The sequence below is a fragment of the Leucobacter iarius genome (assembly GCF_039530105.1).
Lineage (GTDB): Bacteria > Actinomycetota > Actinomycetes > Actinomycetales > Microbacteriaceae > Leucobacter > Leucobacter iarius.
In genome coordinates this window covers 510,013-1,421,549 of sequence record NZ_BAAAOB010000001.1, presented here as the reverse complement: position 1 = coordinate 1,421,549, position 911,537 = coordinate 510,013, and the positions used below count along the sequence as shown (strand labels likewise).

Sequence of the window (911,537 nt, the reverse complement as noted above, 5' to 3'; positions counted from 1 at the left end):
GGGCCGTCGGCCGGGCCGCTGCCGATCCTCATCAACTTCCACGGCGGCGGCATGATCGTCGGGCATCGCAGCTGGGAGCACGGCCGTCTCGTCGACCTCGTCGAGACGCACGGCGCGATCGGCGTGAACGTCGAGTACCGACTCGCGCCGGAGCACCCGTTCCCCGCCGGTGTCGAGGACAACTACGCGGCGACGGTCTGGGTCGCCGAGCGCGCCGCCGAGCTCGGCGGCGATCCGGATCGCCTGATCGTGATGGGCGGCAGCGCCGGGGGCGGCTTCGCGGCCGCCGTCGCGCTGCTCGCCCGCGAGCGCCGGGGTCCGGCCATCGCCGGCCAGCTGCTGCTCTGCCCCATGCTCGACAACACCAACCGCACCGTCTCGTCGCTGCAGTACGACGGGATCGGCACCTGGACCCGCGACGCGAACCTGCTCGCGTGGCGGCTCGTCCTCGGCGAGGAGCTCGCCTACTCGGACGCCGCGCCCGCCGCGGCAGCGCCCGCTCGCGAGACCGATCTCTCGGGCCTTCCGCCCGCGTTCATCGAGGTCGGATCGGCCGAGATGTTCCGTGACGAGGACACGGCGTTCGCGACCCGGATCTGGGCCGCGGGCGGCGAGGCCGAACTGCACGTCTGGTCGGGCGGGTTCCACGGCTTCGACGTGTACGCGCCAGACAGCGAGCTCACCCGCGCGGCGCTCGCCGCTCGGGACTCCTGGCTCGCGCGCGTGCTCGGCGCCGCCGGTTCCGACGGGGCCGTCTCGTGAGCGGCGCGCCCTACCGCGCGACGCCGCCGGATCCGCGCCCGACGCCCGTGCCCTACGATCCCGCGCTCGAACCCGGCCTCGCGTTCTTCCTCGACCTCGTCGAGCGGATCCCGCTCCGCGCGCACACGATCCTGGAGAACCGCGCGCACTTCGCGACCATCATCCCGCCAATGGGGGCGCAGGTCGAGGGTCGCGCCGTGACGAGTGAGGATCGGGCGATCCCCGGTCCCGAGGGGGCGCCCGAGGTCGAGATCACCATCGTGCGTCCCGCCGGCGCGTTCGATGGCCCCCGCCCGATCGTGCTCGGGATCCACGGCGGCGGCTACGTGCTCGGCACCCGCTTCTTCGAGACCTCCGAGCTCGTCGACCTCGCCGAGCGCTACGGCGCGATCGGCGTCGGCGTCGAGTACCGGCTCGCGCCGGAGCACCCCGCTCCCGCCCAGGCCGAGGACTGCTTCGCGGCGCTCGCCTGGATCGTCGCGCACGCGGCCAAGCTCGGCGGCGATCCCGCTCGGATCGTCGTGACCGGCGCATCGGCCGGGGGCGGGCTCGCCGCGGCCGTTTCGTTCATGGCGCGCGACCGCGGGATCGCTCTCGCGGGCCAGCTGGTCGGGGCTCCCATGATCGACGACCGCAACGACACGGTCTCGGCCTGGCAGTACGACGGCATCGGCGCGTGGGACCGCAACAACAACGACACCGGCTGGGACGCGATGCTCGGCGCCGATCGCGGCACCGAGCACGTGCACCCGTACCGGGCGCCCGCGCGCGCGACCGATCTCGCCGGTCTCGCGCCCGCGTTCATCGAGGTCGGAGCCGCCGAGGTGTTCCGCGACGAGGCCGTGTCCTATGCGAGCCGCATCTGGGCGGCCGGCGGCAGCGCCGAGCTGCACGTCTGGGCGGGCGGGTACCACGGCTTCAGCGGGTTCTCGCCCGACGCCGTCGTCTCGCAGGCCGCCGATGCGGCGCGCGACAGCTGGTGGCGCCGGGTGCTCGCACCGTGAGCGCGACGACCGCGGCCGCCCCGCGAGCCGGAGCGAAGCGGCCGATGGGCCTCCTGCGCCTCACCCTCGTGCTCGGGGCGCTGGAGGCCTTCGGGCCGCTGTCGATGGACGTGTACATGCCGCAGCTGCCGCAGCTCGCCGCTCAGCTGCAGACCTCCGACGCGCTCGCCCAGGCGACCATGTCGGTGTGCATGATCGGGCTCGGGCTCGGGCAGCTCGTCGCGGGCCCGCTCTCGGACCGCTTCGGGCGCAAGCGCCCGCTCGCCATCGGCGTCGCCTGCTTCGCCCTGCTGTCGGTGCTCTGCGCGATCGCGCCCAGTATCGAGCTGCTGCTCGTCGCGCGGTTCCTCCAGGGGCTCGCCGGCTCGGCGGGGGTCGTGATCAGCCTCGCGGTCGCCCGCGACCTGTTCCAGGGGGTCGCGCTCTCGCGCATGCTCTCGATGCTCGCGATCGTCACCGCCAGCACCCCGATCGTCGCGCCCGTGCTCGGCGGACAGCTCGCCCGGTTCATGGACTGGCGCGGCATCTTCTTCGTGCTCGGAGGGATCGGCGTCGCGCTGCTCGCGGTCGCCGTCCTCGGGCTCCGCGAGACGCTCCCGCCCGAGCGACGGCACTCCGACGGGTTCGTCGGGGGGACGGCCTCCCACATGTCGGAGGTGCTGCGCGATCCGCTCTTCACCGCGATCCTCTCGGCGTCCTGCCTCGGCGGGCTGTCGTTCTTCTCGTACCTGTCGATGTCGAGCTTCGTGCTGCAGGACGAGTTCGGGATCACCCCGCAGATCTTCAGCCTGCTGTTCGCCGTGAACGCGCTCGCGAACCTGGCCGGGTCCCAGATCAGCCGGCTGCTCGTCGGCCGGCTCGGTCCGACCCGCGTGTACCTCACCGGGCAGATCGGCACCGGCCTCGTGGGCGCGGCGCTCCTCGCGGCGACGCTGCTCGGACTGCCCGCACCCGTGTATCTCGTGCTGCTGGCGCTGTTCCTCTGCGCGATCGGGCTCGGCGGCCCCAACGGCACCACGCTCGCGCTCAGCGGCCACGGTCGTCACGCGGGCACGGCCTCGGCGCTGCTCGGCACCTCGATGTTCACGGTCGGCGCGCTGCTCGTCCCGGTCGTCTCGGCGCTCTTCGGCACCTCGGCGCTGACGATGGCCGCGACCGTGCTCGCGGGTTCCGGCACCGCCGCCCTCATCGGCGTGCTCTTCGTGCGCCGGATCGCGCCCCCGGAGTTCGGCAGGCCCGTTCGGGGCTGACCGACCCGGCCTTGCTGAGCCCGACGGGGCGGCGTTCGTCGCCGCCCCGACGGGCTCAGTACTCGCGGAAGGCGGACGCCTGGGCGCGCTGCGTCGCCGTCGCGCTCGCATTGAGACCGTCGCACCAGCTCGGGTACACGCGGAAGCCGCGCTTGCCCGCGCGCGGTCCGGCGGTGATCCCGAGCGCGGCCAGGTGCTCGGCGGTGAAGCGGAACGCGCCCCGGCGGCCCGCCTGCTCGACGAACACGATCAGCCCGGCACTGACCGCGTCGGCGGCGAAGGGCGCAGTCCCGCCGGTCTCGTCCCGGCGCCAGAACGCGAGGAACGCTCCGGGCTTGGTGGGCGTGGTCCGCGCGGTGCGCAGGTGCCAGGTCTCGCCGTCGACCTCCGCGACCCCGGACTCGTAGTCGCTGTTCTGCGCCTCGGGCCGCGCGGTATCGACCGCTTCGGGTCGTCCGACGGCCACGGCGTACTCGGAGAAGGCGCGGAACTCCATGCGATCCACGCTAGCGCGCCCGGCGCCCCCACCGGACCCTACGACGCGACGGCGTCCTCGCGGAGCGCGAGCCACTCCCCGCGGCGCTCGGCCTGGAGCACCGGATCGGCGACGGGCGACGCGGCCAGCAGCCGCCTGCTGTACGGGTGCTGCGGGTCCCGGGTGACCTGCTCGCCGTCACCGATCTCGACCAGGTTGCCGCGGTACATCACGGCGACGCGGTGGCAGATGCGGCGCACGACGCCGAGGTCGTGCGACACGAAGAGGTACGACACCCCGGTCTCGCGCTGCAGGTCGATGAGCAGGTCGAGCACGGTCGCCTGGGTCGTGAGGTCGAGCGCGCTGACGGGCTCGTCGCAGATGATCAGCCGGGGCCGGCGCACGAGGGCGCGGGCGATCGCGATGCGCTGCCGCTGGCCGCCCGAGAACTCGCTCGGATAGCGGTCGACCACGTTCGCGGGCAGGTTGACGCGTTCGAGCATCTCGCCGACGGTCCGCAGCGCTTCCGCCCGAGTGGCTCCGGCCGCCGAGAGCGGTTCGGAGAGGATCTCGCCCACCGTCATCATGGGGTTCAGCGAGCCGTAGGGATCCTGGAACACCACCTGGATGTCGGAGGCGAGCTCGCGCCGCCCGCGCCCCTTGAGGTGCGTGATGTCGCGGCCGTCGAACTCGATGCGCCCACCGGCGACCGGCACGAGGCCCAGGATCGCCTTGCCGAGCGTCGACTTGCCCGAACCGGACTCGCCGACGAGGCCGACGCACTCGCCCGGGCCGACCTCGAGCGAGACCTCGTGCAGCACCCGGTTCGGGCGCCGCTTCGAGCCGTACTCGACGATCACGTTCTCGGCCCGCAGCAGCGGGGTCGTTGCGGTCATGCTCCGGCCTCCTCGGTCTTCACGCGCGCGGCGAGCGCGGCTCCGCCTCCCGGAGCCCCGGCGCTCGCGAGCGCGGCTTCACGGTCGAGCTCGACACGGCTGGCCGCCCCGTCGAGCGATGCGGCGATGAGCTCGCGGGTGTAGGGGTTCTCCGCGTCGGCGAAGATCGGTCCGACGTCGTCGATCTCGACGATCGATCCGGAGCGCATCACGACGACGCGGTCGCAGATATCGGCGACGACGCCGAAGTTGTGGGTGACGATCACGAGCGCCATCTGGTACTCCTGCTGCAGTTCGCGCAGCAGTTCGAGCACCTCGGCCTGCACGGTCACGTCGAGCGCCGTGGTCGGTTCATCGGCGACGAGCACGGACGGCTTGCCCGCGATCGCACCGGCGATGAGCACGCGCTGCGCCATGCCGCCCGACAGCTCGTGCGGGTACGACTTCATCACGCGGACCGGATCGACGATCCCGACCCGTTCGAGCATCGCGAACGCGCGCTCGCGGGCTTCGGCGCGACTCATGCCGTGCACCGCGCGCAGCGGCTCGGTGAGCTGCGCGCCGATCGTGTACGAGGGATCGAGGTTCGTCATGGGCTCCTGCGGGATGTACCCGATCTCGGAGCCGAGCAGGCGGGCGCGGTCCTTGCGCGACAGCGTGGTCACGTCCTCGCCGCCGATCCAGATCGCGTCGGCCGTGTAGTAGCCGGACTTCGGCAGCAGGTCGAGCATCGAGAACACGGTCTGGGACTTGCCCGATCCGGATTCGCCGACGATGCCGAGCACCTCGCCCGGGGCGACGTCGAGGGTGATGCCGTGCACCACCTCGACCTCGCCCGCCGCGGTCTCGTAGTTCACCCGCAGGTTCTCGAGCCGCACGGCCGAGTCGACGGCGGCGACCGAGATGGATCCGGTCGTGGTGGACTTCGGCGCGGCGCGGTTCGCGGCGTTCGTCGCCTCGACCGCGCGGCGCTGCTTGCGCGACAGCACCGGCTGCTTCGAGTTGATCACGTCGCCGAGGGTCGATCCGAGCACCGCGAACGCGGCGATCGCGACGCCGAGCGCGATGGACGGCCAGAGCAGCAGGAGCGGCGCGGTGCGCATCACCTGGAAGCCCTCGTTCATCGCGGCGCCCCAGCCGGGGGTCGTGCCGCCGCCGATGCCGAGGAACTGCAGGCCGGCCTGCATGCCCATCGCCATACCGGCGGTGAGCGCCGACTGGATCACGATCGGTGCGATCACCTGGCGGATCACGTGGCGCGACATGATGCGCAGGTCGGTGAGGCCCGCGACGCGCGCCGCGTCGACGTACATCTCGCCGCGCACGGCGAGCACGGTGGAGCGCGTGAGGCGGAAGTAGCCGGGGGCCATGAACACGCCGACGGTGACCATGAGGATGGTGAGGTCGTTGCCCGTGTTCGCGCCGACGATCAGCAGGATGATCATGCCGGGCACCGACTGCAGCGCGTCGCTGATCCAGGTGCCGATGCGATCGGTCGCGCCGCCGAAGTAGCCGGCGGCGAGGCCCGAGGGGACGCCCAGCACGAGCGACGTCAGGATCGAGACGAACGCGCCCCACAGCGTGATCTGGGTGCCCCAGATGAGGCGGCTCAGCACGTCGCGGCCGGTGTTGTCGCCGCCGAGCGGGTGCGCCCAGGTCGGCAGGGCCCGCGCCTGCGACAGGATCACCTCGTTGGGATCGTGCGGCGAGATCCACGGAGCGAGGATCGCGACGAGCAGGATGAGCGCGAGGACCGCGAGCGAGACGAGGCCGGCGGGGCGGCGGAGCAGCCGCACGAAGACGGATCCGCGGTCGCCGCCGCGGGTGTCGACCGCGTCGACCGTCGTCGCGTCGAGGATGGGGCCTGCGGAAGTGGTCATTTCACACGCACCTTGGGGTTGATCCAGCCGAGCACGATGTCGAGCAGGAGGTTGACGATGACGACGAAGACGACGGTGAGCACCGTCACCCCGAGCAGGGTCGGGATGTCGCCGTTCTGCGAGGCCGACTGGGTCAGCTCGCCGAGGCCCTTGATGCCGAAGATCTGCTCGACGATGATCGCGCCCGAGAGCAGCCCGACGAACATGAGCGCGAGGACGGTGAGCGAGGCCGGCGCCGAGTTGCGCAGCAGGTGCAGGGCGACGCGCCAGAACGGGAGCCCGCGACTGCGCAGGGTGCGGGCGTAGTCCTGCGAGTCCGCGTGGATGATGCCGTTGCGCAGCTGCTCGGCGATCATGACGATCGCGCCGAGCGCGAGCGAGACGGCGGGCAGGGTGATGGATCGGAGCCAGCCCTGCAGCGATTCCGACGGCGAGACGTAGCCGATGGCCGGGAACCACTTGAGCTGCACCGCGAAGAGCATGACGAGCGCGACCGCGACCCAGAAGCCGGGCAGCGCGAACAGGATCACGGAGCCCGCCTTGACGGCCTTGTCGATCCAGCTGTGGGGTCGCAGGCCCGCGGCGGTGCCGAGCACCGCGCCGAGCACGGCCGAGAGGGCGACCGAGGCGATCACCAGCGACAGGGTGATCGGGAACCGGATCCCGAGGGTCTTGCCGATCGGCAGGCCGTTCTTCCAGGAGGTGCCGAAGTCGCCCTGGAACAGGTGGACGAGCCACTCCTGGTACTGCACCAGGATCGGGCGGTCGGCTCCGATCTTCGCGGTGAGCGCCTGCACCGCGTCCGGGGTCGCGTTGCTGCCGAGCAGCCCGAGCGCCGGGTTCGGGATCGCGGCGTGCGCGAGGAAGAAGGTGCCGCTCGCGACCACGAACAGCAGCACGACTCCGAAGAGGAGTCGTTTGAGCACGAAGGGGATCATCGGGTCTCCCGGGTCGAACGATGAGAAGAGATGGGGAAGCGGGGTCGCGGGTCGGGACCGCCGAGGCGGCCCCGACCCGCGGGGGTCACTTGGTCGAGATCTGCCGGAGCGTCGGGAACATGAGGCCGATGACCGGCTTCACGGTGAATTCCTTCGTGCTCACGTAGGTGTTCTCGTTCTGGCCCCAGACCGCGTTGTAGGCCTGGTCGGTGACGAGCTCGTTGAGCTTCTCGATCTCGGTGTTCTGCGCGTCGCCGGGGGCGGCCGCGAAGACCTTGTCGAGCTGCGCCTGCACGCCGTCGAGGGTGTCGATGCCCGGGTTCGGGTTGTACCACTGCGGCTTGGCGATCTGGCGCTCGACGGTCGCGACCGGGTTCGAGTCCATCGCGATCACCGCGATGTACATCGGATACTTGCCGGCCTTGCCCATGTAGCTCATGAAGTCGGTCGCGTCCCACTTCACCTTGATGCCGAGCTGTTTGAAGGTCTGCTCGGTGATCGCCTGGTAGGGCTGGAACGGCGGTGCCATCGGCATGCTGATCTCGAAGCCGTTCGGGTAGCCGGCCTCGGCGAGCAGCTGCTTCGCCTTCGCGATGTCGTACTTGTAGCGATCGTTGAGCGACTTCACGTAGCCCGTCTGGTCGACCGGGAAGAACTGGTTGGTGACGTAGCCCTGTCCCTGCGCGATGGAGGTGTGCATCGCCTGCGTGTCGAAGGCGTAGTTGAGCGCCTGGCGCACCTTCAGCTTGCCGATCGGCGAACCCATCGCGCCCGAGCGGTCGGCGAACTGCAGGCCGGCCCACATCGAGAGGCCCTTGGCGACGTTCCAGTCGTTCTTCTTCGCGGCATCGCTGCCGGTCTTATCGGTGTAGATGAGGTTCAGCTGGCCGGCCTCCATCGCGTTGAGCATGGCGGTGCCGTCGCTCAGCGGGGTGATCTTCAGCGGGTCGAACGGGAACTGCTTCGCGTCCCAGTGGTCCTTCACCTTGTCGAAGTCGTACTCGCTGCCCGGGGTGCTGTTCTCCCCCAGCGTGTAGGGACCGGAACCAACGGGCTTCTCGGAGAGCTTGCCGCCGGAGATCGCCTTCGGCGAAGCGAGGTAGCTGCGCCCGAGGCCCATGAGGTACAGCATCGTGTCGTCGCGCTTCTTCATGTGGAAGACGATCGTGTGGTCGTCGGTCTTCTCGATCGACTCGACGTTCGTGTAGGCCTCCTGCGAGGTCGGCCCCTTCTGCAGGTGCTCGAGGCCCGTCACGGCGGCCGCCGCGTCGAGCTTGGTGCCGTCCGAGAACTTCGCGTCGGTGCGGATGTCGAAGGTGACGGTCTTGAAATCGGACGACACCTCCCACTTCTTGGCGATGCCCGGCTGCGGCTCGCCCTTCTCATTGGTGGTCAGGAGCGCGTCGTAGACCGCGGACAGATAGGGACCGTCGAAGCCGAGGTCCGCGCTCGCGGGATCCCAGTTGGTGACGTCCAGGAAGTTGCCGATGCTGAGCGGCACGCTCGCACCGGCCGCGGCACCGTTGCCGCCGTCGCCGGAGCCGTCGGACGAGCAGCCGGTGAGCGCGAGCGCGACGGCTGCGAGCGCCGCGACGCCCGTCAGAGTTTTCTTCATCATGTCTACTTCTCTCGGTATTCGGACATGCGGGTAGGTATGGGGTGAGGCTCCGCCTGCGTATCCACCTCGCCTGTCCGGAACTCGAGGTTCCCCGGCTGCGATGGACGCCACGTCGGTGTGCCGTCGCGTTTCATTCTACAAACGTTGACAAAAACCACAAGCGGTCGCGAGATCAATTTTCGGCAACGGTTCGAGCGGCCGAAAATCCGACTCGCTGGCCCCGGTCGGGCTGGATCGTATACGATCTGATCGACCCCGACGAAGTGGAGGCTCAATGCTCACCCCCGAAGAGATCGAGACGATCGCAGACGAACTCGTGCGCGCGGATCGCGAACGCACCATCGTGCCGAAGCTCACCACGCGCTACCCCGGCATGACCATCGAGGACTCCTACGCGATCCAGAAGATCTGGACCGACCGCCGCATCGCCGCGGGCCGACGCCTCGTCGGCCACAAGATCGGCCTCACCTCCAAGGTCATGCAGCTCGCGACCGGCATCACCGAACCCGACTACGGCGTGATCCTCGACGACATGGTCATCGAATCCGGATCCGTCGTCGAGTTCGACCGGTTCTCGAACGTGCGCATCGAGGTCGAGCTCGCCTTCGTGCTCGCGAAGCCGCTCGTCGGCCCGAACATCACCATCTTCGACGTGCTCGACGCGACCGCCTACGTGGTGCCCGCGCTCGAGATCCTCAACGCGCACATCGAGCTCGAGGGCCGCACCATCGTCGACACGATCAGCGACAACGCCTCCACCGGCGCGATCGTGCTCGGCGGCCGCCCGGTGCCCGTCGGCGAGCTCGACCTGCGCTGGATCTCGGCTCTGCTCTACCGCAACGAGACCATCGAGGACTCGGGCGTCGCCGGTGCCGTGCTCGGCCACCCCGCCATGGGGATCGCCTGGCTCGCGAACAAGCTCGCGCAGCACGGGCAGTCGCTCGAGGCCGGCGAGATCGTGCTCGCCGGATCCTTCACGAAGCCCATGTGGGTGGAGCGCGGCGACACCGTGCACGCCGAGTACCAGGGACTGGGGTCGGTGACATGCCGGTTCCTCTGACCCTCCCCCCGACGTTCCGGGACCGCCTCGCCGAGGCCGACGGGCGCGCGCTCATCGGCCTCTGGACTTGCGCCGGCAGCCCCGTCACCGCCGAGATCGTCGCGGGCTCCGGCTGCGACTGGGTGCTCCTCGACGCCGAGCACTCCCCCAACGGTCTCGAATCGGTGCTCGCCCAGCTGCACGCCATGTCGGCCTACCCGGCGACCCCGCTCGTGCGCCCGCCGTTCGGCGACACCGTGCTCATCAAGCAGTTCCTCGACCTCGGCGCGCAGAACCTCCTGATCCCGATGGTCGACTCCGCCGAGCAGGCCGAGCAGATCGTGCGCGCCGCGCGCTACCCGCTCGGCGGGGTCCGCGGCGTCGGATCGGCGCTCGCGCGTTCGGCACGCTGGAACCGGGTCGACGGCTACCTCGGCCGCGCGAGCGAGACCATCAGCCTCACCGTGCAGATCGAATCCGCCGCGGCGGTGCAGGACGTCGAGCGCATTGCGGCCGTCGACGGCGTCGACGCGCTCTTCGTCGGCCCGTCCGACCTCGCCGCGTCGATGGGCCACCTCGGCCAGCAGAGCCACCCCGAGGTCGTCGACGCCGTGCTGCGCTCCATCGAAGCGGGCCGCGCCGCGGGCACGCCCGTCGGCGTCAACGCGTTCGTCCCCGCCGACGCGGAGCGCTACATCGCGGCGGGCGCGAGCTTCGTCGCGGTCGGCGCCGATGTCGCGATCCTCGCGCGGCAGACCGAGGCGCTCGTCGATCGTTTCGCGGGTGTCGCCGGCGGCGAGCGCTCGAGCTACTGAGCTCCGGTGACCGGGCGAGGAACGCCCTCTTCCCGAAGCCCGCAAGATCGTATATGATTTGAGATACAACGAAGTGAGCGAGACACCATGACCTACGGAATCGACACCCCCGGCAAGATCATCGCCGTGCACCTCAACTACCCGTCGAGGATCGCGCAGCGCGGTCGCACGCCCGCGTTCCCCTCCTACTTCTTCAAGCCCGCCTCGTCGCTCGCCCCCACGGGCGGCACCATCGAGCGTCCCGCCGGCACCGAGCTGCTCGCCTTCGAGGGCGAGATCGCCCTCGTCATCGGCGAGCCCGCCCGCTGGGTCTCCCCCGAGGACGGCTGGAAGCACGTCGCGCAGATCACCGCGGCGAACGACTTCGGGCTCTACGACCTCCGCGCCGCCGACAAGGGTTCGAACGTGCGCAACAAGGGCGGCGACGGGTTCACCCCGATCGGCCCGGCCGCGATCCCGACCGCCGGCATCGACCAGGACTCCTGGCGCGTGCGCACCTGGGTCAACGGCGCGCTCGTGCAGGACGACACGAGCGACACGCTCAAGTTCCCCTTCGGCCAGCTCGTCGCCGACCTGTCGCAGCACATGACCCTCGAGACCGGCGACGTGATCCTCACGGGTACGCCCGCCGGCTCCTCCGTCGTGGTCCCCGGCGACGTCGTCGAGGTCGAGGTCGATGCGCCGAACGCGCCCGGAGCTCCCACCACCGGGCGCCTCGTCACGACCGTCACCCAGGGCACCACCGCGTTCGGCGACTTCGGCAACCGCCCGAGGATCGACGACCTGCAGCGCGTCGAGGCCTGGGGCGACGAGGCCGCGCACGCGGCGGCCGTCGCGGCCGGCCGCGCGACCCCGCTCGACGGCCCCTCGGCGGGTCCCCTGACCGACGAGATCCGCGCGCAGCTCGACGGCGTCGCCGTCGCCACGGTCTCGGCGGCCCTGCGCAAGCGCGGCTACGTCGACATCTTCATCGACGGCGTGCACCCGAACCACGAGGGCGACCGGATCCTCGGAACCGCCAAGACCCTCCGCTTCATCCCGTTCCGCCCCGACCTGTTCAAGGAATTCGGCGGCGGCTTCAACGCCCAGAAGCGCGCCTTCGACACGGTCGAGGCCGGCGAGGTGCTCGTGGTCGAGGCCCGCGGGATCCCGAGCACCGGGACGGTCGGCGACGTGCTCGCGCTGCGCGCCCAGGTGCGCGGCGCCGCCGGCATCGTGACCGACGGCGGCGTGCGCGACTTCGCCGCCGTGCAGGAGTTCGACATCCCCGTCTTCTCGCAGGGCGCACACCCGAGCGTGCTCGGCCGACGCCACGTGCCGTGGGAGGTCGACGTCACCGTCGCCTGCGGCGGTGCAGCGGTGCAGCCCGGCGACATCATCATGGGCGACCGCGACGGCGTCATCGTGATCCCGCCGTTCCTGCTCGCCGAGGTCGCGGCCGAGGCCGCGGCCCAGGAGGAGGCCGACGCGTGGGTCGCCGAGCAGGTCGCCGCCGGCGCGCCCGTCGACGGCCTGTTCCCCATGAACGCCGAGTGGCGGGCGAAGTACGACGCCTCGCGCGCCGCGAACGAGACCGGGGCCTGACATGGCCGTCGTCCCCAAGAGCGAGCAGGCGTACCGCCTGATCCGCGAGCGCATCGAGAGCGGGCAGTACGTGCCCGGCTACCGCCTGGTGCTCTCGCCCATCGCGACCGAGCTCGGCATGTCGGTGGTGCCCGTGCGCGAGGCGATCCGCCGCCTCGAGGCCGAGGGCTTCGTCACGTTCGAGGCGAACGTCGGTGCGCAGGTCTCCCTCATCAAGGAGACCGAGTACCTGCACACGATGCAGACGCTCGCGCTCGTCGAGGGATCCGCGACCGCGCTGGCCGCGCCCACCGTCTCGGCCGATCAGATCGCCCGGGCGCGCAGGATCAACGCGCAGATGCGCGAGACCCTGACCCGCTTCGACCCGCAGGCGTTCACCGATCTCAACCTCGAACTCCACTCCGTGCTGTTCGAGAGCTGCCCGAACCCGCACATCCTCGACCTCGTGCACCGCGGCTGGAACCGCATGAAGGTGCTGCGGAACTCGTCGTTCAGCTTCGTCCCCGACCGCGCGGCGGCATCGGTCGACGAGCACGAACGGCTGCTCGACCTCATCGAGGACGGGGCGTCGCCGCTCGAGATCGAGCTCGCCGCCCGCAATCACCGACTCGCCACGCTCGACGCAGTGCTGGCGCACCAGGACCAACTCACCCATCAGAGGAGGAAGACCGCATGACCCACCAGAAGCCCGAGGGGCTCCCCGAGAAGATCCAGCTCTTCATCGACGGCGAGTTCGTCGACGCCCAGGACGGCGCGACGTTCGACGTCATCGAGCCCGTGTCGAACGAGGTCTACATCACCGCCGCCTCGGCGGGCAAGGCCGACGTCGACCGCGCCGTCGCGGCGGCGAAGCGCGCCTTCGACGAGGGCCCCTGGCCCAAGATGCTCCCCCGCGAGCGCTCGCGGATCCTGCACCGGGTGGCCGACATCGTCGAGTCCCGCGACGAGCAGCTCGCGCTCCTCGAGAGCTGGGACTCGGGCCTCCCGATCACCCAGGCGAAGGGCCAGGCCCGCCGCGCGGCCGAGAACTTCCGGTTCTTCGCCGACCTCATCGTCGCCGAGCACGACAACGTCACCAAGGTGCCGGGTCGCCAGATCAACTACGTGAACCGCAAACCCAAGGGCGTCGCGGGCCTCATCACGCCCTGGAACGTCCCGTTCATGCAGGAGTCGTGGAAGCTCGCCCCGGCCATCGCGACCGGCAACACGGTCGTGCTGAAGCCGGCCAGCTACACCCCGCTCTCGGCGGCGCTGTGGCCCGAGATCTTCCGCGAGGCCGGCGTGCCCGAGGGCGTCTTCAACCTGATCCTCGGCTCCGGCGGTGTCGCGGGCGACGCGCTCGTCAAGCACCCCGACGTCCCGCTGATCTCCTTCACCGGCGACAGCTCGACCGGCGCGATGATCTCGACCAACGCGGCGCCGTTCCTCAAGGGCCTGTCCCTCGAGCTCGGCGGCAAGAGCCCCTCGGTCGTCTTCGCCGACGCCGACCTCGAGGAGGCGCTCGACGCCACCGTGTTCAGCGTGTTCAGCCTGAACGGCGAGCGCTGCACCGCCGGCAGCCGCGTGCTCGTCGAGCGCTCGATCTACGACGACTTCGTCGCCCGCTACGCCGAGCGCGCGAAGAACATCGTGATCGGCCTGCCCTCCGACCCGGCCACCGAGGTCGGCGCGCTCGTGCACCCGTCGCACTTCGAGAAGGTCATGAGCTACGTCGAGATCGGCAAGAGCGAGGGCCGCCTCGTCGCCGGCGGCGGACGCCCCGAGGGCTTCCCCGAGGGCAACTACGTCGCCCCGACCGTGTTCGCCGATGTGAAGCCCGACGCCCGGATCTTCCAGGAGGAGATCTTCGGCCCCGTCGTCGCGATCACCCCGTTCGACACGGACGAGGAGGCGCTGGAGCTCGCCAACGACACCAAGTACGGCCTCGCGGCCTACGTCTGGACCTCGAACCTGAAGCGCGCGCACAACTTCGCGCACGGCATCGAGTCGGGCATGGTGTGGCTGAACTCGAACAACGTGCGCGACCTGCGCACCCCGTTCGGCGGCGTCAAGGCCTCGGGCCTCGGCCGCGAGGGCGGCTACCGCTCGGTGGACTTCTACACCACCGCGCAGTCGATCCAGATCACCCTCAACGAGGCCCACTCGCCCCGCTTCGGCGCGGGCAAGTAATCCGATCCAATCCCCCGCCCTCGTCATCCTGCGCGAGGAGCGAGTCGCAGGATCCATCGAGATCCTGCGACTCCTCCGTCGCTCAGGATGACGGGAACCACGCAAGGAAGCGAACATGGCAAAACTCAACGAAGAAGACAAGCAGTCCGCGGGCTTCTGGGTCACCAAGGAGGCCCCCATCGTGGCGGCCAACCCGATCCCCACCGCCACGTCCGAAGCACCGGACATCCTGCGCTGCGCCTACATGGAGCTCATCGTCACCGACCTCGCCGCGTCGCGCGAGTTCTACGTCGACGTGCTCGGCCTCTACGTCACCACCGAGGACGACGAGGCGATCTACCTCCGCTCGACCGAGGAGTTCATCCACCACAACCTGGTGCTGCGCAAGGGCCCGGTCGCAGCGGTCGCCGCGTTCTCGTACCGCGTGCGCACCCCCGAGGACCTCGACAAGGCCGTCGCCTTCTACGAGGAGCTCGGCTGCGAGGTCCGCCGCAACCCGGACGGCTTCGTGAAGGGCATCGGCGACTCGGTCCGCGTCGTCGATCCGCTGGGCTTCCCCTACGAGTTCTTCTACCAGACCGAGCACACCGAGCGGATGTCGTGGCGCTACGATCTGCACATCCCCGGTGAGCTCGTGCGCCTCGACCACTTCAACCAGGTCACGCCCGACGTGCCGCGCGCCGTCGGGTTCATGCAGAACCTCGGCTTCCGCGTCACCGAGGACATCCAGGACAACGAGGGCACCGTCTACGCCGCGTGGATGCGCCGCAAGCCGACCGTGCACGACACCGCGATGACGGGCGGCGACGGCCCCCGCATGCACCACGTCTGCTTCGCGACGCACGAGAAGCACAACATCCTCGCGATCTGCGACAAGCTCGGCGCCCTGCGCAAGTCGGACAGCATCGAGCGCGGCCCGGGCCGCCACGGCGTCTCGAACGCGTTCTACCTGTACCTGCGCGATCCCGACGGCCACCGCGTCGAGGTCTACACCCAGGACTACTACACGGGCGATCCCGACAACCCGGTCGTCACCTGGGACGTGCACGACAACCAGCGCCGTGACTGGTGGGGCAACCCGGTCGTGCCCTCGTGGTACACCGACGCCTCGCTCGTGCTCGACCTCGACGGCAACCCGCAGCCCGTCGTCGCCCGCACCGACGACAGCGAGATGGCAGTGACCATCGGCGCCGACGGGTTCTCGTACACCCGCGACGACGAGGGCGAGAAGGGCTTCAAGCTCGGCAACACGCTGTAGGCCCGGCGCACGCGGAAGGGGCCGGGACGCATCTGCGTCCCGGCCCCTTCCGCGTGCGCGCGCGAACTGCGAGCGACGACCGACGGCCTCAGTCCGCGACGTATCCGGGACGCCGCTCGGGCGGGATCCCCAGCGCGAGCTCGGCGTAGCTCCGCACCGCCTCCCGGCACTCCTCGCGCGGCGTCAGGTCGCCGATGAGCGGGTAGAGGTCGTAGGCGTCCTCGAGCGCGACGAGGTTGCGGGCGATGGTCCCCGGGGGCGAGGCGAGCTCGAACTCCCCGACGCCCGCGCCGATCTCGACGAGGGTGCGGTAGAGCATCACCTGGCGCTCGTTGAGGGCGCGGTGCTCGGCGATGTACTTGGAGTGCTCGGCGAGGATCGCCACGCTCTCGTACACCTGGCGCAGCTCGTCGCTGATGGTGTCGGGCACACCGGCCTCGATCATGGCGTAGATGCGCTCGGTCGCGGTGACCGGCAGGTCGAGCACGCGTCTGCGCTGCTCGACGAACTCCTCGCGAGCGCCCGCGACCGCGGTCATCTGCAGTTCGTCGAGCGTCGAGAAATAGTGCAGCACGTTGGCCGGGCTCATCTCGGCCTCGGCCGCGACCGCCCGCACGTTGATCGCGCGACGCGGCCGCGACCGCGCGACGCGCCAGAACGCGCGGATGATCTCATCCCGTCGTTCATGGCGTCGTCGCGCGGTCGCATTCACAGGCCCAGCCTATTGCTCGGAGCGGGCCCCGATGGAATCGCGCTCACCTGCGGACTCCGCGACCTCGTCGACCGGCACGACGCGCACCGACTCGGTGAGCCCGGCGTAGTAGTCGGGCTTGCGGGCCTTCAGCACGAGCGCGACGATGATCCCGCCGATGAAGAGGATGGGGGTGGGCAGCAGGAGGATCTGGTTGATCGGCCCTTCGAGGCTCGTGACCACGTCGAAGTTCGTGGCGATCAGGATGAATCCGACGACGAGCCCGATCGCCCCGAGGATCGGCGCGACGGTCACCCGCCAGACGCTGTGCCCGCGGCGGTCCTTCACGAAGTACCAGACGACGGCGATGGCGGTCACCGCCTGAGCGAACACGAGTCCCTGCACGCCGGTCGCGTAGGTCCAGAGCGCGAGGCCGAGGAACGGGTCGGCGTTCAGCACGATGGCAATGAGCACGCCGAGCGCCGAGAACGCGCTCAGGGTCAGGCTCGCCACGGCGGGCGACTGGGTGCTGCGGCTGGTGCGGCCGAGCACGCGCGGCAGCAGCCCCTCGCGACCGAGCGAGAACAGGTAGCGGGTGCAGGCGTTGTGGAACGACAGCACGCAGGCGAAGAAGCTCGTGACGATGAGGATCTTCATGACGAACGCCGCCCACGCCCCGGCCAGGTTGCCGGTGCCCTCGATCACCATCGTCTCGAACGCGTCGCTGCGCGCCATCTCGACGACGCCGTTCGCCCCGAATGCGACGGTGAGGATCCAGAAGGTGAAGGCGTAGAAGACCCCGAGGAACGCGACCGCGATGATGGTGGCGCGCGGCACGGTGCGCTCCGGCTGCTTCGCCTCCTCGGCGTAGATGGCGGTGCTCTCGAACCCGAGGTAGGCGCCGAAGCCCATCACGAACAGCGCGCCCGCGCCGGTGGCGAAGAACACGTTCTTCGGTTCGAACGAGGCGAGGCTCCACGGCTCGGGGCCGCCGTTCGCCATCGCCGCGAAGGCGAGCACGAGCAGGATCGCGACCTCGAGCGTGAGCAGCACCGCGAGCACCTTCGCCCCGACGTCGATCTTGCGGTAGCCGAGGAACGCGACGATCGCGACGGCGATGAGCGACCAGACGCCCCAGGGCAGGTCGATGTGCAGCAGCTCCTTGAAGGTGAACTGCGCGAAGAAGCCGATGAACCCGTAGAACGAGATCACGAGCGAGATGTAGGCGAAGACCGTGACGGAGGAGACGCCGAGACCGAACGGCTTTCCGAGCCCGCGCGAGACGTAGGCGTAGAAGGCGCCCGCGTTGCGCACGCTCTTCGACATGGCGGTGAAGCCGAGCGCGAAGAAGATGAGCACGACCGCGCAGAAGAGGATCGCGCCGGGTGCGCCGATGCCGCCCATGCGGAACGAGGTGATCGCGCCGCTGGCGATCACGGTGAGGGGCGCGGCCGCCGAGATCACGAAGAACACGATGTCCCACGTGCCGAGGCGGCCGGTCGCGAGACGCCCGCCCGACCCCGCCTCCGGGGCCTGCGACGAGTGCGATGTTGAGGCGGTCATGAGGGCGACTCCTTTGTCCGATGCTGCGAGATCCGCGAGTTGCTGAACGTTGATCAGAACTTTTCCGATTCGTGAATCCTTTGGGTAGTGTAAACACAAACGATAGGATTGAACAATGTTTGAAGACTCGCTCAGCGCTGACGAGCAAGCCGGCATCGCGATCCGCGCACGGGACCTGGGCGTCCCGTTCGACGGCGAACCCGGCCGATGGAACGCGATCACCGACGTTCCCGGCCTCGAGGTCGGCTTCAGCACGATCGTGTCCGACGGACCGGCGCCCGCCCGCACCGGGGTGACGGCGATCCTCCCCCGCGGGCGCGAGCACGCGGGCCTCCCCTGCGCGGCGGGTGTCGCGGTGCTCAACGGCAACGGCGAGCTCACCGGCCGCAGCTGGATCGAGGAGTCCGGCCAGTTCCAGACCCCGATCGGGATCACCAACTCGCACTCCGTCGGCGCCGTGCACTCCGGGATCGATCGCTGGATGGCCGAGCACCACCCGGGCAGCGCCGCGGCGTGGATGCTCCCCGTCGTCGGCGAGACCTGGGACGGCTACCTCAACTCGATCAACGCGGAGCACGTGCGCCCCGAGCACGCGACGGCGGCGCTCGACGCGGCGAGCGGCGGCCCGGTCGCCGAGGGCAACGTCGGCGGCGGGACGGGCATGAACTGCTACGGCTTCAAAGGCGGCACCGGCACCGCCTCGCGCGTGGTGCGGATCTGCGATCGGCGCTGGACGGTCGGCGTGCTGCTGCAGGCGAACTTCGGCAGCCGCTCGGAGCTCCGCGTCGCGGGCCGCCCGCTCGGCCGGGACTCGCAGGCGCCGAACCCGATGGAGACGAGCGGCTGGTTCGAGCGCGAGGCCGGCCCCGGCGCCCGCGCGGTCGCCGGCGCGGGCAGCGTCATCGCGATCGTCGCGACCGACGCCCCGCTCCTCCCGGACCAGTGCGCGGCGCTCGCGCGCCGGGTCCCGCTCGGTCTCGCGCGCACCGGCACCACGGGCAGCCACTTCTCGGGCGACATCTTCCTCGCGTTCTCGACGGCGAACGCGGGGGCCCTCGGCTCGCGCATGAGCACCGAGGGCCCCGACGTCGAGCATCTCTCGCACCTCGCCTGGGGGCGGATCGACCCCTTCTACACGGCCGTCGTCGAGGCGACCGAGGAGGCCGTGCTCAACGCGCTGGCGGCCGCCGAGGACACCGTCGGGCGAGACGGGCACGAGAGCTTCGCCCTGCCCCACGACGAGGTGCGCGCGGCGTTCGCGGCGAGCGCCTGAGCCGCTCCGGCCGCCCCGCGGAGCACCGTCGGACGGCCGGGAACCGGATTACTTGAAGCTGAGCGCTTTCGGACATGGCCTGTGCGCGCAGCGACCAGGCCCTGCCTTCGCGCCCTTCCTAGACTCGGGGGCACTCGAACCTCATCGGCGACGACGCCGGCGCGCGACGAAGACGCTGCGCGCGGGAAGGATGACCTGCTCATGACCGCTTCAACCACCGACGCCCCGGCGACGCACGATCCGGGGCTCAGCCGCCGGACGCTCGGCGTCCCGTCGATCACGCTGATGATCATCGCCGCGTCCGCACCGCTCACCGTGGTCGCGGGCGGCGTCACCACTTCCTTCGCGGTAACCGGCTCCCTCGGCGTCCCGCTCGGCTTCGTCGTGATCGCGGTGATCCTCACCGTGTTCGCGGTCGGCTACACCGCCATGGGCCGCTACATCACCAACGCGGGCGCGTTCTACGCCTACATCTCGCAGGGCCTCGGCCGCCCGATCGGCGTCGGCGCCTCGCTCATCGCGCTCGTCTCGTACAACGCGATGCAGATCGGCGTGTACGGCCTCTTCGGCTTCCAGCTCTCGATGTTCCTCGAGGCCAAGTTCGGATTCTCGTCGCCCTGGTGGCTGTGGATCCTGCTCTGCATCGTGGTCGTCGGCGTGCTCGGCGTGAACCGCATCGACTTCTCGGCGAAGGTGCTCGGCGTGCTCGTCGCCCTCGAGTTCCTCGTCGTGATCGTGTTCGACGTCGTCTCGCTCGCTGTCGCGCCCGAGGGCGTCACCGCGACCACGTTGAACCCGGCGGAGCTCTTCGGCCCCTCGCTCGGCATCGTGCTCGTCTTCGGCGTCGCGGCGTTCATGGGCTTCGAGGGCGCCGCGATCTACGGCGAGGAGGCGAAGGACCCGAAGCGTACCGTGCCGCGGGCGACCTACGCCGCCGTCGCGATCATCGGTCTCTTCTACGCGTTCAGCGCGTGGGCGTTCTCGGTCGGCATCGGCCCGTCGAACATCGTCGCGAAGTCGCAGGAATCGGGCCCCGACCTGATGTTCGTGTTCATGAACAGCCACGTCAGCGTGATCTTCGTCGACATCATGAACATCCTGTTCCTCACGAGCCTCTTCGCCTCGCTGCAGTCGTTCCACAACGCGGTCGCCCGCTACTTCTTCTCGCTCGGCCGCGAGGGCGTGCTGCCCACCTGGTTCGCGGGAACCTCGAAGCACGGCGCTCCGTGGGCCGGCTCGGTCGCGCAGACCGTCATCGCGCTCGTCGTCACGATCGGCTTCATCTTCTCGGGCGAGGTGTTCGGCGGTGCCGCGGCGCTCGGCGAGCAGAGCTTCCTCTACCCGGTGCTCACCATGTTCACCTGGCTCACCAACACGGGCGCCATGGGCCTCGTGCTCCTCATGGCGGTCATCGCGGCCGCGGTCATCGGATTCTTCCGCAGGGATCGCCGCGGGCTCGGCGCGTGGACGACGATCGTGGCGCCGCTCGTCTCTGGCCTCCTGCTCGCCTGGGTGTTCGTCATGATCATCGCGAACTTCCACGTGCAGCTCGGGCAGAAGGAGCCCACGTTCGGCACGTACGTGCTCCCGATCATCGTGGTCCTGGCCGGCATCGTCGGCGTCGTCTGGGGTCTCTCTCTCCGGCGTCGCAAGCCCGAGATCTACCGGCAGATCGGCCACGGCACCGAGCCGGGCGCCTACGGCACCGAGCTCATCGGCGTCGTCGACGAGCGCTGAGCTCCGCGCCCCTCATCATCCGGCTCGAGGGACGAGCCGCAGGATCCTGCGGCTCGTCCCTCGAGCCGGATGACGTCGCGCCACCGCTACGCTCGAACGCATGAACGATGCCTCCGGCCGCACCGCCCTGCTGCACGCCACCATCGTGGTGGTCGCCTCGGGCGGCCTGCGCGCGCTCACCTATCGCGCCGTCGCGGCCGAGGCGGGGGTGTCGCACGGCCTGGTCCGGCACCACTTCGGCAGCCGCGATCAACTCATCGCCGAGGCCATGGAGTTCGCGATCGACGAGAGCCTGCGCGGCTCGAACATGCTCGAGAGCGGCCTCACCGTCGACGCGTTCGCCGCCGGCATCGAGTCGCTGGCCGACCGCGACAGCGAGATCCAGTCGTTCCAGTACGAGCTCTTGCTCGAGTCGCGCAGGCGCCCCGAGCTTCGCTCGCTCGCGGAGCGCCACTACGGCGCCTACCACGACGCGATCACGCGCCAACTGGCGCGGCTCGGCGTCGAGGATCCCGAGCTCGCCGAACTGATCTGGTTCGCGCTCGACGGCATCGTCTTCAAGCAGCTGGTGCTGCCCGAGAACGCCGGTGCGGCGCTGAGCCGGATCCGCGCGCTGATCGCCGACGCCGCGCGGCGCTGAGCCGCAGCCGGATCCCTCGGATTCCCAGCCCGAATCCGCACGCGCACCCTTGACTATCCAATTGGATAGTCTTAGGCTGAAGCGCCTCCGTCGCCGCTCGGGCACCGCCCGGCGGGACATCGAGACCAGACCCGAAGGGACACACCGCCGTGCCGAACACCGCCATCGAATTCCTCTACCTGTCGGAACCCGACATGATCGCCGCCGGCGTGACCGACATGGCCTCGTGCGTCGACACCATGAGCGAGATGCTCGTCGAGTTCAAGCGCGGCGACTACCGCATGGCCGGCATCGAGAACGACCTGCACGGCGCCCAGATCTACTTCCCCAAGGAGTCGCCCTTCGCGGGGATGCCCCTCGACGGCCCCGACCGCCGCTTCATGGCGATGCCCGCATACCTCGGCGGCAGCTTCCAGATGGCCGGCTGCAAGTGGTACGGCTCCAACACCGAGAACCGCAAGCTCGGCCTCCCCCGCTCGATCCTCATGTTCACCCTCAACGACAAGGACACGGGCGCCCCGCTCGCGCACATGTCGGCGAACCTCCTCAGCGCCTACCGCACCGGCGCGATCCCGGGCATCGGCGCCCGTCACCTCGCCCGCGAGGACGCGCACGTCGTCGGAATCGCGGGCCCCGGCCCGATGAACCGCACCTCGCTCGAAGCCCTCATCGCAGTGCGCCCCGGGATCGACACGATCCGCGTATTCGGTCGCAGCCAGGGCAGCATCGACGCCTACATCGCCTGGGCGCAGCAGCAGTTCCCGCAGCTCACCACCATCGAGCAGGTGGACTCGCTGCGGGGCGCGGTCGAGGACTGCGACATCGTCAGCATCGCGATCCCCAGCCCCTCCGGCACCGAGAACTACCCCACCGTCGAGGAGGCCTGGGTGAAGCCCGGCGCGCTCGTGCTCTGCTCGGCGCACCTCGGCGTCGAGGAGTCGCTCGTTCGCAAGGCCCGGCACGTCGCCGACGCGAGGAGCATCTACCAGGCCTGGGCGTCCGAGATCCCGGGCAACGCCCACGACGTCGTCGGCATCTGGGGCATGCACCTCGTCGACCGCGTGCGTGACGGACGCATGACTCCCGAACAGTTCGAGGACCTCGGCGAGATCATCGACGGCGACACCCCTGGCCGCACGAACGACGACGAGATCTTCATCTACTCGGTCGGCGGCATGCCGGTCGAGGACGTCGCATGGGCCACCCGCGTGTACCGCAACGCGGTCGAGCGCGGCATCGGCACGAAGCTGAAGCTCTGGGACGAGCCCGCGCTCGCCTGAGCCCGGCCGGACGAACCGAACAGCGACCCGAGCAGCAGAGAAGAAGGAACGAATGGACCTGCAGAAGACCAACGTCGTCGTCATCGGCGCGGGCACGGTGGGCTCGATGGCCCTGTGGCAGCTGAGCAAGCGCGAGGGCATCGATGTCGTCGGCATCGAGCAGTACGGGCGCGTGCACTCGCACGGCTCCTACGCGGGCGAATCCCGCGTGTTCCGCACCGCGGTGCACGAGGGCGGCACCTACGTCGGGATGATCCAGCGCTCGCGCGATCTGTGGCGCGAACTCGAACGCGAGTCGGGCCGCAGCATCTACCTGGAGGCCGGCTGCCTGAGCATCGCACCCGAGGGCTTCCCCGATCTCGTCACCGCGCTGGGCACGGTGCAGGAGTTCGGGATCCCGCACCGCACCCTCACGACCGAGGAGCTGCGTCGCGAGTACCCCCAGCACCTCGTCCAGGACGGCGACATCGGCCTGCTCGACGCGCACGGCGGCGGGCTCCGCCCCGAGGTCGCCGTGATGAGCGCCCTCGACATCGCCGAGCGGAACGGCGCGCGCCTGCTCTTCAACACCGCCGTGCTCGGGATCGAGGAGCGCGCGGACGGCGTGGTCGTGCGCACCACCCAGGGATCCTGGCTGGCCGACACCGTCGTGGTGGCGTCCGGATCGTGGTCGGGGCGCCTCTCGCCCGAGCTGCACGACCTGCTGCGCCTGCAGGTGCTGGGGCTCACCTGGTTCATGCCGCGCGACCCCGATGCGTTCGCGCCCGAGCGGTTCCCGGCGTTCCTGCGCGATTCGGGCCCCGTGCACTTCTTCGGCGCTCCGAGCTTCGACGGCTACGCGTTCAAGGCGTGCACGAACCCCGAGTGGCCCGTGTTCCGCGACCCCTCCGAGGTGCCGACGTCGCACACCCGCGAGGAGCTCATCAAGATCGGGCAGCGGGCCGCCGAACTGTTCGACGGCATCAACCCCGAGCCGGTGCGTCAGAGCGTGCACCACTGCGCCTACACGCCCGATCGCCTGCCGGTCGTCGACGTGAACGCGAGCGGACGCGTGGTGACGATCGCCGGCCTGTCGGGCCACGGCTTCAAGTTCTCGCCGCGCCTCGGCGAGTTCGCGGCCGCGCTCGCGACCGGTTCGTCGCCGGCCGACGCGGGTATCGATCCGCGCTTCGCGCTCGCGTCGCACCTGGAGCGGCTCGCGGTGCTCGGCGCCTACACGGGCGGCGGGCACTAGCGAGCGCGCCGGCTCAACCGGCGGCCGGATCCACCCGCCAGTCGACGGGCGCGGCGCCCTGCGCTTCGAGCGCCGCGTTCGCACGGCTGAACGGCTTCGAGCCGAAGAAGCCGCGCGACGCCGACAGCGGCGACGGGTGCGGGCTCTCGATCCGCGGCACGTCGCCGAGCATCGGGCCGAGCGAGCGAGCGTCGTTGCCCCAGAGGATCGCGACGAGCGGACCGCCTCGGGCGACGAGCGCGCGGATCGCGTGCTCGGTGAAGGCTTCCCACCCCTTGCCGCGGTGCGACGCCGGGGTGCCGGCGCGCACGGTCAGCACCCGGTTCAGCAGCATGACCCCGTGGTCGGCCCAGGCCGAGAGATCTCCGTGGGGCGCGGGCTCGATACCGAGGTCCTCGCGCATCTCCTTGTAGATGTTCTGCAGGCTGCGCGGGATCGGCCGGACGTCGGGCGCCGTCGCGAAGGAGAGCCCGATCGGGTGCCCGGGCGTCGGGTAGGGGTCCTGCCCGACGATGAGCACGCGCACGTCGGCGAGCGGCCGCTGGAAGGCCGACAGGATCCGGTCGCCCGCGGGCAGCACCTGCTGCCCGTCCGAGCGCTCCGCGTTGAGGAACCGTCCGAGCTCCGCGAGGCGGTCGCCCATCGGTTCGAGGGCCTCGGCCCAGTCGCGCGCCAGGTAGCCGTTGTCGGCGAGCTCCGCGAGGTTCATGGCCATGTTCATGCCTCCGCCTTCGGCACCAGCGGCCCGCGGTGGGTGTGGAACACGCTCGACTGCGCGACCGGCCGGATCACGATGAGGTCCTGGTTGACGTGCGGCGGCTGCTCGAACGCGCCGACGAGCACCCGCGCGACGTCCTCGGGCGCGAGCGGGATGACGTCCTCGTAGGGCTTCGCCGCGGCCGCGGCGTCGCCGCGCAGGCGGTTGAGGGTGAACTCCTCGGTGTGCACGAGTCCGGGCGCGAGCTCCATCACGCGGATCGGCTCGCCCGCGAGTTCGAGCCGCAGCACCTCGGTGACGGCGTGCGCCGCGTACTTGGCGGCGTTGTACCCGCCGCCGCCCGGGTAGGCGGCGTGCCCCGCGGTCGAGGTGAGGTTGAGGATCGATGCCCAGCCCGCGCCGTCGGCGTCGAGGCCGGCTCGGGCGCCGTCGCGCAGCACGGGCAGCAGCGCGGCCGTGACGGTGCGCAGACCGATCACGTTGACCTCGAACATGCGCCGCCAGTCCTCGTTCAGCGCGCGCTCGACGGACTCGGTGCCGAGCGCGCCGCCCGCGTTGTTCACCAGCCCGGTCGCGCCGCCCGTCTCGGCCACCTCGGCGGCCATGCGGGCGACCTGCGCCTCGTCGGTGACGTCGCACACGATCGGGTGCGCCCCGGTCTCGGCGGCGAGCGCACGCAGGCGGTCCTCGCGCCGCGCGATCGCGACTGTCTGCCAGCCGAGCTCGGCGAACCGCCGCACGGTCGCGGCTCCGATCCCCGAGCTCGCGCCCGTCACCACTACGCGCCGCTCCGCCATGCCGGCCTCCCTCGTGTTCGGCCGCTGCCGGCCCGCTGTGCAGCCTATCGCGCCTGTTACGCCCGGTGTCCGGGAGGCTTCCCTCCTGCGGCGCCGACTCCGTACGCTCTCCCCAACCGATCCAAAAGGGGAGCCTCTCATGACCGATTCCGCCGCCTGGCATTTCGAGACCAAGCAGGTCCACTCGGGCGCGCAGCCCGATCCGACCACCAACTCGCGGGCCGTGCCGATCTACCAGACGACGTCGTACGTCTTCGACAGCACCGACCACGCGAAGAATCTCTTCGCGCTGGCCGAGTTCGGCAACATCTACACCCGGATCATGAACCCCACGCAGGCCGTCGTCGAGGAGCGTCTCGCGGCGCTCGAGGGCGGCACCGGCGCGCTGCTGCTCGCCAGCGGTCAGGCGGCGGCGACCTTCGCGATCCTCAACATCGCGCAGGCCGGCGATCACTTCGTCTCGTCGAGCTCGATCTACGGCGGCACCTACAACCTGTTCAAGTACACGCTGGCGAAGCTCGGCGTCGAGGTCACCTTCGTCGAGAATCAGGACGATCCGGCCGAGTGGCAGCGCGCGGTGCGCCCGAACACGAAGGCGTTCTTCGCCGAGACGATCGGCAACCCGAAGATCAACATCCTCGACATCCGTACCGTCGCCGACATCGCGCACGAGAACGGCGTCCCGCTGATCGTCGACAACACGATCGCGACCCCGTACCTGATCCGCCCGTTCGAGCACGGCGCCGACCTCGTGATCCACTCGGCGACGAAGTTCCTGGGCGGCCACGGCACGACGCTCGGCGGCATCATCGTCGACGGCGGCACGTTCAAGTGGTCGGAGAACGTCGAGCGCTTCCCGGGGCTCACCGAGCCGGATCCCTCGTACCACGGCGCCTCGTACACCGCTGCGGTGGGCGACGGCCTCGCCTACATCATCAAGGCGCGCGTGCAGCTGCTGCGCGACCTCGGCTCGGCGATCGCGCCGAACAGCGCGTGGCTGCTGATCCAGGGCATCGAGACCCTGTCGCTGCGCATCGAGCGCCACGTGCAGAACACGCAGGAGATCGCGGAGTGGCTGGAGAACCACCCCGACGTGGCGAGCGTCAACTACGCGGGTCTGCCGACGAGCCCCTGGTACGCGGCGGCGAACCGCTACGCACCCAAGGGCGTCGGCGCGGTGCTCTCGTTCGAGCTGAAGGGCGGCGTCGACGCGGGCAAGGCACTGGTCGAGAACGTCGAGCTGTTCAGCCACCTGGCCAACATCGGCGACGTCCGCAGCCTGATCATCCACCCGGCGTCCACGACGCACTCGCAGCTCACGCCCGAGCAGCAGCTCACCGCGGGCGTCACGCCGGGCCTCGTCCGACTGTCGGTCGGCATCGAGAACGTCGACGACCTCAAGGCCGACCTCGAGGCCGGCTTCGCGGCGGCCCGCGCCGCGGTCTCGGAGGCGCGCGCGACCGCGTAACCGGTCTCGGTCCCAGATGGGCCCGGGTCGCTCTCGAATCGAGAGGGATCCGGGCCCTTCTGCTTTTCCGAATGATTCGCCACCGGGATAGATGACGGGCGACACCTAATTTCGTGCGATATTCACAATTCGGTCACGAATACTAATATCCTGAGTATTCGGCACCGAATTTCGGCCTTTCCGCATCATTCACCGTGATACTTTTGCGCGATGATCGCCCGCCGTTCCCGGCAGCCGGTCCCCCTTCCGACATGACGCACCCCAGGAACGAGGCCGCCATGACCCGCGCCACCATCGCCATCGCCGCCGCACTCGCGGCGACCCTCGCGCTCGCCGGCTGCTCCGGCGACGGCAAGAAGAAGAACGAGCCGGAGGAGGGTCCGCTCGCCAAGTACCTGTCGGCGCTCTACGACGAGTCGGCCTGGACCGAGGACCGCATGGAGGCGGACCACAAGAAGATGGAGAAGGTCATCGCCGAGTGCATGACCAAGGAGGGCTTCGAGTACAAGCCGGCTCCTTACCAGGGCGGCACGGTGTTCAACCCCGAGGACGACGAGGGCCCGCAGATGGGCACGATGGAGTTCGCCAAGCAGTACGGCTACGGGATCATCGATTCCCCCTGGCAGCAGAGCATCGACGAGCAGAACCAGGACCAGCCGCCGGCCGACCCGAACCAGAAGTACCTCGAGTCGCTGAGCGAGTCCGAGCAGATGGCCTATTCCGAGACGCTCTACGGCCCGCAGCCCACCGCCGAAGAGATGGCCGCGATGGAGGAGGGGGACGGCGCCGAGCCGGTTCCGTACGACTGGAAGAAGGCCGGCTGCCAGGGCAAGGCCCAGCACGAGGTGCAGGGCGAGCAGAGCTACGAGGCCGCGAGCAAGGATCCGGCGTACGCCGAGCTGCTCAAGTCCGTCGATGAATTCTGGCAGAAGCAGTACGAGAACAATGACGCGCTCGACGCGCTCGATCGCAAGTGGGCCGATTGCATGAGCAAGGCCGGCTTCTCGGACGCCGCGAAGCGGAACGACGCCCAGTCGAAGCTCAACGACGAGTGGAACGAGGCCATGTCCCAGGGCCAGCCCACCGACGACAGCGGCGAGTGGAAAGAGCCCAGCAAGGCCGAGAAGAAGAAGTTCCAGGAGCGCGAGATCGAGGTCGCCGTCGCCGACATCACCTGCGCCGAGAAGGTGCAGTACGACGACAAGGCCGCCGCGCTGAACCTGAAGGCCGAGCAGAAGTTCGTCGACGAGCACGAGAAGCAGCTCAAGGCGCTCGTCGCCCAGTACGGCGTGAAGAAGAAGTAGTCGTGCGGAGTCGGAAGCAGAGGAATTCAGCGGAACAGCACGAAGAGGTCGGCGGGAGCGACGAGTTCTCGCGGGTGCTCGCGGGCGAGCCCGAAGAGCCAGGTGCCGCCGGTGCCGCCGACGCGGATTCACCGGGTGCTGACGCCGCAACGGCAGACGGCACCGACGCCGCGCGTCCCGGCCGCCTGCGCCGCTGGTTCTCGGGCCCGTGGACGGGATCCCGCCTCGTCGCGCTCATCGCGGGCGTGGCCGTGCTCTCGCTCCTCGCGGGCGTCGTACTCATGCAGTTCATCGTGTCCCCGGCGGAGCTCGCCGCACGCGCCGCTCCGCCGAAGGCCGGCCCGGTCACCGCTCCGATCGAGGAGCGCAAGATCGAGAACACCGTCGTGAGCCGCGGCGAGGTGACCTACGCCGACGCCGTCGACGCGCAGATCGACGCGGCCGGCCTCTCCGAGCGCGCCGTCGTGACCGGGCAGGTCCCCCAGTCGGGCAAGATCCTCAAGGCCGGCGACATCGCCCTCGAGATCGCGGGACGCCCGGTCATCGTGCTCGCCGGGGAGCTCCCCGCGTACCGCAGCATGAGCATCGGCCAGCGCGGACCCGACGTGCTCCAGCTCAAGCAGGCGCTGACCGCGCTCGGCCTGTCGGCGGGCGACACCTCGAACAACGTCTTCGAGGGCGACACCTCGAACGCGATCGGAGCGCTCTACGAGCGGCTCGGCTACCCCGCCCCCGTCGTGCCCGACAGCGCGCAGGGAGCGACCGACGCGGAGTCGGGCGTCCGCAACGCGGAGCTCGCGCTCACCCAGGCCCAGGTCACCCTGTCGCAGGCGATCGAGGCCAAGTCGAAGGACGTGCGCGCGGAGCAGGCCGGGGTCGATTCCGCCGCCGCCGAGCTCGAGAAGGCGCGCGAATCGCTCGTGAAGGCGCAGGAGGCGGCGATGCCGACCATGCCCTCGGCCGAGGTGCTGTTCCTCAGCAGCCTGCCCCGGCGCGTCGACGAGGTCCGGGTGAAGCGCGGCGACGTGCTCCAGGGCACCGCGATGACGGTGTCCGGCGCGACGCTCACGGTCACGGGCACCGTCGCGAAGCAGGACGCCGAGCTGCTCTCGAAGGGTCTCCCGGCCACGTTCGCCCCGGCGGGCGGTGCCGAGCTGAAGGCCACCGTGACCCGGATCGACAAGCCCGGCACGAAGCCCGAGGGCTCGGGTCAGAACGGTTCCGCGTCCGCCGATGCCGGATCCGGCGGCGGGGACAGCAGCGGCTCGGGCGGCGAAGCCCCGAAGTCGAGCGACCGCTACACCGTGTTCCTCGACCCCGGCAAGCTCACCTCCGAGCAGATCGAGCAGCTGCGCGGCACCAACGTACGGCTCAAGATCCCGGTGGCGTCCACCAAGGGCGAGGTGCTCAGCGTCCCCATCGCGGCGCTGTCGACGGGCTCCGGCGGCGAGAACCGGGTCGAGCTCCTCGTCTCGTCGAAGCAGAACGGCAAGGATCGCACCGACGAGACCGCCACCGTGACGGTGAAGGCCGGACTCGCGGCCGACGGCTACGTCGAGATCAGCTCCTCGGATCCCCGGATCAAGGCGGGCGCCAAGGTCGTGGTCGGCCGGTGATCCTCGAGAACGCGGAGGATCGACGCGTCCGCTCGCGCGCTCGGGCCCGCGCGGCGAAGCGCGCCCGCGAGCAGCGGCGCACCGAGCGGCCGACGACGGTCGGCGATCCCGATTTCGCGGGCCCCATCGTGGAGCTCGCCGACGTCACCCGGCTCTTCCCCGGGCCGCCCGCGGTGCAGGCGCTGCGCGGGGTCGATCTCGTGCTCGAGCGCGGCGACTTCCTCGCGATCGTCGGCCCCTCGGGCTCCGGCAAATCCACGATGCTCAACACCCTCGGCCTGCTCGACCGGCCGAGCAGCGGCGCTTTCCGCTTCGAGGGCATCGATACCTCGGAGCTCACCGAGGACGAGCGCGCGGCGCTCCGCGGGCGGGCGCTGGGCTTCGTGTTCCAGTCGTTCCACCTCATGCCCACGCGCAGCGTCCTCGAGAACGTGATGCTGGCCACCGTCTACGCCGGCGTGGATCCGAACGACCGCGAGCGGCTCGCGCGCGAGGCGCTCGATCGGGTCGGCCTCGCGCACCGGGTCGGGTTCTCCCCCGCGACCCTGTCCGGCGGCGAACGGCAGCGCGTCGCCGTCGCGCGGGCCGTGAGCACCTCGCCCCGTCTGCTGCTCGCGGACGAGCCGACCGGCAACCTCGACCGGGAGAACTCCGAGGCCGTGCTGCGGCTCTTCTCGGAGCTCGGCGCCGACGGTCTGACGATCGTCATGATCACGCACGACTCCGCGGTCGCCGATGCGGCCCGTCGCCGCGTCCGCATCAGCGACGGCCGCCTCTCGGAGCTCGCGTGAGCCCCCGCGCGGCCCGCGACGGGCGCACCGGGCGCGAGGGGCGACGCCAGCGACGGTTCGGCTTCCCCCGACGACGCCCCGCGCGCTGGGCGCACACCGGACTGCACTGGCGCGACCTCGCGCACGAATCGCTCGAGGGAATCGGATCGCGGCCGTCCCGGCTCGCGATCACGCTGATCGGAACGGTGCTCGGCATCGCTTCGCTCATCGTCACCATCGGCCTCTCCCAGACCGCCGCGGGCCAGATCTCGCAGCAGTTCGACTCCGTCGCGGCGACCCGGGTGACGGTCGAGCCCGGCACCGCGAAGGCCGCGGGCGGCAAGGAGCGCGCCCAGAGCCGGATCCCCTGGGACGCCGCCGATCGCGTGAGCGGCCTCGCGGGCGTCGAAGCCGCCTCGGTCTACGCGAAGCTGCCGAACACCCCGACGGTCGAGGCCGTCGAGGTCCACGACCCCGCCGAAGCCTCGCAGGCGCCGCCGCCGGTCATCGCCGCGTCCGGCGATTACATCGACGTCGTGCAGGGGCACATCCGCACGGGCCGGTTCTTCGATTCGGGCCACGACGAGCGCGGCGATCGGGTCGCCGTGCTCGGCTCGAAGGCCGCGAAGCAGCTCGGCGTGAACCGCGTGAGCGGTCAGCCGGCGATCTTCATCGACGGCCGCGCCTACACGGTGATCGGGATCATGGATCGCGTCGGCGCCCGCGAGGCCACGCTCGACTCCGTCATCGTGCCCGCGCGCACGGCGCGAGCCGCGCTCGGGCTCACCGCCCCCGAGAGCCTCGATATCCGGATCGCCGTCGGGGCGGGACCGGTGGTCGCCCGGCAGGCACCGATCGCGCTCGATCCGAACGCTCCCAAGACCTTCAAGGTGGCGGCGCCGCAGTCCGGCAGCGAGCTGCAGGGCAGCGTCGAGTCCGACATCAACGTCATCTTCGTCATCATCGGCGGCGTAGCGCTGCTGGGCGGTGGTGTGGGCATCGCCAACGTGACCCTGCTCTCCGTCTCGGAGCGGCGCGGCGAGATCGGCCTCCGGCGCGCGCTCGGCGCTCGCACCCGGGACATCGCGCGGCAGTTCATCCTGGAGTCGCTCACCACGGGCGTGCTGGGCGGGCTCATCGGCGTCGCGATCGGGCTCTTCGCGATGCTCGGTGTCTGCCTCGTGCAGGAGTGGACTCCGACGATCGCGCCCTGGGCGGCTCCCGTCGGCGTGCTCCTGGGAGCCCTCGTCGGTCTGGCAGCCGGGGCCTACCCGGCGCTCAAGGCCGCCAGGATCGAACCCGTGGACGCCCTGCGCGACGCCCGCTGAGCGTCAGCTCTCGTTCCGCCGCACGATCTCGGGCACCCAGATCGGCACGTAGGGCGAGACGCATCCGGGCGGCGTGGGATAGTCCTCGAGCACGCCGAGGCGCTCGCCGATGTCGAGCACTCGCGCACGCCGGCTCGCGTCCCGGATCCCGATCTCACCGAGGCAGGAGTTCATCGCCCACTGCAGGCGGTCGGGCGCATCGCGCATCTCGGCTTCGATCGTGTCGAGCAGCCCGTCGAGATCGAGACCTTCGGGCTGCTTCGCCACGCGCTCGGTCGTCAGCGCCCATCCGGCGCTCGCGACCACCGGATCGGGATCCGCGATCCAGCGCTGCCGCAGCGGCTCGGCGCTCGGGCTCTTCTTGACCAGGTAGGCCACCAGCCAGTCGTGCGCCTTCGGCGATCCGGCCTCGCGCAGCATGGCGTCGTAGCCCTCGGCGTCGCGATCCTTGGGCCGCAGCATGAGGATCGCGACGAGTTGCGCCGCGACGTCCCCGGACGACCACAGCTCGGCCGCCGCGGCTTCGTCACGGCCCGCGGCCTTCGCGACCGCGCGCAGCTTCGTGAGGTTCACCCCGTGCGAGTCCCCGTGCCGCTCGTTCACGGCCCGGACCCTGGGGTCCTCCAGAGCGGCGAGCTGCTCGCGCACGGCGGTCGCGGTGTTCGTCTCGGTCATGCCGCCCAGCGTACGCGTAACATTCGCTCGCGCGCCCGGGAACCCGGGCAGGATGGAGGACATGGACTGGCAGACGCCCGAGGACTCGTTTCCGACGGACTTCATCACCGACGCGCAGCTGCGCGCCCTCATCGGACGCCCGCCGATCTCGGGAGCCTGGCGCGACGGCGACCCCGTCGGCTCCCGGAAGTTCCTGCCGATCGGCGATTTCGTCACGGAGGCCGGCGATACGCTGCCCGGCGCCCGCATCGCCTACGAGATCTTCGGGGAGCTCACCCCCGCGCGCGACAACGCGATCCTCGTCTTCCACGCGCTCACGGGCGACAGCCACCTCGCCGGTCCCGCGGGTCCGGGGCACCCGACCGACGGCTGGTGGGCCGAGATCGTCGGGCCGGGCAAGGCGCTCGACACCGACCGCTACTGCGTCATCGCCCCGAACGTGCTCGGCGGCTGCCAGGGATCGACCGGACCCGCATCGCTCGACCCGAGCGGACGCGAGTGGGGCGGCCGGTTCCCCTACCTCACGATCCGGGACCAGGTGAACGCCGCGGCACGCTTCGTCGACGAGCTCGGCATCGCGCGCTTCCGAGCGGTCATCGGCGGATCGGTCGGCGGCATGCACGCGCTCGAGTGGCAGCTGAGCCACCCGGATCGCGCCGACCGCCTCGCGGTGATCGCCGCCCCGCCGGTGACCACCGCCGACCAGATCGGCCTGAACCTCGTGCAACTGGAGGCGATCCGCTCGGATCCCGCCTTCCGCGGCGGCAACTACTACGACGCGCCCGACGGGGTCGGCCCGCACCACGGCCTCGCCACGGCTCGGCGGCTCGCGCTGCTCAACTACCGCAGCAACACCGAGCTCGACGAGCGCTTCGGGCGCGCCTGGCAGTCGGCGGTCAGCCCGCTCGGCGGCGGCGGCCGCTTCGCGGTCGAGTCCTACCTCGATTTCCACGGCAACAAGTTCACCCGCCGCTTCGACGCCGGCAGCTACGTGGCCCTCGTGCAGGCCATGAACTCGCACGACGTCGGCCGCGGGCGCGGTGGCGTCGCCGCTGCGCTGCAGCGGCTCGAGCTCCCGACCCTGGTGCTCGGGATCCCCAGCGACCGGCTGTTCACGATCGACGGCCAGGACCTCATCGCGGAGCACGCCCCGGGCAGCCTCGACGGCGATCGCGCGACCCGCATCGACTCCCCGTTCGGGCACGACGCGTTCCTGATCGAGTTCGCGCTCGTCGGCGCTCAGCTCGAGCGGCTGCTCGCCGCCTGAACCGCCGTCCATCGGCGGCCGCCCCCTCGGCCGGGTGCGGGAGCGGCGCTCAGCACGCTCCCACCTCGCCCGCCTAGGCTTCCTGAGTCGGTCCCACCGGGAGAGAAAGAGGAGAGATGCGTCGTTCTGCGCGCACGTCCCGTGCCAAGGTGGCTGCGACGCTCGCGGTCCCCCTGTGCCTCGTCGGCTGCGCGGCGGCCCAGGCCCCGTCGCACTCCGTCAGCCCCCCGCTGCGGGCCGAGAACGGATCGGGCATCTTCGACGAGCAGGCGGCGACCGAGCACCGGGTCACCGGCCTCACCATCACGAAGCCCGAGAGCCTCAAACTGCTGAGCGAGCACGGCGTGACGGTCAGCGGCAGGATCACGATCAGCTCGAGCGAGATCACCGCGGCGACGGTCGACGCCCGGCTCGCCGACGGCCCCGAGCTGACCTTCTCGCTCACCGAGGCCGTAGTGCTCCGTCGCGCGGGCGACGAGGATCCCGTCACCGTCTCGGGCAGCCTCGCCATCGCGGGTCAGAACCCCGTGGGCACCAACGTCTCGGTCACGCCGCACCTGGTCGGCGAGGGGCACGATCGGCTCGACCTGTCGATCGAGATCCCGAAGACCCTGCCCCCCGCGCTCCAGATGATGCTCGGCTCGACCAGCAGCATCGACGCGTCCGTCCAGCTGTCGACGGAGCACGAGGTTCAGTCGGCGAACCGCTGACGCCTCGTGGCGTCGTGCACCTCTCCGACCAGCTCCTCGATCACGTCCTCCAGGAACACGATGCCCAGGATCAGGCCGTCCCGATCCCGAATCTGAGCGAGGTGCACGCCGCGCGCCTGCATGCGCGCGAGCACGTCCTCGAGCTCCGCTTCGGGGTGCATGGTGAGCAGCTCGCGGATCCGCTTCGGCGGGATCGGCTCCGCGATGCGGTCGGCCCCCAGTCGCAGCAGATCCTTGATGTGCACGTAGCCCACCAGCGCATCGTCGGCGTCCCGCATCGGGTAGCGCGAGAAGCCGTGCTTCGTGACCGCGGCCTCGACGTCCTCGGTCGTCGCGCCGATCGGCAGTGAGACGAGCCGGTCGAGCGGCACCAGGATGTCCTTCGCCTGCTTCGTCGTGAACTCGAAGGCGGCGGAGAGCGCCCCGCTGCGGTCCTCGAGGACTCCTTCTCGGGTCGAGTGGCTGACGATGTTCGCGACCTCCTCGAGCGTGAAGGTGCTGTTGGACTCGTTCTTCGGCTCGACCTTGAAAAGGCGCAGCACCCCGTTCGCGGTCGCGTTCAAGCCGGCGATCACGAAGCGCAGGATCCGCGAGATCCAGACGAGCGGCGGCGCGAGCAGCAGCACGGCCTGGTCGGGCATCGAGAAGGCCGCGTTCTTCGGGATCATCTCGCCGAAGACGACGTGCAGGTAGGACACCACGAGCAGGGTGATGACGAACGCCGCGACGGAGACGACCTCGGTCGAGAGGCCGGTCCAGCTCAGCGGCCCCGACAGCAGGTGGTGGATCGAGGGTTCCGAGACGTTCAGGATCAGCAGCGAGCAGACGGTGATGCCGAGCTGGCTCGTCGCGAGCATCAGCGTGGCATGCTCCATCGCGTAGAGCGCGGTCTTCGCCCGCTTCGAGCCGGCCTCGGCCTTCGGCTCGATCTGCGAGCGTCGGGCCGAGATGACCGCGAACTCCGCCGCGACGAAGAAGGCGTTGGCGATGAGCAGCAGCACCAGCCAGAGGATTCCGAGCCAGTCGTTCATGCGCGGGCCTCCCCCTCGTCGGTCGCGGATCCGGTGTCGGTCACCTGCGCGGGCGCGAAGTACCGCAGGCGCGCGATGCGGCGCCCTTCCATGCGCTCCACCCGCAGGCGGCCGCCCTCGGGCAGCAGTACCTCGTCGCCGACCACGGGGATCCGCTCGAGCTGCTGCAGCACGTAGCCGGCGACGGTGTCGTAGCTGTCGTGCTCGGGGATCTCGATCCCGGTGCGATCGCGGACCTCGTCCGGCCGCAGGTCGGCCGGGAAGGTGAGCTCCGTCGCGGTGCCGACCACGCCGGCCTGCGCGCGATCGTGCTCGTCGGCGACCTCGCCGACGAGCTCCTCCACCAGGTCCTCGAGGGTGACGATGCCGGCGGTCCCGCCGTACTCGTCGACGACGAGGGCGAGCTGGTAGCCGGAACCGCGCAGTTCGCCGAGGAGCTGGTCGAGCCGCATGGTCTCGGGGACGCGCATGGCCTCCTCTGCCAGCGCCGCCGCGGGGACCTCGCCGCGCTTCTCGCGCGGCACCGAGACCGCCTGCTTGACGTGGACGACGCCGACGACGTCGTCGCGGTCGCCGTCGATCACGGGGAACCGGGAGAATCCGGTGCGGCCCGCGAGCTCGAGCACGGCCTGCGCCGGTTCGAGGCGCTGCACGCTCTCGACCTTGAGCCGCGGGGTCATCACATCGGCCGCGGTGAGCTCCGAGAAGCGCAGGGTGCGGTCGAGCAGCGTCGCGGTGTCGGCCTCGAGCAGGCCGGCGCTCGCCGAGTGGCGCACGAGCGAGGACAGCTCCTCGGCCGTGCGGGCGCCCGAGAGCTCCTCCTTCGGCTCGATCCCCATGGATCGCAGCACGCCGTTCGCGCTGCCGTTCAGCACGAGGACGGCGGGCTTGAACACCGCGGTGAACGCGGCCTGCATGGGGACGACGAAGCGCGCGGTGCCCAGGGGCTTCGCCAGGGCGAAGTTCTTGGGCACGAGCTCGCCGACCACCATCGAGAAGAGCGTCGCGAGGGCGACCGCGAGCGGCGCGCTGATCGCGCGGCGCAGCGACTCGGGGACTCCGAGCGCACCGATGGGTCCGTCGAGCCAGGCGCTGAGCACCGGCTCGAGCAGGAAGCCGGCGAGCAGCGTCGTGAGCGTGATGCCGAGCTGCGCGCTGGAGAGGTGCGTCGAGGTGTGCCGGAGGGCGTTGATCACCCGGTCGAGCCCGCGCTCGCCGGAGTCGCGGCGCCGCTCGAGTTCGTGGCGATCGAGCGCGACGAGCGAGAATTCGGCCGCGACGAACACGCCGGTTCCGAAGGTCAGCAGTATGCCGAGTGCAAAAGCGATGGCGTCGTTCATCGACGGCCTCGCACGGGGATCCGCGCCTCAGCGCGGTTGGTACTCGGAGGGTCCGATTGAGAGTGGGCTGGGGCGTCCATTTGCGCTCATCCTAGCAGGGGGACCTTCTCGACCGACAGGTGTCCGGGATACCGGATGAACGCCTGTCCGCGCACCGCGGACGGATCCACGGCGCCCAGGGAATAGGCGTAGGGTATTCGGGTGAGCGCCCCCATCGATGCGAGGCGCTTGCGGGCCTTCCCGCGCGCGCTACAGAAAACGAGAGGAATTCGGTTTGGCTGAGCGGACTCCGGTTACCGAGAACGGTAACCCCGCAGGAGATTTCGGTGCGAACGCCTGGCTGGTCGAGGAGCTGTACAAGCAGTACAGCGCCGACCCCAACTCGGTGGACCGCTCCTGGTGGCCGATCCTCCAGCGCTTCGCCGCAGGAGACAGCGCTCCGGGAGCCGCCGCTCCCCCGCAGACCGCAGCCCCCGCCGCGCAGGCGGTGACGCCACCCCCGGCTCCCGCAGCCGCGGCCACGAGCCCCGCCGCCTCGACGGGCACCCAACCCGCGCGCACCACCAACGTCGCACCGCGCTCCGCCCCGATCCCGGCGGAGGCCCCCCGCACGACGCCCATCACGGGCGTGATCCCGGTCGACGAGGACGCCGTCACCCCGCTCCGCGGCATGGCGCGCACGCTGTCCAAGAACATGGACCAGAGCCTCACGATCCCGACCGCGACGAGCGTGCGAACGATCCCGGCGAAGCTCCTCATCGACAACCGCATCGTGATCAACAACCACCTCCGCCGCAGCCGCGGCGGCAAGGTGTCGTTCACGCACCTCATCGGCTGGGCGCTGATCCAGACCCTCAAGGACTTCCCCAGCCAGAACGTGGCCTACGCCGACGTCGACGGCAAGCCGTCCATCGTGGTGCCCGCGCACATCGGCCTCGGCATCGCGATCGACATCCCGAAGCCCGACGGCACCCGCTCGCTGCTCGTCCCCTCGATCAAGCGCGCCGAGACCCTCGACTTCAACGACTACCTCGTCGCCTACGAGGACCTGGTGAAGCGCGCCCGCGACAACAAACTCGGCGCCGCCGACTTCCAGGGCACCACGATCTCGCTGACCAACCCCGGCGGCATCGGCACCGTGCACTCGGTCCCCCGCCTCATGCAGGGCCAGGGCGCGATCATCGGCGCCGGCGCGCTCGAGTACCCGGCCGAGTTCCAGGGCGCCTCCGAAGAGGTGCTGACCCGTCTCGGCATCTCGAAGACCATCACCCTGACCAGCACCTACGACCACCGCGTCATCCAGGGCGCGGGATCGGGCCAGTTCCTCAAGATCGTGCACGAGCGCCTCACCGGCGGGCACGACTTCTACGAGGAGATCTTCGCCGCGCTCCGCATCCCCTACAAGCCGGTGCAGTGGGCCTCCGACATCCACGTCGACATCTCGGGCGCCATCGACAAGTCCGCCCGCGTGCAGGAGCTCATCAACTCCTTCCGCGTGCGCGGCCACCTCATGGCCGACGTCGATCCCCTCGAGTACGTGCAGCGCACGCACCCCGACCTCGAGATCGAGAACCACGGACTCACCTTCTGGGATCTCGACCGCGAGTTCGTCACCGGCGGCATCGGCGGCAAGCGCACCATGCTGCTCCGCGACATCCTCGGCGTGCTCCGCGACTCCTACTGCCGCAAGATCGGCATCGAGTACATGCACATCCAGGATCCCGAGCAGCGGCTCTGGATCCGGGGCAAGGTCGAGGTCCCCTACGAGAAGCCCAGCCACGACGAGCAGCTGCGCATCCTCGACAAGCTGAACGAGGCCGAGGCCTTCGAGACGTTCCTCCAGACCAAGTACGTCGGGCAGAAGCGGTTCAGCCTCGAGGGCGGCGAGTCCGTGATCCCGTTCCTCGACGCCATGCTCATCGACGCGGCCGAGGACGGCGTCGACAGCGTCGACATCGGCATGGCGCACCGCGGCCGCCTCAACGTGCTCTCCAACATCGCGGGCAAGACCTACGGTCAGATCTTCCGCGAGTTCGAGGGCGCGCAGATGCAGAAGGCCGGCTCGGGCGACGTGAAGTACCACCTCGGCACCTCCGGCGTCTTCACCGCACCGAACGGCACCCAGGTGCCGATCCACCTCGCCGCGAACCCCTCGCACCTCGAGACCGTCGACGGCGTGCTCGAGGGCATCGTCCGCGCCAAGCAGGATCTGAAGCCGATCGGCTCGTTCACCACGCTGCCGATCCTCATCCACGGCGACGCGGCGATGGCCGGACAGGGCGTCGTGTACGAGACCCTGCAGATGTCGCAGCTGCGCGGCTACCGCACGGGCGGCACGATCCACATCGTGATCAACAACCAGGTCGGCTTCACGACCCTCCCCCGCGACTCGCGCACCGGCATCTACTCGACCGACGTGGGCAAGACGATCCAGGTGCCCATCTTCCACGTGAACGGCGACGACCCCGAGTCGGTCGTCCGCGTCGCGAAGCTCGCCTACGAGTTCCGTCAGCGGTTCCACATCGACGTCATCATCGACCTCGTCTGCTACCGCCGCCGCGGTCACAACGAGGGCGACGACCCCTCGATGACCCAGCCGCTCATGACCGACCTCATCGAGGCGAAGCGCTCGACCCGTCGCCTGTACACCGGCGCGCTCGTCGGTCGCGGCGACATCACCGAAGAGGAGTACGAGAAGTCGAAGCTGGACTTCCAGGACCGCCTCGAGCGGGCGTTCATGGAGACGCACGCCGCGCAGACCGGCTCGATCCCCGTGATCGACCAGAGCGGCGTCGGGACCCCGCCGAGCGCCGAGACCGCGACGACCGCCGTCGAGACCGCGGTCAGCCGCGCCGTGGTCGAGCGCATCGGCGACGCGCACGCGAACAAGCCCGAGGGCTTCACCGTGCACCAGAAGCTGCAGCAGCTCCTCAACAAGCGCGTGCAGATGAGCCGTGAGGGCGGCATCGACTGGGGCTTCGGCGAGCTGCTCGCACTCGGCTCCCTACTGATGGAGGGCACCGCGGTGCGCTTCGCCGGCCAGGATGCCCGCCGCGGCACCTTCGCGCAGCGCCACGCCGTCTTCCACGACCGCGCGAACGGCCAGGAATGGCTCCCGCTGCTCAATCTGTCGGAGGATCAGGCCCGCTTCTGGATCTACGACTCGCTGCTCTCCGAGTACGCGGCGCTCGCCTACGAGTACGGCTACTCGCTGCAGCGCGAGGACGCCCTCGTGCTGTGGGAGGCGCAGTTCGGCGACTTCGCGAACACCGCGCAGGCCGTGATCGACGAGTACATCGCGGCGGCCGAGCAGAAGTGGGGCCAGCGCTCCTCGGTGGTCATGCTCCTGCCGCACGGCTACGAGGGCCAGGGCCCCGACCACTCGTCGGCCCGCATCGAGCGCTACCTGCAGCTGTGCGCCGAGGACAACATGACGGTCGCCCGCCCCTCGACGCCCGCGAACTACTTCCACCTGCTGCGCCGCCAGGCGTACGCACGCCCCCGCAAGCCGCTCATCGTCTTCACCCCGAAGTCGATGCTGCGTCTGCGCGGCGCGACCTCGAGCGTCGAGGAGTTCACGACCGGAGCGTTCCAGCCCGTCATCGACGATCCGAAGCTCGAGAGCAAGAGCCAGGTGCGCCGGGTGATCCTGGTCTCGGGCAAGACCTACTACGACCTGCGCGCGGCGCTCGACAAGAACCCCGATCCCCGCGTCGCCGTGGTGCGCATCGAGCAGTTCTACCCGATGCCGACCGCCGAGCTCACCTCGGTGCTCTCCGGGTACCCGGGCGCCGAGCTCGTGTGGGTGCAGGACGAGCCCGAGAACCAGGGCGCATGGCCGTTCATCTCGCTCGAGCTCGCGAAGAAGCTCGCGAACGACAAGATCCGCCTGGTCTCGCGCGCAGCCTCTGCGGCGCCGTCCACCGGTTCCGCCAAGGTGCACGCGGTCGAGCAGGAGTCGCTGATCAGCCGCGCGCTGACCTTCGACAGCTGATCCCCCGCTTCACCGCACCGTGAGGGCCCGCGCTTCGGCGCGGGCCCTCACGTGTTTCGGGCGTTGCTCGTGTCCGCTCGATCCTCGAGGGCCGGGCCCGGTGTCGAGGAACGGACCCGGTGTCGAAGAACGGACTCGGTGCCGAGGAACAGGCGAACTCCTCGATCCGGGGCCGTTCCTCGACAGCAGCACCGCTCTTCGCAAGAGATGCTGCTTCTCGGCGAAGGGGCCGACGCTCGAGGAGCTTGCCCCTGCCGACGCAGACGTCCTTCTTCACGAACGCGACGAACGCGGATCCGCTCTATTCGTTCCCGAACGACGGAGAGAAGCAACGTCGAGGGGCTGCGTTGTCTCCGAGGAACGGTCCAAGTGCCGAGGAACGGGCGAACTACACGATCCGGGGCCGTTCCTCGACAGCAGCACCGTTCCTCGAGGGAAGAACCGGCCCTCGACAGGGCACCTGGCCATCGGGAACAGGACCGGGTCCCGATCAGGCGGCCGAGCCCCATCGGCCGAGCCCCGGCAACTTTGCCTCGGCGCGCGTCCGGCGGCTCAGACCCCGGTACGCGGGCGGATCGCCAGCACGACCGCCGCTGCGGACGCCGGGATCGCGACGAGGAACAGTCCGAGCGCGGGATCCGATGAGGTCGTCGATTCGGGGAGCAGCAGGCAGGCGCTCGCGGCGGCGAGCAGCGCGACCACGGTCGCGGGCAGGATCATCGGGTGACGACGGGAGAAGCGGCTGCGGTGCGGGGTCACGGTGGCCTCCGAGGCGCTGGATGCTGCGGGATGAACGCACTCAGTCTCGGCGATCCTCGTCGCGCCCGCACCCGACGCGCGCGCGGGACCGCCAAGCTTCCGCTCGGCGATCCCGCTCGTTCACCGCGTCGTCACCCGCGCGTCACAGACGCCCCGATCGGGACGCCTCCGGTCAGGAGTCCCCGACCTCGGTTCCCGCGAACTTCGACATCAGGTCGGCGAAGGCGTCGTGCTCCTCGCGCTTGGCCTGGTCCTGGAGCGAACTGCGGCTGAAGTCCGCCGTCGTGGCGGCGATGGTCGGGGCACCGGCTGCCGCCGGGTCGTCGTCCATGCGCGCGGTCGAGTCGTCACCCGGCGCGGAAGCCGCCGCCGACGCATCGGCACCGGCATCGGCCGCGTCGCCTCCCCCACGGACCGGAAGCGCGGAGAGCACGGCGTCGCCGCCCGAGGAGCGCGCGCCCCCGCCCGCCCAGAGGCGGTGCCGGATCGCGTCGACGAGTTCGCGGGCGACGCGCGCCGACCGCTCGTCGATCCCGTCGCTGCCCCGGGCCGATCCCCATTCCTCGGTGGCCGCGAAGATGCCGGTGGGCATGGGGATGGATCGCAGGTAGGCGAAGAGCGGCCGCATCGCGAACTCGATCACGAGCGAGTGCCGGGCGCTGCCGCCCGTCGCTCCCATCGCGACCGGGATCCCGCGCAGCTCCCCGGGTTCGATGAGGTCGAAGAAGGACTTGAAGAGCCCGGCGATGGAGGCGTTGAACACGGGTGAGACCGCGATGACGCCGTCGGCCGAGCGCACCGCGTCGAGCGCTGCGCGCAGCCGGGGTTCGGCGAACCCGGTGACGAGGTTGTGGGCGATCTCGACCGCGAGCTCGCGGAGCTCGACGACCTCGGTCTCGGCCACGATCCCGTGCGCCTCGAGCGAGCGCTGCGCGTGCGAGACGATCCGGTCGACGAGCAGACGGGAGCTGGACGGGCTGCCGAGCCCGCCCGAGACCGCGACCAGGCGGACCCGCTGCGGGGTCGCTGCCGGTGCGAGGTGCTGGGTGGCGTTCACGATGGTTTTCTCCGGTCTATTCTTCGGGTGCCACGAGGCGTTCGGTGAGGCCGCGCAGGGTCTCGATCTCGTCGGCAGTGAGTCGTTCGCGCATCGCCGCGGCGACGTCGCGTGCGTGGCCTGCGCCGATGCGGCGCTGCAGTTCGAGTCCGGTGGCGGTCAGCGACAGGATGGTGCCGCGCCGGTCGTCGGGATCGGGACGGCGCTCCACGAGCTCCTCCTTCACGAGCCGATCGATCAGCCGGCTCAGCGAGGGCTGCGAGATGAGCAGCAGCGAGGTGAGGTCGCACTGGCGCAGCCGCTCGGCGCCCGGCTTGCTCAGCTGGTAGAGCACGTCGTACTCCTGCATGGTGCGGCCGTGCCAGACGGGTGCCGCGGCGAACCGGCGTGCCAGGGTGGACTGGGCGACGAACAGCGCCTCCCAGGCGGCGACCGCCGCCCCGGAGCTCCCCGCCCTCACCAGCGGTCCTCGTCGAGGGCGGGATCCACCGGAGCCTCGGCGGCCTGCGCCTCGGCCACGGCCGTCGCCGCTCGCGCCGCCTCGAGCCGGGTGGCGTGCTTCGGGGTCTCGGACACGTCGGCCGGACGGCCCTTGGCGAACTCCTCGCGGAGCGCCGGCAGCACGAGCTCGCCGAACAGGTCGAGCTGTTCGAGGACCGTCTTGAGCGGCAGCCCGGCATGGTCGATGAGGAAGAGCTGGCGCTGGTAGTCCCCCGCCCACTCGCGGAACGAGAGCGTCCGGTCAATGACCTGCTGCGGGCTGCCGACGATGAGCGGCGTCTGGTTCATGAAGTCCTCCATCGAGGGCCCGTGCCCGTAGACGGGGGCCTTGTCGAAGTAGGGACGGAACTCGTTCACCGCGTCCTGCGAGTTCTTCCGCATGAAGAACTGCCCGCCGAGCCCGACGATCGCCTGGTGCGCTTTGCCATGCCCGTAGTGCTCGTAGCGCTCGCGGTAGATCGCGATGAGCCGCTGGTAGTGCTCCTTCGGCCAGAAGATGTTGTTCGCGAAGAACCCGTCACCGTAGAACGCGGCCTGGTGCGCGATCTCGGGGCTGCGGATGGATCCGTGCCAGACGAACGGAGGCACGCCGTCGAGGGGGCGCGGCGTGGAGGTGAAGTCGCGCAGCGGGGTGCGGAACTGCCCCTCCCAGTCGACCACGTCCTCGGTCCAGAGGCGGCGCAGCAGCGCGTAGTTCTCGATCGCGAGGGGGATCCCGGTGCGGATATCCTTGCCGAACCAGGGGTACACCGGACCGGTGTTGCCGCGGCCCATGACGAGGTCGACGCGGCCGTCTGCGAGGTGCTGCAGCGTGGCGTAGTCCTCGGCGATCTTGACGGGGTCGTTGGTGGTGATGAGCGTGGTCGCGGTCGAGAGCGTGATCCGCTCGGTCACCGCGGCGATGTAGCCGAGCGTGGTGGTGGGCGACGAGGGGAAGAACGGAGGGTTGTGGTGCTCGCCGGTCGCGAACACGTCCATGCCGATCTCCTCGACCTTTTTCGCGATCGCGACGTGCGCCTTGATCCGTTCGTGCTCGGTCGGCATGATGCCGGTGGTGGGATCGACGGTGAGGTCTCCGACGGAGAAGACTCCGAACTCCATGACGGGCTCCTTCAACTGCTCTCGCTCCGCGTTCTGCGGAGCCTGCGATACTCCAACTATATTCACTTGAATACATTTTCGCAAGGGGCGCGGCTGAGAGCCCGCTGCGCACGAGCGCGGGCCGCACCGCAGGGTCTGCGGCAGAGGCGCAGCCGAGGATCACGAGCGCTCCGGTGACCCGTAGACTGTTCCGACACACCACTGACACGATGAAGGACGAGGGTGCGATGAGCGCTTGGCGCATGCCCATCGAGGGGCACGAGCAGGATCGACTCTGGCTGGCCTGGCCGACGACCGGCTACACGCTGGGAGACACCGAGGCGGAGGCCGAGGAGGCCCGCACGACCTGGTCCGCCGTGGCGAACGCCGCGAGCGAGTTCCAGCCGGTGACGGTCGTCGTGAACCCGGGCGACGAGGCCGTCGCCCGCCGCTACCTCTCGGGGCAGATCGAGCTGCTGACCGCGCCGCTCAACGACGCGTGGATGCGCGACATCGGCCCGAGCTTCGTGCTCGGCGAGAACGGCCGCCTCGGCGCCGTCAACTACGTCTTCAACGGCTGGGGCGGCCAGAGCTGGGCCCAGTGGGACAAGGATCAGCACATCGGCCGCATCGTCGCCGAGGCCGCGGGCGCCGAGCTGATCGATTCCGAGATGACCAACGAGGGCGGCGGCATTCAGGTCGACGGCACCGGCCGCGTCGTGCTCACCGAGACCGTGCAGCTCGATCCGGGACGCAACCCGGGCTGGAGCAAGGCGCAGGTCGAGGCCGAGCTGAACCGCACCATCGGCACCGAGAGCGCGCTGTGGCTCCCCCGCGGCCTGCACCGCGACCACGACACCTTCGGCACCCGCGGCCACTCCGACATCCTCGCGGTGTTCCCGAACCCCGAGGTGCTGCTCATGCACCGCCAGGACGCCGAGAGCCACCCCGACCACGTCATCGCGCGCGAGAACCGCGCCGTGGCCGAGCGCTGGAACACCGAGACCTCGGCCGGCCTCGAGATCCTCGACCTCCCCGCGCCCGAGGCGCTGCGCGACGAAGAGGGCTTCGTCGACTACAGCTACATCAACCACGTCGTGATCAACGGCGCCGTGCTGGCCTGCGCCTTCGCGGATCCGGCCGACGATCGCGCCCAGGGCATCCTGCGCGAAGCGTACCCGGGCCGCGAGATCATCGGGATCGATGCGCGTCCGCTGTTCGCGCGCGGCGGCGGCATCCACTGCATCACGCAGCAGCAGCCCAAGGTCGGCTGAGTCCGAACCTCCCGAAGCACGGCCCCGGATCCCTCGCGGATCCGGGGCCGTTCTCGTGCGCGCGGGCCTTCGGCCGCCGGCGATGTCGGTGGTGCGGGATACCGTTGTCGGCATGCCCCCTCGAGAATCCCCGTCGACGCCCCGCTGGTGCGTCGTCGGGCGATCCGCGGCCGCAGGCGGGTTCGCGGCGGTCGAGATCGACGATCAGGGTGCGCGTTCGCCCGAGATCCCGATTCCGGCGGACGGGCTCGCCGAGTTCGTGTCGGCCCGCGAGGCCGAGGCGCCGCGCAGGTGGGTGTGGGCCGACACCCCCGCGGTCTACCCGGGACTCCTCTCCGCCGGCGTCCGCGTCGAGCGATGCCACGATCTGCGGCTCTGCCACCAGATCCTGCGCAGCTCGGAGCTCGTGGGCGATCGCTCCGCGGTTCGCGCGGCGACGCAGTGGGCGGTGCCCTCCGAGGCCGCCGAAGAACCGCGCGCACCCCTCGCACCCGCCCTGTTCGAGCTCGAGGCCGAGGCCAGGTCCGTGCGACGCCCGTCGGTCCCCGAATCCCTGCCGGAGGCGCTCGCCGAGTTCGACCGGCAGCGGGCCGCCATCGACTCCGCCGCCGAACCGAACCGCATCGCGCTGCTGCTCGCCGCGGAGTCGGTCGGAGCGCTCATCGCGGTCGAGCTGACCTCGGCCGGGGTCCCCTGGGACGCCGAGGAGCACGACCGCATCCTGAGCGAGGCGCTCGGTCCCCGGCCGGCTCCCGGCGCGAAGCCGGCGGCGCTCCTCGCCGTCGGCGAAGAGGTCCGCGCCGCGCTCGGCGACCCCGCGGCGAGCCTCGACTCGCCGCCGAAGCTGCTGCGCGCCCTGCGCGCCGCGGGCGTCGAGGCGTCCTCGACGTCGCGCTGGGAGCTCGCCGAGCACGAGCACCCCGCGATCCCGCCGCTCCTTCTCTACAAGAAGCTCGCGCGCCTGCTCGCGGCGAACGGCTGGAACTGGCTCGACGAGTGGGTGCGCGACGGCAGATACCGTCCGGTCTACGTGCCGGGCGGCGTGGTCACCGGTCGCTGGGCATCGAGCGGTGGCGGCGCGCTGCAGATCCCGCGCCAGCTGCGTCCGGCGCTGCGCGCCGACCCCGGCTGCCTGCTCGTCTCGGCCGACGTGTCGCAGCTCGAACCGCGCGTCCTCGCGGCGATGTCGGGCGACCGCGCCATGGCCGCCGCGGGCGCCGGACGCGACCTCTACGCGGGAATCGTCGAGAGCGGGGCCGTCGCCACCCGGCAGGACGCGAAGATCGCCGTGCTCGGTGCGATGTACGGCGGCACGAGCGGCGACAGCGGCCGTCTGGTCCCCCGGTTGCGCCGCGCGTTCCCCGCTGCGATGCGGCTGGTCGACGATGCGGCCGCGGTCGGCGAGCAGGGCGGCATCGTGACGACCTGGCTCGGACGCAGCTCCCCGCCGCCCGGCGACGAGTGGCGGGGCGTGCAGGCCGCAGCGAGCCTGCCGGGAGCCGGACGCCGCGAGGAGGAGCACGCGCGCCGCATCGCCCGCGACTTCGGCAGGTTCACCCGCAACTTCGTCGTGCAGGGCACCGCCGCCGAGTGGGCGCTCGCCTGGATGGGCGAGCTGCGCCGGCGGCTCTTCGCGTTCGAGCCATCGCCCGGCGAGGCTCCTATGGCGGCGTCCGGCCCGGTGTTCTCGGCGCGCCCCCACCTCGCCTTCTTCCTGCACGACGAGGTGATCGTGCACGCACCCCGAGCGCACGCCGAGGCGGTCGCGGGCGCGATCGAAGAATCCGCGCAGGCGGCCGGGCGGCTGCTCTTCGGGGACGCGCCCGTCGACTTCCGGCTCGACCTGCGCATCTCGGAGCGCGCGCTCAAGGACTGAGCGCGGCGGCCCGGTTCGCACCGGACCGCCGCGCCCCGCTTCTCACTCGCTCACGCGAGGTCGCCCTGCGGCAGGATCACCCTTCCTCGTGATCCGCGCGACGCCTGCGCACCGCGACCAGCCCGACGGCTCCGATCCCGACGACTCCGAGGCCCGTCGCGACGACCGCAACCCAGACCAGCCCGAACGGGGACTCCGCACCGGTCTCGGCGAGCGGCCGCTTCGCGCCCGCCTCACCGGAGGCGCCTGCGGAACCCGCGCCGTCGGAGCCGGCGCCGGCACCGCCCGGGGTTCCCGTCGTCGGCTTCCCGGTCGGTTTCGCGGTCGGCTTCCCGGTCGGCGTCGGCTGCACCGTCGGCTTGGGGGTGACGGTGGGCTTCGGCGTGGGCTTCGGGTCCGGCTTCACGGGAGCCACGGTGTCGAGGCTCAGGATCCGCACCGCGGGATCCTCGCTGTCGCTGAAGATCGCGGGAGCGCCCACGGCGAAGGTGACCCGCTTCCCCGCGGGGTCGCCGGTGAGGTCCGCGAAGGCGCGGCCGAGTCGCTGCCCGGCGCGCTCGCCGGCAATGAGTTCGACTCCGGGAACCGACGCCGACGCCAGCTCGGAGGTCTCGAGCACGCGGTTCGCGCCGGTCGCCTTGCCGGCCGCGAGGAAGCGGGAATCCACCGCCACCGCGTAGCCGGACCCCTCGCGGGCGGGATCGGGCGATCCGTCCATGCCGCCGACGAGCAGCATCGACCAGCCCTGCATCCGGACCGCGCCCACGCCGTGCCCGAAGTGGTCGCCGGACGCCATGCCGCTGATCCACCAGCCGCGCGCGCGGGGCGCCGCAGTCGTCGCCGCCGGAGCCGCGGCTGCCGCGGCTGCCGCGGCTGCCGCATCGTTCCGCGGAGCGGCCTCGCGAACGGCGGGTCCGTCGGTCGCGAGCGGGTCGGTTCGCACGTCGACGCCGTCGGGACCGCCGGTGACGACCACCGCGCTGCCCGGCTTCGGCTCATCCGACTCGCCGCCGATGAGCAGGTCGTCGTACCCGTCTCCGTCGATATCGCCGAGCCCGACCGTCGCCGTTCCGAGCAGGTCGTAGCCGCGCGGCGGCCCGTCGATCCGGAATCCGGGGATCGGGTCCGCGCCCACTCGCACGTCGGCGCTCGAGTCCGTGATCACCCAGACGGCTCCCGTCGCGAAGCGCTCCGCGCCGGGGGCCTTCCACGAGGAGGCGCCGACGGCGAGGTCCTCGCGTCCATCCCCGTTCATGTCGCCCGCTCGGCTCACCGAGACCAGGTCGATCCCCTTCCCCGAGATCCGGGGGCCCGGCGCATCCGCGAGACGCGACTGGGGCGGCAACTGCTCGGCGTGCAGGATCGTGACGACACCGCTCGTGTCGGTGACCGCGACCTCGTCGCGGCCGTCCCCGTCGATGTCGCCGACGCCGTTGCCGCGGGTGATCGATCCGAGCACGGTGCGGCCCCGGTCGCCGAGCGAATCGAGCCGGACCTCCGAGAAGTCGAGCGATCCAAAGACGATGAACGCCCCGACCGCTTGCGCCACCACCACGAGGTCGTCGATGCCGTCGCCGTTCACGTCGCCCGCGCAGCGCACGTCGACACCGCCCATCATGTTGCGGGCCGTGTCGATGATCCGCACGGGGCGTTCGTCCTCGACGCGGGACGTACCGCCGGTCGCCTGTGCCCCGGCGCCGAGCAGCACGTAGGCGCCCGTGGCGCCCGGACTCGTATCGAAGGTCGCGTAGGTGCCGACGGCGAGATCGGGCACCCCGTCCCCGTTGACATCGCATCGCGCCTGCGACGCGGTCGAACCGAAGGCCGTGCCGGTGGGGCCCTGGACCGTGCGGTCGGCAGCGGGGGCGGCGGTGGCCGGGGCGGGCGTCGCGAGCAGCGCGACCCCGGGGATCGCCAGGGCGAGCGCGGCGACGGCGCCGAGCGCCCTCCCGGCTCCGCGTCTCGACGGAGGAGTGATGGACACAGTGCACCTTTCGAACGTGTGCGGCCGAAGCCAAAAGATCAGACGTTCATTAACTTAGCCTAACCTAACTATCGTCTGATCATACGGGCCCGGGCGCCGCTCCCACCCTCATCGGGGGCCCATCGCTTCGCCCACGATGCACATCCGCCCGCGGGCGAGCAGGTCAGAACGGCCACCCTCCAGCCCGGTCGAACCTGGAAGACTGGGCGGCGGGCGCGCCGAGTCGCGCACGCGCGAGGACTTCGCAGTACAATTGCACATGCCACAGCACGGCCCGTGCTGCGCTCCGAACCCGCCCCCAGACGCCGCCGTCGATCAGACCCCGTGGAGGAACCCAGCAATGACCGAAACCCTCTCCCCCGAGCTCGAGGCAGTCGTCGCGCGCGCCGCGACCGCTGCTCCCGCGTACGCCGCCGTCGCGCCCGAGGATCGCGCCCGCGCCATCGTCGCGGTCGCCGACGCGCTCGAGGCGAACAAGGCGGACCTGGTCGCGATCGCGATGCGCGAGACCGGCCTCACCGAGGCCCGCCTCAGCGGCGAGGTCACCCGCACCGCGGTCCAGCTGCGCCTCTTCGCCGACACGCTGGTGACCGGCGCCCACCTCGACGCCCGCATCGACGAGGCCGACGGCGCATTCGCCCTCGGCGTCCGCCCCGATGTGCGCCGCGTGCTGCGCCCCCTCGGCCCGATCATCAACTTCTCGGCCTCGAACTTCCCCTTCGCCTTCTCCGTCGCCGGCGGCGACTCGGCCGCGATCCTCGCGGCCGGCTGCCCGCTGATCGTGAAGGCGCACTCGGGGCACCCCGAGCTCTCCGACGCCACCGCGGCCGTCGTCACCGCGGCGCTCGCCGGCGCCGGCATGCCCGATGGCACCTTCCAGCTCGTGCACGGCCGCGAAGCCGGCGTCGCGATCCTCAAGGATCCCCGCGTCAAGGGCGGCGCGTTCACCGGCTCCATCGCCGTCGGCCGCCTGCTCGCCGACATCGCGGCCGCGCGCCCGGCACCCGTTCCCTTCTTCGGCGAGCTCGGCAGCGTCAACCCGGTGTTCGTCACCGAGGCGGCGATCGCCGAGCGCGGCGACGACATCGCGAGCGGCTTCGTCACGAGCGTCTCGGGATCCGCCGGTCAGCTCTGCACCAAGCCCGGCTTCGTCTTCGTCCCCTCCGTCGAGGCGCTCGAGGCGCCCATCGCGGCGGCGGCGCAGGGCATCCCCGAGCACCGCCTGCTCGACCCGCGCATCGCGAAGAGCTTCGCCGAGCGCCGCGACACGATCCTCGGCACCCCCGGCGTCCGTCCCCTCGTCGAGGGCGGCGTCCGCTTCGACGCGGACGGTCAGGGCTGGGCCACTCCGACCATCGTCGCCGTCTCGCTCGACGACTTCCGCGCCGGGCACGAGCGCCTCGTCCACGAGGCCTTCGGCCCGCTGTCGATCCTCGTCGAGGTCCCCGCGGGCACCGATCTCGCGGCGCTGCTGCCCGAGTTCTTCGAGGGCAACCTCACCGCGACCCTGCATCTGAGCGAGGCCGAGGGCGCGGGCTCCGCGAACGCCGAGGCGATCGCCGCGCTGGTCGAGGCGATGAGCCTGCAGGTGGGCCGCGTGCTCTTCAACGGCTGGTCGACCGGCGTGGCCGTCACCCCGGCCATGCAGCACGGCGGACCGTGGCCCGCCACCTCCAACGATTCGAGCACCTCGGTGGGCACGGCCGCGATCCAGCGATTCGTGCGCCCGGTCGCCTACCAGAACGTCACCCAGGCGTTCCTGCCCGCGGCGCTGCGCGACGACAACCCGCTCGGCGTGCCCCAGGCGCGCACCGGCGCGGGCGAGTCCCAGGAGTGGGGCGCCCGCTGGCGCTGATCCGCACCGGAACAACGCGGAAGCCCCGCCGTCCCGAGGGGCGGCGGGGCTTCCGCGTTGCGGGAGCGCTCGGGCTCAGTGCCAGAGCACCGCGAGTGCGACGTTCAGCGTCGCGAGGCCCGCGATCGCGCCGAGCACGCCGCCCGAGATCTTCTCCTTCTTGCGGTTCACGAGGATCAGCACGATGAGGCCGATCAGCACGATGAGCTTCACACCGATCTTCATGTTGTTCGGGTGGCCGCCGAGACCGTAGATGGTGCCGACGAGCGCCAGTCCCGTGACCAGCAGACCGAGCGAGCCGTGCAGCAGCCCGTTCGAGATCTTCGCGCGGCCCTCGCGCACCGCCGGCAGCTGGGCGAGCGCGCCGCCCATGACCACGCCGAAGCAGACGATGTGCAGCACCACGAGGATCGACTTGAGGATTTCCATACCCCCATCGTATCCGGCGCTCCAGGCCAGCAGCAGCCGCGGCACGATCATCGTTCAGCCCCTTCCTCGATCACTCTGCTACTCGGTTCCCGACCCGCGGATCCGGCCGCTCAATCCACCGCGAGCGCGGCGACCGGCGAGACGCGGATCGCGCGGCGCGCGGGTGCGGCCGAGGCGATCATCGCGAGCACTGCACCGAACACCGCGACCCCGGCGATCATGCCCCACGGGATCGACGGCGGCATGAGCCCCGCCTGCTGCCCGAGCATGCTCTGCGCGGCGACCCAGCCGTAGAACGTTCCGAGCAGCAGCCCGAACACGAGCGCGGCGAAGGTCATCTGCGCGCTCTCGGCGGTGATGGTGCTGCGCACCTGACGCCCGGTGAAGCCGAGCGCCCGCAGCAGGCCCAGCTCGCGGGTGCGCTGCAGCACGCTGAGCGAGAGGGTGTTCACCATGCCCACGGCCGCGATCACCGCGGAGAAGCCGACGAGGCCGGTGAGGATCGCCATCGTGACGGCGAAGGTGCTCTCGAGCGCCTCCTTCATCGCGGGGTTGCCGTCGAACACCTGCATCGTCATCTGCTGGTAGGTCTGCAGCGCGACCGCGAACATCGTGACGAGCGTCACGCCGATCACGAGTCCGATCGTCGCGCGGGCGCTCCGCTCGGGGAACCGCACCGCGTTCGCCGCGGCGAGCCGGCCGGTGACCCCGCGCCCGAGCAGCCGGCCCGAGAGACGGAGCAGCGGCGGCATGATCCAGTGGGCGCCGATCGCGATGCCGGTGAAGGAGGCGAGCCCGCCGAAGAACGCGACGAGCAGCCCGAGCGGCGACACCAGGCCGACCAGCACGCCGAGCGCCAGCACGCCCGCGCCGAGCACGAGCAGGATCACCGAGAACACGGTGCGCCCGGTGCGGCGCTGGGCCGACTCGGGATCGAGTTCGACCGACGCCCCGGTCGCCGCGATGGGCGACACCGCGCCCACGCGCCGCGACCCGACCCAGGCCGACACCCAGGTGGTGAGCGCGACGACGGCGACGCCGACGAGCGCGAGCGGATCGAACAGCGGGTAGTCGTGCCCGGCCGGCAGCCAGCCCTGCTCGGGGGCGACCGCGACGAAGACCGTGCAGAGCAGCCAGGAGGCCGCGAGACCGATGGCCGCGCCGATGAGGCCGACCATGAGCCCTTCGAACGCCACCCGGGAACGCACGCGGCGCGAGCTCGCCCCGACGAGGCGCAGCAGCGCGATCGTGCGCGCCCGTCCGGCGATGATCGTGGAGAACGTGTTGGCGGTGACGATCGACCCGACGTAGAGCGCGATCAGGATGAACACGGTCGCGACGATGAAGAGCATCATCCGCATGGTGCCCGATTCCTCGACCAGCCGCGGATCGATCGCCGCGGTCAGGATCCCGACCGTCTGGATCAGCGTCGCCGCGAACATCGCCGAGAGCGCCGCCACGACGACCGTGGCGCCGTGGTCGCGCGCCGACCCTCCGGCGGCAGCGCCGAAGCCGCGCCCGCTCATCGCGCCACCGCTTCCATGCCGAGCATCGTGCGCGAGATGTCCTCGGCGCTCATGGGGCCGCGGTCGTCGACGATGCGGCCGTCGGCGAGGAACAGGATCCGGTCGGCGTGGCTCGCCGCGATCGGATCGTGCGTGACCATCGCGATGCTCTGACCCGAACGGTGCGCCGCGTCGCGCAGCAGCGCGAGCACCTCGCGGCTGGTGCGCGAGTCGAGCGCGCCGGTCGGCTCGTCGGCGAACAGCAGGTCGGGGCGGCGGGCCAGGGCGCGCGCGATCGCGACGCGCTGCTGCTGCCCGCCCGACAGCTGATGCGGGCGGTGGGTGAGGCGCTCGCGCAGTCCGAGCGCGTCGACGATGCTGTCGATCCACTCACGCTCCTCGCGCGTCGGCCGGCGGCCGTCGAGCTCGAACGGGAGCGTGATGTTGTCCTGCGCGTCGAGCGTCGGCACCAGGTTGAACGCCTGGAACACGAAGCCGACCCGGCGGCGGCGCAGCACCGTGAGCTCGGCATCGCGCATGCCGGTGATCTCCTGATCCCCGAGCCAGACGCGTCCGCCGCCGTCGGCGTCCGCGGTGTCGAGGCCGGCCATGACGTGCATGAGAGTGGACTTGCCCGAGCCCGACGGACCCATGATCGCGGTGAACTCACCGCGCCGGATCCCGATCGAGACGTCGTCGAGGGCGACCACGCGGTGCTCGCCCGAACCGTAGTGCTTGCTGAGGTGAGTGACGCGGGCGATGAGCCCGAGGTCGCTTGGCTGTGTCTCCATACCTCAGACGGTACGGATCGACGCGGGCGCTCCGCGTCGTCCCTGGGTGCCCCCCCGGGTCAGCCGACGGTACCGTCCGCGAGGTCCCAGGCGACGGCCGCACCTCCGAGCAGCGCGGAGCGCTTGCCGCACTCCGCGCGCAGCATCTCCGCGGCGCCGGCGCGGCGCTCGGTGCGGCGGCGGTACCGGAGTCCGGCGGCGGCCATGAGCGGGGTGTCGGCGGCGCCGAGTCCCCCTCCGATCACGATGGCGTGCGGGTCGAGCAGTTCCGTCGCGTCGGCGAGCGCGTCGGCGAGCGCGACACCCGCGGACTCGAGCACTACGGCGGCGACCCGGTCCCCGGCGTAGGATCTGCGCACGATCTCGGGGCCGCGCAGCCGCGCGCCGGTCGCCTCGGCGTACCTCCGCTCGACGCCGGTGCCCGAGGCCACGGACTCGAGGTTCTCGCCGCTCTCGAGGAGCTTCTCGCCGAGTGCGATGGCCTGCCCGCGAGCGCCCGACCAGGGGGTGCCGTCGATCACGAGCGTCGATGAAAGACCGGTGCCGAGGGAGACGTAGAGGAACGAGGCGAGCCCCCGTCCGGCGCCGTATCGGCCCTCGCCGTGAGCGCCGAGGCGGACGTCGGACTCGATGCGCGTGCGTTCGGCGGCGACACCACGACCCGCAGCGAGGTCCACGAGCACTCGGTTCGGATCCGTGTCCCATCGCAGCACCTCGTCCGAGGTCACCCGCCCGGCCGGATCCACGTACTCCGGCACCCCTGCGACGATGGCGAGGGGTTCCGACCGCCCTCCGCGGCCACCGCCGCCACCACCGCTGTGCGCGGCCTCGGCCACGACGCCGGAGATCGCGCAGCCGAAGACGAGCGCGCGGGCGATCTCGTCGCCCGCCGAGGTCCTCGTCGTCTGCTCCCGCTCGGCGAGGATGCGGCCGTCGCGCGCGACGAGGGCGGCGAGCGTCTTGGTCCCGCCGACATCGACGGAGAGCACCCGCTCACTCATGCGGAGGCCGGCCGGAAGAGCGTGGCCTGGAACTCGTAGGCGTCGTTGCGGTAGACGACCCGGCCGAGCGCGATGGGGACCCCGTCGACCCCGGCCGCGATCTCCTCGCCGACCAGCACCGGAGCACCCTCTGCGAGTCCGAGCTGAGCGGAGTCCGCGCCGCTCGCCCCCTCGGCCTTCACGGTGTAGTCGCTGCGCACGACGATGATGCCGCACGCGGTTTCGAGCCGCTCGTAGAGCGAGGCGTCGGTGAAATCGATGTCGGCGACCCCCGCGGCCCGCGATGTCGGGATGATGGTGCGATCGACGCAGGCCGGGCGGTCGTTCAGCGTACGGAGGCGGAGCATTTCGAAGACCTCCTCGCCGGGTGCCAGGCGGAGCAGACGTGCCTCTTCGGGCGCTGCATCGCGCAGCGCCGACGACAGCACGACCGCTCCGGGGCGGAGCCCGCGCTCGAGCGCCATGCTCGTGAACGACTGCAGCTCGACCCGCTCCTGCATGTGGGTTCCCGTGACGAACCAACCGCGCCAGGGCGAGGCCTCGATGCGGTGCTCGTCGGCGAGCACCGAGAGCGCGTCGCGCAGCACCGTCCGACTCACTCCGACGGCGACCGCGAGCTCCCGCTCTCCCGGCAGCTTGCTGCCGCCCGGGTACACGCCCGCCTCGATCAGCTCGAGGATCTTCGCGCGGGCTCCCTCGGCGGCGCGGCCGAGCCCGCGCGGCGCCGGTTCCTCGGCGCTCATGCCGCTCCCGCCGCGGCGCGGTCGGCGTGCAGCGCCGCACCGGGGATCAGCCGGAAGACGGTCGCCGGCCACTCGGGGTCGTAGCCCTCCCCCGCGGTGAGGCGGTCGAAGGCGCCGCGCTTCCCCGCGTCGAGCACGATCATGGCCGCCGCCTTCGACAGCTCGGCGATGGTCGCGATCCCGACCGTGACACCGTGCGTCTGCACCGCGTCGATCGACGGGAACTCGGGGAAGGTCGCGAGGTTGTCGCGCCGGGTCTGCTCGGCGAGCTCGACGATCCGCGAGCGGGAATCGACGGACGAGCCCGGCGGGTTGAACGCCACGTGCCCGTCGCCGGCTCCGCTCGCGAGGATGAAGAAGTCGATGCCCCCGGCCTCGCGGATGCGCACGTCGTAGTCGGCGGGAGCGGCCGGATCCGGGAACCACACGTTCTCGTCGGGCAGCGCGTGGCCCGGTTGCGCGGCGGCCGTCAGCACGCCCTGGATGTCCTCCCGGGCGAATCGGCGGCACGAGTTGTGCGCGTCCGCGGAGATCTGCACCCAGGCGTCGCCCGCGGGCTCCAGGTAGTCGTCCATCATCACGATGACGACCTCGCGCAGGTCGTAGTCGTGGGCGGCGAGCTGCTCGGCCAGCGCGGCGTAGGTGGTGACGGGGGTGCGCCCGCCGGGGCAGCCGAGGAGGAAGCGACGGCCCGCGGCGCGGGCCTCGAGCGCGCGCTCGACGATGGCGGCCGCGACGGCGCGCCCCAGCGCGTCGGCGTCGGCGTGGACTACGACGGGGTGTCCGAGGACGGACTGCTCGGAAGACGGCATGACAGGACTCCTCATGGGTTCACTCTTTCACGGCACCGGCGGCGATGCCGCTGATGAACCGTCGCTGGAAGAAGACGTAGACGATCAGGATGGGCAGGGCGACGATGACCGCCGCCGCCGCGGTGACGCCCGGATCGAAGTTCCGGGTGCTGCCGGCGAAGAACGACAGGGCGAGCGGGGCGGTCTGCACGGCCGGATTCTGTGGCACGAGCACGAGCGCCATCAGGAACTCGTTCCAGGTATACAGGAACAGCAGGGTGCCGAGCGTCGCGATCCCCGACTGCGAGATCGGCACGTAGACCTGCCACAGTGTGCGCCACTTCGAGGCGCCGTCGATGCTCGCCGCGTCGCGCAGCGAGGCCGGCACGTTGCCGTAGGCCGTGCGCATCCACAGCACGCCGAGCGGCACCGAGGTCGCGATCTGCGGCAGGATCAGGGCCCAGTAGGTGTTCAGCAACCCCATGCCGTCGAGCAGGAAGTAGAGCGGGACGATGATGCCCTCATAGGGCACGATGAGCCCGACGAGCAGCACCGCCATGATCAGCGGCTTCCCCGGGAAGCGCAGCACCGCGAAGGCGTACCCCGCGAGGATCGAGACGAGGAGCGCCCCGGCGACGACGCCGACCGCGACGACCACCGACGACCAGAGGGCCGAGCCGAAACCGCCGCGCTCCCACGCCTGCGCGAAGTTCTCGAAGCTGAACGACGGCGGGATCAGTTGCCCCGGCTGCCGTTCCTTCGCGGGCGTCAGCGCGAGCATGAGGATCGAGAAGAACGGGTAGAGGGCGAGCAAAGCTCCGATGCCGAGCACCAGGTAGCCGAACACGCGTTCGCGCGCGGGGACGTTCATCGTTGCGCTCCCTGCTCGGCCCGGGTCAGCCGCATGACGATTCCGACCACCAGGAAGATGAGCAGGGTGAGCACGATCGCGATCGCCGAGGCGCGACCGACGTGGTGCGTCGTGAACGCCTCCCGGTAGATGAAGTACGACGGCACCGTGGTCGAGGTGCCCGGTCCGCCCGAGGTGGTGTTCCAGACGATGTCGAAGTTGCGCAGCGCGGCGGTGACGAGCAGCACGAGGGCGACCTGGATCTCACCGCGCAGCGCCGGCAGCGTGACCGCGAAGAACTCGCGGATCGGGCCCGCACCGTCGATGCGCGCCGCCTCGTAGAGCTCGGTCGGGATGTTCTGCAGGCCGCTCACGAACAGGACGAAGGCGAGGCCGAACATGGCCCAGGTGCCGATGATCCCGACCGACGGCAACGCCGTCGTGAAGTCGCCGAGCCAGCTGCGTGCGATCCCGCCGAGCCCTACCGAGCGGAGCAGCGAGTTGAGGGGCCCGGTCTCGGCGAAGATCCAGCGCCAGGCGATCGCGATCACGACCGTCGAGAGGATGTAGGGCAGGAAGAGCACCGCCCGGTAGAAGGCGAGGCCGCGCACCCTGAAGCGGGACACGATGCCGACGACCAGCAGCGCCAGCGCTGCGGGGAACAGCGCGTAGAACACGATGAACACGAGCGAGTGCAGCAGCGCCTCGCCGATCTTCGGATCGGTGAGCACCGACTGGAAGTTCGCGAGACCGACCCAGGTGCTCGGCGAGATGCCGTCCCAGTCGAACAGCGCGATCCAGGCCGACTCGAGGGTCGGACGGAGCAGGAACACTGCGTAGAAGATGAGCGCGGGCACGAGATAGAGGAAGGCGTCCCAGTCGTACCGCCGCCAGAGGGGCTTCCGCCCGGCTCCGGTCGTTCGTGTGGCCATGGTGTGGTCTCCAAGCGTCCGGTTCCGGGCGACGCGGACGCGTCCCCCGGAACCGGATCCCTTACTTCTTGTTGTGGAACGCGGTCCAGTCGTCCTGCACGCGCTTCGCGAGCGCATCGGGCGTCGTACGGCCCGCGAGGGCCTCCTGGAGGCCTCCGGTGAAGGTGTCGAACATGGTGTCGGTCGCCCAGTCGTACCAGTAGAGCGGTCCGGCGTTCTCGAGCTGGTTCTTCGACGCGGCGAGCAGATCCGGGAAGGTGGTCTTCGCGTCACCGGCCTGCACGGGGTGGATCGGCACCCGCTGCACCTCGGCGAGGAGCGGGGCGGTGTCGGCGGAGTTCAGCATGCCCACCCAGGCGACCGCGGCGAGCTCGGCCTTGGACTTCGAGCTGACGTGCCACGGCATGCCGAACGATCCGGCGGTGGCGTAGCCGCCGCTCTTGAAGCCGGCCGAGAAGCCGAACTTCGCACCGTCGGCGATGCTGCTCGCGTACCAGTTGCCGCCGACGAAGAACACGCCCTGGCCCTTGGCGAACGCGGCCGCCGCGTCATCGGGGCTGGTGCCGTCGTAGCCGGCCGAGAGGTAGCCGTCCTTCGCCCAGGAGGAGAAGGTCTGGAGCGCCTGCACGTTGCTCGGCACCGCGAAATCGGATCCGGCAGCGCCCGCGATCCAGGCCCGGGTCTCCTTGGCCGGGGTGTCGGCCCCCTGCACGAGCGAGAACGCCTGCATCGCCGAGGCCTTGTCCGAGTTCCCGATCTCGAGCGGCACCTCGCCCGACTGCTTCGCCTTCGCGAGGGCGGCGGTGAACTCGTCGAGCGAAGCGGGCACCTGCAGGCCGAGCTTCTGCAGCTTCTCCTTGTTGTAGAAGAGCCCGACCATCTGGTTGTCGGGCGACATGCCGTAGACGTCGCCCTCGCCGAAGGTCTTGCCGTCCTTGGACCACTGCAGCTGGGTGATCGCATCGCCCGCGGCCGCCCGATACCCGTAGGCGTCGGCCACGTCGTCGAGCGGTCGGATCAGGCCGGCCTTGACGAGCGCGCCGTCGGTCGCCCACCCCTGATTGCCCTGGGTCACGTCGGGCGCGCTCGACGAGTTCATGGCGTTCAGCACGGTCGCCGTCAGATCGTTGAAGCTCTTGAACTGGATCTTCACGTCGACGTTCGGGTACCGCTTCTCGAACAGCGGGACGAACTTGTCGAGCAGTTGCTGCTCGCCCTGATCGGCCCAGACGTTGAGGGTGACCTTGCCGAGCTTCGCGACCTGCTCGGTCGTGACGGGCTCGGTGATCTTGGTGGTGTCGCCCCCGGATTTCGGGGCGCTGCCGCCCGGGGCGGAGCAGGACGCGAGCCCGAAGACGAGGGCTGCGCCGATGACGGCGGTCGAAAGACGCACTGTTCGACGGTGAAACGGCATCTGTTCGGTCCTTTCTAGTTGGCGGCGGGGCCGGCGAGATGCCGACGCAGCCAGTCGAGATTGGCGCGCTGGTCGGCGACCACGGCCTGATAGGTATCGGGGGTCAGCTGCTCGCGGTCCTGCTCGACCACGACCCAGCGGTCGTAGCCGGCGGCGCGCAGCGCGACGGCGAACTCGTCGAGGCGGGACTCCCCCTCGCCGAGCCGGGTGCAGGCCCGGGGGAACCAGCCGGCGAAGTCGTCGTCACCGGCGGCCCGTGCGGCTTCGAGCACCTCGGGGCGCACGTCCTTGATGTGCACGTGGTTGATCCGCTCGCGCCACCGCTCGTAGAGCGCGATCCCGTCGCCGCCCGCGAGCACGACGTGACCGATGTCGTAGGTGATCGAGAGGTCCGTGTCGTTCAGCAGCCGCTCGATCTCATCGGGCAGCTCGACGTAGGTCGCGACGTGCGGGTGGAACGAGACCTCGAGGCCGCGATCCCGTGCGCGCTTCGCGGCCTCCGTGACCACTCCGATCAGCTGCGCCCAGCCATCGCGATCCAACATCCGCGATCGGTCCTTGCGCGGTCGGGCGATGAGGCCCGGGTCGCCCTCGTCGGCGAGGATCACGAGCGCCGCCGGGTCCACGGCCTCGATCTCGTCGAGGGTGAGCTCCATCCGAGCGAGATCCCGGTCGAGCACCGCGCCCGGTTGCTGCGTGTTCAGTGGCACGTAGGCGCCGACCGCGGCGAGCCCCGAGGCGCGGAAGGCCTCGGCCGCGCGCTCGGGTCGCCCGAAGAATCCGGGCGGACCGAGCTCGGAGCCGGCGTAGCCGGCCTCGGCCATGGTGCGCAGCAGCTCCTCGGTCGTGGTCACCCCGTCGAGGGTGAGCTCGCCGAAGATCCCGTACGAGACCGGAGCGTTCGCGAATCGCATGATCAGCGGCCCGTCTCGATCTCGATGCGCGCACCGCTCGCGGCGGCGATCGCCTGCGCGATCAGCTGCAGCTGACTGATGTCGTCCTTCGCGCCGGCCAGGCCGGCCGGGTTCGGCGCGCCCTCGCGGATCGCAGCGGCGAAGGCGTCGAGCTGGCGCAGGAAGCCGGTCTCGTGGCCCGCCCGGTACTCGGTGTCCTCCCGGCGTTCGCCCGTATGCCTGCGGCTCACGAGGCGGCTGCGCTCCTCCACCAGGTAGGGCTTCGCGAGGTGGAACTCGAGGCGGCCGTTCGACGCGAGCACCGTGAGCTCCTCGTCGTACTCCGGGTAGTCGGGCAGCCAGTTCCAGCTGAGCACGACCGCGGTCTCGCCCGCGAGGCCCGTCGCGAGCAGGCTCGCCGGCGCATCGCCGTCGAGCGGGGTGACGACCTCGGCCGTCCAGCGGTCGGGGAACGGGATGCCCATGGCCCGCATGAGGCTGAGCTCGTGGATCACCGAACCGTTGAGCACGTTCGCGTAGTAGGCGCGGAGGCTCGCATCGGCGCCGGGCAGCGCTTCCTCGGCCCGAGCCGCGTCGGACGCGACGGCCTCGGCGATCGCGGCCGGATCGGCGTCGCGCGGGGCCGGCTCCATGCGCAGGTGCGAGATCTGGGGCTCGTCGGCCGGGTGCATGACGGTGACGCGCACCAGCCGGACCCCCTCGAGCGCGGCGTACTCGTCCGCCGCCGTCTCGAGCAGCGGATCGAACATCTTCATGTAGCCGACCTGCGTCACGACGCCGTGCTCCGCGGCGAGGGCTTCGAGCTCCTCGACCTCGCGCACGGTGAAGGCCAGCGGCTTCTCGGCGAGCACGTGCTTGCCCGCGCGGATCGCGTCGGCCGCGAGCTTCGCGTGGGTGCCGGGCGTCGCGATCAGCACGGCGTCGACGTCGGAGGCGAACGCCTCTGCGGGGTCGGAGACGGCCCGGGCCCCGATCGAGGCGGCCACCTCGGCTGCTCGGCTCGGCGACAGGTCGCAGACGATCCGCACGTCGAAGCCGGCTCGGCGCAGGCTCGTCAGGTGCACCGACTGGGAGATGGTTCCCGCGCCGATGACGGCGATCGAGAGGGGGCTCGAGGCTGCGCTCACTGCTGTGCTCCTTTGCAAGTGCGGCGCGGATCGTCTCATCCGCTTCCAACGCAGAGTCAAGCAGATTTATACCAATTAGTCCAGTTTTGGATCATCTGGTTCGAACTGGTCGGTTCGTCGGGTCACGGTTGGGAACGGAACGGGATCCGCGATCCCAGCCGCGCCGACGGCGCGAACGCCCGAGGGGCGCCGGATCCGCTCGGATCCGACGCCCCTCGGGCGTTGCGCTTCGACTCTGCCGGTGCGGCTCAGTGGAAGAAGTGGCGCTCCCCGGTGAAGTACATGGTGACGCCGGCCGCCTTCGCGGCCTCGATCACCTCGGGATCGCGCACCGAGCCGCCCGGCTGCACGACGGCGCGCACGCCGGCGTCGAGCAGCACCTGCAGACCGTCGGCGAAGGGGAAGAACGCATCGGACGCGGCGACCGAACCCGTGGCACGCTCACCCGCACGCTCGACCGCGAGGCGGCACGAGTCCACCCGGTTGACCTGACCCATGCCGACACCGACCGAGGCGCCGCCCTGCGCGAGCAGGATCGCGTTCGACTTCACGGCGCGGCAGGCGCGCCAGGCGAACTCGAGCTCGGCGAGCGTCCCGGCGTCCGCCGGCTCGCCGGTGGCGAGCTCCCACTCGGAGGCCGGAGCGAAGGAACGGTCGGCGTCCTGCAGCAGGAAGCCGCCCGAGACCTGGCGCAGCTCGAGCGGGCTCGGCTCGAAGTCGCCGGGCAGCACGAGCAGACGCAGGTTCTTCTTCTGCGTGAGGATCGCGAGCGCCTCGGGATCGAAGCCGGGAGCGATGATCACCTCGGTGAAGATGCCCGAGACCGTCTCGGCCATGGCCTTCGTGACGGTGCGGTTCGCGGCGATCACTCCGCCGAACGCCGACACCGGGTCGCAGGCGTGCGCCAGCTCGTGGGCGGCCGCGATCTCGTCGGCCGCCCCCTCGGGCGCCACCGCGATCCCGCACGGGTTCGCGTGCTTGATGATCGCGACCGCCGGACGGTCGTGGTCGTAGGCCGCGCGCAGGGCCGCGTCGGCGTCGACGTAGTTGTTGTACGACATCTCCTTGCCGTGCAGCTGGGTCGCCTGCGCGATCCCGGTGCCGCCCGGCTCGGTGAAGAGCGCCGCGCGCTGGTGGCTGTTCTCGCCGTAGCGCAGCACCGCGTCGCGCAGGCCGCCGACCTCGAGGCCGACGGTCGTGCCGGTCGGGTCTTCGAGGTCGATCGCGAAGATCGCGTCGATCGAGCCCGCGGTCCCGTCCTCGCCGTCGAAGTCCGCGTCGTCGTCCAGCAGCGCCTCGGCACCCTGCTCCGCGCCGAAGTCGGCGTCGAAGTCCGCGTCGAACCCGGCCTCGTCGAGCGTCTCGCCCGTCCAGCCGACGAACTCCTGCTCGAGGAAGTAGGTCGCGACCGAGGCGTCGTACGAAGCGGTGTGCGTGAAGGCGTCGGCGGCGAGCGAGCGACGCAGGTCGAGGGTCGTACCGCCCGCCTGCACCGCCTCGATGACCTCGTCGTAGCGCTCGGGCGACACGACGATGGCCGCATTGGCGTGGTTCTTCGCCGTGGCGCGCACCATCGCCGGGCCGCCGATGTCGACGTTCTCGATCACGTCGGCGACGGGCTTGCCCGCGGCCACCGTCTCCTCGAACGGGTAGAGGTTCACGACGACGAGCTCGAACGGCTCGATGCCGAGCTGCGCGAGCTGATCGCGGTGATCGGCGAGGCGGAGGTCGGCGAGCAGGCCGGCGTGCACCGAGGGGTGCAGCGTCTTGACGCGCCCGTCGAGCGCCTCGGCGAATCCGGTGACCTCGGCGACGTCGGTGACCGGGTGGCCCGCGTCGCGGATCGTCGACGCCGTGGAACCGGTCGACACGATCTCGACGCCCGCGGCGGCGAGCGCCCCGGCGAGTTCGAGCAGGCGGGACTTGTCGCTCACCGAGATGAGCGCCCGGCGCACCGGGATCAGATCGCGGTGCTCGTACAGGCTGGGGTCGTGGCTCTGGACTGCCATCAGGTTCGGTCTCCTATTCGGCCGATTGGGGAAGGTTCAGGTCTCCGGTCGCGATGTCGCGCACGACATCGACGAGCAGGGGGCGCTCGAGCTGCTTGATCCGCTCGTGGAGCTCGTCCTCGGTCTCGCCGTCGCGCACGACGACGGAGCGCTGGCGCAGCACGGGGCCGGTGTCGACGCCCTCGTCGATCACGTGCACGGTCACGCCCGTCTCTGCGGCGCCTGCGGCGAGCGCGTCGCGCACGGCGTGCGCTCCGGGGAAGTTCGGCAGCAGCGCGGGGTGGGTGTTGATGAGGGCGGGCGAGAAGAGGCGCACGAAGCCGGGCGGCAGGATCCGCATGAGCCCGGCGCTCACGACGAGGCTCGGTTCGGGGCCGGTGCCGACGCCGTGCTCCTGGATGGCGGCGGCGAGCAGCTGGCCCCATTCCTCGCGAGTGTCGGAGTCGGCGGGCCGCACGACGAAGGTCGGAATGCCCGCGGCTTCGGCGTGGGCGAGTCCGGGCGCCTCGGTGTCGGATCCCACGACCGCGATGCGGGCGGGGAAGCCGGGTTCGGAGGTCGCGTCGATCAGGGCCTTGAGGTTGCTGCCCCCACCGGAGATCAGCACCGCGATGTTCAGCACGCGGCAAGTCTAGCGGGGCCGCGGAGCATACGCTCTCGAAACAGTCGCCGCGGTCTCATTGGAGTGGGCGCCCCGCGCGTCCGCCCGAAGAAAGCAGGTTCCGCATGTCCGTTCACGCCCCGACCGTCCGTTCCGAGTACGCTCCCCGCCCCGCCGCGGTCGTCTTCCTGCTGCTCGTCGTCGCCGGGATCGGCGTCGTCACCCTCGGACCGCGCGGTCTCGTGCTGACGGCGCGCATCGAGGCGGTCGACGCAATCAATGCGGTGCTCGCTCGCTTCGACGCGTCGCTCACGACGATGCAGATCGAGGACCTCGCCAACGTCGCGCTGTTCGTGCCGCTCGGCCTCGCGGTCGCCGCGGTGCTCCCCCGCCGTGCGTGGTGGTTCGCACTGCCGATCTGCGTCGCGGCGACCGCGGCGATCGAGCTGAGCCAGACGGTGATCCCCGGTCGGGTCCCGGATCTGTCCGACGTCGTGCTCAACGCCGCCGGCGCCGCGATCGGTTGCGCGATCCTGGGGATCTCGCGAGCGGTCCGGCGCAACTGATATCCCAATTTCGTTTCGCGCTGCCGCGCGGGTACCATGCCACACGGCGAACCCGCCGCCGTCGAACCGAAAGAGGCATCACCCGTGCAGGAACCGGCTTCCGCTCCGTCCCCGTCGAACGGAGCCAAGCTCCGCCCGCGGCACGTCACCATGATCACGCTCGGCGGCATCATCGGCGCGAGCCTCTTCGTCGGGTCCGGCAACATCATCCGCTCGGTGGGTCCGGCCGCGATCATCTCCTACCTCATCGGCGGCCTGCTCGTGTTCCTCGCGATGCGCATGCTCGGCGAGATGGCCGCGGCTCGGCCTGCGATCGGCTCGTTCATGGAGTACGCCCGCGTCGGGCTGGGTGACTGGGCCGCCTACCTCGTCGGCTGGCTCTACTGGTACTTCTGGGTCGGCGTGCTCGCCTACGAGGCGGTGCTCGGCGGCGAGACCCTGCACTCCTGGTTCGTGTTCCTGCCGGGCTGGGCGTGGTCGCTGATCCTGATCGCCGTGTTCATCGGCGCCAATCTGATCTCGGTGCGCACCTTCGGCGAAGTCGAGTTCTGGCTCGCCAGCATCAAGGTCATCGCGATCGTCGTGTTCCTCGGCGCGGGCCTGCTCTTCGCGCTCGGCCTGTGGCCGCAGTCGACCTTCTCCGTTCCGAACCTCTGGGAGCACGGCGGATTCGCCCCGAACGGCTTCGGCATCGCGTTCACGGGCGTCGCGCTCGTCATCTTCTCGTACTTCGGCACCGAGATCGCGGTGATGGCCGCGGCCGAGTCCGAGAACCCCGCGAAGGGCATCAAGCAGGCCACCAGCACCGTCATCTGGCGGATCCTGCTGTTCTTCGTCGGCGCCGTGCTCATCATCACGATGGTCGTGCCCTGGGACGAGCTGCCCGAGCCCGTGAACGTGGCGACCGCGCCCTTCACCTACGTGTTCTCGCTGCTCGGCGTCCCCGGCGCCGCCGCGATCATGCAGATCATCATCTTCACCGCCGTGATCTCGGTGCTCAATTCGGGCCTCTACTCGGCGTCGCGCATGTTCGCAGCCCTCGCCGAGCAGGGGTACGCCCCGCGCATCATGACGCGTCGGACCCGCTCGGGCGTCCCCGCCTTCGCACTGTTCGCCTCCACCATCGGCGCGGTCGCCGCGACCATCGTCAACTTCGCGGCGCCCGAGTCCGGCGTCTTCGACTTCATTATGAACTCGGCCGGCCTCGTGGCGCTCTTCGTCTACGTCTTCATCGCGCTCACGCAGATGCGGATGCGGCAGAAGATGTCGGCCGAGGAGGTCGCCGGACTGAAGCTGAAGATGTGGCTCCACCCGTGGCTCAACATCCTCCTCATCGCCGCGATCGCAGCGGTGCTCGTCGTGATGCTGAGCTCCGAGACCGGCCGCACGCAGGTGTGGACGAGCCTCATCGCGACCGGCGCGCTCGTCGCCTGCTGGCCCCTGGTACGACGCTCGCTCGCGAAGCGCCGGGCCGCGGCTGCGGGCGCGGGCGCGGGCGTCGATCCCGCAGCCGAAGCCGAGCAGATCGCGGCCGACGAGGCCGCGGGCTCCGAGGCGCACGGGCACTGATCCGCACCGTTCCGGAGCGGCGGTCTGGGCCGTCCGCTCCGGAACGCCGTCTCGCGACGGCGAGCGATCACCCGCCGTGCAGGATCTCGCGCGCGAACGCGATCGGGTGCGTGCGCGCGGCGAGCGCGTCCTCCTGGCTCGCCCAGCGGTCCCAGTACGGTCGGAACGTCTCGCCGTCGCGCGCGAGCGCCCTGCGGCGGCGCTCTTCCGCGGGCAGCTCGATCCAGACCGGCAGCACGGCACCGGCAGCGGCACGAGCACCGGCCTCGACACCAGCTCCGGCACCGGCACCCGAACCCGCCGCCCATGCCCGTGCGGCCGCCAGGTTCTCGGCGCTGAGCGCGCCGCAGCCCTCGATCACGAGCGGTCGTCCGCGCTCGATCCTGCGCTCCTCGGCGAAGTTCCCGGCGATCCAGTCGTAGCGTCGGTAGCGTCCCGTGCGCAGCGCCGCGGGCACCGAGGCGGCTCCCGCCGCGAGCCCGTCCCAGCCGGGGTACAGGTCCTCGACCCGCAGCAGCTCGGCGGGGGCGCCGAGGGCGTCCCCGAGCAGCGGCACCAGTGCACCCGCGATCGTGGTCTTGCCGGATCCGGAACGGCCGTCCACGAGCACCACGCACGGCGGGCGTCCGCGCAGCAGGGCCGCCCGCGCCAGAAGGGCGCGCGCGACCGTCTCCGCGCCGGAGTCCGGCCCGGTCGCCGGCCCGCTCACGCCGCGCTCCCCTCCGCGAGGACGCGGCCGTCGCGCATGCGGACGACACGGTCGGCGATCGCTTCGGCCTCCTCGGGGTCGTGGGTCACGAGGATCGCCGTGGTGCCCGTCTCGCGCAGCAGCCGTGCCAGGTCCTCCGCGAGGCGCGTCCGCAGCTCGCGGTCGAGCGCCGAGAGGGGCTCGTCGAGCAGGAGGAGGCGCGGTCGAGGTGCGAGGGAGCGCGCGAGCGCGATCCGCTGGCGCTCTCCTCCGGACAGCTCGGTCACGCGCCGCCCCTCGGTCCCCGGCAGGCCGACCAGCTCGAGCAGCTCGGCGACTCGCGCGGCGCGCTCGGGCTTGGGCATCCGCTGGGATTCCATCCCGTAGGCGACATTCGCCCCGACGTTCCGGTGCCCGAACAGCTGCCCGTCCTGGAACATCAGCCCGAATCCGCGCCGGTGCGGTGCGACCCCGGCGAGGTCCTCGCCCGCCCACGCGATGCGCCCCCGGGCGAGCGGCTCGAGCCCCGCGATCGCCCGCAGCAGGGTCGACTTGCCGCAGCCGCTCGGACCGAGGAGCGCGACGATCTCGCGCTCGTCGACGGCGAGGCTCGCACCGTCGACCGCCGGCCGCGCGGACGCGTCGGTTCCCGGGTACCGCACCGTCGCGCGGTCCACGGAGAGTCCGCGCGTTCCGATCGCCCGATCCGTCCCGTCCGCTTCCGCCATGCGCCGCTCCTTCGTCTCGGTCACCATTCTGCCGCCGCCTCTCCTCGCCAGCGCTCCGCCAGCAGCATGATCCCCGCCGTGATCGCGCCCAGCACGACCGCGCCCGCGAGCGCGGTGCCGTAGCTGTCGCTCCCCTGCCTCCCGATCAGCTGTGCGATCACGACGGGCAGGGTCTGCGTGTCGGGACGAACCAGGAACGAGGTCGCGCCGAACTCGCCGAGCGAGGCCGCGAGAGCGAAGCCCGCCGCGAGCCCCGCCGATCGCCCGAGCAGCGGCAGGTCGATCGTGCCGAGCACCCGCAGCGGGCCCGCACCGAGCATGGCGGCGGCGTCCCGCTGCCGCGGGTCGATCCCGCGCAGCACGGGCAGCAGCGTGCGCACCACGATGGGCAGCGCGACGAGCGCCTGCGCGATGGGGATCAGCACGGTCGAGGTGCGCAGGTCGAGCCCGATCCCGAGCGGCCGGTTCATCGTCAGCAGCAGACCGAAGCCGAGCGTCACCGCGGAGACTCCGAGGGGCAGCATGATCGCTCCGTCGAACCACTCGATCCCCCGGGCGAGAACGCGGGATCTCGGGCGCCGCGAGGCCACGAGCGCGACCAATCCGCCGAGCAGCAGCGCGATCGTCGCGGCGAGCGCGGCGATGCCGAGGCTCGTCGCGAGCGCGTCGGCCACGGATCCGTCGATCGGGGAATCCGCGGGCGGCACGAACAGGTTCGTGTAGTTCTGCAGGGTCCACTCGGCGGCACCGTCGGCGCCGTCGGTGCGGCCGCGCAGCGACCCGACGAGCAGCGCGATCATGGGCAGCAGGTGCAGCAGCAGCACGGTCGCCGCGAGCACCGCGATCGCGGGTGCGTGGGACCGGCGGATCCGCTCGGCGGTCGGCCGCAGCGAGACGGTCTGCTCGCGCCGACGGCGCAGCCGGGCCGAGACCACGAGCACGGCGGCGACCAGCGCGAACTGCAGCAGCGACAGAACCGCCGCCGAGCGCAGGTCGAGGAACTGCACGGTCAGCCGGTAGATCTCGGTCTCGACGTTCGACAGGCTGCGACCGCCGAGGATCAGCACGATGCCGAACGAGGTGGCGCAGAACAGGAACACGAGCGACGCCGCGGAGGCGAGCGCGGGTGCGATCTGCGGCAGCGTGACGGTCCACCAGACCCGGGCCGGGCCGGCGCCGAGCATGCGCGCCGCCTGCTCGGGGCGCGGGTCCAGCTGCGACCAGAATCCGCCGACCGTGCGGGCGACGACCGTGACGTTGAAGAACGCCAGCGCGAGCACCACGACCAGCAGGGTGCGGTCGAGTCCGAGCGCGGCGAGCGGGCCGCCCTCGCCGAACACCGACTCGAAGGCGACGCCCACCACGACCGTGGGCAGCACGAACGGTACCGTCATGAGGCCCCGCAAGGCCGCGCGGCCGCGGAACCGGAGCCGGTAGAGCACGAACGCGGCGGGCACGCCGAGCACGAGCGACAGCAGCGTGCCGAGCGCGGCTTGGGCGAGGGTCTGCCCGACGACGCTCCAGGTGCGGGGCTCGCCGAGCACCGCGGGGATGCCGGACGCGTCGAAGCGCCCCTCGGTCGTGAAGCCCGTCGCGATGAGCGACAGGACGGGCAGCAGGAAGAAGACGGCGAGGAACGCGAGCGGGATCGCGGCAGCGGCGGTCCACGCCGCGATCCCCCACGCGCGGCCGGTTCCGACCGCGCGTCCCGCTCGCCGGGTCGAGCGGCTCACCAGCCGGTCGCCGTGCTCCACGTCTTCAGCCAGGACTCGCGCTTCGCCCCGATCTCGGCGGCGGGCAGGTCGTTCGGCTTCGCGGGCTTCGGCGCGAACTTCGTCCAGTCGGCGGGCACGTTCGCGCCGGCGTCGACGGGGAACATGTACATGGAATCCGCGATGGTGTCCTGGAACTCGCGCGAGACGAGGTAGTCGACGACCTTCTTCGCCCCCTCGGGGTTGGCGGCGCCCTTCAGCACGCCCGCGTACTCGACCTGGTTGGAGCAGGTGTCGAGCAGCGCGGCCGTGGTGGTCGCCGAGCCGTCCTTGGTGAGGGTCCAGGCGGGCGAGGTCGCGTACGAGACGACGATCGGCCGGGTGCCGGTGCCGCCGCCCTGGGTGAACTGGCCGTTGTACGCCTCGGTCCAGCCCTGCTCGACGCGGGTGCCGTTCTTCGCGACCCGCTTCCAGTAGTCGGCGAAGCCGTTCTCGCCGAACTTCGCGACGGTGCCGACGAGGAACGAACCGCCGGTCGACGAGGCGGTGGGGTCGAGCACGACGGCCAGATCCTTGTACTTCGCGTCGGTGAGCGCATCGTAGCCCGTGGGGGCGGCGATACCGTGCTTCGCGAACCAGCCCGTGTCGATGTTCAGGCAGGTGGCGCCGTAGTCGACGGCGGTCAGCGATCCGCGGTCGTCGGCCGCGAGCTGCTTCGCGCCCTCGGGCAGGCCCTTGGGCGTATACGCCTCCGTGATCCCGCCGTCGATGAGCCGGGACGCGAAGATCTGGTCGACGCCGAAGAACGCGTCGGCGATCGGCGCGCCCTTGGTGAGCACGAGCTTGTTGGTGAGCTCGCCGCCGTCGCCGGCCGAGACGACCTTCACCTTCAGGCCGGTCGCCTTGCTCGCGGCCTTCGCGAACTCCTTGTTCGGGAACGAGCTGTGCACGACGAGCGTGACCTCGCCCGAGGCGGCCTTCTCGCCGGAGCCGCCGGACGCGGCGCACCCGGCCGCGGTGAGGGCGAGCGCTCCGGTGAGAGCGAGCACGGCGAATGTACGGGCATGCGAACGCATAGGGTTCCTTCCTCCGCTGGTATGACCCAGATCAGGTTGACGGTCGGAGCTCGCGTGCTCCCTCTCAGCCCCTCGCGCAGGGACTCCCGTGGATTCGATTCAGCCTAGCGCACTCCGCATCCCCGACTCTCCCGACGGGTAGGCTGACCGCATGACGGACCACGGCGCGGTGCCCGCATCGGCCACTCGGGCGATGCTCCTCGAGCACGCGCAGACGGTCGAGGAGCAGGCGGCGCAGCACGCCGTGACGCTGGAGTCCCTGCTCGCGGTCCTGCGCTCCCCGCGCCTCGACGACCGGGCGGCACGTGCGACGGCGGTCGACCTCGCAGTCGAGGCGCTGATCGGGCTCCGCTCCGGCGTCGACGAGCAGCAGGCGGGCCTGCTCGAGCCCGTGACCGCCGCGTTCACCCGCCTGCGCGAGGACCTCCGCCCGCTCGTCCGCTTCGGCGATCTCGAGATGCAGTTCGTGGATCCCCCGCGCTCCGGACGTGCGCTCCCCGGTGAGGTCGCGCACACGGCCCGCTCGATCGTCCGGATCGCCGTGCTCGCGCTGATCGACACGGGCGATGCGCGGCGCGTGCGGATCCAGTGGGACTGCGACGGTCTCCATCTGCTCATGAGCATCCGCGACGACGGCCGGGGCGATCTCACGGCGAACCACGACGCCCTCCGGCCCATCGTCGAGCGCGTGATCGCGCTCGACGGCGCGCTCGACGTCGACTCCACCTCCGGCTGGGGCTCCACCCTCGGGATCCGGATCCCGCTCGATCCGCCCGCGCCGCGGGATTCCTCCTCGGGGACCGCCGATCTGACGGCCCGTGAGCGCGAGGTGCTGGGGTTCGTCGCTGCGGGGCAGCGCAACAAGGCCATCGCGGAGGCCTTGGGGATCAGCCCCAACACGGTCAAGTACCACGTGTCGAAGCTCCTGCAGAAGACCGGATCGACCTCGCGCGCCGAGCTCGTCGCGATCGGTGTCGCGTCGCTCTGACCGAAGCACCTCCCCAAACGGGTGGTCCGGCCCAGCCCTCGGGACGGTTGAGCGCAGCCCGGTTCGGGGAGAGGCTCGGGGTGGCGGGAGCCGCCGAAATCTGCAGAGAGGACGAAGATGTCTGGAAACCGAGCAGTCGCATATCAGGGGCCCGGTGTCGTCGAAGTGGTCGACACCCCCTATCCCGAGTTCGAGCTCAAGGACGGGCCGGGCGTCAACCCGGCGAACGTCGGACGCAAGGTGCCCCACGGGGCGATCCTGCGGACCGTCAGCACCAACATCTGCGGCTCGGACCAGCACATGGTCCGCGGCCGCACCACCGCGCCGGAGGGCCTGGTCCTCGGCCACGAGATCACGGGCGAGGTCGTCGAGGTCGGCCCCGACGTCGAGTTCATCAAGGTCGGCGACATCGTCTCCGTCCCCTTCAACATCGCCTGCGGGCGCTGTCGGAACTGCAAGGAGGGGAAGACCGGGATCTGCCTCAACGTCAACCCGGACCGTCCGGGCAGCGCCTACGGCTACGTCGACATGGGCGGCTGGGTGGGCGGCCAGGCCGAGTTCGTGCTCGTCCCCTACGCGGACTGGAACCTGCTCAAGTTCCCCGACCGCGATCAGGCGCTCGAGAAGATCCTCGACCTCACGATGCTCTCCGACATCTTCCCGACCGGTTTCCACGGCGCCTACACGGCGGGGGTCCGGCCCGGGTCGACCGTCTACATCGCCGGTGCGGGCCCGGTCGGGATCGCGGCGGCGGTCGGTGCGCAGCTGCTCGGTGCGGCCTGCGTGATCGTCGGCGATCTCAACGAGGAGCGGCTCGCGCAGGCACGATCCTTCGGCTGCGAGACGGTCGACGTCTCGAAGGGCGATCCGCGCGATCAGATCGAGCAGATCCTCGGGGTGCCCGAGGTGGAGTGCGGCGTCGACGCCGTCGGCTTCGAGGCGCGCGGGCACGGGGCCGGTTCGGCGACCGAGGCCCCGGCGACGGTGCTGAACTCGCTCATGGATCTCACCGAGGCCGGCGGCGGGCTCGGGATCCCCGGCCTCTACGTGACCGGTGATCCGGGCGGCGTCGACGAGGCGGCGAAGGTCGGCTCGCTGTCGCTCCGGCTCGGACTCGGCTGGGCGAAGTCGCTGTCGTTCACCACGGGCCAGTGCCCGGTGATGCGCTACAACCGGCAGCTCATGCAGGCGATCCTGCACGACAAGGTGCAGATCGCGAAGGCGGTGAACGCGACCCCGATCTCGCTGGAGGACGCACCCCGCGGCTACGCGGAGTTCGATCAGGGCGCAGCGCGCAAGTACGTGCTGAACCCGAACGGCTACATCAAGGCCTGACCACGGAGCGGAGCCGGTGGGCCCGGGTGGAGAGCGCCCGGGCCCACTGGTTCACCAGGCCGCGGCGACCGCCCGGTGGGTCTCGAACAGCGGCACCGCGGTGCCCTCGGGGGCCCGCCCGAAACCGCACTCGGTGGCGACGCCGAACGGGCGCACGACATGCTGCTGCGCAGAGGCGATCCGGCGCGCAGCGCCCTCGGCGCCGTCCTCCCAGTGCACGAGGCCCAGGTAGAGCTCCGTGTGCTCGGGAAGCGCCAGCTCGGCGAGCGCGGCGAAGTACTCGGCGTCGTCCCGTTCGATCGGCACGGGCAGGTGCAGCCAGGTCAGGGGGCGCGCGGCGGCGCCCACGAGCAGGTTCGCGAACCGGACCAGGTTGGCGCTGTCCGAGGGCTCGACGAAGTGCTTCTCGGCGACGTCGCCGTAGCAGAGGTGCACGCCGACCTCGACGTCCGCGGGCACGCGGTCGATCTGGCGCGCCAGGCGCTCGCTCGTGCCCGCCCAGGCGTCGTCGAACCACTCGTACCGCTTGCCGCCGCGCTCCGCGTAGGCGGCCGACTCGATGATGGCGAACTCGAGCGCGGCGTCCCACTGGATCGCGAGCCGGTCGTGCGGGATCGCGTCGAGGATCTGCTGGAGCTCAGCCGCGAGCGCGGCTTCGTAGACGGGCTCGAACTCGGCCCGGTCCGCCTCGGCGACGAAGCTGCCGACGACGCCGAGCGGGCTCGGCAGCGAGACCTGGAACCGGGTACCGGCCGGGATCGCGCCCTCGCGCTGCAACCGGTCGAAGACGGCCCACGATTCGAGCGCGGCGTCCGCGTACCCGAGCGGCGGCAGCTCGACGTCGGCCGCGCGCACGCCCTCCGCGAGCGCGACCGGCCGCAGGTCGAGCATGCGGAGCGGGATCGGGGTGTCGCCGACCCGCACGATACCCGCGGCCTGCGCGATGCGATCGGGCTGGAACGCGATCCAGTGGAACCGCTCCCCCACCTCGCCGTCGGGGATCCGCTTCAGGTGCGAGCCGAGGTGCTCGGCGGCGACGCGCATGGTCGATTCCGCGTCGTCGAAGTTGATGCTTCCCACCAGGTGGGCGCCCTGGACCGTGCCGGGCTGGCTCATGGATTCACTCCCGCTCGCTGTGCTCGGCGTCGCCTGGCGCGCCGGACCGCGCGAGGAATCCGCGCGTCGGCCCTACCGTACTCCGTCGCCGTCGCCGCCGTGCGGCGACGCGTCATCGTCCTCAACACTGTCGCGGCGCAGCCGGGAACGGAGGCCCTTCGGCAGCTGGAACGGTGCGCGCGGCCCCTTCTCGGGTCCGGGCTCGATCGCGTCCGGGACGGATCCGCCCTCGGGCGATCGCGCGTCCCAGGAGAAGGCGCGCAGCAGCGGATCGACGTGCTCGTCCTCGGCGCGCTCCTCCACGAGGTCGGCCGGCTCCGGGGCGTCGTCCTCCTCGGGCTGATCCTGCGCGGCGGCGACGACCTCGTCCGAGATCTCGACGGTCGCCTGATCCGCGGCGCCGGAGCCGACGGGCACGGCTTCCTCCGCAGGATCCGGGTCGGCGCCCGCCTCCGCGTCGGCCGCGAGGAGATCCTGCGGATCGATGGATCCGTCGGGGTCGAGCGGCGCGGTCTCCTGCTCTTCGTGCGTCCCGGCGGCGAATGCGGCTTCGCTCGCGGCGAGCTCGTGCGCGTCGAACTCGGGCAGCGGCAGATCGAGGGGCCCTGCGGCATCCGCACCGCTCGTCCGCGGTCGGGTGGTGTCCGCCGTCGTCGGAACCGATGCTCCCGCGCCTTCGGCCGTGCCATCGGCGACGGCCCCGGCGCGCGATGAACGACCGGGGATCGGCAGCGCCGAGAGGTCGGGCACCCGCAGCTCGCCGACGGCCCGCACCAGCACTTCGCGACGGCCGATCAGCACACCGAGCAGCAGACCGATGCCGAGCTCGAGCGCGGCGAATCCACCGGCCGCCCACGCGTCGGGGCCGGTGACCGAGAGGCGGTCGGGCCCCACCGCGCCCGAGGCGAGGAGCGAGAGCAGCGCGACGGCGCCCCCGGCGAGGATCCCGCCGAGCACCGGCACCGCGACCGTCGCCGCGAGCCCGCGGGCGCGACCGGCGAGACGCGGGGCCGCGAGCAGTCCGATCACCAGGCCGAGCACGAGCACCACGGCGGGGGCCGCGGCGCCGATGGCGGCCCACTCCGGCGGAAGCGCGCCGAGCAGCGGGAGCTGCGGCAGCGGGCCGAGGTAGGTGCCGAACGGGGAGACCGAGCTCCCCTGGCCGATCGCGAAGCCGGTCCCGGTCCACCAGGTCGCGCCCCAGATCACGGCGACGGGCAGGAGCGCCAGCTGGAGCACGAAGAGCAGGATCGCGCCGAGCGGATCCAGCTGCAACTGCTGGCTCAGTGAGATGCTGTCGACGTAGCCGGCGATGAGCCCGACGGCCACACCGAACGCGCCCAGCCCGAGCAGCGCGACGGTCGACGCGGTAGCGATCCGGATCGCCGCACCGATGGCCCAGCCGAACGAGGGCAGGCTGCGGACGCCGAGGTACTCGCGGACCCTGCCGAGGCCCCGGGCCGCGGCGAGCCACCAGTCGTGCGGCTCGGTCGCCGCCCGCACCAGGAACGGGACACCGCTCGAGATCGCGTAGACGGTCGTGGGCAGCGCGATCGCGATCCAGCGCGGCGCGTCGAGCACGGGGCCCGCGAACGCCGCCGCGACCGCGGCGACGGCGCCGAATCCGATGCTGCCGCCCAGCACCGCCGCGACCCCGACACCGCCACGGGCGGAGAACCGCCAGCCCGAGCGCGCGGCCAGCACGGCGGTCAGCGCGGTCAGTCCGAGCGGCGCCAGCGAGAACGGGATCTGGAGCGCCTGCGCCGGGAGGCCCAGTCCGAGCGCGGCCTGGGCGCTCACTGAAAAGTGCAGCGGCACGAAGTGCGCGAGCAGCCAGCCGCCGGCCACCGCCCCGCCGACGTCGCCCGGGTCGGCCGCGAAGCCGAAGCCCGCGCCCCAGAGGAGCATGGCGAATGCCGCGATCAGGAGGCCGCCCGCGAGCGCGACGGCGACTGATTCGATGGCTGCGATGATCGCCGTCAGAATTGATCTCATGCTGGGTGCAGTCTAACGAGCGCGGCCCGCGCGCCCCCTGAGGGCGCGCGGGCCGCGTGCACCAGCCGGGCCTCAGCCCTGCGGCGCGTTCGCGAGCGCGATTAGCTGGGCGACCTGCTCGCGGTCGATCCCCATGCCGGGGAACCCGGCGATCCTTCCGATCGGGAAGGACTCCATCATCTTGTCGATCGCTTCGTCTCCCATGACCCCGGCGTCCATCGCCTCGTCCATCTGCCCGCGGGTTCCGGCGAGCCGGGCCTGGACGATGGGGCCGGCGACCGGGTGGGCGAGCACCTCGGCGATGGAGGAGTCCTCGCTGAGCGGGAGCAGGATCGGCTCCCCCGCGAGCTCGATCGCCGCGCTGCTGCGGATATCCCGACTCGATGCCCCGACCGCGACCCGGTAGGTCCCCGGCTCGACGACGAAGCGGTCCACTCGGATGTCCCAGTACGCGAGATCCTCGGCGCGCACCGCGAGCTCGACCTCGCGGGTCTCCCCCGCCGCGATCTCGACCGAGGCGAACGCCTTGAGCTCGCGCGGCGCGCGCTCGACGGCCGACTCGTCGACCGAGACGTAGACCTGCACGACCTCGCGACCGTCGCGCGCTCCCGTGTTCGTGACGGGAACGACCACCCGCAGGTTCCCGTCGCCGAGCTCGGCGACGCGCGCGCTCCCGTACTCGAAGCTCGTGTACGAGAGCCCGTGGCCGAACGGGAAGGCCACGTCCATGCGTCGGGCGTCGTACCAGCGGTAGCCGACGAGGATCCCCTCGCCGTACTGGACCCGCCCGAAGGAGCCCGGGAAGTTGCCGAACGCCGGGGTGTCCTCGATCCGGTGCGGCACGGTCTCGGCGAGGCGGGCCGAAGGGTTCACCGTACCGAGCAGCACGTCGACCGTCGCGGATCCCCCGGCCTGACCGAGCAGCCAGGCCTCGAGGATCGCGGGCACCCGGTCGGCGAACGGGAGCGCCACGACCGAGCCGTTGGAGAGCACCACGACCGTGCGAGGATTCGCTGCGAGCACCGCGTCGAGCAGCGCGAGCTGCACCGGCGAGAGGTCGATGTGCTCCCGGTCGAATCCTTCGGACTCCTCGGGATCGGTCAGACCGAGGAACACCACGGCGATGTCGCGACCGGCGGCGAGCGCGGCGGCCTCGTCGCGCAGCCGCGCCTGCTCCTCGACGGGGGTCCGCGGGTCGAAGGCGAAGCCCGCCGCGAAGGCCGCGCGGTCGCCCGCCTCCGCCGAGAGCGCGTCCCACGCGGTGTCGACGCGGGTCGGGTTGATGTGCGAGGATCCGCCGCCCTGGAAGCGCGGGGTGCGCGCGAACTCGCCGATCACGGCGATGCTGGCATCGGGAGCGAGCGGCAGCAGCGGCTCCGCGCCGTTCACCGGGTCGTTCTTGAGCAGCACGATGGAGCGGCCGGCCGCCTCGCGCGCGAGTGCGTGGTGGGCGTCGACGTCGAGCGGGCCCGCGACCGACGGGCGCTGCTGCGCCCGACCGACGAGGTCGAGCATGCGTCCCGCAGCCGTGTCGAGCGCCTCGATCGGGAGGGCGCCGCTCTCGACCGCCGCGACGACCTGCCGATCGGTGTGCCCGCCGCTCGACGGCATCTCGAGGTCGAGGCCGGCGGCGACGCCGGCGACCCGGTTCTGCACCGCTCCCCAGTCGGAGACGACGAGTCCGTCGAAACCCCACTCGTCGCGGAGCACGTCGGTCAGCAGCCAGCGGTGCTCGGAGGCGTAGACGCCGTTCAGGCGGTTGTACGAGCACATCACGGTCCACGGCTGCGCGTCGGTGACGACCCGCTGGAACCCGCGCAGGTAGATCTCGCGCAGCGTGCGCGCGTCGATCTCGGCGGAGACGCGCATGCGGTCGTCCTCCTGGTTGTTCGCCGCGAAGTGCTTGAGCGAGGCGCCGACGCCCCGGGACTGGATTCCGCGGACGAGTCCGGCACCGATCTCGCCCGAGAGGATCGGGTCCTCCGAGACGTACTCGAAGTTGCGTCCGCACAGCGGCGAGCGCTTGATGTTGATGCCGGGGCCGAGGATCACCGCGACGTCCTCGATGGCGGACTCGATACCGAGGGCGACGCCGACGCGTTCGGCGAGCTCGGGGTCGAAGCTCGCGCCGAGGCCCGAGGCCGGCGGGAAGCACGTGGCCGGCACGCTGTCGTTCAACCCGAGGTGGTCGCTCGCCTCCGCCTGCTTGCGCAGTCCGTGCGGTCCGTCGGTCAGCATGATCGAGGGCAGTCCGATCCGCTCGATCGGCTTCGTGGTCCAGAAGTCGGCGCCGCTCAGCAGCGACGCCTTCTCCTCCGTGCTGAGTTCGGGGAGTCGGTCGCGCGGTGATTCGGTCATGTCGTGTCCTTTGCGAGTCGGGGTGGATCGAGGAGGGGTGGGTCAGGTCGCCGGGTGCTCGGCCCGGGCCCGGCCGCGGGCGAAACCGGGCCTGCGCGCGAAGTCGCGCTGCAGGCCGGGCCAGAAGGCCCACTGCAGCAGCAGGCCGACGCCGAGTCCGGCGAGGATTCCGGCGATGGTGTCGCTGAACCAGTGCGCGTTGATCAGCGTGCGCTGCCAGACGATCCCGATCAGCAGGATCGCGGCGACGACGAAGCCGACCGCGCGCAGCCCGCGCCTGGCCGGCGGAATCAGCGCGAGGATCGTGACCGCGGCGACGGCGGCGCTCACCGCGTGCCCGGAGGGGAAGGACCCGTGGTCGACGGTGAACAGCGGCCCGAAGAGTCCGGCGGCCTCGTCCGCGGCGGGTCGGGGCCCGGCCCCGCGAGCTGCAGCAGGAACACGAAGATCGCCGAGCGCCAGCGGCCCAGCGCGACGAGCACGATGGGGAGCACGAGCGCGAACACGATCATGCCCGGCAGCTGACCGAGCTGCTGGAAGAACATCGCGACCGGGGAACCCGGAAGCGGTGAGTCGGGGCCGACGCCCACCGCCGAGCGCCAGGCGTCGTCGATGCCCTGGCTCCACGGTTTCGCGGGGTCGGCGAGCACCGCCGCTCCCATGCCGACGAAGATGACCAGGAGGGCGATCCCCGCGATCAGCAGCGCCCGGGGCCGCGCGGTCGACGCGGGCCGCACGGCCGACGCGCCCCTCACAGCAGCGGCCTGACGGAGGCGTACGCGTCTCGTGCGTCCCGGCTGGGGACGTCGAAGACGCGCGCGATGCGGTCGGCCCCGCCGTGCGCCGGCCAGCCGGGATCCCCGTTCGCGATGAACGCGACCGCCGCCGCGTGCACCTCGTCGGCGAGCGCCTGCGGCGGGTTCGGCCCGGCCAGCGGCTCGATGGCCGGCCCGTCGAGGCAGTCGAAGAAGAACGGCACGTCCAGGCAGTGCTCGGCGAATCCGAAGGCGCCGGACGGCCACGAGAAGCGGTACACCCAGGTGGGGGCGGCCCCCCGGTCCTCGGCGATGCGCAGGATCGCGGTGCGGAACATCCGGTCGGTGAGCACCCGGCCGGCCAGCCGCGCCTTGCCCGCGGCGACGACATCGGCGTTCGCCGCGAGATAGGCTCCCCGCGCCGACTTCGGCACGCCGAGCTTGCCGAGCAGGATCCCCTTCGGCACCCAGCGCAGGGCCTTCGCCGCGTCCGTCATGGCCATGCTGAACTCGTCGTCGGTCGCGCCGAGGACGAGCGGCTTGTCGGATCCGACGCCGAGCCGGAACGACTCGGGCGTGGGGCGCAGCAGCAGCTCGCCGTCGACCGCCGGACCGAGCGGGAGCCCCTCGTCGATGATCTCGCTCATCGAGTCCGACGTCATGGCGGTCGCGGCCTTCTGCAGTTCGAGGACCCGATCCTCGGGGATCGCGGACCAGCCGGCCCGGGTGGGTGCCGCGCCCGCGGACTCCGCGAGCTTCCGTCCGAACGCCTCGGACCGCTCGGCCGACACGTCGGCGAGCGCCCCCGAGATCGCGTACACGCCGTGGAACAGGTGCTGCGCGCGCTCCATGCCGAGCAGCGTCATCACGGCTCCGCCGCCGGCCGACTGCCCGGCGATCGTGACCCGCGCGGGGTCTCCCCCGAACGCCGCGATGTTGCGCTGCACCCACTCGAGCGCCAGCAGCCAGTCGCGCACGCCGCGGTTCGAGGGCGCGTCCTCGATCCAACCGAAGCCGTCGAAGCCCAGGCGGTACGAGATGGTGACGGTCACGACGCCGTCTCGGGTGAAGTTGCGGCCGTCGTACCAGACGCTCGCCGGGGACCCGGCGAAGTATCCGCCTCCGTGGATCCAGACGAGCACGGGCAGACCGGTTCCCGGATCCGCCGCGACGGGCTCGGGCGTGAACACGTTGACGTTGAGCGTCGAGTCGCCCGGAATGCTCGGCTCGGGGATCAGCGTCACCCCGGGATCGCCGCGCTGCGCCGTCGCGCCGAACTCGGCGGCGTCGAGCACGTCGCCCCAGGGCGCCTTCGGCTGCGGCGCCGCGAAGCGCAGCTCGCCGACCGGCGCCTCGGCGAACGGGATCCCGAGGAACGCCGCCGAGCGCGCGTTGCCCCGCCCGCCCGTGGTCGGACGCCAGCGGCCGCGGACGAGGCCCTCGGCGATGCGCACCTCGGGATGCTCCGTTCCGAGCAGCGCACCGTTCGATGCCGGGTGTTCCAGGGTCATGGGGTCTCCGTTCCTTCGAGGACGTTCGCGAATCGACGGTCGGGCCGGTACCGCGCGATCATCGGGCGCTCCGGATCGGGATGATCGCGAGGGCGGCGATGACGACGAACACGATCCCGAATACGAACAGCATGGCGTATCCGCCGAAGAGCGTGATGATGAGCAGGGCGACGCTCGAGCTGAGCGCCTGCGGGATGTTGGTCGCGACGTTGAGGATCCCGAGGTCCTTGCCCGCCGCGGTGCCCTCGTTCGGCAGCACCTCGGTCATGAGCGCCGCGTCCACCGACATGTAGAGGCCGAAGCCGACGCCGTTGACGATGTTCATCAGGATCATCCCTGTCATATCGGGCATGACGAGCGGGAAGACGAATCCCACGACCATGACCGCGGACGCCGCGTAGATGAACACCTTCCGCTTGCCGATCCGGTCGCTCCACCAGCCCGAGAGCACGATCGCGATGAGAGTGGGGAGGAACGAGACGAGCGTCAGCATCACGGTGGCGTTCGTCGCGTCCTCGAGCGACATCCCGATGTAGTCGGTGAGCATGTACATCGAGTAGGCGGCCACCACGAAGTATCCGAGCATCAGCAGGAAGCGGGCGGCGAAAGCCCAACCGAAGTCGGGGTACTTCCTCGGGTTGATCCAGAATCCGACGAAGAAGCGTCGCCAGCTGAACAGTTCGACGGCGGCGTCCTTCGACGACCAGTCGGTGTTGAACACCACGAAGAGCACGGTGATCACGAGGACGGCAGCCCCGAACACCGAGTAGCCGAGGCCGAGTCGTGCACCGAGCTCCCCGGCGAGCATGACGCCGAGCAAGCCGCCCAGCTGCATGCCGACACCCATCATCGCGCTCGCTCCGCCGCGCTTCGCGCGCGGGAAGCGATCAGCGGTGATCGTGGTCAACGGCGCCTGGAGGAAGTTCAGCGCGACCTGGATCACTGTCCAGAACACCGTGATCCACAGGATGTCCGTGAGCGAGCCGATCCCGAACAGGAACACGGCTCCGACGACCGCGCCCATGAGCATCCACGGTGCGCGTCGGCCGAACCGCGACCGGGTCCGGTCGCTCAGGGCACCGGCGATCGGCTGCGCGAAGAGCGTGAACACGAAGGAGACCGTCGTGACGATCGCGAGATTCGCCTCCTTGCGGGACTCGTCGAGCAGCGCCACCTGGATCGGGAGCAGGATCGCGATGAGCCCCGCGTAGGTGCCGTAGAGGGTGAGCGAGCCGAAGAGCAGACTCGGCAGCAGCCTCCGGTTCGCGGGTGGGCTGGCGGCGGGTTCGCCGGCGCCGGGAGGCGCGGTCGTGATGGTTCCGGTCGGCGCGAGGCCTGCGGCCGGGTCCGTGGGCGGCATGGTCATGATGCTCCTCGTTGAGCGGGTCGAAGGGGAATCCAAAACCAAACACCGTTCGCATTTGAGGATTCGGCGACCACTTTGTCACCTTCGCGCCGGTCACGCAAGAGCATTGCGCACAATTTCCGAACAATGATCGGTTTTCGTGATCCGATGCCCGCGAGTCCGCTAGCCTGAACCCATGGCTCGGCGAGGTGCGTACGCGAAGGGCCTCGCGAAGCGCGAGGAGATCCTTGAGGCCGCCCTCCGCGTCGTCGCCGAGCACGGCTACCGCAAGGCTTCCGTCCGCGAGATCGCCGATGCGGTCGAGCTGAGCCCCGCCGGCCTGCTGCACTACTTCGGCAGCAAGGAGGAGCTCTTCGTCGCGATCCTCGCCGCCCGCGACGCCCGCGACGAAGACCGCGTCGTCAGCGAGGACATCGTCGAAGGCCTGCTCGAGATCGTCGGCCGCAACACCGCGGTACCCGGGCTCGTGCAGCTCTACGCCCAGCTCGCGGCCGAAGCCGCGGATCCCGAGCACCCGGCGCGCGCGTTCTTCGCGCACCGCACCGCCCGGCTCGAGGGATATGCGATCGCCGAGCTCGAGGCCGCTCAGCGCGCCGGACGGATCCGCAGCGACCTCGACCCGGCATGGATCATCCGTTCGGTGCACGCCATGGCCGACGGCCTGCAGACCGCGTGGCTGATCGACCGCGAGATCGACATGGCCGCCGATCTCCGCCGGTTCATCGCATTGCTGGAGCCCGCGCCCGCGCAGAACCCCGCTCCCGGCGACGCCGGCTGATCAGCGCGGACCGTTCGACCCGCGCCGATCGGCCGCGGTCATCCGGTCCGACCCCGGCGCGCAGCTCGGCGCACCAGCAGCAGCATGCCCCCGCCGACCCCGAGCATCAGGAACGCAGCCCCGAGCATCGGCGCGGGATCCGACCCTGTGCCGGTGCTCGCGAGGCTCCCACCCGCGGTCGGTGTCGCGGTCGGGGTCGGGGTCGCGCCGGTCGTCGGCTTCGGTGAGACCGCCAGGCGGAGGTTCTCGGCCGTGACGACGCAGCTTCCCTGGTCGCTCGAGAAGAAGACCTGCACGACGTCCACCCCCGCGCGCTTCGGCGTGTAGCGGTACTCCGCGGTCCCATCCGCGTCCACCGGCACCGTCGCCAGGCTCTCGCCGTCCCGCGAGAACTCGATGCTGCCCGCGGGCTGCGCTGGGCACACCGCGGTGGCGCGCAGCGTCGTCGATTCGCCGAGCGTCAACGAGGCCGGCGCCGCCGACACCGACGAGAACTTCCCGGTGGCGACGGAGACGAAGAGGTCGAACGAGGTCGAGGCCGGGGTGCAGGCATCGGAGCCCGAGAACTTCGCGGTCGTCGTGTAACTGCCCTGCCGCGCGGGAGTGTAGGCCAGCACGGCCCGACCGGTCGCGGAGTCCACCGTCGCGGTGCCGAGCACGGTCGCGCCCTGCGCGAAGGTGACGGTCCCGCCGGTCAACGGCTCGACGCAGGTGACCTGGGCGGCCAGATCGACCGGCCCCGAACCGAAGTCGGTGACGACCGGCCCGGCCGCCGCCACCTCGGACTTCGCCGGCCCGATCTTGTAGGAGACCACGACCGAGCCGTTGCGGCTCTCGCCCGGGGCGAGCGGCTGCTGCTCGATCGACGACGCCGCGAATCCCTGGGCGAGGAAGCCGGAGCCACCGCCACCGGCGAGGCCGGTGTTGAGCGGGGAGGTGCCGGTGCCGTTATCGAACGGCCCGTCGAACACTCCACCGACACCACCGGCACCGCCCATCAGACCACCGCCGCCTCCGCTGCCGGAACCGTTGCCCGCGAAGCGCGCAGCGCCGCCCCCGCCGCCCTGCCCCGGAGCGAAGCCGCCGCCCGGGGAATAGCTCGCGGGGCCGGCGCCGGGAGAGCCAGCCGAGTTGCCCGGGTCCGAACCGCCGAATCCACCGCCCTCACCGGGCTCGTTCGCACCGCCGCCGGCGGGTGGCCAGTCAGCGGTCCCGCCGGCTGCACCGGCCCCGCCGCCCGCGATCGCGAAGAGGCGCCACGGGGCATCGGCGAAGTGCGAGAACACGTAGGTCCCGCCGCCCCCACCCTGCCCCTGATAGCTCGCACCATCGCCCAGAGCGCCGCCTGCGCCGCCGCCACCCCAGCCGCCGCCGGCTCCCTGGCCGCCCTGGCCGACGGCCATCGCGAACTCGGTACCCGCGGCGATGTCGGCGGGCTTCGTCGAGAACCCGCCGCCGAGCCCCGCAGCGTACCAGTGGCTCTGCCCCGATGCCCCGATCACCCGGAAGCTCACCTGGACCGCGCGGTCGGGCACCGTCCAGCGTGCGACGTCACCGCTGAAGGCGAACTCGAGCTCGCAATCGCCCGAGGCCGAGCACTCCGGCGGCAGCGGGGCCGCCTGGGCCGCCTTCGGGGTCGCGACGAGCGAGCCCGCCACCAGCACTGCACCGAGCGCGATCGCTCCGAGAAACCGCCGCATGCTCTTCCCTCTGCATGTCAGTCGACCCCGCACCCTCGCGGGGCCGTTCACGGACGAGCATACGAGCAATCGCTCCCCGCTCGGATAACGATTCGCGCATCGAGTCAGGAAACGCCGCGGGGGCGGGGATGCCTTTCGGCACCCCCGCCCCCGCGGTTCGCGTTCGCGTCGGGTCAGAGCGCGTTGTATGCAGCGCGCAGCAGCTCGGCCGCCTCGGTCGGCGTCTTGCCGACCTTGACGCCCGCGGCCTCGAGGGCCTCCTTCTTCGCCTGCGCGGTACCCGCCGAGCCCGACACGATGGCGCCGGCGTGGCCCATGGTCTTGCCCTCGGGCGCGGTGAAGCCCGCGACGTAGCCGACGACCGGCTTCGTCACGTTCGCCTTGATGTACTCGGCCGCGCGCTCCTCGGCGTCGCCGCCGATCTCGCCGATCATGACGATCGCCTGCGTCTCGGGGTCGGCCTCGAACGCGGCGAGCGCGTCGATGTGGGTGGTGCCGATGATCGGGTCGCCGCCGATGCCGATGGCGGTCGAGAAGCCGAGATCGCGCAGCTCGTACATCATCTGGTAGGTCAGGGTGCCCGACTTCGAGACGAGGCCGATCGGACCCTTGCCCGTGATCGTCGCGGGGGTGATGCCCGCGAGCGCCTCGCCCGGGGTGATGATGCCGGGGCAGTTCGGCCCGATGATGCGGGTCTTGTTTCCGGTGGCCTTGGCGTGCGCCCAGAGCTCCGCGGAGTCCTTGACCGGAACGCCCTCGGTGATGATCACGAGCAGGCCGATGCCCGCGTCGATGGCCTCGACGGCCGCGTTCTTGGTGAAGGCCGGGGGCACGAAGGCGACCGAGACGTCGGCGCCGGTCGCGGCCATCGCCTCGGCGACCGACGCGAACACGGGGAGCTCGACGGCGTTGCCTGCGGCGTCGGTGTGCGACACGGTGGTGCCGGCCTTGCGGGCGTTCACGCCGCCCACGATCTGGGTGCCCGCGGCGAGCATGCGCGCGGTGTGCTTGGTGCCCTCGCCGCCGGTGATGCCCTGGACGATGACCTTGGAATCCTTGTTCAGGAAGATCGACATTCTGTTGCTTCTTTCGTCAGTCTCGTCGTCGGTTCAGCGGGCGTTGGCCAGCTCGGCGGCCTTGTCGGCGCCCTCGTCCATGGTGGCGGCCTGGGTCACGAGCGGGTGCGCGGCCTCGTTCAGGATCGCGCGACCCTCTTCGACGTTGTTGCCGTCGAGGCGCACGACGAGCGGCTTGTTCGCAGCGTCGCCGAGCTTGGCGAGCGCGCCCACGATGCCGTTGGCGACGGCGTCGCAGGCGGTGATGCCGCCGAACACGTTGACGAACACCGACTTGACCTGCGGATCGCCGAGGATCACGTCGAGGCCGGCGGCCATGACCTCGGCCGAGGCGCCGCCGCCGATGTCGAGGAAGTTGGCGGGCTTCACGTTGCCGTGCTTCTCGCCCGCGTAGGCGACGACGTCGAGCGTCGACATGACGAGGCCCGCGCCGTTGCCGATCACGCCGACCTCGCCGTCGAGCTTCACGTAGTTGAGGTCCTGCGCCTTGGCCTTCGCCTCCAGCGGATCCTCGGCGGCCTTGTCCTCGAGCTCGGCGTGGCCGGGCTGGCGGAAGTCGGCGTTGGCGTCGAGCGACACCTTGCCGTCGAGCGCGACGATGTCGCCGGCGCCGGTGAGCACGAGCGGGTTCACCTCGACCAGGGTCGCGTCCTCGCCCGCGTAGACCTCGTAGAGCTTCTGGAACACGGGGACGACCTTGCCCACGAGCTCCTTGGGGAACTTCGCGGCGCGCGCGATCTCCTCGGCCTTGGCCGCGTCGATACCCGCGATCGGGTCGACCTCGATGCGTGCGAGCGCCTCGGGCTTCTCGACGGCGAGCACCTCGATCTCCATGCCGCCCTCGACGGAGCACAGCGAGAGGTAGGAGCGATTGGCGCGGTCGAGCAGCACGGAGAAGTAGAACTCCTGCTTGATGTCGGCGCCCGCGGCGACCATGACCCGGTTGACCGTGTGGCCCTTGATGTCGAGGCCGAGGATCGCCTGCGCGGCCTCGAACGCCTCGTCGGGTGTCTTCGCGACCTTGACGCCGCCGGCCTTGCCGCGCCCGCCGACCTTCACCTGGGCCTTGACGACCACCACGCCGCCGATCTTCTCGGCTGCCGCGCGCACCTCCTCGGGAGTATCCGCGACGATCCCGGGGAGCACCGGCACCCCGTATCGTTCGAAGAGATCTCGTGCCTGGTACTCGTACAGATCCACGTACTGTCCTTACATGCTAGGAGTATTGGGGGTCCGAGGCAGAAAAATGTCTCGATGTCGAGATAAGTCGACCAGTGCCCGAGTCTACCATCGCAGCCTGTCCGTCCCGCGACCGCGCCACCCCGCCAGGGCTTCCGATTCCCTCGGTCCGCGCCCCGGCCGCACGCGCCTCAGCGCTCGGCGATCCGGCCCAGATCCAGCCCGGAGGACGCGGCCTGGGCCGCGTCCAGCTGCGCCACGTACTCGTTCTTCAGCTTCTTGCCGTCCCCCGCGAACGGTCCGGTGCGGAAGCCGTAGAAGGCGAGCGTCGGCAGCATCGCGTCGGCCGAGGTGAGGATCGCGTTGTGGAAGTCGCCGTTGCCGCGCCGCAGTTCGGCGAAGATCCCGGCGGCGAGCACATCCTCGTCGAGCGCGTCCCGATCCGCGTCGGCGGTGAGCTGCAGGGCGAGGTGCAGCTGCCGATCGCCGTTCGCGTCCTCGAACGAGATGAGCCGGTGGTTCTCGATCGCGTGCAGCAGCACCGGATCGGCGTTGATCACGTCGCGCAGCGAATCCGGCCCGATCACCGCGCCGTTGAAGTCGACCGAGAGGTCGCTGCGCCCGTAATGGAACAGCAGGGGCAGGTCGAGCATCTGCCGCTGCTTCAGGTGCTGCAGTCCGAGCTCCTCGAGAACCGGTTCCAGCTCGCGCAGCCGCAGCACGTGCCCGCGGTCGTGGATGTTGTAGCGGATCCGGGGGTTCAGGTTCTCGGCGCGCGCGATCGTGACGAGCAGCTCCCCCGCCGCGTTGGTCTCGATCTGGTAGTTGAACGGGTTGAACTGGAAGATCATCGGCAGCACCCCGTACTCGTGGCGCTTGCTGATGCGGTGCGCCAGTTCGGGGTGCTCGACGAGCGCGCGGCGCAGGTCGACGGTGAGGTCGGTCTCGATCGCCAGGTTGATCTCGAGATCGCTCGCCCCGTAGCTGCCGTACGCGGCGTGGGCGGTGCGCAGGATGTGGTCGCGCATGCTCTCGCTGATACCCTCGCCGCCGAACGCCGCGACGATGTCGTACTGCGACCAGTCGAGTCGGTCGTCGTCGAACAGCGCTTTGAGGAACGGCGGATAGCTGAGGATCACGTAGGTGAAGCCGGTGCCGAACTCGCGCATCGTGGCGATGATCTTCGTCGCGTCCGGCCCGATCGACTTGATCATGGTGACGTCGGTGAGCGAGGTGGTCACGTTCATGCCGGTCGCCCACGCGCCGAGCGAGAACGCGTTGAGCACGAACGGCGGCTTCGTCATGCTGCTCTCGGTGTTCGAGAAACCGAGCTGCAGCAGCTGCCGCGTCGCGATCCGCTCGCGCGGCCCGCGCACCCAGCTCGTCGGCGTGCCCGAGCTGCCGCTCGACTCGTCGACCACCACGCCGCGGCGCGGGATCCGGCCGTCGACGCAGCGCTCGGGGATCGACCACCGCTTGATGTAGCTGTCCTTGTCCATCTCGGGAATCGTCCGCAGCGCGGCCGCGATCCCACCGCGGGTGCGCAGCCGCGTCGGGAACCCCCGTTCGCCGAGGAACGCCCGGTAGGCGGGCACCCGCTTCGCCGTGCGTTCGAAGGTGCGCCAGGCCCGCCAGCGCCCCAGGGTCCAGCGCAGCGGCTCGATCCCGGGTGCGAGCAGGATCTTGTGGGTGTTCACGCGCGGCATGAACAGGCGGACCAGGTGGTCCTGGATCCAGACGAAGGTGAAGACGGCGGCGCGTTTCATGCGGGTGCCCCTTCCAGGGTCATGGCGGCGGCCGGCCTGCGGTGCGCGAGCGGCGGGGTCTCGCTGTAGCCGAAGCGGAACAGCATCCAGGCCAGTCGCTCCCCCGCTTCGTCCGCTTGGACCGCCTCGGCGAACAGGGCGTGCGAGCGCGGGTTCGTGATGACGGTGCCGAAGGGGTGCAGCACGACGCCGTGGCGGTGCAGCTCGAGCCAGACCCGCATGAACGTGCGTCCGGCCTCGATGTAGTCGGCGGGGCCGCCGAAGGGACCTTCGATCCAGCCGAGCTGGTGCACGCCGCGCATGGTGCGCAGGTACACGCTGCGGATCAGCGCGCCGATGACCGGTGCGCGCCACAGCCCGCGGTGCGCCATCGCGTAGCGCAGGATCGGGCCGGGCATGAGCATCGCCTCGGCCGAGAGCCCGTCGGCCTTCGCGGCGGCTTCGCCCTTCGAGAAGCGGAGCCAGTGCATGATCTCGCCGTAGACGGCATCGTTCTCGAGGTCGTCGAAGAGGGTCGCCTGGTTGACGTGCACGATCCGGCGCACGAGCGCGGCGTCGTCGGTCGAGCGGAACTCGTAGCCGGCGTCGGTGCAGATGCGTGCGGCCTCGGCGCGGACCTCGGTCGGCACCGCCCGGCGGTCGTAGGGTCGGCGCGAGGTGCGGCGGGTGCGGAACCGGTCGAGGGCGGCGCGGGCCTCGGCGTCGCGCTCCGTCTCGCCCGGGTCGTCGGGATCGCGGGGCACCAGTTCGACCTCGGCGATGCGGTGCTGCCGGTCCGAGCTGTCGAAGTCCATCTCGGCGTGGTCGAGCGTCTCGCGCACGTCGTAGCCGTGGGCCGCGGCGACCACGGCGAGCGATTCGAGGAAGACGCCGGCGCAGACGTGCCCGAACGGGATCCCGAACGATTCGGCGGGGAGCCCGAGGTCGAGGTCGTAGCTGACCGTGGCACGGAGCACCGCGCCGGATCCGCCGTCGACCGCGGCGTGCGGCCGCACCTTGATGGGCTGGGAGTTGTGCGGGCTCGGGTAGTTGCGGGCGTCCTCCAGGATCGCCGGCCACGGATTCAGCGTCGAATCGCTCATGCGGCTGAGTCTAGGTGCGGCTCATGCGGGGTGCGACATATGGGCGGTCCGAACGCTCGGCCGGATAGGAACCGTCGGCCGGATCCCCGCGCCGGATTCGTCCGACTGGGGCTGGATACCCGGTTGAGCGCACACGCCCCTCGACGGCGCCCGCGCTACTCTTCGGCGCTGTCGAGGCCGGCATCGAGCTTGGCGATGGGGGCGAGCTTGACCAGCAGCTTGCGCTCCCCCACCGTGTCGAACACGACGTGGGCGATGCGCTTCGAACCGGCACCGGTGATGCCTGTGACCCGGCCCGCGCCGTACTCGTCGTGCCGGATCCGATCGCCCGGGGCCAGCTCGAGGTCGCCGTTGTCGCGGACCGAGCCGACGATCGTGTTCGGGAATCCGCCGCCCGCGGCCTGCGCGGCCTTGGCCTGCCGTTTGCGTTCGCGCCACTGCTCGAGCGCCGACTGCATGTTGCCGCTCGCCGGTTCGGAGACCGCTGCGGCACCCGATCCGCCGCGTCCGTAGCCGCCACTGCCCGAGCCGGATCCGAACGAGACCGAGGACTCGACGCCGCGCCCGGCGCCGCCTCGACTCGGGCGGGCGCCCGAACGGGGTGCGTTCAGCGCGCGCGACTCGGTGCCGCCGCGGCCCGTGACCTCGCCCGGCGACTGGCGCCAGTCGATGAGGGACTCGGGGATCTCTTGAAGGAACCGCGAGGGCATCGCCACCTGCACGTCGCCGAACTGGGCGCGCGTGCTGGCCAGGGTCAGGTAGAGCTGCTTGCGCGCACGGGTGATGCCCACGTACATGAGCCGGCGTTCCTCGGAGATGCCGCCGATCTCGTCGACCGACATCTGGTGCGGCAGCAGTCCCTCCTCGACGCCCGTGATGAACACCGCTGGGAATTCGAGGCCCTTCGCCGTGTGCATGGTCATGAGCGAGACCGTGCCGCTCTCGTCGTCGAGCTCGTCGACCGCGGCGACCAGGCTCACCTCGGTGAGGAACTCGAGCAGCCCGACGCCCGGGTGCTGCACGTCGTATTCCTTGGCGACCGAGACGAGCTCCTCGAGGTTCTCGGCGCGGGCTTCGTCCTGCGGGTCGCGCTTCGCCCGCAGCTTCTCGATCATCTGCGTCTCGTCGAGGATCAGCTTCAGCACGTCGGCGACGGGCGCCGGCTGCTTCCGGGTCTCGGAGTCGTCGGTGGCGCCGCCGCCCGCGGCCATGCGCGCCGCGCGCTGCAGCAGCTGGCCCAGGCTCTCGATCGCCGCGCGCACCTTCGGCCCGAACGAGAGCTCGCCCGCTCGGAGCATGGCGTCGTGGAAGGAGATGCCCATCGCCTCCGCGTAGTTGGCGAGCTGCGCCTCGGCCATGGGACCGATGCCGCGCTTGGGAGCGCCGATGAGGCGCGACCAGGCGATGGGATCGTAGGGGTTCGCGAGGCTCGTGAGGTACGCCATGGCGTCCTTGATCTCGGCCCGCTCGTAGAACTTGGTGCCGCCGAGCACCCGGTACGGGATCGCGGCCCGGATCAGCAGCTCCTCGAGCGCACGGGTCTGCGAGTTGGTGCGGTAGAACACCGCCACGTCGCCGTAGGCGAGGCCCGAGCGGTGCAGGTCCTCGATCTCCTCGGCCACGAACCGAGCCTCGTCGTGCTGCGAGTAGCCCGTGAACCCGACGATCTGCGGGCCGTCGCCCTCCGAGGTCCAGAGGCTCTTGTCTTGTCGGTCGAGGTTGTTGCCGATCACGGCGTTGGCCGCCGAGAGGATGTTCTGCGTCGACCGGTAGTTCTGCTCGAGCTTGACCACCTCGGCACCCGGGAAGTCGCGCTCGAACTCGACGATGTTGCGGATGTCGGCACCGCGGAAGGCGTAGATGGACTGGTCGGAGTCGCCCACGACGGTGAGGCTCGCGGCCGGGATGCAACCGAGGCCGTCGAGCTCGCGCTCGCGCACGGGCGGAACGAGGCGCTCGACCACGTCGCGCTCGACGGGCCGCGTGAGCTCACGGATCAGCGAGTACTGCGCGTGGTTCGTGTCTTGATATTCGTCGACCAGCAGGAAGCGGAAGCGCCGTTGGTAGACGGCCGCGACCTCGGGGAAGGTGCGGAAGAGGTGCACCGTCTGGCCGATGAGGTCGTCGAAGTCGAAGGCGTTGGCCCGGCGCAGCTCCTGCTCGTAGCTGCGGAAGATCTCGATGAACAGCCGCTCGCGCGGGTCGTTCGCGTTGGCCGTGGCCGCGTAGCTGTCGGCGTCGGAGAGCTCGTTCTTGAGCCGCGAGATCTTCGAGCTCGCGTTGGCCGGGGTGAAGCCGTAGCTGTCGGCCTCGAGGTCTTTGATGATGCGCTTGAGCAGCGCTCGGGAATCGGCCGAGTCGTAGATGGTGAAGCCCGAGACGTAGCCGAAGCGCTCCGCCTCGCGGCGCAGGATGCGCACGCAGGCCGAGTGGAAGGTCGAGATCCACATGCCCTCGGCCGCGCTGCCGAGCAGGCCCTCGACGCGCTCGCGCATCTCGGCGGCCGCCTTGTTGGTGAAGGTGATGGCGAGGATCTGGCTGGGCCAGGCCTCGCGGTTGCGGATGAGCTGCGCGATGCGGTGGGTGAGCACGCGGGTCTTGCCCGAGCCCGCGCCCGCGACGATGAGCAGTGCGGGGGAACGCGTGCTGACGGCCTGCGCCTGGGGCGGGTTGAGGCCGTCGAGCAGCGGATCCGGCGCGCCGGAGGCGCCGGTGCCCGGGTCGCCGAGGGGAACGCCGGACGGGTCGAGAAGTTCGAATTCGCTCATCGTGGTCCCAGTCTAGGAGCGACCACCGACATACTCCCCCGGGGAGCCGGGCTAGCATGGCTGGGGTCCGACCCGAGGCCCCGATGAACGGAGACCGATGCCCACCGATCCGAGGCTCCTCGTGCTCGCCACCGGCGGCACGATCGGCATGCGCGAGACGCCGGCGGGCATCGCCCCCGACCCGGACTTCCCCGAGATCCTCGAGGACATGCTCGCCGAGATCTGCGAACCCCTCGGGATCGAGTGGCGGGTCAATCACCTCCAGCCCCCGATCGACAGCGCGAACGCCGACGCCGACACCGCACCGCGCATCGCGCGCACGCTGAGCGCCCGGGTGCGCACGCAGCAGCCGCGCGGCGTGGTCGTGCTGCACGGCACCGACACCCTCGCCTACACCGGCGCGCGCCTCGCATTCGAGCTCTCGGGCCTCGGCTCGCCGGTCGTGCTCACCGGCAGCCAACTCCCCCACGGCGCCGAGGGATCCGACGCCCGCGACAACCTGAGCCTCGCGGTCCGCGCCGCGATGCGCGCGTCGCGCACGGCCCCGGTCTCCATCGCCTTCGGCGGGGCGATCGTGCCCGCGGTGCGCGCGACCAAGCACCACAGCTCCGCGCTGGAGGCGTTCCGCGCCGAGCTCCCCCTGGGCGCGAGGCCCGCGGGGATCCCGAAGCTCGACGACGGCTCCCGCGGAGCCGCCTCGGCCCGCGTGATCTCGTTCCGTTTCGTCCCCGGCGTCACCGCCGACGACCTGCGCGGCGCCGTCGCGGGCGCTCCCGACGGCCTCGTGCTCGAGTGCTACGGCAGCGGCAACGGCCCCATGGACCGCCCCGGCATGCGCGACGCGCTCCGCGAGATCAGCTCGCGGATCCCCGTCGTCGCGATCACCCAGTGCACGGCCGGCGGCGGGGTCGACCTCGCACGGTACGCGGTCGGGCGCGAACTGGCGCGCACGGGCGTGATCACCGGATCCGACCTCACCCTGGAGGCCGCGATCGCGAAGCTCGGCTGGCTCGTCGACCGCGGCGCGGTCGGCAACATCCTGCGGGATCTCGTCCCCATCAACCTCATCGGCGAGTGCGCACCGCCGGCCGCCGAGGACCCGATCAGCTGAGGTGCGCCGCCGCGGCCCCGAGCTCGGGGTGGTCGACGAAGATCCCGTCGACGCCGGTTCCCACGATCGCGCCGAACGCGGCGCGCCAGTCGCCCCACGCGCTCACGGTCGCGGGATCCCGCGGATCGCCGATACGGAACGGCGCCGCGAGGAACCGGTTCTCGGGACGCAGCGTCCACGTGAGCACCGCGAGTCCGCGGGCGTGGGCACGCTCGACCAGGTCGGAGGCCACCGCAGCGCCGTCGGATCCGACGCCCACCAGGTCGCAGGTGTCGACGCTGATCCCCTCGACCCGGCCGGCCAGCGCGTCGAGCCCCGCGTCGCTGCGGTACCAGGCGTAGCTCGCGGCGGCGGATCCGCCGGCCGCCTCGCGCGCCACCTCGTCAGCACCCGATCCGTCATGCTCCAGCAGGAATACGAAGTCCGCGGCCAGGCCGTCGGCGCGCAGCCGGTCCAGGATCCCCAGCTCGAAGCACTCGATCACGAGCCGCTCCCGACGGTCCGCCCAGCCGGCCTCCGCCAGCACCGGCGGCAGCAGCTGCTCGAAACGGTGCCCCAGCTCCGAGAAGTACTGCGCGTGCTTCACCTCGAGCACGACCCCGATCCCGCGGTCGGTCGCCGCGCTCTCCTCGTCGATGATCGCGAGCACGTCCGACAGCCGGAGGATCGGCTCGCGTCCATCGAACTCCCGGTTGTCGGGGCGCACCTCGGGCAGGCGCTCCCGGCTGCGCAGGATCGCGAGCTCGTCCCAGTCGAAGTCCTCGGTGAACCAGCCGGTCAGCTCGACGCCGTCGACGGTCTTCGTCGTGCGCCGGCCGGCGAACTCCGGGTGATCCGCGACGTCCGTGGTGCCCGAGATCTCGTTCTCGTGCCGCACCACCAGCACGCCGTCGCGGGTGACGACCACGTCCGGCTCGACCGCGTCGACGCCCTGCCTGCAGGCGAGCCGGTACGCCGATTCGGTGTGCTCGGGGCGGACGCCGGAGGCTCCGCGATGGCCGATGACCAGGGGACGGGATCGGGCGGCGCCGGAGGTGTCGAGCATGCCGACCATGCTAGGTCCGCCGGGTGAACGATCGGGGTGACGGACCGGGTGAGCTGCGGGCGAACACCCAGTGGATTCCTATGCTGGCGTGGGAATCCGCCGATAGGCTGGTGTGAAATCCCGTCGAGAAAGGATCCCGACGCACATGAGCAATCCCGCGCTCTCCAACAACCCGGCGCTCAACGGCAAGACGCTGACCGCCGAGGAACTGCACCGCATCTACGATCAGCCGGCGGCGCAGCCCCAGCGCCCGGGCATCGACGTGCCCGCCGGTCAGCCCGCGCAGCAGGGCTTCGGCGCGCAGCCGGGCGCCCAGCAGCCGCCCGTCATCACCCCGTCCGACAAGCCGATGACCTACGAGAACACCATCTCGAAGACGGTCATGCTGTTCCTCATCGTGCTCGCCTTCGGCGCCGTGGGCTGGTTCGTGCCGGTCCTCATGCTCCCGGGCGCGATCGCCGGCCTCGTGCTGGGCCTCGTGAACGCCTTCAAGAAGGAGCCGAGCGTTCCGCTGATCATCGCCTACGCCGCCGCGCAGGGCCTGTTCCTCGGCGGCATCTCGGGCACCTTCGAGGCGATGTTCAACGGCATCGTCGCCCAGGCCATCATCGGCACGCTCGCCGTGTTCGCCATCACGCTGCTGCTGTTCCGCAGCGGCAAGGTGCGCACCAGCCCCCGTGCGACCAAGATCTTCATGGTCGCGATCATCGGCTACGCCGCCTTCTCGCTGGTCAACGTCGTACTCATGCTCACCGGTGTCAACTCCGATCCCTGGGGCATGCGAGGTGCTGTCCTCTTCGGCTGGCTCCCCCTCGGCGTCGTCATCGGTGCCCTCGCGGTGCTGCTCGCCGCGTACTCGCTCGTCATGGACTTCGAGCTGATCCAGAACGGCGTGCGCAACCGCGTCCCCGAGAAGTGGGCCTGGTCGGCCGCGTTCGGCCTCATGGTCACGCTGATCTGGCTCTACGTCGAGATCCTGCGCATCATCGCGATCTTCCGCAGCAATTAGCGGCTGACGCGACACCGACGCCGAAGGGCGGGGAACCGAACGGTTCCCCGCCCTTCGGCGTCTGCGGTGCGTTCGAGTTCCCCGGGTCAGGCGGAGATCGAGCGAGGCGGCTCCGGCGATTCGATCGGCGGCACGGGCACCACCGTCACCGGACTCGTCGGCAGGCCGCCGTGCAGCGCGCGGTGCAGCCGCTCCATGCGCGCGTCGAGCTCGGCCGCGGTGTCGGCGGCGTCCTTGAGGCTCGCCAGCAGGCCCTCGGGCACCTGGCGCTCGTACTTGTAGTGGATCTTGTGCTCGAGACTCGCCCAGAAGTCCATCGCGATGGTGCGGAACTGGATCTCGACGGGCACGCGTACCGCACCCGTCGAGAGGAACACGGGCACCTCGACGATCGCGTGCAGGCTCTGGTAGCCGTTCGGCTTCGGCTGCGCGATGTAGTCCTTCACGAGCAGCAGCGTCACGTCGTCCTGCTGCGTGAGCAGCTCGAACAGCCGGTAGACGTCGGCGGTGAAGCTGCAGGTGATGCGCACGCCCGCGATGTCGGTGATGTGCTGGCGCACGACGTCGAGGCCCGGCGGCAGACCGCGCCTGCGCACCTTGTCGAGCAGGCTGTCCGTCGACTTCACCCGGCTCGACACGTGCTCGATCGGGTTGTAGTCGTGCATGTAGAGGAACTCGTCGCGCAGGATCTCGATCTTGGTCTCGATCTCCTTCAGCCCGAACTCGTACTCGAGCAGGAACCGCTGGAACTCGTCGCGGACCGCCCGGGCCTCGGCCGCGGACATCGAGATGCGTTCGTCATCGGCACTGTCCATGTGCTCGACCCTAGCCGCGCAGTCTCGGCGCGGGCTGCGAGTCCCCTGCGCCGCTCCCCCGCCGGCACGGCCGCCGCGCCGGTCCTCGCCGCGGCTCGAGCCGCAGCCCGAACCGGGGAGGCATGCGCCCCCGGCTAGTCTTGACGGATGATCCTCGAGTCGATTCGCGCCGGGCTCGCCAGAGCCTTCTGGTGGCTGTCCCCGTGGCGACTCGTCCCCGAGAGCGATCCGCCCGCCGGGCCGCGCCTGCTGATCGGCGCACCGCACACCTCGAACGTCGACTTCGTGCTGATGCTCGGCATCGCCTGGAGCGCGCGCATGCGGATCCACTGGCTCGGCAAGCGCGAGCTCTTCCGCGGCATCGCCGGTCCGATCATGCGCGGACTCGGCGGGATCCCCGTCGACCGCGCGAACGCATCGGGCGTCGTCGACGCCGTGGTCGCGCGCGCCCGCACGACCGACCGCTTCATCCTGGTGGTCACGCCCGAGGGAACCCGCTCGGGCAGCGGCTGGCGCAGCGGCTTCTATCGGATCGCCCGCGCCGCCGAGCTGCCCGTCACGCTCGGCTTCGTCGACCGCACCACCCGCACCACGGGCCTCGGGCCGACGCTCGCGCTCACCGGCGACGTGGTCGCCGACATGGACGTGATCCGCGCGTTCTACGCGGACAAGGCCGGAGTGCGTCCCGAGCGCCGCACCGAACCCCGCCTGCAGGACGAGGCCGGGCTCACCGCGCTGCTGGCGGGCGACTCCGCGGAGCCCGGCGCCGTCTGAGCGCGCCGTCGTCGAACGCAGCGCGACGCAGGGTGCGTACCGCCGCACAGCGGAACGGGCCGGGGAGCTTCGCTCCCCGGCCCGTTCCGCTTCCGTCAGCGCCGAGGCGCCGAACGGATCACTCCCACTCGATGGTCCCCGGCGGCTTCGACGTCACGTCGAGCACCACTCGGTTGACCTCGGGCACCTGGTTGGTGATGCGGTTGGAGATCTTGGCGAGCACCTCGTAGGGCACGCGGGTCCAGTCGGCCGTCATGGCGTCCTCGGACGAGACGGGGCGCAGCACGATCGGGTGGCCGTAGGTGCGGCCGTCGCCCTGCACGCCCACCGAGCGCACGTCGGCGAGCAGCACGACCGGGCACTGCCAGATCGTCTGGTCGAGGCCGGCGGCGGTGAGCTCCTCGCGGGCGATCGCGTCGGCCTCGCGCAGCACGTCGAGGCGCTCGCGGGTGACCTCGCCGACGATGCGGATGCCGAGACCGGGGCCGGGGAACGGCTGGCGGCCGACGATCGCCTCGGGGATCCCGAGCTCGCGGCCGATCGCGCGGACCTCGTCCTTGAACAGGGCGCGCAGCGGCTCGATCAGCTCGAAGTCGAGGTCCTCGGGGAGGCCGCCGACGTTGTGGTGCGACTTGATGTTCGCGGTGCCCGCGCCGCCGCCCGACTCGACGACGTCGGGGTACAGGGTGCCCTGCACGAGGAACTTGACCTTCTCGCCCGAGGCCTTGGCCTCGGCGACGAGGTCGAGCTGCACCTGCTCGAACGCGCGGATGAATTCGCGGCCGATGATCTTGCGCTTCTCTTCGGGATCGGTGACCCCGGCGAGGTGGCCGAGGAAGATGTCGGCCGCATCGACGGTGATGAGCTTGACGCCGGTCGAGGCGACGTAGTCGCGCTCCACCTGCTCGCGCTCGCCCTTGCGCAGCAGACCGTGGTCGACGAACACCGCCGTGAGCTGGTCGCCGATGGCCTCGTGCACGAGCGCGGTCGAGACGGCCGAGTCGACGCCGCCCGACAGCGCGGAGATGACGCGCGCGTCGCCGACCTGCTCGCGGATCCGTTCGATCTGCTCGGCGATCACGTTGCCGGCGGTCCAGTCCGCGGGGATCCCCGCGACGTGGTGCAGGAAGTTCTCGAGCACCCGCTGGCCGTGATCGGAGTGCTTCACCTCGGGGTGCCACTGCACGCCGTAGAGCTTCTTCTCGGCGGAGCCGAACGCCGCGACCGGGGTCACCGCGGTGCGGGCGTAGACCTCGAAGCCCTCGGGCGCCTGCTGCACGGCGTCGCCGTGGCTCATCCAGACGTTCTGGGCCTCGGGCTGGCCGCCGAGGATCGCGCCGCCGCCGCCCACGAGGGTCGCGCCGGTCGCGCCGTACTCGCGGTCGCCGGTGTTGCCGACGGTGCCGCCGAGCGCGCGCGCCATGACCTGGAAGCCGTAGCAGATGCCGAGCACGGGGATCCCGAGGTCGAACACGCTGTCGTCGAAGGCGGGAGCGCCCTCCTCGTAGACGGACGAGGGTCCGCCCGAGAGCACGATGCCGAGCGGGCGCTTCGCCTCGACCTCGGCCGCGGTGATGGTGTGCGGCACGAGTTCGGAGTAGACGCCCGCTTCGCGCACGCGGCGCGCGATGAGCTGGGCGTACTGCGCTCCGAAGTCGACGACGAGGACCGGGCGGTGCTCGGTCGAGGTCTGATCGGTCATGAACGGCCTTCCGGGATCGGTGCGGCCGAGGCCGCGTTGGGAGTGGGAGTCTGGGCGGCCTCGAGGTACTCGAGGGTCTGCGTGACCTCTCGTGCGGTGCGCCCCTCGAGGAAGAAGGACATGAACGGGATCACGCCGCCGAGCGCGAGCAGCAGGAAGCGTCCGAAGTTCCAGCGCATCGGACTCCACAGCATGAAGTTCGAGATCAGGTAGACCACGTAGAACCAGCCGTGCGCGATGAGGATCGCCTTGAACAGGTCGAAGCCCTGCACCGCGAAGTCGCGCTCCATGCCGCCGGGCATGACGGGCTCGAAGTGGGCGAAGCCGTTCGGGGTGAAGAGGAACAGCTCGACCCGGAACACGTACTTCATGACCATGACGGCGCAGAGCAGCAGCAGCATGGTGCCGGTGATCACCGAGGTGACCTTGTAGAAGCTCAGCGACTTGCGGATGCGCGGGAAGTCGGCGGGCTTGGGCTGCAGAACCATGGATTCCATCCTATCGCGGTGTGACGTTTCGTCCTGCCCGGAGGAAGGACGTCATCCTGCGCGAGGAACGAGCCGCAGGATCTCGGGATTCTGCGACTCGTTCCTCGCGCAGAATGACGGGATGAGGATCAGGGGCCGGCCGCGCCGCCGCCCTCCGCCTCGAGCGCCTTGAGCTCGTGCTCCTTCTCCCAGGCATCGCGCGCCAGGCGGTACCAGAAGAAGATCGCGAAGCCCGCGAACACGACCCACTCGATCGCGTAGAAGACGTTGAGCCAGTTCACCGTCTCGGCCGGCAGCGGCGGGACGGACTCGATACGGTCGAGCCCGTACTTCGACAGCGGCTCGCCCAGCAGCAGTTCGGCCGACTGCTTCGGGTGCAGCACCAGGTAGCCGCCGTAGCTGGGCTCGTCGCCCGCGCCCCAGCGGTTCACGAGCTGCGCCGGAGCCATCGAGAGGATGGTCTGCGGGTCGCGGTCGGCCGTCGGGATCAGCGGCGCGTCCGGCGGCATGTACCGGCCCTCGAACGCCACCGGCTGGAACACCTGGGCGACCGGCTGCTCGGCGATGCGCTTCGCGGCCGCCTCGGCCTTCGCCGCGGACGGCGCCCAGCCGAGCGCCACCGCGAGCCGTGCGGAGGATCCGTTGCCCTGGTCGACCTGCACCTCGCCGACCACCCAGGCGCCCTGCGCGCCGAAGTTGGTGCGGTTCTCGACCACCAGGGTCGAGGTACGGGTCAGCACACCGGTGCCCGTGGCGACCATGCCGCCCGCGTGATCGCTGACCGCGATCCCCGGTTCGGTGAGCTCGTTCAGCGGGCGCGGCTGCTCGGAGGACGAGGTCGAGTCCTTCGCGCTGTTCTGCACGGCGACCCCGAGCTGCCACTGGCCCAGCCAGGCGAAACCGGCCGCGACCGCGAGCGCCGCGATGAGCGCCAGGATCCACTGCGGGCGCACCATGACCCGTGCAAGAGTCGGGTCGCCGAGGTATTCGGGGCGTTTCGCGGACGTGCTGATGGTTCGGCGCTCCTGCCAGAGGGATCAGGGCCGGAGAACCCACGGCCCACGGTCGGAGAACGACCGGACGAACCGATTCTATCGGGCCTCGCCGGGTCCGTCCTGAGCGTCCGGATCGTCGGCGCTGCCCGTGAAATCGGGGGCTTCGAGTCGCACCCGGTCCGCCGCTTCGTCGGTCAGCTCCTGCTGGCTCGCCCGCTCCGCGGCGACGCGTTCGAGGTAGCGCTCGACCTCGCGTCCGATGCGCGCCGCGTCCCAGCCGAGCACTCCTGCCATGAGCTCGGCCGCGACCGGCGCGGCGGAGACGCCGCGATCCCATGCCTCGATCGAGATCCGCGTGCGCCGTGCGAGCACGTCGTCGAGGTGCAGCGCGCCCTCGTGGCTCGCCGCGTAGACGATCTCGGCGCCGATCACGTCGTCGGCACCGGGCAGCGACTCGCCGAGCTCGGGACGCTCGGCGATGAGCGCGAGCACGTCGTCGGTGCGCGACCCGTAGCGCTGCAGCAGGTGCTCCACCCGGTCGACGTGCACCCCCGCGGCCTTCGCCGAGCGCGCACGCCGGTTCCAGGCCGCGCGGTACCCCTCGGCGCCCACGAGGGGGACGTCGTCGGTGATCGAGGACGGGATCCGCCCCTCCATCGCGGCGACCGCCTCGTCGACCGCGTCCTTCGCCATGACCCGGTAGGTGGTGAGCTTGCCGCCCGCGACCATCACGAGGCCGGGCACGGCGTGCACCACGAGGTGCTCGCGCGAGAGCTTCGAGGTCTCGTCGCTCTCCCCCGCGAGCAGCGGCCGGAGGCCCGCGTAGACGCCCTCGACGTCGTCACGGGTGAGCGGGGTCTGCAGCACCGTGTTCACGTGCTCCAGCAGATAGTCGATGTCGGCCGCGGTCGCCGCCGGATGCGCCTTGTCGAGCTCCCAGTCGGTGTCGGTCGTGCCGATGAGCCAGTGCCGCCCCCAGGGGATCACGAAGAGCACGCTCTTCTCGGTGCGCAGCAGCAGACCGTACTTCGAGCGGAAGCGGTCCCGCGGGACCACGAGGTGGATCCCCTTCGATGCGCGCACCCGGAAGGTGCTCCGCTCCCCCACGAGCGCCTGCGTGTCGTCGGTCCAGACACCGGTCGCGTTGATGACCTGCTTCGCGCGGACCTCGAAGCGCTCGCCGGTCTCGAGGTCGTGCGCTTGGACGCCGACCACCCGCTCGCCGACGCGGAGGAATCCCTCGACGCGCACCCGGTTCGCGGCGAGCGCGCCGTAGGCGGCCGCGGTGCGCACGACCGTCGACACGAGTCGCGCGTCGTCCACCTGCGCGTCGGAGTAGCTGAGCCCGCCCCGGAACGCGTCGCGGCGGAGGCCCGGCGCCTCGCGGCCCAGCCGCCGGCGGGTCACGTGCGCGTGCCACGGCACCCCGGGCGGACGCCCGCCGGTCCGCGCGAACAGATCGTAGAGCAGCATGCCGGCGCCCACGTAGCAGCGCTCGATCACGGGGACCGTGACGGGGTAGAGGAAGCGGACCGGACGCACGAGGTGCGGTGCCAGGCGTTGCAGCAGCAGCCCGCGCTCGACGAGCGCCTCGCGCACGAGCGAGAAGTTCATCTGCTCGAGGTAGCGGATGCCGCCGTGCACGAGCTTCGAGGATCGGCTCGACGTGCCCGACGCCCAGTCCCTGGCCTCCAGGATTCCGGTGGAGAGACCGCGGGTCGCCGCGTCGAGCGCGACGCCCGCACCGGTGATCCCGCCGCCGATCACCAGCACGTCGAGTTCGGCACCGGGCTCGCGCATCGCGGCGATCGCCGCGGCGCGCTCATCGGGTCCGAGCCTGCCGCGGGTGTCCCCCGCCGCAGGCGGTTGCGAGTTCTTCCGTACGCTCATGCGCTCCTCCTTCCGAACCCGCGAAGCGCTCAGCGCTCTGCGTGCACGATCCCGACGCGCTGGAACTCCTTGACCTCGGAGTACCCGGCTGTGGCCATGGCCCGGCGCAGCGCGCCGATGAGATTCGCGGTGCCGTCGGCCACATGGGCCGGCCCGCCGATGATCTGCTCGAGCGGGGCGACGCCGCCGACCTGCACCCGCGCGCCGCGCGGCAGGTCTTCGTGGTGCGCCTCCTGGCCCCAGTGCCAGCCGCCGCCCGGGGCGTCGGTGGCGCGTGCGAGGGCCGCACCGAGCATGACCGCGTCCGCGCCGCAGGCGATCGCCTTGATCAGGTCGCCCGAGGTGCCGAGCCCGCCGTCGGCGATCACGTGCACGTAGCGGCCGCCCGACTCGTCGAGGTAGTCGGTGCGGGCCCCGGCGACGTCGGCGATCGCGGTCGCCATGGGTGCGCGGATGCCCAGCGTGGCACGGGTGGTCGACGAGGCGCCCCCGCCGAAGCCGACGAGCACGCCGGCCGCTCCCGTGCGCATGAGGTGCAGGGCCGACTGGTAGGTCGCGGCGCCGCCGACGATCACCGGCACGTCGAGCTCGTAGATGAACTGCTTGAGGTTGAGCGGCTCGCGGCCCGGCACCGAGACGTGCTCGGCCGAGACGGTGTTGCCGCGGATCACGAAGAGGTCGACGCCCGCACCGATGACGGTCTCGGAGAACTCGGCGGTGCGGTGCGGCGACAGCGCGCCGGCCACCGTCACCCCGGCCTCGCGGATCTCGCCCAGGCGGGCCGTGATCAGCTCGGGGCGGATCGGGGCCGCGTACAGCTCCCGCATGCGGGCGAGCGCGGCCACCGGGTCGGAGATGGTCGCCAGATCGGCGAGCAGCGGCTCCGGGTTCTCGTGGCGGGTCCAGAGGCCCTCGAGGTTCAGCACGCCGAGGCCGCCGAGGCGGCCGAGCGCGATCGCCGTCGCGGGCGACATGACCGAGTCCATGGGGGCGCCCAGCACCGGGATCTCGAACTGGAACGCGTCGATGGTCCAGCCCGTCGAGACGAGCTCGGGGTCGCGGGTGCGCCGCGTCGGCACGATGCCGATCTCGTCGAAGGTGTACACGCGACGTGCGCGCTTGCCGCGGCCGATCTCGATCTCGTTGCTCACGAAACCAGCCTACCGGCCGCACGCCGATACGGCGAAGCCCCCGATCGCACGGGGGCGTCGGGGGCTTCGTCCGGAGAGCGGATCAGCGCCGGTAGTTGGGCGCCTCGACCACCATCTGGATGTCGTGCGGGTGGCTCTCCTTGAGGCCCGCGGAGGTGATGCGGACGAACTCGCCGCGCTCCTTGAGCTCCGTGATCGAACGCGCGCCCACGTAGAACATCGACTGGCGGAGGCCGCCGATCATCTGGTGCGCGACCGCCCCGACGGGCCCGCGGTAGGGCACCTGGCCCTCGATGCCCTCGGGGATCAGCTTCTCGTCGCTCGGGACGTCGGCCTGGAAGTAGCGATCCTTCGAGTAGGAGGTGCGCTCACCGCGGGTCTGCAGCGCGCCGAGCGAGCCCATGCCGCGGTAGTTCTTGAACTGCTTGCCGCCCACGAACACCAGGTCCCCCGGGCTCTCGTCGGTACCGGCGAGCAGCGAGCCCATCATCACCGAGGACGCGCCGGCGACGAGCGCCTTCGCGATGTCGCCCGAGTACTGCAGGCCGCCGTCCGCGATCACGGGGACGCCCGCGGGCGTCGCGGCGCGCGCGGCCTCGTAGACCGCGGTCACCTGCGGCACGCCGACACCGGCGATCACGCGGGTGGTGCAGATGGAGCCCGGCCCGACGCCGACCTTCACCGCGTCCGCGCCGGCCTCGACGAGCGCCTTGGCGCCGTTGTAGGTCGCGACGTTGCCGCCGATCACGTCGATGTGCGCGAACGCGGGATCGGCCTTGATCTTGGCGATGATGTCGAGCACGCCCTTGCTGTCGCCGTTGGCGGTGTCGACGACGAGCACGTCGACGCCCGCGTCGAGCAGCGAGGTGGCGCGCTTCCAGGCGTCGCCGAAGAAGCCGACCGCGGCGCCGACGCGCAGGCGACCCGCGTCGTCCTTGGTGGCGTTCGGGTACTGCTCCTCCTTGTCGAAGTCCTTCACCGTGATGAGCCCGGTGAGGCGACCCGACCCGTCGACGAGCGGCAGCTTCTCGATCTTGTGCTGGCGGAAGATCTCGGCGGCGTCGCTGCGGCTCATGCCGGTGCGACCCGTGATGAGGGGCATCTTGGTCATCGCGTCGCCGACGCGCACGCGGGAGCGCTCGCCCGGATCGATGAACCGCATGTCGCGGTTCGTGATGATGCCGAGCAGGGTGCCCTGCTTGTCGACGACGGGCAGGCCACTTACGCGGTACTCGCCGCAGAGGGCGTCGACCTCGGCCACGGTCGCGTCGACCGTGGTGGTGACCGGGTTCGTGATCATGCCGGCTTCGCTGCGCTTGACGCGGTCGACCATCTCGGCCTGGTCCTGGATGGACAGGTTGCGGTGGAGGATCCCGAGGCCGCCGTTGCGGGCCATCGCGACCGCCATGCGCGTCTCGGTCACGGTGTCCATGGCCGCCGAGATGAGCGGGATCCCGAGCTCGATCCGGCGCGTGAGCCGGGTCGAGGTGTCGGCCTCGCTGGGGATGACGTCGGTGTGCGCCGGAAGCAGCAGCACATCGTCGTAGGTCAGACCGGTGAACGCGAAGGGATCGCGCTGTTCCATGGAGCCTCTTTCCGGGTCGGGATCGTTGCGAGGAGAACGGCGCATCCGCTGCCGTTGCACCATTCTAAACGCTGGACCCCCGCCGCTTCTTCCCGCGGGTTCCCAGGCGGCTATCCGCCGAGGGCGATCGGCCCCGTCTTGGGCTCGGCCGTCACCCGCGCGTTCGGCCCGCGCCGCAGCGTCGCGACCATGTCGACGACGAGGAACACGAGCGCGATCCAGACCCCGATGAAGCCGATCCAGCGCGCCGTCGACATCTCCTCGTGCATGACGAAGTAGCCGAACAGGAACCCGATCACCGGGGTCATGAACTGCAGGAAGCCGATGTAGGTGAGCGGGAGCCGCTGCGCGGCCTCGCCGAACAGGATCAGCGGGACCGCGGTGACGAGCCCGCTGAGCAGCACGAACACCGTCACGAGCGTGCCGTGGGAGAACGCGCCGAGCCCCGCGGGGAGCGCGGCGAGGATCGCGAGCTGCGTGAGCCCCACGGGCACCGAGACGATCGTCTCGACGGTGAGCCCCGTCACGCCGTCGACCGCGTCGATGCGCTGGTGCACGACGCCGTAGAGCCCGAACGACACGGCGAGGCCGATCGCGATCCAGGGGAACTGGCCGTAGGCGACCGTCGACACGAGCACGCCGAGACCGGCGATGGAGACCGCGATCCACTGCAGGCGCGACAGCTTCTCGCGCCAGAAGATCACGCCGAACAGGATCGTGAACAACGGATTGATGAAGTAGCCGAGGGCCGTTTCGAGCACGTGGCCCGAGATCACGCCGATGACGAAGAGCTGCCAGTTCGCGTAGAGCAGCAGCGATGCGAGCGCCAGCGCGCCGAGCTTCTTCGGCGAGCGCAGGATCCCGGCCACGGCGCCCCAGCGCCGGGTGATCGTGACGATCAGCGCGCAGATGATGAGAGTCGTGATGACCCGCCACGGCACGACCTCGAGCGGGTTCACCGCCGCGATGACGGTGAAGAAGAGCGGGAAGGCTCCCCACATGAGGTAGGCCCCGAATCCGAAGGCCAATCCCGATCTGAACCGCGTCGTCGCCCCGTTTCCGCTCATCGATCCAGTCTAGTGATCGACGCGGACCCGGTCGATGCGCCCGCGGACGATCCCGTACGCGAAAGCTGGCGGAGCGAACAGAACGGGCCCCGGAGGCGATGCCTCCGGGGCCCGTGTTCGCGCGGCCGGAAGGCCGCGGAGCGCTTAGCGGGTGACGACCGCGAGGACGTCGCGAGCCGAGAGCACGAGGTAGTCGGCGCCGCCGACCTTGACCTCGGTGCCGCCGAACTTCGAGTAGATCACCACGTCGCCGACCGCGATATCGAGCGGGACGCGAGCGCCGCTGTCGGAGACGCGGCCGGGGCCCACTGCCACGACCTCGCCCTCCTGGGGCTTCTCCTTGGCGCTGTCGGGGATGACGAGGCCCGAAGCGGTGGTCTGCTCGGCCTCGACCTGCTTGATGACGATTCGATCCTCGAGCGGCTTGATGGCAACCGACACGATTGACCCCTTTTCTGACGTGAACTGAAGATTGTGCGAGCGCCCGGAGGAAACCGGGCGTCGTGTGAAGTCTAGGGTCTGGTTTGGCACTCCTGCAAGGCGAGTGCCAGCGAATGCGCAGGTGATCGCGAGGGGCGAACGCGCGCGATCCGGCGGCGCCGTCCCGGAAACGATTCCGGCCGTGCGCACGGGCGCTCACGGCGCGGCATGCGAGGATGTTCGGCAACGGCCGGGAACTCCCCGGCATCCGCCGCCGACGGCCCGAGGAAGAAGTACGAGATGTCGTTCCCCACCGACCCCGCCCAGCCCCCGCAGCAGCCCGAGCAGCCGGCCGCGCCCGAGCAGCCGGCTCCGCCTGCGCAGCCCGCGCAGCCCGAAGCTCCGCAGTTCGTCGCCCCGCAGCCGAACGCCCCGCAGGCTCCGGCGCCGCAGGCCGCGCCGCAGCAGCCCTACGGCGCTCCCCAGCCCTACGGCGCTCCCCAGCCCTACGGTGCACCGCAGCAGCCGTACGGCGCTCCCCAGCCCTACGGTGCACCGCAGCAGCCGTACGGCGCGCCGCAGGCCCCGTACGGAGCGCCCCAGCCCGGCGCCGTCCCGCAGTACGCGGCGTACCCCGCTCCTCCGGCCACCAACACGATGGCGATCATCGCGTTCATCGCGTCGTTCTTCATCCCGCTGCTCGGCATCATCCTCGGGCACATCAGCCTGAGCCAGATCAAGCGCACCGGTGAGAACGGCCGAGGCCTCGCGCTCGCCGGCACCATCATCGGATACGTGTGCACCGCGATCGTCGTGCTCTGGATCGGATTCTTCATCGTGATCTCGGTGATCGCCGCGGCGTCGTCCAGCGGCTACTCCTACTCGAGCTACTGAGCACCCGCTCGCGCACTCGACCGAGAGGAGGCCCCGGACCAGCGTCCGGGGCCTCCTCTCGGTTTCACAGACTCCTGATGACACGGGAAAACCGCCATGTCGTATGGTGGAAGCGCAGCAGGTATCGGCTGCACGAACGAGATCCGGAGCTCAGCATGTCGAACGCCACCCCGCAGGAGCCGCAGAACACCGGCGCGCAGCCCACTGTTCCGCAGCCCACCGCACCGCAGCAGCAGTTCACCGTTCCGCAGCCGACCGCGACGCAGCCCTACGCCGCGACGCAGCAGTACCCCGCGGTCCCGCCGCAGCCGGCCCCGGCCTACAGCGCCGCCCCGCGCAAGCCCGAGGCCACCACCATGGGCCTTACCAACACCTACGCGGTCCTGGCCATCATCTTCGCGTTCATCGCGCCGCTCGCGGGCATCATCTTCGGGCACCTCTCGCTCGGCCAGATCAAGCGCACGGGCGATGCCGGCCGCGGCATCGCGCTCACCGGCCTCATCGTCAGCTACGCGTACTTCGTGCTGATCGCGCTCTTCTTCATCTTCTACATCGGCTTCATCGTCGTGCTGATCGGCACCGCCGGCACCGCGTTCACGCACTCGAGCACGTACTGATCCATGGCGAAACCGCGCAGACGACCCCGGGGCGACGCCCCGGGGTCGTCCGTTTCACGCCCCGCCGACTCCCGCGCGTCGACGCCCCGTCCCTCCGCCGCTCCGGGCGGACGGGTCGCGGCGGCCGGCTCCGTGCTGCCCGGCTGGGATGAGCTCGCGACGCCCGCCGGCCTCGAGCTGCTCGACCGCATCGACGCGTCCACCGCGTCCGGGCTCGACGCCGCCGCGATCGGACGCGGGCTGCGTGCCGAGGGGACCGATCCCGGACTGATCGCGGCGGCGCTGACCCAGCACGGCCTCCGCGTCCGCGCCGCGGCCAAGTTCGGATCGCGCCGCGCCGCACGCATGCTCTTCACCCCGGCGGGCCTCGAGCAGGCCTCCCGCTTCGCCGTCGCCGAGCGCCACGCGGCCCGGTTCCGGGCGGCGGGATCGACCCGGGTCGCCGATCTCGGCTGCGGGATCGGCACCGAGTCGCTCGCCGTGCTCGAAGCGGGCCTGGTGCCGCGCGCGGTGGAGCTCGATCCACTGACCGCGACGTTCGCCGCCCATAACCTCGCGATTGCCGGCGCCGACGACAGCGTGCGCGTCGGCGACGCCGAGGCGCTGAGCACGGCCGACGCCGACGCCGCGTTCCTCGATCCCGCCCGCCGCACCGCGGGGCATCGCGATACCCGACGGCTCGCCGGCCCCGACGACTACGCGCCCTCGCTCGGCTTCGCTTTCGGCCTCGCCGAACGAATGCCGACCGGCATCAAGCTCGGCCCCGGCTTCGACCGGGAACTCATCCCCGTCGATGCCGAAGCCCAGTGGGTCTCGGTCGGCGGGCAGCTCGTCGAGATGGGGCTGTGGTTCGGGGCCGCCGCGCGTCCGGGCGTCCGGCGCTCGGCGCTCGTCCTGCGCGCCTCCGGGGATCCCGATCCGGAACCCGTCGCCGACGAGCTGCACGCCGATGCCGACGCCGACGACGCCGAGGTGCGCCCGCTCGGCGGGTTCCTCTACGAACCCGACGGGGCCGTGATCCGAGCCCGGCTCATCGGCCTGCTCGCCGAGCAGCTGCGGGCCGGCATGCTGAGCGACGGGATCGCCTACCTGACGGGCGACGCGCTCGTGCCGACGCCGTTCGCGACGGCGTTCCGCGTGCTCGAGACGCTGCCCGTCAAAGAAGCGGAGCTGCGGCGCGCGCTCGCGGAGCGCTCGATCGGCACCCTCGAGATCAAGAAGCGCGGGATCGATGTCGACCCCGCCGCGCTGCGCACCCGGCTCAAGCTCCGCGGGGCCGAACGGGCGACGCTCGTGCTCACCCGCGCGGCGGGCAAGCACACGGCGCTGCTCGTCGAGCGCTGCTGACGCCCGTGAAGCGCCGGGAGGCCCGGATCCTCACGGATCCGGGCCTCCCGCCGCACTGTCTGGACCCTACGGAGTGGTCGTGATGTCGACGCTGGAGCAATCGATCGTCTGCCCCGCGATCTCGACCGTCGCCGCGCCGTTGGCGCACTGCTCGGCCGCGTTGCCGACCGCACCGAGTGCGAGCAGCGCCACGATCACGATGACCACGCCGGCGACCAGGCCGAGGATACCGACGATGAGGCCGGTGAGGCTGAAGCCCTTGGGCTGCTTCTTCACCATCGCGACGATGCTGAGCACGATACCCACGAACGCGAGCGGGATCCCGAGGAACGGGAGGAAGCACAGCACCAGGCCCACGATCGAGAGCACCATGCCGGTGATCGCGAGGCCCTTCTTCGGCGCGGTATCGGTCGTGTAGGGCTGCGCTGCGCCGTAGCTCGGCACGCCCGGAGCCGCGGGGGCGGCGGGCGGGATCGGCGCCGCGACCGGCGGTACCGCGGCGGCGGGTGCGGCCGGGGGCACCGGAGGCGCGACCGGGGCGGCGGGCTCCGCAGGCGGAACCGGCGCCGCTGCGGGCGTGGGCTCGGCCTGGTCGTTCGGCTGAGCCGGATCGTTCGGCAGGTTGTCGGACATGATGCTCCTTGAGGCTCGAATCGGTCGGACGGCGTCTCACGCGGTCTCCCCGTGCCGCCGAGCCCCGAAGGCCCCCGCGCCGTTGGCACCACGATACCGCTTCGTCCGGCGCTCCGGACAGGAAAATCGTCGCCCGCGCGGCGGATCTCCGCTCAGCCGGCGACGGCCACCTGCACCTCGGTGACGGGCAGCGTCGAATCCGCACCGAAGTCGAGGGTCGAGGGCGCGTGCCCTGCCGCGACCAGCTGGGCCCCGAGCGAGGCGATCATGGCGCCGTTGTCGGTGCAGAGCGACAGGGGCGGCACGCGCAGGATCACGCCGGCGGCCTCCGCGCGCTCGGCGGCGAGCGCACGGACGCGCGCGTTCGCCGCGACGCCGCCGCCCAGCAGCAGCCGGGGAACCCCGAGGTCCCGGCAGGCGGCGATCGCCTTCGCGGTGAGCACGTCGGCGACGGCCTCGCGGAAGCTCGCGGCGACGTCGGCGACCGGCACCTCGTCGCCCGCATCGCGCGTGCGCTCCACCCAGCGCGCGACCGAGGTCTTGAGTCCCGAGAAGGAGAAGTCGTACCGGTGGCGCTCGAGGTCGGCGGGCTTGGTCAGTCCGCGCGGGAACCGGATCGCGTTCGGGTCGCCCTCGGCCGCCACGCGGTCGATGTGCGGGCCGCCCGGGTAGGGCAGGCCGAGCAGGCGGGCGACCTTGTCGAAGGCTTCGCCCGCGGCGTCGTCGATGGTCTCGCCCAACAGCTCGACCTCGCCGACGAGGTCGCGGACCAGCAGGAGGGACGTGTGGCCGCCCGAGACCAGCAGCGCGACGGTCGGCAGTTCGAGCGCCCCGATCTCTCCGCCACCCACGGGTCGCAGCCCGTCGCCCTGCAGCAGATCGGCTCCGACATGGCCGACGAGGTGGTTGACCGCGTAGAGCGGTTTGCCGAGCGCGAGGGCGAGGGACTTCGCCGCGGCGACCCCGACCATGAGCGCGCCGGCGAGGCCGGGGCCGCTCGTCACGGCGATGGCGTCGAGCTCGTCGAGCGAGATGCCGGCCTCGGCGACCGCGCGCTCGATGGTCGGGCCGATCGCCTCGACGTGCGCACGCGCGGCGACCTCGGGCACGACGCCGCCGAATCGGGCGTGCTCGTCCATGGAGGAGGCCACGGCGTTGGCGAGCAGCGTGCGCCCGCGCACGATGCCCACGCCGGTCTCGTCGCAGCTCGTCTCGATACCGAGCACCAGGGGTTCGGCCCCCGCTGCGATCGCTGCCGTTCCTTCGGCGCTCATCCGCGCGCTCCTTCGCTCAGTTCCAGCCGCATGACGATCGCGTCGACGCCCTCGGGCTGGTAGTACTTCGGTCGGACGCCGATCTCGGCGAATCCGAGGTCGGCGTAGAGCCGCTGCGCGACCGGGTTGTCCGCGCGCACCTCGAGGAACACCTCGCGCACGCCGCGCCGGACCGCTTCTGCGAGGAGCTCGCGCATGAGCGCGCGCCCGTGGCCGCCGCCGCGGGCCTCGGGCACCACGGCGATCGTCTGGATGTCGCCCTCCGAGCCGACCGTCAGGAGCCCCGCGTACCCGCGGATCGCGTCGGTCGCGGGGTCCACGAGCGCGATGTAGTGGCGGTGGTCGGCCGTCAGCTCCTCGCGCATCATCTCGCGGCTCCAGGCCTCCCCCGCGAAGACGTCGGCCTCGATGCGCCAGATGGCGTCGAGATCGGCCTCCGTGGTCGGGCGCAGGATCATGCGGAGACCCGCTTCTGCGCTCCCGGCTGCTTGATGTCCGGCTCGCGCAGGTAGAGGGGCCGTTCGGATTCGAAGGGGCGCCCGGCGGCGAGCCGCAGCGCGGCCAGGCGGATCAGCGCCCCGCCGGGGATCCGCTCCGGCCAGACCTCGTGGGGCGCCTCGGCGTACTCCGCGCGGGCGACGAGGTGCGGGTCCACGGAGCGCACCGGGAGCTCGGCCCAGTCGAGCCCCGAGTACTCGGTCACGAACAGCTCGCGGCGGCGCGCGTCCTGCACCACGCGGACCCCGGCCGCGGCTCCCCGGGAGAGCACCTCGAACGCGACCGCCTCGTGCCCGTGCAGCGGGAGCAGCGGGACGCCGCGGCCGACCGCGAAGGCGCGCGCGGCCGCGATCCCGACCCGCAGGCCCGTGAACGGGCCCGGGCCGATGCCGCAGACGACGCCCGCGATCCGGGACGGGTCGACGCCGCTCTCGTCGAGCACGCGCTCGAGCAGCGGGCCGACGATCTCGGCGTGCCGCATGGGGTCGTCGCTCACCGCTTCGAACACGCGGTCGCCGACGCCCAGCGCGACGCTCGTGCCGAGCGAGGTGTCGATCGCGAGCAGCGCCCGCTCTCGCGATCCGGGGATTCCGACTGCGCCGTTCACCAGGCCGCCTCCGTCTGCCAGCGCGGTCCGACCGCGGTGATGGTCACTGTGCGGGGTTCCACGAGCGTCTCGGACCAGTCGGGATCGTCGGCACCGTCGCCGGCCCGCCCCTCGGGACGCTCGATCACGACGTCCAGCCAGGAGTCGCGCTCGGCGTGCAGGCCCGCACCCCACTCGGCGACGACGACCGAGCGCTCGAAGTCGAGGTCCAGGTCGTCGAGCTCCTCGGCGTCGGCCAGCCGGTAGGCGTCGACGTGCACGAGCGGCGGCCCGTCGACGAGCGACGGATGCGTCCGCGCGAGCACGAAGGTCGGGCTGGTCACCGGCCCGCGCACGCCGAGCCCCTCGCCGATCCCGCGGGTCAGCGTGGTCTTGCCGGCGCCGAGCGGGCCGGTCAGGATCAGCAGATCGCCCGCGCGCAGCCGCTCCCCCAGGTTCACACCCAGCGCGTGCATCGCGTCGGGATCGACGATCTCGAATCGTCGCGACGCCGCTTCGGGTCCCGCGGCGCTCACGCGTCGCTCCGCACAGGCTCCGCGATCGCCTCGTCGGGTTCGACCGCATCCGGAGCCAGCGGTTCCTCGACCGGCACCCGGAGCACGCGGGGTCCGATGCCGACGATGATCTCGTAGTTGATGGTGCGCATGAGCCCGGCCCAGATCTCGACCGGCGGCGCGCCCCGCTCGGGATCGCCGAACAGCACCACGGGCTCGCCGAGCTCGAGCCGCCCCGCGAGCGGGCCGACATCGACGATGAACTGATCCATGCCGATGCGGCCGACGATCGGGCGGTGCTCGCCCGCGACGGTCACCCAGGCCCCCGAGCCGTTCAGCGCCCGGGGCATGCCGTCCGCGTAGCCCATCGGTACGAGCGCGAGGGTCGTGGCCGTCTCGCACACGTGGTTGTAGCCGTAGGAGACGCCCGTGCCCGCGGGCACGCCGCGCAGCGCGACGATCTCGGACTTCAGCGTCATCGCCGGAACGAGCCCGAGCTGGGCGGAGGTCTTGTCGGCGAGCGGACTCAGCCCGTAGGCGGCGACGCCGATCCGCACGGTGTCGTAGTGCAGGTGCGGCGACGACAGCGTGGCCGCGCTCGCGGCGAGGTGGCGCATCTCGGGCTCGACCCCGTGCGCGGCGAGCAGCGCGATCGCCTCGTCGAAGTTCGCGGCCTGGGCGCGGTCGGCATCGGCGCCGGCGTTCGCGAGGTGGCTGAAGATGCCCCGGACCGAGATCGTGCCTTCGGCGACCAGTTCGGCGGCGCGGGCGAACACGACGTCCCAGTCGCTCGGCTGGATCCCGTTGCGGCTCAGCCCCGTGTCGACCTTCAGCTGCACCGTCGCCTGCAGCCCGGCGGCGCGGGCCGCCTCGGCGATGGCGTCGAGCTGGGCCAGGTTGTTCACACCGAGCTCGATGCGGTGCTCGATGGCCGCGCCGAAGTCGGTGCGGGGACCGTGCAGCCAGCACAGGAGCGGGACCTCGACGCCGGCCTCGCGCAGCCGCAGCGACTCCTCCAGGTCGGCGGTCGCGAGCATGGTCGCCCCGCCGTCCATGGCGGCCTGGGCGATGATCGCCGCGCCGTGGCCGTACCCGTCGGCCTTCACGACGACGATCACCTGACCGCCGCTGAGCTCCTTGATGCGCCGCACGTTGTGCCGCACCGCGGGCAGGGAGATCTCGGCGATCCGCATTCCGCCTGTTCTCATGGCTTACGCTCCGTCCTGCTCGGCTTCTGCTTCGAGGCTACTGCCCGGCCCTGCGGCATCGCCGGTCTCGAGCACGACGAATGCGGTGGCCATGCCGCCGTCGTGCGTCATCGAGACGTGGGGCATGCCCGCTCCGCGCGCGCCGAGCACCCGGACGAGCGCGGCCGTCGGCGCGAACCCGGGCACACGGTCTTCGCCGCGCACGATCGCGAGATCCTGCCAGCTGAGTCCGGCGTCGCCGCCGAGGGCCTTGATCAGCGCCTCCTTGGCCGCGAACCGCGCGGCCAAGGAGTGGAGCGGCAGCGCGCGTTCAGGCTCCGCGAAGAGCCGCGCCAGCAGCCGCGGAGTGCGCTCGATCTGCCGCTCGAAACGACCGATATCGACCGTGTCGACGCCGATCCCGATGATCACTACTCGACCGTCACCGACTTCGCGAGGTTGCGCGGCTGGTCGACGTCGAGGCCCTTGGCCGTCGACAGCTCAAGCGCGAACCACTGCAGCGGGATGACCTGCAGCAGCGGCTCGAAGAGCGTGTCGGTGAGCGGGATCCGGATCACGTCGTCGGCGTAGGGCAGCACCGAGGTGTCGCCCTTCTCGACGATCGCGATGACGCGGGCGCCGCGCGCCCGGATCTCCTGGATGTTCGAGACGACCTTCGAGTGCATGACGGGGGCCGTGCGCGGGCTCGGCACGAGCACGAACACCGGCTGGCCGTGGTCGATGAGGGCGATCGGGCCGTGCTTGAGCTCGCCTGCGGCGAAGCCCTCGGCGTGGATGTACGCGATCTCCTTGAGCTTCAGCGCGCCCTCGAGCGCCGTCGGGTACCCGACGTGGCGGCCGAGGAACAGCACCGAGCGGGTATCGGCCATCCAGTGCGCGAGCTGCGCGATCTGCTCGTGGGTGTCGACGGCCTCGGCGACCTGCGCCGGCAGCGCGTCGAGCGCGGCGACCGCGCTCGCCTGCGCGTCGGCGGCGAGCGTGCCGCGCACGCGTCCGAGGTGCAGACCGATGAGGTACAGCGCGGTGATCTGCGCGACGAAGGCCTTGGTCGACGCGACCGCGACCTCCGGGCCCGCGTGCGTGTAGACCGCCGCGTCGGACTCCCGGGGGATCGTCGCGCTCTGCGTGTTGCAGACCGAGACGGTGGTGACGCCGCGCTCGATGGCGTACTTCACGGCCATCAGGGTGTCCATGGTCTCGCCCGACTGGCTCACCGAGATGAGCAGCGTGCCGTCGGTGAGGATCGGGTCGCGGTAGCGGAACTCGTGGCTGAGCTGCACCTCGACGGGGATCCGGGCCCACTGCTCGATCGCGTAGGCGCCGATCATGCCCGCGTAGGAGGCGGTGCCGCACGCGATGATGATGATGCGGTCGATCTCGCGCAGTCGATCGTCGCCGAGCTCGGTGAGCTCGGGGATCTCGACGGCGCCGTCGACCACGCGTCCGCGGATCGTGTTGCCGACCGCGTCGGGCTGCTCGGTGATCTCCTTCGCCATGAACGACGACCAGCCGCCCTTGTCGGCGGCCTCGGCGTCCCAGGCGACCTCGTACTCCTCGAACTCGACGGGCGCGCCCGAGAAATCGGTGATGCGCACCCCCTCGGGAGTGATGATCGCGATGTTGTCCTCGTCGACCGCGACCGCGCGGCGGGTCGAGCTGACGAAGGCCGCGACGTCGGAACCGAGGAAGTTCTCGCCGTCGCCGAGGCCGACCACCAGCGGGGAGTTGTGGCGCGCGGACACGACGACGCCCGGCTGATCCTGGTGCATGGCGAGCAGGGTGAAGGTGCCGTGCAGGCGTCCGACCACCGCGCGGAACGCGGTCTCGAGGTCGGCGTCGCCCGCCTCGCGGCCCTTCGCGATCTCGTGCCCGAGCAGGGCGGCGACGACCTCGGTGTCGGTCTCGCTGAGCAGTTCGATGCCCGCGGCCTCGAGCTCGGCGCGGAGCTCGGCGAAGTTCTCGATGATCCCGTTGTGGATCAGGGCGAGCTTGCCGCCGTCGCCCAGGTGCGGGTGCGCGTTCACGTCGGTCGGGCCGCCGTGGGTCGCCCAGCGGGTGTGCCCGATGCCGGTGCCGGCCGCGGCCAGCGGATCGAGTTCGAGGAGTTCCTCGAGGCGGGCGAGCTTGCCCGAGCGCTTGCGCACCGCGACCGCGCCCTCAGCGTCGACGACGGCGACTCCGGCCGAGTCGTATCCGCGGTATTCGAGACGGCGCAGGCCGTTCAGCAGCACCTCAACGGTGTCGTTAGGGCCGACATATCCGACGATTCCACACATGCGCATCAGTTTAGTGGCACCATGAGTGAACGATGACCGAGTTCAGCAGCGACACCCAGGCCCTGATCCGTCCCGACTTCTCCTCCCCGTTCATCGAGATCGGGCGAGAGGAATGGGCGCGCCTCGCGGGCGAGACCCCCATGCCGCTCACCGAAGCGGAGATCGAGGCGTTCCGCGGCCTCGGCGAGCTGCTCGACCTCCGGGAGGTCTCCGAGGTCTACCGCCCGCTCAGCCGGCTCCTCAACGAGTACGCGCAGGGCGTGCGCGAGGTGCACCGCCGCACGCGCGGCTTCCTGCACCGCGAGCAGGACCGCCCCTCCCCCTTCGTGCTCGGCATCGCCGGCTCCGTCGCCGTCGGCAAGTCGACCGTGGCGAGGATCCTGCGCGATCTGCTCGCCCGCTGGCCCGAGACCCCGCAGGTGCAGCTCGTCACGACCGACGGGTTCCTCTACCCGAACGCAGAGCTGGAGCGCCGCGGGATCTCGCACCGCAAGGGCTTCCCCGAGTCCTACGACCGCCGCGCGCTCATGCGCTTCGTGTCGCAGGTGAAGGCCGGCATGCCCGAGGTCCGCGTGCCCCACTACAGCCACCTGATCTACGACATCGTGCCCGACGAGTACACGATCGTGCGCAACCCCGACATCCTCATCGTCGAGGGGCTCAACGTGCTGCAGCCCCCGTCGAACGAGCGCCCGCTCGCGGTGTCCGACCTCTTCGACTTCTCGATCTACGTCGACGCGCGCACCTCCGACATCGAGCGCTGGTACCAGGATCGATTCCTGAAGCTCAAGGACGGCGCGTTCGCCGACCCGAGCTCCTACTTCCGGCGCTTCGCCGGGCTCGACGAGGAGCAGGCCCGCGCGCTCGCGCACGAGTTCTGGAAGGGCATCAACGAGCCCAACCTGGTCGAGAACATCCGGCCCACGCGCGCTCGCGCCTCGCTCGTGCTCCGCAAGGAGGCCGACCACCGCGTGCAGAAGGTGCTGCTCCGCAAGCTCTGACGTCCGAGCGGCATCCGATGCGCCGGGATCCGCCTCGCCGGGCGCGCGACCAGGATCCGCCGAAGCGGGTGTTCTACACTTCCGGGCATGACTGCTCTCCGGCGTTCCCGTCGTGCCGCGGTCGCGACCCTCGCCGCGGCCCTCGTCCTCGCGGGCGCCCTCCCCGCGGTCGCGAACACCGGCGACGGGACCGCGGACGGCTATCCCACCTGGGACGAGGTCAACGCCGCCCGCGCATCCCAGAGCGCGAAGCAGGCGGAGTACGCGAAGCTGCAGCAGGCGCTGCAGCGCGCCCAGTCGGGCGCGGCCACCACCTCCGCGAAGGCCGTGGCGGCGTTCCGCACCGCGCAGCGCGCGGATCAGGATCTCGCGGACGCCACCGCGCGCGAGAAGCAGCTCCAGAGCCGGCTCGAGGCCGACCGGACCCGGCTGCAGAGCGACAGCGAGAGCCTCGGACGCGTGGTCTCCTGGATGTACCGCGACGGCACCGGCCTCGCCAGCACCAGCCAGCTGATCACCGCCAAGGACCCCGCGGAGTTCATGTCGAAGCTCGACACCGCCCAGCAGGTGGCGGGCACCTGGAACACGCTCTCCGAGCGCGCCGCGGCGGCGGTGAACACCGAGCAGAACCTGAAGGATCAGGCGACGTCGGCCAAGAAGGAGCGCGCTCGGCTCGCTGCGGAAGCGGATCGGGCGTCGACCGCGGCGTCCGCCGCGCAGCAACGTGCCGACGCCGCGGTCGACACGGCCAGCCGCAGCAGCAGCACCGTGTACGCGCAGCTCGCCTCGCTGCGCGGCACCACCGCGAAGGTCGAGGAGCGCTACCAGCTCGGGCTCCAGGTCGCCGAGCAGCAGCGCGAGGAGGAGGCTCGGCGGCAGCAGCAGGAACAGAACGGCGGTGGCAACGGCGGCGGGAACGGCGGTGGAGGCAACGTCAACATCGGCGGCGGAGTCACCGTGGATCCCGCGGGGGCGCAGGCCTACGCGCGATCCGTCCTGCCCTCGTACGGCTGGGGCGGCGAGCAGTTCTCCTGCCTGGTCTCGCTGTGGAACGGCGAGTCCGACTGGCGTGCGGACGCGCTGAATCCGTCGAGCGGCGCCTACGGGATCCCTCAGGCGCTGCCCGCCGAGAAGATGGCCGCGGCCGGGGCCGACTGGCGCACCAACGGCGCGACCCAGGTCAACTGGGGCCTCGCCTACATCTCGGCCAGCTACGGCAGCCCGTGCAACGCCTGGAACACCTGGCAGTCGCGGAGCCCGCACTGGTACTGAGCCGCGAAGCGGCCGAGCATCAGTCGGTCTCGTCGCCCCTGCGCCGACGCGCCGCGATGATCATCGCGGCGCCGAGCACTCCGCACAGCGGGCGGTAGAAGCGCCGATCCAGCTCGCGGAAGCGCTTACCCGCGGGCGGCAGCCCCAGCACCGCGAGCGCCGCGTCGCCTCCGAACGCGGCCCGCGCCAGCAGCACCGCGCCGCCCGTGCGCCGCACCGCGACCGCGACTCCGCTCTCGCCCAGCGCACCGCCGGCGATCGCGCCCCCGACGAGCGCCGTCGCGCCGACGACCGCGGTGGCCGTCGGCTCGGGCAGCGCCGCAGCGTTGCCGACGACCGACTCGGCGAGGCGCTTGCGGTTCTTCGCGGGCCAGGGGGATCCGGAGGCCCAGGCGAGGTGGAGGGCGCCGACCGCGGTCAGTCCCGTCCAGGCGATGAGTCGTGCGAATCCCTTGAGAGCGCTCATGCCACCACCCTATCCCCCGTCCAGAAACGCAGGAGGGCCCGGCTTCCGCCGGGCCCTCCTGTCGGGGTGATGCGCGCGCATCGGTTCGGGATCGATCAGACCGCGAGGCGTTCCTTCACGACCGCTGCGAGATCGTCGGCGAGCTGCTGCGCCTGATCCACGTGCTCGGCCTCGACCATCACACGGACGACGGGCTCGGTGCCGGACGGGCGGAGCAGCACTCGGCCCTTGGCGCCCAGCACCATCTCGGCCTGCCGTACGGCCTGCTCGAGCACGGCGTCGCCGTGCACGCCCGTGCGATCGACGCCGCGCACGTTGACGAGCACCTGGGGGTACACGGTCATGCACTTCGCGAGTTCGGAGAGCGGCTTCCCGGTGCGCGCGATCTCGGCCGCGATGTGCAGACCGGTGAGGATCCCGTCGCCGGTCGTCGCGTGCTCGCTCATGATCACGTGCCCGGACTGCTCGCCTCCCAGCGAATAGCCGTGCGCATTGATCGCCTCGAGCACGTAGCGGTCGCCGACACCGGTCTCGATCACGTCGATGCCGTTGTCGGACATCGCGAGCTTGAGCCCCAGGTTCGACATGACCGTCGCGACGAGCGTGTTCTGCTCGAGCTTGCCCCGGCCCGCCATCGAGAGCGCGAGGATCGCCATGATCCGGTCGCCGTCGACGACCGCGCCGTCGGCATCGACCGCGAGGCAGCGATCGGCGTCGCCGTCGTGGGCGATGCCGAGATCGGCGCCCGTCGAGCGCACCGTCTCGATGAGCTGCTCGAGGTGGGTCGAGCCGATCCCGTCGTTGATGTTGAACCCGTCGGGATCGTTGCCGATCACCGTGACCTTCGCCCCCGCATCCGAGAAGACCTCGGGTGAGATGCCGGCCGCGGCGCCGTGCGCGCAGTCGAGCACGACGTGCAGTCCGTCGAGACGGACGCCCTCGAGCGTGCCGAGTAGGTGGACCACGTAGCGATCCTCCGCGTCGGCGAAGCGCCGGATGCGCCCGACCTCACGGCCGGTGGTGCCGGCGTGGGGACGCTGCATCGCTGCCTCGATCTCGTCCTCGATCTCGTCGGCGAGCTTGCGCCCGCCCGCGGCGAAGAACTTGATCCCGTTGTCGGGCGCGGGGTTGTGCGATGCCGAGACCATGACGCCGAAGTCGGCGCCGGTGTCGGCCACGAGGTACGCCGCAGCGGGCGTCGGGATGACTCCCGCGTCGAGCACGTCGACACCGGCCGATGCGAGGCCGGCGGCGACGGCCGCCGCGATGAACTCCCCGGAGACCCGGGGGTCTCGCGCCACGATGGCCGTGGCGCGACGACTCTCGGTGCGCGCATCGCGCCCGAGAACAAAGGCTGCAGACTGAGCGAGGCCCAGGGCCAGCTCGGCGGTCACATCGACCCCGGCCAGACCCCGGACCCCGTCCGTGCCAAACAGGCGACCCATTTCGGGACCTTCGGCGATTAACGCTTCGAGTACTGGGGAGCCTTGCGGGCCTTCTTGAGACCGGCCTTCTTGCGCTCCTTGATTCGGGCGTCGCGGCTCAGGAAGCCGGCCTTCTTCAGGGTCGGGCGGTTGTGCTCGGCATCGATCTCGTTGAGCGCGCGAGCGATCGCGAGACGCAGCGCGCCGGCCTGGCCCGAGGGGCCGCCGCCGACGATGCGGGCGATCACGTCGTACGAGCCGTTCAGCTCGAGCGCGGTGAACGGATCGGTGATCAGCTGCTGGTGCAGCTTGTTCGGGAAGTACTCGGCGAGGTCGCGACCGTTGACGGTCATGGTGCCGGTGCCGGGAACGAGGCGCACGCGGGCGATGGCCTGCTTGCGGCGGCCGACGGCTGCACCGGGAACGGTGAGCGCCGGGCGCGGGGTGGAGGCGACGGCCTGCGAGGCCGGCGTCTCGGTGGTGTAGCTCTCGGGGGCCACGGTCTGCTCTGCAGTGGTCACAGTGTGATGTCCTTCTCTAAAACTCTGGTCCGCGACTACTGCGCGACCTGGCCGATGGTGTAGGCGGTCGGCTGCTGGGCCGCGTGCGGGTGCTCGGCACCTGCGTAGACCTTCAGCTTGCGGAACTGGTCGCGGCCGAGCGAGTTCTTCGGGAGCATGCCGCGGATCGCCTTCTCGACGGCGCGCTCCGGGTTCTTCTCGAGCAGCTCGGTGTAGCTGACCGAACGGAGGCCGCCCGGGTAGCCCGAGTGGCGGTAGGCGCGCTTCTGAGCGGCCTTGTTCGCGGTCAGGACGACCTTGTCGGCGTTGATGATGATCACGTGATCGCCCATGTCCATGTGGGGGGCGAAGGTGGTCTTGTGCTTGCCGCGGAGCAGAGCTGCGGCGTGCGAAGCGAGGCGGCCGAGGACCACGTCGGTGGCGTCGATGACGAGCCAGTCGTGCTTCTGCTCAGCTGCCTTCGGCGAGTAAGTGCGAGTCACTGTCGTGCTGCTTTCTGTCGAAATGGAGGTGTTCGTGGATCCCGCTCCGGACGGTTCGCGGCGTGCCGCGAGCCGGAAATGGAGGGCTCACATTCGGGCACGCACTGCAGGCAGCGCGCACCAAGGGTCTACTTTAGCACAGGCCTTCGCTTCGAGCGGCTCGGATCAGTCGAGGGCGTCCCGCTTCGCACGCGTCTGCTCGGCCCGCTCCGCGAGCAGACCGGCCTCGGGGTACGCGATCTCCTCGAGCGAGAGGCCGTGCGCCGGCATCACCGTGAACCGGCTCGACCGCTCCCGCGCGTCCCTGAGGCGCACGAGCTCGGCCAGGTCCATGCGCCCGTGCCCGACCGCGACCACCGCTCCGACCAGCGCGCGCACCATCGAGTGGCAGAACGCGTCCGCCTCGATCCGGGCGGCGTAAGCGCCGTCCTCGGTCTCGCGCCACTCGAACGAGAGCAGATCGCGCACGGCGGTCGCTCCCTCCCGCGCCTTGCAGAAGGTCGTGAAGTCGTTCAGTCCGAGCAACTCGTCGGCCGCCATCTGCATCGCCGCGAGGTCCAGCTCCCTGGGGATCTCGGCCGTGTACCGCGCGCTCAGCGGATCGCGCCGGGCGTTCGCGCCGCGCACCCGGTACTCGTAGCGCCTGCGCAGCGCCGAGAATCGCGCATCGAACCCGTCGGGCGCTTCGTGCACCGAGTGCACCACCAGATCCGGTGCGCTCCGACGCAGCACGCCGTTGACCTTGCGGGTGCGCAGCCGCGAGTCCCCGCCCCACTTCGCGACCCCGGCGGCATCGACGTCGAGGTGCGCCACCTGCCCGCGCGCGTGCACGCCCGCGTCGGTGCGGCCGCCGACCGTGAGGCGCACCGCGGCGGGATCGACGTGCAGCAGCACCGCGATCGCGGACTCCAGCTCGGCCTGCGCGGTACGCAGTCCCGGCTGGGTCGCCCAGCCGTGGAAGTCGGTGCCGTCGTAGGCGAGGTCGAGACGCAAACGCATGCTCCGATCCTGCCAGACGGATCCCGCCGCGACCGCGCGCGGACGGCTGTCGGCGCCCTCGCGTAGACTGAGGGCGACTTCGTCGGGCGGCATCGGTTCGCCCGTCAGCTCGGTATCGATGACTGCACCGCCCACTGCCTCCGTTTCCGCGCGCCCCGGCGCGCGGGTCGGCGCTCCCCGCTCCAGCGGCTGGTTCGGCGGCCTCGACGGACTCCGGGCGCTCGCGGTGACGCTGGTCGTCGTCTACCACCTGTTCCCCGGTGCACTGCCCGGCGGGTTCATCGGCGTCGACGTCTTCTTCGCCATCAGCGGCTTCCTCATCACCTCGCTGCTGCTGCGCGAGGCGGATCGCAGCGGGACGATCCGCCTGGGCCGCTTCTGGCGCAGGCGCGCCAGAAGGCTACTCCCGGCGCTCGGCGCCACCCTGCTCATCTGCACCGCCGCGGCCCTCGCGGTCGGGCGCGACGCGCTCGTGGGCATCGGCGGGCAGCTCCTGGGCGCTGCGTTCTTCGTCAGCAACTGGGTCTACACGGCGACCGGGGTCGACTACTTCGCGAAGGACGCCCCGGAGCTGTTCCGCAACACCTGGTCGCTCTCGATCGAGGAGCAGTTCTACGTCGTCCTCCCCCTCCTGCTGCTCCTGCTGCTCCGTCGGGCGAAGCGCAGCACCGCGGTCGTGCTGCTGTTCGCCCTCGGGATCGCCTCCGCGATCTGGATGGCCGTCCTCGCACTCGGCGGAGCACCGCCCACGCGCGTCTACTTCGGTTCCGACACCCACGTCTTCGGTCTGCTGCTCGGCGCCGCGCTCGCGCTGCGGATGTACCGGCCCGAACAGCTCGGCGTCGTCGCGAGCGTCCCCGATCGACCCGCCCAGCTCCGCCTGCTCGCCATCTCGGGAGGCGGGCTCGCGGTGCTGCTCTGGCTCGCCTGCGTGCTGCGCGAGGGCTCGGTCGAGAGCTTCGCGGGCGGCATCCAGCTCGCCACAGCGGCCTCGCTCGCGGTGATCGCCGCAGTCACCCGCCCCGGCGCCTGGCTCGGCCGGGCGCTCGACGTCGCCCCGCTGCGCTGGATCGGCGCGCGCTCGTACGGCATCTACCTTTGGCATTGGCCGGTCTGGGTGCTGGGCGCCGAGCTGATGGGCCCGGAGGGCCGAACGGGCGCCGGAGCCTGGACGCTCGGCATCGGCGTCCTGCTCATCACGATCGCCTGCGCGACGCTCTCGTACCGCTACCTGGAACTCCCGATACGGGCGCTCGGCCTGCGCCGCTCCCTCGGCCTGCTGCTCCGCCCCGCCCAGGGCACCCCGCGCCGACGAAGGATCGCGTCCGCCGTGCTCGTGCTGCTGCTCCTGACCGTGCCCGCCGTCACGATCGCGGTCGCCACCGCCCCGAGCCGCAGCAGCTCCGCGGAAGCGATCCTGCGCGGGCAGGAGGCCCTGCGGAAGAAGCAGGCGACTCCCCCGCCCACAGCGGCCGCATCGGCGAAACCGGCCGGCGGCGACATCACGGCCGTCGGCGACTCGGTCATGCTCGCCAGCTCGCCCGAGCTCGAGACGCGGTACCCGGGGATCTCGATCGACGCGGAGGTGTCGCGCGGGCTCGGCGCCGGTCTCGGCATCGTCGAGGACCTCGCGAAGCGCGGCCAGCTACGACACGTGCTCGTCATCGGTCTCGGCACCAACGGCCCCGTGCTCGATGACGATCTCGCGCGGCTGCGGACCGTCGCCGGTACCCGCCAGCTCGTACTGGTCAACGCGCACGCCGACCGGGACTGGATCCCCGGCGTGAACGCGGACCTGCAGAAGTTCGCCGCACAGCACCGCGGGGTCGTCGTCGCCGACTGGAACGCCGCGATCACCCCGCGACCGGAACTGCTGGCCGGCGACGGGATCCACCCGGAACCCGAGGGCGGTGCCCGCTACGCGGATGCCGTGTCGAAGGCCGTCGTCGCGCTGCAGCAGCCCGACGAAGCGATCGGCTTCGGCGCACCGCGACGCTAGCGCCCGCTGCCGACACTCCGGGCGGTCCCCCGGCCGGTGCTCGGGCCGGTCCGCTCGACCACCGGCACCTCCGTTCGGCCGCCGGCCCGGCCGTTCGGCCGCCGGCGAGGCGAACCCCGGAAACGCGGAAGCGCCCCGCCGTGCGAACACGGCGGGGCGCTTCCGAGAAGCAGAGGGCCTTACTCGGCCTTCTCCTCGGCAGCCTCGGCGGCGGGCGCCTCGGCCTCGACCTCAGCGGCCTCGGTCTCGACGACCTCAGCAGCGGGCTCCTCGACCTTGGCAGCCTTCTTGGCGGCCTTCGGCTTCGGGTTGACAGGCTCGAGAACGAGCTCGATCACTGCGAGGGGAGCGTTGTCGCCCTTGCGGAAACCGGTCTTGATGATGCGGGTGTAGCCGCCCTCGCGGTTCTCGACCTGCGGCGCGATCTCGGTGAAGAGCTCGTGGACGACCGACTTGTCGAGGATCTGACGCATCACGCGACGGCGAGCGTGCAGGTCGCCGCGCTTCGCGAAGGTGACCAGGCGCTCGGCGACCGGCTGCAGGCGCTTGGCCTTGGTCTCGGTCGTCTGGATCCGCTTGTGCTCGAAGAGCTGCGAAGCGAGCTGGTTGAGCATCAGGCGCTCGTGGGTGGGTCCGCCTCCGAGGCGGCGGCCCTTGGTGGGCTTAGGCATTGGTTACTCCAGTGGAAAAATGAACGGTCGGGCGAACGCCGGCCGAATTAGTTGGCGTCGTCTTCGTAGCTGTAGAACTGTGCGCCGTCGAAACCGGGCACGGCGTCCTTCAGCGAGAGGCCCATCTCGGTGAGCTTGTCGCGCACCTCGAAGACGGACTTCTGACCGAAGTTGCGGATGTTCATGAGCTGCGCCTCGGAGAGGGCGACGAGCTCGCTGACGGTGTTGATCCCCTCGCGCTTGAGGCAGTTGTAGCTGCGCACCGAGAGATCGAGATCCTCGATCGGGATCGAGAGCTCCCCGTCGGAGACCGCGTCGACCGGCGCGGGGCCGATCTCGACGCCCTCGGCGGCGGTGTTGAGCTCGCGAGCCAGGCCGAACAGCTCCACCAGCGTCGAACCGGCGGACGCGATCGCGTCGCGCGGGCTGATCGCGGGCTTCGACTCGACGTCGACCACGAGGCGGTCGAAGTCGGTGCGCTCACCGGCACGAGTCGCCTCGACGCGGTAGGTCACCTTGAGCACGGGCGAGTAGATCGAGTCGACCGGAATACGGCCGACCTCGGCGTCCTCGTTGCGGTTCTGAGCCGCCGAGACGTAGCCGCGGCCACGCTCGATGGTCAGCTCGAGCTCGAACTGAGCCGTGTCGCTGAGCGTTGCGATGACGAGTTCGGGGTTGTGCACCTCGACACCGGCCGGAGCCGAGATGTCTGCAGCGGTCACCTCGCCGGCGCCCGTCTTGCGGAGGTACGCCGTGATCGGCTCGTCGTGCTCGCTCGAGACGACGAGATCCTTGATGTTGAGGATGATCTCGGTGACGTCCTCGGTCACGCCGGGGATCGTCGTGAACTCGTGTGCAACGCCCTCGAAGCGCACGCTGGTCACAGCGGCACCCGGGATCGAGGACAGCAGGGTGCGACGCAGCGAGTTACCGAGCGTGTAGCCGAAGCCCGGCTCCAGGGGCTCGATGACGAAACGCGAACGGAACTCGGAGATGGAATCTTCAGTCAGAGTGGGTCGCTGTGCAATCAGCACTGTGTGTGGTCCTTTCGCTGGAGTCCGCTATATGACTCATGCGGGATCTGGTCTGAGCCAGGGGGATGGGGTGCCGCCCGACGGGCGGCAGTCGCGCCGGCCGGAGCCGGCGCGACTGTCGACTCAGACGCGGCGACGCTTCGGCGGACGGCAGCCGTTGTGCGTCTGCGGGGTCACGTCGTTGATCGACCCGACCTCGAGACCGGCGGCCTGCAGCGAGCGGATCGCGGTCTCGCGACCCGAGCCCGGGCCCTTGACGAAGACGTCGACCTTCTTCATGCCGTGCTCCTGCGCCTTGCGGGCAGCGTTCTCGGCGGCGAGCTGTGCGGCGAAGGGCGTCGACTTGCGCGAGCCCTTGAAGCCGACGCCACCCGAGGAGGCCCAGCTGATCACGGCACCGGTGGTGTCGGTGATCGAGACGATCGTGTTGTTGAAGGTCGACTTGATGTGGGCCTGGCCCACGACGACGTTCTTCTTGTCCTTGCGACGCGGCTTACGTGCCGCGGACTTCGGTGCAGCCATTGACTGTTCTCCTGAAACCTATGTGTGTGGTCGCGCTGACCGGGATTACTTCTTCTTACCGGCGACGGTGCGCTTCGGGCCCTTGCGGGTACGAGCGTTCGTCTTGGTGCGCTGACCGTGCACGGGCAGGCCCTTGCGGTGGCGGAGGCCCTGGTAGCTGCCGATCTCGACCTTGCGGCGGATGTCGGCGGCGACCTCACGGCGGAGGTCGCCCTCAACCTTGTAGTTGCCCTCGATGTAGTCGCGGAGCAGGACGAGCTGATCGTCGCTGAGGTCCTTGACGCGGATGTTGCCATCGATGCCGGTGTCGGCGAGGGTCTTGAGCGCGCGGGTGCGGCCCACGCCGTAGATGTACGTGAGTGCGATCTCAACGCGCTTTTCGCGCGGGATGTCGACTCCTGCGAGACGTGCCATTCTGGCTCTCCTTGCGGATCGTGGAGGTGTGGTGCGCATCGGGGGTTCGGGCCTCCGACCCGAGGTGTCCCCCGCACCGCGACCGGCGTGCTGCCGACCGTCGTGCGGGATCTTCGATGCGCTTGTGGGTCCTCCTGCGAACCGGTTCGGTCGCAGGATTCGTATTCAGTTGCGTGTGATCGGGGTCCGGGACCCCGGAGCAGCCCTGCCGGGCGCCGGGACTAGCCCTGGCGCTGCTTGTGGCGGGGGTTCTCGCAGATCACCATGACGCGGCCGTGGCGACGGATCACGCGGCACTTGTCGCAGATCTTCTTGACGCTGGGCTTGACCTTCATGATGTTTCCTTTACGTGGTTCGCTGTCCTCGTGCTCGCGGGGTGCCGCGAGCCGTTACTTCGGAGCGATCCTCAGCGGTAGCGGTAGACGATCCGGCCGCGGGTCAGATCGTAGGGGGTCAGCTCAACGACCACGCGATCCTCGGGGAGGATGCGGATGTAGTGCTGACGCATCTTGCCCGAGATGTGGGCGAGAACCTTGTGCCCGTTGGTCAGCTCAACGCGGAACATCGCGTTGGGCAGAGCCTCGATCACCTGGCCCTCGATCTCGATGACGCCGTCTTTTTTGGCCATAGCCTCACTATCGCTTCGGTGGGTATTCACTCGTCTTGCGAATGCCGAACGCCCCTTCTCGTGCCCTCGAACGAGAACGCGAAATGGGGCGCAAGGCACCAAAGAGAAATCCTAACCGAACTCGCCCGGGATCACAAGCGAATCAGCGTGTCGGCTTGACGCCCGCCGGCCGACTACGGGATGGGGACGGGCGTCACGCCGAGCGGCTCGAGGCCGGCGGCTCCGCCGTCCTCGGCGGTGAGCACCCAGATGCCGCCCGGGTGCACGGCGACGGAGTGCTCCCACTGCGCGCTGAGCGATCCGTCGGCGATGGTCACGGTCCAGTCGTCATCCTGCACGACGGTGTCGATGCCGCCGGCTGAGATGATCGGTTCGATCGCGACGACGAGTCCGGGACGGACCTCGGGCCCCTTGCGGGACACCGGCACGTTGAAGACCGGCGGGTCCTCGTGCATGCGGCGTCCGATGCCGTGGCCGATGTAGTCCTCGAGCACGCCGTAGTCGCTGTGCTTGCGCACGTAGCTCGAGACGGCCTCGCCGATCTCGTTCACGTGCTTCGCGCTGGCGAGCCGGGCGATACCGCGCCACATGGCCTGCTCGGTCACGTGGCTCAGCTTCTCGATCTCGGCCGTGTGATCGGGCCGCGTCGGATCGGGCAGCGCGACCGTGATGGCCGCGTCGCTGTTCCAGCCGCCCAGAACGGCGCCCACGTCGAGGGAGACGATGTCGCCGGGCTCGAGCGCGTGATCGGTCGGGATGCCGTGCACCACGTGCTCGTTCAGGTTCGCGCAGATCGTGTGCCGGTAGCCGGGCTCCAGCATGAAGTTGGGCGCTCCCCCGAGCGAGCGGATCGCGTCCTCGGCGATCGCGTCGAGCTCGAGCAGCGTGATCCCGGGCCGCACTGCCTCGCGCATCGCCCGCAGCGCAGCCGCACCGGCAAGGCCGGGCTCGCGCATCAGGCGCAGCTGCGCGGGCGACTTGTAGATCGAACGGCGCAGGATCCCACGACTCACTTGACGGCGCTCAGCTTCCCGTCGAGAGCATCGGCGATGCGCGAGGAGACCTCGTCGATACCGCCGAGACCGTCGACCGAGACGAGGATACCTCGGGCCGAGAAGAGCTCGATGAGCGGAGCCGTCTGGGCCGCGTAGACCTCCTGGCGGTGCCGGATGACCTCTTCGGTGTCGTCTGCGCGTCCCTCGACGGCTGCACGCTTGAGCAGGCGGGCGACGACCTCTTCGGTGTCGGCCTCGAGGAGCACGACGGCGTCGAGCGACGCGCCCTGCGCGTCGAGCACGGCGTCGAGCGCGTGCACCTGGTCGACCGTGCGCGGGTAGCCGTCGAGCAGGAACCCGTTCGCCGCGTCGCTCTGGCCGAGCCGATCCGCGACGATCTCGTTGGTGAGCTCGTCGGGCACCAGCTCGCCGGCCTCGATGATGGCCTGGACGCGCTTGCCGAGCTCCGTGCCGCCCTTGATGTTCGCGCGGAAGATGTCTCCGGTCGAGATCGCGGGAACGCCGTAGCGCTCCACGATCCGCTGCGCCTGCGTGCCCTTGCCCGCCCCGGGGGGTCCGACGATGAGCAGTCGGGCGATGCGGTGGGATTCGGTCACTTGAGGAGCCCTTCGTAGTGCCGCTGCTGCAGCTGAGCGTCGATCTGCTTGACGGTCTCAAGGCCGACGCCGACGATGATGAGGATCGAGGATCCGCCGAACGGGAAGTTCTGGTTCGCGCCGAAGAACGACAGCGCGATGAGCGGGATCAGTGCGATGAGGCCGATGTAGAGCGAGCCTGCGCTGGTGATGCGGTTCAGCACGTAGTTCAGGTACTCGGCGGTCGGACGGCCCGCGCGGATGCCCGGGATGAAGCCGCCGTACTTCTTCATGTTGTCCGCGACCTCCTCCGGGTTGAAGGTGATCTGCACGTAGAAGAACGTGAAGCCGATCACGAGGAGGAAGAAGACCAGCATGTAGAGCGGCTGATCGCCCTGCACGAGGTTGTTCGAGATCCAGACGACCCAGGGCTTCGGCTCTTCGCCGATGCCGGGCTGGTTGAACTGCGCGATGAGCATCGGCAGGTACAGGATCGCCGAGGCGAAGATGACCGGGATCACGCCCGCCATGTTCACCTTGATCGGGATGTAGGTGCTCGAGCCGCCGTAGGTGCGGCGCCCGACGACGCGCTTGGCGTACTGCACCGGGATGCGGCGCTGCGACTGCTCGACGAACACGACCGCGGCGACCACGACGAGGCCGACGCCGAGCACCAGGAAGAAGACCTCCCAGCCCTTGGCCTGCTTGATGGCCCAGAGCGAGTTCGGGAACTGCGCCGCGATGGAGGTGAAGATGAGGAGCGACATGCCGTTGCCGATGCCGCGCTCGGTGATGAGCTCGCCGAACCACATGATGAGGCCGGTGCCGGCGGTCAGGGTCAGGATCATGATGAGCACGGCCCACCACTCCTGCGAGACGAGGTTCTGGCAGGCCTGGTTCGCGGACGCGCCGAACAGCAGACCCGAGCGCGCGACGGTGACGAGCGTGGTCGACTGCAGGATCGCCAGGGCGATGGTCAGGTAGCGCGTGTACTGGGTGAGCTTGGCCTGGCCGGCCTGGCCCTCCTTGTGCAGCGCCTCGAAGTGCGGGATGACGACGCGGAGCAGCTGCGTGATGATCGACGCCGTGATGTACGGCATGATGCCCAGCGCGAAGATCGACAGCTGCAGCAGCGCACCGCCGCTAAACATGTTGATCATCTCGTAGAGCCCCGAGGTGCCCTGGTTTGCCGCGAGGCAGGCCTGGACGTTGCTGTAGCTCACGAAGGGTGCCGGCACGAAGGAGCCGACGCGGAACAGGGCGACGATGGCGAGCGTGAAGAGAATCTTCCGCCGCAGATCGGGCGTCCGGAAGATCCGGCCGATGGCACTGAACAAAACCTTGCCTCCTGAGGGCGTCGTCGAGGGCTTCGCCGTCACGACGAGAACCGATACTCCAGCCTACACGTGACGTGCAAGTCGGGAAAATACGAACGGGGGCGGAAGGCTTCGACTGCGTCGAAGTCCCCCGCCCCCGGGCGCTGTGCCGACCCGAAGGTCGACGGACTTACTTGATCTCGCCGCCGGCGGCGACGATCTTCTGCTCAGCGGAGCCGGAGACCTTGTCGACCGAAACGGTGAGCTTCACCTGGATGTCGCCGTCGCCCAGGACCTTGACCGGCTGGTTCTTGCGAACCGCGCCCTTGGCCACGAGATCCTCGACGGTAACCTCGCCACCCTTCGGGTAGAGCTCTGCGAGCTTCGCGAGGTTGACGACCTGGTACTCGGTGCGGAACGGGTTCTTGAACCCGCGCAGCTTCGGGGTGCGCATGTGCAGCGGCATCTGCCCGCCCTCGAAGCCGACCTTCACCTGGTAGCGGGCCTTGGTGCCCTTGGTGCCGCGACCAGCGGTCTTACCCTTGGACGCCTCACCACGACCCACGCGGGTCTTGGCCTTCTTGGAACCGGCTGCCGGGCGCAGGTGGTGCGCCTTGAGCACGTCGCCGCGCTCTTCGTTCTTCTCGGTCATGCGTCGATCTCCTCAACCTCGACCAGGTGAGCGACCGCGCGGATGTAGCCACGGTTGGCCTGGGTGTCCTCACGAACGACCGACTGGCCGATCTTGCGGAGACCGAGGCTGCGCAGCGTATCGCGCTGGTTCTGCTTCTCGCTGATAACGGACTTCGTCTGCGTAATCTTCAGGCTCTTCGCCATTACGCACCTGCCTTCGCCTTGGCGGCAGCGTCGGCCGCGGCCTTCGCCTCGGCGCGCACGATGCGGGCCGGAGCGACGCGGTCGAAGTCGAGACCGCGGCGAGCTGCGACGGAGCGGGGCTCCTCGAGCTGCTGCAGCGCCTCGACGGTCGCGTGCACGATGTTCAGGGTGTTCGACGAACCGAGCGACTTGCTCAGCACATCGTGGATGCCGGCGCACTCGAGCACGGCGCGGACGGGGCCACCAGCGATAACACCGGTACCGGCAGCAGCCGGGCGGAGCAGCACGACGCCGGCAGCGGCCTCGCCCTGCACCGGGTGCGGGATGGTGTTGCCGACGCGGGGCACGCGGAAGAAGTTCTTCTTGGCCTCCTCGACACCCTTGGAGATGGCGAGGGGCACCTCCTTCGCCTTGCCGTAGCCGACACCGACGGTGCCGTTGCCATCGCCCACCACGACGAGCGCGGTGAAGCTGAAGCGACGGCCGCCCTTGACGACCTTCGAAACGCGGTTGATGGTGACGACGCGCTCGAGGAACTGGCTCTCGTTGCGGTCGCGGCCGCCGCGCTCGCCACGGGTGCCGCGGTCGCGGCTCCCCCGGCGCTGCTCGCGGGGCTCGTTGCGGTGATCGGTGGCCGGGGCCTCAGCAGTCTGAGTCTCAGCCTGCGCCTCTGCGGACACTTCCTGCTCCTTCGTTTCGTTGCTCACAGCGTCAGACCTGCCTCACGGGCGCCGTCAGCGATAGCTGCGACACGGCCTGCGTACTTGCTGCCGCCACGGTCGAAGACGACTGCCTCGACACCGGCGCTCTTCGCGCGCTCGGCGACGAGCTCGCCGACGCGGCGAGCCTTGGCGGTCTTGTCGCCCTCGAACGAGCGGAGGTCCGCCTCCATCGTCGACGCCGAAGCCACGGTGTGGCCCTTCGAGTCGTCGACGATCTGGACGAACACGTGACGCGACGAGCGGGTCACGACGAGACGGGGGCGAACCTCCGTGCCGACGATCTTCTTGCGCAGGCGGGTGTGGCGGCGGATGCGCGCAGCCGAACGGCCCTTGGCCCGGGAAATACTAGCGGCCATGGTTACTTACCAGCCTTTCCAGCCTTGCGACGGACGTTCTCGCCCGCGTAGCGGATGCCCTTGCCCTTGTAGGGCTCCGGCTTCTTCAGCTTGCGGATGTTCGCAGCGGCCTCGCCGACCGCCTGCTTCGAGATCCCGCTCACGGTGATCTTGGTGTTGCCCTCGACGGAGAGCGTGATGCCCGCGGGGGCGTCAACGTTGACCGGGTGCGAGAAGCCGAGCGCCAGCTCGAGGCCGGTGCCCTTCTGCTGCACGCGGTAACCGGTGCCGACGACCTCGAGCTGCTTCGAGTAGCCCTCGGTCACACCGATGATGTCGTTGTTGATGAGCGTGCGGGTCAGGCCGTGGAGCGCACGCGAGTCGCGCTCGTCGTCGGGCCGGGTCACCAGCACCTGGCCGTCCTCCAGCGCAACGCGGATGGGCTCGGCGACGACGAGCGTCAGCTCGCCCTTCGGGCCCTTGACCGTGACCGACTGGCCGTCGATCGAGACGTTGACGCTGCCGGGGACAGCAATGGGAAGCTTTCCAATACGTGACATGTCGGAATTACCACACGTAGGCGAGAACTTCTCCGCCCACGCCCTTCTGCTCGGCCTCGCGGTCCGTGAGGAGCCCCGAGGAGGTGGACAGGATCGCGATGCCGAGGCCGCCGAGCACGCTCGGGATCTCGGTGGAGCGCGCGTACACCCGGAGGCCGGGCTTGGAGACGCGCTTGATGCCCTCGATGGAGCGCTCGCGGTTGGTGCCGTACTTCAGCGACAGGGTCAGGGTGGTGCCGACGCGGGCGTCCTCGACCTTCCAATCCGCGATGTAGCCCTCGCGCTTGAGGATCTCCGCGATCCGCTCCTTCAGCTTCGAGCCGGGGAGCGACACGTCGTCATGGTGCGCAGAGTTTGCGTTGCGCAGCCGGGTCAGCATATCTGCGACCGGATCAGTCATCGTCATAAGTGACTCTTCTTTCTCGCCTGGTATCGCGCAGCCGGACACGGCTGGCGACCTGGGTGACGCGGCGAAGGTGCCCCGGAAACCGGGGCACCCGCGCCACTTGGACTATTCAGTTGTTATTCGGCCTTGAACGGGAAGCCGAGCGCCTTGAGCAGCGCGCGACCCTCGTCGTCGGTCTTCGCGGTGGTGACGACAGTGATGTCGAAACCACGCACCCGATCGATCTTATCCTGATCGATCTCGTGGAACACACTCTGCTCGGTCAAACCGAAGGTGTAGTTGCCGTTCCCGTCGAACTGCTTGGGCGACAGACCGCGGAAATCGCGGATGCGCGGCAGTGCGAGGTTGACCAGACGGTCCAGGAACTCCCACGCGCGGTCACCGCGGAGGGTGACGTGCGCGCCGATGGCCTGGCCCTCGCGCAGCTTGAACTGAGCGATGGACTTGCGGGCGGTCGTGACCTTCGGCTTCTGGCCGGTGATCTTGATGAGGTCCGCGATTGCGCCCTCGATCACCTTGCTGTCGCGAGCTGCCTCGCCGACACCGGTGTTCACGACGACCTTGACCAGGCCGGGAACCTGCATGACGTTCTCGAACTGGAACTCCTCGCGGAGCGCCGGAACGATCTCGGCACGGTACTTCTGCTTGAGGCGCGGCTGGATCTTCGTTGCCGTCTCAGACATCAGAGGTCCTTCCCAGACTTCTTGGCGAAGCGGACGCGGACGGTCTTCTTCTTGCCGCCCTTCTCCACCTCTTCGGTGCGGAAACCGACGCGGGTCGGCTTCTTGGTCTCGGGATCGACGATCGCGACGTTCGAGATGTGGATCGGGGCCTCGACGGTCTCGATCCCTCCCTCGTTGGTGCCGCGAGCCGACTGGCCCTGCTTCACGTGCTTGGTGACGAAGTTGACACCCTCGACGACCACACGGTCGGTCTCGGTCAGGACCGCGATGACGTGGCCCTGCTTGCCCTTGTAGCCACCGCGCTCCTGCGACGGGCCCGAGATGACCTCGACGAGGTCACCCTTCTTGATCTTGCTAGCCATGGACTAGATCACCTCCGGTGCGAGCGAGACGATCTTCATGAACCGCTTGTCGCGAAGCTCGCGACCGACGGGTCCGAAGATACGGGTGCCGCGGGGCTCCCCGTCGGCCTTGAGGATGACGGCGGCGTTCTCGTCGAACTTGATGTACGAACCGTCTGCACGACGGGTCGCCTTCTTCGCACGAACGACAACAGCCTTGACGACGTCGCCCTTCTTCACGTTGCCGCCCGGGATCGCGTCCTTGACGGTCGCGACGATGGTGTCCCCGAGGCCGGCGTAACGGCGGCTCGAACCACCGAGCACGCGGATGGTGAGCAGCTCCTTGGCGCCGGTGTTATCGGCGACCTTGAGCCTGGATTCCTGCTGAATCACTTCTTACTCCTTACTCAGTAAGCCCGAGGGCTTACTTCGCCTTCTCGAGGATCTCGACGAGGCGCCAGCGCTTCGAGGCGCTCAGCGGACGGGTCTCGTGGATGAGCACGAGATCGCCGATGCCTGCGGTGTTCTGCTCGTCGTGGGCCTTGACCTTCGACGAACGGCGCAGGACCTTGCCGTAGAGCGGGTGCTTCACGCGATCCTCGACCTCGACGACGATGGTCTTGTCCATCTTGTCGCTGACGACGTAGCCGCGGCGAGCCTTACGGTAGCCGCGCTGTTCCTTCTCGACCTCAGCCATAATCAGGCCTCCTTCGTCTCAGCGGCGGCGTCCGCCTGCTCGGTCTTCTTGCTGCTCTTCTTCGCCTTCGCGGGAGCCGCGGGGGCGGGCGTGGCCCGGATCCCCAGCTCGCGCTCGCGGAGCACGGTGTAGATGCGCGCGATGTCGCGCTTCACCTGACGCACGCGGCCGTGGCTCTCGAGCTGGCCGGTGGCCGACTGGAACCGCAGGTTGAACAGCTCCGCCTTGGCCTTCTTGAGCTCCTCAGCCAGACGCTCGTCCTCGAAGGTGTCGAGCTCGCTGATGACCAGTTCCTTGCTTCCGATCGCCATTACGCGTCGCCCTCCTCGCGCTTGATAATCCGAGCCTTGAGCGGCAGCTTGTGGATGGCGCGGGTGAGCGCCTCACGAGCGAGCTGCTCATCAACACCAGCGACCTCGAAGAGGACGCGGCCGGGCTTGACGTTTGCGACCCACCACTCGGGCGAGCCCTTACCGGAACCCATGCGGGTTTCCGCGGGCTTCTTCGTCAGGGGACGATCCGGGTAGATGTTGATCCACACCTTGCCGCCACGCTTGATGTGGCGGGTCATGGCGATACGGGCCGACTCGATCTGGCGGTTCGTCACGTACGCGGGGGTGAGGGCCTGGATGCCGAACTCACCGAACGCGACCGTGTTGCCGCCCTTCGAACGACCGCTGCGCCCCGGGTGGTGCTGCTTGCGGTACTTGACTCGACGGGGAATCAGCATGCTTACTTCTCCGCTCCTGCTGCGACGGGCGCAGCCTCGGTCTGCGCGCCACGGGGCGCGCGACGGCGGTCATCGCGGCGATCGCGCGACGGCTTCTGGGCCGCCTGCTCGCGAGCGAGTTCCTTGTTCGTGAGGTCACCCTTGTAGATCCAAACCTTCACGCCGATACGGCCGAAGGTGGTCTTCGCCTCGTAGAAGCCGTAGTCGATGTTCGCGCGAAGGGTGTGCAGCGGCACGCGACCCTCGCGGTAGAACTCCGAACGGCTCATCTCGGCGCCGCCGAGACGGCCGGAGACCTGGATACGGATGCCCTTGGCGCCGGCGCGCTGAGCGCCCTGCAGACCCTTGCGCATCGCGCGGCGGAACGCCACGCGAGCAGCGAGCTGCTCGGCGATGCCCTGCGCGACGAGCTGAGCGTCGGCCTCGGGGTTCTTGACCTCGAGGATGTTCAGCTGGATCTGCTTGCCGGTGAGCTTCTCGAGCTCGGCACGGATGCGCTCCGCCTCGGCGCCGCGGCGGCCGATGACGATGCCCGGGCGAGCCGAGTGGATGTCCACGCGGACGCGGTCACGGGTGCGCTCGATCTCGACGCGGGACACGCCTGCGCGGTCCAGCTGCTCGGTCAGGTGCTTGCGGATGCGGATGTCCTCTGCGAGGTAGTCCGCGTACCGCTGACCCGGCTTGGTCGAATCCGAGAACCAACGCGAAACGTGGTCGGTCGTGATCCCGAGGCGGAAGCCGTAGGGATGAATCTTCTGGCCCATTTACTTGGCTCCCTTCTTCGCGGTCACGAGCTCACCGGCGGTCTGAAGCACGACCGTGATGTGGCTGGTGCGCTTGTTGATGCGGAACGCGCGGCCCTGGGCCCGCGGACGGAACCGCTTCAGCGTGGCGCCCTCGTCGACGAATGCACGAGCGATGACCAGCTCGTCCTCGTTGAGACGAAGGTTCTCGTTGTCGGCCTTCACGCGAGCGTTCGCGATCGCCGAGGCGACGAGCTTGAAAATCGGCTCCGATGCTGCCTGCGGGGCGAACTTCAGGATGGCCAGGGCCTCCTGCGCGTTCTTGCCGCGGATCAGGTCAACAACACGACGGGCCTTCTGGGGGGTGATGCGGATATGACGCACGCGTGCGATCGACTCCACCATTTCTCTTCCTCCTTCACGTCACCGCGTTAGCGGCGACGGCCCTTCTTGTCGTCCTTCACGTGACCACGGAAGGTACGGGTCGGGGCGAACTCGCCCAGCTTGTGACCCACCATGGTCTCGGTGACGAACACCGGGATGTGCTTGCGACCGTCGTGCACTGCGATGGTGTGACCCAGCATTGCCGGGATGATCATCGAGCGGCGCGACCAGGTCTTGATCACGTTCTTGGTGCCAGCTTCGTTCTGCGAAACCACCTTGCCGAGCAGGTGGTTGTCGACGAAGGGGCCCTTCTTGAGACTACGAGGCATCTTCTACTCTCTCCTACCTGCCGACTAGTGCTTACCGCGGGGACGGCGACGAACGATGAGCTTGTCGCTTTCCTTGTTGGGACGGCGCGTACGGCCTTCCTTCTGACCCCAGGGGCTGACCGGGTGACGACCACCCGAGGTACGGCCCTCGCCACCACCGTGGGGGTGGTCGACCGGGTTCATGACGACACCGCGGACGGTCGGGCGGACGCCCTTCCAGCGCATACGGCCGGCCTTGCCCCAGTTGATGTTCGACTGCTCGGCGTTGCCCACCTCGCCGACGGTTGCGCGGCAGCGCACGTCGACGTTGCGGATCTCGCCCGAGGGCAGACGCAGCTGGGCGTAGGGGCCGTCCTTCGCCACGAGGCGAACCGACGAACCTGCGGAACGCGCCAGCTTGGCGCCCCCGCCCGGCTTCAGCTCGATCGCGTGGATCACGGTACCGGTCGGGATGTTGCGCAGCGGCAGGTTGTTGCCGGGCTTGATATCGGCGGCCGGACCCGACTCGACGATGTCGCCCTGCTTCAGCTTGTTCGGCGCGATGATGTAGCGCTTGGTGCCGTCCTCGAAGTGGAGGAGCGCGATGCGGGCCGTACGGTTGGGGTCGTACTCGATGTGAGCGACCTTCGCGTTCACGCCGTCCTTGTCGTTCCGACGGAAGTCGATGACGCGGTACTGGCGCTTGTGGCCACCACCGATGTGACGGGTGGTGATGCGGCCCTGGTTGTTGCGGCCACCGGTCTTCGGCAGCGGACGGAGCAGCGACTTCTCGGGGGTCGAACGCGTGATCTCAGCGAAATCGGCGACGCTCGAACCGCGACGACCGGGGGTCGTCGGCTTGTACTTACGAATAGCCATGTGTGTCTTCTCTCTTCGCTTCCGAGCTACAGCGCAGCCGTGAAGATGTCGATGGAGCCCGACTTCAGGGTGACGATGGCGCGCTTGGTGTCCTTGCGCTTGCCCATGCCGAACTTGGTCCGGCGCGTCTTGCCCTTGCGGTTGAGCGTGTTGATCTTGTCGACCTTCACTCCGAAGACCTGCTCGATGGCGAGCTTGATCTCGGTCTTGTTGGCCGTCGGCTGCACCTCGAAGGTGTACTGGCCGTTGGCGTCGATGAGCCCGTAGCTCTTCTCCGAGACGATCGGTCGGATGATGACGTCGTGCACGTTCTTGTTCAGGCTCACTTCGAGACCTCCTCAGCGGCGCGTCCGTCGACGAATGCGTCGTAGGCGCCCTTGGTGAAGACGAGATCGTCGCTGACGACCACGTCGTAGGCGTTGAGCTGATCCCAGGCGATGACGTGCACGCCGGGCAGGTTGCGGACGCTCAGCACGGTGAGCTCGTCGTCGCGGCCGATGACCACGAGGACGCGCTTGCCGGGGGCGACGTTCGCGAGGAACTCGCGAGCGGCCTTGGTGCTGGGCTTGTCTGCGATGCCGAACGAGTCGACGACGTGCAGGCGGTTCGCGCGAGCGCGGTCCGAGAGGAGGCCGCGGAGTGCTGCCGCGATCATCTTCTTGGGGGTGCGCTGCGAGTAGTCGCGCGGCACGGGGCCGTGCACGACGCCGCCGCCGCGGTGCTCAGGAGCGCGGACCGAACCCTGACGAGCGCGGCCGGTGCCCTTCTGCTTGAACGGCTTGACGCCCGAACCGGAGACCTCGCCACGGTTCTTGGTCTTGTGCGTACCCTGGCGTCGAGCAGCGAGCTGCGCGGTGACGACCTGGTGGATCAGCGGGACGTTGGTCTCGGCGCCGAAGAGCGACTCGGGCAGCGAGACCTCGCCGGCCTTCTTGCCCTTCGCGTCGAGCACCTGGAGCTTGGTTGCGGTAGCCATGAACTACGCCCCCTTCACAGCGTTGCGAACGAATACGAGACGGCCGCGCGCACCGGGAACGGCACCCTTGATCAGGATGAGACCCTTCTCGGCGTCGACCGCGTGCACGGTGAGGTTCTGCACGGTGACGCGCTCGCCACCCATGCGGCCGGCCATGCGCTGGCCCTTGAACACGCGACCGGGGGTCGCGGCGCCGCCGATCGAACCCGGCTTGCGGTGGTTGCGGTGTGCACCGTGCGAAGCCGAGACGCCGGAGAAGTTGTGACGCTTCATGACGCCGGCGAAGCCCTTGCCCTTCGAGGTGCCGACGACGTCGATCTTCTGACCGGCCTCGAAGGTGCCATCGATGGTGAGCTCCTGGCCCAGCGAGTAGTCGGCTGCGTCCGCGGTGCGCACCTCGGTGAGGTGGCGACGCGGGGTGACGCCGGCCTTCGCGAAGTGACCAGCGGTGGGCTGGTTCACCTTGCGGGGATCGATCTGCCCGGCGGCGATCTGCACGGCGCTGTAGCCGTCGACCTCAGCGGTGCGGATCTGGGTGACCACGTTGGGGGCCACCTCGATCACGGTGACGGGAACGACCTTGCCGTTCTCGTCCCAGACCTGCGTCATGCCGAGCTTGGTGCCCAGGAGACCCTTGACGTTGCGATTCAGATGCGACATTCTCAGATCCCCCCTTAGAGCTTGATCTCGATGTTGACATCGGCCGGAAGGTCGAGACGCATGAGCGAATCGACGGCCTTGGGAGTGGGATCGACGATGTCGATCAGGCGCTTGTGCGTGCGCTTCTCGAAGTGCTCGCGGCTGTCCTTGTACTTGTGCGGCGAACGGATCACTGCGATCACGTTCTTCTCCGTCGGGAGCGGCACGGGGCCGATAACGGTCGCGCCTGCACGGGTGACCGTGTCGACGATCTTGCGCGCGGAGCTGTCGATGACCTCGTGGTCATACGACTTCAGTCGAATGCGGATCTTCTGTCCCGCCATGTGACTCTCTACTTTCTACTTGCGTCGTACCGCGCCGCCTCTCGGCTGCGCGGCATTGGACGTCTTGCGTACCAGCGCCCTGGCACCCCGATCTGAACGAACGAATGCTGGGTCTCTGTTCACCTGTCAAAGCCCGCACACATGCGAAGACGGCCGGACTCTCGTCTGGCCGACGTGCGACATGCGGGCTGGTGTTCGCTCCCCGCGGCCTCACCGGACCCGCGGCGGACCGCGGTGGTGATGCACTGCCTGGCAGTGATCCCCGCACAGGCGGGGAATGCTGAACCTGTCTATTCTCGCACGGGCTTCATGCATCGTGCAACCCGGGCGTGTCGCGCCCGCGAGCCGCGTCCGGATCCTGCCCGGAACCCCTACTGTCGGGCGCCTAGACCGTGCGCGCCGGCAGCAGTCGCGGAAGCGCGAGATAGACGAGCAGCACCGCGAGACCCGCCGCGAACAGTGCGATCGCTCCCCCGAATCCGACGAACAGCGAGCCCAGGCCGAGGAGCGAGGTGAGCAGCGTGCAGCCGGCGGCGAGCAGGGACGCCTGCAGGTGCGAGTAGCCCCGCTGCTCGATCCGCTGGTAGGTGTGCTCCTTGTGCGGCTCGTCCCAGCGCTTGCCCTCGCGGACGCGCTTCACGAGCGTGACCCCCACGTCGCCGAAGGTGATCACCATCGGACCGATCGTCGCGAGCAGCGGCACACCGGCGAGCAGCGCGGCGAAGCTCGTGATCGCGACCGCGCCGCCGAGCAGGTAGCTGCCGACGTCTCCGAGGAACGCGCCGGGCTTCGTGAGGTTCCACGGCAGGAAGCCGGCGAAGCCCGCGGCGAGCACCAGGCCCGCGAGCACCAGCCAGCCGAGCCCGGTCATCCACCCCGCGGCGGCGAAGGCGAGCCCGGCGATGACCCCGTGCAGACCGCTGATCCCGTTCAGACCGTCGACGAAGTTCGCCACGTTGATGTAGCCCGAGACGAACAGCATCGCGTAGAGCAGCAGGAGGATCGCGCTCCACCACTCGAGCTGGAGCGGCACCGCCGCACTGCCGTTGATCCAGCCGAAGCTCGCGCCCGGCAGCGGAGGGCGCGTGGCGAGCAGCAGCAGCGCGCCCGGCCCTGCCAGCGCGATGAGGATGAGCCAGATGCTCCGCGCGCGCACGCTCACGCCGTGCAGGTCCTCGCCCAGGCCCAGCAGCCCGGCCGCGAGCGAAGCCAGCACGATGACCAGCAGGAGGTCCCATCGGTCGGGGAACCCCCCGCTCTCCCCGAGCAGCAGCACACCGAGCAGGCCGCCGCAGAGCATGGCGATGAGCACCGCCAGACCGAGGCCGCGCAGCACGGGACGCGAGTGCGAGGATCGTTCGTTCGGGACGTCCATGATCCCGAGCCGGACCAGGAGCGGGCGCACCGCGAACGGCAGCAACAGGCTCAGCAGCAGCGTGGCACCGGCGACGAGCGATGCGATGAGGGCGAGGCTCACTGGACCCGCTCCCCGGCCTCATCGGTGAGGTCCAGGCGCGCCACCCAGCCGTCGTGGTCGAGCCGGTCGGGCGCGAGCACGTCGACGTGCGCGTGCGAGATCTTCGGGTGGAAGGGGCGCTCGTCGCCCTCGCCCAGGGCGACCAGTTCCTCGTGCAGCTTCTCGCCGTGCCGCAGCCCGGTGAAGACGATCTCGATCGGCTTGCCCGACTGTGCGATCATGCGCTGCGCGACGTCGAGGATCCGCACCGGCTCGCCCATGTCGAGGATCAGCACCTCGCCCTGCCGACCGATGCCTCCGGCCTGCACGACCAGCTGGCATGCCTCGGGGATCGTCATGAAGAAGCGGGTCACGTCGGGGTGCGTCACGGTGACCGGGCCGCCGGACTCGATGAGCGCGGCGAAGGTCGGCAGCATGGATCCCCGGCTGCCGATGACATTGCCGAAGCGCACCGAGAGGTACCGCTCCCCCGTCTCCTGCGCCATCCAGGCGGTGAGCTTCTCGGCGACGCGCTTCGAATGCCCGAGCACGCTCGTGGGGTTGGCCGCCTTGTCGGTCGAGATGTTCACGAAGGTGCCCACGCCGACCGACTGCGCGGCGCGCAGCACGTTGAGCGTCCCGAGCACGTTCGTCTTCCAGGCTTCCTCGGGGTACTGCTCCAGCATCGGCAGGTGCTTCAGCGCCGCCGCGTGGAACACCACCTCGGGCTTCCGCTCGGCGAAGATCTGGCGCAGGGTCTCGGCGTCCCGGATATCCGCGAGGACGACGTCGCGGGTGTCGAGCAGACCGTGTCCGCTGATGGAGAGCTGCGCGGCCTGCAGGGCCGTCTCATCGCGATCGAGCAGGATCAGCTCGCGCGGCGCGAATCGCGCCAGCTGCCGCGAGAGCTCCGAGCCGATCGAGCCGCCGGCCCCCGTCACGAGCACCACGCGATCCTGCAGGTACTCCGCGATGGAGGCCATTTCGAGCCGCACCGGGTGCCGGCCGATCAGATCCTCGATCGAGATGTCGCGCACGTCCGAGATCGCGGAGGCGTTCAGGAGCAGCTGCTCGAGCGAAGGCAGCACCATGACCCGGATCCCGAGCCGATCCGCCGCCTCGTCGATGCGCCGCAGCAGGCTCGCGTCCGCGTCGCCGATGCAGACCATGACCGCGGTCGCGCCCGTCTCCTCGACCGCGCGGGCGAGGTCCGCGAAGCCGCCGTGCACGCGCACGCCGCGCACCTCGTGGTTGCGCTTCTCGACATCGTCGTCGAGGAAGCCCACCGGAAGCAGGCTCGACTCGGCATCGGTGAGCAGCCGCTTGGCGGTCTGCGCTCCCAGATACCCGGAGCCGTAGAGCAGCACCCGCTCCGCGCCCCGACTCGGCTTCGCGCGCTGCTCGGCACCGAGGCGCTTGAGGTAGCGCAGTACGCCCATGACGCTGAAGGCGATCGGGGCGGCGATGATCATCGTGCTGCGCGGGATCCCGTTCGCGTAGCCCACCAGGTACGCGAACAGCCAGGCGACCACGGTGACCGCGGTGATCTCGAGCACGATGGCCCGGACCTCGTCGAAGCCGCCGATCTCGTACCGGGAGCGGTAGAGCCAGAACACCCAGCCCCCGATGAGCTGCAGCAGTGCCGTGACGAGGATCAGCACCGGTGTCCAGCCCCAGTGGATCCGTGACAGATCGAAGTCGAAGCGGAGCACGAGCGCGGCGAGGATGCCCACCGCCCAGGCGAGGCAGTCCCCCAGGTAGAGCAGGCCGTACTGCTTCAGGAAGTGCGCGACGCGTTGGGTGGCAGTGAGCGGCACTTCGCCCCCTTCTCGATCGGACGGTCTGCGGTCCGGGCGGGCCCCGGAGTCCACTACGAGGATAGCGGCCCGGCCCTGCTGAGCCCGCTGCAACGCCCCACTGCGCGGTGTCTCGAGGCCCGCCGGGGGGCGGCGTTCGTCGAGGAGCAGGCATTATCCTGCGGATTCCCTGAAAATACTCGGAGTGTTTCCAAGCGATTCCTCGGACAGAATGAGCGCGTGAGGTGTCCGCCTCACACCGGATCCAGCGCCGCGGGAGGGACCGCGGTCGCGGACATCGTTCGGAGGACGTGACATGGGTATCGAGGATCTCGGCAAGCAGGCCGGAGAATTCATCAAGGGCAACGCCGACAAGATCAGCGAGGCGCTGCACAGCGAGCAGGCCGAGGGCATCAGCGACAAGGTGCTCGACGGCGCCGCCGACCTGGCGAACAAGGTCACCGGCGGAAAGTTTGAGGAGCAGGTCGAGGACGTCCGCTCGAACGTCGACAAGCAGGTCGGCAACGAGTAGTCCGGACCCGTTCGCGGCGCCCCGCACCGCGCACGCCATGAACCCCCGCAGAGCCTGCTCTGCGGGGGTTCATGGCGTTCGGGGCCGCCGGTCCCGGGACATGGTCTCAGCGATCGCGACGCGCGCGTTCCGCGAGGAAGTCGCGTGCGGTGAAGCGATGCTCCCGCTTTCCGTAGTCGTCGGCTGTGATCCCCTGCAGCAGCACGCCCGCGTCGACCTCGAGCGCGCTCGCCACACGGACGACGGTCTCGACGGAGGGGCTCTGGGCACCGCGCTCTAGCTTGCCCAGCGTCGCCGCGTCGATCTCGGCGAGTGCACTCAGGTCCTCGATGGTCAGCCCGAGTTCATGGCGGGCTTCGCGGATCCGCGCGCCGATCTTCTCTGCGGCGAGGACCTTTCTGGGAGACATGCTCCCAGCCTGGTCGCCCGGGAATCGCAGATCCAGGGTGTACACGCGCGAGCATTCATCACATCACGCATGCACGCATAGTGCGTTTGCGCCTGATCTTGCGTATACGCGCGAGCATCGGGGAAAACGACAGCGGGGCCGCACCCGAAGGTGCGGCCCCGCTGCAGGATCGAGTAATGCTTACTCGACGACCTTGGTCACCGTGCCGGCGCCGACGGTGCGGCCACCCTCACGGATCGCGAAGCCGAGGCCCTCTTCCATAGCGATCGGCTGGATCAGCTCGACCGACATGTCGGTGGTGTCGCCGGGCATAACCATCGGCTTGTCCTCGGGCAGGGTGATGACACCGGTCACGTCAGTCGTACGGAAGTAGAACTGCGGACGGTAGTTCGTCTCGAACGGGTTGTGACGGCCGCCCTCTTCCTTCTTCAGGATGTAGGCGGTGCCCTCGAACTTGGTGTGCGGGGTGATCGAACCCGGCTTCACGACGACCTGGCCGCGCTCGACATCCTCGCGCTTGGTGCCGCGGAGCAGCAGGCCACAGTTCTCGCCGGCCCACGCCTCGTCGAGCTGCTTGTGGAACATCTCGATACCGGTGACGGTGGTCTTCTGCGTCGGACGCAGACCCACGATCTCGACCTCGCTGTTGATGGCGAGGGTACCGCGCTCGGCGCGGCCGGTGACGACGGTTCCACGACCGGTGATGGTGAAGACATCCTCGACGGGCATGAGGAACGGCTTGTCCTTGTCACGCACCGGATCGGGGATGCTCTCGTCGACCGCAGCCATGAGCTCGAGGATGGAGTTGACCCACTTCTCGTTGCCCTGCAGAGCCTCGTAGCCCGAGACGCGCACGACGGGAGCGTTGTCGCCGTCGAAGCCGTTCTTGGAGAGCTCCTCGCGGACCTCCATCTCGACGAGCTCGAGGATCTCCTCGTCGTCGACCATGTCGCTCTTGTTCAGCGCGACGAGCAGGTAGGGAACGCCGACCTGCTTGGCGAGGAGGATGTGCTCCTTGGTCTGAGCCATCATGCCGTCGGTCGCCGCGACCACGAGGATCGCGCCGTCCATCTGAGCGGCACCGGTGATCATGTTCTTGATGTAGTCGGCGTGGCCCGGTGCATCAACGTGCGCGTAGTGGCGCTTCTCGGTCTCGTACTCGACGTGCGAGATGTTGATGGTGATGCCGCGCTGGCGCTCCTCGGGAGCCGAGTCGATCGTGTCGAAGTCGCGCTGGACGTTCACGTCAGACGGGAACTTGTCAGCAAGAGTCTTCGAGATCGCCGCGGTAAGAGTGGTCTTACCGTGATCGACGTGACCGATGGTTCCGATGTTCACGTGCGGCTTGGTCCGCTCGAACTTGGCCTTCGCCACTATGGTCCTCCTCAGGACGTTGAGTACCGCTTCCCTCCGAAGGTTTCGGAGGTCACGAGTACGGGGTGTGTACCTATGTTACAAGCTCGCGCCGTGAAGATCGACCCGAGCGTTCTGGCGGTGGGGCTCAGCACCCCACCGCCAGGTGGGCGTTACTCGCCCTTAGCCTTCTGAACGATTTCTTCGGCCACGGCCTTCGGCACCTCGGAGTAGGAGTCGAAGGTCATCGAGAACACCGCGCGACCGCTGGTCTTCGACCGCAGATCGCCGATGTACCCGAACATCTCGGAGAGCGGAACGAGCGCGCGGATGACCTTGACGCCCGATGCATCCTCCATGGACTGGATCTGACCGCGACGCGAGTTCAGGTCGCCGATCACGTCGCCCATGTACTCCTCGGGAGTACGCACCTCGACCGCCATGAGCGGCTCGAGCAGCACGGGCTGCGCCATACGAGCGGCCTCCTTGAAGGCCATCGAACCGGCGATCTTGAACGCCATCTCCGAGGAGTCGACGTCGTGGTACGCGCCGTCGAGCAGCGTCGCCTTGACACCCACGACGGGGAAGCCGGCGAGGATGCCGTACTGCATCGCGTCCTGGATACCGGCGTCGACCGACGGGATGTACTCGCGAGGCACGCGACCACCGGTCACCTTGTCCTCGAACTCGTACAGCTTGTCGCCCGCGTCCTCGCCGACGAGCGGAGCCAGAGCGATCTGCACCTTCGCGAACTGACCGGAACCACCGGTCTGCTTCTTGTGGGTGTAGTCGTACTTCTCGACCGTGCGACGGATGGTCTCGCGGTAGGCCACCTGGGGCTTGCCCACGTTGGCCTCGACCTTGAACTCGCGCTTCATGCGGTCCACGAGGATGTCGAGGTGGAGCTCGCCCATGCCCGCGATGACGGTCTGGCCGGTCTCGGCGTTCAGGCTCACGCGGAAGGTCGGATCCTCCTCGGCGAGCTTCTGGATCGCGGTCGACAGCTTCTCCTGGTCGCCCTTGGTCTTCGGCTCGATGGCCACCTCGATCACGGGCTCCGGGAAGGTCATCGACTCGAGCACGACCTGGTTGCTGGGATCGGAGAGGGTGTCACCGGTGGTGGTGTCCTTCAGACCGATCACTGCGTAGATGTTGCCGGCGGTCAGGTTGTCGACCGGCATCTCCTTGTTGGCGTGCATCTGGAAGATCTTGCCGATGCGCTCCTTCTTGCCCTTGGTCGAGTTGATGACCTGGGCACCCGAGTCGAGCTGACCCGAGTAGACGCGCACGTAGGTGAGGCGACCGAAGAAGGGGTGCACGGCGACCTTGAATGCGAGCGCCGAGAACGGCTGATCCGCTGCGGGCAGACGCTCGATGACGACCGACTCGTCGCGCGGGTCGTGCGCCTCGATGGCGCCCACGTCGAGCGGGTTCGGCAGGAAGTCGACGACCGCGTCGAGCATCGGCTGGATGCCGCGGTTCTTGAACGCCGAGCCGCAGTACACGGGGTAGATCTCGTTGTTCACGACGAGCTTGCGGATGCCGGTCTTGAGCTCCTCGACCGAGATCTCCTCGCCGCCGAAGAACTTCTCGAGCAGCGCGTCGTCGGTCTCGGCGACGGTCTCGACGAGCTTCGCGCGGTACTCCTCGGCCTTGGCCTGGAGGTCGGCGGGGATCTCCTGGGTCTCGTAGGCAGCGCCCAGGGTCACGTCGCCCTTGGCGTCGCCCTCCCAGACGAAGGCCTTCATCGAGAGCAGGTCGACGACGCCGATGAAGTCGCTCTCAGCGCCGATGGGCAGCTGCATCACGAGCGGCTTGGCGCCGAGACGGCTGACGATGGTGTCGACCGTGAAGTAGAAGTCGGCACCCATCTTGTCCATCTTGTTGACGAAGCAGATGCGGGGGACGCCGTACTTGTCGGCCTGACGCCACACGGTCTCGGACTGGGGCTCGACGCCCTCCTTGCCGTCGAAGACGGCGACGGCGCCGTCGAGGACGCGGAGCGAACGCTCCACCTCGACGGTGAAGTCCACGTGACCCGGGGTGTCGATGATGTTGATCTGGTTCTTGTTCCAGAAGCAGGTCACGGCGGCCGACGTGATCGTGATGCCGCGCTCCTTCTCCTGCTCCATCCAGTCAGTCGTCGAAGCGCCGTCGTGGGTCTCGCCCAGCTTGTGGTTGACACCCGTGTAGAACAGGATGCGCTCGGTGGTGGTGGTCTTGCCGGCATCGATGTGCGCCATGATGCCGATGTTGCGGACCTTGCTCAGGTCCGTGAGCACGTCTTGTGCCACAGGTGTCTCCTCCGGGTGGGGGTGGTGGTCTTCGGGAAGTTTCCGGATCGCGGGCTCAGGCCCGCGGGGCCGGGACGGGTCGCGATCGGCGACCCGTCCCGAGCCGGATGGCTGCTACCAGCGGTAGTGAGCGAACGCGCGGTTCGACTCGGCCATCTTGTGCGTGTCCTCACGGCGCTTGACCGCGGCACCGAGGCCGTTCGAAGCGTCGAGGATCTCGTTGGTGAGGCGCTCGGTCATGGTGTTCTCACGACGAGCCTTGGCGTAGCTGGTCAGCCAGCGCAGCGCGAGCGTGTTCGCGCGGTGCGGCTTGACCTCGACGGGCACCTGGTAGGTGGAACCGCCGACGCGGCGCGAACGGACCTCAAGGGTGGGGCGCACGTTGTCGAGCGCCTTCTTGAGAACCGTCACCGCGTCCTGGCCGGACTTCTCGGCGACCTTTTCGAGAGCACCGTAAACGATGCGCTCGGCGAGGCCCTTCTTGCCGTCCAGGAGGATCTTGTTGACGAGCTGGCTCACCACGGGCGAGCCGTACACCGGATCGGCGACGACGGGGCGCTTCGGAGCAGGTCCCTTACGAGGCATTACTTCACCTTCTTTGCACCGTAGCGGCTACGAGCCTGCTGGCGATCCTTGACCGCCTGCGTGTCGAGCGCGCCGCGCACGATCTTGTAGCGGACACCGGGGAGGTCCTTGACACGACCGCCGCGCACGAGCACCATCGAGTGCTCCTGCAGGTTGTGGCCCTCACCGGGGATGTAGGCCGTGACCTCGGTTCCGTTGGAGAGCTTCACACGAGCGACCTTACGCATCGCCGAGTTCGGCTTCTTCGGGGTGGTGGTGTACACACGGGTGCACACACCGCGCTGCTGAGGGTTCGCCTTCAGAGCGGGCGCCTTGGTCTTCGAGACCTTCGGCGTCCGGCCCTTGCGAACCAGCTGCTGAATAGTAGGCACTGATTCTCCTATTTGCTCCTGCACGGTGACAGGAATGCTTACATGAACAAGCATGCGCGGCCGCTCTCGCGACCGCTGACCTGCTGCCGCTCGCGCGACGGGTGCAGGTATGCCGTGGGGGTTCCGCCGGGGCGGATGACCCAAGATGCCCTCCCCCGACACCCGCCGAGACCAGGCACGGCAAACGTCGGTGGAACACACCAAGAGTCAACTATACGCGCCGAGGAGCGCGAAACGCAAGGGATCGCGCGGGCGTCCAGCCGCCTACTGGGGCGGCTCGAGGTGCCGGCTCAGCTCGGCCAGCAGCGCCTGCACCTGCGGCTCGACGAAACGCTGGACCGCAGCCTCGATGCGGGGACGGTGGGCCACCAGCGCGAAGCACAGTCCCTGCCCGGTATCGACCGCGCACCGGTCGGCGAGTTCGATCTCGCGGCGGAGCCGTTGCTTCTCCTCCGAGCTCAGCGGCGGCCGCGGAAGCGGCTGCTCGGGACGACTCTGCTCCGCGAGCTCCGTCATGGTGAACAGGAAGGGCTGCTCGGCGTCCTCGGGCTCGGGATCCGGGTCGACGCCCTCGTACTCCGGTTCGAGCCCGGCGACGGGGTCGAAGCCGCCGGACTTCCAGAGCTCGTCTCCGTCGAGCTCCGCCCGCAGAGCGGGGAGCTCCTCGGAGGTGAACTCGTCGACGGTGCGGTCGATGATGCGCTGCATGCGCATGTTCAACGCGTGCGCGACCTGGTGGGGGACGTCCGCGGTGAGACCCGCCGACGCCAGGATCGGGGACCCCATGCAGCGACGGCAGATGCGGGATCGGGCGCGCTGGCTTCCCGGCTGCCAGCTCGGCAGCCACCGCAGCCAGGCATCGACCGCGGCCGATACCCGTTCTTCGAGGCTCTCTCCGATCGCCATGCTCACTCCGCCCCGCCGTCGTCGTGCCGCTCCCAGGGCCACTTCGGCGTCGCACGATCAGTGTAGACGCGGCGCGCCAGCACCGCCCAGAACAGCAGGGAGACGAGTACCCAGATCACGGCGAGCACCCCGGCGAACGGGCTGGCGAGCGTGTCTGCGAGCGGCATTCCGACGATCAGCCCGACCAGGGACCAGACGAGGTACGACAGACCGCCGGCGATCAGGATCAGGTCCCAGGAAGGGGTCTTGCGTCCGCGCAGCAGCACGATCGCCGCACGCCAGAGCAGCCACCCGAGCAGCGCGAGCGCCAGGAGCACGAGCAGCGGAGCCGACGGCATCGGCACGCCGGAGCCGCTCACCGGCTCGCGATTCAGCGCCAGCGCGAGGCCTCCCCAGGCAGCGACCAACAGGGCGACGGCGGTGATCAGCGTCGCGGCGAGGAGGCCGCCCACGTAGCCGCGGGTGACGCCGCGCCTGACGCCGTCGCTCACGGCTTCGCGGTCCGCGATTCCTCGAGCGCGGTTTCGTACTCGTCGATCGCAGCGCGGTTGCGCGCGGTCACCCGGCGGCCGCGGCTGCCGATCCACGCGCCGAACCAGACCGTGGCCTCACGGGCGACGAGCGCCGCTGCGAGAGCGGGAACCGAGAAGCCGAGCGAACGGACGAGCTCGACCGGGTTCCAGCCCGGATCGCCGACGGGCTGCTGCCACAGCGGGCCCTGCACGGTGAGGTTCGAGTCGAGCACGAGGCGCAGCCCGACGACCGTCGCCGCCCAGACCAGCAGCGCCACGAAGAATCCGCCCAGCACGTAGGCCCACCAGCCGGCGCGACCCACCACCAGCACCACGATCACGAGGCCGACGAAGAACGCCGCGGTCGCCGCGATGAACGCCCACGACGTCAGCAGTGGCACCAGGCCCTCGGAGAAGTAGGTCGAGGGCGGGAAGCTGGGAGCGATCCAGAGCGCGAGCACACCGGCGTAGACGAGCGCGAACCCGACGGTGGCGACGAGCGCGATCAGCACGCCGGCGCCGCGGTTGCCGCGGATCTCGGGAGGCATCGGGGTCTGCACGTAGAGCGCGGCCATCGGGTGGTCCGCGCTGATGCGGATCTCGCCGTCCCGCTCGGGACCGAGGTCGCTCAGGTCGGATGCCTCGGTCTTCGAAGCCGCTGCCGAGGGCAGCTCATCGACGGCCGGAGCGATGACGGGGCGGGGCTCGGGGCGCTCAAGATCGAGCTGGGTGTCGACGAGCGAGGCTTCGCGACGGTGCTCGAGCTCGGCCTCGGCAGCATCGGCGTCGGCCACGGGTGCTGCGGAGGACTCCCCCGCCTCCGCGTCCGTTCCGGTCCCGGCCTCGACCGGGGCCGCGTCGGAAGCGGCGGGCGCTCCGCCCTCGGTCGCTCGCGCGATCGCGGCATCGACCTCGGCGGGGTTGGTCTCGGTCTCTTCGACGGGCGAACCGGCAGGCAGGGTCTCGCGCTCTTCGCTCATCGCTGCACCTCTCAATCGCGGCCCGCCGAGCGGGCGGGATCCGAACATGATCGTGGCAAATGTACAAGACCGCACCGACATCGCCGCGCTCCCGCGCGGCGGTGCGGAAAAACGGAACGGGCGCCCACCCGAAGGTGGACGCCCGTTCCGATGGGACTCAGCGCTTAGCTGTAGTTGCCCGGGTTGAACTCGTCAGCGGTGAAGCTGTCGAAGTCCACGAACGACAGGTCGTTCTCGTCGAAGGTCGTGTCGGTGGCGAACAGACGGTTCGGGTAGCGCTCCGCCTTCGCCTCCTCCGTCGCCTCGACGTCGACGTCGCGGTAGTTCTTCAGGCCGGTGCCGGCCGGGATGAGCTTACCGATGATGACGTTCTCCTTGAGACCGATCAGCGGGTCCCTGAGGCCCTCGATCGCCGCCTGCGTGAGCACGCGGGTCGTCTCCTGGAACGACGCGGCCGACAGCCACGACTCGGTCGCGAGCGAGGCCTTGGTGATACCCATGACCTCGGGACGCGCGGTCGCGGCGCGCTTGCCCTCGAGCAGCGCCTCGCGGTTGATCCGCTGGTAGCGCGCGCGGTCGACGAGCTCGCCCGGGAGCAGCTCGGTCTCGCCGTGGTCGACGACGGTGACCTTGCGCAGCATCTGGCGGACGATGACCTCGATGTGCTTGTCGTGGATCGGCACGCCCTGCGAGCGGTACACGCCCTGGACGCCCTCGACGAGGTACTTCTGCACCGCGCGCTCGCCCGGGATGTGCTTGTCGCGCTCGGTGGAGCCGACCTGCAGGATGTCCTTCGGGTCCAGCGTTCCGGCGAGGAACGGCTGGCCGAGCTCGACGTGGTCGCCGTCCTCGACGAGGAGGGTGGAGCGCTTCAGGACCGGGTAGGCCTTCTCTTCGCTGCCGTCGTCCGGAACGAGCAGGATGCTACGTCCCTTCGGGGTGTCCTCGATGGAGATGCGGCCGGCGGCCTCGGCGATCGGCGACGCGCCCTTCGGGGTACGGGCCTCGAACAGCTCCTGCACGCGGGGCAGACCCTGCGTGATGTCGTCGGCCGAGGCCGAACCACCGGTGTGGAAGGTACGCATGGTGAGCTGCGTGCCCGGCTCGCCGATCGACTGCGCCGCGATGATGCCCACGGCCTCGCCGATGTCGACGCGCTGACCGGTGGCCAGCGAACGGCCGTAGCAGGTCGCGCAGACGCCGACGGCGGACTCGCAGGTGAGCACCGACCGGACCTTGATCTCGGTCACGCCCGCCTCGACCAGCTGGTCGATGAGCACGTCGCCCACGTCGGATCCGGCGATGGCGACCACGGTGCCGTTCGCGTCCACCGCGTCAGCGGCCAGGGTGCGAGCGTAGACCGAGTTCTCCACGTCCTCGTCGCGGACCAGCACGCCGTTGGCGTCGGCCTCGGCGATGGGCAGGTCCAGGCCGCGGCGGGTGCCGCAGTCGTCCTCGCGGATGATGACGTCCTGCGAGACGTCGACCAGACGACGGGTCAGGTAGCCCGAGTCGGCGGTACGGAGCGCCGTATCGGCCAGACCCTTACGCGCACCGTGGGTCGCGATGAAGTACTCCGCCACCGACAGGCCCTCGCGGTACGAGTTGATGATCGGGCGGGGGATGATCTCGCCCTTCGGGTCGCTCACCAGGCCGCGCATACCCGCGATGTTGCGGATCTGCAGCCAGTTACCACGGGCACCCGACGACACCATGCGGAAGATGGTGTTGTCGGCCGGGAACGCGTCGCGCATGGCGGCGGCGACCTCGTCGGTCGCCTCCGTCCAGATCTCGACGAGCTCGGCGTGACGCTCGGCGTCGGTGATCAGACCGCGCTCGAACTTCTTCTGCACGGCGGCCGCGGCCTTCTCGTGCACCGCGAGGATCTCGGCCTTGTTCGACGGGGTCACGATGTCGGACAGCGCGACGGTCACACCGGAACGGGTCGCCCAGTAGAAACCGGCGTCCTTGATCCGGTCGAGGGTCGCGGCGACCTCCACCTTGGGGAACCGCTCGGCGAGGTCGTTGACCAGGCCGGAGAGGCTGCCCTTGTCGGCCACCCGCTCGAAGTACGGGTAGGTGGTCGGCAGCGCCTCGTTGAAGATCGCACGACCCAGGGTCGTCTCGACCAGCAGCGGGCCCTCGGTGACGTTGCCGTCGGCATCGGCGTAGCCGGTGAGGCGGAGCTTCACCTTGGCGCCGAGGTCGAGGGTGCCCTCGTCCATCGCGAGGATGGCCTCGGAGATCGAGCCGAACGCGCGGCCCTCGCCGGGCACGCCCTCCTTGACCGTGGTCAGGTGGTGCAGACCGATGATCATGTCCTGCGAGGGCAGGGTCACCGGACGTCCGTCCGACGGCTTCAGGATGTTGTTCGACGCGAGCATCAGCACGCGGGCCTCGGCCTGGGCCTCGACCGACAGCGGCAGGTGGACGGCCATCTGGTCGCCGTCGAAGTCCGCGTTGAAGGCGGTGCAGACGAGCGGGTGCAGCTGGATCGCCTTGCCCTCGACGAGCTGCGGCTCGAACGCCTGGATGCCGAGGCGGTGCAGGGTCGGTGCACGGTTGAGCAGCACGGGGCGCTCGCGGATGATCTCCTCGAGCACGTCCCAGACCTCGCTGCGGGCGCGCTCCACCATGCGCTTCGCGGCCTTGATGTTCTGCGCGTGCGACAGATCAATCAGGCGCTTGATGACGAACGGCTTGAACAGCTCGAGCGCCATCTGCTTGGGCAGACCGCACTGGTGCAGCTTGAGCTGCGGGCCGACCACGATGACCGAACGGCCCGAGTAGTCGACGCGCTTGCCGAGCAGGTTCTGACGGAAGCGGCCCTGCTTGCCCTTGAGCATGTCGGACAGCGACTTCAGCGCACGGTTTCCGGTGCCCGTGACGGGGCGGCCGCGGCGACCGTTGTCGAACAGCGCGTCGACGGCCTCCTGCAGCATGCGCTTCTCGTTGTTGACGATGATCTCGGGCGCGCCGAGATCGAGCAGGCGACGCAGACGGTTGTTGCGGTTGATCACGCGGCGGTACAGATCGTTGAGATCCGAGGTCGCGAAGCGGCCGCCGTCGAGCTGCACCATCGGGCGCAGCTCCGGCGGGATCACCGGAACGACGTCGAGCACCATCGCGGCCGGGCTCGCGCCCGTCGAGAGGAAGGAGCTGACGACCTTCAGGCGCTTGATCGCGCGGATCTTCTTCTGGCCCTTGCCCTCGGCGATCTGCAGGTGCAGCGCCTCGCTCTCGGCGGCGAGGTCGAAGGACTCGAGACGCTTCTTGATCGCCTCGGCGCCCATGTAGGCCTCGAAGTAATCGCCGTAGCGGTCCATGAGCTCCGCGAAGGTCGCGTCCTCGGGCTTGAGGTCGCCGACCTTGAGGTTGCGGAAGTCCTCCCACACGCGCTGCAGACGAGCGATGTCGTCGTCGAAGCTCTTGCGGAGGGCCGCCATCTCCTTCTCGGCCGACTGCTCGGCGCGACGGCGCTGCTCGGCCTTGGCACCCTCGGCCTCGAGCGCGGCGAGGTCGGCCTCGGCCTGCTGCTGGCGCTGGGCGATCTGGATGTCGCGCTGGTCCTCGAGCGTCTTGAGCTCCAGACGGAGCTCGTTCTCGAGCTCGCCCATGTCCTCGTGACGACCCTCGACGTCGACATCGATGATCATGTAGGCGGCGAAGTAGATGACCTTCTCGAGGTCCTTCGGCGCCATGTCGAGCAGGTAGCCGAGACGCGACGGCACGCCCTTGAAGTACCAGATGTGGGTCACGGGAGCGGCGAGCTCGATGTGGCCCATGCGCTCACGGCGCACGCTGGACTTCGTCACTTCGACGCCGCAGCGCTCGCAGACGATGCCCTTGTAACGGACGCGCTTGTACTTGCCGCACGCGCACTCCCAGTCGCGGCTGGGCCCGAAGATCTGCTCACCGAACAGACCGTCCTTCTCGGGCTTCAGCGTGCGGTAGTTGATGGTCTCCGGCTTCTTGACCTCGCCGAACGACCAGCCGCGGATATCGTCGGCGGTCGCCAGACGGATCTGCAGCTCGTTGAAACTCGTACCCTCGAGCAAAATGTTCTCCTTGAGAATCTGAAAAACGTATCTTGTGGGATCGGCCGGCGCCCCGCCGGAAGGCGGGGCCGCCGATCAGCTCAGATCTCGTCGATCGACGACGACTCGAAGCGGGTGGACAGGTTGATGCCGAGCTCCTCGGCGGTGCGGTGCGCCTCGTCGTCGTTGTCGCGCAGGTTGACGGCGTTGCCGTCGGCACCCAGGACCTCGACGTTCAGGCAGAGCGACTGCATCTCCTTCATGAGCACGCGGAACGACTCGGGGACGCCCGGCTCGGGGATGTTCTCGCCGCGGACGATGGCCTCGTAGACCTTCACGCGACCGAGGATGTCGTCGGACTTCACCGTGAGCAGCTCCTGCAGCGCGTACGCGGCGCCGTAGGCCTCGAGCGCCCACACCTCCATCTCACCGAAGCGCTGGCCGCCGAACTGGGCCTTACCGCCGAGCGGCTGCTGGGTGATCATCGAGTAGGGGCCCGTCGAGCGCGCGTGGATCTTGTCGTCCACCAGGTGGTGCAGCTTCAGGATGTACATGTAGCCGACCGAGATCGGGTACGGGAAGGGCTCGCCCGAGCGGCCGTCGAACAGGCGGGTCTTGCCGCTCGAGCCGATGAGACGCTCGCCGTCGCGGGTGAGCAGGGTCGAGTCGAGCAGACCCGAGATCTCCTCCTCGGTCGCGCCGTCGAACACCGGGGTCGCGACCTTGGTGCCGGGGGCGGCCTCGAGCGCTGCCTCGGCGAGCTTCGCAGCCCACTCCGGCGAGCCGTCGACCTTCCAGCCCTGCTTGGCGATCCAACCGAGGTGGACCTCGAGCACCTGGCCGAAGTTCATTCGACCGGGGATGCCCAGCGGGTTCAGGATCACGTCGACGGGCGTGCCGTCGGCGAGGAACGGCATGTCCTCGACGGGCAGGATCTTCGAGATGACGCCCTTGTTGCCGTGACGGCCCGCGAGCTTGTCGCCCTCGGTGATCTTGCGCTTCTGGGCGATGTAGACCACGACGCGCTGGTTGACGCCCGAGCCGAGCTCGTCGTCGTTGTCGTTCTCCGCGTCGAAGACCTTGACCGCGGTGACCGTGCCCGAGACGCCGTGCGGCACCTTGAGCGAGGTGTCGCGGACCTCGCGGCTCTTCTCGTTGAAGATCGCGCGGAGCAGGCGCTCCTCGGCCGACAGCTCGGTCTCGCCCTTCGGCGTGACCTTGCCGACGAGGATGTCGCCGGGGCGGACCTCGGCGCCGATGCGGATGATGCCGCGCTCGTCCAGGTCCTTCAGCGCCTCCATGCTGGCGTTGGGGAGGTCACGGGTGATCTCCTCCTTGCCGAGCTTGGTGTCGCGGGCGTCGACGTCGTACTCCTCGATGTGGATCGACGAGAGGGTGTCGTCCTTCACCAGGTTCTGGCTCAGGATGATCGCGTCCTCGTAGTTGTGACCCTCCCACGACATGAACGCGACGAGCAGGTTCTTGCCGAGCGCGAGCTCGCCGTTCTCGGTCGCGGGGCCGTCGGCGATGACCTCGCCGGCCTCGATCCGCTCGCCCGCCTTGACGATCACGCGGTGGTTGTAGTTCGTGCCCTGGTTCGAGCGGTCGAACTTGCGGAGGTAGTAGCTCTTCGTGCCGCCCTCGTCGAGCTGGATCGTGACGACGTCGGCCGAGACTTCGTCGACCACGCCGGCCTTCTCGTTGATGACGACGTCGCCGGCGTCGATGGCCGCGTAGCCCTCCATGCCGGTGCCGACCAGCGGCGACTCGCTACGGACCAGCGGCACCGCCTGGCGCTGCATGTTGGCGCCCATGAGCGCGCGGTTCGCATCGTCGTGCTCGAGGAACGGGATGAGCGAGGTACCGACCGACACCATCTGGCGCGGCGAGACGTCCATGTAGTCGACGAGCTCGGCGTCGACCATCTGCACCTCGGTGCCGCGGGGGCGGGCGAGGACCTGGGTCTCGGCGAACTTGCCCTCGGCGGTCAGCGGAGCGCCGGCCTGCGCGATGAGGAACTCGTCCTCCTCGTGCGCGGTGAGGTAGTCGACCTGGTCGGTGACCTGACCGTTCAGCACGCGGCGGTACGGCGTCTCGATGAAGCCGAAGGCGTTGATGCGTGCGAAGGTCGCGAGCGCGCCGATCAGACCGATGTTCGGGCCTTCAGGGGTCTCGATGGGGCACATGCGGCCGTAGTGCGACGGGTGCACGTCTCGCACCTCGACGCCCGCGCGGTCGCGGGACAGGCCGCCGGGGCCGAGGGCCGAGAGGCGACGCTTGTTGGTCAGGCCCGCGAGCGGGTTGTTCTGATCCATGAACTGCGACAGCTGCGAGGTGCCGAAGAACTCCTTGATCGCCGCGAGCACGGGGCGCGTGTTGATCAGGGTGTTCGGCGTGATCGCCTCGATGTCCTGCGTGGTCATGCGCTCGCGCACCACGCGCTCCATGCGGCTGAGGCCGGTGCGCACCTGGTTCTGGATCAGCTCGCCGACCGCGCGGATGCGACGGTTGCCGAAGTGATCGATGTCGTCGGTGTCGAGGCGCACGTCGATCGCCTGGCCGTCGCGGACGCCCGGCAGGGTCTCGGTGCCCGCGTGCAGGCCGACCAGGTACTTGATGGTCGCGACGATGTCCTCGAGCGACAGCACCGAATCGGTGATGGGCGCATCGATGCCGAGCTTGCGGTTGATCTTGTAGCGGCCGACCTTCGCGAGGTCGTAGCGCTTCGGGTTGAAGTAGCTGTTGTCGAGCAGAGCGCGCGCGGCCTCGATGGCCACCTGCTCGCCCGGACGCTGCTTGCGGTAGATGTCCTTGAGCGCTTCCTCCTGCGTGAGGATGCCGTCCTTCTCGAGGGTGAGCGCGATCGACTCGTAGCCGGCGAACTCCTCGAGGATCTCCTCGCTCGTCATGCCGAGCGCCTTGAGGAACACGGTGACCGACTGCTTGCGCTTGCGGTCGATGCGGACACCGACCTGATCGCGCTTGTCGACCTCGAACTCGAGCCACGCACCGCGGCTGGGGATCACGCGAGCGGTGAAGACGTCCTTATCGGAGGTCTTCTCCTGGGCGCGCTCGAAGTAGACGCCGGGGCTGCGGACGAGCTGCGAGACGATGACGCGCTCGGTGCCGTTGATGATGAAGGTGCCCTTGTCGGTCATGATGGGGAAGTCGCCCATGTAGACCGTCTGGCTCTTCAGCACCTGAGTCTCGGTGTTGTAGAACGCCGCCTCGACGTAGAGGGGCGCGGAGTAGGTCTTGCCCCGCTCCTTGCACTCCTCGATCGAGAACTTCTGCTCGTCGAGGATCGGGTTCTCGAACGACAGCTGCATGGTGCCGGCGTTGTCCTCGATGGGCGAGATCTCGTCGAAGATCTCTTCGAGGCCGCTCTTCAGCGCGATGTCGTCGCGCCCTTCGGACTGTGCCTCGACGACGCGCGTCTTCCACGCGTCGTTGCCGACGAGCCAGTCGAAGCTCTCGAGCTGCAGTGCCAGCAGGTTCGGCATCGACAGCGTGTCGGAAATCTTGGCGAAGGACAGTCGCGAGTGATCGCGACCGTTCTTCGGAGTGGGCGTGGAAGTTGCGTTGCGCGCAGCAGCCAAGGAAACTACCTCCGTGGGCCCCGTCGGGCCGGTTGACCAGGTCTCAGTGTGAGTCGCTTCGGAACACGCGGTGAGGCGCTCGAACTGGAGCTGACGGCCAACCGCTATATGAAGGCAGACTAGTGTCCGAAGTGCAACTATCGACTCTAACCGATATGCACGCGCCTGTCCAGCACTGTTTTTGTGCGCCTCATCGGGAGCAAATCGGCCGCCTCGGATGTCGGTCGGATCGCATACGCTGAATCCGACGCCGTTCCCCCTTCGGCGCACCACCGACCGAAAGGATCTCCCATGGGCTTCTTCACCAAGGAACAGACCCCCGCTGCCGGCGGCGGAGCGCTCGCTCCGCTCTCCAAGGACCGCGTCAAGCACGCCCTCGAGAACGCCGGCTGGCAGTACCGGGTCGATTCCGACGGAGACATCGGAGGCGGCTGGGAGAACGGCTTCTTCTACTTCTTCGTGAACGGCGAGAAGCAGGAGCTCTTCTGCGTGCGCGGCACCTGGTACGGCGAGCTCAGCCAGGCCGAGTTCGAGCGCGCGCTCGTGGCCTGCAACACCTGGAACACCGAGAAGCTCTGGCCGAAGACCTACGCCCGCCCCGACGACGAGGGCAAGGTGCGCGTGCACTGCGAGCTCAACGTCGATTACGAGCACGGCCTCACCGACGAGCAGCTGACGCAGCACCTGCTCTGCGTGATCAACACGGGCGGCGCCTTCTTCGAGTCGCTCAACGAGCAGTTCCCCGAGGCAGCGGCGGCGGTCGCCGCACGCAGCGCCGAGTAGGCGAGCGCCAGAGCCTCCCCCGACCGCTCAGCTCTCCTCTCAGAAAGACCGCATGTCCGAACGCTTCCAGGTCGACCTCACCGGCATGGTCGACCTGCTGTCCCGCCACCTGTACTCGGGACCGCAGGTCTTCGTGCGCGAACTGCTGCAGAACGCCGTCGACGCGCTCACCGCACGGCGCGAGCTCGATCCGTCCGCTCCGGCGACGGTCCGGATCACGACCGGCACCGACCCGGACGGCCGGGCGACGCTCAGCGTCATCGACACCGGCATCGGGCTGACCGCGGCAGAGGCCGCGGAGCTGCTCGCGACCATCGGCCGGTCCTCGAAGCGCGACGCGGACCTGGGGCTCGGCCGTTCGGAGTTCATCGGACAGTTCGGCATCGGCATGCTCGCGGCGTTCATGGTGGCCGACGAGATCGAGGTCCGCTCGCGATCGGCACGGCCCGGCGCCGTGCCGATCCGGTGGACCGGCCGGGCCGACGGGACCTTCGATGTCGAGGAGCTGGGCGGCGAGGAGGTCGAGGTCGGCACCGCGGTGCGCTTGACCGCACGCAGCGATACCCGGCACTGGCTCGCGAACCGCACCGTCGTCGACCTGGCGACCGAATACGGCGGGTTCCTGCCGTTCGACGTCGCGGTCGAGGTGCCGGTCGAGGGCGTCGGCCCGCTCTGGCAGCGGATCACCGCACCCGAGCTGCCCTGGCGCGCGAAGTATCCTGTGCCCGGCGAGCGCGAGCGCGCGCTGGATCGGGCCTGCGAGTCGCTCTTCGGGTTCACGCCGCTCGGTCGCATCGACCTCGACCTGCCGGTCGCCGGCATCAGCGGCGTCGCCTTCATCCTGCCGCAGGCGGTGTCCCCCGGCAGCGGCCAGCACCGGGTCTACACGAAGCGCATGCTCCTCGGTTCGCGCGTCGACCGGATCCTGCCCGACTGGGCGTTCTTCACGCGTGCGGTCATCGACGCCGAGGGGCTCTCGCCGACGGCGTCGCGCGAGCAGCTGCACGACGACGAGGTACTCCAGGCCGCCCGCGAAGCGCTCGGCGCCCAGATCATCGCCTGGGCCGCGCGCACGCTGACCAGCGGATCGCGGCTCGCCGCCGACTTCATCCGCACCCATCACCTCGCGCTGCGCGCGCTCGCGGTCACCGAACCCGACATGCTCGAGCTCGTCGCCCGCGTCCTCCCCTTCGAGACCACCGACGGCCCCCTCACGCTCGCCCAGGTCGCCGAGCGCGGCGAGGTCGTCTATTCGACCACCACCGAGTCGTTCCGGCGCGTCGCCACCGTCGCCCGCGCTCAGGGGCTCGTGGTGGTCAACGCCGGCTACGTCTACGACCTCGACCTGCTGCAGCAGCTGGCCGCGCGGCCCGGCTGGAAGGTGCGCGAGCTCTCGAACGCCGATCTCGTGCACGTGCTCCGCGTACCCGATCTCGAGCGCGAGCTCGAGGTCGCCGACGCCGTCGCCCGTTCGCGGGAGCTGCTCGAGAGCGCCGACTGCGACGTCATCGTGCGCAGCTTCGAGCCGTCGGCCGTTCCCGCGATGCTCCTCCGCGATTCCGCGGGCGAGCAGCGCCGCGACCTCGACCGCGAGCGCTCGGCGGCCCCCGGGCTCTGGAGCGGTCTCCTCGACGCGTTCTCCGACCCCGAGGTCAGCGCCCGCACGCGCACCCTCGTGCTCAACGACGACTCCGCGGTGGTCCGCAGGCTCCTCGCGGCCCCGGCCGGCGGCGTGTTCGACGCCGGACTCAACTCCCTCTACCTCTCGGCGGTGATGCTGGCCGGCGACGGCCTGCACTCGGCCGAAGCCGTCGCCCTCGGCGACGCGCTGAGCGTGCTGCTCGACGCGTCGCTCGGCGGCGATCCCGACACCGCCTGACCGGGCACCCGAGAAAGGAACTCCGTTGGCCAAGGACATCGACCACGAACTCCGCACCCTCCGACGTCTCCCCTACGGCGTCGCCCGCACCTCGGCCACCGAGGCCCTGGTCCGCCGGCTCGAGACCGACGGCCCCGAACGCCAGCTGCCCCAGGCCCTGCTCGACCTCGTCGAGGCCTACACCTTCGCGAACCTGGGCAAGCAGGGTTTCGTCGCCTTCGCCCGTACGCTCCGCCTCTGGGACTCCCGCCCCGAACTGTTCGACGAGGCCGACGAGCGCAACCTGTTCTGGGAGTTCAAGTGGATCGCGGGCGACCTGCCCGACTACCCCGAGATCACGGCCGAGCAGGCCGACGCGTTCCTCGCCGATATGACCCACCGCTTCGCGGTCGCGGGCAAGGGCGGATCCTCGGTCCGCATGTCGCGCTTCCGCTGGGCCTGGCACACCGGCAGCGCCGACATGGAGCGAGCGCGCATCGACTGGATCACGGGCGACCGCGACGAGCTCGAGGACTGCGCGACCTGCACCGTGGGCCAGCAGACCGACTACTTCACCGAGCTCGGCCGCTACGAGGAGGCCGTGGCCATCGGTCGGACCTCGACCGGCACCTGCAATCTCGAGCCCACCCGCACCATGCACGCGCTGGCCCTCGCCGCGCTGCGCGCGGGCGACGCCGAGCTCGCCACCCGCAGCTACCGCAGGGCGGTCGCCACGTACTCGAGCGCCGAGGGCAGCGATTTCGCCCCCGCCCACGGTCAGGCATTCGAGCTCCTCGCCATCGGCGGCGCGCTCGATCGGGCGCTGCAGCAGCTGCGCACCGATACGGGCCGCCTGCTGCTCGATGCCTCCACCCCGCTCTTCCGGCTCCGGTTCCTGCTCGGGGTCCTCTCGGGGCTCTCCGCGAACCTCGACCGGAGCGAGCTCCCCACGGGCCTCAGCGCCCCCGCGGCTCCCACCCTCGGGGAGCTCCACGCCTGGGTGCGCGACGAGACCGAGGCGCTCGCGGCGCAGTTCGACCGCCGCAACGGTACCGGCTACTACGCCGACCAGGTCGCCCGGGCCCTCGCCAGCCGGCGCGCGGAGCACGAGCTGCTGCTCGGCCGCCTCGGCGACCCCTCCCCTGATGCATCCGACGGGGACTCCGACGCTCCGTCCGATACCACGACCGCGGACGACGGCGATGCCGGGGATCCGACCCGGCCGGACACCGACGACGTGCCGGCCGATGCCCGCCCGGAGCCCGCGAACGCCGACGAGGCGTACGCCCGCGCCGAGACCCAGGCCGGCATGCGCGCGTACCTGACCGCGTCCGACGACTACGCCCTCGCGGCGGCGCTCGCGCAGGCCGAGGGCCGGCTCGAGTTCGCCGGGATCTGCTGGGCCGAGGCGGCGAAGGCCGCGGAGCTCGCCGGCGATGCGAGCGCGGCGCACGAGCGCTACGCGGCAGCCATCCCCCGTCTGGAAGCCGCCGGCTCCGAGGACGGGCTGATCGCGCAGGTGCTCGTCGGCTGGGCCCCCGTCGCGGCGCAGGTGGCGGACTGCGCCGAGCTCGTCGCGCGCCTGCGCGCGGCTCTGGTCCGCACCGAGGAGCACGTCCCCGAGCCCGCGTTGACCGAGGAGCTCACCGAGAGCCGCCGGATCGAGCACCTGCTGACCCTGGCCACGCTGCGCGACACTCTCGCGCGGAGCCTCGGCGCCACGGGATCCGCCACCCGGGCGGATGCGCCCGAGCACGCGGAGGCGGTCTCGGCCGCGCAGCGCGCCGGCGAGGAGTTCGCCCAGGCCGGCCGGATCTCGGACGCCGCGCACGCGTTCTGGCTCGCGGGACGCCTGCAGCGCTCGGCGGGCGACACCACGGGTGCCGTCTGGTCGCTGGAGTCGGCCTTCGAGGGCTTCGCGGTCGCGCGACTGACGAACGAACGGGCCCACGCCGCCGGCGAGCTCATCGAGGTGCTGCGCGAGACCGGGCAGAGCGATCGCGCCGACGCGGTGATCGCCGAGCTCGGAGCATAGCCGGCCGGCTGCCGGGCCGCGGGCCGCAAAGCCGCGGGGTCACGGGGCCATCGGGCCGACCGGCTCTGCGCCGCCGCCCAGGATCCGCCGCTCCCGCGTCGTTAGGGTGTGGGGATGATCGAGGCACGGAGCCCGCGAGCGCGGGGCATCAGCGGCAGCGCGATCGCGTGCGCCTGGCTCGCCATCGCGGTGGTCATCGCCTTCGGCGTGTACCTGCTCGTCAGCGGGGGCGACCCCACGCCCGTCGACACGGCCTGGCACGATGCGATCGGGGCTGAGCGCGGCAGCTTCGCCGCGGTCCTCGCGACCGACCTCGCCGGCATCGGCGGCTGGATCGGGGTCGTCACCTGCGGACTCATCGCGTGCGCCGGGCTCTTCGCCGCGCGCCGGCCGCGCGATGCGGGGATCCTGATCACCGCGCTCGTGGTCGGCGTCGCCGCCTCCGAGCTGCTGAAGCTCCTGATCGGACGCCAGCGTCCCGCCGACATGCTGATCCACGCAGCCGGATCCTCGTACCCGTCGGGCCACTCCCTCTCGGCGGCGACCCTGGCGGTCGCCGTCGCGATCGTCCTGGCGCGCACCGCGCCGCCGACGATCGCGAAGCTGCTCTTCGCGGCCGCGGCGTTCTGGGTCCTGCTCATGATGTGGAGCCGCACCGCCCTGCACGTGCACTGGCTCACGGACACCATCGGCGGTGCGCTGCTCGGCACCGCCGTCGCGATCCTGTCGGCAGCGGCCTGGCAGCGGCGGGAGCGTAGGATCGACGCATGAGCGATTCCACCGCATCCGCTTCCGCAGCACCGCAGATCCGCGTCTTCGGCGCCGACTGGTGCGGCGATTGCCGACGCGCCAAGCGCGTGCTGAACGACCTCGAGGTGCCGTTCGAGTGGGTCGACCTGGTCGAGGATCCGGCCGCCGCCGACGTGGCGCGCGACATCAGCGGACGCACGAACATCCCGGTCGTGACGTTCCCCGACGGCACCCACCAGGTCGAGCCGAGCGACGGGGACCTGCGCTCCAAGCTCGCCGAGCTCGGCCTCACCGCTCGCACCGCGTGAGCGAGCAGCCCGCACGGTCCCGGATCCTGTCCTCCGGGCTCGTGGCCGAGATCGAGGACGACCGCTTCGTGCCCGGCGCCGTGCAGCTCGTGGTCGACGGCACTCCGCAGTCGCACGTGAACCTCGACGACCCGTCAGACCTGTTCTTCGAGTACATCCGCCGCATCGGCCACGTCATCGACCTGTTCCGCCCGAGCGGCGCCCCCATCTCGGCGCTGCACCTCGGGGGCGGCGCCTTCACCCTGCCGCGCTACGTCGAGGCCACCCGCCCCGGCAGCCGGCAGCAGGTCATCGAGATCGAGGACGCGCTCGTCGACCTGGTGCGCGAGCACGCGCCGCTGCCGAAGCGAGCGAGCATCCGCGTACGTCGCGGCGACGCCCGCGCGGTGCTCGCGAAGCTCCCCGCCGGGATGCAGGGCGCGATGGACCTCGTGGTCGTCGACATCTTCGCGGGCGCCCGCACGCCCGCGCACGTGTCCAGCCTCGAGTTCTACGACCTCGTCCGCCCGCTGCTCGCCCCCGACGGACTCGTGGTGCTCAATGCCGCGGACGGCACCGGCCTGCCCTTCGTCCGCGGTCAGGCGGCGACGCTCGCCGCCCGCTTCGCGAACGTGGTCGCCGTGGCCGAGCCCCAGGTACTGAAGGGCCGACGGTTCGGCAACGTCGTGCTGATCGCGTCGAACGGCGACGTGAGCGAGCTGGACTGGCTGCCGCGCCTGCTGGCCGGCGGGCCGCACCCGGCGCGAATGCTGGAGGGCGCCGAGCTCTCGGAGCTCATCCGGGGCACCTCGCCCGTGACCGATGCGACGGCGGTGGACTCCCCCGCTCCCGCGCGCGAGCTGTTCGGCCGTGGCTGACCTCGAGCGCGTCCGCGTGTGGGCCGATGCGCTCATCCGCATGCACCTGGATCCCCGGGCCTGGAGCTTCGGCTTCGACCACGCCCGGCGCCGAGCGGGCCTGTGCGACTACACGAACCGGCGCATCACCGTGTCGAGGCACCTCGCGGCGAAGTTCGACGACGACGAGATCCACCAGGTGCTGCTGCACGAGGTGGCGCACGCGATGGCCGGCCCCTCGGCCGGCCACGGCCCGAAGTGGCGGGCGGTCGCGGCGGGGATCGGCTACGTCGGCGGACGGACGCACGACGGCGAGATCGCGCACGAGCTAGCGCCGTGGGTGGGCACCTGCCCCGCCGGGCACGAGCACTTCCGCTTCCGCAAGCCGACCCGGGTGTCGTCCTGCGCGCGCTGCGCTCGGGGGTTCCGCCCGGAGCACACGATCAGCTGGCGGCGGCGCGAGGACGCCCAACGGGGCTGACCGTCGCCCAGCGGGGCCGCGACCGCCCGTCGCCGAGGCCGCCGACTCAGCAGCCGACGGTGGCGAGCACCTGCCGGAGCAGGCGGCCGCGCCCGCCGACCAGCTCGGCGAGCGTCTCGGGCGCGAGCGCCTCCTCCGGCGACATCCAGGTCACCTCGAGCGCGTCCTGACGCGGTGTGCAGCTGCCCGTCACCGGCACCACGTAGACGAGCGACACCGCATGCTGGCGCTCGTCGACGTAGGGGGTGAGACCAGGCAGCGGGAAGTACTCGGCCACCTGCGCGGGCACCGGGGCCGCCGGGATCAGCGGGAAGGCCATGTGGCCGAGGTCGTTCTCGAGGTGCCGGAACAGCGCGTCCCGCAGCGCCTCGTCCTTGCGGACCCGACCCGAGACGAGCGCCCGGGTCATGCCGCCGTCGGCGGTGCCGCGCAGCAGCAGACCGACCTCGGTGACCCGCCCGACGCCGTCGACCCGCACGGGAACCGCTTCGACGTAGACGAGCGGCACCCGGCCGCGCACGAACGAGAGCTCGTCGTCGCTGAGCCATCCGCTGCCGTCCGGGCCGAACTGCGGACGGTCCTCGGGGTCCTGCGGTTCCGGTAGCTCGGCGGTGTCGATGCTCATGCGGCCCATTCTGCCCGACTCCGCTCGGGAACGCGCCGCGCCGGGAGGAATCGGCGCACCGCGGGGCCCAGGCGGTTTCGAACTACGCTGGACCCATGGCAGAGCTGCAGATCGACCCGGCCCGCGTTCGATGGGCCGTCGACGGTGCACCGGCGTCCGAGGCGGAGGCGCTCGCCGCACTGGTCGACCGCCCCCTGCTCGTGCTCATGCACGGCTACGGGTCCTTCGAGGGCGATCTGATCGAGCTCGCCCCGTTCCTGCCGTCGGCCGTCTGCGCTTCGCCGCGCGCACCGCTGGTCGCCCCCGCGCCGGTCGAGAACGGCTACGCCTGGTTCCCGCTGTCGTTCGGCGCGCAGGGCCTCGCGCACGATCCGACGCCCGACCGGTTCGAGGGCACGGTGCCCCACGCCGCGGCCGTCGCCGCACTCGCCTGGATCGACGGCGTCGTCGAGCGCGCGCTCGAGGCCGGGGCCGAGCGCCGCCCGTCCGTCGCGCTGCTCGGGTTCTCGCAGGGCGGAGCGATGGTGACCTCGCTGCTGCGACTGCGCCCCGGAGGTTTCGCCGCGGGTGCGATCTGCTCGGGCTTCGTCCCCGCCGGCTCCTACGACGGGGATCGGGAGCTCGCCGCCGCGCGCCCGCCGGTCTTCTGGGGCCGCGACGTGGAGGACCCCGTGATCGACGCCGCCCGCATCGCGCGCACCGCCGAGTGGCTGCCCGAGCGCACGTCGCTGGTCTACCGGGAGTACACCGGGATCCTGCACGGCATCGGTCGCGACGAGCTCGACGACATCGCCGCGTTCCTCCGACCGCTCCTCGCGGACGAGCGCGCTTCCGCGGCGGGCGCCGACGGAGCGGATCAGCGATGAGCGCGGATCCCCAGGCCGGTCCCCGCGACAAGACCAGGCGGGTCTACGACCACGTGATGGAGCGGATCGTGGCGGGCGACTTCGCCGCGGGCGACCCGATCCACATCGGCACGCTCGCGGGCGAGACGGGCGTCAGCCTGATCCCGGTCCGCGAGGCGCTGCGCCGCCTGGAGTCCGAGGGGCTCGTCGAGTTCGAGTTCCACCGCGGCGCCCGGGTCGCCGAGCTCGGCGCCGAGGGGTACCGCGATGTGATGCAGACGCAGGCCGTGCTCGAGGGGCTCGCGGTATCGCTCTCGGCGCCGCTGCTGACCGCGGAGGATCTCGACCGGGCTCGGGAGCTCAACGCGCTGATGGATGCGGCGCACGAGCGCGGCGACTTCCACGCCTACAACGAGGCCAGCCTCAAGTTCCACGGCCTCCTGCAGTCGCGCTGCCCCAACCACTACCTGCGCGACACGCTGCAGCGCGGGCAGCTGCGGGTGGCGGCCATGCGGGCCTCCGTGGTCGGGTACCGCGGGGAGATCAGCGAGCGGCTCTCGCACGAGCACACCGAACTGGTCGACCGGATCGCCGCGGGCGCGCCCGCCGGCGAGATCGAGGCGCTCATGCGCGCGCACCGCACGGGCACCCTCGCGCACGACTCCGCCGGGATCGCGGAGCGCGCAGCGACCGCGGATTCCGCGGTGTCGGAGGTCGACTCTAGGCTGAGGGCATGACCGTATCCGAGAAGGACCTGCTCCGCGCGAAGCTCGACGAGGTGCGCGGCGCGCTGCTCTGGAAGCTCGACGGGCTGGGCGAGTACGAGCTGCGTCGTCCGATGACCCCGACGGGTACCAACCTGCTCGGGCTCGTGAAGCACACGGCGAGCGTCGAGCTCGACTACTTCGGCCGGGTCTTCGGCCGTCCCTCGGGCATCGCGCTCCCCTGGCTCGCCGACGACGCCGAACCGAACGCCGACATGTGGGCGACCCCCGACCAGACGAGCGCCGAGATCATCGCGCTGTCCCGCGCGGCGGCCGAACGCACCGCCGCCACCGTCGACGCGCTCGACCTCGACGCCCAGGGCACGGTGCCCTGGTGGACCCGCAACCCGGTCACGCTCCGGCAGATCCTGGTCCACGTGACCGCCGAGTACGCCCGCCATGCAGGCCACGCAGACATCGTGCGCGAGCTCGTCGACGGCTCGGCGGGCATGCGTCCCGACGCGACGAACCTGCCCGCGGTGGACGACGAGTGGCTGACCGACTACCGGCAGCGGCTCGAGGCCGCGGCGCACGAGGCGGCCCGGCGCAGCGACGCCCGCGTGAGGATCGACGCATGACCCGCGTGCTGCTCGCGCAGGTGGTGAGCCCCGACGACGAATCGCAGCCGGACCGCATCGCGCGCGTCGAGCAGCTGCTGCTGCGCGAGGCCCCGGGCGCCGACCTCGTCGTGCTCCCCGAGCTGTGGAGCGCCGGCTACTTCTCGTTCGACGCGTACGCCGATCGCGCCGAGCCGATCGACGGCCCGACGGTGGCCATGGGCCGCCGTGTCGCCCGCGCCACGGGGGCCGCCGTGCACCTCGGCAGCATCGTCGAACGCGACGGCAGCGGCCGGCTGTTCAACACCGCCGTGCTGCTCGACCGCGACGGGCGCGTCACGCAGACCTACCGCAAGATCCACGTCTTCGGCTACCGCTCGCTCGAGGCCGAGCTGCTGACCCCGGGCGACCGTCTGAGCGTCACGGGCAGCCCCGTCGGCGCGCTCGCCAGCACCACCTGCTACGACCTGCGGTTCCCCGGGCTCTGGCAGCAGATCAGCTCCCGCGGCGCCGAGAGCGTCGTGGTGCCGGCGGCCTGGCCCGCCGCGCGGCGCGAGCACTGGCAGCTGCTCACCCGCGCCCGCGCGGTCGAGCACCAGCTGTTCGTCATCGCGGTCAACGCGTGCGGCACGCAGCGCGGCGTCGAGCTCGGCGGCAGCAGCCGGGTGGTCGATCCGTCGGGGCTCGTGCTCGCCGAGTGCGGCGCCGACGAGCAGCTGCTCGCCGTCGACATCGATCCGGCCCGCGTCGCCGAGGTGCGCTCGGAGTTCCCCGTCATCGCCGACCGGCTCGTCGACTATGCGGGGCTCTCCGCAGACGCGGGGGCCGAGCCCGAGGCCTAGCCCTCCAGCTCGCCCAGCACGGCGTCGAGCGCGGCGACGAACACGTCGGCCTCGGCGATCGTGAGGGTCATGGGCGGCTTCACCTTGAGCACGTTCTGCCGCTCGGAGGTCGCCTGCATGATGATCCCGTGGTCGAGCAGCCGCTCGCAGATGCGAGCGGTCTCCTCCTGCGCGGGCTCCAGGGTCTCGCGGTCGCGCACCAGCTCGACGCCGAGGTAGAGCCCGCTGCCGTGCACCCTGCCGATCAGGCTGCGACGGGCGGCCAGTTCCTCGATCCGCGCGCGCAGGTGCGCGCCGACGATCGCCGCGTTCCGCTGGAGTCCCTCGTCGCGGATCACGTCGAGCACCGCGGACGCGGCGACCGCGCTCGCGGGGGCTCCCGCCGCGGACGAGAAGAACATGCCCTCGTCACGCAGCGCGTCGACGATCTCGCGTCGGGCGATCACCGCTCCCACCGGGTAGGCGTTGCCCGCGGCCTTCGCGACCGCGATGATGTCGGGGACCGCGCCCTGCAGCTCGGACCCCCAGAAGGCGCCGCCCAGGCGGCCGTAGCCGACCTGCACCTCGTCGGCGATCGCGAGCCCGCCGTTCGCCCGGATCGCGTCGTATGCGGCCGCGAGGTACCCCTCGGGCGGCATCACGCCCCCGGCGTTGCCGAGCACCGGTTCGCAGATGAACGCCGCGGCCGGCCGGCCCTCGTCGCCGAGGCGGGCGGCGACCCGGCCCACCTGCGCGGCATAGGCGGCGCCCGCACCCGTGCCCCGGTGCGGGCCGCGGTAGTCGTTCGGCGCGTCCACGAGGTGGACCCACTCGGGGCGGGAGGCGAGCGCCGACGGGTTGTCGAAGGCAGAGGTGCTGACGGCGTCCGCGGCCATGGTCCAGCCGTGGTACCCCTCGCGGGCCGCGATGAGGTCGCGCCGGCCGGTGGCCGCCTGAGCGAGGCGGATCGCGAGATCGACCGCCTCGGAACCGCTGTTGACGGGGATCACCGTGTCGAGCGAGGGATCCGGCGCGTGCGCGAGCAGCTTCTCGGCGAAGTCCGCGTAGGCCTCGTAGAGGAACCGGGAGTTCGTGTTGAGCAGGTGCAGCTGCCGACCGACCGCGTCCGCGAGCCGCGGGTGCGAGTGCCCGATCGCGGTCACGTTGTTGACCAGGTCGAGGTACGCGCGACCGCGCGTGTCGATGAGCAGGGTGTTCCAGCCACGTTCGAACCGGGGCGGATCGAGGTAGTACCGCTCCGCGGCCCCGCCCATGGCGTGCTCGCGGCGACGCTGCTCATCGCGCAGCTCGCGGGTGGGGTCCGGCACGGCGACGAGCCCCAGCAGCGCCGAGGGATCGGCGGCGCCCTCCGGCGCGTACTCGTCGAGCGCGCCCGCGAAGAGCGGAGCCGGAGCCGCATCGAGCATGCGGCGCGCGACCACGAGCCGGCCGAGGCCCGGGGCCTGCGCTCCGACGCGTCCGAGCTCCGCCCCCGCGCGGACCTCACCGGCGGACGGGGACACCGCGGGGTCGATCCCCTCGATGCGCAGCACCACGCCGTCGGCGCGCAGCTCCGCGAACCCGGCCCCCGTCTCGATGCGCCCGGCGAACGGAGCGGTCACCGTCGCCCCGGGCCGGGTCCAGAGCTCCACGCAGCGGGAGCGGGTGTCGGCGGGTTCGCGGACGTCGGTCGAGACCCGGCTCAGGCGGGCCTCGCCGAAGCGCATGACGGCGACGGACGCGGTGCCGAGCGCCGCGCGGGCGAGCTCCTGCTCGACCCCGGCGTCGGTCCAGCGCCCGCGGTCGAGCGCCACGCTGCGGATCCCGAGGTCGATGATCCGCACCCGGTCGAGCCCGGGCACCAGATCCCGGTAGACCAGGCCGGCCCGGTGGGTCAGTCCTGCGGCCAGCCGCAGCTGCGCCTCGACCGGGTCGGGATCGAGCGCGGCGGCGCGTTCGAACACCCGCCACTCGTGCTCGAGGCGCTCGCGCGCGTACGCGTTGTCCGGATCGATGCGGATCTGGCTCCACCCGCTCACCGCGAGCACGGCGCCGCGGAGCGTGACGAGGGGCCAGAGCGCGGCGAGCTCGGCGTCGGTCAGCGGATCCTCGCACGTCGCGGCGAATCCGCTCACGGCGCGGGCGGCGGCGGCGAGGCTGCCCGTGCGTCCCAGCACATCGGCCACGAGCACGGCGAGCTCCGCGATGCGCCAGGAGCGGGCGGCGTCGCCCAGATCGATGACCCACAGCGCTCCGGCGGCGTCGAGCATGATGTTGTCGCTCGTGAGATCCCCGTGGATCAGCTGGGCGCGCAGCAGCGGGCGCACGGCATCGAGCCGCTGCAGCGCCCCGTAGACCGCGCGACGGCACGCGTCCCTTCGTTCCTCGGGCAGTTCTCCGATGAGCCGCTCGACCACCGCTGCCGCGTTGCCGAGCTCCCACTGGTGGCTGCGCCGCGCCTCGGGATGATCGACGGAGGCCAGCGCGTTCGCGACGCGCGCCGCCAAGGATCCGAGCTCCTCGGCGCGGGCCCCGTCGATCTCGTGGCGGTCGGCCAGCGCGACGCCCCGAACCGTCTCGTAGGCGAGGACGCGGGACTCGCCGCCCTCGCGGCCCGCGATCGCAAGGGAGCGCTGACCGGACGCTGCGGTGAGGATCCTCGGAGTGCGCACCCCGGCCTCGCGCAGCGCGTCGGAGACCCGGACCTGGAGCGAGACCTCGGCCTCGGTCACCGTGGGGTGGACGACCTTCAGCAGGATGCTCGCGTCGCCCGCAGGATCGCCGATCAGGAAGTTGCGGTCCTGCTGGCTGCCCAGTTCGCCGAGCGTACCCGTCGCACCGAATTCGGCCTCCGCGATGCGCGCGACCTCAGCGAGGTCCGGTTCCGGGCGCCGGAGCAGCCAATCTTCACGCAACGCATCACCCATCGATCCCACTCCATCCATTTTAGTCATTTTCCATCACCACGCAGAGCGTATCAGTAACTTTTCATCCTCGATACACTGGTCAGTGTTCGCCCGCGACTCCACGGAGGCCCCATGCACGACGCACCGCACGACACCCCGGACGTCCTCGACGACATCGATCGCGCCCTACTGACCGCGCTGCAGGAGGACGGCCGACTCGGGTACGCGGAGCTCGGGCAGCTCGTCGGGCTCACCGCCGGGGGCGCCCGCAAGCGGGTCATGCGACTCGAGGAACGCGGCACCCTGCAGATCGTCGGCGTCACGAATCCGCTCCGGCTCGGATACCGCAGCATGGCGATGGTCGGGGTCGTCGCCGACGGCGATCTCGAAGTCGTCGCCGAGGCGCTGAGCGAGATCGAGAACGTCATCTACGTCGTGCTGGCCGCGGGTCGCTACGACCTGCTCGTCGAGGTCATCGCCGAGGACCAGGAGGCGCTGTTCGAGCTCATCAATCGACGCATCCGCCCCACCCCCGGGGTCTCCCGCGCCGAGACCTTCACCTACTACGGCATCCGCACCCACCGCTTCGGCTGGGGCGCCCGCTAGCTCCACCCTCTTCAACCGAAGAACCCCGGTGCCCGCCTTGCGGGCGGGCACCGGGGACGGATCGGGACGGGCTGGTTCGGGGGACGAGGACTCGTCCCGATCCGACTACTCAGAGCGCTCGCGCGAGCGAATGTGACGCGTTTCGGCGCGCGATTTCGAGATCGGTCTGCCGGCCCATCGCAGGTACACGACCGCGAGCAGGATCGCGCCGATCATCGCCGGGATCCACCAGGGGAAATGCGGTACCGCGGAGGGCTTGCCCGCCGCCTCGACGTCCGCGGGCGGCGTCGGGGTGATCCGTTCGCCCGTGACGAGGATCCGGTGCGAGTTCACTCCGAGCGGGGTGCAGGTGATGAGCGTGACGAGGTCCTCGCCCGCGACCTGATGCAGCGTCTCGGTGTCCTCCGGCGCCACCACGGTGACGTCCTTCACGCGGTAGGTGAGCACCTCGCCGAAGGTCTCGATCGTGAAGGTGTCCCCGGTCTTCACCCGATCCAGATTCGTGAACATCTTAGCGCTGGCGAGCCCCCGATGACCGGTGATCACCGAGCGCGTGCTCGACCCGCCGACCGGGAGCGACGTGCCCTCCAGGTGTCCGAGCCCGCGCAGCAGGGTGTCGTCATCGGTTCCGTGGAAGATCGGCAGGTCCAGGTCGATGGCCGGCACCCGCAGGCGGGCCATCATGCCGCTCGGGGTCACCAGCTGCGATCGGTACGGCCGCGCAGCGGAGTCCCGGGACTCCCCCGCACCGACCGGGGCGTTCGCGCCCGCCGGCAGCAGGACCCCGGACGACAGCGCCTCGTTGTAGGCCCGTGCGTTCTTGATCTGGGTCCGCCCGTCGGGCGACGCGTGCTCGACCTGCCGGTCGTAGAAGCCGATCAGCGTGGACTGGTTGTATTGCGAGATCCAGGCCGCGGCGGTCGGGTACAGCAGGATCGCGACGCCGAGCACCCAGCAGGCGGCCGTGATCCACGGGGCTGCGCCGAGCGGTCTGCGTCCGCGCCGCGCGCGCAGCTCGCGGCGCGTGACGGACGGCCCGGGACGTACCTCGGCGGTCTCGGCCGGGTGCAGCTCGTGATCCATGCGCGATGTCTCCGATCAGTTCGGGAGGTTCGGGGTCTGGGGGCGGGTCCCGGGGTTTCGGGAACGACCGCGGCCGGTCCGGCGCTCCCGCGAGGGTGCACCGGACCGGCCGGGAGCCGCGTACGGCAGGCGGGAGGCTAGGCTCGCTGCTGCTTGCGGCGCGAGACCAGCACGGTACCCGCGGCGACCGCGACAAGCGCGAGCCCGCCCGCGATCATGAGGACCTGACCGGCCGCACCCGTAAGAGGCAGCTCAGGAACCTCCTGCTGCTTGTTCTCGATATCGATCACAGCATTCGCAGTGGTGCCCGGCTTCACGACCACGTTCGTGAGCGCGTCCGCCCCGATAGGCAGCACGAAGCCGGCGGGAGCCTTCACCTCGACCAGCTGGTAACAGCGCGTCGCGAGACCGATGGTCTCCTCACCCTTGTCGTTCACCGAATCACTGCCGACCCACAGGCCGGGAATGTTCACCACACCGTTCGCGCCGGAAGAGACCACCAGCTTCTTGCTCGTGTCAGCAGGATCCTTCACGTCCGCGAACACGGTGTCGGCGGTGCACTCGGCGGTATCGCCCATGCGCACCTCGAACTCCGCGCCGGTCAGCCCCTTCTTCGAGGGATCAACCTTCACGATCTGCGCCAGGCCCCAGCGGGTCTTGACCGTGTTGGTGGGGTTCTCAGGATCCGGACCGCCGGGCTCGCCCGGCTTCGCGGGCGTGTAGTCCATGTCGTTCACATTCACGAACGCGGTGTTCTCGATCTTGCCGTCACCGACCGAGGTGATGGTCGCGGCGAACTCGAAGCGCACCTTCGCCCCGGCGGAGAGCTTCGCGAGACCCGACGCGGTCAACTGCACCTTGACGGTCTGCCCCGCGGACCCGGTCGTCGTGAAGTCCGCAGCAGCGAGCGCGACGCCGTCGACGAGCACCTTGACGGTGCCGACCTTCGGGCTCAGCCGGCCGTCGAGCGTGTCGGACAGGGTGAACTTCTGGTAAGTCTCGCCCGCGGCGATACCGGGCACGATCTGCTCGACCGAGAACTGCACGTCAGAGCCGACGGCGGCGCTGCTGGGCGCCTGGTCATCGATGCGCTTGACGGGCGGATTGCCCACGGTGTTCTTGGGGTACACGTTGACGTCGTAGACCCAGGCGCCCGTGCCGGTGCCCGAGTTGACCGACGGGGTCGGCACGGTGACGATGAACGGATCGGCCTTCTTCGCGGCGTTCGCCGGCGCCTTGACCTCGCGCACCAGGTAGGCGCCGAGCGCCAGGCGGCCGGAGCTCGCGACACCCGCGGCGTCGGTATCGGGCAGCGTCGTGCAGTTCGACAGCGTGTAGCTCGCGAGCTGGGTGCCGTTCTGCGCCGCCAGCAGCTGCGCGTTCGACACGGCCTTGACCTGATTCCAGCCGGTGTTCCCGGCCGCGGTGAGATCGATGCCGTCGACGTGGCAGACCTCGAAGCCGACGCCCGCGATGGGCTTCGTCTTCGGGGCAGCACCCGTGCCGTCGGGGTTCATCGTCCCGTTCCCGGGGTTCTCGAACTTGTTGACGATGATCGAACCGGTCTTCGCCGTGTCGATGTTGTCGGCGAAGGCCGCGGTTCCTCCGACGAACAGGCCGGCGGCGCCGACGGCGAGCGCCGCGGTCGCGGCCAGACCGCGCGACAGGGCGCGCGATGCGGTGTGCTCAGACATGGAATGCCTTTCTTTTCATGGGTGTGCCGAGAATCGGCGTCCGGTTCTCCTCCTCGCGGAGAAGAGATCTGGGTGGTCAGTCGACGGCGAGGCGCCGTCTGCGGGTGGTGCGGATCACGAGGAACGCGGTGACCGCGATGAGCAGGCCTCCGCCGATCGAGAACACGAGGGTTCCGATCCCGCCGGTCAGCGGGAGCACGGGCACGTCGATCTGTCGGTTCTCGATCTGCCCGACCGCCACGGCGGTGGTGCCGGCGACGGTCACCTTCACGGGCGCGGTGAGCTTCGCGAATCCGGCCGGTGCGCGGGTCTCGATCAGGTGGTAGTCGCCCACCGGGACCTGGCGGAGCAGGAACTTCCCGGCCGCGGGATCGGCATCGGGCCCCAGGCATCCGGCAGCGCTCTGCTGCACGCAGTCGGTGACGTGGACGACGGTGCCGCCGGCGATCGGTGTGCCCGCCCCGTCGACGGGGACGAGGTCCCACTCCGATCCCGCCAGCCGCTGGTGCTGCGGGTCGACCTTCTCCCAGCTCACGTCGACGCCCGGCTTCACGTTCTTCACGTCGCCGATCCGGTAGATCCAGCCGGCGGCGTCGAGACCGCCCGGCCCGACCACGACGCGCACCGGGTCCGTGGGGAGCACGTAGCCCGCCGGGGCCTTCGTCTCGCGCAGGTCGTAGCTGCCCCACGGCACCCCGACGACGCGGAACTTGCCCGGCGCGGGATCCTGATCCGGCCCGGTGCAGGGCGCCTGGCCGCAGTCGACGATGGTCTTCGGCCAGGTGCCCGCAGGCGCGGGTGCGCCGGCGACGACGACCGGGGTCAGGGTCCATTCGGATCCGGCGAGGAGCTTGCTCGAATCGAGACCGTCGACCTTGTTCCAGGCCAGTTCGGGCGCGAGCTGCAGGCCGACCTTCGGCGCCTCGTTCGGCAGCATGGGGATCCCGCTCGAGTTGCGGTTGCCCGCGATCGCCACATTGTTCCAGGCGATACCGGTCAGGTCGCCACCGCTTCCGGCGCGGGCCGGGAAGGTCGCGGTGTAGGCGTCGAGCGGCTTCCAGACGAGCGATCCGAAGTCGATCCGGATCCCGGTGACCTTCGCCCAGTCGGTGCCGATCGCCGCTGCGGCGACCCAGGTGTCGTCGCAGCCGGCCGGCGCGGAGCTCCGCGTCCCTCCGCCCGCGCCCGCGAGCTCGCCGCGGCACGGGTTCGGCGCGGTCGAGTAGAGCACCGTGGTCCCCGCGGGGAGGCCCGTCACCGGTCCGGTCATGAACACGTCGAACGCGGATCCTCGGACGTCCGCGCCGGGGCGCACGCCGTGGTCGCCGGTGCGGGGCAGGAGATCGTAGACCACCACGTCGCGCATGTCGACGTTGCCGGTGTTCGAGACGGGGATCCGGTAGCTCGCGGCGCCCGCGCGATCGGTCGAACCGATCCCGGGCGACGGCACGTAGTCCGCGTCGTAGGCCCCCTTGACCTGCTTCTGCGATCCCATGCCGGGGCCCTCGACCACGGTGTAGGGCTTCTGCGTGCGGCACCCGGTGTCGGCCTCTGGCCCCTGCACGGCGTTGCTGAAGCTCAGGTCGCCCCAGCTCTTGACCGGGTCGGAGACCTTGGGGTCGGCGTACGCCCCGGGGTAGGAGCAGGTGAGATAGCCGGTCGCGGCCTCCTTCGCCTGCACGAGGCTGTAGTTCTGGTACGTGGCCGCAGGAGTGCCCTCCTTGACGCGGACGTCGAAGCCGACGGTCAGCTTCTCCTCCCGCCCCGTGGCGGGGTCCCAGATGAAGAGCCCGCTGCCGTCGGCGGCGTTCGGGAAGTCGACGACGATCTTCGTGCGGGTCTTGCCGCCGATCACGACCTCGCTGACCGTGACCCGCGGCGTCCCGAGCTTCGCGATCACCGCCGAGGCGGGGCGGTCGGGGTTGCCCTCCAGCCCCAGGTACACGGGGTTCGCGGGATCCTTCGGGTCGTAGACCAGGTTCTCGGGAAGGATGTCGGTGATGGTCGGCGTGAAGCGAGCGGCCCGCATGGTCGCGTCGTCGCCTCCGCCCCACGAGGAGCGCTGCGTCTGGATCTCGACGCGCAGCCGGTCGCCGGGCTGGGCGCTGGCCTGCGCCTGCTTCTGGGCGACGGTGGTCGCGGTGCTCGGGTTGTACACCCGCTTCTCGGAGTAGATCGAGACGGGGTCGCGCGCGATGCGGTTGTACCCGCAGCGCCCCTCCTGGTTCGAATCGACCAGGCGACCGTTGGTGGTCATGCTGCCGCCGTTCCACGTGATCGTGTTGTCGGCGGTGCAGTTCTCCACCGTGACCCACAGCGGGTGCTCGGAGGACGGTGTCACGCCGCGCACCGGAGTGGGCTGCGCTGTGCCGGTGGTCAGGAAGTGCGGCTGGTAGGTTCCGGCGGCCACCGCCGCGGAGTTGTCGATGGGGATGTCGCGGCTGATGCTGCCGAACAGCAGCAGCTTGCCCTTCGTCCCTCCCTTCATCGGGTTCTGGTCGAGCCAGAACTTCGTGATCCACTCACCGGCACCCATCGGGATCGGATCTCCCGCCGAGACGCCGTTGCAGAATCGGACCGTGCTGTCGCCCGCGGTGAACCCCTCGGGGATCGTGCAGACGCCCGTGCGCCCCTGGTTGGTGATCCAGTGCACCGTGAGTTCCGACATGGCGCCGTTCGCGCCGAATGAGATGTCGCGGTACGCCGGCTTCGCACAGGTCGTCGCGTTCGGATCGGACGGGGAGGTCCAGCCGCACGGCAGCACGTCGGTCATCGACCAGGACCCGACGGCGTTGCCGGTTCCGGTGACGCTGAAGCTGTGCAGGTAGCCGCGCACCCAGTCGCCCTGCGAGGAGTCCTCGCCCCGGGCCCACTGCCGCGAGGTGCTGTTCGACGCGGCGTAGGGGATCCCCTTCTGCACGGTGAACTTGCCGTCGGCGCCGATCCGCAGGTAGTGCTCCGCCTTCGCGCTGTCGGACAGCGTGGTGCCGGGCCGCAGCCAGGGCTGCGCCGTCGCGGACACGGTGTTCGTCTGCAGCAGGTGCTGGTTCGCCGCGTCCGTGAACGTGCTCGCGGGGAAGTTCACCGTGACGAGCAGATCCTTCGCGAAGGTGCTCGCATCGCACGAGGCGACACCGTTCGCATCCACCTTCGCCGAGTCGCCGAGGTTCCAGGTGACCGTGTGGTTCTGGGCGTTGTAGACGCCGTTCATCGTCGCGCTCTTGAACACGGTGCCCGGGGGCAGCTGATCCACGATCACGAGGTTCTTCATCGCCCACAGCCCGGGCGCCTTGCAGAACGAATCGTTGCCGTAGTAGAGGTGGCTCCCGCTCGCAGGGAACTGGCTCGGGTAGCCGGACTCGATCAGGTAGGTCACGTCGCCGTCGACGTAGGGGTCCTCGGTGGGTGCGGACTTGGTCTTGCGGATCTTCAGTCCGAGCTCCGCTGTGATCGTGGCGGGCGCGGACGTGGCCGAGGCCGTTCCGAGGCTCGAGGTGAAGGTCGCCGAGGGCGTCACCGTCGTCCCGTCGGGAGTCACCCAGTTCTGCGACTTCAGCATGAAGGTGACGGTGCCCGCGTTCGAACCGGTCATGGTCGGCGGCAGGCTCCACACGATCTTGCGATTCGCGCCGGTCCCCTGCACGCTGACCGGGTAGCTCGTGCCGCCGATCGTCACCGCGGTGAAGCTCTCGACGCTCAGCGAGACCCCGTCGGGCTGACCGTCGGGAACGGGCACCACGATCTGCCCGTTCGCGCAGGTCGGCGAGTTCGTGCTGCCGCACTCCCACTGCACCTCGAACGAGATGTTCTCGCCGGATTTCACCTGGGTGTCGAGCGGCCGGATGGCCACGGACATGTCGTTGCCCGCGGCCGACGCGGGCAGCGTCACCCCCATGAGCACGACGAGCGCCGCGGCTCCCGCCGCGACGAGCGCGCGCACGGGCCTGGCCGCGTCACGGAAACGCCACCGAGATCTCATACTTCCTCCGCTGATCGAGTTCGACGTTCGGGAGGTCCCCTTCCGCAGCATTCGGCGCTGCGGTCGTCCCCCGCAGAGTCAGAGTCGGTTCCCGGGGAATGTGACGCGGTTGCGGAAAAGTTTTCGCTACACGCTGCTACGCTTCTGGGCATGCAGGCTCCGGACGAGGCGCACGGCCCCGGTCCGGGCCCGAACGAGGCGTCCGATTCCGAGCTCTGCGACCTGATCCGCGCCGGCAGCGCCTGGCCGCTCGAGACGCTCTGGCGGCGACATCACGGGCTCGTGCTCGGCTGGGCCGTGCGCAAGGACCCCGCGGTCGCCGAGGACGCCGTCGCCGAGGCGTTCGATGCCGTGTTCCAGGCGCTGCTCGCCGGAGGCGGCCCGCGGGAATCGTTCCGCGCCTACCTCTTCCGCACCGTGCAGACCCGTCTCGGGCAGCACTGGGAGTCGCGCAAACGCGGCGCCCCGCTCGAGGATCTGCCGCTCGAGGGAGCCTCGCTCGAACCGCACGATGATTCCCTCGAGTCCGCGGAGCAGCGGGCCGCGGCGGCAGCGGCGCTGCAGGACCTGCCTCCGCGCTGGCAGCAGATCGTGCTCGCCGTCGATGTCGAGGGCCGGTCCGTGCAGGAGGTCGCCGGAGAACTGGAGCTCACCCCGAATTCAGCCTCGGTGCTGCTCAAGCGCGCCCGCGACGGCCTGCGCAAGGGCTGGGTCGAACGCATGCACCCGACCCGGAACCTGCCGGAGGACTGCGCGACGAGCGTGGGGCGGTTCAAGGACCTGCGCTGGGGCAAGAAGAACACCCGGCGCCGCGCGGAGGCGCAGGCGCACCTCGACGGCTGCGCGGACTGCCGCAGGCGGTGGGTGCTGTTCGGGGAGCAGGCGGGCGCGATCGGGCTCTCCCTCGCCGGGATCCTCGCGCTCACCCACGACTGGCGCAGACGCACCGCGACCGGGACCCTCGCGGCGCTCTCCGCCACGGGCGTCGTGCTGGCGACCGCGGGCACGATCGGCGGCCTCGCGATGCCGGGCTCGATCCCGGCCGAGCCGCACGCACCCGCGTCGAGCACGAGCGGCATCGACCGGTCCGCGGGGGACGCCCCGGATCGGGCACCGGCCCCGGTGCGCGATGCGCATCGTGCCGGTCGCACCGCGTCCGGCACTGGGACCGGAAGCGGGTCCGAGAACCGCATCCCCGAGTCCCCGCGGTCGCCGGAGCGCCCGCCGACCGCGCCCGGACCCGAACCTTCACCGACCCCGAGCCCGACGCCGACGCCGGGCACCGACCCGCCGGCGCTCTACTTCGGCGACTGGACCGGGTGGTGCGAGCGCTCGCAGACGTTCTCCGCGGACTGCTGATCAGGCTCGCGGACGCCGGCCGCTTTGCCGGGCCGCGCCGACGATCCAGGCGCCCCCGAGCAGCAGGATCACCGCCGCCCAGACGGCCGTGCCCCGGCTCGCGGCATCGGATCCGGTCGCGCTGAGTTCGGCAGGTCGGCCCCCGACTCCGGTGCCGCTCGACCCCTCGGCGGCGCCGGTCGCCGGCCCCGCCTCGATCGCCGTACCGTCGGAACCTCGATCGCCGTCGCCGGCGGCCGCGGAACCCTCCGGCGGCGTCGTGCGCGGCGGAGCGCCGCTCGCAGATGCCCCGCCCGCGCGTGCGGATCCGCCGTCGGAACCGCCCTTCGCGGATCCGGCGGATCCGGCGGACCCGGCCGCGGTGCCCGACCCGGCCGCGGACCCGTGCCCCGTGCGGTCGTCGGGCATGATCACGAACGGCGGGGGCGGATCGAGCGGGTCGATGTTGCCGACGGGAGCCGGCTGGGGTCCGGACAGTCCCCCGGCGTTCGGGAGCACCCCGTGCCCCGAGAGATGCAGCGGCTTGCTCTGCACCCGTGTCTTCGCCCCGTCGACGTCCGCCGTGACCGTGGCCGAGACCTGGGCGATGCCGCCGATCATCAGGTCGTCGACGCGCCCCTCGAATCGCACCGTCCGCAGTTCGCCGGGTTGCAGCTCGCCCTCGAGGGTCTGAGCGTTCCAGGGCGCACCGTCGACCGACACCCGCACCCCCGTGAGCGCCGCGTCGCCGCGGTTGCGCACCAGCACGAACACCTGCACCGGCTTGTCGACGGTCACGAAGCCATCGCGAACAGCATCGACGACCCGCGCCTTCACGTCGGTGTCGAGCAGCACCGGATCCGGACGGAACGCGGGGAAGGAGATCGGAGCCGACGCGGGCACCGGATCCGATTCGTTCCCCTGGACCGAGACCGTCCACTGCTGGGTGTACGCGGATCCGGAACTGATCATGCTGAGCGCGAAGTCGTGCTGCCGTTCCTCCCCCGGCTGCAGCGGACCGCCGACGCAGAGGAAGCGGCCTCCCGATGCTGCGCAACCGTCGGGCATCTCGACCGCCCGGTTGTCGGGCCGCTCGGGCCCGAAGTCCAACTGGTACCCGGTCGAGACCGTGGTCCCCTCGTTGCGGACCACGGGGATCAGGTGCACCGGCTTGCGCCCGCCCGACCACTCGGCCGTGAAGCGCACGCTCAGGTGAACGGGCGCCGCCGGGATCAGGGCCGCGTCCAGGTTGCTCGACGCCGGGCTATCGGCGTAGCCGACGAGCTCGGCCTTCGCGGGGTCATCCGTCGCCAGACGCAGCTGCACCGCGCCTCCGCTGTTCGCCAGGAAGCCGAGGTTGCCGTTCCCGTAGGTCCACGCTCCGCCGAACGACCCGCCGCCGAACCGGGTCCCGTCGACGCCGGGCACGGGGGCCTCCTGGAGCCGTCCGTCGAGTCCGAGCCGCGTGAGCACCGCGCGCCGATCCACGATGCGCAGGCCCCAGAAGTACCCCTGACTCCAGGCGAAGTCGACCGGGACGAAGGAGCCCGTCATCGACACCGTGCCCCGTTCCCGGGTCGCGACATCGACCCAGGCCAGCTGCTTCGATCCCCGCGGGACGTAGTACATGCGATCCGGATGCTCGGAATCGGCGAAGGCCCCGACCACGCTGGCGGCGCCGAGCCGCATCACGGTCCGCGTCGTCCCGTCCCCGAGCACGCGGATCAGATCGCCGCTCGCGTCCTCGATCGCGTAGAGCGCACCGTCGGCCAGGTGCGCGGCGAGCGCGTTGTAGGAGCGGCCCGTCGGCGCGCCGACCGGGTCGAACGCGATCCCGCCGTCGCTCCGCTGGCTGCCCCGCATCAGCTGCGTCGGGGATCCGAGCGCCAGGTAGAGCCCCGGCTCGTGCGATTCCGGCGAATCGGCCTCGGCCGAACCCGCCGGCGCGATGAGCAGCGTCGCCACGATCAGCGCACCGCAGGCGAGGGCCAGAACGGCCCGCGCGACGGCACGCACCCCTTTGAAGCGCATGCGCGTATACCCCTGTTTCTCGCGGCGGGTTTCCCCCCGAAACGACCGGCCGCGCATCACTTGCGCTACTGAGTGTTGCATATTCATCGAATTCCCACCAAGCACCGGTCTAGGGTGTGTGCATGAACCAGGGCCGACCGCGCGATACCGATATCACCGAACGAGTGCTCGAACTCGCCCGCGCGCAGCTGCTCGACGGCGGCCTCGCGGCGCTCAACTACGACGCGCTGGCGGTCGGTGCCGGCACGAGCCGCACCGCGATCTACCGGCGCTGGCCGAACCGCACCGACCTCGCCCGCGACGTGGTCGAGGCCTCGACCCTTCCGTGGGTCAGGCCCGAGACCGGATCCGTCGTCGAGGACCTCGTACAGCACTCCATGCAGAATGTGCTCAACCAGCAGATGGTGCTCCGCGGCCGCGATGCGTCGTCGCTGTGGCTCACGATCCTGAGCCCCGAGATCCTCGACCACTTCATGGAGCGCATCGGCCGCCGCCGCAGGGATCTCGGCCGCGAGATCATCGCGGCGGGCATCTCGCGCGAGGAGCTCCCCGCCGATACCGACGAGGAGCTCCTGCTCGATACGCTCGCGGGGCTCGCGCTCTTCCGCAGCGTCGTCGCCCGACGCCCGGCGGCCGAGCACGAGATCCGCACCGTCGTGCGATCCCTGTGCGAGACGCCGCCCCGTCGGGGTGCGGCGCACCCCGACGGGGCGGCGACGACTACCTGACGGGGTCGTCGATCCCGTCCTGGGCCAGCAGCTCCTCCTCGACCTCGCCGCCGTAGCCCTCGGACTGCGGGTCCCCGTGCAGGCCGCCCGAGACCGCGTACTCCTCCTCCGGCGAGAGGATCAGCCGGTGCCGGGTGTAGACGCCGAACACGATGAGCCCGATCGCGTAGACGATCGCGATCGCGACGATCGCAGGGCGGAACGTCTCGTTCAGCAGGAAGCCGAGGAAGATCAGCGCCGAGATCACGGCCGCGGCGCCGGCCCCGAACACGCCCCACGGGCTCAGGTAGGGCCGCTTCGCGTTCGGGTACTTCCTGCGCAGGATGATGAACGACAGCATCTGCATGAAGTAGGCGACCACCGCTCCCCACACCGCGATGTTCAGCACGACCGCGCCGCCGACGCCGCTGCCGCCGCCCGTCAGGTCGACGACGACGAGTGCCGCGAAGCCGATGAGCGCGCCCGCGATGAGCGCCACCCAGGGGGTCTGGCGCTTGCCCGTGAGCGAGAGGAACTTCGGGTAGTACCCGGCGCGCGAGAGCGAGTACAGGTTGCGCCCGTAGGCGAACATGATGCCCTGCAGCGAGGCCAGCAGACCGAACAGCGCGAAGAGCGCGAGCAGACCGGCGACCCAGGCGAGGTCGTCGCCGAGGATCTTGCGGAAGCCGTCGAGCAGCGGCTCGCCCGCCTTACCGGTGTCCTTGGATCCGAGCACCGCGGTGTTGAGGAACAGCACGAGCAGGCCGGTCACGATGAGGGTGCCGCGCGCCCAGAGGCCGGCGCGCGGGATGTCGCGGACCGGGTTGTGCGATTCCTCGGCCGCGAGCGGCAGCTCCTCGATGCCGAGGAACAGCCACATGGCGAACGGCAGCGCGAAGAGGATCGGGAGCACGCCGTGCGGCAGGAACTCGCTCTGCCCCGGATCGGGCGCGATGTTGAAGAGGCTGCCCCAGTCGGCCGAGCCGCTGAAGAGCGCCATCGCACCGAACAGCACCAGCACGCCGATCGAGATGAACGACACGACGATCGCGAACTTCAGCGAGATGGAGGCGCCCGCCGTGTTGAGCCCGACGAAGGCTGCGTAGAGGATGATCCACCACACCCAGGTCGGCAGCGAGAAGCCCATCAGCCCCTCGGTGACACCGTTCGCGTAGCCCGCCGAGAAGTAGACGATCACCGCGGTGGTCGCGACGTACTCGATGGACTCCGCGAGCCCGGTGACGAAGCCGCCCCAGGGTCCCATCGCCGCTCGCCCGAACGAGTAGGCGCCGCCCGTGTGCGGCATCGCGGCCGCCATCTCGCCGATCGAGAAGACGAGCCCGTAGTACATGACGACGAGGATCGCGAAGGCGATCATCATGCCGCCGAAGCCCGCCGCCTCGATCCCGAAATTCCAACCCGAGAAGTTGCCCGAGATCACCGCGCCGACCGCGAGGCCCCAGAGCCCCCAGACGCCAGCGGAGCGCTTGAGCTGGCGCTTCTCGAAGTACCCTGCCTCCGCCGTGGTGTACGTCACCCCGGAGACCTTCAGCGTGTCCTTGGCCATGCCGGCCCCTTTCACTTCGTTGTGAACGGTCCGCCCAGAAGCTGCATCTTTGCGGCGCGTCATGATGACTATAACCGCCTATTGGTACTTCACAACAACCTTTTTCGAGCATCTTTTCGGATCGAATCCGGCGCGAATCGAGCCTCGTCGTGATGTAATGGTCGGAGTTCCGACCATTCGGGATCGCGGCCCCCGAGTCGCGGCCGTAGGATGGCACCGCACCCCCGACTCTCGACGATGAGCAGAAGGAGAACCATGATCCCCGCGAGCGGAAACCTGACACCCGACGAGCTGCGCGGAGCCGTGAGCTCCGGCGAGATCGACACCGTCATCATCGGATTCACCGACATGCAGGGCCGCCTTGTCGGCAAGCGGGTCTCCGCCCGATTGTTCGTCGAGGACACGCTCGAGCACGGCGCCGAGTGCTGCAACTACCTCCTCGCGGTCGATGTCGAGCTCAACACCGTGGACGGCTACGCGCTGACGAGCTGGGAGCACGGCTACGGCGACATGGCGATGATCCCCGACCTCTCGACGCTGCGCCGGATGCCCTGGCTGCCCGGCACCGCGATGGTCACCGCCGACCTGACGACCGCGAACGACCACACCCCCATCGAGGTCGCGCCGCGGCAGATCCTGCGCCGCCAGGTCGAGCGGCTCGCCGCGCACGGCTTCGAGCCCTTCGTCGGCACCGAGCTCGAGTTCATCGTCTTCGACACCGACTACCGCACCGCCTGGCGCCAGCGCTACAACGACCTCACCGCGGCGAGCGACTACAACACCGACTACGCCCTCCAGGGATCGACCCGCCTCGAACCGCTGCTGCGCGACATCCGCACCTCCATGGACGGAGCGGGCATGTACTGCGAGGGCGTGAAGGGCGAGTGCAACCTCGGCCAGCAGGAGATCGCGTTCCGCTACACCCACGCGCTCCCCACCTGCGACAACCACTCGATCTACAAGAGCGGCGCGAAGGAGATCGCCGAGGCGCACGGCAAGAGCATCACCTTCATGGCGAAGTTCAACGAGCGGGAGGGCAACAGCTGCCACGTGCACACGAGCCTCCGCTCGGAGTCCGGCGAACCGCTGTTCGTCGACGATTCCACCCCCGACGGCATGTCGAAGCTGTTCCGCCGCTACCTCGCGGGCCAGCTCGCCGCCCTGCGGGAGTTCACCCTGCTCTACGCCCCGAACATCAACTCCTACAAGCGCTTCGCCGAGGGCAGTTTCGCCCCCACCGCCGTCGCGTGGGGCCACGACAACCGGACCTGCGCGCTGCGCGTCGTCGGTCGCGGCATGGGCATGCGCGTCGAGAACCGCGTGCCGGGCGGCGACGTGAACCAGTACCTCGCGGTCGCCGGCATGCTCGCCTCCGGCCTCGAGGGGATCGAGCAGGAGCTCGAGCTCGGCGAACCGCTCGCCGGCAACGCCTACGCGAGCGACATCGAGCGAGTGCCGAGCACGCTCGCCGAGGCGGCCGATCTCTTCGAGGGATCCGCACTGGCCCGTCGGGTGTTCGGCGACGAGGTCGTCGAGCACTACGTGCACGCGGCGCGCGTCGAGGTCGCGGCGTTCAACGCGGCGGTCACGGACTGGGAGCGGGTGCGCGGCTTTGAGCGTCTCTGAATCCCAGGCGGCGAGCGCGGCCGGCGCCGTGCGCCCCCTGATCGGCATCACCAGCTACCTGGAGCAGGCGCAGACGGGCGTCTGGGACGTCCGCGCGTCGTTCCTGCCGAAAGTCTATCTCGACGCGGTCACCGACGTCGGCGGGATCGCCATCGTGCTCCCCCCGCAGCCGGCGGATCCCGCGGTCGCCCGCAGCATCGTCGCGTCGCTCGACGGCCTGATCCTCTCGGGCGGCGCCGACGTCGACCCCGCCCGCTACGCGCAGGAGCCGCACGAACGCACCGGTGCGCCCCGCACCGACCGCGACGGCTTCGAAGCGGCGCTGCTCGACGCGGCCATCGAGGCCGAGCTCCCGTTCCTCGGCATCTGCCGCGGCGCGCAGGTGCTCAACGTCGAGCGCGGCGGCACTCTGATCCAGCATCTCCCCGACGCGGTCGGCGACGACCGCTACCAGCTCGGCGACGGCGTCTTCAACCCGATCGAGGTCGAGGTCGACGAGGGATCCCGCCTCGCGGGCCTGCTCGGCGAGGATCTGCGCGCACGCGCCCACCTGTACCACCACCAGGCGATCGACGAGGTCGGCGACGGCCTCACCGTCACCAGTCGCACCGCGGACGGCGTCATCGAGTCGATCGAGCTCGACTCCGTCCCGTTCGGCGTCGCCGTCCAGTGGCACCCGGAGGAGAACCCCGAGGACCGCCGGATCTTCAAGGGCCTCGTCCGCGCCGCACGGGAGCACCGCGCGTCCCGCGCACCGTCCACCGCAGCCCCCGCGAAGGAGCAGCCATGAGCTACACCGTCATCAATCCCGCCACCGGCGAGGCCGTCACCGAGGTCGCCCACCTCGACGTGCCCGAGACCGATGCCGCCATCGCCGCGGCGGTGCGTGCGCAGCGCGACTGGGCGAAGGTCGCGCCCGCGGATCGCGCGAAGGCGCTGCGCCGCTTCGCGGACGCCGTCGACGCCGACCTCGAGCGCCTCGCGCAGCTCGAGACCGCGAACTCCGGGCACCCCATCGGGCAGTCGCGCTGGGAGGCCGGGCACGTCCGCGACGTGCTCGAGTACTACTCGGCCGCCCCCGAGCGCCTCATCGGCAAGCAGATCCCGGTCGCCGGCGGCATGGACGTCACGTTCCACGAGCCGATCGGCGTCGTCGGGGTGATCACGCCGTGGAACTTCCCCATGACCATCGCCGCGTGGGGATTCGCCCCGGCGCTGGCGGCCGGCAACGCGGTCGTGCTGAAGCCCGCCGAGTGGACGCCGCTCACCAGTCTGCGCCTCGGCGAGCTCGCGCTCGAGTCCGGGCTGCCCGAGGGCCTGTTCCAGGTGCTCGCCGGCCGCGGATCCGTCGTCGGCGAGCGGTTCGTCACCCACCCCGACGTGCGCAAGCTCGTGTTCACCGGATCCACCGCGGTCGGCAAGCGGATCATGGCCGGCGCGGCCGAGCAGGTGAAGCGGGTCACGCTGGAGCTCGGCGGCAAGAGCGCGAACATCGTGTTCGAGGACGCCGACATCGATCGGGCCGCCGCGACCGCGCCCTACTCGGTGTTCGACAACGCCGGACAGGACTGCTGCGCCCGCAGCCGCCTGCTCGTGCAGCGCAGCGTGTACGACCGATTCATGGAGCGCTTCGAGACGGCAGTGCAGGGCGTCAAGGTCGGCGACCCGACCGACGAGTCGACCGAGGTCGGCCCGCTCGTGACGCAGGCCCACAAGGAGAGCGTGGCCGCGTTCCTCGACGAGGACGCCCCCGTCGCCTTCCGGGGATCCTGCCCCGACGGCCCGGGATCCTGGTTCGCACCCACCGTCGTCACCCCCGAACGCGGATCGCGCGTCGCGACCGAGGAGATCTTCGGGCCCGTCGTCGCCGTCCTGCCGTTCGACGACGAGGCCGACGCGATCCAGCTGGCCAACGCCACCGAGTTCGGGCTCAGCGGCTCGATCTGGACGCAGGATCTCGCCCGCGGCATCCGCACGGCGCGCGCCGTCGAGGGCGGGAACCTCTCCGTCAACTCCCACTCCTCGGTGCGCTACTCGACCCCCTTCGGCGGCTTCAAGCAGTCCGGCCTCGGCCGCGAGCTCGGACCTGACGCCGCCGAGCACTTCACCGAGACGAAGAACGTCTTCTTCGCCACCGAATAGCCCGTCTTCTTCACGCACGACACTTCAGAAGGAAGCACCATGAACGACATCACCCCGATCGACCTGACCCAGCGCCTCGCCGGGAAGGTCGCCGTCATCACCGGCGGCGCGAGCGGCATCGGCCTGGCCACCGCCCGTCGCATGCGCGCCGAGGGCGCGACGATCGTGATCGGCGACATGAACCCGGCGGCCGGCGAGGCCGCCGCGGCCGAGGTCGGCGGCCTGTTCGTCCAGGTCAACGTGACCGACGAGGCCCAGGTGAACCACCTGTTCGACACCGCCGCCCGCGAGTTCGGCTCCGTCGACATCGCGTTCAACAACGCCGGCATCTCGCCCGACGACGACGATTCGATCGAGATCACCGAGCTCCCCGCGTGGGAGAAGGTGCAGGACGTGAACCTCAAGAGCGTCTACCTGTGCTCCCGCGCCGCGCTGCGGCACATGACCGCGCAGGGATCCGGCTCGATCATCAACACCGCGTCGTTCGTCGCCGTGATGGGATCCGCGACCTCGCAGATCTCCTACACCGCGTCGAAGGGCGGCGTGCTCGCCATGACCCGCGAGCTCGGCGTGCAGTTCGCCCGGCAGGGCATCCGCGTGAACGCGCTCTGCCCCGGCCCGGTGAACACCCCGCTGCTGCAGGAGCTGTTCGCGAAGGATCCGGAGCGCGCGGCCCGCCGCCTCGTGCACGTCCCCGTCGGTCGCTTCGCCCGTCCCGAGGAGCTCGCGGCGTCGGTCGCGTTCCTCGCGAGCGACGACGCGTCGTTCATCACCGCGTCGACGTTCCTCGTCGACGGCGGCCTGACCAGCGCGTACACGACCCCGCTCTGAACCGCGCCCCGAGGCCCGGGCGACGACGCGCGTCGTCGCCCGGGCCTCGGCGTACACTCGCAATGGACCGAACGGCAGGAGGAGGATCGATGCATCCCTCGGCAGACGGCGTCGAGCTCCTGATCCGGGCCGAACGCCCCACCAACGCCTACGAGGAGACGGTGCAGCGGCTGCTGCAGTCGATCCGCCTCGGCATGATCGGCCCGGGCGAGCGGCTGCCCGCCGAACGCGATCTCGCGGCGATGCTCAAGGTCAGCCGCGATACCGTGCGCGAGGCGCTCGCGACGCTCACCGAGGCCGGCCTCGTGCTCTCGCGCCGCGGCCGCTACGGCGGCACCTTCGTCGTCGACGCCCTGCCCGACGAGTCCGCCCTGCGTCCCGCCCACGCCGAACTCGGCGAGGCGGAGGTCGAGGACACGACCGTGCTGCGGCGCGTGCTCGAGGTCGGGGCCGCGCGCGAGGCCGCGGCCCGCGACCTGACCGCCGACGAACGGGCCGCGCTCGCCCGCGCGCTCGAGGAGTGCCGCGCCTCCGACGACGCGAACCACCGCCGCCTCGACTCGCGCCTGCACCTCCTCATCGCGGAGATCTCGGGCTCCCCCAGTCTCGTCCCCCTGGTCGCGGACCTCCGCACGCGCGTCAACGCGCTGCTCGACGAGATCCCGATGCTCCGCCCGAACCTCTCGCACTCCGACGCGCAGCACGAAGCCATCGTCTCGGCGATCCTCGCCGGCCGCCCGCAGTCCGCCGCCGAGGCCATGCTCGAGCACATCGAAGGATCCGCGGCGCTGCTGCGCGGCTTCCTGTCGAGCCGCTGACGGCGAGGTCGGCGGGGCGGCTCGGTCGGCGGGGCGGCTCGGTCGGCGGGCGGTCGGCTGGGCTGTTCGGCGGGCGGTCGAGCCCCGGGTTCGGCCTCCGATCGCCGGTTCGCTGGATCACCGGTTCGCTGGATCACCGGTTCGCTGGATCACCGGTTCGACGATTGGACCTCGAACCGACGAGTGGACGCCCAAGCGCCGTGCGACTCGCCGTCCACTCGTCGCGCAGGCGTTCAGTAGTGGTGACGGGCAGCTCAAGAGAGGCCGGCAACGGACGTGGTTCGGTCGGCCCCGAGGTGGAACACCGAGTTCGAGTTCGTCACGGCTTCATCCGTCTCGGCACCCCGCTGGCGGGTGGTCGTGCTGTTGCCGCACGAGACTCCGCGCATCATCGGGCGTCCAGGGAGAGACGCCGAGTCGCGAACCGAGGGATGAGCCACCTGCGCGCGGCAATGAATCTCCCTCATTCCGGTGAGCGCCGGGACGACATGGTCGGGGGGGGTGAGCTATCCAGGCTGATCCACGCTGATCCCGTACCGCCGGGCTATCGCGTGGAGCGTCGTGTTTCCAGGTTCCCCCAGCCAGTCCGCCGGATATGTCTCGTGCGGGAACATGCCGGCAGGCGCGCAGACGATCGTGAGCTCGAGGCCGTCGTCCTCGAGGATCCACCAGGTCCTGCTGCTGTCCCACAGGACGAGTCTTCCTTCGAACCCGAAGACTTCGTGCACCCAGGAGGTGTAGCTACTCCAGTCGAGTTTGTCGGCTGGCACTGGTACGGGCTCGTCCCGGATTTCCGTCCGCCGGTAATTCGTGAGCCTGCCATCAGGCCGTCGAGTCCAGGTCTCGTGGAAACCCGCATGATCGTTGACGAGCATCACGGAGACCTGGGGGCCTCGGGCAAGTCTTGCCCAGTCCGCCTCGCTCAGGGTCGGGCTGCCCAGCACGATGCTCGATTCGAGCATCACCACGGTGTTTCCGGGAATCGGGTCCGGCCACCCCTCGCCGACCCCGAATGGGGAGCCGGCTGATGAACTGCTCATCCGTACGATCCCACGGCCAGCACGGCACGGTGATCGCCTCCGGGACGGCTCCCGCCGAAGTGCTCGCCGGCGATGCGCTTGGAACAGGCACGTGCGAAGCGCAGAGGCGCACGAGATGCGACCAGGAGCAATGCGTTCAAGACCATCCCTTGTTCGGCAGATGTCGCTTCTGCAACGTACCCTGCATGGTCTCACCAGGCCGACGCAAGCCCAACAACCGAAAAAGCCGCGGAAACCAAGTGGTTTCCGCGGCTTTCGTGGTCGGGATGACAGGATTTGAACCTGCGACCCCGTCCATCAAAAGCCCTGATCACGATTGGTTTCGAGGCCATACGGATGACTACGGTTCCCTGGTGTTGGTTAGGGATGTGGCGTTGCGCCAGTTCCGAGTGTAGCCGGTTGGTTCAGGGTCGTCACTGTTGATTTCCATAGGTTCTGCGTGGCCTGCGAGATCGAGGAGTCGTCGACTCAGCTTCTACCTTCGCCGCCAGCCCAACCTGCTCGATTGTCTCCCGTGCAGCGCAAGTTGCGCGCTCAAGACTGTTCAGTCGATCCAGGAGCGCCGCTCGCCGCTCATCCGGATCTGAGTTACTAGCGATCATCCGGCCAAGAACAGCACGAAGTGCTTCGTCCGCTTCACTATCACCCAGAAGACCTGCGTAAGACAGCCACGCTTCCTCATCATTTCCCGCATGCAATTGGAGTTCCGTGAGCAGGGCTGAGGATACAGCACCTGCCGCCGCACCAACGGCGACGAGGTCTTGCGCGATACGCGCGAAGTCACCATTCACTGGAGGGCTATCGTCGTCAGCTGGAGCACCAAATGGGTAGCCAGTACCAAGACGATCCATGCGATCGATAGCCCGAAGTATCTCTGCGTAGCGAAGGTATGGTTGGCGTCTGAGCGGCGCAGAGGCGCGATGAGCCCAGAGACGCAGCACGATTTCAGTGATCATCGCGTCGTCCGCGTCCGGATCCGATGAAGTTTTACGCCCCTCCAATAGATCGCTTAGGTGATGAGCCATCCAGCGACCCAGAGTATCAGTATCGTCTAGCTCTGCAGCTAAAGCCCTACCCAGTCTGAGGACGTCCTTGGTAATCAACCCAGCCTCGCCCGGAGCGGTATTCGAAGACTCGGAAGTTGTGCTCATGACTGTCCAATCTATCCTCGCGTAACTCTCGTCTCCACTGATCGTTAAGCCGTCGGTCTATTGAAACGACCGCCACAAGTGCAAGCCGCTGCGTTGCCAAGAGCACGTCCAGGTGGTCATACGTCGCTACGAGCCGAGACCCTGATCGTCCTCGATTTTGATATCCATGATCATCCCATGCCTCTGCCCACGCAACCGGACTGTTGTCACCATCGCACCAAGTCACACGGGGCGGACGGTTATCTTCAATCACACCTACGAGTTCGGCATCAAGATGTGGCGGAGGATACCTGAGGTTGCCGACCGCGAGGTCATGCTTGTCGAGCCCTTCGCGGCCGTCAATGAGACGCACCCATGGTCGTAGCACGTAAGGGGCCGATTGGCTCTGGCTGCCAATGTCTCCGAAGGGATCTCCGTCATCATCTTCGTGACACTCTTGCACTGTCGGCACTCGAAAATCCCAGAAGTCCCGATCCAGTTGCAGAGCACGAGCGTAGGCCGAGGCCAACTCAGCCGGAACCAGAACCGTTTGGACTTTCACACTTTCGGAACGCGTGTAGTCAGAGCTGTCATAGTCAGCCCAGCAAACGAATCTCGCATTAGAGATGTGTAGGTGAGGCATGAAGTCTTCCCCTCGAATACTCCGCTCCCAAAGCTCGTCACTGCCGTTCTCTTCGAGGGGAGGGACAGGGGGCGCCATTCGCGTCTCGCTCACCCAATAGCCGTCGGCACGAACAATTCGATGCTCACGAAGCCAATGCGTGAACTCATCTTCGTCGCTCCCTTCATGCTGCTGCGCCGGGTACGTTTCAGCGATTGAGCCAGCGACACTCATCAGCGCATGCAGTGAAAGGTAGTGGTCGAGGTCATGCACGGGAGGATTCGCGTATCGGTCATAAGTCTCTCCTTCCTGGAAGACCTTCATTGTGTGCCGCACGTCCTCATCTAGCGACCCTCTTTCTTCTCTCCGCCAAGTCTGAGTGATGAGATCGCTCACATCGCGTTCTACCTGTTCCCGATCCAAACCGAAGGCATCAGCGACGTCGTGGATCTGGCTCTCGCGAAAGTCCCAGTCGAACTTGTAGTTAACATCGGGTCGGTTGTAGTGGTCGCGGCCTCGATGGCTCCATTCGGTACGGACTGGTGAGACCGGCGGCCACATGGGTAGCTCGTCCCCATTCAGGACAGCAACAATTTCCTGAGCGAGGGGGCTAAGTATCGCGTGAACAGGGCCGCCTGTCACACGCTTGAGAAACGGTTCAAATCTTCGGACACCTTCGCGCAGGTCAGTGTCGATGACGGCGCGGCGTAACGCGAGTAGGAGGAACCAGTCAGCGTGCAGCGCATAGAACTCGAACGCAGGGTCACCGGAGTCTCCTGCTCCTCCGACCTGCGCGAGTGCACTCAACTCAGTTAATACTTCGTTCTGATTGAGCCGTATGAGACCTACGACGGAGAATGCGGCGTCCCAACGAGTGGCAGTCGCCGGGTCAGCGAGTGCGCCCCACACCAGTCTCGCAATGGTGGAAGCGATCGAACTTGCCACACCTGGCACATCAACCGGCGGCAGCTCAATGGATGTCGCCTCTACTACCGAGTCGAACTGTTCCAGGGCGTCGTCCAGGAGCGTAAGCGTTGCTTGAGATCCAGCAAGTTTAGCGAGGTGGATAGTCATCGCGTAGTAGCCGTCGACAGAAGTGGGCTCTTCCAATTGTGCCCAAGCTTCGAAAATGTCCTCTCTCACATTCGATACTGATCGGCCGAGCAGTTGCGCAACTTTCGATAGCGGCAGGGCTTGATACGTGGATGTCGCCACGTCGTGAGAGAACCTCGTGACCAACTGTTGGATCGTATCAATGGTTGCGCGGCGTTCTGGCACCGATACGTTTTGGAGCGAGTGAAGTGTTTTGATTGCGGATCGCGCCAGACCGGAATTGTCAACGACCTCGACGAGAGTTCTAATGATGGCCGACCGATCGTTGGAAGCCATAGCAGGAAGCGCAATTGGAAAGACCTCTGATCCATCGAGACCGTTCTTCCAAGTAGACAGACCGAACGCGTGCCGCCATCTGTCGGCGTCACGGTAGTTAAGCTTCGCAAGCTCTTGCCTGATGTCTCGCGCCCGTTGCTCGCGTGCGCGCTTCTCGGCTTTTGATTCCGAGTACTGAGGGTTGGAATAGGCACGGTGTCCGTTCGAGGGTCGAAATTTCAGATCATGACCCAAAGCGTTGGCAAACATGCAAAGTTCTTGATCGGAGTCAGGTGACACGCCCCTCCTATGGAGCACCGATACGGCGTGCCCGAAAGCAGATTCAGCCTGATCGCTCGACACTCCCGCGATGAGTCGACCGACCGGCGCTCGGTGCAAAGCGGCGATGGCGAGGGCGACTTCGGAGTGTGAGCGAAGTGCATCGTCATCCCGATCCAGGAGACCATCAAAAGATTGTTCGAGGGTCGCGATACGCCTATCTCGCCAACGGGATGCGATGTCGATTGCCACGACCGGATTCATCGCTGCGATGGCACGAACGGACTCGGCGGGACTGAGTTCAAGCAGGGTCGCGCGCTGGATTCCTTCGCTTGCTCGCGCAAATGCGATTGCCTGCGCGACAGTGGGACGAGCTGGCGCGGCGAGGACAGCGATCTCGCTGGTCGCCCGCCACTGCAGATGAATTTCGTCTCCAATGAGATCGGCAGCGTCCAGCGCTTCGAGAAAATAGGCGCGAGCGTTGTCCGGCTCGAGGGTCCAGCAGATCCGGGCGAGATCGACGTACAGCGCAGTCTTTGCGGCGGCCCCCTCCACGTAAGATCGCGATCGGGTTTCCAAGATCCTGACCAGCTGCTCCGTGATCGCCCGCCTTTTCGGAGATTGATAACGGAGTGACCTAGCCGCCCGGATGAGCGCAGGGTCTCCGAGAATGACCCCATTAGCATCAAGCCATTGGGTCACCGAGGTAGGTGCAAGTCGTCCGCGAGCGGAGAGACTTGTCTGAATCCTAAGCAACCACTTTGCATGAAGCCGTGGCGGTTCATGACTAGCCATTTTTTGCTTCAGGCTTGTTCTGAGTGCGGCGAGATCGACCGGCTTCCCTAGAACCGAATTTGCCCACGCGTTGAGCCAGGGAATCGTGGGGACGATGTTGATTCGGTATTCTCGGGTCTCTCGATCTGAGGTCGACTCGATCGACAACTTCTTCTTTACTGCATTCGACGCGAGCGAGTCGGTGTCAAGCGCCGAACCTGCTAACGCAGCTGCGAGGGCGGAGCCAAAGGCGTACGTCAAGCGATCGCGATGATGCGCATTCCCTAGGTACTTTGGGATTTGAGCAGGAAGGTGCCTCAAAAGAACTCGAAGTGCAACTTCTTCTGAGATCTCTTGCTTCTCTAGAGCAAGGACTACTACTGCCAGGATTGCGCCGAGCGCAGCGTCTTCGTCATCGCGATCCTCGATTGGGAATGGTGCTCTGGACCGCTTAAGTATCGCTGCAACATGCCGAGCCGACGCGCTGCTCAACGCGAGATCGCAAATCCACATCTCCTGACAACAGGCAAGGGCCGCGAGCCGATGGCTAGTTGATTGAAGGAACTGATCGAGAACCGCTGGATTCCCTTGATCCAGAAAACGACTCGCCACAATCCGCATCGACGGAAAATGGACCCAATCGCGGAATCGGCTTAGCTCTTCCTCCAGCCCCGCGGGACCTTGAAGAATCAAGCGTCCGAGGAGAACATTTGCGATGTCACTCATGCTGATTCTCGGCAGATCATCCTGCCCGTCAGTCTGCCTGGAGTATGAGATCATCCATTCATGAGCGCTACGCATTCTCCCGAGCGCTGCACCTCGTGAGTCGGGCCGCATGGCAAGTAGTAACCCCTCGCGTGCCAAATTAAATCCAGGGTCACCCATAGCGAGCGAGCGCGATGCCACGTAGCGATCGGCCATCTCAAGATCGAGCGCGAAGCCTGCAAGGTCGCAATTCTCCGATATCACCCGGTCGCGAACAGTACTGGCTTCACTCAATCTACCGGCCCGAAGCGCCAGCCTGGACGCACTGCCCCACTCACGAAGCGCGATAGCGGCTCGAAGCGCATAGAGCGTGCGATTCTTTGCCACTTCTTTCCCCTCAGTCACACTCGTGGAAGGAAGAGCTCGATCGGCAAGAGCAAGGTCGATAAGACTGCTGTACCGACTGCTCTCCCAAAGCAACTGTGGGAGAGCAGATGCAAGGTAGAAATTGTCACTCGCAAGCCTTTCCACCTTCGCGACGATCTGATCAAGAGCGTTCGCATCGGGCATGAGATGTCGTCGAAAGTAGGTCTCCGTCGGTTCGTCGCGGAAGTGCAACGTCTCGCCGACACGCTGAACGGAGAACGGTAACTCGGTAAGGAAGCTCCCGACAAGCGAGGTTGGCACACCAGCTATCTCAGCCACCGTTTCGATACGGATCACTGGGCGGAGACTTGCGAGTACCGCACAAATCATGTCAATCTGGTTAGCACGTTGCCCATATGAGTCTCGGACATTGGCGAGGGTTGACCGGATCAATTCGTCCAGCGCTTCGGTTGCCGATGTCAGCCTGAACCCTGCGAGATTCTTAAGAACATGAGCCACGGATGTGCCAGCACTGATGGCAAAGGCTTGGACACGCGCATTCCCCCAGGTAGCCTCGCAAAACTCCGCCGCTTGCACGGCCGTAACTACCGCAAACTTCTGGGCTAGTAACTCTTTACTCTCCACCACGGTGAACGGGGCGAGTGAAAGGGAACGTATTTGCGGAGGTACGGAGAGCGATTCGATACGCTCGGTTCGCGCGGTCAACACGATCCTCACGTTGTCGGGCATCGTCTCCCGCAATAGATCGGGCGCAAAAGATGCCGAACCGATCTGAGCCTCAGCTGCCATGACTGAGTTGTCCGCCGCATCGACCACAATGATCAAGCGCTTCCCTCGGAGGTCAAGGGTCGCTGCTGCTTCGCGCACGCGAACCAGGAACGCACGCATGTATTGTGTACTGTCTGCCGCTGTGGTGGGCACCAACGGCTCACACAGATTTCTCGTCGCTAGCTCGTTGGCGATCTGGGTGAGACCGCGCCGATGGTCATGCCGCAGTTGACTCACCTCACGGTAGCTACCACCTGCGAAGCAGTCGAACACCACTACCTCGTCGTCTTGACATTTGCTCGCTGCCAACCAAGCTGAAAATGAGGACTTTCCGACTCCACCAGCTGCGTGCACAATCGTCGCCCCCGGCGCATTGATGATGCGCTCCCTGAGCTCCTTGTACGCAACTCTCTCAATAAGACCCGTTGCATCAAACGCGCTGGGCGCAGGCAGGAGATCGCTCTCATCTACCTTCAACGCCAACAGCACATCCGCACGACGGATCGGAGGGTGGGCATCGGTACTTGCTCGGTCGGCGACGACTTCCTTTAGCCGGAGCATTAAGTCAGAATTCGCCGCAACCAGGTAGCTGCCGCTATCGCGCGCTAGAGAATCCACCTGCTCAAGAACACCGACCTCCGTGTCATCGAACTCCAGGCGCTCGAGAAAAGCACTCGCCTTCGCACCAAGGTGCGCAACGTACGTTTGCAGAGCTCTTGAGGACGGATTCGCCGGCTCGCTGGCAGCGACACGCCGCAAGGCATCCCTTGCCGACGACGCGATGGGGCGATTAGTCACGATTCGAAATCGCATTTGATCTATCGAGATCGAACCAGCGTCGAGCAGGTCTTGGCAGACTGTTGCAAATCGGGAGATCACATCTTCAAAATCAGAGATGGTCCACTCTGTGGTCAGCCGACGAGTCGAATGCTTCAACTGGCTGTAGATCACACGCTGTGGCGCTTCAGATGTGAAATACTCGGCTACGTCGATTACCTCGTCAGCGTCTGTCTCACGATCCGAGGGCGAACGCCCCTCAACCACTATTTCGGTACGTGTCGTTCCGGGGCGCAATAGTTCCAGCGTCTTGCGCGCCGCCCAGTAGTAGTGAAACTTGTCCCCGGCTCGGCTAGGAGCGAGAAGGTCGACCTTGGTCATGGCTTTTTCCTGATCATCGTCAGCGGCTGATCTTGGATTGTTGGCATGCCGCTAAACTCACCATACAGACCACCGAGCAGGTAGATGCTTTGCTCTCATCCTTGAGTGCGGCCCATTCCGGTCAAGTCACGCGTTCGCCCCAGTAGAGATGTCCTTGCTGCACGTCGAGGCAGCAAGCCCACCGAGAAGAGCCCTCGCTGTTTCTCATGGCTGCAGGCAGCCTCGCGACCTTCTTGATGAAGCTGGCCGCACGAGCAACTCTCAAGTCACGCAGCAGCAGTCCACTGAGCAGGAAGAAGCACAAACTTCTCCCACCCTCTCGTAGAGCCGTCAACGGCGTGCTCGATCGGCGACACAAAACCGCATCTGCAAGACGCGTGGTAGCTCAGAAGGCAGGGTGGGTAGGCCTGGTGAACTGTCTGGGGTATCCGTATCGAAGGATGGATGAGGGCGGCTCGGCGTACAACTGTGAAGTGACCAGCTCGGTACTAGGAAGTCGTCGATTCGAGGAGCAAGATGACCAGCCCTCGGGATACCGAGACATCGCACCTCGAATCGCTGGTCCTCCCGACACCATTCCACCCGACCTGTTATTGCCGCGAGCAAGCTCAGCACCGGCACCTCGCCTCTACGAACGAAGACCGGGCACCGCGTGGTCCTGGGAGAGAATGGATACGCAGCCGCTGAAAGGAGACCTGATGTCCGCTGTCACATCTTCTGGAACTCTCACGGTCGGCATGGTCTCTGACTTAGTCGGTGTCAGCGTGCGAACGCTGCACCACTGGGATCAGATCGGGTTGGTTCCTCCGACCTCTCGGACGAGCGCTGGCTACCGCAGCTATACGGCCGAGGATGTTAGCCGTATCCATCGAGTCCTCGTGTACCGGGAGCTCGGGTTCAGCCTCTCCGCGATTACGGAGCTCCTGGACGATCCCGACCTCGACGAGGTGCAGCATCTGCGTGAGCAACAGCGCCTCCTTCGCACGCAGATCGCCGAGTTGCAGCGCACTGCGGAAGCCGTGGACCAGGTGCTGGCTCGGAGAGAAGCCGGCGTCACACTCACCGCGCAGGAACAGGCTGAGATCTTCGGCAGAGGCTGGCGTCAAGATTGGGCAGATGAAGCGCAGGAGCGTTGGGGCGAGTCTGAACAATGGAAGCAGTTCGAAGCGAACGCTGCCGCTTTCACCGCAGATGAGCGGTTTGCTGTGCAGCAGACTGGCGAAGCATTGCACAAGGAGATGGCCGAGGCGAAGCGTTCCGGAGTGCTCTCCTCGAGCCCAGAGGCTGTTGCGCTTGCCGAACGGCATCGGGCCATGATTGGTGCGCTCTACACTTGCACCCCGTCAATGCACGCGCTACTCGGACGGATGTACGTTGAAGATCCTCGCTTCCGAGGCACAATCGACACGACCGAACCTGGTCTGAGCGTGTGGCTGCAAGATGCGATCTATGCGGCTGCCCGCGCACACGGTATCGACCCTGCTGCGGCAGTCTGGGCATAGCCCAACCACTGCGGATTTGACCCTCACGCTGCGTGAGGCCGGACGCTGGATGCATGACCCCTGGTACCTTCCTCGACGAGGCATCCGCACCGGCACTGTCCGCCGCGGTTATTGATGATGCTCGTCATCCTGCAGTCAGGAGGGTCGCTGACGTGCTGCGTTCCCGAGCGCCGAGGGCACGGACGATCCTGATCGATGACGAAGAGAACATCGTCCAAGCGGTCCGCGCTGGCGTCGAGATCATCACTCTTTACTTCTCAGCGGACCTGACTGAAGATGCCAGCAGGAGTCGGTTGGTGGGATCCGCCGCCGATGTCCGAGTGCTCAGCCGTGAGGTACTGCGAGGGCTGTTCGCTGGCGAAAAGCAGAGCCGCATGTTTGCTCTCGCCCGCGCGCCGAAAGCAGCTTCCTGGCGCTCCCTTTCTACAAGGGGAGGTGATTTGCTGGTGCTCGATGGGGTGCGAATCCCCGGGAATATCGGCGCGATATTAAGGTCCGCTTCCGCTTTTGGCGCCGCCGGTGTTGTGCTGCTCCACAGTGGACTGACCTCAATCTATGACCGTCGTCTGATTCGCTCGAGTCGTGGGCTCGTCTTCACCATTCCAGTGATGACCTGCACTCACGGTGACCTCGCGGCGTTCCTGCATACTGAGCAGATCCCGCTCGCAGCGCTGACTGCCGATGCCAATGATTCACTCGATGCAATCAACCAAGTGCCAACCCGACTCGCGATCCTAATGGGCTCCGAACGTACTGGGCCGTCCGACGTACTCGCTCACAAAGCGAAATACAGGTATGGCGTACCGATGATGCCGGGCGTGGAGTCTCTCAATGTGTCGGTTGCCGCGGGGATCGCTTTACACGAACGCCACCGAAGCCTCGGGAGACGTAACTTCGGTGGATGATAGACCGCCACCGAATGATCTCACTCCTGAAACGAAGCCGAATGTTGGAGAGATTGAGTTCAGCCGGCAAGGACGGCGCTGCGTGAGTGTGTCGCAGGATCCCCGAACGGTGTAGAGCAATGTGGCCGGTGGGAAGCGGTGCGCACCTATCCGGCGACGACCCTCAAGTTTCCGAAAGGATCACGGAGCGCGACCATGCAGCGCCACCCCTCAGCACTCACCCAGTGGATGAAGACCCTGCTCGGTGTCAGCTCAGAGCGGAGATATGCGGTGCCGTCGAATCGACGGCACCTAGTGGGCGGGCCAACGCTGTCGAGTCGATTCGACCCCACCGCGTGACTCCGAATTCGGTGGTGCCGAATCGGCACCACCGGGGATCGCTGGCAAAGGCGATATCTTTCAACGACCTCAACTATCGAAGCCTCTGGACCCTGTAACTCCGATTGATGAAGATCGCTAGATCAGAAGCCCACCGAGTACCACGAGTCCAAGGTTGCTTTCGCGAGGCGATCCAACTTCTCCCGCCGGCTTCTACGGTTTCGCAAACGCCCGCTCGAGAATCCGCGCTGTGGCAGGGTCGACCATTTCGTTTCGACGGATGTAGTGCTGGATCGTGATGCGCGGGTCGGTGTGACCGAGCAACTCAGCAGCGAGTTCGGTGCTCGCCTCGCCATTGATCGCAGTGGCGACGGTGCGCCGGAACGTATGCGGGGTGATCCCGCTGAGTCCAGCGAATGAGAGCGCCTGCCGAAGCTGGCGACGCACATTCGCAGGCGTGAGCGGAGTTCCCTCCCTGCTGCAGAAGAGCAACGCTTCAGACGATGGATCGGTGAGCTTGCTCAATCGACTGCGCACCGCTTCGGCGGTGAACGAGGGCACGGCGGTGGTGCGCCGCGACTTCGAGGTCTTCGGGTGATCCTGCCGTTGAACGAGTTCGCCTTTGGGTGTAATGATCGTGCCGGAGATCGACATCAGCGGCTCTGTGGTGGTCATGTCGATGTCCATGCGACGGAACGCGAGGGCTTCGCCGATACGCGCTGAGGTTCCGAGAAGTACCTCGACGATCTGCCCCAACTGTCCGTCCGGTTTCGGGCCGGAAGAGGAAAGGCCCGTCTCCCAGTGCGCGATTGCCGCTCGGCAAGCGTTCACCTCGGTCGGCGTCATTGCATCGGGGGTTGCCTGCGGTCGCCGCAATCGCGCAATGCTATCCATGGGGTTGCGGGGCAACACCTCGTGCCGGACGGCCAGACCGAACGCGAGCCGGAGCACATTGCGGGCCTGCTTCGCCCGGTTAGGGCTCTTGCGCGCAAGTTTCTTGATGAGGCGGTCGCAGCGGGCGACCCCGATCTCGCGAAGGGTGAAGTCCTTGAACGCCGGCGTCACGAGTGTGCGCATGTTGCGTTCGTAGAGATCCTTCGTGCCCCTCGACAGGTGATCATCGAGTGCGAGGTCTTCGAGCCAGTACGTCACAAGCGCCGGGAACGGACTGTCAGGGGTGAGCAGCGTTGATGTGGGTTGGAACTCGCTTCGGGCGGCGAGCTTCGCCTTGAGTGCTGTCTCAGCAGCCTTCTGCGTGGCGGCCGTGGCCTGGACGAGGCGCGTGGCTCCGTCCCAGTCACGGAAGTTCGCACGAGCCTGCACGTTCTCGCGTTTGCCTGCGACGAACCAGATGTCCCCGAAAGTGCCGATGGGAAGACGAGGGCGACTCATCGAGCTACCCCCGATCCGAACTCGGAGTACCTGGCGTAGCTTCGCGTTGTTCCTCCATCCAGGCACGCACGTCGGAGAGTGCGAACTTCAGGCGTTTTCCGAAGCGATAGGCGCGGGGCCCGAGCCCACGAGTGCGCCAGTCGTAGATCGTGGAGAGCGGCACGCCGAGATACTCGGCAAGCTCCGTGATGTCGAAGAGCGGTTCGAGACCGGGGTGCGAAGGAGGCGTGGCTGTCATGGAGATCAGGTGCGCTGTGTCGGCACCGATGACGAGCAATCAGCAGCAACCGCAGACAGTCAGAAGGCTGACCCGCCGAGGATGCTACGAGGAGCAGTTCTACATGGGTTTTACGTGGCCGGTTCAAGTTCTACAACCTAAAAAGTCGCGGAAACCGTGAGGTTTCCGCGACTTTCGTGGTCGGGATGACAGGATTTGAACCTGCGACCCCGTCGTCCCGAACGACGTGCGCTACCAAGCTGCGCCACATCCCGATTGCGCCGAGGCGCAGGGAACAGCTTAGCGTGCTCCGGGGCGCAAACGGAAATCGGGTCGTTCGGGCGTGTGGCGCATGGGAGACTGGAGCAATGCTTGCCCAACCGCTGCCCGACCTGATCGCTTTCGACCTCGACGACACCCTCGCGCCGTCCAAGTCGCCGCTCGAGCCCCGCATGCTCGCCGTGTTCGAACGGCTGCTGGACCGCACCTCGGTCGCGGTCATCTCGGGCGGCAACTTCGAGCAGTTCGAGAACCAGCTCGTCTCGCAGCTCGGCGACGCCGCGGAGGACGCCCTCGAGCGCCTGCACCTGCTCCCCACCTGCGGTACGCGCTACGAGCGCCGCAGCGCCGGCGCCTGGCAGACCGTCTACCGCGAGGACCTCACCCCCGAACAGCGCGACGCCGCCTTCGTCGCGCTCCGCGAGGAGGCCGAACGCCTCGGCCTCTGGGAGGCGAAGCCCTGGGGTGAGATCCTCGAGGATCGCGGCTCGCAGGTCACCTTCTCGGCCCTCGGCCAGCGGGCCCCCGTCGACGCGAAGCACGCGTGGGATCCCGACGGCACGAAGAAGAACACCCTGCGCGCCGCCGTCGCCGATCGCCTGCCCGACCTCGAGGTGCGCAGCGGCGGATCCACCTCCGTCGACATCACCCGTCGAGGGATCGACAAGGCCTACGGCATGCGCAAGCTCACCGAGCAGACGGGGATCCCCCTCGACCGCATGCTCTTCGTCGGCGACCGCCTCGACCCGGACGGCAACGACTACCCCGTGAAGGCGATGGGCGTGCGCTGCCACGCGGTCACCGGCTGGGAGGACACCGCGCAGTACCTCGAGCAGCTGCTCGCGGAGTAGCCGCGCGTCCGTGGTGCGGTGGCGGGCCGGCGTCCGGTTCGCGCGCCGATCCATCCGCGGCCGGTGCGCTGGCGCGCACTGGCCGCTCCCGCCAGCCCCGCCAGGCGCGCGAACCGGATGCCGGCCCACCACCGCCTTCCCGCGAGCGCGTGCTCTGCTCACAAAACGCAGAAGGGGCGGGATCCTGTTGGATCCCGCCCCTCTGGCGTTGAAGCTCGTTACTCGGCCGCTGCGGCCTCGACCTGCTTCGGCAGCAGCCCGAGCACGGCGCCCGTCTCGGCGAGCGTCTGCGCGGCGAGGGCCGCATCGTGGTTGACGCCCGTGCCGTAGGCCGGGATCTGCGCGAGGAACTCGTCGCGCCAGCGGGCCTCGAACTGCTCGGGGAAGCACTTCTGCAGCACACCGAGCATGGCGTGCACCGCGGTCGAGGCTCCCGGCGAAGCGCCGAGCAGGCCGGCGATGGTGCCGTCGGCGCCCGTGATGACCTCGGTGCCGAACTGCAGCACGCCGCCCTTCTTCGGGTCCTTCTTCATGACCTGGACGCGCTGACCGGCGGTGATCATCTCCCAGTCGCCGCGCTTGGCGGAGGGCATGTACTCGCGCAGGGTCGAGAGCTGCTTCTCGCGGCTCGCCATGAGCTCGGTGAGGAGGTACTTCTCGAGCGAGAACTCGCTGAGGCCGACGCGGATCATGGGCCACAGGTTGTGCAGGCGGATGGAGCCCGGCAGATCCCACCAGGAGCCCTTCTTGAGGAAGTTCGGGCTGAAACCGGCGTACGGCCCGAAGAGCAGGCTCTCCTTGCCGTCGACGATGCGGGTGTCGAGGTGCGGGACCGACATGGGCGGTGCGCCGACCGCGGCCTTGCCGTAGACCTTGGCGCGGTGCTCGCGCACGACCTCGGGGTTGTCGCACTTGAGGAACTTGCCGCTGATGGGGAAGCCGCCGAAGCCCTTGATCTCGGGGATCTTGGAGGACTGCAGGAGCGACAGCGCGCCGCCGCCGGCACCCACGAATACGAAGCGCGCGTTGACGGTGCGCTTGCCGAAGCCGGCACGGTTGCGCACGGTCACGTCCCAGGTGCCGTCGGCACGCCGACGCAGCTTCTTGACCTCGTGCCCCAGGTTGACGGTGACGCCCTGGTCCTCGAGGTGGCCGATGAGCTGGCGGGTGACCGCGCCGAAGTCGACGTCGGTGCCGCTGAGCGAGCGCGTGGCCGCGAAGACCTCGTCCTTGCTGCGGCGCTCGACGAGCATCGGGGTCCACTCGGCGATCTGCTCGGGGTCGTCGCTGAACTCCATGTCGGAGAACAGCGGCTCCTCCTTCAGGAGCTCATAGCGTCGGCGCAGGTAGTCGACGTTCGACTCGCCGCGCACGAAAGTCATGTGCGGGGTCGCGTTGATGAAGCTGGAGGGCTCGCCGAGCACGCCCTGCTTGACCAGCGAGGACCACCACTGGCGGGACAGCTGGAACTGCTCGTTGATGTCGATGGCCTTCGCCGCCGACAGGCTGCCGTCCTTGCCCTCGGGCATGTAGTTGAGCTCGCACAGGGCCGCGTGGCCGGTGCCCGCGTTGTTCCATGCGTTGGTGCTCTCGGTCGCCACCTCGGTGCGCGACTCGAACAGCTCGATGCTCCAGTCGGGCTCGACCTGGGAGATCATGGTGCCGAGGGTGGCGCTCATGATCCCGCCACCGATGAGGACGACGTCTACCGTGTTGTTGCTCACGATCCTCGATTCTACTCCCCGAGCGCGAGCGCTCTCGCCCGTGCGAGGGTTCCGCTGTCGGAATCGACGAGTCTGCGGTATCCGAGTCGCTGCGCCTCGGCGCGCCGCTGCTCGCCGCCGACGACCGGACGGACCTCGCCGGCCAGGCTGATCTCGCCGACAGCGGCGAGTTCGTGCGCCAGCGGCTGGTCGGTGATCGCCGACAGCACCGCCAGCGCGATGGCGAGGTCGGCCGCAGGTTCTGCGAGGCGGACGCCGCCGACCGTGGAGACGTAGACGTCCTTGTCGTGCAGTTTGACCCGGGCACGGCGCTCGAGCACCGCGAGCACCATGGCCACGCGGGCGCTGTCGACGCCGCTGGTGACGCGCCTCGGGTTGGGCGCGGTCGTGCTCGCGACGAGCGCCTGCACCTCGACGGGGATCGCCCGGCGTCCCTCGAGCGCGATCGTGGCGCAGGTGCCGCTGACCGGCTCCGTGCTGCGGCTGAGGAAGAGCCCGCTCGGATCCGGCACCTCCTGGATTCCGCTGCCGCTCATCTCGAAGCAGCCGACCTCGTCGGTCGGGCCGAATCGGTTCTTGAGGGTGCGCAGGAAGCGCAGGGTGGATCGGCGGTCGCCCTCGAAGTGGCAGACGACGTCGACGAGGTGCTCGAGCAGTCGCGGGCCCGCCACGTTGCCGTCCTTCGTGACGTGACCGACGAGGATGACGGGCACACCGTGCTCCTTCGCCACCCGGATCAGCGCCGCAGCGACCTCGCGCACCTGCGCCGGCCCGCCCGCGCCGCCGTCGACCCGGTCGCTCGCGAGCGTCTGCACCGAATCGACGATGACGAGCTCGGGCTGCACCGCCTCGATGTGCCCGAGCACCGTCGCGAGATCGGTCTCGCTGGCGAGGTACAGCGTGTCGTGCAGGGCGCCCGTGCGTTCGGCGCGCATGCGGATCTGCCCGGTGGATTCCTCGCCGCTCGCGTAGAGCACCCGCCCGCCGCGTTCGGCCGCGCGCGCCGCGGCGTCGAGCAGCAGGGTCGACTTGCCGACGCCGGGTTCGCCCGAGAACAGCACCGCGGCGCCCGGCACGATGCCGCCGCCGAGCACCCGGTCGAGCTCGCCGATGCCGGTGGGACGGTGCCGCACGGGCTCGCCGCTCAGCTCGGTGATGGGCCGCGCCTCGCGCCCCGACGCGGGGGCCGAGGCCTGCACCGTACGCGCCAGCGTGGCGCCGGGAGTACCCACGACCTGCACCGTGCCCCACTGCTGGCACTCGCCGCAGCGCCCGACCCACTTGGGTGCGCGCCAACCGCACTCGGTGCACGCGTAGCCGCCGCTCGATTTCGCCATGCGGCGAGCCTATCCGGGACCGCCGACATCGATCCCGGAGACGGCGATGGCGGCCCGTGCGCGATGCACGGGCCGCCATCGGCAGGTCAGGCCGAGACCTCGACGGGCGCCTTCGTCGGCGGACTCGCCGCACGCCCCATCGCTGCCCTCCAGCGATCCTTCACCCCCTGGCTCACCTTCTGCCAGCTGCGGTCGCGGATGAAGATCGAATCGATCGCGATCATCGTCAGCGAGAACCACGGCAGGCCCATGAGCACCGCGATGGCGATGTGGAAGCCGAGGATCCCGAACAGGGCGATGATGCGCGTGGGACGCGACAGCAGCGCGAGCGGGAACGCGACCTGCAGGATGATCGATCCCCAGGAGGCGACCGCGACCATCGGCCCCCAGGTCGTCACCAGGTCGCTGAGCACGGGCCAGGTGCCGAAGCGCATGGTGTGCAGCGGGTTGTAGACCGCGTAGCCCTCCGACCAGGGACTGCCGCTGGCCTTGTAGAGGCCGCCCGACGCGTACACGAACATGACCTGCGCGGTCAGCGCGATCAGCGCGAGGTTGTGCAGGGCGTTCCCGATCTGCCGGGGACCGCTCTCCTCGGCGAACCACTCCCGCTTCGCGCGTCTGCGCGCATCCAGCGACCAGCGGGCGGCAGGATCCGCGAAGAACAGCAGGATCATCGCGATGCGGAACATGTTGTCGCCCTGATCGCCGACCATGTCGTTCGCTTCGATGAAGCCGACCCAGCCGACGAAGAAGATCGGCAGGACGATGCGGAACCGCCATCCCAGGATGAACAGCACCGCGAGCGCCATCAGCGCGACGTAGCAGACCGTGTAGAGCACGGCGTCTCCGGCGACGGCGTGGAACAGGCTGAAGATCCAGATCTTCGGGAAGTCGCTGACGGGCTCGGCGAGCTCCCCGTTCCACGCGGACCCCGGTCCGAAGGTGTACAGACGCGTCGAGAAGTTCGCCAGCAGGAGCCCGAGCCCGGTGACTCCGAACAGGATCCGGGTGACCGCGAGACCGTAGAGGGACTTCTTGCTGACGAGCAGCCAGTTCTCGAAGAACACGAGCCCCTTGCCGATCGTCACGATCGGGGTGCGGACCGCGACGACGATGAGGCTCCAGACGAATGCGCCGAACTGCGCGACCCGGTTCATTTGCTCATCCGTTCGTACTGCGCGCGGAACACGTCCGCGAAGTCCTGATCGCTCTGGCCGGGCTCGGTCACCAGCGGGCGCCAGCCCGGCAGGATCACCGTCGGAGCGGGCCTCTCGGCCTTCGGATCGTTCCGCTGCGCGAACGGGATCACGTTCTGCCGGCTCACGCGATACTGCACGCGCTCGACGCCCTCGCCCCAGATCGCCTTGGCCACCTGAGTCGCGTAGGCGGTCGACATGTGCTCCTGGCCGAGGTAGGTGCTCATCTGGTCCGAGGTCACCGAGACCCCGGAGTTGCCGTTCGCCGCGGCCTTCTCATCGAGCTTGTCGTAGAGGGCCGTCTCCCACTCCGCATTCGAGTAGTCGCCGCCCACGAGCTTCTGCTGGTCCGCGTTGAGCGCGTCGAACGCCGACTTGTAGTTCGACGCGACCTCGCTCGACTGGATCCCCGCTCGGGGCGGGAAGAGGTTGTAGCGGATCATCGAGATCTCGACGTCGGTGGCGCTCACCCAACCCGTCGTGACCTCCTTGCCGTCCTGCTTGATGACGGCGCGCACGTTGAAGTGGTAGTCGCCGTTGATCGGCTCGGGAGCGAACACGCTCCACGACTGCCCGAAGAACGGGATCATGTACGAGGTGAGGAGGTTCCCGGGAACCACCTCACGCGCATTCGCGGAGTAGGGCGCGATCCACAGGAACGACGCGAACACCTGCCAGGCGGTGAGGAGCACCGCCCCCCAGGCGATGACGCGGACCACTGGCTTGCGCTTCTTCCGCGGAGCGCGGATCGACCCGGAATCGGGGGGAGAGTCTGACGCGGATGGCGGTTCTGCATCGCCGCCCTGCCCGGCACGAGTCGGAGTTCCCTCAGACTCCCCGAGCACCTTCTGTTTCACCAAGACCTACAGCTCCTTTCACAGTTCCCTCCCGCGGCTGAGTCTACTGACCCTGAGAAGGAACGGAGAATGGCCGGGACTGCGTCGCAGCCCCGGCCATCTCGTCACCCGACTAGCAGGACGGTCGGTTGTTCAGCACCTTGTCGCTGACCACACCGGTGCCGCCCAGAACGAATCCGGTCTTCGGCTTGATGTCAGTGAAGACACCGTAGACATCCTTCGGGATGCAGTACCGCTGCGTCAGCATGATCGGAGCAGTCTGAGCACCGGCGACCGCGGAACCCGAGAGGGCGTCCGGGAAGTCGAGACCGGTGGCCAGGTAGACCAGGCCGTTCTTCGTGTTCCACTTCGCCGCGAGCAGCGCCGAGGTCTCGTAGCGGTCGAGGCCCGCGTAGCGCTTCACGGTGGTGGCCGAGGATCGCACGGAGGTCGCGACGCCCTTCGACACCACTCCCTCACCACCCGCGATGTAGATGTTCTTCAGGTGGAACTGCTTCAGCTCGGCGAGCGCCGCCCTCGAGGCGACCGGCTGCATGCCGTCGACCAGAAGAACCGGAGCACCGATCGCACCTGCCGCGCTGCCCGCGGACAGCGCGTCCGGGTAGTCGCGGCCGGTCGCCACGAACACCGAGTCCGTGCCGCTCGCACCCCAACCGGCCTCCGCGATCTTCAGCGAGGTCTCGTAGCGATCCCCGCCGCCGAGGCGCACCGTCTTGATGCCGAGCGCCTTGATCGCGTTCTCCGTCGCGGTGCTGACCGCACCGGTCTGGCCTGCGATGTAGGCGGTCTTCGGCTTCAGGCGCTTGAGCTCCGCAGCCGTGTCGGTGTTGAGCGACTTGGTCTGCGTGAGCAGCACCGGAGACTTCAGCTTCGCGGCGAACGGAGCCGCCGACAGCGCATCGGGGGCGATGTCGCTGCGCGCGATGACCACGCTCTGCGAGCCCTTGGGGAAGGTCTCCTGCGAGATCTTCACCGCGGTCTTGAACCGGTCCGCACCGCCGAGGCGCTTCCACTTCGTGTTGTTGACCGGGCCGTCGGCATCCGCCGAGGCGTCGCTCGAGGAGGTGGACTGAGCCGCCGCCTGCGATGCTGCACCGGCGTTCGCGTTGCCGCGGGTCGATGCGCTCGCGTGCGCCGCCGAGTTGGCGTTCGAGTCCGCCGTCGCGGCAGCGGCCACCTGAGCGGCGGCGTTCGCCGCAGCGGCGGTGTTCGACGTCGCGTTGGTGGTGGCGGTGGCGTTCTGGTTCGCCGCGGCCTTCGCCGCGATCGACGCGTCACCGTTCGCCGCGGCCGAGGCCTGGCTGCTGTTGTCCGCCATCGCCGCGGCCTTGGCCGCGGCCTGGGCGTTCGCGTGGCTCGTGCTGTTCGCGTTCGCCGAGGCCGACGCCGACGCGGTCGCGTTGGTGTTGGCCTGGGAGTTCGCGTTGCTCGAGCTGCTCGAGGTGGCGCTCGCAGCGGCGTTCGCCGATGCGTTCGTGCTCGAGTTCGCCGTCGCCGCAGCCTTCGATGCCGCTTCGGCGTTCGCCGTCGCGGCCGCCGAAGCGTCGGCCTTGGTGTTGGACGATGCGTCGGTGTTCGCCGCGGCCTTGGCCGACGCGCTCGCGGCTGCGTTCGCAGTCGTGGTCGCCGTCGTCGAGGCGTTGGTCGATGCCGCAGGGTCCGCAGCTGCCTTCGCCGCGGAATCAGCGTTCGCCGTGGCTGCTGCCGTAGCCGTGGTGGTGGCATCGGTCTTCGCTGCCGCCTGCGCTGCGGCCTGCGCCGCCGCGTTGGCGTTGCTGTCGGCCTGGGCCGAGGCTGCTGCGGACGCCGAGGCATTCGCATTGGCACCGGCGTTCGCGTTGGCGTTGGTGTTCGCGTTGGCGCCGCTCGTGCCCTTCGTCACCGTCACGGTCGCCTTCGCCACCTTGTTGCTGGTGCCGCCGGTCGCGGTGAACTCGAGCGAGCCCAGAGCCTGGTTCGCCGGAACGGCCCAGGTCTTGGTGAAGGTTCCGTCGTTGCCGGTCGTCGCGGTGACCGGGGTGCCGGCACCCGGAGCGATCGAGACGGTCTCGGTGGGGGTGAAACCGTCGCCCTTGAGCGTGACCGTCGCGCCCTGCTCCACCGAGCTCGGCGTCGCCGTCAGCTTCGGATCGGCGGCGGCCTTGACCGTCGAGGAACCGAGCTGGAGCTTGACCGCGTCGTTGCCCAGCAGAGTCGGGAGCAGCGTCAGCGACAGCGGGCGGACCGTGAAGCTCCCGCTTCCGAGATCGCCGTTCTGCGCGGGCGAGAGCTTGGTCGGCTGCTCGTTGATGCGCAGTGCGAGAAGCTGCTGGAGTACCAGCTTCAAGGCGCCGCTTCCGCCCAGCAGACCGTTCACCACGGGGGTCGTCACACCGCCCACTGTGCTCGCAAGGTTTCCGACCACAGTTGTGACGACCGGTTTGAGGACCGTGTTGCCGATGGCCTGGACCAGGCCCTTCAACAGGTTGGTCACCGGGGTCAGGATCTGCCCAAGAAGGCCCGAGCCCAGCAGGGTGAGCTGGCTCGTGTCGATCACCGGATCCTTGTATCCTCCTGCGGCCCCGAACAGGAAGTCACCGATGGAACCAGAAACGGTGACCGGAGCTTTGGCGAGCAGCCCGCCGAGAGCCGAGATCTCGATGCTGACGTTGACCTTGGCGTTGTAGAGACCATCGGTGACCAGGTTGACGGCCTTGCTCGTCAGCGAGTTCGCCCCGGGCCCCGTCAGCGCATCGGTAACACCGGCGAGGATGGCGTTGACCGTATCCGCGTCGAGTACTTCAGTGTTGGCCGGGAGCTCGTTCAGCGAGTTCACGCCGTGTCCCTTGATCAGGACCTTCGCCAGGTCGACGTGCACCAGACCGGTCTTGAGGTCCACGGTGATACTGCCGTCGCTGTTCTGTAGGGGGGTCTTCAAGAGCTCGGTGGTCGCCGTCGAGATGACGCTCGAGACGTCCACAGACAGCGCTTCGGTCTTCGCGGAGACCAGGAGACCGAGGCCGAGGGCACTGATCGCATCGGTCACGCCCTTGACCGTGGTCTCGAGCAAGCCGCCGGGGCCAGCGAGGTCACTCACCGGCTTGATCGTCGAGTCGAGGGTGTTCCCCAGCGTGGTCACGAGTCCACCGACCAGGTTGCTGTGCACATCGACGCCGAGGCCGGCGAGCATGTACTCCGAGCTGTTCTGCCCGTAGTTGCTCTCCGCGTGCGAGGCGAGTGCTCCGATGTTCACCGAGGCCTGATCCAGCACCGTGTCGGTCACCGTCTGCCCGAGCACCTGCTCGAGCAGGGCCGAAACGTCGAGCTTCGCCGGCTTGTAGTCCGAAGCGCTCGAAGCGTCGAGGTTCAGCGCACCGTCCTGCGTGATGAGGCCGGACGCCGCCACGGACTTCGTGGAAGTCGGCGAGGCGCCGTAGCTCGAGATCGCGCCAAGGCTGCCGAGATCCAGCAGCCCGCCGGCGCCCGGGTTCGCCGGGTCCTTCAGGAGCGGCACCTTGACATTGCCCAAGTCGACCTTCAGCGCACCGAGCAGCGAGACGTTCAGCGCGTCGCGGTTCGGACCGACGGAATCGGAGTAGTACGAGTTCGCCTCGGCACCGCCCAGGACGTTCAGGTTGAGCGCGTCGACCCAGAGTCCGTGCCCGTGCGCGGCGGATGCCGCGGTCGAGATCGGTCCCGAGGTCTTCGAGTCGGCGTTGGCCGCGGATGCGACGCCGAAGGCTGGAGCGAGGATGGTCGCGGCGGCGGTGACCAGGGCGATGCCCCGGACTCTCCGCTTGCCGGCATCCGTTCGCCGGAGTTGCTTGGTCAAGTGTTCCCCCAAACGCTTGATGATGAGGTTCGTGAGGCTCCCGGGGTCGCAGGTGTTCCCACAACGTCCCGACGCTCTCGTCGCGAGCGTATCCAGGGGTCCAGCAAACCCCCAGGACTCTGCGTAACCCGGACTACGCGTACGCACATACGATTGAAAGCGGTGCGGAATACGGATTCCCCGGGCTCGCCCTACTGAGACTTCTGGACGAATGTCTGAGAGTCGAGACATATAACTCCGAATGTTTTTCGGCGGAGCGCACTGAGATGGCTAGGCTGCTGCTCATACCGTCGATGACGGGGTATGCGGCTGGGGGAACGGTTCGCACAAACATTGGTGATCTTCAGGAGATGTGACCCATGGTGGATCGGCTCTTTCAGCTGCGCATAGGAATAACGGACGCGATACTCTCGGAGTTCGAACGGCACTCGCTCGTGCTCGTGCTCGGTGAGACCGGACTCGGACACAGTCACGAGCTCCGCGCGGTGCAGATCCGCTTGGGATCGGCCGTCGGCCGGAGCGAGCTCATCGACTGCGCGCTGCCGGGCGCGGCTGAGCGCGTCGCCGCGATGCAGCCCCACCGCGTGCTCCTGCTGGACCGGCTCGAGCGCGCCGACCTCGAGACGCTCCGTGCGCTCAAGTCCTTCATCGACGCCGGAGGTCACGCCATCGGGGCCCTCGAGATCAGCGAACTGCGCAACAGCTACTCCGACGCCATCGAGGCGCTCGTCGCCGAGGACCCGAGCACGCTGGCATCGCTCGAACGAGCGGTCCGGATCCGACTCGAGCCGTTCGAACTCGAGCAGATCGCGGATCTGGCCCACCGGCATGCACAGCAGCCGCTCGACTCGGCGACGGTCGGGGCGATACAGCAGCTCTCGCTCGGGCGCCCCCACTGGGCCCTCGATCTGCTGACGATCGCGGAATCGGGGCAGCTCGTGCCCGGTCCCCGGCCCAGCATCCGTCATGACCGGCTCCACGAGCTCAATCTGCCGGCCATGCAGGCGGCCTCCCGCCTCGCGCACGGCCTCGACACGCAGACCCTCGCCGCGGCCGCGGTGCTGTCCGAGCTCGACCCCCTCGACCCCGCATCCGCGGAGGAGCTGACCGGCGGCGACCTGCTGCGCGAGCTCACGGATCGCGGCATCGCCATCCAGTACGGGTCATCGGATCTGCTCCACGTTCCCGAATTCATCGCGGTGCCGCTGCGCAGCACGATCTCCAGCCAGGAGCTCGAGGTCACGCGTCGGCGCATCACCGAGGGACTGCTCAGCCTCGAGATGCTCGGCCTTCCCCTCTCGGATCGGGACGCCGAGTTCTGCGCGCGCACTCCCCTGTCGAGCGAGATCCCGCGCGCCGCGCAGGCCGCCGTGCTGCACCGAGTGCTCGAGCAGCGGCTGACCTTCGGCGTCGACGGGCTCACCCGGGCGCTGTTCCTCCGAGCGGGCGCACTCGGCCAGCCCCTGGAGCCGCAGACGCGAGTCCGCGCGCTCGCCGGACTCAAGGGCGCCCCGACGGGCCTCTCGGCCCTGGTCGGGACCGCGATCCCCGCGGAGCCGGTGCCGCGGCTCGCCCACCTCAACGCCTGGGCGGTGCTGAGCGCGGAATCGGGAGTCGACCCCTCGGATCCGCACGCGTTCGCGCAGTTGGATCCCGCTGGCTCCTCGGAGGCCTCGACCGCCCTCGTGCTGAGCCGCCTCAACGACACCGAGCCCCTGGGTTCCGACCGCGCGACCATCACCGCGTGCGCCGCGTCCCACCCCTCTCCCGAGGTGGCCTGCGCGGCCGGGATCCTGCAGGTGCTCGACGCGGTGCCGCGCGGGGCGATCCCCGCACGGTCCCTCGCAGCGGCGGCCCGGACGCTCACGGGCCGCATGGGCCTGCCCGAGTCCCGGGTGCTCCACCACCTGCACGGATCGATCCTGCTGGGATGGGCCCTCAACACGCTGTTCACCGACACCTTGCGCGAGCACGCCGAGGATCTGCGCGGGGTGGCTCGGCGGCTGCCGGCCGGAGCCTCCCACCTGATCTGGCTCGGCCACCTCGAAGCCGCCGCGGGCGCGCTCTCCGCCGGAGACGCGCACCATGCGCTGCTCGAATGGCAGCGCATGGAGCAGCGACTGCCGATGTTCCTCCCGAAGCGTCTCACGCACACCGTCGCCCTCATCGCCCGCGCGCTGACCGCTGAGAACCATCGGGACCGCACTGCCCCCTCGAGCGTCGACACCACGTTCACCGGCATCGTCGGCTACCTCGCCGGCCGCCTCGAATCCCTCGACCCGTCCGTCGTGCGCATCGACGTCGAAGAACAGCCGGCACCGCTCGTCGCCGTCGCCGCCGCGCACCGTCGTGCATTCGATCAGCAGAACCCGGTCGAGCTGCTCCGTATCGCCGAGCACCTCTGCGACAGCGAGCACTGGGCCGCGGCCGAGAACGCCGCGAACGCCGCACGGCGGATCCAGCTGAAACGCCGCGCGTCCGGCGCGGTCGGACGCTGCGACCGCCTGCTCGAACGGATCGACACCGCGATCACGCTCTCGCTCCCGTGGCGCATGCGCGAACAGATCCCCCGGCCGACGCAGCAGCCGGCACGCACCCCGTTGACCGCCCGGGAGCGGACAGCGGCCGAACTCGCCGCGCAGGGCCTGGGGAACCGCGAGATCGCGGAGCGGATGGGCTGCGGCGTCCGGACGGTCGAGTCGCACATCGCCCAGGCCCGCGCCAAGCTCGGAGCCGCGAATCGCAGCGAGCTGGTCGAGCGACTCGCGCAGGAACACGCCGATTTCACATTCGGCGCCCGCATCCCCTAAGCTCTTTCTCGGTGACGTGTCCGAGCGGCCGAAGGTGCAACTCTCGAAAAGTTGTGTAGGGTAACCCCCTACCGTGGGTTCAAATCCCACCGTCACCGCCAGAGCTGAGGCCCTGACTCCCTTTGCGGGGAGCCGGGGCCTCAGTCATTTCCGGCGGCGTTTGCCCACGTTCTGCCCACGCTTCCGGCCGGTGGTCCGGCTCACCGACCGGACCACCGCTCGCGCTCACCCGAGCCGCACCGCCTCACCGCTCGCGACGGATCGGCGCGCGGCGTCGACGACCTCGAGCGTCCGCAGTCCGACGGCGCCGTCGGGCCTGGGTGCTCGCCCTGAGCGCACCGCGTCCAGGAATTCGTCGAGCATGGCCGCATCGAGGTTGTCGCCGGTCGAGGCCCAGACCGCCCCGTCCGACGCGATCCCGGCCACGTGCTGGGCGAAGGGGTCGATCGTGATGCTGCCGCGCGTCCCGATCACCTGCAGCGTCAGCCCGCCCCAGGCCGGTCCGCTCTCGGGCATGCTCCACGTGCAGTCGATGCTCGCGATGACCCCGCCGGGGTACTTCGCGGTCACGAGGCCACCGGTCTCGACCGCGGCTCCCGCGTGGATCGTGCGGTTCGCCACGGCGTAGACCGTCTCGGCTCGCGCGCCGAGCAGTTCGTCGATGAGGTCGGCGCAGTGCACGACGTGGTCGACGAGCGCGCCGCCGCCGGCCAGCTCCGGGTCGGTGAACCAGGCGCGATCCGACGGGAGCTTGCCGTTGTTCGTGCCGCGCACCGCGAGGATCGTGCCAAGCGCCCCATCGCGTACGCGACGCACCAGATCGGCGAAGGCGGGCGCGAACCGCACCGGGTACGCCGTCATGAGCGCGACCCCGGCGCGTTCCGTCGCTGCGAGCATCGCCCGGGCGTCCTCGAGCGTCGTGGCGAGCGGCTTCTCGCAGAGCACGTGCGCACCAGCCTCCGCGGCGAGCTCGACCAGCTCCCGGTGCCGCGCGTTCTCGGCGGTGACGATCACCGCGTCCGGGCCCCACGCGAGCGCGTCGGCGTAGCTGTCGACGTAGTCGACGCCCAGGGAGGCCGCCAGCTCCGCCCCTCGCGGCGCGTCGTCCGGAGCTGCGGCACCGTCCGGATCGGCGACGACGAGTTCGATGTCCGCGCGACCCGACAGGGCCTCGCAGTAGCTGATGGCGTGCGTGTGGGCGAACGACAGCACCGCGATCCGGAGCGGCTTGTTCTGTTCGGCGTTCATCGGGTCTCCTCCGATTCGATCGGGTCGAGCGCGACGTCGACCGGCTGACCGGTCCGCAGCGACGCCGAGGCGGCTTCCGCGAGCTGCACGGCGCGCACGCCGTCCGCCGGGCTCACCGCTGCCGAAGATCCGGCTGCGATCGCCTCGACGAAGGCGCGCAGCTCGGCGGTGTAGGGGCTGACGGCGTTGGCCTGCGGAGGCAGATACCCGGTCCCGTCCATCGCACCCGGCAGCTCGATCCGGCTCGGATCGTGGGCGGTCGAATCGATCGACAGGGTCCCGCCGCTGCCCGCGAGATCCGCGCTCGTCCGGAACCGCATTCCCGGCGGCCCCCAGGTCCCCTGCACATGCGACACGGCCCCGCTCGCGTGCGTGAGCAAGACGTGAGCGGTCACGGCGTCGGGCGCGACGGCATCGTCCGCCGGAGCGCTGCGCACCGCGTAGACCCGCACGACGTCCCCGGCCAACCAGAGCGCCTGATCCAGATCGTGGATCATCTGGTCGCGGATGATCCCGCCGCCCTCGGCCTCGTCGTGGAACCAGGATCCGGTGCGCGGCGCCTCTCCCCCGCGCAGGAAGCGCAGCACGGCGAGGTCCCCGATCCTCCCGGCGACCGCCTGCTCGTGCATGGCGACGTAGTCGGGGAAGTAGCGGACGACGTGCGCGGGAAACAATCGCACCCCGGCGCGCCGGGCCGCATCGACGATCTGCCGCGCTTCGTCCGCGGTGCCGGCGAGCGGCTTCTCGCAGATGACGTGCTTGCCGGCGGAGATCGCGGCGTGCGCGAGCGGGCCGTGGCTGGGCGTCGAGGTCACGATGTCGACGATGTCGCACGCGGCGAGCAGCGCATCGAGATCGGACGCGATCGCGAATCCGTACTCGGCGGCGAGCGCCTCGGCGCCCTCGTGCGAGTAGACGGTCACGTCGGCGTCGAGCGCTCGCCACCCGTCGGCATGGACGCGGGAGATTCCGCCGGCTCCGATGAGGCCGATACGCAGGGGGTTCACTGGAGGAGCACCTTTCTTCACGGGTTACTTCAGCCCCGAGAACGCGATGCCGTCGATCACGCGCCGTTGCATGGAGAGGAACAGGATGAGCACCGGTGCCATCGCCAGCAGGCTGGCGGCGAGGAGCAGCGGATAGTCGGGGATGGAGCGCTGGCTGGTGAGCGTCGCGATCCCCGGTGCGAGCGGCATCTGCGTGGCGTCGGTGGCGACGATCAGCGGCCAGAGCAGGTCGTTCCAGGAGGCGAGCACCGTGATGATCGCGAGCGCCGAGAGACCGGGCTTCGCGAGCGGCAGCATGATCTTCCAGAAGATCTGGAAGTGGTTCGCCCCGTCGAGCCGGGCGGCCTCCGAGAGCTCCTCGGGCAGGCCCATGAAGAACTGCCGCATCATGAACGTTCCGAACGCGCTGAAGATGCCGGGGGCGGCGATGCCCGCGATCGTGTTGAGCCAGCCGAGGCCCTGAACGATTTGGTACTGCGGCAGCAGGTAGACCTGCGGCGGCACCATGAGGATCGCGAGGACGATCGCGAAGATCGTGCGCTTGAACGGGAACTCGAGGCGGGCGAACGCGTACCCCGCCATGGAGCAGAGCAGCAGCTGCCCCACCGTGCGGATCGTCGTGACCGCCGCCGAGACCCAGAGCTGGTTGAGGAACGGGAGCTGGTCGAACACGTGCGCGAAGTTCTCGAAGTGCAGCTCGCCCGGCCAGAAGGTGGGCGGCACCGAGGTGACCTGGGCGTTGGTCGCGAGCGACATGAGGATCTGCCAGAGGAACGGGAAGATCATGGTCAGCGACGCGACGATCAGGACCGCGTGCGTGACGCCGTTGCCGAGTCGGAGCCGTTTGCCCGCTGCGCGCTGCCGGATGGCGAGCGCGGTCGTCTGCGTGTCAGTCATAGGTCACCCACCGCTTCTGCATCCGGAACTGGAGCATCGTGAACACGCCGACGAGCAGCAGAATCGCCACGCCGACCGCCGCCGCGTACCCGTTGTCCCCGGCCTGCTGGTGCGCAAAGAAGAGGAAGACGAGCGACTGGGTCTGGTTGATCGCGGGGTTCTGCGTGCCCATGAGCGCGTAGAGCAGGTCGAAGACCTGGAACCCGGTGATCACGGTCATGACCGAGACGAAGAAGATGGACGGGCTGAGGAGCGGCACCGTGATGGAGAAGAACTGCCGGGCGCGGCTCGCTCCGTCGAGGGTCGATGCCTCGTACATCTCGGGCGGGATCCCCCGCATGCCTGCCGAGAGCACGATCAGGTTGAAGCCGAGCGAGATCCACATGCCGACGAGCCCGACGGACAGCAGCGCGAACCACTCGGTGCTGAGCCAGTTCGGCCCTGTGATACCGACGAGCGACAGCGTGTAGTTGAGGATCCCGAAATCGCCGTTGAAGATGATCCGCCACACCATGGCCACGGCCGCCGGCATCGCCACATAGGGCAGGAAGAAGGCCGTGCGGTAGACCGCCGCGAACCGCAGGCCGGGCCGGTTGATGAGCGCGGCGAAGAGCACCGCGACCGGGATCCCGAGCAGCAGGATGCCGACGTAGATCAGCGTGTTGACGATGGCGCGCCAGAAGTCGGGATCGCCGAGCATCGTCTCGTAGTTGTCGAGCCCGGTCCAGGTCGCGCCGCCGAACGCGCCCCACGTGGTGAAGCTGAAGTAGGCGTTGCGGAAGATGGGCCAGATGTAGAAGACGAGCACGCCGAAGAGCAGCGGGCCGACGAACAGGAGCGCCCAGAGGGAGCTCCTGAGGCGGGCCCGAGGGCGCGGATCCGAGGATCCGCGCCGCCCGGATCGGGGTGCGGTCGCCTGCGCGGCGACCGCACCCGGAGCAGAAGCGAAGCCCGTCACTTCTGCTCTTTCTCCAGCGCCTTGTTCATCTCGGCCGCGAGCTTCTTCGCCACGTCGGGCACCGGCTGCTCACCGCTGAACGCGGCGGGCAGCAGGTCGTTCTCGAGCTTGTTCCACGCCGCCGTGTTCTTCGAGATCGGGTACGGGAAGGCGTACTCGGTCGCCGCGTTCTCGAAGATGTTCAGGTCCCAGGGCGCCGAATCGACGAAGGCCTGTTGCGTGCCGTTGAAGGCGGGGTTCGCGGCGCCCAGCTTCGCCTGGGTCTCGGCGGCCTGCTTGCTGCCGAGGTAGTTCTGGAACGCGAGCGCCGCGGCCTTGTTCTTCGATCCCTTCGCGACCGCATTGGCGAGGCCGTGGATCACGGTCGCCTTGCGCTCGCCCTTCGGCAGCGGCGCGACCGCGATCGAGTCCTTCACCTGCGAGCCGAGGAATTCGGAGTTCGACCAGGTGCCCGACCAGATCATCGCCGACTTGCCGTTGATGAACCACTGGTCCTGCGGGGTGTCCGAGAGCTGGGACGGGGTCGGCGACGAATCGTCGGCGACGAGGTCGCGCACGAACTGCAGCCCGGCGATCGACTTGGGATCGTCGTAGCCCGACTTCTTGCCGTCCTCCGAGATGATGCTGCCGCCGGCCTGCAGGATCGTGTTGTAGTAGACCTCCTGCCCGCCGTTGAGCCCGCTCGCGACGCCGTAGATGCCCTTGGACTTCAGTTTGTCGGAGATCGCCTTGGCCTTCTGATGGAACTCGTCCCAGGTCCAGTCCGCTGTCGGGTAGGCGACGCCCGCCTCGTCGAAGATCGCCTTGTTGTAGTACACGGCGATCGTGTCGAAGTCCTTCGGCGCACCGTACTGGGTCCCCTGCCAGGAGTAGAGGTCGTTGAGCGCCTTCGGGTAGTCCGCCGGTTTCAGATCCTTGCTCATCGGCTCGAGCATGTCGTTGGAGGCATACAGCTGGAAGTTCGGGCCGTTCAGCCAGAACACGTCGGGCAGCGTGTTCGAGCTGCCCTGCGTCTGCAGCTTCGTGAAGTAGTTCGCGTAGGGGGTGATCTGCGTCTTCACCGTGATGTTCGGGAACTCCTTGTTGAAGTCCTTGATCAGCGCCTCCATCGCCGGCTTCTGGTTGACGTCCCAGAACGCGTACGAGATCTCGGCCTTCAGGTTGTGATCGCTGGCCGCCTCGGAGGCGCCGCCGCCGGAGCATCCCGACAGGGCCAGGGCGGTCACCGCGAGCGCCCCGGCGAGTGCGAGGGTCTTCTTCTTCATGGATTCTCCTTTGAATACGGGGGTCTGAATGGGTCGTGCCCGGAACTGCGGCCGGCGGATCAGAGCCGCGCGGCGACGCCCGGATCCACCGGACGCACGCGGCGCGGCGCGCCGTCTGCCCGGATCGACTCGGTCGCGGCGACCGCGGTGGCCACCGCGTCGCGAGCCGCGACCGCCGAGGTCGTCGTGGCGATCCCGTCGCGCACGAACGCGACGAACTCGGCGACCGTGAGCCGGTCGGCGTCGCCGTGCCCGCCCGCGTCCCCGATCACCGGGTACTCCGCGTCGCCGTGCTCGGAGTAGAGCGTGCGCGTGTTCCAGACCCGCACGACCGCTCCATCCCCGTCGCCGAAGTTCTCGAGCCGCCCCTCGGTGCCGATCACGGTGTAGTTGCGCCAGTAGTCGGGGGTGTAGTGGCACTGCTGGTACGACGCGAGCACACCGTTGTCGAGGCGCATCGCGACCATCGACAGGTCCTCCACGTCGATGACCGGGTTCAGCTCGGTCTGGCTCAGCGGGGGCCAGGAATCGAGTGAGAACCACTCCGGCATGGTGCGATCCGAGTTGTCGCGGCGATCGTCGATCCCGCCGTAGAGCGTGAGCCCGCCGAGGCCCGTCACCAGTTCGGAGGTGCCGCCCGCGAGCCAGTGGATCACGTCGATGTCGTGGGCGCCCTTCTGCAGCAGCAGCCCGTTCGCCTTGGACCGGTCCGCGTGCCAGTCCTTGAAGTAGTAGTCGCCACCGTTGCCGACGAAGTGGCGGCACCAGATCGCCTTGACCTCGCCGATCTCCCCGCGGAGGATCAGCTCCCGCATGGTGCGCACCACCGACATGTGCCGCATGTTGTGCCCGACGTAGAGGCGGGTTCCCGAATCGGCCGAGGCCGCCAGGATCGCGTCCGCGTCGTCGACGTCGATCGCGAGGGGCTTCTCGAGGTAGACGGCGATCCCCGCGTTCAGCAGCGCGACCGCGATCTCGGCATGGGTGTCGTCGGGCGAGGTGACGAACGCGGCGTCGATGTCGAGGCCCGATGCGGCGGCCGCGATCAGTTCGTCGAGGGTTTCGAACGTCGCCTCGCAGGCGAAGGACGCCGAGGCGCGCGCCCGCGCGTTCGCGCTCGGATCCACCGCGGCGACGATGCGTGCGTCCCCGGACTCGACCGCGTGCTGGGCGATCGCCGATCGGGCCCCCGCGCCCACGACCGCAAGCCGGAGCATCGTCGATTCCCCATGCTGCGGGTTCATCCGTCGGCTCCTTCAGGCTGGGCGCTCGCGCGCTCGATGACCGCGCGCACCTGCGCGAGGTCGAATCCCGGATCCGCGGGCGGCTCGCTCGGATGACGGATCTCTGCTGCGCGCTGCGCCGCGAGCGACAGCGCGCCGAGCGCTACCGACTCCGCCCCCAGCCGGGACGGCACGATCTCGGGTTCCACCGGCAGAGTGATCTCGGCGTTGACCGCTCGACGCAGCGGCCCGAGCAGTTCCTCACCGGCGAGCGAGAGGCCGCCGCCGACGATCACCAGATCGGGATCCACCGCCATCGTGACGATCGCGACGCCGACCGCGAGGCCCTGCGCGAACCGCACGATCTCCTCGCTGGCAGCCCGATCGCCGGCCGCCGCCGCGCGGAACACCTGCTCGCCCGACTCCGCACTGCTCCACCGGAGCTTGCCCGTGCTGTCGACCTGGGAGGAGAACGCGAAGCCGCCGAGGCCGATCTCGCCCGCGACGGAGTGCTTGCCCCGCCGGATCTTGCCATCGATGATGAGGCCGAGCGAGACGCGATGCCCCGCGAAGACGTAGGCCACGTCGTCGACGTGCTTCGCCGCGCCCAGGCGGAACTCGGCGAGAGCCGCGAGCCGAATGTCGTTCTCGACCACGGCGGCGCAGCCGAACTCGGCGCTCAGCAGTCCGGCGAGATCGATCCCCTCCCACTCCGGGAAGTTGTGGGAGATCAGGATACGGCCCCCCGGGTCGACGACGCCCGAGACCGCCAGCGCCAGACAGGAGTGGCGGAGCAACCGCTCCGGATCGATGCCCGAGCTGCGGAGCGCCGTGCGGACGGTCGAGATGACGAGGGCGATGCGCTCGTCCCCGTCGATGCCGAGCGCGCTCTCGGTCTCGTGCCATCCGACGACGCGACCGTCGAGCTCGGCGAGCACGACACGCAGCCGGTGGATGCCGACATCGACTCCGACGAGGAGGCCAGCGTCGGCGCAGAACTCGAAGAATCGGGCGGGACGTCCCGCGCGGCGCTCGCCTGCCTCCGCGTCGTCGACCACGCGCACGAGCCCGAGCTCCCGCAGCCGGGTCAGCTCTGCGTCGACGGTCGGACGGGACAGCCCCGTGCGCTCCGCGATCTGGGTCACGCTCGCACGCCCGCTCTCGAGCAGCGCAGCGGCCACGCGTGCGTTCACCGCGCTCGGCAGCCCGCTGCCTCCGGGCGCATCGCTCGCATTGGGTGCCATGGGGACCTCGCCGTCCTAATTAAGAAAGTGACTTTCGTAATGCGCTCGCAAGTACACCACGAGCCATCGAGGCATGTCAAGACATGCCTCGATGCGCGGACGGTTCCCGCCGGGAGCCGGACCGGTTCGGGTCGAACTGGGAGCAAGTTCGGGGCAAGTTCGGGCGGGACCCGGTCCCGCTGCCTGCGCCTGGGACCCGTTCGAACGCTCGGACGCTCAGACGAGCGGCGCCAGGCCCCAGAACCCGGCCGCCGCCGCGAGGGTCGACAGCACGGCGGTGCCTCCCGCGTAGCCGAGGGCTGCGTTCCAGCGACGCGCCGCGATCAGGCGGGCCGCGTCGACGCTCGCGGTCGAGAACGTCGTGTATCCGCCGAGGAACCCGGTGCCGAGTACCGCGAACCACTCGTGCGGCAGCACTTGCGCTCCCCCGGCGAGGCCCGCGAGCGCGGCGAGCATGCCGAGCACGAGGGAGCCCGACACGTTGATGAGCAGCGTGGCCCAGGGGAAGCCGTGGGACCCGGGGCGCTCCAGTCGCCGCAGCAGCGGCTGCATCGCCGCGTCGAACGAGAACCGGGCGACGGCGCCGACGCCGCCGGCGAGCGCGACGCCCAGCAGCAGGAGCGGGGTCATGCCGATTCCTTCCGGCGACGCAACCGACCGCCGAGGAGGATCCCCAGCGTCGCGGCGGCGATGCCGAGCAGGACCGAGAGCGCCAGATACCCGATCCCGACCCAGGGCAGCCCTCCGTGAGCGAGCTCGACCGTGCCGAGCGCGAGCGTGCTGTAGGTCGTGAAGCCGCCCATCACTCCGGTGCCGAGCAGCAGCCTCAGGTCGGCGACCGCCACGGGCTCGGGTACGGGACGCAGCAGCGCTTCCAGCAGGATCCCGAGCAGGAGCGCTCCGAGCACGTTGATGACGAGGATCGCGAGGGGGAATCCGCCCGGCTTCGGGATCGCGGCGTCGAGTGCCGCCCGTGCCGCCGTGCCGACCGCACCGCCGACGAAGACGAGCAGCAGCGCGCGGATCCTCACGGCGGTCCCCTCTCTGCCCCTCCTGCGGAGCGGTACGGATTTCTGGCGGTCAGGCGAAGAGTTCGGGGAGCTCCGCCTCGGCGAACGTGCGCAGCTGTTCGCTCTTGCGGAACACGATGGTGTCCCATTCCTCGTCGGTGGTGGAGCTGTCGGCGAAGTCCGACGGCACCTTCAGGATCACGAGTTCCAGGTCGAAACGCGCGCAGAGGGCCGCGATCGCGTAGCTCTCCATGTCGACGAGCTCGGCGCCGAGCTCGGCGATGCGGGCGCGCTGCGCGTCGTCCTGGACGAAGACGTCGCCGGTCGCGACGGTCAGCTTCGGCGCGAGGACCGGACCGCGCGGCTCGATCGTGGGCGAGGGCAGCGAGAAGTCGTGCTGCTTCACGGCACCGATCTGGTACACCGTGTCGAGGTCGGGGCCGTCGTCGACGACGCCGGCGGTGCCGAGCACGATGACGCGCGACACGGCTCCGGCACGGCTCGCCAGCTCCCCGGCAAGCGACACCGCTGCGTTCACCTTGCCGACCCCGGTGACGAGGTGCGGGACGTCGCTGAACGCGGATGCTTCGTCGCGGTGCGCGAAGACCAGCAGGGTGGATCCGGGGGCGGTCGTTCGCTGCGGCGTTTCCGCCGTGGATTCTCCGTGCTGCATGCCGCCCTTTCCGCGTCTTCGTGCGATTCTTCAGCACGGCTCGACGCCGCGCACGGGCCGAGTCTAGCAATTCTCAAACTTTTCGGTTATGCTTACGGATTGAGCTTGCGCAGCCGCATGCCGTGTCCGCCAGAAGCCATTCATTGGCCGGCGTCGACACCGGCTCGCTCCCGGCCGCAGCGCTCCATTCCACCGGGATCCACGGATCCGTTCCGGAAGCGTTCGTTCGAACGTTCCGATCCCACCGGTCGACCGCATTCGCGTTCGATCACGTACCGCGCTCCCGCCGTTCGGCGAGGATCGCTCGGCGCCGCGCCGCGAACCGCGAGCGGCTGCCGCACACACAGAAAGGACAGCACCATGCAGCACACTCTGCACGCCAGCGACGTCGCGACGCGCCACTTTGCACCGGTCGCTCCCGTCGCGCAGGCTCCGCGCACCCCGTACCACGCCCTCGGCTCCGATTCCGCTCCGCGGATCCCGGCCTGGGCCGAGCACCGTTCGGTGTACCGGGGTTCCGGTCGCACGCTCTACCTCGTCGAGACGAAGAATCTCGATGCGGCGGGGAACGATCTGCAGCGGCTCTCGGCCGATGGTTGGGATGTTCGCGTCGAGCGCTCGGCCGATTCGGCTCGGGTCGCTCTGATGGCGGCCTGACCGCCGCGACAGTGCGGGCGCGTTCGCGCTCGCGCTGTCATCCGCGGTCACGCGGGCCCGTTTCACGGCGGTGCGGCGTAGCGTGGGTTCGGAAGAACCCTGCTGCGCCGCACCGCCGTTCTGCTTCTGGCATTTGCTTCTTGTTACCGGTGCGGTGTTCGAGATCCGAGGAGGAGCCGTGGGCGAAGTCGAGCTGGCCGAGGTCGAGAGCTTCGCGCTCGATCACACGAAGGTGCGTGCGCCGTATGTGCGCCTCATCGGGGTGGAGCGCGGACCGAAGGGCGATGCGATCTCGAACTTCGATATCCGGCTGGTGCAGCCGAACGAGGGCGAGATCCCGACCGCCGGACTGCACACGATCGAGCACACGATCGCGGGCCTGCTGCGCACGCGTCTGGATGGCGTGATCGACATTTCTCCGTTCGGCTGCCGCACCGGTTTCCACCTGATCGTCTGGGGCGAGCCGAGCAACGCGGACGTCGCGTCTGCGATCAAGGCGTCGCTCGACGATATCGCTGAGCGGGTGACCTGGGACGACGTGCCGGGCACGGACGCGGTGAGCTGCGGCAACTACCGCGACCACAGCCTGCACTCGGCCCGCGAGTGGTCGCGCGCCGTGCTCGAGCAGGGCATCAGCGTTGACGCGTTCGATCGTTCGGTGCTCGCCTAGGTCTGCTCCCGTTCGGTGTCGGCTCGGGGCTGTTCCCGTTCGGTGTCGGCTCTGTTCTGTTCCTGTGCGGTGCCTGCCCGGCTCGGCGTACCGCTCGGTGCCGATTCCGGGGTCGGCGGAGCTGACGGCTTCGGCAGATCTCGCGGGCTCGGGGCTCCGGAAGCGCGTCGAGGCGCGAGCTCCGGCTGCGCTCGGAACTGACCGGACAGTCCGAGTCCGAGGGCGACCGCGCCGAGCACGATCCAGCCTGCGGCACCGAGCGGGCTGACGAGTGCCGGATCGAGCGGCGCCCCGGACGCCGCGAGCAGCATGAAGGTGCCCGCCGCGGCGTTCAACGCGCCGTGTCCGACGACGGCGGGCCAGACCGATCCGCTGCGCAGACGAAGCCAGCCGAAGAACACACCCCAGGCCATGCAGCCGAGCACCATGAACGCGACCCCGGTCCAGTCGGTGCGACCGAAGTTGTACCCGAGCAGGATCAGCGGCGAATGCCAGAGTCCCCAGATCGCGCCGGACCCGAGGAGCGCCGGCCAGGTACCGAGCGGCCGCAGCGCAGGCAGCAGCCACCCGCGCCAACCCACCTCTTCGCCGAACGCGAGGAGCGCGTTGAACAACGCGCCGAATGGCATGGAGAGCAGCTGGAGCGCCACGAGCACCGCGATGGGTGGAAGCGCCTCGATCGGGCTCTGCGCCGGGAGGGATGCCCGGACGGTGTCCGCGTAGGCGGAGAACCCGACGAGATCGAGCCGTAACCAGCCGAACGCGGCTGCGACTCCGGCGGTGACGAAGGTCAACAGGATCGGCAGGAACAGCGCGGCGACCGTGAACCATACGACCCGCTTGGCCGGCCGGAGCGGCCACATGCCGAGGAACCGCAGGAACCCGCCCCGTTCCTCGAGCGCAGCGCCGAGACGCCTCTCGCGACGCCGCCCGGGTGCTCCCAGAAGCCGCACCGCCAGCACGGCGATGCCCGGCGTGAACATGGTCGCGGAGGCCAGCAGGCTGAACAGCACCGGGAATGCGGGAGTCGTCGGGTCCATGGTCCAGAGCGGGAGGCAGACGAGCCAGGCCAAGCCGAACGACACCGCGACGAACACGGCGATCGACCCCCAGGGAACCGCGGACGGGCCCCGCCGAACCTCGATCGGCAGACCGGGCGATGCGGGCGCAGCGGCTTCCCCGGACAGGCCCCCGGCCGGGTGCTCCGGGAACACCGGCAGTTCGGTGCCGCTCATCGCGTGCCCTCCGATCCGGTGCGGGCGCTCCGAGCGGCCGCGGCGAGCACGGCCGCGCCGGTCTCCGCGTCGTCGACGGTGATGCCGAAGATGCTCCCGCTGCGGCGCGTGACGACGATCCCGGGGCCCGTGCGCAGGACGATGCCGAACCGTCCGGGCATCCAACGGAATCCCCATCCCCCGAATTCGCCGAGGGGATTGATCTCTGCCGCCGCCACGCGGTCGATGTCGGCTGCGCGCACGCGCACGACCGGCCATCCGAGCACCGATCGCGCTTCGAGGCCCGCCGCGTCGATGCGAACGCGGAAACCGATGGTGGTGATGATCAGAGCGCTCACCAGGGCACCCACCAGCGCGAGAACCCACCATCCCGCGAATTGCCCGACCAGGCTCCCCAGGCAGAGGGCCAGCATGAGCACGACCATGATCCCTGCGAACCATCGGTAGCCGGCGTTCGGCAGGGAGCGACCGATCCAGACGGCTCGCTCGTGCTCGGATAGCGGGAGCGGCACGCTGTCGCCGGAAGCCGGCGCCGCCACCGTGACCTTGGGCTGTACGAACCACCCCAGGACTCCGGCAGCGGCAGCGGTGAGCACCGCGACCACCATCGGCCCGGCGACGGTCCCGACGGTTCGGGCATCGGCGACATCGAGCTGGATCTGCACGAGCCCGACGATGAGCACCGAGATGAACACGACCGTCGCCGCACCGAAGGCTGCGAGGAAACGGGAAGCGCTCGACCAGGCCGGGAATCCCGGGCGCCGCCCTCGGGGGATCAGCAGGATCACCGCGAAGATGAGCGTCATACCGATCCCGGTGATGGCGAAGAACAGGATGTTGCCCCAGGGGCTGGAGAATCCGTCGGGCCCGCCGCTGCCGCTCCAGTGCGTGGCGATCGGGTCGGGCAGGCGCGGAATCCAGAGAACCTGCAGGAGCACGCCCAGCGCCACCACGATGAGCGGCGCCCAGACGCCGACCCACAGCGCGGCCCGGCGCGCACGCGCGACATCGGAGGAGGGTGCATCGCTCATCGCGCCCGACGCGCTGGACGAGCCCGGGACGCCGGTCGGGTGAGGGGTCATCGGAGGCTCCTATCTGTTTCGGATACGACTTCGCCACGGAGATGCGCGGGGTCGGTGATCATCGCGGCGAGAGTACTCGGGGCGACCCCGAGGGCACGGGCGCGCGCCACCAGAACCGCGACGTCGGCGTGCAGGGCGACCAGCTTGGGTGCGGCCTCCGTGACTACCGCGCCACGTCCCCTACGGAGGTCGACGAGACCCTCGTCGCGGAGCGCCTGATAGGCGTGGAGCACCGTGTGCGCGTTGATGCCGAGGCCCTCGGCGATCTCGCGGGCCGGTGGAAGCAGCTGCCCGGCGAGGACGCGCTGTGCGGCGATCGATCCTCGAATGGAGTCGGCGATCTGCGCATAGATGGGACGCTCGCTCGCGGCATCGATCCGGACCAGCATGCGCACCTCCTTGATGACAAAAATTATAGCCGAATATGAACTTTTACCGATATCGTAATCCGATTTTCGTGGAATCAGCTCGGCAGGAGCGCAGCCTCCACGAGGGCAGGCGCCTGAACCCGGCCGAGCTTCTGCGCGAGCCGAGCGATCAGTCGCCCGCGGGCAGCGGCGTCGAACAGGTCGATGGAATGCGCGCGGATCACCGTCCAGCCGGCATCCCGCGCCCGATCGAGCCGCCGGATGTCTCGCAGGTACTGCGCGCGGCTCGTGCGGTGCTGTTCTCCGTCGTATTCGAGGATGACCCGCCACTCGACGCAGACCAGGTCGAAGCGGCCGATGAAGCCCGTGCCATCGCGAACCTCATGCTGGAGTTCGAAGTACCCGGCCAGTCCGTACGCTTCGAGCAGCAGCCGGAGCAGAGTCTCCATGCGGGACTCCGCACCGACCCGAGAGAAGTCGAGCGCCCGGCGGAGACGCCGCGCACCTCGTCCGGTGTAGTCCGCCGCTGCAGAAGACAGCTCATCCCGCGTGGACAGCGACCATACCGTTCCGTTCGAGGACCGGCGTTGCCCGACGATCGCATCGGCCGCGACCACCAGCTCCACCAACGGGAGCAGTCCAGCCGATTGCAGCAACGCTTGCGCGGGCTCCACTGTCGGGATCGCGGGGAGACGACCGCCAGGAGGGAGCCAAGGCATTGTTTCGAGCGGGTCGAGCGGGATGCGGGTGAACTCCGTCGGCCAGGTGTGCCCTCGCGCGGTGGAGAGCCGCCGGCCCCGGTTCGGTACTGGAATCGTGAGGTGCACAAGACCATCGCCTGCGATCGGGCATCCGTGGAGCCGCAACGCAGTGGAATGACTGATGGCTTCACCCGGTCGCAGGAGCGGGACGCAAGCTATCACGCGCTTCATCCAGGCTTCGTCTTCGAATGCTCCCTCACCCTGCGGCGTCGCCGCCAGCCCCGCCCGGACGATGCCACCCGCCGACCACCGCATCCCTCTATGCACCGCCTCGAATCGAGCATGTTCGAGAACACGACGGCTCACTCCGGCGCGCAGCGCTGCCGTAGTCGAGCAGGGCGTTCCACCGAGCGGTGCGGCAGCCTGGCGAGCAGAGAGATGTTCCATCACGCAAGCTTCCATGGCGGCGCCGGCCCCGGGAACGTTCTCAACAGGCGCCGAGTGCCGAATCCCGCTGTGTAGGACGTACCTGGTCAGCTTCCATCTCCCGCACAAGCCCGGGCTCCCCACTCTTACCCACTACACAACAATCGAGAGGGCTCGATTCCACCTCTTCTCGAAAGAAACAGGTGGAATCGAGCCCTCTCGATACCGAACCGGGGGGGGCGGGGCCGGGGGCGCGGGCAGGACCCCAAGCCCAAGCCCAAGCCCAAGCCCAAGCCCCTTAGAACGCGGCGATGCCCGTCAGCTCGCGGCCGATCACCAGCTGGTGCACCTCGTCGGTGCCCTCGTAGGTGCGCACCGACTCGAGGTTCGCCATGTGGCGCATCACGGGGAAGTCGGAGGTGATGCCGTCGCCGCCGAGGATCGAGCGGCAGGTGCCGGCGATCTTGATGGCCTCGCGCACGTTGTTGAGCTTGCCGACGGAGATCTGCCCGTACGACAGGTTTCCGGCGTCCTTCAGTCGGCCGAGGTGCAGGGCGAGCAGCAGGCCCTTCTCGTACTCGACGAACATGTCGGCGAGCTTCGCCTGGATGATCTGCTTCGAACCGATGGGGGCCCCGAACACCTCGCGGGTCTGCGAGCGCTCCACGGCGACCTCGAGGCAGGCGCGCGCCGCCCCCATGACGCCCCAGGCGATGCCGTAGCGCGCCTCGTTGAGGCACTTGAAGGGCGACGACAGGCCCTTCGAACCGGGCAGGATCGCGTCGAGCGGCAGGCGCACGTCCTCGAGCACGATCTCGGTCTGCAGCGAGGCGCGCATCGACAACTTGTTCTCGATCGCGGTCGCGGTGAAGCCGGGGGTGTCGGTCGGCACGACGAAGCCGCGCACGATCCCCTCTTCGTCCTTCGCCCAGATCACGCCGACCTGCGCGATGGTGGCGAGGCCGATCCACCGCTTCTTGCCGTTGAGCACCCACTGGTCGCCCTCGCGGCGCGCGTGGGTGAGCATGGTGTTGGGGTCGGATCCGCCCTGGGGTTCGGTGAGTCCGAAGAAGCCGATGGCCTCGCCGCGACCCATCTTGGGCAGCCACTCCTGCTTCTGCTCCTCCGAGCCGAACTTGTAGATCGCACCCATGGCGAGCGAGCCCTGCACGGAGAGCGCGGTGCGGAAGCCGGAGTCGACGGCTTCGAACTCCATCGCGACGAGCCCGTAGGCGACCGAGGAGGCACCCTTCAGACCGTAGCCGTTCATGTACATGCCGAAGGCGCCGAACTCGCCGACCTCGGGCAGCAGCTCGACGGGCAGGCGGCGGTCCTCGAACGCCTGGTCGATGATCGGCTTGATCTTGGTCTGCGCGAAGTCGCGAGCCTTGAGCTGCCACTCCCGCTCCTCTTCGGTGACGAAGTCGGAGACGTTGAACAGCTGGTCGATGGTGGTGGTCATTGCGGGTCCTTTCGGAACGGGACTGACGGTTCGAAGACGGTGGATCAGCGCGGCAGCCACTCGGCGCCGGCGTGCTCGCCGAGTCCGGGCGGCGGGGCCGAGTAGCGGGACGGGGTGGCCGAGAACGAGATGGGCGTCGCGACCGAGCGCAGCACGCGCTCCTGCCCGTCGGCGGCGGTCGCGCGGGTCTCGGCGACGGGCTCCAGCCCGAGGGTCTCGGCGAGGTCGAGCGCCTGGGCGATGGTGTTCACGCGGCCGGCCGGGATGTTCGCGGCGGTGAAGGCGTCGATCCACTCCCCCGCGGGGCGAGCGGCGAGCAGCCCTTCGAGCAGCGCCTTGAGCTCGAGGCGGTGCGCCACGCGCGACGGGTTGTCGACGAAGCGCGGGTCGCTCGCGAGTTCGGGGGCTCCGAGCACCTCGCACAGGCGGGCGAACTGGCCGTCGGTGCCGACCGCGAGCGCGACCTCCTGGTCGGCGGCGGCGAAGGTCTCGTAGGGCGCGATCGACGGGTGCGCGTTGCCCATGCGGCCGGGAGCCCGTCCGGTCTCGAGCGTGGACGACGCCTGGTTGGCGAGCGCCGAGAGCAGCGAGCCGAGCAGCGCCACCTTCACGTGCTGGCCGCGCCCCGCGGTCGGCGATTCGGCGGTGTCGCGGGCGCGCAGCGCCGCCTGGATCCCGATCACGGAGTTGAGACCGGTGAGGATGTCGACGAGCGCGACGCCGACCTTGGTGGGCTCGCCGCCGTCGGCGTCGCTCTGCCCGGTGATGCTCATGAGGCCGCCGACGGCCTGCACGAGCAGGTCGTAGCCGGGCAGGTCGCGACCGGCGGCGTCGCCGAAGCCCGAGATGGAGCAGTACACGACGCCCGGGTTGTCGGCGGCGACGGCGTCGTAGCCGAGGCCGAACTTGTCCATGGTGCCGGGCTTGAAGTTCTCGATGACGACGTCGGCCGTTGACGCCAGCGAGCGGGCGAGCGCCTGCCCCTCCTCGGATCGCAGGTCGCACACGACCGAGCGCTTGCCGCGGTTGACGCCGGCGAAGTAGGTGCTCTGCCCGACGGCGTTGACGGGCGGCGACCACTGCCGGGTGCCGTCGCCCTCGGGGCTCTCGATCTTGATCACGTCGGCGCCGAAGTCGGCCAGGATCATGGTGGCGTGCGGGCCTGCGAGCACTCGCGAGAAGTCGGCCACCCGGATGCCGGACAGCGGGCCTCGCGTCGTCGTGTCGTTCGCCTCGGTCATGCCGTCTCCCTCTTGCGCCGGTGCTCGGGTCGGGCCGCGTTCCGCTGCCCGCTCGCCCTCAGTCTAGGCGCGAGCCGGAAGCCCGCAGATGCCACTCTGCACCGCTACCCGCCGCGCTGCTGTGCAAAGATGTCGTCATGGCACGCCTCTCGCACCTGCTCTCCACCCCCGGGCTCGGGCTCCGCCTCGTGCAGGCCGGCGCCGGGGATCCCGACCTGAGCTGGGTCTCGACCACCGAGCTGCTCGATCTGGGCGCCTACCTCGACGGCGGCGAGCTCGTGCTCACGACCGGGCTCGCGCTCGAGGAGGACGATCCGCGGTGGCACGACTTCGTCGCGAGCCTGGGCCGGGCGCGGGTGGCCGCGATCGGCTTCGGGGTCGGCGTCGCGCACGCACGGATCCCCCGCCCGCTCGTCGCCGCGGCCAGCGCCTACCGGGTCGCTCTGATCGAGGTCCCACCGCCGACCCCCTTCATCGCGGTCAGCAAGGCGGTCGCCGCGCTGCTCGAGGCCGACGAGCTCAGCGCCGCGCACCGCGCGCTCCAGGCGCACCGGGAGCTCTTCGTCGGCGGCCAGAATCCGGCGGCCACGATCGCGACGCTCGCGCAGGCGACCGGGCGCAGGATCGCGGCCCTGCGCGCCGACGGCAGCCTGCTGGCCGGCAGCAGCGGACTCGCGGGCGGTTCGGATCCGGGCGCGCACGCCGAACGGATCCCCCTCGATACCGCGGGCACCGTGCTCGTCGTCGCCGGCGACGATCCCCTCTCACCCGACGCACGGGCGCTGCTCGCGGCGGGCGCGATGGCGCTCGGCATTGAGCTGCGCAGCGCGGGCGGCGAGCAGGATCGCGAGCGCGAGCGCTGGGAGCGCCTGACCGCGCTGCTGCTCGGACGGGCCGGTGCGGCCCCGGCCGATGGCGGCGTCGCGAGCGCGCGAGTGCTGGATCCGAGCATGCGATTCCCCGGGCAGGTTCGCGCGATCGCCGTCGCGGGTGGCGCCGAGGCGCTCTCGGACTGGCGGCGATCACCCCGCACGGGTTTGGAACGCCTGGTCGCGACGAACGACGGCGACGGCGGGATCGGGGGCTGGCAGCTCTGCCCCGATGACGAAGCCGCGCTCGGCACCGCGGTGAACGCCGCGGTCTCCGCGGGTCTCGACGCGGTCGTCGGACGCCCGGCCCCGCTCGCTCGGGCGGCGACCAGCGCCCGTTCGGCCGCGGCGGCGTTCGCGGCGCGGCCCCCGTTCGCGAGCGGCGAGGCGCCGGCGCCCCGAGTCCGCTGGGTCGATCGCGAAGAGCCCGTGTTCGAGGCGGTGCTCGCGGGATCCGCGGACCTCGCCGGCATCGTCGCGGCCGTGCTCGGACCGCTCGCGACCGCCGTCGACGCCGAGGCGCAGGAGCTCCGGCGCACGGCGCGGGTGCTGCTCGCCCATCACGGCCAGCGGCAGCCGGCGGCGGCCGAGCTGCGGATCCACCGCAACACGCTGCGGGACCGCCTGGCGCGCATCGAGCAGCTCACCGGCCGCTCGTTCGGAGACGCCGACGACCGCTCGGAGCTGTGGTTCGCGCTGCGCATCGAAGCGCTCACGCGGGAGCCGTCGCTCCCGCCGATCGAGCCGACCGAGTAGGGAGCGCGGGCGCCGCCTACTTCTTCGAGGAGTGGCCCTCGTGACCCTCGTCGTGGGGTTCGTGCAGCGCGTGGAGCATGCCCGTCACGTTGCCGTGGAGCAGGTCGTCGACCAGCTCGTCGACCGCGACCGCCTCGTTGCTGCCCTGCTGAATCTCGACACGAATGCCACCGGTGCGTGCGGTGGGCTCCTGCTTGCGTTCCATGCTTCACTGTACGTCCGGGGTCGGCCGCCCACCATTGAAAACGCCGAAACGTTCCCGGATCTTCACCGAGAATCAGCCATGCGCTCCGCGGTCAGGCGGGCTGCACCGACAGCAGCTGGTACCCCTCGGGCACCTTCGAGAGCACGTCCGCATAGTCGGCGCCCTCGAGCATCTCGACGCCGTCCCGGCGGGCGAGCGTCGCCTCGCAGCTGAGCACGGTGTCGTGCTTCGACATGGCCACCGACATCCCGGCCACGGCCCATCCTTCGGGGGTCTGCGCATGGACGAGCTCGTGCACCTCGGGAAGCCCCTCGCCCTGCACGCTGATGGTCGTCGTCTCGACGGGGCGGATCATGCCGATGTACATGCGATGCAGCCTATCGCTCGCGAACCGCCGACCGGCCCGGCCCCGCCGGTGCGTCCGATCAGCCCAGGATGAACTGCGCCGTGCCGTCGCCCTGCGCCGACCCCACCGACACCTTCAGGTGGTAGGAGGCACCGCCCGCGGTCACGGGATCGCGGCTGATGTCGCACGTGTCCTTGCTGCTGCGGGTGCGATCCCAGGTGATCGTCTCGGTCTCGAGCGGCTTGCCCGGCTGCAGGATGACCGAGCGATGATCGGGCTTCTTCTGGCAGTCCGTCGACAGCCAGACCTGGTCGGCGCCGCTCGTGATCGCGAAGGTCATGGTCGCGGTCCCGAGGTCGCCCGAGCACGCCTTGGTGCCGCGATTCTCGACCTTGAGCGAGAGCTTCGGCTCCTCGCCCTCGGCGTAGCTGCTCTTGTCGGCGATCGGGGTCACCACGAGCTCGCCCTCGGCGCAGGCCGGCGTCGAGTTCTTGCCGGCCGAGGTCGTCGGCTTCGCCGCGGTGTCGCCGAGGTCGCCCGGCACCGACACCTTGGGCGCGTCCGAGGCTCCGCCGACGCCGCCCGGTTTCAGGATGATGAGCACGACTGCGGCGACGACCGCGAGCAGCGCGACGAGCACGATGATCCGGCGCCGGACGTAGACGCTCTTGTCCTTGGGTCCTACGGGATCGCGAAGCGTCGACATGGCCCCAGGCTAGCCGCAGCCCGGCCCGTCACGGCTCAGGCGCGCGCGGCTCCGATGCCCTTCAGCATGCGGGTGTTGCCGAGCGTGTTCGGCTTGACGCGCGCCAGGTCGAGGAACTCGGCCACGCCCTCGTCGTTCGAGCGGAGGAGCTCGGCGTACACGTCGATCGCGACCAGCTGCTCGTCCTCCCCCGCCGGCGCGAAGCCGTGCTTGCCGAAGAAATCCACCTCGAAGGTGAGGCAGAACAGCTGGCTCAGGCCGAACTCGAGGGCGCGCTGCTCGAGCGCGTCGAGCAGCCGATGGCCGATGCCGCGCCCCAGCCAGTCCTCCGAGACGCCGAGCGTGCGCACCTCGCCCAGGTGCTCCCACATGACGTGCAGCGCACCGTAGCCGATCACGACGCCGTCGGCGTCCTCGGCGACGAGGAACTCGGGGACCGCCCCGTAGAGGTCGACCAGGTCCTTGCCCAGCAGGATCCGTCGCTCCACCAGCGGGACCATGAGCGCGGCGATGGCCGCCACGTCGGAGGTGCGTGCCTGGCGGATGCGGATCTCGGCTGCTTCGGGCATAGGCACAGCCTAGTGCTGCGGAAACGTCGCGCGGACCGCCCGGAAACCTCGGGAAACACCCCGGAACGGCGGAACGCCCACCGCCGTGAGGCGATGGGCGTTCCGTTCGACCCGTGGGATCAGCTGTGGTCGGTGGTGGGGGCCGTCGAGGCGACCGCCGCGGCCGCGGAGGCCGAGGACGCCGAGTGGTCCCGGTTCGACCCCTCGGTGACGAACGTGAACTGGCCGTCCACGAAGTCCACCTTCACGAGGTCTCCCGCCAGCAGCTCCGCGCTGAGGATCCGCTCCGAGAGGCGATCCTCGATCTCGCGCTGCATCGCACGGCGCAGCGGCCGCGCACCGAGCGTCGGGTCGTAGCCGAGGTCGATGAGCCGCTCGCGCGCCGGGACCGAGATCTCGATGCGCATGTCGCGATCGAGCAGGCGGTCCTGCAGGCGCTTGACGAACAGATCGACGATCTGCAGCAGCTCGGGCTTCGAGAGCTGCGGGAACACGATCGTGTCGTCGACGCGGTTCAGGAACTCGGGCTTGAAGTGCTTCTTGAGCTCCTCGTTGACCTTGCCCTTCATCATGTCGTAGCCGACCGAGGTGTCGCCCTCGAGCTGGAAGCCCACGGGACCGCCGGCGATGCCCTTCGACCCCAGGTTGGTCGTCATGATGATGACCGTGTTCTTGAAGTCGACCACGCGGCCCTGACCGTCGGTCAGGCGACCCTCTTCGAGGATCTGCAGCAGCGAGTTGAAGATGTCGGGGTGCGCCTTCTCGATCTCGTCGAACAGCACGACCGAGAACGGCTTGCGGCGCACCTTCTCGGTGAGCTGGCCGCCCTCTTCGAAGCCGACGAACCCGGGAGGGGCGCCGAACAGGCGGGACACGGTGTGCTTCTCGCCGTACTCCGACATGTCGAGCGAGATCAGTGCGTCCTCGTCGTCGAACAGGAACTCCGCGAGGGCCTTCGCGAGCTCGGTCTTGCCGACGCCCGTGGGGCCGGCGAAGATGAACGAGCCCGAGGGGCGCTTCGGATCCTTGAGGCCGGCGCGCTGGCGACGGATGGTCCGCGCGAGCGCCGAGATGGCCTCGTTCTGGCCGATGACGCGCTGGTGCAGAGCTTCCTCCATGAAGCGGAGACGCGAGGTCTCCTCTTCGGTGAGCTTGAACACGGGGATGCCGGTGGCCTGCGCCAGCACCTCGGCGATGAGCCCCTCGTCGACCTCGGCGTGCGTCGCGACGTCGCCCGAGCGCCACTGCTTCTCGAGCCGCAGGCGCTCCGCGATGAGCTTCTTCTCCTCATCGCGCAGGCTCGCGGCCTTCTCGAAGTCCTGGCCCTCGATGGCCTGCTCCTTGTCGGCGCGGACCACGGCGATCTTCTCGTCGAACTCGCGCAGCTCGGGCGGGCTCGAGAGGATCGAGAGGCGCAGGCGGGCGCCGGCCTCGTCGATCAGGTCGATCGCCTTGTCGGGCAGGAAGCGGTCCTGCACGTAGCGGTCGGCGAGGTTCACCGCGGCGACGATGGCGCCGTCGGTGATGGAGACCTTGTGGTGCGCCTCGTAGCGATCGCGCAGCCCCTTGAGGATGTTGATCGCGTGCGGCAGCGACGGCTCGTTGACCATCACCGACTGGAAACGACGCTCGAGCGCGGCGTCCTTCTCGAAGTGCTTTCGGTACTCGTCGAGCGTGGTCGCACCGATGGTCTGGAGCTCGCCGCGGGCGAGCAGCGGCTTCAGGATGTTGGCGGCGTCGATCGCGCCCTCGGCCGCACCGGCGCCGACGAGGGTGTGGATCTCGTCGATGAAGATGATGATGTCGCCGCGGGTGCGGATCTCCTTCGTCACCTTCTTCAGGCGCTCCTCGAAGTCGCCGCGGTAGCGGCTGCCCGCGATGAGCGAGCCGAGGTCGAGCACGTAGACCTGCTTGTCCTTCAGCGTCTCGGGCACCTCGCCCTTGACGATGGCCTGCGCGAGGCCCTCGACGACGGCGGTCTTGCCGACGCCGGGCTCGCCGATCAGCACCGGGTTGTTCTTGGAACGGCGCGAGAGGATCTGCATGACCCGCTCGACCTCCTTCTCGCGCCCGATCACCGGGTCGAGCTTGCCGTCGCGCGCGGCCTGGGTCAGGTTGCGCCCGAACTGGTCGAGCACGGCCGAGCCCTTCTCGGAGCCGCCGGACTCGGGGGCGCCGACCGTCGCGTTCTCCTTGCCGGCCTGGTAGCCGGAGAGCAGCTGGATCACGGTCTGGCGCACGCGGTTGAGGTCGGCGCCGAGCTTGACGAGCACCTGAGCGGCGACGCCCTCGCCCTCGCGGATCAGGCCGAGCAGGATGTGCTCGGTGCCGATGTAGCTGTGGCCGAGCTGCAGCGCCTCGCGCAGGCTCAGCTCGAGCACCTTCTTGGCGCGCGGAGTGAAGGGGATGTGGCCGGCGGGCGGCTGCTGGCCGGTGCCGATGATGTCGGTCACCTGCTCGCGCACGGCGTCGAGCGAGATCTCGAGCTGCTCGAGGGCCTTCGCGGCGACGCCCTCGCCCTCGTGGATCAGGCCGAGCAGGATGTGCTCGGTGCCGATGTAGTTGTGGTTGAGCATCTTCGCCTCTTCTTGGGCGAGGACGACCACCCGGCGGGCCCGGTCGGTGAATCTCTCGAACATGCTTCCTCCTGGGTACCGGAGACAGCGGTCACCTCCGGCGATACCGACAGCGTACGCGCCGGATCCGGGCCGTGGGTCCGTGTTCGCCGCAGGCGTGACCGGAGGCCGGTGCGACTTGACGGGAGCCGCGGGAACCCGCACACTTATCGACAAGCGTTAATATCGTTTATCGATAAGGAGTGGATCATGACCATCGCCTCCGACATCCGTCCCTCGCGCGGCGACCGCGTCGCGCTCTGGTTGTTCGTCGCGGTCGGCGCCGTCATCGCCATCGCCGTCGCCGTCGGAGCCGCCCTCCGCATCGGCGAGCTGCTCGGCAGCGGTCCGATCCGGGTCGCAGCCGAGTTCATCGATCAGCGCGCGACCGCCCCCATCGGTCCCGACGGATCGGACGTCGAGGTCCTGCTCGACCGGGCCGTGCTCCGCACCGCGGTGCCGCCGATCGCCACCTGGGCGGGCGTGATCGGCCAGCTCGTGCTCGTGATCGCCTTCGCCACGGTGATCCTGTGCCTGATCCTGCTGAGCCGCAGACTCTCCCGCGGCCGCATCTTCGGCCGGTCGAGCACCGTGCTCGTCGGCACCGCCGGCATCACCGGTCTCATCGGGGCCGCGGCGACGCGGTTCTTCGACAACATGCTCGCCAATGCGGCGGTCGCGCAGGTCTCCGACTACGGCGACGTGCGCAACGCGGTGCTGAGCATCGAGCCGTTCCCGTTCGTCGTCGCCGCCTTCGCCGTGGCGATCGTCTGCACGGTGTTCGTGATCGGCGAGCGCATGCAGCGCGAGACCGAGGGGCTCGTATGACCCCGGCCGAGCCCGAGGACGGGCACGCGATCCACTGCCGGCTCGACGAACTGCTGGCCGCCCGTGGCATGACCCTGACCGAGCTGAGCGAGGCCGTCGGCGTCAGCATCGTCAATCTCTCGGTCCTCAAGAACGACCGGGCCCGCGCGATCCGGTTCTCCACCCTCACCGCGATCTGCCGCGCGCTCGATTGCACGGTCGGCGAACTGCTCGTCGCCGACGACCGCGCGGGCTGATCGGAATCCACAGATCCCCGGCCGGTGCAACGGCCAGCGACCCGACACCCCGCGGACACTGCGCGTTCACGCTCGCGACTTAGCGTGACCCCATGCCCGCAGCACCGCAGCCCTCCACCGTGCCCCTCGCGAGCCGCATCGCGGTCGTCGCGCTGATCCGCGCGCACGCGGCGACGCTCGGTGCAAGCGAGGGCGCGGTCGCCCGCGTGATCCTGGACCGCCCGCACGAGGTCCCGCAGTGGTCGACGCAGGAGCTCGCGGCCGCGGCGGGCACCTCCACCGCGACCGTGATCCGTGCCTGCCAGCGACTCGGGTTCCGCGGATTCCAGCACCTGCGGCTCGAACTCGCGCGTGAGGCCCCCGAGCCGGGCGGCGACGACACCCCCGGAGACGCGGTGGACCACCTCTTCGAGAGCGCGCGAGCCGTGCTGCACGTCGCCCGGCAGGCGATCGATCGCACGGCGCTCGTGAACGCCGCCGAGCTGCTCGCGACCGCCGGACGCGTGGTCTGCGCCGCCAACGGCTTCTCGGCTCCGCCGTTGCAGGATGCCGCCATGCGCTTCGCCACCGTCGGTCGGCCGGTCGAGGCCCCGCTCGACATCCTCGCCCAGCAGTTCGCCGCCCACACTCTCACCCCCGACGACGCCTGCCTCGCGCTGAGCCACTCGGGCGCCAACGCGCACACGCTCGCGACGGTGCGGGCCGCACGCCGACGCGGGGCACGCATCATCGCGCTCTCCAGCTACGCCAGGACGCCGCTGACCGACCTTGCGGATGTGACGCTCTCCACGGGGTCGGTCGGCACCCAGCACACGGTGGATCCCTTCTTCAACCGCCTCGGCCACTCGGTGCTGCTGCAGGCGCTCGTCGCCGAGGTCTCGGAACGCACCGCCCCCGTCGACGCGCTCGACATGCGCGAGGTCGTCGCGGAGGCGCTCGCGGACTCCGACCTCTGAACGCGCCCGGACCCTTCTCCCGCCGCTCACGCCGCGTCCGCCGGCCGTTCACCCCACCGACACCCGACCTCGGGAAGCTGCTCTGCGTAACCGCATTTCACGCCCGATGTAACGGGCGCAACCGGTAGGAGAAACTCGCAGTGCACGTCATTCCGATCGAGGGCAGCTACAACGCACGAGGGTTCGGCCGGCCCGACCGCCCCTGGCTCGTGCGCTCCGCCGCGCTCGACGGTCTGACATCCGGCGGCGAGCGCACGCTGCGCGAGCTCGGCGTCGATCTGGTGATCGATCTCCGCGAGTCCGGCGAGCAGGCGCACCGCACCCACGGGATCCCCGTGCGCTCCCTCCCGCTCTACGGTGAGGCCCCTCCCGCGACGGGATCGCTCGAACGGATCTATACGGGGCTGCTGACGGATCGCGGAGATCGGGTCGCGGCCGCCGTCGCGGAGATCGCCGAGCATCCGGGCACCGCCGTGGTGCACTGCACGGCGGGCAAGGACCGTACGGGCCTCGTGGTCGCGCTCGCCCGGCTCGCAACGGGCGCCGGGCGGAGCGAGGTCATCGCCGACTACGCACTGTCCGGGGCTTCGGTGCGCCCGGCCCGCGCCGGGATCGCGGCCGCGCAGCTCGACGCCCTCGACCTGGTGCCCGCGGCCCGGGCCGAGTCCGAGCGGCTGCATCTCGACAGCCCCGCGGAGGCGTTGGAGCACGCCCTCGATCTCGTGGATCGTCTGGGCGGCGTCGACGCCTACCTGATCGACCGCGGAGCGACTCCGGCGCAGCTCGCGGCCCTCGCGGATCGCGCGGCGGGCCGCGCGATCCGCCGCACCGCCGCGGTGCTCCCGGAGCTGGCGCGATGAGCCGCGCGACCGGCCGGTTCACGATCCTGCACCTGAGCGATGTGCACGCGACCGAGAGCGGGCTCCTCTACGGCGCCGTCGACGGGATCGCCCGTCTGGAGCGCGTCGGCGACTACGCGCGGGCGACCGGGATCACCCCCGAGGTCGTCGTGATCACCGGCGACCTCGTGGAACGCGGCAACCCAGGGGCGTACGCGGCGGTCGCGGACGCCTGCCGCAGGCTCGGCACGCGCCTGGGCGCCCCGGTGCTCACGGTGCTCGGCAATCATGACGACCCCGTCGCGGCGCGCGCACTACCCGGGCACGAGTCGGGGCACGTTTCGGCGGAGCGCGTCGACGGTGTCCGGGTGATCCGTCTCGATTCCCACCGGGGCGAGCTCGACGCGGCGCAGCTCGAGTGGCTCACCGACGAGCTCGCGATCCCCGCGGAGCGCGGCACCGTCGTCGCACTGCACCACGCGCCGATCGGATCGCCGCTGCCGACGCTGCGGAGCCAGGGGCTCTCGAACGCCGACGCCCTGCTCGCGGTCCTCGAAGGATCCGACGTCCGCGCGATCCTCGCCGGCCACTTCCACCACGGGCTCTCGGCCCAGTTGCGCGGGATCCCGGTCTTCGTCGGTCCATCACTCGCCTACCACCAGGTCATGGACGCCGGCCCCGATGCGGTCGCCGGGCACGACTCCCCCATGTTCTCGCTCGTGCAGCTCTCGGACGACGGTGTCGTCGCCTCGACGGTCGCACTGCACGCCCCCCGGCCCCTCTTCACGCGCACACTCACCCACGCACGACAGGAAGCGACCCATGTCCCGTAACCGCTCGCTCGGCGTCATCGCCGCGTTCGCCCTCTCCGCCCTCACCCTCACCGGCTGCGCCGCCTCGGCAGCGAACTCGACCGGCGGCTCCGATTCCGGCTCGCCCCGGGCGACCAAGGCCTCGACCATCACGCTCTACACCTCTGAACCGCAGGAGAAGATCGACGCGGTCGTGGCCGCGTTCTCCAAGCAGCAGCCCGAGATCACCGTCAAGGTGTTCCGTGCCGGCACCGGCGACCTGACCGCGCGCATCGCCGCGGAGGAGAAGGCCGGCGACATCGGCGCCGACCTGCTGCTCGCCGCCGATGCGGGCACCTTCGAGGGCTACGCGGAGCGCGACCTGCTGCTCGCCTACGAGTCGCCCGAGGCCGCGAAGCTCTCGAAGGATCTCATCGACCCCGAGCACTTCTACGTCGGCACCCGCATCATCCCGACCGTGATCGCCGTCAACACGAACGTGATCACCGATGCGCCGAAGTCGTGGAAGGATCTCACCGATCCGAAGTACGCCGGCAAGATCGCGATGCCGAACCCCGATGTCTCGGGCGCGGCGGCGTACAACGCCGCCGTGTGGCTGAACGAGAAGTCGCTCGGCACGAGCTGGCTCGAAGGCCTGGCGAAGAACAAGCCGCTGATCGCCGACAGCAACGGCCCGGTCTCGCAGGCCGTCGCCGACGGCAGCAGCCCGGTCGGCATCGTGGTCGACTCGCTCGTGCGCGATCTCGCCGCCGCTGGATCTCCGATCAAGGCCGTCTACCCGAGCGAGGGCGTGCCCTTCGTCTCGCAGCCGGTCGGGATCTTCGCCGACACGAAGGAGCCCGAGGCGTCGAAGCTGTTCGTCGACTTCCTCATCAGCAAGGAGGGCCAGGAGATCGCCGCCTCGCAGTCGTACCTTCCCGTGCGCGACGATGTCGAGAGCCCGAAGGGCGCACCCGCACTCGCCGACATCACCCTGCTCACCCCGAGCCTCGAGACCATCCGCGCCTCGCAGGCCGACGCGGTCAAGACCTTCAATGGCCTCTTCCAGTAGCCCGATCGCGGTCGCCGCCGCGGCCCCCGTCGCTCCCGCGGGAGCGGTCGGGGGCCGCGGCCTCCTCGGTCGCGCCTTCTCGGCGGTCCGGTTCGACGGCCTCACCGCGGCGCGCGTCGCACTCTGGTGCGCCGTCACCGCGCTGATCCTGGTCCCGATCGCCGCGATCGTCGCGCTCGCGGCGACCGGCGGCGGCTGGTCGGCGCTCGCGGATCCTGATGTGCTCGGCGCGGCCGCCAACTCCCTCGTCTCGGCCGTCGTCTCCGGCGCGCTCGCCGTGCTCATCGGCACCGCGCTCGCGCTGCTGCTCGAGCGCACCGACATCCGGCTCCGCGGCGCTCTCCGGCTGCTCGCGCTCAGCCCCATGCTCATGCCGCCGTTCGTCGGCGCGATCGCCTGGCTGAGCCTGCTCGGCCCGTCCTCCGCGCTGAACGGCTTCTGGACGAAGCACTTCGGCGGCCCGCTCTGGAACCTCTACGGCGGCGACGGCGTGGTGTTCCTCCTCACCCTGCACAGCGCTCCGGTCGCGATGCTGATCGTCACCGCCGCCCTGCGCCGCATCCCCGCCGACCTCGAACAGGCCGCACGGATCGCGGGATCCTCGGCGCCCCGCGCCCTCTGGGAGATCACCGCTCCGCTGCTGCGCCCGGCGATGCTGTCGTCGTTCACCCTCATCGCGGTCTCGAACCTGGCCGACTTCGGCATCCCCTCGATCGTCGGCCTGCCGGAGCGCTACGTGACCCTCTCCACGCTCGTCTACCGCTATCTGCAGTCGGGCACCGTCGAGGATCCGCTCGCGGTGGTCGCAGCCATCGGCGCGGTGCTGCTGGTGATCGCTCTGCTCGGCGTCGTCGTCGGCGCGCTGAGCGGCCGCACCCGGGTCGAACTCGATGCGCAAGCCGGTGCCCCCGCGCGCCTCCCCCTCGGGGCGGCGCGCACCCCGATCACGGTCCTCACCGCGCTGCTCGTACTCGCCGTGACCGTGCTACCGCTCGTCACGCTCGCGATCCAGTCGCTGCTGCCCGCGCCCGGAGTCCCGCTCTCGGTCGAGACCGCCACCCTCGCGAACTTCGAGCGGGCGCTCTCGGCCTCGGGCACGCTGGCCGGCATCGGCAACTCCGTGATGCTCGCGACGCTGGCGGCGCTGATCTGCGGAATCCTGGGGCTCGGGATCGGCGCGCTCGTCACCCGCACCCGTTCCCGCGGCAACGCACCGCTGCTCGGCATCGCCCTGCTCCCGCAGGCGATCCCCGGCCTCGTGATCGCGGTCGCCTGGCTCGTCATCGCACCGCGGATCGGCCTGCACAACACGCCCTGGTTGATCCTCTGCGCGTATCTGACGTCGTTCCTCGCGCTCGTGGTGCAGTCGGTGCACGCCCCGCTGTCGGCGACCCCCACCACCGCGGAGGAGGCCGCGCGCATCTCGGGCGCATCCCGGCTGCGCGCGCTCTGGGACATCTCGTGCCGCATGGCCGTGCCCGCCGCGATCTCGGGGGCGATCCTCGTCGCGCTCACCGCGGTACGCGAACTCACCCTGTCGGTGCTGCTGCTCTCCCCCGGCTCGCAGACCCTCGGCGTCGTCATCTTCAACCTGCAGCAGGCGGGCGCCTACAACGCATCGTCCGCCCTCTCGCTCATCGTCGCCGTGGTCGGCCTGCTCGGCCTCGGCATCACCGCCCGTTCGCACCGTTAGGACCGCCCGTGTCTTCCGTCTCCCTCGATTCCGTCAGCCTCGCCTACCCGGGCGGCCAGCTCGGCCTCGCGGACGTCGATCTCCGCATCGGCGACGGCGAGTTCGTCGCGCTCGTCGGCCCGTCCGGGTCCGGCAAGACCACCCTGCTGCGCACGGTCGCCGGCTTCGTCTCGCCGACCACGGGCACCGTCAGCATCGGCGATGCCGAGGTCGCATCGCCGAACCGGAGCGTCGAACCGGAGCGCCGCGGGCTCGGCATGGTGTTCCAGCAGCACGCGGTCTGGCCGCACTGGAACGTGGGGCGCAACATCGCGTACCCGCTGCAGCGCGCCGGCGTGCCCCGCGCCGAACGGAGGCGGCGGGTCGCCGAGGCGCTCGACCTCGTCGGACTGCCCGGCACCGAGCGGCGCGATCCCGCCACGCTCTCCGGCGGTCAGCGGCAGCGCGTCGCCATCGCCCGGGCGATCATCGCCCGCCCGCGCGTGCTGCTGCTCGACGAGGCGCTCTCGGCCCTCGACGAACCGCTCCGCGACCGGCTGCGGCTCGAGCTCCGCGCGCTCACCGATTCGCTCGGGCTCACCGTGCTGCACGTGACGCACGACCGCAGCGAGGCGCTGGCGCTCGCGGATCGGGTCGTCGTGCTCGACGGCGGGCGCGTGCAGCAGGTCGGGGCACCCACGGACCTCCTGGATCGACCGGCGACGCCGTTCGTCGCCCGGTTCCTCTCCGATGCGGCGATCGTGCGGGGCGTGCTCGCACCGGGACGCTTCCGCGCGCACGGGCTGCCGCTCGAGATCCCCCTCGACCGGATCGCGTCCGCAGATCCGCGGACGCGTCCGAGGTCCGGCGAGGAAGCGGAACTCGCGATCCAGCCCGAGCACATTCGGGTCATCCCGGACGCCGCGGGCCCCGCGACCGTCGAGTCCTCCCTGTTCGGCCGGAGCGGCGATGAGCTCATCGTGCGGTGGTCCGGACGGACGCTCCGCTCGAGGATGCCCGGTGCGCGCTGCTCCGCCGGCACACGGGTCCGCGTCGAGGTCGAACGGGCCGTGCTGTTCGGGCCGGAGCAGGAGCCGGGGGCGGCCACCGCGCCGCCGCAGGAACCGCTCCCCGAGCACCGCGCGAGCACCGCGCCCCGGCAGCCGCTCGGCACTGTCGCATGAAGCGGCCGGACGCTCCGGCCCGCGGAATCGCAGTGGTGCGGCACGGCGAGACCGACTGGAACATCGGACGGCGGATCCAGGGGCGCAGCGAGGTGCCGCTGAACGCGCGCGGGCGGGCGCAGGCCCGCGAGAGCGCCGAACTCCTCCGAGCGGCCGGAGCCTGGACCCGCGTCGTCGCCTCGCCGCTCGGCCGGGCCGCCGAGACCGGGCGCATCATCGCGGCCGCGATCGGACTCCCCGAGCCCGCTCCTGTTCCGGACCTGATCGAGCGCGATTTCGGCGCGGCGGAGGGGCTCCCCGTGGCCGAGGCCGAGCAGCGCTGGCCCGGGCTCGTGATCCCCGACGCCGAGACGTCCGACGCGCTCGCCCGCCGCGGAGCCGCCGCACTCACCCGCCTGCGCGAGGAGGCGCCGGGATCGATCGCGATCGCCCACGGCGCCCTCATGCGCGCGGCGCTCGCGGAGCTGAGCGGAGCGCCGGTGCCGCGGATCCTGAACGGCGAGGTGTGGCTGATCCTCCCGGTGGGCGGCGGAGCCACGGCGATCCGCAGGCTCGGCGCACCCGCAGGGCAGCACGCGCTCTGACCCCGGGACTCGCGCGATGCGCGATATCCGAGGCCCGGGACCCGGCGCGGCCGCTACTGCGCGGGGTTCGCCGGGGCCTGCGGCGCGATGGGCTCGATCACCACGGCCGTGCCGTAGGCGCAGAACTCGGTGAAGCTGCCGATCGATCCGGAATCGAAGCGCATGGCGATGACCGCGTTGGCGCCGCGCTGCTGCGCCTCCGACCACATGCGGTTCATGACCTCCCAGCGCGACTCGTAGATGACCTTGGTGTACTCGGGCATCTCGCCGCCGCCGAGCGAGCGGAAGCCCGCGGTGAAGTTCTGACCGAAGTTCGCGGAGCGCACCGTCAGCCCCATCACCTCGCCCAGCACCTGCGTGATGCGGTAGCCGGGCACATCATTCGTCGTGACTACGAACATGGGATTCCTCTTCTCGTCCGGAAGGCGGGGCGGCGACGCCCCACCTCGGATCCTATGCCGCGCCGCTGCTGAGCGCCCAGGACGCAGCGTCGAACGCGCGCAGGGTCCAGAACAGGCGCTCGGCGTACTGCGGCGTCGGCCAGCTCGACACCTTGACCCCGACGACCCCGGTCAGCCGGTTCATGTAGATCATCTGTCCGTGGATGCCGAGCGCGAGCATCACGTCGCCGCTCTCGCCCGGGAACCAGAAGCCGTTGCGGTACATGCCGCCGGGCATGAGCGTCGGCTCGACCGCGTTCGCGAAGGCCTCCCGCGAGTCCGGCCCACCGGCGAAGGTGTCGTCCACCCACCATTCGGGGAGCACCGCGGCTCCGTCGAGCGCCGCACCGCGGTTCACGAACAGGTTGCCGAAGCGCGCCAGGTCGCGCAGCGCGGCCGAGATCCCGCCGTCGAACATGCCGGATCCCACGCTGTCGACGCCCACGTGCGCGTCGAACTCGGCGCCCATCGGCTGCCAGAGACGCTCCGACACGACGTCGGCGGCGGGCTGCCCGGTCGCACCCTCGATCACGAAGCCGAGCGCGTCGGTCTCGCAGGACTTGTAGTCGAAGGCGCCGCCGTGCGGCCCCTGCTGCCCGAGGGTCGCGAGGAAGTCGAGCAGCGTGTCGGGCACCTCGGCGTGCCGCTTGGGCGCCCAGCCGATGGCCTCCTCGAGGAGCCGCACCTCGGCGCCGTCGTTCAGGTACTCCTCCGAGAAGCGCACGCCCGTGCGCATGTCGACGAGGTGCCGCACGAGCGCGCCATCGTACCCGGACCCCTCGAGCCGGGGCACGTACTCGGTGACCGGACGGTCGAGGTCGAGCTCACCGGAAGCGGCGAGCAGTCCCGCGGTCGTCGCGGTCAGCGACTTCGACACCGACATCAGCAGGTGCATGCCGCCCGGGGCGAGGGTGCCGAAGTACTCCTCGCCGACCACGGCCCCGCCGACCGTCATCATCCACCCGTCGGTGTCGGTCATCGCCATCACCTCGGCGAACGAGGCGTGCCGATCCTCCCAGGGGTGGGCGACCGAGAGGGTGCCGAGCTCCGCGGCCCGGGCCCCGAACTCGGTGCTGCGCACCCCGCGTCGGATCTGCCGCACCGGCAGGAAGGACTGGATGTTCTGCATCGACCACTGCAGGTACGGGGCGAACTGCCACTGGTCGAGCGGCGGCACCTCGATCCCGGCGTCCGCGGGCGTGCTCATTGCGGCGTCAGCGTCTGCGATCATCAGGCGAGTATCCCACGCTCCCGTCATTTGCCCTTGGCCGGTGCCGGCTTGAGCTCGGGTTCGCCGCCCTCGACCGGCGTCGCGTAGTACATGCCGCGGATCGCATCGATCAGGTACTTGGCGTGGATCGTGAGCCCGCCGTGGTCCGCCTCGAGGTGCGCCTTGGTGACGAGGATCCCGAGGTCCGCGCCCTTCCAGCGGTAGTCGCCCGCGTCGTAGATGCGCAGGTAGAACGCCTCGGCCTCGTTGCTCAGCAGGTGCCAGTCGAGGTCCCCGTGCGTGTAGGTGAGACGGCCCGAGTGGTCGAGCACGTAGCGCCCCGTGCGCGGGGCGGCGTTGATCCGCTCCACCGTGCTCGAGGTGTGCTTGATCACCATGTGGCTCCACTCGTCCTCGGACGCGAGGTCCTCCCAGCGGGCGTTGATCTCGTCGACGTCGATCTCGAAGTCGATGCCCGCGTACTCGAGCAGGTGGAAGGCGAACAGCGGCACGTCCGCGTAGGCGCCGGCGGTCACGTTGGTGATCGCCGAAGCGCCGCTGACGCGCGGGTTCAGCTCGCCCAGGTAGACGTCACCCGTGTCGGTGTCGAGCAGCACGTCGACCTCGAAGAAGCCGCGGTACCCCTCGGCCCCGAGCCGGTCGCCGAGCTTGCGCACGAGCTGGATCGCCGCATGGCGGCTTCCATCGTCGAGCACCGTCGGGAACATCTCGTTGCCCGCCCAGCCGCCGCGGTAGGGCGTCAGCTCGGCGTGCCCCGTGATCTCGGTCATGCAGGGGCCCACGACGGTGCCCTGGCGCGTGATCACGGCCTCGACCGCGATCGGCCGATTGTTGATCCGCTTCATGACCTTGATCTCGACGCCCGTCACCTCGTCGGCGATCGCGTCGAACTCCTCCTCGCTCGTCACGAAGTAGGTGGTCTTGCCGGAGTCGCCGTAGGCGGTCTGGATCACGAGGTCCCGGCCGAGCCCGGCGGCGTCGACGGCGCGCACCAGCTCGTCCCAATCGGCGACGGTCGTGAGGATGTTCGGCACGCTCGGCACGCCGACCGAGTCCGCGATCTGCGTCGTCACGATCTTGGAATCGAGCCGCTCGCGCAGCGCGTGCGACGGCAGGATCAGTTCGTAGTCGAGCTCCTCGCAGATCCGCTCGGTGCGCTCGTCGAAGAACACCATGACGATCTTCGGGCGCAGGCCCGGGGGCGTCTGGCGCTCGATGTGCGCCCGCACCTCGTGGTTGCTGAGCAGCCAGTTGTTGATGTCCTCGCCGCTCTCGAACTCGACGTAGGGTTTGTCGCTCGGGCTGAACACGCGCGGGTGCGCGCCGTCCCAGCTGTCGTAGTAGGTGATGTACGAGAAGCCGCGCACCCAACGATCGAGGCCGAGCAGGTTGAAGGCCGTCGCGCCGACGAAGAAGACGGGCGACTCGTTCGTCCGGAAGTAGTGGCGGATCTCGGAGATGTTCTTGAGCTTGGTCGATCCGCTGCGGCCGATGGTGACGGGGCCGGTCTTGGGCTCCTTGCGGGGGCGCTTGCGACGGGCGATCGCGGCGAGGGCGCTCTTGGCGGCCTGGGGCACCTCGGCAGGCGCCTCGACCGCCGCGGCAGCGGGCTTCGCCGCCTTCGCGGGATTGGCCGCGGAGGCCCGTGTCGCGGCCTTCTTGGCGACCGCGGGTTTCGACGCCGTCCTCTTCGCCGCGCTGCTCTTCGACGCGGCGCTCGCGCCTGCGCTCTTCGCTGCGGTCCGGGGCCGCGAGGCCCGCGGTTTCGCCGCCGGATCGGCGGTCGTCGCCGCTTCGGTCACGGGGGTCTGGAGATCGGTGTCACGCGCCATTGCGTTGTCCTTCCGTGGAGAGGTGCGAGCATCCTGACACGCAGAATCCCCGTTCTCCAAAACGGCGGAGGGGCGCGCGAGGCGCACCGCAGATCCTCCGTCGAAGCGGTGACCCGATCGCGGATCCCGCCGCCGGAGGGGCCAGGATCCGCGGATGCTACTGGAGCGCGGAGGTGAGGCGGGCGAGTCCGTCGAGCAGCTGCGCGGGCAGCGGCTGACGCTTCCATTCTTCGGCGGTGAGCTCGCGCGAATTGGCCCGGTAGTAGTCGATGACCTCGTCGAGCTCGCGCACGAAGCCCTCGCCGTGGACGACCATCGAGATCTCCATGTTGAGACCGAAGGAGCGCTGATCCATGTTCGAGGACCCGACCACCGCGACCGAATCGTCGATGGTGAAGTGCTTCGAGTGCAGGATGTACGGCGGACGGTACATCCAGATGCGCACGCCGGCGCGCAGCAGCTCGTCGTAGTAGGAGCGCTGCGCGTGGTAGACGACGGCCTGATCCCCGGTCTCCGAGACGAAGAGCTCCACCTCGACCCCGCGCGCCGTCGCGGCGCGGAGCGCGTTCATGATCGAGCCGTCGGGCACGAAGTAGGGGCTCGTGATGCTGATGCGCCGCTGCGCCGCGTAGAGCAGAGCGACGAAGACCTGCAGGTTGTTCTCGCCCGCGTACCCGGGACCGCTCGGCACGATCTGGCAGTCGAGAGCGCCGGGGCGATCCGACTCGAAGTCGGACTCCGCGAGGTGCGCGAGCAGCTCCCCGGTCTCGAGGTACCAGTCGCCCTGGAACACGGCCTCGAGGCCGAGCACGATGGGGCCCTCGACCCGCACCATGAGGTCCTTCCAGTGCAGGCCGCGCCGCCGGTTCGACGGCTTGTTGTAGCTCGAATCGACGAGGTTCTGCGAGCCCATGAATCCGACCGTGCCGTCGACGACGAGCAGCTTGCGGTGGTTGCGCAGATCGGGGCGCTGGTACTGCCCCTTCAGCGGACGCACCGGCAGCAGGTACGCCCACTCGGCGCCCATGTCGGTGAGGCTCCGCGCCGTGCGCTTCTCGCCCGGGTTGCGCTTCGCCGAGATGTGATCGAGCAGCACGCGCACCTTGACGCCGCGCGCGGCGGCCTCGCGCATCGCCTGGAACACCACGTCGGTGGTCTCGTCGTGCACGAGGATGTAGAACTCGACGTGCACGTACTCCTTGGCCTCGCGGATCGCGGCGGCCATGCGCTCGAGCGAGATCCCGTAGTCGATGCAGATCGACGCCGAATTGCCGCGCAGCATCGGCTGCGCGCCGAGCGAACTGCCGAGGCGCACCGCGCTCTCGATGCCCGGAGGCAGGGAGTCCGCATCGGTCACGAGGGCCTGGCCCTCGCGCTGGGCCAGCTCCGCCACCATCTGGTTGATGGCGTCCTGCTTCTCGACCCGGGCCTTCGGCAGGTGGTTGCTGCCGATCACGAGGAACAGCAGGAGGCCGGGGATCGGCAGGAGGAAGATCGCCATGAGCCAGGCCATGCCGGACGTCGGGCGGCGGTTTCGAGGCACCACGAACACCGCGATCACGCGGATCAGGTTGTCGACGATGAAGATGCCGACGGTCCAGATCCACGGCCAGTCCAGACCCATGATCAGGTTGAACACCCAGTCCGTCCCCTCCGAGCCGGCTCAGGGCTCGGGGCTACCTTATCGGGTGCTGTCGGCGGCGTCGGCCGGAGGCAGCCCGAGCTTCGCGCGCTCCTCGTTCTCGATTTCGCGGTAGACGCGTCGCTCGGTGCGGTCGGCGCGCAGGATGAGGCGCAGCACCGAGAAGAAGAAGATGCCGATCAGCACGGTCGGGGTGATCGACCAGAGCGCATTGACCCACCAGTTCTCCATGCCCGCCATCCTACCCCGAAGCGAACGCCGGAGCCTGGGAGCCGAACGCGGACGGGCGGGGAGCGCGGAACGCTCCCCGCCCGTCGCGGGTGACGACGGTTCGCCGTCGTCCGGGATCAGCCGGCCGTGACCCGCTCGCCGACCACCGCGATCGCCTCGGTCGGCTGGCGCAGCCGCCGGCCGAGCAGGTAGCCGGCGACGCCGATGAGCACGATGACGCCGAGGGTCGAGAGCGTGAACACCGAGAAGGTGCCCTGATCGACGCCCCAGATGTCGGCGAAGGGGTACTCGACGCCGAACAGGGCCTCGAGCGTCCCCGGGAAGATCGCGACCCAGGTGCCCAGCGCGATCCAGGCCGTGCAGATCACGCCGAACAGCTTCCAGACGACGTTGTTGACGGGCACCCGGTAGGGCCGGTGCACGTCGGGGAACTTCTTGCGGAGGCTGATGGCCGCCGGGATCGCGAACAGGTAGCTCATGAGGAACGTCGAGATGCAGATCGTCAGCACGACCTGGAACAGGGCCCCGGCCTGACCGTTGACGAAGACCATCGCGGCGAGCATGAACACGGTGCCGACGATGCCCGACATGGTGTTCACCCGAACCGGCGTGCCGAGACCCGGGTGGATCTTGCCGAAGAAGCCGCCGAAGAAGGATCCGTCGGCCGCGGCCATCGCCTGCATGCGGTCGCTGATGATCATCCACGCGCCGCCCTGCGACATGAGCACGAAGATGAAGACGATCGCCGAGATGGTGAGCATGGTGCCCGCGCCGTCCCCGAAGATCGAGAACACGGTCGCGACCGCCTCGAACAGTCCGCTGATGCCCTGGATCTTCTCGACCGGGACGACGAGCAGGATCGCGAGGATCGGCAGCAGGTAGCTCGCGGCTGCGATCCCTGCCGAGCGGGCGATCGACACCGGTACGTCGCGGCCCGGATTCTTCATCTCGCCCGCCGCGCTGTTGCCCGACTCGAAGCCGAGGAACGAGAACAGCAGCAGCGGAGTGAGCCCGAGGAACCCGGTGAGGGTGGGGGCGAAATAGGAGGCGGTGAGCCCCTGGAAGCCGTGCTGCACGCCGTAGATGACGGTGACGACGAGGAAGAACGCGAGGAACGCCACCTTCAGCAGGGCGCCGAGCGTGGGCAGCCACTTGCCGTGCTTCAGGCTGACGATCGCGCTCGCGACGGTCACCCAGATGAAGATGAGCTTGAAGCCGTAGTCCCAGAACGATCCGTGATCGATCGGCGCCACGTACGCCGACCAGGTCTCGACCGCGATGAACGCGCTCGTTCCGCCCACCCACACGGGCTGCGTCACCCAGGTGAGCATCGCCGCGATGGCCCCCGCGAAGCGTCCGAAGGCCTGGCGCACCCAGGTGTAGACGCCGCCCTCCTCGGTGAACGCGCCGCCGGTCTCGGCGAAGATGAGCGCGTAGGGCACCAGGAACAGCACCGTGAGCACCAGGGTCCAGGTGAAGGTCTCACCGCCGTAGCCGGCGACCTGGCCGAGCACCTCGATCGATACGACGGCGGCGACGACCAGGAAGACGATATCGAAACGGCCGAGCGTCTTCTGCAGGTGCTTCGATTCCTCGAGCGCCATCTGCGTCGGCGCCGTCTCGGGAGCTGCTGTGCTCACGGTGATTCCTTTCCTCATTGAAGGGTTCTGCACCAGCAAACGAGAATCCGCGCGGGAATGCGAACAGCGGTTTCCTATGCAGCCGATCTGCTCAGCAGAACGCCCCGGGCACGCTCGATCTGCGGGCGCGTGCCCTCTGGCACGCGGGCACGCCGAAGTGCCCAGTGCGGGGGTTCTGCAGAGTCAGAACCCCCGCACGGGGCACCTCGGCGCCGGATCTGCCGTGCGCTCCGGCCGCTCGCTACAGCCCGGCGCGCTCCGTCGCCAGGACGAAGGCGCGGTCCAGCAGATCGGCGAGCTCGTCGATGTCAGCGCGGGTCATGACCAGCGGGGGCGAGACCTGCACGAGCGGGTTGCCCTCGGCGTCGATCGCGACACGGCAGATGAGCCCGACCTCGGCGAGCGCCGGGTTCAGATGGGCGCCCACGAAGTCGCCCGCGCTGATGACGTCGTCCTCCCAGGTCTTCGTCCGCTTGTTCGTGACGAGCTCGAAGCTGCGGTGGAAGCCGTCGCCGCGGAAGTCGCCGACGATCGCGGTGTGCTTCTCGGCGACCGCGGAGAGCCGCTCCTCGAGGTAGGGGCTCAGCGCGGCGACGTTCTCGACGACGCCCTCCCGCTCCATGATCTCGAGGTTCTTCAGCGCCGCGGCGCAGGCGACCGGGTGGCCGCCGTAGGTCAGCGCGTGGTTGAACATGCCCACGGGGCCGTCGAGCACGGTCTCGATGATCCGGTCGCTCGCGATGACGCCGCCGAGGGGCACGTACGCCGACGCGATGCCCTTCGCGAAGACGATCATGTCGGGCTGGAAGTCGTAGTGCTGCGAGCCGAACCACGAGCCGAGGCGGCCGAAGCCGGTGATGACCTCGTCGGCGATCATGAGGATCCCGTACTTGTCGCACAGGGCGCGCACGCCGGCGAAGTACTCGGGCGTCGGCGGCTTCAGGCTGCCGCCGGCGTTCTGCAGCGGCTCCATGATGATCGCGGCGATCGTCTCGGGCCCCTCCTGCACGATGAGCGACTCGATCTCGCCGAGCAGGAACGCGGTGGTCTGCTCGGGGGTCTCGCCCTCGGGGCGGCGGTAGGTCTTGGTGTTGTGAGTGTGGCGGACGCCCGACATCAGCGGTTCGAACATGGCCCGCACGTTCGTCATGCCGTTCAGCGACATCGCGCCAAAGCTGGTGCCGTGGTAGGCGACGCGGCGGGCGATGAACTTGGTGCGGGTGCCCTGACCGATGGTCTGCTGGTACTGGCGGGCGAGCTTGATCGCGGCCTCGTTCGACTCGCCGCCGCCCGACGCGAAGAACACGCGGTTCAGGTCGCCGGGGGCGAGCTGCGCGATCTTCTGGGCGAGCAGCGCGGCCGGCGGGTGGGTGACGCTCCAGGTGGTCTGGTACGGCAGCGCCGCGAGCTGCTCGCGGACCGCGTCGCCGACCTCGGCGCCGTGGGTGTAGCCGAGCTGCACGCAGAACAGGCCGGCGAGGCCGTCGAAGAAGCGCCGGCCGCTCTCGTCGAACACCGAGCAGTGCTCGCCCCGCACGAAGACGGGGAGCTCGTCCTCCCGGTACTTGGAGGCCGGGGTGAAGTTCATCACCAGGTGGCGCTTCGCGATCTCGGCGAGGCCGCTGGGCGTATCCGTCGCGGCGTCCTCGAACGACACCGTCTCCTGCTGCAGGGTCATGATTCTTGAGAGTCCTCTCAGTCGGCTCTGACTGGGCGTGAAACCGCCTCTGGTGCCATCGTCGCACCGCCGGGAGCATCGGCAAAATAGCGAAATCGGCTCGCCTGCATCGCGCGATCAGATGCAGGATCGCGGGCGGGAGCGCTTCGGTCCTTCCATCATCTTGCGCGACGAAGGAGTCGCAGGATCCGGGTGGATCCTGCGACTCGCAGGCTCGCTCGACCAGCTGGAAGGGTCAGCCCCACTGCATCCAGGTGGTCTTGTAATCCGTGTAGTTCTCGAGGGCGTGCACCGAGAGGTCGCGCCCGAAGCCGGACTGCTTGAACCCGCCGAACGGGGTAGTGAAGCCGAGCGCATCGACGGTGTTCACCGAGACCGTTCCGGCGACCAGGCGCGACGAGACGCGGTGCGCCCGCGCGAGCGATCCCGTCCAGAGCGAGGCCGCGAGACCGTAGGGGGTCCCGTTCGCGTGCACGATCGCCTCCTCCTCGGAGTCGAACGGGGTCACGACGGCGACCGGGCCGAAGATCTCGCGCGTGTGCACCTCGTGGTCCGCGGGCACGTCGGTCACGATGGTCGGTTCGATGAACGCCCGGGATCCGTTGATCTCGGGCCGGGTGCCGCCCGCGACGATCCGGCCGTCGCGGCGCGCGTTCTCGATGGTCGCCCACACGGAGTCGGCGTGCGCCTCGGAGACGAGCGAGCCGATGCCCGAGGCCGGGTCGAGCGGATCCCCCGGCGCGTACGCCGCGGCGGCCTCCGCGTACAGCCGCAGGAACTCCTCGTACACGGATCGTTCGACGAAGATCCGGGAGTTCGCCGAACAGACCTCGCCCTGGTTGTAGAAACTGCCGAACGCGGCCTTCTCGGCCGCGAGCTTCAGGTCGTCGCAGTCGGCGAAGATCAGGTTGGAACTCTTGCCGCCCGCCTCGAGCGCGAGACGCTTCATGTTCGACTGCCCGGCATACTGCTGCAGCTGCTTCGCGACCTCGGTCGATCCGGTGAACGCGAGCATGTCGACGTCCTCGTGCAGCGCGAGCGCCTTGCCGACCACCGAGCCGCGGCCCGGAACGACGTTGAGGATCCCGGCGGGGATCCCCGCCTCGATCGCGAGCTCGGCGAGCAGCAGCGCCGAGTGCGACGCCTCCACCGGCGGCTTCACCACGACGGCATTGCCCGCGGCGAGCGCGGGGGCGAGCTTCCAGGTGGCGATCTCGAGCGGGTAGTTCCAGGCGACGATGACAGCGACGACGCCGAGGGCCTCCCGGGTGACGAGGGCGGTGGATCCGGGCGGGGTGACGGGGATCAGATCCTCGGTCTTCTCGATCGCCTCGGCGTAGAAGCGGTAGAGCGCCGCGGAACCGGGGGCGTCGATGGTCGACGATTCGCGCACGGGCTTGCCCATGTCGAGGGAGTCGTAGAGGGCGAACTCGTCGGCTCGCGCCTCGATCAGGCGGGCGAGCTCGAGCAGGCGCTCCCGGCGGAATCCGGCGCCCGCGCGCGACCAGGCGCCCGACTCGTAGGCGGCTCGGGCGGCTGCGACCGCGGCGTCGACCTCTTCGGGCCCGCAGTCGTGGATCTGCGAGAGGACCTCGCCCGTCGCCGGGTTGGTCTTCTCGATGGTCCGGCCCGAGGCGGCGGCGCGTCGGGCGCCGTCGATCACGGGGCGACCGTCGAAGACGAGGGCCGCGGCGGCGGCCGTCCATTCGGCGTGGGTGCGGGTCATGACTGGTCTCCTTCGGAGGTGGTGCGGGATGTGCGGATGTCGGGGATCGTGACGGTCGCGGTCTCGAGGTCCTGCGCTTTGAGCAGCGGGATGCCGCGGGTCTCGGGAAGGCTGAGCACGGTGACCAGGCCGACGATGCCGACGCCGACGAGGAAGAAGCCGGGGACGAGCTGATTGCCGGTCGTGTCGATGAGCCAGGTCAGCAGGTAGGGCGCGGTGCCGGCGAAGAGCGCCGCGGTGACGGCGTAGGCGATCGAGAGGCCGGTCTGCCGCGTGCGGGTCGGGAACAGTTCGACGACGGTGACCGCGTGGGTGCCGAGCACGATCGCGAGGATCAGTGCGAGCCCGAGGGTCGAGGCGAAGGTCGCCCACGGCGCGGGATTGTTCATCAGCATGAACAGCGGGACGGAGAGCACCGTGAGCGCGATCGCCGCGGCGAGCAGCACGGGTTTGCGACCGACGCGGTCCGACAGGATCCCCGCGAGGGGGACGACGATGAGGCCGAGGGCGGAGGCGAGCGTCGATAGGAGCGCCGCGCGACCGGCGTCGATGCCGACGGTGACCTCCTGATAGGTCAGCAGGTACACGAGCACTACGTAGAACGTGACGTTCATGAAGATCTCCATGCCGCAGGTCTGGATGAACTCCTTGAGGTTGCGCTGGAACACCTCCTTGACGGGGGCGTGCGAGACGGTCTCGAGCTCCTGCAGCTGCTGGAACTCGGGGGTGTCCTCGATCCGGCGTCGGATGTAGAGGCCGATGAAGCCGAGCGGGACGGTGACGAGGAACGGGATGCGCCACGCCCAATCGGCGATCTGCTGCGCGTCGAAGGCGAGGTTCAGCAGGAACACCGCGAACGAGGCCAGCAGGAATCCGAGGAGGCTGCCGAACTCGAGCCAGCTGACGCCGAAGCCGCGGCGCTTCGCCGGCGAGAACTCGCCGAGGAAGGCTGCCGCGCTGCCGAACTCGCCTCCGGCCGCGAGGCCCTGCACGATGCGCGTCGCGATGAGCAGGATCGGCGCCGCGATGCCGATGGAGGAATAGCCGGGCAGCAGGCCGAGGACGAGCGTGGAGAGCGCCATCGCGAGGATCACGATCGAGAGGGTCTGCTTGCGGCCGAGCCGGTCGCCGAGCCGTCCGAAGATGATCGCGCCCAGCGGGCGCACGAGGAAGGAGACCGCGAACACCGCGAAGGTCGCGAGCAGGCCGGCGGTCGCGCTCTCCTCGGGGAAGAACACGGAGGCGATGGTTCCGGCGAGGTAGGCGTAGACCGCCCAGTCGAACCAGTGCACCAGCACTCCGATGGCACCGGCGGCCACGCTCTTGCGCAGGCTCTTCTGGTCGACGAGATCGCTGAGCTCTCGGACGGGTTCGGAGGTCGACATTGACGGTTCCTTTGCTGCTGGGGCGGATGGTCGCGAACGGCCGGTGTTCGCACGGTTCCCGGCTCGGACGCCGGGCCTCGGTGGGCCCGGCGTCCTACCGGGTGCCGCCGCGCGCGAGCGCGACGTCGAGGGCGGTCCAGGCGAGCGCGGTGGCGCCGTCCCGCAGAGCCTGCTCGGCGAGCGGGCCGACGCAGGCCTCGGCGAACGCGGGCTGGTGGTTGCTGGCGGTGCCGCCGACGCCGATGTAGGGGTGGATCGCGTTCACGATCTGCGACACGTTGCCCATGTCGGTCGAGGCGCGGTTCATGGTCGCGGCGTCGGGGTCGACGTCGAAGTCGCGCCCGAGGCGGATCGCGTTGGCCCGGTAGTACTCCTGCGCCTCGACGTCGGTGCGCATCTCGGCGTAGCGCTCGCTCTCGGGCGTGACGGTCAGCTCGGCACCGGTCGCGAGCGCCCCGGCCTCGAAGCAGCGCAGCACCCGGGTCTCGGTCTCGAGCAGCTGCTCCATGGTCTCGGCGCGCACGTACCAGCGCCCCTCGGTGCGCTCGGGAATCGCGTTCGGCGCCTCTCCCCCGCGGGTCTGCACGCCGTGCACCCGCACGCCCGCGGGCAGCTGCTGCCGCAGCAGGGCGATGGCGGTCTGCGCGACGATGAACGCGTCGTTCGCGTTGACGCCCCGTTCCGGGTAGGCGGCGGCGTGCGCGGCACGACCGTCGTAGCGGACGTGCCAGTGGGCGACGGCGAAGGGCCGCGCCTCGGCGACGTCGACGGGCGCGGGGTGGGCCATGAGCGCGAGGTCGAGCTCGCGGAACGCCCCGCGGTCGAGCAGCACGATCTTGCCGCCGCCGCCCTCCTCGGCCGGGGTTCCGATCACCTCGACGGTGAGCCCGGCGTCCTCCGCGACGGCGGCGAGCGCGAGCGCTCCGCCCGCCGACATGGCCGAGATGAGGTTGTGGCCGCAGGCATGGCCGAGCCCGGGCAGCGCGTCGTACTCGGCGAGGAACCCGACGGTGAACGGCCCGGATCCGATGGTCGCCCGGAACGCCGTGTCGAGCCCGAGATAGGGCTGTTCGATCGCGAAGCCGTGCGCTGCGAGCAGGCCCGCGACCGCGGCGGAGGAGCGGTGCTCCTGCCAGCCGAGCTCGGGGTCGTCGTGCAGGCCGTCCGACAGCGCGACCAGCTCGCCGTCGAGTTCGTCGCGCCGCGCGGCGATCCGCCGCTTCAGCGCGTCCGCGTCAGTGATCATGGGGATCCGCTCCGTCGCTATTCGTCGCCGGGCACGCCGTACGAGGGCGCCGCCGCCGGGTTCAGTCCTCGGCTCACGTAGTCGTCCCGCTGCGGCAGCCACTCGTCGAGCGCGCGGCCGAGCTGCTCGATCGGGTCGTCCTCGGCCCAGTCGACGCGGAGGTCGGTGACTCGCCAACCGGCGCTTCCCACGACCGAGATTCCGGCCGAGTGCACCGGGCCCGCTTCGCCGCCCGCGGCGACCGCAGCGCGCAGCGCGGCGAGCAGACGCTCCTCGATCCGGCCGGGGACGGTCAGCGCCGTGTCGACGAGCGCATCGAGTACGTCGAGGCTCGCGAGCATGTTGCCGCCGGCGACCGCGTTCTCGCGGCCGGCCGAACCGAAGATGCCGAGCGCACGGGTCCCCGAGAACACGGCCGGAGCACCGGAGGCGTCGAGCACGAGCAGCTGACGGAAGTCGATGGTGGCCGGATCCGCCGCCGCGACGACGGCGTCGATCGCCTGCTGGGCGGAGTCCCCGGCGCGGAGGCGCTCGATGAGCGCGGGCCCGAGCCGCGGATCGGTGACGTTCTGCGAGTGGGCGCCGCCCAGATCGTCGGCGAGGTTGACGCATCGCGCGGCGACCGCGGGCGAGGACGACGAGATCGCGGAGCCGAACTCGCCGGTCTCCGGATCCCTGAGGATGAGCGAGAAGGTCATGCGCCGCTCGTCCCGCTGATCACGGCGGTGGCGTCGATCTCGACCAGCCACTCGGGACGCGCGAGCGCCTGCACGACGATGCCGGTCGAGACCGGGTAGACGCCCTTCAGGTACTTCCCCATGGTGCGGTAGACGTCCTCGCGGTAGCGGGGATCGATGATGTAGACGGTGACCTTGACGATGTCGGCGAGGCTGCTGCCGGCCTCGCCGAGCAGCATCTCGATGTTCTGCATGGCGCGCTCGGTCTGGGCGACGACGTCGCCGATCCCGACCGACTCGCGGGTCTCGAGGTCCTGGCCGATCTGACCGCGCAGGTAGACGACGCCGTTCGCGACGACGGCCTGGCACAGATCGTTGTCGAGGTTCTGCTCCGGGTAGGTCTCTTTGGTGTTGAACTTCCGCAGTCGCAGGTGCGTCTCCGTCACGATGCCTCCTCGTCGAGCCTTGCGCACGCCATTCACGTCGCAGCACTATTGTTGGGAGGCCACACTCCATCTGTAAAATAGCCAAAAGATAGAGGCTCGATCGCTCCAGCAGATCGAGCCGAAGGAGCTCCGATGACGCAGCGCTTCTCCATCACGCTCACGCAGCTGAGCTACTTCGTCGAATGCGCGAAGACGCTCAACATGACGGCGGCCAGCCAGCAGTTGCACGTCGCGCAGTCGGCCGTGTCCACCGCGATCTCGCACCTCGAGCGCTCGCTCGGCACAGCCCTGTTCATCCGGCAGCACTCCAAGGGCCTGATCCTGACCCCGGCGGGCGAGACCCTGCTGCGAGACTCGCACCAGCTCTTCGGCCTCCTCACCGACACGATCGACTCGATCCGCGCCGAGCAGCACGAGGTGCGCGGCAGCATCACCATCGCGTGCTTCAACACCTTCGCGCCTTTCCTGCTCCCCCACCTGCTCGGGCGCCTGCAGGACCGCCACCCCGACCTCGACGTGCAGGTCATCGAGGGCGACGACGACGAGGTGCTGGGAGCCCTCCGCGGCGGGCGGGCGGAGCTCGCGATCGCCTACCAGTTCTCGGACTCCGAGGGACTCGACCGCACCGTCATCGGCGAATTCCAGCCGCACGTGCTCGTGGGCGCGGAGCATCGGCTCGCGGACCGCGGGAGCGTCGCGCTCGCCGAGCTCGCCGAGGATCCGTTCGTGCTGCTCGACCTGCCGAGCAGCCGCGACTACTTCCTGGGGCTGCTGCGCCAGGCCGGCATCACCCCGGTGCTGAAGTACCGCACGGCGAGCTACGAGACCGTGCGCTCGATGGTCGCCACCGGGCTGGGCTACTCGATCCTCAACCAGCGACCGCGCACGAACGAGACGTACTCGGGCGAGCGCCTCGTCGTGCTCGAGATCAGCGACCCGCTGCCCGGCCTGAGCGTCGCGGTCGCCTCGCTCGCGCAGATGCAGCGCTCGACCCGGGCCCGCGCGGTCGAGGCGACCGCGCGGGAGATCCTCGCCGAGACCGCGCACTGAACCGTTCTCCTCGCTCTCGCACCCTCACTCGTTCGCTCTCGCATCCTCGATGCGCTGCGGTGATCGCGATTCGCTTCTGCATCGCTTTGAGCGATCCAGGGGACCGCGAATGACTATTGGCGCTCTCCGTACCCGCTGAGGTTTGCTGGGGGAATCCGAGGCCGGCGCACCGTCGCGACCGGCCGGATCCCGAATCGCACCCAGCAGAGTGGAGAACGAAGATGTCGAGCCAGGAGGTCGAGGTCACCGAAGTCCTCGTCATCGGAGCCGGGCAGGCGGGGATCGCCGCGAGCGAGCACCTGAGCGCCGCCGGGATCCCCCACATCGTGCTCGAACGGAGCCGCATCGCCGAGCGCTGGCGCAGCGAGCGCTGGGACTCGCTCGTCGCCAACGGCCCCGCCTGGCACGACCGGTTCCCCGGGCTCGAGTTCGACGACGTCGATCCCGACGCCTTCGCGCCCAAGGAGCGCGTCGCCCGATACTTCGAGCAGTACGCCGAGAAGTTCGCGCTGCCGATCCGTACCGGCGTCGAGGTGCTCGGAGTGCAACGCGATCCCGCGCACGGCGGTTTCATCGCCGAGACCAGTGCCGGACCGATCCGCGCCGCGTACGTGATCGCGGCGACCGGCGCCTTCCAGGTGCCCGCCGTGCCCGCCGTGGTGCCCGAGTCGGCCGGCGTCGAGCAGATCCACTCGAGCGCGTACCGCAACCCCGAGCAGCTGCCCGACGGTGCCGTGCTCGTGGTCGGCGCAGGATCCTCCGGCGTGCAGATCGCCGACGAGCTGCGGGCGTCCGGCCGCGAGGTGTTCCTCGCCGTCGGCGCGCACGACCGCCCGCCGCAGCGCTACCGCGACCGCAGCTTCGTCTGGTGGCTCGGCACGCTCGGCCTCTGGGAGAAGTCCACGCCCCCGGCCGGCGCCGAGCACACGACCATCGCGGTCAGCGGCGCGCACGGCGGCCGCACCATCGACTTCCGCGACCTCGCCGCGGACGGGATCACCCTCGTCGGGCGGGCGGACGCCTATGCCGACGGCGTGATCTCGTTCGGCCCCGACCTCGAGCGGGACGTGCGCGCGGGCGATGCGAATTACCTGTCCGTCCTCGACCAGGCCGACGCCTACATCTCCCGCACCGGCATCGACCTGCCCGAGGAGCCCGCGGCGCGGGAGCTCGACCCCCTCCCCGAATCGGTCGTGCACCCGATCCGCTCGCTGGACCTCGCCGAGGCCGGTGTCGGCTCGATCGTGTGGGCCACCGGGTTCCGGGTCGACTACCGCTGGCTGCCCGAGGGCGCCGTCGACGCGCAGGGCCGCCCCCGGCACGAGCGCGGGGTCTCGGCCGAGCCCGGCATCTACTTCCTCGGCCTGCCCTGGCAGTCGCGCCGCGGATCCAGCTTCATCTGGGGCGTGTGGCACGACGCCAAGTACGTCGCCGAGCAGATCGAGATCCAGCGCGGCTACCTGGGCTACACGGGGAACGGGCGCCCGGCCGCGGCCCCGTCCACGGCCCCGGCCGACGTCCGCCCGGAGCTCACCGCTGCCACGGCCTGAGCACCGAACGCAGCAGGGCCCCGAACGGTCGAAACCGGTCGGGGCCCTGCTGCGTTCGGTCACTCCGGGATCCTGCGACTCATCGTCATGCTGCGCGAGGCACGAGTCGCAGGCTCGCGCAGGATAGACGACCGCTCGCAGGCTCCCGGTCGTCTACTTGACGAGCGGGAAGAGGATCGTCTCGCGGATCCCGAGGCCGGTGAGCGCCATGAGCAGGCGGTCCATGCCCATGCCCATGCCGCCCGACGGGGGCATGGCGTGCTCGAGGGCGCGCAGGAACTCCTCGTCGACGCCCATCGCCTCGTCATCGCCGCGGGCCGCCTCGGCGGCCTGCTGCACGAAGCGCTCGCGCTGCACGACGGGATCCACGAGCTCGGAGTAGCCGGTCGCCAGCTCGAAGCCGCGGATGTAGAGATCCCACTTCTCGACGACGCCCGGGATCGAGCGGTGGTGGCGGGTCAGCGGGCTCGTCTCGACCGGGAAGTCCATGACGAAGGTCGGACGGGTGAGCGAGTCGATCACGAAGTGCTCCCAGAGCTCCTCGATCAGCTTGCCGTGGTTCGGCAGCTTGACCTCGACGCCCTCCTGCTCGGCGAGCGCGAGCAGCTCCTCGACCGAGGTCTCGGGCGTGATCTCGCGGCCGGCCGCCTCGGAAAGGGATCCGTACATCGAGATGCGATCCCAGTCGCCGCCGAGGTCGAAGAGGGTGCCGTCGGCCCACTCCACGACCTGGGTGCCCTCGCGCTCCGTGCCGACGTTCGCGGCGAGCGCCGCGTTCTGCACGAGCGCCTGGGTGAGGTCGGCGATCCCGTTGTAGTCGGTGTAGGCCTGGTACGCCTCGAGCATCGCGAACTCGGGGCTGTGCGTCGAGTCGGCGCCCTCGTTGCGGAAGTTGCGGTTGATCTCGAAGACGCGCTCGAGGCCGCCGACCGCGGCGCGCTTGAGGAAGAGCTCGGGCGCGATGCGCAGGTAGAGCTCGGTGTCGAAGGCGTTGGAGTGGGTGACGAACGGACGCGCCGATGCGCCGCCGTGCATGGTCTGCAGCATGGGCGTCTCGACCTCGATGAAGTCGCGATCGGCGAAGGTCCGGCGCAGGCTCGCCATGGTGCGGGCGCGGGTGACGACGTTGCGGCGCGCCTGCTCGCGCTGGATGAGGTCGAGGTAACGCTGGCGGACCCGGGTCTCCTCGTTCAGCTCCGTGTACATGTTGGGCAGCGGGGCGATGGCCTTGGCGGCGATCCGCCACTCCGTGACCATGATCGAGAGCTCGCCGCGGCGGCTCGAGATGACCTCGCCGCTGACGAACAGGTGGTCGCCCAGGTCGACGAGCTCCTTGTAGCTCGCGAGCGAGTCCTCGCCGACCTCGGCGAGGCTCACCATCACCTGGATCCGCTCGCCGTTCCCCGCCTGCAGCGAGCCGAAGCACAGCTTGCCGGTGTTGCGCTGGAACACGACGCGGCCGGCGATGCCGACGATCTCGCCGGTCTCGTCGCCGGCGACGAGCTCGCCGAACTTCGCGCGCACGGCGGGGATCGTGGTGGTCACGGGGACCGAGACGGGGTACGCGCCGCCCGCCAGGTCGGCGCCGGCATTGAGCTTGTCGCGCTTCTCGAGGCGCACGCGCTTCTGCTCGAAGACCTCTGCTTCGGTTTCGACGTGCGTTTCGGGTGCGGTCTGCTCGCTCATTTGGGCGGGATCCTCCATGCTGTGCTCTGATGCGGCGCGCGGGACCCGGCCCGGGCGCACCGGATCAGTCTACGCGAGGGCGATGACGCCGAACCGTGCGCGCGGAGTCGCCCGCTTGTGCACATGGACAAGCACCGCACGGACCGGACGATCGTATACGATTCAGGCGAGCGGGTGGGCCGCCGAAGGAGGAGCACCGTGAGCACTGCGCAACCCCGCCTGACTCCGGGACTCCTCGCCGCGCTCGGCCTGCTCGCCGCCGTGAGCGCGGTCGCCACCGACCTCTACATCCCGTCGATCCCGAGCATCGCGAGCGAACTGCACGCCTCGGCGTCGTCGGTGCAGCTGACGCTCTCGCTGTTCTTCTTCGGCGTCGGCCTCGGACAGCTGCTGCTCGGTCCGCTCTCCGACTCGCTCGGTCGCCGCCCCGTGCTGCTCGCGGGCTTCGCGGTGTTCGCGCTCACCGGCATCGCGACCGTGTTCGTGCAGGACATCGGCACGCTGATCGCCCTGCGCCTGCTGCAGGGCCTCTCGGGCGCCGTCGGCATCGTGCTCTCGCGCGCCATCGCCGCGGACCTCAGCACCGGCGACACCGCGGTGCGCGCGCTGAGCCTCATCGCCATGGTGGTCGGGCTCGGGCCCATGATCGCGCCCGTGCTCGGCGGCTTCGCCCACCGGCTCTGGGACTGGCGCGGCGTGCTCGCCGTGCTCGCCGTCATCTCGACGCTCATGCTCCTGCTCGCGTGGCGCCGGGTGCCCGAGTCGCTGCCCGTCGAGCAGCGGCGCCCGCACGGCGTCGGCGCCGCCCTGCGGCCCTTCGGGGAACTGATCCGGGATCGCGGCTTCGTCGCGCTCACGCTCGCCTTCGCGCTGTCGTTCACCGCGATGATCTCGTACATCTCGGCATCGCCGTTCATCGGCCAGCGGCTCCTGCGCATGACGCCCATCGAGTACGCGCTCTCGTTCGCCGCCGGAGCATCCGCCCTGCTCATCGCGAACCTGGTGAACGCCCGCTTGGCCCCACGGGTGGGCCCGGCGCGCATGCTCTCCGTGGGATCCGGCCTGCTCGTGCTCGGCGGGCTCGGCATGCTGACGCTCGTGCTCTCGGACGCGCTCACGATCCCCGGTTTCATCGCCTGCGCGTTCGCGCTCACGGGCGGCACCGGCCTCACCATGTCGAACGCGAGCGCTCTCGCGCTCGCCCGCGCCGGGAGCGCACGCGGATCGGGGTCGGCACTGATCGGCACCGCGCAGTTCGCCCTCGGCGGCGCGGCCGCTCCGCTGGTCGGGCTCTGGGGCGAGACGACCGCGCTGCCCATGGCGATCACCGTCGCCGCGGCCGCCGTGCTGTCGGCCGCCTGCGCGACGATCCGCCGCAGGGGCTGAGGCGCGAGCGCTCCGCGGCCCCGCAGCCCGCGGCTACTCCGCGCGCGGCACGGCCCGCGCGAGCGCTTCCTCGACCGAGGCGCGGACGAGGCCGCCGATCACCCGGTCGGGATGCTCCAGGCCGATCCCGTCGAGCGCTTCGAGCGCCTGCCGCACCACGGCGCTCGAGAACTCGCGCGCCGCGGCGAGCGCCTCGGCGTACGCCGGTCGATCCCGCTCGGCGACCACGACGGGCTCCGCACCCATCTCGACCGCGAGCGCCTGCCCGATCGGCAGCACCGGAGCGGGGGCCGTGACCGCGACCGTCGATTCGGCGAGCCGAGTCAGGTCGAGGCTCGTGCCGGTGAAGACGAGCGCCGGGTGCAGGGCGAGCGGGATCACGCCCGTCGCGAGCGCGGGCGCGAACACGCCGTAGCCGTGCTCGGGCGCGGTGTGCACGGCGAGCTGGCCCGGCTGCCACGCCCCGGTCTCGGTGAGTCCGCGCACGAGGCCGGGGAGCTCGTCGCCGGGGATCGCGAACAGCACGAGCTCCGAGCGGCGCACGACCTCCGGCACGTCGAGCACCGGAACGCCGGGCAGCATGGCCTCCGCGCGCTCGCGGCTCTCGTCGCTGACGGCCGAGATCCCGGTGATCGCGTGCCCGGCTCCGGCGAGCGCGTTGCCGAGCACGGGGCCCACGCGGCCCGCACCGACGATCCCGATGCCGAGCCGCCCGTCGCGACGGGTCTCGCTCATCGCGGGGTCCCGGCGACGTCGTCGCGCTGCGCCGCCACGGCCTGAGCCGCGAGCTGCTCGAACAGGCGGCGGGCATGGTCGAGTTCGAGTCCCGCGATCTCGGTCGGCACGGGCCCGAACACCGTGTGCACCCGAACACGGGCGAGGCCCAGCGCGCGGTGGAAGAACGTGCGGTGCAGCAGCACCGACTGGGCTCGCGCGAGCGGCACGAGGGCGTAGCCGCGGGTGAGCACGCCGCGTCGGATCAGCGCGAGCGTGTGCGGGGATCCCGGGCCCGGCTCGGTCACCGCGATCCCGGTGCGCCGACGCGCGGCCCAGAGCACGAGCCCGCTGCGCGGCCCGGCACCGAGGTAGCCGCCGCCCGCACCCGCGATCCCGTCCCGCAGCACGGCGTACGAGAGCGGGCCTTCGGCGCCGCCGCCGCTCGCCGCGAAGAAGTTCCGGTCGCCCAGGATCGTCTGCGTCACGCGCACCGCGTCGTCGAGCGTGCCGACGGGCAGCACGATCCCGGCGACCTTCTGGCCGTCCGATCCGTTGGTCGCGTTGCCCGCGAGGGTGATCCGCACCTGCCACCAGCCGAACGGCTTCCAGAGCAGCGGCTGCCGCACGTCGACGGCGTGCACCCGCGCGAAGGGGATGGTCTCGGTGCGCGTCGCGGTGAGGCCCGCGCCGATCCGGATCGCGTCGTCCGAACGCGAGAGCGTGAACCCGAAGCCTCGGTTGAAGTGGCTCACGATCACCGCGACCGAGGCGATGACGATCGGGATCAGGCCCGCGAGCGCCGCCGGATGCCCGGCGATCACGAAACCGCCGATCACGCCCACCAGCACGATGGCGACCAGGAAGCCCCAGCCGAGCACGATGCTGCCGACGAGGCGCCCGAGCGGCACCGTGACGAGCGTGCCCGACATGCGCGCACCCTGGTCGACGTCGTCGTCGGCGAAGTCGGTGACGCGCGATTCGAGGTCGAGCGCGTTCCGCAGGCGGGATCCGGACTGCGCGTCCGCGGTCGCGGTCGCGTCCGCCGTCCCGGCCGTGCCTTCCGCCGCGGCCGCCGCTGCGGGATCCACCGCAGCCGGATCCGCGCTCGCGGTGCCGGCGGTCTGCGCGCGGACCAGACGGAGGATCTGCTCCCGCACGGCCTGCGCGTCGCGGTGCCCGAGGTAAGCGAGCGTCAGCTTGCCGCCCTGGCCCGCGGTCTGTACCTCGACCTGGGTGAGTCCGAGCACGCGGGCCAGCAGCTGCCGCTGCAGGTCCACCGCCTGGATCCGGTCGAGCGGCGCCCGGCGGTGCTGCTTGAACAGGACGCCGCGGCGCAGCTCCACCGCATCGTCGGCGATGCGGAACTGCGCGAAGCGGTACGACAGCCAGGAGAACAGGATCACCAGCGCGATGATCCCCGCGACGACCAGCAGCGCCACGACCACGAGACCGTGCTCGAAGATGTAGTCGATGCCGCCGTTCTCGGGACTCTGGTTCCAGCTCGAGTTGCCGATGACCAGGCTGATCACCTGGTCGCGCAGATTCGCGACGATGATGCCGAACAGCACGAGCACGAAGAGCCCGCCGCGCAGCAGCGGCGAGAGCGGATGGAGCCGCCGCCACTCGCCGTCGCTCGGGATCGCGGGCTGTCCCTGGGCTCCGCCCCCGGGCTGCGCCGGGCCGAACGGGTGAGCCGGGACCGCGGGGTCTCTCACAGCCCCGACCGCCGCGACTCGGCGAGCCGGATCAGCTCGTCGCGCAGCGCCTCCGCGTCGGCGTCGACGAGGCCGGGCAGGGCGATGCCCGTCGCCGCGGCCGCGGTGACGAACTTGAGATTCGCGAGCCCGAGCGCGCGCAGGAGCGGCCCGCGGGTGACGTCGACCAGCTGCAGGCGGCCGTAGGGCACCGCGACCACGCGCTCGAACATGATGCCGCGGCGGAAGACGAGGTCGTCCTCGCGCAGCGCGTAGCCCATCGCGCGCACGCGGCGGAAGGCGAGGATCGCGTTCACGAGGAACGCGGCTGCCACGACGGCCAGCGCGATGACGACGAGCACGGGGACGTCGGTGCGGATGTACGTCGGGATCACGTAGGCGGCACCGCCCGCGATCACGACGGGGATCAGGTTGCCGACCAGGTCGACCCAGGCGTACTTCGGCGAGACCCGCAACCACGCGGTCGCGCCGGTCTCGCTCGCGGCACCGTGGCGGGCGACGGGCTGATCGGAGGGGGATGCTGAATGCGCCGGTTCTGTCACGCTCCCACTCTACGGCGAACCCGGCGCGCGGCACCGGTCCCGGCGCGCTTCGGCGCGATCCGGGCCTCTTCGGCGCGGTTCGGTTTGGCGCGGCACTCTCGGCACCGCTTCGATGAACGCGCCGATTGCCGAGGGCCGGGCCGACTGTCGAGGGCCGGGCGAACTTGCGAGGTTTTCCCCGGCCTTTGACAGTCGCCCCGGTCCTCGACAGATCACCTGCTCCTCGGCCCGACGAAGCATCCGCCCGCGAGCTCACAGGACCGCATTCGCCAGGCCCGCATGCGCTGAGCACACGGTGTCGAACGCCGAGCGCCCCGGCTCAGATGTCGCGGGGTCGGGTGCGGGTGGCGTGCGGCGCGGGTTCCTCGCCCGAGCGTCCGACCGCTCCCCCGCCGGGCCCGCCGCCGCTGCCTTCGCCGTCCTCGTCGTCGCTCGGCGGGACGCGGCACCAGTGCTCGACCAGTATCCCGACGACCAGCAGCACCGCGCCGGTGATCGCGGTCGCGAGGATCGGGGCCCAGGTCGCGCTCGGTGCGGGGACACTGCGCGCGCCGAGCGGCAGCAGGGCGCCGACGCCGAAGCCGCCGAACAGCGCGCCCACGAATTGGGAGGCGCGCGACGCGGCGAGCAGGCGGACGGCGTGGAACGGGTTGACCATGCGCTCGGCCCGATGAGTCACGGCCCGGCGCAGCAGAATGCCGAGCACCAACAGCACTCCGGCGAGCACGGTGAGCGTGGCCGAGAGCGACGGCGGCGGGACGATCGGCGGCATGCCGACGGCGGAGCGCTGGGCCTGCACGAGCGCACCGGCGCCGGCTCCGACGATCCCGAAGACGAGCAGCCAGATCCACGAGGTGCGATGCTCCCGCTGCATCAGCGCGCGCCTCCGTCGTCGAGCCGGGTGGTCGAGTCGCCGATCCGTTCGAGCAGCGCTGCGACCGTGCCGTGGCCCGGCAGCGCGGCGTGCGGATCGAGGTCGAGCCAGGGGGCGAGCACGAAGTCGCGCTCGTGCGCGCGCGGGTGCGGTACGGTGAGGCGCTCGTCGCGGATGCTGCGTCCGCCGTACAGGATCAGGTCGATGTCGAGCGTGCGGTCGCCCCAGCGCACGTCGCGCGTGCGCCCGTGCTCCGACTCGATGCGCTGCAGCAGGTCGAGCAGCGCGTGCGGGTCGAGCGTGGTCTCGGCGAGCGCGATCCCGTTGATGTAGCGGGGCGCGTCGGGGTCGGGGCCGTCGAGCGTGAGCGCGATCGTCTCGCGCAGCGGCGACGCGCTCAGGCTGAGGACCCCCGGCGCCGCGAGGATCTCGGCCTGCGCCGCGGCGATGGTCTCGCCGCGGTCGCCGAGGTTGGCGCCGAAGGCGAGCACGACGGGGACGAGCTGGGCGATCATTCGGAGCCTCCAGCGGTGCCGGCACCGGCCGCGGCGCGGACGACCGTGACCGACACGTCACCGAAGGGCAGGTCGATGGGCGCTTCGGGCTTGTGCACGGTGAGACGGACGGCGCGCACGCCGTCGAAGCTCAGCGCGACGTCGGCCGCGCGTTCGGCGACCGTCTCGATGAGGTCGACCGGGTCCCGTTCGACCGCTGCCGAGATGGCCTCGGCCAGTTCGCCGTAGTGCACGGTGCGGGACAGCTCGTCGCTGCGCGCGGCCGCGCCGAGATCGACCGAGACCTCGGCGTCGATGAGAAAGCGCTGGCCCTGCTCGCGCTCGAAGTCGAAGACGCCGTGGTGGGCCCGGACTTCGAGTCCCGAGAGACGGATCAGGTCGCCGTCGAAGCGGGGCGCCGGCGCGGGATCGGATCCCTCGACTCGCAGGCTCGCGCGGGATGACGATGGGGAGACAGCACCGAACTGCGAGGGCAGCGCCTCGCCGAACACCGGCAGGGATGCCGCCGGGAATGCCTGCGTCGACGCGGTCCCCTCGGCGGCGCTCCAGGCGCCGGCCACGGCGAGCGCCTGGACCGTCGACGGGACGTCGTGCACGCGAACGCCCCACGCGCCCGCGCGGACGGCGAGAGCGCTCGTGACGGCGGTCGCGAGGTCGCGCGCCATCGGCCCGCCCGCCCCGCGGGCGGCCTCCGGCAGCGCGTCGAGCAGTTCGCCGAGCATCCGCTTGCGCGAGATGCCCACCAGGATGCGCGCTTCGGGTCCGCCGAGCTCGCGCAGCTGCGCGAGCAGCCGCCAGCCCTGTTCGGCGGTCTTATCGAAGCCGAGGCCGGGATCGAGGATGATGCGCCGGGCGTCGACTCCCGCGGCGACCGCGCGCTCCGCCGAGCGCGCCAGCGCCTCGCGGATCTCGCCGACCACGTCGACGTAGCCGGATCGGCCGTGCGCCGGGTCGGGGATCCCCCGCCAGTGCCCGATCGCGAACTCGGCGCCGGACGCGGCGACGGCCTCGGCCATGCGCGGGTCGTGCAGGCCGCCCGAGACGTCGTTGACGATCGAGGCACCGGCGGCGACCGCGGCCTCGGCGGTCTCGGCGTGGATCGTGTCGATCGAGATGCGGATTCCGGACTCGGCGAGGGCGCGGATCACGGGGACGACGCGACGCTGCTCCTCGCTCGGAGGCACCGCTTCGGCGCCCGGACGGGTCGACTCGCCGCCGACGTCGACGATGGTGGCGCCCTGCGCGACGAGCTCCCGGCCGCGCGCGATCGCGGCGTCGAGCGCGTCGAAGCGGCCCCCGTCGCTGAACGAGTCGGGCGTGACGTTGAGCACGCCCATGACCTCAGTCATCGGCCGGCTTTCCGAGCAGGACCATGATCTCGGCGCGGGCCGCCGGTTCGGCGAGCTCCCCGCGGGAGGCGATGGTGACGGTGACGGCATCGGCCTGGCGCACGCCGCGATCGGCGACGCAGCCGTGGCTGGCCTCGAGCACGACCAGCACGCCGGCGGGATCGAGACCGTCCTCGAGCACCTGGGCGATCTGCTCGCCGAGCCGTTCCTGCACCTGGGGCCGCGAAGCGAGGGTCTCGACGACGCGCGGGAGCGCGCTGAGCCCGACCACTCGTTCGGCGGGTCGGTAGGCGATGTGGGCGCGCCCGCGGAACGGCAGCAGGTGGTGCTCGCAGACCGAGCGCAGGGCGATGTCGCGCAGCAGCACGAGCTCGCCGGGGCGGTCCCCCACCGGCACGGCGTCGGCGAGGTGCACCGACGGGTCGACGCCCACGCCGGAGAAGAACTCGGCGTAGGCGTCGGCCACGCGAGCGGGGGTGCTCGCGAGCTCGTGGCGGTCGGGATCCTCGCCGATCGCCGTCAGCAGCTCCCGCACTGCGGCGGCGATGCGCGGGCGATCGACGCTCGGGGTCATGATGCGGCGCCCGGCCCTTCGGGAGCCGGCGGCACGGGCGGGGCCGGAGGCGCGGTCGGCTCCTGCGGAGCGGCCGGTGCCTGCGGAGCCGCCTGCGGTGCATCGGTGGCGACCGAGGCGGGGACCGCGATGGGCGGGCGATCGGAGACCGGGCGCTCCTGGTGCGAGAGCCAGGTGGGGCGCTCGGGGAGCTTCTTCACGTCGCGGAAGATCTCGGCGATCTGGATGTGGTCGAGCGTCTCCTTCACGAGCAGCTCGCGCGCCAGATCGTCGAGGATGTCGCGGTTGAGCACGAGCACCTCGTAGGCCTCGTTGTGCGCCTGCTCCATGAGCGCGCGCACCTCGGCGTCGATCTCCACCGCGATGCCCTCGGAGTAGTCGCGGTTCTGTCCGTACTCGCCGAGGAACGCTCCGGCCTGGGCCTGGCCGAGCTTGACCGGACCGACCGAGGCCGACATGCCGTACTCGGTGACCATCTTGCGCGCCGTGCTCGTGGCCTTCTCAATGTCGTTGCCCGCGCCGGTGGTGGGATCGTGGAACACGAGCTCCTCCGCGACGCGACCGCCCAGGGCGTAGGCGAGCTGATCCTGCAGCTCGTTGCGAGTGATCGAGTACTTGTCTTCCAGCGGGATGACCATGGTGTAGCCGAGCGCGCGGCCGCGGGGCAGGATCGTGATCTTGGTGACCGGATCCGTGTGGTTGAGCGCGGCGGCGACGAGCGCGTGACCGCCCTCGTGGTACGCCGTGATCAGCTTCTCCTGATCCTTCATCACCCGGGTGCGTCGCTGGGGGCCCGCGACCACGCGGTCGATGGCCTCGTCGAGCGCCCGGTTGTCGATGAGCTGCGCGTGCGAGCGCGCCGTGAGCAGCGCGGCCTCGTTGAGCACGTTCGCGAGATCGGCGCCCGAGAACCCGGGGGTCTTGCGCGCGACGACGTCGAGGTCGACGTTCTTGGACAGCGGCTTGCCCGCCGAGTGCACCTCGAGGATCTTGCGACGGCCGGCCATGTCGGGGGCGTCGACGCCGATCTGGCGGTCGAAGCGGCCCGGGCGCAGCAGCGCGGGGTCGAGCATGTCGGGGCGGTTGGTCGCCGCGATCATGATCACGTTGGTCTTGGGGTCGAAGCCGTCCATCTCGACGAGCAGCTGGTTGAGCGTCTGCTCGCGCTCGTCGTGGCCGCCGCCCATGCCCTGGCCGCGGCGCTGGCCGACCGCGTCGATCTCGTCGACGAAGATGATGGCCGGGGCGTTTGCCTTGGCCTCTTTGAAGAGGTCGCGCACGCGGCTCGCGCCGACGCCGACGAACATCTCGACGAAGTCGGATCCCGAGATCGAGTAGAACGGCACACCGGCCTCGCCGGCCACCGCGCGCGCCAGCAGGGTCTTGCCCGTGCCGGGAGGACCGTAGAGCAGCACGCCCTTGGGGATCCGGGCCCCGACCGCTTGGAAGCGCGAGGCGTCCTGCAGGAAGTCCTTGATCTCGTGCAGTTCTTCGACCGCCTCGTCGGCGCCCGCGACGTCCGCGAAGGTGACGGTGGGTGCCTCCTTCGAGACGAGCTTCGCCCGCGACTTGCCGAACTGCATGACCTTGTTGCCGCCGCCCTGCATGGACGACAGCATCCACCAGAAGAACAGGCCGATGAGCAGCACCGGCAGCAGGAAGCCGAGCAGCGACCACAGCGGGTTCGGCTGCGGCACCTGGTCGGTGTAGCCGTCCTTCGGAGCGGCCTTGGTGACCGCTTCGACCACGGACTCGCCGCGCGGGCCGACGTAGTAGAAGAAGACCTCGTCGGTGCCCGCCTTCTTGTCGACGGAGGTCAGCGTGAGGTTGACGCGCTGGTCGCCGTCGATGATCTCGGCCTGCTTGACCTTGCCCTCGGAGAGCAGTTCGAGTCCGCGCTCGGTCTTCACCTCGCGCGACCCGCCGCCCATGATCAGCATCCACCCGACCAGCACGATGATGGGCGCGAGGATCAAGTAGATCAGGGGGCCGCGGAACAGCTTCTTCCCCTTGGACAGTGTCTCAGCCACGTTGGGCCCTTTCTGGGTCCGGCGGGTGCGCTGAGCTCAGCCCGTCCGCCGCATGTCGATTCGACCGCGATGCCGATGCGGCGCGTGCCGCACCGGACTTCACGAGTGCAAGCGTAGCCGTCCGGTCTGACAACGCCCCCGGCTTCCGCCGAGGGCGAACCGAGGAACGGCCCTGAATCGCCGGGTTACTCGCTGTAGACGTGCGGTGCGAGGATCGCGACGTCGCGCAGGTTGCGGTAGCGCTCGGCGTAGTCGAGCCCGTAGCCGACGACGAAGTCGACGGGGATGTCGTAGCCGACGTAGTCGACCTCGAGGTCGACCTTCATCGCCTCAGGCTTGCGCAGCATGGTGCAGATGCGCACCGACTTCGCGCCGCGGCTCTCGAGGTTCTCCTTCAGCCAGGACAGCGTGAGCCCGGAGTCGATGATGTCCTCGACGATGAGCACGTCGCGGCCGGTGAGGTCGGCGTCGAGGTCCTTCATGATCTTGACGACGCCGCTCGACTTGGTGCCGGCGCCGTACGAGCTGACGGCCATCCAGTCCATCTCGGCGTGGAATCGGAGTTCGCGCGAGAGATCCGCCATGACCATGACGGCGCCCTTGAGGACGCCGACGAGCAGCGGCGGCTCGTCCCGGTAGTCGGCTTCGATCTCGCGCGCCAGCTCCGCCAGCCGTGCGTGCAGCTCGGCTTCGGTGTGCAGCACGACCGTGAGGTCATCGCCGAGGTGGGACGCGTCCATGTGACTCCTGCTCTCGCTCGAAAGGGGTGGCGGCGGTGAACACGAGGCGCTCACCGGCACGAACTACTGTAGCGCCGGGGACGGTGAGCGGTCCCTGACCGCGCCACTCGGTGATCAGCCGATCGATCTCGAGCGTGTGGGTCCGCGAGAGCAGGGCGCCGAACTCGTCGCGCGCCACCCGACGGATCACCCGGTGCCGGATCGCCGCCGGGTTCGCGGCGAGCGCGGGGATCAGCACCGCGATCCCCGCCTCGGCGAACTCGACCAGCTCCTCGATGCACTCGTCGACCATCCCGTCGAGCGCGTCCGCGTCCTCGCGCGCCTGCTCGGCGCTGCGGGCGAGCGCCGCGGCCGCGCCGGGGCCCAGCTCCCGCTCCAGGACGGGCAGCACCGAGATCCTGGCGCGCACCCGGGCGAAGGCGGGATCCGCGTTCTGCGGATCGGTCCAGGGATCCAGCCCCTGCGCCGCGCAGGCGGCCTCGGTGCTGGACCGCGGAACACCGAGCAGCGGGCGCAGGATCCGGCCGCGGCGCGGGGGGATCCCCGCGATGGATCGCGTGCCCGAGCCGCGCGAGAGGCCGAGCAGCACCTGCTCGGCCTGGTCGTCGCGCGTGTGCGCGGTGAGGATCGCCGCCGCGCCCGTCTCGTCGGCCGCGGCCTCGAGCGCGGCGTACCGGGCGCGTCGGGCGGCGGCCTCCGGGCCGTCGGGATCCGCGGCATCGACGTCGACCGGTCGCACGAGCACCGGATCGAGGCCGAGCGCTCGCGCCTGCCCGGCGGCGCGCTCGGCGACGTCGGCGGATCCCTCCTGCAGTCCGTGGTCCACGACCTCGGCGCCGAAGCGGTGCCCGCCCGCCCGCGCTTCGTGGGCCGCCGCCGCCGCGAGCGCGAGCGAGTCGGCGCCGCCGGACAGCGCGACGAGCGCGAGCGGAACGTCGGACCGCCGCGCGACGGCGGACTCGCCGGACCCCAGCGCGCGCCGCAGCGCGAGCCGGATCTCGGCGACCGCCGGATCGAGCGGTGGGAGCCTGGGGGTCATGATCCCGCGCTCAGAACGTGATCGTCTCGCCCGGCTCGGGGACCACCCGCACCGCGCCCTTGTCGGCCGACTGCGCGAACGCCGCGTAGGCACGCAGCGCCGGCGAGACCTCGCGCACGCGGCTCTTCGGGCGGTATCCGCCGTTCGCCTCGAGCTCGGCGCGTCGACGATCGAGCTCCTCCTGCGGCACGTCGAGGGCGAGCTTGCGGGTGGGGATGTCGATCGACACGATGTCGCCGTCCTCGACGAGGGCGATGACGCCGCCCGCGGCCGCCTCCGGCGAGACGTGCCCGATCGAGAGCCCCGAGGTGCCGCCCGAGAAGCGGCCGTCGGTGACGAGCGCGCAGGCCTTGCCGAGGCCGCGTCCCTTGAGGAACGAGGTCGGGTAGAGCATCTCCTGCATGCCGGGGCCGCCCTTCGGGCCCTCGTAGCGGATCACGACGACGTCGCCCTCGGTCACCTGCTTGTTCAGGATTTTCTCGACGGCCTCGTCCTGCGACTCGCAGACCACGGCGGGTCCCGAGAAGGTCCAGATCGACTCGTCGACGCCGGCGGTCTTGACGACCGCGCCGTCGACGGCGAGGTTGCCGCGCAGCACGCCGAGGCCGCCGTCCTTCGAATAGGCGTGCTCGACGCTGTGGATGCAGCCGTTCTCGGCGTCGAGGTCGAGGTCGCGCCAGCGCTCCGACTGCGAGAACGCGGTCGAGGATCGCTTGCCGCCGGGAGCCGCGTGCCAGAGCTCGAACGCCTCGTCGCTGGCCTTGCCGCCGCGCACGTCCCACTCGTCGAGCCACTCGCCGAGCGTCGCCGAGTGCACGGTGTGCACCTGGTCGTCGAGCATGCCGCCGCGGCGCAGCTCGCCGAGGAGCGCGGGGATGCCGCCGGCGCGGTGCACGTCCTCCATGTAGTAGGTCTTGCCGTTCGCCACGTTGGGGGCGACCTTCGCGAGGCAGGGCACGCGGCGCGAGACCGCGTCGATCTCGTCCAGGCCGAACTCCACGCCCGCCTCGTGCGCCGCCGCGAGCAGGTGCAGGATCGTGTTGGTCGATCCGCCCATCGCGATGTCAAGCGCCATGGCGTTCTCGAACGCCGCCGGGGTCGCGATGTTGCGCGGCAGCACCGAGGCGTCGTCGCCCTCGTAGTAGCGCTTGGTGATGTCGACGACGAGCGCTCCCGCGTTCTCGTACAGCGCGCGGCGCGCGGTGTGCGTGGCCAGCGTCGAGCCGTTGCCGGGCAGCGACAGGCCGATCGCCTCGGTCAGGCAGTTCATCGAGTTCGCGGTGAACATGCCCGAGCAGGAGCCGCAGGTCGGGCAGGCCGATTCCTCGATCTTCTGGATGTCCTCGTCGGAGACGTTCTCGTTCACGGCCTCGGAGATCGCGTCGACGAGGTCGAGCGTGCGCACCATACCGTTCGCGAGCACGGCGCGACCCGACTCCATCGGGCCGCCCGAGACGAACACGGTCGGGATGTTGAGGCGGAGCGCCGCGAGCAGCATGCCCGGGGTGATCTTGTCGCAGTTGGAGATGCAGATGAGCGCGTCGGCGCAGTGCGCGTTGGTCATGTACTCGACCGAGTCGGCGATCAGGTCGCGCGAGGGCAGCGAGTAGAGCATGCCGCCGTGACCCATCGCGATGCCGTCGTCGACCGCGATGGTGTTGAACTCGCGCGGGATGCCGCCCGCGGCGGTGATCGCGTCCGAGACGATGCGTCCGACGGGGGCGAGGTGCGTGTGCCCCGGGACGAACTCGGTGAACGAGTTCGCGACCGCGATGATCGGCTTGCGGCCGAGATCGGCACCGTTGACGCCGGCGGCGCGGAACAGCGCTCGGGCGCCCGCCATGTTGCGTCCGTGGGTGACCGTGTGGGAACGATAGATGACCATGCTCCGCATTTTGTCGGAGTTCGCGGGGATCGCAAAGTTACGGCGAGTACCGGTACTGGGAGTACTGTTGGCTCGTGATCCGACCGCGCACCCCCCGCCGCGAGCAGCTGGGCGAGTTCCTCGCCACCCGCAGACGTGCGCTGCGTCGCGCCGATCTCGGGCTCCCCCAGGGCGCCCGCAGGCGCGAGACCGGGCTGAGCCGCGAGGAGATCTCGGCGCTCGCCGGGGTCAGCGTGAGCTGGTACACCTGGCTCGAGCAGGGGCGCGACATCAACGTCTCGCACCAGGTGCTCGCGGCGGTGGCCCGCGTGCTGCACCTCTCGCCCGACGAGACGGACTACGTCGTCGCCCTCGCGGCCCCCGCGGAGGAATCCGAGGAACCGTCGCCCGAGACCGCCCCGGAGCACCTGCAGCACCTGGTCGACGCGCTCCCCTTCCCCGCGTTCATCGTGGCGGCCGACTGGGCGATCGTCGGGTGGAACGCCGGATACGCGGAGCTCTACCCGCCGATCGCCGCGCTGGCCCCCGAGGACCGCAACCTGATCTGGCTGGTCTACACGGATCCCCGGCTGCGGAGCATGCTGCCGGACTGGGAGCGCGACAGCCGCAGCTTCCTCGCGGAGTTCCGCACCGAATCGGGCGTGCGGCTGAGCTCCGACCGGCACCGGTCGCTCGTGGCCCGGCTGCGCGACGCCAGCCCCGACTTCCGTACCCAGTGGGCTGAGCACGCGATCGAGCGCTTCACCTCGCGCACCCGCGTCTTCGTGCTGCCCGACGGCGAGCGCCGTTTCGAGCACCACCGCCTCGTTCCGTCGGACTCCACCGGCCTGCACGTGGTCGCCTACGTGCCGATCGGCTGAGCGACTTCACCGCAGGCGGAGCCTCGCGTTCAGGGCCGACCCCTTCTAGACTGTGCATTCCCGTGCGTCAGCGCTCTTCCGCGCATCCGGCGCCCCTCCCCGAGCCCAGGAGTCGTCTGTGTCCCGCAGTGCACGCACCGTCATCGCGGCCGTCCTCGTCGGCGCGGCGCTGCTCAGCCCGATCGCGGCCGTGGCCGATCCCGCTTCCGCCGACGAGCCCTGGTTGCCGCAGATCCCGACCGATTCCGCGCCCGCCGGCACCGAGCCCGCGCCCGGAGCCCCGCAGTCGCAGCGGATGGCTGCGGCGGGCGTCCCGTCCCGCGTCGAGAACGCCCGACTCGCTCGGAAGGCCCTCACGTACGTCGGGAAGCCGGGGAACGTCGCCTGCCGCGAAGCCGGCATGTATCTGAGCGACTGGGCCGGCGGACAGTGCAAGCAGTTCGTGAACTGCATCTCGATCCTGGTGTTCGGCAAGAACCCCGCGCCGGGCTACCAGGCCGGCTTCGCCAAGGAGGGCATCGAGGTCGCCGGCGGTCCGGGCGTCGTCATGGGCGACATCATCCAGGTCGGCGACAGCGACGGCGCGTGGCCGCTGCACACCGCCATCGTGGTGCGGAACCTGGGCGGCGGCCGCTACGACGTGGTCGACTCGAACGCCGCGGGCAGCGATCTGACGGTCAGCCGGCACGAGTGGGTGCCGCCGGCCGGCTCCCGCTTCTGGCGGCTCGGCACCCCGGCATCGGACCCGCAGGGCCCGCAGGCGTCGCGCCTGGCCGGACTCGACCGGTACGAGACCTCGGCAGCGGTCTCGCGCGGAACCTTCTCGGCGGGAGTCCCGGTCGCCTACGTCGCGAACGGGCTCGACTTCCCCGACGCGCTCTCCGGCTCGGCAGCCGCCGGGACGGGACAGGGCCCGGTGCTGCTCGTCCGCCCGGGATCGATCCCGGCCGCGATCGCCTCCGAGCTCCAGCGGCTGAAGCCGCAGCGCATCGTCGTCCTCGGCGGCACGGGCGTCGTCTCCTCCGCGGTCGAAGCGCAGCTGAAGTCCTCCACCGCGGGCGCGGTGAGCCGTCTGTCGGGCGCCGACCGGTTCGGAACCTCCGCGGCGGTGTCGCGCGCGACCTTCGCCCAGGGCGCCTCGGTCGCCTACATCGCGAACGGCCTGGACTTCCCGGACTCGCTTCCCGCCGGCGGTGTGGCCGGAACGAACGGGGGGCCGCTGCTGATGGTGCGGCCCGACTCGGTCCCGGGCGAGATCGCCGCGGAACTCGAGCGGCTCAAGCCGAGCCGGATCGTCGTCGTCGGCGGCACCGGGGTCGTCACCCCTGCGGTCCAGGCCCGGGTGCAGGCCTACACTGCGGGGCCCGTGACCCGCGCGGCCGGACCGGATCGCTTCGCCACCTCCACCGCGCTCTCGCAGGCCGAGTACGCGCCGGGCGTCCCCGTCGTCTACCTCACGAGCGGTCTAGACTTCCCGGATGCGCTCTCGGGCGCCGCGGCCGCAGGCGCCCGTGGCGGACCCGTCCTCTACGTGCGCCCCGACGCGATCCCCCTCGCGGTGCAGTCGGAGCTGGGCCGCCTCGCCCCGCGCAAGGTCGTCGTGCTCGGCGGCACCGGGGCCGTCAGCCAGGACGTGCAGTCCCAGCTCGGCGCCTATGTCGTCCCGTAGGCCCGACGTCCGCCCGGTTCACGTCTCGCGTTTCCCGTTTCCCGTTTCCGCAGACGGTTCAGTAGGCTGAGGCCACCATGTACGGCGGCTATCTCGATACCCAGGCCCAGCTGAACTCCGATCCGCGCATCCGCAAGAGCCACGCGAACTTCTGGACCATGGCGCTCATCATCGGCGGCGTCCTCCTGGTGCTCTCCGTGATCGGCACCGTCGGGCTCGCGATCCGGAGCGGTCTCGCCGCCGCGATCATCTTCTTCCCGTTCGCCTGCGTCATGAGCATCGGCCTCGCCGCGCTGCTCGGCTGGGTGTTCCAACAGCGCGGGTGGTTACAGCTCTTCGGCGACTCCTTCGGCGTCTGGAAGGTGCGCGCGACGGGTTCTTCGCTGAGCCGCGTGTGGAACCGGCACTGGAACACCCCGCCCGAGTACCACGGCTGGCTCTACGGCGAGCTGCTCGCCGGCAACTTCGACGCGGTCCAGCAGCTCGGCCCCGGGACCGGCCTGAACGTCGGCGAGCTCTACCTCTCGCTGTACGCCGCACCGCAGGATCGGGTCGCGTTCCTCGTCATGTCGACGCAGACCGGGAAGCGCTTGGGCACGGACACCGGCTGGCGCCCCATCGAGCTCCGCGGCGAGTGGCACGACTACGCGTTCTCCCGCTTCAACTTCTACGTCTGAGCCACGGAACAGCGGCCGGGGTCCGGGTACGCTTGACCCGTGATCCGGCGCGCCCGGATCCCGGCACGCACGCCGTGCCGAGCCACGATCCACCGCAACACATCGCAAGGAGCCGCACATGACCGCAGCATTCGACGCCGTCATCGAGATCCCCAAGGGGAGCCGCAACAAGTACGAGGTCGACCACGAGACCGGCCGGGTGTACCTCGATCGCGTGCTCTACACGGGCTTCGTCTACCCCACCGACTACGGCTTCTTCGAGGAGACCCTCGGCGAGGACGGCGATCCGCTCGACGTGCTCGTGCTGCTCGACTACCCGGTGTTCCCCGGCGTGGGCATCAAGGTGCGTCCGGTCGGCGTGCTCAAGATGAGCGACGAGGCCGGCGGCGACGACAAGGTCATCGCGGTGCAGCACAAGGATCCGCGCTGGGCGCACATCCAGGACGTCGCCGATATCCCGGAGTACACCCGCAAGGAGATCGAGCACTTCTTCGAGCACTACAAGGATCTCGAGCCCGGCAAGTGGGTCAAGGTCGACGCCTGGGGTTCGGCCGCCGACGCCGAGCAGCTGATCGTCGAAGCTCAGGAGCGCCTGCAGGCCGAGGGCCACTGAGCCCGCGGAGCCGCATGGCTCCGGTACGTCGAAGGGGGCGGGGATCGCATGATCCCCGCCCCCTTCGGCGTACCCGCCCGTCTTAGAAGTTGATGACGAACGCCGGGTTCACGAAGTCGTACCAGCCGTTGTCCTGGTTGGGTCGCATCTCGAAGTGGAGGTGCGGGCCGGTGCTGCAGCCGGTGCTGCCGACGTAGCCGACGGTCTGGCCGCGCTGCACGGTCTGGCCGTTGCCGACGAGCGACCAGCTCGCCATGTGGGCGTAACGGGTCTGCCAGCCGTTGGGGTGGTTGATGCTGACCATGTTGCCGCCACAGGGATCCCAGTAGGCGGACGCCACGGTACCCGACATCGCGGCGCGGATCGGGGTGCCGTACGCGGTCGCGAGGTCGATGCCGGTGTGGTCGGGGCGGCCCGGCGGGCGGAAGCCCTCGGAGACGTAGTAGCCGGTGACCGGAATCAGCCAGCCGTTGCTGCTGCCGTTGTTGCCGCCCCCGGGGTTGGGGTTGACGGGCGGGTTGCCGCCATTGTTCCCGCCGTTGTTCTCCTGCTCGCGGCGCCGCCGCTCTTCTTCCTCGGCCAGCCGGCGGTTCTCGGCCTCGATCCGCTTGCGCTCCGCCTCGGCTTCCTGGCGCAGGCGTTCCTGGTAGCCGGCGACCGTCTTGGTGGTCTTGTCCTGCAGGGCGGCGAGCTGGGTCTCGAGGACCTGGATCTGCGCCTCCTGCTTGCGCACGACCTCGCCCTGGTTCTGCACCGCGGTCGCTGCGGCCTTCTCGGCGACGTCCGCCTCCTTGGCGAGGCGGTCCCGCTCGGCCTTCGCGGCTTCGGCCTGCTTGCTCAGCGAGTCGGCGTTGTTGGTGCTCTGCTCGGCCTGCTCCGAGATCACGGTGTTGCGCTCGGTGGCCTTCGACATCGAGGCGAGGCGACCGAGCAGCGCGTCGGCGGTGTCCTTGTTGGAGTCGAGGAACAGCTCGAGGTTGCGGTCGACGCCGCCCGAGCGGTACATCTGCGACACGAGCGCGGCCGCCTGCTCCTTCGCCCGATCGGCTTCCTTCTTGCTCGCCGCGGCCGCATCTTCGAGCGTCTTCGCCCGACCCGCGGCCTCGGCGAGCTTCTGCTCCGCGACCCGGCTGGCCTCGATCTTGTCGCTGTGCAGGTTGCGCAGACGGTCGAGCTCCTTCTTCTGGCTCACGATGAGCTGCTCGATCTCCTTGACCTTGGCATCGGTCGCGGCCTGGTTCGCCTTGGCGCGCTGCACGTCGTCCCAGGTCGGCAGGTCGACGGCGTGCGCCGCGGGCGGGGTCGCCGGCGGTGCCGTCAGCAGGGTCGCGGCGATGACGAGCGCGCCGAGGATCCCCCAGCGGGCGCGTTTGGCCTTGCGGCGCTCGGTCATGCGGAACCCACCTCTAACTGCTCGTCGTACACGGATCCGCGGACGCCGAAAGCGAACGCAGACACCCGATCACGGTATCAAACGGCCCCGCCGCCCGCCGAGACCCCTCGCCGCAGCACTCTCGGCTCACGTTCAGGTTCAAGGTGAGACTTCGGAGTCGACGCCGGGAACGCCACGTCTCGGTCACGGTTCGGTCACGGATCGGAAATCTCCGCGACCGATATTGCTCAATATTAGTTTGTACGCTTTACTAACTCGCATGGACCCCGCAACGCAGCGCTCTTCCGCACCCGCTCGGCGTGCTCCCGGCGCGCTCCGCGTCGGAGCGAAGGCGCTCCCCGGCGACGCGCGACGGCACAACCGGACCCTCGTGCTCCAGACGGTCTACCGCAGCGGCCCCGCCAGCCGGGCCGACATCGCCCGGGCGACGCAGCTCACCAAGGTCACCGTCTCCGACCTCGTCTCCGAGCTCACCGCCGAGGGCCTCATGCTCGAACTCGGCACCCGCGAGGTCACCGGCCCCGGCAAGCCCGCCATGCTCGTCGATCTCGCGCGCACCACGCGCGCGATCGTCAGTCTCGACCTCAGCGACCACCGCCGGTTCCGCGGCGCCGTGCTCGACCTCGACGGCAGGATCCTGCACCGCGCCGACGCGCCGCTCGAGGGCGCGGTCGGCGACGCCGCGGTCGAGCGCACCGTCGCCCTCGCCGGCGAGCTCATCGCACGCACCGAGCTCTCGCTGCTCGGCCTCGGCGTCGGCACCCCGGGCGTCGTCGACGACGCGGGCACCGTGCGCACCGCCCCGAACCTCGGCTGGGCCGACGTGCCGCTCCAGCGGATCCTGCAGGAGCGCACGGGCCTCCCCACCGTCGTCGCCAACGACGGCAACGCCGGCGTGCTCGCCGAGCACAACTTCGGCGGCGCGGGCGACGACCTCATGCTCATCGCCATCGGCCACGGCCTGGGCTCCGGGCTGATCGTCGGCGGCGTGCCGGTCGTCGGCAGCAGCTTCGCCGGCGGCGAGATCGGGCAGGTGATGGTCGGTTCCGACCTCCCGCTCGACGCCCCCTACTCCCGCGAGCAGGTGCTCGAGCACTGGCTGTCGGTCCCCGGACTCACGGCCGCGCTCGCGGAAGCCGGCGACGACGAGCGCGAGCGCGTGCTCCGCGAGGCGGGGCAGCGCCTCGGCACGCTCGCGCTCGTCGTCGGCGCCCTGAACCTCTCCGAGATCGTCCTCTCCGGCCCCCAGGAGCTCGTCGGCGACGTGCTCGCCGACGCCACCCTCGAGATCCTGCAGCGGCGCACGCTCCCCGAATCGCACCGCGGCCTCGTCATCCGCACCAGCTCCCAGGGCGCGGACCTGATCCTGCGCGGCGCCACGGCGCTCGTGCTGCAGGCGCAGCTCGGCATCACCTGATCCACCGCCCGGGCCCCGGCCGCGGGCGCAGACCTCACCGACGCAACACCTCGCGGACCGGCACCGCCGGAACCGCACCCCAGAAAGGAATCACCATGAAGAAGAGAACGCTCGTCGGCCTCGCCGCCGCGGCCGTCGCTTCGGCTCTCGTGCTCTCGGGCTGCTCGCAGGGCAGCGCGAACACCGCTGGCAGCGACAACAAGGGCAAGTCGATCACCATGTGGGTCATCGGCGCCGACACCCCCAAGGAGCTCCGCGACTACCTCAAGAAGGAGTTCACGAAGAAGACCGGGGCCGAGCTCAAGATCGAGGAGCAGACCTGGGGCGACATCGTCACCAAGCTGACCACCTCGCTGCCCGACAAGAACAACACCCCCGACGTCACCGAGATCGGCAACACCCAGTCGCCGACCTTCACCAACGTCGGCGCGTTCCTCGACGTGAGCGACATCACCGACGAGCTCGGCGGCAAGAACCTGCTGCAGTCGTTCGTCGACGCCGGCAAGGTCGACGGCAAGAACTACACGCTCCCCTACTACTTCGGGTCGCGCTACATGTTCATGCGCAAGGACATCTGGAGCGCCGCGGGACAGCAGGTGCCCAAGACCCTCGACGAGTTCAACGCGGCGGTCAAGACGATCGCCGAGAAGAACCCGAAGGGGATCAAGAACTTCTCGGGCTTCTACCTGGGCGGCCAGGACTGGCGCGACGGCGTCTCGTGGATCTTCGCCAACGGCGGCGACATCGCCCAGCTGAAGGACGGCAAGTGGAAGGCCACCCTCGACTCCCCCGAGTCGCTGAAGGGCCTCCAGCAGCTGCAGGAGCTCTACCGCACCGCATCGAAGGCACCGAACGATGCCAAGGACGCGAACCAGTACCAGTTCCTCAACGACTCGGACGAGGTCAAGGACGAGGCCGGCCAGGTCACGCAGAACCTGTCGCTGAGCGCCGCCACGATCATGGCGCCGGGCTGGGCGCACTGGTCGATCGGCGACCTGAAGAAGGACGACAAGGGCGAGCCGACCCGCGTGTGGAACGACGCTACCTTCGGCACCTTCGTGCTCCCGGGCAACGACGGCAAGCCCGCCCCGGTCTTCGCCGGCGGCTCGAACATCGGCATCTCGGCCGCGACCAAGGAGCCCGCGCTCTCCAAGGACCTGATGCGGATCATCTTCTCCAAGGAGTACCAGGAGATGCTCGGCAAGAACGGCCTCGGCCCGGCGAACCAGGAGTACACCTCCTCGCTCGGCGACGACCAGTTCGCGAAGGCCCTCGTCGAGTCGGCCTCCAACTCGAAGCTGACCCCGGCCGCGCCGGGCTGGGCGTCGATCGAGGCGAAGAACATCATGGAGGAGTTCTTCTCGCAGATCCGCGACTCGAACGATCTCGAGAAGCTGGCGAAGGACACCAACGCCAAGCTCGACGCGCTGCTCAACCAGAAGTGACGCCGAGGGCGTAGCCCTCAGCGTCATCCTGCGCGAGGAACGAACCGTCATCCTGCGCGAGGAACGAGTCGCAGGATCCGATCGAGATCCTGCGACTCCTCCGTCGCGCAGGATGACGGGCCCGTCGCGCAGGACGACGATCCCCTCCCCTCCCCCACATCAAGAAAGGCCGCTCGATGAGCTCCGAACCCACCGTTCGCAAGCCGCGCCGTCCGTCGACGTTCGTGCCGTACGCGCTGCTGCTCCCGGCGACCCTCATCGTGCTGCTCGCGCTCGGCTACCCCATCGTGTGGCAGCTGATCACCTCGATGCAGCATTTCGGCCTCGCGCAGCAGTTCGGCAAGCCGCCGGAGTTCGTGTGGTTCGCGAACTACGCCGAGCTGTTCACCTCCGCCGAGACGTGGATCGTCGTGATCCGCTCGGTGCTGTTCTGCCTCATCACGGCCGCCGTCACCATGGCCGTCGGCCTCGGACTCGCCCTGCTCATGCAGGCCGCCGCGACCTGGGTGCGGATCACCCTGCAGATCTCGCTGCTGCTCGCCTGGGCCACCCCCGTGGTCGCCGCCATGACCATCTGGAACTGGATCTTCGACTGGCGCCGCGGCCTCGTGAACTGGGTGCTCACCGGTCTCGGGCTCCCGTTCGACGGCCACAACTGGCTGCAGAACCCGCTCTCGTTCTTCTTCGTCGCGCTCATCGTCGTGGTCTGGATGAGCGTCCCCTTCGTCGCGTTCTCGATCTACGCCGGCCTCACCCAGGTGCCCGGCGAGGTGCTCGAGGCCGCTCAGATGGACGGTGCCTCGGCCTGGCAGCGCCTGCGCCTCATCATCCTCCCGGTCATCAAGCCGGTGCTCGGCATCGTCATGCTGCTCCAGATCATCTGGGATCTGCGCGTCTTCACGCAGATCAAAATGCTGCAGGATCGCGGCTCGATCGCCAGCCAGACCGACGTGCTCGGCACGTACATCTACCAGCTCGGGATCGGATCCAGCGACTTCGCGATGGCGAGCGCCATGTCGATCTTCGTCCTGCTGCTCACCATCGCCCTCAGCTGGGCCTATGTCCGCAATCTGATCAAGGAGGACGAGGGACGATGAGCATCGCAGCGCCCCGCCGCGCCACCGCCCCCGCCCGTCGCGGCACCAGCCGCCGCACCGCCCGAACGCTCTTCGCCGTGCTCGGCGTCGTGCTCTCGGCGATCTGGGTGTTCCCCGTCTACTGGATGCTGAACTCGTCGCTGCTGCCGGCGGTGACGCTCGATCAGACCACCCCGACGCTGCTGCCGTTCGGCGGCTCCTTCGCCAACTTCGCGAAGATCCTCGAGGGCGGCACGTTCTTCCCCGCGCTCGGCATGAGCGTCCTCATCGCCCTGGTCACCGTGATCGTCTGCCTCGCATTCGCGTTCCTCGCGGCGCTCGCGATCAGCCGCTTCCGGTTCAAGGGCCGCCGCAGCTTCGTGCTCGCCGTGCTCTTCATCCAGATGCTCCCCGCCGAGGGCATGTTCATCGCGCAGTACAAGCTGATGGACTCGCTGAACCTCCTCAACTCGGTGATCGGCGTCAGCATCATCTACATCGCGGCCGTGGTGCCGTTCACGATCTGGATGCTGCGCGGCTTCGTCGCCGGCGTCCCCGCCGACCTCGAGGAGGCGGCGATGGTCGACGGTCTGAGCCGCACGCAGGCCTTCCTGCGCATCACCTTCCCGCTGCTCGCGCCGGGCCTGGTGGCGAGCGGTGTCTACGCGTTCCTGCAGGCCTGGAACGAGTTCACGGTGGCGCTGGTGATCCTGCAGAACTCGGAGTCGCACACGCTGCCGCTCTGGCTGCGCGGCTTCGTGCAGCAGTCGGCCTCGCGCACCATCGACTGGGGTCAGGTGATGGCCGCGTCGACCCTCGTCGCGATCCCCGTCATCATCTTCTTCCTGTTCGTGCAGGGCCGCATGACCAGCGGCCTCGTCAGCGGGGCGGTCAAGGGATGAGCGAGCGGAGCACGGTCCTCCCGCCCGCCGAGGGGCTCCGCGCCGAGGTGCGCGCGACGCTCATGCCGGGGTTCCCGGGCCTCGAGGCGCCCGAGTGGATCCGCGACGCGCTGCGCGACGGCCTGCACTCGGTCTGCATCTACGGCGAGAACGTGCGCGATGCCGACCAGCTGCGCGCGCTCGGCCGCTCGCTGCGCGAGGCCCGCCCGGACGCGCTCGTCGCCATCGACGAGGAGGGCGGCGAGGTCACCCGCCTGCACTACGTGGACGGCGCTCCCTACCCCGGGGCCGCGGTCCTCGGCCGCATCGACGACCTCGACTACACGGCCGAGGTTGGCGCCCGGGTCGCCCGCGCGGTGCGCAGCGCCGGCGCCTCGCTCGTGCTCGCTCCCGACGCCGACGTGAACGCGAACCCCCGCAACCCCGTGATCGGCACCCGCAGCTTCTCGTCCGATCCCGAGCGCGCCGCCGCGCACGTCGCGGCGTGGGTGCGCGGCGCGCAGGCCGCGGGCGTCGCGACCTGCCCCAAGCACTTCCCCGGGCACGGCGACACCGCGCAGGACAGCCACCTGGCACTGCCGGTGGTGGACGTCGCGCCCGAGGTGCTCGAGCAGCGCGAGCTCGTCCCCTTCCGCTCGGCCATCGCGGCCGGCGCGCAGACGATCATGTCGTCGCACATCCTGCTCCCCCGCATCGACCCCGACGCTCCGGCGACGTTCAGCCGCACGATCCTGCAGGGGTTCCTGCGCGAGCGCCTCGGCTTCGACGGCGTCGTGGTGTCCGATGCGCTCGACATGCGCGGTGCCAGCGGCGAGATCGGGATCCCGGCCGCGGCCGCACGGGCTCTCGCGGCCGGCTGCGACCTGCTCTGCATCGGTCCCGGCACGACCCCCGCCCAGCTCGCCGAGATCGAGGATCGGATCCTCGCCGCGGTCGAGGCCGGCGAACTCTCGGCGGCGCGCGTGCGCGACGCCGCCGCTCGGGTCCGCGCGCTCGCGGAGGCCGTACCCCCGATCGCCGGGGACGCGCTCGCCGACCTCGCTGCAGAGGCCGAAGCGAGCGACGCGGTGACCGCGGACGAGCTGCTGCGCGTCGCCGACTCCTTCTCGGGCACCGACCGGGCGCACGGCTGGCTCCGCGCGCACCCGGGCGCCGCCGTGGTGCGCGTCGAGACCGTCGCGAACATGGCCGTCGGCTTCGCCCCGTGGGGCCCCTTCGCCGCGGCCGCGGCGCCGCTCGACGGCACCGGCCCGTCCGCCGAGGCGTTCCGCGCCCGCCCGGAGGTCCTCGTCGATGCCGAGACCCCCGGAATCTGGACCGACGCGCCCGCGGTGATCGTCATCGGGCGGGAGCTGCACCGGCACCCCTTCGCTGTCGCCGGGATCGCGGCGCTCCGCGAGCGAGGCACGGCCGTGCTCGCGGTCGAGATGGGGTGGCCCGACGCCGAGGTGCCCGCCGACCTCTCGACCTACGGCTCGTCCCGCCTCGTCGGAGCGGCGCTGCTCTCCGTGCTCGAAGCTCCGGCCGCATGAGCGTCGGCGTCGCATCCGCCCGGCCGCGCATCGGTCTCGACATCGGCGGCACCAAGCTCGAGGCGATCTCGCTCGATCCCGCGGGCGCGGTGACGGGAAGCCTGCGCCTGCCGACCGAGCCCGGCGAGGCCGCGGTGCTGCGGTCGAGCGAGCTCGCCGTGCGCACGCTGGCCGAACGCGCCGGCGTGCCGCTCGACGGCTTCGCATCGGTGGGCATCGGGATCCCCGGGCGCATTGACCGGCGCAGCGGGATCGTGCACGACGCCGTGAACCTCGGCGTCCGATCGCTCGCGCTCGGTCCCGACCTCTCGGCCCGGATCGGCCTGCCCGTGACCCTCGACAACGACGTGACCGCTGCCGCGGTCGGCGCCGTGTCGCTGCTGGGCCTGCGCGGCACCGCCGCCTATCTCAACCTCGGCACCGGCCTCGCGGCCGGGATCGTCGTCGACGGGGTCCCCTGGCGGGGCGGCACCGGCATCGCCGGCGAGATCGGGCACCTGCCCTTCGACTCCGCCGGGCTCCCCTGCGCCTGCGGCCAGCGCGGCTGCCTCGAGACCGCCGCGAGCGGTTCCGCGCTGAAACGGACCTGGCCGGCCGGCGGCGAGCATCCCGGACGCGTGCTCCTCGCCGCGATCGCGGCGGGCGATCCGGACGCGCGGCACGCCTTCGACCGGCTCGTCTCGGGAGCGGCGCACTGCGTGCAGCTGCTCGCGCTCTCGATCGACCCCTCGGCCATCGTCATCGGCGGCGGACTGCGCCTGCTCGGCGCTCCCCTGCTCGACGGGATCCGGGCGGAGCTCGCTGCGCGCGCAGCGACGTCGCCGTTCCTCGCCGGCGCGGCCCTCGCTGAGCGCGTGCGCCTGCTCGACGGGGACTCCCCCGCTGCCGCCGTCGGCGCCGCGCTCTCCGCCGACCGCTGACGACTCGTCGCCGACCGTTCACCGGAACACGCCGCGCGCACGCACGGGATCGGCATAGGCTGGAATCCCGACCGTGAGGACCCCCCATGAGCGAACCGTTGGACGCCGCGAGCTTCGTCGCCGCAGGCCCCGATCAGATCGACGTCACGCCCGAGATCGACGAGCTCGGCGAACTGCGCCGGGCAGGTGCTCCGCGTCGCCTCGACGTGTCTCCGGAAGCGCCCTGGCGGCAGGGCTACCCGTACGACGTGAAGCTCTCGCGGTCCGCGTACGAGCGCGAGAAGCGCAAGCTGCAGATCGAGCTCCTCAAGCTGCAGGCGTGGGTGAAGGAGAGCGGCCAGAAGATCGTGCTCCTGTTCGAGGGCCGCGATGCCGCGGGCAAGGGCGGCGCGATCAAGCGATTCATGGAGCACCTCAACCCCCGCGGCGCCCGCGTGGTCGCGCTCGAGATCCCGACCGACCGCGAGCGCAGCCAGTGGTACTTCCAGCGCTACGTGCAGCACCTGCCCTCGGGCGGCGAGATCGTGATGTTCGACCGGTCCTGGTACAACCGGGCAGGCGTCGAACGGGTCATGGGCTACTGCACGCCGCAGGAGTACCTCGAGTTCACGCGCTCCGCGCCCGAGTTCGAGCGGATGCTCGTGCAGTCGGGCGTGCACCTCATCAAGTTCTGGTTCTCAGTGGGTCGCGCGGAGCAGCACGATCGCTTCATGTCGCGATCGCAGGACGTGGTGAAGCAGTGGAAGCTGTCGCCCACCGACCTCGCGAGCCTCGACAAGTGGGACGACTACACGGCCGCCAAGGAGGCCATGTTCTTCTACACGGACACCCCGCAGGCGCCGTGGACGGTCGTCAAGTCGAACGACAAGAAGCGCGCCCGCCTCGAGGCGATGCGCTGGGTGCTGTCGCAATTCGACTACCCCGACAAGGACCGCAAGGTGGTCGGCACCCCCGATCCGCGGATCATCGGCGCGCCCGCGAGCGTGTACGACGAGGGCGAGACCCCCTCGGGCACGTTCCCCGTGGTGTCGGGCCGGAGCTGATCGGGATCCCGCGATGACCCGCCCCGCGCCGCCGCCGGATCCGACCCCGATGGAGATCGAGCGCTGGGAGGGCTTCGGCGGGACCTGGCTGGTCGAGTCGGTCGACGATCGCCGCTGCCGCATCGCGCTCTGCCGCTGCGACGGCGGCGAGATCGTCGAGCACTTCGAGTCGGAGGATCCCGCGATCGTGCGGTGGGCCACCCGGAGGCTCAGCCCGCACTGAGCCCGATCAGAGCTCGACCACGGAGTCCCAGGACAGGAACCGGCGATCCTGGTAGAGCAGCGGTGCCGCGCCATCGGCCCCGGGCAGCACCTCGAGCACGTCCGCGAGGATCAGGTTCGACGGTCCGACGGGGTGCACCTCGCGAGCGACGCAGCGCAGTGCGACCGCGGCGCTCGGCAGGTACGGCTCGCCGGTCGGCAGCGTCTCCCAGCCCTGCGCGTCGGTGAATCTGGGGGCGCCGGTGCGGGCGAACGCCTCGGCGACCTCGCGCTGGCCGCTCGTCAGGAAGTGCACGACGAAGCTCGGCGCGCCGAGGATCCCGCCGGCGCTGCCGGTCGCGCGCGTGACCGAGAACGACAGCACGGGCGGTTCCGCGCTGACCGACGCCACCGAGGAGAGCGTGAGGCCGACCGGTCCGTCGGGCGCGACGCCCGACACGAGCGCCACACCCGCGGGGTGCAGGCGGAACGCGTTCTTGAATCGGTCGGTCGTCTCGGTCTGCGCAGCGGTATCGGTCACGGTGCTCCATTCTCGCGTATTCATCTGGATGAACCGCGAGCGGAGCCTGCGTATTCCGGGTCCCGGCGGGCCGGAGCCCGCCGGGGCCCGCCAGGACTACGCCTGCTGGATGCGCAGCATGTTGCCCGCGGGATCCCGGAAGGCGCAGTCCCGCGCGCCCCACTGCTGATCCATGGGCTCCTGCACGACCTCGGCGCCGGCCGCTTCGAGCCGGGCGAAGGTCGCGTCGAGATCCGAGGCCGAGAGGTTCGCGCCGAAGTAGCTGCCCTTGGCGATCAGCTCCATCAACGTGCGGCCCTCCTCCTCGGTGAGTCCGGGGTTCGCGAGCGGCGGGTGCAGCACGATCGCGGTGTCGGGCTGGTCGGCCGGACCGACCGTGATCCACCGCATGTTCTCGTGGCCGACGTCGAGGCGCACCTCGAAGCCGAGCGCGTCGCGGTAGAAGGCCAGCGAGGCCTCGGCGTCGACGAGGGGCAGGAAACTGGAACGGATGGTGATGCTCATGGCTTCAGCGTAGGCACGCCGACGAGCTCACGCTTCTCGATTCCTGATCGGTCTCGAGATCTGCTTCACGATGCACGGCGGCATGCCCGGCAGGGTCTCCGCGCCGCTCGCCCGGTACTCGCTCGGGGGCACGCCGACGAGCTCGGCGAAGCGGAGGCTGAACGTGCCGAGCGAGGAGTACCCGATCTCGAAGCAGATCTCGGTCACGCTGAGCTCACTGTTCCGCAGCAGCACCATGGCCCGCTCGATCCGCCGGGTCATCAGGTACGAGTAGGGCGATTCGCCGAAGGCGCGCTTGAACTGCCGACTCAGGTGCCCGGCCGACATGTGGGCGCCCGCGGCGAGCGCCTCGACGTCGAGCGGGCTCGCGAACTCGCGGTCGATGCGGTCGCGCACACGGCGGAGCGCGACGAGCGTCGCGAGGTCGGCGGGTTTCGCCCCGGGCCCCGGAGCGGGGTCGGTCATGTGCCGAGCACCGGGCCGTACTCGGCGACGGTGTTCGCGACGGCGAAGAACACCCCGAAGGTGATCCCGGGCCCGAGCACGGCGAGCACGATCGCGGTCACGCCGAACCATCGACCGCGTCCGGTCGCTGCCGCGATGATGCCGAGGATCAGCGCGGCGAGGCCGAGCAGCGCCCACAGCCCCTGGGACAGACCGAGCCAGCCGAGGGCCGATGCTTCGGCATCGGGGATCGCTCCGGAGGCGCTGTAGCGGTACGTGAGGTCGACGATCCGGGTGGCTCCGATCCACGCGGTTCCGGCCGATGCGGCCAGCGCGACGAGCACGAGCACGAGCGCGGTGATGCCGAGGCCCGCGGGCCGGGCCGCCCGGGTGGGCGGGAGGACGGGCTGCGGGGGCATCGGGACCCAGCTCGGTCCGCTGGAGGGGTAGGGGGCGCTCACCCTTCGAGGCTATCCGTCCAGCTTCGGCTTCGCCACGGCGGGTAGCATCGGGGGTTCGTGTCCGCCGCCAGCCCCGAGGAGCCCCGATGCCCGAACCCGCTCGACGTCGCCGGCCTGCCGGGATCCTGATCGCGCTCTGCGCCGCGCTGCTCGGCGCGGCGATCCTCTGGCACGCCCAGGTACCCGATCTGCTGGGACTCGCGCTGCCCTTCGAAGCGGTCCTCCCCTGGTTGGGCATTCCGATCGCGCTGCTGCTGCTCGCGGCCCTGTTCCGTCGGGCCTGGTTCGGGATCCTGATGAGCCTCGCCGCGGTGGCGGCGTGGAGCATCGTGTTCACCCCGCGGGTGCTGCCCCTCGAACCGGTCTCGGGCAGCGGCGCGGCCGCGATCACGGTACTCACCCAGAACCTGCACGGCGTCGACGGCTCGCCCGAGAAGAGCGCCCGGGCGGCGATCGGGCAGCAGGCCGACATCGTCGCGTTCGAGGAGGTCGACGCGGCCGCTCGCGGCACCGTGGACGAGGTGCTCGGCGGCGCGTATCCGCACGCGGTCCGCGTGGGCACGGTGTCGCTGTGGAGCCGCTTCCCGCTGTCGAACCTCGAGCCCCTCGATCTGGGACTCGGGTGGAAGCGGGCGCTGCGCGTCACCGCCGAGACGCCGAGCGGGCCGGTTCGGGTCTACGCCGTGCACGCGGCTTCCACGCGGATCGGAGCCCACGAGGAGCGCGACCGGATGCTCGACGAGCTGCGGCAGGAGATCCAGCAGGACGGCGCCTCACGGATCATCGCCATGGGCGACTTCAATGCGGGCACCGACGATCGGGCCTTCGCCCCGCTGCTGGAACTGCTCCGCGAGCCGCGCGATTCGAGCTGGGGCTTCGGTTTCACCTGGCCCGCCGAGTTCCCGGTGGTGCGCATCGACCACGTGCTGGAGCGCGGCTTCGATCCGCGCGCGATGCGCACCGTCAAGCTCGGCGACAGCGACCACCTCGCGGTCGTGGCGACGCTGCGGCCGTCCGTCTAGCGAGCGCGGCGCGCTCGTGGCCTAGCTTCTCCGGATGCGGAGGATGCACGCGACGACGGCGAGCACGATCACGAACGCGCCGTACCCGGCGACGACCGGCCCGAGCCCGAGCATCGGCACCAGGAGGCCCGCGACGACGGTCGGGATCCCGAACGCCAGGTACGAGAACAGGAAGATCACCGAGAACACGTCGGCGCGCTGCGTCGCGGGGATGTTCGGGGCGAGCGCACTCACGACGCCGAAGAACGCGGTGCCGAAGCCGGCGCCGGTGACCGCCGCCGCGGCGAGGTACCCGGGCAGGGAACCGAGGCCGAGCGCGACGAGCGAGAGCGCTGTGCCGAGGGCGAGGGCCGCGGTGCCGAACACGGTCACGGTGCGCGGACCGCGATGCCGGATCGCGAGCGCCGCGACGGCGCCCGTTCCCGCGAGCAGCGCGACCGAGAGCCCCTGCGCGAGGTGCGCGGTGCCGCCGAGCTGCGCGCGCACGATGCTGGCGCCGAAGGACAGGAAGAGGCCGCCCGTCGCCCAGCCCGCGACGATGGCGGGCGCGCTGCGCCAGAAGTCGGCGCGGATGCCGAGCGGCAGCGAGAGCCGGAACGCGAGCGAGGCGAGCGCGCCCGGCCTGCGCGGCGCGGTCTCGGGCGCGAACACGAAGAGCAGCGCGAGCAGCACGTAGAGCGCCGCGAGCGGACCGAAGACGTCGGCCATGGCCTCGCGGGTCAGGTCGAGCGCGATCCCCGAGACGAGCGCGCCCAGCGCGAGCCCGATGCCGGGCCCGAGCGCGTTCCAGATCGCGGCGGATCCGGGTCGCGAGGCGGGTTCGAGGTCGGTGATCGAGGCCGAGAGCGAGGAGAGCAGCAGGCCGCTCGCGACCCCCTGGATCACGCGGGCGACGACGAGCAGGGCGACCGAGTCGGCGTGCCAGAACACGGCGAGTCCCCCGGCCAGCACCAGCAGGCCGACGATCGCGACCGGGCGGCGCCCGATGTGGTCGGAGATCGATCCCGCGGTGAGCAGTGTGAGCAGCAGCGCGAGCGCGTAGACCGCGAAGACCGCCGAGATGGTCGACGGGCCGAAGCCGATGGACTCGGCGAGCACGGGGTAGAACGGCGAGGGCGCGCTCGCTCCGGCCATCATCGCGATGAGCGAGACGACCGAGAGCGCGCGGGCGGCGCGCTCGCCGCGCACCGCGGAGTCGGCGGGGCGCGCGGCGACGACGGGGACGGATCCGGTCGCGGATGCGGTGTCTGCGGTCATGGGATCCCCTCGCTCGGTCGACCGGCCGGTCAGCCATTCAGTTCGAAAATGCTCGAACGATTGGAGCGTAGTCGACGCGAGCGAATGGTTCAAGTATTATCGAACCATGTCGAATCCCAGCGACCTCGCGCACCCCGACCGGGCGCAGATCGCCCTGCCCGAGGTGCTGTTCGCGCTCAGCGACCCCGACCGGCTCGCCATCGCACGCCAGCTCGCCGACGGACCGCTCGACATGGCGTCCTGCCACGCGACCGACCCGAACCTGCCGAAGTCGACGAAGTCCCACCTCATGAAGGTGCTGCGCGAGGCCGGCGTGATCCGCAACGAGCCCAACGGACGCCGCCGACGGCTGACGCTGCGCCGGGAAGACCTCGATGCCCGCTTCCCCGGGCTCCTCGACGCCGTGCTGCGCGACCCCGAACAGGGCTGAGCCGCGCACGAAGCGCGAACGGCGCCGATCACGAGGGATCGACGCCGTTCGCGAGCGGAGCTCCGCTCGGGTCAGCCGGTGTACCCGCGCAGCTGCGCGAGCACGGCATCGGACACCACGCCCGAACCGCCCAGCACGACGATCTTGTCGATCTTGCGCTTCGACTTGAGCGTCTGCAGCGCCGTCGCGGTGCTGGACGGGATCGCACCCGCCTCGACGAGCAGGATCGGGGCGTTCTGCACCGCTGCGACCGGAGCCGCCGCCAGCGCGTCGGGCAGGCCGAGGCCGTTCGCCACGTAGACGGTGGCCGCGCCCGAACCGAACGCCTGGGTGGTCACGGTCGCCGCGGTCGAGTAGCGGTCGCTGCCGGCCCACCGGACGATGCTCGGGTTCGACCCGGCCGCGGCGGCGAGCTTCGACTCGAGCGCCTTCGGCACCACGCCGGTGCCGCCGAGCACCACGATCTTCTTCGGCTTCAGCGCGGCCAGGCGGGCTGCGGTGACGCTCGGGACCGAGCCGGTGGCCACCAGGAGGATCGGGGAGTTCCCGATCCCCGCGACCGGCGCCGAGGCGAGCGCGTCGGGCAGGCCGAGACCGTTGGCGACGTACACCGTGTCGACGGTTCCGGGGAAGGCGCGCTTCGCCACGTCCGCCGCGGTCGCGTAACGGTCGCTGCCGTTCCAGCGCTCGACCGCGCTCGCGCCCGACGCCGCCTTGACCTTGGCGATCATGGCGTCGGAGATCACTCCGGTACCTCCGAGGAGGACGATCTTCGCGGGCTTCAGGCGCTTCAGCTCGGCCGCCGTCGCAGCCGGGATGGCGTTCGTCTCGACCAGCAGGATCGGCGACTTGCCGTGACCCGCGACGGGTGCCGCGGCGAGCGCGTCGGGCAGCCCGACGCCATTGGCGAGGTAGACCGTGCCGCCGGTCTGCGTGAACGACGCCTTCGAGACGTTCGCCGCGGTCTCGTAGCGCGAGCCCCCGGCGAGTCGGGTGGCGACCCCGGGGACCGGCGGAGCCTTCGGGGTGACCGCGGCGGAGGCGGCGGAGAGCCCCGACGCACCGTACCCGGTGAAGGCCTGCACCTTGAAGGTGTACGCGGTCCCGTTGGTGAGGCCGGTCACGATGACGCTCTTGGCGCCGGTGGTGGTGACCGTCTTCACCGCGGTCGCACCCGAGTAGGCGGTCACGGAGTACTGGTAGACGACGGCGCCGTTGAGATCGGTCGGGGTGGTCCAGGAGACGGTGGCCTGCGCATTGCCAGCGGTCGCGGAGACCGTGGCCGGTGCGTTGGGGCCGCCGCGACGCATGGTGATATTCGGCACCGTCTTCGTTCCGGGGGTGGTGGCGTTCAGAGCACTGCTGCTCGCCTGGTCCGGGACGACCGTCGCGGAACCGCTCTTCCAGAAGCCGTAGTCCCCGCGGCCGTTCTGGAAGGAGATGCGATAGTTCGCGGCCGGCAGGTTGATGATGCTCCACTTGCCCGCCGCATCGGTCACCGCGGTGTGCTGACCGCCGTTCGAGCTGGCGATGTCATCCGCACCGACGTAGATACCGGCAGCGGGCTTGCCGTCGGGATCGGTGACCGTCCCGGTCGCGACGATACCGGTACCGGCGAAGACGAGATCGAGGCCGCTGCGGCCGCCGGCGGGCACGGTGAAGGTGCTGCCGCCCGAGTAGGCGCTGCTCGCACCGCCGACCCAGCCTTCGAGCGTGTAGTCACCGGGCAGGACGTACGCGCTCCACGCGGTGGAGCCGTTCGCAGCCTGGGCCTCGATGCCGCCGAAGTACTTGCCTGCGCTGCCGTTCTTGCCGGTGAACGCGGCCCAGGCCCGCGTGGGGGCCGGGTATCCCGAGAGCGTGAAATTGCCCGAGACCTTCACTCCGGACTGCAGCGTCAGGGTTCCGAGCGCAAATGTGCCGCCTCCGTCGAAGACGCGCATCTGGCTCGAATCCCCCGTGGCCAGCTTGCCGCTCGTATCGAGCACCGATCCCGCGTAGGGGGCCGGGCCGTGGACGCTCAGCACGAAACGGGTCGACAGGTCGCTGACCAGGGTGAAGGTGCCGTCGGCCTTGGTGGTGGCGCTGCGCGGAGGCGGCGAGAAGGTGTCGCCCATGTTCGGTTCCGCCGTGAGCTTCGCCCCAGCGACCGGCTGCCCGGCCGAGTTCACGATCTTGCCGGAGATCGTCGTGATCTTCGCGACCTGCGGGTCCGACGCGTGCGCCGGAGCGATGCCGACGCCTGCGCCCGTCGCGATACCGCTCACCGCGAGGAGCGCACCCAGCGCCCACGCGAATGCACCGCGCGCGATTCGCCGACCCGGCGCGCTTCCCCGCGCGTCGTTCGTACTCTTGATCTGCATATTCTGTCCCCACCCGGTTCGGTCGGCCGCGCAGGCATCCGAGGGCGCCCGGCGAGCCGGAATGTCAGGAGCAGCCTAAGCGACGAAATCGCAGATCACAGAGTCGAATCAGATTCAAGTAATTTGCGCCCGCATATCCCGCCTGGCGTATTCGATATTTGCAATCGGATTCAACCAATATTGCAATCGGATTCAACTGAATTGCAATCGATTTCAACTTTTCAGTCCCGCTCGAAGCCCGCGCCGATACGCTGGATCCGTGGCTTCCGATTCGACCGCTCCGAGCGCAGCGGCACTCGTGCGCTACGACCGTCGGTATCGCCGCGACGGCGTCACCATGGCCTACACCGAGACCCTGGGCCCGAAGCCGACCGTGTTCGTCCTCGTGCACGGAATCGGCATGGGCCGGGCGGTCTACGCGGACCTCGCCGATGCCCTCGCCGCACACGGCCGGGTCCTGGCACCCGACCTGCCCGGCTTCGGCGACTCCCCCGAGCCCGGCAGCGCCGCGACGCTCGAGCAGACCGCCGAGACCGTCTCGAGATTCATCGCGACAGAGGCCCCCGGCCCCGTCGTGCTCATCGGACACTCCATGGGAACCCAGATCGTCGCCGAGATCGCGCTGCGGCACCCCGAGCAGGTGTCGGGGCTCGTGCTCATCGCCCCGACGGTCAATCGGCACGAGCGCACCGCGCTGCGGCAGGCCGCGCGCATGGTGCAGGACCTCACCGGCGAGCAGCCGAAGGTGCTGCTGCTCGGCACCTGGCAGTACGCGAAGACGAGCCCGCTCTGGTTCGCGAACAAGCTCCGATTCATGCTCGCGCACCACCTGGAGAACATCTGCCCCGGGATCCGCACCCCGACCCTCGTGCTGCGCGGCGAGACCGATCGGGTCTGCCCGCGCGATTGGGTCTCGGAGGTCGCGGCGCTCCTTCCCGACTCCGAGATGGCGGAGCTCGACGGCCGCGGCCACGAGGCCGTGATCCGAAGCGCGGAACCGGCGGCGTCCATGATCGTCGACTTCCTCGACCGGAAGCGAGTCGGGACCGACTGAGCGCGAAACCGGGCGCGATCCGATCAGGCCGGATCGCGCCAGTAGGTCTGCGCGCTCCCGCCGTCGTCGAGCCGGACCACTGCGTAGGGCGCGTACCCGAGACGCTCGTAGCGGGCGTCGTTCGCCGGATTCGAGGACTCGAGGTAGGTGGGGATGCCCGCCGCGTCGTACCGTTCCAGGCCGGCCCGCAGCAGGGACATGCCGTACCCGCCGCCCCGCGCACCCGGCGCCACTGCGAGCAGCGTCAGATAGGCGTGGGGGTCCGTCGGCCGGGCCGCGCCGAACTGCTCGCCAGAGCGGAACATCGCCGGCGCCGCCTCGGGCCCGAGCAGATCCACGACCATCGTCTCGTAGGCGTCGTGCGCGTCCTCGGCGACCTCGTCGGCCCCGGGCGGCAGCCAGACCGAGATCGCGCGCAGCCCGCCCGCCTCGCCCTCGAGCACGAGGGAGTCGGGGTGCCGCAGCGCCTCGTCGACCATGAACCGCCAGTAGGCGCGGGTCTGGGCCTCGCGGCGGGCGGGATCGGGCTCCGGGAACAGCGGGCCCCAGACCGGATCGGGGAGGAACGCGGCGCTGAGGATCCGTGCCATCGCGTCAGCGTCGCCCGCGGTCGCCGGACGTACGCCCTCGGGCAGCTGAAGCTGGGTCATCAATCGTTCCTCGGAGTCGTTCCATCGCCCGCCTCGGGTTCGACGGCGGGGCCCGACGCCCCCGGCTTCGCCAGCAGAGCGTCGCGCACCACGATAGCGCGTCGGATGTCGGCCATGATCGGGTCGAAGAAGCGCTCGCGGTAGCGCGCCTCGCTCACCGCGGAGAACACGAACGGCAGCGTCGAGATGATCGACAGCACGGCCGCGGATTTGACGAGGTTGACGGTGATCGGCAGCGTCGCGCCGCCGACCACGAGCGGCTCCACGCGCAGCGGGTGCGCGGGAGTGCCCGGCCCCACCCACAGCTCCACCACCCCGACGGGGACCGCGATCCCGCCGATGATCATGAGCAGCGACCAGAGCAGCGCGGCGAAGAGCAGCGCCTGCATGAGCTGGGCGACCGCCATCACGAGCAGCAGGTTGATCCGTTGGATCAGGCGCAGCGGCCGGGTCGGAGCTTGCTCCGCGCCGGGACGCCCCTCGACCGGGGTCCCGGTCAAGAGGTGCCCGCGCTCGTCGGCGCTGAGCACGCGACCCATGTCGTCGATCTCAGAGGCGCAGACGCGGAGCACGACGACGAGCGCCAGCGCGCCGACGACCAGCCCGACCAGGGCGATGCTGCCCCAGTGGAGCGCGGAGGACATCTGCCACACCTCGGCCGAGAAGAACGCGAAGACGACGAGCATGAGGATCACGGGGAGCGCGATCGAGGCCATGTGCCCCACCGCCGAGGCGTTGCGCACCGCGAGCCGGGTGCCCCAGGACAGCAGCGCACCGCCCCCCATGCCGGTGATGAGCATGCAGACGAGGACCGTCGCGATCGCGGAGAAGGCCGGGCCGACGGTGGCACCGGGCTTCGCCAGATATCCGCCGACGATCAGCAGCGCCAGGCAGACGAGGATCAGGGCGACGCCGACCGCGTTGCCGACCGCGGGCGAGAGTCGCCGCATCGCCGCGCGCACCAACCGGTATCCGGCCCAGGCGAGCAGCGCGAGGATCGCGAGCACCACGAGCACGATGGTGACGACGATCCACTGCCCGTCGTCGACTTCGGGCACCAAGCGCACGGCCTCGTCGATCGCGCGTTCGAACTGGTCGTCGCTGAGCGCCGCCAGGATCGTGACGGCGGTGACGAGCGGCGCGACCCGGCGGGGCAGGTCGATGAACCAGCGGCGCAGCGGCACGAAGGTGGGGAGACCGAGCTCGCGGAACCACCGGTCGATCCGGCGACCAGCGGCCCGTGCGCCGGTCCTCGGCGGCGATGACGATGCGGTGCTCACGAGAGCGACACTACACAGCCCGGCCTGGACCCTGTGCCGCGCAGCGTGCAGGATGAGGGGACCGGCCCTCGGCATCGGGAATCGCCCGCGCCGGACAGGAGCAGAGATGAATCTCTCGAAGAACGAGGCGTGGGACGCCGTGCACGACGAGCGTCTGCGACTCGCGGACGACCTCGCGACGATCGCGGCGGCGGACTGGCAACGGCCCTCCCTCTGCCCCGGCTGGAGCGTCCACGACGTCCTGGCGCACCTGCTCGACACCGCCCGCACCGGACGCGTCGCGTTCGTGCGGAGCATGATCGCCGCTCGGGGCGATTTCGACCGCGCCAACGCCGATGGGATCCGTCGATGCAAGGATCCGGACCCCGCGCGGACGCTCGCGGAGTTCCGCGCGTCCGCAGGCCTCCGACGGACCCCTCCGGCGAACCTCGCGACGCGGCTCGTCGAGGCGATCGTGCACGGCGAGGACGTGCGCCGACCGCTCGGCCTCTCGGGCGACTACCCGGCCCCGGCCGTGCGGGGCGCGCTCGATTACCAACTGCGCACCCGTGTCTCGTTCGGCGGTGGAGCGGAACGCGCCGCCGGTCTCCGCCTGATCTCCGCGGACTCCGGAGCGGCCCGGGGCGAGGGACCCGAGGTGCGGGGAACCGAGCTCGACCTGCTGATGGCGGTGTCGGGACGCCCCGTGCCGGTCGCAGCGTTCGACGGCCCAGGAGCCGAGCTGCTCGCCGCCCGCTCGGCTCAGAGCTCGATCCAGTAGCGGCGCAATCGCGGGTACCCGACGTCGGACGCGTCGATGAGGTCGCCCAGCACGCCTCCGGCGCCCTCGATGGTGCGCGCGGATCCCGGATTGTCGTCGTCGCAGGTGATCATCACCCGATCGATCCCGCGCTCGCGCGCCTGGTCCAGCGCGAGCCGGAGCGCCGCACCGGCGTAGCCGCGCCGTCGGCTCGACGGCTTCACCGAGTAGCCGATGTGCCCGCCGGCGTGCGCGAGGTACGCGTTCAGCTCCCAGCGGAGTCCGATGAACCCGACGACCTCGTCGCCGTCGACGATCCAGAAGTGGTCCGCGTGGACCTTGTCGGCGGGGATCTCGGCGTCGGGATCCGCGAAGCGCTCCGCGAGTTCCACCAGCGCCGCGCAGCTCGCGCGGTCGGGAACCGTGCTCGCGTCCATGCCCATGCCGTGGACGTCCGCGCCGCCGAACTCCGCGAGCGCTTCACCCCAGGCGTCGCAGAGATCCATCGTGGGGCGAACGAGCGTGGCGGCCATGCGACCAGTCAAGCAGACGCGCGCGCGGCGCGGACCCCGCGCTCCATCGCCCAGATCCCGCCCGCGAGCGCGGAGGCGCCCATGCCGTACGCGACCCAGCCCGCGATGCCCGGCACGAGGAGCGAGACGGCGAGCTCTCCGATCAGCACGCCGACCGTGACGAACGCCGGGAGGATCGCCGCACCCCGGGCCGCCGCCACCGCGACGGGATCGGGCCGACCGTCCCGGGTGATCGCGCGTACGTAGCGCAGGAAGAAGAGGAAGAACACGCCGACCGCGATCGCGGTCGCCCAGGGCCCGAACCCGCTCATGCCGCACGCTCTCGGTTCGCGGGACGGGACGGGTTCGCTCGGGTGGATGGGGCAGGCACCGTTCGACGGTAGCGCACCTCGGCGCGCGGGCCGGAGCGCGGTCGAGGGGGGCCGGGGCGGGGCGGGTCAGTCGAGCACCGCGCGCAGCCAGCGCTCGGTGCGCGCGGCGGTCGCGCCGTCGGGATCCAGCCGCGGGTTGAGGATCGACACGCTGATCCCCAGGAATCCGGGGTCGAGCGCCAGCGGGCGCACGATCTTCGTCAGCTGCTCCCAGTCGAGCCCGCCCGCGAGCGGGTAGTCGATCGCCGGGAACGCCGCAGTGCTCAGCACGTCGAAGTCGATGTGCACCCAGAACCCGTCGGACTCCGAGGCGCGCAGCCGGGCGAGCGCCCGAGACGCCGCCTCGTCGGCCCCGCCCCCTCGGAGCTCCGGCTCGTCGATCACGAGCACGGCGGGGTGCGCCTCGGCGGGCAACGGGGAACCGGAGTCCCGCATTTCGTCGTGGTCGCGGGGGCCGATGACCACGAGCCGTTCGTCCTCGACGGACCGCTCCGCGCCCGAGAGCCCCGAGAGTTCGGCCGGGCCCGCTCCGAGCAGGATCCCGACCTCCATGTCAGCAACCTCGCCCGTCTCGCTGCGGTGCGGCTCGTGCATGTCGAAGTGCCCGTCGATGAACACGAGCCCCGCGTCCGGTCGGATCCGCCGTACCGCGGCGAAGGTGCCCAGCAGGATGCTGCAGCAGCCACCCGTCACGAGCGGACGCTCGCCGGTCCGCAGCACCGGCTCCAACGCGTCGCGCACCACCACCGAGGCGTTCACCAGGTCGGCGAAGCCGATGATCCCGGTGTCGGAGTCGCGTCGCGGATCGGCGAGCACCGCCTGCACGTTGCCCCGATCCTGCACCGGCCAGCCCGCCATGCCGGCTTCCCGCAGCGCCGCGGGCATGAGCTCGCACCCCGCGAATCGGCCGGAGGAGTCCATGGGAATGCCGATGACACCGTCGATGATCATGCGTTCACGCAACCAGTCCGCGACGAACCGGTCAAGACCCGGAACCCGAGAACGCCCGACCGATCAGCTTCGCGTAGAGGGCCTCCAGCGGCCCCATCGCGAACATGATGACCATCGAGTAGTAGCCGATGGCGGGCGACAGCACCGCGATGAGCAGCGAGAGCCCGAAGAGCGTGGCCATCGCCAAGTCGACGGCCGTGCCGTCGCGCAGCGTGGACAGCGGAGTCGTGTGCAGTTCGGGGTTGCGGCGCAGATAGAGCCGGATCACGAGCGAGAGGAGCGCGGTGACGATCATGCTGCCGATGTAGAGGACGCGGGCGAGCGAATCCTCCCCCGACATCTGCCCCGAGATCGAGGTCGCGACCGGCAGCCAGACGATCGAGAGCATCCAGGCGGCGAGCAGCCACAGCAGCCGGTTCGACACGAGGTGCACGTGCGCGAACAGGCGGTGGTGGCTCATCCAGAACATCGCGATGATCACGAAGCTCAGGCCGAAGCTGAGCAGCTGGTCGCGATGGCCGCCGAGCCACTCGAGCGTGTCCTCGCCCGAGGATGAGGCCTCGCCCACGCTCTCCATGAGCGGCAGGATCAGCAGCGTCATCGCGATCGCGACGACGGCGTCCACGAAGGCCTTCGGCCGCTCGGCGGCGTAGTTGCGGGATTCTTCGTCGGGACGACCCTCGCTCATGCGACGGATGCTAGCACCGGCCGTCCGCATCGCACGGCAGCCCCGCTTGGATCCGGCCCGTGTTCGGTGCCATGCTGGGCGCGACACCGAGGAGGCCGCCCATGGAATCGATCGCACTGCTGTTCGTGCTCGGAGCCCTGCTCGTCATCGGGAGCAGCTGGCTCGCGCCGAAGATCGGCATCGCCGCGCCGATCCTCCTCGTAGTGCTCGGCATCGGTGCGAGCTTCATCCCCGGGCAGGAGCCGCTCGACATCCCGCCGGAGCTGATCCTCACCGTCGTGCTGCCGCCGATCCTGTACGCCGCGGCCGTCAACGTGCCGATGACCGACTTCCGCCGCAACTTCGGCGCCATCAGCGGCCTGTCGGTCGTGCTGGTCGTGCTCTCCTCCGTCCTCATCGGCTTCCTGCTCACCTGGCTGCTGCCCGGGCTGCCCCTGCCGATCGGCATCGCGCTCGGCGCGGTGGTCTCTCCGCCGGACGCGGTCGCCGCGACCTCGATCGGCAAGCGCCTCGGACTGCCGCCGCGCCTCGTCACCGTGCTCGAGGGCGAGGGGCTCGTGAACGACGCGACCGCGCTGGTGCTGCTGCGCTCCGCGGTCGCCGCAGCGGCCGGCGGTTTCGCGTTCCTCGACGTCGCCTCCGACTTCGCGTTCTCGGTGGTCGTCGCCCTGCTCATCGGCGCCGTCGTTGGCGTCGTGACGGTCTGGGTGCGCTCGCGCATCGACCAGCCGACGCTCACCACCGCGATCTCGTTCGTCGTCCCCTTCCTCGCGTTCCTCCCCGCCGAGGCGCTCGACGCCTCCGGCGTCCTCGCCGTCGTCGTCGCGGGGCTCGTCACCGGTTTCAAAGCGACCCGCCACCTCACGGCCCAGGACCGGATCAGCGAGCGGATGAACTGGCGCACGATCCAGCTCGTGCTCGAGAACGGCGTGTTCCTCGTGATGGGGTACGAGATCTCGACGATCATCGCCGAGGTGCAGCGGGACGGCCTGAGCGTGTGGGCCGCCGTCGGGATCGGTCTGATCGTCGTTCTCGCGCTGCTCATCATCCGGATGTTCTTCACCTGGCCGCTGCTGCTCTCCGCACGCAGGCAGCAGCGCAAGGCCGAACGGCACCTCGAGCGCGCCGACCAGTTCCTGCAGCGGATCGACGCCGCGCAGATCGACCTCGCCGACCGCGGCCCGCGCTGGGAGCGCTTCGGCGCTCGCCTGCAGCGGCGGCGCACCGAGTGGCAGGCGCTCGCGGGCGAGGGGCTCGGCTGGCGGGGCGGTGCGGTGATCGCGTGGTCAGGCATGCGCGGCGTGGTCACGCTCGCCGCAGCGCAGTCGCTGCCGGACACGGTGCCGTTCCGTCCGCAGCTGGTGCTGATCGCGTTCACGGTCGCGGTCTTCACGCTCGTGTTCTACGGCTCCACCCTGCCCCTCGTGATCCGGTGGCTCGGGATCTCGGGGCCCGATGAGGAGGCCCGCAACACCGAGGTGCAGGAGCTCGTTGACCTGCTCATCACCGCGGGATCCGAGCGGCTGAACAGCCCCGAGCTGCGACGCGCCGACGGCGAGGCCTACGATCCCGAGCACATCGAGGACGTGACCGCGCGCCGGGCCCAGCTGGCGCAGGACTTCTGGGAGATCCGGTACGCGCCCGAGTCGGGATCCGCCGCGCAGCGCAACGCGCTGTTCCGCGAGATGCTGAGCGCCGAACAGGCGGCGCTCATCGACGCCCGGGCCTCGGGGCAGTACTCGTCGGAGGCGCTCGAGCTCGCGCAGATGGTGCTCGACACCGATCTCGCGCGCACCTCGCAGAACGGCACGATCGGGTGACGACGCGTTGACCTGAGGGGCGGCCGGCTTGTCTGAGCGGGCACGACCCGCGCGCCGACCTCGACGCACCGCGCGCCCGGATGCCAGCCTCGAAGGGAGTGCGCGGCAAGGATGCCGCGACGGAGAGGAGTTCTCATGTCGGAGCAGCTCGGCGAGGGCGTGCAGCCTCGCACCGCGATCGTGGTCGGAGCCGGATCCTCGGGGTCGGTGGTCGCGCGCAGGCTCGCGGACGCCGGGGTCGCGGTCACGGTGCTCGAGGCGGGCGGCGAGGACGGCAATCCCGCGATCCACGATCCGAGCCGCATGGGCGAGCTCTGGCACGGACCCGACGACTGGGACTACTTCACGGAGCCGCAGCCCGGCGCGAACGGGCATCGCCTGCACTGGCCGCGCGGCAAGGTGCTCGGCGGATCCCATTCGCTGAACGCCATGATCTGGGTGCGCTGCACCCCGCAGGACTTCGACCATTGGGAATCGCTCGGCAACCCCGGCTGGGGCTGGAACGACGTGCTGCCCGTCTACCGCAGCATCGAGAACTTCCACGGATCGGGCGACCCGGCGCTGCACGGCACCGACGGCCTGCTCGACGTCACCGACGAGTACCCCCTCTCCCCGATCCAGCGGTCGATCATCGACGCCGCGGTCGAGGAGGGGCTGCCGCTCAACCCCGACTACAACGGCGCCGAGATCGAGGGCGTCTCGAAGCAGCAGGTGACGATCCGCGACGGCCGCCGCTTCAACACCTACATGGCCTATCTGAAGCCGGTGCGGGATCGCGTCGCGGTCGAGACCGGCTGCCACGTGCACGAGCTGATCTTCGCCGAGGATGCGGACGCGGACCCCGCCGCGCGCCCGCGGGTGATCGGCGTGCGCTTCGCCCAGGCCGGAGAGCTGCGGGAGCTGTTCGCCGACGAGGTGATCCTCGCGGCCGGCGCGATCGACTCCCCGCGGGTGCTGCTGCGATCGGGCATCGGCCCGGCCGACGAGCTGCGCGAGGTCGGGATCGAGCCGCGGGTCGATCTGCCCGGCGTCGGCAAGAACCTGCACGACCACTACCTCGCGCCCGTCATCTTCGCCGCCGAGCGCCCCATCGATCCGCCTCGCGAGGGCGTCTCGGTGACCCAGTCGCACCTGTTCTGGAAGAGCCGCCCCGAGCTCGACCGGCCCGACACCCAGCCGATCCTGTTCTCGGTGCCGATGTACGGCGACTTCCTGGAGCCCGCGGGCGACAACGGATTCTCGCTCATGGGCGGCCTCGTGACGCCGAGCTCACGCGGTTCCATCACCCTGTCGGGGCCGGCGCCCACGGATCCGCTGCGCCTCGACCCGCAGGCCCTCAGCCACGAGGACGACGTCGCATCGCTCGTCGCCTCGGTGCGGCAGTGCCGCCGGATCGGCACGCAGTCGGCGCTGGCCGCGGCTCCCGAGGACGGCGGCTGGGGCGCGACCGAGGTCTACCCCGGTCCGGGGATCGGCGACGGCGAGGATCTCGTCGACTACGTGCGCAGCACCCTGGCGACCTACCACCACCAGGTCGGAACCTGCAAGATGGGCGTCGACGAGCTGGCCGTCGTCTCGCCCCGCCTCGCGGTGCACGGCGTCGACGGGTTGCGCGTGATCGACGCCTCGATCATGCCCCGCGTGACCACGGGCAACACGAACGCGCCCGCCGTGCTGATCGGCGAGCTCGGCGCGGGCTTCGTGCTCGCCGGCGAGCGGTAGGCGCGCGATGGACGGCGGTGCAGCGGCGTTCGCGCCCGGACTGTTCGCGGGGCGCACGGTGCTGGTCACCGGAGGGACCTCGGGCATCGGGCTCGCGGCGGCCGAGCTGTTCGCCGGGCTCGGCGCCCGGGTGATCGCGATCGGCCTCGGCGCCGACCGCACCCCGGTGCCGCCCGGGGCCCCGATCGAGCTGCACGAGGTGGACGTCACCGACGAGGCCGCGGTGCGCGCTGTGATCGACGGGCTCGACCGGCTCGACGTGCTGGTGCCCGCCGCGGGGATCAGCCTGGGCGAGCGCGAGCTGGAGTGGGAGGCGTTCGAACGGGTGCTGTCGATCCAGCTCGGCGCCGTGTACCGGGTGGCCGAGCTGTCCCGCCCGCTGCTGCGCGCCTCGGGCGGATCGCTCATCACGATCGCGTCGATGTTCGCCTTCTTCGGCGGAGGATCGCGCGCGGCCTACTCGGCGGCGAAGGGCGGCGTGGTGCAGCTCACCAAGTCGCTCGCCGAGGCGTGGGCCGCCGACGGGATCCGAGTGAACTCGGTGGCTCCCGGGTGGATCGAGACGCCGCTCGCGGCCGGGCTCGACGAGCCCACGAAGGAGCGGATCCTGTCGCGCACCCCGCTGGGCCGCTTCGGCGCGGCCGACGAAGTGGCCGCAGCGATCGCGTTCCTCGCGTCCGATGCGGCGTCCTTCATCACCGGAGCGGTGCTGCCGGTGGACGGCGGGTATCTGACCGTCGCGATCTGAGCTGAGGCTCAGACGCCGACCGTGCGGAAGCCCGCGTTGCCCATGGACGACCCCGGGGTGTTCCGCGAGCGCGCGGAGTTGCGGTAGCGGTTGCAGTACGACGGATGGCACAGGTGGCTGCCACCGCGCAGCACGCGCTCGGGGCCGCTCTCGGGGCCGCGCGGGTCCCGCACCGGCTCGGCCCCGGCTACACGCGCCGCGTACGTCGCTGCGTCGAAGCGGTCGGCGCACCACTCCCAGACGTTGCCGACGGGCTGCCACAGGCCGTAGCCGTTGGGCGCGTAGCTGCGCACCGGCGCCGTGCCGATCCAGCCGTCGTCGACCGTGTTGTGCGCGGGGAAGGATCCCTGCCAGACGTTCGCCCGCCACACCCCGTCGCTGCCGTCGATGGGCGCGTCGCCCCAGGGGTGCCGGGCGCCCTCGAGGCCGCCACGAGCGGCGCGCTCCCACTCCGCCTCCGTGGGCAGGCGCCGACCGGCCCAGGCGCAGTACGCGTTCGCGTCGTTCCAGGTGACGTGCACGACGGGGTGGTCCTCGAGCCCGACGAGCGAGGAGGCCCGGCCGCCGGGATGCCGCCAGTCGGCGCCGCGGACGCCGATCCACCACGGCGTGCCCGGGACGGGCCCGGTGATGTCGGCGGTGGGCGCGTCGACGAGCAGGTGGAACACCGCGGAGGCCCCGAGCCGCTCGGCCTCGGTGACGTAGCCGGTAGCCGAGACGAAGCGGGCGAATTGCAGGTTCGTGACGGCGGTCGCGTCGATCCCGAACGCGCCCAGCTCGACCGCGTGCACCGGGCGCTCCCCGTCGGCCTCGATGCCGTCGCCGGAGGAATCCCCCATCGCGAAGACCCCGGCCGGGATCGCGCACTGCTCGGAGTCGTGCGCCGCCGTGCCCGTTCCCGGCATCGCGGGGGCCGGGAGCGGCACCGTCGGCGATGCGTGGCCGACCGCGGCTCCGGTAGCCTCCGCAGCGCGCGGTGAGCAGCAGGCTCCGTGCGGCTCAGGCTGCGGCATCCCGCGCCTCCGCTGCCGGACGACCGCCGCGCAGCTCGGCGATCATCGCGTCGATGCTCGCGTGCATGGCGGGATCGGTCGCGGCTTCGGGCGTCAGCACCGCCATCATCTGCCAGCCGGCATTGTGCGCCGAGACGCGGTTCACCTCGTTCTCGATGTCGTGGTCCGGGGCGAGTTCACCGTCCTCCCGCGCCTCGGCGAGGAAGCGGCGGATCAGATCGCGCCGCTTGAGGATGTTGTCGTGGTGGATCTCCCAGAGCTCCGGGTCCTGCGCAGCCCGGTCCCAGAACGAGAGCACAACGCGGGACTTCTGGGGGCCGGCCTCCTCGAACGGCAGCAGCTCCTCGGACATCCGCCGCAGCGCCTCGAGCCCGCGCACCCCGGCGCAGCGCGCGATGGTGCGCTCGTGGGACCCGTTGAAGACGTGCAGGAACGCCGCGGTCAGCAGGCTCTGCTTGTTGGGGAAGTAGCGGGTGATGGCACCGTGCGCGTACCCGGCCTCGGCGGCGATCTCCCGCATCGTCACGCGCTCGAAGCCGTGGTTGATGATGATCTGGGTCACCGCTTCGACGATGTGCGTACGGCGCTCGTCGTGATCGACAATCTTCGGCATGCGTCCCTCCCGATGCATCGATCATAGGGAACCCGGTCCCCGGTACGACCGAGTTTCGGCCCGCGAACGGCTTTTCGTCACCAATTGGTGACGAAACGTTACCGGACCGAAATCTTTCGCGGCCACTTGGAGATTATTCTTTGAGTCGCCACCTGGTGATTAAAAGGGTGCGAGCTCGCCGCTCTCCCCCACGTCGACGAAGGAGTCGCTCATGAAGAAGTCCAACCGCCTGCTGGCCGCACTCGCCCTGATCCCCGCGGTCGCGCTCGCGCTCACCGCCTGCGCCTCGGGCAGCGGCGACGCGGGTGCCGAGGGCTCCGGCGGCTCCGGCGGCCTGACGAAGCTCAAGGTCGCCACGATCGGCCTCACGTCGGACGGCAGCCTCCTCACCGGCATCCAGCAGGGCTTCTTCACGGATGAGGGCCTCGAGATCGAGACCTCGATCGTCGCGAACCCGCCCGCAGGCCTCGCAGCGGTGCAGGGCGGCCAGGTCGACATCGCCTACTCGCCGAGCATCCCGCTGCTGAACGCGCTGAGCCAGGGCGTCCCGATCAAGGTGATTGGCGCGGCCGACGGCTACCCCGCCGACGCGTCGGCGGTGAAGGACCCCGCGGCGTTCGACGACACCGGTCTCTTCGCGAGCCCCGCGAGCGGCATCACCTCGGTCAAGGATCTGAAGGGCAAGACCATCGCGATCCCCGCCCGCAAGGCGCAGCTCGAGGTCGTGATCGCCGGCGAGCTCGAGAAGGCCGGGATCGATCCCACCACCGGGGTCAACTGGGTGGTGCTCGATTTCACCTCCGCCGTCGCCGCGCTGAAGAGCGGCAAGGTCGACGCAGCAGGGCTCGTCAGCCCCTTCACCACCGAGGCCGCGTCCCTCGGCGCGAAGCAGCTCGCCGCACCCTCCATCGGATTCTTCGAGACCGGCGCGACCGGTCTCTGGACCGCGGGCAGCTCCACGGTCGAGCAGAAGAAGCAGGCCATCGAGGCGTTCCAGCGGGCCATCGTCAAGTCCAACGAGTACGCCACCGCGCACCCGAAGGAGGCCATCGAGGCGGGGCTGAAGTACACGGGATCGAAGCTGACGGTCGATGAGGTCAAGGTGCCCGTCTGGCCCACCGCGGTGAAGCTCGAGGATCTGCAGCGCCCGAACGACAAGATGGTCGCGCTCGGCTTCCTCCAGAAGCCCGTGCAGCTCGACGGCGTGATCTTCGGAGGCTGATCCGGCACCATGCGCTCACCCCGACTTCTGCAATTCGGCACCGGCGCCCTCGGCGTCGTGGCGGCGCTCGGCCTTTGGCAGCTCGCCGCCACGACGGGGCCGCTCGCCGACTCCCCGCTGCCGACCGCGACCGAGGCGATCGCCGCGCTGCTCGGCCTGCTCGGCACGCCCGCCATGTGGATCGCCACGTGGGACACCGTCGCCATGACGCTCGCCGGGCTCGTCATCGCGGCCGTCGCCGGCATCCTGCTCGGCATCGGGATCGGGGTCTCCCCGCTCGCGATGCACGCGACCCGGGTTCCCCTCGAATTCCTGAAGCCGATCCCGCCGATCGTGATCCTGCCCATCGTCGTGCTCGTGCTCGGCCCCACCGCCGGCATGGGGATCTTCCTCGTCTTCATCGGCTGTTTCGTCTCGATCGTCGTGCAGGCCTCAGCCGGGGTATTCGACACCGATCCGGTCGCGACCGCGACAGGGCGCTCGTACGGTCTCGGCCGGAGCGAGATCCTCGCCCGGATCGTGCTGCCGAGCGCGCTCCCCTACATCGGTACCGCGATCCGCGTCGCCGCACCCACCGCGCTCATCGTCGCGGTCGTCGCCGGCCTCCTCGGCGGCGGGCCCGGCCTCGGCCAGAGCCTGCTGCTCACCCAGATCGCGGGCGACCAGAGCAAGCTCTTCGCCTACGTGCTCGTGCTCGGGATCCTCGGGCTCATCGTGCAGGGCCTCAGCCAGTGGGGCGAGCGCCGGCTGCTGCACTGGCATCCCCAGCACCGGAAGCAGGTGGCCTGATGACCCTCACCTCGACCGTCCTCGTCCGCACGCGCGAGGCCCGCAGACAGCGCCGTTCCGGTGTGCCGAGATGGGCGCTGATCGGCGCCGAGATCGCGGTCCCGGTCCTGCTGCTCGCCGCCTGGTGGTTCGCCTCGGCGAACTCCACCAACACGTTCTTCCCGCCGCTCCGCACGATCCTGACCCGGCTCGCGGAGCTCTCCGCGACCCCGGCGTTCTGGACGAACGTCGGCTCGTCCGTGGGCAATCTCCTGCTCTCCTTCCTGCTCGCCTGCGCGATCGGCGTCGGGCTCGGCATCGCCCTCGGCACCGTGCGCTGGCTGTCGTGGCTCCTCGAGCCGACGATCCACTTCTTCCGCGCGATCCCGCCGGTCGCCCTCGTGCCGATCTTCGTGTCACTGCTCGGCTTCGGCAACGAGACCCGTATCCTCGCGATCACGCTCTCGGCGGTGTTCCCGGTGCTCATCTCGACGATCGACGGCATCCGGGCGCTCGATCCCGAGCGCGTGAGCGTCGGCCGGATCTACCGGATCGGTCGGTGGGACCGGATCGTCACGATCTCCCTGCCCGAGGCCAGCCCGCGGATTCTCTCCGGCGTGCAGGTGAGCCTCATCACCGCGTTCGTCGTCATGATCGCGAGCGAGATGCTCGGATCATCGCTCGGCCTCGGCGCGATGACCCTGCTCGCGCAGCAGTCCTTCATGATCGCCGACATGTGGGTCGGCATCCTCGTCCTGGGCATCCTCGGCTACGTCGCGAACGCCCTGCTCGTACTCCTCCGGCGCCGCGTGCTGCGCTGGTACATCGCCATCCGACAGCAGGAGAAGAACCTATGAACGCCACCGCACTCGACGCCCCCGCGCGGCTCAGCGTCTCGGGCCTCGCGAAGACCTACGAGACGAAGAAGGGCGCGGTCCCGGTCATCGCCGACCTCACGTTCGACGTGCAGGCCGCCGAGATCGTCTGCATCGTCGGTCCGTCCGGCATCGGCAAGACGACGCTGCTGAAGTGCCTGACCGGGCTGCAGTCGATCTCGTCGGGCTCGGCCCGGATCGACGGCAAGCCGATCGACGGGCCGCCTGAGGAGATGGCGCTCGTATTCCAGGAGTACACGCGTTCGCTCATGCCCTGGCTGACGGTCGAGAAGAACGTGCGCCTCCCGCTCAAGCACCTCCGACTACCGAAGGCCGAACAGGCGGAGCGCATCGCTTCGGCCCTGGCCGCCGTGGGGCTCTCGGGCGCCGAGGCGAAGTATCCGTGGCAGCTCTCGGGCGGCATGCAGCAGCGCGTCGCGATCGCCCGCGCCATCGCCTACCGCCCCGAGGTGCTCGTGATGGACGAGCCGTTCGCCTCGGTCGATGCGCAGACCCGTTTCGAACTCGAGGACCTCTGCCTGCGCGTCCGCGAGCAGTTCGGCATGACCATCGTCGTCGTCACGCACGACATCGACGAGGCCGTGTACCTGTCGGACCGGATCGTCGTGCTCGGCGAGCGGCCGGCCCGGGTGACCCGCATCATCGACGTCGGTCTCGAGGGCGCGCGGGATCAGATCGCGACCCGCGCGAGGCCCGAGTTCGCCGAGCTGCGCACCGAGGTCTTCGAGCTGATCCGGAAGGCGGGCTAGCCCGTGGCGGAACAGGAACGACGGGGGTACGAGGGTTTCGGCGGCCGCGTCGGCGAGTTCGCATCCGAGTCCGAACCCTGGTGGCGCCCCCGGTACACAGCCCGGACCGACGCCCCCAACGTCGTGGTCGTGCTCATCGACGATCTCGGCTTCAGCGACCTCGGACCGTTCGGCAGCGAGATCCCGACACCCAGCATCGATCGGATCGCGGGCGACGGCTGGGTCTTCACCAACTACCGCACGGCCCCCATGTGCTCGCCCGCGCGGGCCGCGCTCATGACGGGGCTGAACCCGCACCGCGCGGGCTTCGGCTACGTCGCGCACACCGATCCCGGATATCCCGGTTTCACCTGCGAACTACCGGAGGACGCCCCGACCCTCGCCGAGTCGCTGCGCGCCGGCGGCTACGCCACCTTCATGGTCGGCAAGTGGCACCTGACGTCGGAGTCACGACTGCACGACGCGGCCGATCGCTCATCGTGGCCGCTGCAGCGCGGCTTCGACCACTACTTCGGCAGCATGGACGGCTTCACCTCGCTGCACCATCCGCACCGGCTCGTGCGCGACAACTCGGTGGTCGACGTGCCGGAGTTCCCCGAGGGGTACTTCCTCACCGACGAGCTCACCGACGCGGCGCTCGCCATGATCGACGAGCTGCGGGTCAACGACGCCGCGAAGCCGTTCTTCCTGTACTTCGCGCACACCTCGGTGCACGGCCCGATCCAGGCGAAGGCCCCCGACATCGCCCGGCACCGGGGTCGCTACGCGGACGGCTGGAACGCCCTGCGCGAGGCGCGCTTCGCGCGGCAGCGCGAACTCGGGATCGTGCCTGATCGCGCCCAGCTGCCGAGCGGCGATCAGGCCGACGACGACCGGATCCCCCGCTGGGAGTCGCTGAGCGCCGAGGAGCGCGAGCTGTTCGCCCGCCACATGGAGGTCTACGCCGCGGCGGTCGACGAGATCGACCAGAGCGTCGGCCGCCTCGTCGCGCGGCTGGAGGAGCTCGGCGAGCTGGAGAACACGGTGATCGTGCTGGCGAGCGACAACGGCGGCACCGCCGAGGGCGGGTCGAGCGGCACGCGCAGCTACTTCGCCCAGTTCGGGCACGCCGCCGCACTGCCCGACGACTGGGTGCGCGACGTGCCGCGCGATCCCGCCGAGATCGGCGGGCCGAAGCTCTTCAGCCAGTACCCGAGCGGCTGGGCGCGCGTCTCGAACACCCCGTTCCGCTCGTTCAAGTCGTCGACCTACGAGGGCGGAGTGCACGCACCGCTCGTCGTCTCCTGGCCGGCCTCGGGCATCGACGCGCGCGGCCTCCGCGACCAGTTCGTGTTCGTCTCGGATCTCGCCCCGACGATCCTCGATCTCGTGGGCGTTCCGCCCCTCGAATCGCGGCACGGCCGGCCGGCTCAGCAGCCCGACGGCCGCAGCCTCGCCGCCGTGCTGGGCGATCCCGGGGCGGAGGGCCGGGAGGCCCAGTACTTCGAGTGCGTGGGCCGCCGTGCGATGGTCGACGGCGACTGGAAGGCGCTGTCGAACGTGCCGCCGACACCGGCCGAGGGCGCCGCGGGCGGGTCCTGGGAACTCTACCGGCTCTCGGAGGACCCGACCGAGACCCGCGACCTGGCCGCGGCCGAACCCGAACGCGTCGCGGAGCTCGCCGGGCGGTGGCACGAGGAGGCCTGGCGCAACACCGTGTTCCCGCTCGACGACGACGGCTCGCTCCACGCCAACCGCCCCGCCTCGGAGGCTCCGCTCTCGGACCCCGTGACGCTCGTGCCGTTCCGGCCGCCGCTCGAACGGTTCCGAGCGGCGAAGCTCACGGTGCTGCGATCCTTCGCGGTGGAGGCGTCGCTTGACCTGGACCGCGAAGCCGCCGGCGTCGTCGTCGCCCACGGCGACCAGGGCGGCGGCTACCTCCTCGCGTTCGAGGACGGCGCTCCCCTGCTCACCTACAACGCCTACGGCGACATGCATCGCGCGCACGGCGCGGCGCTCTCCCCGGGACCGCACGAGCTGCTGCTGCGCGTCGACGAACTCGACGGCATGCGCTGGCGCCTGCGCCTCGACGTGGACGGCGCGACGGTGGCCGAGATCCCGGGGGTCCCGATGCTGCTCGGCATGGCGCCCTTCACCGGCATCAGCGTCGGCTACGACTACGGCGGCCCGGTCGACTGGGAACTGCACGAACGGCACGGGAGCTTCCGCTTCAGCGGCGGCACGATCCTGCGGCTCCGCTACGTGCCCGGCGCGCGCTCGCAGCACGACCGGACCGTGCTGCGCGAGATCGGCGCCGCGGTCGCCGCGATCGCCGACTGAGCGATCGCGGCGACCGCAGGCCCGGCGATCGCCTGCCTCCGGCCTGCTCCCGCCCCGCCTACGCCTCCCGCGCGAAGACCCGTCGACCCGCGAACCAGGTCTCGTCGACGCGGGTGCGCACGAGCTCGTTCGCCGGGTGCGCGAAGGGATCGCGGTCGAGCAGCACGAAGTCGGCCGACTTGCCCACCTCGAGCGACCCCGTCTCCTCGGCCAGCCCCATCGCCTCGGCCGCGTTGATCGTGAACACCGCGATCGCCTCGTCGAGCGTGATCGCCTCCTCCGGCCACAGCGTACCCGGGTACTCCCCGCTCGGGTCCTCGCGGGTCACGAGGCCGTGGATCCCCTCCCAGGCGTTCGGCGAGGCCGACACGGGCCAGTCGGATCCGCCGGCCACGATCGCCCCGGCATCGATCAGCGAGCGGTTCGGCTGCATGCGGTCGGCGCGGTCCCGGGGCAGCACCTCGCGGATCGCCTCCACGATGGGGCCCGGCACCCAGATGAAGGGCGAGATGTCGGCCGAGACGCCGAGCGCCGCGAACCGCGGGATGTCGTCGGGGTGCACGAACTGGCCGTGCGCCACCTGGTACCGCGTCTCGGTGAAGCCCTCGCCGCGCAGCGTCTCGACCGCGTTCAGCACGGCGTGCACCGAGGCGTCGCCCGTGCAGTGGATCTTGGCCGAGATGCCGACCTCGGCGACGCGGCGCAGCCAGTCGGTCAGCTCCGCCGGATCGAGCAGCGTGTCGCCGCGGAAGTGGTCGCCGTGCAGTTCGTCGGGCAGGTAAGGCTCGAGGAACGCGCCCGTGCGGGTGGGCGGCACCCCGTCGAGGAAGATCTTCACGAAGTCGGGTCGGTGGTGCTCGGTGCGGAACCGCTCGCCGCCGAAGACCAGCGCCTCGCCGATCACGTCGTGCCCGAAGATCTCGTCGTTCACCAGCATCGAGGTCACGACCCACGCGTCGAGTTCGCCATCGGTGTCGAGCGCGCGCAGCGCCTCCAGCGTCTGCGTCGAGACGCCCGCGTCCTGGAACGCCGTGATCCCGTACTCGCTGAGCATCGCCACGCCGCGGCGCGAGGCGGCGCGATCCTGCTCGGCGGTGAGCGCCCCCACGGCGCGGTGCGCCTGCGCGACCGGGATCCCCGCGGCCTCGATGAGCACACCGGTGGGCCCTCCCGCGGCATCGAGCGAGACGCCGTCGTCGCCCGCGACGATCCCGGCGAGCTCCATCGCGCGCGAGCTCGCCCACCGGTTGTGGTGCGAGTCGTCGGAGAGCATCACGGGGCGTCCGCCCGCGGCGGCGTCGAGCAGGGCCAGGCCCTCCGCGGTGTCGATCTCGCCGAGCCGGTCGCTCGCCCACGGCCCGCCCACGATCCAGGCGTCGGCCGGCAGCCCGTCGGCGTACGCGCGCACCGCGTCGGCGATCCCGTCGAGGTGCGCGCCGAGCGGCAGACGCAGCTCGAACAGGTCCTCCTGACCCGCGATCGCGTGGTGGTTGTGCACGTCGACCAGACCGGGCATCAGGAACGCGCCGTCGAGCGCACGGCGCTCGGTACGGGGTCCTGCCAGTTCCGCGACCTCGGCGTCCGTGCCGACGGCCGTGATCCGCCCGCCGGTCACCGCGATCGCCTCGGCCCAGGGACGGGCCGGATCCGCGGTGTAGACGCGGGCGCCGGTGAGGATCAGATCGGGGTGGGTCATCGTCGACTCCTGTCTGGGTTCGGAAGCTCGTGGGTGCGCGCGAACGGCACTCCGCCCCAGTATCCCGACGACGGCTCCGGCGACGTTGACCGTGAGGACAGCGCTGTTGCGCATGCGGGACCGATCCGCGCGCGGACCCCCGGGCGGCGGCAGGATGAGGGCACGGCAGAGTCGCCGACGAACGAGAGGGAGAGCCGGATGACCGGAAGCACGGACGTACAGGGGCGCGTGGTCGCCATCACCGGAGGCGGCACCGGCATCGGCGCCGCGGTCGCCGAGCGGTTCGCCGCCGAAGGCGCCACCGTCGTGGTGCTGGGCCGACGCCGCGAGCCGATCGAGGCGGTCGCGCAGCGCATCGGCGGGACCGCGATCGTCGCCGACGCGGCCGACGGCGCATCCGCCCGGGCCGCCGTGGCCGAGATCGTCCGCCGATTCGGCCGCCTCGACGTGCTCGTCGCGAACGCCGGCGGCCACGGCTTCTCGTCGGTCGGCGAGACGAGCGACGCCGACTGGGACACCGCCATCAGCGTCAACCTGTCGACGGCGTTCGTGATGGCCCGCGAGTCGCTGCCCGCGCTGATCGACGCGGCCGCCGAGCACGGCGGCGCCCAGATCGTCATCGTCTCGTCGCTCGCCGGGCTCTTCGCCGGCCCCTCCGTCGCGGGATACACGGTCGGCAAGCACGCCCTCATCGGGCTCACGCGCAGCCTCGCCCGCGACTACGGCGCGAAGGGCGTGCGCGTCAACGCGATCTGCCCGGGCTGGGTGCGCACTCCCATGGCGGACGCCGAGATGGACGAGTTCGCGCAGGCCGCCCCCGAGATCGCCGACCGCGAAGCTGGCTACGCCGCGGTGACCCGCGACGTACCCCTCGGCCGCCCGGCGGAGCCCGCCGAGATCGCGTCCATCGCGCGCTTCCTCGGTTCGTCGCAGTCGTCGTACGTGACCGGATCGGTGCTCGTCGCCGACGGCGGCGCCCACGTCGTCGACCTGCCGACCATCGCGTTCGAGCACGCGGGTATGTAGTCGGCATCAACAATCCGTCATCCTGCGCGAGCTCGCACCGTCATCCTGCGCGAGCTTGCGAGTCGCAGGATCCAGTGAGATCCTGCGACTCGTTCCTCGCGCAGGATGACGGAGGGCGGGGCGTTCAGCTCCCCAGGTAGGCCCGCCGCAGCAGCTCGGGATCCTGCTCGAGCGCCTTCGCCGGCCCCTGCGCATGGCTGACGCGGCCGCTCGCGAGCACCATCGCCTCGTCGGCGATCCCGAGCGCGAGGTGGGTGAACTGCTCGACGAGCAGCACCCCGACCCCGGTCGCCGCGATCTGCTGGATCAGCGGCAGCAACCGCATGAACACCACCGGTGCGAGGCCGAGTGACATCTCGTCGATCAGCAGGAACCGCGGCTTCGACGCGAACGCTCGCGCCAGCACCACCATCTGCTGCTCGCCGCCCGAGAGCAGCGCCGACTGCGCGTCGATGCGCTTCTCGAGCTCGGGGAACGACGCCAGCACCTCCTGCACGCCCGCGTCGTTCTTCGCGGTAAGCAGCAGGTTCTCGCGCACGGTGAGCGACGGGAAGATCGCGCGGCCCTGCTCGATGTGCGCGATCCCCGCGCGGGCGCGCTGCACGCGGCCCCACTTCGCCATCGACCGGCCGTCGACCGAGATGTCGCCCTCCGAGTGCGGGATCACGCCCGACACCGACTCGAGCAGGCTCGTCTTGCCCGCTCCGTTCGGCCCGACGAGCGCGAGGATCTCGCCCTCGCGGAGCACGAGGTCGACCCCCGAGACCACGGGGCCGGCTCCCCGGCTCACGGTCGTTCCGCTCAACTGCAGTTCGCTCACTGCGTCACCTCCGCGTCTCCCATGTATGCGGCCACGACGGCCGGATCCTCCAGCACCGCTCCGGCCTCGCCCTGGGCGAGCACCCGGCCGAAGTCGAGCACGGTGAGCTCGGTGCAGACGGTGCGCACCAGGTCGAGGTCGTGCTCGATGATCACGATCGCGGTGTCGAAGCGCGACGGGATCCGGGTGAGGCGCTGCCCGAACTGCAGGTGCTCCTCGTGCGACAGGCCGGCGGCCGGCTCGTCGAGGATCAGCACGCGCGGGCCCGAGAGCACCGCCGCGGCGACCTCGATCAGTCGGCGGGTGCCGACGTCGACGTTGGCGAGCTGCTCCTCGGGCGGCGGGCAGCCGAGAAACGCGAGCGCATCCGCCAGTTCGTCGCGGTCGAGCGCCCGGCGGGCGACGAAGCGCACGTAGGCCTCGACGGTGAGCTGGGGCGGCACGCGGTCCTGCTGGAAGGTGCGGCGCAGGCCCCTGCGGGCCCGGGACACCGGGGACAGCCGGCTGATGTCGGTGCCGTCGAGCTCGACCGCGCCCGTGTGCTGCGGCAGGAAGCCGCTCACCGCGTCGACGAAGGTCGACTTGCCGGCGCCGTTCGGGCCGATGAGCCCCATGATCGAGCGCGGACGCACCCGGAGGGACACGTCGTCGAGCGCCTTCAGCGCACCGAACTGCACCCCGAGCCCGCGCACCTCCAGCACGGGCGGCGCATCGGCGGGGATCGGCTCCTCGGCCTCGGGCACGGCGAACACGTCGAGCACGCTCGTCGTCACCGACCCCGGGTCGACCGCCTCCGCCTTCCGTCGCTTGGCCCGCTTGCGGATCCCGGCGCGGATCGCCTCGCCGAGGTTCGATCCGCTCGTGAGCGCCTGGATGCCCAGCACGCCGAAGACGACGAAGCCCCAGTCCTGGGGCACGCCCCAGCGCTTCAGCAGCTCGGGCACGAGCACCCACAGGATCCCGCCGAAGATGGCCATGTCGATCAGGTAGGCGCCGCTCATGATCGCGAGGATGTAGAGGGCGAGCGACTGGATCGGAGTGAAGCTCGAGGCGTACGGGATCCCGACCTGGCCGGCCAGCAGACCGCCCGAGATGCCGCCGAGCGCGGCGCTGACCGCGAACGCCGACAGCTTGGCCGCGCTGACGCTCTGGCCGACGGCCGCGGTGCCGCGCTCCGAGAACGCGACGGCCTTCCAGCTGCTGCCGATGCGGCTGCGCTGCAGCAGGAACACGCCGAGCGCGCAGATCACGAGCACGATGATCGCGAAGAAGAAGAACTGCCGATCGCTCGAGAACATGGCGGGCCGCTCGATCTGCGCACCGTCGGCCTGGCCGGGGAACTGCGTCTGCACGAGCAGCACGTCGAACGCCGCCGCGAAGCCGAGGGTGACGACCGCAAGGTTCACGCCGCGCAGGCGCAGGGCGGGCAGGCCGATGATCACGCCGGCGATGCCGGCGCCGATGCCGCCCGCGACGAGCCAGACGATGAAGCCGCCGGGAGCGTGCGACACGTTGAGCCAGGAGACGATCCAGGCCCCGATCGCGCCGAAGGTGAGCTGGCAGAGCGCGATGATGCCCGCCGAGCCCGTGACGATGCCGAGACCGAGGATCGCGATCGTCGCCGTCACCATGCTGATGGCGAGGTAGACGACGTAGCCCGAGAGCCCGACGCTCAGAGCCCAGCCGACGCCGAGGGCGAGCACCGCCACCACGAACGGCAACGCGACGCGGAGGGAGCGGTTAGCGAGCAGCATCCCACACCGCCTTTCTCTGGGACCACAGGAGGAGGACGACGATGAACACGAGCGGCACGAAGCTGCGCACGAGCGTCAGCTCGGACACCTGCGCCACCATGCCGCCGACGAGACCGAGCAGCAGGCCGCCGACGACCGCGAGGTCGAGCCGTTTGAAGCCGCCGAGCAGCGCCGCGGCCGCGGCGGGGATGATGAGCATCGACAGGCTCACCGCATCGTTCGACTGCGTCGGAGCGATGATCAGCACCGTGACCGCGCTCACCGCGCCGGTGACGGCCCAGACCCCGATCGACAGCGACTTCGACGCGATGCCGATCAGCTCCGCCGTGGTGGGGCGGTCCGACAGCGCGCGCAGCTTCGTGCCGATGGTGGTCCTGCGCAGCACGATCGCGGCGGCGAGCGCCACGAGGATCGCGAGCGAGACGGTGACGACGGTGACCCAGCTCACGACCACTCCGGCGACGCTGAACGCGGCGCCGTCGAAGATCGGGGCGAAGGGCTGGGGCTTGTTGCCGAACATGATGTACGAGAGCGACATGAGCAGCAGGAACGGGGCGACGGTCATGGCCGATCGGGTCGACAGGTCGGCCTCGGCGAGCCAGGTCGCCGCGATCCAGCCGATGAGTGCGCTGAGCAGGGCGCCGACGATGACGCCGGCGATCGTCGCGAGCCAGACGGGGATCCCGAGCTTGCTCGCGAACCAGACGGAGATGAACGCGGCGAACATGCCGGTGGCCGCCTGCGCGAAGTTGACGACGCGCACGAGACGGGACATGAGGGTGAGCGTGACGGCGAAGACGGCGTAGACGCCGCCCGCGGCGAGTCCGGAGAGCGCGCCCTGGAGGAGCGCGCCGCCGTTCACGCGCGCCCCCGGGTGCGGGGGCCGCGCGATGCGGGGGTGTGGTGCATGGGAACCTCTGCGGTGGGATCGATGGGACCGGAGCGCCCGGTGCGGCGGAACCCGAGGTTCTGCCGCACCGGGCGCGGGAGCGGAGCGGTTACTTCGACGGCAGCTTCAGCCAGTCGTCCGCGGCCTTGGCCCAGGCGTTCGTGCCGGACTTCAGCACGACCGGCCAGCCGCCGGGCTCGTAGTCCTGCGCGGCGACCTGCTTGAACTGGTAGGGGTAGGCGATCATCTTGTTCTCGATCGGCTTCATCTCGTCGAGCGCCTTGGCGACGCTCTCGCGGGTGATGTCGCCCTTGATGCTCTTGAGCACCTCGATCATGAAGGTCGCCGAGAGGTAGCCGCCCTGGCTGAACGAGGTCAGGGTGATGTCGTTCTTCTTCATCAGCGCCTTCCAGTCGGCGTTGATGTCGCTGTCCTCGGTGAAGGGGTAGAACTCGGCGGGGACGTAGACGCCGGCCGCACTGTTCGACACGGCCTTCGCGAAGCTCTCGCTGTAGGTCGAGGTGAGGAACAGGAAGGTGACGTCGTCCCAGCCCTGCTGGTTCGCGGCCTTGATCTGGCCGATCGCGTCGGGCTCGACGGCGTTGCTCACGATGGCCGTGCAGCCGGCCTTCTTCGCCTTCACGATGTAGGGGGTGTAGTCGGCGCCGCCGTAGGGCACGGTGTCGTCGACGAGCACGGGCTTCTTCCCGGTGATCGAGCTCCAGCGGTCGACGGCGGCCTTGTAGGCGGGGCCGGTCGAACCGATGACGCTCGTGAACACGCAGAGCTTGTCGAGGCCGAGCTTCTCGGATCCGTAGAGCATCGTCAGCGTGGTGTCGTTGAAGGGGCCGATGTTGACCGGCGCGATGTTCTTCGACTTGAAGCAGCCGGGATCGACGCCGATCCCCTGGATCGAGCGCACCTTCTCCTGCTCGTAGTACTTCGCGTTGATCTCGCAGTCGAGCAGCGACGCCGAACCGACCAGCGCGACGACCTCGTCGCTGCCGATCAGCTGTCGGGCGGACGCGGTCGCGGTCGCGGGGTCGGCCTTGTCGTCGGTGATCTTGTACTCGATCTTGCGGCCGTTGATGCCGCCCTTGGCATTGACCTCGTCGAAGACGGCCTTCGCGGCCTGCGAGGCCTCGGGGAAGGTGGCCGGGCCGCTGATGGTGTTGACGGAGCCGAGCTTGATCGGCCCGCCGCCACCGCCGTCGCTTCCGGCGCAGCCGCTGAGCGCGAGCGCTGCGGCCGCGGTCAGGGCCGCAGCCGCCAGGAGTCGTTTCTTCATGTCGGTTCCTCTCGGGACAGGTGAGGGTGAGGTACTGCGGAGCGCGGAGCCCTCGGGCTCCGGGGTCAGACGGGCTGGACGTCGGGGTAGGCGACCGAGCCGAGCGGGTAGACGTGACCGCCGGCGCGCGAGTGCTCGGCCCGGCCGTCGCCCGTGATCCCGAGGAAGATCCCGGTGGTCATGAGCTGGGTGCCGAGGTCGTGCAGCCAGACGCTCGCGACGGCGATGCGGAACTCGCGGAAGCAGAACAGGTAGAGGCCGTCCGCGAACTTCCACACGGTCGACAGGTCCATGTCGCCGTGGCCGCGCTGCACGCCCTGCACGCACTGCCAGGCGTAGCGCTCGCTCGACACGTACATGTGCTCGTAGAGGTGCTCGGGGCTGTAGCGGTACAGGTTGCGGCGGCCGATGAGGTCGCGCGACGGGCCGGGGACCTCGCCGGTGGCGGTGCCGCGGTCGGTGGTCGCGGCCCAGAACGTCTGTCCGACCCGGGGCTCCCCCTCGGTCTCGGACTCGGCGATCTCGGACCGGGTCACGAGCGCCCGGTGGGTGCGCTCCGAGTAGACGATCGTGATCGCCTCGCGCTCGCGCGTCTCGACGGGCAGGTTGAGGAACACGACGTCCTCGCGCACCCGCACCGCGTCGTAGGGATCCCGCAGCTCGCCCGCGGTCGTGATGGAGCCGCTCGCCGACCAGGCGACCTCGCCGTCCTCGAAGGCGAGGCGCAGCTCGGTGCCGTCGTCGAGCAGCAGGGCGAGCGTCTGCCCGTCGAGATCGATGCTCGGCAGGCGGTAGGTGTCGATCCCGGCCGCGAACTCGTCGTAGCTCCGCCACTCGTTCGGATCCGCGGCGGTCAGCTCGGCTGCGGTGGGTGCTGCTGCGGGGGTCGTCATCGTCCCGGGGTCCTTTCAGCGCGTCGGTCATGAGGACGTCGCATCGCGCGCCCAGCCGTCGACTGGAGAGCTTCGATGCTCGTCTTGCGCTCACTGTAGGGAGCGGTGAGCCGACCCGGACCGCACCGCTCGCGCAGCGACAAGGGGCGTGGCGCTCCGGTCAATCCGGGTCACGAAGCGGTTGCGGAGCGCTCCCCGAGACGCAGCTCGCTCGGCGAGACGCCGAACGCCGCCTTGAACGTGCGGCTGAAGTAGGCGGCCTCGGTGAAGCCCCAGCGCGCCGCGATGCTCGCGACGGTGCGGTCGGCGAGCACGGGATCCAGCAGGTCGGCGCGGCAGCGGTCGAGCCGACGCGACCGGATCCAGGCGGACACGGTGGTGCCGGTGCGGCGGAAGACCGCGCTCAGGTGGCTCGTCGAGACGTAGTGCGCCGCCGCGATGCGCCCGGGCGAGAGGTCGGGCGACGCGAGATGGTCGTCGATGTACGCGTAGATGCGCTGCAGCAGCTGGTGGTGCGGGTCCCGCTGCACCGGATCCGTGTCGGCGATCCCCGAGACGAGCGTGGTGACGAGGTCGAGCGCGGTGCGGGCGAGCTTGCCCCGCAGCGGATCGCTCATCGCGGTCAGCTGGGCGGGGAACTGCGCGAGGAACGCCGTCGCGACCGAGGCGAGCGCGGGATGCCGCTCGCCGAGCACCACCGCGGTGAGCTGCTCGGCGTACGGCACGGGCAGCAGGTGCTTCGGGAACATCATGACGAGATTGCGGAAGCTCTCGTCGAGCAGCAGCGAGTACGGCTGTGAGGTATCGGTGATGGTCAGGGATCCCGGCCCGAGCGCCGCCTCGCGACCGTCCTGCACCAGGATCCCGCTGCCCTGCTGCAGCAGCCCGATCTTGTAGTACCCGCTGCCGCCGTTCGCGATCGTCTCGGGCGTGCGCTCGACGAGGTGCGGGCACGCCGTCACCTCGGTGAACACGATGTCGCCGGCCGAGACGGAGTGCATGCGCGCCGCGAACGGCGCCTCCCGCTCCGTGCTGATCCGCAGCGGGACGAACGACGCGGAGACCATGCTGCGGAACGCGGCGAGGCTGTCGGTCTGCGCGACGCCGGACCCGCCCCACGCGCCGTGCGGTGCGATCGTGCGCTGCATCTGCTCCACCCGCCTTCGGGCCGCCGCCCGAGGGCGGGCGCGGGGTCGCCGACGCGCGTCCTCGCGGCGCCGGAGCCGCTGTGCACGCGAGCGTACACGCGCGCGGCCGCGGTGTCTGCGGCTGCGGCCGGACCGGGGCCGCTGGGTCAAGGGGTCGGCGTGGAGAGGCAAGGGTGCGGCGGCGCAGGATCCGCCTGGTTTCGGGCCCGGGGCTCTCCCGCGCCCATCGGATCGCGAGATCGCGCGCCCACTCGGGACTCGACTTCGCCGCGTCGTTGATCCAGTTCGCGACGGAGTCCTGCACGTACGTCGACGGGTCGGCGCGCAGCGGCTCCAGGATCGGCAGGCCCCGATCCGGTTCCGCTCCGAGCACCGCGATGCGCTTCGCCCACACCCCGCGCGGACGCAGGGTCTCGCTCGCGAAACGGCGGATCCGCTCCGATGGATCGCTCGTCAGCTCGGCGAGCGCGGCGATGCTCTCCCCGAGTTCGGCGGCGAGCCGATCCCGCACGGCCATCCAGGCCCATTCGCGCACCCCGAAGTGCGAGTCGTCGGCCGCCGGCAGGATCAGCGCGACGAGCTCGCGCGGGGACCCCGGCTCCGCGGCGAGCGCGAACCAGGCCCACCCGCGCACCGTGTCCGAGGGGTGCCGGGTGAGGTCGGAGCAGGCCGATGTCTCGAGGTGGGCGCGGAGCGCTGCGCCGATGGCGCGCATCCGAGCCAGGATGCCGAGCTCCCCTGCCGCTCGCACCTCGACCACGAGCTCGGAGGACGCGTCCGGGATCGCGTGCGCGAGCAGCACCGCGTGATCCAGCGCGGTGATCTCGCCGAGCGTGCGCGACTCGACGAGACCGCGCTGCACCTCGTCGCGCGGCGCGGACTGGCGGTTCCGGGATCCGCCCGCATGGCTCACGCCGTCGCCGCCGCGTTGCGCTGGATCGTGGCGAGGGCATCGACGCAGACGGTCGCGGTATCGGATCCGATGCCATCCGTGAGCCGCTGGAGCCAGGTCCCGTAGCGCGGGGCGAGCTCGGCCAGCAGCGCCTCCCCTGCCGGGGTGGAGCGCAGGACGAGCGCGCGGCGGTCGCTCGGATCGGGTTCGCGGGCCGCCCACCCCGCACGGGCGAGCCCGTCGACGAGTCCCGTGACCGTGGCCCGGGTCACTCCCAACCGCTCGGCGATCCTCGCGGGCGCCGCCCCCGGCTCCGCCGAGATCGCGAGGAGTGCGGCGAAGCGCCCCTCGGAGAGCCCGTAGGGTTCGAGGAGTGCCGCGCACTCGGCGTCGATGCGGCGCGCCGTGGTGAGCAGTCCCATCACCAGCTCCGCTGCGAGCCCGCCGCCCGCGCGCTCGAGGAGCAGCGCATGCTTGGTGTCGATCATCGCATTCATTAGGCACCAAACTATCAGGTGACTGACTTACCCGCTCGCACTGCCGCGGTCGCTGCAGAGAAGGAAATTCGCGCCCCAACGGAGATTCTGGGCGTTTTCGTCCTTCTGAACGCGGATCTCCTCCTCAAGCCAGCCTGGCGGCAAGCCCGGAGGAGAGGTGGATCAGGCGTACTGCCCGAGCGGGCGCACCGCGCTCGGCTGCGCCCTGGTCCGGCTCGCGAGCTCCACCAGCACGAAGAACACCAGCGCGAGCCAGAGCGCCGTCGGAGCGCCGGCACCCGTCACCCAGAGGAACCAGAAGTAGGCGCAGATCCCCCACACGATCGATTCCAGCGCGCCACCCCGGCTCATGCCCCGATCATCTCGCGACCGGGCCGGCGATGCAATATCCGCATCCGGTTCCACCCGGCGAGCACACCCGAAGCCTCCTTCCTACGCCCCGAATCCGAGTGCGCTCACAGCAAAAGTATCTTGACGTCGAGATACTTTCGGCGTCTAATGAAGGTGAACCTAACTTTCATCGGATGATTGGAGTCGAGGCATGACCGAAGTGCAGGATCTCGCCCGTTTCGTGGGCCGCGCGCGCATCGAGGACCTGAGCGCGGAGGCGCTCGAACAGCTCAAGATCCGGGTGCTCGACACCCTCGGGGTCGCGATCGGAGCGCTCGACGCCGAACCGATCGCAGCGATCCGCGGGCTGCTCGCGGATCTCGACGGCACCCCCACCGCCACACTCATCGGCGGCGGCGCGACCAGCCCCGAGCGCGCCGCGTTCTTCAACAGCGCGCTCAGCCGCTACCTCGACTTCATGGACTCCTATCTCGCCCCGGGCGAGACGAACCACCCCTCCGACAACCTGGGCGCGGTGCTCGCCGCCGCCGAGTCGGTCGACGCCACCGGTGCCGAGTTCCTCACGGCGCTCGCGGTCGCCTACCAGGTGCACACGCGACTCTCCGACGAGGCGCCGGTGCGCGCCCGCGGCTTCGATCACACCACGCAGGGCGCCTTCGCGGTCGCCGCCGGCGCGGCCAAGGCGCTCCGCCTCCCCGAGAAGCAGATCGCGAACGCGGTCGCCATCGCCGGAACCGCGAACGTCGCCCTCCGCGTCACCCGCACCGGCAACCTGAGCCATTGGAAGGGACTCGCCTACCCGCACGTCTCGCAAACCGGCACCTTCGCAGCGCTGCTCGCCGGCCGCGGGATCACCGGCCCCGAGGCGGTGTTCGAGGGGAACAAGGGCTTCAAGGACTCGGTCTCGGGCCCCTTCGAGCTCGACTGGTCGCAGGAGGACCTGGAGCGGGTCCGCCGCACCATCGTCAAGAAGCACAACGCCGAGATCCACTCGCAGTCCGCGCTCGACGCGGCGCAGGACATCCGGGCGCAGGACGGATTCACTTCGCGAGCGATCGCGCAGATCCGGCTCACGACCTTCGACGTCGCGCACTCCATCATCGGCGGCGGCGAGGAGGGCGACAAGCGGCTGGTGCGCACGAAGGAGGAGGCCGACCATTCGCTGCCGTGGATGCTCGCCGTCGTGCTGCTCGACGGCCGGCTGACGCCCGAGCAGTACGCACCCGAGCGCATCGTCGCGGCCGACGTGCAGGGCCTCATGACCCGCGTCGTGATCACCCCCAGCGACGAGCTCTCGGCCCGGTTCCCCGCGCACATGCCCGCCGACCTCGAGGTCGAGCTGGCCGACGGCACGGTGTTCCGCTCCTCGCAGGACAGCTACCACGGCTTCCACGACGACCCCCTCGACTGGGAGGCCGCACGCGCGAAGTTCGACGCGCTCGCCTCCCCCTTCACGGACGCGGCGCTGCGCGACGAGATCGCCGGGATCGTGCGCGAGCTCGACCGCCGCAGCACCCGGGAGCTGACCGCAGCGCTCGCCCGCGTCCCGCGCACCCGCAGCAGCGCGCACAGCGCCGGCGGCGCCCACTGACCGACTCGACCCACCGCAGAAAGGAACTCCCCATGAGCACCGCAGTCCCCCACGACGTCTCCTTCAACTTCGTCCCCCGCGCCTACCGCCCGGCGAAGCCCCGCACCTTCGGCATCACCGAGATCCGCGCCCCCTACTACGACACCTTCGGCACCCGGCACCTGCAGGACGTGTTCGACGTCGCTGGCCAGTGGGTCGACGGCATCAAATGGGCGGGCGGATCCTTCGCCCTGCTGCCGCAGGATCAGGTGCGCGCCTTCAGCGACATCGCCCACGAGCACGGCTCCTACGTCTCGTCGGGCGGCTGGATCGAGACCGTGCTCCGCTACGGCGACGACGCGGTCGACCACTACCTGAAGGAGGCGAAGGAGGTCGGATTCGACGTCATCGAGATCTCCACAGGCTTCATCATGCTCAACACTTCGGGTCTGCTCCGTCTCGTCGACAAGGTCGTGAAGGCCGGCCTGAAGGCGAAGCCCGAGCTCGGGATCCAGATCGGATCCGGCGGCGATTCGGGCGAGGCCGAACTCGCCGTCGAGGGCGCGAAGGACATCGGCGACCTCATCGACCGCGGCCGCCGGGCGCTCGATGCGGGCGCCTCGATCATCATGATCGAATCCGAGGGCATCACCGAGAACGTGCGCGAGTGGAACACGGGCGCGGCGGCGTCCGTGATCAACGGGCTCGGGCTCGAGAACGTGATGTTCGAGGCCGCCGACGGCCCCGTGTTCGAGTGGTACGTCAAGAACTACGGCAACGAGGTGAACCTCTTCGTCGACCACAGCCAGGTGCTGCAGCTCGAGGGGTTGCGGCAGAACATCTGGGGCAACACGAGCACCTGGGGCAGGGTGATCAATCCGGCCCCGTCCGCCGAGAGCTGATCGAGTCGGAGAAATCCGCATCGACCTGGCATTTTCCGGCCGGCTCCCCCGCAGGGGGTGGCCGGCCGGGTCGCATCTTTCGGCAGACGGGCGTATCGTAAGAGATTTGAGGCGGAGAGGGACGGGGCAGTCCGGCCCTCTTCACGTGTGCCCGGGGGTGAAATCGCGCTTCCGGGTCGACTGAAACGGATCCGAATGCCCCTGACCCCCGATGCGGAGACGAGCGACGCCCCGGCGCCCCCGTCCCCCTCACGCGCACCGCTCCGCGGGGTCGGCGCATCGCACGCCAAGGCGATCCTGTTCGGCGAGCACGCCGTGGTCTACGGGGCTCCGGCGATCGCGATCCCGGTCGACAGCCTGACCGCGGAGGCCGTGATCGAGCGCGGCGCACCGGGCCTCCGCATCGAGAGCTCCCTCTTCACCGGCCCCGTCGAGGACGCGCCCGCGCGCCTCGCCCCGGTGGTCACGGCGATCCGCGCCTCGCTGGAGCGTGCCGGGCTCGGTGAACTCGCGAGAGGCGTCGACGCGCAGGGCGCCACCGTGCGGATCCGCAGCGCGATCCCCCACGAGCGCGGGCTCGGTTCGAGCGCGGCGGTGGCCGCGGCGATCACGCGCGCCGCATTCGACCTCGCGGGGAGCGCGCTCGACGACGAGACCCTGTTCGAACTGATCCAGACCGCCGAGAAGGTCGCCCACGGCACCCCGAGCGGCATCGACGCCCGCACCGTCGCGGCGACGGGCGCCATCCGCTTCAACCGCGGCGCGGTCGCCCCGATCCGCATCGGCGCACCGCTCACCCTCGCCTTCGCGGACTCCGGCCACCCGGGCTCGACCGCGAAAGCCGTCGGTTCGGTGCAGGCCCTGCGCGAACGCGAGCCGGAGACGACCGATGCGCTGCTCTCCCGCCTCGCCGAGATCGCCGAGGGATCGATCGCCGACCTCGCCGCGGGCGACCGCGCAGCGATCGGCGCGGCGATGACCGAGGCGCACGGGATCCTGAACCGAGTGGGCGTCAGCTCCGAGCGGCTCGACGCGATCACCGAGGCCGCGCGCGAGGCCGGCGCGGCCGGCGCGAAGCTCACCGGCGGCGGGCTCGGGGGCTGCGTGATCGCGGTCGCCGACGACGCCGCGCACGCAGACCGGATCGGGGCGGCCATGCGCCGCGCCGGCGCCGAACGCACCTGGACCGTGGAGGTACCCGCCGCATGACGACCGCTACAGCTCGCGCTTTCCCGAACATCGCCCTGGTCAAGTACTGGGGCAAGCAGGACGAGGATCTGATCCTCCCCGTCGCGGGCAGCCTGTCGCTGACGCTCGATGCGTTCCCCACCACCACGACCGTCTCGCTCGACGGTGCGGCCGACGCCGACGCCTTCGCGCTGAACGGGGCCGCGGCCTCCGCCGACGCGACCGGCCGGGTGACCCGCTTCCTCGACCGCGTGCGCGAGCTCGCGGGATCCGAGACCCGCGCCTCGGTCGTCTCGACCAACGAGGCGCCCACCGGCGCCGGCCTCGCCTCATCCGCGTCGGGCTTCGCCGCGCTCGCGACCGCCGCGGCGAGCGCCTACGGGCTCGATCTCGACCGGCGCGACCTCAGCAGGCTCGCCCGTCGCGGATCCGGCTCCGCCTCACGCAGCCTCGTCCCGGGCCTCGCCGTCTGGCACGCGGGCGACGATGCGACGTCCTACGCGGAGGCCGTGACGGGCCCCGACATGCGCATGGTCATCGTCACGGTCGACACGGCGCAGAAGGCCGTCTCGAGCCGCGCGGCCATGCGCCGTTCGGCGCTCACCTCCCCGTTCTTCCCCGCGTGGATCTCGTCGACCGAGGAGTCGCTCGCGGCGATGCTCGAGGCCTGCGCGGCCGAGGACTTCACCCGCGTGGGCCGCATCACCGAGTCGCACGCGCTGCGCATGCACGCCGTGATCCAGGCCTGCGACCCGCCCATCCGATACCTGGCGCCCGCGAGCATCGCGATCTTCGACGCCGTCGCCGCGCTGCGCGATATGGGCCTCGAGGCGTACTCCACCGCCGACGCGGGTCCCAACGTGGCCGTGATCGTGCGCCCGGAGCAGGCGGAGGACCTGGTCGCCGCGCTGCAGGGATTCGGCTCGGTGCGCCTCGTGGGCCCGGGTGCGGGCGCGGAGGTGCTCGCGTGATCGAGCACCGCGCGCCGGGCAAGCTCTACATCGCCGGCGAGTACGCCGTCGTGGATCCGGGGCAGCCCGCCGTGATCGTCGCCGTCGATCGCTACATCACGGTGCGCCTCACCGAGGGCTCCGAGGTGGGCCGCGTGCGCTCGAGCGCGTACGGCCGCTCGCCGCTCGTCTGGGTGCGCGACGACGCGAGCGACCGGATCGTGATCGAGCACCAACCGTCGGACTACGTGTTCGCGGCGATCACCGTGGTCGAGCAGCTGCGCTCCGAGCTGCGGCTGCCGCCGCGCTACTACGACCTCGACATCGGCAGCGAGCTCGACGACGTCAGCGGCCGCAAGTTCGGCCTCGGCTCTTCGGCCGCGGTGACCGTCGCGGTCGTGGCCGCGCTCGACGAGTTCTACGGCCTCGACCTCACCCGCACCGAGCGGTTCAAGCTCGCCCTGCTCGCGACCTGCGAGGTCGCGCCCGCGGCCTCCGGCGGCGACCTGGCGGCGAGCACCTTCGGCGGCTGGATCCGCTATTCCTCGCCCGACCGCGGCGCGCTCCGCACGCACCGCGCGGTGCACGGCGTCGCCGCCACGCTGGCCGCGACGGCGGAGTGGGCGGGCTGCGGGGTCACGCGCCTGCCGAACCCGGACTCCCTGCAGCTGCTCGTCGGCTGGACCGGGTCCCCGGCCTCCACCGAGCGCCTCGTCGAGCAGGTGCGGCACTCCGACGGGCGCCGCCCGCTGCAGCCGTACCCCGAGTTCAGCACCGACAGCCGGGCCTGCGTCGACGACCTGGTCGCGGCGTTCGAGCAGCGCGGCGCGGGGGCGCCCGCGGTGATCGGCCGGGCCCGCCGGGTGCTGCAGCGCCTGAGCGAGACGTCGGGAATCACGATCGAGACCTCGCAGCTGCGCGCGCTCTGCGACATCGCCGAGCGGCACGGTGCGGCGGGCAAGCCGTCCGGCGCCGGCGGCGGCGACTGCGGTATCGTGCTCGCGAACGCAGAGCTCTCGACCGATCCGATCCTGCGCGAGTGGGAGGCGAACGACATCCGTCGCCTCAGCCTCGCCCCGCACCCCGCATCAGGAGGCATCGATGCATTCTGATCACCGCGAGATCCCGGGATCCCGAGCCGCCCGCAAGGACGAGCACGTCGACCTCGCCCTCGACCAGCGCGGCGCGGCCGCGCGCAACGAGTTCGACGAGCTCGACTTCGTGCACCAGGCGCTCGGCGGGGTGGACGCCGACCGCATCGACCTCGGGGTGACGATCCCCTTCGGCGCGGGTGCCCGGCACGACGCCGGCGAGTGGCACTGGCGGACCCCGTTCTACGTGAACGGCATGACGGGCGGCACCGAGCGCACCACGCGGATCAACCGCGAGCTCGCGATCGCCGCGCGCGAGACCGGCATGCCGATGGCCTGCGGCTCCGTCTCGGTCGCCCTCGACGATCCCGATGCCGCCCGCGGCTTCGCCGTGATCCGTGCCGAGAACCCCGACGGCTTCGTCATGGCGAACGTCGGCGTCGGCCGGCCCGCCGCGGACGCGCCCCGCGCGGTCGAACTGCTCGGCGCCGACGCGCTGCAGGTGCACGTCAACGCGGTGCAGGAGACGGTGATGCCCGAGGGCTCCCGGGACTTCTCCTCCTGGCTGTCGTCGGTCGAGCAGCTCGCGGCCGCGTCGCCCGTGCCCGTGATCGTCAAGGAGGTCGGCTTCGGCCTGAGCCGGGCGACGCTGCGTCGGCTCTCCGACATCGGCGTGCGCCTCGCCGACGTGAGCGGCCGCGGCGGCACCGATTTCCTGCGCATCGAGAACGCCCGGCGCGAGGCCGGCGAGTACGCGATGCTGACCGGCTTCGGCCAGTCGGCGCTCGCGAGCCTGCTCGACGCCCCCGCGGACGCCCCCACGCTGCTGGCGTCGGGCGGGGTCCGCACCCCGTACGACGTCGTCAAGGCGCTGGCCGCCGGTGCCCGCGCTGTCGGCGTCGCCGGAGCGTTCCTCGAGGCCGTCGGCCCCGACGGCACCGGCGGCGGCGCGGAGCGCCTCATCGCCCTCGTCGAGGATTGGAAGGCGCGCACGCGCGCCGTCTACGCGCTGCTCGGCGCCACCACCCGCGACGAGCTGCTCGCCACCGACCTCATCCTCCGCGGCCGGCTCCGGGAATTCTGCGCCGACCGCGGCGTTGACCTCCGTGGCCTCGCCTCCCGCTCCGAGGCGCCCCGCGCATGACCCGCGCGCACCGCCCCGGCCACCCGAACCTCACCCCTCTCTCCCGAAGGAAGCCATGAGCGTCCCCGACTCCACCCACCGCGAGACCGTCACCGAGATCCCGACCAGCTGGGTCGGCCCGATCCGGATCACGGGATCCTCGGTGTCCGGCGAGATCTCGGTCCCCCTCGCCACGTACGAGACCCCGCTATGGCCGTCCGTCGGCCGCGGTGCGCGCGTCTCGCGCGCCGTCGAGGGCGGGATCCGCACCGTCGTCACCGGCGAGCGCATGACCCGCTCGGTGCTGTTCACCGCACGCGGCGCCGTGGGCGCCCAGATCGCCTCGCAGACCATCGAGGAGCGCTTCGGCGAGCTCCAGGAGGTCGTCTCGGCCGGCAGCCGCCACGCGAAGCTGCTCGAGGCGCACCCCGAGATCGTCGGCAACCTGCTCTTCGTGCGCTTCGCCTTCACCACGGGCGACGCCTCGGGCCACAACATGGTCACCAACGCGGCCGACGCGCTCATGGAGCGGATCCTGTCGTGGGGCCTCGAGATCGAATACGGCTCGATCTCGGGCAACTTCTGCTCCGATAAGAAGGCTACCGCGGTCAACGGCATCCTCGGCCGCGGCCGCAGCGTCGTCGCCGAGATCCTGATCCCCCACGACCTCGTCGCGAGCGGCCTCCGCACCGACGCGCAGCGCGTCGTCGACCTGGTCGTGCGCAAGAACCTCGTGGGCAGCACCATCGCGGGCGCGCTCCGCTCGGCCAACGCGCACTACGCGAACATGCTGCTCGGCTTCTACCTCGCCACCGGCCAGGACGCCGCCAACATCGTCGAGGGCTCGCAGGGCATCACCTACGCCGAGAACCGCGAGGACGGCCTGTACTTCTCGTGCACGATCCCGCACCTCATCGTCGGCACCGTCGGCAACGGCAAGCATCTCCCCCACATCGAGGAGGCGCTCACCCGCATCGGCTGCCGCGAGGACCGCGAACCGGGCGAGAACGCCCGCCGCCTCGCCGAGCTCATGGCCGCCACGGTGCTGTGCGGCGAGCTCTCGCTCATCGCCGCGCAGACGAACCCCGGCGAACTGATGGCTGCGCACCTGCGCATCGAACGGAACGGAGCACAGCAGGCATGACCGCGATCGGCATCCACGATCTGGAGCTGGCGACCACGCATCACCTCCTGGACCTCGGCGTCCTCGCCGAGCGCACCGGAGTCGACCCCGACAAGTACCGTCTGGGGCTCGGCCAGGACGAGATGAGCTTCCCCGCGCCCGACGAGGACATCGTGACGATGGGCGCCACCGCCGCCCTCGCGCTGCTCGACCGCAACGGCATGGAGGGCGTGCGCACGCTGCTCTTCGCGACCGAGTCCGGCCTCGACCACTCGAAGGCCGCCGGCGTGTTCGTGCACAAGCTGCTCGGGCTGCCCGCCCAGGTGCGCGTCGCCGAGATCAAGCAGGCCTGCTACGGCGGCACCGCCGCGATCCAGGCCGCCGTCGGCATCGTGCAGCGCAACCCGCGCGAGCGCGTACTCGTGATCGCGAGCGACATCGCCCGCTACGCCCTCGACTCCCCCGGCGAGCCCACGCAGGGCGCCGGAGCCGCGGCCATGCTCATCTCGGCCGACCCCGCGCTCGTCGAGATCGAGCCCGCCTCGGGTCTGTTCTCCGACGACGTCGACGACTTCTGGCGACCCAACGACTCGACGACCGCGATCGTCGACGGCCGCCTCTCGATCTCGGCCTACCTCGACGCCCTCACGGGAGCGTGGGACGATCTCGCCGCGCACGGCGGCCCCGCGATCGGCGACATCGACCGCCTCGTCTACCACCAGCCCTACACGAAGATGGCGCGCAAGGCGCAGGCCCGCCTCGGCGAGCACCTCGGCGTCGATCTCGGCGATGACGGGCTCGTGCCCGGGGCGATCTACAACCGCCGCCTCGGCAACGCCTACACGGCGTCGCTCTACGCCGGCGTCGCGTCGGTGCTCGACCACGAGAGCGACCTCGTCGGCAAGCGCCTGGGGCTCTTCAGCTACGGATCGGGCAGCGTCAGCGAGTTCCTCACCGGCGTCGTGCAGCCGGGCGCAGCTTCGCGCACCGACCGCTTCACCGCGGCCCTCGACGCTCGGGTGCCGCTGACCATCGATGCGTACCGCGAGCTGCACGCCCGGGAACTGCCGAGCGCGCAGGACGTCGAGACGCCCCGCGTCACCGAGGCCCCGTTCCGCTTCGCCGGGATCCAGGGCAGCGCGCGCCGGTACGAGCGCCGATAGCCGGGCCCGGCTCTCACGTTCGCTCAGCCGGATCCGGGCCCTCAGCCGGACGGATCCCCGTGATCCGATCCGGCTGAGTGCGTTGCGGGCTCCTCGGTCTAGGTGCCGGCCAGCCCGCGGTCGACCGCGTCGATCACGACCGAGAGCTCGTCGCGCAGCGCCATGAGCCGGTCGATGGGCAGGCCGAGACGGGCGACCACCGCCGGCGGCACCCCGAGCGCCTGCTGGCGCAGATCCCGGCCCGCGTCGGTGACGACGAGCGCGAAGGTGCGGTCGTCGCCGTCGACTGGCACCCGCTCGACGAGCCCGGACTGCTCGAGCCGTTTGATGATCGGCGAGAGCGTCGCGGGGTCGAGCCGAAGCATTTCGGCGACCTCCTTGAACCGCAGCGGGGCGTCGCCCCAGAGCGCGAGCATCACCAGGTACTGCGGATGCGTGAGGCCGAGCGGTTCGAGGATCGGCCGGTAGATGCCGATGACGCTGCGGCTGGCGACCGCGAGCGCGAAGCACACCTGCCGTTCGAGTTCGAGGGCGTCGTCCGGCAGCTGTTCCATGCCCAGCAGTCTATATCGTTCGTGGGCCAACGATCTGTGCTAGCATTTCGTTTGTGCGCGAACGAAAAAGACGACTGTGGCATGAGACCCCGTGGGACGGCGAGCCCGGCTTCTGGGCCGCGTGGCGCCGCTTCTTCTACCAGTTCGAGGGGACCTCGCAGATGGGCGACCCCAACGAGCCGCCGTACATCCCGCCGGCGAACCCCAAGTGCCCCATCTGCGCGGCACCGGTGAAGGATCACCAGATCGACCGCGGCGGCCCCGGCAAGCCCACCTACATGAGGTGCCCCACGCAGGGCGAGGAGCGGGCGGCGGCCTGATCCCGTGCGCTTCGGCGCGGTCTCGGCGCGGTCGCCGTCACGCCCTGGCTCGCGGGAGCACCCTGGGGCGCCGGACGCACCCCGGGGCTTCAGAGCCCGCGAAAACCGAGCAGCCGGGCCACGACCCCGGGTTTGCGCTCCCCGCGCCCTGAGAGACGGTCGTAGAGCTGCGGCGTGCCCGGTGGGAACGCGTCGAGGATCCGCCCGGCGCCGATCCGCGCTTCTCCGTTCCGCTTCGCCTCGGAGACCGATCCGCGCCACCCGCTCACGAGCAGGTACCAGTCCGGCTCGAGCTGCGGGTGCCCCGCGGGTGGCGGATCCAGGACGGCGTCGATTGCGACCTTGCCCGCCGTGAGCCGCACGCGTTGCCGGCGGTCCCGGCCAGAGCCGTCGGCTCGGCCCGGCTCGTTGGTCTCGCCGGGCGCGCCGGGCTCGCCGACCTCGCCGACGAGGACGATCTCCGCGGTGGGGTCGCTGGTCCAGTTGATCGCTTTCGACCAGCGCAGCGCGAGCCGGCGCTCCTTGCGCTCGCGCAGATCCTGCAGGGTCCAGAGCACGACGAGCAGCGCGACGAACGCGGCGACGCCGCCCCACAGCCAGACCTGGAACATGTGATTCATCGTAGGGCGGGCGGGTGCCGCGGGCACTCCTGGTCTAGGCTTCGCCGCAGAGCACCCGCGGCGAGGAGGAGCATGGTCGACACCAAGCAGACCAAGACGATCGGCGAGCACTGGGTGGCGAGCGAACTCGCCCGCCGCGGCTGGGCTCCCGCGTTGACCCGGGACGGGCTGGAACGCACCGACATCCTGGCAGTGCTCACGGAAGGGACCCGCCAGCAGATCGAGGTCCAGGTGAAGTCCGCCAGAGGCAGCGGCGCGAGCCTCAACTGGCCGCTGGGCATGAAGGCGCAGAAGCCTCCCCTGCACGACTTCGAGTGGTTCGTCATGGTCGCGATAGATCCCGACCAGAGCGTCCCGCTCCGCGGATTCGTCGTGCCCCGCGCCCACGTCGCGGCCGCGGCCTGGATCGCGCACATGGACTGGTTCACCGAACCCGGGATTCCGCCGGGCAAGCGCAACGCCGGCCCGGAGCGCTCGCGGGTCTATGTCAGAGACTTCGCCCGATACGAGGGGCGTTGGGATCTGCTCGAGCGCCCGACGTCCGAAGCGCCGGTGCTGCTTCCTCCGCGATTCCGAGCGCTCGCGGAGGGCGAGCGGGTCGGACTGCCGGACGAGCATCCCTGGCGCCAGGGTCTTCCGGTCTGGTGAGATCCCAGCAGTCATCCGGGGTACCCCGAGGGGTTGCCCCCCCGCGCGAAGTCGCACCCCCAACGTCGTCGAGATGACCCTTTCGCGGGTTATGGGGCCTCATAACCCGCGAAAGGGTCATCTCGATGGGAGTGCCGATGCGTGACGAGCCCCCGGGGCATCTGGCAGACTCCGTTCCATGAACGAGAGCCAGTCGAGCGGTGCCGTCGCCGCGGGGATCGCACTGATCCTCGCCCCGATCATCGCGCTCGTCATCAAGGCCGCGGTGTTCCCGGGGTGGATGCTGTTCATCATCGTCATGGCGTCGATCCCGCTGCTGCTGGGATACGCACTACAGATCGTCGTCGCCGCGAACGGCATGCTGCGCACGCGGGGCGTGTTCCACGGGATGCCGGGCCGGCAGCGCGGGATCGCCGCGGCGTGGATCACGTCGGCCGGGATCCTGCTCGTCGGAGTGTTCCTCGTCGACGGCGGGGACGACGGCACCTATGGGTCGGCGTTCACCGAGCTGCTCGGCACGTCCTCGACGTCCGGCGGCGAGCAGCTGTCGACCCTGCTCATGCTCGCCTCGGCGCTCCTCTGGATCGGCGGCTGGCTGTGGCTCGTCGTCGAGTGGATCGTGCTGCTGGCTCAGCGGAGAAGGATCGTCGCGGTGAATTGAGACTCCGCAAAATCACCCGGGCAAAGCAAAACCCCCGCGATGTAGAAGCTACGCGGGGGTTTCTGGGGTGATTGTAACGATCACCCTTGTGGCTCCGACGGGCGTCGATCCCGTGACCTCACGATTTTCAGTCGTGCGCTCTACCAACTGAGCTACAGAGCCGAACGATCACATGGCGATCGCCGGAGATGAAGAAACCCTTCCAAGGGAAGGGTTCTTCATCATGGCGACCCTGACGGGACTTGAACCCGCGACCTCCGCCGTGACAGGGCGGCGCGCTAACCAACTGCGCCACAGGGCCATGGTGTATTCAATTGTAGTTTGGTGCTAGTGACCCCAACGGGATTCGAACCCGTGCTGCCGCCGTGAAAGGGCGGTGTCCTAGGCCGCTAAACGATGGGGCCGAGAGGCTTTCGCCTCACTGGCTACCGAGTAGATATCTTATGCAGGGTTCGGCCATCGATGCAAATCGGGGCCCCTTCGGCTGGAATCCCTGGCGTGTCGCGGCTCTATGACTGGGATCGCGTTGCCAGGCCCACCTCCACGTGGGTGCCCGCGAGCACCTGGACGAACACGAACGCAGCGGAACGCCCCGGGCGGAAGGAGCCCGGGGCGTTCCAGTCGGGAAATCTCAATCAGGAGGGGAAGCCGAGGCCCGGGAGCCCCGGGGCACCTCACGGTGCCCCGGAGTCCCCAGGCGCCCTCAGCGGCCCCAGGAGCCCACTCAGCGCTCCTGCGAGCGACGGCGCAGGGCGGAGGCCCAGCAGAGCGCCAGCAGGCCGGAGAGGGCCAGCAGCGACTCCAGCGCGACCAGCGCCCCGTTCGAGTCGCCACCCGTCACCGCGAGCCCGCTCTCGGGCGTCGACGCCACCACCGTCGTGTGCACCGCCGTGGTCACCGGCGGGGTCGTCGCCTTCGGCGGCGTCGTGGTCGGCGGCGTCGTGGTCGGAGGCGTCGTCGTGGGCGGCGTGGTCCGCGGCGTCGTCTTCACCGGTGTCGTCGCCGAGGAGCAGTCGTTCCCCGGGTTCGAGTCGACCGCCGCTGCCGCGGGCGAGGCCAGCAGCGTCGACGGGGCGGAGGCGAAGGCGAGCTCCGGCATCGGGACTTCCTCGGTCGGCGCCGGATCACCGGCCACGCAGGCCGTGTTGGTCAGCGTCGCCGAGTCGGAGGACAGCGAGTCGACCGTCACGTCGAACACCAGCGTCGCGCTGTCGCCCGAACCGAAGGTCCCGCCGAACGATGCCGACACCGATCCGCCGCTCCCGTTGAGGCTCCAGCCGGAGGCCGTGCTCACCGTCGAGGCGAACGAGAGTCCGGCGGGCAGCGAGTCCGTCACGGTGACGTTCGACGCCGCAGCCGGACCGTTGTTCGTCACGACGAGCGTGTACTCGATGGTGTCGCCCACCTGCACGCCGCCCTCGGGAGCCGAGGCAGTCTTGACGATCCCCAGGTCGAAGGGCTCGGGCTTCGGGCACTCGGTGACGGTGATCGTCGCCGTGTCCGCCGGAGTCATCGCCGGGCCGCCCGCGAGGGCCAGCTCCACCGTGTAGCTCTCGGCCGTGTCGACGTAGAGCGTCCGGGTCGCCGAGCTCCCGCCCGCCACGAAGGTGTCGGTCGAGATCGCGCCGCCCGAATCGCTGAGGTTCAGCGCGTAGCTCGTGCCGGCCTGCAGGTCGCCCATCGTGACCGTGATGGCTCGGATCCCGTCGTTCTCCTCCGAGTCCGGAGCTGGGCACTCGGAGACCGAGAGCTGGATGGTCGGTCGATCCGGGCAGGGCGCCAGCTGCACCGTGAACGGCACCGCCGAGGCTTCGTGCGTCGTATCGCTCAGGCTCGCCGTGTAGCTCCCGGCGCCCGTCAGCGGAACCGAGAGCGTCTTGCTCGTCGCGGTCGCGGTGAACGTGTCGCTCCAGGGTCCGCCGCTCGGTCGCGTGACCGTCACGGTGTAGCTGTCGCCGACCACGAGCCCGGTGAGCGTCGCGCTACTCGATCCGGGCAGTTCGCCGCCCGGCACCGTGCAGGGCGCTGCGCTCAACGAGATCGACGGCAGCCCGAAGGGCGTCGGACACGGATTCACCGTGAACTCCTTCGTCCCGCTCTTCCCGCTCGCCGAATCGGTGATCGTGGCAGTGTAGGTTCCGGATCCGTTCACCGACATCTGCAGCGTCGCGCTCGTGCCGTTCGAGGTGAACGACTGCGTCGAGACCGTCGAGCCGTTCTTGGAGAGGACGACCACGTACTCGCGCCCGGCGCCGAGGCTGCTGAGCTGCACCGCCACCGTCAGCGGCACGGTGCCGTTCGCGGTGGTGCACTGCTGCACGTCGATCGCGACCGCGGGCACGGGGACCGGGATCTGGCAGTTGTTGTTGTAGATCGCCTGCCCGTTGGCATCCCAGTTCTGACCCGGGAAGTGCCCGGTCACCCCGTGATCGTTGTAGTCGAACGGCGGGATGATGTCCCGTCCGCCCTGGTGGCTCATGCCCGCGTGCCCGCTGACCGTGCCATTGGCGTTCGGGCTGATCGAGACGTAGCCGCCGTTGCCGAGGGCGTGGCAGATGCCGATCTTCTTGCCGGGGTTGTCACTGCCGTTGCCGGCGCCCGGTGCGGCCGCCGGAGCCGAGACCGCCGGAGCGACCGCCGCGCTCCGTGCCACCTGGGTCGGTGCCGGTGCCGGCTGCGGATCCGGAGCGGCCGCCGATGGTTCGGGTGTCGGTGCGGGATCGGGTGTCGCCGCCGGGGCGGGCGTCACCGCGGGAGCGGGATCCGGCGTCGCGACCGGAGCCGGTTCGACCACCGGGGCCGGTGCCGGGTCGGGAGTCGCCGCAGGAGCCGGCTCGACCACCGGGGCCGGAGCGGGATCCACCGCGGGGGCGGGTTCCGGGGCCGGGGCGGGATCCGCGACCGGGGCCGCCTGGGGCTCCGTCACCGGAGCCGCAACCGTGTCCGGCTGCGCCGCCGGTGCGTCCGCCAGTGCCGCCGTGGCCGCGAGGGATCCGGGCCCGAGCGACAGCACCGCTGCTGCGAGGAGCGCGGTCGCGGTGCGACCGATTCGATGTGTGCGCCGGTCGTCCGAGCTCGAGCGCCTGAGTTGCACGTGCATGAGGATTGCCATCCGTTCTGCTCGGCGCAGATCCGGATGCTCCCGGGTGCCGCGCCCCCTCTTCCGGGGCGCTCGGGAATCGGGTGCCCCCTGAGCAGCAGGGAGCGGCGTTCCGAGGCGCGCGCAGCGGGAACGGAAGCCGCGGCGACTCTGCCGCGCGTCCTTCGTCCGCAGCTACGGACTCCACGGCTTGCCCTTCCTCGCCGCGGAACCGTGGTCCCGACCCGGAGCGACCGATTCGGGGTGTGGTCCTGTTCGCAAGGCTAGGAATCGGACGGCTCCGCCGCGTCCGTGCAGATTACGTATTTGCGCCGGAGAAACGCAGAACGCCGCCCGGGCGGACGGAAAACGGTGGTTCCATCCGCACGAGCGGCGTTCGGTTCGTCTCGGGGACGTGCGGCGACGCGCGCCGCGGAGGATCAGGCCTCGGCGCTGAAGCGGCGGGTGCCGTCGACCCAGGTCTCGCGCACGGGGATCTGCGAGATCTCGGCGCCCTCGGTCGCGAGCGGGTCGCCGCCGAGCACGACGAAGTCGGCGCGCTTGCCGATCGCGAGCGATCCGATCTCGCGGTCGCGGCCGATCGAGATCGCGCCCTCGAGGGTGTGGGCGCGCAGCGCCGCCGCGGGGCTGATGCGCAGCGAGTCCGGACCGAGCTGGTGGCCGCGGCGGGTGACACGGGTCACCGCGGCCTGGATCGCCTCGAGCGGGCGCGGCTCGGCCACGGGCGCGTCGGACGAGATGGTCATGGGGACGCCGGCCGCCTCGAACTCGCCGAGCGGGTTGAAGCGCTCCCCCGGCGTGCCGATGGCCTGCTCCACGCCCTCGCCCCAGTTGTAGTAGTGCTGGGTCTGGTTGACCGGGCGGATGCCGAGCTCGGCCATGCGGGCGACCTCTTCGACGGCCGGGAGACCGCAGTGCTCGATGCGGTGGCGCGCATCGGCGTCGGGGCGATCCGCGAGCGCCTGCTCGATCGCGTCGACCACCATCTTGATCGCGGTGGGCGACTGCGCGTGCGTCGCGGTCTGCAGGCCGGCACCGTGCGCCTTGCGCACGAGCTCGGTGTACTCGCGGGGCTCGTGGTAGAGCTGACCGGTGCGGCAGGGATCGCCCACATAGCCCTCGGGGAAGTACGCGGTCCAGCCGCCGAGCGTGCCATCCGCGTACAGCTTGATGCCGGCCGCCGAGAGGAACGCGTTGCCGAAGGGGCCGGTGAGCCCGAGGTCGACGACCTGGTCGAGCAGGTGCGACAGGAAGTACATCGAGACGCGCATGTTCAGCGCGCCGCGGTCGGCCAGCTCGAGGTAGGCCGCGAACTCGCGCTTCGACACCTGGGCGTCGCCGATCGCGGTGACGCCGCCCGCGAGGAACTCGCGCTGCACGAGGTCGAGCTGACGCTGGTGCTCCGCAGGCTCGTCGCCGAGGTGGAAGTTGGGGCCGTGGTGGCCGATCTTGACGCCGTGCAGGCCCGTGAGCACGTTGCACGCGGCGTCCGAGAGCTCGCCCGTCAGCTCGCCGTCGGCGTCGCGGAAGAACTCGCCGCCCTCGGGGTTCGGGGTGTCGCGCGTGACGCCGAACTTCTCGAAGGTGAAGCTGTTGACGACGCCGCCGTGACCCGAGGCGTTCATCAGGTAGACCTCGCGGTCCGTCGCGATCTCGTCGAGCTCGAAGCGGGTCGGGTGGCGGCGCTCCTCGAGGTTGCGCTGCTCGTAGCCGTAGCCGCGCAGCGGAACCCCGGCGGGCAGCTTCTTCGCGCCCTCGCGCATGAGCTCGACGATCTCGGGGATCGAAGCGGCCTTCGCGGGCGAGACGTCGATCCAGGTGAGCATCTGCCCGTACATCAGCGGGTGCGCGTGCGCGTCGATGAAGCCGGGCACGATGGTCTCGCCCGGGTAGTCGGCGCGCACCGGGTCGAGGCCCGCTTCGCGCGCGGCCTGCTCGACCTCTGCGAGGCTGCCGAGCGCGAGGATCACGCCGCGGTCGGTGAGCATGGCCTCGGCCTCGGGTCGCGCGTCGTCGACGGTGAGGATCCGGGCGGCGGTGACGATCGTCGGATCGGAGTCGCGGGCATCGTAGGTGGCGAGCGAGCGCATGTGCGTCCCTTCATCGGGTCGGAGTCTGAGGGCTCCGGAGCACCGGAGCTTCGAGCCGAGAATAGATCAGGGGCCCGAGGAACGCGAGGCGATCCGACGCCTCAGACGGTCCATCCGCCGCCGTTCTGCAACGCTCACGCGCATACCTGCCGAGAAATCGCATCCGGTGATCCATCTTGTCCGATGATCTGCGGCACCGCGGGGCAGAATCGCGTATCTTGGCAGTCGAGGCGGAACCCGCGAGGAGGAGCACGGATGAGCGGACGGGATCCCGGATCCTTCGACGCCGCACTGACGCGGGCGCTGCAGGAGGACGGACGCGCGAGCGTCAACGAGCTCGCTCGGCGGCTCGGAACCTCGCGCGACGCCGTCTCGCAGCGGATCCGCGTGCTCGCCGAGACCGGCCGCATGCGCGTCGCCGCCGCGCTCGACCCGCGCTTCGTCGGGCACCGGGTGCTGGTGCACGCGAAGGTCGCGGTCGCGGGACCCGTCGCCCCGGTCGCGCGCCGCATCGCCGAGCTGCCCGAGGCGGTGTTCGTCTCGCTCGTCAGCGGCGAACTGCCGCTCGTGTTCGAGTCCCGGCACGGCGACGACGACGAGCTGCACGCCATGCTCGCCCGCGTGCGCGGGATCCCCGGGGTGCGCGGGATCCGGGTCACCACCTACGCGGAGGTGCTCGCCGGATTCTTCGTCGCGAAGCAGCTCGCCGACATCGCCCTCGACGAGGTGGATCACGAGCTCATCGCGCTGCTGCAACGTGACGGGCGCACGAGCTTCCGGCGGTTGGCCGACGCCGTGCACCTCGCCCCGTCGTCGACGCGGGCACGCGTGCAGCGGATGCTCGACGCCGAGGTGTTCCGCATCTCGGCGATGACCTCGGGCGGGCTCACGGGTCACCGGATCGCGCTCGGCGTCGGGATCGCCGCGGCCGGCGACACCGAGCCGATCCGGCGCTACATCCTCGACTGCCCCGCCATCGACTTCGCGGCGCAGGCGCATGGCGCCCACGACTTCATCGCGACCGTCGTCGGCTCGGCCTCGGCGACCGTGCTGGGCGTGCTCGAAGAGCTGCGAGCGCTACCCGAGGTCGGATCGCTCGACACCTGGGCGCACTACGACGTCGTGAAGGAGGCCTACCCTCGGGCTTTCGCCCCGGGTGCCGGACCCGTCGCCGGTTGAGCGACGGAGGGTTAGCCCGCGATCGCGCGCTGCAGGCGCGAGAACGAGATGTCCTGGTGCAGCATCACGCCGTGGTCGGTGCGCTGCTCGAAGGTGAAGCCGAGCTTGCCTTGGCGCAGCACGCCGATGAGGTAGGGCTCGTTGCGGTTCCAGAGGATCCAGGTCGGCTGCCCGTCGGCGTTGTTGCCGAGGAACGTCACCTCGATGTCCTTCTCGCCGAAACGCTGAATGGACGGGACCAGCGCCTGCGTCGAGAGCGCCACCTCGCCCCCGCTCGCCTGCTGCATCTCGCTCATGTCTTGATCCTAACCAACACTGCCCGCTGAATCGCGGGGATTTCGACACCTTTCGGGAACCCGTTTCGGAACGGGCCGGGATCAGGCCCCGGCGAAGAAGCCTCCGGCGGCCTTCGCGAGCCCGTGCAGGTCGTCGACGTGCGCGAGCTCGCGCGCCGAGTGCATCGACAGCAGGGGCACCCCGACGTCGACGGTGCGGATGCCGATGCGGGTCGCCGTGAGCGGGCCGATGGTCGTGCCGCAGGGCACGCCGTTGTTGGAGACGAATTCCTGGATGCCGATGCCCGCGGCGGCGCAGCAGCGGGTCCAGAGCGCCGCGCCGTGGGCGTCGCTCGCGTAGCGCTGGTTCGCGTTCACCTTGAGCATGGGCCCCTGGCCGGCGCGCGGCCGCACCTGGGGATCGTGCCGCTCCGGGTAGTTCGGGTGCACCGAGTGCCCGGCGTCCGCCGAGAGGCACCAGGATCCGGCGAGGCCGCGAGCCGCGTCTTCGACGTCGGCGCCGAGCCCGGCGCGGAGCCGATCGAGCACCTCTTCGAGGAACGGGCCCGAGGCGCCCGAGCGGCTCTCGGAGCCGAGCTCCTCGTGGTCGAAGGCCGCGAGCATGGCGATCGAGTCGGCGGCGGGCTCGGTCTCGACGATCGCGGCGAGCCCGGCCACGACCGAGCTGAGGTTGTCGAGGCGCGGCGAGGCGAGCAGTTCGCCCTCGGCGCCGATGCGGGCCGGCGCCTGCGCATCGGCGACGCGCGCGTCCATCGCGACGACGTCGGCGGCGTCGACCCCGGCCGAGCGGGCGAGCAGCTCGACGGCCGACACCTCTCCGAGGCCCACGATCGGCTGCGTGTGCCGCTGCTTGTCGAGGGTCAGGCCGTTGTTCACCCCGCGGTCGAGATGGATCGCGAGCTGCGGGATCCGCGCCACGGCGCCCGTGCGTGCCAGAGCCTCGGAGCCGTCGCGCAGCACGAGGCGGCCGGCGATCGCCAGGTCGCGGTCGAGCCACGAGTTCAGCAGCGGTCCGCCGTAGACCTCGACCCCGATCTGCGCCCAGCCCTCGGCCTGCGTGTCGGGCTGCGGCTTCAGCACGAAGCCGGGCGAGTCGGTGTGGCAGCCGAACACCCGGACCGGGCTCGCCGCGTGCACGGCCGAGCCGGCCCGCCAGGCGATGAGCGCGCCGTCGCGGCGCACGAATCCGCGGCCCGCGGGCTCGATCCCGAGCCAGGCGTCCGCCTCGCGGTGCTCGACGAAGCCGGCCGCGACGAGCGCCTCGGCGAGCGATGCGACCGCGTGGTAGGAGGTGGGCGACGCTTCCACGAACTCCGTGAACTGGTCGATGTAGCGGTCACGATCCTGCAGCACGGTTCCCATGCTCCTATCCAAGCACTCTTGGCGGTCCGACGCGCGGCCGGTCACCTGCGGTTCAGGATCCGATCACGACGCCGGTGCGCAGCTCGGCGAGGCGTGCGAGCATGGCGGCGACCTCCTCCGGGTCGGCGACGCGGAACTCGGCGACGGACGGCGCCGTGCCCACGCGGATCGCCGCGTCGCCCGATTCGAGTGCGCGGAAGGCGTCCTCGTCGGTGTCGTCGTCGCCGATCATGACCGCGGATCCCTCGGGCAGCGCGGTGCGGATGGTGTGCAGCGCGACGCCCTTGTCGGTGTCGCGCACCGACGCCTCCGTCACGAGCTTGCCCCCGCGCAGGCGGAGCCCGCCGAGCTGCTCGCGCAGGTCCTCGGCCTCGGCGGCCGCCGCGGCCAGCATCGCCTCGGCCTCAGCGAGCTCGGCGACGCCGCGCCCGTGCAGCACGAGTCCGAACGGCTTCTGCTCGACCCAGGCGCCGGGACGGCCGGCCGCGTGCCGTTCGAACAGCTGGCGCACACGCTCGTAGCGCAGGTCCTCGTCGGGCGTGCGCGTGGCCGACACCGTCGGTACCTGTTCATCGCCCGGCAGGCCGACGAGCTCGGCGCCGTGCGAGCCCGAGAGGATCCGACCGTCGGTGCGCAGGCCGGTCGCCCGCAGGTCGGCGATCGACCGCCCCGAGACGATGGCCACGTCCACCCCCGGCGCGTTCTGCAGCACCGAGAGGGCCTGCTCGGCGCGCGGCAGGATGCGCGCCTGATCGGGGTGCGGCACGATCGGCGCGAGCGTGCCGTCGAAGTCGCAGGCGACCAGCAGCCGGGCCTCGGCCGCGAGTCGGCGCAGCACCGCGTCGAGCCCGGTGGGGAGGAAGATCGGCGTGGTGGGCGGGTGCGCCTGGTTCGCCGCGCCGATGCCGTCGTCCGGCTCCGGGGCGCCGTCGCCCGCCGGTGCTTCGGGTGCCTCGGCCAGGATCCGCTGCGCGGCCGCGCCCTCGACCGAGCGCAGGAAGTCGCTCGACCAGCGCGCCACGTCGTTGCGGAACACGACCTTGCGCATCGCCCGCATGCGCTGCCGCTGCTCGGCCTCGGGCATGCGCAGCGCGGCGCCGATGCCCGCCTTGAGCCCGTTGATGTCGTGCGGGTTGACCAGCACGGCCCGGCGCAGCTCGTCGGCCGCCCCGGCGAACTCGGAGAGCACGAGGGCGCCGCGCTCGTCGAAGCGGCAGGCCGCGTACTCCTTGGCGACGAGGTTCATGCCGTCGCGCAGCGCGGTGACCGCGAGCACGTCGGCCGCGAGGTAGAGCGCCGCCATCTCCTCCCGCGGGTAGCCGCGGTGCAGGTACACGACGGGGCTGTGCCCGATGGTGCCGAAGTCGCCGTTGATACGGCCGACCGTCACCTCGATCTCGTCGCGCAGGTGCTGGTAGGCCTCGACCCGCTCGCGGCTGGGACTCGCCACCTGCACGAGGGTGACCTCGGCGGGGTCGATCTCGCCGTCCTGCAGCAGCTCCGAGAAGGCCTTGAGCCGATGCCGGATCCCCTTCGTGTAGTCGAGCCGATCGACGCCGAGGATCACCCGCTTCGGGTCGCCCAGCTCGGCACGGATCTCGCGCGCCCGCCGCTGCACCGACTCGCTCGCCGCGAGCGCCGCGAACTCGGCGGCGTCGATCGAGATGGGGAACTCCTGCGCGAGCACATGCCGCTCGGGCCCGCCCGATCCGTCGGGTGCATCGCCGACGAGGATCCGGTTTCCGTTCGACGGCGCCCCGACGTAGCGGCGCACGGCCGAGCGGAAGTTGGCGGCGTCGGCGACGCGCTGGAAGCCGACGACGTCGGCACCGATGATCCCTTCGAGCACCTGCCGCCGCCAGGGCAGCTGGCCGAAGAGGCCGTGCGCGGGGAACGGGATGTGCAGGAAGAACGCGATGACGAGGTCGGGGCGGAGCTCGCGCAGCATGGCCGGCACGAGCTGCAACTGGTAGTCGTGCACCCAGACGGTCGCTCCGGGTTCGGCGGCCTCCGCCGCGGCCTCGGCGAAGCGGCGGTTGACCGCCACGTAGCGATCCCACCACTCGCGGTGGTAACCGGGAGGCGAGATGACGTCGTGGTAGAGCGGCCAGAACGTGTCGTTCGAGCAGCCCTCGTAGTATTCGGCGAAGTCCTTGGCCGAGAGCGCGACGGGGCGGAGGCGCATGGCGCCGACCGCGAAGGGTTCGAGCTCCTCGTCGATGCTGCCGGGCCAGCCGACCCAGACGCAGCCGAGGTCGCGGACCACGGGCTCCATCGCGGTGACGAGCCCGCCGGGTGACGTGCGCCAGCGCACGCTCCCGTCGGGCTCGGTCACGCGGTCGACGGGCAGTCGGTTCGACACCACCACGAAGGCGCTGCGGACCGGATTCTCGACTCGTGCTGCGGATTCCGACATGCTGCGCCTTTCGTGTGTGGGGCGGTGCGAACTGCTCGTCGCGGGGTTACTCCGCGGTCTCGGGCCGCTCGAAGGCGACCGCGAACTCGGCGAGCAGGCGGGCGCCGAAGGCGGTGCCGCCGACGGAGCGCCAGAGGTCGTCGCGCTCGCTCTCCATGGTGGGAGCGATGTCGATGTGGCCCCAGGGCAGGCCGTCGACGAACTCGTTGAGGAACAGGGCCGCGAGGATTGCGCCGGCGTACTGCCCGCCGATGTTCGAGAGATCGGCGACGTTCGACTTGAGCTGGTCGCGGTAGCGGTGGTCGAGCGGCAGGCGCCAGACGCGCTCGTCGGTCGCGTCGGCGGCGGACTGCAGCTGGGCGGCGACGGCGTCGTTGTTCGCGAAGATCGCGGCGGTGCTCAGGCCGAGCGCGGCCATCGCGTTGCCCGTGAGGGTCGCGATGTCGAGGATCGCGTCGGGGCGGCGCTCCTCCTCGGTGGCGAGCACGAGGCCGTCGGCCATGACGAGGCGGCCCTCGGCGTCGCTGTTCTTGACCTCGACGGTGGTGCCGCCGCGGATGGTGAGCACGTCGCCGATCTTGGTCGCGCTGCCCGACAGCATGTTGTCGGTGCACATGAGCCAGCCGGTGACGGCGGTCTCGGCGCCGAGGTCGCGCAGCGCGGTCATGGAGCCGAACACGTTCGCGGCGCCCATCATGTCGAACTTCATGCCGTGCATGGCGCTCGACGGCTTCAGGCTGATCCCGCCCGAGTCGAACATGATGCCCTTGCCGATGAGCGCGAGGCTCGGGGTCTCGGCGCCGGCGTTCGCCGGGGTGTAGCGCACCTTGATCATGCGGGGCTCGTCGACGCTGCCGGCGTTGACGCCGAGCAGGCCGCCCGTGCCGAGCGCGACGAGCGCGTCGCGGTCGAAGATCTCGACCTCGAGGCCGAACTGCGGCGCGAGGCGCACGGCGACCTCGGCGAACTTCTCGGCAGTGAGGTGGCGGGGCGGGGTGTTCGAGAGGTCGCGCGCGATGGTCGCGGCGCGGGCGAGCGCGGTACCGCGGGCGGCGCCTGCCTCGACCGCGGCGCGATCGCCCTCGGCGGCGACGAGCGTCAGCGACTCGAGCGCGACGGTCTTGGCGTCGGTCTTGAGCTGGTCGTAGCTGTAGCGCGCGAGCACGGCGCCTTCGACGGCGGCCTGCGCGGCCTCCGCGGCGTCCGCGCCCGTTGCGATGAGCGTCGCGAGGTCGAGTGCGAGCGACGGCGACTCGGCGGACGCGCGGGCGAAGGCGGCGACCGCGTCGCGGATCGTGTCGTGGGTCTTCGCGCCGTCGCCGATGCCGACGAGGACGCGCAGCGGGGAGCCCGGCAGACGCAGGGTCTGGCCGGTCTTGCCTCGGAAGCCGGCCGCGGCCAGCAGTTCGCGGTCGACGTCGACCGCGATGTCGCCGTCGACGGGGACCCACACGGGCACGGCCTGCGCGCCGCGCTGGGCGACGGCCTCGTCGACGGTCGCCGCGGGGGCGATGTCGACGCTGCGTGCGAGTGAGGGAACCGGGTCGAAAGCAGGATCAATCACAACTGTCATGGTCCTCAGCCTAGCCCGGCCGGCCGCCGGTCCGCCGGGAGGATTCCACGGATGGACGGCGTGCCGGAGCGCCAGTTATATTCAGTGGAATACATCTGATCCGGCGGAGGTTGCATCGACCATGAGAGCATTCGGATTCCTGTCCTTCGGGCACTACGCGCCCGTGCCCGGCTCGCGCACCCGCACCGCGGGCGACATGCTGCGGCAGACCATCGAGATCGCCGAGGGCGCCGACGAGATCGGCGTGAACGGCGCGTACGTGCGCGTGCACCACTTCGCGCGCCAGGCCGCCTCGCCGATCCCGCTGCTCACCGCGATGGCGGCGCGCACGAAGCGGATCGAGGTCGGCACGGGCGTGATCGACATGCGCTACGAGAACCCGCTGTACCTCGCCGAGGAAGCGGCCGCGCTCGACCTCATCTCCGACGGCAGGCTCGCGCTCGGAGTGAGCCGGGGATCCCCCGAGACCGCGCTGCGCGGCTACGAGGCGTTCGGCTACACGGGATCCGAGGACCCCCGCGGGGCCGACCTCGCGCGCGACAAGTTCGAGCTCTTCCTCAGCGCCGTCGAGGGCGATGCGCTCGTCGACAGCGATCCGCAGATGGCCCCTCCCGGCAGGCTCGCGATCGAGCCGCACTCCCCCGGGCTGCGCGACCGCATCTGGTGGGGCGCCGGATCCCGCGCCACCGCCGAGCAGGTCGGCCGCCAGGGACTCAACCTCATGAGCTCCACCCTGCTGACCGAAGCCACCGGGCAGCCGTTCGACGTGCTGCAGCGCGAGCAGATCGACCGGTTCCGCGAGGCGTACCGCGAGGCCGGCCACTCGGGCGCCCCGCGCGTCTCGGTGAGCCGCAGCGTGTTCCCGCTCGTGTCGGAGGAGGACGAGATGTACTTCGGCCTGCGCGGCCGCGACTCGCAGGATCAGATCGGCGTGATCGACAACTTCCGCTCCACCTTCGGCAAGACCTACGCCGACACCCCCGACCGGCTGATCGAGCAGCTGCGGGCCGACGAGGCCGTCATGGCCGCAGACACCCTCATGCTGACGATCCCGAACCAGCTCGGCCCCGAGTACAACCTGCACGTGCTGCAGGCGTTCGCCGAGCACGTGGCCCCGGCGCTCGGTTGGAAGCCGAACACCGAGGGCCCGGTGCAGGGGGACGTCGTCGGGGGCTGATCCGCTGTCGCAATCGCCGAGATGACCCGTTCGCGGGGAATGAGCGCTCATTGCCCGCGAACGGGTCATCTCGACACCCAGGAGCACCGCGAACCCGCCTGAAATGATGAGGGCATGCAGTGGAATCCGCTCGTGCCCGAGATCTCCGTGTCCGACTTCGCGAAGAGCCTGCGGTTCTATACCGAGGGCGTCGGCTTCTCGGTCGCGTTCACGCGGACCGATCCCGACTTCGCGTATTTCGATCTCGACGGCGCGCAGCTGATGCTGGAAGCCGACCACGACGAGTCCTGGCGTACCGGCGCGTTCGATGCCCCGCGCGGTCGCGGCCTGAACCTGCAGCTCGAGGTCGGCGACGTGCGCGCCGCCCGGGATCGCCTCGCGCAGCTGGGTGCGACGGTCTTCCGTGACCTGCAGGAGAGCTGGTACGAGACGGCGGACGGTCCCGAGGGGCAGCTCGAGCACCTGGTGCAGGATCCCGACGGATACCTCGTACGCCTCGTCGAGATCCTCGATCCCCCGGCGTCCGCGTAACCGAACACCGGAACTCCCAGCGCGTCCGCGTCCGCTCTCAATAGGCTCGGACGCATGATCGCGCTCATCTCGGCCCCGAGCAATCTGGGCTTGCGTCCGCCGCAGCCCGGATCCGTGCCGGGCGCCGCGAAAGCGCCCGAGGCGCTGCGCGAGGCGGGGCTCTTCGAGCGCTTCGCGCGGCACGGTGCCCGCGACGCGGGTGTCGTGCTGCCCGGCCGATACGTCGACGACGACGCGACCCGGGCGACCGGGATCGTCCGCAACCAGGCGCAGCTGATCGCGCACTCGCGCAGGCTCGCCGCCCGCATCGAGGAGGCCCTGGCCGAGGACACCGCTCCCCTCGTGATCGGCGGGGACTGCAGTGTGCTGCTGGCCTCCGGGGTCGCGACCGCGCGACGCGGCGGAGCCGGCCTCGTGCACCTCGACGGCCACACCGACTTCCGGCACCCCGGCAACAGCGATGCCTGCGCGAGCGTCGCGGGCGAGGATCTCGCGGCCGCCGTCGGCCGGCACTGGGACGCGATCGCGAACGTCGACGGGCTCGGCCCCTACTTCGACCCGGCCCGCACCGCGCACCTCGGCCACCGCGCGGACGACACCGAAGCCGCCGAGGCGCGCGGGGTCCTCGGCCTCGTGCTGCCCGCATCGGCGGTACCGGAACGCGGCGCGGCCGAGGTCGCCGCCGCGGTGCGTGCGGTGGCCGAGTCCGGTGAGCGCACCGGCGGGGTGCCGGGCTACTGGCTGCAGCTCGACGTCGACGTGCTCGACCCCGCGGTCATGCCCGCGGTCGACAGCCCCGACCCGGGCGGACTGACGGCCGAAGAGCTCGTCGACCTGCTGCGCGAGCTCGCCCCCGGTGCGCTGGGTGCCTCGGTCACGGTGTTCGACCCCGACCTCGATCCCGACGGACGCTTCGCGCGCCTGCTCACCGACGTGCTCGATGCGGGGTTCGCCGAGCTGGGCGCGGCGGTGCGCTGACCCGGATCGCGCGCCTTCCGACTCGGGACCGGAGGCGGACACCGCCGAGTTGTAGGCTGCCGCCATGACGCACGCGCCGACTCCGGAACAAGCCGCACCGACGATCCCGCGGATCCTGCTGCCCGGGATCGTGCCCGTGCTCGCCTTCGCATCCCCGATCCTGCTGCTGTTCGGCTGGATGATCTTCGGCGGCACCACGAGCCGGCGGTTCTTCGAGGGCGCGCCCTTCCAAGCGACGCTCGGCGTCGTCGTGTTCCTCACCGGCGTCGGCGCTCTGCTCGCAGTGCTCGTGCTCGTGGGCATCCGCACGATGCTCCAGCAGCAGCTCGCTCTCGCGGCCCGGATCGGTCACGACCGGCAGGCGCCCCGCACCGATGCTCGCTGAGGCGACGATGGATCCGCACCCCGTGATCCGAGCGGGCCGGGTGCCCGACGACGTCGAGGGCTGCGCCGGGATCTGGGTGCGCGCGCTCGCGGTCCGCGACGGCTCGGTCGACGCCGAGACCATGGCCGAACGCGTGCGCGTCGCCTTCGGCAACCCGATCGTGCGCTTCGCCGTCGCGACGTCCCCGCGCGCGGGATTCGCCCTGCTCGAGTCGGGCCGCCCCGATCCCGCGGAGGCGTATCTGCACTATCTCGCTGTGGATCCGGACGGGACCGGGCGCGGGGTCGGCGGCGCGCTCATGGCCGACGCGATCGCGCACGCCCGAGCGGCGGGCTTCCGCGCGGTCACGCTCGAGGTGCGCACCGACAACACCCGCGCGATCGAGCTCTACCTGCGCGACGGCTTCGTGCCCGACGGCGAGGCGACCCCGCATCCGACCGCGGGCTATCCGATGCAGCCGTACCGGCTCGCGCTCGACTGAGCCCGGCAGCACGGCAGCACTGCCTCGGAGATCTGCACGAATTCGGACAGGGACCGCCGATGAACTCCGAAATCGTGCGGATCTCCGAGCGGAGCGTCGCGCACGCACAGGCAAGCGCGCACAAAAAAGCCGGTCGCGGGCCGGGTCCCCCCGACCAGACCCGCGACCGGAGCTCAGATCTCGACCGCCCGGGATTCCCGGGCCAGGTACTCCTCGCGCAGTGCGGGGAAGTAGTGGTCGAACATGGGTTCCTCCGTGCCTTCGCACGCAGCAACCAACAGGTCCAAATAATACTCCCATCCAGGACCGATATCTCCCACATCGGCGTCATCGTCCAGGTGGTGCACGAAATGGATCACGCTGTCGTCGCCGTCGGCGAGCACGCGGAGTTCCAGCAGCCAGCCGCCGTCCTCGCCCGAGGTCTGCAGCACGAGCCGGTGCGGGGCGTCGCACAGGCGGATCCCGACCTTGATCTCGGGCTCGCCCGATTCGAAGGCCATGCGCACGCGCACGGTGCTGCCCTGGCGGCCGTCGCCGTCCCAGTCGCCGAACCACTCGGCGGTCAGTTCGGGGTCGGTGATGCGATCCCACGATTCCTCGACCGACTGCGCGAGCGAACGCTCGAGCACCAGATTCCGTCCGCGCTCGGTCCGCAGGATCCTGCCCGTCGCTTCAACGCTCATCGCGCGCCCCTCCGCCCGGCCCGCACTGGGTCGACCCGAAGGGTCGCGGGCTCCTGCGCTCCAGAATACGGGATCGGGGGTTCCGTCCGGCCGGAACTTCGGGTAGCCTCTCGGGCATGGAGATCTGATGCAGCCCTGTTCCGCGCCCGAGGCGCCGAGCACGCTGCGCATTCGGATCCCGTTCGGGTCGACGACTTCCATCGTCCCCACCCCGCGGCAGTGCTCGGCCATGCGTCGAGCTCCGCTCCGCGTCGGGATCCGACGCCGGCACCCTCGGCAATGCCCCGCGGAACCTTTCGAATCCGTTCCGAGAGGCACCCCATGCCCGCACCCATCCAGACCACGACCGTCGCCGCGCAGGCGACCCCCAGCACCTCCGCACGCGGTTCCGGCTCGCCCGGAGCCGGACGTCCGCGGAGCACCGCGCCCAGCACCACGTCGGCCGCACGCGCCGCGCAGCACCGCAGCGCGGACGACTCCCGCGACATGGGCGTCGGCGCGCACCTCGCCGTCTCCGGCGTCTCGAAGGCGTTCGGCGACCGCCGCGTGCTCACCGACCTCACCTTCACCGCGACGCCCGGCGACCGCATCGGCCTGATCGGCGAGAACGGCACCGGCAAGTCCACGCTGCTCTCGATCGTCTCGGGCGACCTCGAACCCGACGCCGGCTTCGTCCGTCACGCCGGATCGGTCGGTCGGCTCGCGCAGGAGCTGCCCTACTCCGACGACGACACCGTCGCGCGGGTGGTCGACGACGCCCAGCGCAGCGCCCTCGGCGTGCTCGACCGCATCGAGCGGGCCGCCACGGCGCTCGCCGCGGATCCCGACGACGACGCGGCCGCGGCCGACTACGCGGACGCGGTCGACGAGGCGACCCGCACCGACGCCTGGTCGGCGGAAGCGCTGCGCGGCGAGGTGCTGCACGGGCTCGGCATCGGCGCGATCCCCGAGGCGACCCCGATCGGGGAGCTCTCGGGCGGTCAGCGCCTGCGGCTGGGTCTCGCGGCCCTGCTGCTCTCGGCGCCGCACACGCTGCTGCTCGACGAGCCGTCGAACCACCTCGACGACGCCTCGGCCGCGTACCTCGAGCGCGTGCTCGCCGACTGGCCGGGGATCGTGCTCGTCGCCAGCCACGATCGCGCGCTGCTCGACGCCATCACGACGCGCATGATCGACCTCGATGCGAGCCCCGTGCCCGCGGCCGTGCTCGCCGATGCCCGTTCGACCGGCATCGGGGTGGACGCGGTGGACCCGTTCGCGGGCCCGCTGCGCACCGCGGCCGAGCACGAGATGCTCGAGGCCGACGACACCGAGGATCCGGGATCCGGTCTCGGCACTCGCGTCTGGGGCGTCGGCTTCTCGGCGGCGCGCGTGGAGCGTGCGGCCGAGATGCGGCGCTGGCGCGAGCGCTACGCCGCCGAGCAGTCGGAACTGGCATCGCTCGCGCACGAGATCGCGGTCGGCGCGCACGAGGTGAACAAGAAGTCCGAGTCGAAGTCGGAGTCGCGCATCACCCGCAAGTTCTACGCCGACAAGGACGCGCGGGTCACCTCGCGCAGGGCCCGCAATGCGCGCGGCCGCCTGGCCGAGCTGCAGCGGCACCGCGTGCGGCGCCCGCCGGAGCCCCTGCGCTTCGCCGGGATCCCGGTGCCCGTGCGCGAGTCGCCGAACGAGCTGCGGCACGAGGATGAGGCGGCGCTGCGCGTCGACCGCGTCGGCTTCGCCGGCAGGCTCGCTCCCGTCTCGTTCGAGCTGGAGCGTGGCGGGCGTCTGCTGCTGCTCGGACCGAACGGCGCGGGCAAGTCGACGCTGCTCGGGATCCTCGCTGGTGCGCTCGAGCCGACCACCGGCACGCTCGAGCGGGCCGAGGGGATGCGCTTCGGCTACCTGCCGCAGGAGGTGCGCTTCGCGCGCCCCGAGCGCAGCGCGGCCGACAGCTACGCGGCGCTCGTCGGGCGACGGCGGGCCGACGAACGCCCGCTCGCCGAGAGCGGCCTGCTCGCCCCGCGCGACGTCGACCGCCCCATCGGTGCGCTCAGCGTCGGCCAGCGACGCCGGGTCGCACTCGCGGCCCTGCTGATCGATCCGCCCGAGCTGCTGCTGCTCGATGAGCCGACCAACCACCTCTCGCTCACCCTCGTGGAGGAGCTGGAGGAGGCGCTCGCCGGGTTCGCCGGCACCCTCGTGATCGCGTCGCACGACCGCTGGATGCGTTCGCAGTGGATCGGCGACACCCTCGCGGTGGTGCCCGAGGGCGAGGAGGCGGCCACGGCTCTTCGCCCGTCCCGCTAACCGCTCCAGGCGCGCCACAGGCGCGCGAAGTGCCCGTCTGAGCGGTCGAGCAGCTCGGAGGGCGGGGCGCATTCGACGAGCGCCCCGCCCTCGAGCACCGCGACCCGATCCGCGTCGAGCGCCTGGGTCAGCCGGTGCGCGATCACGATCGAGGTGCGGCCGCGGCCGACCTCGCGCAGGGCGTCCTCGAGCACCCCGTCCGGCCCCGCGTGGGCGGTCGCCTCGTCGAGCACCACGACGGCCGGATCCGCGAGCAGCACCCGAGCCAGCGCGATCTGCTGGAGCAGCAGGTGGTCCGGCTCGGGGACGGTCCCGAGGCCGTCCGGCAGCGTCCCGGGATCCCGGCCGACCCGGCGCAGCGCGGCGGCGAGCTGCCCGTCATCGGCGCCGGGATCGGCCAGCCGGAGGTTGTCGGCCACGGTGCCCCCGAACAGGTGCGATTCCTGCGTCACGAGCAGCACGGCGGGCCGCGCGGCGGATCCCCCGCGGCCCGGGAGCGAGGCGGTCTCGGCCGGTGCTCCTCCCACCCGGACCGTCCCGGATCCGGGGCCGCCGATCCCGGCGATGAGCCGTCCGAGGGTCGACTTCCCCGATCCCGAAGCGCCGACGAGCGCCAGGGTCGATCCGGCCGGGATCACGAGGCTGACTCCGCTGAGCGCGTCGGCCCGGGCACCCGGGTAGCGGTAGGACGCGGACTCGATACGGATCGTGGCGTCCTCGATGGGGCGCACCGACCTCCCGGGAAGGGATCCGCCACCAGCACCGACACCACCACCGGCGAGCTGCTGCACGCCGACGAGGCGTTCGAGCCCGGCGAGGGCCCGCTGCAGATCGTCGATGCTGCCGAGCAGCCCACCGATCGGGCCGAAGAGCCGGTGGAAGAACAGCGCGCCGGCGGTGACACCTCCGATGGAGAGGGCTCCGGCGCCCGCCCGCACGAACCCGATCGCGAGCACCGCGCCGAGCCCCACGAACTCCGCGAGATTCAGCCCACCGACGAAGCGGTTGCGCGCCCGCGCGGCGTCCCGCTGCGTCTCGACCGCGCGCAGGCTGGCCTCGGCGATCCGGCCGAGTCGATCCTGCTGCAGGCGGTGCGCGCGCACCGTGTCGGCGCCGGCCACGGAGTCGATGATCACCTGCCCGCGCAGCGCTTCCTCCCGCCGCAGCCGCGTGTAGATCGGGCGCGATCGGCGGAGGAAGCGGACCGTGATCCAGACCTGGATCGGCACCGCGAGGAGCGCGCCGAGCGCGAGCCATGGGTCCACCGAGGTCAGCCCGACGGCGGTCAGCACGATGGTGAACCCGGCCTGCAGGAATCTCGGGAGCACCCCGGAGACGGCGTCGGTCACGGCCTCCACGTCGCCGGTCACCCGGGCGACGATGTCACCGCTCCCGGCCTCCTCCACCCGGCCGAGGTCGATCGAGAGCGCGGCGGCGAACACGTCTTCGCGCAACCGGGCGAGTGCCCGCTGCAGGCACCCCACGAGCAGGACCCCACCGCCCCACTCGAGTCCGGCCGCGACCGCGCCGGACCCGAGCAGCGCCGCGCAGCGCAGCGCCAGTTCGAGTGCGTCGCGCCCCGCGATCACCGCGTCGACGAGCGAGCCGAGCAGCCAGGGCACGAGCAGGCCGGCAGCCGCGCCGGCCGCGAGCAGGAGCGTCGCGGCGGCGAGCCGCCAGGGATCCCGGAGCAGAAGTCCCATCGACGCCCGGGCGGTCTTGCGCGCGGAGGCCACGGGCAGCGCGCGCGTCACCGCGGTGCTCCCGCGGTCATCGGGCGCTCCGGATACTCCGGAGGCTCCGGCGCACCCCGCTCGACCACGGTCGCGCAGGAGTCGAGGAGCACCCGGCTTCCGGTGATCACCAGGATCGGTCGTCCCAGGCCCGCGAGCCGCTCGGCGACGCGCTGCTCGGTCACCGGATCGAGCGCGGTGGTCGGTTCGTCGAGCACGACGGCGTCGCCTCCGGCGTGCAGGGCCCGAGCGAGGAGCACGCGCTGCCGTTGTCCGCCCGACAGCCGCGCACCCCGCTCGCCGATGTCGCCGTCGAGTCCGCCGAGCTGATCCACGACGTCCTCGAGCGCCGCCGCACGCAGCAGTTCCGGATCCACCGGCCCGCCGCACGACACGTTGTCGCGGAGCGACCCGGAGAAGAGCACCGCATCGTGCGGCGGCGCCACGATCCGTGCGGCGTATCGGTGCGGCCCGAGCCGGGGCGCATCGTGCCCGCCGACCCGCAGCTCTCCGGGCCCCGGGGCCCGACGGAAGCCCAGGCGATCGGAGGCCTCCCGTGCGGCGGCCGCGGTGCGCACTCGGAGCCCGACGAGTCCGGATCCGGACCGGAGCAGGATCGCGGGCCCCTCCGCCGGATCCCACCGGAGCGGTTCGGATTCGGGACCGGCCGGAACCGCCTCTGCGGAGTCATCCGCCGCGTGCGTCACCGGCAGCGCGTACGATTCGGCGGCGAGCGCGTGGAGGCGCCGGGTCGAGGCCCGCTTGTGCGCCCAGTTCGCCCCGAAGGTGCCGACGTGGTCGAGCGATGCCTGCAGGAATTGGGCGAGCCCGACCACGGTGACGAGCTGCCCCGGGGTGATCCGTCCATCGACCGCCAGCCATGCGGCGGCGAGCGCGAGCGCCGCGAGGTAGGACACCGACACCGCCCGGCTGACCGCCTGGTAGGTGAGCAGCATTCGCGCCGCCGCGACCGCGCCGCGCCGCGAGGCCTCGCTCGCGGTCCCGTAGCGCGCCACGGCCTCGCCCTGCGCACCGAGCCCGTGGACCGTGCGCAGTCCCGCGAGGGTGTCGGCGGCGACCTCGCTGGCGCGGGCGACCGAGGCCTGCTCGGTCATGCCGATGCGCTCGAGGGGTCGTGCGAGGGCCTGCATCACGACGAGCACGAGGGCCGCTCCGAGCAGCACGCCGAGGCCGAGCGGCACCGAGATCGCGAGGAGCACCCCCGAGGACACGAGCACGGCCGCGACGGTCGCCGCCTGTTCGACGATGCTCCAGGAGACTCCGGCCACCCGGTAGGTGTCGCTCGTGACGATCGAGAGCACCTCCCCGTCGGCGCGTCGGCGCCTGAGCCGATGCGGGTGGAGGACGCGCGCGACGGCGAGCTGGCGCAGCGCGTGCTCGCCGTGTCCGTAGACGCGGACCATGCCGAGGGAGGCGGCCTGGTAGCTGGCCGTGAGCACCGCGAAGACTCCGCCGAGCACCGCCAGCCAGACCAGCAGGGCGACGGGATCGCTCGGCCCGATCGCCCGGTCGACGATCACGCCGATGAGCACGGGAACGGCGGTCTCGCACGCCTGGTGCGCCATGAGGCCGACAGCACCCCAGGCCAGGCGGGATCCGCGACCTTCGCGCAGCAGGGCGAGGCGCAGCATCGCGCGGATCCGGAGCTGCTCCGGTGGGCTGGTCGACTCGTTCATCGGCCCCAACCGTAGTGTCGCGGGGTTCGGATCGCGCGACAGGCTGTGTTTCGAATCGGACATCACTAGGCTGAGGCACGATCCCAGGAGAGGACGATCGTGCAGAGACCGCCCGGCCCCGCAGCGCCCTCCGACGTGCCCGCGCACCGTCGGGTCGTGCCCGAGGGCTTCCTGCTGACCACCCGGGCCCTCGGGTACCGCTACCTCGACGATTCCGATGGTTGCCGGGAGGAGGAGCACCGGCACGACGAGCACACGGTGCTCTGGCCGGAGCGGGGCATCGCCGATGTGCGGGTGTCGGGCCGCACGTGGCGCCTCGCCCTCGGGCAGGGGCTCTGGGTGCCGGCGGGCACCCCGCACGCCGCCGATCGCGACGCGAATTCGACGCTGTGGGCGAGCTACATCCTCGCCGAGGCCTGGCCGCGGGAGGTCGGGTCGGTCGGTCCGGTGGTCGTGAACGCGGCGCTGCGGCACCTGCTGATCCACCTCGCGGCGACCGCGATGCCTCGGGAGCAGCGGCTGCGGGCGCAGGCGGTGTGCATGGATCTGGTGACCGCCGAGACCCGGCCGACGGTGCAGCTCCCGCTCCCCCGGGATCCGCGTATCGCGAGCATCGCCGCCACGATCATGCGGGATCCTGCCGACGACCGCTCGATCGAGCAGTGGGCCGCGCTCACGGCGCAGAGCGCACGGACGATCGCTCGCGGATTCCGCGCCGAGACGGGCCTGACCTTCAGCCAGTGGCGCACCGCGGCGCGGCTGGCCCGCGCCGCTCAGCTGCTCGACGAGGGGCTTCCGGTGGGCGTGGTCGCTCGCCGGGTGGGCTACGCGACGAACAGCGCGTTCACCGCCGCGTTCAAGCGGGTGATGCGCGAGACCCCGCGCGAGTTCGCGCCCTCCGGCACGAGCTGACCCGGTCCTCGCGGCGTGAGCCGTTCGCGCGCGAAGCGGCACCCCGGACCCGGCGCGCACCGACGCCGCTGTCCGCTGCGCGATGAAGCGTGTCCGGACCCCGCAACCGTGCGGAACTAACATCAGATCTTGGTTAGGGTAGCCTTCCCTGCTTTCTGTGTCCGTTCCAAACGAAAAGGTGCCTCCATGTTTTGGCTCCGCCGGTCCGCTCCCATCGCAGCGCTGCTCGCCGCAGTACTCGCTCTCTCCGCCTGCGCCGGCGGAAGCTCCGCCGAACCCGCGGCGGACGCGACGGGCGGTGCGGGATTCCCGGTCACCATCGAACACGTGCACGGCAAGACCGAGATCCCGGCGAAGCCGAAGCGCATCGTCACGATCGGCTGGATGACCGAGGACATCGTGGCGGCGCTGGGCACCGCACCGGTGGGCGTGCCCTCCGCTTGGGGCGGCGACAAGGACGGATTCACCCCCTGGTTCCGCTCGCAGGTGACCGAAGTACTGAAGGCCGATCTGCCGACGGTGCTCAAGGAGGGGGAGGATCCCGACTTCGAGCAGATCCTCTCGCTGCAGCCCGATCTGATCCTCGCACCGCACTCGGGCGTCACCGAGACCCAGTACCAGCGCCTCAGCGAGATCGCGCCGACCGTCGCCTACGCTGAACGCCCCTGGACCTCCGGATCCTGGAAGAAGCTCACCCGCACGGTCGCGACCGCGCTCGGTGAGAAGGCGCTGGGCGAGAAGCTCATCGCGCAGACCGAGGACCGGATCGACGCGGCCGTGAAGGCCCACCCCAAGCTGCGGGGCACCGACTTCCTCTACGGGCTCACCCTGCCCGAGGGTTCCACCGAGCTCGGCCTCTACATCTCGAAGGACCCGCGCGTCGCGTTCCTCCGCGAATTCGGACTCGTCGACTCCCCCGATCTCGGCAAGGCGCTCGGCAACATCGGCAGCGACGACTTCTACGGAGCCGTCAGCCTCGAAAAGCTCGGCGAGATCAAGACCGACCTCTTCGTCGGCTGGTCGCGCTCCGCGTCCGAGACGAAGGCGACGCTCGCGAACCCGGTGTTCTCGCGCTGGACCCCGATCGCCGACGGCCGCTTCTACTTCATCGAGGACGAGACGATGGGCATGGCGACCAACGGTCCGACGGTGCTCAGCATCCCCTGGGCGATCGACGCGGGCTTCGTCGACGAGCTCTCGAAGGCCGCCGAGGGCGGCTCGGTCGTGCGTCCGGCGAAGCCGTAGGAGGGCCCGCGATGCGTTCGAACGCCCCCGAGGTCTACGTCCCGCGCGTCCACCGGGCCGAGGTCTCCGCCGTGCGCGTGCTCGGCCCGGGCATGTCGCGCGTCACCTTCGCCGGCGACGACCTCCGCGACTACCCGACCACCGGGATCGGCGACGAGTACGTCCGGCTGTTCTTCCCCGATGCACCCGACGATGAACTCCGGATGCCGGCCGTTGACGGCCGCGGCTGGAGCTACCCGGAGGGGGTCGAACCGATGGAGATGCGCACCTACACGATCCGGGATCGTCGACCGGGAGAGATCGACATCGACTTCGTCCTGCACGACGGCGGCATCGCCGCGGAATGGGCGAAGCAGGCGAGCCCCGGCCAGGCCATCGCCCTCAACCCGCCGACGGCGCTCTACGAGCGGCCGACGCACGCCACCCACCAGCTGCTCGTCGCCGACGAACCGGCGCTGCCCGCGGCGCTCCGTATCGCGGAGCTCACCGCGGGATCGGTCGCCACGACCATCATCGCCGAGGTGCGCAGCGCCGAGCATGAGCTCCTGCCGGAGCTCCCCGCGGGCGTCGACGTGCGCATCGTCTGGGTGCGCGGCACGGGCAACGGCCACGCGCCGAGCGCCCTCGTCCCCGCGCTCCGCAAGGTCGCCGCCGGGCCCGACGCCTACGTCTGGGTCGCCGGCGAAGCCAGGCTCACCCGCGAGGCGCGCAAGCACCTGCGCCACGAGCTCGGGCTCCCGGCCGACGCGTACAAGTGCATCGGGTACTGGACCGAGCGCGGTGAGGAGTGGGAGGCGCGCTACGCGGCCCAGGGCCCCGAGTTCGACGCGAAGATCCAGGCGCTCTACGACAGCGACCGGGACATCGAGGACATCATCGACGACGTCTCCCGCCTCTTCGAGGCCGCCGAGCTGTGACCGCGCACGCGATCACCGCCGAGGCGTCGGCCGCGCGCGAGGCCCCGGGAGGGCTCGCGCGCGGCAACGCCGCGCGCACCGTCGGACTGCTGATCGCCATCGCGGCGCTCGTCGCCTGCGTGTTCCTGAGCATCGGAGTCGGTGCCCGCGGCATCGAGTCGGGCACGATCTGGGACGCGGTGTTCGCGTTCGACCCCGCGAACGACGAGCACGTGATGGTGCGCGAGCTCCGGATCCCCCGCACCGTCACGGGCCTCATCGTCGGACCGGCGCTCGGGCTCTGCGGCGCCCTGATCCAGTCGTTCACGCGCAACCCGCTGGCCGACCCCGGGATCCTCGGCGTGAACGCCGGCGCCACCTTCGCCGTCACCCTCGCGGTCGGCCTGCTCGGTGTCACCGCGCCCCTCGGGTACGTCTGGTTCGCCCTCGCCGGAGCCGGCATCGTCACGATCGTCGTGTACCTGCTCGGCTCCATCGGCGGCACCCGGGCGACCCCGGCGAAGCTCACGCTCGCGGGCGTCGCGATCAGCGCGGCGCTCGGCGGGGTCACGACCGCGCTGACCCTCGCGAACCGGAGGACCTTCGACGACCTGCGGTTCTGGGGCGTCGGATCGATCGGCGGACGCGACCTCGAGACGGTGCTGTCCTTCGCACCGTTCATCGTGGTCGGCACCGTGCTCGGCCTCGCGACCGCACGGTCCCTCAACGCGCTCGCCCTCGGGGACGAGCTCGGCGCCGCACTCGGCGTTCGAACGGCCCGCGTCTGGGTGGTCGTGATCGTCGCGGTCACGCTGCTCGCCGGAACCGCGACCGCGGTCGCCGGACCGATCGCGTTCGTCGGCCTCATGGTGCCGCACGCCGTGCGCTGGTTCGTGGGGCCCGACCAGCGCTGGATCTTCCTCTACACCCTGGTGGTATCGGCGATCCTGCTGCTGGTCTCGGACGTCCTGGGGCGGATCGTCCTGCCGAGCGGCGAGCTCCGCGTCGGACTCGTCACGGCCATCGTCGGCGCACCCGTGCTGATCCTGCTCGCGCGCCGGAGGACGGTGAGCGGACTGTGACGCTCGGACGGACCATCCACCGGGGGTACCCGTCGACCGTGCGGCGGCACGCGAAGGCGGGCCCGGATCGCGGCTACCGCGCCGTCGCGCTGCGCCGCGGACGCTTCTCGGGCGTCGTGCCCGCACGCACCCTCACCGTGTGCGCAGCCCTGCTGCTCGGGGTCCTCGTGCTCGGCGTCGTCGCCCTCGGGATCGGCACCGTGCCGCTGTCGCCCGATCGGGTGATCGGCGCGTTCCTCGGCACCGGCGACCCGCAGTCGAGACTGCTCGTGCTCGGCTGGCGCCTACCCCGCGCGCTCTTCGCCGTGGCCGCCGGGGCGGCGCTCGCGATCTCCGGTGCGATCTTCCAGTCGCTCACCCGCAACCCGCTCGGCTCCCCCGACGTGATCGGGTTCTCCGCCGGCTCCTATACCGGAGCGATCATCGTGATGCTCGCGCTCGGGTCCACCCGCTACCTCGACGTCGCGGCCGGATCCCTCATCGGCGGCGGCATCACCGCCGCCTGCGTCTACCTGCTCGCCCTGCGCCGCGGCACCCTGCAGCCGTTCCGCCTCATCATCATGGGGATCGGCGTCGCCGCGCTGCTCTCGTCCGTGAACTCGGCCCTCATGCTCTTCGTCGATTCCGAGACTGCGATGCTCGGAGCGGTGTGGTCGGCGGGATCCCTCAACGGGCTCGGCACGGCGCAGCTGCTGCCGATGGTGCTCGTGCTCGCGGTGCTGCTCATCGGCGTCGCAGCGCTCGCGACGCCGCTGCGCCAGCTCGAGCTCGGCGACGACGCGGCACGGGCGCTCGGCACCCGCGTCGGGCTCGCCCGGGTCGGCGCCGTGATCCTCGGCGTCGCGCTCACCGCGCTCGTGACGGCCGCGGCCGGGCCCATCGCCTTCGTCGCGCTCGCGGCCCCGCAGATCGCGCACCGGCTCACCCGCGGATCCGGGCTGCAGCTCATCCCGTCGGCGCTCGCCGGCGCCCTCGTGCTGCTCACCTCGGACACCCTCGCGCAGCGCCTCGGGTTCCCCGTCGGCGTGATCACCGCGTCGCTCGGCGGCGTCTACCTGGCCTGGCTGCTGGCCGATGAATTCCGGAGGAGAAGATGAAGAACCGCGAACCGGACCCGCTGCACGCGCCCGACGGAGCGAATGCGCTCACCGCCGCCGGCCTCACCGTGGGCTACGACGGCCGGATGATCTGCAACGGGGTCGATCTGTCGATCCGTGACGGCTCCTTCACCGCGGTGATCGGGCCGAACGCGTGCGGCAAGTCGACCATGCTCCGCGCGCTCGCCCGGATCCTCCCGCGCGAGAGCGGCTCCGTGCTGCTGGACGGACGCGAGATCCTCGATCTGCCCGCAAAGGAACTGGCTCGGCGGCTCGGGCTGCTCCCCCAGACCTCGATCGCGCCCGAGGGCATCCGCGTCGCAGACCTCATCGCTCGCGGCAGGCACCCGCACCAGCGACTCTTCGATCGCTGGTCGGCCGCCGACGAGGCCGCGGTGGTCCGCGCCCTCGACGCGACCGGCACCACCGAGCTGTCCGGCCGGCTCGTCGACGAACTCTCCGGCGGGCAGCGCCAGCGCGTCTGGCTCGCCATGGCGCTCGCCCAGGAGACCCCGCTGCTCCTGCTCGACGAGCCGACCACCTACCTCGACATCGCCCACCAGTACGCTCTGCTCGAGCTGTTCGAGCGGCTGCGGGCCGCGCACGGGCGGACGATCGTCGTCGTGCTGCACGACCTCAACCAGGCCGCGCGCTACGCGAGCAACCTCGTGGTGATGCGCGAGGGCGAGGTCGTCGCCTCGGGCGCGCCCGCCGATGTGCTCACCTCGGATCTCGTCGAGGAGGTCTACGGGCTGCCCTGCCGGGTCGAACCGGACCCCGAGACCGGGGCGCCCATGGTGATCGCGCGGCGCGGGCTCGCGGCGGTCGCCGAGCGGCGCGCGGCGGCCTGAACCGAGGCCGCCCCCGGGCCGGATCCGGGCAGTCGCGACGGACCCCGAAGTACGTCTCGACGAAGTCGAAGATCCGGCTCAGCGGCCCCTGAATTCGGGGTTTTCACTCTCTCGCGAGGCTTGTTACGGTTGACCGTCCCCGCCCGAGAATCCCCGATGAGGAGCCATGTCAGACGTCGATATCTCACGTCCGCACGACTACGACCACAGCCACGCCGACGTCTCGTCGGGTTGGCTGCGCGCCTCCGTGTTCGGGGCGATGGACGGGCTCGTCTCGAACCTCGGACTCATCACCGGTATCGCCGCCGCCGGCGCCGCTCCGGGCATCGTCGCGATCACCGGCATCTCGGGCCTCATCGCGGGCGCGATCTCGATGGCCCTCGGCGAGTTCACCTCGGTCCGCACCCAGAACGAGCAGCTCGACGCGGAGGTGCTGACCGAGCGCGCCGCGCTGGAACGCAACCCCGTCGGCGAGGAGGCGGAGCTCGCCGCGCTGTTCGCCGGGCTCGGCATGGACGAACCGACCGCGAAGCAGGCGGCGTCGCAGGTGCACGGCGACCACGAGCGGGCGCTGCGCGTGCACCTCGCCCACGAGCTCGGCCTGCACCCGGAGGAGAAGCCGTCGCCGTGGGTCGCGGCGATCTCGTCGTTCATCGCGTTCAGCATCGGCGCGCTGATCCCGATCCTCCCGTTCCTCTTCGGCTTCGGAACGCTGTGGACCGGCCTGATCTTCGGCGGCGCCGGCCTGCTGCTCGCCGGCGGGCTCGCGGCCTCGTTCACCCGCAAGAACCGAGCGCTCGGAGCCCTGCGCCAGCTGCTGTTCGGCGGCATCGCGGTCGCCGTCACCTACGCCGTCGGCACCGCGCTCGGCGTCTCCTCGATCGGGTAGTCCCGAGGACTCCGCGCGCAGCGCGTTCATCGCCTCCACCCAACCCGGCTCCGCTTTTTCGGACCTCCGGACGGAACGAACGCGCTCGATGCTCAGCAGGATGGTGACACCGCGTTCACGATCCGAGGAGCACCGATGCCCGCACGCCCAGCACCCGCCATGCGCGACGGGCTCCTCGACGTCGCAGCGATGACCGACGAGGTGCTCGAGCTGGTCCGCTGCGAGTCGCCCTCCGACGACCTCGCCGCGGTCGCGCGCAGCGCCGACTCGGTGGACGGCCTCGGCGCCCGCCTGCTCGGCCGCCGCGCCGAACGGATCGAGATCGACGGGGTCACCCACCTGCGCTGGCGCTTCGGCGGCACCCCCCGCGTGCTGCTGCTCGGCCACCACGACACCGTCTGGCCCGTCGGCTCCCTGCCCGCGCACCCGGCGGAGGTCCGCGACGGGCGGCTCACCGGGCCGGGATCCTTCGATATGAAGGCCGGGATCGTCATGGCGTTCCACGCCATCGCCGCGCTCCCGTCCCCCGACGGGGTCTCCCTGCTCATCACGGGCGACGAGGAGCCCGGATCCACGACCTCGCGCGCGCTCATCGAGGACGAGGCCCGGGGCTGCGCCGCCGCGCTCGTCCTCGAGGCCGCCGGCCCCGGGGGCGCGCTGAAGACGGAGCGCAAGGGCGTCTCGCGCTACGAGGTGCATGTGCGGGGCCGCGCCGCGCACGCGGGCCTCGAACCCGAGCGGGGTGTCAACGCGACCCTCGAACTGGCGCATCAGGTGCAGGCGGTCGCGGGGATCGGGGCGCCCGGGATCGGGACGACCGTCACCATGACCCGCGCCGAGGCCGGGACCACGTCGAACACCGTGCCCGCGCGCGGGCACTTCGCCGTCGACGTGCGCGCGACCTCCGCCGCCGAGCAGCAGCGCGTGCACGCCGAGATCGGCGCGCTCGCGGCCCATCTGCCCGGCGCCTCCGTCGAGGTGCTCGGCGGCGTGAACCGCCCGCCGCTCGACCTCCGGTCGTCCCGGGCGCTGTTCGCGCGCATCAGCCGGATCGCCGACGAGCTCGGCCTCGGCCCGCTCGACTCGGTCGCCGTGGGCGGCGCGTCCGACGGCAACTTCACCGCGGGGGTCGGCACGCCCACCCTCGACGGTCTCGGCGCCGTCGGCGGCGGCGCGCACGCGGACGACGAGCACGTGATCGTGTCCGAGCTCGAGCCCCGGGCGCGGCTGCTCTCGGCGCTCATCGCCGAACTGCTCGCCGGTGCCGACACCGGTGCCGGAACCGGAACCGGCACCGGCACCGACGCGGGAACCGCCACCGGCGGCACCGAGCCCGGCGAGCGGATCGGCCGTGCGTAGCGACGCATCGGGCCCCGATGCCGACGCCGACGCCCGCCTCGCCGAGCAGCGCTCGGGCATCGCGATCCGCGAGCTCGACGACATGCGCTCGCTCGCGGCGGTGCAGCGCCTCTACGAGGCCGTCTGGCGCACCGGCCCCGCCGGCACCCCAGTCACGGCCGATCTGCTGCGCGCGCTCGCGAAGTCGGGCAATCCGGTGTTCGGCGCGTTCGACGGCGACGAACTGCTCGGCGCCTGCTTCGGGTTCTGCTCGCCGCCCGACACCGCGAACTTCCACAGCCACATCGCGGGCGTGACCGCGGGCGCGCAGGGGCGCAGCATCGGGCTCGCGCTCAAGCTGCGGCAGCGCGCGTGGGCGCTCGGGCGCGGCATGCGCACCATGACCTGGACCTTCGATCCTCTGATCCGCCGCAACGCCGTGTTCAACCTGGCGAAGCTGGGGGCGGAGCCGGTCGAATACCTCACCGATTTCTACGGCCAGATGGACGACGACGTGAACCGCGGCGACGCGAGCGACCGGCTGCTCGTCCGCTGGCATCTCGACCGCCCGCTGCCCCCGCACCGCGAGCAGGCCGTCCCGCCTCCGCCCGAGGCGATCCGGATCCCGGTGCCCGCCGACGTCGAGACGCTCCGCCTCGACGACCCGCTGCGCGCCGCCGGGTGGCGGCTCGACCTGCGCCGCGAGCTCGGCGCGCGCATGGCGGCCGGTGCGTCCGTGATCGGATTCGCCCGCGACGGGCACTACCTGGTCGTCCCGGCGGCGGCTTCCGCCGCTTCGGCCGCCCCACCGGCCACCGCTCCGACCCCCGCAGAGAAGCAGGAGACCCCATGAAGCTCGCAGCGATCGAGACCCGCATCGTCGAGATGCCGCTCGTGACCCCGTTCCGCACCTCGTTCGGCACCGAGACGATGCGCCAGGTGCTCGTGGTGCGCGCCGAGACCGACGAGGCCGAGGGCTGGGGCGAGTGCGGCGCCAGCGAGGCCCCGCTCTACTCGTCGGAGTACACGGAGGGCGCCGCAGCCGTGATCCGGGAGTTCTTCGTCCCGGCGCTGCGCGACGCGCAGCGGGATCTCGGCGACGACTTCGACGCGCACCGCGTCGCCCCGGCCCTCGCCGCGTTCAAGGAGCACCGGCTCGCCAAGTCCGCGATCGAGACCGCGATCCTCGACGCCCAGCTGCGCGCCCAAGGCATCTCGTTCGCCTCGGCGCTCGGCGCGGTGCGGGAGTCGGTGCCGTGCGGCGTCTCGCTCGGCATCACCGACACGATCGATCAGCTGCTCGACACGGTCGCGGCATCGCTCGACGCCGGCTACGTCCGCATCAAGCTCAAGATCGAACCGGGCTGGGACCTGGATCCCGTGCGCGCCGTGCGCGAGCGCTTCGGCGACATCGACCTGCAGGTCGACGCGAACGCCGCCTACCGGCGCAGCGATGCGCGCCTGCTCGCGAAGCTCGACGCGTTCGATCTCACGCTGCTCGAGCAGCCGCTGCCCGCCGACGATCTGCTCGGCCACGCGGCGCTCGCCCGCGAGATCACGACCCCCATCTGCCTCGACGAGTCGATCACCTCCGCGCGGGCGGCGGCCACCGCGATCGAGCTCGGGGCCGTCCACATCGTCAACATCAAGCCGGGCCGCGTCGGCGGCTACCTCGAGGCGCGCCGGATCCACGATCTGTGCGCGGCGCACGACGTGCCGGTGTGGTGCGGCGGCATGCTCGAGACGGGGATCGGCCGGGCCGCGAACGTGGCCCTCGCCGCGCTCCCCGGTTTCCTGCTGCCGGGCGACACCTCCGCCTCGGAGCGCTACTTCGCGACCGACCTCACCGAGCCGTTCCGGCTCGAGGAGGGGCGCATCGCCGTGCCGACCGGGCCCGGTCTCGGCGTCACCCCGATCCCCGAGGTGCTCGACCGGTTCACCGTGCGGCAGGATCGTCTGCCCTGCTAGCCTCTGGCTGCTGAGCACGCGACGAGCCGCACCCACGAGGCGCTGATCTGGAGGGCGACATGACCGGACGACCGGCGACCCATCGGCCGCAGACGAGCCTGACGCGCGTGCTCGAGGAGTTCGGCACGACGCTGCTCGACGTCGTCGCCGGCGAGATCACGGAGCGCACCGTCGAGGCGATCGTGATCCACGACCCGCTCGACGAGCCGGAGTCGCCGCGCGGTGCGCTCGTGCTCGGCGTCGGCGTGCGCGATGCCGGCGACGCGGTGCGGATGCTGCCCCGGCTCGGCCTGAGCGGCGCGGTCGCGCTCGTGGTCCGCGCGCCGTTCGCCGCTTCGCCCGAGGTGACCGCGGCCGCGGCGGAGTCGGGCGTCGCCGTGCTGTCGCTCACCCGCGGCACCGCCTGGGCGCACCTCGCCGGCCTGCTGCGCGCGCTCATGACCCCTGGCGACCCCGACGACGCCCGACCCGTCACCTTCGGCGGGATCCTCGCCGGCGACCTGTTCGCGGTCGCGAACGCGATCGCGGCCCTGCTCGGGTTCCCCGTCACCATCGAGGATCGCAACTCGCGGCTCGTCGCCTACTCCGCCCGGCAGGACGGCCCCGACGGCCGCGGCCCCGTGCAGGCGGTGCCGCCGCAGTACACCCGGATCCTCGAGGAGCGCGGCCTGTTCCAGGAGGTCTCGCGCAGCGAGCAGCCCGTGCTCGTCTCGGAGCTCGTCGCCGAGATCGACGCGCGCACCGTGCTCGCGGTCCGAGCGGGCGAGGAGGTGCTCGGCACGATCTGGGTGAGCACGGCCGAGCCGCTCAGCGCGGAGCACCTGCAGGCGCTGCACGATGCGGCGAAGCTCGTCGCCATGCACATGGTGTGGCAGCGCACCGATGCCGACGCCGAGCGCCGCAGGCGCGCGGGACTCCTGCGCACCGCCCTCGACGGCGGGACCGACGCGCCCGAGACCCTGCACCGGCTCGGCCTGCGCGACGAGGCGATGGTCGTGCTGGCCCTCACCCTCGTCGACGCGGCCCCCTCCGCACCCGATCGGATCTCGGCCGACCGCGTCTCCCCCGCGCTGCTCGCGGCGGAGCGCAAGCGGGTCGCCGACGCCTTCGCGGTGCACCTGGCGTTCGCGCACCCGCGGGCCGTGACGGGGCTGATCGGCGACGTCGCCTACGGCGTGCTCCCGAGCGGCGACGACGAATCGGCGGTGCGCTTGGCGACCGAGTTCCTCACCCGGGTGCGCTCGGCCCAGCAGCCCGTCGTCGGCATCGGCCGCGTCGCCCGCGACGGCGCCGAGCTCGCCCGATCCCGCTCGGGCGCGGACCGCGCGCTGCGCGTGCTCCGGGCGGCGTCCGGATCCCACCGCGCCGGGCCCGTCGTGCGCTTCGACGACGTGCACGCCGAGGCGCTGCTGCTCGAGCTCCCCGTGCCCGCGAAGGACCTCCCCTCGGGCGTCATCGCCCGGCTCGCCGCCTACGACGAGGAGCATCAGAGCGCGCTCGTCGACACGCTCCGCGCCTGGCTCGACGCGTTCGGCGACGTGGCCGCGGCGTCCGCCGCGATGTACGTGCACACCAACACGTTCCGGTACCGGCTGCGCCGCGTCACCGAGGTGGGGCTCATCGACCTCGACGACCCGGACGCGCGCTTCGCCGCGATGCTGCAGCTGCGCCTGCTCGCCCTCGCATCGGACCGCTGACCGGCGGCGCACCGCGGGCGGCATCCCGCCCAGCCGCGCGCGGCTCACCGCGGCGCGAACACGCCGATCAGCAGGGGCACCGACACGAACAGCAGGATCGTCGCGACGCCGATCCCCGCCCACACCCAGCTGAGTCCCGATCCCTCGCCGGAATCGCGGACGCGCGCCGCCGGAGCCTGCGCGGCGGGCGCGAGCGCCGCCGCGTACCGGCTCGTCTGGTGCTCCAGCAGATCGACGAGCCGCTGCGTGGCGAGCAGGAGGCGCCGCATCTCCTCCGGCTTCCAGAACGCCGTGGACGGCTTCAGGTACAGGGTCAGCCGCCCGTCGACCAGTTCGAGCTCGGCCTCGTGCGAGAACTCCAGCACCGCCTCGATGACGTCGGGGGTCAGCAGGACCAGGGCGTCGATCTGGCCGCCCGGCACGACGAACAACCGGAACCGCTCGGCGTAATCGCCCTCGAGCGCGAGCCGCTGGGCGCCGCTGCGCGAGATCCCGGCCAGCGGGAGGATGCGCGCGCGTCGGTTCTTGAGGACGAGGTGCGGCACGGGGGTGCCGAGCCCGACCTCGACGAAGACGAACGCCCGGCGCACGTCGGCGGACGAGCCGTGTCCGGAGCCGAACGCCCGATGCCGCCCCAGCGCGAAGCCGATCCCGTGCGCGCCCGCGCGGGCGGCGCCCGAGAGCACGTCGCGCTCGACTCCCCGCAGGTGGCTGGGGAATCCGAGGCCGGGGCGCCGCACGTTCTCCTGCCGGGCGGCGAATACAAGGCCGTTCGCGCGGGCGAAACCCGCGATCCGCGCGCCCCGCATCGCGCCCCGCGCCCACGTGATCGCGAGGTGCACCACGGCGAGGGCCCAGAGCGCGGGGATCGCGGCGAGGAACGGGAGGACGCCCGCACCGCGCAGCAGGATCACCGTCAGCGCGACGAACGCGCAGAACGCGACGGCCGCCGCGCACGCGATGACGCCCACCGACGGAGACCCGGGGGCCAGGGCACCCCGCGCGTACCGGAGCACCCGGCGCATCCCGGGCCGGCGCCGCAGGGGCGAGAGATCCGCGTCGGACAGCCCGCCCCCGGGGGTCATCAGCGCCTCGAGAAGACCGCGTCGTACTCGGCGCCAGTCACCTCGACGACGTCGGTCAGCGGCACGTAGGTCGCGCGGTCGAGGAACTTGCGCAGCTGGACGAAGAGCACCCGATCCTTCTTGTTCTGCCACACCACGAGGTGCAGGGGGCCGCTGTCGACGACCGGACGCTTCATCACGAGCTCGCGGAAGTTGCGGGCGGAGAAGAGCGCGAGCGCCTCCTGCTCGTCGGTCCGGCGCAGGTCGAGCCGGGCATCCGTGAACTGGGTGATCTTGCTTCCGGTCTCGGCCGAGGACCATCCGAGGCCCATGAGCCCGCGGCGCTTGAAGCGCCCCGGATCGGCCGAGAAGAACTCCTGGTGGGATTCCGCGTTGAACGTCGTCATGGGGGGCTTCCTTGTCGCTGGGATGAAGAGCGGGGGTCGGTTCCGCGAGTCGGGTCGACCGTCTCCGCATCGCGCACATTACCAGACTTCCGTCAGGCAATAGGGGTGATCCGGAACTCGTCAGAGCTCAGATCTCCAGCTCGTCGAGGAGCACCGCCAGCCACTCGGAATCCTGCTGCGCGAGGACCTCGGGGCTCGTCGCCGCGCCGTGCCCGGCGTTCTCGAACACGTGCAGCAGAATCGGCGCCTCCCCGCGCTGCGCGGCCTGCAGTCTCGCGACGAACTTGCGCGCCTGCCAGGGCGGGCAGCGGGGATCGGTGGCCCCGGCCTGCACGTACACCGCGGGGAACCGCGCGGGCTCGACGAGCTCGTAGGGCGAGTTGCCCGCGAGCCGCCGAACTTCCTCGGCGACATCGGGATCACCCCAGGCCTTGCGGATCACGAACTCGAGGTAGGGATCGCGGATCCCGCCGATGAGGTCGAGCAGGGGTGCACGAGGCAGCACCGCGCGCCAGAGGTCCGGACGGGTCGTCACGGCGACTCCGCACATGAGCCCGCCGTCGGATCCTCCGGTGAGCGCGAGCCCGCCCTTCGCCGCGATCCCGGTCGCGAGCAGGTGCTCGGCGACGGCGACGAGATCGCCGTCGCGCACGTGCCGACGCTCGCGGTGCGCGCCGCGGAACCAGTCGCTGCCGAGTTCGCCTCCGCCCCGCAGATAGGCCTGCACGAGCGTGCCTCCGGCCGCGACAAACGCGGCGAGGTCGCCCTGGTACTGCGGCAGCAGCGGCACGTTGGCCGCTCCGTAGGCCGAGATGAGCACGGGCGCGGGCGCCGCAGGATCGGCGCCCGCCGGGCGCACCACGTGGAAGGGGATCCCGGTGCTGTCGAGCGCGGTGGCGCAGGCGAGCTCGACCGTCGCGTCGAGCTCGATCCCGGGCGCCCGCAGCGTCTCGAGCGCGCCGGTTGCCGGCAGGTAGCGGTACACGCCCCACGAGGTGGTGAGCGTGGAGAACGCGAAGACGTAACCGTCCCGCTCGCTCGCGGGCGGATTCGCGGCGAGCGCGGTGAGGGCGAAGAACGGGGATCCGATCGCGCCCTCGCCGGGCAGCGGCACCCGGCCCGGCTCTCCGGGCAGCTCGCGTCCGTCGAGCCCGAGGATCCGCACGAACGCGACCGTGCGGTCGAAGCCGTGCAGCAGGAGGCGGTCGCCGACCGGGGTGATCGCGCGCAGCACGGTGTCGCCCTGCGGCACGAGCTCGGTCCAGGTGCTCGGATCGTCGGGGTGCTCGGCATCGAGCGGGATCGCGACGACCCGCCCCCGCGGGGCGTCGACGTCGGTGACCGCGATGTAGGCGTCGCCCACGATGTGGCCGGCGACCGTGCCTCCGGGGCCGAGCGGGAGCCCCGTGACGAAGGGCCGCCAGGGCTCCCCCGGGGTGTCGAGCGCGCGCACGGCGACCGGTGCCGGGCTGCCGAGCCGGTGGCTCGCGACGGCCCGCCAGCCATCGGCCGAGTACTGCAGCCGGGTGTACTCGCGCGACCCCTCGGGGATCGGCACGGCCTCGATCCGCGTGCCGTCGCCGATGCGGTGCTCGAACACGGCCTGCGCGAAGTCCTCGGGGCGGCCGGTGAGCGCGAAGAAGGAGAAACCGCGGCTGTCGGGCCACCAGCTCACACCCCCGGCCCAGGCGCTGTGCAGGGTCTGCGGCGGGGCGTCGGCGCGCTCCGCGCCGGTCGCGACGTCGACGAGGCGGATCCGGTGGTGCTCGCTGCCGTCGGTGCAGACGCCGAGCGCGAGCAGCCGGCCGTCGGGCGAGGGGGCGAGCCAGGACAGGGTGGGGACGGGCGCGTCGGCCCCGAGCTCCGGGTCGCGGAAGTCGGCGAGCCGCGCGAGCACCCGGCCGGGCCCGTAGGGGGCGTCGGCGACGAGCACCTCCGGGCCGCCCGGGCCGGCTTCGGTGCGGAACCAGCGCCCCGCGGCGGGCGCGGGCAGTTCGGGCCGGGCGCCGTCGTCGAAGGCCTCGACGAGGGCGCGGGCGCGCTCCAGCTGCCCGCCCGCGGCGATGGTGGAGACGGCGAGCGCGGCCTGCTCCCGCTGCCAGTCGCGCACCTCGGCGGTATCGGCCTCGAGCCAGCGGTAGGGGTCGGGGATCCGCACGCCCGCGGGCTCCGAGAATTCGGCCCCGGTGCGGGTCGGCGGGTAGGCGGGGCTCACGGCTGCTCCTTCGCGTCGGGGGTGCCGAGGCCGAACTCGGCCCGGAGGCGCTCGAAGGCGCCGGGCACGCGATTGGCCTCGCGCAGGTGCACCACGGCGTCGAACGCCGCGGGGAAGTCGTCGACGGGGTCGAGCTCGCCGCCGGCGAGGATCCCGCTCGCTCCGGCCAGCAGCTCGGCGAGCTCGGGATCCGAGCCGGCCGTCACGTCGGCGTCGAGGCGCAGCAGCACCGCGACGGATTCCGCGCCCGCGGTCTCGGGTGCGGGCAGGACCCGTTCGAGCGCCGCTTCGAGGCTGCCCGGCACGGGGCCCCGGTGGTCGAGCAGCACGTCGCAGTCGAAGGGGCGCGGCGACCGCTGCTCGAACCGCACGAGCGGGCCGTAGGCGTAGGAGGTCGCGATCGCGCGATAGGCGGATCCCGGTTCGGCGGCGAGCAGGGAGCCGAGCGTCGCCCGGCCGTGCAGCGGGGTCCGGCGCACGTGCGAGTTGTGGGCGAGCAGGATCGTCCGCCCGTACCGCTCGGCGATCCAGCGCACGGTGTCGGCCATGAACCGCTCGCGCGGGTAGGCGCGGGGCGCGCCGTCGGGGCCCGGGCCGTCGACGAAGTCGAGCTCGCCGAGGAAGGCGTCGAGCGAGGCCGCGGCCCGCTGCGCGATCCCGTCGCCCTGCGCGCGCACGCGCTCGATGAGACCGCGGATCGCGGCGACCAGCTCAGCCCGCTCCGCGGGGTCCATCCGGTCGAGCGCGATGGCCGCCTCGGTTCGCCCGCCGAGATCGGAGCGACGGAGCAGCTCGGCGTCGCCGGGCAGCGCCGGTATCCGGTCGAGGCAGGCCCGCACGGCGGGGCCGGGCGAGGTCGAGGATCCGGGGAGGTCGATGCCGATCACCCGCACGCGGCGCTCCGGGTGGGCGAGGTTCCAGTCGCGGAGCCCGGCGAGCATGTGCTGCACCTGCGGCGAGGCGCCGAACCCGTAGGTCATGCCGTCGCGGGCGACCGCGTCGAGGTCGGCATCGCGGCCGGAGCCGCCGACCCACGCGTCGAGCGCGAGGGACTCGGCGAAGCCGGACTCGACGGCGACCGCGGCGAACGGCGCGACGGCACCGTCCGGATCCTGCACGAGATCGCGCACGATCAGATCCTGCACGGTCTGCACGTCGGCGACGCTGTGCGCGGCCTCCCCGACCGCGAGCACGCGGGCGCCGTGCGCGAGCGCGCGCACCGCAGCGGCATCCTCCGCGGCGATCGATCCGGGATCGATCGCCGCGGAGTCGACCGCCGAAGCGGCGAAGCTGCGGAGCGCGCGCACGGGGGTTACTTCTGCCCCTCGGTGAAGTACCACTGCTCGGGCGAGTAGATGAAGCTGAGCAGCGCGTTGAAGGTCTCGGGCGGGCCGCTCAGGGTGTCCTTCCACACGACGAGGGTATCCGGCGTCGGCAGCCACAGCGCGGGCAGTTCCTCGCCGATCAGCGTGCCCTCGGCGGCGAGCGCCTGCTCGTCGAGGCCGTAGGTCGAGGCCGAGATGGCCGTGTCGACCTCGGGGTTCGAGTAGCTGCCGAGGTTGAAGCTGCCGTCGGTGTTGAACACGGTGTTGCTCGTCGGGTATCCGGCCGCCTGGTAGAGCGGGCCGAAGTCCTGCATCGCCCACTCGTTGGTCTTGGCCGGGGCGAAGCTGTTGCCGTAGTTCTCGTACATGTAGTTCAGCGACTTCGTGACGACCTTGATGTCGATGCCGGCCTTCTTCGCCTCCGAGACGAAGGCGAGGTCGCGGGCGCCCACGTAGGCCGGGGTGTTGGCCGACGCGATCGTGAAGCTGATCTTCTGCCCCTGCGCGATCCCCTCGCCGCACTGGCCCGCGCCCGTTCCCGGGTTCGTGCACGTGGTGCCCTTGGGGTCGACGGTCCAGCCGTTGTCGGTCAGCAGCTTCTGCGCGGCCTTCGGGTCGAACGGGTACGGCGGCTTGTCCCCGAACTTCGGCGGGAAGGGCGACTCCGCGCCGAGCGGGCTGTAGTTCTCCTCGCCCGCGCCGTTGTAGACGCCGCGGCTCTTGACGTAGCCGGGCTGGTCGATGAGCTGCTGCAGGGCCTGGCGCACGTACTTCTGCGCGATGACCTTGTCGAACCCGTCGACCGTGTTCTTGAAGTTGATGATGAGCGAGTCGAAGCGGGCCGGCGCCGGGGCGCCGTAGACGTGGTAGCCCTTCTTCTGCAGCGCGGGGATCTGCGAGGCGAAGCTCGAGTCGAGCGTGCCGACGGTGAGCTTGCCCGCCTTGTACTGGTTCAGCACGGCCGAGGCCGAGGTGAACGCCTTGAAGTCGACCTGGGCGAGGCGGTGCTCACCGGGTCCGCTGTACTTCGTGTTCGGCGTGAGCGAGTACGAGCCGGTCGTGGGTTCGAACGACTTCAGCTGGTACGGCCCGTTCACGATCTTCCACAGCGGGTTCGTGGCGAAGGTCGACTGGTCGGCGGACTGCGAGGTGAGGTACGCGTAGATCGCCTTCGCGTTCTCGGGCTTCGTGAAGTCGAGCAGCGGGCCGCCCGTCTTCGCGACGCTCCAGTCGGCCGACGGCATCACGTAGATGAGTTCGAGCATCGACAGCAGGTAGGACGGGTTGTAGACCTTCTCGAGCTGGAGCACGAGGGTTTTGTCGTCGGGAGCGGTCGCGGTGACGCCGTCGGGGAACTGGCCGGGCGTGTAGAAGCTCCAGTTGGCGGGGCTCTCGGCGATCGCAGCCTTGAGCAGGGCGAGCGAGAAGACCACGTCCTTCGAGGTGACCGGCTTGCCGTTCGACCACTGGTAGTCCTTCATCGTGATCGTCACGGTCTTGCCGTCGGCGCTCGTCTTCGGCAGCTCGGCGAGGCTCGATCCGGGATCCACGATCTCGCCGCCCGTGCCGCTCGGACGGTAGAGCGCGCGCCACAGCATGCCGCGGGCGATCACGGTGCCGCTGGCTTCGGCCGGCGGGTACGGATAGATGTAGTTCGGGCTGAGGCCGGGGGTCAGCGCGACGGTCGCGGTGCCACCGGTCTGCGGCTTGCCCGATTCCTTGGGCAGGGTCGAGTAGTCGGACTTCGCGTCGGTCGGGCCGGCGCAGCCGGAGAGCAGCAGTGCTCCCGCGGCCGCGACGACGACCGCGATGCGGGCGCCGCGGCGGGTGAGGATCGTCATGTGGGTTCTCCTGGTTCGGAAGGGGAAGGGTCGTTCGGGGCGAGGGGTGCCGAGCCGGCGAGCACCGGGTCGCGGTGCGCGCCGGGCGGCTACTCGCCGCGGCGGTCGAGGGCGTCGCGCAGGGCGTCGCCGAGCAGGTTGAGGGCGAGCACCGTGAGCACGATGCAGCCGCCGACCGGGTAGATGAGCCACCAGTAGTCGGAGGCGATGAAGGTGACGCCCGCGGAGAGCTGGCTGCCCCAGTCGGTCACCGGGTAGGTGAGGCCGAAGCCGAGGAAGCCGAGCGCCGCGATCGTGAGGATCGCGTCGGCGACCTGGAAGGTGACGTTCACCACGATCACGCCGACGGTGTTCGGGATCAGGTGGGTGAAGATGAGGCGGCGGTTCTTCGCCCCCATGAGCCGGGCTGCGAGCACGAACTCGCGGACCCGGAGCGAGAGCACCTCGCTGCGGATGAGGCGGGCGATCACGAGCCACGAGAAGCCGCCGATCACGAGCGCGAGGGTGACCGGCGTGGCGGTGAACCGCGCCGACAGGATCAGCACGAAGAACATGAACGGGATCGCCAGCAGGGTGTCGACGACGCGCATCATGAACCCGTCGAGCACCCCGCCGACGAGGCCGGCGATCGCGCCGTAGATGGTGCCGACCACCGTCGCGACGAGCGCCGCGAGCAGGCCGATCTGCAGCGAGACCTGCCCGCCGAGCATCATGCGGCCGAGCACGTCGAAGCCGTTGCTGTCGGTGCCGAGCGGATACCCGTCGCCGGGCGGCAGCGCGGCGTTCAGCAGGTCGACGTCGGTCTGGTTGGTGCGGTAGACGAGGGGCCCGACGAAGCAGAACAGGAGCAGCGCGACGAGGATCGAGGCGCCGGTCACGCCGAGCTTGTTGCGCATGAGCGAGCGCAGCACCGCACGGAAGGAGCGGGGCGGCCGGGTGACGGCGATGAGGCTCGTCGGATCGGGCTCGGGCTTCGCGGTCGAGGTCTGCACGACCGCCTCCTCGGCGACGGCGGCAGCGGGCTCGTGGTTCGATGCGGTCATTTCTTCAGCTCGATCCGTCGGTCGGCTCGCGCGACCATGAGGTCGGCGATGAAGTTGCCGGCGACCGTGAGGACGCCGCCGATGAGGGTGTAGGCCAGCAGCACCGGGTAGTCCTCGCGGTGCAGGCTGTTGAGGAACAGGAGCCCGAGGCCCGGGTAGTTGAACACGGACTCGACGATCAGGTTGCCCGCCAGCAGGATCGGGATCTGGATGCCGACGAGGGTGATGAGCGGGATGCATGCGTTGCGCAGCAGGTGCTTCGTGAGCACCATGCGCTCCGGCAGGCCCTTCGCCCGCGCTACCTTGATGTAGTCCTGGCCGAGCTGCTCGAGCGCCGAGGAGCGCTGGTACTGCGAGAACACGACCACGTTGGTCACGGTCAGGGTGATGAGCGGCAGCGCCATCGCCCTCGGATCGGTGAAGATCACCCACGGCGATGACGACTGCGAGGCCTCCGCCGGGAAGATCGGGATCGCCTGGCTGAGGATCGCGATCAGCAGCAGCGCGATCAGGAACGAGGGCGTCGCGTAGAGCACGTAGGAGACCGCCGTCGCGGCACGATCCATGAAGGAGTTCTTGCGGACCGCCTGCGCGATGCCGAGCGGGATCGCGATGATCAGCGACAGGATCAGCCCGGCGAACGAGAGCATCGCGCTGCGACCGGCGTTCTGCCACAGCAGCACCGAGACCTGCTCGTTGAGCTTGTAGGAGCGGCCGAGATCGCCCCGCACCAGGTCGCCCAGGTAGCTGACGTACTGCACCAGCACCGGACGATCGTAGCCGTGCTCCTCGTTGAACGCGGCCACCGCCTGGGGCGATGCCTGCGGGCCGAGCACCGCGCGGCCCGGGCTGTCCGAGATGAAGTGCAGCATGAGGAACACCACGAGCGAGAGCCCGAGGAGCACGAGCAGCGAGACGGCGATGCGCCGCAGGGCGTACATGGTCATCGTGCGCCTCCCAGCGCCGGCTCGGACTGGGGCTCGGCCCCGGATCGCGGCGCCGCCGCGGACGCGGCGAGCTCCTGCAGCGGGAAGTGGCAGGCGACGCCGTGCGTGGCGGTCACCGCACGCATGGCGGGCTCCTCCGTCGCGCACCGCTCGGTGGCGAGCGGGCAGCGGGTGCGGAACCGGCAACCGCTCGGCGGATCCAGCGGGCTCGGCAGCTCGCCCGTGATCCGCTCGCCCGCCGGCTGCGCCGCCGCCTCGGGATCGGCCACCGGCACCGCCGAGAGCAGGCCGGCCGTGTACGGGTGCGCGGCCGAACCGTACACCTCGTCGGTCGATCCGACCTCGACCAGCTTGCCGAGGTACATCACGCCCACCCGATCCGACAGGTAGCGGACCACCGAGAGATCGTGCGAGATGACGACGCTCGACAGCCCCCGCTCGATCTGCAGGCGGCGCATCAGGTTGAGCACCTGCGAGCGGATCGACACGTCGAGGGCGCTCACCGGCTCGTCCGCGACGAGCACGCGAGGATCGAGCGCGAGCGAGCGGGCGAGGCCGATGCGCTGGCGCTGCCCGCCCGACAGCTCGTAAGGGTAGCGGTCGAGGATCCCGGCGCCGAGCCCCACGCTGTCGAGCAGCTCGCGCGCCGTCGCTGTGCGCTCCGCCTGCGTGCCGATCCCCTGGATCGCGAGCGGCTCGCGCAGGATCTGCCCGATCCGCATCTTCGGATCGAGCGCAGCGCTCGAATCCTGGAACATCATCTGCAGCTGCGTGCGCCGCGCCCCGAGCTCGCGGGGCTTCAGCCCCGACACCCGCGCCCCGTCGAGCCGCACCTCGCCCGAGGTCGGCGCGTCGAGCGCGACGAGCATGCGGCCGAGCGACGACTTGCCGCAGCCGGACTCGCCGACCAGACCGAAGGTCTCGCCCGCGCTCACCTCGAAGCTCACGCCGTCGACCGCCTTCACCGTGCGGCGCTTCCCCGTCAGCCGGAAGCCCGAGACGGGGTGCTCCCGCCGGACATCGACGACCCGCAGGCGCGGCTCCTCGGCGCCGGCACCGGTCGCGGCCTCCTCTGCCGCCTCCGTCGGTCGCGCGAACGCCCGCTGGCGCACCGTGATCGTCTTCGCGATCACCGGATTCCAGCACGCGAACCCGTGCCCATCCGCCGACGCCTCGAGCGTCGGCGGATACTCCTCGCGGCAGCGCGCGCTCGCCGCCGAGCAGCGGGGCGCGAAGCGGCAGCCCGGCGGCTGCTCCGCGGGATCGGGCGGCGATCCGGGGATGCTGAACAGTTCGATGTCGCGATCCTGCTCGAGCGACGGGATCGACGACAGCAGCGCGTGCGTGTACTGGTGCCGGGTGTCGCTGAACAGCTGCGCGGTCGGGCCGGTCTCGACCAGGCGCCCCGCGTACATCACGCCGACGCGATCGGCGTAGCGCGCGACGACGCCCATGTCGTGCGTCACCAGGATCATCGACATGCCGAGCTGCCGCTTCAGGCCGTCGAGCAGTTCGAGGATCTCGGCCTGGATGGTCACGTCGAGCGCGGTGGTGGGCTCGTCGGCGATCACGAGCTTCGGCTCGCACATGAGCGCCATCGCGATCATCACGCGCTGGCGCATACCGCCGGACAGCTGGTGCGGGTAATCCGAGAGCCGCTCGGACGGTCGCGGGATCCCCACGAGCGCCAGCATCTCCTCGGCCGCCTTCAGCGCGGCGGCGCGACTGCCGCCCCGGTGCAGCCGGTACGGCTCGGCGATCTGCTCGCCGATGCGGCGCGTGGGGTTCAGCGAGGTCAGCGAGTCCTGGAACACCATCGCGATGTCGTTGCCGCGGATCCCCCGGTACGCCTCCGGCGCCAGCCCGACGAGCTCGCGGCCGTCGAACTCGATCGACCCGCCCGTCACCCGTCCGCCCGCGGGCAGCATGCCCATCACCGCGAGACCGGTCATCGACTTGCCCGATCCCGTCTCGCCGACGATCCCGAGCGTCTCGCCGCGCGCAACCGACAGGCTCACTCCGGTGACCGGCCGCACGAGGCGGTCGCCGCGGCGGATCTCGACCGTGAGATCTCTGATCGTCAGCATGCTGCGCTCCCTTGCGCGATCTGGAACCGGGTCCCGGCTCGGAGTGGTGGATGGTTCAGTGGCTCATGTTCGATGGTGCGGGAGCGGGCCCCGCGGCGGTTCGTCGGCTCCTGCGAAGCCGCGGCGGATCATTCGTCGGGCGCGACGAACGCCCCCGCTCCGGTCCCCGCGGAACCGACGGTGCGACCGGCCGACGGCACCCCGAGCTCGGCGCGGAAGAGGCGGCGCACGTTGCCGCCGAGTACCGCGAGGATATCGCCCTCCCGCCACCCGCGACGCAGCAGGGCGTCCGTGAGCAGCGGGAGCCCGGCGGGCCCCTCCAGGCCGGGCAGGTACTCGTCCGCGGCGACACCCGCCACCTCGGTCGCCTCGCAGCAGGGCGGCGTCGTCTCGGCGAGCACCTCCTTCAGGAAGTCGGGGCCGATGCCGACGCGCTCGATGCCCGCGACCGACACGAGGTGCTCCAGGTGATCGACCAGTCGATCGACCGAGAAGTCGGACGCGTGCAGGAACGGCGCGTAGAAGTTCGCGCAGACCACGCCACCGCCCGCCGCGATGCCGCGCAGCTGCTCATCGCTGAGGTTGCGGTGGTGATCGAACAGGGCCCGCGCCGAGGAGTGCGTCGCGATCACGGGCCGGCTCGCGAGCTCGAGCACATGACCGACGCCCGCGGCGCCGAGGTGGCTCACGTCGAACAGCATGCCGAGCCGCTCCATCTCGGCCACGGCCCGCACACCGGCGCTCGTCAGCCGGCTCCCCGTCGCGTCCTCGCCGCTGCCGTCGGCGAAGCCGCCCCGCCCGAAGTGGGCGAGCGACGCCACCCGCACCCCGAGGCGGTGCACCGTCTCGAGCAGCTCGACGTCGTCGCCGATCCCGTGCGCGCCCTCCAGCGCGAGCACCAGGCCGATCCGCCCGGACTCCGCGGCGGCATCGAGATCCGCGCCGTCGAGGCAGAGACGCACGGCGTCCGCGTTCTCCGCGGCGGCGCGCCGCCCGGCCTCGAGCATGCGGAGCGTGCGCCGAAGCGCCCCCTCCGGACGGTAGGCGTCCTCGATGAACACGGGCAGCACCTGCAGTTCGACGCCGCCCGCCCGCAGCTGCGGCACCCAGCGCTCGCCGAAGAAGCTCCCCCACCGATCGACCGGTCGGGCCACGACCGCGCACAGCAGGTCGTTGTGGGTATCGGCGACGTAGGCGCGGCGATGCAGCTCGGCGGCGGCCGGCGACGGCGCGCTCCCGGCGCTCACGCGTCCACCCGCACGTCCGCGCGACCGGTGTGCAGAATCCCGGCACGGCCGCGCGCGTCCGGCGCGAGGAACGCGACCGGCTGGTGCACCCCGCCCTCGGGCTCGACCGGCAGCAGCGCGTCGCCGCGCCAGCCCACGAGCTCGCTGCGATAGGGCAGGTCGCCGAGCTCGGCGACGATCCCGACGGGGACGCGCTCGAGCCAGAGCCGGCCGTCGACGTCGATCCGCACCTCGGTGATCGCGGTGCTCGACGCGTAGCGGCCGGTGAAGCGCTCGGGATCCGCCGGCAACGGCACCGGATCGTGCGCCGGATCGTGCGCCGGGCGCGGCGGCTCCGCCGGAGCGATCCCGGCGAACTCCTCGAGCACGCGGTCGGCGATCTCGGCGAACACCGGCTTCGCATCCCCGCCGTTCGCGAGGACCGCGACCGCGATCCCGCGCGCGGGCACGAGGCGCAGCAGTGCGGACTGCCCGATCGTGCTGCCGTCGTGGCCGATCACCCAGCCGCCGTCGCGCTGCCACATCTCCCAGCCGAGCCCCCAGGCGGTGCCCTGCGCGATCTCGGGCAGCAGGATCTGCGGGTGCTGCATCTCGCGGATCGCGCTCGCGCCGAGCAGCTCCTCCCCCGGAACCGCGCGTCCGCCTGCGAGGTGCAGGCGCGCGAACGCGATCAGGTCCTCGGCGCGCATCGCGAGCCGGGAACCCGCCGGCGAATTCGACCGGGCCATCGCCCAGGTACGCGTCGGGGCGAGCGGAGCGTCGGGATCCTCGCGCACGTGCCCGACCGCGGCCGCCTGCAGGATCGCCTCCCCCGCATCGCCCGCCGCGCGGTCGAGCCCGAGCGGATCGAGCAGGCGCTCGCGCAGCGCGCGATCGAAGGGGACGCCCTCGATCACCTCGATGATGCGGCCGAGCACGCAGATGCCGGCGTTGTTGTAGGAGAACATCGTGCCCGGCGCGAAGAGCTGCGGGGTCGTCGCGAGCTCCGCGACGTAGCGCTCCAGGCAGTCGTCGTTCTCGCCCGTGTCGGTGAACACATCGCCCTCGAAACCGGAGCTGTGGCAGAGGAGCTGCCGCACCGTGATCCGCTCCGCGGCCGCCGCGTCGGCCAGGGCGAACTCGGGCAGGATGCTCCGCACGGTCGCGTCGAGGTCGAGACGCCCCTCGTCGGCGAGGCGCATCGCGAGGGTCGCGGTGAGCACCTTCGTGACGGAGCCGATCTGGAACACCGCGTCGCCCGTGACCGGCACGCCGGTGCGCAGGTTCAGCACGCCGGCCGCGACGGTGATCGTCTCGTCCCCGATCGCGACCGCGAGCGAGGCGCCCGGCACCCCGTGCTCGGCGAGCAGCTCGGGCAGGCGCGCGGCGAGGTGGTCGCGCAGGGCGCGCGTGCGGTGGTCTGTGCGGTCGTTCGTGCTGTGGCCCGATCCGGCGTCCGCCCGGTCGTCCGTGCGGTGGCTCGATCCGGCGTCCGCCCGGTGGCTCGTTCGCGGCATGATGGCCCCCTTCGCCCTCGATGCGCACGAGCCTAGGGAAAGCGCGGAAGCCCTGATTCGTCGAACCCGACGAGCCGCCCGGGCCGAGCTCGTCGGCCCGGCCGAACGCGCGGGCGTACGGTCGCGCGATGCGACGGCGGTCGCCGGGGAGAACGGTACTCGGAGAGGGCGATGCTCGGGCAAAGGAACGGCGGTCCTGCCGAGAGCCGGTGGTGGTGTCGAGGATGGGGGCAGAATCACGAAATTCACGCCGCCTCTCGACAGGAACACCGTCCTTCGCCAGGTACACCGCTCCCCGCCCCGGACACCGATCCTCGTCAGAAGCATCCACCCCCGACAGAAGCGCCGACCCCCGACACGACCACCGCGCGCGGCGGAGCTCAGGGCCGGGCACCGCCTATCCTGGTTCCATGCCGTCCGATGAGTTCGTGGAGCAGGTGCTCGCGGTCGTCGCGCGCATCCCCGAGGGGCGGGTGATGACCTACGGCGATATCGCCGAGGCCATCGGATCCCGTGCGCCGCGCGCCGTCGGCAAGGTGCTCGCGCTGTTCGGCCACGCGGTTCCCTGGTGGCGGGTCGTCCCGTCCTCGGGGGAGCCGCCCCGTGGCCACTCGGCCTCCGCACTGCCGCACTACCTCGAGGAGGGCACGCCGCTGCGCGGCGAGCCGAAGCCCGACGGGTACCGCATCGCCCTGTCGAGCGCCCGTCTCGGCTGGGACCATGAGATCTACGAAGGGATCGCCCCGTGAACGCACCCCTGCGCCTCGGATTCGCCCGAGGGGTCGCCCCCACCAAGTGGGCGAACCGGTGGAAGGCGATCTTCCCCGAGACCCCGCTCGTGCTGGTTCCGCTGACCCCGGCCGGGCGTCTGCCCGCCGGCGAGGACCCCGTCGACGTGCTGCTGGAGCGGGTCGCACCGGGCGGCGAGGCCGAGTCGTCCTCGGGCGAGGATCGCACCCGGCACGGCGTCCGCCTCTACGTCGAGTCGCTCGCGCTCGTGCTCCCCGTCGAGCACGAGCTCGCCGAGGCGACCGTGATCGAGCCCGACGATCTGACCCTGGTCCACCTGCTCGACCATCCCGACCACGCGGCCGAGTGGCCCGAGCCGCAGCCCTGGGCGGATCCGTCGTGGGCGCCGAAGAACGTGCGCGCCGCGCTCGAACTCGTCGGGACCGGTCTGGGCGGGATCCTGCTGCCGCTGCCGTTCGCGCGCCACCTCGTGAACAAGCGCGCGCACGTGATCGTGCCGCTCTCGCCGATCTTCGAGCTGCCCGGCACCGAGATCTGGGCGAGCTGGGACCGTTCGCGCGATGACGCGACGGTGCAGCAGTTCGTCGGTGTGCTCCGCGGCCGCACGGGCCGCAGTTCGCGCGGCGAGGATCCGGGCGCGGACGACGCGGCTCAGGCGGATGATGCTGCGGCGAGCGCGTCGGCCGCCTCGGCCGGCCCCGGGCGGTCGGGCGGGCCCGAGCGGAAGCCCGCCGCGAAGAAGCCCACGGCGAAGCAGGCCGGTGGCCAGGCGGGCGCGAAGGCACCCAAGCGGGCCCTGCCGAAGAACTCCCGCGGGGCGCAGCTCGCCGCCGCGGCCGAGAAGCGCGAACGCGCGAAGCGGGCGAAGGCGGCCGAGAAGCAGAAGCAGGCGAAGCGCCGCAAGCGCTAGTCGCCCGCCACGTCCTCCCGGGCCGCGACGAACGCCGCGACGCAGGCGTCGATCTGCTCGGGGGTGTGCGCGGCCGAGAGCTGCACGCGGATCCGCGCCTCTCCCTTCGGCACCACGGGGTAGCTGAACGCCGTCACGAACACGTCCCGCGAGCGCATGCCCTCGGCCACCCGCTGAGTCAGCACCGCGTCGCGGAACATGACGGGCACGATCGGGTGCTCGCCGGGCAGCAGCTCGAACCCCTCGGCTTCCATGGCCGAGCGGAACCGTGCGGCGTTCGCGACGAGCCGCTCCCGGGCGTCGTGCGCGCCCTCGGCGATGTCGAGCGCCGTGAGGGTGCCCGCGACGATCGCCGGCGAGAGGGTGTTCGAGAACAAGTACGGGCGGGCGCGCTGGCGCAGCAGTGCGATGACCTCGCGATGCCCGGCGACGTAGCCGCCGGACGCCCCACCGAGCGCCTTCCCGAAGGTGCCGGTGAGCAGGTCGATGCGGCCCTCGACGCCTCGCAGCTCGGGGGTGCCTCGGCCGTGCGCGCCGAGGAATCCGACCGCGTGCGAATCGTCGACGAGCACGAGCGCGCCGTACTGCTCGGCGAGGTCGCAGATCGCTTCGAGCGGGGCGATGGCGCCGTCCATCGAGAACACGCCGTCGGTGACGATCACGCGGAAGCGCGCGTCCGCGGCCTCGCGCAGGCGCGCTTCGAGCTCGGCGAGATCCCCGTTCGCGTAGCGCAGACGGCGGGCCTTCGAGAGGCGGATCCCGTCAATGAGCGAGGCGTGGTTCAGGGCGTCCGAGATGATCGCGTCCTCGGCGCCGAACAGGGTCTCGAATACGCCGCCGTTCGCGTCGAAGCACGACGAGAACAGGATCGCGTCGTCCACGCCGAGGAATCGGGCGAGGCGGCGTTCGAGGTCGAGGTGCTGGGTCTGGGTGCCGCAGATGAACCGGACGCTCGCGAGGCCGTAGCCCCACTCGTCGAGCGCGTCCTTCGCGGCGGCCACGAGCCGCGGATCGTCGGCGAGGCCCAGGTAGTCGTTCGCGCAGAAGTTCAGCATCTCGCGCTCCCCGGGGGCGGTTCCGTCGCCCGCGTCGGCTCCGGCGACCCGGATCCGGGGACCCTGCGCCCCGCGGATCCCGAGCTCGCCCTTGGTCAGGCCGGCCTCGTCGATCCCGCGCAGCTCGTCGGCCGCGTGCTCCTTGAATGCTCCGTACATCACAGCTCCGTCCAGTCGAGGATGATCTTGCCCGTGCTCGCCGCGCCCGCGGCGGCGAACGCCGATTCCCACTCGCGCGCGGGCCGCACCTCGGCGATCACCGAGGAGATCCGCTCGCGCAGTTCGGCGCTCGTCTGCAGCATCGCGGCCATCGCGTTCCAGGTCTCGAACATCTCGCGCCCGTAGATGCCCTTGAGCGTGAGCATGTGGGTGACGACCTTGCCCCAGTCGACCGCGAAGTCCGAGCTCGGCAGTCCGAGCATGGCGACGCGGCCGCCGTGGTTGAGGTTCTCGAGCATCTCGGGCAGCGCGGTCGGCGCCCCGCTCATCTCGAACCCGATGTCGAAGCCCTCGCGCATGCCGAGCTCGCTCTGCGCGTCGCGGATCCGGCGCTCGGCCACGTTGACGACCGCGTCGGCTCCGAGGCCCTGCGCGAGCGCGAGCCGCTGCGCACTGACGTCGGTCGCGGCGATGAAGCGCGCCCCGACGTGGCGGGCGATCGCGATCGACATGAGCCCGATGGGCCCGCAGCCGCTGACCAGCACGTCCTCGCCGACGAGCGGGAAGGCGAGCGCCGTGTGGACGGCGTTGCCGAGCGGATCGAAGATCGCGCCGAGCTCCGGCGCGATATCGCCCTGGTGCACCCAGACGTTGCTGGCGGGCAGGGTCAGGAACTCGGCGAACGCGCCGTCGCGGTGCAGTCCGAGCCCGACGGTGCGGATGCACATCTGCCGACGGCCCGCCCGGCAGTTGCGGCAGGTGCCGCAGACGATGTGACCTTCGCCCGAGACCCGGTCCCCGATCGCGACGTCGCAGACCTGCTCGCCGACCTCGACGACTTCGCCGTAGAACTCGTGCCCCGGGATGAGCGGTGCGGCGATGTTGCCGGCCGCCCAGTCGTCCCAGCGCATGATGTGCAGGTCGGTGCCGCAGATCCCCGTGCGGAGGATCCGGATCTTCACCTCGCCCGGCCCGCAGATGGGTTCGGGCACGTCGGTCAGGGTCAGTCCCGCGCCCGGCGCGGTCTTCACGAGTGCTCTCATGCGTCCAATCTCGCGTCCCCGAGGATTCAGAACAAGCGCTAGTGTCTTCACTATCTCTGTAGAGATACCTTCATCGTTGAAGTCGGGATCGGAGCGCTGATGGAACTGCGACAGCTCGAAGTGCTGCGCGAGCTCGAGGCCCTCGGCAGCGTCACCGCCGTCGCCGAGATGATGCACGTCACCCCCTCGGCCGTGTCGCAGCAGATCGCCGCGCTGCAGCGGGAGTTCCGCACGCCGCTCACCCGCAGGCAGGGTCGCGCGCTCGCGCTCACCGAGGCCGGCCGCGCGCTCGCCCGGGCCGGAGTCGACGTGGTCGAGGCGATGGCCGCCGCCCGCCACGCGGTCGAGGACTTCGAGCAGTCGTCGACGGGCGCGGTGACCCTCAGCGGCTTCCACAGCGTCGGGCAGGCGCTCTACGGCCGCGTGCTCGCCGAGCTCGAGGCGCTTCCCGAGCGCCCGGAGCTGCACCTCTCGGACGAGGACGTCTCGCAGGAGGAGTTCCCGGCGCTCACGGCCCACCACGACCTCGTGCTCGCGCACCGCCTCGAGCACAGCCCTCCGTGGCCGGCCGACGGCCTGACGGTGCTGCCCCTCGCGCAGGAACCGATCGACGTGGCCCTCGCCGTGGGCCACCCGCTCGCGTCGCGCTCCGCGCTGAGCCCCGCGGACGTCGCCGGGGAGCGCTGGGTGACGAGCCGCGGCGGTTTCTCCCCCGACGATCTGCTCGGATCCGTCGCGGCGCTCGCCGACCGCCCGCTGACCGTGGCGCACCGCATCAACGACTACGGCTCGGTGGCGTCGGTGGTGGCGGCGGGAGGTGCGATCGGGCTGGTCCCCCGTTACACGGTCGGCCGCGCGGCGGAGGGTCTCGCGCTGCGCCCGCTCTCGGGGATCAGCGCCACGCGGCGCATCGACGTGCTGACTCGTCCCGAGAACCTGCACCGGCGCTCGGTGCAGCTCGTCGTGATGGCGCTGCGCTCCGCCATGGCCGGGCTCATCGCGCGGGGATCGTAATTCCCGGATCTATGGCAGGATATTCCCGTTCATATGAGTAGCGCGGTGTCGTTTCGCGCCGGACAGACGGGATCACCATGGCAGATTCGAGCGCGCAGGCCGGTTGGTACGACGACGGGTCCGGCACCACGCGATGGTGGGACGGTGCCACCTGGACCGATCGCGTGCAGCCGCCGGCCCCGGTCACGGGCATCAGCGGAATGATCGATCACATCGAGTCCGAGGCCGTCTCGGGTGCGCGCCCCCGCCCCTCGGCGAAGGGGATGGATTACGTCGTCCTGCAGGTGATCCTGAAGGAGAAGATGTGGGGAACGGGCTCCGGCAACCTCACCGAGCTGGAGAAGGCGATCAACGCTCAGGCCGCGCTCGGATACCGCCTGCACACCATCACCACGGCGGCGTCCGGGAGCAAGGGCCTCGGCGGCGGGGACCGGATCCAGGCGACGATGGTGTTCGAGCGGATCGCCTAGAGCTGGTTCGCCGCCACGTCGAAGGTGCCGCAGGAGTTGGGGCCCTTCTCGTAGCCGGTCATGAACCAGCGCTGCCGCTGCTCGGAGGTGCCGTGCGTGAACGCGTCGGGGTTCACGCCGCGGCCCGAGCGCTTCATGATGTTGTCGTCGCCGACCGCCGCGGCCGCATCGAGCGCGTCGGCGATCTGCGCCTTCGTGACCGGCTTCAGGAGCAGCACGCCGTTCTTGTCGGGGATCGTCGACGCATCCTTGACCCAGGCGCCCGCGAAGCAGTCCGCCTGCAGTTCGAGGCGCACGGACCCCGAGCTCGCGCCCGAGGCGTTGCCCGCGCTCTGGAGGGATCCGATGAGCTTCGAGATGTGGTGCCCCCACTCGTGCGCGAGCACGTACATCTGAGCGAGCGAACCGGCGGAGGCACCGAAGTCGGTGCGCAGCGTCGCGAAGAACGTCGGGTCGATGTAGACCGTCTCGTCGCTCGGGCAGTAGAACGGGCCGGTCGCGTTCGAGGCCGTGCCGCACGGCGAACTCGTGACCCCGTCGTAGATGACGAAGCCGGGCGAGCGGTACCCGCCGACCTGCTCCGCCCAGTACCGGTCGAGCGAGTTGCTCGCGCCGGCCAGACGGCAGTCGTCGTCGCGGTTCGCGTCGGCGCCCGAGGCGCACTGATCCATGCCCGTGGCCTGCTCCTGGCCCGTCCCGACCGGATCCGTCGTGATCGAGTTCGCGAGCGGGGTCAGGTTGACGCCGAGGATGTTGGAGAGCGCGAAGAGCACGATCATGCCGACGATGCCGATGCCGCCGCCCACGGCGACCTTGCCGCCGGCGCCGCCGCGACGGCGCTGCACGCCGCTGGTGTCGATCTGGGCGTTGTCGTTGAAGGTCAAAGCTACTCCCGCTGGTGATCGCCTGGTGCTGCGAGCATTGATTTCATGCGGATCTTTGGCCGCCTGTTGTGACCGATTCTAGGGCGTGAGGAGAGGTTTTTCGGACTCCTTGCGGACCCGCGTGACGCCATTTTCCTTGAGAGCAGCAACGATTCACACTGCATCGAGGCTCTCGTGCGAGCGTCGCACCTTCTCATTTACGGCGAACCTCTCCTCATCATTCCCAGCGATGTAGGCGTCGATCCACGCCTCAAGCAAGCCAGCAAGCTTCCCGTGCTCAGCTGCGTAGTCGGCACCCGTGGGAATACCAGCGTTGACCCGCTGAGCAAGCGTGATCGCAACGCGGTCATGAAGATCAATGATCCGTGAGTACTCGGCCCGCCGGCTTGCCTGGAGGTGAGACATTATGGCTCGGTTCAACGCAAGAATCTCGTACCGTCTCGCGGCGTACTTGTCTCGATCGAGGTGCGTGGTCGCAATGCGCTCAAGGTCCAGAATTGCTATTACAACGTTGAACCGTAGACGGAGAATCTCTCGATGAGTGGCGTCCGTCCGCTCAAGATCGAGTTGCTTCCGCAACAGCGCTTCGTTCGCATCCCGCTGTTCGAGAAACTGTTTTCTCTGCGCTTCAAGTTGCTCCCGGTGCTGCCGAGTTTGGACGCGCAGAGTGACGATAAGGACGAGAACCATGACGAGACCCGAGAGCAGAGCTCCAAGGAATCCGCTCAAGAGCTGGAAGACGTCTGGACTGGTCACTGTTCCAAGAATCTGCATGCCCTGAACATAGCGCCACCACAACGCATACAGGCGGGGGCGAATCCTCACACTCTTCGTTACGCGCGGGTGGAGTGGTCGCTGACCGTCCCGCCCGAACACACGTTCCGTCTAGCTGGTGTCCACGAGCAGGTTTGTCCGCGAAAATGCCCACGGAAACTAGCTCCAAATCCGCAGGATCACACGATTTCCCAGTCCACATGACTGACTTTGCGAACAGAAGGTCATGTCGCGCTCCCGCTGGTGCTCCGCCCGTGCGGTGCGCACCGACGGTTCGCGGCCGATGACCGCCCGCTGCGACCGATTCTATGAGGTCCCCCGAGGTTCGCGCAGGTCGGATCCGACGGAACGGGACCGCGCCCTCGGCGGCCCGGACCCGGCGAGCCGCCACGGGCGCGGAGAGCGATGTCACCCTTCCCGTATCCCGATTCGGTAACCGGTAGCCTGATTCAACCTCCCCGATACGCAGAAGGATCCGGATCGATGAAGATTTCCCGCCTCACCGCACCTCTGGCCGCGGCAGTGCTCCTGTTCGGAACGGCAGGATGCACGAACGACGACGGAGGCTCGCGCAGCAGCGTCGATGCGAGCCTCATCTCGCACATCGCGCCGGACCCCGCCGCGGAAGAGCTGCTCCCGCAGGACGTGCGCGACCGGGGCGTCCTCCGCATCGGGATCAACCCGAACTATCCCCCGAACGAGTTCAAGGACGCGAGCGGGGCACCCGCCGGATGGGGCGTCGACCTCGGAGACGCGGTCGCTGCGAAACTCGGGCTGAAGCCGCAGTGGCAGTCCATGCAGTTCGACAGCATCATTCCCCGCATCCACGGAGGAACCCTCGACATGAGCTCCTCCTCGTTCACCGACACCGTCGAACGCCAGAAGTCGGTCGACTTCGTCGACTACTACGAAGCAGGATCCCAGTGGGTCTCCCCCAAGGGGAAGCCGGTCGATCCGAACCGGGCGTGCGGTCTGCGGATCGCGGTGAAGGCGACGACCGTGCAGGAGACCGTGGAGCTCCCGGCCCGCAGCGAGAAGTGCGTGGCGGCGGGGAAGGAGCCGCTGCGGGTCGTGGCGTTCAGCCTGCAACCGGAAGCCACCCAGGCCGTCGCCTCGGGAGGCGCTGACGCCTTCTCCGCGGACTCCCCGATCGCCGGCGACGCCGTCGCGCAGCTGGGCGATCACCTGCAGCTGTCGGGCGATGTGTTCGACGCTGCGCCGTACGGGCTGGTGACGCCCCGCGGCAGTGCGCTCACGCGGGCGGTGCAGGCTGCGGTGCAGTCCCTGATGGACGACGGCACGTACGGGAAGATCCTGCGCGGCGCCGGAGTCGAGTCCGGCGCCGTCGACCGCGCGACGGTCAACGGCGCCCGGGCGTAGCGGTCCCGGCGGAGACGGCTGCGCTCAGCGATCCGCGAACGAGTCCGTCGCGCGCACGAGCGCGTCGACGATGCCGGGCTCGCTCGCCGCGTGGCCCGCGTCGGGGATCATCTCGAACGACGCCTCGGGCCAGGCGCGGTGCAGATCCCACGCCGTGGTCGCCGGCGTGCAGGCGTCGTAGCGACCCTGCACGATCACCCCGGGGATCCCGGCGAGCTTCTCGGCGGCGTCGCGGATCAGCTGGCCGTCCTCCATCCACCCGCCGTTCGAGAAGTAGTGGTTCTCGATGCGGGCGAAGGCGACCGCCATGGCCGTGTCGGTGCGGGCCGCAGCGATCGCCGCGGAGTCGGGGATCAGCCGGATCGTGGAGTGCTCCCACACGGTCCAGGCGACACCGACCGGCGTGTGCACGGCCGGGTCCGCGTCGAACAGGCGGCGGTGGTATGCCGCGACGAGGTCCCCGCGCTCCGCTTCGGGGATCACCGAGAGGTACTCCTCCCAGACGTCCGGGAACAGCTGCGAGGCGCCCTCCTGGTAGAACCAGTCGATCTCGCTGCGGCGCAGCGTGAAGATGCCGCGCAATACGAGCTCCGTCACGCGGTCGGCGTGGGTCTGCGCGTAGGCGAGCGCCAGGGTCGACCCCCAGGATCCGCCGAACACCTGCCAGCGGTCGATGCCGAGGTGCTCGCGCAGGCGTTCGATGTCGGCGACGAGGTGCCAGGTGGTGTTCGTCGACAGGTCGGCGTCGGGCGCGCTCGCGTGCGGGATGCTGCGGCCGCAGCCGCGCTGGTCGAACAGCACGATGCGGTATCTCGCGGGATCGAAGTACCGTCGGTGGTCGGGTGAGCAGCCGCCGCCCGGACCGCCGTGGAGGAACACGACCGGCTTGCCCGCGGGGTTGCCGCTCTCCTCCCAGAAGACCTCGTGCCCGTCGCCCACCGGCAGCAGGCCGGAACGGTTCGGTTCGATCGCGGGGTACAGGGTGCGCAGCGGTGCGGTCATACCCTCAGCCTAGTGAGGGTGGTTCGCGCCGATGCTCCGCCCGACCAGGCTCGAGCGCGTCCCGTTCGGCAGGAGATTCGGGTTCAAAAGGACGCATCTCGCGAATCCGTCCTTTTGAACCCGAATCTCCTGCGGAACGAGCCGACGTGCCTACCGTTCGGCCGGGCGCGCCTACCTCTACCCCTGCTGCTGCTTGCGCAGCTGCTTCTCGTGGATCGGCCAGGTGCCCGCCGCCTGCTGCTCCCGCACGTAGTCGGCGGCCTCCTGCTGCCGCTCGGCCTCGATGCCGGTCGCGATCTCGGCGCGCAGCATGCCCGGTGTGAGCCCGAAAGCGTCGACGAGGTCGAGCGCGTGCTCGCGCACGCGGCCGATCAGGCGATCCACGTAGGCGGTGATCGCCTCGACGCGGTGCCCCGAGAGGCGTCCGTGCACGAGGTACCAGGTCGCGTGCTTCTCGAGCAGGCCGAGCCCGAACAGGTCGCGCAGCCAGGTGAGCACGCGCAGGGTCTCGCCGTCGAAACGATCGAGCGCCTCGGTGAACGCTTCCCACTGCAGCAGCTCGGCGTGCGCGCGGGCGGCTTCGATCAGCTTGTGCTGCTGCGCGTTGAACGCGTCGGCCTGGGCGGTCGCCTTCGCGCGCTTGTCGCCCTTGGGCACGTCCTTCGTCGCCTCGCGCATCGCGCCCGCGATCTCGGCGACCATGGTCTGCACCCGATCGGTGAGCAGCGTGCGCTGCGTCTCGGTCTCGCGCAGCTGCTCGACCGAGCGCGACACCTGACCGAGATCGGCGACGCTCTGGCCGATCTGGCGCAGGCCGAAGCGGCTGACGCGGTCGCCGAGCTGGCTGGCCGCCGCCTTGGCGAGCGCGGCCTTGTCGCCGCCCGCGAACTGCGCGGCGTAGTCGGTGAGGAGGCGCTTGCCGACGAGCTGCAGCAGCACGTTGTTGTCGCCCTCGAAGGTGACGTAGATGTCGAGGTCGGCGCGCAGCCCGACGACGCGGTTCTTGGCGATGAACCCGGCGCCGCCGCAGGCCTCGCGCACCTCCTGCAGCGTGTCGAGCGCGGCCCACGTGGAGAGCGGCTTGAGCGACGCGGCGAGCGTCTCGAGATCCTCGCGGTGCGCGTCGTCGTCGCGCACGCCCGAGAACACCTCGTCGAAGGTGGTCAGCAGGCGCTCGCTCGCGAACGCCATGGCGTAGGTCTCGGCGATGCGCGGGATGAGTCGGCGCTGGTGCAGACCGTAGTCGAGGAGCACGGTCTCGCGGCCGTCGGGGCCGGGGAACTGCCGGCGCTCGGATCCGTACCGGATCGCGATGGTCAGCGCCGCCATCATCGCCTTCACCGCCGAGCCGTCGAGCGAGACGCGGCCCTGCACGAGCGTGCCGATCATGGTGAAGAAGCGACGCCCGGGGCTCGGGATGGCCGAGGAGTACGTGCCGTCCGCTGCGACGTCGCCGTAGCGGTTGAGCAGGTTCTCGCGCGGGATCCGCACGTGCGAGAAGTGCAGGCGGCCGTTGTCGATGCCGTTCAGGCCGCCCTTCACACCGTCGTCCTCGCTGCCGACGCCCGGCAGCATCTCGCCGTCGGGAGTGCGGATCGGGACGAAGAAGGCGTGGACGCCGTGGTTGACGCCCTTGGTGATGAGCTGGGCGAACACGACGGCGGCCTGGCCGTGCAGCGCCGCGTTGCCGAGGAACTCCTTCCAGGCCCCCGCGAACGGGGTGTGGATCTCGAACTCCTCGGTGGCGGGATCGTAGGTCGCCGTGGTGCCGATCGAGGCGACGTCGGAGCCGTGTCCGATCTCGGTCATGGCGAACGCGCCCGGGAGCTTGAGGCTCATCACGTCGGGCAGCCACTTCTCGTGGTGCGTGCGCGTGCCGAGGTGCAGGATCGCCGCACCGAACAGCCCCCACTGCACGCCGCTCTTGATCTGCAGCGAGGGATCCGCGAGCACGAGCTCCTGGAACGCCGCGATGTTGCCGCCGTGGTTGTCGCCGCCGCCCAGGTCCTTCGGGAACGCGCGCTGGATCGCGCCCTCCTCGACGAGGATGCCGAGCTGGCCAAGCGCGCGCTCGCGGTGCTCGGGCATGGGCTGACCCGGGATCGTCTGCAGCCGCGGGTCCTCGACGAGCTTGCGGGAGGCGAGGCGCTCCTCCTTCCAGCGGCCGAGCAGCGCATCGGCGACCGCCGGCACGTCGATGCGGGCGGGTTCCCGCTGCGGGGCGGCGGCGCGATCGGTGGCGCTCTGCTGGGCGACGGTCTGCGTTGCGGTCATCTGTGCTCCTCGACGATCCAAGACGAACGGCGGCGCCCGCGCGCATCGCGGCGGGCGATATCGCCAGGCTACGAGCGACCTCCGACAACGGCAATCGATCCGATTCGACCCCACAAAGCGGTGCCGCATCGGCGCCCGCGTCGATTGTGCGCATTCTCCAAACAGAACCGCCCCGCACTGTCGATCAGCGCCATGCGTCGCGGGCGGCGGCGGGCCGATGAGCACGCCCTCAGATCGCCTGGCCGATCACCGCCTCGCCGAGCGGGGTGCGCAGGTGCAGCACGCGCGCACCCTCGCGGGTGCTTGACACGAGACCGGCCCCGCGCAGCACCGAGAGGTGGTGCGACGCCGTCGAGATCGCCAGGCCGGCGTCGGCCGCGACCTGCGAGGTCGTGCGCGCGACGTGCGCAGCGAACAGGATCTCGGCCCGCGCCGCACCGACGAGCGCCGCGACCGCGTCGCGCGCCGCGCCAGAATCCCGCGCCCACTCGGCGGTCACCCCGCGTGCGGGGTAGTAGAGGGTGGGTTGGGCCGGCGGCTCGGTCAGCACCATGCATCCCCAGGAGCTCATCACCGAGGGCACGAGCACCAGTCCGCTCCCCCGGCAGTCGACCTGCTCGCTGTGCTTGCGCAGCACGACGCGCACCGCGCCGTCACCCCAGCTCACCGCGGGGTGGATCCGCGACGCCATCGCCGCCAGCCCATCGGCCGAGACCGTCCGCGACCGCACCGCGATGTCGGCCCGCAGGATCCGCTCGAGCTGCGGCCACACCGGGGCGAGCGCGGCCTCCCACACCTGCGCCCAGGCATCGGCGATCCGCGCGCGGGCCCGCTCGGGATCCGCGCGCATGCGCTCCAGCGCGGCCCGCCGCTCCCCGCTCGATCGGTCCACCATCTTGCCGAGGTCGACGCGCATGCCCGGCAGTGCCGCCGCGCGCAGCGCTGCGAGCTCGGCCTCGGGAGTCAGATCCCAGCGCGCGGTCGTCGTGAGGAAGTCGGGCAGGTACCCGTCGGCTCCGATGACGTCCGAGAGCAGCCCGAACGGCTCCCGCGGCATCCGATCCCGCACCTGCTTCAGCCATCCCCACTGCAGCGGGTAGTGAGCCGGGCGCAGCAGCACCCGCACGGCGTGCGCGAGCTCGTGCCCGGGCGAGATGCCGAAGCGCACGGCCTGGATATCGCCGGGACTGAGCCGGAAATCGACGTGATGCGACTGCGCCGCCTTTCGATCCATATCGAAACTCTACATTTTCGGAGCCGGAGACCGGGAGAGTGGACCCAGCGCAGGATCACCGACCGAGAGGAGCGCATCATGACCGAGAACCCGGCCGCAGCGACGCTGGTCGCACCGGAGGAGATCGCGTTCGGCACGGGCGGCACCCGCCGCTTCCAGGGCATGGACCACGGTGCGGGCGTCTCCTACTTCTCCATCGACTACGCGCCGGGCCGCGGCACCGGTCTCCACTGGCACCCGTACGCCGAGACCTGGATCGTGCTCGAGGGCGAGGCGACCTTCACCGTCGGCGACGCATCGATCCGCGGCACGGCTGGAGACACCGTGACCGGCCCGCCCTGCATGCCGCACCGCTTCGAGAACTCCGGATCCGGGCCGCTGCGCGTCATCGGGATCCACGCCTCGCCCGTCATCATCCAGACCGACCTCGACTGACCACCCGGCCGGCACCGGCCACCCCACCGAAGGAGACCCCCATGTCGTTCCAGAGCTACCTCGACAACATCGAGACCAAGACCGGGCTGACGCCGCGCCGCTTCATCGAACTCGCCGACGAGCGCGGGTTCGGGCCGGGCACGAAGGCCACCCCGATCCTCGAGTGGCTGCAGGCCGACTACGGCCTCGGCCGCGGTCACGGCATGGCGCTCGTGCACGTGATCACCAAGGGACCGCAGATCAGCGACAAGCACGTCGGCTCCGACGGCACGCACGCCGACGCGAGCGACGTGCTCTGGCTCGACGGCAAGGACTCGAACCCCGCCGGCTGACCGCGCTCGAACACGGCGCCGCGCGCCCGATCGGATCGAGCCGAGAGCTCGATCCGATCGGGCGCGCGGTCGCTTCGGCCCGCTACAGCTCGTCGCCGGGTGCGAAGTCGCCGAACGAGTCGGGCTCGATCCCGAGCTGCTCGAAGAGCTCGCGCGTACGCTTCTGCCGGGTGCGCGGGATCACCGTCAGCACGGCCCCGTCGCGGCCGGCCCGGCCGGTGCGTCCCGCGCGGTGCACGTAGGTCTTGGCGTCGCCCGGCGGATCGGCCTGGATCACCAGGTCGACGTCGTCGACGTGCAGTCCGCGGGCGGCGACGTCGGTCGCGACGAGCACGGGAACCTTCCCCTCGGCGAAGCGCTGGAGATTGCGCTCGCGCTTCGCCTGGGCCAGGTCGCCGTGCAGCGCGGTCACGCGGAGGCCCTCTTCGGCGAACAGCTCCGCCAAGCGGTCGACGTAGGCGCGCGTGCGGCAGAACACGATGACCCGCTTGCCGCGGCGCGCGAGCTCGACCAGCGCCGCGTCCTTGTCCTCCCGCAGCACGACGAGCACGCGATGCGTGACATCGCCCTGCACCTCGGCGTCCTCCGCGATCTCGTGCACGGCGGGGTTCCGCAGGAACTCGTCGACGAGGTCACGCACGCCCCAGTCGAGCGTGGCCGAGAACAGCAGGCGCTGCCCGCCGCGCTCGGTGCGGCGCAGGATCCGCTGCACGGGCTCGAGGAACCCGAGCTCGCACATGTGGTCGGCCTCGTCGAGCACGGTCACGTGCACGTCACGCAGTTCGAGGATCCCCCGCTGCGCCAGGTCCTCGATGCGGCCGGGCGTACCGATCACGATGTCGACGCCGCGGTGCAGCGCGTGCAACTGCGGCTCGAACGGGGATCCGCCGACGAACTGGCCGGTGTAGAGCCCGACCGACCGTGCAATGGGCTGCACGGTGCGGTCGATCTGCAGGGCCAGCTCGCGGGTGGGTGCGAGGATCAGCGCCTTCGGCGCGCGCACGCTCGGCTTCTCGCCCTTCTGCCGCTTCTGCGCGACGCCGCGCTCGCGGCGCTGCTTCGGCGGATCCGGGCGGAACACGCCCTCGGCCTTGAGCTTCAGGATGCGCTCGACGAGAGCGGCGCCGAACGCGATGGTCTTGCCGGATCCGGTGCGGGCCCGACCCAGCAGGTGGCGTCCCTCGACGGCGTCCGGGATCGTGGCGGCCTGGATCGGGAACGGCCGCTCGGCGCCGAGCTCGGTGAGCGCGCGCACGATGTTGCCGCCGAGGCCGAGGTCGGCGAAGCCGAGACCCCGCACGTCCTCCGCCGAGGTGCGCTTCGCCTCGAGCCGCTCGAAGGAGACCGAGTGCTCCTGCGACCCGCGCTGCGGCGGTTCGCGTCGATCCTGCGGGCGATGGCCGGCAGCCTGCGGGCGGTGCCCGCGGGACTCGCCGTGCTCGCGATGCGGACGCTCCGAACGCGGTCGCCCCTCGCCGGGCGCACCGCCGCGGGGCATGCCGTCGGCGTCGAACGAGAAGACCCGTGCACCGCCGTTCTGCGCGGCGGCGTCGCGGTGCGACTCGCGCTGGCGTCCCGAGCCGTGGCCGGATCCGCGATCCCTCGACCCCTCGTTCACGCGATCGGGGCGCTCGCTCCGGGCGGCACCGCGGTCCCGCGGATCCCGTCGGGCGCGGTCGGAGCGACCGGCGTCGCGGCCGGTGTCCCGGCCGCCGCGCTGGTCCGAACCCCGGCGCTCGGTGCCGCGGTCCTGCCCGGCGCGCGGATCGGAGTCGCGCCGCGGACGCTCCGGGGAGTCGGCGGGGGCGTTCTGCCGGTCGTCACCGAATCGCCCGCCCGGGCGCCCGCGGCGCCCGGAGGACTTGCCTCGGTTGGGGTTGTAGTCGGATGGTGCGCGGTAGCCGCGCCGACGCTGATTCATCTCTGCCTATCGCTGGGCGGCGGGGCCGGAGCCCGGGCCGTCGTGCTGGTCGCCGTCGGATTCGGCGTCGTGCGTGGCCTGCCACATGAGCTCGGCCCAGTCGAGCTCACCGGTGACCGGCGGAGCCGGCTTCGCGGGATCCGGCTCGGGTGCCGCGGGCAGCTCGATGGGATCGAGTGCGGGTGCTGCGGGCTCGGGCTCCTGCTCGGGCTCGGGCTCGGGTTCCGGCTCCGATGCAGGCTCAGGTTCCGGCTCGGACTCGGGTGCGGGGTCGGTCGCCTCGGTCACGGACTCGACCGGATCGACGGAGTCGTTCTCGGGTTCGGCCGGCTCGGCTTCGGAGTCGAGGGGCAGGCCCAGACGCTCGAGCAGCGCGGAGAGCTCGGGCGAGACCTCGGCCTCGGCCCCCTGATCGGGGTGCTCGTCGGATCCGCTGGGATCGATGTCTGCCACGGGCGCGGCGACAGGCGCTTCTCCCGCCGGCTCCGGCTCCGGCTCCGGCTCCGGCTCCGGTGGGATTGTCGCGGTCGCCGGGACCGGCAGGATCGCGGTCTCGGCCAGCGGCTCGATCGGAGCGGACTCCCCCGGCACCGGCACTGACGCCGGCACGAACGAGTCGGCCTCGAGCGTCGCCTCCGGAACCTCCGCGGCCTCCGCTTCCGGAACCTCCGACTCCTCCGGGTCTTCCGAGGAGACCTCGTCGATCTGCTCGGCCAGCGGGGGCAGCTCGGGCGCGACGGCATCCTCGGCCACGTGCTCGATCGCCGAGACCGGCGCCGCCACGGCCGACGACGCGAGGCCGTCAGTCACGACCGGCAGGACCGGCGCGTCCGCGCCGAGCACGTCGGTGCCCGCGGCGTCCGATTCGACCGCACCGGCACCCGCCATTGCGAGCGCGGGTGCGCCGACGGCTGCCGCAGCCGTAGCCGCAGCACCACCGCCGAGCTTCGGACGACGTCCGCCGCCCGTGCGGCGCCCGGCACGGCGCTCCTTGCGTCGCTCGCGACCGTGCTCGACCGCGTAGTAGAGGGTGGGCAGCACGACGAGGGTCAGCACGGTCGAGGAGAGCAGACCGCCGATCACCACGACCGCGAGCGGCTGCGAGATGAATCCGCCGGATCCCGTGATGCCGAGGCCCATGGGCACGAGCGCCAGGATCGTCGCGAGCGCCGTCATGACGATGGGGCGCAGACGCAGGGAGGCGCCGTGCATCACCGCGTGATGCAGGCTCTCGCCCCGGTCGCGCAACTGGTTCACGAGGTCGATGAGCACGATCGCATTGGTCACGACGATGCCCACGAGCATGAGCACGCCGATGAGCGAGGCGACACCGAGCGGGATGCCCGAGAGGATGAGGAGCAGGATCGCGCCGGTCGCCGCGAACGGCACCGAGATGAGCAGCAGCAGCGGCTGCAGCAGGCTGCGGAAGGTCGCGACCATGACCACGTAGACGATGAGGATCGCGGCGAGCAGCGCGAGGCCGAGCTGCCCGAAGGCCTCGCCCTGCTGCGACATGACGCCGCCGATCTGGGCGTTCGCCCCGCTGGGCAGCTTGACCGAGTCGAGGGCCTTGTTGACCTGCGTGCCCGCGGCGCTGAGGTCGTCGCCCTTCGGCAGCGCCGACACCGTGACGATGCGCGCACCGTCCTCGCTCTTCACCGAGACCGGACCGTCGGCGACCTTGACAGTCGCGAGGTTGTCGAGGCGGACCTCGCCCGACTGGGTCTGCACGGGCAGCGCCTTGACCGCCGCCTCGTTCGCGGGGGCCGTTCCGAGCGACAGGTAGACGGACGTGGTGGTGGAGTCGAGCACGACCTGGCCGACCTGCGCCGGCTGCATGCGCTGCGCGACCATGCCCGCGACCGCGGCCTCGCTGAGGCCGGCCTGCGTTGCCTTGTCGCGGTCGACGATCACCTGCAGGTAGGGGCGGGACTGGCCGAGATCGCTCTCGACCTGGATCAGGCCCTTCTGCTTCTTGAGCTCCGCGACCATGGCGTCGCTCGCGGCGACCAGGGTCTTCTGGTCGGGAGCGGTGACCTGCACCTCGATGGCGCTGGACTGGGTGATGCCGCCGCCCGAGCTGCCGATCGAGAAGTCGCCGGCGTCCTTCAGGCCGTCGACGGCCGTACGGATCCGATCCTGGACCGCGGCCTGATCGGCGTTCTCGCGCGTGGTGATCGCGTAGGTCACGCTGCCGTCGCTGCCCCCGCCGCCGAACATGGCCGCGGCGCCGCCCGAGCTGCCGATCGTGACCTGCACGGTCTCGACGTCGGAGATCTTCTTGAGCTCGGCTTCGACCCGCTCGGCCTGCTTCAGCTGCGCGTCGAGGCTCGTGCCCGGCGCGAGGGCCTGGGTGAGGCCGACCGAGTTCTGCTCATCCGAACCGAGGAAGTTCGTCTTCATGAGCGGCGCGGCCGCCATGGTCCCCGCGAAGATCGCGACGGCGACGCCGAGCGTGATGATGGGGTGCGCGAGGGTCCACCCGATGATCGGGCGGTATCCGCGCTGCATCGCGTTCTCGGGCTCGTCGTCGATGGCCGGCCCCGAGTGCTCGGCCGCGTGCGCCGTGTTCCCCGCGGCGTGGGCAGGAGCGTGCTTCACCCGGATGAACCAGTAGGCCAGCACGGGCACGATGGTGAGCGCGACGAGCAGCGAGGCGATGAGCGCGATGGTCACCGTGAACGCGAACGGACGGAACAGCTCGCCGACCATGCCGCTGACGAAGGCCATAGGCAGGAACACGGCGACCGTCGTCGCCGTCGACGCCGTGATGGCGCCCGCGACCTCGCGCACCGCCGCGACGATCGCGGGCCCCCGGTCGGTGACGCCCGGATGCGAGAGGTGCCGCTTGATGTTCTCGATGACCACGATCGAGTCGTCGACCACGCGGCCGATCGAGATGGTCAGCGCGCCGAGCGTCAGCATGTTCAGCGTGTAGTCGGCGAAGTTGAGCCCGATGAAGGTCAGCAGGACCGAGGTCGGGATGGAGATGGCGGTGACGATGGTCGCCCGCACCGAGAGCAGGAACACCAGGATCACGATGATCGCGAAGCCGAGTCCGAGCAGCCCCTCGGTGGTCAGCGAGTGGATCGAGCGCTCCACGTAGGGCGCTTGGTCGAAGACGACCGTCAGCTTGGCGCCGTCGAGCTCCTTCTCGAGCTTCGGCAGCTCGTCGTGCACGGCCTTCGAGACGTCGACCGTGTTGGCCGAGGAGATCTTGGTGACGCCGATGGTGACGGCCGGCTTGCCGTCGACGCGGGAGATGCCCTGCACGGGATTCGGCTCGAGCGCGACCTTGGCCACGTCGCCGATGGTGACCGTGGGCAGCGGCTCCGTGGCGGTCTGCCCCTGCGCGGTGCCCTGGCTCTGCCCCTGGCCCTGCGCGGCCGCGCTCTGCTCCTGCTGCTGACCCGGGCGCGGCGCCTGCTGCTGCGCGGCCTGCTGCTGCGCCTTCGCCGCGAGCAGTTCGGGGCTGCGCACGAGCGGCAGCGCTGCGATGTCGTCGACGCTGGAGATCTTGGAGCCGGCCTGCACGGCGAGCGTGCGATCGCCGTCGGTCACGGTGCCGGCGGCGACGAGCACGCCGTTCTGCTGGAGCGCATCGGTGATCGACTGCGCGGTCAGGGCTTCCTCGCCCAGCTTCGCGAGGTCGGGGGTCACGGTGACGCGGTCGCCGCGAGCGCCGACGAGCTGGGCGTCGCGCACGCCCGTGAGGTCCTTGATCTTGGGGACCGCGAGGCGCTCGACCGCCTTCGCCGTGGTCTCGGCGTCGCCGCCCGAGGGCGGGGTCACGGCGATCTGCACCACCGGGAAGTCGTCGATGCTGCCCGACATGACCTGCGGGTCGACGTCCTTCGGCAGCACCTTCGAGAGCCGGCTGATGGCCCGCTCCACCTTCTGCTGCGTGGCGGCGGTGTCGACGCCGTAGGTGAACTGCGCGACCACGGTCGAAGCGCCCGTCGACGAGGTCGCCGTGGTGTGCTCGAGGTTCGGCACGCTCTTGAGCGCGGTCTCGATCGGACCCGAGACGTCGTTGCTCACCACCTCGGGAGAGGCGCCCGGGTAGCTGGTGATGACCGCCACGGCCGGGTATTCGACCGAGGGCATGAGCTCCTGCTTCAGGGAGCCGATGCTGATCACTCCGAAGACCGCGGCGACCACCGTGACGAGTGCGATGAGCGCGCGGTTCTTCAGGCTGAGCCTGGTGAGGAGATGCATGGGCCTCATTCTTCCATGCGCGGGTGACACGGCGGCCCCGCGCGGGTGGATAATGCTGCAATGCCGTTTCGCACCCGCCGCACCCTCGGTGCCGTCACCCCAGCGGACTTCGAGCGTCTGGCGCAGCTGAGGCGCATGCAGGCCATCGCGCTGGGACTCCTCATCGCGATGGGCGTGGTCTTCGTCGTCTCGTTCGCCCTGCAGCAGCGGTTCCCCTGGCTGGGCTACGTGCGCGCCGCCAGCGAGGGAGGCATGGTCGGCGCCCTCGCCGACTGGTTCGCCGTCACCGCCCTGTTCCGGCACCCGCTCGGGCTCCGGATCCCCCACACCAATCTGATCTCGAACAAGAAGGACGAGATCGGCGAGGGACTGGGGTCCTTCATCGAGGAGAACTTCCTCGCGGACGACGTCGTCCACGCCAAGCTCTCCGAGATCAGCGGCGCGCGCATGGCCGGCGAGTGGCTGCGCGATCCCGGCAACGCCGAGCGCGCGGGCACGATCCTGTCCGAGGCCGGCACCGCCGCGCTCACAGTGCTCGACGATCGCGATGTGCAGGACCTCATCGAGGGGCTCGTGCGCAAGCACGTCGTCGATCCGAAGTGGGGGCCCACCGTGGGCCACGGCCTGGAGACGGTGCTCGACGCGGGCCACCACGAATCGCTCATCGACATTGCGGCGGATCACCTGGAGCACTGGCTCGTCGCCCATCCCGAGGCCTTCGACCGGGTCGTCTCCTCCCGCCTGCCCAGCTGGGTGCCGAGCATCGTCGACCGCTTCGTCGACAACCGCCTGCACGCCGAGGCCGTGCGCTTCGCTCAGAACGTGGCGAGGGACCGCTCGCACCCGTTCCGCGCGGCGGCGAACAGCTTCCTGCACGATCTGGCCCGGGACCTCGGGCAGAAGCCCGAGCTGCAGGATCAGCTGGAAGCGCTGAAGCACGAGATCTTCGACAGCCCCCGCATCCGAGCCCTCGCCGCGAGCACCTGGGCCTCCGCCCGCGCCGCGCTCGTCGAGATGCTCGCCGACCCGTCGAGCGAGCTACGCACCCGGCTGGTCTCGGCGATGCAGGACTTCGGCCGCCGCCTCCTCGAGGACGCCACCCTGCAGTACAAGATCGACGTCTGGGTGATGAACGCGGTCGAGCACGTCGTCCGACGCTCGCGCCACGAGATCGCGAGCGTCGTCACCGAGACGGTGCAGCGGTGGGACGCCAGCGAGGCCGCCGAGAAGATCGAGCTCCAGGTCGGCAAGGACCTGCAGTTCATCCGGATCAACGGCACCGTGGTCGGCTCGCTCGCCGGTCTCGCGATCTACACGATCGCGACCCTGGTCATCGCCCCGCTCGTGAGCTGAGCCCGCCCGGCCTCGGTCCGCGCCGCGCTACTGCGCGAAGGCGATCGGCAGCTGCATGTCCTGCACCCGATCCTGCGCCGCGGTGTGATCGGCGCGCGTGGTGATGGCGCAGGCCACCTTGCGGCAGTCGAGGCCGTCCGAGCTCGCCTCCGGTACGAGCACGCGGGCGGTGAACGCGCCCTTCGCCGCGTCGGCGTAGCCGTGGCTCGCGAACGCCTTCCAGGCCCAGTCGTCGGTGATCCAGACGCTCGGCTGCGCGCCCTCCTTCGCGGCCTTCCCCCGCTCGGCTCCCTTCGGGATCCCGCCGAGGCACGGCGACGGCTTGCGGCCCGGCTCGGCCGGGATCGCGCACACGCCGACGTATATGCCGATCGACGCATCGAAGCCGGTCCCGGTCACCACGAGTTCGCTCCCCGGCGCGACTCGCGCGAGATCCGCGGGCTTCCCGTCGGGTGTGCGCACCTCGACGGTGCGCGTGCGACCGTCGGCGCCGGTGGCCGTCGACTCGCTCGCGAAGCCCTGCGGGACGGCCTGTCCCGAGCCTCCGGCGCTCTGGTGGGTCAGGATCGGCACGAGGATCGCGACCACGGCGACGAGCACGACGACGGCGACGGCGAGCACGGCGATCAGGATCGCTCGAGCCGGGCGTCGTCTGGGCTGGGTTGCACTCACGCGATCATGCTAGCTCGCGGGCGTGGGCGAAGCGGACCGTGATAAGCTTGCGCCCATACGTCGATATTGTCAGGTCCATGCCTCGCGGAACATTCTTTCGCGGGGCCCGAATGTGTAAGGGGGTCACGCATGGGGCGCGGCCGTCAAAAGGCAAAGCACACCAAGGTCGCACGGGAGCTGAAATATTTCAGCCCCAACACCGACCTGTCTCAGCTGCAGCGAGAGCTCGCAGCGGGGCAGCATTCGGACGAAGATGCGTGGGCCGAATACGCTGACAAGTACAACGACGACTCCGGCGACGAAGAGGAGAAGTGAGGCAGGTCCTCACCCTCTGAGCCGAACGCCCCGTGCGACGGGGCGTTCGTCGTTTCTCACGCACGAGACCGTGCGATCACGTCCCCGACGTTCGTGATCGCACGGTCTTCTTGCTGTCCGGGCAACCACCGGTTCCGCTGCGGTACGGCGGATGCGCTGCTGGCGGGCACCGACTCGGTCGGTGCCCGCCCTCGGCGGTGTCGCTCCGCGATCGCGGAGCATCAGGTCACGAACGCTATGCCGCGAACGCTCCGGTGAGGCGCACGGCGCCGCCGTCGACGCCCTTGGCCCCCTGCTCGAAGCCGGTGAAGTCGCGGGCCGAGGTCGAGACGGTACCCGTCTGCCAGACCGTGAGGCCCTCGGCGCGCAGCCGCTCGGCGACCCGCTCGGCGCGCGCGGCCTCGACCACGGCGAACATGCCGATGCCGAGGTTCCAGGCGCCCTCGACCGATTCGAGCGAGTGCCCGCCCAGATCGGCGAGGTGACGGAACACGGGCAGCGGCGACCAGCTGGCGCGGTCAACCTCGGTCCAGGAGCCGACCGGCAGCACGCGGGCGAGGTTCGCCGCGATGCCGCCTCCGGTGACGTGGCTGAGCGCGTGGATCGCGCCGTCGAGCTCGGGATCTTCGATCGCGCGGAGCAGCGGCGAGGTGTAGAGCGCGGTCGGCACGAGCAGCGCCTCGCCATAGCTCGAGCCGAGCTCGGCGCTGTGGTCGGCGTAGCCGATGCCGCGTTCGGCGAGGATGTGGCGCACGAGCGAGAAGCCGTTGGAGTGCAGACCGGACGCGCCCATCGCGAGCACGACGTCGCCGTCGGCGACGCGCTCGGGCCCGAGCACGCGGTCGGCCTCGACCACGCCGACGGCCGCGCCGGCCACGTCGTAGTCGTCGACGCCCAGCAGGCCGGGGTGCTCGGCGGTCTCCCCGCCGACGAGGGCGGTGCCGGTGGCCTCGCAGGCTTCGGCGATGCCGCGGACGATGTCGGCGATGCGCTGCGGAACGACCTTGCCGCAGGCGATGTAGTCGGTCATGGCGAGCGGCTTCGCGCCGACCACCACGATGTCGTCGACGATCATGGCGACGAGATCCTGGCCGATGGTGTGGTGGATGTCCATGGCCTGCGCGATCGCGACCTTGGTGCCGACGCCGTCGGTCGCGCTCGCGAGCAGCGGGCGGCGGTACTCCTTGAGCGCCGACGCGTCGAAGAGGCCGGCGAAACCGCCCACCCCGCCGATGACCTCGGGACCGTGGGTCCGCGCCACCGCGGACTTCATCAGCTCGACGGCGAGGTCACCCGCAGCAGTATCGACTCCGGACTGGGCATAGATCGACGAGTTCTCGCTCACCCTGCCAGCGTACCCGGTCGCGGCCGCAGTCCAGGCCGGATGTGGGAGACTGGTCGGAGTCTCGTTTTCGTGGCCTCCCGCCCGTCTCGTTAGGGGAACACACGCAGCATGTGTGGCATCGTCGGCATCGTCTCATCGGATCCCGTCAACCAGCAGATCTATGACAGCCTCCTTCTGCTGCAGCATCGCGGACAGGACTCGACGGGCATCGCGACCGCCGAGGGCGACCAGTTCCACATGGTCAAGGCACGCGGACAGGTGCGCGAGGCGTACCGCACCCGCGACATGCGCAGCCTCGCCGGCACCGTCGGCCTCGGGCACGTGCGCTACGCGACACGCGGCAACGCCCACCGCGAGGAGGAGGCGCAGCCGTTCTACGTGAACGCCCCCTACGGCATCATCCTCGTGCACAACGGCAACCTGACGAACACGCGCGAGCTCACCGCGGAGCTCTACAACGTGGATCGCCGCCACCTCAACACCCACTCGGACACCGAGCTGCTGCTCAACGTGCTCGCCAACGAGCTGCAGTCGGGCATCCGCGGGCTCTCGTCGCTCGGCATCGACCAGGTGTTCGATGCCGTCGCGCGGGTGCACCGCAGGATCGAGGGCTCCTACTCCGTGATCTCGATGATCGCCGGGCACGGCCTGCTCGCCTTCCGCGATCCCTTCGGGATCCGCCCGCTCGTGCTCGGTCGCCGGTCGACCGAACAGGGCGACGACTGGATCGTCGCGTCCGAGTCGCTCGTGCTCGAGTCCGGCGGCTACGAGGTCGTGCGCGACGTCGAGCCCGGCGAAGCGATCCTCATCTCGCCCGACGGCACGATGTCGTCGCGCCAGTGCGCGCAGAACCCCGAGCTGGTGCCCTGCGCCTTCGAGTACATCTACCTCGCGCGCCCCGACTCCGTGCTCAGCGGCATCTCGGTCTACGAGGCGCGGCTGCGGCTCGGCAACGAGCTCGCCGACCAGGTCCGCGCCGAGCTGCCGGATCTCGATATCGACGTCGTCATGCCGATCCCCGACTCGGGCCGACCGAGCGCCATGCAGCTCGCGCAGCGCCTCGGCGTGCCCTACCGCGAGGGCTTCTTCAAGAACCACTACGTCGGCCGCACGTTCATCATGCCCGGACAGGCGGTGCGCAAGCGCAGCGTTCGGCAGAAGCTGAACGCGATGCACGCCGAGTTCCGCGGCAAGAACGTGCTGCTCGTCGACGACTCGATCGTGCGCGGCACCACCTCGCGCGAGATCGTCGAGATGGCCCGTGCAGCCGGCGCCAAGTCGGTCACCTTCGCGTCCGCCGCTCCCCCGGTGCTGTTCCCCCACGTCTACGGCATCAACATGCCGACGCGCGCCGAGCTCATCGCGCACGGTCGCACCACCGAGGAGATCGCCGCCGAGCTGGGCGCCGACCACCTCATCTACCAGACCGTCGAGGGCATGGACCGGGCCATCATGGCCGGCCAGAGCCATGTGACCCGGCTCGAACAGAGCTGCTTCACGGGCGAGTACATCGCCGGCGACGTCGACGAGGAGTACCTCGCCTGGGTGGAGTCGAGCCAGACCAGCTAGTCGGGTTGGGCGCGGCGGTTTCGAGCAACGAGCCGCTCCCAACGCTCACCGAAGCACAAAGAAAGCGGGCGATCACCGAGGTGATCGCCCGCTTTCGCAGTTCGTGGGGAGCCGCTACGGCTTCTCGGGAGCCGGCTTGCCCGAATCGGGGTCAGCGGATTCCGACTTCGCGGTGCCGTCGGCCTCGGCCGGCTTGTCGGCGTCGTTCGAGACCTCCTTGCGGAGGATCCGTGCGGACTGGCCCAGGCTCTTGGCGAGCGCCGGCAGCTTCGGCGCGCCGAAGAGCAGCAGGATGATGAAGAGGATGATGACGAAGTGCCATCCGCTCAGGTTGCCAAGCATGTGGGATCGCTCCGATCGAGTCGAGGTCTGTGTCTATCGTACGTCAGTCAGCTCTGCCGTGGCAGAACCGGTTCGCCGACGTGCGACGGCGCCGAGGATGACGGCCAGGATCCCGCCGAGCATCAGGCCGATGCCAGCGCCGATCATGCCGGTGAACCCGGCGACCTGCACCATCGAGTACTCGCCCACCGCGGGGTTGTTCTGGATGGGGAGGAACAGGCAGGCGATCGCGCTCACCAGGCCGCCCAGGATCGCGAAACCGACGACGACGCGGCCGTAGCGCACCGAGCGGCGCACGCCCACCTCGACCTCGGTGACCGTGGCGACCGCGGCCGGGACGGCCGCCTCGGCGCCCTCGGGCGCGGTCGACTGGGCCGAGTCGGCGGACTCGGGGATCACGGCATCGGCGGTACTCATACCCCTATTGTCTCAGGTTCGCCTGTGAACCGGATCCGGTGCCGCCGGGCGGCGGGTACCGGCGGCGGGCCCGCTCAGCCGAGCCAGGTCGGCCGGATCAGCGGGAGCAGCGGCGCGAGGTCGGTGCGCAGGCCCGAGGCGATGACCCGGGTGCTGCCGAGCGCATCCTCCCAGGCGAGTCCGCCCGTTCCAAGCGCGACCCACGTCTCGGGGTCGGTCTCGATCACGCTCGGGGGCGTGCCCCGCGTGTGCTTCGGGCCGGCGACGCACTGCACGGCGCCGAACGGCGGCACCCGCACCTCGACGGCGTTGCCCGGGGCCCGCTCGGCGAGCTCCTCCAGCAGGAACCGCACGGCCGTGGCCCGATTGCCCCGGTCCGTCGCGCCCTCGAGCACCGCGCGCACGGCCGCGCGCCCCTCGCCGTCCCCGATCCTGCGCTTCGCCATGCGATCCACTCTAGAGCCGGCTCCCGCTACTCTGGAGCGGTGAAGATCCTCGTGCTGGGCCCGGGTGCCCGCGAACACGCCATCGTCCGCGCCCTGCTCGCCGAAGCGGCCGAGCACGAGATCGTCTGCGCTCCCGGCAACGCCGGGATCGCGGCGGAGGGCGTCGAGACGCCCGAGCTCGCCTACACCGACCCCGAGGCCGTCGCGGCGTTCGTGCGGGATCGCGGCTTCGACCTCGTCGTGGTCGGCCCCGAGGCCCCGCTCGTCGCGGGCGTCGCAGATCCGCTGCGCGCCGCGGGCGTGCCGGTGTTCGGCCCCGACGCCGCCGCCGCGCAGCTCGAGGGATCCAAGGCGTTCGCGAAGCGGATCATGGACGAGGCCGGCGTGCCGACCGGCCGCGCGGCCCGCGTCGCGTCGGTCGAGGAGGCCGGCCCCGTGCTCGACGAGTTCGGCGCCCCCTACGTGGTCAAGGCCGACGGCCTCGCCGCGGGCAAGGGCGTGCTCGTCACCGAGGATCGCGCCGCCGCGCTCGATCACGTCGCCACCTGGGCCCCGCACGGCGAGGTCCTGGTCGAGGAGTTCCTCGACGGCCAGGAGGTCTCGCTCTTCTTCTTCGCCGACGGCCACGACGTGCTGCCGCTCACCCCGGCGCAGGATTACAAGCGCATCTTCGACGGCGACGCGGGTCCCAACACCGGCGGCATGGGCGCCTACTCGCCGCTGCCGTGGCTGCCGGGCGGGGTCGACGCGTTCGTCGAGGAGATCACCCGCACCGTCGCGCTGCCCACCGTGCGCCGGCTCGAGGCCGAGGGCACCCCGTTCTCGGGTCTGCTCTACTGCGGCCTCATCGTGACGTCGAAGGGCGTGCGCGTCATCGAATTCAACGCGCGCTTCGGCGATCCCGAGACGCAGGTCGTGCTCGCCCGCCTCGAGTCGCCGCTGAGCCGCTACCTGCTCGCCTCGGCGCAGGGCGCCCTCGCCGAGCTGCCCGCCCCCGAGTTCTCCGACGAGCCCGCCGTGATCGTCGTGGTCGCGAGCGAGGGCTACCCGGGCGACGTGACCACCGGCCGCGAGCTGACCGGGCTCGACACCGCTGCCGAGGTGCCGGGCGTGCACCTCGTGCACGCCGCCACCGCGCGCACCGACGACGGAGGCTGGATCGCGACCGGCGGCCGCGTGCTCGGCGTCGTCGCGCGCGGCGAGGACTTCGCCGCGGCCCGCGCCCGCGCCTACGACGCGGTCGACCGCATCGGGCTCGAGGGCGGCCAGCACCGCACCGACATCGCCGCGCGCGTCGCGAACTGACCAGGAGGATCCCGTGACCCAGCTCCCCGCACCGCTCGAGCTCGCCGGGTGGACCCACGTCTATTCGGGCAAGGTCCGCGACCTGTACGTGCCCGAGGGGCGCACCCGCGACGACTCCCCCGTGCTGCTCGTCGTGGCGAGCAACCGGGTCAGCGCGTTCGACCACGTGCTCGATCCCGAGATCCCCGGCAAGGGCGCGCTGCTCACCGAGCTCTCGAACTGGTGGTTCGACCGGATCGAGCTGCCCAACCACCTCGTGCCCGCCGGGACCGACGGCGTCCCGCCGGTGCCCGCCGAGGTCGCCGACCGCGCCGTCGTCAGCCGCCGCCTCGAGATGCACCCCGTCGAGTGCGTCGTGCGCGGCGCGCTGACCGGATCCGGCTACGCCGAGTACACCCGCACCGGGGCGGTGTGCGGCATCGAGCTGCCCGCGGGGATCGCCGACGGCGACCTGCTGCCCGAGCCGATCTACACCCCCGCCTACAAGGCGCCCCTCGGCGAGCACGACGAGAACATCACCTACGAGCGCTCGGTCGAGCTCGTCGGCGCCGAGGCTGCGGCTGCGCTGCGCGACGCCTCGCTCGCGATCTTCACCGCGGCGCGCGAGCTCGCGGCCGAGCGCGGTGTGATCCTCGCCGACACCAAGTTCGAGTTCGGCATCGACCCCGCCACCGGCGAGCTGGTGCTCGCCGACGAGGTGCTCACGAGCGACTCGTCGCGGTACTGGGACGGCGGGATCTACGCCGCCGGCGGCCCCGGCCGCCTGGCCAGCTTCGACAAGCAGATCGTGCGCGACTGGCTCGCGGCGAACTGGGACAAGCAGGGCGTGCCGCCCGTGCTGCCCTCCGAGATCGTCGAGCGCACGCGCGAGCGCTACCAGGAGCTGCTCGACCGCCTGACCTCTTAGACCATCGCGAGCGCGGTCCCGTTTCGGCCCGCTCTTGCGCCGCCCGATCGCCTCGGCGACACTGACGGCATGGAACAGCGGGTCAGCTTCATCACCCTCGCGGTCGCGGACGTCGCACGCAGCCGAGCCTTCTACGTCGACGGCCTCGGCTGGACGCCGATCTTCGAGGACGACGAGGTGGTGATGCTGCCCGTCGGTGCGCACCTGATCCTGTCGCTCTGGAGCGTCGAAGGCTTCACCTCCGAGATCGGTGAGGCCCCGGCCGAAGGCCTCGCCCCGATCACCCTCGCGCACAACGTCGCTACCGAGGCGGAGGCCGACGCGGTCCTCGCACTCGCCGAGACGCTCGGGGCCGTCGCGCAGCCCGCGCAGCGCCGCGAGTGGGGCGGCTACTCGGGCTACTTCCGCGACCCCGACGGGTTCCGCTGGGAGATCGCGGTCAACCCGGGCGAGAGCGGCGCGTACGTGCTGCCGTGATCCTGCGGGAATGCCCGCGGTACCCGGAGCGTTCCAGCAGGACGACCCGACCCCGCCCCCACCGGAAAGCCGACGCACCGCTCATGACCGCCCAGCTCCAGACCGACCTGCTGCCCGACGCTACCGCGATGGGCGCGGTCACGCTCGCCGTCGCCGATCTCGACCGCATGCTCGACTTCTACCACGGCGCGATGGGCCTGCAGGTGCTCGCTCAGGAGCGCGGCACCGCGATCCTCGGCCGCCGAGGCGTACCCGTGCTGGTGCTCGACCAGGACGGCGCGCTCGCGCACGCCCCGGCGACGGCGGCCGGGCTGTACCACACGGCGTTCCTCTTCGAATCGGCCGCCGAGCTCGCCTCGGTCGTCGCCTCCGTCGCCCGCGGCTACGCCGCCCGGTTCCAGGGATCCAGCGACCACCTCGTGTCGGAGGCCTTCTACTTCGCGGACCCCGAGGGCAACGGCGTCGAGCTCTACGTCGACCGGCCGCGTGACACCTGGAGCATCGCGAACGGTGGCGAGATCACCATGGGGACGCTCCCCCTCGACCCGAACCGCTACCTGCAGGAGCACCTCACCGAGGCCGGATCCCTGGCGGTCGCCGACACACCCGCATCGGTGGGCCACGTGCACCTCAAGGTCGGCGACATCGCCTCGGCCCGCGCGTTCTACGTCGACACCCTCGGCTTCGCCGTCACCGCGACCCTGCGCGACCAGGCGCTCTTCGTCTCGGCCGGCGGATACCACCACCACCTCGGCATGAACACGTGGGAGTCGCGCGGCGCGGGCGAGCGGTCCCCCGCGCTCGGCCTCGGCGAGGTGACCATCGAGCTGCCCACCGCCGACGCGATCGGGGCGCTCTCGGAGCGGCTCGGATCCCGAGGCGTCGCCCGCGAGTTCGACGGCCGGGAACTCACCGTTCTCGACCCGTGGCGCAACCGGGTCCGCGTGCGGGTGAGCGGCTCCGAGTAGCCGGTAGACTGGCCGGAGCGCGACCGCGCCGATTCGATGCCAGCGCCGATGGACGGAGACCCGGGTGCCCACGATTGTTGTTGATGTCATGCCCAAGGCCGAGCTGCTCGACCCGCAGGGCAAGGCCACGTCGGGAGCCCTCGACCGCCTCGGTCACGGCCGCTTCCACGACGTCCGCATCGGCAAGCGCTTCGAGCTGAACGTCGACGGCGAGGTCACCGCGGAGGTGCTCGCCGAGGTGCGCACCGTCGCGAACGAGATCCTCTCGAACGCGGTCATCGAGGACGTCGTCGCGATCAGCGTCGACGGCGAGGCCGTAGCGGTCGAGGCCCAGTGATGTCGGCCCGCATCGGCGTCGTCACCTTCCCCGGCTCGCTCGACGACCGCGACGCGCAGCGCGCGATCCGCCTCGCCGGCGCCGAGCCCGTCGCCCTGTGGCACGCGGATCACGACCTGCAGGGCGTCGACGCGATCGTGCTGCCCGGCGGCTTCAGCTACGGCGACTACCTGCGCCCCGGCGCCATCGCCGCGGTGTCGCCCATCATGACCGAGGTCGTGTCCGCCGCGAAGGCGGGCATGCCCGTGCTCGGCATCTGCAACGGCTTCCAGGTGCTCGTCGAGGCGCACCTGCTGCCCGGCGGTCTGATCCGCAACGCGCACCAGCAGTTCATCCGCCGCGACCAGAAGCTCATCGTCGAGAACGCGCGCACCGCGTGGACGAGCGAGTTCGAGCAGGGCGAAGAGATCACCATCCCGCTGAAGAACGGCGACGGCGGCTACATCGCCGACGACGAGACGCTGAAGCGCATCGAGGGCGAGGGGCTCGTCGCGTTCCGCTACGCGGGCGTCAACCCCAACGGCTCCCTCAACGACATCGCGGGCCTCACCAACGAGCGCGGCAACGTGGTCGGCCTCATGCCGCACCCCGAACACGCGGTCGAGGCCGGCTTCGGCCCCGATACGCCCGAGGCGATGCGCTCGGGCCTCGACGGCGCGAAGTTCTTCACGAGCGCCGTGCAGGCGCTCGCCGCGCGGGTCTGACCCGCCGGCACCCCGCATACGACGAAGCCCGCCCGCCCCTCACGGGGTCGGGCGGGCTTCGTCGTCGTTGCGCGCGCTTTCATTCGGAAGGAGATTCGCGTTCGGAAGGACGAAACCGGTGGATTCGTCCTTCTGAACGCGGATCTCCTGCTGATGGCGGAGCCGGAACAGCGCCTACGGACGGGCTGCCGCGGCGGCCGCGGCAGCGGCCGGCAGCACCTCCTCGATGCGGCTCAGCGCAGCGTCGTCGTGGGCGGCCGTCACGAACCACGCCTCGAACGCGCTCGGGGGCAGGTTCACGCCGCCGTCGAGCATGGCGTGGAAGAACGCGCGGTAGCGGAACGCCTCCTGCCGCTGCACCTCGGCGTAGGTGCGCGGCGCCTCGGCGAAGTCGCCGAAGAGCACGCTGAACAGGGTGCCCGCGCGCTGCACACGGTGCGGGACGCCCGCCGTGCTCAGCGCGGCACCGACCGCACCGGACAGGCGCTCGGACGCCGCCGAGAGACGCGCATAGGCCGCGTCGTCCGCGCCGCGCAGCGTCGCGAGGCCCGCGGCCACGGCGACGGGGTTCCCCGAGAGGGTGCCCGCCTGGTAGACGGGACCGAGCGGGGCCAGTTGCTCCATCAGTTCGACGCGACCGCCGACCGCGGCGAGCGGCAGCCCGCCGCCCACGACCTTGCCGAAGGTGAAGAGGTCGGGCTGCACGCCGTCGGCGACTCCCGCGGACTCGATCCCCCAGTACCCCGCCGCGCTCGCGCGGAACCCGGTGAGCACCTCGTCGAGGATCACGAGCGCGCCGTGGCGGTGCGCGAGCTCGATCATCGCGGCGGTGAAGCCGGGCTCGGGCGGCAGCACGCCCATGTTGCAGGCCGCGGCCTCGGCGATGATGCCGGCGATCCGGTCGCCGTGCTCGGCGAAGACCGCTTCGAGCGCCGCGAGGTCGTTGTAGGGCAGCACGAGGGTCTGCCCGGCGGTCTCGGGGGTCACGCCCGCGGAGCCCGGCAGCGACAGCGTCGCGAGCCCGGATCCCGCCTCGGCGAGGAGCCCGTCGGAGTGGCCGTGGTAGTGCCCGGCGAACTTGATGAGCAGCGGTCGACCCGTGGCACCGCGCGCCAGACGGATCGCGGTCATGGTCGCCTCGGTGCCGGTCGACACGAGCCGCAGCCGTTCGACGGCGGGCACGCGCGCGATGATCTTCTCGGCCAGCTCGGCCTCCCCCGGTGCCGAGGCGCCGAAGCCCAGGCCGGCGGCCGCCGCGCGCTGCACGGCGTCGATGACGGGCGGGTGCGCGTGGCCGAGCAGGGCGGGACCCCACGCGGCGACGAGGTCGACGTACTCGTTGCCGTCGGCGTCGGTGACGCACGGGCCCGTGCCCGAGACGAGGAAGCGGGGCGTGCCGCCGACCGAGCCGAAGGCCCGCACGGGCGAGTTGACGCCGCCGGGGATCACGCGCGCCGCGCGCTCCTGCAGGGCCGCGCTCCGATCGGTGGCGGCGTCGGTCCCGGTGGTACCGGTGGTGGGGTTCATCGCAGTCGCTCCGCAACCTCGAGGGCGAAGTAGCTGAGGATCGCGTCGGCCCCCGCACGACGGATCGAGATGAGGGATTCGTGGATGGCCGCCTCGCGGTCGATCCAGCCGTTGGCGGACGCCGCCTCGATCATCGCCGCCTCGCCCGAGACCTGGTAGGCCCAGACCGGCACGGGGCTCGTAGCGGCGACATCGGCGAGCACGTCGAGGTACGACATGGCCGGCTTCACCATGAGCACGTCGGCGCCCTCGGCGAGGTCGAGCTCGGCCTCGCGCAGACCCTCCCGGCGGTTGGCGGGATCCTGCTGGTAGCTGCGGCGGTCCCCCGTGAGCTGCGAGTCGACGGCCTCGCGGAAGGGGCCGTAGAAGGCCGACGCGTACTTCGCGGCGTAGGCCAGGATCGCGGTGTCCGCGTGCCCGGCGGCGTCGAGGGCGTCGCGCACGGCGGCGACCTGGCCGTCCATCATGCCCGAGAGGCCGAGCATCGCGGCGCCGGCGTCGGCCTGCGCCACGGCGGCCGAGCGGTAGCGCTCGAGCGTGGCGTCGTTGTCGACCGATCCGTCGCCCGCGAGCACGCCGCAGTGGCCGTGGTCGGTGAACTCGTCGAGGCAGAGGTCGGTCTGCACGACGAGCGCGTCGCCGACCTCCTGCTGCACCGCGCGGGTGGCGACGTTGAGGATCCCGTCGGGATCGTCGATGCCGGAACCGCGGGCGTCGCGCACCGCGGGCACGCCGAACAGCATCACGCCGCCGAGGCCGGCGGCCGCGGCCTCGGCCGAGATACGGCGCAGCGAATCGACGGTGTGCTGCCGCACACCGGGCATGGCCTGCAGCTCGCGGGGCGCATCGATCCCCTCGCGGACGAAGAGCGGGAGCACGAGCTCGGCCGGGTGCAGCCGGGTCTCGGCGACGAGTCGGCGCATGGCCGGTGTGCTGCGCAGGCGGCGCGGGCGGATGCTGGGGGCGTCAGAGCTGGGCATCGGGGTCCTTCTCGGGTGCGGTGCCGCCGTCGGGCGCGAGGCCCGCGAACGGCGAGGTCGATTCGAACGGCTGCGTGGGCTCGAGGGCGAACGCGGCAGAGAGGGCGTCGAGCAGTCCGTCGACGGTGTGCATCGGGGCGACCGTGTCGGCGCGCAGCCCGGCGTCGACGAGCGCCTGCGCCGTCGGGCCTCCGATCGCCGCGACGCGGGTCTCCGCGGGGATCGTCGCGCAGGCCGCGGCCAGCGCGCGGGCGACGGACCCGCTCGTCACGAGCACGGCGTCGAAACCGCCCTCCGCGAGCGTGGAGGCGTGCGCCGGATCCGGCGCGACCTCGACCGTGCGGTACGCGGTGACGCGCGACACCCAGTGGCCGGCATCGCGCAGCGCCGCCTCCAGGCCGGTGCCCGCCTGGTCGGAGACGGGCAGCAGCACCTCGGCCGGGCCCGCGCCGAGCGCGGCGAGCATGGACGCGGCGAGCCCCTCGCCCGAGTAGTTGCGGGCCGGCATCACGGCGATGCGGAAGTCGTGCTGCTGCAGCGCCTCGGCCGTGCTCGGGCCGACGACCGCGACGCGCGAGTCCGCGCGCGGGCGGGCACCGGCGCTCACAAGCGCGGCGGCGGCGTTGGCGGAGGTGACCGCGAGCCAGTCGTAGTCGCCGCGGTTCCACGCCTCGACCGCGGCGCGCAGCGGCTCGCCGTCGTGCGGCGCGGCCAGTTCGATGAGCTGGCCGGTCACCGGCACTCCGCCGCGGCGGCGCACCTCGGCGGCCACGCGCTCGCCCCAGACGCCGCCGCGCGGCAGCAGGATCCGGCGGTCGGTGAGGGGCAGCGGTGCGCGCCGGACGGGGATCATCGCGTGGCTCCGAGGTCGGCGAGCTGCGCGGCGCCCGCGTCGAGCAGCGCCCGCGCGACCGCGGCGCCGAGCGCGTAGGCGGTCTCGGCCCTGGCGAACGGGTCCTCGGGCAGCTGCGCCGAGTTCTCGCGCACGAGCGACGCGCTGCCGTCGACCCGGTACACGGCTCCGGCGAGCACGATGCGGCCGTCCTCGTCGATGCGCGCCCAGGCGCCGACCGGCGCGGCGCAGCCGGCCTCCAGCGTGCCGAGCAGGCTGCGCTCGGCGAGCGCCGTGCAGCGGGAATCGGTGTGCTCCACGGCGGCGAGCGCCGTGGCGATCGCGCCGGGCGTCGCGGCGTCCTCCGTGCGCGCCTCGATGGCGAGGGCGCCCTGACCGGGGGCGGTCGGGGCGTCCTCGAGCGGGAAGCGCTCGGTGATGGATCCGCCGCGGCCGATCCGCTCGAGTCCGGCGACGGCGAGCACCACGGCGTCGAGGTCGCGGCCCACGCGGCCGAGCCGGGTGTCGACGTTGCCGCGCAGGTCGTGCACGGCGAGGTCGGGGCGGCGCGCGAGCAGCTGCGCGGCACGGCGCGGCGATCCGGTCCCGACGTCGGCGCCCTGCGGGAGCTCCGCGAGGGTCAGGCCGTCGCGGGCGCAGAGCGCGTCGCGGGGATCGACGCGCTCGGGGATCGCGCCGAGCGCGATCCCTTCGCACGGGCCGGTCGGCAGGTCCTTGAGCGAGTGCACGGCGAGGTCGCACTCGCCGGCGAGGAGGGCGTCGCGCAGCGCGCTCACGAACACGCCGGTGCCGCCGAGCTGAGAGAGGGGCGCCCGCGAGGTGTCGCCGTGAGTGGTGATGATCACGAGCACGACCTCGGCACCCGTCGCCGCGGCGATCCGCTCGGCGACGCCCGTCGTCTGGGTGACGGCGAGCGCGCTGCCGCGCGTGCCGACGCGGATCAGGCCGTCGCGGGCCCGCACGGGCTCGCGCGAGACCAGGATCCCGCTGGGTGCGGTCATGCGTCGGCCGCCTGCATCGCTCGGGCGCGGTGCGCGCGCACGGCGGCCTGGCGCTCCTCGGTGTCGCAGCAGCCCTCGCCGCACACGTCGAACCAGGGGCCGAGCGCGAGCTCGGAGGCGCGCTCGGCGACGGGGGTGCCGTCGCGGCGCTCGAGCACGAGGTCGATGAGTCCGCTCACGTATGCCGGGTGGGTGCCGGGGGTCGGCACGCGCACGACCTCGAGGCCGTGCTCGCCCGCGGTCTCGATGGCCTCGGTGTCGAGGTCCCAGAGGACCTCCATGTGGTCGCTCACGAAACCGACGGGCACGATGACGATCGCCTTCGCGCTGCCCTTGGGAATCTCGGCGATGAAGTCGTTGATGTCGGGCTCGAGCCACGGCTGGTGCGCGGGGCCGCTGCGCGACTGGTAGACGAGATCCCAGGCCGCGCCCTCGCCGGCGGCCTCGGCCACCGCGGCGCTCACCGCCAGGTGCTGGGCCTCGTACGCGCCAATTCCCGCGGCAGCCCCGGGGACGCCGGAGCGCGCCACCGTATCAGCGGGCGCCCCCGCGCCGCCGAGCGCCTCGGGGTGCGGCCCGAAGTCGCCCGTGTAGCTGTTCGGCACCGAGTGGGTGGCGAACAGGATCCGGACATCCTGCGCGGGGTCGAGGCCGGGGATCTTCTCGCGCAGTTCGGCGATGCCGCCGCGCAGCGCTTCGACGAAGGGCGCGATGAAGCCCGGGTGGTCGAAGTAGGGGCGGGCCTTGTCGATGGTCAGGCGGCCCGCGAGACCGGTCTCGGCGAGCGCGTCGTCGATGTTCTCCTGGTACTGCTTGCACCCCGAGTAGGAGGCGTAGGCGCTCGTCGCGAGCGCGAGGATCCGGCGGAAACCGTGGGCTTCCGCCTCGCGCAGCGCGTCCGGGAGGGTCGGATCCCAGTTGCGGTTGCCCCACAGCACCGGCAGGTCGATGCCGCGGCGATCCAGCTCGGCCGCGAGCGCGTCGCGCAGTTCGTGGTTCTGCCGATTGATGGGGCTGACCCCGCCGAAGTGGCGGTAGTGGTGCGCGACCTCTTCGAGGCGCTCGTCCGGGATCCCGCGCCCGCGGGTGACGTTGCGCAGGAACGGGATCACGTCGTCCTGCCCCTCCGGGCCGCCGAAGCCGAGCAGCAGGATCGCGTCGTACTCGTGAGGCTGCTCGTCGAACGCGGCCGGTGCGGCGGCGAGGGCGGGATCGGTGCTCATCGAAGGACCTCCAGTGCTTCGGTTTCGGTGATTCGGCGGCCCGTGAAGAACGGGACCTCCTCGCGCATGTGGCGTCGCGCGTCGGTGTTGCGCAGCTCGCGCATCATGTCGACCAGGTCGGTCAGCTCATCGGACTCCATCGGCAGGAGCCACTCGTAGTCGCCCAGCGCGAACGACGAGACGGTGTTCGCCACGACCGAGCGGAACGCGGCGCCCTTGCGCCCGTGGTCGGCGAGCATGCGGCGGCGATCCTCGTCCGGCAGCAGGTACCACTCGGCGTCGCGCACGAAGGGGTAGAGCACGAGCCAGTCGCGCGCGGACTCGCCGCGCAGGAAGCCGGGCACGTGGGCTCGGTTGAACTCGGCGGTGCGGTGCACGCCGAGCGCGTTCCACGTCGGCAGCAGGCGGTCGATGGCGGCCGTGCGGCGCAGCACGCGCAGGGCGGCCTGCAGCCCCTCGGCGGTGTCTCCGTGCAGCCAGACCATCAGGTCGGCGTCGGCGCGCAGACCCGACACGTCGTACCACCCGCGCAGCACGACCCCGTCGGCGGCGAGCCGCTCGCCGGCGGCCGTCAGCTCGGCCAGCTCGGTCTGCGCGGCGGCGGCGCCCGCGGGCGCGGGGCGCTGCGGATCGCGACGGAACACCGCGAACAGGGTGTAGCCGCTCGGGCCGGGCTCGGCGGGGTGCGCCGCGGACTGCTCGTGTGCGCTCATGGGGTGTGACTCCTCTGCTGGGACTCGCTGCGGGTGGACGGTTCGGGGGATCCGCCGGGGGCGGGGGGTCGTTCGGCCGACCGGGACAGGCCGGCCAGCAGCTCGCGCGCGGCGGCGCGCGCGTGCGGGATCACCTGGGCGAGGCCCGTGCCGGAGGCGGCCTCGCCGGTCCGGGCGACCGGGACGCGGGGTGCGGTGCTTCCCGCGACGGTTCCCGCGGTCCCCGCCGCGGCTCCGGCGACGCCGGAGTCCTGCGCAGCGGCGCGCGGCATGGTCCAGACGGCACGGTGCATCTCGCGCACGTCACCGGCGCGCAGCTCGACGCCCAGGAGCTCGGCCGCATCGGCGACGGCGCGCTCGCGCACGGCCGCGTCCCCGAGCCCGCGCGTGGCCGGGATCCAGTCCGCGCTGCCGTAGGAGAGCCGCACGAGGTGCCGGCCGGGGCCGAGCCCCTCGGCCGAGGCGCGCCACTTCGCCGAGGTGTGGGTCAAGGCCTTCGCGGCGGGACCTCCGCGGTCGCTCCCCGCGACGAGCAGGCCGGTGCCGCGGGGGGCCGCGTCGAGTCGCGGATCCTCGATGGCGAGCAGCACGACCTCCACGTCGAAGCCGGGATCCCGCACGAGGCCCGGGAGCTGAACCGCGAGCAGCACCGCATCGACGCGGATCGTCTCGCCGGCGAGATGCACGTCCCAGCCGTCGTCGACGCCGCTCACCTCGACGACCTCGGCGCCGAGGCGGATCGCGACGCCGAGCTCGCGCAGTTCGTCTTCGAGCCGTTCGGGCAGCCGGTGCATGCCGCCGCCGACGCGGGCGACCGCTCCGCCGGCGGAGGTCCGTCGCGCGTTCGCCGCGCGCACCGCCCGGGTGAGCGAACGCCCCTTCGCGAGGGTCGACGCCAGACCGGGGGCGACGCGCGCGACGGGCAGGCTCTCGGGATCCGTCGAGTAGACGCCGCGGGCGACGGGGCGCACGAGGCGGTCGAGCACCCTGGAGCCGAAGCGGGCCTCGACGAGGCCGCCGAGGGACCGCTCGTCGCGGCCGACCGCGCGCGGCAGCAGCGGCTCGATCGCGGCGCGCAGCGCCCCGCCGAGCCCGAGGGCCCGGCGCGCAGCGCGCGAGAACGGCCGCGCGGGGATCCCGAGCAGACCCGGGGGCAGCGCGTACGCGGTCCCGCTGTCGTAGGCCCACGAGCCCAGCTGCCGCGGCGCCTCGATCCGGTCGATCATGCCGAGCTCGGTCAGCAGCACGGCGACGCCGTCGCCGCGGGTGGCGTAGGCCTCAGCCCCCAGATCGGCGACCACGGCATCGGTGCCGGCGCCGGTATCGGTGCCGGTATCGGTGTCGCTGCCGTCATCGGTGCCGCCCCACGCCGCGATCCGCTCGCCGCGCAGCTTGCCGCCGAGCCGGTCGTCGCGTTCGAGCACCGTGACCTCGGCCCCGCCGAGCGCGAGCTCGCGCGCGGCGACGAGGCCGGCGAACCCGCCGCCGACCACGGCGACGCGCGGCCGCCGCGCCGCGCCGCGGTTCGCCGCAGCGGGGAACGCCGCAGCCCGTCGCGCGGCGCGGCCGAGGGGTTGGTCCTCGTCGTCAGCGCCCATGGACCCGCTCCACGAGCCGGGTGAGCACCGACGGATCGGCCTCGGGCGGGACCCCGTGGCCGAGGTTCAGGACGTGCGCGGGCGCGCGCCGCCCGCGGGCGATCACGTCATCGACGTGCGCGTCGAGCACCTCGGCGGGCGCCGCCAGGAACGCCGGATCGATGTTGCCCTGCAGCACCACCGCGTCGCCCAGCGCCCGGCTGGCCTCGTCGAGCGGAGTGCGCCAGTCGACGCCGACGGCGTCGACGCCGAGGCCCGCGAACTGGTCGGCCAGGTGACCGGCGCCGACGGCGAAGTGGATGCGCGGCACCCGTGCCCCGGCAGCGGCGTAGCCCTCGAGGCCGGGATCCGGCGCGTGCAGGTGGCGCACGGCGTCGAGCGCCTTCGCCGAGTGGACCGCGACCGAATCGCGGTAGTCGACGGGGCGCAGCGATCCGGCCCAGGAGTCGAACAGCTGGACGGCGCTCGCGCCCGCCAGCACCTGCGCTTCGAGGAACGCGCCGCTGAGTTCGGCGGCCCAGTCGAGCAGCGCCGCCCACGTCTCGGGCTCCGCGTGCATGAGCGCGCGAGCGCGCAGGTGGTCGCGCGACGGCCCGCCCTCGACCAGGTAGGAGGCGAGCGTGAAGGGCGCGCCCGCGAAGCCGATCAGCGGGGTCGATCCGAGTTCGGCGACGGTGATCTCGACGGCGCGGCGGATCGGATCCAGGTGCTCGCGCAGGCGGTCCGCACCGTGCTCGGCGCGGAGCCGTGCGACCTGCTCGGCGGTGCGCACCGGTTCGGCGAACACGGGGCCGCGGCCCGCGACGATCTGCACGTCGACCCCGGCGAGGAGCAGGGGCACCACGATGTCGCTGAAGAAGATGCCGGCGTCGACGCCGTGCCGGCGCACCGGCTGCAGCGTGATCTCGGCGGCCAGCTCGGGGGTGGTGCAGGCCTCGAGCATGTCGCCGCCGGCGCGCAGCTCGCGGTACTCGGGGAGCGAGCGTCCGGCCTGGCGCATGAACCAGACCGGGGTCGTCTCGGGGCGGTCACCGCGGAGTGCTCGGACGAGCGGAGCGGCCGAGGTGCGGCCGTCGCGGAGGGGGTGCGAGGAGGGCAGGGCATTCATCAGATGATGATGCTAACGTATTCATCCGATGAAGATGCACACTCTCGTTCAGCTTGCTCTCAGGCACCGGGATTCCGCACGATTCCGCGGAGTTCCAGCCTGATGAGCCTGCTCTGCGTATCCGTCGACCACCACCGGGCCGACCTCGAACTGCTCGAACACATCGAGCGACGCGCCGACGACCTCACGGCGCGGCTGACCGATCCCGCATTCGCCACGGGAGCCGTCGTGGTGGCCACGTGCAACCGCTTCGAGGCCTACCTCGACTCCCCCGTGCTCGACCGCGACGCGGTGCTCCGCAGCCTCGCCGAGGCCGCGGAGCTGCCCGCCGAGCGCTTCGCGGACGCGAGCGCCGTGCACGCCGGCAGCGAGGTGCCCGAGCACCTGTTCGCCGTCGCCGGCGGCCTCGAATCGGCCGTCGTCGGCGAGGGCGAGATCGCCGGCCAGGTGCGCCGCGCGCTCGACCGGGCTCGCACCGCGGGCACCGTCACGACCGAGCTCGAACGCCTCTTCCAGCGCGCCACCGGCGTCTCGAAGGCGATCAAGCACCGCACCGGGATCCAGTCGAAGGGCCGCTCGCTCGTCCGCCTCGCCCTGCGCATGGCGGAGAGCCGCATCGGCGACTGGCGCGGCACCCGTATCGTGCTCGTCGGTACCGGCGCCTACGCGGGCGCCAGCCTCGCCGCGCTCCGCGCGCGCGGCGCCGAACGCATCGGGGTCTACTCCCCCTCGGGCCGGGCCCAGCAGTTCGCCGCGTCGCACGGGGTGCGGGCGATCCCGCACGAGGCGCTCGAACTCGAGCTGGAGCGAGCCGACCTCGTGATCGCGTGCAGCCACGCGCAGGATCCGCTGCTCGACCGAGAGCGCTTCGCCCGCACCGTCGCACCGTCGCGCGCGCCGTTCTGCCACGCGCTCGCGGGCGGCGCGGTGTCGAACGCCGACCGGCCGCGCCCCCGTCTCCTCATCGACCTCGGCGTGCCCCGCAACATCGACCCCGCTTCGGCCACCGTGCCGGGCGTCGAACTGCTGGACCTCGAGACCGTCGCGAAGCACGCCCCCATCGCCGAGCTCAGCGCCGAAGCGGAGGCGCGCGAGATCGTCGCCGACGCCGCCGCCGAGTTCGCGGCCGACCGCGCCGAGCTCGACGCGGTACCCGCCCTCGTGACGTTGCGCGGGCACGTGCACGGGATCCTGGAGGACGAGATCGCGCGCTCGGGCGACCCGGACGTCGCTGCCGCACTCCGGCACTTCGCGGGACGCCTCATGCACCAGCCCACCGTGCGGGTGCGCCAGCTGGGCCGCGCCGGACGCGCACCGGAGGCGCGGGCCGCGGTCGAGGCGCTGTTCGGGCCGGGCGAATAGGGCGGGTTCGGGCTCCCTCTCCGGCCCCCTTCGCCGAGAGGCGGCAAACTCATCGAATCAGCGCGCAATCCAGGAGTTTGACGCCACTCGACGACCTGCGGCGAGCGCACACACGCTCGGGGGCCTCCCCTCCCGACGCCCCCGAGTCCCGACCCAGGCCCAAGCCAGAGGCGAGGCCGAACCCCGTCCGAGTTTCAGCCCCGGGATCTAGACGTCGTATCCGTAGGCGAGCAGGTGCACCACGGTGCCGTCGGGTCGGGTGAACTGGCGCTCTCGGTCGACGAGGCGCTCGAAGCCGAGGCGCTCGTAGAGCCTCCAGGCGGGTTCCATCATCAGGCCGGTGTTGAGCACGAGCCGACTGTTGCCGCGGAGTCGGGCCAGGGTGATGCCGAGCCGGGTGAGCCGTTCGCCGATGCCGCGTCCGCGGGCCGCGGCGCCGACACCGAGGAGGCGGATGTCGAGCTCGCCGGGGCGCGCGACGTCGCTGAGCGTCTTCCCGGGGCGGGGCGTCGTGATCGTGCCGAGCAGTTCGCCGCTGTCGCGGTCCTCGGCGACCCACACGATGCCGTCGCGCATGCGTCCGGCGACGTCCGCGATCTCGTTCAGGTAGCCCGAGTCGAGCCCCTCGTAGGTGTCCCGGTATGCGGCGAGCACGAGCGCGCTGACCGCTTCGACGTCGGTGCTCCGGATCTCGCGCACCCGCACGCTCGTATCGATCGGGCCCGCGGCGTCGCCGCCTAGGGGGTAGGCGTAGGTGAGGGATCCTCCGTATCCGCCGTCCGCGAGGCTCGTGTCGCGTTCGGGGGTGCGCTCGTAGCCGAGTTTCGCGTAGAGGTGCTGGGCGGGGTTGCGTTCGCCGGTGTCGAGACGGATCGCGTCGACGCCCCACCGCAGGGCGAGCTCGGTGCCGGCGCGGGTGAGCGCGGCGCCGAGTCCTGAGCCCTGCGCCGCCGGGTCGACGGCGACGAGACGGAGTTCGGCTTCGCCCGGTGCCGCGAGTTTGGTGTAGGCGCCTCCGCCGCGGAGCACGCTGACCGCACCGACCACTTCGCCGGGGGCCTCGGTGCGAACGGCGACGAGCACGCGCCCGGCGGCGTCGCGTCCGGCGGTGTCGCGCTCGGTGGCGAGCCACGCTTCGTTGCCGTCGAGGTCGGCGGCGTAGGGGCCGGCGGCGTACGCCCGGTGCAACAGATCGGCTTCCGCGGTGTGTTCTTCGGGGCGGATGGGACGGATCTCGAAGGCGCTGCTGCTCACCGCTCAAGTTTACGGCTGTCGCATCGCGCTCGTTTCTCTCCGCTTGTGGAGCGGGCTCCCAGCCTGCCCATGGGTTTTCACGTGAGAGTAGTTGTTACGGGGTCGTATTCACCGCAGGTGCGGTGGAGGCGTCGCCGTCGACTTTTTGTTTCTCGAAGGATTCTGCGAAGGGCTGGCGCATGAGACGACGGACCAAGGTGCTGATCGGCTCCGCCGTCGCGTTGGTGCTGATCGGTGGTGCTGTGGCGATCGCAGGGCCGATCGTGTACCGCGACGTGATCGCGAAGCCGGCGGACGCCGTGCCGACCATCTCGGCGGGCCCCGGCACGCTCAGCAGCACCCCGACCGGCCGTCTCTCGGCGGCGGATGTCGATGGTGTCTGGTCCGTGGGCTCCGGTTCGGAGGCGGGGTACCGGGTGAACGAGGTACTGAACGGCACCGACGTGACCGTGACCGGCAGAACCTCCGAGGTGACGGGGTCGTTGACGGTACAGGATCTGACGCTCACGAAGGCGGATCTCTCGGTCGATGTGGCGTCGATCGCGACCGACAGCCAGAATCGCGACGACTACTTCCGCTCGACGGCGCTGCGCACCGATCGGTTCCCGAAGGCCACCTTCGTGCTGACGAAAGCGGCGAAGCCGGCAGCCGCCCCGAAGGCCGGCGAAACCGTGAAGCAGTCGGTGACGGGCGACCTGACGCTCGCGGGCAAGACGCGGTCGGTCACGTTCGAGGTCGAGGTGCGCTCGGACAGTTCGCAGACCCAGATCGCCGGGCAGATCCCGATCACGTTCGCCGACTACGGCGTCGAAGCGCCCAGCCTCGGATTCGTGAAGGTGGAGCCCAAGGGATTCGTCGAGTTCCAGCTGCTGGCGCACAAGGGCTAACCGGCCGCACGAGCGAGACCGCGCACCCGCCGCAGCCGCCGCACGCCCTGTAGCCCTGCAGCGGTGAGCGCCAGCAGGACCCCCGCGAAGGCTCCCGCCTGCGCCGGTGTCTCGGCCGATTCCGTCGCGACGAAGAACGACACCGATTCGCCGGTGCCGCCCTCGGCCCGTGCGGTCACGGTGTGCGCGCCGTCGGGAAGTTCTGGGAGTTCCACCGCCCAGGCACCGTCCGCCCCGGCGACGGCCCGACCGAGTTCCGTTCCGTCGGAGCCGGTCAGGATGACCGTGGCGCCCGGCTCGGCGGCCCCGAACACGACGGGAGTCGCGGTGTCGACGGTCTCGCCCGAGACTGGCCCCTCGATACGCAGCGACGCCTCGCCGCTCGCCTCGGCCAGCAGCCGAGTGTCGAGCAGTTCGACGGCTTCGGAGGACGCGCCGCCCGTCGACCACGCGTCGGATTCCATCTTCCAGACGCCGTAGAGCTGCAGCGAGTCGCCCGGTCGGAGCGCCGACACGATGCGCGCACCCGCGTGCGAGTCGAACTGCTGCGGCACGAGCGCGAAGACCTGATCGGCTGCACCGCTGCACTCGGTGAACCCGACGTGGTTCGTCGGCAGGAGCGTGAGGCATTCCGACCCGGAGGTGATCGGCCCGTGCCTGCCGACCCCGGGGAACTCCGCGGTGATCGCCTGCTCGGGCGTGCCACCGTTGACGAAGGCGATGCGCTGGGCTCCGCGCTGGATCGGGTAGTCGCTCGTCGCGTGCCGCATCACCCAGGGGCCGGTGAGGCGGACCTGCTGATCTGCGGCGACCGTGACGGCGGGCGCGGGCGCCGCACCCGCTGCTGCGGCCCGGGCGGCCGGCCCGAATGCGAGCAGTGCGGCCACGAGTGCGATCGCGGCGGTCAGGGCGCACGAGGCGCTGCCGATGGTGGGACGAATGGACTGCACGGGGCCTCCTGCGGCTCGGATCCGGAACAGCGGCGATCGCCGCTGCGGTGAATCCAAGCTATGAACGCTCCCCCGGCTCAGGCCAGGCGCGTCTGCGCCCTGTGCATAACTCGAGCGGCCAAAGCAGCCCGAGCCGCCGAAGCCACCAGGACCGCCGAGCCGCCGAGGCCCCTACTGCCCCTCGGCGAGCTCCTGCGCCTCCTTCGACAGCTTGCGCACGCGCGCACGCCGCCGCCGGCGCTCGGGGATCATGCTGCGCATCTCCTCCAGCTTGCCGAAGCACAGCAGGCGATCCTCCGCCTCGAGCACCTGGTGCTTGCGAGGGTTCGGGATCACCTGCACGCCGCGGTGGAGCGTGAGCGCCGTGATGTCGCGATCCCACAGGCCCAGATCGCCGAGGGTCTTGCCGACCTGCTCCGCCCCCGAGTGGATGAGGAGCTCGGCGACGCCGTAGCCGGTCGACACCGAGAGCCGCTGACGCACGTCGATCTCGGGGAAGTTCACCTGCCCGGCGATGTAGTCGATGATCGCGCCCGCGACGTCGAGCCCGGTGGCGGCCTCGATGCCCTGGAGGCCCGGCGAGGAGTTGACCTCCATGACGAGCGGCCCCTCGTCGCCCTCGAGCATGTCGACGCCGGCGACGCGCAGCCCCATGATCTGCGCCGCGCGCACCGCGGTCTGCTCGTAGGCCGCGTCGAGCTGCACGGCCTCGACCGTGCCGCCGCGGTGCACGTTCGAGCGGAACTCGTCGCCCGCGGCGCTGCGCCGCATCGCGGCGACCACCCGGTCGCCGACCACGAGCGCGCGGATGTCGCGTCCGCGGCTCTCCGAGACGAAACGCTGGATCAGCACGTTCTGGCGCGTCGAGTGCAGGGTCTCGATGATGGCCTCCGCCACCTTCACCTGCGGCGCGAGGATCACGCCGATGCCCTGGGTCCCCTCGAGCAGCTTGATGACGACCGGCGCGCCGCCGACGCTCTCGATCGCGGGACGCACGTCGGCGCGGTTGCGCACGAACGCGGTCGCGGGCATGTCGATGTTGTGCCGCGACAGGATCTGGATCGCGCGCAGCTTGTCGCGCGCGTTCGCGATCCCGTTCGAGGTGTTGGGCGTGTACACGTCCATCTGCTCGAACTGCCGCACCACGGCGGTTCCGAAGTAGGTGATCGAGTTGCCGATGCGCGGCAGGATCGCGTCGTAGTCGCTCAGCTGCTTGCCCCGGTACTGCAGGTCGGGCTCGTCGCTCGTGAGGTCGATCGCGAAGCGCAGCGTATTGAGCACCTTGGGGGTGTGACCGCGCTGCTCGGCGGCCGCGCGGAGTCGTTGCGTGGAATACGCCTGAGGGGCGCGCGAGAGAATCGCGAGTTTCACGTGGTTTCCTGCCAAGATAGGTGCGTGATCGAACCCCACCATTCAAGCACCCTGACGGGCTGGCGTGAATGGGTTCGCCTGCCCGCGGCGGGAGTTCCCTGGATCAAGGCGAAGATCGACTCGGGCGCGCAGACCTCCGCGCTGCACGCGGCCGAGCTCGAGGAGTTCGAGCGCGACGGCGTGGCGTGGGTCCGCTTCGAAGTGCATCCCTGGCAGAACTCGGAGGAGGACGCCGTCCGGGTGGAGCTCCCGGTGCACGATCGCCGCACCGTGCGGAGCTCGTCGGGCCACTCCCAGGATCGCATCGTCGTGCTCATGGACATCGAGCTGGTGGGGCGCCGCGTGCCCGCCGAGGTGACGCTGACGAGCCGGGACGAGATGGTGTTCCGCATGCTCATCGGCCGGGAGGCGCTGCGCCAGGGGTTCCTGGTCGACTCGGCGGCCTCGTACGTCGGCGAGAAGCCGGAGCGCAAGATCCGCCGGAAGAATCGCGGGCGTTCCTAGACGAGCCGGGCTACGCTGAGGCCATGAGCGACGCCGATCTCGACCTCATCCCATCCGGCACGGTCTTCACGCCCGAACAGATCACCCACTTCGTCGGCGGCGCCGACGGTTCGCGCAGCCTCGAGGACGCGATCCGGCAGGCCGATCTGCTGGTCAGTACACCCCACTCGGGCGCCGCGATCCCCGAGGAGATCGCGGAGTTCCTCTCCCCCGCGCTCACGAAGCGCCTGCAGTACGACTTCAGCGACGTCGCGACCGCCGCGGTGGTGCGCCGCTGGGCCGAGATCGATCCGCGGATCGTCGCGGTCATCAACCCGCACCCGCGGTTGATCCGCGATCCCAACCGCCCGAAGCCCGACGATGTGCGGGGCACCCTCGCGCAGGCCGTCGAGCGGGTGCGCGCGGCCGGGCCCTGGCAGCGCGTCGATCTCACGGGCGTCGACGCGATCCGCCCGGTCACGTTCTCGTTCTTCCCGATCCTCGAGATCCCCGGTACCGAGGCCGGGATCGCCCGCCTCGTCGATGCCTTCGCGCGCACCGCCGAGCAGGGGCTCGGGGTCTACGAGGCGACGCGGGACCGTCTCACCGAGCAGTTCCTCACGATGAAGCTCGCGCGCGGCGGTACGTTCACGCGGCTCTCGTTCCACGACACCATGAACACCACGACCACCCGCGACGGCGCGGTGAACGTGCCGCGCGCCGAGCGGGATCGCCTGCCCGACGTCGTGGCGCTGTCGAACCGCGGCGATGCGCTCGGCGAGCCGCGCGAGGCGGCCGGGCCCGCGGATCCGCCCACCATGCCGGGCGACGCGCTGCGCGCGCTCGCCGACGCCCATCGCGCGGGCTTCGCGGTCGAACGGTCCGACGCCGTCGCGCTCAACCAGCCGTACCTCGGCAGCCAGGAGATCCTGGCCGCGGGAGCGCAGTTCCGCGAAGTGGCGGCGGTCGCCGAGGCGGCCGAGCTGCGGCTCGGAGCGGTGCAGGCCGAGTTCCTGCGCGAGTACCTGCTCGGCCCGGCGGCGACGGCCGAACTGCACGAGCCCGGCACCGGCTGGATCGACGAGGATCCGGCCCGGGTCGATGCGCTGGCGCGCGCTTGCAAGCGCGCCTGGGACGCGTTCCGCGCCCGCGATTAGGCGCCCCGCGGCTCGGCCGCCTACCCGCCCCAGAGCGCCCCGAACAGCGCGCCCGCGGCGATCGTCGTGACCGCGAGGATCAGCGTCGGCAGGAAGAACGCGTGGTCGACGAGCTTCGTGCCGAGCTTGGTGCTGCCCGAGACGTCGAAGTTCGCCGCCGCGATCTGCGATCCGTTGGTGGGCAGCAGGTAGATCCCGGCGAACGCGCCGGCCCACATGCCCGAGAGCAGCCCGAGCGGGATCCCGGCGGCGAGGCCGATCGGCACGATCGTGCGCGTCGCCGTCGACTGGCTCGTGGTGAGCACGCAGACGAGGAACACGCCGAGCGCGAAGACCCACGGCGCCGCGGTGACGAGTCCGCCGACGCCCTCGGCGATGAGCTTCGTGTGCGCGCCGAGGAAGGTGTCGGTGAGCCAGGCCAGGCCGAACAGCGCGATCGCCGACACCATTCCGGCCTTGAACACCGTCATGGTGGGGATCTCGGCGACCTTCGGGCGCGACACGAGCAGGATCAGGGTGCCGACCACGAACATGACGATCTCGATGACCGGGGTCATGGAGATCGCCGCGCCCTCGGCATCGAGCGGACGCAGCCCCTTGAAGAGACCGAAGATCACGATCGCGGCGACGCCGAGGAGGAAGACGAGCGCCGCGTTGCGCCCTGCCGCGGTGACGGTCACCGCAGCCTTGACTTCCTGCGCGTCGGCGTGCGGCGCCTCGAGCTCGCCCTTCGCGATCTTCGACTGGATCTCGGGGTCGTCGGCGATGTCCTTGCCGAGTCGGTTCACCGCGATGCTGGAGAGCACGATGCCCACGATCGCGGCGGGGATCGTGACCTTCAGGATGTCGATGAGCTCGAAGTTCCAGGGTGCGGTGTCGGTGAGCGTGACCATGGCGGCCATCGCTGCCGAGACCGGGCTGCAGGCGAGCGCGACGCCCGTGGCGACCACCGAGAGCGACAGCGGGCGCGAGGGGCGGATCCCGTTGCGGTAGGAGAGGTCCTGGATCACGGGCAGGAGCGGGTAGAGGATGTTGGAGGTGCCCGCGCCGACCGAGAACAGGAACGAGACGAGCGGCGCGACGAGCGTGATCTGTTTGGGACTGCGCGAGATGAGCTTCGCCGCGATCGACACCATCCAGTCGATGCCGCCCGCCGCCTGCATCATCGACGAGGCGAGCACGACCGACAGCACGATGAGCAGCGCGTCCACGGGCGGCGAGCCCGGCGCGAGGCGGAACCCGAACACCAGGATCGCCACGCCCGTACCGCCCCAGAGCCCGAGGCCGACGCCGCTCGACCGGGTGCCCATGACGATGCAGCCGAGCACGACGACGAGCTGCGCGATGAAGAGCGCGATGTCCATCGGGATCCCCCTCCCAGGCCGCTGGGCGGCTGACCTGGACTCAGCGTACTGTCAGCTCCAGGGCCGGGGCCAGAGGCATTCGGAGCAGGTTCGGGATCGCCGCAGCCGCTCGGGCCGAACCCGGTACCCGAGTACCCCATCGCGGTCCCCTCGTCCGACGCGCGCGTCCAGCCGCCCGCGAGAGGCTGGACGCATGTCCACGAGCACGCCGACCGGCCCCGCCCGGCTCCACGTCCCCGTATCCGCCTCCGACGTCGTCCGCGCACCCCGTGTCCGCTACGTCGGCGTCGACCTCGCCCGGTTCCTCGCGATCGCCGGCATGATGGCCACGCACCTCGTCGCGATCTCCGCCATGCTGCCCGGGCTGAGCCCGTTCGAGCAGACCGCGGGATCGGTCGCGCAGACGCTCACCTCGGGCATCGCGGCGCCCCTGTTCGCCGTGCTGGGCGGCCTCAGCCTCGTCTTCGCGTCGCGCGCCCCGCTGCGCGACGGCCGCCGCGGCGCGGCGATCTCCGGGATCCTGATCCGCGGCGCGATCCTCGTGCTCATCGGCATGCTCCTCGGCATGATGCAGGTGCCCATCGTCGTCGTCCTCGCCTACTACGGCCTCGCGATGATCATCGCGGCGCCCGCGATCCTGCTCCCGTCCTGGGCGATCGCGGGGATCGCCGCGGTGCTCGCCGTCGCGGTGCCGCCGCTCAACGCGATGGCGCGATCCGCGCTCGGCGTCGTAAACGAGGGCGGCTCCGTCACCTTCGAGTCGTTCTCGGGCGACCCCGCCGGCGCGATCCGCGGCCTGTTCCTCACCGGCGAGTACCCGGCCGTCACGTGGGTCGTGTACCTCCTGGTCGGAATCCTCATCGCCCGTGTCTTCGTCGCCGCCACCGAGCGCGGTTCGCTGCGCCGCACCGCGCTCGTCGCGGCCGCCGCCGGTGCGGCCGTCGCCGCAGCCGCGCAGGGCGTCTCGATGTGGGTCGTCGCCCACCTCGACCGGTTCGGCTTCGTGCTGCCCGAGGGCGTGGATCCCGAGATGTTCCGCACCATGCTCGTCTCGCCGACCTTCGGCGCCCCGTTCTCGGCCGATCCGTGGGCGATGCTCGTCGCGACCCCGCACTCCGGATCGCCGCTCGACCTCCTGCGCACCGTCGGCATCTCCCTGCTGGTGATCGGACTGCTCGTCGCGATCTTCGACGGCGGGCGTTCGCGCCGCGAGCCCGGTTTCGCACTGAACGTGTTCCGTTCGGCGGGCGCCGCCCCGCTCACCATCTACTCGCTGCACGTGGTCGCGACCGCGCTGCTCGTGCAGCCGGCGATGGAAGCGCTCATGCTGCAGGACGTTCCCGACCCGGGCACGCTGCCCTGGTACTCGATCGGTATGCCGGCCTTCGGCCTGCAGCTCGCGGGCGCGATCCTCATCGGCGCGATCCTCGCCGCCCTGCACCGCCGCGGCCCGCTCGAGGCCCTCGTCTCGGGCGCGGTGCGCCTGCTCACGGGGCAGCGCAAGCGCTAGACGCGCCTAAGGGATCGTGTACCCCGCCGCGGCGAGCAGTTCGTACCACTCGGCCCGGGAGAGCCGGACGTCGATGCCCGCCGCGGCCTCGCGCAGCCGCTCGGGCCGGGTGGTGCCGACGATCGTCTGAATCTCGGCCGGGTGCCGCGCGATCCAGGCGGCGGCGACGCCGGACGGCGTGAGCCCGTGCACATCTGCGACCCGCTGGAGCGCCTGCCGCAGGGCCTTCGGCGCGTCGCGGTCGAACAGCGACCCGGCGAAGAAACCGCGGCGGAACGGCGACCAGGCCTGCAGCCGCACCCCGTTCAGCCGAGACCAGTCGACGAGCCCGCCGTCGCGCATCTCCGACTGCGGGAGGCCCTCCATGTTCGCGGCGACGCCCTGCGCCACGAGCCCCGCGTGCCCCAGCCCGAACTGCACCTGATCGGCGATGAGGGGCTGACGCACCGCGGACCGCAGCAGCTCGATCTGCGCGGGCGTATGGTTCGAGACGCCGAACGCGCACACCTTTCCCGAGCTCTCGAGCTCCGCGAAAGCGCGCGCCACCTCCTCCGGCTCGACCAGCGCGTCGGGCCGGTGCAGCAGGAGCACGTCGAGCCGGTCGGTGCGCAGCGCTTCCAGGGATCCCTCGACCTGCCGCACGATGTGCTCGGCCGAGAAGTCGAAGCCGCCGACGTCGCGCTGGATCCCGCACTTCGACTGGATCACGATCGCGTCGCGCTCGGACGGTGCGAGCCGGAGCGCCTCGCCGAATCGGCGCTCGCACGCATGCCACTCGGAGCCGTAGATGTCGGCATGGTCGAACACATCGACCCCGAGTTCACGGGCCGTGCCGAACAGTTCTCTGACCTGCGCGTCATCGAGCGGCTCCAGTCCCATCATGCCGAGGCCCAGCATCGACGCGTCCCGCGCTCCCAATCGTGTCCGTCGCATGTGTCCGCCCTTCCGCGCGGACTCCGCCGCGTCGCATTCCCAGTATGACGCCGCCTTACCCGTCGCCTTGGGAGCCCCGGGCTACGTGCGCGAGCATGAGGGCATGTCATCCGACGGCGACCCCGACTGCCCCGGCCCGCGCGGCTCCGACCCCAGCGGCACCCCCTTCGCGCAGCTCGATCCCGCGTCGTTGCGCGCGGAGCGCAGCAGCCAGAAATGGAGCCGCTACCCGGCGGATGTGCTGCCGCTCTTCGTCGCGGAGATGGACTACACCGTCGCCCCCGAGATCCGCTCGGCGCTCGCCGAGCGGGTCGCGGCCTCGGACTTCGGGTACCTAGACGGACAGGCGCAGAGCCCGCTCGCCCCGGTGTTCGCCGACTTCGCGTGCGACCGCTGGGGCTGGGACGTCGACCCCGGGCGCGTGCACCTCGCCACCGACGTGAGCGCCGGCGTCGTGGAAGTGCTCCGGCTCGTCCTCGCGGATCGCGCGCGCCGCGGTGCCGCGACGGGCACGCGCGGCCGGGTCGCCCTCGCGACCCCCGCCTACCCCTCCTTCTTCGAGATGCTCGAGGAGCTCGGGGTCGAGATCGTCGAGGTGCCTCTGGCGGTCTCCGACTCCGCCGACGGACCGACCGCGACGCTCGACCTCGCGGCCATCGAAGCGTCGTTCGCCGGGGGAACCGGCGTCGACGCGTTCCTGCTCTGCAACCCGCACAATCCCCACGGCCTCGCGCACGCGGCCGAGACCCTGGCCGCGCTGGCCGCGCTCGCGGCGCGCCACGACGTGTTCGTGCTCTCCGACGAGATCCACGCTCCGCTCGTGCACCGCGGCGTCGCGTTCACCCCGTTCGCACCCGTCGCGGAGGCCGCCGGTGCCCGCTCGGTCACGGCGACCTCGGCGAGCAAGGGCTGGAACCTCGCGGGGACCAAGTGCTCGCTCGTGATCGCCGCGACCGCTGCCGATGCCGTACTCCTGGATGAGCTGCCGCCCGAGGTCGGATCCCGCGCGAGCATCCTCGGCGTGCACGCCAGCATCGCCGCGTTCCGCGACGCCCGCGCCTGGCTCGATCGCGCCGTCGAGACCGTCGAGACGAACGTCGCGCTGCTGCGCCAGCTCGTCGCCGACCGCCTGCCCGGCGTGCGCATCACGGTGCCCCGCGCGGGCTATCTCGCCTGGCTCGACCTCCGCGATGCCGGCCTCGGCGAGGATCCCCACGCGCGGATCCTCGCGGAGGCCCGGGTCGCGCTGAGCAACGGCCGCGCGTTCGGCGCGGGCGGCGCCGGCCACGTGCGCATCAATCTCGCCTGCGCGCCGGACACCCTGCGCGCGGCCATCGACCGCATCGCCGCACTGCCGCCCGTTCGCGAAGGAGCCACGGAATGACCGCCACCGCACAGCCGATCTACGACTGGGACGGCTTCGACTTCGATACGCGCCAGGTGCACGCCGGCGAGTACCCCGACAAGAACCACGGACTCCGGGTCCCGCCGATCGCGCTCTCCGCCGGATACCTCTTCGAGGACTTCGACGACCAGGTGAGCCGCTTCGACGGCAGCATCCACTGGCGCGCCGAGGACGACGGACCCCGCGGCGAGGGCGAGGCCTTCTCGCCCAGCGAGCATGCGCCCATCTACTCCCGCCAGGGCAATCCCTCGAACTGGGTCGCCGAGGAGCGTCTCGCCTCGCTCGAGGGCGGCACCGTCTCGGTCGCCGTGTCGAGCGGGCAGGCCGCGATCTCCTCCGCGCTGTTCGCGCTCGCCCAGCAGGGCGATCACATCGTCTCGACGGCGTCCGTCTACGGCGGCACCCGGATCCTGTTCGGCCGCAGCTTCAAGCGCTTCGGCATCGAGTTCGACTACGTCTGGGACGCCGAGGACGACGCCGAGTGGGAGCGGGCGATCCGTCCGAACACCAAGGCGATCTACACCGAGACCGTGCCGAACCCCTGCAACGACATCACCGACCTGCGCCGCATCGCCGCGGTCGCGGCGCGCTACAACCTGCCGCTCGTGGTCGACAACACGGTCGGCACCCCGGCGCTCATCCGCCCGTTCGAGCACGGCGCCAACATCGTCGTGCACTCGGCGACGAAGTTCCTCACCGGGCACGGAGCGGCGGTCGGCGGCGCGATCGTCGACGGCGGCAACTTCGACTGGGAGGCCGCCGAGCGGGCCGGACGATCCTTCCCGCTCATCACGCGGTCGTCGCGCCCGGGGGTCGCCTCGATGCTCGACCGTTTCGGCGCCGGCGCCTACGCCCGCGCCGCGCGCGAATCCGTCGTCAACGACATCGGCCCGACCCTGTCGCCGCTGCACGGCTTCCTCATGCACCAGGGCATGGAGACGCTCTCACTCCGCATGGAGCGCCACGTCGCCTCGTCGATCCGGATCGCGGCCTGGCTCGAGCAGCAGCCCGAGGTGCTCTCGGTCGACTACGCCGGCCTGCCGTCGTCGAGCTTCCACGCGCTCGCGGCGCGCGACTACGGGCTCGACGCCGACGGCTACGGTCGCACGGGATCGGTGTTCGGCGTCACGGTGCGCGGCGGGATCGACGGCGCCCGGGCGTTCGTGAACGGGCTGCGCCTGTTCTCGCGCATGACCGGGATCGGCGACACCCGCTCGATGGTGCTGCACCCGCACACCTCCACGCACTCGACCTTCGCGCCCGAGATCAACGAGCGCCTCGGCATCACGCCGGGCCTGCTGCGCCTGTCGGTCGGGATCGAGTCGGCGGAAGATCTGATCCGCGATCTGCGCGGTGCGCTGGATCGGGTGGCGGCCGCCGTCTGAGCGGACGCCGCCGCTAGTCCGTGAGCGCCGCCAGCGTCGCGCGGGCGGCCTCGACGGCCTCGTCGCTCGCGGCGTACTGGTGCTCGGTCCCGGGGAACTCCCCCGCGCGCACCTCCGCGGCGTAGGCGGAGAGCGCGGCGGTCATGTCGTCGCCGACGGTGCCGAAGCGCTTCACGAACTTGGCCGTGCGCCCCTCGGTGATGCCGAGCAGGTCGTGCAGCACGAGCACCTGACCGTCGACGCGACCCGCGCCGATCCCGATGATCGGGATCCGCAGCGCGGAACGCAGCAGCTCGGTGATCTCGGCCGGAACCGCCTCGATCACCAGGCAGAACGCGCCCGCGGCCTGCACGCCGAGCGCCTCCGCGACGAGCCGCTCGGCGCTCGCGGTGGTGCGCCCCTGCGCACGGAGCCCGCCGAGAGCGACCGCGGTCTGCGGAGTGAGGCCGATGTGCCCCACGACGGGGATCCCCGCCGCGACGATCGCGCGGATCCGACTGAGCCTCGCCTCGGATCCGCCCTCGAGCTTGACCGAGTCGGCGCCCGCCTCCTTCGCGAAGCGGATCGCGGTCTCGACGGCCTGCGCGTCCGACACCTCGGTCGATCCGAACGGGACGTCGCACACGATGAAGGCGTGCTCGGTGCCGCGGCGCACGGCCTTCGCGAGCACGAGCATCTCGTCGGTGGTGACCGAGACGGTGGAGTCGTGTCCGAGCACGACCTGCGCGCCCGAGTCGCCCACCAGCACCATGTCGACGCCGGCGCGCTCGGCGGCCCGGGCGCCCGGGAAGTCGTAGGCCGTGACCATGACGATGGGCTCGCCCACAGCCTTCTTGGCCTCGAGCTCGGGAATGGTGATGCGGGTCATGCCGCCCCTCCTTCGGTTCCAGCGACCGGCTCGATCACGGCGTTGTCGATGAGGCGCACCTCTCCGACACGGGCCGCGATCGCGCACAGCACGGGTGCGTCCATCGTACGTACGGGCTCGAGCGATGCGGGATCCACGAACGCGAGGTACTCGGGTTCGATCCCGGCGTCGGCGAGGACCGCGGCCGCGACCCCGTGCACCGCCTCCGCGGAGGCCTCGCCGCCGCTCACCGCCGCGGCCGCAGCCGCGAGCGCGCGCGGGATCGCGAGCGCGCGCGTCCGGTCCTCGGCGCTCAGGCGGACGTTGCGGCTCGACCGGGCGAGTCCGTCGTCGTCTCGCGAGGTCGGGCAGGCGACGATCCGGGTCGGGATCCCGAGGTCGGCGACCATGCGCGTGACGACGAGCACCTGCTGGGCGTCCTTCTGCCCGAAGTAGGCCGCGTCGGCCCCGACCGCGAGCAGCAGCTTCGCGACGACGGTGGCCACACCGTCGAAGTGCGCGCCGCCGCGGGCCGCGCCCTCGAGCGTCTCGGTGAGAGCGCCCGAGAGGTGCACGGTCGTGGCGAAGCCGCTCGGGTACACCTCGGAGGCTTCGGGGGCGAAGATCAGGTCGACGCCGGCGCCCTCGGCGAGCGCGGCGTCGGCGGCCTCCTGGCGTGGGTAGCCGGAGAGATCGGCGGCCTCGGTGAACTGGGTCGGGTTCACGAAGATCGACAGCACCACGACGTCGTTCTCGGCGCGCGCCGCGCGCACGAGCGACAGGTGCCCCTCGTGGAGCGCGCCCATGGTCGGCACGAAGCCGACACGGCCGCGCCCGTCGGCCCGGGCCTCGTCCAGTTCGCGGCGCAGGTCCTGCACGGTGCGGACGATCTTCATCGGGAGCCTTTCTGCTGGGCGGCGAGCGCGCGCGTCGCCGTGACGAGCGCGTCGAAGAGGTCGAGGTCGGACGGTGCGCGCTCCGCGACTGCGGCGCGCTGCCGCGCGACCGTCTCGTCGTCCCCGCGCGCGACGGGACCGGTGAGGGCCGCCGCGGCGCCCTCTCGGGCCCAGTTCGCGAGCGCGGCCTCGGCGAGCGGTGCGAGCGCCTCGCGGGGCACGCCCGCGGTGGCGGCCAGCCGTTCGGCGAGGCCCTCGACCACGACCAGGAAGTTGGCGGCCGCCGAGGCCGCCGCGTGATACGCCGGGCGATCCCGCTCGGCGATCCGGAAGACGCGCAGGCCGAGACGCTCGGCGAGCGACTCCGCGGCGGCGCGGGCGTGCTCGTTCGTCCCGTCGATCGCGGCGAAGGCGCCGGCGAAGGCGGTGTCTTCGCCGCTCGTGCCTTCGCCGCTCGTGCCGGTGTCGCCCGCGGTCGGGCCTCCCGTGACCGTGAGCAGCGGGTGCAGGCTGAAGCCGTCCCGAGCGCCGAGCGTTCCGAGGCCGGTCGCGCCGGAGAGGTGCCCGAGCAGCGGTCCGGGCCGGATGGCCGTCGCCGCGTCGGCGATGGCGGCGTCGGGCACGGCGAGCAGCACGAGGTCGACGGGCGAGCCGTCGGGCCCGGTGCCGTCGGCGCCGCGGCCCCCGATGGTGACGTCGAGGTCGTCGGCCGCGAGCGCGGCGGCCAGGGCCGCGCTCATGCGGCCCCGGCCCACGATCTGGATCCGCACGGCGCCCGGGTTACAGCTCGATGCCGATGAGGTTCGGCTCGGGCACCAGGATCACGCCGAACTCCGACTGCACGAGCTGGATCACGAAGCGCGCGAGCTGTGCGACGTCCTCGGCCGTGGCCGCTCCGCGGTTGGTGATCGCGAGGGTGTGCTTCTCGGAGATGGACGCGCCGGAGCCCGGGATCCGGAAGCCCTTGGGGATCCCGGCGTTCTCGATGAGCCAGGCCGCCGAGAGCTTGACCTGCGGGGGCTGCGGGGTCGGCGGCACGCGCAGCGGCACGCCGGCCTCGAGCTCCTCGAAGGTGGTCACGGCGGGTGCCGGTTCGAGGCCCTTGACCGGGAACCGGGGCGCGTTCGTCGGCAGGCCGCGGGCGGATCGCTCGGTGATGATCGGGTTGGTGAAGAACGAGCCGGCGCTCCACGTGTCGTGGTCGGCTGCGTCGAGCACCATGCCCTTGGAGGCGCGGAGCCGCAGCACCGAACGGCGCAGTTCGCGGATCGACACCCGGTCGCCGACCGTGACACCGAGCGCGTCGGCGAGCTGCCCGTAGGCGATGGGGGCGCTCAGCGGGTTGGCCGTGTCTTCGCTCTCGGTGAGCAGCAGGTCGATGGAGAGCACTACGCCCTCGCGGCCGGACTTGATCGAGGAGCTGCGGTAGTCGAGCTCGAGCTCCGCGGCGGGGATGCGCAGCACCTCACCGATCTCGCGATCGAGGAAGGTGATCGAGTGGAGCACGTCGGAGAGCTCCTGGCCGTAGGCGCCGATGTTCTGCACCGGAGCCGCACCGGCGAGCCCGGGGATCCCCGAGAGCGCTTCGATTCCGGCCCAGCCGTGCTCGACGCAGGTCTCGACGAGCTCGTCCCAGTTGTGTCCGGCCTGCACGCGCAGGCGCACCGTTCCGGGCTCGGCGTCGATGCGTTCGATCCCCGTGTTGCGCACGAGCACCGCGGTGCCCTCGAACCCTTCGTCGGCCATGACCGTGTTCGAGCCGCCGCCGAGCAGCAGCCACGGGTCGTCGTACTCCCACAGCTGCAGCGCGGCGCGCACCAGCTCGTCGGAGCTGCGCGCCTCGATGAGGTGCTCCGCCGGCCCCCCGACCCGCATGGTGGTCAGCTCGGAGAAGGGCGTGTCGGCCGCGAGGTCGGCGCCCGCGTGCCCGCCCGAGGAGGTCTCGGTCACGCGAAGGCCACCAGCAGCTGCGCCTTGCCGAGCACCGTCTGCCCGTCGAAGACCACCTTGAGGTCGAAGCGCGCGGTGCGGGCCTCGGCATCGAGGGGGCCGACGGTCGCGGTGACCGTGACCTCGGCGCCGGCTTCGGCGTCCACCGGGATGGGGCGGGTGAAGCGCGACTGGTAGTCGACCACGCTGGCCGCGGCGCCGAGGAGCTCGATCGTGGGCGACGCGGCCGCGCCCATGGTCAGCATGCCGTGCGCGAGCACGCCGGGCAGACCGACCGACTGCGCGACGTCGTCGCGGTAGTGGATCGGGTTGAAGTCGCCCGATGCGCCCGCGTAGCGGACGAGGCGGTCGCGGGTGAGCTCGAGCGTCGCCTCGCTGAACACGTCGCCGGTCGTGAGCGACTCGAAGGTCGGGGCCTGGGCGGTCATTCGTCTCCTCCTCGCACCACGAGCGTCGAGAGCGCGGTCACGACGTGCGCGCCGTCCGCATCGACGATCTCGCTCGACGCGGTGACCATCGAGTGGCCACCGAGCTGCTTGACCGACGCGACGGTGAGCGTCGCGGTGAGCTCGTCGCCCGCGACGATGGGCCGGGTGTAGCTGAAGCGCTGGTCGCCGTGCACGACGCGCGAGAAGTCGATCCCCGCCTCGGGGTCGGCGAGCAGCTGCTGCAGCGTGCTCTCCTGCACCACCACCGCGAAGGTCGGCGGAGCGACCACGTCGGCATAGCCCGCGGCGCGCGCGGCCTCGGGATCGTGATGGATCGAGGCCGAGCTGAGGACGGCACGAGCGAACTCGCGCACCTTCTCGCGTCCGACCTGGTAGGGCTCGGTGGGCGGATACGTGCGCCCCTGAATGTCTGGGTTGACCACGACGCCAGTCTAGAAGATGCCGCTGCGCGAGCCCGGAACATGACGTCCGGGCCCGGCAGCTGCGGCTGCGGTCGCGGCTGCGACTACTTCTTGCCGCCGAAGAGCCCGCCGAGCAGGTCGCCCAGCCCACCGCCGGCCGACTGCCCGCCGGATCCACCACCGAGCAGGCCGCCCAGCAGGTCGCCCAGCCCGCCACCGGACGACTGCCCGCCGCCGGATCCACCCCCGAGCAGGCCGCCCAGCAGATCGCCGATGCCGCCGCCCGAGCTCGAAGCCGATTCCGAGCCCGACTGCTGCTTCGAGAACGCGCCCGAGAGGAACTGCATGACGATGGGGGCGAGCAGCGGGAGCAGCACGGGAATGAGCTTCGCGATGGTCGAATCGCCGCTGTTCGCGCCGAGCGCCTGGGCGACCTCGCCCTGCTTGTCGCCGAGGACATGGTTGACGATCTTGCCGCCGTCCTCTTCGTCGATCGCGTTGAGGTCGATGGTGCCGGACGCGGGAGCGTGCTTGCCGAGCGCGGCCTCGAGCTTGCCCGCGCCCTCGGCGTCCTGCGCGTTGACGGCCATGCCGCCGAGCAGGCCGGGCAGCGCCTGCTGCACCGCCGCGCCCATGGTGCTCTCGTCGACGCCGAAACGCTGGGCGAGATCGCCCAGGGGAATCTGCTGCATAAGGTCGTCGAGGTTCACGGAGTTCTGTGCCATTCGGGTTGCTCCTTCGCGCGGTTCGGTGCCGAGTTCTGGAGCCGCTTCTGCAGCGGATCCACTCGTCTGGAGGCCAGCGTAGCGGCAGGCCACCGCCACCGCGACGGATCCCGCGCAGATGCGCTGGGGAGGGCGAAGCACTGTAGCCATCGGCAACGATTCTCCGAGAGGTTTGTCGTGCATATCCAAGGATCGGGGCCACCCCTCCAATAGGCTGTTGAGCATGTCGCGCATTCGTAAAGTGCTCATCGCCAACCGCGGCGAGATCGCCGTCCGCATCATCCGCGCCGCGAAAGACAGCGGGATCGCCTCGGTCGCGATCTACGCCGATCAGGATCGCGACGCGATGCACGCCCAGCTCGCCGACGAGGCCTACGCGCTGAACGGAACCACCAGCGCCGAGACCTACCTCGTCATCGACAAGATCCTCGCCGTCGCCCGCCGCTCGGGCGCCGACGCCGTGCACCCCGGCTACGGCTTCCTCGCCGAGAACGCCGAGTTCGCCCGCTCCGTCATCGACGCCGGGCTGACCTGGATCGGCCCGAGCCCCGACGCCATCGAGCGCCTCGGCGACAAGGTCTCGGCGCGCCACGTGGCCGAGAAGGTCGGCGCGCCCCTCGCGGCCGGCACCAGCGACCCGGTCGAGAACGCGGACGAGGTGCTCGCCTTCGCCGACGAGGTCGGTCTCCCCATCGCCATCAAGGCCGCCTTCGGCGGCGGTGGCCGCGGCCTCAAGGTCGCCTACGAGCGCGACGAGGTCGCCGAGCTGTTCGAGTCGGCCACCCGCGAAGCCGTCGCCGCGTTCGGCCGCGGCGAGTGCTTCGTCGAGAAGTACCTCGAGAAGCCCCGCCACGTCGAGACCCAGTGCCTCGCCGACGCCCACGGCAACGTGGTGGTCGTCTCCACCCGCGACTGCTCGCTGCAGCGCCGCCACCAGAAGCTCGTCGAGGAGGCGCCCGCGCCATTCCTCACCGACGAGCAGATCGAGCAGCTCTACTCCTCGTCGAAGGCGATCCTCAAGGAGGTCGGCTACGTGGGCGCCGGCACCTGCGAGTTCCTCGTGGCGAAGGACGGCACGGTCTCGTTCCTCGAGGTCAACACCCGCCTCCAGGTCGAGCACTGCGTCTCCGAGGAGGTCACCGGCATCGACCTCGTGCGCGAGCAGTTCCGGATCGCCGAGGGCGGCGTCATCGACTACGCCGATCCGATCGCGCACGGCCACTCCTTCGAGTTCCGTCTGAACGGCGAGGATCCGGGCAACGGCTTCCTCCCCGCGCCGGGCCCCGTCGCGCTCTTCCGTCCGCCGCTCGGCCCGGGTGTCCGCGTCGACACCGGCGTGCAGTCCGGCGACGTCATCTCGGGCTCCTTCGACTCGATGCTCGGCAAGCTCATCGTCACGGGGTCGACCCGCGAGGAGGCGCTCGAGCGCTCCCGCCGCGCCCTCGACGAGTTCGAGATCCAGGGCCTGCCCACCGTGCTCCCGTTCCACCGCAAGATCGTCCGCGACCCGGCGTTCACCGCGCCCGACGGTCGATTCGGTGTCTACACCCTGTGGATCGAGAACGAGTTCCACAACGACATCGAGCCGTGGGAGGGTGAGGTCGCCCCCGTCGTGCAGGATCCGAAGCGCCAGACCGTGGTGGTCGAGGTCGACGGACGCCGCGTCGAGGTCGTCATGCCCGCCACCCTGATCCCGCTCGCCGACCAGCAGATCACTCGCGGTCCCGCACCCAAGCGCGCGAAGGGCGCCGGTGTCTCCGCCGCGACGGGCGACTCGGTCGCGGCCCCCATGCAGGCCACCGTCGTGAAGCTCGCCGTCGAAGAGGGCCAGCAGGTCGAGGCCGGCGAACTCGTCGTCGTGCTCGAGGCCATGAAGATGGAGCAGGCGATCTACGCGCACCGCGACGGCGTCGTGCGCGGCATCGACGCACCCCTCGGCCAGACTGTGTCGAACGGCCACGTGCTGCTCAACATCGTCGACGCCGAGTAACCCAGACGCACAGCGCAAGGCGCCCGGGCTCCGAGGGAGTCCGGGCGCCTTGTGCTGTTCCCGCACGGATGCGCCGGGCCTCCCCCAGGAGATCCGCGTTCCGAAGGAGGAATCCGGCGGAATCGTCCTTCTCACGCCGGATCACCTTCGGAAGCGGACCGAGCGACACGAACGCGGTATCAGGATCAGGTACCACACACGCTCACGGCCTCAGCCCACCGCATGCCACACCACATCCACACATGAAGCAAACAGAACACTCACGTTCAACTTGTAACCGCCCACATGTTAGCGATAGCCTCTCCACATGTCCGATGTGTCACTGCCCACAGTCCTGCGAACCTTCGAATCCCAGCGAATCGCGTCAAGCCGCAAACTCGCCTCTCTCGAAGCGGACCTCGCAGCAGAGCAGGCTCTCCAGGAACATCTGGCCCAGGCCATCCAGGCAATTCAGGCGATGACCCGCAATGACGACTCCAACGCGACCCAGGACGCGTCGGCGGCTCCCCTTCTCCCGCCTGCGCCCGCAGGAGAGGACTTCGATTTCCGCCTCGAAGGCGGCCGGGTGAGATCGGTCGAGATGGTTCGATTCGTCGTGGAGGAATCCCGCTCCGGTCTGACACGGGAAGAACTCCACCAGGCGTTCTTCGCACGCTGGGGCGAGCAGACCTGGATCAATCCGAGGAACGCGTTGAGCACGGCGATCGCACGCGCTGTCGAACGCGGCATCGTCCGCGAAGGCAAAGACGGCAAGCTCCGGCGTGCGAAGTGACCGACCTCGCGGCTTTTCCAGCCCGAAGCTCGGTGTTCGTCGATGAGTCAAAAGCCAGGGAGTTCATCCTGGCCGCGAGCTTCACCTCGAGTTCCTCGCACGCGGAGACGAACCAAAAACTGCGCGGACTCGTCCGCAGAGGTCAACGTCGCATCCATTTCAAGAGCGAATCCGATTCTTCTCGGAAACGCCTACTGTCCGAGATGGCAGCCCTCGACGTCACGGCTCAGGTGTACATCGCACCGCATCAGGTTCCAGCCGCGGCACGGACCCAATGCCTCGAACACCTCATCGATGATCTCGTCGATTCGTCGGCATCGCGTCTGATCCTCGAACGCAATGAATCCGTCCAGGTTTCCGACCGACGCGTCATACGAGCACGCTTGGATCAGAGGAACTACCGCCGCAGCCTCTCCTACGATCACGCCTCACCGCACGAATATCCGCTGCTCTGGGTCAGCGACGCGGTTGCGTGGTGCTGCCAGGCCGGCGGGGATTGGCGCCGCCGCTCCGAACCTCTGATCGGCGGCGTCGTACGCCTTGCCGAATAGGCCGGGAAAGAGCACGAGCCCGGCTCGTCGTACCGTCCGGAAGACTGCCAGGCTCACTTCTTGGGGCTACTGCCCCGCGCTCCTCCAGAATAGCATCGAACGTTCGTGGGTGCTCGATGCCCCCGGCGTCCGAAGGAGATCCGCGTTCCGAAGGAGCAATCCGGCGGAATGGTCCTTCTCACGCCGGATCTCCTTCGGCGGACCAGGCGGACCAGGCAGACCGGGGCGACCAGGCAGCAACCGCAGCAACAGCCTAGAACTCCCAGTCGGCACCGGCCGCGATGGGCCACGACCACGCGACGGCGGCCGCGGCCAGCACGCGCGGATCCCGCGCCTCGACGCGGCCCGCGAGCGCGAGCGCCGCGAGCGACGTCGAGCCGAGGTGCGCCGCGCCGAGCGCGTCGATGTCGAGCACGAGATCGGCAACGCCACCGGCGCCACGAACACCAGCACCAAGAACACCACCAGCACCGACCCGCTCCACGGACGCGGGCCCGAACGCCTCCGTCACGGTGACGCGCCAGCGCCCCGCGTTCTCGGGGATCAACGCGTCGTGCACGTCGAGCACCAGGTCGATGGGTGCCGCGTAGCGGCGGGCGGCGAGGGCGGCGGGCAGGTCGAGGATCCGCACCCAGACGAGGTCGCGCAGGCGCGGTTCGGCGGCCCGCACGTCGATGAGCAGGTGCATGATCGGGTCGTCGACGGGCAGCATGTCGACGGTCGCGCGGTTCGTGAGGTCGAGGTCGAGCAGCAGACTCCAGAGCCGGTGCGCCGCAGCGGGGGTCAGGGCGACAATGTCGCGCACCTCCACCGTGCCGTCGGGTACCGCGCCGTCCCAGTTGACGGATCGCCGGAACCGCGCGTATCCCTGCGCCTGCCCGGACGCGTCGCTCACGACGAGGAGCCGCAGCGCCTCTTTGCCGCGGTGCAGGATCGCCGGGTCGGCGTCCTGCGCGCGGCGCAGCTCCGGGGTCTCCCAGGTGGCCCATCCCGGGCGGCCGATCCCGACGGGCACCTGCGCGACCGAGCGATGCAGCGCGCCGACGAGATCGCCGTGCGCCTCGGGGTCCCAGGTGAGGAACTCGCCGCGGAGGGCGTCGGATCCTGCCACCGGGCGCAGCTCGGCGCCCCGTGGCACAGTGAGCGACAGGGTGGGCGCCGCGTGCCCGTAACCGAAGCGGCCGTAGATCCCCGCCTCGGCGGCGTTGAGCACCGACAGCGATTCCCCGCGTCCGCGCGCCTCGGCGAAGTGGTGGGCGATCATCGATCGAAGCAGGCCGCGCCTGCGGTGGCTCGGGTGCACGCCGACCCAGGTCACCCAGCTGCACGCGGTCTCGTCGCCGGGCACCGGGAAGGCGCGCAGGTCGTAGGCGCCGTACATCCCGGCGAGGGCGTTCGCGGGCGCCAGGGATCCTGCGGGCGGCTCGACGGCCTCGATACCCCACATCCGGCCCCAGGGCAGCGGGCTGGGCAGCTGCCGCAGCTCGTCGAGGCCGTGTTCGATGGGGAACGCCCACGTGTCGACCTCGAGCACGTCGTCGAGACGGGCGCGGTCGTCGAGCGGGATGATGCGGTAGCCGTCGGGAAGGGTCATGCCTCCAGTATCGCGAGGAAGACTCAGAGGTCGCGAGCCTGCCACCAGCCGAAGGCGATCCAGAACCCGATCGTGTCGACGAGGATCCCGGCGAGGAACAGCCACAGCTCGGCTCCCGCGATGCTCGGTGCGAGGCCCATCAGGTAGAAGCCGCCGAAGACGAGGAGCGCCGATACGACGAACACGGGGATCGTCAGCGGGTGCGCGCGATCGCTGCGCGGAGCGAAGAGCCCCTCCCCCTCGCGGGCGGGCCGGTGGGCCGCGACGGTCTCGGCGGTCTCGGTCGTGGTGCGCTCGTCGGACACGGATCCTCCATTCGTTCATGCACGAATACTTGGTGCATGAAATAACCATACGCCCAGGAACCGATCCGCGATAATCGAGGGATGACCGCAGCGGACCCGCTCTCCCTCGACCACCAGGTGTGCTTCGCCCTGACCGTCGCCTCGCGCAGCATCGTCGCGGCGTACAAGCCGGTGCTCGACCCCCTGGGGATCACGCACCCGCAGTACCTGGTGCTGCTCGCCCTCTGGGAGCACGAACGGCTCAGCCTCGGCAGTCTCGCGACGCTCCTGCATCAGGACGCGTCGACCCTGTCTCCGCTCATCAAGCGGCTGGAGCAGCAGGGTCTGCTCGCGCGGCAGCGATCCGCCGCTGACGAGCGCCGTCTCGACATCACGCTCACCGACGCCGGACGTGCGCTGCGCACCCGCGCGCTCGAGGTCCCGCCGCAGATGGCGCAGCGGCTCGACATGACCGAGGACGAGCTGCGCGAGCTCCACGGGTCGATGATCCGCCTCATCGACGCGAGCCGCAGCTCGGTGGGCGAGCCGCCGATCGCGGCGAGTCGCGGGGAATAGGCGCCCGAGCGCCCCGGTTGCACTCCGCATGACTGCCGTTCCGCTCTCCGTGCTCGACCTCGCCGCAATCGAAGAGGACGGAGACATCCGGTCGGCGCTGTCCCACTCGGTCGATCTGGCCCGCGCGGCCGAGGCCGGCGGCTACCGCCGGGTCTGGTACGCCGAGCACCACAACATGCCCTCGATCGCATCGAGCGCGACCTCGGTGCTCATCGCGCACATCGCGGCGCACACGAGCACGATCCGCCTGGGTGCCGGCGGGATCATGCTCCCGAACCACTCGCCGCTCGTGATCGCCGAGCAGTTCGGCACCCTCGCAGAACTGCACCCCGGCCGCATCGACCTCGGCCTCGGACGCGCACCGGGCAGCGACGGCGCCACCTTCCGCGCGCTGCGCCGCACGCACTCCGCGTCCGAGAGCTTCCCGAGCGACGTGCTCGAGCTGCAGGCGTACCTGTCCGACGAGCTACCGCGCGCGGCCGTCAACGCCTACCCCGGCCGCGGCACGAAGGTGCCGCTCACGATCCTCGGGTCGAGCATGTTCGGCGCGAGCCTCGCCGCGCAGCTCGGCCTCCCCTACGCCTTCGCCTCGCACTTCGCGCCGCAGGCGCTGACGGGCGCCGTCGCGCACTACCGCGCCACCTACCAGCCGCGCGAGGGGCACCCCGAGCCGCACGTGATCGCGGGCGTCAACGTGGTCGCGGCCGAGACCGACGAGGCAGCCGAAGCGCTGTTCACCCGGGCCGAGCTCGACCGGGTCCGCCGATTCCTGTCGCGCGGGCGCGAGCGCGAGCTCACGGCCGACGAGGCGGCGCCGCTCCTGGACACCCCCGCCGGGCAGGAGATCCGCGGGATGCTGCGCTACACCGCGATCGGCGGACCGAAGCGCGTGCGCGAGGAGCTGGAGGCGTTCGCGAAGCACGCGGACGCCGACGAACTGATCACCGTGCACGTCGCGCCGACGCGGGCCGAGCAGCTCGTCTCACTGCGGATCGCGGCTCCTGAGGCCACGATCGACGAGGCGTCCGCGGCCTGACCCGGGCGCCCTCGGCGCCACGCCGGGCCGTGAGTCAGAACTCCTCGTAGACCGCGGGGTCCTGATCCTTCAACCGGCCGTCGGGGCGGCCGAGCGCCGTGATCTCGGCGACCTCCTCTGCCGAGAGCCGCACATCGGCGGCCCGCAGGTTCTCGGCCTGTCGGCCCGGATCCGCGGACTTCGGGATCGGCACCGCACCGCGGGCGACGTGCCAGGCCAGGATCGCCTGCACGGGCGAGATGCCATGGGCTGCGGCGATGCGCTGCACCACGGGTTCCGCGGCCATGATCGGCCCACGCCCCACGGGGCTCCACGCCTCCGTGATGATGCCGCGCTCGCGGTGGTACGCCAGCTGCTCCTCCTGCGGGAAGAACGGGTGCAGCTCGATCTGGTTGACCGACGGCCGCACGCCCGTCTCGGCCTCGAGCCGTTCGAGGTGCTCGGGCAGGAAATTGGAGACGCCGATGTGCCGCACGAGCCCGCGCTCGCGCGCCTCGATGAGCGCGCGCCAGGCAGCGACGAAGTCGCCGCTGATCGGGTTCGGCCAGTGGATCAGGTACAGGTCGATACGGTCGAGGCCGGTGCGGAAGACACTCTCCTGGATCGTGCGGAGCGCGGCGTCGGTCGCGTGATGCCGACCCGGGAGCTTGCTCGTGACGATCAGCTCGTCGCGGTCGACCGCGGCATCGCGCACCCCGCGCCCCACCGCTCCCTCGTTCTCGTAGTTGAACGCGGAATCGATGAGGCGGTAGCCCGCCTCGATGCCGCTCCTGACCGCCGCGGCGCCCGCAATGCCGTTCAGGCGGTAGGTGCCGAAGCCGATCGGGGGAAGCACGAGGCCGTCGTGCGAGCGCTGCTCAGTCATGCGGTCAGCCTACGCCCGGCCGCCGGCCCGACTAGGCCGCCGTGACGTGCACGACGCCCTTCATCTCGGGATGGATCGAGCACAGGTACGCGTAGTCGCCGGCCTTGGCGAACCGGTGCGTGTAACTGCCCTCGCGCTGCAGCTTGCTCGCGAACTCCCCGTCGGACTGGATCACGTCGTGCTGGTCCGGGCCGATGAACTCCCACCGCACGGCCTGCCCCGGGGCGATCGAGACCTCGGCGGGCTCGTACGCGTTGTCGACGACCTTCACGGTGACCGCGGCCTGCACGCCGTCCTCGGACGGCACGAACTTCGGCTTCGCCGGAGTGCAGCCGACGAGCGCCGCGGCGCCCACGCCGACGAGCCCGAGCGCACCGCCGAGCAGCGCGCGTCGGCCGAGGACCGCGTTCGCCGCGGGACGGCGCGTGCGCACGGCGCCGCTCACCGCTGGTGCAGCGCGCGGGCCGCGTCGGTGATCGCGCCCGTCATCGACGGGTAGACCGTGAACGCCGAGGCGACCTGGTCGACCGTGAGCCGGTGCTCGACGGCGAGGGCGAGACCGAAGATGAGCTCGCTCGCGCGGTGGGACACGATGACGCCGCCGATGACGGTGCCGGAGGCCTGCCAGGCGAACAGCTTCACGAAGCCGTCGGTGAAGCCAATCATCTTCGCGCGCGGGTTCACGCTGAGCGGGATCGTGTGCGAGATGGCCTTGGCCATGTCGCTCGCGTCGGCGAGGCTGTGCTCGTTCCAGCCGACGGTCGCGATCTCGGGGTAGGTGAAGACGTTCGACGAGACGTTGCGCAGGTCGATGGGGCGCACGAAGTCGCCGAGCGCGTGCATGATCGCGGTGCGCCCCTGCATCGCCGCGACCGAGGCCAGCGGGTAGAAGTCGGTGCAGTCGCCGGCCGCGTAGATCGACGGGATCGAGGTGCGCGCGACCTTGTTGACGTGGATGTGCCCGCTCTCGGTCAGGCCGACACCGGCCTCCTCGAGGCCGAGCCCCGCGGTGTTGGGGATCGAGCCGACGGCCATCAGGCAGTGCGACGCCTCGATGGTGCGGCCGTCGGAGAGCTCGACGAGCACGCCGTTCTCGGTGCGGGTCACGGAGTCGGCGCGCGACTTCGACATGACGTTCATGCCGAGGCGCTTGAACTCGCGCTCGATCACGGCCGCCGCGTCCTTGTCCTCGCCGGGGAGCACCTGCTCGCGGCTCGACACGAGGGTGACCTCGGCGCCGAGCGTGCGGTAGGCGTTCGCGAACTCGGCACCGGTGACGCCGGAGCCGACGACCACGAGGTGCTCGGGGATCGCGGGCAGGTCGTACAGCTGCTTCCAGGTGAGGATCCGCTCGCCGTCGGGCTTCGCGCTGTCGAGCTCGCGCGGGCTCGCGCCGACCGAGACGACGATGGTGTCGGCCTCGATGCGGTCGAAGTCGGTGCCCTCGGCGCCCGCCGTGGTCGCCACGACCACGGCGTTGGGACCGTCGAGGCGGCCCTCGCCGTGCACGATGCGCACGCCGGCCTGCTCGAGGGTGCGGTGCATGTCGTCGGACTGCGCCGCCGCCATGGCGAGCAGGCGCTTGTTGACGGCCTTGAGGTTGACGGCGATCTCGGGGCGGACGGGCTTGCCGTCGCCGCCGGGCACGAACGCCTGCACGCCGAGCTTGCCCGAGTCGCGCACGGCCTGCACGCCGCCGGCCGTGCCGATGAGGCTCTTGGAAGGGACCACGTCGGTGAGCACGGCGGCCCCGCCGACGCCGACTCTCTCGATGAGGGTCACTTCGGCCCCCAGCTGGGCGCCCGCGAGCGCCGCCTCGTATCCGCCGGGACCGCCGCCCAGCACCGCGATCCGGTGCTTCCGATCGAACGCATTCGCCATGCCTCACAGTCTATGCGCCCGCGCGCCCCTCCGGCTGTCCGGGATGCCGGGCGACCGGGGCCGTCATCTTGACCGTCGGGGCATACCTCTCCGCGTAGACTCGGACACCGAATCGCACCGGGGGGACAGCTCGGAGCGTGGCCTGCGCACCGCTGCCCGAAGGAGACGTCACCGATGACCCCCACGCTTGAGAACCAGCTCGAACGCGATCCGGGCATGCCGGCGAGCAGTTGGCGGTTGCGCAGCGATGCGTGGGAGTTCCTGCGCTTCGCCGTGAAGCGGATCGCGCTCGAGGGGAACTCGGGCGATGCGCTCGCGAGCGACGGCGAGATCCGCCGTTCCCTGAGGGCCCTCGAGACGATCGAGCTCTACTGGGCCGGCTTCGGCCAGCGCTACGTGCGCCAGATCGGCGAGCTGCTGGCGCAGGGCGATGCCGCGGGCGCGCTCGATCGCATCGGCCGGGTGGTCCACCGGCTGCGCCGCACCACGGTGCCGGGTTCGGCGGAGGACTCGTTCGACGACGCGGAGCTCGCCGAGCAGCAGGACGATCAGGATCCCCGCCCGCGCTTCGAGGTGCTGCTCGTCGATGAGACGACCGCGGGCGACCGCGACGCGCTCTACGCCGAGGCCCAGCGACTGCGCACCAGCGCCGACGCGTTCATCTACGACTTCGTGATCGTGCCGTCCGCCGACGACGCCATCGCCGCGCTGCTCACCAACCCCAACATCCTCGCCTGCATCGTGCGCCCCGGGTTCAGCGACCGCAGCCGCCAGGCGCTGAGCCGCGACCTGCGCGACTCGATCGAGCTGGCGCATCAGCAGCAGCCGGGGGCGGCACCCGCGTCCTCGCGGAGCGCGCTCGCCTCGGTGCACCGGGTCATGCAGCTCGCCGACACGCTCGCCGCGCTGCGACCGGAGGTCGACCTGTACCTCGTCGCGGGCGCCCACATCGAGGATCTCGCGGGGGCCCTCACACACCGGTTCCGCCGCGTGTTCCGCCGGGAGGATCAGCTCGAGCTCCACCTCTCGCTGCTGCGCCGCGTCTCCCACCTCTACGACACCCCGTTCTTCTCGGCGATCCAGGATCATGCCCGCCGTCCGGTCGGCGTGTTCCACGCGCTCCCGGTCGGCCGCGGCGGCTCGGTCGTCAGTTCGAAGTGGATCCGCGACCTCGCCGATTTCTATGGCATGAACCTGCTGCTCGCCGAGACCTCGGCCACCTCGGGCGGGCTCGATTCGCTGCTCGCGCCCACGGGGGCGATCAAGAAGGCGCAGGATCTCGCGGCCCGCGCCTTCGGGGCGCACCGCACCTTCCTCGTGACCAACGGCACCTCGACGGCGAACAAGATCGTGCACCAGGCGCTCGTCGAGCCCGACGACGTGGTGCTCGTCGACCGCAACTGCCACAAGTCCCACCACCACGCCCTCATGCTCACGGGCGGGCGCACCGCCTACCTCGAGGCGTACCCGCTCAACGACTTCGCGTTCTACGGCGCCGTTCCGCTCAGCCGGATCAAGCAGCTGCTCCTCGACTACCGGGCCGCGGGCCGGCTCGACGAGGTCCACATGATCACGCTGACGAACTGCACCTTCGACGGCATCGTCTACGACCCCGAGCGCGTGATGGCCGAGTGCCTCGCGATCAAGCCCGACCTCGTGTTCCTCTGGGACGAGGCCTGGTTCGCGTTCGCGGCCTTCCACCCCGTGACCCGGCGCCGCACCGCGATGGCCGCGGCGAAACGGCTCGAGGGCCGGCTCCGCTCCGCGGCGCACGCGTCCGCGTACGAGGAGCAGCGCGCGCGCCTCTTCGATCCCGAGACCGGCGCGCCGCGCGACGACGCGGCCTGGCTGTCCGAGCGGCTGCTGCCCGCGCCCGATGCCCGGATCCGCGTGTACGCCACCCAGTCGACCCACAAGACGCTGACCGCGCTGCGACAGGGATCCATGATCCACGTGTACGACCAGGACTGGGCGCTCGAGGCCGAGTACGCGTTCCACGAAGCGTTCATGACCCACACCTCGACCTCGCCGAACTACCAGATCCTCGCCTCGCTCGACCTCGGCCGGCGCCAGGTGGAGCTCGAGGGCTTCGAGCTGGTGCAGCGCCAGCTCGACCTCGCGACGAGCCTCGCGCAGGCCGTCGCGCGGCACCCGCTGCTGCGCCGCACCTTCCGGGTGCTGACCGCCCACGACCTCGTCCCCGCCGACTACCGCGGGAGCAGCCGGCCGATGCCGCTGCGCGACGGACTGGCCGAGATGTGGCGGGCCTGGGACGACGACGAGTTCGTCGTGGACCCGAGCCGGGTCACCATCGAGATCACGCGCACGGGCGTCGACGGCGACACGTTCAAGCACCAGTACCTCATGGACCAGTACGGGATCCAGGTCAACAAGACGAGCCGCAACACCGTGCTGTTCATGACCAACATCGGCACCTCGCGCAGCGCGATCGCGTACCTCATCGAGGTGCTCGTGAAGCTCGCGCAACGGTTCGAGCGGGATCGCGTCGCCCACGGCCTGCCGCCCGTCGCGTCCGACGCGGAGGAGATGCCGCCGCTGCCCGACTTCAGTGCGTTCGCGCCGGCGTATGCGCACGGTTCCGGGCTGCCGGACGGCGATCTGCGTTCCGCGTTCACCGACGGGCAGCGCCGCCAGCTGATCGAATACGTCACGCCGGAGGAGCTGCGCGAGCGCGTCGGCCGCGGCGAGGAGCCGGTGTCCGCCGGGTTCGTGACGCCCTACCCGCCCGGATTCCCCGTCCTCGTCCCCGGCCAGGTGATCACGGCCGAGGTGCTCGACTTCATGGCCGCGCTCGACACCCGAGAGATCCACGGCTTCGACCCGGCGAAGGGCTACCGCGTCATCCGCTAGGCTTCCCCGGTGCTCGCTGCCCTGAAGTCCCCGCGCCTCCTCACCCGGGAAGTGCTCGCGGGACTCGTCGTCGCGCTGGCGCTGATCCCCGAGGCGATCTCGTTCTCGATCATCGCGGGCGTCGACCCCAAGGTCGGCCTGTTCTCGTCGTTCATCATGGCGGTCACCATCGCGTTCGTGGGCGGCCGGCCGGCGATGATCAGCGCGGCCACCGGCGCCGTCGCCCTCGTGATCGCGCCCGTGGCCCGTCAATACGGCTTCGACACCTTCATCGCCACGGTGCTGCTCGCAGGCGTGTTCCAGATCGTGCTCGGCGCGCTCGGCGTCGCGAAACTGATGCGGTTCATCCCGCGCAGCGTCATGGTCGGCTTCGTCAACGCGCTCGCGATCCTCGTCTTCGCCGCGCAGTTCCCGCAGCTCATCGGGGTGCCGTGGATGGTCTACCCGCTCGTCGCGGGCGGCCTCGCGATCCTGATCCTGCTGCCGCGGATCACGCGGGTCGTGCCCGCCCCGCTGGTGACCGTCGTCGTCATCACCGTGCTGGTCGTCGTGTTCGCGATCAACGTGCCGACCGTGGGCGATCAGGGCGAGCTGCCGCGCAGCCTGCCCGAACTGTTCGTGCCGAACGTGCCGCTGACCTGGGAGACGTTCACCACCATCGCACCGTTCGCCCTGGGCATGGCCCTCGTGGGGCTCATGGAGTCGCTCCTCACCGCGAAGCTCGTCGACGACATCACCGACACGCACTCGAACAAGACCCGCGAGTCTTGGGGGCAGGGCGTCGCCAACATCGTCTCGGGCCTCTTCGGAGGCATGGGCGGCTGCGCCGTCGTCGGGCAGACGATGATCAACGTGAAGGTGTCGGGAGCCCGCACCCGCATCTCGACGTTCCTCGCGGGCGCCTTCCTCCTGATCCTGGTCGTCGCGCTCGGCGACGTGGTGGCCGTGATCCCGATGGCCGCGCTCGTCGCCGTCATGATCGTCGTATCCGCGAGCACCTTCGACTGGCACTCGGTGCGCCCGTCGACCCTGAAGCGCATGCCGCTCAGCGAGACCCTGGTGATGGTGGCGACCGTGGTCGTCGTGCTCGCAACCCACAACCTCGCGATCGGCGTGGTCGCCGGGGTGTTCGTCGCGTCGGTGCTGTTCGTGCGGCGCGTGGCCCGCGTCGTCTCGGTCGAGCGCGAGCTCACCGAGGTCGACGGGCTGCCGCAGGCGCGCTACACCGTGACGGGCGAGCTGTTCTTCGCGTCGAGCAACGACCTCACGACCCAGTTCGCGTACGCCGAGGATCCGGCGCGCGTCGTCGTCGACCTCAGCCGATCCCACGTGTGGGATGCGTCGAGCGTCGCCGCACTCGACGCCGTGGTCACCAAGTACGGCCACCGCGGAACGACCGTCGAGATCGTCGGGATGAACCCGACCTCGAACGACTTCCACGACCGGCTGAGCGGCGGGCTCGGCGCGAGCTGATCCCGGCGCGTCACTCGTAGCTCTCGCGCACCACGTCCAGGTGCATCCACGAGGTCACGGTGCTGACCCCGTCGAGGGCTCGGATCCCGTCGAGGGCGGAGTGCAGGGAGCGGAGCGTGGGGCCCGAGATGGTCATCACGATGTCGAACTGGCCGACCGCGACCGCGCCGAACTCGACGGCGGGCATCGCCCGCAGCGCGTCGATCAGTTCCGGGTTCTCGCCGCTCAGCCGGAGGCTCGCGCCCATCTGCATCCGGCGCGCCGGGCCCGGATCATCGAGCTCGCAAGTGACCCGCAGCATGCCGCTCTGCGTGAGCCGTGCCAGCCGCGCGCGCACCGCACCGACCGAGAGCCCGACCTCGCTTCCGAGCTCGCGATACGGCATCCGCCCGTCTTCGCGCAGTAGAGCGATGATCCGCGCGTCGGTCCCGTCGGGCGAGGGGAAGACGGTCTCGGTGAGTTCGCTCGCCGTCTCGAACCTGCTCTTGAAGATCCGGACGAACTGGGAGTTCGCGGTCTCACGCACTCCGGGCACTGCGCGGATCCGGGCCAGCAGCTCATCGAGATGCGCCCGGCTCTCCGCCCCCACCTCGACGACCACGTCGCAATTGCCCGCGACCGCGGTGATGAAGGTCGCCTCGCGGAAGCGGTGGAGCGCCTCGAGCACCGGAGCGGTCGCACCGTCGACCCAGATCATCACGTCGCAGAAGGTGTGGATCCCGAGCAGTGCCGGATGCACGTTCGCCACGATCCGCATCGCCCCGCTGTCCAGCAGCGTGCGCATCCGTTCTTGGACCCGACGCCGCGGGACGTCGAGCCGACGCGCGATCTCGCTGACCGGCAGCCGTCCGTTGTCGCGCAGTGCATCGATCAGTGCTCCGTCGAAGTCCATGCCGCCACTTTCTCGTCACCGATTCGTTATACAGAATCTTGCATCGCCGCGCGATCAGTTTTGCACAAGCGAGCCCGATCTGATCATCACCGAAACATCGAGAATGCTCGATTCGGTCAAAAATGCTTGAAATGGGCGCGATCATCCGCATTTCTGCGCTCGCACCGCTCTCCGCTTCCCGCTACTGTCGTCCCTGCGCACCGTCCCAGCGCTGCGCGAGTCACCCGAAGGAGGGCCCGTGGACACACCCGCAGCGCCAGCAGCAACGCCGCTGCTCGATGCGCGCAACCTGCACAAGAGCTACGGAGATCGGTCCGTGCTGCGCGGCGTCGATCTCTCGATCCGTCCCGGGCAGGTCAAGGCCATGCTCGGTCCGAGCGGTTCGGGCAAGTCCACGACGCTCCGCCTCATCAATCTGCTGGAACGCGCCGACCAGGGGACCATCGAGATCGATGGCCAGCGGCTGGGCACCGTCGGCGGGCCCGGGTCCGAACGCCCGGCACCCGAGCGGATCCTCGCGAAGCAGCGGCAGTCCGTCGGCATGGTGTTCCAGCAGTTCAACCTCTTCCCGCACCTGAACGCGACGCGGAACGTGATGAGCGGGCTGACCACGGTGCAGCGCGTGCCGCACCGCGAGGCCGAGGAGCGCGCCGTGATGATGCTCGAGCGGGTCGGCCTCGGCGCCCACGCCGGCAAGTACCCCTCGGAGCTCTCCGGCGGGCAGCAGCAGCGCGTCGCCATCGCCCGCGCCCTGGTGATGGAGCCGAAGCTCATGCTCTTCGACGAGCCCACCAGCGCGCTCGACCCGGAACTCGTCGGCGAGGTGCTCCGCGTGATGGAGGGCCTGGCCCGCGACGGGATGACCATGCTCGTCGTGACCCACGAGACGCGCTTCGCGCGCCGGGTCGCCGACGAGGTCGTCCTGTTCGACGACGGCGTCATCGTCGAGCAGCAGGAGCCCGAGGGCTTCTTCGAGAATCCGCAGAGCGAGCGCACCAAGGAGTTCCTCCGTCATGTCCACTGATCAGAACCACGCGGCTGTTCCCGTTCCGACCCCGACGATCGCCGACGTGCGCGAGTACGTCACCTGCCGGGCCGCCGACCTCGAGGCAGCCGGCCCGGCGATCGCAGATCGCAGCGTCCGGGGCGCCGAGGTGTTCATGGCCGACCTGGCTCCGCGCACCGAGCCCCTCGCGGCGTCCTCCGAGGATCGCGAGCGTCTGCTCGCCGCGCTCCGCGCCGCCCGGGTGCGGCGCGTCCACTCCTCCTACTGGGCGGCCCCGACCCCCTTCGTCGCGGACGTGGGCTATGGGGAGCTCGTCGAACGGTTCGAGGGCAGCGAGAAGGTCCGCGAGTACTTCGGCGACCTCACCGGTGACCACATGTTCGGCCGGTGGCGCGACGAGTACGCGCTCGCCCGCGATCTCGGCGCGGACGCCTACGTGTTCCACCTGATCGACTACATGCCCGTCGACGGCGCCTGGGCGTTCTCGGTCGACCGACGAGCGGTGCTCGACGCCATGATCGTGCTCACCCAGCGATTCCTCCGCGTGCTCGAGCAGCACGGCCTCATCGACGCCGCCTCCCCCGTGATCGAGCTGGAGAACGCCGGCTGGGGACTCGAGTTCGGCGCGCAGACGGCGGACGACTTCGCCCGGGTGTTCGCGGAGGTGCACGATCCGTCGGACCGCCTGCGCCTGGGCTGGGACCTCAACCACCTCCTGCACGCCACCGGGCTGCGCGGCGGCGCCGGATCCTTCCTGCTCCCCGACGTCGAGCTGACGCCCGCGATGCGGGAGCTGGAGCGGAAGGCCGGAGGCGATATCCGGGCCCTGTCCGCGGAGTGGATCGCGCTGAACGTGCTCGACGAGCGGCTCGTCGACCGGGTCTCGGCGCTGCACCTCTCCGACTGCCCGGCGAAGGAGGTCGAGTACTTCCGCAACGGCCTGCTCGCTCCCGAGTACGCCATCGAGGGGACCGTGGAGGAGCGCGCCGACGCGGGACTCCGCATCGTGCTCGACCACTACGACAACCACGTCTGCCTGGGCGACGGCATCCTCGATCCGGCCGAAGTCCGCCGGGTCATCGCCGCCCTCGCCGACCGGCACCCGCTCATGCTCCTGCACGAGCTGAAGAACGCGCCGGACGTCTGGGCCGAGCTGGATCGCCAGCGCGCCCGGCTCTGGTCGGACGCGCCCGCGAGCGCCGTCTGACTCCGGCGCCGCCCACCCTCATCAGGCACCACCCGTTTCATCCCGCACCACACACGAACACGGAATCGAAGGAGATCCCCATGCGACACCGCGCGAAGATCCTGGCCGGCATCGGCGCCGCAGCGATCCTGGCTGCGTCCCTCACGGCCTGCAGCTCGGACGCCCCGACCGACGGCACGAAGGGCGGGCCGGCGGGCCTGCACGAGGCCGGCGTGCTCAACGACTGCGTCGCGCTGAGCTACGAACCGCTCGAGTACTACGAGAACGGCACGAGCGGGAAGGTCATCGGCTGGGACGTCGACGCCGCGCGCGAGGTCGGCAAGCTCCTCGGCGTCGAGACCAAGGTCAACGTGATGGACTTCGACGGTCTGATCCCGGGGCTGCAGTCGGGCAAGTGCGACCTCGTCTGGTCGGGCGCCTACGTCAACGAGAAGCGCGTCCAGGTGGCCGACGCGGTGCCCGTGCTGCGCACCGGTACCGAGGTCGTGCTGCGGAGCAGCGTCGCGGGGCGGGTGAAGGATCCGCTCGATCTCTGCGGGTTGAGGCTCGCCGCGCAGACCGGCACCGAGGACGAGGCGCACGTCAAGGAGGTCAGCGACACGTGCACCGCCGCCGGGAAGAAAGCGATCGAGGTCACCGGATATCCGGGATCGGTCGACGCCGTGCCGGCCATCCGCAGCGGCAAGCTCGACGGCCTCGCGGACACCACCGTGCTGGCGGCGACGCTCGCCAAGAAGAACGACGATCTGAAGGCCGTGCCCGGCCTCTTCCCCTCGAGCTACTGGTTCGGCGCGTTCACGAACAAGGGCAGCAAGCTCTCGCCCGAGGTCGAGCAGGCGATCCACACCCTGATCGAGAACGGCACGCTCGCGAAGCTCGCCGAGAAGTACGGCCTGAACCCCGACGACGTCGCGAAGGTCGACACGAAGGCGCTGTAGCCGACCGGTGCCCCGCGCTCCGGCGCGGGGCACCCATCGAATGAGGTTGAAATGAGCTTTGATCCGTCCATCTTCTGGGAGCAGCTGATCTCCCCGGTCTACCTGCAGGGCGCCGTGGTCGCGGTGCTGGTCGCCCTCGGCAGCCTCGTGCTGGCCGTCGCGATCGGGCTCGCCATCGCCCTCATGAAGTCGTCCAAGAGCCGGGTGGCGCTCGCGTCGGCGAACACCTACCTGTGGTTCTTCCGCGCGCTGCCCTCCATGCTGCTCCTGCTCATCTGCTGGAACGCCCTTCCGCAGCTGATCCCGGCGCTCCGCAGCGACTGGTACAACCCGTTCATCGCGGCGATCCTCGCGCTCGGCATCAGCGAGGCGGCCTACGTCGCCGAGATGCTCCGCTCGGCGCTGATGTCGGTCGACGACGGGCAGCGGCTCGCGGCCCGCGCGCTCGGCATGACCCCGGTGCAGGCCTTCTTCAAGGTCATCGTGCCGCAGGCCACCCGGATCGCGCTTCCCCCGCTCGGTAACGAGCTCGTCGCCCTCGTCAAGCTCACCGCGATCGCGAGCGTGATCTCGCTGCAGGAGCTGCTGCGCGTGGCGACGATCGGCGTGCAGGCGACCTACCGCTACGCCGAGTACTACGCGGTCGCGATCATCTACTACCTGGTCGTCGTCTCGCTCATCATGATCCTCCAGAGCGTGCTCGAGAAGCGCTTCCGGTGGACCTCGAAGAAAGGCCGGATCGCCCGGTGAACGACATGAATCAGCACCCGACCGCCCTCGACCGCTGGCGCGGGCTCTTCCCGACGCCGAAGCCGGTGCTCGCGATGCTCCACCTCGGCGGCGACGGCCCCGCCGAGAAGGTGGCCCGCGCACGCGCCGAGGCGAGCATCCTCGCCGACGGCGGCGTCGACGCGGTGATCGTCGAGAACTACTTCGGCGACTCGGACGACGTGCGGCGCGCACTCGAAGCCGTCTGCGCCGACGCGCCGACGACCGTGATCGGCCTGAACGTGCTGCGCGACCACGAGCTGGCGTTCGCCCTCGCCGAGGAATTCCCGGTCGGCTTCGTGCAGCTCGACTCGGTCGCCGGCCACCTCGAGCCCGCTGACGACGATGAGTATGCGGCTCGGCTCGCGGAGCGCCGCTCGTCCAGCCGGGCGCTCGTGCTCGGCGGCGTCCGGTTCAAGTACCAGCCGGTCCGCTCCGGGCGCACCGAGGCCGAGGACCTCGCACTCGGCGCGCAGCGCTCCGACGCGATCGTCGTCACGGGCGACGGCACCGGCATGGAGACCGCCGTGTCGAAGATCGAGCGGTTCCGAGCCGCTCTCCCGTCCGGGTTCCCGCTCGTGGTGGGCGCGGGCGTGACCGACGCGAACGCCGCCGAGCAGCTCCGCTCGGCCGACGGCGCGATCGTCGGCAGCTTCCTCAAGGACACCTACCGCGACACCGGCGTGGTCGACGCCGCCCACGTGGCACGGCTCATGGACGCGGTGGCCGCCGTGCGGAGCGCGCGGTGAGCGCCGAAGCACCGGTCCGGACGATCACGGCCGAGGCCCTGACCGCGGAGTCCTTCGCTCCCTACGGCAGGATCGTCGCGTTCGACGGGATCGCACCGGAGCTGGTGCGTACCGCGGGTTCCGACTGGACGGACGCCTACGATGAGCGGCCGATCACCCGCGAGACCCCGAGTCTCGGGATGACCTCCGCGCCCGGCGCCCCCTTCGTCAGCACGGTGATGGAGCGCCACGCGAATGTCGAGGAGGCGCTGCTCCCCGCTGGGCGCGCCATCGTGCTCGCGGTGGCTGAGGCGAGTGCGGCGACCGCCCCCGCGTCCGACGACGTGCGCGCCTTCCTGATCCCTCCGGGCGCCGCGGTCGTGCTCGCCCCGGGGACATGGCACGACGCGTGCCGCGGGGCCGACGGCCCCACCTCGTACTACTGGCTCGCGTCCTGCGTCGATTCGGGATCCTCTCCGTGGACCCCGCTCGCGGGCGGACCAGTGAGTGTGGGGGTGGCGGCATGAGTCCGGCACGTGCAACGGGCACGGTGGATGCGCCCGCCGTCTTCATCGGCGATGTGGCGGTCGACGAGTACTTCGCGGCCGACACATGGGTCATGCCTGGCGACAAGACCATCATCGACACGCTCGCCGTCTACATGGGCGGCAGCATCGCGAACGCGGCACGGGTGCACGCGGGCTTCGGCGGACGCACCGAGTTCATCTCGCTGCTGAATCGAGGGGACCTGACGGATCGGATCCTCGCGGATCTCGCCGAGAATCGCGTCGCAGTCCCCCACATGCTCTTCGATGAGGAGATCGGCGACCAGCGCAACCTCATCTTCCTCGTCGACGGCGAGCACGTCGTGATGACGCCCGACGTCGACGAGCGGCCCATGCGGCTGCCGGAGGACGCTCTCGCGGATCTCGCCAGGCCCGGCTACCTCTACACGACGCTCGACCGGGCTCAGCGCCTGCGGCTGGGCGCGCTCGACGCGACCGGGGTGCTGCGGGAGCTGCGAGCTGCCGGGCGCCGGGTCGTCTTCGATCTCGACGTCGGCGGTCTCGCGGAGGGCGACATCGCTCTGATCCGGGGCGCGCACGTCGTCATGATGAACGACCGCGGCTTCGAGGCGTCGTTCGGCGACGGAGCGTCGGAGGCGGAGGTGCGCGCCTGGCTGGTCGCGCACGAGGTCGAGGTGCTGCTCCATTCCCGGGCGGCGGCCGGAGCGATCGTGCACACGGCGTCCGAGACGTTCGAGGTGCCGGGGTACGCCGTTCCGGTCGCGGACGTCACCGGCGCCGGCGACACGCTCGGGGGGTCTCTCGTCTACGGGCTCGGTGCCGGCTGGCCTCTGCGGCGGGCGGCGGGCTTCGCCGTGGCTGCGGCGTCCCGCTCGGTGATGCGCATGGGCCCGAACGGCGGCATCGCGACCGAGGACGACATCGAGCGCTTCGTCGAGGAGTTCGCTCGGGCGGCGGCGCAGACTTCCTGACTTTGGGCTGCGGTGGGGTCCGACCCGGGGCCGGACCCCACCGCTCGTTCCGCTACGCCGCGAACACCACGCGGCCGTCGACCACGGTCAGGCGGATCGGCAGCTCGGGGAGCTCGTCGGGCGAGGTCTCGACCGGATCCTGCGCCCACACCGTGAGATCGGCGACGGCGCCGACCGCGAGCACTCCGCGATCCTCGTGTCCGCGGGCGAGCGCGGGCCACAGCGTGTAGGCCAGCAGCGCCTCCTCGCCCGTGAGCCGCTGCTCGGGTTCGAACACGGCCGCCTGCGGATCGCCCGGCGTGTGCCGTCCGCGCGCCCAGGCCATGCCGAGCCGCGGGTCGTACTGCGCCACGGGCCAGTCGGATCCGAGGGTCAGGCGCACGCCGGTGTCGAGCACGCTGCGCACCCGGTACCCGGTCTCGGCGCGCCCCTCGCCGAGCCGGGCGGCCCAGTTGTCGCTGTGGTCCGCCGCGCGCCACTGCATGTGCAGCGGCTGCATCGAGGCGGTGACGCCCGCATCGCCGCGGCCGGCGTTGAATCCGCGCAGCTGCTCCACGTCCTCGTCGGCGAGCACCTCCAGGTGCTCGATCGAGTGGAACGGCAGGCCGTCGCGCTCGGGCAGCGTCGCGTACACGTCGAGCACCCGGCTCACGGCGTAGTCGCCGACCGCGTGGGTCGCGATGAGCATGCCGGCGTCGTGGTAGGCGCGCACCACCTCGGCGTAGCGGTCCCAGGACGGCCAGAACGGCACCCGGCCGTCGCCGCACGCATCGACCGTGTGCAGCCAGGCGGTGCCGGTGTCGATCACGCCATCGCTGAACAGCTTGATCCCGTCGTTGCGCCAGAGGCGGCCCGACCGGCCCTTGCCGGCGATGGTCCGTGCCACGTCCTCGTCGGTGTCGCCCACCGCGTGCCAGTGGTGCACGGTGAGGCGGTGATCCAGCTCGCCGCGCTCCTCGAGCTCGGCCAGCAGCTCGACCGTGCGGTCCTTGCCGTCCATGATCGCGCCGCCCGTGAGCCCGACCGCCGCGAGCCTGCGGAACATGTCGCGCAGCGCGTCGCGCTCGTCGTCGTGCGACGCCTTCGGCGCCGCGTCGAAGAGCAGGTTGTAGGCGGTCGGTTCGCGCAGCTCGCCGGTCGGGGTGCCGTCCTCGTCGACCACGATCTCGCTCGCATCGTCGAACTCGCGCGCGCCCGTGATGCCCGCGGCGTCGAGCGCCGGAGCGGTCGCGAGGCCCGTGTGCAGGTCGTAGCAGATGAGCGCGATCGGGCGGCCCGGCGCCGCGTCGGCGAGCAGCTCGCCGCGCAGGCCGGTGTGCTCGAACGCCTCGTACTCGAGGTTCCAGCCGCGCAGCCAGGCGCCGTCGGGCAGCCGCGCGTGCTCGGCGGCGATCGCCTCGCGCAGCTGCTCGACCGTCTCGAGTCCGCCGAGGTCGAGCCCCGCGGTCACCTCGGCCGCCCAGTGGGGATGGGTGTGCGAGTCGAAGAGGCCGGGGGTAACCACGGCGCCGTCGAGGTCGCGCACGGGGATCCCCGCGGCGACGGCCTCGGCGCGCACCGCCGCGTCGTCGCCGATCAGCGCGATGCGACCGTCGCGCACGAGGATCGCGGTGGCGCCGGCGTCGGTGTTCGTGTTGGTGCGCAGTCGCGCTCCGACCAGGGCGAGGTCGCCTCCGCGGGTGTCGGTCATGGTGTCGTCCTCTTTCCAATGCTCTGTCGTGCTGCGCGAAGGGCGAACGGTGCTCCCTCGCGGAGATCCTGCGACTCGTGCCTCGCGCAGGATGACGGTTCTCAGTGCCGCCCGATGGCGGCGAAGTGCGCGCGGGGCGTCGGGTCGTCGTCGAAGCGGCGCGGATCCCAGTGTGCCTGGAACTCGGGGTCGCCCGCACCTCCGACGACGAGGTCGGCGAGGTACTCCCCCATGAACGCGGCGTACTTGAATCCCTCGCCCGAGTCGCCGCAGGCGAGCACGACGGTGGGGTGGGTGCGCCCGACCGCGAAGTCGCCATCACCCGAGTCGGTCCAGGTGCACACCTGGGCGCCGAGCACCGTCGGTGGGACCGCCGTGAGGTCGCGTTCGATCCTGGCCCGGATCGTCTCGGTGCGCACGGGCACCGGAGTGCGGTCGAGGTCGTCGCCGAGAGTGCCGCCGGCGAGGCTCCGGAGCGGCTGGTCGAGGCCGACCTTGTATCCGGCGGAGCCGTTCGGCATCGCGTAGATGCCGGGCGCATCGCCGATCGGGCAGTCCACCAGCCCGGGCAGATCGGGGGCCGGCGGGGTGAGCGCGGGATCGCCGAGGTACACGACCTGCTCGATGTACGGGGTGAGCGGCAGTCGCAGCCCGAGTCCGGGCAGCAGCTCGGCCGTGCCCGGTCCGGCGGCGAGCAGCAGCTGCTCGGCCTCGTGCGCGGTGCCGTCGGCGAGGATCGCCCGTGCGCTCGTGGCACCGGGTTCGATCCGCACGACGCGGCTGTTCGGCAGGTACTCGCCGCCCGCGGCGACGAACGCCCGCAGCGCGCCGCCGAGCAGGCGGTCGGCGTGCACGATCCCGGCCTGTTCCACGAGGAGCCCGTCACGGCCGTCGGGCCGGAGGCCGGTGAAGACCTCCCCGACGCGGTCGGCTCCGATCCGTTCGACCGGCTGGCCGATCGAGGCGAGCGACTCGGCCACGGCCGGGAGCGACTCGTCGTCGCGCCAGAGCAGGCCGGTGCGGCGGAAGACCGGCTCGCCGAGCCGATCCCCCAGCCGCTCCATCGCTCCGAGGGTGCCGAGCATGGCCCGGGCCCGCCACACCTGCGTGTCCGAGAGCCGCCAGAGCCGCGAGCTGCCGCCGTTCGAGGCGAACGGGCCGCCCGGCTCGAAGCGTTCGAGCAGGGTGACCTGCCAGCCGAGATCCTGCAGCCGCAGCGCGGCGGGGAGCCCCCAGGCTCCGCCGCCGACGACGATCGCGCGTTCGCGTTCCGTGGACATGGCTCGTTCCGTTCAGTCGGTGATGATCGTGAAGTGCTTGCGCAGCGGCTCGTGCACCCGCCAGGTGCCGCGCCAGCCCGACGGCATCACCATGATGTCGCCCGGGCCGAACTCCGCGGGAGCCTCGCCGTCGGCCTCGACGGTGACGCGGCCCGAGAGGATCGTGCAGATCTCGGTGTAGCCGTCGCGGAACGCGGTGAAGTCGCCGGGCAGGCACTCCCAGAGCCCGGTCTCGATGGGGCTCTGCGCCCAGACGGTCAGGCCCGCCTCGGTGAGCCCATCGGTCAGGGCGGTCGGCTTGGGCGCGTGCGGCCCGAGGTCGAGCGAGTCGGTGCCGTGCACGGCGACGGTGCGGATGGTGTCGTTCATGGGGGTCCTTCCCGGTCAGTGGCCGCGGCCGGTGATCACGTCGGCGATGTGGGCGATCGGCGAGGTCTTCTCGCGCCCGCCGAGCTCGGAGCGGTCCGCGATCCCGTAGGCCGTGTAGAGGCCCTTGGTCGCGATCCAGCGCAGCGGCTCGGGTTCCCACTTGCGGACCTTGTGGTTCACCCACGGCAGACCCGTGATCTCGGTGTCGTTGCCGAGGATCAGGTCGGCGATGGTGCGGCCGGCGAGGTTCGTCGAGGTGACGCCCGTGCCGACGTAGCCGCCGCCCCAGGCGATGCCCGTCTCGCGGTCGAGTCCGACGGTCGCCGCCCAGTCGCGGGGCACGCCGAGCACGCCCGACCACACGTGGTCGATGCTCGCGCCGCGCGTCGCCGGGAAGAAGCGGTGCAGGATCTCGCTCAGGGTGTCGACGGTGCTGAGCGCGGTCTGCCCGTCGGTGTCGGTCTGCGAGCCGTACTTGTAGGGCACGCCGCGGCCGCCGATGGCGATCCGGTCGTCGGCGGTGCGCTGCGCGTACATGTAGACGTGCGCGAAGTCGCCGAGCACCTCGCCCTCGCTCCAGCGCAGTTCGTCCCACACCTCCGGAGCCAGCGGCTCGGTCGCGATGAGCGACGAGTTCATCGGCAGCCAGAGCCGCTTGAGCCCCTTGAGCCCCGCGGTGAAGCCCTCCGTCGCGCGCACGATGTAGTCGGCGGAGACCGTGCCGTGCGTGGTGCGCAGGCGGTGCGGTTCGATCTCGACGACGCGGGTGCGCTCGTAGATCTCGACGCCCAGGCGCTCGACCGCATCGGCGAGGCCCGAAGCGAGCTTCGCCGGCTGGATCCGGGCCGCGTGCGGATGCCAGACTGCCGCCCGGGTGCCGGCGACGTTGATCTTCGCCCGCGCCTCGGGTGCTTCCAGCAGTTCGAGATCGGTCGAACTCCACGACTGCTCCGAAGCCGCGAACGCGCGGATCCGCGCCTCCTGCGCCGGCGTGTAGGCGACGTTGAACTCGCCGCCCTTCTTGATGTCGGCGTCGATCCCCTCGGCCGCGGCCACCCGGATCACCTCGTCGACGGTCTCGTTCATCGCGCGCTGGAACCGCTCGGCCGCGTCGCGACCGTGGGTCGGCACGTACTGCGCCCTCCCGCCGGTCATGGCCGAGGTGAGCCAGCCGCCGTTGCGCCCGGACGCGCCGTAGCCGGCGTGCCGCTGCTCGACCACGACGACGCGCAGCTCGGGACGCTGCCGCTTCAGGTAGTAGGCGGTCCAGAGTCCGGTGTATCCGGCGCCGACGATGGCGACGTCGGCGGTCAGATCGCCCGGCAGCTCGGGGCGCTGCTTCGGGGTGCCGACCTGCTGCCACCAGTGGGAGACGTTGCCGTTGATCATGGGTATCGAGCTTCCTTGCGAGATGTGATGAGGGGTGGGTGGATCAGGCGGCGACGGCGTCCGCCGTCGCGCCGGGTTCGGCGTCGAACACCGAAGCGCGTGCGGGGTCCCAGCTGAGCCAGGCCGACTGCTCGTCGCCCGAGAGCCAGTCGAGCGCACGCGGGCCGCGGACGACGCCGGTCGAGCCGTCGGGCAGCACGACCTCGTACTTCCAGCCGGAACCGAGGTAGATCGCCTGGCGGATCGAGACGGGGATCGCGGGGCGCCCGGCGCCGACCTCGGTGTCGCGGGAGAAGAGCTCCCCGTGCTCGGGACGGACGACGGTGATCGTGCGTCCGTCGTCGCTCAGCACCTTGGTCGACTCGCCGATGAAGCCCGCGACGAACAGCGACGCCGGGGTCTCGTAGAGCTGCTTCGAGGTGCCGACTTGCTCGATCCGCCCGTTGTTGAACACCGCGATGCGGTCGGACAGCGTGAGCGCCTCCTCCTGGTCGTGGGTCACGAACACGAAGGTGCGGCCGACCTCGCGGTGCACGCGCCGCAGCTCGAGCTGCAGCCGCTCGCGCAGCTGCTTGTCGAGCGCGCCGAGCGGCTCGTCGAGCAGCAGCACCTTCGGCTCGAACACCAGCGCCCGCGCCAGGGCGACGCGCTGCTGCTGCCCGCCCGAGAGCTCCTTCGGCGCGCGATCCTCGTAGCCGGAGAGCCCGGCGGTGAGCAGCGCCGCACGCGCTCGGGCCTCGGCCTCCTGCTTCGCCACCTTGCGCTGCCGCAGCGGGAAGGTGACGTTGTCGAGCACGCTGAGGTGCGGGAACAGCGCGTAGTGCTGGAACACGATGCCCAGGTCGCGCTTGTGCACCGGCACGTCGTCCATGCGCTTGCCGTCGATCTCGACATACCCCGCGGTGAGGTCGGTGAACCCGGCGATCAGGTTGAGCGTCGTGGTCTTGCCCGAGCCCGATGGCCCGAGGAAGGTCATGAACTCGCCCGGCTCCACCTGCAACGAGACGTCGTCGAGCGCGATCGATTTCGGGTAGTGCTTCGAGACGCCCGCGAGCAGGATCTCGGCACCGGTCTGGTTACGCCCTTCGGCCACGGTTCTTCCTTCCGGTGAGCACGAGCGCCACGATGACGAGCGTCGTGATGAGCACGAGGATGACGGTCGCGGCGGCCGCGAGCGTCGGATCGGTGTCGCGAGTCACGCTCGCGTACATGAGGACGGGGAGGGTGTTGAGGTAGGGGCTCTTGATGAAGAGGGACAGCATGACCTCGTCGAACGAGGTGACGAACGCGAACAGCGCGCCCGAGACGAGCCCGGGGATGATGTTCGGCAGCGTCACCGAGAAGAAGGTCTTGAGCCGGCTCGCGCCGAGGCTCAGCGCCGCGAGCTCGAGCCGGTCGTCGAAGCCGGCGAAGCCCGCCGTGATCGCGATGACCGTGAACGGCAGCGCGAGCACCGTGTGCGCGAGCACGAAGCCGACGAGCGTGCCGACGAGGCCGAGCTTCAGGAACACGGAGTAGAGGCCGATCGCCACGACGATGCCCGGCACCACCATGGGTGCCAGCAGCCCGATCCGCAGCGTCGACGACGCCCGCTTGCTGGTGAGCGCCCGCAGGCCGAGCGCGGCGAGCAGGCCGAGCACGGTCGCGAGCAGCGCGACCAGCAGGCCGATCAGCAGCGAGTTGCCGAGCGCCGAGGTCCACGCGGGGTTCGAGAAGAACGACTCGTACCAGCGCAGCGACCAGCTCTCGGGCGGGAACACGAACGATGCCTTACCGGTGAAGCTCAGCGGGATCACCACGAGGGTCGGCGCGATCAGCCAGACCGCGACGAGGATGCTGAACGCCCACAGGATCCCGCGCGTGAGCGGAGTGACACGGATCATGAGAACACCTCCACCGCGAGGCCGCGTTTCTTCGCCCCGCGCGCCACCAGGCCGACGAGGCCGAGCAGCACGAAGGTCGATACGAGCAGGATCACGCCGAGCGCACCGCCGCGGCCCCACTGGAGCAGGCTGCTGACCTGCGCGTAGATGGCCTGGGCGAGCATGCTGTCGGATGGCGAACCCAGCAGCGCGGGTGTGACGTAGAAGCCGAGCGCCTGGATGAACACCATCAGCGCGCCCGCGGCGATGCCGGGGAGCGACAGCGGCAGGAACACCCGGAAGAAGGCCACCGACGGCCGGGCGCCGAGCGAGCGGGCCGCGGTCACGAGCCGGCCGTCGATCCCGCTCATCACCGCGTAGAGCGGCAGCACCATGAACGGCATGAGCACCTGGCTGAGGCCGATGAGCACGCCGGTGTTGCTGCGCAGCAGCTTGACCGGGCCGAGGTTCAGCAGTTCGAGGAAGCTGTTCACCACGCCGGAGTCCTGCAGCAGCACGATCCACGCGAAGGTGCGGATCATGAGCGAGGTCCAGAACGGGATCAGCGCGATCACCACGAGCCAGGCGCGTGCGCGAGGGCCCACCACCGTCATGAGGAAGGCGTACGGGTACGCGAGCAGCAGGCAGATGACGGTCGCCAGCGCGGCGTTGCCGAAGGTGCGCAGCAGGATCCCGATGTTCTGGGAGTTCTCGAAGGCCCAGACGTAGTTGTCGAGGCCGGGCTGCGGGTCGCTGACGCTGCGCCACATGCTCTCGAACACGGGGTAGGCGAAGACGCCGAGCAGTAGCGCGTACGCCGGCAGCAGGAGCAGGAGCGCCCGGACCGGTGCGCGCCGCGAGGTGTTCGCGGCGCGCACCACCGGGATGTTCGTGGTCGTCACGATGAACCGATCAGCCCTGCAGCCACTTCGTCCAGCGCTCGAGCTCGGAGTCGTAGTTCTCGGCCCACCACTTCGCGTCGGTCGGGACCATCTGCTTCGCGATCTCGGGTGCCGTGGTCAGGTACTCCTTGCCGAGCGCGTCGAGCTTCGGCTCCGCCTCGGTGTTGACCGGCGAGTACGAGGTCAGCTCGGTCAGCTTCTCCTGCTGCTCCTTGCCGAGGTAGTAGTTGATGAACGCGAACGCGGCATCCGGGTTCTTCGCGTTCTTCGGCACGCCGAGCGCCTCGGTGATCTGCAGCGCCTGGTTCCAGATCGGCTTGTAGTCGGCTCCGTTCTTCACGGCGGCGTAGCCGCGGCCCGACCAGACGAGCGCCATGTCGGCCTCGCCCGATTCGATCATCTGCTGCGACTCCGCGCCCGTCTTCCAGTAGATGAGGCTGCTGCGGATCCCGTCGATGCTCTTGTACGCGCGATCCATGTCGAGCGGGTAGAGCTTGTCGGGGGCGACGCCGTCGGCGAGCAGGGCGCCCTCGTAGATGCCGGGGCCCACGTCCTCGAACCCGGCGATGGCGCGCTTGCCCGGGAACTTCTGGGTGTCGAAGAAGTCCTTCCACCCGGTCGGCGCGGTGGGGTACTTCTTCGCGTTGTAGAGGATCACGTAGCCGTACTGCATTGCGGGCACGTAGCAGTCGCCGACGAGCCCGTCGGGCACCTTCGACGTGTCGATGATCTTCTTGTCGATCGGCATCAGCAGGCCCTTGTCGCCGCACTGCTTCTGCGCCCAGATGATGTCGGTGTCGACGACGTCCCAGGTGACCGCGTTGTTGTCGACCTGCGCCTTCACCTTCGCGTACTCGGTCGGGCCGTCCTCCAGCACGGTGGCGCCCGAGGCCTTCGCGAAGGGCTTGCCCGCAGCGTCCATCTGCCCCTTCTGGAACACGCCGCCCCACGAGACGAAGGTGACGGTCGAGCCCTGCAGCGCGCCCTCCTTGACCGTTCCGGCCTTCGCGGGACCGCTGCCGAGATCGGCCTTGGGCGCGGTTCCGCCCGAGGCGCAGCCGACGAGCAGTGCGCCCGCGCCGAGCAGTGCGAGGGACGACGCGACCGCGCGTCGCATCCGCTTGGGTGATGACATGGTGTGATCCTCTCCGTTGATGATCAGGGGTGGTCGGCCGGCCCTCGCGGGCGCGGTCGGGTTATGCGCCGTGCGCCTCATCGGGCGTCGGCGGGCTGTTGATCCAGATGACCCGGGCCTCGGCCTCGGACTCGTTCACGATGCGGTGCGGCACCGAGCTCAGGAACTCGATCGAATCGTCGCGCGACATCTCGAAGCGCTCACCGCCGAGCTCGAACACGACGGTGCCCTCGATGACGACGAACATCTCCTGCGCGTTGCCGTGCGTGTAGGGGTTCGCCCCCGTGCTCGCGCCGGGGGCGAACTCTCCCGCGTAGACCTCGAGGTTGCGCAGCGGCGGCAGCGAGAGCACGAACTTCTCGACGCCGAGCGCGCCCTCGAGTCGGGGACGGCGATCCGCGCGGAGCACCCCGCGCGTGTGGGCGGCGCGCTCGTCGAGCAGCTCGGCGGGCGAGACGCCGAGCGCGCCGGCGATCTTGCGCAACGAGGCGACGCTCGCGTTGGTGCGCCCGTTCTCGAGCTGGCTCAGGAAGCTGGTGCTCACGCCGGCCGCGGCGGCGAGCGCGCGCAGGCTCATGCCCCGCAGCTCGCGGAAGGACGCGACCCGCGGGCCGAGGTCGTCTTCGTGATCCGTCATGGTTCTCCTTCGAACCGTTCAGCTCCGCGATCGCGGGACTGAACCCGGATCGCCATCTCACTGAACACTTCGTTCAGTGACGTCCCGCTCACCGTACAGTCCCCGCGGCCGGAGCACAAGGGCCCGATCCGGGGGAGGCGTAGGCTGTCGGAGTCCCCGCCACAAGCGGGGTCGGCCCGAAGTTGCGCACTGAGCACACCCACGGCTCGGTTGCACAGTCCGTGCACCGTCCGTCCCGCCCCTCAGTGAAAGCCGTTCCGTGTCAGCCACGAATCCCCCAGCAGCCTCCCCGACCGCGCCGTCGCAGCCCCGCAACAAGCCGGCGCAGGTGATCCTCGCCAGCCTCATCGGCACCACCATCGAGTTCTACGACTTCTACGTCTACGCGACGGCGGCCGTGCTCGTGTTCCCGGTGCTCTTCTTCCCCACCGGCAACGAGACGACCGCGCTCGTCGCGTCCTTCGCGACATTCGGCGCGGCGATGCTCGCCCGCCCCATCGGAGCGGTCGTCTTCGGCCACCTCGGCGACCGGCTCGGACGCAAGACCACGCTCGTCGCCTCGCTCCTGACCATGGGCATCGCCACGTTCCTGATCGGCCTGCTGCCGACCCACGAGAACATCGGCGTGTGGGCGGCGGTCCTGCTGCTGATCCTCCGCCTCGCCCAGGGCTTCGCCCTCGGCGGCGAGTGGTCGGGCGCGGCGCTCGTCGCCACCGAGAACGCGCCCGCGGGCAAGCGCGCCTGGTACGGCACCTTCCCGCAGCTCGGCGCGCCCATCGGCTTCATCATCGCGAACATGCTGTTCTACGCGATCAACCTCGGACTCGCCGATCCCGACAAGCCGGGCATCGCCTCCGAGGCGTTCCTGCAGTGGGGCTGGCGCGTGCCGTTCCTGTTCTCGGCGCTCATGGTGATCGTCGGCCTCTGGGTCCGCCTGCGCCTCGTCGAGTCGAACGCGTTCGAGCGCACCCGCGAGACCGGCCAGGTGAAGCGCATGCCGCTCGCGGAGGCGTTCACGCGGCACTGGAAGGCGCTGATCCTCGGCACCTTCGCGATGCTCGCCACCTACGTGCTGTTCTACCTGATGACCTCGTTCACGCTGACGCTCGGTACCCGCCCCGGCCGCGACGCCGCGAAGGCCGCCGCCGAGAAGGCCGGCACCCCGTTCGATGCGGCGTCGTACGTGCCGGGCCTCGGTTACACCTACAACGACTTCATCCTGATGCTCGTCTTCGGCGTGATCTTCTTCGGCATCTTCACGCTCGTCTCGGGTCCGCTGGCCGACCGCTACGGCCGCCGCCGCACCCTGATCTGGGTGACCGCCGCGATCGCGCTGTTCGGCTTCACCTTCGTGCCGCTGCTCGGCGGAGGCACCGCGACCGTGATCTTCTTCCTGGCGCTCGGCTTCACCCTGATGGGCCTCACCTTCGGCCCCATGGGCGCGTTCCTGCCCGAGATGTTCCCGACCAACGTGCGCTACACGGGCTCGGCGATCGCCTACAACGTGTCGTCGATCCTGGGTGCCGCGCTGGCGCCGCTCGTCGCGGTGTGGCTGTGGGGGCTCGCCGACGGCAGCCCGGTGCTCGTCGGCCTGTACCTCACGGGAGCCGCGGTGCTCACCCTCGTCTCGCTCATTCTGACGCCCGAGACGAAGAACATCGACATCGAGGCCTAGCGCGGCCCCAGCGGGCTCGCCCCTTCCGGCGGCGAGCCCGCTCCCCCTACGATGAACGAATCGCTCGCGTTCGTTCAAGGGAGAATCACGTGCGGATCATCGTCGTCGGAGCCGGCCTGTCGGGCCTCACTGCGGCTTGGGAGCTCAGCAAGTCCGGGCACGAGGTCACCGCGCTCGAGGCACGGGACCGGGTGGGCGGCCGCACCTGGTCGCAACGGCTCGGCAACGGCCAGGTGACCGAGCGCGGCGGCGAGTACATCTTCCCGACGGAGTTCCCGATCCGCCGCCTGTCGGCCGAGCTCGGCGTCCCGATCATGTCGCACAACGTGCGCTACGGCCGGCGCACGGTGAACGGGCGCGTGATCTCGTTCGAGGAGCTCGGAGCGACGGGCGACCGGGTCCGCGAGACCCTCGCGCGGATGATCGCCGACGGCGCGCGGAACGTGTCGCTCGAGGCCGCCTTCGCCGAGGCGCTCGGCGCGGACTACCGGCTGGATCCGGTGTACCGCCGCACGACCACCTCGGCCGCGGCCGACCCGAACCTGGTCAGCGCCGAGGCGGTGTTGCTGCACGAATCGGCGACCGAGGGCGGCTACGTCGAGGACGGCGGCCGCTTCGTCGGCGGCAACCAGTCGCTCTCGATCGAGATCGCGCGACGCCTCGGCGACCGGGTCCGCCTGGAGCATCCGATCGCACGCATCGACCAGTCGGCGACGGGCGTGCAGGTCGAACTGCGCGACGGCACCCGGCTCGACGCCGACGCGGCCGTGCTGTCGGTGCCGCTGCCGGTGCTGCGCGACCTCGAGCTCGGCTTCGAGCTGCCCGAGGCGCAGCAACGAGCGCTCGACCACCGATTCATGGGCGTCGCCGCCAAGCTCGGCGTGCCGTTCAGCCGCGTCGACGACGACATCGCGCTGCAGAACCCCGACCACACCTGGTGGTCGTGGCGGTCCCTCTCGGTCGACGGCGAGCACCGGATCCCCGCGCTCTCCTGCTTCGCGGGCGGCCCGGCGGCCCTCGGTGCGCTCGGCGTGACCGACGGGCCGGAGGGTTGGGTGCGCGCGCTGCGCGAGATGCGGCCGGAGCTCGCCATCGACGGCGACCCTCTGCTGACCACCTGGGCCGACGACCCGTGGGCCCGCGGCTCCTACAGCGCCCCGAGCCTCGACTGGCACGCGGACGATGCGACCGCGTTCGAGCGCAGCGCCGGCCGGGTCGCGATCGCGGGCGAGCACACCGGGCTCGCGCAGTCGCTCTCGGGTGCCGTCGCCTCGGGCTATCGCGCCGTCGCCGCGCTCGAACGCGAGTTCGCGGCGGGTTCGGGATCGGCCGGATCGGGGGCCGGAGCATGACCCTCGACGGCACCGGCGCCCCCGAGGCCGACGCCGACGTCGTCGTGATCGGCGCCGGCTTCGCCGGCCTCGTCGCCGCGCGCGAGCTCGGCCGGGCCGGGCTCGACGTGATCGTGCTCGAGGCGCGCGACCGCGTCGGCGGCCGCACCTGGACCGACCGTCGCATGGGCCACGACCTCGAGCTCGGCGGCACGTGGGTGCACTGGGTGCAGCCGCACACCTGGGCCGAGATGACCCGGTACCAGCGGGACATCGTGCGCAGCCCCGCGGTCGAGGAGGCCTTCTGGCTCGGAGCGGGTGACGCGCCCCGACGCGGGTCGCTCGCCGAGTTCATGGCGGTGATCGACGCGGGCCAGCAGCAGCTCATCGACGACGTGCGATCGGCGATCCCGCGCGGCGTGGAGCCGACGGTCGGCGGGATCCGGCAGCTCGACGCGCTCTCGATCCAGGATCGATTCGACGCGCTCGGCCTCGATCCCGAGGCGCGCAGCGCGAACGAGTCGGTGTGGGTGGGGCACGTGAACGCGCGGCTCGACCAGGTCGGCCTGTCGAGCGCGATGCGCTGGGTGGCGGCGACGGGCGGGCACTGGCAGCTCATGCACGAGGCTTCGGCCACGTACCGCGTGGTCGGCGGCATGTCGGAGTGGACTCGGCTCATCGCCGAGGACGTGCCGGGCGAGATCCGGCTCGGCACCGCCGTCGCATCGGTCGCGCAGGATCCCGACGCCGGTCTCGTCTCCGTCACGACCGCGGATGGTGCGACGCTGCGCGCCCGCCGCGTCGTCTCGACGCTGCCCATCAACGCGATCCGGGGCATCGCCTTCGAACCGGCGCTGCCCGAGGTCTGGCACCGCGCGGCCGACGAGACGGTCGCGTCGCAGGGCACCAAGGTGTGGGTCAAGGTGCGCGGCACCGTGCCGCGCTTCTTCGCCTACGCGAGCCAGCGCCACCCGCTGTCCGTGCTGAAGAGCGAGTACTTCGGCGCCGACGAGCAGGGCGAGTACTCGATCCTCGTCGGCTTCGGCCCCGACCACACCCAGCTCGACGTCACGAGCGTCGCCGACGTGCAGGCCGCCGTCGGCGCGTTCCGCGGCGACCTCGAGGTGCTCGAGGTCGCCGCGCACGACTGGATGAAGGATCCCCTGTCGCGCAACACCTGGATGACCCACCGGCCCGGCCAACTCACCCGCGATCTGGCGGAGCTGCGCGAACCGCACGGGCTCGTGCGCTTCGCCACCACCGACAACGCGAACCTCTGGGGCGGCTTCGTCGACGGCGCGATCGAGAGCGGGCTGCGCGAGGCGAAGCGGATCGCCGAGGAGCTCGCTCCGAGCTAGGACCGCACGAGCACCGCGTCCCCGAGCACCGCGCGCGCGGTGAGCATGCCGCCGGAGAGCGACGCCGAGTCGAAACCCTCCTGCGCGAGCAGGCGGTGGGCGATGTGCGAGCGGACACCGGAGCCGCAGAGCGCGAGCACGGGACGGCCGGCGGCCGCCGCCCGGACCTCGCCGATCCGCCCGCGCAGCTCGGTGTGCGGCACGTTCAGCGCACCCGGCAGGTGCCCCGCGGCGAACTCCCCCGGGCTGCGGACGTCGAGCACGAGCGCACCGTCGCGGAGTTCCGCCCAGTGCTCGGCGTACCAGAGCTCGAGCGTGCCGTCGACGACGTTCGATCCGACCATCCCGGCGAGATTGACCGGGTCCTTCGCGCTGCCGTGCACGGGCGAGTAGGCCAGGTCGAGATCGACGAGGTCGCCGGCGGTCATCCCCGCCCGGATCGCGGTCGCGAGCACGTCGATCCGTTTGTCGACCCCGTCGGGGCCGACGCCCTGGGCGCCCAGCACCAGCCCGTCGCCGCGACGGACGTGCACGAGCAGCGACATCTGCGCGGCGCCGGGGAAATAGCCGGCGTGCTGATTCGGGTGCAGGTGCAGGGTGGCGAAATCGATGCCCGCGCGGTCGAGCGCCCGCCGGTTGGCGCCGGTGAGCGCGGCGGTGAGGGACCCGACGCGGATCACCGCGGTGCCGAGCGGCGCCGGGATCGGGCGCGCGAGCTCCGGGCGCAGCAGGTGATCGGCGATCTGGCGCCCCGCCCGGTTCGCGGGGCCCGCGAGCAGCACCGAGCGGCGGATCCCGGTGACCGGATCGGTCGAGCGGACCGCGTCGCCGGCCGCGGAGACGTGCGGGGCGGAGGTCCGCCCGCGCTCGTCGACGACGATCGCGCCGTCTTCGCAGAGGATCCCGGCCGCCTCGAACACCGCGGTGTCGGGGCGCGCACCGGCAGCGAGCAGGATCGTGTCGGCGGGGAGGCTCGCGCCGTCGGACAGCAGGACGGTGTCGCGTTCGACGCCGGGCTCGATCCCGACCGCCTCGACTCCCGTGCGCACGCGGACGCCGATCCGCGCGAGCTCCGCGGCGATGGGCGCCGCGATCTCGGGTTCGAGCGGAGCGAGCACGTGCGGTCCCCGCTGCACCAGCTCGACCTCCAGGCCCCGCGCGCGCAGCGCCTCGGCCGCTTCCACGCCGATGAAGCCCGCGCCGAGGACGACCGCGCGACGCACGCCGTCGGCCGGGAATTCCGATTCGACCAGCTCGCGCAGTGCGACCGCATCGCCCACCGTGCGCAGCGTGCCCACGCGCACCGAATCGATCCCGGGGATCTCGGGGCGGACGGCGATCGTGCCGGGCGCGAGCAGCAGCTCGTCGTAGGCGAGCACCTCGTCCCCCGCGGAAGTGCGCACGACGACCTCGCGCGCGGCCGGGTCGAGGCCGATCACCTCGTGCCGCGGACGCACGTCGAGATTCAGCGCGGCCCGCAGCGACTCCGGGGTCTGCACGAGCAGCGCCGACTCGTCGGCGATCTCGCCGCTGACGTAGTAGGGCAGCCCGCAGTTCGCGAAGGAGACGTGCTCGCCGCGCTCCAGCACGATGATCTCCGCGTGCTCGTCGAGCCGACGGGCGCGTGCGGCGGCGCTCATCCCGGCGGCGACGCCGCCCACGATCAGGATCCGCCGCGGTCGCGCGTCGCTCGCGTCCCGCGTCGCGAGCGGCGCACTCGCCGCGCCCGATTCGCCCACCGCGCTCATCGGCCGAACAGCCGGGCGAGGAACCCGCCCCGCTCCGGTGCGGCGGCGTCGATCTCGGCGCGGGAGTGCGACCCCGAGCACCACTGGGACGCCGGCACCGACGCCTTCACCTGCTGCACGTGCTGGCCGCATCCGGCCCACGTCGTTTTGCCGCACACCTTGCACGCGGTGGGTCTGCACATCGTCCACTCCATTCGCTCGAATACCCTAGGGGGTATCCCGACAATATACCCCATGGGGTATCCTGGGAAGCGATTTCGACCCACGCGACGAACGGAGCACGATGAGCAGCACGGAGCACGGGGACCCCGAGACGCAGCGCAAGATCGCGAACCGCCTGCGCCGGGCCCGCGGTCAGCTCGACGCCGTCATCTCGGCGGTGGAGGACGAGGCGAGCTGCCGCGACGTCGTGCAGCAGCTCTCCGCGGTCTCGAAGGCGCTCGACCGCGCGGGCTTCCTCATCGTCGCGACCGCGCTGCGCGAGTGCCTCGAAGCACCGGAGGGCGAGTCCGAGCTCGACGTCGCCGAGCTCGAGAAGCTCTTCCTCTCGCTCGCCTGAGCGAGCACGAGGCCGCGGAACCCGGCTCGGTGCCGGATGCCGCGCCTCAGATCACCCGCCCGGTCCGCGAGAGCACGCCCTCGCCGCGGCGGTAGACGGGTGCGCCGCCGAGGTAGGTCGCGTCGACGACGCCCCGGAGCTCGGCCCCGTCCCACGGCGACATCCGGTTGCGCACGTGCAGTTCCTCGGCGTCGAGCGTGCGGGTCTCGTCGGGACGCACCACCGCGAAGTCGGCCCGCAGCCCCTCCGCGATCCGGCCCCGGTCTCCGATGCCGGCGATCCCCGCCGGACCGGTCGTCATGAGCGGCAGGATCGACTCGAGCGCCACCCCGCGCCGTGAGGCCTCCGCCCAGACCGACGAGAAGCCCGTCTCGACGCCCGAGATCCCGCCCCAGGCGAGTCCCCAGTCGCCGTCGCCCTGCTGCTTCAGCTCGGGCGTCGACGGCGAGTGGTCGCTCACGATCGCGTCGATGGTGCCGTCGAGCACGCCGCCCCAGAGCAGATCCTGGTTTGCGCGCTCGCGGATCGGCGGGCAGCACTTGAACACGGGCGCGGCATCGGGGATGTCCTCGGCGGCGAGGGTCAGGTAGTGCGGGCAGGTCTCGACGGTGAGCCGCACGCCGTCGGCCTTCGCCGCACGGATCGCGTCGAGCGCCCCGGCATCGGCGAGGTGCACGATGTGGGCGCGACCGCCCGTGCGCCGCGCGGCCTCGATGACGCGCAGGATCGCGGTGCGCTCGCTCGCCGCCGGGCGCGATGCGAGGAAGTCCGCGTAGCGGCGGGCGCCGACGGCGTCGCCGAGATGCTCCTCGTCCTCCGCGTGCACGAGCAGGAGGCCGTCGAAGCCCGCGAGCTCCGAGAGCGCCGCTTCGAGCTGCGCGGCGTCGAGGTGGCCGAACTCGTCGATCCCGGACGGTGCGAGGAAGCACTTCACGCCCCGCAGGCCGCCGCCGATGAGCGGTTCGAGCGTGCCGAGGTTCTCGGGCACGGCTCCGCCCCAGAGCGCGACGTCGACCGCGAGCCGCCCTTCGGCGGCCGACCGCTTGGCGGCGATGGCGTCGGGGGTGGTCGTGACGGGCACGCTGTTCAACGGCATGTCGACGACGGTCCCGATGCCGCCGGCCGCCGCCGCCGCGGTCCCGGTCTCGAAGCCCTCCCACTCGACCCGGCCGGGGTCGTTCAGGTGGACGTGGCTGTCGATCAGCGCGGGGAGCAGGATCGCGTCCGCCGGGAGCACGAGCTCCGCGGTCGCGTCGAAGGGGTCCACCGCGGCGATGATCCCGCCTGCGATCCGGACGGTGGCCGGGGCGAAGCGGTCGCCGAGCCAGGTGCGCTCCGCCGCGATCGACGCGACGGGCGCGGACGTCGCGGGCTCGACCGCCCGGCTCACCTGCCGCCGCCCGGAGTGAGCCGCACCTGGCGGTTGACATCCTTGTACAGCAGGTAGCGGAACTGGCCGGGGCCGCCCGCGTAGCAGGCCTGCGGGCAGAAGGCTCGGAGCGACAGGTAGTCCCCGGCCTCCACCTCGACCCAGTCCCCGTTCAAGTGGTACACGGCCTTGCCCTCGAGCATCAGCAGGCCGTGCTCCATGATGTGGGTCTCCGCGAACGGGATCGAGGCACCGGGCTCGAAGGTGACCACGTTGCAGTGCATGTCGTACGCGAGATCGTCGGTCGGCAGCATCCGGGTCGTGCGCCAGGTCCCGTCCGTGTCCGGCATCGCGTCGGGCTCGATGTCGCGCTCGTTGCCGAAGCGCGCGCGGGGCTCGTGGCCGGCGAGCGGCTCGTGGTGCTTGCGGATCCAGCTGAACCAGGCGAGCTCCTCGCCCGCGTTGCGGACCGACCAGTCCGCGCCCGGGGGCAGGTAGGCGAAGCCGCCGGGCTCGAGCACGTGGGTCTCGTCACCGAAGCGCACGGTCAGGCCGCCGGCCATCACGAAGACGAAGGACTGCACCTCGGGCTCGGGCTCGGGCTGCTCGGAGCCGCCGCCGGGGGCGACCTCGACGAGGTACTGGGCGAAGGTGGTGGCGCCGCCCGCGACCGGACGGTTGATCACCCAGGTGCGGGTGCCGGTCCACTCGGGGAGCACGCTCGTCACGATGTCGCGCAGCACTCCGCGCGGGATCACCGTGTACGCCTCGGTCACGACAGCTCGGTCGGTGAGCAGTGCGCGCTGACTGGGAAGCGCCGTATCCGGCACGCGATAGCTGGTCATCTGATCTCCTTCGATCGGTCGGAACACGCGCGCCACGGATGAGTCGCGCGGAGAATTCCCACCGATCATATGTCATACGTCTTATCGTCTGACATTTAGGGTACGATTCGAAGCGGAACCGTCTCGCGAAGGAGCGACATGAAACTGCTGGCCGTCAACTGCAACACCTCGGGGTCCGTCACGCGCGAGATCGAGGCCGCCGCTCAGGCCGTCGCCGCCCCCGGTACCGTGGTCGTCGGCGCCACCCCGAGCTGGGGCGTCGCCTCCGCGGAGGGGTACTACGAGAGCTTCATCTCGGCCGCAGCGGTGCTCGACCTCCTGGCCACCTGGCCGGGGCACTTCGACGCGGTGATCATGGCGGGCTTCGGCGAGCACGGCCGCGAGGGCACGCGCCAGCTGCTCGACGCCCCCGTCGTCGACATCACCGAGGCCGCCGCCATCACCGCCGCGCTCATCGGGCACCGCTTCGGGGTCGTGACCACGCTGTCGAGCACCATCGGATCCATCGAGCAGAGCCTCGACGGACTCGGCCTCGCCTCCCGCTGCGCGGGCGTGCGCGCGTCGGACGTGCCCGTCGTCGACGCGGCCCACGACGTCGCAGCGACGGCCGACGCGCTCGCCGAGGCCGCCCGGCCGCTGCTCGCGGCGGGCGCCGACGTGCTGGTGCTGGGCTGCGCCGGTTTCGCCGGGCTCGACACCCTGCTCGAGGAGCGCACCGGGGTGCCGGTGGTCGACGGCGTCGCCGCGGCCGTCACCCTCTGCGAGTCCCTCGTGCGCCAGGGCAAGCGGACGAGCAAGGCCGGCGCGTACGCCGCACCGAACCGCGCCAAGCCGACACCGGGTTGGCCGGTGAGCGGGCCGGCGGTGCGCTGAGCGCATCCGAGACGAAACGAGGACGGAACATGCACCAGCAGTCGGCGTTGATCGCGCGGCTCACCCAGGACCTCGACCGCGAGCTCGCGGCGGTCGACCGGCGGCTCGCCGAGCAGTATCCCGGCCGGCGAGCCGAACGGCAGCCGATCCACACCGTCTACGTGCCGGCGGACCGGTTCTCGGCGTCGACGGTCGCCGAGTGGGGTGCCGAAGCGGCCCGGATCCTCGACGCGAACGGCGGTGATGCGGCGAGCCTCGCCAGGGTCGTCGGCCTGCCGGTCGAGACCGTCGACGAGCTGCTGCCCCGGGTCCGGCGCAAGCTCGCCGCGGAGCCCATCGAGGACCTGCGGATCGACTTCGAGGACGGCTACGGGCCGCGCTCCGACGCGGAAGAGGACGCCGCGGCGATCGCGGCCGCCTCGGCTCTCGCCGAGCTGCTCGCGGGCGACGGCCCGAAGCCGATGCGCGTCGGGATCCGCTTCAAGTGCTTCGAGGCGGCGACCCGCGCCCGCGGCGTGCGCACCCTCGGACTGTTCGTCGGGGCCCTCGCGGAGGCCGGCGCCGTCGACCGGCGCTTCGTCGTGACGCTGCCCAAGGTGACCGCGGTCGAGCAGGTCTCCGCGCTCGTGACCGTCCTCGGCGCGCTCGAGGTCGAGCACGACCTCGAACCGGGCGTCCTGCGCTTCGAGATCCAGGTCGAGACGCCGCAGTCGATCCTCGCCGCCGACGGCACGGCGCTCGTCGCCCGCCTGATCCACGCGTCGGCCGGCCGGTGCACGGCCCTGCACTACGGCACCTACGACTACTCGGCCTCGTGCGGGATCGTGGGGCGATACCAGTCGATGGAGCATCCGGCCGCGGACCACGCGAAGGCCGTGATGCAGGTCGCGGCGGCGGGCACCGGCGTCGAGCTGTCCGACGGCTCGACGAACGTACTGCCCGTCGGCGACCGCGATCGGGTGCACGCGGGCTGGCGGCTGCACGCCCGGCTCGTGCAGCGCTCGCTCGAGCGCGGCTTCTCCCAGGGCTGGGATCTGCACCCCGGCCAGTTCGCCACGCGCTTCCTCGCGACCTACGCGTTCTTCCGCGACGAGCTCGACATCACCGTGCGCCGGCTCGCCGCCTACGCCGGAGTCGGGGAGCCGACGGAGTATCTGGACGAACCGGCGACCGCGGCCGCGCTCGCCGACACCGTCGTCCGCGGGCTGGAGTGCGGCGCGATCGCGGAGTCGGAGCTCGGCGCGATCGACCGCGAGACCCTCGCGCGACTGCGCAGATAGGAGATCCGGGCGCGCGTGCGCGCGCCCGGATCCTCCTACTCCTCGATCCCGGGCAGCGTGCCCATGCCGTCGACGGCGGGGATCGCGGCGAGCAGCCGCTGGGTGTAGGGCTCCCGCGGATCGGACCAGACCTGCTCGGACGGCCCGCGCTCGACGATCACGCCCGTGTTCATCACGGCGACCTCGTCGGCGATGGTGCGCACAACCGCGAGGTCGTGGCTGATGAACAGCAGCGAGGCGCCGGACTCGAGGGCCAGGCGGCGCATGAGCGCCGCGACCTTCGCCTGCAGGCTCGCGTCGAGCGAGGCGATCGGCTCATCGCCGATGAGGAGCTTCGGCCCGGCGGCGATCGCGCGCGCGATCGCGATGCGCTGCCGCTGGCCGCCCGAGAACTGGTGCGGGAACCGGCTGCCGACATCGGCGGGCAGTTCCACCTCGCTCAGCAGATCCGCCACGCTCCAGCTGGTCGACTCGGGGTTGGCGCGCAGACCGTCCTCGATCTGGCTGCCGACCGTGCGCCGCGGGTTGAGCGAGGCGTAGGGGTTCTGGAACACCATCTGGATGCCCATGAGCTCGCTCGGCCGCCGGCGCATGCCGAGCTTGCCGACCGCGGCGCCGCCGAAGCGGATGCTGCCGTGGGCGATGGGCTCGAGCCCGCAGACCGAGCGGGCGAGGGTCGACTTGCCGCAGCCCGACTCCCCCACGAGGCCGACGACGCTCGACGGCGCGATGTCGATCGAGACGTCGTTCACGGCGGTCAGCGTGCCACCGCCCGGCAGGCGGTATCGGACGGTCAGATCCTGGATCGACAGCAGTGGCTCGGTCATCGTGCGGCCTCGCTTCCCGCGATCGGCTGCCCGTCCTCGTCGAGGAACGGCAGGTGGTTGGGCAGGGCCTCGATGAGGCCTCGGGTGTAGGCCTCGCGCGGACGGCGCAGCACGTCGAAGCGCGGACCCTCCTCGAGGATCACGCCCTCGCGCATCACCGAGATGCGGTCCGCCAGGCTCGACATGACGCCGAGGTCGTGCGTCACGAGCATGACCGCGAGCCCCAGATCGTCGCAGAGCTGCTTCAGCAGCCGCAGCACGCCGGCCTGCACCGTGACGTCCAACGCCGTGGTCGGCTCGTCGGCGATGAGGATCTCGGGTTCGCAGATGATCGCCATCGCGATCGAGATGCGCTGCAGCTGCCCGCCCGAGAACTGGTGCGGATACTTCTTGATCGCGGTCTCGGGATCCGGCACCCGCACGAGCTCGAGCGTGCGGATCGCCCGCTCGCGCGCCGAGCGCTTGTCGATGCCCGCGTGCACCCGCAGGTGGTCGGTCAGCTGGCGGCCGATCGACAGCATCGGATGCAGGCTCGCCGTCGGGTCCTGGAACACCATCGCGATCCGGTTGCCCCGGTACTTCGTGAGGGCGCGCTCGTCGAGCTCGAGCAGGTTGCGCCCGTCGAACTCGATCCGGCCGCCTGTGCGGGCACCGCCGGGCAGCAGCCCGCACATCGCGAGGCCCGTCATCGACTTGCCCGAGCCGGACTCGCCGGCGAGGCCCGTGATGCGCCCCGGTTCGAGATCGAGATCGATCCCGCGCACGACCGGTTTCGGATCGCGTTCCGACCCGAACGTGACCGTCAGGTCGCGGATCTGCAGTCCGCCGCTCATACGGCCCTCCCCTGCACGGCATCCCGCGTGTGCGGGTCGAGCGAATCGCGCAGCGAATCGCCGATGAAGTTGAACGCCATCACGACCGTGAAGATCGCGAGGCCCGGGAACGCGGAGATCCACCACGCCGAGAACTGCTCGATGCCGCCCGCGACCATGGCGCCCCAGTCGGGCGTCGGCGGCACGGCGCCGAGCCCCAGGAACGACAGGCCCGAGAGCAGCAGCATGGCGGTGCCGACGTCGAGCGTGGCCAGCACGAAGACCGGAGCGAGCACGTTCGGCAGGATGTCGCGGCGCAGCGTGGTGAACGGTCCCGCGCCGAGCAGGCGCCCGGCGACCACGTACTCCTGGCCGCGGGCGCTCACCACGAGCGAGCGGGTGACGCGCGCGTACGCCGGCCACGACACGATCAGCATCGCGATGACGGCGTTCGTGAGGTTCGGGCCGAGGGCCGCGGTGATGACCATCGCGAGAATGATCGTCGGGAACGCGAACACCAGGTCCGAGAGCCGCATGATGACCTCGTCGACCGCCTTGCCGAAGTAGCCGGCGACGGCGCCGAGCACGCCGCCCAGCACCATGGCTGCGGCGACGAGCGCGAGCGACAGCGGCAGCGAGACGCGGGAGCCGTGGAGCACGCGCGATAGCACGTCGCGGCCGACCTGGTCGGTCCCGAACCAGTGCTCGGCGCTCGGCGGCTGGAGCCGCGGGAACGCCTGCGCCAGTGGATCCGCCGGGGCGATCACGGGTGCGAGCAGCGCGATCAGCAGCCAGCCGACGGCGATCACGATGCCCGTGATCGCGAGCGGCGTGCGGAACGACGGGTTGATGCGGAACCTGCGGCTGCGCGGCGCCTCGCGGCGCAGCACCTCGGCGGCGCCGGGCGCCTGGGGAGCTTCGGTGCTCATGCCACCCTCACTCTCGGGTCGACGACGCCGTACAGCAGGTCGACGACGAAGTTCAGTCCGATGTAGACGACGCCGACGATCAGACCGACGCCCATGATGGCGGGCAGGTCGAGCTTCGTCGCGGCGGCGAAGGAGTACTGGCCGAGGCCGTGCCACGAGTACACCTGTTCGACGAGCACGGTGCCCGAGAGCAGCGAGCCGAAGGCGAGGCCGAGCACGGTCAGGATCGGCACGAACGCTCCGCGCAGGATGTAGCCGAAGACCACCGTGCGGCGGGGCAGGCCCTTCGCGCGCGCCGCCTTCACGTACTCCATGTCCATCACCTCGAGCACCGCGGAGCGCGAGAAGCGCGTCAGCAGGCCGATCGTGTAGAGCGCGAGCACGGAGGCGGGCAGGATCAGGTGCCGCAGCGCGTCCCAGAAGGTCCAGAGATCGCCCGCGAGCAGCGCGTCGATCGTGTACATGCCGGTCACCTGCGGCGGCGGGATGCTCGCGGGCTCGAGACGACCCGAGCCGGGCAGGATCCCGAGCAGGAAGAAGAAGAGGTAGTACGCGACGAGCGCGAGCCAGAACGTCGGCCAGGAGAGGCCGATGAGGCTCACGACGCGGATCACCTGGTCGACGAGGGTGCGGCGCTTGAGCGCGGCCCACAGGCCGAGCCCGATGCCGATGATCGCCGAGAACACGATCGCGGCGAGCGCGAGCTCGATCGTCGCCGGGAACGCGGCCCCCAGCTCCTTCGCGACGGGCTGGTGGCTCTGCACCGAGGTGCCCAGGTCGCCCTGGAAGATGTTGCCGACGTAGCGCAGGTACTGCATCGGGATCGGCTGGTCGAGCCCCTGCTCGGCGCGGAACTTCGCGACGATCTCGGGGTTGGCTGCCGCCTGCTCGCCGAGCGCGGCCTGCACCGGGTCGGCGGGGACGAGGTTCGTGAGCGTGAAGGTGACGACCGTGACGCCGAACATCAGCAGGACGGTCACCACGAGCCGCACGGCGACGTAGCGCACGAACGGGTGGAGGCCCGCTCGTGCGCTACGTTCGGCCGTGGCGATCGCTCGCGTCTGGCTACTTGATGAGGGCAAGGTCGACGGTCCAGACCGGGTTGGTCGTCACCGAGGAGACGCTGGGCGCCATGACCACGTTCTGGGCGGGCTGCAGCAGCGGGATGAAGGGGCCGCTCGCGTTGAGCTGCTTCTGCCAGTCGCCGTACGCCGCGGCGCGATCCGTGCCGGTGGCCGCTGCTGCTGCCGTGGCGGTCTTCGTCACCGCGTCATCGGCTCCGGCCTTCCAGCCGGCGCGCAGGCCCACGAGCTCGCCGGGCGAGAACACGAGGTAGTTCGAGGGGTCCGGGAAGTCCGGGCCCCAGTACCAGAGACCGACGGTCTCCTTGCCGTTGCGGTAGGCGTCGAGCTCGGTCGCCACGGGGGCGGGGGCGAGCTGCACCGTGATGCCGACCTCGGCGAGCTGCGCCTGGACGCTCTCGGCGACGTTCTGCAGCGAGAGGCCCTGCACGGTGATGTCGTTCGGGAAGTTCAGGGTGATCTTCTCGCCCGCGTAGCCCGACTTCGCGAGCGCGGCCTTCGCCGCCGCGACGTCGCGCTGGTTGCCGTCGGCGGCCTTCAGCGAGCCGTCGAAGAGCGAGGGCACGACGCCGCCGGGGCGCACGGATCCCTTGCCCGCGAGGTCGACGATCTTGTCGTAGTCGACGCCGAGCTTGAACGCCTTGAGGAAGTCCGGGTTGCTCGTCAGCTTGTTGACGGCGGGATCCTGGTTGAGCAGCAGGAAGATCATGTAGCGCGAGGCGTTGCTCTCGACCTTGACCTTCGATCCCGAGAGCTCGGCGACCTGGTCGGGGTTGAGGTCGAGCGCGACCTGCGACTCGCCCTTCTCGACGTTGAGCTTCTGCGTGGGGCCCTCGACGTTGCGCAGCACGACGCGGCTGTAGGCCGGCTTGTCGCCCTGGTAGTTGGGGTTCGCCGTGAAGACGACCTGCTTGGCGGAGTCGAACGACTCGAGCGTGTAGGGGCCGGATCCCGCGGACTCGCCGTTCAGGAAGGCCTCCGCCTTGTCGTTCGCGTCGTTGGTGCCACCGTTCTTGGCGACGACCTTCTGGTTGACGACCGACAGCGCCGGGTTCGGCAGGATGAAGGGCAGTGCCGGGTTCGGCTTCGCCGAGGTGAGGGTCAGCGTCTTGTCGCCGGTCTTCTCGACCGTGATGCCGTCGAGCAGGAACGAGGGGTTGCCCTTCACGCCCTGCACGCGCTGCAGCGAGAAGACGGCGTCGTCGACGGTCACGTCAGAACCGTCGGAGAACTTCGCCCCGCCCTTCATGGTGAGGGTCATGACCGTGTTGTCGGCGTTCATCTCGTAACTGGCGAGGCCGTCGACCGGCTTGGTGACGTCGCTGCCGTTGAAGGTGAGGAGCGTCTGGTAGAGCGCCTTCGCCACGATCGAACCGGTGGTCTCGTACTCGCGGTTCGGGTCCGCGGTCTTGAGGTCGAACGAGGCGTCGACCACGAGCGACTTGCCGCTCGCGCCGCCGCCGGAGTTCGGGCCGCCGGCGCAGCCGGTGAGCGCGAGCGCCGTCGCGGCGACCGCCGTCGCGCCGAGGAGGACGCGGGACAGAGAATGCTTCATCGGATCTCCTTGATGATCGAACGGTCCGCGAACGGACCTGAGTGGAATTATGCTGTGAAGCCGCCGTTTCGTGCTACCCGATCCGCCGGATCGCACGTAACGTTTCGGTCACCCTGCCGCATTTCACCAATTCGTCCAGGATGATGAATGCACGGATCCCAAAGGAGGGACAGAGTGAAGCTCGACGACACCCACCGCCGCATGATCGATCTGCTGCGCCAGGACGGACGGCTCTCGGTCAACGCGCTCGCCGAGCAGCTCGGCATCTCGCGGTCCAACGCCTACCAGCGCTTCGAGCGCCTCATCCAGGCCGGGATCATCACCGGATTCCGCGCCGACATCGACCCGCGAGCCGTCGGGCTCGGCATCTCCGCGCTCGTCTTCGTCACCCTCGAGCAGGCGCGCTGGACCGAGTTCCGCGAGGCGCTCGCGGAGGTCGAGGAGCTCGAGTACTTCGCCGTCACCACCGGGCAGCACGACGCCATGCTGCTGGTGCGCGCGGCCGACGTCGCGGGGATCCACGGCCTCGTCTCGCTCCGCCTCGCGCAGTGGCCGTCGATCAAGTCGACCGAGACGGTGTTCCTCATGGACGAGGCGAGCACCCTCGCGGCGCTCCCGACGGCTCCGGCGCAGGCATCCGCCGCGTCCGAGGAGTTCGACGGGCAGGTCGCCGGCATGACCCGGTTCATCCGCGCGCGCCACGGCGGCGCGCAGGAGTGAACGGACGGGCTCAGCGGGACGGATCCGGGCCGCGGAGGTTCAGCGCACCTCGACGCAGACGCTCGTCTCGGGCCCCGCGGCCGAGCCGTAGAACTCGGTGAGGCGCAGCGCCCCGTCGCCCGTGCGCGAGACGATCGTCACGGCATTGCCGTGCGTCAGCGCGCCCGAGACCGAGCGGTGGTTGTACGAGAGCCGCACGGTATCGCCCTCGCGCACGCCGGCGAAGCGCCCCTCGACCACGGTGTCGCCGGCGTAGTCGCCCCAGACCACTCCCGCGTTCTCGAAGTACGAGAAGCGCGTCGGTTCCGCGGCGACCGAGCTCGTCGTCGAGTGCAGCATCTCGAACACGGTCCCGTCGAGCGGAACCGCGACGCGCTCCCCCTCGATCGCGCTCTCGACGATCTCGATGTGCTCCCGGATCATGGCGTCCCCTCGTGCCGTGCACCGCGCGGCCATCGCGCGGGCGCTCCCACGCTAGTGGATCCGCGCCGCCGGGAGCGCGGCCGGGCCCGGGCGCCCCGCCGGACGGGTTTCGGGGGAAGCCGGCCGGCGGAGCGCTCGGCCCCGGCCGCGCGGTCCCGACCCGGGCTCCCCCGGACCGGGACCGCAGGCGGTCACAGCACCTTCGAGAGGAAGTCCCTCGTGCGCGCCTCGCGCGGATCCACGAGCACCTCGTGCGGCGATCCCTGCTCGACCACGACGCCCTCGTCCATGAAGGTGACCGTGTCGGCCACCTCCCGGGCGAAGCCGATCTCGTGGGTGACGACGATCATCGTCATGCCGCTGCGCGCGAGCTGCTTCATGACCTCGAGCACCTCGCCCACGAGCTCGGGGTCGAGCGCGGAGGTCGGCTCGTCGAACAGCATGAGCTTCGGGCGCATCGCGAGCGCACGGGCGATCGCGACCCGCTGCTGCTGGCCGCCTGAGAGCTCGCTCGGATAGGCCGCCGCCTTCTCGGAGAGCCCCACCTGCTCCAGCAGCTCGCGGGCGTGCGCCTGGGCGACCTGCGGCTTCTCGCCCTTCACCGTGATCGGCGAGCACGCGATGTTCTCGAGCGCCGTCATGTGCGGGAAGAGGTTGAAACGCTGGAACACCATGCCGATGTCGCGGCGCTGCGCGGCAGCCTCCTTGGCGGGCAGCTCGTGCAGCTTCCCGCCGCGCTCCCGGAACCCGATCAGCTCGCCGTCGACGCGGATGCTGCCGCCCTCGATGCTCTCGAGGTGGTTGATGCAGCGCAGGAACGTCGACTTGCCCGAGCCCGACGGGCCGAGCAGGCAGCTCACCTCGCCCGGCCGCACGCTCATCGACACCCCGCGCAGCACGTGGTTGTGCCCGTAGGCCTTGTGGACCTGGTCGGCCTCGACCATGAACTCGCTCATGAGACTCTCCCGTTGTCGCCCGTGTCGGCGCCGAACGCCGGCACGACGCTGATCACCTTCGTCACGCCCTTGCCCGCCCGCGGACCCTTCGGCCCGCGGCTCACCCGGCGCACGTGGCCCCGCGAGAACCGGCGCTCCAGGAAGTACTGGCCGACCATCATGATCGAGGTGAACGCGATGTACCAGACCGACGCCACGAGCAGCAGCGGGATCGGGTTCAGCGTCTCCGACGAGATGTCGCGGGAGCGGGTGTAGAGATCGAAGCTGTAGGGCACGGCGGTGACCAGCGATGTGGTCTTCAGCATGCCGATGATCTCGTTGCCGGTCGGCGGGATGATCACGCGCATGGCCTGCGGCAGCACGACCTTGCGCATGTTCTGCCCCCAGCTCATGCCGAGCGCCGTCGCGGCCTCCGTCTGGCCGGGATCCACGGCGAGCAGACCCGCGCGCACGATCTCGGCCATGTACGCGGCCTCGTTGAGCGCGAGGCCGAGCACCGCGATCCAGAACACGTCGAGCAGGTCGGCGGTGCCGAAGGAGAACCAGGGCTGCTGGGTCGGGAGCCCCACGGTCACGGTCTTGTAGATCGTGGTGAACAGGCCCCAGAAGACGAGCTGCACGTACACCGGGGTGCCGCGGAAGATCCAGATGAACGCCCAGGCGACGGCGACGAACACCCGGTTCGGGCTCTGCCGCATGACCGCGAGCAGCACGCCGAGGGCGATCGCGACGATCATGGAGTAGGCGGTGAGCTGCAGGGTGATGCCCGCCGACTGCACGATCCGCGGATCGAACAGGTAGGTGCGGAACGCGTTCCAGTCGTAGGCCTCGCGGCCGGCCGCGTCGATGATGACGGCGACGACGGCCAGCAGCAGGACCACGGCGACGACCGTGCGCCACGGGTGCTTCGCGCGCGCGGCGCGGATGCGCACCTCGGGCGGGATCCCGAGGTCGGGAGCGGATGCTCTCATGGTGACGGAGACTCCTGACGGCTACTTGGTGGCGGCGTTGATGGTGATCTTGTCGATCGCGCCCTGCTCGACGCCCCAGTACTGCAGGAGCTTCGCATAGGTGCCGTCGTCCGACAGATCCTGGACGGCGGCGCGCAGGGCCTCGGCGAACTCGCCGCGATCCTTCTTGACGATCGCGCCCGAGAGCACCTCGTCGTAGATGGGCGAACCGATGAGCTTGCCCTTGCTGAGCTTCACGGCGTAGCTCGTGACGGGCGAGTCCGAGACCATCGCGTCGGCGCGGCCGAGGGTCAGCGCCGCGGTCTGCTCGTCCTGGGTGTCGTACCCGAGGATCTCGATCTTGCCCTTGCCGGCCGCATCGCACTTCTTCTGCACGGTGGGCAGGTAGTCGAGGATCGCGGAACCGCCGTTCTGGGCGCCGACCTTCATGCCGCAGACCTGCAGCTCCTCGGTGATGGGCTTGTCCTTGGGCGAGGCAAACTGGTTGCCGGCCTTGAAGAAGTCGATGATGTCCATCGTCTCCTGGCGCATCTTCGAGTCGTAGTAGCCCCCGATGCCGAGGTCGTACTTCTCGCCGAGGATGCTCGGCACGATGTTGTCGAACTTGGCGACGCGGTACTCGGTCTCGAGCCCGAGCTTCTTCGCCGCGGCGTTCATGAGGTCGACCTCCCAGCCGATCGGCTTGCCGTTCTTGTCCTTGAACTCGTTCGGCGCGTAGGTCGGGTCGACGCCGATGATGATCTTGCCGGCCTTCGAGACCTCGGCCGGGACCTGGGCCGCGGCGTCCTTGTTCACCGTGATCTTGGTGAGGTCGACGCCGGTCTGATCGCCGCTCTTCTTGTCGTCGACCTGCGGTGCGCAGGCCGCGAGGCTCGAGATGGCGACCGCCGTGACGGCGGCGAGGGCGAGGGTGCGCTTCAGCGACATGGGGTGCTCCTTTGCGTGGTGTGCGGAAGTGGGGTGGTGGTCTGGGTCGGGCCGGAGCCCGCGGTCTATGCGGCCGGGTCGGGCGTTCCGGCCGGATCGGCCGCGCGGAACACGGATCGGCCGCGCGAGAAGGTCTCGACCGTGCGGGTGCGCGCGATCTCGGAGACGGGGGCGGTGAAGGGATTGCGATCGACCACGGTCAGGTCGGCGGCGAAGCCCGGGGCGATCGTGCCGACCTCGTGCTCCCATCCGTTGATCTCGGCGCCGCCGCGCGTGTAGGCGCGGAGCGCCTCGCCGAGGCCGAGGCGTTCCCCGGGCACGAACACGCGCTCGTTGCGGTCTGGGTGCCCCTCGGGGTGCTGCCGGTTCACGGCCACGTGGATCCCGAGCCAGGGGTCCGCGGTGGTCACGGGCCAGTCGGACCCGGCGACGAGCTGCCCCTCGGCCTCCGCGATGCTGCGGAAGGGGTACTGCCACTCGGTGCGGTCCTCGCCGATGAGCGGCACGTTGAGGTCGACCATCTGCGGGTCGTACGACGCCCAGAGCGCCTGCATGTTCGCGGCGACGCGCAGCGCGCCGAAGCGGGTCACATCGTCGGGGTGCACCATCTGCAGGTGCGCGATGTGGTGCGTCGCCCCCGTGTCGCCGTTCGCGGCGCGCGCCGCGGCGACCGCGTCGAGGCACTCGGAGACCCCGCGGTCGCCGATGGCGTGGAAGTGGGCCTGCAGGCCGTCGGCGTCGAAGCGCGTCACGATGCGGTTCAGCAGTTCGGGCTCGACGAACGAGATGCCGGTGTCCCCCGCGTCGCCGCACGCGCAGCCGGCCGGGAGGTAGGGGACGCTGACGGCCGCGGTCTTGTTCTCGACCACGCCGTCCTGCATGATCTTGATCGTCGTGATGCGGAAGCGATCCCCCTGGAACTCGCGGCGCACGGCCTCGAGCTCGGGGATCTGCTCCTCGCCCCGGGTGCGGTCCCACCAGAGGGCCCCGTTGACGCGAGCGTGCAGCTCGTCGCGCTCGATGGCCTCGCGGTAGACGTGCACCTCCTGCGCGCTGTGGTTCCCGTAGTCGCCGATCAGCGCGTCCTGCCAGCCGGTGATCCCGAAGGCGTGCAGGTACTCCTGCGCGGACATGAGCGCCGCGTACATGTCGGCGTGCGTCGGCTCGGGAGCGAGTCCGAGCACCAGCATGCGGGCGCCCTCGTGCAGCGTGCCCGTCGGCTCGCCGTCCGCATCGCGCTCGATGGTGCCGTCGGCGGGATCCGGGGTGTCGCGGGTGATCCCCGCGAGCCGGAGCGCCGCGGTGTTCACCCAGGTGCTGTGGTGGTCGCGGTTCGAGATCGCCATCGGCCGGTCGGAGCAGATCGCGTCGAGGTCGGCGGCCAGCGGGAATCCGCCGGGGAATGCGGCCATCTGCCAGCCGCCGCCGAGGATCCAGGGAGCCGCGGGGTTCGCTTCGACGTAGGCTCGCACCGTCGCGAGGTAGTCCTCGCGCGTCCATCCGTCCGAGAGGTCGCAGCCGAGGCGCTCGAGGCCGCCTTCGACGGGGTGCACGTGCGAGTCGACGAGGCCGGGCAGCAGCAGCCCGCCGCTCAGGTCGACCACGCGGGTCTCCGGGCCGATCAGCGCCGCCACCTCGTCGATGCCCACGGCCGCGATCCGGTCGCCGATCACTCCGACGTCGGTGCGCACCGGATCGGCGCCGCTGCCGTCGAAGACCTCGCCGCCGGTGAAGGCGATCGTGAGCTGCTGCATGGGTTCCCGCTTCGTCGGGATCGAGGCGTTGCTGCGGGGCCGGACGGCCGAGCATCATCGCTCAATCGTTTTAGGTTAATCGTTTGAGTGGAAGATAGCATTGGAGTCGAACAGCCCGCAAGCCGCCGAACGAGGAGCACGCAGATGACCACCACCCTCGCCGACGTCGCGCGGGAGGTCGGCGTCTCGACGGCGGCGGCCTCCCTCGCGATGAACGGCAAGCCCGGCGTCTCGGCCGCGACCCGCGACCGCGTGCTCGAGGCCGCCCACCGGCTCGGCTACCGCCCCAACCCCGCGGGCCGCGCCCTGCGCAGCTCCCGCGCCGGCGCCATCGGCCTCTACCTGCCCAACTCCGCCGTGCACTTCGGCTACTACACCGAAGCCACCAACGGCGTCGCCGAGGCCCTGCACCGCAGCGGGATCCCCCTGCTCGTGCTGCCCAACGCGGCCCACGGCGCGCGCCTCGACACCTTCCCCGCCGTCGACGGCTACCTCATGATCGAGCCGCACTCCGACGACCCCGGCGTCGCCGAGATCCTCGCCCAGGACCTGCCGGTCGTCACCGGCGACCGTCCCCCGCGCGGCTTCGGCGACCCGTGGGGCATCGTCGAGTCCCCCAACGGGGAGCTCGTGTGCACCGTCTTCGACCGGTTCCTCGCGGGCGGCGCGAAGCGACCCGGCATGATCCAGATCGAACGGGTCTCGGAGTGGACCCTGGAGCTCGAGGCCTCCTACCTGGCGTGGTGCGCCGAGCACGGCCTCGAACCGCGCATCGCCGAGGTCGGGTTCCACGACTCGAACGAGGAGATCCTGCGCTCCCTCGCCGGCTTCTTCGACGAGACCTCGGGGTGCGACGCGGTACTCACCGCCGGCGACGGCATCGCGGTGCGCATCGCGGGGATCCTGCGCTCCCTCGGCAAGCGCGTCGGCACCGATGTCCGGCTCATCTCGGGCGTCGACAGCCCGCTCATGGAATTCCACACCCCGTCCATCACCGCCGTCGACCTGCAGCCCCGCGAGTTCGGCCGCGCCTGCGCCGAGCTGCTGCTCGAGCTGCTCGACGCGGAGCGGCCCGAGCAGCCGATCCGGCGCACCGTGCCCTCGCCCCTCGTGGAGCGGGCCTCGGGCTGACCGCGGCTCCGGTTCGGCAGGTTCCGCAGCTGCGCACCCGAACACCCCCGCGACGCGCCGGGACCGCCGCCGCGCGGGTGCTAGCGTGAAGCATCGACCGCTGGGGGAAACGCGGAAGGGGCAGCGATGACCGAGACCACCGACGCTCAGCTCTGCGCGGATGCGCGCGCCTGGGCGGCCCAGGATCCCGATCCCGAGACCCGAGCCGAGGCCGAGGCCCTGGCCGACGCGGCCGAGGCCGGCGACGACGCCGCGCGCGCCGAGCTGCGCGACCGCTTCGACGGCCGCCTGGGCTTCGGCACCGCGGGACTGCGCGCCGAGCTCGGCGCCGGACCCCGCCGGATGAACCGGGTCGTCGTCTCGCAGACGAGCGCCGGTTTCGCCGCGTATCTGCGCGACCGCGCGACGCGCGGCGAGACGACGAGCCCGCCCACCGCGGTGGTCGGCTACGACGGCCGTGTGGGGTCCGAGGTGTTCGCGCGGGACGCCGCCGAGGTGCTCGCGGGCGCGGGGATCCGCGTCACGCTGCTGCCGGAGGCCGGGCCCACCCCGCTCACCGCGTTCGCCGTGCGCCACCTCGGTGCGTCGGCCGGTGTGATGATCACCGCCAGCCACAACCCGCCGCGCGACAACGGCTACAAGGTCTACCTCGGCGACGCCGACGGCGGGTCCCAGATCGCGCCGCCCGTCGACGCCGAGATCGCGGCCCGCATCGCGGTCGCCGCCGACCGGCCGTTCTCGGAGATCGCCCGCGGCACCGGGATCACGATCGCCGGACCGGAGCTCGCCGATACGTACGTGCGCGAGACCGCGGCTGCGGTCGTCGCGGGGATCGCGCCCGAGGCCGAGTCCGACCTCACCGCCTCGCTCACGGTCGTCTACACCGCCATGCACGGCGTCGGCGCCGAGCTCGGTCGCCGCGTGTTCTCGGCGGCGGGCCTCCCGCACGTGGTGCCGGTGCCCGAGCAGGACCGCCCCGACGGCGAGTTCCCGACCCTCGCGTTCCCGAACCCCGAGGAGGATGGCGCGCTCGACTTCGCCTACGCGCTCGCGAGCGACGTCGGCGCCGACCTGATCGTCGCGCACGACCCCGACGCCGACCGATTGGGCCTCGCGGCCCCGGATCCGGCGAACGGGGGCGCCTACCGCCGCCTCAGCGGCAACGAGCTCGGCCTGCTGCTCGGCTGGCGCGCCGCCGAACGACGGCTGCGCGAGGCCGAGCGCGACGACCTCCCCGTCTCGGGTGCGCTCGCGAACACGATCGTTTCCTCGCCGGCGCTCGGCGCCGTGGCTCGGGCGCACGGGCTCGGCATCGTCGAGACGCTGTCGGGGTTCAAGTGGGTGTCCCGCGTACCCGACCTGGTGTTCGGCTACGAGGAGGCGCTGGGCTACCTGCCGTTCCCCGGGGTCGTCCGCGACAAGGACGGGATCCAGGCGAGCGCCGACGCGATCGCGATGGTGCGCGAGCTCGCCGCGGAGGGGCGCACCGTGTGGGATCGCCTCGACGAGGCGTCGGAGCGGTTCGGGCACTTCGCGAGCGCCCAGGTCGTGGTGCGGCTCGACGGCATCGACCGGGTGGAGCGGCTCGCCGAACTGATCCGGCAGGATCCGCCGACCGCGTTCGACGGCGTCGAGGTGAAGCGCTTCATCGACCTCCGCGCGCCCGGCGCGGCCGAGGTCCCGGCGAACGTGCTCCGCTTCGACCTCGCCGGAGGGTCCCGGATCATGATCCGGCCGAGCGGGACCGAGCCGAAGCTCAAGATCTACCTCGATGCGCGGTCGGGCAAGGGATCCGTGGCCGATCGTCGGCGCAAGGCCGAGAAGCGCCTGCGGCGCCTCGAGGCCGCGATCCGCGAGCACCTCGACGGATTGCAGGCGGAATCGGCGTGAGCACGCTCGAGCGCTGGTCGCCCGGCCGCGCGGCGGCCTGGCTCCGGCGTCCATCGCCCGAGGACCACAAGTACCGGCGCGGCGTGCTCGCCGCGCGCACGGGTTCGGCGCAGTATCCCGGCGCTGCCGTGATCGGCGTCTCGGCCGCGTGGCGCACCGGCATCGGCATGGTCCGGTACGTCCCGCCGCTCGAGGACGCGCCTCGGGATCTGCCGGCACCGGCCGCGGCCGTGCTCGCCCGGCACCCCGAGACCGTGCTCGGCGCGGGACGCTGCGACGCCTGGCTGCTCGGATCGGGCACCGATCCGAGCACGCGCACGGCCGCCGAGGAGGCCGAGGTCGTCGCGCTGCTGCGCAGCGGCACCCCGGCCGTCGTCGACGCGGGGGCGCTCGATCTCGTCGCACGCGTCGCGGGCGAGACGGGCCCGCTGATCCTCACTCCGCACCTCGGAGAGTTCGAGCGGCTGCACCGCGGCGCCCCGCTCCCGGACGACGGCTCGCCGGGCGGCGTCGCGCGACGCGGCGAGGCCGCCGTCGCCCTCGCGACCGAGCTCGGCGCCGCCGTGCTGCTCAAGGGATCCGTCTCGATCTGCGCGGGTCCGGACGGTCGCGTGATCGCGCACGGCCCGTCGACGCCCTGGCTCGCGACCGCGGGGACGGGCGACGCGCTCGCCGGGATCCTCGGCGCGCTCGTGGCGACGCACGCGGAACGAGTGCGCGAGCACCCCGCGGCCTTGGTCGAGCTCGGCGCGACCGCGGCCCTGCTGCACGATTCCGCCGCACGCATCGCGGCGAGCGACCCCGCAGCGAACGGCGCAGGCTCCCCCATCACCGCGCTCGACATCGTCGCCGCGCTGCCCCGTGCGTTCCGCGCGGTGAGCGTGGCGGGGACCGGCGCCGGCACCGCCGCGGGCTGAGCGAGCGGGCCGGCCGGGGCTGCGATCCCGGCACGCGCGCCCGCGGGGACGCCCGCGGAGACGCCGACGGGCCGGCCGGGATCGCTCCCGGCCGGCCCGCCTCAGCCTCGCCGTCCTACTGCTCGGCGCGGCGTCGCCTCAGCAGCAGCAGCACGCCACCGGCGCCGATCGCGAGCAGCGCCGCGATGGCCAGCCCGAACAGGCTCTGACCACCGGTCACGACGAGATCCGGTTTCGCGGCCTTCGCCGGAACCTTCACGAGCGCCGTGTCCTGCGCCGAGACCTTGGCGTCCAGTTCGGTCTTACCCGAGACGGTCGCCGTGTTCTTCACCTGCGTCCCGAGCATGGCCTCGGTCACGGGCAGTTCGGCGGTCGCGGTGACCGTCTCGCCCGGGGCGAGCACGCCCGGCTTGCCCGGCCACGCGTACTCGATCGACCCGAGACCCGGCAGGCGGTCCTCGATCTTCACGCCGGACACGGTGACGTTGCCCGTGTTCTTCGCGGTGAACGAGTAGCGGATAGTGCGCTGGTCCTTCGACAGCGCGCCGTGCTTCTCGAGCGAGATCGACGGAGCCTGGCCGAACCCGAGCTGCGCCGAGTCGTCGGCCTGCACTCCGGTTCCTGCGGGATCGGTGCCCGTCGCGGTCGCGGTGTTGGTCAGCGACCCGGCATCGATGTGCGTCTGCGTGAGCGTCAGCTTCGCGGTGGCGCGCACCTGCTGGCCCGGCAGCAGCGTGCCCGGCTTCGCCGGATCCGGCCACGCGCCGAACTCGATCGCGGACAGCCCCGCGAGCTCGTCCGAGAGCTTCACATCGTGCAGCGTCGACTTGCCGGCGTTCGTGATGGTGAAGGCGTAGTCGACCGTTCCACCGGCCGCGGCACGTCCCTGGGGGCCGGTCGCGGTCTTCTGCAGGTCGATCAGCGGGCGGTTGTCGAACGGCAGGGTCACCGAGTCGTCATCGCTCACCGAGCCCCCGTCGGGCGCGGTGCCCGTCGCGGTCGCCTCGTTCTTCAGCGCGCCGGCGTCGATGTGCGCCTGCGTGAGCGTCAGATCGGCGGTCGCGCGCACCTCCTGGCCCGGCAGCAGCGTGCCCGGTTTCGCCGGATCCGGCCACGCGCCGAACTGGATCCCGGACAGCCCCGCGAGCTGGTCCTTCACCTGCACGTCGCTCAGCGTCACCGAACCGGTGTTCTTCACGGTGAACGAGTAGTGCACGGTGTCACCGGCGACCGCATCGGCCGGGTCGGTGCCCGACCCGATCGTCGCGGTCTTGTCGAGCGAGATCCCCGATGTGGTGGGCAGCACCACGCGGGCCGTCGCGTCCGAGGACACGGTGGAGCTCGGCACCGCCGAGTCGCCTTCGGCCTTGGCCGTGTTCACGGCGACGCCAGCATCGATCTGCGCCTGCGTCAGCGGCGAGGTCGCCGTCGCGGTGACCGTGTCCCCCGTGCCGAGCACGCCCGGCTGGGCGGCGTTCGGCCACTGCACGAAGCCGATCGAGCTGATGCCCGGGAGCGCGTCGCTGATGCGCACGTTCTCGAGGCGCGTGTTGCCGGTGTTCGTGACGGTGAAGGTCCAGGTGACGGGCTGGCCCGCCTCGATCTTCGCCGGCGCGACGCCCGACTTCTCGAGCTTCAGGCTCGGGACGTTGTCGCGGAACCCGAAGTCCTGGCCGGCGAGGTCGGAGCCCGCGAGCACCTTGACCGTGCCCGAGCGACCGTTCGAGCCGTTCGCGGGAGCCGCCGTGTTCGACCAGGCGCCGCCGGTGGCGGGCAGGGTCGACATGTCGACGCGGATCAGGTAGTCGCCGGAGGTCCGGTTCGGGAAGGCGTACCCGCCGCTCGCGTCGCTCGTGGTCTCCGCGAGCACGGTCGCGCCGTCGCCACTCAGCAGTTCGACCTTCGCGCCCGGGATCGCCTGCTCGCCGACCTCGCGCGCGCCGTTGCCGTTGGCGTCGTTCCACACCGTGCCGGTGATGGTGCTGCTCTGGATCCGGACGTCGACGGGAGCGCCGGCCGGCAGTGCGGTGGCGCCCTCCATGAGCGAACCGGTCACGGTGTTGCGCAGCACGTCGCCGTTCACCGCGTCGGGCGCCTTCAGACTGTAGCTGAGGGTGCCGACGCTCTTCTGCCCTGCGACGAAGTCGCTGATCGAGACGCGGAGCGCGGTGGCCGCGGAGATCTCCGCGGGCGTCGCCTGCGCGTAGTCGATCCACGTCACGCCGTCGGCCGGCGCGGTGCCCGCGCTGCCCGTCCGGATCGCGGGATCGGTGGTGAGCTGCAGCTTCGCCCCGGTCGCGCCGTCGGCGCTGAGCGATGCCGCATTCAGCGTGACCGCGCCGTGCACCGAGGTGCCCCGCGGGTCCCCGTTGTAGGGCAGCACGTCGACGAAGGCGCTCTTGCCGCGCGAGGTCGAGAGGAAGTTGAACCAGGTCACGTCGTAGGTGGCGAGCGAGCCGCGCTCGATCACCGGCGACTTGGTCGCCTTCTCGACGCGGGCCACGTTGAGCTGCGACGCGTACATGATCGCGCTCGTGGAGGCGGCGGGGCCGCCGTTCGCCGCGAAGATGCCGTCGGCACGGATCTCGGCGTAGTTGTCGAACGCCGATCCGGCGGGCGCGACCTGGGAGGTGCCGATCGAGAAGGTGATCGGCACCAGCGGATCGGCGTACTTCGCCTGCCCCTGGTAGGCGAACGAGATCGCCGTCCGGGTGCCGTTGCCGCACGCGTTCGGCGTGATGGCCGTGACCTTCCACTTGCTCGTGTCGAGCGAGTCGAAGTTCAGCGTGTTCGGCAGCGTGTTCGCCGGCAGGCAGTCGGCGACAACCACGTTCGGGATCGTCAGCGCGCTCGCGTCGTCGGGCTCGAGCCCGCCGGCAATACCGGTGAGCTGCGGCGTGATCGTGTAGCGCACCGACTGGCCCGCGTTCAGGTACACGGTCTCGGGCTTCTGCACGTCCCCGCTCGAATCGAGCACGACGCCCTTCTTCGAGATCGCCGCTCCGCCGGCTCGCACGTAGAGGTCGCGGGCGATGGCGCCCGGTGCAGCCGGGGAGGTCGTCTGGGCCGAGCCCGTGAGCAGGATCCGTGCGAGGTCGTTGGTGCCGGCCGCGGGGAGCGGACGCACGACGGTGAAGTGCGGGACCGCCTGCCAGCGGTAGCGCGCGAAGTCGGAGGCGCCGGTGCCCGGGTTGAACACCCCGCCGTTGCCGATGTACTCGTAGCGGATACCCGTGACGGTGTTCACGTCGCCCGTGAAGCCGCTGCGCGGCACCCACGTCGGGCTCGCGTTGTCGACCGTGTCGGTCGTGTAGTACACGCGGTAGTCGGTGCCCTCGGTGCTGGGCTTGGCCGCTCCGGTCGCCGGATCGAACGCGGTGACCTCGTCGGCGACGCTCGGGTCGAGCACGGCGTCGGCCGGGTTCCAGCGCTGGATCAGGTTCAGGCCGGTGGCCGGGGTCGGCACCATGGTGCTCGTACCCGCGGGCTGCGTGATCGCCGGGACGTAGCGGATGCTGCCCCCGAACTTGGAGCCGGGCAGCACGCCGTATCCGTTGACGCCCTGGTTGCTGTTCTTCGGCTGCACGAGGTCGTACCAGAGCTGCGCGCCCCAGCCGCCGTCGATCGGATCCTTCACCTCGTAGTTGCGGACCTGGGTGTTGTTGCCGTTGGTCCAGTCGCTCAGCGGGGCGCCGTCGGCGCTCTTCCAGTCGGCGCCCGCGGGTTGCGAGACGGTGTTCGACATGACGATCGGGAAGGTGCCCGCGGCCGTCGTGTTCGGCACCTGCGAGCGCGGGATCCAGATGTTCACGTCGGTCCACACCGAGGGCGCATCGGGGATGCTGTCGAACACGACCTGGAACTTGCCGTTCGCCGCGTCGACGTTCTGCAGCTTCACGTCGAGACCCGGGTGGGACTTGCTGCCGAGCGTGATCGCCTGGCCGCTGCCGAGCGCGTTCGCGCCGTCCTTGGTGAGAGTGAAAGCGTCGTCGATCGCCATCGGGCCCTGCCACTTGAACGGCAGGTCGCCGATCCCGCTGCCGTACTGCAGCTCGACGTAGAACGAGTGGCGCAGCGCGGGCTCGGGCCCGTTGCCGAAGTCGAAGGTCCCCTCGGCCGCTGCACCACCGGTGCGCCCGCCCTTGATGAGGTCCATGCGCTCGGCGCCGACCGTGGTGAGCGTGCTGGGCGAACCGGTCGCCGGAACGGTCTTCGTCCCCGCACCGTCGGTCACCGTGAGCTCCGGGGTGTAGGTCGCGTTCACCGCGGCCGCCGTGCGGCTCACGACGGCGGTGGGCGAACGGAATTCGATGATCTGAGTGCCCGCGGCGCCGACGCTCGATGAAAGATGCAGGGTGAGGGTGCGGCCGTCGGGCGAGACCTCGAACGACGAGGTGTAGCCGTTGAGCCCGCCGGGGTTCTGCATGCCCGAGGTGACGAGCGACTGCTGGTCCCAGCTCCATCCCTCGGGAAGGGTCTGCGTGAGCACGCCGTCGGTCAGCTCGTTGACGGTCACCGACCAGGCGAAGCTCGCACGGTTGCCGACCGCGACCTTGCCGTCGGTGGTGGAGGAGTCGCCCGGCACGTTGCTCGTGCCGTCGTTCACGATGGTGAGCGCCGACTCCCGGATCTCACCGGACGCGGCCTGGGCGGCGGCCGGCGTGAGCGCGATCGCGCCCATCAGTACTGTCAGCACCGAGACGAGCATCGCGAGCACGCGTCTGCGCGCACCCTGCCGTCCCGTCGTTTCCGCAGGTTTCATCGTCGTGTTTCCCTTCCCCACGGCCTTGCGGCCGCCACGTAGATGCGCCCGGCCCCCGACGGTCCTGCTAGGGGGAGAGGAACCGGCGGAGACCGGGCACTCTCATAACACGGGCGATCCGTCGTTTCATGACGCGAGTTTCCGAAATTCTTTCTTTCGGCGTGTCGCGGGTACCATCGACACTGCAGACGGCGGCGGTCGGAACATTCCGATCCGCAGCTGGCAGGGGGAGGACCGGATCGGCACACGCCGGGCGGTCTTGCAGTCAATGCACAAGGGGGACTTCTGCTGCCATGCCGAACCTCGGTTCACCATCGCACGACCGCGACGACCCGGCACTGCTCGAAGCGAGCCGCGCCGGAGACACCGCGGCATTCGCCGAGCTCTGGAGCCGGCACTCGGCCGCAGGCCGGGTCGCCGCCCGCAGCCTCGCGCCGCATCTCGACGCCGACGACCTGGTCTCGGAGGCCTATCTCAAGATCCTCGCGCTCCTGCGCGACGGCCGCGGGCCCACCGGCGCGTTCCGCCCGTATCTCTACCGGGTGATCAAGACGACGGCGGCCGACACCGACCGCGGCTCGTTCGAACAGGACGCCGAACCCGACACGGTGCCCACTCCGGACTCCGAGATCCCGGGCGCCGACGAGGGATTCGATCACGACACCGTCGCGCGCGCGTTCACCACGCTGAACGAGCGCTGGCAGGCCGTCCTCTGGTACACGGAGGTGGAGGGGCTCCCGCCCCGCGAGATCGCGTCGATCCTCGGCGTCTCGCCGAACGGCGTTTCGGCGCTCGCGGTGCGCGCCCGCAAGGCGCTGCGCACCGCGTGGATCGACGCCCACGTCGAACAGGATGTCGTCTCCGAGGAGTGCGCGTCCACCCGCAAGCTGCTGCAGCGCTACGGCCAGCACCGCCTGACGCCAGGCAAGCGGCGCGCGGTGGAGGCCCACCTCGACGACTGCGCTCCGTGCCGGAGCGCGTCCGAAGAGCTGCGCGTGCTCGACCTCGATCTGGCTCGCACGCTCGCCATCGCGCTGCTCGGCTTCGGCGGCACGGGCGCGCTGCTCGCCGCGCTCGGCCACGGGAGCGCGGCCGTCGGCGGCGCGACGGCCGCGGCCGCGGTCGGTTCGATCGCGCGCTCCAGCGGCGCAGGAGCGGGAACCGGAGCCGGAGCGGCCGGGGCCGCCACCGGCGCGGGCGCGGGCGCCGGCGCCGGGGCCACTGCGGGCGGCGCCGCCGCCGCGGCCGGTACCGGGCTCCTCGCGGGCATCGCCACCCCGGTCGCGATCGTCGCGACCGTGGGAGTCGCCGCAGCGGCCGCGATCACCGGGGCCGTGATGTTCTCACCCACGGCAACCGGCACCCGGCCCACCGCGCCCAGTTCGAGCACGGCGGAGCGGACGCCCGGACGCGCCTCGAAGCCCGCATCCCCGTCGAAGTCACCCGATCGGAAGCCCACCGATCAGTCGACGACTTCCCCGACCCCGACCCCGACCGGCGGCACAGCGGCGGAGGCCGTCGCGGCGGCACGCGGCACGGGAGGCGCGGACGGGCAGCAGCCCACCCCGAGTCCGTCGCCGTCGCCCGGCCCGTCGCCCTCCCCTGGGCCGACGCCCACACCGACCCCGACGCCGACTCCGACGCCCACGCCGAGTCCGACACCGTCCGCGGGCTATGCAGGGTGCACGCTGACACCGTCCGCTCCGTCGGGCTCGATGGCCCAGCTGGTCGGCAACGCGTCCACGCCGGGAACGGTGTTCTTCACCGTGCAGGTCCCGGGGCGCTCGCCCCAGTCCATGTCGGTGGGCACCTACGGCTCGTCGAACTCCTGGACCTCGCCGAGCCTGCTGGGCGGGACGACGACCCAGCTGCCCGCGGGGGTCACGCTCGCGGACGTGCAGGTGCGCATCGGTTTCACCGGCTCGACGGGATCCGCGGCGGCGCTCGACGTCACGCTCGCCGGCTGCTCCTGAACCGCAGGAGGTGCCGGTTCACTCCCCGGAGCGGACCGGTTCCTCCTGCGGCAGGCCCAACGAGGGATCGAGCCCGGTGGCGATCCACGACGAGGTGAGCAGCAGGATCCGGCAGACGATGTTGAACCACAGCAGCAGGCCGACGAACACCGCGAAGGTGGCGATCACCGGGTTGCTCGTCGCGCCGCCGAGCAGCGCGGAACCGAGCACCTTGATCCCGAAGAGCGCCACACCGCCGAGCGCGGCGCCCCGCAGCAGCGACCAGAACGGCACCGACACCTCGGCGAGGAACCAATGGATCGCGACGAGCACCAGCACGTCGAACAGGTAGAGCGCGCCGTAGCGCGCGAACGCACCGAGCCACCCGAAGAGCCAGCTGTCGGGATCAGCTCCGAAGAGCGAGAACAGGAAGTCGGTGAGGCCCGAGCTCATCACGGTGAGCGCGGCCGAGACGAGCAGCGCGATGAAGAAGCCGATCGCGAGCACGAAGTCGCGCAGCTTCAGCAGCAGCGCGTTCCGGTACTGCTTGACTTCGAGGCCGAAGATGAGCCGGATCGAACGCCGCGTGCTCGTGAACCAGCCGAGCACCACCCAGAGCAGGGACGCACCCGCGACGACACTGAGCCAGGTGATCGAGCGAGATTCCAGCAGCACGTCGATCTTGACGGCGGCATTGGTCTCGTCGCCCGTGCCGACGAGACCGGGGACGAGCGTGTTGATCTGGGTGACGATCGTGTCGAGCAGCTCGGTGTGCCCGCGCAGTGTGATCCCGAGCACGCCGAACCCGACCCAGAGCGCCGCGAACACGGCGAACAGGGCCTGATAGCTCATTCCAGCAGAAAGGGTGCTGCCGCCCACGTCCGTGAAGTGCGAGAACGCACGGTACGGACGCAGGCGGAGCACCCGCTGCCAGAGCTCCTGCATAGCGCCGATCTGCTTAGGAGGTCTTCCCGGTGCGGATCGCGGCCTTGACCTCGGCGATGGCCTTGGTCACCTGGATGCCACGGGGGCACGCGTCGGTGCAGTTGAAGGTGGTGCGGCAGCGCCACACGCCCTCGGTGTCGTTGAGGATGTCGAGGCGCACCTGGGCGTTCTCGTCACGCGAGTCGAAGATGAAGCGGTGCGCGTTGACGATCGCGGCCGGGCCGAAGTACTGGCCGTCGGTCCAGAACACGGGGCACGAGGTCGTGCACGCCGCGCACAGGATGCACTTGGTCGTGTCGTCGAAGCGCTCGCGGTCGGCGATGGTCTGCTTGCGCTCCTTGCCGCCCTCGGGAGCTGCGCCCGAGACGAGGAACGGCTGCACCTGACGGTAGGCCGCGAAGAACGGCTCCATGTCGACGATCAGGTCCTTCTCGAGCGGCAGGCCCTTGATCGCCTCGACGGTGATCGGCTTGGTGATGTCGAGATCCTTGACCAGGGTCTTGCACGCCAGGCGGTTCTTGCCGTTGATGCGCATCGCGTCCGAACCGCAGATGCCGTGCGCGCACGAACGGCGGAAGGTCAGCGTGCCGTCCTGATCCCACTTGATCTTGTGCAGCGCATCGAGGATGCGGTCGGTCGGGTACATGGGGACGTCGAAGTCCTCCCAGTACGCCTCGCGGCCCGACTCGGGGTCGTAGCGGCGGACCAGCAGGGTGACGTTGAACGGCTTCAGCCCGGCCTCTTCGGCGGGGGTGCCGGGACCGTTGGAGGTGGCGCTCATGGGTTAGTACTTCCTCTCCATCGGCGGGTACCGCAACTCGCCCTCTTCGTTCTTGGTGAAGACGACCGGCTTCCAGCCCAGCGTGATGTGGTCCTCGGGGTTCGGCGAATGCGGGTCGCCGGTGAGGTACGCCATGGTGTGCTGCATGTAGTTCTCGTCGTCGCGGTTCGGGTAGTCGTCGCGCATGTGGCCGCCGCGGCTCTCCTTGCGGTTGCGCGCCGCGAAGACGAGCACCTCGGCGAGGTCGAGCAGGAAGCCCAGCTCGATGGCCTCGAGCAGGTCGGTGTTGTACCGCTTGCCGCGGTCCTGCACGCCGACGTTGACGTAGCGCACGCGCAGGTCGTGGATCACGCCGAGGACCTCGGTGAGCGACTCCTCGGTGCGGAACACCTGGGCGCCGCGGTCCATGGCCTCCTGCAGCTCCTTGCGGAGGTCGGCGACGCGCTCCGTGCCCGTACCGTTGCGGAAGTTGTCGACCATCTCGCGCACGTTCTTGGCGGGGTCCTCGGGCAGCGGGACGAACTCGGCGGTGACCGCGTAGTCGGCCGCGTTGTTGCCCGAGCGTTTGCCGAACACGTTGATGTCGAGCAGCGAGTTGGTGCCCAGGCGGTTCGAGCCATGCACCGAGACGCAGGCGCACTCGCCCGCGGCGTACAGGCCCGGGACGACGGTGTCGTTGTCGGACAGCACCTCGGCGTTGTTGTTGGTCGGGATGCCGCCCATCGCGTAGTGCGCGGTCGGGAACACCGGGACCGGCTCGGTCACGGGGTCGACGCCCAGGTAGGTGCGTGCGAACTCGGTGATGTCGGGGAGCTTGGTCTCGAGCACCTCGGCGCCCAGGTGGGTGCAGTCGAGGTAGACGTAGTCCTTGTGCGGGCCGGCGCCGCGGCCGTCGAGCACCTCCTGGACCATGCAGCGCGCGACGATGTCGCGGGGTGCGAGGTCCTTGATGGTGGGGGCGTAGCGCTCCATGAAGCGTTCGCCGCTCGCGTTGCGCAGGATCGCGCCCTCGCCTCGGGCACCCTCGGTGAGGAGGATGCCGAGGCCTGCGAGGCCCGTCGGGTGGAACTGGTAGAACTCCATGTCCTCGAGCGGGAGGCCCTGGCGCCACACGATGCCGACGCCGTCGCCCGTGAGGGTGTGCGCGTTGGAGGTGGTCTTGAAGATCTTGCCGAAGCCGCCCGTCGCGAAGACGATCGACTTCGCCTGGAACACGTGCAGCTCGCCGGTCGCGAGTTCGTAGGCCACGACGCCGGACGGCTTGCGGTCCTTGCCCTCGCCGGTCATGACCAGGTCGAGCACGTAGTACTCGTTGAAGAAGTTCACGCCCAGCTTGACGCAGTTCTGGAACAGCGTCTGGAGGATCATGTGACCCGTGCGGTCGGCCGCGTAGCAGGCGCGGCGAACGGGCGCCTTACCGTGGTCGCGGGTGTGGCCGCCGAAGCGGCGCTGATCGATCTTGCCCTCGGGGGTGCGGTTGAAGGGCAGGCCCATGTTCTCGAGGTCGATGACCGCGTCGATGGCCTCCTTCGCGAGGATCTCCGCCGCGTCCTGGTCGACGAGGTAGTCGCCGCCCTTGACGGTGTCGAAGGTGTGCCACTCCCAGTTGTCGTCCTCGACGTTGGCGAGCGCCGCAGCCATGCCGCCCTGCGCGGCACCGGTGTGCGAGCGGGTCGGGTACAGCTTCGTGATGACCGCGGTCTTGGCCTTCGGGCCGGCCTCGATCGCCGCGCGCATACCGGCGCCGCCGGCGCCGACGATGACCACGTCGAACTGGTGGTAGGTGACGCCGTCCTTGACGGTCACGTCCTCGCCCTCGTGGGTGTTGGTAGTCACGTGTAGCTACTCCGTTCGAAAACTGTTACTTGGCCGTGCAGAAGGAGGCGACCAGCGAGGGGTCGGCTCCGGCGGGGCACGGATCGAAGGTGAAGACGACCAGGGTGCCGAGCAGGATCAGCAGGGCGGCCGCGAGGAACAGTGCGACCTTGAGCGCCTTGGCCACGCCGGGCTTCGACACGTAGTCGTTCACGATGGTGCGCATGCCGTTGGCGCCGTGGATGAGCGCGAGCCACAGCATCAGGAGGTCCCAGACCTTCCAGAAGGGGCTCGACAGCTTGCCGCCCACGAAGGCGAAGTCGATGGCGTGCACGCCGTCGCCCACCATCAGGTTGGAGAACAGGTGGCCGAAGATCAGGACCACCAGGAGCACGCCGGAGGCGCGCATGTAGATCCAGCCCCACTTCTCCCAGTTGGTGCGCTTCTTGGCCGCAGGCTGCGTGCGGGGAGCTTCGATCGTCGTCGTCATCTCTCGTCTCCTCGCCTCAGTGACCGAACACGTTCATCAGGTGGCGCGGCGCGAAGCCGAGCATCGTAATCGCCCACAGCACGACGACGACCCAGAACAGCACGCGCTGGTACTTGGTGCCCTGGCTCCAGTAGTCGACCAGGATGATGCGCAGGCCGTTGAAGGCGTGGAACACGATCGCGCCCACCAGGCCGAGCTCGCCGAGGCCCATGATGGGGGTCTTGTAGGTGCCGATGACGGCGTCGTACGCCTCGGGGCTCACGCGGATGAGCGCCGTGTCGAGCACGTGCACGAGCAGGAAGAAGAAGATGGCCACGCCGGTGATGCGGTGCAGCACCCAGGACCACATTCCGACACTGCCGCGGTAGAGCGTGCCGCCCACGCGTTCCCGCTTCTTCGCCGCTGGCGCGACCTCTGCCGTTTGGGCTGACACGTGCACCCTCCTCGAATCGTGGGCCGTAGGCGATCGCCTACGGCAACATCACACGGGTTCACGGCAGCGCGGACGGGCGAATGGCCACGAGCGTGCTGCACTGCTGAGAATCCGCCGCGAAACCATTATGGCACCATTCGATAGCGGATCCTGACGCGCCATCCACGGTGCGTCGAGGCGCGGGTCGTTAGTCTTGAGGCATGACCGATCCCTCCCCCGTCGATGCGCGCACCGTCCCCGCGATCGAGCGCCTCACCTGCGTGATCCCCGCCGGCGGCGTCGGCTCCCGCCTCTGGCCGCTCTCGCGCGCCAACGCGCCGAAGTTCCTGCTCGACCTCACGGGAAGCGGCGACTCGCTGCTGCGGGCCACCTGGGACCGCCTCACCCCCATCGCTCCGGCCGATCGCATCATGGTCGTCACCGGCAGCGCGCACCGCGAATCGGTCGAGGCGCAGCTGCCCGAGCTGCTCGTCGAGAACCTCGTGACCGAGAGCGAGCCGAAGGATTCCTCAGCCGCGATCGGCCTCGCCGCCGCGATCCTCGAGCTGCGCGATCCCGACGCGATCCTCGGATCCTTCGCCGCCGACCACGTGATCCGCGGCAACGTGCTCTTCGAGCGCGCCATCCGCACCGCCGTGCAGGCGGCCGACCAGGGGCACATCGCCACCATCGGCATCCACCCCTCGCACCCGGCGACCGGCTTCGGCTACATCGAGAGCGGCGCCGCCCGCGGCGACCTCGCCCCCTTCGACGTCTACGACGTCACCTCCTTCGTCGAGAAGCCCGACGAGCAGACGGCGCGCGACTACGTCGAGCACGGCGGCTTCCTCTGGAACGCCGGCATGTTCATCGCCCGGGCGACGGTCCTGCTCGATCAGATGGCGCTCGCCGAGCCCGACCTCGTGCGCTCGCTGCGCGAGATCGCGGCCGCGTGGGGCACCGATCAGGCGGCCAGCGTGCGCGAGCGCCTGTGGCACGGCCTGCCCAAGATCGCGATCGACTACACCGTCGCGGAGCCCGCTGCGGCGGCGGGCAAGATGGTCTGCGTCGCGGCGCACTTCGAGTGGGACGACGTCGGGGACTTCGCGTCGGTCGCGAACCTGCTGACCCGCGGCCGCGGCAGCGACCTCGCCGTGCTCGGCGACGGCGCGCAGGTGCTGTCCGATGCGTCGAGCGGCATCGTCGTCTCCGAGAGCGACCGCCTGGTGGCCCTCGTCGGCGTCGAGGACGTCGTCGTCGTCGACACGGCCGATGTGCTGCTCGTCACGTCGAAGGCGCACGCGCAGGACGTCAAGAACCTCGTGACCCGCATGCGCGTCACGGGCGGCGGCCACCTGCTCTGAGCCCTCGGGCCGGCGACGGGGCTCCGGGCGGGCCGGGTCCGGATTCCACTCCCGGCTCGATCCCGACCCGGTCACGGGCCCCGCTCCCGATCCTGCTCCCCACGAGTGGATGCCTTCCCGATGAGTGGACGGCGAGCCGACCGCCGCTTTGGCGTCCGATGGTCGGGACGGCGTCCAGCCGTCGGCTTCGCGTCCGAACGTCGAGACAGCGTCCGACCGTCGGCTTCGCATCCGATCGTCAGGACGGCGTCCATCGGTCGGCGCCACGCCCGTTCACCGAGCGGTACCCGCCCGCCGGACCAGTCGGCGACCCGGCGTAGCATGGGCCGCATGAGCGATCTCGAGCCCGTCCTCCGCACGCTTCCCGCTTTCCCAGACGAGCTGCCGACGCTCGATCCGGCGCAGCTGCCCGACGACCCCGAGGAGCTGTTCCGCGACTGGCTGGGAGCCGCGATCGATAGCGGCGAGCGGCAGCCGCACGCGATGACATTCATCACGGTCCGCACCGACGGGGTTCCGGTGGGACGAACGCTCATCGTCAAGGACATCGACGAAGCCGGGTTCCACTTCTCGACGCACCGCAGCTCGCGCAAGGGCGCTGAGCTCGACGCGCATCCGCAGGCGTCCATGCTGTTCTTCTGGCGCGCGTCCGGCCGCCAGGTCCGCGTCACGGGTACGGTCGTCGCGCTCGACGAGACGATCTCGCAGCGCGACTGGGCCGACCGCCCGAGCTACACGGGCTCCCCCAATCCCGATTGGCAGCGCTACGCGCTCGTGCCGAGCGAGTACGAGTTCATGCAGGCGCAGCACGATCGCAAGCACCCGCGCATCGAATACCGGCGCGACGGCGCGAACGCGTGGTCGCACGGCCGGGTCGCGACTCCCGCCGGCTGAGCCGATCGCTCCCGGCCACCGGGCCGGATCCCCCGCTCCTCGGCCCGCTCAGCGTGTCGATCCGACCGGCGCGATCGGCCCGTTCAGTGCACGAACAGCAGCAGCGCGGCGACCCCGATGAACAGGCCGCCGAACACCGAGTTGAGGGCGCGCTGCCCCCGCGGATTGCGCACGACCTTCGCGAAGGGGCGCGCGGCCGTCGCGAAGACGCCCCACATCACCACGACGTCGACGCCGATCACCGTCACGGCCAGCAGCAGGTACTGCGGCAGCTGCGGGAGGTCGAGCCGGATGAACTGCGGGATGAACGCCAGGAAGAAGACGATCGCCTTGGGATTCAGCAGGTTCACCCAGAACCCGCGCCGCACGATCGACCACGCCGACTCGCCGCGGGTGATCGTCGCCCCGGCGGTCGCGTCCTCGTCCTCGTCGTCCGCGACGGTCGGCTTCGCGAGGATCAGCCGGATCCCGAGGAACACGAGGTAGGCCGCGCCCGCGTAGCGGATCGCCGAGAAGATCAGCGGCGAGCGCGAGACGAGCAGGCCGACGCCCGCCGCGACGATGATCACGTGCACGACGAGCGCGAGCTGCTGACCGAGCACGCCCCAGCCCGAGCGGCGCCATCCCACGAGCATCGAGTTCGACATCGTGTTGATGGCGCCGGCTCCGGGCGTGAGGCTGATCACGACGGTGGCGGTCAACAGGGAGAGCCAGGTCGCGAGGGTCACCAGGCGAGTGTACGGGATCCGCGCCCGCTGCCTCGCCCGGGCCCCCGCGTTCCCCGTGCTCCGCCCACGGCCTCAGTACCGCAGGCCGTGCCCGAACCGGAAGGTCGGGTTCTCGGTGTCGAACGCGACGTCGGAGCGGCTCGCGATGACCGCGGCGTCGGAGCGCGGCAGGTCGAAGGGCAGGGCGCCCTGCGGGCCGCGGTCGCCGAACAGCACCGCGAGCACGGCCTCGTCGCGGGCGCCGTAGTCGACGAGCACGGCGCGCGCCGACTCCTCGAGGCCGCCGAGCACGGCGGGGCGGTCGAGGTAGACGTCGAGCACGGTCGGCACGGTCTCGGCGATCGCGGTGAGACGGGCATGCTCCTCCGCGGGGAACTCGAGGGATCCCGAATGGAACAGGGCCGAGAACCCGCCGCGGTCGCGCTCCTCGTAGGGGGCCTTCACGCGCAGGACCGCGACGCCCGCCTCCTCGGGCGTCTCGACGGCGGTCGCCCAGGCGGCGAGCGCCTCGGGCGCGACGCCCTCAGCGTAGACGCGGATCCCGCGCTGCAGCGGGAGGATCCCGTCGGTGTTGGTCAGCAGGGTGAGCGAGTCGCTCTGGGTCGCGAGCCCCTCCTCGACGAAGTCGGCCCGGCCGACGATCGCCTCGGCGTGATCCTCGTCGACGAAGGGCGAGTCGAAGAGGCCCATGCGGAACTTCTCGCGCAGCAGGCGGCGCACGGAGGCGTCGATGCGCTCCTCGGCGACGCGGCCCTCGCGCACGAGATCGATCAGCACCTCGGTGCAGAGCTCGCCACCGAACTGGTCGACGCCCGCGTCGATCGCCTTCAGCATGCGTTCGGGGCGCGACAGATGCTCGATACCCCAGGCCCGTGCCGGCATGTCCGCGCCGAAGATCTGCACGTCGGTCAGCAGGCCCCAGTCGGTGCAGACGATCCCTTCGAAGCCGAGGCGGTCGCGCAGCAGGTCGGTGAGCACCCCCGTATTGAACCCGAAGCCGACCTCCTCCCAGTCGGTGCCGACGGGCATGCCGTAGTAGGGCATCATCTGCGTCGCGCCGGCGTCGATCGCCGCGATGAACGGCTGCAGGTGGTACTCCTGCGCCCCGCCCGGGTACACCTGCTCGCGGCCCCACGAGAAGTGCGGATCCTCGCCGTCGAGCTGCGGGCCGCCGCCCGGGAAGTGCTTCACCATCGCCGCAACCGACTCCGTGCCGAGCTCCTCGCCCTGCAGTCCGCGGATGTAGCCGACGACGAGGCGGGAGGTGAGATCCGCGTCCTCGCCGAAGGTGCCGCTGATGCGCGACCAGCGCGGCTCGGTGGCCAGGTCGATCTGCGGGTGCAGTGCGACGCGCAGGCCGACCGCGAGGTATTCCTGCCGTGCGATGTCGGCGAAGCGCTCGAGGCGGTCCGGCGATCCGAGCGCGGCGAAGCCGAGGGTCTCGGGCCACTGCGAGAACGGGCCGGCCATCATCGAGGTCAGCGGGTTGTCGCTGAACGCGTGCCGCGGATCGGTCGAGAAGGTGATCGGGATCCCGAGCCCGGTGTCGAGCGCCACGCGCTGCAGCGCGTTGTGCCAGGCCGCGAACTCGCGTCCGTCGGGTGCGGCGCCGAGCAGGTTGAAGTGGGTCATGCGGCGCTTGCGCACCATCGACTCCGCCGAGGGGATCCCGAAGGCCGAGTTGCCCTCGCCGGGGTCGCCGTAGCCGACCATCGTGTGGAAGAGCATGCCGGCCTTGTCGGCGAGCTCCATGCGCGCGAGCAGATCCTCGACCCGCTGCTCCACGGGCAGCGAGGCGTCCTGGTAGGGGAACCGGGTCTCGTTCTCGGGTGTCGTCATTCTGCTGCTCCTTACTTGCTGGACTTGATGAACCAGACGCAGATCGCGCCGAGTACCGAAAGGATGATTCCGATCGGGAAGAGGCCGCCGTAGCCGAGCGCGAGCACGATCGCTCCGGCGACGCCGGGGGCGATGGTCTGCGGCAGCGTGGCGGCGATGTTGATGACGCCGAGGTCCTTCGCGAACGACTTCGCCGACGGCAGCACCTGGCTGATCAGCGCGGTGTCGACCGCTTGGAACATGCCGAATCCGAAACCCATCACGAAGGTCATGATGAGCCACGACGGATAGCTCGGCCAGATCCAGGGCAGTGCGAGCGCGGCGGCCATGAGGATGGACGAGCCGAAGACGAAGGGCTTGCGGCGCCCGACCCGGTCTGACAGCGGGCCCGAGATCACGGTCGCGATGATGGTGCCGACGAGCCCCAGCACGGCGAGCAGCGGGATCACGGAGAACGGATCCTTCACCCCCAGGTGGTGCTTCAGGATGAGCACTTGGAAGCCGGTGACCATGAAGTAGCCCGTGTAGAGCAGCAATCGGCCGGTGAAGGCCCAGAAGAAGTCGGGGTGCTTGACCGGGTTGACCCAGAAGGTGCGCAGGAACTCGCCGAAGTCGAACGGCTCGGAGACGTAGTTGGTGCTCGGCCGGTCGGGGTTCGCGAGCACGAAGCCGAGCAGCACGAGGGCCGCGAAGACGGCGAGCACGATGTAGGCGAGCGTGATCGAGCCGACGAGCTGCGACCCGATGCTCTGCCCGCCGAGGGCGCCCAGCATGAGGCCGATGCCCGAGAGCGAGGCGAAGGTGCCGCGGCGCGCGATGGGCACGCGATCGGGCAGGATCGCCGAGAGCGGCCCCTGCGCGAAGTTGTAGCAGATCTGCACGAGGCACCAGGCGACGATCACGCCGACGAGGGAGTTCATGAGGCCCAGCGCGATGAGCGCCGCGCCGCCGCCCACCGCACCCGCGATGATCCACGGTGCGCGCCGGCCCCACTTGGAGCGGGTGCGGTCCGAGATCTGACCCGCCGCGGGCTGCGCGATCAGGGCGAACGCCGATCCGATCGCCGCGACGATCGCGATGTTCGCGACCTGCTCCTGCTCGTCGGGGAACAGGCGCATCATCTGCGCCTGCAGCAGCACGCCGGGCACGGCGCCCCAGATGACGAAGATGGCGAAGTTCGCCGGAATGATCCAGGCGAGGAGCCGACGGACCCCCTTGAGCGGGGCCGGTGGATCGTCCTCGCCCGAGGCGGTCGCGACGAACGTGGTGGCGGTGGTCGGGGTGCGCACCTCTTCGGGTGCGCCGGGTGGCTGAGACGTCATTGTCTGTCCTTCGGGTAGCTGGTTCGCGAGGTTTCGGGACCCCGGGATCCGGATCGGATCGCCGCTCCGGCTCGCGAACACTCGCACGCTAGCACAAAAACCTGCACAGGTGTAGGTTTTGAGAACGCGGCCGCACGGGCCCGCGCAGGCGCATCGGCCCCCTAGGCTCGAAGCGCCACCACCCCACCGCGACGGAGGTTCGATGACGACCGAACGGGGCTACGCGACCGGTCGCGCACGACGCGACCGGATCATCGCCGCGGCGACCGAGCTGTTCGGCCGCGTCGGCTACAACAGCGCCACGATGCTCGAGATCGCGCAGGCCTGCGAGCTCACCCGCGCGGGCCTCTCGCACCACTTCCCCACCAAGGAATCCCTGATGGAGGCCGTGCTCGAGACGCGCGACCGCGAGGATCGGGAGCGATTCCGCCGCAACGGCTCCCCCCGCGCCGACGGGCTCGGCGTGCTGCGCGGCATGGTCGACCTCGCACGGCGCAACGCCGAAGTCCCCGGCATCATCGCCCTCTACGCAGTGCTCTCGGCGGAGGCCGCGGCCCCCGACCACCCGGCTCACGACTACTTCGTGCGGCGCTACGAGCGGATCCGCACCGAGACCGCCCGCGCCCTCCGCGGCACCCGGGCGGCCGGCCTGCTCGGCGATCGAGTCGATCCCGATGCAGCTGCGGCGGAGCTCACCGCGCTCATGGACGGCCTCCAGCTGCAGTGGCTGCTCGACCCGAGCTCGGTGGACATGGCGGGAATCATGCGGCAGCGCATCGAGGAGCTGCTCACGGCACCGCTCGACGCGGTCCCGTGAGCGCCGACCGCGGCGCGCTCAGTCCCGCGTGAACACGATGTGGGTGACCCCGCTCGGCGTCGTCTCCGATTCGATCCGGTACCCCTGCTCCAGACCTTCGAGCCCATCCCACAGCCGCTCGCCACGTCCCAGCAGGATCGGCACCTGCGCCACGTGGAGCAGATCGACGAGGCCCGCAGCGAGGAAGGAACGGGTCGACGACGGGCCGCCGCCGAGGCGGACGTCGAGTCCGCCCGCGAGGTCCCGCGCCTCCGCGAGCACCTCCTCGGGGGATCCGCTGCGGAAGTGGAAGGTGGTCTCCCCCACTTCGAGCGACGGCAGCTCGCGATGCGTCATCACGATCACCGGGGTGTGGAAGGGCGGCTCATCGCCCCACCAGCCGCGCCACTCGGGATCGTCCTGCCAGCCGGGCGGGCCGAACTTGTTCGCGCCCATGATCTCGGCGCCGATCCCGTCCCAGGCCCGCCGCGCGTACGCGTCGTCGGGCTCGGTGGCCGGATCGACCGCCTGTCGCTCGCGCGTCCCCGTCAGCCCCTGGAAGGTCGCCGTCGGGAAGAACCACTCCATCAGGCGCGTGCCCGCGTGCCCGAACGGGGACTCGAGGCGCTGATCCGCCCCGGTGCCGAAGCCGTCGAGCGAGATCGCGAGGTTGTGGGCTCGCAGTCGTCCTCCGCTCATCGCGGGTCCTCCGTCTCTGAGGCTCCGGGCACCGGGATCGGCGACGCCTGCGGGCCGGAAGCTGAGGCCACCCTACTCCCGGCCCCGGGGAATCAGAAGTGGGTTCCGCCGTCGATCCGCACCTCCGTGCCGGTGATGAACCTACCGTCGTCGCTCGCGAGCATCGCCACGACGCCGGCCACGGTCTCGGGTCCGGCGAAGCCCTGGCCGAGCGCCGGCTGCAGCTTCATGAAGAGCATCATGTCCGCGTCCTCCGGGAGGCCCGGACCCTGGCTCTGCTTGCTCGCGCCCGAGCCGTCGGTCATGCCCGACGAGATGGATCCGGGCTGCACGGCGGTGAAGCGGATCCCCTGCTTCGCGTACTCGGCGGCGAGCGCGTGAGTCATCGACTGCACGCCGCCCTTGCTCGCGGCGTAGGCCGCCATGTAGGGGTGCGCGAACATCGCCGACGTCGAGCTGAAGTTCACGACCGCGGAGCCGTTGCCCTCGAGGAGCGCGGGGATCGCCTCGCGGATCATGAGGAAGGTGCCGACGAGGTTGACCCGGATGACCTGCTCGAACGATTCGAGGGAGGTCTCGTGGGTGTGCGAGGAGCGCAGGATGCCCGCCGCGTTGACGAGGACGTCGAGACCGCCCAGGTGCTCGACCGCGGTGGCGACCCCGGCCCGGACCGAGGCCTCATCGGCGATGTTGACGATGACGGTGTGCAGCCGCCCGGCGGCCTCCCCCGCCTTCGCGACCGTGTCGGCGAGGCCCGCCTCGCTGACATCCGCCGCGACGACCGTGCCGCCCTCGGCGAGCATGCGCAGCACGGTGGCCTGCCCGATCCCTGATCCACCGCCGGTGACGAGTGCGCGGCGACCTTCGTAACGGTTCATGATTCGACCTTTCAAGCGTTCAGATTCAGTGCATGTCATGCCAGCTTGGCACGTCGTGCCATCATTGACAACATGCGCGGGCCCGTCGGAATTCCCGTACGCTTCGAACCGTGGAATCCGCACTGTCACTCACCGATCGCCGCAAGGCGGACACCCGCCTCGCGATCGCCCGAGCGGCCGCTTCGCGCTTCGCCGAGCACGGCGCGAACCGGGTCACCGCGGAGAGCATCGCGGACGCCGCGGGCGTCTCGCTGCGCACCTTCTACCGCTACTTCCCCACGAAGGAGGACGCGGTCGCGCCCCTGCTCGGCATCGGGGCCGCCTCCTGGCAGGACGCGCTCGCGGCGTCCCGGCCCGGCGATCCGCGCGAGGCGATCCCCGCGATCATCGACCGCCTGCTGGTCCCCGCCGACACCGCGGAGCGGGAGGGCCTGCGCTGGACCCGCGGCCTGCTGCGCGCCATGGCCGAGGATCCGGCGCTGCGCGCCGTCTGGCACCGGGTCAACCACGATTCGGAGACGCGCCTGCGCACCATCGTGGCCGAGCTCGAGGGCCCCGACTCCGACCCGTTCCAGGTACGACTGCTCGCGGCCGCGGCCACGGACGCGATCCGGCTCGGGCTCGAGCACTGGGCCGCGGGAGACCGGGATCCCGACGGCGCGGCGGGCGAACCCGCGCGGCTCGCCCGGCGCGCGTTCGCCGAACTGTCGCACGGGGTGTCCATGTCCTGATCGGACGGGCTCCGACGGCCCGACGGGGCTCCGAGCCTTCGGAGCCCGCGGTCCGGAAGATTTTTTCCGAATCTCGCGACACTTTTCCTCGATCCCGTACTCTCCTGAGAGAAACGACCGTTTTCGAACAGCGCCGCGACCCATCCGGGCCGGCGCGACGCGGGTCCGGGGGGACTGATGGAACGCATCGATGACGCTGCACCGGGGACGCTGAACGCACCGGAGACGCCGAGCGACGCCGAACTGCTGCTGCGGTTGCGGGGCGGCGACGCGCGGGCCTACGAGGCGCTCTGGTCGCGCCACATCGGCGCCGCGCTCCGGCTGGCCCGCCGCATCGACCGCGACCGCGCGGAGGACCTCGTCTCGGAGTCGTTCCTCGCGGTCTACCGGCAGGTCACCACCACGGACGCCGGGCCCACCGAGGCGTTCCGCGCCTACCTGTTCACCGTGATCCGGAACACCGCCGCGCGCTGGGGGCGCGAGATGGAACGCTTCCCGGTGCTCCCCGATGCGGAACCCGCCCACGCGGACGACGGCCTGAGCATCGTCTCGAGGGAGGCCGACGCGGCGGAGGTCCTGGCCGCGTTCCGCGCGCTCCCCGAACGGTGGCAGCGGGTGCTCTGGCTGTCGGAGGTCGATGAGGTGCCGCGTCCCCGGATCGCGGCCGAGCTGCGCATCCGCCCGAACGCGGTGTCCTCCCTGCACCGCCGCGCCCGCGCCGGGCTGCTGAACCACTGGCTCATCCGGCAGGTCCCCGATGCCCTCCGCGCCGATACCGCGCACCGTGCGGAGCTGCTGCCCGGATACGTCATCGGGAACCTCGCGGCAGCGGAGCGCGTCGCCGCCGAGGCCCACATCGCCGTCTGCGCCGTCTGCGCCGAACTACTGGGGGATCTCCGGAGCTCGGCATCGACGCTCCAGCGTGCGACGCTCTCCACAGCCGGCTTCGCGGCGCTGGGCTCGACGCTGCCCGCGGCCTCTCCCCTGGTGGCGCCGGCCGCCGCGGGCGGGGCCGCGCTGCTGCTCGGCGTCGCGTCCCAGCTCGGCCCCGCGGGCACCACCATGCTCGGCGGGCTCGGCATCGCGGCCTGCGGGACCGCCATCGCCGTCGCTCTGGTGACGGGTTCCGTGCTGGGCGGCGGCGCCTCGGATGCTGGCGGTCGCGGTTCGGCGCCCGGGACCTCATCGACTGAACGGACCTCGGCGACGGAGGTCTCCGAAGCGCGGGATCCGGCGCCTCCCCGCATCGCCGTCCAGGACGGCACGGAGGACTCCGACACGGAGCAGTTCCCCCGACCCGGGACCCCGACACCGCCGTCCGAGATTCGCACGGGTCGGCACAACACCGACAGTTCGATCCCCGAGCTCCCCCTCGTCGACGGTTGGCCGCAACCGGAGGAACCGGAGCCGCAGCGTCCGCGTCCGGACACCGGCCCGGGACCACAGACGGAGACGCCGGCGCTTGCGCCGGGGCTCCGGACTCCCGCGGATTCCACGGGATACTTCGCGCCCGTCATCGCGGGACGCACCTCTCCGGGCGCCCAGATCGCGGTCTCGATCGCCGGGAAGCAGTACTCGACGCCCGTGGATCCGTCCGGCGGCTGGTCCTTCGACCTGCGCGCCTTCAGCGCGACCGCGGGCTCCACCGAATACTCGGTCTGGGCGTACGCGGGAGATCAGCGTTCCGCCTCCGTCGTCGGCCGCTACACGCTGCTCCCGGTCGCGGTCCGCGGATTCGAGGGGACTCCGGCCATGGACATCTCGGAGGCGAAGACGACCGGGCTCGTGCTCCAGTTCCAGGGCGCGCCGAGCGGCACCGTCTGCCTGCAGTCGATGGCCGGGCAGGTGGCGTCGGTCCCGCTGGACACGACCGGATCCGCCGTCCGACGGCTCCGCATGCAGTCCGGCGGCTTCTACATGTTCACGTTCCGAGCCTGCGACGGAGCGTTCCGCGGAAGCCCGGTCGAGACGTACGCGACCGTCGACGACCCCGACGCGCCGATCTTCGGCCCGTGGGGCCCGGACCCCGAGGAGCAGACCTTCGAGCTCTCCGAGCTCTGATCCCGTCCCGCGCGGGCCGCGGAGCCCGGGTGGTGGGGCGTGACGCGGGACGCGGGACGCGGGACGCGGGGAGCCGCGACACTTTTCGCCCAGGTTCGACTCTCCCTCGGTGAGGGATGTTTCGCAGGGCCGCCACCTGGCGCACCGCGGGCCCTTCCGCCGCCGTGCATGATCGGCGGCGTCATCGGAGGGGGATTCCGGATGCTACCCAGGGGAACTGAGCAGGCGAGACGCGTCGCCGTGGTGGAGCCGCACGTGCTGCAACGGTATCGAGCGGCGGAGCTGCTGGGGACGCTGCCCGCGGTGCGATCGGTCGGCTCGTTCGCCTCGGTCGCCGAACTCGTCGCGCAGATGCGCGGCGCGGAGCGTTCGGCCTGGCCCCACCTGCTGGTCGTCGACCCCGCAGCGGGTTCGGGTGCGGAATACGATCTGGCCGCGATCGCGGCGTTCCGCGCCGCGGGGATGCGGGTGGTGATCCTCTCGGCGCTCGAATCCCGGCACCTGATCAGGCGGATCACGAGCGCCGGCGTCGACGGCATCGTCTCGAAGCAGGACCCGGAATCGGAGCTCCTCCGCGCGGTCGTCCGGGTGCTCGCCGGGTCCGCGGCGATCACCGCGCGGGCGCAGGCCGTCATTGACGCGGATCCGGCGCCGAAGCTCTCCGGCCAGGAGGCGCGGCTGCTCGAGCTCTACGCAGCGGGTCGACCGCTGGCCTCGGTCGCGGATCGCCTCGGCGTGCGCGAGGACACCGCGCGCAAGTACCTGAAGCGGATCAAACTGAAGTACGACGCCCAGGGCCGGCCCGCCCGCTCGAAACTCGAACTCGCCTGGCGCGCCCGGGAGGACGGGTTCCTGGATCCCGCCGCGTTCGGATCCGTCGCGTTCTGAGCGTTCGTACGCTGAGCGTTCGCGCGCTGGACGGTGCGCGCTGGACGGTGCGCGCTGGACGGTTCGCTCTGGACGGTTCGCTCTGGACGGTGCGCGCTGGACGGTTCGGCGGGCCAACGGTCGGACGCCGAGCCGACGACTGGACGCTCACCTGACGCCTGGACGCGCAACCGACGACTGGACGTCGAATCGGCGACCGGACGTCGAATCGGCGACTGGACGCCGAAGCGGCGACCGGACGTCGAATCGGCGACCGACTCGCCGTCCACTGGTCGCTCAGGCGTCCAACGGTGGGGTGCGCGCCGCACGCGCGCGCCAGCACCTGGTCGAGAATTCGGCCTGACCGGTCCGAACGACCTGAACGGTCCGAACGACCTGAACGGTCCGAACGACCTGAACGGTCCGAACGACCTGAACGGCACGGGCGAGCTGAACGGCGCGGGCGAGCTGAGTGCCGGGACGCAAAAGACCCCCCACGCACCCGGTAGAGCCCGACTACCCTTGCTCCGTTTCCGTCCTGGGGGAGTTCGTCGAGATACCGCCACGTGGGGGGCCTTGAAGAGTCTACCGGATTCCGGGGCGACCGAGTACCAGTCTCGGTCGCCCCGGGGCCCGGTCTAGGCGCGCGGGGTCTCCCCCGCGTCGTCGGCCGATGCGTTGCTCGCGGCGCCGGCAACGGGAGCCGCAGCCTCGTCCGAGGTCGAGGCGGTGCCGGCATCGGAGGCGGCGACCGCCGACAGGTCGACGGCCCCGGTCTCGACGGCGGCCTTCGTCTCGGCCTGCTCTTCTGCATCTTCGCCGGCGAACTGCGACTGGTACAGCGCGTAGTACGCCCCGCGCTGCGCGAGCAGTTCGGTGTGGGAGCCCTGCTCGACGATGCGGCCGTGCTCCATCATGAGGATGGTGTCGGCGTCGCGGATCGTCGAGAGGCGGTGAGCGATGACGAACGAGGTGCGGTCGGCCCGCAGCGCCCGCATCGCCTGCTGCACCAGCACCTCGGTGCGGGTGTCGACGGAGGACGTCGCCTCGTCGAGGATCAGCAGCGACGGGTTCGCGATGAACGCGCGCGCGATGGTGAGCAGCTGGCGCTCGCCCGCCGACAGCGAGGTCGCGTTCTCCTCGAGCACCGTGTCGTACCCCTCGGGCAGCTGACGCACGAAACGGTCGACCATGGTCGCCTTGGCGGCCTCGATCACTTCGTCGTCGGTCGCGTCGAGGCGGCCGTAGCGGATGTTCTCGCGGATGGTTCCACCGAACAGCCAGGCGTCCTGCAGCACCATGCCGATGTGGCTGCGCAGCTCGGCGCGCGACAGCTGGGTCACGTCGACGCCGTCGAGCAGGATGCGCCCGCTGTTCAGCTCGTAGAACCGCATCACCAGGTTGACGAGCGTGGTCTTGCCCGCACCGGTGGGTCCGACGATCGCGACGGTGTGCCCCGGCCGCGCCTCGAACGAGAGGTCCTCGATGAGGCTCGACTCGGGATCGTAGCTGAACGACACCCGCTCGAACTCGACGTGTCCGTCGGTGCGCGCGGGCAGGTGCTCGTTCGCGGTCTCGGGCTCCTGCTCGTCGGCGTCCAGCAGCTCGAAGGTGCGCTCGGCCGACGCGACGCCGGACTGCAGCATGTTGGCCATGCCCGCCATCTCGCCGATGGGCTGCGAGAACTCCCGCGAGTACTGGATGAACGCGGTCACGTCGCCCAGCGACATCTGGCCGGCGGTCACGCGGAGCGCGCCGACGACCGCGATGAGCACGTAGCTGAGGTACGACACGAACTGCATGGCGGGCATGATCGTGCCCGACACGAACTGCGCGCCGAAGGCCGCCTTGAACAGCGACTGGTTGCGCGAGTCGAACTCTTCGATCATGACCTGGTCGCGATTGAAGATGCGGATCAGCTCGTGGCCGGTGAACGATTCCTCGATGTGGCCGTTGAGCGCGCCGGTGTGCTTCCACTGCGCCGCGAACAGCTTCTGCGACCGGGTGCCGACGACGCCGGCGATGATCGCGGAGAGCGGCAGCGCGATGAGCGCGAGCAGCGCGAGCTGCCACGACACCGCGAACATCATGATCGCGATGCCGATGACCGTCAGCGCGGACTGCACGAGCTGCGAGAAGGCCTGCTGCAGCGCCTGCTGGATGTTGTCGACGTCGTTGGTCACGCGGGAGAGCACGTCGCCGCGCTGGCCGGTGTCGAAGTAGCTGAGCGGCAGGCGGTTCAGCTTGTGCTCGATGTCTTGACGCAGTTTGAACACGACGCGCATGACGAGCTTGTTCAGGATGTAGCCCTGGAGCCACATGAGCAGCGACGCCACCAGGTAGAGCCCCAGCACCAGGAGGATCAGGTTGCCGAGCTTCTCGAAGTCAATGCCCTGGCCAGGCACCACGTCGGTGCCCGACAGCATGTCGGCGAGCTGGGTGTTCCCCGAGGCCTTGGCGCCTTCGATCACCTGTTCGAGGCTCGCCCCCTTCGGCAGCTGCGCGCCGATGATGCCGTTGAAGATGACGTCCATCGCCTTGCCGAGCACCTTGGGCGCGATCACGGTCAGGACGACCGAGCCGATCACCAGGAGCACGACGAGGGAGAACTTCCCCTTCTCGGGGGCGAGCAGCCCGAAGAGCCGCTTCGCCGACGGCCAGAAGTGCTTCGCCTTCTTGGCCGGCGCCCCGCCGAACATGTCGCCGTCCATCTCGCCGGGAGTGAACTCCTCGGCGACCTCGGCTTCGATCACCGCTGCGGCCGAGGGCTCGGCGTTGCGATCCTTGCGCGCTCCGCGCGCCTTGCGTTCCGCCATCAGACGGCCTCCGCCTCTTCGAGCTGGGATCGGACGATCTCCTGGTACACCGAGTTGTCGGCGAGGAGCTCGCTGTGCGTGCCGCGACCGACGATCTCGCCGTCCTCGACGACGAGGATCTGATCGGCCTCGGTGATGGTCGAGACGCGCTGCGCCACGATGATGGTCGTGGCGCCCTCGATCGCCTCGGGCAGCGCCGCGCGCAGGCGCGCGTCGGTGGCCACGTCGAGCGCCGAGAACGAGTCGTCGAACAGGTAGATCTGCGGCTTGGCGACGAGGGCGCGGGCGATCGAGAGCCGCTGGCGCTGACCGCCGGAGACGCTCGTGCCGCCCTGAGCCATCGGCTCGTCGAGCTGCTTCTCCTTCTCGCGGACGAAGTCATCGCCCTGGGCGACGCGCAGCGCCTCCCAGAGTTCGGCGTCCGTCGCATCGTCCTTACCGAAACGCAGGTTCGATCCGATGGTGCCCGAGAACAGGTAGGGCCGCTGGGGCACCAGGCTGACCGCGCGGGCGAGCTGCCCGCGGGTCAGCGCCGAGACCGGCTGCCCGTCGATGGTGATGCTGCCGGACTGCGGGTCGAACAGCCGCAGCATCAGGTTGAGCAGCGTGGTCTTGCCCGAACCGGTCGATCCGATGATGGCCGTGGTCTTGCCGGGCTCGGCGACGAAGCTGACGTTCTTGATGACCGGCACCTCGGCGCCGGGGAACCCGAAGGTCACGCCGTCGAACGCGATCCGACCGACCGTCGGCGTCGGCACCTGCTCGGTCGCCGGGAACTCCAGTTCGGAGCGGGTATCGAGCAGTTCGCGGATGCGCTCGGCGCAGACGACCGCGCGCGGGATCATCATCGTCATGAAGACGCCCATCATCACCGCGACGAGGATCTGGATGAGGTACTGCATGAACGCGGTGAGCGATCCGACCTCCATCGATCCCTCGTCGACGCGGTGGCCGCCGAACCAGAGCACCGCACCCGTGGCGAGGTGCAGGATCATCATGATCACGGGGAACATGAGCACGAACACGTTGCCCACCTGCACCGAGATGCGGGTGATGTTGCGGTTCGCGACCTCGTAGCGATCGGACTCGAAGTTCTCACGCACGAACGCGCGGACCACGCGGATGCCCATGATCTGCTCGCGCAGCACGCCGTTGATGTCGTCGACGCGGGCCTGCATGTTGCGGAACAGCGGGAGCAGCAGCCACACGAGGAAGCCCACGATCACGGCGAGCGCCGAGACCGAGACCCACACCAGCCAGGACATGCCCGCGTCCTCGCGCAGCGCCATGATGATGCCGCCGATGCACATGATCGGCGTGGTCACCATGAAGTTCAGGGTCATGAGGATGAGCATCTGCACCTGCTGCACGTCGTTCGTGCCGCGGGTGATGAGGGTGCCGGCGCCGAAGCGGGTGGCCTCGAGCGTGGAGAGCGAGTCGACCTTGCGGTAGACGCTGCGGCGCAGGTCGCGGCCCGCGGCCATGGAGACCCGGGCGCCGAAGTAGACGCCGCCGATCGCCGTGATGACCTGCATGAGGCAGACCGCGAGCATGGTGCCGCCGGTCGTCCAGATGTAGCCGATGTCGCCCTTGGCGATACCGGTGTCGATGATCTGCGCGTTGAGGCTGGGCAGCCAGAGCGCCGCGATCGTCGAGAGGAGTTGGAGGATGAGCACGGCGAGCATGGCGGGCCAGTACGGCTTCGCGTGCTGCCAGGAGAGTCGGAGCAGAGCCACGGGATTCCTTCTTTCGGGGGGGTCGCGCGTCGCGGCGAGATCGGGGTGCGATCAGACCGGGCCCACGACGACCAGCGTGCCACAGTAGCAAGATCCTGAACAGGATGCCAGGGGCTACCGACATTTCGGTAGGGACACAAAAAAGCAGGGGCGGACCCACCCGAAGGTGGCCCCCGCCCCTGCTGAATAGCGCGTTAGCGCGAAAAGACCTTAGACGAGCTTGACGCCCGCGCCGGCCTCCTCGAGCTTCGCCTTCGCCTCTTCGGCAGCATCCTTCTTCGCGCCCTCGAGCACGTTCTTGGGAGCCTCCTCGACGAGAGCCTTCGCCTCGCCCAGGCCCAGGCCGGTCAGCTCGCGCACGACCTTGATGACCTGGATCTTCTTGTCGCCAGCCGACTCGAGGACGACGTCGAACTCGTCCTTCTCCTCGACGGCCTCAGCAGCGCCGGCAGCCGGAGCAGCGGCAACGGCGACCGGAGCGGCAGCCGACACGTCGAAGGTCTCCTCGAAGGCCTTCACGAAGTCCGAGAGCTCGATGAGGGTGAGGCCCTTGAACTGCTCGAGCAGCTCTTCAGTCGAAAGCTTAGCCATGGTGTTTCTCCTTGATGTTTGCCCTCAGCGAGTGAGAGCGGGTCTGTGGTTTGTCGCGAATCGGCGTGAGCCGATCCTTATGCGTCCTGCTTCTCCTGCAGCGCACCGAAGCCGCGAGCGGCCTTGGCGGGCAGAGCGTTGAACAGCTGTGCCGCACCGACCAGCGAGGCCTGCATGACGCCTGCGGCCTTGGCCAGCAGCACCTCACGGCTCTCGAGATCGGCGAGCTTGCCTACCTCAGCGGCGGTCAGAGGCTTGCCATCGAAGTAGCCAGCCTTCACCACCAGAAGAGGGTGTGCCTTGGCGAAGTCACGCAGTGCCTTTGCGACCGCGACGGTGTCACCGTGCACGAAGGCGAGAGCCGAAGGACCGGCCAGCTCGTCGTCGAATGCGGTGACCCCGGCAGCGTTGGCCGCAATCTTGGTCAGCGTGTTCTTCGCCACAGCGTACGTCGCGTGCTCACGGATGCTGTTGCGCAGCTCGCGCAGCTCAGCAACCGTCAGACCGCGGTACTCGGTCAGCAGGACGGCGGACGACTCTTCAAACTTCTGCTGAAGATCGGCGACCGTTGCTTCCTTCGTAGCCATGGCGCTCCCTAATAATGTCTTCTCCGAGAACGGATGCTCTCAGAGGCCGGACCGCCGAAAAACGAGAAAAGCTCCGGCGCGCACGCACGGAGCTTCAGAATCCTGGAAACCAAGAAGTGGAGATTCGTACCTGCGCGGGTCTTCGCTCTCGCGATCGTTCCGGGATCCTTGCGGACCCTACCTGCGGTCTTTGGCCGAAGAGAACTCTATCCCATCGGGGCAGGATCGCGCAACACGCGCATTCCCGCCCCGATGGGAGCCGATCAGCTCACCGGCTTGAGGATGTAGCCCGCGCCACGGATCGTGTGGATCATGGGATCGCGTCCCTCGTCGATCTTCTTGCGCAGATACGAGATGTAGAGCTCGACGACCGTGGCCTTGCCCGTGAAGTCGTAGCTCCACACGCGGTCGAGGATCTGCGCCTTGGAGAGCACCCGCTTGGGGTTGCGCATGAGGTAGCGCAGCAGCTCGAACTCGGTGCTCGTCAGCTCGATCAGGTCGCCCGCGCGCTCCACCTCGTAGCTCTCCTCGTTGAGCGACAGGTCGCCGACGCGGATCACCGGGTCGGCGCTGTAGCTCTTCGAGTTCTGCGACCGGCGCACCAGGCCGCGCAGCCGGGCGATCAGTTCCTCGATGCTGAACGGCTTCACGACGTAGTCGTCACCGCCCGCGGTGAGCCCGTTCACCCGGTCGTCGACCGAGTCGAGCGCGGTGAGGAACAGCACGGGCACCATGTGCCCGGCCGCGCGCAGACGCGAGAGCACCTGCAATCCGTCCACGTCCGGCATCATGATGTCCAGCACCGCGACGTCCGGATCGAACGACGCGATCGTATCGACCACGCCGCCGCCCGAGCCGAGGGTCTCGACCTCCCAGCCCTCGTACCGCAGCGCCATCGCGACGAGCTGCGTGATCGACTCCTCGTCATCGACGACGAGCGCCCGCAGCTTGCGCCCCGAAGCCTCCGCGATGTCGGTCCCGTTCGTCTCCGCTGCCCCTGTGCTCATGTCTGGCATTGTTTCCGCCGCCGCTGGACGTGCGCTGTGCGCGAGCCGGTGCTCCCCTCGCACCGAGTGTCTGAATCGCCGCGCGGCTTTCCATGGGAGAATTCGGGCGATGTCTGTTTCGAGCCCCGAGTACCACCAGCGGATCGTGACCGACGGCAACGATCGCATGGCGTGGATGCGGGCGCGGGCCCGCGGGATCACCGCGACCGACGTCGCCAAGCTCTCGACCCCGCGCTCGATCGAGTCCGCCGCCCGCGAGAAGCTGCACGGCAGTCGTTTCACGGGAAACGCGTACACGGAGCACGGCAAGGCGCGCGAGCCCGAGATCGCGGCGTGGGTGCTGCGCGAATACGGGATCGCCCCGAGCCAGGCCCTGTTCCACGCCTGCGGCGACATCCGGCACCTCGCGACGCCCGACGGTCTCGTGCAGCGGGAGGCCGGGCCGCTCGAGCTGGCCGAGATCAAGACCACCAACAAGGAGTGGCGCTCGATCCCCCGCAACTACCTGCGGCAGATCTGGTGGCAGCAGTACGTGCTCGGCGCCGAACGCACGCTGATGGTGTGGGAACGGCACGAGAACTTCGTGCCGGTCGGCGAACCCGAGGTGCGCTGGGTGGATCGCGACGAGAGCGAGATCGAGCGCCTCGTGAAGCTCGCGGGACACCTCATCGACGTGCTCATCGCCCGCACCAGCTGAGCCGCCGAGCATCTGCCCGGCGCGGGAGTGCTGGGGCGCGGTTCCGCAGGGTTGCGGGGTGCTGGTTCGCGAGCACCCGCGCTCCTCGGTTCCCCGTTTTCCGTGGGGTTCCTTGGTTCCCTGGTTCCCCGGTTCCCCGGTTCCCACCAGTGGACGCTTTCCCGACAAGCGGACGGCGAGTCGGACGCTGGTTCGACGTCCAATCGCCGATTCGACGTCCATTGGTCGGCACAGCACCCGATGGCCGGTTCGACGTCCAAACGTCGGCTCCGCGTCCAAACGTCGCACCAGCGTCCAGCCGACGGGACAGCTTCCAGTCGTCGCATCGACGCCAGGTCGTAGACCGCGCCTCCGGACATCACCCGCCAGCCGCCGGTCGCGAATCGCGGGATCACGTTTCGCGGGCCCACCAGCGGACGCCATCCCGACAAGTGGACGGCGAGCCGGTCGCCGGTTCCACGTCCAATCGTCAGCTCGGCGTCCATTCGTCGTTTCAACGCCCAATGGTCGAGTCAACGTCCACTCATCGAGGAGGCGTCCAATCGGCAGCGCAACGTCCACCCGTCGACGAGGCGTCCAATCGGCGGCGCGGCATCTGACGGGCGACACGGCATCCGGCCGGCGACGCGGCGTCGAATCATCGGCTCCCGCCCGGGACCGTCGATCATCGAGCGCACGGCAGTGGGCGCCGCCCCGCAGCCGGTTCCCCACCGGGCCCACGCCGGATCGAGTCCGCGCCGGACCGAACCCACGCCGGGTCCATCCTCCAAAGCCGGGCCCGGAACCGGAACCAAGCCCAAGCCCCGGATCAGGGGCCGGGGAGGATCCGCGTGGCCGTCGGGTCGAAGGGCGGGGCCGGGCGCTGAGGCGGCTGCGCCGTATCGAACCAGCCGAACGGGGCCTGCCCGGTCTCGCCACCGGCACCGGCGCCACCGGCACCGCCAGCGCCAGCGCCACCAGAACCGCCGCCGAGCCCGGCACGGTAGTTCTCCTCGATGAGCTCCTGCAGCGCATCGACCGCGCGCTCGACCGCGGGCAGATCGTGCAGGCGGGTCGGCGGCTCGGCCCCGACGAACAGTTCGATGTCGCCCGAACCGATCATGCGCTGGCCGATGCCGCGGCGGCTGCGCACCTCGCGGATACGGCTGAGGGGGATCTCGCTGCGCCGACGGATGAGCACGCCCCGGTGCATGATCACGCGCCGCGTGGTCACGGTGATGCGGTCGGCGAGCCAGCCCACGATGGGCCCGAGTCCGAGCAGCAGCGCGATGAGCGCGGCGCCCGCGGCGACGGCCAGGTTCATCCAGGCTTCGGGGAGCGCCCCCGCCCAGAAACCCGCCGCCGCGGCGACCGCGCAGAGCACGATCACGGGCAGCACGAGCCGTCGTCCGTGCCGGTGGCTGCGGAACACGACGGACTCGGGACGCAGCTGAGCGGCGGGCGCCGCAGCGCCCACCGCTCGATGCTCCGGGAAGAACTCGCTCATGCCTGCGAGTCTGCCCCGTTCGCCTGAGTACCGGGCTGCGCCGCGCCAGACTCGCCGGCGAGTCGCTCACCGGTCTGAGCGGCCCAGTTCTGCGCGGAGTCGATCGAGGCGTGCGCGGTCTGCTCGGCGGCGGAGCCGAGGTGCTCGGTCACTCCGGCGACGCGCGCGTCACGACCCGCCGCGGACGCCGCGGATCCCGCTTCGCCAGCCGCGGACGCCGCGGACCCCGAGGACTCCGCGGGCGCCTCGACCGAGCGTGCGTGCGCGGCACGGCGCGGCTGCGCGGCCGATTCGTCGCGCGAGGCGCGGCCTGCGGCGGCACCGGCAGCGGCACCGCCGGCGACGCCGTTCAGCATCGCGGCGAGGTCGATGCCGACCGTGTCCTTGGCCATCTCGAGCAGGCCCTTGATGTTGCCCATCGCCTCGCCGGCCACCTTCGAGGTGCCGTCGGCCGAGACCACGGTCATGTGGTCGATCGCGCCGATGGCACGCGAGTACTCCGCCGCGATCTCGGGCAGCAGGTGGATGAGCTCCTGCGCGAGCACGGCCTGCGACTGGGTCTCGAGCGCGCGGGCCCGAGCGTCGATCGCGGTCGCCTCGGCGGTGCCCTTCGCTTCGAGCGCTGCGGCCTCGGCGCGGCCCTCGGCCTCGAGCGCCTCGGAGGCGGCGATACGAGCGGCGCGGCTCGCGAGACCCTCGCGCTCCACCGCCTTCGCACGGCCCTCTGCAGCCGAGACGGCTGCGGCGGCCTCCGCCTTGGCGAGCGCCTCGACGCGATACGCCTCGGCCTCGGCGACGGCGCGCACGTCGGCGTTCAGCTTCTCGGTGCGGAGCGCGACCTCCTTCTGCGCGGTGATCTGCTGCTGCTCGACGATCGCCTGCTGCTGGATCGCCTGCTCGAGGGGGTCGGCGGCCTGCGCCTGCGCGTTGGCCTTGTCGGTCTCGGCCTGGATCTCGGCCTGGCGCAGCTTCAGCTCGCGGTTGCGGTCGAGCAGCACCTTCTCGGCCGAGATCTTCGCCTCCTGCGAGGCCTGGTAGGCGTTGGTCTCTGCGATGTCGGCCGCCTGGCGCACCTTTGCGGCCTCGGGTCGGCCGATGTTGGCGATGTAGTCGGCGCCGTCGCGGATCTCCTGGATCTGGAGTGTATCGACCACGAGGCCCTGCTTGGTCAGCGCCTCTTCGGCGGCCTCGAGCACGCTCTGGGCGACGACCGCGCGGTCGCGGATGATCTGCAGCACGGTGAGGCCGCCGATGATCGAACGGAGGGAGCCGGAGAGCACCTCCTGCGTCGACTCGTCGATCTCGTCGGAGTTCGAGAGGAATCGCTGGGCGGCCGCGCGGATCATCTCCTGCGTGCCGCCGACCTTGACCACCGCGACGGCCTGCGCCTGCATGGTGATGCCGTCGGTGGTCTGCGCCTCCGTGGTGATCGAGAGCCGGCGCGAGCGGAGCGAGATCGTGAAGGACTTCTGCACGAAGGGCACGACGAAGACGCCGCCGCCGGTCACGACCTTCTGGCCCGAGAGGTCCCGGCCCTTGTTGCCCAGAGCGTCGACGACCTCCTTGCCCTTGCCCCCCGTCACGATGATGGCCTCGTCGGGCTTGGCGATGCGGTAGCGCTTGATGATGACGAGCGCGATCAGCACGAGCGCGATGACCGCGCCGAACACACCGATGATGGCTGGGCTTGCGAGGAATGACATGTCGTCTCCGGTTGTATTCGGGGGCGGTCGGTGGGGGGATTACGTGGTGGGCGGGACCGTGTGGTCCGCGGCGGGGATCGGCTCGACCCGCACCGAGGTCGCGGTGAGGGTCTGCACGATGCGCACCCGCGTGCCGCGGGGCAGCGGTTCGCTCGCGTCGGCGGTCGCTGCGAGCGAGACCCGCTCGCCGTGCCGCACGAGGGCGACCTCGCCGAGACCGCCCACGGGGATCTGCAGCACGACGCCGGCCTCGGAGCCCACGAGCTCCTCGCCGCTCACCGCGGTCGAGGATTCTGCGCCGCGGATCAGCCGGGTCAGCCACCAGGCGAGGGCGCCGCCGAGCAGGCCGGCGAGCGCGCCGATGACCGCCGCCACCGGCGTCGAGAGCCCCGCGCCGACGCACGCGAAGGAGGCGAAGCCGAAGATCGAGGTGAACGCCGCGATGGTGGTGAGGCTCAGGGGGCCGTCGCCGAAGTCGAACGCGTCGAAGATGCCGTCGAGCACGAGCGAGATGACGAGCAGGATCGCGCCGAGGATGCCGATGAGCAGGAAGATGCCGCCAGCCATGATGGAACCGTCGAGCAGCCGATCGAACCACTGGATGATGCCGTCCATGCTGCCTCCTTCGGTCGCGAACCGGCCGGTAGTACGGGAGTCTACCGATGCTCGGGAAGCCGCGGTACCGCGGCGAGGAGCTCGCGGGAGTAGGGCTCGCGCGGCGCGCGGAAGAAGTCGGCTCCCCCGAGTTCGACGAGCCGGCCGTCGCGCAGCACCGCGACCCGGTCGCAGAGCCGGTGCACCGCGGCGAGGTCGTGCGAGATGAACAGCAGGGCGAGCCCGAGCTCGCGGCGCAGGCGGTCGAGCAGCGCGAGCACTTCGACCTGCACCGCCACGTCGAGGGCGCTCGTCGGCTCGTCGGCGACGAGCACGCGCGGATCGAGCGCGAGCGCCCGGGCGATGGCGACCCGCTGCCGTTGCCCGCCCGACAGCTCGTGCGGGAACGCGTCGAGCAGCGCGGAGTCGAGCCGGACCTGCGCGAGCAGTTCCGCGGCACGCGCTCGGACGCCCGCGCGCGGCACGATCCGGTGCGCGCGCAGCAGCTCGCCGAGCGTCGCCGAGACCGTCATGCGCGGATCGAGCGACGAGCCGGGATCCTGCGGGATCAGCTGGATCGCGCGCAGCTGCTCGCGGGTGCGCCGCGCGGGCAGCTGCGCGCCGTCGAGCAGGATCTCTCCGCCGTCGAGCGGCAGCTGCCCCGCGATCGCGCGGGCCAGGGTCGTCTTGCCCGATCCCGATTCGCCGACGAGGCCGAGCGCCGTGCCTGGCGGGACGTCGAAGCCGACCCCGTCGACCGCGAGCCCGCGACCGTAGGAGATACGCGCGTCGACCACGCGGAGCCCCGCTCCGGCCGCCGCGCTCACGGGGCGTCCCCGTCCGGTTCGAGGCGGGGCAGCCGCGGGGCGGCCGCGAGCAGCGCCCGCGTGGCCGGATGGCGCGGATCCCGCTGGAGCTGCTCGATCGTGCCCGTCTCGACCACGCGACCGCGATCCATGACCGCGATCCGCTCGCAGAGCGCCGCCACGACGGCGAGGTCGTGGCTCACGAACAGCAGGGTGAGGCCGCGCTCGCGGCGCAGCTCGTCGAGCTCGGCGAGCACCCGCCGCTGCACGGTCACGTCGAGCGCCGTGGTCGGCTCGTCGCACAGCAGCGCGTCGGGGTCGCCCGCGAGCGCCAGCGCGATGACGACGCGCTGGCGCTGGCCGCCCGACAGCTCGTGCGGGTACGCGCGGAACGCGCGCTCGGGATCCGGCAGGTGCACGCGGTCCAGCAGCGCGAGCGCCCGCGCGCGCAGTGCGCCGCGCCCCGCGCGGATCCGCTGCTCGGCGTCGCGCGCCCGCAGCGCCTCGACCAGGTGGGTGCCGACCCGGGTCAGCGGATCGAGCGCCGTCTGGGGGTCCTGGAACACCATCCCCGCGCGGCCGCCGACCTCCGCCGAGCCCGCCGAGACGCGCGTGCCCCCGGGCAGCAGTCCGAGCACCGCGCGCAGGGTCAGGCTCTTGCCGGAGCCGGAGGCGCCGACGATGCCGAGGGCCTCGCCCGGTGCCACCGCGAGATCCACCCCGTCGACGAGCGCGCGCGGGTCCCGCTCGTCGGTCTCGACGACGAGCCCGCTGATCGCGACCGCTCCGGTCGGCAGGGATCCCGCCGGCTGCGATCCGGCACGCGTCGCGGCGCTCATCGCTTCACCCGCCAGGCGTCGCCGAGCCCGTCGGCGATGAGGGAGAGCGCGACGCCCGTGAGCACCACGGCGAGCCCCGGGCCCACCCCGAGCCACCAGTTGGTCGTGATGAACGGCTGCGCCTCGGCGAGCATGGCCCCCCAGTCGGGCGTCGGCGGACGCACCCCGAGCCCCAGGTAGCCGAGCGTGACGATCGCGACCATGATCAGCACGATCTCGGTCATGAGCAGCACGATCGCCTGCGGCAGCGCGTTCGGCAGCAGGTGGCGCAGGATCACGCGGGCGTGCGACAGCCCGCCCCCGCGCGCGGCGCGCACCCAGCCCGCGTCGCGCATCGAAGCGGCGAGCGCGCGGATCACGCGCGCGTAGCCGGTCCAGCCGACCAGCGCGAAGGCGACGACGATCCCGAACTCGCCCGCGCCGAGCGCGAAGACCAGGGCGATCACGATGATGTAGAACGGGAACGCGATGACGGTGTCGACGAGGCGCGAGAGGGTCCAGTCGACCGCGCCGCCGAAGTATCCCGAGAGCAGCCCGACGGCGACGCCGATGACGAAGGGGGCGAGTGCCGCGGTCACCGCGATCCGCAGATCGGTCTGCGCCGCGTGCAGGATCCGCGAGAGCACGTCGCGGCCGAGCTCGTCCGTGCCGAGCCAGTGCGCTGGCGACGGCGGCAGCAGGCCCGCGGTGAGATCCTGCGCGGTCGGTGAGTACGGCGCGATCACGGGAGCCAGGATCGCGACGAGCACGAGGAGCAGCGCGAGTCCGGTCCCGATCGCGAGGGTGCGGGATCGGCGGGCTCGGCTCCAGAAGGTGCTGCGCGCGGCGGTGCGCGGCGCCGGTGCGGTCGCGGTCATCGGGCGCTCCCCCGTCGCAGGCGCGGATCGAGGATCCCCAGCAGCGCGTCGGCCGCGATGCCGACGAGCACCACGAGCACGGCGCAGGTGAGCGCGATGCCCTGCACCACCGGGAAGTCGCGGCTGCCGATCGAGGTGAACAGCAGCATGCCGATCCCGTTGATCGCGAACACCTTCTCGATCACGAGCGTGCCGCCGATGAGGGTCGCCGCGTTCACGCTGAGCAGGGCGAGCGTCGGCAGCGCCCCGCCGCGCAGGATGTGCCGGGTCCAGATGCGGAGCTCGGGGATGCGCGCGGCGCGCAGCGTCGTCACGAAGTCGGCCGTGACCACCTCGAGTAGCTGCGCGCGCAGCGAGCGGATGAGGGGCGGCACGAGGCTCAGCGACACCGCGAGCGCCGGCAGGATCAGGCTGCGGAGCGGCTCGCCCGCGCCGGTGCCGACGCCGCCCACGGGGAACCAGCCCAGGTGCACGGCGAACACGATGATGAGTAACAGGCCGATCCAGAACATCGGCATGCCGAGCCCGATGGCCGGGATCACGCGCACCGCGTGATCGATCGTCCCGTTCGGCCGCCGCGCCGCGGCGAGCGCGAGCGGCACCGTGATGAGCACGGCGAAGAGCAGGGCGAGGGCGACGATGCCGAGGCTGGTGGGCGCGCGCTCGAGGATCAGGTCGCGCGTCGACGAGCCCGAGACGAGCGAGGGGCCCGTGTCGCCCTGCGTGAGGAGTCGTCCGAGGAAATCGCCGAACTGCTGCCAGAGCGGGAGGTCGAGGCCGAGCTGCTCGTGCAGCGCGGCGACCGCCTGTGGCGTGGCCCGCTCGCCCAGGATCATCTGGGCGGGATCGCCGGGCACGAGCCGCAGCAGGAAGAACACGCCGACGACGACCCCGAGCATCACCGGGAGCACCGTGCCCAGCGTGCGCAGGGTCGCGAGGCCGATCCTGCGCACGCTGCTCATGCGTCCTATTCCATCATCTCCGCGTTCGGCCGCGGGCCGCCGAGCGGGCACCGTCATCCTGCGCGAGCTTGCGAGTCGCAGGATCCTGCAACTCCTCCGCCGCGCGGGATGACGAAGGCCACCGGTACCTACTTCGAGATCCAGGCGTCCTGGAACCGGATGCTGCCGTTCGGGCGCACGACCAGGCCCTGCACCTTCGCGGTCGTCGCCTTGAGATTGCTCGGGTAGAACAGCGGGATGTAGGGCACCTGCTGCGCGAGGATCTGCTGGATCTCGACGTAGATCTTCTTGCGGGCGTCGCCGTCGGGGGTGGTGCGCCCCTCGTGCATCAGCTCGGTGACCTTCGCATCGGTGTAGTGGGTCCAGTACGACTTGCTGAAGCCGTCGGGATCGGCCTGGAAGGTGACGAGCCCGTTCGGATCGGGTGCGTCGGACTGGCCGCTGTTGATCATGAAGTCGAACTTGTACGCCTTGAACCGCTCGCGGAACGCGGCGAGGTCGATCTGCTCGATCTTGACCGTGATCCCGATCTTCGCGAGCGCCTCCTGCACGATCTGCGCGATCTGGGCGCGCTGCGAGTTGCCGCTCGCGATCATCAGTGTGGTCTCGAAGCCCTTCGGGTACTTCGACTTCGCGAGCTCCGCCTTCGCCGCCTCGGTATCGAACCCGAGCGCGATGCCCTTCTCGGTGTCGGCCGAGTACTCGATGGTGGGCGGGATCAGGCTGTTCGCGACCTCGGCGGTGCCGAACGTGGTCGCCTTCGTGATGCCGTCGCGGTCGAGCGCGTGGGCGATGGCGCGGCGCACGTGCTCGTCGGCGAAGCGGGGATCCTGCGTGTTGAAGAACAGCTGCTCGATCTCCCAGGAGCCGGTCTTCACGAGCTTCGTAGCGGATCCGGACCCGAGCTGCTTGGCGGCGGAGGCCGGCACGTCCTCGATCGCGTCGATCTGGCCGGCGGTCAGCTGCTGCTGCAGCTGGGTGTCATCGGGCACGACGGTGTAGACGAGCTTGTCGAGGTGGGGCTTGCCCGACTGCCAGTAGTGGGTGTTCTTGGCGAAGACGAGGTCGCCGTTCGGATCCCAGGACTCGACCGCGAAGGGGCCGGTGCCGACCGGTTTCTTGAAGAACTCGGCCTCGGTCTTCCCCCCGAAATCCTTCGGGAAGATGCCGTTGGCGAAGCCGGAGAGCTCCGAGAGGAACGGGGTGTACGCCTGCTTCAGCGTGATGACGACGGTGTTCTTCGCGGCATCGCCCGAGCCCGGTTCGATCGAGGCGATGGGCGCTTCGAGCGGCAGCGGTCCGCCGACCTTCAGGTGGCGTTGCAGCGAGAACACGACGTCGGCCGGGGTCATCGCGGTGCCGTCGGAGAACTTCACGCCGGAGCGCAGGGTGAAGGTGTACACGAGGCCGGCCTGGTCGATCTCGTACTTCTCGGCGAGCCAGGGCACGATCTTGCCCGTCTCGTCGAACGACACGAGCGGTTCGAACACCTGGTCGATCGCGAAGGCGTTGTTCGCGGTGATCTGCTGGTTCAGGTCGAGCGAGTCGACGGCGGCGGCGCGGCCGAGCTTCAACTGGCCGCCCGACACGGTCTTCGCAGTGGCGTCGCCCGATCCGCTGCCACCGCTCGCGGGGGCGCAGCCGGCGAGCAGCAGCGCTGCGGCAAGGGTGGCGGCGGTCGCGGCGGCGAAGCGCTGCGCGCGGCCGGTGCGGGATCGCTTGGGGATCACGGTGGTCCTCATTCTCGAGTGTGCGGTGCGGGTGGAAAAGGCGGGGGCGCGGGTGGGCGGGCCGCGATCACGGGTCCAGGTCGGCGGCCCGGGGCAGGATCGTGCGCCCGCCCAGGATCACGGCGTCGACCGCCGACGGGTCGCCGATCGCGTCGCGGTTCGCGGGGTCCGACGGGTCGACGTTCAGCAGGACGGCGTCGGCGATCTCGCCCGGGGCGATCCGGCCGCTCGGTGCCGGGGAACCGGGTCCGGCGACCGCGGCGAGCAGTTCCGCGCCCGTGCGGGTCGCGGCGACGAGCGCGTCCTCGGGGGTGAGTCCCGCTTCGACGAGCGCGGCGAACTCACGCAGCGCCGTGCGGTGCTGCTCCGGGGTGCCGGAATCGCTGCCGAGCGCGATGCGGAGTCCCGCGTCGCGGGCGGTGCGCACGGCGCCCGGGTGCGCGGCGACGGCCTCGTCGACGCGCGGGCCGAAGGCCCCGGGGAGTTCGCCGGCGTCGATCATGCCGCGGACCTGGCGGTAGATGCGGAGTGTCGGCACGAGCACGAGCCCCCGCTCGGCGGCGCGGGCCGCCTGCGCGGCGGTGAGGAACATGCCGTGCTCGATGCTCGCGGCGCCCGCCTCGATCGCGTGGTCGACGGCCGCCCCGCCCCAGGCGTGCACCATGACGCCCGCACCAGTCTGCGCGGCGAGCCGGACCGCGGCGGTCGTCTCATCGAGCGAGAACACCGGGTCGAGCCGCGAGCCCTGCGGCGACGCGACGCCGGCCGTCCCGACGAGCTTGATCCACCGGGCACCCGCGACGAGCGCGGCCTCGGCCGCGCGCTCGACACCGCCCGCCGCATCGGCGGCCTCGCGGTCGATCAGCACCTCCGCGGTCTGCACGCGCGGACGCGCGTCGACCTCGATCGCCCGGAGCGAGTCGGAGCGGAGCCCGCCGGCGTCGCGCACGCTCGTCGTGCCGCGCAGCAGCATCGCGTGCAGGGCCCGGCGCGTCAGCTCGACGGCCTCCGCCTCGGGGATCGCGTCCCGGTCGGCGGCGTCGAACGCCTGCCAGGCGGCGTGGGTGTGCGCGTCGACCAGGCCGGGGATCAGCCAGCGTCCCGAGCCGTCGATCGTCGCGGTGCCGGTGTCGCCACCGGCATCGGCCGAGGGCGCTCCCGGAGCGCCGTCGGTGCCGACGAACCGGCCGTCGCGCCAGGCGATGTCGACGGGCGCGCCGAACCGGCCGTGCTCGTCGAGCACGCGCGCGTTCGCCACCCCGCCTTGGTTCATGGTCACACGCTACCTCGGCGGACACTCATGGACCACTCGGGCGATTCCCCGCTGAACCACAACGTAAACTAGAGGGGTGACCGGCCTCGATACTCCCCCCAGCACCCCCGCTTCCTCGCCCGCGGATCCCGCGAAGGCGATCCTGACGACGCTGCGCGGCGTGCTGCACCTCATCGCCATCGCGATCGTGACCGCGTGGGGCTTCATCGGCTGGCCGCTGCCCTTCCCCGGCATCCTCACCGGCATCGGGTTCCTGGCACTCGCGGTGCTCCTCTGGGCGCTGTTCCTGTCGCCCCGCCCCGTGCTGCGCACCGACCGCTTCGGCGAGGCGCTCGTCGAGCTCCTGCTCTTCGCCGGCGCCGCGGCCGCGCTGCTCGTCATGGGTGTGCACTGGGGCTGGGCCCTCGGCTTCGGCGTGGTCGCCGTCGCCGTCGGCTACATCGCCGCGTCGCGCAAGCGCTGACCTCCGCAGGCCCGCCCGCGGAATAGCCCGCGCCCGCTCGGCGTTCTCCCGGGCATGAACGATGCACGCACGCAATCCGTGATCCTCGGCCTCGACACCTTCGGCGACGTCACCCGCTCGGCCGACGGCGAGCGCACCTCGCACGCGAAGGTGATCCGCGACGTCGTCGAGCAGGCCGTGCTCGCCGACCGCCTCGGCGTCGACGCCATCACGCTCGGCGAGCACCACCGCGACGACTTCGCGATCAGCTCGCCCGAGATGGTGCTCGCGACGATCGCGGGCCGCACCGAGCGGATCCAGCTCGGCACGGGCGTCACCGTGCTCTCGAGCGACGACCCGGTGCGGGTCTACGAGCGCTTCGCGACGCTCGACGCGCTCAGCAGCGGGCGCTCCGAGGTGATCCTCGGCCGCGGCTCCTTCACCGAGTCGTTCCCGCTGTTCGGCTACGACCTGGCCGACTACGAGACCCTCTTCAGCGAGAAGCTCGAGCTCTTCGCGCGCCTGCGCGGCGAGGGGCCCGTCACCTGGTCGGGCCGCCACCGCACCGCGCTCGTCGACCAGGAGGTGTTCCCCAAGACGGAGCAGCCGGACGGCGTGCGCGCCTGGATCGGCGTCGGCGGCAGCCCGCACTCGGTGCTGCGCTCGGTGCAGGTCGGGATCCCCATGATGCTCGCGATCATCGGTGGAGATCCCGCGCGCTTCCTGCCGTTCGCGAACCTCTACCGGCAGACGCAGGACGAGCTCGGGCGCGAACCGATGCCGCTCGGCGTGCACTCGCCCGGCCACATCGGCGCGAGCGATGCCGAAGCGCGCGACGAGCTGTGGGAGCACTGGGCCGACAACCGCAACCGCATCGGCCGCGAGCGCGGCTGGCCCGAGGCCCGGCGCGAGGAGTTCGAGGCGGAGGCCGACTCGGGTTCGCTCTACGTCGGATCGGCCGAGACCGTCGCGCAGCGCATCGCACGCACGGTGCGCACCCTGGACGCCGACCGCTTCGACCTCAAGTACGCGAGCGGAACCATGCCGCACGAGCAGCTGATGGCCTCGATCGAGCGCTACGGCCGCGACGTGATCCCGCGGGTGCGGGAGCTGCTCGCCGACTAGCAACCGGGGATCCCGCCCGCACGGATTCGCTCCGACCGGGCGAAGCCGGATACAACTGAAGCATGCAGACGGTCTCGCGCGCCTCCTTCGGCGGATCCCTGCTGCTCGCCGGAGCCGCCGGGTTCGTCGACGCGATCGGCTTCATCCTCTCGGGCGGCCTCTTCGTCTCGTTCATGAGCGGCAACTCGACGCAGGCGGGGGTCGAGGTCAGCCGGGGCGAGGTGCAGACCGCAACGGTCGCGCTGAGCCTGGTGGCCGGCTTCGTGCTCGGCGTGCTGGCCGGCCGGGTGCTCGGGCTCCTCACGGAGCGCGTGCGGATCGGCGGGAGGATCCTCGGCCTGGGCGCGGCTCTGTTCGCGGCCACGGGGATCGTCGCGCTGTGGCCGCACCCCGGTTTCTCGCTCGCAGCCCTCGCCGCGGTCATGGGCGCGATGAACACGCTCTTCATCGTCGCCGGCCGCGCGCAGGTCGCGATCACCTACGCGACCGGAACGCTCGTGAGCTTCGGCATCGGCCTCGCGGACCGCATCGTCGGCGGTCACCGTGGCGGGTGGGTCCGACCGCTCCTGCTCTGGGCCGCGATCACCCTCGGCGCGCTGCTCGGCTCACTCGCCTGGCGGGCCATGGGCGCGCTCGCCCTGCTCGTCGCTGCGGGCGGGCTCTGCGTGCTCGGCCTGGCCCAGATCGTCCGGGCCGTGCGCCGCGACCGCAGCAGCGGCCAGCCCTGAGCCCAGCATCCCTGGCCCGGGCCCCGTTCGCTGCCAAACGCCGAGGTGCCCCGTGTTGGGGTTATGCGAACGGATAACCCCAACACGGGGCACCTCGGTGCTCCCGAGCAGGTCGTGGCGGCGAGCCACGCCGGGGCGCACGTCGATTCGCGATCGCGCCCGGTTCGCCGATAGCGTTGAAGGGTGCCGCGGGGTGGAGCAGTTCGGTAGCTCGCCGGGCTCATAACCCGGAGGTCGTAGGTTCAAATCCTGCCCCCGCAACCACGAGGAAGGCCCTGACCCGGAGAGATCCGGATCAGGGCCTTCTGCTGTATCGGCGGAACCGCGCGAGCGCCCGGCTCGGACGAGGTCGCCCGCGCGGTGCGCGGGCGACCTCGGGCACGCGCCGCGCGCTCAGCCCGCGACGCTGATCTCGCGCCACTCCCCCGTCGCCGCATCGGTCGGCATGCCGTCGAGGATCCGGATCGAACGCCGCTCGGGATCGGTGACGATCGTCGCGAGGGTCGCCCAACGCTCCCCGTAGCTCTTGGCCATGTCGGCGTGGCAGGTGAGCGGCGGCTGCCCCTCGCCCGAGACGAGCAGTTCGACCAGAGCCGACGTGTCGGCGGGGCCGCCGTCGGCGATGCGATCGCGCACGAGCGCCAGCCGCTCCGAGGAGTCGGGCTCGTAGATCTCGGACTTCTGCCCGCCGAGCGGCTCCGCGTCCTGGAAGTGGTTGGTGCGCTGGACCGATCCCGCGACCTCCTCGATCACGAAGACGCCCGCGGGGCTCATCTCGACCGAGACGGCACGATCGGCGTCGAGCATGGTGAACGCCGACGACGACGCGATGGGTGCGCTGCGGATCAGCGCGATGGCCTCGTCCACCGAGGCGCACTCGGTCAGCACGATCGACGACAGCACGTGCATGGGCACGCCCGACGGACCGTCCTCGCGGTGGCCGAGGATGTTGAAGTGCAGGGCGAGCCCCGCCTCGTTCACGCCGATCTTGCTGACGATGCCCTGCTCGGTGAGGCCCGCGTAGCGGTAGCCCGGTCCGTCGACCTCGTGCGTGTGCCAGAACGGGGCCAGCTCGATGTGCCAGTCCCAGGTCTGCACGGCGCGGTGCCGGCCGTCGATCACGGCGGTCACGGTCGAGCACTCGCTCGAGGCCGCCTTGCCGAGGGCGAGGATCTCGGTGCGCGCGTTGAGCGCGACCACCTGGGCGAGGGTCAGTCCCGAGCCCTCCGCGATCCCGGCGAGCTCCTCGACGACCGCGGGCCGCCAGGCGGCGAGCGCCGCGATGACGCGCTCGGCGCCCTGCCGTTCCGTCTCCTCGTCGACTCCGAGGATCCGGAACAGCTCGGCGTACTTCGCGTAGGCGGCCGGAAGCGAATCCCGCAGCTGCGATCCGCGGCTGCGCCCGAGCTCAGCACGGGTCTCTCCCGAGACTCGCAGGTGAAGACGCTCGGTGGTGGTCATGGTGATCCTCTCGGTTCGGTGGAATGGTGCGGGCCGGTCGGCGGAGCGCCGACCGGCCCGCGGGGCCCGGGGGCCCGGGGTCAGACCGCGGCGCCGCCCAGCAGGGTGTCGCGCAGTCCGCGCTGCGGCTTCCAGCCCGGCCTGGGGGCCGAGGCGATGAGCAGTCGGGTATAGGGCTCCTGCGGTCGGTCGAGCACGTCGCTCACCGTGCCGCGCTCGATGATCCGTCCCGTGCGCATCACGACGACGTCGTCGGCGATGTCGCGCACCACCGAGAGGTCGTGCGTGATGAAGAGGTACGACAGACCGTGCTCGGCGCGCAGCCGCTTGAGCAGGTCGAGCACCTGGGCCTGCACCGACACGTCGAGGGCCGAGACGGCCTCGTCGAGCACGATGATCTTCGGCTCGGCCGCGAGCGCACGGGCGATCGCGACGCGCTGTTTCTGCCCGCCCGAGAGGGCACCGGGCTTGGCGTCGGCGTGGCGCTCGGTGAGGCCGACCTCGTCGAACAGCTCGAGCACGCGGGCGCGGCGCCCGGCGCGATCGAGATCGGGGCGGTGCGCGCGCAGCATCTCGTCGATGGTCGCCGAAACGGGCAGCGAGCGGTTCAGGGATCCCTGAGGGTCCTGGAACACCATCTGCACGAGCTTGGCCCGCTCGCGGAGCGCGCTCCGGGCGGTGGTCGGCTTGACCTCGGTGCCGGCGATGCGCACCGAGCCGGAGTCGGCGCGCTCGAGGCCGACGACCACGCGGGCGAGGGTCGACTTGCCCGATCCTGACTCGCCGACGACGGCGAGGCAGGTGCCCGGCCGCAGCTCGCACGTGACGTCGTCGAGCGCGGCGACGCTCGCGCCGCGTCCGAGCTTGAAGGTGCGCTTCAGGTGCTCGACCTGGATGATCGGCTCGCTCATGCGTCCGCCTCCTCGTTCGTGCCGTGATCCCCACCGCGGTCAGCACCGCGGTTCGCCTCGTGCCCCTCGGGGTACAGCATCGGCCGCGCCGCCATGAGGGCCCGGGTGTAGTCGGTCTTCGGGTGGTCCCGGATCTCCTCCGGGGTGCCGACCTCGAGGATCTCGCCGTCCTTCATCACGGCGAGGCGATCGCAGACCGCGGCCGCGAGGTCGAGGTCGTGCGTCACGAAGATCATCGAGAGGCCGTGCTCGCGCCGCATCTCGTCGAGGATCGCGACGACCTCGGCCTGAGTGGTCACGTCGAGCGCGGTGGTGGGCTCGTCGGCGAGCAGCAGCTTCGGCTCGCCCGAGATCGCTCCCGCGATCACGACGCGCTGCAGCATGCCGCCCGAGAGCTGGTGCGGGTACGAGGCCAGCACGCGATCCGTGTCGGTGATCCCGACCTGGCGCAGCAGCTCGGCGGCGCGCTCGCGCGCTTCGGCCTTCGGCAGGTTCCGGGCGTCGCTCATGCCCTCGATGAGGAAGCGTTCGACGGGCAGCACCGGGTTGAGCGCGCCGTGCGGGTTCTGCGCGATGAGCGCCAGGTCGTTGGCGCGGATCCTCCGCAGCACGTCGCCGGACGCGGCCAGCAGGTCGGTGCCGTCGAGTTCGACCCGCCCCTCGACCCGCGCCCCGGAGGGCTCGATGCCGAGGATGCACTTGAGGGTCATGGACTTGCCCGAGCCGGATTCTCCGACGAGGCCGAGCGCCTCCCCCTGCCGCAGCGCGAGCGTGCTGCCGTGCAGGATCTCGGTCTCCTGCCCGGTCTCGGGGTCGACGACGGTGAGGACGAGGTCTTCGATGTTCAGCATCAGCGGGTCCTTCCTGCTGCTCGGCCGCCGCCGAGCTGCTCGCCGACGTAGCCGAAGGCGGCGACGGTGATCACGATCGCGAGACCGGCGAAGACGCTCTGCTCCCAGAAGCCCTGCTGCAGCGAGGCCTGCCCGTTCGAGACCATGAGGCCCCAGTCGGGGGTGGGCGGCTGCACGCCGAGCCCGAGGAACGAGAGCGCGGCGAGCTCGATCATGGCGTAGCCGAAGTTGATGGTCATGCCGGTGAGGATCTGGGTGCGCACGTTCGGCAGGATGTGCCGCACCGTGATGAGGAACCCGGAGATGCCCTGCAGCTGCGCCGACGAGACGTAGGGCAGGCCGCGCTCGCGGAGCGCGACGGAGCGGATCACTCGGGCGGAGTACGGGGTGAAGCCGATGGCCAGCGCGATGGACGCGGTGAGCAGCGACGGTCCGAAGATCGCGACCGCGAGGATCGCGAGGAGCATGTTGGGGAACGCGAAGAGGATGTCGAGCACGCGGCTGATGAGCGCGTCGACCTTGCCGCCGAACCAGACCGCGGTGAGGGCGAGCGTGGTGGCGAGCGTCGCCGCGATGAGCACCACGAGCGTCGGCCCGAGGAGGCTCGTGCGCGCGCCCCAGATGATGCGCGAGAAGATGTCGCGCCCCGACTGGTCGGTGCCCATGAGGTGCGCGAGGCTCCACGCCTCGTGCCGGCCGGTGACGCTGCCCGCGAAGGGATCCTGCGGGGCGATGATCGGCGCGAACACCGCCATCAGCACCACCAGCACGATGATCGCGAGGCTGACCACGCCCACCGGTCCGAGACGGCGCACGAAGCGGCGCCAGCCCGAGATCGGGGCGTCCGCGCGGTGCTTGCGGATCAGCTGCACCGCGACCGTGTCCTGGGACCGGGTGTTCGTGCCCGGCCCGCCCTTGAACTTCCGCTCGTTCATCGTGCCGACACTCCCTTGCTCAGCCGAACGCGTGGGTCGATCACCGCGTAGAGCAGGTCGACGATGAGGTTGATGATGCCGAAGGCGAGCACCATGATGAGGGCGATCGCCTGCACCACCGCGAAGTCCTTCTTCTGCACCGAGTTCACGAGCAGCGCGCCGAGCCCGTCGAGGGTGAAGGCGTACTCGATCACGAACGCGCTGGCGAGCAGGCCGGCGATCTGGGTGCCGAGCACCGTGCTCACGGGGAGCATCGAGTTGCGGATCGTGTGCCGCCACAGCACGAGCTGCTTGGGCACGCCTCGCGCGATCGCCATGACCACGTGCTCGGATCCCTGTTCCTCCCGCACCGCGGTGCGCGTGATGCGGGCCACGACGGCGATGCCGGGGAACGCGAGCGCGATCGCGGGGAGCGTGAGGTGCCAGAGCCGGTCGCCGAAGCCCGTTCCGGAACCTGAGACGGGGAACCAGCCGAGGTTCGAGCCGAACACGAACATGAGGATCAGCGCCGCGAAGAAGGTCGGGACCGCGAAGCCCAGGTTCGAGCCGAACACGACGAGCTTCTCGAAGACGCCCGAGCGGGTCGCGGCGAGGACGCCGAGCCCGACGCCGAAGACGCCGATCAGGATCGCCGCGAACGCCGCGAGGAAGAGCGTGGTCGGGAGGCGGGAGGCGACGAGGGAGGCCACATCCTGCTGGGTGAGCAGGGAGCGGCCGAAGTCGCCCTGGATCACTCCGACCAGCCAGTGCCAGTAGCGGAGCAGGAAGGGATCGTCCAGGCCGTACTGCGCGCGGATCGCCGCGAGCACCTCCGGGGTCACCGTGCGCCCCTGCACGAGGAACTGCTCGGGGCTTCCCGGGGCGAGGTACATGCCCGAGAACACGATGAAGCTGGACACGATAAGCACGGCGACGAGGGCGCCGAGCCGTTTCAGGACGTAGGTCATGGACGATCCCTTCCGCGGGGTCGCTTACTCGGCGGAGCCGAGGTCGGCGGCCCAGGGGTAGTACAGGTAGACGAACGACGCGGGCGCGCCGGTCACCTTCTTGTTCAGGTACATGCGCACGGCCAGGTCGTCGATCGGGACCCAGGGCTGCTGCTGCATGACGAGCGCCTCGGCGTCGACGGTCAGCTCGGCGCGCTTCTCGGGATCGGTCTCGGCCTTCGCCTTGTCGATCGCCTGGTCGACCGCGGGGTCGGAGAAGCCCGAGTAGTTCTGCTGGCTGCCGGTGTAGGCGACGTTCTCGAGGTGGTTGAGCGGCGACGGCGAGCTGAGGTAGTTCGTCGTGACGAAGCCGTCGTAGCCCGCGCGGGCCTTCGGATCCGAGAAGAAGGCACCGAACTGCGCACTGGGCACGCCCGTGGGCTGCAGGGTGAGGCCGAGCTTCTTCGCGCCGTTCGCCATCTCGTTCAGGATGTCGGCGTAGAAGCTGCGCTCGGACGGGTACGCGATCTTGATGGGCTTGGTCAGGTCGACCTTCGCGTCCTTCAGCTCCTTCTTCGCGGCCTCGATGTCGTAGCTCAGGTCGGGCAGCTTCTCGTCGCGCAGCTTCGCGACGCCCGGGTAGCGGTTCCAGGGGCCCTGGGGCACGATCGAGCGCGACGGGGTCGCGGTGCCCTCGTAGACGGTGTCGGCGATGGCCTGGCGATCGGTCGCGCGGGTGAGGGCGCGGCGCACTGCGGGATCGCCGAAGGTGCCGTTGCCGGTCGAGATGATGGCCATGATCTGCATGCCCTGGCCGTAAATCAGCGAGCCGGTCGTGCTGCCCGAGAGCTCGCCGAGCGCCGGCAGCGGCACGTCGTAGGAGCCCTGGATGTCGCCGCTCTTGAGGCCGGTCGCGATGGCGGTCGGATCGACCACGAAGCCGATCTCGACTTCCTTGGCCTTCGCCTTCTTGTCGGCGTTCCAGTAGCCGTCGAAGCGCTTCAGCGTGATCGACTGGCCCTGCTTCCAGTCACCGGGGGTGTAGGACATGGGGCCGGTGCACATGATGCCGGTGTCGGGGTTGCCGTAGTTGGCGCCCGCAGCCTTGCGCTGCTTCTCCTGCACGACCGCGCCGAGATTGGTCGAGAGGTCCTCGTCGAGGATCGTGTTCGGCTCCTTGAGCTTGAGCGTGATCTCGTGATCGCCGGTCTTCTCGATGCTCGTGACCTTGTCGAAGCTGGACGCCAGGTAGCTGCCTTCGTTCGGGTCGAGGTGGCGCTTCAGGCTGAAGAGCACGTCCTCGGTGGTCATGGGCGAGCCGTCCCAGAACTTGACGTCGTCGCGCAGTTCGAAGGTGTAGGTCTTGCCGCCGTCCGAGACCTTCGAGCTCTTCGCGAGGTTCGGCTTGATCGAGAAGTCTGGCTGCATCTGGAACAGCGACTCGCACAGGTTGGCGATGATCGTGTTCTCGGGGTAGTTGAACGCCTTGACCGGGTCGAGCGTGGCGAGCTCGCCGTAGGTCGAGTTCCACGTCACCTTGTCGATGTCGCTCTTCGCCGCGGGCGTGGTCTGCTCCAGCTTGGAGTCGTCGACCTTCCCCTCGCCGCTGCTGCCGCCGCGCGCGCCCGATGCGCACCCGGCGAGCGCCAGACCCGTGACTGCTAGGAGGGCGACTGCGACCCTCGTCTTCGCGAATTTCACGATGAGTTCTCCATTCGAAGTTTCGTCATTGAATCCCCTGACGTCCTGCGTGCGCCGGACGAGACCCGGGAGCGAGAGTAACACCCAAAACGATTTGGGCAAAACGTTTTGGGTATCACTTTTCGATAACGGGTCAATCCGGGGGCGAAGTCGAACGCGCATACGATGCCGGGGGCCGGAACGGGCTATCCTGACCGAGTGAAACCCAGTGGGAGACCGACGATCAAGGACGTGGCGAAGGCGGCGGGCGTCTCGCCGACCACGGTCTCGCACGCGCTCAACGGCAAGGGCGTCGTACGCCGCGAGACCGTCCAGAACATCGAGCGGATCGCCGCCGAGATCGGCTACCGCCCCAGCGCGATCGCGCGCGGGCTGCAGAACTCCCGGCTCGGTCTCCTCGCCCTCGTGATCCGCCCCTTCCACAGCCTCGACACGTTCCTGCCCGAGGGCGTCGACTACTTCCTCCGCATCGCCGGCTCCGCGTCGCTGACCGCCATGGAGCACGGGTACAGCATGATGCTCGTCGACGACCCCACCCGTCCGGGAGTGCCGCTCAGCGCCCTCGCCGCCGACGCCTACATCGTGACCGAGCCGTTCGAGGACGACCCGGTGCTCACCATGCTCACCGAGCAGCGGATCCCGTTCGTCACCGTCGGCGCGGACCCCGCCCGGCGCGGCGAGTTCCTCGAGATCGACGAGGGTGCGGAGCAGCAGGCCAGCCTCATGATCTCCCACCTCGCCGAGGTCGGCGCGCGCCGCATCGCCCTGGTCACGGGCACCGACCGCAACGACTGGAACCTCGGCTCGATCCGCACGCTCGAGGCCTGGGCCGCCGAGCGCGGCCAGGAACCGCTCGTCTTCGCGATGCCCGAGGCCGAGGGCGAGCACGCCGGCGAGACGATCGTGTCGCACTTCCTCGACGGCGACCCCGGGAACCGCCCCGACGCGATCTTCTGCCTCACCGGCCGGCACGCCGCCGGCGTCACGGCCGCGGCGATCCGGCGCGGGATCCGGGTGCCCGAGGACCTGCTGGTGGCGGGCGGATCCGGCGCCATGCAGAACCGCACCTCGAGCCCCACCGTGACCACGCTCGACCTGCATCCCGAGGAGACCGCGCGGCGCGCGGTCGAGATCGCGGTGCGGCTCGCGGAGGGCCGGGACCTCGAGCTGCCGCTGACCGTCCCCTCGGCCACCCTCGACATCCGCGAATCGACGACGCGGAGCTGAGCCGCCCGACACGCCGGGAGCGGAATAGCGGAGCCCCCGCTGTGGTTGGCTCTGTCATGGCCCAGACTCTCGAACCCGCGGAGACCGCGATCGACCGGGTGCTCTCGGGCGTCGACGCCCGGCTGCTCCGGCAGCACCGGGTCGACCTGCGCGCCGGCGAGCCCGTCGCGATCCCCGGCGGCGCGGTCGCGCTCGTCTACGTGATCTGCGGCTCGCTCCGTGCCGAGCCGAGCGGGCGAGCCGCCGTCTCCGAACGCGGGATCCCCGGGACGCTCGACGCCGGCGACGCCCTGCTGTTCACCGATCCCCGCGCCGTGCTGCTGCACGCGGCGGAGGACGCGTTCGTGCTCGTCTCGTCCCTCGAACTCCCCGCGACGGACGACGGGATCCTCGGGCTGCTGCCCGCGTCCCTGTACGTTCGGGACCTGCCCGGCAGCGATCCCGCGGTCGCCGCCCTCGCGGCGCAGCTGGGGCCGAAGCTCGGCAGCGGCGACGATCTCTGCGCCGATCAGCCCGGCAGTTCCGTGGTGTGCCGGATGATGGCGAACACGGTGCTCGTCTCGGTGATCCGGGCGTGGGCGATCCGGGGCTGCGCACCGGCCGGCTGGCCGTCGCGCACGGGCGACCCGTTCCTCGACCGCGTCGTCGAGGCCGTGCACGCGGAACCCGGCCGCGAGTGGTCGCTCGAGGATCTCGCCCGCACTGGAGCCATGTCGCGCTCGGTGTTCGCCGAGCGCTTCCGCGGGGCGCTCGGGATCTCGCCCGCGAGCTACGTGGCCGAGGTGCGGATCCGGTCCGCCCAGGATCTGCTCGCGCAGGGCCGGGGCGTTTCCGAGGTGTCCCGCGCGATCGGATACGGATCCGATGAGGGCTTCAGCCGCGCGTTCCGGCGCCGCACCGGCCTCACCCCCTCGGCCTGGCGCTCCGACGCGCTGCTGCGGGCGTCGAGGGTCTGACCGCGACGCCCGCGCGGCATCCGCTCAGCGGCGCTGCAGGCGGTGGTGCGCCTCCGAGATCCGGTCCGAGAGACCGAACTGCACGGCGCCGAGCAGCAGCAGGGCCGCCCCGACCGCGTAGACGGGGGCGATGCCCATCGCATCGACCAGCGCCCCGCCGATCCCCGCGGCGATCATGATCCCGCTCTGGAACCCGACCACGACGAGGCTGCCGCCCGCCTCGAGCATGTCGGGCATGCGGTGGCCCGCCCAGGTGTTCGCGATGAGCAACCACGAGGCGAAGAAGAAGCCCCAGACGAACACCGCGGCACCCGTGGCCCACAGGGATCCCGATGCGGCGATGACGAGCAGCAGGAGTCCCGCGATCACGACCGGCGTGAGCACCGCGAGCACCCGGTACGCGCGATCGACCACGAAACCGAACACGATGTTGCCGATCAGGCCGCCGACGCCGAAGAGGGCGAGCAGCACGACGATGGTGTCCGCCTCGACCGGAGTCCCGCCCTCCTGCACCCGCTCCAGCGCGACGCGCACGTAGGTGTAGGCGAGAAAGTGGCCGGTCACGACGAAGATGTTGGCGATCACGCCGAAGCCGATCCCGGGACGGCGCAGCGCCGCGATCAGCGTCGAGAGCTTCGCGGAGCGCTCCGCGGGCACCGCCGGGAGCAGCCAGCGCAGCACGACGGCGAGCAGCGCGCTCGCCACGGCCGCGACGGCGAACACCCCGCGCCAGTCGATGGCCTCGCTGAGCATCACGCCGAGCGGCACACCCGCGACGGTCGCGAGCGAGACGCCGGCCGAGTTGAACATGACCGCGCGCCCAAGCCGCTCAGGGCCCGCGATCTTCGCCGCGACCGAGATCGACATCGACCAGAACCCCGAGATCGCGGCGCCGAGCAGGAACCGGGCGAGGATCACGAGCAGCAGGTTCGGCGCGACCGCGACGAGCGCGTTCGACACCGCCGCGGTGATCGAGAGCCAGACCAGCAGAGAGCGCCGATCGAGACGCGGGAACAGCAGGCCGACCGTGGGCGCGGCGAGCAGACCCGCGAAGGCCGTGACGGCGACCATCTGGCCGGCCTGGCCCGAGGTGACGCCGAGTCCATCGGCGATCCGGGTGAGCATGCCGCTCGGCAGGAACTCCGCGGTGACCAGGAAGAAGCTCATCAGCATCATCGCGATCAGGGCACCGTAGTTGAGACGGCCCGGCTTCGCGTCTGCCTGCATGGGAACGATGGGGACGGGGGCGGTGGTGGTCATGGTTCCATGCTGGCCGAGCGCGGGCGGCGGCGCCCGACCTCGGGTCTGGGACATCCGACCGATCGTCCGGGTGGTGCGCGTCTCGCTGCACAGGAGATCCGGCGCCAGAAGGAGAGAATCCGGCGATTCGTCCTTCTGACGCCGGATCTCCTTCGGAAGGAACCGATTGCCACCCTCTGCGCACCCATGCGCCTATTGTTTTACTATCGGTACAGGGGGACTATTTTCGAAAGGAACGCGCATGCAACCCGAATCTCTCCTGTACGTCTGGAGCGAGACCATCCCGAACTGGATCATGGCGATCGCGGCGGCGGGCGCCGCGGTCGTCTTCGTCTGGCGCAGACAGGATCGACTCGCGCAGCAGCGTTCCGCCGATGACGAGGTTCGACTGGGCGTGCGAGCCCAATGGGTCAAACTCACCACCGCCTCCGGGTCCAGAGCATGGGGCGTCCTCGTCTCGAACACTCTCCCCTCGGACGCCCTGCACCTCCGCGTCTTCAGCACCGGAAACACGCGCTCCTCGGACGGGCGTTTCACCTGCGCGTCCATCGCCGCGCGTACCCAGCACTTCTTCGAGTCCAGCAGCAAGGAAGGCGCAGTTTGGGAGTTTCCGCGTGAGGTCCTGAACACTGAGACCATCACCCAGCTCACTCGCGGAAGCAAGTCCGTCGACCGGGTCGAATTCACCTACCTGGGTCGCGAGTTCACCCACGACGGCACCGGAGCCGCCCTCCCCGTGTCGGCCGAATAGGCCGGGAAGGAGATCCGGCGCAGGAAGGAGGAAAACCGGCGATTCGTCCTTCTAACGCCGGATCTCCTTCGGAACACCGGAGCCGAACCGCCTACGCCCCGACCACGCGCCCGCCGTCGACGAAGGTCGCGAGCACCGGGTTCACGGCCTGCGCCTCGGGCGACAGGCCCATCGGATCCGCCGCGAGCACGGTGAGGTCGGCGACCGAGCCCGGATCGAACCGCCCGCGCGGCGCATCCCCCGCGCCAGCGCCAGCGCCCGCGACATCGCCAGCGCCGCCGAACAGCCCCGCGGGCACGCTCGTCATGCTGCGGTAGGCCGCAGCGGCATCGATCTTCTGCTCGGGCTGGTGCTCCCCGCGATCCGGTTCGCCGACCGGCCGCCGCAGCTGGGCATCCGCGAGCGAGACCCGCGGGTCTCCGACTCCGATCGGCCAGTCCGAGCCGAGCACGACGGGCGCACCCTGCGCGATCAGGTCGCGGATCCGCCAGCCGTGCGCGACCCGATCCGGCCCGATCCGACGCGACCAGTTGTCGCTCCCGTCGGCCTCGGTGAGGCGGGTGGCGTGGGTCGGCTGGATGCTCGCGACCACGCCGAGCTCGGCGAAGCGGGCGACCGTCGCGTCGGGGATCGACTCGATGTGCTCGATGCGGTGCGGCGCGGAGGGCGCGTGCCCGACCTCGGCGACGACATCGAGCACGAAGTCGACCGCGGCATCGCCGATGGCGTGCGTCGCGGTCGGCACGCCGCGCTCGGTGAAGAATCGCACGGCCTCGCGGTAGGCGTCGGTGCTGCGCCACAGCGCCTCGTGGTTCTCACCCAGGCGATCCGGCTCGGCGAACCAGGCGGTGCCGTTGTCGGCCGTCCCGTCGAGCATGAACTTCGCCCCGTCGACCCGCCAGCGCCGTCCGCCGACCCCCTGCAGCGCAGCGATCCCGGCCCAGACCTCGGGCGTCGAGTCGGCGGGCACGAGCGGATAGACCCGCACCCGCACCGGCAGCTCGCCGCGCCGTTCGAGCTCCTCGTAGAGCTCGCGCGACGGCTCGTGGAAATCGAGCGCGTGCACCTCGGTGAGCCCGGTCTCGGCGAAACCCCGCAGCGCGTCCGCCAGGTAGTCCGCCTGCACCGCCAGCGGCGCCTGCGGCAGGTGGGCGAGCACCAGGTCCATCGCCTGCAGCTCGAGCACCCACCCGGTCGGCCCGCCCGCGTCGGCCACGATGGAGGAGGCGTCGGCGAAGACCTCGTCGCCCGTCAGCCCGATCCCGGCGACGACCGCGGGGCTCACGACGAGTGCGTGCGCGTCCCGGGTCATGAGCGACACGCGCCGCCCGGGCAGCCACTCCTCGAACACCCGCCCGTTCGGCTCGGCCCCCTCGAACGCGTTCACGTCGAGGTCGTAGCCGGTGATCCACGCATCGGGATCCGCCGCGGCGCGCGCCGCTTCGAGCCGCTCGCGCAGCTGCGCGAGCGAGGTCACGCCGCCGAGGCCGAGGCTGCCGCCCTGACTCTCGGACCCCCAGACGGGGTGGGTATGGCAGTCGATGAGGCCGGGCAGGATCGCCGCGTCGCCGCCGAAGTCGATGACCCCGGCGGCGGGGTACGCCCGCTCCAGCTCCGCGCCGCCGACCGCGACGATGCGGTCGCCCGCGATCGCGAGGTGCGTGCCGAGCGATTCGGGTCGGCTCCCCGCAGTACCGAAGTCGATCAGGCTCCCCGCTCGCAGGATCGTTTCGGCGTCGCGCACGGAAGGCTCCTCGGGGTTCGGCGTCGCGCCGACGTCGCGACGCTTCTTGGTCGAGCGACCAATAACATGCGCAACGATACCCCCGAACCCCGCGAACGCTCAAGGGCCGGGCCGCGCGGGAAGCGCGGCCCGGCCCTTGCAGGCGCCCGAAGCGACTACTTCACGCTGCCGGCGGTGAGCCCGCCGACCAGGCGCTTCTCGATCAGCATGAACAGGATCACCACGGGCAGGATCGCGACGAGCGACACCGCGAACACGTACTGCCAGCTCGTCTCGTACTGCCCCACGAACTTGGTCAGCGCGACCGAGAGCGGCTGATTGCCCGCGGTCTGCAGGATCACGAGCGACGCCGCGAACTCGTTCCAGCAGGCGACGAAGGTGAACACGATCGCGGTCACGATTCCCGGCCAGACGAGCGGCAGGTTGATCTTGAAGAGCACGGCGAAGCGGCCGGCCCCGTCGATCTGCGCCGCCTCGTCGACCTCCTTGGGCACGCCGGCGAAGAAGGAGTGCATGATCCAGACCGCGAACGAGAGGTTGAACGCCGCGTTCACGAAGATCATCGCGGCCCAGGTGTCGAGCAGCCCGAGCGCCGAGAACTGGCGGAACAGACCCGAGGTGAGCACCGCGGGCTGGAGCATCTGGGTCACGATGACCAGGAACAGGAAGACCATGCGGCCGGGGAACCGGAACCGCGCCGTGTAGTACGCCGCCGGGAGCGCGACGAGCAGCACGAGCAGGGTCGCGAACACCGAGATCACGATCGTGGAGATCAGGTTCTGCAGCAGCGGCGTCTCGGGCGTCGACCACATCGACACGAAGTTGTCCCAGTGGAACTCCTTCGGGAAGTAGGTCGGGTCGACCGAGCGGATCTCGGACTTGGTCTTGACCGCCCCGAAGAACATGATCGTGTAGGGCAGTACGAAGATCACGAGCACGATGAGGCCCGCGAGCATGCGCAGGGCCATGCGGCCCGGGGTGACCCGTTCGGTGCGCACCCTCTTGGCGCGGCGCCCGACGGGCAGGGTCATGGTGCGGGTGCTGGGTTCGACGACGGCCACGGCTCAGACCTCCCGCATGGGCTTGACGACCTTCACGTACACCGCGACGATCACGATGACGATGATGAAGGCCACGACCGAGAGCGCGCTCGCGACGTCCACCCGGTGCTGGTTCTCGATGTACTTGAACACCATCGTCATGATCGTGTCGGCGTCGTAGCCCGGGATCGATCCCGTCATGACCTTCAGGATCGGCAGCGAATTGAAGACGTTGATGATGTTGATGAGCGCCGCCACCGCGAGCGCGCTGCGCAGCTGCGGCAGCACCACGGTGAAGTAGGTGCGGGCGGGCCCGGCGCCGTCGACCTTGGCCGCCTCGAGCGTCTCGCTCGGCACCGTCTGCAGACCGGCCAGGATCGTGTACGTGGTGAACGGCAGCGACACGAAGATCGCGACGATGATCGACCACATGAACGCGGTGCCGGGGTTGCGGGTCCAGCCGAAGCCCTCCGGCGTCGAGATGAGCCCGACGTCGACGAGGAACTTGTTGATGATGCCGAAGTACGGCTCGAGGCCGTAGTAGACGACCATCGTCGTCATGACCACGGAGGCCGCCCACGGGATGATGACCGCGAGGCGCACGATCTTGCGCCCCGGGAACGACTTGTTGAGCACCTGGGCGATCACGAGCGAGAGCAGGATCGTGATGCTCACGACCACCACGACCCAGAGGATCGTGCGGAAGAAGATCGGCCAGAAGGACTCGAAGGTGAAGACCGTGACGAAGTTGTCGAACCCGGCCGAGCCCTTGTCGACGCCCGACTGCGAGATGTGCCGGGTCGAGTTCCAGAACATGACGCCGGCCGGGAAGAAGACCACGGCGACGATGAGCGCCAGGGCGGGCCCCACCCAGGGGAGCGCGCGGAGCAGCTCTCGCCCGCCGGAGGGGCGGCCGGAGCGCTTCGGCGACGGGGCGGAGCCGCCGGGGTCTCCCCCGGCGGCTCCGCTCGGAAGCGGTGACGATTCGATCGTGGTGCTCATGGTGTCGCGGTCACCGTTCCCTCTCGTTGCGGTTCGGACGAGCCGGCTCAGCCGGCGTCCGCCTGCTTCTGGATCTCGGTGAGCACCTGCTGGGCCGGCTTCTTCTCGAGCTGGCCCGCGAGCGCCTTGAACGCGGCGTCGGCGGACGACCACTTGGGGTTGGTCGACGGGTAGAACTTCGCGCTCGGCAGCACGTCGAGGAACGGCTTGAGCGATTCCTCGCTCGACAGCTGCTCGGATCCCGACTTGGTGACGGGGAGGAAGCCCTCGGCCTTGACCCACGGCACGTAGACGTCGGCGCTGTAGACGTAGTCGAAGAACTTGGTGATGGCGTCCTTCTTCTTGCCGTCGTTCTTGAACGCCATGAGCTGATCGGCGACGCCCAGCGTGAACGGCGAGCCGTCCTTGGTCGGGATCGGGACGATCGAGTAGTTCAGCTTCGGGTTGTTCTCCTTGATCTGCCCGACGGTCGGCGGCAGGCCGACCTGCATGCCGATCTTGCCCTGGACGAAGATGTCCATCAGCGGAGAGCGGTTGGTCGAACCGGGGTTCTTCTGCGTGGCGCCCGCGTCGATCATCTTCTTGATCTGCTCGGCGCCCGGCAGGTTCTTCGGATCGTCGATGGTGAGCTTCTTCTCGTCGCCGAAGGATCCACCGCCGCCCCACATCCAGACCGCGGCCTCGGCCTGCGCCTCCTCGGAGCCGAGGGGCATGCCGTAGCCGGCGACGCCGCCGCCGAGCTTCGACACCTTGGTCGCCGCATCGAGCAGCTCGTCCCAGGTCTTCGGGGCGGCCGAGACCCCGGCCTGCTTGAGCAGGTCGTTGTTCACGAACAGCGCGCGAGCCGAGGCGATCCACGGCAGGGCGTAGGTCTTGCCGTTGAGCTGCTCGTTCTTGATGAAGGACTCCTGGAAGTCGCTGAAGGTGTCCTTCGAGGTCACCTCCGAGACGTCGTAGAGCAGGTCGTCGCCGGCGAAGCCGGCGAACGGGCCGCCGTTGTAGATGTCGGGGGCCTTGTTGCCGCTCACCTTGGTGGTGACGACGGACTCGAGGTTGTCCCAGGACTGCACCTCGAGGCTGACCTTGATGTCCGGGTACTTCTTCTCGAAGCCGGCGATCACGTCGTTCCAGAGCTTCTGGGTGTTGTCGGAGTAGCTCGGGACCAGCAGGTTGAGCGTGGTCTTCGATCCGGAGTCGCTCGATCCCCCGCCGCTCGCACCGCCGAACCCGCAGGCGCTGAGCGCCAGGCTGGCGGAGGCCGCGAGCGCGATCGCGCCGATCCTCACTGACTTCTTCATGTGTGCAGTTCCTCACCGTTGATGGAACACCGCCACGAAACCACGCGCCGGTGCGTGCATCGCACGCAGCCCTGCGCGCGATAGTGCCAACGAGCACTCGTTCCGCACGCGGCCCTGCGCTCGTCTGTCCCTCATCTTCGGGGTGGAGGAGATAATTCGTCAAGAAGGTGACCAAATTGTGACCTGTTGATCGTTCCCGTGATCGATTCACGCGCCATCTTCGCGATTCTCCAGATACGCTCATTGTCCTGCGGGTTTTTGCGTGATTGAATCAGAAGCGATCATCTTTCACGCATGTCGCCACATCCTTCGGAGGAGCGCAATGACCGCCGCCCACACCCCCGGCGCCCACATGGCCGCCGAGATCGCCACCCAGCCCGAGACCTGGGCGCGCGCCGAGCAGATGCGCGCCGAGCAGGCCCTGCTGCCCGCCCGCGGCGAGCGCGTCGCCGTGATCGGCTGCGGCACCTCCTGGTTCATGGCGCAGAGCTACGCCGTCCTCCGTGAGCGCGCGGGCCAGGGCGTCACCGACGCGTTCGCGGCGTCGGAGGCGTTCGTCGACCGCGGCTACGACGCCGTCGTGGCCCTCACGCGCTCGGGCACCACGAGCGAGGTGCTCGAGCTCGTCGGCGACCTCACGGCCGCGGGCGACGCACCTCGCGTCGTCGGCGTGATCGGCGACCCCGAGTCCCCGCTCGTCGACCTCGTCGACGACGCCGTGCTGCTCCCCTTCGCCGACGAGCAGTCGGTCGTGCAGACCCGGTTCGCGACCACCGCGCTCGCGCTGTTCCGCGCGTCCCTCGGCGAGCGCCTCGACACGGCCATCGCCGACGCCGCGACGGCCGTCGCGGCGGATCTCGATCCCGAGCTGGTGGCCGCCGAGCAGACAAGCTACCTCGGCATGGGCTGGACCGTGGGTATCGCGCACGAGGCCGCGCTCAAGATGCGCGAGGCCTCGCAGTCCTGGACCGAGTCGTATCCGTCGATGGAGTACCGCCACGGCCCGATCTCGATCGCGGCCCCGGGGCGCGTCACCTGGCAGTTCGGGCCGTCCCCCGAGGGCCTCTCGGCGCAGGTCGCGGCGACGGGCGCCCGGTTCGAGACGAGCGATCTCGATCCGCTCGCCGACCTGGTGCGCGCGCAGCGGGTCGCGCTCGCGCGGGCTCTCGCGCGCGGGCTCGACCCGGATCAGCCCCGCAACCTCACCCGATCCGTCATCCTGGAACCGTGACCCGATTGCCGAGCCTCCGCGCGGGCGAGCCCGTGCTCGCCTTCGACGTGGGCGGAACCGACATCAAGTCGGGCCTCGTCGATCCCTCGGGCGCGGTGCTCGGCCTGCGGCGCACGGCGACGCCGCTCGATCCCGATGACGGTGCGGGCAACCCCGAGCGGATCGTCGCCCGGCTCGCGGAGCTGCGCGACGACTACCGTCGGGAGTTCCCCGAGGTCCGCCCGACGGCCGCGGGACTCCTCGTCCCCGGGATCGTCGATCCCGATCGCGGCATCGGAGTGTTCTCGAGCAACCTCGGGTGGCACGACGCTCCGATCCGCGACCTCGCGGAGCAGTGTCTCGGCCTGCCCGTCGCGTTCAACCACGACATCCACGGCTCGAGCATGGCCGAGTACCGGCTCGGCTCGGCCGGGCGGTTCCGCGACGTCGTCGTCATGATCATCGGCACCGGGATCGCGGGAACCATCATCGTCGACGGCCGCGCCCACCTGGCGCAGGGCTACGCCGGCGAGTTCGGCCACTCGCCCGTGGCCGACGGTCCCGTGTGCGCCTGCGGCGCGGTCGGCTGCCTCGAGGCGGTCGCCTCGGCCGGTGCCATCGCGCGCCGGTACACCGCGGCACGGCCGACGAGCGCCGCGCCCGCCTCCGGTGCGCACGACGTGCTCGCCCGGGCGCAGGCCGGCGACCCCGTGGCCGCGGAGGTCTGGGACAGCGCGGTCGATGCGTTGGCGCTCTCCTTCACGCAGGTCGCCGCGTTCCTCGCCCCGGAGGCGATCATCATCGCGGGCGGCCTGAGCCGAGCCGGCGACGCCCTGTTCGCTCCGCTGCGCGAGCGGGTGGACCGCCGGCTCAGCTATCATCGGCGCCCCGAAATCCTGCCGGCCGAGCTCGGCGAGGACGCGGGCCTCGCCGGAGCCGCGCTGTTCGCGCGAGCCCGCGCGACGGCGACGGACGGTGGCGCCGCATGACCGTCGTGACCGTCACCCCCAACCCCGCGCTCGATCTGACCTGGCGCGCCGAGCGCGTCGTGCCGGGCGGCAGCCACCGCGTGCCGGCCGCCGGGGTGCGCGCCGGCGGCAAGGGGCTCAACGTGGCGCGCGTGCTGCACGCGCAGGGCGTCGCCGCCCGAGCGCTCACGACCGCGGGCGGCGCCACCGGCCGGATCTTCGCCGACGAGCTCGCCGAGAGCGGGGTGCCGCACCGGATCGTGCCGGTCTCGGTGCCCACCCGGCGTTCCGCCGCCATCGTGGACGAGGCGCTCGGCGACACCAGCATCTTCAACGAGCGCGGCGAGAATCCGACCGCCGCGGAGTGGGCCGAGCTCGTCGCGGCCGCCGACGAGGAGCTCGAGCGCGCCTCCGTGCTCGTGGTCTCCGGCAGTCTGCCGCCCGGCGCCCCCGACGCGATCGTCGAGGTGCTCGTCGCGGCCGCGCACGGACGCGGCGTCCCCGCGGTCGTCGACACCTCGGGTCCGGCGCTGCTGCGCGCGGCCCGCGCGGGGGCGGATCTCGTCAAACCGAACCGCGAGGAGCTCGCGGACGCCACGGGTCTCGCGGACCCGATCGCCGGAGCCCTCGCCCTCATCGAGCTCGGTGCGGGCGGCGTGCTCTGCTCGCTCGGGGCGGAGGGAATGCTGCTGATCGCCGGCCCGATCACCGACGACGGCGCTCCCGCGGTTGCGCTGCGCGCCCGCCTCGCCGAACCGCTGGCCGGCAATCCCACCGGCGCCGGCGACGCCGCGGTCGCCGGCGCCGCCTCGGTGCTCGACGCGGGCGTCCCGATCCGCGACGTCGCAGAACGTCTGCTGCGGCGCGCGACCGCGTGGTCGGCCGCCGCGGTGCTCGCCCCGCTCGCGGGCGAGATCGACCCCGCGCACGCCGAACTCGCCGAGCGCCTCGACCTCTCCCCCGTCCCCCTCCCTCGAACGGACCGCGCATGACCCTCGCACCCGCAGCCCGGCTCATCGCCGACGCCCGCACCGCCGGCACCGGCATCGGCGCCTTCAACGTCGTCCACCTCGAGACCGCCGAGGCGCTCATCGCGGCGTCCGAGTCGGCCGGACTCCCCGTGATCCTCCAGATCTCGCAGAACTGCGCCGACTACCACGGCGGCCTCGCCCCCATCGGGCTCGCCACCCTCGCGCTCGCCCGCACCGCCGCGACCCCCGTCGCGGTGCACCTCGACCACGCCGAGCGGCCGGATCTCGTCGACGAGGCGATCGAGCTCGGTTTCGGCTCGGTCATGTTCGACGGCGGGGCCCTCCCCTACGACGAGAACGTGCGCCTCACCGCGCAGGTCGCGGAGCGCGCGCACGCCGCCGGCGTGTACGTCGAGGGAGAGCTGGGCGAGGTCGGCGGCAAGGACGGCGCGCACGCGCCGGGAGTGCGCACCGATCCCGCCGAGGCGCTCGCCTTCGTGCGCGACACGGGCGTGGATGCGCTCGCGGTCGCCGTCGGCTCCTCCCACGCCATGCAGCAGCGCACCGCCGCACTCGACCTCGCGCGCATCGCCGCACTGCGCACGACGCTCGACGTGCCGCTCGTGCTGCACGGATCCTCGGGCGTGCCCGACGAGTCGCTCGACGCAGCCGTGCGCGCGGGCATGACCAAGATCAACGTGTCCACGCATCTGAACGGCTTCTTCACCCGGGCCGTCCGCGAGGCCCTCGCCGCACAGCCCGACGCGGTCGACTCCCGCAAGTACGTGCGCGCCGGTCGCGCCGCGATCGTGCCCGAGGCGGCTCGCCTGCTGCGGCTCTTCGCGCTCCGCGACGCCTGATCCGGGAGAATGGCAGCATGAAGCGCTCCGACCGTTTCCAGTCGATCCTCGCCGGTCTCGCCGAGCACGGAGAACTGCGCGTCGACGACCTCGTCGACGAGCTCGACGCGTCGCCCGCGACGGTGCGCCGCGACCTCGACACCCTCGCGTCCCAGGGCCTGCTCACCCGCACCCACGGCGGTGCGCAGGCGCTCTCGGTCGCCTACGACCTGCCGCTGCGCTACAAGCGGCTGCAGCGCGTCGACGCCAAGCAGCTGATCGCGGAGGCCGCGAGCGCGCTCGTCGGCGTCGGCGACGTCGTCGGGTTCTCGGGCGGCACCACCACCACGCGGATCGTCGAGGAGCTCTCCACGCGCGCCGACATCATGGTGAAGTCGCACACGCCGAACCTCACGGTGGTGACGAACGCCGTGAACATCGCCACGGAGCTCGCCACGCGCCCGCAGGTCAAGCTGGTCGTCACCGGCGGCGTCCTGCACCCGCGCAGTTACGAGCTCGTCGGCAGCTTCGCCGAGGGCGTCATCGCCTCGGTGGCCCTCAGCATCGCGTTCGTCGGCGCCAACGCCCTCGACGTGCGCAGCGGCGCGGCCACCCACGACGAGCGCGAGGCCGTGGTCAACCGGCTCATGGCGCAGCGCGCCGAGCGCGCCGTGCTCGTGCTCGACTCGAGCAAGCTCGGCCGCACCGCGTTCGCGAGCATGGGCGGCCCCGAGGTGTTCGACACCGTCATCACCGACGCCGACGCGGATCCCGAACAGCTCGACGCCCTCCGCGAGAGCGGCTACACGGTGATCGTCGCGGGCGCCGACGTCCGCGCGGCCTAGGCTGACAGACATGGGCAGCACCGTCATCCACTCCGCCGAGCTCGTCGACGGGGTCCGGACCCCCGATTCCTGGATCCGCTTCGAGAACGGCCGGGTCGCCGCGCGCGGCACCGGCGGGAGCTGGCGCGACCAGGCCTGCGCGACCGACGAGGTCGTCGACGCGGGCGGGCGGATCCTGACCCCCGGGTTCATCGACCTGCACGGCCACGGCGCCGGCACGCGCGCGTTCGACGAGGCAGCCGATGACCCCTCGGCCATCGCGGAGGCGCTCGCCGTGCACCGCGCTCACGGCACCACCCGTGCCGTGCTGTCGCTCGTCACCGCGCCCGTCGACGCGCTCGCCGAGCGCCTCCGCGCGATCCGGGTCGCCGCCGCTGACGAGCCCATGATCCTCGGCGCGCACCTCGAGGGCCCGTTCCTCGACCACGACTTCCGCGGGGCCCACGACCCGGCGCTGCTCCGCTCGGCCGACGCCGCGGCGATCGACGCCCTGCTCGAGGCGGGCGACGGCATGCTGCGCCAGGTGACCATCGCGCCCGAGCACGAGGGCGCCGGCGAGGCGATCGACGCGCTCGTCGCCGCGGGTGTCCGAGCGGCCGTCGGACACACCTCGGCGGACTTCGACACGGCGCTGCGCGCCTTCGACCGGGGAGCCTCGATCCTGACGCATGCCTTCAACGGCATGCGCGGGATCCACCACCGAGCGCCCGGCCCGGTCACGGCCGCGATGCGCTCGCCCCACGTCACGCTGGAGGTGATCAACGACGGCGTGCACGTGCACCCCGACGTGGTCGCGCTCGCGTTCCACGGGGCCCCCGGCCGCGTGGCGATGATCACCGACGCGATGGCCGCGGCGGGCGCACCGGACGGCGCCTACCTGCTCGGCTCGCTCGCCGTCGAGGTGATCGACGGTGTCGCGCGCCTGACCGAGAGCGGCACGATCGCGGGATCCACGCTGACGCTCGACGCCGCGCTGCGCCAGGCCGTCGGGGCCTGCGGGCTGCCGCTCGAGACCGCCGTCTCGGCGCTCACGCGCGTGCCCGCCGCGGTGCTCGGACTCGGCGCCGAGCTCGGCCGGCTGGATCCCGGCTACGCCGCGGACGCGGTGCTGCTCGACGCCGACCTCGCGGTCGCGCGCAGCTGGATCGCCGGCGCCTAGACCGGCACACGCGAAGAGGGGCCGGGTCCCACGGAGCAGCTCCGGCTGCGGTGGAACCCGACCCCTCTTCGCGTATGCGCGCGGTTCAGCTCTGCGGGTCCGCGGGCGTCTCGTCCGTCGCGGGCTCCGCTGCGGGTGCCGCCTTCTTGCCGCGGCCGGCGACGAGCAGGCCGACGGTGACGCCGATCACGACGAGCGCGGCACCGCCGACGGCGATGGGCACCCAGGGGATCTGCGCCTCGGCCTGCACCACGGGCGCCGGCTTGGTCGACGGCTGCGCGGTGGCGCTCGGCGTCGGCGTCGCGCTCGGCGTCGTCGCGCCGACCGAGAGCGTGCAGCCGGGCTCGACCGCTCCGGTGACGGTGATCGGGTCGAGCTCGTCGCCCGCGACGTAGTCGCCGTACTGCCCGTTGAACGCGGTCGCGCCCTCGGAGGTCAGCCGTACCTTGGCGTCCTTCAGCGAGAAGGAGCTGCCGTCGGCCTGCAGCGAAGCGGTGTCGATCTTGCCGGCCCGCACCTGCGCGCTCTTCGGCGCGCCGCTCTGCGCCGTGTCGGTCGCGCCGATGTTCAGCAGCAGGGTGGCGCTGCCGTCGGAGAACTCGATCGCGGGGTTCGCGAGGTCGAACTGCAGCGCACCGTCGTGCCCGGTGAAGTGCACGGCTCCGGTGAAGCTCACCGTGCCGGACGCGAGGTCGGTGCCCACGGACCCGGTGCCGTTCTTCCAGTGGAACTGCGGCGTCGTGTAGCTCGCGCCGTCGCTCGTCTCCCACTTGCCGTTCGCGATGCTGCCGCTGATGTACGAGCGGAAGCTCTCCTTGACGCCCCAGCCGAACTCGGCCGACTGCACGGCGCACGCCGTCAGGCCGCCGTCGTCGGCCCGCGCGGGCTGCGCGACGGCGGGCGCGACCGCGAGCATCGCGCCGAGCGCGAGCACGGTTCCGCCGAGGACGGCTCGCAGGCCGAGGGGACGACGAGTGGACTGGGTCACGGGATCCTGCTTTCGGGGGGGGTCGAACGGGTCGGCTGCGGATGCCGGCTACCGGGCCACGTTACCGCGACGCTGCGCGATGACGAGTCCGACGAGGGCCGCGGCGATCACCAGCAGCGCGATCGCGCCGGTCCACCAGAGCCAGACGGGGGTCTCGCTCGAGACCACGGCGGGCGCCTGGTGCTTCTCGAGGGCCGGGGCCGGGGCGTCGAGCACCTGCGCGTCGGCGATCTGCAGGGCCTTCGTCTGCCCGAGCTTCACGACCGCGCCGCGATCCACGCTGCCCTGCAGCGTGATCGTGTGGGTGCCGGTGAGGTCCTTCGGCAGCTTGCCGATCCAGCGCACCGTGCCCTGCGCGTTCGCGCCGGCGTTCTCGTCGAGCACGACGGGCTTCGAGTACATCACCACGAGGATACCGCGCTCGCCCGGCGTGAAGCCGGTCGCCTCGAACTCGATCTCGCCGCCGGGCACGAGCTTGTCGGCCGGGGTGAGGATCGTAATGCCGCTCTTCGTCGGCGCCGAGTCCTTCGCGGTGCGCTTGGGGGTCTCGCCCGAGACGGAGGTGCTGCCGAAGCGCGCACCGTTCGCCGCGCCGACGGTGAAGGTCAGCGGGTCCGCGCCCAGCGTGTAGCTGCCGTAGCTGAAGCCGCCCGAGACGGGCACGCCCGACCAGGTGACCTCGCCGTTCTTGCCGACGCTCTTCTGCGCCGCCGCGAGGTTCAGCGTGCCGAACACGCGGCCGCCGACGAGCACCTCGCCACTGGTGGCGCTCGTGACGCGGATGGTCGGGTTCGCGACGCTCTCGCTCAGCGCGCCCTTGTGGCCGGTGTAGTTGATCACGCCCGAGTACTGCACGGTGCCGGTCTGGGTCTTGGGGTTCCAGGATCCGCCGGTGACCTGCGGGAACACGTAGCCGCCGCGACCGCCGCCGACGCCCGAGGTGCTGATGCCGCCCTTCGCGATCGGCCCGGTCACGTAGTTCGCGAACGGGGTCGAGACGCCCCAGGTCAGCGCGCCCGCGAGCTGCGCACTGCCGCCCGTCGGGGCCGGCTTCGGCTGCGGCTTGGGCTTCGGCTTGGGCACGGGCTTCACGACCGGCGGGGTAACGGGCTTCTCGCCCGACGCCGCACCCGCGGTGAAGGTGAGCGGATCCATCTTCGAGTCCTGCTGGAGGTACTCCTGGAAGAAGACATTCGCGCCGTCGGCGGTGAGGGTCACCGTCGCGCCCGAGAACTTCACCGCGCCGTCCGTGGACTTCGTCCGCTCCGCGGAAGCGAGGTCGATCGTCGCGATGGTGAGCGCCTTGCCATTCTGCATCACCTGCAGCAGCGCGGTCTTGGCGTCGCGCACGTCGATGACGGGGTTCGCGAGGTTCAGGTTGAGCTGACCGTCGTGGCCCGAGAAGTTCACGTTGCCCGAGAACGGGATCCTGCCGGTGCCCTTCTGCGCGTTCCAGGTGCCGCCGACGATCTGCGGGAACTTGTAGACGCCGCCCGACTGGGTCGCCGGCTTCTGCACGTCGATCCTGCCCTTGGCGATCGGACCGGTGACGTAGGCGCGGAAGGTCTCGCGTACACCCCATTCGAGGCTGCCGGTGGCCGCCTTGGTGGGGAACACGACGTTCCACTGGTCCTCGGACACCGCGAGCTTCTCGCGCAGGAAGGTGCTGCTCGGCGTCGCCGGACCGTGCGCACGCCAGACGACGACCTCGTAGCTCTTCGTGCGGTCGAGCTGGGCCTTGGCCAGCGAGACGGTCTTCGCGAGCGCTCCACCGGCCAGGTCCTGAGGAGTGACGTACTCGGCCGCGAGCGTGCTCTTCTCGCCCTGCTTCGGTTCGGTACCGGCCTCGACCACCGCGACGTACACGCCGGCGGGAGCCTGCTTCGCCGTGAAACCGGATCCGGTGAACGCGACCTGGAGCCCCGCTGCGTCGGCCTTCGCGACCTTCGCAGCGGCCTTCGGTGCGGGATCCGCGGGGAAGATCGCGTCCCACTGCGCGTCGGTCACGGTGAGCGCCTGCCGCCCGAAGGTGGCCTCGGGAGTCGCGTTTCCGTGCGCGCGCCACACGATCGCCTCGTACGTCTTGGCGCGGTCGAGGCGCGACGGCGGCACGACGAGCGGCTTCGCGAACGCGCCGTCGGTGATCTGCTGCGCGGTCACGTAGTCGTAGGCGACCGTGGTGTCTGAGTTCGTCCCGGGATCGGTACCCGTCTCGACGACGGCGATGTAGACGCCCTGGGGCGCGACAGCGGCGGTGAGGCCGCTGCCCGCGAAGTCGACCGCGAGGCCGTCCTTGCCGGCGTCCGACACCTTCGCGCCCGCCGTCGGCGAGACCGGGTCGGAGGTGAACTGGAGCGTCGCCTTGGCGTCCTGCGAGCGGTCGGCCCGCGCGGTGTGGTCGGCGATCGTGTAGACCGCGGTCGAGCCCTCCTTGGGCGAGACCTGCATCTGCACCGTGAAGGATCCGTCGGCGCCGAACGGCGCACCGTACTTGCCGCCGACGGCCTTCGCGCCCTTCGTGCATCCGGCGTTGATGAAGTCGAAGGTCACCTGCTCGAGCGGGATGTCGGTGCAGAGCGTGACGTAGATCGGCTTCTGCGGGTCGTAGCCCTCGCCGGTCACGGTCACGGTGTCGCCGTCGCGCAGACCGGTCGAGGGGGTGACGGTCAGCTTCGGTGCCTTGACCGGGAACACGGCGTTCCACTGGTCCGCGGAGACGGAGACGGGGATCACCAGGACGTTGGTCTCGGGAGAGGGGTTCGTGTGCCCCTTCCAGACGAGCACGTCGTACTGCTTGGTGCGATCCAGCTTCGCGGCGTCGATCGCGAGCGTCTGCGCGGCTTCGCCCGAGGCAGGGATCGAACGGATCCACTTCGCGCCCGCGACGGTCGCCATGGTGGCGGAGTCCGCGGTGCCGCGCTCGATCAGTCCGGCGTAGACACCGTTCGGCAGCTCCGTCGGGTCGAGGTGCGCCAGCGCCACATCGATGCCGAGCCCATCGACGGTGGCGGTGGAGACCTTCGCGGTTCCCGACGCCTTGCTCGGGAACACCGTGTTCCACTGCGCGTCGCTCACGGTCACGTCGCCGCGACCGAGGATCCGATCCGGGGTGGCGTTGCCGTGGGCGCGCCAGACCAGCACCTCGTACTGCTTGCTGCGATCCAGCTTCGCGGCGGGGGCCACGAGGGTGGCCGTGGCCGCGCCGTCGACGATCTTGGCCTTGGTCACGTAGGCGACGGCGGCACCCATGTTGTCGCTCGAGAGGGAGCCCTCGGTGCCGCGCTCGATCAGGGCGGCGTACACGCCGGCGTCGGCGCTCTGCAGCGCGATGCGGCCGATCGCGACGTCGACGGTGAGGCCGGTCTCGGCGGCGTCCTGCACCGTCGGCGCGACGGTCGTCTTCGGGGTGGCGAATGCCACGGGGGTGAACGTCTCGAACGCGGCCGCGGTCGCGCCGCTTCCCGAGTAGGTAGCGACACCGTAGGAACCGCCTGCGATGGCCTTGGCGTCGTCCTTCGACACCTTCAGTACGGTCTCGAACGTTCCGTCTGCCTTGAGCTCGACCGCACCGCCGGCTGCCCCGCCGATGGTCGCCATGCTCTCGGCGGGCACGGCCCACTTCTGGTCGAACGCCTTGCGGGTCGCCGCCGCGGCGCCTGCGGACGGCTGCCACTTCTCGGCGAAGGAGCCGAACACGACGTACGTCCCGGAGAACTTGCCGGCGAGCGGCGGACGCTTGCCGGTGGTGTCGGGGTCGCGCGGAGTGAAGCCGGTGCCGCGCACGGTCACCTCGGTCGTCTGCTCGGGATCCAGGCCCGTCGTCTGCGACACCGTGACCTTGGGCGTCGGGGTCGCGAACGCGACCGGGGTCAGCGTCTCGAACGGCGCGTACTTGGCCCCGCCGCCCGGGTACGTGACGACGCCCCACGAGCCGTCGGCGATCGCCTTGGCGTCGTTCTTCGACACCTTCAGCGTCGTCTCAAAGGTGCCGTCTGCCTGCAGTTCGATCGCGCCCGCGGCAGCACCACCGATGGTCGCCATGCTCTCGGCGGGCACGGCCCACTTCTGATCGACGTTCGAACGGGTCGCCGCCACGGCGCCGGTGGACGGCTGCCAGGCCTGCGCGTACGAACCGAAGGCGACATAGACACCCGTGAACTTGCCGGCGAGCGGCGGACGCGAGCCGCTGGTCTCCGGTGCGTGCGGGAAGAAACCGGTGCCGCGCACGGTCACCTCGGTCGTCTGCCCGGGATCCAGACCCGTCGTCTGCGACACGGTGACCTTGGGCGTCGGAGTCGCGAAGGTCACGGACGTGAGCGTCTCGAACGGCGCGTACTTGGCCCCGCCGCCCGGGTACGTGACGACGCCCCACGAGCCGTCGGCGATCGCCTTGGCGTCGTTCTTCGACACCTTCAGCGTCGTCTCGAACGTGCCGTCGGCCGTGAGCTCGATCGCACCCGCGGCAGCACCACCGATGGTCGCCATGCTCTCGGCGGGCACGGCCCACTTCTGATCGACGTTCGAACGGGTCGCCGCCACGGCGCCGGTGGACGGCTGCCAGGCCTGCGCGTACGAACCGAAGGCGACATAGACACCCGTGAACTTGCCGGCGAGCGGCGGACGCGAGCCGCTGGTCTCCGGTGCGTGCGGGAAGAAGCCGGTGCCGCGCACGGTCACCTCGGTCGTCTGCCCGGGATCCAGACCCGTCGTCTGCGACACGATCACCTGCGGAGTGACGGGGATCAGGTCGTTCCACTGGGCCGGGGTCAGATCGACGTTCGCGCGGGCGAGGATCGTGCTGGCGTCGGGCTGCGAGTGCAGCTTCCAGACGAGCACCTCGTACTGCTTCGAACGGTCGAGGTTCGCGACCGGCGCCGTCAGGGCGAAGCTGGTCTGGCCGCCCGCGACCGTCGGGAACGGCTGCGCGAAAGCGGCGTAGCCGCCGCCGGTCGAGACATCGGCCTCGTGACCGCGCTCGATGAGTCCCGCGTAGACCTGTCCGTCGGGCAGTCCGGTGCCCGTCACCGCGAGCCGGAGCCCGTCTGCCGCACTGGTCCCGGCCACGCTGGCGGCGACCGAGCCCGAAGCTGCGGGCTCGGCGGCAGCGGGGGCCTGCTGCGGCGCCACCTTCGCCTCAGCCTTCGGCACCGCGGGCGCCGCGGGCGCCGCGGGCGCCGCGGGCGGCGATTCCGCGGGGGCGGTCGGCTCCGCCGCGGGCTCGGTGGCGGGCGTCTGCTCCGCGGGCTGCTCCGTCGCGGGAACCGCCGGAGCCGGCGCCTCGCCGGTCTCGGCGTAGGCCGCCGTGGATCCGAGCAGCGCACCGCTCGCGATCAGCGCGCCGGCGAGCGTCGCGGAGACGACGCTGCGCAACCGGTGGCGAACCGGGACGGGGGTGGAGGCAGACATGACTGTGCCCTTCGGTCGGGGACGGACGCGTCGCGCTCGAAATCCCCTGAGATCACGCCCGGCGGAACCGGGCGACGAGCGCCACGCGGATCCAACATCGGATCGAAGTGAGGGTACCCTCACCTAACTACCCCTCTAGTCTGATGAATAACATCAGATGTTGCAAGCCCGGGGCATTTCCCAGGCTTCGGCGTGTTCGCTCGCAGCGCCTCTCCGCGCCCTCCTCGCCCCCGGATCCGAGCCGTAGAATGGGAGCTCACCAGCGAACGGGAGAGCGGGAATGAGCGAGTCCGAGACCTCAGGCGACTACCGGGTGCAGCGCAGCGACGCCGAGTGGCGCGAGCAGCTCTCCCCCGAGGAGTACGCGATCCTGCGTCAGGCCGCGACCGAGCGCGCCGGCACCGGCGAACTGCTCGACGAGCACCGCGACGGGCTCTACCGCTGCCGGGCCTGCGGCAACGAGCTGTTCGTCGCGGGCACCAAATTCGATTCCGGTTGCGGCTGGCCGAGCTTCTACGAGAGCGTCCGCCCCGAGGCCGTCGAGCTGCTCGAGGACCACAGCCTCGGCATGGTCCGCACCGAGGTGCGCTGCGCCGCCTGCGGATCGCACCTCGGCCACGTGTTCCCCGACGGCTTCGGCACGCCGACCGGCGACCGCTACTGCATGAACAGCCTCGCCCTCGACTTCGAGGCCGGGGCCGAGCCGCAGGCCTAGCGTCCGGTCCGCTTCGCGCGCCCGACGCCGCCGCCCGCCGCGATCGCGACGGCGATCAGCGATACCGCGGCGCCCGCGATCAGGCCGGGAGTGACGCCGTTCGCGAGCGGCAGCCCGGCTTCGAGCGCCACCGACGCGATCAGTTGCCCGGCGACGTTCGACATGCTGAGCAGCAGTACGCCCGCGGTGCGCACGAGCACCGCGGCGACCGCGATGAACAGCGTGCCGATGAGGCCGCCGACGTAGAACCACGGCTCGCTCGGCCAGTGCGTCGGCCAGCCGCGCACCGCGAGCGAGATCGCAGCCGCGATGCCGAGCATCGCGGTGCCCGTGACGAAGTTGATGAAGGTCGCCGTGATGGCGCTGTGCGCGGCGGACCGCACGAGCCCGTTGACGGCCGACTGCCAGGCCATGCCGAGACCCGCGACGATCGGGACGAGCACGAGCCAGACCGGGGATCCGGGCCGGAGGTCGGCCCACACGGTGAACGCGACCGCGACGACCGCGAGCACGGTGCCGATGACGCGCGCCGGGGTCGGATCGACGCGTCCGCCGGGTCCGAGCCCGATCCGGTCCATCACGAGCCCGCCGCTGACCTGGCCGGCGACGATGCCGACCGTGAAGAGCGCGAGGCCGAGCGCGGGCGCGACGAGGCCCTGGCTGAGGACGAAGAAGCCGCCGCAGGTGCCGCCGAGCAGGCCCCACACGGGCAGCTCCCCCGCGCGAACCGTGCGGGCGAGCTGCGAGAGGCCCCGACGGGCGGACGGCGTGCAGAGCAGTATCAGGCCGATGATGACGAGGCCGGAACCGAAGGAGACGAGCGCGGCGAGGAAGCCGTTGTCGATCTCGCGGCTGAGGCCGCCGTTGACGCGCGACTGCACGGCCACGAGCATGCCGGCGAGGCCGGAGCCGAGGAGGGCCGCCCACACGGGGAATCGCGAGTTCGTCTGCGTCACCCGCCCACTCTAGCCCTCGCCGAGCCGGGCGCCCGGTGCAAGCGCGCGGGCGAGCGCGTACACGCACAGGATCTCCATCGAGTGGCGGCAAACCGCTGGAATGGCGGTCGATTCGGGCGTTTTGCCGCCACTCGCAGCACATCGCACGTGCCTACACCAACCCTCCCGCTGTACCGCCGGACATACACACTTCGAACGAGCACGCGGCGCCCGGGATTCCGGTGCGCCGGTGTGTTCCGTGCGCCTGGCGGGCTTGGCGGGAGCGGTCCTCGCGAACGCGCCAGCGTTCACGAGGACCGCGGATGGATCGGCGCACGGAATGCACTGGCGCACCGGAATCCCGGGCGTCGCACTCTGCCCCACGTTTGCCCCCAGCGCAGGGGATGAGAGATCGTCCAGAAATGACGAACTCAGCTTGACCTGGTGTTTCTTGGAGCCGCCTGTCGGACTCGAACCGACCACCTGCGCTTTACAAGGGCGCTGCTCTACCAGATGAGCTAAGGCGGCATGCGGCGACCCGAACGGGCCGCCTGCGGGGCGCCCCGTTCGGGACGCCCCTTGAGCCTAACGGCTACTGCTTCTTGGCGCTGTCCGCCGCGTTGGCGTCGAGCTCGGCCTTCAGCTTGAGGATGTAGGGCTCGAGTTCGCCGTCGCGCTGCGGCACCCACTGCTTGCCGTTGATGATGACGGTCGGGGTGCTCTTGAGGCGCTGCGGGTCGCCAGCCTTCTGCAGCTCGCCGGTCTGCGGGTTGGCGACGAGCTGGGCGCCCTTGGCGAGACCGAGGATCTGGTTCTCGAGCACCTGCTTGGTGTTCTGGTCGATGAACTTCTTGAAGGTGCCGTCCTGGACGCAGCTCTTCAGGGTGTCGTCGACCTTCACGCCGGCCTTCTTTGCGACGTCGAGGAGCTGGTCGTCGGTGAGGCCCGGGGTGCCCTCCTGCGGCTGCTCTTCCTTGCTGAGGAGCAGGTTGTGCAGCTTGAACGCGACGTCGGGCTGCTCCTGCACGACGCAGCTGAACAGGTTCGCCGCGCGGGTGGAGTACTTGGTGCCCTGCGACGCGTTGTCGAGGAAGTTCAGCGGGTAGATGCGCAGGGTGATGTCACCGGAGCCGACGTAGTTCTCGAGCATGGTCCCGTAGGTCTGCTCGAACGCGCCGCAGGCGGGGCACATGTAGTCGGCGTAGACGGTGACGTCGACGGGCGACTTATTCCAGTCGACCTCGGGCGCCTTGCGCTCGGCGCCGGCCGCGAGTGCGGGGGTCTCCTTCACCTTGAGATCCTTGATGAAGGTGACGCCGCCGGAGGCCATGTTCTTCGGGCCGGGGCCGGCGGGGGCGTTCGCGGTCGTGATGACGAGGCCGATGATCGCGAGGATCGCGACGACGCCGACGACGATGCCGCCCTGCAGGAAGAGCCGGTTGCGCTTCTCGCGCTTCTTCTCCGCTTCACGGGCCTGGCGGGCCTGTTCGCGGGCCGCCTGTCGGCGTTCGTTCTTGGTCGGGCGCGATCGTGCGTCGTCTGCCATTACCGTCTCCAGGTTTCAGCCGGCGTTCCGGGGTGGTCGCCGATCATGGATCTCGTGTCTACTTCTTCTTCGCGCGGCGCTGGGCGCGGTTCACGGGCGCCGAGCTGTTGACCGGCTGGCCGAAGGCGCCACGCTGCTGCGGGGCTTCCGGCTCGTCGGCGCCGGCGCCGTGCACCTCGGTCTCGCCGCTCTCGCTGGGCGCGGAGTAGCTGAGCTGCGACTCGTCGGTCGCCTGGGGCGTCTCGAGTCCGCCGCCTTCGAGATGGACGTGGTCCTGGGGGCCTTCGGCCGGACGGACCTGCACTTCGAGGTTGTAGAGGAGTCCGAGGGACTCTTCCTTGATCTGCCCCATGGTGCTCTGGAAGAGGGTGTAGCCCTCGCGCTGGTATTCGACGAGCGGGTCGCGCTGCGCCATGGCGCGGAGGCCGATGCCCTCCTTGAGGTATTCCATCTCGTAGAGGTGGTCGCGCCAGCGGCGGTCGACGGTCGAGAGCACGACGCGGCGCTCGAGCTCGCGCATCGCTTCCTCGCCGAGGGTCTCTTCGCGCTTCTCGTAGGCGACCTCGGCGTCGGAGAGGATCTCGCGGCGCAGGAAGGTGCGGTCGACGCGGCGCCCGCCGGTCTCGGCCTGCACCTCGTCGACGGTGATGCCGATGGGGTAGATCTGCTTGAGGTCGCCCCAGAGCGCGTCGAGGTTCCAGTCGTCGCCGGTGCCGTGCGAGTCGAGGATCGCGTCGACGACCTGCTCGCGGAACACGTCGATGCGGTTCTCGATGTCTTCGCCGTCGAGGATCTGCGCGCGGTCCGTGTAGATCGCCTTGCGCTGGCGGTCGAGGACGTCGTCGTACTTGAGGACGTTCTTGCGGATCTCGGAGTTGCGCTGCTCGACCTGGCTCTGCGCGCTCTGGATGGCGCGGGTGACGACCTTCGATTCGATCGCGAGGTCGTCGGGGAAGCTGGAGCGGTTCATGAGCGCCGCTGCTGCGCCGGAGTTGAACAGGCGCATCAGGTCGTCGGTGAGCGACAGGTAGAAGCGGCTCTCGCCGGGGTCGCCCTGTCGGCCGGAGCGGCCGCGCAGCTGGTTGTCGATGCGGCGCGATTCGTGGCGCTCGGTGCCGAGCACGTAGAGCCCGCCGGCCTCGGTGACCTTCGCGGCCTCGGCGGAGACGGCCTCCTTGACCGCGGCGAACACGTCGCCCCAGGCCGCTTCGTAGCCGTCGGGGTCTTCGTCGGTGGAGAGACCGCGCGAGGTCATCTCCTGCACGGCGAGGAACTCGGCGTTGCCGCCGAGCATGATGTCGGTGCCTCGACCGGCCATGTTGGTGGCGACGGTGACGGCGCCGAGGCGGCCGGCCTGCGCGATGATCGCGGCCTCCCGGCCGTGGTTCTTCGCGTTCAGCACTTCGTGCCGGACTCCGGCCTTCGCGAGGAGGCGCGAGAGGTACTCGCTCTTCTCGACGCTGGTGGTGCCGACGAGGACGGGCTGGCCCTTCTCGTGGCGCTCGGCGATGTCCTCGACGACCTGGGCGAACTTCGCCTCTTCGTTCTTGTAGACGAGGTCGGGCTGGTCCTTGCGGAGCAGCGCCTTGTTGGTCGGGATGGGGACCACGCCGAGCTGGTAGGTCGAGTAGAACTCGCCCGCCTCGGTCTCGGCGGTACCGGTCATGCCCGAGAGCTTGTCGTAGAGGCGGAAGTAGTTCTGCAGGGTGACGGTCGCAAGCATCTGGTTCTCGGCCTTGACCTGCACTCCTTCCTTCGCCTCGATGGCCTGGTGCATGCCCTCGTTGTACCGACGGCCGGCGAGGATTCGGCCGGTGTGCTCGTCGACGATGAGCACCTCGCCGTTCAGCACGACGTAGTCCTTGTCGCGGGTGAACAGGGCGTTGGCCTTGATCGCGTTGTTGAGGAACGAGATGAGCGGGGTGTTGACCGACTCGTAGAGGTTGGTGATGCCGAGGTAGTCCTCGACCTTCTCGATGCCGGGCTCGAGCACGCCGACGGTGCGCTTCTTCTCGTCGACCTCGTAGTCGGTCTCGGGCTTCAGACGCTTGGCGAGCCGCGCAAACTCGGCGAACCAGCGGTTCGCCTCGCCCGAGGCGGGGCCGGAGATGATGAGCGGGGTGCGGGCCTCGTCGATGAGGATCGAGTCGACCTCGTCGATGATCGCGAAGAAGTGGCCGCGCTGCACGCGCTCCTCGGCCGTGGAGGCCATGTTGTCGCGCAGGTAGTCGAAGCCGAACTCGTTGTTGGTGCCGTAGGTGATGTCGGCGTCGTACTGCTTGCGGCGCTCGGTCGGATCCTGGCCTGCGACGATGCAGCCGGTGGTCATGCCGAGGGCGCGGAAGACGCGACCCATGAGGTCGCTCTGGTAGGTCGCGAGGTAGTCGTTGACGGTGACGATGTGCACGCCCTTGCCTGCGAGGGCGTTGAGGTACGCGGGCATGGTCGCCACGAGGGTCTTGCCCTCGCCCGTCTTCATCTCGGAGATGTTGCCGAGGTGGAGGTTGGCGCCGCCCATGATCTGCACGGGGAACGGGTTGAGGCCGATAGTGCGCTTCGCGGCCTCGCGGACCGCGGCGAACGCCTCGGGCAGCAGGTCGTCGAGCGTCTCGCCCTTCTCGAGCCGGGCGCGGAACTCCTCGGTCTCGTCGCGCAGCTCCTCGTCGGTGAGCGCCGCGAACGACTCCTCGAGCCCGGCGACCGTCTTTGCGATGCGCTCGAGCTTCTTCAGGGTGCGGCCTTCGCCTACGCGAAGGATCCGGTCAAGGACAGTCGCCACGTGTTGTCTCCTGTGGGGGTGTGGCCCGGTCGCCCGCGCCGCTTCCGTTGCCGAATTGTGACAACTCACTCAGCTTAGCAAGGGCGCTGAGAGGTCGCCTGCGGGTTCCTGTGAAGACGGGGCGGGGCGGCCGACCCGAGAGTCGACCGCCCCGCCCCGTTCGCGTCGCGCGTCAGTCCGCTTCGTCCACCAGGTGGATCACGCCGTAGTTCCAGCCCTTGCGCCGGTAGACCACGCTCGGCTTCTGCGAGCCGTGCTCGATGAAGAGGAAGAAGTCGTGGCCCACGAGCTCCATCTGGTCGACGGCGTCCTCGATGCTGAGGTGCTCGGCCGGGAACTCCTTGGAACGGATGACCACGGGCGAGTACGCCTCTTCGCCGATGGTGCCGTCGGCGATGACGGGGACCGATCCGGTCGCCACCGCCTCGATGACCTCGAGCGGCGCGGGGGTGAGGTCGACCGACTGGAAGTCGTTCGCCGCGGCTTCGCCGAGCGAGACGCGACCGCTGCCGCGGTGGACCTTGCGGCGGTCCTTCACGCGGCGGATGCGCTCGAGCACCCGTCCGTAGGCGATGTCGAAGGCGGAGTACTTGTCGGCCGCGGCCGACTCGGCCCGGATGATCGGGCCGGGACCGTGAATCGTCACCTCGACGCGATCCCCGTTCTGCGGACTTCGGTCGCTGAGCCGCGATACCCGCACTTCGAAGGACCTCGCCTTCGGAAGCAGACCGGCCACCTTCTCCGTCTTCGCGCCCACATAGGATTCGAACCGGTCGGTGATGCCGACGTTGCGTCCGTGGATGTTCACGTCCATGGTGACCTCCGTAAAGGGATCAGGCGGGTGGCCTTCTGCCTGGCGCACCGTTACGCCTTTCACGCACCCTACCGCTTCCGCGGGCCCCGCTGCCACCCGGTTCAGCGTTCTCTTCGACAACGCAGATCGAAACCGCGGAAACCGCTCGGGCGCCCGCCCGTTCGAGCGCGTCCGCGGCCGCCGAGAGCGTGGCTCCGCTGGTGCAGACGTCGTCGACGAGCACGACCGCCCGGCCCCGGATGCGCCCCGCGTGGGACCGCCGCACCGCGATCCGTGCCGCGTTGCCGCGCCGCGCTGCGCGATCGAGCCCCACCTGGCTGCGCCGCCCGCGCGTGGTGCGCAGCGCACGCAGCGCGAGCCCCGCCCCGCGCCGAGGCGGGCACCCTCGGAGCGCGGCGCGGACGACGGGTTCGAGGTGCCGGATCCCGCGTTCCCGCACGCGCGCCGGTCGCGAGGGCACCGCCACGACGAGCGGGGGTTCCGGAGCCGTCGCGATCGCCGCGCCGAGCACCGGTCCGAGCCGGGCGCCGAGCGGCTTCGCGAGCCCGACCCGGCCCGCGTGCTTGTAGGCGACGAGCCCGGCGCGCAGGGCGCGGTCGTAGCGCCCGGCGGCGCGCAGCTCGAGCGCCGGTCGCTCCGGGCGCGGGAGTCGACGCACGAGCGGTCGCGGAGCAGCGCCGGCCTGTCCGCGGATCTCGGCGAGGCAGGGCGCGCAGCACACCCGGTCGGGTGCCCCGCAGGCGACGCAGCTGCCCGGCCAGAGCAGCGCGAGCAGGTCGTGGCGGAGCGCGTCCCAGCGTGCGCGGGCGGAGTCTTCGGAGGTCATGCGTCCAGGTTCGCGTGCGGAGGACGCCCTCGCCCGGCTCCGCACAGCGTGCGACCGGGATCCGGCCGGAACGCACGTCCGCGCACGCGGTGGAGGACGATCCCGTGGTCCGGCGTCACCCGACCTTCGCGAGCACCTGCACATCCTCGAACTGCGGCTGCCAACCGATCCCCTGGCCGGCGAAGAGACGCCCGTCCGCGTTGAGCACGCGCAGGAACGCCTTGCTGCCGCCACCGCTCAACCGGGTCGCCCCCGCGACTGACCCGGACTCGGCGGAGAACTGCCTCGGCGCACCGATGGTCACCTTCCCGGCCTCGCCGACCCGCGTGAGCACCGCGAAGTGCTGGGCGTCGCTCCAGTCCAGATCGAGGGGTGCACCGGTGGTCCACATCTGCTCGGGCCCCTGCGCGGTGATCGCGCTGGGCCGTCCGTGCGCGTCGCGCACGATCCCGCTGACCCGCACCGTGCTGCCGTCGCCGTCGGCCAGCAGCATCGCGAGCCGCACCCCGTCGGGCGAGACGCGGATCCCGACCGGACGCAGCCCCGCGGCCCAGGGCACGGCGAGGGTGATCGGGTCCTCGCCCGGCTTGACCGCGATGATCGACCCGCCGACCCCCTTCGCACTGCTCCAGACGTAGCCGAAACGGTCGATCGACGGGTCGAGCGGCTGCGAGCCGGACGTCGGGATCTCGATCTCCTGAGCGCCGTCCGTCCAGGTGAGCGTCCCGCCGGACCGCACCACCGCCGAGCTGCGGTCGACCGCGACGGTGACCCCGTCGGGACGCATCTCGACGATGCGCGAGCCGAGCTTCGGCAGCGCCTCCACCTTGCCCGCCAGCAGGCTGCCGAAGGTTCCGTGGGACAGCACGAGCGTGTTGCGCGGATCGGCGGTCGGGGTGCCCCCGTCGCTCCAGCCCACGGCGGAGCTCTCGATCAGCGAGCCGTTGATCGAGAGATCGAAGCGGTTCACCCCCTGCACCGACTGCAGGCTCGCCGCGAGCTGGCGGAGGATGAGCTGGCGGGCGCCGTGATCCGCGGAGGCGGCCTGACCCGTCAGGTCGATCTTCGCGGTGCCGTCGAGCACGGTGACCGAGTTCGAGACGAGGCCGGTGCCCTCCGGGAAGGCCGTGCGGATCGCCCCGCGCAGCTCCTCCGACGGACCGGCGAGCAGCGCGTTCACGACCTGGGTCGCCATGCCCGGACCGTTCAGGAACCACCGGGTCTCGGTGATGAGCCGGTCGTCGGGCGAGAGGAACGAGATATCGCGCGGCGCCCACACCGTCCGGAACACGTTGCGGTCGAGGATCACGCCCGCCGGAGCGGAGGCGATGCGCCACTGCCCGTCGACCTTGGCGAGCTCGAAGCGCACGTCGCTCGTGGCGCCCGGTCGCGCCGGCGTGAGCACGCCGAGCTCGTCGACGGTCGCGATGCCCGGCAACGAGAGCACGGCGACGTTGTCCTCCTCGGACCGGTAGGGCCGGGCGCCCTCGTAGACGAACACCCCCGTGGAGGGATCCCACTGGCTGGAGTACTCGGGCGTGAGGAACTCGCGCGCCACCCGGTAGTCATCCTGGCTCGAAGAGGCGGCGTTGACGAAGCCGATCACGACGTCCTTCTGGCTCGCGCCCTTCGCCGGTCCCGGCGGGGAGTAGGAGACCAGCTGATCGCCCTTCGTCAGGTCCGAGAGCCCGACGTTGACGGGCCCCGACTGGGGGATCGCGTTGCAGGCCGCGAGCAGCAGCGCGCTCGCGGCGATCGCCGCGACTCCGACCATGCGCCCGATGCTCCGGATCCGCCCCGTCATCGCCCCTCCTTCTTCACGCGCCGCTTCGGCCTGCGCAGCCAGCCCCCGGTGGCCTGGGGGTCGCCCGCGTCGGGCACGACGTCGTCGGGCACGAGCGGGATCGGCGACACGAAGCTCGCCGTCCCCTCGCGTCGCGGCAGGGTGAGCCGGAAGTTCGAGCCCTCGCCCGGCCGCGACCACGCCTCCAGCAGTCCGCCGTGCACCGCGGCGTCCTCCCGAGCGATCGCCAGCCCGAGGCCGGTTCCGCCGAGGGTGCGCTTGCGCGAGGGGTCCGCCCGCCAGAAGCGGTCGAACGCGTGCGCCACATCCTCGGTGTTCATGCCGATGCCCCAGTCGCGCACCGAGATCGCGACGGCGGCCGCGTTCGAGTCGATCGTGACCACGATCGCCTTCCGCTCGCCGTGCTCGATCGCATTGCCCACGAGGTTCGACACGATCCGTCGGATGCGCCGCGGGTCGACCTCGATCGGGCTGTAGCCGCCGATCGCGCGGACCTCGATGAGCCCGTGCGAGAGGGACTGCAGGCCGTCGACCACCTCGCGGGTGAGCGACACGAGATTGGTCGGCTCGGTCTCGATGGTGATGCGGCCGGCGTCGTAGCGCGAGATCTCGAGCAGGTCGCCGAGCAGCTGTTCGAAGCGCTCCACCTGGTTGCCCAGCACCTCGAGCGCGCGCTGCTGCGACCCCGTGAGCTCGGGACCGTCGGGCACCGCGGTCGGTGCCTGCAGCACCTCGCTGGCGAGCCGGATCGTGGTGAGCGGGGTACGGAGCTCGTGCGAGACGTCCGAGACGAAGCGCTGCTGCATCTCGGACACCTGGTCGAGCTCGTCGATGCGGGCCTGCAGCGTGTCGGCCATGTCGTTGAAGTTCGCCGACAGCTCGTCGAAGTGCTCGTCGTTCTGCAGCGGCATGCGCGCTCGGCTCTCGCCGGCGGCGAGGCGTCGGCTCACGTCGGCGGCGGCGCGGATCGGCCGGAACACGATGCGGGCGATGATCCAGACGAGCGCACCGATGAGCAGCATCAGGATCAGTGCGGTCAGGACGAGCGTCCGCTGGATGAACCCGAGCGTGCGCTGCGTATCGGCGAGGCTGTACCCGATGAAGAGGTCGTAGGTGCCCGTTCCCGACGGGAAGGTCAGCGTCGACGCGACCACGATGCCGGGTACCGGCTCCCCGCTCGCCGAGTGCAGGGTGACCGCCTGCCAGTACTGGGGCTGGTTGCGCGACATCACCGCGTCGGAGAGCTCCGCGGTGATCGCGTTGACGAGGTCGGGCGAGGTGTTGCTGTCGAGCGGGGCGTCCGCCAGGGGCGTCTGGTGCGGCTGCCGCCGGACGTAGATCATCTGGCTCGAGGTGGTGTCGCCCACCGTGGCGCGCACCGAGTTGGCCAGCGACGAGAGCGCGCTGCGGTCGGCGGCGTCGGATCCGTCGAGCTGGCTCTGCGCGGCGAGCGTCGCCCGCGCGGCGTCCTGCAGCACCTGATCGCGTCGCGACGAATAGAGGTCGTCGCCGATGCTCGCGAGGATGTAGGTGCCCGAGATCAGGATCATGACGCCCGTGATGAGACCCGTGTAGGTCATGGTGCGCAGGCGGAGCGACCGGCGCCAGCGGGCGCGGAACGGCCCGAGCACCGGCTGGCTCGCCCGGATCCAGCGGATGCGCGCGCGTCGCAGCCGCCGCCCGAGCGCTGTGCGTCCTCCCGCCATGTCGACCCGCTAGGCGTCGGAGATGCCGGCGCGGTACCCCACGCCGCGCACGGTGGTCACGATCGCGGGGCGATCGGGATCCTGCTCGATCTTGGCGCGCAGACGCTGCACGTGCACGTTGACCAGGCGCGTGTCCGCCTTGTACTGGTAGCCCCACACCTTCTCGAGCAGCACCTCGCGGGTGAACACCTGCTGGGGCTTGCGCGCCAGGATGACGAGGAGATCGAACTCGAGCGGGGTCAGCGGAATCACGGTCTCGCCGCGACGCACCTCGTGCGCGGCGACGTCGATGTCGAGGTCGCCGATGCGCAGTCGCTCGTTCGCCTCCTGCTGCGGTTCGCGCAGGCGGGCGCGGATGCGGGCGATCAGCTCCGCCGGGTTGAACGGCTTCACGACGTAATCGTCGGCCCCGGCCTCCAGACCGCGCACCACGTCGGTCGTGTCGGTGCGGGCCGTGAGCATGATGATGGGGACGCCGGACTCCGCACGGATCCGCGCGCACACCTCGATGCCGTCGATGCCGGGCAGCATGACGTCGAGGAGCACGAGGTCCGGTCGCGAGACGCGGAAGGCCTCGAGGGCCTCGGATCCGTCGGCGGAGTGGTCGGTGAGGAAGCCCTCTCCTTCGAGCACCATGCCGAGCATCTCAGCCAGCGACCTGTCGTCGTCAACCACCAGAATCCGCGCGCTCATGCACCCATTATGTCTGGTCGGCGATGCGGTTTCGCCGATATGTCCCGAGGAATCCGTGTCCGTGTCCGGAAACCGGGTCCACCGGGCCCCGCCCCGCGGTCGGCCCGCTCAGAAATGATCGAAGCGGCCGGGCAGCAGATCCCACGGATCCTGCCCCAGGTACTCGCACACCGCGAGATAGACGCAGCGCCCGACGAACAGCGCACGGTGCTCCTCGTCCTCGATATGCAGGCCCCGCGCGCGCTGGATCGGCATGCGGAACAGCACGATGGACCGGGCCCGCCGGTCGATCGCGTAGAACTGGGGATGCTCGCTCTCGCCCTGGCCGCTCGGAGCGGTGGCGTAGGCGAAGCGCACGCCGCGGAGCTCCTCGGGGAACGCGGCCTGCAGTACTTCGAGGGCGGCCCGCGCGTCGATCTCGAACCGGACGACCCGGGCATCGGGATCGGGCAGCGAGGGCCCGGTCAGGGAGGACCGGATGGGGCGGCGGCCGTGGCGATGCCTGCCGGCAGCGGAGCCCCGCACCGGGACCGGCTGGGAAGGCCGCTCCCGGCCGGATCGTGAGCGCCCGAACATGCCGCCAGTCTAGGCCACCGTTCGGAGCCTCGGCACCTACGCTGGAGGCGATGAGTAGCGCAGCTCCCCGCGAAGAGACCCCCGACTCGAACGCCGACGACGGCAGCCCGTCGCGCGCGCCCGGCCCCGGCGACCGGCTCTGCGCCCGCGTCGCCTGCGGAGCGCCCGCGGTCGCGACGCTGACGGCGGACTACGGCGGCAGCGTGATGGCCGTGGGCCCGCTCAGCCCCGAGCGCACCCCGCCTGCACTCGATCTCTGCCCGAAGCACCGGGACCGCCTCACCCCGCCCGCGGGCTGGACGCTCGTGCGCCACGACCCCGGACGAGAGCCGCAGGAGTTCAGTCAGTGAAGACCGTGATCGTGCGCGCCCGCACCTCGGCGGGCATGATCGGGTAGCCCGCGATCCCCGAGCCCTTCACCACGCGGACCCCGGCGGATACCGGCTGATCGCTGACCAGCTGCGCGTTCTTCGGCGCCCGGGCGATCACCGAGGCTCCGGCGGGGACCGATACCGTCGAGGTCTGCTTGCCGTCGCCCTGGTCGAGCGTCACCGTGGCCGTCGAATCGCCGTCGTTCGCGATGACGAGCTGCCCGTCGGCGACGATCGGGACCGCGACCGGGGTTCCGGCAGCGATCTCGGGGGCGGGCGCGAACCAGCCGCCGTCCGAGAATCCGCCCGCCGATGCGGTGCCGAGCACCCCGCCGACCACCGGAACGTCCGAGGTGACGACCACCGCGGTCGCGTCCGCCGGCCACTTGGCGACCTTCAGCTGCCCGAGCGCGCCGGCCTTCAGCTTGACCGTCCCGAGCTCGACCGCTCCGCCCTTGGGGCGAAGCGCGCGGACGGTCGCGGTCCCGCCGTCGCGCCCGGGGGCGAGGACGCGCACGACCATGCCGGAGGAGTCCCCCGCGCTGCCGCCGTCGCCGTCGCCGTGCATGTCCTCGCCCGAGATGTTCGTCGGCCCCGGGATCACGAGCCGGGTGCTCGGCGCGAGCTGCCGGGTCTCGATATCGGCGACCTTGGGCGAGAGCTGCTCGGTCTGGGAGAGACCGAGCGCCGCGGTGACCGAGGCGCCGGTGCTCTCCACCCGGACCGCGAGGCCGTCCCGGCCGGGCGCGAAGCCGTTGAGGGCCACCGTGCGCTCGGCGCCGGCGGGCACCAGCACGCCCACCGTCTGCGACGAGGCGACCTCGCCCGCGGTGTCGAACAGGCTGAACTTGACGGTGGCGGGAACCGTGTTCGGGTTGCCGACGGTGACCGTCGAACTCGAACCGAGCGCCGTCGACCCGCCGACGAGCCACTGCTCGTTGGCCGGTTCGACGCACGCGGTCGCGGTGAGGCCGCGCAGCGTGGCGGTGTCGAGCGTTTGGGTCTGGGCCGCTCCCAGCGGGTTCGTGCCCGAGGCGCGCAACACCATCGGAGCCGTGCCGCCGGGCACGTCGCGCTTCAGCTCGGACTTCTCGTCCGTCGAGCCGACCTGCGTCACGGCCGCGGTGCCGGTCGGGACCGCGGCGTCGGGGGTCTGCGGATTCGCGCCGAGCTCGGCGAACGATCCCGCGCACACGATCGAGCGCACGGCGTCCGCCTGCGTGCTCGCGGTGACCGAGAGCGGAGCGTTCCGCACGGTCGGGAGCGACGCGGAGGTGACGAGCACGGTACCCGCTGCCGCCGCGCCGAGCACGATCAGGCCGGTCGCCGCGCGGAGTCCGCCGCGCAGGGCGCGCTGGGCGTTGTTCATCGCTTCTGCTCCTCGGGTCCGTCTTCGTGTTCCGCGGCCGGATCCGCGTCGACCGCCGCAGCGGGCGCGGGATCAGGATCGGCCGAGGGCTCGGCCTCCGGATCAGGAGTCGGCTCGGCCGCGGGGGCCGATTCCGCTGCGGCTCCCGGCTCGGCCGTGGGCTCCGGTTCCGGCGCGGAAGCCGGCTCCGGCTGCGCCGGCGGCTGGACCTCGGACGGCACCTCGGCAGCGCGATCCGGAACCGCCGCGGGCTCCGGAGCGCTCGCCTCGGACGTCGCTGCGAGGTTCGGCCCGGTCGCAGGATCGTCCCCGCGGCGGCGCTTGGGCTTCTTGCGGCGCTCGGGGCGATCGACCACCTCACCGGTCGGCAGGGCGAGCAGCAGCATCGCGAGCAGCACGATCGCCTGCGCCCACCAGATGGTGGTCGCGCTCAGCGAGGTGCCGGTGAGCTTGCCGTCGGAGTGCGAACCGCCGCCGTCCGAGGCGGCCTGCCCCTCGACCCGCCAGAGCAGTCCGTGCGCCGTCTGCCCCGCGCTCGAGAGCGTGGTCTGCTGGTCGAACGCCGACTGCAGCAGCCCGCGCTCGCCGTCGTCGCCGCCCGCGGCGAGCAGCACGAAGCCGATGCGCTCCTTCGCGAAATCGCCGCGCAGGTCGGGGCCGCCCGTACTGGCGAGCCCGCCGACGAGACGTCCGACGACCCGGTCCTCGGCGGTCAGGCTCGGAGCGCGCTCCGAGGTGCGGATCTGGTCGAGCCGCACACCGGTTCCGGTGACGAGCTCGGCTCGGACCTCCTGGGGTCCGGTCGCGGTGAGCACGAGCGTGCGGATCTCGGGGTCGGCGGCACCCGCGGCCTGCACGATGGCCGGCATCTGCGCGTCGGCCGAACGGAGTCCGGTCTGGTCGGTCACGAGGCGGACGGCGAGCGGGGCGACCGCCAGCAGCGCGGCGACGAGCGCGACGGCGACGAGCGGACCGGCGACGCGACGCAGCACGCTGCAGCCCACCGCGGCGAGCCCCAGCACCGAGAGCCAGTAGAGGGCGATCCCGGATCCGGTCCAGAGCGCCACGCTCGCGGGCCCCTCGATCAGCAGGTGCAGCTGCGCCGCACCGATCGCGGTGACGAAGCCCAGGCCCCCGGCCAGCGCGAGCAGCAGCGTGACCGCGATGCGTCCGGTGAGGAGTCCCAGCACGGCGAGCAGCGCGATCGGGGCGAGCAGCACGCCGACGAGCAGGGTCGCCGGTGCCCCACCGAGCCCCATCGCGTCGAAGATGCCCGACCAGCCTTCGAGGCCGAAGGCCGGGAAGCCGAGCATGAGGTGCCAGGTGTTGCCCGGCTGGTAGGCCGGGGTGATCCCGGGATCGAGCAGCAGGTCGATCGGGCGACCGGCAGCGAAGGCCGCGATCGCCTTCGGCGCGAAGAGCACGAGCGGCGCGATCGCGGTCGAGAGGACTCGGGCGATCCCGCGCAGCGAGGTGCAGAGTCCGACGATCAGCAGCAGCACCGCCGCGGGGATGAGCACGGGCGCGCAGGCGAGCACCACCGCGGCCAGGAGCGAGGCGGTCCCGGCCCAGCTCCACGACTCGCGGCAGCGGGAGGCCGCGAGCAGCAGCCAGGGCAGCGCCACCGCGAGGATCAGCGTCGGCAGACGGCCCGAGGAGAGGGATCCGAGCAGCACGGGGCTGAGCGCCCAACCGAGGCCGAGGAGGACGCGTCCCGCGCGGGACTCGGTGAGCTGCGCACCCCAGATCCAGCCGCCCAGCGCCGAGAGCGGGATCGCGGCGATGAACACGAGCACGACGATGTGCGAGGGGTTCCAGAAGGTCAGGCTGCCGAGCACGGCGAGCACCCAGGCGAAGGGATCGGCAGGCACGCCGTCGTGCATGAAGGTGTTCCGCCAGAGCTCGCCGACGGGGCTGAGCGGGGCGAGCGCACCGCCGACCAGGCTGGTGCGGCTGAGCGCCCACCAGCAGAGCGCGACGGCCGCGACCATCGAGACGATGAGCACGGTCAGCCCGCCGCTCGAGACGAAGTGCAGCTCGCGGCGCTGGCGTCCCTGGGAGGCGAGGATCGCCTCGCGGTCGATCATGCGAGCGGTGCGCACCGCCTTCGGGTCGACGCGGAGCGGTCGCACCGCGGCCCAGCCCGCGCTGCTCGCCGCGCGGATCCTGCGCCGCGAGGCCAGGATCGCGCCCGGGCGGAAGAAGACGGTGAAGGCCGCGGCGAACTCGCCGAGCATCTGACCGGGCTGCTCGCGGATCAGCGCCCAGAACACACGGGCGACACCGAGCAGCGGGAGTCCGAGCCACATGACGAAGGCGAGGAATCCGGGCGCGTAGGCGATCCGCCGGTGCAGGTGCGCGGTGCGCGCCTGCCGGTGCGCCGTGCGCATGACGGAACGGCGGCGGTCGATCCGGGGACCCGCGACACCGCTCTGGGCGAATCGGATCCGGGACTCGGGCGACACCACGACGCGGTACCCCGCGAGGCGGGCGCGCACGCTGAAGTCGAGTCCGTCGTCGAAGACGGGCAGCGCCGGGTCGAAACCGCCGAGCTCGGCCCACGCGTCGCGTCGCGCCAGCATGCCGACGGGCCCGACGCCCAGCACGTCCTGCAGGTGGTCGTACTGCTGCTGATCGAGTTCCTGCCGCCGGAGCATCCAGCGGGACCCGCTGCGGGTGAGGCTCTGCCCGAGCTCGATGATGCGTTCGGGGTGATCCCAGTCGACGAGCTTGGGGCCCGCGATGGCGACCGAGGGTGCGCGCTGCACCGTCGAGAGCACCCGCTCGAGCGCGGCCGGCTCGGGGGCGGAGTCCTCGCTGAGCAGCCAGAACCATTCGTCGTCGCCCGCGGGCTCCGGCAGCGTGTCGATCGCGCGCTGCACGGCCTGGCCGAAGGACAGCTGGCCGGTGGTGGTCACGACCCGCTCGGGCCCGGCGGAGGCGAGCTGGCCGGCGACGCGCTCGGACCCTCCGTTGCTGACCGCGATGACGCGGTCGGGTCGGCGCGTCTGCGCGGCGAGCCCCGCAATGGTCTGGTCAAGCCATTCGCCGCCCTGCCGGGCGACCAGGATGGCGGTCACTCTGGTGCGCATATCGGAATCAGCCTAGGCGGGCTCGGGGCCCGCGACGATCCGCCATGCCGGTGAGCGGCGAGCTCACAGGGAGGAGCGACCGGATCCGGCGTCGAGCGCGGGAGCTAGATGGCTTCGCGGCGGAGGCGGCGACGCTCGCGCTCGGAGAGCCCGCCCCAGATGCCGAAGCGCTCGTCGTTGGCGAGCGCGTAGTCGAGGCACTCGGAACGGACTTCGCAGCTCTCGCAGATGCGCTTGGCCTCGCGGGTCGATCCGCCCTTCTCGGGGAAGAACGCTTCGGGGTCGGTCTGCGCGCAGAGCGCATCCGCCTGCCAGGCGAGGGTTTCGTCCTCGGCGGGGCGGACGCCGGGAACCCCGAGGAATACGGGGTCGACGAACCAGTTGCCCGGAACCGAGGTGGGGGAGGTATCAGACATCTGTGCTTCTCTCCCTTCCCGAAAACCGTCGCGTCAACCGACGCCTCGAATCATTACACCGGTGTAATTCGATGAAGTCAAGCCGAAGAGTCTAAACCCTCAAGTGTTACTTGAGGGTCTGCGACACGCTCGCGCCGCGTCCCGCCCAGCCGCGCCCGACCGTCGCCAGGAACACCTCGCCGGTCCCCGTCAGCTCGATCGGGTCGCCCGCCGAGACGTACAGGGACTGCCCCCTGCGCAGGTTCGCCACCTCCGCGAGATCCGCCTCCGGGCGCTCCACACGGGCCCGCCCCTCGGTCGCGATCAGCACGAGCGGGAACGGCGCCTCGATCACGGCGCGATCCGTCGCGTCCCCGACGGGCAGCCCCGGCTCCTCGGGTTCGCGCAGCCGCACCCGCATCAGCCGGAAGTCCGGAATGTCGGGCTCCCACGACCGCACGCCCGGAGCCGGGCTCCCCGCGACGCAGCGCGGCTCGTCCAGCTCGCCGAGATCGACGATGCGGGTGAGCTCCGCGATATCGACATGCTTCTGCGTGAGCCCCGCGCGCAGCACGTTGTCGGACGCCGCCATGACCTCGACCGCGATCCCGCTCAGGTAGGCGTGCAGCTGGCCGGCACCGAGGTAGATCGCCTCGCCCGGGGCGAGGCGCACCAGGTGGAGCAGCACCGAGACCAGCACGCCCGGGTCGCCGGCGTGCGCGGCGACGAGGCCGCGCAGCGCGGCGAGACGATGGGCATCGATCCCCTCGAGCGGCGCGGAGCTGCCGCGCACGACATCGGCGAGCGCCTGTCCGGCCGAGTCCACCTCGGGCGCTCCGCTGAACGCCCAGGCGAAGAACTCGGCACGGCGACGGGCGCTCGCGGCGACGGGATCCTCCTCGCCGAGCGCCGTGCACTGCTCGGCGAGCCCGGCGAGCGCGCGGCCCGCGGCGGTGCCGGATCCCCCGGCCGCGGCGGCGAGCGCGCGGAAGTCGTCGCGGGCATCGGCGAGCGGGCGGAACCCGCTGAGCGCGCTCACCTCGCCCAGCGCGACGAGCAGCTCGGGCTTGTGCCCGGGGTCGCCGTAGTTGCGCTCGCGGGCGTCCAGCGGGATCCCCGCGGCCTCCTCGGCGGCGTACCCGGCGGCGGCCTGCGCCGCGTCGGGGTGCACCTGCAGGGAGAGCGGCGCGCCGATGGCGAGCACTTTGAGCAGGAACGGGAGGCGGTCGCCGTCGACGCCGTAGCGCTCGGGGTCGCTCGCGATCAGATCGATGAGCGTGTGCGCGATGGGAGTCGCCTTGGCGACGGAGGCCGGGCTGCCCGGGTGCGCGCCGAGCCAGAGCTCGGCCTGCGGCTCACCGGTCGGCGGCGTCCCCAGCAGCTCCGGCAACGCGTCCCGGGAGCCCCACGCGTAGTTGCGCGGGGTGTTCCGGATGAAGATCAGCACGTGCGTCGCCTCCGACGAATAGGGTCCTGACAGCGGGCATGGCTTACCATACCGTCTGTGGCAGAGACGAAGACCAGGCTCGGGGTGAGCGCTCACGCGATCGCCGTCTTCCTCTTCACCTTCGGCGGGAACGCGGTGCGGAACCTCGTCGGGATCCCCGCGTACTTCGCGATCGCCGGGGTGATCGTGGCGGTCAGCGTCGTGCTGTTCGTCCGGCTGCGCCCGGCGGACTTCCGCTGGTACCGTCTGCCCGCTCCGCTCTACTGGTTCCTGGGCGTCGCGCTGCTCTCGATCGCGTGGTCGCAGTACACCGCCTGGTCGGCGATCGGCGTCGCCGTGCAGTTCGCGACCACCGCCGTCGCGGTGGTCCTGGCCTTCGTCCTCAGCTGGCACGAGCTGCTGCGCACCCTCGCGTCGGCGTTCCGCTGGCTGATCGGGCTCTCGATCCTGTTCGAGCTGTGGGTGTCGATCTTCGTGCGGCACCCGGTGGTGCCCTGGTGGATCGAGCCCGGCCCCGACGGCAAGTTCTCGAAGCTCACCTGGTGGAGCCGCGACCTGCTGTTCTCGGGCGGCCCGATCCAGGGGCTGCTCGGCAGCTCGGTGCTGTTCGGGTTCCTCGCGCTGCTCGCCCTCATCGCCTTCGGGATCCAGCTCCGCGCGGGCCTCGTGCGTCCCGTCGCCGGCTGGTTCTGGGTCGTTCTCGCGTTCCTCTGCATCGTGCTCACCCGGAGCGCGACGGTGTGGGTCGCCTTCATCGCGGTCGCCGCCGCGCTCGCCTTCGCCCTCTGGGCCCGCCGCCGCGGCCCCGAGGGCCGCATCCCCGTCTACCTCACGGGCCTCGCCCTCGCCCTCGCCGGGGTGCTCTCGGTCGTGTTCGCCCGCGACACGGTCTTCGGCCTGTTCGGCAAGAGCTCGGATCTCACGGGGCGCATCGAGATCTGGCAGAAGGTCATCGAGCACGGATCGCAGCACCCCTGGGTCGGGTGGGGCTGGGTCAGCTACTGGCCCACGTGGATCGAGCCGTTCGCGAGCCTCGACACGAAGGTCGGGCTGCCCGTGCCGAGCGCGCACAACGCCTGGCTCGACGTCTGGTTCCAGCTCGGCCTGCTCGGCGTGCTCGTGTTCGCGCCGCTCGTCGTGCTCACCCTGCTCCGCACCTGGTTCCGCGCCGTCGATCAGCCGCGCCGCGGCCCCGGTGCCGCGCTCCCCTACGCGACCAGCGCGCTCTGGCCCTTCCTGATGATGATCGCCCTGCTCGTGCAGTCCCTCACCGAGAGCCGGATCCTCGTCGAGAACGGCTGGCTGCTGCTCGTGATCCTCGCGGTCAAATCCCGCGTCGACTTCCGTCTGCCGTCACCCGATACCGAGCCTGCGATGCTGCCCTGGCGACGCGTCCCGATCCCGCGGGAGACCCCGGGCGCGACCGCGTTGCGGCCGGATCGGGCCTCGCGATGATGCCTGTGCAGGAGCGCCTGCCGGCGCTCCGCGAGGACGCGCGGATCGAACGCGAAACGCTGCTCGAGATGCGCGGCAGGCACGGCGAGGATCCGCTCGACTCGCTTTCGGAGGTGCCGAGCGTCGACGCGTTCGTGGTGCGCGCGGTACGCGACGAGATGCTCGAGGAGCAGGGGCGCCTCCCCGAGTTCGCGCTGGCGCGCCTCGCGTCACGCGGGTCCGGCCCGGACGCCGCCATCCACCGGCGCAATGCCGACCGCGTCGAGTTCGCGCTGCTGCGTCAGATCGCGGAGATCTGCCCCGACCTCACCGTCGCGATCTGGGAGCGCGTTTCTGCTCTGGATCTCTCCGAGGAGTAGCCGCGCGGCGGACCGTCAGCCCGATGTGCGGCGCACGACGCGATCGCGCAGCGCGCCCAGCGCGCGTCGCCCGGCGCGGAGGATCCAGTGCCGCCTTCTGCGCACCACGATGCTCCCCGCCGCAGCCTCGTAGCGCACCGCGTCCTTCGGGCGGTACACCGGTTCGCTCGCTTCGCACCGCATCGAGATCGAGATCGAGATCGCTGCGCTCCCGTCGGAACCGCGGAACGCGGGCAGCAGCGCTTCCCGCAACGGCAGGTCGGCGATAGGAGCGCTCGCGGTCCAGGCCCATCCCCCATCGGCCGACTGGCGCCAGACGGTCGAGAGGACGAGCTCGGGCAGCCCCGATCGTTCCATCCGATGCAGCAGCGGTTCGATCAGGTCCGGGCCGAGCGCGCTTCGACCGAGGAGCACCAGCTCCCTGCCGCGCTGCTCGATCTCGAGCAGTCGGACGTCCGCACGCGCGCGGAACCGGAGGAGCTGCGCGGTGCGGTCCGGCGCTCCGTCGCCGCTCGCCTCGGGGAGTCGAGCGAGCGCAGCCGTACCGAGCACCTCCCGGATCCCGCGGATCACCCGCTGCCACTCAGCGGGGGCGTCGGCGGCGGACGGCATGACCAGCAGGGGGCGCAGAGCGCCCAGCAGCCGGGCCGCGGAGCGGTCCCCGAGCCGGCCTCCGGGTGCGAGGTATTCGAGCACCGCGGCCCAGTCGCGGAGGGCCGCCGCGTCCGGATCGCTCCGTTCCCCCCGCAACGCGCGGACCAGCGTGCGGCCCGCCGCGAAGTCCCCGTCGGCGGCCAGCCGCACCGCGGTCGTCCGGAGAGGATCCGCGTGCGCGGATGGGGCGGCCGTCGCTTCGAGCAGGTCCTGCAGCGCGTCCCGGATCGCTCCGTCCGCTTCGGCCGGGCCGGTCCAGCCCGCCAAGTAGTCCCGGACCCCGTCGAGCGCATCCCGCTCGTACACCAGTTCCGCGTAGACGTCGGAGATCCCGGGGTCGCCCGCCGCTCCGACGAGGTTCGCGCACTCCAGCTCACGACGGAGGGTCGCGACCACGTCGCCACGGGAGTCCCCCGCCCGCGTCCGGTCCAGATAGACGACATCGGGCACGAGGTCGACGGCACCCGCACGCAGCAGCGCCTCGGACATCGGCAGGATGTCGTCCGCGGCTCCGGAATCCGGGAACCGGATCCCCTCCGCCTCCCACCACTCCCGCACGAACATCGCGTTCCCGCTGCGCCGGCTGAGGAGCAGCGTCGGCTCTTCGGCCGCGCACGAGCGACGCAGGGTCTCGGAGTAGGCGTCGATACCGTCCGTCGGCCGCCGCGTATCCGTCGGCCCGAAGCCGAGGTAGTCTCCGAGCGCGAGATCCGAACCGGTCTCGTCGAGGCTCGCAAGCAGCGCCGAGTAAGCCCCGTCGGGCACCAGCCCGTCGGGATCGCAGAAGATCAGACGCCTGCCCCTGGCCCGTGCCGCGCCGGTGTTCCGCGCGGAGCCGACCCCGCGGCCGTCCGAGTCGAGCAGGAGCACCCGGTCGTCCTCCGCGTACCTCCTGACGATCTCACGCGTCCCGTCGGTCGAACCGTCGTCGACGACGAGCACTTCGAGGCGTTCGACCCCCTGTTCGAGCACGCTGTCGAGCGTCTCGACCAGCCAGGGAGCGGAGTTCCGTGTCGGAATGACGACCGAGAGCTCGACGGCGCCGGTCCTCATCGAGCTCGGTCCGCCATCATGCGTCGCGCTCTCGTCCCAGTGCTTTCCTGGCCGCCCGCACGACCGGCGCGGGCAGCTTCCGCGAGGCCCGCTGCGTGGACCGGGCGGCTTCCCGTCCGACCTTCTTCATCGCGCGATCGCCGATCCCCACCGCAGCCTTGGCATCGCGCAGGGCGTGCTGGATCATGCGCTCCGGAGCGGACGGCCAGTACGGAGCGCTGTCGATCCGGTCCCGGATCTCAAGCGCCCCTGCCGAAGGACTGGTCGCGAGGATGTGCCGCTCCCTGCGGCTCAGGGTCCGCGTCGGTACATGCGCACGGGCGAAAGCCCTGGCTTCCCGCAGCGCGGACTCGAGCGCGGCGTCGTCGAGCATGCTGTGACGGCGCAGCGGGGAGAGCAGCGAGATGCGGAGAGCCTCGACCGCTGCGTCGGACCGCGACAGGCCCGAGCTCCGCAGGTGGCGCATCACCGACGCCGCATCGTGCCGGACGCCTTCCTCTGCGAGCTCCTCCACCGAGGCGATCGCCGCGGCGGCCGCCCAGCGCTCAGCCTCGGCGAGCGCGTACACGGCTCGCCGAACCGGCGAGAGAGCGCGTTTCCCGGCCGGCAGCGTGCGCAGGATGAACTGCCGCATGGCCGCCCTCGGGGCGTCGTACGCGGGGTCGCTCACGTTCGCCGGATCGAGCAGGGGGCCGATGTGCGCCCACACGTCGTGGTTCAGCATGTGCTCCGAGTACCGCGCGAACACGTGCGGATCCTGGAGCGCGGTCACCGAGGCGAGGCAGCCCAGCTCCTGCTCGAAGTGGGCCAGGATCGACTCCGGCGCGTTCTTCCGCGCCGTCATCGAGGATCCACCGGCGCGGCGCCGGTACATGTACACGGTCTCCGGGATCACGTCGAAGGCGAAGGCGCAGTACGCGTCGGTCATCGCCTGGATATCGTTCGACCTCGGCGAATCGGCGAATCGGATCCCCGCCGCGTTCCAGGAGTCGCGCAGGAACACCCGGTTCCAGCAGACCCGGTCCCTCAGGAACACCGGTTCGTCCGCGATCACGACGCCCTCGCGGGTCCTGCCGTAGCGCGGGAACCACTGATTCCGGTCGTTGAGCGTGGTCGGCGAGAAGATCACGTAGTTCGCGACCACCATCTCGGCGCCGGTGCGCCGTGCCTGCGCCACGAGCGCCTCGTAGGCCCGCTCCGGGACGAGATCGTCCCCGTCGGCGAAGGCGAGGTAGCGACCCCGGGCGAGCGTCACGCCGTAGTTCCGTGCGGTACCGCCGCCCGAAGCGGGACTCGCGGTGACGATGAGCCTCGGATCGTCGAATCCGGCGAGGATCTCGAGGGTGTCGTCATCCGATCCGTCATCGACCACGATGAGTTCGAGCGAGGTCATCGTCTGCGTGAGCACCGAGGTGACGGCCTCCGAGATCCATGCGCCGACGTTCCGGGCAGGCATCACCACCGAGAGCTCCGGTGCGGATTCCAGGGACGTCGCCGCAATCGACACGGATACCTCGCTCTCCTCGACAGCCGACGGAATCCGGCTGCCCAAACTGTCCACAGACTAGACTAATGGCTTCGTATCCACCGTCCTCCGTAGGGAGCCCAAGCACGATGCACGCCGGAGAACTCCCCCCTCCTTCAGTCGCCATCATCATCCCGGTCTACAACGTGGAGCGTTGGCTGCCCGACTGCCTGGACTCGATCCAGCAGCAGGACTACCCCGACTGGCGAGGCGTCATCGTGATCGATGGATCGCCGGACGGCTCCGAAGCGATCGCGCGCCGGTACGCCGAGACGGATGATCGCTTCACGCTCGTGAGCGTCCCGAACGGCGGCCTGGGCTCCGCACGCAACGTCGGCCTCGAGCACAGCCGGAGCGACTACGTCTTCTTCGTCGACTCGGACGACACCGTCCCGGAGGGCACCATCTCGGCGCTGGTGGAAGTGGCGGAGCGCACCCAGTCCCCCGTCGTGTCCGGCTACGCGGAGGATTTCGGCGAGACCTGGATCCCCTCGCGCTACTGGACGCAGCGCGGCCCGCTCTACTGGGGGCGCGAAGTCACCTCCTCCGTCGCGGAGAGCCCCGCCCTGCTCGACGACCACGTCGTCTGGAACAAGCTGTACCGCCGCTCCTTCCTCGACGAGCACGACCTCCGTTTCCCCGCCAGGGTGCACTGCGAGGACATGGTGTTCTCCGCACGCGCGGCGATGCTCGCCCCGAGCGTCACGGTGAAACCCCGCCTCGTCTACCGGCATCGGCGTCACGATCAGGCGATCTCCGCGTCCTACACGCGATCCAGAACCTTCGCCGACTGGCTGGGCCAGTCGACCATCACGATCGAGGCGATCCGCGAGTCCGCGCCCGCCGCCGCGCTGCGGCACTATCTGGTGCGGTTCGTCAAGACCCAGTGGTGGACCCGCGCCAGAGGGATCCACGAGGTGCAGGATCGCGAACTGCTCGATGGGATGCGGACGCTCTCGGTGCTGATCAGCACCGCTCTCGACCCCGCGGGCCGGAAGCAGCTCGGTGCCTGGCACGCCGCGTGCCTCGAGATGTTCGCCGATGGCGACCCGACGCTCCTGGCGGCGGTCGACGACCGGCTCCCCGACGGTTCCCTCGCCGACGACGCGGGACGGACCGTCGCGGAAGCCGAGGCGATCCTCGAGCTCGCGGATCGGCTGTCGGAGGCCGGCGGCGCCTCCCGCCGGTTCGCCGACGCCCTGGTGGTCGGACGGGTGCTCCAGGCCGTCGCCGACGGCTCCCTGCCGAGCGACTCGGAGATCGCCCGTCGCGCGGCCGATGCGTCCGAGCGGACCTCGGACGAGTATCTGGGCGCGATCGTGGGGCCGGAGGGCGATCATGCGGACCGCGTGCAGCGGTTCCTCCTGGCTCACGGCCGGATGTCCTCGCTCATCCACGGGGTCCGCCGCGAGCGGCGCGGGATCGTGCTCCGGGGAACCCTCACACCGACCATCGGGGTCCGACGCGCGGACCGCATCACCGCGATCATCTCGCCGGCAGGCGAAGGAGGACGCGCCTTCGTCCCGGTGACCTGGACCGTCCTCAGCGACGAGCAGGAGTGGCGCTGGCAGGCGGCCATCCCGGTGTCGGAGATCACCGCGGACATGCCCTACTCCATCGTGCTGAAGGCCGAGGAGCGCGGCGAGCAGCGGGGCCGGAGCACCGCCCAGTCGGTTGCCGACGGGCTCGACCACCTGGTGCGGGATCGGACGAGCATCGTCTTCCGCCGATCGCTGCTCAGGTCGAACGCGCAGGCGCGCCACCTCTCGACCTTCCCCGCCTGGCAGGACAACCCGTACGTGGTGGCGCTGCAGCTCGAACTCTTCGCGCGACGCTTCGTCATGACCGGCACGAGCGATCTCGAGGTCTTCGTCGACGAGCTCTCGAGCCCGTTCCGGTCCGGCGTCGTGCACGTGCAGTGGCCGAGCGTGATCACGGACCAGGCGGTCTCCGAGAACGATGCCGAACGTCGCGTCGACGCGTTCCTGAACGCGCTGAGGACGGCGAAGATCCTCGGCCGCCCCATCGTGTGGACCGTGCACAACGTGCTTCCGCACGACACCGAGTACGTCGCGCAGGCCGTTCGCCTGCATCGCGAGCTCGCGGACATCGCCGACGTCATCCACGTGCTCAACTCCCGCACCGTGCAGGTCGCGGCGCCGCACTACCGGATCGACGAGGAGAAGGTCGTCACGATCCCCCACGCGAGCTACGACGGCGTGTACGGGCCGCCGCTCGCTCCCGCGGAAGCCCGCGCGAGGATCGGTGCCGCGGCGGACACCACAACGGTGCTGTTCTTCGGCCAGCTCCGCCCATACAAGGGGCTCGACCGGCTCGTCGACGCCATGGCGTCGCTCTCCGGCCGCAGGAACGACCTCGAGCTGCTGCTGGCGGGGAAGCCGTTCCCCGGTCTCGATGAGGTGCTCTCGGCGCTCGACGCCACGGAGCTGCGGAGCACGAGGTCGATCGGATTCGTCCCCGATGAGGTCGTTCCCGAATGGTTCTCCGCTGCCGACTTGCTGGTGCTCCCCCACCTGAAGGTGCTCAACTCGGGGACGCTGTATCTCGGCGCGACGTTCGGCACCCCGACGATCCTGCCCGACGAGGAGCACCTCCGGGCCGACTTCGGCGATCAGCAGTGGATCCGGTTCTTCGACCCCGAGAACGCCGAGGACTCGATCGCCGCGCTGATCGACGACGACTGGTACCGGTCTCCCGAGGTCCGCCGCGCAGCCAGGGAATTCGCCCGCGCGAACCCCCCGATCATGATGTCCCGTCGATTCGCTCACGTGGTGGAAGCGCTGCACGAGGGACGGGCGATCCCGCGAGGCTGAGCGCACCGCCGTCACCGGCGCCCGGCCCCCGGGCGGACCGGTGCCGGCGGGAGCCCGCCCCGGGATTCCGGGATCGACGCGGCGTTCCGCCGTCCCGCGCTGTGCGAACAGCCCGTTCATCCGCGCAGGGTACGATGCGAAGCGTCAGACCGCCCGCGCACAACGCCGCGCTGATGGACGCACTCCGAAAGGCCACGTACCCCGCCGATGCCCACCACCCTGCAGCACATCGTCTTCCCCGAGAACCGGGATCCCGACGTCCTCCCGCTCTACACGGACCCGGAGACCTGGTCCTCGATCGACGGAGAACCGGTGCGGTTGAGCTCGGTCGCGCACATCGACGATGTGCTGTCACGCGACAGCGCACGCGTGCGCAGCGGCCAGCGCGTGTCCTACGGCACCTACTTCAACGCGTTCCCCGCCGCCTACTGGCAGCGGTGGACCGTGGTCGACTCCGTGGCGCTCACGCTGCGCGTGCGGGGCGCCGGCACCGCGATCGTCTACCGCACCAATGCGGGCGGCGCGCAGCAGCGGGTCGACTCCCGCGAGTTCGCCAGCGCCGAGAGCACCGGGGCCGGCTCCGACCTCGAGCTGCGTTTCGAGCTGCCGCTCAACAACTTCGGCGACGGCGGCTGGTACTGGTTCGATCTGATCGCCGGAGAATCCGACGTGACGCTCGTCGGCGGCGATTGGAGCACCGACGCGGAGTCCACGTCGACCGGCCGCCTGAGCCTCGGCATGACCACCTACAACAAGCCCGACTACTGCGTCGCGACGCTCGAGAACATCGCGGGCAACCCGGCGCTCGTCGACGCGATCGACCGCATCTTCCTCGTCGACCAGGGCACGCGCAAGGTACGCGACGAGGCCGGCTTCGACGCGGTCGCGGCCCGCCTCGGCGAGACGCTGAACGTGATCGAGCAGGGCAACCTCGGCGGGTCGGGCGGGTTCTCGCGCGCCATGGCCGAGACGCTCGACCGCCCCGATTCCGACTTCCTGCTGCTGCTCGACGACGACGTGGAGTTCGAGACCGAGAGCGCGCTTCGCGCCCTGCAGTTCGGGCGCTTCAGCCGGGAACCCACCATCGTCGGCGGGCACATGTTCGATCTGCTCGACAAGCCCGTGCTGCACGCCTGGGCCGAGGTCGTGCGCCCGGGCCCCTTCATGTGGGGGCCGTCGTTCCCCGAGCAGAGCCGGCACGATTTCCGCGCGAGCAACCTGCGGCAGACCCCGTGGATGCACGCGCGCCTCGACTCGGACTACAACGGCTGGTGGATGTGCCTGATCCCGAAGCGGGTGATCGCCGAGGTCGGGCTGTCCCTGCCCGTGTTCATCAAGTGGGACGACGCCGAATACGGTCTGCGCGCCCGCGAGCACGGTTTCCGCACCGTCTCGTTGCCCGGTGTGGCGCTCTGGCACGTGTCGTGGCTCGACAAGGACGACACGCAGGACTGGCAGGCGTTCTTCCACACCCGGAACCGCATCATCGCGGGCCTGCTGCACTCGCGCGAACCGCGCGGCGGTCTCATGCTCCAGAACAGCGGCCGGCAGGACCTCAAGAAGCTGCTCAACATGCAGTACTACGCCGTGCAGCTCGCGGTCGACGCGCTGCGTTCGGTGCTCGACGGGCCGAACGGCCTGCACGCCGACATCGGCAGGGCGATGCCGCGAGCGCGCAGCATCGCGGCGGAGTTCCCCGAGACCCGCGTCTACCGCTCGGGTGATCCCGAGACCCCCGTCGCGCGCGGCGGGCGCGCACTGCCGCAGCTCGGCGAGAGCAGATCCCCCGCGGGCCTCCGTCTGGCGCTCTTCACGCTGAAGGCGACGCCGAAGCACTGGCTCCGGAACGGTGACGAGCGCAACGCGCCCGAGCCGGAGCTCGAGTACGCGAAGCGCGACGCGAACTGGTGGCGCGTGCCCGGGCACCACAGCGTCGTCGTCGGCACCGCCGACGGCGCGGGCAAGGCCTGGTACCGGCACGATCGCGCCAAGTTCCGCCGGCTGCTCAAGGAGAGCCGTGCGCTCACCCGCGAGATCTCGCGCAACTGGGATCGGCTCGCGGCCGAGTACCGTGCCGCGCTGCCCGAGCTCGTCTCGGTCGAGGAGTGGCGCAAGACCTTCGAGGGGCGCTAGCGGCGACACGCAGGAGCGGGGCCGCGACCGATTCGGTCGCGGCCCCGCTGCGTCACGCCCCGGCGGTGTGCTCCACGAGCGGGAGCACGCGGCTCGAGAAGTGCGTGCGCAGCGCGATCGACGACGCGGTGCGCGCGACACCGGGCACGAGCGCGATCCGATCGAGCACGCTCTGCAGCTGATCCGCGTCGTGCGCGACCACGCGCAGCTGCATGTCGGCGATGCCGGTGACCGTGTGCATGTCGACGATCTCGGGGATCGCACGGGCGAGCGCCGTCGCGACCTTGTCGTGCCCGACCTTCTGATCGATCTCGACCTGGCAGAACGCGGTCAGCGCGTACCCCAGACCGCGCGGATCGATCCGCGGGACGATCCCCTCGATCACTCCGTGCTCGTGCAGCCGGGCCAACCGGCTGATCACGGTGCCCCGGGCCACGCCGAGCCGCCGCGCGCATTCCAGCACGGGCAGCTGCGGCGAGTCGGTGAGCAGCCGGATCAGGGCCGCGTCGAGCTCGTCGATCCGCATCGTCACTCCTTCGTCGTCGGCGTCCCCGGTTCGACCCCGATCCCGCCCGCCTCGCGCCGGACCACCCCGGGCCGGGACAGGCCTCGGGTGAGCCGCGCGACGAGCAGCAGGGCCAGGGTGAGGCCGAGCGTCAGCAGCAGCTGCGTCCGCGCCCCCTCGTTGAACATCGCGAGCACGATGATACCGGCGAGCAGAACGAGCGCGGCCCCCGAGAGCCAGGGGAAGCCCCACATCCGCATCGGCAGCGCCTCGCCCGCGGCGTCGGCCCGACGGCGCAGGATCAGCTGCGCCAGCGCGGTCGCCGCCCACATCACGAGCAGCGTGGATCCGACCACGTTGAGCAGTGCGGGCAGCACCTGCTCCGGCCAGATCCAGTTGAGGATCACGGTGACGAAGCCGAAGGCGACCGACGCGAGCACCGCGAACCGCGGCACCCCGCGCTCGCTCGTGCGCATGAGGACGAACGGAGCGAGCCCGCGCTCGCTGAGCGAGAAGATCATGCGCGAGGCGCCGTAGATGTTCGCGTTCATCGCCGACAGCAGGGCGACGATCACGATGAGATCCATCACGAGGCCCACACCCGGGATCCGGAGGGTGTCGAGCACGGCCGAGAAGGGCCCCGCGAGCACGGAGGCGTCGTTCCAGGGCAGCACTGCGACGATCACGAAGATCGATCCCACGTAGAACACCAGGATCCGGACCATGACCTCGCGCACGATCCGGCGGATGTTGCGGGCCGGGTTGTCGGACTCGGCCGCGGCGATCGCGACGACCTCGGTGCCGCCGAAGGCGAAGACGACGATGAGCAGCGCGCCCGCGATACCGGTGATCCCGGTGGGCGCGAACCCGCCGTGGTCGACGAGGTTGCCCACGCCCGCGGCCGGGGTGCCGGGGATCAGCCCGACGATGGCGAGCACACCGACGACGAGGAACGCGATGATCGCGGCCACCTTGATCGTCGCGAACCAGAACTCGAATCGCCCGTAGTTGCGCACCCCGAGCAGGTTGACCGCGGTCAGCGCGACCACGAACACCAGCACCCAGACCCAGTCGGGCAGTCCGGGGAAGCGGTGCGCGACGATGCCCGCGGCACCCGTCGCCTCGGCCGCGATCACGACGACGAGCTGGATCCAGTACAGCCAGCCGACGGCGCTGCCGACGCTGCGTCCCATCGCCTTCTGCGCGTAGGAGCTGAACGCGCCGGAGCTCGGGTTGGCCGCGACCATCTCGGCGAGCATCGCCATGACGAGCACGACGAGGGTGCCGGCGACGAGGTAGGAGACGATGACGGCGGGGCCGGCGATGCCGATCGCCTGCCCGGAGCCGACGAAGAGGCCGGCTCCGATGGCGCCGCCGAGGCCCATCATCGAGATCTGCCGGCGGGTGAGCCCGGGCTGCAGGCCCTTCGTCGTGGTCGTGATGGTGGGCACCTCGGTCATGCGAGCACCCCCTCGGCGGCGAGGCGACCCGCGGCCGGGCCGTCGGTCGCAGCGGCGAGCGCCGCGGCGACGCGGTCGGCGTCCTCGGCGTTCCCCGACGAGATCCGCACGCCCTCCCCCGCGAACGCGCGAGCGACGACTCCGCCGGCGTGCAGCAGCTCGTCGAGCTCCGCGGTGCGGTCGCCGGCGGGCACCCACACGAAGTTGGCCTCCGAGGCCACCGCGGGCCAGCCCGCGGCGAGCAGGGCGTCGCGCATGCGATCGCGCTCGGCGACGACCTCGTCGATCCGGATCGCGAGCTCCGCCTCGGCGTCGAGCGAGGCGACGGCAGCGGCCTGCGCCAGATCGGTCACGCCGAACGGCACCGCGACCTTGCGCTGCGCGTCGGCGATCTCGGCCGGGGCGATGGCGTACCCGATGCGCAGGCCGGCGAGCCCGTAGGCCTTCGAGAAGGTGTGCAGCACCGCGACGTGCGGGTAGCGCCGGTGCAGTTCGAGGCCGGCGCCGCGGTCGGGCCCGTCGAAGTACTCCGAACGGTCGAAGTGCACGTAGGCCTCGTCGATCACGACGAGCACGTCGCGGGGCACTGCGTCGACGAAGCGCTCGAGCTCCGCGGCCCCGACGACGGTCCCGGTCGGGTTGTTCGGGTTGCAGACGAAGACGAGCCTGGTGCGCGGCGTGATCGCGGCGAGCATGGCGTCGAGGTCGTGCCGGTGGTCGGCGTCGAGCGGCACCTCGACGGGCGTCGCGCCGGCGATCCGGACGAGCGAGGGGTACGCCTCGAACGAGCGCCACGCGAACATCACCTCGTCGCCCGCGCCCGCGACCGCTCCGATGAGCTGGGCGGCGAGCTCGACCGATCCGGCACCGACCGTCACGAGCGCCGGGTCCACCCCGTACCGCTCGGCGAGCCGGCCGATCACCTCGGGGGCGCTCATGCGCGGGTAGCGGTGGATGGATCCGAGCTGCTGCTGCACGGCCGTGACGACCGAGGGCAGCGGCGGATGCGGGGATTCGTTCGAGGAGAGCTTCGATGCACCGGCCGGAGCCGGTCGGCCCTGCCGGTAGGCGGGGACCGCGTCGAGGTCGGATCGGGTGGGAAGAGTCATCGTCTGTGCGTCCTTGCGTGAGGTGTCGTCTTCGACAGTGCCGCAACTGTACTGAGCCGAAGCGCTGCTGGACAAATGGTTCATAGATCGCTGGTCAACACGTCCAACTCTGCGCCCGGGAGCCGCCTTCGGCTGGGCAGGATGATCAGCCGAAACGCACGAGCGCCCGCAACCGATCGGTTGCGGGCGCTCGTGTCGCTGCGACGCTCGGGATCAGAGCATCCCGGCGACCTTGTTGCTGAACACCGACAGCGCCGAGCCGATGGCCATGTGCATGTCGAGGTACTGGTAGGTGCCGAGGCGTCCGCCGAAGACCACGCCGTTCTGCTGCTCGGCGAGCTCGCGGTACTTGAGCAGGCGCTCGCGGTCGGCGGGCGTGTTCACCGGGTAGTAGGGCTCGTCGTCGCGGTTCGCGAAGCGCGAGTACTCGCGCATGATGACGGTCTTGTCGGTCGGGTAGTCGCGCTCCGGATGGAAGTGGCGGAACTCGTGGATGCGCGTGTAGGGCACATCGGATCCGGCGTAGTTCATGACGCTGGTGCCCTGGAAGTCGCCCACCTCGAGCACCTCCTGCTCGAAGTCGAGCGTGCGCCAGCCGAGCTCGCCCTCGGCGTAGTCGAAGTAGCGGTCGACGGGGCCCGTGTAGACGATGGGCACCTGACCGACCATGGCTTTCTTGTTGAGCGGCTGCGACTCGTCGAAGAAGTCGGTGTTCAGCCGCACCTCGATGTTGGGGTGGTCGGCCATGCGCTCGAGCCACGCGGTGTAGCCGTCGGTCGGCAGACCCTCGTGGGTGTCGTTGAAGTAGCGGTTGTCGTAGGTGTAGCGCACTGGGAGGCGGCTGATCACCTCGGCGGGCAGCTCGGTGGTGGGCGTCTGCCACTGCTTCGCGGTGTAGTCGCGGATGAACGCCTCGTAGAGGGGGCGTCCGATGAGCGAGATGCCCTTCTCCTCGAGGTTCTTGGCGCTCTTGGTGTCGAACTCGCCCGCCTGCTCGGCGATGACCTCGCGCGCCTCGCCCGGGCCGTAGGCCGAGCGGAAGAACTGGTTGATGGTGCCGAGATTGATGGGGAGGGGGTACACCTCGCCCTGGTAGTTCGAGTAGACCTTGTGCACGTAGTTCGTGAAGGTGGTGAAGCGGTTCACGTACTCCCACACCGTCTCGTTGGAGGTGTGGAAGAGGTGGGCGCCGTACCGGTGCACCTCGATGCCCGTCTCGGGCTCCGCCTCCGAGTAGGCGTTGCCGCCGATGTGGGAACGCCGGTCGATGACGACGACCTTCTTCCCGAGTTCGTTCGCGGCGCGTTCCGCGATGGTGAGGCCGAAGAAACCGGAACCGACTACCAGGAGATCCATGCCGTCAAGCATATCTGCGGCCTAGTAGCTCGGCGCCGCGGGCAGGCCGAAGTACTGCTCGAGCGTGCGGATCCCCTTCGCACGCATGTCGCCGGCGATCGCGGTCCCGACGTAGCGGAAGTGCCAGGGCTCGTACTCGTACCCGGTGATGTGCTGCTGCCCCTGGTCGTAGCGGAGGATGAAGCCGTACTTGTAGGCGTTGGCGCGCAGCCACTGGCCCGCCGCCGTACCGCCGAAGCAAGCGTTCAGCACGCAGGACCCGCCGTCGTCGATGTCGGCGACGAGGCCTGTCTGATGCTCGGAGTATCCGGGGCGCGCCGTGGAGACATCGGCGGCGGCCCGTCCGGAGTTCGCGACGTTCGCGTTGTAGAGCCCCACCTGGTACTGGTAGCTCCGATAGCCGCTGCGGATCACCAGGTGCACTCCGGCGTTCTTCGCTGCGGCGTTCATCTGCTCGAGCGCGGTCGCGACCGCCGACCGCACCGGCTGCCCGTTCGCATTCGGGATCCCGGAGGGGGTCCGCAGGTCGCTCGGCTCGTAGGAGACCGGAGAGAGCGGCCGGCGCTTGTTGACCACCACCGAGATCGATCGCGGGTCCCGCAGCGCCGGAGGCTCGGCCACAACGGCCGTTTCGCTGGACCGGGTCGCGCGCGCGTAGCCGGAGCGGGTCGCGGTCACCGAGACCGAGAGCCGGGTGCCGCGATCCGCCCGGACGGGGACGTAGTTCTGCCCCGTTCCTCCGGCGATCGGGGCCCCATTCCTGCGCCACTGATAGGCGAGCGTCGTCGGAGCCGGCTGCCACGCGCCGGGAACCGCGGTGACCCGCTGCCCCTCGGCGACGCGTCCCGAGATCCGCGGAGTCGGTGCGCTCGCGAAGCAGCGGGCGCCCGCTCCGACCGCATCGGCGAGCACTGCGGTGCCACCGACGAGGAGCCGCGGTGCGCTACCCGCGGGAGCAGCGGCGCCCTGCACCGCATCGGGGACGCAGTCCGACCGGGTCAGGATCAGCGGGACACCGCGTGCTCCGGCCGCGGCGCCCGCGGAGAGCGCATCGGCGAAGCCGAACCCGTTCGCCCAGTAGCTGAACGGCGAGCCGGTTCCGAAGACCCCGGTGACGATCGCGGCGGTCGTGGCGAAGCGGTCGCTGCCGCCGTAGCGCACCACGGTGCGCCCACCGGCGGCGAGGGACCGGGCCATGCCGACGCTCACGACCCCGGTACCCCCGGCGATCCTGACCTCGGAGGTGCCGAGGTCCCGCAGCAGCTTCGCGGTCGCGGCCCCGGCAGAGGGATTGCCACCGGGCACCAGGACCACCGGGGACCCGAGCTTCGCCGCTGCGGCGCCGGCGGCGAGCGCATCGGCGAAGCCTGCGCCGGTGGCGACGAAGGCCGCGGCGGAGCCGTCGGCGCCCCAGCCGTAGCGGGCGATGGCCTCGGCCGTCGCGAAGCGGTCGGCACCGGAAAGGCGCGCGACGTTGCCGGCGAGCGAACGCAGTTGCGTCTCGACCGCGCGTTCGACGGCACCGGTGCCGCCCACGATGATGATGCGATCGGGTCGCAGCCGCTGGAGTTCAGCCCGGGTCGAGGCGGGCAGGGATCGGGTCCCGGTGAGCAGCAGCGGTGCTTCGAGCCGCGCCGCGAGCGGGACCGCGCTCAGCGCATCGGGGAAGTCGGTGCCGAGCGCGACCAGCGCCGTTCGACTGCCGGAGGGGTAGGCGTTCCGGGAGACGGCGACCGCGGTCGCATAGCGGTCCACACCCGCGAGCCGGGTCGTCTGGTCGGTCGGGGGCGGCGCGACGACGCCTGCCGCCGCCGCCCGGGGAACGGCGGGTGCGACGATACCGGCGCACACCAGGCCCGTGAGCGCCAGGGCACTGGCGAGCGCTCTTCCGAACCGAAAAGAGTGTGCGCGCATGGCAGCTCCTGGGCGATCGACCGTCGTTGGTGCGGCAAGCATAACCGCGAGTCGAAACATTCCAAATGCACAGGAGGCTCGTGGCGCGGTCGAGCGCGTAAACTCATCGGGAGCGCCTGCCGAACGGCGCGGAAACGACTGCTCTCGAGAACATGCCCTTCACTGCGACGCCCCGCGGCCTGACTCTTCCGGATCTGACCGACGACGTGCGATCCGTCGACGTCTGCTTCGGCGAGCAGCGCGTGTGGTCCATCGATCTCCTCGACCGCGGCGAGGCCCCGACGCAGGCCCTGCCCTGGCCCGCCGTGCTGCGCCCGCATCTCGCGGGTCATACCGAGGTCGTACTCCGGCGTTCCGGCGACGGCGGCGAACTCGGCCGCGCGTCGGTGTCGTTCAGCGAGCATCCGCACGAGACGCGGGTCGTCGACGCCGAGGGCATCCCCCTCGCGATCAACAAGTGGGGCCGGCTGGGCAAGACCCTCGAGGCCGGCAACGTCGGCGTGCAGGAGCGGATCCTCGACCGCACCGAGGAGGTCGTCGCGCACCTCGTCGAGATGGGCCTGCGTCCCTTCGTCGTCGGCGGAACGCTGCTCGGCGGCGTCCGCGAGGGCGCACTGCTCCCGCACGACGACGACGCCGACGTCGCCTACCTCTCGGAGTTCACCAATCCGGCCGACGTCGCCCGCGAGGGCTTCGCCGTCGGGCACCGGCTGCAGCGGCTGGGCTACGAGCTCGTACGGCACAGCGCTACCCACATGCAGCTGTACTTCCGCAGCGACTCGGGTTCCGTCGACCACTACGTCGACGTGTTCACGGCATTCTTCACCGACGACGGCAACATCAACCAGCCGTTCCACGTCCGCGGTCCGCTGCGCGAGGATCAGATGCTGCCGTTCGGAACGGTCTCGATCGCGGGCCGCGACTTCCCGACCCCGGCGGACCCCGACGCCTGGCTCGTCATCAACTACGACGAGAACTGGCGCACGCCGATCCCCGGCTACCACCTGGGCACCCCGCGCAGCACCTCCCGGCGCTTCCAGAGCTGGTTCGGCTCGTACCACTTCAAGCGCGACTTCTGGAACGAGTTCTACGAGGGCACGGCGGAAGCCGGCGACCCCGACGCCCGCTGGGCCGCCCACGGCGAGTGGATCCTCCGGCAGAACGCGTCGCTGACCGCGCCCGTGCTGCTCGAACTGGGCGCCGGGAGCGGCGCGCTGAGCGCCCGGCTCCGAGCGCAGCGCCCCGCGGCCGGCCGGGAGCCCGGCCGGCGGGTCATCGCGAGCGACTACTCGACCTACGCTCTCGCGGTCGAGCGGGCGCGAGCCGAGCAGACCGCCGAAGCGGATCGGTTCGAGGTCGCGCACCTGAACCTGCTGCGGACCCTCTCGCTCGATGTGTTCCGCCGACTCGGGGCGACCGGGGCGGTCGACATCGTCGCCAACCATGTGCTCGAGCAGATCAACCAACCCGCGCGCGCGAACGCGCTACGCCTGATCCGCATGGCGCTCCGCTCCGGCGGTTCCGCGGTCGCGACCGTCCACGGCCAGCACGCACCGGACGTCTCCTTCGACGATCCGACCACCTGGCACCTGAGCACCTTCGACCTCGCACGAGAAGCGAAGGCGCTCGGGCTCGGCGTCGAGTTCGAATCGCTCGGCGACGTGCCCGACGAACCGGACCGCCGGTCCTACGGAGCTCGGTTCACCCTCGCGGAAACGCACCTCCCGCAGAAAGAGATCTCCATGAAGCAACGTCTGAAGCGCCTCGCGATGCGCGCCCGGCCCAGCGGAACCCGTGCCGAGCTGGATGCGCTCACCGAGCGCGTGCACGAGCTCGAGAACGAGCTCGACGAGTACCGCCGGGACAGCCTCCGCGTCGCCGAGCTGCTCGACCTGGCCGAGCAGCGCCTCACCCCGGGCGACGCTCAGGCGAGCGGTGCAGGATCGGTTCCGGCCGCCGACCGCGACCACGAGCCGAAAGCAGGAGAATGAGCGAGTCCGAGTCCGAGTTCCACCCGGGCACACACCCGATCACCGTCGTCGGGGATTCCCTCTCGGCCGCGGGCGAGCACGCTCGCGTGGCCGCGATCATCGTCACGTTCAACCGGCTGGCGAAGCTCCCGAAGACGCTCGAGACGGTGCGCGCGCAGACGCACGGTTGCGAGTGGGTCGTCGTCGTGAACAACGCCTCGACCGACGGCACGCGGGAGTACCTCGACGGGCTCGACGACCCGCGGCTCGTCGTGCTGCACCTCGACGAGAACCTCGGTGGCGCCGGCGGCTTCGAGCACGGCATGGCGCACGGGATCAACCTCGGGGCCGACTACGTCTGGATCATGGACGACGACTGCTATCCGGATCCGAGCGCGCTCGAGATCCTGCTGGAGCAGCGCGACACCGCATCGCAGAAGCTCGGGCGCGAGGTGCCGTTCGCGTGCTCGCTCGTGAAGTACATCGACGGCTCGCTGTGCGAGATGAACAACCCCATCACCACTTGGGACTGGCCGCGCGCCTACCTCGCCGGGGCGAAGTCGCTGCTCGTCGTCGAGTGCACGTTCGTCTCGGTGCTCGTGCCCCGCTGGGCCATCGAGGAGCAGGGCCTGCCGCTCGGCGAGTACTTCATCTGGTTCGACGACAAGGAGTACACGAAGCGGCTCACCCGTGCGTACGGCCCCGGCATCATCTCGCTCGACAGCGAGGTCGTGCACGACATGGGCGTGAACGCGGGGGTGAACTACCGCGAGGTCGACGAGAGCAACGTCTGGAAGTTCGAGAAGGGCGCCCGCAACCAGGCCTCCTACCGTCTCCGCAACGAGGGTCGCCTCTCGTACCTGCTCTACTACCGCAGGCTCTTCCGCGAAATGCGCGAGGGCAAGGTCGCGAAGCCCGTGCGCAAGCGCATGTTCCGCGCGCTCAAGGCCGCCCGCTCGTTCGACCCGAAGCCGCGCTTCCCGGACGACGCCCGCTACCGCCGGTAGCCTCGGCGGGCGGCCCAGGCCCAGGCCCCGGCGGGCGGCGGGCTATTTGATCCTTCAATCAACAGGGATTAGGCTGATTCGTACATCGATCCGCCTTCTCTCGCGCAGGAGTCACGCTCGCCGAGGACACCCCGGAGGTTCTGTGACCCGCTTCCGCCCGCGTTCCGCGCGCCTGGCCACTGTTCTGACCGCGCTCGTCGCAGCCGCAGCGCTCGCCGTCTCGTCGGCTCCCGCGCTCGCCGAGGACGGCGTGCCACCGCTCACGGCGCCCCCGGCAGAGGGCGGAGCGACCCCGCCGGAGACCGACCTGCCCGCGCCGGATCCCGGCAGCGAGCGGGCGCCCGTCGGCGACCCCATCCTCGACGGCAGCACCGCAGCACCGCAGCCGGAGTCCTTCGGCCCGGCGGCGGCCCCCGGTTCGGCCTTCCCCGGGGCCGCATTGCGCACCAACGCCATCACTTCGGGCACCGTCGACGAGGCCGGCGGACGGATCTACTCGGCTTCCCGCACCGCGTCGCCCGCGACCCTGTTCACGAGCGCGATCGGCACCGGGGCCGTGACGCAGCAGCAGCGGATCCCCGTCGGGACCGGCTCGTGGGACATGGAGATGAGCGGCACCACCCTCGCCATCGGCACGAGCGCCGCGACCAATGCGAAGACGACCTGGCTCGTGGGCTACGACACCGGTGCCGGGAAGTTCACGAAGACCGTGCCCCTCCCCGGCGCGAACATCGTCATGACCGTGATCGAGGACACGGTGCTGTCGACGCCCGGGAACGGACGCTACTTCTGGGCGGGGACCTACGCGGCCACCGGAGCCCGCCTGTTCCGGGTCGATCTCCTCGCCGGCACCGCGAAGGACTACACGCCGCCGACCGGGTGGGCCGGCTACCGCTACGTGCGCGCGCTGACCGCCGACGCTTCCGGGATCACCATCGGGCTCGGCAACCCGGCAGCGGTCTGGCGCCTCACCCCGAAGCAGCAGGCGCCCACGAGGTGGGCCGAGGCGAGCTCCGCGGCGGAACCGCACGCGATCGTCTACGCGCTCGCTACGCTCCCCGCGGCGGGGAACGGGCAGCCGGATACCGTCGTGATCGGGACCGAGGGCACCGCCACGGTCTCCGTGGTCTCTGCACCGGCTGGCGGCACCAATGGCGGCAAGAACGGATCCGCGCGACGCAGCCTCCAGCTCCCCGAGAGCAACACGGTCGACCGCATCGCCGTCGATCGCGCGTCCCGAACCGCCTGGTTCACCACACGCCCCCTCGGCACCCTGTTCTCGCTCGCGCTCGACGACCCCGCCGCGCAACCGGTCTCGGTGGCCACGCCGGTACCCGGGAGCGAGACGCGCACCCTCGAGGTGCGGAACGGGCTCGTGCACGGACTCACCGGCACGAGCGACTATTGGACCCTCGATCCCTCCACCGGCACCGTGGGGACGCCGATCCGCATGGTCGGGAGCGCTCAGGAGAAGGTCGACTTCAACCCGCAGGGCGTCGTCCCCTTCGCCGGACGGGTCCTGGTCAACGGCCACTGGCGCTACCAGGTCCACGGCGACCCGAGCACGAGCAGCATCGACGTCCCCGGCGAGCCGAAGGCCCAGGTGGTGGTCGGCGACACCATGTACTCCGCCATCTACCCCTCGGGTAGCGTCTACGCGATCGAGTCCGACCTCTCCACGCACCCGGTCGCGCGCATCGGCAACGGTCAGATGCGGCCCGGCGCCATCGTCTACCTGCCCGGACGAGATCGCCTCGCCGTCGCGACCGGACCGGCCTACGGCAAGTACGGCGGCGGACTGAGCCTCGTGTCGCGCGACGGGGCGACGCCCCCGCAGGTGTTCACCCGCCCGGTCGGCGACCACATCATCAGCGCGCTGCAGCCGCGCGGCGACGATCTGCTGCTCGGCACGCAGACGCTCGGCGAGGCCATGCCCGAGCTGCCCGGCCAGCGCGCCCAGATCCGGCTCTGGCGCCCGCAGGGCAATGCGACCACCGGGACCACGGTCTGGTCGCGCACCGTCCCCTTCGACGCGCAACGCATCACCGGGATCGAGCTGGTCGAGGACGAGACCGGGTCCTACGTCCTGGCCGCGGCGCAGGGCACCCTGACTGGCAAGGGGTGGCTCGTCGTGCTCGACCCCGCGAACGGTTCGGTGCTCTGGTCGAAGGCGACCGGCACATACGTCGCCTCGCTCTCGCAGACGCAGGGCGTCGTCACCGCCCAGATCGGCACGCGCATCGTCCGGATCGGCTCGACCCGGTCCGATGCCGCCTTCGCGAACGTATCGGATCCGGCGCCCGGCTACGCGGCGTCCTACTCGAAGCTCTCGCAGGCCGACGGACCCCTGCAGCTGGCCTACGTCTCCGCCGGCGCGCAGGGGGTCGCGGGGCTCGCACAGCAGGGGGCGCCGCGCACCCCCTACCGGATCTCCGGCGAGGATCGGTACCAGACCGCCGCCGCCGTCTCGCGCCAGACCTACCAGCGAGCGAGCACGGTGCTGCTCGCGCGCGGCGACGACTTCGCCGATGCACTGTCCGCGGGCCCGCTCGCTGCGGCGCTCGACGCACCCGTGCTGCTGGTGCAGGGCGGCAAGCTGACCCCCGAGACGCGGGCCGAGATCAGCCGTCTCGGCGCACGCACCGCCATCGTCGTCGGAGGAACCGGCGTCATCCCGAACTCGGTCGCGAAGACGCTCCCCGCGGGCGTCTCGCTCGACCCGAAACGGCTGCAGGGCGCGAACCGGTACGAGACCTCCGTCGCCATCGCCGAGCGACTGCAGCGCGAACTCGGCGGTGCCCGCATCGGCGTACTCGCCACCACCGGGACGTCGTTCGCCGACGCGGTCGCCGCGGTCCCCGCCGCCGTGTCGATGAAGCGCGCCATCGTGCTCGTCGACCGCACGCCGGCGGCACGGCGCGCCATGACCTTCGTCACGGGCCGACCGATCGAGGCGCTCGGCGGCCCCGCAGCCTCGGCGCTCGACGCGGCACGGATCCGGATCGACTCCCGCGTCGTCGGGGAAGACCGTTACGACACCGCGGCGCGGATCGCGAGCCGGCACTTCGGCGCCACCGAGCGGGCCTACGTCGCCTCGGGCAGTTCGTTCCCCGACGGGCTCACCGCGGGCGTCCTGGCCGCGAAGCAGGGCGCACCGCTGCTGCTCTCGATGCAGCGGGCCCTGCCGAATGCCACGGCCGGGGCGATCGCCGCCGACGGGGCGGGATCCCGCCGGAGCTACCTCGTCGGCGGCGTCGGCGTGCTCGATCCGGTGCTCGAGGGCGCGCTCGCCGCGCTGCCCTCCCGCTGAGCCGGATCGGGTTCCCCCGCCCGCGCGGCGGTCGCGCGCGGGGGTACGGACCCGGTGAGCCGCGCGTCGCCCCAGCGGCGCATCCGCCGCTCGAGGGGGTGCTCCACGAACCGGTACAGCGCCCAGGCGAGCAGCAGTGAGATCGCGAGCACGATCGGGTACCAGACGAGGTTCGACCAGGATCCGCGCTGGTGCCCCGCGAACGCCATCACCGCGTACATCGCCGTGGCGTGCACCAGGTAGAAGGCGAACGACCACTCGCCGAGCTTGACCATGACCGGATGTCGCAGCGCGGAGCGCCCGCCGTCGAGATCGCGCTGCGCGACGGCCCAGATGATGATCCCGAACAGCACGACCATGATCTCGTTGTCGAAGCGGCCCGTCAGCGCCAGCACCGGTTCGAGCGCGGCGATGCCGAGCCGGCCGCCGACGATGCGGCCGAGCACGTACACCCCGAGAAGCGCGAACGCCCAGAACGGCCGGACCCCGATCCGCCGCCCCGCACGCAGCAGGAGCGCGATCCCCATGCCGAGCAGGAACTCGCTGACGCGGGTGATCGGGAGCGGGAGCTGGCTCCACCAGCCGGCCGGGCCGTAGGCCACCAGGGCGCGGTAGGCGAAGGCCGCGAGCGGGACCGCGACGGTGAAGATCACGATCCCCCGCCGCCCGATCCGGTTCAGGATCCGGAGCACCCACGGGTGCACGGCGTAGAAGAACGCCTCGACGGTCAGGGTCCATGCGGCCGGGTTTCCCGCGAAGAGCACCGCCGGGTTGCTGCTCCACCCCTGCAGCAGCAGCGCCGCGAGCACCAGCAGGCCGATATCGAGGGGTTTCATCCAGCTCTGCACGGGCTCGCCCGGGAACAACTGGTAGAAGACCGGGATCGCGAGGAGCAGCGCGACGAGGTTGGCGGGCCAGATCCGGGCGAACCTGCGCCAGTAGAAGTTCCGCACCGTGGTCGGCTTGACCGCGGACCAGGTGAGCACGAAACCGCTCAGCACGAAGAAGAACGCGACGCCCGCGTTGCCGACGGGCGCGAAGGCGTTGAGCACCGGCACCGGCGCGAAGACGCGCATGTGGAAGATGAACACCCCGAAGGCCGCCCACCAGCGCAGACCCGTCAGGGAGTCGAGCCGCGGACGGGTCGGCGGAAGCACGGTCCCACTCATCGCGTACGCACCAGCATCGCGCCGGCCAGGTGCGTGCGCAGCGGTGCCTGGCGGCCCAGTGCGCGCCACCAGCTGCGCGGGATCAGCGCTGCCGGCGAGCGGAGCGACCCCCGCGCCGCCACCAGCGCGGCGAGCCGGTCGCTCGACCCCTCAGCGGCCAGGACGGCCGAGAGGAGCCGATCCTCCGCAGCGGAGAGCGCGTTGCGGAGCCGCGGTTCGGTCTCGACGAGGCGCCGGGCGACCTCGGAGAGCTCCGCCGCGACGGCGCCGTCCCACTGCGCGAGTCGGTTGTTCACCGCGTCGAAGAGCTGCAGGCGCACCAACTTCACGAGCAGCGCCGAGCGGCTCCGCGCATCGCGCATCCAGGAGGTGCCCGGGTCGAGCAGCTCGTCGAGGTAGCGGAACTCGTCGACGACCGGGGGGACGTCGGCCGTCACGCGATCCTGCTGGTCCGTCAGCTCGCGGTACCCCGGCGCACCGACCGGGTAGGAGACCCGTGCGCCGGAGAACCACAGCTCCGCGGTGAAGCGGTGGTCCTCGCCCGTGCGAAGCCCCTCGGAGAAGCGCAGCTCGAGAAAGCGGGCGCGGCGGATCAACCCGCCGTGCACTGCGGTGCGGTAGCTCAGACGGTCCCGCGCACCGTCCAGGCGGCAGCGACGCCCGACCCGCACGGGCGGAGCCGACTCGACCCGGCCCGCCGCCGAGCGCTTCGCGGCGATGACGGCGTCGGCACGGTCCCGCTCCGCGGTCGCGAGCCAGGAGTCGATCGCCCCGAGTTCGAAGACGTCGTCCGAGTCCAGCATCGACACGTAGCGCCCGGTCGCGATCGAGAGGCCGTGGTTCTTCGGCCCGGCGGGGCTCTGCAGTCCGTCGTCGAATCGGACGACGCGCACGCGCGCGTCGTCGGCCACCTCTCCGAGCGGCCCGCGCAGCGTCTCGGGGTCCAGGTGGTGGGCGACCACGGTCACCCGCACGTCGGCGGAGGTCCCGTCGAGCGCGGAGGCCACGGCGCGGCCGATCGGTCGGGTCTCGCGATGCACTGCGATCACCACATCGACCATCGGCTCGGCGCTCATCGGTGAAGCGTCTTCACGGCCGGGATCAGGCGCCGATGACGATGCGCGGGACGCCCGTCCACTTCGCGGCGTCGGTGGCGTTGCGCCCGTCGGCGAAGAGCTTGATGCCCGGGAAGTCGGTCGGGCCGAGCGCCAGGTAGTCGGCGTGGTCGGCCTGCAGGATCGCCACGTCGACAGGGTCGCCGATCGAGTGCGCCGTGAAGCCGTAGCCCGCGAGCTCCTCATCGGAGAACAGCGGGTCGTGCACGGTCACGATCGCACCGCGCGCGGTGAGCTCCTCGACCGTCGGGAAGACGCCCGAGACCGCGGTCTCCTTGACGCCGCCGCGGTACGCCGCGCCGAGCACGACGACGCGCTGTCCGGCGAGGTCGCCGATGGTCTGCTGCACGCGGTCCACCACGTAGGCGGGCATGGTCGCGTTGTAGTTGCGCGCCGTGCGCACGATGTCGGCGTCGGGGTCGGTCGACAGGTAGAGGCGCGGGTAGACCGGGATGCAGTGCCCGCCCACGGCGATGCCGGGCCGGTGGATGTGGCTGAACGGCTGCGAGTTGCAGGCTTCGATGACCTTGTAGACGTCGATGCCCGCGGTGTCCGCGAAGCGCGCGAACTGGTTCGCGAGGCCGATGTTCACGTCGCGGTAGGTGGTCTCCGCGAGCTTCGCCATCTCGGCGGCCTCGGCGGTGCCCATGTCCCAGACACCGTTCGGGCGGGGGAGGTCGGTGCGCTCGTCGAAGGTGAGCACCGCCTCGTAGAACTCGATGGCCTTCTGCGTGCCGGCCTCGTTCAGACCACCGACGAGCTTCGGGTACTTCTTGAGGTCGGCGTACACGCGGCCCGTAAGCACGCGCTCCGGCGAGAACACCAGGTGGAAGTCGGTGCCCTCACGAAGACCCGAGACCTGCTCGATGAGCGGCTTCCAGCGGGTGCGGGTGGTGCCGACGGGGAGCGTGGTCTCGTAGGAGACGAGCGTGCCCGGGGTCAGGTGCTCGGCGAGGGAACGGGTCGCCGCATCCATCCACTTGAAATCGGGCTGCCAGGTCTCCTCGTCGACGAGCAGCGGCACCACGAGTACGACGGCGTCGGCACCGGGGATGGCATCGGCGTAGTCGGTGGTCGCACGGAGCTTGCCCGCGGGCACGAGCTCGGCGAGCTTCTCGGCCAGGCCGGCTTCGCCGGGGAACGGCTCTTCGCCGCGGTTGATGCACTCGACGAGCGCCTGGTTGACGTCGACGCCGACCACGTCGTGCCCCATCGAGGCGTACTGCGTGGCGAGGGGGAGGCCGATCTTGCCGGTGGCGACTACTGCGATCTTCACGGAAGCAGTCTACCGGCGCGCGGCGTCACCCGCCGTTCGCCTCCGGAGGACGCAGTCCGGCCTCCCGGTAGACCCGCGCATAGCGTTCCCAGCGCGCACCCTCGTCGAACCGCTCGGCGGCAGTGGAGGCGATCGCCGTTCGGGCGGGCAGCGCCGGGTCGTCGACGAGCGCCTCGACCGCGTCGGCGAGCGCGGGGCCGCCGAAGCGGTCCACCGGCACCAGTCGCGACGAGTCGGAGTCGAGGAAGTCCAGGAAGCCGCCGCGATCCCCCGTGACGATCGGCAGCCCGGCCGACGCGGCCTCGGCGAGAGCGACGCCGAAGGTCTCGAAGCGCGTCGGGAGTAGGAACAGGTCGGCCGCCGCGAGTTCCCCGGCCACGGCGTCCGGCTCGAGCTGCCCCGGGAGACGCAGGTGCTCGGCGACGCCGGCCTCCTCCGCGCGCTCGCGCATGCGCTGAGCGAGCGGCCCCGAGCCGACCCAGGTGAGGGTGGCGGATCGGCCCCGGCGACGCAGCTCGATCATCGTCTCGAGCGCCTCCATCGGCCCCTTGTTGTCGGCGATCGCGCCGACCCCGAGCAGCGCGACCTCGGAGAAGTCCCAGGCGGAGTCGGACACCGGAACCGACGGGACCATGACCGCGTTGCCGATGACGGCGGGCGCTGAACCGCTCCAGCGCTGCAGGGCTCCGGCGAGGAAGCCGCTGACCGCGACAACCCGATCCGGACGTCGCAGCTGTCTGCGGAGGAAACGCTGGACCAGGCGCGAGCGACCGCTGCCCTCGGGGTCGCGCAGCAGCCCCGACCAGTGCTCGGTGTGCACCCACGGCACCCGCACCCGGGTACCGACGAGCGGCGTGAGCGCCCCCATGGCCATGGTGTGCAGCAGCTGCGCACCACGCAGTTCGCGCCGCACGGCAGAGGCCGCCGCCGCGAGGCTGCGGTAGTCGGAGAAGGCGAACGGCGCCCGCACCGTGCGGAATCCCGGCCACTCCGGCTCGTTCGCGAGGTCGGCATCGAAGAACTGCGGGGCGCCGACGTGCACCACGGTGACCTCGGCATGCTCCGCGAGCAGCTCGACATCCCGCAGCACGAAGATGCCGGCACCGGGCGATGCGTTCGTGGGGAACCACGGGGTGACCACCGTGATCCGCGGGCGAGCCGTCGACGCGCTCATCGGCCGCCCCGCCTGCCCACGATCATCGACGCGATGCCGTAGCGCAGCGGACCCTGCGCCGAGAACCAGAGGAGCGGGTTGCGCGTCAGCGCACCGCGCGGAGTGAATTTGCGCGACCAATCCGCCGTGGCCGTGGCGAACCGCGCTCCGTCGGACGTCTGCGCGGCCTCGAGCAGCGCCCGCTCGGCGATCGAGAGCCGACTCTCGGCCGTCGGGCCGAGCGCGCGGAGCTCGCCGAGCAGCCCGCTCAGGAACTCCGCGTCGTCCCGGCTCAGCGCGCTGCTGCTCGAGCCGCGCGGTGCGAGCGAGCCCAGCACCTGCACGCGGAGCAGTTTGACCGCGAGCGCAGCACGGACCCCGCCGTCGAGCTCGGCGAGGAACGGCGCGGTGGCCAGGTCGCGCACCGAGGCCAGGTCGGCCGCCAGCGGCCGTCTGGTCGCGGTGACCCGGTCATCGCCGTCACGATTCACGATGTAGCCGGCGAACGAACCGGCGAAGACCACCGGCGCTCCCGAGGTCCAGACCAGCGCAGAGTACGCGAGGTCCTCTCCCGTCGGGAACCCCTCGCGGAGCCGCAGGTCTCCGAAGCGCGCGCGAGAGATGAGCCCGAGCGGCGCGCTGCGATAGAGCAGGCGGTCGCGGACCGGATGCCGCACACCGCGCGCGAACGGCCGCACGGGCGGCTGCGGGGCGATCGGACCGTCCGCGTAGTCGATGCGCGCGATGATCGCCGCAGCGCCGGAGCGTCGCTGCTCGGCGAGCCAGCGGTCGATCGCATGCGGGGCGAACTCGTCGTCCGAACCGAGCAGCGAGGTGAACTCCGCGGTGGCGAGTTCCAACCCGCGGTTCATCGGACCGGCCGGGCTCGGGATCCCGTCGACGAAGGGCTCGATGCGCAGACGCCCGTCGGTCGCGAACTCGGAGAGCGCCTCCCGGATCGGCTCCGGGTCGGTGTTGTGCACCACGACCGTGACGCGCACGGGCGCATCGGTGTGTTCGAGGATCGAGGCGACCGCTCGACGCACCGGCCGCTGCGGGGTGTGCACCGCGATCACGACGTCGACGACGGGTTCGAGGCCCGGCGCCGCGGATCCGTTCGAATCAGGCACCGCGTCCGCTCCCCTCGACGTCGAGCCAGTGCGCGCCGAGCACGGCTGCGCTCATGCGCCCGTCGTGGACGGCGCGCACGAACTCGGCGCCGGCGGCGCCGATGCGGCGCATCTCGGCGCGGTCGGCCAGGAGCGCGCGCAGCTCGGTCTCCACCGTGTCGGGATCGGCCTCGACGATGGGCAGCTCCTCACCGGTCGCCGAGCGCACCCACTCGCGCACCTCCGGCGAGACGTGCCCGAGCACCACGCGTCCGGAGCTCATGGCCTCGCAGGCGGTGACCCCGTAGCTGCCGAGGCGGAACTGATCCAGCACGATGTCGGCAGCGCCGTATACCTCGGGCATCCGGGCCGACGGCACTCCGCGCACCGGACGGTACTCGATGAGGCCTTCTTCCTGCAGCGCGAAGAGCACCGGTTCGACGAGGTCGGTGCCCTTGGTCTTGGCCTGGCTCGGCACGTGCGCCACGACCGGCACCTCGCGGTCGCCCGCGACCGACTCGCCGGCCCACTTCTCGGGATCGACGACCACGGGGCACCACTCCGCCTCGGGCAGGAAGTATTTGAGGTCGGGGGTGGACACGAAGAAGGGGCCGCCGAGTCGCCGCAGCGCCGCGAGGTTGCGCGTCGCCAGCGTCTCCTGCCGCCCCCAGTACGCGTCCGTGTCCTGGAACACCGACCAGTGCGTCGTCGGGACGTGCAGGCTCGGCACGCGGATATCGGTGCCGTGCGCGAGGAAGGCGACGCTGAGGCCCCGGGCCCGGAGTTCGCGCGCCTCGGCTTCGAAGTCGGCGAAGCGACGCCCGAGCAGCGGGCGCTCCGCTTCGACGAGCACGTGCGTGCAGCGCTCGATCGCCGCGAGCTGCGCATCCTGCCACGCGCGCGACGAGGCGTGCACGTGCAGCGGCACCTCGGTGTCGGTGTCGAAGGCGAATCCGCCGGGCACCTCGATCGCGAAGTCGTAGCTCCAGTTCTGCGGCCGCGCACGCTGCAGCGCGCGCGCCCAGAGCAGGCCCTGGCCCGAGTAGTTGACCGGGCCGATCACGACGCGCTCAGCCTGGTTCTCGGGAACCTGCGGCGGCGCGGGGATCTCGCCCGGCGCCGCGCTGCGTGAGGCGGGCGAGAGCCACCTGAGCAGGAAGGTCGGCGGATGATCGACGACCCCGTCGATCGCCCGGTTGACCCAGCCCGGGAACCGGTGCCGTCTGGCGAGCACCCGAGCGACGATCTCGGCGGGACTCGGCATCAGCGATCCACCTTCCCCTCCGCGTCGACGATCGCGGCGATCGCCCGTTCCCATCCGGAGTTCTGCTGCTCCGCGGACAGCGGCACGGCCGCGGCGTCCGCAGCCCGCTTCCACGCGGAGACCTCTTCGGCGGTGAGCCCGCCGATCAGGTCCACGAGGGTCTGCAGCTCGAAGTCATCGGTGACGGCACCGATGCCGTGCTCCAACACGATGCGCGCCATCGACTCGTTGGGGCCGGTGACGACCCCGAGCCGAGCCTGCACGTAGTCGAAGAGCTTGTTCGGCAGCGCGAGCGCGAGGTTGGTCGGTTCGAGCGGCAGGATCGGGATCCCGATGTCGTAGTCGCGGAGCGTCGCCGTCAGCTCGTGCTGCGGTACGGGCGGGAGCACCCTGATGCGCGGTCCGAGCTCGTCCGCGAGCGCGAGGAGCTCGTCGTGGTACGGGGTCCCCTCCCCCGTCAGGAAGAGGTCGAGCGTCGGCTCCCCCGCGGCCTCGGCGACCGCGTGCATGACCAGTTCCACCTTGCGCGGACGCTGGGCGATCCCCGAATAGACGAAGCGCAGCGGCGTCGCCGCGGGCTGCACCTCGGTCTCGAGATAGGGGCTGGCGTTCACCACGACCCCCGCGTCGAGTCCGTAGCCCGCCGCGTAGCGCTCGGCGATCGGCTCGCTCACCGCGGTCCAGCTGCGCCCGCGCACGGCGTACCGCCTGAGCTGCCACTCGAGGTAGGGCAGGCGGTGCTTCACCCACGTCGGCACGTTGTCGTCGGTGCCGGGGAAGAACTCGTGGAGATCGAAGTGGATCCGGTTGCCCTCGGCGACGGAGAGCGCCAGCATGACGGTGTTGAGATCGTTCGCGAGCACCGCGTCGAACGCGCGTCCGCGCAGCGTCCTGCGGGCGATGCGCGGAATCGAGGACATCCAGTACGCGGCGCGGTACGCGCGCAGGCGGATCAGCGCGTCGGTCGCCAGCGACCGGAACCGCGAACCGTCGGTGCCGAGCTCGATGTGCTCGACGCCGGGGATCGGCTGCGGGCCGAAGCCGCAGGTCGTGACGCGGTACTCGTCGGCGAAGAGCCTGACCTGTCGCAGCACCCGAGCATCCATCGAGATGTTCGAGAGCGACAGGATCAGCAGCCGGGGGCGGTCCTGGGCGTTCATGCGAGACCCGCCAGTTCGGCCTGCACCCGGAAGTCGGGCACCTGGGCCACGACCTCGTCGAAGGTGCCCTGACCGCGGATCTTGCCGCCGTCGAGGTAGCACACCTGGTCGTAGTCGCGGATCGTGGCGAGCCGGTGCGCGATGGTCACGAAGGTCACCTCGCCGGCGAGCGCCCGCATCGACTCCATCACCCGGTTCTCGGTGGCGGTGTCGAGCGCGCTCGTCGCCTCGTCGAGCACGAGCACGAACGGATCGCTGTAGAGCGCCCGAGCGATGCCCAGGCGCTGCTGCTGCCCGCCCGAGATGGAGGCCCCGCGCTCACCGAGCTTCTCCTCGACGCCCTCGGAGCGGTCGAGGAGCCCGTCGAGCTGCGCGCGCCGCAGCGATTCGCGCACGCGCTCCTCGTCGTACTCGTCGCCCCAGGTGAGCGCGACGTTCTGCGCGATGCTGCCGTCGAAGACCGCGACCCGCTGGGGCACGTAGCCCACCCGGCTTCGCCACTGCCCGAGCACGGAGTCGAGCGGGCTGCCGTCGATCTCAATGACTCCACCGGTGGGGGTGCTCAGCCCGAGCAGCAGGTCGATCAGCGTCGACTTGCCCGCGCCGGAGGGACCGACGACCGCGAGCCGGGAGCCGAAGGGGATCTCGAGATCGATGTCGTCGAGCACGTCCACCTCCGCCCCCGGGTATCGGAAGCTGACCCCGCGGAGGGCCAGCACCGAGGGCTCGGACGCCAGCTCGGCGGTGTCGGCGGCGCTCACCGGGTCGACCGCCTGCAGCGGGGCGCGCTTGAGCTCGCGGATCACATCTCGGGCATACACCTCCGAGCCCACAGCCGAGGTGAAGCTGCTCTGCACCGCGTTCATCGCCGGGATCATGCGGAAGCCGGTCGCGGCGAAGAGCGAGACGGAGACGACGGCGGCCTGGGGCCCGCCCAGCAGGAAGGACGCCCCGCCGATCAGCAGGAACCCGCCGATGAGCGCCGCGTCGAACGCGTACTTGGGCACGATCCCGTAGAACGAGAGGTTGGCGCGGGCTCGCGTCGCCACCGAGCGGTTGCGCGACACCACCTCGCCGATCTCGTCGAGCTTGCCGCGGAGCGTGACCTCCTTGAGGGCCTCCACCATCTCGGTCATGATCGTGGCGGCGCGGTAGGCGTAGGTGCGGTTGTCACGCCCGGCGCGCTGCGCGCGGCGGGTCACGATGAGGAGCATGCCGATCGAGATCGCCGAGAGGTAGAGGAGCGCGATGAGCGCCGAGAGCGGCTGCGCGACGACGAGCACGCCCAGCACTCCGACGAAGGTGAGCGCATTGCCGGGGATCTGCGAGAGCGGGAGGATGAACTGCAGGTTGGTGTTGGCCATCGAGCTGTCCACGATGCGCGTGATCTCGGCGGTGCTCAGCCGGGACCGCTCCTCCCAGCTGGAGTGGGTGTAGGCACGGAAGAGCTCGTTGCCGATCTCGAGCTCGTAGCTCGCGAAGCGACGGGTGGCGAACCAGTGCAGCAGCACCGCGCACACGCCCTTGGTGACGAACAGCGCGCAGATGGCGACCACGAAGACCGGGGTCGCCGAGGCCGGCAGCTCGCCGAGCACCGGCAGCACGATCGGCTTGCCCGAGACGAGCGGCGTCACGGCGAGCGCGATCAGCGCGAGCGCGACGGTATCGAGGATCGCCAGCAGACTGGTCACGATCGAGTACCAGACGTAGAACGGCTTGGCTCCGCGAGGGAGCACCTCGAAGAGTTCTCCGAGCGTTCTCCAGAGTGATTTCATCGCGTTCCAGGTCCGATCTCTTGTTCGATCTCGCGCACCGCGGCCTGGGCCGAGCGCCGGATCGAGACGTTGTCAGCGGCCCACGCCGCGGTCGCGGAGCGCTGCGCGGGCGTCGCCGGAGCGGCGAGCTCGCGCAGCATGGCGGCGGCCAGCTCCTCGGCGTCCCAGGGAGTCCCCTCGCCGATGGCGCGTCCGTCGACCTCGGAGCGCACGAACTCCAGCGCGGGGCCGAGCCCCGCGAAGATCACGGGGGTGCCGCAGGCGGCCGAGCTGTAGAGCTTGGTGGGGAAGGCGAAGTCGTATCCGGCCCCCGGGCGGCAGGTGGCGACCGACGCCGCCGCGCCCCGCAGCACCTCGGCGAGGGCCGCCGGAGGAAGCACGGGCCGGAACTCCACCGCTGCGGACACTCCGAGCTCGTGGGTTCGCTCCACGAGCCGTTCGCGCTCGGACCCGCCGCCGATGAACAGCAGCCGTGCGTCTTCGCGCTGCGCGCGGACGGCGGCGAACGCGTCGACGAGGACCTCGGCCCCGTGCCACTCGGATGCCGTGCCCGCGTAGACGAACGTCGGATGCTCGGTCTCCACGGCAGCGCCGTCCGCGCCGTACGGGGTCACGTCGACCCCGTTGCCGATCATGGTGACGCCCTCGGTGATCCCGAGCTCGGCCAGGCGGTCGCGGACTCCCGGCGACACGGCGAGCACGATCCGGGCACCGCGCAGCACCCAGCGCTCGACCGCGGCGACGATCCGGACGATCGCGCCACCAGCACCCGTCTGGCTCGCCGCATCCGACCAGATGTCGGCCGCGTAGTAGACGTAGGGCGTCCGTCGGATCGCGGTCGCGATCCTTCCGAAGAAGCCCGTGGTGGGCGGCGGCTCGATCACGACGGCGTCGAAACGACTGCCGAACAGGATGCGGAACAGCAGCGGGACGTCGAAGCTCAGGTACTGCAGGTATCCGCGCACGTATCCCGTGCGATCGCGCAGCACGGGGAATCGCCGCACGCGGTACGCGCGGGCACCGTCGTCGGCCGCGGCGGCGAGGTGCTTCGGCGGTTTCACGGTCAACACCGTGACCTCGTGGCCGGCCTCGGTCAGCGCGTTCGCGAGCGCAGCGAGGCGCACCGAAGCCGCGCTCGGTTCCGGTTCGAAGATGCGGCTCGCGATGGCGACTCGCATGATCCCCTTACGCGCCGGCGCGCACGACCGCGGAGACCGCGGTCACGATGCGCTCGAGATCGCCCTCGGTGAGCGACGGGTGCACCGGCAGCGAGAGCACCTCGCGGGCGGCGCGCTCGGTCTCGGGCAGGTCGAGGCCCGGAGCGAAGGGCGCGAGCGAGGGCAGGCGATGGTTCGGGATCGGGTAGTAGACCCCCGAGCCCACGCCGTGCTCCTCCTTCAGCGCGGTGTGGATGCGATCGCGCTCACCGGCGTCGAGTCGGACTGTGTACTGGTGGTAGACGTGCACGGCGTTCTCGTGCACCTTCGGCGTCCGCACACCGTCGATCTCGGCGAGCCCGGCGTTCAGCACGGCCGCGTTGCGCTGGCGCTGGGCGGTCCAGCCGTCGACCTTGGTCAGCTGCACGCGGCCGATCGCCGCGTGGATGTCGGTCATGCGGGTGTTGAAACCGATGACCTCGTTCGCGTACTGCGTCTCCATGCCCTGGTTGCGCAGCAGGCGCATCTGCCGGGCGATCTCCTCGGTGGAGCAGGTCACCATGCCGCCCTCGCCCGAGGTCATGTTCTTGGTCGGGTAGAGGCTGAACATGGCGAACGCGCCGAGGGTGCCGACGGGGCGGCCGCTCCAGCTCGCGCCGTGCGCCTGCGCCGCGTCCTCGTAGATGGCGAGGCCGTGCTCCTGCGCGATCGCCTCGATCTGATCCACCAGGAACGGGTGCCCGTAGAGGTGCACCGGCATGATCCCCTTGATGCGCGGCGTGATCGCGGCGCGCACCGCCTCGGGATCGAGGGTGAAGAAGTCGGGCTCGATGTCGACGAACACCGGGGTCGCCCCGGTGAGCGCGACCGAGTTGCCCGTCGCGGCGAAGGTGAACGACGGCACGATGACCTCGTCGCCCGGGCCGACGCCCGCCGCGAGGAGCCCGAGGTGCTGACCGCTGGTGCCCGAGTTGACGGCGACCGTGGTGCGTCCCTGCACGAAGTGCTCGGCGAACTCCTGCTCGAAGGTCTTCACCTCGGGGCCCTGCGCGATCATGCCGGATCGCAGCACGCGGTCGACGGCGGCGCGCTCCTCGTCACCGACGATGGGCTTCGCTGCGGGGATGAACTCGGGTGCCATGGATATGCGACCTTTCTGAACCGGGCGCGCTGGATCGGCGCACCCACGAGAATACCGTGCCCCGCCGGGTCGCCGATGAAACGGCGGCGGGCCGGGAGCGATTCCACGCTCCCGGCCCGCCACGATCGCTCCGGGCGTCAGACTCCGGAGTTCTCGGTCACCATGATGTACATCGACGCGTAGGCGATGCTCTTCGTGTCGTAGTAGCCGATGCTGAAGGAGAAGCGGATGTCGCCCTGCGGCTCGAGCAGCCAGCTCTTGATCTCGGCGTCGCCGATCCACATGTCCCAGGTCTTCTGCAGACGGTTCGGGTAATTGTTGTAGGACGTCGACTGCGCGATCGTGCCGATCGGCGGCTTCGGGTTCTCGAGCTGGGACCCGGTGCGGATCCCCGCCTTCGAGCGGTTGACCGCCCAGTTGTACGCCGAAGTGCCGATCCACTGCTTGCGATCGATCGTGCGCTGGGCATCCGCGATACGGAAACCCGACTCGCCGTTGCTGTAGCGGAACGCGTTCGCCTTCGTGTACAGCCACTGCATGCCGCTGAAGTTCGCGGCGCTCGCGCCGGACGGCTTCTTCATGCACTCGTTGCCGTAGAGCACCGTGTTGGCGAGCGCACCGGTCCCGCCGAGCAGGAACGTGTCGTTCCCGGCGATGCGATCGTTCGCCGTGTAGATGCTCGTCGGCACGCAGCTCGGCGTCGAGAGCAGCAGCGGGGAGCCCTTGGCGCCCGAGACGGCGCCGCCGGCGAGCGCGTCGGCGAAGCCGGATCCGCTCGCCCAGTAGGTGTTCACCCGGTTGGCCGCGGAGAAGATGCTGTTGTCCTTGGCGATGCTCGCCGAGGTGTCGTAGCGGTCGGCACCCGCGTAGCGCTTCACCGTGCGACCAGCCGAGATCGAGCTCTGGATCCCGTTCGAGACCGCGCCGGTGCCGCCGGCGATCCGCACGGTGCTGACGCCCAGTCGCGTGAGCTCGGACTTCACAGCCGCGGGAGCGGTGCGCTGGGTGCCGGGGACGAGCAGCACCGGAGCTTTGAGCTTGCCCGCTGCCGCACCCGCGGAGAGCGCGTCGGCGAAGTTCGCGCCGGTCGCCAGGAACGCGTTGCTCGCGCTGCCGTTGGGCCAGCCCTCCTTCGCGATCGCGATCGAGGTGGCGTAGCGGTCCGCGCCGGCGACCCGCTTGACGTCGCCCGTCAGGCCCTTGAGCTTCGAGACGACGCTGTTGCTGACCACCCCGGTGCCGCCGACCACGATGATGCGGCTCGGCTTCAGGCGCTTGATCTCGGCGAGCGTGGGGGCCGAGATGCTCTTCGGACCGCTGAGGAGCAGCGGCGCCTTCAGCTTCGCGCCGAGGGCACCCGCGCTCAGCGCGTCGGGGTAGTTGAGACCGTTGGCGACGATGACCGTGGATGCGGTCGAGGGGTAGCCGTGCTTGGACACCGCGACCGCCGTGTCGAAGCGGTCCGCACCGCTGATCCGCTTGTTGGGGGTGCCGTTCATGTAGCCCGCCGGGGCGAACTGGTCGTCTTCAACCTTCGATTCGCTGACCGCGACGGGGGCGTTCGCGGTCGGCGCGGCAGCGGCCGGCGCATCGGTCGCAGCGGGGGCCGGCGAGGTCGGCGTCGGTGCGTCGCCAGCCGGCGCGTCCGGGGCCGGAGTCTCGGCGGCGGGGCTCTCCGGCGCCGCGTTCCCGGCATCCGGCGTCTCGGCCGGAGCGGTCGTCTGCGGTTCGACCGGCTGCGGCGCGGCGTCCTCGGCCCAGGCCGGCGTCGTCAGACCGGCGATCAGTGCGCAGCTCGCGATCGCCGCGACCGCGAACGCGGATTTCCTCTGAATCATCTTCGATTTCTCACTTCATTCGGGGGGATGAGATTTCGGAGTCTCCCAGCACAAGAAACTCACAGGGGAAATATACCCAATAGTCCGGCGATACCGAAAACCCCCGTGCACCGTCCGACCGCAGCCGGAATCGGGCCGCGAGCGCCCCGGCTCGGTCAGGACTGGCAGCGCCGGCCGGCGAGCACGCCGCCGTCGAGCACGCCCGCACCGCCCAGCAGCAGGATCCGGTTGCCGACGACCCGGCCCGTCGCGTCGAAGACGGAGCCCGGAACGCAGCTCGACGTGGTGAGCAGCAGCGGTGCGCCTCGCGAACCGGCGACCGCGCCTCCCGCGAGCGCGTCGGCGAAGCCGAGACCGTTCGCCCAGTACACGTCGACTCCGGCGCCCTTCGCGATGATGCCGTTCGCGATGCGCGCCGACGTGTCGTAGCGATCGACCCCTGCGTACCGCACCACCGAGCGACCCGCGGCGACCGAGTTCTGGACTCCCGTCGAGACGGCACCGGTGCCGCCCGCGATGCGCACCTGGGTGACGCCGAGGCGGGAGAGCTCCGCGGTCACGGAGGCCGGGGCGCTGCTCGCGTTCCCGGGCACGAGCAGCACCGGCGCGTTCACCACGCCGGCCGCGGCACCCGCGGCGAGCGCGTCGGCGAAACCGGTCCCCGTCGCGAGGAAGGCCTGCGAAGCGGTCCCCGTCGGCCACCCCTGCTGCGCGATGGCGACGGAGGTGGCGTAGCGGTCGGGACCCGAAACGCGGTCGACTCGCCCGGCGAGCTTCTTGAGCTCGGTCACGACACCGTCGCTCACGGCCCCGGTGCCGCCGACCACGACGATGCGATTCGGCTTGAGCCGCACGATCTCGGCCCGCGTCGATGCGGGCAGACTCGTCGGCCGGGCGAGGAGCAGCGGAGCCTTCCACTTCGCGCCGAGCGCGCCGGCGCTCAGCGCGTCGGGGTAGTCGAGGCCGTTCGCGATGAGCACGGTTCCGGCCGTCGCGGGGTAGCCCGCCTTCGAGGCCTCGACCGCGGTCTCGAACCGGTCGCCGCCGCTGATCCGCTGCTTCGGCACGCTCTGCAGGTCCCTGACGAAGTCCAGCCCGCCGGTCGCGGTCCAGGTCGCGGTGCCCGCGGCGAAGGCCATCGAGCATTTCGTGCCGTCGGCCGAGCACGTCGCCGCGCCCTTCGGCCAACCCCAGGCTCCGGTAGGCCCGCCGGCGGCGAGGTATCCGTCGCGGAGCTTGCCGTCGGGCAGCACGAACGCGCCGGCCTTCGACTCGTAGATGTCACCGGCGGCGAAGCGCTGCACGGTGCCCGCGGACTCGCCCGTGCCGACCGCCGCGGCGGGCGCCTTCGGGTAACCGAGCTTCGCCGCGCTCGGCTTCCAGGCCGTGTAGGCCTTCGGCGAGACCTTCACGAGCCCCGAGGCGCCGCTCCACAGACCGACCCCGAACTGGAACGGGGTCGCGCATCCGTCCCCCGCGAGCTGGCACTGCATGGGCCCGATGGGCCATCCGAAGGTTCCGCCGACCCCGCCCGTCGCATCGTAGGCGTTGCGGTATCGACCGGCGACAAGGGTCGACGATCCTCCGGGAGAGAGGTACATCGTGCCGGCCTGCAGCGGGTAGGTCGTCCCGCCGCCGTTCGCGGTGCTCGTCGCCGGCGCACCGACGGGGACGCCGGCTGCCGCCGAGAGCCCGCCGAGCGCGCGCCAGGCGGTCAGGAAGCGCGCGTCGACGACGCGTGCGCCGCCGGCGCTGCTGGAGACGATGGTCCCCTTCTTGAAGTCCTGCCCCAGCGCACCGCTCGACGACTTCCCCGAGTTCTTCAGCGGATAGCCCACCGACCCGTTGAATCCGCCGCTCTGCTCCCAGACGACGCGGAGCGCTTCGGGGACCAGGAACACGCCGACACCCTTCGCCTCGACCACGGAGCCCGATTGGAAGCGCATCACCGTGTTGCCGGAGCCGCCCTGGTTGACCCCGGGAGCGATCGGCCATCCCCAGGATCCGGCCGGTCCTCCGGCGTTGCCGTAGGCGATGAACAGGGGGCTCGTGCGGGTCATGCCCGAGGGCTGTCCGCTCTTCGGCTCGTAGACGATGCCGCCCGCGAACTGCTGGGTGCGTCCGCCCCCGTTGGCGGTGCTCGACACGGGCGCGGCGGTCGGAGCACCCAGCCAGCCGTTGTTGGCCTGCCAGTAGGAGAGGATCCCGCCGTCCACCGGGTAGGGCAGCTGCGTGCTGCCGAACCAGCTCGTGAAGAAGAGGTAGAAGTTCCGGTTGCCGTACGACGAGCACGAGTCACCCGTCCCCCAGCCGGCGTTGATCGCAGCCTGGTTCGGGCGGTAGGGCGTGTAGATGTAGAGCGAGGCCGTCGCCCAGTTCTGGATGTACACCTGAGAGGTGCCGCATCCGGCGTTCGGGTTCCACTGGATCGTGTTCGTCTTGCCCGGCACGAAGTTGAACGGTCCGCTGATGCGGTACTTCTTCAGCTGCCACGCACCCCAGTACACCTGGTTGAAGAAGCCGTAATATGCCGAATCGCAGTTCGCCGAGTTCCCCGGCCCGGAGTCGGGGCAGGCGTAGCCCATCGCGACGTTGAACTGGCGGACGGTCGGCCAGTCGTCACTGACGAGCGTCTGCTCCTTCTCGAGCATCACGAGCAGCACCTTCGGGCTGATCCCGCAGGCCTTGCCCACTTTGGCGATGATCTGGGCGGCAGATTCACCGACCGCGCCGGGGTACGCCGCGCAGATCTGGTTCGCGGCGCGGCTCGACGTGCTCATGGTGAAATTGCGCAGGCAGGATTTCGCAACGGTGGACCCGTAGATCGGGGTGCCGGGCGCCCGGCCGGGGTCCCCGATCGTGCAGCGCGGCACCTTGCCGTTCAAGAACGCCTGCACCTGCGCGGCATTCATCGCGTTGCCGTCGTAGAACACGGAGTCCGCGATGATGTTGCCCGGGTTGAATCCGGTGACGGGCGCAGCCTGCGCGGGCGTGACCGCGGCGAGGGGGGCGGCGAGCAGACCGACCCCGACCGCGAGCGCGAGCAGGGCGCGCAGACGCGCGATCGGTCGTTTCGGCGCCATCCCGCGCTTCCCTCCTGTTGCCCTCAAACATTCAAGTCATGCTTGAAGGTTCGCGTCCACGCTAGCTTCTGTCCCAGCCGGACACAACCCGGAGCACCGCTCGCGGCTTCTCCGGACAGGTCCTCGGCCCTCAGCGTGCATCTGTCAGAATAAGTGACATGACTGACCCTTCGCCCGCGAGCGCGACCGCAGCTCCCGGCAACGCCGACACCTGGGTCGTGATCCCCCTCTACAACGAGGCGACGGTGATCGGCGAGGTGATCCGCGGTCTGCGGCCCGACTTCGCCAACGTCGTCTGCATCGACGACGGGTCGAGCGACGGCTCCGGTCGGATCGCGTCCGAGGCGGGTGCGCGCCTCGTCACCCACCCCATCAACCTGGGGCAGGGCGCGGCGCTGCAGACCGGCTTCGAGTACGCGCTCGAGCGCGGCGCCGAGTACGTTGTCACCTTCGACGCGGACGGCCAGCACCGTGTCGAGGACGCGGTGGCGATGCTCGACCGCTCCCGGGCCGAGGACCTCGCGATCGTCTTCGGATCCCGCTTCCTCGACGACCGCACGAAGCCCGGCCTCCTCAAGAAGATCGTGCTCAAGACCGCGGTCGCCGTCACCAACTGGACCACGCGCACGAAGCTCACCGACGCGCACAACGGTCTCCGCGTGATCCGACAGGACGCGCTGAGCCGGATCCGCCTCCGCCAGGACCGCATGGCCCACGGCACCGAGATCGTCGTGCAGCTCGGCCGCACCGGTCTCCCCTACGCCGAGCAGCCCGTCGAGGTCATCTACAGCGACTACTCGAAGGCGAAGGGGCAGTCGCTGCTCAACTCGGTCAACATCCTCATCGACCTCATCATCCGGTAGGCGCGCATGTCCATCTTCCAGCTCCTGCTCATCCTCGGCGTCGTGCTCATCGCGGCGCTCGCGGTCCGTTTTCTCCCCGGCGAGCGCTCGCTCGCGCTGAAGCGCATCTTCGCGATCCTCTTCGTCATCGCGGCGGTGCTCGCGATCCTGTTCCCGAACGTGCTGACGGCGGTCGCCCACCTCTTCGGGATCGGCCGCGGCACCGACCTGCTGCTCTACGTCTTCATCATCGCCGTCCTGGCGTTCGCGGTGGCGATCATCCGGGCGAAGGCCCGCAGCGATGCGCGCGTGACCCAGCTGGCCCGCGCCGTCGCGCTCATGGATGCCCGCAACCGCGAGCGGGCCGAGCAGGAGAAGGACACCGAGCAGTGAGCTGGATCGCCGCGATCCCCGCGATCGCCGTCGCCCTCCTCCTCGCGGTCGTCCCCGGAGCTCCGGTCGCCTGGGCCCTGCGTCTCCGCGGAATCTCCTTCATCGCGGGTTCGATCGCGGCGTCCTTCGCCGTGATCTCCGTCGCGAGCGTGCTCGCTCCGATGATCGGCGTCCCCTGGAGCCTGCTCCCGGTCGCCGCCCTCTCGGTGATCCTCACCGCCGTGCTCTGGCTGGTGCTCCGCTTCTCGGGAACCTCGGTCCCTCGTTCGGGCTTCCTGAGCTCGCTCCGCCGGATCCCGCTCAGGACCTGGGTCTGCACCGGAGCGTTCTTCCTGGTCTCCGGCGGCATCATCGCCTACCACCTCAAGCAGGGCTTCATCCTGCCCGACAACATCTCGCAGACCTACGACAACGTCTTCCATTTCAACGCGGTGGCCGAGATCCTCCGCACCGGGGACTCGTCGCCGCTGCACATGAATCTCACCAGCCCGCACAGCGCCACGGCCTTCTACCCCACGCTGTGGCACGCGTCGGCCGCGCTGGTGTCCCAGCTCGCGGGGAGCGGCATCGCCGTCTCGGTGAACGCGTTCGCGATCGCCACCGGTGCGCTCGTGTGGCCGGCCGGCATGCTCTTCCTCACGCGCCCGTTCCTCCCCCGACGCCCGGAGGCCGTGCTCCCGTTGGCCGTCATCGTCGCGGCGTTCAGCGCGTTCCCCTACCTGCTGCTGACATGGGGCGTCCTCTACCCCAACGTCCTGTCGACCGCGCTCATCCCCTACGCCCTCGGCTTCACCCATCTCGCCCTCCGCAGCCGCCCCCTGGGCATCCGGCTCCCGTCGGTCTCGCTCTGGGTCGCGGCCATCGGCTCGCTCGGCGCCGCGACGCTCGCCCAGCCGAACGCGCTGTTCGGCTACGCAGCACTCGTCCTGCCGCTCCTCGGGGCCACTGCACTGACGGTGCGGCGCCTGCCGCTGCGCAGGAGCACCCGGGTCTGGCGGACGATCGCGCTGGTCCTCGCGGCCGCTGCCATCCTCGCGATGTGGGTGCTGGTCCGCACCGGGGACAACATCCGCGAGTTCGAGGGAAGCGTCCGCGCCGCCTTCGAGAGCGCCCTCGGCAACGGCCCGTTCACCGGCTCCCACGCCTGGGGGCTCACCCTGCTCATCGCGCTCGGAATCGCGACCCTGATCCTGATGAAGCGCCACCGCTGGCTGCCCATCTCCTACCTGATCTCGCTCGCGCTCTACACGATCGCGAGCGGAACCAACGGCCCGTTCCGAACGCTGATCACGGGCGCCTGGTACAACGACGCGAATCGCCTCGCCGCGCTCATCCCGGTCGTCGCGATCCCCCTCGCGGCCGTCGGAGCAGCGCTGCTGCTCGATTGGATCGTCCGAGGCTTCGGTGAGTTCTTCGCGTCGCGCGCCGCGGGTTCGCGCGGCAGGATCGTCACCGTCGTGGCGACGGTCGTCGGCGTGCTGATCATCGCCGCGATGGCGATCGGCCGCCCCATCGCCACGCAGATCGAGCACATGCGGGGCACCTATTCGTTCACCGCGGATTCCGCGCTTCTGAGCCCCGACGAGGAGCAGCTCCTCCAGCGGCTGGACCGAACCGTGCCGAAGGACGCAGTGATCCTCGGGGATCCCTGGTCCGGAACCGCCTTCGCGCTGGGTGTTGCGGATCGCCAGGTGGTGTTCCCGCACCTGAAGGGCGACTTCGGGGCCGAAGCGCTCAAGCTCGGCGCCGAGTTCCGCGAGCTCGGAGCCGGCGCCTGCCCGCTGGTGTCCGATCTGCGGGTGGACTACGTGCTGGAGTTCGGCGGGCGGCAGTACCGCATCAAGGGATCCCCCACCCCCGAGTTGTACCGTGGCCTCCGGGGCCTGCAGGATTCGCCGATCCTCACCGAGGTCGATCGCCAGGGCGACGCGGTGCTCTACAAGATCACCGGCTGCAAAATCTGATTCCCTACACTGGGAACGCTTGACTACCGAACCGTTGGGAGAAGACGTGACGATCAAGTACGGCCTGATCGGCCTCGGCATGATGGGGCGCCACCACGCCCGGGTGATCCGCGAGGTCGAGGGTATCGACCTCGTCGCCGTCGCCGACGCGATGGGCGATCCCCACGGCGTCGCCGGCAAGACCCCGATGTTCGATTCCGTGCAGGGCCTCATCGACGCGGGGGTCGACGCGGTCGTCGTCGCCGTCCCCACCAAGTTCCACGAAGAGGTCGGCCTGGCGCTCGCCGAAGCCGGCGTGCACGCGCTCATCGAGAAGCCCGTCGCGCACGAGCTCCCTGCGGCCGAGCGCCTCGTCGCCGCCTTCGACGCGGCCGGCAAGGTCGCAGCCGTCGGCCACGTCGAGCGGTTCAACCCCGCGCTCATCAGCCTGCGCGAGCGCATCGCGAACGGCGATCTCGGCGAGGTCTACCAGATCCAGACCCGCCGGCAGGGCCCGTTCCCCGCGCGCATCGCCGACGTGGGCGTCGTGAAGGATCTCGGCAGCCACGACATCGACCTCACGGCCTGGCTCGCGCAGTCGCACTACGCGACCCTCGCGGCCCAGACGACCCATCGCTCCGGACGCGATCACGAGGACATGGTCTCGATCACCGGCAAGCTCGCCAACGGGATCATGGTCAACCACATCGTCAACTGGCTGACCCCGTTCAAGGAGCGCCTCACCCTCGTCACCGGCGAACGCGGCGCGTTCGTCGCCGACACGCTGACGGCCGACCTCACCTTCTACGAGAACGGCACCCATGAGGGCTCCTGGGACGCCGTCGCGGCGTTCCGGGGGGTGAGCGAGGGCACCGTGACGCGGTTCGCCCTCGAGAAGCGCGAGCCGCTCCGCTCCGAGCACGAAGCCTTCCGCGACGCGATCCTCGGCGTCCGCTCCGACGCCGTCACCCTGCGCGAGGGCACCGAGACCCTGCGCGTCGCCGAGGCCGCCATCGAGTCGGCCAGGTCGGGCGTCGCGCTGGACCTCACGGCGCGCGCATGAGCGACGCGAGCAGCCCGATCAGCCCCTCCGCGTTCGTCGGCGAGGGCATCGAGATCGGTGCGGGAGTGTCGATTGGCCCCGGCGCGGTGATCCTCGGCCCCTGCGTGATCGAGGACGGCGCCTGGATCGGCGCCGGCGCCATGATCGGCGCACCCCCCGAGATGAGCAACCTGCCGCAGAACACCGCCTGGACGGGCGACCTGCAGCACGCCGGTGTGCGCATCGGCGCCGGCGCGGTGATCCGCGAGGGCGCAGTGATCCACCAGGGCAGCTACCGCGAGACCACGGTCGGCGCGCGCAGTTGGGTGCTGAACCGCGCCTACCTCGCGCACGATGTGCTGCTCGGCGCCGATTCCACGGTGTCGGCCGGCGTGAGCATCGGCGGCCACTGCGCCATCGGCGACTGGGTCAACATCGGCATGAACGCCGTCGTGCACCAGCGCCGCATCATCGCGCACGGCGCGATGGTGGGCATGGGCACGCCCGTGACCCGTGACGTACCGCCCTTCGCGAAGGTCTACGGGACCCCGCCGCGCATCGCGGGTATCAACGCCGTCGGCCTCGACCGTGCCGGGTACCCGGTGGAGCTCGCGGACGCCCTGTTGACCGCCTACCGCGGCGGAGATCTGCTGACCGAGGGCTGGGTCGTCCCGGAGCTCGACGAGCTCTCGGAGACCATCACCTGGTGGCGCTCCCACGGCGAGCTCAAGCCGTCAGTTCTCGCGGATAGAATCTGAGACCGTGCGCGATACTTCCGTTCTGAACGACCCGGACTACAGCACGCCGGGCGCGAGCCGCGGGCTCTTCGACGTCTTCCGCTACTGGCATCTGCTCTCGCTCCTCGTCAAGAAGGGCGTGGCCACCCGCTACCACGGGTCCGTGCTCGGCTGGATCTGGTCCTACGTGCGCCCCGCCGCGCAGTTCCTCATGTACTACCTCGTCATCGGGGTCATCATGGGCGGCCACAAGGACACTCCGCTGTACCCGGTCTACCTGTTCGCCGGCATCGTCGCGGTCAATCTCTTCAGCGAGGCGCTGCGCAACACGACCGGATCGGTCGTCGACAACCGCTCGCTCATCAAGAAGATCTACCTGCCGCGGGAGCTCTTCCCCGTCTCCGCGATCGGCGTCGCGCTCATCCATTTCCTGCCGCAGGCCGTGCTCCTGCTGATCGTGGCGCTGCTCTGCGGCCTGACCATCTCCTGGCTGCAGATCCTGTTCTTCGTCCTCGGCGTCGTCATGATCCTCATGTTCGCCCTCGGCCTCGGACTGTTCTTCGGCGCCGTCAACGTCGCCTATCGGGATGCTCGCAACTTCGTCGACCTGATCCTCATGTTCGCGACCTGGGCATCGCCGGTGCTCTACTCCTGGTCGATGGTGCACGAGCGCGCCCCCGAGTGGCTGTTCCATATCTACATGTCGAATCCGATGACGGGCGCGGTCGAGCTGTTCCACGAAGCGTTCTGGAACCCGCTCGTGCCGAAGGCCGGGCATCTCCCGACCCTCGATGTCTACGTGAGCATCGGCTTCGCGATCTCGCTCGTGACCCTGATCATCGGCCAGCTCGTCTTCCGCAAACTGGAGGGGTCCTTTGCCCAAAATCTCTGAGGCCGATACGCGCCCGGCGATCGTGCTGGACGACGTGCGCAAGACCTTCAAGATCAAGCACACGCACTCCTTCAAGGAGACGTTCATCGCGTCGATCAAGCGCAAGCCGCTGTCGAGCGACTTCAACGCGCTCGACGGCATCAGCTTCTCGGTGCCCGAGGGGCAGTCGGTCGCGCTGCTCGGCCGGAACGGCTCGGGCAAGTCGACCACCCTCAAGCTCCTCTCGGGCGTCATGTCGCCCGACCAAGGCTGGGTGCGCACCCGAGGCCGCATCGCCGGTCTGCTCGAGGTCGGTGCGGGCTTCCATCCCGACCTCAGCGGCCGCGAGAACGTCTACCTGAACGCCGCGATCCTCGGTATGAGCAAGGAGGAGACCGACGCGAACTTCGAGTCGATCCTCGCGTTCTCCGAGATCGGCGACTTCATCGACACCGAGGTGAAGCATTACTCCTCGGGCATGTACTCGCGCCTCGGTTTCTCGGTCGCGATCCACACGGAGCTCGACGTGCTGCTGGTCGACGAGATCCTCTCGGTCGGCGACGCCCAGTTCCGCGAGAAGTGCACGGCGAAGATGCTCGAGCTGCAGGACCAGGGGAAGACCATGTTCGTGGTCAGCCACAACGCCGGTCAGGTGCAGCAGCTCTGCGAACGCGGAATCGTGCTCGAGCAGGGTCGGATGATCTTCGACGGCCCCATCGACGAGGCCATCGAGTTCGTGAAGCCGCGCGGTGCGGGCGACGAGAACCACTACCCCATCGTCGGCGAGATCTACGAGCTCTACCGCCGCGACCCCGGTCGCTGGGGCCGCCCGCTGGGCCCCCAGCAGGAGGTCTCCGAGAACGGCGGCGGCTTCGTTCAGGAGTTCGACAAGGGCATGATCACCTCATCCGTCGCGCTCGTCGATCGCCTCGGGGCGGACAAGGCGACCGTCGGCCTCGGGAAGGGCGTGTTCCTCGCGGCCTACCGCAAGTCCGGCGGCCCGCAGGGCCCCTGGGGGTTCATGGTCGGCTCGCCGAGCGGCATCCTCGAGAACTACGAGCTGCGCAAGATGGAGTTCCAGAACGGTACGGCCGGCTTCGCCATCGAAGGCGGCATGCGCTTCGACGCGAACTAGCTCTCCGGAGGACGCCGGCGGCCGGAACGGGGTTCCGTCCGCCGGCGCACCCGCTACTCGTCGCGGGAGCCGATGCCGCGCCGCGCCAGGCGCTTGAGCCGTGTGATGGTGCTGATCCGGAGCATCTCTGCCCGGGTGCGTTCGCCCTCCTCGCGGATCTCCCGGCGCAGCTGGCGCTCGAGATTCGCGATCCGCCCGTTCACGAACTTCGTGAGGTACAGCGGCAGGCCGAGACCGAACTGATCCACGAACTCCCGCAGCGCCTCGTCGCGCACGAGCTCGTCGTACTTGACGTGGTCGTCGCTCGCGTGGATCACGCTGTTGCCCGCGGACCCGGTCACGCCCTCGCGGTGGTGCCAGTACGCGAGGGGTTCGCCTTCGAGGAACTCGAGCGAGTGCTTCGAAAGCACCCGCAGGTTGAAGTCCCAGTCGCCGATCACCGGGAGCGCCTCCTCGTACAGGCCGAACTCCTCGTGCAGGCTCCGTCGATAGAGGTATCCGATGGGGACGAACCGGTTGAACAGCAGCGCCGCGCTCAGCGTGGGGTTCGCCAGGTGCCCCTGGAACACCTCGCGACGCACCGGGACCAGAACACCGCTCGCGTCGCGCTCCTCCCAGAGCCGCTCGATCCGCGCCACCACACCGACGCGTTCGGGCCGCTGCTCGAGATAGGCGGTCGCACGGGCGAGGAACTCGGGGTGCCAGGTGTCGTCGTCATCGTGCAGGACGAGCAGCGGCGCGGTGGTGGCGAGCACGCCGGCGTTCGCGCTCACCCAGCGTCCGCGCGACTCCGCCGAATCCACGAACCGGAACTTGGCCTGCTGCTCGGCGTCGAGCTCCGCCACCGTCTCACGTACGAGCGCGGGATCGCCGCCGTCGTTCACGATCACGGCCTGCCAGTCCCCGAAGCTCTGCCCGACGATGCTCACGAGAGCGCGGCGCAGGAACTCCGGCCGGTCCTTCGTGCGGATCACGATCGCGACGGAGGCCGTCCGCTCCGTGCCGCTCATCGGCCCATCCCGTGGTAGGTCCAGCCGGCTCCCCGCCAGGCATCGGGGTCGAGCGCGTTCCGCCCGTCGACGATCACCGCGCGTTCGACCTGCGTCCGCAGACCGGCCGGGTCGAGCTCGCGGAACTCGAGCCACTCGGTCCCGAGCACGACGATCTCGGCGCCGCGTACGGCGTCCTCGACGGAATCGCAGTACCGCAGATCGGGCACGCGAGCCGCGGCGTTTCGGTTCGTCTCCGGATCGTACGCGGAGACGACGGCGCCCAGGGCGTGCAGCCGCGCTGCGACATCGAGCGCGGGTGAGTCGCGGACGTCGTCGGAGTTCGGTTTGAACGACAGGCCCAGCATCGCGACCGACCGCCCGGCGAGCGGCGTCGCGCCGTCGCCGAGATCCGAACCGTCGAAGCTGCCGACGACCAGATCGACGACCCGCTGCCGCCTCCGCAGGTTGATCTCGTCCATCTGCTTCAGGAACGCGACGGACTCGCCCGTTCCGAGCTCCTCGGCCCGCGCCACGAACGCGCGGATGTCCTTCGGCAGGCAGCCGCCCCCGAAGCCGAGCCCGGCCCCGAGGAACTTGCGGCCGATGCGTTCGTCGTGCCCGATCGCATCGGCGAGCGTCACCACGTCCGCGCCGACCGTCTCCGCGATCTCGGACATGGCGTTGATGAAACTGATCTTGGTCGCCAGGAAGGAGTTCGCGGCGACCTTCACGAGCTCGGCCGTCGCGTAGTCGGTGACGATCCGGGGCGTCCCCGCCGCCAGCGCCTCCGCGTAGACCGCGTCGAGCACCGCGGCATCCGCGTCCCCGGACTCCCGATCCACGCCGTACACCAGTCGGTCCGGGGCGATGGTGTCCTGCACGGCGAAGCCCTCGCGCAGGAACTCGGGGTTCCACGCGAGACGCGCACCGGTCTCGCTCACGAGCCGGGCGAGTTCCGCCGCGGTGCCGACCGGGACGGTCGACTTCCCGACGACGAGCTGATCCGGCCCGAGGAGCGGAAGCAGATCGGCGATCGCCGCACGCACGTAGCTGAGGTCGGCGCTTCCCGAATCCGCGCTCTGCGGTGTGCCCACCGCGATGAAGTGCACCTGCGCTCCGGCGGCGCGCTCGGTCTCGGTACTGAAGGAGAGCCGACCGGACGCGAGCCCGGCCCGGAGGATCTCATCGAGCCCGGGTTCGAAGAACGGGGTCTCGCCGGATTGGAGCAGTTCGATCTTCCGCGCATCAGGGTCGACACCGACCACTTCATGTCCGAGCGTCGCCATCGCAGCAGCATGAACCGCCCCGAGGTACCCGCAACCTTTCACACTGATCTTCAAGCGCGGTGTTCCTTCCTGAGCAGACGCCCCGGCACTTCATTTCCGGGCATTCCTTCTCAGGATTCTTCCATACTTCAAGTTTTCGACGCGCGCGCGGTCAGGATCCCATACGCAGGCCCGGTATTCTCATCCCGTGACCGGGCGCGCGCCCGAGCAATGCCCGCATCACCCCGCACAGCGCACAAGGATATTAGATGTCAACACCCCCGGCCGGCACTATCGAGGCTTCCCAGGGGAGGTCCCCCGCCGGGGTCCGCACCGCGCATCGCCGAGACATCCAGGGGCTGCGCGCCCTCGCAGTCCTGCTCGTCATGCTCGACCACGGCTTCGGCTGGCCGTCCGGCGGCTACATCGGCGTCGACGTGTTCTTCGTCATCTCCGGGTTCGTGATCACCGGCCTGCTCCTGCGCGAGCACGACCGCACCGGGAGCATCTCGCTGCGGAACTTCTACGTCCGGCGCATCCGACGTATCGCCCCGGCATCGGTGCTCGTCATCGCGTCGACCCTCCTGGTCGGAGGCTTCGTACTCCCCCACGCCAGGGCGGTCTCGCTCTGGTGGGACTCCCTCTGCGCGTGGGTGCTCGCCGCGAACTGGCGCATGGCCAGCACCGGAACCGACTACTTCCAGCAGTCCCTGCCGCCGTCGCCGCTGCAGCACTTCTGGTCCCTCGCCGTCGAGGAGCAGTTCTACCTGTTCTGGCCGTTGCTCATGCTGCTCGTGTTCGCGGTGTTCCGGCGTCGCGGACGGGCGGCCCTCGCCACCGCGATCGCGCTGTTCATCGCCGCGGGGCTCATCTGGTCGTGGATCCAGACCGCGAACGATCCCACGTTCGCCTACTTCTCCTCGTTCACGCGGTTCTGGGAGATCGCCGCCGGCGCGCTGCTCGCCTGCCTCAACCCCAAGACCGTGCGGATCCCGAACCCGCTTCGCGGTGCGCTGCTCGCGCTGGGGCTGGGCACCATCCTCGGCACCGCGCTCCTGCTGCCCGGCGGCGCCGCTTTCCCCGGCGTCCTCGCCGTGCTGCCCGTCGCGGGCAGCGCGCTCGCGATCCTCGCGGGCATCGGCGCCGACCCCGGATACGACCGGATCGCCGCGCCGCTCACCAACCGGCTCGCCGTGCACCTCGGCGACATCTCCTACTCGCTCTATCTGTGGCACTTCCCGGTCCTGATCCTCGCCGCAGCCGTGCTGCCGTCGAGTCCGCTGCTGACCGGCGTCCTGCTGCTCGTGACCTGGGCGCTCGCAGCCGCCACTTACGCGCTGGTGGAGAACCCGATCCGGTTCTCGGACTGGCTCGCGCCGCGCGGCGCGAAGGCAGCCGCTCCGCGTCAGGGACCGCACCGGCGCACGCCGGTGATCCTCGCGGTCGCACTGCTCACCGCGTCCGCGACGGTGCTCGTGAGCGGCGGCGCGTTCCTCAGCCGCGCCGAAGCCCCGCCGGCCGCGAGCGGTGCGGCGGCGGTCGCCCCGGGCTGCCTCGGCGCCGCCGCGCTGCAGTCCGGGAAGAAGTGCACTCCCGGACCGACGTTCGTCCCATCCGTCGACGGGTTCACCGAGGACACCCAGGGCGCGTACTCAGCCGACTGCTACCGCGGGCAGACCGTGCCGCACGCGTCGTGCACCTTCGGCAGCAAGGATCCGAGCGCCCGGAACGTCGCCTTGATCGGCGACAGCCACGCCGCCATGTACATCCCGCTTCTGCGCGACCTCGCGCCCCAGCTCAACTGGCGCATCACCACCTACGTCGGCTGGGGCTGCCCGTGGACGCCCCACCCCGGCGCCCCGTGCGAAGAGCAGTCGGAGCTCGCCCAGCGGGCGTTCACCTCGGACACCCCCTACGACCTGATCCTCACGGCCTCCTCCAGGAAGGCCCTCTCGAAGATGACCAGCATCGACGATGCGAAGGCCCTGTGGGCGGCCGCGGGCGAGAAGGGCACCCGGATCCTGGCGCTCGAGTCCGTTCCGATCCCCGACTCCGACTCGCTGATCTGCATCCAACGCGTCGGATTCGATCCGAGCACGGACCGGTGCGGCACGAAACGCTCCGTCGCGGAACGCTTCCCCGACCGCATCGCCCAGCTCGCGAAGTCGCTCCCGCAGTACGCCTCGCTGGTGCCGGTCTCGGATCTGGTCTGCGACCCCGACACCTGCTCGGCGGTCACCGGCGGCGTCATCACCTACCGCGACGCGGACGGGCATCTCACCGCGAGCTACACCAAGACGATGGCGCCCTACCTCCTCGAGCGGCTCAAGCTCGCGAGCGCTCCGGCCAGCCCCTGAGCTCGTCGAGCAGCATCCGGTACCGCCGTGACACTCGGAACGGCGAGATCTCACGGTTGAACCGGTCGAAGTCGGCCTCGGTCACCTCCGCGAACAGCGTCGTGTCTGAGAGCAGTTCGGCGATGGACGCCGCGGGATCCCGCGTATCGAAGAACGCGACCCAGGGTTCCTCGCCGAACTGCTCGCGGAGGTGGGCTTCGTCCGGCAGGATCACCGGGATCCCGAACGTGGCTGCGAGGTGCACGCTGCCCGAATTGAGGATCGCTCGGTACGGCAGCACCATGACGTCGGCGGCCCGGAGCCACCGATCCATGTCGCCGTCGTCGATGAAGGCGAGGTCGAGGATCGCGCGGACCCCGGCGGGGATCGCCGTCCGGATCTCGTCCGGATCCGCTTCGGCGACCGCCCCCGCGAGCAGCAGTACGAGATCGCCGTCGGTCCGCTGCGCGGTGCCGCTCGCGGCGATCAGTTCCCCGATGCCCTTGTAGGGGCGGATCTGCCCCATGAACAGGGTCGCGTGGTCGGTGTCCTCGAGCCCGAACGAGGCGCGGGCCTGTTCGCGCGTGATCCCTGTGTCGTAGATGCCGGCGTAGCTCGGATGCGGCAGCACGCGAACGGTGGCGGGGTCGAGACGCACGATGTCCGACAGCACCGTCGGGGTGTCCGGCGCCATCACGTGCACCGCATCGGCGCGGTCCGCGATCGCCCGCATGAGATCGACCTCGAGCTCGCGGAACGCGAGCTCGTGCGGTAGCCGGTTGTGCACGGTCCAGAGGAGCCGCACCCCCCTCAGCCGGAGCCCGTCGAGCTCCGCAACGAAGCGGGTGAGACGCTGCTCGGCGGCTGCCCGATCCTGCGCGCGCTGCAGGATCGGAGTCGTCCAGTGCAGATGGAAGACGTCTCCGTCCTGGAGGCTCGGCAGCAGGCGCAGCAGCCCGTCCCAGGAGACGGCGTCGAGGAACCGGTACCCCGCCGCACGGGGCGCGAGGCCGAGCATGTTGAGGAAGGGGTTCGAACGGTACGCCGGGAATACGAGCACCTGAGCGACGGATCTCACTCCCTCACCCTACCGGTGCCTGCGCCTCGGCGACGGCGCGCAGCCGCCTCGATGCCAGCGTCGTCGCGCCGATCGTGATCATCGCGCCGAGCAGGATCGCCGCCCCCTCTCCCGAGGCGAGGATCCCGAGCGTCTCGCCCATCGAGACGGCGGCGATCGGGACGCCGAGCTGCGCGGCCGTCACGATGGCCGCCGGCCACGGCTGCCGCAGCAGCACCGGGATGCAGTGGACGAGGAGCGCGCCGAGGCCGAGCACGACCCCGAGGAGGATCGCCTGCGGGTGCGTCACGAGGTGGCGCAGATCAATGGACGCTCCCAGCCAGACGAAGAAGATCGGGGCGAACAGCCCCTCCGTGATGGCGAACAGCTGCTTGCCGAGCCGCTCGGGCTCGCCCGCGGCCGCGAGCGCGATCCCGCACGCGAAGCCCGCGAGCATGACCGAGACGTGCAGCGCGGTCGCGATAGCGGCGACCGCGAACACCACCACCAGCCAGAAGCGCAGCTCGATCGCGAGCGAGTGCTCCCGGGACACCGCGCGGATCCGCGCCTCGAATCCGCGGGTGACCAGCAGTCGCGCGACCCAGGCGGCGACCAGCGCGGCGGCGATGACCACGAGCGCGCCGAGCCCGGCGCCGAGCGCGTTCTTCGGTTCGATGGCGAGCGGCAGCAGCACGATGCAGACGGCATCGGCGACGGCGAGCTGGGGCAGCAGCTGTTCGAGCACGGGCACGTCGGTGCGCACTCCGGCGAGGGCGGGGAGCACCAGGCTCGCCGACGACGAGGCGAGCAGCACCGCGTACAGCCACCCGTGATCGGTGCCGAACAGCTGCGCGATCCCGAATCCCAGCGGCACCGAGGCCGCACCCACGACCGCCGCGCGCAGCAGACCGGTGCGCATGCCGCTGCGCAGCGCCGGATCGCGGATCGGCACGTGGGAACCGGCGACGACCATCACCAGGGCGAAACCGATCTGGCCGAGGAACGCGAACGTCGGCTCCGTGGGGTCCGCGATGCGGAATCCGCTCTGCCCGAGGATCAGACCGACGGCGAGCTCGCCGATGACCACGGGCAGGCGCAACCGGTCGGGCAGCGCGAGCAGGGGGCCGAGCAGCGCGACCGCGCAGATGAGGGCCAGCAGCGCGAATCCCATGTCGACCTCCTCGCTCTGAGCCGACAGTACCGCGAGCCGCCCGCGGTCGGCTACTGGGCGCGATCGCCGGGGAGCCCCCCGCCCACGAAGCGGCGGAACAGCACCTTCTTGACGCCCGCGGGGAGCAGGCGGTACGCGCCTTTCACGACCACGTTGCGCAGGTACTGGCCGCGCGAGACGAACCCCATGCGCAGCATCGCCCGCTGCAGCCGCGCCTCCGTCTTCGCCTCCGTCCAGCCGCCGCGGCGCTGGAACGATCCGGCGCCGACGCGATACCTGAGCAGGGGCTCGGCGAGGTTCTCGACCTTCGCGCCGGAGGCGATGAGCCGGATGCCCAGCCAGTAGTCCTCCATCTTGCCGAACGGCTCGTAGCCGCCGATCTTCGCGATGGCGTCCGCCCGGTACATCATCGTCGGATGGTTGAAGGGGTTGTGCGTGCGCGCGTGCTCGCGGATCCGCTCCGGCCCGGTCGGCGGGACCCTCAGCGCGCCGGTCGTCTCCGGGTCGTGCTCGAACTCGACCATGCCCGTGCCGACCAGGTCGTACCCCTGCTCGATGAGCGCCCACTGGCGCGCGAACCGCTCGGGCACCGAGACGTCGTCGGCGTCCATGCGCGCGATCACCGGATGCGTCGCCCGCGCCAGGCCGGCGTTCAGCGCCTCGGTGAGGCCCCGGTTCTGCTCGAGACGCACCACCGAGACCGGGATCGGGCTCTCGCGCTCGATCCGGGCGATCTCCTGCGCGAGCGCATCGGGCACCGGGCCGTCCTGCACCAGCACCGCCTCGGCCGGGCGCAGGGTCTGCCGGTCGACGCTGCTCTCGAAGGCGAGGCGCAGGAACCCGGCGTCGTCCCCGGCGTAGACGGGCAGCAGCAGCGAGAAGTCGGCCTGGGTCATGGTTCTACTGTAGGGCGGTGGGGTGGTGTTGGTGGGTGCCGTTGGCTTCGGAAGGAGATCCGGGTTCAGAAGGATGTTTCACGTGGAATCCTCCTCTTGAACTCGAATCTCCTTCTGACCCCCAGCCTCTTCGGGGTTCACTCGGCCGGGGATCCACCCTCCTCATCACGCGTATGCGCTTCCAGGCATGCGGATCTCTCCACAGATCCCCCCTTCTGCCCCTCGGCCGCTCTGATTCTCGAGACACTCGAGCATGCACCTCACCGGATTCGTCGCACACCACCAAGGAATCGTCCGCTCGCGGGACGCCATCGCACGCGGACACTCGCCCCATCGCATCGCGCAGGCGGTCGCAGCGGGCCGTCTCTCCCGCCCGCGAAAAGGGTGGATCGCGCTCCCCGGGGCCGACCCGGTACTCGTCGAGGCCGCGCGTAACACCGCGGTCGTGAGTTGCGTCACCCGCGCGGAGCGATTGGGGCTCTGGATCCCCCGGGCTGCCGAACAGCTGCATTTCGCTTCCCGTCCGAACGCGAAGGCCCGCGGACCGGGGTTCGTGGTGCACTGGGCGAAACCGCTGCTTCCGCGTTCGCCCGGCCAGCTCGAGGACTCTGTCGAGAACGCGCTGGCACTCATCGCGAGCTGTCTGCCGTACGAAGACGCGCTGGTCATCTGGGAATCAGCGCTGAACCGCCACCTGATCCAGCTGCCGACGCTCGCGCGCCTTCCGCTCACCGGAAGGGCGCGAGGGCTCCTCACCGAGTGCCGTCCGTTCGCGGACTCCGGGCTCGAGTCCCTCGTGCGCAGCCGCTTCACCTGGCTCGGCGTACGAATACTGGAGCAGGTGCGGATCCTCGGCCACCGTGTCGATCTCCTCTTCGGCGATCGGCTCGTGGTCCAGATCGACGGCGGAACCCACGTCGGTCCGCAACGCGACGCCGACAACCGGCACGACGCACTGCTGATGCTGCAGGGGTACCGAGTCATCCGCGTGAGCTATGCGCAGATCGTGCATCGGTGGGAGGAGGTCCACGACCTCATCGTCGGCGCAATCGCACGCGGAGAGCACCTGGCGCAGTAGTGCGCCGGGTCGATGCGGTCCGAGTCCAGTGGCTTGCGCTCACGCCCTGCACGAGCTCCGGCACCAGCGTCTTCGCCAGTTCCAGTTCCAGTTCCAGTTCCAGTTCCAGCGAAGGAGATTCGAGTTCAGAAGGTGGGCCTGCTGATTCGCCCTCCTTCTGAACCCGGATCTCCTTCCGAATACGATGCCCCGAGGAGATAACAGCAGAGAAGAGTCAAGAAAAGCAGGGCGCCTCGTCGGCCAGTCCAACCGGCGCAGGTGCCCCTACCGCTCGAGCAGCCGGATCTGATCCATGACGTCGTCGGGCACCCCCGCGGTCGCGAGGACTTCGGTGGACGCGCGGGGGCGGGTGCGCCAGCCGTCGCGCCAGCCGCGGCGGAGGCCGTCGCGCAGCACGGATCGGTCCTGCGAGGCGCGGAACGTGCGCACCCAGCGCCGGGCGGTGGCCGCGATGTAGAGCGCGTTCTCCCAGCCGTAGAGCGCCTTCGAGAGCCGGAACACCCAGAGCTTGTTGCGCACCTCGAAGAAGAAGCGGGGGCCGGGATCCGCGTCGCTCGACCCGCGCTTCGCCGTCTTGTGGGTGACCACGGAGTCGGGCACGAACAGACCTCGCGCCCCGCGCAGCAGGCGGGCCGAGTACTCGAAGTCGTCGTTCCACAGGAAGTAGTCGACGATGGGCAGTCCCAGCTCGCGCACCCGCGCGGCGCGCAGGAACGCCGACACGAACGAGATCGACCGGATCTCCATCGCGCCGACGGAGGCCGCCCGCTCGCGCTCCGCGCGCGACGCACGGATCTTCGCCTTCGGCGTGTTCATCGGGTGGTCCGCGCCGTCGGTCCAGACCACGCGCGAGCCCATCACTGCGAGATCGTCCTGCCCGCTCGCGCGATAGCGCCCGAACGTCGCGAGCGCGCCGGAGAGCGCGTCGGGACCGGGCACCGTGTCGTCGTCCATGACCCACACCCAGTCGGTCGCGGGATCGGCGACCGCGGCCGCGATCCCCACCGCGAAACCACCGGCGCCGCCCGTGTTCTCGGTCAGCCGGATCAGGCGGGCCCGATCCCCCCACGCGGCCAGCAGTTCGGCAGCGACCGCGTCGGAACCGTCGTCCGAAGCGTTGTCGACCACCACGAGACGATCGACCGGACGGGTCTGCGCTGCGAGCGCCTCCAGCGCCTCGCGCAGCAGCTCCCGGCGATTCCACGCGACGAGCACCGCGGTCACCCGCAGCGCGCCGGAGGCGCCAACCGAGCTCGCGCCGGATCCCGTGCCCGTGCCGGCAGAGGGCCCCGTGGCGGCTCCGTCGCTCACTGCTTGCCTTCCTTCTTCGGAGTCGCCTTGACGATGCCCTGATCCACCAGCTTCTGGATCGTAGCGAAGTCTGGGTTCTCGGGATCCACCGCGGGCGGCACGAGCTCGACGTTGACGGGCGGGAACTCCCGGGACTTGCCCGCGAGGTCCACGAACCGGCCCAGCATCGAGCTCGGGATGTCGGTCTCGACGAGCTGCTTGCCCGCGGTCGCGATGTCCTGGAACCGCGCCAGCACGTTGGTCGGATTCATCTGCGCGAGGATCGCGGCCTGCAGCTCGCGCTGCCGCTCCATGCGCGAGTAGTCGCCCGCCGCGGATCCGTAGCGCGAACGCGCGTACCACTGGGCCGTGTAGCCGTTCATGTGCTGCTTGCCCGGCTCGATCCAGCCGTCGACGCCGTTCTGGTACTGATCGCCTCCGATGGGCAGACGCTCCTTCACATCGATCTCGATGCCGCCGAGCGCATCGATCAGCTGCGAGAACGCGTCCATGTTGACGAGCACGTAGAACTGGATGTCGAGGCCGGTCGCGCCCTCGACGGCCTCCTTGGTCGCCTCGATACCGGGCGAGGAGTGCTGCTTCTTCGCGTTCGGGTAGAGCTCCGGATAGAACAGCTCCGCCTCGGCGTAGACGCCGTTCAGGATGCAGCGGCCCACCTGGCAGCCGCCCCACTCGCCGAACTCGTTGGGGCCGACGCCGAACCCGTTCGGGTGCATCTTCGCCATCGGCGAGCTCTTCGAGAAGGGCACGTTCGCGAGCTCGCGCGGCACGCCGATGATGGTCGACTGGCCGGTCTTCGCGTCCACGCTCACGACCGAGATGCTGTCGGGGCGCAGCCCCTCGCGGTCGGCGCCGGCATCGGTGCCGAGCAGCAGGAAGTTGTAGCGGCCCTTGACGGGTTCGACCGCGGGCGCTCCCGCGAAGAGGTCGTCGAGCAGGCCGCGGGTCGAGGCGACGGTGGTCGCCGCCCAGGCCGCACCGAAGGCCGGCACGATGGTCAGCAGCACCGAGATCACCGCGATGGGCACGCGCCAGTTCGGCTTCACCCGCACCAGCTTGGTGAGCCGCAGTGTGTCGAAGCCGAGCACGAGCCAGAGGATCGCGTAGAGGACGAGCAGCCAGGTCAGCACGAAGAGGAACCAGCTGTTCGTGAACAGCGTGAGCGTGTCTGCGCGCGCCGCGAGCAGGCCGACCACGGTGAGGACGCCGGCGAGGATCAGCACGACCGTCGCGGTGATTCCGAAGCGGCCGAGCTTGCGGTTGCCCGCGAGCAGCTGCGCGCTGCCGGGCAGGACGAAGCCGAGCAGCACGAGCCACCGCGCCCGCTTGGTCATCAGCGGGGGCGAATCGAGATCGGGGTTGCGGATCGGCCGCTCGAGCTCGATCGCGCTCATCCGGCGTACCCGCCGGGGTTGCTCGACTGCCAGGTCCACGTGTCGCGGCAGGCCTCGGCGAGGGATCGGGTGGTGCGCCAGTCGAGCTCGGCGTTCGCCTTGGCGGGATCCGCGACCATCTCGGCGACATCGCCGGAGCGGCCCGGGACGATGTCGTAGGGCACGGGGCGGCCGGAGGCCTCCTCGAAGGCGCGGACGACCTCGAGCACGCTGGATCCGGTGCCGGAGCCGAGGTTGTACGCGGTGACGCCGGCGGCGATGTGCTCGAGCGCGGAGACGTGGCCCTCGGCCAGGTCCATCACGTGGATGTAGTCGCGCACGCCGGTGCCGTCGGGAGTCGGGTAGTCGCCGCCGAACACGCTGAGCCGTTCGCGCTTGCCCACCGCGACCTGCGCGATGAACGGCATGAGGTTGTTGGGGATCCCGGTCGGGTCCTCGCCGATGCGGCCGGAGGGATGCGCGCCGACGGGGTTGAAGTAGCGCAGCAGCACGGCCTCGAGCTCGGGCCAGGCGACCTGGGTGTCGCGGACGATCTGCTCGATCATCGCCTTCGTCCAGCCGTAAGGGTTGGTCACGCCGACGCCGGCGGGGTGCGCCTCATCGATCGGCACGCGCTGCGGCTCGCCGTAGACCGTCGCCGACGAGCTGAACACGAACTTGGTCGCCCCGCGCTCGCGCATGAGGTCGAGCACCACGAGCGTCGAGTCGAGATTCACCCGGTAGTAGCGGGTGGGCTGCGCGACCGACTCGCCCACCGCTTTCAGGCCCGCGAAGTGGATGACGGCGTCGAACTCGACGCCGTCGAGCGCGGCACGGGCGGCCTCGCGCTCGGCGAGGTCGACCTCGATCACGGGGATGCTCCGCCCGCTCAGCGCCTCGACCCGGCGCACCGCTTCGGGGCTGCTGTTCGAGAAGTCGTCGACCACGATGACCTCGTGCCCGCGCTCGAGGAGCACGAGCGCGGTGTGCGAGCCGATGTAGCCGGCGCCGCCGGTGAGAAGTACACGCATAGCGTCTAGGGTAGGGCCGCTGCCGGGAGAGAACCTGCGACGCGCTCCGGAATCCGCGAAAGGCGGTCCCCCGCCGTCGGCCGCGCCTCCCGACGGGCGGTGACACCGCAGGGTTACGATTCGGTGACGCTTCAGCGCGCTCCGGGCCTGCGCACAGCAACCGATTCCGTAGAATCAAGGCTGTCGGGCGATTCACAGCTTGACGGGGACGGAGGGGTTACGTGGCGACGCTCACGCTGATCGGCGAGCCCTTTCCCGGGTGGGACAGCGCACTGCAGGCCGCAGCCGCGCAGGACCTCACGGAAGCGGTCGCCGTCGCGGCTCCCCGCGGGTGCAGCGCCCGGCTGCTGATCGCCAAGGGCACGGAGGCACCCGTTCTGGAATCGCCGCGCGCCCGCGTCGAGACCCTGCCCCTGAAGGCAGGCATGCTGCCCGTGCTGTGGCAGTCCGGCGCCTCGGCCCGGCCCCTCGACGGCGAGTTCGTGCACGCCCTGACCCCGATGGTCCCGCTGCGCAGCCGCGACGACGGCGACGGCACCCAGACTTCGGTCGCGATCCCCCACGGCATCGCCTGGCAGGCTCCCGAGCTGATGGGCACGACCCAGGCCCGGCTCTTCCGATCCTTCGTGCGCCGCGCGGTGCGCCTCGCCGACGTGATCGTCACCTCGACCCACGCGACCGCGAGCGCTCTGCAGGAGCACTTCGGGCCCGAGCTGGCGGTGCAGGTGCTGCCGCTCGCAGCCCCCACCCGGATCATGCGCCCGTCCGACGCCGCCGAACGCCGCGTCGAGCTGGAGCTCCCCTCGACTTACGTGGTCACGACCGCGGCGCCCGGCGAATTCGGCCGGCTCGACTGGATCCTCGACGCGATGCGCGCCGATCCGTCGCTCCCGGCGCTCGTCGTGCTCAGCGGCAGCTTCCCCGCGCCCGGCGATCCGCAGAACGCCGAGGGTGCGGACCCGAAGCTCGCGGCAGCGATCCCGACCGAGCTGCAGCACCGTGTCACGGTGGTCCGCCCGCGCGAGCTCGAAGACATCGGAGCCGTGCTCTCGGGCGCCGAGCTGCTCGCGCTGCCCCAGGCGGGCATCGGCACCGGTTACGAGCTGCTCGCCGCACTGTCCGCGGGGGTTCCCGCGCTGCATGGCGGCAGCGCCGTCGCGGCGGAGCTCGCCTTCGAGGGCGGGATCGGCGCGGAGGACGCCACGGCGTTCGCCGGCGAGCTCTCCCGGATCATGCGCGACGACGCCGAGCGCTCCCGGCTCTCGGTGCTCGCCGAGGATCAGTCCCGCTCGTACTCGTGGGCCAGCACCGCCTGGCACCTGTGGGAGATCCACGCCAACATCTGACCCGGCGCCTCACGGCGCGTCACGCCACCGTCACCGTCAGCGGCGCGCGCTCCGCGCGTGCCCGACGGCGGCGGCCGCCGCGGTGAGCGCGGAGACCGCGACCAGGGCGACGGCGGCGACCCAGCCCCAGTGCGCGAACACGAGGCCGCCGAGGCCGCCGAGCAGTGCCGAGCCGATGTAGTAGCCGAGGTTGTAGAGCGACGGCGCGAGACTGCGCCCGGTGTCGGCACGCCGACCGATCAGACCGCTCGCGATGGTGTGGGCGCCGAAGAACGCTCCGGTGAACAGCACGACTCCGAGGACCACGGCGGGGAGCCACGGGAGCAGCATGAGACCGAGTCCGAGGAGCATGAGCGCGATGCACCCGAGCTGCACTCGCACGGGTGACTCGAGGCCGGCGAGCGGCCCCCGGCTCCGCCCGCGGTGCGCCCGCGCGATGACCGCCCACACCTGACGCGAGGCGACCGCACCGGCCAGGTAGGCCAGGAAGAGCCAGGACACCTGGGCCGTGCTCAGCCCGAACGGGGCCTCCTGCAACCGGAAGCCGAGGACGTTGTAGACGGCGACGAAGCCGCCCATCAGGAGGAAGCCCTGCGCGATGAGGACCCGGACGCCCGGGTTGCGGAGATTGGCGAGGAACGCGCGGCCGAGCGGCAGCGGGGGTCCAGGCGGGATGCGGGTCGCCGGGATCAGCGCGAGGAACAGGGCCGCTGAGGCGACCGAGCAGAGGGCGACCGCGGCGACGCCCCACCCCCAGCCGAACGCGTCGCCGACGAGGCCCGAGATGACGCGACCGGCGAGCCCGCCGATGGTGGTGCCGGCGACGTAGCTGCCGACGGCGGTGCCGAGCGCCGCGGGCGTCACGATCTCGGCCAGCGCGGTGACGGCCAGCGCGGGCAGTCCCGCGAGCGCGAGCCCCTCGAAGAAGCGGACCGCGACGAGCGCGGGGAGCGTCGGCATGAACGGGACCAGCAGGCCGATCCCGAGCGCGACGAGCACCGACCAGCGCATCGCGGCCACGCGGCCGATCCGGTCGGAGACCCGGGCCCACGGCACCACGCCGACGGCGACGCCGAGCGTGGCGGCACCGATCACCCACGAGACGGCGCCCGTGTCGCTGCGGAACTCGTGCGCCAGCTCGGTCAGCACGCCCTGCGGGGCGTACAGCTGCGCGAAGGTCGCGAAGCCCGCGCCGAACAGCGCGACGAGGGCACGCTTCGCGACCCGGCTGTCGCCCGGGACCCGGGGGTCCGACGCGGTCACGCGCCGAGACCGCTACTCGGCAGCCGGAGCCGCGGCTTCGGCGGCGACGCGCGCCCGCAGCGCGGTGTTCTTCTGCTCCACCTGCGCCTCGAGGTCCGCCGCGTAGGCGTCGAGCTGCGCCGCCACCGCGGGATCGCTCGCGCCGAGGATGCGCGCGGCGAGCAGGCCCGCGTTCTTGGCGCCGCCGATGCTGACGGTGGCGACCGGGATCCCGCCGGGCATCTGCACGATCGAGAGCAGCGAGTCGAGCCCGTCGAGCTTGGCGAGCGGCACGGGGACGCCGATCACGGGCAGCGTGGTCATCGAGGCCACCATGCCGGGCAGGTGCGCGGCACCGCCGGCGCCCGCGATGATGGCGCGCAGGCCGCGCCCCGCGGCGGATCGGGCGTACTCGACCATCTTGTCGGGCGTGCGATGCGCGCTGACCACCTCGACCTCGTGCGCGATGCCGAACTCGCGCAGCACGGCCACGGCGTCCGCCATGACGGAGTAGTCGGAGTCGGAGCCCATGATGACGCCGACCAGGGGCTGCACGCGCTCACCAGTCATGTCGCCTATCGTAGCGATGCCGAAGCCCGCATCGTGCAGCGGGAACCCGCTGGGATTCCGCCGTTTGCGGTTCGCTCGCGCGGCTGCCTATGCTGAGGGCGCCCGCGCGGCGGGCGACGAGCGGAGCCGCCCCTCGGGCCGGCGGATCGAGGGAGACCGGATGAGCGCAGCAGAACCCGCGCCGCCCGGCGCGCCCGTTCCGCAGGATCCCCGCCTGCGCCAGGTTCCCCCGCCGCGGTTCAGCGAACCGGCCGACAGCACCGTGCCGCTCGTGCTGCCCGGGCCGCCCATCTCGGTCGTGCTCGGCCCGGCACCGCGGAAGGGTGCCGCCGCGGCCGCTCCCGAACGCGCGGAGGCCCCGGTTCCGGCGCCTGCGCCCGCGCCCGAAGCTGCGCCCGTTCCCGTGGCGGAGCCCGAACCGACACCTCGCACGTCCGTTCCGACGCCCGAACCCCCGCCCGCGCCGCCCGCCGTCGAGACCGCGATCGAGCCGACCACGGTGCCCGCGGCGCCCGAGGTGCCCGCGGCCCCCGCACACGCGCCGGCGCCGGCGCCGGCAGCACCAGCCGTGCCCGCGACACCGGCCGTGCCCGCGGCACCGGCAAGGCCCGCAGCACCAGTACCGCGCCCGGTCTCCGAGCTCGCGCTCGACGATGACGACCTAGAGCTGACCATCGTCGTCCCCCGCGGGGCGCTCCTCACCGACTGGAACCTCGTCGACCGCGACGGGACCGCGTTCCGGCTGCATCGCAGCAACGTACTCGGGCGCAGGCCCTCCGGGGCCGGCGCACCCGAGCACGCGCAGCTGGTGCTGCTCTCGGATCCCGATCGGGTGCTGTCGCGCACCCACGCCCTGCTCGAGGTCATCGACGACGAGGTCTGGGTCACCGATCTGCACTCCACGAACGGGAGCGCGGTGCGCGAGCCCGGGCAGCCCGCCCGGCGCCTCGAACCGGGCACGCGCGTGCGCGTGCTGCTCGGCAGCGTGCTGAGCTTCGGCGGACGCGCGGTCTCGTTCGCGTACGACGGGCACGGCCGCCGGGCCTAGCCCGAGCCGGCGGTTCCTCGTCCGCCGGAGCGCCCGGTTCGCGCGGCCGATCCCTAGTCGAACATGCGCGCGGCTGCGACCGCTTCGGCGCGCACGGCGGCGAGGTCGTCGCCGGTGACGGTGACGTGGCCGACCTTGCGGCCGGGGCGCGGCTGCTTGTCGTAGCTGTGGATCTTGGCCGCGGGGTGCGCGGCGAGCACCTCGGCGTAGCGGACCGGCATGGGGCCCTCGGCGGGGCCGCCGAGCACGTTCACCATGACGGCGGCGGGCCGGGTCATCGAGGTATCGCCGAGGGGCAGGTCGGCGACGGCGCGCAGGTGCTGCTCGAACTGGCTCGTGACGGATCCCTCGATCGAGAAGTGCCCGGAGTTGTGAGGGCGCATCGCGAGCTCGTTGACGAGCACACGGCCGTCACGGGTCTCGAACATCTCGACGGCGAGCACGCCGGTGACGCCGACGCCCTCGGCGACCGTGATGCCGATGCGGGCGGCCTCGTCGAGGGTCGCCGGGTCGGCGACGGGGGCCGGCGCGAGCACCTCGGCGCAGACGCCGTCGCGCTGGATCGTCTCGACGACGGGCCACGCGCGGGTCTCGCCGGAGGGCCGGCGGGCGACGAGCTGCGACAGCTCGCGGGTGAAGTCGACCAGTTCTTCGACGAGCAGCTGCCCGCCGCGACCGTCTTCCGCGAGGGCGGCGAACCAGTCGCGCACCTCGCTCGCGTGGGAGACGACGCGGACGCCCTTGCCGTCGTAGCCGCCGCGGGCGGTCTTGACGACGGCGCGGCCGCCGTGGGCGTCGATGAAGCCCTGCAGCGCGGCCTCGTCGGCGACCGCGGCCCAGGCGGGCACGGGGACGCCGAGCTCGCCGAGCTTCTGCCGCATGAGGATCTTGTCCTGGGCGAACTGGAGCGCGTCGGGGCGCGGGTGCACGGCGACGCCGCGGGCCTCGAGCTCCCGCAGGATCTCGCCGGGCACGTGCTCGTGATCGAAGGTGATCACGTCGACGGTCTCGGCGAAGGAGGTCACCGTTTCGGGGTCGCGGTAGTCGCCGACCCGGTCGGCGGCGCGCTCCGCGCTCGATCCCTCGTTCTCGGCGAGCACGCTGATGCGCAGGCCGAGGTGGATCGCGGGCGGCACCATCATGCGGGCGAGCTGCCCGCCGCCGATGACGCCGATGCGGATGCTGCCGATCTCTTCGATGCTGCTCACCCGATCCATTTTGCCAGGCGGCGACGCGCCGCGCGGCACCAACAATGGTTGACGGCAGACAACGAATCACATATAGTTGCATTCCGTCAACGATTTGCGGCCCCGATTGCGGGGCCGATCCCCCATCTCCGCATGCCGGCACGACCGCGCCCGATCCCACCGGATCCCGCCGCCGGGCGCCCCGCACGCGCACCGCACGAACCGATCAGCAGAACAGGATCCCAGCACTCCAGATGTCCAGCACGGCAGCACCCTCCACGCCCACCGCCCCCGCTCGGGGCGCCTCCGCGAACGACGAGGTCCTGCACGGCCGCGCCAAGGCCTGGGCCCTCACCGGCCTGTTCCTCAGCATGGCCGTCTCGATGCTCTCGATGACGGTGGTCGGCACCTCGATGCCGATCATCATCGCCGACCTCGGCGGCGACCAGGCGGCATTCACCTGGGTGGTCACCGCCACCATGCTCGCGAGCGCCATCTCGACGCCGATCTGGGGGAAGCTCGCCGACCTCACCAGCAAGAAGGTGCTGCTGCAGGCGTCGCTGATCATCTTCACTCTCGGCTCCGCCCTCGCCGGTACCGCCGAGGGGCCGGGCTGGCTCATCGCGTTCCGCGTGCTGCAGGGTCTCGGCGCCGGCGGCCTCGGCGCGCTCGGCCAGATCGTGCTCGCCGAGATCATCAGCCCGCGGGAGCGCGGCAAGTACATGGGCATCATGGGCGCGATCATGGCTGTCTCGACCGTCGGCGGACCGCTCCTCGGCGGCGCGATCACCGACTCGATCGGCTGGCGCTGGAACTTCACCGTCGCCGTCCCCATCGCCGTCGTCGCGATCATCGTGCTGCAGCGCACCCTGCACCTCCACACCGCCCGCCGCAAGGTGAAGATCGACTACCTCGGCGCGTCGCTCATCTCGATCGGCTTCGCGAGCCTCCTCATCTGGGTCACGCTCGGCGGTACCCAGTTCGACTGGTGGTCCTGGCAGACCGCGCTCATGGTCGGCGGCGGCATCGCGCTGCTCATCGCGGCCGTGATCGTCGAGCTCAAGGTCGAGGAGCCCCTGATCCCGCTCGGCCTGTTCAAGAACCGCACCTTCACGATGGCCGTCATCGCGAGCCTCGCCGTGGGCCTGGCCATGTTCGGCACCTCGGTGTTCCTCGGCCAGTACATGCAGCTCGCCCGCGGCAAGACCCCGACCGAGTCGGGCCTGCTCACCATCCCGATGATGGCCGGCCTGCTCATCGCGTCGACGCTCGTCGGCCAGATCATCTCGCGCACCGGCAAGTGGAAGCGCTACATGGTGGTGGGATCCTTCCTGCTGCTCGCCGGCCTGCTCCTGCTCGGCCAGCTGCGCTACGACACCTCGCTCTGGTACGTGGGCGTCTCGATGTTCGTGCTCGGCGCCGGCGTCGGCATGTGCATGCAGAACCTCGTGCTCGTCGTGCAGAACACCGTCTCGCCCGACCAGATCGGCGTCTCGAGCTCGGCCGTCACCTTCTTCCGCACCATCGGCGGCACCGCCGGAATGTCGGCGCTCGGCGCCATGCTCTCGCACCAGATCGTCGACTTCGTGAAGGACGGCCTCGCCGCGCTCGCGAAGACCGATCCCGCCGCGCTGGCCGGAGCCGACAAGCTCGCCGGCGGCACGATCCCCAAGGTCGCCGAGCTGCCCGGCCCGATCCGCACCGTGGTCGAAGCCGCGTACGGCCACGGCATCGGCGACGTGTTCCTCGCCGCCTCCCCCATCGCCATCGTCGCGATCGTCGCGATCATGCTCCTGCCGAACCTGCCCCTGAGCAGCAAGAGCGCCGCCCAGCAGCGCTCCGAACTTGCTGCGAAGAACGCCGCGGACGAGGCCGAGCACGCGGACCTCGCAGCAACCGGACGTTAGGCTCGAATCATGCAGGATCAGCGGGATGCGGACGAGGTCGCCGGCGACGGCGCGACCCCGGAGGGCGTCGCGCCCGGCGGCATCGACGGCGGTGTGCTCGACAGCCGCATCGCCGAGATCATCGCCGAGTTCTCGGAGGTGTTCGCCTACGCCCGCACCCGCTGGGCCCGGTTCGCCGAGGAGGTGCATCCGGAGCTCAAGGGCGTCGGCATGATCGTGCTGCAGTTCATCGTGAAGAAGGGGCCCGTCACGGCGACCCGCATCGCGCAGATGCTCGACATGGACAAGGCGATGGTCAGCCGCCAGGTGTCGAAGCTCCGCGATCTCGGCATGATCGACGCGGAGCCCGCCCCCGAGGATCGCCGCGTCGTGCTCCTCACCGCCAGCACGAGCGCCGTCGAACTGCTCGACGGGCTGCGCGACCGCTGGGCGCACGGGTACCACGAGCGGTTCCGGGGCTGGACCCTGGAGGAGCTCGAGGTGATGCGCGACGGCCTGCACCGCTTCAACGCGACCGCCGACCTCTCGATGCCCGACGGCCCCGCTGCGCGCTGCGTGCGCGAGCAGGGTGAAACCGCGGGAGCGGAAGCGTCGTAGAGAACGGGGTGGGCCCTGGCCGCCACGAAGGAACGACCTGGGCCCACCCGCTACTCAGCAGTGATCAGCAGGCCTGACCCTGGCGGATCGCCTCAGCGAGCAGCGCGGCCCCACCCAGCAGGTACACGCTGGTCGGCTTGATCGCCGCCTGCACCGACGTGATGCTTCCCAGCACGCAGGTCTTCCCCGAGAGGATCAGCGGAGCCTTGTTCCGGCCCGCGACCGCGGCCCCTGCGAGCGCGTCCGGGAAATCGAGACCGGACGCCAGATACATGCGCCCGCCCTTCGTGTGGTGATCATTCGCGATCAGCACCGACGTGTTGTACCGATCCGATCCCGCATACCGCTTCACCGTCCGGCCGGATGCAACGCTCGACTGAATTCCGGAGGAGACAATCGCGGTCCCACCCGAGATGTAGACGTTCTTCACGGCAGCAGCCGTGAGATAGCTCTTCACCTCGGCCGATGCGGCAGACGCCGCGCCCGGCACGAGCACGACCGGAGCACCCAGCTTGCCCGCGGCAGCACCGGCCGAGAGCGCATCCGGGTAGTCGGCACCCGTCGCGATGAACGCGAAACCGGTCGCCGCGAAACCGTACTTCGCGATCGCGAGCGAGGTCGCATACCGATCGGCTCCCGAGAGACGCACGACCGACCCGCCGGACGTCACGAGCCCCTTCAGCGACGTCTCGACAGCGGCAGAAACAGCCCCGGTGCCGCCGGCGATGATGATCTTCGAGGGCTTCAACCGTTGAATCTCGGCCTTCGTTGCCGTGGAGAGAACGGTCGGAGTGGTCAGCAGGAGCGGACCGCCGACCTTGGCAGCGAGCGGAGCCGCGGACAGCGCGTCGGGGAACTCTCCGCCGGTCGCAACGACGAGGGTCGACACCTTGGAAGCGTCGGGGGAGCCGTGCTTGGAGATCGCGACCGCAGTCGCATACCGGTCCGCGCCCGACAGTCGGGCATATGCAGTGCGGGCGCGATACTTCGAAATAGTCGGAGCCATGGCCGAGAAGCTTCGCGCGTTGTTCGCGTTCGCCGCCCCGGACTTCAGCCCCTTGTAGCCGATGAAATCGACGTTCGGGTTGGAGAACTGCAGCTTCCTCGGGCAGTACGTATTGTCACAGTCGTACGCCATGATATCTCGGGCCTTACCCGGGACCTGGAATCCGTAGCTGTAGGAGAACGGGATGTTGTCGATCGTGGCGTGGGCACGATCGTGGTTCCCGCCGAGGTTGTGGCCGATTTCGTGGGCGAGGGTGTGCGAGCCACACCGTGTGTCGAAGGAGGAGACACTGAACGCATACTCGGAGGCGCCGCCTGCACTGGGTCTCCATGCCCAACCGCAATAGCCTCCTACCACCTTGGGAACGACGAGTGCGGCCAGGTCCGCACCGAGCGCTTCGCGCTGGTTCTTCAGTAGGGCGAGGCTACCCGTGCCTGCTTGTAGCATCTTCAGGTCATTTCTCATGTCTTTCGCGTCTTGGGCATGACTCACGGGGATGACCGAGACCAGGTTGAGGCGCACGTTGGCCTTCGACGTCGCGAGGGCGGTGTTCGTCTCGGTGACCCGCTGCTTGATCGTGGTCACCGTCTTCGACCCCATCGATTTCTCGTACCCGACCACCAGGTCAACCTGCGGGACCGCGGCTGCCGGGTCCGGCTCGGGGACGGACTCGGGTTCGGGCTCTGTCGCGGGGTTCTCGGTGGGCGGCACGACACCATCGGGCACCAGCGCATCGTCGCCATGGCCCACAGGATCGCTGATGTTCTCGTCGATCTCGTCGATTCGTGCGACGCCGGCCGCCTGCTGCTCGATCGTGACGCGCGGCTCGGCGCCACGGTCGATACCTCCGACGAGGGAGTAGTTCCCCGCCGCATCGGAGACGAAGGTGAACGCGGCGGACGCCGTCAGCCCTCCGCCCTCGACGTGGGTGCCCATCACTTCGACGGTGGGCCGCGAATCGATCCCCTCGGCGTCGAGCGTGACCGCGACCTCGGTGACATCGATCGTCAGTTGCTGTTCGTCGAAGAGCGTGAGCTTCAGGTCGCCCGCCTTCGGGACGATCGTGCGCGCGCCGGGCGCCGCGGACGCGAGCGACTTCGCAGTCGCGACCGCGTTGACGGCTGCGTTCGCGTCGAGCGCGACGGTCCGGCTCCGCAGGGAGCCCTCGGGGACTTCGCCCGGTAGGGAGCGGCCGAGTCGCGTCTCAGTGGCGAACCAGTCGCCGGCAGAGTCACCCTCGGCGGCGCCCGCAGAGGAGATCGGGACGACCAGCAAGGTCGTGGTCATCGCGGCCGCCGCAAGCAGTGGACCCGCGGTTCTTCGCAGAGATCTCATTATTTACCCTTACCTGTTACCGCCTATCGGTAATCTTCGCTAACCTTGGCACATGCCGAGTTCGAGTTTCAAGCGCCCGCTACCGCGGGGGTGCATCGCCCTGTCGACACTCGCGGTCAGCGGGATCGCCGCCCTGACTCTGCCGTTCGGCGCGCCCGCACTCGCCGAGGAGGGCACACCCACACCCAGAGCGGAAGCCTCTCAAACAGCCCCGATGACCACGCCGGGGCCAACCGACGCCCCGTCCCGCCTCGAAGCAGAACCCGCGGAGGAAGAGCTCCCCGAGGAAGAAGTCATCGGACACCTGACCGTCACGCCCATGCAGGCCTACCCCGGTGAGAAAGTGCGCGTCACCGGGCAATGCAAAATCTGGGGACACGGACCCACCGATGTTTGGCTCTGGCTCAGCGACCCTTATGTTGAGGCGAGCTTCAGCACCGTTGCATTCGATGAGGCCACTGGCGAATTCGATACCGAAGTGACGCTGTCAAAAGCCGCTCCTCCCGGAAAATATCGAATGCCCTGGATGTGTTCCGTGGATGATCAGGTCTTCGCCGGCAGCGATGTCGACCCGATCTTCACCGTCCTCGGGACCACCACGCCCCCGCCGCAGAAGCCCCCCACGACCTCCGTGCCACCGCCCACGTCACCGAACGGCGGCACGAACACAGCACCGAGCACTTCCGGCACCCCCGAGGAGCTCGCCCAGACCGGCGCCCCCGCAGGCCCCGAAGCCCTCGCCTTCCTGACGGGCCTCCTGACCATCGGCGGCATCAGCACCGCCCGCGCCGCCCGCCGGAGGCCACGCAATGGCGCATAAGACTCACCCGCGAGCCCGCACGACCCGCGCTCTCCTGACCATCAGCGGGATCGCCGCGCTCGCCCTCTCGTTCGGCACGCCCGCACTCGCCGAGGACGGCGCACCCGCCCCCAGAGCGGAAGCCCCGCAAACAGCCCCGGCAACCACGCCGGGACCAACCGACGCACCGTCCCGCCTCGAAGCAGAACCCGCGGAGGAAGAGCTCCCCGAGGAAGAAGTCATCGGACACCTGACCGTCACCCCCTTGCAGGCCTACCCCGGTGAGAAAGTGCGCGTCACCGGACAATGCAAAATCTGGGGACACGGACCCACCGATGTTTGGCTGGCGCTGTTTGACCAAGCGTATAAACGTAATGGTTCTGAATTCAGTCCCGTTAAGTTCGACGAAGACACGGGAGTGTTCGACACGGAAGTGACGCTCTCGAAGTCCAGCGTGCCCGGCAAGTACAGCTTGGCCTGGATGTGTTCCGTTGACGATCAGGTCTTCGCCGGCAGCGATGTCGACCCGATCTTCACCGTCCTGGGAACCACAGCGCCCCCGACGAAACAGCCGCCGACCACTTCTCCGCCGCCACTGGATGACGAGACTGGCTTCAATCTCATCGATCCAACCGAGCACCCGACCGCGGCCGCACCCGCAGAACTTGCGGAAACAGGGAACGACGAACCGCGCTGGGCGCTCCCGCTCGCAGCAGGGGCGCTTGCCCTCGGCGGTGCGGGCTTCGTCGCCTACTCCCGCCACCCGGGCAGAGCAGAACGCCGCGAAAGCGCAGCCTAGTCGCCCGCGCCTCGTCGCCCGTTCCGGCGGGCGGCGAGGTCGGCGCCCGCCGCGCGCAGCCAGCGATCCGGCTCGGCGAGCGAGCGCTCCGCGCTGCCCGCGAGCTCGGTGAGCGACACAGCGGCGGCAAAGCCCTGGAGCGGGGCGTCCGCCGCGATCCGGCCGGCCACGAGCGCGACGGGAACGCCCGCCGCTCGGGCGAGCGCGGCCACGTGGCTCGGCGCCTTGCCGGCGGCCGACTGGCCGTCGAACGCGCCCTCGCCCGTGATCACCAGGTCCGCGCCCGCGATCGCTTCGGCGAGCCCGATCAGTCCGGCCACCTCCGCGGCGCCCGGGAGCAGCTCCGCGCCCAGCACCACCAGGGCACCGCCGACCCCGCCGGCCGCGCCAGTGCCGGGAGTCGCGGGATCGAGGCCGCAGAGCATCGCCAACCGGCCCATCGCCGCATCGACCCGGGCGCGCACGACCGGATCGACGAGTCCCTTCTGCGGGCCGAAGACCTCAGCCGCTCCGCGCGGGCCCGTCATCGGGTTCGAGACGTCGGTGAGCACGCGGGTCTCGGGCAGTTCGCGGATCCCGCCGAGGTCGACGCGCTCGAGATCGAGCAGGCCGCGCGCGCCGGCCGCGATCGGTGCGCCCGCGCGATCCAGCAGCCGCGCGCCGAGCGCCGTCAGCACGCCCGCGCCGCCGTCCGTGGAGGCGCTCGAACCGATGCCGAGCACGAGGCGCGAGACCCCGTGGTCGAGCGCCGCCGCGATCGCCGCGCCGAACGCCTCGGTGCCGGCGTCGAACGGTCGCCCGGTGCCCACGCGCTCGATCCCGCAGGTGGCGGCGAGTTCGACGACCGCGGTGCCGCGGGGTGCGCCCGGTTCCGGCGGCAGCAGCAGCCAGAACGGATCGCCGGAACGCCCGGCGCCGAGCGGCATGCGGGCCGCGTCCGGGCGGGCGGCGGCGAAGGCCGCCAGCGTGCCCTCACCGCCGTCGGCCATGGGCCGCGGGATCAGCCGGGCGTCGGGGTCGACGCTCGCCCAGCCGTCGGCGAGGGCCGCGGCCGCGTCCGCCGCGGAGATCGTGCCCTTCAGGCTGTCCGGTGCGATGACGACGCGCGTCATGCGGCCTCCCCTCGGATCCGATCCTCGTGCGGCGGGCGCAGGACGCGCCCGCGAACTCCGCTCAGACCGCGCGCAGGATCACGGCGCTGCCCTGACCGCCGCCGCCGCAGATGCCGATCGCGCCGAGGGTGCCGGGACCGGCCTCGGCGAGCTGGCGGGCGAGGGTGCCGACGAGGCGGGCGCCCGATGCGCCGATGGGGTGGCCGAGCGCGATCGCGCCGCCGTGCGGGTTGACGACGTCGCCGCTGATGCCGAGCTCCTTCGTCGACTGCAGTCCGACCGAGGCGAAGGCCTCATTGATCTCGACGACCGCGAGGTCCTGCGCGGTCGCGCCACCGGCGACCTTCGCGAGCGCCGCGGTGATCGCGCGCGACGGCTGCGAGTGCAGCTGGGTGTCGGGGCCGGCCACGAGCGCGGTCGCCTCGACGCGCGCCAGCGGCGTGACGCCGAGCCGCTCGGCAGCGGCCTCGCTCACGAGCACGAGCGCCGCGGCGCCGTCGGTGATCGGCGACGCGTTGCCGGCGGTGATCCCGCCGTCCTTCGCGAACGAGGGCCGCAGGCCGGCGAGCACCTCGACGGTGGTGTCGGCGCGGATCCCGTCGTCGGCCGAGACGACGGTGTCGCCGCGGCGCGAGGTCACGGTGAACGGCGCGATCTCGCCCGCGAAGAACTCGGCCGACGCCGCAGCGCGGCGGTGCGAGGTCGCCGCGAAGGCGTCCTGCTCCGCGCGGCCGATGCCGAGCGGCACGTTGCCCTGCTCGGTGAGGGCGCCCATCGCGACCTGATCGAACGCGTCCGACAGTCCGTCGTGCTCGGTCGTGTCGATGAGCTGCGCGGTGCCGTACTTGGTGCCCGCGCGCAGCGGGATGACGTGGGGCGCGAGCGACATCGACTCCTGGCCGACCGCGAGCACGACCTCGGCCTCGCCCGCGGCGATGAGGCGCGCCGCCTGCGACACGGCCTCGGCGCCCGAGAGGCAGACGGCGTTCAGCGTGATCGCGGGCGTCTCGAGCGGGATCCCCGCGCCGACCGCGGTCTGGCGGGCGGGGTTCTGGCCCGCCCCGGCCTGCAGCACCTGCCCGGCGACGACCGCGTCGACGTCCTCGGGGCGGATGCCGGCGCGCTCGAGCGCAGCGGTCGCGGCGTGCGCGCCGAGCACAGTCGCGGGCTGCGCGGCGAGCTGCCCGGTGAAGCGGGTGAACGGGGTGCGGGCGTACCCGGCGATGAGCGCGTTCATGCGTGTGTCTCCTCGAAGGTTCGAGTGCGGCGGTGCGAACGCTCCGCCGCCTGCACAGCATCCTGCCCCATCGGGCCGCGAGTCGCCCGGCCCACTCTGCACCGCCGAGCATCGCCCCACCGTGCACTTCTACAACCCCGGTCCCCCGGGGGAACCCGAGGGACCCCCGGGCCCGCAATGTCCCCCGTCGAGTGAACGCTTGTACACGAAATGAGACGCCTTTTCATGTACAAGCGTTCACTCGACGGGGCGGGGGGGGGGGGGGGGGGGGGGGGGGGGGGGGGGGGAGACGGGGCGAGGACAGGGGCGGGGAGCCGCAATAGGCTGGATCGCATGCCAGACGCGTCCACCGAACCCGCGGCGTCCTCCCCGGCGGCTCGCCCCGCTATAGCCCCTACGGGGACCCCCGCTGCGCGCCCGGGCTCGCGGCGCGGGCTGAGGATCGGCCTCGGCGTCACGCTCGCGGCCGTGCTCGCCGGCGGATACGTCGCCGCGTGCGCGCTCGCGCCCCTCCCCGACCTGGAGCCGCGGCTCACGGTCGACGCCGAGCAGACCTTCCGCCCGGATCCCGAGATCAGCGCGCAGCGCACGGTGAACCAGCAGTCGAAGCCGACCGCACTCGGCTGGGTGGGCGATTCCGGTGCCTGGACCAACGATTTCGACACCCCGCGCCAGATCGCGAGCATCACCAAGCTCGTCACGGTGCTCGTCTGCCTCGATGCGAAACCGGTGGAGGCCGGCTCGGACGGGCCGAGCTATGCCCTCACCGAGCGCGACGCCGAGATCCGCCGCACGGTGCTCGAATCCGACGGCGTCGTCGCGGACGTCCCCGTGGGGCGCAAGCTCACCACGCGGCAGTTCATCGAACTCGCGCTGCTCCCCTCGGCCAACAACTACGCGATCGGCTATGCGGAACGGGTGTTCGGATCGAACACCGGGTTCCAGAAGGCCGCGAGCGAGTGGGCCGCGAAGCACGAGCTGAAGACCCTCCGGATCTCGGAACCGAGCGGTCTCTCGGAGAAGAACGTCGCGAGCGCGGTCGACCTCGTCGAGGTCGGGCGCCTCGCGCTCGCCGATCCGCTCGTCGCCGAGGTCGTGGCCGAGCCCTGGGCAGATATCCCCGGCATCGGGCCGATCATGAACTCCAATCCGTTGATCGGCGATGCGAACGTGGTCGGGCTCAAGACGGGAACCCTCAGCAGCGTCGGTTACAACCTGCTCGCCGCGCGCAAGGATCGCGTGGGCGATCGGGACGTCGTCTCCATCGCGGTGGTGCTCGGCCGCCCCGACCGCTCGGCTCGGACGCGGGACACGCGCGCGGTGCTGCGCGACGCCCCGAAGGCGATCGACGAGGTCGCGCTGGTCGAAGCCGATGCGAAGGTCGGCACCGTGCGCACCTGGCAGGGCGAAGTCGTCGAGCTGCGCACGACGCGGGCCGCCTCAGCGGTCCTCCTGCCCGACGAGACCGCATCGCGGCACGTACGACTCGGTGCGCTCGGCGCCGGCGAGGCCGGACGCGCGGCCGGCGTGATCCGCACGGAGGCCCCGGGCGGCAAATCGATGGTTCCGGTGGTCACCGCTCGGGCGATCGAGCGCCCCGATCTGTGGTGGCGCGTGACCCACCCGGCGACGGCGTTCGAGGGGTACTTCGGGGGCTGATCCGCGCGCCGTCGGCTGTCCGGCTTCGTGTTCGGCAGGAGATTCGGCGAACGAAGGACGCCGCGCCCCGGAAGGATCCTTCTGAAGCCGGATCCCCTTCGCGAGGCCGGGACCCGGGCGCCGAACCTCGGCAGGCCCCGGCCGGCTAGCCCGCGGCCGGCCGCGCCCCGACCCGCTCCGCGACGATCCGGCGCAGCGCGCCGAGCGCGAGCCCGATCGATTCGACGTCGATGCGCTCGTCGTGCCCGTGCACGCCGTCGCGGTAGCGCTCGTAGCTCCACTCGGGGCCGAGCAGCCCGAAGCCGTACGACGGGATCCCGAGCTCGCGGAAGTGCCGCGCGTCCGATCCGCCGGCGGCCGCGATCGGCACGACGGGAGCGCCCGAGACCTCGCGGATCGCCCGTTCGAGCGCGCCGTACAGCGGTTCCTCGGTCGAGGAGCCGGTCGCCGCCCAGCCGCGCAGCGGCGAGATCTCGACCCGGTCGGCGAGGTCGCCGAGCATGGTGCGCAGCAGTTCGTCGACGTCGGCGTCGCTCGTGCCGGGCAGGGTGCGGATGTCGAGGTCGATGGTGCCGACGGCCGGGATCACGTTGTGGGCGTCGCCGGCGCGCAGCACGGTCGGAGAGATCGTGACGCGCGAGACGGCGTGCGCGTACCCGGCGATGCGCCCGAGCTCGGGCAGCGCGGCGTCGAGGCGCACGGGGTCGAGCAGCCGCTCGGCGAGATCCGGATCCGCGACGCGGGCGCCGACGAAGGCCGACCAGAGCGGCCCGAGCTGGATCGCGGGCGCGACCTCCCGCAGGCGGTGCAGCACCTCGCCGATCCCGTACGCCGCGCTCGTCGCGCCGTAGGGGATCGAGGCGTGGCCGGGCACGCCGCTCAGGGTGAGCCGACGACTGGCGGAGCCCTTCTCGGCGACGCCGACGGCGACGTGCGCGCCCATGCGCTGTCCGCCGGATTCCGAGAGCAGCTCGGTGACGCGCACCGCGGACGCGTGCTCGCGCAGCAGCCACTTCACGCCGTACTCGCCGCCGGCCTCCTCGTCGGCGACGGCCAGCAGCACCAGGTCGCCGCGGGGACGCTCGGGAGCGAGCGCCACCTCGCGCAGGATCACGGCGAAGGACGCCGTGAGGTAGAGCATGTCGACGGCGCCGCGGCCCCAGATCTCACCGTCGACGAGTTCGCCGCCGAAGGGATCCCGCTGCCAGCCGTCCGGGTCCGCGGGGACCACGTCGAGGTGGCCGAGCAGGCCGAGCGCGGGGGCGTCGGGGTCGGTGCCGCGCACGCGCGCGATGAGGGAGGCGCGCCCGGGGGCGGACTCGAACACCTGGAGGTCGAGCGCTCCGGCGCGCACGGCGTCGTCGAGGTAGCGCTGGAGCACGCGGACGCTGCGGATCTCCTGCCCGGAGTCGGCGGCGCCGGTGTTGACGCACGCCTCGCGGATCATAGACCGGAGCAGCGCGACCGCGTCTTCGAGACTGTTCTCCGACCGGTCCATGCGCGCTCCTTCACCGTGCTCGCGGCCGGATCCCGGTCGCCGCACCAGCCTATCGCCGCGCCGAGCTCAGCGATCGGCCTCCGCGTGCTCGATCCCCTGGCGCTCCACGGAGTCGAGCAGGGCGGCGATGCCGGCGCGGTAGACGTCCATACCGCTCAGCGCGAAGAGCGCGTCGCGGTTGGCGTCGAGGAGCGGGTAGTCGGGCAGGTGCGCGGAGCCGAAGGAGGTGATCCAAGGCTCGGATCCGGCCTCCTCTTCACCGCCGCGCATGACCTCGTGCGCCATGGCTGCGCTGAACGAGAGAGCGAACCCCGAAACCGCGGCGTAGGCGCGCACGAGCGCGCCGCCTTCGAGGCCGGCCTCGTGGAGGACTTCGAGCAGGAACTCGACGGCGGCCGCGTCGCCGGGGCCCGCGGGGTCGATGACGGCGCCTTCGGCGCCGAGCGCGGGGTAGGTGAGGTAGAGCTCGGCGGTGGCGAGCAGGTGCGCCTCGAGGCGCGCGCGCCACCCGCCGGGGACCGCCTGCCCGGCCTCGACGGAGAGTCGGTTGAGTCGGTCGAGGGCGGCCTGGGTCATGGCCTCGCGGTTGCGGAAGTGCCGGTACATGGCGGTGGCGTCGACGCCGAGCTCCTCGCCGATGCGCTTGAAGGTGAGCCGCTCGTGCGGTTCGCGGCGCGCGAGTTCGAGCAGCGCGTCGACGATGCGCTCGGGATCCAGGCGCACGCGCCGCGATCCCGAACCGCGGGCGCCTGCTTCGCCGGCTTCGCTCGCCATCTGATCCCTCTCGTTCGCGGGGCGCACGTCGTCTTCGCGCGTCGGTCCCGGGTATCGATTCAATCACGACAGCGTCACACGCCGTCAATTCCGATGTCAATGGCATTGACACGACCGGTGACACCTGCGTATGGTGCTGCTGAATCGACGACGATCAGCCCGGAGGACGCCATGCCCGAAACCGCAGCCAGCACCGACCAGCCGCAGAACGGACCGGGCTCCCCGCACGCCGAACTCGTGCTCGAGAACGGCTGGGTCTACACCGGCACCGATGCCGCGCCGCAGCGCGGCGGCATCGCGATCGCGGGCGGCCGGATCCTCGCGACCGACCCCGATGAGGTCGCCCGACTCGCCCCGCACGCCGACGAGCGCATCGACCTGGACGGCCGCCTCGTCGTCCCCGGCTTCCAGGACGCCCACGTGCATCCCGTCAGCGCCGGCGTTGAACTGCTCAGCTGCGACCTCAGCGGCTGCGACACGGCCGAGCAGACCGTCGAGACGATCCGCGCCTACGCCGAGGCCCACCCCGAGCTCGAGTGGATCCTCGGCGCCGGCTGGTCGATGGACATGTTCCCCGGCGGCACCCCCACCCGCGAGCTGCTCGACTCCGCGGTGCCCGACCGGCCCGCGCTGCTCGAGAACCGCGATCACCACGGCGCCTGGGTCAACTCCCGCGCGTTCGAGCTCGCCGGTGTCGACGCAGCGACCGAGGATCCCGCCGACGGCCGCCTCGAGCGCCGCCCGGACGGCACCCCCGCCGGCACCGTCCACGAGGGCGCGATGAACCTCTTCGATCACGTGCGTCCTCGGCCGACCGAGGACGCCGCCTACGCGGGTCTCCTCGCAGCGCAGGACCACCTGCTCTCGAACGGCATCACCGCGTGGCAGGACGCCGCGGTCGGAGTCTTCATGGGCAGCCTCGACACCCTGCCGATCTATCGCCGTGCGGTTCGCGAGGGCACCCTGGTGGTCCGCGTCCGCGGCGCCCAGTGGTGGGACCGCGCCAACGGCGAGGGCCAGCTCGCCGACGTGCTCGCGCGACGCGACGAGGTCGCGGCGGAGGCGGACCCCGACCGCTTCTCGATCGCGAGCGTCAAGGTCATGGTCGACGGCGTCGCCGAGAACCACACCGCCGCGATGCACGACGCGTACAAGGACCCGCACGGCCACGCCACGAGCAACCGCGGCATCTCGTTCTTCGACCCGGCCGAGATGGCCGAGTTCGTCACCGAGCTCGACGCGAACGGCGTGCAGGTCCACTTCCACGCGCTCGGCGACCGCGCCGTGACCGACGCGCTGGACGCGCTCGAGGCGGCCCGCTCGGCGAACGGCGAGACCGACAACCGCCACCACCTCGCGCACCTGCAGCTCGTGCGGCAGGCCGACCTGCCCCGCTTCGCCGAGCTCGGCGCGACCGCCAACCTGCAGGCGCTCTGGGCCTGCCATGAGGATCAGCTCGACGAGCTCACCCTGCCGTTCTTGCGCGACGACGCGGAGCGCGACCACTACCCCTTCGGCGAGCTGGCCGCTGCCGGCGCGCAGCTCGCCGCCGGCAGCGACTGGTCGGTGTCGACGCCCGACCCGATCGCGGCGATCCACATCGCGGTGAACCGACGTTCTCCCGGATCCGAGCTGCCGCAGCTCGGCCCCGACTCGCAGAAGCTCACCCTGAAGCAGGCCCTCGACGCCTACACGCAGGGCACTGCACGGGTGAACCACCTCGACCACGCGACCGGAACGCTCGAGCCCGGCAAGTACGCCGACTTCGCGATCCTCGACCGCAACCTGTTCGAGCTGCCCGAGGCCGGGCTGCACGCGGCGCGGATCGACGAGACCTGGATCGACGGCACGCGCCGCTTCCGCCGCGCAGCGGACGGGGCGGTCGCGTGAGGCGGCGGCTGAGCCGCGCGATCGCCGGGGCCGGCGTCGCGGCGGTCGCGCTCGCCGCGCTCACGGGATGCGGGCAGAGCGCGGTCGGCGATCAGGCCGGCAGCTACGAACTCACCGCGCACACCCCGGCGCCGAAGGGCGACATCGACTCGGTCACGTGGGCGCTCGCGACCGAGCCGTTCTCGCTCGATCCGGCCTACGCCTTCGACTACTCCGACAACACGGTGCTCGCGAACATGTGCGAATCGCTGCTGCGCTGGAACTCCGACCTCTCGGTCTCGCCCGGGCTCGCGACGAAGGTCGACCACCCGGACCCGCAGACGTGGGTCTACACGATCCGGCAGGGCGTGAAGTTCCACGACGGCAGCACCATGCAGCCGAGCGACGTCGTGTTCTCGCTCAAGCACCACCTCGACCCCGAGGTCGGATCCTTTTGGTTCGACACCTACAAGAACGTGGACTCGATCAGCCAGACGAGCACCGATCAGGTCACGGTGCACACGAAGATCCCCGATCCCTCGTTCAACAAGCTGATGTCCGCCGCGCCCGGCGTGGTGTTCTCGGAGAAGGCCGCGAAGGCGGCCGGACGCGACTACGGCAACGCCTCCACGGGCGTCGACTGCACGGGCCCCTTCGCGTTCAAGGAGTGGCGCTCGGGCGAATCCATCACGATGGAGCGCTTCGCCGACTACTGGGATCCGGAGTACCGGGCGAAGGCGAAGCAGTTCCAGTTCGTGATCCTCAACGATCCCAATGCGCGCGTGAACGCGCTGCGCACGGGTGAGATCGACGGCTCCTGGCAGGTGCCGACGAACGCCATCGACCTGATGCGGGCGAGCGACACCGGGAAGATGTACTTCGGCGTCAACACGACCGTGCAGAGCCTCATCGTCGGCGACATGCAGGGCCCGCTCGGCGACCTGCGGGTGCGCAAGGCGCTTGCGCTTGCGCTCGACCGGCAGGCGCTCATCAAGGCCGCGGTGCAGGGCTACGCGAAGCCCACCGACGCGCTGACCACGAAGTCGGTCTGGACCGACGCGAGCCCCGAGACGATCACGCAGGCGTTCGACGATCTGCCGAAGCTCCAGTACGACCTGGCCGAGGCGAAGCGCCTCGTCAAGGAAGCCGGCGCCGAGGGCAAGAAGATCACCTACGTGACCGCTCCGATCGATTCCTCCTTCGACGTGATCTCGCAGGCCGTCGCCTCGGCGGGCAAGGAGATCGGCCTCGACATCCGCATCGAGACCCGCACCCCGAACGCCTACACGCTGCTGTTCTCCGACCCGAACGCGATCAAGGGCGTCGACCTGTTCACCACCCAGTGGTACCTCTCGAGCACCGACCCGCTCGAGATGTACGCGGTGCTCCGCACCGGCGAGTTCTCGAACTACGGGCACTGGTCGGATCCGGCCTTCGATGCGCTCACCAACCGGGCCCTCGTCACCGACGACGCCGGGGAGCGCTCGAAGATCTCGGCGCAGGTGCAGCGGCTCGCCTCCGAGCAACTGCCGTGGATCCCGCTGTTCGAGATCCCCACGGGCCTGTGGCTCGGCAAGAAGGTCACGGGCGTCGACCCGTCGATCTCCTACATGTACGCGCCGTGGGCGGCGAAGATCGGAAAGGCGGACTGATGCCGCAATCGCAGACCTCCGAGACGGCGACCCGCGCCGTCCGGCTCCGTGAGACGTCGAGCGGGCAACGCGGATCCGGCACCGCCGCCCGCACGGCGAAGTTCATCGCAGGCCGCGTCGTCGGCCTCGCGGCCACGCTCTTCGCCGCCTCGCTCGTCGTCTTCTTCTCCCGCTTCGTCGTACCGGGCGACCCCGCCCGCTTCCTGCTCCGCGGCCGCAGCCCGAGCAAGGAGGCCATCGCTGAGGTGACGAAGCAGTACGGCCTCGACAAGTCGCCCGTCGAGCAGTACCTGAACTGGATCGGCGGCGTGCTGCACGGCGACTTCGGCCGCTCCCTGCAGTACCGGGACGCCGTCTCGAACGTGCTGCTCGACCGCCTGCCGGTCACGCTGCAACTCGTCGCGCTCGCGGCCGTGTTCATCACCGTGTTCGGTCTCGCGGCGGGCATCATCGCGAGCCTGCGCCGCGGCCGCTTCACCGACCGCGCGATCCTCATCTCGTCGACCGCGCTGGGCGCGATCCCGTCGTTCGTGATCGCGATCCTGCTGATCGCGCTGTTCGCGGTGCAGTTGGGCTGGTTCCCGTCGTTCGGCAGCGGGGATCCCGGCATCGACCGCTTCGGGCACCTCGTGCTCCCCGCGCTCGCGCTGGGTCTCGCGTTCGTCGCGCTCATCGCCCGCGTCACCCGCTCCTCGATGAACGAGCAGTTCGTGCGCGAGCACGTCGAGGTGGCGACGAGCCGGGGCCTCACGAAGCCCTCGGTGGTGCTGCGGCACGTGCTGCGCAACGCGATCAGCCCGATCCTGCTGGTCAGCGGCGTGCTCGTCGCCGGCCTCCTCGTGTCGAGCTCGATCGTCGAGCAGACCTTCGGCCTCTCGGGCATCGGATCACTGCTCGTGCAGTCGGTCGACCGCCTCGACTTCCCCGTCGTGCAGGCCATCGTCATGATCGTCGTCATCGCCTTCGTGACGGTGAACACGATCGTCGACCTCCTCCAGCCGCTGATCGATCCGCGCATCGCCGCGGGAACGGAGACCCGATGAGCACCGCACCTCTCACCGGAACGCGGGCGCTCACGGTGCCCGTCAAACTGAAGCGCCGCCGCCTGCTGACCCCCGTCGGCCAGGTCTCGCTCGGCTTCGTCGCGCTCGTGGTCGTCGCGGCCGCGCTCGCCCCGCTGATCGCGCCCTACGATCCCGACCACGTCGATCTGCAGAACGTGCTCGCCGGCCCGTCGGCGGCGCACTGGTTCGGCACCGACTCCCTCGGACGCGACCTGCTCACGCGCCTGCTGTTCGGCGCGCGCACCTCGCTGATCGGACCGCTCATCGTGGTCGTCGGCTCGACCGTGCTCGGTCTCGTGCTCGGCCTCGTCGCCGCGTGGCGCGGCGGCTGGATCGACGCCGTGCTGTCGCGCGTGTTCGACTTCCTGTTCTCGTTCCCCGCGATGCTGCTCGCGATCCTCGCGGTCGCACTGTTCGGCAAGGGCCTGTTCGCGCCGGTGCTCGCCATGACCATCGCCTACGTGCCCTACGTCGCCCGGCTCGCCCGCGGCCTCATCGTCGCCGAGCGCGCCCGCCCCTACGTGCAGGCCTACCGGGTGCTCGGGTTCCGCAGCAGCTGGATCGCGTTCACGCGCGTGCTGCCCAACGTGGTGCCGACCGTCGGCGCCCAGTCCACCCTCAACTTCGGCTACGTGCTCGCCGATCTCGCCGCGCTGTCGTTCATCGGCCTCGGCGTGCAGGCGCCCACCGCCGACTGGGGCTCCATGATCAACGAGAGCCGCGGCGCGCTCATGAGCGGCGACCTGCTGCCCACGTTCGTCCCGGCGCTCGTCGTGGTGCTCGTGGTCGTCGCGATCAACGTGATCGGCGAAGAACTGTCCGACCGCATCGGAGGCAACTTCTCATGACCGAACTGCTGCAGATCGACGATCTGACCCTGCGCGTCCCCGGCCGCGGGCCGCTGCTGCACGGCGTCTCGCTCTCCGTCGGCGCCGGCGAGGCCGTCGCCCTCGTGGGCGAGTCCGGATCGGGCAAATCGCTCACCACCCGGGCCGCGCTCGGCCTGTTCCCCGAACGCGCGAGCCTCACCGGTTCGGTGCGGGTCGACGGCGTCGACACCGTCACGGCCGATGCGGCGGCGCTCCGTCGGATCCGACGCGTCAAGGCGTCGATGATCTTCCAGGATCCCCGCTCCGGCATCAACCCCGTGCGCACCGTCGGCGACTTCCTCACCGAGACCCTCGTACGCTGGCACGGCCTCTCGAAGGCCGACGCCGCCGCGCGAGCGGTCGCCCAGCTGGAGCAGGTCGGGCTCCCCCGGGCGGCCGCGCTGCTCGACCAGTACCCGCACCAGCTCTCCGGCGGCATGCTGCAGCGCGTCATGATCGCCGCCGCGCTGCTCGACGAACCCGAGCTGCTGCTCTGCGACGAACCCACCACGGCCCTCGACGTGACCACGCAGGCCGGCATCGTCGAACTGCTGCGCGAGCAGCAGCAGGCTCGCGGCATGGGCATGCTGTTCATCACGCACGACCTCGGCCTCGCGGCCTCGCTCTGCGAGCGCGTCGTGGTGCTGCGCGGCGGGCTCGTGGTCGAGGAGGGATCGACCGCCGACGTGTTCCGGGAGCCGCGCGAGACCTACACGCGCGAGCTGCTCGCGGCCACGCCCCGCATCGACCTCGACCGCTTCGGCGACGCGGTCGGCGCAGCGGGCGGGGCGGGATCCTCGGCTTCCTCGGACGCCCCGGGCATCCCGGGTCCCGGCGGCCCCGTCCCCGAGATCGTCGCCGACGGCATCGTCAAGCGCTACCGGATCCCCGGCCGCGACGACGTCGTCGCTCTCGACGGAGTGAGCTTCTCGCTCGAGCGCGGCGGATCCCTCGGCATCGTCGGCGAGTCCGGTTCGGGCAAATCGACGCTGGCCCGGATCCTCGTCGGCCTCGAAGAAGCCACCGAGGGCGAGCTCACCATCGACGGCGTCGCCCGCCCGAAGCGGCCGCTCAACGCCGCCGAGCGCCGCCGCTTCGCCGCAACCACGCAGATGGTGTTCCAGGATCCCTACCTGTCGCTCGACCCCCGCATCGCGGTCGGCCGCGCCGTCTCCGATGTGATCCGCCTGCACCGCGGACAGAACCGCGCCGACGCCGAACGCACGGCGACCGAACTGCTCGGCCGCGTCGGGATCCTCCCCGAGCACCTCGCCTCCCGCCCCAAGGGGCTCTCCGGCGGACAGCGGCAGCGCGTCGCGCTCGCGAAGGCGCTCGCAGCGGAGCCCTCGATGCTCGTGCTCGACGAGGCGACGAGCGCGCTCGACGTGTCGGTGCAGGCGCAGGTGCTGACCCTGGTCGAGGAGGTGCGCGACCAGTTCGGTCTCACGATCGTGTTCGTCTCGCACGACCTCGCGGTCGTGTCGCGCATCTGCGAGCACGCCCTCGTGATGCAGCGCGGCGTCGCCGTCGAGCAAGGCCGCACGGCCCGTATCCTCGGCGCCCCGCAGGATCCCTACACGGTGCAGCTGCTCGAATCGCGGCCGCAGCCGCTCTGGGAGCGGGAGCACGCGGCGTAGGAGTCGCCGAAGGCGCGGTCCGAGGGGCGCGATCCGGACGTCGTGAGCGACGCCGGGTTGCGCCCCTCGTGCGCTCGGGGCTACTCTGTCGGCGTAGCGCTTCGTTCGGCGAGGCTCCTGCGTGAACACAGTCCGCTCATCCCACGACGTCGAGAGACGCCCAGGCTGAGGACAGGCCTTCCCGGCTTAAGGGTCGGCCCCAAGCGGATTCCGAACTCTTCGGATACGTCACGCAGTGCCAAAGCTCTGACGTGGGGGTGTTTGCTCGGAACCATCGGTTCCGGCCCGCTCGATCTGTCGAGCGCTGCCGAACCGAGGAGGTGACCCGTGAGCGACGGCCATAGTCGATCTGCCGACCCGCACGGCGCCGCCTCCGAGCGCCTCCCCGGATCCCGCCCCGCCGCACAGGCCTAGGCGCGGTTCCCCTCCGGCGCCGGAACTCCTCCCGAGTCCGGCCCCCGCCGTGCGGATCGAGCGAGACGACCTCGTTCCCCTCTCGTTCCGACGCTGCCCCCGGGCATGCCGTGCTTCGGCGTGCCCGCGATGAGCCGCGTCCGCGTGCAAAGGACCGCACATCATGACCTTCCGCATCGATCCGACTCCGACGGATCAGACCCCCATCATCAGCCCCGGCCAGGAGGCCGGCACCACCCGCACCGACGTGCGCCCCGCGGCCCCGGCCCGGCCCGGGAAGCCCCGCCGCACCGCGCGTCGCGGCCGCGCCGCCGACGCCCAGGTCGACACCCGCCTGCTCGCGCAGGCCATGACCGCGACGCCGAAGGCCGCGCTGCGGCTCGTCGACGCCGACCGCCACGGGCTCACGCCCGACGAGGTCGCCGAGCGGCTCGACCGCTTCGGCCCGAACGAGGTGCGGCACTCGCGGCGCCTGCCGCCGATCCTGCAGTACCTCAAGACCCTCACCAACCCCTTCATCCTGATCCTCATCGGGCTCGCCTCGATCATGTTCGTCACCGACGTCGTGCTCGCCGACCCGACGGAGGGACCCGACTTCACGGGCGTGGTGACGATCGGCATCATGGTGCTCGTCAGCTCGGGCCTGCGCTTCTGGCAGGAGTACCGCTCGGGCCGCTCCGCCGACAAGCTCGCCGCGCTCGTCAGCACCACGGCCGCCGTCACCCGGCTCGTGGGCGGTGTTCCCGTCACGGGCGAGCGCCCCATCGAGCAGATCGTGCCCGGCGACATCGTCGAGCTCGCGGCCGGCGACATGCTGCCCGCCGACGTGCGGCTGATCCGCACGAAGGACCTGCAGGTGAACCAGGCGATGCTCACGGGCGAAGCGCTGCCCGTCGAGAAGCGCGCGGAGGCGGCTCCTGATCCGAGCGATCCCCTGCAGGCCGAGAACCTCGGCTTCATGGGCACCTCGGTCGTGTCGGGATCCGGCACCGCGCTCGTGCTGCAGACCGGCGACCGCACCGCGTTCGGCGGCCTCGCGGCCTCGATCCAGGGCGCGCGTCCGCAGACCGCGTTCGACCGCGGCATCTCGAAGGTCACCTGGACCCTGATCCGCTTCATGGCGGTCGTGGTGCCCGCCGTGTTCATCATCAACGGGCTCACGAAGGACTGGGGCAGCGCGTTCCTGTTCGCTGTCGTCACGGCGGTGGGCCTCACCCCCGAGATGCTGCCGCTCGTCGTCACCGCCAACCTCGCGAAGGGCGCGCAGCTCATGGCGAAGCACCGCGTCATCGTGAAGCGGCTCCCCGCGATCCAGGATCTCGGCGCGATGGACGTACTCGCGACCGACAAGACGGGCACGCTCACCGAGGATCGGATCGTGCTCGAGCGGCACCTCGACACCGCCGGGCGCTCGAGCGACCGCACGCTCGGCTGGGCGACGGTGAACGCGCACTTCCAGACGGGCCTGCGCAATCTGCTCGACGAGGCGATCCTGCGCGCCGCCGGCGACGACCTCGACCGCTCGGTCGGCCGGTTCCAGCTGATCGACGAGATGCCGTTCGACTTCGCCCGCCGACGCATGTCGGTGGTCGTGGCCGACCGGGACCAGCACACCGTGGTCACGAAGGGTGCGGTCGAGGAGATCCTGCGGATCGCCGAGTGGGAGCTCGTGCAGGGCGAGCGGCGCCCGCTGAGCGATGAGCGGCGCGCCGAGATCGACGCGCTCGTCGCCGAGCAGAACGCGCTCGGCATGCGCGTGCTCGGCGTCGCGATCCGCGAGGTGCCCGTCACCGAGGCGCAGGGCGACATCTTCGAGTACGCCGTGACGGACGAGCGCGAGATGACGCTCGTGGGGCTCCTCACGTTCCTCGATCCGCCGAAGAGCTCGGCGAAGCCCGCGCTGCGCAGCCTCGCCGCGCACGGCATCGACGTCAAGGTGATCACGGGCGACAACCCGCTGGTCGCCGCGACCGTGTGCCGCGAGGTCGGCATCGACGCGACGCACGTCGTGCTCGGCGAGGAGACCGAGGACCTCACGCTCGAGGAGCTCGGCGAGCTGGCCGAGCGCACCCACGTGTTCGCGAAGGCGAACCCGGCGCAGAAGGCGCGCATCATCGAGGCCATGCGCGAGCACGGCCACACGGTCGGCTACCTGGGCGACGGAATCAACGACGCCCCGGCGCTGCGCACCGCCGACGTCGGCATCTCGGTCGATACGGCCGTGGACATCGCGAAGGAGTCGGCCGACATCATCCTGCTCGAGAAGGACCTCACGGTGCTCGAGGACGGGGTGATCGAGGGCCGCCGCACCTTCGTGAACACGATGAAGTACCTCAAGATGACCGCATCGTCGAACTTCGGCAACGTGTTCTCGGTGCTCGTCGCGAGCGCGATGCTGCCGTTCCTGCCGATGATCCCGATCGTCGCGCTGATCCAGAACCTCGCCTACGACCTGTCGATGCTCACGCTCGCGTGGGATCGCGTCGACCGCGAGCAGGTGCGCAAGCCCCGCGTGTGGGAGGCCGACAGCCTCGCCAAGTTCATGGTGCGGATCGGACCGCTGTCGTCGATCTTCGACCTCACGACCTACGCGCTCATGTGGTTCGTCTTCGCGGCGAACAGCCCCGCGCACGCCGCGCTGTTCCAGTCCGGCTGGTTCATCGAGTCGATCATCTCGCAGACCCTGATCGTGCACCTGCTGCGCACCCAGCGGCTGCCGTTCGCCGGACTCTTCGGACGACGCACCGGCGGTGCTCCCGGCTCGCGCCCCGGCACCGCGCTGCTCATCGCGACGTTCGCCGTCTGCGTGTTCGGGCTCGTGCTGCCCTTCACCGGGTTCGGGGCGACGTTCGGGCTCGTGCCACTGCCCTGGACCTACTTCCCCTGGCTCGTCGGCACCCTCGTCGCCTACTGCCTCGTGGTGGAGTTCGCGAAGCGCCGCTTCGTGCGCCGCTTCGGTGTCTGGATCTGAGCGGAGCCGCGCATGGATCCCGTCGATCTCGCACTGCGGATCTCGGTGGGCCTCGGCCTCGGTGCGGCGATCGGGCTGGAACGCCAGCTCCGATCCCGCACCGCGGGCGTGCGCACCAACGCGCTCGTCAGCCTCGGGGCCGCGCTCTTCGTGATCATGGGGGCGTTCAGCTTCGACGGGGCCGGGGCCGACCCCACGCGGGTGGCCGCCCAGATCGTCTCCGGCATCGGCTTCCTCGGTGCCGGCGTGATCATGAAGCAGGGCGCCTCCGTGTCGGGGCTGAACACCGCAGCCACGCTCTGGGCGTCGGCCGCGGTGGGCGCCCTCGCCGGCGGCGGGCTCCTGCTCGTCGCCGTCGGCGGCACCGCCGCGATCATGCTCTCGAACACGCTGCTGCGCCCGCTCGGCCGCCTGCTCGACCGCCGCGGCGAGCGCGCCCTCGAATCGGTCGCGACGGAATACGTGTTCGTCGTGCGCTCGGTCGCCGCGGCCGAGGTGTCGGTACGCTCCGCGGTGGTGCGGGCGCTGCAGCGGCCCGAATTCACCGTGCACTCGCTCGAGGCCAGCGACCTGAGCGACAGGCAGGTGGAGCTCACCGCGCGCATGACCGCGCTGGAGCGCAACGACGGCTTCCTCGAGGAGGCCATCGCCGACGTCGTCCCGATCGCCGAGGTCACCTCGGTGCGGTGGCACGCGACCGAGCTGCGCGGGGAGGACTGATCCCGACCGTTCCGCGGCCCGCGAACTGCGGGCCGCGGCTCAGGCTCCGCCGCTAGGCTCGGCAGCAGAACGAGCAGGGAGGCCCGCTATGACCTGGGAAGTGGTACCGGAGAGCACGGGACCGCGCGTCGAGACGCGTCGATTCCCCTGGTGGATCCTGCTCGTCGTGGGCATTCTCGTGACCGCGGCCGGCGTCGGCCTGCTGTTCTGGCCGTTCATCGCGGCCAGCTGGTTCCTTGTGGTCGTGCTCGGCTCGGCGCTCATCGCGAACGGCCTCGCGATCCTCGTGCGGCGCCCTTCGGGCGGCGCCGTCGCGGCGGGGATCGTGCTCGTCGCGGGCGGCGTGCTCGCGATGGTCTTCTCCGACTTCACGGTGACGGCCCTCGTCACATTCGTCGGCGTCTCGGTGCTGTTCGTCGGCGCGTTCTGGCTGATCCTCGCGATCCGGGCCGGCGGCCGCAGCGGGCTCGTGCTCATGCCGGCCATCCTCGCGATCCTCGCCGGAGTCGTCACGCTCGTCTGGCCCGATTTCGCGCTGAAGTTCGTCGCCGTCATCGCCGGCATCTTCACCCTGTTCATCGGAATCTCGCTGATCCTCTCGGCGACCGCGCTGCGCAGGCTGCTCGCCACCGGCACCCGCTGACCGCTCCGATCCACCTGATCGGCCCGATCCACCTGATCCGCCCGTTCCCCGCCCGCAGCGAAGGATGTCGACGATGACCGACCCGCTCACCGATTTCACCAGCCTCCCCGAGGGGCTGCCCGTGCCCGAGGACGACGGTGCCGCGGCGCACCTCCTGGGCGCGGCCCTGCCGCCGCTCGCCCTCCACACAAGCTCGTGCGAGACGGTCGCGCTGCAGGATCTCGGCCCCGGCCGCACGGTGATCTACCTGTACCCGATGACCGGTCGCCCCGGCGTCGCGCTGCCCGACGGCTGGGACGAGATCCCCGGCGCGCGCGGCTGCTCGACCGAGGCGTGCGACTTCCGCGACCATCACGCCGAGCTCGTCGAGGCGGGAGCGGCGCGGGTGTTCGGGCTGTCGAGTCAGGATCCCGGCTACCAGCGGGAGGCCGCCGAGCGGCTGCGCCTGCCGTTCCCCATGCTCTCCGATCCCGAGTTCGACCTCGGCGAGGCGCTCGATCTGCCGACGTTCGCGGCGCCGCCGCACCCGCGCCTCTACTCGCGGCTCACGCTCATCGTGCGCGATGGACGCATCGAGCACGTCTTCTATCCCGTGTTCCCGCCGAACGAGCACGCGCAGCAGGTGCTGGGCTGGCTGCGGGAGCACCCTCTGGCGTAGGTGCGGCGCGCGCCGCGCGCCCCGTACGCATCGTGCGCAACCGGCGCATCGAGAGGACCGGATTCCACCTCCGGGGAGTCCCACCCGGTGGAATCGGGTCCTCTCGATGCCGGACCCCGGGGGCTCGGAGGGCCCGGGGGCCCGGGGGCCCGGACCCCCGGGATCAGCCCGCGAGGAGCCCGATCGCGAGGACGACGACCGCGAGCAGCGGGATCGTGCCCTGCTTGATCGCGGCAGCGCGCTTGCCGGGCGACGACACGAACAGCACGAGCGCTGCGGCGAGCATCGATCCGACGCCGGCGAACACCAGCGCGTGGCCGACCGCGCCCGCGGGCGCGACCAGGATGATGCCGAGCGCCGTGACGATCGCGAGGAACAGGTTGTAGAAGCCCTGGTTGAAGGCGAGCTCCTTCGTCGCCTCGGCCTCCTCGGGCGTCGTGCCGAAGGTCTTCAGCGCTGCCGGCTTCGTCCAGAGCACCGATTCGAGCGCGAAGATGTAGACGTGCAGCAGCGCCGCGATGGCGGCGAGCACGAGTCCGGCGATGATCATGGTGTCTCCCGTTTCGCGTCCGATTCTGAACCGAGACTACTCCCGCCGCGGCCGACGATCAGTCGTCGAGGCCGCGCCGCAGGAACTCGATGCCGAGCTCGCGGAACTGGCGCGCTCCGGGAGCGTTGAAGTGGTGGCGCTTGTCGATCTCGGCGAAGGTGCCGTTCGGCAGCCGCGCGGCGAGCTGCTTCGAGTCCTCGAAGATCGCGTCGAGGGTGCCCGTCGCGACGAGCACGGGCTGGATCGGGGCGTTGCCGAGGTCGAGCTCCTCCTCGCCGAAGCGCATGCCGCCGGCGAGGGCGACGAGCGCCGGGAGGCTGTTCTCGGGCACCCGCTCCGCGAGCCGCACATAGTTCTGCGTCGCCTGGTCGGTGACCGGGGTGCCGAACGCGATGTAGGCGCGGGCCTGGTCGAGGTCCAGACGGCCGAGCGGGCGACCGTCGGGGATCCCGCCGAGCACGGCCCGTTCGATGCGATGCTCGAGGTCGGCGCAGACGTGCCACCCCACCCGCGCGCCGAGCGAGTACCCGAGGTACAGCACCGGGTCGACCATGTAGGTGTCGAGCACCGTCTCGATGTCGCTGACGAGCAGCGGCATCGTGTAGTCGCGCGGATCGGTCGGCTTCTCGCTGCGGCCGTGCCCGCGCTGGTCGACGCCGAGCACCCGGAACCCGGCCTGCAGCAGGCTCCCCACCCAGCCGGTGTCGACCCAGGTGTCCTTGCAGCTCGACGCGAAACCGTGCACCGCGATCACGGTCGGCGCCTCATCGTCGCCCCACACATAGGTCGCGATGCGATAGCCCTCCTGCGACATCACGTACAGGGGTTCGGGCACCTCGGGGAACTGCAGATTGGGCATCCGTCTATTCTGCCGCGCCGAGCGGCTCGCGCACGACGTCAGTCGTAATAGTGGACCGTCTCCCGAATGTGGTCCGCGTGCAGATAGATCTCCTCCAGCGAGGCGATCGGGTGCCGCGTCTCGTTCTTCTCCCGATCGAACAGGCCCAGGTACTTCTGCCCGCTGTTGAACCACAGGCGAGCGATCGGCTTCCGGTTGTTGTCGTCGAGCAGCACGCCGAAATAGGACTTGTTATCGCGGTGGGCGATCCTGGTCGGCGGTACCTCACTGCACGCGATCGCACGCAGGATCTGGAACCCCTCGACCTCTTCGAGCGTGGTCTCGATCCCGTCCCGGGCTTTCCCGTCGGCTTCGGCACCCGCATCTTCGCGGGGGTTGGCTGCAACCAGCTCCTGCGATTCCTCGTCCGCCACCGACAGCTCCGAGGCTCCCCGCAGGGCGGCACGAAGGCGGTCGTTGACCCGGTCGTTCAAGAATTGGTTCGAGGCCTTGACCACGAGTCCGGTGAACTGGTCGCGTACCTTCTGCGTGATCGATCCGCTGTACACCTTGGCCGTCAGCATGCGCACCCAGTCCGCGTCGGGTGCGAGGAACTGCGCGGCCAGCGCCCGCTTCAACTCCCCGACATATTTGAGTTCCTCCGCAGAACTCAGAATCGATTCGAGGTCGAAATCCTCTCGGGTGAGCTTCTTGAGCTCCGACGAAAGGGCTTCGTCGAAATCAGAGACTTTGACGACGAGAAACGGCTTCTCGTCCATCTTGTTCGGCGCGTCGAGATCGGTGTAGAACCGGTACTCGTCTCCATTGGTGAGTACCGCGATCCTCGCGTTCGTCACTGCGAAGTAGCGGAACAGCTGGGACGCATGCTTCAGGGAAAGCGGTGCACCGACCGTCTTGCACTCCACGAGGATCTGGACTTCCCCGTCCCGAGTGATCGCGTAGTCGACCTTCTCGCCCCGCTTCGTCCCGACGTCCGCGGTGAACTCGGGGACCACCTCGTTCGGGTTGAAGACGTCATATCCGAGCACCATCGAGAGGAACGGCATGACGAAAGCGTTCTTCGTCGCTTCCTCGGTCTCGATCGCGCCCTTCTGCTGCTTCAGCTTCGACGCCAGATTCAGAACGCGTTCGGTAATTTCGACGGACATGAGGCTCCTTTGACTCATCTATCTCATTACGAGGTGAGCCTACCGAGTGGTATTGCGATCCGCATAGCCTTTCGTCGGCGGATCCGTCCGGTCACCCCGCGACGGAGCCGAGCGGCTCGCGCACATCCTCGTGGATGTGCGCGATGGTGAGCGCGCCGTCCGCGCCTCGGGTGAGCACCGCCGTGTTGCGCGAGCGCTCGGGCGAGACCGGGCGACCGTTCGCGTCCTCCGCGTCGACGCGCAGCCACCACGTCGCGACGATCGTGCCCCCGACCGGGCGGGCCTCGATCGACTCGACGACGAGCGCCGTCTCGGTGACCGGGTTCGCGGCCGGAGCGGCGGGAACGGCCGAATCGGCCGGCGCACCCGAACCGGATCCGCGTCGGGCGCGCAGCGCCTGCAGCTCGTCCATGCCGTGCACGAGCGCATCCTCCGACGAGTCGAACATGGTCAGCTCGGGCGACAGCAGCGCATCGATCGCGGACGTGTCGCGGCGCAGATACCCCGCGTACATCGTCTCGACGAGCGCCAGTACTTCGGCGGCGGAATCGGTCAGGGGCTCCATCGGCACTGCGGGTCCTCACGTCGGGTGGTCGGCCGCCGAGCAGCGCGCGGCCCCGATCCATCGTAGTGAGCACCGGCCAGACGGCCGGCGGCACAGCGCGGGGTTCCCCTCCGCGACTCATCCTGTTAGAGTCCCGGACGTGGGCACTCTGATTCGCTAGATCTGGACGCTGCGTCGAGCCCTGCTCCGCAGCGGGTCCTGAGCGCGCGCCGTTCCCCGGCGCCCGAGGTCCGGATCCGATCCCGCATCTGCGATGCGCTTCCCCGCGCGACTCTTCCGTCGCGCGCAGAGGAGTCCCCCATGTTCCCGTCCCCGTCTCCTGTTCATTCCCCGTCCCCGGTCCGCTCCGCGGCCCGACCGCAAGCCGCGCGCAGCCACCGGGTCTGCGAGCTCCGATCCGCGACGGTCCGCTTCGCGGATCGGGTCGTGCTCGACCGGGTCGATCTCGTCGTCGGCCCGACCGCCAGGATCGCCCTGGTCGGCGACAACGGCGCCGGCAAGTCCACCCTGCTCAGGCTGCTCTCGGGCGCTGTCCGCCCGGTCGCCGGCGAGGCCCGAGTCGTCCTCCCCGGCGGTCTCGCGCACGCCGCGCAGGATCCCCGCTTCCCCGCCGGGTCCACGGTCGCGCAGGCGATCGATCTGCTGCTCGCCGATCTGCGGGCGGTCGAGGCCGAGATCCAACACGTGTCGGATCGCCTCGCGGTGGTCGGCCCGGACGCGCAGTTGGCGCTGCTCGACCGGCTCGGCGAACTGATCGATCGCTTCGAGGCCCGCGATGGCCACGACGTCGATCTGCGGGTCGACGCCGGGCTCCAGCAGCTCGGCCTCGGGCGACTCGACCGCGGCAGGCCGGTCGCGTCGCTCTCGGGCGGCGAACGCGCGCGCCTCGCCCTCGCGGCGGCGCTCGCCTCGCGGGCCGAGCTGCTGCTGCTCGACGAGCCCACGAACGACCTCGACAACCAGGCGCTCGCCTGGCTCGAAGGCCGGCTCGCCGCGCACCGCGGTGCGATGGTGGTCGCGACCCACGACCGGACGTTCCTGGATCGCTTCGCCGAGGACATCATCCAGGTCCGTAGCGGTGGCCTGAGCCGCTCCGGCAACGGGTACGCCGGGTACCTCGCAGCGCGCGCCACCGAGCGTCGCCGCCAGGCCGAGCGGCACGAGGAGTGGCGATCGGAGCTCGCCCGCAGCGAGGCGCTCGTCGCCGCGAACGCCTCACGCCTCGCGGCGATCCCGCGCAAGCTCGAGCTCGACGGCTTCGGCCACGGGGCCTTCCGGGCGCGGAGCCGCGACCACGGCGCGATGGGTCGGATCCGCATGGCCAAGGAGCGCGTCGCCCGACTGCGCGCCGAACCCGTCGCGCCGCCGCCCGAGCCGCTGCGCTTCGATCCGGGCTTCGCGCGGACCGCGGAGGAGCGCGCAGAGGATCCGACGGGCGACACCCGCCTCACCGAGCAGGCGCTACTGGTGCTGAACGGGATCCGGTGCACCACCGGCGCCGCCCTGCGGGTGGACGACTGGACGATCCGCAGGGGCGACCGCTGGCTCGTGACCGGCCCGAACGGCGCCGGGAAGACGACGCTGCTGCGCGTGCTTGCCGGGGATCTCGCACCGGATGCGGGCACGCTCGCGCGAGCCGAGGGGCTCCGCGTCGCATGGCTCCGGCAGGACGTCGCCCCGGCTCCGTCGCTGCCGGTCGTCGAGTGCTTCGCCCGGGCGGTCGGGCTGCATCGGGAGGATGCCGCCGCGCGGCTCGGCGCGTTCGGGCTGCTGTCCGAGGCGGAGTTCGACCGCGCGGTGCGCGAGCTCTCGGTGGGGCAGCGCCGCCGCCTCGACCTCGCGATCATGCTGGCGACCCCGAGCGAGCTGATCCTGCTCGATGAGCCGACGAACCACCTCGCCCCCGAACTCGTCGAGCAGCTCGAGGACGCGCTCGAAGCCTCCCCGGGCGCGGTCGTGACTGTCACGCACGACCGCCGGTGGATCGGGCGCGCGAGCGGATCCTCGCGGGTGCGGGTGACGAGCGGCGGGGTCGCCACTTCCAATAGGTAGCAGAGCCCATCATCTCAGCCAGGCCCCGCGGAAGTTCCAGTGCGAGCACGAATCAGGTCAGCAGAATCGAACCTTTTCACGAGTGCGTCCATGCCTCAGTTCACTGACAGGCGATCCATCACGTTTGCTCATCCAGCGGAATCCGGCGTAGACTTCGGGAACGTCCCTCCGGCATCGTCGGAGCCTCACGATACAGAAAGACCTCCGCCCTTGGGACGGAGGCCTTGCTGCTGGAATCAGGAATTAGGCAGCCACACCCATATCTTCCTGGACCAATTCGCGGTACGCGCATTCGCCTTTGCGGTCGATGCACGGAGGGAACGTAGCACCCAGATGGTGGTGGGTTACCACTCCATACTGGTCCGACCACGTACCGGCGACGGGGACGCGCTGCCCCGTCTTGTAGAGCCCATCAGGGCCCAGGGGAGGGTGACTTTTCATGCTGTCGCCCCTTCCTCCCACACGGAGTATCTCTCCTAGCGGTGGGTCTTGAAAGCGAGGAGAGGCCTTCGCGCAAACGCGAGAGCCTCTCCTCGAAGTTTTTACGAACGTGCCCGACAGGCATGCCAAAACCCGCATCGTGGCTCCCGCCCCGAAACACAGACTTAGACATACCGGTCCCTCGTACTCCCGTTCGACCGCCACCCGTTCGGGATCAGAAGTCCCAGTCCTCGTCCTCGGTGGCGACGGCCTTGCCGATGACGTACGAGGAGCCCGAGCCCGAGAAGAAGTCGTGGTTCTCGTCGGCGTTCGGCGACAGCGCCGACAGGATCGCCGGGTTCACGTCGGTCATCTCCTTCGGGAACATCGGCTCGTAGCCGAGGTTCATGAGCGCCTTGTTCGCGTTGTAGTGCAGGAACTTCTTGACGTCCTCGGTGAGACCCACCGGATCGTAGAGGTCGGCGGTGTACTTGACCTCGTTCTCGTACAGTTCGTACATGAGCGAGAAGGTGTAATCCTTGAGCTCCTGGCGGCGCTCCTCGCTCGCGTTCTCGAGCGCCTTCTGGAACTTGTACCCGATGTAGTAGCCGTGCACGGCCTCGTCGCGGATGATGAGGCGGATGAGGTCGGCCGTGTTGGTGAGCTTGGCGTGGCTCGACCAGTACATGGGCAGGTAGAAGCCCGAGTAGAACAGGAACGACTCGAGCAGCGTCGAAGCGATCTTGCGCTTCAGCGGGTCGTCGCCCTCGTAGTAGTCGACGATGATCGACGCCTTCTTCTGCAGGTTCGGGTTCTCGACCGACCAGCGGAACGCGTCGTCGATCTCCTGCGTGGAGCACAGCGTCGAGAAGATCGACGAGTAGCTCTTGGCGTGCACCGACTCCATGAACGCGATGTTCGTGTAGACGGCCTCCTCGTGCGGGGTGATCGCGTCGGGGATCAGCGACACCGCACCGACCGTGCCCTGGATCGTGTCGAGCAGCGTGAGACCGGTGAACACGCGCATGGTGAGCAGCTGCTCCTGCGGCGTGAGCGTCGCCCACGACTGCACGTCGTTCGACAGCGGCACCTTCTCGGGCAGCCAGAAGTTGTTGACCAGGCGGTTCCAGACCTCGAGGTCCTTCTCGTCCTCGATCCGGTTCCAGTTGATCGCCCGAACGGCGTGCCCCAGCTTGAAGTTCATCGGCTCCCTTTGCTCACTATCGATTCGCACCTCGGGTCGCCCGGTGCACGCGCGCACACGCGCGTTCCTGAGGACGGGGACGACCCTGCGCCGCGGTGATCCGCGAGCCTCGAACGAGGCTCGCGGATCACCGACTGGCTCCATCAAATAGTAGCGGTTCGCGACACCGGGCGGGGGCGCGACACAGCGACGAAATACCTACATCTTGTGGCGGAGGGCAGGATCGACCGCAATATCCTGTGTCGCGGCGATTCAATCGCGGCTCGGGAACAGCCCCGCCGTGCACATGTAGTACGCCATGTTGTTCGGCGCGACCTTCCGCATGTCCGGCAGCTGGAAGTACGTCTGCCCGTTCCCTCCGAAGCGGGTTCCGATCAGGGCGTACAGCGCCTGATTCTGCACGAGGCTCATGACCTGCCCCTCGAGCGGAATCCCGTTGCTGACCGAGGCTGCGCTCAGGATGATCTGCCCCATCGTGCACTCCTCACCGCTGTGCCCGGCCGCGAACCCGGTGTCCCGATTGCCGAAGAGCGCCGAGAGCTCGTTGTTGCCCGCGGGACCCTGAAGCCCCGGCATGCCCTGCGGGCCGGTGGGACCGGTCGCCCCCGGGGCTCCGGTCGATCCGGCCGCCGCGAGCACGGCCCACGCGCTCGTGTCGGTCGGCAGCAGCGCGGAGAACGCGCCCGGCTTGGTCGCGATGTAGGTGGCTCCCTGATAGGTCACGACGCTCGCGGGAGTCGTGCCCGTGTAGGTCACGGCCGGATCGAACGCCCCGCGGAAGGTCCACGGTGTCGCACCGTCCTGACCGGCGACACCGGTCGCACCGATGGCGCCGGTGAGGCCGACCACACCCTGCACGCCCTGGATTCCCTGGACACCCTGCAGCCCCTGCTCACCGGTATCGCCCTTGTCGCCCTTGTCGCCCTTCGCACCCGCGGCGGCGACGAGGATCCAGTCCGAGGGAGAGACGGCGGGCGCGGCTGCGACGGAGGAGCGGGCAGCGACGTAGGTCGAGCCCTGGTAGGCGACGAGCGATGCCGGAGGGCCGGCGGTGTAGGTGGCCGTCGCCGACCACTCCCCGACCGTCGCCCACGGCGTATCGCCGGTGTCGCCCTTCGCACCCTGAATGCCCTGGATCCCTTGCAGGCCGGGGTCTCCCTTGTCGCCCTTCGCACCGGGGGCCCCGGCGACGCCGGGATCGCCCTTCTCCCCCTGGACACCCTGGACGCCGGGGTCTCCCTTGTCACCCTTCGCGCCGGGAGCTCCGGCCTGGCCCGGCGCGCCGTCCTTGCCCGCGGCTCCCGGCGTACCGGTCTGGCCGGTGGCTCCGGTGCGGCCCGGCGCCCCCGTCGCTCCCGGCGCTCCGGCCGTTCCCGGGGCTCCGGTCGCCCCGGGCGTTCCTGCGACGCCCGGGGTTCCGGCCGCTCCCGGGGTTCCGGATTCTCCGGCCTTCCCGGCTTCGCCCGGCTTGCCGGTCGGCCCCGGTTTGCCGGCGTCGCCCTTCTCGCCCGTCGCGCCGGCCTTGCCGGCCTCGGCCTCGCTCGTTTGCCAGACCACGGGCACGGTCCCGCTTCCGCAGGCGCCGCCCGCGGAACTCAGTTCCAGGGTGCCCTCGCTCGCATCGAGACACCCCTGCAGCGCGGCCCCCGCGCGCACGGTGTTCGCCTGCATCAGCCCGGTCGCAGCGAATGCGCCACCGCCCCCGGCCAATAGCGCGACCAGCGCGCACGTGATCAGCGTCTTCGTCGACCCGTTCATATCTCCCCCAGTGCAGACGCCGGAACGCGGCACGGATCGTGCGGCGGGCGCGAAGAATGAGCGTACTGCCAAAGTTGATTGAACAGTGAACCAATTTGCGCACCAGTTTGCGCACCCGACGCGGTCGGGCGTACAGACGCCGACGGCGGGCGGTCACCGTGGGGTGACCGCCCGCCGTCGCGGGGCCGCGCTGCGCGCGTGCTGCCTCAGAGCATGCAGCTGACGCACTCGGACATGTCGGTGCCCTCGAGCGCGAGCTGCCGCAGGCGGATGTAGTAGATCGTCTTGATCCCCTTGCGCCACGCGTAGATCTGCGCCTTGTTGATGTCGCGGGTGGTCGCGGTGTCCTTGAAGAACAGCGTGAGCGACAGGCCCTGGTCGACGTGCTGCGTCGCCGCGGCGTAGGTGTCGATGATCTTCTCGGGGCCGATCTCGTAAGCGTCCTCGTAGTAGGCGAGGTTCTCGTTCGTCATGAACGGGGCCGGGTAGTAGACGCGACCCAGCTTGCCTTCCTTGCGGATCTCGATCTTCGAGGCGATCGGGTGGATCGACGAGGTCGAGTTGTTGATGTACGAGATGGAGCCCGTGGGCGGCACGGCCTGCAGGTTCTGGTTGTAGATGCCGTGCTCCATAACGGACGCCTTGAGCTCGAGCCAGTCGGCCTGGGTCGGGATCTCGATGCCGGCGTTCGCGAACAGCTCGCGGACCCGCTCGGTCTCGGGCTCCCACGCCTGCTCGGTGTACTTATCGAAGAACTCGCCCGACGCGTACTTCGAGTCCTCGAACCCGCCGAACACGGAGTCGCGCTCGATCGCGATGCGGTTCGAGGCCCGCAGCGCGTGGAACAGCACCGTGTAGAAGTAGATGTTCGTGAAGTCGATGCCCTCTTCGGAGCCGTAGTGGACGTGCTCGCGAGCGAGGTATCCGTGCAGGTTCATCTGGCCGAGGCCGATGGCGTGCGACTGGTCGTTGCCGTCCTCGATGGAGCGCACCGACGTGATGTGGCTCTGGTCGCTCACCGAGGTGAGCGCGCGGATCGCGAGCTCGACGGACCCGGCGAGGTCCCCGCCGTCCATCGCCAGCGCGATGTTCATCGAGCCGAGGTTGCACGAGATGTCCTTGCCGATCTGGTCGTAGGACAGGTCCTCGTTGTAGGTGGTCGGCGTGTTCACCTGGAGGATCTCGGAGCACAGGTTCGACATGTTGATGCGGCCCTTGATGGGGTTCGCGTTGTTGACCGTGTCTTCGAAGACGATGTAGGGGTAGCCCGACTCGAACTGCAGCTCGGCGATGGTCTGGAAGAACTGGCGCGCGTTGATCTTCGTCTTCTTGATGCGCGGGTCGTCGACCATCTCGCGGTACTTCTCGGTGACCGAGATGTCGCCGAAGGGCACGCCGTAGACGCGCTCGACGTCGTAGGGCGAGAAGAGGTACATGTCCTCGCCCTTCTTGGCGAGGTCGAAGGTGATGTCGGGCACGACGACGCCCAGCGAGAGCGTCTTGATGCGGATCTTCTCGTCGGCGTTCTCGCGCTTGGTGTCGAGGAACTTCATGATGTCGGGGTGGTGCGCGTTGAGGTACACCGCGCCCGCGCCCTGGCGTGCGCCGAGCTGGTTGGCGTAGCTGAAGCTGTCTTCGAGCAGCTTCATGACGGGGATGATGCCCGAGGACTGGTTCTCGATCTTCTTGATCGGAGCGCCGGCCTCGCGGATGTTCGAGAGCGAGAGCGCCACGCCGCCGCCGCGCTTCGAGAGCTGCAGCGAGGAGTTGATGCCGCGCGAGATCGACTCCATGTTGTCCTCGATGCGCAGCAGGAAGCACGAGACGAGCTCGCCGCGCTGGGCCTTGCCGAGGTTGAGGAAGGTGGGGGTCGCCGGCTGGAAGCGGCCCGAGACGATCTCACGGACCAGACCGCGTGCGAGCTCCTCGTCGCCCTGGGCGAGCCCGAGCGCGACCATGACGACGCGATCCTCGAAGCGCTCGAGGTAGCGCTTGCCGTCGAAGGTCTTGAGCGCGTACGAGGTGAAGAATTTGAACGCCCCGAGGAAGGTCGGGAAGCGGAACTTCATGGCGTACGCCTCGTTCGTCAGCTGCTCGACGAACGGGATCGAGTACTGCTCGAAGAGGTCCTTCTCGTAGTAGTCGTTGTCGATGAGGTAGCGGACGCGCTCTTCGAAGTTGTGGAAGAAGACCGTGTTCTGGTTGACGTGCTGCAGGAAGTACTGGCGCGCGGCTTCACGATCCTTGTCGAACTGGATCTTGCCGTCGGCGTCGTACAGGTTCAGCATCGCGTTCAGCGAGTGGTAATCCATCTCGCTGACCTTCGAGGACTCGTGCTCCATCACTGCTGCTTCCAAAACTGGTCCAATCCTTCTCGGACGGCGGTGACGTCGTCCGGTGTTCCAAAGAGTTCGAATCGATAGAGGAACGGCACTCGGCACTTGCGGGCGACGATGTCGCCCGCAATGCCGTAGGCCTCCCCGAAGTTGGTGTTCCCCGCGGCGATCACCCCGCGCAGCTGGGTCCGGTTGCGCTCGTCGTTGAGGAACCGGATGACCTGCTTCGGCACGGCGCGGGTCTCGGGACCGCCGCCGTAGGTGGGGAGCAGGAGCACGAACGGATCGGTGACGACCAGCGGTTCCTCCCGCGAGTAGAGCGGGATCCGCAGGGCCGGCCGATCGAGCTTCTCGACGAAGCGGTGCGTGTTTCCTGAAATGCTGGAGAAATAGACCAGGTCGGCCATGCTCTCCTCCCCGCGGTGCTAGTCGGCGAGGCGGTTCGCGAGCTCCGAGATCTTGTCGGGGCGGAAGCCCGACCAGTGCTCGTCGTCGGCCACCACGACGGGCGCCTGCAGGTAGCCGAGCTCCTTGACAGCCTGGAGCGCCGCCTCGTCCTGCGAGAGGTCCAGGACTTCGTACTCGATGCCCTTGCTGTCGAGCGCCCGGTACGTCGCGGTGCACTGCACGCACGACGGCTTCGTGTAGACCGTGATAGCCATTTTGAGCCCTTCGCTAAAATCTGACGCACCCCGCTCGGGGCACTACATCTAGTGTCCCACACGAGCGGCAAACACAACATGCTGTAGTTACACGAATGTAGTTTTCCACGCGTCATCCACGGCCGGGAGGCCCGACCTGGGGACAACTTTCGGCGCGTTTCCGCCGCCGGGAGCGGGTTATCCACAGGGCGGGTGGCCCTGGGGAAATTCTCTGTCCACGGTTCCCTCGGCGTGTCGCACCCGGGCCCCGCTGACGGGTTTCCACAGGGCGAAAACGCCCCGTGCGCGGCAGTGCCCGGACCCCCGAGCGTTGGGGCATGGATCTTCACCCACTGCATTCCCCGTCCCTGGCCGTCGGCACCCGGATCAAGGCCCTGCGCGCACGGCTCGGGATCAGCCAGACCCGCCTGGCGGAGCTCGCCCGGCTGCACCCCTCGAACCTCGGCCGGCTGGAACGCGGCACCTCGAACCCGAACCTCGACACGCTCGTGCGCGTCGCGACGGCGCTGGGCACGACGGTCTCGGAGCTGACCCGGAGCATCGCCACGCGCACCCATGAGCAGGAGGCGCCCGCGCCCCGCCCGCTGCTGCCCCGCGAGCCCAGGCACTGGACCCACGACGAGTGGGACGCCTAGAGCGCGATCGGCCACAGCAGCTCCGTCCCGTCGGGCTGGAACCAGCGCAGGACCAGCATGGCGTCGGGCGCGGTCCCCGCGCGATCCGCGGATCCGCCGCGCAGCACCGCACGGACCCGCTCGCCCGGGTACACCGTGCGCGGGAGCGACAGCCCCAGCAGCCCGGATCCCGCGAGCGCGAAGCGCACCGCGCGCAACGGCCCGTCGGCGCGCTGCTCGACCTCCACCACGCCGTCCTCGGAGCGGTGGACCACGCGCCACGGAACGGCGACCGGAGCGCGCAGCTTGACCGGATCAGGGGGAGGCGCGCCGGACGCGATGGTGCCTGCGGGGACGATGCGGCTGGAGATGCGGAAGGGATTCATGGCGACACGATAGGCGCGACCACTGACATTCGGACCGCGGCGCGATCCGTCCCCCGGCCCCCGGGGATCAGACGTGGTGGTACGGGCGGCCGCCGGCGATCTCCTGCGCCCGGTAGAGCTGCTCGGCGACGATCAGCCGGACGAGCTGGTGCGGGAACACCAGGCGCGACAGGCTCCACACGAGGTCGGCTCGGTCGCGCACCCGATCGTCGACGCCGAACGCCCCACCGATCACGAGCGCGACCGGTCGCGACCGGTCGAAGGCCTCGCGCAGCGCGCGCGACAGCTCCGGGGAATCCAGGTTGCGCCCGCGCTCGTCGAGCAGCACCACGAACTCGTCTGCGCCGAGCTTCCCGAGGATCCGATCCGATTCCTCGGCGCGGGCCGCCTCGCCGTCGCGCGCCGAGTGCGGCAGCAGCTGCCACGAGGTGTCGAAGGGCTTGCGCAGCCGCTTCTCGTAGCGGGAGATCCCGTCGACCACCCACCCCTCGTGCTTCTTCCCGACGGCGAGCACGCGGACGCTCACGCCCGCACCCCGTTCCGCACGCCCTCGAGGAACTCCGCGATCCGCCCGATCGCCTCGGAGAGCACGCCGACCTCGGGCAGCGACACGAACCGCAGGTGGTCGGGCGTGGGGAGGTTGAATCCGCGGCCGTTGGTCACGAGCACCCGCGTCGCACGGAGCAGATCGATCACGAACGCCTGGTCGTCGACGATGGGGTAGACCTCGGGATCGAGCTTCGGGAACAGGTACATCGCTCCCCCGGGCAGCGCGCAGCTCACCCCGGGGATCGCGGTCAGCAGACGGTGCGCCGTATCGCGCTGCTCGCGCAGCCGTCCGCCCGGCGCGCAGAGCTCGCCGATCCCCGAGTCCCGCCACTCGGGCGCGAGCGCGACCGGGATCGCGTACTGCGCGGGCACGTTCGCGCACATGCGCATGTTCGCGAGCAGTGTCAGCCCCTCGAGGAAGTCCGCCGCCCGCGCGCGGTTGCCGGAGGCCACCACCCAGCCCGAGCGGAACCCGGCGATGCGCTGCGCCTTCGACAGCCCGCTGAAGGTGAGGCAGAGCGTCTCGCTCACGTGCTTCGCCGCGTGCTCGTGCACCGCGCCGTCGTAGAGGATCCGCTCGTAGATCTCGTCGGCGAGGAGCACGAGGCCGTGCCGCTCGGCGAGCGCCGCGAAGCCCCGCACGAGCTCCGCGGGGTAGACCGCTCCGGTCGGATTGTTGGGGTTGATCAGCACGATCCCCCGCGTGCGCGGCGTGATGAGCTCCTCGATGCGGGCGAGGTCGGGCACCCAGCCGTTCGCCTCGTCGCACGGGTAGTGCACGGCGTCCCCGCCCGACAGCGTCACCTGCGCGGTCCACAGCGGGTAGTCGGGTGCGGGCACCAGGATCTCGTCGCCGGGGCTCACGAGCGCCTGCAGCACGAGCGAGATCATCTCGCTGACGCCGTTGCCGATGAACACGTCGTCGGGGCCGACGTCGGCGATCCCCTCCTCGACGTAGCGGCGGGCGACGGCCTCGCGGGCCTCGGGGATCCCCTGCGACGCGCTGTACCCCTGCGCGTGCGGCAGCGCGGCCCGGATCGCCTCGACGATCTCGGGCGGCGCGTCGAAGCCGAACGGCGCCGGGTTGCCGATGTTCAGCTTCAGGATCCGGTGGCCGGCGCGTTCGAGCCGCTCGGCCTCCTGCAGGATCGGGCCTCGGACGTCGTACCGCACACCGCGAAGCCGGTGCGACTGGGTGATCGGCTGCACGATCCCGATTATTCCACTTCTCCGACGCGGTCCCGTCCGGCCTGGGCCGCGTACAGCTCGGCGTACGCGCCTCCCGCGGCCAGCAGTTCGTCGTGGGTGCCCCGCTCGAGCACGCGGCCCGCGCCCAGCACGTAGATGCGGTCGGCGTCGACGATGGTCGACAGGCGGTGCGCGATCGCGATCGTGGTGCGCCCGCTGCGGGCGCCGTCGAGCGCCTGCTGCACGATCCGCTCACTCACGGTGTCGAGCGCGCTCGTAGCCTCGTCGAGGATCAGGATCCTCGGGTTCTTGAGCAGCACGCGCGCGATCGCGATGCGCTGCTTCTCACCGCCGGACAACCGGTAGCCCCGCTCGCCCACGACCGTGTCGTAGCCCTCGGCGAAGGAGGCGATGGTCGCGTGGATGTTGGCCATGCGCGCGGCCGCCTCCAGCTCCGCGTCGCTCGCGTCCGGTTTGCCGTACCGCAGGTTCTCCGCGATCGTCGCGTGGAAGAGGTAGGGCTCCTGGGTGACCACGCCGATGTCGGCCATGAGCGAATCGTGCTGCAGCTCGCGCACGTCGACGCCCGAGACCCGCAGGGCGCCGTCGGTCACGTCGTAGAGGCGGGGGATCAGCGACCCGATCGTCGTCTTGCCGGATCCCGACGCGCCGACCAGCGCGACGAACTCGCCGGGGGCGACCTCGAACGACACCCGGTCGAGCGTCGGCTGCGCGTCCTCCGCCGCATCCTCGTAGGCGAACGACACCCGATCGAGCTCGACCCGGCCCGCGAGACCCGGCTCCTCCGGGATCGGCTTCGCATCGGGCGCGTCGACGATCCGGGGGCGGAGGTCGAGGTACTCGAAGATGCGGGCGAACAGGGCCTGCGAGGTCTGCAGGTCGAGCGCGATCCGCAGCAGCGCCATCATCGGGAACAGCAGCCGGGACTGCACCGTGGTGAACGCCACGATCGTTCCCGCCGTGATGCCGGCGTCGAACCCCTGCCCCTGTGCCGAGGCTATGAGCCAGCCCGAGACGAGGTAGACGATCGCGGGCACGGCCGACATGAACACCTGCACCATCGCGAAGAACGCCTGGCCGCTCATGGTCAGCCGCACCTGGAGGCCGATCTGGTTGCGGTTCTCGGCCGCGTAGCGCTCGGTCTCGGCGCCCTGGCGCGAGTACGTCTTCGCGAGCAGCACTCCCGAGATCGAGAGCGCCTCCTGCGTGATCGCGGTCATCTCCGACAGCGACTCCTGGGTCTGGCCGGCGATCTTGGCCCGCACCTGGCCGACCCGCCGCTGCGCGATGACCAGGACGGGCAGCAGCACGATCGCGATCAGGGTCAGCTGCCAGCTGAGCATCAGCATGGCCACGAGCGCTGCGATCACCGTGACCGTGTTGCCCACGATGTTCGAGACCGTGTTGGTCAGCACGTTGGCCACACCGCCGACGTCGTTCTGCAGGCGGGACTGGATCACGCCCGTCTTGGTCCGGGTGAAGAAGCCCAGCTCCATCGACTGGAGGTGCGAGAACAGCCGCTCGCGGAGGTCGCCCATGACCCGGTTGCCGACCCGGGCCGTGATCAGCGTCTGCACCACGCCCAGACCGGACGAGGCCACGAACACCGCGATCATGCCGCCGACCAGCCAGGCGAGCAGCGTCAGCTGCGGGTGCCCGTCCTTGGGGAACAGCGCATCGTCGAAGACGCGCTGCGTGATGAGCGGCGGGATGACGGAGAGCGCAGCGGCGACGAGCACGAGGGCCGCGATCACGACGAGCTGCCGGCGATAGGGCCGGAACAGCGCGATGATGCGCTTCCCGAGATCGGGGACCACGGGGGCCTGGCGGTTCAGCTCGCGCTGCGCGTCGGCATCGGCCGCCGAGACCCGACCGCCTCCGCCACCGCGTCCTCCCCCGCCGGGCCTGCCCATGCTCATCCGGCGTCGAGCCCCATTCGCTTCGCCAGGATCGGGACGGCCTGTTCGAACACGCTCGTCACGGTGCGCCAGTCGTGCCCCGTCGGCTCCGCCATCAGCCGCGAGTCCATGCCCGCCGCGACCGAGGCCCGGTTCAGCTCGTGCGCGTACTTGGTGTACTTGTGGTCCGTGGTGCCGACCCCGTAGATCATCATCGTGTCGCGGTAGGGCGCCTTGGCCTGCATGATCGCGAGCGGCTGCGCGGCCTCATAGGCGGCCTTCGAGCCGTCGAAGCCCTCGGCGATGGTGTTCGGCACATTGTTCAGGATAGGCCCGATCTGGCCCTGGACCGAGACCCCCGAACCGTACAGCTGGGGGAACTTCGCGACGAGCTGCGTCGTGCAGGTTCCCCCCTGCGAGAAGCCGGTCACGGCCCACATCCGGGGATCGCTGCTGACGCGGTAGTTCGCCTTGACCCAGTCGGTCACGTCCCGGGTGAGGTAGGTCTCGGAGTTGCCGAACTTCTTCGAGTCGACGCACATCGGGTTCACCGCGGGGTCGGTCAGCTGGTCCGGCGAGATCACGATCGGCGCGAGGCCGTTGTGCGCCGCCGCGTACTGGTCGAGGGTCCGGCCGAGCGCACCCGAGGAGAACGGAGTGCCCGGGCTTCCCGGCTGGCCCGACAGCGCGATCAGCACGGGGAGCACGGGCGGGTTCTTCACGAGCGCGGCCGGCGGCAGGTAGATCACCGCGGGTCGCGCCTTGAAGTGCGACACGGCACCGGGGATGGGGACCTGCCCGATCTGCCCCTGCTTCGGCAGGTCGGCGGGGGCGCGCCACTTGGAGTAGTCGACCATGCCCTTCACGACATCGCCCCGCTGTCCCGTCGTGTCCTTCAGCTGGGCGTACTTGACCCCGCCGATCACCTCGTTCAGCGTCTGGTAGGCGCCGAAGTCGGCGTTGATCCCGACCGCCGACGTCGCGAGCATCGCCGGGATCGCGATGATCGCGATCATCTTGCGCCACCAGCGCGACTTGAAGAGGTTCACGATGGCGAGCCCGAGCCCGGCGAAGCCGATGATCGTCCAGAGACGGACCACCTGCGAGAGATCGACGCCGAAGATGTTCTGCGCGTCCACCACCCACCAGAACACGAGCGCGCCGATGCCGCCGCCGACGACGGCACCGATGATCGACAGCAGGGTCCGCTTCCAGGTCGGCCGGATCAGCAGATAGAGCGCGAAGACCCCCATGACGATCGCCGCGGCGAGCATGACTCGCGGGCTGGTCAGCGGGTGCTTCAGCAGCCAATCCATAGATGCTCCGATCGACGAGGACGTGCGGGGTACCGCAGATCAGCATGCTCGGACCGCGAATGAGGAAGCTGCGCGGACGCTGTGAGACTGCCGACAGCGAGCGGGACGCCCACCGCCCCGGCGATGGCGATCCCCTCCTGGGAGGATGATAGAGGTCCGTCGATATCGGAGGGGGATCCATGTCGGAACAGCACGCCCGAGTACGGGAGGCGGCCGCCGAACGCGGCCTCGAGATCGAGATCCGCGAGCGTCCGGCCGCCCGCTCCCTTCCGGAGGCGGCGGAGCTGCTCGGCGTCGATCCCTCGGGGATCGTCAAGACCCTGGTCGTGAAGCGCTCAGACGGCACCTATCTCTTCGCGCTCGTCCCCGGCGGCCGATCCATCTCGTGGCCGAAGCTGCGGGCCCTCGTCGGCGTGAACAAGCTCCGACTGCCCGAGGCGGAGCTCGCGCTCGAGGCGACCGGGTACGAGCGCGGCACCATCACCCCCATCGGCAGCTCCACCGCGTGGCCCGTGTTCGCCGACGAGACGATCGTCGGCCGGCGGGTGGCGATGGGGGCGGGTGCGCACGGGTTCAGCCTCTTCGTCGACGCCGATGAGCTGATCCGCGCCTACGACGCGACCGTCGCCGACATCACGGTTCCCGAGTAGCGGGGATCGTTCGCCAGGCGATCAACGCGACGACGAGCACGAGTGCGGCGGCGCCGAGCGAGGTCAGCTGCATCGCGTGGGTGAACGCCTGCCGCACGGCCTCCGCAGCGTCCCCGTCGGAGGGCAGCAGGTGCAGCGCCCGGGCCGGCGATTCGAGCACCGTCGCACGGTCGGCTCCGGACATCCCGGGCGGGCTCGGCGCGAAAGCGCGATAGCAGGTCCCGACGACCGAGCCGAGGACGGCGATGCCGAACGCCGTGCCGAGCTCGAGCGAGGTCTCCGAGAGCGCCGCGGCGGCGCCGGCCTTGCGCTTCGGCGCCATCGTCACGACGGCATCGGTGGTCACGGTCTGCGTCACGCCGACGCCGAACCCGAGCACCGCGAGTGCGAGCCCGAGCCACAGGTAGTGCTCGGACTGCTCGGCCACCGCGACGAGCGCGAGCCCGAGCGCGACGACGACCAGCGCGACCGCGACCGCACGGCCGGTCCCGAGCCGCGCCAGCAGCCACCCCACCAGCGCGATGCCGAGCAGCCCGCCCACCGTGGCCGGCACCTCCGCCGCACCGGCCACGACGGGCGGCATGCCGCGCACCAGCTGCAGGTACTGCGAGAAGAAGAAGAGCAGCCCGGCGAGCGCGAACGCCGCTGTGAAGTTCGCGATCACCGTGCCCGCGAAGGCCGGTGAGCGGAACAGCCCGACGTCGATCATGGGGTCGACGGATCTGAGCTGACGCCGAACGAACCACCAGCCGGCCAGGATCCCCAGGGCGAGCACCGAGAACGCGGCGAAGTCGGGCCCCGCGGCGACGAACCGCTTCACCGCCCAGACGATCGGCACCAGCATGGCGAACGAGAGCAGGGTCGAACCGAGGTCGAAGCGGCCGGGGCTCGGGTTCTTCGACTCGGGCAGCAGGAGTCTGCCGAGGATCACGACGAGCAGCATGATCGGGACGTTGATGAGGAACACCGCGCCCCACCAGAACTGCTGCAGGAGCGCCCCGCCGATGATCGGCCCCAGCGCAGCGCCGCCGCCCGTGCCGGCGCTCCAGATCGCGATCGCACGAGTGCGCTCGCGGGGATCGTCGAACAGATCCCGGATGATCGACAGGGTCGAGGGCATGATCATCGCGCCCGAGACGCCGAGCGCGGCGCGCGCCGCGATGAGCAGCTCGGGCGTCGGCGCGAACGCCGCGAGCAGCGACGCGAGGCCGAAGCCGATCGAACCGATGAGCAGCATCCGGCGCCGCCCGACGCGGTCCGCCAGCGCGCCGAAGCCGATGAGCAGGCCGGCGAGCGCCAGCGGGTAGACGTCGCCCATCCAGAGGATCTGGTCGGCCGACGGGCGCAGATCGGCCGTGAGCGCCGGGACCGCGAGGTAGAGCACGGTCGCGTCGACGGACAGCACGAGTGCCGCGAGCACGAGGATCGCCACGGAGATCCACCGCCGAGCGGGCGAGAGCATCGGGAGCGGGGATGTCGTGGTCGGGCGGGATCCTGATCGGTGCGGTCCGGCTGGCTCCGCCGGGCGTTCTGGGGGTTTCGGGTGCTGCGCGGGCTTCGGGGAAAGGTTCTCTGCATTCACCCGCAAAACTGTACCGCCTGGGCGGTATAGTTTCAAGCGCGTGCTCGATAGACTGGATCCCACCGTCGAGAGGAGGCGCCGAGATGGGACGACAGGCCGGCAGAAGCCCCGAGGAGACCCGCCTCTCAGTGCTCGACGCGGCAGCGCACGAGTTCCGCGCGCACGGACTGCAGGCGTCCCTCGACCGGATCGCGGCGAGCGCCGGCGTCTCGAAGGGCGGCCTGAAGTATCACTTCGCGTCGAAGGACGACCTCGTCCTCGCGCTCGCTCAGCACCTGCTCGAGGGATTCCGGGAGAACGTCCGGGCGCGCTTCGACTCCGCGGACTCCCGGCCGGGCGCGCTCACCCGCGCCTACATCTCCGCGCGCACGTCGATCGACCCCGCCATCGCGCTCCAGCATCAGGACCTCGTGCTCATCACGATGCTGAGCACGGTGCCCGTGGTGCAGGACCTCGCGCTCGCCGATTCCGCGCAGTGGGACCGCGACTTCGCGGACGACGGCCTCCCCCCGCACGTGTTCGAGGTCGCGGTCGCCGCCGCCGACGGCGCGTCCTGCGCCGCCGCGTGGGGATCCCTCACCGACGATGGCGCGCTCGACCGCCTGCGCGGCTACCTGATCGATCTCACGCTCGACGCCGGGTAGCCGCAGGGCCGGGCCGGTGGGCGGACGCGATCCGCACCAGCGGATGGGTCGCGGCCCGGGACTACTCCGCGGCGTCGATCGCCCGCTCGAGGCGCTCGAGCTTGCCGTCGATCTCGCCCACGTGACCGGGGCGGATATCGGCCTTCATGACGAGGGAGATGCGCGATCCGAAGGGTGCGACGGCCTCGGTGGCGCGCTTCACCACGTCGAACACCTCGTCCCACTCGCCCTCGATCTCGGTGAACATCGAGCTCGTTCGGTTCGGCAGCCCCGACTCGCGCACCACGCGCACCGCCGCCGCGACGGCGGCCGACACCGACCCGTCCTCGTTCATGGCGGGTCCTGCGGGGCCGACCCCGCTCGGGGCGACGGAGAATGCGAGGATCATGCGGTTCCCTCCCGGGGGTTCGCGGATCGGCGGCGCTCCGCCGATGCTCTGGACACCCTCCCGGTTCTAGCACACCGAGCAGCGGATCCGTGGCTCGGCCGCACCGCGGCTCAGCTCTTCAGCTGCTGCTGGGTCGCGCAGTGGATCCCGCCGCCACCCGCCGCGATCGGATCGATGTTCACCTGCACCACTGTCCGACCGGGGAACAGCCCCTCGAGCGTCTTCCGCGCGAACCCGTCGGCCTCGGCGTCGCCGAACTCCGGCGCGATGACGCCGCCGTTGCAGACGTAGAAGTTGATGTATCCGGCGGCGAAATCGTCGTTCAGATAGTCGTCGCGCAGCTTGGTCGGTGCGGGCAGCACGTGCGTCACGAGGGATCGGCCCTGCGCGTCGGTCGCCGTCTTCAGGATCTCGAGGTGCTTCCGCGTGACGGCGTAGTCGTAGCTCTCGGGATCGTCGTCGCGCGCGGCCACGATGACGCCCGGCTCGGTGAACCGCGCGTAGAAGTCGGTGTGCCCGTCGGTGATGTCCTTCCCGGCGATACCCGGCAACCAGATCACCTTCTCGATCCCGAACAGCCGACCGAGCTCCTCCTCGACCTCGCGCTTCGTCCACCCGGGGTTGCGGTTGTCGTTCAGCACGCAACTCTCGGTGATGATCGCGGTGCCCTCGCCGTCGACCTCGAGAGCGCCGCCCTCGAGCACGAGCTCCGTCCGGATCCGTTCGACGTCGGCGAGCTCGCACACCTCCGAGGCGACCTTCGCGTCGGCGTCGTGCTCCTGCTTGTCGCCCCAGCCGTTGAAGTTGAGGTCGACACCGCCGAGAGCCTTCGCTCCGTCGGCCGCCGTCACGAACACCGGCCCCGTGTCGCGCATCCACAGGTCGTCGACGTCGCGCTCGAAGAGCTCGACGCCCGCGTGCAGGCCCTCCGGCCGCGTTCCGGATGGCACGAGCACCTTCACCGGTTCGAACGCGGCGATGGCGTTCGCGACGGCGACGAGGGCTGCGCGGGCCGCCGGCGCGAGCTCCGCGCCCCAGATATCGTCGCTCACACCGAACGACATCCAGGTCGCGGCGTGCGCGGCGCCCTCCTCGGGCATGAGCCAGGCGCGGTCGTCGCCTCCGGTCTCGTTCGAGGGGCGCCCCTTCTTCGCGGGATCCGCCGCGCAGCCGGCGAGTCCGCCGAGTCCGCCGAGCAGCACGGTGAGGCCTCCGGCGGTCAGCAGCCCGCGTCGCGTCAGGTTCATAGGCCCCGATGCTAGTCGCCCGGGATCCGCGGGGACCGGGAGCCGGGCGCCGGACCGGACCGGACCGGACCGGACCGGGTCGGGTCAGGTCGATAGCATCGTTGGCATGCGCGCCGTCCTCGCCCGATACCGCAGACCGCTGTTCCTCGTCGCCTCGATCCTGCTGCTCGCGCTCGCCTGCTGGGGCGGGTACGGCTTCGCCTACGCGGCCGACCTCATGGAGTGGGACTGCGGCGGCGGCAGTTGCGCGACCAACGACCCCCGCTCGTTGGGTCTCGTCGTCGCGATCTTCGGCACGGTCGGAGCGGCGCTGCTCAGCGGCTTCGCAGTCGGGCTCATCGGTCCGGCGATCGCGATCGCGGCGGCGGCGTTCTCGTTCCGCCGCGGTCTCGAGGACGCGATCAGCGCCGGCCACACCGCCGCCGGGAGCGTGGGCGTCCCCATGACCTTCACGACGATCGCCTTCGTCATCGCCGGCCTGTGCGTCGCCGGCTGGATCTGGACGCTGGTGAGCCGAGCGCAGGGCCGTCGCCTGGTCGCGAAGCACCGCGCCGAATAGCGATGCGCAACAGGCGTCGCTTCCCGAAACGCGCGAGGCGGGCACCGGGATCGACCCGGTGCCCGCCTCGCGCGTCGAGAGCCGCGCGCTATTCGGCGCGCTGCGCGGGAGCGTCGGCCGACGCCCCGGCAGCGGTATCGTCGGCCTCGCCGACGACCGGGGTGCTGCGGGTCGACGCGGGGCGCGCGCCGAAGAGCAGGGTGACGACCACGCCGATGATGATCGCGCCGACCGGCAGGTAGAGCGACTCGGCCATGGCCTGCGCGAAGGGCTCGCGCACCTGCTCGGGCAGCTGCGCGAGCGCGCCGTGCTCGGACCCCGTCGCGCCCGCGGCACCGAGGTGGGAGGTGAGTCGCGCCTGCATGATCACGGCCATGAGCGCGGAGCCGAGCACCGCGCCGACCTGGCGGCTCGTGTTGTAGACGCCGGAGCCCGCGCCGGCCAACTGCGGCGGCAGACCGAAGGTGGTGATGGACGCGAGCGGCCCCCACATGAAGGCGTTCGCGACGCCCATGACCGCGCTCGGGATGAGCAGCAGCCAGATTTCGGTGTCGGGCTTCATCAGCAGGATGTAGAGCAGCATGCCCGCGGCGAACACCGCAAGGCCGATGGTGGAGAGGCGTCGGGGGTCGCTGCGGTCGATGAGCAGGCCGACCGGGCGCGCGAGGCCCGCGGAGAGCAGCGCCATCGGCACCAGCATGAGCGCCGACTGCGTCGGGGTGAGTCCGCGCACCAGCTGGAAGTAGAACATCAGCGGCAGTCCCATGGCGGTGACCGACAGCCCCACCGTGGTGATGGCGCCGGTGCCGACCGAGAAGTTGCGGTCGCGGAAGATGCCGAGCGGCAGCAGCGGCTCGCCCTTCTGCACGGCCTGCCAGACCACGAACAGCGCGAGCACGACGGCCCCGGCGATGATGAGCAGCCAGACCGAGATGGGACCCCAGATGACGCCCCAGTCGTAGGTCTCGCCCTCCTGGATGCCGAACACGAGCAGGAACATGCCGAGCGCGCTCAGCACGACGCCCACCCAGTCGAAGCGGTGCGCGTGGGTCTCGAGCTTCGGCACGTAGCGCATCGCGAGGATGAAGCCGACGATGCCGACGGGCACGTTGATGAAGAAGATCCACTCCCAGCTCAGCGCGTCGAGCAGGAAGCCGCCCAGGATGGGGCCGACCAGGGTCGCGACGCCCGCGGTGATGCCCCAGACCGCCATCGCGGATCCCCGCTGGCGCGGCGGGAAGATGCGCGTGATGACCGCCATGGTCTGCGGGGTCATGAGTGCGGCACCGAGCCCCTGGAAGACTCGGGCGATGATGAGCGAGCCGATCTCGGTCGACAGGCCGCAGGCGAGCGAGGAGAGCGTGAACACGACGAGACCGATGAGGTAGAGACGGCGCGGCCCGAAGCGGTCGCCGAGGCGGCCCGTGATGAGCAGCGGGACCGCGTACGCGAGCAGGTAGGCGCTCGTGGCCCACAGCGTGGCGTTCATGGTCGTGCCGAGTCCGAGCATGATCGAGGGGTTCGCGACGGACACGATCGTCGTGTCCATCAGGATCATGAAGAAGCCCAGCACCATGGACCACAGAGCGGGCCACGGACGGATTTCAGTTGAGCGCATCGCTGCCTTTCGTGAGAAGAACGCGCTCATCCTACGCCCGGGGTCCGACATCGACGCGGACGGCCGTGCCGCCCCGGCCAGGCCCGGCGAATCTCCCCGAGCCGATGTCGGTGGCGCCAATTAGGATGGTGGGTATGACCCAAACCCTGCGTGTCGCATCCGTCAACGTCAACGGCGTCCGTGCCGCCTTCCGCAAGGGCATGGGCGACTGGCTCGCCTCGCGCGGCGTCGACGTGCTCGCCATGCAGGAGGTCCGCGCCGACGACAGCCACCTGGCCGAGCTCTTCGGTGACGAGTGGCAGATCCTGCACGATCCGTGCAACATCAAGGGCCGCGCGGGCGTCGCCATCGCCAGCCGGGTGCCGGCCGTGGCGCACCGCGTCGGCCTCGGCGCCGAAGAGGACCAGGAGCAGATCCAGTCCAGCGGCCGCTGGATCGAGGCCGACTTCGAGGTGGGCGGCGAGCTCGTCACGGTGATCAGCAACTACACCCACTCGGGCGAGGTCGATACTCCCCGCCAGGAGGCCAAGTGGGCCTTCCTCGACGCGATGGGCGTGCGCCTCGACCAGCTGGCCGCCGAGCGCGCACTCGTCACCATCGTGGGCGACTTCAACGTCGGCCACCGCGAGCTCGACATCAAGAACTGGAAGGGCAACGTGAAGCGCTCCGGCTTCCTGCCCCGCGAGCGGGCCTACTTCGACCGCTTCTTCGGGCCTCGCGGCGAGACCGTCGTCGGCGTCGACGGCTCCGAGGGCGTCGGCCACGGCTGGATCGACGTGGGGCGCCGCTGGGCCGGCGAGGTCGACGGCCCGTACTCCTGGTGGTCCAACCGCGGCCAGGCCTTCGACAACGACACGGGCTGGCGTATCGACTACCACGTGGTCACCCCGCAGCTCGGCGAGCGGGTCGAGAACTACGTGATCGACCGCGCCGCCTCCTACGACGAGCGATGGTCGGATCACGCCCCCGTCGTCGTCGACTACCGAGTCGGCGCCTAGCAACGGGCACGCTTCCCCGGGGCCCTCGCAGGCCCTCCGAATCCCTCACCTGACGCGGCCGCGCATCGGCCGCGGGAGACACTCATGACTTCGCACACCAAACCCGTCCTCTTCTCGGGCATGCAGCCCTCGTCCGACTCGCTGCAGCTCGGCAACTACATCGGCGCGCTGACCCAGTGGGTCAACATGCAGCAGAGCTTCGACGCGTTCTTCTGCGTCGTGAACCTGCACGCCATCACGGTCCCGCAGGACCCGGCCGAGCTCGCGGCCCGCACCCGCCGCACCGCAGCGCAGTACATCGCCGCCGGCATCGATCCCGAGCAGTCGACCCTGTTCGTGCAGTCGCAGGTGTCCGCGCACACCGAGCTCGCCTGGGTGCTCAACACCATCACGGGCTTCGGCGAGGCGAGCCGCATGACCCAGTTCAAGGACAAGTCGCAGAAGCACGGCGCCGACGCGTCCTCGGTCGGGCTGTTCACCTACCCGATCCTCATGGCCGCGGACATCCTGCTCTACCAGACCGACATCGTGCCGGTGGGCGAGGATCAGCGCCAGCACGTCGAGCTGACGCGCGACCTCGCGGCCCGCTTCAACAGCCGCTTCGGCGACACCTTCGTGGTGCCCGAGGCGCAGATCCAGAAGGGCACCGCGAAGGTCTACGACCTGCAGAACCCCGAGGCGAAGATGTCGAAGTCGGCCGAGAGCGAGGCGGGCCTCATCAAGGTGCTCGACCCCGCGAACGTGACGCGCAAGAAGATCATGCGCGCGGTCACCGACGCCGACGGCGAGATCCGCTACGACCGCGAGAACAAGCCCGGTGTCTCGAACCTGCTCACCATCTACTCGGTGCTCACCGGGCGCATGATCGAGTCGATCGAGCAGGAGTTCGAGGGCCGCGGCTACGGCGACCTCAAGAAGGCTCTGGCCGAGGTCGTCGACGGGACCTTCACCCCGATCCGCGAGCGCACCGAAGAACTGCTGGCGGATCCGGCCGAGCTCGATCGTCTCCTGGCGAAGGGCGCCGACCGCGCGAACGAGGTGGCGACCGCCACGCTCGATCGCGTCTACGACCGCATCGGTTTCGTCCGCTGACGCTGCCCGCCCGGTGAGCTGAGTGCGAATACCCGCAGATCCGAAGAGGCCCGCGACCCCGAGAGGGCTCGCGGGCCTCTTCGCGTGCGCGCGCAAACGCGTGCCCGCCCTCGCCGAGTGGCGTCAAACCGCGCTATCGGGACGTCATTCCCGCTGTTTGGCGCCTCTCGACGCAATTCGACGAAGGAGCGCAGGAGCGCAGGAGCGCAGGAGCGGAGGAGCGAAGGGGCGGAGGAGGTGTGGCGAGGCAGGACGGGGGCTCGGAACCGAGCCGGAGCTCAGCCCCGCAGTTCCCACACCGACTCGCCGTTCACCACGCGCTCCGTCCGAGCGAAGCCGAGGCGCCGGGCGACCCCGGCAGAGGCCCGATTCTCGGGGTGGATGCACGCGATGACGACCGATACCCCCTGCTGACGCAACCAGTCGAGCATGGCCCCGGCCGCCTCGGTCGCGAACCCCATCCCCTGCTCCGAGACACCGAGCACCCAGGCCGCATCGGCGAGCAGCGCGCCGTCCTGCTCGGAGACGGTGGCCTGGACGTACCCGACGACGGATCGCGCATCCCGCCTCCGGATGATCCAGTTCAGCCACCCCGAGTCACCCGACGGCGACTGCCCCGCGACCTGCCGGAGATACCGCGCCCGAAGATCGTCCTCGGTCGGAGGCTCCCCTCCGGTGAAGACATACAGCTCGGGCGAGGAGAGCACCGGCGGCATCTCGATCGCGTGCTCGACGCGGAGCGGTTCCAGCAGGAGGCGCTCGGTCTCGATCGGTGACGCGCGCGTCCAGGACATGGCATCCATCCTGTCAGCGCTCGGCCCGCACTCACACGCGCAAATGCGCGCCCGCTCTCACCCCTCGCCGCGGAGCAGCGCGGGCGCCTCTTCGATGAGGGTCGCAAGCAGGGCCACGCGCTGGGGCACGCTCGCGAGGTCGAGCCACTCGACGGGGCTGTGGTCGCCGCCGCCGACCGGACCCAGCCCGTCGAGCGTCGGCACGCCCAGCGCGGCGACCCGGTTCGCGTCCGACACTCCACCGGTCCGCGCGAGCGCGGGCGCGAACCCGAGCTCCCCCGCGACCTCGAGCGCCAGGTCGCCGAGCCGCAGCGCGTCCGGGCCGGCCTCCATGGGCGGGCAGTGGTCGATCTCGCGCACCGTGATGCGGGCGCCGGGCACCGCGGGATCGGCGCAGCGCGCGCGGATCCGGTCGATGACCCCGTTCAGCACCGCGGCCTCGGCGGCGCGCGCTTCGACGTGCAGCACCGCGCGGTCGGGCACCACGTTGGTGCGTTCGCCGGCCCGCAGCATGCCGACGTTGACGGTGAGCCGGGCGGCGGGATCCGCGAGCGCCTGCAGGAACACGGTGAGGTGGGCGGCCTCGAGCCCGGCGTGCACTCCGCGCTCGGGTTCGATGCCGGAGTGCGCGGCCACGCCCTCGACCTCCAGCACGAGGTCGACGGCACCCTTGCGCGCGAGCACCAGGTCCCCGTTCTCGCGCGCACACTCGAGGCACAGGGCGACGTCGGCGCCGCGGGCGACCGATTGCAGCGCCGGTCCGCCGACGGGCGAGCCGATCTCCTCGTCGGGGGTGAACACGAGCACGAGTTCGCCGTAGCGCTCGTCACCCGCGGCGATGAGGTGCGCCGCCGCGTGCAGGCCTGCGACGACGCCGGCCTTGTCGTCGCAGACGCCCGGTCCGTGCGCGAGGCCGTCCGCGTCGACCGAGAACGGCCGCCGGGCCGCGTCGCCGCGCTCGAACACGGTGTCCATGTGCCCGAACAGCACGACGGTGCCGCTGCCGTTCCCTTGTCTGCGCCCGACGAGCACGTCGCCGTACTGCGGGGCGCCCGCGGAGCTGCGCGACACCGCGAAGCCGAGGCTGCGCAGCCGGGCTTCGATCCAGTCGGCGACCCGGTTCACTCCGTCGGGGTCGTCGGACCCCGAATCGATCGCGACCAGCGCGGCGAGATCCCGCGCGTAGTCCTCCTGCATCGTCTGAGCTCGTTCGAGCAGCTCGCCTGCGCGCATACCTACGGGGTCCCCATCGTCCACGGATCTACGGATTCACTGAAACGATCACGTCACTCGTGATCTGAATACCCCACAGTGAAACACAGGTTTCGACGTCGCGCCAGTCGCGAAACACGCATCACGAAGCCGTAACGAATATTTCAGAGATTGCGATCAATCGTTCTACATGAAACACTTGGCCCACCTCAGTGTCGAGAAAGGACCACCATGCCCCTCCCCCGCCTCGTGCCCGCGGCTCTCGCCGCGTCAGCGATCCTCGCGCTCACCCTGACCGGCTGCACCAACGCCGCCGAAGAAACCGCGAAGCAGACGGACGGCAAGACCGCGTCCACTCAGACCCCCGACTCCATCGAGAAGCTCAGCGTCGACGCGTCCGCGCAGAAGCTGCTCCCCGCCGACGTCGTGAAGCGCGGCACGCTCCGCATCGCGACCGATCCCACCTACCTCCCCTTCGAGGGCTACGCCGACGACAACAAGACCTTCATCGGCCTCGACGTCGACCTCGCCGACTCGGTCGGCCAGCTGCTCGGCCTCAAGGTCGAGTTCACGCCGTCGGGCTTCGACGCGATCATCCCCGGCCTCAGCTCCGGCAAGTACGACATGTCGATGTCGGCCTTCTCGGTCACCGACGAGCGCAAGAAGAACGCCGACTTCGTCGTGTACCACCAGTCGGGCAGCGGCCTCGCGGTGCCCACCGGCAACCCCGACAAGCTCAAGATGGACGCCATGAGCCTCTGCGGCCGCACCATCGGCGCCGAGTCCGGCACGACGCAGGGCCAGGAGATCCTCCCGGCCTTCAGCGAGGAGTGCACGAAGGCCGGCAAGAAGGCCATCGACGTCAAGCTGTTCCCCGGCTCCGACAAGGCGATCACGGCGCTGACCTCCGGCCGCGTCGAGGCCGTCTCGTCCGGCGCGACCGGCCTCGGCTACCAGGCGAAGATCACCGGCGCGTTCGAGCTCGCCTCCGGCGGCGACTTCGCGCCCAAGCCGACCGGGCTCGTGCTGCCCAAGGGATCCGCGCTCACCCCGGCCGTCACCGCCGCCTTCGAGAAGCTCGTCACCACCAAGGCCTACAAGCAGGCCTTCGAGAAGTGGGGCATCAACGAGAGCAACTACGTCACCCCGGCGCAGGTCCCCGTCCAGTAATCCGCTCGCACTCGAAGGACGCATCGACCATGAGCAGTACCTCCGTGAAACCGCTGCGCGCGGACGAGGACTACGCGATCGCCAACAAGAAGTACCCGTGGCGCTGGGTATCCGCGATCGTCATCATCGCCCTGTTCGGCCTGCTGCTGTACTCGGCGGTGACGAACCCGCGCTTCCACTGGGACGTCATCGGGCTCTACTTCCGCGACGTCTCCATCGCGCGCGGGATCCAGATCACCCTGCTCCTGACCGTCGTGTGCATGCTGCTCGGCATCGTGCTGGGCATCGTCCTCGCCGTAATGCGCCTCTCCGTGAACCCGGTGGTGCGCGCCGCCGCCGGGTTCTACGTGTTCGCGTTCCGCGGCACCCCCGTGCTGGTGCAGCTGCTGCTCTGGTACAACCTCGCCGCGCTCTACCCCGACATCACCTTCGGGATCCCCGGCGTGCACCTCGACGCCAACCAGATCGTGACGCCGCTCATGGCCGCGATCCTCGGCCTCGGCCTCAACGAGGCCGCGTACATGTCCGAGATCGTGCGCGCCGGGATCCTGTCGGTCGACTCCGGGCAGAGCGAGGCCGCCGGCGCCCTCGGCCTCAACCGCATGCAGACCATGCTGAAGGTCGTCCTGCCGCAGGCGATGCGGGTCATCATCCCGCCGACCGGCAACGAGGCGATCGGCATGCTCAAGCAGACCTCGCTCGTCAGCGTGCTCGCCGTCTCGGAGCTCCTGTACTCGACGCAGGTGATCTACGCGAAGAACTTCCAGGTGATCCCGATGCTGATCGTCGCGAGCATCTGGTACATCATCATGACGACCGTGTTCACCCTCGGTCAGGGCTGGCTCGAGCGCCGGTTCTCGCGCGGCACCTCCCGCCACACCCCCACCTCGTGGACCGACCGCCTGCGCAAGGCGATGCGCGTCCACGCACCCGAGGCGACCGGAAAGGCGGCCACCCGATGAGCACCGAGACGACCACCATCGCCGAACCCGGGATCGACGCTCCGCGCGAACCGATGGTGCGGGCGGCCGGAGTGCGCAAGCACTTCGGATCCCTGCAGGTGCTGCAGGGCGTCGACCTCGAGGTGCAGCGCGGCGAGGTCGTCTGCCTCATCGGCGCGTCCGGATCCGGCAAGAGCACGCTGCTGCGCTGCATCAACCACCTCGAGAAGGTCGACGGCGGCCGCATCTGGATCGACGGCGACGTCGTCGGCTACGACCTGCGCGGCCGCACCCTGCACGAGAAGAGCCACGGCGACATCTGCCGGGATCGCACCCAGACCGGCATGGTGTTCCAGCACTTCAACCTGTTCGGCCACATGACCGTGCTCGAGAACATCATGCTCGCGCCGCGCACCGTGCTGAAGCAGAAGACGTCGGAGGTGCTGCCGCGCGCGCTCGCCCTGCTCGACCAGGTCGGGCTCGCCGACAAGGCGAAGTCGTACCCGCGGCAGCTCTCGGGCGGTCAGCAGCAGCGCGTCGCCATCGCGCGCGCCCTCTGCATGGAGCCCAAGCTCATGCTGTTCGACGAGCCGACCTCGGCGCTCGATCCCGAACTCGTCGGCGACGTACTGAAGGTCATGCGCGACCTCGCCGCCTCGGGCATGACGATGATCGTCGTGACCCACGAGATGGGTTTCGCCCGCGAGGTCGCCGACCGGGTCGTGTTCATGCACGGCGGGCAGATCATCGAACAGGGCACGCCCGCGCAGGTCCTCGGGGACCCGCAGCACGAGCGCACCCGGGCGTTCCTCTCGGCGGTGCGCTGACCCCGCCGGGCCGCGGGTCCGACCTGATCTGAGGCGGGGCGGCGGCCTGAACCGGTTCGCGTCGCCTGGCGGGTCTGGCGGGAGCGATCGGAGCGAAGCGACGATTGCGGATGGATCGGCGCGCGAACCAGTTCAGGCCGCCGCCCCGCCTCAGATCACCTCGAGCTGCTGCGCCGTCCGCTCGATGCGGGCGATGCGGTCGCGGGCCGGATCGCCGATGCGGGTGACGAGCGCCTCGAACAGCGCCTCGATGAGCGCCATGACGGGCAGCACGGAGTCGAAGGGGCCGCGCTCGGAGGCGACGCTCGTGAGCACGGCGTCCGCGTCGGTCGCGCAGGGCGACACCCAGCGGTCGGTGACGACCACGACGGTCGACTTGCGCGCCTTCGCGAGCTGCACGACGGATCGGGTGGCGGCCTCGTAGCGGCGGAAGTCGAACGCGATCACGACGTCCTTCGCGTCGAAACCGGTCACGGTCGCGGCGCGCAGGCTGGCCATCGTCGGCACCATCTGCACCGCGGGCCGGAGCTGCTGCAGGCTGGCGGCGAGGTACTCGGCGAGGAAGGTGCTGTAGCGGCCGCCCACGAGCCAGACCCGGTGCTTGGGGTTGGCGATCGCCTCGACGGTCGTGCCGAAGTCGTGATCGGAGAGGCTCGCGAAGGTGGCGCGCAGGTCCTCGACCGGATCCTCGGCGAGCCCCGCGAGATCGCCGGGGGCGACGGCGCGACGGGCGAGCCCGGTGCGCTCGTAGAGCGCCATGGGCGACGCGCTGCGCTGCTCGAGCTCGCCGCGCAGCGCGCGCTGGAAGTCGGGGAACCCGCTGTAGCCGAGGCGGGTGGTGAAGCGCACGACGGTGGCGCCGCTGACCTCGGCGAGCTCGGCGAGCCCGGCGACGGTCTCGAAGCCGGCGACGGGGTAGGCGGCGAGCAGGGTGCGGGCGACCTTGCGCTCGGAGGGCGTGCAGTCGCCCATGCGCTCGCGGATCCGCGCCGCCACGGAGTCGGTGCCCGGCAGCGCCTCCGCTGCCGGGCCGTTCGCCTCGCGAGATCCTGTCATGCGTCGCATCCTCTCCGTCCGGCGCCCGCCGCGCGAGCGAGCGGCGCCGCGGGTCTGCCCGTACCGGCAGCGCGGGCCGCCTGAGCGCCGCGTTGCACGTGAAACGCCGTCAGTCTATCGACGGAGGCTCCACCGACGCGGTCGCCACCGATCTTGAAATGTTTGTTTCGATTATTGCAGGCATTCGGTTTGCGTGAAATACTTGCGCCGTCCACCCCTCAATGACGAGACCGGAGATCCCGCATGCCCCTTCCCCCACGCCGCGCGCGCCTCGGCACCGCCGTCGCCGTCGCGCTCACCGCGGGCGCGCTCTGCGCCACCGCCATCGCCCCCGCCGCGACGGCCGCGCCGCAGCCGCGCGCCGCCGAGCCGAACGCACCGGCAGCACCGGCTGCGCCGACGGCGTCCACCGCGCAGAACGGCAGCATCGTGCTCATCGGCGGAGCCATCAAGCCGGGCGAGGTCAACAGCGAAGCGATCATCCAGCGGATCGTCGACCTCGCGAAGCAGCACGCGGGCGACAAGAAGCCCCGCATCGCGATCGTCACGACCGCCTCGGAGGTCGCGCCGAACGCCACCGAAGCGGCCGACGGCAACACCTACGACAACGCGACCGCCAACGGTCTCTACTACTCCGACTGGTTCGCCGCGCACGGCGCCGACGTCTACGCGGTGCCCGTCGACGTGAACCCCGGCGAAGACTACCCCGGCGACCCCTACAGCGCCGACAACGCGAAGAGCGCGGCCGTCGCGCAGGCCGTGCGCGACTCCGACGCCGTTTACTTCGGCGGCGGCGACCAGATCAACTACGTGCGCGCGTTCATGGACTGCACCGCTCCCGATCAGGCCGCGGCCGACATCTACGCGTTCACCTCCTGCACCGACACCCCCGTGATGGCGGCGATCCGCGAGGTCGTCGAGTCCGGCGGCGTCACCGCGGGCACGAGCGCGGGCCTCACGATCCAGCAGGGCGCCGACATGATCTCGGGCGGGGATCCCTACCCCTCGTGGCGCGACGGCGCGACGGTCGGCTGGTTCGAGGACGACCGACTCGCGTCGATCCCGTCGGGCGGCTTCGGCTTCTTCACCGAGGGCATGCTCGATTCCCACTTCGCGCGCCGCGACCGCCAGCCCCGCATCGTGCGCCTCGCGATCGCCACGGGACACGACCGCAGCTTCGGCGTCGAGGAGAAGACCGCGCTCGTCGTGGATCGCGCCGCCCGCACCGGCGAGGTGATCGGGCAGCTCGGCGCCAGCCTGCTCGACACGAGCGCCGCGACCTCCGACGGGCGCAACGCCGCCGGCGTGCGGTACTCCTACTTCACGACCGGATCCACCATCGACTTCGCGACCGGCGCGATCACCCTCGCGGGCACGGCGCACAGCGGGGCCGGATCCGCCGAGGCGCCCGCAGCGCCCACCGACATCTGGGGCTCGTACGAGTGCGAGGGCGGCATCTTCGGAACGCTGGACCTGGCGCAGGGACTCGTGAAGTCCTCGGCGTCGACCGCGACCGGCGACACCTGCGATTCGCCAGCCGAGTCCCCGCGCTTCCGCACCACCTTCACCCGCACGGCGGACACGCGGTGGAACGATGACGGCGGCTTCACCGACCTCGCCATGAGCATCACCGGGATCCCCTCGTTCTCGGCCGTCGCGAGCGCGACCGGATCGGTCGGCACCCCGAACCCGCAGGTCCCCGCGGGCTCGCAGGCCGGGATCACCGTGACCGTGACCAACACCGGCGGCACCCCGCTCACCGGGTTCCGGATCGCCTCCGAAGCTTCGGGATCGTCCGCCGCGGCGTCGGATCCGGCGTCCACCGCGGTCGTCGCCCCCGGCGGGACCCTGCAGCTGCAGACGACCCGCACCGTCGCGGAGGGCCCCCAGACCTTCGCGCTGCGGATCACCGCGACCGCCGTCGACGCGAACGGGGCCGAGCTCGGCGTGGAGACCGCGCCGCAGACCGCATCGATCGCGTTCGTCGGGGTCGGCACGGGCGCCGAAGCGAACGCGAACGCGGGTTCGGGTGCGGGTGCGAACGGGGCGAGCGACTCGGGCGGATCGAACGCGGACGCGAAGGGATCGGCGACCGGAAGCGCCTCGGCGGGCGCGAACGGGGCGGCCGACGGGTCGGGATCCGGAGCCAAGGGCCAGGGATCGCTCGCGCAGACCGGCGCCCCCGCGGACGGCGTCGCGCTTCCCGCTGCGGGCCTCCTGCTGCTCGCAGGAGCCGTGGCGCTGATCGCCCGCAGGCGCCTGCGCGCCCGCGCGTAGTTCTCGCGGCTCGCAGCCAGCATCGCCGAGGGGCCCGTGTCGGGGTTGTGGACTTCCATAACCCCGACACGGGCCCCTCGATCGCGTTCCGAGGGTGGCGCGCTTCTCGCTCGCACGCCCCACGCCCCACACCCCGCGCCCTCGCCAGAGACCATCGTCGAGTGGCGGCAAACCGCTCCTTCACACCCTCCGAAGCATTCGTCTGGCGCCACTCGACGGGAAATCAGGGGCGGCGACTACGCGCTGGGACCCGACCCCGGCGCACCCGAGCCCACGCCCGAACCCGAGCCCACGCCCGAGCCAACACCCGCCCCCGCACGATCCCGCGCGCGCCACAGCGCGATGCCGGCGCCCAGCTGCCAGACCATGAAGCTCGCGACCGCGCCCCGCTCCGAGATCCCGGCGGGCAGCAGCACGTGCGCGACGAGCAGTGCGGCGCTGACGAATCCGAGCGCCCCGAGGATCGGCCCGAGCTTCCCGTATCGGCCGAGCTGCGGCACGGCGCGGTACGACGCGATCGCGGTCAGGTTGCCGCCCGCGATCGCACCGATCGCACCGACGATATGGAAGATCATGAGCCCGCTCTCGGCGTTCGCGGGCGATCCGGGGACGAGCCCGACGAGCGCGATCCCGGCCGCGTGGATCGCGCCGAACGCGAGGAACGCGCCCCCGGCGAGCCCGCGGCGCACGGCGGGCGCGAGCAGCGCGAGCCCGATCCCGAACAGGAGCCCCTCGCCGAGGAACCCGGCGTTCATCACCGTGTGCAGCGGCGAGTCGAGCGTGCGCCCGTCGAGCGTTCCGCCATCGGGCACGCCGAGGTCGCTGATGAAGAACGTGGCGTAGCTGTACCCGGGGAACGCGGACGCTGCGATGGCCTCGCACAGGAAGTACCAGATCGGCGCCACGATCCACAGCAGCCCGACGGTGCCGAGGATCGGGTTCGCGCGACCGGTGCGACCGGACGGAACCGGCACCGACGCACCGCTCATCCGGCCGCTCCGCCCGACGCCGCTCCGCCCGACGCCGCTCCGCCCGTCACCGGCTCGCTCACGGGACGAGCACCGCCCGGCCCTGCACGCGCCCGTGGTGCAGGTCGTCGAAGGCCTGCACGGCGTCGTCGAGCGAGTAGCGCACCACCTCGACGCCGATCTTGCCGGCTCGGGCGAGCGCGACGGCCTGGCGCATGTCGGATCGGGTGCCGCCATAGGCGCGTTCGATGTTCACTCCCCACGGCAGCGGGGTGCCGCTGCCCGCGACGTAGGGGAAGGATCCGCCTCCGAGGCCGACGAAGCGGATCGCGCCGCCGCCGCGCACGACGGCGACCGCGAGGTCGACGGTGGGCTGCACGCCGACGAAGTCGAACACGACGTCGGCGCCGACGCCGCCGGTCTCCTCGAGGATCCGGGCCGCGGCGGCCCCGTCGCTCGGGATCGCGAGGTCGGCGCCGTGCTCGCGCGCGAAGGCGAGCTTCTCGGGGTCGGTGTCGAGCGCGATGATGCGGGCGCCCGTGGTCGCGGCGAGGATCTGCAGGGCCATGTGCCCGAGGCCGCCGAGGCCGATGGTGACGACCGTCGCATCGCCGGTCATGCGGTCACGCACGGTGTTGATGGCGTGCATGGGCGTGAGCGCGGCGTCGGCGAGCGGTGCCGCGGCGACAAGGTCGAGGTCGCCGATGGGGTCGAGGTGGCGCGCCTTCACGGCGATGTAGTCGGCCATGCCGCCGGGGCTGCCGATGCCGGGCGAGAGCGGGGCGAGCGCACTGCGCGGATAGACGACCTCGCACTGGTTGTCGCGGCCGGCCAGGCACTCGCGGCACTGGCCGCAGGAGAGGATGAGCGCGACGAGGGCACGGTCGCCGATTTGCCAGCCCGAGACGTCGGATCCGAGCTGCTCGACCGTGCCCGAGACCTCGTGGCCGAGAGTGCCGCCGATCAGCGGGTTCTCGTCGCCCATGCCGATGATCGCGATGTCGGAGTGGCAGAGGCCGGCCCCGCCGACCTTCAGCAGCACCTCGTCGGGCTGGATCTCGGGAACGGGCTTGTCGTGGATCTCGACGGTGTTGTTCTTGACGTAGGTGACGGCGCGCAACGCGGCCTCCTCTTCTGGCCGCGGGTGTGCGGCCGCAGATCGAACGGGCGCCGGTTCGGGCGTCCGCCATCAGGCTACGCCTCCGGGCTCGGCTCCGGGCAGGCGCCCGGCGAACGCCCGGGATCCGGTCCGATCCGACGCGCCCGCGTGGGACTCCGGTACCATTTCGCGCGAGATCCCCGTGTTCCGAGGTGGGCGCGCAGCATTCGCTCCGTAAAATATTCCGCATGAGCGAACCCCCCGCGAAGGCCGCCCCGACGGAGCCTGTCGAACCGGCCGAGCGCCCCGAGCCGCCGAAGGCGGTGCGCGCGCTGCTGCGTGCGCTGCGCTGGCTCGCGCAGTTCCCCTTCACCATCGCGCTCGTCGCGGTGATGATCGTCATCGCGATCCTCACGGGAACCCACATCACCCCGCTCGCGCGCCTGCCCTGGTACCACGACGTCGCGACGGGCCTGCCCGCGTTCAAGCAGGGGCACTGGTGGACCCTCGGCACCTCGCCGTGGTTCATCGCCCACCCGCTCCGGGTGATCGGCGCGCTGCCGCTCGTGGTCGGCGGCGTCGGCTGGGCGGAGGCCAAGTTCGGCTCGCTCCGCGCGCTCGGCCTGTTCCTCGCCGGGCACCTGGTCGGCGCGCTGGGCGCCGCGGGCACCCTCGCCCTCGCCTCGCACAACGGCTGGCCGTGGGCCGCTCAGGTGTCGCGGGCGCTCGACGTCGGCCCCGCATCGGGCGCCATCGCCTGCCTCGTGTTCGCGATGAGCACGCTCCCCTCCCCCTGGCGTCTGCGCGCCCGCTACGCGGTGGTCGCCTGGGCCGCCATCGGGCTGCTCTACGTCGGCAAGATCGTCAATGTCGAGCACGCGATCGTCGTCGGCATCGCCCTGCTCGTCAGCGGTCTGCTGCCCGCGTTCCGCCACCCGGCCGGCCGGCCGACCGTGCGCGAGTGGCGGCTGCTCGGCTTCGTCGGCCTGATCGTGATCGGCGTGGTCGAGGTGTTCGCGCTGCTGATCCCGTTCAACAGCCCCCTGGGCCAGAACGATCCGGTCACCCCGACCGCGGACGTGATCATCGACCTCGTCGCGATCGCGATCCTGGCGAACGGCGTGCGCCTCGGCCTGCGCCTGGCGTGGATTGCGACGATCGTCTTCGCCTGCTTCAACCTCGCGACCGCGGCGATCGCGACCGTGTTCCTGCCGCAGGCGCTCGACCTGGGCCTGCTCGACGAGCCCGGGATCCTCTTCACCTCGATCCTGCCGTCGTCCGTGCTCTGGCTGGCGCAGCTGATCGTGATGCTGCTCGGCCGCGGCGCGTTCCGCGTCCCGCTGCTGCACTCCCGCCGCACCTTCGCCGCGCGCACCCTGACCCGCACCGAGGCGCTCGACCGGCTGCGCGAGTTCGGCGGCGGCAACATCTCGTGGATGATCGGCTGGCCCGACAACCGGCACATCGCCGTCGGTTCCGGCGTCATCGCCTACCAGGCGCACGCGGGCGTCGCGATCGCGCTCGGCGATCCCATCGCGCCGAAGGAGCAGTTCGGCATCGCCCTCGACGAGTTCGCGCGTTCCGCCGAGCACGCCGGGTTCGTCCCGTGCGTGTTCTCGGCCTCCGCGCTGAGCGACGAGAACCGGCCGGCCGGCTGGCGCTCGGCCGTGATCGCCGAGGACACCATCGTCGATCTGCCCGACCTCGCCTTCACGGGCAAGCGCTGGAACTCGGTGCGCACGTCGATCAACCGCGCGGCGCGCGAGGGGATCGAGTTCCGCATGTGCACGCTCGCCGACGAGCCGTGGAGCGTGCTCGCCCAGGTGCGCGCCATCTCGGAGCAGTGGAGCGGCGACAAGGGCCTGCCCGAGATGCGCTTCACGCTCGGCACCGTCGAGGAGGCGCGCGATCCCGAGACCCGCGTCGGCATCGCGGTCGACGCCGAGGGCAGCCTGCACGGCATCACCTCGTGGCTGCCGGTGTACGGCCCGGGCGGACAGATCCGCGGCTGGACCCTCGACCTCATGCGCCGGCGCGACGACGGCTTCGGCCCCGTCATGGAGTACCTGATCGCCGAGTCCGCGAAACACTTCGCCGAGGCCGGCTACGAGTTCGTCTCACTCTCGGGCGCCCCGCTGGTGCGTCCCGAGCAGGAGGATCCGGGCCCCGTCGACTTCGTGCTCGACCGCCTGAGCGAGACCCTCGAGCCGCTCTACGGCTTCCGTTCGCTGCACTTCTTCAAGCGCAAGTTCCACCCGCGCCACGAGCCGCTGTACATGCTGTACCGCGACGAGGGCGATCTGCCCCGCATCGCCGTGGCGCTGACTCGGGCCTACCTGCCCGACGCGACGCTGCGCGACCTCGCGTCCTCGGCGGCGAGCGCCCGGTCGTGATCGGGCGTCGGGCATGAGCGCGAAACCGAAGAAGAAACGGAAGGAGCGGGTGAAGAAGCGCCGGCTCCCCCGGGTCGCCGCGGCGATCGCGAACTGGACCACGGTCGTGGGCGAGGTCCTGGGCGTCGTGATGCAGCTGCTGCTCGTCTTCCTCGGCTGGACCCTCGCGATGAGCGAGAGCAAGGTCGAGCTCTCGATCGTCGCGGTGGTGTGGTGCCTCATCGCCGCGCTCTACCTGGGGATCGTGGCCCTCGGCCTCACGATCATGATCCGCATCAGCGACGAGGATCCGCCCGTGGTGCGCCGCGTCGTCGGGCACCCGGTGATGCGGGTGTTCTCGAACCTCACGACCTTCGGCGCGAGCGCGTTCGGCCTGGTGGTCGCCGCGCAGGTGATCATCAACCGGCGCGACGCCGACCGCACCGCGTTCCTCGAGGCCGCGGCGGTCTGCGCAATGCTGCTCTCGTGGGCGCTGTTCAACTGGGGCTTCGCCCGCGTCTACTATTCGCGCTACCACCGGGCCGAGGTGCCGCCGCTGCACTTCCCGCGCACCGAGGATCCGCGGCTCAGCGACTTCGCGTACTTCTCGTTCACCAACGCGACCACGTTCGCGGTCTCCGACGTGCGGGTGACCGAGACGCGCATGCGCTGGACCACGGTGTGGCACACGTCGATGGCGTTCTTCTTCAACGCGCTGATCCTGGCGCTCACCATGAGCACGATCACGAGCGGCCGGTTCCTCGACTTCGATCTCGACAAGTTCCTCGACGAACTCATCAACCTCGCCGGGTGACGGCCGACCCCGGCCCGCGAAACTTCGCGAAATCCGGCTGGAATAGTTCGCAGCGGGTGGCGTTAGGGTAGACGTAGGTTCCGGGGTCGGTGAGAATCCGAACCGGCGGTGAGAGTCCGCGACCCCCGCATTCGCGGGGTTGAACCGGTGGAATTCCGGTACCGACGGTGATGGGCGGCAGTTTCGACTGCGCGCCCGAGTCCGGATGGAAGGAACGTGGGCACCTGCCGCTGCGCAGGCGACCCCTATTCCCGGCACCCGAGAAACGAGACGGAATGCTGGGTGACGAGCTGCTGAGCAGCGCCATGCGGCGCACGCTCGCCCTCGCCGGGCGCGGGCCCGCGGGTGATCTCAATCCCCGCGTGGGGTGCGTGCTGCTCGATCCCGAGGGCCGCATCGTGGCCGAGGGCTGGCACCGCGGCAGCGGCACGGCGCACGCCGAGGTCGACGCGCTCGCGCACCTGCCCGCCGAGTGGCGGGGTCGGGGCGATGAGCTGACCGCGGTCGTCTCGCTCGAGCCCTGCAACCACACCGGCCGCACCGGGCCCTGCGCCCGCGCGCTCATCGACGCCGGGATCGGCGCCGTCGCCTACGGGCTCGACGATCCGGGCGACGCGTCCGCCGGCGGTGCGGCGACGCTGCGCGCGGCCGGCGTCGCGGTGCGCGGCGGCCTGCTCGCGGGCGAGGTGCGCGCATCGGTGGAGGACTGGCTCGCGGCGCAGGAGCGCTCGCGGATCGAGGCCGGCGGATCCGCGTCGGCCGGCGGCAGCGCCGCGCAGATCGGCGACTCCGCTTCGCCGCGCCCGCGTCCCCGCGTCATCGCGAAGTGGGCGCAGACCCTCGACGGCCGCGCGGCCGCGGCCGACGGCAGCAGCCAGTGGATCACGGGCCCCGCGGCCCGCGCCGACGTGCACCGCCGCCGGGCCGAGGCCGACGCGATCCTCGTGGGCACCGGCACGCTCCTCGCCGACGATCCCTCGCTCACCGCGCGCGACGCCGCGGGCGAGCTGCTCGTGCCCGACGACGCGCAGCCGATCCCCGTGATCCTGGGCCACCGGCCGACGCCCGTCGGCGCCCGCGTCGACGCGCACCCCGCGCTCGCAGCGCGCGGGCTCGAGGCGCCGATCCGCATCTCGGGCGAGCACCTGGCCGCCGATCTGGCCTCGCTCGCCGAGCGCGGCATCCGTTCGGTGTTCGTCGAGGGCGGCCCCACCGTCGTCAGCGCGCTGCTCGCCGCCGGCCTCGTCGACGAGCTGCTCGTCTACGTCGCGCCGGCGCTGCTCGGCGGCCCGCGGCACGCCATCGCCGACATCGGCGTCTCCAACATGGCCGGGATCCTGCGTCTCGCCACGGTCGAGCGCATCCCCCTCGGCCCCGACCTGCTCATTCGCGCAATCATCGAACCCCGCACGGAGGTGCTCTGAATGTTCACCGGACTGATCGAAGAGATCGGCGAGATCACCGAGATCTCGCCCGTCGGCGACTCGCTCCGACTCACGATCCGCGGCGAGCGCGTGACCTCCGACGCGGGGCACGGCGACTCGATCTCGGTCTCGGGCGTGTGCCTCACCGTCATCGAGCAGGGCGAGGCGACCTTCGCCGCCGACGTGATGGCGCAGTCGATCCGCATGTCGACGCTGGGCGGGCTCGCGGTCGGCGACCGCGTCAACCTGGAGCGCGCGGCGCGGGTCGACAGCCGCCTCGGCGGGCACATCGTGCAGGGCCACGTCGACGGCACCGCCGAGCTGCTCTCGGTCACCCCCGAGGACAACTGGCGGGTGCTGCGCTTCGCGCTGCCGCGCGAGCTCGCACCGCTGCTCGTCGACAAGGGATCCGTGACCCTCTCGGGCGTCTCGCTCACCGTGTCGAACATCGCCCCCGTCGAAGACGCAGAGCCGTGGTTCGAGGTGTCGCTGATCCCCGAGACCCTCGTCGCGACCACCCTCGGCGGGCTGCAGCCCGGCGACCGGGTGAACGTCGAGACCGACATCCTCGCCCGCCACGTCGCCCGCATGCTGCGCTTCGGCCTCGCGGCCGGCGACGACCCCCGCGGACTCGACCTGACCGGCAGCGTGAACGCGCCCGCGGCTCCCCAGACCACCACCGAAGGAAACTGAAGCAATGACCATCGCCAGCATCGAGACCGCGGTCGCCGCACTCCGCGAGGGTCGGCCCGTGATCGTGGCCGACAACGAGAACCGTGAGAACGAGGGCGACGTGATCCTGTCGGCCGAGCTCGCCACCCCCGAGTGGGTCGCGTGGTCGGTGCAGCACTCGTCGGGCCTGCTCTGCGCGCCCATGACCAACGCGATCGCCGACCAACTCGACCTCCCCATGATGGTGGAGCGCAACGAGGACGCCCGCGGCACCGCCTACACGGTCACGGTCGACGCGGCCGAGGGCATCACGACGGGGATCAGCGCGAGCGACCGGGCGACGACCCTGCGCGCGCTCGCGAACCCCGACGGCAAGCCGACCGACGTGAAGCGCCCCGGCCACGTGCTGCCGCTGCGCGCCGTCGACGGCGGCGTGCGCGCCCGTGACGGCCACACCGAGGCCTCGGTCGAGCTCATGCGCCTCGCGGGTCTGCGCGAGGTCGCCATGATCGGCGAGATCGTCGCGGAGGACGGCGAGATGATGCGCCTGCCCGGACTCATCGAGCTGGGCGAGCGCGAGAACGTGCCCGTCACCACCATCGAGCGCCTCATCGACTACCTGAACGAGCACGACCCGCAGGGCGCCCCCGCGGCCGAGCTCGAGCACCGCAGCGTCAGCCTGCGCGCCGACCCGCTCGTGCCGACCGAGCACGGCGAGTTCCGCATGCGCGCCTACCGCGACCGCCGCACCGGCGTCGACCACGTCGCGCTCATCGCCGCGGGCACCGCCCCCGCGCTGCCCGCCGAGGGCGCGCTCGTCCGCGTCCACTCCGAGTGCATCACGGGCGAGGCCTTCGGCTCGCTGAAGTGCGAGTGCGGCCCGCAGCTGCGCGCCGCCATGGACCTCGTGCACGAGACGGGCGGCATGGTCATCTACCTGCGCGGCCAGGAGGGGCGCGGGATCGGCCTCGCCAACAAGCTGCGCGCCTACCAGCTGCAGGAGCAGGGGGTCGACACGCTCGACGCCAACCTGCAGCTCGGGCTCCCCGCCGACGCCCGCGACTACACGGCGGCGGCCGAGATCATCGCCGACCTGGGGCTGCGCGGGATCCGCCTGCTCACCAACAACCCCGACAAGGTGTCGCAGCTCGAGCACCAGGGCGTCGACGTCGCCGAGCGCGTGCCGCTCGTCGTCGGGGTGAATGAGACCAACGCGGCCTACCTCGAGACCAAGCGGGATCGCATGGGCCACCAGCTGCCGGCATCGAACGTGCTGGCCGACACGAACGGAGCAACCGCATGAGCGGCGCAGGAGCCCCCGATCTGGCAGTGGACGCGACGGGCCTCCGGGTCGCGATCGTGGCGGGCAGCTGGCACGAGCAGGTGATGTCCGGGCTCGTCGCCGGGGCCGAGGCGACGCTCTCTGCGGCCGGCGCCTCGTTCGAGCTGATCCGCGTGGCCGGCGCCTTCGAGCTGCCGCTCATCGCGCAGGCGGCGTTGCGTCCCGCGTCGCAGGGCGGTGGCGGCTTCGACGCCGTCGTCGGGCTCGGTGTGATCATCCGCGGCGGCACCCCGCACTTCGAGTTCGTCGCGAACTCCGTCACCGACGGGCTCACGCGCGTGCAGCTCGACTCGGGCAAGCCCGTCGGCTTCGGCGTGCTCACCACCGACAGCGAGCAGCAGGCGATCGACCGCTCGGGCCTGCCCGGCTCCCCCGAGTCGAAGGGGCAGGAGGCCGCGGAGGCCGCCCTGCACTCCGCGGCGGCGCTGCGCGCGATCGCCTCGGCGTAGGGCGCGCCCGGGCTCGGGCTCGGGCTCGGGCTCGGGCTCGCGCGCGCCCGGGCTTCGTCGAGATGACCCCTTCGCGGGTTATGAGCGCTCATTACCCGCGAAGGGGTCATCTCGCGTGCATGCGCGGGCGCGCGTGCACGCGTGCGCGCGTCAGCCCAGGCGGATCGATTCGACCAGCGCGACGAGCGCCGGACGGTAGGACGCGAGGTCCCGCTTCGCCTGCTTCGCGTCGGGCTCCGACAGCTCCACGCCCAGCAGCACCGCATGGCGATCATCGCCGACCGCGGCACTGACGTTCTTGGCGGAGTCGACGTGCGCGACCACGAGCTTCGAGGCGAGCGTCTCGGTACGGATCTTGCCCAACCCCGACCCCTCGCCGAGCTCGGCTGCGAGCACCTCGGCGGGCTTGCCGCTCGGCGCGGGCGAGATGCGCACCGTGAGCCCGCGATCCGGCGAGACGAGCAGCAGTTCGTCGCTGCCGGCGCCGGTCACCTCCCACCCCGCGCCGGGCACGATCGTGGCCGTCTTCGGGTCCCCGATCGCCACAGTCCGCTTCCCGTCGGCGGCCTCGGCGGCGCCCGCGGTGCCGATCCCGGGCAGCAGCACGAGCAGCAGCAGTCCGACGGTGAGCAGGCTGCTGAGGATCCCTGCCGCGAGCATCGTGCGTCGTCGGCGAGCGAGCATCATCTCGTGCGGGTTCATCGTGCCGACACCCTTCCGACGGGCACCTTGCCGTCGAACAGCTGGCTCACGGTCGCGAGGGTGAAGCCGCGGTCGCGCAGCCCGTCGATCACGCGGCCGGCGGTCTTGACCGAGTCGGTGTGGGTATCGTGGAACAGCACGATCCCGCCCGGTTCGAGCACGGGCACGGAGCGCTGCACGAGCGCGTCGGGACCGGGCTCCTTCCAGTCGTTCGTGTCCACGCTCCACAGGATCGCGGGCCAGCCGACGGCGCGCAGCACCTTCTCGTTCACGGCTCCGTAGGGCGGCCGGTACATGGTCACCGGCGTGCCGCTCAGCTTCCCGATGATCGCGGCGGCGTCCTTCACCTGCGCGACGGCGGCCTCGGGCCTCAGCGTGGTGAGATCGGGGTGGTTCATTGTGTGGCTGGCGAGCTCGTGCCCCTCGGAGGCGGCCCGGCGCACCGTGTCCGGAGCGCCGCTCGCCGCGTTGCCGAGCATGAAGAATGTGGCGAGCGCCTGCTTGCTGCGCAGGGTGTCGAGCAGTTCGCCGGTGTGCTTCGCAGGGCCGTCGTCGTAGGTGACCGCGACGCAGGGCACCAGGTTGCAGTCGATGGGCGCGGTCCAGCTGCCGGCGGGCATGCCGACGAAGGGCTGCTCGGCGGCGGCGAGGCGCTGCTGCTCCGAGGGCGCGGCCCAGCCCGCCGCGGTCTTCGCGGGCACGTGCACGGGGGTCTGATCCTTCGTCGCGTCCGTGCCGAGGCCGGCGAGCTCGGGAGCGGCGATGCCGGGGGCGAAGGTGACGTCGAGGCCGCCGTCCTCCGCGGTCTCGGCGCCCTCGAGCGCGGCCGCGGCGAGCGCGAGCTGCGCTTTGCCCGGTGCCGCGACGGGCGCGTTCGAGAGGCCGCCGTGCCGGGTGCGCAGCGCACTGACGGTGTCGCGCCAGAGTTCGGCGGGCGCGACTTCGCGCCAGCGCGTGGCGTCGTCGGACACCTCGCCGGTCTTCACGTTGGCGTAGAGCGTGGTGGTGCGGTCAGCGGTGATCTTCGCCGTGGCGTCGGCGGGCTTCACGCCCTTCTTCGGCGCTTCGGCGGTGCCGGTGACGGTGCGGAACCGCACGCCGACGTAGGGGCCGAACGCGCCGAGCAGGCTGCAGGTGATCGCGGTGCCGGATCCTCCTGTGGGCCCGGTGGCCTTGTCGAGCAGCAGTTCGGCGGGGGTGCGCTCGGTGGATCCGTCGACGCAGCCGCGCGCGCCGAGGCCCGCTCCGACGGGGAACGCTTGCGGCGCGTAGGGCTTGCCCGTCGCGCGGATCGCCGTCCACAGCAGTTCGCTCACGCGGCCGTTGAACTTCGGCACTCCGGGCAGGAACACGTAGCGTGCCTGGATCGGCAGGGCGTCGTTGCGGATCCGTCCGCTGACGATCCCGATCTTCGCGGGGTCCGCGATCGCGGCACCGATGGTCTTGGCGTTCTTGGCGCTCTTACCGGCTTTGCCCGCGTCGGCGGCTTTCTGACCGTCGGCCGACTTCTGTCCTTTGCTCTTCACCGCGGCGAGCAGCGAGACACCGCCCGGGCCCTGGGCGGCCGGCGGCTTCCACGCGATGTCGGGTTCGCGCGCGCAGGCGGCGGTGCCGGCGATCAGCGCGGTCGCGAGCGCCAGTGCGAGACCGCGCCGCTGCCAGGTTGTTGCCACTCCGCGCCCTCCGCCGTACTGTCGGCGGGCTCGCCGCGACCGAATTCTCCTATTTCCGGCAGATTAGCAATTGCGCGATTGTTTTCGACATCCAGAACCCTGGAATTCTCCGATTGTTTCCGACTCGTGATGATCGGTGCGACCGCGCGGTGCGCGGCACCGATGCGGGGGCGCGCGACGTTGGAGGATCGGCCAATCGGCCGCGAAGGTCCGCTCAGCTTCCGGGGCGCGGCACCGTGCTCCGGTAGCCGACGGCCGTGCCCGTGAACCCGATGGTCTCGAGGGTCCGCCGGGCGTCGGTCCCGGTTGCGTCGACCACCGCCTCGACGAACCCCGCCCCCAGCTTCTGCGCGGCTTCGGACTGCGCCCATCGAAGCATCGCCCGCAGCCCGGAGTGCTCGTCACCGGCGCGGAACCCTCGAAGCAGCAGCACCGACGCTCCGCGGCGGGCGAAGCCCGGGATCAGGGTGAGCTGCATCATGGCGATCACCTCGAAGTCGGCGTTCTCCGCCACCACCAGTTCGTTGCCGGGGTCGAGCAGGATCCGGGTGAAACCGACGAGGTAGGGGTGCTCGGCGGCTTCTCGGCTCGCCTGAGGGCCGCTCGCCGACGCGGCCTCTTCGAAGCGGTTCGAGGCGACCTGGTCGGTGGCGAGCAGGCGCACCATGGTCGGGATGTCGTCGGCCTGGGCGCGGCGGATCGTGATGGGGGCACCGTCCGCGTCGAGGCGCACCGGATACAGCAGTCTGTGCAGCACCTCCTCATCGTCGCAGTCGCAGCGGGAGTGTGCGGGAGGTCCCCCCGATTCTGTCACCCTCGGGCGCACCCTGAGCGGACTCGGTCGGGGCGGTTCAACTCCCTGCTCCCCGAGCCGCTGCGGCGAACGCCGCCGCGAAGACCCGGTGCGCGTGATCGAAGTGGGTATCGAGGTGGTGCAGCATCGCGCGGAGGTCCGCGCGACCAGCGGCATCCGCGAAGCTCGCGCCCGACGGATGCTGGAGCCCGGACGTGCCCAGCGCGGCCGCTGCCTGCTGGAGGTGGGCGACCAGTTGGGCGGCGAAGCGCTGGAGGTAGGCGTTTCCGCTGCGCTCGATCACGGCCGCGTAGGGCGCGAGGAACCCCGGAAGCGGCGACGCCTCCGGTGACCCGTGAGCGTCGGTCGCCCGGTGGGCGAGGCGGACCGCGGTGACGATCAGGGATCGCAGCGCGTGCAGGGCGTGGGCCGTGCGCTCCGCCGTGACGGGGTGGACGGTAGTGCCGACACGGGGTCGAACGATCACGAGCCCCTCGTGTTCGAGGGCCTGCAACGCGGTGCGGATCGATGCCGCGGGGTAGCCGTAGAGTTCGGCGACCCGGCCCTCGCTGAGGTCGCTGCCCGGGGCGAGCGCGCCCGTGACGATCTCGCGGCGCAGGTGTTCGCGCACGAGTTCCTTCTGGGAGGGCTTCGACTGCGCGGGTCGCAGGTGCGCGGGTCGCGGATGCTCGCTCCGGGCGGCTGACGGACGGGACAACGGCGGACCTTTCTTCGGCGGGCGGGAGCGGAGGCGGGCCGGGGAGCGGGCGGGGCAGATACGCCTGCGGCCCGTGCACCGGAGGAGGAAGGCGCACGAGCCGCAGGCTGGAGGAGGTCGGAGGGGTGGTGGGTGACGTGGCCCGCCCTCCGGTGGGTGCTGGCCCGGGTGACGAGCCCGGGCCAGCGGCGGGCTTAGGCCGCGGCCTTCGCCTGCTGACGGCGGCGGATCAGCAGTCCGACGCCCGCAGCTCCGGCGAGCATGACACCCGCGAGGGATCCGGCCAGCATCGGGGTGTCGCCGCCCTCGAGCGTGACGACGAACTCGACCTCGGTGCTGCCGCCGTGGTTGTCGGTCACGGTGATCTTCTGCTCGCCCTCGCCCAGCTCGGGCAGGGTGATGGCCCAGTCGCCGTTCTCGTCGACGACGGTCTTGCCCAGCTCGGTGCCGTCCTGGTCGGTGATGGTGATCTCGGCGCCCGGCTCGCCGGTGCCCGACACGGTCGGGGTCTTCGAGTCGACGGTCGGCGTCGCGCCGTTCTCGGGGGCGGGGCTCGTGACGACGAGCTCGGCGAAGTCCGCCTCGGCGTCGACCACGAAGTCGACGGTCTTCGAGCCGCCGTGGGTGTCGGTCACGACGATCTGGTGGTTGCCGTCGGGCAGGGTGCCGATGCCGGTCGACCAGTTGCCGTTCTCGTCGGCGGTCGCGGTGCCGAGGGTGGTGCCGTTCTTGTCCTTCACGGTGACGGTCGCGCCCGGCTCGGCGGTACCCGAGACGGTCGGGGTGGCGGTGTCGACCACGGCGCCCGGCGTGGGGCCTGCAACGAGCAGTTCGTCGATCAGGTTGATCTCGAACGAGCCCTCGGCGGTCGACTTCTGCCCGTCCGCGTCCTGCTCGGCGACGATGGTGTGCTTGCCCTCAGCGAGGTCCTGCTCGGGAGTCAGCGACCACTTGCCGTCAGCGCCGACCGTGGTCGTGCCGAGGACGGTGTCGCCCTCCTTCACCGTGATGGTCGCACCCGGCTGGCCGGTGCCGGTGATGGTGGGCTTCGCAGCCGTGATCGTGCCTGACGGGCCCGTCACTGCGACCGCAACGATTTCCGAAATAATGGCCAAACGAAGGTGCTCCCTCCAGTTAACGTCATCAGCACGCACCAAATGATTACTCTTACCAGTATCGGTCACCCCGAAACCTCGAGAAGTAATCACTCCTTCAGAATTAATTACCCACTTTTGACTCGGATTACCCGAGTCGCACGATTTAATCTGAACGAATCCCTGATCCGTCGAAGCTTGAGTCAAGCATTCGCCCCTAGAGTTTTTAATGTGCCCACTCACACCAACCGGAGGGAATGAAAAAACTTCCGCCAAACCTGGAGCAGCTTCTTCAGCAAGCGCATTATTTCCTGCATTTAGAGCCGTGGCGCCGCCCAGCACAACAAATGATCCATCCGTCTTCCAGGAATTTCCATAGTACTGAGCCTTAGGCCCGGACTTTGTAGTAAATGGCCCCACCAGCCGCCCACTCCCCTCATCCGCACTCGCCGGTGCCGCCTGCGCCGCCACGAGGCCGCCGAGGGCGAGCGCGCCCGCCATACCGAACGTCGCGAGCTTGCCCGCGATCTTGCCGATCTTCGCCATTCATCCACTCCTTCTCTCGGTCGGCCGGACCTCGGATGGGCCGACCTTGGTTGAATGATTAGAAGATTAACATGTTAGCTGTCAACGGTACAAGGTTGGATGTTCCACGCCTTCGCCTCGACGCGCACCTCAGAGCCGGTTTCCACAGGTCAGGAGCCCTTTCGCGCCATCAGGATTCGCTCAGCTTCGTTGCCGACGCACGCCCGATCCGGGCATGCGGCCCCGGCGAACCCGCCCGAACCCCGTCCGCTCACCTGCCCGTCAGGCACGAAACCATCGCCGCCGGATCGGCCTCGATGCTCCGCGTGCGCACCCACCCGCGTCACCTCCGACACCGCACTCGAGCGCCCGACCGCGCAGCAGCCGGACGATGCGGCAGCCGAACCACGCGGCACCCCGAACTGCGCGGCACTCGCGAACCGCCCAGCACCGCACCCGAATACCGCCCGAGCTCACCCGGTCGCACCTGGACCTATCCCTCCAGCCCCACCCGCTCGTGCCCGGCCCCACCCGCTCGCTCATCACCCCGGTCGAGTGAACGCGCGTACATGAAAAGCCGCCGCATTTCATGTACACGCGTTCACTCGACGACGGAAACAGATGAGAACCGGCGCAGACACGCGCTACCGCGAGCTCGGATGCGGCGCCTTGGCCCAGGCACGTCATCGAGATTGCCGTTGCGCATGGAAGAGGCGCCTATTCCATGCACAACGGCAATCTCGACGCACGGTCGCCCACCGGCCGCCGAACCGCCGACGAAGCCGGGCCCAGCCCGATCCCCTGCACAGCCGCTCCCACACAGCCGCAGCCGCACAGGCACACGCATGCGGCACCGTCGCCGAACACACGCTGCACCGGCGTCGGACCCGACCGGCACCGAGCACGGAGCACCGGGCACGCTCAGCACCACCGACCTCAGCACCACCGATACCGACCGAGCGCTCTCAACCACCGCCGACCCAGCTTCGCCAATACCGGCAGAGCGCGCTCGACCAGCGCCGACCCCGGACCAACTCCGGACCGCCCTGGCTCAACCTCGGGCCGACCCCTGACAGGCCCCGGACCAACCCGCACCCGCCCCGAGCACCCGCTCGAGGGCCGCGCCCTACCCCCGGGACTCCGCCCACTGCGCCGGCGCCCATTCGGCGCTGGCCAGGGGCAAACGGTAGAGCTCGGCGAACGCCCGCTCTGCGGATTCGAGGTCGCCCTCGAGAACGGCGAAGCGCACCCGGGTCCAGCCCGAGGCCAGCAGATCCCAGTTCGGTGTGCGCAGGTCGCCGGCGATGCGGATGCGGAACACCAACGCCGGAACCGAGTTCCCTGCGATTCCGGCCACGATGGGGTTCGGGCAGTGCGCGATCACGTACTCCGCGAATCCGACGCCCATGACCGAGTAGTACTCGCGTGCGTCGCGACGCTCCACGGAGAGGAGGCCGGCTTCGATCAGACGCACCGTCTCGGCGCGCTCCGCCTCGGTGAACGCGGGGATCGCCAGCTGCAGCGCGCCGCCGACCAGCACCCCGAGCGCCTGGGTCGCGTACTCGATCTGCTCGGGGTCCGGAGTCACGACCGACGTGCTGCTCTGCGCCTGGATCTCGACGAAGCCCTCGGAGGCGAGCAGGTTGAGCGCCTCACGGATCGGCGAGCGGGAGATGCCGAGCCACTGCGTCAGCGCCTGGTCGTCGAGCTTCTCGCCCGGGGCGAAGGTGCCGTCGAGGATCGCGGCCTGGATCGCGTCGTGCGCCTCGTCCTTGAGCAGGCGGCGCTTCGCCACCGGGCGGCGCGTGGTCGGTGCCGGCATCCCTCCCCCTCTGACATGTTACAGGAATAGATCTAGCGTAGCCCGCTCGGCCGGGTTCCACCAACGTCCGAAGCGTCGAGGCCGGCGCCGTCCGCAGCTGCCGCCGACCCGACCGCTCGCGCACGGCGCACAGCCTCGGCTCCCAGCAGCACCAGCAGATTCGGGACGAGGCCGATCAGGCCGGCGTCCAGACTGCCGATGGGGATCCCGCCGAACGTGATCGCGATCACCGTCAGCGCTCCCGCCGCGATCCCCAGCCCGACCGGCCAGGCGCCCGCCCGCACCCGGCTCGCGAGCGCGATCGCGATCGCCGGCGCGAACTGCGTCGTGCAGCCGAAGGTGAGCAGCAGCAGCGCGCCGATGTCGGAGCGCACGAGCCCGAGCAGCAGCGCGAGCAGCACGACCGCCAGGATCGTGACGGCGTTGATCGCGGGCCGGCGGGCGTCCGGCACCTCCCGCAGCACGTTCCGACTGACGAGCGTCGAGATCCCCATGAGGATCCCGGCGGCCGGCACCATCGCGGCCGCGGCCCCGCCCACCGCGACCACGCCGAGCAGCCAGTCGGGCAGCAGCGCGGCGCTCGTGCGCAGGAGCACCGTGTTGTCCGGGGTACCCGGATCCAGCAGCAGCGCCCCGGCGAAACCGGCGGTGATCGGCACGAACAGCAGGAGCAGGTAGACCGGCTGCCAGATCGCCGTGCGGCGCAGGGCCGCCCCGTTCCTGGCGCCGAACACCATCGGCCAGAAGTGCGGCAGCGTGCAGAATCCCGAGCCGATCGACGTGACGACGGTGGCGCTGAGGAAGAAGACCGGATCGATGTCGCCGCCGCGCATGGTCAGCAGCGCGGGCGCCTCGCGCGCCACCCTGGCGAAGATCGCGGGGATCCCCGCGAAACCGATCGCGAGCCCCGCCGCGATCACGATCATCGCGACGACCATCAGCAGGTCCTTCACCACCGCCACCCGCGCGATCCCGCGCAGCCCCGACCAGATCACGAACAATGCGACCAGCAGGCTCGCAACCACCATGCTGAGCCCGCGCGCACGCTCGCTGCCCGTCGCGAGCTCGACGATCGTCCCCAGGCCGGTGACCTGCAGCTGCAGGTACGGGATCAGCGCGAGCGCCCCGAGGATCGCGACCAGGCGGCCGAGCCAAGGTGCGCGATACCGGGCCGCGAAGAAATCGGCGATGGTGAGCGCGCCGATCCGCGCGCCGAGCTCCCGGATCCGAGGGGCCGTGAAATAGAAGACGAGGTACGAGATGGTGAGATAGGCGACGGCGAACATCGCCCCCACTCCGCCGCCGAACGCGAGCCCCGCGAGCCCGAGGAAGGTGAAGGTGGTGAGTCCCTCGCCCGCCAGCAGGAACCACGAGACCCAGGCGGAATTGCGCCGCTCGCCCACCGCCCACCGCGCGAAGTTCCGCTGCCGCCCCGAGGCCACCCCGATCAGGCCCAGCGCGATGATCCCCGCGATCACCATCACCGAGACGGTCACGGTTCGCCCGCTCCGCGCTCGGACTCGCGTTCGGACCCCGCCGCCTCGCGCGCGTCGGCCTCATGCCCACCCGACCGCGCGTAGCGGGCCTCGACGAGGTGCAGGGCCGCAGCTGAGAGCAGCACCATGCCCGCCGCCCACACCATCGCGGCGGGCACGCCGAACACGAGCGTCGGCTCCGTCACGAACGGCAGGAACGGGGTGGCGAGGAACCCGAGCGTCGGCACCGCGACGATCGCCGCCCGGCCCGGGGTGAACAGCCTCGGTCGCTCCATCGCCGGCCCCCTCCGTCGCACGGTCTGCCCGTCGTCCACGGTGCGACCGTGCAGAAACTGTAGCGATCGGCGCCGACGAACACGATCAGGGTGACACGCGACCCCGCGCGTTGTCACCCGCGACGGTCGACCCCTCGGGCGACGCGAGCTTCCGCCACGCGAGCGTCGCGAGCGCGGCCGCCTGATCCCCCAGCACCGCGTCGTCGAAGACCACCCGCGGCGAGTGGTTGAACTCGGCCGCGGTGTGATCCGAATCGGCGGGGCTCGTGGCGAGCATGAGGAAGGTGCCCGGCACCTCGTCCAGCACGTACGAGAAATCCTCCGAGCCCATGCTGGGCGTCGGCATGCGCTGCACGCGCGGCTCGCCGAACGCCTCACCCAGCCAGGCCAGCGTCTCCTCGGTGGCCTCGGGATCGTTGAGCGTTACCGGGTACTGCTCGTCGAACACCGCCTCGGCGGTCAGCCCGTGCGCGGCCGCGATGTGCTCGGCGAGCCTCGGCGCCTCCTCGGCCACGCGCCTCCGCGACTCCGCCGACAGGGTGCGCACCGTCGCGCGCAGCGTCACCGTCTCGGGGATCACGTTGACCGCGTCGCTGCCCTCCAGCTGCGTCACCGACAGCACGATGGGGTCGAACACGTCGAAGCGCCGGGTCGCGAAGGTCTGCAGCGCGAGCACGATCTCAGCCGCGACAGGCACCGGATCCAGCACCTGGTGCGGCTGCGAGCCGTGCCCGCCCCTCCCGCGCACCGTGATCGTCAGCTCGTTCGACCCTGCCGCCGCCGCACCGACGCGGGTCGCGAACACCCCGAACGGGCCGGGTGCCACGTGGATCCCGTAGGCCGCGACGGGCTTCTGCCCCGAGGCGTCGAGCAGCCCCTCGTCGAGCATGATCTTCGCGCCGCCGTGCCCCTCCTCGCCGGGCTGGAACATGAACACGACGTCGCCGGCCAGCTCGTCCCGGTGCGCGGCGAGCAGACGGGCGGCGCCCACGAGGCCCGCCGTGTGCAGGTCGTGCCCGCAGGCGTGCATGTTGCCGTTGGCCGACGCGAAATCGAGCCCGGTCTGCTCGACCACCGGCAGCGCGTCCATGTCGCCGCGCAGCAGCACCGTCGGGCCGGGACGCCCGCCGCGCAGCACCGCGACGATCGAGCTCAGCCGCTCGCCGAGCGTGATCTCGAGTCCCAGCGGATCCAGCTCGCCCAGCACCCGCCGCTGCGTCTCGGGCAGCTGCAGCCCCAGCTCTGGGGTGCGGTGCAGCTCGCGGCGCAGGGCCTGCAGCTCGGGCAGGATCGCGGCGGCTTCGGCAGCGAACGCGGGAGTGGTCATGGAGGGCTCCTTCGATGGGGGGGGTGGAGGATCAGGGGGTCGGCGCGGGGCGCCGGCCGGAGTCAGCGGTCGGAGGTCGACCCGGATTCGGTGCTCGTGGGATCGGCGTCCGGGCGTCCGGCGCCCGCGGATGCAGCGTCCGTGCGCTCCGCGCCCGTGCGTTCCGCGCCCGCGCGCTCCGCCGGGGTCTCGCGCGGCACAAAGAGCAGGGCGGCGAAGCAGACCACGAACGCCGCTCCGCAGAAGATCCAGATGCCGAAGTAGCCCTCGATCCCCGCGAACTCCGTGCCCGCGACGAGCGCCGCACCCAGCATCGCCGCGAAGATCGCACCCGCGAGGGCTCCGCCGAGCGTGCGCAGCGAGTTGTAGACGCCCGCGGCGATCCCGGTGGCGTCCGTCGGCGCCAGCTCCGCGAGCCGGGCGGGCAGCGCCCCCAGCAGCAGGCCGTAACCGAGCCCCTGCACCACCGCAGCGATCAGGTAGCCGCCGAACGATCCGTGCAACGGGAGCACGAGGAAGTGGCCGACCGCCGCGAGGACCGAGCCGGTGAGCAGCACCGTACGGATCCCGATGCGCGCCGCCAGCACGCTGAACAGCGCCGCGCCGACGGTCGCGAGGATCGTGATCGTGCCGATCACGAGCGAGATCGTGCCGGCCGTCGCCTCGAAGCCGTACCCCTCGCGCTCCGGGCTCGACCCCATGAAGGTCGCGATCTGGGCCTGAGCGCCGAACATCACCATGCCGAAGCAGAGCGCCGCGAGATAGATGGGCCCGATGCGGCGGGACGCGACCAGCCGCACATCGACCGCGGGGGCGGGCGAGCGCAGCTCCCACAGCACCCAGCCGACGAACACGACGACCGCGAGCAGCAGCGGGATCAGCGCCGACGGAGCGAAGAAGCCGGCGTCCCCCGCGCCCCGCAGCCCGATGAGCACGGCGATCATGAACACCGCGATACCCGCGAAACCGACGAAGTCGACCTTCGTGGCGGTGCGCGCCGGCGACTCGGGGACGAGACGGAACACCACGAACGTCGAGATGAGCACCAGCACGACCGGCGCGAGCATCGTCAGCGTGATGTTCGGCGAGAACAGCGAGATGCCGCCCGCCGTGAACGTCCCGAGGATCGCCCCGCCCGTGAGGAACGTGATGAGCAGACCGATGGCCCGGCGTGCCGATTCGCCCGAGATGCGATTGTGCACGAGCGCGATCTCGAGCGGCAGCCACACCGCCAACGGCCCGACGAGCACCCGGGCGACCAGCACCACCGGGTAGCTCGGCACGAGCGCGGTGACGAGCGTGCCGATCAGCACCGACACCACCGCGATCCGCAGCAGCCGGCGGTGCCCGAAGAGGTCGCCCAGCTTCGACAGCAGCGGTACGCACACGGCCGCCGCGAGGCTCTGCACCGTGAGGAACCACGTGATGTCGGCGTCGCTCACCGCCAGGTGCGCGGCGAAGTCCTTCAGCAGCGGTGGATAGAAGCCCTGCGTGAACCCGCTCGCGAGCTCGCAGAAGATGAGGAAACCCACGACCTTGCGGGCGCGGGAACCGGCGATGGGCAGACCTTCGGTCTTGGGTGAGTTCACGGTGGATCGGTGCTCCTGCTCTGCGCGTCGCGCACGAGTGCGTGTGGATCGGACACCATCGCCCGTCCGAGGCGTCTTCGCCTACTGGGTCGGGTCTCGGGTCCTATCGAGAACCTACGGGAGCGCGCGCAGCCGTGGCTTCGCCCCGGGGCGGAATGTCACCCGCGCAGTCACCCTTCCGCGAATGTTCGTGCGCCTGTCGCCTCGTCCGGCGCCTGCCGCGGCCGGCGGCGTCGTCGTCGTTCAGAAGGAAATTCGTGTTCAGAAGGATGTTTCCCGGAAATATCTCCGTCTGAGCGCGAATCTCCTTCCGAAGGCAAAGGCCGAGGCCTGCCCCACGTCTGCCCCACGTGACCTGTTCCCCAACTCGAAACAGGGTCAATTCGAGCACCCCCGTAAACGCAAAAAGCGGGCCGGATCAGTAGTTTCCTACCGACCCGACCCGCTTGCGTCGGAGCCGCCTGTCGGATTTGAACCGACGACCTGTTCTTTACGAGGGAACTGCTCTACCCCTGAGCTAAGGCGGCGTGGCCGAGACTGGCTCAGCACACAGTCGATGATCCTATCACGGCGCGGACCGTCGACACCAACCGCGCGGGAGGGGCGAGCCCGGCGCAAGCGGTGGCGCGAGCCCGCAGGACGCGGCGAGCAGGGGGGTCGCCGTCGCGCCCTTCGACCCTCCGCACTCATCGAGAGGTCCCAAATCCTCCTTTTCTGGGCGTGGAAAGGAGGATTTGGGACCTCTCGATGGAGCCATCAGGCAGGTTCGCTTCGCCTTCGCGCGGATTCGGGCGGAGGCGCAGGCTCGGGCCCGGTCGCGGAGTGAGGCGGGGCAGGCAGACCCGACTTCCCGCGTCCCAGGAGCCCTGCGGACTCTTCAAGACCCAGCCCACCCCAGTCCAACCCACCCCTCCCCTCAGAGGCACGCGTTCGCGCACACGCAGATCATCGAGTGGCGCCAAAGCGGCCCTATTCGGCGCGGATAACCGTGGTTTGGCGCCACTCGAAGGAGGTTGCAGGCGCGAACGCAACACCAGAGGAAGGGAGGGAGGGAGGAAGGAAGGAAGGAAGGAAGGAAGGAAGGAAGGAAGGAAGGAAGGGAGGAAGGGAGGGAGGGATCGGGCGCGGCCCAGCGTCGGGCGCAGCGTCGGGCGCAGCCCCCGGCCCCGAACCCCGGCACTCAGCACCGAACGCACTCAGACTCGCGCGCGACCCACGGCCCACGGCCCGGAGCCAGGAGCCCGGAGCCCGGAGCTCAGAGCTCAGCGCCGAACTGCGGCACCCAGCGCCCAACCCCGAGTACTCAGCGCCGCGCGAACCCGCGGCCCGGAGTCCACCGCCCAGCACTCAGCACCGCAGGGCAGCACCCAGCACTTAGCACTCACCACCCAGCACCCAGCCACGCCACCGAGCAGCACCCGGCGCCGCCCGGCGCTCAGGAGCACAGCGGCTCAGGAGCACTGCGGGTCTGCGGACGGCACCCTGCCGCGCAGCAGGTAGTCGTCGACCGTGCGCGTGACGCACGCGTTGCCCGTGCCGTAGGCCGTGTGCCCCTCGCCCGTGAACGTGACGAGCGTGCCGCTCTCGAGCTGCTTCGCGAGCGACTGCGCCCAGCGGTAGGGCGTCGCCGGATCGCCCGTGGTGCCGACGACCATGATGGGAGCGGCCCCCGCGGCGCGCACCGCGCTGCGATCGCCGACGGGTTCGATCGGCCAGCCACCGCACGAGACCCCGCTGTAGCCCTGGTACTTGCCCATGGTGGGCGCGGCGGCGGCGAGCTCTGCGGCCTCGCGACGCATGGTCGCCGCGTCCTGATCGCGCGGGTAGTCGAGGCAGTTGATCGCCGAGAACGCGTCGGACGAGTTGCTCTGGTACTTGCCGTCGACACGGTCGTTGTAGAAGTCGGCGAGCTGCAGCGCGACCGTCGCGTCGCCCTTCGGTACCTGCGTGAACAGGTCGGTCAGATAGGGCCAGGAGTCCTGCGAGTACAGCGGCGTGATGATCGCCGTGATGAGCGTGCCGACCGTGACCCAGCGCCCGTCGGCCCCCTTGAGCGGCTTCTGGTCGATCTGCTGCAGCACCCGCCCGATCTGGCGCATGCCCGCGTCGACGCTGCCGGTGAACGGGCAGCCGCTCGTGCCGATGCAGTCGGCGACGTAGGCGCGCAGCGCCGACTCGAAGCCGAGGGTCTGCGCGTACACCACCTCGGAGAGACTCGCGGTCGGGTCCATGGCGCCGTCGAGCACCAGGCGCCCGACCTTCGCGGGGTAGCGGTCGGCGTAGCGGGCGCCGATGTAGGTGCCGTACGAGTAGCCGAGGTAGTTGAGCTTCGGGTCGCCGACGATGGCGCGCAGCATGTCGAGGTCCTGCACCGTGGATCCCGTGTCGACGTGGCCGAGCAGGGCGCCGGTGCGCTTCTGGCAGGCTTCGCCGTACTTGCGCACCTCTGCGTTCGCGGCCGCGATCCACTCGTCGCTGCCCTCGGGCAGATCGGCCTCGGGATCGAGGCCGTACAGCCGCTCGTCGGTCTCGCGGTCGGTGAGGCAGCGCACGGGCGAGGAGGCGCTGACGCCCCGCGGGTCCCAGCTCACGATGTCGTACTGCGCCCGCAGCGCCGCGGAGGTGGATCCCTGCAGGTTGCCCGTGACCTGGCCGACGCCCGAGGCGCCCGGGCCGCCCGGGTTCATGAAGAGGGTGCCGAGGCGGTCCGAGCCCGTGGCCCGGTGCTTGATGAGCCGCAGCGTGATGCGCTCGCCCTCGGGCTTCGCCCAGTCGAGCGGTGCGTACACGTCAGCGCACTCAAGTGCCTTGCCGCAGCTCTGCCACTTCGGCTGCTGCGCCCCGAAACCCTCGACGGTGCCCGCCGGCTTCGCGGGCAGCGGCAGGCTGCCAGAGCTCTGCTCGGGCTGCGCCTGCGCACCCAGACCGGACAGCAGCGAGCAGCCCGTGAGCGCGATCGCGCACGCGGCGGCGAGCAGGCCGGTCAGCGCGCGCCGCGCTCCCCCGCCCCTCATCGCAGATCCTCGATGTCGACGGCGATGCGCGCGAACAGCGCCTCGAGCACGAGGCCGGGCGTGACGCCGCGGGCCAGGCGGTCGCGGGCCTGCTCGATGCCGGCGACGACGCCGAGCGTGCGGGCGACGGACCAGCGCTCGGCGAGCTCGGCGATGGCGGGCGCGTGCTCGGCGTTGATGAGGTCGCTGCCCGACCCCATGCCGGCGAGCAGCACGTCGCGGTAGAGCGAGAGCAGGTCGGTGAGGATCCGGTCGATCCCGTCGCGGAGACCGCGCGTGGCCCGGCGCTTCTGGTCTTCTTCGAGGGCGCGCACCTGCGCGCGCAGCTGCGGCGGCACCGCGGCGCCGGGCGCCACGCCGAGGTTGCGGAGCGCCTCCTCGCGCTCGCGCTCGTCGAGCGACTCGGTGAGCGCCTTGGCGTCGGCGTCGGCGACCTTGAGCAGCGCGCCGGCCGCGCCCATGCCCTCGCCGAGGGTGGACACGCCGAGCGCGAGCTCGATGGTGCTGGTGCGTCGCGCGAGCGCCTCGGCGTCGGTGGCCAGGCGCCGCGCCATGCCGATGTGGCTCTGCGCGAGCCGCGCCGCGCGCTCCGCCGCCTCGAACGGGATCCCGTCGCGGGCCTGCAGCATGTGCGCCACCTGCTCGGGCTGCGGGGTGACGAGGCGCAGCGAACGCGCCCGGGACCGGATGGTGGGCAGCAGGTCGGCCTCGCTGGGTGCGCAGAGCACCCACACGGTGCGCTCCGGCGGTTCCTCCAGCGCCTTGAGCAGCACGTTGGAGGCGTGCTCACTCATGCGATCGGCGTCCTCGATGACGATGACCCGGAACCGGCCCTCGCTGGGCGAGTAGTAGGCGGTGGGGATCAGCTTGCGCACGTCTTCGATGGGGATGATGACCCGCTCGGTCGACAGCACCGCCACGTCGGGGTGGGTGCGCGCCGCGACCTGCGCGTAGACGTGGTCGCGGTCGGCCGGGTCGCGCGCGATGAGCGCCGCGGCGAAGCGCAGCGCGAGGTTGGACCGGCCCGAACCGGGCGGGCCCGTGATCAGCCAGGCGTGCGCCGGGACGACCTCGGGAGCCGCGGCGCGCTCGAGCACGCCCACGGCGGCCGGCTGACCCACGATCTCGTCCCAGAACTCCATGCCCATCAGGCTATCGCGGGGCACCGACATCGTCGCCGGGAGAACCCCCTGCGACCGGGCCGACGCGCGGCCCAGCGACTCAGTGTCTCAGTGGCTCAGACGCCGAGATCCTTCGCGAGGATCACCGCGTGCACCCGGTCGCGCAGCTCGAGCTTCGCGAGGATCCGCCCGACGTGGGTCTTGACCGTCGACTCCGACAGGAACAGCGCCCCGCCGATCTCGGCGTTGTTGCGGCCCTCGGCGATCAGCGCGAACACCTCGCGCTCGCGCTCGGTGAGCACGTCGAGCGCATCGGCGCGCACCGCGGCCGGAGCGCCCGGAGCGCCCGCCGCAGCACCGCCGCCACCCGAAGAACCGCCCCAGGGATCCGCCGCAGCGTCGTTCGACATGCGCTCGAGCAGCCGCTTGGTCACGCCCGGAGCCATCACGGCGTCGCCCGAGTGCACCCGGCGGATCGCGTCGGCGAGCTCGGTCGGGCGCGCGTCCTTGAGCAGGAACCCGCTCGCCCCCGCGCGTATCGCCGCCGCAGCATATTCGTCGAGGTCGAAGGTCGTGAGCACCAGCACGCGCACGCTCGGGAACTCCCGAACGATCGCGGCGGTCGCTTCGATGCCGTCCATGCCCGCCATGCGCACGTCCATGAGCACGACGTCGCAGGCGCCGCCCGAGGCCCGCAGCTCGGCGAGCGCCGCCCGCCCGTCGCCGGCCTCGCCGACCACCGTCATCTCGGGTTCGGCGAGCAGCACCAGCCGGAAACCCGTGCGGATCAGCTCCTGGTCGTCGACCAGCAGGATCCGGATCTCATCGCTCACGGAGCGCTCCCTTCGTTCCCCTCAACCGTATCCCGGTCGAGCGGCTGCGTCGCCCCCGGCTGCTGGATCACGAGCGGAGCGGTGTGCTGGCCGAGCCCAGCGGGCACCACGGCGCGCACGACCCAGCCTCCGCCATCGGCGGGGCCCGCCGAGAACTCCCCGCCGAACACGCGGACGCGCTCGGCGATCCCGCGCAGGCCGCGGCCGCTGCCGACGCCGCCGAGGCCCGGATCCGGAGCGGCGTTGCCCGACAGCCTCGGGCCGTTGCGCACCTCCACCGAAGTGGCGACCCGGTCGTGCGCGAGGGTCACGTCGACGGCGGCACCCCCGGCGTGCCGCAGCGCGTTCGTGAGGCTCTCCTGCACCACGCGGTAGACCGCGACCTCCTGGCCGCGATCCCCCGACGGCGTGCCCTTCTCGGACAGCCGAACGGTGAGCCCGGCGTCCCGGAAGCTCTGCACGAGCTCGGGGATCTCGGCGACGCCCGGCTGCGGGGCGCGCGCCGCGGGCCCGTCGTCGCCCTCCTGCAGCGCGCCGAGCAGTCGGCGCATCTCGCCGAGCGCCGTGCGCCCGGTCTCCGCGCTGCGGCGCATGGCGTCGCTCGCCGCCTCCGGAGCGACCTCGGCCGCGCGGGCCGCGCCCTCCGAGAGCGCGATCATCACCGAAACGGAATGCGCCACGATGTCGTGCATGTCCCGGGCGATCCGCGAGCGCTCCTCGGCCACCGCGAGCCGCGCGAGCTGATCGCGCTCCCGGGCGAGCTGGTGCGCCCGATCGATGATGGCGCGCAGGTAGCGGCGCCGGTTGCCCAGATTGATGCCGAGCATGAGCACGGCGAGTATCCCGAGCGAGACGATCAGGAACCCGGCGACGGTATCGGACTCGCGGTTGATCGTGCCCGAGATGAGCATCGGCAGCGCGGTCGGCAGCAGCGCGATCCCGTACGCGACCCAGCCGGCGCGCACGCTGCGGTAGACCGGCACCGCGTACAGCAGGAACATGAGCGCGACTACATTCCCCGCGAGCAATACGGTGTTGTCGCCGAAGCAGCAGAGGGCGACCGCGATGGTGCCGAGCAACGGGTACCGGCGCCGCAGGATCAGCGCCGCGCACACGACCACGGTCCGCACGAGCGACAGCAGCACCACGAGCGCGACGAGCGGCGGCTCGTGCGGCAGCACGGGCGTACCGGCGAGCGACGAGATCCAGCCGAGCAGCGCCAGGCTGCCGTTGCCGAACAGGTAGCTGCCCGCGATGAAGATGTCGACCGCGAGCGGGTGCGCCGCGAGCCAGCGGCGGATCACGCCCGGTTCGCGCGGCAGCTTCAACTCGGAGGCGGCGGCCCGCGGATCCGCGGCCGGCCGCGCGGGCGGCGGGTCCTGCGGGACGGGCTGGGGTGGGAAAGTCATGCGGCTCCGGGTCGATCGGTGTTCGTACTCAGCCTATGCAGCGTCGCTGTGCGGCGCATCGCACCGCGGTACCGTGCGCGTGGTCCCCCGGAGGTGCGACGGCCCCGGGCGCGACGGCCGCGACAGCCGGAACAGCGCGGGATCACCGCGGCAGATCGACGACGAGCGGCTCGCCGAGCACCGGCTCGAGCGCGCCCGAGCTCAGCTCGGCGACCGCCGCGCGCAGCGCCGGCAGCTGATCCTCCGCGGGCAGCAGGCGCAGCAGCACCCGCTCACCGTAGCCCGCCTCGCCGAGCGCGATCCCCAGGCGCCGCGCCTCCGCCTCGAGCTGCGGCGCGAGATCGTAGCCTGCCTCCACCTCGACCGGGAGGCGCACCGCGCGGGGCAGCCGCTCGGCCGCGGCCACGGCCTCGGCGACCGCCGCCCGGTAGGCGCGGGTCAGGCCTCCCGCGCCGAGCAGCACGCCCCCGAAATAGCGGGTGACCACCGCGACCACGTCGCTCAGCCCGGCCGAGACCAGCGCGTCGAGCATGGGGGCTCCGGCGGTGCCGCTCGGTTCGCCGTCGTCGTTCGAACGCCGCGTGCGGCCGTCGTGGCCGAGCACGAACGCGCTGCAGTGGTGCCGCGCCTTCGGATGGGCGGCGCGCGCCGCAGCGATGACCGCGCGCGCCGAATCCTCGTCGGCGACGCGCTCCAGACGGGTGAGGAAGCGGGACCGGGAGATCTCGATCTCGACGTCGACGGGACGCCGCACCGTATCTCGGACCTCGCTCATCCCCCTATTCTCCCGCGCGGGAGGGGGTTCGGGATCCTGCGACTCGTTCCTCGCGCAGGATGACCGGGCCGATTCGCGCAGGATGACCGGGAGATCACTCCGCGTCGTGCGCGTCGCCGCGGCCGCGCAGGCGGTCGATCTCGCGGCGGTCCCGCTTGGTCGGCCGGCCGGCGCCCCGATCCCGGATCACGGCGGAGGGGCGCTCGACACGGGGCGGCGCCGGCGGCGTCAGATCCTCGAACAGCAGCGCGGCCTCCGCCGCGCTGCCGCGACGCAGGGCGAGACCGACGACCCGGTAGATCTTCTCGAAACCGTGCAGGCGCACCCGCACCACGTCGCCGACCGAGACCTTCTGCGCGGCCTTCGCCGGTTCGTCGTTCACCCGCACGTGCCCGGCCCGGCACGCCGTCGTCGCCTGGCTGCGCGTCTTCGCGAGGCGCACGGCCCAGATCCAGCTGTCGATGCGCACGGACTCCATGCTGCGAGCGTACCGGTGCCGCAGCCGGACACCGCCGGAGACACCGCCGGAGACACCGGCGGAGACACCGGCGGAGACACCGGCGGAGACGACGCGGGAAACGACCGAGGGCGCGGCCGACGGATGGGGGTCCGTCGGCCGCGCCCTCGGGCGGCTGCCGCTGGGGGTTACTCGGCAGCGGTCTCATTCGCGATCGGCGTGCCGTCGCGACGGCGTCGGATCGCGGTCACTGCCCCGCCCACGAGGAGCAGGAGCGCCGCGATCAGCGCCGCGTAGCCCGTCGCCGCGCCACCGGTCACCGCGAGCGGGTCGATCGGCTTCACCTTCGTCTCGACCGTGCTCGTCAGCTCCGAGTCGGGCGTCAGATCGGTCGGCGTCGAGACCACCGCGGTGTTCTCGACCTTGGGGTAGGCCGCCTGGCCGACCCGCACGACGAGATCGATGGTGACCTGCTCGCCCTTCGCGAGACCCTTCGGCAGGGTCCACTCGACGCGGCTGCCCTGCACCGAGGCCGCCGACACCGGGCGGGATCCGCCGGTCTGGGTCGCGACCGCGCTCGATACGTAGGTCAGCCCGTTCGGCAGACGATCGGTCACCGTGATGGGGCCGGGATCCTCGGTCGGGCCGTCGTTGCGCACCGTGATCCGGTAGTGCGCGTTGTCGCCCACCTGGAACTCGCCCTGCGCGGACTTCGTCACCGTGAGCTTCGCGAGCGCGGGCACCTTCACCGCATCGTCCGAGCGGTTGTTGTCGCGGTTCACGTCCTCCTCGGTCGAGGTGACGGTCGCCGTGTTCGTGACCTCGGCGTAGGCGCTCGCCTGCACCTCGGTGCCGACGGTCAGCTTCGGAGCGCGTTCGCCCGGAGCCAGCTCGCCGCTCAGCGTCGCCACCACGAGGGTGCCGCCGTCGGGCAGCGCCGTCACCTCGGTGATGGTCCAGCGATCGCCCGAGAGGTCGCCCACGGCGCTCGTCACCTTCAGCCCGGCCGGAACCCGGTCGGTCACGCTGACGCCGGTCGCGATCGACGGGCCGTGGTTCACGACGTCGATCCCAAACTCGAGCGGCGAACCGATGCGCACCTGACCCGCGTCGTGCGACTTGGTCACCGCGACGTCGACCCGGCGATCCACCGTCACCTCGGCGGTGTCGGTGTTGTTCGACTCGTCGGGATCGGGCGTGCCGGACTTCGCCGTCGCCGTGTTCGTCAGCTTCGCCCCGTCGGCGATGCCGGCGTCGAGCTGCACGGTGAACAGGATCGCGGGCGCGGCCGCGCCGTTCGCGAGGCCCGTGCCGTCGGGGATCCGGGCGAAGGTCACGCGCTGCGTGCCGTCGGCCGCGGGATCCTCCGCGGTCGCGGTCCAGTCGGTCGCCGAGGCGCCGTCGAGCGAGACGAAGCGGCTGCCCGCGGGGAGCGTGTCCGTCACCGTGATCGGGGCGATCGCGTCGCTCGGGCCGTGGTTCGTGACGACCATGCGGTAGCGCGCGGTCGATCCGGCCACGGCACGGTCGGTCGCCTTGCCATCCGCGTCGATCGCGGTCTTCTCGAGGCTCAGATCGGCGCTCGTGGTGACCGTGATCTTCGCGTCGTCCTGCACCTGGTGCGGGGCCGTGCTGCGGCTGTCGGTCCACGAGAGGTAGGCCGTGTTGGTCAACTCGGTGCCCGTCGGGACGTTCGCCCCGACGTGCGCGACCACCGTGAGGGTGCTCGTGCCGACCGGGTGGGCGGCGCGCTTGCACGACTCCGACGCGTCGTCGCAGGTCCAGCCCGCGCCCGAGATCGACACCGGGGTGAGCCCCTCGGGCAGCACGTCCTCGACGAACGCGTCGGCGACCGACGGCCCGCGGTTCTCGACCGTCAGCGTGTAGCTCACGTCGGTGCCCGCGACCCAGGGTCCGGCCTCGACGTCCTTCGTGATCGCCATGTCGGCCTCGGTCACGACCTCGACGGTCGCCTCGGCGTGGTTGTTCGTCGGATCAGTGTCGTCCGGGCCGCCCACGTCGGCGCCGTTGACCAGCCGCTGGGCGGGCACGTCGGACGCGATCGCCGCGACGACGTCGAACGTCATCTCGCCGTCCCGCTGCAGGGTCTCGGCGCCGCTGAGCATGGTCCACACGGCCGAGCGCTTCGACCCGGAGACCTGCGGAGCGGAGTTCACCGTGATCCCGTCCACCTTGCTCGTCGAGGAGACGTAGGTCATGCCCGCGGGCATGTCGTCGGTCACCTTGATCGGCGCGCCCGAGACGCTCGGGCCGTTGTTCTTCACCGTGATCCGGTAGCGGAGCTCGGTGCCGGCGGTGACCTTGGTGGTCGGGTTGCCGTCGAGATCGAGCGCCTGCTTGGTGATCGAGAGATCGGCCTGGCGGTCCGAGTTGCCGTTCTGGTCGTCGTCCTTCGGCTCGTTGCCCGAGTTCTCGGCGAACGCCTGCGCCCAGTTGCGCACGGTCGATCCGGGCACGAGGCTCGGGTCGATGTCGTACGTGGCGACGAAGGCCCGCGAGGCGCCCTTCGCGATCGTGCCCGAGAGCGCGAACTGATCGGTCGAGGCGTTCGCCCCGGCCGTGCGAGCCCAGGTGCCCGAGACGTTCGTGTGCTCCCGGTAGCTCAGCACGCTCGGCGCGGTGTCGACAACGCGCACCGCGCGGGCGTCGGCCGGGCCGAGGTTCGCGACCGTGATCCGGTAGCTGACCGTGCCGCCCGCCGTGATGTCGGGCAGGGGGCCGCCGTTCTCGGCCGCGTCCTTCCAGACGCCGCCGACGTTCACGACGCGAGTCTTGCTGATCCCGAGGTTCGTTCCGTCACCGGGCGTCGTCGAGACGTCGTCCGTGTTGTTGTCGGTCACGGGATCGGTCGTGGCGCCCGGGTGCACGACGGCGGTGTTCACGATCTTGCCACCCGTCCAGGACGAGTCGATCATGCCGTCGAGCGTCAGATCCTGCGCGGGGCCGACCGGCAGCTGGGGTCCGGTGAACGTCCACGTGATCGTGTCGCCCGCCTTCGCCGGCCAACCGTTCGAGGCCGTGACGGTCCACGAGGTGAGCGCGGCCGAGGGGTCGCGCACGTCGCTGATCCCGGCGGGGATCGTGTCGGTCACGGTGATCCGCTTGTCGGCGGTCGAGGCCGACACCGAGGGGCCGCGGTTGCTCACCTTGATGCCCCAGCTGATCGGACGGCCGGCCGAGGGCTCGGCGGTGTTCAGCACCTTGTCGATCGCGAGATCGGCCTCGGTGGTGATCGGGCGCTGCGCGGTCGACGAGTTGTCCTTGTCGATGTCGCCCTGGCGCTCGAAGCTGCGCCCGGTGACGCTCGCCGCGTTCTTCGCCGTGCCGGTCGCCGTCGCGTCGATCGTCACGTCGGCGAGCAGCACGATCCGATCGCTGCCATCGGCCGCGAGACGGGTGCCGCGGTCGCCCACCACGAAGGGATCCTTCGCGGTGCCCGTGCCCGAGAGGGTCAGCGGGGTACCGGTCTTGTCGGCGGCGTTCGCGTAGTAGCGCGCGGTGAACGCGCCCGTCGTCACGCCGGCCGGCAGGGTCGTCTGGTCGACCACCGAGAACTGGCCGGAGGCCGCGTCGGGACCCTGGTTCGTCACGGTGATGCGCCACTGCGGCTGGGTGTAGCCGGACCCCGCGACCGCGCCGGCGGTCCACTGGTTCCGCTTGTCGCCGCCGATGGCCTCCTTGACGAGCTTCAGATCGACGCGCGCGATGTGCGCGTCGGCCGTCGCGTCGGGGCCGGTGTAGCCGCCGTCTGCGTTCGCCGTCTTGCCGGTCGCGTCGGTGGTCTGACCCGACAGCGTATTGGTGTGGGCGATCGAGAGCCCGGCACCGGCGTCGGTGGTCGCACCGCTCTGCGGCTTCGCCGAGAAGGTGATGCGCACCGTGCGCTGCGGATCCGTCGCGCCCGATCCGACGCCCGGGAGGAGCGCCTGCGCGGGTGCTGCGGAACCGAGGTTCCAGGTCAGCGTCTGCTTGCCGTCCTTCGTGCCGATGGTCGGTGCGTCGAGGTCGGCGAACGCGCCGCCGCCGATGCTGATCTGCGGGCGCACCGAGGCGTCGAACTCCCAGTTCTTGGGCAGGGTGTCGGTCAGTCGCACGGTCTGCGCCGCGCCCTGGCCGGTGTTCTTCGCCTGCAGGGTCCAGCCGAAGCCGTCGCCCACGAACGCCTCGGAGCCGTTCGACGTGCTCTTCTGCAGCGTCACGTTCGGGAACCGCGGCGTGACCGTCGCGTTCGCCTTCACGTTCGTCGGATCGTACGAGCGGCCGCCGTTCGCGAACGACTCGTAGTGCTTGACGGCCGCCTCGTTGACGAGGTTCGCCTGCTTCAGCGCGTCCGAGCTCGTGAGCTTCGCCGTGTAGGTGAACGTCCGCACGTTGTTCGGCGCGACGTTGCTCAGCGGGCCCGCGACAGTCCACTCGATCGTGCCGCCGCCGTTCGCGCCGGCACCGGTGAGGACGCCGCCGCTCGCCGTGAGGCTCGACGGGTCGACCACCACGCCCGACGGCACGGTGTCGGTCACCTTCGCGTTGTACGCGGGGCTCGTGCCCGTGTTGCGCACGTCGACCGTGTAGGTGAAGGTATCGCCCGGATCCACCGATGCGGCGCTCGCGCCGTTCACGCGCTTGGTGATCCCGAGCTGCGGGTTCAGCACGTTCACCGTCGCGTTGTCGGTGAGCTCGATGCGCTGCGACGCGTCGTCGTGCGCCGTGGTCCAGCTGAAGCCGGCCGTGTTGGGCAGCGAGTTCACGCCGGCGGCCACGGTGTTCTTCAGGAGCACGCGGTAGGTCACCGTGAGGGTGCGGGTCTCGGATGAGGAGTCGATGTCGCCGTCCGTACCGGTGTAGGTGCCGGTCAGACGGTTCGAACCGTTCACCGTCCAGTTCCAGCCGCCGTCGGCACCCGAACCCGCCGGGTCCACCGACACCGTCGGGGTGCCGATCAGCTCGACGCCTGCCGGCAGCTGGTCGCGGATCTGCGCGTTGTAGTAGTTGATGTTCGGGTGCAGGGTGACCTTCACCTGGTACGACGCGGTCTCACCGATCGGCGCCTGCGCGGTCTTCGCGTAGGCATCCGAATCACCGATGCGCACGCCCTTCGCGATCGCGGCGGTGGTCGCCGTGATCTTCGCCGTGCTGCTGGTCGTCCGGTCGCCGCGGCGATCCGAGGTGTCGGCGCCGTCGACGGTCTTCGGCAGGGTGTAGCCCGTCGCCGTCGCGGTGTTCGAGTAGCTCTGGCCACCGCCCGTACTCGGGTCGATCATCGCCGTATAGCCGAGCGCCACGGTGGCGGGGACCGTCTGCAGCGCCGGCACGTCGGCGGGCTTCCAGGTGATCTTGCCGCCCGCGCCGGTGGAGACGCCGGCCTCGGCGTCGACGGCGCTGCGCGCCAGCGGGGCACCGTTCAGCGTCAACGAGTCCAGGTCGACGATCAGGCCCGCGGGGACCTGGTCGACCACGGTGTTCTCGTAGCTCTTCGCACGACCGGCCGGGTTCGACACGGTGATCGTGTACTGCACCGGCTTGCCGATCTGCACATCGGTGTTCGGGTTCGCGGTCTTGACGACCTGCAGACCCGGCTCGATGTAGGTCGCGTTCGCGTTCGCGCTGGTGCTCACCCGCTTCGCGGGGTCGGCCGGGTTCGCGTAGCTGAACGCGGCGGTGTTCTGCAGCACCGCACCGTTCGCGAGGTCGGGCGAGTAGCCCGTGTGCGACGCGTCGCGATCCTTCACCCACACGGTGATCCGCGCGGTGAATTCCTGGTCCTGGTCGGTCGAGTTGGTGTAGCTCGCGGGGAACTGCAGCGTGCCCGCGGCATCGCTCCCCGACGCGCTGCGCAGCAGGGTGAACCCGGCGCTCTCGAGGTCTCCCTCGGTCATGCCGTTCGGGCCCGAGAACGCGGCCGATCCGGCGACGAACTCGTAGGGCACTCGGGTGCCGCCCTGCGTGAAGAAGCCGTTGTCGGCGAGCTTCGCATCGCGCACGGTGGTGTGCGCGGGCACCTTGACCCGGTACTCGAAGGTCGCGTGCTCGCCCTGCACGATCTGCGTCTGGCTGTTGGCCGAGTCGATGTCGTTCAGGCCGACGGTGTTCCCGGTGCCCGCGGGGGCGCTCGGTCCGACCTCGGTCGAGACCAGGCGCTTCGCCGGGGCGGTGCCGGGCAGGTGCACCTCGGAGGTGTCGTGCGTCTTGCTGTCGTCGACGCCGAACTCGCCGTCCGCGATCGTGCGGTCCGCGAGCAGCTGACCGCCGGTGGGCTCGCCGTTCGCATCGAGCTTCTGCGGCACCACCGTGGCGGAATCGCCGCTGTTGGTCGAGAAGCTGTAGTTCGAGATCGCAGCCGTGTTCTCGTAGGACTGCGTCAGCTGCGCGGCGGGTCCGCCGCCGGGCACGCCGCTCGGCACCACGAGGGTGTAGCCGAGGGTCAGCCCGCTCTTCGCCGGAGGCGTCGCGCCGGGCACGGTCCCCGCGAACGTGAACACGATGACCGTGCGGCCCGCGTAGGCCGAGGTCAGGTGCAGGTCGGCGTACCCGGGATCGCCCGGATCGAGCGCCTTCGCCGTGACCGAGCCGTTCGCCGCGGCCTCGGTGCTGCCGTTCCACAGCGCGGCCGTGGCCGAGCCGACGGCGCCCGTGCCCGGGTCGATCCCCTTGAGGTCGGCCTTGCGCACGCCGACGGGCAGCGCATCGAGCACGCGGTAGTCGGCGGTGTCGTTCCGCGGCGCGGCGAGGTCGATGCGGTACGTCGCCTCGACGCCCTGCGCCACGACGAGCCCGTCGACGTTCGAGCCGAAGGCCGCACCGGGCTGGGTGGTGCCCGCGGTCGTCTTGAGCGAGCGGACGCCCTTCACGAGCGAGGTTCCGCCGTCGACCGTGATGTCGGCGCCGTCGCGCAGGAAGAAGATCTCGCCGTCGACGTTCTCCTGCTGGTACTTCGCGAGGTTCTGCGGCAGGTCGACGTCACCGAAGTTCGAGAGGCCCGAGACGGTCACCTTGACGTAGACATCGAGCTTCACGCCGCGAGGGAAGAACCGGTCGCTCGAGCGATCGAGGCAGCCGGTCTTGCCGAGGGTCCACGTGAGCGCGCGCCCGTCGGCACCGACGGTCGGCTGGCCCACGAACTGCTGCAGCAGGTCGTCGCGGCTGGTCGCCGTGCAGATGCCGAGCGTCGCCGAATCCGTCGACGGCACCACGACGATGTCGCGGTATGCGTTGCCGTTCTTCGTCTCGTCGAAGGTCACGCCCTCCGGCAGGAAGTCGGTGAGCTTCGCATTGCGCACGTCGGCGCCGGCCGGCGGGGTGACACTGATCTTGTACCAGACCTGGTCGCCGGCCGAGAAGGGCTCCTTCGCCGAGTCGACCCAGCCGGTGGCGCTCGCGACGTTCGCGGCGGTCGTCTGACCCGCGGCGTCGCGCGGCAGCACCCGCTTCTGCATGCCGCTCAGCGCGGCCTCCAGGGTCGCCGAGGAGTCGTCGGCGGCGTGCTCGCGGCCGTCGGCCTTCGCGCCCTCCTTCGACACGATGCCGTCGAGCTCGGGGCGCGCGTCGGTGGTCAGGGTGACCTTCGCGTTGTTGGTCACGCGGTCGCCGGAGCTCGTCGCACCCGACTGGCCGTCGTCCTCGGTGTAGCTCGCGCTCTGCATCACCGTGTAGACCACGTTGTGCTCGCGGTTCGGCGCGGCTAGCGCATCGGCCGGCGCGAGGGCCAGCTCGATCGAGAAGTGCCCGTTGCTCGGGTTGTACGAGAGCGAGGTGAGGGTCGCACCGGCGAGCTTCAGGTCGGACGCAGGGGTGTGCGTCGACGGCCAGGAGCAGTCGGACGAGACGCCGCGATCCGCGAGCATGGCGTTCCAGTCGCTCGCGCTCATGGGCGCACCGGGATTGTCGATGCCGCCCTGGGTGAGCTTCGGCGTGGATCCGCCGCCCGTGATCGCGGTGCCCGCGGGGAACGCCGGGCAGACGCCGTCGGCCATGTCGTCGACGAGGCGGTCGGGGGCGCCGCCCTGCGTCGCTCCGACGTACTCGCTCGTCGCGATGTTCAGCCGGTAGCTCGCGATCTGCCCCTGCGTGAAGGACGCGTTGCGCGACCAGTCGGAGGCGTTCGCGGGATCGGGGTTCGGCTTGGTGCTGACGCTCTTCAGCAGGCGGACGTCGACCGCGTCGACGGAGTGCGCGGCGCTGCTCTCGGTCTTCTTGCCCGCGTAGCTGCCCGAGACCGCGGCGACGTTGCGCAGGGTCTGAGCCGAGTAGGGATCGCCCGAGATGCCGTGGCGCGTCGACGCGCCGCGGTTGTTGTCGAGGTTCGCGGCCTGATCGCCGCTCGTCGCCGACGGGGTGGTGGCGCCGAAGTCGAGGGTGTTCTCGAACAGCGGGATCCCCGCGCGGTAGCGGATCTCGAAGACACCGGAGGTACCGGGGGCCGACGCGTAGTTCTGCTTGACGCCCGCGGTGGTGTCCCGCGGGTCGCCGAGGCCGAGCAGCGTGCCCAGGTTCCAGGTCACCTTGGTGTAGACCTTGCCGACCTCGAGGTCGTACTGGTCGGCGAGCGCCTGGTCGGCCTTGATGGTCTCGACCGACGAAGCGGCCCCCGCCGCGCCCGCGCCGCCCGCGGGGGCCGGGGTCGCGGTGAGCCGGGCTGCGCCGGGGTACTCGACGGCGCCCTGGGCGCCGTTCGCGTTCGTGGTGTGGTCGATGCCGCCCGTGCCGAGGAACTCGAGGCCCGCGGGCAGGAAGTCGGTCACCTGCGTGTTCGACAGGTCGCCCTCGGCGGTGTGCGAGATGCGCAGGGTGTAGGTCGTGGTGTGGTCGTGGATCCCGCGCAGCAGCTCGCCCTCGGGGCTGGGCTCGCTCTTCGCGACGCGGAACGCCTTGACGGGCACGTTCGTCTTCGAGATGCCGGGGGCGGAGGTGGTGCCGGATCCCTTGGCCGTCGAGCCGGGGAACTGCGGCAGGCGGCTCGGGTCGTTGCTCGTGTAGGCGGAGCCGACGATGTCGAGTGCGGTGGTGCCGACGGGGAACGTCTGCGCGTTGGGGCGGAGCGTCACGGTCGCCTGCTGCTTCGCACCGACGGGGAGGTCGGTGATGTTCTCGAAGACCAGGTACTGCTTGCCCGCGGGCACGCGGCACTTGCCCGCGCTGCCCGCTTCGAGTCCGATCGCCGCGCAGTCCTGCGCGGTGGTGAACTCCTTGCCCGCGGCGTAGATCTTCGGCGCGGTCATGCCCGCCGAGGCGCCGACGTACGTGACGCCCGCCGGGATCACGAGCCCGGCGCTGACGTTGTACTGGTCACCGGCAGCGGCGCCGGCGCTCGTGAACGTCAGTTCGAGGCTCAGATCCTCGCCCGCGACCAGATCCTTCTGCGGAGTGACGGTGAAACCGGGTGCCGGCGACGCGGCCTCGGCGTTCTGCGCGCCGACGCCGGCGGCGACCAGCACGCCGGCGATCAGTGCGGCCGAGACTCCCCCGGCGATCCATGCGCGCATGCGGGTCCACCCGCGCGCGGCTTCGTGCGTCCCTGCAGTCCGCTTCGCGCCGTGTTTCCGGGCGCGACGAGGCGTGCTCGTCCAATTCGACACAGTGTCCCCCACCGTCGATGCACTGCGAGCGGCGAGCGCACGGCAAGGCTGCGGTGCTGTGCACAACTCACCGCAGCGACCGGCGCTCCCCCCTGGAACGTCGGCCCGATCGTGGCCCGGTGACGGGAGTCCCCTCACTCCGCTCGGTGCCGCTGATTCCTTGGGAATCGCGCCGCCGATACGTCATCCGCTTGAACCTTCACAGACATAGTGAAGGATTCAACTATCGACCCTAGCCGGGATCCGCGCCCCATGCCAACCGTTTGATGATCCTTCATTTGCAGCCGAGCATTCGCCCTGAACTTCCCGTGAGCCGCCCCGACGTGCCCTGGATGCGCCCTGAACGCGCTCGAACTCCTCAGAGGATCAGATGATCCCGCCCCTCGCGCCCGGCGATCCGAGCGACTCGGCGCCCGGCAGATCCCCCCAGGAATCGGCCAGGATCCCGACCGCGGCGCGCAGCTCGTCGGGATCGCCGCAGAGCGGCAGACGCAGCCGCCCCTCGTATGCGCCGTCGATCCCGAACCGGGGCCCGGCCGGCACCACGAGGCCGCGCGACCGCGCGGCGAGCGCCAGCCGCGAGCTCAGCGGAGCGCCGAGATCCACCCAGGTGGCGATCCCTCCAGGCGTCGGCGGAACCCGCCACCCCGGCAGCCGCTCGGCCAGCAGGCCCGTCAGCAGCTCGCGCCCCGCACGCAGCTGTTCGCGACGAAGCTCCAGCGCGTCCGCGGTGCGCGGCAGCAACCGCGCGAGCAGCAGCTGCTCCAGGATCGGCGTCCCCAGATCGCCCACCACGCGCGCCTGCGCGAGCCGCGCGATGAGCTCTCGGTCGGCGCGGATCCACCCGATGCGCAGGCCGCCCCAGAGCGTCTTGCCCGCGCTGCCGATCAGCACCGCGTCGCCCTGAGCGGCGAGCGGCGGTGCGGCGAAGCCCCGGTCGATGTCGAGCTCCGCCGTGGTCTCGTCGGCGACCACGACGGTCCCCTCGCGGCGCGCGGCGGCGAGGATCCGATCGCGGGCCTCCGGCGAGAGCGACCGACCCGTGGGATTCTGGAAGTCGGGCATGAGGAACGCGGCCGCGGGGCTCGCGCGGCGGAAGGCCTGTTCGAAGGCCTCGACCTCGGCGATCTCGGCGGCGGCTCCGGCTGTGGCTCCGGCGGTCTCGGAAACGGGCACCGGCACCAGGCGGGCGCCGGCGAGCCGCAGCGCCTCGAACGCGTGCGGGTAGCTCGGCGACTCGATCACCGCGCGATCGCCGCGGCCCAGCAGCGTGCGCGCCAGGAGCGCGATCGCGTGCTGCGCACCGAGCGTCACGAGGATCTGCTCCGGCTCGGTCGGCAGCCCGCGCTCCTCGTAGCGCTGGGCGAGCGCCGCGCGCACCTCCGGCAGCCCGATCGGGTCGTAGCCGTCGGTGTGCAGCCAGGACGGAAGATCCTCCGCGGCCTCCCGAGCCGCTTCGGCCAGCCAGGGCAGCGCCGGCAGCGTGGCCCGCGAGAGATCGATCTCGTGCCCGCTCGGAGCCGACTCGGGCAACCGCGGCACCGGCAGCCGGACCTGCGTGCCCGATCCGCGCAGGCTCCGCGCGAAGCCGAGGTCGCGGAGCCGCGCGTACGCCGCGGCCACCGTCGTACGGCTCAGGTCGAGGCGGTCGCAGAGCTCCCGCTCCGAGGGCAGACGGGTGCCCGCCGGGATCCGCCCGTCGAGCGCGAGCAGCCGGATCCGCTCGGCGAGCGAGCGCGCGAGGCCGCCCGGATCCGCACCTCGCCAGTCGCCCAGCAACGCGACGAGCGCGGTCGCCCCGATCGATCCCTGGCCCGATTCGTTCCGCAGCACCATCGGTCCAGACTATGCGAATTGGCCTCTGGCAAACAGGCCAATTCGCTGTTTGGATATCTGCATGCTCACTCGACGCCTGCTCCAGCTCTTCATCGGCCTCTTCCTCTACGGATTCGCCGACGCGCTGATGATCCGCGCAGCCGTCGGCGTCGACCCGTGGACCGTGTTCGCGCAGGGGCTCTCGCACCTCACCGGCATCGAGATCGGCTGGCTCACCAACCTCATCGGCCTCGCCGTGCTGCTGCTCTGGATCCCCCTGCGGCAGAAGCCCGGCATGGGCACCGTGTTCAACATCCTCCTCGTCGGCACCAGCATCCAGGCCGGCCTCGCCCTCGTCGGCACCCCGCCCGAGCTCTGGCAGCGGATCCTCATGTTCACCGCGGGCCTGCTGCTGCTCGCCGTCGCGAGCGGCCTCTACATCGGCAGCCGCTTCGGCGCGGGCCCCCGCGACGGCCTCATGACGGGGATCAACGCCCGCACCGGGCTGCCGATCTGGATCGCGCGCACCATCGTCGAAGTGACCGTGCTGGCGGTGGGCTGGCTGCTCGGCGGCGACGTCGGATTCGGGACGCTCGCGTTCGCGATCCTGATCGGGCCGTTGTGCGGCCTCACCATCCCGCGGCTCCGCGTGCCCGAGGCCGGCGAGCGGGGTCGGGGTGGGATCGAGGCCGGCGCCGGCGCCGGGGCTGGCGCTGGGGTCGAGGCCGGGGCCGGGGCCGGGGCCGGGGGTGGCGCTGGCGGGCGAGTGGACGAGCCCGCACCCGCGCAGGCGTGACCCCGCCCTGAATCTCGTCGAGCGGCCGCAAACCGGCCCTACGGCCCACCCATTCGAGTGTTTTGCCGCCACTCGACGGAATCTCCGGGCGCCGAGAGCTGGAGATGCGGGGCGAAGGTGGGGCTCGGGCATTCCCCGAGCGCCCGACCCGGTGGGCGCGCCTAAGCTGGGCGGGTGATTCCCGCCTCCGCCGACCTCGCGCCGACCGCTCCCTCGCTCGTGCCCGCGAACGAGCACGCGACCGTGCCCGTGCTCGCACCCGCGACCGAGCACGCGCCGACGACCGAGCACGCTCTCGGACCCCGCGAGTGGGCGCCCCGCGAGGCCGCGCACCGGGAGCGCGCGGACGCACTGACCGCAGGACGTCGAGATCGCACGCTGCGCCACGAGAAGCACCCGATCGAGGATTTCCTCTTCACCTACTACTCGGTGACGCCCGGCCAGTTGCGCCGTTGGCATCCGGGCGCGGGCGTCGTGCTCGTCGGAGCCGGCATCCCTGAATCCGACGGCGCGCTGCCGGAGCGCGCCGGCTGGCGCGAGTACCGCGCCGTCGCCTCCCGTCGTCCCGACGATCTGGTGTTCGATGCGGCGGCGTTCCTCGAGCGGCGCGGATCCACCGTCGACTTCGTCGACCGGCTGCTCCGCTCGACGCTCGAACAACCGGCCACGCTCGGCTGCTTCGGGCTGCACGAGTGGGCGATGGTCTACCGGCAGACGCCCGACGAGCTGCGCCACTCCTCGCTGCCGCTGCGGCTCGGCCACGCGGGCACCGACGCGGTCGTCGAGGCGAATCCGATCCGGTGCAGCCACTTCGACGCGTTCCGGTTCTTCACCCCAGAGGCTGTGCCGCGCAACGAGCTGCGGCCGACGCGGGCGACGCAGCCCGACATGGAGCAGTCGGGCTGCCTGCACGCCGGCATGGACGTCTACAAGTGGGCCTCGAAGCTCGGGCCGGCCGTGCCCGGCGAGCTGCTGCTCGACTGCTTCGTGCTGGCGCGCGACATCCGCGAGCTCGACATGCGGGCCTCGCCCTACGACGTGACCGGTTGGGCGGGCGCCGACGGGCGGCCGCTCGAACCCGTCGCGATCGAGACGCCGGACGGCAAGCGCGAGTACGCGCGCCTGCAGGCCGGCTTCGCCGAGCGCGGCAACGCGCTGCGCGAGCGGGTGCTCGACGCGATCACCGATCTGCGCCGGGCGGGCACGGGCGGCGCGGGCAATGCAGGCAGCGCGAGTGGCGCGGGCGGCGCGGGGCCTCGCACCGCGGGACGCTGATCGCCGGACTCCGAAGTTCCGCGGCTCCCCCTCACCGAGAACCCGGTTCGCTGTCGAGAGGCGGTCCAACTCTCGAGAACCGGCGCAGATCGCGCGATCCACCCCGTCCCTCGAACAGAATGACCGTTCCTCGAGAATTGTCCCGCGATTCGAGCGTCGGCCGCCCTCGAGCGTCGGCCGTCCCGACCCCTCAGCTCTCGGCGAGGCGGCGCACCTCGGCGAGCAGCGTGCCCGCCGTGCGCTCCCACGAGTACTCGCCCGAGTGGGCGACGCCCGCGGCGATGATCCGTTCGCGCACCGCGTCGTCGTCGAGCTCGCGCACCGCGGCCGCGAACGCCTCGGGATCCTTCGCCGGGACGAACAGCGCGCCGTCGCCCGCGACCTCTCGGAAGATCTCGAGATCGCTCACCACGGCGGGCACGCCGAAGGCGAGCGCCTCGGCGATGGGCAGGCCGTAGCCCTCGTCGAGGCTGAGCGTCGCGAGGATCGCGCGGTCGTCGAGCAGCGCGGCGTACTCGGTGTCGGAGACGCCCCCGTGGAACACGATGTCGGCGCCGTTCGGCGCGATCGCTTCGAGCTCGGCCCGGCGCTGCGGGCTGATCCGGCTGAGCAGGTGCAGCGTGCGACCGGGGAGCCCGGCCATGCCGCGCACCAGCGTCTCGACGTTCTTGTAGGGCATGAACGAGCCCATGTAGACGATCCGCTTGGGGACCTCGGCGCCGCGTTCGAGGCCCGGGTTCGCGCCAGCGGGCAGCTCGGGCAGGAGCTCTTCGAGCCGCTGCGGCGCGTTACCGAGCACGATCACGGGGCGCCGGGTCAGGCGCACGTCGGCGAACTGCCGCTTGCTCGTCTCGCTCACCGTCGCCACGACGTCGGCGCGGTTCAGCACGAAGCGCTGCGGCACGTAGCTCAGGTGGAACAGTCGCCAGCCGAATCGCACGGACGCCGGCAGGTCGCGCGGGGGCGTGCGGTGGCGGTAGTAGATGGTGTCGTGGAGCGTGAGGATCAGCTTGAACCGGCGCCCGAGCGAGCCGATGGTCTGCATCGGCGAGAACACCGCGTCGGGGCGGTGCCGGTTGAGGATCAGCGCCGTGAACGGTTCCTTCGCCGACGTCGGCGCGTGGATCTTCAGCGTGCGGGCACCCTCGGGCAGCAGCGGGATCTGCGCGTCGTCGTGGATCAGGAAGATGACCTGGACGTCGCGCTCGCCCGTCGATCCACCGGTCGCGGCGAGCTCGGCGACGGCGCGCGCGAGCTCCGCCGAGAACCGGCTGATCCCGTCGTGGAAGTCGGTGCGGATGTACCGGGCGTCGAAGAAGAGGCGGACGGGTCTCACTCGGGGATCGGCTCTCCGCGGTACAGCGCCTCGAAGGTGTCGAGCGTGCGCGTGATGTCGTGCACGAGCACCCCGTCGAGCGAGGCCCGCTGCATGCGCAGCCACTCCTCGGGTTCCGCGGTGAGCACCTCGGTGAGGCGGGCCGCGAGCTCGGCGTGGTTGTCGGGCTCGAAGAGGTAGCCGTTCTCGCCGTGGTGCACGAGGTGCGGCAGCGCGACCGCGTCCGCCGCGATGACGGGCAGGCCGGAGGCCATGGCCTCCATGGTCGCGATCGACTGCAGCTCGGCGATCGACGAGATGACGAACACGGACGCCCGGCTGTACGCGTCGACGAGCTGATCCTCGTCGATCTTGCCGAGGAAGTGCACGCGATCCTGCAGGCCGAGCTTCTGCACGAGCTGCTCGAGGTGCTTGCGCTGGTCCCCGCCGCCGACAATGTCGAAGCGGACCCGGATCGACGGGTCGAGCGCGGCGATGGCGCGCAGCGTCACGTCGATCCGCTTCTCGCTGGTGAGGCGACCCACCGACAGGATGCGGTGCTCGGTGCGGGGCGTCGCATCGGGCCGGTAGTTGCGGCGGTCGATGCCGCAGCTCACGGGGATCACGCCCGAGAGGTCGATGGTGCGCTCGAGGAACTCGGCCGCGCGACGCGTGGGCGTCGTGACCGCGCGCGCCATCTTGAAGGTGCGCTCGGCGTCGTCCCAGGCGAGCTTGAGCACGAGCTTGTCGACGAACGGCGGCATGACGGTGAAGTCGAGGATGTTCTCGGCCATGACGTGGTTGGTCGCCACGATCGGGATGCGGCGCTGGCGGGCGATGCGGGCGAGTCCGCGGCCGATGACGATGTGCGACTGGATGTGCACGACGTCGGGGCGCACCCGCGACAGCACCTGGCGCGCGTAGTGCTTCGAGCGCCACGGCCAGACGAAGCGCAGCCAGTCGTGCGGCAGCCAGCGCAGCGACGGCAGGCGGTGCACGGTCATCGGCTGGCCCTCGATGATCTCGACCTTGGGCCGGGTGCGGCGGTAGCGGGTGCCGGGGGCCACGATGTGGACCTCGTGCCCGCGCTCGACGAGGCCGGCGGCGAGGCGCTCGGCGAAACGGGCGGCACCGTTCACGTCGGGGGCGAACGTGTCGCATCCGATCAGGATGCGCAGACGGTCGGGTCGATCGGTGGGGCTCACGGGTGCGCTCGCGCCTTTCGAGTCGTCGGGTGGGCCGCGGAACACGGGATTCGGCTCGCGGGAACGTGTATCAGTGTATTCGGACGTCTCTGGAGATCGCCCGGGGCGCGTCGGGATCACCGGATCCGCAGATCCCCGGATCCGGGCGCGTACCGGAACGAGCCGGGCCTCCGAGCCTTCGACCCCGGGCCGCGGGCCGCGGGCCGCGGGCCGCGGGCCGCGGGCCGCTCAGCGTCCGGCGCGCGGCTTCCGCGCCGACAGTACCGTGAAGGTACGGTCGCGGGCGAGCTGCTCGGCGGGGCCGACGGCGCGCTCCAGGGTCGGGCGGTAGCCGAGGGGAGAGTTGAAGACGATCCGCAGTTCGCCGCCGAGCGCGAGCGCGCGAGCGCACGAGCGGATGAGGCGGTGCGCGACCGCGGTGTGCACGGTCGATCCGGAGTGGAACGGCGGGTTGAGCAGGATCAGGTCGGCCCAACCGTCGGGCACGGCCTCGCAGCCGTCGGCGCGCACGGTCTCGACGCGATCCGCGACCCCGGCCGCTTCGGCGGTGAGCCCGGTCGACGCGACCGCCGCGGCCGACTGATCGGTCGCGATGATCTCGGCGTCGGGCCAGGCGAGCGCCGCGCTGACCGCGAGCGTGCCGGTGCCGCAGCCGAGGTCGACCACGCGCGCCGGATCCTGGCCGGAGCGTCCGGCTGCGCCGGATCCCGCCCCGCGCGGGGGCGCGGTGCGCAGCGTGTCGAGCAGCAGCCGCGTGCCTCGGTCGAGCTTGGTTCCGCCGAAGGCCGCGCCGAACGCGGCGAGGCGGAAGCCGAGGGCGGGATCCCCGCCCCAGACGGGGAAGCGCGGGTCGCCGAGCTCCTCGGCCGGGCGCGCCGCGGAGGCGGTGAGGATCCGGGACTTCTGCCGCGCGAGTCCCGCCGAGACCTCGGCGAAGCTGCGCTGCAGCACCTCGTTCATGGCGAGGGTCATGTGCTTCACGCGACCGCCTGCCAGCACCACGACCGCGGGATCCGCCCAGCGCGCGATCGCCTGCGCGATCTCGTCGAGCGCGTCGAGCCCGCGCGGCAGCTGGAGCAGCACGAGCGTCGCTCCGCGCAGCAGCTCGGGGCCGAGCGGGAGCGAGGTCGGCGCGTCCGCGACGCCCAGCCGATCCGCGTTGGCGTGCAGCGCGCGTTCGCCGAGCAGCGGATCCTGGTGGACCCGCACGCCGGTCGCGCCGAGCAGTTGCACGGCGCCGAGCGCGAGCGCGCCGTGCCGGTCGCCGATCACGACGGTGCCGCCGGGCATCGCGCCGGCGAAGCGCGGATCCCTCGCGGCTTCGAGCAGCAGGCGGTCCGTCGCGTCGAACGGCAGCAGCTCGGCCGCGTCGAGATCGGGCTCCCGCGAGAGCCCGTCGAGGAACGCGGCGAGCGAGGCTTCGAAGGCGGTGTCGGGCTCAGTCACCGGGATGCCAGACGACCATCTCGGTGCTGCGTCGCACCCGCGTACCGCGGCTCAGGGTGAAGACCTCGCCCTCGGAGCCGGCCGCGAACACGCGTCGGCCCGGTCGGTTGAGCAGTTCGTCGGAGAGCGCCCGTTCGAGCTCGCGCACGCGGGTCTCGAGGTGCTGCACGCGGTCCTCGAGCTCCAGCACGCGCCGGATCCCCTCGAGGCTCAGTCCCTCGGCCGAGAGCCGGCCGACCTCGCGCAGCTGCTCGACGTCGCGCAGCGAGTAGCGCCGGGTGTTGCCGCGGGTGCGCTGCGGCGAGACGAGACCGATCCGGTCGTACTGCCGCAGGGTCTGCGGGTGCATCTCGGCGAGCTCCGCCGCGACGGCGATCGCGAACACGGGCGTGGTGCGATCCATCTGCGGCCCGGTCATGGCGCTCATCCCCTTCGTCTGATTCGGCGAGTCCCGCGAACCCGGTGCCCGGATCCTCTCGAGGTTCCGGGCACCGGGTCCGCGCGGCCCGCCGGTGTTGAGTTATCCCTTGGCGCGCGCGAGCAGATCCGCTCGCGGGTTCTCGTCGGGTTCGACGGCGCGGAAGGCTTCGAGAGCCTCCTTCGCCGCGTCGGAGAGGTGCGCCGGCACGACCACCTGGACCTCGGCGAGCAGGTCGCCGGTGCCCTTCGCGGACTGCACGCCGCGGCCCTTGACCCGCAGCACGCGGCCGCTCGGGGTACCCGGCTGCACCTTCAGCTTGACGGTCGGACCGCCGAGCGTCGGTACCTCCACCGTCGCGCCGAGCGCGGCCTCGGTGAAGGTGACGGGCAGCGAGAGCCGCAGGTTCTGGCCGTCGCGCTCGAACACGGGGTGCGAGCGCACGTGCACGGTCAGGATGATGTCGCCGGCGGTTCCGCCGTCGGGACTGGGCTCGCCCTTGCCGCGGACCTTGATCTTCTGCCCGTCGGAGACGCCGGCCGGGATCTTGACCTTGACCTGCCCGCTCGGAGCCTGCAGCGTCACGGTGTTGCCGCGCACCGCCGTCTCGAAGTCGAGCGTGGTCGAGGCGGTGATGTCGCGGCCCCGCTGGGGACCGCGCGGTGCGCCGCCTCCGCCGAACATGCTGAAGATGTCGTCGAAGCCCTGCCCGCCGCCCTGCTGGTAGCTGAAGTTGCGGCCGCCGGTCGCACTGTGCCCGCCCTGCTGGCCGAACATGCCTCCGAAGATGTCCTCGAAGCCCTGCCCGCCCGAGGTGAACCGGGCCGACCCCGTGCCCATGGCGCGGATCTGGTCGTACTCGGCGCGCTGCTCCGAATCGGAGAGCACCGAGTACGCCTCGCTGATCTCCTTGAATCGGGCCTCGGCCGCGGCATCGCCCGGGTTCGAATCCGGGTGGTACTTGCGGGCGAGCTTGCGATACGCCTTCTTCAGATCCGCTTCGCTGACGTCCTTCGCGACGCCGAGGATCTGGTAGAAGTCCTTCTCGAGCCAGTCTTGACTTGCCATCAGCCCCCCACAGCCACAGCCACCTTGGCGGGCCGCAGCTCGACATCGCCGATCCGGTAGCCGCGCTCGATCACGTCGAGCACCGTCTCCGACTCGGTGCCGGGAACCGGCACCTGGGCGATGGCCTCGTGCAGCTGCGGATCGAAGGGGTCGCCCTTCTCGCCGAAGCTCTCGAGGCCGAGGCGCTCGAAGGTGGATCGGATCTTGGTCGCGATCGTGGCGAACGCGGATCCCTCTTCGAGGTCCCCGTGCTGCTCGGCGCGGTCGAGGTCGTCGAGCACCGAGAGCATGGGCAGCACGGCCGAAGCCGTGGCGCGCTGCTTCTCGATGACCGCGTTGGCCTCGGTCCGCTTGCGGTAGTTCGCGTACTCCGCGGTGATCCGACGCAGGTCCTCCAGGTACGGGCTCTCGGCCTCGGCCGCCGCATTGGGATCCCCGGCCGCCGACGCGTCCTGCTCGGTCGACAGGATGTCGTCGACCGTCAGCTCCTCGCCCTGCGGCGCGGGGCCGGAGGCGTTCGCCTCCGGCCCCGCAACGGGAACCTCGTCGCCGGGCTGGTCACCCTGGGGCGTGCGCTGCTCCTCGTTCGTCATCGTTACTTCTTCTCCTCGTCGTCCTCGACGACCTCGGCGTCCACCACGTCCTCGTCGTTCGACTCGGGAGCGGCGGTGCCGGCCTCGGGGGCGGCGTCCTGAGCGGACTGGTAGATCGCCTGGCCGAGCTTCTGCTGGCTCTCGCCGAGCTTGTCGGCGGCGGTCTTGACCGCGGCCTCGTCGTCACCGGCGAGCGCCTGCTTCAGCGCGTCGAGATCGCCCTGCACCTCGGTCTTGACGTCCTCGGGCAGCTTGTCCTCGTTCTCCGAGATGAGCTTCTCGACCGAGTAGGCGAGCTGCTCGGCGTTGTTGCGGACCTCGGCGGCCTCGCGGCGCTTCTTGTCCTCGGCGGCGTGCTCCTCGGCCTCGCGCACCATGCGATCGATGTCGTCCTTCGAGAGGCTCGAGCCGCCCGAGATCGTGATCGTCTGCTCCTTGCCGGTGCCCTTGTCCTTCGCGGACACCTGGACGATGCCGTTGGCGTCGATGTCGAAGGTGACCTCGACCTGCGGCACGCCGCGCGGAGCCGGCGCGATGCCGGTCAGCTCGAAGGTGCCCAGGTTCTTGTTGTCGCGGGTGAACTCGCGCTCGCCCTGGAACACCTGGATGGCGACCGACGGCTGGTTGTCGTCGGCGGTGGTGAAGGTCTCGCTGCGCTTGGTCGGGATCGCCGTGTTGCGCTCGATGAGCTTCGTCATGATGCCGCCCTTGGTCTCGATGCCGAGGCTCAGGGGGGTCACGTCGATGAGCAGGACGTCCTTGCGCTCGCCCTTCAGCACGCCGGCCTGCAGGGCTGCGCCCACGGCCACGACCTCGTCGGGGTTGACGCCCTTGTTGGGCTCGCGGCCGCCGGTGAGCTGCTTGACCAGCTCGGAGACGGCGGGCATGCGGGTCGAGCCGCCGACGAGCACCACGTGCGCGATGTCGGAGACCTTGACGCCCGCCTCGGCGATCACGTCGGTGAAGGGTTTGCGGGTGCGCTCGAGCAGATCCTTGGTGAGCTCCTCGAACTTGGCGCGCGAGAGCGTCTCGTCGAGGTTCGCCGGGCCGTTCTCGGTGAGCGAGAGGTACGGCAGCTGGATCTGGGTGCTCATCGAGTTCGAGAGCTCCTTCTTGGCCTGCTCCGCGGCCTCCTTGAGGCGCTGCAGGGCGATCTTGTCGTTCGAGACGTCGACGCCGGTCGACGACTTGAACTGCTGGATCAGCCACTCGACGACGCGCTGATCCCAGTCGTCGCCGCCGAGGCGGTTGTCGCCGGCGGTCGCGCGGACCTGGATGGTCGAGAAGTCGTCGTCCTTGCCCACCTCGAGGAGGGAGACGTCGAAGGTGCCGCCGCCGAGGTCGAAGACGAGGATCAGCTCGTCCTCCTTGCCCTTGTCGAGGCCGTAGGCGAGGGCCGCGGCGGTGGGCTCGTTGATGATGCGGAGCACGTTGAGGCCCGCGATCTCACCGGCCTCCTTGGTGGCCTGGCGCTCGGCGTCGTTGAAGTACGCGGGGACGGTGATGACCGCGTCGGTCACCTTGTCGCCCAGGTAGGTCTCGGCGTCGCGCTTCAGCTTCATGAGCGTGCGCGCGCTGATCTCCTGCGGCGTGTACTTCTTGCCGTCGATGTCGGTGGTCCAGTCGGTGCCCATGTGGCGCTTGACGGACGCGATGGTGCGGTCGACGTTGGTGACGGCCTGGCGCTTCGCGGTCTCGCCGACGAGCACCTCGCCGTCCTTCGTGAACGCGACGATCGAGGGGGTGGTGCGGAAGCCCTCGGCGTTGGCGATGACCGTGGGCTCGCCGCCCTCGAGGACCGCGACGACGGAGTTGGTGGTGCCGAGGTCGATACCGACTGCACGTGACATGTGCTCTCCTTGCTGTTGTGCGGCGGCCGTGGGCCGCCCGGTTCTGGTGATTCTGCTCCGGGACCGCTCGGGATCCCGAATCCGGTGCGAACTCAGAAGGTTGAGTCGCTTGTGCTCAAGTTTATCAAAACGGGTCCCGCCGTCAACCTCGGGCAAGTGAACTTGAGTCGAACACACTCAACTCTCAGCTTCGACCCGGCCGGCGACGCGGCACTACGCTGACCTCATGCCGGCACTCGACCTCGGTCCGCTCACGGATCCCGACGACCGGGACGCCGCACGCGCACTCTCGGCGGAGATCGACCGCCGCCACGGCCGCACGAAGGCCGGCACCGCGATCGGGACCGGCTGCGCGCTCCTGCTCGTCATCGTGCTCGGTCTCGGCCTCGCCGCCGCGTTCGCCATGGGCACGCTCAGCGGCGGCTCGGCCTGGTGGCTCCTCCCGGCGGGCGCCGTCGCGATCCTCACCGTCTGGCTGTGCGTATTCGTGCTGCGCGGCGCGGTCCGGCAGAGCCGCGCACTGCCCGACCAGCGCTGGCGCATCACCGGCTTCGCCGCGGCGAACGGCATCGAGCTCGTCGAACGCGAGGCCGATCCTCCCGCCGTCGGATCGGTGATCGGCCGGGGCAGCAAGGATCGGCGCCTCGAGGGCGTGCTGCGCTGGCCGGATCGTTCCCTCGAGGTCGGCGAGTACCACTCCACCGACGTCGGCTATCGCGGGATCGAGTCGCCCGTGAGCTTCGGCTACATCAGGATCGCGCTCGGCGGCTCGGCCCCGCCGTTCCTGCTCGACGCGAAGGCGAACAACTCGATGGTCGACGGCGGCAGCATCGCCGGCTTCGTCGATATGCGCGATCCGACCCGGCTCCGCGCCGCAGACGGAGCCCGCTTCACCCTGTGGGCGTGGAAGCGCGACGGCGAGCGCGCAGCCGCGTTCGTCGATCCGGAGCTGCTCGATCTGCTCGCGGCGCGCCCGGTCGATCTCGAGGTCCTCGGCGAGGAGGCGTTCCTCTATTCGCCGCGCCTGATCCCGGTCACCGATCCGGAGCTGTGGCCCTGGCTGCTCTCCGTGGTGGACGCGCTCCGGGCGCGGACCCCCGGTGTTTCCCCGCAGGCGCTACCCTGAGCGCATGATCGCCCCGAATACGGCCACCGACGCAGCCGCCGACGCCCCGGCCGTGCGCAAGCGCACCGTCTTCGCCTGGTCGCTGTGGGACTGGGGGTCGGCGTCGTTCAACGCGGTCGTCACCACGTTCGTCTTCAGCGTGTACCTCACGAGCGACTCCTTCGGCCCCGAGCAGGTCGTCTCGGCGAAGCTCGGCACCGCGCTCCTCATCGCCGGCATCGTCGTCGCGCTGTTCGCTCCCGTGATCGGGCGCCTCTCGGACGCGGCCGGGCGGCGCAAGACCTGGCTCGGCATCAACACCGCGATCGTGGTCGCCTGCACGGCGCTGATGGTGCTCGTCGCCCCGGCCGAGCAGTACCTCATCCTCGGACTCGTGCTGCTCGCGGTCGGCAACGTCGCATTCGAATTCGCGAGCGTCAGCTACAACGCGATGCTCGGGCAGATCTCCAACAACCGCAACGTCGGCAAGATCTCCGGCTTCGGCTGGGGCATGGGCTACCTCGGCGGCATCGTGCTGCTCGCGATCCTGCTGGTCGGCTTCATCTTCCCCGACGTCGGCTGGTTCGGCGTCACGAGCGAGGGCGCCTGGAACATCCGCGTCGCGATGGTGCTCGCCGCAGCCTGGTTCGGGATCTTCGCCGTACCCGTCTTCTTCGCGGTGCCCGAGATCCCCGTCGCCGCCGAGTACCACGGCGCCGGGCGCGGGATCCTGACCGCCTACGCCGACCTGTTCCGCAGCGTGCGGAACCTGTGGCGCACCGCCCGCCAGACCCTCTTCTTCCTCATCGCGAGCGCCGTGTTCCGCGACGGACTCGCGGGCGTCTTCACGTTCGGCGGCGTGATCGCGGCGCGCAGCTTCGGCTTCGACTCCACCACGGTCATCATCTTCGCCATCGCCGCGAACGTCGTCGCCGGGCTCGCCACGATCCTGATCGGCATGTTCGAGGACCGGATCGGCGCGAAGTCCGTCATGGTGTCCTCGCTCACGCTGATGCTGTTCTGCGGCCTGCTCGTCTTCCTGCTGAACCCGCTCGGATCCTGGGTGTTCTGGGTGTTCGGGCTCCTGCTGTGCATCTTCGTCGGACCCGTGCAGTCCGCGAGCCGCTCCTTCCTCGCCCGCCTCATCCCGCCCGGCAAGGAGGGCGAGATCTTCGGCCTCTACGCCACGACCGGCCGCGCGGTGTCGTTCCTCGCGCCCGCCGGCTTCACGCTCGCGGTCGCGCTCGGCGGATCCACCATCTTCGGCATCCTCGGGATCGTGCTCGTGCTGATCATCGGCCTGCTCCTGCTGCTGCCCGTGCGCGCCGCTCGGGTACCCTAACGGGGTGCCCCGCCCCGAACTCAGCCCCGAGCAGCTCGCCGTCTACGAACGGATCGAGCACACCCGCGAGCACATCTTCGTCACAGGGCGCGCCGGTACGGGCAAGTCGACGATCCTGAACCACCTGGCGTGGAACACGAGCAAGATCATCGCCGTGTGCGCGCCGACGGGCGTCGCCGCGCTCAACGTGGGCGGCCAGACGATCCACTCGCTGCTGCGCCTCCCCACCGGCGTGATCGCCGACCACGACCTCGACCAGCCCGCCGAGCTGAAGAAGATGCTCTCCTCGATCGACACCCTCGTGCTCGACGAGATCTCGATGGTCTCCGCCGACCTCATGGACGCGATCGACCGCGCGCTCCGGCAGGCGCGCGGCAAGAAGCACGACCCCTTCGGCGGGGCGCAGATCATCATGTTCGGCGACCCCTTCCAGCTGCCGCCCGTGCCGCCGCGCGACCCGCACGAGCGCGCCTACTTCAACGACACCTACCGCTCGCTCTGGTTCTTCGACGCGAAGGTGTGGCGCGACTCCCCCATGAGCATCATCGAGCTCACCGAGGTGCACCGGCAGCGCGACAGCCGTTTCAAGCAGATCCTCGGAGCCGTCCGGCACGGCGTCGTCGACGCCGACATGGCCGGCGAGCTCAACGCGGCCGGGGACCGCCCCGCCCCCGCGGACGCGCTCACCCTCGCGACCACCAACGCCACCGTCAACAAGATCAACCAGGAACGGCTCGCGGGGATCACGGGCGGGGCGATGCGCGCCGTCGCCGAGGTGAACGGCGAATTCCGCGAGAACACGTTCCCCGCCGACGAGGTGCTCGAGCTCAAGCAGGGCGCGCAGGTCATGTTCCTGCGCAACGACCCCGACGGACGCTGGGTCAACGGCACCATCGGCACCGTCTCGCGCGTCTCCGGCACCGTCTGGGTCGAGGTCGACGACGAGGAGTACGAGGTCGAGCCCGCCGTCTGGGAACGGTTCCGGTACCGCTACGACGCCGAGACCAAGAAGCTCGAGAAGGAGGTCGTGGCCGAGTTCGAGCAGTTCCCGCTGCGCCTCGCCTGGGCCGTGACCATCCACAAGTCGCAGGGCCACACCTACGACCAGGCCGTCATCGACCTGGGCCCTCGCGCGTTCAGCGCCGGGCAGAGCTACGTCGCGCTGAGCCGCGTGCGCTCCCTCGAAGGGCTCTACCTGCGTCGGCCGCTGCAGCCCCGCGACGTGATCGTCGACCCCAACGTCGTCAGGTTCATGCAGGGGAGGTAGGGCGCGGGCTCGAGCTCGTGTGCTCGTGCTCGCGTGCTCGTGCTCGTGTGCTTGTGCTCGTGCTCGTGTGCTCGCTCGCTCGCGAGCGCGCACACGCGTTTTCTCCGTCGAGTGGCGGCAAAACGATCGAATAGCCGGCCGATTGCGTCGTTTTGCCGCCGTTCGATGGATCCACTCGCGCCGCACTTCGAACCGTCTACCCCTCCACAGTCCGCATCCATGCCGGATCGCGCACCGACGCGCTCTGGCCTGTGGATAACCGCCATCATCCTTGGCGTGCCGGGCAAGCTGCTTGCATGCCCCGACGCCCAGCTCCCCTCCCCGAGCCGCTCCGCGAGCCCGCCTTCACTCTCGCCGAGGCGCGGGCGCTCGGCGTGACCTCGGCTACTCTCGCCCACTCGAGGTTCGAGCGTCCGCATCACGGGGTCCGACGTCTCGGCGCACCTCAGCCTGCACCACCGAGGCGGCCGAGCTATGTCGAGGACCGGGTCCGCGCGCGGGCACGGGACTACGCACCGCTGCTGCGCCGAGAAGAGTGCTTCAGCCATACGAGCGCGCTTCTCCTGCACGGGGTGCCGCTCCGAGTTCCCGACGAGTTGCACGTGACCGCCCCGTCGCCGCTCAACCGATCGACGGGTCGCGGGGTCATCGGCCACCGCACCTCCGAGCGATTCGCCCCGGTGCCGAGTACGAGCGGTCTCCCGTGCGTGCCCGCCTCCCTCGCGCTCCTGCAGTCCGCCGCGACGCTCCCGTTTCTCGAACTCGTGGTCGCCCTCGACCACCTGCGCCGCCCTCGCCGGGTTCCCCACGGGGCTTCACTCACCGAGTCGGAAGTCGACGCGCTCCTCATGCGCAGTCGCACGCGCGGCATCACGCGACTGCGCGACGCGTGGTCGGTGTCCCGGCATGGCGCGGAGTCCCGAATGGAGTCCCACCTGCACTACGTGCTCGCCTCGATGGGCCTTGACGACCTCGAGCTGCAAGCAGATCTCTACGATCGTTCAGGAGCCTGGATCGGACGATTCGACCAGGTCGATCGAACGCGGATGCAAATCCTCGAGTACGACGGCGAGCAGCACCGCACAGACCGCCAGCAGTACCTCCGCGATCTCACTCGTCTCGACCACGCTCGGGACCTCGGCTACAGGATCCTCCGAACGCACGCCGAAGACCTCCATCCGCTGCGCCGCCAAGAGACGGAGCAGCGGCTCAGCGCATTCCTCGGCCGCGAACCCCGGCCGTTGCGCGTCGGCCTTGCTCGAAGGTTCGCCGAACGATGAGGATCACCGCGCCTACGGCGTCTCCGACGCGACCCCTCTTTTCAGAGAGAGCCCGCCGAGCCGTGTTAGTTCGCGGCCTTCGCCCGAGCCAGATCGCCGAACACGTCGGTGTTGAAGCGGTAGGCGGTTCGCACCTCGGCCAGCACGCGATCGCGCTCCGCCTGATCGAGCGTCTCGCCCAGCGCATCGAGCTCGGCCCGGTACCGGCCCTTGAACTCAGCGAGATCACCGAGCGACGAGAAGTCGTAGAACGAGATGCCCGCGTGCTCGAAACCGAACTGCTTCCCCACGCGACGCGCGATCATCTGCCCGCCCGACAGGTCGCCGAGGTAGCGCGTGTAGTGGTGCGCGACGAGACCCGGAAGCCAGCCCTCGTCCGCGATCTCACGGATCCGGGCCGCGTACGCCGCCGTCGCGGGAGTCGGTTCGATCCGCTCCCGCCAATCATCGCCGACCAGGAACTCCAGATCCTCCTCGAGCGCGGCCATGCGCTCGAGGTCGTCCGAGTGGAATCCGGCGAAGCGGGCGTCCTGCTCGAACTTCGCCGCGCTCTCCTCGAGCGCTTCGTACATGAAGTAGTGCTGCACGGCGAGCGCGACATAGTCCTCGCGAGTCCCCCGGCCGCGCATGATGCCCTCCATGAACCCGGCGCCCTCGCTGTCGGAGTGATCCGACCAGGAACCGCTGCGGATCTCGACCGAGAACGCGACGGGACCCTCCTGCGCCGGGGCTGCGTGCGGGTTCGAACCGGCGTGAGCCGCCTCGCCGTGTCCGTGTCCGTGTCCGTGTCCGCCATGAGGATGAGCACCGCCGTGGGCCGCGTGCTCCGAGCCGTGCGGGTGCGCCGCATCGCCCTGGCCGGGCAGGTGCTGCGGCGCCTCGTGCTCGGCACGCGGTTCGACGCCCAGGCGCTTGCATGCCTCACGGTAGAGCAGCACGACCTCGCGGCGGATCTGGGGCCGCTCGGTGATCCGACCAGCGGGCCAGGGAACGCAGAGCTCGTGCTCGCCCGCGGAATCCACCACGGTCCAGCAACCGTGTTCCCCGGTCAGACCCGTCATCGTGCTCGCCGTCGCTTCGGGGTACCCGAAAGCACGCGCGATCAGCAGGTTGTCGTCGGTGTGGTCGCCGTTCATGTGGCCGATCACACCGGAAATGACGGTCTCGTCGAAATCACTCACTCCGACATCCTAACTAAGGCTTGCCTAACCCCGCACCTCGGCCCTGTTCCGTGCGCGCACCACCGGCCGGGCTCAGCGGCCTCCCGAGAACCAGGCAGTAGAATCGCGAATGTTCTATGCCTGCAAACAGATTGGCGGTCCGGTGATTTCGAAACTCGCTCGACGCTCCCGCATCGCTGTGATCGGTGCCGTCGCCGTCGCAGCTCTCGGCCTCACCGCGTGCACCGGCCAGGGCTCCTCGAGCGGCGCGGACCCGGTGAACACCATCGACAAGGGGCTCTCGGGCAACATCGAACAGGCCGTCCAGCAGGCGATGAAGCAGAGCGGCTCCACCGACGCCATCGTGGGCGTCTGGGGCGGCGACAAGAAGGGCGAGTACCTGCAGGCCTTCGGCGCGGGCAAGCTCGCCGCCGACGCCGCGATCCGCGGCGGCCAGACCACCCAGCCGGCGCTCTGCGCCCTCCTGCTCAGCCTCAACGCGGACGGCACCATCAAGCTCGACCGCGAGGTCTCGAAGGACCTGCCCCGCCAGAAGGGCCTGGAAGGCATCACCTACGAGCAGCTCTGCAACGGGACCTCGGGCCTCGCCGACTTCAAGACGGGCATCAGCGACATCTTCGCGAACAACCCGCTGCGTCCGTGGAGCGACCGGGAGCTCCTCGCAAACGGCCTCGTGCGCTCACCGCTCCCCTGGCCCGGTCAGAACGTCTACATCTCCGACACCGACAGCCTCGTGCTGGCCCGCGCGTTCGAAGAAGTCACCGGCCAGTCCCTCGCAGACCTCCTCAAGAGTCGGGTCTACAGCAAGGCCTCGATGAGTTCGACCTTCTTCCCCGACTCGGGCAACCTGACGCTGCCCAGCGGCGGCATGACCGGGCTCACCTACCCCGCGGCGGGCGGCAAGCCCGTCTGCGAGGCGAAGCCCGCGGAGCTCAACAAGATCTCCACCAGCATGCTCAGCGCGGCCGGCGCCTCGGTCACGACCGTCTCGGACCTGAAGAACTTCTACACCGCCTACTTCTCCGGCACGTTCGGCACGAAGAAGGACCAGGAGCTCATCACCAAGACCCAGTCGACCCAGAATCCCGAGCGCGACAAGGACGGCAAGCCGACCAAGGAGGTCGCCGCGGACCCGAACGCGCAGCAGTACGGCTTCGGCGTCGAAAAGATGGGGCCCCTGTTCGGCCGCAGCGGTTCGATCACCGGTGCCATCACCGCCGCGTACCAGGATCCGTCCACGGGCTACACGGTGGTCGTCACGCTCAACAACTCGAGCGCGGGTGCCGGCTTCGCTCGCGCGCTGGCGTTCCAGATCGCGGCCCTCTCGAAGGACGCGGGCGCAGGCCCGGACGTCCCCTGGAGCGCCGACGATCAGGCCAAGACCCTCGCGGGCGCCGCGATCTGCCAGTAGGACCGCCGCTCGCCGGCAAGCCGCCGCTCGGAGGCGGACCCGCTGGCCGGAGGCTCGACCGTCTGCCAGCGGGGTTCTGCTAGGCTGAAAAGAGTCGGGTCCGCCCGGCACTGGGGATGTAGTTCAATGGTAGAACTTCTGCTTCCCAAGCAGACAGCGCGAGTTCGATTCTCGTCATCCCCTCCGATACGAGAGCCCCGCCCCGGCGGGGCTCTCGTCGTTTCGAAAGCCGCATCCGACTGCGGTTCTCCCCGTCGCACCCGGCCCCGCACCCGGGGCCGTCGCTTCAGCTGCCGCACCCGAAGGACCGCCGCCGCTGAACCGGCGACGACCGCCGCAGCGCGACCCCTCACTCCCCCGTCGCGACCGGCAGACCGGGCGTGTTCGACCACGCGCTCCACGACCCCGGGAACACGACGACCTCGCGCCCGATGAGCGCACCCGCGAGCGCCAACTGCGCCGCCGTCACACCCGAGCCGCAGTAGGCCGCGATCCGCGTCTCGCCCGCACCCGCATCGACACCCGCACCCGCGCCCGCACCGGATCCCACCCCCGCCGACGCGAACGCCGCCGCGATGCGCTCCGGCGAACGGAACCGTCCATCCTCCGTCAGCACCTCCGAGATCGGCAGATTGCGCGCCCCCGGAATGTGCCCCGCGATCGGATCGATCGGCTCGCTCTCGCCCCGGAACCGCTCCGGCGCGCGGGCATCGAGCAGGATCCCGTCCCACTCCGCGACCTGCCCCGTCGTGAGCACCCCGGCCGCGCCGGGCCGCGCGAGCACCACATCGCCCGGCTCGGGCACCACCTCGCCCGGATCCACCGCCCCGCCGGCCGCGATCCACGCCGCGAGCCCGCCGTCGAGCAACCGCACGTCGCCGATCCCGGCCCGCCGCAGCGCCCACCAGGCACGCGACGCCGGCAGCGACCGCGCATCGTCGTACACGACGACCGTCTGCCCGTCGCGGATCCCCCAGCCGCGCGCCGCCACCTCGAGCGCAGCGTCGCCGGGCAGCGGATGCCGCCCATCCGACGGGGCGCCGTGCCGGGCGAACTCCCCCTCGAGATCCGCGAATACGGCCCCCGAGATATGCCCGGCCAGGTACTGCTCGTGCCCGTCGGAGAAGCCCAGCCGGTAACGGACGTCGAGCACGCGCGGCGGCTCGTCGGAATCGAGCCAGGTGCGCAGTTCTTCGGCCGAGATGAGGATCGGTGCGGTCATGCGTCCATTCTGCTCCCGGACCGGAGGAACGGACGGGTCTTCCGGAGGAGATCCGGGTTCCGGAGGAGGAATCTGCGTCGATCGTCCTCCTGAACCCGAATCTCCTTCCGCAGAGCGCACCGGCGGCCAAACCGGGCCGGATACGCTGGATCCATGCGCATCGCCACCTGGAACGTCAATTCGATCCGCACCCGAGTCGGCCGGGTGGTGGACTGGCTCGTCCGCGAGGACATCGACGTGCTCGCGATGCAGGAGATCAAGTGCCGTCCCGACCAGTTCCCGGTCGAGGCGTTCGAGCAGGCCGGGTACCGGCTCGAGATCCACGGCCTGAACCAGTGGAACGGCGTCGCGTTCGCGAGCCGGCACGAGATGACCGACGTCGCGCGCGGTTTCGCCGACATGCCGGGCTTCGGCAAGCCGATCACGGGTCAGGAGGACGTGCAGGGCGAAGGCCCGAACGGCCTCCCGCTCGAAGCGCGCGCCCTCGGCGTGACCGTCGGCGATCTGCGCCTGTGGAGCCTCTACGTGCCGAACGGCCGGGCGCTCGACGACCCGCACTACGCGTACAAGCTCGCCTGGCTGGAGGCGCTGCGCACCGACGCCGAGCAGTGGCTGGCCGAGAATCCCGAGCTGCCGCTCGCGCTCATGGGCGACTGGAACATCGCCCCGCTCGACGGCGATATGGGCGATCCCTCGTTCGCCGTCGGCCGCTCGACGCACGTCTCGCCCGACGAGCGGTCGATGTTCGAGAGCTTCTCGCCGACCGTCACCGACGTGGTGCGCCCCACCGTGCCCGAGGGCTACACCTTCTGGGACTACAAGGCGGGCCGATTCCCCAAGGACGAGGGCATGCGGATCGACTTCATCATGGCGTCAGAAGCGTTCGCCGACGCGGTGACGGGCGCCTCGATCCACCGCCAGGAGCGCACGGGCGATGCACCGAGCGATCACGTCCCCGTCGTCGTCGACGTGGATCCGGGCCGCCTCGGCGAGTCCTACGAGGACGAGGACGACCTCGACCGACCCATGTGGTTCTGATCCGGCCGGACCCACGGTCGGCGATCCGACCGGATCGCATCGCGGATCCCGCACCCGCGGAGAACGCGGCGGGGGCCGCAGACCCGATGGTCCGCGGCCCCGCGCTGCGTTCGACGAGCGTTCAGCCCTTGAGCGCCTCGGAGAGCTTCACCCGGCTGCCGGTGCGCAGGATCGAGTTCTCGTAGATGCGCGCGCCGATGCCGATCACGAGCGCGATCGACGCGATGAGGATCACGATCGCCACGAGCGGCTCCCACCACTCGGCGAGTCCGAGGTAGAGGCGCATCGGCATGCCCACGGGTGCCGAGAACGGCACGTAGCTCATGATCGCGAGCACCTCGGGGTTCGTGTTGAACACGATCACGAGCACGTAGGGGATCATCACGAGCATCATGACCGGGCTCGTGACCGAGCCGATGTCCTCCTGCCGTGAGACGAGCGCCGCGGTCGCCGCGTAGAGCGTCGCGAGCAGGACGAACCCGAAGGCGAAGAGCACGCCGAACCAGATGAGCGCCGTGCCGAGGTCCCCGAACAGCAGGTCCTGACCGGTGGCGAGCATGCCGAGCGAGGCGAGCGCCAGGATCGCGACGACCTGGGCGAGCGCCAGGATGCTGTTGCCGATGATCTTGCCCGCGAGCAGCACGCGGGCGGGCACGGTGGCCAGCAGGATCTCGACGATCCGCGTCTGCTTCTCCTCGACCACGCTCTGCGCGATGGTCGTGCCGAACGTCACGGCGCTCATCATGAAGACGATGCCGAAGCCGATCGCGATGAAGTAGGCGAGCATCGGGTTCTTGTCGAGGGGCTCGAGCAGCTTCACCTCGGGCTGCACCGAGAGCAGCTGCACGACGGACGCGGGCGCCGAGTCCTTCGCGAGCACGGTCACGCCGCCCGCGCCGGAGCCCCCGGGAACGATCGCCGCGTCGACGTCGCCCGAGCGCACGAGCTTCTCGGCGGCGGGCTGATCCGCGACCTTCTGCACGTCGAAACCCGGCGCCTGTTCGAGCACGGCACCGGCGGTGCCGACGACGGCGACCTTGGTGTCGCCGCCGAGCTTCGAGGCGAAGCCGCCGAGCAGCACCGAGGCGAGCACGAGGAGCAGCAGGATCCCCGTCGAGACGAGGAAGGCCTTGCTGCGCACCCGAGTGGTGATCTCGCGCTCGGCGACGAGCCAGGCGAGCCCGGCCGCGCGCGCGGGCGTCGCCGCGGAGGACGATCCTGCGAGGGGAGCGTTGGCAGTCATCGGATGACCTCCCGGAAGATCTGGGCGAGGGACGGGGTGACGGGCGCGAACCGGGCCACGGATCCGCGCGAGACGGCGGTGGCCAGCACCGCCTGAGCGGCGTCTTCGGGGGCGTCGAACCGGGCGAAGCGGCCATCGAGGTGGGTGACCTCGACCCCGGGCTGCTCGCGCACCCAGCCGGCGTCCGCGGTGTCGCCCGAGAGCTCCAGCTCGAACGTCGATCCCGAGTGCTCGGCGCGGAGCGCCTCGCGGGAGCCCGCGGCGCGGATCGAGCCGTCGGCGATCACGACGACGTCGTCGCAGAGCCGCTCGACGATGTCGAGCTGGTGCGAGGAGAACAGCACGGGCGCGCCCTGGGCCGCGAAGTCGCGGAGCACGCCGAGCACGACCTCGACCGCGATCGGGTCGAGGCCCGAGAACGGCTCGTCGAGCACGAGGGCGATGGGATCGTGCACGAGGGCCGCGGCGATCTGGGCGCGCTGCTGGTTGCCGAGCGAGAGGCTCTCGAGCGTGTCGTTCGCGCGCTCCTCGATGCCGAGCCGCTCGATGAGCCCCTCGGCGGAGCGCTTCGCCGCGGCCGAGCCCATGCCGTGCAGGCGCGCCAGGTAGACGAGCTGCTCGAGCACCTTCATCTTGGGGTACAGGCCGCGCTCCTCGGGCATGTAGCCGAAGCGGGAGCGATCCCGCTGCGTGATCTCGGCGCCGTCGAATTCGACGCGCCCCGAATCCGCGGCGAGCACGCCCAGGATGATGCGCATGGTCGTGGTCTTGCCGGCGCCGTTGCCGCCGACGAAGCCGGTCATCCGGCCCGCCACGACGTCGAACGCGACGTCGCGCAGCACCCGGCGGTCGCCGAAGCTGCGCGAGATCGAGTGGAGGCTGATCATGGGTTCTCCCTTCCGACTCCTACGCTAGGGATCCCCCGGGGGCCCGCGCCTCCCCCGCCGGGCTGATCCGGATCCGCCGCCCGGTGGATCCTCGATGTCGGCGCGGCCCGGTAGCTTGGGATCCATGCCGATCTCGCTGCCCCGCACCGACTCGAGCTGGGTCCGCCCCGCTCCGAGCCGATCCGGGCTGCGCGCCGACGTCGCGTTCGCGGCGCTGATCGCGGTGGGCGCGGTGCTGAGCGCGCTGCTCTACGAGCGCATCGGCATCTACAAGGAGGTCGCCGACCCGTGGGTCTGGGTGCTCGGCCTCGGGCTCTGCACCCTGCCGCTCGCCGTGCGACGCCGCTACCCCGAAGCGGTGCTGCTGCTCGTCGCCGTCGGCTTCTTCGTCTGCGGCCAGTTCGGTGTCCCCGAGATCCTCTTCGTCAACATCGGGCTCTTCTGCGCCTACTACACGGTCGGCGCGTGGAGCCGCAATCGCACGCTCGCCTTCTGGCTCCGGCTGGGCGTCTCGCTCGCGATGTTCGCGTGGCTCATCATCTCGCTCGTCGTCACCACGGGCGATCCCGACGCCTTCCCCGCGTACTCGCGCATCGGCGTCTTCTCGCAGCTCGCAGCATTCGTCGCCGTGCAGATCCTCACCAACATGCTCTATTTCGCGGGCGCCGCCTACTTCGGCCAGCACGCCTGGCGCGCGGCCCGACTCGCCGCTCAGCTCGACGCGCAGGGGCGGGAGCTCGATCAGGAGCGGCGCACCAGCGCGGCGCAGGCCGTCGCGCTCGACCGGCTCGGCGTCGCACGGGAACTGCACGACGTGGTCGCGCACCACGTCTCGGTCATGGGGATCCAGGCCGCGGCGGCCCGGCGCAGCCTCGACCGGGATCCGGCGCTCGCCTCGGAGGCGCTCGCGGTCGTGGAAGAGAGCGCGCACACCGCCGTCACCGAGCTGCGCGGCCTCGTGCGCACGCTGCGTTCACCGGACGAGGACGACGCCGCGTCGACCGTCGGCGTCGCCCAGTTCGCCGAGCTCGTCGAAGAGTCGCGCAGGTCGAGCACTCCGACGGAACTGATCGTGGTCGGCGAACCCCGCCCGCTGCCCATGCTCGTCGACGTCGCGCTCTACCGGGTCGTGCAGGAGGCCCTGACCAACGTGCGCAAGCACGCGGGAGCGGGTGCCAGCTGCACGGTGCGGCTGCGATTCGCCGGCGACTCCGTCGAGGTCGAGGTGACCGACGACGGGATCCGGCAGACCCTGCCTGGTTCCCGAGCCGCCGGTTCCCAGCTCGGCCTCCGGGGCATGCGCGAGCGGATCGGCGCGGTGGGCGGCACCCTGCAGTCCGGGCGGCGCGAGCAGGGCGGCTTCCTGGTGCGCGCCCGGGTGCCGCTGGCGACCGCGACGGAGGTCGACGCATGATCCGAGTGCTGCTCGTGGACGACCAGGCCCTGGTGCGCTCGGGCTTCCGCATCATCCTGTCCGTCGAATCCGACATCGAGGTGGTGGGCGAAGCCGCCGACGGTCTCGAAGCCGTCGCGCTGGCCGCCGAGCTGCGCCCCGACGTGATCTGCATGGACGTCGAGATGCCGAACCTCGACGGTATCGCCGCGACGCGGCGGATCCTGGCACCGGGCACGGCCGGGTCCGAGCCGCCCGCGGTCCTCGTGCTCACGACCTTCGGGCACGAGGAATACCTGTTCGACGCCCTCGCCGCGGGCGTCAGCGGATTCCTGCTCAAGACCGCGCGCGCCGAGCAGTTCGTCGACGCCGTGCGCACCCTCGCCGCCGGGCACGCACTGCTCGGCCCCGACGTGACCCGCGCGGTCATGAGCCGCGCCGCCGGAAGCTCGGACGGTTCCGGCGGGCCGGGCAGCTCCGGCGGCTCGGGCAGCACCGACCGCATCCTGCCGATCACGATCCCGCGCTCGGCCGCGAACGGCGGCTCCGGAGCTGGTGCTGGTGCTGGTGCTGGTGCGAGCGGATCGGGGCACGACGATCGCACCATCGATCCCGCCGCGCTCGACCGCGTCGGGCTCACCGAACGGGAGCGCGAAGTGCTCGCCCTCATCGCTCTCGGCCGGTCGAACGCCGAGATCGCGGGCGAGCTGTTCCTCGGGGAGGCGACGATCAAGACGCACGTGTCGAAGATCCTGCAGAAGCTCGGGGCGCGGGATCGGATCCAGGCCGTCGTCTGGGCGCACACCCACGGCGGACGCTGAGCCCGGCCGGTGCTCCGCCCTGCGGCCGGCGTTCGAACCCGGCCCGCGTAACCGCGGGTCACCTTCGCCGGGGCACCTCCCGCGCGTGATTGGCTGGATCGGGAACGCACACCCGGGAGGTTTCCGTGACCGCAGCACCATCTCCAGCACCCGCGGCTTCCAGCGCTTTCTCCGACGCCCACGCCGCCTGGCACGCCGGAGTCGAAGCCGCGCGCACCGCGCCGTACGGGCCGCTGAGCCCGACCGCGATGCACTGGCTCGCAGAGACGCCGGCCGAACTGCCCGGGCTCCCCGGCCGCTGGAGCGCCGACCGGCACGGCCTCGTCACCGTCGTGCTCGACGCGGCCGACACGGTCACCCGCGACGGCGAACCGGTGTCGGGAACGATCGAGCTCGGCCCGCTGACCGGGATCGCGGGAACCTCGCTGACGTGGGGCGAGATCCTGCTCGACATCGCGGCGCGCAGCGGCCGGATCGTGGTTCGCCCGCGCGATCCCGAGTCGTCCGACCGCCGCGACTACGCCGGCACCGGAGTGTTCCCGCCCGACGAACGCTGGCGCATCACTGCCCGCTTCGTGCCGGCCGTGCGCGACGGGGTCGCGGTCGCATCGGCTGCAGGGCCGGACGCCCTGCAGCACTACGATTCCCCCGGCACCGCGGAGTTCAAGATCGACGGCCAGCCGTTCGCGCTGACCCTGTTCGGCTCGGCGGAACGCGGCGACCTTCGCGCGATCTACGCCGACGAGACCGGCGCCGACCTCACCTTCCCCGCGGCCCGCTTCGTCGGTGTCGAAGCGCTCGACCCCGAGACCGTCGTCATCGACTTCACCCGCTCCACCAACCCGCCCTGCGCGTACTCGGAAAGCGCGACCTGCCCGTTCCCGCCGCCCGAGAACCGCCTGCCCGTGCGGATCGAAGCCGGCGAGCTGCGACCCGGGGTGCGGCTCTAACTCCTGCCTCCGCCTCCGCCTCCGCCTCCGGAGGAGATTCGGGTTCAGCAGGACGGAACCGCTCGGCTTCGTCCTGCTGAACCCGAATCTCCTTCCGAACCCGAAGGTCCCGCTGACCCGTCTTCGCGAGCTACCGCCCGGTCGGCGCCTCGGCCCCCACCGGAATCGGCTCCCGGGCGACGGCAGCCACCGCGTCGGCGAGCACGGCCCGGGCGCAGCGGTCGTGCACCCGGAACGGGAGCGAATCGAAGCCCGGACGGGTGAACGCCCCACCGGTGAGGCCCGCGACGAACGGCCCGACGGCGTACTGCCGCGGCGCACCGGGCAGGCGCCCCTCGGGCGACGCCTCGACGCGGCCCGTGGTGAACCGCTCGCCCCGCTCGACGACGGCGAGCTCCCGCATCACGCCGCGCTCCACGAGGCGGCGCAGCAGCGGATCGTCGCTGCGCGACGCGCGCGCCTCGGGCAGCCACGCGTCGATCAGGACGCGCGCCGAGACGCCGGAACGCGCCGTACCGCCGGCGACCGCGGCGGATCCCGACGCTCGGAACATCCCCGCGTCCTCGTCGGCCACGAGCTCGACGTCCGCGCCGAGGAACCGCACGATCCCCGCATCGGCGAGCGCGAGCAGCTCCTCCAACCGGTGCCCGGGCGGCCCGCTCGCGAGATAGCTGAAGAACGCGTGCCAACGCCCCGGCAGCAGTTCGACGCGGCTGCGCGCATTCCAGCGCTCCCCCGGGATCTCGGCGAGCGACAGGTAGACGTGCAGCGCGGTCAGGAACAGCGCGAGGGTCGCGCTGTGCTCGGGCGAGGTGCGGTGCCTCAGGTCCTGCGCGATGTGCGCCCGGACCCGATCCTGCACGGCCTCCGCGGCGAACCCACCGGACGCGGCGAACCCGCTCGCACCGGCGTCCCCCTCCGGATCGGGCGCCTGGGCGAGCGGCCGATCGAGCACAGCGAGGTCGAACCGGTCCTCGGGATCGGGCACGTGCGCGGCGGCGAGCGCGGCGAGCACCCCGGGATCGCGCGTGTCGAGCGCTGCTCGGAGCCGGGGTGCGAACTCGACCCAGTCGAGGGTCACGCGTCCGGGGTGCCCGGTGCTCAGTTCGCGGTAGTAGCCGGTGGTGAGCTCGGCGACGACGAGCGGCCACACGTCGCGTTCGAAATCGAGTCCCTCGGGATGATCGACGCCACCGGCACGCTCGGCGAGCGCCGCGTGGAACTCCGTCCCCAGGTACTCCAGGCGCACGGGGTCGCCCGCGAGGGCAGTCGTGATCTTGGAGCGGTACGGCACGCCGCGGCGGGATCCCAGGTGCAGGATCGGCTCGCGCCCGCTCGGCCGGTAGCCGAGCGAGCCGTCGGCGTCACGGGCGAAGCGGCCGCCGCGCCCCTCGGTGAGGAGCACGACGAGGTCGGTCGCCGCGAGGCCCATGCCGCGCACGATCACCTCGGCTCCGGCGGGCACCCCGTCGAGGTCGACGTCGGCCGTGAACGCGGGCGCGATGTAGCCGAGCCCGTGCCGGTCTGCGAAGGCGCCGAGGCGGATCGACTCGTCGGACGGCAGCGTTCCGCTGTGCCCGAGCGCGTGCACGACGAGGTCGGCCGTCAGCTCCGCGCCGGAGGCGAGCCGGACCCGGTGCGGGGCGCCGCTCTCGCTGCACCCCGGTTCGACGTCGATGGCGCGATCGCGCACCCATTCGACCGAGAGGCCGCCGGATCCCGCGACTCCGGCGGTACCGGAGTCGGCACCGGCTCCGGCAGCACCAGCACCGCCGGCGACCCCGGCCGCCCCGCTCCGTCGCAGCGTCTCGTCGACCGCCCAGCTCAGGTAGGCGTTGTTCAGCCGCCGCGTCGGGAAGTCGCGTTCGCCGATCTCGGCGAGTTCGCGGAACAGCTCGGCGTCGGCCCAGGCGGGAGCCGGGATCGCGCCCTCGCGGACCTCACGAACCCACTCGGCGAGCGTGGGGCCCGGCGAGACCGGCCCCTCGATCCGGCACGATGCGTCGGTGAAGAACGCGACGTCGGCGAGCATGGAGTTGAGCTTCAGCAGGGGCGACTGCGCACTGCGCCAGATGCGTCCGCCGCCCGGCGGGTGCGGATCCACGAGCCGCAGCTCGATCCGGACACCCGGCGCGAGCTCGGCCCGGTTGGCGGCGATGCGTTCGAGCAGCATCGCGGCGGCCGGGCCCGCTCCGATGCCGACGATCCGCACGACCGGCTCGCCGGCAGTCCTCCGATCCCCGCTCATGGCTTCGGCAGTCCGGGCGGGTTAAGCTGCGAGGTGCGCACGGCCTCTTCGCTCTGACCCCAGCGCTGCAGCACCTTCGCGTAGGTGCCGTCGTCGATGAGGTGCTGGATCACGATCTGCACGGGCTTCGCGAGCCCGCTGCCCTTCGCCGACACGGTGCCGACCTCGCCGCTGACCGGGTAGGCGCTGTTGAACTTGCCCACCACGCGGGTCTCGCCCGCGGTCTGCTCCTGGAACTTGGCCAGCGAGTAGGGCAGGATGCTCGCGTCGACGCGGCCGGATTTCAGCGCGAGCTGCCCGGCGGCGAAGTCGTCGAAGTACACGGCCTCTCCGGGCGGCAGTCCGGCCTTGCGGTTCTGCGCGATCCAGTCGAGCAGGAACTTCTCCTGGTTGGTGCCGCTGCCGACCACGACCTTCAGCCCCGACACGTCCTTCGGTGCGGCGATCCGCTTGACCGCGCTGCCGTCGGCCACGACGAAGCCCATCACGGCGTCGCGGTAGGTCGCGAAGTCGAACAGCTCCTTGCGCTCCTCGGTGACGCCGATGTTGGTGAGCGCCAGATCGTACTTGCCCGACTCGATGCCGAGCGGCCAGTCGGCCCAGGCCACGTTCTCCGGCGCGTACTCGAGGCCCAGGCCCTCGGCGATCAGCGAGGCGAGGTCGGGATCGCTGCCGATGATCGTCCGGGCGTCGTCCTCGGCGAAGAACGAGGTGGGCGGGGCGCCCGCGCCGCCGAGCGCCACCGTGAGCTTCCCGGTCTGCACGGGACGGAACCCGCTCTGCTCGAGCGCTTTCACGGCCTCGGCGACGGGCTTCGTGTGGGGGCGTTCGGCGAGGTTCTTCGTGGTGAGGTCGAAGCTCGGCACGGCCGTCGCGACCGGCGCCGATCCGCTCCCGCCCCCGCTCTGCTTCGCGGCGCGGTCCGCGTCGGTGACCACCGCCGAGCAGGCGGCGAGCGCGAGCGCGATGACGGCCATGGCGGCGACGGATCCGGTGCGGGCGAGGCGTGAGGCGAGTGGCATGGGATGCTCCTGGTGGGTTCGGGTGGCTGCGGCGCGGCCGGTCGCGGATCGCGCGACCGGCCGCGAACGGGACGGACGGTTCAGGCGGTTCGAGCGTCAGGGCCGGGGCAGGCCCGGCGGGTTGATGCGGGACTCGGGGATCGCCTCGGCTTCGGTGGCCCAGCGCTTCAGCACGGCGTCGTACTCGCCGTCCTTGATGAGGCGGTTCAGCACGATCTGCACGGGCTTCGCGAGGCCGTTGCCCTTCTTGGTGGTCGCGCCGATCTCGGCGGTCGCGGGGTAGCCGCCGTTGAGGGTGCCGACGACGGTGCTCCGCCCGGTGGTGGCGGCGCGGAACGAGGCCGCGGCGTTCGGGCCGAGGATCGCGTCGACGCGCCCCGAGGAGAGGGCGAGGCCGGCGGCCGCCTGGTCCTCGTAGTAGACGGGCTCCCCCGGGGGCAGGCCGGCCTTCTTGTTCTCGGCGAACCAGTTCAGCAGGATCTTCTCCTGGTTGGTACCGCTGCCGACCACGATCTTGAGCCCGGAGACGTCGGCCGCCTTCGAGATCTTGGTGATCTTGCTGCCCTTCTTCACCTCGAACGCGACGACGTCCTGCCGGTAGGTGGCGAAGTCGAAGAGGTCCTTGCGCTCCTCGGTCACGGTGATGTTGGTGACGCCGAGGTCGTACTTGCCCGACTCGATGCCGAGCGGCCAGTCGGCCCAGGCCACGTTCTCGGGGGCGAACTTCAGCCCGAGCCCGTCGGCGATGAGGTTCGCGATGTCGGGGTCGCTGCCGACGAAGGTGCGGTTGTCGTCCTCGGCGAGGAACGAGGTGGGCGGCACGTAGGCGCCGAGCGCGACGGTCAGCTTTCCGGGCTGCACGGGGGTGAAGCCGCTCTCCTTGAGCGCGGCCACGGCCTCGGGCACGGGTTCGATGTGCGGGCGATCCTTCAGGTTCTTCGTCGAGAGGTCGAACGGCGACTTCGCGGTCGACGAGTCGCCCGCCGCCGAGGCGGCGGATCCGGACGAACTGCATCCGGTGAGGCCGGCGACGGCAAGCACGGCGATGAGGGCCGCCGAGGCGGTCGCGGTGGTGGCCGTGCGGCCGGGCCGTCGGTGGCGGGAACGGTCGGGGGTCTGCGGGGGAGGAGTCATGGTGCGGGGTCCTGATTCTGGAGGCGAGGGTGGATGGTCGATGGGAAGCGGTGGATGCGGGATCGAGGATCGGGCGGATCGGCTCGGGCCCGACGGGGTCAGAGCACCTTCTCGAGGAACTCGCGGGTGCGCGGATGCTCGGGATCGCGCAGCACCCGCTCGGGCGGCCCGACCTCCAGCAGGCGGCCGCCGTCGAGGAACGCGACGCGGTCGGCGACGGAGGCGGCGAACGCGATCTCGTGGGTGACGATCACGAGGGTGGTGCCGTGGTGCGCGAGGCGCTGGATCACGGCGAGCACCTCACCCACGAGCTCCGGATCGAGCGCGCTCGTCGGTTCGTCGAACAGCAGCACGTCGGGATCGAGGGCGAGCGCGCGGGCGATGGCGACGCGCTGCTGCTGCCCGCCCGAGAGCTGGCGCGGATAGTGCTCGGCGCGGTCGGCGAGGCCCACCGAGGCGAGCAGCTCGCGCGCCCGGGCCACGGCGTCGGCACGGCTCGAACGGCCGAGCGCGAGAGGCGCCTCGATCACGTTCTCGAGGGCGGTGAGGTGCGGGAACAGGTTGAAGTTCTGGAACACCATGCCGACCCGGGTGCGGCGCTGCAGCACCCGCTTCTCGGGCAGCTCGTGCAGCCGGTCCCCGCGTCGCTCGTACCCGATGTAGTCGCCGTCGATCGTGATGGAGCCGGCGTCGATCGTCTCGAGGTGGTTGATCGCGCGCAGCAGCGTGGACTTGCCCGATCCCGAGGGACCGATGAGGGCGAGCACCTCGCCCGGCTCGACGGTCAGCGAGACATCGCTCAGCACGGGGCCGGCGGCGTACGACTTGTGGACGCCCGCGATCTCGACGCGGCCGGTCGCCTCGGCCGCAGCGGCACCGGGCTCAACGGCGGCGGTCGCGGTCTCGGCGGCGCTCATGCGACGCCTCCCAGGGTGCGCGCGTCGGCGCGGAGCGCGGCCACGGAGTGCTCGGACAGCGAGACCGGGATCCCCTGCGAACGCGAGGCGGGAGCGGTCCCGGCGCCCGAACCCGCACGACCCGATCCACCGACCCGGCGGATCGCCGAGCGCAGCCGCTGCAGCGGCGTCGGCGGCAGCTCGCGCGCGGATCCCCGGGCGAAGCGGCGCTCGATCGCGTACTGCACGACGCTCAGCACCGTCGTGAAGATCGTGTACCAGACGGCCGCGACGAGCAGCAGCGGCACCACCTGCTGGTTGCGGTTGTAGACCACCTGCACCGTGTAGAACAGCTCGGGCAGGGCGAGCACGAACACGACCGAGGTGCCCTTCAGCAGGCCGATCACCTCGTTGAAGGCGTTCGGCACGATGGCGCGCGCCGCCTGCGGCAGCACGATCCGGAAGAAGCGCCGGCCGCGCGGGATCCCGAGCGCCTTCGCCGCCTCGATCTGGCCCTGATCCACCGACAGCAGCCCGCCGCGGATGATCTCGGCCGAGTAGGCGGCCTGGTGCAGCGAGAGGCCGAGGATCGCGGCGACGGTCGCCGAGATGAGGCGGGTGGTGTCGAACTCGACGATCCAGAAGTCGGTGGTGAACGGCGTGCCGAGGCCGAGCGTCGGGAACAGGTACCCGAGGTTGAACCAGAGCACGAGCTGCACGACGAGCGGGATCGAGCGGAAGAACCAGGTGTACCCCCAGGCGAAGGAGCTCAGCAGGGCCGAGCCCGAGAGCCGGGCGAGGGCGAGGATCGCACCGAGCACGAAGCCCAGCGCGGCCGAGACCGCCGTGAGCCAGAGGGTCAGCCAGAGCCCGCGCAGCACGGCCTCGTTGAAGAAGTACTCGGCGAACACGGGCCAGCGCCACTGCTCGTTGGCGAACAGGGTCCAAACGAGCTGCGCGATCACGAACACCGCGACCGCGCTGAACGCCCAGCGCCACCAGTGGCGCAGCGGCACGACGCGGAGAGCGTCGCCGTCGGATCCGGCTCGGCTCGACCGCGCCGGATCCCGGTCAGCCGCGGGGATCGCGCTCGCGGGATCGGCGACCGGCCGGTCGTCGGTCGTGGGGTCTGCGGTGAGGGTCATGCTGCGGCCTCCTGTGCCGTCGCGCCCGCGGCGCCGACCGGCGCCAGGGGCTTCTCGAAGGGGTGCACGCCGACCTCGTCGGCGGGGAGCGCGGGATCGAAGAGCGGGGTGTAGCCGTGCCCCAGGTAGAGCGCGACGGCCTCGGGCTGGCGCGGGCCGGTGGTCAGGTAGACCCGCGAGTAGCCGAGGCGGGCGGCCTCGCGCTCCAGCTCCGTGAGCACGACCTTGGCGACGCCACGACCGCGGTGGTCGGGTCGGGTCCAGATCCGCTTGAACTCGGCCGTGTCGTCGCTGTGCCGCATGAACGCGCCGCCCGAGATCGGTTCGCCGTCGCGCAGCAGCACGAGGAACGCCCCGCCGTGGGGCTCGGCGAACGCCTCGGCCGGGTAGCGCGCGAGCTCGGTCGAGGCCGGCTCGCCGAACACCTCGACGCCGTAGCGCGCGTCGTACTCGCGCTCCAGGTCGTCGAGCAGCGGTTTCGCGAGGGGATCCGAGACGTGTACCCGGCGCACCTCGGTGCGGGGGCGCGGCGGGGTCGGCAGGCCGAGCGTGCGGCGCAGCGTCGGCGCGGCTCCCGTCACCGGATCCGCCGCGTAGTCGGTGCGGAAGACGCCCCGCTCCTGCAGCAGCGGCACCACCCGGTCGACGAACTCGTCGAGTCCGCCCGGGGTGATGTGCGGCACGAGCACGAAGCCGTCCGAGGCGCGCTCGCGCACGTAGCGGTCGATCTCGGCGGCGACGGTCTCGGGCGATCCGACGAGCGTGTGCTGCGCCGTCTCGGCTGCGACGAGCTCGCGCAGGGTCAGCCCCTCGCGCCGCGCGCGATCGCGCAGCTGCTCGGCCCGCACCACGCGATCCTCGACGCGGGTCGAGACCTGCCCCTGCCGCTGCTCGCCGTCGCCCGGCTCCTGCGCGGGCAGCGCGCCGTCGGGATCGAGACCCGGCAGCTCGCGGCCCCAGATCGCCTCGACCCAGGCGATCGCCGTCTGCGGGCTGGTCTGGGCGAGCGCGATCTCGCGCGAGCGCTCCCGCGCCTCGGCATCGGTGTCGCCGAGCGCGAAGGTGGCCCCGGGCAGGATCAGCAGCGACTCCTCGGTGCGGCCCGCGGCGGGCAGGCGGCCCTTCACGTCGCGGTAGAAGCGCTGGCCGTCGGCGAAGCCCGTGTGCCGGGAGAAGATGATCTCGGCGTTCGCCGCGGCGAAGTCGCGGCCGGCCGGGGAATCCCCCGCCTGCACGATCACGGGGTAGCCCTGCGGGCTGCGCGGCACCGTGCTCGTCGCGCTGACGTCGAACTGCGGCCCCCGGTGCACCACGCGGCGCACCCGCTCGGGATCCACGAAGCGGCCCGCGGCGCGGTCGGCGAGGATCGCGCCCGCCTCCCACGAGTCCCACAGCTCCTTCGCGAGCTCGACGAACTCCTCGGCCCGCGTGTAGCGCTCGGCGTAGGGCAGGAACCCGCCGCGGCGGAAGTTGCCGCCGTGGAACGCATCGGGCGAGGTCACGACGTTCCAGCCGACCCGGCCGCCCGAGAGGTGGTCGATGGTCGCGAGCTGGCGGGCCAGCTCGACGGGCTCGTTGAACGTGCTCGACAGCGTGCCGACCACGCCGATGCTGCGGGTCACGGACGCCATCGCGGTGAGGATCGCGAGGGTGGCCGGGCGTCCGGCGACGTCGAGGTCGTGGATCCGGCCGCCGTGCTCCCGCACCCGCAGCCCCTCGGCGAGGAACACGTAGTCGAAGCGGCCGCGCTCGGCGGTCTGCGCGAAGCGGCGGAACGACTCGAAGTCGATGTGGCTGCCCGAGGCGGGATCGCTCCAGACGGTGGTGCTGTTGACGCCCGGGAAGTGGGCGACGAGGTGCACCCTGCGGGCGGTTTCGGGTGCGGCGCTCATGCGGCGGCCTCCGTTCGGGTGTCGTAGCGGTTGCCCGCGCGGCCGAGGCGGAAGCGGGTGCGCAGGTGGTGGGCGGTCGGGTCGGGTTCGGCGTCCGCGGCGGATCCGGCGGCGGATCCGGCGGCCGCGTCCGCGATCCCGCGCTCGTGCAGGATCGGCAGCAGCGCGGCGCCGATGGTGCGCAGATCCGCGGGGAGGGTCAGCGGGCGCAGGCGCACGCCGTCGATCCCGGCGGCCCGCCACGCGGCGATCAGCTCGGCCGCTTCGTCGGCCGATCCCGCGAGCACCCGGGCGTCGCTCGACGCCGCGAAGGGCGCGTCCGCGAGCGCGTCGAGGCGCACCAACCGTTCAACCGCGGGTTCCTCGGCCGTGTCGAGGGCGAGCACCAGGTCGGCGACGATGCGCAGCAGCCCGAGGCCCGAGACGGCTCGGGCCTCGGCGATGCCGGGATCCCGTTCGATGGCGCGGATCCCGGCGACGATCTCGGCGACCGAGCGACCGCGCCAGGCGCCTGCGCGCGGGGAGGCGCTCTCGGGCGTCACGATCACCACGTCGGCGACCCGCGCCGCGAGCTCCGCGACGGGCGCGGAGTGCGCGAGCACCACGATGGGCAGCTGCCCCTGCGGTGAGCGCGGCACGATCGAGGGCCCGGCGATGCTGAAGCGCTCGCTCGCGAAGTCGATGGGGTGCACGCGGTCGCGGTCGAGGAACCGGCCGGTGGCGGCGTCGCGGATCTCGGCGTCGTCCTCCCAGCTGTCCCAGAGGCGGCGGGCGACCTCGGCCGAGTCGGCGGCGTCGGCGAGCAGTTCGTCGAGACCGGCGTCGGGGGCGCCGAACGCGACGGCGTCGCGATCGATCTCGGGGGCGGGTCTGCGGCCGAACGCGGCGGCCGAGGCGGCGTCGGCCGAGATCCGCAGCTGCCAGCCGGCGCGACCGGTCGAGACGTGGTCGAGGGTCTGGAGCCCGGTGGCGACGTGGAACGGTTCGGTGTGCGTGGTGGTGACGGTGGGGATCAGCCCGATCCGGCTCGTGCGCGGGGCGATCCAGTCGGCGAGGAGCGCGGCGTCGAGGCGGCCGAGCACGGTCGATCCGTCGGTGTCGGCGCCCGCAGGATCGCTCTGGGGCGCCAGCTCGTCGGCGATGGTGAGGTAGTCCAGCCCGGCCGCCTCGGCGAGTTCGGCGAGCTCGACCCAGGTCTCGGCGGCGAAGAGCGCGTCAGCGCGCGAGCTCGGCTCGCGCCAGGCGGCGGGGTGCCAGCCGGTGCCGTCGAGCGCGACGCCGATGGTGAACGGGGCGTCGGTCGATTTCGATCCAGTTATGGGAGACATGCCGGTAGCTTATGAACACGCGGTCGGGTCGAATCAAGCAGATGACGCTCGATGACAGTGCGGGAATGCATCGATCGAGGCCGTTCGTCATTTTCCGTCACGTTATGGAAGCCATGCTGCAAGCTTATGGACGGGACTCGGTCCGATTGCCCGGTCCCGGTACGAACCTCGAATCCGGCGGACGCCTCGCCGGAGGAAACGGAGAACGGCGCGTGAGCACCGAAACGACCACCGTCACCGCGGTCGCGACCCCGCCCGAGCGCGGCGAACGGGCCGCCGCGCGCAGCTTCGACGACCGGGAGTACCGCGACGCGATGGGCGGCTTCGCCTCCGGCGTCACCGTCATCACCACCCACGGGGTCGACGGCCCGGTGGGCTTCACCTGCCAGTCCTTCTACAGTGTCTCGATCGACCCGCCGCTCATCTCGTTCTCCATCGCCCGCACCTCGCAGAGCCTCGCCTCGGTGCGCGAGCACGGCCGCATCGTCGTCAACTTCCTGAGCGCCGAGCAGCAGCACCTCAGCTCCCAGTTCGCGCGCTCCGGCACCGACAAGTGGCAGGGCGTCGCCTGGCACCCGTCCGAGAGCAACGGCGCCCCCACCCTCGACGCCGTCACCGGCTGGGTCGCCGGCGAGATCGAGCGCGAGGTCGAGGCGGGCGACCACCTCATCTTCCTCGTCCGCGTCACCGGCATCTCCACCGACCCCGAGCGCGAACCCCTGCTCTTCTACCGCGGCGCCTACCGCGAACTCGAATACATGATCTGAGCGGCCGGGTCGGCCCGTGCGCACCGCGCACCGTGTTCGCGCTGCGCGCATCCCGTTCGCCGCGAGCGAGTTCGCGCCGGATTCCATCCCTCCGCACGGATCCGCGGAGTAGCCTGCGGACGAACGCGATCACGCGACGAGAACCACCGCGACGAGACGAGGATCCATGCGCGCACTCAGCTACTCCGAATTCGGCCGCCCCGGCGAGGTGCTTACGGTGCACGACGCGCCGCTGCCCGAGCCCGGACCGGGACAGGTGCGCGTGCGGACCCGCTTCGCCCCGATCCACAACCACGACCTGCTGACCGTCATGGGCCGCTACGGGATCCGCCCCGAGCTTCCGGCGCTCGCCGGCAGCGAGGCGGGCGGCACGATCGACGCGCTCGGCGCGGGCGTCACGGGCCTCGAGATCGGGCAGCGCGTCTCGGTCGGGCGCGGCAGCGGCACCTGGGCCGAAGCCTTCGTCGTCGCGGCGGAGTCCGCGATCCCCGTGCCCGACGCCCTGAGCGACGAGCAGGTCGCCCAGCTCGGATCCATGCCGTTCAGCGCGATCAGCGTGCTCGACTCCCTCGGGCTGGTCGCAGGCGACTGGCTCGTGCTCAACGCCGGCAACGGCGCGGTCGGGCGCATGGTCGCCCAGCTCGCCGAGTCGCGCGGTATCGGCGCCGTATCGCTCGTGCGCCGCGCCGACGCCGTGACGGCCCTCGCGGCGGAGGGCGTGCCGCACGCCGTCGCGACCGACGACGACGGCTGGCGCGAGCGCGTCGCCGAGATCACCGGCGGATCCCCGATCCTCGGCGCCATCGACTCGGTCGGCGGGGCGTCCGCCGGAGAGCTGCTGTCGCTGCTCGGCACCGGCGGCACCCTCGTGATCTTCGGCGCGATGGAGTCGCCCGCGCTCGAACTCGCCTCGACCGACATCATCTTCAAGCAGCTCACCGTGCGCGGCTTCTGGGGCACCAAGGTGTCGGCGGCCACGCCCGTCGAGCGGCAGCGCGAGCTGTTCGCCGAGCTCGTGGCTCGGATCGTCGACGGCACGGTCACCCTGCCCGTCGACCACGCCTACCCGCTCGAGCAGATCGCCGAGGCGGCGGCGCGCAACTTCGCACCCGGACGCGCCGGCAAGGTGCTACTGCAGCCGTAGGGGGTCGCGACGGTTCCGGGTTCGAGAGGAGATTCGGTGTCAGAAGGACGTTCTCGCAGGATTCGTCCTTCTGACGCCGAATCTCCTTCGGAGGAAAACGGCGACTACCCCAGCTGCGGCGGCAGATTCTCGCCGCGGCGTTCGAGGTGACGCAGCACGCGCGCCTCGAGCCCCGTGCGCACCCCGGGCCACTCGTGCTGCAGGATCGAGAACACGACCGTGTCGCGCACGTAGCCGGGCATGCGCTTGTGCGCGCGCAGGATTCCGTCCTGCTTCGCGCCCAGACGCGCGATCGCCGCGCGCGACTGCTGGTTGAGGAAGTCGGTGCGGAACTCGACCGCCGGGCAGTCCCACACCTCGAAGGCGTGCCGCAGCAGCATGAGCTTCGACTCGGGGTTGGTGCCCGACGCCTGCGCGCTCAGCGCGTTCCACGTGGAACCGATCTCGACCCGCGGCACCGAGGCGTCGATGTTCATGAACGTCGTCATGCCGATCAGCGCACCGGTATCGAGCCGGCGAGCGGCGAACGGGATCATCGATCCCTCGTCCTGCAGCCGCAGGCGCCGCCGGATCTCCTCCCCCATGCCGTCGGGCGTCGGCACCGACGTGTACCAGGCCCGCCAGAGCTCCCCGTCCCGCACGGCCTCCGCCAGGCCGTCGCGATGATCCGCGGCGAGGGGTTCGAGGGCGACGAGGCGTCCGGTCAGCGTGCCGGGGTGCGAGAGGGTCATGCCGGGTCCTTCCACGGGAGCGGGTCGCGCCGCGCGTTCCCACCGCAGCGCCGTCGATCCTCAGCGTAACGACCGGGACGCCCCGGCCGGCACCCCCGATCCGTCCGGTTCCGGGCGGCGATCCGGCAGCCCTGTTCGCGCGCCCGGCCGCTATCCCTCGTTCTCGGCGGGTGCGGCCGTGCGGATCCGCTCCGCGAGGAACGCGAGATCCGCGCCGTTCAGCGCCGTCACCGCGTAGCGGGTCGGCCAGAGGTCGCCGTCGTCGAGCTGCGCCGCCCACTCGAACTCGATCGTCGCGTAGCGCACCTTGAACTTCGCCTTCGGCTTGAAGAACAGCACGATCTTGCCGTCAGCGCCCGCGTAGCCCGGCATGCCGTAGTAGGTGCGCGGGATCAGGTGCGGCGCGTTCTCGCCGACCAGGCGGTGCACGGCCTCGGCCAGCGGGCGATCCTCGCCGTCGAGCTCGGCGATCTTCGCGAGCACCTCAGCCTCGCCCTCCCGACGGGCGGTCTCGGGATCCACCTTCTTGCGCGAGCGCGACTTCGTGCGCTCCTGCACGGTCGCCTGCATCGCCGCGCGCTCCTCGGCGCTGAACGTGGGCTCGTCCGCCTTCGCCATGATCACTCCTCGTCCGGGCCCGGCAGGTCGCCGGGCGATGAGGTCAGCCTAGGTCCCGCGACGCGGCACCCGCTTCTCCGGAACTGATCGATCCACCGCACACCCCGCCGGGCTATGGTGAGCGGAGGAAGCACCCTCACGAACGGAGGATCCGTGTCCCGCGATCGCATCACCGTGAACCCCCTGCACCGCCGCGCATCGGATGCGCCGACGGTCGAGAAGCACCGGCTCTCAGAAACCGGCATGGACCCGCTCACCGCGTACCACGTGGTGCACGACGAGACCATGCTCGACGGCAACGCACGCCTCAACCTCGCCACCTTCGTCACCACCTGGATGGACGACGAAGCGAAGCAGCTCTACGCCGACGCGTTCGACAAGAACATGATCGACAAGGACGAGTACCCGCAGACCGCCGCCATCGAGCAGTACTGCCAGCGGATCCTCGCCGATCTCTGGCACGCCCCCGACGCGGCGGCCTCCCCCGCGACCTCCACCATCGGATCGAGCGAGGCGTGCATGCTCGCCGGCCTCGCGCTCAAACGCCGCTGGCAGCACGCCCGCGAGGCGGCCGGCGCCGACACGGCGAAGCCGAACCTCGTGATGTCGAGCGCCGTGCAGGTGTGCTGGGAGAAGTTCTGCAACTACTTCGAGGTGGAGCCCCGCTTCGTGCCGGTGAGCGACGAGCACCCGTGGCTCGACGGCTCGCAGCTCGACCAGTACGTCGACGAGCGCACCATCGGCGTCGTCGCGATCCTCGGCGTCACCTACACGGGCGCTTACGAGGACGTCGCCGGGATCCAGGCCGCGCTCGACGAGATCGAACGGGCGCGCGGCCTCGACGTGCCGATCCACGTCGACGGCGCCTCGGGCGCCATGATCGCGCCGTTCCTGCAGCCCGAGCTCGTCTGGGACTTCCGGCTGCCCCGGGTCGCGTCGATCAACACGTCGGGGCACAAGTACGGGCTCGTGTACCCCGGCCTCGGCTGGGTGGTGTGGCGCGACGCCGCAGCGCTGCCCGAGTCGATGGTGTTCCGCGTCAGCTACCTCGGCGGCGACATGCCCACCCTCGCACTCAACTTCTCGCGGCCCGGCGCGCAGGTGCTGCTGCAGTTCTACCTGTTCCTGCGGCTCGGCCGCGAGGGCTACACCCGGATCCAGGCGGAATCGAGCGAGGTCGCGGTGCACCTGTCGGCGGGGATCGCGGCGATGCCGCAGTTCGACCTCGTGAGCGACGGATCCACGATCCCCGTGTTCGCATGGCGGCTGCGACCCGGCTGGAGCGGCAACTGGAACCTCTTCGATCTGTCGGACCGGCTGCGCATGCGCGGCTGGCTCGTGCCCGCCTACCCGATGCCCGCCGACCTCGAGGAGGTCACGGTGCAGCGGATCGTCGTGCGCAACGGCCTCTCGATGGACCTCGCCGAGTCGCTGCTCGACGTGATCCGCGAGGAGGTCGCCTACCTGGAGGCCCTCGACGCACCGCTACCGCGCCCCACCCGCTCGGGCGGGTTCGCGCACTAGCTGCCCTGCCGGGCGAGCGCGCGCTGTTCGTTCGCCCGCTGCCGCTGCCGCTGCCGAGTGAACGCTTGTACACGGAATGACGCGCTATTTCGTGTACGAGCGTTCACTCGACGGTGAGAAGGGGTGCAGCGCGCAGAGCACAGCGCGCACCCTACGCCCGTGCGGCGATGAACTCCTCGACCTCGGCGCGGTCCGCGTACGACGACTGGGCGCCGACGCGCTGCACGGCGACGGCCGACACGGCGGTCGCGAAGCGCACGGCCTCGCGCAGCGAGCGCCCGCGCGCGAGCTCGGCCGCGGTCGCGCCGACGAACGCGTCGCCCGCACCGGTCGTGTCGACCGCGGTCACGCGGTAGGCGGGCACGGTCTCGATCTCGGGCGCCTCGGCGGAGCCCTCGGCGACCAGCGCGCCCTCGGAGCCGAGGGTCACCACGACCGAGCGGGCGCCCGCGGCGAGCAGGCGCTGCGCGAGCCGCGCGTAGTCGTCGGCATCGGGATCGCTCTCGGAGGCGCCGAGCACTTCGAGCGCCTCGTGCTCGTTCACGACGAGCGGATCGCAGTGCTGCAGTACCTCGCGGCCGACGAGTACCGACGGTGCGGCGTTCAGCAGCACCCGGGATCCGGCCGCCGCGGCGGCCTCGGCGACGTGGAACGCCGTCTCGTGCGGGATCTCGAGGCTGAGCACGACCACGGGTGCGCCCTCCCAGACGGAGGAGACGCGGGCCGCCGCATCGAGATCGAAGGCGTGGTTCGCGCCCGGCGACACGACGATGGAGTTCTCGCCGTCGGGCGTGAGCAGGATGATCGCGGTGCCCGTGGCGGCCTCGACGGAGGCGAGCGCCGACACGTCGGCACCGGCGTCGACGAGGCGCGAGCGCAGGAACGCACCGTTGCCGTCGTCGCCGACGCAGCCGACGAACGCCGTCGCGGCCCCGCTGCGCGCGGCGGCGGCGGCCTGGTTGGCCCCCTTGCCGCCCGGCAGGGTGCGCAGCTCGCCGCCGATCAGCGTCTCGCCGCCGCCCGGCCGCCTCGGAACCTCGACCACCAGGTCGGCGTTCGCGCTGCCGACCACCGCCACGTCAGTCATCGGCACCCCTCAGGCCTGCGCCGCGATGAGGTCGACGACCTCGTCGGCGATGCGGTCGTCGACGTCGAGCAGCACGGTGCAGTGCGCGCCCTCCTGCTCGGGGTAGCCGCGGTAGACGCCGCGCAGGTCGGCGATGGTCTGGCCGTGGCCGGGACCGCCGGTCGTGTCGACCTCGACGTTCACGACGGGTGCGAGGCGCACGTCGAGGGTGCCCGCGGCCGCGGCGACGGCGATCGTGTCGTGCATCGCGCAGCTCCAGGTGCCGAAGGAGTTGTCGCGGTAGAACTCGCCGTAGTGCTGCATGATCCGGGCCATGTACTGCCCGACCTCGCCGCCGGCGGCGAGCCGCTCGCTGTGCTCGGGGGTGATGATGATCTTCATGGTGACGTCCAGGCCCGCCATGATGATCTTCCACGGCGCGCGGAACACCGCGGCAGCGGCCTCGGCGTCGTGCCAGATGTTCGCCTCGGCGACGGGCGACACGTTGCCCGGAGCCATCGTGGTGCCGCCCATGAGGGAGACGCCCGCGACGAGGCTCGGCAGCTCGGGATCGACCGCGAGCGCAGCGGCGATGTTGGTGAGCGGGCCGACGGGCACGAGCCAGACCTCGCCGGGGTGCGCGCGCACGGTGTCGATGATCTGCTGCACGGCGCTCTGCGAGGATGCCGCTCGCACGGGCTTGTCGTCGCCCGCGTTGCCCTGGCCGTCGCGACCGTGCACGTTGTACGCGAACTCGGCGTGGCCGCCGGTGAGGGGGCCCGCGGCGCCCTGCGCGACCGGCACGTCGTTGCGCCCGACGAGATCGAGCACGCGCAGCGTGTTGCGGGTGGCGAGCGGCACGTCGACGTTGCCCCACACGGTGGTCATGCCGAGGAGCTCGATCTCGGGGTGCAGCGCGGCGTACATGATCGCCATCGTGTCGTCGACGCCGGTATCGCAATCGAGCATCATCTTGGTGGTCATGTTCAGGACTCCTTCAGGCGGGCGTCGAGCTGGGCGACGCGGGTGTTCAGCAGGGCGCGGAAGCGGGGCAGGTCCACCGAGAGCGCGACGTCGCAGTTCGGCTGCTCGCCGCTGTGCCCTGCGAAGTCGACCACGGTCATCCCGGAGGTCAGGCGGCCGACGTTCTCGACGTCGACGAAGTAGTGACCGGTCTCGATGATGCTCGGGTCGAGGGCGGCGGCCAGCGCGACGGAGTCGTGCTGCGCCATGCCGTCCTCGGTCGGCTCGGAGTGGTAGTTGCCCATCATGTGCTCCACCATCTTCGCAGCAGGTCCGCCCGACGCGACGAGGTCGGGCAGGTGCTGGAGTCCGACGAGGGCGCGCTCGGTCACGTTGAGGCCGACCATGGTGATGGGGACGCCGAAGTCGAAGAGCTTCGCCGCGGAGTCGGGGTCGTAGTAGATGTTGAACTCGGCCGCGGGCGTCGTGTTGCCCAGCCGGTCGAGGGTGCCGCCGCCCATGATCACGAAGCGTTCGACCTTGCGCGCCGTCTCGGGGTAGTGCGTGATGAGGCCGGCGATGTTGGTGAGCGGACCGATCGCGACGACGGTCACGGGATCGGCGCTCTGCTCGATGAGCCGCGCCATGAGCGGGACGCCCGGCTCGAGCACGCGGGTCGATGCCGGCAGGGTGTATCCGCCGAAGCCGTCCTCGCCGTGCACGTCCCAGGCCGGCTTGGTGTCGCGCCGCCAGAGCGGCCCGGCCGCGCCCCTGCCGACGGGGATGTCGAGCCGCAGCAGGTCGGCGAGCGCGGCCGCGTTGGGGGCCGTCTTCTCGAGCCCGACGTTGCCGGCGACGGCGACGATGCCGAGCAGATCGATCTCGGGGCTCGCGGCGGCGAGCATGATCGCGAGCGCGTCGTCGATGCCGGGATCGGTGTCGATGATGATGGGACGGGGCATGTTCACTCCCTGGTCGATGGTGGATCCTGCGACTCGTGCCTCGCGCAGGATGACGGTAGTGGTGGCGGCTCGCGCAGGATGACGGTCGGGCGGCCGCTGGTCGAGCGGCGGGACGTCAGGCGGACCGGGCGGCGATCCGCTCGATGGATCCGGCGACCAGGTCGGCGAAGCGATCCCAGTCGAGCTCGGTGGCGACCTGCGCGCGGTGATCCTGCAGATCGACGGCGACGCCCGTCGAGTGGTGCATGCCGGGCCGGTCCGCGAAGTTGACGACGGTCATGCCCTTCGTCCACTGCCCGTGCAGCTCGACGGCGACGTGCGCCGCCTCCGTCTTCATGACGGCCGGGTCGATGAGGTAGGCCACGCAGCAGGCGTCGTGCACGGGCGGGGCCGGGAACTCGAAGACGTCCTCGTAGGTCTTGCCGATGAAGCCCCAGATGTCGAGCACGAACTGCGCGACCTCGCCGCCGACCGCGCGCACGCGATCCTGCAGCTCCTGCGTCGCGAGCGCCTGGTGGGTGAGGTCGAGGCCGACCATGGTGACGGGCCATGCGCCGCGGAACACGGCCTCGGCCGCCTCGGGGTCGACGTAGATGTTGTACTCGGCGCTCGGCGTCACGTTGCCGCGCGTGTACGAGCCGCCCATCACGACGACGCCCTTGACCCGCTCGATGATGCGGGGCTCCTTGCGCATGGCGAGCGCGATGTTCGTGAACGGGCCGACGGGCACGAGCGTGACCGTGCCGGCCGGCTCGGCCATCACCGTGTCGATGATGAAATCGACCGCGTGCCGGGGATCCAGCTCGCCCGTGATCTCGGGCAGCACGGGGCCGTCCATGCCGGTGCCGCCGTGGATGTCGTGCGACACGATCTGCGGGGTCACGAGCGGCTCGCTCGCCCCGCGCGCGATCGGCACGTCGATGCCCGCCACCTGGCAGACGGCCTGCGCGTTGGTGGTCACGTTCTCGATCGTGTTGTTGCCCGCCACGGTCGTGATGCCGAGCAGCTCGATCTCGGGGTTGCCGGCCGCGAGCAGGATCGCGATCGCGTCGTCGTGCCCCGGATCGCAGTCGAGGATGATGCGTTCCATTGCGTGGGTCTCCTGGAGGTGATGGATCCTGCGACTCGCGAGCTCGCGCAGGATGACGGTGAACGAGGGGTCCTGCGGCTCGCGGCTCGCGCTCACGAACCGCAGGACGTGGGTCCGCCTAGGCGGTCGCGGCCGGTGCGGCGGGAGCCGCGGCGTCCGCGGCCTGCAGCGCCTTCTTCGTGCGGGCCTTGAACGCGGCGCGCACGCGCACCGACGCGAACACCAGGGCGATGATCGTGATGATGTAGGGCAGCGTGAGCGACAGCGACGAGTTGACCCCGAGCAGGCCGAGCTGGTCGGCGAGGGCCTCGGCGACGCCGAAGATCAGGCAGGCGATCATGGTGCGGTAGGGCCGGGCGAGGCCGAAGGTCAGCGCCGCGACCGCGATGAAGCCGCGCGACGCAGTCATGCCCGAGGTGAAGGTGCCGACCGTCGCCATCGCGAGCTGCGCGCCCGCGACGCCCGCGAAGGCGCCCGACAGCAGGATCGAGATGAACTTCACCCGGAACACGTTGATGCCGGCGGCCATCGCGGCCGCCTCGTCCTCGCCGACCGCGCGCAGGTGCACGCCGTAGCGGGTGCGGTAGAGCACGAAGGCGTAGGCCGGCACCGCGAGCAGCGCGACCCAGACGAGGATCGTCTGGTTGTTCAGCATGGTGCCGAGCACCGGGATGTCGCCGATCACGCCGAGGTTGATCTTCGGCAGGTTCGCCTGCACGCCGGGCGGGGTCGCGCCCGCGTTGCCGTAGAGCACGGTGAGCAGGAGCACGGCGAGGCCGGCGGCGAGCAGGTTGATACCGATGCCGACCACGATCGCGTCGGCCTTGAACACCAGCACGGCGACCGCGAAGATCACGGCCATGACGAGGCCCGCGACGAGTGCGGCGAAGATGCCGACGAAGGCGTTCGTGATCGCGCCGACCGAGACGGCCGCGAACGCGCCCATGAGCATCATGCCCTCGAGGCCGATGTTGAGCACGTTGCCGGTCTGGGTGAAGGAACCGCCGATCGCGGCGAGCAGGATCGGGGTGACCTTGAGCAGGACGACGGCGAGGATCGCCGTGATCAGGAGGATGGGATCCATCAGGCTGCGCTCCTTTCGGTCGCGGCGCCCGCACTGGGCACGACGGCGCGCTTCTTTCGGCGGTTCCACACGAAGGTGGCGGTGATCGCGATGATGATGATGCCCTGGAGCACGCTGACCACCGGGAAGGGCACGTCGATGTCCTGCAGGCCGGTGGAACCCGCCATCATCGTCGCGTAGAAGAGCGCCGCGACGAGCGAGGCCCAGGGGTTGAGTCGGGCGAGCAGCGCCACGGTGATGGCGAGGAAGCCGTAGCCGGGCGAGAACGCCTGCACGAAGCGGCCGCCGTTGGGGCCGAGCACGAGCAGCGCGCCGGTGATGCCGGCGACGGCGCCCGAGAGCATCATGACCTGGATCGACATCGCCTTCACCGAGACGCCGGTGTACTGCGCGAAGCGGTTCATCTCGCCGAGCTGCTTGACCTTGAGGCCCCACGGGGTCCGGCCGAGCAGCAGCGCGATGCCCACCGCGACGATCAGCGCGATGACGAGGTCGGGACCGATGCCGTACTCGGGGCTGAACATGGTGAACTGCACGCCGTCCGGCAGCTTCTTCGAGGCCTCGAAGCCGGCGGTCGGATCCTTGAACGGGCCCGTGACGAGGAAGCGGGTGATGAGCTTCGCGACCTCGGAGAGCAGCAGGGTGGTGACGACGATGTCGACGCGCCACGAGGCGAACAGCCAGCCGGGCAGGAAGCCCCAGATCGCGCCCGCGAGAGCACCGACCACGAGCACGACGAGCATGATCACGAGCGGCGGGAGACCCTGGCATGAGACGCCCGCGACCGCGCCGAAGAAGGCGCCGAAGTAGAGCTGGCCCTCCGCACCGATGTTGAAGAAGCCGGCGCGGAACGACACGATCGTCGCGGACGCGATGACCGCGAGCGGGATGAACGTCGCCACGATGTTCGAGATGCCGAACGACTCGCTCCACCCGGAGGTGAAGAGCGCCACGTACGCGTCGATCGGATTCTTGCCGATGGCGAGGATCACGAACACGCCGACGACGAGCGCGACGAGCACGGCGATGACCGGCTGCTTCGCGCTCTCGAAGGCCTTGCTCGCGAAGCCCGCGAAGAAGTTGCCCTTCGGCTCGGCCGCGGCCTCGTCGAGGCTCCGCTGCACCGAGACGGCGGTCGTGTCGAACTCGGGTGCCGCGACGTCGACGCTCTCGGTGACGGTCGCGACGGAGGCGTCGGCCTCGATCGCGGCGACGACCTCCGTGTCGAGCCCGAGCTCGTCGGCGACGCGCGCGTGCTCGGCTTCAGCCTCGGCGAGCGCCTCGGGCGTCGGCCGGGTCCCGGCCATGGCGAGGCCGACGGCGGTCTCGCTCATGTTGTCCTGCGTGAACTCGGCGACGAACTCGCCGCGGAACATCACGAGCAGGCGGTCCGACAGGCTCATGACCTCGTTGAGGTCGGCCGAGACGAGCAGCACACCGGCACCGCGGTCGCGCGCCGCGACGATCGAGTTGTGCACGAACTCCATTGCGCCGACGTCGACGCCGCGGGTCGGCTGCGAGATGACCAGCAGCTCGGGGTCGGAGGTGAACTCGCGCGCGATAAGCACCTTCTGCATGTTGCCGCCCGACAGGTCGCCGATGCGGGTGCTCGGCGCAGCGCCGCGCACGTCGAACATGGCGATCAGCTTCTGCGCGAGCTGCCGGGTCTTCGCGAGCGACAGCCAGCCGAAGCGCACGAGCGGGGCCCGCAGCTTCGTGGCGGCGATGTTCTCGGCGATCGAGAGCGACGGGCCGGCGCCCTCCTCGTGCCGGTCCTCGGGCACGTAGGCGAGGCCGATCTCGCGCCGCTTCGCGACGGTCGCCCGGGTCACGTCCTGGCCCGAGATGCGGATCGTGCCGCGCGGCACGTCGATCATGCCCGCGATCGCGGCCGTCAGCTCGGACTGGCCGTTGCCCTCGACGCCGGCGATGCCGACGACCTCGCCGCGGCGGATCGCGAGCGATACGTCGCGGAGGGCGAGGATGCCGCGGGCGTCGACCGCGGTGAGGTTCTCGACGCTGAGCACCTCGTCCGTCGGGTTCGCGGGCGTGTGCTTGATGCGCAGCAGCACCTCGCGGCCGACCATCATCGTCGCGATGTCGGTCTGCGTGAGGCCCGCCGCGGGCTGGGTGCCGACGACGCGGCCGTCGCGGATCACCGAGATGTCGTCGGCGATGGCGAGCACCTCGCCGAGCTTGTGCGAGATGAAGACGACGGCGCAGCCGCGGTCGGCCAGCTGCCGCACCACGACGAACAGCTCGTCGGCCTCGGCCGGAGTGAGCACGGCCGTCGGCTCGTCGAGGATCAGGAGGCGCGTGTCGTGCGAGAGCGCCTTGAGGATCTCGACCCGCTGCCGCTCGCCGACCGAGAGATCCTCGATCACGTCGGTCGGGTCGATGGCCAGGCCGAAGCGCTCGGAGAGCTCGCGGACCTTCGCCTGCATGCCCTTCTGATCGAGGCGCCCGAGCCCGGTCGTGGGCTCCTTGCCCAGGAAGATGTTGGCCGCGACCGTCAGCGACGGCACGAGCTTGAAGTGCTGGTGCACCATGCCGATGCCGAGCTCGTCGGCCCGGTTCGGGTTCTCGACGGACACCTCGGTCCCGTCGAACAGGATGGCGCCGCCGTCGGGCTGCAGATTGCCCGAGATCATGTTCATCAGCGTCGTCTTGCCCGCGCCGTTCTCGCCGACGATGGCGTGCACCCGGCCGGGCATGAAGGCGAGCGAGATTTCCTCGTTCGCGACCTTCTCACCGAAGGTCTTGGTGATTCCGCGGAGCTCCAGAATCGGTGTCGCGTCTGACACAGCGGCTTCCTTCCGAATTGAAAGCGGGTGGCGGTCGGCGACCGGTCGATCCGAGGACCGACCGGTCGCCGACCGGGGAGAGGATCAGCCCTTGGGGACCGTGATCTCGCCCGAGACGATCTTGGCCGTGTAGTCCTCGACCGACTTGACCACATCGGCGGGCACGAGGTCGCCGTTGTTCTCGAAGTCGAGGCCGACGCCCTTGTTCTTCAGGTCGTAGGTCGTGGTCGCGCCGTACTTCAGCTCGCCCTTCTGATCGGCCTTGACCGCGGTGACGATCGAGTTGCCGATGAACTTGCGCATCGAGGCGAGCACGTGGCCCGGCTGGATCTGGTTCTGGTTGCTGTCGACACCGATCGAGAACTTGTTCGAGTCCTTCGATGCCTTCAGCACGCCGAGGCCGGCCTGACCCGCGACGGCGTAGACCACGCCCGCGCCCTTCTGGTACATCGCCGTGGCCTGGTCGTAGGCCTTGGTCGAGTTCACGAAGTCGCCGACGGTGGCCTTCTGGACCTCGATGCTCGGATCGACGGCCTTCACGCCGGCCTCGAAGCCCGCGAAGAAGTCGGTGATCGGGGGCGCGTCCTGGCCGCCGACGAAGCCGACGCTCTTCGAGCCCTTCGCGAGGCCGGTCTGGTTCTTGACCGTCGACGCGGCGACCACGCCGGCGAGGAACGAGCCCTCGTTCTGCGCGTACTGGATCGAGGCCACGTTGGGCGCCTCGACCGCGGAGTCGTAGATCACGTAGTGCTGCTTCGGGAACTTCTTCGCAGCGGCCGACAGGATGTCGTTCATCTGCCAGGTGCCGACGACGACGAGGTTGTACTTGCCGGTCGAGACCGACTCGACGTTGGCCTTCCACTGCGACTGGTTGCCCGCGTCGGCCTGCAGCGTCTTGGTGTCGATGCCCATCTTCTTGAGCTCGGCCATGCCGGTCTCCGAGTCGTCGAAGAAGCCCTGGTCGCCCAGGTTTCCGTTGACGACGTTGGCGACGGCGTACGACTTGTCGCCGCCCTTGTCGCCGCCGCTGCCGGACGAGCTGCAGCCGCTGAGGGCGAGTGCGGCGACCGCGGCGAGGGCCACGGCGCCAGTGATGTGCTTTCTCATAGAAACTCCTTCGGTTCCGTCTGGTTCTGTTCGATACGAGTCGTCGTGGCGGAGGCACCGGCGAGCGCGGGGACGCGCTCCGCGTCCGAGCGCGCGGCCGGGCCGCATCCGCAGGTGTCGCGCCGCAGCAGCGTGGTCGGCAGCACTCGGTGCAGCCGGCTGCGGTCCTGCGCGGGATCCTCGATGAGGGTGAGCAGCATGCGCACCACCTCGGTCGCGATCTCGGCGTAGGGCTGCACCACCGTGGTGAGGCGCGGGGTCGTGTAGTCGCTGATCGGCGTGCCGTCGAAGCTCACGATCGCGACGTCCTCGCCCGCGCGCAGGCCGACGTCGGCGAGCGCGCGCAGCGTTCCGACCGCCTGGGTGTCGGATCCGGCGAAGATCGCGTCGATCGCGGGGTCGCGCTCGAGCAGCTCGAGGGTGGCGGCGTGGCCGGCCTCGACGCTGAAGGGGGTGAAGGCGAGGCGGCGGTCCTCGGCGGGGAGCCCCGCGTCGGCGAGCGCGCCGCGCCAGCCGATCACGCGCTCCTGCGCGGACGAGAGGCCCTCGCCGCCGGTGAGGCAGGCGATCCGGGTGCGTCCGTGCTCGATCAGGTGCTCGGTCGCGGCGCGCGCGCCGCCGGCGTTGTCGACGACGACCGAGGGCAGGTCGATCCCGGCCTGCAGGCGGTCGAGCGAGACCGCGGGCACCTTGGCGGCCTGCAGCTCGCGCCATCCCTCGGCGAAGTCGCCGCCGGGCACCGCGATGATGCCGTCGACCCGGCGGTCGAGGAACGCGCGCACGTAGCCGAGCTCGCGCGCGGTGCTGTCGACGCCGTTGCCGAGGAGCACGGCGAAGCCGGCCTCGAACGCCGCGTCCTCGATCGCCGAGGACAGCCGCGCGAAGTAGGGGTTGGCCGACTCGGGGAGCAGGAGGCCGAGGGTGTGCGTGCGCGCCGTCGCGAGGCTGCGGGCCAGCGCGTTGGGTCGGTAGCCGAGCTCGTCGATGGCGGCGACGACCCGCTCGCGGGTGGCGGGCGCGACGGGGTGGGAATCGTTCAGCACGTACGACACCACGGCGGGGCTCACCCCGGCGAGGCGCGCGACGTCAACTCGTCCGACCACAGCACCCACCCCTTTCCGCACTCCATCGTGTTCGCAGGCATGTTACGCGGGTTTCAACACTGGAGATCAGTGAATACCCGCGCGCCCCGCACGTCAATCTCCGTTATCGAACCGCAACCTGAACCACCCCTTGCCCCGGGAGCATCGCGCTCCATAGGGTGGACTCTTCCGATCACATGCGCAACGAAGGGCAGCAGAAATGACGAATGCGGTACGTGTCTCCGACGAGGTCCGTGAGGCGGTGCGCGACGGGCGCCCGGTGCTCGCGCTCGAGTCGACGATCCTGACGCACGGGCTCCCCCGCCCGGCGAACGAGGAGCTCGCCCTCGAGACCGAGGAGCGCGTCCGCGCTGCGGGCGTCGTACCCGCCACCATCGGCGTGGTGAACGGCGCTCCGACCGTGGGCCTCTCGACCGACGAGCTCGTCGGCCTCTCGCGCGACGACTCCGCGGTCAAGGCCAGCCTGCGCGACCTGCCCATCGCGGTGGCGAAGGGCCTCAGCGCGGGCACCACCGTCGCGGCGACCGCCTACCTCGCCGTGCAGGCGGGCGTGCGCGTCTTCTCGACGGGCGGCCTCGGCGGCGTGCACCGCGGCGCCGAGACAACCTTCGACGAGTCCGCCGACCTCGGCACCCTCGCGGGCCTCCCGCTCGTCGTCGTCAGCGCCGGCGTGAAGTCGATCCTCGACATCGGCCTCACCCTCGAGCGCCTCGAGACCCTGAACCTCTCGGTCGTCGGTTACGGCACGACCGACTACCCGGGCTTCTACGTCGCCGACTCCGGCTTCGACATCGAGTACTCGATCGGCAGCCCCGAGGAGGCTGCGCGCATCGCCGTCGCCCGCGACGCGCTCGGCATCGACTCGACGCTGCTGGTCGCGAACCCCGTGTCGGCCGATCTGCAGCTCTCTCCCGAGCTGCACGACCGCGTGCTCGCCGAGGCCCTCTCGGCAGCCGTCGCGAACGGCGTCCACGGCCACGACTCAACCCCGTTCCTCCTCGACTACTTCGCGAAGTCGACCGGTGGCGAGAGCATGGCGGCGAACCTCGCGGCCTACCGCGGCAACGTCGACCTCGGCGCGCAGATCGCGCTGTCGCTGAGCGCCCTCTCGGAATGAGCACCGCGGTGAACGGCGATGCGGGCGCACCCGTGATCGCGGTCGCCGGCGACCTCGTCGAGGACATCGTGGTGTGGGCAGACGACGACATCGCCTACGGCACCGACACCCGGTCCCGCATCTTCCGGGTGCGCGGCGGGAGCGCGGCGAACGTCGCCACGGCGCTCGCCGTGCACGGCGGGCGGCCCCGGCTCCTCACCCGCGTGGGCGACGACGGCGTCGGCGAGCGGCTCGTATCCGACCTCGAGCGGGTCGGCGTCGAGACGCGGGCGCAGGTCGCCGGCACGACGGGCACGATCGTGATCCTGATCGACCGCTCGGGCGAGCGCACCATGCTGCCCGACCGCGCGACCGCCAAGGAGGTCGAACCCTTCGACCCGAGCTGGCTCGACGGCGCCTCGCGCCTGCATGTGCCCCTCTACGGATTCGAGACGACCCCGGAGGCCGCGGTGTTCCACGGCCTGTGCGCCGAGGCGACCCGGCGGGGGATCCCCGTCAGCGTCGACGCCTCGTCGGCCGGACTCATCACCTGGCTCGGCTCCGAGCGGGTGCGCGGGATCCTCGACGAGATCGACCCGCAGCTCGTGTTCGCGAACGATGACGAGGCCGCGCTGCTCGGGCTCGACCTCGTCGAACCGCCCGCCGGGCGCACCGTCGTGATCAAGCACGGCGGCGACCCCGTCGTGATCCGCACGGGCGCCGAGCGCCTCGAGGTACCGGTGCCGCCCATCGGCGAGGTGACCGACACCACCGGTGCCGGCGACCACTTCGCCGCGGGCTTCCTGCTCGCCGTCGCGGGCGGGGCCGAGCCCGCCGATGCCGCGCAGCGCGGGATCGCGGCGGCGGCGCGGGTGCTCGGGCAGCCGGGCGCGCACGTCACCGCCTGAACCGGCGCGGGTCCGGTCGCGTTCCGCGCGGCCGGACCGGCGCGGTCGCGACGCCGCGCAGCACCGCCGTTAGGCCGTCGGCGAGGCGATGAGCTTCGCGCCGAAGCCGACGAGCACCGTGCCGGTGACCCCGTCGATCGCGCGGATCGTCTTCGGGCGGCGCAGCCAGCGCGACGCGTACGTCGCGAGCACGATGAGGATGCCGAACCAGACGACCGTGAGGACCGCGTGGACCGCGGCGAGCGCCAGCCCCATGAGCACGGGCGAGGCGCCGTGCGGGATGAACTGCGGGATGGTCGCGACGTAGAAGACCCCGACCTTGGGGTTCGCGAGGTTCGAGGCGAGGCCCACGAGGCCCGCGCGCCAGGGCGATGCCGGCACGGTGCTGGGCTCGGCGCCCGCGGCCGCGGCCTGCGCCTCCGCGCCGTTCCGCTTCGAGAAGATCGCCTTCCAGAGCAGGGTGCCGCCGAGCACGATCATGTAGGCCGCGCCCAGCCAGGTGACCATGCGGTACGCGAACTCGGAGGCGGCGAGCAGTGCGGCGGCACCGACGGCAGCTGCAACGCCCCAGACGAAGGAGCCGAGGCAGATCCCGATGCCCGTCGCGATGGCCGTGCCGCGGCCGCGCACGAGCGCCTGCCGTAGCACGAGCGAGCTGTCGATGCCCGGCAGGATCGTGAGCAGCATCGCGACGACGGAGAACGACAGCAGCGCCTGGAGGATCGTCATTGCAGCAGTGTATGCGTGGCCGGGCGGGCGCGGAACGCCGAACGGCGGGGCCTCCCCGATGGAGGCCCCGCCGTTCGGCGCGGTGCGATGAGGCGCCGGTCAGCGCACCGAGGTGCGGCGCATCGACAGCCAGGTGCCGACGAGCGCGATCGCGGCGATCGCAACGGCGACCCCGGCGAGGATCCCTCCGGTGATCGCGGGGATGATCTCGCCGAGCTGCGGCGCGAGCAGCAGCACCGAGAGAGCGGCCGCGAGGCCGAGCAGGAGACCGAGCACCGCGGGCCCCTTCGGACCGAAGCGGAGCCAGATCGCCCCGAACACGCCTCCGATGCTGAGCAGGGTGAAGGTGCCGAGGAACACCACCGGGGCGAGCACGAACGGGTTGCCGGCGCCCAGGCCGTTGACGTCGAGGGCGTAGACGTTCATGAACCAGTGCCCGGTCGCCAGCTCGATGCCGAGCAGCGCCAGCATGATCGCCGTGATGAACGCCGACTGGATCAGGTTCGCGATCGCCGTGCCGAGCACGTACGAGCGGCGGGTGCTGCCGGTGGCCGTGGCGAACGGGAAGGTGGTGGCGACCGCCTGCACCCCGTAGTAGACGAGGAAGCCGGGGAGCGACCACATCATGCCCGAGTTGTAGCGCGCGCCGACCGCGTAGCCGGGGTCGTTCGGGTCGAGCCCGCCGCGCTGCAGGGCGAGCGCGATGATGGCCGACATCACGAGCACCAGGAGCACGATCGTGAGGGGCGCGACGAACATCGTGGAGGGCTTGTTGAGGTGCAGGCGGATGACCTTGCCGATGCGGTTCATGAGCGGGCTCCGTTCGCGATGGTGGCGGGGCGGTCGGTGTCTGCGCCCGGCCGCTCGGTGGGGGTGTCTGCGCCGTCGAAGCCGTAGGCGGCCACGAGCTCCTGCAGGCCGACCGAGCCGATGTCGATTCCGCGCTCGGCAGCGGCGGCACGATCCTGCGGGCTCGGCGGGCCGTCGATCACGGCCGTGGCGAGCCCGCCGATGCGGTGCCGGCTGAGCACGCTGCGGCCCTCGGCGTAGGCGGCGACATCGGCGTCGCGGCCCGTGGCCTGGTGCGCGGCCCCGCGCAGCTCGTCGACGTCGGCGTCGCGCAGCAGGCGACCGCGGTCGAGGATCACGACCCGTTCGAGCAGCTGCTCCATCTCGTCGATGAGGTGGGTCGACAGCACGATCGTGCGCGGGTGCTCCGCGTAGTCGCGCAGCAGTACGTCGTAGAAGTGCGTGCGCGCGGTGGCGTCGAGGCCCAGGTAAGGCTCGTCGAAGAAGGTGATCGGTGCACGCGAGGCGAGCCCGATCACGATCCCGAGCGCCGAGAGCTGGCCGCGCGAGAACTTCTTCACGACCGGCTTCTCGGGGATCCGGAACAGCGAGACGAGCTCGTCGGCGAGGGCCTGATCCCACTCCGGAAAGCCGATGCGCGCACCGCGCAGCACGTGCTTCAGCTTGTAGTCGTCGGGGTACCGCTGGTTGTCCCGGATGAAGCACATGCGCTCCACGACGCGTGCGTGCTCGAACGGCGGCTCGCCCTCGACGAGGACCTCGCCGGAGGTCTGGCGGTCCTGCGCCGACAGGATGGACATGAGGCTGGTCTTGCCGGCGCCGTTGCGGCCGAGCAGCCCGGTGATGGTGTCTCGCCGGAAGGCGAGGGTGACGTCGTCGAGGGCGCGGACGGACCCGTGGGTGCGGGTCAGCGAGCGGACCTCGATCGCGTTCTGCGTCGGTGCGGTCATGGCGTTGCCTCCGTGGGGTGGGGGTCGGATGCGGAGTCTGCGGGGGCGCCCGCGCGTTCTGCGCTGCGGCGGGCGACGAGGTCGATCAGCGCGGTCGGCGCCAGGCCGAGCGCGGTCGCCTCGTCGAGGAGCGGGTCGACGAAGCCCGCGATGAGGCTCTCGTGCCGCCGGTCGCCGATGAGCCGCTTGGCTCCGGGCGAGACGAACATGCCGATGCCGCGCTTCTTGAAGAGCACGCCGTCGTCGACGAGGAGGTTGAGCGCCTTGCCGGCGGTCGCCGGGTTGATGCGCAGGAACGCCGCGAGCTCGTTGGTCGAGGGCACCTGCGACTCCTCGGCGTAGGTGCCGCGGAGGATGTCGTCGGAGATCCGATCGGCGAGCTGCACGAAGATCGGCCGCGAATCGTCGAACACGGGCGCCTCCTCTTCGGTCTTCATCGGTTCATTACTTCACTAATGAACCTAGGCACCGTGGCGCGCGCTGTCAAGCCTTTCGGAGGGAGAAGTATCGGACCCGAGCGCTCAGCGGGCCGGGCCGCCGCCCCGAGCCACCCGCGGGAACCGCTCGCCCACCAGCTCGGTCAGCCGGTCCGCGGCCTCCCGGGCGCGCTCGACCACCCGGGCGAAGTCCGCGCTCTGCGAGTCGGGGCTCACCCCGCTCACCACCAGCTCGAACTCGACCTCGCCGATCGCGTTGAAGACCGGGAACTGCAGTGAGCTCACGTCGACGCAGCGCGCCTCAGGCTCGAGCGCGCCTTCGATGTCGCGGACCACCCCGGCCCAGAGCTCCGCCAGTTCCGCCCGCGTGCTGTCGGGGTCGTCGGCGATGCGGTCGAACCGCTCCGCCATCGTGTCGCCCGTCGAGATCGCATAGCCGCGCAGGCGCACCGATTCAAGGAGGCGCTGCAGCAGCGGCCGATCGACCCGGCCCAGCAGGTGCCGCGCGTGCTCGTGCCAGACCTTGCGCCGCTCGTCGCTCCCCCATGCGGCGAACACCGTGGCGATGGGCGCGGCGAACGGGAACACCATGCCGACGATGCCGTCGGCCGGGCGGCCGGGCAGCGCCCCGGCCTGTGAGAGGACGATGACGGAATCGTTCACCGCCGTCGTGAGCAGACACTCGGTCCCTGTCACCTCCGCGAGCTCGCCGACCACCTGGCCGATGGTCCCGGCCACGCGCATCCGCGAGGCGAAGGCGGGGACGCTGAAGTCCCGGTTCGGCACGGTGAAGGATCCGTACCCGCCCCGCAGGAAGAGCAGCGGGAGACCCGAGTCGCCGTCGCCGACGCCGAGCTCGCCGGCCTCGGCGATGATGATCTCGTGGTCGCCCGCCGGCACCACCTGCACGATCCGTCCCTCGAACCAGGCGATCGCGTCGGCGAGCCGGACATTGCCGAGCGGGGTCCGCTGCCAGCGCCCGCGCGCCATGGCCGCGGGATCGCCCGAGGCGATCCCGCGGCTGAGCTCTTCGTGCCCGTAGCCGAGCACGTTCGCGCAGAAGGTGCCCTGCTCCTTGATCAGCGCGGCCCGCCGGGAGTTCGTCTGCGTCATGAAACCGATGAGCCGCGGCGACTCCGAGACCGCCATGAAGGTGCCGACGACGAGACCGACGTCCGCCCCGTCCGCGTCGCGCGAGGTGACGGCCGCGACACCGGTCGGGTACTCGCCGAGCACGGTTCGCCACCAGTCCGACTTCTCGCGGGTCGGCGGGATCTCGAGCACGGTTTCGGTCTTCGTCACGGCCACAACTCCTTCGTTCTGCGGATCGTCGTCGATCCTCGACGGGACGCACCCGCCGTCGCTGCCTCGATTGTGCCGAGCCGCGCGGAACGGCCGCATTGTGCGCGGCGCCGAAAGGGCACCGGACCGCTGTGCGCTTCGGACGCCCGGGCTCAGGAGCCGCAGGGCTCCCCGCCCGGGCTCAGGCGTGCGAGTGGTAGGTGCGCCACTCCCAGTCGGTGACCGCGAGTCGGGCGGCGCGCGCCTCGCTCAACTTCAATGCGGCGTAGACGTCGACGAACTCCCGTCCGAAGCCGCTCGCGAGCACCGCGTCGGCTCGGAGCGCGGCGATGGCGTCCTCGAGCGAGCGCGGCAGCGGAGCCCCGGCGTCGAGCGGCTCGATCCGGCGGTCGAGGCCATCGCGGATCGCGTGGATCATGCCCGCGAGCAGCAGGTGCGGGCTCGCGCTCGCGTCCCCGGCCCGCAGCTCGATGCGCGTCGCGGGGCCGCGCTCCGCGGGGATCCGCAGATAGACGTGTCGGTCGTCCTCGCCCCAGTCGGCGGCATCGGGCGAGAGTCCTTCGCCCTGCAATCGCTTGAACGAGTTCGCCGTGGGCGAGGACAGCGCGGTCAGCGCCGGCGCGTGCGCCTGCAGCCCGCCGATGGCGTGGCGGAGGACGTCGGCGAGCGGAGCGCCGGACGAGGGCTCACCCTCGGACGATCCGGCGAACGCGTTCGCGTCGTCCCGCCACAGGGAGACGTGGATGTGCAGGCTGCTCCCCTCCTCTCCGCCGAGCGGCTTGGCCATGAAGTTCGCGGCGCGCCCCTCGACCACCGCGAGCTCCTTGATCGCCGTCTTCAGCAGGAACGCGCGATCGGCTGCGGCGAGCGCCGGCGCATGCCGGAGGTTGACCTCGAACTGCCCGGGCGAGAACTCCCGGTTGACCGCTGTCACGCCGATGCCGAGGTCGACGAGCCCGCGGTGAATCCGGCCGACGACGCCGGCAGGGTCGGTCACCCGGTCGATCGTGTACGACACTCCCTCCGCGCTGTACGGGCGCTGCGTGGGCCGCCCTTCGGCGTCGCGCTCGAAGAGGTAGAACTCGGGCTCCCCGGCCGCGACGGCCGAGCACCCGTGCGCGCGCTGCAGCTCCTCGAGCGCGCGCACGAGCTGTCCCCGGGCGCAGAGCGGCGAGCGCGCGTCGCCCTCCCACAGGCTGGAGAGCACCCAGACCGCGTCGGGTTCCCAGGGCGGGATGATCGCGGTCGCGGGTTCGATGCGCGCGTGCAGGTCGGGGTGGCCGGCGAGCTGCGTGAACTCCGCTTCGTCGACCGGCACCCCGAACAGGTCCTCGGCGAGGCTGACCTTCGAATAGGCGACTCCGCCGAGGATCCCCGGCAGCTCGGACACGGGGAACTGTTTGCCCCGCTGCCGCCCGAAGAGGTCGGGGTGGATCAGGCGGATCACGCGGATCCCACGGGCGAGCAGGCGGTCCAGCCGTTCGAGATCGACGGGGTCGTCCCGATCGATGCGGTCAGCCTCGGCGACGAGGAGGGATTCGGTCATGGCGGCCTGCTTTCGGGTCGGTGGGCGACCGGGAGGCCCGCTGCGCGCGGGCGTTCCCGGCCCGAAGTGTTGATTACGGTACTACAAGTGTTTGCTAAAAGAAACAATTCGTGTACGCTTCGAGGCACCCTCAGCACGACAGCCCCAAGGAGGCATCCATGATCAAGCTCGCCGATATCGACCACGTCAAGTTCGGAGTCGAGGACCTCGACGCCTCGGCCCACGCCTGGGAGGTGGAGTTCGGTCTCGTCCGACGCCAGCAGGATCCCGACGAGATCCGCCTCGCCGTGAACTACGAGCCCTACTCCGTCGTCATCGAGCGTTCCAATACCCCGGGGATCCAGTACGCGGCGTACAACCTGCACCCCGACTTCTCGCTCGACGATGCCGAGAAGCACCTCCGCGAGGTGGGCGTCGACTACCTGCGCAGCGACGAGGGCGTCGACTTCGTCGACCCCGAGAACAACGGCGTGCGCTTCGTGCCCTACCGCGAGCGGACGGGGCAGGATCGCTTCCCGATCGCCTCGCGCAGCACGACCGACCTGCGTCCCGGCCGGTACCGCAGGCTCGGGCACGTGAACTACCTCGTCGCGGATGTGGACGCGATGGTCGACTTCTACACCAACGTGGTGGGCCAGCAGACCGCCGACCGGCTCGGCAGCGACGCCGGAGCCTTCATGCGGATCGGCGCCGACCACCACGTGAACGCCTTCGTGAACACGGGGCAGTCGCACTTCCACCACGTCGCCTTCGACCTGGGCGACTGGGGAGAGATCCGTAGCACCTTCGACCACCTCGCGCAGCACGACCGGGTGTTCCCCTGGGGGCCCGTGCGCCACGGCATCGGCGGCAACCTCGCCGGCTACGTGCGCACCCCCGAGCTCGACTGCTTCATCGAGCTCTACTGCGACATGGAGCAGCTCGACGAGCTGCACGTCCCCCGCGAGTACCCGGACGACCGCCACTCGTCGAACGTCTGGGGTATGCTTCCGCCGCGCTCCTACTTCCGCTTCGACGCCGAGTCAATCGCGATGGAGCGCGAGAGCAACCGCGGCATCTACGACTGAGCCGCGGCTGCGGCAGCATCGCGGTCGACGAGGACGGGGAGAGGCACATGACCACTGCGGCAGGCCGCACGGCCGACGCGTCGACGCGTTCCGTCGACGACCGGGTGCGACACCTCATCGCCGCAACCCGGGCCGGCGACCTCGCGCACCTGCTGGGATCCGCGCGCCGGGCGCTCGACGCCGAGATCGCCTTCTTCGACATGGACGGCAACGTGCTGTCGTCCGCGCCCCGGCGGACCCTGTGGGACTTCGAGGAGGTGCTCGCCGGGCGCCGGCGTGACCGCCCGTCGGAGCTCACGGTGCACCCCGTCGACCTCGACGCCGAGACGGTCGGACTGCTGGCGGTGCGCGCGCGACGCGATCCGGCCCGTCTGATCCCGGTCGTGCTCGACCTGCTCGCGCTTGAGATCGGCCGGCTCCGGGCGAAGCAGCAGGGGCGCTCTCAGCTCTTCGCGGGGCTCATGGGCGACCTCTTCGAGATGCGGGTGTCCGACGCGGACGCCTCGGTACGCCTCCGACCCTTCGGCATCGACGCCGAGTCCCGCCAGCGGGTCATCGTCGGCTGGAACCCCAACGCATCGCTGGACCGGCAGCAGCTCACCTCCGGCAGCCTCTACTCCCTCGTCCACGACCTGCCCGACCCGCTCATGCCGGTCCGGATCGGGGACTGGATGGTGATGGTGGTCCCCGACGACGCCATGGTCGACCGCCTCGCCGAGACGTTCCGTCGCCGCCTCGCCGCGGGCGACGCGATCGAACCGGTCCGCGTGGGGGTAGGACTGCCGCACACCGGGATCGCCGGACTGCGGGCCAGTTACCACGGTGCGCTCAGTGCCGTGCAGGAGGGACCCGGCGTGCGCACGCCCCGCAGGGTCGACCTCGCCAAGCTCTTCGTCATGACCAACACCGCGGATTCGCTGCGGGAGCTCGTGAAGACCACGCTGGGCGCGGTCATCGACTACGACGCGGCGCACGGCAGCGAGCTGCTGGCCACCCTGCGTGCGCTGCTCGAGCACAACCGCAGCATCCAGGCCACCACGCAGGCGCTCTTCGTCCACCGCAACACGCTCCGCTACCGCCGCGGGCAGATCGAGGAGCTGCTGGGCATGAACCTCGACGACAGCGCCGACATCGCGAACCTCTGGCTCGCGTTCGCCGTGATCGACAACGAGCACGCTCGGGAGGGCGACGCATGAGCACGAGCACCGGGTTCTACCGCTGGGAGTCGCGCTGCGAGCTCGTTTCCTCCCACGCCGAGGAGGCCGCGATCTACTACGAGTGGCTGCTCGGCCTCGGGGCCGGCAGCCGCCCCGGCGACGCGCTGCGCCGCGTCGGCGTCGACGACGTGCGGCTCCCCCAGCAGGAGGAGCCGAGCGGCTGGCTGCCCGTGTTCTTCGTCGACGACGCCGAAGAGGCCCTCGGACGGCTCGGTTCGGGCGACTGGAGCCGTGCTCTCGTCGAGCGCGGCGGCGAACTGCGCTGCTACGTCTCGGATGAGCGCGGGGTGCGGGTCCGCCTCGATACCCGCGCCGAGGCCCCCGCCGACGACCCGGCGTCGCGCAGCGCGGTGAACTTCGACTGCGCGACCCCGCACCTGGCCGAGACGGCGGAGTTCTACGCCCGGCTGCTCGGACTCCGGGTCGTCGAGGTGCCCGAGGACCGCTACGACATGCGCCTGCTCTGCGACGACCAGGGCGTCACCGCAGGGGTGTTCCGCCTGCACGGCATGGGCGAGCTCGGCCGGAGACCGTTCTGGATCACCTACTTCGAGGTCGACTCGGTCGAGGACTCGATCACCCGTGCGGTGCACTCCGGCTCGCGCGTCCGAATCCCCCCGGCGGACTCGCCCTTCAACCGCTACGCCGTGCTCGACGACCCCTGGGGCAACCTCTACGGCTTCAGCACCATGCACGACGCGCACCACTGAGCGGACCGGATCCCGCCTGTGCCGCGTGCACATCGGGCTCCGTCGAATTCGTCTCCGGGCTCGGTGACCCGCTTGTTCCTCCGTTGCGATACTGAGCGGCACATCACCGCAGCAGACGAAACGAGACAACGATGTCGAGAGCCAAGATCAGCGCCGGAACGATCCTCGAGACCGCCGGGGGAACGGGTCGTTCGACCCCGCCGATGACCGAGGAGCCGGGCCTCTCCGGCCCCTACGCCACGACCCCGATCACCTCGGGCGATCCTCGAGTGCGCGCAGAGACCGCCCGACTCGTGGAGGCCGCCCGCGCGATCCGCCCCCGCCTGCGGGAGGCGCAGCAGCGCACGGAGGACGAGGGCCGCTTCGCGCCCGAGATCGACGCGTACTTCGTCGAGCACGGCTTCTACCGGATGCTGATGCCGCTCCGCTACGGCGGGCTCGAGCTCGGCATCGGCGAGTTCTACCTCGTGATCTCGGAGGTGGCGCGCGGCTGCCCCTCGACCGCCTGGTGCCTCTCGCTCTCCTGCGCCCACAACCTGACGCTGGCCTCCTACTGGCCGGAGTCGGCGCAGCGCGAGGTCTATCGCGAACGCGGGTACGTCGCAGCCCCCGCCTCCGGCAACCCGATGGGCGCGCGGGTCGAGCGCGTCGAGGGCGGGATCCTGCTCTCGGGCAAGTGGCGGTACTGCTCCGGCTCCCCCTACTCGACCCACTTCTTCCCGACGGTGATCCTCCCCGCCACCGAGAGCGAGCCCGAGACGCGCGCCTGGGCGGTCGTCAGCCGCGACGACTACACGGTCCTCGACGACTGGGGCGCCGTGATCGGGATGCGCGGAAGCGGTTCGAACGGCATCGAGATGGATCGGGTGTTCGTGCCCGACCACCGCATCTGCCCCGAGACCTGGACCACCGATCTCGCCGAGCCGACCCCGGGATACGCGCTGCACGGCAACCCGATGTACTCGGGGGTGTTCTTCGGCTTCGCGGAGGGCGAGGTCGCATCGGTCGCGGTGGGGCTCGGCTATGCCGCGTGCGACGAGTACGAGCGGATCATCCGCACGACCCGCGCGCCGTTCAGCGCGACGGGGTCGATGCGCGCCGACAACGACGACTGGCGCCGCGTGCTGGGCATGTCGATGTCGCGCATCGATGCGGCGAGCGCGACCCTGATCCGCAACGGCGAGCTCTACGCCGAGTACGGCAGGCAGGTCGCCGAGGACGGGATCGCGTTCGACGGTTCGCGTTCCATGCGGTTGAACAACGCGCACTTCGTCGCGGAGGAGCTGGTCTGGGAGGCGCTGCAGGAGCTGATCCGCACGGCCGGGACGAGCGCATCGCAGGACGGCCAGCGGCTGCAGCGGTACTTCCGCGACATCTGGACCACGATGAGCCGCACGGACCAGTTCCAGTTCTTCGCCGCCCCGGCGGTCGGGTTCCACTTCGACGGCGCACCGGCCGACGTCGCCGCCGAGGCGGGGGTCGCCGCGTGAGCGCGGCGGTCGACTACCCGGTCGGGGCGTCGGTCTGGCAGGAGCTGCGCGTGCGCTCGGCCGAGGGGCTGGCGGACTTCTACGCCGCCGTGCTCGGCCTCGAGCTGCGGTTGGAGCCCGCCGGCAACGGCCGGGCGACCGGGACGCTGTCGCGCGACGGCGCGATCGCGGCCGGCGTGCTCGTGGATCCCGGACTTCCCGCCGCCGAGATCGGCTGGCAGGTGTTCCTCGGCACCGAGCCGGATCTCGATGCGGCGGTGGCTCGCGCGGTCGCCGCGGGTGCCGCGGTGCTCCGGGATCCGGAACCGATGCTCGCGCCGGGCCGGGCGGTGCGCCTCTCCGACCCGTTCGGGGCGCCGTTCGGGCTCGCCGTCCCCGCCCCCGGCCGCGCGATCCCGCCCACGACGCGCCTCGGCTTCCTCGCACTCGTGGATCCGACGAACCACGACCTCGACGCCGAGGTCGCGTTCCAGCGGGCGCTGTTCCCCGACTCGGTGCATGACCCGGTGGTCCCGCACGACGTCTGCTTCTTCCGCGACGCGGACGGGCTCGCGCTGCGCGGCTCCTTCGAGGTCGCCGAGGAGGCCCGGCCGTTCCTGCCCCCGCACTGGCTGCCCTGGTTCTCCGTCGCCGACCAGGCCGCGGCGGTCGATGCCGCCGCCGCGACTGGCGGCACCGTCAATACGCGCGACAATACGAGCAGCTTCGGCGTGTGGGGCGTCGTGGTGGATCCCGGCGGCGGCGTCTTCAAGACGCTGCAGGCCGCGCGGCCCGCGCTCTGACCCTCACCACCCGCCTCCCCGCACTCTCCCGAAGGACAACGATGTCTGTGCAAGAAGAACTCCTCGACCCCGGTGCGCCCGTGGCCACCGGCGCCTCCGCGACCCCCGGTCGCCTCACGGGCCGGCTCGGCCCGATCGCGATCGTCTTCATGGTGGTCGCGGCCGCGGCCCCGCTGACGATCCTCGTCTCGGCCCCGACCAACATGCTCAACGGCAACGGAGCCGGCATGGCGGCGATCTACTTCATCGCACCCATGCTGCTCATGCTGTTCGCGCCCGGCTTCGCGGCGATGACCCGCTACGTACCGAAGGCCGGCGCCTTCTACTCCTACGTCACCGCCGGATTCGGCCGCGACGTCGGGGTCGGTGCCGGCTTCGTCGCGATCGCGGGCTACCTGGTGTTCCAGAGCTTCGTCTACACGCTCATGGCGATGACCATCACCGACACCCTGGCGGGGTTCTTCGGCGACGATGCGCCCCGGCTGCCCTGGTTCGTGTGGGTGTTCGTCATGATCGCGATCGTCGGCGTGCTCGGCGTCTCGAACATCGACGTGAACGCGAAGGTGCTCTCCGTCGTGCTCATCGTCGAGGTGCTCACCATCATCGTCATGAACGTCGCCGTGATCGTGCGGGGCGGCACCCCGAGCGAGGGCGTCTCCCTGTTCGCGGGCCTGACTCCCGATGTGCTCTTCTCGGCGCCGCTCGCCATCAGCCTGCTCATCGGTTTCAGCGTCGGCCTCGGCTTCGAGGCGACCGCGATCTTCCGCGACGAGGCCCGCGATCCCGAGCGGACCATCCCGCGCGCCATCTACATCACCCTGGGATCGGCGGCCGTCTTCTACTCGTTCGCGGTGTGGGGCTTCGTGCAGGGCTGGGGCACGCACGGCGTGATGCGGGCGCTGCGTGCGGACCCCGCGCTGCAGTTCTCCATCGTCTACGAGACGGGGGCGCGGTACGTCGGGCCGGTCTTCTCGCAGATCATGCAGGTGGTCGCGCTGACCTCGATGTTCGCCTGCGTGCTCGCGTACCACAACATCGCCGCCCGCTACCTGCACTCGATGGGCCACTCGGTACTGCCGCAGCGGCTCACGGCGGTGCACCCGAAGTCCGGCGCACCCTTCATCGCCTCGGTCGCGACCTCCGCGGTCGGCGTCGTCGCGATCCTGCTCTGGATGCTGTCGGGGCTCGAACCCGCCACGTTCATCGGCTGGGAGGTCGCGGTCGGCACGCTCGCGATCCTCATGGTGTTCGTGCTCACGAGCGCGGCGATCTTCGTCTACTTCCGCCGCAACCCGGCCAAGCGGGGCAACGCGTGGGTGTCGACCGTCTCCCCCGTGCTCGCGTTCGTCGTGCTGGGCAGCATCATGCTGACCGCCATGTTCAACTTCGGTTCGCTGTCGGGCGCCGTCGACAGCCCGGCACTCAACATCGTGCTCGAGCTCGTGCCCGTCGCCATGTTCGCCGCGGGCGTCGTCGCCGCGAAGATCGCGAAGCGCCGCAGCCCGGAGCGCTACGCCGGGCTCGTGCACCACGAGTAGCGGGCTCGGCCCCGCGCCGCCCCCGCGCGCCCGCCCCCGCGCAGCATCGACCGGGCCCGTTTCATCCTTCCGCTCCGGCAGAGGATGAAACGGGCCCGGTCGCTGTGGCGAGAGGGCGGCGCGCTCGGGCCCCGGCAGCCCGAGCGCGCCGCGCCTCAGTCGAAGACCACGGTGCGCGCGCCCGTCAGGATCACACGATCCTCGGCGTGCAACCGAACGGCGCGGGTGAGCACGCGCCGTTCGACGTCGCGGCCGGTGCGCACGAGATCGTCCTCGAGTAGCCGGTGCGACACCCGCACGACGTTCTGCTCGATGATCGGCCCCTCGTCGAGGTCGCTCGTCACGTAGTGGGCGGTCGCGCCGATCAGCTTGACGCCCCGGTCGTAGGCCTGGTGGTAGGGCTTCGCGCCTTTGAAGCCAGGCAGGAACGAGTGGTGGATGTTGATGATCCGCGCCGGGTAGCGGGAGCAGAACTCGTCGCTCAGGATCTGCATGTATCGCGCGAGCACGATGAAGTCGGCGCGGCGCTCGTGCACGAGCCGGTGCAGCTCCGCCTCCCGCTCCGCCTTCGTCTCGCGCGTGATCGGCAGCAGGTGGAACGGCACCCCGTGCGCCTCGGCGATCGGCCGCAGCGCCTCGTGGTTGCTCACGATCGCGACGATGTCGACCGGGAGCTCGCCCGCCGCCCAGTGGTAGAGCAGATCCCAGAGGCAGTGGTCGGCCTTCGACACCATGATCACCGCGCGGCGCAGCTCGGCCGTGGGGCGCAGCGAAAGCACGGGATCGAAGCGAGCGAGCTCGGCACGCAGCGCCTCGGCGAAGCGGGACGCCGCCGCGTCGGGCACGTCGATCTCCATGCGGAGCGTGAACGTGCCTGTGCGCTCGTACGCGTACTGGGCGCTGTCGGTGATGTTCGCGCCGACCGCGAAGACGGTCTGCGCGACGGCCGCGACGATGCCCGGCTGGTCGGCGCAGCGCAGGGTCAGCACGTGCGGGATCGCGCCGGCCGGGGCCGCGCCGCCGGCGCTCCCGGGTGCGTCCCGATCCGCCGCGCTCACGAGCGCACCCGCAGTCGCTGCGGATCGTAGACCGGGGTCGGCACGATCTCCGCGCCGACCCCGCCGTCCGGACCGCGCACGATCAATCGCGATCCCCGAGCCGCATGCCCCTTCGCGATGCGCGCGAGCGCCAGGGTCGCACCGTCGAGGTGCGGCGAGGTGACGGCCATCGTGATCCGGCCCACCTCTTCGTCGCCGTCGAGCACGACGGCGCCCTCGAGCTCTGCGATATCGGCGTCCTCGGGGGTGTCGACGACGAGGGAGACGATCGTGCGCCGCGCGCGCTCCTTGAGCGCGACGAGCGCTTCGCGCCCCTGGAACGCGGACTTGTCGAGATCGACCGCCCATCCCATGCGGCACTCGAACGGCGTCGTCTCGGCGTCGTACTCGAGCCCGCCCATGATGAGGCCGGCCTCGACCCGCACGATCATGAGCGCGCCGCCGCCGCAGCCGATCGCACCGAACTCGGCTCCGGCCTCGGCGACACGATCCCAGAGCTCCACGCCGCGTTCGACCGGCACCATCACCTCGTAACCGAGCTCGGCAGTGAACCCCATGCGGTTGATGTGTGCGGGGATCCCGGCGAGGTCGATGCCGGTGCGGAACGTGTAATACGGGAAGGCCGCGTCGCTCAGATCCGTATCGGTGAGGCGCTGCAGGGTCTAGCGGCTGCGCGGGCCCTGCACCGAGAGGGTGGCGATGGTGTCGCGCAGCTCGACGAGCTCGGTCCCGGGCAGCAGGTGCAGGCGGATCACCTCCTCGACCTCCCAGTTGCCGCCGGTGACGCGCACGTGGTCGGCGCCGTAGACGAGCACCGTGCAGTCGTCCATCATGTAGCCGTCCTCGGTCACGATGGCACCGTAGGCGATGCTGCCGGGCGCGAGCCGGATCACGTCGCGGCTGAAAACGGCGTCGAGCACCGCGATCGCGCCGGGGCCGGTGATCTCCCACTTGGGGAGCATCGAGAAGTCGATCATGCCGACGCCCGCGCGGAACGCCCGGTACTCGCGGTCGGTGCCGGTCACCCACTCGGGGGTGGCCTGGCCGGCGACGTCGAGCCACTCCTCCTCGGTGAGCTCGGGCGGCACCCGATCGGTGAACGGACTGGGTTTGAGATGCTGGGGAACCGGCATGACGTCTCCACTTCTTCGGGACAATACGTACTCGTAAAAGAGTACTTTTGGTCCTTTTGAGTGTCACTTCGCGACGTTGTGCCGACGCACGAAAGTCTCGCGCCCCACGGGGCGCACCGACGAAATCCGGAAGGCTACTCGGCCCCGGACACCACCTTGGGGAAGGTGTGGATGATCCAGACGACGGCCTCGCCGTCGGGAGCGTGCCACCGGTGGGTCCGGTTCGCGAGGTAGGTCGCGTAGTCGCCGGGACCCAGGCTGACTTCCTCGCCCACCGGGCCGACCAGGATGCTGCCCCGCTCGACGATGACGTGCTCGCGGGTGCCCGCGCCGTGGGACGGCGAGGTCTCGTTCGCGCCGGGGCGGAAGGTTTGATGGTGCACCTCGAGCGTGCCCGCACCGATGACCTGGTTGCGCACCACCCTGCCGACGCTGGCGTCGTCCGAGATGTCGACGCCCTCCCCGAGGCGCACGACCTCCACCTCGACCCGCGATTCCACTGCGATGAGGCTGTGCACCGGGACATCGAAGGTCTCGGCGATGGACACCAGGGTCTCGAGCGTGGGGTTCGTGCGGCCGCGCTCGACCTTGAAGAGGGTCGCCTTGGCGACGCCGGAGCGCTCGCTGAGCTGGGAGAGCGAGAGCCCGTGCGTGGCGCGCAGCTGGCGCAGGTTTTCGGCGAGGGCCTCGATGTAGGTGTTCACGCCCCCATTGTTCCACCACGAATCGGCTCCCGCGCCGACCACTTGTGTCGTTTGCGAGCATGCATATACTTGCAAAGTAACCGGCTCGATGCGGAGCCGGATCGAACCGCACCCCGACACCGGAGGCCCAGATGACCCAGGCGATCCACTTCGAGACCGGCGACGGCCGACGCTACCTCGGCCGACTCGACGGCACCACCATCACCACCGCGGGCGACGCCCCGGCCGCGGGCTTCGTGCCCGACGCCGACGGCTGGGCGCTCATCGCGGGCGCGGACGGCGAGACGCACGAGATCGGCGACGTGCACGTGCTCGCCCCGGGAACCCCCGGCAAGATCCTCGCGATCGGGCTGAACTACCTCTCGCACGTGGAGGAGACCAACCTGCAGCTGCCCGACGTCCCCATGATGTTCGGCAAGTTCCCGAGCTCCGTCACCGGAGCGTTCGACCCCATCGTGATCCCGCACGAGGAGACCCGGACCGACTACGAGGGCGAGCTCGGTGTGATCATCTCGAAGCCCGCCTACCGCGTCTCCGAGGAGGATGCCTGGGACTACGTCGGCGGCTTCACCGTGCTCAACGACGTCTCCGGGCGCCGCGCGCAGCTCGAGACCCCCATGCGGCAGTTCACCCTCGGCAAGAGTTTCGACACCTTCACCCCCGTCGGGCCGGCTGTCGTGAGCCTCGACTCGTTCCCCGACGCCGAAGCCCGCGACAACCTGCCCGTGCGCACCACGCTCTCGGGCGAACTGATGCAGGACGGCAACACCCGCCAGTTCATCTTCGACATCCCCGCGGTCATCTCGTACCTGAGCCGCGGCGTCACCCTCGAACCGGGCGACCTGATCGCGACGGGCACCCCGGGCGGCGTGGGCGACGAACGGACTCCGCCGCGCTACCTGCGCCCGGGCGACGTCGTCGAGGTCGAGATCCCCGGTGTCGGACGCATCGCGAACCCCGTCCGGGCGGAGGCCTGATCGTGCGGGTCATTCGCGAGGGCGACCGCGGGTATGTCTACAACGGGCGCTTCACCGGCCCCGTGCAGCTCGAGATGATCATCGAAGCGGAGGATCCGGGCCTCACCGGCGCCCTCGGCCCGAGCGATCGTGCCACTGAGGTGGATCTGGCCCGGATCCACCACGAATCGGGCGCCGTCACGCACTGGCACAGCCACCCGGGCGGCCAGATCCTCACCCTCGTCAGCGGCACCGGACGCGTCGGCAGCGTCGACGGCACGACGACCGGGATCGCGCCAGGGACCGTGATCCGCACCGCGCCGGACGAGCCGCACTGGCACGGCGCCGACGACGGTGCCGACTGCGTCTGGCTGGCCACGACATGGGGCGTGACCGACTGGACCGACGACAGCCCCCTGGGCGCGCCGTGACCGGGCGCGCGGGCGCGCCTCTGATCGGGTTCGTGACCGACCGGAAGGTCTCGAGCTCGGGGGCGTGGCAGCGCATCCTGACCGACGGGATCCCGCACAGCTACCCGCGCGCCGTCGAGCTCGCCGGCGGCGCCCCGCTGCTCTTCCCGGCGCTCGAGACCCACCTCGCGGATCCGGGCCGCCTGCTCGACCGGATCGACGGGCTCCTGCTCCCCGGCGGCCGCGACCTCGACGCCGCGCTCTACGGGCAGGAGGCCCACGTCGAGAACGACCCGCCGCTCCGCGTGCGCGACGAGCTCGAGATCGCGCTCGCCCGCGAGGCGATCCGCCGCGGGATCCCGGTGCTCGGCATCTGCCGGGGACTGCAGGTGCTGAACGTCGCCCTGGGCGGATCCCTGGTCCAGCACCTCGGGGACACGACCGACCCCGTGCCGCACCGGGACCTGGTCGGCACCTTCACGGCGCACCCGGTCGAGATCCGGAACGGCACCCGGCTGCGGCGCATCATCGGAAGTCCCCGCATCGAGATCGCCTCGCACCATCACCAGAGCGTCGGCGTGCTCGGGGCGGGACTCGTCGCGACCGCGTTCGCCCCGGACGGGGTGATCGAGGCGGCCGAGACGGACGACGGCTCGTTCGTCGTCGGCGTGCAGTGGCACCCCGAGGAGCGTCTCGACCCGGAGAGCCTCCGCCTGTTGCGCGCGCTTGTCGACGCCGCCCGGCCGACGGTGGCCTGAGGGCAGACCGGTCGAGCGGTCGCGCTCAGATGAGGCCGAGCTCCATCGCGCGGGTCACGGCGCGCGTCCGATCCGACACGTCGAGCTTCTCGAAGACGTGCAGCAAGTGCGTCTTCACCGTCGACTCGCCGATGGTGAGCCGCTCCGCGATGCCCGGGTTGCTGAACCCCGCCGCGACGAGCGCCAGGATCTCGGCCTCCCGCGCGGTGAGGCGCGGCGCGGGATCGCCGCCGCCGGCGGCGTCGACGCCGGGCGCCTGCCCGACGCCCCGCGATCCGGCCGGATCCAGCTGCCCGCGCAGCGCCTGCGCCAGCTGCACGGCGAGCGCCGGCGCCAGCACCGTCTGCCCGGCGTGCGCGGCGCGAACCCCGGCGAGCAGCTCCTCGGCGGGCGCGGCCTTCACGAGGTAGCCACTCGCACCGGCCGAGATCGCCGCGAGGATCCGGTCATCGCTCTCGTAGGTCGTGAACACCAGCACGCGCCGCTTGGCACCGGCGGCGAGCGCGTCGGCGAGGATCCTGCGGGTCGCCTCGACACCGCCCATGCCGGGCATGCGCAGGTCCATGAGCACGAGGTCGGGCTCGAGGGCGGCCGCGAGTTCGAGGGCGGTCTCGCCGTCGACGGCCTCGCCGACCACGTCGAAGTCGGGCTCGGCCTCGAGGAGGCCGACGATCCCGGACCGCACGATGGGGTGGTCGTCGACCACGAGGATCCGGATCATGCGGGAGCTCCGTCCGTGGAGTCGTGGGCGAGCGCGACCCCGGTCGGGATCCGCGCGATGAGCTGGGATCCGCCGCCCGGTGCGGCGGCGAAGACGAGCTCGCCGCCCGCGAGCTCGACGCGCTCGCGCAGGCCGGCGATGCCGTAGCCGCTGAGGAGCTCGCCCGACGTCGCCTGCCCGCTCGGGGCCGGGTCCGCGGTGCCGGCCGGGTCCGCAGCGGCTGCGCCGGGACCTGGGGAGCCTGGACCGGCTCCCATCGGGCCGACCCCGTCGTCGACGACGGCGAGTTCGACGCGGTCGCCCGAGAGCCCGCGCAGGCGCACCAGCACCGAGGTCGCGCGCGCGTGGCGACGCGCATTCGAGAGCCCCTCCTGCGCGACGCGCAGGAGCACGACCTGCTGCTCGCGCCCGAGCGGCGCGGCCGAGTCGAAGTCGCAGCGCACGTCGAGGCCGGAGTCCTCCGCGAGCCGCTCGGCGGCACGCACGAGCACCGCCTCCAGGCCGCCGTCGCCGACCGGGCGCCCGGAGGCGACGATCGCCCGCGCCTCGGCGACCGCCCCGCGCGCCGCGGCCTCGACCCGGGCGATGCGTTCGCGTCCGCGCTCGGTCTCGCCGGCGTCGAGCGCGCGCCCCGCCTGCTCGGAGAGCATCACGAGCCCCGCGAGGGACTGGGTGAGCGTGTCGTGCAGTTCGCGCGAGAGCCGCTCGCGCTCCGCGGAGGCGCCCGCCTCGGTCGAGAGACGCGCGACCTCGTGCTGGGCCTCCGTCAGCTCGGCGACGAGCCGCCGCTGCCGCTCCCCCTCGTGCGAGATCCGCGAGATCCAGGTCCCCAGCGCGATCGCGAAGCCGAGCGACAGCAGCGCGGTGACGCTCGATCCGATCCACGGCTGCGGGTCGCCCATGCGGCCGGACGAGACGCACATGCCCGCACCGACCGCGGCGGCGAGCGCGATGCTCCCCGCGACCGCGGCCGGATAGCGTCGCAGCAGCACCCAGATCATCGGATACCCGACGGCCTGGATCACGGCGAGACCCGGGTAGGCGCTCGTCGCGAGCGCGGTGGCCGCGACCAGCGCCACCACGAAGGCGGCGTCGGCGGGTCGCGCCGGCAGATCGAGCGCGGAGCGCAGCAGCGCGGTGCGGCCGATCACGAGGTAGACGACGACGAGCGCCGCCCAGGCCGCTGCGCCGACCCAGAACCACGAGCCCTGCATCGACGGATCCCCCATGATCCGCGAACCGATCAGCGCGTACGCGACGAAGATCGAGACCCCCGCCACCGCGAGGTCCCACCAGCGCAGGGCCTTGGGGTAGCGCAGGGTTTCGATCATGCCGACACTCTCTCACGCACCGCGGCCCCGCAGGACCGCCCGGGTGCTCGGATCACGAGCGCTTCGTCCACCGGAAGGTGAGCAGCGCGCCGACGAGACCGACCACGAGCCAGACCGCGAGCATCAGCGCGACGAGGCCGAGATCCCACCCGCCCGACGGCTCGGCGCTCGCGAAGTGCTCGGGCAGGAACACCGCGCGCATGCCCTGCGCGAGCCACTTCAGCGGGAAGACGCTCGCGATGTTCTGCAGCCAGCTCGGGAGCGCCGTGAACTGCAGGTAGACGCCCGAGATGAACTGGAGCACGAGCACGATCGGCAGCACCACCGCGGTGGCGGAGCGTCCGCTGCGCGGCAGCGCCGACAGCGCGATCCCGAGCAGCGACATGGTCGCGATCCCGAGCAGGAACAGCCAGGCGAAGGTGCCCCAGGCCGCGGGATCGCTCGGCAGGGCGATCCCGAACACCGCGACGCCGAACGCGATGGTCAGCGCAGCCTGCAGGATCGCGGTGACGAGCGTGAGCCCGATCTTGCCGATGAAGTAGCTCGCGGGCGGGAGCGGTGTGCCGCCGAGGCGTTTCAGGGTGCCGTCGTGCTTCTCGCCGGCGATGTCGATCGCGAGGTTCTGCACGCCCGAGAGGAAGATGCCCGCCGCGACGAGGCCGGGCAGGTAGTAGGCCGCCATGCTGACGCCGCCCGTGCCGTCGGGCTTCGCCCCCACGTCGCCGAGCGACGAGAAGGCCGCGCCGAAGATGCCGAGCATGAGCAGCGGGAACAGGAAGGTGAAGAAGACGGTGTCGGGCCTGCGGAAGTAGCCCAGCAGTTCGAAGCGGATCCGGGCGAATCCGATGGTGATGGCGCTCATGCTCCGGCCTCCTGCCGCGTCGTTCCGGTGCCGTCGGTGTCGGCGTCGTCGCTGTCGGTGCCGGCGCTGTCGGTGCCGCTGGTATCGGTGCCGTCGGCGTCGGCGTCGGCGCCGTCGGCGCGGAAGGCGCCGATGAGGCCGAGGTAGACGTCCTCCAGCGAGGGCCGGATCACCTCCAGCCAGTCGGGCTCGCCGTCGGCCGCGGCGACGAGCCTCGCGATCAGCTCGCCCGGCCGCTCGGTGCGGCGCTCGAGCACGCGCCCCTCTTCGCGCCACCGCACGATCGGCATGCGCTGCTCGGCACCGCCGAGCTCGGCGGGCGGCGCCTCGGCGACGATCCGTCCGCCGTTCAGCACGCCGACCCGGTCGGCCAGGCGCTCGGCCTCGTCGAGGTAGTGGGTGGTGAGCAGGATCGTGGTGCCCGTCGCCGTCAGGCCCTCGAGCATGCTCCAGAACTGCCGCCGCGCCTCGGGGTCGAAGCCCGTGGTGGGCTCGTCGAGGAACACGAGCTCGGGCCCGCCGATGATCCCGAGCGCGACGTCGAGGCGGCGCTGCTGCCCGCCCGACAGCTTCGGCGCGCGGATCCTCGCCTGTTCGGTGAGTCCGACGAGTTCGAGCACCTCGTCGACGCCGCGGGGGTCGGGCGAGAAGCGGCGGTGGTGCTCCAGCAGTTCGCGCGGCGTGTACGGGCCGAACTCGGCCGTGGTCTGCGGCACGATCCCGATCCGCGCGCGCCAGGCCCGATCCGCCTTCGCGGGGTCCTCGCCGAGCACCTTGACGCTGCCGCCGCCGCTCGTGCGGAAGCCCTCGAGAATCTCGATCGTGGTGCTCTTGCCCGCCCCGTTCGGCCCGAGCAGCGCGTACGTCTCACCGCGCCCGATCTCGAGATCGACGCCGTCGAGGATCGGGCGCCCGCCGTACTGCTTGCCGAGGCCGCGCACGGCGATGGCCGGCGCGCTGCCCCCACTGGATGTTCCGGTTCTGCTCATGGTTCCAGGATCACCGCCCGCGCCGCCCGGCGGCAGCGCCCGACCGGCTGATCTTTCGCGAGCCCGGCATCCACCGGTCGGTGGATGCGTGCCGGCCGGGGCCCGCCGAGTGGATGCCTTCCCGACCAGTGGACGCCTTCCCGACCAGTGGACGTTCTCCCGACGAGTGGACGCCTTGCCGACCGGTGGATGCCTTGCCGACCGGTGGACGTTCTCCCGGCGAGTGGACGCCGAATATCACGGAAAGATGGCGTCCAGTCGTCGGGAAAGCGTCCACCGGTCGTGCCCCGGGGTGCCTCCCGCAGGCGGGGCGCCGGGGCCAAGGCTGAGGCCGGGGCGGATCGGGGCAGCCGCGTCGGTTCGGGCGCCGGGGCTAGGCTGACGAGGTGACCGACCCGCGAAACAGCGCCCCGCAGAGCAGCCCGAGCGCCCCCTCCACCGCCGCCGCCCCCATCAGCACCGATCCCGCCGCGCATCCGGCGAGCTTCGCGTCCGACAACTGGGCCGGCGCCCATCCCGAAGCCCTCGCCGCGCTGGCCGCCGCGAACGTCGGGCACGCGCCCGCGTACGGCGACGACGCGTGGACGGCCCGGTTCCAGGGCCTCGCGAAGGAGCTGTTCGGCACCTCCGCCCAGGCGTACCCCGTCTTCAACGGCACGGGCGCGAACGTGCTCGCGCTGCAGGCCGCCCTGCCCCGCTGGGGCGCGGTCATCTGCGCAGCGACCGCGCACATCGCCACCGACGAGACCGGCGCTCCCGAGAAGACGGGCGGGCTCAAGCTGCTGACGGTCGGGACGCCCGACGGCAAGCTCACGCCCGAGCTCGTCGCGCAGCAGGCCTGGGGCTGGGGCAACGAGCACCGCGCCGAGCCGCTCGCCGTCTCGATCTCGCAGTCGACGGAGTTCGGCACCTCCTACTCCGCCGACGAGGTCGCCGCGCTCGCCGAGCAGGCGCACGCCCACGGCATGCTGCTGCACGTCGACGGATCCCGGCTCGGCAACGCGTCCGCGTATCTCGGCACCTCCCTCGCGGCGACGACCGCCGAGGCCGGCGCCGACCTGCTGAGCCTCGGCGGCACCAAGAACGGCCTCGTCGGCGCCGAGGCCGTGATCGTGCTGCGGCCGGGCGCGACCCCCGGCATGCCGTACCTGCGCAAGATCAATCTGCAGCTCGCGTCGAAGATGCGCTTCGCCTCCGCGCAGCTGACCGCCCTCTACGAGGGGGACCTCTGGCACCGCTCGGCGTCGCACGCGAACACGATGGCCGCTCGGCTCGGGACCGGCATCGCCGCGCTCGGCGCGCAGGATCCCGGTTTCACGCTCGCGTTCCCGGTCGAGTCGAACGGGGTGTTCGCGCTGCTGCCCGCCGCCGCGGCCGAGCGGGCGCGCACGCGCTACGCGTTCTCGGAGTGGCCGGGACGCCCGGGCCTGTTCCGCCTCATGTGCGCCTGGGACACGAACCCCGAGGACGTCGACGCGCTCCTGGCGCTGCTGGCGGGGTAGCCCGCGGGGATCATCGCGGGAGAACCCGGGCGCCGCGCCGACTCTCACCCTCGAGAGGACCCGAATGCACCTCTTTCGCGGGAGGAACGGTGCATTCGGGTCCTCTCGATGAGGTGCATGCAGGATCCAACCCGGACTCCGCGATCACAAGCACGGCCGCAGGCACGAGCGCACCCGCGCCCGAGGGCGCGCTCGCTCAGTCGAGGTCGATGGCCTCGGTCAGCCCCTGCAGCGGCCGCTGCGGGCCGAAGCGGGTCAGCGCGACGCTGAGCACGAGCGCGACCGCGATGCCGATGACCGGCGGGATCCCGAAGGAGAACTGGCCCGACACCCAGGCCGCCGCGCACGCCACGACGTAGACGCCGAGGTTCACCCAGTTGAAGCGCGGCAGCGCCTCGCCCTCGGGCATCTGCGTGCGCCGCCAGCGGGCCAGGTAGTCGCCGATGATCACGCCGCCGAGCGGCGGGATGAAGGTGCCGAGCAGGCCGAGGTACTGCGGCAGGTGCTCGTGCACGCCGACGAGCGCGAGCACGGTGCCGATGACGGAGCCGAAGATCACGAAGCGGGTCTTGCTCGGCCGGTTGAAGAGTTCGGCCCCGGCGACGCCGAACGAGTAGGCGGCGTCGGCGTTCGACTTCCACAGGTTGCCGAACAGCAGGAACAGGCCCCAGCCGATCATGCCGAGGTTGAACAGCACGAGCACGAAATCGCCCTCGCCGAAGGTGATCGCACCGATCGCGCCGAAGAAGATCATGAGGCCGTTGCCGACGAGGAAGCCGACGACGCAGGCGATCACGGCCTGGCCGCCGCTGCGGCCGAAGCGGGTCCAGTTGGGCGCCTGGGTTCCCGCCGAGACGAAGGTGCCGACGACCGCGGTGACGGCCACCGCGATGGGCATCGAGCCGTCGGGGTGGATCGCGGCGAGGCCCGCCCAGCCGCCGACCTCGTCGAGCGAGCGGAACATCACCCAGAACGCGAGGATCAGGATGAGCGGCGTCGAGATGAGCGAGACCCAGTACATGCCGCGGTAGCCGTACACGGCGGTCGCGCACATGAGCGCGCTGACGACGATCATGACCGCGGCCTTCGCGCCGTACGACTCCCAGCCGAAGGCCTGCGCGGTGAGCGCGCCGATGGTGCCGACAACCACGCCGTACCAGCCGATCTGGGTGCCGCCGAGCAGGATCGACGCGAGCTTCGATCCGCGGGTGCCGAGCGTGTACCGGGCCATCACGACCGTGGTGAGGCCGGTGCGGGCGCCGATCCAGCCGAGCACGGCGACGTAGGTGCCGAGCACGGCCGAGCCGAGCGCGATGACGACGAGCAGCTCGCTCAGGCCGAAGGCCTTGCCGAGCGCGGCGCCGGCGAGCATGGTCGGGGTGAAGATGGTGAAGCCGAGCAGCACCACCATGAGCGAGAAGAAGCCCTTGCGCGCGTGCGGCGGCACGGGCGTGACGGGGTAGTCGGGATCGATCGGCGTCGATCCCGGCTGCTCCGTCGTGGTCTGCTGCTCGTGAACGCTGCCGGCGCTCACGCGCGGGCCTCGCCGGCCGCGCCCTCGAGGTCGGCGGTCTCGACGCCGATGTCTTCCGCCCAGATCTCGGGGCGCTCGGTCATCATGCGGTTCATGAGGTCGACGCACGCGGCGTCGTCGGCGACGACGAGCTCGGTGCCCTTCGAACGCAGCCACTCCTCCGAGGCCTCGAAGCTGCGGTTCTCGCCGATCACGATGCGCGGGATGTCGTAGAGGATCGCGGTGCCGGCGCACATGGTGCAGGGCGACAGGGTCGTGTAGAGCACGCTGTTGCGGTAGACGCTCGCGGGGAGGCGCCCGGCGTTCTCGAGGCAGTCGGTCTCGCCGTGGCGGATCGCGCTGCCCATCTGCACGCGCCGGTTGCGGCCGACCGCGAGCACCTCGGGTCCGTTCTCGCCGAAGTGCACGAGCGCGGCGCCGATGGGCACGCCGCCCTCGTCCCAGCCGATCCTCGCCTGCTCGATCGCGAGGTCGAGGAATCGGCGGTCGTCTTCATTCAGCTGCATGCATCCCATCGTACCGGCCGCGACCGGCCGCACCGGTCGCTCCGACGCGTCCCCGGATGCAGCAGAGCGCGATCACCGCGAAGGCCATGATGACGAAGTTGAACGGGCCGGCGAGCACGAGGAGCGCGTTCTGGGGACCGCTCGCGGCGACGTCGATACCGCCGGTCGAGAGGAAGGTGGTCGGGTCGGTCAAGCCGTGGATGATGATCGGCCAGATGAGCGACCCGGTGACCCGCAGCACGAGGTACATCAGCACCCCGAAGGCGAACGCGTAGCCGATGGTGAGCAGCACCGTCCCGATCGGCTGCCCGGTCAGCAGGTTGACGGAGTGCAGCAGCGCGAACAGCGCGGAGGAGATCACGGCGACGGCGAGCTCGCCGTGCCCCGCGTCGCGCAGGATCTTCACCGCGATGCCGCGCGTGAGGAGCTCCTCGGTGAAGCCGACGAGCAGGCCCGCGAGGAAGGTCAGCGGCACGACGCCCGCGGCGTACGAGCCGTAGTCGATGCCGATGAGGCGCAGCGCGATCGGCAGCAGCAGGATGACGACCGCGATCCACATCCACCGGCCGCCGCGGATCGGCTGCCGGCCGAACAGCGCGGGGAACCAGCGCAGCGAGGCGACGAACGCGACGAGCAGGATCGCGCCGACGATCAGCGGGGCGACGAGCGCGACGAGCACGCTCTGCGCGTTCGCGAAGGGATTCGGGTCGACGTCCGCGCCCCAGGCCAGTCCGAGGAGCAGGCTCACCCCCTCGTAGAGCGCCAGGTAGACCGCGGCCGCGAGCAGCGCCTTCCACCAGCTCCCGCGGTTCCAGAATCCTGACCAGGCGCTCGTTCCGGCGCGCTCCCCCAGCTCGACCATCGCTCTCCCCCATCGACGCGTCATGGGCGGCAGCGCGCCGCCCGATGCGCTCAGAATAGCGAGCGCACAGGCGCCGCGGCGAGCATCGGATTCGCGACGTTCCGCGCGGTTACGCCCCGATGCCGCCGAAGGCGAGGCGGGCGGCGATCACGAGCATCGTCACGGCCACGACGCCGTCGAGGATCCGCCAGGACTTCGGCGTCGCGAAGAAGCGGGTGAGCGCGCGGGCGCCGTAGCCGATCAGCGCGAACCAGACAATGCTCGCGAGCGCGCCGCCGGCGACGAACCACCACTTGCCGGGGTCGCCCTGCGCGTTGCCGATCGAGCCCATGAGCACCATCGTGTCGAGGTAGACGTGCGGATTGAGCCAGGTGATCGCGAGGCAGGCGAGCACGGTGCGGCGCAGGGATCCCCCGCTGCCCTCGCCCGCGACGAGCACCTCGGGCCTGCGGGCGCGCTGGAACGCGGTCCAGGCGTACCAGAGCAGGAACAGCACGCCGCCCCAGCGCACGATTTCCAGCACGAGCGGCGCGCGCTCGACGACGAAGCCGATGCCGGCGACGCCCGCGAGCTCGAGCAGGGCGTCGGTGAGCCCGCAGATGAGCACCACGGGCAGCACGTGCTCGCGGCGGATGCCCTGGCGCAGCACGAACGCGTTCTGCGCGCCGATGGCCATGATGAGCGAGAGCCCGCTGCCGATGCCGACGAGGAAGGGAAGGATCATGGAGTCGACGCTAGGGCTGGGACCGTGCTCGACGCTACTTGAGCGTGCCTCATGATTCTCATGCTGCATCAGTTCTGCTTAAGATGCAGGCATGGACCTCCCCGTCGAGCACCTGCGCACCTTCGCCGCGATCGTCGACGAGGGCAGCCTCGAGGGCGCGGCGCGACAGCTGCACGTCACCCCGTCGGCCATCAGCCAGCGCCTCAGCGGCATGGAGCGCCGCACCGGATCCGTGCTGCTGCAGCGCACCCGCCCCATCGCCGTGACGGAGGCCGGCGCCGCCGTGCTGCGCGCGGCGCGACAGCTGGAGCGCATCGTCGACGACGTCGCGCGCGAGCTCTCGGGCGGCCCGAGCGGCGGCACCGCGATCCCGCTCGTCGTCAACGCGGACTCGCTCGCGACCTGGGTCGTGCCGGCGCTCGCCCGGGCGGCCCGCGAGACCGACGCGCGCTTCGAGGTGCTGCGCGCCGACGAGACCGTCTCGACCGAGCTGCTGCGCCGCGGCGCGGCGATGGCGGGCCTCACGTCGACCAAGGAGGCGGTGCCCGGGTGCAGCTCGACGCGCGTGGTCGTGGATCGCTACCTCGCCGTGGCCGAGCCCGACTTCGCGGCGGAGCACTTCGCGGGCGGGCTCACCGCCGAGGCCCTGCGCCTCGCGCCGCAGATCGAGTTCGACCGGCACGACGTGTTCCAGCAGCGCTTCATCCGTCGGCACACGCGGGCGCCCCTCAGTCCGCCCCGGCACTTCATCCCGTCGTCGGCCGAGTTCCTGCAGGCGATCGAGCTCGGCATGGGCTGGGGCATGGTGCCCGAGCTGCAGTGCCGCGACGCCATCGCCGACGGCCGCGTGGTCGAGCTCGATCCGGGCCGGCCCGTCGCCCTGCCGCTCTACTGGCAGCGCTGGAACCTGCGCTCCCCCGTGCTCGACCGGCTGAGCGCGATCATCGCGGAGGAGGCCGCGGCGGCGCTCGGATCGCAGGCGGGCACGGCACCGGGCCCCGCGCCCGCCCCGGGCACCGCCCGATAGCCTGGCCGCATGACCGGAGTGCTCGAGGGATTCGCGCTGATCCTCGGCGTGATCGGCATCGGGTACCTGGCCGGCCGCCTCGGGGTCGTGCGCGGCGATCAGCGGCTCACGCTCAACCGGGTGGCGTTCTTCGTCGCGACCCCGGCGCTCATGTTCACGGTGCTCCACCGGAGCGACATCTCGGTGCTGCGCTCGCCCGTGATCCTCGTCACGACCATCGCGGCGCTCGTCGTCGCGGCGGCGTTCATCGTGATCTCGCGCGTCTGGTTCCCGCGGGACCTCGCCACGACCACGCTCGCCGCCACGGGATCGGGCTACGTCAACTCCAACAACCTCGGCCTGCCGGTCGCCGTCTACATCCTCGGCGATGCGGCCTACGTGGCCCCGCTCATCATCGTGCAGCTCGCGCTGTACGCACCGGTGATCCTGTCGATCCTCGACTCGACGCGCGCCGGACGCGCTCGCGGCTCGGGCGTCCGCGGCGTGCTGCTCGCGGTGGGTCGGGCGTTCACCAACCCGATCATCATCGCCTGCCTCGCCGGGGTGCTGTGCGCGCTGTTCGCGGTTCCGGTGCCGAAGCTCGTGCTCGCCCCGCTCGAGATGATCGGCGGCGCCGCGATCCCGATGGTGCTGCTGAGCTTCGGCATCTCGCTGCACGGGCAGCGCGCGCTGCAGCCGGGCACCGGCGTGCGGCTCGTGCTCGTCTCGACCGCGCTCAAGGTGCTGGCGATGCCGCTCATCGCCTGGGGGCTCGGCGTCGCGATCGGGCTCCCGCCGCACCAGCTGTTCGTCGCTACCGTCATCGCGGCGCTGCCGACCGCGCAGAACGTCTACAACTACGCGGCCACCTACGGGAAGGCCGAGACCATCGTGCGCGACATCGTGTTCGTCACGACGTTCGCGTCGCTGCCCGTCATCGCGCTGATCGCCTGGCTGCTCGGCGGCGGCTGATCCCGGCCGCTCGCAGCGGGAACGACCGGGATCGGCGGCCCTACGCCATGACGAAGCCCGTGATGAGGTAGGCGATGAAGGTGAGCGCCCCCGCGAGGCCCGCGTAGGGCAGGATCGCGGTCATCAGGTTGACGGGCTTCACGCCGACCGAGCGGGAGGCGAGGATGATGCCGTCGCCGTACAGGCAGGTGGTCGAGCCGAAGGCCGCACCCGAGAACACCGCGGCGCCCGCGAGGATCGGGTCGACGCCCATGGCGATGGCGAGCGGCAGCACGATCGGCGTGATGACCGCCGCGAGATCCCAGAAGGATCCCGTCGCATAGGCGTAGATGCCGCAGACGAGGAACACGATCGCGGGGAGCAGCGCGCCCGTCATGAGCGGCTGGGTGACCTCGATGACCCAGTCGACGAGCTTCAGGTCCATGTTCATGTGCTGCACCATGAAGGCGAGCACCGACAGCACCATCACGAACATCATGCTCGCGATGCCCTCGAACGCCTGGTCGAGCACCTTGCGGAACGTGAGGCGGCGCTGGATCAGGGAGATGACGATCGCGACGACGAGCGCCGCGGCCGATCCCTTGACGATGTCGATGCCGCTCGCGATGGTGACGGCCACGAGCGTCGCGATGGGGATCAGGAACGCGAACGGCAGCGGACGGCTGGGCGCGTCGCCCTGCATGCCGGCCTGCTCGAACGCGCGCTCCTCGTCGGTAGTGTTGGCGGGCAGGGTGTCGCCCGTCTCGCGCGCCCGGCGCACGTCGGCGCGCAGGGTGCCGACCGCGGGCAGCACGCCCAGGGCGAGCAGCAGGCCGATGATGAGCGCGATCCAGCCGAAGAACACGAACGGCAGGCCCTGGATGTAGGCGCCCATGCCGCTGCCGCCGACGGTCACGCCGTCCTTCTCGAGCAGCGCGGCGAAGAACACGGCCCAGGTCGAGAACGGGATGAGCACCGCGATGGGCGCCGACGTCATCTTGATGATGCTGCCGAGCATGGTGCGCGGCACCCCGTAGCGGTCGGTCACCGACTTCATTGAGGTGCCGACGGTGAGCGCGTTCAGGTAGTCGTCGATGAACAGCACGATGGTGAGCAGCCAGGTCGCGACGAGCGAGCGGCGGCGCGAGTTCACGAAGCGCTCGGCCCAGAGCGCGAAGTCGCGCACGGCGCCGGAGGCGTTGAACACGGCGATGAGCATGCCGAAGAGCGCGACGACGAGCAGCAGCCACTGCACCGTCTCGTCGTTCATCGAGGTGCCGAAGTAGCCGATCCACGAATCGACGAAGCCGAAGCCGCTGAGCAGCAGCGCGCCGACGACCGTGCCGCAGAAGAGCGCGAGCAGGGTGCGGCGGGTGAAGACCGACACGAGCAGGATCGTGACGATCGGGAGGAGGGCGAGAGCGGTGTTCTGCATCTGAGGGGTGTTCCGTTCGGGCTACTCGGCGCGCGCGGCCGAGGTCGGGGCGTCGTCGCGGACGCCGGCGAGGTAGGTGGTGGTGACGGGGAGGTGCAGGATCTCGTCGCCGGAGACGAGCGCGGGATCCTCCTCCCAGACCGCCAGGTCGGCGTGAGCTCCTTCGCGGATCACGCCGAGGTCGTCGTCGCCCTGCGCGAGCGCGGCGCCGCGGGTGTAGCCGTGCAGCGCCTCGAGCGCAGTGAGGCGCTCCTCGGGCTCGTACACGTGCGCGTCCCGGTCGCCCGGCGTGCGGCGCAGCATCGCCCATGCGAGGCCGACGCGGGCGTCGAGCTCGGCGATCGGCCAGTCGGAGCCGAGCGCGAGCGGGGCGCCGGCGCGCAGCACCGATCCCGCGTTCCACGCCTGCTTCGCGCGATCCGGGCCGAGGCGCTCCGACCAGGCGTCGCTGCCGTCGGGGATCCGCCACTGCATGTGCATGAGCTGCATCGATGCGGTGACGCCCGTGGCGGCGAGGCGGGCGATGTCGCGGGGATCGAGGCACTCGAGGTGCTCGATGCGGTGCGTCGGGCGGCCGGCGGCGCGCAGGCCCGCCGCCTCGTAGGCCGAGATCGTCTCGCCCACGGCGCGGTCGCCGATCGCGTGCGTGGCGATCTGGAACCCGGCCGCGGTGAACTCGGCGACCGCGCGCACGAATGCGTCGTGATCTGCCCAGAACGGGGTCGTGCCCTCGCCGTGCGTGTCGGGCTCGTAGAGCCAGCCGGTGCCCGAGTCGATGACGCCGTCGGCGTAGAGCTTGATCATCCCGCCGCGCCACCGGTCGCCGCCGCGGTCGCGCTGGGCCATGAGTCGGGCTCGCTCCTCGGCGTCCGCCGCGGGCTTCACGTCGACCGCGCTGACGATGCGCACCGGCAGACCCGATCCGGTGGCGTCCAGCGCCTCGAGCAGGTCGAGGGTCCCGGTGTTGCCGTCCATGATCGCGCCGCCCGTGAGACCCGAGCGGCGCATGAGCGCGAGGGTGCGCCGCGCGGTATCGAGCGTCTCCTCGCGGCTGAGCTTCGGGATCACGGCGAGCACGTCGGCGTAGGCGCTCTCCTCGCGCAGCTCGCCCGTCGGGCGGCCGTCCGCGTCGACCACGACCTCGGAGGTGTCCTCGAAGGTGCGCGCACCTGTGATGCCGGCCGCGGCGAGCCCGGCGGTGTTGACGAGCGCGGTGTGCACGTCGAAGAAGTAGAGCAGCGCGGGGACGTCGCCGAGCGCCTCGTCGATCGTGGCGGCGGCGATGCGCGTCCCCTCGAAGGCGGCGTAGTCGAGGTTCCAGGCGCGCACCCAACCGCCGACGGTGTCGCGGCGCACGCGCGCGGCCTCCTCGCGCAGCCGATCGAGCACGATCCGCAGATCGGTGAGGCCGCCGAGATCGACGCCCTGCACGATGTCGACCCCCTGGATCGGGTGCAGGTGCGCATCGATGAGGCCGGGAGTGACGGTGCGGCCGGCCGCGTCGTCGATGCGGGTGCCCGATCCGCGGAACGCCTCCCGCACCGCATCGGCGGCGCCGACGCCGAGGATCCGGCCGCCCGCGATCGCGATGGATCGGGGCGCTCCCCCGTCGAAATCGCCCGGCAGCATGGTGCGCACGCGCGCACCCTCGATGATGATGTCCGCAGTCCTCGTCGACACGTCTCTCCTCGCCCGTCGTCGCGTGAGCGGCGTCGCGGTCCGCTTCGCCGGGATTAATTTACGATGATTCAATTAATTGCGCAAGCGGGTGCCGCCGCCGCACGGATCTGGGAGGATCGAGGGTATGAGCGAATCGGAGGGCCCCGCGCGCCGCGTCGGCCGACCGCGCACCGCCGTGCTCTCGCACGAGCGGATCCTGGAGGCCGCGTTCGAGCTCGCCGACGCCAACGGGCCCGAGTTCTCGCTCGCGTCCCTCGCGCGCAGGCTCGGCGTGCAGCCCTCCGCCCTGCACCACTACTTCCCCACCAAGGCCGCGCTCATCGCCGCCATGCGCGGCCAGATCACCCTGCGCCTCGGCACCCACGGCTTCGACGAGCAGCCCTGGCACGAGGCGATCCTGCCGTGGGCGCGCGCCTCGATCGAGGCCTTCGGTCGGCACCCGGGCCTCATCGCCGCCCTCGCCACCCTGCCGATCGACGGCGAGCCCGAGTCCATCGCGGACTACGAGCGGATCGTCGCCGCGTTCGAGCGCGACGGCTACCCGTCCGACCTGATCGTGCCCGCGCTCGTCGCCCTCGAATCCTTCATCATCGGCTCGGCGCTCGACGGCCTCACACCGCCCGACAACCTGCGCCCGGTGCACGAGCCCGAGCGCGCCCCGGCGCTGCTGCGCACCGAGGCCGCTGCGCGCGCCGCAGCTTCGGCGGCGGGGATCACCCCCGCGCAGCGCACCTTCGAGTTCGGCCTCCGGGCGCTCGTGGCGGGCCTCCGAGCCATCGGCGAGACCGGTGGCGTGCCCGGAGGTGCGGACCCGGCTTCGGCGTCGTCTCGGGAAATTTCCGGGTAATCCTCCGTCACAGACGGGAATAGCGCGCCGGAATGGGGTGTTCTGTTCTTCCGGCGCCGATGAAGCCGCGCCCCGGACCACGGGCGGCGCAGCCGCGTCGCATGCGATCCGCCCACCCGATCCCGCTTGGAGACCCCATGACCCCGCGCACCGCAGAGACCAGCGCCCCCGTGCTCGACACCATCGCCGAGCGCTGGAGCCCCCGATCCTTCGTCGCCGACCACGCGCTCCCCGAGGGCGCGCTGCGCGGCGCGCTCGAGGCCGCCCGCTGGGCGCCGAGCGCGAGCAACACCCAGCCGTGGCGCTTCATCGTCGCCCGCCGCGGCAGCGAGAGCTACGAGAAGATCCGCGAGAACCTGATGGGCTTCAACCAGGCCTGGGCCGGCTCCGCCTCGGCGCTGATCGTGAACATCGCCGAGACCGTGACCGCCGAGGGTGACGAGCGCCCCTGGGCCGTCTACGACCTCGGCCAGGCCGTGGCGCACTTCGCCGTGCAGGCGCACAGCGAAGGCCTCTACGTGCACCAGATGGGCGGCTTCGACCGCGACGGGATCCGCGCCGCGTTCGATCTGCCCGAGCGCCTGCAGCCGATCTCCGTCGCCGCCGTCGGCCAGCTCGCCGATCCCGCGCAGCTGCCCGAGCCGCTGCGCGAGCGCGAGGTCGCCCCGCGCCAGCGGATCGAGCTCGACGAGCTCGTGATCCGCAACGACTGATCGCGCGTCCTCGAACGGGGTCGTACCGGCTGCGCCGGTGCGGCCCCGTTCCGCGTCCGCCCGGTATTCCGTCAGTCGTCGGTGTCGGCCGTGAAGACGTCGTCGCCGTCGCTGAGCCGAAGCGCGGTGATGAGCTCGCTCGCGTGCGAGGTCGACAGGATCACCCGGGCGAAGTCGTCGTACTCGGCGACCCAGCCGGGCTCGGTCTCGGCTCCGTTCGGCGCGTCGAGGTCGATCACGATCGCCGGACGCCCGCTGCGCGCCACGACGAAATCGCGGCCGCCGAGGCTGCGCCAGGTGCCGAGCGCGAGACGTCGGGGCAGGTGGGCGCCGAAGGCGCGGACGCCGCGCAGCCACACCCACGGATCGTCGGTGATGACCGCCGACGTGATCGCCTCGCGGCTGATCACCACGTCACGCCGGCGCAACGCCAACGCCCGCTCGGACGCCGTCAGACGGACGACCACACGGTCCGGATGCACCTCGATTCTCGCCATGGCTTCGAGTCTGCCCCGGATTCCGCCCGAAGGCCAGGGGGCGCGCAGCGCAGCGACGGAACCGAGGCCGCACATGCCGGTTCCGGATGCGACCGCGCGGGTCCGGCAACGCCGTGCGAGGATGGCGGAAGTCCCCGATCCGCCCGGACCCCGGCGCGGACGAGCGCTCACCTCACGGAAACGGAGATCCTCCCATGTCGCGCGTGAACATCGGCAAGCAGCACCCCGCCGTCTATCAGGAGCTCGCCTCGCTGAACGCGGCCGCCGAGCAGGCCGCCCGCGCGGCCGGGCTGGAGCCGACGCTCATCGAACTCGTCAAGCTGCGGGTCTCCCAGCTCAACGGCTGCGCCTTCTGCTGCCGGCTGCACACACGGGACGCGCTGCAGGCCGGCGAGACCGCCGACCGGCTCGCCGTGCTCCCCGCCTGGTGGGAGTCGCAGTACTTCTCGGAGGTCGAACAGGCCGCGCTCGCGCTCGCGGAGGAGGTCACCCGCTTGTCCGTCCCGGCGTCCGAGGGGTGGGACACCGGTGCGCTGAGCCCCGACCAGGTGTCGGCGGTCAGCTGGCTCGCCGTCGTGATGGGTGCGTGGAACCGGGTCGCGATCCGCAGCGGGTATCGGGTCGCGCCGTAGCCTGCTGAGTCGCCCGGGACTTCGAGTCGGCCGGGCAGCCCGCACCGCCGTCGCTCAGGCGCCCGGCAGCGCCAGGTGCAGGATCGGGTACGGGCGCCCGTCGCCGTCGAGCTCGCTGCGCCCGACCTGCACGAAGCCCCGGCTCAGGTAGAAGCCGTGCGCTCCGGGGTTCTGCTCGTTCACGTCGACGCGCACGACCCCCTGGGAGGCGCGCACGTGCGCCAACAGCGCACTGCCGACCCCCGTGCCGCGCGCACGGTCGTCGACGAAGAGCATCTCGAGCGCGCCCTCGGCCGTGCCCGCGAATCCGACCGGGCGGCCGTCTCGCTCGGCGACCGTCAGCGCGACGGCGGGGAGATAGGCGGGCGCGAGCGCCTGCTCGATCCGCGTGAAGTCCGCCTCGTCGAGGAAGCCGTGCGTCGCACGGACCGCGCTGCGCCAGATCGCGACGAGCGCGGGGTACTCGGCGGGGCCGTGATCGGGACGGATCTCGAGGGGAGCGGGCGAATCGGACACGGGACGATCCTGGCCGGGATCGAAGCGCGGGTCAAACTCCGCGCCGAGCCGAGGAGCCGAGGAACGTCTCAGTCCAGCATGTCGCTCTGGTCGATGACGGACTCCACCGTCTCGATCAGGGCGCGCTTGAGCTCCGAGCGCTCGTGCGCCGGGTTGTGCAGCAGGCCCGCGGCGATCGCCTCGGGATGCGTGTGCGGGCCGACGCAGGCCACGATCGTGTCCTCCGGAAGATTCGGGAACTGCTCCGCGACCTCGCGGGCGATCTTCGCCGACGCGACGAGCAGGGCGTTGATGCGTCCCGACTCCACGTCCTCGCGCGTGTGCACGGACGCCGGGATGCCGATGGTGCGGAACGCCACCACCTGGGTGACGTCGTGACCGCGACCGATGAGGCCCTCGGTCAGCACCGGCTTCGCGACGTCGGAGCGCAGCGTCAGCACGCGCAGCACGTCGCCCTCGTCGATCTCGGGCCAGACCTCGAGCAGACCTGCGGTGGTGTTGTTCTCCTCGCTCGGCGTGCGGCTCACCTGGTAGCCGGCGTGCTCGAACGCGGCGGCCGTCGCTTCGCCGACCACGGCGACGCGAGTGCTCGCGGGGATCACGGTGTGGTGGTAGGCCAGCACGTCGACCACGGTCGAGCTGGTCGCGGTGATCCAGTCGTAGTGGCCGGCTTCGAGGAGCTTCAGCGCCTCGACGAGCTTCTCCTCCTCGCTCGTGTGAGCGAAGTCCACGAGCGGAGCGACCACGGGGCTCGCACCCTGCTCTCGGAGCGCACGAGCGACCAGGTCGCCCCACGTTCCACCGCGGGGGACGAGCACTCGGAGTCCGCTGAGCGGTTTCGCATCAGACGTCATACGCTCCACTCACTCCGAACAAACCTTCTGGCCCCCTCCCGAAGCCGGTCTCGAAAGACCGACTGCGCGCCCCTATTCTTACCCCGGCTCGACCGGAAGGCAAAACCGAGCGCTTCCGGACCCCGAACGCAACGCAAACGTGATCCAGCGCAGTTGACGGTGCCGCGATCCGGCGGCTACCTTACGCCGACCGGAATCAGCGCAGCGACTTCGAGATCGCTTTGGCCACGCCCCACACCGCGAGACCGGCCACCGCGGCGACCGCGGCGACGCCCGCGACGAACACGAGCGGCCGCTCCCGCCGCTCCTCGGCGATGCGGACCTTGGCCCGCTCCGCCGCATCGTCGATGCGCTGCGCGTAGTCGAGACGGTCGCGCAGCTGCGCGAGCGTCGTGTAGAGCTCCTCGCGCGCGACCGCGGCCTCCTCGATTCCGGGGTGCTGCTTCTCGGTCATCGCCAGTTCCCTTCTTCGCCGGGCTTCGGCATCGACGGCGCACGAGGCGCACGGTCGGTCTGCGGCGCCTGCGGCGCGGCGGACGCGTTGAATCGGACCTCGCTCATGGCGCCGAGATCCTCCTCGACCCGGCCGATCGCGTCCTCGGGCACGGGGATCCCCCGCTTGATGAGGGCGATGCCGGCGAAGATCGCCGCCGCGGCGAGCAGCACGAGGCCGACGCCGACGACGAGCGCCGAGAGCCAGACCGGCCAGACGGTCGCGATGCCGGCGATCGCCGCTGCGACGAAGGCCGCGATGGCCCAGAAGAGGAAGAAGAGCGCCACGACGATCGCGAGCGCACCGATGCCTCCGCGCTTCGCCTTCTGCGCGATCTCGCGCTTCGCGTTCTCGTACTCGAGCCGCGCCAGCGTGACCACCTGCTGCGGCAGCTTGGCCAGCAGCTCGAAGGTGCCGGCCTGGTCGCTGCGGCGGCCCATCACTCGCCCTGCCCCGAGGTGCTCCGCTTCGCGCTCTTGGCCGCGGAGCTCTTGGCCGCGGAGCCCTTCGACGAGGCTCCCTTGGACGACGAGCTCTTCGACGCGGAGGTCTTCGCGGACGAGCCGCCGGTCTTCTTCGGCGCGGACGCCGTGGTCCGCGTCTCGGCCGGAGCGGCCTCATCAGCCTGCGCAGCCGACCGCTCGGGGGCGGTCCGCGGCTGCGCGCCGCCCGCGGCTGCGCGCCCGACGCTGCTGAACACGTCCGCCACGACGCGGCGGGCGAAGAGCTTCGCCTCCTCAGCGCGCTCGTCGACGGCGCCGCGCACCATCTCGACGCCGCGCTGCACCGGGGGCGTGTTCCACACGGTCTGGGCCCCGCGCTTGATCTGCTCGTAGCGTTCGCGCCCGGCGCGCGTGCCGAGCACGTAGCCCACAGCAGCTCCGAGGACGAATGCGATCTTGCCCTTCACGATTTCCTCCAGACTTCGGTGCCGGCGCACCGGGTCACTGGCTCAGCCTAGCGCCGATTCACGCGGAGCCATATTCCGATTTCGAGATATGGCCGGGAATCGCCCGCGTCACGCGTCCGGACCCGGTCGCTCCGTCGATCTCAGTCGGAGATCCCGGTCAGCCGACGCCGCAGCGCGGTCGCCTCGCGGTCCGCATCCGAGAACGCCCGGGCGAGGTCGCCGCCGACCAGGCGGGCACCGACCGCGATCCGCTCGGGCTCCTCCGCACGCCAGGCGGTGAGCTCCGCATCGCTGTCGTCCCGCTCGGCCACCGTCGCGAACGCGGCGACGTCGTGTCGCACCCGCCATTCGGCCTCGGGCGCACGTTCGACCCCGGATTCCGCGAGCACCGCGTCCAGGCGGCGGACGAGCTCCGCCGCTTCGGCCGCGCCGCCCCTCGGCCCGACTCGAGGGCCCGCGAGCTGCGCCGTCCAGCCGCTCGCGCTCACCGGGCTCGCTGAGAGCCGCACCGACCAGGGCTCGCCCGAGAACTCGATCAGCAGCAGGCCGTCCGCCTCCCGCGCGTCCGCGCTCGGCACGGCGGCGAATGGATCCTCAATGCCGATCTCGGCATGCACTCGCTCGGCCGTGGCCGATGGCAGATCCGAGTGGTCCGCCCCGGCCTGATCCTCGACGAGGATCGAGTGAGCGGCTCCGGTCTCGGGCAGCGTCCTTCCCTCGTTCCAGCCCGCTCGGTCGCCGGCGTCGATCACCAGGCCCCGAGCGTGCGTCACCGCTCCGCTCGCGCGCTCGACCTCCCACCCGGCGTCGCCCTCGCGCGCGACGACGGCGGCGTCATCGGACAGGACGACGGCGTAGAGCGCGAGACGCTCGAGCAGCGCGGCGCGCGCGGAGAGCCAGCCGCCCGTCGGGACGGTCTCGGTTTCACGTGCAACATTCCGATCGGCGTATGCGAGTGCCGCACCCGTGAGCGATCCGGCGCGGGTGAGCAGCTCGTTCAGCCCCGGAGCCGCGACCGCCGCGTCGACCGCGTCGGCGCGGTCGCCGTAGCGCTCCACGACCGCGGGCTCGACGAGCCGGGACAGGGCGGTCGCGCCGATCCGCGTCCGTACGAGCTTTCCGAGGGATCGGGTCTTGCCGACGGTGAGCAGCGGGGTCAGCCGATCCAGCCAGGCCCGGATCGCGCCGCCGCCGCCCAACAGCTGCTGCACCTCGCGGGCGAGCGGCTGCGCGGGGATCCCGAGCACCTCGGGCTCGGCCTGCCGCGACCAGGCGCCGCCGGGAGTCCGCAGCATCGGCGCGGTCCGCGGGGCGGAGGTCGGCTCCGCTCCGGCGAATCCGGAGTGCTCGGGCGAGACGGGTGCGGCGATGCGAACGAGCGCCGCGGCGATCACGCCGTCCGGGTCGCTCTCGGGACGGTCCGGCCAGGCATCGCCCGGCGCGACCACGAGTTCGACCGCGAGGCCGACCTCTGCGAGATCGAGCGCGGCGAGCATCGCGCTCGGACCGGATCCGGTGACGAGCACGTCAGGCACGGGGAGCTCCTTCGTCGGGGTTCGGCACGGGTGCGTCCGGGGCTTCGGCCGGAACGGCCGGAACGGCCGGAACGGCCGGGCCTGTCGGCGGCGCGACCGGACGGCGCTCGATCACGTAATCGATCCGGGTGCGCGGACGCCCCGCCCTGCGGCAGGAGCGATCGGCGAGCCAGGCGTACACGGCGAGCACGATCGCCTGCGGGATCAGCGCGATCGGCCCCGCGCCGGAGACCTCCTGCCCCGTGGATCCGCCGAAGCCGCCGAGCATGAACCCGAACGCGGCGATGTTGTTCACGACGTGCAGGCTGATGCCGGCCTCCAGCCCGCCCGTGCGCCAGGTGAGCCAACCGGCGGTCAGGCCGATCATGCCGACCGCGAGCAGACCCCAGATGTCGTAGATGTGCATCGAGGCGAACGCCAGGGTGGATCCCACGATCGCGAACGCGGGATGCCGCAGCCAGGACCCGATGACCTGCATGAGCACGCCGCGGAAGACGAGCTCCTCGGCCGCGCACTGCAGGGGCACCAGCACGACGATGAGGAGCGCCGACCACAGCAGCGCGGTCGGATCGATCCCCTTCGCCGGCGTCATCGACGCGAGCTCCCCCGTGCCGGCGAACTCGAGCGCGAAGCCGAGCAGGTTCTGCGCCGCCACCACCGCGAGGGCGAGCAGCAGCGTGCGCCCGATGAGCCCCCATCGGATCCGAAGCTCCACCGACCAGGCGCGCCCGAACGGGCCGAGGCCCAGGCTCTTCATGCTCACCCAGACCACGGGGATCATCAGGATGATCGCCGTGAGCGAGATGAGCAGCGAGAGCGGGTTCTGCGTGTCCGGGATCAGGAACCGCTCCATCGCCCGCTGGTCGAGCACGTCGCCCCCCTGCGCGGCGAGCGCGATCCCGAGCCCGAGTCCGATCAGGATCTGCAGGCTGAAGTAGATCGCACCGCCGAGCAGGAGCGCGACGAGCGGCTTCCACCAGCTGAAGCGGGGCGTGCCCCGCAGCAGCCGGTGGAACGGCAGCGGTTCCGTCGGGACCCAGTGCTCCTCGTACTGCTGCGCCCAGGCCCAGGCGGGTTGCTGCGGCGCCCGATCCTGCTGGGGAAGGGCGGGATCCGTGGCGCTCATGGTGTGCTCCTTATGCGCCGCGCAGTCGCTCGGCGAGGTAGGCGTGCAGCTCGGCACGCGGCACGCGCGTCTGCTGCATGGTGTCACGCTCGCGCACGGTCACCGCGTCGTCGTCGAGCGAGTCGAAGTCGACCGTGACGCAGAACGGGGTGCCGATCTCGTCCTGGCGGCGGTAGCGGCGGCCGATGGCGCCCGAGTCGTCGAACTCGATGTTCCAGTCGTCGCGGAGGTCCGCGGCGATCTGACGCGCGAGCGGTGAGAGCTTCTCGTTGCGGCTCAGCGGCAGCACGGCGGCCTTGACCGGCGCGAGGCGCGGATCGAGCGCCAGCAGGGTGCGGGTGTCGGTGCCGCCCTTGGCGTTCGGCACTTCTTCTTCGCGGTAGGAGTCGACGAGGAAGGCCATGAGCGAGCGAGTGAGGCCCGCCGCCGGCTCGATCACGTAGGGGGTCCAGCGCTCGTTCTTCGTCTGGTCGAAGTACGAGAGGTCCTTGCCCGAGTGCTTCGAGTGGGTCGACAGATCGAAGTCGGTGCGGTTGGCGATGCCCTCGAGCTCGCCCCACTCGCCGCCGGTGAAGCCGAAGCGGTACTCGATATCGGCGGTGCGCTTCGAGTAGTGGGAGAGCTTCTCCTTCGGGTGCTCGTAGAAGCGCAGGTTCTCGGGATCGATGCCGAGGCCGACGTACCACGCCATGCGCTCGTTCATCCAGTACTCCTGCCACTCCTCGTCGGTGCCCGGCTCGACGAAGAACTCCATCTCCATCTGCTCGAACTCGCGGGTGCGGAAGATGAAGTTGCCCGGCGTGATCTCGTTGCGGAAGCTCTTGCCGATCTGGCCGATGCCGAACGGGGGCTTCATGCGCGCCGACTGCAGCACGTTCGCGAAGTTCACGAAGATGCCCTGCGCGGTCTCGGGACGCAGGTAGTGCATGCCGGCCTCGTCGTCGACGGGTCCGAGGTAGGTCTTGAGCAGGCCCGAGAAGGCGCGGGGCTCGGTCCACTGGCCGCGGGTGCCGCAGTTGGTGCAGACGATCTCGGCGAGGCCGCCCTCGGGGGCGCGGCCCTTCTTCTCCTCGAACTCCTCGATGAGGTGGTCCTCGCGGTAGCGCTTGTGGCACTGGAGGCACTCGACGAGCGGGTCGCTGAAGACCTCCACGTGGCCCGAGGCCTCCCAGACCTGCTTGGGCAGGATGACGCTCGAATCGATGCCGACCACGTCGTCGCGCTTCTGCACCATGGCCTTCCACCACTGGCGCTTGATGTTCTCCTTCAGCGCGGTGCCGAGGGGGCCGTAGTCCCATGCGGAGCGGGAGCCGCCGTAGATCTCACCCGCCTGGAACACGAAGCCGCGGTGGCGGGCGAGCGAGATGACCTTATCGAGGCGGGACTGTTCAGCCATGTGTGGAATCACTCCAAGGGGCAAGCGGGGATCTTGGGCACGTGCGCGCTCACGCGGGGCGCAACGGTTCCAGTCTAGTGCCGCGGCCAGACGCTACCCTGATGCGATGGGAAACCCTGCACCGGAGCCGGAAACACCCGGACCCGCCTCCGCGCCACGCGCGCCGCTGCCGTCGTCGGTCACGCTGCTGCTCGGCCTCGCCGCGAGCGTCGTGGTGCTCGCGGGGCTCTACTTCGCGAGCGAGCTCTTCGGACCGCTCGCCCTCGCCGCCGTCATCGTGATCATCTGCCACCCCCTGCGCGGGCCGCTCGAGCGCTGGGGCTGGCCGCGCTGGGCTGCGACCACCGCGGTGATCGCCGTCGCCTGGGCCGTGCTGCTCGCGATGGCGCTCCTGCTGACCTTCGCCGGGATCGAGTTCTCCAAGCTGGTGGTCACCTACGCCGAGAAGCTCTACAGCACCACCGACGAGGTCATCGCCTGGCTCGCGACGTTCGGGCTCGACCAGCAGGCCTCGTCGGCGCTGTCGTCGATCATGACCCCGTCGGCGCTGCTCGGCTTCGCGACCTCCATCGGCAGCAGCACCCTCAGCGTCATCACGGCGCTGTTCTTCATCTTCGCGTACGTCATCTTCATGGCGGCCGACGCGTCCCGCTACCGTCGGGCGACGACCCAGTTCGGGTCGAGCGCGCGGCCGGCGATGGCCCGCTTCGCGCACTTCAACGACTCGGTGCGCCGCTACTACGTCGTCAACGCCGCGTTCGGGCTGGTGGTCGCCGTGGTCGACGGGCTCGCGCTCTGGGCCATGGGCGTCCCCGGCGCGCTCGTCTGGGCGATCCTGTCGTTCGTCACCAACTTCGTGCCGAACATCGGCTTCGTGCTCGGACTGATCCCGCCCGCGCTGCTCGCCCTCGTCGTCGGCGGCTGGCCGCTCATGCTCGGCGTGATCGCCGTCTACTGCGTCGCGAACGTGGTGCTGCAGGTGCTGATCCAGCCGAAGTTCGTCAGCGATGCGGTCAACCTGAGCCTCACGCTGAGCTTCTTCTCGGTCCTGTTCTGGACCTTCGTCATCGGGCCGCTCGGCGCGATCCTCTCGATCCCGCTCACGCTGCTCGTGCGCGCGCTGGTGCTCGAGCGCGACCCGGACGCGCGCTGGCTGCGCTGGCTCTCGGGCGATTCATCGGTGTCCGAGCGGGGTGCGCCCGCACCGCCGCGGGCCGCGGACTAGCGGCGCCGGAACCGGCGCGCACGACGGAGGGCCGGGGCGCGATCGCGCCCCGGCCCTCCGTCGTGCTCGGCTCAGCTGAACCGGACGATCGAGCTCGGTCGGCCGTCGAGGTACGCGCTCGCGACCACCGTCTGGTTGCCCGCGTAGCCGCTGTGGATCGCTCTGCCGTTGCCGATGTACATGGCGACGTGACGTCCCTCCCAGATCATGACGTCGCCCGGCTGCAGGCCGGAGACGCGCTTGCCGCCGACCGAGACGTACTCGGTGGATCGGGTGCCCAGGTCGCCGACGCGCTTGCCGCTGGCGCGGAGCGCGCGCTCGATGAGCGCGGTGCAGTCCTGACGTGCGCCCAGCTGGGCGTACGCGCTGCGGATCATCAGCTGGGGTCGGTTCGCCCAGGCGGTGTAGGTGTTCTTCTTGGAGGCCGCACCGGTCGCGTAGGTGGTCGAGCCCCACTTGGCCTGGTACGCGACCGAGATCCGGCGTCCGGCCTGCCAGGGCTGGATCGCGAGGCGCTGCGCGGAGCTGACCCGCACGCCGTCCACGTACCAGGTGTAGGAGCCGCTCACCTTGAGGTCGGCGGGCTTCTTGACGGTCGCCGTGGCCGTCAGGCTCTTGCCGACCTGCGCATGGCCGGTGACGCGGAGCGCGGTGGTGACCTTCGCGGTCTGCTTGACCACCTTGGCGGTCGCGGCGGACTTCGCCGTCTCGCGGGTCCCCGCGACGTACGCGCCGCTCTCCGCCCAGCCGAGGCTCGCGCTGGCGGTGATCCGCTTCTGGAAGTCGGCGGGCTTCACGGTGTACGCGGCGCCGGTCGCGATCTTCTTGCCGTCGGCGTACCAGGTATAGCCGGTGGCCTTCGCGGCGACACCGGCCGGACCGGTCACGCCCGATGCCGCTGCGGTCAGCTTCTTGCCGATCACGGCCGCGCCGGAGATCTTCACGACGGCGGAGGCCGTCGCGGCCTGCTTCACGGGCACACCCGTCGCCGACACGGCCGAGGCGCTGCCCGCGGCGAAGGCGTCGGTCGCGGGCCAGGCCACGGCCGCCGATGCGGTGATGGTCTTGCCGAGATCCTCGGAGCGCACGGTGTAGCGCGCTCCCGTCGCGACCTCGGTGCCGTCCACGAGCCAGGCGAGGGTCGTCTCGGGGGTCACGCCCTCCGGCGCGACGGTGCTGTCCCGGGCTTCGAGCACGCTGCCGACGAGCGCGACCCGCGCGTCCGTCTGCTTCGCCGCGTCGAGGATCCGGACCGATGCGGTGACCGCGGCCTCTCCGGGCACCGGCTGCGGCGTCTCGGGGGCGGGCGCCGGCTCGGGAGCGGGAGCGGGGGTCTCGGAGGACGGGTTCTCGGCGGGAGCCGGAGCCGGGGCGACCGGCGTCTCGACCGGGGCCGGCTGCTCGGCCGGCGCGGGAGACTCGGGCTGCGGTGCCTGCTGGGGCTGCTGCGCCTCAGCGGAGACGGCGGGTGCCGGGTCCTGCGGGGCCTCGTCTGCGAACGCACCCGTCGCCGGGGCGAACACGAGCGCTCCGACGCACAGAGCCACGACCGTCTTCTGGAACCGCAAACATACCTCGTAACCTTGACAACAGGGACAGGTCCTTGCGGACCGCCGAACATGCTAGGCACAAGATGTGCGACATCGCCAGTCGATCGACCACTACATGTGGACCGACTCGCACCGAGATCGGCTCCAGCACTGGGATCCCGGCCCGTTATTATTCTGTGACTTTTTTTGGCGCGAGGTCGCCTGCGGGCCCCGAATCCCCCGTACGCGGATCCGGTTCGAGGCTCGGGCTCAGCCCTCGAGCACCAGGTTCTCGGGCCGCTCCCCGGCCTGCATCCGAGCGACCTGCCGACGGATCAGGTCCACCACTCGCGGGAGCATCGCCGTCGAGTCGCCACCGGCGTGCGGGGTGATGAGCGCGTTCGCGCAGGACCACAGCGGATGGTCCGCGGGCAGGGGCTCGGGATCCGTCACGTCGAGCGCCGCGCGCAGCCGCCCGGACTCGAGCTCCCGCACCAGAGCCGCCGTGTCCACGACCCGTCCGCGGGCGACGTTCACGAGCAGCGCGCCGTCGGGCATGGCGGCGAGCGCCGCCGCGTCGATGAGCCCGGTCGTCTCAGGCGTGAGCGGCACCGCGAGGATCGCGATCTCGGCCTCGGCGAGGCTTTCGGCGAGGCGGTCGAAGCCGCGCACCTCGACCGGGTTCCCCGAGAGGTCCCGATCCGTGCGGGCCGTGCGGGCGAGCCGGGTGACGTGCGCCTCGAAGCCCGCGAGCCGGGCGTCGATGGCCTTGCCGACGCCGCCGTAGCCGACGATCAGCACGCGGCGGTCGGCGACGCTCGGGAAGGTGCGCAGATCCCACCGGTGCGCCTCGCCGTCCCGCACGAACTCGGGGATCCCCCGCTGCGCCGCGAGCAGCAGCGCGAGGGCGAGCTCGGCGGTGGACGCCTCGTGCACCGTCGCGGCGTTCGCGAGCGGGATCCCCGCGGGGAGGTGCGCGTCGACGCCGTTGTAGCCGATCGACTGCCACTGCACGAGGCCGACGCTCGTGCCGTCGAGACGCTCGAGCAGTTCCGCTCCGCCCCAGTAGGGGGGAACGACGATGTCGAGGTGCGCGCGGGGCGCGGGCCCGTCGAGCTCCCAGGCGACCCATTCGACGCCGGGGATCTCGCCGAGCTCCTCGAGCAGGCCTTCGTCGGGCAGGGAGACGACCAGTTCACGCATGCTCCTCACCCTATGCCGCGACGGGCGTCAGGGGGCGCTGCGATACGCCGCGACCCGGGCTTCCACGCCCGCGATCAGCAGTTCGAGGCCGCGGTCGAAGACCAGCCGGTTGCGCGCGGCCCCCGTCGCGTGCCCGGGGATCAGATCGGCGAGCTTGCCCGTGGCCCGCTCGGCTCCGAGCACCGTGTCGGGGGACAGCGCGTCGAGCGCTGCGCCGAACGAGAACGCGTCGATCACCTCGATGGTGGTGAGGACCTCGCCGTCGGGCAGACCCGCCTCGGCGAACGCGTCGGCGAGGGTGCTGTAGAACCGCAGCACGTCGGGCTCGTCGATGACGACGGTCATCATGTGCTGGAGCACGCGCGGGTGCGCGGCGTACATGCGCCAGGTGCGCTCGACCTCGCCGCGGATCCGCTGCGCCCAGTCGCCTTGGACCGGACCCTCCGTCATGTATTCGGAGACGAGCACCTGGCGCATCGCATGGATGACGCCGTCGCGGCCGGAGACGTGGTGGTAGAGGGAGGAGACGCTGACCCCGAGCCGGCGCGCGAGCGGGACGAGCTGGAGCTCGTTGCCCGATTCGACGTAGTCGATCGCGGCCCGGCCGATGATCTCGCGACTGAGGATCGCGGTGCGGGGTCTCGCCACGTCGTACCTCCTCCGGCTCCTGCTTGACAGATCCTTTCACACGGGGGAGCATGTCTTCGCTAACCGAAACGGTTTCGATTAGTTCTCCACGACTCGGCAGAGCCGCCGAAGAAGAGAGTCACCGTGAGCTCCTCCGCCACCGCCGAACCGCGCCTTCCTCTCACCCTCAGGAACGGGAGCGCGACCTTCCTCATCGCGCTCGCGAGCCTGATGATGGCCAACCTCGCCCCCTTCGTCATCTCCGCGCTCCAGGGGCTCGGCTTCGACGTCATCACGAGCGGCAACATCCTGACCTGGGCGCTCTTCGCCTCGGCCGTCGTCGGCCTCGCGACCTCCCGCCTCGCCGCGGGCCCGCACCGCCGCCGGCTGGCCGTCGCGGGGCTCGCCCTCGCCGCCGTCGCGTTCGCCGTCGCGGCCCTGGTGCCCGCGCCCGCCGCCGCGGTCACGAGCCTCATCGTCGGCGGCGCCGGCGTGGGCGCGGCCATCTCGACCTCGGGCGCGGCCATCGCCGCCCTGCGCAACCCCAACCGGGTCTCCGCGGCGAGCGGCCTCGTCAACCGCGTGCTCGTCACCATCATCCTCGCCGTGATCCCCGTCATCGGGATCGCGCAGTCCAGCGTCTTCGGCGCCCTCGCCCTCATCTCCGTCATCGCGCTCGCGCTGACCTCCTGGCTGCCCGACGCCCCCGAGCACGCCGAGCCGGTCGACGTCACCGCCTCGCTCAAGATCGCCGAGCCCCGGCGCATCACCATCGCCGGAATCGCGATCCTCGTGATCTTCGCCGTCTGGGGCACCAGCGAGGACGCGATCTGGACCATGGCCCCCGTGCTCGGCGGCGCCGTCGGCGTCGGCGAGCAGGCCATGGGCTTCACGCTCAGCCTCGCCGCGGCCGGCGGCATCGTCGGCATGCTCATCGTCACGGTCTTCGGGAACCGGATGGGCCGCGCGGTCCCCCTCATGATCGCCCTCGCGATCGGCGGCGCCCTCAAGATCTGGATCGGCTTCGCCGAGGATCCCGCGCTGCTGTCGGGCCTCATCATCGCCATCAACTCGATCTACGCGTTCGCGTTCTCGCTCTTCATCGCCACCGCCGCCGGCCTCGACGCCCGCGGCCGCTGGTCGGGCCCGATCATCGGCGCCTACCTCGTGGGGTCCAGCTTCGCCCCGCTCATCGGCGGCGCGCTGATCGAAACCATCGGCACTCCCGCGTTCGCCCTCATCATGGGAGCGGTGAGCCTCATCGCCATCGTGCCCACCGCGATGGTCGCGCGGGTCTCGGTCGGCGCCGAGCGCGCGCTGGCCCGATCCGGCGCAGCCCGGGTCTCCGAATCCGCGACGGCCTGACCCGCGCGGCCCGCATCCCCTCCCCCGTTCCGACCGCACCAGAAAGCGAGCCAGCAATGACCTCTGCCGCAACGATCTACCGCAACGCATCCGTCTTCACCGGCGACGCCGACCTCGCGCCCCGCGAGTCGGTGGCCGTGCGGGAGGGCCGGGTGATCGCCGTCGGCGATCTCGACGCGGTGCGGCTCGCCGCCGGCGCCGGCGCGGAGGAGGTCGATCTCGGCGGCGCGTTCGTCTCGCCCGGACTGATCGAGGGGCACTCCCACATGCTCATGCTCGGCGAGTCCCTCGACAAGGTGCAGCTGCGCGACGCCGGGAGCATCGAGGAGGTGCAGCGTCGGCTCGCCGCGGCCCGCGCCGCGGCGCCCGACGCGCCGATGGTGCTCGGCACGAGCTGGCTGTTCGACATCTTCCCCGAGGGCGAGCGCCCCACCGCGGCCGCGCTCGACGCCGCCGTCGCCGACGTGCCCGTGCTGCTCGACGCCAACGACCTGCACTCGGTGTGGGCGAACTCGGCGGCGCTCACGGCGATGGGCATCGACCGCGACACCCCGGATCCCGTCGGCGGCGAGATCGTGCGCGACGCGAACGGCGACGCGACCGGCTTCCTGCTCGAGACCGCCGCCATGAAGTACGCGTGGGACTTCCTCGCGGACGCCGCCACCGACGAGGACCGCGACCGGTTCCTCGCGAAGGCGTTCGCCGCCTACCTCGAGACCGGCGTGACCGGGGCGACCGAGATGTCGTTCGGGCCCGCGGACCTCGCGGCCTACCGGCGCATGCTGGATCGCGACGGACGGCTCCCCTTCCCCGTGAACGCGCACTGGCTGCTCACCGCGACGGGCGACCCCGAGGCCGACGTCGCCCAGATCGACGAGATCGTCCGGGCCCGCGACGAGCTCGCCGCCGCGCACGGCGACGCCTGGCTCCGGATCGTCGGCGTGAAGTTCATCATGGACGGCGTGATCGACGCCTGCACGGCGGCCATGCGCGCGCCGTACGCGAACGGCGACCTGCCCGGCCCCATCTGGGATCGCGCCTCGGCGCTGCCCGTCGCCGTCGCGGCGGACGCCGCGGGGCTGCAGCTCGCCCTGCACGCGATCGGCGACGAGGCGAGCGCCATCGCGCTCGACGCCGTCCAGGAGTGCATCCGCGTGAACGGTCCCCGCACCGACCGCCGCCCCCGCGTGGAGCACCTGGAGTCGGTCGCCGACGACACGATCGCCCGCATGGCCGCGCTCGACGTCACGGCGTCCATGCAGCCCGTGCACTGCGACCCCGCGATCCTCGACAACTGGCAGGCGGTGCTCGGCGACGAGCGCGCGCACACCGGGTTCCCGTGGCACAAGTTCCGCGAGGCCGGCGTGCGCCTCGCGCTCGGCACCGACGCTCCCACCGCGCCGCACCACGCGCCGAACAACCTGTTCATCGCGCTCACCGCGAAGTCGGTCCTCGACCGCTCGCGCGAGCCGTACCAGCCGCAGCGCGTCTTCACGCCCGCCGACGCGCTCGAGGCGCTCACCCTCGGCGCAGCGGCCGCGACGCTGCGCGAGGACGAGGTGGGCCGGATCGCGAGCGGCGCCCGCGCCAACCTCGTGGTGTGGGACGCGAACCCGCTGAGCGACGCACCCGAGGCGCTGCTCGACACCGCGGCCGTGCTCACCCTGGTCGACGGGGCGCCCGCGTACGACGCCCGCTCCTAGCACGGCCCGTTCCTGGGCGGCGCACTGGCGCCGCCCAGGAGGGCGCAGCAGAATGGGCGCATGACGAGCGAAGCGTCCGCGCCCACCGAGTTCAGCTACACCGACGCGCACGGGATCGAGATCTTCGCGTACGAGTGGCGGGCCGAGCACCCGCACGCCGTCGTGCAGATCGCCCACGGCGTCGGCGAGTACGCGCTGCGCTACGCGCGCTTCGCCGAAGCGCTGGTCGCCGCGGGCTTCACGGTCGTCGCCGACGACCACCGCGGGCACGGCCGCACCGGCCTCGCCCAGTGGGGCGGCGACCACGCACAGCTCGGCAAACTGGGCCCCGGCGGGCTCCGCGCCGCCGAGGCCGCCGTGCTGCAGCTCACCGGGATCCTGCGCGAGCGCGATTCCGAGCTGCCGGTCATCATGTTCGCGCACTCCTGGGGCTCGCTCATGGCGCAGCGGATCCTGAACCGCGAACCGCACGCCTGGGACGCCCTCGTGCTGAGCGGCAGCGCGTACCGCACCGTCGGCGATATGGAGTCCGGCGACCTCAACCGGGCCTGGCGCGACGACGACCCCACCGACGGTTTCGCCTGGCTGAGCCGCGACCTCGAGGTCGGGCGCGCCTTCGCCGCCGACCCGCTCTGCTTCGCCGCCGACATCATGAAGCTGTGGGGCGTCGCCGATGCGCTCCGGCTCGCCGGAACCCCCGGCAAGGGCCTCGACCCCGCCCTGCCGATCCTCATCGCCTCCGGCGGCGAGGATCCGCTCTCGCGCAAGGACTCGATCCGCAAGCTCGCCGAGGCCTACCGCAAGCGCGGGGTGCGCGACGTCACGCTGCGCATCTACCCCGAAGCACGGCACGAGATCCTCAACGAGACCAACCAGGAGCAGGTCACGGTCGACATCCTGACCTGGCTGCTCGAGCGTTTCCCGCGCGACGAGTAGGAGCTGAGCAACACCCCGATCGATACCCGCCGAGAGGCCGTCGGGCGTATCCTGGCGACATGTCCATGCACGGTGAGTACAAGGTTCCCGGCGGCAAGCTCGTCGTGGTCGACTTCGAGGTGAGCGACGGGAAGATCGCCGACTTCCGGCTGTCCGGCGACTTCTTCCTCGAACCCGACGAAGCGCTCGACTGCATCAACCGCGCGGTCGACGGGTTGAACCCCAACAGCACGATCGACGACTTCGCGAGCACCATCGGCGCCGCGCTGCCGAGCGAGGTGCACCTGCTCGGGTTCACGCCCGAGTCGGTCGGCGTCGCGGTGCGCCGCGCCATGACCGGAGCCGCGCACTGGCGCGACTACGACTGGCAGATCCTGCACGAGCCGCCCGTCTCTCCCGTGATGAACGCGGCGCTCGACGAGGTGCTCACGACCGCCGTCGGCGAGGGCCTGCGCGGGCCCGCGCTGCGCATCTGGGAGTGGGACCGCCCCGCGGTGTTCATCGGCAGCTTCCAGTCGGTGAAGAACGAGGTCGACGAGGAGCAGCTCGCGGCTCGCGACGCTCAGCTGGTGCGCCGCATCTCGGGCGGCGGGGCGATGTACATGGAGCCCGAGGCCTGCATCACCTACGCCCTCTACGTGCCGGGCGAGCTCGTGCGCGGCATGAGCTTCGCCGACTCGTACGCGTTCCTCGACGAGTGGGTGCTCGAGGCGCTCAAGGCGCTCGGCATCGACGCCGTCTACAAGCCGCTCAACGACATCTCGAGCCCGCACGGCAAGATCGGCGGCGCCGCGCAGAAGCGCCTCGGATCGGGCGCGGTGCTGCACCACGTCACCATGGCCTACGACATGGACGCCGAGGCGATGACCCAGGTGCTGCGCATCGGGCGCGAGAAGCTCTCGGACAAGGGCACGGCGAGCGCGCAGAAGCGCGTCGATCCGCTGCGCAGCCAGACCGGTCTCACCCGGACGGAGATCATCGAGAAGATGATCGCGGTGTTCCAGCAGCGCCACGGCGGCACCGTCGGCGAGGTCACCGAGGGCGAGTACGACGCCGCCGAGCGGCTCGTCACCGAGAAGTTCCTCACCGAGGAGTGGATCCGCCGGGTCCCGTAGGCCGGCGACGCGCTACTCCTCGTCGGTGTCGTCCGCGAAGGCCGGCCACAGCGCGGTGTCGCGCGTGATCTCGACGGCTTCGAAGTCGGGGCTCGCGAGCAGCGCATCCGCGCATGCGCGCGAGCACGCGACGAGGGTCGAGTCGAAGTCGATCTCGCTGACGAGCACCCACTCGCGGCCCTCCGGCCACAGCAGGTTCGGCAACCGGGTGCCGAAGCCCTGCTCGGCCTCCATCCACGGCGCCCGCAGCGGCCAGGCCGGATCCGCGAGGTCGTGCGCGCCGGCCTCGAAGCAGACGTAGGCCCGATCGGGCAGCTCGAGCCGCGGGCCGGTCGCCGCCTCGCGGGTGAGGATCCCGGATCCGTCGCGCTGCTGCAGGGCGCCCATGAACGGCGCGAACGTGGTGTCGCCGCGGTCCCAGCGCAGGGTCCCCTGCAGCAGGTTGCGGATCGCGGGGCCGGTGCCGAAGTGCTCGCGGAAGACCGCGAACGAGGCGCGCCGCTGCCGGGAGCGGGCGACGATCGCCCGGAACCAGCGCGGGCCGCGCGCTTCCTCGGCGCCCTGGACCGCCGTGAAGAACCCGACCCCCTGGGCGCTCACGAGCCCGCCGTACCCCTCCCACACGGCGACGACGCCGCGATCCGGCGTCGCGGTGTGCGCCGCGAGGATCGTCGCGATCGCGACGGACTCCTGCTCGTCGGGCGAGCCCTCCATCGGAGTCGAGTACTCCCAGCCGTCGGCCGACTCGCCCTCCGGCTCCTCGCCGAACGGGACCCCGAGCAGTTCGTACGACAGCGAACCGGGCTCGAGCGTCCGTCCGTGCGCCGCCGCGACGTCCCGCCAGCGCACGACGTCCTCCGAAACCGACTCGGGCCACGCCTCGTAATCGGGCGTCTCGAGCGCCTCGCGGTACTCGTCCCAGGTGCCGGTCGCCGGCCGCGAGCGCGCGAACGGGTGCAGGACCCGCACGACGGCGTCGTAGCCCGACGGCACGGTGTGGCTGAGCGCCGGGAGCGGCACTTCCGTCGCGGGATCGACCCGCTCGCCGTGCCCGCCCGCGTGGCGCGCGACGAGCCACTCCCAGCGTGCGGCGTCGCCGGTCCAGGGGAAGTCGTCGGGCTTCGGGGGTCGGGTGCTCATCCGAACAGCCTAGGGCGCGGCGGTGAGCTCCTCGACGAAGCGCTGCACGGCGACCGATCCCGGATCCCGTTGCCCGACCGAGCGCTCGCGCTGCCAGGCGGCGCGACCCCGGCGGGACTGCCAGGCCGCCGACTCCGCGACCGCATCGGCCGCGACGGCCCGGAGGCGATCGGCGTCCGCGCCGGCTTCGAGCGCGACAACGACCGGCAGCAGCACGTCGAGCAGCGTCTTGTCGCCGGGCTCCGCGCCGCCGCGCTCGGCGATCCTCGCGGCGAGCGCGCGCAGCAGCACGGCCGCGTCGCCCGCGGCCAGGTGCTCGCCGGGGCGCAGGGCGTCCGCGGCGCCGATCAGTCCGCCGCCCACGAGGGCGGCGAACGTGGAGGGATTGGCCGAGGAGAAGGCGAGCCCCGCCGCGCGCAGCACTCCGCGGGCGTCCGCGTCCTCGGGCAGCTCGGCGAGCGCGGCGGCCGCCGCGGCGCTGCCCTCCGACACCGTGATCCCGAGGTCGCCGTCGCCGAGCACGGCGTCGAGCTCCCGCAGCTCCTCCGCGTGGACGGACATGCGCGGCAGCGCGGCGAGCAGCAGCGCGCGCAGCGGGCTCGGGCTGCCGACGGGAACCGCTCCCGCGGCGGTCGCGGTGCCCGCGAGCGGCGGGACCGCCGCCGCGGCGGCGAGCGGGGGCGCGGGGGCGTCGCCCTGCTGGAAGAACGGGGATCCCGCGGGGTCGTGGAGCAGGCTCTCGAGCTCGTCGTCGAGGCGCATGATCGAGAGCGAGGCCCCCGCCATCTCGAGACTCGTCACGTACTCGCCCACGAGCCGGTAGGAGATCGTCGCACCGCGCGCCTCGATCTCGCGGTGCACCCGGCGGTACATCACGTAGAGCTCCTCCAGCGGAGTGGCGCCGAGGCCGTTGACCAGCACGGCGAGGCGCACGCCCGGTGCGAGGTCGATCTCGGCCTCGAGCTCGGCGATGAAGCGGTCGGTGATCGCGTCCGCCGACTCGAGCGGGCCGCGGTGGCTGCCGCGCTCGCCGTGGATCCCGACGCCGATCTCCATCTCGCCCGGGTCGAGGGCGAAGGTCGCCTCCCCCGCGGCGGGCAGGATCGTCGGCGAGAGCCCGACTCCCATGGTGCGGGTCGCGTCCGCTGCCCGCTGCGCGACGCGCGCGACCTCGTCGAGCGGGGCGCCGCGGTCGGCCATGGCTCCCGCGACCTTGTAGACGAGCACCAGTCCGGCGACGCCCCGCCGCGTGCCCGCCGCATCCGCCGGCGCCGACTGGACGTCGTCGGCGCCGAGCACCGTGCGCACCTCGATCCCCTGACCGCGGCACAGATCGGCCGCGATGTCGAAGTTGTAGACGTCACCGCCGTAGTTGCCGTAGAGGTAGAGCAGTCCGGCCCCGCCGTCGACCGCGAGCGAGGCCGCGTGGATCTGGGCCGAGCTCGGCGACGAGAACACGTTGCCGACGGCGACCGCCGAGCAGAGCCCGCGGCCGACGTAGCCGAGGAAGAACGGTAGGTGCCCCGAACCGCCGCCGGTGACGATCCCCACCCGGCCTGCCTTCGGCGCGTCCGTGCGGACGAGCGCGCGCCGGTCCTCCGTGGCGGCGCGCAGCTGCTCGGGGTGCGCCAGCAGGATCCCGTCGAGCACTTCGTCGACGAAGTCCGCGGGGTCGTTGATGATCTTCCGCATGAGTCCTCCCTCAGCTCCGGCCGTCGGCCGGGGACGCGCTCGCGGCGCCCTCCTCGGCGAGCAGCGGATCGTACGTCTCGCCGTCGATGAGCGCGACCCCGTCGACCTCCAGCCGACCGGACGCGCGGAGATCCTTCACGATGTCCCAGTGGATCGCCGACTCGTTGCGGCCTCCGCACTGGGGGTACGACCGGCCGAGCGCGATGTGCACGGTGCCGAGGATCTTCTCGTCGAGCAGCAGGTCGCCCGTCATCGTCCGCATGTTCGGGTTCGTGCCGATCCCGAGCTCGCCCACCCGCCTGGCTCCGGGCGCGGTGAGCACCCGCTCGACGAAGTCGGCGCCCTCCGCCGCGGTCGCCGCGACGACCGCGCCGCCCGCGAACTCGAGCCGGAGGTCGGTGATCCGGGCCCCGCCGAACCAGAAGCTGCCGGGGAACGCGATGTGCCCCTCGACCCCGTCCTCGCGGGGCGCGGTCGCGACCTCGCCGTCGGGCAGGTTCGCCTCCCCCGCGAACGGCACCCAGGTGCGCCCGCGGCAGTCGAGGCGCAGATCGGTGTCGGTGTCGACGATCCGCACCGTGCTCGCGCCGTCCAGGTGCGCGCACAGGCGCTCGAGCCGGGCGCGGTGCGCGTCCCAGTCGGCGAGGGTGCCCGCGAAGAACTCCGCTTCGAGCCGTTCGGCGGTGGTGCCGATCAGCTCGGCCCACTCGGCGCTGGGGATCCGCACGAGGGTCCATCGCGTGCCCTGCCAGCGCGCCGTCGAGACGAGCCCCTTGCCCTCGCGCTGCATGCTGAGCCGTGCGCCGTCGATCTCGTCGGCCGGCGGCTCCATGCCTCGGAACGAGACGTGCACGTCGGCCCACTCCATCGAGGCCAGCTCGAGCGGCGCGGGTGCGCGCAGCACCTCGGCGTCGGCGTGCGCGAGCGCGGACTGGTCGTACCGCTCCTCGCTCATGATCACCTGGGGCACTCCGCCCAGGCGGTAGACCTCGTCGACGAACGCCGCGACGGCGTCGAGCACCGACGGGGTCGTCGCGAAGATCCCGACCTTCGTCCCGGCGCCCACCCGGTTCACCCGGGCGAGGTGCGCGGCCAGTTCGGTCCAGCGGCTCATGGCCGTCCTCCCTCTCGAACGGCGCGGAGCGCCTCGGCCGTGCGCACGTACTCGGCGTGCGCACGGGTGATCGTGCGGGCGTCGGCGTCGTCCCGATGGACGACGGGCTCGGCGAATCCCGGCCACGCGGCGGCCTCGGCCTCGGTGATCGCCCCGACGCCGATGCCGGCGAGGATCGCGTCCCCGTAGGAGGCGCCGAGCGTCTCGGCCCGTGCCAGGTCGAGGCCGCTCGCATCGACGACGGTGCGGGTGATGATCTCGTTCCGCACCCCGCCGCCGACGGCGACGATCCGCGGACGGCCGCCGCTCTCCGCGACCAGCGCGGCGAGCGCGAGCGCGACGGAGTGCCCCACGCCCTCGGCGACCGCGCGCGCGAGCTCGGCCCGGCCGGTCGCGAGCGAGATCCCGGTGAAGGCGGCTCGCGCGTCGGGGTCGTGGAACGGGGTCCGCTCGCCGCTGAAGTGCGGCAGGTGCAGCACCCCGCCGGCCCCCGCGGGCGCCGACCGGGCCAGGTCCATGAGGCGACCGAACAGCGCGGCGTCGCCGTCGCCCCGGTCGAGGCCCAGCTGGTCGGCGATCCACCGGGTCGCCGTTCCGGCGGTCGAGGTGCCCGCGGCCGACACGAAGCGGCCGGGCAGCACCCAGGGCGCGGACCAGAGCACCTCGCTCACGATCGGACGGTCGACGACCTGGATCAGGTATCCGGTGGAGCCGAGCTGCACCATGAGGTCGCCGGGAGCCAGCACCGAGGAGCCGACGGCCTCGGCCGGCGAATCGGTGGTGCCGAGCACGACCGGGAGCCCCTCGGGCAGGCCGGTCTCGGCGGCGGCGCGCGCCGTCACCGCGCCCGCGATCTCCGACGACCAGGCGGTCTCGGGCAGCTTCCGGCCCGGCACGAGGTGCTCGAGCCCGTCGCCGTTCCACCGCAGCTCGACGAGCTCGTAGAAGGGGTGGAAGTAGCCCGCGGTCGCGTGGTCGATGGCGACGCGGCCGGTCAGCCGTGCCACGAGGTAGCTCTGGCTCGTGAGGTACCAGCGGGTGCGTGCCGCGATCTCGGGCTCGTTCCGCTCGATCCAGAGCATCTTCGGTCCGGCCGACTGGCTCGTGAGCGCGTTGCCCGAGCGCCGGAAGATCTCCTCCCGGCCCAGGGTCGCCTCGAGCTCGGCGATCTCGGCGGTCGCGCGCGTATCGACCCCGTAGAGGATCGCGGGCCGCAGCGGCCGCAGCTCCTCGTCGACGGGCAGCACGCAGGGCCCGATCGCGCTGCAACCCAGCCCGATCAGCTCGTCCTCGGCGCCGATGCGCGGCAGCAGCTCGCGGACGACGCCGACGAGGTCCGCCCACCACACCTCGTCGGCGTCGTGCTCGACCCATCCGGGCCGCGGCGTGCTGATCCCGTGCCGCACCCGCGCCTCGGCGCGCACCGCGCCGTCGAGGTCGACGAGCACGCCCTTGGTCTCGTACGTGCCGACGTCGATCCCCATCAGCAACCGCGTCATGCGTGCCTCCCGTGCTGGTCGTGGTTCACTTCGCCGCGGCCGATTCGTCGGCGGCGACCGTCGCGACGATGCGCGTCTGCGTGTCCGGCGCGGTTCTGCGCCGGCGCCGGATCCGCAGCTGGTCGAGCACCATCACCACGATCAGGATCGCACCCTGCGCGATCGCGTACTCGTAGGCCGAGAGGCGCAGAGCGGTGAAGCCCGACTGCACCACCTGGAGCACGAGGGTGGCGAGCACCACGCCCGTCACCGTCGCGTAGCCGCCCATCGGGTTGGTCCCGCCGAGCACGGCGATGACGATCACGAGCAGCACGTAGGAGCTGCCGTAGTCCGCGCTGGCCGTCGGGTTGCGGGCGAGGAAGAGGAGGCCGGCGAGGCCGCCGAGCGCCCCCGTGAGCAGGTAGGTGCCGTACAGCACGCTCGACGCTCGGATCCCCGAGTACCGCGCGGCGACGCCGTTCGCGCCCTGGAGCATGGTGCGGCGGCCGAACGGGGTCCGCGCCAGCACGACGCCGACCGCGAGGGCGACGAGCAGGAACACGACGAAGAGCAGCGGCACGCCGCCGACCGTGGACTGACCGATCGCAGTGAGCGCCTCGGGCGCCCCGTAGAGGGTCTTGCCGCCGGTCCAGACGATCGCGATCCCGTTGTAGATCTGCATGGTCGCGAGCGTCGCGAGGATCGGCGCGATCCCGACGGTCGAGATCAGGAAGCCGTTGACGAGGCCGCCGAGCAGGCCGACGGCGAGGCCGAGCAGCAGGATCAGGGGTGCCAGGGACTCGGCGCGCGCCGGGTCCTCGGCCGCGACGGCCGCCGTGACGGTGCTCACCGTGATCGCGGTGAGGTTCGCGATCGAGACGAGCGAGAGGTCGATCCCGCCCGTCATCATGGCGAACGCCATCGCCACCGCGAGGATCCCGATCTCGGGCGAGGCCACCATGAGGTTCTGCAGGTTGAGCGGGTTCAGGAAGATGCCCGGCTTCAGCGCCGCGAAGCAGGCGAAGGCGATGAGCAGCAGCACGACCATGCGGCCGATGCCGCGCTCGACGCGCACGCGCCCGAGCAGGGAGCGGAAGGATCGGTCGACGTCGGCGTTCAGCTTCGCGACGCCCTGGGGTTCAGCCGGCATGGGTCAGCTCCTTCTCGGGTTCGAGCACGAACGTGCGCTTCGCCGCGCGGCGCGCCATGAGCGCCTGCGCTCCGACGCCCAGTGCGAGCAGGATCCCGACCGCGGCGCGCTGCCACGCGGTCGGCACGCCGATGAGGATCAGGCTGTTGTTGATGATCTGGACGAGCAGCACGCCGAGCACGGTGCCGATCACGCTGCCGCGCCCGCCGAAGATGGAAGCGCCGCCGAGCACGACGGCCGCGATCACGTCGAGCTCCGTGCCGACGAGGTCCTGCGGGTTGGCGTTCTGCCCGAGCACGACGTGGACCAGGCCGCCGACCGCCGCGATGGCGCCGGCGAGCACGTAGAGCAGCACCTGGAGCCGCACGACCGGGAACCCGGCCCGCCGGGCCCCCTCGATGTCGCCGCCGATGGCGTAGAGGCCGCGACCGAACATGGTCTTCCGCAGCAGCAGGGAGACCGCGATCACGAGTACGATCACCGGGACCGTCATCAGCGGCAGGTAGGAGCGGGAGCTCTCGACCGCGATGAGGTGCGAGGTGGACAGCTGGGACATGCCCGCGGGCAGATCCGCGATGTAGCGCGAACCGATGTAGGCGAGCAGCACGCCCTTGAAGATGCTCTGGGTCGCGAGCGTGACGATCAGGGTCGGCAAGCGGAACCGCGCGATCACGGCGCCGTTCACGAGGCCGAGCAGCGCGCCGATCGCCACCGCGATGACGAGCACCCCGACGACCCCGGGATCGAACCGGCCCTGCTGGGCCAGGTGGACCGTGGTGTACGCCGAGAAGATCGCGATCGCCGGGAACGACACGTCGATGCCGCCCGAGATGATCACCAGCAGGACCCCGAGCGCGAGCACCATGGGCACGAGCGCCGAGCGGAGGATCGAGAACAGGGTGTGCACCGTGAAGAACGCCGGGTTCGCGAGGCTCATCACGACGACGAGCAGCACGATGATGCCGACGAGCACGAGCTCGCTGGTGTAGCGGGATGCGCGGCGCCCGGTGAGCCGGGTGCGGAGCGAGGCGCTCATGCGGCCATCACCTCCTGGATCCGGTCGGTCTCGATCTCGTCCGCCTCGAAGGCGGCGACGATCTCGCCGCGGCGGACGATGAGCACCCGGTGGCAGATCGAGACGAGCTCGGGCACGTCGTCGGAGATCATGATCACGCCCATTCCGGCCTGCGCGGCCTCTCTGAGGATCTGCAGGATCTCCTCCTTCGAACCGACGTCGACGCCGACCGTCGGGCCGTTGAGGATCAGGATCCTGGGGTTCGTGGCGAGCCACTTGGCGAGCACGACGCGCTGCGCGTTGCCGCCCGACAGGGATCGGACCGGCGCCGCAACGCTCGGCGCCTTGATGCGGAGCCTGCGGAACAGCCGCGAGATGGTCTCCGAGGTGCGCGCGGCGCTCAGGAAGATGCGCCCGCGGGTGTGGGCCTCGAGCGAGCTCGCGATGATGTTGTCCGAGATCGCCTTGTCGAGGAACAGGCCCTGCGTGAGGCGGTCCTCGGGGACGTAGCCGATGCCCGCGGAGATCGCTGCGCCGATGCGCCCGGGCGCGACCTGGGAGCCCGCGACGGTCACCCGGCCGGTCTCGGCCTTCAGCACACCGAACAGCGCCTCGGCGATCTCGCCGCGGCCCGAGCCGAGCAGGCCCGTGAGCCCGAGCACCTCGCCCGGGCGCAGATCGAAGCTGACGTCGGCGAACGCGCCCCGCAGGCCGAGCGATTCGACGCGGAGCAGGGGCTCCGCGTCCGGATCGACCTCGACCACCACGCGGGAGTCGTCGACCTCGCGACCCGTCATGGCCTCGGTGAGCGAGCGCACACCGAAGTCCTCGACCGGGCCGTGCGCGACGAGACGGCCGCTGCGGAGCACGGTCACCTCCTGCGAGACCGACAGCACCTCCTCCAGCTTGTGGCTCACGAACACGAGCGCGACGCCGCGCTCCTGCAGGCGGCGTACGAGCGCGAAGAGGCGCGACACCTCCGAGTGGGTGAGCGCCGTGGTCGGCTCGTCCATGAAGATCACCCGGGCGTCCTGCACCAGCGCGCGGCAGATCGCCGTCAGCTGCCGGTCGGCGACCGACAGCTCGCCGACCTCGGCGTCGAGGTCGAGCGCGAGCCCCAGCTCCTGCACGATGCGCTCCGCCGAGGGGCGGAGCCGCTTCGCGCGGAAGATCCGGGTCCGCGCCGCGATGGCCGCGGGCAGCACGATGTTCTCGGCGACCGTAAGGTTCGGGAAGAGGGAGAAGTCCTGGTAGATCACCTGGATCCCGGCGCGGAGCGCCAGCGTCGGGGTCATCTTCGCGATGGGTTCCCCGTCGATGAGGATCTCACCCGAGTCCGGGCTCTCGACCCCGCTGATGATCTTGATGAGCGTCGACTTGCCGCAGCCGTTCTCGCCCGCGAGGCAGCGCACCCGACCGGGCGCGAGCTCGAGCGCCACGCCGTCGAGGGCGACGACCCCGCCGAAGGTCTTGCGGATTCCACGGACCTGGAGCACGGGCGGGCGCCCGTGCGGTTCATGCTCGGTTGGCATCGGATCTCCTCGTCGGGATCGGTGGCGGGTCCCCGACCGCGCATCCGCGGTCGGGGACCCCTCCGGGAGTGGACTCAGAAGTCGTACTCGTCGACGTTCTTGCGATCGACGATGACCGCGGCGTCGCCGACGAAGACGTTGTCGAAGCCGTCGAGCTTCTTCAGCGACTTGTAGCCCTCGATGCCGAGGTCGGTGCCGTTGTCGACCTTCTCGCCCTTGACCAGCAGCTCGGCGATCTTCAGCTGCGCCTCGCCCGCCTTGGCGGGGTCCCAGAAGAAGATCTTGTCGATCGAGCCGTCGGCCAGGTACTTCTTCGCGACCGAGGGGATGCTCGTCCCCATCACGCAGACCTTGTCGGCGAGGCCCGCCTCCTGCACTGCGCGCGCCGCGCCCGCGACGTCGGTGCCGGCCGAGCCCTGGATCCCCGTGAGGTTCGGGTACTTGGCGAGGAGCTCCTTGGTGCGCTGGTAGGCGACGTTCTCGTCCTCCTTGCTCTCCACCGGATCCTCGACCCGCTTGAGCTTCGAGAACTTCGCCTGTTGCTCGTCGTAGGCGCCGCCCACCCAGTCCATGTGGGTCTTCGCCGTCAGGCCGCCGACGAACTGCACGTACTCGCCGGTCCCGCCCATGCACTCGGCGAGGTTGTCCATGATCTTCGCGCCGTAGGCGCGGTTGTCGAAGGCCTCGATGTCGGCGTCGGCGTTCGTGATGCCCGCGGCCTCGTGGGTGACCACGACGATGCCCTGGTCCCGGGCCTGCTTGAGCACCGTCTCGAGCGCCTCGGGCGAGTTCGGCACCACCGTGATGGCGTCCGGCTTCTGCGGGATCAGATCCTGGATGATCTGGATCTGCTTCTCGGGGCTCGCGTCGTCGGCGCCCTCCTGCCGCGCGTCGTTGCCGCTCTGCTTCGCGTAGTCCTTGACGCCGACCTCCATGCGGTCGAACCAGCCGACGCCCGAGATCTTGACGACCGTGACCATGGTCAGCGGGCCGTCCTTCGAGCCGCTCTTCGTGCCGCCCCCGGCGGACCCGCCGCCGACCTGGCCGCAGCCGGTCAGTGCGAGCGCCGCGATCGCAGCGATGCCGATTCCCGTTGCCACTGTGCGTCGCATCGAACACTCCTTCGTGTTACTTTCCATCAAGAACCATCAAAGATGGGACGAAATATCATCCGCGTGTGAAGATTAAGTGCCTCGCGGTCACGTTGTCAACACGGCATTCGAAGCCGTTTCCGGGTACCGCCGGACCCGCGACGCACCGTCCCGCCGCACGCGGGCACGCGAGATGCCGGGCGCCCGCCGCCCGGCGCGGAGGTCGTGACGCTCAGAGCGCGGGCACGCACTCCACCGACACGCCCGCCGCCCGCAGGCCGACGAGCGCCGGGTGATCCATCGGGCCGTCGGTGATCAGCAGGTCGATCTCGCCCGGCTGCGCGACGTTGGTGAGGTGGACCTTGCCGAGCTTCGACGCATCGGCCACGACGATCACCCGGCCCGCCGCGCGCATCGCCGCGCGCTTCACCGCGCCCTCGTCGTTGCTGTAGTCCGAGAGTCCGCGCTTCCCGTCGACCCCCGAGACGCCCATGATGTAGGTGTCGCAGTTGTAGCGCTCGAACGCCTCGACCGACTCGGCGCCGATCAGGCTGAGCTCGCCCGGACGCACGGTCCCGCCGGTCACCAGCACCGTCGTATTGGGCTCGTCGTGCAGCTCCATCGCGACGAGGATGCTCGGCGTCACCACGGTGAGACCCAGCCCGCGGCCCACGATCGTGCGGGCGACCGCGAGTGCGGTGCTGCCGCTGTCGAGCACCACCGTCTCGCCGGGGATCAGGTGCTCCACCGCGGCGAGCGCGATGTTGACCTTCTCCTTCGCGCCCACGAGGGTGCGGATCTCGAATCCGGGCTCCACCGCGGTGCCGCGGGCCGCGATCGCGCCGCCCATGATCCGCCGTACGCTCCCCGTCTGCTCGAGCAGCTCGAGGTCGCGGCGCACGGTCATCTCCGAGACCGCGAACTCGACCGCGAGGGTCTTGAACGTCGCCTCCCCGTCGGAGAGGATCCTGCGCTCGATCAGGTCTCGTCGCTCCTGCGCCTCCATGCACCGCCTCCAAGCCAGTCTGGATCCACCATAGGCCAACTCGTTGTGTTATTCCCTCACTTGTGTTTAGCTACTCGTGAATTCTTCACATCAACTTTCACAGATCTTCAGAAAGCGGAGGAACGGATGACCAACTGGCTTCCCGACGTCTTCGGCACGCGCAAACCCGTCGTCGCAATGCTGCACCTCGACGCCATGCCCGGCGACCCCGGCTACGACTCGACGGCCGGCGTCGCGGCGATCGTGGATCGCGCCAAGCGCGAGCTCGCTGGCCTGCAGGAGGGCGGCGTCGACGGCGTCCTCATCTCGAACGAGTTCAGCCTGCCCTACCTCACGAAGACCGAGCCGATCACCGCGATCACCATGGCCCGGATCATCGGCGAGCTCCAGACCGAGCTGGCGGTGCCCTACGGCGTGAACGTGCTGTGGGACGGACGCGCCTCGATCGATCTCGCGACCGCGACGGACGCGAAGTTCGTGCGCGAGATCTTCACCGGCGTCTACGCCAGCGACTTCGGCCTGTGGGACACCAACGTGGGCGAGGTCGCACGCCACCGCCACCGCATCGGCGCGGCCGGTGTGAAGCTGCTCTTCAACATCGTCCCCGAATCGGCGAAGTACCTCGCCGACCGCGATCTCGCGTCGATCGCCCGGTCGACCGTCTTCGCCTGCAAGCCCGATGCGCTCTGCGTCTCGGGCCTCACCGCGGGCTCCCCCACCGACACGCAGTCGCTCTCCATCGTCAAGGAGAACGCCGGCGACACCCCCGTGTTCGTCAACACGGGCGTGCGCGCGCACAACGTGGCCGAGCAGCTCGCCGTCGCCGACGGCGCCGTGATCGGCACCACTTTCAAGCACGACGGCAAGTTCGAGAACGAGGTGGAACGCTCCCGCGTCGAGGAGCTCATGCGCGAGGCCCGCGCGTTCCGGGACGCGCTCTAAGGAACCATCTCGCGCCGGATCCCCGGTGCCGACCGCAGGGCAGTGCGGTCGGCACCGGGGATCCGACGTTTCGGGGCTCAGACCTCCAGCACGACCTTGCCGGTGGTGCCGCGGCCCTCGAGCGCGCGGTGCGCGTCCGCCGCATTGGCGAGGTCGGAGTTCTCGCCGATGCGGAACTGCAGGGTGCGCGCCTCGAGCGCTGCGAACAGCTCGCCGTAGCGCCACGACCGCTCCTCGGCGGTCAGCAGGAAGTGGCCGAGCGAGGGGCGGGTGATCGACAGCGATCCGCCCGCGTTCAGACGCTGCAGATCGAACAGCGGAACCTGGCCGCTCGCACCGCCGAACAGCACGAACTCGCCGCGCACCCGGAGCGCGCGCAGCGACTCGTCGAAGGTGTCCTTGCCGACGCCGTCGTAGACGACCGCGACGCCGGCACCGCCCGTCAGCTCGCGCGCCCGATCGGCGAAGCCCTCGTAGGCGAACGACTCGGCAGCGCCGGCTGCACGGCTCAGCTCCCGCTTCTCCGCGGTCGAGGCCGTCGTGAGCACCCGCACCCCGCGCGCCACGAGCAGCTGTGTGAGCAGCAGCCCGACCCCGCCGGCGCCGGCGTGCAGCAGCACCGTGTCGCCCTCCCGCGGATCGGCCGCGGAGGTCGCCAGGTAGTGCGCGGTGAGGCCCTGCAGCGGGATCGCCGCGGCATCGGCGACGTCGATGAACTCGGGCAGCCGGGCGACCCGCTCCGCCGAGACGACGAAACGCTCCGCGTAGGTCTCGCTCGCCTCGGCCGTGATGACGCGGTCGCCGACGACGAAGCCGCTGACGTCAGAGCCGACGGCGATCACCGTGCCCGAGGCCTCGGCGCCGGGGATGAAGGGGAACGCCACGGGGTAGACGCCCGAGCGCTGGTAGGTCTCGATGAAGTTGACCCCCACCGCCGCGGTCTCGACGAGCAGTTCGCCCGGCCCCGCGACCGGGTCGGCGACCTCCCGCCACTCGAGGACCTCGGGTCCGCCTGCCTGCCCTGCCACCACCGCGTGCATCGTCATGCCGGGTGCAACCGGGGCGCCCGCGCGGCTATTCCGTCGTTCTCAGCGGTCGAGTGAACGCGCGTACAGGATATGCGGCTGCTATTCCTGTACCCGCGTTCACTCGGCGCGAGCCGCGCCGGGTCAGGAGGCCGAGGCGTGCGCCCTGCGTTCACGAGCGACCGCCCAGGCCGTGAGCGCGAGTCCGCCCAGCGCCCACAGCACGAGCGCGAGGATCGCGCCTCCGACGCCGGCGCCGCCCGAGACGACCGCCTGGAATCCTCCGAGCGCCGCGCCGACGGGGCTGCCGTCGCCGATCGCGCGGAGCACGCCCGGCGCGGTCGACACGACGCCGGCCGCGAGGGTCACCACGAGCACCGCGAACGCCAGGAACCGGCCGAGGCCGCCGAAGCGGGCGACGATCCCCTGCACGAGCAGCGCGAACGCCGCGCCGGCGAGGATCGCGAGCGCGAAGAACCCGACGCCCTCGCCGAGCGAGAGCTTCAGCGCGATCGGCACGAGGATGCCGGCCAGCGCGCCCTGCCCGGCACCGAGGAGCGCGACCGGCCAGGCGCTGCGCAGCGCGATCGCGGGCACCGAGCGGGCCGCCGTGCGCGCACGGCGCCACAGCGGCGCGAGCACGAGGAACATGGCGAGCGCACCCGCCCACAGCGCGATCCCCGCGAAGAGCGGAGCGCCCGCGGACGAGAACAGGGCGCTGTCGCCCTTCGCCTCGACCTGGCGCACCGCCGTATCGGCGACCGTCTCGCGCTCGCCCTTCGAGTAGTTGGGGATCTTCGCGACCGCGCTGTCGAGGCCGTTCGCGAGCTGCGTCGCCCCGTCGGCCGACTTGCGGGTGCCGTCGGCGAGCTGCGTCGCGCCCTTCGCGAGCTCGGGCGTCTGCGCGGCGAGCTGCCCGACGCCCGTGCTCAGCTGCGCGGCACCCGAGGCGGACTGCGCGGCGCCCGAGGCGAGCTCGCCGCCCTGCGACGCGAACTGGTTCAAGCCCGCACCGAACTGATCGAGCCCGGCCGAGAGCTGGTCGAGCTTCGCGACGGGATCGCCTCCGGTACTGCCGGAGTCGCCGCCTGCGGCCTGCAGTCCCTCCATCGCTTTGCCGAGCTTCCCGGCTCCGGCCTGCGTCTTGCCCAGTCCCGAGTCGATGGCCCCGGCCTGTGCGGTGAGCGTCGCTTCGAGAGTGTCGCAGTAGCTGGGATTCGCCGTCGCCGCCGCCCGGCAGCCCGCGACAAGCTGCGGGATCGTGCCCTGCAGCGTCTTCGTCCCGACGACCGCCTCGGTGAGGCCCTGAGTGAGCTCCGCCTGAGCCTCCGGCGCGGCGGCCTGCAGCTTCCCCAACTCGCCGACGAGCGTCTTGAGCTTCCCGACGGCCTCCTGCGCGCCCTGCGCGAGCGCCGTGTAGTTCTCCGCGAGCGTCGACGCGCCCGCGGTGTACTGCTGCACGCCCGAGGCGAGCGCGCCCTGCCCATCGGCGAGCTGCTGAGCACCGGTCGCGAGCTCCTGGGTGCCGCTGGCGAGCTGCTCGGTCCCGGTCGCGAGCTTCGACGCGCCGTCGGCGAGCTGGGCGCCGCCGCTCGCGAGCCCGCGAGCGCCCTTCGCCGCATCGCCGACGCCGTCGTGCAGTTGGTTCATGCCGACGAACACGTTGCCGACGAACTGGGATCCGAGCTGCTCGTTGAGCGTGCTCGTCGCGACCTGCGTGACCGCCTGCGCGAGCGTGCCGTCGAGCAGGCGCCCGCGGTCGCTCGTCGCGATGTCGATGGTCGCGCGCTCGGCATCCTCGGGTGCCTTCGACAGCGAGGTCGCCGCCGCCGAGAAGTTCTTCGGGATGGTGACGGAGGTGGCGTAGCGGCCGTCCTGCACGCCCTGCTCGGCGTCCTTCGCGTCGGTGAGCACCCAGGTGAAGTTGGTGCCGTCGTCGTTCTTCGCGCCGGCCTCGCCGACGAGCTTGCCGGCGAGCACGCGCCCGAGCGGCACCGGCTGACCGTTCACGGTGACGGGCTCGTCGAGGTTCACGACGGCGGCCTGCATCTCGCCGAGCCGGTCGTCGGGGTTCCAGAGCCCCCAGAGCAGGAGCCCGGCGACGGTCAGCGGGACGAGCACGAGCCCGAGCACGGTGCGCCAGGTCATGCGGCGTCCGGCCGTCGCGGTCGCGTCCGGGGTCATCGGTCTCCTCCGATCAGTGCGGCGGTCTCGGGGCTGCCGGCCCGTTCGGCATCGGCCGCCTCGACGGCACCGGTGCGGGCTTCGCGCAGGGTCGTGCCCGCGGGCAGCGCGGCCGCGGCGAGCGCGGCGTCGGCGATCACGACGACGGTCGCGGCACCGGCCGCCTCGACGCCGGCGGCGGTGAGCGCGGATCGGATCTCGCGCGCCCCGGCGTCCGTGGCCCCGCCCCGCAGGTCGAGCACGATCAGCTCGGGACGGTCGCCGGTCGCCTCGCGCACGGTCGCCGGGGTCGCCCAGGCGGCGCGGCGGCGCAGGGATCCCGCGCGTTCGGGCAGCAGGAGCCCGGCGACGCGCAGGGTGCCCGCGACGATGCGGGATCGGCCGCTCAGCGCTTCGGCGAGCGCGATTCCGCCGGGCTGCTTCGGATCGATGCGCAGCGCCTCGCCGGGCCCGACGCGCAGGCTCGCGACGCGGGCACCGCCGCGCAGCAGCAGCTCGTCGCCGGCGATCCGGGCGTCGGGCTGGTCGGGCGGCCAGTTCTCGTGCGCGAGCTCGCGGGCGAGTCCCTCGCCCTCGACGTCGAACACGGGCAGCACCCGCGACAGCCAGCGGGGCATGCGCCAGGCGCGATCGCCGAGCAGGGCGAGCACCGCGGGGACGAGGGTCATGCGCACGAGGAACGCGTCGACGAAGACGCCGACCGCGAGGCCGAGCGCGATCACCTTGATGCTCGCGTCGCCCTCGGGCACGAAGGCCGCGAACACGGCGAACATGATGATCGCGGCGGCGGTGACGACGCGGGCCGAGCCCACGAAGCCGGTGCGGATCGCGGTCTGCGCGTCGGCGCCGTGCACGACCTCCTCGCGGATGCGGGAGACGAGGAACACCTCGTAGTCCATGGCGAGGCCGAAGAGCACGCCCATGAGGATGATCGGCATGAAGCTCAGCACGGGACCGGTGGTGGGGACGTGCAGGAGGTCGGCGAACCAGCCCCACTGGAACACGGCCACGACCGCGCCGAACGCCGCGCCGACCGAGAGCAGGTAGCCGAGCGTCGCCTTGATCGGCACCCAGACGGAGCGGAACACCATCGCCAGCAGGATCAGCGAGAGGCCGACCACGAGCACGGCGAAGGGCAGCAGCGCCTGCGCGAGCAGGTTGGAGACGTCGATGGCGACGGCGGTGAAGCCCGTGACGGCGAGGCTGACGCCGTACTTCTGCTCCCACGCGTCGTGCTTCGCGCGGAGCGCGTCGACGAGCTTCGCGGTGCTCTCGGCGTGCGGACCGGCCTCGGGCACCACCTGGATGATGCCGGTGTCGGCGGTCGCGTTCGGCGTGGCCAGGGGCACCTCGGCGACGCCGGGCACCTTGCGCACCTCGTCGGCGAGGTCGTTCATCAGCCCGACCGGGTCGTTGCTCGCGACGATGGATCCGGTGAGGACGAGCGGTCCGGTCGCGCCGGCGCCGAAGTGCTCGGAGGTGAGCTCGGAGGTGATGCGGGCCGGGTCGTCGGCCGGCAGCGCGGTGGCGTCGGGCAGGGCGAGACGCAGGTCGAGCGCGGGGATCGCCGCGGCGCCGACGGCGAGCAGCACCGCCACGATCGTGATGATCGGCTTCTTCGTGGCGAGACGCACCCAGCCGCCGAAGAACCGCTCGGCGCGGGTCTTCGGTACCGCGGGAGCGGCACCGTGCGCGTCCGCGCCGGTCGGGCGGCCCTCGTCATCCTGCGCGAGCTCGCGAGTCGCAGGATCCCCGCCCGTCACGAGCGCGGCCCGCTGCTTCCGCTGCTTGCGGGGCAGGATCCGCTCGCCCGCCATGCTGAGGATCGCGGGCGTGAGCGTGACCGAGATGAGCACGGCGATGGCGACCGCCGCGGCTGCGGCGACGCCGAGGGCGGTGAGGAACGGGATGCCCGCGACGCTGAGCCCGACGAGCGCGATGATCACGGTGAGCCCGGCGAAGACCACGGCGGAGCCGGAGGTCGCGGTGGCGCGCGCGATGGACTCGCGGACATCGAGGCCGGCGCGCAGCTGCTCCTGGTGCCGGCTCACGATGAACAGCGTGTAGTCGATGCCGACGGCGAGACCGAGCATGAGCGCGAGCATGGGCGTGGTCGAGGTGAGCGGCACGAAGGCCGTGGTGAAGATGATGCCCGCCATCGCGACGCCGACGCCGAGGATCGCGATGAGGAGCGGCATGCCCGCGGCGAGCAGGGATCCGAGGGTGAGGATCAGTACGACGAAGGCGACGACCACGCCGATGGCCTCGGTGGGGCTGATGCCCGGCACCGACATGTTGAACACCTCGCCGCCGTAGGAGGCCTTCGCGCCGCTCGGCAGCTCCTTCGCGAGCGCGTCGCTCGCGTGCTTCACCTCGTCGAGGGTCGCCTTCGGCACCTCGCTCGCGGTGCCCTTCAGCTGCACGGTGATGAGGGCGGCACTGCCGTCCTTCGCGAGGCCCGCCGCGACCTGCCCGAAGGGGGTCTGCACGGCGTTGACGTCGTCCACGCCCTCGAGCGCCTTCGCGGCCCGCTCGATCTCGCCGCGATAGGGCTCCTCGTCGACGCGCTGCCCGTCCTTCGCGACCACGATGATCTGGGCGCTCGTGCCGCTGACCTGGGGGAAGGTGCGGGCGAGCGAGTCGAGCGCCTGCTGCGACTCGGTGCCGGGGATCGTGATGGGCGCGTTAGCACCCTGCCCGAAGACGGCGGCCCCCGTGCCGAGCACGGCGAGCACCGCGATCCAGAGCAGCAGCATGAGGGTGCGCGCGCGGGCGGCGAAGCGCCCGAGCGCGTAGAGCATCGACGACATGGCGTCCTTCCGTGAGGATCGCGAAGCGGTTTCGATACAGGAGTGTATCCGTTTCGATACAGTACTGTATCCACATCGGCTTCGAGCCGCCTGAACGCCGGGCCGCGGCCCGCGCACTGAGAGGATGTGAGCATGCGCACCGCAGATCGTGAGGACGAGTCCGTCTCGACCACCCCCCGTCGCCGGGAGACCCGCGCGCGCCTGCTCGCCGCCGCGTTCGAGGTGTTCGCCGAGGTCGGCCTGGGCTCCGCGTCCGTCGAGCAGATCTGCCAGCGCGCCGGGTTCACCCGCGGCGCCTTCTACTCGAACTTCTCGACCAAGGAGGAGCTCTTCCTCGAGCTGCTGAGCCAGGAACTGCGCAAGCGCCTCGAGTCGCTCGAGGCGGCGGCCGAGCGCTCGATGCCCGAGCTGCGCCAGCGCAGCTGCACCCTCGACCGCGACGACCTCGCCGCGTTCGTCACCGAGTTCTTCGCCGACTTCCTGCAGACCGGCGAGGAGGCGACCACCTGGTACGTGCTCGAGACCGAGTTCCTGCTGCTCGCCCTGCGCGATCCCGAGCTCGCCCCGCGCCACGTGCAGTTCTCGGTCGAGGTGTGCGCCGAGATGGCACCCGTGATCGAGCGCCTGGTCGGCGCCGCCGGGCGCCGCTTCGTGCTCCCGATCGAGCGGGCGCTCGGGATCCTCACCGACTTCTTCGAGCGGGCGATGCGGGCGAGCGCGCTGCAGGGCCCGGACGCTCCCGACGGGCTGACGGGCTTCGGGCGGCACACGGCCGACCTGCTCTTCGCGATCACCGAGCCGGCCACCGCTGCCGACGGATCGGACGCGGAGCAGCCGCCCAACTAGTTGCCTCAGGCAACCACTGGGCGTAGGGTCGGGGCATGACCTCGGACCCCGCGCACCCGCACGCCGCCCTGCTGGGCGAACTCACCCGGCTCATGTCGCGCTGGTCCTCGCTCGAGCTGCAGCGGCGCATCACCGCCGAGTGCGGCGTCTCCCTCGATCCCGTCGCGGTCCGCGCGGTCTACCTGCTCGGCGTCGCAGGCGGCGGCGCACGGCCCAGCGTCCTCGCCGACGAGCTGCACCTCACGCGCCCGTCCGCCTCCAAACTCGTCGCCCGGCTGACCGAGGCCGGACTGGCGGAGCGCCGCCGCGATCCCGCCGACCGCCGCGCCGCCACCGTCGAACTCACCGAGACGGGCGAGGACGTCTACCGCCGGCTCTTCTCGGCGGGCGTCGGCATGGTCGACGCCGCCACCGCCGACTGGGATCCGGCCGACGTGCGCGCGCTCGGCGCGCTGCTGCACCGCTTCGTGGGCGGGCTCCTCCGCCCCGACCCCGCACCGGGGAACGGAGAGGAATGAGGGAATCACCATGGCACGCACCTTCGTCGTCACCGGAGCCGCATCCGGCATCGGACGTCTGACCGCGCAGAAGCTCCGCGATCGCGGCGACACCGTCATCGGGGTCGACCTGCGCGACGTCGAGGTCGCGGGCGACCTCTCGAACCGAGCGGGAAGACTCGCCGCCGCCGAAGAGGCGACACGGCTCGCGGGCGGCACCGTCGACGCCGTCATCGCCTGCGCCGGCCTCGCGATCCCGAAGGTCGTCACGGCCGCCGTCAACTACTTCGGCATGACCGAGTTCCTAGAGGCCATGCAGCCGGCGCTCATCCGTGCCGCCGCGCCCCGTGCGGCGCTGATCTCGTCGATGGCGTCGCTGCAGCCGGTGGCGCCGCCTCTGGTCGAGGCGCTGCTCTCGGACGACGAGGCCTCGGCGCTCGCCATCGCGGCGCAGCTCGAGCAGGATCCCGAGACGGGCACGCTCATCTACTCCTCCTCGAAGCAGGCCATCTCGCGATGGGTGCGCCGCGAGGCTCCGGGCGCCCGCTGGGCGGGCTCCGGGATCCCGCTCAACGCGGTCGGCCCGGGCACCGTCGTCACCCCGATGACCGCCGAACTGCTCTCGACCCCGGAGGGATCCGCGCTCGTCGACGCGGTCGTCCCGATGCCGCTCCACGGGCACCAGGGCCCCGAGAGCATCGCCGACCTGCTGCTCTGGCTCACCTCCGTCGAGAACACCCACTGCTGCGGCCAGACCATCTACTGCGACGGCGGCGCGGACGCCGTGCTCCGCGGAGACGACGTGTGGTCGTGGAACGAGGAGGGGATCCGCGCGAAGTTCGGCGAGATCATGGCGGACCTGCAGGGCTGAGGGCCACCCGGAGCACGGCACGGGAACGATCCCGACGGTAGGATCGTTCCCGTGCTGCTCTCAGATCGCGATATCAACTCCGAACTCGCCTCCGGCCGCATCGGGCTCGCGCCGAGCGAAGCGTCGATGGTGCAGCCGTCGAGCGTCGACGTGCGGCTCGACCGCTACTTCCGGCTCTTCGACAACCACAAGTACGCGGTCATCGACCCGGCCGAGGAGCAGCCCGAACTGACCCGGCTCATCGAGGTCGACCCCGCCGAGGGCTTCATCCTGCACCCGGGCGAGTTCGTGCTCGGATCCACCTTCGAGAAGGTCTCGCTGCCCGACGACATCGCGGCCCGGCTCGAGGGGAAGAGCTCGCTCGGCCGCCTCGGCCTGCTCACCCACTCGACGGCCGGCTTCATCGACCCCGGCTTCGAGGGGCACGTCACGCTCGAGCTGTCGAACGTCGCCACCCTGCCGATCCGCCTGTGGCCCGGCATGAAGATCGGTCAGCTCTGCTTCTTCAAGCTGTCGTCGCCCGCCGATCGGCCCTACGGCGCCGGCGCGACCTACTCGCGCTACCTCGGCCAGCGCGGCCCGACCGCGTCGCGCTCGTTCCAGAACTTCCACCGCACCGACGTCACCGTCACCGCGGAGGGCTCGCCGGGGCAGTAGCCCCGCCGAGGCACCCCGACCGGATCCCGGATCCGCTGGGCCCGCCCCGGGGCCGCTACCGCTTCCGCGCGGAGCGCGCGTCGCGCTCCGCCTGGGCCGCGAGCATCGCGTTGTACTCAAGGAGCTCGGCCTCGCCCGAACGATCCGCCGCACGGTCCCGGCGCTTCTGCTCGCGGGCGTCGCTGCGCGACCACTGCACGGTGACCACGAGCGCGAGCGCGAGCGTCGGCAGCTCGCCGATGCCCCAGGCGATGCCGCCGCCCAGGTTCTGATCCTCGAGCGGAGGCGCACCCCAGGTGCGCCCCATCGCGCCGAACCAGTCGGCCAGCATCAGCCCGTTGCCCGTCATGATGGTCACGCCGAAGAAGGCGTGCGACGCCATCGTGGCGAACAGCGTGACGAGGCGCAGCGGGTACGGGAACCGGTAGGGCACGGGATCGATGCCGACCATCGAGAGGCTGAACAGGTAGCCCGAGATGAGGAAGTGGATGATCATCCACTGGTGTCCGAGATGCTCGGTCATGGCCCAGCGGAACACGGGCGTGAAGTAGAAGATCCAGAGCGAGCCCGCGAACACCACCGCGGCGACCGCCGGGTGCGTGATGATCTTCGAGTACGGCGTCTGCACCATCCACATGATCCACTCGCGACCGCCCCACGAACCGTCGTCGCGCTTCTCGGTCGCGCGCAGCGCGAGCGTCACCGGGGCGCCGAGCACGAGCACGAGCGGGATCAGCATCGTCAGCATCATGTGCCCGAGCATGTGCACGCTGAACAGCGTCTGCTCGTAGGCGTTGAACGCGCCGTTGGTGGTGTAGAACAGCATCGCGAGACCCGCGAGCCAGGCGAGCGTCCGCCCGATCGACCAGCGGTCGCCACGGCGCCTCAGCCGCCAGACACCGGCCAGGTAGAGCGCGGCCGCGAACACGCAGACGAGCACCCAGGCGAGGTCGAACTTCCAGGCCGTGAAATAGCTCAGCGGGGTGAACTCGGGCGGCAGCTTGTCGCCGGTCAGCCACTCGGCCGGGGGCAGCAGCGTATCGGCGTCGCGCACCGGCTCCTGCGACACGGGCGGTGCGGTGCGGCCGAGCGCGGCGGCGATGCCGCTCGCGAAGCCCATCACCGCGAGCTCGGCGACCGCGAACCAGGCGAAGACGCGGCCGCCGTTCGGACCGGCGATGCGCGGGATCAGTCGCTCGCGCTGGATCGCGCCGAAGCCGCCGAGCAGAATCAGGGCGAAGGTCTTCAGCAGCACGAGCTGGCCGTAGCCGGTGTTCAGCAGCGCGTCCAGGCTGCCGAGACGCACCCAGGCGCTCACGACGCCGGACGCGGCGACGCCGACGAAGGCGAAGAGCGCGAGCGGCGAGTAGCGGCGCACGAGGTCGGAGAGCCGCTGCTTGTCGACCGTCCGCGCGAGGATCAGGAGCGTGAGGAGCCCGCCGAGCCAGACCGCCGCGCCGAGCAGGTGCACCAGCAGCGAATTGACGGCGAGCGCGTGCCCCGACGCGCCCGCGGCGTGGCCCTGGAACGCGAAGGGGAGGGTGGTGCTGAGCGCGGCGACCAGCACGATCAGCTGCATGCGGCGCTCGCGGATCGCGAAGCACATGACCGTGGTCGCCGCGGCGAGCAGCAGCTCGATGAGCCAGAGGCGACCCAGCTCGATCTCGGTGACGAACTGGGCGAGGCCCGCCCCGAACGAGGCGTCGGTCGAGAACGCCTTGCCCGAGACATCGACGTAGGCGAAGAGGAGGGTCGCAGCGGAGGCGACGGTGAGGACCGCGCCCGATGCCGCCGCGAAGTCGAGCGCGACACGCTGCTCGGGCTTGCCCGGAGTGAGCGACCAGACGGCCGTGACCACGGCCCCGATGAGACCTGCGCAGGCGATGTTGACGATGGTGCGCGAGATCGGCAGGCCGTAGCGCACGACGGCGCCCGGGTCGAGCAGGGTGCGCTCGTCGGCGCCGCCGCCGATGCTCAGTCCGATGAACAGCGTCGCGAGGGCGACGGCGAGCAGCACGGCAGGGGCGATCACGCGCAGATTACGGGGCACCGCACCAGCCTACGCGGCCCAGATGCGAAGAAGCCCCCGGCCGGAGGCCGGGGGCTTCTTCGAGGCCGTACTTACTTGACGGCTGCCTTCAGCTTGCTGCCGACCGACACCTTCACGCGCTTGCCAGCGGGGATCGCGATCGACTCGCCGGTGCGGGGGTTGCGGCCCGTGCGGGCAGCGGTGGTCGCGGTCTCGAACGAGATCCAGCCGGGGATCGAGACCTTGCCGCCGTCGGCGACGGTCTCGGAAACCGCAGCGAACAGCCCGTCGACGACGCTGGCAACGGCGGCCTGGCTCTGGCCGGTCTCGGCAGCGATCTTGGCAACGAGCTCAGTCTTGTTCAGTGACATGTCCTGTCCTCCCAGGGCCGCCGGGTGCGGACCTCTGATCGTGTGCAAGTTCCCCGATACGGGGATCGATCGGTTGATCGCGTCCGAATCTACCCCACACCGCGACAAAAACCGCGGCATTTCGGTGAATTTCCCGCGATTCGCCCCTTCGAGGACGCTGAGATCACCCCGAATCGGGGTCTCGGGATCGCCCCGGCCCCTCCCGAGCACCGTTCGGAGGCGCTCACGCGCGTCCGCGAGAACCGTACCCGAGAACGACGAAGGGCCCGGATCCTCTCGGATCCGGGCCCTTCGTTCAGAAGCGGGTGCTTACCAGCTCGACTTGGTGATGCCGGGCAGCTCGCCACGGTGCGCCATGTCGCGGAAGCGGACACGCGAGACGCCGTACTTCGACAGGACGCCACGGGGGCGGCCGTCGATGACGTCGCGGCTGCGCACGCGCACCGGCGAAGCGTTGCGGGGCAGCTTCTGCAGGCCCACGCGAGCGGCCTCGCGGCTCTCGTCGGTCCCGTTCGGGTCCACGAGGGCCTTCTTCAGCTCGGCGCGCTTCTCCGCGTAGCGGTTGACGATCGCCTGGCGCTGCTTGTTCTTCGCAATCATGCTCTTCTTGGCCATGATTAACGCTCCTCTCGGAACTCGACGTGCTTGCGAACCACCGGATCGTACTTCTTGAGCACGAGGCGGTCGGGGGTGTTGCGACGGTTCTTGCGGGTCACGTAGGTGAACCCGGTGCCAGCCGTCGAACGGAGCTTGATGATCGGACGGACGTCCTTATCTTTTGCCATTAGAGCTTCACCCCACGCTTCTGCAGATCAGCAACGACGGCCTCGATGCCACGAGCGTCGATCACCTTGATGCCCTTGGCGGACAGGGTGAGCGTCACCTTGCGGCCCAGCGAGGGCACGAAGTAGGTCTTCTTCTGGATGTTCGGATCGAACCGACGCTTGGTACGACGGTGCGAGTGCGAAATGTTGTGACCGAAGCCGGGAACGGCGCCGGTCACCTGGCACACTGCTGCCATGGTGATTCCTCTCAGTACCGTGGAGCCGGACGGCCCCACCCAAGATCTCTTGTCTGCACGGGACATCACCTGAGCCGAAACCCCGGATCGCCCCCGTGCGGTCTGCGCGAAGGGAGTTCGCACAGCCAAAGATCGAGCTTAGATCAGGATCGCGTCTGCCGCAAGGTGATCTATTTGATCGTGTACTGCGTGCGGCCGATCTCCGCGCCACCGATCCCGTCCGCTGCGACCAGGTCGACCGGAGTCGCGTCATCGGCGAGCGTGTACGCGATGGCGTTCTCGGCACTGGCCCCCTTGGCGATCCGGTCCAGCTGGGTGTTGAGGAACGCCGGGTCCGGCAGCGGACCGACCTGCAGCTTGACGCCGTCGCCCTGGGAGGCGGTGATCTCGGTCATGAACCCGGTGGTGGGGTCGAGGCTGCCGCCGCTCACATTGGTGATCCGGTACCAGAAGGCGATCACGGGCTTGGTGCCGTACTCGTTGCCCGCCGCACCGACCGGGATCACGGCGTGCTTCGTGATCTCGATCTTCGCGTCGGCCGTCGTGAGCACCCCGTCGGCGAAGGCGGGCGCCGTCGGATCCGACTGCTGCTCGGTCGCGGCCGGCTTCTCACCCGGTGCTTCCGAGCTCGGCGCGGACGTCGGCTTCGCGGATCCCTCGGCAGCGCCCCCCGCCGCGGCCAGACCGCCCAGCACGAGCATCAACGCGAGACCGGGACCTACGAAGCCCAGCACGATGTTCGTGATGTTCGCCCACTTCGGGTTCCACTTCTTCGCGGCCCCGATGATCCCCAGGATCAGCCCGGCCAGCATGAGCGGCCAGCCGACGACACCGGCCAGCGGCACCAGCGCCACCAGGAAGCCGACGACCACGAGGCCGAGGCCGACGAAGGCTCCGGCGTTGATGCTGCGCGCGGGAGTCCCTGCGGGTGAGCCCGTATTCACTGGATTCGACATGTTCTGCTCTTTTCTGTTCGGCCCCGGTCGAGGCATGCGCTTCCGCGGTGCCTCCAGCACACCAGCGGGAGGTCCGGAGCTCCCACCTCCCTTCGGTCGCACCCGCTGACCGAAGGGAGGGAGATCGCGCGCCGAATGCCCTGCCGACGAGGGTGCAGCAGCACCGCGACCCGCCCGTAGGATCGGTCCATGCCCCTCGATCCCCCCGCTCAGGACACCGGCGAGCGCCGGTCGTCCGCCGGCCCCGCCGGGCCTCCCGAGCGGGGGGCCGGACGACGCGCGCTCGCCCTCACGGGGTCGATCCTGCTCGTCCTGCTCTGCGCATTCTTCGTTTTCTCGTCCGGCGGCATCCACTCCGGCGAGGATTCGATCCTGCCGCCCGCGCTGCGGGGCTACGCGATGATCGGCGCCTTCGCAATGGCCGGCGCCTCGCTCCTGCTGATCTGGCGACGGCGGTGGCCAGTCGCCATCGCACTCGGCCTGATCATCCTGACCGCCCTGGTCCCGACCTCCCCACTCCCCGCGCTCGTCGCACTGCCCAGCGCGATCGCTGCGACGACCGGGCTGCGTCGCTGGGGGCTCGTCGTCGGCGCATACGCCGCGACGGTGATCTCCCTCGCCTGGGACATCGGAGCGACGACCTCGCTGCTGTCGGCCTTCATCCGGAGCCCCGCGGCCGGCACCCCTGAACGATTGGCGCTCTACTGGGTGATGCCCGCGATCGCCGCGTTCGCGATCGCGCCCTTCGTCGCGGTCGGGGTCGTCCGCCGTCTGCGGCTCGAGCGGGACGAGGCCCGTCAGGGGACGGCGGCCGCAGAGCGCAGCATCGCCGTGCTGCATCAGGAGGTCGAGCTGGAGCGGCACCGCCAGGAGCTCGCCCGGGAACTGCATGACACCCTCGCCGCCCGTCTCTCCACGCTCTCGCTCCACGCCGGCGCGCTCGAGATGACCGTCGGCGAGACCGACGAACGCACGACGGCTGCCGCCCGAGCCGTGCGCGAGTCAGCCCAGGGGTCCCTCGACGACCTGCGGCAGGTGGTGCGCGAGCTCCGCAGTCCCGACCTGCCCGAGTCGGGCCGGTCCTCCCTCGCCGGACTCTCCGCGCTCATCGACGACGCTGCACGGCACGGCACGGATGTGCGGGCCCAGCTCTTCGTGCCGGATCCGGAGTCCTGCGATCCCCGTGTCGCGCACGCGGCGTTCCGGCTCGTGCAGGAGGCCATCTCGAACCTGAGACGGCACGCCCCGTCGTCGGCGCTGCACCTCGAGGTGCGCGGCGGCCCCGAGACCGGTCTCACCCTGCGCACCGCGAACTGGCCCGAGCCCGGTGGCGGAACCCCGTCGACGGTCGGCGGCGGGAACGGGCTGCTCGGCATGGCCGAACGCGCGGAACTGCTCGGCGGCGTCTTCCAGGCCGGCGCCACCACCGAAGGCTCCTTCGCCATGTACTGCTGGCTTCCCTGGAGCCCTCCGACCGCCCCTGGATCCTCCGCGCCGCTTCGCTAAACTGGCGCGCGTGACCGCCCCCATCCGCATCCTGATCGTCGACGACGACGCCCTCGCGGCCGCCGGAGTCGCGGCGATCCTCGGCACCACCGCCGACCTCGAGGTGGTCGGTACGTGCGCCGACGGGGATCAGATCGCCGACGCGCTCCATGAGCTGCGCCCCGACGTGGTCCTCTGCGACGTCCGCATGCCCCGCGTCGACGGGATCACCGCGGTGCAGCGCTTCGCCACCGCCCCGAACGCCCCTCGATTCCTCATGATGACCGCGTTCGACGACGACGGGATCGTGCTCCGCGCGCTCGACGCGGGCGCCGTCGGCTTCGTGTTCAAAGGGGAGGACCCGCTCCGGATCCTCGAGTCGGTCCGATCGGCCGCCGCCGGCGAAGCCCCGTTCTCCCCCCGAGCGGCGATCGAGATCGCGCACTGGGTCCGAGCCGAACGCACCTCGGAGAAGCGGCAGGACGCCGTTCTGAAGATGCATCGGCTGACCGACCGGGAACGGGAGTTCGCCGTCGCGGTCGCCGGCGGCGCATCCGACGCCGAGATCGCCGAGCAGTGCTTCGTCGCGGAGACGACGGTCAAGTCCGCGCTCAAGACCGTCCGCGAGAAGTGGGGCGCCCGCAACCGCACCGACATCGGGGTCATCGTCGCCCGCTCCGGGCTGGAATAGCCGGGCCGGGGGCGCCGCGACGGGGAAGTGCAGGATGACGGACGCCTTCTGCGAGGGTCTCCGTCATCCTGCATTTCTCCGTCGTCCTGCGCTCCTCAGGCGGTTGCCGTCTCGGCCGCCAGCACGCGCATCGGCGAGCCGAGCTCCCGGCGCTCCCGCAGTTCGAACCAGACCACCGACGCGATGATCGCCACCGCGAACACGATGCTGACGGGGATGGTGCCGAACCCCAGGCCGCCGTCCTTCACCGGCTGCGACAGCAGGTCGCCGAGCGACGCTCCGAGCGGTCGGGTCAGGATGTAGGCCGCCCAGAAGGCGAGCACCCCGTTGAGCTTCAGACCGAAGTGCAGCACCGCGATGACCAGCACCGCGCTGAGGAACACCGCCGCCGACGGACCGTAGCCGAGCTGCAGGGCTTCGCCGAGCAGATCTCCGCCCGAGGTCCCGAGCGCGAAGGTCACGAGGATCGTCGCCCAGTACCAGGTCTCGCGCCGGGGGCTCGTGATGCTGTGGATCGACAGCGTGCGCTCGCTCGTCCACCAGCCGATGAACACGGCGGCGAGCAGCACCGAGAAGATCGCGGTGGTGATCCACAGCGGCACCCCGGCGAGATCGACGAGCGCGTCGCTCGCGAGCGTGCCCGCAACCGAGATGAGCACGACGACCAGCCAGTAGCGGGCCGGCCGATACGCGCGCGAACGGAACTGCGCGACCAGCGCGAGGATCAGGAGCACCGAGACCACACCTGTGGTCGCGAGCATGCCCCACCCGAGCGTGCCCGAGAGCAGGTCGGCGCCGGTCTCGCCGACCGTGGTCGACATCATCTTGACCAGCCAGAACAGCAGCGTAACCTGGGGGACCTTGTTCAGGAGCTCGCTGCGGTCGAACCCGCCCGCGCGCCGAGCCGCGCGGGTCGGAACCGCCTCGGCCGGGACCGCGCTCATTCGCCGGCTCCACCGGACGCGTGCGCCGCGTCGTCCGCGGTCTCGGCGTCGTCCGCCTTGTCGGCCTTGTCGGCCTTCTCGCCGGTGCTCCGATCGTCCGCGGTCTCGCGATCCGCTCCGCCGGTCTCTGCTCGATCATCGGCGTGCTCGCCGTCGCCGTCCGACCGCTCGGGTGCCGCAGCGGAGCGGCCGGATCCGTGACCCTGCACAGCGTGCTCGGCATGCGCGGCGTGGCCCGAGAGCCCCTCCGCGATCGCCGGGCCCGAGAGCGCGGCGATCCCGCCGATCGAGATGAGGAGAGCGGCCCCCGAGGCGAGGGCGTAGCGCGTGCGCTTCTGCATGGATGCGTCCTTTCGTCCGGCCCCGGCGGTCGGGGCACCGGCCCCGGCGGTCGGGGCACCGGCCCCGGCAAGCCGAGGCGTACCGCCCACGCTAGGAAGCGCTGCGTGACGGGAACGTGACGCGCAGCCGGACGTCCGCTGGGCGGGCCCGGCCCCGCTACTGCGCGAACGGCAGCTCGACGGAGACGGTGGTACCGCGCCCCGGCGTGCTCCGAATCTCGGCCGAACCGCCGTGCAGCTCCGCGACACGCCGCACGATGGAGAGGCCGATCCCCCGTCCCGGCGTTGCGCGCGCGGAGTCGGCCCGCCAGAAGCGGTCGAACGCCCGCGCGGCGTCCTCGGGCGACATGCCCGCGCCCGTGTCGGAGACCGAGATCCGCACCGCTGAACCGGGCAGTTCGAACCCGAGCCGGATCTCACCGTCGGCGGGGGTGAACTTCCGCGCGTTCTCGAGCAGGTTCACCACGGCGCGCACGAGCAGTTCCGGGGAACCCTCGATGTCCGCGTCGCGGGATTCCGCGACGCGGATCGGCGCGCCGGGAGTCCCGTCGACCGCGGCGAGCGCCCGGCGGGCGAGCTCGTCGACCGAGATCCGCCCGCGCTCCGACGAGCCGACGCGCGCTTCGGCGTCGCCGCGGGAGAGCAGCAGGAGGTCGCCGGTGAGCGCGCCGAGCTCTTCGAGCGCGGCGAGCGCGCTCCGCATGGCGGCCCGGTACTCCTCGGGGTCCCGGTCCCGCAGCAGCGCGAGTTCGAGCTCGCCCTGCGCCACGCTGATCGGCGTGCGCAGCTCGTGCGAGGCGTCGTCGACGAAGCGCTGCTGGGTCTCGAGGCTCTCGCGCACCGGGCGCAGGCTGTGCCGGGCGAGCAGCCAGCAGGCGACGGGGACCACGAGGAGGAGCGCGGCGAAGCAGATCAGCAGGCCCGCGCGCAGGTTCTGGATCGCGACCTCCGCCGCATCGTTCGCGCCGTCCGGCAGGCCGGGCAGGTCGCGATCGAACGCGGCCGAGGCGTAGCGTTCGACCCCGACCGCGAAGAGCGCCACGATCCCGAGCACGACGAGGGAGTTGACCACGGCGAGGCGCAGCACCGCCCGGCGCACGATCACGGCGCCGCCTCCAGCACGTATCCGCTGCCCCGCCTGGTCTCGATCCGGTCGGCGGCCCCGGCTTCGCCCAGCTTGCCGCGCAGGTGCCGGATCGTCGACGCGACGACGTTGCTGTAGCCCTCGTAGTTCGTGTCCCAGGCGTGGTCGATGAAGTCGCTCGCCGAGAGCACGCGTCCGGGGTTGCGCATGAGCAGCTCGAGCACGGCGAACTCGCGCGCCGTGAGGTCGACGGGGCGTCCGTCGCAGTGCACCGCGCGAGCCGCGGGATCGAGGCGCAGCTCGCCGACCTCGAGCACCGGGTGCACCGCGAGCGCGGAGCGCCGCAGCAGCGCGCGCACCCGTGCGAGCAGTTCGGGCAGTCGGAACGGTTTCACGAGGTAGTCGTCGGCGCCCGAATCGAGGCCGTCGACCCGGTGGGCCGTGCCGTCGAGCGCGGTGAGCAGCAGGATCGGCACGCCGGGGTCGTTCGCCCGCACCCGCCGGCAGACCTCGAGGCCGTCGATCCCGCCGGGCAGCATGATGTCGAGGATCAGCAGGTCGGCGCCGTCGGTCTCCGCCGCGAACAGCGCGGACGGACCGTCGCCGTGCGCGTCGACCACGTAGCCGCTCTCGCGCAGGGCGCGTTCGAGCACCGAGCGCAGTCGCGCATCGTCCTCGGCGATCAGGATCCGCATGGCGCCAGCGTAGCCCGCAGGGAGTGTTCGGCTCAGAGATTCCGCGGAGCCTCCGGTCGACGCGGCCGCACCACCAACCAGGTGACCCCGCCGAGCAGCACGGCGAGCACGCAGGCGCCGAGCAGGATCAGCGCGACGACGATCGCGTTGCTCTGGCATACCCAGCTCAGGAAGCCCCAGAGGGGCAGTCCGCCGATGAGGCCGCCGAGGCTCAGCGGCAGCACCCGATCCGCAGCCGGGAATCCTCCCGGTTCGGTTCGACCCCCGCTGATCCACTGACCGACGAACGCACCGAGGGCCGACAGCAGCCCGGCGCCCGTGCTGAGGATGAAGCACGGGATCAGGAGATAGAAGAGGGCGTAGAGGAGGCTCCACGGCGCCTCGAGGAAGATCCCGACGAGCGGGAGCAGCACCCCCCGTCATCACGACCCCGACGTTGACGACGGGGAGTACGAGCAGCAGGATTCGACGTCGCACGATTCACCTCCTCGCGGGCCGCCCGGCCGTCAGCCAGGCGATGGCGGCGGCGAGCGCGATCACGGCTCCGGCGGTGCCCGGCGCGAGATACCCCTGGGTGAGGACCCAACCGACCGCGACCACGAGCAGCGCGGTCGCGAGGATCGCCGCCCACAGGCGCATCGGCCCCGGACGCTCCTTCGGCCAGAGCCGCTCGATCCGGGCCACGAGCGGGCAGAGCGCGGCGATCACGGCCGCGATCGCGAGGATCCAGGGCACGCGCGTCAGCCACCAGACGCCCGTGAGCGGTTCGGGGAACGGCAGCCCGACGGCCAGCTGGATCCCGACCACGACGCCCATCGCGACCGTGTGCCACAGGTAGATCGTCATGCCGAAGACGCCGAGCGCGCCGACGATGAGCAGCACGCGCCTGCGGCGCACCACCGCGCGGATCACCGGCTGCAGCAGGGTGAAGAGGTAGACCTGCGCGAGGCCGAGCAGCAGCAGGAGCACGGTCGGCGGGTTCAGGTTGACGAGCATGTCGGGCGAGTAGCCCAGCCCGAACACCGCGACGCACATGAGGCCGTAGGCGACCGCGGCGAGCGCGACGAGCAGCCACCGGGGGCGCTTCGCGTACCAGCCATCGCGCACGCCGAAGCCGAGCTGCTGCACGAACAGCCACACGAAGAGCCAGTTGAGGGCGGCGATCGGGAGCCCGGCGAAGCGGCTGAGCAGGTCGACGGCGACCGCGGCGCCCGCGAGTCCGAAGTACGTCGGCCAGGCCGCCAGACGGTGCAGCTTCGCCATGAGCGGCACGAAGGCGGTGCAGATCGCGTAGACGGCGATGAACCAGAGCGGCTCTGCGAGCCGGAACGCGAAGGTGCGCAGGAACTCGGGATCCACGCCGCAGAGCGCGAGGACGCCGAGCACGGCCAGCACCGCGAGCATCGCCGGCAGCACGGGACGGGCGAGCCGCAGCGCGCGGATCCGCAGGTACTCGCCCGCGGTGCCGCCGCTCGCGCGGAGTCTGCGCCAGGTCGTGATCCCGGCGAAGCCGCCCGCGATGAAGAAGGTGGGCATGATCATGCCGACCCAGGTGATCCAGACGAGCGGCTGCCAGTGCGCGAGCGCGTTCGAGGCCCGCAGGGGATCGCCGGAGATCCCCATCTGCAGGGCGTGCAGCAGCACGACGACGGGCAGGCAGAGCGCGCGCACCGCGTCGATGGAGAGGTCGCGATCGGGCGGGATCCGGGGGAGCTTCGATGCCACGGGATCAGCATACGGGCGGGCGCATGCCGACGAGCGTGCGCTCCGGCGGCCGGGCGTAGGCTGGCGAGGTGCCTCCGATCGACGACGCTCCCGCCCCGCTGTTCCCCGCCGACGCCCCGATCCGCTACGTCGCGATCGGCGACAGCTTCACCGAGGGCGTGGGCGACGAGCAGCCCGACGGCTCGGTTCGCGGCTGGGCCGACCTCGTTGCACAGGGCCTCGCCGATGCGGCGGGACGCCCGATCGAGTACGCGAACCTCGCGATCCGCGGACGCTTGCTCGGGCCCATCATCGACGAGCAGCTGGAGCCCGCGCTCGCGCTCGGCCCGACGCTCGTGAGCTTCAACGGCGGCGGCAACGACATGCTGCGGCCCGGCACCGACCTCCCGTGGATCCTGGAGCGCACCGGCAGCGCGCTGCGCCGGATCCTCGAGACCGAGGCGGCGCCGCTGCTGCTCGCCGGCGCGAACCCGACCGCGGGTCTGCCGAGCGGCGGGCGCGTGCGGGCGAAGGGCGACGAGCTGACGCGCGAGGCGGGCGCGCTAGCCGGGCAGCTCGGGGTGCGGTTCTGCGACAACTGGAGCGATCCCGTGCTCGCGCGCCGCGAGTACTGGTCGCCGGACCGGCTGCACCTCGCGCCGGTCGGGCACCACCGCGTCGCGAGCAACGTGCTGCGCGCACTGGGCTACGCGGCGCCCGCCGACTGGGTGATCGACGCGGACCCGAAGCCCGCACCGACCCGGCGCGAGCAGCTCCGCTACACCCGCGAGCACGTGCTGCCGTGGATCCAGCGCCGACTCACGGGCCGGTCGAGCGGCGACGGCCGCACGGCGAAGCACCCCGACTGGGTGCGGATCGAGCCGCGAGGGTAGTCGGCGGTCTCCCGTGGATCACCGCCCGTTCGGCGGTGACGATCCGCTCGAGCGTGCTCAGTCCTCGCCGAGAAGGGACTCGGCGAGCGAGCGTTCGAGGAGTTCGCGCAGCACTCCGCGGTCCACGCCGGTCAAGCGCGTGAGATAGAGGCAGACCTTGCTCGCGCGGTGCGGTCCGAGCCCCGACATCAGATCCGGCCAGCGCTCCGCGAAGTCGTCGACCAGGTAGACGGTGTGCTTCGTCGCTCCGGGAGCGAACGCGAGCAGCGGCATCCGACCGCCGCGACCGCTGTCGTAGCGGTACTCGACCTCCCCGAATCCGATGATGCGCCCCGCCCACACGACCGGCGGCTCCCCGCTCAGCTCCGCGCAGAGCGCGAGCAGCTCATCCGCCTCGACGCGTCGCGCTCCGGTCGCGCGATCGAGCACTTCGGCGACGGGCATCTCGGACGGCGACATCGCGGGCTGCTTGGCTGCCATGAGGACTCCTGACGATTCGGGTACCGGGTGCTGCCACCGTAGACGAAACGGGGCACAGCTGCTCAGCCCGCGAGCGGCGACTTCAGCCCGGAGCCGGTGAGCACGACGACCGTCGTCTCCTCCGCCCGGATCTCGCCGCGCGCGAGCAGCCGGGTGAGACCCGCCGCCGCGACGGCGCTCGTGGGTTCGGCGTACAGCCCGGTGCGGGCGAGCTCGGCGTGCGCGTCCCGGATCTCGTCCTCCGTCACCGCGACGGTGCCGCCGTCGCTCCGCCGGATCGCGGCCAGGATCTCGGTGAGACGACCGGGTGCGCGGATCGCGGTGCCCTCGGCGACGGTCGGGAGCACCGGCCGATCGGCGCCCGGCTCCGCGAACGCCGCGTCGATGGGCGAGCAGTGCAGCGGCTGCGCGGCGTAGAGACGCGGCAGGCGATCGATCGCGCCGGCCTCGAGCAGTTCGCCGAAGCCGAAGGCGCAGCCGAGCAGGCTGCTGCCCGCGCCGACCGGCAGCACGATCGCGTCGGGCGCGCGGAAGCCGAGGTCCTCCCAGAGCTCATAGGCGAGGGTCTTCGTACCCTGCAGGAACACCGCCTGCCGGTTGTGCCCGGCGTCGTGCGCATCGCCGCGCGCCACGGCGGCGAGCGCCGCCGCCTCCGACGCCTCGCGCGGACCGTCAACGAGCTCGATCGCGGCGCCCGCCGCGCGCGCCTGCACGAGCTTCGCGGGCGAGGTGCTGGCCGGAGCGAACACCGTGACCGCGAGGCCGGCGGCCGCCCCGTACGTCGCGACCGCCGCGCCGCCGTTGCCCGAGCTGTCCTCGACGATCGCCGTCGCACCCGCCGCTCGCAGCGCGGTGACGAGCGCGCTCGCGCCGCGATCCTTGAAGCTGCCGCTCGGCGAGAACCACTCCAGTTTGAACCGCGGGCACGCACCGGCCCAGTCGCGGGCGACGAGCGGCGTGCACCCCTCGCCGAGACTCACCGGCTCGGCGTCGGCCAGCTCCGGCAGCGCGGCGCGGTAGCGCCACATGCTGCGTTCGGCGGTATCGACGTCGCTCGGGGTGATCATGCCGCCACTCTAGGCGGCGCGGGCGCGGCAGCGCTCGCAGACGCCGTAGAGGTCGACGACGTGGTCGATCTCGGTGAAGCCGTGCTCGGCGCCGACCCGCTGGGCCCACTCCTCGACCACGCGCGCCTCGAGCTCGCGCGTCTCGCCGCAGATACGGCACACGAGGTGGTGATGGTGCCCCTGCATGCTGCAGGAGCGGAAGCGGTTCTCGCCGTCGGGCGACTGCAGCGAATCGGCCTCGCCGCCCTCCGCGAGTCCCGCGAGGGCGCGGTAGACGGTCGCGAGGCCGATCGTCGAGCCCTGGTCGCGCAGCGTCTGGTGCAGCTCCTGGGCGCTCACGAACCCGCGCGCCTCGGCGAGGGCGGCGCGGACGGCCTCTCGCTGCCAGGTGTTGCGCTTGGGTGCTGCGGTCATGCGGCTCCGCCTTTCGTCGCCTCCAGACTCTCACGCCCGGAGGCCTCCGCGCACGCCGGGTCCGGGGCTCCGGTCTCGGCCTCGCGGATCACGACCGCGCGCTCGCGCGCCTGGAGCGCGCGCTCGGCCGCGCGTTCCGCGCCGAGCCGGAGCCGGTCGCGCAGCCGGCCGGCGGCAGCGGCGAGCAGGAACACGACGGCCACCACGAGGCCGATGGAGCCGCCGGCGGCGATCCCGAACTCGCGCGAGATCCACAGGCCGACGAGGCCCGAGACGACGCCGAGCGCCGCGGCGATGCCGGGGATCCAGGTGAATCGGGGCGCGAGGATCCGCGCGGCGGCCGCGGGGCCGACGAGCAGGGCGACGCCGAGGATCGCGCCGACCGCGGGCATCGCGGCGACCACGCCGGCGGCGATGATCCCGCTCGCGAGCGCCTCGACCGGCCATGCGCGGAATCCCGCGGCGGCGAAGCCCACGGGATCGAAGGTGTGGAACAGGATCCGCCGCCCGAACACGGCGAGCAGCAGCAGGGTCGCGGCGAGCACGGCGCCGGTGCGCACGAGGTCGGCGCCGGTGACGCTGAGCGGCGACCCCACGAGCAGCGCCTCGACCGGGACGCCGTTGCCCGTGTTGAGGCTCGCGAGCAGCGTGCCCAGCGCGAAGCCGAACGACAGCACGATGCCGCTCGCGACCTGGCGGCCCTGACCGGGCACGCGGGCGAGCAGCGTCATGATGCCGACGAGCAGCAGTGCGAAGAGCGCCTGGCCGAGGATCAGGTTCCAGCCGAGCACCGCGAACAGCACGCCGCCGGGGAAGGTGGCGTGGCTGAGCGAGACCGCGAAGAACGAGCGGCGGCGCATCACGATGAGCGTGCCGACGATGCCGGACAGCACACCGAGCAGGGCGAGCTCGATCGCGGCGAGGGCGAAGTAGCTCATGCGGCATCGCCCCCGGCGGTCACGCCGACCGGCGCCGGGGCATCCGCCCGATCCGCCGCATCGGAAGCGCGCTTCGCGCGGGTGCCCGGCACGCGTCCGCGCAGCAGGCGCCAGCCCACGGCGAGCGCGTAGAGCGCGACGAGCACGAGCACGACCGTCGCGCCGGGCGAGACGGTGGCGCCCGCGCCGACCGACCACACGAACGAGAGCCACAGGCCCGCGACGCCGGCGATCAGCGGCACGAGGATCGCGATGGGGACGAGCAGACCGAGCCGCCCCGTGAGGAGGCGCGCCGCGGCCATCGGCACGGTCAGGATCGCGAGCACCATGAGCACGCCCAGCGCCTGCACGCCGGCCACGACGAGCAGCGCGACCGCGACCGACAGGGTGAGGTCGGTGACGAGCGGGCGGAAGCCCGCCGCCCGGAACCCCTCGGGATCGAACGCGCGGAACAGCTGCGCCCGCCAGCCGATGGCGAGCACGATCACGGCGAGCACCGCGACGACCGTCACCTGCCAGAGCTGGGCCGCCGTCACGGTGAGGAGGCGCCCGAACAGCAGATCCTCCAGCTGCGAGACGTACCCCTGCTGCCGTGAGACCAGCACGACGCCGAGGCTGAAGAGGCCCGTGAGCACGACCGCGATGGCGGCGTCCGAGCCGACGCGTCCCGCGCGTTCCAGCAGGGTGAACAGCACGGCCGCGATGAGCGCGGCGATGATCGCGCCGGGCAGCACGAAGTCGGATCCGCCGATCGCGGCGCCGACCACGAGCCCGGGGAACACGGCGTGCACGAGGCCGTCGCTCACGAACTCCAGCTCGCGGAAGCTGATCCCGATCCCGACGACGCCCGCGGCGACGGCGAGCACCGCGAGCGTCGCGAGTGCGCGGCCCATGAAGGGCAGCGAGAAGATCTCGATGAGTCCGGCGTCCACCGCTACTCCGTCTCGCGGGTGGTGGTGACGGTGTGGCGGTCGAGCTCCACGGTGGTGTCCTGGAACGCGTGGGCCACGGCCTCGAGCGTCAGCGCATCGTCGAGGGTGCCGTAGGCGGCCGGGTGACCGGGATCCTCGGGGTGGTGCCCGCTCGAGAGCAGCAGCGCGTGCGTGCACGCCTCGCGCGCGATCTCGAGGTCGTGGGTCGAGACGATGATGGTGCGGCCCTCGGCGCGCACCTCGCGCAGGAGGGCGAGCAGCGTCTCGCGATTCTCGCGGTCGAGCCCGTTGAACGGCTCGTCGAGCAGGATCATCTCAGGGTCCGCGACGAGCGCGCGGGCCAGGATCCCCCGCTGCTGCTGCCCGCCCGACAGTTCGCCGAAGCGGCGCTGCGCGAACGGGGCGAGCCCCACCCGGTCGAGCACGGCGTCGATGCGGCGACGGCCCTCGCGGCCGATCGGCCGGAACGCGCCGAGCTCGCGGTACAACCCCATGCCGACGACCTGGCGCAGCGTCACCGGCAGCGAGGTGTCGCGCTGGTCGGCCTGCGGCAGCGATCCGATGCGGCGGCGCGCCCGCACGGGCGCCTCGCCGAGCACCCGGACCTCGCCGGCCGTGAGGTCGGCGAGGCCCAGGATCCCGCGCAGCAGCGTGGACTTGCCCGAGCCGTTGGGCCCGATCAGCGCCACCGCCGAGCCGCGCTCGACGGTGAGGGAGAGGCGCGCCACCCGCGTGCGTCCGGCGTAGCCGAACGCTGCGTCGCGAAGAAGGATCGCGGGGGTGTCGTGCGCGGCGGGCGCCGCTCCTGCTGGGGCTTCGGTCACTTGAGGTTCTCCGGGAGCGGGCCTGGCTTCTCGCCCCAGGCCTCGAGGATCGTTTGCGTGTTGTGGACGGTGGCGCCGAGGTACTGCGCGCTCGAGCTGCCGGCAGGTCCGAGCGAGTCGGTGTAGAGCGACTCCGCGTCGACGACCTTGACGCCGGCCTCCTTGGCGATGGTACGCGCCAGACCGGGGCTCATGGACGATTCGACGAAAACCGCACGGACCTTGCGCTCCTTGATCGTCGCGACGAGGCGGTCGACATCGGCCGCGCTCGGCTCGGCGTTGTCCTCGAAGCTCGGCAGGATCGACCCGGCGAACGCGATCCCGTAGTCGTGCAGGTAGTAGCGGAGCGAGTCGTGCCCCGTGACCATGATCCGCTCGGCCTTCGGCACACGATCCATCTGGGTCGTGATCCACTCGTCGAGACCCTTGAGCTTGAGCAGGTAGGCGTCGGCGCGGCGCTGGTAGTCCGCCTTGTGCGCGGGATCCGCCTGCGCGAGCCCCTTCGCCACCTCGGAGACCATGCCCTCGGCGTTGCGGGGGGAGGTCCAGATGTGGGGGTTCAGATCGCCGTGATCGTGATCGTCGTCATCGCCGTCGGCGTGCGCGTGGGCGGCCTCCTCGGTCGCGCTCGCGTGGTCGTGGGCATCGGTCGACTCGTGCGCGTGGTCGTGCGTCTCGGCGCCGCCGGCCTCGGCCGCGCCCTCCGCCGTGATGGCCTTGAGCGTCGCCTGATCGAGGCCGTCGGCCGCGGTGACCGTCTTGCCGTGGAAGCCCGAGGCCTCGACGGCGCTGCTGACGAAGGTCTCGAGGCCGGCGCCGTTCACCACGAGCACATCGGCGCGGCCGAGCGCGAGCAGGTCGGCGGGGCTCGGATCGAAGTGGTGGGCCGAGGCGCCGGGCTTCAGCAGGCCGGTGAGCTCGACATCGTCGCCGCCGATCTCCTTCGTGAAGTCGGCGAGCTGCGTGGTGGTCGCGACGACGCGGAGGCGCTCCCCGTCGGAGGCCTTGCTCCCGCCCGCTTCGGCGCTCGGCGACGAGCAGCCGACGAGCGTCGCGGCGAGCCCCGCCGCGAGGGTGGCCGCGAGCGTCGCGGTGACGAGGGTGCGAGTCCGTGAGTGTCGCATCGAGTGGGTCTCCTGACCAGTTCGGGTCGCGCCGATGCGCGCCGCTTGTTGAGAACGAATCTCAGCATAGCGCCTTCTGAGAACGGTTCGCAACAACGGGGCGTGAGCCTGCTTTCTGTGTCCCCGCCCCGTGCGCGCGTGCCGCCCCTGCGCCGCACCCCTGCGCCGCTCCGCTCCCGGGCTCGTCGAGTGAGCAGTTGTACAGGTTATGAAGCCGCATAACCTGTACAACTGCTCACTCGACCGGGGTGGGTGGGTGGGCGGGATGGGTGGATGGGTGGAGGGCGGGGCGGGGCGTAGGCTCAAGGGATCCGGCGGCCGACTCCGCCACCCGACGACGAAGGGCCCGAGATGACCCACGAGCCGCAGAACGAGCTGCCCCCGGAGCTGCGCGAGGACCCCGCCGAGAGCCCCGCCCCGACGGAGGCTCCGCGCCGCGGGCGCCGCGTCGGCCCCCTGGTCGCGATGACCCTCGCACTGCTGCTCGCCGTCGGCGGCGTCTTCGCGCTGCCGTTCAACGTCGGCGGCGCCTGGACCCAGCCGACGTCGGGTGGCGAGAAGATCATCCGGGCCGCGATCGCCAGCGACCCGACGAACGTGTGCGACGGGGGCATCGATGCCGATTCGCTCACCCACCTGGCGGATCTGCCGGGCGGATCCGCGTTCTTCGCGGCGCGCACGAACTCCGGCGGCGTCTGCGCGCTCCTGACGGAAGCGCACGGTTGGGGATCGATCTCGGGCGACTCCCCCGTGCGCGGCAGCTCGCTCCTCACCGGGAGCGACGGCAAGAACCGCTACATCGTGCTCCGGCTCGAATTGGCCGGCGACAGCGCCTCCGGGTTCCGATCCGGCTACCGGATCGTCGACGACCCCGCCGAGGTGGAAGCGTGGATGCGCGGGCAGGACACCTCGACGTCCGTCTGAGCCGCTCGACCGATGCGCCGGCGCGCAGCGCGATCTGAGAGACTCGCTCCGTGAACGCCGACACGCACGCACCGTCCGCGACGCACCCGACCGCGCTCGAACTGCGCGACGCGCTGCGCCGCGGCGAGGTCTCCGCGGTGGAGCTCGTGCACGACGCCCTCGACCGGATCGCCGCAGACGAGCTCGGCGCCTTCGTCAGCGCACAGCCCGAGGCGGCCCTCGCCGAGGCTCACGATGCCGACGCGCGGATCGCCGCGACGCCGCGCGACGAGCGCGAATCCCTGCCGCCGCTGCTCGGCCTGCCGACCGCGCACAAGGACCTGGTCGACGTGCGCGGCGCGGTGACGAGCCACGGCAGCCGTGCGGTCCCGCATGTCGCCGCGCTGCACGATTCCCCGGTCGCCGCGGCGGTCCGCGCCGCCGGGGCGATCTCGCTCGGCAAGACGCAGGTGCCCGAGTTCGGCATCGCCGGGTACTCGGAGAATCTGGTCGCGCCGCCCGCCCGCAACCCGCACGATCCGAGCCGCACTCCCGGGGGTTCCTCGGGCGGCTCCGCGGCTGCGATCGCCGCGGGCCTGATCCCGCTCGGGGTCGGCAGCGACGGAGGCGGCTCGATCCGGATCCCCTCGGCGGCGTGCGGTCTCGTCGGGCTGAAGCCGGGCCGCGGCGCGGTGCCGGCGGATCGCGGGAGCGGACTCGTCGACGAGATCGGCGCCCCGAGGCTCACCGTGTCGGGGCCGATCGCCCGGACGGCCGTCGACGCCGCCCTGCTGTTCGACGCGATGCGCGGCCTGACCGCGGAGCCGAGCCTCGCCGCGGTGCGGCGGGCCCACGAGCTGCGCGGTCTGCGCATCGGGGTGACGCTCCGCTCGCCGTTCGAGGGCGAGGTGCCGGTCTCGTACTCGCCGGACGCGCTCGCGGCGCTCGACGCCGCCGTCGCCCGGCTCGGCGAGGCGGGGCACCGCGTCGAGGAGGCGGACTGGATCCCGGATCCGCGCTATCCCGGGGCGTTCACGGACGTCTGGACGGCGGGCCTCGCCCGCATCGATTTCGGCCCCGGCGCGGAGGAGCGGCTCGGCGAACTGGCGGCGGCGTTCCTCGCTCGCACCCGGCAGGCCTCCCCCGAGCGGCTGGCGCGCGCGGCGCGCACGCTGCGCGAGTTCGCCGCGGATTGCGTGCGGCAGTGGGGCGCGTACGACGCGATCCTGACGCCCGCGCTCGCGTTCGCGGCGCCCCGGGTCGGCGCGTTCATCGCGGCCGGGCCGGAGGGCGACTACCGGCTGCAGTGCGAGTGGGCGCCGCAGACGTCGATGGTGAACGTGGCGGGCCTTCCGGCGGTCGTCGCCCCGATGCGTCGCGACGCGGCCGGGCTCCCATTCGGGGTGCAGCTGATCGGCCGCATGGGCGCGGAGACGCAGCTGCTCCGCCTGGCGGAGCAGCTGGCGCCCTCGGTTTCGTCTCGCTAGTGCTCGCTCAACCGTCGGAAGGCAGAAAGCCCGCACCGAGCGCCAAGCGAACGGCGCGGGTGTGCGGGACGGGATCGGGTGCGCGCGCCCGGTTCAGCGCTTCAACAGGATGCGGGGCGGGCGTGGTGGCCGGGGTTGCCCCGCGGCGCATCGGGGTTGGCGTGGCGCGACGCAGGAGCGACATCGCCGGGGGTTCCCCGCCTAAGCCGCGGGGAAATCCCGGTCGCCGCGCCCGTCGCGCATTCGCCTCCCCTACTCGTACGCCCCGATCACGGTCTGGTCCCAGTCGATGATGGATCCGGTGACGACGCCGCTGCGGTCGCTGAGGAGGAAGACGACGGCGTCGGCGATCTCGTCGGGTTGGCCGAGTTTGCCCATGGGCATCCCGGCGGAGGCTTGCTCGAGCCAGCCGTCTTCGGCGCCGTGGAATTTCTGCTGCGTGGCGTTCTCGCCGGGGGTGGCGGTCCAGCCGATGTTGAGGCCGTTGATGCGGATCCGGTCGAAGCGGTGCGCGAACGCGGCGTTCTTGGTGAGTCCGGCGAGTCCGGCTTTGGAGGCGACGTAGGGCGCGAGGTAGGGCTGCCCGCCGTGGGAGGAGATCGTGATGATGTTGACGATGGTGCCGGGTGCGCCGCGTCGTTGCATGTCCGCGACGGCGCCCTGCATGGTCATGAATGGTGCGACGAGGTTGACGGCGAGGTGTTCGCCGAGCAGTTCGCGCGTGGTGTCGGTGAGGCTGCCGCGGGTGGGCAGGGCGGCGGCGTTGACGAGGCTGTCGATGCGACCGAAGCGTGCGATGGTTTCGGCGACGGCGCGTTCGGCTTCGCCGGGGGTGGCGAGGTCGGCGACGATGGCGATGGCGTTCGCGGGGCCGTCGTCGCTCCAGAGCGCCGCTTCGTGGATTTCGACGAGCGCGCGTTCGGCCTTCTCGGCGGAGCGTCCGACGATGGCGATGCCGGCGGCTCCTTCGCGGGCGGCGGCGCGGGCGATGGCGAGGCCGAGGCCCTGGGTGCCGCCGGTGACGAGCAGGATCCTGCCGGCCATGAGGTGCTGCATCATGCCTCCTGGGGCGCGGTGAGGGCCGCGGTCGTGCCGGGTTCGGCGGGGATCCGTTCCCAGCTGCGTTCGGCGGCCGAGCGTTCGGCGGCGGAGACGACTCGGGCGGCGGAGAGCGCGTCGTGGATGTTCGACGCGTCGGAGGATCGGCCGAGCACGGCGGAGAGGAACTTCTTGGCTTCGATGACTTTGAGGTCGTCGTAGCCCATGGAGGTGCCGGCACCGGGTTGGAAGCGCCCGAATTCGCCCATGCCGGGGTGCGCCATGACGGTGGTGTAGCCGGGGTCCTCGGTGCCGAGCGGGGTGGAGACGCGCAGGAAGTTGAGCTGTTCGAAGTCCCAGATCGCGGAGCCGTTCGTGCCGTAGACGGCGATCCCGTAGCTGGCGCGGGGGCCGACGGCGACGCGGGAGGCTTCGAGGGTGCCGACGGCGTCGGCTGCGACGGCGTCGCCGGAGAGCCGCACGAGCATGCCCGCGTAGTCCTCGTTCTCGACGGGTTCCATCTGGCCGCCTTCGATGAGGGCGAAGTGGGTGCCGGTGCCCATGGGCAGTTCGGGTCGTTCGGCGTAGACGGTGGAGGTGAGTGCGCTCACTTCGGCGACGGGCCCGAGCGTGTAGTGGACGAGGTCGACGAGGTGTCCCATGAGGTCGCCGAGCACACCGGATCCGGCGAGTTCGCGCACGAAGCGCCAGGAGCGGGCGCCGCGCGGGTCGGCGGAGTAGTCGGCGAACATGTGGCCGCGTACGTTGGTGATGCGACCGAGGGTGCCCGCGGCGATGAGTTCGCGGAGGTGCTCGACGGCGGGCGCGTGCCGGTAGTTGAAGCCGATGGAGGTGACGACGCCGGCCGCGTCGGCGGCTTCGGCGACGGCCGCGGTCTCGGTCTCGCCGCGTCCGACGGGTTTCTCGATCCAGAAGTGCTTGCCGGCTTTCGCGGCCGCGATCCCCATCTCGGCGTGGAGGAAGTTGGGGGCGCAGATCGAGACGACGTCGACTTCGGGGTCTTCGAGTACGGCGCGGTAGTCGGCGGAGGCGCGCTCGTAGCCGAGCACGTCGACCGCTTCGCGGCGTCGATCCTCGGAGGTATCGGCGGCGTGCACGAGCCGCGGACGGACCCCGAGGTCGGGGTAGGCGTAGGCGAGGTTGCGGTAGGCGCGGCTGTGGAGCTGCCCCATCCAGCCGACGCTGATGAGGCCGACCCCGACCTCGGTGGTTCCGTTCGCGAGCGTGCGCATGCGCCTCCTACTTCCGGGTCGCAGAGATCTCGTGGGCGAGCGATTCGAGCTCGGCGCCGCCGGCCATCGCCTGCACCAGTTCTTCGAGCTCGACCTTGCCGCGCTCGAAGTCGGCGATCATGCGGCCGCGGTTGAGCAGGTAGAAGCGGTCGCCGACCATGAACGCGTGGTGCGGGTTGTGGGTGATGAAGACCACGGCGACGCCGCGTTCGCGTGCGGCGAGGATGTACTTCAGCACGATGCCGGACTGGCGTACGCCGAGCGCGCTGGTGGGCTCGTCGAGGATGAGCACCTTGGCGCCGAAGTGCACGGCGCGGGCGATGGCGACGGCCTGCCGCTCGCCGCCCGAGAGCGTGCCGATGGGCTGGTTGGTGTCGCGCAGGTCGATGCCCATCTCCATGAGCGCCTGCTTGGTGATGTCCTGCGACTTCTTGACCGACATGAAGCCGAAGAACTTCGGTCCCTTGACGGGTTCGTTGCCGAGGAAGAAGTTGCGCCAGATCGACATGAGCGGCACGGTCGCGAGGTCCTGGAACACGGTCGCGATGCCGCGGGCGAGCGCGTCGCGCGGCGAGGAGAACTCGACGGCCTCGCCCTCGACGCGGAAGGCGCCGGAGCTCGGCTTGTGCACGCCCGACAGGGTCTTGATGAGCGTGGACTTGCCGGCGCCGTTGTCGCCGAGCACGCAGGTGACGGATCCGGCGTCGACTTTGAGGCTGATGTCGCGCAGCGCGATGACGCTGCCGAAGCTCTTGCCGACGTTCTCGAGCTCGAGAGCCGGGGTCGCTGATTCCTGGGTCATTTCTTTCGACCTCCCTGTGCACGACGCGAGATGGTGATGTTGATGAGCACTGCGGAGAAGAGGATCACGCCGAGGAACGTCGAGACCCAGTCCTGATCCCACAGGGCGTAGGGGATGCCGACCGCGGCGAAGCCCATGATGAGCGCACCGATGGAGGCGCCGATCGCGGATCCGGCGCCGCCGGTGAGGAGGCAGCCGCCGACGGCCGCGGCGATGATGTAGTAGAACTCCTGGCCGACGCCCTGACCGGCCTGCATGCCCTTGAGGCGCAGCACGAACATGACGCCGACGAGCGCGGCCGACATCGCGGTCATCATGAACAGCAGGATCTTGGTGCGGTCGACGGGCACGCCCGCGTTGCGCGCGGCGTTGGCGTCGCCGCCGACGGCGAAGATCCAGTTGCCGAAGACAGTGCGGGTGAGCAGCAGCGTCGCGATGATGGTGAGCAGGATCCACCAGACCACGGAGATCTGGAAGGTGGTGCCGCCGATCGAGACGGTGCTGGCGAAGAATCCCTGCGCCGAGTCGTAGCCGTCGCCCTGGTCGACGCCGGAGACGCGGACGGTGCCGGTGAGGCCCTTGGTGACCGCGAGGTTGACGCCCTTGAGCACGAAGAACGTGCCGAGGGTGACGATGAACGACGGCAGTTTGGTCTTGACGACGAGCATGCCGTTGATGAAGCCGACGATGCCGGCGAAGACGATGGTGATGAGGATCGCGAGCCAGACGTTCACGCCCCATTCGGTGATGAGGAGGCCTGCGAGCAGGCCGGAGGTGCCGACCATGACGCCGGTCGAGAGGTCGAACTCGCCGCCGATCATGAGGAGAGCCACGAACACGGCGACGATGCCGACGGGGGCTGCGAAGTCGGTCCAGCCGGCGGCGCCCTCGAGCGTCGCGAAGTTGCCGGTGGTGTCGGAGAAGGCGAACACCAGGAAGATGGCGATCGCGCCGATGAGTGCGCCGAGCTCGGGACGGCGGAGCACCTTGAGGTACCACGGCGTCGTGCTCACGCGTTCGTCGAGCTTGATGTTGCTGGTTTCGGTGAGGAATGTCATGGTCTCTCCCTGCGAGGGACGGGGCCGGCGGTGCGCCGCCGGCCCCGTCGTCCGCGTTAGCGCAGGCCTTCCTTCACGGATTCCTGCACGGCCTTCACGTTGTCCTTGGTCACGAATGCGGGACCGGTGTAGACGGGGAGCCCGCCGCCGATCTCGATCGCGTCCTTGACCGCGAAGTAGAGCAGCTGCACGGCCATGTAGCCCTGCGCGTACTGCTGCTGGTCGATGCCGAACTGGAGGGTGCCCGCGTCGATGGCCTTGAGCGCGTCGGCCGAGAGGTCGACGGTGCCGACCTTGATGTCGCGGCCGACGGTCTTGACGGCGGGAAGGACGGCGCCGGTGGCGACGTCGGCATTCAGCGCGAACACGGCGTCGATCGACGAGTCGGCCTGGAGGGCGGCGAGGATCTTCGCCTGCGCGCCGTTCAGGTCGGCGAGCGCGCCGTCGGCGTTGAACTCCTGGACCTTGCCCTTGAAGGTCTCGGCGGCGCCCTTGCAGCGATCGGTGAGGCCGGAGTTGGCGGCTTCCTGGATCGGGCAGAGGATCTTCTTGACGCCGAGCTCGTTGAACTTCTCGCCCGCCTGGCGGCCGGCGACGATCTCGTCCTGGCCGACGTGGGTGAAGGCGCCGAGCTCCTTGTAGACGCTGGATCCCGAGTTGATGGTGACGGTGGGGATCTTGGCGTCGCTCGCGGACTTCATGGCCGACTGGATCGCGCCGGGGTCGGGTGCGGAGGCGGCGATGCCGCTGCAGCCGCCCTTGACGCCGGCCTCGATGGTGGACGCCTGCTTGGCGGCGTCGTTGGTCGAACCCTGGTAGTCGAGGGTGACGCCGAGCGTCTTCGCCGCGTCTTCGGCGCCCTTCTGCGCGACGGCCCAGAAGGTGCCGCCGTCGCCGTGGGTGTAGACGCAGATCTTGATGTTCTTGTTGTCGGGGGCGGCGCTCGCGCTGCCGCCTCCGCCCTTCGCGCCGGTGCCGGAGCAGCCGGCGAGCGCCAGGGTCAGGGCCGCAGCGGTGGCCACTGCGGCGGTGATGAGCTTCTTCTTCACCATGATGACGGTGCCTCTTTTCCTCTTCATTGAGCTTTGCGAGGTGGGACGTGAACGGCCCTGTTCGCCAGTATCTTCCATCCCCGGATCAGGATCCAGCGATTCGGGGATATTTGTCATGACATTAGGGCATTTGAGACCAGATTGTTGCAAACTCCGCGCAAAGCTTCAGTTGAACGGCATCGCAACGACGCTACCGGTCTCGGCGGACCTCTGGGCGGCATCGGCGAGCAGCAGCGCGGCGCGGCCGTCGTCGAAGGTGGGGCTGTCGGACGGTTCGCCGCGCATGAGGCGCAAGAACGCGTCGAGCTCCGCCGAGTACGACACGGCGTAGCGGTGCAGGAACTGCGGTTCGTAGGGCGCTCGCGCGTCCACCGCCGTCGCATTCGACGCGCTCACCAGGCTGAGCGACGGATTGTTCGCCTGCAGGGAGCCGAGCGCTCCGAAGGCTTCGATCCGCTGGTCGTAGCCGACGGCGCTGTGCCGCGAATTGACGATCGTCACGATCGCGCCCGACGCGGATTTCAGGGTCACGACGGCCGTGTCGAAATCGCCGTGCTCGCGCGCGCCCTCGTCGAAGAGGGTGCTGCCCGTCGCGCTCACCTCCACGATGTCGGGCAGGAAGAACCGAGCCATGTCGAAGTCGTGGATCGTCATGTCGCGGAAGATGCCGCCCGAGACCCCGATGTACGCCGCGGGCGGCGCCGCGGGATCCCGGCTGATGATGGTCAGCTGTTCGAGCGGCCCGATCTCGCCGGCCGCGACGCGGGCGCGCACCTCGGCGAAGGCCGGATCGAAGCGGCGGTTGAAGCCGAGCGCCACCGGCACCCCCGACGCCGCCACCTTCGGCCGCAGTGCCTCCACGCGGGCGATGTCGAGGTCGATCGGCTTCTCGCACAGCACCGGGATCCCCCGATCCACCGCCGCCTCGATGAGCGGCACGTGCGTGGGCGTCGGCGCGGCGACCAGGATCGCATCCACCTCGCCGGAGTCGAGCAGTTCGTCGCTCGAATCGGTCACGCGACCGCCGAAGCGCGCCGCGAGCGCGTGCGCGCCGTCGACGAACGGATCGGCGATCCAGCTGAGCTCCGTCTCGGGATGCGCCGAGATGCTCGTCGCGTGCACCAGGCCGATGCGGCCCGTGCCGATGAGCCCCATGCGCACTCGGTTCTGCGTCATTGCTTCGATTCCTTCTGCTCGTGGTGCGGTTCGGGAGCGCGTCCGCTCAGGCCCAGGGCCGGAGCGCCTCGCGGTTGGTGCGGTGGTCGGCCAGGCGCCGTGCGGCGAAGGTCGCGAGATCGATGC

The 911,537-nt window shown here is 70.9% G+C and carries 800 protein-coding genes, 9 tRNA genes, 1 other RNA gene, 2 pseudogenes and 3 riboswitches (2 of these 815 only partly in view); of the genes and pseudogenes, 299 read left to right on the top strand and 513 right to left on the bottom strand.

Features of this window, described 5'->3' with window-relative positions; all coding sequences use genetic code 11:
• The 3 genes in view from ABD169_RS06265 to ABD169_RS06255 are tightly spaced (each overlapping or abutting the next) and all read left to right on the top strand, a layout consistent with a single transcriptional unit that may run on beyond the window.
• Positions 1-762: the 3' portion of an alpha/beta hydrolase gene (locus tag ABD169_RS06265; protein ID WP_344030652.1), read on the top strand. Its footprint begins 282 nt before the window's first position; only the last 762 of its 1,044 coding nucleotides appear in the window; its start codon lies beyond the left edge, outside the window; it ends in the stop codon at positions 760-762.
• The gene (locus tag ABD169_RS06260; protein ID WP_344030649.1) at positions 759-1,766 is read left to right on the top strand and encodes an alpha/beta hydrolase fold domain-containing protein; all 1,008 of its coding nucleotides are present in this window, start codon (positions 759-761) and stop codon (positions 1,764-1,766) included. The genes ABD169_RS06265 and ABD169_RS06260 overlap by 4 nt, the downstream gene beginning before the upstream one ends.
• The gene (locus ABD169_RS06255) at positions 1,763-3,016 is read left to right on the top strand and encodes a multidrug effflux MFS transporter (protein ID WP_344030646.1); all 1,254 of its coding nucleotides are present in this window, start codon (positions 1,763-1,765) and stop codon (positions 3,014-3,016) included. The genes ABD169_RS06260 and ABD169_RS06255 overlap by 4 nt, the downstream gene beginning before the upstream one ends.
• Before the next feature lie 55 nt (positions 3,017-3,071).
• Here the strand turns inward: ABD169_RS06255 and ABD169_RS06250 are convergent, their stop codons facing one another.
• The 5 genes from ABD169_RS06250 to ABD169_RS06230 all read right to left on the bottom strand — a co-directional run bounded on the left by ABD169_RS06250 (position 3,072) and on the right by ABD169_RS06230 (position 8,823).
• A complete protein-coding gene (locus tag ABD169_RS06250) occupies positions 3,072-3,512 on the bottom strand; it encodes a MepB family protein (RefSeq protein WP_344030643.1) in 441 nt (146 codons plus the stop codon).
• 38 nt (positions 3,513-3,550) lie between these two features.
• Complete coding sequence (locus ABD169_RS06245; protein WP_344030640.1) at positions 3,551-4,387, bottom strand: ABC transporter ATP-binding protein; 837 nt, start codon at positions 4,385-4,387, stop codon at positions 3,551-3,553.
• The gene (locus tag ABD169_RS06240; protein WP_344030637.1) at positions 4,384-6,267 is read right to left on the bottom strand and encodes a dipeptide/oligopeptide/nickel ABC transporter permease/ATP-binding protein; all 1,884 of its coding nucleotides are present in this window, start codon (positions 6,265-6,267) and stop codon (positions 4,384-4,386) included. Before ABD169_RS06240 ends, ABD169_RS06245 begins: the two co-directional genes overlap by 4 nt.
• Entirely contained in the window at positions 6,264-7,193 is a 930-nt protein-coding gene (locus ABD169_RS06235) for an ABC transporter permease (protein WP_344030634.1), read from the bottom strand. The genes ABD169_RS06240 and ABD169_RS06235 overlap by 4 nt, the downstream gene beginning before the upstream one ends.
• Before the next feature lie 97 nt (positions 7,194-7,290).
• A complete protein-coding gene (locus tag ABD169_RS06230) occupies positions 7,291-8,823 on the bottom strand; it encodes an ABC transporter substrate-binding protein (protein ID WP_052961543.1) in 1,533 nt (510 codons plus the stop codon).
• Between the two features lie 274 nt (positions 8,824-9,097).
• Here ABD169_RS06230 and hpaH point away from each other — a divergent pair, with 274 nt between their 5' ends.
• From hpaH to hpaD, 6 genes are all read left to right on the top strand, one after another.
• Positions 9,098-9,883 carry a 2-oxo-hept-4-ene-1,7-dioate hydratase gene (hpaH, locus tag ABD169_RS06225; RefSeq protein WP_046456539.1) on the top strand — a complete coding sequence of 262 codons (786 nt, stop codon included), beginning with the start codon at positions 9,098-9,100 and terminating at the stop codon, positions 9,881-9,883.
• Positions 9,868-10,677 (top strand): HpcH/HpaI aldolase family protein, encoded by an 810-nt coding sequence (locus ABD169_RS06220; RefSeq protein WP_046456540.1) that lies wholly within the window; start codon positions 9,868-9,870, stop codon positions 10,675-10,677. Before hpaH ends, ABD169_RS06220 begins: the two co-directional genes overlap by 16 nt.
• Positions 10,678-10,764: 87 nt before the next feature.
• A complete protein-coding gene (locus ABD169_RS06215; protein ID WP_344030629.1) occupies positions 10,765-12,261 on the top strand; it encodes a fumarylacetoacetate hydrolase family protein in 1,497 nt (498 codons plus the stop codon).
• A gap of 1 nt (position 12,262) precedes the next feature.
• Positions 12,263-12,937: a GntR family transcriptional regulator gene (locus ABD169_RS06210; RefSeq protein ID WP_344030626.1), complete on the top strand. Its 675-nt coding sequence runs from the start codon at positions 12,263-12,265 to the stop codon at positions 12,935-12,937.
• Positions 12,934-14,430 (top strand): 5-carboxymethyl-2-hydroxymuconate semialdehyde dehydrogenase, encoded by a 1,497-nt coding sequence (gene hpaE, locus ABD169_RS06205; protein ID WP_344030623.1) that lies wholly within the window; start codon positions 12,934-12,936, stop codon positions 14,428-14,430. Before ABD169_RS06210 ends, hpaE begins: the two co-directional genes overlap by 4 nt.
• A 115-nt stretch (positions 14,431-14,545) precedes the next feature.
• Positions 14,546-15,688 (top strand): 3,4-dihydroxyphenylacetate 2,3-dioxygenase, encoded by a 1,143-nt coding sequence (hpaD, locus tag ABD169_RS06200; protein ID WP_046456544.1) that lies wholly within the window; start codon positions 14,546-14,548, stop codon positions 15,686-15,688.
• Positions 15,689-15,776: 88 nt separating this feature from the next.
• Here the strand turns inward: hpaD and ABD169_RS06195 are convergent, their stop codons facing one another.
• Both ABD169_RS06195 and ABD169_RS06190 read right to left on the bottom strand, forming a co-directional pair.
• Positions 15,777-16,400: a hypothetical protein gene (locus ABD169_RS06195; protein ID WP_344030620.1), complete on the bottom strand. Its 624-nt coding sequence runs from the start codon at positions 16,398-16,400 to the stop codon at positions 15,777-15,779.
• A gap of 9 nt (positions 16,401-16,409) precedes the next feature.
• The gene (locus ABD169_RS06190) at positions 16,410-17,942 is read right to left on the bottom strand and encodes an APC family permease (RefSeq protein WP_344030617.1); all 1,533 of its coding nucleotides are present in this window, start codon (positions 17,940-17,942) and stop codon (positions 16,410-16,412) included.
• 115 nt (positions 17,943-18,057) lie between these two features.
• Between ABD169_RS06190 and ABD169_RS06185 the strand changes: the two genes are divergently transcribed.
• The 5 genes from ABD169_RS06185 (at position 18,058) to solA (ending at position 24,106) form a co-directional block, all read left to right on the top strand.
• A complete protein-coding gene (locus tag ABD169_RS06185; protein WP_344030613.1) occupies positions 18,058-19,215 on the top strand; it encodes a DmpA family aminopeptidase in 1,158 nt (385 codons plus the stop codon).
• A 201-nt stretch (positions 19,216-19,416) separates the two neighbouring features.
• The gene (locus tag ABD169_RS06180; protein ID WP_344030610.1) at positions 19,417-20,952 is read left to right on the top strand and encodes an APC family permease; all 1,536 of its coding nucleotides are present in this window, start codon (positions 19,417-19,419) and stop codon (positions 20,950-20,952) included.
• A 100-nt stretch (positions 20,953-21,052) separates the two neighbouring features.
• On the top strand, positions 21,053-21,592 hold the full coding sequence (locus tag ABD169_RS06175; RefSeq protein WP_344030607.1) for a TetR/AcrR family transcriptional regulator: 540 nt from the start codon (positions 21,053-21,055) through the stop codon (positions 21,590-21,592).
• A gap of 149 nt (positions 21,593-21,741) precedes the next feature.
• Positions 21,742-22,872, top strand: coding sequence for a tyramine oxidase subunit B (locus ABD169_RS06170; protein ID WP_344030604.1), 1,131 nt, complete (start codon positions 21,742-21,744; stop codon positions 22,870-22,872).
• Positions 22,873-22,924: 52 nt separating this feature from the next.
• The gene (gene solA / locus ABD169_RS06165; protein WP_344030601.1) at positions 22,925-24,106 is read left to right on the top strand and encodes an N-methyl-L-tryptophan oxidase; all 1,182 of its coding nucleotides are present in this window, start codon (positions 22,925-22,927) and stop codon (positions 24,104-24,106) included.
• A 13-nt stretch (positions 24,107-24,119) separates the two neighbouring features.
• On the opposite strand, the gene ABD169_RS06160 is transcribed toward solA, so the two are convergent.
• Positions 24,120-24,821 (bottom strand): uracil-DNA glycosylase, encoded by a 702-nt coding sequence (locus ABD169_RS06160; protein WP_046456551.1) that lies wholly within the window; start codon positions 24,819-24,821, stop codon positions 24,120-24,122.
• A 2-nt stretch (positions 24,822-24,823) separates the two neighbouring features.
• Positions 24,824-25,621 carry an SDR family NAD(P)-dependent oxidoreductase gene (locus ABD169_RS06155; protein WP_344030598.1) on the bottom strand — a complete coding sequence of 266 codons (798 nt, stop codon included), beginning with the start codon at positions 25,619-25,621 and terminating at the stop codon, positions 24,824-24,826.
• 139 nt (positions 25,622-25,760) lie between these two features.
• On the opposite strand from ABD169_RS06155, the gene ABD169_RS06150 reads away from it, so the two are divergent.
• The 5 genes from ABD169_RS06150 to ABD169_RS06130 all read left to right on the top strand — a co-directional run bounded on the left by ABD169_RS06150 (position 25,761) and on the right by ABD169_RS06130 (position 32,107).
• Positions 25,761-27,089 carry a bifunctional o-acetylhomoserine/o-acetylserine sulfhydrylase gene (locus ABD169_RS06150; RefSeq protein WP_046456553.1) on the top strand — a complete coding sequence of 443 codons (1,329 nt, stop codon included), beginning with the start codon at positions 25,761-25,763 and terminating at the stop codon, positions 27,087-27,089.
• 278 nt (positions 27,090-27,367) lie between these two features.
• On the top strand, positions 27,368-28,393 hold the full coding sequence (locus ABD169_RS06145) for a hypothetical protein (protein ID WP_344030593.1): 1,026 nt from the start codon (positions 27,368-27,370) through the stop codon (positions 28,391-28,393).
• Between the two features lie 2 nt (positions 28,394-28,395).
• Positions 28,396-30,009, top strand: coding sequence for an efflux RND transporter periplasmic adaptor subunit (locus ABD169_RS06140; RefSeq protein WP_344030590.1), 1,614 nt, complete (start codon positions 28,396-28,398; stop codon positions 30,007-30,009).
• Positions 30,006-30,800, top strand: a complete 795-nt coding sequence (locus tag ABD169_RS06135) for an ABC transporter ATP-binding protein (RefSeq protein WP_425560948.1) — start codon at positions 30,006-30,008, stop codon at positions 30,798-30,800. Before ABD169_RS06140 ends, ABD169_RS06135 begins: the two co-directional genes overlap by 4 nt.
• Entirely contained in the window at positions 30,797-32,107 is a 1,311-nt protein-coding gene (locus tag ABD169_RS06130; protein ID WP_344030587.1) for an ABC transporter permease, read from the top strand. Before ABD169_RS06135 ends, ABD169_RS06130 begins: the two co-directional genes overlap by 4 nt.
• 3 nt (positions 32,108-32,110) lie before the next feature.
• Here ABD169_RS06130 and ABD169_RS06125 read toward each other — a convergent pair whose 3' ends face one another.
• Positions 32,111-32,782, bottom strand: a complete 672-nt coding sequence (locus ABD169_RS06125) for a DNA alkylation repair protein (RefSeq protein WP_344030584.1) — start codon at positions 32,780-32,782, stop codon at positions 32,111-32,113.
• Positions 32,783-32,843: 61 nt separating this feature from the next.
• On the opposite strand from ABD169_RS06125, the gene metX reads away from it, so the two are divergent.
• Both metX and ABD169_RS06115 read left to right on the top strand, forming a co-directional pair.
• Entirely contained in the window at positions 32,844-34,049 is a 1,206-nt protein-coding gene (gene metX, locus ABD169_RS06120; protein WP_344030582.1) for a homoserine O-acetyltransferase MetX, read from the top strand.
• 116 nt (positions 34,050-34,165) lie between these two features.
• Complete coding sequence (locus ABD169_RS06115; protein ID WP_344030579.1) at positions 34,166-34,759, top strand: hypothetical protein; 594 nt, start codon at positions 34,166-34,168, stop codon at positions 34,757-34,759.
• Here ABD169_RS06115 and ABD169_RS06110 read toward each other — a convergent pair.
• Both ABD169_RS06110 and ABD169_RS06105 read right to left on the bottom strand, forming a co-directional pair.
• Positions 34,741-35,790: a hemolysin family protein gene (locus tag ABD169_RS06110; protein WP_046456558.1), complete on the bottom strand. Its 1,050-nt coding sequence runs from the start codon at positions 35,788-35,790 to the stop codon at positions 34,741-34,743. The genes ABD169_RS06115 and ABD169_RS06110 overlap by 19 nt on opposite strands.
• The gene (locus ABD169_RS06105) at positions 35,787-37,130 is read right to left on the bottom strand and encodes a hemolysin family protein (protein WP_344030576.1); all 1,344 of its coding nucleotides are present in this window, start codon (positions 37,128-37,130) and stop codon (positions 35,787-35,789) included. The genes ABD169_RS06110 and ABD169_RS06105 overlap by 4 nt, the downstream gene beginning before the upstream one ends.
• Before the next feature lie 274 nt (positions 37,131-37,404).
• Between ABD169_RS06105 and ABD169_RS06100 the strand changes: the two genes are divergently transcribed.
• Entirely contained in the window at positions 37,405-41,124 is a 3,720-nt protein-coding gene (locus tag ABD169_RS06100) for a multifunctional oxoglutarate decarboxylase/oxoglutarate dehydrogenase thiamine pyrophosphate-binding subunit/dihydrolipoyllysine-residue succinyltransferase subunit (RefSeq protein WP_344030573.1), read from the top strand.
• A 552-nt stretch (positions 41,125-41,676) separates the two neighbouring features.
• On the opposite strand, the gene ABD169_RS06095 is transcribed toward ABD169_RS06100, so the two are convergent.
• The 4 genes from ABD169_RS06095 to ABD169_RS06080 all read right to left on the bottom strand — a co-directional run bounded on the left by ABD169_RS06095 (position 41,677) and on the right by ABD169_RS06080 (position 44,542).
• Positions 41,677-41,883: a hypothetical protein gene (locus ABD169_RS06095; RefSeq protein WP_046456560.1), complete on the bottom strand. Its 207-nt coding sequence runs from the start codon at positions 41,881-41,883 to the stop codon at positions 41,677-41,679.
• A gap of 172 nt (positions 41,884-42,055) precedes the next feature.
• Entirely contained in the window at positions 42,056-42,940 is an 885-nt protein-coding gene (locus ABD169_RS06090; protein WP_344030569.1) for a CE1759 family FMN reductase, read from the bottom strand.
• Between the two features lie 16 nt (positions 42,941-42,956).
• The gene (locus ABD169_RS06085; protein ID WP_344030566.1) at positions 42,957-43,400 is read right to left on the bottom strand and encodes a MarR family winged helix-turn-helix transcriptional regulator; all 444 of its coding nucleotides are present in this window, start codon (positions 43,398-43,400) and stop codon (positions 42,957-42,959) included.
• On the bottom strand, positions 43,397-44,542 hold the full coding sequence (locus ABD169_RS06080) for an LLM class flavin-dependent oxidoreductase (protein WP_344030563.1): 1,146 nt from the start codon (positions 44,540-44,542) through the stop codon (positions 43,397-43,399). Before ABD169_RS06080 ends, ABD169_RS06085 begins: the two co-directional genes overlap by 4 nt.
• A gap of 227 nt (positions 44,543-44,769) precedes the next feature.
• On the opposite strand from ABD169_RS06080, the gene ABD169_RS06075 reads away from it, so the two are divergent.
• Positions 44,770-45,795, top strand: a complete 1,026-nt coding sequence (locus ABD169_RS06075) for an agmatine deiminase family protein (protein WP_046456562.1) — start codon at positions 44,770-44,772, stop codon at positions 45,793-45,795.
• 112 nt (positions 45,796-45,907) lie between these two features.
• Positions 45,908-47,671 carry a bifunctional 3'-5' exonuclease/DNA polymerase gene (locus tag ABD169_RS06070; protein ID WP_344030559.1) on the top strand — a complete coding sequence of 588 codons (1,764 nt, stop codon included), beginning with the start codon at positions 45,908-45,910 and terminating at the stop codon, positions 47,669-47,671.
• 76 nt (positions 47,672-47,747) lie between these two features.
• On the opposite strand, the gene ABD169_RS06065 is transcribed toward ABD169_RS06070, so the two are convergent.
• Positions 47,748-49,655, bottom strand: a complete 1,908-nt coding sequence (locus tag ABD169_RS06065) for an FG-GAP repeat domain-containing protein (protein WP_344030556.1) — start codon at positions 49,653-49,655, stop codon at positions 47,748-47,750.
• Positions 49,656-49,995: 340 nt separating this feature from the next.
• Between ABD169_RS06065 and ABD169_RS06060 the strand changes: the two genes are divergently transcribed.
• Positions 49,996-51,510, top strand: a complete 1,515-nt coding sequence (locus ABD169_RS06060) for an aldehyde dehydrogenase (NADP(+)) (protein WP_344030553.1) — start codon at positions 49,996-49,998, stop codon at positions 51,508-51,510.
• Positions 51,511-51,585: 75 nt separating this feature from the next.
• Here the strand turns inward: ABD169_RS06060 and ABD169_RS06055 are convergent, their stop codons facing one another.
• The 13 genes from ABD169_RS06055 to purN all read right to left on the bottom strand — a co-directional run bounded on the left by ABD169_RS06055 (position 51,586) and on the right by purN (position 64,638).
• On the bottom strand, positions 51,586-51,939 hold the full coding sequence (locus ABD169_RS06055) for a hypothetical protein (protein ID WP_344030550.1): 354 nt from the start codon (positions 51,937-51,939) through the stop codon (positions 51,586-51,588).
• 110 nt (positions 51,940-52,049) lie between these two features.
• On the bottom strand, positions 52,050-53,465 hold the full coding sequence (locus tag ABD169_RS06050; protein ID WP_344030547.1) for an FtsX-like permease family protein: 1,416 nt from the start codon (positions 53,463-53,465) through the stop codon (positions 52,050-52,052).
• Positions 53,462-54,235, bottom strand: coding sequence for an ABC transporter ATP-binding protein (locus tag ABD169_RS06045; RefSeq protein WP_046456566.1), 774 nt, complete (start codon positions 54,233-54,235; stop codon positions 53,462-53,464). Before ABD169_RS06045 ends, ABD169_RS06050 begins: the two co-directional genes overlap by 4 nt.
• Positions 54,236-54,294: 59 nt before the next feature.
• A complete protein-coding gene (locus tag ABD169_RS06040; RefSeq protein ID WP_344030544.1) occupies positions 54,295-55,224 on the bottom strand; it encodes an ROK family protein in 930 nt (309 codons plus the stop codon).
• Positions 55,225-55,232: 8 nt separating this feature from the next.
• A complete protein-coding gene (locus tag ABD169_RS06035; protein WP_344030542.1) occupies positions 55,233-55,979 on the bottom strand; it encodes a GntR family transcriptional regulator in 747 nt (248 codons plus the stop codon).
• Complete coding sequence (locus tag ABD169_RS06030) at positions 55,976-56,791, bottom strand: 6-phosphogluconolactonase (RefSeq protein WP_344030540.1); 816 nt, start codon at positions 56,789-56,791, stop codon at positions 55,976-55,978. The genes ABD169_RS06035 and ABD169_RS06030 overlap by 4 nt, the downstream gene beginning before the upstream one ends.
• 19 nt (positions 56,792-56,810) lie before the next feature.
• Positions 56,811-57,641, bottom strand: coding sequence for a carbohydrate ABC transporter permease (locus tag ABD169_RS06025; RefSeq protein WP_344030537.1), 831 nt, complete (start codon positions 57,639-57,641; stop codon positions 56,811-56,813).
• Positions 57,638-58,552 carry a carbohydrate ABC transporter permease gene (locus tag ABD169_RS06020; protein WP_344030535.1) on the bottom strand — a complete coding sequence of 305 codons (915 nt, stop codon included), beginning with the start codon at positions 58,550-58,552 and terminating at the stop codon, positions 57,638-57,640. The genes ABD169_RS06025 and ABD169_RS06020 overlap by 4 nt, the downstream gene beginning before the upstream one ends.
• Positions 58,553-58,613: 61 nt before the next feature.
• Positions 58,614-59,945, bottom strand: a complete 1,332-nt coding sequence (locus tag ABD169_RS06015; protein ID WP_344030533.1) for an ABC transporter substrate-binding protein — start codon at positions 59,943-59,945, stop codon at positions 58,614-58,616.
• Positions 59,946-59,980: 35 nt separating this feature from the next.
• A complete protein-coding gene (locus ABD169_RS06010; protein WP_344030530.1) occupies positions 59,981-60,880 on the bottom strand; it encodes a sugar phosphate isomerase/epimerase family protein in 900 nt (299 codons plus the stop codon).
• Between the two features lie 2 nt (positions 60,881-60,882).
• Complete coding sequence (locus tag ABD169_RS06005; RefSeq protein WP_344030527.1) at positions 60,883-62,007, bottom strand: Gfo/Idh/MocA family protein; 1,125 nt, start codon at positions 62,005-62,007, stop codon at positions 60,883-60,885.
• Positions 62,008-62,255: 248 nt separating this feature from the next.
• Positions 62,256-64,016 carry a bifunctional phosphoribosylaminoimidazolecarboxamide formyltransferase/IMP cyclohydrolase gene (gene purH / locus ABD169_RS06000; protein ID WP_344030524.1) on the bottom strand — a complete coding sequence of 587 codons (1,761 nt, stop codon included), beginning with the start codon at positions 64,014-64,016 and terminating at the stop codon, positions 62,256-62,258.
• Positions 64,017-64,029: 13 nt separating this feature from the next.
• Complete coding sequence (gene purN, locus ABD169_RS05995) at positions 64,030-64,638, bottom strand: phosphoribosylglycinamide formyltransferase (RefSeq protein ID WP_046456568.1); 609 nt, start codon at positions 64,636-64,638, stop codon at positions 64,030-64,032.
• 104 nt (positions 64,639-64,742) lie between these two features.
• On the opposite strand from purN, the gene ABD169_RS05990 reads away from it, so the two are divergent.
• Complete coding sequence (locus ABD169_RS05990; RefSeq protein ID WP_344030521.1) at positions 64,743-65,183, top strand: VanZ family protein; 441 nt, start codon at positions 64,743-64,745, stop codon at positions 65,181-65,183.
• Between the two features lie 84 nt (positions 65,184-65,267).
• On the top strand, positions 65,268-66,752 hold the full coding sequence (locus tag ABD169_RS05985; RefSeq protein ID WP_344030518.1) for an amino acid permease: 1,485 nt from the start codon (positions 65,268-65,270) through the stop codon (positions 66,750-66,752).
• Positions 66,753-66,819: 67 nt separating this feature from the next.
• Here ABD169_RS05985 and ABD169_RS05980 read toward each other — a convergent pair whose 3' ends face one another.
• Genes ABD169_RS05980 through ABD169_RS05965 form a run of 4 tightly spaced genes read right to left on the bottom strand, consistent with a single transcriptional unit; the run spans position 66,820 to position 70,929 of the window.
• Entirely contained in the window at positions 66,820-67,461 is a 642-nt protein-coding gene (locus ABD169_RS05980; RefSeq protein ID WP_344030516.1) for a nucleoside/nucleotide kinase family protein, read from the bottom strand.
• The gene (locus ABD169_RS05975; protein ID WP_344030513.1) at positions 67,458-68,168 is read right to left on the bottom strand and encodes an ABC transporter ATP-binding protein; all 711 of its coding nucleotides are present in this window, start codon (positions 68,166-68,168) and stop codon (positions 67,458-67,460) included. Before ABD169_RS05975 ends, ABD169_RS05980 begins: the two co-directional genes overlap by 4 nt.
• Positions 68,169-68,188: 20 nt before the next feature.
• Positions 68,189-69,901, bottom strand: a complete 1,713-nt coding sequence (locus ABD169_RS05970; protein WP_344030510.1) for an ABC transporter permease — start codon at positions 69,899-69,901, stop codon at positions 68,189-68,191.
• Positions 69,898-70,929: a thiamine ABC transporter substrate-binding protein gene (locus ABD169_RS05965; protein ID WP_231580908.1), complete on the bottom strand. Its 1,032-nt coding sequence runs from the start codon at positions 70,927-70,929 to the stop codon at positions 69,898-69,900. The genes ABD169_RS05970 and ABD169_RS05965 overlap by 4 nt, the downstream gene beginning before the upstream one ends.
• An 18-nt stretch (positions 70,930-70,947) precedes the next feature.
• Positions 70,948-71,056: riboswitch (TPP riboswitch) on the bottom strand.
• 51 nt (positions 71,057-71,107) lie between these two features.
• Here ABD169_RS05965 and ABD169_RS05960 point away from each other — a divergent pair.
• Both ABD169_RS05960 and fdhA read left to right on the top strand, forming a co-directional pair.
• Positions 71,108-71,944, top strand: a complete 837-nt coding sequence (locus ABD169_RS05960) for a helix-turn-helix transcriptional regulator (RefSeq protein ID WP_344030505.1) — start codon at positions 71,108-71,110, stop codon at positions 71,942-71,944.
• A 117-nt stretch (positions 71,945-72,061) separates the two neighbouring features.
• Complete coding sequence (fdhA, locus tag ABD169_RS05955) at positions 72,062-73,279, top strand: formaldehyde dehydrogenase, glutathione-independent (RefSeq protein ID WP_046456571.1); 1,218 nt, start codon at positions 72,062-72,064, stop codon at positions 73,277-73,279.
• Positions 73,280-73,330: 51 nt separating this feature from the next.
• Here the strand turns inward: fdhA and ABD169_RS05950 are convergent, their stop codons facing one another.
• The 7 genes from ABD169_RS05950 to ABD169_RS05920 all read right to left on the bottom strand — a co-directional run bounded on the left by ABD169_RS05950 (position 73,331) and on the right by ABD169_RS05920 (position 82,380).
• Positions 73,331-74,395, bottom strand: a complete 1,065-nt coding sequence (locus ABD169_RS05950; protein ID WP_344030499.1) for a uroporphyrinogen decarboxylase/cobalamine-independent methonine synthase family protein — start codon at positions 74,393-74,395, stop codon at positions 73,331-73,333.
• 72 nt (positions 74,396-74,467) lie between these two features.
• Positions 74,468-76,390 (bottom strand): cell division protein PerM, encoded by a 1,923-nt coding sequence (locus tag ABD169_RS05945; protein ID WP_344030496.1) that lies wholly within the window; start codon positions 76,388-76,390, stop codon positions 74,468-74,470.
• A 72-nt stretch (positions 76,391-76,462) separates the two neighbouring features.
• The gene (locus ABD169_RS05940; protein ID WP_344030494.1) at positions 76,463-78,748 is read right to left on the bottom strand and encodes a glycoside hydrolase family 3 C-terminal domain-containing protein; all 2,286 of its coding nucleotides are present in this window, start codon (positions 78,746-78,748) and stop codon (positions 76,463-76,465) included.
• A 42-nt stretch (positions 78,749-78,790) separates the two neighbouring features.
• Complete coding sequence (locus ABD169_RS05935) at positions 78,791-79,120, bottom strand: phosphatase PAP2 family protein (protein WP_344031648.1); 330 nt, start codon at positions 79,118-79,120, stop codon at positions 78,791-78,793.
• Positions 79,075-79,503 carry a hypothetical protein gene (locus tag ABD169_RS05930; protein WP_344031670.1) on the bottom strand — a complete coding sequence of 143 codons (429 nt, stop codon included), beginning with the start codon at positions 79,501-79,503 and terminating at the stop codon, positions 79,075-79,077. Before ABD169_RS05930 ends, ABD169_RS05935 begins: the two co-directional genes overlap by 46 nt.
• Positions 79,500-81,014 carry a carboxylesterase/lipase family protein gene (locus ABD169_RS05925; RefSeq protein ID WP_344030491.1) on the bottom strand — a complete coding sequence of 505 codons (1,515 nt, stop codon included), beginning with the start codon at positions 81,012-81,014 and terminating at the stop codon, positions 79,500-79,502. The genes ABD169_RS05930 and ABD169_RS05925 overlap by 4 nt, the downstream gene beginning before the upstream one ends.
• Positions 81,015-81,072: 58 nt before the next feature.
• Positions 81,073-82,380: an MFS transporter gene (locus ABD169_RS05920; RefSeq protein WP_344030488.1), complete on the bottom strand. Its 1,308-nt coding sequence runs from the start codon at positions 82,378-82,380 to the stop codon at positions 81,073-81,075.
• A 175-nt stretch (positions 82,381-82,555) separates the two neighbouring features.
• Here ABD169_RS05920 and ABD169_RS05915 point away from each other — a divergent pair, with 175 nt between their 5' ends.
• Positions 82,556-83,158 carry a TetR/AcrR family transcriptional regulator gene (locus ABD169_RS05915; RefSeq protein WP_344030485.1) on the top strand — a complete coding sequence of 201 codons (603 nt, stop codon included), beginning with the start codon at positions 82,556-82,558 and terminating at the stop codon, positions 83,156-83,158.
• Positions 83,159-83,196: 38 nt separating this feature from the next.
• On the opposite strand, the gene ABD169_RS05910 is transcribed toward ABD169_RS05915, so the two are convergent.
• From ABD169_RS05910 to ABD169_RS05885, 6 genes are all read right to left on the bottom strand, one after another.
• Positions 83,197-84,858 (bottom strand): Ig-like domain-containing protein, encoded by a 1,662-nt coding sequence (locus ABD169_RS05910; RefSeq protein ID WP_344030481.1) that lies wholly within the window; start codon positions 84,856-84,858, stop codon positions 83,197-83,199.
• A 173-nt stretch (positions 84,859-85,031) separates the two neighbouring features.
• Positions 85,032-85,934 (bottom strand): succinate--CoA ligase subunit alpha, encoded by a 903-nt coding sequence (gene sucD / locus ABD169_RS05905; RefSeq protein ID WP_344030478.1) that lies wholly within the window; start codon positions 85,932-85,934, stop codon positions 85,032-85,034.
• Positions 85,935-85,967: 33 nt separating this feature from the next.
• Positions 85,968-87,134 (bottom strand): ADP-forming succinate--CoA ligase subunit beta, encoded by a 1,167-nt coding sequence (gene sucC / locus ABD169_RS05900; protein ID WP_344030475.1) that lies wholly within the window; start codon positions 87,132-87,134, stop codon positions 85,968-85,970.
• A gap of 170 nt (positions 87,135-87,304) precedes the next feature.
• Entirely contained in the window at positions 87,305-88,879 is a 1,575-nt protein-coding gene (locus ABD169_RS05895) for a phenylacetate--CoA ligase family protein (protein WP_344030472.1), read from the bottom strand.
• Positions 88,876-89,961, bottom strand: a complete 1,086-nt coding sequence (locus tag ABD169_RS05890) for a hypothetical protein (RefSeq protein WP_344030469.1) — start codon at positions 89,959-89,961, stop codon at positions 88,876-88,878. The genes ABD169_RS05895 and ABD169_RS05890 overlap by 4 nt, the downstream gene beginning before the upstream one ends.
• Positions 89,962-90,116: 155 nt before the next feature.
• Positions 90,117-92,729, bottom strand: coding sequence for an ATP-dependent helicase (locus ABD169_RS05885; RefSeq protein ID WP_344030467.1), 2,613 nt, complete (start codon positions 92,727-92,729; stop codon positions 90,117-90,119).
• Positions 92,730-92,826: 97 nt separating this feature from the next.
• Between ABD169_RS05885 and ABD169_RS05880 the strand changes: the two genes are divergently transcribed.
• Positions 92,827-93,840 (top strand): asparaginase domain-containing protein, encoded by a 1,014-nt coding sequence (locus tag ABD169_RS05880; protein WP_046456583.1) that lies wholly within the window; start codon positions 92,827-92,829, stop codon positions 93,838-93,840.
• Here the strand turns inward: ABD169_RS05880 and ABD169_RS05875 are convergent.
• On the bottom strand, positions 93,833-94,885 hold the full coding sequence (locus tag ABD169_RS05875) for a glycerophosphodiester phosphodiesterase family protein (protein WP_344030464.1): 1,053 nt from the start codon (positions 94,883-94,885) through the stop codon (positions 93,833-93,835). The two genes, ABD169_RS05880 and ABD169_RS05875, sit on opposite strands and share 8 nt — an antisense overlap.
• Before the next feature lie 145 nt (positions 94,886-95,030).
• Between ABD169_RS05875 and ABD169_RS05870 the strand changes: the two genes are divergently transcribed.
• Positions 95,031-95,894: a Bax inhibitor-1/YccA family protein gene (locus tag ABD169_RS05870; protein WP_344030461.1), complete on the top strand. Its 864-nt coding sequence runs from the start codon at positions 95,031-95,033 to the stop codon at positions 95,892-95,894.
• Positions 95,895-95,980: 86 nt separating this feature from the next.
• On the opposite strand, the gene ABD169_RS05865 is transcribed toward ABD169_RS05870, so the two are convergent.
• Complete coding sequence (locus ABD169_RS05865; protein ID WP_046456585.1) at positions 95,981-96,709, bottom strand: GTP pyrophosphokinase; 729 nt, start codon at positions 96,707-96,709, stop codon at positions 95,981-95,983.
• A 147-nt stretch (positions 96,710-96,856) separates the two neighbouring features.
• On the opposite strand from ABD169_RS05865, the gene ABD169_RS05860 reads away from it, so the two are divergent.
• The gene (locus ABD169_RS05860; protein WP_344030456.1) at positions 96,857-97,483 is read left to right on the top strand and encodes a 1-acyl-sn-glycerol-3-phosphate acyltransferase; all 627 of its coding nucleotides are present in this window, start codon (positions 96,857-96,859) and stop codon (positions 97,481-97,483) included.
• A 118-nt stretch (positions 97,484-97,601) separates the two neighbouring features.
• On the opposite strand, the gene guaA is transcribed toward ABD169_RS05860, so the two are convergent.
• The 8 genes from guaA to groES form a co-directional block, all read right to left on the bottom strand.
• Positions 97,602-99,185, bottom strand: coding sequence for a glutamine-hydrolyzing GMP synthase (gene guaA, locus ABD169_RS05855; protein ID WP_344030453.1), 1,584 nt, complete (start codon positions 99,183-99,185; stop codon positions 97,602-97,604).
• Entirely contained in the window at positions 99,182-99,673 is a 492-nt protein-coding gene (locus tag ABD169_RS05850; RefSeq protein ID WP_344030449.1) for a DUF3817 domain-containing protein, read from the bottom strand. Before ABD169_RS05850 ends, guaA begins: the two co-directional genes overlap by 4 nt.
• 128 nt (positions 99,674-99,801) lie before the next feature.
• Positions 99,802-100,629, bottom strand: a complete 828-nt coding sequence (locus ABD169_RS05845) for an SURF1 family cytochrome oxidase biogenesis protein (RefSeq protein WP_344030446.1) — start codon at positions 100,627-100,629, stop codon at positions 99,802-99,804.
• Positions 100,630-100,764: 135 nt separating this feature from the next.
• Positions 100,765-102,558 (bottom strand): glycerol-3-phosphate dehydrogenase/oxidase, encoded by a 1,794-nt coding sequence (locus ABD169_RS05840; protein ID WP_344030443.1) that lies wholly within the window; start codon positions 102,556-102,558, stop codon positions 100,765-100,767.
• A 29-nt stretch (positions 102,559-102,587) separates the two neighbouring features.
• The gene (locus tag ABD169_RS05835; protein WP_344030441.1) at positions 102,588-103,709 is read right to left on the bottom strand and encodes a GuaB3 family IMP dehydrogenase-related protein; all 1,122 of its coding nucleotides are present in this window, start codon (positions 103,707-103,709) and stop codon (positions 102,588-102,590) included.
• A gap of 82 nt (positions 103,710-103,791) precedes the next feature.
• A complete protein-coding gene (guaB, locus tag ABD169_RS05830; protein ID WP_344030439.1) occupies positions 103,792-105,294 on the bottom strand; it encodes an IMP dehydrogenase in 1,503 nt (500 codons plus the stop codon).
• Between the two features lie 110 nt (positions 105,295-105,404).
• Complete coding sequence (rarD, locus tag ABD169_RS05825; RefSeq protein ID WP_344030436.1) at positions 105,405-106,361, bottom strand: EamA family transporter RarD; 957 nt, start codon at positions 106,359-106,361, stop codon at positions 105,405-105,407.
• Between the two features lie 144 nt (positions 106,362-106,505).
• Positions 106,506-106,802: a co-chaperone GroES gene (gene groES, locus ABD169_RS05820; protein ID WP_046456594.1), complete on the bottom strand. Its 297-nt coding sequence runs from the start codon at positions 106,800-106,802 to the stop codon at positions 106,506-106,508.
• Between the two features lie 279 nt (positions 106,803-107,081).
• Between groES and ABD169_RS05815 the strand changes: the two genes are divergently transcribed.
• The 3 genes from ABD169_RS05815 to ABD169_RS05805 all read left to right on the top strand — a co-directional run bounded on the left by ABD169_RS05815 (position 107,082) and on the right by ABD169_RS05805 (position 109,639).
• The gene (locus ABD169_RS05815) at positions 107,082-107,675 is read left to right on the top strand and encodes a DUF4190 domain-containing protein (RefSeq protein ID WP_344030432.1); all 594 of its coding nucleotides are present in this window, start codon (positions 107,082-107,084) and stop codon (positions 107,673-107,675) included.
• Between the two features lie 155 nt (positions 107,676-107,830).
• Positions 107,831-108,292 (top strand): DUF4190 domain-containing protein, encoded by a 462-nt coding sequence (locus tag ABD169_RS05810; protein ID WP_344030429.1) that lies wholly within the window; start codon positions 107,831-107,833, stop codon positions 108,290-108,292.
• Positions 108,293-108,295: 3 nt separating this feature from the next.
• On the top strand, positions 108,296-109,639 hold the full coding sequence (locus ABD169_RS05805) for a class I SAM-dependent methyltransferase (protein ID WP_344030426.1): 1,344 nt from the start codon (positions 108,296-108,298) through the stop codon (positions 109,637-109,639).
• A 66-nt stretch (positions 109,640-109,705) separates the two neighbouring features.
• On the opposite strand, the gene ABD169_RS05800 is transcribed toward ABD169_RS05805, so the two are convergent.
• The 8 genes from ABD169_RS05800 to glmS all read right to left on the bottom strand — a co-directional run bounded on the left by ABD169_RS05800 (position 109,706) and on the right by glmS (position 116,629).
• A complete protein-coding gene (locus ABD169_RS05800) occupies positions 109,706-110,272 on the bottom strand; it encodes a DUF4190 domain-containing protein (RefSeq protein ID WP_336653209.1) in 567 nt (188 codons plus the stop codon).
• A gap of 152 nt (positions 110,273-110,424) precedes the next feature.
• Positions 110,425-111,546, bottom strand: a complete 1,122-nt coding sequence (gene tsaD / locus ABD169_RS05795; RefSeq protein WP_344030422.1) for a tRNA (adenosine(37)-N6)-threonylcarbamoyltransferase complex transferase subunit TsaD — start codon at positions 111,544-111,546, stop codon at positions 110,425-110,427.
• The gene (rimI, locus tag ABD169_RS05790) at positions 111,543-112,004 is read right to left on the bottom strand and encodes a ribosomal protein S18-alanine N-acetyltransferase (protein WP_344030420.1); all 462 of its coding nucleotides are present in this window, start codon (positions 112,002-112,004) and stop codon (positions 111,543-111,545) included. The genes tsaD and rimI overlap by 4 nt, the downstream gene beginning before the upstream one ends.
• Complete coding sequence (gene tsaB / locus ABD169_RS05785; protein WP_231580751.1) at positions 112,001-112,651, bottom strand: tRNA (adenosine(37)-N6)-threonylcarbamoyltransferase complex dimerization subunit type 1 TsaB; 651 nt, start codon at positions 112,649-112,651, stop codon at positions 112,001-112,003. Before tsaB ends, rimI begins: the two co-directional genes overlap by 4 nt.
• Entirely contained in the window at positions 112,648-113,106 is a 459-nt protein-coding gene (gene tsaE, locus ABD169_RS05780) for a tRNA (adenosine(37)-N6)-threonylcarbamoyltransferase complex ATPase subunit type 1 TsaE (protein ID WP_046453807.1), read from the bottom strand. Before tsaE ends, tsaB begins: the two co-directional genes overlap by 4 nt.
• A gap of 56 nt (positions 113,107-113,162) precedes the next feature.
• Entirely contained in the window at positions 113,163-114,353 is a 1,191-nt protein-coding gene (gene alr / locus ABD169_RS05775) for an alanine racemase (RefSeq protein ID WP_344030414.1), read from the bottom strand.
• A 3-nt stretch (positions 114,354-114,356) separates the two neighbouring features.
• Complete coding sequence (locus ABD169_RS05770) at positions 114,357-114,764, bottom strand: holo-ACP synthase (RefSeq protein ID WP_344030411.1); 408 nt, start codon at positions 114,762-114,764, stop codon at positions 114,357-114,359.
• Positions 114,764-116,629 (bottom strand): glutamine--fructose-6-phosphate transaminase (isomerizing), encoded by a 1,866-nt coding sequence (gene glmS / locus ABD169_RS05765; RefSeq protein WP_344030408.1) that lies wholly within the window; start codon positions 116,627-116,629, stop codon positions 114,764-114,766. Before glmS ends, ABD169_RS05770 begins: the two co-directional genes overlap by 1 nt.
• 32 nt (positions 116,630-116,661) lie before the next feature.
• Between glmS and coaA the strand changes: the two genes are divergently transcribed.
• On the top strand, positions 116,662-117,630 hold the full coding sequence (gene coaA / locus ABD169_RS05760; protein ID WP_344030405.1) for a type I pantothenate kinase: 969 nt from the start codon (positions 116,662-116,664) through the stop codon (positions 117,628-117,630).
• Positions 117,631-117,717: 87 nt separating this feature from the next.
• Positions 117,718-118,902, top strand: a complete 1,185-nt coding sequence (locus tag ABD169_RS05755; protein ID WP_344030402.1) for a coiled-coil domain-containing protein — start codon at positions 117,718-117,720, stop codon at positions 118,900-118,902.
• Between the two features lie 19 nt (positions 118,903-118,921).
• On the opposite strand, the gene ABD169_RS05750 is transcribed toward ABD169_RS05755, so the two are convergent.
• From ABD169_RS05750 to ABD169_RS05730, 5 genes are all read right to left on the bottom strand, one after another.
• Positions 118,922-119,368, bottom strand: coding sequence for a DUF3995 domain-containing protein (locus ABD169_RS05750; protein WP_344030399.1), 447 nt, complete (start codon positions 119,366-119,368; stop codon positions 118,922-118,924).
• Between the two features lie 95 nt (positions 119,369-119,463).
• Entirely contained in the window at positions 119,464-120,813 is a 1,350-nt protein-coding gene (gene glmM, locus ABD169_RS05745) for a phosphoglucosamine mutase (RefSeq protein WP_046456215.1), read from the bottom strand.
• A 17-nt stretch (positions 120,814-120,830) separates the two neighbouring features.
• Complete coding sequence (gene rpsI / locus ABD169_RS05740; protein ID WP_046456214.1) at positions 120,831-121,313, bottom strand: 30S ribosomal protein S9; 483 nt, start codon at positions 121,311-121,313, stop codon at positions 120,831-120,833.
• A 35-nt stretch (positions 121,314-121,348) separates the two neighbouring features.
• The gene (rplM, locus tag ABD169_RS05735; protein ID WP_046456213.1) at positions 121,349-121,795 is read right to left on the bottom strand and encodes a 50S ribosomal protein L13; all 447 of its coding nucleotides are present in this window, start codon (positions 121,793-121,795) and stop codon (positions 121,349-121,351) included.
• A gap of 165 nt (positions 121,796-121,960) precedes the next feature.
• A complete protein-coding gene (locus ABD169_RS05730; RefSeq protein WP_344031646.1) occupies positions 121,961-122,794 on the bottom strand; it encodes a tRNA pseudouridine synthase A in 834 nt (277 codons plus the stop codon).
• A gap of 118 nt (positions 122,795-122,912) precedes the next feature.
• On the opposite strand from ABD169_RS05730, the gene ABD169_RS05725 reads away from it, so the two are divergent.
• Positions 122,913-124,793 (top strand): acyltransferase family protein, encoded by a 1,881-nt coding sequence (locus ABD169_RS05725; RefSeq protein WP_344030392.1) that lies wholly within the window; start codon positions 122,913-122,915, stop codon positions 124,791-124,793.
• A gap of 179 nt (positions 124,794-124,972) precedes the next feature.
• Here ABD169_RS05725 and rplQ read toward each other — a convergent pair whose 3' ends face one another.
• From rplQ to ABD169_RS05570, 31 genes are all read right to left on the bottom strand, one after another.
• Positions 124,973-125,464: a 50S ribosomal protein L17 gene (rplQ, locus tag ABD169_RS05720; protein WP_046456211.1), complete on the bottom strand. Its 492-nt coding sequence runs from the start codon at positions 125,462-125,464 to the stop codon at positions 124,973-124,975.
• A gap of 47 nt (positions 125,465-125,511) precedes the next feature.
• Positions 125,512-126,498, bottom strand: coding sequence for a DNA-directed RNA polymerase subunit alpha (locus tag ABD169_RS05715; protein WP_046456210.1), 987 nt, complete (start codon positions 126,496-126,498; stop codon positions 125,512-125,514).
• Between the two features lie 123 nt (positions 126,499-126,621).
• Positions 126,622-127,020: a 30S ribosomal protein S11 gene (rpsK, locus tag ABD169_RS05710; protein ID WP_046456209.1), complete on the bottom strand. Its 399-nt coding sequence runs from the start codon at positions 127,018-127,020 to the stop codon at positions 126,622-126,624.
• Positions 127,021-127,065: 45 nt separating this feature from the next.
• Complete coding sequence (rpsM, locus tag ABD169_RS05705; protein WP_046456208.1) at positions 127,066-127,434, bottom strand: 30S ribosomal protein S13; 369 nt, start codon at positions 127,432-127,434, stop codon at positions 127,066-127,068.
• A gap of 221 nt (positions 127,435-127,655) precedes the next feature.
• Positions 127,656-127,769 carry a 50S ribosomal protein L36 gene (rpmJ, locus tag ABD169_RS05700; protein WP_003998809.1) on the bottom strand — a complete coding sequence of 38 codons (114 nt, stop codon included), beginning with the start codon at positions 127,767-127,769 and terminating at the stop codon, positions 127,656-127,658.
• A gap of 71 nt (positions 127,770-127,840) precedes the next feature.
• Positions 127,841-128,062 carry a translation initiation factor IF-1 gene (infA, locus tag ABD169_RS05695; RefSeq protein WP_046456207.1) on the bottom strand — a complete coding sequence of 74 codons (222 nt, stop codon included), beginning with the start codon at positions 128,060-128,062 and terminating at the stop codon, positions 127,841-127,843.
• A gap of 173 nt (positions 128,063-128,235) precedes the next feature.
• Positions 128,236-129,075, bottom strand: a complete 840-nt coding sequence (map, locus tag ABD169_RS05690; RefSeq protein WP_255350866.1) for a type I methionyl aminopeptidase — start codon at positions 129,073-129,075, stop codon at positions 128,236-128,238.
• Positions 129,072-129,674, bottom strand: coding sequence for an adenylate kinase (locus ABD169_RS05685; protein WP_344030383.1), 603 nt, complete (start codon positions 129,672-129,674; stop codon positions 129,072-129,074). Before ABD169_RS05685 ends, map begins: the two co-directional genes overlap by 4 nt.
• Positions 129,671-130,990, bottom strand: a complete 1,320-nt coding sequence (secY, locus tag ABD169_RS05680; protein ID WP_046456205.1) for a preprotein translocase subunit SecY — start codon at positions 130,988-130,990, stop codon at positions 129,671-129,673. Before secY ends, ABD169_RS05685 begins: the two co-directional genes overlap by 4 nt.
• Positions 130,991-131,159: 169 nt before the next feature.
• On the bottom strand, positions 131,160-131,621 hold the full coding sequence (gene rplO / locus ABD169_RS05675; protein WP_046456204.1) for a 50S ribosomal protein L15: 462 nt from the start codon (positions 131,619-131,621) through the stop codon (positions 131,160-131,162).
• Entirely contained in the window at positions 131,618-131,806 is a 189-nt protein-coding gene (rpmD, locus tag ABD169_RS05670) for a 50S ribosomal protein L30 (protein WP_046456203.1), read from the bottom strand. The genes rplO and rpmD overlap by 4 nt, the downstream gene beginning before the upstream one ends.
• Positions 131,806-132,513 (bottom strand): 30S ribosomal protein S5, encoded by a 708-nt coding sequence (gene rpsE / locus ABD169_RS05665; RefSeq protein WP_046456202.1) that lies wholly within the window; start codon positions 132,511-132,513, stop codon positions 131,806-131,808. The genes rpmD and rpsE overlap by 1 nt, the downstream gene beginning before the upstream one ends.
• Positions 132,510-132,884 carry a 50S ribosomal protein L18 gene (rplR, locus tag ABD169_RS05660; RefSeq protein ID WP_046456201.1) on the bottom strand — a complete coding sequence of 125 codons (375 nt, stop codon included), beginning with the start codon at positions 132,882-132,884 and terminating at the stop codon, positions 132,510-132,512. The genes rpsE and rplR overlap by 4 nt, the downstream gene beginning before the upstream one ends.
• Before the next feature lie 2 nt (positions 132,885-132,886).
• Entirely contained in the window at positions 132,887-133,423 is a 537-nt protein-coding gene (rplF, locus tag ABD169_RS05655) for a 50S ribosomal protein L6 (RefSeq protein ID WP_046456200.1), read from the bottom strand.
• A gap of 7 nt (positions 133,424-133,430) precedes the next feature.
• Positions 133,431-133,829: a 30S ribosomal protein S8 gene (gene rpsH, locus ABD169_RS05650; protein WP_046456199.1), complete on the bottom strand. Its 399-nt coding sequence runs from the start codon at positions 133,827-133,829 to the stop codon at positions 133,431-133,433.
• Positions 133,830-133,945: 116 nt separating this feature from the next.
• On the bottom strand, positions 133,946-134,512 hold the full coding sequence (rplE, locus tag ABD169_RS05645; RefSeq protein WP_046456198.1) for a 50S ribosomal protein L5: 567 nt from the start codon (positions 134,510-134,512) through the stop codon (positions 133,946-133,948).
• Positions 134,512-134,874, bottom strand: coding sequence for a 50S ribosomal protein L24 (rplX, locus tag ABD169_RS05640; protein ID WP_046456197.1), 363 nt, complete (start codon positions 134,872-134,874; stop codon positions 134,512-134,514). Before rplX ends, rplE begins: the two co-directional genes overlap by 1 nt.
• Before the next feature lie 3 nt (positions 134,875-134,877).
• Positions 134,878-135,246 carry a 50S ribosomal protein L14 gene (rplN, locus tag ABD169_RS05635; RefSeq protein ID WP_046456196.1) on the bottom strand — a complete coding sequence of 123 codons (369 nt, stop codon included), beginning with the start codon at positions 135,244-135,246 and terminating at the stop codon, positions 134,878-134,880.
• Between the two features lie 31 nt (positions 135,247-135,277).
• Positions 135,278-135,550, bottom strand: coding sequence for a 30S ribosomal protein S17 (gene rpsQ / locus ABD169_RS05630; RefSeq protein ID WP_046456195.1), 273 nt, complete (start codon positions 135,548-135,550; stop codon positions 135,278-135,280).
• A 2-nt stretch (positions 135,551-135,552) separates the two neighbouring features.
• Positions 135,553-135,861, bottom strand: a complete 309-nt coding sequence (rpmC, locus tag ABD169_RS05625; RefSeq protein WP_046456194.1) for a 50S ribosomal protein L29 — start codon at positions 135,859-135,861, stop codon at positions 135,553-135,555.
• On the bottom strand, positions 135,861-136,280 hold the full coding sequence (gene rplP, locus ABD169_RS05620; RefSeq protein WP_046456193.1) for a 50S ribosomal protein L16: 420 nt from the start codon (positions 136,278-136,280) through the stop codon (positions 135,861-135,863). Before rplP ends, rpmC begins: the two co-directional genes overlap by 1 nt.
• A gap of 2 nt (positions 136,281-136,282) precedes the next feature.
• Positions 136,283-137,044, bottom strand: a complete 762-nt coding sequence (gene rpsC / locus ABD169_RS05615; protein ID WP_046456192.1) for a 30S ribosomal protein S3 — start codon at positions 137,042-137,044, stop codon at positions 136,283-136,285.
• Positions 137,045-137,428, bottom strand: coding sequence for a 50S ribosomal protein L22 (gene rplV / locus ABD169_RS05610; RefSeq protein WP_344030367.1), 384 nt, complete (start codon positions 137,426-137,428; stop codon positions 137,045-137,047). It lies immediately after the preceding gene.
• A gap of 26 nt (positions 137,429-137,454) precedes the next feature.
• Positions 137,455-137,736 carry a 30S ribosomal protein S19 gene (gene rpsS, locus ABD169_RS05605; RefSeq protein WP_046456190.1) on the bottom strand — a complete coding sequence of 94 codons (282 nt, stop codon included), beginning with the start codon at positions 137,734-137,736 and terminating at the stop codon, positions 137,455-137,457.
• Positions 137,737-137,760: 24 nt separating this feature from the next.
• Positions 137,761-138,594: a 50S ribosomal protein L2 gene (gene rplB / locus ABD169_RS05600; protein WP_046456189.1), complete on the bottom strand. Its 834-nt coding sequence runs from the start codon at positions 138,592-138,594 to the stop codon at positions 137,761-137,763.
• A gap of 26 nt (positions 138,595-138,620) precedes the next feature.
• Positions 138,621-138,920, bottom strand: a complete 300-nt coding sequence (gene rplW, locus ABD169_RS05595; RefSeq protein WP_046456188.1) for a 50S ribosomal protein L23 — start codon at positions 138,918-138,920, stop codon at positions 138,621-138,623.
• Positions 138,917-139,570 (bottom strand): 50S ribosomal protein L4, encoded by a 654-nt coding sequence (gene rplD / locus ABD169_RS05590; RefSeq protein WP_046456187.1) that lies wholly within the window; start codon positions 139,568-139,570, stop codon positions 138,917-138,919. Before rplD ends, rplW begins: the two co-directional genes overlap by 4 nt.
• A 3-nt stretch (positions 139,571-139,573) precedes the next feature.
• Positions 139,574-140,230, bottom strand: a complete 657-nt coding sequence (gene rplC / locus ABD169_RS05585) for a 50S ribosomal protein L3 (protein WP_046456186.1) — start codon at positions 140,228-140,230, stop codon at positions 139,574-139,576.
• Positions 140,231-140,244: 14 nt separating this feature from the next.
• A complete protein-coding gene (rpsJ, locus tag ABD169_RS05580; protein ID WP_010156393.1) occupies positions 140,245-140,553 on the bottom strand; it encodes a 30S ribosomal protein S10 in 309 nt (102 codons plus the stop codon).
• A gap of 385 nt (positions 140,554-140,938) precedes the next feature.
• On the bottom strand, positions 140,939-142,030 hold the full coding sequence (locus ABD169_RS05575; RefSeq protein WP_344030355.1) for an MraY family glycosyltransferase: 1,092 nt from the start codon (positions 142,028-142,030) through the stop codon (positions 140,939-140,941).
• Complete coding sequence (locus ABD169_RS05570) at positions 142,027-143,826, bottom strand: polysaccharide biosynthesis protein (protein WP_344030352.1); 1,800 nt, start codon at positions 143,824-143,826, stop codon at positions 142,027-142,029. The genes ABD169_RS05575 and ABD169_RS05570 overlap by 4 nt, the downstream gene beginning before the upstream one ends.
• A 295-nt stretch (positions 143,827-144,121) precedes the next feature.
• On the opposite strand from ABD169_RS05570, the gene ABD169_RS05565 reads away from it, so the two are divergent.
• Complete coding sequence (locus ABD169_RS05565; protein ID WP_046456184.1) at positions 144,122-144,337, top strand: antitoxin; 216 nt, start codon at positions 144,122-144,124, stop codon at positions 144,335-144,337.
• Positions 144,338-144,443: 106 nt separating this feature from the next.
• Here the strand turns inward: ABD169_RS05565 and ABD169_RS05560 are convergent, their stop codons facing one another.
• The 10 genes from ABD169_RS05560 to rpoB form a co-directional block, all read right to left on the bottom strand.
• Positions 144,444-144,746: a helix-turn-helix domain-containing protein gene (locus ABD169_RS05560; protein ID WP_344030349.1), complete on the bottom strand. Its 303-nt coding sequence runs from the start codon at positions 144,744-144,746 to the stop codon at positions 144,444-144,446.
• Positions 144,747-144,926: 180 nt separating this feature from the next.
• Positions 144,927-146,120: an elongation factor Tu gene (gene tuf / locus ABD169_RS05555; protein ID WP_046456183.1), complete on the bottom strand. Its 1,194-nt coding sequence runs from the start codon at positions 146,118-146,120 to the stop codon at positions 144,927-144,929.
• Positions 146,121-146,272: 152 nt separating this feature from the next.
• Positions 146,273-148,393 (bottom strand): elongation factor G, encoded by a 2,121-nt coding sequence (fusA, locus tag ABD169_RS05550; RefSeq protein WP_344030345.1) that lies wholly within the window; start codon positions 148,391-148,393, stop codon positions 146,273-146,275.
• A gap of 114 nt (positions 148,394-148,507) precedes the next feature.
• Positions 148,508-148,978 carry a 30S ribosomal protein S7 gene (rpsG, locus tag ABD169_RS05545; protein ID WP_046456181.1) on the bottom strand — a complete coding sequence of 157 codons (471 nt, stop codon included), beginning with the start codon at positions 148,976-148,978 and terminating at the stop codon, positions 148,508-148,510.
• A complete protein-coding gene (gene rpsL / locus ABD169_RS05540) occupies positions 148,978-149,349 on the bottom strand; it encodes a 30S ribosomal protein S12 (protein ID WP_046456180.1) in 372 nt (123 codons plus the stop codon). Before rpsL ends, rpsG begins: the two co-directional genes overlap by 1 nt.
• A gap of 264 nt (positions 149,350-149,613) precedes the next feature.
• Positions 149,614-150,255: a spermidine/putrescine ABC transporter substrate-binding protein gene (locus ABD169_RS05535; RefSeq protein ID WP_344030340.1), complete on the bottom strand. Its 642-nt coding sequence runs from the start codon at positions 150,253-150,255 to the stop codon at positions 149,614-149,616.
• Between the two features lie 2 nt (positions 150,256-150,257).
• Positions 150,258-150,746 (bottom strand): hypothetical protein, encoded by a 489-nt coding sequence (locus ABD169_RS05530; protein ID WP_344030337.1) that lies wholly within the window; start codon positions 150,744-150,746, stop codon positions 150,258-150,260.
• Positions 150,743-151,747 carry a hypothetical protein gene (locus ABD169_RS05525; protein WP_344030334.1) on the bottom strand — a complete coding sequence of 335 codons (1,005 nt, stop codon included), beginning with the start codon at positions 151,745-151,747 and terminating at the stop codon, positions 150,743-150,745. Before ABD169_RS05525 ends, ABD169_RS05530 begins: the two co-directional genes overlap by 4 nt.
• A gap of 164 nt (positions 151,748-151,911) precedes the next feature.
• Positions 151,912-155,805, bottom strand: coding sequence for a DNA-directed RNA polymerase subunit beta' (locus tag ABD169_RS05520; protein ID WP_344030331.1), 3,894 nt, complete (start codon positions 155,803-155,805; stop codon positions 151,912-151,914).
• An 80-nt stretch (positions 155,806-155,885) separates the two neighbouring features.
• Positions 155,886-159,383 carry a DNA-directed RNA polymerase subunit beta gene (gene rpoB, locus ABD169_RS05515; protein WP_046456175.1) on the bottom strand — a complete coding sequence of 1,166 codons (3,498 nt, stop codon included), beginning with the start codon at positions 159,381-159,383 and terminating at the stop codon, positions 155,886-155,888.
• Positions 159,384-159,674: 291 nt separating this feature from the next.
• Between rpoB and ABD169_RS05510 the strand changes: the two genes are divergently transcribed.
• The 7 genes from ABD169_RS05510 (at position 159,675) to ABD169_RS05480 (ending at position 166,434) form a co-directional block, all read left to right on the top strand.
• The gene (locus tag ABD169_RS05510; RefSeq protein WP_046456174.1) at positions 159,675-160,166 is read left to right on the top strand and encodes a YbjN domain-containing protein; all 492 of its coding nucleotides are present in this window, start codon (positions 159,675-159,677) and stop codon (positions 160,164-160,166) included.
• Between the two features lie 52 nt (positions 160,167-160,218).
• Positions 160,219-162,045 carry an HSP90 family protein gene (locus tag ABD169_RS05505; protein WP_344030325.1) on the top strand — a complete coding sequence of 609 codons (1,827 nt, stop codon included), beginning with the start codon at positions 160,219-160,221 and terminating at the stop codon, positions 162,043-162,045.
• Between the two features lie 25 nt (positions 162,046-162,070).
• Entirely contained in the window at positions 162,071-164,059 is a 1,989-nt protein-coding gene (locus ABD169_RS05500; protein WP_344030322.1) for a hypothetical protein, read from the top strand.
• 114 nt (positions 164,060-164,173) lie between these two features.
• Positions 164,174-164,830: a phosphatase PAP2 family protein gene (locus tag ABD169_RS05495; RefSeq protein ID WP_046456171.1), complete on the top strand. Its 657-nt coding sequence runs from the start codon at positions 164,174-164,176 to the stop codon at positions 164,828-164,830.
• The gene (locus ABD169_RS05490; protein ID WP_046456170.1) at positions 164,827-165,117 is read left to right on the top strand and encodes a glutaredoxin family protein; all 291 of its coding nucleotides are present in this window, start codon (positions 164,827-164,829) and stop codon (positions 165,115-165,117) included. The genes ABD169_RS05495 and ABD169_RS05490 overlap by 4 nt, the downstream gene beginning before the upstream one ends.
• Positions 165,114-165,974, top strand: coding sequence for a spermidine synthase (locus tag ABD169_RS05485; RefSeq protein ID WP_344030319.1), 861 nt, complete (start codon positions 165,114-165,116; stop codon positions 165,972-165,974). Before ABD169_RS05490 ends, ABD169_RS05485 begins: the two co-directional genes overlap by 4 nt.
• Positions 165,967-166,434, top strand: a complete 468-nt coding sequence (locus ABD169_RS05480; protein ID WP_046456168.1) for a SprT-like domain-containing protein — start codon at positions 165,967-165,969, stop codon at positions 166,432-166,434. Before ABD169_RS05485 ends, ABD169_RS05480 begins: the two co-directional genes overlap by 8 nt.
• Positions 166,435-166,480: 46 nt before the next feature.
• On the opposite strand, the gene ABD169_RS05475 is transcribed toward ABD169_RS05480, so the two are convergent.
• Positions 166,481-167,059 (bottom strand): DUF4916 domain-containing protein, encoded by a 579-nt coding sequence (locus ABD169_RS05475; RefSeq protein WP_046456167.1) that lies wholly within the window; start codon positions 167,057-167,059, stop codon positions 166,481-166,483.
• Between the two features lie 95 nt (positions 167,060-167,154).
• Between ABD169_RS05475 and ABD169_RS05470 the strand changes: the two genes are divergently transcribed.
• The 4 genes from ABD169_RS05470 to ABD169_RS05455 are packed head-to-tail and all read left to right on the top strand — an operon-like array spanning position 167,155 to position 170,067.
• Positions 167,155-167,925 carry an alpha/beta hydrolase gene (locus ABD169_RS05470; protein WP_344030316.1) on the top strand — a complete coding sequence of 257 codons (771 nt, stop codon included), beginning with the start codon at positions 167,155-167,157 and terminating at the stop codon, positions 167,923-167,925.
• Complete coding sequence (locus ABD169_RS05465; RefSeq protein WP_344030313.1) at positions 167,922-168,641, top strand: GntR family transcriptional regulator; 720 nt, start codon at positions 167,922-167,924, stop codon at positions 168,639-168,641. Before ABD169_RS05470 ends, ABD169_RS05465 begins: the two co-directional genes overlap by 4 nt.
• Positions 168,638-169,246 carry a DinB family protein gene (locus tag ABD169_RS05460; RefSeq protein ID WP_344030310.1) on the top strand — a complete coding sequence of 203 codons (609 nt, stop codon included), beginning with the start codon at positions 168,638-168,640 and terminating at the stop codon, positions 169,244-169,246. The genes ABD169_RS05465 and ABD169_RS05460 overlap by 4 nt, the downstream gene beginning before the upstream one ends.
• Positions 169,243-170,067, top strand: a complete 825-nt coding sequence (locus ABD169_RS05455) for a carbon-nitrogen family hydrolase (RefSeq protein ID WP_344030307.1) — start codon at positions 169,243-169,245, stop codon at positions 170,065-170,067. The genes ABD169_RS05460 and ABD169_RS05455 overlap by 4 nt, the downstream gene beginning before the upstream one ends.
• Here ABD169_RS05455 and ABD169_RS05450 read toward each other — a convergent pair.
• Positions 170,064-172,961, bottom strand: coding sequence for an aminotransferase (locus ABD169_RS05450; protein WP_344030303.1), 2,898 nt, complete (start codon positions 172,959-172,961; stop codon positions 170,064-170,066). The genes ABD169_RS05455 and ABD169_RS05450 overlap by 4 nt on opposite strands.
• A gap of 123 nt (positions 172,962-173,084) precedes the next feature.
• Here ABD169_RS05450 and ABD169_RS05445 point away from each other — a divergent pair, with 123 nt between their 5' ends.
• Positions 173,085-173,558, top strand: coding sequence for an Lrp/AsnC family transcriptional regulator (locus tag ABD169_RS05445; protein ID WP_046456161.1), 474 nt, complete (start codon positions 173,085-173,087; stop codon positions 173,556-173,558).
• A 105-nt stretch (positions 173,559-173,663) separates the two neighbouring features.
• Here ABD169_RS05445 and ABD169_RS05440 read toward each other — a convergent pair whose 3' ends face one another.
• From ABD169_RS05440 to ABD169_RS05430, 3 genes are all read right to left on the bottom strand, one after another.
• Positions 173,664-174,641 carry a class C sortase gene (locus ABD169_RS05440; protein WP_344030299.1) on the bottom strand — a complete coding sequence of 326 codons (978 nt, stop codon included), beginning with the start codon at positions 174,639-174,641 and terminating at the stop codon, positions 173,664-173,666.
• Positions 174,642-174,778: 137 nt separating this feature from the next.
• Positions 174,779-176,335: a SpaH/EbpB family LPXTG-anchored major pilin gene (locus ABD169_RS05435; protein WP_344030297.1), complete on the bottom strand. Its 1,557-nt coding sequence runs from the start codon at positions 176,333-176,335 to the stop codon at positions 174,779-174,781.
• A gap of 76 nt (positions 176,336-176,411) precedes the next feature.
• Positions 176,412-180,314, bottom strand: a complete 3,903-nt coding sequence (locus ABD169_RS05430) for a SpaA isopeptide-forming pilin-related protein (RefSeq protein ID WP_344030294.1) — start codon at positions 180,312-180,314, stop codon at positions 176,412-176,414.
• A 150-nt stretch (positions 180,315-180,464) separates the two neighbouring features.
• On the opposite strand from ABD169_RS05430, the gene ABD169_RS05425 reads away from it, so the two are divergent.
• Positions 180,465-181,673, top strand: coding sequence for an RNA polymerase sigma factor (locus ABD169_RS05425; RefSeq protein ID WP_344030291.1), 1,209 nt, complete (start codon positions 180,465-180,467; stop codon positions 181,671-181,673).
• On the opposite strand, the gene ABD169_RS05420 is transcribed toward ABD169_RS05425, so the two are convergent.
• Positions 181,674-183,683, bottom strand: coding sequence for a DUF6923 family protein (locus tag ABD169_RS05420; RefSeq protein ID WP_344030288.1), 2,010 nt, complete (start codon positions 183,681-183,683; stop codon positions 181,674-181,676).
• Positions 183,684-183,805: 122 nt separating this feature from the next.
• Here ABD169_RS05420 and ABD169_RS05415 point away from each other — a divergent pair, with 122 nt between their 5' ends.
• Positions 183,806-184,411: a TetR/AcrR family transcriptional regulator gene (locus tag ABD169_RS05415; RefSeq protein WP_344030285.1), complete on the top strand. Its 606-nt coding sequence runs from the start codon at positions 183,806-183,808 to the stop codon at positions 184,409-184,411.
• Here ABD169_RS05415 and ABD169_RS05410 read toward each other — a convergent pair.
• A complete protein-coding gene (locus ABD169_RS05410; RefSeq protein ID WP_344030282.1) occupies positions 184,404-185,957 on the bottom strand; it encodes an amino acid permease in 1,554 nt (517 codons plus the stop codon). The two genes, ABD169_RS05415 and ABD169_RS05410, sit on opposite strands and share 8 nt — an antisense overlap.
• Before the next feature lie 255 nt (positions 185,958-186,212).
• Here ABD169_RS05410 and ABD169_RS05405 point away from each other — a divergent pair, with 255 nt between their 5' ends.
• From ABD169_RS05405 to ABD169_RS05385, 5 genes are all read left to right on the top strand, one after another.
• Positions 186,213-187,583 carry a glutamine synthetase family protein gene (locus ABD169_RS05405; protein ID WP_344030280.1) on the top strand — a complete coding sequence of 457 codons (1,371 nt, stop codon included), beginning with the start codon at positions 186,213-186,215 and terminating at the stop codon, positions 187,581-187,583.
• Positions 187,570-188,373 carry a gamma-glutamyl-gamma-aminobutyrate hydrolase family protein gene (locus ABD169_RS05400; RefSeq protein ID WP_344030277.1) on the top strand — a complete coding sequence of 268 codons (804 nt, stop codon included), beginning with the start codon at positions 187,570-187,572 and terminating at the stop codon, positions 188,371-188,373. Before ABD169_RS05405 ends, ABD169_RS05400 begins: the two co-directional genes overlap by 14 nt.
• Positions 188,370-189,725, top strand: coding sequence for an aldehyde dehydrogenase family protein (locus ABD169_RS05395; protein ID WP_344030274.1), 1,356 nt, complete (start codon positions 188,370-188,372; stop codon positions 189,723-189,725). Before ABD169_RS05400 ends, ABD169_RS05395 begins: the two co-directional genes overlap by 4 nt.
• Positions 189,726-189,764: 39 nt before the next feature.
• Positions 189,765-190,556, top strand: a complete 792-nt coding sequence (locus ABD169_RS05390) for a 3-oxoacyl-ACP reductase (protein ID WP_197074207.1) — start codon at positions 189,765-189,767, stop codon at positions 190,554-190,556.
• 89 nt (positions 190,557-190,645) lie between these two features.
• Positions 190,646-191,374 (top strand): FadR/GntR family transcriptional regulator, encoded by a 729-nt coding sequence (locus ABD169_RS05385; RefSeq protein ID WP_344030271.1) that lies wholly within the window; start codon positions 190,646-190,648, stop codon positions 191,372-191,374.
• A 506-nt stretch (positions 191,375-191,880) separates the two neighbouring features.
• Here the strand turns inward: ABD169_RS05385 and ABD169_RS05380 are convergent.
• The 3 genes from ABD169_RS05380 to ABD169_RS05370 form a co-directional block, all read right to left on the bottom strand.
• Positions 191,881-192,414, bottom strand: coding sequence for a hypothetical protein (locus ABD169_RS05380; protein ID WP_344030268.1), 534 nt, complete (start codon positions 192,412-192,414; stop codon positions 191,881-191,883).
• Positions 192,415-192,827: 413 nt separating this feature from the next.
• Positions 192,828-193,565: a hypothetical protein gene (locus ABD169_RS05375; protein WP_344030265.1), complete on the bottom strand. Its 738-nt coding sequence runs from the start codon at positions 193,563-193,565 to the stop codon at positions 192,828-192,830.
• Complete coding sequence (locus ABD169_RS05370) at positions 193,486-199,605, bottom strand: MalT transcriptional regulator family protein (RefSeq protein WP_344030262.1); 6,120 nt, start codon at positions 199,603-199,605, stop codon at positions 193,486-193,488. The genes ABD169_RS05375 and ABD169_RS05370 overlap by 80 nt, the downstream gene beginning before the upstream one ends.
• Positions 199,606-200,303: 698 nt before the next feature.
• Between ABD169_RS05370 and ABD169_RS05365 the strand changes: the two genes are divergently transcribed.
• Together ABD169_RS05365 and ABD169_RS05360 are read left to right on the top strand one after the other, a co-directional pair.
• Positions 200,304-201,107, top strand: coding sequence for a MerR family transcriptional regulator (locus ABD169_RS05365; RefSeq protein ID WP_344030259.1), 804 nt, complete (start codon positions 200,304-200,306; stop codon positions 201,105-201,107).
• Positions 201,108-201,160: 53 nt separating this feature from the next.
• Entirely contained in the window at positions 201,161-202,012 is an 852-nt protein-coding gene (locus ABD169_RS05360) for a TrmH family RNA methyltransferase (RefSeq protein WP_344030256.1), read from the top strand.
• Between the two features lie 531 nt (positions 202,013-202,543).
• On the opposite strand, the gene ABD169_RS05355 is transcribed toward ABD169_RS05360, so the two are convergent.
• From ABD169_RS05355 to ABD169_RS05345, 3 genes are all read right to left on the bottom strand, one after another.
• Complete coding sequence (locus tag ABD169_RS05355) at positions 202,544-203,722, bottom strand: tyrosine-type recombinase/integrase (protein ID WP_344030253.1); 1,179 nt, start codon at positions 203,720-203,722, stop codon at positions 202,544-202,546.
• A 4-nt stretch (positions 203,723-203,726) separates the two neighbouring features.
• Entirely contained in the window at positions 203,727-203,960 is a 234-nt protein-coding gene (locus ABD169_RS05350) for a helix-turn-helix transcriptional regulator (RefSeq protein WP_344031644.1), read from the bottom strand.
• A 177-nt stretch (positions 203,961-204,137) separates the two neighbouring features.
• Positions 204,138-204,214, bottom strand: a tRNA-Pro gene (locus tag ABD169_RS05345).
• 93 nt (positions 204,215-204,307) lie between these two features.
• Between ABD169_RS05345 and ABD169_RS05340 the strand changes: the two genes are divergently transcribed.
• Positions 204,308-205,069, top strand: coding sequence for an HAD-IIB family hydrolase (locus tag ABD169_RS05340; RefSeq protein ID WP_344030250.1), 762 nt, complete (start codon positions 204,308-204,310; stop codon positions 205,067-205,069).
• Between the two features lie 218 nt (positions 205,070-205,287).
• Here the strand turns inward: ABD169_RS05340 and ABD169_RS05335 are convergent, their stop codons facing one another.
• The 5 genes from ABD169_RS05335 to ABD169_RS05315 form a co-directional block, all read right to left on the bottom strand.
• A complete protein-coding gene (locus ABD169_RS05335; protein ID WP_344030247.1) occupies positions 205,288-206,793 on the bottom strand; it encodes a malate:quinone oxidoreductase in 1,506 nt (501 codons plus the stop codon).
• A gap of 11 nt (positions 206,794-206,804) precedes the next feature.
• Positions 206,805-208,130, bottom strand: coding sequence for a DNA repair protein RadA (radA, locus tag ABD169_RS05330; protein ID WP_344030244.1), 1,326 nt, complete (start codon positions 208,128-208,130; stop codon positions 206,805-206,807).
• Between the two features lie 86 nt (positions 208,131-208,216).
• Complete coding sequence (locus ABD169_RS05325) at positions 208,217-209,287, bottom strand: HTTM domain-containing protein (RefSeq protein ID WP_344030241.1); 1,071 nt, start codon at positions 209,285-209,287, stop codon at positions 208,217-208,219.
• Entirely contained in the window at positions 209,284-210,045 is a 762-nt protein-coding gene (locus ABD169_RS05320; protein ID WP_046456145.1) for a DUF5819 family protein, read from the bottom strand. The genes ABD169_RS05325 and ABD169_RS05320 overlap by 4 nt, the downstream gene beginning before the upstream one ends.
• Before the next feature lie 250 nt (positions 210,046-210,295).
• Complete coding sequence (locus ABD169_RS05315) at positions 210,296-213,994, bottom strand: choice-of-anchor G family protein (RefSeq protein ID WP_344030238.1); 3,699 nt, start codon at positions 213,992-213,994, stop codon at positions 210,296-210,298.
• Between the two features lie 359 nt (positions 213,995-214,353).
• Between ABD169_RS05315 and ABD169_RS05310 the strand changes: the two genes are divergently transcribed.
• Together ABD169_RS05310 and ABD169_RS05305 are read left to right on the top strand one after the other, a co-directional pair.
• Positions 214,354-216,804 (top strand): helix-turn-helix transcriptional regulator, encoded by a 2,451-nt coding sequence (locus tag ABD169_RS05310; protein ID WP_344030235.1) that lies wholly within the window; start codon positions 214,354-214,356, stop codon positions 216,802-216,804.
• 10 nt (positions 216,805-216,814) lie between these two features.
• Positions 216,815-216,905, top strand: a tRNA-Ser gene (locus ABD169_RS05305).
• Between the two features lie 124 nt (positions 216,906-217,029).
• Here the strand turns inward: ABD169_RS05305 and ABD169_RS05300 are convergent.
• The 10 genes from ABD169_RS05300 to ABD169_RS05255 form a co-directional block, all read right to left on the bottom strand.
• Positions 217,030-218,052, bottom strand: coding sequence for a Gfo/Idh/MocA family protein (locus ABD169_RS05300; RefSeq protein ID WP_344030232.1), 1,023 nt, complete (start codon positions 218,050-218,052; stop codon positions 217,030-217,032).
• Positions 218,049-219,059: a Gfo/Idh/MocA family protein gene (locus ABD169_RS05295; RefSeq protein ID WP_344030229.1), complete on the bottom strand. Its 1,011-nt coding sequence runs from the start codon at positions 219,057-219,059 to the stop codon at positions 218,049-218,051. Before ABD169_RS05295 ends, ABD169_RS05300 begins: the two co-directional genes overlap by 4 nt.
• A gap of 24 nt (positions 219,060-219,083) precedes the next feature.
• Positions 219,084-219,956 (bottom strand): carbohydrate ABC transporter permease, encoded by an 873-nt coding sequence (locus tag ABD169_RS05290; protein ID WP_052961495.1) that lies wholly within the window; start codon positions 219,954-219,956, stop codon positions 219,084-219,086.
• Positions 219,949-220,914 (bottom strand): carbohydrate ABC transporter permease, encoded by a 966-nt coding sequence (locus ABD169_RS05285; RefSeq protein WP_344030223.1) that lies wholly within the window; start codon positions 220,912-220,914, stop codon positions 219,949-219,951. The genes ABD169_RS05290 and ABD169_RS05285 overlap by 8 nt, the downstream gene beginning before the upstream one ends.
• Positions 220,911-222,179, bottom strand: coding sequence for an ABC transporter substrate-binding protein (locus ABD169_RS05280; protein ID WP_344030220.1), 1,269 nt, complete (start codon positions 222,177-222,179; stop codon positions 220,911-220,913). Before ABD169_RS05280 ends, ABD169_RS05285 begins: the two co-directional genes overlap by 4 nt.
• Positions 222,180-222,238: 59 nt before the next feature.
• The gene (locus tag ABD169_RS05275) at positions 222,239-223,423 is read right to left on the bottom strand and encodes a Gfo/Idh/MocA family protein (protein ID WP_344030217.1); all 1,185 of its coding nucleotides are present in this window, start codon (positions 223,421-223,423) and stop codon (positions 222,239-222,241) included.
• Complete coding sequence (locus ABD169_RS05270; RefSeq protein WP_344030214.1) at positions 223,420-224,646, bottom strand: ROK family transcriptional regulator; 1,227 nt, start codon at positions 224,644-224,646, stop codon at positions 223,420-223,422. Before ABD169_RS05270 ends, ABD169_RS05275 begins: the two co-directional genes overlap by 4 nt.
• A gap of 216 nt (positions 224,647-224,862) precedes the next feature.
• A complete protein-coding gene (locus ABD169_RS05265) occupies positions 224,863-225,276 on the bottom strand; it encodes a fluoride efflux transporter FluC (protein ID WP_344030211.1) in 414 nt (137 codons plus the stop codon).
• Positions 225,273-225,677 (bottom strand): fluoride efflux transporter FluC, encoded by a 405-nt coding sequence (locus tag ABD169_RS05260; protein WP_344030208.1) that lies wholly within the window; start codon positions 225,675-225,677, stop codon positions 225,273-225,275. The genes ABD169_RS05265 and ABD169_RS05260 overlap by 4 nt, the downstream gene beginning before the upstream one ends.
• A gap of 49 nt (positions 225,678-225,726) precedes the next feature.
• A complete protein-coding gene (locus ABD169_RS05255) occupies positions 225,727-226,329 on the bottom strand; it encodes a phosphorylase family protein (protein WP_344030206.1) in 603 nt (200 codons plus the stop codon).
• Between the two features lie 360 nt (positions 226,330-226,689).
• Here ABD169_RS05255 and ABD169_RS05250 point away from each other — a divergent pair, with 360 nt between their 5' ends.
• Both ABD169_RS05250 and ABD169_RS05245 read left to right on the top strand, forming a co-directional pair.
• The gene (locus ABD169_RS05250) at positions 226,690-226,986 is read left to right on the top strand and encodes a hypothetical protein (protein ID WP_046456135.1); all 297 of its coding nucleotides are present in this window, start codon (positions 226,690-226,692) and stop codon (positions 226,984-226,986) included.
• Between the two features lie 178 nt (positions 226,987-227,164).
• Complete coding sequence (locus ABD169_RS05245; protein WP_344030203.1) at positions 227,165-227,656, top strand: S-ribosylhomocysteine lyase; 492 nt, start codon at positions 227,165-227,167, stop codon at positions 227,654-227,656.
• Here the strand turns inward: ABD169_RS05245 and ABD169_RS05240 are convergent.
• From ABD169_RS05240 to ABD169_RS05215, 6 genes are all read right to left on the bottom strand, one after another.
• On the bottom strand, positions 227,653-228,891 hold the full coding sequence (locus tag ABD169_RS05240) for a CPBP family intramembrane glutamic endopeptidase (RefSeq protein ID WP_344030200.1): 1,239 nt from the start codon (positions 228,889-228,891) through the stop codon (positions 227,653-227,655). The two genes, ABD169_RS05245 and ABD169_RS05240, sit on opposite strands and share 4 nt — an antisense overlap.
• Positions 228,888-229,973 (bottom strand): DUF1648 domain-containing protein, encoded by a 1,086-nt coding sequence (locus tag ABD169_RS05235; RefSeq protein ID WP_344030197.1) that lies wholly within the window; start codon positions 229,971-229,973, stop codon positions 228,888-228,890. Before ABD169_RS05235 ends, ABD169_RS05240 begins: the two co-directional genes overlap by 4 nt.
• The gene (locus ABD169_RS05230) at positions 229,970-230,362 is read right to left on the bottom strand and encodes a GntR family transcriptional regulator (protein WP_344030194.1); all 393 of its coding nucleotides are present in this window, start codon (positions 230,360-230,362) and stop codon (positions 229,970-229,972) included. Before ABD169_RS05230 ends, ABD169_RS05235 begins: the two co-directional genes overlap by 4 nt.
• 74 nt (positions 230,363-230,436) lie before the next feature.
• Positions 230,437-231,489 carry an endonuclease domain-containing protein gene (locus tag ABD169_RS05225; RefSeq protein WP_344031642.1) on the bottom strand — a complete coding sequence of 351 codons (1,053 nt, stop codon included), beginning with the start codon at positions 231,487-231,489 and terminating at the stop codon, positions 230,437-230,439.
• Between the two features lie 277 nt (positions 231,490-231,766).
• Complete coding sequence (locus tag ABD169_RS05220; RefSeq protein WP_046456132.1) at positions 231,767-232,930, bottom strand: acyl-CoA dehydrogenase family protein; 1,164 nt, start codon at positions 232,928-232,930, stop codon at positions 231,767-231,769.
• A gap of 44 nt (positions 232,931-232,974) precedes the next feature.
• Complete coding sequence (locus ABD169_RS05215) at positions 232,975-234,171, bottom strand: CaiB/BaiF CoA transferase family protein (RefSeq protein WP_344030191.1); 1,197 nt, start codon at positions 234,169-234,171, stop codon at positions 232,975-232,977.
• 137 nt (positions 234,172-234,308) lie between these two features.
• On the opposite strand from ABD169_RS05215, the gene ABD169_RS05210 reads away from it, so the two are divergent.
• Positions 234,309-235,796, top strand: coding sequence for a PucR family transcriptional regulator ligand-binding domain-containing protein (locus tag ABD169_RS05210; protein WP_344030188.1), 1,488 nt, complete (start codon positions 234,309-234,311; stop codon positions 235,794-235,796).
• 16 nt (positions 235,797-235,812) lie between these two features.
• On the opposite strand, the gene ABD169_RS05205 is transcribed toward ABD169_RS05210, so the two are convergent.
• The 5 genes from ABD169_RS05205 to ABD169_RS05185 form a co-directional block, all read right to left on the bottom strand.
• Entirely contained in the window at positions 235,813-236,001 is a 189-nt protein-coding gene (locus tag ABD169_RS05205) for a hypothetical protein (protein WP_046454365.1), read from the bottom strand.
• A 91-nt stretch (positions 236,002-236,092) separates the two neighbouring features.
• Positions 236,093-236,368 carry a hypothetical protein gene (locus tag ABD169_RS05200; RefSeq protein ID WP_344030185.1) on the bottom strand — a complete coding sequence of 92 codons (276 nt, stop codon included), beginning with the start codon at positions 236,366-236,368 and terminating at the stop codon, positions 236,093-236,095.
• Between the two features lie 58 nt (positions 236,369-236,426).
• Positions 236,427-237,053 (bottom strand): hypothetical protein, encoded by a 627-nt coding sequence (locus ABD169_RS05195; protein ID WP_344030182.1) that lies wholly within the window; start codon positions 237,051-237,053, stop codon positions 236,427-236,429.
• Between the two features lie 35 nt (positions 237,054-237,088).
• Entirely contained in the window at positions 237,089-237,622 is a 534-nt protein-coding gene (locus tag ABD169_RS05190; RefSeq protein WP_344030179.1) for an amino-acid N-acetyltransferase, read from the bottom strand.
• 119 nt (positions 237,623-237,741) lie between these two features.
• Positions 237,742-240,261: an ATP-dependent Clp protease ATP-binding subunit gene (locus tag ABD169_RS05185; RefSeq protein ID WP_046454361.1), complete on the bottom strand. Its 2,520-nt coding sequence runs from the start codon at positions 240,259-240,261 to the stop codon at positions 237,742-237,744.
• A gap of 186 nt (positions 240,262-240,447) precedes the next feature.
• Here ABD169_RS05185 and ABD169_RS05180 point away from each other — a divergent pair, with 186 nt between their 5' ends.
• The 9 genes from ABD169_RS05180 (at position 240,448) to ABD169_RS05140 (ending at position 248,399) form a co-directional block, all read left to right on the top strand.
• On the top strand, positions 240,448-241,065 hold the full coding sequence (locus ABD169_RS05180) for a hypothetical protein (RefSeq protein ID WP_344030176.1): 618 nt from the start codon (positions 240,448-240,450) through the stop codon (positions 241,063-241,065).
• Positions 241,062-241,301 carry a helix-turn-helix domain-containing protein gene (locus ABD169_RS05175; protein ID WP_046454358.1) on the top strand — a complete coding sequence of 80 codons (240 nt, stop codon included), beginning with the start codon at positions 241,062-241,064 and terminating at the stop codon, positions 241,299-241,301. The genes ABD169_RS05180 and ABD169_RS05175 overlap by 4 nt, the downstream gene beginning before the upstream one ends.
• 92 nt (positions 241,302-241,393) lie before the next feature.
• Positions 241,394-242,257, top strand: a complete 864-nt coding sequence (locus ABD169_RS05170) for a MurR/RpiR family transcriptional regulator (RefSeq protein WP_344030172.1) — start codon at positions 241,394-241,396, stop codon at positions 242,255-242,257.
• A 140-nt stretch (positions 242,258-242,397) separates the two neighbouring features.
• Positions 242,398-243,117: a tyrosine-protein phosphatase gene (locus ABD169_RS05165; protein WP_344030169.1), complete on the top strand. Its 720-nt coding sequence runs from the start codon at positions 242,398-242,400 to the stop codon at positions 243,115-243,117.
• A complete protein-coding gene (locus ABD169_RS05160) occupies positions 243,114-243,929 on the top strand; it encodes a metallophosphoesterase family protein (protein WP_344030166.1) in 816 nt (271 codons plus the stop codon). Before ABD169_RS05165 ends, ABD169_RS05160 begins: the two co-directional genes overlap by 4 nt.
• Positions 243,919-244,959: an ABC transporter substrate-binding protein gene (locus tag ABD169_RS05155; protein ID WP_344030164.1), complete on the top strand. Its 1,041-nt coding sequence runs from the start codon at positions 243,919-243,921 to the stop codon at positions 244,957-244,959. The genes ABD169_RS05160 and ABD169_RS05155 overlap by 11 nt, the downstream gene beginning before the upstream one ends.
• On the top strand, positions 244,943-246,652 hold the full coding sequence (locus tag ABD169_RS05150; RefSeq protein ID WP_344030161.1) for an ABC transporter permease: 1,710 nt from the start codon (positions 244,943-244,945) through the stop codon (positions 246,650-246,652). The genes ABD169_RS05155 and ABD169_RS05150 overlap by 17 nt, the downstream gene beginning before the upstream one ends.
• A gap of 8 nt (positions 246,653-246,660) precedes the next feature.
• Complete coding sequence (locus ABD169_RS05145) at positions 246,661-247,815, top strand: ABC transporter ATP-binding protein (protein WP_344030158.1); 1,155 nt, start codon at positions 246,661-246,663, stop codon at positions 247,813-247,815.
• On the top strand, positions 247,812-248,399 hold the full coding sequence (locus ABD169_RS05140; protein WP_046454352.1) for a histidine phosphatase family protein: 588 nt from the start codon (positions 247,812-247,814) through the stop codon (positions 248,397-248,399). Before ABD169_RS05145 ends, ABD169_RS05140 begins: the two co-directional genes overlap by 4 nt.
• Positions 248,400-248,452: 53 nt before the next feature.
• On the opposite strand, the gene ABD169_RS05135 is transcribed toward ABD169_RS05140, so the two are convergent.
• The 12 genes from ABD169_RS05135 to ABD169_RS05080 all read right to left on the bottom strand — a co-directional run bounded on the left by ABD169_RS05135 (position 248,453) and on the right by ABD169_RS05080 (position 262,576).
• Positions 248,453-248,800 carry a YbjQ family protein gene (locus tag ABD169_RS05135; protein ID WP_046454351.1) on the bottom strand — a complete coding sequence of 116 codons (348 nt, stop codon included), beginning with the start codon at positions 248,798-248,800 and terminating at the stop codon, positions 248,453-248,455.
• 52 nt (positions 248,801-248,852) lie between these two features.
• Entirely contained in the window at positions 248,853-250,070 is a 1,218-nt protein-coding gene (locus ABD169_RS05130) for a serine hydrolase domain-containing protein (protein WP_344030154.1), read from the bottom strand.
• Positions 250,071-250,093: 23 nt separating this feature from the next.
• The gene (locus tag ABD169_RS05125; RefSeq protein WP_344030150.1) at positions 250,094-251,902 is read right to left on the bottom strand and encodes a biotin carboxylase; all 1,809 of its coding nucleotides are present in this window, start codon (positions 251,900-251,902) and stop codon (positions 250,094-250,096) included.
• 157 nt (positions 251,903-252,059) lie between these two features.
• Positions 252,060-253,526, bottom strand: coding sequence for a cardiolipin synthase (gene cls / locus ABD169_RS05120; protein ID WP_344031640.1), 1,467 nt, complete (start codon positions 253,524-253,526; stop codon positions 252,060-252,062).
• Between the two features lie 57 nt (positions 253,527-253,583).
• The gene (locus tag ABD169_RS05115; RefSeq protein ID WP_046454350.1) at positions 253,584-253,775 is read right to left on the bottom strand and encodes a hypothetical protein; all 192 of its coding nucleotides are present in this window, start codon (positions 253,773-253,775) and stop codon (positions 253,584-253,586) included.
• 116 nt (positions 253,776-253,891) lie between these two features.
• Entirely contained in the window at positions 253,892-255,415 is a 1,524-nt protein-coding gene (locus ABD169_RS05110; RefSeq protein ID WP_344030146.1) for an APC family permease, read from the bottom strand.
• Positions 255,416-255,656: 241 nt separating this feature from the next.
• Positions 255,657-257,093 carry an aspartate aminotransferase family protein gene (locus tag ABD169_RS05105; protein WP_344030143.1) on the bottom strand — a complete coding sequence of 479 codons (1,437 nt, stop codon included), beginning with the start codon at positions 257,091-257,093 and terminating at the stop codon, positions 255,657-255,659.
• Positions 257,094-257,328: 235 nt separating this feature from the next.
• Entirely contained in the window at positions 257,329-258,819 is a 1,491-nt protein-coding gene (locus tag ABD169_RS05100) for an aldehyde dehydrogenase family protein (RefSeq protein WP_344030140.1), read from the bottom strand.
• Entirely contained in the window at positions 258,816-260,204 is a 1,389-nt protein-coding gene (locus ABD169_RS05095; RefSeq protein ID WP_344030137.1) for an MFS transporter, read from the bottom strand. Before ABD169_RS05095 ends, ABD169_RS05100 begins: the two co-directional genes overlap by 4 nt.
• Before the next feature lie 94 nt (positions 260,205-260,298).
• Positions 260,299-261,450, bottom strand: a complete 1,152-nt coding sequence (locus ABD169_RS05090; RefSeq protein WP_344030134.1) for a M20 family metallopeptidase — start codon at positions 261,448-261,450, stop codon at positions 260,299-260,301.
• 17 nt (positions 261,451-261,467) lie between these two features.
• The gene (locus ABD169_RS05085; RefSeq protein WP_344030131.1) at positions 261,468-262,148 is read right to left on the bottom strand and encodes a DUF1028 domain-containing protein; all 681 of its coding nucleotides are present in this window, start codon (positions 262,146-262,148) and stop codon (positions 261,468-261,470) included.
• Positions 262,145-262,576: a RidA family protein gene (locus ABD169_RS05080; protein WP_156174916.1), complete on the bottom strand. Its 432-nt coding sequence runs from the start codon at positions 262,574-262,576 to the stop codon at positions 262,145-262,147. Before ABD169_RS05080 ends, ABD169_RS05085 begins: the two co-directional genes overlap by 4 nt.
• A 129-nt stretch (positions 262,577-262,705) precedes the next feature.
• Between ABD169_RS05080 and ABD169_RS05075 the strand changes: the two genes are divergently transcribed.
• Both ABD169_RS05075 and ABD169_RS05070 read left to right on the top strand, forming a co-directional pair.
• Positions 262,706-263,623, top strand: coding sequence for a LysR family transcriptional regulator (locus ABD169_RS05075; RefSeq protein ID WP_046454343.1), 918 nt, complete (start codon positions 262,706-262,708; stop codon positions 263,621-263,623).
• 221 nt (positions 263,624-263,844) lie between these two features.
• Positions 263,845-265,173, top strand: coding sequence for a flavin-containing monooxygenase (locus ABD169_RS05070; protein WP_344030125.1), 1,329 nt, complete (start codon positions 263,845-263,847; stop codon positions 265,171-265,173).
• A 153-nt stretch (positions 265,174-265,326) separates the two neighbouring features.
• Here the strand turns inward: ABD169_RS05070 and lysS are convergent, their stop codons facing one another.
• Positions 265,327-266,859, bottom strand: coding sequence for a lysine--tRNA ligase (gene lysS / locus ABD169_RS05065; protein ID WP_344030122.1), 1,533 nt, complete (start codon positions 266,857-266,859; stop codon positions 265,327-265,329).
• 198 nt (positions 266,860-267,057) lie between these two features.
• Here lysS and ABD169_RS05060 point away from each other — a divergent pair, with 198 nt between their 5' ends.
• Positions 267,058-268,245, top strand: coding sequence for a multidrug effflux MFS transporter (locus ABD169_RS05060; RefSeq protein WP_344030119.1), 1,188 nt, complete (start codon positions 267,058-267,060; stop codon positions 268,243-268,245).
• Positions 268,246-268,278: 33 nt separating this feature from the next.
• Here the strand turns inward: ABD169_RS05060 and ABD169_RS05055 are convergent, their stop codons facing one another.
• The 11 genes from ABD169_RS05055 to ilvD form a co-directional block, all read right to left on the bottom strand.
• Positions 268,279-268,980, bottom strand: coding sequence for a Rossmann-like and DUF2520 domain-containing protein (locus ABD169_RS05055; RefSeq protein WP_344030116.1), 702 nt, complete (start codon positions 268,978-268,980; stop codon positions 268,279-268,281).
• Positions 268,977-270,677, bottom strand: coding sequence for a PH domain-containing protein (locus tag ABD169_RS05050; protein WP_344030113.1), 1,701 nt, complete (start codon positions 270,675-270,677; stop codon positions 268,977-268,979). Before ABD169_RS05050 ends, ABD169_RS05055 begins: the two co-directional genes overlap by 4 nt.
• A complete protein-coding gene (locus ABD169_RS05045) occupies positions 270,674-271,219 on the bottom strand; it encodes a PH domain-containing protein (protein ID WP_425560946.1) in 546 nt (181 codons plus the stop codon). The genes ABD169_RS05050 and ABD169_RS05045 overlap by 4 nt, the downstream gene beginning before the upstream one ends.
• A 319-nt stretch (positions 271,220-271,538) precedes the next feature.
• The gene (locus ABD169_RS05040) at positions 271,539-272,093 is read right to left on the bottom strand and encodes a DUF3180 domain-containing protein (RefSeq protein WP_344030110.1); all 555 of its coding nucleotides are present in this window, start codon (positions 272,091-272,093) and stop codon (positions 271,539-271,541) included.
• Entirely contained in the window at positions 272,093-272,608 is a 516-nt protein-coding gene (gene folK, locus ABD169_RS05035) for a 2-amino-4-hydroxy-6-hydroxymethyldihydropteridine diphosphokinase (RefSeq protein WP_344030108.1), read from the bottom strand. The genes ABD169_RS05040 and folK overlap by 1 nt, the downstream gene beginning before the upstream one ends.
• Positions 272,605-273,957 carry a dihydropteroate synthase gene (gene folP, locus ABD169_RS05030; RefSeq protein WP_344030105.1) on the bottom strand — a complete coding sequence of 451 codons (1,353 nt, stop codon included), beginning with the start codon at positions 273,955-273,957 and terminating at the stop codon, positions 272,605-272,607. The genes folK and folP overlap by 4 nt, the downstream gene beginning before the upstream one ends.
• Entirely contained in the window at positions 273,950-274,531 is a 582-nt protein-coding gene (folE, locus tag ABD169_RS05025; RefSeq protein WP_046453930.1) for a GTP cyclohydrolase I FolE, read from the bottom strand. Before folE ends, folP begins: the two co-directional genes overlap by 8 nt.
• Positions 274,528-276,561 (bottom strand): ATP-dependent zinc metalloprotease FtsH, encoded by a 2,034-nt coding sequence (gene ftsH, locus ABD169_RS05020; protein WP_344030103.1) that lies wholly within the window; start codon positions 276,559-276,561, stop codon positions 274,528-274,530. Before ftsH ends, folE begins: the two co-directional genes overlap by 4 nt.
• A gap of 185 nt (positions 276,562-276,746) precedes the next feature.
• Positions 276,747-277,301 (bottom strand): hypoxanthine phosphoribosyltransferase, encoded by a 555-nt coding sequence (gene hpt / locus ABD169_RS05015; RefSeq protein ID WP_099722936.1) that lies wholly within the window; start codon positions 277,299-277,301, stop codon positions 276,747-276,749.
• Positions 277,276-278,340, bottom strand: coding sequence for a tRNA lysidine(34) synthetase TilS (tilS, locus tag ABD169_RS05010; RefSeq protein ID WP_344030099.1), 1,065 nt, complete (start codon positions 278,338-278,340; stop codon positions 277,276-277,278). Before tilS ends, hpt begins: the two co-directional genes overlap by 26 nt.
• Before the next feature lie 10 nt (positions 278,341-278,350).
• Entirely contained in the window at positions 278,351-280,225 is a 1,875-nt protein-coding gene (ilvD, locus tag ABD169_RS05005; RefSeq protein ID WP_344030096.1) for a dihydroxy-acid dehydratase, read from the bottom strand.
• Between the two features lie 74 nt (positions 280,226-280,299).
• On the opposite strand from ilvD, the gene ABD169_RS05000 reads away from it, so the two are divergent.
• The 4 genes from ABD169_RS05000 (at position 280,300) to ppa (ending at position 284,044) form a co-directional block, all read left to right on the top strand.
• Complete coding sequence (locus ABD169_RS05000; protein WP_344030093.1) at positions 280,300-281,085, top strand: helix-turn-helix transcriptional regulator; 786 nt, start codon at positions 280,300-280,302, stop codon at positions 281,083-281,085.
• A gap of 118 nt (positions 281,086-281,203) precedes the next feature.
• Complete coding sequence (locus ABD169_RS04995; RefSeq protein ID WP_344030089.1) at positions 281,204-282,754, top strand: cell wall-binding repeat-containing protein; 1,551 nt, start codon at positions 281,204-281,206, stop codon at positions 282,752-282,754.
• Between the two features lie 77 nt (positions 282,755-282,831).
• On the top strand, positions 282,832-283,431 hold the full coding sequence (locus ABD169_RS04990) for a hypothetical protein (RefSeq protein WP_344030086.1): 600 nt from the start codon (positions 282,832-282,834) through the stop codon (positions 283,429-283,431).
• A gap of 118 nt (positions 283,432-283,549) precedes the next feature.
• Complete coding sequence (ppa, locus tag ABD169_RS04985; protein WP_336653222.1) at positions 283,550-284,044, top strand: inorganic diphosphatase; 495 nt, start codon at positions 283,550-283,552, stop codon at positions 284,042-284,044.
• Between the two features lie 82 nt (positions 284,045-284,126).
• Here the strand turns inward: ppa and ABD169_RS04980 are convergent, their stop codons facing one another.
• A complete protein-coding gene (locus ABD169_RS04980; protein ID WP_344030082.1) occupies positions 284,127-285,437 on the bottom strand; it encodes a peptidoglycan DD-metalloendopeptidase family protein in 1,311 nt (436 codons plus the stop codon).
• A 259-nt stretch (positions 285,438-285,696) separates the two neighbouring features.
• On the opposite strand from ABD169_RS04980, the gene ABD169_RS04975 reads away from it, so the two are divergent.
• From ABD169_RS04975 to ABD169_RS04940, 8 genes are all read left to right on the top strand, one after another.
• Positions 285,697-286,854, top strand: a complete 1,158-nt coding sequence (locus ABD169_RS04975; RefSeq protein ID WP_344030079.1) for an ROK family transcriptional regulator — start codon at positions 285,697-285,699, stop codon at positions 286,852-286,854.
• Positions 286,855-286,949: 95 nt separating this feature from the next.
• On the top strand, positions 286,950-288,299 hold the full coding sequence (locus tag ABD169_RS04970; protein WP_046455399.1) for an extracellular solute-binding protein: 1,350 nt from the start codon (positions 286,950-286,952) through the stop codon (positions 288,297-288,299).
• 176 nt (positions 288,300-288,475) lie between these two features.
• Positions 288,476-289,396, top strand: a complete 921-nt coding sequence (locus ABD169_RS04965; protein ID WP_046455401.1) for a carbohydrate ABC transporter permease — start codon at positions 288,476-288,478, stop codon at positions 289,394-289,396.
• Positions 289,393-290,277: a carbohydrate ABC transporter permease gene (locus tag ABD169_RS04960; RefSeq protein ID WP_046455402.1), complete on the top strand. Its 885-nt coding sequence runs from the start codon at positions 289,393-289,395 to the stop codon at positions 290,275-290,277. The genes ABD169_RS04965 and ABD169_RS04960 overlap by 4 nt, the downstream gene beginning before the upstream one ends.
• Positions 290,274-291,809, top strand: coding sequence for a glycoside hydrolase family 3 protein (locus ABD169_RS04955; protein ID WP_344030073.1), 1,536 nt, complete (start codon positions 290,274-290,276; stop codon positions 291,807-291,809). Before ABD169_RS04960 ends, ABD169_RS04955 begins: the two co-directional genes overlap by 4 nt.
• The gene (locus tag ABD169_RS04950) at positions 291,806-292,729 is read left to right on the top strand and encodes an ROK family protein (RefSeq protein ID WP_344030070.1); all 924 of its coding nucleotides are present in this window, start codon (positions 291,806-291,808) and stop codon (positions 292,727-292,729) included. Before ABD169_RS04955 ends, ABD169_RS04950 begins: the two co-directional genes overlap by 4 nt.
• A gap of 86 nt (positions 292,730-292,815) precedes the next feature.
• Entirely contained in the window at positions 292,816-293,772 is a 957-nt protein-coding gene (gene ppk2, locus ABD169_RS04945; protein WP_046455404.1) for a polyphosphate kinase 2, read from the top strand.
• A 13-nt stretch (positions 293,773-293,785) separates the two neighbouring features.
• Positions 293,786-293,995, top strand: a complete 210-nt coding sequence (locus ABD169_RS04940) for a hypothetical protein (protein WP_344030066.1) — start codon at positions 293,786-293,788, stop codon at positions 293,993-293,995.
• Positions 293,996-294,001: 6 nt separating this feature from the next.
• On the opposite strand, the gene ABD169_RS04935 is transcribed toward ABD169_RS04940, so the two are convergent.
• From ABD169_RS04935 to ABD169_RS04920, 4 genes are all read right to left on the bottom strand, one after another.
• Complete coding sequence (locus ABD169_RS04935) at positions 294,002-294,514, bottom strand: flavin reductase family protein (protein ID WP_344030063.1); 513 nt, start codon at positions 294,512-294,514, stop codon at positions 294,002-294,004.
• Between the two features lie 96 nt (positions 294,515-294,610).
• Entirely contained in the window at positions 294,611-295,018 is a 408-nt protein-coding gene (locus ABD169_RS04930) for a VOC family protein (protein WP_344030060.1), read from the bottom strand.
• Positions 295,019-295,045: 27 nt separating this feature from the next.
• Positions 295,046-295,483 (bottom strand): helix-turn-helix transcriptional regulator, encoded by a 438-nt coding sequence (locus ABD169_RS04925; RefSeq protein WP_344030057.1) that lies wholly within the window; start codon positions 295,481-295,483, stop codon positions 295,046-295,048.
• A complete protein-coding gene (locus tag ABD169_RS04920; protein ID WP_344030054.1) occupies positions 295,480-295,923 on the bottom strand; it encodes a hypothetical protein in 444 nt (147 codons plus the stop codon). The genes ABD169_RS04925 and ABD169_RS04920 overlap by 4 nt, the downstream gene beginning before the upstream one ends.
• A gap of 86 nt (positions 295,924-296,009) precedes the next feature.
• Between ABD169_RS04920 and ABD169_RS04915 the strand changes: the two genes are divergently transcribed.
• Complete coding sequence (locus tag ABD169_RS04915) at positions 296,010-296,945, top strand: endonuclease/exonuclease/phosphatase family protein (RefSeq protein WP_344030051.1); 936 nt, start codon at positions 296,010-296,012, stop codon at positions 296,943-296,945.
• A 21-nt stretch (positions 296,946-296,966) separates the two neighbouring features.
• On the opposite strand, the gene ABD169_RS04910 is transcribed toward ABD169_RS04915, so the two are convergent.
• The gene (locus ABD169_RS04910; RefSeq protein ID WP_344030048.1) at positions 296,967-298,202 is read right to left on the bottom strand and encodes an MFS transporter; all 1,236 of its coding nucleotides are present in this window, start codon (positions 298,200-298,202) and stop codon (positions 296,967-296,969) included.
• Between the two features lie 106 nt (positions 298,203-298,308).
• On the opposite strand from ABD169_RS04910, the gene ABD169_RS04905 reads away from it, so the two are divergent.
• A complete protein-coding gene (locus tag ABD169_RS04905) occupies positions 298,309-298,632 on the top strand; it encodes an ArsR/SmtB family transcription factor (protein ID WP_046455409.1) in 324 nt (107 codons plus the stop codon).
• Positions 298,633-298,703: 71 nt separating this feature from the next.
• On the opposite strand, the gene ABD169_RS04900 is transcribed toward ABD169_RS04905, so the two are convergent.
• A complete protein-coding gene (locus ABD169_RS04900; RefSeq protein ID WP_344030044.1) occupies positions 298,704-300,899 on the bottom strand; it encodes a cell wall-binding repeat-containing protein in 2,196 nt (731 codons plus the stop codon).
• 355 nt (positions 300,900-301,254) lie between these two features.
• Between ABD169_RS04900 and ABD169_RS04895 the strand changes: the two genes are divergently transcribed.
• Positions 301,255-302,049 (top strand): alpha/beta fold hydrolase, encoded by a 795-nt coding sequence (locus tag ABD169_RS04895; RefSeq protein ID WP_344030041.1) that lies wholly within the window; start codon positions 301,255-301,257, stop codon positions 302,047-302,049.
• A gap of 23 nt (positions 302,050-302,072) precedes the next feature.
• On the opposite strand, the gene ABD169_RS04890 is transcribed toward ABD169_RS04895, so the two are convergent.
• Positions 302,073-302,699 (bottom strand): GNAT family N-acetyltransferase, encoded by a 627-nt coding sequence (locus tag ABD169_RS04890; protein ID WP_344030038.1) that lies wholly within the window; start codon positions 302,697-302,699, stop codon positions 302,073-302,075.
• A complete protein-coding gene (locus ABD169_RS04885; protein ID WP_344030035.1) occupies positions 302,699-303,979 on the bottom strand; it encodes a hypothetical protein in 1,281 nt (426 codons plus the stop codon). Before ABD169_RS04885 ends, ABD169_RS04890 begins: the two co-directional genes overlap by 1 nt.
• A 106-nt stretch (positions 303,980-304,085) precedes the next feature.
• Between ABD169_RS04885 and ABD169_RS04880 the strand changes: the two genes are divergently transcribed.
• On the top strand, positions 304,086-304,739 hold the full coding sequence (locus ABD169_RS04880; protein ID WP_344030032.1) for a maleylpyruvate isomerase family mycothiol-dependent enzyme: 654 nt from the start codon (positions 304,086-304,088) through the stop codon (positions 304,737-304,739).
• Here ABD169_RS04880 and ABD169_RS04875 read toward each other — a convergent pair.
• The 4 genes from ABD169_RS04875 to ABD169_RS04860 form a co-directional block, all read right to left on the bottom strand.
• Positions 304,721-305,251, bottom strand: coding sequence for a GNAT family N-acetyltransferase (locus ABD169_RS04875; RefSeq protein WP_344030030.1), 531 nt, complete (start codon positions 305,249-305,251; stop codon positions 304,721-304,723). The genes ABD169_RS04880 and ABD169_RS04875 overlap by 19 nt on opposite strands.
• Positions 305,252-305,259: 8 nt before the next feature.
• Positions 305,260-305,562, bottom strand: a complete 303-nt coding sequence (locus ABD169_RS04870) for a hypothetical protein (RefSeq protein WP_344030027.1) — start codon at positions 305,560-305,562, stop codon at positions 305,260-305,262.
• A gap of 126 nt (positions 305,563-305,688) precedes the next feature.
• The gene (locus ABD169_RS04865) at positions 305,689-306,573 is read right to left on the bottom strand and encodes an arginase family protein (protein WP_344030024.1); all 885 of its coding nucleotides are present in this window, start codon (positions 306,571-306,573) and stop codon (positions 305,689-305,691) included.
• A 31-nt stretch (positions 306,574-306,604) separates the two neighbouring features.
• Entirely contained in the window at positions 306,605-307,261 is a 657-nt protein-coding gene (locus tag ABD169_RS04860) for a TMEM175 family protein (RefSeq protein WP_344030020.1), read from the bottom strand.
• A gap of 101 nt (positions 307,262-307,362) precedes the next feature.
• Between ABD169_RS04860 and ABD169_RS04855 the strand changes: the two genes are divergently transcribed.
• The 3 genes from ABD169_RS04855 (at position 307,363) to ABD169_RS04845 (ending at position 311,551) form a co-directional block, all read left to right on the top strand.
• Entirely contained in the window at positions 307,363-309,081 is a 1,719-nt protein-coding gene (locus tag ABD169_RS04855; RefSeq protein WP_046455418.1) for a cation:proton antiporter, read from the top strand.
• 135 nt (positions 309,082-309,216) lie between these two features.
• A complete protein-coding gene (locus ABD169_RS04850) occupies positions 309,217-310,803 on the top strand; it encodes a GMC family oxidoreductase (protein ID WP_344030017.1) in 1,587 nt (528 codons plus the stop codon).
• 7 nt (positions 310,804-310,810) lie between these two features.
• Positions 310,811-311,551: an SDR family NAD(P)-dependent oxidoreductase gene (locus tag ABD169_RS04845; RefSeq protein WP_344030014.1), complete on the top strand. Its 741-nt coding sequence runs from the start codon at positions 310,811-310,813 to the stop codon at positions 311,549-311,551.
• Positions 311,552-311,559: 8 nt separating this feature from the next.
• On the opposite strand, the gene ABD169_RS04840 is transcribed toward ABD169_RS04845, so the two are convergent.
• Entirely contained in the window at positions 311,560-312,564 is a 1,005-nt protein-coding gene (locus tag ABD169_RS04840; RefSeq protein ID WP_344030011.1) for a formylglycine-generating enzyme family protein, read from the bottom strand.
• Entirely contained in the window at positions 312,551-313,177 is a 627-nt protein-coding gene (locus ABD169_RS04835; protein ID WP_344030008.1) for a TetR/AcrR family transcriptional regulator, read from the bottom strand. Before ABD169_RS04835 ends, ABD169_RS04840 begins: the two co-directional genes overlap by 14 nt.
• A gap of 211 nt (positions 313,178-313,388) precedes the next feature.
• Between ABD169_RS04835 and ABD169_RS04830 the strand changes: the two genes are divergently transcribed.
• Genes ABD169_RS04830 through ABD169_RS04810 form a run of 5 tightly spaced genes read left to right on the top strand, consistent with a single transcriptional unit; the run spans position 313,389 to position 319,131 of the window.
• The gene (locus ABD169_RS04830; protein ID WP_046455422.1) at positions 313,389-314,399 is read left to right on the top strand and encodes an ABC transporter substrate-binding protein; all 1,011 of its coding nucleotides are present in this window, start codon (positions 313,389-313,391) and stop codon (positions 314,397-314,399) included.
• Positions 314,400-314,408: 9 nt separating this feature from the next.
• Positions 314,409-315,188, top strand: coding sequence for an ABC transporter permease (locus tag ABD169_RS04825; protein WP_344030003.1), 780 nt, complete (start codon positions 314,409-314,411; stop codon positions 315,186-315,188).
• On the top strand, positions 315,188-316,024 hold the full coding sequence (locus tag ABD169_RS04820; protein WP_344030001.1) for an ABC transporter permease: 837 nt from the start codon (positions 315,188-315,190) through the stop codon (positions 316,022-316,024). The genes ABD169_RS04825 and ABD169_RS04820 overlap by 1 nt, the downstream gene beginning before the upstream one ends.
• A complete protein-coding gene (locus ABD169_RS04815) occupies positions 316,021-316,812 on the top strand; it encodes an ABC transporter ATP-binding protein (RefSeq protein WP_084821075.1) in 792 nt (263 codons plus the stop codon). The genes ABD169_RS04820 and ABD169_RS04815 overlap by 4 nt, the downstream gene beginning before the upstream one ends.
• Positions 316,813-316,815: 3 nt before the next feature.
• Positions 316,816-319,131, top strand: coding sequence for a sulfatase-like hydrolase/transferase (locus ABD169_RS04810; RefSeq protein WP_344029998.1), 2,316 nt, complete (start codon positions 316,816-316,818; stop codon positions 319,129-319,131).
• A 58-nt stretch (positions 319,132-319,189) separates the two neighbouring features.
• Here the strand turns inward: ABD169_RS04810 and ABD169_RS04805 are convergent, their stop codons facing one another.
• Positions 319,190-320,827 carry an amidohydrolase gene (locus tag ABD169_RS04805; protein ID WP_344029996.1) on the bottom strand — a complete coding sequence of 546 codons (1,638 nt, stop codon included), beginning with the start codon at positions 320,825-320,827 and terminating at the stop codon, positions 319,190-319,192.
• A 198-nt stretch (positions 320,828-321,025) separates the two neighbouring features.
• Here ABD169_RS04805 and ABD169_RS04800 point away from each other — a divergent pair, with 198 nt between their 5' ends.
• On the top strand, positions 321,026-321,853 hold the full coding sequence (locus tag ABD169_RS04800; protein ID WP_344029993.1) for an SDR family NAD(P)-dependent oxidoreductase: 828 nt from the start codon (positions 321,026-321,028) through the stop codon (positions 321,851-321,853).
• A gap of 124 nt (positions 321,854-321,977) precedes the next feature.
• Here ABD169_RS04800 and ABD169_RS04795 read toward each other — a convergent pair whose 3' ends face one another.
• The 8 genes from ABD169_RS04795 to ABD169_RS04760 form a co-directional block, all read right to left on the bottom strand.
• Positions 321,978-322,673, bottom strand: a complete 696-nt coding sequence (locus ABD169_RS04795) for an ABC transporter ATP-binding protein (protein WP_344029990.1) — start codon at positions 322,671-322,673, stop codon at positions 321,978-321,980.
• Positions 322,670-324,427, bottom strand: a complete 1,758-nt coding sequence (locus ABD169_RS04790; protein WP_046455428.1) for a branched-chain amino acid ABC transporter ATP-binding protein/permease — start codon at positions 324,425-324,427, stop codon at positions 322,670-322,672. The genes ABD169_RS04795 and ABD169_RS04790 overlap by 4 nt, the downstream gene beginning before the upstream one ends.
• On the bottom strand, positions 324,414-325,289 hold the full coding sequence (locus ABD169_RS04785; RefSeq protein WP_344029986.1) for an ABC transporter permease subunit: 876 nt from the start codon (positions 325,287-325,289) through the stop codon (positions 324,414-324,416). Before ABD169_RS04785 ends, ABD169_RS04790 begins: the two co-directional genes overlap by 14 nt.
• Before the next feature lie 136 nt (positions 325,290-325,425).
• Entirely contained in the window at positions 325,426-326,604 is a 1,179-nt protein-coding gene (locus ABD169_RS04780) for an ABC transporter substrate-binding protein (protein ID WP_344029983.1), read from the bottom strand.
• Positions 326,605-326,669: 65 nt separating this feature from the next.
• Positions 326,670-327,497 carry a MoaF C-terminal domain-containing protein gene (locus tag ABD169_RS04775; protein WP_344029980.1) on the bottom strand — a complete coding sequence of 276 codons (828 nt, stop codon included), beginning with the start codon at positions 327,495-327,497 and terminating at the stop codon, positions 326,670-326,672.
• 170 nt (positions 327,498-327,667) lie between these two features.
• Positions 327,668-328,645: an AraC-like ligand-binding domain-containing protein gene (locus tag ABD169_RS04770; RefSeq protein WP_344029978.1), complete on the bottom strand. Its 978-nt coding sequence runs from the start codon at positions 328,643-328,645 to the stop codon at positions 327,668-327,670.
• Positions 328,646-329,554: 909 nt separating this feature from the next.
• A complete protein-coding gene (locus ABD169_RS04765) occupies positions 329,555-330,025 on the bottom strand; it encodes a MarR family winged helix-turn-helix transcriptional regulator (RefSeq protein ID WP_344029976.1) in 471 nt (156 codons plus the stop codon).
• Between the two features lie 171 nt (positions 330,026-330,196).
• Complete coding sequence (locus ABD169_RS04760; RefSeq protein WP_344029974.1) at positions 330,197-330,385, bottom strand: hypothetical protein; 189 nt, start codon at positions 330,383-330,385, stop codon at positions 330,197-330,199.
• Positions 330,386-330,575: 190 nt separating this feature from the next.
• Between ABD169_RS04760 and ABD169_RS04755 the strand changes: the two genes are divergently transcribed.
• The 8 genes from ABD169_RS04755 (at position 330,576) to ABD169_RS04720 (ending at position 339,495) form a co-directional block, all read left to right on the top strand.
• On the top strand, positions 330,576-331,976 hold the full coding sequence (locus ABD169_RS04755; protein ID WP_344029972.1) for an MmgE/PrpD family protein: 1,401 nt from the start codon (positions 330,576-330,578) through the stop codon (positions 331,974-331,976).
• A gap of 32 nt (positions 331,977-332,008) precedes the next feature.
• On the top strand, positions 332,009-332,857 hold the full coding sequence (locus tag ABD169_RS04750) for a phosphosulfolactate synthase (RefSeq protein WP_344029970.1): 849 nt from the start codon (positions 332,009-332,011) through the stop codon (positions 332,855-332,857).
• Between the two features lie 195 nt (positions 332,858-333,052).
• Complete coding sequence (mvk, locus tag ABD169_RS04745; protein WP_344029968.1) at positions 333,053-334,066, top strand: mevalonate kinase; 1,014 nt, start codon at positions 333,053-333,055, stop codon at positions 334,064-334,066.
• Positions 334,063-335,016 carry a diphosphomevalonate decarboxylase gene (gene mvaD / locus ABD169_RS04740; RefSeq protein ID WP_344029966.1) on the top strand — a complete coding sequence of 318 codons (954 nt, stop codon included), beginning with the start codon at positions 334,063-334,065 and terminating at the stop codon, positions 335,014-335,016. Before mvk ends, mvaD begins: the two co-directional genes overlap by 4 nt.
• Positions 335,013-336,107 (top strand): phosphomevalonate kinase, encoded by a 1,095-nt coding sequence (locus ABD169_RS04735; RefSeq protein WP_344029962.1) that lies wholly within the window; start codon positions 335,013-335,015, stop codon positions 336,105-336,107. Before mvaD ends, ABD169_RS04735 begins: the two co-directional genes overlap by 4 nt.
• Positions 336,097-337,230 (top strand): type 2 isopentenyl-diphosphate Delta-isomerase, encoded by a 1,134-nt coding sequence (fni, locus tag ABD169_RS04730; RefSeq protein WP_344029959.1) that lies wholly within the window; start codon positions 336,097-336,099, stop codon positions 337,228-337,230. The genes ABD169_RS04735 and fni overlap by 11 nt, the downstream gene beginning before the upstream one ends.
• 55 nt (positions 337,231-337,285) lie before the next feature.
• Positions 337,286-338,353, top strand: a complete 1,068-nt coding sequence (locus tag ABD169_RS04725) for a hydroxymethylglutaryl-CoA reductase (RefSeq protein WP_344029955.1) — start codon at positions 337,286-337,288, stop codon at positions 338,351-338,353.
• A complete protein-coding gene (locus tag ABD169_RS04720; protein ID WP_344029952.1) occupies positions 338,350-339,495 on the top strand; it encodes a hydroxymethylglutaryl-CoA synthase in 1,146 nt (381 codons plus the stop codon). Before ABD169_RS04725 ends, ABD169_RS04720 begins: the two co-directional genes overlap by 4 nt.
• Before the next feature lie 98 nt (positions 339,496-339,593).
• Here ABD169_RS04720 and ABD169_RS04715 read toward each other — a convergent pair whose 3' ends face one another.
• Positions 339,594-340,049: a MarR family winged helix-turn-helix transcriptional regulator gene (locus ABD169_RS04715; protein ID WP_344029949.1), complete on the bottom strand. Its 456-nt coding sequence runs from the start codon at positions 340,047-340,049 to the stop codon at positions 339,594-339,596.
• A 53-nt stretch (positions 340,050-340,102) separates the two neighbouring features.
• On the opposite strand from ABD169_RS04715, the gene ABD169_RS04710 reads away from it, so the two are divergent.
• Positions 340,103-340,369, top strand: coding sequence for a hypothetical protein (locus tag ABD169_RS04710; protein ID WP_344029947.1), 267 nt, complete (start codon positions 340,103-340,105; stop codon positions 340,367-340,369).
• Between the two features lie 89 nt (positions 340,370-340,458).
• Here ABD169_RS04710 and ABD169_RS04705 read toward each other — a convergent pair whose 3' ends face one another.
• A complete protein-coding gene (locus ABD169_RS04705) occupies positions 340,459-340,980 on the bottom strand; it encodes a hypothetical protein (RefSeq protein WP_344029944.1) in 522 nt (173 codons plus the stop codon).
• A gap of 81 nt (positions 340,981-341,061) precedes the next feature.
• On the opposite strand from ABD169_RS04705, the gene ABD169_RS04700 reads away from it, so the two are divergent.
• Together ABD169_RS04700 and ABD169_RS04695 are read left to right on the top strand one after the other, a co-directional pair.
• A complete protein-coding gene (locus tag ABD169_RS04700) occupies positions 341,062-341,637 on the top strand; it encodes a hypothetical protein (protein WP_344029941.1) in 576 nt (191 codons plus the stop codon).
• A gap of 178 nt (positions 341,638-341,815) precedes the next feature.
• On the top strand, positions 341,816-342,298 hold the full coding sequence (locus tag ABD169_RS04695) for a hypothetical protein (protein ID WP_344029939.1): 483 nt from the start codon (positions 341,816-341,818) through the stop codon (positions 342,296-342,298).
• An 89-nt stretch (positions 342,299-342,387) separates the two neighbouring features.
• Here the strand turns inward: ABD169_RS04695 and ABD169_RS04690 are convergent.
• The 5 genes from ABD169_RS04690 to ABD169_RS04670 form a co-directional block, all read right to left on the bottom strand.
• Positions 342,388-342,460, bottom strand: a tRNA-Phe gene (locus tag ABD169_RS04690).
• A gap of 62 nt (positions 342,461-342,522) precedes the next feature.
• Positions 342,523-342,599, bottom strand: a tRNA-Asp gene (locus ABD169_RS04685).
• Between the two features lie 30 nt (positions 342,600-342,629).
• Positions 342,630-342,702 (bottom strand) — tRNA-Glu (locus ABD169_RS04680).
• Between the two features lie 320 nt (positions 342,703-343,022).
• Positions 343,023-345,392, bottom strand: a complete 2,370-nt coding sequence (locus tag ABD169_RS04675) for a DUF7507 domain-containing protein (RefSeq protein ID WP_344029936.1) — start codon at positions 345,390-345,392, stop codon at positions 343,023-343,025.
• 425 nt (positions 345,393-345,817) lie between these two features.
• Complete coding sequence (locus ABD169_RS04670; protein ID WP_344029932.1) at positions 345,818-347,488, bottom strand: amidohydrolase; 1,671 nt, start codon at positions 347,486-347,488, stop codon at positions 345,818-345,820.
• A 255-nt stretch (positions 347,489-347,743) separates the two neighbouring features.
• On the opposite strand from ABD169_RS04670, the gene ABD169_RS04665 reads away from it, so the two are divergent.
• Positions 347,744-348,667 carry an Lrp/AsnC family transcriptional regulator gene (locus ABD169_RS04665; RefSeq protein ID WP_344029929.1) on the top strand — a complete coding sequence of 308 codons (924 nt, stop codon included), beginning with the start codon at positions 347,744-347,746 and terminating at the stop codon, positions 348,665-348,667.
• An 11-nt stretch (positions 348,668-348,678) separates the two neighbouring features.
• Here the strand turns inward: ABD169_RS04665 and ABD169_RS04660 are convergent, their stop codons facing one another.
• From ABD169_RS04660 to ABD169_RS04645, 4 genes are all read right to left on the bottom strand, one after another.
• Positions 348,679-348,963 (bottom strand): hypothetical protein, encoded by a 285-nt coding sequence (locus ABD169_RS04660; RefSeq protein WP_046453913.1) that lies wholly within the window; start codon positions 348,961-348,963, stop codon positions 348,679-348,681.
• Positions 348,964-349,044: 81 nt separating this feature from the next.
• Positions 349,045-350,325 (bottom strand): M18 family aminopeptidase, encoded by a 1,281-nt coding sequence (locus ABD169_RS04655; RefSeq protein WP_344029925.1) that lies wholly within the window; start codon positions 350,323-350,325, stop codon positions 349,045-349,047.
• 52 nt (positions 350,326-350,377) lie between these two features.
• Entirely contained in the window at positions 350,378-352,741 is a 2,364-nt protein-coding gene (locus ABD169_RS04650) for a bifunctional alpha,alpha-trehalose-phosphate synthase (UDP-forming)/trehalose-phosphatase (RefSeq protein ID WP_344029922.1), read from the bottom strand.
• A gap of 46 nt (positions 352,742-352,787) precedes the next feature.
• A complete protein-coding gene (locus ABD169_RS04645; RefSeq protein ID WP_344029919.1) occupies positions 352,788-354,314 on the bottom strand; it encodes a leucyl aminopeptidase family protein in 1,527 nt (508 codons plus the stop codon).
• Positions 354,315-354,435: 121 nt separating this feature from the next.
• Here ABD169_RS04645 and ABD169_RS04640 point away from each other — a divergent pair, with 121 nt between their 5' ends.
• The 5 genes from ABD169_RS04640 (at position 354,436) to ABD169_RS04620 (ending at position 357,866) form a co-directional block, all read left to right on the top strand.
• A complete protein-coding gene (locus ABD169_RS04640) occupies positions 354,436-355,491 on the top strand; it encodes an LLM class flavin-dependent oxidoreductase (RefSeq protein ID WP_344029917.1) in 1,056 nt (351 codons plus the stop codon).
• A gap of 114 nt (positions 355,492-355,605) precedes the next feature.
• Complete coding sequence (locus ABD169_RS04635) at positions 355,606-356,022, top strand: VOC family protein (protein WP_344029914.1); 417 nt, start codon at positions 355,606-355,608, stop codon at positions 356,020-356,022.
• A 54-nt stretch (positions 356,023-356,076) separates the two neighbouring features.
• Positions 356,077-357,000 carry an arginase family protein gene (locus ABD169_RS04630; RefSeq protein ID WP_344029911.1) on the top strand — a complete coding sequence of 308 codons (924 nt, stop codon included), beginning with the start codon at positions 356,077-356,079 and terminating at the stop codon, positions 356,998-357,000.
• 64 nt (positions 357,001-357,064) lie between these two features.
• Complete coding sequence (locus ABD169_RS04625) at positions 357,065-357,385, top strand: hypothetical protein (protein WP_344029908.1); 321 nt, start codon at positions 357,065-357,067, stop codon at positions 357,383-357,385.
• Between the two features lie 7 nt (positions 357,386-357,392).
• Entirely contained in the window at positions 357,393-357,866 is a 474-nt protein-coding gene (locus ABD169_RS04620) for a GNAT family N-acetyltransferase (RefSeq protein WP_344029904.1), read from the top strand.
• Between the two features lie 173 nt (positions 357,867-358,039).
• Here ABD169_RS04620 and ABD169_RS04615 read toward each other — a convergent pair whose 3' ends face one another.
• Positions 358,040-358,549 carry an SRPBCC domain-containing protein gene (locus ABD169_RS04615; protein ID WP_336653228.1) on the bottom strand — a complete coding sequence of 170 codons (510 nt, stop codon included), beginning with the start codon at positions 358,547-358,549 and terminating at the stop codon, positions 358,040-358,042.
• Positions 358,550-358,870: 321 nt separating this feature from the next.
• Between ABD169_RS04615 and ABD169_RS04610 the strand changes: the two genes are divergently transcribed.
• Entirely contained in the window at positions 358,871-360,841 is a 1,971-nt protein-coding gene (locus tag ABD169_RS04610; protein WP_344029900.1) for an ABC-F family ATP-binding cassette domain-containing protein, read from the top strand.
• On the opposite strand, the gene ABD169_RS04605 is transcribed toward ABD169_RS04610, so the two are convergent.
• Both ABD169_RS04605 and ABD169_RS04600 read right to left on the bottom strand, forming a co-directional pair.
• Positions 360,838-362,595 carry an ABC transporter ATP-binding protein gene (locus ABD169_RS04605; protein WP_344029898.1) on the bottom strand — a complete coding sequence of 586 codons (1,758 nt, stop codon included), beginning with the start codon at positions 362,593-362,595 and terminating at the stop codon, positions 360,838-360,840. The two genes, ABD169_RS04610 and ABD169_RS04605, sit on opposite strands and share 4 nt — an antisense overlap.
• Complete coding sequence (locus tag ABD169_RS04600) at positions 362,592-364,271, bottom strand: ABC transporter transmembrane domain-containing protein (protein WP_344029895.1); 1,680 nt, start codon at positions 364,269-364,271, stop codon at positions 362,592-362,594. Before ABD169_RS04600 ends, ABD169_RS04605 begins: the two co-directional genes overlap by 4 nt.
• Before the next feature lie 99 nt (positions 364,272-364,370).
• Here ABD169_RS04600 and ABD169_RS04595 point away from each other — a divergent pair, with 99 nt between their 5' ends.
• The 11 genes from ABD169_RS04595 (at position 364,371) to ABD169_RS04545 (ending at position 376,246) form a co-directional block, all read left to right on the top strand.
• Positions 364,371-365,183, top strand: coding sequence for a helix-turn-helix domain-containing protein (locus tag ABD169_RS04595; RefSeq protein ID WP_344029892.1), 813 nt, complete (start codon positions 364,371-364,373; stop codon positions 365,181-365,183).
• Positions 365,184-365,369: 186 nt separating this feature from the next.
• Positions 365,370-366,428 (top strand): iron-siderophore ABC transporter substrate-binding protein, encoded by a 1,059-nt coding sequence (locus ABD169_RS04590; RefSeq protein ID WP_344029890.1) that lies wholly within the window; start codon positions 365,370-365,372, stop codon positions 366,426-366,428.
• 11 nt (positions 366,429-366,439) lie between these two features.
• Positions 366,440-367,345, top strand: coding sequence for a siderophore-interacting protein (locus ABD169_RS04585; protein WP_344029887.1), 906 nt, complete (start codon positions 366,440-366,442; stop codon positions 367,343-367,345).
• A complete protein-coding gene (locus ABD169_RS04580; RefSeq protein ID WP_344029883.1) occupies positions 367,342-368,406 on the top strand; it encodes a FecCD family ABC transporter permease in 1,065 nt (354 codons plus the stop codon). The genes ABD169_RS04585 and ABD169_RS04580 overlap by 4 nt, the downstream gene beginning before the upstream one ends.
• The gene (locus ABD169_RS04575) at positions 368,403-369,503 is read left to right on the top strand and encodes a FecCD family ABC transporter permease (protein ID WP_344029880.1); all 1,101 of its coding nucleotides are present in this window, start codon (positions 368,403-368,405) and stop codon (positions 369,501-369,503) included. Before ABD169_RS04580 ends, ABD169_RS04575 begins: the two co-directional genes overlap by 4 nt.
• On the top strand, positions 369,500-370,354 hold the full coding sequence (locus ABD169_RS04570; protein ID WP_425560945.1) for an ABC transporter ATP-binding protein: 855 nt from the start codon (positions 369,500-369,502) through the stop codon (positions 370,352-370,354). The genes ABD169_RS04575 and ABD169_RS04570 overlap by 4 nt, the downstream gene beginning before the upstream one ends.
• Before the next feature lie 166 nt (positions 370,355-370,520).
• Entirely contained in the window at positions 370,521-371,243 is a 723-nt protein-coding gene (locus ABD169_RS04565; protein WP_344029878.1) for a VIT1/CCC1 transporter family protein, read from the top strand.
• 135 nt (positions 371,244-371,378) lie between these two features.
• Positions 371,379-372,602, top strand: a complete 1,224-nt coding sequence (locus ABD169_RS04560) for a M20 family metallopeptidase (protein ID WP_344029875.1) — start codon at positions 371,379-371,381, stop codon at positions 372,600-372,602.
• Positions 372,595-373,434: a GNAT family N-acetyltransferase gene (locus ABD169_RS04555; RefSeq protein WP_344029872.1), complete on the top strand. Its 840-nt coding sequence runs from the start codon at positions 372,595-372,597 to the stop codon at positions 373,432-373,434. Before ABD169_RS04560 ends, ABD169_RS04555 begins: the two co-directional genes overlap by 8 nt.
• A complete protein-coding gene (gene menC, locus ABD169_RS04550) occupies positions 373,431-374,549 on the top strand; it encodes an o-succinylbenzoate synthase (protein ID WP_344029869.1) in 1,119 nt (372 codons plus the stop codon). The genes ABD169_RS04555 and menC overlap by 4 nt, the downstream gene beginning before the upstream one ends.
• A gap of 59 nt (positions 374,550-374,608) precedes the next feature.
• Positions 374,609-376,246 carry a PucR family transcriptional regulator gene (locus tag ABD169_RS04545; protein WP_046454811.1) on the top strand — a complete coding sequence of 546 codons (1,638 nt, stop codon included), beginning with the start codon at positions 374,609-374,611 and terminating at the stop codon, positions 376,244-376,246.
• Between the two features lie 44 nt (positions 376,247-376,290).
• On the opposite strand, the gene ABD169_RS04540 is transcribed toward ABD169_RS04545, so the two are convergent.
• From ABD169_RS04540 to ABD169_RS04495, 10 genes are all read right to left on the bottom strand, one after another.
• Positions 376,291-377,331 (bottom strand): hypothetical protein, encoded by a 1,041-nt coding sequence (locus ABD169_RS04540; protein WP_344029866.1) that lies wholly within the window; start codon positions 377,329-377,331, stop codon positions 376,291-376,293.
• Positions 377,331-377,717 (bottom strand): hypothetical protein, encoded by a 387-nt coding sequence (locus tag ABD169_RS04535; RefSeq protein WP_046454813.1) that lies wholly within the window; start codon positions 377,715-377,717, stop codon positions 377,331-377,333. The genes ABD169_RS04540 and ABD169_RS04535 overlap by 1 nt, the downstream gene beginning before the upstream one ends.
• Positions 377,718-377,844: 127 nt before the next feature.
• Entirely contained in the window at positions 377,845-379,932 is a 2,088-nt protein-coding gene (locus ABD169_RS04530; protein ID WP_344029863.1) for a prolyl oligopeptidase family serine peptidase, read from the bottom strand.
• Positions 379,929-381,239, bottom strand: coding sequence for an erythromycin esterase family protein (locus ABD169_RS04525; RefSeq protein WP_344029860.1), 1,311 nt, complete (start codon positions 381,237-381,239; stop codon positions 379,929-379,931). Before ABD169_RS04525 ends, ABD169_RS04530 begins: the two co-directional genes overlap by 4 nt.
• Before the next feature lie 5 nt (positions 381,240-381,244).
• The gene (locus ABD169_RS04520) at positions 381,245-383,098 is read right to left on the bottom strand and encodes an ABC transporter substrate-binding protein (protein ID WP_344029857.1); all 1,854 of its coding nucleotides are present in this window, start codon (positions 383,096-383,098) and stop codon (positions 381,245-381,247) included.
• A gap of 89 nt (positions 383,099-383,187) precedes the next feature.
• Entirely contained in the window at positions 383,188-384,141 is a 954-nt protein-coding gene (locus ABD169_RS04515; protein WP_084821018.1) for an ABC transporter permease, read from the bottom strand.
• Positions 384,138-385,088 (bottom strand): ABC transporter permease, encoded by a 951-nt coding sequence (locus tag ABD169_RS04510; protein WP_344029851.1) that lies wholly within the window; start codon positions 385,086-385,088, stop codon positions 384,138-384,140. Before ABD169_RS04510 ends, ABD169_RS04515 begins: the two co-directional genes overlap by 4 nt.
• Complete coding sequence (locus tag ABD169_RS04505) at positions 385,085-387,175, bottom strand: dipeptide ABC transporter ATP-binding protein (RefSeq protein WP_344029848.1); 2,091 nt, start codon at positions 387,173-387,175, stop codon at positions 385,085-385,087. The genes ABD169_RS04510 and ABD169_RS04505 overlap by 4 nt, the downstream gene beginning before the upstream one ends.
• A gap of 128 nt (positions 387,176-387,303) precedes the next feature.
• On the bottom strand, positions 387,304-388,422 hold the full coding sequence (locus ABD169_RS04500) for a dipeptidase (protein ID WP_344029845.1): 1,119 nt from the start codon (positions 388,420-388,422) through the stop codon (positions 387,304-387,306).
• On the bottom strand, positions 388,419-389,918 hold the full coding sequence (locus ABD169_RS04495) for a serine hydrolase domain-containing protein (RefSeq protein WP_344029842.1): 1,500 nt from the start codon (positions 389,916-389,918) through the stop codon (positions 388,419-388,421). Before ABD169_RS04495 ends, ABD169_RS04500 begins: the two co-directional genes overlap by 4 nt.
• Positions 389,919-390,328: 410 nt before the next feature.
• Between ABD169_RS04495 and ABD169_RS04490 the strand changes: the two genes are divergently transcribed.
• Together ABD169_RS04490 and ABD169_RS04485 are read left to right on the top strand one after the other, a co-directional pair.
• Positions 390,329-390,667 carry an MGMT family protein gene (locus ABD169_RS04490; protein WP_046454820.1) on the top strand — a complete coding sequence of 113 codons (339 nt, stop codon included), beginning with the start codon at positions 390,329-390,331 and terminating at the stop codon, positions 390,665-390,667.
• A complete protein-coding gene (locus ABD169_RS04485; protein WP_344029837.1) occupies positions 390,664-391,578 on the top strand; it encodes a LysR substrate-binding domain-containing protein in 915 nt (304 codons plus the stop codon). The genes ABD169_RS04490 and ABD169_RS04485 overlap by 4 nt, the downstream gene beginning before the upstream one ends.
• Here the strand turns inward: ABD169_RS04485 and ABD169_RS04480 are convergent.
• The gene (locus tag ABD169_RS04480) at positions 391,575-392,792 is read right to left on the bottom strand and encodes a glycine C-acetyltransferase (RefSeq protein ID WP_344029834.1); all 1,218 of its coding nucleotides are present in this window, start codon (positions 392,790-392,792) and stop codon (positions 391,575-391,577) included. The two genes, ABD169_RS04485 and ABD169_RS04480, sit on opposite strands and share 4 nt — an antisense overlap.
• Positions 392,792-393,835: an L-threonine 3-dehydrogenase gene (gene tdh, locus ABD169_RS04475; protein WP_344029832.1), complete on the bottom strand. Its 1,044-nt coding sequence runs from the start codon at positions 393,833-393,835 to the stop codon at positions 392,792-392,794. Before tdh ends, ABD169_RS04480 begins: the two co-directional genes overlap by 1 nt.
• A gap of 99 nt (positions 393,836-393,934) precedes the next feature.
• On the opposite strand from tdh, the gene ABD169_RS04470 reads away from it, so the two are divergent.
• Together ABD169_RS04470 and ABD169_RS04465 are read left to right on the top strand one after the other, a co-directional pair.
• Complete coding sequence (locus ABD169_RS04470; protein ID WP_344029830.1) at positions 393,935-394,849, top strand: LysR family transcriptional regulator; 915 nt, start codon at positions 393,935-393,937, stop codon at positions 394,847-394,849.
• A 77-nt stretch (positions 394,850-394,926) separates the two neighbouring features.
• Positions 394,927-395,319: a DUF2510 domain-containing protein gene (locus ABD169_RS04465; protein WP_344029827.1), complete on the top strand. Its 393-nt coding sequence runs from the start codon at positions 394,927-394,929 to the stop codon at positions 395,317-395,319.
• Here the strand turns inward: ABD169_RS04465 and ypfJ are convergent.
• Positions 395,316-396,203: a KPN_02809 family neutral zinc metallopeptidase gene (gene ypfJ / locus ABD169_RS04460; protein WP_046454825.1), complete on the bottom strand. Its 888-nt coding sequence runs from the start codon at positions 396,201-396,203 to the stop codon at positions 395,316-395,318. The genes ABD169_RS04465 and ypfJ overlap by 4 nt on opposite strands.
• Before the next feature lie 153 nt (positions 396,204-396,356).
• On the bottom strand, positions 396,357-396,977 hold the full coding sequence (locus ABD169_RS04455; protein WP_344029824.1) for a hypothetical protein: 621 nt from the start codon (positions 396,975-396,977) through the stop codon (positions 396,357-396,359).
• Between the two features lie 483 nt (positions 396,978-397,460).
• Between ABD169_RS04455 and ABD169_RS04450 the strand changes: the two genes are divergently transcribed.
• Positions 397,461-398,357: an ABC transporter substrate-binding protein gene (locus ABD169_RS04450; RefSeq protein ID WP_344029821.1), complete on the top strand. Its 897-nt coding sequence runs from the start codon at positions 397,461-397,463 to the stop codon at positions 398,355-398,357.
• Between the two features lie 24 nt (positions 398,358-398,381).
• On the opposite strand, the gene pip is transcribed toward ABD169_RS04450, so the two are convergent.
• From pip to ABD169_RS04435, 3 genes are all read right to left on the bottom strand, one after another.
• A complete protein-coding gene (pip, locus tag ABD169_RS04445) occupies positions 398,382-399,359 on the bottom strand; it encodes a prolyl aminopeptidase (protein WP_344029818.1) in 978 nt (325 codons plus the stop codon).
• Between the two features lie 177 nt (positions 399,360-399,536).
• Positions 399,537-401,633 carry an acyl-CoA dehydrogenase family protein gene (locus ABD169_RS04440; protein ID WP_344029815.1) on the bottom strand — a complete coding sequence of 699 codons (2,097 nt, stop codon included), beginning with the start codon at positions 401,631-401,633 and terminating at the stop codon, positions 399,537-399,539.
• A 229-nt stretch (positions 401,634-401,862) separates the two neighbouring features.
• Complete coding sequence (locus ABD169_RS04435) at positions 401,863-402,867, bottom strand: ArsR/SmtB family transcription factor (protein WP_344029812.1); 1,005 nt, start codon at positions 402,865-402,867, stop codon at positions 401,863-401,865.
• Positions 402,868-402,945: 78 nt separating this feature from the next.
• Here ABD169_RS04435 and ABD169_RS04430 point away from each other — a divergent pair, with 78 nt between their 5' ends.
• Positions 402,946-403,302 carry a cupin domain-containing protein gene (locus tag ABD169_RS04430; protein ID WP_344029810.1) on the top strand — a complete coding sequence of 119 codons (357 nt, stop codon included), beginning with the start codon at positions 402,946-402,948 and terminating at the stop codon, positions 403,300-403,302.
• A gap of 41 nt (positions 403,303-403,343) precedes the next feature.
• A complete protein-coding gene (locus ABD169_RS04425) occupies positions 403,344-403,634 on the top strand; it encodes a DUF4287 domain-containing protein (RefSeq protein WP_344029807.1) in 291 nt (96 codons plus the stop codon).
• Between the two features lie 82 nt (positions 403,635-403,716).
• Here the strand turns inward: ABD169_RS04425 and ABD169_RS04420 are convergent, their stop codons facing one another.
• Positions 403,717-405,555 (bottom strand): DEAD/DEAH box helicase, encoded by a 1,839-nt coding sequence (locus ABD169_RS04420; RefSeq protein WP_344029804.1) that lies wholly within the window; start codon positions 405,553-405,555, stop codon positions 403,717-403,719.
• 6 nt (positions 405,556-405,561) lie between these two features.
• A complete protein-coding gene (locus tag ABD169_RS04415; protein ID WP_344029801.1) occupies positions 405,562-409,773 on the bottom strand; it encodes an efflux RND transporter permease subunit in 4,212 nt (1,403 codons plus the stop codon).
• Between the two features lie 60 nt (positions 409,774-409,833).
• On the opposite strand from ABD169_RS04415, the gene ABD169_RS04410 reads away from it, so the two are divergent.
• Positions 409,834-411,126 carry a DUF445 domain-containing protein gene (locus tag ABD169_RS04410; protein WP_344029798.1) on the top strand — a complete coding sequence of 431 codons (1,293 nt, stop codon included), beginning with the start codon at positions 409,834-409,836 and terminating at the stop codon, positions 411,124-411,126.
• Positions 411,127-411,153: 27 nt separating this feature from the next.
• Here the strand turns inward: ABD169_RS04410 and ABD169_RS04405 are convergent, their stop codons facing one another.
• Entirely contained in the window at positions 411,154-411,798 is a 645-nt protein-coding gene (locus ABD169_RS04405; protein ID WP_344029795.1) for a hypothetical protein, read from the bottom strand.
• A gap of 129 nt (positions 411,799-411,927) precedes the next feature.
• On the opposite strand from ABD169_RS04405, the gene ABD169_RS04400 reads away from it, so the two are divergent.
• On the top strand, positions 411,928-412,113 hold the full coding sequence (locus tag ABD169_RS04400; protein WP_344029792.1) for a DUF3073 domain-containing protein: 186 nt from the start codon (positions 411,928-411,930) through the stop codon (positions 412,111-412,113).
• Positions 412,114-412,348: 235 nt separating this feature from the next.
• On the opposite strand, the gene purM is transcribed toward ABD169_RS04400, so the two are convergent.
• Complete coding sequence (purM, locus tag ABD169_RS04395; protein WP_344029789.1) at positions 412,349-413,458, bottom strand: phosphoribosylformylglycinamidine cyclo-ligase; 1,110 nt, start codon at positions 413,456-413,458, stop codon at positions 412,349-412,351.
• A 108-nt stretch (positions 413,459-413,566) separates the two neighbouring features.
• Here purM and purF point away from each other — a divergent pair, with 108 nt between their 5' ends.
• Positions 413,567-415,027, top strand: coding sequence for an amidophosphoribosyltransferase (purF, locus tag ABD169_RS04390; protein ID WP_046456037.1), 1,461 nt, complete (start codon positions 413,567-413,569; stop codon positions 415,025-415,027).
• Between the two features lie 114 nt (positions 415,028-415,141).
• On the opposite strand, the gene tatA is transcribed toward purF, so the two are convergent.
• From tatA to ABD169_RS04375, 3 genes are all read right to left on the bottom strand, one after another.
• On the bottom strand, positions 415,142-415,369 hold the full coding sequence (gene tatA / locus ABD169_RS04385; protein WP_046456038.1) for a twin-arginine translocase TatA/TatE family subunit: 228 nt from the start codon (positions 415,367-415,369) through the stop codon (positions 415,142-415,144).
• 33 nt (positions 415,370-415,402) lie between these two features.
• A complete protein-coding gene (locus tag ABD169_RS04380; protein WP_046456039.1) occupies positions 415,403-415,786 on the bottom strand; it encodes a hypothetical protein in 384 nt (127 codons plus the stop codon).
• Between the two features lie 74 nt (positions 415,787-415,860).
• Complete coding sequence (locus ABD169_RS04375) at positions 415,861-416,232, bottom strand: sterol carrier family protein (protein WP_046456040.1); 372 nt, start codon at positions 416,230-416,232, stop codon at positions 415,861-415,863.
• Positions 416,233-416,271: 39 nt separating this feature from the next.
• Between ABD169_RS04375 and purD the strand changes: the two genes are divergently transcribed.
• From purD to purQ, 6 genes are all read left to right on the top strand, one after another.
• Positions 416,272-417,537 (top strand): phosphoribosylamine--glycine ligase, encoded by a 1,266-nt coding sequence (gene purD / locus ABD169_RS04370; protein WP_344029784.1) that lies wholly within the window; start codon positions 416,272-416,274, stop codon positions 417,535-417,537.
• Between the two features lie 13 nt (positions 417,538-417,550).
• Positions 417,551-418,444, top strand: a complete 894-nt coding sequence (locus ABD169_RS04365) for a phosphoribosylaminoimidazolesuccinocarboxamide synthase (protein WP_344029781.1) — start codon at positions 417,551-417,553, stop codon at positions 418,442-418,444.
• A gap of 69 nt (positions 418,445-418,513) precedes the next feature.
• Positions 418,514-418,921: a VOC family protein gene (locus ABD169_RS04360; protein ID WP_344029778.1), complete on the top strand. Its 408-nt coding sequence runs from the start codon at positions 418,514-418,516 to the stop codon at positions 418,919-418,921.
• Between the two features lie 83 nt (positions 418,922-419,004).
• Positions 419,005-419,889 carry a VOC family protein gene (locus tag ABD169_RS04355; protein ID WP_046456044.1) on the top strand — a complete coding sequence of 295 codons (885 nt, stop codon included), beginning with the start codon at positions 419,005-419,007 and terminating at the stop codon, positions 419,887-419,889.
• Positions 419,890-419,953: 64 nt separating this feature from the next.
• Positions 419,954-420,226 (top strand): phosphoribosylformylglycinamidine synthase subunit PurS, encoded by a 273-nt coding sequence (gene purS / locus ABD169_RS04350; protein ID WP_046456045.1) that lies wholly within the window; start codon positions 419,954-419,956, stop codon positions 420,224-420,226.
• Positions 420,226-420,930 carry a phosphoribosylformylglycinamidine synthase subunit PurQ gene (gene purQ, locus ABD169_RS04345; protein WP_344029773.1) on the top strand — a complete coding sequence of 235 codons (705 nt, stop codon included), beginning with the start codon at positions 420,226-420,228 and terminating at the stop codon, positions 420,928-420,930. Before purS ends, purQ begins: the two co-directional genes overlap by 1 nt.
• A gap of 174 nt (positions 420,931-421,104) precedes the next feature.
• Here the strand turns inward: purQ and ABD169_RS04340 are convergent, their stop codons facing one another.
• The 8 genes from ABD169_RS04340 to hemE are packed head-to-tail and all read right to left on the bottom strand — an operon-like array spanning position 421,105 to position 429,933.
• Entirely contained in the window at positions 421,105-422,457 is a 1,353-nt protein-coding gene (locus ABD169_RS04340; protein ID WP_344029770.1) for a glutamate-1-semialdehyde 2,1-aminomutase, read from the bottom strand.
• Entirely contained in the window at positions 422,454-423,437 is a 984-nt protein-coding gene (hemB, locus tag ABD169_RS04335; protein ID WP_344029766.1) for a porphobilinogen synthase, read from the bottom strand. The genes ABD169_RS04340 and hemB overlap by 4 nt, the downstream gene beginning before the upstream one ends.
• The gene (locus ABD169_RS04330; RefSeq protein ID WP_344029763.1) at positions 423,424-424,290 is read right to left on the bottom strand and encodes a uroporphyrinogen-III synthase; all 867 of its coding nucleotides are present in this window, start codon (positions 424,288-424,290) and stop codon (positions 423,424-423,426) included. Before ABD169_RS04330 ends, hemB begins: the two co-directional genes overlap by 14 nt.
• Positions 424,287-425,291, bottom strand: a complete 1,005-nt coding sequence (gene hemC / locus ABD169_RS04325) for a hydroxymethylbilane synthase (protein ID WP_344029760.1) — start codon at positions 425,289-425,291, stop codon at positions 424,287-424,289. Before hemC ends, ABD169_RS04330 begins: the two co-directional genes overlap by 4 nt.
• Positions 425,288-426,514, bottom strand: coding sequence for a ferrochelatase (locus ABD169_RS04320; protein ID WP_344029757.1), 1,227 nt, complete (start codon positions 426,512-426,514; stop codon positions 425,288-425,290). The genes hemC and ABD169_RS04320 overlap by 4 nt, the downstream gene beginning before the upstream one ends.
• A complete protein-coding gene (gene hemQ / locus ABD169_RS04315; RefSeq protein WP_344029754.1) occupies positions 426,511-427,227 on the bottom strand; it encodes a hydrogen peroxide-dependent heme synthase in 717 nt (238 codons plus the stop codon). The genes ABD169_RS04320 and hemQ overlap by 4 nt, the downstream gene beginning before the upstream one ends.
• Complete coding sequence (locus tag ABD169_RS04310; protein ID WP_344029751.1) at positions 427,224-428,825, bottom strand: protoporphyrinogen/coproporphyrinogen oxidase; 1,602 nt, start codon at positions 428,823-428,825, stop codon at positions 427,224-427,226. The genes hemQ and ABD169_RS04310 overlap by 4 nt, the downstream gene beginning before the upstream one ends.
• Entirely contained in the window at positions 428,815-429,933 is a 1,119-nt protein-coding gene (hemE, locus tag ABD169_RS04305; protein WP_046456052.1) for a uroporphyrinogen decarboxylase, read from the bottom strand. The genes ABD169_RS04310 and hemE overlap by 11 nt, the downstream gene beginning before the upstream one ends.
• Positions 429,934-430,035: 102 nt before the next feature.
• Here hemE and ABD169_RS04300 point away from each other — a divergent pair, with 102 nt between their 5' ends.
• Positions 430,036-431,295: a glutamyl-tRNA reductase gene (locus ABD169_RS04300; protein WP_046456053.1), complete on the top strand. Its 1,260-nt coding sequence runs from the start codon at positions 430,036-430,038 to the stop codon at positions 431,293-431,295.
• Between the two features lie 207 nt (positions 431,296-431,502).
• Here ABD169_RS04300 and ABD169_RS04295 read toward each other — a convergent pair whose 3' ends face one another.
• Positions 431,503-432,549, bottom strand: coding sequence for a GNAT family N-acetyltransferase (locus tag ABD169_RS04295; protein ID WP_344029747.1), 1,047 nt, complete (start codon positions 432,547-432,549; stop codon positions 431,503-431,505).
• A gap of 179 nt (positions 432,550-432,728) precedes the next feature.
• Here ABD169_RS04295 and ABD169_RS04290 point away from each other — a divergent pair, with 179 nt between their 5' ends.
• The gene (locus tag ABD169_RS04290; protein WP_344029743.1) at positions 432,729-433,436 is read left to right on the top strand and encodes a YceI family protein; all 708 of its coding nucleotides are present in this window, start codon (positions 432,729-432,731) and stop codon (positions 433,434-433,436) included.
• On the opposite strand, the gene ABD169_RS04285 is transcribed toward ABD169_RS04290, so the two are convergent.
• Together ABD169_RS04285 and ABD169_RS04280 are read right to left on the bottom strand one after the other, a co-directional pair.
• Positions 433,433-434,386 (bottom strand): Ig-like domain-containing protein, encoded by a 954-nt coding sequence (locus ABD169_RS04285; RefSeq protein ID WP_344029740.1) that lies wholly within the window; start codon positions 434,384-434,386, stop codon positions 433,433-433,435. The two genes, ABD169_RS04290 and ABD169_RS04285, sit on opposite strands and share 4 nt — an antisense overlap.
• Before the next feature lie 171 nt (positions 434,387-434,557).
• A complete protein-coding gene (locus ABD169_RS04280; protein WP_046456056.1) occupies positions 434,558-435,757 on the bottom strand; it encodes a RimK family alpha-L-glutamate ligase in 1,200 nt (399 codons plus the stop codon).
• Positions 435,758-435,781: 24 nt separating this feature from the next.
• On the opposite strand from ABD169_RS04280, the gene ABD169_RS04275 reads away from it, so the two are divergent.
• Positions 435,782-436,261: an ATP-dependent zinc protease family protein gene (locus ABD169_RS04275; RefSeq protein ID WP_344029736.1), complete on the top strand. Its 480-nt coding sequence runs from the start codon at positions 435,782-435,784 to the stop codon at positions 436,259-436,261.
• A gap of 23 nt (positions 436,262-436,284) precedes the next feature.
• Positions 436,285-437,397, top strand: a complete 1,113-nt coding sequence (locus ABD169_RS04270; RefSeq protein ID WP_344029734.1) for an N-formylglutamate amidohydrolase — start codon at positions 436,285-436,287, stop codon at positions 437,395-437,397.
• A gap of 20 nt (positions 437,398-437,417) precedes the next feature.
• On the opposite strand, the gene ABD169_RS04265 is transcribed toward ABD169_RS04270, so the two are convergent.
• A complete protein-coding gene (locus tag ABD169_RS04265; RefSeq protein ID WP_344029731.1) occupies positions 437,418-438,761 on the bottom strand; it encodes an anaerobic C4-dicarboxylate transporter in 1,344 nt (447 codons plus the stop codon).
• Positions 438,762-438,954: 193 nt separating this feature from the next.
• On the opposite strand from ABD169_RS04265, the gene ABD169_RS04260 reads away from it, so the two are divergent.
• Positions 438,955-440,271, top strand: a complete 1,317-nt coding sequence (locus ABD169_RS04260; protein WP_344029728.1) for a heparan-alpha-glucosaminide N-acetyltransferase domain-containing protein — start codon at positions 438,955-438,957, stop codon at positions 440,269-440,271.
• Between the two features lie 6 nt (positions 440,272-440,277).
• Here the strand turns inward: ABD169_RS04260 and ABD169_RS04255 are convergent, their stop codons facing one another.
• A complete protein-coding gene (locus ABD169_RS04255; RefSeq protein ID WP_344029726.1) occupies positions 440,278-441,204 on the bottom strand; it encodes an aldo/keto reductase in 927 nt (308 codons plus the stop codon).
• Positions 441,205-441,307: 103 nt separating this feature from the next.
• On the opposite strand from ABD169_RS04255, the gene ABD169_RS04250 reads away from it, so the two are divergent.
• Together ABD169_RS04250 and ABD169_RS04245 are read left to right on the top strand one after the other, a co-directional pair.
• Positions 441,308-442,588 carry a MalY/PatB family protein gene (locus tag ABD169_RS04250; protein ID WP_344029723.1) on the top strand — a complete coding sequence of 427 codons (1,281 nt, stop codon included), beginning with the start codon at positions 441,308-441,310 and terminating at the stop codon, positions 442,586-442,588.
• Positions 442,585-443,994, top strand: a complete 1,410-nt coding sequence (locus ABD169_RS04245) for an O-acetylhomoserine aminocarboxypropyltransferase/cysteine synthase family protein (RefSeq protein ID WP_344029720.1) — start codon at positions 442,585-442,587, stop codon at positions 443,992-443,994. The genes ABD169_RS04250 and ABD169_RS04245 overlap by 4 nt, the downstream gene beginning before the upstream one ends.
• A gap of 13 nt (positions 443,995-444,007) precedes the next feature.
• Here the strand turns inward: ABD169_RS04245 and panB are convergent, their stop codons facing one another.
• The 7 genes from panB to ABD169_RS04210 form a co-directional block, all read right to left on the bottom strand.
• A complete protein-coding gene (gene panB, locus ABD169_RS04240) occupies positions 444,008-444,862 on the bottom strand; it encodes a 3-methyl-2-oxobutanoate hydroxymethyltransferase (protein WP_344029717.1) in 855 nt (284 codons plus the stop codon).
• Positions 444,859-445,737, bottom strand: coding sequence for a pantoate--beta-alanine ligase (gene panC / locus ABD169_RS04235; protein ID WP_344029715.1), 879 nt, complete (start codon positions 445,735-445,737; stop codon positions 444,859-444,861). Before panC ends, panB begins: the two co-directional genes overlap by 4 nt.
• Positions 445,734-446,507 (bottom strand): DUF2520 domain-containing protein, encoded by a 774-nt coding sequence (locus tag ABD169_RS04230; RefSeq protein WP_344029712.1) that lies wholly within the window; start codon positions 446,505-446,507, stop codon positions 445,734-445,736. The genes panC and ABD169_RS04230 overlap by 4 nt, the downstream gene beginning before the upstream one ends.
• 10 nt (positions 446,508-446,517) lie before the next feature.
• The gene (locus tag ABD169_RS04225) at positions 446,518-447,687 is read right to left on the bottom strand and encodes a UDP-N-acetylmuramate dehydrogenase (protein ID WP_084821155.1); all 1,170 of its coding nucleotides are present in this window, start codon (positions 447,685-447,687) and stop codon (positions 446,518-446,520) included.
• On the bottom strand, positions 447,684-448,115 hold the full coding sequence (locus ABD169_RS04220) for a MaoC/PaaZ C-terminal domain-containing protein (protein ID WP_344029708.1): 432 nt from the start codon (positions 448,113-448,115) through the stop codon (positions 447,684-447,686). Before ABD169_RS04220 ends, ABD169_RS04225 begins: the two co-directional genes overlap by 4 nt.
• Positions 448,112-448,558, bottom strand: a complete 447-nt coding sequence (locus ABD169_RS04215; protein ID WP_344029705.1) for an FAS1-like dehydratase domain-containing protein — start codon at positions 448,556-448,558, stop codon at positions 448,112-448,114. Before ABD169_RS04215 ends, ABD169_RS04220 begins: the two co-directional genes overlap by 4 nt.
• Positions 448,559-448,641: 83 nt before the next feature.
• Positions 448,642-449,262: a DUF937 domain-containing protein gene (locus tag ABD169_RS04210; RefSeq protein WP_344029703.1), complete on the bottom strand. Its 621-nt coding sequence runs from the start codon at positions 449,260-449,262 to the stop codon at positions 448,642-448,644.
• A gap of 223 nt (positions 449,263-449,485) precedes the next feature.
• On the opposite strand from ABD169_RS04210, the gene ABD169_RS04205 reads away from it, so the two are divergent.
• The 3 genes from ABD169_RS04205 to ABD169_RS04195 all read left to right on the top strand — a co-directional run bounded on the left by ABD169_RS04205 (position 449,486) and on the right by ABD169_RS04195 (position 452,575).
• Complete coding sequence (locus tag ABD169_RS04205; RefSeq protein ID WP_344029700.1) at positions 449,486-451,252, top strand: acetyl/propionyl/methylcrotonyl-CoA carboxylase subunit alpha; 1,767 nt, start codon at positions 449,486-449,488, stop codon at positions 451,250-451,252.
• A gap of 307 nt (positions 451,253-451,559) precedes the next feature.
• Positions 451,560-452,024, top strand: coding sequence for a hypothetical protein (locus ABD169_RS04200; RefSeq protein WP_344029697.1), 465 nt, complete (start codon positions 451,560-451,562; stop codon positions 452,022-452,024).
• Complete coding sequence (locus ABD169_RS04195) at positions 452,021-452,575, top strand: hypothetical protein (protein ID WP_344029692.1); 555 nt, start codon at positions 452,021-452,023, stop codon at positions 452,573-452,575. Before ABD169_RS04200 ends, ABD169_RS04195 begins: the two co-directional genes overlap by 4 nt.
• Positions 452,576-452,828: 253 nt before the next feature.
• On the opposite strand, the gene ABD169_RS04190 is transcribed toward ABD169_RS04195, so the two are convergent.
• On the bottom strand, positions 452,829-454,169 hold the full coding sequence (locus tag ABD169_RS04190) for a GNAT family N-acetyltransferase (protein ID WP_344029689.1): 1,341 nt from the start codon (positions 454,167-454,169) through the stop codon (positions 452,829-452,831).
• Between the two features lie 23 nt (positions 454,170-454,192).
• Positions 454,193-454,474 carry a hypothetical protein gene (locus tag ABD169_RS04185; RefSeq protein WP_344029686.1) on the bottom strand — a complete coding sequence of 94 codons (282 nt, stop codon included), beginning with the start codon at positions 454,472-454,474 and terminating at the stop codon, positions 454,193-454,195.
• Positions 454,475-454,555: 81 nt separating this feature from the next.
• Here ABD169_RS04185 and ABD169_RS04180 point away from each other — a divergent pair, with 81 nt between their 5' ends.
• Together ABD169_RS04180 and ABD169_RS04175 are read left to right on the top strand one after the other, a co-directional pair.
• Complete coding sequence (locus tag ABD169_RS04180; RefSeq protein ID WP_344029683.1) at positions 454,556-455,029, top strand: MarR family winged helix-turn-helix transcriptional regulator; 474 nt, start codon at positions 454,556-454,558, stop codon at positions 455,027-455,029.
• 28 nt (positions 455,030-455,057) lie between these two features.
• The gene (locus ABD169_RS04175) at positions 455,058-456,065 is read left to right on the top strand and encodes an LLM class flavin-dependent oxidoreductase (RefSeq protein WP_344029680.1); all 1,008 of its coding nucleotides are present in this window, start codon (positions 455,058-455,060) and stop codon (positions 456,063-456,065) included.
• A 34-nt stretch (positions 456,066-456,099) separates the two neighbouring features.
• On the opposite strand, the gene ABD169_RS04170 is transcribed toward ABD169_RS04175, so the two are convergent.
• The 3 genes from ABD169_RS04170 to ABD169_RS04160 are packed head-to-tail and all read right to left on the bottom strand — an operon-like array spanning position 456,100 to position 458,811.
• Positions 456,100-456,930 carry an aldo/keto reductase gene (locus ABD169_RS04170; protein ID WP_344029677.1) on the bottom strand — a complete coding sequence of 277 codons (831 nt, stop codon included), beginning with the start codon at positions 456,928-456,930 and terminating at the stop codon, positions 456,100-456,102.
• A gap of 31 nt (positions 456,931-456,961) precedes the next feature.
• Positions 456,962-457,363 carry a cupredoxin domain-containing protein gene (locus ABD169_RS04165; RefSeq protein WP_344029674.1) on the bottom strand — a complete coding sequence of 134 codons (402 nt, stop codon included), beginning with the start codon at positions 457,361-457,363 and terminating at the stop codon, positions 456,962-456,964.
• A gap of 8 nt (positions 457,364-457,371) precedes the next feature.
• Positions 457,372-458,811 carry an NAD(P)H-quinone dehydrogenase gene (locus ABD169_RS04160; RefSeq protein WP_046456079.1) on the bottom strand — a complete coding sequence of 480 codons (1,440 nt, stop codon included), beginning with the start codon at positions 458,809-458,811 and terminating at the stop codon, positions 457,372-457,374.
• Positions 458,812-458,985: 174 nt separating this feature from the next.
• On the opposite strand from ABD169_RS04160, the gene ABD169_RS04155 reads away from it, so the two are divergent.
• On the top strand, positions 458,986-461,682 hold the full coding sequence (locus ABD169_RS04155; protein WP_344029671.1) for an aminotransferase class I/II-fold pyridoxal phosphate-dependent enzyme: 2,697 nt from the start codon (positions 458,986-458,988) through the stop codon (positions 461,680-461,682).
• 9 nt (positions 461,683-461,691) lie between these two features.
• A complete protein-coding gene (locus ABD169_RS04150) occupies positions 461,692-463,155 on the top strand; it encodes a SulP family inorganic anion transporter (RefSeq protein WP_344029668.1) in 1,464 nt (487 codons plus the stop codon).
• Positions 463,156-463,165: 10 nt separating this feature from the next.
• Here ABD169_RS04150 and ABD169_RS04145 read toward each other — a convergent pair whose 3' ends face one another.
• Entirely contained in the window at positions 463,166-464,047 is an 882-nt protein-coding gene (locus ABD169_RS04145; protein WP_046456082.1) for an Lrp/AsnC family transcriptional regulator, read from the bottom strand.
• 238 nt (positions 464,048-464,285) lie between these two features.
• On the opposite strand from ABD169_RS04145, the gene ABD169_RS04140 reads away from it, so the two are divergent.
• From ABD169_RS04140 to ABD169_RS04110, 7 genes are all read left to right on the top strand, one after another.
• Positions 464,286-465,071: an amino acid ABC transporter ATP-binding protein gene (locus tag ABD169_RS04140; protein ID WP_046456083.1), complete on the top strand. Its 786-nt coding sequence runs from the start codon at positions 464,286-464,288 to the stop codon at positions 465,069-465,071.
• On the top strand, positions 465,061-466,260 hold the full coding sequence (locus ABD169_RS04135) for a TIM barrel protein (protein WP_344029665.1): 1,200 nt from the start codon (positions 465,061-465,063) through the stop codon (positions 466,258-466,260). Before ABD169_RS04140 ends, ABD169_RS04135 begins: the two co-directional genes overlap by 11 nt.
• A gap of 80 nt (positions 466,261-466,340) precedes the next feature.
• The gene (locus ABD169_RS04130) at positions 466,341-467,198 is read left to right on the top strand and encodes a transporter substrate-binding domain-containing protein (RefSeq protein ID WP_344029663.1); all 858 of its coding nucleotides are present in this window, start codon (positions 466,341-466,343) and stop codon (positions 467,196-467,198) included.
• A 51-nt stretch (positions 467,199-467,249) separates the two neighbouring features.
• The gene (locus ABD169_RS04125) at positions 467,250-467,948 is read left to right on the top strand and encodes an amino acid ABC transporter permease (protein ID WP_046456086.1); all 699 of its coding nucleotides are present in this window, start codon (positions 467,250-467,252) and stop codon (positions 467,946-467,948) included.
• Between the two features lie 5 nt (positions 467,949-467,953).
• Positions 467,954-468,715 carry a BtpA/SgcQ family protein gene (locus tag ABD169_RS04120; RefSeq protein WP_344031634.1) on the top strand — a complete coding sequence of 254 codons (762 nt, stop codon included), beginning with the start codon at positions 467,954-467,956 and terminating at the stop codon, positions 468,713-468,715.
• Positions 468,712-469,221 carry an ureidoglycolate lyase gene (locus ABD169_RS04115; protein WP_052961491.1) on the top strand — a complete coding sequence of 170 codons (510 nt, stop codon included), beginning with the start codon at positions 468,712-468,714 and terminating at the stop codon, positions 469,219-469,221. Before ABD169_RS04120 ends, ABD169_RS04115 begins: the two co-directional genes overlap by 4 nt.
• A complete protein-coding gene (locus tag ABD169_RS04110; RefSeq protein ID WP_344029661.1) occupies positions 469,218-470,192 on the top strand; it encodes a carbohydrate kinase family protein in 975 nt (324 codons plus the stop codon). The genes ABD169_RS04115 and ABD169_RS04110 overlap by 4 nt, the downstream gene beginning before the upstream one ends.
• Positions 470,193-470,244: 52 nt before the next feature.
• On the opposite strand, the gene ABD169_RS04105 is transcribed toward ABD169_RS04110, so the two are convergent.
• The 9 genes from ABD169_RS04105 to ABD169_RS04065 all read right to left on the bottom strand — a co-directional run bounded on the left by ABD169_RS04105 (position 470,245) and on the right by ABD169_RS04065 (position 479,456).
• Positions 470,245-471,882, bottom strand: a complete 1,638-nt coding sequence (locus ABD169_RS04105) for an amidohydrolase (RefSeq protein ID WP_344029660.1) — start codon at positions 471,880-471,882, stop codon at positions 470,245-470,247.
• A 101-nt stretch (positions 471,883-471,983) separates the two neighbouring features.
• Positions 471,984-473,162 carry an NAD(P)/FAD-dependent oxidoreductase gene (locus tag ABD169_RS04100; protein ID WP_344029658.1) on the bottom strand — a complete coding sequence of 393 codons (1,179 nt, stop codon included), beginning with the start codon at positions 473,160-473,162 and terminating at the stop codon, positions 471,984-471,986.
• 12 nt (positions 473,163-473,174) lie between these two features.
• Positions 473,175-473,531, bottom strand: coding sequence for a cupin domain-containing protein (locus tag ABD169_RS04095; protein ID WP_344029655.1), 357 nt, complete (start codon positions 473,529-473,531; stop codon positions 473,175-473,177).
• Positions 473,532-473,546: 15 nt separating this feature from the next.
• Positions 473,547-474,920, bottom strand: a complete 1,374-nt coding sequence (locus tag ABD169_RS04090) for an NAD(P)/FAD-dependent oxidoreductase (protein ID WP_344029651.1) — start codon at positions 474,918-474,920, stop codon at positions 473,547-473,549.
• 43 nt (positions 474,921-474,963) lie between these two features.
• Complete coding sequence (locus tag ABD169_RS04085) at positions 474,964-476,013, bottom strand: ABC transporter ATP-binding protein (RefSeq protein WP_046456092.1); 1,050 nt, start codon at positions 476,011-476,013, stop codon at positions 474,964-474,966.
• On the bottom strand, positions 475,997-476,803 hold the full coding sequence (locus ABD169_RS04080; protein WP_084821157.1) for an ABC transporter permease: 807 nt from the start codon (positions 476,801-476,803) through the stop codon (positions 475,997-475,999). The genes ABD169_RS04085 and ABD169_RS04080 overlap by 17 nt, the downstream gene beginning before the upstream one ends.
• The gene (locus ABD169_RS04075; protein WP_052961492.1) at positions 476,800-477,684 is read right to left on the bottom strand and encodes an ABC transporter permease; all 885 of its coding nucleotides are present in this window, start codon (positions 477,682-477,684) and stop codon (positions 476,800-476,802) included. Before ABD169_RS04075 ends, ABD169_RS04080 begins: the two co-directional genes overlap by 4 nt.
• A gap of 10 nt (positions 477,685-477,694) precedes the next feature.
• On the bottom strand, positions 477,695-478,819 hold the full coding sequence (locus ABD169_RS04070) for an ABC transporter substrate-binding protein (RefSeq protein ID WP_046456093.1): 1,125 nt from the start codon (positions 478,817-478,819) through the stop codon (positions 477,695-477,697).
• 61 nt (positions 478,820-478,880) lie between these two features.
• The gene (locus ABD169_RS04065; RefSeq protein WP_344029643.1) at positions 478,881-479,456 is read right to left on the bottom strand and encodes a helix-turn-helix domain-containing protein; all 576 of its coding nucleotides are present in this window, start codon (positions 479,454-479,456) and stop codon (positions 478,881-478,883) included.
• A gap of 259 nt (positions 479,457-479,715) precedes the next feature.
• Here ABD169_RS04065 and ABD169_RS04060 point away from each other — a divergent pair, with 259 nt between their 5' ends.
• From ABD169_RS04060 to ABD169_RS04050, 3 genes and pseudogenes are all read left to right on the top strand, one after another.
• Positions 479,716-481,131, top strand: a complete 1,416-nt coding sequence (locus ABD169_RS04060) for an MFS transporter (RefSeq protein ID WP_425560944.1) — start codon at positions 479,716-479,718, stop codon at positions 481,129-481,131.
• A gap of 35 nt (positions 481,132-481,166) precedes the next feature.
• A pseudogene (locus ABD169_RS04055) lies at positions 481,167-482,483 on the top strand (flavin monoamine oxidase family protein); the annotation flags it as partial.
• A complete protein-coding gene (locus ABD169_RS04050) occupies positions 482,480-483,820 on the top strand; it encodes a flavin monoamine oxidase family protein (RefSeq protein WP_344029640.1) in 1,341 nt (446 codons plus the stop codon). The pseudogene ABD169_RS04055 and the gene ABD169_RS04050, both read left to right, overlap by 4 nt.
• Here the strand turns inward: ABD169_RS04050 and ABD169_RS04045 are convergent.
• Positions 483,817-485,481, bottom strand: coding sequence for an FAD-dependent oxidoreductase (locus ABD169_RS04045; protein ID WP_344031630.1), 1,665 nt, complete (start codon positions 485,479-485,481; stop codon positions 483,817-483,819). The genes ABD169_RS04050 and ABD169_RS04045 overlap by 4 nt on opposite strands.
• Positions 485,482-485,564: 83 nt before the next feature.
• Positions 485,565-485,750 (bottom strand): hypothetical protein, encoded by a 186-nt coding sequence (locus ABD169_RS04040; RefSeq protein ID WP_344029637.1) that lies wholly within the window; start codon positions 485,748-485,750, stop codon positions 485,565-485,567.
• Between the two features lie 101 nt (positions 485,751-485,851).
• Here ABD169_RS04040 and ABD169_RS04035 point away from each other — a divergent pair, with 101 nt between their 5' ends.
• Entirely contained in the window at positions 485,852-486,127 is a 276-nt protein-coding gene (locus ABD169_RS04035) for a metal-sensitive transcriptional regulator (RefSeq protein ID WP_046456098.1), read from the top strand.
• Positions 486,128-486,173: 46 nt separating this feature from the next.
• On the opposite strand, the gene allB is transcribed toward ABD169_RS04035, so the two are convergent.
• The gene (gene allB, locus ABD169_RS04030) at positions 486,174-487,517 is read right to left on the bottom strand and encodes an allantoinase AllB (RefSeq protein WP_344029634.1); all 1,344 of its coding nucleotides are present in this window, start codon (positions 487,515-487,517) and stop codon (positions 486,174-486,176) included.
• On the bottom strand, positions 487,514-488,341 hold the full coding sequence (locus ABD169_RS04025) for a bifunctional allantoicase/(S)-ureidoglycine aminohydrolase (protein ID WP_046456126.1): 828 nt from the start codon (positions 488,339-488,341) through the stop codon (positions 487,514-487,516). Before ABD169_RS04025 ends, allB begins: the two co-directional genes overlap by 4 nt.
• Positions 488,342-488,479: 138 nt before the next feature.
• Here ABD169_RS04025 and ABD169_RS04020 point away from each other — a divergent pair, with 138 nt between their 5' ends.
• Both ABD169_RS04020 and ABD169_RS04015 read left to right on the top strand, forming a co-directional pair.
• The gene (locus ABD169_RS04020; RefSeq protein WP_344029631.1) at positions 488,480-489,214 is read left to right on the top strand and encodes an aspartate/glutamate racemase family protein; all 735 of its coding nucleotides are present in this window, start codon (positions 488,480-488,482) and stop codon (positions 489,212-489,214) included.
• A 29-nt stretch (positions 489,215-489,243) separates the two neighbouring features.
• Positions 489,244-490,494, top strand: coding sequence for a DUF6986 family protein (locus tag ABD169_RS04015; protein ID WP_344029628.1), 1,251 nt, complete (start codon positions 489,244-489,246; stop codon positions 490,492-490,494).
• A gap of 35 nt (positions 490,495-490,529) precedes the next feature.
• On the opposite strand, the gene ABD169_RS04010 is transcribed toward ABD169_RS04015, so the two are convergent.
• From ABD169_RS04010 to ABD169_RS03990, 5 genes are read right to left on the bottom strand one after another with little or no spacing between them, the layout of a single operon-like run.
• Complete coding sequence (locus ABD169_RS04010; RefSeq protein WP_344029625.1) at positions 490,530-491,321, bottom strand: ABC transporter ATP-binding protein; 792 nt, start codon at positions 491,319-491,321, stop codon at positions 490,530-490,532.
• Positions 491,318-492,154, bottom strand: a complete 837-nt coding sequence (locus tag ABD169_RS04005; protein WP_344029622.1) for an ABC transporter ATP-binding protein — start codon at positions 492,152-492,154, stop codon at positions 491,318-491,320. Before ABD169_RS04005 ends, ABD169_RS04010 begins: the two co-directional genes overlap by 4 nt.
• Positions 492,151-493,062, bottom strand: coding sequence for an ABC transporter permease (locus ABD169_RS04000; protein WP_046456103.1), 912 nt, complete (start codon positions 493,060-493,062; stop codon positions 492,151-492,153). The genes ABD169_RS04005 and ABD169_RS04000 overlap by 4 nt, the downstream gene beginning before the upstream one ends.
• Positions 493,059-494,069 (bottom strand): ABC transporter permease, encoded by a 1,011-nt coding sequence (locus tag ABD169_RS03995; RefSeq protein ID WP_344029618.1) that lies wholly within the window; start codon positions 494,067-494,069, stop codon positions 493,059-493,061. Before ABD169_RS03995 ends, ABD169_RS04000 begins: the two co-directional genes overlap by 4 nt.
• Positions 494,070-494,127: 58 nt before the next feature.
• Entirely contained in the window at positions 494,128-495,699 is a 1,572-nt protein-coding gene (locus ABD169_RS03990; RefSeq protein ID WP_344029615.1) for an ABC transporter substrate-binding protein, read from the bottom strand.
• A gap of 174 nt (positions 495,700-495,873) precedes the next feature.
• Here ABD169_RS03990 and ABD169_RS03985 point away from each other — a divergent pair, with 174 nt between their 5' ends.
• Positions 495,874-496,419, top strand: a complete 546-nt coding sequence (locus tag ABD169_RS03985) for an Lrp/AsnC family transcriptional regulator (RefSeq protein WP_197074203.1) — start codon at positions 495,874-495,876, stop codon at positions 496,417-496,419.
• Between the two features lie 39 nt (positions 496,420-496,458).
• On the opposite strand, the gene ABD169_RS03980 is transcribed toward ABD169_RS03985, so the two are convergent.
• From ABD169_RS03980 to ABD169_RS03960, 5 genes are all read right to left on the bottom strand, one after another.
• Positions 496,459-496,842, bottom strand: coding sequence for an avidin-fold protein (locus ABD169_RS03980; RefSeq protein ID WP_344029611.1), 384 nt, complete (start codon positions 496,840-496,842; stop codon positions 496,459-496,461).
• A gap of 191 nt (positions 496,843-497,033) precedes the next feature.
• Complete coding sequence (locus tag ABD169_RS03975) at positions 497,034-497,798, bottom strand: amino acid ABC transporter ATP-binding protein (protein WP_344029608.1); 765 nt, start codon at positions 497,796-497,798, stop codon at positions 497,034-497,036.
• Positions 497,795-498,769, bottom strand: a complete 975-nt coding sequence (locus ABD169_RS03970) for an amino acid ABC transporter permease (RefSeq protein ID WP_084821162.1) — start codon at positions 498,767-498,769, stop codon at positions 497,795-497,797. The genes ABD169_RS03975 and ABD169_RS03970 overlap by 4 nt, the downstream gene beginning before the upstream one ends.
• Before the next feature lie 21 nt (positions 498,770-498,790).
• Entirely contained in the window at positions 498,791-499,696 is a 906-nt protein-coding gene (locus ABD169_RS03965) for an ABC transporter substrate-binding protein (protein WP_344029605.1), read from the bottom strand.
• Positions 499,697-499,761: 65 nt separating this feature from the next.
• On the bottom strand, positions 499,762-501,450 hold the full coding sequence (locus tag ABD169_RS03960) for an amidohydrolase (RefSeq protein WP_344029602.1): 1,689 nt from the start codon (positions 501,448-501,450) through the stop codon (positions 499,762-499,764).
• Between the two features lie 144 nt (positions 501,451-501,594).
• Between ABD169_RS03960 and ABD169_RS03955 the strand changes: the two genes are divergently transcribed.
• The 3 genes from ABD169_RS03955 (at position 501,595) to ABD169_RS03945 (ending at position 505,388) form a co-directional block, all read left to right on the top strand.
• Entirely contained in the window at positions 501,595-502,581 is a 987-nt protein-coding gene (locus ABD169_RS03955; protein WP_344029599.1) for a LacI family DNA-binding transcriptional regulator, read from the top strand.
• 126 nt (positions 502,582-502,707) lie between these two features.
• Entirely contained in the window at positions 502,708-504,471 is a 1,764-nt protein-coding gene (locus ABD169_RS03950) for a phospho-sugar mutase (protein WP_344029595.1), read from the top strand.
• Entirely contained in the window at positions 504,468-505,388 is a 921-nt protein-coding gene (locus ABD169_RS03945; protein ID WP_344029591.1) for an ADP-dependent NAD(P)H-hydrate dehydratase, read from the top strand. Before ABD169_RS03950 ends, ABD169_RS03945 begins: the two co-directional genes overlap by 4 nt.
• A 115-nt stretch (positions 505,389-505,503) precedes the next feature.
• On the opposite strand, the gene ABD169_RS03940 is transcribed toward ABD169_RS03945, so the two are convergent.
• Positions 505,504-510,150, bottom strand: coding sequence for a DUF7507 domain-containing protein (locus tag ABD169_RS03940; RefSeq protein ID WP_344029588.1), 4,647 nt, complete (start codon positions 510,148-510,150; stop codon positions 505,504-505,506).
• Between the two features lie 293 nt (positions 510,151-510,443).
• On the opposite strand from ABD169_RS03940, the gene ABD169_RS03935 reads away from it, so the two are divergent.
• The gene (locus ABD169_RS03935) at positions 510,444-512,123 is read left to right on the top strand and encodes a sigma-70 family RNA polymerase sigma factor (RefSeq protein ID WP_344029585.1); all 1,680 of its coding nucleotides are present in this window, start codon (positions 510,444-510,446) and stop codon (positions 512,121-512,123) included.
• An 18-nt stretch (positions 512,124-512,141) separates the two neighbouring features.
• On the opposite strand, the gene ABD169_RS03930 is transcribed toward ABD169_RS03935, so the two are convergent.
• Genes ABD169_RS03930 through sdhC form a run of 5 tightly spaced genes read right to left on the bottom strand, consistent with a single transcriptional unit; the run spans position 512,142 to position 516,566 of the window.
• Positions 512,142-513,047, bottom strand: coding sequence for a YihY/virulence factor BrkB family protein (locus ABD169_RS03930; protein ID WP_344029582.1), 906 nt, complete (start codon positions 513,045-513,047; stop codon positions 512,142-512,144).
• A gap of 13 nt (positions 513,048-513,060) precedes the next feature.
• Positions 513,061-513,828 (bottom strand): succinate dehydrogenase iron-sulfur subunit, encoded by a 768-nt coding sequence (locus tag ABD169_RS03925; RefSeq protein WP_344029579.1) that lies wholly within the window; start codon positions 513,826-513,828, stop codon positions 513,061-513,063.
• A gap of 3 nt (positions 513,829-513,831) precedes the next feature.
• The gene (sdhA, locus tag ABD169_RS03920; RefSeq protein WP_046454248.1) at positions 513,832-515,664 is read right to left on the bottom strand and encodes a succinate dehydrogenase flavoprotein subunit; all 1,833 of its coding nucleotides are present in this window, start codon (positions 515,662-515,664) and stop codon (positions 513,832-513,834) included.
• 25 nt (positions 515,665-515,689) lie between these two features.
• Positions 515,690-516,133 (bottom strand): succinate dehydrogenase, hydrophobic membrane anchor protein, encoded by a 444-nt coding sequence (sdhD, locus tag ABD169_RS03915; RefSeq protein WP_046454247.1) that lies wholly within the window; start codon positions 516,131-516,133, stop codon positions 515,690-515,692.
• A gap of 16 nt (positions 516,134-516,149) precedes the next feature.
• Positions 516,150-516,566, bottom strand: a complete 417-nt coding sequence (sdhC, locus tag ABD169_RS03910) for a succinate dehydrogenase, cytochrome b556 subunit (RefSeq protein ID WP_344029576.1) — start codon at positions 516,564-516,566, stop codon at positions 516,150-516,152.
• Between the two features lie 200 nt (positions 516,567-516,766).
• Between sdhC and ABD169_RS03905 the strand changes: the two genes are divergently transcribed.
• Positions 516,767-517,909, top strand: a complete 1,143-nt coding sequence (locus tag ABD169_RS03905) for a mannose-1-phosphate guanylyltransferase (protein WP_344029573.1) — start codon at positions 516,767-516,769, stop codon at positions 517,907-517,909.
• Positions 517,910-518,239: 330 nt separating this feature from the next.
• Positions 518,240-518,803, top strand: a complete 564-nt coding sequence (locus tag ABD169_RS03900) for a pyridoxine/pyridoxamine 5'-phosphate oxidase (RefSeq protein WP_344029570.1) — start codon at positions 518,240-518,242, stop codon at positions 518,801-518,803.
• An 83-nt stretch (positions 518,804-518,886) separates the two neighbouring features.
• Here the strand turns inward: ABD169_RS03900 and ABD169_RS03895 are convergent, their stop codons facing one another.
• From ABD169_RS03895 to ABD169_RS03885, 3 genes are all read right to left on the bottom strand, one after another.
• Positions 518,887-519,531, bottom strand: coding sequence for a LysE family transporter (locus ABD169_RS03895; RefSeq protein ID WP_046454245.1), 645 nt, complete (start codon positions 519,529-519,531; stop codon positions 518,887-518,889).
• Between the two features lie 72 nt (positions 519,532-519,603).
• Positions 519,604-521,370 carry a glycoside hydrolase family 3 protein gene (locus ABD169_RS03890; RefSeq protein ID WP_344029566.1) on the bottom strand — a complete coding sequence of 589 codons (1,767 nt, stop codon included), beginning with the start codon at positions 521,368-521,370 and terminating at the stop codon, positions 519,604-519,606.
• Positions 521,371-521,381: 11 nt separating this feature from the next.
• The gene (locus ABD169_RS03885) at positions 521,382-522,692 is read right to left on the bottom strand and encodes an MFS transporter (RefSeq protein WP_344029564.1); all 1,311 of its coding nucleotides are present in this window, start codon (positions 522,690-522,692) and stop codon (positions 521,382-521,384) included.
• 202 nt (positions 522,693-522,894) lie between these two features.
• Here ABD169_RS03885 and ABD169_RS03880 point away from each other — a divergent pair, with 202 nt between their 5' ends.
• A complete protein-coding gene (locus tag ABD169_RS03880; protein WP_344029561.1) occupies positions 522,895-523,509 on the top strand; it encodes a TetR/AcrR family transcriptional regulator in 615 nt (204 codons plus the stop codon).
• Between the two features lie 18 nt (positions 523,510-523,527).
• On the opposite strand, the gene ABD169_RS03875 is transcribed toward ABD169_RS03880, so the two are convergent.
• Together ABD169_RS03875 and ABD169_RS03870 are read right to left on the bottom strand one after the other, a co-directional pair.
• On the bottom strand, positions 523,528-524,187 hold the full coding sequence (locus ABD169_RS03875; RefSeq protein ID WP_344029558.1) for a dihydrofolate reductase family protein: 660 nt from the start codon (positions 524,185-524,187) through the stop codon (positions 523,528-523,530).
• 92 nt (positions 524,188-524,279) lie between these two features.
• A complete protein-coding gene (locus ABD169_RS03870) occupies positions 524,280-525,065 on the bottom strand; it encodes an SDR family NAD(P)-dependent oxidoreductase (protein ID WP_344029555.1) in 786 nt (261 codons plus the stop codon).
• Between the two features lie 110 nt (positions 525,066-525,175).
• On the opposite strand from ABD169_RS03870, the gene ABD169_RS03865 reads away from it, so the two are divergent.
• The 3 genes from ABD169_RS03865 (at position 525,176) to ABD169_RS03855 (ending at position 528,745) form a co-directional block, all read left to right on the top strand.
• Positions 525,176-525,796 (top strand): TetR/AcrR family transcriptional regulator, encoded by a 621-nt coding sequence (locus ABD169_RS03865; protein WP_344029552.1) that lies wholly within the window; start codon positions 525,176-525,178, stop codon positions 525,794-525,796.
• A gap of 177 nt (positions 525,797-525,973) precedes the next feature.
• Positions 525,974-527,857: a sigma-70 family RNA polymerase sigma factor gene (locus ABD169_RS03860; protein WP_344029550.1), complete on the top strand. Its 1,884-nt coding sequence runs from the start codon at positions 525,974-525,976 to the stop codon at positions 527,855-527,857.
• Positions 527,858-528,097: 240 nt separating this feature from the next.
• On the top strand, positions 528,098-528,745 hold the full coding sequence (locus ABD169_RS03855; RefSeq protein WP_344029548.1) for a DNA-binding response regulator: 648 nt from the start codon (positions 528,098-528,100) through the stop codon (positions 528,743-528,745).
• A 461-nt stretch (positions 528,746-529,206) separates the two neighbouring features.
• Here ABD169_RS03855 and ffs read toward each other — a convergent pair.
• The 6 genes from ffs to ABD169_RS03825 form a co-directional block, all read right to left on the bottom strand.
• Positions 529,207-529,303: signal recognition particle sRNA small type (ffs, locus tag ABD169_RS03850), an RNA gene on the bottom strand.
• 59 nt (positions 529,304-529,362) lie between these two features.
• Positions 529,363-531,540 carry an ABC transporter ATP-binding protein gene (locus ABD169_RS03845; protein ID WP_425560943.1) on the bottom strand — a complete coding sequence of 726 codons (2,178 nt, stop codon included), beginning with the start codon at positions 531,538-531,540 and terminating at the stop codon, positions 529,363-529,365.
• Positions 531,540-533,225, bottom strand: coding sequence for an ABC transporter ATP-binding protein (locus ABD169_RS03840; RefSeq protein ID WP_425560960.1), 1,686 nt, complete (start codon positions 533,223-533,225; stop codon positions 531,540-531,542). The genes ABD169_RS03845 and ABD169_RS03840 overlap by 1 nt, the downstream gene beginning before the upstream one ends.
• A gap of 261 nt (positions 533,226-533,486) precedes the next feature.
• Entirely contained in the window at positions 533,487-533,867 is a 381-nt protein-coding gene (gene rplL / locus ABD169_RS03835) for a 50S ribosomal protein L7/L12 (protein ID WP_046454235.1), read from the bottom strand.
• 77 nt (positions 533,868-533,944) lie between these two features.
• Positions 533,945-534,454, bottom strand: coding sequence for a 50S ribosomal protein L10 (gene rplJ, locus ABD169_RS03830; RefSeq protein ID WP_046454234.1), 510 nt, complete (start codon positions 534,452-534,454; stop codon positions 533,945-533,947).
• 263 nt (positions 534,455-534,717) lie between these two features.
• A complete protein-coding gene (locus tag ABD169_RS03825) occupies positions 534,718-535,461 on the bottom strand; it encodes a response regulator transcription factor (RefSeq protein WP_344029537.1) in 744 nt (247 codons plus the stop codon).
• A gap of 109 nt (positions 535,462-535,570) precedes the next feature.
• Between ABD169_RS03825 and ABD169_RS03820 the strand changes: the two genes are divergently transcribed.
• On the top strand, positions 535,571-536,158 hold the full coding sequence (locus tag ABD169_RS03820) for a YqaJ viral recombinase family protein (protein WP_344029535.1): 588 nt from the start codon (positions 535,571-535,573) through the stop codon (positions 536,156-536,158).
• Between the two features lie 808 nt (positions 536,159-536,966).
• On the opposite strand, the gene ABD169_RS03815 is transcribed toward ABD169_RS03820, so the two are convergent.
• The 9 genes from ABD169_RS03815 to ABD169_RS03775 form a co-directional block, all read right to left on the bottom strand.
• Positions 536,967-537,644 carry a PH domain-containing protein gene (locus ABD169_RS03815; protein WP_344029532.1) on the bottom strand — a complete coding sequence of 226 codons (678 nt, stop codon included), beginning with the start codon at positions 537,642-537,644 and terminating at the stop codon, positions 536,967-536,969.
• The gene (locus ABD169_RS03810) at positions 537,641-539,347 is read right to left on the bottom strand and encodes an SPFH domain-containing protein (protein WP_344029529.1); all 1,707 of its coding nucleotides are present in this window, start codon (positions 539,345-539,347) and stop codon (positions 537,641-537,643) included. The genes ABD169_RS03815 and ABD169_RS03810 overlap by 4 nt, the downstream gene beginning before the upstream one ends.
• 39 nt (positions 539,348-539,386) lie before the next feature.
• Entirely contained in the window at positions 539,387-539,962 is a 576-nt protein-coding gene (locus tag ABD169_RS03805) for a hypothetical protein (protein ID WP_344029526.1), read from the bottom strand.
• Positions 539,963-540,003: 41 nt separating this feature from the next.
• The gene (locus ABD169_RS03800) at positions 540,004-540,768 is read right to left on the bottom strand and encodes an ABC transporter ATP-binding protein (RefSeq protein WP_344029523.1); all 765 of its coding nucleotides are present in this window, start codon (positions 540,766-540,768) and stop codon (positions 540,004-540,006) included.
• On the bottom strand, positions 540,765-541,586 hold the full coding sequence (locus ABD169_RS03795) for an ABC transporter ATP-binding protein (RefSeq protein WP_344029520.1): 822 nt from the start codon (positions 541,584-541,586) through the stop codon (positions 540,765-540,767). Before ABD169_RS03795 ends, ABD169_RS03800 begins: the two co-directional genes overlap by 4 nt.
• The gene (locus tag ABD169_RS03790) at positions 541,583-542,443 is read right to left on the bottom strand and encodes an ABC transporter permease (RefSeq protein ID WP_344029517.1); all 861 of its coding nucleotides are present in this window, start codon (positions 542,441-542,443) and stop codon (positions 541,583-541,585) included. Before ABD169_RS03790 ends, ABD169_RS03795 begins: the two co-directional genes overlap by 4 nt.
• Positions 542,440-543,405 (bottom strand): ABC transporter permease, encoded by a 966-nt coding sequence (locus ABD169_RS03785; protein ID WP_344029515.1) that lies wholly within the window; start codon positions 543,403-543,405, stop codon positions 542,440-542,442. The genes ABD169_RS03790 and ABD169_RS03785 overlap by 4 nt, the downstream gene beginning before the upstream one ends.
• 128 nt (positions 543,406-543,533) lie before the next feature.
• Complete coding sequence (locus ABD169_RS03780; protein ID WP_344029512.1) at positions 543,534-545,147, bottom strand: ABC transporter substrate-binding protein; 1,614 nt, start codon at positions 545,145-545,147, stop codon at positions 543,534-543,536.
• Positions 545,148-545,202: 55 nt separating this feature from the next.
• The gene (locus ABD169_RS03775; RefSeq protein ID WP_344029510.1) at positions 545,203-546,408 is read right to left on the bottom strand and encodes an amidohydrolase family protein; all 1,206 of its coding nucleotides are present in this window, start codon (positions 546,406-546,408) and stop codon (positions 545,203-545,205) included.
• A gap of 76 nt (positions 546,409-546,484) precedes the next feature.
• Between ABD169_RS03775 and ABD169_RS03770 the strand changes: the two genes are divergently transcribed.
• From ABD169_RS03770 to ABD169_RS03755, 4 genes are all read left to right on the top strand, one after another.
• Positions 546,485-546,871, top strand: coding sequence for a DUF2568 domain-containing protein (locus ABD169_RS03770; RefSeq protein WP_344029508.1), 387 nt, complete (start codon positions 546,485-546,487; stop codon positions 546,869-546,871).
• A 54-nt stretch (positions 546,872-546,925) separates the two neighbouring features.
• Positions 546,926-547,975 (top strand): Atu2307/SP_0267 family LLM class monooxygenase, encoded by a 1,050-nt coding sequence (locus ABD169_RS03765; protein WP_344029506.1) that lies wholly within the window; start codon positions 546,926-546,928, stop codon positions 547,973-547,975.
• A gap of 62 nt (positions 547,976-548,037) precedes the next feature.
• Complete coding sequence (locus tag ABD169_RS03760) at positions 548,038-548,703, top strand: YoaK family protein (protein WP_344029504.1); 666 nt, start codon at positions 548,038-548,040, stop codon at positions 548,701-548,703.
• 187 nt (positions 548,704-548,890) lie between these two features.
• Positions 548,891-548,967: transfer RNA gene (locus tag ABD169_RS03755), tRNA-Met, on the top strand.
• A gap of 129 nt (positions 548,968-549,096) precedes the next feature.
• On the opposite strand, the gene ABD169_RS03750 is transcribed toward ABD169_RS03755, so the two are convergent.
• The 6 genes from ABD169_RS03750 to ABD169_RS03725 all read right to left on the bottom strand — a co-directional run bounded on the left by ABD169_RS03750 (position 549,097) and on the right by ABD169_RS03725 (position 555,488).
• Complete coding sequence (locus tag ABD169_RS03750; RefSeq protein WP_344029502.1) at positions 549,097-550,164, bottom strand: C45 family autoproteolytic acyltransferase/hydrolase; 1,068 nt, start codon at positions 550,162-550,164, stop codon at positions 549,097-549,099.
• A gap of 80 nt (positions 550,165-550,244) precedes the next feature.
• The gene (locus tag ABD169_RS03745) at positions 550,245-551,075 is read right to left on the bottom strand and encodes an ABC transporter ATP-binding protein (RefSeq protein ID WP_344029500.1); all 831 of its coding nucleotides are present in this window, start codon (positions 551,073-551,075) and stop codon (positions 550,245-550,247) included.
• A complete protein-coding gene (locus ABD169_RS03740; protein ID WP_344029498.1) occupies positions 551,072-551,926 on the bottom strand; it encodes an ABC transporter ATP-binding protein in 855 nt (284 codons plus the stop codon). The genes ABD169_RS03745 and ABD169_RS03740 overlap by 4 nt, the downstream gene beginning before the upstream one ends.
• Positions 551,926-552,861, bottom strand: coding sequence for an ABC transporter permease (locus ABD169_RS03735; protein WP_344029495.1), 936 nt, complete (start codon positions 552,859-552,861; stop codon positions 551,926-551,928). The genes ABD169_RS03740 and ABD169_RS03735 overlap by 1 nt, the downstream gene beginning before the upstream one ends.
• A complete protein-coding gene (locus ABD169_RS03730) occupies positions 552,858-553,808 on the bottom strand; it encodes an ABC transporter permease (protein ID WP_344029492.1) in 951 nt (316 codons plus the stop codon). Before ABD169_RS03730 ends, ABD169_RS03735 begins: the two co-directional genes overlap by 4 nt.
• A 24-nt stretch (positions 553,809-553,832) precedes the next feature.
• The gene (locus ABD169_RS03725; protein ID WP_344029490.1) at positions 553,833-555,488 is read right to left on the bottom strand and encodes an ABC transporter substrate-binding protein; all 1,656 of its coding nucleotides are present in this window, start codon (positions 555,486-555,488) and stop codon (positions 553,833-553,835) included.
• 198 nt (positions 555,489-555,686) lie between these two features.
• Between ABD169_RS03725 and ABD169_RS03720 the strand changes: the two genes are divergently transcribed.
• Positions 555,687-556,715 carry a LacI family DNA-binding transcriptional regulator gene (locus tag ABD169_RS03720; RefSeq protein WP_344029486.1) on the top strand — a complete coding sequence of 343 codons (1,029 nt, stop codon included), beginning with the start codon at positions 555,687-555,689 and terminating at the stop codon, positions 556,713-556,715.
• Between the two features lie 56 nt (positions 556,716-556,771).
• On the top strand, positions 556,772-557,671 hold the full coding sequence (locus ABD169_RS03715; protein WP_344029483.1) for a helix-turn-helix domain-containing protein: 900 nt from the start codon (positions 556,772-556,774) through the stop codon (positions 557,669-557,671).
• 24 nt (positions 557,672-557,695) lie between these two features.
• Here ABD169_RS03715 and ABD169_RS03710 read toward each other — a convergent pair whose 3' ends face one another.
• Positions 557,696-558,931, bottom strand: a complete 1,236-nt coding sequence (locus ABD169_RS03710; RefSeq protein ID WP_344029480.1) for an MFS transporter — start codon at positions 558,929-558,931, stop codon at positions 557,696-557,698.
• Positions 558,932-559,172: 241 nt separating this feature from the next.
• Between ABD169_RS03710 and ABD169_RS03705 the strand changes: the two genes are divergently transcribed.
• Positions 559,173-559,682 carry a hypothetical protein gene (locus tag ABD169_RS03705; protein WP_344029477.1) on the top strand — a complete coding sequence of 170 codons (510 nt, stop codon included), beginning with the start codon at positions 559,173-559,175 and terminating at the stop codon, positions 559,680-559,682.
• A gap of 91 nt (positions 559,683-559,773) precedes the next feature.
• On the opposite strand, the gene ABD169_RS03700 is transcribed toward ABD169_RS03705, so the two are convergent.
• The 4 genes from ABD169_RS03700 to ABD169_RS03685 all read right to left on the bottom strand — a co-directional run bounded on the left by ABD169_RS03700 (position 559,774) and on the right by ABD169_RS03685 (position 564,766).
• Positions 559,774-561,426, bottom strand: coding sequence for an amidohydrolase (locus ABD169_RS03700; protein ID WP_344029475.1), 1,653 nt, complete (start codon positions 561,424-561,426; stop codon positions 559,774-559,776).
• 155 nt (positions 561,427-561,581) lie between these two features.
• Complete coding sequence (locus ABD169_RS03695) at positions 561,582-562,487, bottom strand: carbohydrate ABC transporter permease (protein WP_344029472.1); 906 nt, start codon at positions 562,485-562,487, stop codon at positions 561,582-561,584.
• 3 nt (positions 562,488-562,490) lie between these two features.
• Positions 562,491-563,468, bottom strand: a complete 978-nt coding sequence (locus ABD169_RS03690; protein WP_344029468.1) for a carbohydrate ABC transporter permease — start codon at positions 563,466-563,468, stop codon at positions 562,491-562,493.
• A gap of 47 nt (positions 563,469-563,515) precedes the next feature.
• Positions 563,516-564,766, bottom strand: a complete 1,251-nt coding sequence (locus tag ABD169_RS03685; RefSeq protein WP_046454318.1) for an extracellular solute-binding protein — start codon at positions 564,764-564,766, stop codon at positions 563,516-563,518.
• Positions 564,767-565,088: 322 nt separating this feature from the next.
• On the opposite strand from ABD169_RS03685, the gene ABD169_RS03680 reads away from it, so the two are divergent.
• Genes ABD169_RS03680 through ABD169_RS03655 form a run of 6 tightly spaced genes read left to right on the top strand, consistent with a single transcriptional unit; the run spans position 565,089 to position 570,758 of the window.
• Positions 565,089-565,997 carry an SIS domain-containing protein gene (locus tag ABD169_RS03680; RefSeq protein WP_344029463.1) on the top strand — a complete coding sequence of 303 codons (909 nt, stop codon included), beginning with the start codon at positions 565,089-565,091 and terminating at the stop codon, positions 565,995-565,997.
• Positions 565,994-566,965, top strand: coding sequence for an ROK family protein (locus tag ABD169_RS03675; RefSeq protein WP_344029460.1), 972 nt, complete (start codon positions 565,994-565,996; stop codon positions 566,963-566,965). The genes ABD169_RS03680 and ABD169_RS03675 overlap by 4 nt, the downstream gene beginning before the upstream one ends.
• Entirely contained in the window at positions 566,962-567,936 is a 975-nt protein-coding gene (locus tag ABD169_RS03670; RefSeq protein WP_344029457.1) for a 1-phosphofructokinase family hexose kinase, read from the top strand. Before ABD169_RS03675 ends, ABD169_RS03670 begins: the two co-directional genes overlap by 4 nt.
• Entirely contained in the window at positions 567,933-568,775 is an 843-nt protein-coding gene (locus tag ABD169_RS03665; RefSeq protein WP_344029454.1) for a class II fructose-bisphosphate aldolase, read from the top strand. The genes ABD169_RS03670 and ABD169_RS03665 overlap by 4 nt, the downstream gene beginning before the upstream one ends.
• 17 nt (positions 568,776-568,792) lie before the next feature.
• The gene (locus tag ABD169_RS03660) at positions 568,793-569,599 is read left to right on the top strand and encodes a DeoR/GlpR family DNA-binding transcription regulator (protein ID WP_344029451.1); all 807 of its coding nucleotides are present in this window, start codon (positions 568,793-568,795) and stop codon (positions 569,597-569,599) included.
• 10 nt (positions 569,600-569,609) lie between these two features.
• Positions 569,610-570,758, top strand: a complete 1,149-nt coding sequence (locus tag ABD169_RS03655) for an N-acetylglucosamine-6-phosphate deacetylase (protein WP_344029448.1) — start codon at positions 569,610-569,612, stop codon at positions 570,756-570,758.
• An 85-nt stretch (positions 570,759-570,843) separates the two neighbouring features.
• On the opposite strand, the gene ABD169_RS03650 is transcribed toward ABD169_RS03655, so the two are convergent.
• Together ABD169_RS03650 and ABD169_RS03645 are read right to left on the bottom strand one after the other, a co-directional pair.
• Positions 570,844-571,746, bottom strand: a complete 903-nt coding sequence (locus tag ABD169_RS03650; protein ID WP_344029445.1) for an HtaA domain-containing protein — start codon at positions 571,744-571,746, stop codon at positions 570,844-570,846.
• Between the two features lie 48 nt (positions 571,747-571,794).
• On the bottom strand, positions 571,795-577,152 hold the full coding sequence (locus ABD169_RS03645; RefSeq protein ID WP_344029442.1) for an HtaA domain-containing protein: 5,358 nt from the start codon (positions 577,150-577,152) through the stop codon (positions 571,795-571,797).
• Positions 577,153-577,432: 280 nt separating this feature from the next.
• Here ABD169_RS03645 and msrB point away from each other — a divergent pair, with 280 nt between their 5' ends.
• A complete protein-coding gene (msrB, locus tag ABD169_RS03640) occupies positions 577,433-577,867 on the top strand; it encodes a peptide-methionine (R)-S-oxide reductase MsrB (protein WP_344029440.1) in 435 nt (144 codons plus the stop codon).
• Here msrB and ABD169_RS03635 read toward each other — a convergent pair.
• The 10 genes from ABD169_RS03635 to ABD169_RS03590 form a co-directional block, all read right to left on the bottom strand.
• Positions 577,864-578,823: a DMT family transporter gene (locus tag ABD169_RS03635; RefSeq protein ID WP_344029437.1), complete on the bottom strand. Its 960-nt coding sequence runs from the start codon at positions 578,821-578,823 to the stop codon at positions 577,864-577,866. The two genes, msrB and ABD169_RS03635, sit on opposite strands and share 4 nt — an antisense overlap.
• A gap of 431 nt (positions 578,824-579,254) precedes the next feature.
• Positions 579,255-579,330, bottom strand: a tRNA-Thr gene (locus tag ABD169_RS03630).
• Positions 579,331-579,394: 64 nt separating this feature from the next.
• Entirely contained in the window at positions 579,395-580,348 is a 954-nt protein-coding gene (locus ABD169_RS03625) for a DsbA family protein (RefSeq protein ID WP_344029434.1), read from the bottom strand.
• Between the two features lie 58 nt (positions 580,349-580,406).
• Positions 580,407-583,127: a preprotein translocase subunit SecA gene (gene secA, locus ABD169_RS03620; protein WP_344029431.1), complete on the bottom strand. Its 2,721-nt coding sequence runs from the start codon at positions 583,125-583,127 to the stop codon at positions 580,407-580,409.
• A 172-nt stretch (positions 583,128-583,299) separates the two neighbouring features.
• Complete coding sequence (gene hpf, locus ABD169_RS03615) at positions 583,300-583,941, bottom strand: ribosome hibernation-promoting factor, HPF/YfiA family (protein ID WP_344029428.1); 642 nt, start codon at positions 583,939-583,941, stop codon at positions 583,300-583,302.
• Between the two features lie 19 nt (positions 583,942-583,960).
• Positions 583,961-584,767 (bottom strand): ComF family protein, encoded by an 807-nt coding sequence (locus ABD169_RS03610; protein ID WP_344029425.1) that lies wholly within the window; start codon positions 584,765-584,767, stop codon positions 583,961-583,963.
• Positions 584,768-584,882: 115 nt separating this feature from the next.
• Positions 584,883-586,571 carry an LpqB family beta-propeller domain-containing protein gene (locus tag ABD169_RS03605; RefSeq protein WP_046454070.1) on the bottom strand — a complete coding sequence of 563 codons (1,689 nt, stop codon included), beginning with the start codon at positions 586,569-586,571 and terminating at the stop codon, positions 584,883-584,885.
• Positions 586,568-588,277: an MtrAB system histidine kinase MtrB gene (mtrB, locus tag ABD169_RS03600; RefSeq protein ID WP_336653249.1), complete on the bottom strand. Its 1,710-nt coding sequence runs from the start codon at positions 588,275-588,277 to the stop codon at positions 586,568-586,570. The genes ABD169_RS03605 and mtrB overlap by 4 nt, the downstream gene beginning before the upstream one ends.
• 9 nt (positions 588,278-588,286) lie before the next feature.
• Positions 588,287-588,970, bottom strand: coding sequence for an MtrAB system response regulator MtrA (mtrA, locus tag ABD169_RS03595; protein ID WP_046454071.1), 684 nt, complete (start codon positions 588,968-588,970; stop codon positions 588,287-588,289).
• Positions 588,971-589,078: 108 nt separating this feature from the next.
• The gene (locus ABD169_RS03590) at positions 589,079-589,546 is read right to left on the bottom strand and encodes a hypothetical protein (protein ID WP_046454072.1); all 468 of its coding nucleotides are present in this window, start codon (positions 589,544-589,546) and stop codon (positions 589,079-589,081) included.
• 50 nt (positions 589,547-589,596) lie between these two features.
• Here ABD169_RS03590 and ABD169_RS03585 point away from each other — a divergent pair, with 50 nt between their 5' ends.
• A complete protein-coding gene (locus tag ABD169_RS03585; protein WP_344029416.1) occupies positions 589,597-589,896 on the top strand; it encodes a DUF3499 family protein in 300 nt (99 codons plus the stop codon).
• On the opposite strand, the gene ABD169_RS03580 is transcribed toward ABD169_RS03585, so the two are convergent.
• The 4 genes from ABD169_RS03580 to manA all read right to left on the bottom strand — a co-directional run bounded on the left by ABD169_RS03580 (position 589,886) and on the right by manA (position 596,220).
• Positions 589,886-591,286 (bottom strand): DUF5719 family protein, encoded by a 1,401-nt coding sequence (locus ABD169_RS03580; protein WP_046454074.1) that lies wholly within the window; start codon positions 591,284-591,286, stop codon positions 589,886-589,888. The two genes, ABD169_RS03585 and ABD169_RS03580, sit on opposite strands and share 11 nt — an antisense overlap.
• Positions 591,283-594,366 carry a glycosyltransferase gene (locus tag ABD169_RS03575; RefSeq protein WP_344029414.1) on the bottom strand — a complete coding sequence of 1,028 codons (3,084 nt, stop codon included), beginning with the start codon at positions 594,364-594,366 and terminating at the stop codon, positions 591,283-591,285. The genes ABD169_RS03580 and ABD169_RS03575 overlap by 4 nt, the downstream gene beginning before the upstream one ends.
• Positions 594,367-594,482: 116 nt before the next feature.
• Positions 594,483-594,794: a WhiB family transcriptional regulator gene (locus ABD169_RS03570; protein ID WP_344029411.1), complete on the bottom strand. Its 312-nt coding sequence runs from the start codon at positions 594,792-594,794 to the stop codon at positions 594,483-594,485.
• A gap of 106 nt (positions 594,795-594,900) precedes the next feature.
• Entirely contained in the window at positions 594,901-596,220 is a 1,320-nt protein-coding gene (gene manA, locus ABD169_RS03565) for a mannose-6-phosphate isomerase, class I (RefSeq protein WP_344029409.1), read from the bottom strand.
• Positions 596,221-596,277: 57 nt separating this feature from the next.
• Between manA and ABD169_RS03560 the strand changes: the two genes are divergently transcribed.
• Both ABD169_RS03560 and ABD169_RS03555 read left to right on the top strand, forming a co-directional pair.
• Positions 596,278-597,675, top strand: a complete 1,398-nt coding sequence (locus ABD169_RS03560; protein WP_344029406.1) for an O-antigen ligase family protein — start codon at positions 596,278-596,280, stop codon at positions 597,673-597,675.
• The gene (locus tag ABD169_RS03555; RefSeq protein ID WP_344029402.1) at positions 597,672-598,034 is read left to right on the top strand and encodes a hypothetical protein; all 363 of its coding nucleotides are present in this window, start codon (positions 597,672-597,674) and stop codon (positions 598,032-598,034) included. The genes ABD169_RS03560 and ABD169_RS03555 overlap by 4 nt, the downstream gene beginning before the upstream one ends.
• 15 nt (positions 598,035-598,049) lie before the next feature.
• Here the strand turns inward: ABD169_RS03555 and ABD169_RS03550 are convergent, their stop codons facing one another.
• Both ABD169_RS03550 and ABD169_RS03545 read right to left on the bottom strand, forming a co-directional pair.
• Positions 598,050-599,741 carry a glycosyltransferase family 2 protein gene (locus tag ABD169_RS03550; RefSeq protein ID WP_344029399.1) on the bottom strand — a complete coding sequence of 564 codons (1,692 nt, stop codon included), beginning with the start codon at positions 599,739-599,741 and terminating at the stop codon, positions 598,050-598,052.
• Positions 599,742-599,757: 16 nt separating this feature from the next.
• The gene (locus ABD169_RS03545; RefSeq protein WP_344029396.1) at positions 599,758-601,203 is read right to left on the bottom strand and encodes a glycosyltransferase family 2 protein; all 1,446 of its coding nucleotides are present in this window, start codon (positions 601,201-601,203) and stop codon (positions 599,758-599,760) included.
• Positions 601,204-601,355: 152 nt separating this feature from the next.
• Here ABD169_RS03545 and ABD169_RS03540 point away from each other — a divergent pair, with 152 nt between their 5' ends.
• Complete coding sequence (locus ABD169_RS03540) at positions 601,356-604,100, top strand: glycosyltransferase (RefSeq protein ID WP_344029393.1); 2,745 nt, start codon at positions 601,356-601,358, stop codon at positions 604,098-604,100.
• Between the two features lie 207 nt (positions 604,101-604,307).
• A complete protein-coding gene (locus tag ABD169_RS03535; RefSeq protein WP_344029390.1) occupies positions 604,308-606,233 on the top strand; it encodes a glycosyltransferase in 1,926 nt (641 codons plus the stop codon).
• A gap of 52 nt (positions 606,234-606,285) precedes the next feature.
• Here ABD169_RS03535 and ABD169_RS03530 read toward each other — a convergent pair whose 3' ends face one another.
• The 5 genes from ABD169_RS03530 to ABD169_RS03510 form a co-directional block, all read right to left on the bottom strand.
• A complete protein-coding gene (locus tag ABD169_RS03530; protein ID WP_046454081.1) occupies positions 606,286-606,759 on the bottom strand; it encodes an Lrp/AsnC family transcriptional regulator in 474 nt (157 codons plus the stop codon).
• Positions 606,760-606,761: 2 nt separating this feature from the next.
• Positions 606,762-608,198, bottom strand: a complete 1,437-nt coding sequence (locus tag ABD169_RS03525; protein WP_344029386.1) for an amino acid permease — start codon at positions 608,196-608,198, stop codon at positions 606,762-606,764.
• A complete protein-coding gene (gene hisC, locus ABD169_RS03520; protein WP_344029384.1) occupies positions 608,195-609,307 on the bottom strand; it encodes a histidinol-phosphate transaminase in 1,113 nt (370 codons plus the stop codon). The genes ABD169_RS03525 and hisC overlap by 4 nt, the downstream gene beginning before the upstream one ends.
• A 213-nt stretch (positions 609,308-609,520) precedes the next feature.
• Positions 609,521-610,663 (bottom strand): UDP-galactopyranose mutase, encoded by a 1,143-nt coding sequence (gene glf / locus ABD169_RS03515; RefSeq protein ID WP_344029381.1) that lies wholly within the window; start codon positions 610,661-610,663, stop codon positions 609,521-609,523.
• A 21-nt stretch (positions 610,664-610,684) separates the two neighbouring features.
• Positions 610,685-612,577 carry a cell wall-binding repeat-containing protein gene (locus tag ABD169_RS03510; protein ID WP_344029378.1) on the bottom strand — a complete coding sequence of 631 codons (1,893 nt, stop codon included), beginning with the start codon at positions 612,575-612,577 and terminating at the stop codon, positions 610,685-610,687.
• Positions 612,578-612,729: 152 nt separating this feature from the next.
• On the opposite strand from ABD169_RS03510, the gene ABD169_RS03505 reads away from it, so the two are divergent.
• The 3 genes from ABD169_RS03505 to ABD169_RS03495 all read left to right on the top strand — a co-directional run bounded on the left by ABD169_RS03505 (position 612,730) and on the right by ABD169_RS03495 (position 618,864).
• Entirely contained in the window at positions 612,730-614,568 is a 1,839-nt protein-coding gene (locus ABD169_RS03505; RefSeq protein WP_344029375.1) for a class I SAM-dependent methyltransferase, read from the top strand.
• On the top strand, positions 614,565-615,554 hold the full coding sequence (locus ABD169_RS03500) for a glycosyltransferase family 2 protein (RefSeq protein ID WP_344029372.1): 990 nt from the start codon (positions 614,565-614,567) through the stop codon (positions 615,552-615,554). Before ABD169_RS03505 ends, ABD169_RS03500 begins: the two co-directional genes overlap by 4 nt.
• A gap of 142 nt (positions 615,555-615,696) precedes the next feature.
• Positions 615,697-618,864: a cell wall-binding repeat-containing protein gene (locus ABD169_RS03495; RefSeq protein WP_344029369.1), complete on the top strand. Its 3,168-nt coding sequence runs from the start codon at positions 615,697-615,699 to the stop codon at positions 618,862-618,864.
• Here ABD169_RS03495 and ABD169_RS03490 read toward each other — a convergent pair.
• From ABD169_RS03490 to ABD169_RS03435, 12 genes are all read right to left on the bottom strand, one after another.
• Positions 618,792-620,021: an acyltransferase family protein gene (locus tag ABD169_RS03490; protein ID WP_344029366.1), complete on the bottom strand. Its 1,230-nt coding sequence runs from the start codon at positions 620,019-620,021 to the stop codon at positions 618,792-618,794. The genes ABD169_RS03495 and ABD169_RS03490 overlap by 73 nt on opposite strands.
• Before the next feature lie 8 nt (positions 620,022-620,029).
• Complete coding sequence (locus ABD169_RS03485; RefSeq protein ID WP_344029363.1) at positions 620,030-621,109, bottom strand: glycosyltransferase family 2 protein; 1,080 nt, start codon at positions 621,107-621,109, stop codon at positions 620,030-620,032.
• 25 nt (positions 621,110-621,134) lie between these two features.
• Positions 621,135-622,424, bottom strand: a complete 1,290-nt coding sequence (locus ABD169_RS03480) for a nucleotide sugar dehydrogenase (RefSeq protein WP_344029360.1) — start codon at positions 622,422-622,424, stop codon at positions 621,135-621,137.
• A 25-nt stretch (positions 622,425-622,449) separates the two neighbouring features.
• Entirely contained in the window at positions 622,450-623,598 is a 1,149-nt protein-coding gene (locus ABD169_RS03475; protein WP_344029357.1) for a glycosyltransferase family 4 protein, read from the bottom strand.
• Positions 623,595-624,707 (bottom strand): glycosyltransferase family A protein, encoded by a 1,113-nt coding sequence (locus ABD169_RS03470; RefSeq protein WP_344029354.1) that lies wholly within the window; start codon positions 624,705-624,707, stop codon positions 623,595-623,597. Before ABD169_RS03470 ends, ABD169_RS03475 begins: the two co-directional genes overlap by 4 nt.
• Positions 624,700-625,950, bottom strand: coding sequence for a glycosyltransferase family protein (locus tag ABD169_RS03465; RefSeq protein ID WP_344029351.1), 1,251 nt, complete (start codon positions 625,948-625,950; stop codon positions 624,700-624,702). Before ABD169_RS03465 ends, ABD169_RS03470 begins: the two co-directional genes overlap by 8 nt.
• Positions 625,950-627,110: a glycosyltransferase family protein gene (locus ABD169_RS03460; protein WP_344029348.1), complete on the bottom strand. Its 1,161-nt coding sequence runs from the start codon at positions 627,108-627,110 to the stop codon at positions 625,950-625,952. Before ABD169_RS03460 ends, ABD169_RS03465 begins: the two co-directional genes overlap by 1 nt.
• The gene (locus ABD169_RS03455; RefSeq protein WP_344029345.1) at positions 627,107-628,846 is read right to left on the bottom strand and encodes an ABC transporter ATP-binding protein; all 1,740 of its coding nucleotides are present in this window, start codon (positions 628,844-628,846) and stop codon (positions 627,107-627,109) included. Before ABD169_RS03455 ends, ABD169_RS03460 begins: the two co-directional genes overlap by 4 nt.
• Positions 628,847-628,881: 35 nt before the next feature.
• The gene (locus tag ABD169_RS03450) at positions 628,882-630,063 is read right to left on the bottom strand and encodes a glycosyltransferase family 4 protein (protein WP_344029342.1); all 1,182 of its coding nucleotides are present in this window, start codon (positions 630,061-630,063) and stop codon (positions 628,882-628,884) included.
• Positions 630,064-630,070: 7 nt separating this feature from the next.
• On the bottom strand, positions 630,071-631,183 hold the full coding sequence (locus ABD169_RS03445; protein ID WP_344029338.1) for a DegT/DnrJ/EryC1/StrS family aminotransferase: 1,113 nt from the start codon (positions 631,181-631,183) through the stop codon (positions 630,071-630,073).
• A 137-nt stretch (positions 631,184-631,320) separates the two neighbouring features.
• Positions 631,321-633,021, bottom strand: a complete 1,701-nt coding sequence (locus tag ABD169_RS03440; protein ID WP_344029335.1) for a cell wall-binding repeat-containing protein — start codon at positions 633,019-633,021, stop codon at positions 631,321-631,323.
• 155 nt (positions 633,022-633,176) lie between these two features.
• Positions 633,177-636,104, bottom strand: coding sequence for a cell wall-binding repeat-containing protein (locus tag ABD169_RS03435; protein ID WP_344029333.1), 2,928 nt, complete (start codon positions 636,102-636,104; stop codon positions 633,177-633,179).
• Positions 636,105-636,262: 158 nt separating this feature from the next.
• Between ABD169_RS03435 and ABD169_RS03430 the strand changes: the two genes are divergently transcribed.
• Genes ABD169_RS03430 through ABD169_RS03400 form a run of 7 tightly spaced genes read left to right on the top strand, consistent with a single transcriptional unit; the run spans position 636,263 to position 643,067 of the window.
• The gene (locus ABD169_RS03430; protein WP_344029330.1) at positions 636,263-636,967 is read left to right on the top strand and encodes a glycosyltransferase family 2 protein; all 705 of its coding nucleotides are present in this window, start codon (positions 636,263-636,265) and stop codon (positions 636,965-636,967) included.
• Between the two features lie 6 nt (positions 636,968-636,973).
• The gene (locus ABD169_RS03425) at positions 636,974-637,339 is read left to right on the top strand and encodes a DUF2304 domain-containing protein (protein ID WP_344029326.1); all 366 of its coding nucleotides are present in this window, start codon (positions 636,974-636,976) and stop codon (positions 637,337-637,339) included.
• Positions 637,336-639,303 carry a DUF6541 family protein gene (locus tag ABD169_RS03420; RefSeq protein ID WP_344029322.1) on the top strand — a complete coding sequence of 656 codons (1,968 nt, stop codon included), beginning with the start codon at positions 637,336-637,338 and terminating at the stop codon, positions 639,301-639,303. The genes ABD169_RS03425 and ABD169_RS03420 overlap by 4 nt, the downstream gene beginning before the upstream one ends.
• Positions 639,304-639,322: 19 nt before the next feature.
• The gene (locus ABD169_RS03415) at positions 639,323-640,345 is read left to right on the top strand and encodes a Gfo/Idh/MocA family oxidoreductase (protein WP_344029320.1); all 1,023 of its coding nucleotides are present in this window, start codon (positions 639,323-639,325) and stop codon (positions 640,343-640,345) included.
• Positions 640,342-641,082 (top strand): acyl-ACP--UDP-N- acetylglucosamine O-acyltransferase, encoded by a 741-nt coding sequence (locus tag ABD169_RS03410; protein ID WP_344029318.1) that lies wholly within the window; start codon positions 640,342-640,344, stop codon positions 641,080-641,082. Before ABD169_RS03415 ends, ABD169_RS03410 begins: the two co-directional genes overlap by 4 nt.
• A gap of 4 nt (positions 641,083-641,086) precedes the next feature.
• Positions 641,087-641,953, top strand: a complete 867-nt coding sequence (locus ABD169_RS03405) for an ABC transporter permease (protein ID WP_344029315.1) — start codon at positions 641,087-641,089, stop codon at positions 641,951-641,953.
• Positions 641,937-643,067, top strand: coding sequence for an ATP-binding cassette domain-containing protein (locus ABD169_RS03400; RefSeq protein ID WP_344029312.1), 1,131 nt, complete (start codon positions 641,937-641,939; stop codon positions 643,065-643,067). The genes ABD169_RS03405 and ABD169_RS03400 overlap by 17 nt, the downstream gene beginning before the upstream one ends.
• Before the next feature lie 53 nt (positions 643,068-643,120).
• Here the strand turns inward: ABD169_RS03400 and ABD169_RS03395 are convergent, their stop codons facing one another.
• A complete protein-coding gene (locus ABD169_RS03395; RefSeq protein WP_344029309.1) occupies positions 643,121-644,077 on the bottom strand; it encodes a glycosyltransferase family 2 protein in 957 nt (318 codons plus the stop codon).
• Positions 644,074-645,399, bottom strand: a complete 1,326-nt coding sequence (locus ABD169_RS03390) for a UDP-glucose dehydrogenase family protein (protein WP_344029306.1) — start codon at positions 645,397-645,399, stop codon at positions 644,074-644,076. The genes ABD169_RS03395 and ABD169_RS03390 overlap by 4 nt, the downstream gene beginning before the upstream one ends.
• A gap of 194 nt (positions 645,400-645,593) precedes the next feature.
• Here ABD169_RS03390 and ABD169_RS03385 point away from each other — a divergent pair, with 194 nt between their 5' ends.
• Positions 645,594-647,681, top strand: a complete 2,088-nt coding sequence (locus ABD169_RS03385) for an acyltransferase family protein (RefSeq protein ID WP_344029303.1) — start codon at positions 645,594-645,596, stop codon at positions 647,679-647,681.
• Here the strand turns inward: ABD169_RS03385 and ABD169_RS03380 are convergent.
• From ABD169_RS03380 to ABD169_RS03370, 3 genes are read right to left on the bottom strand one after another with little or no spacing between them, the layout of a single operon-like run.
• Positions 647,650-648,738: a glycosyltransferase gene (locus tag ABD169_RS03380; protein WP_344029301.1), complete on the bottom strand. Its 1,089-nt coding sequence runs from the start codon at positions 648,736-648,738 to the stop codon at positions 647,650-647,652. The genes ABD169_RS03385 and ABD169_RS03380 overlap by 32 nt on opposite strands.
• A 4-nt stretch (positions 648,739-648,742) precedes the next feature.
• On the bottom strand, positions 648,743-649,888 hold the full coding sequence (locus tag ABD169_RS03375; protein WP_344029298.1) for a cation:proton antiporter: 1,146 nt from the start codon (positions 649,886-649,888) through the stop codon (positions 648,743-648,745).
• Between the two features lie 50 nt (positions 649,889-649,938).
• Positions 649,939-650,784 carry a glycosyltransferase gene (locus ABD169_RS03370; RefSeq protein WP_344029295.1) on the bottom strand — a complete coding sequence of 282 codons (846 nt, stop codon included), beginning with the start codon at positions 650,782-650,784 and terminating at the stop codon, positions 649,939-649,941.
• A gap of 253 nt (positions 650,785-651,037) precedes the next feature.
• Here ABD169_RS03370 and ABD169_RS03365 point away from each other — a divergent pair, with 253 nt between their 5' ends.
• Complete coding sequence (locus tag ABD169_RS03365; protein WP_344029292.1) at positions 651,038-651,862, top strand: DUF559 domain-containing protein; 825 nt, start codon at positions 651,038-651,040, stop codon at positions 651,860-651,862.
• Positions 651,863-652,126: 264 nt separating this feature from the next.
• On the opposite strand, the gene ABD169_RS03360 is transcribed toward ABD169_RS03365, so the two are convergent.
• The 3 genes from ABD169_RS03360 to galE form a co-directional block, all read right to left on the bottom strand.
• A complete protein-coding gene (locus ABD169_RS03360) occupies positions 652,127-653,092 on the bottom strand; it encodes a glycosyltransferase (RefSeq protein WP_344031626.1) in 966 nt (321 codons plus the stop codon).
• A 77-nt stretch (positions 653,093-653,169) separates the two neighbouring features.
• The gene (locus ABD169_RS03355; RefSeq protein ID WP_344029289.1) at positions 653,170-654,567 is read right to left on the bottom strand and encodes an LCP family protein; all 1,398 of its coding nucleotides are present in this window, start codon (positions 654,565-654,567) and stop codon (positions 653,170-653,172) included.
• On the bottom strand, positions 654,564-655,577 hold the full coding sequence (gene galE / locus ABD169_RS03350; protein ID WP_344029286.1) for a UDP-glucose 4-epimerase GalE: 1,014 nt from the start codon (positions 655,575-655,577) through the stop codon (positions 654,564-654,566). Before galE ends, ABD169_RS03355 begins: the two co-directional genes overlap by 4 nt.
• A gap of 221 nt (positions 655,578-655,798) precedes the next feature.
• On the opposite strand from galE, the gene ABD169_RS03345 reads away from it, so the two are divergent.
• On the top strand, positions 655,799-656,923 hold the full coding sequence (locus ABD169_RS03345) for a glycosyltransferase (protein ID WP_344029283.1): 1,125 nt from the start codon (positions 655,799-655,801) through the stop codon (positions 656,921-656,923).
• Between the two features lie 36 nt (positions 656,924-656,959).
• On the opposite strand, the gene ABD169_RS03340 is transcribed toward ABD169_RS03345, so the two are convergent.
• Both ABD169_RS03340 and purE read right to left on the bottom strand, forming a co-directional pair.
• On the bottom strand, positions 656,960-658,186 hold the full coding sequence (locus tag ABD169_RS03340; protein WP_344029280.1) for an MFS transporter: 1,227 nt from the start codon (positions 658,184-658,186) through the stop codon (positions 656,960-656,962).
• Between the two features lie 12 nt (positions 658,187-658,198).
• Positions 658,199-658,735, bottom strand: a complete 537-nt coding sequence (gene purE, locus ABD169_RS03335) for a 5-(carboxyamino)imidazole ribonucleotide mutase (RefSeq protein WP_344029278.1) — start codon at positions 658,733-658,735, stop codon at positions 658,199-658,201.
• A 160-nt stretch (positions 658,736-658,895) separates the two neighbouring features.
• Between purE and ABD169_RS03330 the strand changes: the two genes are divergently transcribed.
• Positions 658,896-659,783, top strand: a complete 888-nt coding sequence (locus ABD169_RS03330; protein WP_344029275.1) for an FHA domain-containing protein — start codon at positions 658,896-658,898, stop codon at positions 659,781-659,783.
• Between the two features lie 53 nt (positions 659,784-659,836).
• On the opposite strand, the gene ABD169_RS03325 is transcribed toward ABD169_RS03330, so the two are convergent.
• Positions 659,837-661,000 carry a 5-(carboxyamino)imidazole ribonucleotide synthase gene (locus ABD169_RS03325; RefSeq protein WP_425560942.1) on the bottom strand — a complete coding sequence of 388 codons (1,164 nt, stop codon included), beginning with the start codon at positions 660,998-661,000 and terminating at the stop codon, positions 659,837-659,839.
• A 224-nt stretch (positions 661,001-661,224) separates the two neighbouring features.
• On the opposite strand from ABD169_RS03325, the gene ABD169_RS03320 reads away from it, so the two are divergent.
• Together ABD169_RS03320 and ABD169_RS03315 are read left to right on the top strand one after the other, a co-directional pair.
• Positions 661,225-662,877: a DHA2 family efflux MFS transporter permease subunit gene (locus ABD169_RS03320; RefSeq protein WP_344029271.1), complete on the top strand. Its 1,653-nt coding sequence runs from the start codon at positions 661,225-661,227 to the stop codon at positions 662,875-662,877.
• A gap of 9 nt (positions 662,878-662,886) precedes the next feature.
• Positions 662,887-663,474 (top strand): MarR family winged helix-turn-helix transcriptional regulator, encoded by a 588-nt coding sequence (locus ABD169_RS03315; protein ID WP_344029269.1) that lies wholly within the window; start codon positions 662,887-662,889, stop codon positions 663,472-663,474.
• Between the two features lie 64 nt (positions 663,475-663,538).
• On the opposite strand, the gene ABD169_RS03310 is transcribed toward ABD169_RS03315, so the two are convergent.
• Positions 663,539-665,767 carry a cell wall-binding repeat-containing protein gene (locus ABD169_RS03310; protein WP_344029266.1) on the bottom strand — a complete coding sequence of 743 codons (2,229 nt, stop codon included), beginning with the start codon at positions 665,765-665,767 and terminating at the stop codon, positions 663,539-663,541.
• Positions 665,768-665,867: 100 nt separating this feature from the next.
• On the opposite strand from ABD169_RS03310, the gene ABD169_RS03305 reads away from it, so the two are divergent.
• Complete coding sequence (locus ABD169_RS03305; RefSeq protein ID WP_344029262.1) at positions 665,868-666,635, top strand: hypothetical protein; 768 nt, start codon at positions 665,868-665,870, stop codon at positions 666,633-666,635.
• Positions 666,625-667,413, top strand: a complete 789-nt coding sequence (locus ABD169_RS03300; RefSeq protein WP_344029259.1) for a hypothetical protein — start codon at positions 666,625-666,627, stop codon at positions 667,411-667,413. The genes ABD169_RS03305 and ABD169_RS03300 overlap by 11 nt, the downstream gene beginning before the upstream one ends.
• Here ABD169_RS03300 and ABD169_RS03295 read toward each other — a convergent pair.
• Positions 667,410-668,525 (bottom strand): glycerate kinase, encoded by a 1,116-nt coding sequence (locus ABD169_RS03295; RefSeq protein WP_344029256.1) that lies wholly within the window; start codon positions 668,523-668,525, stop codon positions 667,410-667,412. The two genes, ABD169_RS03300 and ABD169_RS03295, sit on opposite strands and share 4 nt — an antisense overlap.
• 61 nt (positions 668,526-668,586) lie before the next feature.
• A complete protein-coding gene (locus ABD169_RS03290; RefSeq protein ID WP_099722764.1) occupies positions 668,587-669,762 on the bottom strand; it encodes an acetyl-CoA C-acyltransferase in 1,176 nt (391 codons plus the stop codon).
• Between the two features lie 333 nt (positions 669,763-670,095).
• On the opposite strand from ABD169_RS03290, the gene ABD169_RS03285 reads away from it, so the two are divergent.
• Positions 670,096-671,421 (top strand): D-alanyl-D-alanine carboxypeptidase family protein, encoded by a 1,326-nt coding sequence (locus ABD169_RS03285; RefSeq protein ID WP_344029249.1) that lies wholly within the window; start codon positions 670,096-670,098, stop codon positions 671,419-671,421.
• 145 nt (positions 671,422-671,566) lie between these two features.
• Here ABD169_RS03285 and ABD169_RS03280 read toward each other — a convergent pair whose 3' ends face one another.
• Positions 671,567-672,919: a M20/M25/M40 family metallo-hydrolase gene (locus ABD169_RS03280; RefSeq protein WP_344029246.1), complete on the bottom strand. Its 1,353-nt coding sequence runs from the start codon at positions 672,917-672,919 to the stop codon at positions 671,567-671,569.
• Between the two features lie 66 nt (positions 672,920-672,985).
• Entirely contained in the window at positions 672,986-673,693 is a 708-nt protein-coding gene (locus ABD169_RS03275; RefSeq protein ID WP_046454483.1) for a TetR/AcrR family transcriptional regulator, read from the bottom strand.
• A gap of 171 nt (positions 673,694-673,864) precedes the next feature.
• Between ABD169_RS03275 and ABD169_RS03270 the strand changes: the two genes are divergently transcribed.
• The 9 genes from ABD169_RS03270 to ABD169_RS03230 all read left to right on the top strand — a co-directional run bounded on the left by ABD169_RS03270 (position 673,865) and on the right by ABD169_RS03230 (position 686,190).
• Complete coding sequence (locus ABD169_RS03270; protein WP_344029243.1) at positions 673,865-675,583, top strand: amidohydrolase; 1,719 nt, start codon at positions 673,865-673,867, stop codon at positions 675,581-675,583.
• Positions 675,580-677,214 (top strand): ABC transporter substrate-binding protein, encoded by a 1,635-nt coding sequence (locus tag ABD169_RS03265; protein WP_344029240.1) that lies wholly within the window; start codon positions 675,580-675,582, stop codon positions 677,212-677,214. The genes ABD169_RS03270 and ABD169_RS03265 overlap by 4 nt, the downstream gene beginning before the upstream one ends.
• Positions 677,214-678,257, top strand: a complete 1,044-nt coding sequence (locus ABD169_RS03260; protein ID WP_344029237.1) for an ABC transporter permease — start codon at positions 677,214-677,216, stop codon at positions 678,255-678,257. The genes ABD169_RS03265 and ABD169_RS03260 overlap by 1 nt, the downstream gene beginning before the upstream one ends.
• A complete protein-coding gene (locus ABD169_RS03255) occupies positions 678,254-679,126 on the top strand; it encodes an ABC transporter permease (RefSeq protein ID WP_046454487.1) in 873 nt (290 codons plus the stop codon). The genes ABD169_RS03260 and ABD169_RS03255 overlap by 4 nt, the downstream gene beginning before the upstream one ends.
• On the top strand, positions 679,123-680,784 hold the full coding sequence (locus ABD169_RS03250; protein ID WP_344029233.1) for an ABC transporter ATP-binding protein: 1,662 nt from the start codon (positions 679,123-679,125) through the stop codon (positions 680,782-680,784). Before ABD169_RS03255 ends, ABD169_RS03250 begins: the two co-directional genes overlap by 4 nt.
• Before the next feature lie 93 nt (positions 680,785-680,877).
• A riboswitch (M-box (ykoK) riboswitch) is annotated at positions 680,878-681,048 on the top strand.
• A gap of 313 nt (positions 681,049-681,361) precedes the next feature.
• Complete coding sequence (gene mgtA / locus ABD169_RS03245; RefSeq protein WP_344029230.1) at positions 681,362-684,169, top strand: magnesium-translocating P-type ATPase; 2,808 nt, start codon at positions 681,362-681,364, stop codon at positions 684,167-684,169.
• Between the two features lie 12 nt (positions 684,170-684,181).
• Positions 684,182-684,889: an MgtC/SapB family protein gene (locus tag ABD169_RS03240; RefSeq protein ID WP_344029227.1), complete on the top strand. Its 708-nt coding sequence runs from the start codon at positions 684,182-684,184 to the stop codon at positions 684,887-684,889.
• A gap of 88 nt (positions 684,890-684,977) precedes the next feature.
• Complete coding sequence (locus tag ABD169_RS03235; protein WP_344029224.1) at positions 684,978-685,532, top strand: HdeD family acid-resistance protein; 555 nt, start codon at positions 684,978-684,980, stop codon at positions 685,530-685,532.
• A gap of 73 nt (positions 685,533-685,605) precedes the next feature.
• Positions 685,606-686,190 (top strand): peroxiredoxin, encoded by a 585-nt coding sequence (locus tag ABD169_RS03230; RefSeq protein ID WP_344029222.1) that lies wholly within the window; start codon positions 685,606-685,608, stop codon positions 686,188-686,190.
• 163 nt (positions 686,191-686,353) lie between these two features.
• Here the strand turns inward: ABD169_RS03230 and ABD169_RS03225 are convergent, their stop codons facing one another.
• The 4 genes from ABD169_RS03225 to ABD169_RS03210 all read right to left on the bottom strand — a co-directional run bounded on the left by ABD169_RS03225 (position 686,354) and on the right by ABD169_RS03210 (position 689,312).
• Complete coding sequence (locus ABD169_RS03225) at positions 686,354-686,740, bottom strand: DUF1304 domain-containing protein (RefSeq protein WP_344029218.1); 387 nt, start codon at positions 686,738-686,740, stop codon at positions 686,354-686,356.
• A gap of 58 nt (positions 686,741-686,798) precedes the next feature.
• Positions 686,799-687,599 carry an alpha/beta fold hydrolase gene (locus tag ABD169_RS03220; RefSeq protein WP_344029215.1) on the bottom strand — a complete coding sequence of 267 codons (801 nt, stop codon included), beginning with the start codon at positions 687,597-687,599 and terminating at the stop codon, positions 686,799-686,801.
• 38 nt (positions 687,600-687,637) lie between these two features.
• The gene (locus tag ABD169_RS03215) at positions 687,638-688,747 is read right to left on the bottom strand and encodes a type I restriction endonuclease (RefSeq protein ID WP_344029212.1); all 1,110 of its coding nucleotides are present in this window, start codon (positions 688,745-688,747) and stop codon (positions 687,638-687,640) included.
• Positions 688,748-688,838: 91 nt separating this feature from the next.
• On the bottom strand, positions 688,839-689,312 hold the full coding sequence (locus ABD169_RS03210; protein WP_344031622.1) for a YybH family protein: 474 nt from the start codon (positions 689,310-689,312) through the stop codon (positions 688,839-688,841).
• 426 nt (positions 689,313-689,738) lie between these two features.
• Between ABD169_RS03210 and ABD169_RS03205 the strand changes: the two genes are divergently transcribed.
• Entirely contained in the window at positions 689,739-691,364 is a 1,626-nt protein-coding gene (locus ABD169_RS03205; protein ID WP_344029209.1) for an ABC-F family ATP-binding cassette domain-containing protein, read from the top strand.
• A gap of 655 nt (positions 691,365-692,019) precedes the next feature.
• Here ABD169_RS03205 and nrdF read toward each other — a convergent pair.
• The 5 genes from nrdF to nrdH form a co-directional block, all read right to left on the bottom strand.
• On the bottom strand, positions 692,020-692,988 hold the full coding sequence (nrdF, locus tag ABD169_RS03200; RefSeq protein WP_344029206.1) for a class 1b ribonucleoside-diphosphate reductase subunit beta: 969 nt from the start codon (positions 692,986-692,988) through the stop codon (positions 692,020-692,022).
• A gap of 252 nt (positions 692,989-693,240) precedes the next feature.
• Entirely contained in the window at positions 693,241-694,746 is a 1,506-nt protein-coding gene (locus ABD169_RS03195; protein WP_344029203.1) for a tail fiber protein, read from the bottom strand.
• 206 nt (positions 694,747-694,952) lie between these two features.
• Positions 694,953-697,088: a class 1b ribonucleoside-diphosphate reductase subunit alpha gene (nrdE, locus tag ABD169_RS03190; RefSeq protein ID WP_046454695.1), complete on the bottom strand. Its 2,136-nt coding sequence runs from the start codon at positions 697,086-697,088 to the stop codon at positions 694,953-694,955.
• The gene (nrdI, locus tag ABD169_RS03185; RefSeq protein ID WP_046454694.1) at positions 697,088-697,489 is read right to left on the bottom strand and encodes a class Ib ribonucleoside-diphosphate reductase assembly flavoprotein NrdI; all 402 of its coding nucleotides are present in this window, start codon (positions 697,487-697,489) and stop codon (positions 697,088-697,090) included. The genes nrdE and nrdI overlap by 1 nt, the downstream gene beginning before the upstream one ends.
• 18 nt (positions 697,490-697,507) lie before the next feature.
• Entirely contained in the window at positions 697,508-697,744 is a 237-nt protein-coding gene (gene nrdH, locus ABD169_RS03180) for a glutaredoxin-like protein NrdH (RefSeq protein WP_046454693.1), read from the bottom strand.
• Between the two features lie 317 nt (positions 697,745-698,061).
• Here nrdH and ABD169_RS03175 point away from each other — a divergent pair, with 317 nt between their 5' ends.
• Positions 698,062-698,379 (top strand): helix-turn-helix domain-containing protein, encoded by a 318-nt coding sequence (locus ABD169_RS03175; RefSeq protein WP_344029199.1) that lies wholly within the window; start codon positions 698,062-698,064, stop codon positions 698,377-698,379.
• On the opposite strand, the gene ABD169_RS03170 is transcribed toward ABD169_RS03175, so the two are convergent.
• The 5 genes from ABD169_RS03170 to ABD169_RS03150 all read right to left on the bottom strand — a co-directional run bounded on the left by ABD169_RS03170 (position 698,376) and on the right by ABD169_RS03150 (position 703,716).
• Positions 698,376-698,744, bottom strand: a complete 369-nt coding sequence (locus ABD169_RS03170) for a hypothetical protein (RefSeq protein WP_344029197.1) — start codon at positions 698,742-698,744, stop codon at positions 698,376-698,378. The genes ABD169_RS03175 and ABD169_RS03170 overlap by 4 nt on opposite strands.
• A 67-nt stretch (positions 698,745-698,811) precedes the next feature.
• The gene (locus ABD169_RS03165; protein ID WP_344029195.1) at positions 698,812-699,270 is read right to left on the bottom strand and encodes a 23S rRNA (pseudouridine(1915)-N(3))-methyltransferase RlmH; all 459 of its coding nucleotides are present in this window, start codon (positions 699,268-699,270) and stop codon (positions 698,812-698,814) included.
• A complete protein-coding gene (locus ABD169_RS03160) occupies positions 699,267-700,502 on the bottom strand; it encodes a pyridoxal phosphate-dependent aminotransferase (protein WP_344029192.1) in 1,236 nt (411 codons plus the stop codon). Before ABD169_RS03160 ends, ABD169_RS03165 begins: the two co-directional genes overlap by 4 nt.
• Positions 700,503-700,510: 8 nt before the next feature.
• Positions 700,511-702,415, bottom strand: coding sequence for an ABC transporter ATP-binding protein (locus tag ABD169_RS03155; RefSeq protein ID WP_046454691.1), 1,905 nt, complete (start codon positions 702,413-702,415; stop codon positions 700,511-700,513).
• A gap of 2 nt (positions 702,416-702,417) precedes the next feature.
• Positions 702,418-703,716, bottom strand: a complete 1,299-nt coding sequence (locus ABD169_RS03150) for an alpha/beta hydrolase (RefSeq protein WP_344029187.1) — start codon at positions 703,714-703,716, stop codon at positions 702,418-702,420.
• A gap of 179 nt (positions 703,717-703,895) precedes the next feature.
• On the opposite strand from ABD169_RS03150, the gene ABD169_RS03145 reads away from it, so the two are divergent.
• Positions 703,896-704,366 (top strand): aminoacyl-tRNA deacylase, encoded by a 471-nt coding sequence (locus ABD169_RS03145; protein ID WP_344029184.1) that lies wholly within the window; start codon positions 703,896-703,898, stop codon positions 704,364-704,366.
• On the opposite strand, the gene ABD169_RS03140 is transcribed toward ABD169_RS03145, so the two are convergent.
• Positions 704,350-705,798: an MFS transporter gene (locus tag ABD169_RS03140; protein ID WP_344029181.1), complete on the bottom strand. Its 1,449-nt coding sequence runs from the start codon at positions 705,796-705,798 to the stop codon at positions 704,350-704,352. The genes ABD169_RS03145 and ABD169_RS03140 overlap by 17 nt on opposite strands.
• Positions 705,799-706,031: 233 nt before the next feature.
• Between ABD169_RS03140 and ABD169_RS03135 the strand changes: the two genes are divergently transcribed.
• Positions 706,032-706,592 (top strand): TetR/AcrR family transcriptional regulator, encoded by a 561-nt coding sequence (locus tag ABD169_RS03135; protein ID WP_344029178.1) that lies wholly within the window; start codon positions 706,032-706,034, stop codon positions 706,590-706,592.
• A gap of 61 nt (positions 706,593-706,653) precedes the next feature.
• Here the strand turns inward: ABD169_RS03135 and ABD169_RS03130 are convergent, their stop codons facing one another.
• Positions 706,654-706,980: a thiamine-binding protein gene (locus tag ABD169_RS03130; protein WP_046454689.1), complete on the bottom strand. Its 327-nt coding sequence runs from the start codon at positions 706,978-706,980 to the stop codon at positions 706,654-706,656.
• A gap of 110 nt (positions 706,981-707,090) precedes the next feature.
• Complete coding sequence (locus ABD169_RS03125; RefSeq protein ID WP_344029175.1) at positions 707,091-708,227, bottom strand: agmatine deiminase family protein; 1,137 nt, start codon at positions 708,225-708,227, stop codon at positions 707,091-707,093.
• A gap of 106 nt (positions 708,228-708,333) precedes the next feature.
• Between ABD169_RS03125 and ABD169_RS03120 the strand changes: the two genes are divergently transcribed.
• Entirely contained in the window at positions 708,334-708,786 is a 453-nt protein-coding gene (locus ABD169_RS03120) for a hypothetical protein (protein ID WP_344029172.1), read from the top strand.
• Positions 708,787-708,874: 88 nt separating this feature from the next.
• On the opposite strand, the gene ABD169_RS03115 is transcribed toward ABD169_RS03120, so the two are convergent.
• Positions 708,875-710,404: a DHA2 family efflux MFS transporter permease subunit gene (locus ABD169_RS03115; protein WP_344029169.1), complete on the bottom strand. Its 1,530-nt coding sequence runs from the start codon at positions 710,402-710,404 to the stop codon at positions 708,875-708,877.
• Between the two features lie 134 nt (positions 710,405-710,538).
• On the opposite strand from ABD169_RS03115, the gene ABD169_RS03110 reads away from it, so the two are divergent.
• A complete protein-coding gene (locus ABD169_RS03110; RefSeq protein WP_344029166.1) occupies positions 710,539-711,402 on the top strand; it encodes an exodeoxyribonuclease III in 864 nt (287 codons plus the stop codon).
• Positions 711,403-711,486: 84 nt separating this feature from the next.
• On the top strand, positions 711,487-712,494 hold the full coding sequence (trpS, locus tag ABD169_RS03105) for a tryptophan--tRNA ligase (protein ID WP_344029163.1): 1,008 nt from the start codon (positions 711,487-711,489) through the stop codon (positions 712,492-712,494).
• A gap of 278 nt (positions 712,495-712,772) precedes the next feature.
• On the opposite strand, the gene ABD169_RS03100 is transcribed toward trpS, so the two are convergent.
• Positions 712,773-713,288 (bottom strand): GNAT family N-acetyltransferase, encoded by a 516-nt coding sequence (locus tag ABD169_RS03100; protein ID WP_344029161.1) that lies wholly within the window; start codon positions 713,286-713,288, stop codon positions 712,773-712,775.
• A gap of 57 nt (positions 713,289-713,345) precedes the next feature.
• Entirely contained in the window at positions 713,346-714,521 is a 1,176-nt protein-coding gene (locus ABD169_RS03095) for a M20/M25/M40 family metallo-hydrolase (protein WP_344029159.1), read from the bottom strand.
• A gap of 210 nt (positions 714,522-714,731) precedes the next feature.
• Here ABD169_RS03095 and ABD169_RS03090 point away from each other — a divergent pair, with 210 nt between their 5' ends.
• The 3 genes from ABD169_RS03090 to ABD169_RS03080 are packed head-to-tail and all read left to right on the top strand — an operon-like array spanning position 714,732 to position 717,438.
• Positions 714,732-715,670 (top strand): ABC transporter substrate-binding protein, encoded by a 939-nt coding sequence (locus ABD169_RS03090; protein WP_344029156.1) that lies wholly within the window; start codon positions 714,732-714,734, stop codon positions 715,668-715,670.
• Positions 715,671-715,699: 29 nt separating this feature from the next.
• Positions 715,700-716,632: an amino acid ABC transporter permease gene (locus tag ABD169_RS03085; protein WP_344029154.1), complete on the top strand. Its 933-nt coding sequence runs from the start codon at positions 715,700-715,702 to the stop codon at positions 716,630-716,632.
• The gene (locus ABD169_RS03080) at positions 716,629-717,438 is read left to right on the top strand and encodes an amino acid ABC transporter ATP-binding protein (RefSeq protein WP_344029151.1); all 810 of its coding nucleotides are present in this window, start codon (positions 716,629-716,631) and stop codon (positions 717,436-717,438) included. Before ABD169_RS03085 ends, ABD169_RS03080 begins: the two co-directional genes overlap by 4 nt.
• A 150-nt stretch (positions 717,439-717,588) precedes the next feature.
• On the opposite strand, the gene ABD169_RS03075 is transcribed toward ABD169_RS03080, so the two are convergent.
• Positions 717,589-718,494 carry a MurR/RpiR family transcriptional regulator gene (locus ABD169_RS03075; protein ID WP_046454680.1) on the bottom strand — a complete coding sequence of 302 codons (906 nt, stop codon included), beginning with the start codon at positions 718,492-718,494 and terminating at the stop codon, positions 717,589-717,591.
• Positions 718,495-718,737: 243 nt separating this feature from the next.
• Here ABD169_RS03075 and ABD169_RS03070 point away from each other — a divergent pair, with 243 nt between their 5' ends.
• Complete coding sequence (locus ABD169_RS03070) at positions 718,738-720,771, top strand: cyanophycinase (protein ID WP_344029146.1); 2,034 nt, start codon at positions 718,738-718,740, stop codon at positions 720,769-720,771.
• A 236-nt stretch (positions 720,772-721,007) separates the two neighbouring features.
• Here the strand turns inward: ABD169_RS03070 and ABD169_RS03065 are convergent, their stop codons facing one another.
• Together ABD169_RS03065 and ABD169_RS03060 are read right to left on the bottom strand one after the other, a co-directional pair.
• Positions 721,008-721,760 (bottom strand): DUF998 domain-containing protein, encoded by a 753-nt coding sequence (locus ABD169_RS03065; protein ID WP_344029143.1) that lies wholly within the window; start codon positions 721,758-721,760, stop codon positions 721,008-721,010.
• Between the two features lie 58 nt (positions 721,761-721,818).
• Positions 721,819-722,859 carry an alcohol dehydrogenase catalytic domain-containing protein gene (locus ABD169_RS03060; protein ID WP_344029140.1) on the bottom strand — a complete coding sequence of 347 codons (1,041 nt, stop codon included), beginning with the start codon at positions 722,857-722,859 and terminating at the stop codon, positions 721,819-721,821.
• Positions 722,860-723,086: 227 nt separating this feature from the next.
• On the opposite strand from ABD169_RS03060, the gene ABD169_RS03055 reads away from it, so the two are divergent.
• The 6 genes from ABD169_RS03055 (at position 723,087) to ribH (ending at position 729,911) form a co-directional block, all read left to right on the top strand.
• A complete protein-coding gene (locus ABD169_RS03055) occupies positions 723,087-725,231 on the top strand; it encodes a phosphatidylglycerol lysyltransferase domain-containing protein (RefSeq protein ID WP_344029137.1) in 2,145 nt (714 codons plus the stop codon).
• 13 nt (positions 725,232-725,244) lie between these two features.
• Positions 725,245-726,024 carry a DUF1345 domain-containing protein gene (locus tag ABD169_RS03050; RefSeq protein ID WP_052961300.1) on the top strand — a complete coding sequence of 260 codons (780 nt, stop codon included), beginning with the start codon at positions 725,245-725,247 and terminating at the stop codon, positions 726,022-726,024.
• A gap of 72 nt (positions 726,025-726,096) precedes the next feature.
• Positions 726,097-726,245: riboswitch (FMN riboswitch) on the top strand.
• A 54-nt stretch (positions 726,246-726,299) separates the two neighbouring features.
• Positions 726,300-727,448 carry a bifunctional diaminohydroxyphosphoribosylaminopyrimidine deaminase/5-amino-6-(5-phosphoribosylamino)uracil reductase RibD gene (locus tag ABD169_RS03045; protein WP_344029133.1) on the top strand — a complete coding sequence of 383 codons (1,149 nt, stop codon included), beginning with the start codon at positions 726,300-726,302 and terminating at the stop codon, positions 727,446-727,448.
• On the top strand, positions 727,449-728,141 hold the full coding sequence (locus tag ABD169_RS03040; RefSeq protein ID WP_344029130.1) for a riboflavin synthase: 693 nt from the start codon (positions 727,449-727,451) through the stop codon (positions 728,139-728,141). It begins immediately after the preceding gene.
• Between the two features lie 4 nt (positions 728,142-728,145).
• Positions 728,146-729,423, top strand: a complete 1,278-nt coding sequence (locus tag ABD169_RS03035; RefSeq protein ID WP_046453842.1) for a bifunctional 3,4-dihydroxy-2-butanone-4-phosphate synthase/GTP cyclohydrolase II — start codon at positions 728,146-728,148, stop codon at positions 729,421-729,423.
• Positions 729,420-729,911, top strand: a complete 492-nt coding sequence (gene ribH / locus ABD169_RS03030; RefSeq protein WP_046453843.1) for a 6,7-dimethyl-8-ribityllumazine synthase — start codon at positions 729,420-729,422, stop codon at positions 729,909-729,911. Before ABD169_RS03035 ends, ribH begins: the two co-directional genes overlap by 4 nt.
• A 150-nt stretch (positions 729,912-730,061) precedes the next feature.
• Here ribH and ABD169_RS03025 read toward each other — a convergent pair whose 3' ends face one another.
• From ABD169_RS03025 to yczR, 19 genes are all read right to left on the bottom strand, one after another.
• On the bottom strand, positions 730,062-730,613 hold the full coding sequence (locus tag ABD169_RS03025) for a hypothetical protein (protein ID WP_344029126.1): 552 nt from the start codon (positions 730,611-730,613) through the stop codon (positions 730,062-730,064).
• On the bottom strand, positions 730,610-732,286 hold the full coding sequence (locus tag ABD169_RS03020; protein ID WP_344029122.1) for a polysaccharide deacetylase family protein: 1,677 nt from the start codon (positions 732,284-732,286) through the stop codon (positions 730,610-730,612). The genes ABD169_RS03025 and ABD169_RS03020 overlap by 4 nt, the downstream gene beginning before the upstream one ends.
• Positions 732,287-732,500: 214 nt before the next feature.
• Positions 732,501-733,043, bottom strand: a complete 543-nt coding sequence (locus ABD169_RS03015) for a GNAT family N-acetyltransferase (RefSeq protein WP_344029119.1) — start codon at positions 733,041-733,043, stop codon at positions 732,501-732,503.
• A 94-nt stretch (positions 733,044-733,137) separates the two neighbouring features.
• Positions 733,138-733,710, bottom strand: coding sequence for a GntR family transcriptional regulator (locus tag ABD169_RS03010; RefSeq protein ID WP_344029116.1), 573 nt, complete (start codon positions 733,708-733,710; stop codon positions 733,138-733,140).
• A 281-nt stretch (positions 733,711-733,991) separates the two neighbouring features.
• On the bottom strand, positions 733,992-734,879 hold the full coding sequence (locus tag ABD169_RS03005; protein WP_344029113.1) for an Ig-like domain-containing protein: 888 nt from the start codon (positions 734,877-734,879) through the stop codon (positions 733,992-733,994).
• A 1,663-nt stretch (positions 734,880-736,542) separates the two neighbouring features.
• Positions 736,543-737,238 carry a GntR family transcriptional regulator gene (locus tag ABD169_RS03000; RefSeq protein ID WP_344029110.1) on the bottom strand — a complete coding sequence of 232 codons (696 nt, stop codon included), beginning with the start codon at positions 737,236-737,238 and terminating at the stop codon, positions 736,543-736,545.
• 32 nt (positions 737,239-737,270) lie between these two features.
• The gene (locus ABD169_RS02995) at positions 737,271-738,734 is read right to left on the bottom strand and encodes a sodium:solute symporter family protein (protein ID WP_344029107.1); all 1,464 of its coding nucleotides are present in this window, start codon (positions 738,732-738,734) and stop codon (positions 737,271-737,273) included.
• The gene (locus ABD169_RS02990; protein ID WP_344029104.1) at positions 738,731-739,009 is read right to left on the bottom strand and encodes a hypothetical protein; all 279 of its coding nucleotides are present in this window, start codon (positions 739,007-739,009) and stop codon (positions 738,731-738,733) included. The genes ABD169_RS02995 and ABD169_RS02990 overlap by 4 nt, the downstream gene beginning before the upstream one ends.
• An 85-nt stretch (positions 739,010-739,094) precedes the next feature.
• A complete protein-coding gene (locus ABD169_RS02985; RefSeq protein ID WP_344029100.1) occupies positions 739,095-740,336 on the bottom strand; it encodes a M20 metallopeptidase family protein in 1,242 nt (413 codons plus the stop codon).
• Positions 740,337-740,398: 62 nt separating this feature from the next.
• Positions 740,399-741,925 carry an MFS transporter gene (locus tag ABD169_RS02980; RefSeq protein ID WP_344029097.1) on the bottom strand — a complete coding sequence of 509 codons (1,527 nt, stop codon included), beginning with the start codon at positions 741,923-741,925 and terminating at the stop codon, positions 740,399-740,401.
• Between the two features lie 455 nt (positions 741,926-742,380).
• Positions 742,381-742,452 (bottom strand) — tRNA-Thr (locus ABD169_RS02975).
• A 924-nt stretch (positions 742,453-743,376) separates the two neighbouring features.
• Positions 743,377-744,939, bottom strand: coding sequence for an alpha/beta hydrolase (locus ABD169_RS02970; protein ID WP_344029094.1), 1,563 nt, complete (start codon positions 744,937-744,939; stop codon positions 743,377-743,379).
• On the bottom strand, positions 744,936-746,081 hold the full coding sequence (locus tag ABD169_RS02965) for a DNA polymerase III subunit delta' (RefSeq protein WP_344029091.1): 1,146 nt from the start codon (positions 746,079-746,081) through the stop codon (positions 744,936-744,938). Before ABD169_RS02965 ends, ABD169_RS02970 begins: the two co-directional genes overlap by 4 nt.
• 95 nt (positions 746,082-746,176) lie before the next feature.
• Entirely contained in the window at positions 746,177-746,893 is a 717-nt protein-coding gene (locus tag ABD169_RS02960) for a response regulator transcription factor (RefSeq protein WP_344029088.1), read from the bottom strand.
• Positions 746,890-748,302: a sensor histidine kinase gene (locus tag ABD169_RS02955; RefSeq protein WP_344029085.1), complete on the bottom strand. Its 1,413-nt coding sequence runs from the start codon at positions 748,300-748,302 to the stop codon at positions 746,890-746,892. Before ABD169_RS02955 ends, ABD169_RS02960 begins: the two co-directional genes overlap by 4 nt.
• 142 nt (positions 748,303-748,444) lie before the next feature.
• Positions 748,445-749,077, bottom strand: coding sequence for an IMPACT family protein (locus ABD169_RS02950; protein WP_344029083.1), 633 nt, complete (start codon positions 749,075-749,077; stop codon positions 748,445-748,447).
• A 94-nt stretch (positions 749,078-749,171) separates the two neighbouring features.
• The gene (locus ABD169_RS02945; protein ID WP_344029080.1) at positions 749,172-749,555 is read right to left on the bottom strand and encodes an RNA-binding S4 domain-containing protein; all 384 of its coding nucleotides are present in this window, start codon (positions 749,553-749,555) and stop codon (positions 749,172-749,174) included.
• Positions 749,556-749,722: 167 nt separating this feature from the next.
• The gene (locus ABD169_RS02940; protein ID WP_344029077.1) at positions 749,723-759,031 is read right to left on the bottom strand and encodes an isopeptide-forming domain-containing fimbrial protein; all 9,309 of its coding nucleotides are present in this window, start codon (positions 759,029-759,031) and stop codon (positions 749,723-749,725) included.
• A 459-nt stretch (positions 759,032-759,490) separates the two neighbouring features.
• Positions 759,491-760,960: a MocR-like transcription factor YczR gene (yczR, locus tag ABD169_RS02935; protein ID WP_344029074.1), complete on the bottom strand. Its 1,470-nt coding sequence runs from the start codon at positions 760,958-760,960 to the stop codon at positions 759,491-759,493.
• Between the two features lie 61 nt (positions 760,961-761,021).
• Here yczR and yczE point away from each other — a divergent pair, with 61 nt between their 5' ends.
• Both yczE and ABD169_RS02925 read left to right on the top strand, forming a co-directional pair.
• Positions 761,022-761,735 carry a membrane protein YczE gene (gene yczE / locus ABD169_RS02930; protein ID WP_344029072.1) on the top strand — a complete coding sequence of 238 codons (714 nt, stop codon included), beginning with the start codon at positions 761,022-761,024 and terminating at the stop codon, positions 761,733-761,735.
• A gap of 249 nt (positions 761,736-761,984) precedes the next feature.
• Positions 761,985-763,010: a 3-methyladenine DNA glycosylase gene (locus ABD169_RS02925; protein WP_425560959.1), complete on the top strand. Its 1,026-nt coding sequence runs from the start codon at positions 761,985-761,987 to the stop codon at positions 763,008-763,010.
• 190 nt (positions 763,011-763,200) lie between these two features.
• Here ABD169_RS02925 and ABD169_RS02920 read toward each other — a convergent pair whose 3' ends face one another.
• The 7 genes from ABD169_RS02920 to dnaK all read right to left on the bottom strand — a co-directional run bounded on the left by ABD169_RS02920 (position 763,201) and on the right by dnaK (position 770,905).
• Entirely contained in the window at positions 763,201-764,346 is a 1,146-nt protein-coding gene (locus tag ABD169_RS02920) for a glycosyltransferase family 4 protein (protein ID WP_344029070.1), read from the bottom strand.
• Positions 764,343-765,530: a glycosyltransferase gene (locus ABD169_RS02915; protein ID WP_046455560.1), complete on the bottom strand. Its 1,188-nt coding sequence runs from the start codon at positions 765,528-765,530 to the stop codon at positions 764,343-764,345. Before ABD169_RS02915 ends, ABD169_RS02920 begins: the two co-directional genes overlap by 4 nt.
• 228 nt (positions 765,531-765,758) lie before the next feature.
• Positions 765,759-766,976 (bottom strand): class I SAM-dependent methyltransferase, encoded by a 1,218-nt coding sequence (locus ABD169_RS02910; RefSeq protein ID WP_344029067.1) that lies wholly within the window; start codon positions 766,974-766,976, stop codon positions 765,759-765,761.
• Entirely contained in the window at positions 766,969-767,379 is a 411-nt protein-coding gene (locus tag ABD169_RS02905) for a heat shock protein transcriptional repressor HspR (protein ID WP_046455559.1), read from the bottom strand. Before ABD169_RS02905 ends, ABD169_RS02910 begins: the two co-directional genes overlap by 8 nt.
• A 117-nt stretch (positions 767,380-767,496) precedes the next feature.
• Positions 767,497-768,462 carry a DnaJ C-terminal domain-containing protein gene (locus ABD169_RS02900; RefSeq protein WP_344029064.1) on the bottom strand — a complete coding sequence of 322 codons (966 nt, stop codon included), beginning with the start codon at positions 768,460-768,462 and terminating at the stop codon, positions 767,497-767,499.
• Positions 768,462-769,055, bottom strand: a complete 594-nt coding sequence (locus ABD169_RS02895; protein ID WP_344029061.1) for a nucleotide exchange factor GrpE — start codon at positions 769,053-769,055, stop codon at positions 768,462-768,464. The genes ABD169_RS02900 and ABD169_RS02895 overlap by 1 nt, the downstream gene beginning before the upstream one ends.
• Before the next feature lie 2 nt (positions 769,056-769,057).
• Positions 769,058-770,905: a molecular chaperone DnaK gene (gene dnaK, locus ABD169_RS02890; protein WP_046455522.1), complete on the bottom strand. Its 1,848-nt coding sequence runs from the start codon at positions 770,903-770,905 to the stop codon at positions 769,058-769,060.
• Between the two features lie 226 nt (positions 770,906-771,131).
• Here dnaK and ABD169_RS02885 point away from each other — a divergent pair, with 226 nt between their 5' ends.
• From ABD169_RS02885 to ABD169_RS02870, 4 genes are all read left to right on the top strand, one after another.
• Positions 771,132-772,031: a hypothetical protein gene (locus tag ABD169_RS02885; RefSeq protein ID WP_344029058.1), complete on the top strand. Its 900-nt coding sequence runs from the start codon at positions 771,132-771,134 to the stop codon at positions 772,029-772,031.
• Positions 772,032-772,035: 4 nt separating this feature from the next.
• Positions 772,036-773,352 (top strand): MFS transporter, encoded by a 1,317-nt coding sequence (locus ABD169_RS02880; protein ID WP_344029055.1) that lies wholly within the window; start codon positions 772,036-772,038, stop codon positions 773,350-773,352.
• A 4-nt stretch (positions 773,353-773,356) separates the two neighbouring features.
• On the top strand, positions 773,357-774,619 hold the full coding sequence (locus tag ABD169_RS02875) for an ATP-dependent DNA helicase (RefSeq protein ID WP_344029051.1): 1,263 nt from the start codon (positions 773,357-773,359) through the stop codon (positions 774,617-774,619).
• Positions 774,620-775,326: 707 nt separating this feature from the next.
• Positions 775,327-775,899, top strand: a complete 573-nt coding sequence (locus ABD169_RS02870; RefSeq protein ID WP_344029048.1) for a hypothetical protein — start codon at positions 775,327-775,329, stop codon at positions 775,897-775,899.
• 65 nt (positions 775,900-775,964) lie between these two features.
• Here the strand turns inward: ABD169_RS02870 and ABD169_RS02865 are convergent, their stop codons facing one another.
• The gene (locus ABD169_RS02865) at positions 775,965-777,080 is read right to left on the bottom strand and encodes a biliverdin-producing heme oxygenase (protein ID WP_344029045.1); all 1,116 of its coding nucleotides are present in this window, start codon (positions 777,078-777,080) and stop codon (positions 775,965-775,967) included.
• A gap of 142 nt (positions 777,081-777,222) precedes the next feature.
• On the opposite strand from ABD169_RS02865, the gene ABD169_RS02860 reads away from it, so the two are divergent.
• Positions 777,223-778,491 (top strand): serine hydrolase domain-containing protein, encoded by a 1,269-nt coding sequence (locus tag ABD169_RS02860; RefSeq protein WP_344029042.1) that lies wholly within the window; start codon positions 777,223-777,225, stop codon positions 778,489-778,491.
• Between the two features lie 112 nt (positions 778,492-778,603).
• A tRNA-Gly gene (locus ABD169_RS02855) sits at positions 778,604-778,674 on the top strand.
• A gap of 166 nt (positions 778,675-778,840) precedes the next feature.
• Here ABD169_RS02855 and ABD169_RS02850 read toward each other — a convergent pair.
• On the bottom strand, positions 778,841-779,713 hold the full coding sequence (locus ABD169_RS02850) for a sulfurtransferase (protein WP_344029039.1): 873 nt from the start codon (positions 779,711-779,713) through the stop codon (positions 778,841-778,843).
• A gap of 153 nt (positions 779,714-779,866) precedes the next feature.
• Between ABD169_RS02850 and ABD169_RS02845 the strand changes: the two genes are divergently transcribed.
• A complete protein-coding gene (locus ABD169_RS02845) occupies positions 779,867-780,751 on the top strand; it encodes an exodeoxyribonuclease III (RefSeq protein ID WP_344029036.1) in 885 nt (294 codons plus the stop codon).
• A gap of 121 nt (positions 780,752-780,872) precedes the next feature.
• On the opposite strand, the gene ABD169_RS02840 is transcribed toward ABD169_RS02845, so the two are convergent.
• Positions 780,873-781,994, bottom strand: coding sequence for an ABC transporter permease (locus ABD169_RS02840; RefSeq protein ID WP_344029033.1), 1,122 nt, complete (start codon positions 781,992-781,994; stop codon positions 780,873-780,875).
• Entirely contained in the window at positions 781,991-782,881 is an 891-nt protein-coding gene (locus ABD169_RS02835; RefSeq protein WP_344029030.1) for an ABC transporter ATP-binding protein, read from the bottom strand. Before ABD169_RS02835 ends, ABD169_RS02840 begins: the two co-directional genes overlap by 4 nt.
• A gap of 124 nt (positions 782,882-783,005) precedes the next feature.
• Here ABD169_RS02835 and ABD169_RS02830 point away from each other — a divergent pair, with 124 nt between their 5' ends.
• The 3 genes from ABD169_RS02830 to ABD169_RS02820 all read left to right on the top strand — a co-directional run bounded on the left by ABD169_RS02830 (position 783,006) and on the right by ABD169_RS02820 (position 786,045).
• Complete coding sequence (locus tag ABD169_RS02830; protein ID WP_344029027.1) at positions 783,006-784,295, top strand: sensor histidine kinase; 1,290 nt, start codon at positions 783,006-783,008, stop codon at positions 784,293-784,295.
• The gene (locus ABD169_RS02825; RefSeq protein WP_344029024.1) at positions 784,292-785,095 is read left to right on the top strand and encodes a response regulator; all 804 of its coding nucleotides are present in this window, start codon (positions 784,292-784,294) and stop codon (positions 785,093-785,095) included. Before ABD169_RS02830 ends, ABD169_RS02825 begins: the two co-directional genes overlap by 4 nt.
• A 125-nt stretch (positions 785,096-785,220) precedes the next feature.
• On the top strand, positions 785,221-786,045 hold the full coding sequence (locus ABD169_RS02820) for a DUF1684 domain-containing protein (RefSeq protein ID WP_344029022.1): 825 nt from the start codon (positions 785,221-785,223) through the stop codon (positions 786,043-786,045).
• A gap of 130 nt (positions 786,046-786,175) precedes the next feature.
• Here the strand turns inward: ABD169_RS02820 and ABD169_RS02815 are convergent, their stop codons facing one another.
• The 7 genes from ABD169_RS02815 to ABD169_RS02785 form a co-directional block, all read right to left on the bottom strand.
• A complete protein-coding gene (locus ABD169_RS02815; protein WP_344029020.1) occupies positions 786,176-788,293 on the bottom strand; it encodes an FAD/NAD(P)-binding protein in 2,118 nt (705 codons plus the stop codon).
• A complete protein-coding gene (locus ABD169_RS02810) occupies positions 788,290-789,315 on the bottom strand; it encodes an ABC transporter substrate-binding protein (protein ID WP_344029017.1) in 1,026 nt (341 codons plus the stop codon). The genes ABD169_RS02815 and ABD169_RS02810 overlap by 4 nt, the downstream gene beginning before the upstream one ends.
• A 96-nt stretch (positions 789,316-789,411) precedes the next feature.
• Positions 789,412-790,449 (bottom strand): ABC transporter substrate-binding protein, encoded by a 1,038-nt coding sequence (locus ABD169_RS02805; RefSeq protein ID WP_344029015.1) that lies wholly within the window; start codon positions 790,447-790,449, stop codon positions 789,412-789,414.
• 98 nt (positions 790,450-790,547) lie between these two features.
• Positions 790,548-791,366: an amino acid ABC transporter ATP-binding protein gene (locus tag ABD169_RS02800; protein ID WP_344029012.1), complete on the bottom strand. Its 819-nt coding sequence runs from the start codon at positions 791,364-791,366 to the stop codon at positions 790,548-790,550.
• Positions 791,363-792,490: an amino acid ABC transporter permease gene (locus tag ABD169_RS02795; protein WP_344029009.1), complete on the bottom strand. Its 1,128-nt coding sequence runs from the start codon at positions 792,488-792,490 to the stop codon at positions 791,363-791,365. The genes ABD169_RS02800 and ABD169_RS02795 overlap by 4 nt, the downstream gene beginning before the upstream one ends.
• The gene (locus ABD169_RS02790) at positions 792,487-794,382 is read right to left on the bottom strand and encodes an NtaA/DmoA family FMN-dependent monooxygenase (protein ID WP_344029006.1); all 1,896 of its coding nucleotides are present in this window, start codon (positions 794,380-794,382) and stop codon (positions 792,487-792,489) included. The genes ABD169_RS02795 and ABD169_RS02790 overlap by 4 nt, the downstream gene beginning before the upstream one ends.
• Positions 794,379-795,710, bottom strand: coding sequence for an LLM class flavin-dependent oxidoreductase (locus tag ABD169_RS02785; protein ID WP_344029003.1), 1,332 nt, complete (start codon positions 795,708-795,710; stop codon positions 794,379-794,381). The genes ABD169_RS02790 and ABD169_RS02785 overlap by 4 nt, the downstream gene beginning before the upstream one ends.
• A gap of 212 nt (positions 795,711-795,922) precedes the next feature.
• Between ABD169_RS02785 and ABD169_RS02780 the strand changes: the two genes are divergently transcribed.
• Positions 795,923-796,477: a flavin reductase family protein gene (locus tag ABD169_RS02780; RefSeq protein ID WP_344029000.1), complete on the top strand. Its 555-nt coding sequence runs from the start codon at positions 795,923-795,925 to the stop codon at positions 796,475-796,477.
• Positions 796,478-796,643: 166 nt separating this feature from the next.
• Positions 796,644-797,621 (top strand): zinc-binding dehydrogenase, encoded by a 978-nt coding sequence (locus tag ABD169_RS02775; protein WP_344028997.1) that lies wholly within the window; start codon positions 796,644-796,646, stop codon positions 797,619-797,621.
• A gap of 104 nt (positions 797,622-797,725) precedes the next feature.
• Here ABD169_RS02775 and ABD169_RS02770 read toward each other — a convergent pair whose 3' ends face one another.
• Positions 797,726-798,352, bottom strand: a complete 627-nt coding sequence (locus ABD169_RS02770) for a GNAT family N-acetyltransferase (RefSeq protein ID WP_344028994.1) — start codon at positions 798,350-798,352, stop codon at positions 797,726-797,728.
• Between the two features lie 150 nt (positions 798,353-798,502).
• Complete coding sequence (locus tag ABD169_RS02765) at positions 798,503-798,970, bottom strand: hypothetical protein (RefSeq protein WP_344028989.1); 468 nt, start codon at positions 798,968-798,970, stop codon at positions 798,503-798,505.
• Between the two features lie 114 nt (positions 798,971-799,084).
• Between ABD169_RS02765 and gad the strand changes: the two genes are divergently transcribed.
• Positions 799,085-800,494 (top strand): glutamate decarboxylase, encoded by a 1,410-nt coding sequence (gene gad / locus ABD169_RS02760; RefSeq protein WP_425560941.1) that lies wholly within the window; start codon positions 799,085-799,087, stop codon positions 800,492-800,494.
• Between the two features lie 151 nt (positions 800,495-800,645).
• Here gad and ABD169_RS02755 read toward each other — a convergent pair whose 3' ends face one another.
• The 8 genes from ABD169_RS02755 to ABD169_RS02720 form a co-directional block, all read right to left on the bottom strand.
• Positions 800,646-801,581: a ribokinase gene (locus ABD169_RS02755; RefSeq protein ID WP_344028982.1), complete on the bottom strand. Its 936-nt coding sequence runs from the start codon at positions 801,579-801,581 to the stop codon at positions 800,646-800,648.
• Positions 801,582-801,590: 9 nt separating this feature from the next.
• On the bottom strand, positions 801,591-802,544 hold the full coding sequence (locus ABD169_RS02750) for a nucleoside hydrolase (protein WP_344028979.1): 954 nt from the start codon (positions 802,542-802,544) through the stop codon (positions 801,591-801,593).
• Positions 802,545-802,546: 2 nt separating this feature from the next.
• Positions 802,547-803,485 (bottom strand): nucleoside hydrolase, encoded by a 939-nt coding sequence (locus tag ABD169_RS02745; RefSeq protein WP_046454164.1) that lies wholly within the window; start codon positions 803,483-803,485, stop codon positions 802,547-802,549.
• 115 nt (positions 803,486-803,600) lie between these two features.
• Positions 803,601-804,575: a nucleoside hydrolase gene (locus ABD169_RS02740; protein WP_046454171.1), complete on the bottom strand. Its 975-nt coding sequence runs from the start codon at positions 804,573-804,575 to the stop codon at positions 803,601-803,603.
• Between the two features lie 118 nt (positions 804,576-804,693).
• Positions 804,694-805,659 carry an ABC transporter permease gene (locus ABD169_RS02735; protein WP_046454165.1) on the bottom strand — a complete coding sequence of 322 codons (966 nt, stop codon included), beginning with the start codon at positions 805,657-805,659 and terminating at the stop codon, positions 804,694-804,696.
• Entirely contained in the window at positions 805,659-808,463 is a 2,805-nt protein-coding gene (locus ABD169_RS02730) for an ATP-binding cassette domain-containing protein (RefSeq protein ID WP_344028974.1), read from the bottom strand. Before ABD169_RS02730 ends, ABD169_RS02735 begins: the two co-directional genes overlap by 1 nt.
• An 84-nt stretch (positions 808,464-808,547) precedes the next feature.
• Positions 808,548-809,570, bottom strand: coding sequence for a BMP family lipoprotein (locus ABD169_RS02725; RefSeq protein ID WP_344028971.1), 1,023 nt, complete (start codon positions 809,568-809,570; stop codon positions 808,548-808,550).
• Positions 809,567-810,673 carry a LacI family DNA-binding transcriptional regulator gene (locus ABD169_RS02720; protein WP_344028968.1) on the bottom strand — a complete coding sequence of 369 codons (1,107 nt, stop codon included), beginning with the start codon at positions 810,671-810,673 and terminating at the stop codon, positions 809,567-809,569. The genes ABD169_RS02725 and ABD169_RS02720 overlap by 4 nt, the downstream gene beginning before the upstream one ends.
• 199 nt (positions 810,674-810,872) lie before the next feature.
• Here ABD169_RS02720 and ABD169_RS02715 point away from each other — a divergent pair, with 199 nt between their 5' ends.
• Both ABD169_RS02715 and ABD169_RS02710 read left to right on the top strand, forming a co-directional pair.
• Positions 810,873-811,790: a pseudouridine-5'-phosphate glycosidase gene (locus tag ABD169_RS02715; RefSeq protein WP_344028965.1), complete on the top strand. Its 918-nt coding sequence runs from the start codon at positions 810,873-810,875 to the stop codon at positions 811,788-811,790.
• Positions 811,787-812,677 carry a carbohydrate kinase family protein gene (locus ABD169_RS02710; RefSeq protein ID WP_344028962.1) on the top strand — a complete coding sequence of 297 codons (891 nt, stop codon included), beginning with the start codon at positions 811,787-811,789 and terminating at the stop codon, positions 812,675-812,677. The genes ABD169_RS02715 and ABD169_RS02710 overlap by 4 nt, the downstream gene beginning before the upstream one ends.
• A 69-nt stretch (positions 812,678-812,746) precedes the next feature.
• Here ABD169_RS02710 and ABD169_RS02705 read toward each other — a convergent pair whose 3' ends face one another.
• From ABD169_RS02705 to ABD169_RS02680, 6 genes are all read right to left on the bottom strand, one after another.
• Entirely contained in the window at positions 812,747-813,406 is a 660-nt protein-coding gene (locus ABD169_RS02705; RefSeq protein WP_344028959.1) for a LysE family translocator, read from the bottom strand.
• Positions 813,407-813,505: 99 nt separating this feature from the next.
• A complete protein-coding gene (locus ABD169_RS02700; RefSeq protein WP_046453744.1) occupies positions 813,506-814,216 on the bottom strand; it encodes a hypothetical protein in 711 nt (236 codons plus the stop codon).
• Positions 814,213-815,166: an ABC transporter ATP-binding protein gene (locus ABD169_RS02695; RefSeq protein ID WP_344028955.1), complete on the bottom strand. Its 954-nt coding sequence runs from the start codon at positions 815,164-815,166 to the stop codon at positions 814,213-814,215. Before ABD169_RS02695 ends, ABD169_RS02700 begins: the two co-directional genes overlap by 4 nt.
• Positions 815,163-815,603: a GntR family transcriptional regulator gene (locus tag ABD169_RS02690; protein ID WP_344028952.1), complete on the bottom strand. Its 441-nt coding sequence runs from the start codon at positions 815,601-815,603 to the stop codon at positions 815,163-815,165. Before ABD169_RS02690 ends, ABD169_RS02695 begins: the two co-directional genes overlap by 4 nt.
• A gap of 84 nt (positions 815,604-815,687) precedes the next feature.
• The gene (locus tag ABD169_RS02685; RefSeq protein WP_344028949.1) at positions 815,688-816,905 is read right to left on the bottom strand and encodes a flavin reductase; all 1,218 of its coding nucleotides are present in this window, start codon (positions 816,903-816,905) and stop codon (positions 815,688-815,690) included.
• A gap of 181 nt (positions 816,906-817,086) precedes the next feature.
• Positions 817,087-818,451, bottom strand: a complete 1,365-nt coding sequence (locus ABD169_RS02680) for a glutamine synthetase family protein (RefSeq protein WP_344028946.1) — start codon at positions 818,449-818,451, stop codon at positions 817,087-817,089.
• Between the two features lie 158 nt (positions 818,452-818,609).
• On the opposite strand from ABD169_RS02680, the gene ABD169_RS02675 reads away from it, so the two are divergent.
• From ABD169_RS02675 to ABD169_RS02650, 6 genes are all read left to right on the top strand, one after another.
• Entirely contained in the window at positions 818,610-819,518 is a 909-nt protein-coding gene (locus tag ABD169_RS02675; RefSeq protein ID WP_344028943.1) for a VOC family protein, read from the top strand.
• Positions 819,519-819,565: 47 nt separating this feature from the next.
• The gene (locus ABD169_RS02670; protein ID WP_344028940.1) at positions 819,566-820,714 is read left to right on the top strand and encodes a PucR family transcriptional regulator; all 1,149 of its coding nucleotides are present in this window, start codon (positions 819,566-819,568) and stop codon (positions 820,712-820,714) included.
• On the top strand, positions 820,711-821,445 hold the full coding sequence (locus ABD169_RS02665) for a VOC family protein (protein WP_344028937.1): 735 nt from the start codon (positions 820,711-820,713) through the stop codon (positions 821,443-821,445). Before ABD169_RS02670 ends, ABD169_RS02665 begins: the two co-directional genes overlap by 4 nt.
• 131 nt (positions 821,446-821,576) lie before the next feature.
• Complete coding sequence (locus tag ABD169_RS02660) at positions 821,577-822,935, top strand: acyl-CoA dehydrogenase family protein (RefSeq protein ID WP_344028934.1); 1,359 nt, start codon at positions 821,577-821,579, stop codon at positions 822,933-822,935.
• A complete protein-coding gene (locus tag ABD169_RS02655; RefSeq protein ID WP_344028931.1) occupies positions 822,932-823,717 on the top strand; it encodes a VOC family protein in 786 nt (261 codons plus the stop codon). Before ABD169_RS02660 ends, ABD169_RS02655 begins: the two co-directional genes overlap by 4 nt.
• Before the next feature lie 41 nt (positions 823,718-823,758).
• The gene (locus ABD169_RS02650; RefSeq protein WP_344028928.1) at positions 823,759-825,255 is read left to right on the top strand and encodes an APC family permease; all 1,497 of its coding nucleotides are present in this window, start codon (positions 823,759-823,761) and stop codon (positions 825,253-825,255) included.
• A gap of 155 nt (positions 825,256-825,410) precedes the next feature.
• Here ABD169_RS02650 and purU read toward each other — a convergent pair whose 3' ends face one another.
• The 4 genes and pseudogenes from purU to ABD169_RS02630 all read right to left on the bottom strand — a co-directional run bounded on the left by purU (position 825,411) and on the right by ABD169_RS02630 (position 828,150).
• Positions 825,411-826,253, bottom strand: coding sequence for a formyltetrahydrofolate deformylase (gene purU, locus ABD169_RS02645; RefSeq protein WP_344031618.1), 843 nt, complete (start codon positions 826,251-826,253; stop codon positions 825,411-825,413).
• Between the two features lie 56 nt (positions 826,254-826,309).
• Complete coding sequence (locus ABD169_RS02640) at positions 826,310-826,666, bottom strand: glycine cleavage T C-terminal barrel domain-containing protein (protein WP_344031616.1); 357 nt, start codon at positions 826,664-826,666, stop codon at positions 826,310-826,312.
• Positions 826,652-827,446, bottom strand: a pseudogene (locus ABD169_RS02635) (hypothetical protein); the annotation flags it as partial. The gene ABD169_RS02640 and the pseudogene ABD169_RS02635, both read right to left, overlap by 15 nt.
• 134 nt (positions 827,447-827,580) lie before the next feature.
• Positions 827,581-828,150 carry a helix-turn-helix domain-containing protein gene (locus ABD169_RS02630; protein ID WP_344028925.1) on the bottom strand — a complete coding sequence of 190 codons (570 nt, stop codon included), beginning with the start codon at positions 828,148-828,150 and terminating at the stop codon, positions 827,581-827,583.
• A gap of 131 nt (positions 828,151-828,281) precedes the next feature.
• On the opposite strand from ABD169_RS02630, the gene ABD169_RS02625 reads away from it, so the two are divergent.
• Genes ABD169_RS02625 through ABD169_RS02615 form a run of 3 tightly spaced genes read left to right on the top strand, consistent with a single transcriptional unit; the run spans position 828,282 to position 830,274 of the window.
• Positions 828,282-829,127, top strand: a complete 846-nt coding sequence (locus ABD169_RS02625; RefSeq protein ID WP_344028922.1) for a fumarylacetoacetate hydrolase family protein — start codon at positions 828,282-828,284, stop codon at positions 829,125-829,127.
• A 2-nt stretch (positions 829,128-829,129) separates the two neighbouring features.
• Positions 829,130-829,537, top strand: coding sequence for a cupin domain-containing protein (locus ABD169_RS02620; protein ID WP_344028920.1), 408 nt, complete (start codon positions 829,130-829,132; stop codon positions 829,535-829,537).
• Positions 829,489-830,274 (top strand): gamma-glutamyl-gamma-aminobutyrate hydrolase family protein, encoded by a 786-nt coding sequence (locus ABD169_RS02615; protein ID WP_344028917.1) that lies wholly within the window; start codon positions 829,489-829,491, stop codon positions 830,272-830,274. The genes ABD169_RS02620 and ABD169_RS02615 overlap by 49 nt, the downstream gene beginning before the upstream one ends.
• Positions 830,275-830,299: 25 nt before the next feature.
• On the opposite strand, the gene ABD169_RS02610 is transcribed toward ABD169_RS02615, so the two are convergent.
• The 4 genes from ABD169_RS02610 to ABD169_RS02595 are packed head-to-tail and all read right to left on the bottom strand — an operon-like array spanning position 830,300 to position 834,177.
• On the bottom strand, positions 830,300-830,995 hold the full coding sequence (locus ABD169_RS02610) for a response regulator (RefSeq protein ID WP_344028913.1): 696 nt from the start codon (positions 830,993-830,995) through the stop codon (positions 830,300-830,302).
• Positions 830,992-832,326, bottom strand: coding sequence for a sensor histidine kinase (locus tag ABD169_RS02605; RefSeq protein WP_344028910.1), 1,335 nt, complete (start codon positions 832,324-832,326; stop codon positions 830,992-830,994). The genes ABD169_RS02610 and ABD169_RS02605 overlap by 4 nt, the downstream gene beginning before the upstream one ends.
• Positions 832,327-832,378: 52 nt before the next feature.
• Positions 832,379-833,188, bottom strand: a complete 810-nt coding sequence (locus ABD169_RS02600; RefSeq protein ID WP_344028908.1) for an ABC transporter permease — start codon at positions 833,186-833,188, stop codon at positions 832,379-832,381.
• Entirely contained in the window at positions 833,185-834,177 is a 993-nt protein-coding gene (locus ABD169_RS02595) for an ABC transporter ATP-binding protein (RefSeq protein WP_344028905.1), read from the bottom strand. The genes ABD169_RS02600 and ABD169_RS02595 overlap by 4 nt, the downstream gene beginning before the upstream one ends.
• A 386-nt stretch (positions 834,178-834,563) precedes the next feature.
• On the opposite strand from ABD169_RS02595, the gene ABD169_RS02590 reads away from it, so the two are divergent.
• Positions 834,564-835,679, top strand: a complete 1,116-nt coding sequence (locus tag ABD169_RS02590; RefSeq protein ID WP_425560940.1) for a threonine aldolase family protein — start codon at positions 834,564-834,566, stop codon at positions 835,677-835,679.
• A 196-nt stretch (positions 835,680-835,875) separates the two neighbouring features.
• On the opposite strand, the gene codB is transcribed toward ABD169_RS02590, so the two are convergent.
• The 4 genes from codB to ABD169_RS02570 form a co-directional block, all read right to left on the bottom strand.
• Positions 835,876-837,213: a cytosine permease gene (codB, locus tag ABD169_RS02585; protein ID WP_046455213.1), complete on the bottom strand. Its 1,338-nt coding sequence runs from the start codon at positions 837,211-837,213 to the stop codon at positions 835,876-835,878.
• Positions 837,210-837,719: a nucleoside deaminase gene (locus ABD169_RS02580; RefSeq protein WP_046455229.1), complete on the bottom strand. Its 510-nt coding sequence runs from the start codon at positions 837,717-837,719 to the stop codon at positions 837,210-837,212. Before ABD169_RS02580 ends, codB begins: the two co-directional genes overlap by 4 nt.
• The gene (locus ABD169_RS02575) at positions 837,706-838,581 is read right to left on the bottom strand and encodes a CPBP family intramembrane glutamic endopeptidase (RefSeq protein WP_344028901.1); all 876 of its coding nucleotides are present in this window, start codon (positions 838,579-838,581) and stop codon (positions 837,706-837,708) included. Before ABD169_RS02575 ends, ABD169_RS02580 begins: the two co-directional genes overlap by 14 nt.
• Before the next feature lie 109 nt (positions 838,582-838,690).
• Positions 838,691-839,305, bottom strand: coding sequence for a LysE/ArgO family amino acid transporter (locus ABD169_RS02570; protein ID WP_046455212.1), 615 nt, complete (start codon positions 839,303-839,305; stop codon positions 838,691-838,693).
• Positions 839,306-839,396: 91 nt separating this feature from the next.
• Here ABD169_RS02570 and ABD169_RS02565 point away from each other — a divergent pair, with 91 nt between their 5' ends.
• Entirely contained in the window at positions 839,397-840,332 is a 936-nt protein-coding gene (locus ABD169_RS02565) for a LysR family transcriptional regulator ArgP (protein WP_344028898.1), read from the top strand.
• Positions 840,333-840,341: 9 nt separating this feature from the next.
• Positions 840,342-841,283 carry an AEC family transporter gene (locus tag ABD169_RS02560; protein WP_344028895.1) on the top strand — a complete coding sequence of 314 codons (942 nt, stop codon included), beginning with the start codon at positions 840,342-840,344 and terminating at the stop codon, positions 841,281-841,283.
• A gap of 40 nt (positions 841,284-841,323) precedes the next feature.
• Here the strand turns inward: ABD169_RS02560 and ABD169_RS02555 are convergent, their stop codons facing one another.
• Both ABD169_RS02555 and ABD169_RS02550 read right to left on the bottom strand, forming a co-directional pair.
• Positions 841,324-842,697 carry a TRAP transporter large permease subunit gene (locus ABD169_RS02555; RefSeq protein WP_344028892.1) on the bottom strand — a complete coding sequence of 458 codons (1,374 nt, stop codon included), beginning with the start codon at positions 842,695-842,697 and terminating at the stop codon, positions 841,324-841,326.
• A 21-nt stretch (positions 842,698-842,718) separates the two neighbouring features.
• Positions 842,719-844,377 carry an amidohydrolase gene (locus tag ABD169_RS02550; protein ID WP_344028889.1) on the bottom strand — a complete coding sequence of 553 codons (1,659 nt, stop codon included), beginning with the start codon at positions 844,375-844,377 and terminating at the stop codon, positions 842,719-842,721.
• 124 nt (positions 844,378-844,501) lie between these two features.
• Between ABD169_RS02550 and ABD169_RS02545 the strand changes: the two genes are divergently transcribed.
• Positions 844,502-845,224 carry a TetR/AcrR family transcriptional regulator gene (locus ABD169_RS02545; protein ID WP_344028886.1) on the top strand — a complete coding sequence of 241 codons (723 nt, stop codon included), beginning with the start codon at positions 844,502-844,504 and terminating at the stop codon, positions 845,222-845,224.
• A 137-nt stretch (positions 845,225-845,361) separates the two neighbouring features.
• The gene (locus ABD169_RS02540; RefSeq protein WP_084821055.1) at positions 845,362-845,937 is read left to right on the top strand and encodes a nitroreductase family protein; all 576 of its coding nucleotides are present in this window, start codon (positions 845,362-845,364) and stop codon (positions 845,935-845,937) included.
• A 71-nt stretch (positions 845,938-846,008) separates the two neighbouring features.
• Here ABD169_RS02540 and ABD169_RS02535 read toward each other — a convergent pair whose 3' ends face one another.
• Positions 846,009-846,434: a hypothetical protein gene (locus ABD169_RS02535; RefSeq protein ID WP_344028882.1), complete on the bottom strand. Its 426-nt coding sequence runs from the start codon at positions 846,432-846,434 to the stop codon at positions 846,009-846,011.
• A gap of 194 nt (positions 846,435-846,628) precedes the next feature.
• On the opposite strand from ABD169_RS02535, the gene ABD169_RS02530 reads away from it, so the two are divergent.
• Positions 846,629-847,066 (top strand): carboxymuconolactone decarboxylase family protein, encoded by a 438-nt coding sequence (locus tag ABD169_RS02530; protein WP_344028879.1) that lies wholly within the window; start codon positions 846,629-846,631, stop codon positions 847,064-847,066.
• 54 nt (positions 847,067-847,120) lie between these two features.
• Here the strand turns inward: ABD169_RS02530 and ABD169_RS02525 are convergent, their stop codons facing one another.
• From ABD169_RS02525 to ABD169_RS02490, 8 genes are all read right to left on the bottom strand, one after another.
• Positions 847,121-847,582 (bottom strand): GNAT family N-acetyltransferase, encoded by a 462-nt coding sequence (locus ABD169_RS02525; RefSeq protein ID WP_344028877.1) that lies wholly within the window; start codon positions 847,580-847,582, stop codon positions 847,121-847,123.
• Positions 847,583-847,650: 68 nt separating this feature from the next.
• Complete coding sequence (locus ABD169_RS02520; protein WP_046455163.1) at positions 847,651-848,436, bottom strand: uroporphyrinogen-III synthase; 786 nt, start codon at positions 848,434-848,436, stop codon at positions 847,651-847,653.
• 196 nt (positions 848,437-848,632) lie between these two features.
• On the bottom strand, positions 848,633-848,890 hold the full coding sequence (locus ABD169_RS02515; RefSeq protein WP_344028874.1) for a hypothetical protein: 258 nt from the start codon (positions 848,888-848,890) through the stop codon (positions 848,633-848,635).
• The gene (locus tag ABD169_RS02510; protein WP_046455161.1) at positions 848,887-849,369 is read right to left on the bottom strand and encodes a phage holin family protein; all 483 of its coding nucleotides are present in this window, start codon (positions 849,367-849,369) and stop codon (positions 848,887-848,889) included. Before ABD169_RS02510 ends, ABD169_RS02515 begins: the two co-directional genes overlap by 4 nt.
• Positions 849,369-849,839: a YtxH domain-containing protein gene (locus tag ABD169_RS02505; RefSeq protein ID WP_344028872.1), complete on the bottom strand. Its 471-nt coding sequence runs from the start codon at positions 849,837-849,839 to the stop codon at positions 849,369-849,371. Before ABD169_RS02505 ends, ABD169_RS02510 begins: the two co-directional genes overlap by 1 nt.
• Positions 849,840-849,979: 140 nt before the next feature.
• Entirely contained in the window at positions 849,980-851,374 is a 1,395-nt protein-coding gene (locus tag ABD169_RS02500; protein ID WP_344028870.1) for a hypothetical protein, read from the bottom strand.
• Positions 851,367-852,500, bottom strand: a complete 1,134-nt coding sequence (locus ABD169_RS02495; protein WP_344028867.1) for a CPBP family intramembrane glutamic endopeptidase — start codon at positions 852,498-852,500, stop codon at positions 851,367-851,369. Before ABD169_RS02495 ends, ABD169_RS02500 begins: the two co-directional genes overlap by 8 nt.
• A gap of 10 nt (positions 852,501-852,510) precedes the next feature.
• On the bottom strand, positions 852,511-853,896 hold the full coding sequence (locus ABD169_RS02490; protein WP_046455158.1) for a glycine--tRNA ligase: 1,386 nt from the start codon (positions 853,894-853,896) through the stop codon (positions 852,511-852,513).
• Between the two features lie 106 nt (positions 853,897-854,002).
• Here ABD169_RS02490 and ABD169_RS02485 point away from each other — a divergent pair, with 106 nt between their 5' ends.
• Positions 854,003-855,121 (top strand): AI-2E family transporter, encoded by a 1,119-nt coding sequence (locus ABD169_RS02485; protein ID WP_344028864.1) that lies wholly within the window; start codon positions 854,003-854,005, stop codon positions 855,119-855,121.
• Between the two features lie 71 nt (positions 855,122-855,192).
• Here ABD169_RS02485 and ABD169_RS02480 read toward each other — a convergent pair whose 3' ends face one another.
• The 3 genes from ABD169_RS02480 to ABD169_RS02470 form a co-directional block, all read right to left on the bottom strand.
• Positions 855,193-856,689 (bottom strand): NlpC/P60 family protein, encoded by a 1,497-nt coding sequence (locus ABD169_RS02480; RefSeq protein WP_344028862.1) that lies wholly within the window; start codon positions 856,687-856,689, stop codon positions 855,193-855,195.
• 231 nt (positions 856,690-856,920) lie between these two features.
• Complete coding sequence (locus tag ABD169_RS02475) at positions 856,921-857,853, bottom strand: 2-hydroxyacid dehydrogenase (RefSeq protein WP_344028860.1); 933 nt, start codon at positions 857,851-857,853, stop codon at positions 856,921-856,923.
• A 27-nt stretch (positions 857,854-857,880) separates the two neighbouring features.
• Positions 857,881-858,501 carry a TetR/AcrR family transcriptional regulator C-terminal domain-containing protein gene (locus ABD169_RS02470; protein WP_344028855.1) on the bottom strand — a complete coding sequence of 207 codons (621 nt, stop codon included), beginning with the start codon at positions 858,499-858,501 and terminating at the stop codon, positions 857,881-857,883.
• 123 nt (positions 858,502-858,624) lie between these two features.
• Between ABD169_RS02470 and ABD169_RS02465 the strand changes: the two genes are divergently transcribed.
• The 4 genes from ABD169_RS02465 (at position 858,625) to lplAB (ending at position 863,599) form a co-directional block, all read left to right on the top strand.
• Positions 858,625-859,845, top strand: coding sequence for an MFS transporter (locus tag ABD169_RS02465; protein WP_344028853.1), 1,221 nt, complete (start codon positions 858,625-858,627; stop codon positions 859,843-859,845).
• 56 nt (positions 859,846-859,901) lie between these two features.
• Positions 859,902-861,548 carry an amidohydrolase gene (locus tag ABD169_RS02460; RefSeq protein WP_344028850.1) on the top strand — a complete coding sequence of 549 codons (1,647 nt, stop codon included), beginning with the start codon at positions 859,902-859,904 and terminating at the stop codon, positions 861,546-861,548.
• Positions 861,549-861,608: 60 nt separating this feature from the next.
• Positions 861,609-862,484 (top strand): alpha/beta fold hydrolase, encoded by an 876-nt coding sequence (locus ABD169_RS02455; protein ID WP_344028848.1) that lies wholly within the window; start codon positions 861,609-861,611, stop codon positions 862,482-862,484.
• A gap of 65 nt (positions 862,485-862,549) precedes the next feature.
• The gene (gene lplAB, locus ABD169_RS02450; protein ID WP_344031612.1) at positions 862,550-863,599 is read left to right on the top strand and encodes a lipoate-protein ligase LplAB; all 1,050 of its coding nucleotides are present in this window, start codon (positions 862,550-862,552) and stop codon (positions 863,597-863,599) included.
• A 12-nt stretch (positions 863,600-863,611) separates the two neighbouring features.
• Here the strand turns inward: lplAB and ABD169_RS02445 are convergent, their stop codons facing one another.
• From ABD169_RS02445 to ABD169_RS02405, 9 genes are all read right to left on the bottom strand, one after another.
• Complete coding sequence (locus ABD169_RS02445; protein WP_344028845.1) at positions 863,612-864,739, bottom strand: hypothetical protein; 1,128 nt, start codon at positions 864,737-864,739, stop codon at positions 863,612-863,614.
• Positions 864,740-864,748: 9 nt separating this feature from the next.
• Entirely contained in the window at positions 864,749-866,431 is a 1,683-nt protein-coding gene (locus tag ABD169_RS02440; protein ID WP_344028842.1) for a dihydroxyacetone kinase family protein, read from the bottom strand.
• Positions 866,432-866,441: 10 nt separating this feature from the next.
• Positions 866,442-867,545, bottom strand: a complete 1,104-nt coding sequence (locus ABD169_RS02435; RefSeq protein ID WP_344028839.1) for an aminopeptidase — start codon at positions 867,543-867,545, stop codon at positions 866,442-866,444.
• Positions 867,542-869,044 (bottom strand): FGGY-family carbohydrate kinase, encoded by a 1,503-nt coding sequence (locus ABD169_RS02430; RefSeq protein ID WP_344028835.1) that lies wholly within the window; start codon positions 869,042-869,044, stop codon positions 867,542-867,544. Before ABD169_RS02430 ends, ABD169_RS02435 begins: the two co-directional genes overlap by 4 nt.
• Positions 869,045-869,069: 25 nt before the next feature.
• Positions 869,070-870,173, bottom strand: coding sequence for an ABC transporter permease (locus ABD169_RS02425; RefSeq protein ID WP_344028832.1), 1,104 nt, complete (start codon positions 870,171-870,173; stop codon positions 869,070-869,072).
• Positions 870,163-871,209 (bottom strand): ABC transporter permease, encoded by a 1,047-nt coding sequence (locus tag ABD169_RS02420; RefSeq protein WP_344028830.1) that lies wholly within the window; start codon positions 871,207-871,209, stop codon positions 870,163-870,165. Before ABD169_RS02420 ends, ABD169_RS02425 begins: the two co-directional genes overlap by 11 nt.
• Positions 871,206-872,720, bottom strand: a complete 1,515-nt coding sequence (locus ABD169_RS02415) for a sugar ABC transporter ATP-binding protein (RefSeq protein WP_344028827.1) — start codon at positions 872,718-872,720, stop codon at positions 871,206-871,208. The genes ABD169_RS02420 and ABD169_RS02415 overlap by 4 nt, the downstream gene beginning before the upstream one ends.
• Positions 872,721-872,794: 74 nt before the next feature.
• Entirely contained in the window at positions 872,795-873,832 is a 1,038-nt protein-coding gene (locus tag ABD169_RS02410; protein ID WP_344028824.1) for an autoinducer 2 ABC transporter substrate-binding protein, read from the bottom strand.
• Between the two features lie 211 nt (positions 873,833-874,043).
• Positions 874,044-874,817 carry a DeoR/GlpR family DNA-binding transcription regulator gene (locus tag ABD169_RS02405; RefSeq protein WP_344028821.1) on the bottom strand — a complete coding sequence of 258 codons (774 nt, stop codon included), beginning with the start codon at positions 874,815-874,817 and terminating at the stop codon, positions 874,044-874,046.
• 126 nt (positions 874,818-874,943) lie between these two features.
• Here ABD169_RS02405 and ABD169_RS02400 point away from each other — a divergent pair, with 126 nt between their 5' ends.
• Entirely contained in the window at positions 874,944-875,759 is an 816-nt protein-coding gene (locus tag ABD169_RS02400) for a BtpA/SgcQ family protein (RefSeq protein ID WP_344028817.1), read from the top strand.
• Positions 875,760-875,836: 77 nt separating this feature from the next.
• Here ABD169_RS02400 and ABD169_RS02395 read toward each other — a convergent pair whose 3' ends face one another.
• The 3 genes from ABD169_RS02395 to ABD169_RS02385 all read right to left on the bottom strand — a co-directional run bounded on the left by ABD169_RS02395 (position 875,837) and on the right by ABD169_RS02385 (position 881,778).
• Positions 875,837-876,799: a quinone oxidoreductase family protein gene (locus ABD169_RS02395; protein WP_425560958.1), complete on the bottom strand. Its 963-nt coding sequence runs from the start codon at positions 876,797-876,799 to the stop codon at positions 875,837-875,839.
• Between the two features lie 129 nt (positions 876,800-876,928).
• The gene (locus ABD169_RS02390) at positions 876,929-878,968 is read right to left on the bottom strand and encodes a YhgE/Pip domain-containing protein (protein ID WP_344028812.1); all 2,040 of its coding nucleotides are present in this window, start codon (positions 878,966-878,968) and stop codon (positions 876,929-876,931) included.
• Positions 878,965-881,778: an MMPL family transporter gene (locus ABD169_RS02385; protein ID WP_344028810.1), complete on the bottom strand. Its 2,814-nt coding sequence runs from the start codon at positions 881,776-881,778 to the stop codon at positions 878,965-878,967. Before ABD169_RS02385 ends, ABD169_RS02390 begins: the two co-directional genes overlap by 4 nt.
• 132 nt (positions 881,779-881,910) lie before the next feature.
• Here ABD169_RS02385 and ABD169_RS02380 point away from each other — a divergent pair, with 132 nt between their 5' ends.
• From ABD169_RS02380 to dcd, 4 genes are read left to right on the top strand one after another with little or no spacing between them, the layout of a single operon-like run.
• Positions 881,911-882,624 (top strand): TetR/AcrR family transcriptional regulator, encoded by a 714-nt coding sequence (locus ABD169_RS02380; protein ID WP_344028807.1) that lies wholly within the window; start codon positions 881,911-881,913, stop codon positions 882,622-882,624.
• Between the two features lie 35 nt (positions 882,625-882,659).
• Positions 882,660-883,142, top strand: a complete 483-nt coding sequence (locus tag ABD169_RS02375) for a MarR family winged helix-turn-helix transcriptional regulator (RefSeq protein ID WP_344028804.1) — start codon at positions 882,660-882,662, stop codon at positions 883,140-883,142.
• A gap of 10 nt (positions 883,143-883,152) precedes the next feature.
• A complete protein-coding gene (locus ABD169_RS02370) occupies positions 883,153-883,992 on the top strand; it encodes an SDR family oxidoreductase (protein WP_344028802.1) in 840 nt (279 codons plus the stop codon).
• Positions 883,993-884,043: 51 nt separating this feature from the next.
• The gene (dcd, locus tag ABD169_RS02365) at positions 884,044-884,649 is read left to right on the top strand and encodes a dCTP deaminase (RefSeq protein ID WP_046454845.1); all 606 of its coding nucleotides are present in this window, start codon (positions 884,044-884,046) and stop codon (positions 884,647-884,649) included.
• Between the two features lie 55 nt (positions 884,650-884,704).
• On the opposite strand, the gene ABD169_RS02360 is transcribed toward dcd, so the two are convergent.
• From ABD169_RS02360 to ABD169_RS02335, 6 genes are all read right to left on the bottom strand, one after another.
• Entirely contained in the window at positions 884,705-886,699 is a 1,995-nt protein-coding gene (locus tag ABD169_RS02360) for a bifunctional copper resistance protein CopD/cytochrome c oxidase assembly protein (protein ID WP_344028799.1), read from the bottom strand.
• A 71-nt stretch (positions 886,700-886,770) separates the two neighbouring features.
• Positions 886,771-887,049 (bottom strand): HU family DNA-binding protein, encoded by a 279-nt coding sequence (locus ABD169_RS02355; protein ID WP_046454847.1) that lies wholly within the window; start codon positions 887,047-887,049, stop codon positions 886,771-886,773.
• Positions 887,050-887,358: 309 nt separating this feature from the next.
• The gene (rpsN, locus tag ABD169_RS02350; protein ID WP_046454848.1) at positions 887,359-887,664 is read right to left on the bottom strand and encodes a 30S ribosomal protein S14; all 306 of its coding nucleotides are present in this window, start codon (positions 887,662-887,664) and stop codon (positions 887,359-887,361) included.
• A 2-nt stretch (positions 887,665-887,666) separates the two neighbouring features.
• The gene (gene rpmG / locus ABD169_RS02345; protein ID WP_046454849.1) at positions 887,667-887,834 is read right to left on the bottom strand and encodes a 50S ribosomal protein L33; all 168 of its coding nucleotides are present in this window, start codon (positions 887,832-887,834) and stop codon (positions 887,667-887,669) included.
• On the bottom strand, positions 887,834-888,070 hold the full coding sequence (rpmB, locus tag ABD169_RS02340; RefSeq protein ID WP_046454850.1) for a 50S ribosomal protein L28: 237 nt from the start codon (positions 888,068-888,070) through the stop codon (positions 887,834-887,836). Before rpmB ends, rpmG begins: the two co-directional genes overlap by 1 nt.
• Positions 888,071-888,240: 170 nt before the next feature.
• Positions 888,241-889,026, bottom strand: a complete 786-nt coding sequence (locus tag ABD169_RS02335; RefSeq protein WP_344028789.1) for a DUF5067 domain-containing protein — start codon at positions 889,024-889,026, stop codon at positions 888,241-888,243.
• A 189-nt stretch (positions 889,027-889,215) separates the two neighbouring features.
• On the opposite strand from ABD169_RS02335, the gene ABD169_RS02330 reads away from it, so the two are divergent.
• Together ABD169_RS02330 and ABD169_RS02325 are read left to right on the top strand one after the other, a co-directional pair.
• The gene (locus ABD169_RS02330) at positions 889,216-890,532 is read left to right on the top strand and encodes a sensor histidine kinase (protein WP_344028786.1); all 1,317 of its coding nucleotides are present in this window, start codon (positions 889,216-889,218) and stop codon (positions 890,530-890,532) included.
• Positions 890,533-890,542: 10 nt separating this feature from the next.
• Positions 890,543-891,202 (top strand): response regulator transcription factor, encoded by a 660-nt coding sequence (locus ABD169_RS02325; protein WP_344028783.1) that lies wholly within the window; start codon positions 890,543-890,545, stop codon positions 891,200-891,202.
• A gap of 95 nt (positions 891,203-891,297) precedes the next feature.
• Here ABD169_RS02325 and ABD169_RS02320 read toward each other — a convergent pair whose 3' ends face one another.
• From ABD169_RS02320 to ABD169_RS02295, 6 genes are all read right to left on the bottom strand, one after another.
• Positions 891,298-892,146 (bottom strand): COG4705 family protein, encoded by an 849-nt coding sequence (locus tag ABD169_RS02320; protein ID WP_344028779.1) that lies wholly within the window; start codon positions 892,144-892,146, stop codon positions 891,298-891,300.
• Entirely contained in the window at positions 892,143-892,487 is a 345-nt protein-coding gene (locus tag ABD169_RS02315) for a hypothetical protein (RefSeq protein WP_344028775.1), read from the bottom strand. The genes ABD169_RS02320 and ABD169_RS02315 overlap by 4 nt, the downstream gene beginning before the upstream one ends.
• A gap of 157 nt (positions 892,488-892,644) precedes the next feature.
• Positions 892,645-893,592: a sensor histidine kinase gene (locus tag ABD169_RS02310; RefSeq protein WP_344028772.1), complete on the bottom strand. Its 948-nt coding sequence runs from the start codon at positions 893,590-893,592 to the stop codon at positions 892,645-892,647.
• Positions 893,589-894,266: a response regulator transcription factor gene (locus ABD169_RS02305; protein ID WP_344028770.1), complete on the bottom strand. Its 678-nt coding sequence runs from the start codon at positions 894,264-894,266 to the stop codon at positions 893,589-893,591. Before ABD169_RS02305 ends, ABD169_RS02310 begins: the two co-directional genes overlap by 4 nt.
• 32 nt (positions 894,267-894,298) lie before the next feature.
• Complete coding sequence (locus ABD169_RS02300; protein WP_344028767.1) at positions 894,299-894,679, bottom strand: hypothetical protein; 381 nt, start codon at positions 894,677-894,679, stop codon at positions 894,299-894,301.
• Between the two features lie 67 nt (positions 894,680-894,746).
• Positions 894,747-895,991 (bottom strand): acyltransferase family protein, encoded by a 1,245-nt coding sequence (locus tag ABD169_RS02295; protein ID WP_344028764.1) that lies wholly within the window; start codon positions 895,989-895,991, stop codon positions 894,747-894,749.
• A 68-nt stretch (positions 895,992-896,059) separates the two neighbouring features.
• Between ABD169_RS02295 and ABD169_RS02290 the strand changes: the two genes are divergently transcribed.
• Positions 896,060-896,863: an SGNH/GDSL hydrolase family protein gene (locus tag ABD169_RS02290; RefSeq protein ID WP_344028760.1), complete on the top strand. Its 804-nt coding sequence runs from the start codon at positions 896,060-896,062 to the stop codon at positions 896,861-896,863.
• A gap of 57 nt (positions 896,864-896,920) precedes the next feature.
• Here ABD169_RS02290 and ABD169_RS02285 read toward each other — a convergent pair whose 3' ends face one another.
• The 7 genes from ABD169_RS02285 to ABD169_RS02255 all read right to left on the bottom strand — a co-directional run bounded on the left by ABD169_RS02285 (position 896,921) and on the right by ABD169_RS02255 (position 902,642).
• A complete protein-coding gene (locus ABD169_RS02285; protein ID WP_344028757.1) occupies positions 896,921-897,343 on the bottom strand; it encodes a DUF1801 domain-containing protein in 423 nt (140 codons plus the stop codon).
• A gap of 62 nt (positions 897,344-897,405) precedes the next feature.
• Positions 897,406-898,410: a pyridoxal-phosphate dependent enzyme gene (locus ABD169_RS02280; protein ID WP_344028754.1), complete on the bottom strand. Its 1,005-nt coding sequence runs from the start codon at positions 898,408-898,410 to the stop codon at positions 897,406-897,408.
• A gap of 9 nt (positions 898,411-898,419) precedes the next feature.
• A complete protein-coding gene (locus ABD169_RS02275; RefSeq protein WP_046454853.1) occupies positions 898,420-898,824 on the bottom strand; it encodes a Fur family transcriptional regulator in 405 nt (134 codons plus the stop codon).
• Positions 898,821-899,762 carry a metal ABC transporter permease gene (locus tag ABD169_RS02270; RefSeq protein ID WP_344028749.1) on the bottom strand — a complete coding sequence of 314 codons (942 nt, stop codon included), beginning with the start codon at positions 899,760-899,762 and terminating at the stop codon, positions 898,821-898,823. The genes ABD169_RS02275 and ABD169_RS02270 overlap by 4 nt, the downstream gene beginning before the upstream one ends.
• On the bottom strand, positions 899,759-900,694 hold the full coding sequence (locus tag ABD169_RS02265) for a metal ABC transporter permease (RefSeq protein ID WP_344028747.1): 936 nt from the start codon (positions 900,692-900,694) through the stop codon (positions 899,759-899,761). The genes ABD169_RS02270 and ABD169_RS02265 overlap by 4 nt, the downstream gene beginning before the upstream one ends.
• A 2-nt stretch (positions 900,695-900,696) precedes the next feature.
• Positions 900,697-901,518 (bottom strand): metal ABC transporter ATP-binding protein, encoded by an 822-nt coding sequence (locus ABD169_RS02260; RefSeq protein WP_046454854.1) that lies wholly within the window; start codon positions 901,516-901,518, stop codon positions 900,697-900,699.
• Positions 901,515-902,642, bottom strand: a complete 1,128-nt coding sequence (locus ABD169_RS02255) for a metal ABC transporter substrate-binding protein (RefSeq protein WP_344028744.1) — start codon at positions 902,640-902,642, stop codon at positions 901,515-901,517. Before ABD169_RS02255 ends, ABD169_RS02260 begins: the two co-directional genes overlap by 4 nt.
• 351 nt (positions 902,643-902,993) lie before the next feature.
• Here ABD169_RS02255 and ABD169_RS02250 point away from each other — a divergent pair, with 351 nt between their 5' ends.
• The gene (locus ABD169_RS02250) at positions 902,994-903,566 is read left to right on the top strand and encodes a hypothetical protein (protein WP_344028741.1); all 573 of its coding nucleotides are present in this window, start codon (positions 902,994-902,996) and stop codon (positions 903,564-903,566) included.
• A 50-nt stretch (positions 903,567-903,616) separates the two neighbouring features.
• A complete protein-coding gene (locus ABD169_RS02245; protein ID WP_344028739.1) occupies positions 903,617-905,032 on the top strand; it encodes an amidase in 1,416 nt (471 codons plus the stop codon).
• Between the two features lie 252 nt (positions 905,033-905,284).
• On the opposite strand, the gene ABD169_RS02240 is transcribed toward ABD169_RS02245, so the two are convergent.
• The 7 genes from ABD169_RS02240 to ABD169_RS02210 form a co-directional block, all read right to left on the bottom strand.
• Positions 905,285-906,088, bottom strand: a complete 804-nt coding sequence (locus ABD169_RS02240) for an SDR family oxidoreductase (RefSeq protein ID WP_425560957.1) — start codon at positions 906,086-906,088, stop codon at positions 905,285-905,287.
• Complete coding sequence (locus ABD169_RS02235; protein ID WP_046454859.1) at positions 906,088-907,323, bottom strand: Gfo/Idh/MocA family protein; 1,236 nt, start codon at positions 907,321-907,323, stop codon at positions 906,088-906,090. Before ABD169_RS02235 ends, ABD169_RS02240 begins: the two co-directional genes overlap by 1 nt.
• 7 nt (positions 907,324-907,330) lie before the next feature.
• Entirely contained in the window at positions 907,331-908,125 is a 795-nt protein-coding gene (locus tag ABD169_RS02230; RefSeq protein WP_046454860.1) for an ATP-binding cassette domain-containing protein, read from the bottom strand.
• Positions 908,122-909,183: an ABC transporter permease gene (locus tag ABD169_RS02225; protein ID WP_344028732.1), complete on the bottom strand. Its 1,062-nt coding sequence runs from the start codon at positions 909,181-909,183 to the stop codon at positions 908,122-908,124. Before ABD169_RS02225 ends, ABD169_RS02230 begins: the two co-directional genes overlap by 4 nt.
• A 56-nt stretch (positions 909,184-909,239) precedes the next feature.
• Positions 909,240-910,262 (bottom strand): substrate-binding domain-containing protein, encoded by a 1,023-nt coding sequence (locus ABD169_RS02220; protein WP_336653365.1) that lies wholly within the window; start codon positions 910,260-910,262, stop codon positions 909,240-909,242.
• Positions 910,263-910,400: 138 nt separating this feature from the next.
• Positions 910,401-911,411 carry an inositol 2-dehydrogenase gene (iolG, locus tag ABD169_RS02215; protein WP_344028727.1) on the bottom strand — a complete coding sequence of 337 codons (1,011 nt, stop codon included), beginning with the start codon at positions 911,409-911,411 and terminating at the stop codon, positions 910,401-910,403.
• A gap of 46 nt (positions 911,412-911,457) precedes the next feature.
• Positions 911,458-911,537, bottom strand: the 3' portion of a protein-coding gene (locus ABD169_RS02210; RefSeq protein ID WP_344028724.1) for a TIM barrel protein. It continues 841 nt past the right edge of the window; the window shows 80 of its 921 coding nt (coding positions 842-921); its start codon lies off the right edge, out of view; its stop codon occupies positions 911,458-911,460.

Bases quoted from the DNA above. Each gene is read 5' to 3' on its own strand.
- ABD169_RS06250 (WP_344030643.1), bottom strand. From the start codon at position 3,512: ATGGAGTTCCGCGCCTTCTCCGAGTACGCCGTGGCCGTCGGACGACCC.
- ABD169_RS06245 (WP_344030640.1), bottom strand. From the start codon at position 4,387: ATGACCGCAACGACCCCGCTGCTGCGGGCCGAGAACGTGATCGTCGAG.
- ABD169_RS06240 (WP_344030637.1), bottom strand. From the start codon at position 6,267: ATGACCACTTCCGCAGGCCCCATCCTCGACGCGACGACGGTCGACGCG.
- ABD169_RS06230 (WP_052961543.1), bottom strand. From the start codon at position 8,823: ATGATGAAGAAAACTCTGACGGGCGTCGCGGCGCTCGCAGCCGTCGCG.
- hpaH (WP_046456539.1), top strand. From the start codon at position 9,098: ATGCTCACCCCCGAAGAGATCGAGACGATCGCAGACGAACTCGTGCGC.
- ABD169_RS06220 (WP_046456540.1), top strand. From the start codon at position 9,868: ATGCCGGTTCCTCTGACCCTCCCCCCGACGTTCCGGGACCGCCTCGCC.
- ABD169_RS06215 (WP_344030629.1), top strand. From the start codon at position 10,765: ATGACCTACGGAATCGACACCCCCGGCAAGATCATCGCCGTGCACCTC.
- ABD169_RS06210 (WP_344030626.1), top strand. From the start codon at position 12,263: ATGGCCGTCGTCCCCAAGAGCGAGCAGGCGTACCGCCTGATCCGCGAG.
- hpaE (WP_344030623.1), top strand. From the start codon at position 12,934: ATGACCCACCAGAAGCCCGAGGGGCTCCCCGAGAAGATCCAGCTCTTC.
- hpaD (WP_046456544.1), top strand. From the start codon at position 14,546: ATGGCAAAACTCAACGAAGAAGACAAGCAGTCCGCGGGCTTCTGGGTC.
- ABD169_RS06190 (WP_344030617.1), bottom strand. From the start codon at position 17,942: ATGACCGCCTCAACATCGCACTCGTCGCAGGCCCCGGAGGCGGGGTCG.
- ABD169_RS06185 (WP_344030613.1), top strand. From the start codon at position 18,058: ATGTTTGAAGACTCGCTCAGCGCTGACGAGCAAGCCGGCATCGCGATC.
- ABD169_RS06180 (WP_344030610.1), top strand. From the start codon at position 19,417: ATGACCGCTTCAACCACCGACGCCCCGGCGACGCACGATCCGGGGCTC.
- ABD169_RS06175 (WP_344030607.1), top strand. From the start codon at position 21,053: ATGAACGATGCCTCCGGCCGCACCGCCCTGCTGCACGCCACCATCGTG.
- solA (WP_344030601.1), top strand. From the start codon at position 22,925: ATGGACCTGCAGAAGACCAACGTCGTCGTCATCGGCGCGGGCACGGTG.
- ABD169_RS06160 (WP_046456551.1), bottom strand. From the start codon at position 24,821: ATGGCCATGAACCTCGCGGAGCTCGCCGACAACGGCTACCTGGCGCGC.
- ABD169_RS06155 (WP_344030598.1), bottom strand. From the start codon at position 25,621: ATGGCGGAGCGGCGCGTAGTGGTGACGGGCGCGAGCTCGGGGATCGGA.
- ABD169_RS06150 (WP_046456553.1), top strand. From the start codon at position 25,761: ATGACCGATTCCGCCGCCTGGCATTTCGAGACCAAGCAGGTCCACTCG.
- ABD169_RS06145 (WP_344030593.1), top strand. From the start codon at position 27,368: ATGACCCGCGCCACCATCGCCATCGCCGCCGCACTCGCGGCGACCCTC.
- ABD169_RS06125 (WP_344030584.1), bottom strand. From the start codon at position 32,782: ATGACCGAGACGAACACCGCGACCGCCGTGCGCGAGCAGCTCGCCGCT.
- metX (WP_344030582.1), top strand. From the start codon at position 32,844: ATGGACTGGCAGACGCCCGAGGACTCGTTTCCGACGGACTTCATCACC.
- ABD169_RS06115 (WP_344030579.1), top strand. From the start codon at position 34,166: ATGCGTCGTTCTGCGCGCACGTCCCGTGCCAAGGTGGCTGCGACGCTC.
- ABD169_RS06110 (WP_046456558.1), bottom strand. From the start codon at position 35,790: ATGAACGACTGGCTCGGAATCCTCTGGCTGGTGCTGCTGCTCATCGCC.
- ABD169_RS06105 (WP_344030576.1), bottom strand. From the start codon at position 37,130: ATGAACGACGCCATCGCTTTTGCACTCGGCATACTGCTGACCTTCGGA.
- ABD169_RS06080 (WP_344030563.1), bottom strand. From the start codon at position 44,542: ATGGAGTTCGGAGTCTTCTCCGTCGGAGACCTCACCGTCGATCCCACC.
- ABD169_RS06075 (WP_046456562.1), top strand. From the start codon at position 44,770: ATGAGCGCTTGGCGCATGCCCATCGAGGGGCACGAGCAGGATCGACTC.
- ABD169_RS06070 (WP_344030559.1), top strand. From the start codon at position 45,908: ATGCCCCCTCGAGAATCCCCGTCGACGCCCCGCTGGTGCGTCGTCGGG.
- ABD169_RS06060 (WP_344030553.1), top strand. From the start codon at position 49,996: ATGACCGAAACCCTCTCCCCCGAGCTCGAGGCAGTCGTCGCGCGCGCC.
- ABD169_RS06055 (WP_344030550.1), bottom strand. From the start codon at position 51,939: ATGGAAATCCTCAAGTCGATCCTCGTGGTGCTGCACATCGTCTGCTTC.
- ABD169_RS06050 (WP_344030547.1), bottom strand. From the start codon at position 53,465: ATGAGCGGGCGCGGCTTCGGCGCTGCCGCCGGAGGGTCGGCGCGCGAC.
- ABD169_RS06045 (WP_046456566.1), bottom strand. From the start codon at position 54,235: ATGGAGACACAGCCAAGCGACCTCGGGCTCATCGCCCGCGTCACTCAC.
- ABD169_RS06035 (WP_344030542.1), bottom strand. From the start codon at position 55,979: ATGAGCGCCGAGGAACCGGCGCCGCGCGGGCTCGGCCGCGCCGCCGAG.
- ABD169_RS06030 (WP_344030540.1), bottom strand. From the start codon at position 56,791: ATGCCGTCTTCCGAGCAGTCCGTCCTCGGACACCCCGTCGTAGTCCAC.
- ABD169_RS06025 (WP_344030537.1), bottom strand. From the start codon at position 57,641: ATGAACGTCCCCGCGCGCGAACGCGTGTTCGGCTACCTGGTGCTCGGC.
- ABD169_RS06020 (WP_344030535.1), bottom strand. From the start codon at position 58,552: ATGGCCACACGAACGACCGGAGCCGGGCGGAAGCCCCTCTGGCGGCGG.
- ABD169_RS06010 (WP_344030530.1), bottom strand. From the start codon at position 60,880: ATGCGATTCGCGAACGCTCCGGTCTCGTACGGGATCTTCGGCGAGCTC.
- purH (WP_344030524.1), bottom strand. From the start codon at position 64,016: ATGGCAGTCCAGAGCCACGACCCCAGCCTGTACGAGCACCGCGATCTG.
- ABD169_RS05990 (WP_344030521.1), top strand. From the start codon at position 64,743: ATGTCCGTTCACGCCCCGACCGTCCGTTCCGAGTACGCTCCCCGCCCC.
- ABD169_RS05975 (WP_344030513.1), bottom strand. From the start codon at position 68,168: ATGGCGGAAGCGGACGGGACGGATCGGGCGATCGGAACGCGCGGACTC.
- ABD169_RS05960 (WP_344030505.1), top strand. From the start codon at position 71,108: ATGACGGACCACGGCGCGGTGCCCGCATCGGCCACTCGGGCGATGCTC.
- fdhA (WP_046456571.1), top strand. From the start codon at position 72,062: ATGTCTGGAAACCGAGCAGTCGCATATCAGGGGCCCGGTGTCGTCGAA.
- ABD169_RS05950 (WP_344030499.1), bottom strand. From the start codon at position 74,395: ATGAGCCAGCCCGGCACGGTCCAGGGCGCCCACCTGGTGGGAAGCATC.
- ABD169_RS05945 (WP_344030496.1), bottom strand. From the start codon at position 76,390: ATGAGATCAATTCTGACGGCGATCATCGCAGCCATCGAATCAGTCGCC.
- ABD169_RS05940 (WP_344030494.1), bottom strand. From the start codon at position 78,748: ATGACCGAATCACCGCGCGACCGACTCCCCGAACTCAGCACGGAGGAG.
- ABD169_RS05925 (WP_344030491.1), bottom strand. From the start codon at position 81,014: ATGACCCTGGAACACCCGGCATCGAACGGTGCGCTGCTCGGAACGGAG.
- ABD169_RS05920 (WP_344030488.1), bottom strand. From the start codon at position 82,380: ATGACCATGCCGCCCACGGACCCGGCCGCAGGCCTCGCGCCGACCGGA.
- ABD169_RS05915 (WP_344030485.1), top strand. From the start codon at position 82,556: ATGGCTCGGCGAGGTGCGTACGCGAAGGGCCTCGCGAAGCGCGAGGAG.
- ABD169_RS05910 (WP_344030481.1), bottom strand. From the start codon at position 84,858: ATGCGGCGGTTTCTCGGAGCGATCGCGCTCGGTGCAGTGCTGGTGGCG.
- sucD (WP_344030478.1), bottom strand. From the start codon at position 85,934: ATGTCGATCTTCCTGAACAAGGATTCCAAGGTCATCGTCCAGGGCATC.
- ABD169_RS05895 (WP_344030472.1), bottom strand. From the start codon at position 88,879: ATGAAACGCGCCGCCGTCTTCACCTTCGTCTGGATCCAGGACCACCTG.
- ABD169_RS05890 (WP_344030469.1), bottom strand. From the start codon at position 89,961: ATGAGCGATTCGACGCTGAATCCGTGGCCGGCGATCCTGGAGGACGCC.
- ABD169_RS05885 (WP_344030467.1), bottom strand. From the start codon at position 92,729: ATGAGCGAATTCGAACTTCTCGACCCGTCCGGCGTTCCCCTCGGCGAC.
- ABD169_RS05880 (WP_046456583.1), top strand. From the start codon at position 92,827: ATGCCCACCGATCCGAGGCTCCTCGTGCTCGCCACCGGCGGCACGATC.
- ABD169_RS05875 (WP_344030464.1), bottom strand. From the start codon at position 94,885: ATGCTCGACACCTCCGGCGCCGCCCGATCCCGTCCCCTGGTCATCGGC.
- ABD169_RS05870 (WP_344030461.1), top strand. From the start codon at position 95,031: ATGAGCAATCCCGCGCTCTCCAACAACCCGGCGCTCAACGGCAAGACG.
- ABD169_RS05865 (WP_046456585.1), bottom strand. From the start codon at position 96,709: ATGGACAGTGCCGATGACGAACGCATCTCGATGTCCGCGGCCGAGGCC.
- ABD169_RS05860 (WP_344030456.1), top strand. From the start codon at position 96,857: ATGATCCTCGAGTCGATTCGCGCCGGGCTCGCCAGAGCCTTCTGGTGG.
- guaA (WP_344030453.1), bottom strand. From the start codon at position 99,185: ATGACCGATCAGACCTCGACCGAGCACCGCCCGGTCCTCGTCGTCGAC.
- ABD169_RS05850 (WP_344030449.1), bottom strand. From the start codon at position 99,673: ATGGTTCTGCAGCCCAAGCCCGCCGACTTCCCGCGCATCCGCAAGTCG.
- ABD169_RS05845 (WP_344030446.1), bottom strand. From the start codon at position 100,629: ATGGTGCGCCCGCAGTGGATCCTGGCGCTCATCGCGGCGCTCGCGGTC.
- ABD169_RS05840 (WP_344030443.1), bottom strand. From the start codon at position 102,558: ATGAGCGTACGGAAGAACTCGCAACCGCCTGCGGCGGGGGACACCCGC.
- guaB (WP_344030439.1), bottom strand. From the start codon at position 105,294: ATGGAACAGCGCGATCCCTTCGCGTTCACCGGTCTGACCTACGACGAT.
- rarD (WP_344030436.1), bottom strand. From the start codon at position 106,361: ATGAGCGGAAACGGGGCGACGACGCGGTTCAGATCGGGATTGGCCTTC.
- ABD169_RS05815 (WP_344030432.1), top strand. From the start codon at position 107,082: ATGTCGTTCCCCACCGACCCCGCCCAGCCCCCGCAGCAGCCCGAGCAG.
- ABD169_RS05810 (WP_344030429.1), top strand. From the start codon at position 107,831: ATGTCGAACGCCACCCCGCAGGAGCCGCAGAACACCGGCGCGCAGCCC.
- ABD169_RS05805 (WP_344030426.1), top strand. From the start codon at position 108,296: ATGGCGAAACCGCGCAGACGACCCCGGGGCGACGCCCCGGGGTCGTCC.
- ABD169_RS05800 (WP_336653209.1), bottom strand. From the start codon at position 110,272: ATGTCCGACAACCTGCCGAACGATCCGGCTCAGCCGAACGACCAGGCC.
- tsaD (WP_344030422.1), bottom strand. From the start codon at position 111,546: ATGAGCGCCGAAGGAACGGCAGCGATCGCAGCGGGGGCCGAACCCCTG.
- rimI (WP_344030420.1), bottom strand. From the start codon at position 112,004: ATGATCCTGCGCCCGACCACGGAGGCCGATCTCGACGCCATCTGGCGC.
- tsaE (WP_046453807.1), bottom strand. From the start codon at position 113,106: ATGCACGCGCTGGGTGTGAACCTGGGGGAGCGGCTGCGCGCGGGCGAT.
- alr (WP_344030414.1), bottom strand. From the start codon at position 114,353: ATGAGAACAGGCGGAATGCGGATCGCCGAGATCTCCCTGCCCGCGGTG.
- glmS (WP_344030408.1), bottom strand. From the start codon at position 116,629: ATGTGTGGAATCGTCGGATATGTCGGCCCTAACGACACCGTTGAGGTG.
- coaA (WP_344030405.1), top strand. From the start codon at position 116,662: ATGACCGAGTTCAGCAGCGACACCCAGGCCCTGATCCGTCCCGACTTC.
- ABD169_RS05755 (WP_344030402.1), top strand. From the start codon at position 117,718: ATGACTGCTCTCCGGCGTTCCCGTCGTGCCGCGGTCGCGACCCTCGCC.
- ABD169_RS05750 (WP_344030399.1), bottom strand. From the start codon at position 119,368: ATGAGCGCTCTCAAGGGATTCGCACGACTCATCGCCTGGACGGGACTG.
- glmM (WP_046456215.1), bottom strand. From the start codon at position 120,813: ATGGGTCGCCTGTTTGGCACGGACGGGGTCCGGGGTCTGGCCGGGGTC.
- ABD169_RS05730 (WP_344031646.1), bottom strand. From the start codon at position 122,794: ATGCGTTTGCGTCTCGACCTCGCCTACGACGGCACCGACTTCCACGGC.
- ABD169_RS05725 (WP_344030392.1), top strand. From the start codon at position 122,913: ATGACTGCACCGCCCACTGCCTCCGTTTCCGCGCGCCCCGGCGCGCGG.
- rplQ (WP_046456211.1), bottom strand. From the start codon at position 125,464: ATGCCTAAGCCCACCAAGGGCCGCCGCCTCGGAGGCGGACCCACCCAC.
- rpsK (WP_046456209.1), bottom strand. From the start codon at position 127,020: ATGGCTGCACCGAAGTCCGCGGCACGTAAGCCGCGTCGCAAGGACAAG.
- rpsM (WP_046456208.1), bottom strand. From the start codon at position 127,434: ATGGCACGTCTCGCAGGAGTCGACATCCCGCGCGAAAAGCGCGTTGAG.
- rpmJ (WP_003998809.1), bottom strand. From the start codon at position 127,769: ATGAAGGTCAAGCCCAGCGTCAAGAAGATCTGCGACAAGTGCCGCGTG.
- infA (WP_046456207.1), bottom strand. From the start codon at position 128,062: ATGGCCAAAAAAGACGGCGTCATCGAGATCGAGGGCCAGGTGATCGAG.
- rplO (WP_046456204.1), bottom strand. From the start codon at position 131,621: ATGACCGAGAAGAACGAAGAGCGCGGCGACGTGCTCAAGGCGCACCAC.
- rpmD (WP_046456203.1), bottom strand. From the start codon at position 131,806: ATGGCGAAGAGCCTGAAGATTACGCAGACGAAGTCCGTTATCAGCGAG.
- rplR (WP_046456201.1), bottom strand. From the start codon at position 132,884: ATGGCCGCTAGTATTTCCCGGGCCAAGGGCCGTTCGGCTGCGCGCATC.
- rplF (WP_046456200.1), bottom strand. From the start codon at position 133,423: ATGTCACGTATTGGAAAGCTTCCCATTGCTGTCCCCGGCAGCGTCAAC.
- rpsH (WP_046456199.1), bottom strand. From the start codon at position 133,829: ATGACGATGACTGATCCGGTCGCAGATATGCTGACCCGGCTGCGCAAC.
- rplE (WP_046456198.1), bottom strand. From the start codon at position 134,512: ATGTCTGAGACGGCAACGAAGATCCAGCCGCGCCTCAAGCAGAAGTAC.
- rplX (WP_046456197.1), bottom strand. From the start codon at position 134,874: ATGGCTAGCAAGATCAAGAAGGGTGACCTCGTCGAGGTCATCTCGGGC.
- rpsQ (WP_046456195.1), bottom strand. From the start codon at position 135,550: ATGGCTGAGGTCGAGAAGGAACAGCGCGGCTACCGTAAGGCTCGCCGC.
- rpmC (WP_046456194.1), bottom strand. From the start codon at position 135,861: ATGGCGATCGGAAGCAAGGAACTGGTCATCAGCGAGCTCGACACCTTC.
- rplP (WP_046456193.1), bottom strand. From the start codon at position 136,280: ATGCTGATTCCCCGTCGAGTCAAGTACCGCAAGCAGCACCACCCGGGG.
- rpsC (WP_046456192.1), bottom strand. From the start codon at position 137,044: ATGGGCCAGAAGATTCATCCCTACGGCTTCCGCCTCGGGATCACGACC.
- rplV (WP_344030367.1), bottom strand. From the start codon at position 137,428: ATGGTGGAGTCGATCGCACGCGTGCGTCATATCCGCATCACCCCCCAG.
- rpsS (WP_046456190.1), bottom strand. From the start codon at position 137,736: ATGCCTCGTAGTCTCAAGAAGGGCCCCTTCGTCGACAACCACCTGCTC.
- rplB (WP_046456189.1), bottom strand. From the start codon at position 138,594: ATGGCTATTCGTAAGTACAAGCCGACGACCCCCGGTCGTCGCGGTTCG.
- rplD (WP_046456187.1), bottom strand. From the start codon at position 139,570: ATGGCTACCGCAACCAAGCTCCAGGTGCTCGACGCGAAGGGCAAGAAG.
- rplC (WP_046456186.1), bottom strand. From the start codon at position 140,230: ATGTCGCATCTGAATCGCAACGTCAAGGGTCTCCTGGGCACCAAGCTC.
- rpsJ (WP_010156393.1), bottom strand. From the start codon at position 140,553: ATGGCGGGACAGAAGATCCGCATTCGACTGAAGTCGTATGACCACGAG.
- ABD169_RS05565 (WP_046456184.1), top strand. From the start codon at position 144,122: ATGGGTATCGAGGATCTCGGCAAGCAGGCCGGAGAATTCATCAAGGGC.
- ABD169_RS05560 (WP_344030349.1), bottom strand. From the start codon at position 144,746: ATGTCTCCCAGAAAGGTCCTCGCCGCAGAGAAGATCGGCGCGCGGATC.
- rpsG (WP_046456181.1), bottom strand. From the start codon at position 148,978: ATGCCTCGTAAGGGACCTGCTCCGAAGCGCCCCGTCGTCGCCGATCCG.
- ABD169_RS05535 (WP_344030340.1), bottom strand. From the start codon at position 150,255: ATGGCGATCGGAGAGAGCCTCGAAGAACGGGTATCGGCCGCGGTCGAT.
- ABD169_RS05525 (WP_344030334.1), bottom strand. From the start codon at position 151,747: ATGAGCGAAGAGCGCGAGACCCTGCCTGCCGGTTCGCCCGTCGAAGAG.
- ABD169_RS05510 (WP_046456174.1), top strand. From the start codon at position 159,675: ATGGGCTTCTTCACCAAGGAACAGACCCCCGCTGCCGGCGGCGGAGCG.
- ABD169_RS05505 (WP_344030325.1), top strand. From the start codon at position 160,219: ATGTCCGAACGCTTCCAGGTCGACCTCACCGGCATGGTCGACCTGCTG.
- ABD169_RS05495 (WP_046456171.1), top strand. From the start codon at position 164,174: ATGATCGAGGCACGGAGCCCGCGAGCGCGGGGCATCAGCGGCAGCGCG.
- ABD169_RS05490 (WP_046456170.1), top strand. From the start codon at position 164,827: ATGAGCGATTCCACCGCATCCGCTTCCGCAGCACCGCAGATCCGCGTC.
- ABD169_RS05475 (WP_046456167.1), bottom strand. From the start codon at position 167,059: ATGAGCATCGACACCGCCGAGCTACCGGAACCGCAGGACCCCGAGGAC.
- ABD169_RS05470 (WP_344030316.1), top strand. From the start codon at position 167,155: ATGGCAGAGCTGCAGATCGACCCGGCCCGCGTTCGATGGGCCGTCGAC.
- ABD169_RS05465 (WP_344030313.1), top strand. From the start codon at position 167,922: ATGAGCGCGGATCCCCAGGCCGGTCCCCGCGACAAGACCAGGCGGGTC.
- ABD169_RS05460 (WP_344030310.1), top strand. From the start codon at position 168,638: ATGACCGTATCCGAGAAGGACCTGCTCCGCGCGAAGCTCGACGAGGTG.
- ABD169_RS05455 (WP_344030307.1), top strand. From the start codon at position 169,243: ATGACCCGCGTGCTGCTCGCGCAGGTGGTGAGCCCCGACGACGAATCG.
- ABD169_RS05445 (WP_046456161.1), top strand. From the start codon at position 173,085: ATGCACGACGCACCGCACGACACCCCGGACGTCCTCGACGACATCGAT.
- ABD169_RS05440 (WP_344030299.1), bottom strand. From the start codon at position 174,641: ATGGATCACGAGCTGCACCCGGCCGAGACCGCCGAGGTACGTCCCGGG.
- ABD169_RS05435 (WP_344030297.1), bottom strand. From the start codon at position 176,335: ATGTCTGAGCACACCGCATCGCGCGCCCTGTCGCGCGGTCTGGCCGCG.
- ABD169_RS05430 (WP_344030294.1), bottom strand. From the start codon at position 180,314: ATGAGATCTCGGTGGCGTTTCCGTGACGCGGCCAGGCCCGTGCGCGCG.
- ABD169_RS05425 (WP_344030291.1), top strand. From the start codon at position 180,465: ATGCAGGCTCCGGACGAGGCGCACGGCCCCGGTCCGGGCCCGAACGAG.
- ABD169_RS05420 (WP_344030288.1), bottom strand. From the start codon at position 183,683: ATGCGCTTCAAAGGGGTGCGTGCCGTCGCGCGGGCCGTTCTGGCCCTC.
- ABD169_RS05415 (WP_344030285.1), top strand. From the start codon at position 183,806: ATGAACCAGGGCCGACCGCGCGATACCGATATCACCGAACGAGTGCTC.
- ABD169_RS05410 (WP_344030282.1), bottom strand. From the start codon at position 185,957: ATGGCCAAGGACACGCTGAAGGTCTCCGGGGTGACGTACACCACGGCG.
- ABD169_RS05405 (WP_344030280.1), top strand. From the start codon at position 186,213: ATGATCCCCGCGAGCGGAAACCTGACACCCGACGAGCTGCGCGGAGCC.
- ABD169_RS05395 (WP_344030274.1), top strand. From the start codon at position 188,370: ATGAGCTACACCGTCATCAATCCCGCCACCGGCGAGGCCGTCACCGAG.
- ABD169_RS05390 (WP_197074207.1), top strand. From the start codon at position 189,765: ATGAACGACATCACCCCGATCGACCTGACCCAGCGCCTCGCCGGGAAG.
- ABD169_RS05385 (WP_344030271.1), top strand. From the start codon at position 190,646: ATGCATCCCTCGGCAGACGGCGTCGAGCTCCTGATCCGGGCCGAACGC.
- ABD169_RS05380 (WP_344030268.1), bottom strand. From the start codon at position 192,414: ATGAGCAGTTCATCAGCCGGCTCCCCATTCGGGGTCGGCGAGGGGTGG.
- ABD169_RS05375 (WP_344030265.1), bottom strand. From the start codon at position 193,565: ATGAGCACAACTTCCGAGTCTTCGAATACCGCTCCGGGCGAGGCTGGG.
- ABD169_RS05370 (WP_344030262.1), bottom strand. From the start codon at position 199,605: ATGACCAAGGTCGACCTTCTCGCTCCTAGCCGAGCCGGGGACAAGTTT.
- ABD169_RS05365 (WP_344030259.1), top strand. From the start codon at position 200,304: ATGTCCGCTGTCACATCTTCTGGAACTCTCACGGTCGGCATGGTCTCT.
- ABD169_RS05360 (WP_344030256.1), top strand. From the start codon at position 201,161: ATGACCCCTGGTACCTTCCTCGACGAGGCATCCGCACCGGCACTGTCC.
- ABD169_RS05355 (WP_344030253.1), bottom strand. From the start codon at position 203,722: ATGAGTCGCCCTCGTCTTCCCATCGGCACTTTCGGGGACATCTGGTTC.
- ABD169_RS05350 (WP_344031644.1), bottom strand. From the start codon at position 203,960: ATGACAGCCACGCCTCCTTCGCACCCCGGTCTCGAACCGCTCTTCGAC.
- ABD169_RS05340 (WP_344030250.1), top strand. From the start codon at position 204,308: ATGCTTGCCCAACCGCTGCCCGACCTGATCGCTTTCGACCTCGACGAC.
- radA (WP_344030244.1), bottom strand. From the start codon at position 208,130: ATGGCGAAATCGAGCGGCGGCTACGCGTGCACCGAGTGCGGTTGGCGC.
- ABD169_RS05325 (WP_344030241.1), bottom strand. From the start codon at position 209,287: ATGAACCGGGTCGCGCAGTTCGGCGCATTCGTCTGGAGCCTCATCGTC.
- ABD169_RS05310 (WP_344030235.1), top strand. From the start codon at position 214,354: ATGGTGGATCGGCTCTTTCAGCTGCGCATAGGAATAACGGACGCGATA.
- ABD169_RS05300 (WP_344030232.1), bottom strand. From the start codon at position 218,052: ATGAACGCCGAACAGAACAAGCCGCTCCGGATCGCGGTGCTGTCGTTC.
- ABD169_RS05290 (WP_052961495.1), bottom strand. From the start codon at position 219,956: ATGACTGACACGCAGACGACCGCGCTCGCCATCCGGCAGCGCGCAGCG.
- ABD169_RS05280 (WP_344030220.1), bottom strand. From the start codon at position 222,179: ATGAAGAAGAAGACCCTCGCACTCGCCGGGGCGCTCGCGGTGACCGCC.
- ABD169_RS05275 (WP_344030217.1), bottom strand. From the start codon at position 223,423: ATGAACCCGCAGCATGGGGAATCGACGATGCTCCGGCTTGCGGTCGTG.
- ABD169_RS05270 (WP_344030214.1), bottom strand. From the start codon at position 224,646: ATGGCACCCAATGCGAGCGATGCGCCCGGAGGCAGCGGGCTGCCGAGC.
- ABD169_RS05265 (WP_344030211.1), bottom strand. From the start codon at position 225,276: ATGACCCCGCTCCTGCTGCTGGGCGTCGCGCTCGCCGGCGGCGTCGGC.
- ABD169_RS05255 (WP_344030206.1), bottom strand. From the start codon at position 226,329: ATGCAGCACGGAGAATCCACGGCGGAAACGCCGCAGCGAACGACCGCC.
- ABD169_RS05250 (WP_046456135.1), top strand. From the start codon at position 226,690: ATGCAGCACACTCTGCACGCCAGCGACGTCGCGACGCGCCACTTTGCA.
- ABD169_RS05240 (WP_344030200.1), bottom strand. From the start codon at position 228,891: ATGAGCGGCACCGAACTGCCGGTGTTCCCGGAGCACCCGGCCGGGGGC.
- ABD169_RS05235 (WP_344030197.1), bottom strand. From the start codon at position 229,973: ATGACCCCTCACCCGACCGGCGTCCCGGGCTCGTCCAGCGCGTCGGGC.
- ABD169_RS05230 (WP_344030194.1), bottom strand. From the start codon at position 230,362: ATGCTGGTCCGGATCGATGCCGCGAGCGAGCGTCCCATCTATGCGCAG.
- ABD169_RS05225 (WP_344031642.1), bottom strand. From the start codon at position 231,489: ATGGAACATCTCTCTGCTCGCCAGGCTGCCGCACCGCTCGGTGGAACG.
- ABD169_RS05220 (WP_046456132.1), bottom strand. From the start codon at position 232,930: ATGACCACCACCATCGACCAGCTGTTCAACGTCTCCGACTTCGTCACC.
- ABD169_RS05215 (WP_344030191.1), bottom strand. From the start codon at position 234,171: ATGACCGAGGCGAACGACACGACGACGCGAGGCCCGCTGTCCGGCATC.
- ABD169_RS05210 (WP_344030188.1), top strand. From the start codon at position 234,309: ATGGCACGCCTCTCGCACCTGCTCTCCACCCCCGGGCTCGGGCTCCGC.
- ABD169_RS05205 (WP_046454365.1), bottom strand. From the start codon at position 236,001: ATGGAACGCAAGCAGGAGCCCACCGCACGCACCGGTGGCATTCGTGTC.
- ABD169_RS05200 (WP_344030185.1), bottom strand. From the start codon at position 236,368: ATGTACATCGGCATGATCCGCCCCGTCGAGACGACGACCATCAGCGTG.
- ABD169_RS05195 (WP_344030182.1), bottom strand. From the start codon at position 237,053: ATGTCGACGCTTCGCGATCCCGTAGGACCCAAGGACAAGAGCGTCTAC.
- ABD169_RS05190 (WP_344030179.1), bottom strand. From the start codon at position 237,622: ATGCCCGAAGCAGCCGAGATCCGCATCCGCCAGGCACGCACCTCCGAC.
- ABD169_RS05185 (WP_046454361.1), bottom strand. From the start codon at position 240,261: ATGTTCGAGAGATTCACCGACCGGGCCCGCCGGGTGGTCGTCCTCGCC.
- ABD169_RS05180 (WP_344030176.1), top strand. From the start codon at position 240,448: ATGACCATCGCCTCCGACATCCGTCCCTCGCGCGGCGACCGCGTCGCG.
- ABD169_RS05175 (WP_046454358.1), top strand. From the start codon at position 241,062: ATGACCCCGGCCGAGCCCGAGGACGGGCACGCGATCCACTGCCGGCTC.
- ABD169_RS05170 (WP_344030172.1), top strand. From the start codon at position 241,394: ATGCCCGCAGCACCGCAGCCCTCCACCGTGCCCCTCGCGAGCCGCATC.
- ABD169_RS05160 (WP_344030166.1), top strand. From the start codon at position 243,114: ATGAGCCGCGCGACCGGCCGGTTCACGATCCTGCACCTGAGCGATGTG.
- ABD169_RS05155 (WP_344030164.1), top strand. From the start codon at position 243,919: ATGTCCCGTAACCGCTCGCTCGGCGTCATCGCCGCGTTCGCCCTCTCC.
- ABD169_RS05150 (WP_344030161.1), top strand. From the start codon at position 244,943: ATGGCCTCTTCCAGTAGCCCGATCGCGGTCGCCGCCGCGGCCCCCGTC.
- ABD169_RS05140 (WP_046454352.1), top strand. From the start codon at position 247,812: ATGAAGCGGCCGGACGCTCCGGCCCGCGGAATCGCAGTGGTGCGGCAC.
- ABD169_RS05135 (WP_046454351.1), bottom strand. From the start codon at position 248,800: ATGTTCGTAGTCACGACGAATGATGTGCCCGGCTACCGCATCACGCAG.
- ABD169_RS05130 (WP_344030154.1), bottom strand. From the start codon at position 250,070: ATGATCGCAGACGCTGACGCCGCAATGAGCACGCCCGCGGACGCCGGG.
- ABD169_RS05125 (WP_344030150.1), bottom strand. From the start codon at position 251,902: ATGGCGCGTGACACCGATCTCCAGACCCCCGTGACCGAAGCGGCGACG.
- cls (WP_344031640.1), bottom strand. From the start codon at position 253,526: ATGGGTCTGGACTGGCCGTGGATCTGGACCGTCGGCATCTTCATCGTC.
- ABD169_RS05115 (WP_046454350.1), bottom strand. From the start codon at position 253,775: ATGGAGAACTGGTGGGTCAATGCGCTCTGGTCGATCACCCCGACCGTG.
- ABD169_RS05105 (WP_344030143.1), bottom strand. From the start codon at position 257,093: ATGACCCTGCAGCAGGAGACGGTGTCGTTCGAGGACGCCGCGACGGAT.
- ABD169_RS05100 (WP_344030140.1), bottom strand. From the start codon at position 258,819: ATGACCCGCACCCACGCCGAATGGACGGCCGCCGCCGCGGCCCTCGTC.
- ABD169_RS05095 (WP_344030137.1), bottom strand. From the start codon at position 260,204: ATGTCGACCTCCGAACCCGTCCGAGAGCTCAGCGATCTCGTCGACCAG.
- ABD169_RS05090 (WP_344030134.1), bottom strand. From the start codon at position 261,450: ATGATCACTGACGCGGACGCGCTGAAGCGGCGGATCGCCGCGCGGCGC.
- ABD169_RS05085 (WP_344030131.1), bottom strand. From the start codon at position 262,148: ATGACCTTCTCGCTCATCCTCAGGGATCCGGAGACCGGCGAGTTCGGC.
- ABD169_RS05075 (WP_046454343.1), top strand. From the start codon at position 262,706: ATGACGCAGCGCTTCTCCATCACGCTCACGCAGCTGAGCTACTTCGTC.
- ABD169_RS05070 (WP_344030125.1), top strand. From the start codon at position 263,845: ATGTCGAGCCAGGAGGTCGAGGTCACCGAAGTCCTCGTCATCGGAGCC.
- lysS (WP_344030122.1), bottom strand. From the start codon at position 266,859: ATGAGCGAGCAGACCGCACCCGAAACGCACGTCGAAACCGAAGCAGAG.
- ABD169_RS05055 (WP_344030116.1), bottom strand. From the start codon at position 268,980: ATGAGCGAGACCCGTCGCGACGGGCGGCTCGGCATCGGGATCGTCGGT.
- ABD169_RS05040 (WP_344030110.1), bottom strand. From the start codon at position 272,093: ATGCAGCGGGAGCATCGCACCTCGTGGATCTGGCTGCTCGTCTTCGGG.
- folK (WP_344030108.1), bottom strand. From the start codon at position 272,608: ATGATCGCCCAGCTCGTCCCCGTCGTGCTCGCCTTCGGCGCCAACCTC.
- folP (WP_344030105.1), bottom strand. From the start codon at position 273,957: ATGACTGAGGTCATGGGCGTGCTCAACGTCACGCCCGACTCGTTCAGC.
- folE (WP_046453930.1), bottom strand. From the start codon at position 274,531: ATGACCCCGAGCGTCGATCGCCCGCGCATCGCCGCCGCAGTGCGGGAG.
- hpt (WP_099722936.1), bottom strand. From the start codon at position 277,301: ATGGACGCGTCCCACCTCGGCGATGACCTCACGGTCGTGCTGCACACC.
- tilS (WP_344030099.1), bottom strand. From the start codon at position 278,340: ATGACCCCCAGGCTCCCACCGCTCGATCCGGCGGTCGCCGAGATCCGG.
- ilvD (WP_344030096.1), bottom strand. From the start codon at position 280,225: ATGGTCATCTATCGTTCCCACACGGTCACCCACGGACGCAACATGGCG.
- ABD169_RS04990 (WP_344030086.1), top strand. From the start codon at position 282,832: ATGTACGGCGGCTATCTCGATACCCAGGCCCAGCTGAACTCCGATCCG.
- ppa (WP_336653222.1), top strand. From the start codon at position 283,550: ATGACCGCAGCATTCGACGCCGTCATCGAGATCCCCAAGGGGAGCCGC.
- ABD169_RS04980 (WP_344030082.1), bottom strand. From the start codon at position 285,437: ATGACCGAGCGCCGCAAGGCCAAACGCGCCCGCTGGGGGATCCTCGGC.
- ABD169_RS04975 (WP_344030079.1), top strand. From the start codon at position 285,697: ATGGACCCCGCAACGCAGCGCTCTTCCGCACCCGCTCGGCGTGCTCCC.
- ABD169_RS04970 (WP_046455399.1), top strand. From the start codon at position 286,950: ATGAAGAAGAGAACGCTCGTCGGCCTCGCCGCCGCGGCCGTCGCTTCG.
- ABD169_RS04965 (WP_046455401.1), top strand. From the start codon at position 288,476: ATGAGCTCCGAACCCACCGTTCGCAAGCCGCGCCGTCCGTCGACGTTC.
- ABD169_RS04960 (WP_046455402.1), top strand. From the start codon at position 289,393: ATGAGCATCGCAGCGCCCCGCCGCGCCACCGCCCCCGCCCGTCGCGGC.
- ABD169_RS04955 (WP_344030073.1), top strand. From the start codon at position 290,274: ATGAGCGAGCGGAGCACGGTCCTCCCGCCCGCCGAGGGGCTCCGCGCC.
- ABD169_RS04950 (WP_344030070.1), top strand. From the start codon at position 291,806: ATGAGCGTCGGCGTCGCATCCGCCCGGCCGCGCATCGGTCTCGACATC.
- ppk2 (WP_046455404.1), top strand. From the start codon at position 292,816: ATGAGCGAACCGTTGGACGCCGCGAGCTTCGTCGCCGCAGGCCCCGAT.
- ABD169_RS04940 (WP_344030066.1), top strand. From the start codon at position 293,786: ATGACCCGCCCCGCGCCGCCGCCGGATCCGACCCCGATGGAGATCGAG.
- ABD169_RS04930 (WP_344030060.1), bottom strand. From the start codon at position 295,018: ATGAGCATCACCATCCGTTCCAGTTTCCTGCCCCTCGTCGACGCCGAG.
- ABD169_RS04925 (WP_344030057.1), bottom strand. From the start codon at position 295,483: ATGACCGACCCCGCTCCGGGGCCCGGGGCGAAACCCGCCGACCTCGCG.
- ABD169_RS04915 (WP_344030051.1), top strand. From the start codon at position 296,010: ATGCCCGAACCCGCTCGACGTCGCCGGCCTGCCGGGATCCTGATCGCG.
- ABD169_RS04910 (WP_344030048.1), bottom strand. From the start codon at position 298,202: ATGACCGCAGACACCGCATCCGCGACCGGATCCGTCCCCGTCGTCGCC.
- ABD169_RS04905 (WP_046455409.1), top strand. From the start codon at position 298,309: ATGTCGAATCCCAGCGACCTCGCGCACCCCGACCGGGCGCAGATCGCC.
- ABD169_RS04890 (WP_344030038.1), bottom strand. From the start codon at position 302,699: ATGACCCAGCTTCAGCTGCCCGAGGGCGTACGTCCGGCGACCGCGGGC.
- ABD169_RS04880 (WP_344030032.1), top strand. From the start codon at position 304,086: ATGAATCTCTCGAAGAACGAGGCGTGGGACGCCGTGCACGACGAGCGT.
- ABD169_RS04875 (WP_344030030.1), bottom strand. From the start codon at position 305,251: ATGGCCGCCACGCTCGTTCGCCCCACGATGGATCTCTGCGACGCCTGG.
- ABD169_RS04870 (WP_344030027.1), bottom strand. From the start codon at position 305,562: ATGAGCGGGTTCGGGCCCTGGGCGACCGCGATCGCGGTCGGCGTGTTC.
- ABD169_RS04865 (WP_344030024.1), bottom strand. From the start codon at position 306,573: ATGATCATCGACGGTGTCATCGGCATTCCCATGGACTCCTCCGGCCGA.
- ABD169_RS04860 (WP_344030020.1), bottom strand. From the start codon at position 307,261: ATGAGCGAGGGTCGTCCCGACGAAGAATCCCGCAACTACGCCGCCGAG.
- ABD169_RS04855 (WP_046455418.1), top strand. From the start codon at position 307,363: ATGGAATCGATCGCACTGCTGTTCGTGCTCGGAGCCCTGCTCGTCATC.
- ABD169_RS04850 (WP_344030017.1), top strand. From the start codon at position 309,217: ATGTCGGAGCAGCTCGGCGAGGGCGTGCAGCCTCGCACCGCGATCGTG.
- ABD169_RS04845 (WP_344030014.1), top strand. From the start codon at position 310,811: ATGGACGGCGGTGCAGCGGCGTTCGCGCCCGGACTGTTCGCGGGGCGC.
- ABD169_RS04840 (WP_344030011.1), bottom strand. From the start codon at position 312,564: ATGCCGCAGCCTGAGCCGCACGGAGCCTGCTGCTCACCGCGCGCTGCG.
- ABD169_RS04835 (WP_344030008.1), bottom strand. From the start codon at position 313,177: ATGCCGAAGATTGTCGATCACGACGAGCGCCGTACGCACATCGTCGAA.
- ABD169_RS04830 (WP_046455422.1), top strand. From the start codon at position 313,389: ATGAAGAAGTCCAACCGCCTGCTGGCCGCACTCGCCCTGATCCCCGCG.
- ABD169_RS04825 (WP_344030003.1), top strand. From the start codon at position 314,409: ATGCGCTCACCCCGACTTCTGCAATTCGGCACCGGCGCCCTCGGCGTC.
- ABD169_RS04820 (WP_344030001.1), top strand. From the start codon at position 315,188: ATGACCCTCACCTCGACCGTCCTCGTCCGCACGCGCGAGGCCCGCAGA.
- ABD169_RS04815 (WP_084821075.1), top strand. From the start codon at position 316,021: ATGAACGCCACCGCACTCGACGCCCCCGCGCGGCTCAGCGTCTCGGGC.
- ABD169_RS04805 (WP_344029996.1), bottom strand. From the start codon at position 320,827: ATGACCCACCCCGATCTGATCCTCACCGGCGCCCGCGTCTACACCGCG.
- ABD169_RS04800 (WP_344029993.1), top strand. From the start codon at position 321,026: ATGACCGGAAGCACGGACGTACAGGGGCGCGTGGTCGCCATCACCGGA.
- ABD169_RS04790 (WP_046455428.1), bottom strand. From the start codon at position 324,427: ATGCTGCTCGCTAACCGCTCCCTCCGCGTCGCGTTGCCGTTCGTGGTG.
- ABD169_RS04780 (WP_344029983.1), bottom strand. From the start codon at position 326,604: ATGAAGAAACGACTCCTGGCGGCTGCGGCCCTGACCGCGGCCGCAGCG.
- ABD169_RS04775 (WP_344029980.1), bottom strand. From the start codon at position 327,497: ATGACGACCCCCGCAGCAGCACCCACCGCAGCCGAGCTGACCGCCGCG.
- ABD169_RS04770 (WP_344029978.1), bottom strand. From the start codon at position 328,645: ATGCAGCGCACGATCGCACCGCACGGCGCGTGGGGCGGGTCCGGCGTC.
- ABD169_RS04765 (WP_344029976.1), bottom strand. From the start codon at position 330,025: ATGATCGACACCAAGCATGCGCTGCTCCTCGAGCGCGCGGGCGGCGGG.
- ABD169_RS04760 (WP_344029974.1), bottom strand. From the start codon at position 330,385: ATGAGCCGGGGTGGCGCGCTGGAATCGATCGTGTGGGGGATCTGCGCC.
- ABD169_RS04755 (WP_344029972.1), top strand. From the start codon at position 330,576: ATGACCGAAGTGCAGGATCTCGCCCGTTTCGTGGGCCGCGCGCGCATC.
- ABD169_RS04750 (WP_344029970.1), top strand. From the start codon at position 332,009: ATGAGCACCGCAGTCCCCCACGACGTCTCCTTCAACTTCGTCCCCCGC.
- mvk (WP_344029968.1), top strand. From the start codon at position 333,053: ATGCCCCTGACCCCCGATGCGGAGACGAGCGACGCCCCGGCGCCCCCG.
- mvaD (WP_344029966.1), top strand. From the start codon at position 334,063: ATGACGACCGCTACAGCTCGCGCTTTCCCGAACATCGCCCTGGTCAAG.
- fni (WP_344029959.1), top strand. From the start codon at position 336,097: ATGCATTCTGATCACCGCGAGATCCCGGGATCCCGAGCCGCCCGCAAG.
- ABD169_RS04725 (WP_344029955.1), top strand. From the start codon at position 337,286: ATGAGCGTCCCCGACTCCACCCACCGCGAGACCGTCACCGAGATCCCG.
- ABD169_RS04720 (WP_344029952.1), top strand. From the start codon at position 338,350: ATGACCGCGATCGGCATCCACGATCTGGAGCTGGCGACCACGCATCAC.
- ABD169_RS04715 (WP_344029949.1), bottom strand. From the start codon at position 340,049: ATGGAACAGCTGCCGGACGACGCCCTCGAACTCGAACGGCAGGTGTGC.
- ABD169_RS04705 (WP_344029944.1), bottom strand. From the start codon at position 340,980: ATGTTCCAGGTCTGGCTGTGGGGCGGCGTCGCCGCGTTCGTCGCGCTG.
- ABD169_RS04700 (WP_344029941.1), top strand. From the start codon at position 341,062: ATGGTCGACACCAAGCAGACCAAGACGATCGGCGAGCACTGGGTGGCG.
- ABD169_RS04695 (WP_344029939.1), top strand. From the start codon at position 341,816: ATGAACGAGAGCCAGTCGAGCGGTGCCGTCGCCGCGGGGATCGCACTG.
- ABD169_RS04670 (WP_344029932.1), bottom strand. From the start codon at position 347,488: ATGCGCTCGCTCGCCACCTACGATGCCCGCGACTCCGATCCGACGATC.
- ABD169_RS04665 (WP_344029929.1), top strand. From the start codon at position 347,744: ATGAGCGGACGGGATCCCGGATCCTTCGACGCCGCACTGACGCGGGCG.
- ABD169_RS04660 (WP_046453913.1), bottom strand. From the start codon at position 348,963: ATGAGCGAGATGCAGCAGGCGAGCGGGGGCGAGGTGGCGCTCTCGACG.
- ABD169_RS04655 (WP_344029925.1), bottom strand. From the start codon at position 350,325: ATGGGAACCGTGCTGCAGGATCGTGACCGCTACATCGACCAGTTCACG.
- ABD169_RS04650 (WP_344029922.1), bottom strand. From the start codon at position 352,741: ATGTCGGAATCCGCAGCACGAGTCGAGAATCCGGTCCGCAGCGCCTTC.
- ABD169_RS04645 (WP_344029919.1), bottom strand. From the start codon at position 354,314: ATGACAGTTGTGATTGATCCTGCTTTCGACCCGGTTCCCTCACTCGCA.
- ABD169_RS04640 (WP_344029917.1), top strand. From the start codon at position 354,436: ATGAGAGCATTCGGATTCCTGTCCTTCGGGCACTACGCGCCCGTGCCC.
- ABD169_RS04635 (WP_344029914.1), top strand. From the start codon at position 355,606: ATGCAGTGGAATCCGCTCGTGCCCGAGATCTCCGTGTCCGACTTCGCG.
- ABD169_RS04630 (WP_344029911.1), top strand. From the start codon at position 356,077: ATGATCGCGCTCATCTCGGCCCCGAGCAATCTGGGCTTGCGTCCGCCG.
- ABD169_RS04625 (WP_344029908.1), top strand. From the start codon at position 357,065: ATGACGCACGCGCCGACTCCGGAACAAGCCGCACCGACGATCCCGCGG.
- ABD169_RS04620 (WP_344029904.1), top strand. From the start codon at position 357,393: ATGGATCCGCACCCCGTGATCCGAGCGGGCCGGGTGCCCGACGACGTC.
- ABD169_RS04615 (WP_336653228.1), bottom strand. From the start codon at position 358,549: ATGAGCGTTGAAGCGACGGGCAGGATCCTGCGGACCGAGCGCGGACGG.
- ABD169_RS04610 (WP_344029900.1), top strand. From the start codon at position 358,871: ATGCCCGCACCCATCCAGACCACGACCGTCGCCGCGCAGGCGACCCCC.
- ABD169_RS04600 (WP_344029895.1), bottom strand. From the start codon at position 364,271: ATGAACGAGTCGACCAGCCCACCGGAGCAGCTCCGGATCCGCGCGATG.
- ABD169_RS04590 (WP_344029890.1), top strand. From the start codon at position 365,370: ATGTTTTGGCTCCGCCGGTCCGCTCCCATCGCAGCGCTGCTCGCCGCA.
- ABD169_RS04585 (WP_344029887.1), top strand. From the start codon at position 366,440: ATGCGTTCGAACGCCCCCGAGGTCTACGTCCCGCGCGTCCACCGGGCC.
- ABD169_RS04570 (WP_425560945.1), top strand. From the start codon at position 369,500: ATGAAGAACCGCGAACCGGACCCGCTGCACGCGCCCGACGGAGCGAAT.
- ABD169_RS04565 (WP_344029878.1), top strand. From the start codon at position 370,521: ATGTCAGACGTCGATATCTCACGTCCGCACGACTACGACCACAGCCAC.
- ABD169_RS04560 (WP_344029875.1), top strand. From the start codon at position 371,379: ATGCCCGCACGCCCAGCACCCGCCATGCGCGACGGGCTCCTCGACGTC.
- menC (WP_344029869.1), top strand. From the start codon at position 373,431: ATGAAGCTCGCAGCGATCGAGACCCGCATCGTCGAGATGCCGCTCGTG.
- ABD169_RS04545 (WP_046454811.1), top strand. From the start codon at position 374,609: ATGACCGGACGACCGGCGACCCATCGGCCGCAGACGAGCCTGACGCGC.
- ABD169_RS04540 (WP_344029866.1), bottom strand. From the start codon at position 377,331: ATGACCCCCGGGGGCGGGCTGTCCGACGCGGATCTCTCGCCCCTGCGG.
- ABD169_RS04535 (WP_046454813.1), bottom strand. From the start codon at position 377,717: ATGACGACGTTCAACGCGGAATCCCACCAGGAGTTCTTCTCGGCCGAT.
- ABD169_RS04520 (WP_344029857.1), bottom strand. From the start codon at position 383,098: ATGACGATCCTCACCCGCCGCGGCGCCCGCATCGCGGTCGTCGTCGCG.
- ABD169_RS04515 (WP_084821018.1), bottom strand. From the start codon at position 384,141: ATGACCGCATCGAACCACGAGCCCGCTGCCGCCGTCGCCGAGGAGGCG.
- ABD169_RS04510 (WP_344029851.1), bottom strand. From the start codon at position 385,088: ATGACCATGTACGCCCTGCGGCGCATCGCCGTCTCGCTGCTCGTGCTC.
- ABD169_RS04505 (WP_344029848.1), bottom strand. From the start codon at position 387,175: ATGCTGACGATCAGAGATCTCACGGTCGAGATCCGCCGCGGCGACCGC.
- ABD169_RS04495 (WP_344029842.1), bottom strand. From the start codon at position 389,918: ATGCCGCGAACGAGCCACCGGGCGGACGCCGGATCGAGCCACCGCACG.
- ABD169_RS04490 (WP_046454820.1), top strand. From the start codon at position 390,329: ATGCCGTCCGATGAGTTCGTGGAGCAGGTGCTCGCGGTCGTCGCGCGC.
- ABD169_RS04480 (WP_344029834.1), bottom strand. From the start codon at position 392,792: ATGTACGGAGCATTCAAGGAGCACGCGGCCGACGAGCTGCGCGGGATC.
- tdh (WP_344029832.1), bottom strand. From the start codon at position 393,835: ATGAGAGCACTCGTGAAGACCGCGCCGGGCGCGGGACTGACCCTGACC.
- ABD169_RS04470 (WP_344029830.1), top strand. From the start codon at position 393,935: ATGGAACTGCGACAGCTCGAAGTGCTGCGCGAGCTCGAGGCCCTCGGC.
- ABD169_RS04465 (WP_344029827.1), top strand. From the start codon at position 394,927: ATGGCAGATTCGAGCGCGCAGGCCGGTTGGTACGACGACGGGTCCGGC.
- ABD169_RS04455 (WP_344029824.1), bottom strand. From the start codon at position 396,977: ATGCAGATTCTTGGAACAGTGACCAGTCCAGACGTCTTCCAGCTCTTG.
- ABD169_RS04450 (WP_344029821.1), top strand. From the start codon at position 397,461: ATGAAGATTTCCCGCCTCACCGCACCTCTGGCCGCGGCAGTGCTCCTG.
- pip (WP_344029818.1), bottom strand. From the start codon at position 399,359: ATGACCGCACCGCTGCGCACCCTGTACCCCGCGATCGAACCGAACCGT.
- ABD169_RS04440 (WP_344029815.1), bottom strand. From the start codon at position 401,633: ATGACCGCAACGCAGACCGTCGCCCAGCAGAGCGCCACCGATCGCGCC.
- ABD169_RS04435 (WP_344029812.1), bottom strand. From the start codon at position 402,867: ATGGATCGAAAGGCGGCGCAGTCGCATCACGTCGATTTCCGGCTCAGT.
- ABD169_RS04430 (WP_344029810.1), top strand. From the start codon at position 402,946: ATGACCGAGAACCCGGCCGCAGCGACGCTGGTCGCACCGGAGGAGATC.
- ABD169_RS04425 (WP_344029807.1), top strand. From the start codon at position 403,344: ATGTCGTTCCAGAGCTACCTCGACAACATCGAGACCAAGACCGGGCTG.
- ABD169_RS04420 (WP_344029804.1), bottom strand. From the start codon at position 405,555: ATGAATCAGCGTCGGCGCGGCTACCGCGCACCATCCGACTACAACCCC.
- ABD169_RS04415 (WP_344029801.1), bottom strand. From the start codon at position 409,773: ATGCATCTCCTCACCAGGCTCAGCCTGAAGAACCGCGCGCTCATCGCA.
- ABD169_RS04410 (WP_344029798.1), top strand. From the start codon at position 409,834: ATGCCGTTTCGCACCCGCCGCACCCTCGGTGCCGTCACCCCAGCGGAC.
- ABD169_RS04400 (WP_344029792.1), top strand. From the start codon at position 411,928: ATGGGGCGCGGCCGTCAAAAGGCAAAGCACACCAAGGTCGCACGGGAG.
- purF (WP_046456037.1), top strand. From the start codon at position 413,567: ATGTGTGGCATCGTCGGCATCGTCTCATCGGATCCCGTCAACCAGCAG.
- tatA (WP_046456038.1), bottom strand. From the start codon at position 415,369: ATGCTTGGCAACCTGAGCGGATGGCACTTCGTCATCATCCTCTTCATC.
- ABD169_RS04380 (WP_046456039.1), bottom strand. From the start codon at position 415,786: ATGAGTACCGCCGATGCCGTGATCCCCGAGTCCGCCGACTCGGCCCAG.
- ABD169_RS04375 (WP_046456040.1), bottom strand. From the start codon at position 416,232: ATGGCGAAGCGCAGGATCGGGGACGGCGAGGGGCGCGCGGCCGTGCGC.
- ABD169_RS04360 (WP_344029778.1), top strand. From the start codon at position 418,514: ATGGAACAGCGGGTCAGCTTCATCACCCTCGCGGTCGCGGACGTCGCA.
- ABD169_RS04355 (WP_046456044.1), top strand. From the start codon at position 419,005: ATGACCGCCCAGCTCCAGACCGACCTGCTGCCCGACGCTACCGCGATG.
- purQ (WP_344029773.1), top strand. From the start codon at position 420,226: ATGTCGGCCCGCATCGGCGTCGTCACCTTCCCCGGCTCGCTCGACGAC.
- ABD169_RS04340 (WP_344029770.1), bottom strand. From the start codon at position 422,457: ATGAACCCCACCACCGGTACCACCGGGACCGACGCCGCCACCGATCGG.
- hemB (WP_344029766.1), bottom strand. From the start codon at position 423,437: ATGCCCAGCTCTGACGCCCCCAGCATCCGCCCGCGCCGCCTGCGCAGC.
- ABD169_RS04330 (WP_344029763.1), bottom strand. From the start codon at position 424,290: ATGATCCCCGTCCGGCGCGCACCGCTGCCCCTCACCGACCGCCGGATC.
- hemC (WP_344029760.1), bottom strand. From the start codon at position 425,291: ATGACCGCACCCAGCGGGATCCTGGTCTCGCGCGAGCCCGTGCGGGCC.
- ABD169_RS04320 (WP_344029757.1), bottom strand. From the start codon at position 426,514: ATGAGCACCGATCCCGCCCTCGCCGCCGCACCGGCCGCGTTCGACGAG.
- hemQ (WP_344029754.1), bottom strand. From the start codon at position 427,227: ATGAGCGCACACGAGCAGTCCGCGGCGCACCCCGCCGAGCCCGGCCCG.
- ABD169_RS04310 (WP_344029751.1), bottom strand. From the start codon at position 428,825: ATGGGCGCTGACGACGAGGACCAACCCCTCGGCCGCGCCGCGCGACGG.
- hemE (WP_046456052.1), bottom strand. From the start codon at position 429,933: ATGAATGCCCTGCCCTCCTCGCACCCCCTCCGCGACGGCCGCACCTCG.
- ABD169_RS04300 (WP_046456053.1), top strand. From the start codon at position 430,036: ATGAGCCTGCTCTGCGTATCCGTCGACCACCACCGGGCCGACCTCGAA.
- ABD169_RS04290 (WP_344029743.1), top strand. From the start codon at position 432,729: ATGAGACGACGGACCAAGGTGCTGATCGGCTCCGCCGTCGCGTTGGTG.
- ABD169_RS04270 (WP_344029734.1), top strand. From the start codon at position 436,285: ATGAGCGACGCCGATCTCGACCTCATCCCATCCGGCACGGTCTTCACG.
- ABD169_RS04265 (WP_344029731.1), bottom strand. From the start codon at position 438,761: ATGGACATCGCGCTCTTCATCGCGCAGCTCGTCGTCGTGCTCGGCTGC.
- ABD169_RS04260 (WP_344029728.1), top strand. From the start codon at position 438,955: ATGTCCACGAGCACGCCGACCGGCCCCGCCCGGCTCCACGTCCCCGTA.
- ABD169_RS04255 (WP_344029726.1), bottom strand. From the start codon at position 441,204: ATGCGACGGACACGATTGGGAGCGCGGGACGCGTCGATGCTGGGCCTC.
- ABD169_RS04250 (WP_344029723.1), top strand. From the start codon at position 441,308: ATGTCATCCGACGGCGACCCCGACTGCCCCGGCCCGCGCGGCTCCGAC.
- ABD169_RS04245 (WP_344029720.1), top strand. From the start codon at position 442,585: ATGACCGCCACCGCACAGCCGATCTACGACTGGGACGGCTTCGACTTC.
- panB (WP_344029717.1), bottom strand. From the start codon at position 444,862: ATGACCCGCATCACCATTCCCGAGCTCGAGGCCAAGAAGGCTGTGGGC.
- panC (WP_344029715.1), bottom strand. From the start codon at position 445,737: ATGAAGATCGTCCGCACCGTGCAGGACCTGCGCCGCGAACTGGACGAG.
- ABD169_RS04220 (WP_344029708.1), bottom strand. From the start codon at position 448,115: ATGACCGCCCAGGCCCCGACCTTCGAGTCGCTCACGACCGGCGACGTG.
- ABD169_RS04210 (WP_344029703.1), bottom strand. From the start codon at position 449,262: ATGGCACAGAACTCCGTGAACCTCGACGACCTTATGCAGCAGATTCCC.
- ABD169_RS04205 (WP_344029700.1), top strand. From the start codon at position 449,486: ATGTCGCGCATTCGTAAAGTGCTCATCGCCAACCGCGGCGAGATCGCC.
- ABD169_RS04200 (WP_344029697.1), top strand. From the start codon at position 451,560: ATGTCCGATGTGTCACTGCCCACAGTCCTGCGAACCTTCGAATCCCAG.
- ABD169_RS04190 (WP_344029689.1), bottom strand. From the start codon at position 454,169: ATGACCCTTCCCGACGGCTACCGCATCATCCCGCTCGACGACCGCGCC.
- ABD169_RS04180 (WP_344029683.1), top strand. From the start codon at position 454,556: ATGACCGCAGCGGACCCGCTCTCCCTCGACCACCAGGTGTGCTTCGCC.
- ABD169_RS04175 (WP_344029680.1), top strand. From the start codon at position 455,058: ATGACTGCCGTTCCGCTCTCCGTGCTCGACCTCGCCGCAATCGAAGAG.
- ABD169_RS04170 (WP_344029677.1), bottom strand. From the start codon at position 456,930: ATGACTGAGCAGCGCTCGCACGACGGCCTCGTGCTTCCCCCGATCGGC.
- ABD169_RS04160 (WP_046456079.1), bottom strand. From the start codon at position 458,811: ATGGCGAATGCGTTCGATCGGAAGCACCGGATCGCGGTGCTGGGCGGC.
- ABD169_RS04155 (WP_344029671.1), top strand. From the start codon at position 458,986: ATGACCCCCACGCTTGAGAACCAGCTCGAACGCGATCCGGGCATGCCG.
- ABD169_RS04145 (WP_046456082.1), bottom strand. From the start codon at position 464,047: ATGGACTTCGACGGAGCACTGATCGATGCACTGCGCGACAACGGACGG.
- ABD169_RS04135 (WP_344029665.1), top strand. From the start codon at position 465,061: ATGTCCACTGATCAGAACCACGCGGCTGTTCCCGTTCCGACCCCGACG.
- ABD169_RS04130 (WP_344029663.1), top strand. From the start codon at position 466,341: ATGCGACACCGCGCGAAGATCCTGGCCGGCATCGGCGCCGCAGCGATC.
- ABD169_RS04125 (WP_046456086.1), top strand. From the start codon at position 467,250: ATGAGCTTTGATCCGTCCATCTTCTGGGAGCAGCTGATCTCCCCGGTC.
- ABD169_RS04120 (WP_344031634.1), top strand. From the start codon at position 467,954: ATGAATCAGCACCCGACCGCCCTCGACCGCTGGCGCGGGCTCTTCCCG.
- ABD169_RS04110 (WP_344029661.1), top strand. From the start codon at position 469,218: ATGAGTCCGGCACGTGCAACGGGCACGGTGGATGCGCCCGCCGTCTTC.
- ABD169_RS04105 (WP_344029660.1), bottom strand. From the start codon at position 471,882: ATGACCGACACCCGCGGAGGCGACCTCGCCCTGGTCGGAGCGCGACTG.
- ABD169_RS04100 (WP_344029658.1), bottom strand. From the start codon at position 473,162: ATGTCCACGGAACGCGAACGCGCGATCGTCGTCGGCGGCGGAGCCTGG.
- ABD169_RS04095 (WP_344029655.1), bottom strand. From the start codon at position 473,531: ATGAACGACACCATCCGCACCGTCGCCGTGCACGGCACCGACTCGCTC.
- ABD169_RS04090 (WP_344029651.1), bottom strand. From the start codon at position 474,920: ATGATCAACGGCAACGTCTCCCACTGGTGGCAGCAGGTCGGCACCCCG.
- ABD169_RS04080 (WP_084821157.1), bottom strand. From the start codon at position 476,803: ATGATCCGTGTCACTCCGCTCACGCGCGGGATCCTGTGGGCGTTCAGC.
- ABD169_RS04070 (WP_046456093.1), bottom strand. From the start codon at position 478,819: ATGTCATCACCCAAGCGGATGCGACGCGCGGTCGCGTCGTCCCTCGCA.
- ABD169_RS04065 (WP_344029643.1), bottom strand. From the start codon at position 479,456: ATGACGGATCACGAAGACGACCTCGGCCCGCGGGTCGCGTCCTTCCGC.
- ABD169_RS04050 (WP_344029640.1), top strand. From the start codon at position 482,480: ATGACCCTCGACGGCACCGGCGCCCCCGAGGCCGACGCCGACGTCGTC.
- ABD169_RS04040 (WP_344029637.1), bottom strand. From the start codon at position 485,750: ATGTGCAGACCCACCGCGTGCAAGGTGTGCGGCAAAACGACGTGGGCC.
- ABD169_RS04035 (WP_046456098.1), top strand. From the start codon at position 485,852: ATGAGCAGCACGGAGCACGGGGACCCCGAGACGCAGCGCAAGATCGCG.
- ABD169_RS04025 (WP_046456126.1), bottom strand. From the start codon at position 488,341: ATGACCAGCTATCGCGTGCCGGATACGGCGCTTCCCAGTCAGCGCGCA.
- ABD169_RS04020 (WP_344029631.1), top strand. From the start codon at position 488,480: ATGAAACTGCTGGCCGTCAACTGCAACACCTCGGGGTCCGTCACGCGC.
- ABD169_RS04015 (WP_344029628.1), top strand. From the start codon at position 489,244: ATGCACCAGCAGTCGGCGTTGATCGCGCGGCTCACCCAGGACCTCGAC.
- ABD169_RS04010 (WP_344029625.1), bottom strand. From the start codon at position 491,321: ATGACCGAGCCACTGCTGTCGATCCAGGATCTGACCGTCCGATACCGC.
- ABD169_RS04005 (WP_344029622.1), bottom strand. From the start codon at position 492,154: ATGAGCGGCGGACTGCAGATCCGCGACCTGACGGTCACGTTCGGGTCG.
- ABD169_RS04000 (WP_046456103.1), bottom strand. From the start codon at position 493,062: ATGAGCACCGAAGCTCCCCAGGCGCCCGGCGCCGCCGAGGTGCTGCGC.
- ABD169_RS03990 (WP_344029615.1), bottom strand. From the start codon at position 495,699: ATGAAGCATTCTCTGTCCCGCGTCCTCCTCGGCGCGACGGCGGTCGCC.
- ABD169_RS03980 (WP_344029611.1), bottom strand. From the start codon at position 496,842: ATGATCCGGGAGCACATCGAGATCGTCGAGAGCGCGATCGAGGGGGAG.
- ABD169_RS03975 (WP_344029608.1), bottom strand. From the start codon at position 497,798: ATGAGCGAGTTCATGGTCGAGGCCGACCAGGTCCACAAGGCCTACGGG.
- ABD169_RS03970 (WP_084821162.1), bottom strand. From the start codon at position 498,769: ATGAGAGCATCCGCTCCCGACCTCGGGATCCCGCCCGAGGTGCGCATC.
- ABD169_RS03965 (WP_344029605.1), bottom strand. From the start codon at position 499,696: ATGTCGCTGAAGCGCACCCTCGCCCTCGCCGCCGTCACGGCGGTCGCC.
- ABD169_RS03960 (WP_344029602.1), bottom strand. From the start codon at position 501,450: ATGCAGCAGCTCACGATCGCCTTCACCGGCGGCGAGGTCTTCGACGGC.
- ABD169_RS03955 (WP_344029599.1), top strand. From the start codon at position 501,595: ATGACCACCACCCTCGCCGACGTCGCGCGGGAGGTCGGCGTCTCGACG.
- ABD169_RS03950 (WP_344029595.1), top strand. From the start codon at position 502,708: ATGACCGAGACCACCGACGCTCAGCTCTGCGCGGATGCGCGCGCCTGG.
- ABD169_RS03940 (WP_344029588.1), bottom strand. From the start codon at position 510,150: ATGAAACCTGCGGAAACGACGGGACGGCAGGGTGCGCGCAGACGCGTG.
- ABD169_RS03935 (WP_344029585.1), top strand. From the start codon at position 510,444: ATGCCGAACCTCGGTTCACCATCGCACGACCGCGACGACCCGGCACTG.
- ABD169_RS03930 (WP_344029582.1), bottom strand. From the start codon at position 513,047: ATGCAGGAGCTCTGGCAGCGGGTGCTCCGCCTGCGTCCGTACCGTGCG.
- ABD169_RS03925 (WP_344029579.1), bottom strand. From the start codon at position 513,828: ATGAGCGCCACCTCCAACGGTCCCGGCACCCCCGCCGAAGAGGCCGGG.
- sdhD (WP_046454247.1), bottom strand. From the start codon at position 516,133: ATGACGACGACGATCGAAGCTCCCCGCACGCAGCCTGCGGCCAAGAAG.
- ABD169_RS03905 (WP_344029573.1), top strand. From the start codon at position 516,767: ATGACCGATCCCTCCCCCGTCGATGCGCGCACCGTCCCCGCGATCGAG.
- ABD169_RS03900 (WP_344029570.1), top strand. From the start codon at position 518,240: ATGAGCGATCTCGAGCCCGTCCTCCGCACGCTTCCCGCTTTCCCAGAC.
- ABD169_RS03890 (WP_344029566.1), bottom strand. From the start codon at position 521,370: ATGACGACACCCGAGAACGAGACCCGGTTCCCCTACCAGGACGCCTCG.
- ABD169_RS03885 (WP_344029564.1), bottom strand. From the start codon at position 522,692: ATGACGTCTCAGCCACCCGGCGCACCCGAAGAGGTGCGCACCCCGACC.
- ABD169_RS03880 (WP_344029561.1), top strand. From the start codon at position 522,895: ATGACGACCGAACGGGGCTACGCGACCGGTCGCGCACGACGCGACCGG.
- ABD169_RS03875 (WP_344029558.1), bottom strand. From the start codon at position 524,187: ATGAGCGGAGGACGACTGCGAGCCCACAACCTCGCGATCTCGCTCGAC.
- ABD169_RS03870 (WP_344029555.1), bottom strand. From the start codon at position 525,065: ATGAACCGTTACGAAGGTCGCCGCGCACTCGTCACCGGCGGTGGATCA.
- ABD169_RS03860 (WP_344029550.1), top strand. From the start codon at position 525,974: ATGGAACGCATCGATGACGCTGCACCGGGGACGCTGAACGCACCGGAG.
- ABD169_RS03845 (WP_425560943.1), bottom strand. From the start codon at position 531,540: ATGGCGGAACGCAAGGCGCGCGGAGCGCGCAAGGATCGCAACGCCGAG.
- ABD169_RS03840 (WP_425560960.1), bottom strand. From the start codon at position 533,225: ATGCTCGCCGTGCTCATCCTCCAACTCCTCTCGACGATCGCGGCGCTC.
- rplL (WP_046454235.1), bottom strand. From the start codon at position 533,867: ATGGCTAAGCTTTCGACTGAAGAGCTGCTCGAGCAGTTCAAGGGCCTC.
- rplJ (WP_046454234.1), bottom strand. From the start codon at position 534,454: ATGGCTACGAAGGAAGCAACGGTCGCCGATCTTCAGCAGAAGTTTGAA.
- ABD169_RS03825 (WP_344029537.1), bottom strand. From the start codon at position 535,461: ATGAGCACAGGGGCAGCGGAGACGAACGGGACCGACATCGCGGAGGCT.
- ABD169_RS03820 (WP_344029535.1), top strand. From the start codon at position 535,571: ATGTCTGTTTCGAGCCCCGAGTACCACCAGCGGATCGTGACCGACGGC.
- ABD169_RS03815 (WP_344029532.1), bottom strand. From the start codon at position 537,644: ATGAGCGAGTTCTTCCCGGAGCATCGAGCGGTGGGCGCTGCGGCGCCC.
- ABD169_RS03810 (WP_344029529.1), bottom strand. From the start codon at position 539,347: ATGTCATTCCTCGCAAGCCCAGCCATCATCGGTGTGTTCGGCGCGGTC.
- ABD169_RS03805 (WP_344029526.1), bottom strand. From the start codon at position 539,962: ATGGACGGCATCATCCAGTGGTTCGATCGGCTGCTCGACGGTTCCATC.
- ABD169_RS03795 (WP_344029520.1), bottom strand. From the start codon at position 541,586: ATGAGCGCCGCGACGCGTGCCGGATCGCAGCCGGCGGGATCCCTGCCG.
- ABD169_RS03790 (WP_344029517.1), bottom strand. From the start codon at position 542,443: ATGACCGCGACCGCACCGGCGCCGCGCACCGCCGCGCGCAGCACCTTC.
- ABD169_RS03785 (WP_344029515.1), bottom strand. From the start codon at position 543,405: ATGAGCAGCGTGCGCAGGATCGGCCTCGCGACCCTGCGCACGCTGGGC.
- ABD169_RS03780 (WP_344029512.1), bottom strand. From the start codon at position 545,147: ATGAGGACCACCGTGATCCCCAAGCGATCCCGCACCGGCCGCGCGCAG.
- ABD169_RS03775 (WP_344029510.1), bottom strand. From the start codon at position 546,408: ATGAACCAAGGCGGGGTGGCGAACGCGCGCGTGCTCGACGAGCACGGC.
- ABD169_RS03765 (WP_344029506.1), top strand. From the start codon at position 546,926: ATGAACGATGCACGCACGCAATCCGTGATCCTCGGCCTCGACACCTTC.
- ABD169_RS03760 (WP_344029504.1), top strand. From the start codon at position 548,038: ATGCAGACGGTCTCGCGCGCCTCCTTCGGCGGATCCCTGCTGCTCGCC.
- ABD169_RS03750 (WP_344029502.1), bottom strand. From the start codon at position 550,164: ATGACCACCACCGAGCGTCTTCACCTGCGAGTCTCGGGAGAGACCCGT.
- ABD169_RS03745 (WP_344029500.1), bottom strand. From the start codon at position 551,075: ATGAGCGAGCCGATCATCCAGGTCGAGCACCTGAAGCGCACCTTCAAG.
- ABD169_RS03740 (WP_344029498.1), bottom strand. From the start codon at position 551,926: ATGCTGAACATCGAAGACCTCGTCCTCACCGTCGTCGACCCCGAGACC.
- ABD169_RS03735 (WP_344029495.1), bottom strand. From the start codon at position 552,861: ATGAACGAGCGGAAGTTCAAGGGCGGGCCGGGCACGAACACCCGGTCC.
- ABD169_RS03730 (WP_344029492.1), bottom strand. From the start codon at position 553,808: ATGACCTACGTCCTGAAACGGCTCGGCGCCCTCGTCGCCGTGCTTATC.
- ABD169_RS03715 (WP_344029483.1), top strand. From the start codon at position 556,772: ATGGCCCAGACTCTCGAACCCGCGGAGACCGCGATCGACCGGGTGCTC.
- ABD169_RS03710 (WP_344029480.1), bottom strand. From the start codon at position 558,931: ATGACCACCACCGCCCCCGTCCCCATCGTTCCCATGCAGGCAGACGCG.
- ABD169_RS03705 (WP_344029477.1), top strand. From the start codon at position 559,173: ATGCAACCCGAATCTCTCCTGTACGTCTGGAGCGAGACCATCCCGAAC.
- ABD169_RS03690 (WP_344029468.1), bottom strand. From the start codon at position 563,468: ATGAGCACCACGATCGAATCGTCACCGCTTCCGAGCGGAGCCGCCGGG.
- ABD169_RS03685 (WP_046454318.1), bottom strand. From the start codon at position 564,766: ATGAAGAAGTCAGTGAGGATCGGCGCGATCGCGCTCGCGGCCTCCGCC.
- ABD169_RS03680 (WP_344029463.1), top strand. From the start codon at position 565,089: ATGACCGCCGCCCACACCCCCGGCGCCCACATGGCCGCCGAGATCGCC.
- ABD169_RS03670 (WP_344029457.1), top strand. From the start codon at position 566,962: ATGACCGTCGTGACCGTCACCCCCAACCCCGCGCTCGATCTGACCTGG.
- ABD169_RS03665 (WP_344029454.1), top strand. From the start codon at position 567,933: ATGACCCTCGCACCCGCAGCCCGGCTCATCGCCGACGCCCGCACCGCC.
- ABD169_RS03660 (WP_344029451.1), top strand. From the start codon at position 568,793: ATGAAGCGCTCCGACCGTTTCCAGTCGATCCTCGCCGGTCTCGCCGAG.
- ABD169_RS03655 (WP_344029448.1), top strand. From the start codon at position 569,610: ATGGGCAGCACCGTCATCCACTCCGCCGAGCTCGTCGACGGGGTCCGG.
- ABD169_RS03645 (WP_344029442.1), bottom strand. From the start codon at position 577,152: ATGTCTGCCTCCACCCCCGTCCCGGTTCGCCACCGGTTGCGCAGCGTC.
- msrB (WP_344029440.1), top strand. From the start codon at position 577,433: ATGAGCGAGTCCGAGACCTCAGGCGACTACCGGGTGCAGCGCAGCGAC.
- ABD169_RS03625 (WP_344029434.1), bottom strand. From the start codon at position 580,348: ATGGCAGACGACGCACGATCGCGCCCGACCAAGAACGAACGCCGACAG.
- hpf (WP_344029428.1), bottom strand. From the start codon at position 583,941: ATGGACGTGAACATCCACGGACGCAACGTCGGCATCACCGACCGGTTC.
- ABD169_RS03610 (WP_344029425.1), bottom strand. From the start codon at position 584,767: ATGACCTCCGAAGACTCCGCCCGCGCACGCTGGGACGCGCTCCGCCAC.
- ABD169_RS03605 (WP_046454070.1), bottom strand. From the start codon at position 586,571: ATGACGGGGCGGATCCGGAGCATCGGGCGCATGGTCGGAGTCGCGGCG.
- mtrB (WP_336653249.1), bottom strand. From the start codon at position 588,277: ATGGCGGGAGGACGCACAGCGCTCGGGCGGCGGCTGCGACGCGCGCGC.
- mtrA (WP_046454071.1), bottom strand. From the start codon at position 588,970: ATGAGCGCGCGGATTCTGGTGGTTGACGACGACAGGTCGCTGGCTGAG.
- ABD169_RS03590 (WP_046454072.1), bottom strand. From the start codon at position 589,546: ATGTTCGGGCGCTCACGATCCGGCCGGGAGCGGCCTTCCCAGCCGGTC.
- ABD169_RS03585 (WP_344029416.1), top strand. From the start codon at position 589,597: ATGAGTAGCGCAGCTCCCCGCGAAGAGACCCCCGACTCGAACGCCGAC.
- ABD169_RS03580 (WP_046454074.1), bottom strand. From the start codon at position 591,286: ATGAACAACGCCCAGCGCGCCCTGCGCGGCGGACTCCGCGCGGCGACC.
- ABD169_RS03570 (WP_344029411.1), bottom strand. From the start codon at position 594,794: ATGTCTGATACCTCCCCCACCTCGGTTCCGGGCAACTGGTTCGTCGAC.
- ABD169_RS03555 (WP_344029402.1), top strand. From the start codon at position 597,672: ATGATGCCTGTGCAGGAGCGCCTGCCGGCGCTCCGCGAGGACGCGCGG.
- ABD169_RS03550 (WP_344029399.1), bottom strand. From the start codon at position 599,741: ATGAGGACCGGCGCCGTCGAGCTCTCGGTCGTCATTCCGACACGGAAC.
- ABD169_RS03540 (WP_344029393.1), top strand. From the start codon at position 601,356: ATGCACGCCGGAGAACTCCCCCCTCCTTCAGTCGCCATCATCATCCCG.
- ABD169_RS03535 (WP_344029390.1), top strand. From the start codon at position 604,308: ATGCCCACCACCCTGCAGCACATCGTCTTCCCCGAGAACCGGGATCCC.
- ABD169_RS03530 (WP_046454081.1), bottom strand. From the start codon at position 606,759: ATGCGGATCGACGAGCTCGACGCGGCCCTGATCCGGCTGCTCACCGAC.
- ABD169_RS03525 (WP_344029386.1), bottom strand. From the start codon at position 608,198: ATGACCGAGGTGCCCACCATCACGACCACGACGAAGGGCCTGCAGCCC.
- hisC (WP_344029384.1), bottom strand. From the start codon at position 609,307: ATGACTCTTCCCACCCGATCCGACCTCGACGCGGTCCCCGCCTACCGG.
- glf (WP_344029381.1), bottom strand. From the start codon at position 610,663: ATGGATCTCCTGGTAGTCGGTTCCGGTTTCTTCGGCCTCACCATCGCG.
- ABD169_RS03510 (WP_344029378.1), bottom strand. From the start codon at position 612,577: ATGCGCGCACACTCTTTTCGGTTCGGAAGAGCGCTCGCCAGTGCCCTG.
- ABD169_RS03505 (WP_344029375.1), top strand. From the start codon at position 612,730: ATGCCCTTCACTGCGACGCCCCGCGGCCTGACTCTTCCGGATCTGACC.
- ABD169_RS03500 (WP_344029372.1), top strand. From the start codon at position 614,565: ATGAGCGAGTCCGAGTCCGAGTTCCACCCGGGCACACACCCGATCACC.
- ABD169_RS03485 (WP_344029363.1), bottom strand. From the start codon at position 621,109: ATGAGCGCCGAGCCGATGGTCGATGTGGTGATCGCAGTGCATCGCGAG.
- ABD169_RS03475 (WP_344029357.1), bottom strand. From the start codon at position 623,598: ATGAGCGCGTCGACGGCTCGCCCGCGGATCACGGTGGTCACCCCGTGG.
- ABD169_RS03465 (WP_344029351.1), bottom strand. From the start codon at position 625,950: ATGCCGAGTCCCGCCGAGATCGTCGCTCGGGTGCTCGCCAGACGGCAC.
- ABD169_RS03460 (WP_344029348.1), bottom strand. From the start codon at position 627,110: ATGAACGCCCAGGACCGCCCCCGGCTGCTGATCCTGTCGCTCTCGAAC.
- ABD169_RS03450 (WP_344029342.1), bottom strand. From the start codon at position 630,063: ATGCGAGTCGCCATCGCGAGCCGCATCTTCGAACCGGAACCGAGCGCG.
- ABD169_RS03445 (WP_344029338.1), bottom strand. From the start codon at position 631,183: ATGGCACCCGAGTTCATCCCCGCAGCGAAGCCCATCGTCGGTGACGAG.
- ABD169_RS03440 (WP_344029335.1), bottom strand. From the start codon at position 633,021: ATGATTCAGAGGAAATCCGCGTTCGCGGTCGCGGCGATCGCGAGCTGC.
- ABD169_RS03435 (WP_344029333.1), bottom strand. From the start codon at position 636,104: ATGGCGCCGAAACGACCGATCGCGCGTCTGCGCGCCCTGCTCGCGCTC.
- ABD169_RS03430 (WP_344029330.1), top strand. From the start codon at position 636,263: ATGACTGACCCTTCGCCCGCGAGCGCGACCGCAGCTCCCGGCAACGCC.
- ABD169_RS03425 (WP_344029326.1), top strand. From the start codon at position 636,974: ATGTCCATCTTCCAGCTCCTGCTCATCCTCGGCGTCGTGCTCATCGCG.
- ABD169_RS03410 (WP_344029318.1), top strand. From the start codon at position 640,342: ATGAGCGACGCGAGCAGCCCGATCAGCCCCTCCGCGTTCGTCGGCGAG.
- ABD169_RS03395 (WP_344029309.1), bottom strand. From the start codon at position 644,077: ATGAGCGGCACGGAGCGGACGGCCTCCGTCGCGATCGTGATCCGCACG.
- ABD169_RS03385 (WP_344029303.1), top strand. From the start codon at position 645,594: ATGTCAACACCCCCGGCCGGCACTATCGAGGCTTCCCAGGGGAGGTCC.
- ABD169_RS03375 (WP_344029298.1), bottom strand. From the start codon at position 649,888: ATGGGATTCGCGCTGCTGGCCCTCATCTGCGCGGTCGCGCTGCTCGGC.
- ABD169_RS03370 (WP_344029295.1), bottom strand. From the start codon at position 650,784: ATGACCCAGGCCGACTTCTCGCTGCTGCTGCCCGTCTACGCCGGGGAC.
- ABD169_RS03365 (WP_344029292.1), top strand. From the start codon at position 651,038: ATGCACCTCACCGGATTCGTCGCACACCACCAAGGAATCGTCCGCTCG.
- ABD169_RS03355 (WP_344029289.1), bottom strand. From the start codon at position 654,567: ATGAGCGCGATCGAGCTCGAGCGGCCGATCCGCAACCCCGATCTCGAT.
- galE (WP_344029286.1), bottom strand. From the start codon at position 655,577: ATGCGTGTACTTCTCACCGGCGGCGCCGGCTACATCGGCTCGCACACC.
- purE (WP_344029278.1), bottom strand. From the start codon at position 658,735: ATGACTGGTGAGCGCGTGCAGCCCCTGGTCGGCGTCATCATGGGCTCC.
- ABD169_RS03330 (WP_344029275.1), top strand. From the start codon at position 658,896: ATGAGCGCAGCAGAACCCGCGCCGCCCGGCGCGCCCGTTCCGCAGGAT.
- ABD169_RS03325 (WP_425560942.1), bottom strand. From the start codon at position 661,000: ATGGATCGGGTGAGCAGCATCGAAGAGATCGGCAGCATCCGCATCGGC.
- ABD169_RS03320 (WP_344029271.1), top strand. From the start codon at position 661,225: ATGTCCAGCACGGCAGCACCCTCCACGCCCACCGCCCCCGCTCGGGGC.
- ABD169_RS03315 (WP_344029269.1), top strand. From the start codon at position 662,887: ATGCAGGATCAGCGGGATGCGGACGAGGTCGCCGGCGACGGCGCGACC.
- ABD169_RS03310 (WP_344029266.1), bottom strand. From the start codon at position 665,767: ATGACCACGACCTTGCTGGTCGTCCCGATCTCCTCTGCGGGCGCCGCC.
- ABD169_RS03305 (WP_344029262.1), top strand. From the start codon at position 665,868: ATGCCGAGTTCGAGTTTCAAGCGCCCGCTACCGCGGGGGTGCATCGCC.
- ABD169_RS03300 (WP_344029259.1), top strand. From the start codon at position 666,625: ATGGCGCATAAGACTCACCCGCGAGCCCGCACGACCCGCGCTCTCCTG.
- ABD169_RS03295 (WP_344029256.1), bottom strand. From the start codon at position 668,525: ATGACGCGCGTCGTCATCGCACCGGACAGCCTGAAGGGCACGATCTCC.
- ABD169_RS03290 (WP_099722764.1), bottom strand. From the start codon at position 669,762: ATGAACGCGCTCATCGCCGGGTACGCCCGCACCCCGTTCACCCGCTTC.
- ABD169_RS03285 (WP_344029249.1), top strand. From the start codon at position 670,096: ATGCCAGACGCGTCCACCGAACCCGCGGCGTCCTCCCCGGCGGCTCGC.
- ABD169_RS03280 (WP_344029246.1), bottom strand. From the start codon at position 672,919: ATGGACCGGTCGGAGAACAGTCTCGAAGACGCGGTCGCGCTGCTCCGG.
- ABD169_RS03275 (WP_046454483.1), bottom strand. From the start codon at position 673,693: ATGGCGAGCGAAGCCGGCGAAGCAGGCGCCCGCGGTTCGGGATCGCGG.
- ABD169_RS03270 (WP_344029243.1), top strand. From the start codon at position 673,865: ATGCCCGAAACCGCAGCCAGCACCGACCAGCCGCAGAACGGACCGGGC.
- ABD169_RS03260 (WP_344029237.1), top strand. From the start codon at position 677,214: ATGCCGCAATCGCAGACCTCCGAGACGGCGACCCGCGCCGTCCGGCTC.
- ABD169_RS03255 (WP_046454487.1), top strand. From the start codon at position 678,254: ATGAGCACCGCACCTCTCACCGGAACGCGGGCGCTCACGGTGCCCGTC.
- ABD169_RS03250 (WP_344029233.1), top strand. From the start codon at position 679,123: ATGACCGAACTGCTGCAGATCGACGATCTGACCCTGCGCGTCCCCGGC.
- mgtA (WP_344029230.1), top strand. From the start codon at position 681,362: ATGACCTTCCGCATCGATCCGACTCCGACGGATCAGACCCCCATCATC.
- ABD169_RS03240 (WP_344029227.1), top strand. From the start codon at position 684,182: ATGGATCCCGTCGATCTCGCACTGCGGATCTCGGTGGGCCTCGGCCTC.
- ABD169_RS03235 (WP_344029224.1), top strand. From the start codon at position 684,978: ATGACCTGGGAAGTGGTACCGGAGAGCACGGGACCGCGCGTCGAGACG.
- ABD169_RS03230 (WP_344029222.1), top strand. From the start codon at position 685,606: ATGACCGACCCGCTCACCGATTTCACCAGCCTCCCCGAGGGGCTGCCC.
- ABD169_RS03225 (WP_344029218.1), bottom strand. From the start codon at position 686,740: ATGATCATCGCCGGACTCGTGCTCGCCGCCATCGCGGCGCTGCTGCAC.
- ABD169_RS03220 (WP_344029215.1), bottom strand. From the start codon at position 687,599: ATGCCCAATCTGCAGTTCCCCGAGGTGCCCGAACCCCTGTACGTGATG.
- ABD169_RS03215 (WP_344029212.1), bottom strand. From the start codon at position 688,747: ATGTCCGTCGAAATTACCGAACGCGTTCTGAATCTGGCGTCGAAGCTG.
- ABD169_RS03210 (WP_344031622.1), bottom strand. From the start codon at position 689,312: ATGGAGCCCCTGACCGATTCCGCCGCCGAAGTACTGGCGCTCGTCGAG.
- nrdF (WP_344029206.1), bottom strand. From the start codon at position 692,988: ATGAACTTCAAGCTGGGGCACGCCGTTCGGGCGATCAACTGGAACCGG.
- ABD169_RS03195 (WP_344029203.1), bottom strand. From the start codon at position 694,746: ATGAACGGGTCGACGAAGACGCTGATCACGTGCGCGCTGGTCGCGCTA.
- nrdE (WP_046454695.1), bottom strand. From the start codon at position 697,088: ATGGAGCACGAGTCCTCGAAGGTCAGCGAGATGGATTACCACTCGCTG.
- nrdI (WP_046454694.1), bottom strand. From the start codon at position 697,489: ATGGCCGACCTGGTCTATTTCTCCAGCATTTCAGGAAACACGCACCGC.
- nrdH (WP_046454693.1), bottom strand. From the start codon at position 697,744: ATGGCTATCACGGTCTACACGAAGCCGTCGTGCGTGCAGTGCACCGCG.
- ABD169_RS03175 (WP_344029199.1), top strand. From the start codon at position 698,062: ATGGATCTTCACCCACTGCATTCCCCGTCCCTGGCCGTCGGCACCCGG.
- ABD169_RS03170 (WP_344029197.1), bottom strand. From the start codon at position 698,744: ATGAATCCCTTCCGCATCTCCAGCCGCATCGTCCCCGCAGGCACCATC.
- ABD169_RS03155 (WP_046454691.1), bottom strand. From the start codon at position 702,415: ATGGGCAGGCCCGGCGGGGGAGGACGCGGTGGCGGAGGCGGTCGGGTC.
- ABD169_RS03150 (WP_344029187.1), bottom strand. From the start codon at position 703,716: ATGGATTGGCTGCTGAAGCACCCGCTGACCAGCCCGCGAGTCATGCTC.
- ABD169_RS03145 (WP_344029184.1), top strand. From the start codon at position 703,896: ATGTCGGAACAGCACGCCCGAGTACGGGAGGCGGCCGCCGAACGCGGC.
- ABD169_RS03135 (WP_344029178.1), top strand. From the start codon at position 706,032: ATGGGACGACAGGCCGGCAGAAGCCCCGAGGAGACCCGCCTCTCAGTG.
- ABD169_RS03130 (WP_046454689.1), bottom strand. From the start codon at position 706,980: ATGATCCTCGCATTCTCCGTCGCCCCGAGCGGGGTCGGCCCCGCAGGA.
- ABD169_RS03125 (WP_344029175.1), bottom strand. From the start codon at position 708,227: ATGAACCTGACGCGACGCGGGCTGCTGACCGCCGGAGGCCTCACCGTG.
- ABD169_RS03120 (WP_344029172.1), top strand. From the start codon at position 708,334: ATGCGCGCCGTCCTCGCCCGATACCGCAGACCGCTGTTCCTCGTCGCC.
- ABD169_RS03115 (WP_344029169.1), bottom strand. From the start codon at position 710,404: ATGCGCTCAACTGAAATCCGTCCGTGGCCCGCTCTGTGGTCCATGGTG.
- ABD169_RS03110 (WP_344029166.1), top strand. From the start codon at position 710,539: ATGACCCAAACCCTGCGTGTCGCATCCGTCAACGTCAACGGCGTCCGT.
- trpS (WP_344029163.1), top strand. From the start codon at position 711,487: ATGACTTCGCACACCAAACCCGTCCTCTTCTCGGGCATGCAGCCCTCG.
- ABD169_RS03100 (WP_344029161.1), bottom strand. From the start codon at position 713,288: ATGTCCTGGACGCGCGCGTCACCGATCGAGACCGAGCGCCTCCTGCTG.
- ABD169_RS03095 (WP_344029159.1), bottom strand. From the start codon at position 714,521: ATGCGCGCAGGCGAGCTGCTCGAACGAGCTCAGACGATGCAGGAGGAC.
- ABD169_RS03090 (WP_344029156.1), top strand. From the start codon at position 714,732: ATGCCCCTCCCCCGCCTCGTGCCCGCGGCTCTCGCCGCGTCAGCGATC.
- ABD169_RS03085 (WP_344029154.1), top strand. From the start codon at position 715,700: ATGAGCAGTACCTCCGTGAAACCGCTGCGCGCGGACGAGGACTACGCG.
- ABD169_RS03080 (WP_344029151.1), top strand. From the start codon at position 716,629: ATGAGCACCGAGACGACCACCATCGCCGAACCCGGGATCGACGCTCCG.
- ABD169_RS03075 (WP_046454680.1), bottom strand. From the start codon at position 718,494: ATGACAGGATCTCGCGAGGCGAACGGCCCGGCAGCGGAGGCGCTGCCG.
- ABD169_RS03070 (WP_344029146.1), top strand. From the start codon at position 718,738: ATGCCCCTTCCCCCACGCCGCGCGCGCCTCGGCACCGCCGTCGCCGTC.
- ABD169_RS03065 (WP_344029143.1), bottom strand. From the start codon at position 721,760: ATGAGCGGTGCGTCGGTGCCGGTTCCGTCCGGTCGCACCGGTCGCGCG.
- ABD169_RS03055 (WP_344029137.1), top strand. From the start codon at position 723,087: ATGAGCGAACCCCCCGCGAAGGCCGCCCCGACGGAGCCTGTCGAACCG.
- ABD169_RS03050 (WP_052961300.1), top strand. From the start codon at position 725,245: ATGAGCGCGAAACCGAAGAAGAAACGGAAGGAGCGGGTGAAGAAGCGC.
- ABD169_RS03045 (WP_344029133.1), top strand. From the start codon at position 726,300: ATGCTGGGTGACGAGCTGCTGAGCAGCGCCATGCGGCGCACGCTCGCC.
- ABD169_RS03040 (WP_344029130.1), top strand. From the start codon at position 727,449: ATGTTCACCGGACTGATCGAAGAGATCGGCGAGATCACCGAGATCTCG.
- ABD169_RS03035 (WP_046453842.1), top strand. From the start codon at position 728,146: ATGACCATCGCCAGCATCGAGACCGCGGTCGCCGCACTCCGCGAGGGT.
- ribH (WP_046453843.1), top strand. From the start codon at position 729,420: ATGAGCGGCGCAGGAGCCCCCGATCTGGCAGTGGACGCGACGGGCCTC.
- ABD169_RS03025 (WP_344029126.1), bottom strand. From the start codon at position 730,613: ATGAACCCGCACGAGATGATGCTCGCTCGCCGACGACGCACGATGCTC.
- ABD169_RS03000 (WP_344029110.1), bottom strand. From the start codon at position 737,238: ATGCCGGCACCGACCACGCGCCGCCCGGTGGCGAAGCGCCGCCTGCTC.
- ABD169_RS02990 (WP_344029104.1), bottom strand. From the start codon at position 739,009: ATGGAGCGACCGAGGCTGTTCACCCCGGGCCGGGCGGCGATCGTCGCG.
- ABD169_RS02985 (WP_344029100.1), bottom strand. From the start codon at position 740,336: ATGACCACTCCCGCGTTCGCTGCCGAAGCCGCCGCGATCCTGCCCGAG.
- ABD169_RS02970 (WP_344029094.1), bottom strand. From the start codon at position 744,939: ATGAGGGGCGGGGGAGCGCGGCGCGCGCTGACCGGCCTGCTCGCCGCC.
- ABD169_RS02965 (WP_344029091.1), bottom strand. From the start codon at position 746,081: ATGGAGTTCTGGGACGAGATCGTGGGTCAGCCGGCCGCCGTGGGCGTG.
- ABD169_RS02955 (WP_344029085.1), bottom strand. From the start codon at position 748,302: ATGACTTTCCCACCCCAGCCCGTCCCGCAGGACCCGCCGCCCGCGCGG.
- ABD169_RS02950 (WP_344029083.1), bottom strand. From the start codon at position 749,077: ATGAGCGAGGTCCGAGATACGGTGCGGCGTCCCGTCGACGTCGAGATC.
- ABD169_RS02945 (WP_344029080.1), bottom strand. From the start codon at position 749,555: ATGGAGTCCGTGCGCATCGACAGCTGGATCTGGGCCGTGCGCCTCGCG.
- ABD169_RS02940 (WP_344029077.1), bottom strand. From the start codon at position 759,031: ATGCGCGCATGGATCGCCGGGGGAGTCTCGGCCGCACTGATCGCCGGC.
- yczR (WP_344029074.1), bottom strand. From the start codon at position 760,960: ATGGTGCTGCGGAACGAATCGGGCCAGGGATCGATCGGGGCGACCGCG.
- yczE (WP_344029072.1), top strand. From the start codon at position 761,022: ATGCTCACTCGACGCCTGCTCCAGCTCTTCATCGGCCTCTTCCTCTAC.
- ABD169_RS02905 (WP_046455559.1), bottom strand. From the start codon at position 767,379: ATGGATCGCACCACGCCCGTGTTCGCGATCGCCGTCGCGGCGGAGCTC.
- ABD169_RS02900 (WP_344029064.1), bottom strand. From the start codon at position 768,462: ATGGCAAGTCAAGACTGGCTCGAGAAGGACTTCTACCAGATCCTCGGC.
- ABD169_RS02895 (WP_344029061.1), bottom strand. From the start codon at position 769,055: ATGACGAACGAGGAGCAGCGCACGCCCCAGGGTGACCAGCCCGGCGAC.
- dnaK (WP_046455522.1), bottom strand. From the start codon at position 770,905: ATGTCACGTGCAGTCGGTATCGACCTCGGCACCACCAACTCCGTCGTC.
- ABD169_RS02885 (WP_344029058.1), top strand. From the start codon at position 771,132: ATGCCGGCACTCGACCTCGGTCCGCTCACGGATCCCGACGACCGGGAC.
- ABD169_RS02880 (WP_344029055.1), top strand. From the start codon at position 772,036: ATGATCGCCCCGAATACGGCCACCGACGCAGCCGCCGACGCCCCGGCC.
- ABD169_RS02850 (WP_344029039.1), bottom strand. From the start codon at position 779,713: ATGACCGCACCGATCCTCATCTCGGCCGAAGAACTGCGCACCTGGCTC.
- ABD169_RS02845 (WP_344029036.1), top strand. From the start codon at position 779,867: ATGCGCATCGCCACCTGGAACGTCAATTCGATCCGCACCCGAGTCGGC.
- ABD169_RS02840 (WP_344029033.1), bottom strand. From the start codon at position 781,994: ATGACTGCCAACGCTCCCCTCGCAGGATCGTCCTCCGCGGCGACGCCC.
- ABD169_RS02835 (WP_344029030.1), bottom strand. From the start codon at position 782,881: ATGATCAGCCTCCACTCGATCTCGCGCAGCTTCGGCGACCGCCGGGTG.
- ABD169_RS02830 (WP_344029027.1), top strand. From the start codon at position 783,006: ATGCCGATCTCGCTGCCCCGCACCGACTCGAGCTGGGTCCGCCCCGCT.
- ABD169_RS02825 (WP_344029024.1), top strand. From the start codon at position 784,292: ATGATCCGAGTGCTGCTCGTGGACGACCAGGCCCTGGTGCGCTCGGGC.
- ABD169_RS02815 (WP_344029020.1), bottom strand. From the start codon at position 788,293: ATGAGCGGGGATCGGAGGACTGCCGGCGAGCCGGTCGTGCGGATCGTC.
- ABD169_RS02810 (WP_344029017.1), bottom strand. From the start codon at position 789,315: ATGCCACTCGCCTCACGCCTCGCCCGCACCGGATCCGTCGCCGCCATG.
- ABD169_RS02805 (WP_344029015.1), bottom strand. From the start codon at position 790,449: ATGACTCCTCCCCCGCAGACCCCCGACCGTTCCCGCCACCGACGGCCC.
- ABD169_RS02800 (WP_344029012.1), bottom strand. From the start codon at position 791,366: ATGAGCGCCGCCGAGACCGCGACCGCCGCCGTTGAGCCCGGTGCCGCT.
- ABD169_RS02795 (WP_344029009.1), bottom strand. From the start codon at position 792,490: ATGACCCTCACCGCAGACCCCACGACCGACGACCGGCCGGTCGCCGAT.
- ABD169_RS02790 (WP_344029006.1), bottom strand. From the start codon at position 794,382: ATGAGCGCCGCACCCGAAACCGCCCGCAGGGTGCACCTCGTCGCCCAC.
- ABD169_RS02785 (WP_344029003.1), bottom strand. From the start codon at position 795,710: ATGTCTCCCATAACTGGATCGAAATCGACCGACGCCCCGTTCACCATC.
- ABD169_RS02775 (WP_344028997.1), top strand. From the start codon at position 796,644: ATGCGCGCACTCAGCTACTCCGAATTCGGCCGCCCCGGCGAGGTGCTT.
- ABD169_RS02770 (WP_344028994.1), bottom strand. From the start codon at position 798,352: ATGACCCTCTCGCACCCCGGCACGCTGACCGGACGCCTCGTCGCCCTC.
- ABD169_RS02765 (WP_344028989.1), bottom strand. From the start codon at position 798,970: ATGGCGAAGGCGGACGAGCCCACGTTCAGCGCCGAGGAGCGCGCGGCG.
- gad (WP_425560941.1), top strand. From the start codon at position 799,085: ATGGTGAGCGGAGGAAGCACCCTCACGAACGGAGGATCCGTGTCCCGC.
- ABD169_RS02755 (WP_344028982.1), bottom strand. From the start codon at position 801,581: ATGACTGACGTGGCGGTGGTCGGCAGCGCGAACGCCGACCTGGTGGTC.
- ABD169_RS02750 (WP_344028979.1), bottom strand. From the start codon at position 802,544: ATGACCACCAAGATGATGCTCGATTGCGATACCGGCGTCGACGACACG.
- ABD169_RS02745 (WP_046454164.1), bottom strand. From the start codon at position 803,485: ATGCCCCGTCCCATCATCATCGACACCGATCCCGGCATCGACGACGCG.
- ABD169_RS02740 (WP_046454171.1), bottom strand. From the start codon at position 804,575: ATGGAACGCATCATCCTCGACTGCGATCCGGGGCACGACGACGCGATC.
- ABD169_RS02735 (WP_046454165.1), bottom strand. From the start codon at position 805,659: ATGGATCCCATCCTCCTGATCACGGCGATCCTCGCCGTCGTCCTGCTC.
- ABD169_RS02725 (WP_344028971.1), bottom strand. From the start codon at position 809,570: ATGAGAAAGCACATCACTGGCGCCGTGGCCCTCGCCGCGGTCGCCGCA.
- ABD169_RS02715 (WP_344028965.1), top strand. From the start codon at position 810,873: ATGACGAATGCGGTACGTGTCTCCGACGAGGTCCGTGAGGCGGTGCGC.
- ABD169_RS02710 (WP_344028962.1), top strand. From the start codon at position 811,787: ATGAGCACCGCGGTGAACGGCGATGCGGGCGCACCCGTGATCGCGGTC.
- ABD169_RS02705 (WP_344028959.1), bottom strand. From the start codon at position 813,406: ATGACGATCCTCCAGGCGCTGCTGTCGTTCTCCGTCGTCGCGATGCTG.
- ABD169_RS02700 (WP_046453744.1), bottom strand. From the start codon at position 814,216: ATGAACCGCATCGGCAAGGTCATCCGCCTGCACCTCAACAAGCCCTCC.
- ABD169_RS02695 (WP_344028955.1), bottom strand. From the start codon at position 815,166: ATGACCGCACCGACGCAGAACGCGATCGAGGTCCGCTCGCTGACCCGC.
- ABD169_RS02690 (WP_344028952.1), bottom strand. From the start codon at position 815,603: ATGAAGACCGAAGAGGAGGCGCCCGTGTTCGACGATTCGCGGCCGATC.
- ABD169_RS02680 (WP_344028946.1), bottom strand. From the start codon at position 818,451: ATGACCGAATCCCTCCTCGTCGCCGAGGCTGACCGCATCGATCGGGAC.
- ABD169_RS02675 (WP_344028943.1), top strand. From the start codon at position 818,610: ATGATCAAGCTCGCCGATATCGACCACGTCAAGTTCGGAGTCGAGGAC.
- ABD169_RS02670 (WP_344028940.1), top strand. From the start codon at position 819,566: ATGACCACTGCGGCAGGCCGCACGGCCGACGCGTCGACGCGTTCCGTC.
- ABD169_RS02665 (WP_344028937.1), top strand. From the start codon at position 820,711: ATGAGCACGAGCACCGGGTTCTACCGCTGGGAGTCGCGCTGCGAGCTC.
- ABD169_RS02660 (WP_344028934.1), top strand. From the start codon at position 821,577: ATGTCGAGAGCCAAGATCAGCGCCGGAACGATCCTCGAGACCGCCGGG.
- ABD169_RS02650 (WP_344028928.1), top strand. From the start codon at position 823,759: ATGTCTGTGCAAGAAGAACTCCTCGACCCCGGTGCGCCCGTGGCCACC.
- ABD169_RS02640 (WP_344031616.1), bottom strand. From the start codon at position 826,666: ATGGGATGGGCGGTCGATCTCGACAAGTCCGCGTTCCAGGGGCGCGAA.
- ABD169_RS02625 (WP_344028922.1), top strand. From the start codon at position 828,282: ATGACCCAGGCGATCCACTTCGAGACCGGCGACGGCCGACGCTACCTC.
- ABD169_RS02615 (WP_344028917.1), top strand. From the start codon at position 829,489: ATGGGGCGTGACCGACTGGACCGACGACAGCCCCCTGGGCGCGCCGTG.
- ABD169_RS02610 (WP_344028913.1), bottom strand. From the start codon at position 830,995: ATGATCCGGATCCTCGTGGTCGACGACCACCCCATCGTGCGGTCCGGG.
- ABD169_RS02605 (WP_344028910.1), bottom strand. From the start codon at position 832,326: ATGATCGAAACCCTGCGCTACCCCAAGGCCCTGCGCTGGTGGGACCTC.
- ABD169_RS02600 (WP_344028908.1), bottom strand. From the start codon at position 833,188: ATGAGCGCCATCACCATCGGATTCGCCCGGATCCGCTTCGAACTGCTG.
- ABD169_RS02595 (WP_344028905.1), bottom strand. From the start codon at position 834,177: ATGAGCAGAACCGGAACATCCAGTGGGGGCAGCGCGCCGGCCATCGCC.
- ABD169_RS02580 (WP_046455229.1), bottom strand. From the start codon at position 837,719: ATGCAGCTGAATGAAGACGACCGCCGATTCCTCGACCTCGCGATCGAG.
- ABD169_RS02575 (WP_344028901.1), bottom strand. From the start codon at position 838,581: ATGGTCGAGCTGGGGGAGCGCGCCGGAACGAGCGCCTGGTCAGGATTC.
- ABD169_RS02570 (WP_046455212.1), bottom strand. From the start codon at position 839,305: ATGATCCTTCCCTTCCTCGTCGGCATCGGCAGCGGGCTCTCGCTCATC.
- ABD169_RS02565 (WP_344028898.1), top strand. From the start codon at position 839,397: ATGGACCTCCCCGTCGAGCACCTGCGCACCTTCGCCGCGATCGTCGAC.
- ABD169_RS02560 (WP_344028895.1), top strand. From the start codon at position 840,342: ATGACCGGAGTGCTCGAGGGATTCGCGCTGATCCTCGGCGTGATCGGC.
- ABD169_RS02555 (WP_344028892.1), bottom strand. From the start codon at position 842,697: ATGCAGAACACCGCTCTCGCCCTCCTCCCGATCGTCACGATCCTGCTC.
- ABD169_RS02545 (WP_344028886.1), top strand. From the start codon at position 844,502: ATGAGCGAATCGGAGGGCCCCGCGCGCCGCGTCGGCCGACCGCGCACC.
- ABD169_RS02540 (WP_084821055.1), top strand. From the start codon at position 845,362: ATGACCCCGCGCACCGCAGAGACCAGCGCCCCCGTGCTCGACACCATC.
- ABD169_RS02535 (WP_344028882.1), bottom strand. From the start codon at position 846,434: ATGGCGAGAATCGAGGTGCATCCGGACCGTGTGGTCGTCCGTCTGACG.
- ABD169_RS02530 (WP_344028879.1), top strand. From the start codon at position 846,629: ATGTCGCGCGTGAACATCGGCAAGCAGCACCCCGCCGTCTATCAGGAG.
- ABD169_RS02520 (WP_046455163.1), bottom strand. From the start codon at position 848,436: ATGACGTCTGATGCGAAACCGCTCAGCGGACTCCGAGTGCTCGTCCCC.
- ABD169_RS02515 (WP_344028874.1), bottom strand. From the start codon at position 848,890: ATGACCGAGAAGCAGCACCCCGGAATCGAGGAGGCCGCGGTCGCGCGC.
- ABD169_RS02510 (WP_046455161.1), bottom strand. From the start codon at position 849,369: ATGGGCCGCCGCAGCGACCAGGCCGGCACCTTCGAGCTGCTGGCCAAG.
- ABD169_RS02495 (WP_344028867.1), bottom strand. From the start codon at position 852,500: ATGAGCGCCACGGATCCCGCCCTTCCCCAGCAGGATCGGGCGCCGCAG.
- ABD169_RS02490 (WP_046455158.1), bottom strand. From the start codon at position 853,896: ATGGCTGAACAGTCCCGCCTCGATAAGGTCATCTCGCTCGCCCGCCAC.
- ABD169_RS02485 (WP_344028864.1), top strand. From the start codon at position 854,003: ATGGGAAACCCTGCACCGGAGCCGGAAACACCCGGACCCGCCTCCGCG.
- ABD169_RS02475 (WP_344028860.1), bottom strand. From the start codon at position 857,853: ATGCGTGAACTGGTCGTCTCCCTGCCCGACGAAGGCCTGCTCGAGGAG.
- ABD169_RS02460 (WP_344028850.1), top strand. From the start codon at position 859,902: ATGACCTCTGCCGCAACGATCTACCGCAACGCATCCGTCTTCACCGGC.
- ABD169_RS02455 (WP_344028848.1), top strand. From the start codon at position 861,609: ATGACGAGCGAAGCGTCCGCGCCCACCGAGTTCAGCTACACCGACGCG.
- lplAB (WP_344031612.1), top strand. From the start codon at position 862,550: ATGCACGGTGAGTACAAGGTTCCCGGCGGCAAGCTCGTCGTGGTCGAC.
- ABD169_RS02445 (WP_344028845.1), bottom strand. From the start codon at position 864,739: ATGAGCACCCGACCCCCGAAGCCCGACGACTTCCCCTGGACCGGCGAC.
- ABD169_RS02440 (WP_344028842.1), bottom strand. From the start codon at position 866,431: ATGCGGAAGATCATCAACGACCCCGCGGACTTCGTCGACGAAGTGCTC.
- ABD169_RS02435 (WP_344028839.1), bottom strand. From the start codon at position 867,545: ATGAGCCGCTGGACCGAACTGGCCGCGCACCTCGCCCGGGTGAACCGG.
- ABD169_RS02430 (WP_344028835.1), bottom strand. From the start codon at position 869,044: ATGACGCGGTTGCTGATGGGGATCGACGTCGGCACGTACGAGACCAAG.
- ABD169_RS02425 (WP_344028832.1), bottom strand. From the start codon at position 870,173: ATGCCGGCTGAACCCCAGGGCGTCGCGAAGCTGAACGCCGACGTCGAC.
- ABD169_RS02420 (WP_344028830.1), bottom strand. From the start codon at position 871,209: ATGAGCGCCTCGCTCCGCACCCGGCTCACCGGGCGCCGCGCATCCCGC.
- ABD169_RS02415 (WP_344028827.1), bottom strand. From the start codon at position 872,720: ATGCCAACCGAGCATGAACCGCACGGGCGCCCGCCCGTGCTCCAGGTC.
- ABD169_RS02410 (WP_344028824.1), bottom strand. From the start codon at position 873,832: ATGCGACGCACAGTGGCAACGGGAATCGGCATCGCTGCGATCGCGGCG.
- ABD169_RS02405 (WP_344028821.1), bottom strand. From the start codon at position 874,817: ATGGAGGCGCAGGAGCGACGAGACCTGATCGAGCGCAGGATCCTCTCC.
- ABD169_RS02400 (WP_344028817.1), top strand. From the start codon at position 874,944: ATGACCAACTGGCTTCCCGACGTCTTCGGCACGCGCAAACCCGTCGTC.
- ABD169_RS02395 (WP_425560958.1), bottom strand. From the start codon at position 876,799: ATGCACGCGGTGGTGGCAGGGCAGGCAGGCGGACCCGAGGTCCTCGAG.
- ABD169_RS02390 (WP_344028812.1), bottom strand. From the start codon at position 878,968: ATGACCCCGGACGCGACCGCGACGGCCGGACGCCGCATGACCTGGCGC.
- ABD169_RS02385 (WP_344028810.1), bottom strand. From the start codon at position 881,778: ATGTCGTCGATGCTCTACGCGCTCGGGCGCTTCGCCGCCCGCGCGCGC.
- ABD169_RS02380 (WP_344028807.1), top strand. From the start codon at position 881,911: ATGCGCACCGCAGATCGTGAGGACGAGTCCGTCTCGACCACCCCCCGT.
- ABD169_RS02375 (WP_344028804.1), top strand. From the start codon at position 882,660: ATGACCTCGGACCCCGCGCACCCGCACGCCGCCCTGCTGGGCGAACTC.
- ABD169_RS02370 (WP_344028802.1), top strand. From the start codon at position 883,153: ATGGCACGCACCTTCGTCGTCACCGGAGCCGCATCCGGCATCGGACGT.
- ABD169_RS02355 (WP_046454847.1), bottom strand. From the start codon at position 887,049: ATGTCACTGAACAAGACTGAGCTCGTTGCCAAGATCGCTGCCGAGACC.
- rpsN (WP_046454848.1), bottom strand. From the start codon at position 887,664: ATGGCCAAGAAGAGCATGATTGCGAAGAACAAGCAGCGCCAGGCGATC.
- rpmG (WP_046454849.1), bottom strand. From the start codon at position 887,834: ATGGCAAAAGATAAGGACGTCCGTCCGATCATCAAGCTCCGTTCGACG.
- rpmB (WP_046454850.1), bottom strand. From the start codon at position 888,070: ATGGCAGCAGTGTGCCAGGTGACCGGCGCCGTTCCCGGCTTCGGTCAC.
- ABD169_RS02335 (WP_344028789.1), bottom strand. From the start codon at position 889,026: ATGTCGAATCCAGTGAATACGGGCTCACCCGCAGGGACTCCCGCGCGC.
- ABD169_RS02330 (WP_344028786.1), top strand. From the start codon at position 889,216: ATGCCCCTCGATCCCCCCGCTCAGGACACCGGCGAGCGCCGGTCGTCC.
- ABD169_RS02320 (WP_344028779.1), bottom strand. From the start codon at position 892,146: ATGAGCGCGGTCCCGGCCGAGGCGGTTCCGACCCGCGCGGCTCGGCGC.
- ABD169_RS02315 (WP_344028775.1), bottom strand. From the start codon at position 892,487: ATGCAGAAGCGCACGCGCTACGCCCTCGCCTCGGGGGCCGCTCTCCTC.
- ABD169_RS02305 (WP_344028770.1), bottom strand. From the start codon at position 894,266: ATGCGGATCCTGATCGCCGAGGACGATGCGCGACTGCGCTCGGTGCTC.
- ABD169_RS02285 (WP_344028757.1), bottom strand. From the start codon at position 897,343: ATGGCAGCCAAGCAGCCCGCGATGTCGCCGTCCGAGATGCCCGTCGCC.
- ABD169_RS02280 (WP_344028754.1), bottom strand. From the start codon at position 898,410: ATGATCACCCCGAGCGACGTCGATACCGCCGAACGCAGCATGTGGCGC.
- ABD169_RS02275 (WP_046454853.1), bottom strand. From the start codon at position 898,824: ATGACCGCAGCACCCAAGCGCAACACCTGGCAGCGAGAGGCCGTCCGC.
- ABD169_RS02270 (WP_344028749.1), bottom strand. From the start codon at position 899,762: ATGAGCTACTTCGCCCTCGCCGCGATCGAGCTCGCCCTGCTCGGTGTG.
- ABD169_RS02255 (WP_344028744.1), bottom strand. From the start codon at position 902,642: ATGCGACACTCACGGACTCGCACCCTCGTCACCGCGACGCTCGCGGCC.
- ABD169_RS02250 (WP_344028741.1), top strand. From the start codon at position 902,994: ATGACCCACGAGCCGCAGAACGAGCTGCCCCCGGAGCTGCGCGAGGAC.
- ABD169_RS02240 (WP_425560957.1), bottom strand. From the start codon at position 906,088: ATGCAGCACCTCATGGCCGGCAGGATCCTGCTCGTCACCGGCGGCACC.
- ABD169_RS02235 (WP_046454859.1), bottom strand. From the start codon at position 907,323: ATGCGCACGCTCGCGAACGGAACCACCGAGGTCGGGGTCGGCCTCATC.
- ABD169_RS02230 (WP_046454860.1), bottom strand. From the start codon at position 908,125: ATGACCCAGGAATCAGCGACCCCGGCTCTCGAGCTCGAGAACGTCGGC.
- ABD169_RS02225 (WP_344028732.1), bottom strand. From the start codon at position 909,183: ATGACATTCCTCACCGAAACCAGCAACATCAAGCTCGACGAACGCGTG.
- ABD169_RS02220 (WP_336653365.1), bottom strand. From the start codon at position 910,262: ATGAAGAGGAAAAGAGGCACCGTCATCATGGTGAAGAAGAAGCTCATC.
- iolG (WP_344028727.1), bottom strand. From the start codon at position 911,411: ATGACGCAGAACCGAGTGCGCATGGGGCTCATCGGCACGGGCCGCATC.